Origin of the sequence: Mucilaginibacter sp. P19, from assembly GCF_050632265.1 — a bacterium.
Taxonomy (GTDB): domain Bacteria; phylum Bacteroidota; class Bacteroidia; order Sphingobacteriales; family Sphingobacteriaceae; genus Mucilaginibacter; species Mucilaginibacter gossypii.
On record NZ_CP192586.1, the window covers coordinates 3,863,728 to 4,786,473 of the forward strand.

The following is a 922,746-nucleotide window of genomic DNA, read 5'->3' on the forward strand; positions in this document are numbered from 1 at the left end:
AATAGGTAAAGGAAAATAGTTACCTCTCTTCAATCCTATATCCCCCTAACCTCTGATCTCCAACCACTAACCTTTTAAACCAAACGTTAAATTCTGTTAAAAACTGAAAATAAATTTGCTTTACTACGAATAGTTCGTAGATTTACGAAACAATCGTAAATACAATGGAAAAACTATCGCAACAAGAGGAAGAAGCAATGCAGGCTGTGTGGCAATCGGGCCCGGGATTTATCAAAGATTTTTTAGATCAACTGGCCGAACCAAAGCCCCCTTACACTACCCTTGCCTCTACCATAAAGAACCTGGAGCGCAAAGGATTTTTAAAAAGCGAAAAAATGGGCAACTCGTTCCGTTACCTGCCCGTGATACAGGAAGAAGAATATAAAAAGCGCTTTATGAGTGGTTTTGTGAGCGACTATTTTCAAAACTCCTATAAAGACCTGGTAACGTTTTTCGCCAACGAAAAGAAGATCAGCGCTACCGACCTGAAAGAGATCATTAAACTCATTGAAAAACAATAAACCTTACAACCATGCCGGCAACATTTGTTTTTTTACTGAAAGTGAACATAGCCTTGTTACTATTTTGCGCGGGCTATTACCTGGTGTTAAGACCCTTAACCTTTTATACGCTTAACCGCATCTATTTACTTGCAGCCATCCTGTTTGCCAGTATTTACCCGCAAATCAATTTTTCGGCCTTTGTGCAGCGGCACGAAGAACTGGCTAAACCTATGGAGCAAATAGCCATTAACTGGCAGTCGCCGGCTCAACTGGTAAGCCAGCCGGTTCAAACATTTGATTATTGGTACTGGCTGAGTGTTATTTTCTGGACGGGTGCCGGCTTGCTGCTCATCCGCCTGGCCTTGCAGCTTTTTTCCCTTTTACGATTGTATAAAAACTCCAAACCTCAATACATAGGCGACCATTTAGTTAGGGTGATGGACAAAGACGCCGCCCCGTTTTCCTTTTGGCGAAGCATTTATGTTAACCCAGCCAAACATGAACCCGCCGATCTGAAATCAATCCTGCTGCATGAGCAGGTACACGTAAACCAGTGGCATACTGCCGATATTTTGTTGGCTGAGCTAAGCAGCATCTTTTATTGGTTTAACCCCGGCATCTGGCTTATTAAGCGGGCGGTAAGGGAAAACATCGAGTTTATTACCGACCGCAAGATCCTTAAAAATGGTATCGATAGTAAAACCTACCAATATAGTTTGGTTAATGTGAGCTTTAATAATACCCAACCCAGCATTGTAAACCATTTCAATATTTCAACTATAAAAAAACGGATAATCATGATGAACGCGAAAAGATCGTCGAAACTTAACCTCACCCGCTACGTTTTTGTAGTGCCGGCCGTTATGGCCCTGTTGCTGGTATTCAGCATTTCAAAAGCTGACTTTGCCAAACCGGTGAGGATCACCCTTGCCGCCGCGGTACAACCCCTGGCCAGGATCATTAACATCAACCCCGAAGAGGTTGTTAAACAGGATGCCAAACCTGCGAAAGCTTCAAAACCTGTATCGAAAGCAAGAACTTCTAAAGCTGCAATTCCTGCCTCTCCGGTGGTACTGCCTAAAGTTGCATTAAGTCCGCTTGTGGCCGTAGCTCCTTTGGCAATCCAGCTCGACACCAACAAAAAGTACAGAATAACAGGAGATCAGAAAAAAGATTCGCTCATACTTATGGTGAATGGCGCGATATCAACTGGTAAAAACCTCGATGCAACGAAAATTGACAATGTGTATATTCTTGCTGGTGATAGAGTTCGGAAATTTGCGAAAATTGAAGATGACAAACCTGTTAAGGTAGTCTACGTAATTACCAAAGATGCACCAAATAAAGAAGAGCTTGAAAAGGAAGTAGCCAAAACAAGGGGGATCAGTAAAGTTGTCACTACCAATGCGAGTGGCGATGTACTTTTAGACGATGACAACAACAATGTAAATGTCAACACCTTAACTATCGTACCTGATAACAAAAACGTAGATGTAAAAAGACTTAAAAACGTTGTTGTAGTTAAAGGGTTAAGCAGATCAACAAGTGCAAGCAGTAGCAGTACAGTAACTGTAAACGGCGTAAAAGCCAAACCGGTTGCGCTCTCCTATAGTATAACTTCAGATGATAATGTCGCAGTAGCAGGAGGTGGTGATGTAGTTGTTACCGGTTATGGTAAAAAAGCAAACGTTAAGGCACTAAAGGTTAACGGAATGAACATCATGATCGACGGTAAGAAAGATCCGTTGGTAATTATCGATGGAAAAACCAGTACATTGGATGCTTTTAAAAAAATGGATATAAATACGATAGATAGTATAGCAGTAATGAAAAGCGACGAGGGCACAAAAAAATATGGCGATAAAGCTAAAAACGGTGTAGTAATGATCAGTACACGCAAAAAATAATTGGTTGATTTGAGCCTGGGTTTTACAGAGATCAGTTAATAGTTAAACCGTTCTTTATACCGCTCTAAAATCAACCCGGTAAACATACTCAACCTTCAACTGGCCTCGGCCAGTTTTTCCGTTTCAAGCAGGTTGAGTAATGCTTTCTCAGCAATATTAAGTTCGGCGGCTTTTACATCTTCGCGTTCATCAAGCTGGCTGATATACTTAAAAATGGTGCCTTCTTCATAACTTTTAATAACCGATGGGTGCACGTAGTACTTTTTACAAACAGTACGCGTGTTCCCAAGGTTTATCGCTACTTCATCCAAAACACTCACAATCTTCTTTTTACATTCTGTTACGCTATTGAACTCCCCGGCTTCTTTAAAGGCGTATAGCGCACTCACACTGCCGGCCCAGGTACGGAAATCCTTGGCTGTAAAATCCTCGCCGGTTATTTCGCGCAGATAGTTATTGACATCGCCTGAACCAACACTGCACTTTGTTCCATCCTCATTATAATATTGAAAGAGTTCTTTTCCCGGAATATCCCGGCATTGCTTTACTAAACGGGCCAGCTTACGGCTCTGGAGCGATACCTTATGAAACACACCTTTTTTGCCTTTAAACTCAAATCGTAAATTAGAACCTTCAACCTTTACATGCCTGTTTTGTAAGGTTGTTAAACCAAATGATCCATACAACTTTTTGTACGACTCATTCCCTACCCTGATACTTGTCAATTCCATTAACCTTACCACCAGTGCTACCACCTTTTCATGATCAAAGTTGCGCCTTGCCAAATCTTTATCTACCTGCTCCCGAATTTCCGGTAAATGCGCGGCAAAAGTTTGCATCCGGTAATATTTGGATTGGTTGCGGATCTGGTTCCAATAGGTGTGATAACGGTATTGTTTGCGCCCTGCGGCATCTGTACCTGTAAATTGCAAGTGACCGTTTTCATAAGGCGAGATCCAAACGTTGGTATAAGCCGGGGGGATCACCAGCTTGTTAAACCTTGCTATCAGCTCCTTGTCCTTTATAAGGTTACCATCCGCATCATAATAGCTCCAACCCTTGCCCGATTTTTTGCGGGTATAACCTGATGATGAATCAGAAACATAACGCAGGCCGACTGCCTTTGCAGTAATCTTAGGATCGCGGCCAATTTTTTCGAGCTTTTTGAGGAGACGGTTCATGTTGAGATAACATGTCAAGGCAAGATTAAGTTTTAATTAGGGATTTATCTTATGGAGATATTTCCTAAAGGCTCAAGTGTAACAACACCGACCGTAAGCTGAATATTTTGGAAATCTTTCGTGCAACCCCTTCTGTCTTTTAATCATATGATTATCAATTATATAAACAATATCAGTCAAAATTATGTTAACCCTTTTAACCCCCTCCTGCTGTCTATGTTATCATGTTATCGCATAATTTGATAAATGCTGTTTGATTGAAAAAGATAAGCGGCCAGGCGTGCGATAATAACACCGACCGCACCTAAAACATTCCCACTGTCATTGCGACGAGTGAAGCCCGGCAAAAGAAAGGGCGAGGAGAAATCCTATACGTTCGATATGCAAATTTGCTTAGTTGCACGTATAGGATTTCTCCTCGCCCTAATGCTCTCCCCTGCCCGTTGCTCGTCGAAATGACAGGGGGGAATAATAATATTGTTTGTATTTACTTCAACACCGAAACCGCTTTATTAGCTTCACCAACGCCCCAAACTGTACCGGGCTTATCGCCCATAGTAATCACCAATTCTCCACCCTGCATAACATCTGTGTGTTTGATATAAGTTTTGGTATAGTTGGCACCGTTAAGCGTCATGGCCTGGATGTATTTGTTTTTAGGGCCGTTATTCTTAACCACTACATGGAATTTCTTATTGCCTTGCAATTGTAGCGTAGCTTCATTTACCACCGGGCTACCGAATACATACAGACCGTTAGCCGGGTTAACCGGGTAAAAACCAACTGCGGATAACACGTACCAGGCCGACATCTGGCCAACATCTTCGTTACCAATAATGCCATCTGGTTTATCAGTATAAAAATCGTCAAGGATGAACCTTACCTTTTCGGCTGTTTTCCATGGTTTGCCAGAATAAGCGTAATAGTAGCTCATAGGGTGGCTTGGCTCGTTGCCATGCGCATACTGACCAATCAAACCCGAAACATCCGGCGATTTAAATTTGCCCATATCGCCTTGCGCAATAAACAATGAATCGAGCTTGGTATTGAATTTATCAACGCCGCCGAGCATATCAATTAAGCCTTCCACATCCTGCGGAACAAGGAAAGTGTATTGCCAACCGTTGCCTTCGGTAAAGTCGCCGGTTTCATGGATAGAAATGAACGGACTATAAGGTGTACGCCATGCATCCTGCGACAAACGGCCGCGCATGAAGCCTGCTTTGGCGTCATAGTAGTTTTTGTAATAAGCACCACGTTTGCTGAAGTAAGCATAATCTTCAGTTTTACCCAGCTTTTTTGCTACCTGCGCCAGGCTCCAATCGTCAATGGCATATTCAAGACCCATTGAAACTGATTCCCGGCTGCTATCTGCCGGGATATAGCCATATTTTTTCACATATTTGATACCACGGTCGTCGCCCATGGCGGTGGTTTTCATGGCCTCGTAAGCTAAATTGGCATCAAAGCCTTTGTAACCTTTTAACAAAGCATCGGCAACAACAGGCACTGCGCTGTAGCCCACCATACAATTGGTTTCATTAGCCATTAAATGCCAAACCGGCAAGCTTCCCTGCTGCTGATAAATAGCCAGCATAGAGTTGATCATATCGTTCACATGCTCTGGGTGGATAATGGTTGACAACGGGTTGTTGGAGCGATAAGTATCCCATAAAGAAAAGGTGGTTACATTATTGAAACCTTCGTTTTTGTGCACTTTTTTATCAGTTCCCCAGTATTCGCCGTTCACATCGTTAAAGATAGATGGCGCTATCATAGTATGATAAAAAGCGGTATAAAACTTCTTCATCTGAGATAATGAATCGGCCTTGATCACAATTTTCTGAAACTGTTTATTCCAGGCTGCATCAGCATCGGTAACTACCTTATTAAAATCCCAGCCCGGTATTTCGGCCTTAATGTTCAACATGGCATTTTCGGCGCTCACCGGCGAGACGCCCACTTTAGCATAAACTACTTCGCCTTTGGTAGTGGTGAAACTGATAACACCTTTTACCTTTTCCCCTTTTAACTCAGTACCTTTAACGTTGGCCGTACTGTCATAAACCGCGAAAGTTTTAATGGGCTTTGAAAACACAGCTGTAAAGTAAATACGCTGATCCTCTGCCCAGCCTTTTGAAAAACGATAGCCGCAGATCGTGTTTTTATCTACCTGTTTGATATAGGTTTCCATTGGCCTGTCCCAGCCTATGCCTTCCTGCAAATCAATAAGGATGTGAGCATCTTTTGTTGCCGGGAAAGTGTACTTATGCATACCAACACGGGTACTGGCGGTAAGCTCAACGCCTATATCGTATTTTTTAAGTTTCACCTTATAATAGCCTGGTTTTACAACCTCGTCCTTATGGCTGAACAACGACACATAACCAGCTTTAAGATTTTTGTTGCTGCCTTTATATACGTTAATTGGCCCGGTTGTAGGCATAAAAGAAATATCACCCAGATCACCGATACCGGTGCCGCTCAAATGCGTGTGCTGGAAGCCGATGATGGTAGAATCAGAAATGTGATAGCCGGAGCACCAGTCCCAGCCTTCAGAAATGTTGGTTGGGCCTAACTGCACGGCACCAAAGGGAACGTTTGCGCCCACAAAAACGTGACCGTGGAAACCGGTACCGATGTACGGATCGACATATTGCGTTAAACCGCCGGCCTTTTTCATGGGCTGCGATTGGTGCCTTTGTGCCTGCGAGCTTAAATTAACAAGTGCCAGTAAACCGGCCAAAACGAGTTGCTTTTTCATTCTTTACTTAAATGGTAGTATTGAGGTTTATATTGCTGCCAATTAAACCCCAATACTTAATAGATTATTAATAAACGCTTAATTCGGCAACAGTAATACCATTGCCTGCAATTACATGCGCGGCTTCAAATTTAAAATATCTGGCTTTTACTTCCTGCTTTAATGCTACAGGTTGTTCAATAGGATTCGATTTGATATTTGAGAACTCGCCCGAAGCTACTTTTTCCCAGGTTTTACCGTCGTTACTGATATAAAACACATAGCTATCAACTATACCATCAGCTTGTTTATCCTGCCTTGGCAAATAGCCAAATGCTTTTATCTTTTGCTCTTTTCCTAAATCAACGCTGATCTGCTGCGGGAATTGCGCGCTTTCTTTTTTAGCGTGCTGTAAAGACTCCCGGTATTTTCATCAAAGGCATTCTCTGCACGTCCCCAATCCTCATTAGGCGCTGTGGCATCCAATACTTTCCAATCGGTTTTAGCATAGCCGAATGATGCATAAGCGCATTCACTTTGTTGACCTTTACCTTCAAAGCTCCGGGCTTTTACTACTCCGCCCTCATTAAGCACAAACGGCTTAGTATAAACCGGCGAGCTCGATGTTGGCTCGTGCCCGTCAAGCGTATAGCGGATTGCGCTTACCGGTGCTTCGGTAATAATGCTTACTTCACCTTTTTTATTGCGTGACACTTTTGGCGCAGTTAAATGTACAGGCTCTTTATAAATCCCGAAATCACTCAATGCAATAGCCACCGGCGAAGCGGTAACCCTCAGTCTCAATTTGCTTGCTGTGATATTTTGCGTTAAACGGATCAACCTATTACCGCCAATGCTGGTAGCCTCACCTATTTGCTCCCATTTGCCATCTACGTAAGCATCTACGGCAACGGCCTCAATACGCTGCCCAAGCTTAATATTTTCGCGCAGGCGGATCACGTTAAATGTTTTTGGCGAATGCAGATCAATAGTTAAAGTTGGCGTAGTTACTTTATCGTCAGTTGCCCAATAGCTGTAACGGTTGTCATCTACTAAAAACTGCGGACCGAATTTGGCTTTGTTACCACCACGCACATTACTGGCTGTTAGTGTTGCGCCTTTTGCCAAATTAACTGCGAAAGTTTGTTTAACCAGGTTACCAAACTCGGTTAATGATTTAACATCGATCTCGTTAATAATACCACGCGGATCAGGAGATAAACCTAAATCAAGCGCTGCACCACGGCCTACACTTTTGTAATAAAGATCAAGCAAGGTGTAAGGTGATTTCACCCCTCATCCTGTGCTTTGTGATAAAACCATCCGGGACGCAACGATACATCACATTCGGCCGGCATCCAGTATTCGCCGTTACGGGTACCTTCGGTGCCTTCATAATCTTTTACATAACCATTAGCAGGAATCTTGCCTTCATCAGGAGCATGTGGTGTATAAGTTGCCCAGCAGGTTTCGCCCGCATGACCTTCCTCATTACCTACCCAACGCACATCCGGACCAACATCGCCAAATAAAACAGCATTTGGTTGCAATTTGCGGGTTATAGCCCAGGTAGTATCCCAGCCATAATAAGTTGAACGGTCAATTTTTCTTACTTCGCGTTTGCCACCGTAATAACCATCACCGCCATTAGCACCGTCATGCCATGAAATAAACAACGGACCGTAATTGGTATACAACTCTTTCAATTGCGCACGATAAGTCTTAACATATTCGGCAGTGCCATAGTTGGGGTTGTTCCTGTCCCATGGCGAGCAGTATACACCCAGTTTCATGCCGAGTTTATCGCAAGCTTCGCGATATTCTTTCAGCATATCGCCCTTGCCATTTTTATATGGGCTTTTGGTGATATTGTGCTCCGTAGTTTTAGTTGGCCAAATACAAAAACCATCGTGGTGTTTGGCAACCACAACTACACCCTTAAAACCGCCGGCTTTTGCAGCTGCCACAATCTGCAGTGCACTAAACTGCGATGGGTTAAAAATCTTTGGGTCTTCATCGCCAAAGCCCCACTCCTTGTTGGTATAAGTATCAACGCCGTAATGGATAATGCAATACATCCCGGTTTCCTGCCAGTTAAGCTGCCCTTGTGTAGGCAATACGCCATAAGGTTTAGGAGCAGTTTGGCCGAAACCGTTTAAACCGGCCGTAAGTAATAATAAGGCAATGCCTGTAAACTTCTTCATAATTGGTATCAGATAATTAGTTTTTGAACCATGATGACGGCACATCCTGTGGGGCCGAGCCATTAACACTATATTTCAGCAACAGCTTAAAGCCGCCACCGCCTTCAATAAAATCAAGCTTAAACGGATGTGCACCCATTTTTAGGGCAACCTGGCCGCTACGTTCCTGCGCTGAGTGGTTGCCATCGTTATCCACGACGGTTTTATCGCCAATGTAAAGTACGCCACCATCATCGCAGGTTAAATAAAAGCTGTAAATACCATCAGTTGGCACATCAATGTAACCTTTGTAAGTGATACCAAATGACGGAGCTTTAACCGTAGCAGGTACTTCTATTTTATCAGTACTAAACGTGCTGTCAACCTTTGCATTTTGCATTAACGCAGTCTTTTTAAAGAAAGCCTTATAATAAGTAGCTGTAAGCCCGGGTTTAGGTGGAGCAATTTTTACCGGACCAAGCATTTGCTGTTGTGTGTAGTTCAAATTATAAACATCACCACGTGTCCTGGTTGGTGTAAACGCGGCAACCCTTACCAATTCCGACTTTGAAATAGTTAATGGAGATGGCAATACAGGTGATTTAGCATTTGGCAAAGTACCATCGGTAGTGTAGCGGATAGTAAGGCTTGGCAATGGAGACGCTATGCTTAGCTTGCCTTCGTCGGTGAAAACATACTGGTTAAGCAGGTTAGGCAGATCGGGCAAACGATAGTTGATCTTCATCGCGTCCATCCTTTTGTATTGCTGAGTTAAGCGCTGCAGGTATGAATCGTATTCACTTTCCTTATGCGTCCACAGCATTTCAGATAATGCAGTTAGGCGCGGCATGTACATATAATCGGCACGTTTTTCTGACGGGATCATTTCTGACCAGAGGTTAGCCTGAGCGCCAATGATTGATTTCGCTTCTTCGGCATTCAATACCTTTGGTACCGGGTTAAAGTGATATACCTTGCTAACAGAATACTGATCGGGCTGGTTATCAAAGTAAAGCGGTTCGCCTGGCGTCATGATCACGGTATTGCCATTCTTCACAGCTTTAACCGGTGCATCAGGAACCCATGTGCGCCAGTACATAATAATAGCTGTTGGGCTAATGCCACCTTCAATTACCTCGTCCCAGCCTATCAATTTGCGGCCTTTGGAGTTGAAGAATTTCTCCATGCGGTTGATGAAGTAGCTATGCAATCCGGCCAAGTCTTTAATACCTTCTTTGGCCATTAAAGCTCTACAGGCATCTGATTTACCCCAGTTGGTACGGTCAACCTCATCACCACCAATGTGGATGTATTTTGACGGGAAGATTTGCATGATCTCGGTAAATACATTTTCAGCAAATTCAAAAGTACTTTCGTTACATGGGCAGATAGGTTTGGTGAACAATTCGCCCCATTTATTTTCGCCATCACAGGTTAAAAAAGGATATGAATTAATGGCAGCCATCATGTGCCCCGGCATATCTATTTCCGGAACGATATCGATATGCCTTGCTGCTGCGTAAGCTACCACGCCTTTCATTTCCTCCTGCGTATAAAAACCGCCGTATAATGTTTTACCATTTTTTTGGATGATATGCTCTTTATCGATCACAAAATCAGGATTATCCTTAGCCTTTTTCATACAGGCCGAATCCTGGTTATTGAACGTACGCCATGCGCCGGCTTCAGTAAGCAGCGGGTATTTTTTTATTTCGATGCGCCAGCCCTGATCATCGGTTAAGTGCAGGTGCAGCTTATTCATTTTGTACAAAGCCATCCGGTCGATAAACTTTTTCAGGTAGCTCACTGAGAAAAAATGCCTCGATACATCCAAATGCATACCGCGCCATCCGTAAACAGGTGCATCTTCAATAGCTACAACCGGCAGTGTCAGTTGCTTTTGAGCAACACCAGCTTCTATACCAACAGGCAATAACTGGCGAATGGTTTCTACAGCGTGAAATACCCCTGCCGGGTCTTTTGCGCGGATAACTACCTGCTCTTTAGTAACACTCATGCGATAAGCTTCGGGAGTAGTTATGCTTGCATCATAAACAAGATTTATGGCGCGGGCCTTCTTTATCTTGCTCACTTCAACAGGCGTGCCTAAACCTTTGCGTAACAAATCCTTCAAGGCATAGGCTTCGGTATTAAAAGCGCCGGCATTTACAATGGCCGTTTTAGAGGTGATAGTAAATGATCCCTCTCCCGCAGTTAATTGAGCAGGATAAGGTATCAACGGAAATTTTGCTGCTGTTTCCTGGGCGCTAACAGCACCGGTACAGATAAGGGCCAATGCCGCTGCCGACAAATATTTTGAAATAGTCTTCATTGTCTTCTTTTTGTTATTTGTCGATAGATATAGTACGTTCTGCTATGTTCCAGCCTCCAATAGTTACTGCAAGGTTTTTATCTGCACCTGGGTTATGATCGATAACAACTTTTTTAGTTTGACCCGGTAGCACCGTTACATAGTTATCGCTGTAAAAGGCCGGTAGAATGCGTTGTTTGGTCTCAGCATTAACTAAAGACAGGCGGTTGAAAAATGCCAGCGCACCATCACCCTCGTTAGTCAGCGTTACTTCTACTTTACCATTCTTTAAATATTTAGCAGACGCGCCTAAAGTACCTTTCGGCATTTTTTGTAAGCCGGAAAAATCACCGTTAGCATCGGGCAACCAGTAAATATTTTCGCTGATCACTTCCTTATCCGATTTAAGCAGTTGCAGGCAAAGGAAAACACCTTTGTCTTTTGCCTCTTTTTCAATCTCATGCTTAAGTGATAAATAGCGTTTGGTAGTAGTTGGCGTTACATCAGCAAAAACCTTTGTTAACACTTTCTCTTTGCCATCCATATCATAGGTTTTAGCTACCAGCAGCATATTGCTATGCGTTTTAAAAGTATTGTTGGCTACCATTACCATACCATCTGTTTGGTTATACATGATATGTAAAGGTTCGCTGCCATTATGCAAGCCGTAAAGACAAGCATTAGGATCAAGGTAATAATCATACATCTGGCCGCGCATGGCTGTCCATGGGTTTTGGGTTTTCCAGATGATAGTACCGGTATACCAATCCCACATATGAGAGCTAAAACCTTCCATGAGGGCACGATACTGATCATAATTTACCAACTGTGCTTTAGTTGCGAAGTCTTCAACATTTTTGGCTTTTCCGTATTTATCAACAAAACCGTCGTAGCCAATATATTTATGATATTCCCAAACCGGGTCTGTTTTAGTTTTGCCGGTAGATGCATCAAACTCAGGCACAACCATATTTTCGGCAGGAATAAAGCGTTTTAATGACTCATAATCGCTAACACCAACCGACCCTACTTCCGAATTGAACGGATAAGTTTGGTGATCCCAGAAAGTTGTAAGGCTTTGGATGCCGTAAGGCCCATCGCCGTTTCCGCCCTGTACATTGCGCGACATTTCTTCGGAGTTTGAATACGGGATAAACCAACGGGTATTATCGAGCTTAGGCATAATGGTATCACGCAGGGCCGCAAAAATATCTTCGGGCGGAGTGATCTCATTACCACCGCACCAGATTGCCAGCGAGGGGAAGTTACGTACCAGTTTAACCTGATCGGCAACTGATTTTAAATAAAGGTCATGATCATCCGGATATTTACGACGGGTCCATTGGTCATCAGCTTTCATTGGATCTATCCAGCGACCATTGCAATCGCCCGATCCCCACATATCCTGGAAAACCAGCATACCGTATTTATCGCAAGCCTCATAAAACTCAGGGCGCTCAATCAGTGCGCCACCCCAAACCCTGATCAGGTTCAGGTTCATATCACGATGAAAACGAACTTCCGCATCATAACGGACATCGCTGAAACGCAACATCTGATCCGATATGATCCAGTTACCGCCTTTAATAAATACTTTTTGGCCGTTCACATTAACCTGGCGGCTTTCGGTTTTACTGTTCCATTCGGTAGTGATCTGGCGTACACCAACTTCAATATTTTTTTGGTCGGATACTTTGCCACCTGCCACAAACTGCAAATTAAGCTTATACAAATTTTGCGGACCGTAGCCATTAGGCCACCAAAGCTTAGGGTTTTTAAGGCTGTAGTCAGCCAGTTTAACTTCCTGTTTTGAATTTGCTTTTAGTGTAACCGGCTGTGATACCAACTTGCCATCTAAATTATATTGTAAAGTACCGCTCACTGCAGCGCCTGTAGCATTTTCAACCTCGGCAGACACCTGTACAATAGCCGGCTGCTGCGCACCTTCCGGCTGACGAACACCCGGAACAAGGGTAACCACATGCGGATCTTTAATAACCACAGCACCCGTATGCTCAATGGTTACTTTATCCCAAATGCCGGTATTGCGGTCGCGGATGGGCTGGATCCAGTCCCACCCTGCCGTATATTGAATGCCTACGCCACGCGCTATAGTACCATCACCGCCCTGACCGCCGTTGGGATTACCAACAGCATCCGGAGGATACACGATAACCGCCAAACGATTATTGCCGTTTTTGCTCAACCATTTGGTAATGTTATAGCTCTGGCGTAAAAACATGCCTTTATGCAGCTTGCTGTTAAGCTTATGCCCGTTAAGGAAAACGTCGCAGCTATAATTTACACCACGAAAGTTAAGATAGGTTTGATTACTGCCGGCTGGTACGGCTTCTTTAAAATCATTGGCAAACCAATAGGTATAGTAATCGCGGCCTACCTTGTATATATCAGGGATCTTTTCATTATTCATCCCGTAAAATGGATCAGGTACCTGTTTGTTGGCTACCTGGGTTGTAAGCACCGTTCCAGGCACAACTGCAGGATTCCATGCAGCCAGATCATAATTGGCTTGGGATATAATAGTGCCATTATCTTTAACACTATTTATTGACGTACATTTCCAGCCGCTATTAAGCTCGTAGCTGGTTTGCGCCCCTGCGTTTTGATAAACGCCAGAAGCAAGGACGGATAACACTAATGAAAATTTAAACAATGCAGATCTGCCTGCCGAACGGGTTGTTGTCATTTATTTGGGTTGGATGGATGATCAAAATTAAGAACTGCCAAATCATTTTAGCTGTAAAAACTTGGCTATATAATATGGGATTTTGTCGGTATAATTGTCATTTAGACGAGTATACAGGGCATTTTTGGTAGTAATCAGGAGAAATCTTGTACACCCTGGAAATTTGCCCGTCTCTTGTACAAGATTTCTCCTCACCTTTTTTAGCCCTACCCTGATCGTCGAAATGACATTGTGGTTATTTGGTTGTTATGAAATATTAATAAACTATTTTAAAACCGGCCGCTTCATTAAGCCCGCTGGCTTTTTGTAATTTTGCCGGGATATTGATATCGATACCATCGGCCACCTGTTTCCATTTAAGGCTTTGAGCGCTGCCAAGCAGGGTAACTTTCTTTACCTTTTTAATGTCTTTCAATTTTACAGATACAGTAGCAGGCAAAACCACTTTTTCCTGATCGCTCAAGGCAAAGGCATAAATGGTATTGCTGTTCTTAGCTTTAGTATAGTATATATTACCTGTTGAATATGGTGCAACCGACTGGCTGGCATAAATACCTTCACCGTTGATTTTCATCCATCGGCTGATACCTTGCAGGCGTTCGTAAGCAACCGGGTCCCAGTCACCATCCGGGCCGGGGCCAATGTTCATGAGCAGGTTGCCACCGCGCGATACGATTTTTACCAATAGCTGCACTATTTGCTGTACCGATTTATAATGATCGCCCGGAACATAGCTCCATGAATTACCTATGGTTATGCAGCTCTCCCATGGATGGTCAAGTGGCACTTCGGGTACTTCCTGCTCGGGAGTAGTGTAGTTTTCATATTTGCCGGCTACGGTACGGTCGACCACTATTAATCCTGGTTGCTTTTGCCTGCCCATTGCGGCTATCTTCGGCATATCGATATCCTGGTCAAATTTAATTCCGCGTTGCCAGTCTATAGTAGTATCAACACTGCTTTTAGGGCGCACCCATCCTCCATCAAGCCATAAAATATCAACCTTGCCATAATCGCTCATCAGTTCGCTGATCTGGTTGTAGGTAAAGTCTTTAAATTTCTGCCAGCGATCAGGGTATTTTTTCGGATCGTAATTTACGTTACGATCTTTTGGCGGGAAGTATGGCCACCAGTAATTTTCGGTGTGCCAGTCGGGTTTTGAAAAATAAGCACCCACCATAAAGTTGTCCTTGCGGAAAGCGTTGAAGATCTCTTTAGTTACATTGCTCCTCGGGTTGCTTGAAAAAGGTGTTTTGCTGCTTGTAATCTTATAATCGGTTTCTTTGGTATCAAACATGCAAAAGCCATCGTGGTGTTTGGTGGTAAAAATTACGTATTTCATACCGGCATCTTTAGCAGCCTTCGCCCATTTTTCGGGATTGAATTTGGTTGGGTTAAAAGTGGTTTGCAAATTTTCGTAAGCTGCTTTATAACCATTATAAGTTGCGCCATACGGGCCGCGACGTTGTGTCCAGCCTTCATCTTCGGGGCAAATACTCCAGCTTTCAACTACCCCCACTGGCTGTAGGTACCCCAGTGCATAAACAAACCAAACTTAAGATCTTGCCAATTTGCAATTTTTTGCTCAACTGCAGGGTCGCCTGCAGGGACATATTGCTTTGACATATTGTGCTGCTGTCCAAACACCTCAAAGCAGCCGAAAACCAAAAGAAATACTGTAAATAATCGTTTCATCAAGCTATTATTTTATTAATTACTGACAATTTTATATGGTGTATTGCTTACACACTTTTTAAAATTTTTTAAAAAACATTGCAACTTACATCAATTAATTTCATTTTTCGATTTTAATATGTTATTATTGTTACACCATTATTAAGTTTAAATTTAGTTGATTAATTAAAAATCCTTCGGTTTGAGAGACAGAAAAGTTGATACGCTAAAATTATGGAAACTCATTTGCAACAATGATGACGAGAACGCTTTTGAGTTGTTTTTCCATGTCCTTAACAACTCGCTCATTAAATTTTGTGTACTATATGTACATCAACGGGAGATTGCCGAAGAAATAGTTTCTGATGTATTTGTAAAATGCTGGCTTAACCGTAAAAACCTTACCGAAATTCAAAACCCTGAAACCTATTTATTTGTAGCGGTAAAAAACCAATCGCTAAACCACATCAAAAAATACTCAACTATTCACGTTGTACAAATTGAAGAAACCAATTCGGTAGAATTTGTAAACACTTATAACCCTCAAAAGGAAATTGAAAACAAAGAGCTTATTTTTAGGATGGACCAGGCCATAGCCGGTTTACCGCAACAATGCCGCATCGTTTTCAGACTGATAAAAGAGGACGGTATGAAGTATAAGGAAGTGGCCGAAATTCTTAATATTTCGCCCCGCACGGTACAAACGCAACTTTTCAGAGCGATCAAGAAGCTTAGTGTTGTTTTGACACAATACAACAAGCACCACGAAGCTGTATTAAAACCAATACAATCAACATTTTAGGAAGCACAATTGTAATTTTCAATTATTTTTTTAACCTTGTAAGTAATTAACCTAAATAAGTTGTCCTATCATAAATAAGGATGCAATTATACGATGGGCAATGATAAATTTATAGAGCTGGTGGGCAAAAAACTGTCGAATGAAATCAGCTCTGATGAAAATAATGAATTTCAGCGTTGCTTAGCTAATGATGCTTCCCTTCGTGAACAATACGAAGCCCTTTCTGCTTACTGGAAACATAGCGATGCCCAATATGCTGACAATGCCCTCGCCTTTCAAAAAATAAAGTCAAAAATTAAAGCACAGGAAGTTATTGAACCTGCAACGGCCATTAACCCCGTTAAAAAGGGCACGATGCATTATCTTTGGCGTGCTGCGGCCGCTGTTGTTCTAATAGCAGGTTGCGCGTACCTTTTTTATTCAAAAACAGTTACTTTGGGCCACGGAATTGCAAGCGCAACATCCGGCGCCTGGCAAAATAAAAACACTTCTGCCCGCGATAAATCAACCATTGTATTAACCGACGGTACGCGTATCACCCTTAATTCGCTAAGTTCGTTAAGATATCCAACAAACTTCACAGGCAAAACCCGCGAAGTTTATTTAAGCGGCGAAGCCTTTTTTGATGTACATAAAGATCATGAACATCCGTTCATTATCCATACCGAAAAAATGAATATTAAGGTGCTGGGTACCGCTTTTAACGTTAAATCATACCCCGATGATCCGTCAAGTGAAACAACCCTGATCAGGGGCGCCATTGAAGTTACCCTTGACGACCGGCCATCGGACAGGATCATTTTAAAACCAAGTGAAAAACTGATTGTTAAAAAGGGCTCGTTTACTACTGTACGTAAAAACCAGGCTAAGCTTTCACCACCTACCGACAGCAGTGCCGGTACGCAATATGTCTTAACCAGTTTTACCCGTCTTCATCAGGACGACAGTGCCATTTTAGAAACCTCCTGGACACAGAATAAACTCATTTTCAGGGATGAAAGCTTTGCCGACCTCGCCATGCGCATGGAACGCTGGTATGGTGTTGAGATCAAATTTAAAAATGATGAAATGAAAAAGTACCGTTTCAGCGGCACTTATGAAAAAGAATCCATTACTCAGGCTCTTGACGCATTACGCATTACCGAAGATTTTCATTATAAAATTAAAAATGCCGCCATTTATATCTATTAACTGATAATTCTACAGTTAGTTATCAGTACATTTGTTCCCACCAATTGGCTGTGGCTTTACAATATTCGTAATTGTTACCTACCAATTCGGTCATTTTACACTATTACCTGTGCTAATTATAAAATTTATGTAAATTTAGGCATCCCCAATGGATGTCGGCGACAGGTTTAGGTTATCAGTATAAATGAAAATACGGTTTACGTTAATATTATTCTTCAATTTACTGGCTATATTAACTGTATATTCACAAACCCGCGTCACTATCAATTTAAAATCGGCCGATTTTAAAAAGGTGATCTCAGCCATCGAACATCAAAGCATTTATCATTTTGTTTATAGTGAAAGAAAAATCCCTGCTTTAAACAAAGTTGACATAGATTCTGATAATGAAGATGTTAAAAGTATTTTAGATAAAATTTTGGCCAATTCGGGCTTCGCTTATACCGAGCTTGCCAATCACCTGATAGTAATTGCCCCGATTGATGAAATAGTTAATGTAGTTAAAGTAACGGGCGTTGTTGTTGATGAGAATGGCGCGCCGCTTGCAGGCGCTACAGTTAGGGTAAGAGGTTCAACCATGGGCTCACTCACCGACGCGAAGGGGGCGTTTTTGCTTGAAGTACCCTCCGGGTCAACATTGATAGTGAGTTTCGTAGGCTACGTTACAAAAGAGGTAAAACTTATTGGCGCTGTACCGGTAACTATTTCGCTTACGGTAAGTAACGTGCTAAACGAAGTGGTTGTAACGGCACTTGGCATTAACAAGGAACAAAAAAAGGTGGGTTATTCAGTAACTACTATTAGTGGTGAGGTGCTTGATAAAGCCAAGGAATCAAATGTAGCATACTCGTTGGAGGGGCGCGTAGCAGGTTTAAGTATCAATGGCATAAACGGCGGACCAGGATCTTCTGCGCGTATTTTACTAAGAGGCGTTACAAGTTTTGGTGCAAGCGCGCCACTCTTTATCATTAATGGGGTACCCATGGATAATACCCAAAGGGGATCAGCCAATGAATGGGGCGGGGCCGACTTTGGCGACGGCATCAGCAATATAAATCCCGACGATGTTGAAAATATGACCGTTTTAAAGGGCCAGGCGGCATCGGCACTTTACGGAGCGAGAGCGGCCAATGGCGTAATTTTAATAACTACCAAAACAGGAAAAAAACACTCCATTTGGTGTTGAGTTTAATACCAATTACCAAACTGATAAGGCAATTAATACCTTTGATTATCAAACACAATACGGCCAGGGTTTGTATGGGATAAGGCCGACTACCGTAACCAATGCAATATCCTCAGGCAACTATGGCTGGGGTGAAAAACTGGATGGTAAACCCACAATTCAGTTTGATGGCGAATATTACCCCTACTCCGCCGTAAAAAATAATATCAGTAAGTTTTACCGGCAAGGTTATACTTTTACCAACACTGCTGCATTTAGCGGCGGTAACGACAATGGTAATTTCCGGTTGTCGTTATCAAACCTTAGCAACGGCTCAATAGTGCGTAACAGTGATCTCAATCGCAAAACGTTCAACTTATCGGCAAGTCAAAATGTTACCCAAAAACTGAATATTAATGTTGTAGCTAATTTTATCAACGAAACTTCTAATTTGAAACCCAACCTGAGCGATGGGCCTTTTAATGTAAATAACATTCAATACCTGGCAGCCAACGAAGATCAGGCTATCCTTGCGCCGGGTTATGCCCCAGATGGCAGTGAAATAAGATGGAATAGCGACACCTTTACTACAAACCCTTATTTTACTGTTAATCGGTTTATTAATGATGTAAACCGTAACCGCTTAATAGCCGCATTATCGGGTAAATACAATTTCAATAATTGGATGTATGCACAGTTGAGGTTAGGTAACGACATCCTTTACGATAAACGAAAAACGGTTACCCCAACCGGAACCGCTTATTACGCCGGCGGAATGGGAGGACTTGATGAACAGTCAAACACGCGACGATCTGAACTAAACAGTGACCTGCTAATAGGTGCCAAACATGACATTATTGCTAAAGTGCTGAGTTTTGACATATCTGCAGGGACTAACCTACGTAAAAACACATACGAGTACACGAAGCTTTTTGGAGGCCCATTCATTATACCATATTTTTATAGCTATAATAATTTGAACATCAAAAACAGCAATTACAACTATAATAGTACCGAAACGCATTCAAGCTATTATGCTGTTGATTTTTCATTAAGAGACTATTTAACAATAACTACTACCGGCCGCTACGATACCTACTCCACGTTGCCAAGTGATAACCGGAGTATCTTTACGCCTTCGGTATCGGCAAGTCTTTTATTTTCCGATCTCGTTCATATCCCCAGCCTTGACTTCGGAAAATTAAGGTTATCGTATGCGCAAACGAGCGGCGAGCCAACTGATGCATATGTAACAACCCAATACTACACAACAAATTATTCAATAAACGGTGTTGCCATCGGGAGTTTCAGCGACAGCCTGCCCAATTTATTTCTTAAGCCTTACACGCTTACCGAAATGGAAGCCGGTACCGAGCTTAAATTTTTAAACGGCAGGCTTGGAATTGATGTAGCCTATTTTCACCGTAAAACAAAAAATGAGATCATTAAAGGCGACCTTGATCTGGCAACCGGTTTTGCACGGCGGTTTATCCCTACGGGCTCAACCCAAAACAACGGCATTGAAATTGAGCTAAGCGGCACTCCTGTTAAAGCAACCGGTTTTACCTGGTCGCCATCGTTTAATTTTACTTATGTACAAAACAAGATCCTTCAAACAGACGGCACTCCCGAGTCGGCTAACATAAGCTTCGGTACTTACCGCCCGCTAAACGCTGCTACGGCACTGGTTAAAGGCTTGCCAGGGCCTCAGATTATGGCCAACGATTACCTAAAAAATGATAAAGGACAGATCATTTTTGACGAAAATGGTTTACCCATGGCCGGCCCGCGTGTACCTATGGGTAGCGTGGTACCTAATATATACGGTGGATTAAACAACAATTTTGCATTTGGCAAACTAAGCCTCTCATTTTTGATCGATTACCGTTTTGGTAATAAGATATTATCGGCTACAAATTATAATAGTATTTACAGGGGCTTTAACCAGCTTACCCTTGCAGGCAGGGAAAACGGCGTTGTTGGCAATGGAGTAAACGCCAATGGTGAAAAGAATACCATTGCTGTACCTGCGCAGAACTATTACCAGGCGCTGGCCCAAAATGTATCTGCATTAAATGTGCTTGACGGCAGGTTTATTAAATTACGGCAGGTTACTTTTGGCTATACTTTTTCAAAGGGCTTTCTTAATAAAACACTATTTGAAGGCATAACCTTTTCACTGGTAGGCAGAAACTTGTGGACAATTATGAAGCGCTCGGCCAATATCGATCCGGAATCTGGATTTTCGCCGGATATAAAATATGCAGGAATTGAAGGAGCAAGCCTGCCGCCAACCCATACTTACGGAATAAATATTAACTTTAAACTCAAAAAATAAATCATCTAAAAATGGCTTCCACCATAAAACACAAACTCCTATGTTGTTTGGTAATGCTTGCGGCATTACTAAAGTTTTCTACCGCAAATGCGCAGGTTCCTTTTTATAAAGATGCTTCGCAATCGATTGATTCACGCGTAAAAGATCTTTTATCGAAATTAACCATCGACGAAAAAATCTCCTTATTAGGCTACCGCAGCCAGGCAGTGCCCCGTTTAGGCATCCCTGCCTATAACTGGTGGAATGAGGCTTTGCATGGCGTAGCCCGCGCCGGGGAAGCAACCATATTTCCGCAGGCTATCGGTATGTCGGCTACATTTAACGAAGATCTGTTAAAGCAGGTATCAACGGCTATATCAACTGAGGCCCGCGCCAAATACAACCTGGCCATTGCACAAGACAGGCACCTGCAATACATGGGCCTCACCTTTTGGGCACCCAACATCAATATTTTCCGCGACCCGCGCTGGGGACGTGGACAGGAAACTTATGGCGAAGACCCATTCCTGACCGGCCGTATGGGCTCAGCCTTTGTTAAAGGTTTGCAGGGCGATGATCCTAAATACCTGAAAACATCTGCCACGGCCAAACACTTTGCCGTACACAGCGGCCCCGAAGCCACCCGCGATAAATTTGACGCCAAGGTTGATGAAAAAGACCTTCGCGAAACCTACCTGTATGCCTTTCACGAACTGGTCAAAAACCACGTTGAATCGGTAATGAGCGCCTACAACCGCGTTAACGGTGTACCAAACTCTATAAATAAAATGCTGCTTACCGACATATTACGGAAAGAATGGGGCTTTAGCGGCCACGTGGTAACTGATTGTGGTGCCTTGGACGATGTATACCTTACCCACAAAACGCTACCAACTGCGGTTGAAGTAGCAGCGGCTGCCATTAAGGCTGGTGTTGACCTGGATTGCTCGTCCATTTTGCAGAACGATGGTATTAAAGCTATTAAACAAGGCCTGCTTACCGAAAAAGATATTGACCAGGCCCTGGGCGCTATCTTACGCACCGAATTTAAACTGGGCTTTTATGACGACCCGGCCGCTAATCCTTATCATGGTTACGGCGCCGACAGTGTTCACAATGAACAACATTTGGCTTTGGCCCGTAAAGTGGCCCAGCAAAGCATGGTATTGTTAAAGAATAACAACAATGTTTTGCCATTCAAAAAAAGCAGCTACTCCAGCATTATGGTGGTTGGGCCAAACGCGGCCTCGCTCGATGCTATGATAGCTAATTACCACGGCACCAGCAGTAAGGTAATTAACTTTGTTGAAGGTATAACCGGCGCGGTTGACAAAGCTACCCGTGTTGAATACGATTTGGGTTGCGACTATAAAGACACCACCCATTTTGGCGGCACCTGGGCCGCGGGCAATGCTGATGCTACCGTTGCTGTGATAGGCCTATCCCCCGTTTTGGAAGGCGAAGCAGGCGACGCTTTCCTGTCTGAAAGCGGCGGCGATAAAAAAACCTGAGCCTGCCTGCCAGTGAAATTGCCTTTATGAAAGAGCTGCGCAAAAGTGTAAAAAACAAACCTCTTATTGCTGTAATTACCGCAGGCAGCGATGTTGACATATCCGCTATTGAGCCTTATGCCGATGCCATTATATTTGCCTGGTACCCCGGCGAGCAAGGCGGTAACGCTTTAGCTGATATTATTTTTGGCGAAGTTTCGCCATCTGGTCACCTGCCGCTTACTTTTTATAAAGGTATGAGCGATTTGCCCGATTACAGCGATTACAACATGAAAAACCGCACTTACCGTTATTATACCGGTCCGGTGCAATATCCTTTTGGTTTTGGTTTAAGTTATACGTCGTTCAGCTACACCCTAGGCAGTAAATTAAAAACTACCTACAAAAAAACCGATACCGTTACGGTAACAGTAAACGTTAAAAACACCGGTAAATTTAATGGTGATGAAGTAGTGCAGGCGTATATTAAATATCCCAACATCGACAGGATGCCTGTTAAAGAATTAAAAAGCTTTAAACGCATAAGCCTGGAGCAGGATAAAGAAGGTACCGTTACTTTGAAAATCCCTGTTCAGGATTTACAGAAATGGGACCTTGCCACACGCAAATGGAAGCTTTATCCCGGCAGCTACAAAATAGTACTGGGCAGCAGCTCGGCCGATGAAAAGTTGGTAGCTGATTTTAAAGTGGCTAATTAAGACACTGTCAGAAAACGGTTTTATAGAAATAGACATAAAAGCCTCATTGCAAGGCACCTTTAGATTAGTAGCCAAAATAAAAACTTTATGGTTTACGAATAAGCTGAAACGAACGCGAGATATTAGCAATGTTACTCCCTGATGCGTTAGTTTACCAAAATGGCATGGCTGCTTTTAAGCAACCATGTCATTTTAGTGACCGTAGGTGATTTCCCGGGTTACTTTCCAAATGCCGTCTTTCTTTTGCCAGATCTGCATAAACTTATACGTAAACACCTGCAATTTGCCGTTTTCAACATGAGAAAAGGTGTGCATTCCGGTCTCGATAGCACCATAATCTTTAATTGGATATACTTCCATTGACCCAGGAATCAATTTCCGATTCAATACATAACTCATTTTAAACAGTCCACCGAAGGCTTGTTTTGTTTGATCAAAGTTTCGTACGCCGGTGTTGTCCTGGTAAAGTTCCAGACTATTATCGAAGTGATTCATTAGCTGATCAAGATTGCGGCTATTGAAGTCCCTGAATTGAAGCGAATCCTGTTGTGCTATCTCATTGAACAATGGCCCGGATGTTTGTGCCTCTGCACCAGTACAGGTAAAAAAATTGAAGCGACTAAAAGCGCAGTAGTAAAAAAATTGTTCATTGTTTTCATATTATAGTTTTGTTAATTTTTCATTTCGGTAGCAATTATAGCATTGCCCTGTTCTTTCAAAAAGATCTTAACCAGATCGGTATATATTTGAGGGCCATTATCTGAATTAGTGAAGATCAATAAAGCGCGACTGGTTTTTGGTAAAATAAAGACGATTGTATTTACGCCCGGATCAATGCCACTGTGCGATAAGCAAAATTCTCGTCCCAAATCTGGATAAACGGCCCAACCTAAGCCCATGAACTTATTCTCTTTTATCATAGACAGCGGGCTGGTCATTTGCCGATAAAGCGCCTTTGATAAACCACCCCCTTTTATTATCCAAATCAGGAATTTGCTGTAATCCGCTACAGTTGTTTTTAGTTGGTCGGCCGCACTGGGACTGCTATTTTTTATGATCTCTAATGGCTCTCCATTGCTATTATGCGCAACAGCAAAATGATCTAACATCCTATCATTCCAAATAAAATGCGTATCGTTCATATGTAGGGGTTTGAAAATCAGGGAATCAGCCAATTGTTCCAACGACCGGTGAAATTTACTTTCAAGTGCGTGCCGCAAATATTCCATCCCTTCGCCGGAATACTGGAACTTTAAACCGGGCTCAAACTCAAAGGCCAACTTTTTTGAAGGCGTCATCCATCGCCAGTTTGGAAACCCACTTTGGTGCGTCAGGATATGTTTAGTAGTGAGCTTTTTACTCCTCGGATCAGCTGCAACATCAGGATCAGTCCAGTAATGATAGATTGGTTCGTCCAGATCCCAGTCACCAGAGTTAACCAGACACAGTGTTACCATTGTTGTTACTGTTTTGGTGATTGAGGCGACATTAAATAATGTATTAGCAGGCGCAGAAACTCCCGTGTTAAGTTCGCCGTACACTTTTGAGAAGAAGATTTCGCCTTTATCAACAAAGGCCAATCCCAATGTGGGAATATGCTTATCCTTCATCAACCGGACAATAGTAGAATCTGCTACTTGCGCATTTACAGCTGGCGCATAAAAGAAAGTTAATAATAATAGCGTTTTAATCTTAGGTAATATTCGGTTCATTGGGGGTGAAATTATATAATTATGATTTAAACCTGAGAAACCATCGTCATGCCACTCATGTAATTGATTGATAGGCAATACATTATTATTACCATGATTGAGATTTATGTATCGTAAACGAACGATCAGCGTCCGTTTACAGATGAAGGTTGCCCCATCAATCAACACTATATAACAGCTTGCTTCTTCTGACCGAGACAGAACAGGAAATCATGTGAGGGAAGTGCAGATTTTTCAAAATAATGATTAGAAAAAAACTTTTGTAAAAGTCTTAGAATACGAAGCAATCCCAACTGTTCGATGAGGACATTGTTTAGTGCCTTGCAATTAGGCTTTTTTAAACACGGCAATTTATTTCATAATAAAGCCTTTAAATCCTTCGTAATTCTACTTTTATCGGTAGTGGTCTTAGCCAGTTTCAGGGCAGTTTGCAAATGCAATACTGCCTTTTTACGATCTACCCCTGTATACAAGTAACCAAGCAGTACATGGTACAAATGATTAGTATCCAGTTTTAACTTTTCGGCCTCAATAATGGCTTTCTCCTTTCCTTTTACCTTTGCCAAAGCATAAGCCCTGTTCAACGCAGCCGCAGGCGAATAAGCAGTAATAAGTAACCTATTGTAGAGCATTAATATATTTTCCCATTTTTCGGTAGTATCAGTTTTAATCGTATGCCAATAAGCTATAGCAGCTTCAATATGATATTTACCGGCGCCGTTTCCTTTCTTTGAGGCAAGGTTTAGATAGTATCGTCCTTTTACTATCAAATCATCATTCCAAAGCATTCTGTCCTGGTCATCATAGCGAATCATTTCGCCATGTTCATCTACCCTGGCATCAAACCTTGAAGCATGAAAACACATCAATGATAACAAGGCATTCGCCTCGGGCAGGTTGGTTTGTTTGTTTTCTATAAGGAGATAGTTAAGCCGCATGGCTTCTAAACACAAATCTTTTCGCAATGTAGTGCTCTGGCAGCTGGAGTAATAGCCCTCATTAAACAGCAGGTATAAAGTTTTCAGTACGATGTCCAGCCGGTTAACAATATCAGCCGGTTCAGGAAAAACGATCTTTACTTTTTGTTCCCGAAGCTTTTCCTTAGCCCTGAACAGGCGTTTATTAATGGTTTCTTTATTCGATAAAAAAGCCTCGGCAATTTCATCAATTCCGAAACCGCAAAGGATACGTAATGCAAGGCCAATCTGTGCCTCGGCCGGCAATACCGGGTGACAAATAGCAAACATCATTTGCAGCTGGCTGTCGCTAATATTTTGGTCAGAAAGATCGATCTCTGCCCCGTAATTATCCTCTGCAACAATCCCTTCGGCTATTTTTTGCTTAAACCTGGAGCCACGCCTTACATAATCGGTTGCTTTATTGCGGGCCACTGTATATAACCACGCTTTAGGGTTATCCGGCAACCCCTTGATCCCCCATGTTTCGGCAGCTGTGAGAAAAGTATCACTGGCAATATCTTCGGCGGCTTCTATACGTTCAAAGCCGAAATAATGGCATAATACCGCGATTATCTTTTGATATTCGGAGCGGAACAAATGTGGTAGAAGCTGATCTTGCTGCATAAAACAAGCAGCCTCCCGTATATGGGAGGCTGCAAATCAATTATACTTCCATTGGGATGATAGGACGCACCTCAACACTTCCCCTACCGACAGGATCGGGCAGCCCTTTGATAACTCCGCGGCTTCTTCCAGCGACGACGCTTTGATAATGCTGTAACCGCCTATAGCTTCCTTAACTTCAACATAAGGGCCGTCTGTTACCACATTGTCGGGTTTTACTACGCTGCCGGAGGTATCCAACCTATTGCCTACGGCCACCAGTTTGTTTTGTGCGGCAATCCCGCCAATCCATTCGCGCCAGTAATTCATCATGGTTTGCATCTGTTCGGGCGACCGCTGCGCTGCAGTGGCTTCTGCGTCTCTTCTGAAGATCAATAAGAACTCGTTCATGTTTTTTGAATTTAATGGTTAAAAACCAAAAGACGATCAGGTTTAGATGAATTGGACAACCACTCGATTTTTTTTCAAATTAACCAGAAAAAGTTAATCTGCAATGTATAACCTTACATAATACTTATAAATGGAGGTTGATGTGCTTTTGTTATTTCGCGTACTTTGATAGTAAAAAATACTACCACATTATGAAATACAGAAAATTAGGAAACACCGGAATTGAGCTTTCGGCTATTGGACTGGGATGTATGGGCATGAACCATGCTTACGGCCAGCCGGATGACGATGAATCAATAGCAACACTTGAAAAATCAATAGAAATAGGCATTAACTTTTGGGATACGGCTGATGTTTATGCTAACGGCCGAAATGAGGAGCTGGTATCAAAAGTATTAGTACCAAATCGCGATAAGATTTTCATTGCCACCAAATTTGGATTTAAAGCAGGTGCCGATGGCAGGCTAACAGAATTTGATGGCTCACCCGCCTATATCAAAACTGCTGTTGAGCAAAGTTTAAAACGCTTAAAAACAGATGTGATTGATCTTTACTATGCTCACCGCATCGATCCAAATGTGCCCGTAGAGGACATGGTTGGTGCCATGGCCGACCTGGTAAAAGAAGGTAAAGTAAAATACCTGGGCCTGTCTGAAGCTTCGGCAAACTCTGTCCGTCGTGCACACGCGGTGCATCCAATCAGTGCCTTGCAAAGTGAATATTCTTTATTAACCCGCGATGTTGAGGCCGAGATTTTGCCGGTTTGCAAAGAGCTTGGGATTTCATTTGTGCCATTCAGTCCGCTGGTGCGTGGTTTGGTTACTAATGCGTTGGATGTAACCAAACTGGCTGATAATGATTTCAGGAAAAGCCTGCCCCGTTATCAGGATGCCAACGCCGAAAATAATATGGGCCTGGCTCATGAGTTTGCACAACTTGCGGCTCAAAAAAACTGCACACCTGCCCAGTTAGCCCTTGCCTGGGTGCTGGCACAAGGCGATAACATTATCCCTATTCCAGGAACAAAGAGGAGAAAATACCTTCTGGACAATGCCTGCTCGGTTGATGTGGAATTAACCGCCAATGATTTACGGGATATTGAAACCGTTTTAGCTAAATACCCGGATACCGGCGACAGGTATAATGAGGCTAATTACAAATTTGTTGATAAGAATTAATTGTAATTTTATTTCACGAAGGCGCTGAGACGCCGGATTTCCGCTTGCTGTCTTAGCGCCTCTGCGTGAAAAAATATAAACCCTTATGGCATATAACGAACGAATGGCCGATCGTATTCGCGAAGCATTAATGGACCTTCCGGTGGTGGAAGAAAAGAAAATGTTCCAGGGAGTTTGTTTTATGGTAGATGATAAGTTATGTGTTTGCGTACGCGACAATAGCATTTTGTGCCGCATTGGCGAACAACAAGCGGCTATTGAACTTGAGAAAGGAAACTGTAACCAAATGGTAAGCGGCGAAAGAGTAATGAAAGGCTATGTTTATGTTGAAGATTTCACCCTGCAAACCACCGCCCAGCTGAATTACTGGATCAACCTGTGCCTTGCATTTAATCCGCTGGCAGAGGCATCTAAAAAGAGGAAAAGAAGTAAATAACAGTAGCCCTGCCTATAATATTTATCTCTTTCGATTCAAATACAACAAGATGTCATTTCGAAACAAGGAACGAGTGAGAAATCTTATTAGCTATGCTCAACGAATTTTATAAAGCGGCTTACTTGGTGTAGAAGATTTCTCCTCTCCTCCAACGCACGTACCTTAACCCAGTTTCGTCGAAATGACAAAGTTTTTTTACTTCTTCACCATTTTATAATGTTTGATCCCGGCTTCTTCAAACTCCGGCCCTGATGCTTCAAAGCCCAGTTTTTCATAAAAAGGCACAGCATGGGTTTGCGAATTAAGATAAACATAATCCGCATCGGCCGGCAAATCAGTTAACACCGCTTTCACCAGCTCTCCTCCTATCCCAAATCCTCTGAACCTTTTCAATACGGCAAACCGCTCAAGCTTATAACCATTTTCGGTTTTACGCCAGCGGCAGGCACCGGCCGGTTCTCCATCAACGGTAGCTAAAAAATGATGAGATACATCTTCATGCTCATATTCCAGTTCGGGCGGGCAATTTTGTTCAACAACAAACACTTCCCTCCTTATGGCATGTACGATATCAAGATCAGCTTGTTCCGTTACTTTTTTTACTATGGTTTTTGCGGGCATCGATATAATGCGGTTTTGTTTTGAAATGATTGAGTTTTGTGGTATGGTTTTCCCTCGCGGCATCAATAGAGTGTGTACAGGTGATATCACTTTCCTCTTCGGCAAGTCCGGCCAGTTCCACATAAAATTTATGCAATTGATCGAGCTCCTTTTCGGTAATATCTTCAATATCAACCATCCGGTTACTTGCCCCCTGATGCGAGGCAAGCAGCTCATTCAGTTTCAAATGTATAGCTTTCGAATCTTTATTTTGTGATTTCTGAATCAAAAAAACCATCAGAAAAGTAACTACAGTAGTACCGGTATTGATAACCAACTGCCAGGTATCCGAATAATGGAATAATGGTCCGGTTATTCCCCAAACAATGATGATACCAAAAGCCGTGATAAATGCTCCCGAACTACCCGTGGCCATAGTGGCCCAGTTGGCAAAGCGTTCAAATAAATTCTTTTTCTTCTTATTAATTTCAACCATATAGCAGCCTTTATCTTTTTGGGGGCGAATCGCCTGCTGCCTGTAAACAACAAAGCGCCTGTACAACAAATGTACAGGCGCTTTTGTTAGTTAGTTTATAATGAATATTATAATTTGCTGTGTACGTCGATACAGTTAAGATCTTCGAAAGCAGCAGAAAGCCTTTTAACAAAGGTTTCCTCGCCTTTGCGTAACCAAACGCGCGGGTCATAATATTTTTTGTTTGGAGAATCCTCACCATCCGGGCTGCCGATCTGGCTTTGCAAATAGCCTTCTTTTGATTTATAGTAATCTTTAATGCCCTCCCAGAAAGCCCACTGCATATCAGTATCAATATTCATTTTGATAGCACCATATGAAATAGCTTCACGTATCTCTTCCTGGCTTGAACCAGAACCACCATGGAATACAAAGTTGATCGGTTTTTCGGCAGTTAAACCAAATTTTTGTTTAACATACTCCTGTGAGTTATGCAGGATAACCGGTTGTAACTTAACATTACCTGGTTTGTACACACCATGAACGTTACCAAAAGCAGCAGCTACAGTAAAACGGGGGCTTACTTTTAAAAGGTGCTCATATGAATAAGAAACCTCTTCTGGCTGGGTATATAAACGTGAACTGTCAACGTCAGAGTTGTCAACACCATCTTCTTCCCCGCCGGTTACACCCAACTCAATTTCAAGGGTCATGCCCATTTTAGCCATACGCTCAAGGTATTTAGCCGAAATTTCGATATTCTCTTCAATAGGCTCTTCTGAAAGGTCGAGCATGTGCGATGAAAATAAAGGCTTACCTGTTTCGGCAAAAAATTTCTCGCCATGATCCAGCAGGCCATCAATCCACGGTAACAATTTCTTGGCAGCATGGTCTGTATGCAGGATAACCGCAACGCCATAATGCTCAGCCAACAGGTGAACATGCTTTGCAGCAGATACACCACCTAAAATACAGGCCTGAAGTTTTGAATTATCCAATGATTTGCCGGCGTAAAACTGTGCACCGCCATTTGACAGCTGAATAATAACCGGTGAGTTAACAGCTTTAGCTGTTTCCATAACTGCATTGATAGTATTAGTACCAATAACATTTACTGCCGGTAAAGCAAACTGGTGCTTTTTTGCTGCTTCAAATAGTTCCTGCACCTGATCGCCGTGCAGAACACCTCTATAATTTTTTAAATCCATTAGCGTTTATTTGGGGCTCGAAGTTATAAAATTTATTGAATTCGGATAAGCAATCTTAAAAGTATATTAAAACGGTAGTAAAAATAGGGTTAATTTAAAAATATGATATAATCAATTAACAATCCGATCCTTTTATTACAAAAATAGCATTAAATAAGCAATTAAACTTTCAAGCAAACATTTGCCCTCTATAACTTTTTATATACCGGCACCACATGTTTAATATTTTTTGTTTCTTTGTACCCAATTGAAAGAGTTAGACACAGATATGGCATGGTTTAAACGAGAGTTGAAAGGGATAATTACGACTACTGAGGAAAAAAGGAAGCCCCCGATGGCATCTGGAATAAATGCCCTAATTGTAAAAAACCTTTACACTATTCTGAGCAGGTAGAAAATCAATATGTGTGCCATTACTGTGGCTTCCACCTGCGCATAGGTTCAAAAGAATATTTTTCGGTACTATTTGATAATAACGAATTTACAGAACTTTTCCCTGAACTTACTTCCGGCGATCCGCTTCATTTTGAAGATACCAAAAAGTATACCGACCGACTTAAGGAAACTCAGCACAAAACAGGCTTGAAAGATGCAATAAGGGCGGGTGCAGGTAAAATTGACGGTCAGGACCTTGTTATTGCCTGTATGGATTTTAACTTCATTGGGGGATCAATGGGATCGGTAGTTGGTGAAAAGATAGCCCGCTCTATTGATTACTGTATCCAGCATAAAGTTCCGTTCCTGATGATCTCAAAATCGGGTGGTGCGCGCATGATGGAAGCGGCATTTTCATTGATGCAAATGGCTAAAACATCGGCTAAGCTTGCCTTGCTTTCACAGACAAAAATCCCTTATATATCTTTACTTACCGATCCAACCACCGGTGGCGTAACAGCGTCATACGCCATGTTAGGCGATATTAATATTGCTGAGCCAGGTGCATTAATCGGCTTTGCAGGCCCAAGGGTAATTAAAGAAACCATTAAAAAAGATCTTCCTAAAGGTTTCCAAACTGCCGAGTTTGTGCAGGAGCACGGTTTCCTTGATTTCATTGTCGACAGGAGAGAAATGAAAGAAAAATTAGCCTCGTTTATTAAAATGATGGCCAATTAAGATATCTTAATCAACCTTGATATAGTAAGGGATAAGCTTAATGTTTATCCCTTATTTTTTTCTATCGCCTCTGGAAAATCGTCATTGCGAGGAGGAACGACAGAAGCAATCGCGAACTCTGCAGGGGCACTTGCATAGCCGCTTGTAAAATTGGGGATTATTAATAATTATAATTTGTTTTTTATAGGTATTAATGAGCTCCCTTCGGTCGGTTGTCTTTGTACCTTATAATGACATTGTCGTAAGTTATTGATTATTAAGTATATTTATTAAACCCATTTTGTGATATGGGCGTTGCCTGCGGCCAGGCTATCCGCTACAAGTCCTCGCCTTTCCTGCCCGCAAACCCAACCCGCGCTGTGGGCTTTTCGCTGCTATCCTTAACGCGCCCCCGCACAATATCCTTAAAACATAGTTTATACGTTATTATATTTTTTTGGGGTTCTGACCTGATGGTTCCTCGCAATGACGGGTGGATAGGCCTTACCTCCACAACCAATCTGACTAAATCCTCCCTCACCTGCCATTTTGACAATACATTAACAATTGGAACATTCATTGATAACACAATTGCGACAAACATTAAATCAACCATATTAAATATAGTTATGCAAGAAAAAGGCAGCATTTCGATCCACACCGAGAACATTTTCCCGATCATTAAGAAGTTCTTATACTCTGATAATGAGATATTTTTGCGCGAGCTGGTATCAAACGCGGTAGATGCTACCCAAAAAATTAAACGTTTGGCTTCATTAGGCCAGTACACCGGCGAACTTGGTGACCTCCGTGTTGAGGTTGCTTTTGATGCAGACAAAAAGACCATCACCATTAGCGATAATGGTATCGGTATGACCGCTGAAGAGATCAAAAAATACATCAACCAGATCGCTTTCTCAGGCGCCACCGAATTCATGGAGAAATTCAAGGAGGCTAAGGATGCCAACGAGATCATCGGCCGCTTTGGTTTAGGTTTTTATTCGGCTTTCATGGTGGCCGATAAGGTAGAGATCCAAACCCTGTCGTACCAGGAAGGTGCAGAACCTGCTTTCTGGGTGTGCGACGGTAGCACCGAATTTGAAATTGGCGAAGGTATTTTAGAAGAGCGTGGCACCGAAATTACACTGTACATCAACGATGAATCGGCTGAATTTTTAAGTCAATACAAACTTCAAGAGATCCTTGATAAATATTGCAAATTTTTGCCGGTGCCTATCAAATTCGGCACCAAAACAGAATCTGTTGAAGATGGCGTTGATGAAGAAGGTAAACCAAAATACACTTCAGTTGAAGTTGATAACATCGTCAACACCACTAACCCTATCTGGACAAAGGCACCATCTGAACTAAAAGATGAGGATTACCTCGACTTTTACAAACAACTTTATCCTTTCAGTGAAGACCCATTATTCTGGATCCACCTTAACGTAGACTATCCTTTCAACCTGACAGGTGTACTATACTTCCCTAAACTGAAAAACGATTTTGAATTCCAGAAAAACAAGATCAAATTATTTAGTCGCCAGGTATTTATTACCGACGAGGTAAAAGACATTGTTCCTGAATTTTTGATGCTGTTACATGGCGTTATCGATTCACCCGATATCCCGCTTAACGTATCACGCAGCTTTTTACAGGCCGATAGCAACGTTAAAAAGATCAACAGCTATATCACCAAAAAAGTAGCTGATAAATTGGCAGACCTTTTCAAAGCCGACCGCAAAGCTTACGAAGAAAAATGGACAGATATTGGCCTCTTTGTAAAATACGGTATGGTGAGCGAAGACAAGTTTTATGACAAAGCAAAAGACTTTGTTTTGGTTACCAACACCGAAAAACAAAACTTCACCCTGCCTGAGTATAAAGACAAAGTTGAAGCAAACCAAACAGATAAAGACGGTCAGTTGGTTTACATCTACACCAATGATCCGGCAAAACAGGATTCATTTATCCAATCGGCCAATAAAAAAGGCTATGATGTATTGGTGATGAACTCTCCTATCGACAACCACTTTATTAGCCAGTTGGAGCAAAAATTAGAGAAAACATCATTAAAACGTGTTGACGCTGATGTTGCTGATAAACTGATTAAAAAGGATGACGCGCTTGAAACTGTACTTACCGAAGAACAGAGCACCCAGGTAAAAAGCATTTTCGACAAAGCCATCAACAGGCCAGCTTACAACGTTCAGATAGAAAGCCTTAACCCCGACGAGTTACCGGTTACCGTAACTATGGATGAGTTTATGCGCCGCATGAAAGATATGGCAGCTATGGGTGGTGGTATGAGCTTTTATGGCAACATGCCTGATAATTACAAGGTGATTGTAAACGGTAATCACAAACTGGTAAGCCGTATTTTGCAGGAAGAAGACGAAACTGTACAGGCCCAGCTTTCAAAACAAGCTTTTGACTTAGCATTGTTATCACAAGGTTTATTGACAGGTGCCGATTTAACCGAGTTTGTTAAACGCAGCGTGAGCTTAATATAATTTTTCAAGTCGCTTCTTGAGGAATTGCACAAGCCACCCTTTTTTATATTTTTCTTTCAAAAGCCACCCGAAACGGGTGGCTTTTTTGTTTAAAGATTGCTTAAATTTGAATGTACTTAAACCTAAATAACTCTTTACTGTCTAACCACTTAAACATTTATATCATGAAAACCTTAAACAAAATAGCCCTTTTGGCTGCTTTCATATTTATTGGGGTTAACGTAAGCTTTGCTCAAACCAAAGCTGAGAAAAAGGCAGCGAAGCAGGCTGAAATCAAAAAGATGGTAGAGGACCAAAACTTTGTATTTAAGGCAAATTATGCTTTACCGATGCGGGGCGGTACCAGGCCGCTTACCTCTGATTATGACATGACGATAAGTAAAGATACCATTGTATCATTTTTACCTTATTTTGGCCGGGCTTATGTAGCGCCTCCTCCGGGAACAACAGATGGCGGTATTAAAGTTAACACGACAAAGTTTACGTACTCGTCGACCCCAAAAGGCAAAGGCTGGAACATCACCATTAAACCCAAAGAAAAAAACATAGCCGACTGGCGCGATGTGCAAACATTTAACCTAAGTATTTCGCAGGATGGATACGGCTCCCTGCAAGTGATCAGCAGTAACCGCGACCCAATATCATTTAATGGTTACATTGAAGCGAGGAGGAAATAAGTAGGAAAAGCTTAAAGCTTAAAAAATTGGCCCGGAGCATAATGCTTTGGGCTTTTTGCTTTCAGCGTTTAGCTCATTAACCTTCAGCTATCAATCCCGCATTATCCTTCAGCTCCACTCCCGACAGTTTCCGTTTAAACGCCTCATTAATTAAATAGAAGATCTTTTTTGCTGCCTTTTTATAGGTTAAACCTTTGGGGCGGATATTAGAAACACAGTTTCGTGATTCGTCTGTCAAACCGGGTTTGGGATTATAGGTAAGATATGCACCAAGACTATCCGCGGCACTTAGACCAGGGCGCTCACCAATCAAGATCAAAGACAGTTTAGCCTTCAGGCCATACCCAATATCATCGCCAATAGCTACCCTGCCTTGTTCAACCAGACTTATTGGCGCAAGCTTTAAACTATCGGCAACCAACAAAGGAATTAGCGCATCGAGCAAACCAATTGTATTTTCATTTACCGCCGTTGCAGAGAGACCATCAACTATCATAATAGCCACATCACTTTCAATACTGTAGCCGTTTAACTCATTCAATGAGGCCTCATTAAGTTTACGCCCAAGATCGGGCCGTTGCAGGTATTGCCGCCGGTCTGTTACCTGGCTATGCAGGTGCAGGATAGGCTGTTCAAAGTGTTTAAGGGAATTAGTTAGTTTGCCTGAATTTAATTCAGAGTATACAGCATCACGTGCATGCGCATGTGCCAGTTTAAACTCAAGCGACTGTTTTAAGGGGATACTCGTTCCCACCCGGCCAATAGCTATCCTTGCAGAAGTAAACTCTTGCAAGGCTTTCAAAGGTTCAATTTCATGTGGGATGTTTCGTTTCATTTTTATATATCGCCTTAGTCGCTCGGCTCCAGCCGAGTGACAACTATTAAAAGGCCTCCGGCCTGCGTATCATAAGGTTTCACGTCGGCCAGAGGCCGTAAGATAGCTGACACTCGGCCGGAGCCGAGCGACGGCGGAGGATGATACCGTATTTTTTATTTTTCGTCAGTTCAAAAAACCTTTTACCTTTCGCCTTTACCCTTTTGCCTTCAATCAAAAACCTTTCAACAACCCATGCTCCCTAACAGGCAGCATATAGCCTTTATCATCAACAATCCCCTGCTTTATCAACCACCCCTCAAACTCGGGGGCTGGTTTCAAACCTAATACTTTGCGCAGGTAAAGGGCATCATGAAACGATGTTGACTGGTAATTAAGCATAATATCATCCGAGCCCGGAATACCCATCACGAAGTTGCAACCCGCTACACCAAGCAACGTAAGCAGGTTATCCATATCGTCCTGATCGGCTTCCGCATGATTGGTATAACAAACGTCAACTCCCATGGGCAAGCCAAGCAGTTTTCCGCAAAAATGATCTTCAAGCGCGGCACGAATAATCTGTTTGCCATCATACAAATATTCGGGGCCAATAAAACCAACTACAGTATTCACCAGCAAAGGATTAAACTTACGGGCGACGGCATAGGCCCGCACCTCGCAGGTTTGCTGATCAACACAGAAATTGGCATTGGCCGATAAGGCGCTACCCTGTCCGGTTTCAAAATACATTACATTATTACCAACAGTACCCCGCTTTAACGATAGTGTGGCCTGGTAAGCTTCCTCAATCAAGCTTAAATTAACCCCGAAACTGGCGTTGGCCTTCTCTGTACCGGCTATGGATTGAAAACACAGATCTACAGGAGCACCTTCGTTAACCAATTGTAATGTGGTAGTTATGTGGCTTAGCACGCAGGTTTGTGTAGGGATATCGAAACGGTGCCGTAACTCATCCATCAACGTCAATAAACTGCTCACCGCCGCCGGACTGTCAGTCGCCGGGTTAATGCCTATAACAGCATCGCCGCTACCAAATAATAAGCCGTCGATGATGCTGGCCGCTACTCCCCGCGGATCATCAGTTGGGTGATTGGGCTGTAAACGCGTACTGAAATGTCCCTTTAAGCCTATGGTATTACGAAAGCGGGTAACCACCTGGCATTTATTGGCCATAGCAATCAGGTCTTGGTTGCGCATCAGTTTGGATACTGCAGCAACCATTTCGGGTGTCAAGCCGGGAGCTATAGTTGTTAAAATAGCACAGTCGGTTTCGTCACTTAATAACCAGTCACGTAATTCGCCAACGGTTAAATGGCCAATGTGACTAAAGGCAGCCTTATCATGATCGTCAATGATCAGGCGGGTAATTTCATCGTCCTCATAAGGGATTACCGCTTCATTTAAAAAGTTTTTAAGCGGCACATCGGCCAGGGTAATTTGTGCAGCCACTCGTTCCTCATACCCGCCGGCGCAAAGCCCGGCCAGTTCATCGCCCGAGCGGTAGGGTGACGCCTTGCCCAGCAATGTTTTCAGGTCGGGAAACTTATAAACCCGGTGATGTATGTTGTGGCGGTACATTTCTTTATATCATTATTTCACTGGTCATTGGATCATTTTTTTCAATCATTATGTCATCGGTTCATTAATCAAAAAGCGAACAAGCAAATGATTTGATGACTCAATGATTAATGACCTCCTCATCCATTGGTGCGCTCATCATATCTTCTGTTAAAGCCACTTTATGCTTGCCCATCACTATAAAAATCAGTAAAACAATTACTAATCCACCTGCAAAAATGAGGCTCATATCTGGGTTAAAATAGATTGTTGCTATTAAACATATCACACAAATAACCAAAGCTATTGCCGGGAAAACCGGGTACACCGGGGCCAAGAAGGGTCGGCTTAAACGGGGCTCCTTTTTTCGCAGTATAAACAGGCTCAGCATACTCATGATATACATAACCACTGCACCAAGTACCGAGAGCATGATGATCTGATCCGTCTTAAACTTATAAATGAAGATGGAGCTTACTACACCACTTACAACAAGCGCCCAGTGAGGCGTTTTAAACCTGTGGTTAATATCGGATAGCATCCGGGGCAAATAACCACTGCGGGCCATAGCAAACACCTGCCGCGAAGAGGCAAGAATAATACCATGCAGCGATGCTATCAGCCCAAACAAACCTATACTGGCAAATATTTTGGTTAAGCCGTTACCCTTACCCAATACTATCCCGATAGCCTCGGGCAAGGGGTAATCTAAATGGCTTAGCTTGCGCCAGTCGGTCAATCCGCCGGTTATGATCATTACACCCAGCGCTAACACTACCAGCGTTATAATAGCCGATATATAGCCGCGGGGAATATTCCTTTTGGGGTTCTCCACTTCTTCGGCCACCATCGCAACACCTTCAATGGCCAGGTAAAACCAAACCGCAAAAGGCAGGGCTGCAAACACACCAGCCCAGCCAAAGGGCATAGGATTGGTGAGGTAGTTTACCATTTTAAAATGTGGCGATACAATACCAAGGTAAAGCAGCAGCTCAATTACGGCAAGTACAGTAATGAACACCGAAAACGTAGCCGATTCCTTTACCCCAAGCATATTTAAAAGGATAAAAAGAACATTAAAGCCCATAGCGGCCTCTGCTATTGGGATAGCCGGGTATAAAAAATGCAGGTAGCTTCCTAAAGAAACTGCTACAGCAGGCGTAGCCACCAGGAAATCAACAAGGGTAGCGTAACCGGCAATTAACCCGCCAAACGGTCCCATAGCCCGATACGCATAAGCAAAAGCGCCTCCCGCATGAGGTATGGAGGCGGTGAGTTCGGTATAGCTAAAAATAAATGTAATATACATCAAGGTGATAACCAGGGTGGCTATGAGCAAACCTATAGTGCCGGATACAGCCCATCCCAAATTCCACCCGAAATATTCGCCCGAAATAACCAGACCTACGGCTATGGCCCATAAATGGATAGGTTTCAAAACCCTTTTTAAATGTTCTGTAGATGTTTCTGCCATGCGCCGCCGTTATAAATAATATTTTATCGCCTTAAATTACTCAACAGGCAGGTTAAATCAAAATTACGGTACATTATGGAATTGTTAAGCCATACTTTTCCGAAAAATACAACAAGTTCCGGCGTCTTCTTTTACAAAAAAGCTCATAAACTAAAATAAGAGGCAAACAACAATCGTTAGCAAACAAAACAGCCGATAAAACTTAATTTATCGGCTGCAATTCTATTATAAAACAATTAATAGTTAACGATTAGGATATCACTCCCCTATTTACACCATCAGCTTATCCTTCAAATATCCCATACTGGCTGTAATACTTGCAAAGGCATCTTTAGGCATATCATGCTCTACAAAAAAGTGTTGCATACCTGCTGATTTAGCCGCTGCAAAAATTGGTTTAAAATCAATAGTGCCGCCTCCTACAGGTTGTATATTCTGCCTGCCTGCATCCAAATCTTTCACATGCCAAAGCGGGAAACGACCGGGATGTTCCTTAAACATTTCTACCGGATTTTTACCTGCCTTAACAGCCCAGGCCAAATCAAGCTCCATTTTTACATTACCTGCATCTGTTTCGCTTAATAATAAATCATAAGGCACTTTACCATCAACCGCGTGGAACTCCATATCGTGATTATGATATGCAAACTGGATGCCGGCTTTTTTAGCAGCTTCTCCCGTTTTGTTCAGCACCTCAATGGTCGATTTTATTTCATCAAGCGTAGCCGTAGGCGAATTGGCACAAACCAGGTATTGAACGCCGCCTTCAGCAACCTCGTCAATCACCTGCTGCATATTATCGCGCAGGTTCAATACAGGAGGCAATACCATCGGCTTACCATCTGCACCTGCAGGCATTTTTGCTCCCGGTGGCAGTTTAAACGGAGCGCCAAGAACATGGTGCGAGGTCCAGCTCATACCCAGGTCATTCACCATAGCTTTAAATTCTTTAGGCTTCATACCATAATAGCCGCCTTTTTTACTAAAAGCCGATTCCAATTCCTTGTATCCTATAGCCGCAATTTTGCTCAGCGTGCCCTTTACATCTTCGTCAATAACGCCGAAAAAAGTAAACAACTGCAGTCCTACAGGATGATGCTCCATGTTACTCAAAAAACTTGCTGCTTTACCCGATAAAGCCATGCCGCCAAGCACCAATGCACCGGTGCCTTTAATAAAATTTCTTCTGCTGTAAATCATGCTTGATAATGGTTAATAATTAACTGGTACAGTAAAGCTAATTAATTAATAATAAGCCAGGAAATTTTATTGTGTCTTTTTTACACAATAATTCATATCAAGCTAAAAGTATCATGCTGAAAGTTGATTGACAGACGGAAGCTTTAATATTTATCTGCAGCAATCCCACCACGACACAATGTTGATTTATAGCGCTGCGCCGGGTTTATCATATACATAAACGCTACTCCAGGTACAAACAATTGGCTATCAAGCCCGTCCAGCCGGTTTGATGTGCGGCACCTAAACCAAGACCTGTATCGCCATCAAAAAATTCATAAAACAAAATGTGATCTTTAAAATGCGGATCGGTTTGCTGTTTTGGATTTTTGCCGTAAACTGGTCGTTCACCATTTTCGTTTTTCATAAACAGTTTGGAAACCCGGGCATATAGTTCGTTGGCTACCTCTTTCAGGTTCATAAAGTTGCCAGATCCGGTCGGGCATTCTATTTTAAACTCATTTCCATAAAACATATGGAACCGGTGCAAACTATCAATGATCAGGTAATTGATAGGCATCCAGATAGGGCCGCGCCAGTTACTGTTGCCACCAAATAAACCGCTGTCACTCTCGCCCGGCACATAGGATATGCCAAATTCAACTCCATTTACCGAAACGTAATAAGGATGTTTAAGATGATACTTTGAAAGTGAACGGATCCCATAATCGCTCAAAAACTCGTTTTCATCCAACATGTATTTGAGCAATGATTTCATCCTATAGCCGCGCAGCAAACTAATCAGGTGTTTACCGTTGCTTCCCTTCTCGTTCCAGCGCGAAACCAGCGAGGCAAGATCGGGCCGGTTTTCGGCAAACCATTTCATACGATCTTTAAATACCGGGCTCTCCATAATATCTTTCTCGTCCAGCACTTCAGTAGCAAACAGAGGAATCAATCCTACTATACTTCGTACCCGCATTTTTACAGAACCATCATCAGGAAAACGGATCTGGTCATAAAAAAAGCCATCGTCATCATCCCAAAGGCCTTCATTGTTTTCGCCCAGGTTTGACATGGCCCCTATAATATAAATAAAATGCTCAAAAAACTTTGAAGCAATATCAGCGTAAGCTTTGTCGGTTTCGGTAAGCTCGGTGGCAATACGCAGCAAATTAAGCGAATACATGGCCATCCAACTGGTACCATCGGCCTGTTCCAAATGCTGCCCGGATGGTAAATGCATATTACGGTCGAAAACACCGATATTATCCATGCCCAGGAAACCACCCTCAAAAATATTATTCCCCGATTGGTCCTTACGATTAACCCACCAGGTAAAATTTAGCATGAGTTTGTGAAAAACCCGCTCCAGGAAATAGGTATCCCCTTTACCGTTATTGTTTTCTTTATCGGTTTTATAAACGTTCCATACAGCCATGGCATGTACCGGAGGGTTAACATCACCAAAGTCCCATTCATAGGCCGGCAACTGGCCGTTAGGGTGCATATACCAATCGCGGGTAAGCAAAATCAACTGATTTTTGGCAAAGGCCATATCAATGGTTGCCAGCGGCAGGCAGTGAAAAGCAAGGTCCCAGGCGGCAAACCAGGGATATTCCCACTTATCGGGCATTGAAACAATATCGCGGGTATTAAGATGCGTCCATTTACTGTTTCGGGCTTTTTGCCTTTGCGCAGGCGGGCGGGGCATCCCCTTATCACCGCTAAGCCAATGGCGGATATCTGAATAGTAAAACTGCTTGTTCCATAACATGCCGGCAAAAGCCTGCCGCTGAATAAGGCGGCGATCGGGGTTCATGGTAGCGCCATGAATATCGTTATAAAACTGGTCGGCCTCTGTTTGGCGAACAGCAAAAACTTCGTCAAAATCCTCAAAACTATAATTTGCGTCTTCAGACAGTCGCAAGCGTATGGTTACGCTTCGCCGCGCCGGGATATTTAAATCGTAGTTTATAGCTGCTTTGGTACCCATGTTTTTAGGATTTACAGTATCGGCAGCATGAATAATGTAATCGTTTATACCATCCTTATAATACTTTCGGCCATCGTCATAATTATAAAGCCTGCGCGAGTTAGTTTCATTATCACAGAACAGGAGTTGAGCTTGCCCTTCGACGTGCAGCCACATCTGCCCAAGGTCTTTATGAAAAATGCTGATCACTTTATCCGAAGAAGCACAAAGATCTGGTTTGCGCGAATCATATCCCCAAGCCCAGGTATTGCGGAACCATAAAGTAGGCATTACATTAAGCGGGGCATCCTCTTCACTCCGGTTATGAATAGTTATTTTAATGAGGATATCTTCCTGCGCGCTTTTGGCATATTCGGTAAAAACATCAAAATATTCGTTGCGATCAAATATCTCCGTGTCCATCAGTTCAAATTCTGGATCCTGGCGGCCGCGGTGTTTGTTCTCATCAACTAACCATTTGTACGGAAACTCGTTTTGCGGATATTTATACAACGTTTTCATGTACGAGTGTGTAGGTGTACTATCCAGATAGTAGTACATCTCTTTCACATCCTCGCCATGATTACCTTCGGGGTTGCTTAAACCAAAATATCGTTCTTTAATTATAGGGTCTTTCTTATTCCACAATGCTATTGCAAAACACAGATATTGCTGCCTGTCGCAGATACCGGCTATACCTTCCTCGCCCCAGCGATAAGCTTTGCTGCGGGCCATATCATGGGTTATGTAGTTCCAGGCATCACCATTTGCACTGTAATCCTCCCTCACGGTACCCCACTGCCTATCACTTACATAAGGCCCCCATTTTTTCCAGCCTGTATCCTTTAACCTTGATTGTTCTGCATTCATAGTATAGATGACAATTTACACTATCCCTAATTTAAGGTAAGTGTTTCGCAAAGTAGATTTAATTAAGGAAAGTTACAGATATAAAAGGCAGGTTTTACTGTTTAATGAAGAAAGCGAAGGATTTGGAGCGTGGTATTTTTAAAATCGCTTTTTGTTGTCTGGTCGAAGTTTAGCGGTAGCTTAACTTCGACCCAAAATAAGTTAAGCTTTCAGCTTAACTACGATACCCTATGCTACGATTTCATAAATTAGCTTACAAGCTCCGCTACAGAAGCAGAATGCTTCCATAGTTATAGATCTAAGTTACGCTACCGCTAAACTTCCACCATTGTCCAATCGATGCAGCCTTTTTCGGAGAACAACCCACTGCAAACTAAAAACTGCCAACTGATTTATGCCAAGGCATTCCTTAAAAACCTGAGCCAGTTGCCATGCATCATATTTTGGATATCCGCATCCGTATAGCCACGTTTTTTTAACAGATCCGGTACTTTTTGCAAATCGGCAATTGTTTCCAGGTCATAAGGGCACTGCTCCCTGCCAAAAGCGCCGTCAAGATCGGTACCCATGCCTACGTGCAGGGCATTACCGGCTATCTGGCAAATATGATCGATATGATCAACCATAACTTCCATATTACAATTCATACCTTTTGGGGTAGATACGCCCCTTACCCATCCGGGCACCATCATCCAGGCATCAAGGGCCGCGCCTATAACTGCTCCGCGATCAATCAATGCTTTGATCATCTCATCGCTGTACTGGCGGTTATGATTTACCAGTGCCCGGCAATTGTTATGACTTGCCCAAACGTGCCCGCTAAAATGATCGAGTGCTTCCCAAAAACTATCATCACAAAGATGGGTAGCGTCTAAAATAATATTCAGGCGTTCCATTTCTCTAAGCAGTTCATGACCTTTAGGCCCCATATAGCCAGTAGCATCAGTACCCTGGGCATACCTGCCGTGGCCATAATGCGCAGGGCCAACAGCCCGCAAGCCATAATTATAAGCGCGCTCCAAATGCTTCACGGTCACTATCGAATCGGCACCTTCCAAACTCAAAATATACCCAACCGGCTTTTTTCTGACGGGGTACCATCATTCCAAAGTTCTAAATGTTTGTCAAGCGATGGCAGATCGTTCACCTGCACCATTTCGCCGGCATCTTCCATAGCCTTGTACCAGGCTACCTGTCCCTGGGTTTGCGCCCAGGCCTGCTCGGGCGAGTGCCAGCCGGGCAACGGGTTACCAGGTGCTACATAACGCCCAATCTGGGTAGCTACTACCAGGCCAATATTCCCTTTACGCAATTCGGGCAGGGTAACAACAGCATTGGCACGATCTGGCTTGTCGGTTAAGCCTTCTTCGCGTTGGTTTACTTCAACAAGCGGGCGCGTAAGGTCGCGGTTCCACTCCAGGGCGTTCATGCTTAAATCTAAATGGGCATCTATAACAAACATGGTATCAGGGGTATTTAAATGGTAATTTTGCGGTCGCGGGCCTTGTTAAGCCACTCACCGGTAACATTTTCGTTTTCGATAGTATAAACGCGCTCGTACAGCGCTACAGTAGGACAAACATGATGCGGAATACCATAAAGTATATCACCCACCTGATATTGGTGGTTAGCCCCTGCTTCAACTACCAGATGCTCCTCACTTTGGCTTAACGGGTAAAGTCCGGGTGCATTTAAAAAGTAAATGCGTTTACTCAATTCATTCTCGGCTGATATCGACTTATGACCCACATCCAGACAAAGCTTTGTTGGGCCAGGCAGAGAAATTACCCGCGTAATAACCAGTGCCGCGGGTAAAAAACCTTGCTCGGGCATACCCACCTGGTAACCTTTATCCCAGTAAACAAACGTGCCAGGACTACATTCAACATAATGACGTTTGGCATGGATAGGAAAGGTTGGTGAACCTCCGGCTACGATGACCGGTTCGGGATAGCCTTTACTTTTTACAGTTTGCTGCAACTTAAGCACAGGATCAAATGCAAAGTTACAGCGTTCGGCCCGTTTCTGCAGGTCTACATCGTGAATGTGACCATCATAAGCATGCAAACCCACGGGGCTAATGCCTGGCAGTACACGGCAATCCATATAAAGTTGAAGGGCTTCAAAACCTGGCGTTATGCCTGTGCGGTTCATACCTACGTTCAAATCCAGATATACGTCGATATTAGCATTAAATCTTACCGCTTCGTCAGAGATTTCCTTTGCCGACGCGGAGTTATCAACCAAACATGAAAAACGCGTTTGCGGATAAGCATGGATCAACCTGATGAACCGGTGCAGCTTAGGACCCTGGGGTTGATAAGCCAGCAAAACATCAGGAGCTTTGCTCATGGCCAGCAGTTCGGCCTCGGCAATGGTGGCACATTTGAACTTACTGATGCCTGCCTCCAGCAGCAAAGCGGTAACTTCGGCATTTTTATAGGTTTTAACATGTGGGCGCAAACGCTTAATATCATCAATCATGCCGGTAAGCATGGCTATGTTTGTTTTAACCCTGTCGGGATAAACCACCAGTGCCGGGGTATCCAGCTTATCAAGATCCTGTATATTATACCAGTTGGGGGTCATGGATTAAGTATTTTTTCATGTAGAGGCGCATAATTGCGACTCCGAACATCCAAAGCCGTCTGCATAGTGCCCTTGCAAAAGGGAGACGCAATTATGCGTCTCTACAGAATGGAAATTGTAGATTTTATTCTAATTCAAACAGAGCTTCAATCTCAACAGGGATATTATCAGGTAATGAGCCCATACCCACCGCGCTGCGTACGCCTATGCCGTTCTCCTCGCCCCAAATTTTGGCAAAAAGTTCGCTGGCGCCATTTATGATAAATGGGTGCTTTTCAAATTCGGGTGTACAGTTAACCATACCCAGCACTTTTATAACACGTTTTATCTTATTGAAACTGCCGATGTTGGCTTTAATGGTAGCAAGCATAGTTAAACCAACCTGTTGCGCGGCAAGCTTGCCATCTTCCTGGCTTACTGTTTCACCAATGCGGCCAATAATCAGTGAAGCATCATCCTGTACCGGACCATGGCCCGACAGGTATAAATATTTGCCATCAACTAAACATGGTTTATAAACGCCAAGTGGTTTTGGTGCAGGCGGCAGGTTTAATCCCAGCGCTGCAAAGTTTTCTTCGGGAGTGTTCATGAACGTAAAACTATTGTTTTTAAGTAAAAAAGTGTCCATAAAAAATAATTTTACGCGAATGCTGCCTACAGGACAGAATTTATTCGAATTACACGAATTAAAAGAGCTAAAAATAATTCGCACAATTAATTTATTCGGAAATTCGAATTCAAAGTTTGTTCTGCAAATAGCAGATTTTAGGTAATTCGATCTGATTCGGAAAATTAGTACTAAATAAAAAAGCCGGGGATCTCACTCCCGGCTTCACCAAATCAACTAAGTAGTATATATAATCTCAAAATTTAAACGACACTCCAAAATTGATAGCATAATCGGCAAATGCAGCGTCGCCGATAACGTATTTACCGGTGGCTATCGAGTTTTCTTTATCAGTAACACTTTGTGTGCGGTCGCGCTTCAGGGCGATGGGCACGCTGGCAAAGATATTTACCCTTTTAAATGCGTAGCTCAGGGCAGGCTCTGCAGAAATGATATAACCCGGACGGCGGAAAGCGTCGCTTTTACCTATCAGGTCATGAACGGGGATCCCCTCAATACGGCCACCAGCTGATATAGTGAACACATGCGCTATGGTATAATTAACACCTAAACGGGCCAGGTACTGATCGGGCACACTTGAAATAGCTTCGTTGGCCAGTGTTGCGCTCAAAGTTTCACGATAAGTGCGGGTACCGTTGGTATTGCGCGGGTTGCTCATATAATACAGGTTACTATACCCGCTAAAGCCGCTGCCAAAACCCAGGTAACCGTTTGCTTCGGCAATGATACCCAAACCGCCATCCCCTAACTGAATGGATTGATCAACAGGGCGCTCGGAAGGGATGACGTTGTAAAAATGTGATTTATAATTAAAATCACCGGTAGGCAACTTGATACCTAAACCAACCTGGATATTTCCCCTCGTTTTACGGCTATCAAACAACCACCTGTTAACAACGATGCGGGCATCGCCAATACCCTGCGAGTATGAATTATGGCGCTCTTTACCGCCGTGCTCATATAATGAAGAGCGGGTATTAACAAGATAAGGTACACCAACAGATACTGACCAATACTGGTTAAAATTACGGGTAAGATTTAGATCAAAAGTATGTTGATGGTTGATCACCTCGTTACCTATCACCAGGCGTTGCTTCTGCTCGTCACTACCTTTAAAGTGGCGAAACGATTTAAAATAACGCCATGAAGCGGTAAGCTCCCAACCTTTGTATGAAGTATCCTGCGTAGTATGTTCCATGTTACTGAATGGGCCATCTCCTTTAATAGCAACGCAGCCTTGCGCGTGTACACGGTTATAGGTAAGCAGCAGGCACGTCGCTACGCAAAAGAGAAATTGTAAAGTATGTTTCATAATATGTTGTTTAAGTGTAATTGCAACTTGTAAGCAGTGGTTGAATAAAGCCGGGGTCTCAATGCCGGCTTTAAAATCAACCAAAACAATTTTCTATTTAATTCTAAAAGTTATCCCCACGTTGATGGCATAATCGGCAAATGCGGCATCGCCCTGAGTATAAGTTCCTGTTAAGTTGGTTGTAATTTTATCCGGTACGCTTTGCGTGCGGTCGCGTTTTAATGCTACAGGTACAAAAGCGTAAATTGAAAATGATTTAACACGGTAAGTAACACCCGGCTCGGCAGAGATGATATATCCGGGCCTGCGGAAGCCATTGCTCCCTCCTACAAGGTCATGCACGGGCAAACATTCATAACGTACACCGGCCGAAAAATCAAACTTGCTGACGCCGTAGCTTGCACCGCCGCGGATCATTACCTGGTCGGGCACGCTCATAACATCACTGCCGTTGGCAACCGCTTTGGCACTTGGTGCACCGCCACGGGCCGATGATACACCATTTTGCTCCCTTGGACTGATGAGATAGTAAAACCCGCCGTATAGGCCAAACCTGTGTGTAAAATTGTAATAAGTATTGATCTCAGTGGTGATACCTGTGCCACCATCACCCAATTGGATAGATTGATCAACAGGACCAAGCGTTTTGCCATCGTTGGCAGCAGTATGGTAAAAATAATCCTGGTAATTGTAGTTTCCGGTTGGCAGCTTGATACCCAGGCCAACCTGGATATTGCCACGGCGGGCCTTTACAGGGTTTAATAACCAGGCATATGCTGTTAAACGTACATCGCCCAAACCAAAGGAATGTGTTTCCAAACGCTCCTTACCTCCATGCTCATATAATGATGAACGGCTGTTATCAACTATAGGTAAATCAACAGCAAACGACCACCGATTATTAAATATGCGGGTTAAAGTTAAATCCTGCGTATAGGAATGATTAATAACATTGGTTCCTTGTTGAATTCGTTGTTTTTGCTCCTTGGTACCAACAAAGTGTTTATACGAGCGAAAGTAACGGTTATTGCTGTTTAACAACCAGCTGCCATTGTTGGAAACACTATCGGGATGTTCATCCATAGTGCATAAACCGCCTGTGCTTCTAATAGCGACACAACCTTGCGCATTTACCTTGGCAAAGGTTGTAAATAGGATAACCGTTGTAACGCCAATAAATTTCAGTACCAGTTTTTTCATAGTATTATTAAAAGTGTTTTTGTGCAATTGTTTAGTTAATATGTTTGCAAAGCAGGGTAACTTTTTACCCTGTTCAATAAGCTTTTTTATGTTTTGATGGATTAACTTGCTCTTAAATGTGATGTATGTTTAAAAGGCCAGAGAATATAACCAGCCGGTGCTTTTTTAACCGCAAACCACAAGGCCAGCAATACACCATAGCTCCCGCCGCGTTCTACCCACTCAAACATTTCGTATTTTGGATAAAAGAGCTCGCTGGATATTTTCCATATAATAAAAACGAGGAGTATATTTTTAAAGGGACGAATAAGCACTGTTAACGCAGCCAGCACCTCAAACAAGCCAACAAACTGGGCCGTTTTAGCCGGTTCAGCAAAACCAAGCGTATGGTATTGACTTAATAAACCTTGCTTTTGGATAAGGTTGAGCCAGCCATGGCCTATTAGCAGCAAAAATGCAAATACCCTTAACCAGGTAATAACTTTAGCCAGGGTTTCGGCATTGATACTAACATTATCATCCATACGGGCAAGCCATTGTTTTTTACCTAATGGGAACCCTCCCTGTACCAACAGTAAAGCAAACGGTGCACCGTAGTTGCCGGCACGTTCAATGAACTCGGCAAAAGGTTCGCCCGACAGTGGGCGCATAGATGCAGTAGCCAGTCCCCAAACCACCAGCCATGCAGCTATGGCACGGGTTGGATAAACCAGCATAGAAATGCCCATTAATATGTCCACGGTACCTACATAAGGCATCAGTGTATAGGCCATTTCTTTACCTATGCCGACAACACCAAAGTAGTTACACCAAATTTGTTTGGTTATAATACCAAAGCAACCGTGCCCTATAAAGCACATAGCTACCGCGAGCCGAAGCGTGTGATATATTTTCTGATCGTTTGTTAAGCTGCGCATTGTTTATTCTGTCCTCAATTCAACATCCTGTTATTTTGCGTCTGCCCCATCAGCCTTACCTCTGTTAACTGCATACTGGCCAACTTTATTTCCGGTTACCAAACCAACTTCGCAGTCGCTCCGATAGTGAATAGCCCCGTACAACCTTGACATAGCCGCCGCATGCGCCATATCGGTGAACTTACTCCCCCTATCGGGCAGCAAATAGGTTAGTACAGTAGCAGCCGAACCGCTAAAGTTAGAGTGACCTGACGTATACGCCGGAAAATTTGGCACCCCAGTTAATGTTTTGATATTTGGGTTAGCCTGCGACGGGCGCTGGTTAAAGTAAAAATATTTAGTATCCCAACATACAATAGCGGCATCCATTTGGGCCATGTTCAACAACGCAAAGTTACGTGCCCAGCGTACTTCGCTGTAATTTTGTTTTACAAATTCATCAGCTGCAATAGCATTCCAGTGACCTGTAGGCGTATAAGTACCGGCACCATCGGCCCAGAAAGCAACCAGCTCTTCATGATCGCGGCTATGGTCTTTACTGAATGACAATACTTCTTCTGTTTCTTTTTTAAACTCGGCCGAATTTGTTGCGTATGGAGCCGGGGGCCTGATTGCAGCTACAGTAGTTGAATCGAACAAGAAAGGCGTAACTTTTGAAAACAACGGCAGCATTGGTGGCCTTTTGGGGGTTTCCAGGCTCACCCAAAATTGCTCGCCTTTTGCAGCGGTGATGGTTTCAAAGTTTTTCCAGATAGCGGGAGAACCGCCGGCTTTGCCTGCACCGTCATTACGGGCGCGGGTAGCAAATATGGCGGCTACCTGCCTGCCTAACGATTCGCCGGCAGCAAATTCGCCACGGGTATTAGCTCCTGATGCCATCCTGTATAATCTTTCTTCATCAACCTTTTGTTGTATAAAGGCTACATCCGCAGGAAATAATAATTTCATGATCTCAGATGTCGCACCAGATACTACCGCGTCCTCGCTTGGGTACGAAGGCAGTTCGGATGCCGGGATCAGTGCTTTAACACCTGAGTCGTTTTTATATGGCGCCGTACGTTTATAAACGTTTTTGAAATGCCATGCAGCTATCAGCGCATCATATTGTGCAGCACTTACATAAGCGTAGGCACGTGCAGCATAAGGAGGGTTTGAAAACGGAAATTCAGGGTAATTAAAAGGATTGGTAGAACTTGGAGCCGGATAAGTACCATCAGGGTTCTGGTATGGTGGTATATTATGTTTGGCTACAAGCTCGCGCAAAATCTCATTCCATCTTAATACAGAGCCCGCGCTCCAATATTGGATCTTTGACTGCTGATCACTGGTTAGATTTTTCTGTAATCCTTTAATCTCGTTCAGATCGGCTACATAGGCCGGTGATGTAACAGCATCAGGCGCGGCTACGTTCAACACACTAAAATCTTTAACCAGCACCGGGTTCCAGGTATCGGCAGTAAGGTCAAGATTTGAGGGTTTAAGCGCCGGGTATAACGCAGTGCGGTCTAAAATATCTTTCCTGCACGAACTAAACGTTGCCGCTGCCAACGCTGTAATTGTAAATATATTAAGTATCGTTTTTTTCATTTCATTGATCATTGATTATCCAACTGCTAATTACTTCTCCTTTTTGGTGCTAAACACATAGTACACACCTGCAAATCCCGACCGGGTTTGGCCTACATTACGTCCGTTTAAAACATAGTTACCGCCTGCAGTAAACTCAAGTCCGCTGATAGACTGGAAACTGTATTTCAATATTAAACCAACAGCTGTGCTATTCATGCGGTTACTTGGAAAAGGCATATCGTTTTTACGGATATCAAAGCCGCTTGTACTTGTAATCTTTGTAAAAGTGGCCTCGGCATTAAATTTGAGGCTGCGGTAGCCACTGCTAAACATAAAGTTGGTAGCGTTTGGTAACTGCACCTCATTGGTGTAATGCATTTCGGTAGTGTAGTATGAATTTCTGTCGATAGTAATATTATCGCGGCGAATGTACTGACCTGAGCCTGCCACAAAGAATCTGCCTGTTTGATAGTTAAGCAAGGCGCGTAAGGCTACGCTTTTGCTATGCAAGCCTACAGATAAAGGCAAAAAATCGGCTTGATAATTGGCTAAAGGCAATGAACCCGTAGCTATGGCATGAACGCTAAATAAACCACTGCCTATCTCCTCTTTTACGGCCATCCATTTAAACGAAACCATAAGGTCCTGAAATGACTTTTCGCCTCTTAAAGTACCGGCCGAAGCGTTGGTAGTTACATAAGGAACCATGAATAGCAGGTTGATCCGGTTTGAAAGACCGTAATTACCACCCAGGCTGTAAACATTTGTACTCACGGTACCCAAATTTGGATTATCCCGTTTAAAAGTACCTTCCCAGTAATGGTCCCAACTCCCATGGGTATATACTGCGGCGGCACAAAAATAATTTTTAGGGATCATCAATGCATCAGCATCGGTTTGGGCTTTGGCACATTGTGCAACAGCCAATAAAAAAGAAACTACAATACAACATCTGTAAAAATACAGCGACATAAATTTCATTACGTTTAAATAAAGGGTATAACTAAATTGGTAAAACAAAAGCCGGATCAACATTATCAACTGAAATCGCTTAACCACCGATTTGTTGATAATACATCAGCATTAGTGAGCATGATCAAAGCCGTAAATGAAATTGTTGTATCTAAAATTAGCAGCACAGGTGATGTGCAGATTCAAACAACAAAATGATAAAAAACCTTTGCGTCCCTTAAAGTACAGGCACACAAATTAATTTAACTCATAATTTACAGGCAATAATCAGCAGGCAATGTTTGGAGGTTTGCCGGGCGACTCGATGAAGGGTGAATTTACATGGTAGGCTATAGGGCGTGGTTTTACCTTTAATGTCCTTCCGTAAGATAAGAATTGATAATGCATAACCTGGAAGCTGTATTCGCCCCCGGCGTTTATCTTTTTTGCGATGAATCGTGTCCCTTTTTACTTAAGGGCACATCGCTTATTTCTTTGGCAATAATGAGGTTTGCATTAACCAAACGGGTTTTAACGCTATTGGCTATACAAATAAATGACATAGTGTCCTGTGTAACTTTATACCGCAGGTAATTGTAGTATACCCCTTTTAGCTGCAATTGCCCCTGATCACGAACATACCCACTCCAACTGTGGATTTTTGGAAGATGTACAGGAATCTTGATCTCTACAAGTTTGGTAGCGTCAACCTTATTTTCATAGATCTGCTTAACAATTTGCACTTCGGACCGGTGAATAAAATACTCAAATACTAAACTGTATCCGCCCAAATTGAACAGATGTACGTTTAATAAAAGTATCGCTATAAGCTTCTTCACCAAAATAAATTTTGTTAGGGTATATAATTGCCAGTAAATATATGTAACAATATTGTTAAAACAAATAAAAAGTAAAATTGTATCAATTACAATTAAAAGCCAGCCTGATTAGGATTTTGCCAATTCACATTAGATATATTTGCGGTTATTAACCCGTAAACTATGGATCTGATAACTCAACCCTGGCCCTGGTATGTATCCGGTCCGCTAATAGGCCTTATTGTACCAGCCCTACTTATTATCGGGAATAAAACTTTTGGTATCTCGTCATCACTGAAGCACATCTGTGCGGCATGTATTCCAGCCAATATATCCTTTTTTAAGTATGATTGGAAAAAGAAAACTGGAACATGTTTTTTGTAGTCGGCATTGTTTTGGGCGGCTTTCTGGCTGCACAATATCTTTCTGCTAATCATCCGGTTAATATCAATCCGCAAACCCATGCATTGCTGCAACAACAGGGAGTTAAAGATTTTAATGGTTTATTACCAAAGGATATCTTCAGTTTTGGTGAACTGCTTACCTTAAGGGGTTTTATTTTTATGGTGGCAGGGGGCTTTTTAGTGGGCTTTGGCACCAGGTATGCCAACGGCTGCACATCCGGCCACGCCATCATGGGAATCTCGAACCTGCAATGGCCATCGCTGGTGGCAACCTGCTGTTTTATGGCAGGAGGTTTCATCATGAGCTGGTTTATTTTACCTTACCTTTTACGTTTATAATATGCAAAACATTAAATATTTGTTTGCAGGCCTGCTTTTTGGCATATTGCTGGTAAAATCGGAGGTGATCTCCTGGTTCAGGATCCAGGAAATGTTCAGGCTGCAATCGTTTCATATGTATGGTATCATTGGCAGCGCTATTATTGTAGGGATGATCTCCGTTATGATTATTAAACATTTTAAGATCAAAACCCTTACCGGCGACGCTATTGTTATTCCCGACAAAAAATTTAGCTGGGGCAATGTATATGGCGGGCTGATATTTGGCTTAGGCTGGGCAATTACAGGCGCCTGCCCTGGTCCGCTGTTTGCGCAGATTGTAAGTGGAAGTGGCTTTGCAGTTACTGCGGTTACGCTTTTAAGCGCTATTTTGGGGACATGGGTTTATGGCTTGCTCAGAGAAAAATTACCACATTAAATTAAGTTCATGCAAAGGCGCGAAGCAGCGAAATATTTACAGACCCTTAAATATCACTTTATGATCCAACAAAAAAAGATCCCGATTTCAAATATTTTCAGCATCCTCATTATGGCATTGGCGTTGTTGGTAATTTTTAATCCAAATGCAAAAGGTTATCTGATCAGGGGCCTCATGTCGCTGGATTTTTTCCAGCCCGATCCCGGAGGGTACGTTAAGCATCACGAAAACTTTACCAACGTACCGGATATCCAGTTTAAAGATGCAGGCGGTAATACCATATCGTTAGGCACCCTAAAATCTAAAGTGGTATTTATAAACTATTGGGCTACCTGGTGCCCTCCCTGCATCGCAGAAATGCCTAAGGTAAATGAACTCTACAAAAAATTCAGGAACGATCCAAAAGTAGCCTTTCTTTTGGTTGATGTAGATAACGATCTGCCTAAAGCCAAAGCTTTTATGCTTAAAAACGAGTATGACCTACCTTTATATACACAGGAGAGCAATGTACCCGGCACTTTATTAGATGGAACTATCCCTACTACCCTCGTATTTGATAAAGAGGGCAAGCTTATTTATAAGCACTCCGGCGCGGCAGATTATAGCAATGAAAAGTTTGAAGAGTTTATAAGGAACAACCGTTGATTAATTTAATTTCACTGATTCCGTTGATTTTTCCTTGAATACATCAATCAGGTTTTAAGGGCTAAATATCCAAGATCATTCTTCTAAAATAACACGCTGTCAATCCCAAAAACGTTGGCCAGTCCTGCAGCGCATCAGCGAAATCCATGCAATCAAAACATCAACGGTAATTTTTATTGTTATTTTAACACTTATTAACAAATTTTTCTTTTCTTTACTGCACAATCAGTTAAATCCTAAGTTTCAATGAAAAAGAACCCGTTTTTACAACTCGGCGTTATCGCTTTGTCTTTATTGAGCTCGGCATCCTTCGGGCAAACAGGTACACTTAATATCAGTACCGATTCAAAAACAACCATTAGCAAGCACATTTACGGCCAGTTTGCCGAGCACCTCGGTCATGGCATTTATGGAGGTTTTTGGGTTGATAAAACCCTACCTGTAAAAAAGCAGGACCGCATCAGGCTTGACATTGTTGATGCCCTTAAAAAGATAAAGGTCCCTAACCTGCGCTGGCCCGGCGGATGCTTTGCCGACGAGTATCACTGGCGCGATGGCATCGGCCCCGCAACTGCACGCCCGCGTATGGTAAATACCAACTGGGGCGGCATTACCGAAGATAACAGCTTTGGTACACATGAATTCCTGGAACTTTGCGACTTGTTGGGCTGTGAGCCTTATATAGCAGGTAACGTAGGCAGCGGTACGGTTGATGAAATGTCGAAGTGGATTGAATACTTAAACTCAAATAGCAGCAGTACTGTAGTGCAATTGCGTAAAAAGAACGGACACCCGGCACCCTACAAAGTAACTTATTGGGGTGTGGGCAACGAGAGCTGGGGCTGTGGCGGTAATATGACACCTGAATATTACTCCGACCTGTTTAAACGCTATGCATCATTTGCCAAGGATTACCCAGGTGCTAAACTGAAAAAAATAGCCAGCGGGCCAAACTCTGATGATTACCGTTGGACAGAAGTTTGTATGAAAAACATCTCGAGCGGTATGATGGCAGGTTTATCGTTGCATTATTATACCATACCAACAGGTAATTGGGGCAAAAAAGGTTCGGCAACTAACTTTGACGAAAAAGAATACTTCAGCACTATGGTAAACTGCCTTAAAATGGAGGAGCTGGTTACCAAACATTCGGCCATTATGGACAAATATGACCCTGAAAAAAAGTGGCCCTTGTTGTTGATGAGTGGGGTGTTTGGACTGATCCTGAACCAGGAACAAACCCTGGTTTTCTTTACCAACAAAACAGCTTGCGCGACGCTTTAATAGCGGGCACAACGCTAAACATATTTAACAACCATAGCGACCGTGTTAAAATGGCCGCACTTGCACAAACCATTAATGTGCTGCAGGCTTTGATATTAACTGATAAAGAAAAAATGGTGCTCACCCCTACTTACCATGTGTTTGATATGTACAAGGTGCACCAGGATGCCAAATACCTGCCCATTAAGTTGAGCGCGCCTGATTATGAAGTTGACGGCAAAAAAATTGAAGCTGTAAATGCATCTGCTTCGCAGGATGCGGCCGGCAAGGTACACATCTCATTAGTTAACCTTGATCCGCACAATACTATTACCATTACAACCGGCCTTAGCGATATAAAATGGCAAACCGTTAGCGGTCAGGTATTAACCTCGGCTAAGTTAACTGATGTTAATACATTTAAAGATGCCGATAAAATCCACCTGAACACTTTTACCGGAGCTAAAAAAGACGGTGACAAACTGGTAGTAAGTCTGCCTGCAAAATCAATCGTAACACTCGAATTGCAATAAATCCTTTCCCCTAAATACAAAAGAGGCCGCATCAAATACAAATGATGCGGTTTTTTTTATTACATATAAAGCAATTGAACAAACACGAATAATCAACCTATTGGTTTTAAGCTATACGTATTCTGCTTTTAACTTTATAATAGCTCACGGTTTTTTCTTAAAGTTTAAGTGCAGAGGCTTTTCAGACTAAATGTCAAAAACCTTTGAAAGCTTTTGACACAGCCCATCATGATCATACAATTAAATCAAAAAAATCCACCTGCTATTGCTAACAGGTGGATGGGGATATAAATTAAAACAATAAACTCTTAAGCCAAATTGCGCCCGGCATTTACAATACCGTAAACCGTACGGATCACCAGCTTGTTATAAACATCATTAAGCTCGGTATCCTTTTCATAATTGATACATTGCAGGGCGTAGTGCTGAATGATCACCAGCGGTAACACTATTTTTTCGCGAATAGCAATAGAACGACGTTCAACCGGATATTCTTCCATCAGTACGGTGCTGCCGGTTAGTTCAAGCAACATTTCGCGGGTAAGAATAAACTCATCGCGAAGCATTTTCCAGAAAGCGCCAAATTTTTCATCCTGTTCCAGGTACGCTGTAACCCTGAAGTCCGACTTCGACATCGACATCATACAGTTATCCAGCATAGTTTTAAAGAAACCCGAAGTTTGATAAAGCTCTTTAATCTCGTCCCAACCGCCAGTTTCTTTAACCTGTTTAAGTGCTGTACCCACACCATAAAAACCGGGGATACTTTGTTTTAACTGACTCCATGAAGTTACAAAGCTGATAGCCCTAAGGTCTTCCAGTTTCAATTGAGCCCCTGCATTACGTTTAGTTGGGCGGCTGCTGATATTAATCCTTGATAATAATTTCAGTGGACTGAATTTTTCGAGGTATTCAACAAACAGCGGATGTGCACGCAGATCAATAAACAGCTTATAGCTTACATCGGCCATTTGCTGAATGAGTTCCTTATGACGGTTATCCAGCAGATCGTTACGGTTAGGGTGCAAAGCTGAGATAATACCTGCGTTGATCAGTTGCTCCATATTAAATTGGGCAGTTTCAACCGAACCATATTGCGAACTAACGGTTTGCCCCTGTATAGTTAACTGGATATGCTCGTTAGCAATTTCTTTACCCATCGATGCATAAAAACGGTGTGTTTTACCACCACCGCGGGCAGGTGGCCCTCCCCTGCCATCAAAAAACGCCAGCTGGATGCCGTATTTGCGGGCCATCGCGGTAAGCTCAACTTTAGCTTTATATATTGACCAGTTAGCCATCAGGTAACCGCCATCCTTAGTACTATCCGAAAAGCCAAGCATAATAGTTTGCTGGCTCCCCCTGTTTTTCAGGTGCTCGGCATAAAACGGATGGGTATATAATTGTTCCATGATGCTTGCAGCATGTTCCAGATCGTTCACGGTTTCAAACAGCGGCATAAAATCGATACTTAAGCTGTCTTTTTTCCACCCACTCCATAAAAACAGGTTAATCAACTGCAAAATATCCGAAGCGCGCTGACAGTTACTGATAATGAAACGCTGGCACGCCCTTTCACCATTACCCTGTTGAATTTGCTTAACCAACCTGATGGTATCCAGTGTATCGTGGATCATAGCATCTTTTTCCTCTTTAGGGCAAACAAAATCGGCCTCTTTAAAAGTGATGCTCTTTATTTTATCTTCTTCGCTTAGTTCCGAATAACCTTCCGCTACGCCTGTGTCAATATTTTGGGTTCCATATTCAAACACTTTACGTAAAATACGGCTGTCCTGCCTGATATCAAGTGTTGCAAAATAACATCCAAAAAGGCGTACCTTCTGGATCATGTCCTCAACAATATTCACAAACAAACCATCGTGATCCCGAAGGATAACTTCTTTTATAGAAAGCAGCAGCTCCAACAGTTCGCCTTGAAGATCAACCGGGGTTAATTGTTCGTTAGCGTTTTTGTAAAACAGCGTTTCCAGTTTAGTCATGGCTTCCTCAACACCGCGGAAAGTAATTCGGCGTTTAAGTACCCTGAAATCGCGGTAGTAACACCTGAACAGGCGCTGCCTTAAAAAGCTGGCAACTTCTTTAGTGGTTTGAGTTGTTACGTTAGGATTACCATCACGGTCGCCGCCCGGCCAAAAACCAAGCTCCAATATCTGGCGGCTTGCAGCGTCAATATCAAACTCCTCTTCCAGTTTTGACTGGATCCCAGATACGGCATGATAAAATATATTTTCCAGGAACCAGGAAAGGCTGATAGCCTCATCAACCGGTGTCGGCGATGTTTTATTAAAGAATGGCGTTTTACCTAATTGCTGCAGCAATACATCAATATTATTAATATCGTTGGTTTTTACAGCTTCAATTAAATCCGTCATGATGCCAAGCACCGTACCTGGATAAAACTGCGTAGGGTGAGCAGTAAGCACCAGGCGTAACGAAAAATCTTTTAATTTTTCACTGATATCCTGCCGGCTTTCATCACTGATGGCTGCATGCTGCAACAAGCTTTGCAGGGTACCACTGTCATCAAACTTACCTATTTTATTAAATGACGAATCTTCAATGGCGTCAAATAAAACCACCTGCCGTTCAATGTACTGAATAAACCTGAACATGCGGTTAATCTGCTCGCGATGATCGATATCCGGTACATACTTTTCAAAAAACGACTCGATAATATCTGTCGGCGAATCATGGGTGATAGCGCCTTTCTCACAATGTGAACTAAAAAACGGTAATAAGATCCCTGTATCCTTTACCTGGTAAAACGGAAGTGTTTGAAACAAACTGTTATATAACTCAAATCGGGTAACAACCTCGTTATTGAAGGCTGCTTCTCTTTGGCTGAGTTTTAACGTTGGCGACATAGTAAAAAATTAAATTGAGGTAAAATTGATTGGTTTAGCTTTTGGCCTTTTCCGGGGGTGAATTTACTGATCTTTAATTTAATTTCATCAAAAAGTAAATATTTATTAACACAAATCTTCAATTAATGCCATTTTTATCAAAAACAGATACATAAATTAAAATTATGTAAATTTGAAACGTCATTTTAGGCCAATAAATTATATTTAATAAAAACAGGCCGAACAAACAAAATTGCTTATAATAGTTCTGTTATTTACAAAGCTACTGCTACCATGTCTATAAACACCAGGGAAATAAAAAGTTTCTTTTACAGTCAATATTTTTCTGATGGGATCCGCATTTGTATAGGCATTTTACTGCCCTCCCTCCTGCTAATGCAGTTTGATAAGTTTGATCTGGGCCTTACACTTTCACTGGGTGCATTGTGTATCTGCGTTATAGATACTCCCGGCCCGGTGTCGCACAAGCGTAATGCTATGGCGGCCGGCAACCTGTGTTTGTTTTTGGTTGCTGCTATTACCGGTTTTGCCCGGCTCAATGTATTTACGCTTGGCTTCGAGATCACCTTCTTCGCTTTTTTGTTTTCCATGTTTACAGTTTATGGCAACAGGGCAGCATCCGTAGGCACTTCATCTTTACTGATCATGATCTTTATGATGGATAAGGCATTGGCAGCTCCCGAGGTATTGGGTTACAGTGCAACTATCTTAGCGGGTGGCGTTTGGTATATGATCTTCAGTTTATTGTTTTTCGGTATCCGCCCTTACCGCGCGGCACAGCAGGCCCTTGGCGAAAATGTTACCGATATAGCTCGTTTTTTACGCATCAAAGCCGATTTTTATTTGTCGGATACCGATATTGATGAAAACTACCGCAAGCTGGTTTCCAAACAGATCCAGGTGAGCCAGCACCAGGATGCCGTGCGCGAACTGCTTTTTAAAAGCCGCATCATGGCCCGCGAATCAACAGCTCCAAGCAGAATCCTGGTGCTTACTTTTGTGGACCTTGTTGATATTTACGAACAGATCATGGCCACACACTATGATTACAGCCACATTCGCGAAAAATTTAAAGACACTGGTGTACTTACCGAAATAGCCCGTATTATCCATAACATGGCCGATGAGCTTGATGATATAGCCTACATTATATTATCAAATACGCGTCGCCGCCATCTCACTGATTTTAATATCGAACTGGAAAAACTAAAAATAAAAATCGACTCCATCGGAAAAAACAACCAGGAAACCAGCAATCTGGTGCTTAAAAAGGTGCTGGTAAACCTGCGTTCACTTAGCGAGGGGATCAACAATATCTATAAGTACTATAGTTCAAAAGCCGCCGAATCATTAAACGAGCCCAAGGGCGATGTAGAGTATTCGGCTTTTGTTACCCACCAGGATTTTGCACCGCATATTTTCTTCGACAACTTTACGCTGGCATCCGGCGCATTCAAACATGCCCTGCGTGTAGCATTGGTGTGTTTGATAGGCTTTATCACGGCTAAATTAGTATCATTAGGCCATCACAGCTATTGGGTGCTGCTTACCATTATTGTAATATTGAAGCCAGGGTTCAGTCTTTCAAAACAGCGTAACTACCAGCGTTTAATAGGTACCATTGGCGGGGGCGTTATTGGGATAGCCATACTTACCTTTATCCCTAACGTCACCGTGCAGTTTATTTTCCTGGTGATTTTTATGATGGGTGCCTACAGCTTTCAACGCCTTAATTATGTAGTGAGCGTAATTTTCATGACGCCTTATGTACTTATATTGTTCAAGTTCCTGGGCGTTGGATTGCTCAATGTAGCCCAGGAAAGAATTTTGGATACCGTCATAGGTTCAACTATCGCGTTGGTGGCCAGTTACCTGATATTCCCTACCTGGGAATTTGAACAGATTCAGGAAGCACTTAGGGATGTGTTAGTGGCCAACATAAATTACCTGGTTACCATTGCCGAAAGTATATCGGGTAAAATGATCAGTATTACCAGTTACAAACTGGCGCGTAAAGAGGTTTATGTAAAATCGGCCAACCTTTCGGCCGCATTTGAGCGCATGACATCAGAACCTAAAAGCAAACAGCGCAAAATTAAGGATGTACATAAATTTGTGGTGCTTAACCATATCCTTTCCTCGTACATCGCTACCATTGCATCGGCACAAAGCAAAAAGGAAATCCCGGTTGCACACCCTGAAGCCATGAAGCTCATCAAAAAAAGTATAACCGTTTTGAACGATACCGGTCAAAAATTACATGCTGAAAATATTGAATTTAATATAGGTAAAATTCTACCTGTTAACCCCGAAGCCCAGAAGCCGGTACCCCAACCCGAAGATGCTTTGATGAAAGAACAATTGGGTTTTATCAATAAAATCAGCTACGATATAGCTAAGATTACCGACAGCATCCTCATTGAACCATGATTTTTAGGATTTAAGGATGGATAAGATTGACTTTGTTGGGTAATCTTCCCGATTCGAAAAATCCTGTTAATCTTCCAATCCTAAAAATCACGGCACAGTAATATGTTTAAACCTATAAATTAAAATATTTCCAAATACAAAAAATACCCGGTTATGGGGATAAGTTCATAATGATTTTTCCCTACTTTAGCCGTTGATGATACCTGTTGTTTCAAAATTACCCCAAACCGGAACTACCATATTTACCGTCATGTCGGCCCTGGCCAGCGAGTTGGGTGCAATAAATCTATCGCAGGGTTTTCCTGATTATGACTGTTCACCTGAGCTGATAGAGCTTGTAAATAAGGCCATGAAAGAGGGTCATAATCAATATGCGCCCATGGCTGGTGTTATGGCTTTAAGAGAACGTATTGCCGAAAAAACCGAAAAAATTTACGGCGCGGTTTATAACCCCGAAACCGAGATCACCATCACTGCCGGTGGTACACAGGCCATTTTTACAGCTATAAGCGCTGTAATTCACCCCAACGATGAGGTGATTATATTCGAGCCAGCTTTTGATTGTTATGCCCCTGCCATAAAACTGATGGGCGGCGTTGTAAAATCGCTTGCCCTTGAGCCTCCTAATTACCGCATTGCATGGGACATGGTTAAGCGGTTGATCAACCAAAAAACAAAAATGATCATCCTTAACTCGCCTCATAACCCAACCGCAACCATTTTGCATAAGGAGGATATTGACGAGTTGAGCGCGCTGGTAAAAAACCAGGATATCCTGATCCTTAGCGATGAGGTATATGAACACCTGATTTATGATGGCGAAACCCACCACAGCATGGCCCGCTACCCTGATCTGCAGCAGCGCAGCTTCATCGTAGCATCGTTTGGCAAGCCTTTTCATGCTACGGGCTGGAAGGTGGGCTATTGCATGGCGCCTGCTTATTTGATGAATGAGTTCAGGAAAATTCACCAGTTTTTGGTATTCGCCGTAAACACTCCTATTCAGTATGCAATCGCCGAGCATTTAAAAAACGAAGAAAATTATCTTGGCCTGGCCGAATTTTTCAGGGAAAAACGCGACCACTTCAGAAAAGGCCTTGAACAAAGCCGTTTTAAGCTTTTGCCATGTTCAGGATCATACTTTCAGTCTGTAAGTTACCGCGCTATTACCGACGAAAAAGATGCCGACTTTTCTATCCGTGTGGCGAAGGAATTTGGGGTAGCGTCCATACCTGTTTCGGCCTTTTACAGCAAGGGGATTGATCACCATGTGTTAAGGTTTTGTTTCGCCAAAAGGCAAGAAACTTTAGATAAAGCCGTTGATAGGTTAATTCGAGTTTAATTTTTGGTTAATGGCCTATAGTTCATGGATCATAGCCAGATCATAAGTTTGATTTTGGATCATGGTCTATAATTCATGGATCATAGCCAAATTGTATAAGTTTTATCCGAATGGATCAACCAACCATCATGCATTTTTGCCATGATATATGATCCATCAACTATGAACCAAATATTATGGAGAATCTTAAAATTACTGTTTTTCAAGGCTACCTTTTTTGGGAAAATACCGATAAAAATCTTCAGAATATTACCCTCAGGTTATCGGGAGGGATCCGCGAAAAAACAGATCTCATCATACTGCCCGAAATGTTCAGTACGGGTTTTACCATGAACGCCGCCGAATTGGCTGAGCCTATGAATGGCAAAACCATGCAATGGATGGAAAAAATAGCCAAACAATATGATTGTGTGATAACCGGGACCATTATTATTAAAGAAGGTGGCAAGTACTACAACCGGTTAATCTGGATGCGCCCTGACGGCAGTCATGAACATTACGACAAACGTCACCTCTTTGCACTTGGCCAGGAACATAATACCTACACCGCCGGCACCAAAAAGCTTTTCGTTGAACTTAACGGCTGGAAAATTTGCCCGGTAATCTGTTATGACCTGCGTTTCCCGGTGTGGCTGCGTAATATAGAAGCTAATCCTTACGATCTGCTCATTGTGGTTGCTAACTGGCCCGAGCGCAGGGCTGCGCACTGGCGTACCCTGATACCTGCCCGTGCGGTTGAAAACCAGTCGTACGTGATAGCAGTTAACCGCGTAGGCCACGATGGAAACGAAATTTACCATAGCGGCGATTCCACCTGTATCGATCCTAACGGTAAGGTAGTTTACTATAAACGTGATGAAGAAGACCTTTACACTTTCAGTATCATAGGTGATGAGGTTGAAAAAGTTCGCCGTGCACTACCGTTTTTAAAAGATGCGGATGATTTTGAAATCAATATCTAACCCTGATTCATAGGATTTAAGGATTTTTTGATTTAATAAGATTTTTACATCCTCTATCCAAGGCAATCCTTAAATCCTACCAATCAAGGTTCCTCTACCATTAGTTTTCCTTCACTTCATACAAAATTCATAACCGTTTTGAATTTTTGTACTGTAGAATTGAAGAAGGAAACATGCGTACTATAAAATCCCTGCTATTTATATCACCGTTATTTTTTAGTTTATTAACACAAAAGGCCGAAGCACAAACAGATACGTTAAAGATCACTTTCCCTGATGCTGAAAAACAGTTCATTGAAAATAACCTAAGCCTGCTTGCCCAAAAGTATAATGTTGATGCCTCAAAGGCGCTCATTCAACAAGCCAAACTATGGGACAACCCTGTGTTAAGCACCGACCAGAATATCCATGACGGTAGCACCAATAAATTTTTCAACCACTCAAACGGAGGCGGACAAATATTTGTCCAGTTAAACCAGGTGTTTGCCACTGCCGGCAAACGCGGCAAACAGGTAAAAGTAGCCGAAGACGATGCTAAAGTTCAGGAAGCCGCCTTTAATGACTTGATGCGTAACCTGCGTTATAATCTGCAGCTTGATTTTAGCCAGTTAGGTTCCTTGAATGCGCAACAATTAGTTTATCAAAATGAAATTAAATCGGCCACTGAACTGGTTAATGCTATTCAAAAATCATTTGATGTAGGTAATACCTCAATGAAGGACCTCATCCGTTTGAAAGCCCTTTTGTTCGGTTTGCAAAATGACATGGTTGAAAATAACCGCCAGATCAATGATCTGCAAACAGAGCTTAAAACATTACTCCAAACCAAGGAAACCACATTTGTACAGCCTGTCATAAGTGATAAGCCGGTTGAAACCGTTGATCTTGATGTGCAATCGCTCATTAGTCAGGCCATGACCAACAGGCCCGACTACCTGTCAAACCAATACCAGTTAAGTTCGGCTACCCATAACCTCGCTTATCAGAAAGCACTTGCAGTGCCTGATGTTACCTTAGGTGTATCCTACGATCAACACAGCAGCTACGCCGCGCACTACTATGGTTTACAAATTGGTTTCCCGATACCGTTGTTTAACCGCAACCAGGGCAATATCAAGTCGGCACAATACAATATCAAAAGCCAAGAGAGCACCCTGAAACAAAATGAATTCCAGCTTAAAAATGATGTAGTTGCTGCTGTTAATCAATATAAGCTAAACGTGCAGTTGTTCTCAACCCAGCAAATCTCCTTTAATGAGCAGTACGACAAACTGTTTGGCGCAATGCTCAAGAGCTTCCAGCAGCGCCAGATAAGCCTTGTGGAGTTTGTAGACTTTTTTGACACCTATAAGGACACCAAATTAAAAATATTGCAACAGCAATTCAACCTGCAAAAAGCAATTGCCGACCTCAATTTTGCCGTTGGCACAACCGTAATAAAATCCTGACTAAACTTTTAAGACTTACTATGATGAAAAGAGAAACGCTGTTTTCCGGCATCTCAGCTTTGCTACTACTTGCCGCTTGCAAAGGCAAGACACCTCCCGCTGTTGAAAACAAACAGGTAACTGTGAGTGATTCGATGGCTAAAATTATCACAATCGATACTGCCAAAATCGCTACCATAAAAAATGAGCTTACACTTTCGGGCGAGGTATCATATGATGACAACACTGTTGTTAAAGTATTCCCTTTTTCAAGCGGGCAGGTGTTAGATGTAAAAGTTTCGCTGGGCGATAAAGTGAGCAAAGGCCAAACCCTCGCCATTGTACGCAGCGCTGATGTTGCAGGTAATTATACCGACCTGAGCTCGTCAAAATCCGACCTTGCTATTTACAAACGCCAGCTTGAACAGGCCGAATACCTCTACAAAAACGGCATCTCAAGCGAGCGCGATTATACCGAGGCTAAAGAAAATTTCAACAAAGCCGAAGCCGCCTACAACAAAGTAAAAGAGCAGATTGCAATCAACGGCGGCGGTAATACCAGCCCCGGCGGTACATTGGTGATCAAAGCGCCTGAAAGCGGTTTTGTGGTTGAAAAAATATTACGGCAGGCGGCTATATCCGTCCGGATAATAATAACAGCATGTTCACCATTTCCAACATGAAAGATGTTTGGATTTGGGCAAACGTGTTTGAATCAGACATTAGCCGTGTTAAAGTTGGTTATACCGCGAAGGTTACCACTATCGCTTATCCGGATAAGGTATTTACCGGCAAGGTTGATGCAGTGAGCTCTGTACTCGATCCGGACAACAAGGTATTGAAAATCAAAATAGTACTACCTAACGATGGCATGCTGCTTAAGCCGGAGATGTTCACCAGTGTGGTAATAGCCAACAGCGAAAAAGCGCAGTCGGTTGCTATACCAGCTAAAGCCGTTGTTTATGACAATAGTAAAAACTTTGTAGTGGTTTATAACAGTAAAGACGATTTGAAGGTGCGCCAGGTAGCAGTTATTAAAACCGTTGAAGACACCACCTACATATCATCAGGTTTGCAAGCCGGTGATAAGATCATCTCAAAAAACCAGCTGCTTTTTTATGATGCCATTGCCGGCAACAACTAACAGGTGGGTAAACCAAAATTGACGGGTTTTAAATCCGGGCATTTACGTTTTTAAAATACAAAGACTACAATGAACAAGTTCATCAAAAATATTATATACTTCTCGCTCAGGCACCGTTACTTTGTGTTTTTTATGACACTGGTATTGGTAGCATTAGGTGTGTGGAGCTATACCAATACCCCTATCGAGACTTTTCCCGACGTTACCAATACACAAATCATTATTATAGCCCAATGGCCGGGCCGCAGTGCCGAAGAGATGGAAAAAATGGTTACCATCCCTATGGAAACCGTTTTAAACTCGGTACAAAAAAAGGCTAACCTTCGTACCACATCATCTTTTGGTTTATCATACATCCGTATTATTTTTGATGATGATGTTGATGATGCCTTTGCCCGCCAACAGGTATTAAGCCGACTTGGCAATGCCGATTTGCCCGATGGTGTTAAACCCGAGGTTGAACCGCCATACGGCCCAACAGGTGAAATTTTCCGTTACACCCTAAAAAGCCACACCAAATCTTTACATGACCTTACCGCTATACAGGATTGGGTGCTTGACCGCCAGTTTAAATCAATCCCCGGTGTAGCTGATGTAAACAGCTTTGGTGGCGAGGAAAAAACTTATGAAGTGAGTGTAAACCCTTCGCTGTTACAAAAATACGGTCTTACTTCGCTTGATGTTTACACGGCCCTTAATCGTAGTAACATTAACGTAGGTGGTGATATCATCGAAAAAAACGACCAGGCTTATGTAGTGCGTGGTATTGGCTTAATTAATAATATCGAAGAAATTCAGAATATTATTATCAAAAACGTTAATAACGTTCCTATCCTGGCCCGTGATATTGCCGAGATTAAAGAGGGTGGTTTACCGCGTTTAGGCCAGGTGGGCCGGGATAAAAACAACGACGTTATTGAAGGTATTGTGGTAATGCGTAAAGGTGAAAACCCTGCTGAGGTATTAAAGCTCATTAACCAGAAGGTTGTCGACCTCAACAAAAGCGTGTTACCTGCCGATGTAAAGATCTCCACCTTTTATGATCGTACCAACCTGATGGATTTTTGTACCGAAACGGTGATCCATAATTTATGCGAGGGTATCATATTGGTAACCGTTATAGTATTCTTGTTTATGGCCGATTGGCGCACAACGCTCATTGTTGCGATCATTATACCGCTGGCATTATTGTTTGCTTTCATCTGTTTACGATTAAAGGGAATGAGCGCCAACCTGCTCTCTATGGGTGCAGTCGATTTTGGTATCATCATAGATGGGGCGGTGGTGATGGTTGAAGGGATCTTTGTGGCGCTGGATCACCGGGCTAAGGAAGTAGGGATGCAAAAATTCAACGGGTTGGCTAAACTTGGCCTATTCAAAAATGTCGGCGCCGAGATGGGTAAAGCGATCTTCTTCTCCAAGCTTATCATCCTTACCTGTTTGGTACCAATTTTCGCTTTCCAAAAGGTTGAAGGTAAAATGTTCTCTCCGCTGGCTTACACTTTGGGTTTTGCTTTGCTTGGCGCGTTGATCTTTACCCTTACCCTGGTACCAGCTTTGTCAAGTATCTTACTTAACAAAAATGTAAGGGAGAAGCATAACCCGGTAGTGATATTCTTTGAAAACGGTATCCGCCGTATGTTTAGCTACACTTACCGTAACCAAAAACTGAGTCTCATTGTAGCAATAGCCTTTATGTCGGTTACCTTCTTTTCGGCTAAGTTTTTAGGTTCGGAATTCCTTCCGCAGCTTAACGAGGGCGCCCTGTGGGTAACCGCGCAGCTGCCAATGAGTACCTCGCTGGAAAGTTCGGTTAAGGTAACTGATAAAATGAGGCAGATCCTTTCAACCTTCCCCGAAGTGAAACAAACCCTGTCGCAAGTGGGCCGTACCAACGACGGTACCGACCCTAAAGGTTTCTTCAACGTTCAGATCCAGGTTGACCTTCTGCCTAAAAAAGAATGGAAACGAAGCATCAGCCAAGAAGAGCTGATAGCCGAAATGGATAAAAAACTGAGTCAGTTTCCGGGTATTGTATTTAACTATTCGCAGCCTATTATCGATAACGTAGCCGAAGCAGTTGCCGGCGTACCGGCATCTATGGCAGTAAAAATATTCGGGCCTGATTTCCAGGTGCTTGATCAGAAGGCCGACTCGGTAATGGCTGTGCTCAAGAAGATCCATGGTGTTGAAGACCTTGGTATTTTACGAAACCTCGGTCAGCCGGAGTTTCGTATTGAGCTTGACCAGCGCAAGATGGCACTTTACGGTGTGTCTACTGCCGATGCCAACTCGGTTATTGAGATGGCGATAGGCGGTAAAGCAGCCTCGCAGCTTTATGAAGGCGAACGTAAATTTGATATCCGGATCCGTTACCAAAAACAATTCAGGGATACTCAAAGCAAAATTGAGAACCTGATGGTACCTACATTAAACGGTTCAAAAATTGCAATCAAAGAGATTTCCAAAATCACCACATTAACCGGCCCTGCATTTATTTACCGCGATAACAACATGCGTTACATCGCTGTGAAATTCTCGGTGCGTGGCCGCGACTTAGGTAGCACTATAGCCGAAGCGCAGGAAAAAGTAGGCGCCGCTGTAAAACTTGACCAGGGATATTCATTTACCTGGAACGGTGAGTTTGAAAACCAGATCAGGGCATCAAATACATTAGCGCACGTAGTGCCTGTGTGTTTACTGGTGATATTCCTGATCCTGTTCATCACCTTCGGTAACGCTAAAGATGCAGTGTTGGTTATCCTGAACGTGCCTTTTGCGTTGATAGGCGGTATTTTAGCATTACATATTACTAATACAAATTTTAGTATATCAGCTGGTATCGGTTTCATTGCCTTGTTTGGCGTATGTATTCAGAATGGTGTGATACTGATCTCAGTGTTTAAGAAAAACATTGAAGAAAAAATGCACCTTGATGAGGCCATTATGCAAGGCGTGATATCACGTGTGCGCCCGGTAGTGATGACCGCGCTGATGGCTGCCATTGGTTTAATGCCGGCAGCTATCTCAACCGGTATTGGTTCGGAAACTCAGAAGCCGCTGGCTATAGTAGTTATAGGTGGGCTTGTGACATCTACCATACTAACCTTATTGATATTACCTATTATTTACGCAATCGTGTACCGTTTAATACACCGTCGTGAAAACCGTAAACTGCTGAAAAAAGTAGGTATGATAAAAGGATAAAACTGAACACTAATTATTTCGAATTAAATCGAATTTCACGAATTAGTTATTCTAAAACAAATAGCGATGGGGATATGCCCGTCGCTATTTGTTTTTAGTGACCATTTATTATACTAATAATAAAATAGGGAACTTTCCTGTTAGTAAATATTCGTGGTAATTAGTGTAATTTGTGCACACTCAAATCATATAATTGGTTTTAAATAATATGTCATTGATCAAACCCGTATTCCGCTCTGCTTTGCCGGTCACCCTGTTGCTTGTTCTGCCTTTTTTATCATCGGCACAAAAGAAAAAAGAGAAGGAAAAAGACTACGCCCAACTGGTTGATCCATTTATAGGTACTGGCGGACATGGGCATACTTATCCCGGTGCGGTGATGCCTTTCGGCATGGTACAGCTTAGTCCGGATACCCGGTTGGAGGGTTGGGATGGCTGTTCCGGTTATCATTATACCGATAGCCTGGTATATGGTTTCTCGCACACGCACCTGAGCGGTGCCGGTGTCCCTGATTACTGTGATGTATTGTTTATGCCAACCACCGGCGATCCTAAATTTAAAAACACAGATTATCGGTCGCACTTTAGCAAAAAAATGAGAGTGCTACACCAGGTTATTATAAAACACTGCTCGATAAATATAATATTGGCGTTGAGCTAACTGCAACTACCCGTGTAGGCATGCATCGCTACACTTACCCGTCAACCGATAAGGCAAATATTATTATCGATCTGCAGCACCGCGATGAGGTTTTGGATTCATGGATAGAAGTAGTAAATGATCATGAATTACGTGGTTTCCGTATGTCGAAATCATGGGCCGACAAACAGCAGGTATATTTTTACGCTAAGTTTTCAAAGCCTTTTAAAACTTACGGTATTGCTTTAAATAACGAGGTACAAAATGGCCAAAGCAAAGCACAGGGCAAAAATGTAAAGTTGTTTTTGCAGTTTAATAATCCCGGCGAAGTAATCAGCAAGGTGGGTATCTCGTCGGTAAGCACCGAAGGTGCTTTAAAAAACCTGGATGCAGAAATACCTGATTTCGACTTTAAAAAAATTCAGAAAGATGCCAAAATAGCCTGGAACCATGAATTGAATAAAATTCAGGTTGAGGGCGGCGCACCGGCCCCGGCAACCCAAACCCAACCCGTAGGCGGAACAAGCCCATACAGTTATGCTCCTCCTGCTAAAAAAGTGGTGCAGCCCGATTATGCTAAAATCAAACAAACCATATTTTATACCGCCTTATACCATAGCATGGTTGCCCCCAATATTTACAGTGATGTGGATGGGCAATACCGTGGTATGGATCAACAGGTACATACAGCTCAGGGATTTGATTACTACACCGTGTTTTCCTTATGGGATACCTACCGGGCCGAGAACCCGCTGCTTACGCTGATAGACCGCAAGCGCACGCTCGATTTTATCAAGAGTTTTATGGCGATGTATGATCAGGGCGGCTTATTACCGATATGGCCGCTTGCGAGTACCGAAACTTATTGCATGATCGGCAATCATTCAATCCCGGTCATTGTGGATGCTTACGCGAAGGGCATTCGTGATTTTGATGCCGAGAAAGCTTTTATCGCCATGAAAGCCGCCGTAAACCGTAACCAGTTTGGGCTGGATAATTATCGCAAAAACGGAGCAGTTCAATCAGACGAAGAAGATGCGTCTGTGTCTAAAACATTGGAGTATGCTTATGACCATTGGTGTATAGCTCAAATGGCAAAAATGCTCAATAAAACCGACGACTATACCCAATACATTCAGCGGGCACAATACTGGAAAAATGTTTTCAACAACCAGAATACTTTTATGCAGGCACGTGCTAACGGCGGCTGGTTTGAGCCTTTCGACCCTGCAGAGATCAACAGCAATTATACCGAGGGCAACTCCTGGCAGTATTCGTTCCTGGTACCCCACGATGTAGAAACACTGATTGATAAAATGGGAGGCAAACAGGCATTTGAAAACAAGCTCGATGAATTGTTCAGTACACAATCAAAACTTAGCGGCAGTGACATTCCCGATGTAAGCGGATTGATAGGCCAATACGCACATGGCAACGAACCAAGTCATCACATGGCGTACTTATATAATTTTACCGACTCGCCGGATAAAACCCAGTTTTATGTGAGCCGTATTTTGCGGGAAGAATACAGCAACAAACCTGATGGTTTAGCCGGTAATGAGGATTGCGGGCAAATGTCGGCCTGGTATGTGATGAGTTCTTTAGGAATTTACAACATTGCACCCGGTCAGCAGGATTTTCAGATTGGTATCCCGCAGTTTGATAAGGCAGTGATCAATTTGGAGAACGGCAAAAAATTCAGCATTATCAACCCCGGCGCCGGCATTACCCGCAGCAATATCTATCTGCAAGGCATGAACCTTGATAAAAAGGTATACAGTAAGCTTTTTATCAACTACGATGATATTACCAAAGGCGGGGATTTTGAAGTGTTTACCGGCAGGCTGGCTAATAAGATCTTTACCCAGGACCCGGAAAAACCTGTTTCAAAAATTACGGATAACCTGATTATTTCTAACCCATATATCATTGCACCTGCTAAATCATTCAAACAGCCTTTCAGCCTTGAAATCAAAGATCAGGATACCGATGCAAAAACCTATTACACACTCGATGGCTCTGCTCCTACTGCATCGTCAACGCCTTATACACAGCCAATTACTATTAGCGATAATATCACGGTAAAAGCTATCGCGATAAAGGAGGGCAAAAGCAGCTTTGTTGATGAGGCAAGTTTCATCAAACTCCGCAACGATATTAAGCTAACTATACTGAATAAATACCTGCCTAATTACGCAGCAAAAGGCGATGAATCATTAATTGATGGACAGCACGGCACTACCAACTGGCGTTTAGGCAATTGGCAGGGTTACCAGGGAAAGGATTTTATAGCCATTGTTGATATGAGCGCCGTTAAACCCATCAAACAAATCAGCGTCAGTACCTTGCAGGATAGCCGCGCCTGGATTGTGTTCCCTAAATATGTACAGTTCTGGACATCAAATGATGGCAAAACTTACAAACTGGCGACCACCGTTAACACCAAAGTTGATATTAAAGATACCAACGTGCAAACCCAGGAATTTACCGCGCCGTTAAACACCAATGCCCGTTATATTAAACTGATAGCCAAGCAATACGGCCCGCTTCCAGATTGGCATGAGAATAAAGGCAGCCAGTCCTACATTTTTGCTGATGAGATAACCGTGGAGTGATTTTAGATGTGTGTATATGCAAATGATTGAAGTTTTGCCATAGCTAATCATTTAAAAATGAATAAAACTATTTCATTTTTAAACGGTTAGCTTTATACAAAAAACTTTACCACACATGGAAAATTACAAACCTACCTCTGACGACGGAAGACCGCCGGCATCATTAGTTATTTTACACTTATCGGGTGGCTTATTGCCTATTTTGCATTATAAACCAACAATAAAACACCGCTGGCAGCCTACCAGATGAGACAAACACTATTGTTTCACCTGGTTTCAATCGTAATTTCATGGCTTGCCGGTTTTATTATAGGCATGGCCTTTGTAACATCAGGAATATTCATAGGTGCGTCAATCCTTTGGATTATACGTTTAGGCTTACTGATCATATGGGTTATCGGCTTAATTGGTGCTGTTAATGGCGAAAGAAAACCGATGCCGCTTATTGGAGAGCCCGCACAAAATATGTTTTCGGGTATTTAAGATTCAGAATGCCATCGCAGACTTACGAAGTTTCAAAAACTTCGTAAGTCTTAAGATTTCCGTTATTGCTTTTCTAACAAATGTTTAGCCTCCTGTAGTTTTTCCATTTCGTCTTTAGGCAAAACAGGGAACTCCAGCCTCAACTTTTTCAAGGTATCCCTAATTATAGTTGATATCGCGATGCGCGTAAACCATTTCTTATCAGCCGGGATAACATACCAGGGGCAATCATCTGTAGCGGTTTCGTTAATGGCTTTTTCATAAGCTTTCATATACTCATCCCAATGCTCCCGTTCCGCAATATCGCCGGCCTGGAACTTCCAATTTTTTTGGGGTTATCTATTCGCTTTAAAAACCGCCTCTTTTGCTCCTGTTTTGAAACATTCAGGAAAAATTTGATCACAACAGTGCCGCTGTTACAGATATGCTTTTCAAAATTGCGGATGCTCTCATATCGTTGCTCCCAAAACTGCTTGTCAATATCCTTTACTTGCTTTATCGTTGGATTATTTTCCTTTAAAACAAGTTCGGGATGGACTTTAACGACAAGCACATTTTCATAGTGCGACCTGTTATGGATACCAATACGCCCTCTTTCGGGCAGGGCTTTGTAATGCCGCCACAAAAAGTCGTGATCATAGTCTTCTGAACTGGGTTGTTTAAAGCTGTAAACCTGGCACCCCTGAGGATTTATGCCCGACATGGTGTGCGCTATAGCGCTGTCTTTTCCGGCAGCATCCATCGCTTGAAAAATAATAAGCAATGAATAACTATTTGAGGCATACAGTTGTGCCTCCAATTTAGACGTTTCAGCTATCAGTTCATCCAAAACAGACCCGGCATCTTCTTTTTCGTAACCATAGCTAAATGCAGGATCATGATCACTCAGCGAAAATTTGGTATTACTTGGTACCTTAAATTGCTCTGTCAAACTTTTCATATAAATAGATATCCATACAAAGTACAAAAACAACATTAAAGTTTTAGCAACTTGATTTCAAATATACGTTGCAACCTTCAACAGGCGATTTTTTTATCCAAACAGCTTTTGATTTATTTATTGTGTACTTTGCACATCATAAATATGTATTATGCCAGCGTTAACCTAAAATTTACCTGTCTATTTTACGTTGTTTATATTTGTTAAACTGCACTATGATATAGTGTCATAATTTTACATTTTTTACCCAATGTTCAGACGTATACGCAACCGGTTTCTGAGATATTTTGTCATATTCATTTACTTCGTAATTATTTTCTTTTGTTCTATTGAGCTTAATTTCCTTTGGCTTTTCGGATACTCACCTGACATGCAGGACATTAAAAGCCCGGTACTTTCGGTAGGATCGGAAGTTTACACTGCAGATGGCAAACTTATAGGCCAGTATTACAAGGAGAACCGCTCACCAATTGAATTTAAAGAGATCTCCCCCAACCTCATAAACGCCCTTGTGGCAACTGAGGATGTGCGGTTTTACAGTCATGGCGGAGTAGATTTTTACTCCTTTTTTACCAGTGTGCTCTCAACAGCCAAAGGCGACCGCCGCGGCGGCAGTACCATAACCCAGCAGTTAGCCAAAAACCTTTTTGAAACGCGTAAAAAGAAATCGCAGGGCGTCATTAAGCATATCCCGGTGCTGCACACTATTGTTTATAAATGCAAGGAGTGGCTTACCGCTTTTAAAATTGAGCACGTTTACAACAAGCAGCAAATATTGACGTTATACTTCAATACCGTGCCCTTCGGCAATAATTCGTACGGTATTAAAACAGCATCGTTAAAGTATTTTAATAAGCAGCCAGGCACCTTAAATCCTTCCGAATCAGCCCTACTTATTGGCATGCTGAAAGCCACATCGAGCTACAATCCCATTAAAAATCCGCAGCGTGCTACCGAAAGGCGCAATACGGTATTGGGACAGATGGAAAAATACAAGTTCCTCACTGCCGACCAGTATAAAAGTAACGTCGCGTTACCCCTCGGGCTCGACCTGAGTTATGTTGAAGACGACTCCCACGGCGATTCGTACCTGCGCCGCGCCGTTGAGAAATGGCTGGACAAATGGTGTAAGGAAAATGATTATAACCTTTATGAGGATGGTCTGAAGATCTACACCACCATCGACTCAAAGATGCAGCAATATGCCGAAGAAGCTGTTACCGAAAAAATGAAGATGCTACAAAAACGCTTCTATAACCTTTGGGGAAACAAAAATCCGTGGCGCGATTCAAAAGGCGTTGAGATCAAAGATTTCATTCTCAAAAACGAACAAAGGCTTCCTATTTACAAGCTACTTGAAAAAAATACGGCGGTGATACGATAAAGATCCAGGGTTACTTTAAAACGAAAAAGCGGATGACTGTGTTTACCTGGCACGGAGAACAGGACACTACTTTTTCTACTATAGATTCTATAAAATATTACGCTAAGATCCTGAACACCGGCATGATGACACTGGAGCCATCAACCGGTAAAATAAAAGTTTGGATTGGTGGTATCGATCATCGTTTCTTTAATTACGATCACGTAAACCAAAGCCGCAGACAGGCAGGCTCCACCTTTAAGCCATTTGCCTATTTAACAGCGCTTGATAATGGCTTTACCCCTTGCGATAAGTTTACCGACAAGCCGGTATCCATCAAGTACAAAGACAATGGCGAGGACAAAGTTTGGGAGCCTAACAATGCCGACTTCCATTTCTCCTATCGTGAAATGTCACTGCGCTGGGCTATGGGTAAATCTGTAAATTCCATTACAGCACAACTAACCGAAAAAGTGGGCTGGGATAAAATTGTGGAATATGCTCACCGCTGCGGCATCGAAAGCCCTTTGAAGTCAGTTCCGTCGGTATCATTGGGTTCAAATGATGTTTCGGTTTATGAAATGGTTAGAGCTTACAGTACGTTTCTTAACAAAGGCGAAAAATTGGATCCGTTGCTGGTCACTAAAATCACCGATCAGCAAGGCAATGTGATACAGGAGTTTAAGCTTAAAACCGAGAAAGTGTTAAGCGAGGAAACTGCCTGGCTGATGCTTTACATGTTCCGTGGGGGGATGGAAGAACCCGGCGGAACCTCACAGGCGCTGTGGGAATACAACGGCCTTTGGAAAAAAGACAACCAGATAGGCGGCAAAACCGGTACATCATCCGATTATGTGGATGGCTGGTATATGGGTATCACCAAAGATCTGGTAACAGGCATTTGGGTTGGTGCTGATGACCGGTCAGTACACTTTACCACATCCGAAACCGGCGAAGGCTCACATACGGCGTTGCCTATCTTCGGCAGGTTTATGGAAAAAGTATATGCCGATCAGTCGTTAGGTTATACTTACGGACCATTCCCCAAACCATGGACCAAGATCACCAAAACTTATAATTGCCCATCGCCGCATATTGAAGAAGATACAACTTCAACTGATAGCATAAGCAACCCTATTGATACAACGGGCGTAACACCTGTACAGGAAAACAATCCGGAAAACCCGGAAAGCACACCGCCTAATAACCAACGGTAAACAGGTAGAGGCGTTTTTTTCATACTGTGAAGAGAAAATGAATAAGGTTGTTTTTTGAACTAAGAACAACCTTATTTTATTAAATTAGCCATATCTATTTAGTTAAATAATATATGAATAAAGTTTACTCACTTTTCAATAGAGTTAAAAAGCACACTATTATATTCATTTGTTTTGTCGGCTCGCTGTTGATAAGCATCAATGCCAGGGCGCAATATTTTGGCCAAAACAAGGTGAGGTACAAAAACCTTAAATTTAACGTTTATAAAACCCCTCACTTCGAGATTTACTATTACCTGAAAAATGATAGTATGGTAAAACGCTTTGCCCAGGAAAGTGAACTTTGGTATACGCTCCATCAACAGGTTTTCAGGGACACATTTAAGCATGCCAATCCAATAATACTATATGCCAACCATCCCGATTTTCAGCAAACAACCGCTATTGATGGCGAGATCGGTGTAGGTACCGGCGGTGTTACCGAAGGCCTTAAAAATCGGGTGGTAATGCCGGTGATGGAAACTAACCAAACCACGAGGCACGTTATCGGGCACGAGTTGGTACACGCTTTCCAGTACCGTTTATTGCTGGGGCATGATCTCGTCCGAATATGAAAATATAAACAACATTCCGCTTTGGATGATAGAGGGTATGGCCGAGTACCTGTCCTTAGGTAAAAAGGACAGCTATACAGCCATGTGGATGCGTGACGCATATTTGAACCATGATATCCCTACCGTTCGTGATCTTACCGAAAGCAGCAAATACTTCCCTTATCGTTATGGCGAGGCATTCTGGTCGTTCATAGGCTCAACTTATGGTGATACGGTTATAATACCCTTCTTTAAAAACGCGGCTAAATTTGGTTTAGAGTATGGCATCAGGCGTACGTTTGGTTATGATGACCGAACCCTTTCCCGCCTTTGGAAAAATTCTATTGAGGCTACCTATAAACCCTTTTTAAAGGATACCACTCAAACACCTAAAGGCATCAAACTGGTTGACAGTAAAAACGGTGGCGACCTTGTGGTTGCCCCGTCCGTTAGTCCCGATGGTAAATATGTTGCCTTTCTATCGGCCAAAAGTTTATTCAGTATTGATCTTTATTTGGCCGATGCTAAATCGGGGCGCATATTACGAAAACTCACGAGTAAGGTATCCAACACCCATATTGATGAGTTTAACTTCATCGAATCGGCAGGTGCATGGTCGCCCGATGGAACTAAATTCGCATTTAGTGTATTTAGCAAAGGGCGTAACAGGCTCGATGTAGTTGACCTGAAAAGCGGCAATGTAATTGACGATATTTCGATGGAGCAGGTAGGTCAGTTCAGTAACGTTTCATGGTCGCCCAATGGCAAGGATATTGTTTTCCAGGGATTGGTTGAAGGGCAGAGCGATTTGTATTCTTATAACTTCGATACCAAAAAGATTACGCAGCTTACTAACGATAAGTTTTCTGATTACCAACCAAGCTATTCGCCGGATGGTAAAAAGATCATTTTTTCAAGCGATAGGACCACCTATGACCAAAGCCTTGAACAGGACATCCCTTTCAACCTTGCCGAACTTGATCTGGCAACGGGAAAGGTAACCGACATAAAAATTTTTAACGGCGCTAACAACCTGAACCCGCAATACTCAGCCGATGGCAAGCAGATCTACTTCCTGTCAAACCGTGATGGCTTCCGTAACCTTTACCGCTATACTATCGCGTCGGGTCAGATAGAACAAATGACAAACCTGTTCACGGGCATCTCTGGCATTACGGAATATTCACCAGCATTAAGTATTTCCAATCATGATGACGTGGTTTACTCTTACTATCGTGCGCAAAAATATTCCATTTATAACGCCAAAGCGTCCGACTTTACTCCTGTTGTTGTGCAGCCGGGTGAAGTCAACTTTGCAGCAGGCACGCTGCCGCCAAACCGCTCCGTTGGCGTCGACCTGATCAACTCTAACCTGAACAACTTTTTGGCCTATCGTAAAATCCCGACTGATTCGGTTAAGGCTATTCCGTTTCGCTCAAAATTCAAGCTCGATTACCTTGCAGGAAGCGGCATTGGTGTTGGTGTAAGTAACTTCTATGGCACAAGTCTTTCAAGCGGGATCCAGGGCGTATTTAGTGATATTTTGGGCCGCAACCAGATCTTTGCAGCAGCATCGGTGAACGGGCAGATCTATGATTCAGGCGCTGCGGTAACTTATGTAAACCAAACCGGCCGCTGGAACCTTGGTGTGGGCGTTTCTCACATCCCTTACCAGTTCGGCTTCAATACAACCACCTACCCGGTAAGGAATGTGGGCGGTAAAAATCAAACCGTTTATTCTGATAACATTGACATTATCCGCAATTTTGAGGATGCGGGCAGGGTGTTTACCTCATACCCTATTTCCAGGACAACACGCTTTGAAGTGAGCGGAGCAGCCTCACACAACTATTACCGTGTTGACCGTTACAGCGATTATTACCTGCTTGATACTGCAGTAGTAAATGGCAAACAGCAAATCGGCATAGGTAATTATATTACGTCTGACAGGAAAAAAATCCCTAACGAAGAAGAGTCTGCAACCCTTAATCAAAACTACGGTTCCACTTATTTCTATAACTTAAAATCATATTCCATTTTAACGCTTTCAACCGCGCTAATTGGCGACAACTCATTTTTTGGTGTTACAGCACCGTTAAATGGTTTCAGGTACAGGCTGGAAGCCGGTTATAATTTCGGCACCTATAAGTTCTTTGCACCAACAATTGATGTAAGGAAATACGTACGTACCGCACCGGTAACCTTTGCGGCCAGGTTCTTTGCTACAGGCCGTTTCGGCGATGATAAAGGGCTTTATCCATTATTTGTGGGTTATCCTTTTTATATCAGGGGTTACGAAGGGCAAACATTTTATAATAACGGTAAGGCTACAACCAACGGCTTTACTATCGACCAATTATCAGGCAGTCGTTTGGCTGTATTTAACTTTGAGGTGCGCTTGCCATTTACCGGTCCCGAAAAATTGGCTGCTATTAAATCCAAATTCCTGTTTACCGATCTTAACTTGTTTTTTGATGCAGGTTTAGCCTGGAATTCTGGTGATCATATCTATTTTCAGAAAGATCCGCCGGTGATTGGTCAGCAGGACTTTATAAATTCTGACGGCACTACTACAACACAAAACATTTACGGTCGGGTACCGGCATTGAGTGCCGGTATTTCCCTGCGAATTAACGTATTTGGTGCTTTTATATTAGAGCCTTACCTGGCTGTTCCATTTAACCGCAGCGATGTTAAAAAACCGTTGTTTGGTTTAGGTTTTACACCAGGTTGGTAATAGTACTTATTACGATGATAAAACAGAAGAGCGGCTATGCAGCCGCTTTTCTGTTTTATATTGCCTAACAATAAGCTATGACAATAAAAGATGAGCTGTCTCCATCCATTTTTTAATTAGCGCGACCCTATCCTTTAAAAATTTTGGCCCGAAAAAGAAATTTGACCAGTCATCAAAGTTTTCATACTGGAAACCAAGATAAAATACCCAAAAGCCGAATCCTAAATATGGAATGGCATTAATTTCTTTATCTGATAATGGCCTAACTTTACGGTAATTTGCAATGAAGGCTTTGAATGCATCGCGTCCCTGTTGTTCTGTAATTTTTCCGTAGGTAACCTCCATAAAATAGTGAATAAAAAAAGAGGTGATATCGTAAGCTAATAATCCTTTCCCTGCAAAATCGAAATCAAAAAAAGTGATCTCACCTGCGTTGGTAAAATGAAAGTTCTTAGGGAGAAAATCAAAATGACAATATCCACAGCTGAACTCCCCGTCAAATTGGTTGTATTGGCCGATTACATCGAGAGCAGTATTTCTCAGATATTCATACTCGTTTTCAAGTCCGGCAAATGCAGGTTCAATAACTTTGATGGGATCAATTATAACCGTATTCATTGAGTATGCTTTACGCTGATGGCTAAGTTCAATTGAAGAGGCAATGTTATGTATGGCTGCCATCTCCATACCTATTACTTCAAGATGTTGCTCACTAAGAGCAGAAACAACACCTCCCTGTGCCCACGAAAACAACACGCCATAACGAATCCCTTCGGCAGCATTGAAAACCTGCAACATTTCGCCACATATATCAGAAATTGGCCTTGATACTTTGGCGCCCTTTTCAAACAGGATAGTTAACAGCTCTACCTCGCCCTTGATCTCTTCCAGCTTTCGGTGCGCATCCCTGTAAATCTTAAAAATGTACTTTTCGGCTGTATTTTCTATAATATAAGTGTCGCTCACATTGCGTATCAATAACCGGCATGTTGTATGGCTTAAACCATAACTTTCCTGAAGTTTTATATTTAGTGCTTTTGATGATAAGGTTGAGTATTGCGTAGGGAAGATTTCCATAGGTTAACAAAGGTAGCTTATAATCTACAAGCTGGCTATCCATTTTAAAACCTATTTATATTTTGTATGTTTAACCTATAACCTACACACTATGAAAAAGTTACTGCTGTTAATATCCATTGTATTTTGCCCGGCATTATTGCTGGCCCAAACCGGCAGCAAAAGCAGTAATACAACAACAATGATTCCTGCCAATGATATTGTAAAAAACATATCTGTAGCGCCCAATACGCATACATTTTATTTTTTCATTCAAAAAACAAACCTCGCACTCACTTACACAAGCCGCGGGCCTATCACCGTATTTGTACCGGTTGATGGCGGGTTTAGCGACATGCCTACCGGTAAGTTCGACTCCCTTGCCAAACCTGCGCATATTTGGGAACTTACAGATTTAGTAGCCTATCACGCCATTGCCGGGCAGCTAAAGGCAAGAGACATTCAGAAAAAGATCAATAAAGGAAAAGGCATAGCCACATTTACCACACTTTCGGGCGGTAAATTATTCGCTAAAATAGATAGCAACAGCAATATCGTTTTGATTGATGGCAATGGAGGTAAAAGTACGATCAGTCAGTTTGATATTAAACAAAACAACGGCATAGTACATCTGGTAAATAAAGTACTGGTACCTAAAAAGAAGCTCATATAAACAGACTGCCAAATGACAATCCTCATATAATAAAATTACGTATTTGAGTTATAGCATATAGTAGTTTCCGACAATAAAAAGGCAGCATCTATAATTAAGATAACATCAAAACATAATGGGTTATGAAAACACTCATCTTAACAGTGATAGCTTTAAGCATCCTTACGGCCTTAGGATGCCAAAATACCAATGGACAGGATACTAAACGCAAACTGAGCAAACCTGCCGCTGAATGGAAAAAAGTACTTACATCCAACCAATATCACATTATGGTTGAAAGCGGCACCGAGCCACCCTATCAGAACGAGTATTGGAACAATCATGAAAAAGGTGTTTACGTAAGTGCCGCAACCGGCGACACGCTATTCACCTCCGACGACAAATTTGATAGCGGTACGGGCTGGCCAAGTTTTGTTAAACCTGTCGACTCGGAAAAAGTAGCAATAATTACTGATAACAGCTACGGCATGAGCCGTGATGAAGTTATTGAAAAAAGTACAGGCTTACACCTTGGCCACGTATTTAATGACGGGCCTGCCAACCGCGGCGGCAAAAGGTACTGCATGAACTCAGGGGCTTTAAAATTTATTAAAAAGCCATAACCCTGCGGTTCGCATTTAATGACGGGCGTAGCTGCGGCCTTACACGTAAGCCCTGCTCATATTTTAACCCAATGGTCAAATCTATCCAGTCGGCATTAACAGATCTGATCATTTTTTCTTTTTGCGGACGGGTATAAGTGCTCACCACTTTAAAACGTTCCATAGCCTGTTCTTCGGTATTGATCTCCTCAAAGTAAACCAAACGGTTAAGATGTTGCGCACTATCGAAAAACAAAGTTGGCATTTCGCTGTAAAACTGGATGGTTTTCATCAGGTCTGAACATAAGCCTACATGCAGATTTTTACGGTTTCTGTCGGTAATGATATAAACAAAACGTTTCATTTTATGATAAAAAATTTGGTGAACAGATAATTATTACTAACTTTATGAGCATAAAATTACTAATAAATTTAGCAAATCCAAATTTTATGTCAATAATTTCACAAAATATTAAGTTTCTCCGCAAAAAGAAGGGTTTAACGCAGCAGCAATTTGCGGACGAATTAGGTATAAAACGTTCATTAGTAGGCGCATACGAAGAAGACCGGGCCGACCCTAAATACGACTTACTAAAAACATTAGCAACCTATTTTGATGTTACTATTGATGACTTCATCAACGAAACCATCAACGAAAAATGGCAGCCAAAACCAAAAGGCAACCCTGCTAACCTGCGAATCCTGAGTATTTCTGTTGATAAGGAAGAAAATGAAAATATAGAAATGGTACCTGTAAAGGCCAGCGCCGGTTACCTTAATGGTTATGCCGATCCTGAATACGTGGCACAGCTTCCGAAGTTTTACCTGCCTATGTTTAAACAGGGTACTTACCGAGCTTTTGAGATCAAAGGCGACTCCATGCTTCCGCTTGTATCGGGCACTATTATAATAGGTGAATACGTAGAAAACTGGGGCGATGTAAAAAGCGGCGAAACCTATGTAGTAATATCTAAAAATGACGGCGTGGTTTACAAACGCATTGGCAATAAATTTAAAGAGAACAAAAAGCTAAAGCTTATTTCTGATAACCCCGTTTACGAACCTTATGAAATATCGGGCGAGGATGTACTGGAACTGTGGAAAGCAAAAGGTTATATCTCCACCCAATTGCCATCACCGTCACCGGAGCCTACCATGGAAAGCCTTACAGCAATGATGGCCCAGATGCAACGATCTATATCTAACTTACAGCAAGGCAACAATTAAGTTACATCGGCTTTTTTAAACCATTACGATCTATCTTTATCATACTGATAAAACGTAAATTAAATTAAAAAGCTATGAAAAAATTATTGTTAATGTGCTGCTTCCTTTTAGGAATTTCAGCAGCCAGCTACGCACAGGGTGGCATGAGAAGAAGCCCGGAAGAAAGAGCAAAAGAATTGCAAACCCAGCTTAAATTAACGGATGATCAAACAACCAAGATCACTGCGGTTTACAAAGAGCAGGCAACTAAAATGGATAGCGTACGTACTGCGGCCAATGGCGACAGGGATGCGATGCGCTCTGCGATGCGCCCAATGATGGAAGCAACCAACACCAAAATCAAAGCTATTTTAACAGCCGAACAAGCTGCGGCTTACGATAAGGCAATGAAAGAAAGAATGGACCGTATGCGCCAGGGCGGCGGTGGCCAGTAAACATTATCACATAGAAAAAAGCGACCAATGGTCGCTTTTTTTATTTTTGCACAAAACGAAGCACATTGAACCCAGCCGAAGATTTTTTAAAACGCAAACTGCAGGAGCGACAACAAGCTGGCAACTACCGTGAACTGAAACCCGAAAACAGTAGGGCTGACTTTTGTTCAAACGATTATCTCGGTTTTGCCCGTTCGTTAGTTTTAAAGCAAAGCATCGCTCAGGAAGTAAACACCAATCCGCTTAGCTTAAACGGTGCAGCCGGGTCAAGACTGCTATCGGGCAACATCCGATATGCCGAAGACCTGGAAAATCAAATAGCTGACTATCACCAAAGTGAAGCGGGCCTGCTTTTTAATTCGGGCTATGATGCTAACCTGGGACTACTGTCATCGCTTGCCCAGCGTGTCGATACCATAATTTTAGATGAGTTAGTGCATGCGTCAATCATCGATGGCGCAAGATTAAGCTATGCCAATCGCTATAGCTTCCGGCATAATGACCTGGAGAGTTTAGAAGCTAAATTAAAATTGGCCAAGGGCAATTGCTATGTGGTTATTGAAAGCGTGTATTCTATGGACGGAGATACTCCTCCCCTTGTTGAAATCCTCAGCCTCACTGAAAAATATAATGCCGCCCTCATAGTTGATGAGGCACATGCTGTAGGTCTTTATCCCAAAGGGTTGGTTTGCGAACTTGGTTTACAACAAAGGATTTTTGCCCGTATAATAACATTTGGCAAGGCACTGGGCAGTCACGGGGCTGTAGTGCTCGGTAGTAATACCTTACGAAAATATCTAATCAATTTTGCTCGTTCCTTTATTTATACTACTGCAGCACCTTTCCACCAGCTGGCAGCTATAAAAATGGCCTATCAGCTATTAGAAGATTCCCGCGAAGCTACCATCAGCCTGAAAAAGAATATTGACCTGTTTAAACAGCAAGTAAACACGGGCAAAAATTTCACTTTACTAAATAGTGATAGCGCTATTCAATGTATCGTACTCAAAAGCAATGAAATGGCAAGGGAAGCGGCTAAACAACTGCAAATGAACAACTTTGATGTGCGGCCCATCTTAAGCCCTACGGTTGCACAGGGCACCGAGCGGATCAGGATTTGCCTGCACAGCTTTAATACGGAAAATGAAGTAACTTTGCTGGCTGTAACTCTTAACAAATTTATATTACTACATGCTTGATACGCAACCGATATTTATTACCGGTATTGATACCGGAATAGGTAAAACCCTGGTTTCGGCTATTTTAACTGAAAAACTAAACGCAGACTATTGGAAGCCCATACAATCGGGCGACCTTGATAACAGCGATACACTGAAAGTTAAAAACCTTATCTCAAATCCGGTTACCCAGTTTTTCCCGGAGGCCTATGCTTTAACTCAGCCATTCTCCCCTCATAAATCTGCCGCCCTTGATAAAGTGACTATCGACCTGGAAAACATCGTTCTGCCTAAAACTGATAACCAGCTAATTATTGAGGGCGCCGGTGGCCTTATGGTACCGTTGAATGATAACTTTCTTATTATCGACCTTATTAAACAGCTTAATGCAAAGGTAATACTGGTAAGTAAACACTATTTAGGCAGTATTAATCATACCCTGCTTTCCTTACATGCATTAAAAAAATATGGCATTCCTGTTATGGGGGTAATTTTTAACGGTGATAAGGATATCTATTCAAAAAGCTATATCCTCGATTATTCAGAAGTTGCCGATCTGGGACAGATCCCTGAGTTTAAAACTATCAACAAAAAAACTGTTAAAGAGGCCGGTAAGTTTATTACCTTGTAATACCGGCAGATTATATAAACCGATGTTTTGCCGGTTTCGTAAACAAATACTATGAAAAACATTACTGTAATTGGCTCCGGCACTATGGGCAACGGCATTGCCCACACCTTCGCGCAATATGGCTTTGAAGTATCATTGGTGGATATCAGCGACGATGCCCTGAGCAAGGCTTTACAAACCATCAGCAACAATCTCGACAGGCAAGTAAAAAAAGGCACCATCACCGAAGGGGCGAAAACAGAAACGATGAACCGTATCCGTGTTTTTACAGATTTGGCCGAAGGCACTCAAAATGCCGGCCTTGTAATTGAAGCTGCTACCGAAAACCAGGAAATAAAACTAAAACTGTTTAAACAGCTCAGCGAAATTTGCAATGAAAACGTAATACTGGCATCCAATACCTCATCTATCTCTATTACTAAAATTGCTTCGGTTACCAGGCATCCAGGCAACGTAATTGGCATGCATTTCATGAACCCGGTGCCGGTTATGAAGCTCGTTGAGGTAATACGGGGATATGCCACTACTGATGCCGTTACCGAAACCATTATGGAACTTTCGCGCACTTTGGGCAAAGATCCGGTTGAGGTTAATGACTATCCAGGCTTTGTAGCCAACCGCATTTTAATGCCGATGATAAATGAGTCTGTTTATACCTTATACGAAGGCGTTGCCGGCGTACAGGAAATTGATACAGTGATGAAACTCGGCATGGCACACCCAATGGGACCACTGCAATTAGCCGATTTCATCGGGCTGGATGTTTGCCTTGCTATTTTGAAGGTATTGCATGATGGTTTTGGCAATCCCAAATATGCTCCATGCCCACTACTGGTAAATATGGTAACCGCAGGGCACTTGGGAGCTAAAACAGGCAGTGGATTTTATAAATACACCGCAGGCAGCAAAGATTTGGTTGTAGCCGATAAATTCATGGCCTAAGCGCCGTTAAACTTTCGATGTTGGATGTTGTCAATAGTTATTATACTGAACAACTAAAAACATCTAAAAATGAAAACCATTGCTAAATTAGGAATAGTACTTGCCTTAACAGGCTCATTATTTGCATCATGCTCAAGTCAGGCCTACGTAACAGAGCAGCCGGTTGAACCGGTGTATGTCTCGTCCGGTAGCACCCTACCCTAATGCTGTCTGGGTACCCGGCGAATGGGTTTGGCGCGGTAACCATTACGTTTACCGCCAGGGCTTTTATGCAAGGCCAAGATATAACCGGGTATATGTTCAGGGACATTGGCAACCAACCAATCGGGGATATGTTTGGGTAAGGGGATATTGGAGATAATCTCCGCCCCCGGCCCCCTAAAAGGAGAGTTTTAAAACAGAAAAGCCTTTAGCAATTTTATCTGCTAAAGGCTTTTCTTTTAACCGCGCTCGTTCCCCCTTTAGGGAGTTAGGGGCAATTACATCCTCTCAGGCACTTCAATCCCCAAAAGCTTCATACCTTTGCTGATCACCTTGGCTGATGATGCAGATAGAGCCAAACGGAATTGTTTTGAATCCTCATCTTCGGCCTGTAAGATCGACTTTTCATGATAGAACTTGTTATATGTTTTAGCAAGTTCATATATATAGTTGGCTATTACTGCCGGGCTATAACCTTTTGCAGCTTCCTTAACCGTTTCGGGGTATTTATCAAGCAATACAATTAAGTCGCGTTCAACACCTGCCAGCTCAGTTACTATGGGTTTAAGCTCAGCATTATAATCGGCCCTGCTTAATACCGATTTAATACGGGCGTGGGTATATTGAATAAACGGTCCGGTATGTCCCTGAAAATCTACCGATTCGTTAGGATCAAACAGCAAACGTTTTTTTGGATCGACTTTTAACAGGAAGTATTTAAGTGCGCCCATACCAATGGTATGATATAATGCAATCTTATCTTCTTCGTTAAACGCATCAACCTTGCCCATGGCTTCGGTTTGCTCTTTAGCGGTTGCTTCCATCTCGGCCATCAAGTCATCAGCATCAACCACTGTGCCTTCACGCGATTTCATTTTGCCAGATGGAAGATCAACCATACCATATGATAGATGAAACAATCCATCTGCACCTGTTTTTCCCAACTTCTGCAATATCAGGAACAGCACCTTGAAGTGATAATCCTGCTCGTTGCCTACCACATAGATAGACTTATCCATCTGGTAATCATTATACTTTAACTGTGCGGTACCCATATCCTGGGTAATGTAAACCGATGTACCATCTCCACGAAGCACCAGTTTTTCGTCAAGGCCTTCTGAGGTAAGGTCTATCCAAACCGAGTTATCTGCTTTTTTAAAGAATACGCCTTTTGCAAGACCTTCTTCAATAATATCCTTACCTAACAGGTAAGTGTTAGACTCGTAGTAGTATTTATCAAAATCAACACCCAGTTGCTTGTAGGTTTCGGCAAAGCCAGCGTACACCCAACCGTTCATGGTTCTCCACAAGTTCATTACCTCTTCATCACCTGCTTCCCATTTTTGCAGCATCTGCTGGGTTTCGATCATGATAGGAGTAGCATTTTTGGCTATCTCTTTGATCTTGTCTTCTTCGCCGGCAATTTTATCGTCCAGTTCGCCAATAAGCTTCTGATTTACCTCGTCGGTTTGAGCACGTTTTTCTTTAACCTTTGCTATGGTAGCTAACGAGTCCTCTATTTTGGTCTTCTGATTTTCTTTAAAGGCCGAAAGGTCATGCTTCTCGTAAACTTGACTCAAAACAGGTTTAAGCTGTTCCCTCAGTTCTTTATCAAACAGCACATAATATTTACCTACCAGGTGATCGCCCTTCATGCCTGATGATTCAGGTGTTTCATCATTGCCGAACTTTTGCCAGGCCAGCATAGATTTACAGATATGGATTCCGCGGTCGTTAACCAGATTGGTTTTGATCACCTCGTAACCATCAGCAGCCAGTATCTCAGCAACTGAATAACCCAACAGGTTGTTGCGGATATGACCAAGGTGCAGTGGTTTGTTGGTATTTGGAGATGAATACTCTACCATTACCTTTTGTCCGTTGGGCTTTGCTACCGCAAAATCATCGGCAGTAATGTTGTTATATAAACGACCGATCCAGTATTCGTCGGTTATAGAAAGATTAAGGAAGCCTTTAATCACATTAAAGGAGTCAACTTCCTTCAATTCGTGTTTAAGATACTCCCCTATTTCGGTACCGGTTTGTTCAGGGCCTTTGCGCGAAAATTTGGTAAACGGAAAGGTTACAATGGTTACTTGTCCTTCAAACTCCTTACGGGTTTCCTGTATGCTAACGGCAGCCAGTTCAATGTCAGTTTGGTATAGTTGTTTGACTGCTTTTACGGCCGCTTCTATGATAAAATCCATTCGGCAAAATTAAATAAAATGGGCAGATTGCGAATACTAAAATGGCGATGTTTACACGTAGATTAGGAGCCACCTACAGAATCAACAGCAATTTATAATGGGCGCTAAAAACAGGACACAGCTATGGAGTACTGAGATTCAAATATTGTTATGAGCCACATGCTTAAAAACATGCCTATAATCATTTCTTACCCGATTATTGCAATTAAAAAAAGCCCCGGGTCAACACTACTTTTTAGACATTCATTATAAGAATAATTATTCAACTCAAGACGTAAACAACTTCAAAACCCCGGTCTGATTATTTTTTCTGCCAATTTCTTAGCTGATATCCCCTGTTTATTCTCTATATTATAGTCGGAGCCATATTTCAGCAACAACCTGATCTGATCCAGTTTGTACTTTCGTTTCACCGCATAAAAAAGTGCAGTATTCCCGTATTTATCGGAAAAATTCACATCGGCACCATTGCTTAAAAACCATTCGGCCACTTCAAAGCGTTTCCAGTTGAATGCGGCCATAAACGGGCTGTCATCTCCAGCACCCGGGTCTGTTTGTGCACCATAGCTTTTAAACAGACCGGCGGCTTCCACATCATTATACCAGGCTATGGCATACATGCAATGCTCGGGATTGGCGCCATTAGCCAGCAAATATTCATATAACAGCTTATTTCTTCCGCGGGTATAAGCATACCAAAGCGGGCTGGCCGGAAAAAAGCTGCATTCCTCTTTTATCCGGTGGTTTGAATTGATATCCATGCCTTTTGACAGCAATAGCTTAAGCATGATCAAACTTTCTTCGGCTTTTGCAGGACGTTTTGCGATTTCAATACCACACAGGTAATGAAGTGCGTTTTTACCGCTATCTTCAGCCCAGGTAAGCCAGCCGTGATCTTTTTCGATCATCACTTTAACAGCTCCAACGTTAAGTTCTTTTATGTGCTGAATAAATTTGATCATAGCTCTCTCCTTTTATTTATCCAGCAAAGTCAACCAGGTTTTTACAACGTTTCGCAAAGCTTCTTCTTTTGCCTTAACTTCTTCCATATTGTGAAAAAAGCCAACCGGCGGCCGTCGGCATAATCGCCGGAAAGCAAACCGGATGTATCATTGATCTTTGCCCCTGAGGGGAATACCAGTCTGATACAATCTTTTTGGTACACGTTCGAAACGATAATATATCTTTTATACTCTTTAGGATCAAAGGGTTTCATTTCCCCGATATATAAAAAGCTCGGTGCATTCCATTTGATATGCTCGCCAATTTCATCGTCAATAGCCAGGATAATTTTTCTCAGCGCTCCTAACACCTCCTTCAATGGATGATCAAGCTTTTGCATGTAACTGTCTACCCCTGCCGAGTCGGCAAGGACAACTGGTTTGGTACTTTTGGCTTTCATGATTAACAGGTAATAAATTGGTTAAGAGGGGCTATTTAAATTTAAAAAAGAAAACATAATACCAAAGGAACGTTGAATAGTACCATTAAATAACCCCGCATCGTCTTAACTTTGATATATCAAATCAGATTATTACCATCATGGAACAAAAGCTGCCATTACCGCCATTTAACTTTGAAACAGCCACCCAAAAAGTGCAATTAGCCGAAGACGCCTGGAACAGCCAAGACCCGGCAAGGGTTTCTTTAGCATATACCATTGACACCGAATGGCGCAACCGCTCGGAATTTGTAAACGGGCGCCAACAGGTAGTGGAATTTTTAACCCGCAAATGGGAAAAAGAATTCGATTATAAATTAAAAAAAGAACTGTGGGCCTTTACAGATAACCGTATTGCAGTACGTTTTGAGTACGAATATCATAATGCTGAAGGCCAATGGTTTCGTGCTTATGGAAACGAGAACTGGGAGTTTGACAAAAACGGCCTGATGCAAAAGCGCTATGCCAGCATCAATGACCTGCCCATCAAAGAAGAAGACAGGCGGCTGTAAAAGAAATAGCCCATTACCAAAGCCGATGGCTCTTATAATGGGCTAAATATCCATATTAAATAATTGAGAAAAAAGGTTTAGGGCTTCCTTAAATTCAGTTAATATAGTTTTGAACTGTAATTTCAATATGCCAACGCCTCTTCGAAGCACTTGAATATTTATTTTATCAGCAGTGCAAATTAAAAGTCGGGCATATTTCTTTCAACAACCCAAATCTCGCTTGACAATTAAGAACTAAAAAGGGTGAAACCACCCTTTTTTGCTTTAAACGGCATGGTAAAATGAAATATAAGTTCATTATTTTTTTACTTTGGCAATATGATTAACATCAGTTAACATATACACCTAATATTAATGCACACTTCAACATTTACCGGGCCTGTACAAATTGCCATAATTGATAATCATACCTTATTTAGACAGGGAATGATCAGCTTACTGGGCGATTTTAAAGAGATCAATATCCTTTTCGACGCCGAAAATGGAGAGGATATGATCAGCAAGCTAAAAAAACCTCCTTACCTGATATTATATTGATGGATATAACTATGCCGGTAATGGATGGTTACGCGGCTACCGCCTGGTTACGTGAAAATCACCCTACAGTAAAAGTGCTGGCGTTAAGCATGTCTGACGATGATAAACCTATTATAAACATGCTTAAGAACGGAGCTGTTGGCTATATGCTTAAGGAATCGAAGATAAGAGACGTAGTTTATGCGATGCAAACTATCCAAAAGCACGGCTTTTATCTAAATGAACTGGTAAGCGGCAAATTGCTTTATACCATGCAAAATAAAAACACACCCGTCGATAAATCCAAAGAGCTTACCTCCAATGAACTTACATTTCTGAAACTAAGCTGTTCTGAACTTACCTACAGGCAAATTGCCGACGAGAATGAACCTGAGCCCGCATACTATTGATAATTATCGCGAATCGTTATTTCAAAAGTTTGGGCTTAAATCAAGAACAGGCATGGTACTTTTTGCCATCAAAAATCAGATCATAACCGTTTAAAAAACGAAGGACAAACAATAATGTTAGCAGGTTAACCCCCTGAATCAAACACAAGGGGATAATTGTAAATGCCTTCCAATACTTGACATTTTCTCCTTTCTTCGTCCTTTCCTGCGTAACGGCATCAACCCAGATCTTATAATAAATGCTCAACATTTGTTTCAGATTTAGCATGCAACTATTTTAACTAACCTTAACGCCGCAGATAAGTTTGTTTTACTGTTTTATAACTCACAATTGCTGTATTCCGTTAGTAATGGCAAATCGTGACGAGATTTCGTCATTTCAAAGTCAAACAGATTACAAACAACTTATTATCAATAATATAACAAAAAGGCATAAGTATTGATAAATCCTGTTTATTCTTAAGCAAATCACTTTTAAAAATATTATTAACCTTAAAAATCACTGTTATGCCAAATCATTTATCAACATTAGGAGTTATTCATACAGCCATAAGTCTTGTGGGAGTTGCCATTGGTTTTATTGCATTGTTTCAGGACGGGAAAATCGCCCCTAAAACAAAAAACGGCAGGCTTTACGGTGTTTTTACCGTGCTGGCCTGTTTATCCTCATTTTTGGTTATGAAAACCGGTCACCTGAGCAGTGCCCACAACCTCTCGTTTCTTATTTTAATATTACTGCCTGTTGTTTACTATGCGCCCTACCTACGCATTTTTGGCAGCAAGGCCGATTGTGTACAAACTATAGGCATGACAGCCACCTTATTTTTCTCATTAGTACCTGCCGTAGTTGAAACGCTCACCAGGCTCCCAGTTGAACAACCACTGGCTGAAGGGCCTGACTCTCCTGTAGTAAAAATGGGGCTTTTGATCATGCTGGTATTATTTATTGTAATTATGATATACCAGGCGATTAAACTAAAGGGCCAAGGCAAAGGGTTTACCCCGGCCATGTGAATTGATATTTGCCGGTACTTATCTATGGAGTCATGTATCCGCTCGGCGTACCGGGTGTCAGGCGAAATTGATAAAGTATAAAACAAATAAACACCCCGACCGGGGTGCCTAAAAAACAAAACTAAATCAAATAACTTTATCCTGAAGTACCATTGAAAAAATACTTTTCATAGCAGCCCCGGTATTGTCTTTATAGTTTATGGTCAATTTATAATTGTCTACAACAAATGCCGAATTGGTATAAAATTGAGCATTAGAAGGATCGGTACTGATAACATTACTACCTTCACTTACCATTTTTTTTGCGATAACAATGTTTAATCCATCCCCTTTAGTATGAAATTTCCCGGTGTACTGAACCGTTGTTGAATTACCATTTTTATAAGTTACATCGGCCAAAATAAAAGTACTATCCGACGAGAATACTAAATAACGCGCTTGTTCCCCTTCTTTAACCGGAATATACCACTGGCCAAAAAGGGATGTATTTTTTGGACGGGTTGCTGCGCCTTGTCTTTTTTACAGGCGCCAAGAGAAAACAAAACCGATAGCAACAGGCAAACAGTTAAATTCTTAAATATCAATACAGGCTTAATCATAAAGTGAAGGTTTTACCTATCAATACGATAAATACTTTTAATTCGATACACCAATGACAAAAAAAGACCGCTCTGAAGAAGCAGTCTTTCTATATAGTAAGTTAACCAGGTTTTAATCAGCTTTGCTAACCCTGCCTGATCCCGCGTAACGGGTTGTACCAATTGTTGCGGTACCGGAATATACAACACTTCCTGAACCAGAAATACGCGCAGAAACTGTTTTACTGGCAATCAAATTGATATTTCCTGAACCTGCAATTGAAGCTTCAACAGTTTCCGTCCTCAATGATTTACCGTTAATCTCTCCCGAGCCTGAAATACGACAGTCGGCCATACCGGTACTACCTTTAACATCAATTGAACCCGATCCGCTGATTTTCAGGTCCAAAGTACCTGATTTAACAGCAGTTTTTATATTTCCCGAACCGCTTAACGCAATTTTGGCATTTTCGGCAGTCATCGTACCATCAACAGTTGCATTTCCTGAACCGCTGTTAGCAAGGTATCCAAGGCTTTTGGCGGTGATGTAGATATTGGCTCGCTGCATATTGCGATGATTTTTCCAGTGATCTTTAAATTCAACGTTTAATATGCCGTTTTCTACTTCAGTTTTAATATCATCAACTACATTGGCGTCAACATCAAGTTTCAGGCTTTCGGTTCCATCAATTTTAATAAATACGTTAAACGGGCCACCACAGGCAATACCGTTATAACCGGATACATTGCGGGTTACAGTTTGCGCGGAAGCATTAAAAGCTATCGAAACCGTTAGTAACGAAGCCATAAGTGAGAAGATTAGTTTTTTCATGATCGCGTGTTTAAGAATATGACGCTTTTTCAAAAAAAACGTTGCAATTTTTTTGTTTTTTTACCTCTGCCAACTTCCACAAAGATTCATTACAACCTGAAGTTGAGCGATATGTAAGGATACCATCCTTCGCTTGAATGACCGGCCAGCAATTGCAATACTGTTAAACTTGCCGGTGCAAAATATAACCCGCCGCCGGTACCGGTATGCCACTTATCCGAATGCTCATTTTGTATCCAAACACGACCCGTATCATAAAAGCCTACCAATCCCAACTGGCCCGGTAAAATATAACTGGCTATATCAGCAAGTTTAACCCTTGCCTGTAAATTATTGAACACCATATGCTTGCCTGCAAACCGGTTTTGCAGATACCCCAACAGGTTGCCTTGCCCGCCCAAAAACATTGATTGATAAAAGGCCGGCTTTCCAAAACTTACACCGCCACCAACACGATCAGATAATACAATAGCACCGCCAGGGGTTAGTTTTTGATAGAAAGTAAACTCTGGCTTGATCTGTACAAAAGATTTGGAATAACTGTTAAGTCCTTCATAACCTTGTACCGTTACAGTAAAATAGTAGCCCTTGGTAGGCAGGATATTATTATCACGTTGGTTTGTGGTATAATTTATCAGCGCGCCAAGATGTGCTTTATCTTTTCCAACCGTTAAGCTATCGTAAGAATTGATAAGCGATGTTTGGTTAATGAACCGCCCGGTATTTTGTGAAAGATCAAGATGATAAAACTGAAACGAAGGACCAACACTGATATCGCTGTTCTTGCCCGTATGCCAGCGTAAAGCCGGATCAAACTGATAAATATCATACCGTGTACGGTAGTAAGTACGATAACCAGGAAATTTATTTAACGGGCTTTCATTACCCAGGCCAAAAAAGTTCACCGTATTATCAGGCGACTGGATGTTGGCCTGGATCGTGAAATCGGCTTTACCAATGGCATCTATCCATTCCCCCCGGTATTTGATCCTGAAAGCATCCGTAGCAAACGAATGGGTGATCATTACCTGCTGTAATGTTGAATAAGGCAATTTCCTGAAACCATCATGACCGGTATATTGAAAACCCAGGCCAAGTAAAAAGCCATCATCCTTATTTAATGCTGCAGTGGCAAGCGGCATCCACACATTGTATAAATTGGTGGGTAAAAACTGAGTATTTGAGGTATCATTTGAAAGATGCTTATTTAATTGGCCGACGTTGCCGGTAAAATTGGTGCTATCTCGCCGACCATAAAACTTTATCGCTTGTGCAGATTGCTTAACCTCAACAGTTTTACTACCCACACTATCAATCAATCTTAACTTAATGGGCGAATTGGCATTATTAATAACTATGCGGTCATCTCCGGCAGAAACATACAATCTTATTTCTTTAGTAATCTCCGGTTTGTACATCATATCCATAAACTGATCTTTGGTTTCACCATCTTTATTCAGCTTATTAATTGTTATACGCAAAGCTTTGTCGGGAGCATCGGCAACGGTGATCAGTTCGCTTTTATCAGTAGCGCGGATATCCACTATCCTATTAGTGAATTTATAATACTCACTCATAGCTGCCGGTATATTATCCCGGCGTTGTTTTAATATGGCAAGCAACTCTTTATGCCTCAATTTATAGCTTTCTGCAGGCAGGCGTCTTAAACTTTCTTCAAGCACCGCATCAGTTTCGGCTTTAACAAATTCATTGGCAATCTGCATCCATCTTTCGTAGCTTATTTGTGCATCCGGATACTGCTTCATGAACCTTGTTTTAAAAAGAGAATATTTCACATGCGGAATATCCCCTGTAAAATCTTCAAGTAAGGGATCTATCCAGGGTAGCGCAGCAATACTCGGAAACACACCCTGTGTAACATGAAATACCTGGTCACGGTCACGTGGTACAGCAACATAGGTTTTACCTTTACCATTTTTAGTATCAGCCCAGCGCCATTGATCTTCGTGCCTGTCCCAATCGCCCATTAAAAGATCAAGCATACGGGCACGCAAAAAGCCTTCTCCATCCAACCTGTTATCATAGCTTTTAAGCAGTTGCCCTTCCATTTTAAGGGTATTATCTGATGAACCAACTGGCTCCCTTTCCTCTATCAAACATACGGTACCAACAAATAACTTACTATATTGTCCAAGTGCGGGATCTTCGGCCACAACACCTATAACCGGGTTAGCATGCGGCACACGCGCCGCTTCAGCAAGAGGCGGCACAATCAAGGCCGAATATGGGTGCTGGCCACTAAACTCGTCGCCGACCCAATCAACAGCAAAGGTACCCTGCAAATTTTCGGGCAACAGTTTATCCGGTGTTTTTTCAACACTGCGCAATACCCACTCGCGGCCGGTTTTATCTTCCAAACGTAATGACTTTGATTCCATACCACCACCCTGTTTAATAGGTGATAGCCCGCCATTTATTTGCGATAGTTTTATAACGGGAAGCTTCACTTTCATGGCCCAGTCCTTACGATAGTTTTCGCCGAACAGCCAACGGTGAATCCCGCTTACATCATCATATGAGGCGTGAACACTTACAACAGTGCTATCCGGAAATTTTTGCCAGGCCGATGGCGCAATAGCCTGGGCATTAGCATACAATGCCGAGCCCGTAAGAAATAAAATAGTAAGTATCCTTTTTGTCATGAGGTGATGTGTTTAAGATGCAGGACTTAAAATACAATAAACTAACTGTTAACAAGAGACATACCAAACACACAAGTATCTAAAATACAGACACTTAATAAAAATCAACACAAAAACAAGTGGCGATATATCGTTATTTTAAAAGGTAATTCTGAATAACACAACAATATGGCTGTTATCTTAATAGTTTTTTAAACTCTTGCACAGGTATAAAAATAATCAATCTGTAATCATTTTACACCTCAGGCAGGCGGTTATGTTATTACCGTTCTGATATTGACCGACAAAGATTTTGAAAGCAAACAGTCTCTACATATTAAATTTTATTAGTTTTATGATTGTATGACCCGCAACGATAAATCGCCACACATCCTTAACGCAGCATCAAATTTACTGGGCTTGTGCTTTGTGGTGCTTACCTCATTAAAATTCCTGAAAATGTCCGACCGGACCTATATTGACGAGAACAGTAACCATAGCACTTGTTTTCTTTATGCTAAGCTGTATACTGTCTTTTCTGTCTATCCGGGGAAATATAAAACCCGGTGGACGTTCGGAAGCCGTGGCCGATTACCTTTTCCTGGCTGGGATGATCGTATTATTTCTTACCGCCATCTTAATCATATTTAAGGTAATGGTTTAGCCACACCTAATTATATAGGCTAAACTTTCATATGATCACCAATCACAAAAGTTCTGCAATATTTAATGCACCTAAAAACGGGCTGAGCCTCTGGCAATGCTTTTATTATTACATTCCCCTAAAAAAACCAGTTAAATTAGGAATTATAATATCTATTTACTGTTTGTAAGAAAAATTTTGCAATAGTGTAAATTGATTGTAACTTGTAATTCAATTAACCTTACTGCATTTTACGTTTTTTAGTTCTATCTCCTGCACTATAACACTCTGTTTAAAGCAATTAACAGAGCGGCGCGTTTGTTAATAAATAATTTACTGAGAAATACGGCTTAACGATTTGATAACTTTGGGTTTTCATTATTTAAAAACTACCCTCCTACATTTATCAAATCATAAGTTTTAGCCGGATATGGCAGCTTCTTATTTAAATTCTGAATCAGGATTTTGTAAAGAATTAGCCATGCAACATTTTGAAATTTGATATGACAACTACTCAACCTAACAATATTACTATGTTATCCGGCCAATTTCTTTTCACAACGGCTAACTACAGAATCTATACAAAATCGGTCTATACCTTAATGCCTTTCACAATTAAAATTTCGGGAATTAAAGCTAATTGAAATAAAAGGATGAAGAAAATATTATTCATTACCGGTTCAATTAACCAAACCACTCAAATGCACCAGATAGCTAATGAGCTGCCTGAGTTTGACTGCTGGTTTAGCCAGTTGTTTACTGATAATACTACCTTAAATACTATTATTAATAAGACCGCCCTGCTTAGTGGCACTGTACTCTCTACCAAATTCAGGCTTATTTCTGAAGAGTACCTTCAAAAACATGCTTTACAAATTGATTTCAGGGCACAAAAAAACAAATATGACCTTGTTGTATTCTGTACCGATTTGATTGTGCCCCCGCGCATGCGTAATATTAAAACCATTTGGGTGCAGGAAGGTATGATTGATCGTTACACTCCGTGGAGCAGTGTTGTTAAAGCCCTAAAGCTACCCCCCACGCTTTGCGGCAACACCTCGTTAAACGGTTCGTCAAACATATGTGATGTCTATTGTGCCGCATCAGAAGGTTACAAACAGTACTTTACAGGTAAAGGTACCAGCGAACGCAAAATTGTGGTAACAGGCATGCCAAACTATGATAACCTGGTTCAGCACGTTAATAATGATTTTCCGCACCATAACTATGTAATGGTGGCCACCACAGATATGCGCGAAACCTTTCGTATTGAAAACAGGATTGCCTTTATTAAAAAAGCGGTAAAAATTGCAGACGGCCGCCCATTACTTTTTAAGCTTCATCCGAATGAGAATGTCGAGCGTGCGGAAAAAGAAATCTACGCCAATACGCCGGCCGGTACATTGGTATACAGCAAAGGCAATACTAACCACATGATAGCTAATTGTTGTGAGCTTATAACCCAATACTCAACCGTAGTTTATACTGGTATTGCCTTAGGTAAAAAAGTTCATTCGCTTTTTGATGTTAATGAGCTTAAAAGGCTTGCACCGATACAAAATGATGGCGTATCGGCAAGAAATATCGCTGCCATTTGCCGCGGTTTTTTAAACCACGATGGCGATAAAAAAGCTTTGACCCGCACGCGGCTATGGATAAATACCAGGTTAATAAGCCAGAGACGCAATTAACCGAAGAACTAATAGCTAACTGGTAATCATTTACCGTGAAACAGAAAATATTAATTGTAGTACAGGCCCGCATGGCTTCGAGCCGTTTACCGGGTAAGGTAATGCTGCCTATATTGGGTAAAAGCCTGCTGGCAAGGATGATTGAGCGGCTTAAAATGATCAGTCACGAGGCTGAAGTGATCATCGCCACATCCGAAACGCCGGCTGATGATATCATCATCAATGAAGCTATCAACATAAGTGTCCCTTATTATCGCGGCAGTCTGAATAACCTGCTCGACAGGCATTACCAGGCAGCGAAATTGCGTAATGCAGATATTGTATTAAAGATCCCCTCTGATTGCCCGCTCATTGATCCGCGTATTGTGGACCATGTACTGGATTACTTTTTTGCCAACCAAAACAGCTTTGATTTTGTAAGCAATCTGCACCCGGCTACATATCCCGATGGCAACGATGTGGAGATCATGACCATGGATTGCCTCACCAAAGCTTGGGAACAAGCAAGCCGGGAGCTGGAACTGGAGCATACCACTCCTTATATATGGGAAAATCCTCAATTATTCAGGCTTGGTAACGTAACCTGGCCTGCCGATTTGGATTATTCCATGTCGCACCGGTTTACGATTGACTATGCAGAAGACTATTATTTTATAGAACGGGTATTCCGCGAATTATATGCAGATAACAATAATTTCTCGTGCGATGATATCCTTAACCTGCTAACTCAAAAACCCGAGATCTATAATATCAATGCACAATATGCCGGGGTAAACTGGTACAGGCACCATGTAGATGAGCTAAAAACCATTACATCTGCCCAAACCAAACAGGCACCCACAAAAAACTTACAGGAATTATAACAAGCGAATGATAACAGTGGAGAACAACAATTACCAGGAATTAACAGGCACCGCTCTGAAGGTACGGGAGCACATCATCCGCATGTCTACCGATGGCGGGTGTTTTACAGGTGCATCGCTATCGGCGGTGGACCTTATTGTTTATTTATATAGCCGCTTTTTAAACATTAAAAAGGATAATCTTGATGATCCAAACCGCGATTACCTTTTTCTGTCAAAAGGCCACGATGTACCCGCCCTGTACGGCACCTTTGCCGAGCTGGGTTTATTGGAAAAAGAACGTTTAAAAAACCACCTGCTACTTAATGATCATATTTACTGGCACCCCAACACCAAAATCCCGGGTATTGAATTTCACTCAGGTTCTTTAGGTCATTTGCCTTCGGTAGCTATTGGCGTTGCTATGGATTTGAAAATCAGCGGCGGCACAAACAAAGTTGTTTGCATTTTGGGCGATGGCGAGTTGAACGAAGGCACCTGCTGGGAAGCCATGCTGGTAGCCAACGCTTATAAACTGGATAACCTGCTATTCGTGGTTGACCGCAACCACTTCCAGGCCAATATGCGTACGGAAGACCTGATTCCGCTGGAGCCGCTTGCCGATAAGTTTGAAGCCTTTGGCGCAGCCGTTAAAAGAATAAACGGACACAGTTTTGCCGAGCTTGACGAAGCTTTCGGCGCGTTCCCTTTCCATGACGGGAAACTGAATGTAATTATTGCCGATACCCTACGCGGCAAAGGCCTGCCAAGCATACAGGAACGCGCCGACAGGTGGTTTTGTAATTTCAATGCAGACGAGATTCAGCAACTTTTATTAGAGCTGCACGGCGAACATCAAACAACATTAACATCAGAAACTTTAGTGGTGCGATAAGATGAGTTACGAAGAACTTTTAACCCAAACAGCCCTTGCCAACGAGCAGGTGATTGTAATGACCGCCGAAAACCGCGCGCTGGTACGTAACCTGCCCGGTATATTAGGCAAACGTTTTATTGATACCGGTATTACCGAGCAAACCATGATTGGTGCGGCGGCCGGCTTAGCCTTACGTGGCCGCACGCCTGTTGTACATGCCCTTGCCGCTTTTTTAACCATGCGGGCTTTTGAGTTTGTACGCACCGATGTTGGAATCGCCAATTTGCCGGTTAAACTAAGCTCATTCATACCTGGTTTTTTATCAGACGGTAACGGCCCTACCCACCAGGCTATTGAAGATATCTCTATCATGCGTGGTATCCCCAACGTAACCGTTTTTGCCCCTGCCGATGAAGACGACCTGGTAAAAATGCTGCCACAGATATGGGAAAGCAAAAACCCTGCCTATACCCGAATTAATACCCGCAAAACCGCCTATGTGCACGAGCCTTTTACCATAGGCAAAGCCGAAGTGATAGCTGAGGGCAGCGATGTAACCATTTTAACCTACGGCTTATTATTTGAGCAGGCACTGATCGCAGTTGAAATACTGAAAAGCGAAGGCCTTTCTGTTGGTTTGATCAACATGCGCAGCCTTAAACCTGTTGATGAGCAGGCTATATTAAAAGCATCGGCACAAAGCAAACTGGTAGTTACGCTTGAAGACCATTTTTTAACCGGTGGTCTTTACACCATTGTGGCCGAGGTTTTATTAAAACATCGCACAACCGCCAATGTACTGCCTATGGCATTGAACGAAAAATGGTTCAGGCCAACTTTACTTCCTTCGGTATTGGAGCATGAAGGCTTTACAGGTAAACAAATTGCCGAGAAAATACTGGGGTATCAAACAACACACAACCAACCACAAATTTTAACACCTGAATTTTCAGAATAAAAATATTGATCATGGCTAATAAAATTGAGCTAAACAACGATTATCCGAACATCACCGAATCGGATAAATTATATGAACGCGCTTTAAAAGTTCAGAAACCGGTTACCCAAACCCTGGCTAAAGGCCCGGGGCAGTTTACCAAAGGTGTAGCGCCAAAATACCTTGTAAGAGGTAAAGGATCGCACGTATGGGATGTTGATGGTAACGAATACATCGACTTAAATTCGGCTATCGGCCCAATCTCTTTGGGTTACGCCTACCCTGCTGTTGACGAGGCTATCCGTCAGCAATTAAACGACGGTATTACCTTTTCATTGATGCACCCTTTAGAGGTTGAACTTTCTGAGCTGGTGCAGCAGGTTGTGCCTAATGCCGAAGCTGTAAAGATCTCTAAAACGGGTGCAGATGTTTGTTCGGCTGCTATCCGCGTAGCACGTGCATTTACCGGCAGGGATAAAGTATTTTGCTGTGGCTACCATGGCTGGCATGATTGGTATATCGGCATAACCAGCCGTAACTCAGGCGTTCCTGAAGCTATCCAGGATTTAACTTACACTTTTGAATATAATGACATTGAATCAGTAAAAGCCGCTTTAGATGAAACTGTTGCTGCGCTGATACTGGAGCCTTTCATTTTTGAGGCACCAAAACCGGGCTACCTGCAGGAACTTGCCGAGGTTTGTAAAGCAAACGGCACCCTGCTCATTTTTGATGAAATGTGGACAGGATTCCGTGTAGCCGTTGGTGGCGCGCAGGAATATTTCAATGTTAAAGCCGATCTGGCTGTGTTTTCAAAAGCATGTGCCAACGGTATGCCTATTGCTTTATTAACCGGTCGTGCTGATGTGATGGAGCTTTTCAACTCCGAAGTATTTAGCTATACCACATTTGGTGGCGAAGCTTTATCATTAGCAGCATGTATTGCTACCATCAATGAACTCCGTGATAAAAAGGTACCACAATACCTTGATGAGCACGGTGCTTTATTAAAAGATGGTTACAACAGCCTTGCCATTGAGTTAGGCATTGATAAATACACCCGTTGTGTAGGCTTTAACTGCCGCAGCATGGTAACTTTTACTCCCGATGCCGGCAACGGACTGGAAGTAAAAACCTTTATGCAGCAGGAAATGATAAAACGCGGTGTGCTTTGGGCCGGCTTCCACAACATGTGCTATAGCCACACTACCGAGGATATCGATTATATCCTTGCGGCTTACCGTGATGTGTTACCGTTGTTAAAGGCGGCTATCGAAAGCGGTAATATCAAAGATCAACTAAAAGGCGAAGTGTTAGAGGCAGTTTTCCGCAAGGTAAGCAATTACAACATTAAACCTAAAAGCATAGCCTAAATCATGGATCTGTTTTCATTAAAAGGGAAAACCGCCGTAGTAACGGGTGCTTTAGGCCTCATTGGCCGTAAACATTGCGAAGCTCTTGCAGCAGCTGGCGCAAACGTAATAGTTGCTGACATTAATGCCGAAGAAACCAAAGCATTTGCGGCGCAGCTTGGCGACAACCACTTAGGTTTGGGCGTAGATGTTACCAGCAAGGATTCATTGATTGACGCACTCAACGCAACGCTTGATAAATATGATGCTGTTGATATACTGGTAAACAACGCCGCCATTAACGATAAATTTGAGAACCCGGCCATGGCCAAGGAGCTATCAGCGTTTGAAAACTATCCGTTAGAGGCTTTCCAGCAATCGCTTAATGTAAATATTACCGGTGTATTTTTATGCTCGCAGGTATTTGGTACACAAATGGCCCTGCACCGTAGCGGCAGTATAATCAACATAGCTTCGACCTATGGTATGGTTGGGCCCGATCAAAGTATCTACCGCGATTCAAGAGGCCAGCAAACTTTTTACAAGTCGGCAGCTTACCCGGTAACCAAGGGCGCTATTATCAATTTCACCCGTTTTTTGGCCGCCTATTGGGGGCATACCGGCGTGAGGGTAAATACCCTTTCGCCTGGTGGTGTTGAGGCCGGCCAAACGGAAGATTTTATCGGCAATTATTCGGCAAAAACTTTACTGGGCCGCATGGCCAAAGCGTCAGACTATCAGGGCGCACTTATATTCCTGGCCAGCGAAGCATCGGCATATATGACCGGCGCAAACCTGGTTGTTGACGGAGGATGGACAGCTATTTAATTTAAACTTACTATTATGAACGAGATTTTGAAACAAAAAGCGGCTGGCATTAAACTATTGCTAACCGACAATGATGGGGTTTTAACAGATGCCGGAGTATACTACAATCACGATGGCGAGCTTTTAAAAAAATTTAGCATGCGCGATGGTATGGGGGTTGAACGCCTTCGCAAATTTGCTGACGTAAATACAGGTATCATTACCGGCGAAAACTCGCCTTCATTAATTAAAAGGGCTGAGAAATTACATATCACCGAACTTCATTTAGGTATAAAAGACAAAGCCACCGTTTTCAAAGAAATCTGCATCCGCTTAAATGTGCAACCAAATGAAGTTGCTTTTATAGGCGACGATTACAACGACCTGGAAATAATGAAGCTGGCCGGCCTTACCGCCTCTCCTGCCGATGCCTTACCGCATGTTAAAGCACAGGTAGATTTTGTAAGTTCATTAAACGGTGGTCATGGTTGTTTCCGTGAGTTTGCCGAGCTGATCATCGAAGCCAAAAGCGACAAATATTTAGCAGGTACCAGGAACGGCAGCATTACTTTGCAAAATGGCCGGGTAATTGGCAAAGGACAGCCAAGTTATATCATTGCCGAAATTGGCATTAACCACAACGGCTCGCTCGAAATTTGCAAAAAGTTAATTGACGAAGCTGTAGCTGCCAAAGCCGACGCCGTTAAATTTCAAAAACGCACACCTGAAATTTGTGTGCCGCGCGATCAATGGGAAATCATGCGTGATACCCCATGGGGCCGTATCACTTATATCGACTACAAACGTAAAACCGAATTTGGCATAGCCGAATATGCAACCATCGACCAATATTGCAAAAAAGTGGGTATCGACTGGTTTGTATCTGCATGGGACGCACCGTCTGTTGATTTTATGGAGCAGTTTGATACCATCCTTTATAAATTAGCATCGGCATCGTTAACAGATTTCGCTTTGATCCAGCGCATCCTGGAAACCGGCAAACCGTTAATGCTCTCAACCGGTATGTCGACAATGAAAGAGATCGAAACAACTATGGACTATATCAATGCTTTTGATGAAAACTATCCGTTGTTTATCGCTCATTCAACTTCGGCTTATCCATGCCCTCCGCAGGAGCTTAACCTTAAAATGATCCAAACGCTGGAAAACAAATATCCGGGCATCCCTATCGGTTATTCGGGCCACGAAACAGGTTTGGCAACTACAGTAGGTGCAGTAGCAATGGGCGCAACCTTTGTTGAACGCCACTTTACACTTGATCGTGCTATGTGGGGATCTGACCACGCTGCTTCTGTTGAGCCTCAGGGCTTACAACGTTTGGTACGCGATATCAGGGACGTTGAAACTGCAGCCGGTGACGGCGAAAAACGCGTTTATGAATCAGAACTTGCGCCGATGAAACGTTTAAGGGTAAACATCAGCGACAGAATACAAAGAAAAACCAAGCGTTAAATAATATATAATGTCTCCGGAAAAATTAACTACCATAATTACATCCATTATCCTTTTTTGCTGGATAGGATTCATCATTGCCTGGGAACGAATATCGCCTTACAGAAAAGGCCTTAAATTTTTCAGGGAAGGATTTTGGATTGATTTGGTATGGTATACGCTGATACAAAGCTACTTTTTAAAGATTATCATTTTCGATTATATCATTACGCCCCTAAAAGCGCATTTTGATCTATCGCATTTTCAATTTGTAAGCAGCTGGCCGGTGATGTTACAGGTATTATTCTTCCTGTTTACACATGACCTTTATATTTACCTGTTTCATCGCTTTCAGCATTCCAATAAATTTTTCTGGCGCATTCATGAGGCGCACCACTCAGGCAAGGAGGTTGACTTTTTGGCCGGTTCACGTTCGCACATCATGGAGATCATCATCAACCAAACTATTGAGTTTGCACCTATCATTTTGTTAGGTGCAGACCCAATAGTTATACCGATAAAAGCCATGTTAGATGCCATGTTTGGCATGTTTATACACGGCAATATCAAGGTAAATATGGGCAAGCTTAAGTATATTATTAACTCGCCCGAACTGCATTTATGGCACCATGCCAATTACCAGGAAGTTTTTCATGCCAACTTTGCAACCAAGTTCTCTTTTTGGGATTACCTGTTCGGTACCGCATATAACCCAGGTCACGCACCCGGCAACAAACCCGAAAACTGGGGACTTTATTATGATTACCCTAAAGATTACTTTTTACAGCATGCCTTCAGCGTAAAGCGCTTTGATGAAAAAACACTGCTCAAATACCGCTGGTTTAATCGGTATTACCACCTGCGACCACGGTTTATGAATTGGATGAAAACTTTACTTCCTGCTAAAATAAACAATGCGCATCAATTGGATACTGAGCAACAACCCGTTACCTTAGTATCCGAACAAAAAAACGTACTACAACAAAACTAATAACATATTGGCCTGGCTATATATTTTAATCGCAGCCGCATTTGAAGCGGCTTGGACATTCTCGCTAAAATTCATGAAATTCAGCGATCTGAAGGCACTCCGTCTTAATTCTGTTTTAAGTCTGCAACATGGCCTGCCAGTATGGTTACCCTTTGTAGGTTATATCGTTTTTGGTATAGGTAATATCTACTTCTTTTCGCTGGCAATAAAACTGGTGCCAACAGCCGTAGCATATGCTGTATGGACGGCCGTAACCCTTATCCTGATCAAATTAGTAGAGGTTTCGTTTTTAAATCAGCGCCTCTCCTACATGGAAATATTTTTCATGTTGCTGATCATGACGGGCGTTTTAGGTTTGAAATTTTATGGACCGGAAATAAAATAAGAATAGACATTATCTGCCCAAAGCCTCCTTTTTTAGTTTAGCCTTCAAAGTATCAAACCGTACCCAGTAAAGGCAACAATCCTTTTCACCGGTGCCCTTGGTATAAATCAGGTATTTACCGTCGGGGGTAACATATTCGCCCCAACGGTGGGCATCTCCATCATTAATCAGCGGACCGAGGTTTAACGGCGCTGTCCAGCTATGATGATCAGGCTTACGAAAAGTGATCCCGAGCTCACACTCGTAATCCGGCTTCTCCTTATAGCTGATGATCATATATGACTCATCGGGCGCTACATAGAAATCACCGTCGAATGCCGGTGTATTGATAACCGGTCCTAAGCTTTTGATAACTATATCTGTTTTGAATATGGTGAGCTTGCAAAAATCGTAAGTGCTGTAATCTTTCACACTTCCCGCGTTGGCGTTGCTGCCAGCATAAAAAGTTCCGCTGTTGGTTGGCATAAAATTGTAAAGGCCATAATCTTTTTTTAGGAAGACTACAGGATCTGTCCAACCGGCTTTATTACGATGTGATATCCAAACGTAGGAATGTTTACCATCACCTTTACCTGCAAAGTACATGCTCCTGCCATCAACAGAAAAAGTTGGTGTGCTATAATCATAGTTAAGTACAAAAGGGCCTTGCCACCCATTACGCTCATATTTAAAATAACGGATCTTATTGCCTTTTGCATTAAACCAATGCATAGAGTTGCCGTAATAAAACTCCTTACCATCTGCCGAAAAGGCCGACCGCCCCATGGCTATACCACTATCGGGCACCAACATTTGTTTCGCAAAAACACGGGGAGTATCGTTAGGCGGACTTTGCCCAAGATAAGCGTTTTTGCTATTGAAAAAATTGCTTTGAGCGCTTACACCGCTATAAAAGCAGCACAACACAAGCAGGAAAGTTAAAATTCTCATGGTAAAATGGTTAAGTGTATATTATTGGATTCACTATCTGCAAAACAAAGTTAGCGGTGGCAATTACAAACACCGGTTCAAACCCATTCAAGTTTGTTTCAATTAAAATCAAGCTGTTTTGCATGTACCATATTCCTCCAGATTGCTCCCTTACATTAGTGTAAATCAAAATAAGAGCACTTATGAAAAAGACCATTTTATTATCCGCTACTGCCTGCCTGTTCAGTATCGGAATTGCTGCAAAAGCAGCCAACGCATTAGATGTTCCGGCAGCTGTGAAACAAAGCCTCGCCAAAAAATACCCTAATGCAACCAAAGTTACCTGGGAAAAAGAAAAAGGAAATTATGAAGCCAATTGGGGAGGCAAATCGGGCGAGGATACCTCAGTGACTTTTACCCCGAAAGGTGAGTTTGTAGAAGAAGTAGACGCCATACCGGTTAATCAATTGCCTCCTGCCGTTTTTGATTACATTAAAACCAACTACAAGGGTGCAAAAGTTAAGGAAGCCGGGCGTGTGACCGATGCTGCAGGCAAAAAGATGTTTGAGGCGGAGATCAAAGGGAAAGACCTTTTATTTGATGAAAAGGGGAAATTTTTGAAAGTTGATTAATTATTCAACGTCATATTCCTGTTAATCTTAAAATAATACATTCTTCAGAGACAATTCAAATTTAATTTGTACGTTTAGGAAAATTGAAGGCATATTCCGGGCTCAAACCCGGAATATGAATAAAACTGAACCCTTTTTGTATTTTTAATCTACCACAATTTGTTATCTTCTTTTGAGATTTCTTCCCAAACGTCAAACTCAATAAGACGCCTATCTCCTTATATTTCAACTTTATTACTCTTTTTGGTATTGCTTCCGATATGCGGCTTAGCACAGCAACCTGATAGCGTAAAAAAACTTCAACGCCATTAATCACAACTGTCCGCGGGCAGGTGGTAGATGACGCATCCGGGCAACCGCTACCGGGTATTAATGTTAAACTTGTAGGCGGCAGGTACGGAACCATTGCCGACCCGGATGGAAAATTTGAGTTAAACGCTCCCGGAACTTTTACGCATGTGTCCTTTTCGTACATCGGTTATCAAACTATTATCAAAGTAATTAAACCCGGACAGGTTAATGTGCTTCATATAAGATTGCATGGCAGCCAAACCCAATTGAAAGAAGTTACTGTAGTTTCGGGCAAGAAACAACGGTACCGCAATAAAGGGAACCCGGCAGTTGAGCTCATTCAGCAGGTTATTGACCATAAAAAGCAAAACCGGATGGAAAGCGCCGATTATTTGCAATATGACCAGTATGAGCGGATCAATCTATCATTTATTGATGTTCCTGCCAAAATGATGAACAGCCGTTATTTTAAAATGTACCAGTTTATGCTTGATACAGTGAAAAATAACGGGCAAACCCAGGTGCTGCTCCCCACCTATCTCAGCGAAAAACAATATCAAAATTACTACCGCAAAGAGCCATCTAAATCTATCCGGATCCTTAAGGCGCAAAAAGAGGCTAATATTCTTAAATTTATTGATACTGCCGGTTTGGATGTATACATGAACCGTCTTTACGGTAATATCATTGATATTTATGATAACAACGTTTTTATCATAACCAACCAGTTCCTTAGCCCCATTGCCGATCACTCGCCAAATTATTACAAATTCTTTATTACGGATACCATACAAACAGCTAAAGAAAAACTGATTGAACTAAGCTTCACACCACGCACCAAAGGCGACCTGCTTTTTGAAGGTAAGCTGCTTGTAAGTATGACAGGCAACTATGCTGTACGGGGCTGTGAGCTTAATGTAAACAAGCAAATCAATATCAATTTCATGAGGGCACTCAAGATCACACTTGATTTTGAGCAGAATCCTAACGGCAAATATTTTTTAAGCAAAAGCGATGTTAAAGCCGACTTCGGGATCTTAAAAAACAAAGGCCTCGGACTAATGGGTGAGCGAACGGTAATTTTTTCTAACTACATAGCTGACAAACCACTTCCTGCCGCATTTTATGATGGCAAAGAATTGCAGGTAGCTCCTGATGCCGACAAACCGGATACCTCATACTGGGCACATCAACGGCCTGATACGCTGTCTGATCATCAGGCAAAAATGTACCCCCGAATTGCCAGATTAGAAAAAATGCCGCAATTTAAAAGGGCAACCTGGTTCGCGGCCACTTTTACCGGAGGTTATGCTAAGGCCGGGCCAGTGATGATTGGCCCTATTGGTACAATTTACTCACGTGATAGCCAGGAGGGCTCCCGCTTTCAGCTTGGCGGGCGTACCAACACCGATTTAAGCAAATCAATTTATTTTGAAGGTTTTGGTGCTTATGGCACGCGCGACAAAACATTCAAGTACAATATTGCTACCTTTTACTCATTTAATAAAACACCATTTTATCGCTACCCTAATGACTACATTAAGGCAAGCTATTTATATGATGTTGATGTACCGGGAAGGGACCTTTCAACCATTAACCAGCAGGCAGCCCTTTCATCATTCTCAACAGGAAAAACAATATACTGGCTTTACAGTAAGGTTGCTAAAATTGAATATGTAAAGGATTTTGAAAACCATTTTTCGTTTGATCTTGCATTCAGAAACTGGAACCAACGCCCTGCCGCATCATTGGCATTTCAATACAACAACGAGGCTAATACATTGGTTCATGACCTCACCACCAGCGAGCTGAACCTTGCTTTCAGGTATGCACCGCACGAACAAATTTTACAAGGATCGGTTTATCGCCATACCGTTTACAGCAAGTACCCTATCATGAACCTGCAGATCAACCACGGGTTTAAAGGATTATTCAACGGCTCTTATGATTTTACGAGTGTTAAAGCGAGTATTTTCAAGCGTTTTTACCTGTCTCAGCTTGGCTTTACTGATATCACATTGCTTGGAAATTATTTAGTTGGGAAAGTACCTTTCCCGCTCCTGAGCATCGCCCCGGCAAACCAATCACTTGCTTATGATGAGGATGCGTATAACCAACAAACCTACCTCGAATTTGTAAGCGACCATTACGCGGGCATCAACTTAACCCATAGTTTCAGCGGTTTTTTACTGAACAAGTTCCCATTGATAAGGCACCTGAAATGGAGAGAATATCTATCGGCCAAAATACTGTTCGGCGGCTTGCGTAACGAAAATAATCCGCTTTATTCACCTAATTTGTTCCGGTTCCCTACGGGTGGCAATGGAGCAAATGGCACTTACGCCTTAGGCACTAAACCCTATATAGAAGCCGGTGTAGGTATAGGTAATATCTTCAAATTTTTGCGAATAGATGGGATCAAAAGGTTTAACTACCTTGACCACCCGGGCGCCGCAAAATATGGTGTTAAATTTAGTTTCGCTCCGGACTTTTAAGCAAAACCTTTTTATATAGCATTAAAATAGCGTGGTGGTAAACCCGATGCTATAACTTACATAATCAGGGTTTAAAATATATGGTGATTTGGCCTTATACAAATGATAATAGGCCGGTTCAAATACAAGGGCAAAATGTGGTACAATGTAATATTCCACCCCTGCAGATATCTTTACCGCCGGATGTTTAGTGCTCACACTGCTTACGGTAATACCGTTTGAGTTAACAGATGTATTATTATACCCAGAGCTATTATAACCTGACTGCAACAACGCATATATCCCCAACCTGTTTAATTTTCGGCGGTAACCTACGCCCAAAAGGAAAAAACTGGCAGATAGCTTTCCCTCTGTTACGTTAGTTGGAACTTCGCCGGCTTTACTTTTATATTTGTTATTTAGGGCGTCGTAGTTAAAGCGGAAAAAGACAGTATTCATATAAGCAGGGCGGTACTCAACAGCGGTATTCAAAACAGATCCCCGTTTCATACTTACCTGCTCATCTCCTGAGGGTATATTTATACCTACTCCACCAGGAAAATAAAGCCTCGACGTAAATTTTTCGGTTTGGGCATTAACATGCAATGTCATTAGCAACAGCCCCGGCAACAATAAAAAAGAAGCTTTACAAACCCTCATTCGGTTAAGCACGTTTTGAAACAAATGGAATCTGTAAAACTTTAATAAAACTCCTGCATACGTTTTTATCAGGATAGGTATCTATCCCAAATACAGTATCATCCGGCTTTAATTTCCCGTAAGTTCCAAATATCCTGTCCCATACTGATAATACATCTCCATAATTACAATCAGTATAAGGCAATTGATAATGGTGATGAACATGGTGTATATTGGGCGTTACAAAAATCAACCCTAACCACTTATCCATACCATCTGACAAACGGAATTGCGTGTGTGATGTGATATTTGAAACGGTTTGAATTGTTTGTCTTAACAAAAGCAGTTCAAACGATGCTCCCGTTATTCCAATCCATAACATTAAAAAACACATTCTTAAAAAGTTTCTCCTGGATGTTCCCTTACAGTTGTTGAAACATCAAGCTTTTGATCAGTATGGTGTACAAGATGAAATTTCCATAGTACTTTGACCTTATGCATAATAACGTGGTACAGGTATTCGCAAAAGTCAAGTATGATAAACCCTATTAAGTATTTCACTAATATACTTTGGTGCCAGGGCAACAGGTTTAACAAACCTAAATGATTTCGGCTTATCCAGGTTGCCTCAAGCAATACAAACATGGTCATGAAGAGCTGCACCGGCAACGCTGTTACAATAAATAACATATTTGTAAAGGTGTGCCTCCATTTTTTGCGGACAGGTATTGACAATATTAAACCTTCTGCAAGCCAGAGTGAAGTTATCAATCCTCCGAAAATCAATATTTGGACTGACGATGGGTGGGTAATGAAAAAAGATCTGTTAAATTCCATGCAAAGCCTTTATCATCAATATTACAGGAACATTCTGTAGTAATTATGAGCAAAGCCATTTAAACAAAATCAGCCCCGGCTTTGCAACCGGGGCTGATTCATTAAATTAAAAATTACAATCTTTTCCGGGATCGATATTTTCTTTATCACGCACCAGGCTGGCTATCCCATTTTTAAAGGTCACAACCCAGATGCTGTCATAATCATCATCAGGCCATTTCAGGTTATCCTGTTTTACGCCCAATGAGCGCACAATTGGAGATATCCCACCGTGCTCCCATACCACAAGTATTACACCGCTACGGCTTTTTAAATCGGCAGCTAAACCTAACGAGTCTTTCTCAGTACGGGTGGTATTAATCGTTAAATTGAATTTAGCGGCAAGCGGCACAATGGTTTGAAACATTCTGGAGTGTTTGGTCGCCTCCCCCAACCCCAGGGCCGGAACAAATATATTGGCAGGAACACCAAATTTAGTCGTTAATACAGCAGGCAGCTTTAATGACCTGTTTATCCCCTGACAATTCAGATTATCACCTTTAACGGGCTTTTCGGCATGACGGATAAATACAATCTTTAAATCGGCTGATTGGGCATTGACTGACAATGCAGTTAACGATGAGATAATTGATAAACTAAAAATGCAAATAAGCTTTTTCATTTCTTGAGCGTATAAAAAAAGATAGCCGGGTTGATCCCGGCTATTCTTAAAAGAGTAAGTTTTGTTATTAATGTTGGTTTCCTGAGCCGTTTAACTGATACGCACCAAGATCAATACCGGGTAATGTTGCATCTGATAAACCATAAATTTTATCAAGAGGCACAGTAATTAATGGCTTTATGGTGGTATTACCTTTGCCAATCAACGGTGAGCTGGCCAGCAAATGGAAGTTATAGTTCCCGATAGCACTGTACTGATATAGTGGATGCCCAACTGTAGGCAGCGGGAAGTTCAGGAACATCGGGTTATTTTTTTGCACAACGTCGCTGCCATCATAAATAGAACCTAAGGTATAATTTGCAGGCAGATATTTTGCCGATGTCGTGATTGAAGGGATATCGGTGCTTTGCGGTTGGGTGATATAACCTGTTGGATAAAACTGGTTAGCTACACTCAAAGAATCGGCCCATTGATAGTTGTTACCGTATGAAAGGTGCGCAACATCAGCAACCGGACTGCCTACTACACGGTAACCAAACCTACAGTTGATGGCCACGTTGTTGTAATACATACCCGCTGCTCCTTCTTCAAAGTTGATACAACCACCACGGCCGCTTTGCACCTGGCGATAACCACCGCTAACAAATGTATTGTTGTACATAACGATGTTGGTTTGCGGCGCACCGGTAGCCTGCCCTTTATTTGAAGCTTTTTGGCCGTTGGTAGCAGTACCAATAAACATATTATAAGCCATAGTACCTACGGTGCCACCTTTAGCATTCAGGCAGTCGCCACCGCTAACACCATTCTTCTCAAAAGTATTTCTGAAGATGGCGATTTTGCCTGCCGAAATACGGATCGGGTCATCCACACCACCATACAACCAGGAATCCTCCATAATAAAGTTGCCATTATAATTGGCAAATAAGATACTGTATTGATTGCCTGTACCCGAACCTGCAATGGTTGATGTAGCTTTACCTTCAGTTAAACCGGCATATTCAACGTGTGTCCAACGTAACACCAGTAAGTTACAGGTAGGGCCTCCAATAATACCTTTCCACTTGCCTGCGTATGCAGGATCGGCAGCGGCGGTGAGGCCCCCGGTGCATCATTTTTTACGATCCCCGGAACGGTGATCCAATTTGGCTGATCCTTAGAGCCGTTACTTACCAGGGTGCCAAGTGCTATGAGGCTGCTTCCTGCACCCATGTTTAATGTAACGCCCGGCTGCATTAACAACGTATCAGTTGGGTTAATTACCAAATCGCAACCATCTTCAACAGAATAAGTCTTACCGCTAAGCATAGTACCTTTTACCGGGATAACGGTTGAGCCGCTTGTGCTGCATGATAGTGGAGCTTTATCGCTTACCGGGTTTGCTGCCGGCGGTGTATAGGTGTAAATATCGGTATGCTCACCTTTCCATTTCTGGCAACCGGAAAATGCCGCCGCCATCAGGATACAAATAACTGGGATTATATATTTTTTCATCGTTACGTTTATTATAATTTATACCTGAAACCACCAAGGAACAGTGTTTTGTAATAGTCGCTTTGAACAAGCGTTTGAGATGTAATGTCTTGTTTGCCTAAAAACTCCTGTTGTTTTGCGTCAAGGCTACCATGCGGGAATTTTAAATAGATTTTACTGGCCGCATTGGTGATGTTGTTAACCTTGCCATAAAATGAAAGCCTTTTAGCTATAGTTTTTTCGAAAGAAAAATCTAACTGATTATAGGCGTGCTGGTAAAAGTCAAGGTTATAATATGGAGATACCTGGGCCAAACGCTCGCCTGTGTAAACAAAGGCCAGCTGCATATCCAAACCTAACTTAGCGCTTTTGTACAATACAGATGCATTGCCCACATGGTCTGCCTGACCTTGCAGCGGACGTGTTTCGTTCACATTGGTTTGCTGTAATCCCAAAGTAGGATCATTTGAGTAAAGCAGCTTGTTAGTAGTTATCCTTGAGTGGGTGTAGGTATAGTTGATCGAGAAGCCTATCACACCAAAGAATTTAGTAGCCAAAGCTTCAAAACCGTAGTTGGTAGCATTACCCGGATCATTTTGAGGCTTAATAACCTGTGAGCTTGGCCCGCCATCACGAACAACAAAGTACTCAATAGGGTTATAGATCTTTTTGTAGAAAGAGCCCAAAAATAATTGATCGGCACCGCCCGGGAAAAATTCATAACGTACGTCGTAGTTATCGGCAGTGATGTGTTTTAAGTAAGGGTTACCTACCTGGTCAAAATATTCGCCGGTAACCTTATATGGTACCTGTTCGCCAAAACCCGGACGGCTAATTGCCGCAAAGTATGATGCACGGATATTTTGATTATCTGTTAACTGATATTTTAAATGGATACTTGGCAATACATCTGTGTATTTAATATTGCCGCTTCTTTGTGTAACCGTTTCGGGCGATTGAGTAGCGTAAGTTAAATCGGTGTTTTCAATACGCACACCACCTAATACCTGCAGTTTTGGGAACAAGTCAAATTTAACCTGTAAGTATTCGGCATTATCGTTTTCCCTTACGTGATAGTTGTTTTGCAAATCGGGGTTATTGGCTCCAATACCATCGGCAGCCGAATTAAATGCAAAAGGAATAGAATTAAAGTTATTGTTAAACAAGGTTGATTTACCACCGGTTAACGAATAGGTGATGTAATCAGCATCCCTTACTTTATGACGATATAAACCACCTGCTGAAAACTCAACATGTTTACCGGCAATTGTAGGAGTATAGATCAGGTTTGCATATCCTGAAATGTCTTTATCTCGGTTGTTTTCCCAATGATGATCTAACTGGGTATTGTTATCAACTTCAGCGGTTACGGCTCCTGAGTTATTGAGGGTTTTATTGGCATCATAGAAAAACTCAGTCCTATCCGGCTGGTGCCTGGTAGCTTCTGAATATACTCCATCCCAGTTTAAACGCCACTCGTTGCCAAGCCAATGTTCGCCATGCAAGGTTGAGTTATAGATATTTTGCTTAGTTAACATACTTCTGTTTGAGATGGTGATCTGCTTGCTTAAGCCGGTTGAGTTTAAGCCCAAACCAAGGGTATCAGAAGTAAAGCGCGATTCAAATTCGCTTTGATGGATATAAAGGTTGTATAACGAGATCTTGTTTTTGTCGTTAATTGCGTAATCTATTTTGTTGTGGATACCTACGCGTTCTGTTTGGGTTGAATAAGTACGGTCATAAGCATCAGAAAACTGTGGTGAGTTTGGCAGCGGGATAGCTGATGGCTGCGCGTTTGGCGTAAGCTGTTTTGAGTTAGAGCCGCGGTATATGTTCTGATAACTTGCAGATACGATAACGCCTAATTTTTTATTCAAAAACCTGTCGCCAATAGTGATACCGGCGGTTGAGCTAAAAGGAGTTGAAATATTTTTATCGCTTGTAAGCGCTTTATTGCTAAAATCGGCATAGGTAGCGGCATAGCTGTTACCATTGATTGCTGCCGGAGATTTGCCATTAGGAGATGCGCTGAAACCAACAAATGGCCTGCTTGATGAAAACAGGGTAGAAAAACCACCCGAAACGTTAGCGCTGAAAGTAAACTGGCTTGGCGCACTTTTCATCACCAGGTTCATTACACCGCCAATGGCGTCGCCTTCCATACTTGGGGTAAGGGCCTTGATCACTTCAAGCCTTTCCAGCATTTCTGAAGGGAATATATCCATAGGCACAAAACGGTATTGAGCATCCGGGCTTGGTATTTTAATACCGTTTACCAATGTTGAGTTGTAACGCTGGTCCATACCCCTGATAATGGCATAACGACCTTCGCCACTTGCCGAACGCTGAATGGTTACACCGCTAACACGCTGCAAAGCGTTAGCCACAGTAACGTCAGGCAATAACTTAATTGCATTTGCCGAAAGTACGTTGATAACCATCGGTGCATTTTTTTCAATACTGCGTACGGCGCCATCAGATTCTTTGTTTGTCTGGGCTTTAACCTGTATTTCTGTCATCTGCATATCAGCGTCCTGTAAGGCTACGTTGACCGTAATCACCTCATTGGCCGACGTAATATTGCCCTCTCTAACTTTAGAAGGACCATAACCAACATAATTTACCTGTATTTTGTATGGCCCATTCTTTAAATTTTTAAAGCTATAAGCGCCATTAAGGTTAACCGCAACAAATTTGCTAACCCCATCCTGGGTTAAGTGAACTGTTGCTCCGGTAAGGGGTTCGCCGGTTTTAGTATCGGTTACCTTTCCCCTTATGGTTTGGGCATTAGCCGAAACGGAAAATAGCAGGCATATTGAAAATAAAAACAATAGCCTGTTAATAAAGTAGGTGTATTTCATGAACAACGGGTTTAATTTTCCGCAAAGAAACCCGCTGAAAACTGGAGAAAAATTGAATAAAAGGGCCTAAGAATAATACATAACCAAAACTTAACACAGGCTTAATAACGCAACGCTTAAAGCACTTAAAACCTCTCCCATATTAAAATAGGATTGTCAATCATAGTGGGCAAATATTGGTTATAATGTTTACAGCTTACCATTTGATAAGCTGTAAACTTGGGTTGAAAAACCTGGTTGCACAAGGAAATTCCCCGGGCAAATTCAGTTTCTATTTAGTAAGCTCGGTTTGATAAAGCACCTCTCCCTTGTAATTTATCGCCCTTACATTTAATCTTTTCTCGTCCAGCGCAAAATCCCTTCTTTTCATTTCAATATTATTGCTGGCGATAAACAAGTAACTTAAAAGTGCCGGGCTTCATGGTTTTAGTTCCCTGTTCATAATCGGCAACCGGAAAGTAAAGCCTATGTGTTTCCATATCAATTGCCATGGTTTTAGCGCGGTACTGTGTGTTTAAAGTTTGCACAGGGCTATAAGTATCGGGGGTATTTTGTTTAAAGATGCTGGCGGTTCCGTCGCCATTTGAGGCCACAAGCATTTTTTGAGTCGGGTCATACACAACGGCGTCAACGCCTGCGCCGATAGGCAGGGTTTGGATAACTTTACCTGTAGGAATGTCGACTATGCTAAGCCCCTTGTTTTCGCGGCAAACGGTAAACAGCTTTTGGTTTGCTTTATCCATAGCTATACCTGTTGGGCCACCGCAAGGGCTTAGCGTATAGTTTTTAGAAACCTTTAGTGTTTTGGTATCGATTACGTTCAGGCTGCTTTTGTCTTCCAGATTATTGTATATAGTCCCTTTACCATCGGCAACAGCAAATTCAGGAGCGCCTCCCATATCAATTGATGCTACCTGTTTCATTGAAGCGGGATCAATAACACATGAACTACTGCTATGCCCGTTAAACGTGAAGATCTTTTTTGAATACGGGTCAAAAATAATGGCATCAGCACCCTTATGATCTAACGAGATGCGGGTAATCACAGCCAGTGTTTTGATATCAAACACGATAACTTCATCGGCTTTACCATCACTTATAAAACCTTTATTAAGTTCATTGTCAACAGCAATACCGTGCACACCCTTCATATCGCCAATGGTGCCTTTAACCGTTTCGGTTTTCAGGTCAACTACATTTACCTCGGTACCGTGCGATGCGTATAAGGTATGATTGGGCTGATCGATAAATACATAGTCGTAACCGCCATTGCCGGGCAAAGCGATGGTTTTATCCAATACATAATTTTGAGCAGATGCCTTTGATAAACCTAAAAACAGGCCGACATTTAAAAGAAAGAAAAACGCTATTTTTTTCATGTTGATTTATATTAAATACTGATGCTTAATGTTTGTTCCCTTTGTCATCGCTGGTATAAGCACCCAGATCAAGGTTGTATTGCGTATTGCCCGCACTAAATGCAGGCGATGTACTTTGCAGGTGAAAATCGTTGGTATTGGGGTATCCGTTAGGGGCGGCCACCGTGCCATCAAACTTTACAAACATCGGGTCCTTATCCCCTATCTTTTTTGAGATCAGATCGGTAGGCTGAGGTTTTCCCAAGCCTGATGGAGGGTAAAACCCATCCCTGATGTTGATCTTTAAAGTAGGGTCAACCAAATCGGCATAAGTATCAACCGTAGCATAAAAAAGGTTATTACCATAAGTGGTGTGCGCTATGTCACCGTCATCAAATAACTCAATGCCATGGTAATCATTAACAATAATATTATTAAAGATGTGGCCAATGGCATTTACACCAACAGAAACGGCACGCCCCGGCTCGGCCGAGCCTCTTCGCCAGCCATTTGAAACCAGGGTATTGTTGTATACAGATACCTCGGTTTGCGGAAAGGGCTTACTCGAACTGGTTTCGAGTTTAACACCTGAACCCGCCTGGCTAAAAATTACGTTATATGCTACAGTACCGGTAACACCTGTTTTGAGGTTAATGCCTTCCCCATCGGTACTACCTGATGAGCTGATGGTATTTCTTAAAATGGTTATCTTGGCGCCGTTGCCTAAGGCCATCAAATCGTCCTGCCCGTTGGTAAACCATGAATCTTCAATATCTACCTTGATAGGAGCTTTTACCTTCAAGGTACCGCGTGCACTTCCGGAAGCATCGGGTCCGCCGGTGTTATCAACGTGCGTCCAGATGATGGTTATGGCCTGCGCTGTGTCGCATTGAAAACCGCCCCAGGTACCGGGCTTATTCGAGTCGGAATTAAAGTACACCGGCTGATCTTTTGTACCAACCAGCTTTAATACACCCTGAATATTAATCTGCGAATTGTTTTTCACAATAACATTTGCACCTGGCTGTGCATAAAGTGTATCGCCTTTTTTTACAGTAACATCAGCCGTTACGGTATAGGTTTCGCCGGTTACTAAAGTACCTTTTACAAAGCCGCTGATATTGCCTGGCTGTATCGGACTTGATGTAGGGATCTTAATTTGCGTAAACGTAGTCAGTTCGGCTTTTTTACAGCTGTTAAAGGTTACAGTAGCTACAAAACCAACTGCCAACATTAATATATATTTTACTTTCATGATTTGATGCTTTTATAATGAATACCTGAAACCTAAGTTGAAACTCACGTTGTACAAATCTTTTGATTGAACAAGATTATTGATCAATACTGTTGTAGGTGTGTTGAGCAGGTTGTTCACCTTGGCTGTTAAAACAAAATGCTTGGCCACCTGCTTTTCGCCCGATAAGGCCAGGAACGATTGCGGCTGCTGATAGTAATCATATCCGTAGTTTGGATAAATCAGCGACAACGTTTTGCTGGTATAGGTATAGGCTAATTGAACAAAAGCTTTTTGCTTATCATTTTTGTACAATAACGACAGGTTTAATACATCACCAGTTTGTCCTTGCAGGGGCCGGCTTTGCAATCTCGGAACGGAGGTAGAAACCCCATTCGCATCCGTAGAGGTATAAATTTTTGTGGTTTTTATGTTTGAGTAGGTATACGTGTAATTACCTGATACGCCAAGATCTCCAAAATACTTACTGTAAACTACTTCCGCACCTGTAACCTTAGCAGTACCAAAATTTTGCGGGGATGTATTAAGCTGCCCATTTTGTGAATCATTTAAAGCAAACTCAATGGGATTGATGATATTTTTGTAAAACCCGCCGACAAACAATTGCTCTTCTTTACCGGGAAACAGTTCATAACGAATATCATAGTTATCGGCTTCGGTGTGTTTTACAAGCGGGTTACCGGTAACGTCGGTACTTTCACCAAGGGTTGGCGTTGGTACCAACTCATATAATGCCGGACGTGCTATCGATTTAAAATAAGATGCCCGTAAGTTTGAATTTTCCGTGAGCTTATATTTTAACTGAACGCTTGGTAAAACGTCGGTGTAAGTTTTTTTGGCATTACTGCGGATATCCAAAACAACAGGATGGGTGTCATATCCTTGTTTAGTACCTTCAACACGTACACCGCCGATAACAGCTAAATTATCCAGCACGAGTTTCACTTCGCCATAGCCTGCAGTGATATCTTCGTAAGCTGTATAATTGGTTTTGTCGCTCTGATCGGTACCTGTTTGATTGTACACTACAAAATCGGCCGAATATATATCGGTAAAGCCACTTTTGCCACCATTGGCAGTTGCTGCAGGTCGCAAAATGTATTCGTTTTGATGGTTGTAACGTGTACTATGCCTGTAAAGACCACCGGCTTTTAATTCGATAGCGCTTTTTTCGCCCAAGCCTGTTTTGTACCCGATATTGGCCATAGCGCTAAGGTCTTTATTGCCGCTCTTTTGCCATATCCTTGATATATTATCAAAATAGTTGGGAGTACTTGTAAAATCGGGGTTGATTAAATGGTTGATAGATATATCGGCCCTGTCTGGCGCGTTTTGAATAGCATTACTGTAAACACCTGCCCAATCAAAAAGGAAATGTTTTTCGATGACATGTTTACCGCTTAGTTTAAGATTTTCAACATACTGGTTCTGGATATTTGAACGGTTATCGTTGAAAACGGTACCTGTACCAGGCCCTATCCTGCCTCCGTTACCTCCTAATATCGAGGTATCGATACTTAAACGTGTTTGTGCAAGATGGGTGTACAGGAAAACGTTATCAACGCTTACCTTGTTATTATCATCAAACTTATAATCGAGGTGAGCCGAAAGCCCGTTGTTCAATTGTTGGGTTGAATAAGTGCGATTAGCTACATCGGCAATAACCGGCTGAAAGTTCTTACCATCCCTTATATCGGGCTGGGCTACGTTAAATTCTGAATTTGTACCATAAAACTGGTTTTGATAACTATCGGCAATAATAAATCCCAGTTTATTTTTAAGGAACCTGCGCCCGTAAGTAAACCCAAGCAATGAAGTTGGCGGTGCATTCTTTTTGGTAAAGTCGAGGTTGGCCCTTGAAAAATATCCCGGAGGGGCATTATAAGCAGCTCCAAACCTTTCGGTTGGGCTTTTGCTTTGAACTGCACCATGATAAAAATTATCAAACCTGCGGTTAAAGAAGATAGCACTGTAGCCTATCGAGCCGTTCGCTTTAAAATATTCATACTCGGGTGCATCTTTAAAAACCAGGTTCACGGTTCCGCCTATTGCATCGCCTTCCATTTCGGGCGTAAGGCTTTTACTTACTTCAACACTTTCCAGCAGGTCTGAAGGAACTATGCTTAATGATATAAACCGCGAAACCGGATCGGGACTAGTCACTTTAACACCGTTAAGTAAGGTGTTATTGTAACGCGGCTCCAAACCCCTGATAACGGCATATGCTTCATCCGAGCCGCTATTACGCTGAATGGTTACTGCAGAAACGCGTTGCAGGGCGTTTGCAGCATTAATATCCGGCGACCTTTGCATCGCCTGTGCAGACAGCACATTAATAATATTGTCTGCCTTGTTTTCCTTACGGCGGGATGACGATTCTGACTCGGCATTGGTTGTTCCGTAAACCTTAACTGTTTTAAGCTCTTCGGGTTTTTCTGATAATGGAATATTCATTACAGACACCTTGCCGGCTGTAATGGTGATATCCTGCTTATACTCTGTATAGCCTATATATTTTACTTTAAGCTTATACTGGCCGGCATCAACACTGGTGATAGCATAATTACCAAACGCGTCGGTAACCGAACCTCCGTTTCTATTATCAAAATGGACGAAGGCGCCACTCAAAGGCTCTTTTGTTTGCGCATCAATTATTTGTCCTTTTATCCCCCCTGTTTGTGCAGAGGCAGCAGTTGTGAATAAGGTTAACAGGAATAACAGGTAAATTTTATTGATCATATGGCACGTGTTTTTTGCCAAAACACCGTGCTAAATCTGGAGTAATACTGAATAAACCCGCCTTTACAAAATCGTTAATCAACTGATAACCATACATTAACATTAGCAAGAATAATCACCGGTTTCGTGTATATTTTAAACACATACTGAGAATATGCAGTTAACAAATTATACAAACCCCGGCAGCATTTTTCAAGCCGCTGGGGGCTGGTAGCTTTAATGAATTATTTACTGATCGGCGGTGATAGCGCGCGAAATCAACTGGTGAGTATGCAATTAAATTATATGCCTGATAAAAGCCCCCTTTTAAGTTAACAAACTGTTTATCAATTAAAAAAGTAACTTTTTATTAAATAAACCATTTATGCAAAAACGCAAACGTTTGCGTAAATAATTAACGGAATTGGAGATAAAAAAGGCAAATCGAATACTATAATTGGCAATTGATACGCGTATTCTTTTATTAATTTTAATTAAACCCTCTTTTACCCCAACCGAATTAGAAAATATTAAACCTTGAAAATATGACGGCATTTAAAACTCTTGGACAATTTATTATTGAACGGCAAAAAGATTTTCCTTATGCAAAAGGCGAGCTTTCGCGGCTACTTCGTGATATTGGTATCGCTGCCAAGATAGTAAACAGGGAAATTAATAAAGCCGGCCTGGTAGATATTTTAGGTGATGCCGGCTCCTCCAATATCCAGGGAGAGTCACAAAAAAGCTTGACATTTATGCCAATGAGCAGTTTATAGCAGCATTAAGAAGCGGTGGGGAATGTTGTATAGTTGTTTCGGAAGAAAATGATGAGTACCTGGTTATAGATTCGGATATTTCAAACGAAGCAAATTACGTTGTTGCACTTGATCCTTTAGACGGATCATCCAATATCGATGTCAATGTAGGTGTAGGAACTATATTTTCTATTTACAGACGAAAATCAGACACAGGGAAACATTCTACAAACGAGGATGTATTACAGCTTGGTACCGAGCAGGTAGCTGCAGGATATGTCATTTATGGATCTTCAACGATGCTTGTATATACCACAGGCAAGGGTGTTAATGGCTTTACCCTTGATCCTTCAATCGGCGAGTTTTGCCTTTCGCACCCTAACATGACTGTTCCGGCAGCAGGAACAATTTACTCAATAAACGAAGGCAATTACATTCATTTTCCGGATGGGGTAAAAAAATATATTAAATATTGCCAGGTAGAAGATCCGGACACTAACCGACCATATACTTCCAGGTACACAGGATCGATGGTTGCGGATATACACCGGACCTTAATAAAAGGCGGAATTTTTATTTATCCCCCTACTACAGGCGCAAAAAAGGGAAAACTGCGGCTGATTTACGAGTGTAACCCTATGGCTTATATTATTGAGCAAGCCGGTGGCAAAGCATCAGATGGATACAAAAGAATTATGGAAATTGAAGTAAGGGAACTACACCAGCGATCCTCAATATTTATTGGCTCAATGGATATGGTGCTCAAAGCCGAAGAATTTATGTCATCATTTTCTCCAAAATTATTTGTGAAATCATTTGAAGGAGAAGTTAAAATTCAATAAGAATATTGAAAAAAGCGCGATAGTGACCACGTTATGCACCAGCTTTTTGTAAAGCTGCTTTCACAATTTAATGCTTTAATTGCAAGTTAAAAATACTGGGCAAAACTTGGTTTTAAAGTGACGTAAGACAATAATCGACGAAAATTGTTTTTTCTTCTGAACTAAAATTGTCATCCAAATGTCATGAAGTGTGAAGTACTTCACAACTATACGTGTCACAAATACACATAACTTTACAGGCTCAAACAACAGAATCGACGTTTTTGAACTATTTAAGCTTTTAGTCTATATCTTTAGGAAAAAATCAACGGTAATTTTTAATATAAGACCGCGTTTCGAGGGCTTAATTAAAAATTATAACATGCAAAAAACAAAATCCTTAAAAAAAATGACTTTTGGCAGTTTGGCACTGAGCGCAATTATCCTCATCGGAAGTTGCTCCAAAAATGCAGACCAACCAGTAACCGTTCCAATTAATGATTTAAACGCCAGCAAAAGCCTGGCAACAACAGCCCCCACCGTCTACACGATGGCCACATCTTCAATCCGGTTAGATGAAGGTTACGCTTACAAATTCAGCCCCGTTCAGGTAAGCGGCGATTCAAACACGCAGCCAACAGCATCAACACTCCAACTTTATGAAAATGGTGTTGCGTTAGGTCCGGCCCATTCTCTTCACAGTGACATCAGGACCCTTGGTAAAGGTCGTTACAGCCACTGGGATACCGGATTGTATTTCTCAACTTCCGACAACAGCAGCCCTCTGACAAACGGAAGAAAGTACACTTACACCCTTACCGGTACGACTACCACTACCACAACTGCTCCAACTACAAGTACTTCAACAACAACCGCATCAGGTTCTGTTTTGAGTACAGTATTAACCGGTTACGCTGCTGTTAATGGTACTACTACCGGTGGTAAAGGTGGTACTACAGTAACTGTAAACACACTGGCTGCGTTCAAATCTGCTGTGTCAGGCAGTTCGCCCAAGATTGTGTATGTTTCCGGTACAATTAGCGGATCAGGCTTAACTCCTGTGTATGTTGGTTCAAATACCACCATCATCGGTAAAACCGGCGCCGTTTTATCAAGCCTGAACCTTTACCTGTTTACTGTAAGCAATATCATTATCCAAAATGTTACGTTTAGAAATTACGTAACCGAATGCGGTGTTTACGTTAAATTCCAGTCGAACCACGTTTGGATTGACCATTGCGATTTTGCAACAGACCGCAGCCATGGCTGGGATTACTGGGGTAAAGACATCGGTGTTGCCGAAGGTTCTGACTACGTAACCATTTCATGGAACAAATTCCATGACACCTACCTGTCATTGCTTATTGGTTCAGTAACAAGCGATGCTGTTACAGCCAACACCGGCAAACTACACGTTACATTGCACCACAACTACTGGTACAATGTGTCTGAAAGGGAGCCAACTTTGGTATTCGGTACCATCCACATGTACAATAACTACCACTTAAACAATGATGGTTATTCCATCGGTGCAAGGTACGGTGGTACAGTAAGGACAGATAATGAATATTTCTCAGGCTGCAGGAAGCCACTTACTACTAACTTAGATGGCGACCCTGTAGGTTACTTCAGCGGTATATCAACCAACATTTATTCTAATTGCGGTGCCAACGACATCACCTCATCTTTATCAAGTTGGGTACCGTCTTACGCTTATAGTACGTTGCTTGATGCTGCTGCAAACGTTCCGGCAGTGGTAACAGCAGGTGCTGGCGTTAAAACAGTAAATTAACTAAATTATTCACCCCTATGCTAAGTGAAAGGCCGCTTTATGAATTATCATAAAAGCGGCCTTTCCCTTTTTATTGATCCCGGCTCCGATACAATATTCAATTCTCACGCAGGGGTTCCTGGTTTTTACTGAAGTATTGAACGTTAGCTGCAGGGCTTAATCTTTTTTCATAAAAGCCACGATAGTATCTGTATACAAATCGGCTCCTCTGCCGTTTAAATGCGCCCTGTCCGAATAGTATTCTGGGTTTTTAAAATATACATCGTTGGTAAAATCGTGAAAAATAACCTTGTTACTGTTACAAATACTTTTCAATTTTAAATAGGAATTCTGTTGGGTATCATCGTTATACCTTGGCGATACAAAAACAAACAATTGAATTTTTTGCCGCTTACATTCATTTATAAACAAATTCAGTGCATTTACATTATCGGCCGATATGCTGTCTGAATATGGCTTAAGCGATGTATGGGTTGAAACCCGGCTGACGTCCATTTTATTATCCAAAGGATTAAATCCCATGACGGTGTTTCCTGATGATAAAAAGTAATGCTGAAATATAGAAACCACCTGGCCATTGTAGCGATATGTTTGAAGATGACTTTTTATTAGCTCCAACCGGTCTTTCTTTTCAATCATATTGCCGATAACATACGATTGTTTTAAATAAGGCAGTAAAATGGAAAGCCTGTTCTTTTCATCTTCCTTTTCACTTAACACATCGCTCGTTACATCTAATACAACAACCTTAGGAACGTGGTGCTGTAATGCCAGTTCAAAAATTGCTGTACTATATAAAAGCCCTTCGCCATCCCGGCCGCCATTAAAACAACTTAGGTGTAAACCATCCTTTATAATCGATGAGTTATAATGATGAGAAGCTCTTGAGCTTCCCAAAACCAACACATCTTCATTTAAATTATACACAACGTGATTAGCGACAGCGTATTCGCCGGAAACCTGGTGTGTAAAAAAATAATAAAGGAACATACCGGCTGCCTGATCAACAGCCACAAAAGCCACAATCATCAATAACAACCTGATAAAAAACTTATTGCTGTTTTCTTTCAACTGCTTCATAATTTAAAACTGAAAGTAAATGAATTGTCCGCCGTCAAAAACTCCAAACAACAGGATTATAAAAACCAACCCTAAATAGGAAGCCATACGGATCCCCCAATTTTCATTGTGAAGAAACCGGAATGAATGAAGGCCATATTCCTGCTTTACTTCGTAAAAAAACAAGGCGGCTATAGCCATCAAGTCATACAAAAAATAAGAAGGTTCGCCTATGAAAAAGCCGGGTTTATAAATAAAAACACCTTTTAACAAACCCAAGGCCTGCTCTAATGATACAGCCCTGAAAAAGATCCAGCTTATAGTAACCAGGAATATTGTAAAAGATATATTTAAGAAATTGGCAAATACTCCGCTGCCTAACCCTAATTTACTTGCTGTTGCCGTCCTCCATTTCTGCGTTACCATTCCGCAGATGAGGTAAAACCCGTGTAAAGCGCCCCAAACAATAAATGTCCAATTTGCGCCATGCCACAAACCGCTGATCATAAACACGGCAAATAAATTTAAATACAACCGGCCTTTGCTAACCCGGTTGCCTCCTAAGGGGATATACACATAATCTTTAAACCACGTAGAAAGTGATATATGCCACCTGCTCCAAAATTCGCTTATGCTTTTTGCAAAATAAGGTCGTTTAAAATTTTCCATCAGTTTAAAGCCCATCACCCTGGCACTGCCTATCGCAATATCCGAGTAGCCCGAAAAGTCGCAATAGATCTGGACGGCAAAAAACAATGAAGCAAGTACAATTGTGGCCGAGCCATGTTCAGGATAATTGTTAAAAACAGTTTTTACATATAAAGATAACCTGTCGGCAACAACAACCTTTTTAAAAAAACCGATCAACATTCGTTTTAACCCTTCAGAAACATCCAGGGCATTAAAATGATGTTCGGTTTTAAATTGCGGTAACAGGTTTTGAGGACGTTCAATAGGGCCGGCAACTAATTGCGGATAAAACATCACGTATAAAGCATAAATACCGAAATGACGTTCGGCCTTTTGATGGCCCCGGTAAACTTCAATAGTATAACTCATGGCCTGAAAAGTGTGAAATGACAACCCTATCGGAAGCAGGATCTGTAAAAACGGAATTGGGTTAGTGTACCCCATCCAGTATAGCAATCCCGATAAATTGGCATTAAAAAAATTAAAATACTTAAATACCGCCAGTACGCCAATATTTGCCGTAAGACTTAATATTAACAAAAGCTTCTTCTTCTTAAGGTCATTAACTTTTTCCAGGTAAATGCCCGCGGTATAGTCGATAATTATTGTAAAAAACAGGATGAGGATATAAATGGCTTTAAAGAACATATAAAAATAGCAGCTTGCTATAAGCAACAGCAGCCACCTAAATTTATGCGGCACCAGAAAATATAAAGCCGTTACCACAGGAAAAAACAGCAGAAAAGTAAATGAGTTAAATATCATCGCCAGGTTCTTTTTGGTTAATTAAACCTAACTGAAAATAAAATGATATAAAATAGCGGCACTGCGATCGTAAATCATTCTGTAAAATCAGGCAACAAACTTCACAGCCAAAATCTGATCAGCACATTGCAAGTTCAGGAATACATGCACTGTAACCCCAAAGTGAATTGATTCTCCAACCATTTGATAAAAAACCTTCAACCGGCTTATCATATAACACAACAACTAAAATGTAAAGCGATTTATATCCTTTTACAGTTTAAACGTGTAAAATGGCGTCAGATTTACAATTTACGGGCAATTGAACTTAGCTCATACTTAATTGATAGTCAATTAAATAATTTTACTCACCAAGTAACAAATAAACTTAATTTATCATTTAAAGACCTAAAACTATGTGCGGAATTGTTGGTTACATCGGATCAAGAGATGCGTGGCCCGTTGTGTTGAACGGCCTCAAACGATTAGAATATCGTGGTTATGATAGCGCCGGTATTGCTATTATAAATAATGTAGGCTTCAGCGTTTATAAAAAAACCGGAAAAGTGGCATGTCTTGAGGAGCACACAGCCGATAAAGACAAGAGCGGGCATATTGCCATAGGACATACCCGGTGGGCCACCCATGGGGCCCCATCTGATGCAAATTCGCATCCGCATAGCTCAAATGATAACCGCCTGCACATTATCCATAACGGGATTATCGAAAATTACCTGATCCTTAAAGAAGAACTGCTTGCTCGCGGGCACACCTTTAAAAGTGAAACAGATACCGAAATCCTGATCCACTTAATTGAGGAAATTCAAAATATCGAACAAACTGATTTATTGGAGGCTGTCCGATTGGCTTTAAATACAGTGATAGGTGCTTACGCTATAGTTATCCTGGACCGGGAAAACCCCGATCAGCTGATCGCCGCCCGAAAAGGCAGTCCATTGGTTATTGGTGTTGGCCATGGCGAATATTTTATTGCATCAGATGCCACTCCTATTATCGAGTACACCAAAAACGTAGTGTATTTAAAAGATAACGAAATAGTACAGGTTAAACCCAGTGGGCTTTTAATAAAGAAGCTTGATAATGTTGTTCAAACCCCATTGATCCAGGAGTTGGAATTAAAACTTGAATCGTTAGAAAAAGGCGGCTTTGAGCACTTTATGATGAAGGAAATCTTTGAGCAGCCGCGTTCTGTAAGGGATTGCATGCGTGGCCGCATCTTTCCGCTTGAAGGCAAGGTTGAGTTAGGTGGCATTAAACAATATACCGACAAGCTTAAAAATGCCGAGCGAATAATTATTATTGCCTGCGGTACCTCGTGGCATGCCGGCCTAACAGGCGAATACCTTATTGAAGAATACGGACGCATTAAGGTAGAAGTTGAATATGCTTCCGAATTCAGGTACCGTAATCCCATAATTACTGATAAGGATATTGTAATGGCGGTATCCCAATCGGGAGAAACTGCCGATACATTAGCCGCCATTGAGATAGCTAAAGAACGGGGTGCAACCATCCTGGGGATCTGCAATGTTGTTGGCGCTTCAATTCCGCGCGTAACTGATGCAGGAGTTTACACCCATGCCGGCCCGGAAATAGGCGTTGCCTCGACAAAAGCCTTTACAGCGCAGGTTACTGTTTTAACTTTAATTGCTTTATATATTGCACAGCACAAAGGTACTTTAACACCAGGCAGGCTCACCAATTTATTAACGGAGCTTGATACCATACCGGATAAAATACAAATGCTGCTGCAGGATAATGAATTGATTGAAGACATTGCCTGCAAAATAAAGAATGCCCCTAACTGCCTGTTCTTAGGACGTGGTTTCGGTTTCCCGGTAGCTTTGGAAGGAGCTTTAAAACTGAAGGAGATCTCCTATATCCATGCCGAAGGTTATCCCGCCGCCGAAATGAAGCACGGGCCAATCGCGTTAATTGACGAGCAGATGCCGGTGATCTTCATCGCCACAAAAAACTCATCGTATGAAAAAGTGATCAGCAATATACAGGAGGTTAAAGCCCGGAAAGGAATAGTTATAGCTATTGTCACCCGTGGTGATGTTAAAGTGAAAAACATGGCCGATTACTGCATTGAAATACCCGACGCCGACAGAAGCCTTTTTACCACTGCTGGCTACTATCCCGCTACAACTTCTCTCCTATCACATAGCCGTAAAACGGGGCTGTAATGTTGATCAGCCCCGTAACCTGGCCAAATCGGTTACTGTAGAATAATTCGTAATAATTAACCAACAAACTCCATAAAAAAAGCAGGCTCAGGTCTGCTTTTTTTGTGCTGTTACTACTGGGTGTAACAACTGTTATATGAAAGTGTAGCCCAAAATGCCCAACTCAGATGCTTTTTTCTCAACCCTTTACACATGCCTGTATTGCTGCTTTACATGTTCTGTAAAGACTGAGATACAGGTTTACAAAAAAGCGGCAATCAGCTAAAACCGTATACTATCGATGCCCAAATAGATAAATTTGACTAACCAAATAAACCAGTTCAAAATAGTTCCCTAAACTCTCTTAAACTATTGATGATGAAAAAAATTAATATATACTGTTTCATTACAACATTGCTATTGATAACCGGATGTGCCGGAAGTCGGGATCTTGTTTACTTCAGCAACATGGCAAATACGGGTGCTGCAAACAACAATACAAACGGAACAGTAGTCATTCATCAGAAAGACATTTTAAATGTAACTGTTACCAGCTTAAACCCCGAATCGAACATGTTGTTCAATGGCAACAAAAATGTGGGCTTAAACAATCAATCAACCCGCGGCGGATATAAAGTAAACGAAAATGGATTTGTGAATTTACCACTTATAGGTGACTATAAAATTGAAGGGCAAACCATTGAGGAAGCACAAAGCGAAATAGGTAAAAAACTATCGGCTTTTGTTAAAAGCCCGGTAGTTGACATCCAGCTGCTGAATTTTAAAATAAGCGTTATAGGCGAGGTTAACAAACCATCAACATTTATAATAACCGATGAAAATGTAAACTTACTTGAAGCATTAGGTATGGCCGGAGATATGACAGTTTATGGACGCAGGGAAAATGTATTGGTGATCCGCACAGAAAACGGACGCAGAACAATGAACCGCCTTAACCTTAATAAAGTTGAATCAATGGATTCGCCTTACTTCAACCTTAAACAAAATGATATCGTTTATGTGGAGCCCGACAAATCAAAGGCGGTTGAGTATAGCCAAAGCACTCGCTTAGCACCAATAGTAGTAGCCTCAATTTCGGCATTGGCCGTATTGGCGGCAGTACTTTTAAGAAGATAAAATACAGTTTTAGAGATACCTAAGAATAGCTGACATGGATAACAATTTTATTTTAAAAGAACCTTTGCCGGGCAACAAGTTCAGGAACAACGTTAAGCCTTATTTAAATGGCTGGTATTTATTCCTGATAAGCATGGTTATCTGTTTTGCAGCAGCCTGGACATACCTTAACTATGTTACCCCGCTGTATAAAATAACAAGTACACTGCAAATCCCCGATGATAAAAAAGGCGATGGTATTTTAAAAGCTACTGCTTTCAGTGACCTGAACATGTTTCAGGAAACTAAAACCGTAGATAATGAAATGGAGGTATTGCGATCAAAAGATTTGATTTATAGCGTATTCAAAAAACTTAACCTGGAAACTTCCTATTTTGATGAAAGCGGCTTTAAAGTAAAAGAACTGTATGGTAATGAGCTGCCTTTCACCGTTACGATAAAGAGAATAGGGAAAACCGGCTATTTGAAAAAACTATATATCCAGCCATATTCACAAAGTAAGTTTTTGTTAAAAGAGGAAACCAAAACATGGATTTACAGCTATAACCAACTGGTTAATCACAAGGATTATTCCTTTAAAGTAGAAAAAGGCCCGGCCCGTGCAGATAACGAAACCCCTATACTGATCCAGTTTAAAAACCTTACCGGGCTGGCAGCAGCTTACAGCGCTGGATTATTACAGGTTAACCCTGTAGTTAAAGAATCAAACACCTTAACCTTAAGCCTGGTTGATGCTGTGCCCGAAAGAGGGATTGATATTCTTAACAACATCATATCTACCTATAATGCCGAAAACGTTGTTAAGAAAAACGTTACAGCCGTAAACACCATATTATTCATTGATAAACGATTACATGATTTAGAACAGGACCTGTCATACACCGAAGGTGACATTGAAACTTTCAAGCAAAGGAATGGAGCTGCAGAGATCAATGCAAGCACACAGGTAAATCTGACAAAATCTGCGGAATATAATCAACTGCTTGAAGAATCAAATACTCAGTTGGGTATTGTGAATTCCATTGAAGCATATTTAAAAAACTCGGCTAACCAATATGATGCTGTACCCAGTACCATGGGATTGAAAGATCCGGCGTTAAATACACTGGTTAGCCGTTTCAACGACCTGCAATTGGAAAGGAACCGCATGCTGGGCAGCGCAAACCTAGCCAACCCTCTTATTCAAAACCTGAGCAGCCAGATAGCCAGCCTTCGCGTAAATATCATGGAAAATCTCAATAATATTAAAAAAGGCTTTTCTATTAGCCACAAATTACTTAGTCAAAATTCTGCACAGTATGACTCCCGCATCCGCTCTGTCCCGTCGCTTGAACGGGGGCTTTTGCAGCGGAGCCGTGAACAGGGGTAAAAACTAATTTATACCAGTACCTGTTGCAAAAAAGAGAAGAAACAGCGTTGTCGCTATCAGCTACAATTCCTTCATCGCAATTGATTGATAAACCTGCCGCTAATCCGATAGCTGAATTTCCTAAGCAACAACTCACCTATTTATTCGCTATTATAGCCGGGTTGTTCATACCGGGAATTTTCATCTTCCTGAAAGATAAATTTAGCCTGAAAATCAGGAATCAGTCAAGCCTGTTGAATATAAAGGGAGTAAAGATCCTAGGCGAATTATGCCATAATAACGAAGGTCAAAGCCCGGTAGTAATTTCTAACGGTAGCAATACCAACATTTCAGAACTATTCAGGTATATCAGGAGCAATATTGGCTTCCTGAACCAGGGAACGCAGCACAAAACGATGCTTGTTACATCGTCTATGAAAGGCGAAGGCAAAACCTTTTTTAGCATCAACCTGGGCTTAACGCTTGCCATGCTCAATAAACGCGTATTAATTATGGAGTTTGATTTGCGTAAGCCCGATTTGCTTAAAAATATCAACATGGAGCAAACCAAAGGCATTACAGATTTTTTAATGGGTGACACCAATTCACCGGCCGAATGCATCCAGGCCTATAATGAATCAGATAACCTTTTTGTAATGGGGAGCGGTAGTAAAGCAATTAACCCTGCCGAGCTATTGTCAGATAAACGGCTTGACCTGCTTTTTAACTGGTGCAAAACTGAGTTTGATTATATCGTACTTGACACATCGCCTGTTGGTGCCGTTGCCGACGCTTTTAGCCTGGCCAAATACGCCGAGTTGAGTATTTATATTGTACGGTATAACTATACTAATACCGAGCAATTAAGTATCCTCAGAGATATTTATGATAATGATAAACTAAATAACCTTATGGTAGTGTTTAACGATGCGAAAAAAGAAAACCGGGAGGCCTATGCCTATGGCGGTTATGGATACGCATCAGCATATGGCAGTTGATAACCATCATTTTTACAATGGTATAAGGTTAATGCTAATTTGTGTTTTAAACTTTTAGTTAGACTGTTTATTTGATCGCCGCTGTTCCATGTGACTGGATTGGCGGAGCCGTAAGCAACATAAGTTGCAGTTGTTATGAACCAATAACCGGGTAAAACCGGAGAACTTTATAAGCCGTTAGCTTGCCTTTTTACCGCCTGACCAGTGTGACTGGATTGGCGAAGCCGCAGAGAGACTAGAACGCCTGTTATATTCTATAATAAACGGGAAAAACCGGCGAATATTATAAACCATTAGTTCGATTATTTTTTATTAACCGCCTAACCATGTGACTGGATTGGCGGAGCCACAGCCAACACAGGCTGCGTCTGTAATAAATCAGATAACCAGGTTAGTAATTTTCAAATACTATTTTTTAAAACCATCATCACTTGCGCCATGTGAGTGAGTTGGCGAAGCTATAATAAGCCCTTATTAATTCCCCGATCCAACTTTATTCATTTTATGGAAACCCAATTAAGAACACCGCAATTTCGCATGACAAATTATCATGAAAAAAATGGCTTGTTATTTACACCAAGCCCCGATGGGAAAAAAGGTGGACAAGCTTTTAAAGCAAAATGGCATTGAATGCTATTGCCCGGTCAGAGATGTAGTAAGCCAATGGTCTGACAGGAAAAAGGAGATCAGTGTCCCTCTGTTTAGCTCCTACGTATTTGTTCATGTCGATGCTTATGAGCAGTCAAGGGCACTTTATGTAATGGGGGCGTTAGGCTTTGTTTACTATATGGGTAAACCTGCTGTAGTGAGGGACAACGTAATAGACGAGATCAGGACAAATCTTGTACGCTACAAAGACATGGAAATTGTGAGCCTTAACAACCTCACTGTTGGTGATACAGTTAAAATAAAAGATGGCGCTCTTGTAAATCAAATGGGTAAGGTGCTGCAGATACAGGGCAAAAATGTATTAATGATTTTTGAAACCATCAATTGCGCTTTGGTAACACGTGTTTCAATCCAAAACTTATCAGTTCATAACATCAGCAGAAATCATGAAAATTGAGAATTACCAACCTAAATTAGGCATTATCGGTCTTGGTTATGTAGGCTTGCCCCTGGCCGTTGAATTTGCAAAAAAATACAAAGTTATTGGCTATGATATTAATGTAAGTCGCATTAATGAGCTCAAATTGGGCATTGACCACACTTTAGAGATCGACTCTGACCAATTAAATGCAGTAATTACGCCTGTTTGCACAACCGCAACCGGTTTATACGTTACTGATGAAATTGAAAAACTACAGCAATGTTCCATATTCATTGTAACTGTGCCAACCCCTGTTGATAAAAATAACCGGCCGGATCTCTCTCCGTTAATAAATGCCAGCAGGGTTGTAGGCAAAGTGTTAAAAAAGAATGATATCGTAGTTTACGAATCAACCGTATATCCTGGGGTAACAGAAGATGAATGTATGCCTATTTTAGAAAAAGTATCGGGGCTTACCTATAATGTTGATTTTTTTGCAGGCTACTCGCCTGAAAGGATCAATCCCGGAGATAAATTACATACCGTTTCAAAAATCCGCAAAATTACATCAGGCTCTACTCCGGAAACAGCCGAAACTGTAGATAAGCTTTACCAATCAATTATTACAGCCGGCACATTTAAAGCGCATTCGATAAAAGTAGCTGAGGCTGCCAAGGTAATTGAAAATGCGCAACGCGATATAAATATTGCATTTGTGAACGAGCTGGCCATGATCTTTAATAAACTGGGTATCGATACCCATAAAGTATTGGAGGCAGCGGGCACTAAATGGAACTTTCTGAATTTTCGCCCGGGCCTTGTTGGCGGCCACTGTATCGGGGTTGACCCATATTATCTTGCACAAAAGGCCCAGGAAGCAGGTTATCACCCTGAAATTATTTTGGCTGGTCGGCGTATCAACGACTCTATGGGTGCATATGTTGCCGATCAGTTTATTAAACAGATGATTTGTCGCGGTACTTCAATAACAGATAGTGAGGTGCTTATACTTGGTTTCACATTTAAAGAAAACTGCCCCGACGTAAGGAATACCCGTGTGATAGACATTGTTAAACGGTTGAAGGAGTATAAGGTAAAAGTGCATATCCATGATCCCTGGGCCAACGCGGCACATGCTAAAAAAGAGTATGGCATCATCTGCGAAAACGGCGAATCAAAAACCCGTACCTATGATGGGGTTTTACTTGCGGTTGCCCATGAGGAGTTTAAAGAAATGAATGTAAAAGCGCTTTGCAAACCTAATGCCGTATTGTATGACCTGAAGGCGTTTTTACCGGAAGAGGTTGTTAACGCCCGGCTTTAAAAATTATGAGCTATAAACAAAGAGCGGTATCTGGCATAGTGTGGGCGCTATGGCAGCAATTAAGTTCAAAAGTGGTAAGCTTTGGCATATCCATATTTCTGGCACGGATTCTGGAGCCATCACAATTCGGTTTGATAGCTATGCTGTATCTTTTTATATCGGTAGGCAATAGTCTTTTGGATGGCGGCCTTACTGCTTCGCTGATCCGCACAACCGATGCCGATCAGCGCGATTATTCAACCGTCTTCTATTTTAATATCATTGGCAGCAGTATCCTTTACCTGATACTTTTTATAACAGCGCCGCTTATCGCTGCTTTTTATCATCAACCGTTGTTAACCTCTGTTGTGCGGGTTTACACCTTAATTTTGATCATAAACGCATTTTTTGGTGTACAAAGCACCTTGCTGGTTAAGGATCTGAAGTTTAAAAAACAAACTAACATTCAAATCCCATCGGCTATTGGCGGCGGAATATTAGGCATCATACTTGCAAAATTAGGATACGGCGTTTGGAGCCTTGTTTGGATGGGTTTATGCACCTCATTTTTATCAACAGCCATACACTGGATCACCTCAAGCTGGAGACCAGCGCTGATCTTTGATAAAGCATGCTTTAAGAAACACATTCATTTTGGTTATAAAATGACATTATCGGGTTTAATTGATACCGTTTATCAAAACATTTACCTGATAATCATAGGTAAGTTCTTTTCGGCAGCCCAGCTTGGCTACTACAGCCGGGCCGATTCGATAAGCCAATTACCGATAAGTAACATTTCAGCTGCTATAAATAAGGTTACCTACCCAATGTTTGCCGAAATATCAGACGACCCGGTACAGTTAAAAAATGTTTATAAACGACTCATGCAACAGGTAGTATTCTGGAATGCACCGGCACTCATCATGCTGTGTATCATTGCCAAACCACTGTTTCATATTTTACTAACAGACAAGTGGTTACCGGCCGTCCCTATTTTCCAGTTACTGTGTATTGGAGGTATCATGTATCCCCTGCACTCATACAACTTAAATGTGCTGAAAGTGATGGGGCAAAGCGCGCTGTTTTTAAAGTTGGAAGTTATTAAAATCGGGATCCTGTGTTTTATCCCCTTCGGCATCTATGGCTTGTTATATTTCCAATTATTTTTTAATGTAATAGCCTATTATATCAACTCTATTTACAGCGGGCGTTTAATTGACTACCCCGTTACCGAGCAAATAAAAGATATTTTGCCTACAGTGGTGTTAGCCGGAGGCATTGGCCTCTGCTGTTATTTCCTCGACAAGTTGGTGATCAATGATTTTTTCATCCCAACTATGCAAATTGGCATATTACTCATAGTATTCATCGCGGTTTATTATAGTGCCAGTTTGTTAATTAAGCTCTCCGCTATTAAAGATTTTAACCAATTAATCCTAAAAAGATGATTCCAGTAACCAAACCATTTCTCCCTGCCGAAAAGGAATTCAGAGCCTATGTTAAAAGTATCTGGGAAAGGCAATGGCTCACTAACAACGGGCCCCTTGTAAACACGCTCGAATTAAAGTTAAAGCAATACCTGGGCGTTAGTCATATGCTGTTTGTAACAAACGGTACAATAGCTTTACAACTGGCCATCAAAGCACTTAACTTAAGCGGAGAAATTATCACAACGCCATTTTCATTTGTTGCTACTACAAGCACCATAGTATGGCAGGGTTGCGAACCTGTATTTGTGGATATCGATCCTGAGACACTGAATATTGATCCGGCTAAAATAGAAGCGGCCATCACACCCAACACATCGGCTATACTGGCAACACACGTATTCGGTAACCCATGCGATATAACAGCCATACAGGCTATTGCTGATAAACATAACCTTAAGGTGATCTATGACGCCGCACATTGCTTCGGTACTTTTTATAAAAACCGCTCCATATTTGAATATGGCGACATCAGTGTAACCAGCTTTCACTCAACCAAATTATATCACACAATCGAAGGCGGCGCTGTATTTACCCAGGATCCGGAGTTATTAAAAACCATGGCACTGATGCGCAACTTCGGATATTCAGGTGTTGATACTTTCTCGGAGGAAGGCATCAACGCCAAAAACAGCGAGTTTCACGCAGCAATGGGTTTATGCAACCTGCGCCATGTTGACGAGATACTTAAAAAAGAAAGTATTTGTATGAGCAATATCTGCAGCGCCTGGAAAACCTGAATGTTCAGTTTCAAAAACTTGAAAACGAACAGGATTACAATTATGCATATTTCCCGGTCGTTTTTCAAACAGAGGCGCTGATGCATCAAAGTAAAGCAAAATTAGAGTTAGCACAGATTTATTGCAGGAGGTATTTTTACCCCTCACTATCATCATTGCCATACGTAAAAAGCCAACCAATGCCTGTTTGCGATTCGATAGCTTCAAGGGTGGTTTGCCTTCCCTTATACCATACGCTATCGCTGTCAGATCTTGACCTTATTTGCAGGTTACTGCTCCGTGCACAAAACTTCGACAACAACTTTAAACCGAAACATTTTGGCACACTGGTGACTGATAAAATTGAATCTGAAATAAATGTTAGGGCGGCGAATGTAAATGGAACGGTATGAATGATGATGAAATAATGGTAAGTATTATCTGTATTACTTACAACCATGAAAAATTCATTTCCGAGGCTATCCGAAGCTTTTTGATGCAGAAAACCAACTTTAAGTTTGAGATCATCATTGGCGACGATTGCTCGACAGATAAAACCCAGTCAATAATTAAATTTTACTCAGAAACCTATCCCGGCAGGATCAAGCTTATAGCCTCCCCTGCCAATTTAGGCACACATAAAAACTTAATTAATTGTGTTACACAGTGCAGGGGCAGGTACATAGCTCTTTGCGAGGGCGACGACTACTGGATAAATGAATATAAACTGCAAAAGCAGGTTGATTTTTTAGAAAACAATGCCGACTTCGTTATTTGCTGCCATTACCACAAAGTGATAAACGTTAATAACAAAACACTTTACGTACACCCTAACCCAACACCACTGATACATACATATGCCGATTTGCTGGCGGGGAAACAGGAAGAAACAAAAACGGCAACAGTTGTTTATCGCAATATTCCCGAAACCCTTCAGTTATTCACTGCCCCCTGGTTTTTTGAATGTTTTGCCGGAGATAAAATGTTTAAGCTATGGGCCACTCAGCATACTGGCGGTAAAATTTACGTAATACCCGAGGTAATGAGCTGTTACCGCAATCATGAGGGCGGCGTATGGAGCATGATCAACGCCAAAGCACGTATGGAAATGGTTATAAGTGATTTCAATTTAATCATCAAAAATTTCACATACTCCGCGATCGCTAAAAAAAGACTTTTGCTGCTTTATATAAAACGCTATCTGCTTTTTGAATTACAAAACAAGCGGTTTCGTAAAGCGTACGATACGGTAAAATACCTCCTATAACTGCCAGCGCATTTAACATTAACATGAACATACAAGCCGCCCCCTTTTCAAAACCCGTTCTGTTTTTCATTATTCCGTCGCTTAAAGGCGGAGGAGCAGAAAGAGTTATCATTTCGCTTGCTAATTATTTTAATAAAAACAACTTCCAGTCGGTACTTATTTCTTTAAACAATGATGTTCCAGCATATGAAATTGATGACGATGTTAAGGTATTTTACCTAACTGACCGTCAAAAAAGCTCATTTATTTACAGGTTGTATCATATTGCCGAAACTTTTTTAAACTTATCAAGTTATTGCGGACTCAAAAACCGGTGTGCGCTTTATCGTTCATTACATCCGCCAATGTTTGGACTGGCATTACCTGTTGGTTAACCCGGGTGCCTTACATTGTTTCAGAGCGCACTTCGCCCGATAGAAGTGTTATCAGGTTTAACTATTTACGTAAACAACTGGCTTTAAACTTATATAAAAGAGCCGAAGCAGTTGTAGTAAGTGCTAAAGGAGTAGAGGACTGCCTGCTTAAGGATAAAGACTTTAAAGTACTCACTAATATCGTGCGCATAACAAATGCTGTTACTATTTTCCCATTACCGTCAGAGGAGAAGGTTCACCATCGGAGGTTTATTTTGGGGGTTGGCCGTTTGGCTTATGTAAAAGGCTTTGATATCCTTATTGAAGCCTATGCAAAATCAGGCCTTACCGACGTCGATCTGATAATCGTTGGCGATGGCGAAGAACGCGCTAACCTTGTTTGCCAGATCTTTAATCTCGGGTTAAGAGAACGGGTGTTGCTGCCTGGCAGCAAAAACAACCTCCAGGATTATTATAACCAGGCCGAAATGTTTGTTTTGCCATCGCGCAACGAGGGATATCCCAACGCTTTAGTTGAGGCTATGAGCTTCGGATGCCCTTCTATAGCAGTTGATTGCAATTTTGGACCTTCGGAGATTATCAATAACGGCAAAAATGGAATACTGGTAAAGAGAGGGTCAATAATTGATTTAGCCGATGCAATGCACCGCTTGGCCGGCGACGAAGTTTTAAAAACAACTCTTGGAAATCAGGCCCGCGTAATATCTCAAACCAACCATCCCGATAAGATCCTGGGAGAATGGGAAACGTTAATCAAAAAGCACATTGCTGCAACTGCAACAGCGGCACAACTAACAAACAGCCAACCAGCTTTATAAAACTATCAAACTGTTAATATGCTACAGTACTTAATTCGTTTGGATGATTTATGCCCGACAAATAACCTCCAAAAATGGGAGCGTTTCTTCATCCTGTTTGACAAGTATGACATAAAACCCATAATTGCTGTTATACCGGCAAATAAAGACCCAAAGTTAAAAGCCTGCGGTAATTTCAATCCTTACTACTGGCAGTTGGTGCGCGAACTTCAAAATAAAAATTATGTGATAGGCATGCACGGTTTTGATCATTATTACATAAATCACAACTCCGGCCTACTGAAGATGAATAACCGGTCGGAATTTGCAGGCTTACCATTGCAAACACAAAAAGAAAAAATAAGAAAAGCGGCCGAAATTTTCAAACGTGAAAATATCAACCCCACTGTTTTTATTGCCCCTGCACATACTTTTGACCGTAATACATTGCTTGCTTTACACGAATACACCAACATTAAAATAATAAGTGACGGCCTGCTTAAGTCACCTTATGTAAGATTTGGCTTTAATTGGGTACCTGTTCAACTATCAGAAGTTGAACAAAAAACAAAATACACCTGGACATTCAATTATCATCCCGAAACCTGTTCTGACAAAACATTTGCTGAGCTTGAAATTTTCTTAGAAAAAAACCATCACCTTTTTGTTTCATTGGATGACCTCGATTTTTCAAATTATACCTGGGCAGATGCCCTTGCCGAAAAATATTGCATTTATAAACGATTAGCCCGTGATTACGCTCAAAAAGCAATCGCTTTTTTGGAACGGGTCCCCGCCGGAAACTAACTCTATTAAACCTGATATGAAAATTTCTTTTGCGCCACCTTACATTGACCAGGCTGTTATAAACGAGGTTATGGACACGCTTAACTCTGGCTGGATAACCACCGGACCCAAAGTAGCCGCACTTGAACAGCAAATGAAGCAGCTTACAGCTTCGGATGCAGCTGTTTGCGTAAACTCTTGGACATCAGGAGCTATCCTAATGCTGAAATGGTTCGGCATAAAGGAAGGCGACGAGGTTATCATACCAGCATACACCTATTGTGCTACCGCCTTAAGTGTACTGCATTGCGGGGCTACGCCGGTGATAGTTGATGTTGATGACGATTGCTGCATCTCCACAGAAGCTGCAATCAAAGCAATAACCCCAAAAACAAAAGCAATTATTGCTGTTGACATAGCCGGCTGGCCATGCAACTACGAAGAATTAAAGGCGATTATCAATAAACCTGAAATTAAAAAACTATTTGTTGCTGAAAGTCCCAAGCAAAAGATTTTAGGTAGGATCCTCTTAATTGCCGATGCAGCGCACTCAATCGGTGCAACCATAAATGAATTACCGGCAGCAAAGTATAGTGACGTATCGATATTTTCTTTTCACGCGGTGAAAAACATCACTACAGCCGAAGGAGGTTGTATCTGCATCAATTTGCCTGCCTGCTTTAATCCGGCCGAGGAACACCGGTATTTAAAACTATATACTCTTAACGGCCAAACCAAAGATGCCTTTACCAAAAGTAATGGCGGCGGCTGGAAATACGACATCCTGTTTATGGGCCTCAAAATCAACATGCCCGACATTTGTGCAGCAATAGGCCTCGGCCAACTCAGAAATTATGAAGCCAGCTTGCTCCCTATGCGCAAGCATGTTGCATCCATATATTGTAACAGGTTCAAATCGATGGACTGGTTTATTGAACCACCACTAAAAAACGAGCAAAGGGAATCATCCTACCACTTGTTTGCCCTGCGCATCAAAGGCATATCAGAGGCACAGCGTGACCATATAATTGAAAGCATTATGGCTGAAGGGATCATGGCCAATGTACATTTTACCCCGCTGCCAATGCTTACTCTTTTTAAAGATCTGGGTTATAAGATAGCTCAGTATCCATCAGCTTATGCCCTTTACGCAAATGAAATCTCATTGCCCATTTATCCTCAACTTACCGGCGAGCAGATTGATTTCATAGTTACTACGGTAATAAACTCAGTAAACTCTGTGCTGGAAGAATGTAAAGAACTTGCAAAAGTTGAATTATAAAATAGAGTTATGATTAAACGGCTTTTTGATATTGGCATATCACTTATAGCACTGATAATGTTGCTGCCATTGTTTATTTTAATTGCCATAGCTATTAAAATAAATTCGAGGGGAAGCGCATTTTATAAACAAACAAGGGTTGGGAAAGATGGAAATGAGTTTGAACTGTTCAAATTCCGCACCATGTACATAAACTCGGACAAGGCCGGATTACTAACCATAGGTAGTAAAGATTACCGGATCACCAGTGTTGGTTACTGGCTCAGGAAATATAAACTTGATGAACTGCCGCAATTACTAAACGTGTTAAAAGGTGACATGAGCTTTGTTGGCCCGCGCCCCGAAGTACGGAAATATGTAAACCTGTATACACCAGCTCAACTAAGGGTATTAAGTGTTAAACCAGGAGTAACAGACTGGGCATCTATCAAATATTTTGATGAAAATGATATCCTGGCCGGCAGCGATGATCCTGAAGATATGTATATCAAGGTAATAGTTCCATCAAAGATCAGCAAGAACCTCGAATACATTGACAACCAGGATCTTCTCATGGATCTGAAGATTATATTTTCTACAATAAAACGAATTTTTCAATAGCACCACTTTATTATGCTGCTTAAAAAGTGCCTCTTTTACGGTTTAATGCTCTTCTATCTGTACACACTTGCTTTTAACATTTTCATGACAGATACTTTGAGGATTCCTGCGCCTGTAATTTTTTGCATGCTGCTATTCTTTGTGCAAAAACCTTTGCTGGATTTCGGCTATACCAAGGAGTTAATAATTTTTTTAATCGGCGTTTTTTTATACCAGGTAGTAGGGATGAGCAATTATATTACCTTTTTTGCCATTCTCCTTACTATAATACCATGTTCGTTATACTTTAATTATTTTGTAGGTGCAAATAAATCGCGCTATTACGCTTCAATATTAATGTTCTTCTTTTTGCTCATGTGCTCTATGATCATTATGGTACTTGATCACAGCATGGCAGGCACCATTGACCCGATCAGGAGCATGCTTTTGGGCGAACCGGTTAAACAAAGCCCTGCAGGGCTGGCAGTAACACAATTTAACTTCGGATACCAGGTTGTGGCCATTACAACGTTTGCCTTCATTGCCTCATGTACCACAGGGCAATATCTTATAGTAAGGGTTTTGGTTTTAGCAGCCTGCGTTGCCTGCATTTACCTCGGCATGAACAGGTCGGCATTTATAAGCTTTGGAGCCGGTGTAACGCTCTTTCTGTTTATTTACTATCGCTATAGAGCCGTTTTCCTGGTTGCAGCTACAGTGATCATATGTTTTGGTTTGTACACTTATGTATTAAAAGATAACACTGACGATAAAAACAACATCCTGTCAAAAAATCAGGCTAAAGAGGCCAATGATTTTAACAGGGCCGACATGGCTGCCGAAAACCTTAAAATATTTGCAGATTATCCTTTCGGGCTTATATTTTATGGCAAAACCTGGAACGACGTAACTTACCGAAACCCCTTGTTTACATTCGGCCTGTCATCGCACAATGCCTACCTGATGTTTATTACCCTGCTCGGCCCGTTTTTGGGGCTGGGGTTGCTATGGGCCATATATTACAAAACTGTCCGACTGTTTTGGCAAACTATAAAAAACGTAAAACATAAAGGGAGTGCAATTTATGTAGCTATATTTTTCACATTCATAGCAATTTCATTAAATGCGCTGTCGCATAACGGGTGGCTGATGAGCGTGGACGGCCCTACTATATTTATTTATTTCGCCGTATTACACTACAACAGGTTAAAAGACCCCGTAAAACAAACCGAACCAGTGCAGGAAGAATTAGCTGTCGCTTAAAACTTGATCCAGATTTTTATTTATAATGAGAAAGAAGATTTTCCTTGTTCTTGGTTCCCTTGGTACAGGTGGTTCTGAGCGTGTTTACTGGCTGCTATCGCAATATTTCAACAAGCCCGATTATGAGGTAGTTGTAGTGTTACTTAATGGAGACGAGTGCAGTTTCTCAACAGAAATAGCAGGTATCAGATTTTTAAACCTGAAAACAATAAAAGCTTCATGCTCATTTTTTAAACTTCGCAAGCTGCTGAAAGATGAAAAACCATACGCTGTTTTTTCAACTACTGATCATATTAATATCCTGGTAGCCTTTGTTTCAATGTTTGTTAAAGTGCCTAATTTAATAGCCAGGGCATCTAACAATCCGCAACAAATGGCGCAGTTTTACGAATTTAAATCCCGCTTTTACAATTACTTTTCAAGGTTTTTGTTTGTGCGCTTTAACTCAATAGTTTGCCAGTCTGAAGAAATGAAGCAATCCATAGCCCGGTTTTATAATATTAACCTAAACAAGCTTATTGTTATTCATAACCCGGTTATTATAACGAACGCAATAAAACCTCAAAATCAAATTTCAGGATTAAAGAGGCTTATTGCAGTTAACCGGCTCATCAAAGAGAAGGGATTATTTCGCTTGCTTGAGGTTATGAAAGCACTACCTCAAAACTATGTTCTAACTATAGCCGGCAAGGGCCCGCTGATGGATACCTTAAAAGCAGAGGTACAAAATATTGGCCTCAACGAACGCGTGAAGTTCATCGGCGAAATTAAAAATGTTGCCGATGTTATTTCTAAGCATGACTTACTGGTTTTAAGCTCATTTACCGAAGGCTTCCCTAATGTAGTGCTCGAAGCACTGTCGGTAGGCGTTCCGGTAGTTACATTCAGAGTTGGCGGGGTTAACGAACTGATAAGGGAAGGCTTTAACGGTTTTATAGCCGAACAAAATGATCTTTGCACACTACGCCATCAAATTATCAGGGCATGCAATCAAACCTGGCAGCATCCTAATATCAAAGCCGATATCGTTGATCGCTTTAGTCTCGAGAAAATAGGCATGGAATATGAAACCCTGCTTGCTAATTAAACAAAACTATTAACCCCTAACGTTTTTTTATGTGCGGCATTTACGGATCAACAGTGAGGTATGACGATAACATCATATTTCAAAAACTGGCAAGGGCCGATTTCAGGGGCCCCGATTATTCTGGCTTTGAACACAATGGTCCGGTTACCTTAGGCCATAACCGGTTGGCTATTGTTGATCTGGATCACCGGTCAGATCAACCCTTAACTTACAAACACCTTAAAGTTGTATTTAATGGCGAAATCTACAACTATAAAACCTTAAAGATAAAGCTCACCGCCCTGGGTTACAGATTCCAGACCGATTCGGATACAGAAGTTATTACAGCCGCCTATCTTGAATATGGCGAAAACTGTGTTAACCATTTCAACGGCATGTTTGCCTTTGTAATTTTTGACACCCGCACGCTCCAGCTTTTTGGCGCCCGCGACAGGCTTGGCAAAAAACCATTTTACTATACCCAAAATGGTTTAGATTTTGAATTTGCCAGCCAGCCATCGCAAATATGTATAGGCCGGAATGTTACTATTAATGAACAAGCTATTAACGAATATTTTGTATGGGGATACGTTCCCGAACCCAAATCGGCCTGGAACGAAATCCAAAAGCTTGAGGCCGGGCATTCATTTTGTTTTGATTGCAACACGGGCAGTTTCAGAACAAGAAAATACTGGGAACTGGACTTAAACCATGCCGAACGCTATGAAGGAGTATACCAGCAAGCACAGGCCGATTTAACCCGACTGATTACTAACGCTGTTGATATACGCATGCATGCCGACGTGCCGCTTGGTGTATATCTTTCAGGCGGCATCGACTCATCACTTGTTGCGGCCATAGCTTCAAAAAACTATAACAATGTAAAAACCTTTTGCATAAAATTCAGAGAAAAAGGTTTTGATGAAAGCGTTTTTGCCCAAAAAATTGCCGATCATTTAAAAACAGACCATCATACAATTGAATGTAATAAAGAAGAAGGCCTCGAACTGATTGAGAGTTTCGGCCGCTATTATGATGAGCCTTTTGCCGATTCAAGCGCCATCCCATCCCTGCTGTTAAGTAAACACACCAAAAAACACGTTACTGTGGTTTTAAGCGGTGATGGTGGCGATGAAAGCTTTTTAGGATACAGCCGTTACAAATGGTTTAACATGGTTAATCAGCTGTTTAAATGCCCGTTGGCGCTGCGTAAAAGAATAGCCGATATAATTAGCATCTCCCCTAACTATCGCCATAAGTTAATTGCAATGGGGATCTGCAATCCGGAGGTTAAATCACTTTACGGGCTTATGCTGGGCGGCCTGGAATACTCATGGCTCGAAAATCCTAACATTGGCCTGCAGGTTCCGTTCATGGATATCTGGTCGTCAAAATCAACAAGCATGCTTCAAAAGCTGTCGGCGTTTGATACCAAGACCTATTTAAACGGTGACATAAATACTAAGGTCGACAGGGGCACAATGGCCTTTTCGTTAGAAGCAAGGGCGCCGCTTATGGATTACCGGGTAATTGCATTTGCTCAAACCCTGCCCGACAGCTATAAGTTTAAATACGGCATTCAAAAAAGGATTTTGAAAGATATCCTATACCAATATGCGCCGGCACAGCTGTTTGACAGGCCAAAATCCGGCTTTACAATGCCGCTAAGCCATTGGTTTAAAAACGAATTGAGAGATCACGTAATGGACCATCTTTCAATCAGCGAGTTAAAGAACATCCCTGGTATTAACGTACAAAAATCGTTTGCCATGATAAACGACCACATGAGCGGCAAATGGAACAGGGCAACGCAGATCTGGAAACTGCTTGTGTATACACAATGGCTTAAAGATCAGCGTTCAAAAGCAATTTCAACATACCAGGTAGCTTAAAATACTCTAAACCTTATGATCCAGATTAACAACAGGGCTATGCGTATAGTACCATACACAGTTGTGTGGTTTGCCGCTAAGCCAAATTTATGGGGCTGCCTGTTAAAATACTATAAACAAAGTAAAAGCAGTGAAGCTGTTCCGGGATATCGCAAAGAGGATTTTTTTACCAAAATAATTGATATAACCGTACCTGTACCTGATATTGAAGCCAATTTTGATAAAAACACATCTTACGAAATACGCAGGGCCATTAAAGATGGCGTATCAACCGTGATGGGTACCGGCATTAAAGCCTTTATTGACTTTTACAATGCATTTGCAGTTACCAAAGGCCTGAAAAAATTAATAAAGAATTTTATAAATACAAGCCGCACCTGTTTATCACCAAAGCGGTTTACCAGGATCAGGATATTGTTATGCACGCTTACATCCGCGATCATTCATCACAAAGAGTAAGGCTATTGCATTCGGCTTCCCTGTTCAGAAATGAAAATGACAGCCAGTTAAGGGCTGTTACAGGCCGGGCAAACCGCCTGCTGCATTTTGAAGATATCCGCTTTTTTAAACAGCTTGGGTTTAAAATATATGATTTGGGTGGCTATGCTTACAATACATCGGATACCGAACTTTTAAAGATCAACAAATTCAAAGATAGTTTTGGCGGAAGCCTGCTGCAGGAAACCGACTATCTGCCTATGTCACTAACACTCCTGTCATTTTTTAAAAAAAATTTCGATTTATGAAAGACCTTATCTCCTCATTCATTTCATTTATTCACAAAGTGTTTAGTTATGACAAATGGAATATAGGTTATATATCACAATCTCCCGAAAACCTTATCCACACTCAGCAGCTAAACGGAAAAATCAATTGGTTATCAGAAGATAAAGTGGATTATACAGCCGATCCTTTTACTGCAAATATCAATGGCCGTTTACATCTCTATTATGAAGAGCTTAATTTCTGGAAGGGAAAAGGCGAGATCATGATGACCGATGACATGCATTTCAAAAACAAGAAAAAAGTAAATGGCATCATGGAAGACGAAATACACCTCTCTTATCCTCACATGTTCACTGACAGTAACCGGCTATACTGTATTCCGGAAACAGGCAGAGCTAAACAGGTGGCTCTTTATCAAATTGATATGAATAACCCTTATAAGTTTGAAAAGATTAGGGTGTTGCTGGAAGGCCAGGCATTTGTTGACAGTTCCATTATCCATTACAACAACAAATACTGGCTCTTTACAAGTGTTTCGGGAGAACACGGTGTACTGTATTTATTTTATGCCGATACCCTCGACGCTCCATTTAAGGCACATAAACAAAACCCGATAAATGTGGCGTCAAACGTGAGCCGGTCGGCAGGCAGGTTATTCGTTGTTGGTCAAAAGCTTTATATGCCCAGCCAAAATCCAAAAAGGTGTTATGGCGGCTCTGTAATGATCAATGAAATAACCACTATAACCGAAACAGATTTTCAATACCATACTGCTTTTGAACTACTTCCCCAGGCACCTTATGATGAAGGATTGCATACTATAAATTTTGAAGATGGATTATTAATTGTTGACGGAAAACGCAAAGTATTGAGTGCAATGGGGCCATTTAAAAAAGTGATCAGGAAGCTGAAGAGCCTTAATAATCCCAACTAGTGCCCAAGATGAAGCCTAAATTACTTTTTGTTTCAATTACCAACAAGGCAAACGGAGCCGAGAACGTACTGTTACAAGCCGCCCGTGCAAGTAACGCTTCTCTGCTATTTTTAAAGAAAGTTGAAAGCGGCGGGTTAAATATCCCCAGCGATCAACAAGTTGAATATGTGAGCAACGGAAGCATATTAAGTGGCTTTTCCAGGTTAATAAAAAGCTTAAGCCCCTACCGCACAGATCATATTATTTTTAGTACACATCCTTACTTAAATGCTTTCCTTGGTTTTTTAAAACGCATTGGATATTTAAAATCAAAACTCATAGTAAGGGAATGCTCATCTGTTTTAACCAGGTACAGCGGTTTAAAAAAATTGAGTTACCAGATAGCGTATCGGCTTGGCTACCCAGGGGCAAATTTGGTTGTATGCCAAACCAGCAGCATGCGGGATAGCTTTATACAGCATCTCCCATACATCGACAAGCGAAGGGTTATCATTCAGAAAAACCCGATCGACATTGAACAAAACCTAATAAAGGCCGAAGAAGCACTGCCCGCCGCCGATGTCGCTGTTGAATTTATTTGCGCAGCTGGGCGGCTGATCCCTGAAAAGGGTTTTGATATACTAATTATGGCTTTTGATGAAATTAAAGCTTCCCACCCCAATTTGCAGCTCCTGATATTTGGCGAAGGCCCGGAGCAAACCTCGCTTCAAAAACTGATCAGTGAATTAAAATTGGAAGGCCGGGTAGTATTAAAAGGGTGGATCGCAAACCCAATGCCTTATTTTAAGCATGCAAAAGCCTGCGTTATATCATCAATCAAAGAGGGTTTTCCGAACGTATTGCTGCAAATGATGATCCTGAACCCAGTTATAATCAGCACAAATTGCGCGGGAGGTATCGATGAGATTCCGGGCATTTACCTGGCTGAAGCCGATAATGTAAACTCGTTAACAACAGCGGTGAACACCGCCCTCAGCACTAATAGCAATCATAAAGACCTTATAATGCAATACGTAGAGGACCGTACCCCCGAAATATTCATCAAGTCGATACTGAATGCACTGGTATAAACGGCCCCTGACTTATACATAGTAGCGCAACAACTTTAACTAACTAAAATAAAAATTTTATGAAAACAATTATTAAATCCACCCGAAATGTTGTGTTGCCTATAATAACAATTGTAGCCATGCTATCTGCTATTAACGGCTGTAAAAAAGCCGACCAGCCGACACCAACACCAACTACAACACCGCCTACAACTACTCCTCCTGTTACAACACCACAGGACGAATCTATCAAATCGATAAGCTTGATAGGGTTGAGAGTCGATAGCGGCTTTTGTTACAAAATTGGCTATGATTTACCTGAAATTGGGGATTCAAACACCTCTCCAACTGTTTCAAAGCTCAGGCTGTTTGAAAATGGTGTTGAACTGGGGCCGGCCCACTCTACCCACCGTGATATCCGCAATTTTGGACTGGGACAATTTAGCCATTGGGGCAACACATTGTATTTCTCAACGTCAGACAATAGTAATCCACTTACAAACGGGAGAAAATACACTTACACCATGAAGTAAGATTTATCAAATCACACTCAAACGCGCGCAATTTGATAAACTCCTTACTCAAAAGTATTCTGCAACAAGTACATCTACCTGCCTTTTTCGTTACCGTTCCTGATTCTTTGATACAGGCATTTACCATTATTTAAGCGTTCGCGCTTATAATCAACCAATAATCAACGCCTTCCACTCAGGCTTTCATTCAAACCTAATTTCACTTATTTATGAAAATTTTAATTACCGGCACTGCGGGATTTATCGGCTATCATTTAACCCAAAAATTACTTAAACGCGGTGACACCGTTGTAGGCATTGATAATATTAACGATTATTACGATGTAAAGTTAAAGCACGCCCGATTGCAGGATGCCGGCATAAAAGTATCAGGAATGGTTTATAACAAACCTGTTTGCAGCACAAAACATCCAAATTATACGTTTATTAAACTGGATATAACGGATAAGGAAAATCTGCAGCAGCAATTCCAAAACTATCAGTTTGATGCCGTTTGTAACCTGGCCGCACAGGCCGGTGTGCGCTACAGCCTTACTAATCCCGATGTTTATATTGACACAAACGTAAAAGGATTTTTAAACATCCTGGAATGCTGCAGACATTTCAAGATTAATCACCTTGTTTACGCCAGTTCATCAAGCGTTTACGGTTTAAACAAAAAAATGCCCTTCAGCGAGCATAATATCGCCGATCATCCGGTTTCATTATATGCAGCATCAAAAAAAGCCAATGAAATGATGGCCCATACCTACAGCCATTTATTTAACCTGCGAACTACAGGGTTACGTTTTTTTACAGTTTATGGGCCGTGGGGTAGGCCGGATATGGCTTTATTTATTTTTACCAAAGCAATTCTGGAAGGCAGGCCTATTGAAGTTTTTAACAACGGTAATATGCTTCGCGATTTTACCTACGTAGATGACATTGTTGAAGGCATTATGCATGTTATTGATCAGCCGGCAGAGCCCAATTTTCTGTGGGATGCCAAAGATCCTGATCCGGCTACATCATCTGCACCTTTCAGGGTGTTTAACATTGGCAGAGGAGCACCGGTTAACCTGCTTGATTTTGTAAGCGAAATTGAGGCACAAGTGAACAAAAAAGCAATTAAAACACTAATGCCAATGCAGGATGGCGACGTTGCTGAAACCTGTGCCGATGTTTCAAATTTAGATGAAATGCTGAACTACAAGCCTCAGGTTTCTGTTCATACAGGGGTTGAGCGATTTATTGCATGGTATAAAAAATATTACCATATTAAAAGCACCAGGCCCGAGCCGGTCCTTGTTCACTAAAATACCACCGCCGATAACGGTGCATTGTCTTTGAACGGCATTACATCCCCAATTAAATCCTCGCTCATAACCTATTGCTTATTATACCATCATGGCAAGCAAAAAAGTGCTGATCGCCTGCGATTCGGCCAAATCGTTGATTGATTTTAGAGGTAAATTAGTTGAGCTGATGCGGAGAGAACATACTGTTTATGCTTTTATCCCTGCAATACCGCCCGAGCAACGCGCAAAACTGGCATTGCTAAACATCGTTTTATTTGAAAACAATCTAAACGGCAGTAATGTATCGATCTTATCTGATCTGAAATACGCGTTGAAACTTTACCGACTCATTAAACAGCTAAAGCCGGATGTTTTTTTCCATACACTCTTAAACCGGTTATATATGGAACACTTGCAGCCAAACTGGGCGATGTGCGAAAAATAACCCCGATGCTTTCGGGTCTTGGGTATAACTTTGTTAACGGTAACACATCTTTAACAAGCAAAATTACACGCTTACTACTTAAGTTCAGCCTTAAAAACAGACAGGGGTTGTCTGTCATCTTTCAAAATAAAGATGATGTACAAACGCTGCTTGATTCTAAAATAATATCGGCAAAGCATCAAACTGCAGTAGTTAACGGATCGGGAGTTGATTTGAGCTACTATACCCCTACCCGGCCGGATATTAATAATATAAGCTTTATCATGGTATCCAGGCTAATCAATGCCAAAGGGATCCGCGAATATTTTGAAGCGGCGCAAATTGTATTCCTAAAACACCCGCAGGTAACTTTCAAACTAATCGGATCCTATGATGATAATGTCGATGCCATTCACCCCGACTTATTTTCGGAAATAAAGCACCGGAGTGTAATTAATTACCTGGGCGCCGTTGATGATGTAAGACCATATATAAGCAGTTCATCTGTTGTGGTACTGCCTTCATACTATCGGGAGGGAATTCCACGGTGTTTGCTTGAAGCCATGGCTATGGCGCGTGCCATTATAACCTGCGATTCTGTTGGTTGCAGGGAAACTGTCGAAACGTCACCCAACAGCAATGGATTTTTAATACCTGTAAAAAACACAGCCGAACTTGTGCAAAAAATGGAGTATTTCATAACCAACAAGGAAGCTATCAGCAGTTTTGGGCTTAACGGACTGGCCTTGGCAAAGGAAAAATTTGATGTGCATAAAGTAAATGCTATGATGATGCAGATTATGGACCTGAACTAATTAGCCGAAAATCAACAATACAAATTCATGAGAAATAGACTTAACTACGGAGACAGGCACTTTGAAGATTTCCGCGTTGCGATGCGTGATTACGGATGGGTTATTTTTGAGAATGCTTTAGACAGCGATTTTGTTGCAGTTATTAATGAGGACTTAAAGGAAGGGTACGTAAAACGACGAGCCATTCAGGAAAAAAACGGGATAGGCTCTAATATGGTCGGCACACTTCACCACCTTGTTGAAAAGGACAATTTCAGCTTACCGTTTATTGAAAAAATGTATTGTGCCGATGAGATTGCTTATTTTTTGAGTGGTAATTATATACTTAATGGCTTTAATGCTGTAATACACACCCAGCAGCAACATCCTTATGTAAGTAACATGCACCGTGATGTGCGCACATTTTTAGGCGACACGAAATTATTAGTGCAAATGATAGTTACCCTTGATGATTTTACCGAAGAAAACGGTGCTACCTATTTCCTGTCGGGCTCACATAAAACAGATATCAGACCTAACGAAACTTATTTCTACGAAACCGCCGACAGGGCGGTAACACCAAAAGGAAGTATCATCCTTTTCGACTCCAATATATGGCATGCTGCCGGCGAAAATAAGACAATTAAGCAACGCCGGGCGTTAACGCTGGGATTCACCCGCCCTTTTATTAAACCACAAATGGACTATCCAAGGGTATTAGGCTACGACTTTATTGATAAGCTTAGTGCAGATCAGCGGCAGGTATTGGGTTATAATTCACGTATCCCAGAAAGCCTGGAAGAATATTATCAGCCCATTCATTTAAGAATGTATAAAAGCGACCAGGGATAACAACTTTATTTTTCACACTCAATTTACAGTCATGCAAAAAAATAAAGCCGCGTTAAAACCCATAGGCGGGTATTTGGAGCTGGAACTGCCCAAAGGGAATGAATACTATCCCGATTTGGTTAGGTTAAACACAGGACGTAATGCATTAGAATACATACTGATACAAAAAAATATCATAAAATTTATATTCCTTATTTCACCTGCGATGTATTGCTTGAACCAATTGTACGAATAGGCATTCAATACCAGTTTTATCATATTGATCGGCAGTTAGATCCCATAATTGATTTTGAGATTGAGCCTGACGCCTGTTTTTTATATACCAATTACTTTGGTATAAAACAAAAAAAGCATCAGAGCTTAGCGTCAAAATCAAAAATCTTATAATTGATAATTCGCAAGCCTTTTTTCAGAGCCCCTTGCCGGCATTGATACATTTTACTCGTGCCGTAAGTTTTTTGGCGTTCCGGACGGAGCATACTTAAGCATTAAAAGAAAACTCACTAAAAAGTTACCCGTAGATAGCTCAGTAAACCGGTTTTCGCACCTCATAAAAAGTATAGACGCAGGTATAGAAGCCGGGTATTCTGACTACATTAACAACAGCAAGGACCTGGAAAACAACGAGATCAGGTCCATGTCGTTATTAACCCGAAAGATACTTACAAGCATTAATTACAACGAATGTGTATTTGCAAGGCAACGAAACTTTAATTTTTTGCATAAGCACCTTGCTGAATTTAACCTGCTCAAGTTTGATGCCGCTGATGAGCATACAGTACCGCTGGTTTATCCTTTTTTAACTAATGACCGGCACTTAAAAGTACATCTGATACAGAAAAAAATATATGTTGCTACCTACTGGCCTAATGTATTTAAGTGGACTAAGAAAAACACCAACGAAAATTACCTGGCCCGGTGCTTAGTACCATTACCAATCGATCAACGGTATGACCTTCAGGATATGTTTTATATGTTAAATACGCTAAGACTTTTTTATGACCATTTCAGTTTACATACGCCCCCTTGTAATAGAAGATGCGTCCGTATCTTACGCATGGCGTAACGACCCATTGATATGGGTTTATACAGGCTACAAACCCACTCATTATATTAGTTCGGAAATAGAAACAGCCTGGTTACGTGAAAAGCTGGCCAAGCCCGATCAGCTTAGATTTGCAATTTGTGTTAAAGAACTTAATACATATATAGGTAATATCCAACTGCTTGATATTACTGATCATGACGCAGAACTGCACCTGTTTATTGGTAACAAACTTTACTGGGGTAAAGGAATTGGTTACCAGGCAACAGTACAGATGATACGGTATGGCTTTTTAATAAAGGAACTGGATGAGATTTATTTAAAGGTCCACCCTGCAAATATCGCGGCAATCACTGTTTATGAAAAGGCCGGATTTGAAATTACAGGTAAGGTAAATGATTTGATTACAATGAGTATTACCAAAAGTAAATTTGTTTGCCTTCAAAATCAACAGTCATAATTACTATCATAAACTTTAATTCAATGATTAAGATCTTTACCCTGCTCAATAAAGATAAATGGATTTTTTACGTCGGTAATTCGGCCGAATATGATTTTTATCATACATGGCATTATCACTCCCTTGAAACAGCTGGAGATCCTGTTTTATTTATTTATGAGGAGTCAGATACCTACATCGGCTTCCCCCTACTGCAGCGAAAAATTCCGGGTTCTGATTATAGCGACCTAACCTGTGTATATGGTTTTTCGGGTCCGTTTTCAAACAAAAGGATTGATGAGATAGATGAGGACTTGATGGAAAATTTTAAAAGCGCTTTCAACAATTTCCTTATAAAGGAAAGGTACGTATCTGTTTTTGTAAGACTTCATCCTTTTTATAAGCAGCAAAAATTACTGGAGAAATTTGGAGGTGTTCACGAAAACGGAAAAACGGTAGTACTTGACCTTTCAGTGCCTATTGATGAACAGCGCAAAAAATACAGGCAATCAACCATGGATGCTATTAAGCACGCATGGAAAATGGGGTTTAAAGTAAAGGACGAAACAAATGCTGACGGCTTAAACACCTTTGTCGAAATTTATACCGAAAACATGAAACGCGTTGGCGCCAGTAGCTACTACCTGTTTAATGAAAAATACTTTTCAGAAATATTAAACACCTCTGAATATGAGGCCCGTTTGCTTACTGTTTACTACAACGACATTGCAATTGCAAGCACCATAATAGCCTTTACAAATGGCATTATTCAAGCCCATTTAGTTGGTGCCCGCGCAGAATATTTACATCATAGCCCAACCAAATTTCTGGCCGATTGCATAACGCAGATTGGCAGAGAAAAAGGAATGAAATATTACAACCTGGGCGGTGGCCTTGGATTTAAAAACGACAAGCTCTTTGACTGGAAATGCGCCTTCTCCAACCTCCATCTTGACTTTAAAACATGGAGATATATTGCCAATCCCGAAATGTACCAAAAGCTTTTGCAGGATAAGGGCATTGAAGAAAATGCCGAAGTAGACTTTTTTCCGCTATACAGATACGCTTAAGATAATACCTAAATAAACCAGTTATGATATACCTCAAAAATTTGTTATTCCAGGATAAGTTCCATTCAAGATGGTTAATCCTGGTAATTGACCTGATGGTAGTTTTGTTATCATTATGGACATCTCTATATTTTAAAAACCGGCTTCAGTTTGATCCCATCAGTCTTTATTATATGCTCTTTTATTGCAGCAATGCGGTGCTGGTTTTTATGATAATGAAAATACATACATGTATTATCAGGTATTCCAACACACGGGATATGATGCGGATTTTAATAACCGTACTGGCAAGTAACGTTACTTTTCTGCTGTTTTATCATTTGTTCTTCGCGTTCTATCTTAAAATAGATGTCAGCGGATTGATGGATGTGCTGCTGATCAATTTCTTTATCACTTCGTCTATGCTTATGTGTATGCGTATTATTATAAAGGATGTTTTTAAATACATTGAGACAACAAGCTATAAAGTTGAAAAAGAAAATGTACTCATCTACGGCTCCACCGAACCTTCCATACTAATTAAAAATGCCCTTGAAGCACAAAAAGGATTTATACTCAATGTTCAGGGCTTTATCGACACCGGGGTTGACAGAATATCAAAATGCATTGAGCAAAAGCAGGTTTATCCTATCAAATCAATTGATATGCTAAAAAAACGCTATGATATAAAGTCAATGCTGATAACATCCGAGGATATAAAAATCGATGGGAAAAGAAAGGCGGTTGAAAAATGCATTGAACTTGGCATAAAAGTAATTGTTGTGCCGTCATCAGACCAGTGGATCAATGGCAAGCCAAACCTAAATCAGTTTAAAGACTTAAAAATAGAAGACCTGTTGGAGCGAAAACCCATAAAAATCTGCAATGAACATATTTTAGATGACATTAAAGGTAAAAGGATTTTGATCACGGGTGCTGCCGGTTCAATAGGTTCTGAGCTCGTAAGGCAAGTGTTAATGTATAGTCCGGAATTTGTTGTATTATGTGACAGGGCCGAAACCCCGTTGCACGATATTCAAATGGAAATTGAAGACGGTTTGTACGGAAACCGCACCAGGATCTTTATTGCTGATATCCAAAATTCTGGTCGTATAAAAACACTGTTTAATTTATACAGGCCTCAAATAGTATTTCATGCGGCAGCTTACAAGCACGTACCGATGATGGAAAATAATCCAACCGAAGCTATTTTAACCAACGTATGGGGCACAAAAATCCTGGCAGATATTTCAATAGAATTTAATGTCGAAAAATTTATAATGATATCAACAGATAAAGCGGTGCGTCCAACAAACATCATGGGGGCCTCAAAACGGATAGCCGAAATGTATATTCAATCGTTAAATAACCTGTTGTTTGAAGAGCATTTTTTCAACTCTGATCCGTCAAAAGGCAACCAAACCAGGTTTATAACAACCCGCTTTGGTAATGTCCTTGGATCAAACGGCTCCGTGATCCCTCGCTTTAAAGCACAAATTGAAAAAGGCGGGCCTGTTACTGTTACCCACCCGGATATCACAAGATACTTTATGACTATACCCGAAGCTGTACAACTGGTACTTGAAGCAGCCGTAATGGGTAATGGGGGTGAAATATTTTTGTTTGACATGGGCGAGCCAGTAAAAATCGCCGATCTGGCGGCGAATATGATAAAAATGGCTGGTCTTGTTCCGGGAAAAGATATCCAGATTGTTTATACCGGCTTGCGGCCCGGCGAAAAACTATATGAAGAGTTGTTAAATGCGGAAGAAGAGGTAATACCTACTTATAACAAAGACATCAAAATCTCCAAAAACATCCCGGTTAGTTACGCTAAGATCAATAATTTAATAAAGGACCTTTTGGAACTTAACCTGCATAATGAAGTTGACTTGATGGTATCGAAAATGAAAACCATATTGCCTGATTACATCAGCAATAATTCCCAATATGAAAAGCTCGATGTAAAATTGATTGACAAACAAATGGTAAACTGAGCTTTTTTTGTAATTTATATGATTAATCTTATAGGTTTTCAATAATAATTTGCAGATTTAAGCAGATTATAACCTAAGATCCCATTCGTATTACAATGGGCAAAGCTGATGATTGTTATTTTTTAAAGAGGAAATCCAATGTCCTTTGATCCGAATTCTGACTTTTTTGAGATAGCGTTCAACGTGACGGAGCATACTGAGGCCATGCTGGCTTATTGGGATAAAAACCTGATTTGCCGGTATGCCAATAAAGCTACGGCCGATTGGTTCGGGATAACCCCCGAGCATATGATCAATAAATCACATCTTTCGGAGATTTTGGGAACATTATTTGACGTGCAGCTTCCTTATATTAATGGTGTGTTAGGCGGTAAAATACAGGTTTTTGACCAGGTAATTCATTTGTATTCGGGCAAAGCAAAAAACGTGCGGATAACTTATCATCCTAACTATGTTGAAGGTGAAATAAAGGGTTTTTATGCGCATATGGCAGACATTAGCCCCTTAAATAATAAATCCCACGATAATAAAACAGGAGTAGAAAAACTACCTGAGTTTGTAACTCAAAACGACCAGCTCCTTGAAAATGTTGCAAAAACACTAAATGAGAACCTGTTTATCGGGTTTCCGAGTATCTCTGCACTTTCAAAACAACATTTTGTATCTGAGTCGAAATTAAAAAGGGATTTTAAGCAAAACTTCGGCAAAACTATTTTCTCCTATTACCGGTATCTGCAAATGGAAATTGCAGACAGATATATAAGGGAAAAGCGCTGCAATAAAAACCAAATGGCAGTAATGCTTAATTTTTCCAACCCGTCAAACTTTTCGGCATGCTATCATAGATATTTAGAAGAAAAATCATCCGATGGTGAGCTCATCGAAACACAAAAAGAAGATAATACGCATAATAAAACGCTTATAGAACAGGCCCCTATTGCTATTGCCATGTTCGATAACCAGATGCAATTTATTGCTGCTTCAAAAAGATGGGTTGCCGAATATAAACTTGAAAACACAGGTTTTATTGGAAAAAGTATTTATGAAGTTTTACCAGCCACAAAAAAGAAATGCGAAAAGCTCCATAATCATTGCTTAAAAGGTAATATATATCAATGTGATGGCCTGCTCTTAAAAAAAATGATGGTACCCGCGTTTGGCTAAAGTGGAATATTCACCCCTGGTTTACAACTTCGGGAGAAACAGGCGGACTATTTATCCATACCGAAGATATCTCCAAAATTAAAGCCATAGAGAAAGAAAACAAACAGGCCGAGAAGCTTTTAAAAAGAGCTGCAACCTTGTCAAAAATAGGTACCTGGACACGGGATCTGCTTACCCATACCATGCAATGGGATAATGTTATAAAAAGCATCCTTGAAGTACCTGAGTACTTTGTACCTGATATAAAAACGATATGGAAGCTTTTTAAACAAGGTAAAAGCGAGAGACTCAGTAAAAAAGCTTTAAAAGACGCATTAAAATACGGAAGCTCTTTTGATATTGAAGTTGATATGATAACCGCCAAAGGTAATTCAAGAAAAATAAGAATTATTGGTTATCCTGAATTTCAAAATAATAAGTGTAAAAAGCTATCAGGAATACTTCTGGATATCACTCCTCTTTCACCATTTAAAACAGCCAACTTTTTGACGGATTGAGCTGTTTAGAAAAATATTTTATCGTAATGATCTCCAATCGGTAGATAAAAAAATGATAATTCGCCAATATTTTATGAGTTTATGTGTTTACATTAGCGCCATGTATTAAATTTATCTTATTTTGAAAAAAATTACACCTTTAGTAAAATTAACTAAAATAACACTTTATTGGATGGATAGCAGTTTAATAACTTAACTACCACTCACAAAAACTGGCAAATATTGACCCCAAAAACGTGCAGAGCCATTTTTACCATTCCTAATTAACGTGCATTAACGCCTTCTACAGGTATAATTTGACCTTTTATAGGTTGAATTAAGATAGGAAGTATACATAAATTTAGTTCACAAACGATGATATGAATTATCAACAAGGTCATTGCTTGTTTATTGATAAACGAATGTGAAGCATTAAATACCAAACAAATGAGTAACCTAAACTTAAATCATGATTCAAAAAAATCCGAGACCCGATATTTATGATCATAAGTATCTATGAGTAATTTGCAGTTTATTATAACCTAAATTAATTATGCTAACCAACTAAAAATTGACACCTAATCGAATCTAATCTTATGCACAGCAAAGTTTATTACCCTGTTAGCTCATATATCAATAATGATCAAAGATCTATTGGTATTAATGACACTCAAGATTTACATTTTGGCAAAATTGTAGAGCGAATTGTTAGACGTGACCATATGGGGATAAGTGAAATCGCCCGGAAACTCAACGTAAGCCGCAGAACCTTATACAATTGGTTCAATACCAAAAGGCTTAGCTTTGATATAATTTGTCAGATCGGTATCGTTATTGAGCATGATTTTTCAAAGGAATTTCCCAATGAATTTGCTTTGAGATTTAACTCACCTAATGCCGAAAAGGATATCGAAACCCATGAAGCAAAAGAGGCTCCGCTTGATGCCATATATTATTGGATGGACAAGTATATAAAATTGCTTGAAAAATTCAATGAAGCGTTACGTAACGAAAACACACTAAAGCCAGATTGATGGCTTCCAGATTTCACAAAATTATTATATTGACAAAAAGCTTTTACTCACTTTTTTTATACAGTTGTAAGTTGGTTGCTGCAAAACAGCGATCAATTTTTGTTGCCTTTTGTTATACATCTACATCTACCTATTTCCCAGCCTCTATACATACTGAATATCCCTAAGTCGGCCACTTTGGCTATTTTTTAAAATTCACCATCATGCTTTTTAATTCCTTTGGGTTCGGAATATTTCTGATTGTGGTTTTTGTGCTTTATTGGTTTGTACTTAACCGAAAACTGCAACAGCAAAATTTGTTACTGCTAGCTGCAAGCTATTTTTTTACGCTTGCTGGGACTGGCGGTTTCTTTTACTGTTAATTTTTTCGACCCTTTTAGATTATTTTACCGGGCTAAAAATGTACCAGGCAAAAACACATCGCCTAAAAACCTTTTGGCTTTGGTTAAGCATATCTGTAAACCTGGGCTTTTTGGGTGTTTTTAAATACTACAATTTCTTTGCAGCATCGCTTGCCAGCATATGCGCCAGTATAGGGATCCATTTAAGCCCGTTTACCCTAAATGTAATCCTGCCTGTCGGTATCTCTTTTTATACATTTCACGGTTTATCATATGTAATTGATGTTTACAAAAACCGTATTAAAGCCGAACGGAACTTCATCGACTATTCATTGTTCGTAAGTTTTTTTCCGCTTTTGGTGGCGGGCCCTATCGAACGGGCAACACACCTTTTGCCCCAGGTAAAAACAAAGAGAGAGTTTAACTACCAGGACGCAATTAATGGCTTGAGGCAAATTCTATGGGGCCTGTTTAAAAAAGCTGTAATTGCCGATCAATGTGCCGACTATGCCAACATGATATTTGCAAATAGTTCGCATTATTCAGGCAGTACCCTGGTTTTAGGCGCTATATTTTTTGCATTCCAAATCTATTGCGATTTCTCAGGATATTCTGATATGGCATTAGGCATAGCAAAACTTTTTGGATTTGAACTACTTAGAAATTTTGCATTCCCGTACTTTTCAAGAGATATGGCCGAGTTTTGGCGCAGATGGCATATCTCACTATCGTCATGGTTTAGAGATTACTTATACATACCTCTTGGGGGCAGCAAAACAGGCACCTGGCTCAAAGTAAGAAACACATTAATCATCTTCTTGGTTAGCGGCTTTTGGCACGGCGCCAACTGGACCTTCATCATCTGGGGCCTTCTAAATGCTTTATTCATTCTCCCTTCTATCCTTTTAAAAACAAACAGAAACCACCTCGAAATTGCAGCCAAAGGCAAAGCTATGCCAACGTTCACCGAATTCATGCAAATGATAGCTACATTTCTGCAGGTAATTTTTGCATGGATCTTTTTTAGGGCTGATAGCGTTACACAAGCATTTAAATACATCGGCCGGATTTTTTCACGATCTCTTTTTTCAATACCTCAATTAGATGTTAACAAGGCACAATTGCTTGAGGTGATCACTCTTATCCTATGTTTTATAATTGTTGAGTGGCAGGGGCGGGAAAACCAATATGCCATTGAGAAGTTAAGCTGGTTAAGAAAAAGAGGGTACAGATTGACCTTTTACTATACATTGGTGATAGTGATTTTTTTATTTACAGGAAAAGAGCAGCAGTTTATTTACTTTCAATTTTAAGCAATGCACCGCTTTTTAATTAAAACCATATCATTTGTTTTAGTGAGCTGCCTGCTCATATTGGCTATTGCCCTGATTCCGGGTTATATGGTAAATAAATTTTCAAAGTTTAGGGTAAAGAAAGACAATACTATTGCACTTTTTGGTCATTCACATTCAGAATGTGCCTACAATGATACCCTGATACCCAAACTAACCAATCTGTCGCACTCTGCCGAATCTTACTTTTACACCTTTCAAAAAGTTAAAAAATACCTGTCGCAAAACCCTCAGATAACCACCGTACTTATAGAATTTTCAAATAACCAGATTGACACAAAGATGGATGACTGGACATGGGGATATACCTACATGTCAAACATGTTTCCGCAATATGCCTCTTTTATGAGCCCGGCCGATTTTGAATTGCTGGCTAAGCACAATTCAAAATATTTTATGAATTGTGTAGGCATAGCTGCACGTACCAATTTTATTAAAGCGCTTTCATTTAATTACGATTATACAGGAAAAACAGGAGGATATTTTAAAATAGAAGGTTCCAGGCTTTTACCTTCAAATAATCCGGCGGGCAAAAATATTAAAACAGCATCAAATAAAAGTGTAATCTCAACAACCAATATTCAATATCTAAGAAAAATAATAGATTATTGCAATGGAATGCATAAAAGTGTCTTCCTTATCAGGAGCCCGCAACATCCTTTGTATGAGTACAGAAATAATGAGGCCGAATTTTCGCTGATCCGTGAGCGTTACTTTAACGATATAAAATTCCTGGACTTCAATAACTTTCCGCTAAAAAATGATGACTTTGCCGATTTTGGGCATTTGAATTTCAAAGGAGCTTTAAAGTTTTCAGCTTACATCAATCAGCGCATTATAAACGGGATGCTTAATACCGTTAATACCGCATCCCTAAGTCAGCTTGATAATAAAACGGTCAGTGGCAATTAATAATAACAAACAACTAACTAACAGCGCCTGGTACAAAATGTATCGGGCTTTTTTTGTCTTATAAATAGCTATCCGACGAACTATTGCAGGAGGTTGCCGGCAATTTTAATAGCAGGTTAATAATAAAACGCCGATCAGGGACGCGCTTTATTATTAACTAAACTGCATTTAAATAATGCAACATTATAAATCAATAACTTAGATAGCCATGATATTAAAAACCCCGCTCTCGTCCATCCTTAGTAATCCCGGCTTTGCCGCACTTTATTTAGCCGGGGCATACGCGCCGGTTTTTAACCAGGTAAGCCAGGCTTTCTTAAATGCTGCGTGGCTCATTGGTGGAAGTTTACGGCCCTCCCCCGGTTTCCAGGCCCAAAGCACCAGTCCATCATCTGCATGTGCAATGAGCTTCTGCATGTCCTTATGCCCGTTTTGCTTCGGATCTATGATTTGTTTTGCCAATTGGCGGGGTGTCCTCCCCTGGAAAACCATTTTCATATCGGCCGGTGGGAGATGCCAATTGGGATTACCCGGGGGCGTGTGCAAGCCCGGAGTATTTGTTGGCTGATGGCAATTGGCGCATTTCATGGCATAAACACCCTTACCATCCACCCCTCTTTTGGGAAACATGGTGTGCAAGTGATTATCGTCGCCCTGCAGTGGTATATTACCTGATGGATGACAATTCATACAGCGGGCACTCATCAATACAGTGTAAACTTGTTTAAAAGCTGCAACAGAAGCCACACTATCTTTAGGTAGTGCCGCATAATTAAATGTTGAATTTTCCTCTTTGAACGATAATATGACCGCGCTTGACATAAACAAAACGATCATGGTGATTATTAGTTTTTTCATGCCTGTTTTTCGAGTCGGTTGTTAACGATAGGTAAATTGTAAATCCGTTTTCCGGTTGCTGCAAAAATTGCATTAGTTACAGCCGGTGCTGTTGGCGGAACTGCACATTCTCCGGCACCCCCATTTTTTCCTTGCTATCCACAATGTAAACATTGATCCGCGGTGCTTCATACATCCGGGTGATCCGGTAATCATAAAAATTATTTTGTTGTAATTCTCCATTAACGAACGTCAGCTCGCCGTACATTGCCATCGAGATACTGAAAATGATCCCGCTTTCCATTTGGGCTTTTACACCGTCGGGGTTCACGGCCAGGCCGCACTCAATTGCACAATCTACCTGATGTACCTTCGTAACTCCTTTTTCAACGCTTACTTCGGCTATAATCGCCACAACGCTGCCAAAAGCCTCGTGTACCGCAATGCCTTTAAACCGCCCTGGAGCCAGTGTTCGGTTCCAATTGCCTTTTTCAGCCACAAGATTAAGTGCAGCCAGGTGCCTCGAGTGATTTTTAAATAACCCGCGGCGGTACTCCACAGGGTCGATACCTGCATCGTGGGCAAGCTGGTCTATAAGCGTTTCCATTACAAATGCAGTGTGCGTCCCACCTACAGACCGGTACCACAAAACAGGCACTACTTCTTTAGTGGTGTGAAGGCCGACAAAATGATTTGGTATTTCGTCCAGGTATGGTGATCCTTTTACTCCTTCCACCGTTGTATCATCTATTGCCGGAGGCGGACCAAAAAGCACTGCCGCATCCGCCATAATTGACTGACCTGCAATATTATGGTTCCACACAATGGGAAGACCGTCCTTATCAACACCAATCTTTACATTATGGACATAAAAAGGCCGGTAAAAGCCGCTCTTCATATCATCTTCCCGTGTCCATACCATTTTTACCGGCCTACCGCTTGCTTTCGCAATATGAACCGCCTCCGAAACAAAATCGCAGGCAGGTGTAGCACGCCTGCCAAAGCCTCCCCAAGGAATGGTATATTTACTTTTACCTGCTCCGGCTTAAATCCAAGAATTTTTGCTGCGGCAGCTTGTTCTCCTCCTGGCAACTGTGTGCCTGTCCATATCTCGCAGCTATCATTTTCAATTTTTACTGTGCAATTCAGTGGCTCCATAGGTGCGTGGGCCAGGTAAGGAAAAACATATTCTGCCGAAATGGTTTTTACCGCTTTTGTAAACGCTGCTTTAACATCACCTTTTTCCTGAACCAGGAGGCCATCCGATGCAGCCAGTTTTCGGTAAGCCGCAGTTTGGATACCGGTATTTAACTGCACGCCGGCGCCGTGAGCCCAGGTTATCTGTAAGGCCTTCCGTCCCTGTTGGGCGGCCCAGAAGTGGTCGGCAATGACAGCCACACCCGTCGGAATTTGTACAACCTCCCTTACGCCGGGAACTGCTTTCGCCTTACCGGCATCAAACGATTTAACTTTACCACCAAAAACAGGTGCGTGGGCAACAACTGCGGTAAGCAATCCGGGAAACTGGATATCTAAGCCAAATTTTGCAGTACCATCAGTCTTTACTCGGGCATCCATCCGTTTGCTTCCTTTGCCGATGTATTTCCAGTCGGCGGGTGAACGCAGCGGAACCTTTGCAGGTACAGGTAACTTTGCGGCATCGTTAGCTAACTCTCCATAAGTGTATCTTTTGCTCCCGGCAATAACAAACCCATCTTCCGTTTTGCAGCTTTCAACAGCAATCCCCGAACGGGTAGCGGCTGTTTGAAGCAAGAGCGTCCGCGCGGTTGCGCCGGCATTACGATACCTGTCAAACTCAGACCAGGTGGTACTTGACCCGCCGGTAATTTGGGCACCGTAAATAACATGGTTAAACGCCTTATCGGCACCGCCATGTTTAATATTGATTTTTTTCAGATCCACATCAAGCTCATCCGCGATAAGCATGGGCAGTGTAGTCCAGATCCCCTGCCCCATTTCCACATGGCTCAGGTATACCGAAATGCTGTTGTCTGTACCTATATTTAAAAATGCATTAGGGGCAAACACATTTAAATCAGCCGTATCTGCAAGGGCAGCAAGCTTATTTGCCTTTAGAATAGTAAATGAGATGAGCAAGCCACCGCTCAATAATGCACCTGATTGTATAAAGTTACGCCTGTTCATGATTTTGCTCCTTCCCGCTGCAGTTCTGCAGCTTTGTGTATAGCCAACCGGATGCGGGGATAAGTACCGCAACGGCAAATATTACCTGACATCGCATCGTCAATATCCTGATCTGTTGGGTTGGGATTTTCCCGCAGCAAAACAGCTGCAGACATGAGTTGACCCGACTGGCAATAACCACATTGCGGAACATCGAGTTCGGCCCAGGCAATTTGCAAAGCGTGGTCATTTAATTTAGACAGTCCTTCAATTGTAGTGACCTGCTGCCCTGCCGCACGGCTCACTTTTGTTACGCATGACCGTACAGCTTCGCCGTTCAGGTGTACAGTACATGCTCCGCACTGCGCCACGCCACAACCGAATTTGGTGCCGGTAAGACCTAAAAGGTCACGAATAACCCACAGTAAAGGCATGTCCGGGTCAGCGGCAACCTCCAGCTGTTTCCCATTGATTGTTATCGCTATCATATTGAAGAGTTTAAGTTAGGCTTGAGATCGGGAATTAATAATTAAATTTAAATATTTCTACCAGGAATACCAGTGTAAATAAAATAGTTATTTTTCTTTAAATCTATTGCAGGTTAAATCTGGCGCCAGGGTGAACCGATCCGGCCGTTTCTCAATTCAATGTTCTATATTCCTGACGTGCTTGGCCGCTTACCTTTTTAAATGCCGGTGTAAAATACCGCGGGCACTTAAATTCTAAGCTGTAGACACTAACCAGCCAATTTCATATCGGCCAGGGGGAGATATCTCAAACATCGCAGCGCTCTTTATATGTACTGATAATAAATCATTGTCCTTGGGCTCTGTTACAACCTGATGGCCGTTTAATATCATCGGAGCAGGCAGATTTATTTGTTCAACACATTTTAACATTTGCCGGCATATTATTTATCTTCACAACAAATACATATTACCCATGTCAAAAACAATCAAACCCTTGTTAGTTACCTGTGCAATTGCTTCACTTTGCTCTTTTTTTGATATTACGCAGGCTGTTGCCCAGTCACTGCCGCCCGTTGAAACGCAATCACCAACGGCCGACTACAAGCCTGCTTTTCCGGGTCAGACAAGGGCCCCTGGCGCACAAACTAAAACCAAACTCAGTGTAAACGTCATCAATCATGAGCTGAAGCAACCCTTTGCTTTACGCTGTATGCCCGACGGGCGCTTTTTAATTACAGAAAAAGGCGGTACCATGCGGATATTAAAGGCTGATGGCGGTTTAGACAAGAACATTCAAGGTTTACCGGCAGTAGCGGTGGGTGGCCAGGGCGGTTTGTTAGATGTTAATTTTGATGCTTCTTTTGTAAAAGACCGGATGTTATTTTGGTCATACTCCGAAAAAGTTCCTGAGGGATTCCAGTTGGCTGTCGCCACTGGTGTACTTTCGTCCGATTACAGCAGGCTCGAAAACGTAAAGGTGATCTATCATGCTAAACCCGCCTATAACGGTCACCTGCAATTCGGCTCACGAATCGTTTTCGATAAACAGGGTAACCTGTTTGTAAGCACAGGCGAACATGGGGATGATGAAATGCGCGTCAAGGCCCAGGACCTGAATACCGCAATCGGAAAAGTATTGCACATAACCCGTGACGGGAAACCGGTACCCGATGGACCATTTGCGCAAAAAGCCGGCGCTTTGCCCGAAATTTACGCTTATGGCTTAAGAAACCCTGAAGGCATGACGATGAACCCAAATACCGGCGAATTATGGGAATCGGAATTCGGTCCGCGCGGAGGTGACGAAATTAACATTATCCGGCCGGGAAAGAACTATGGATGGCCGGTTATTACTTATGGTATCGAATACAGGGGTGTAAAAGTTGGCGATGGCATACAGCAAAAAGAAGGCATGGCCCAACCCATCTATTACTGGAACCCAAGTATTTCACCCTGCGGCATAACCTTTTATACAGGCAACCTGATTCCCGAATGGAAAGGAAATCTATTTGTAGGCGCCTTAGGTGGATCACATATCATCAGGCTTATTATCAAAGACAATAAGATTGTAGCGGAAGAACGCCTGCTGAAAGACAAGGGCGAACGCTGGCGTTCTCTTGTTACCGGCAAAGACGGCGCATTATACGGTGTTACGGACAATGGCAATCTTTACAAAATAAGTAAGCTTTAATGTGAAAAGTTATATGGGAGAGTAATTTTTGCTTAAATCGATCAGCGCTGCTTAATATAGCGGAACCGCCTGTTTGCAATTCGGGAACAGGATATACTATTACATCAAAGGTCAGCGCTTGTCCTTTTAATTGGAAATTGAAAGTTTGAGTTTCATAACTTTACATCATGGACAATAAAATAGCGCGATCGGTTTCTCCCTTTAACAATGAACTCAGGTTAAAAGGCTTCAATGTTTTCCAGATAGAAGAAGACGATCAGGCTGTCCGGTTTTACAGTAGAAAAGACTTTTACAAAATTTGCTTAACAACAGGCAAAAGCAAGATTCACTATGCCGACCGCAGCTTTGAAGTGGAGGGCACTGTTTTGTTTTTTGGCAATCCGCATATTCCATATTCCTGGGAAACTATATCAACCACTTATGTGGGTTATACCTGTCTCTTTTCCGAAGAATTTCTGTGCGTTTCAGAACGTACCGATATGCTGCAGCAATCACCCTTTTTCAAGATCGGCGGCACACCGGTATTAAAGATCACCGAACAGCAAAGAGCGTCTCTGAACATCCTCTTTCAGAAGATGATAGATGAGCAAAACAGTAGTTACGTATATAAAGACGACCTGATACGTAGTTACATCAACCTGATCATGCATGAAGCGATGAAAATGCAGCCCTCTGAAAATTTTGATCAGCATAAAAACGCTGCCTACCGGGTAGCTGCTGTATTTATGGAATTGCTTGAAAGACAATTTCCTGTAGAAAGCCCAAATAAGCCGTTGCAGTTGAAGACGGCCCAGGACTACGCCCAAAACCTCGCCCTTCACGTAAATTACCTCAACCGTATGGTAAAGGAAGTTACCGGCAGGCCAACATCTGCGCACATTGCAGAGCGGATTATTAGCGAAGCAAAAGCACTGTTACAACATACTGACTGGAACATAGCCGACATTGCTTATGCACTTGGCTTTGAATATCCCAGCTACTTCAACAATTATTTTAAACGTATGACGGGCACCAATCCAAGCTCGCTTCGCACCATGGAAGTTTGATTTTCATAAGCATTGGTTTGATTTTCTTAAACAACAAAGTTGGCAACAGCACTAACTTTGCAAAATGAAAAACATCGGCAGATACAAAACTTCCATCATACTGCAGCTGATGATTTTAGGTGCAGGTAGTCTGTTTTCACTAAGTGCCACGACGCAAAAATTTCTACACAAAGGTGATGTGGTCACCATTTCGTCGGGCATCTTACACTGGCATGGTACTACGTTCCAAAACAGCTTTACGCAAATAGCAATCAATTTCAATATAGAAAAAGGCATTGCGATATGGCTACATATTTCTGATAATGAATACAATAGCGTTAAATAAAAACATTATTATGAAAGATATTTTCGAACGGTTGAAAGCAGGGGAATTTGTTCCGCTTACTGACCCGGAATTTCACAAGGTAAATGATGTGGTGGCCCGCACTCTGGCGTTGTCGCCTGCACTCAATGCAGCTACCACCGTTGAGCAGCTCCGCGAACAGCTTAGCAACATTATTGGCGCAACAATAGACAAAAGCACCACTTTGTTCGCACCCTTCCATACCAACTTTGGCCGTTTCATTAGTATTGGCAAGCATGTGTTTATTAATCATGCCTGCTCGTTTCTTGACATGGGCGGTATTACGCTGGAAGATCACGTGCTCCTCGGCCCTAAGGTAAACCTGATCACTGAAAATCATCCACTCGACCCGGTTAACCGGCGGGGTATGATTTGCAAACCTATCGTTATCAAGCGCAACGCATGGGTTGGCGCGGGTGCCACTATATTGCCGGGTGTAACCATTGGAGAGAATGCAGTTGTTGCCGCTGGTGCGGTTGTTATCAAGGACGTACCGGCAAATACTGTTGTCGGGGGTATTCCTGCAAAAATTTTAAAAACCATTGAACCATAAAGAATAACGGTGCAGCGGCATATCGGAAACTTAAAAAGTTAATTCCTATACAGACAATAACATTTACTCACAAATACAGGTTATTAAGGCAGAATAAGTTAATGAAGCCAGGAAAATACAATGGCTGAAAAAGCACGCTATCGTTATGTCACTGATGTCAAAACCATATAAACTCTCTCAATCTATTTATTATGGAAATAATTAAAAACGGTGCGCAAGCATCAGTAAAAGGTCCGGAAGCCTGGTTTACCGGCGCCGTGCGTATAGATCCCCTGTTTGCAAAAAAGAAGCTACCAAAGGCGCGGGTGCGTTGGTCACCTTTGAGCCCGGCGCCAGAACAGCCTGGCACACCCACCCGGCAGGTCAAACACTTATTGTTATTTCCGGTCTCGGCCGGGTACAACGCGAAGGTGGGCCAATCGAAGATATAGGGCCGGGTGATGTAGTTTGGTTTGAACCAAACGAGAAACACTGGCATGGTGCATCGCCGGGTAAAGCTTTGAGTCATATAGCCATTCAGGAAGCCGTTAACGGCGAGGTGGTTACCTGGCTGGAGAAAGTAAGTGATGATCAATATTCAAAATAAACGATTATGAAAACAACAACAGTAAAAGCATACGGTACTGAAGCTGCAGATGCGCCGATTTATGATTCCAATCTTAAGTCAGCCGGCATCCTGCCGACCGATTCAGTAGAGAAAGCCGGTTATGGCAACTTTGTACATTGGATGGATCCTGAAGGCAATAAAATTGAACTATAGGAACCTAATGCTGCGGAATATGCCAAGTCCGGGAAGTTAACAGCTAATAGCAGCATCACGCCGATACCGGTCACAGGCCATCAGAAGCCCGCTGCAGGGCTGCGACGTCAACTTTCTTCATCGTCATAAAAGCCTGCGTAATGCGTGCAATTTGTTCGGGGCTGCCGTTTTTCAGTGTTTTTAACATAACTGTTGATGCAACCTGCCAGGACACGCCATATTTGTCCTTCAGCCAACCGCATTGGCCGGGTTTGCCATCAGCTGAAAGCGCCGACCAGTAATAATCAATCTCTTCCTGCGTTTCACAAGGAATCAATAGTGACACTGCATCGTTAAAACTAAAACCGTGCGGATGCGCGCTGTCCATCGCTGCCAGCCAGGTTTGGTCGATATGAAAATCGGCAAACATAAGCGTGCCGGCTTTATCAGGCCCCATATCCTCTGGACGTGGGGCTGTAATACCCCGTTTGCCTTCTTTAAATACAGAACAATAAAAGTCGATGGCTTCATTAGCTTTACCGGCCACCAAGTCCGTATACATCAGCGACGGAACAATCACTGGTCTTTCCTCACCTGCCGGATTGGTCAGTATCAGTTGCCATGACACGCCATATTTATCGCTTACCCAACCGTAACGCTCGCTGAAAGGATAGCGGTCGAGCGGCATCATTATCTTTCCGTTTTCTGACAGTTTGCTCCAAACTTCGTCAATACGCCCTGCGGCATCCGAGTCACGCGACGGATCAAAATTGATCATAAAAGAAATAGAGGGACTGATCTTTAATCCATCCCCGGCGCTGATGCCCAGGAATGGCTGGCCGGCAAAGGTAAATTCAACTATTTCGCACTCTCCGCCGGGCATTGGAAAATGATTAACATAGTTTAAAGCCGAATCGGGCATTAAGGTTGCATAAAACTCGGCAGCTTCCCGGGCTTTATCCTGGTCGAACCAGATGTGTGGTTTGATGGGTAACATGGGTAAATGATTTTAGTGGTGATATATAATAAAAAATTGTAAGCGTTAATTGTTTTTACAGGCAGCACCGCCGGTTAAGGCTTCACCTTGCAGCCTTTATCCGGACTAAGAACTCAAGACCCTAATCTGTTCTGATTTTTCTTATTAACTACCTCAAAACTAATTGGTTTTTCATGGACAGACAAGGTGCATTAGTGACATTTAAGCGGCATATTATGACATGAGTTCGTTCACCGTCGGTCTGCCAAACCAAATGAAAAGCCCTCTATTTTCATCAGGTATACTATATTGCACATTCGTTGAAAAACCATGAAAAAACCCGTGCCATTTGACTTCCTGCTCGATTACCTGCCGACAGGTATAATCATCAAGCCGGCGGTAGGCATGTTCTATATCTATTTCGAAAAAAGATTGTGCTGATCTTCCGAAAGGTTAGTAAAAATCCGCAGCATAACGGTATTTGGATCTCTACCACGCGGGAAAATCATGCCAGCCTCAAAAGGGAAATACCGGCCGTCACTGATTTTGTATTAGACGAGGGCTTTGATACAGCCTGGCTCCTGCTTAGTGACAGCCACGATGATTTTGAGAATTCGGCAATCCAGCTTTGCGAACTTGTTTCGCGCAGGGATAAAAGGATCGGTAAAGTAACCCCCAAAAGCGCAGCGATGTTTTAATAGCCTCCTGAACAATTTAATCGTTGTCAGCATCAGCTTCTTCGGGATGATCTTTAAAATATTCCCGTGCCTTTTTTAAACCTGTGGCTATGGCCAGGCCTTCATCCCCGCTTTCCTTCAAAATTTCATTAGCAATTTCTACGGCCTTTTCCCGCAATTTGGGAGGTTGATTTTTGTAAGATGGCGGGTAGTCTCCGTTATACCAGGGCATGCTTCCTCCTTTTTAGGCAACAACAATTATAATGAAGATTTGATTGAAAAGAGTGTTGATTGAGCGACAAGAAGTTCAAAGCATTTCTTCAAAAGATCATTTGACCTACTCTTTCAAATACTTGCGAAGCCAATATCCTTATTAGAGAAGCTGCCTGATCAAAAAGCTAAATTCTGATAACGTTTTTCTGTTAGCATGCATTTGCATCAGCTTACTTTAAAAAATTGCTTAAGTAGGTCAACAGTGTTGTTGTCTGCATCATCAGGCTTACATGTCCTTGCGAAGGGACAATGGCCAATTGCGATTTTGGCATTGGCGCTAAATCAGCAGAAACGCCGCCTCCCAATAATTTATATGTTTTTGCCAATTCAAATTTGTCCAACCCGTCGTTGTCACCTGCTATGATCAATGCCGGCGCAGAAATTTTCGAAATATTTACATCACCAAAGTCGAACGGCTCCCGCGCGAAAGCGATCATCTGCCCTATAAACTTTGACCATTTTGTTTTATCTGGGGCTATTGCATCGTATGCGGCTTTCATAAGAGTATTCATAAAAAGTTCGGGCTTCCAGGATTTAAATGCATTGGTTATTTCAGGCAGCCAGCCGCTACTTTTATAAGTAGAAGAAATGATCACTAATTTTTTTAACCGTTTAGGGGCTTGTATAGCAAACTTGTAAGCCACAGAGCCACCCATACTATATCCTGCTACGTCGGCACTGTCAATTTTCAGGTAATCCATCACTCCTTCTACATCATGCGCTAAGGTAGCATATGATAACTTTCTATCCGAAAACGGTGTATGTCCGTGTCCCTGTAATTCAATAGCAATTACTTTCCTGTTTTTTGATAGTTCAGGGATCAATTCGGCCCAGTTTCCGTCAATTGTCATAAAAGCGCCATGCAGTAAAATGAGCGGTTTACCCTCGCCATATACCTCATAATAAACTTTGATACCGTTCACAGGCGCATAGCCACTGTTGGAAGGCTTTATTTGTTGTCCGTTTGATCGTGATGTTGCAAACATAATTACAATGAACAGTATTGATTTAAGAGCATCAAGTACATGGAGTAAATTTTTCATGGCGTTTAAGTTTGATTTTATTATCAATACAAAAATGGAACTCATTTCAGGGTTTGATAGCGTGCAAAAACGACTACTTAGGGGAGAATTGCGACAAAATATGCTTGTAAGCGAAGAAATGACTCTGGTTGCTCACCATTAAAGAAGATCAAGCATGGAAGCAAATAAACATGAATCTGTAAAAAGAAAACCCTCTAAAATTTCAATTTAGAGGGTTTTGATACTTGGTATCGCTTTTGTCGGGATGGCAGGATTCGAACCTGCGGCCTCCACATCCCAAATGTGGCGCGATACCGGGCTACGCTACATCCCGCTTTGGCTTTCGCCGGGTATTATGATTCCACCAATCAGAAAAGAAAACCCTCTAAAATTCAATTTAGAGGGTTTTGATACTTAGTATCGCTTTAGTCGGGATGGCAGGATTCGAACCTGCGGCCTCCACATCCCAAATGTGGCGCGATACCGGGCTACGCTACATCCCGTCTCCCTGATTGGGTGTGCAAAAGTATGATTTTAAATTAAGTTGCAAAATTTTTTTGAAAGATTTTGCAAGCCTGCCTATAATCTGCTCATTAACAAAATATTGCCTTAAATTAAATTCTTTATGGTTTCTCACAATATCGAACAATCTTGCTATTACACTTGATTTCTCTCCAAAAAACTTAAAAAAGGATTGCATGTTGTTATGCTATAGCAGTTCAAATCCATGAATTTATATGAACAACAGCCTTACTGGCTAATAAAAGATGGCATAGTTGCCTCCTACCCTTCTCTTCAAAAAGATTTGAAGCTGGATGTGGCCATTATTGGAGCCGGCATCAGCGCCGCTTTAACAGCCTGGCAGCTCCGCAACTCGGGTTTAAGTATAGCTGTTTTTGATAAGCGCCACGTTGGTATGGGCAGTACCGCGGCCAGCACTGCGTTCCTGCAATATGAAATTGATACGCCCCTTACATCTTTAAAAGATCTGGTTGGCGAAGCAAATGCCGTAACAAGCTATCAACTTTGCCGCAAAGCTATTTATGACATTGCTGATTTATGTAAATCGCTTAAACCTGGCTTTGATTTTAGCTTGAGGCCAAGTTTGCAGTATGCCAGCTTCAAAACACATACAAATTCACTAAATCAGGAATATAACTTCCGTAAAAAACATGGCTTTGAGGTACAATGGCTCGAAGCTGATGAAATTGAACAGAAATTTGGGTTTAAAGCTTCCGGGGCTATTTTCTCCACAGATGGCGGTGAGGTTGACGCATACTTGCTTACCCATGCTTTACTTACAAATTTTGGCAAAGCCGGTCATAAAATATACAGCAATACCGATATTAAAACCATTGAGCATCATAAACAAGGCATAACGCTGCAAACCGCCAACGGCTCAGTTATCAAAGCTAAAAAGCTGATTATTGCATGCGGTTACGAAAGTTTAAAATACATTCCTAAAAAAATAGCCGAAATAAACTCAACTTACGCACTGGTTTCTGAGCCTTTACCCGATGTACGTTTCTGGTATAAGAACAGTTTGATTTGGGAAACTGCCGTACCCTACATGTATTTTAGGGCCGTGGGCGAAAACCGAATCCTGATTGGAGGCCGCGATGACCAGTTTCATCATCCGCATATACCTCCTTCTGTTATTAAACGAAAGGCGGATATGCTACAGCAGGCTTTTCTCAAAAAAATGCCGCACATCCCATTAAAAGCTGATTTTAGCTGGGCCGGAGCTTTTGCAATCACTAAAGATGGCTTGCCTTATATTGGCTGCATCCCCGAAAGACCGGACACTTATTTTGCGCTTGGCTTTGGAGGTAATGGTATCACTTTTAGCGTAATTGCTGCCGAAATTCTCCATGATCTTATCATGGAGAGAAAGAACGAACATGTTCAATTGTTCGGTTTTAACAGGTAGCGCGTTTTCAAATAATAAAAGCCGATATTTATACCTGAAATGACCGATCAATTACCCAAAATATACCTTTACCGCAGGCTTGTACAGGCTAAGTTGTTCATTGATAAAACTATCATGAACCGATCGACCTGAACGATATTGCCGACGAGAGCGTATTTTTCCAAATATCATTTCATCAGGTTGTTTAAGAACATCTATGGTAAAACACCGCATCAGTACCTCATCCAGGTGCGGGTTGAAAACGCCCGGCTGCAATTAAAAAAAGGCCTTCCCGTTGCTGATGTTTGTTATGCTGTAGGTTTTGGCAGTGTTACTTCATTTTTTGCTTTATTTAAAAAGATCACCTCCTGTTCTCCTGCCAACTACCAGCAAACAGAACTTAAACGGCAAGCGGAGATGCAGCAATCGCCTCTCAAATTTATACCCGGTTGCTTTGCCCGGAAAAAAGAATGGCTGCGAAATCGCAATTTTCAATAAGCCCGGTTCTTTTTTGATAACGACTTTTGGTTTATCAAACAACATTAACATGATAACCAAATTAAACCATGTAAGCGTATTTGTACTTGACCAGGACAGCGCTTATGATTTTTATGTAAACAAATTAGGCTTTACCGTAAATACAGATGCTGCCATGGGGCCGGGAATGCGCTGGCTCACTGTGTGTGCTCCCGGACAGCCCGAATTGGAAATATCACTCATGGCTGTAACGGAGGGAATGATGTTCGACGCACAGTCGGCACATCAAATGCGCGAATTGGTACAGCGCGGTACCTTTGGGTTCGGAGTTTTTGAATGCAACGACCTTATAGCTACTTACTAAGAGTTAAAAGCGAAAGGTGTTGAGTTTACTAAAGCCCCCACCAAAGAGTTTTACGGCTTTGAAGCTTTATTCAAAGACGACTCGGGTAATTGGTTTTCATTGGGTGAAAAGAAAAGATAAATGCCTGCACACGCAATGGCGCAAAACCACCCCAATTATGGCACAAACGACAAGGTGTAAATTTTGATTTTGCATGGAGATTTGTATAAATCATTTTCAAAACATCATGGAAAATCAAATAACCACCACCCTCCAAACCGATGCACGCATTAACTTACTGGCAGTATTTGAGGATACTGCCAGCAACCTTTATCAACCATTGCTTTATTCAATGAGCAACAAATTAATATTGTACCACCCCACGGCGGATGGACAGCCGGACAGATAGCGGAGCATGTTTTTAAATCAGCTTTACAACTTGTTCCGGTACTTAACAGTGCAGACAAAGCAGCAAAAAGAGATCCGGCCGAAAAAGTCAAAATGATAAAAGACCTGTTTCTTGATTTTGAGGCTAAATTCAAATCAGCATCAAACATATTGCCATCAGATGGGCCGCACAATAAATCTGAGCTTATCGAATTATTACAAACAGTTATCATCCAGGTTAAAGAAGTAATTAACTCCAAAGATCTTTATGCCATTAGTACTGACCTGGTAGTTCCTTTTTTGGTGAACTTACCCGGTTAGAATGGCTCTATCTTATTTGCTATCATACTCAGAAGCACATTCACCAGTTAAAAAACGTCGGGCAGCCTTTGTGATTCGTTTAATGATACCTGCATGTTCCTGGCTACCGAATTTACAACGTAAATAATGAGCCACAGCAAACCGATTAAAGCATACATACTAAGTATAACAAGCGATAAAGTGCTCACGGAAGCGCCTTCATCGCTTTTTTGCATAAAAAGTGTGAGTATAGATAAACCTACTCCGGCACCTAAAAAGTAAGCGGTAGTACCCAGGCTTGATGCCAACCCGTAGTGTTGTTTGGGGATGTTTTTTACAGCAAGAACAGACAAACTTGTAAAACAGATGGTCATACCTAAACCGGATATAAAAGCAGCAGATAACAGCAGTAAAGGGAGAGAGTAACCTGTAAATACCGCGCAAATTAAAACCAGTCCCCCGGTTAACATACAACACATACCCAACAATCCTGTTTGTTCGGTTGTTAACCGTTTCATGATGCCGGGTAGCATAAACTTAGCCACAATAGCTGATAAAAAACTAAAAGGTACCAGTAACAAGCCCGACCGTGCTGCGGTGTAATGCATATCTTTTTGCAATAATTGAGATATAATGAAAAGGTAACCGGTAAAAAACGCGCCTAATAAAATGAATACGCCATTTGCGGTAATAACTGATGATGCTTTAAAAACCGAAAGATCTATCAGCGGATTTGCACATCGGGTTAAACGAACATATAACAGCCTCATGCAAACAACCACGCCTATGGCACAAATTATAATAAAAGTATATTGTTGTTTGATATCCGCAAGCTGGTGTACACCGTAACTAAGCATCAGCAAACCCATCACCAATAAAATGCCCGAAAACAGATCGGGAGACGACTGCCTTTGTTCAGGAGCGTCATTAGCCAGGCACAGCCAGCCTATAACAATAATAAAAACCAGTATTGGCACATTAATCAAAAACACCCAATGCCAGCCTAAGTAAGTGCTGATGATTCCGCCGATGGAAAGGCCGCTTCCTGAACCAACCGCCGCGAATGAGCTAAAGATTCCGATAGCCTTGCTCCGCTCACGTTCTTCGGTAAAAGTATGCGTTACGATGGAAAGTGCCGATGGCATGATCAACGCTGCAGCCAAGCCTTGTACGGCTCTCGATAAACTAAGAAACACAAAAGTACCTGATAAGCCGGCACCTAATGAAGTTGCCAGGAATAATACCGCACCGGTAATAAAGACCTTCTTTGGTCCGGCAACATCAGACAGCTTTCCTCCTATAATCAGGAAACCGCCGTACAATAGCACATAGAGCGTTTGAAGCCATTGAACCTGGTCGTTAGTGACCACAAACTGCTTTTGTATTGCCGGAATGGTGAGGTTAATGATGGCGATGTCAAGCGCTTCGACAAATATGGCCATAGAGGATATGATCAGGACCTTGTTCTTTTTTAGTGCCATAATTTTGATTTTTGTCCTTTCAAAACTATGCTAATAGAAATTAACAATATTATTTATTATAATTTTGGAACATAATTAAAAATTCAAGCACTAAAAAAGAACAAACGCCCAATTAACACACCGTTATGGCCCCACAAACAGAACAAGAAAAAGCCGGCATCCATCTTGATGAAAAAGATTACGAAATATTACGGCTGGTTGAACGGAATGCCAAGCTTACCGTGCGGGAAATTGCCGTTAAAATCAACCTAAGCCCTACGCCCGCACATGAACGCATTAAACGCCTCGAAAAAGCGGGGGTTATTAAAAGCTATACCGCCATTTTAGATAAGCGGATGCTGAACAAACGTATCATGGTGATTTGCATGGTAACCCTGCGCGAACATAGCCGCAAAGCAGGTGCCGATTTTATTAACGCTGTACTGGAATTTGACGAAGTGATAGAATGCTATAACATATCGGGCGATTTTGATTTTATGCTCAAAATTGTCTCTGAAAGTATGGATAGTTACCATTCGTTTTTTGTAAATAAGCTAAGCGAAGTAAAGGGTATTGGCCACTCAAAAAGCACTTTTGTAATGGATATTATCAAAGAAACCAATCATTTGCTTTAACTTACACAATAGCAGTGTTCTCCGTCCGTTTATATGTCCGGATAATTAATCGGTTCAACACCCCGTTTTATCGATTCATTAACCCGGTATATCAAATTGTTATCTTAATTTTAAGCTCAACTAAAACGGCACTTTTATCGTAATTATTACCAACCGGGTTTATATACAGACATATATGACTGCAAAACATTTACTTTTTACTTCCAAAATTATTGGTTGTTTATTAATAACGGTTGCCTTTTTTCCTGTAAAAAAGATAAAACCGTAGCGCCTCAAACACAAGTTAGTCCTGTTACGCTTGGTTTATATGAATACGCCAGCGGGGTAAACAAACGGATCTTTTTACCCATTACGCTGGTAGGCACAAAAGCAGTGACTTATTATACCGTGTTTGATACAGGTTCATCAGGGATGACACTTGATGCCGCAGGTATCCTGCCTGCATCAATGATCACCTCGTCAGGCATCCAGTTTACCGGGGATTCGGTGGTTGTGAACGGCATTACGGTTACTAATACCAAGGGCACGATAAGCTTTGGCGACCAGTTAAGCTCTACGAAAGAATACGGCAATTTAGCCTACGCTAATATCACCATCGGCGACGCTCAGGGCAACCTTACGTTAAAAAGGGTGCCATTTTTTTATACTACAAAATAGTTGATGAAACTGGTGCGCAATTATCGGCCCATGCCAGCGATGTTTTTGGTGTTGGCCCCGGCACAAGTTATGTAACCAGCCTGATTCAAAGCCCGTTAAGATCCTTTAGCACCGGCACAGGTCTTACAAGCGGATTTAAGCTGGCCACGTTAAATAAAAGCTTATTTTCTACCAGTGGAACTTATGTAAGCAATCTGTTAACTATCGGCTTAAGCAACAGCGATCTTTCATCAACTGGATTCATTATGCACCCGCTTTCTTATTCAAACAGCGGCGGATACTCGCCTAATATCCCCGCAACTATTACTTACAGTGGAAAGACCATCTCCGGACAGATTTTGTTTGATACCGGAACCCCATCAACTACTGTAATTGAAGACAGGCTGGCAACCAATTCAGTAGGCAGCCTTCCCGCAAATTCGACCGTAACCATAACTACCAACAAGGGCTTTGTTTATACTTATACAACATCAAGCACGGGAAACCTAACAGAAGTGCAAAACCCCAATAATACGGGTGATTACCGTACCATTTTCAGTCTCGATTTTTTCATCAGTAATGAATACCTAACCGATTATGGCAACCACCAGATCGGGTTAAAAAACAACTAAATATTAATACTTTAAAGGCGATAACATTATTTTCAAAAACCCGGCTCATAATTTCTGCTCCTTTTTTATCCCCTGCCACGAGATGACTTTTTCAATGCGCTACAAATTTACAGCGGCGCTTTTTAAATAAATCAAAGGAGATAAAAAGTCTATTTTTTATTACAGATCTCCGTAACTGCAGTACGGCGGGTGGCGGTGTAAACTATTCCATTTACCATTTCATAGCCAGTAGAAACGCTTTGCGAATAGCGTTTTAAAATAACCCCGGTGTTGTTATCTATGAGTATTGATCCGTTTATCCGGCTATTTAAGCTACCGCCTAAAACCGAAGTTTTATAAGTAACAACAGTAGTTGTGCTGCTTATAGCATAAACTGTATAGTTGGTTTCGGCCGATGAAGTAGTAACCTTCCATGAATAGCCCTTTTTAAGTGTGATGCCAACCGGAAAATCAACCATTAACTGTATTGTAGTCCCTGGCGACAGCCGTTCGGGCTGGATGCCGGCAAAAGATAACAGTGTATCATTGGCAACAGCCGGGCGTTTTAAATTCAGGATCTCGCCTTTGTTGTTTACTGAAACTATCGATTGATTATGGAACATCTTCTGCAAACCAACCTGGATAACAGAATTTGGGTCGGCAGGTTTACCTGAGTTATATACCAGGTCCTGGTTCATTGCATTTATGGTATCGATAAGCTTATCAGTAGTAATAGTAAAAGAGGCCCCCTTTCAGAAGCATCGGTTACCTTGTAGGTTTTAACAACTATTGAAACCGAACCAACACGCAAAGTTTGGCTGCCGCGCTGTAAAACACAATTTGACTTTGTATTTACCTGCCTTTGAAACTCATCTCCCTGTTTAAATCTGCCCTGGGCATAGGTAACACCGCTCGCAAAAGCTAATATTATAACAAATATATATTTTAACTCAATTGGGGTACTTTTCATTTTAGTATTCTTGTTATAATGCCTTTAATAATTTGACATTATGTCACAGTTAGTGTTTTTTCCTGTTTGATTGGGGTTTGCCTTTTAACTTATCATCCTTCGTTCCCCCAGGCGATATCATTTTAAAGCTCTCGCTTTCGGGAATTTCCGGGATAGACCAGGGTGTAAAATTTTCGGAAGGCTGTAAAAGCGGTACCGTACTTGTTATATCGGGCATTATCGGAATGGGGCCTTTTATAATATTCACCTGGCCTGATACGGTTGGCTCAACAGGCGCTGGCGGCAATTCCGGCGATTCTGGCAAAGGGAGGTCTATAACAGCTGAAAACTGCAGGTCCTGCATTGTTTGCTTTGGCAAATGCGGAGCTTCTGGCGCTTCAGGTGATGGAATTTCAGGTAACCCCGCAGTTGCACCATTAACATCGGGTTGGTCGGGTGCATCAACCACAGGCGGCGTTGAGCCAACTGCAGCCAGCACAGGCATTTGAGTTGCTGAAACAAAGGGCTGAGCAATTACCGGGATATCCGTAAGCGTAAGTATAATCGGCTTACCCGCCGAACCACTGCCATGGGTGTTTCCTTTGGTAATTGTACCTGGGGTTAATGGCGGCGGCACGTTCCAGTCCGACTGATTATTGCGGCTCTGGGCCATAGTATTACTTAAGCCCCCCAGGCAACTAATAACCAAATAAAGCATGGTATTAGGCTGTTGAGTCGCCGGTTTCTCTCCTTTTTTTGGACGATGTATGACATTTCCATTTAATTATCTTTATGCAGAAAGCGATTGCTTTCAATACAATCAGTCAGTTTTATTTGGTGAATAATAGCTTATTAATTTAATTTTTATTGATTGTTAATGAGCAATAATGATTTTAGGTATAGGTTAGAATTATATTGCAAAATCATTATTAAAGTTAGTCCTTTTTATCGATTACGGCACACGGCTTTCCAATATATGCTATCTGTATAATACTAAATAGTGTTTCTACATGATATACTTACCTCCAATATTTCATCTGTAAAAATAAGCTTTATGGTGTTACTCCAAAATACCAACTGCTTTGTATTGTGTGAATTTCGGCCTCTCTATAAAATTGTACTGTCAAGCACGATGGTGAAATAATATAAAACAAAGCCATAAATGGTTTTGAACAAATTAATTCATCGCGTTTCATCTAAATTAAAAAACCATGGAAAGTACTTTAAATTACCTCGCGGGCTTTGTTTCCCTAACTTTTATGGGATTATCAGCTATGTATAAATTTAAGCTCGAAAAATTGCAGGGAACAGGCAAAATACCCAACATTATCAGTGCCAGGCAACGGCAAATTGTGTTTTTCGTGTTAGCCGTATTATCTGCTTTAATAATATTCATATCCAGATTTTAAAAACACATTAACCGGTAACAACCCCAGGCCCAACGACTTTTGCTGATAAATATCAAATTACTATCTTTAACCGGGACCAAAAACCCGGATATGAAATACCCTTTGTTTTTTCTGCTTATTTTGGCTGTAATTCCGTGTTGCGGTCAAAATATTGATAGTTTAAAAAAGGTTGTTTTCAGCAAATCACCCACACAAAAACGCTTAACCGCCGCTACTCAGATTGCCAACTATGCGGCTGAAACAAATCCGACCAAAACCATCATTGTTGCAAAAGAAGGACTGAACCTTGCACATAAGCTAAACAATAAAAAAGCAATTACTTTACTATCGCAAACTTTAGGAGAAGCTTATTTCCAAACTAATCAATATGATTCCGCATCATATTATTACAACATTGCCGCCGTTGCACTCAACAAAATAAATCAACAGTACATTTTAACCGATGGTTACAACAGGTTAGCGAAAGCGTATGTAAAATTAAAAAATCATAAAAAAGCGCTTGAATTTTGCATGCTGGCAATTTCATATGCCCCAAAAACCGGTGACCGTACAGAATTGACAGAAGCCTTAAACCTGGCTGCGACGTTATATGAGGCAAAAAACAATTACCGGGAGGCCTTAAATTACTCCAGGCAGGCTTTCGACATAAAAGACTCTTTAAACCTTGCCCGGCAAACAAATGAAAACACCTCTGAAGCATACAGCCATAAATTTATGGGGGATGTTATGGGAAGTATTAAACCAAACGACTCAGAACAGGAAATTTTAAAAACCATCGATGTCAAAAAATCATTAAATGATACCCTTGCGCTTTCAATTAACTATTTTAACCTTGGCGTATTGTATAAAAACAAACGGTTATATCTACAATCTCTCGATGCATTAAAAAACAGCCTTCAGTTTGCCACACAAATAAATTATGCAGATATGCAAAGAAGCGCCACAAATGAAATAGCTGATTTGTATGAGCAATTGGGCGACTATAAGCAATCGCTGATTTACTTAAAAAAGCATGCAGCAATTAAAACCTCAGGCAACAGCACCATTGATGAACTACAGGCAAAATACGAAATAAAACAACGTGAAGATCAGGTACTGCAACAGCAATTTGAAATAACAAAGCGTAATTACTGGATGGCGGGTATCTGTGTTTTTATACTTTTAATGTTCTTTACAGGCTTTTTTATTATAAACAAAACAAGCTAAAACAGCGCAATATGGCAATGCAGGCTATAATTGCGGCTGAGGAAAGTGAAAGACAAAGAATTGCCAGGGATTTACATGATAGTGTGAGCCAAATAATATCGGCGGCAAAAATAAACCTGTCAGTTATAGGCAGTGAATTACCTTTCATAAATGAAGAGCAAAGAACCCGTTTTGAAAAAGCAATTAACCTTGTTGACTATGGATTTAAAGAGGTAAGAACGATATCACATAATATGATGCCTTGGGCACTTCATAAAACAGGGTTAGCACAAGTAATTAAACAATTTATTGAGAATATCAAGAACAATAATATTGCAATAAACTTTTTTGCCAGGGGTTTGATTCGCCGTTTGACGATACCATCGAGATCATTTTATACCGGGTATTACAGGAAAGTGTAAACAATGTAATGAAGCACGCTCATGCCGACAGGGTTGACATTTCACTTATAAGAAGCGATGAAAACATCAGCCTCACTATTGAAGATAATGGCATAGGCTTTGACGCAACCAATCCTGATATTTTTAAAGGCATGGGCTTAAACAATCTAATGTCGCGGATAAATTTTTTAAAAGGCAGGGTTGAATTTGATTCGCATCCTAACAGGGGGACACTTGTTTCTATTTATATCCCACTCACCAATAAACCTTTATAAGTTATATTGCATTATAAACCGGTTAAGCTCAACCGGATTTTTCAGATTAAGCTTTTGCATAATATTTTTACGGTGTGTTTCAACAGTATAAATACTTAAGTGAAGATGATCGGCCATTTGCTGGTTGGTAAAATTCTGTTTTATAAATTGTAAAAGTTCAGTTTCCCGCTTAGTAAGCTGGAACTGCTTTAAAAAAGGATCCGGTTCATTAGGCATGGAATTAACAACCGGCTGTTTGCAGGGAAAACACAGATGCCCTTGCGCTACGGAGCGCATTACCTGTAATAGTTCAGCCTTCCCGACATTTTTGAACAAGTAGCCGCTGGCTCCTTCAGCCTTTGCTTTTTCAATGAGGTGCTCCTCATTATATGTAGAAAGCATGATTACCTTAACTTTAGGATAGTAATCCTTTATGCGCTTAAGTACGTCGAACCCGTTCATACCCGGCATATTGATATCAAGTAATATGAGGTTGGGTGTTTGGGTGTGTAACAAATGTAATAATTCCTTACCGTTTGCTGCAACGCTCATTACCTCTATATCTGGCTCTCCCTGCAACAACATGTGTAAGCCGTTTATAAATAAAGTATGGTCATCTGCTATTATTACTGATAGTTTTTCCACGGTGCTTTCCATATAATAAATTCACTGTAAATCTATATTTTATCTTTATTTCATAAAATACCAACTGATTTGTATTGTGCATCCCAGCCTCTGTTCATAAAATTGTTCTACCGAAACAAACTTAAAAAAATGAAAAGCCATCGCACATCTTATTTATATGAATTATGCTTACCCGGTTACTGCACCCAATATATACCGAAATCTATTAACAGAAAAAAGTGATGGAATACTTTATTAGCACATTTATAATAATGCTGATTTGTATAATCGCATTATTACAGGATAAATCTTATGACAACGGGATAGTTTTACCAAGACCTCAGAGCAAACTTCCAGACCGAAGAGATTACCGGTTACTTAAATACAACCAAGCCTCCCACTCTATTTCGCGGATATCCCCTCAATTACTTGTTAGTGAATATGGAGCTCAAACAGGTTCATTAGCGACATCATCAACAGCCAGGCGCGTCTATCCCTCAAATTTTAACAGGACAAAAGTATTACAACCAAAGTCTAACCCAACTATTCAATCAAATACTGAAAAAGATACAGATGTCGCAAACGCCTTTTGCTCACAATGCAATTTAAGCTTCTTTGCTCCTGCCTGCAACTATTACAAACAATCCTTTAAGGTTGCATAATCGGCAGATGACAACTTCATGGCGGCGGATATTTGCTATCTGGCAATTAATGAAGTAATTAAGCTGCATTGAAGTGCTAAGTGCCGCCCCCATTTTTATTAAACCACAAAAAATGGCTGCAATCAAAATACCTTGCTATTACAGTTTGACAATTAAATTCCTTTTAAAACATTTTATTTAAAAACAGAATCTGACAAAAAATAATAATATATACAGAATACAAATAATTAAAAACCTAACAATCAATTAATTAAATATTTATAAAAGCAATTCGGGTATTACAAGCAAAAGCTTTCACCCATTAATTTTTTAATATTCAGTCATTTGTCACTTTCTTTTTACAAAAAATATTATTATTTTTAAAAAAGTAAACTAAAACGTTTTTCTCAAACGTATATTTAGTTTTTTAATTTAAAAAAGAACACGCTTTTTCAATTATTACTTACATATCTCATTAATACTGGCTTTATAAAGTAATATTTCATGTCATTTTCCATAAACATCGTACCAACCGCCCTGAAAATTAAAATTCATATAAATTTTATATGAATTTCATATGAAGAATTCAAAAAAAACCACATTTCACTTATTTTGCATTAACGTTTTATCAATTTTTTTATAAATATTTTAATATATATAAAAAACTTTAAAAAAATTTTAACTTTTTTTTCATTTTATTACAAAAATTGTAGTTTTGGATATTAACTAAAACTGATTTTTTAACAATGAAAAAACTCCTACTCGCAAGCTGGTGTTTGTTCATGCTATTTTTTAGTGTGGTACATGCACAAAACAAAACGGTTACCGGCCGGGTAACTTCAAAAGACGATGGACTACCGCTGCCAGGCGTGTCCGTAAGAGTTGTAGGTACCACGCTCGGTACGCAAACAAATGCAGATGGTAAATTTTCTTTATCTGTTCCTGCCTCTGCAAAATCTTTAGGCTTTAGCTTTATTGGCTTTACATCTCAAACAGTTGAAATCACTTCGACACCATTAGATGTTAAACTAACAAGCAGCGCTAATAAACTATCAGAAGTGGTAATTACTGGTGCTTATGGCACCAAACAGTCATCACGATCGGCTTCATATGCAGCACAGGTAGTAAAGTCAGATGCATTGAACACTATCCGCCAGCCTAACGTTAACAACGCATTGGCAGGTAAGGTTGCAGGTGTTCAGGTACGTAGCCAGTCGGCTGCAGCTTTGGGCCGCAATACCAACATCAGGCTTCGTGGTGCTACAGGCTTTGGTAGCGGTAACAACCCTTTATATGTTGTTGACGGTACAATAATGCCAAACGCCGACGATTTGAGCAATGACGACATCGACAACATTAGTATTTTGAATGGTCCTGCAGCATCTGCTCAGTTCGGTTCACAGGGAGCTTATGGCGCTATCGTTATCTCAACTAAAAAGGGTAAAAAAACAAAGGGCGTTGGTGTTGAATTAAACCTTGGTGCCAATTTCGACAAGGCTTATATTCTGCCTAACTACCAAAACAGTTATGGTGGCGGTGCTTCTGCAGATTTCATTCAATACCATTGGAAAGACGGCGATCCTGAAGGATGGAAAGCTTTAGATGGCAAATATTACCCGGATTATACCGACGACAGTAGTTGGGGCCCTAAAATGGTTGGCCAGGAATATATTCCATGGTATGCATGGGCTGCTGGTACCAAATACTCTTTCAAAACTGCCAAATGGACCCCACAGCCCGATAACGCAAAGGATTTCTTCCGCACCGGTGTTTCTTTAAATAACAGTGTGGCATTTACTAAAGCAGCTGATGATTACAACATCAGGATGTCATACAATAACCAGCACACTACAGGTATAGTGCCTGAAACCTGGCTAAACAAAAACAACTTCACCTTAAACGCCAACTACGATCTTAACAAACACCTCACAGCAGGTGCAAGTATTAACTTTTCGGGTACACAACTTCATGGCCAGATCAGTGATGCTTACGCAAGCGCTTCAAGTGGCTCGTTCAACTCATGGTTCCACCGTGATTTGGACATGGGTATCATGAAAGAATTACAGGATCTAAAATCACCTGACGGCACCTATGTAAGCTGGAACCACCAAAACCCTAACTCATACGATCCATCAAACCCGGGCTCGTTTTATGCGGGTAACTATTGGTACAACCCTTATTTATGGCAAAAACAATGGCAAAACCTTAACACCCGCGACCGTTTGTACGGAAACATATACTTACAGTACAAGATCAATAATGATTTAAGCTTCAAGGTTACCTACCGCCGCAATCAAACCAACACCTGGAACGAAGGCAAAATTTCGTCTGAAATACAGGCAAGCGGCACTCAAACAGGTCAAAAAGCAGGTTATGGCACTTCAACATCATACTCAAACCGCGAAAACTACGAAACCTTGCTTAACTATGATAAGCAGATCAAAGATTTCCACCTGAATGTTAATGCCGGTAGCGATTTTTACAACTGGAGTTACAAAGACAACGGTGCAAACACCAACAATGGTTTAAGCGTTCCGGATTTGTATACATTAGCAAACTCTGTCGATCCGATCAGTGCCAGCAATACCAGGATCCAGGAGCAATACCGAGCGGTATTTGCAAAAGCTTCTGCCAATTACAAAAGGATTGTATATGCTGATGCGACTTTACGTAACGACTGGTTTTCAACCATCTCTACTATAAACAACGCTAACTCAGTGTTGTCAAAATCATTTGGTGGGTCATTCGTATTCAGCGAGGTATTGCCTGAATTTAAAGACTGGTTAAACTATGGTAAAGTAAGGGGATCATGGGGCCAGGTACCATTAGCCTTAGGTAACTCAACTGAAACATTTGGCGCATACAGGAACAATACACTATACGGTATCGCTCCAAATAAATGGAATGGCGCCTTATTGCAAGGTGGCCCAACCCAATTTGTTGACCCTGCCTTACATGGCACAACCACTACTTCAAAAGAGATTGGTTTAGACTTAGGTTTCTTTAACGACCGTTTAACTTTTGGCGCTACTTACTGGGCTGCAGATGACAAAGACCTTCCATTGGGCTTAGCGGTTAACGCTGCCAGTGGTGTATCATCTATCCTGACCAACGTAGGTTTGATCAAACGGAGAGGTTTGGAGATAACTGCAAGCGGTACCCCTATCCGGTTACCAAACTTTAGCTGGACAATTAATGCCAACTTTGCACAGTTATTGGATAATACAGTAGTAGAGATCAGCAATAAATACGGTGTTGACCGTGTGCAGGTTGCAGGTGTATGGGGTACAGACATGCCTTACCTGATCAATCAAAAAGGCAAATGGTGGGGCCAAATTTACGGTAACGGTATCAAACGCAATGCTGCCGGGGTCCCAATTCTTACTTCATCCGGCGCTTACATCAATGACCCTAACGTATATTTCGGCAGTGCGTTGCCTAAATATACCGGTGGTATACAAAATACATTCACTTTATTTAAAGAGTTTGTGTTGAGCGCAAATATCGACTATCAGTTTGGTGGCAAATTCGCTTCATTATCAAACCGTTGGGGTCAATATAGCGGTTTAACGGCTAATACGGCGGCACTTAACGATAAAGGCATGTCGGTACGCGACCCTGTTGCTGATGGTGGCGGTGTTAAAGTTACCGGTGTTGATGCCGACAATAAAGCCGTGACCTATTACGTCGACGCAAAATCATACTATCAGGGTTTAACAAACAATAAAACTTACGATCCCTACATCTACGACTTGACTTTCATCAAACTTCGCGAGGTTGCTGTAGGTTACAACCTGCCGATTAAAAGATGGGGTTTAGGAAATGTATTCCAATCGGCAAGGATTGATTTAACCGGCCGTAACTTATTGTTGATATACGCTAAATCTAAGGATTTCGATCCGTCAGAGATCACCGCGACAGAAGGTGAAACTGCCCAATACCCAGGTACGAGGGGTTTTGGTTTCAACCTAAAAGTAACATTCTAAGCGAACAAGGATTATTAGACTAAGAAAAAATGAAAAAGATATATCTATATACATTAGCAGGCGCGTTCACCTTTTTGGGCGCGGGCTGCAATAAGCTAAAGGATTTTGGCGACGTAAACAACAATCCTGCAGCAACAGTAACGCCTATCCCTTCGGCCTTGCTATCAAACGTTGAGGCAAATTTGGGTGGTTATGCATCAACCGGTACCGAGGCAATAAGCGGTGGCCAGTATGCTCAATATTTTACTGAAACGCAGTATTCAGGTACTTCATTGTACAACCTGCCTCAAAACGGGTTTACAGGCAATTATGCAGGTAATCTTAATAACCTGCAGCTTATCATTAACCAAAACCCAAGTAAAAACATGGTTAATGTGGCTAAAATACTGCAGCAATATATTTTCTGGATAGTAACGGATTCGTGGGGCGATGTTCCTTACAGCGACGCACTCAAAGGGGCGGCTAACATATTGCCTAAATATGATTCCCAGGAAACCATTTATAAGGGCATACTTACCACGCTGACTACGGCTATAAATTCGTTTGATTCATCGCCAATAAGCGGTGACATCATTTATGGTGGTGATGTGGCATCATGGAAAAGAATGGCAAACTCCCTTAAATTGCTTGTTGCAATTCAAATGTCAAAGGTAACCGCTTCTTCTTCCATCGCATCTGCGGCAACCAACGAAGCTATTACCCCAGCTAATGGAGGAGTAATAACTACTACCGATCAAAACTTCAAACTTCAATATCCTGGAGGTAATTACAAAAGCGCATGGTGGAACCTGTATAACGGACGTAAGGACTTTGCCGAATCAAAAACCCTTACCGATTATACCGCGAGCACCAGCGATCCGCGCCAGGCAGCTTTTGGCGGCGAGAGTGAGCAGGCGGGTAACGTTACGACATCAAATATTGGCGTTCCATACGGCTTAGCGCGTTTAGCGGTGACCTCTTTTACCGACGCTAACCCAAAATGGGCACGTGTTTTACGCGGCGACTTCAGGCTTGAAAACGGATCAGTAACCCTGATCACAGCTGCAGAGGTGTGGCTGGCAAGGGCCGAAGCTGTAAACCTGGGCTGGATCACTCCAACAACATCTGAAACAGTAGCCATCGATTTCCAAAATGGTATAGGTGAATCGTTCGTACAGTGGGGGCTAACATCTGCTGCGGGTAAAACTTTCGCACAAGGCTTAGGCACACCTAACATTCAGCTAATTTCAACTCAGCGTTGGGTGGCAAGTTACCCTGACGGCCATATGGCCTGGGATATCTGGAGGAAAAGTGGATACCCAGTACTTACGCCTGCTCCTGATGCTACAAACGCATCAAAGCAAATTGTAAGGAGGTTTGTGTATGCTACTTCAGAGTACAATACCAACGGCGCAAACGTTAGCGCGGCAGTTACACGCATGGGCGGCGATACTCAGGATACAAGAGTTTGGTGGGATGGTGGTAAATAATCATTTTAAAAATTGACACAACATGAAAAAGAACATATTCAATAAATATTTGCTTGTTGCCTGTATCGGATCTGCGATTGCTTTTTCAGGCTGCCGGAAAGAAACCATTGCTGATAAGGTTGGCGGGCAGGCTATGGACAATGGCAAGTCGTTTGTCGGCTTTCCAGACGGTCTTGAACAACAGCATTTCTTTGATCCATTCACAAACATTAAAACTGTTGATGTATTTTCTATCAAACGCGACGCAAAAAGCGCTGCTGATTTGCAAAAAGATCAAACTGTGGTCTTAAAAGCAATTCCAGACGCAATTGATAAATACAACGAAAATAACGATACGGAGTATGAATTACTGCCAACAAGTCTGTATACAATAAGCAGCACCAAAGTTACTGCCGGAACTTCGGGAAACCTAAATGCTAAATTTGCTCCTGGCGACTTCCAGAACTATTTTACCATCAAATTAAATGGAAGTAAATTTGATCTGACAAAAAAATACGCGCTTGCTTATATAATCAGTGACGCTGCCGGTTTAACCGTCCATGCTGAAAGCAAGGACACGCTATACACCTTCTTCGCTATCAAAAACAAGTATGATGGTGAATACCACTCAACTGGTATTTTTCACCATCCTGTGAATGGCGACCGAGCAATTGATCGGGATAAAATCCTTACTACAGCTGGTGCTACAGCCGTAAGCACAGAAATTGGTGATATTGGCGGATCAATGACCCTGACTGTAAATGAAGCTACAAACGAGGTAACCGTTTCTGGTAATGTTAGTGCAACCCAACCGTTATTACCTGTTGCCGGGAAGAAAAGCATTTATGACCCTGCGACTAAAAGCTTCATACTAAATTACAGGTACCCAGCCGGTACAGGTGATCGTGTTATTGAAGAAACTATCAAACACAAATAATAAAAAATCAAAAAAGAGCCGTTTTGCATTGCATAATGCGGCTCTTTTTATATCCTGTTACATCACATAATTGATGACATACTGACCTTATTAAACTAAACAAATCCGTATTGAATTGGGGTTTTAACAATTATTATAAAACACCAACACTTTTAACTGCAGCTTCGTTCTTTTAGTTAATAGTTACAACAAGAAACCGTACACAGTAAGCTCGTGTACGGTTTTCCCTATTATATTCGGTTGTCAGAAATTCGGATCAAAATTAAAACAGATCGGGTTTGACAATCCTACCATATTACCGCTCAGTGCTGCTGATTGCGGCACCTGAGGGTAAGGTGTAGACGGCCCTTCTACCGTCACCCGGTAATAAGTACGGCCGGCTATTGCCGGTGTATCGGTAAATTCAATCATGGGCATTTTTCCTTCCATTTTAAAAGCACCAAACGGGTTGCCGTTTTTTACCACATTGATAGTGTAGGTAGTATCCTTTATACTGTTCCCGGTTAACTGAACTTTAAATTTAACCGGCTTACCTGTTGCCTTTACATTATCCCCCATCATCATATCCATTTTATCGTCGCCATTTAAATCAGCATAAAACTCAACACGGGGAGCATATGGGTTTGAACTTATGGATACCCGTCCGTTGGTTAAGGCGTCAATAACGGCTTGCTTAGTACGTGCAGTTGCAAATACCCAGGTAGTAGGCGTTCCTGCATAATTGGCTTTAGCCTGGTAAGTATTAGGGCCTGGTTTTTCATCCCCTACAGGCACGCCGTGATGAGCATCGCTCCCTCCCCTGCCGGTTAGCTTTCGGCCCGATGAAAGCATATCATCCCAGATCATGATCGCATTGGCATTTTTTGACCAGATGGCCGAATTCCATACTTCGATAGAATTAACCATATCATACGAATACCCAAAATGATCTTTACCGCTGGGATGGTTTGCCGACAGGTGAATACCAAGTTTATTCTTTATGCGCCCAACAACAGTATCACGCTGATCGCGCACATCGTATAACTGCTGATGATTATAAGGCCTGGCCGAAAAGGCGTTGCCGTGGCCGCGGGTAGTTGTCCATTCGGCAGCGTAAAGCAGCAATACCGAATCTGATTTAAACTCCGGATCAGCCCAGGTATTGTGGGCTACGTCGCCTTCTACATGATTATCGTGATCGGTAATAGCCAGGAAATCGATCCCTACCAACTTGCAAAAAGTAATGATCTTGCTGATTGAATTATTTGACGACTCCTTGCTATGCCTGGAGTGCATATGCAGCTCGCCTTTAAGCCAGATACCCTGACTGAGACTGGCCGGCGGCGGCAGTGTACCCAGCGGTTTTTGAGCCCAGGGGTTTACATGGGCCGATTGCCCCAATGCCGAACCGCTGATGCAGCCCGCAACCATAATTATTAAACCGGTTTTAATTAACAGTCCAATGTTCCTGTTAGTGGTTAGTACCATAAGTAATTTTGTCGATCTTTTTATTTTGTAATACTTTCGGCAGCCAACTTAGCCCACTCATGTTAGCTCACCGTTAACAGGAACAAATGATATAAAAATGTGACAGTGAAGCAAAAATTGAGGTGTCCGCTTTAATTTTTATTTGACTGAAAATTAAAGCTAACATCCCGCAAAACATTTGTAATTTAGGATTAAGCGATTTAACTCAACAAATTACACCTATGAGCAACCCGACAACAACACGCTGGCCTAGGCTCGATTACCATGATCTTAAAGATACCCTTGCAAGTGTTCATATGTGGACTCAAATCATTGGTAAGGTAAGACTAAAACAAATGCCCTGGATCAATCATTCATGGCAGGTAACCCTTTATGTAAGTTCAACCGGTCTAACTACCGGAAGTATGCCATTTGAGGGCGGCGTTTTCCAGATAGATCTTGATTTTATCAGTCATACCCTGAATATATCCACCAGTACCGGAGAAAAACGATCGTTTGGGCTCGGTACCGGAAGCGTGTCCGCCTTTTACAGTTCCCTGATGAATAGCATTGCTTCAGTTAATGCAGGCGTAGAAATATATGCAGTGCCGAATGAAGTGGAGCCGGCTATTCCTTTTGCCAAAAATCATACGCCATGTAACTATAATGCTTCCATTATGCATGATTACTGGCAGGCGCTGGTAAGGATCCATAATGTTTTCACAGAGTTCAGGGCCGGGTTTCAAGGAAAAAATAGCCCGGTACATTTCTTTTGGGGAGGATTTGACCTGGCGGTCACCCGCTTTTCGGGCAGGCCTGCACCAAAACACCAGGGCAGCGTTCCCAATATGCCCGCGATAGTAATGCAGGAAGCCTATTCGCAGGAAGTAAGCTCATGCGGCTTTTGGCCAGGCTCAGATGCCTTCCCTCATCCCGTTTTTTACGCATATTGCTACCCTACTCCCGAAGATTTTGCCAAACAGCAAGTATCGCCTCCCGAAGCATTTTACAGCGGGGAAATGGGTGAGTTTTTATTGACCTACGAAGTTGTTTCCCGATCGGCCGACCCGGAACGGACTCTGCTTCAATTTTTGCAATCCACGTATGACGCCGCGGCTAAAACGGGTAATTGGGATAAAGATCTGCAATGTGATTTGTCGGCATTAAAGAACGCATGAGATAAACATTGAGAGGACTCTTTCGACAGACCCTGAGGAAGCTGTTCTAAGAACCTGGAAATATATTTCAATTTGGTATTATGCAAATTATCATTTAACTTTATTTAGCAATAATTATTTGATTATGAGCCAATTTCCAGATCCTGACGAAACCCCAACCCCTGAAGAAGACAGTGGAAATATCCCTGATATATGGGATATCAAAACATCAGGCAAGGGCCGTGTGGGCAGGTCAGACATTAACCTTGATGAGGCCATGCCTTGTGCCGAAGACAGCGAGCCCTATTTGGAAGGGGATATAGATACCCCCGGTTTATGGGATGATAACGACCTGTCATCGTCTGATCAGGCGGATTATCTGGGAGCGGAGTAGTCAGGAAGCTATAGTTGCAATAGCAAAAGCTATCCCCATAACTATGGGCGAAAAAAATATTGCCCGTAAACAAAGTACGTAAATATTCCATCTATAATCGTTTTTCTTTGTGTTTTGCTCAATCCGTTCCTGGTAATTGATGATCTCAACTTTGTAAAACCTCAGGATCCTTTCATCATCAGCAATATCCTTATGGAAAAATGCCTTATCAAAGTATACTTTGGGATTTGTACCTGGCAAAAGATATTCACTTGGGGTTAAGCCTTGCAGTACAAACATTAAACCTACTATCAAAAAATAAAAGATCCCTACAATTGCTGTAAACAACAAACTATCCAGGTGAGGTGTATCCTTCCATTTTCCGATAGCATAAGCCACAAGACCAATTAAAACACCTGAAACCAGGGTTAATAATCCGTTTGATCGTTCATAAATACCCTTTGCAGTTTCTATGGTGTAGTTATATGATTTTTCGGCCTGTTCAAATATGAACTTTGCATCTTCCAGGGTCAATTTATTGAGCCATTCCTTTTTTCCTGCCAGTAGTTTTCCATATGGATACTTTTAACCTAATTTAAACTAAATCCGGCGTAATCCATACAAAATCAACTAAATACAATTTAATTCGCCTCGTGTACTGGCGTACCCCAATAAAAAAGCCCGGCGCTTTTTTAAGCAACAGGGCTTCGTTCTTTTATATTTGGGCTTCTATTAGTTAGGCATCAGCACAGTATTAACTACATGGATAACACCATTTTTTTGAAACACATCGGCAATGGTGACCCATGATTTATCACCTTTTTCGTCGACAAGGTATAGTTTTTTGCCTTTTGCCATAACAGTAAGTGTACCGCCCGCTACAGTTTTTAGTTCAGCTTTCCCCATACCTGCCTTAACTTTAGTCCATAAATCTGCCGAGCTTAAACGGCCTGCTACTACGTGATAAGTTAGGATCTTGGTCAGCGTTGCTTTATTCTCTGGTTTTAATAAAGTTGGAACGGTCTCTTTCGGCAGTTTACTAAATGCTTCATTAGTTGGCGCAAAAACGGTGAACGGGCCCTCGCCCTTTAGGGTTTCAACCAGGCCCGCTGCCTTAACAGCGGCAACAAGTGTAGTGTGATCTTTTGAATTTACAGCATTATCAATAATATCTTTGGTGGGGTACATAGCCGCGCCGCCTACCATTTTGGTTTGAGCGTTGACTTTAGGGACTACTGCAAAAGCTACTAATGCAAAGGCCGCGATGATCATTTTTTTCATAAATTATTATTTCAATTAGTTTGGAAGAAACTACGATTCACGGCAGCTAACAGATTTACAATCAATCAAAAATACACACAAAAATCTAATTATCAACAAGTTAATAATACCCTATTTTAGAGTAAAGCTAAGTTTTCGGCATAATAAACAACTCACCTGTTTATTACATGCATTTCCAATCCGGGGCGTTCACAATTACGTTTATAATTGAAACCAGCAACAACAAATGCTCACCGAAAAACTTATAGCCAACAGGATCCGTACAGTAAGGCAAGAAAAAATTACACTCAGTTTTACGTTGCCTACAAGCTCAACGTATCACAAAACACGTTCAGTAAAATTGAATTAGGAAATGTTAAACTGACCCTTGCCAGACTCATTGATATAGCAAAGGTTTTGGAAGTTGATTTGCATGACTTTTTAAAAGAAGAGCATTTGCATATTATCGCGAGGTAAAACTTTCCCTGGAGCTATTGGGCTCTCCAAGTTGCTTATTTCTATTTTCCAGGAAGATCAATCATATATTTTCGGAATATGACTTTGACCGCGGAATCTTCAATAAATTAAGCCTGGCTATTAACACTTCATGAAAAACACAACGTTGATTTACCGTGTACTGCCCGACTCGCTTTATCTGATATTCGGGCTCAATTACTTTTTACATTTCATAACCTATCAATCGCTTCACGCAGGCAAAGCAGTGGCTTTCATAGCACGCCCAAAGGCAAGGGATATTTTTTATCCTATGCAAAATGTCATACAAATAGTTAGCGGACTATCATTGATATTTAATCGTTACGCGCCGTTTTCGACCGTTGTATTATTCCCGGTCAGTTTAAATGCTTTATTGTTTCATACGTTTTTAGTGCGACATCGGGCTGGCTCATGGGTGTTACACTTGCAGTACCTAACCTGCTGCTGGGTTACGCTACCGTAAGTATTACAGCAGCATGTTTACCATGAAGGCCGTTGGGGAATAAATTATTTTGATAATATCAATATTCCTACACACCCTTTAAAGCCTGTGCTATCCAAATTGGAATCAGCTTCTTTCTTTCCTTTATCATCGTTGTAAATTCGGCGGCATCAAAATAGCCTGCCTCCAATTGCCTCGGTCGCACAAGAAAAGGGAAAACAATCATACCGGCAATATTCCACATCAGGTTAATGGGATGAAATTTCATGACGCCATCGGCCTGCAATGCATAAAGCTGCCTGGCAAAAACAGAATCGGTTAATGTCTTAATTTTTTCGACCATGGGCAAGGTGGTGTGCCCTGCAAGCACTTCGTTTACCATAAAAAATGGAAAATCAGGATTTTCTAAAAGCTGGTCGATATAATACCCTACGCAAATCTCTATCTTTTCAATAGCGGTAGAAGCCTCGTCGTTTAAAACCGGTTCAATTTTATCAAAAAGCTTTTTTATGGTTTCGTCCATGATAAACTCAAAAAGATTTTCCTTACTGCGGAAATAATAGTTAACCGATGCCACGTTGGTATTGGCCTCGGTAGCTATGTCCCGTACAGTAGTTGCCAGGAAGCCCTTTTTAGTGAAGATGCTCCTTGCAGCATTCAGTATTTTTTCTTCGGTTGTTGTTTCGGCTATTGTAGTCATGGATGATATATGTTTCAAATTTAGTCATTCAAAAACATATATCATCCGGGGCTGATTAATGTGTATCAGCCACAGCCTTTTGCCCTTTTACAATCGGCGCTAAAAATATCAGCGGAATGGCTGCCAGCATCACCCAACCAACCACAATGTAAGCGTCGTTATAACTTAGCAGTGTGCTTTGCTTGTTTACAGTACCGTCAATAGCGGCATAGGCCATTTTTGAAGCATCAAAAAAAGATTTCCCTTTAGCCATAAACCCGTGCAAAAGTGCGTTATATCTATCGGTAAAATAGTTATTATACGGATTGATATTACTTAACAAGTTATTGCGGTGCGTTGCCACGCGGATATGGATCAGCGTATTTAACCCGGCAATACCAAACGAACCGCCAAGCTGACGCATCATATTATTTAAGCCGGTTCCCTGCCCTATCTCAGCCCCCTTTAAGCCACCGATGGCAATAGTAGTAAGCGGAACAAAAAGGAGTGACAAACCGATCCCCCTGATAGCCAAAGGCCAAAAGAAATCGCCGGTACCTGATACCAGCGTCGAGCCGCTCATAAACCAGGAGAAAATGAAGAACAATATCATGCCCCCCACAGCCATAAACTGTGCAGGTAAACCTTTATTAAGCATAATACCCACAAAAGGCATCATCATAATGGTGAACAAACCACCCGGCAGCAGGATCTCGCCGGTTTGCTGTGCCGAAAACCCCAGCAGGTTTTGACAAAAAACCGGAAAAACGAACTGCGACCCATACAAGCCAACACCAAGTATAAAGGAAGTAACCATCCCGGCCGAAAAGCTGCGGTGCCGCATGATCTTGAAATTAACAATAGGATGATCGGTGCTTAACTCACGCCACAAGAAAAGCAGCAGGCCGATAACCGCTGTACAGCTGAGTACAATAATATAAGTAGTGGCAAACCAGTCTTCATCCTCTCCCTTCTCTAATATTGTTTGTAAACTTCCTACCGTAATTGCTAACAAAGCAATCCCCCACCAGTCAATAGGTTTGTCCTTGCCATCTCGGGATGTCACTTTTACGTACATCACTGTAAATATCGATGCAAGGATGCCTACAGGGATATTCACGTAAAAGATCCAACGCCATGCCGCATGGTCTGTTATGTAACCACCAATTGTAGGGCCTATGGTTGGCCCTACTACTGCGCCCAATCCAAATAAAGCTGTTGCAGTGCCTAACTGTTCTGCCGGCCATGTTTCAATCAGGATAGCCTGTGATGTTGAAAGCAAACCGCCACCTGCTAAGCCCTGTAAAATCCGGAAAGCAACAAGCTCCGTAAGACTGCTGGAATTACCGCATAAAAACGAGGCAATGGTAAATACAATGATGGACGTTAAAAAATAGTTTTTACGACCGAAAAAACTACTCAACCAGCCCGACATGGGCAAAATGATAACGTTTGCTACGCTGTAACCCGTAACTACCCAGGCAGCATCAGTTATGGTGGCCCCAAGGTTACCCTGAATTTGAGGAATGGAAACGTTAACGATGGTGGTATCTATTAATTCTAACAATGAAGCAATGATTACCGTGATGGTAATGATCCACTTTTTAAATCCTGACTCGGCCATTTGATAAATTTTTTTGTCTTAAATAATGGCACAAATTAATCAATCGTTTGATTAAAACATTTGTTTTAAATATTTGTACAAATTATTACTATGCAGTGACATGATAATTAATATTAGATAGAAAGGCAGGAGTAGTTGGATTCTTTTGGATAAATAGATTAAGGCTGTATAAAAATTAAACAGACAATCCTTACCTAAGAATTGAAATCTAACCGATAATATTTATTCAAAAGGGGGTTAACATGTTTCCGGAAAAAAACACACAATTAAATGATTATTAATCAGATATGCAAAACAACCCTAAATTGTGTTAACCCTGTTAACCCTTCTGTTAGTACAGTCAATCCAAAACTATATATCGCTTAAGAATCTGAGTAAGGCAAAAAAAGAAGAGGCTGATCATGATTTATGATACAGTAAGTACTCACCGGAGATTTCATTGATTTTTTACATCATTTGCTACAAGCAGAGCACGTTGTTCTCCTACGAATACATCGATCAATCCAGAGTATCAAAAATCACTGAAGCTTGCCCGAAATTGGGATGTGGTGGGCCCATTATTTTCCGGCTTTAGGGCACAGAAAAAAATTAAGGCTTGTTAAAGAATTCACCAAAATGCCAGAGGATTCCGGAAGGGTCATGTAAAAAACATTCCCTACCCCATTGCTCTACACGGATTGGGGTTAATCTTACGCCGGCATATTTTGCAGGCAGATCAAGAGCCAGCAACTCGTTCCAGTAGCGGGCAACATCATCAACTTCCAGAAACAACATGGTGTTATCAACCCAATCTTTAACGTAAGCGTTCTGAAGATAAAATGCCAGCTGACCTGTCTTGAACACCGACATATTGGCATCCAGTACAACCTCTTCAAATCCCAGGTCGCGATAAAAACTTCGCGATATTTCAAAATCTTTAGCGCCGATGAATGGCCTAAGCGATATAGCTTTGTGTTGCATAGTGTAGTTTAAATTTGAGCAGGCAACCTGCTAAATAAGAAGCAAGTTGCCAACTAATTAAACACGAAGATACTTTATAACCGCTGGTTTTCAAGCAGCTTCAGACTTCTTCCTCATCTTTAATTTTTTTGCTGAGATAGAAAAGTAACCAGTGATGCAAATTCATCATATGATAATGCATTGGCAAGCCCAACAGGCATCATAGATGTTTTCAGTTCCTTCCTGGTAATCACATCGCTGGATTTAATGGTAAATACATCTCCGGTAATGTTTCTCATCACTATTTTTTGGGCAGACTCATCTGTAATAAATCCCATATAATTTTTATTCCCTTTAGCTGTGATCATCACAGTGGCAAATCCCTGCGAAATAGAAGCGCTGGGTTTTAAGATGGATTCGGCAATTTGCTGGCGGTTCATGATAGATCCTATCTGTCCCATAAACGGGCCTTTTAATTTTTCGCCACGGGTAAGGCTATGGCAGGCTACACAACCTTGCTGCGTAAAGAGTGCCTTTCCTTTCTTTGGATCTCCTTTAACTTTGGCTAACATTAACATCACATCTTCAATAGATGAATTACCGATCTGCCCTTTTTTGTTCAGGATCTTTGACAAATCTACTTTAATCTCTTTTGTTGGAACACTTTTTTCCTCGCCGCCAAAAGCCGTGATCCCCATTTGGTGGCGCTCATTCAGGTCAGCATAAAATTGCTTGCCGGCAGCGCCTGCTTTGCTTCGTTCAAGCGTCAGGAACTTCTCGATACGAGCCGAGCCACCCCAGGTTATACCCTTATAAATTGGGCCATGTGAATCGGGCCGGGTTCCCCACCACCAGGATGCATCATAGGGAGCTTCCTGCTTATAAAGGCGTGCCAGGGTTACCAATATTTGTTTCTTTGTTTTTACATCTTTGATTTTGGGATAAGCGACAATCAAACCGTTTACCGCTTTAGTATCGTACATATACCGCAATGCCCATAATGCTAATGTCGAATTGGTAGTTCCAATTGCACTAACGCATTCATCAACCGCATTCATGCTTACAAGTGCCCTCACAGCCAGATGGGGCAGTATTATGGCCGAATTGGGCGTGGCGTGCGGCCCTTCGGTATTTTTAGCAGGTGCTGCAAAACTTGCAGGAACTTGCGTTTTAAGCAATTGAGGAGCGGCTTCTAAACGGCCAAGACGACCCAAACCTATAATTGCCGCAGCTTTCACGCGCGGAGACGGATCTTTCAGCCCGTTCAAAAAGGGAGCTATTGGCACTTGTGCTATTCCTTCTTTCCTGTCTGTTAAGGCTCGTAATGCAAATTCCCTCAGAGCATTATCCTCCGTAAGTTGTACAAGGTTAGCTATTCCGCTCTCCCGGGCAATTTGTCCGTAAGTAAAAAGAGCAGCCACCCGTGCATATAAAGCAACACTCGCATCTGATGCTATGGCAAAAGCTGCCTTGCTGCTTTCGTCAGCCGGCCTGGTAATAAGTTCCTGTGAAGCATTTAATCTCGCCACTGCGCTTTCTGATTTTAACATATTGGCCAAATCAGCTACGGCCAGCGCTTTAACATCAGGAAATGCTTTATAGTTCCATCCATTAGGTATGGCCCTGATAACATAGCCCTTTGATGCACTGCCCGAATATCCCGCGCCATCCCAAGCTGAAAGATAAAGCCGCCCCGAACCATCAACATCAAGGTCAGTGATCTGAGGTAGTTCAATAAACGGTTCCTCAGTTTGTTTAAAACTGGCACCATCTGGTTTTACCCTATTAATATAAAGTTCGCTCCGTCCCCAGTCGGCCGTCATAGGTACATGGTTATATTTTTCGGGCCAGGTAGGTTCATCCATAAATAGCGAACCTGTGCCTGAACCTCCGCCCAAATCAACCAGGGCGGGCAGAATCTCATCTGTAAAATGCTGAAATAATAAGGGGTAACCATATTCGCCCGATTGAATATGATGCGAAAAACGGATGTTCCATCCGCCGCCATCATTGGTATTGTCTCGGGTAAATACATTCATGTACGGATCTATAGCAACATCATAAATATTGCGGGTACCATGAGTATAAACCTCCATTTCTTCGCCATTAGGCCTTACCCTTATAATGCCGCCGCCAAGCATGGTCAGTTTTTTACCATCGCGGTCGGTAGCATCATGAAAGCCGAAATCGCCAACAGCTATGTAGATCCATCCATCAATCCCCATACGGATGCCATTAGTGGCATGGTCTGTTCCGCGTTCAACCAGCATGTGAGCATTACTCAGGTGCTCGACGAGTGGTTTTGGCGGCCCGTCGGCTATGCCATCATGATCTTTATCTTCAAAAACTTCAAGGATCATACCAGTTGCCTTAAGAGTTTCTTTTGAAAAAACTGTATGAAGCACAAAAACCTGGTCGCCCATGATGAGTATACCGCGCGGATCATCAACATCAGCAAAATCTGTATGTTTATCTAACTTACCATCATTATCGCTATCGATAAGTTTAATTATCCGCCCTTTTCCGGGGTCTTTACCCAGCGAACCAATCATATCAACGCCAACAAACACCTCGCCTGTGGCAGCCACAGCTAAACAAGCCGGACTTGGTGTAAGCTCAGGTCCGGCAAACCTGGTGATTGTAAAGCCGGCTGGCCAATGGAGCGAATCGCTCTTAGAATGACTTTGTCCTCGTATTGAAGCCAAAGTATTTGGTTTAGTGGGTCCCGCTTCGTTACTGCGGGTATTTGCAAAATATTTGAACGTCAAAAAGAAAGATAAACAGAGGAATAGGGTTAAGGAAAACTTTAACATTTTTATTTTTAATTATACAGGTAAAAGGCAGTCAAATTAGTCTTTTTATTTTATTTATTGTTTAGGAATCCGTTTCTCAGCGGTTAACTGCTTAACTACGTCGGCCAATTTCTGACGATCATGCGCGTATTTTTCAAGATCAACAATTTCAACTTTCCTAAACTCAACAGGATGACTTTCGCTTTGCAGGGAAATTGTACCACTTTTTAACAACGCACCCTCCTCTGTACTGCCAACCGGGTCCAGTTGCGGGCGCTGATAACGTAACACTTCTTCTCCGTTTACATAATGCACCACCAGCGAATCGCCCAAAACAAGAGCCTCCACCCTAACCCACTGATCGCCATGAAAGGTTTCGGATTTTGAATCCAGGCAATGACTTTTAACAACCGAGTTATTTAAAACGTACTGTGTACCGGGGGTGCACACGTTCGCGGTCGGCCTTTTATCTTTACCATTGCCGCCCAACAACTGAACCTCAATGGATATTGGAAAATCCTGGTCTACCTTCATAGTTTTAGGATCCTGACCATGTATCATAATTCCGCTGTTGCGAAACGCCCATCCGGGGCCACCTTTTACCTGGTTACCTGTGAAACGATACTCCACACCTATAAGATAATATGAAAAAGGCTTTTTGTAAAACAAATGCCCAAACTGGTCATCAAATTTTTCATATTGATCATAATTTACCTGGATCTTATGATCAACAACCCTGAAGGTGTTACCAAAATTTTCATTTAATTGATGTTTCCTGATTTTAACAGTCCAATCCGTTAAATCCTTTCCGTTAAAAAGCTGTTCCCACTTAACTTTCAATTTTGGGTCCGGGCTTTTCAACGCCAGCAATATGGGCAGGCTTATTAAAAATAAAACATTCAGTATTGAAAAAGTGAGTCCACGCTTTATCATGACATATTTTTTGATTATCTAACTATTAGTTTATTGCCCGAAAGATAAAAAAGCAGATTGCTATATCGGTTTAATCGGCTGCTGATCAAAAATGCAATAATAGAATTAGAAAAAAGGGGGTAAAACCCTAAATTTAAGGGGGTAAAATAAATTGCCTGTAAAAATCAAGATACAGAAACCTATCTGGTAGTATAGAAGCAATTAGCTTATAAACATATACTCAAAACATCACCCTGAACACTACTCTGCCCTTGCTTTGTAACATTATCACTTGGATTAAAAAACAAGACACTTTTGTAAATCATTTTGATATTTTTACTTACCAGTTATTAACTAATAATTTATGTTGCATAGTAGGATAAATAACATCTTAAATCCGAAAATATACTTTAGTTTCCTGTTCCTTTTCGTTTACCTAAATGTTTTTGGTTTCACAGCCGGGCAGCCCGTGCGGTATCTTGGTATCGAAAACGGACTATCTAATAATGCGGTTACATCTCTCTACCAGGATCAATATGGTTTTATGTGGATGGGTACTTATGATGGCTTAAACCGGTATGACAGCGATGAATTTAAAGTCTACAGAAACGAGTGGAACAACAACAAATCCCTCCCATACAATCATATAAGTGCCTTAAATGGTGTTGGTAACAAAATATTGATAGGCACACAACGCGGGCTTGTTTTTTATAATTACCCCGACTCTTATTTTTATCCGGAATATTTCCGGGAGCACAACAGCGGGCGCCGGTTAAAAATAGCTTCAAATATAAATGTTATTGTAACCGGTAAGGATAGCAGTATATATATAGGATCCGATGAGCTGGGATTATTGAGATATGATAAAACCAGGAAACTTTACCTGCAAACGAGGCTTACCGACCAATATAATTATAGTGTAAAAGCATTATGCCCTACCCGGGCAGGCGTTTGGGTATTTGTAAAAAACCGCGGGCTGGGTTTATACGATCCAAAATCTGATCGTATAAATATCATCAATACTCAACTTTACAATGCCAGTTGCCTGCTTTCAGATAAAGCGGGCAACCTTTGGATAGGCACTGAAAACGGCTTGTTTATATTTGACAGTAAAACACGAGCTATCAAGAGGTTTCAACTGGCTATTGATAAACTTACCAGCGATAACATATCCAATTTAACTCTCGACGAAAAAGGTAATATCTGGATAGCTACCGACGGTGGCGGCATCAATATTTTAAATACAGATAGTGGCAAACTCACTTTTATTACCAATGGTAACAAAGCGGGTTCATTGCGCAGTGGGGCTGTTACCGCTGTTTATAATGACAGGGAATCAAGAAAGTGGATAGCAACGCTGCGCGGTGGGGTTAGCGTGGTGGACAATTTTAAAAAGCCATTTGCACTTTTTAACAACGATCCCTTCAACAAAAACAGTGTGATCAACAATTTTATTCTTTCCTTTTGCGAAGATGAAAAGCATAACCTATGGATAGGCACCGATGGCGGCGGGCTTTCTTACTGGGACATTAAAAATAATTTATACACCGGCTATACTCATGCATCAACCGGCGGAGGCTTAAGTACCGATTTTATTGTAAGCATACTTAAAACCTTCGATAATAAAATATGGGTTGCTTCTTTCAACGGTGGTATTGACCAGTTTAGCAAAGCTACCGGCAAATTCAAGCATTACAACTGCTATAATACATTAACCCAAACAACCGATAGAAACCTATGGAAACTTTTTGAAGATTCCAGGCACCATTTATGGGCAGGTACTACCAGGGGTGGCCCATTATATCTTTATAACCGAAAAAATGACCGCTTTGAACTATTTGATGAAAACCTGGTTAACATACACGCTATATTTGAAGACAGTAATGGAAACTTATGGGCAGGTAATTACACCCGGCTCATTAAAATAGATACCGTTAAGAAGGCTCATCATTTTTTTAATGTGGGCTATGGCATCAGAACCATCGCGGCTGATAATTCAAACCATTTATGGGTTGGCACTGAGGGTGGTGGATTGCTAAAATTCAACCTTCCTGATATGAGCAGTGTGAGGTATACCAAGGCTAATGGTTTGCCAGGTAACTCAATCCTTAACATTCTTATCGACAATAAAGAAAACCTATGGTGCAGTACTTACAATGGTTTAAGCAGGTTTTCCCTGGCAAAAAATAAGTTTACAAATTATATTGTTTCTGATGGTTTGCAAAGCCTCCAATTTAATTACAACGCGGCTATCCGGCTTCAATCGGGCAACATGGCCTTTGGAGGGATTAATGGATTTAACATTTTTAATCCCGACAGCATACAGGTAGCAGACCATCGGCCCGATCTTCGTATTACCGGCCTGAAAATTGACAATTTAGAAACCGATGGCTCCAGCGAATTGCTCAAAAATCAATCTGTAGCCGATCTTAAAACAATCCAGCTTAATTATGAACAGGCTGCGCTTACCGTTCATTACACGGCGCTCGAATATTCGTTTCCGGATAAAATTGAATATGCTTATTATCTTGAGGGATGGGACCATGGGTGGAACTATGTGGGCAAGACCAAATCTGCATATTACACTCATTTAAATGAAGGCTGCTACAGGCTAAGGATCAAAGCTACAGACACCCGGGGAAACTGGATGCCGAAACAGATCAGTGTTAAAGTTATTGTGTTTCCGCCATGGTACAGAACGTTGTGGGCCTACGGGGTATACCTGGTTATTATCTTTGGGATAATATACCTTTATCTTTTATATCGGGTAAAGCAGGCAAAGCTTAAATTTGAAATTAACCTGGCTAACTTAAAGGTTGAAAAGGAAAAAGAACTGAATGAAAAAAAGCTCGCTTTTTTTACCAATGTTTCGCACGAGTTCAGAACGCCACTTACGCTAATCATTAATCCTGTCAAAGATCTGCTGGACAAAAATAAAAGCCATTCGGACGAGCTAAATACAGTATATAGGAATGCCCGCCGCTTATTAGGATTAGTAGATCACCTACTGCTGTTTCGCAAAACTGAAAGCGAAAACGCGCAGTTAAATATAAGTGAGATAAATTTTGTACGGGTATGCGAAGAGGTATTTTCGTGCTTTGCACATCAGGCTAAAATCAAAAACCTGAATTTTAACATTGAAACAACCAGCAGGAATATCGCGGTATTTGCCGATGTCGAAAAAATAGAGATCTCATTGTTTAACCTTATTTCGAATGCGGTTAAGTTTACACCTGATCATGGCACCATCAAGATTTTTGTAGAAGAAGATGACACACATGTTTACTTTAAAATATCAGATAATGGCATTGGTATCAATACCGACACCGGCGATAAACTGTTTGATAAATTTTATCAGGTAAAGGACAATAATTATTTTAAAAAGGGCTTTGGTATCGGTTTGTACCTGGTTAAAGTATTTATTGATTACCATAAGGGCACGATAAATTATTTAAATAATAAAAATGGCGGAACAACCTTTACCTTAAAGCTATCGAAAGGAATAAAACACTTTTCGGCAGAGGAGATAAATATTGTAACAGTTCCTGACTATAATTTTGTAAATGACCTTATAGATCATGACAGTAAAGAACTGATTGAAGAGAATGGTGAATTACAGAAGCTTGAACTGTTTAGCCAGGAAAAGCATACCCTCGTTGTTATTGACGATAATGAACAGATCAGGACATATATCAAAAAATATTTTTTGCCGACTATTTAGTTCTTGAAGCAAAAGATGGAGCAACCGGTCTTGAGCTGATTAAAAAATATATACCAGATCTGATCATCAGCGATATTGTAATGGACGGAATAAACGGGTTGGATTTATGTAAAATGATTATGGAAGATGCGGCGATAAAGCATATCCCGGTTATTTTGCTCACCGGCGATACCACACCCGATATTATGGTTAAAAGCCTTGAACAAGGCGCAATAGACTTTTTGCGAAAACCATTTGATAAAGAATTGCTCACAGCAAGGGTTAAAAGTGTGTTGAGGAATAAAACCAAACTTCAGCAATATTTTTATAAGGAGGTTACGAAGGAAAACATAGCCATTAATATTTCGCGGGAAAATAAAGACCTGCTCAACAACTGTATTGCTGTTATTGAGCAAAACTTCAACAGCGACAATTTTGATGTTTATGCCCTTGCCGATGCAGTCGGCATTAGCTATCCAACATTATTTAAAAGGATCAAAAGCACTACCGGTCAGTCTATCAATAACTTTATCAGGTTTGTTCGCCTGCGTAAAGCTGCCGAGCTTCTTATCCAAACCAATTGTAATATCAACGAGGCGGCAATACAGGTAGGGATCAGCGATATCAAATATTTCAGGGAACAATTTCACAAACAATTCGGCGTCAATCCATCAGAGTTTATCAGAAAACACCGGGCAAATTTCCAGGTCTCCTATCGATTAAACGAGTTTGAAAAACCTCAGGTAAATTAAATATCAATTGGACAAAGGCGAGTAGAAGAAACATCAGGCTGTCTTAAAAACAGAAAAACAACCTTGAATATAATTTTCTCGCCCTTTAATTTATAGTTATGTCCCTCTTTTATACTTTAAACTATGCCTTACTTTGTTTCTGACAAAATCGACAATCTCATTTAAGATTTATAACTATTTCGTTATCATGATTACTAAAATAATAACTGCCATATTGCTTATAGCGCTTCCGGTTCTCGGTAAATGTCAGCAGGATACGCTGGGCGGCTATAAATTGGTTTGGGCAGATGAGTTTAACAAATACGGTGCTCCCAATCCGGATAATTGGGCATTTGAATCCGGTTTTGTACGGAATAATGAAGATCAATGGTATCAGGAACAAAATGCAATTTGCCGCCACGGCAAATTGATAATCGAAGCGCAGAGGGTACACCTGATAAATCCTGGGTACGTACCTAACAGTACCAACTGGAAACAGAAAAGACAATTTATAAATTATACCTCATCAAGCATTAACACAAGGGGCAAGCACAGCTTCCAATACGGCCGGTTCATTATGCGAGGCCGTATAAGTACCGATGCCGGCCTATGGCCCGCTTTTTGGACCTTAGGTATAGAAAAGCCCTGGCCTGCCAACGGAGAAATTGATATTATGGAATATTACCAGAGTAAGCTTTTGGCTAATATTGCCTGTGGTACGGCGGTCCCTTATAAAGCCAAATGGTATAGTAACACCAAAGCCCTCCATACTTTCAAAGCTAACTGGAGTAAGAAATTTCATACCTGGCGTATGGATTGGGATGCCACAGCTATAAGTTTATATGTTGATGACAGCTTGCTCAATCGTATCGAGCTAAAAGATCTTGTTAATCAGGACGGCACTCAATTTAACCCTTTTATGCAGCCTCATTATATATTGCTGAACCTTGCAATAGGAAGCGACAACGGTGGCGACGCATCTGCTACAAAATTCCCTAAACGGTTTGAAGTTGATTACGTTAGGGTGTATCAAAAAAATAAAGCGCTGGATCAGTACATTTTGTTTGCTGCCTTTTAAAATTGTCATATATACATTATTCCTAACCAAAAACAGGGACATAAGACCGTTTTATTTTAAAAACGTTGCATATAATGGATTTTATCCCCTTTTTTTACAGCTTTACCCCTTTTTTTGCAAAAAAATAGCACTTAATTGTGGCTACCAATTAACATAGACTGTTTGTTATCCCCTGCAAAAATTATACGGCTTTTTCGTACAGATTTTTTATTTGTTAAAAAATTGCCTGCTGATGTTGTGCAATAATATAGCTTCTTAAGTTTTAAGAAACACCAGGCTACAATTATTAACGCCGGCATAAAACGGAAAGCTACCATTGTTCTTTGAGATTACCGCCTGAATTTCGACCTGAATTTAAACTGTTATTTTAACAATTATTCTATTAACTCATTTCATAACCTAAATAAAAAAATAATGGCAAGACAGAAAAACTAAAAAGGAAAACGGACCATGATCCAGACGCATTAACAAATGCCAAGTTTTAAATTCTAATCACTCCCAATTATGCAATATTTTTTACCTGATAAAATATCTTTGAGAAGAAAATCCGGGTCAGTAGTTTTATCACTGATCCTGCTGATAGCTATGCAAACAAGCAGCTATGCAGCTAATGCCTTTAACTCTTTCAGCGGAATAAAACTTAACCGATATACCGCCGCTGTACCTATTAAAGGTAAAGTAATTGACAAAACCACCGGTGAAACCATCATAGGCGCATCCGTAAAAATCAAAGGAACCAGTACAGGTGCCGTTACCGATGTAAACGGTAGTTTCGCGCTTAACGCCGATCCTAATGCTGTACTGATAGTTAGCTATATAGGCTACGAACAGGCTGAGTTTCCACTTAACGGACAAACCTCGGTAACCATCAGGCTGCAGGTAAACGCCAAGAACCTGAACGAGGTTATCGTGGTAGGTTACGGTACCCAAAAGAAAACATCTTCAACCGCGGCCGTGTCAACCATTCAAACTACCGAAATTGCAAAAAAACCGGTGGTTAACTTAACCAACAGCCTTGTTGGTCGTGCATCGGGTTTAATTATAACCCAAAGCAGTGGTGAACCAGGCTATGATGGTTCAAACATCCTGATCAGGGGTATTGGATCCAATGGTGGTAGTTCGCCGTTGCTTGTGGTTGATGGTGTACCACGCGATTTCAGCCGCCTTGACCCTAATACCATAGAAACCTTTTCTGTATTGAAAGACGCCGCCGCCGTTGCCCCGTATGGTGTGGCCGGCGCAAATGGCGTAATCCTGGTTACAACAAAAAAGGCAAATCGGGCAAACCGACTTTAACTTATAACGGCTACTATGGTATCCAGAATCCGACCAAAGTACCCACATTTGTTGGCTCATATGAATATGCGCTTCTGCGTAATGAGGCCAATGCCAATGATGGCCAGCCAGCGGCATACACCGCAGACGATATTCAAAAATTTAAAGACCACTCAGATCCTGATGGTCATCCTGATGGCCATCCTTTGCAGCAAATTATCCAGAAAAACCGTCCAATCACTTATCACAATGTAACGCTTTCGGGAGGTACAGATGATATCAAGTATTTTGCAGCCCTTGGATATACTCACCAGGCAGGTATGTGGAGCACAACCTATCTTGATAAATATAATGGTTCGTTAAACTTAACTGCAAACGCCACTAAAACCACAACGGTATCCCTCTCTGTTAACAGTTATGTAGAAGATCAGCACTTTCCATCCCAAAGTGCTGCCACAATTATTGGGCAGGCACAACGCCAGGCGCCGACAACGCCTATTTATTACAGTAACGGATTATGGTCTGGTTATATCGGTCAGTCGCTTATAGGCGAAATTTATCACAGCGGTTATCAATTCAATGAAAATACGGCCGTATTGTCGCAGTTTACAATTGACCAGAAGCTTCCTATCAAAGGTTTAAGCTTGAAAGGTGTGCTCAGCTATGATAATGGGCCGGATCCTTTATTCACAGGAAATCAAACCTCGTTCCAGCGTATTTATACTACCCCTATACCTTTCTATAATGTTGACGTTACTACCACCCCTTACACTTATAAACAGGGGATACAAGGTAACTCAAAGGCTACATTTTCAGAAAATTACAGCCAAAACCACACATTGACCATTCAGGGCTTGTTATCTTATGCAGGTTCATTTGGCAAAAGCGATATTACCGCTTTAGGCGTTTTTGAAAGCCGCCGCGTAAAGTATCAAACATTTGGAGCCACTAAATATAACTACAACCTTGATATTGATGAATTGGATTTTGGCGGTCCGGCAGCTGCGGATGCAACTAACTTTGGTCGATCAAGCGGTCAAAAACAAATTGGTTATGTGTACAGAGTAGGCTACTCATACGATAAAAAATACCTGTTTGAAGCAACGGGCAGATATGATGGAAGCTACCTGTTTGCTCCAGGCCATCGTTATGGCTTTTTCCCTGCTTTTTCTGCCGGCTGGCGACTGTCCGAAGAAAAATTCATTAAAGACAATATTCTCTGGCTTGATAACTTAAAACTTAGGGCTTCCTGGGGTAAATCGGGGGCCTATCCAAGAACTAATAACAATATTCAAACTTACCAGTATCTAAACCCTTATAACCCTTATGCAAACTCCGCTGTTATTAATGGCAGTGCAACACAGGGAATCAACGAGGCATTGCAGGGCAATCCTAATATCGGCTGGGAAAAAGCGACTAAAACAGATATTGGATTTGAAGCTACGTTATGGAAAGGTTTACTAAGCATTGAAGCCGATTACTTCTATGAAAAAAGGGGCAATATGCTTGTAAGCATTGGGAATACATTACCCGGTGAATACGGCCTCGGCGTAGGGCTTGTAAACGGCGGCATCATGAGTAATCACGGTATCGATCTGACACTGCAAAGCTCCCATAGCTTCTCAAAAGACCTGCGGTTAGATGTTACAGGTACTTTCACCTTTGCCAGGAATAAACTATTACAAGTTTATGAGACAAACGCAACAGCGAACAATCCAAACAGGAGAATAACAGGCAGGCCTTTAAATACCATATTTGGATACCAGGCGTTGGGTTATTTCAAAACAACGGATTTTAACGCAGATGGATCACTCAAAGCTGGTTTACCAGTTCCTTCTTTCGGACCTGTTAAGGCAGGCGATATTGAATATGCTGATTTAAGCGGACCTGACGGAAAACCAGACGGCAAGATCGATGCTAACGACCAAACTGTAATAGGCCATCCTAATACGCCAGAGATCATCTATGGTTTAGAACCTAGGTTAACGTTCAAAAACTTTGATCTTGATGTTTTATTCCAGGGTTCGGGTAACAGCAACATTGTTATCAGCAACTATTTTGCTTTTCCTTTCAACGCATCCGGTTCGGCCTCTCAGTTGGTGTATGACGACCACTGGACGCCATCAACCCCAAATGCTTTATACCCAAGGGTTACCGGCACACCAACATCAAATAACACGCAAACTTCGTCCTGGTTTGTCAGAAATGATTCCTACATCAGGTTAAAGAGCTTTGAAGTTGGCTACACACTGTCAAACAAGCTGTTGCGGAATAAGATCCAGTCTATAAGAATTTACGTTGCAGGGCAAAATGTCATTAACCATTTACCTCATGTAAAGGAAATTATTGACCCGGAAAATAGTGGCAATAACACCAACTACTATCAACAGCGTGTATTTTCATTAGGTTTAAATGCCACATTCTAACTAAAATAAGAAAGCGATGAAACAGATTTTTAAAAAATACAGAGAGCTTTTTTACTTGCTTTGCTTGTTGTAAGTATCAGTGGATGTAAAAAAGATGATTCTTTAAATGTGACAAATAAAGCATTTCTAACTGATGTAGCTACATTCAGTTCGCAAAGTAATGCAGATCTTTTTGTAAATGACATATATAATCAAATCCCCGACGTCAACAATGACTATCAGCTAACAGAACAATATGCCGATAACAGTTTTTGCGGGGCAGCCTGGGAAAACGGTCAGGCAACTGTAAGGGCGGGTTCCATTGGCCCAAGTAACGTACCAACCGGCCCCGGCGGTATGTGGTCATGGGAAGGTAACTATAGCAAAATACGAAAATGCAATGTATTTCTACAACAGGCGGCTTTAAATAAAGCGAAGTATACCGACGATTGGTACAAGCAGCGCGTTGCGGAGGTTACGTTTCTAAGAGCTTACTTCTACTCCCTGTTGTTCACAGCTTACGGAGGGGTGCCTATTATTACCGTACCGCTTGATAACCGGAACGGAACTGATATTTTTACTGCCCGGGGCACTATTGATGAGACTGTTGCCTTTATTGAGGCTGATTGTGACGCTGCTGCCGCTGTTTTACCTACAAAAGCAGCACAAACCGGGAGAGCCACAAAAGGCGCCGCATTAACACTTAAGGGCTGGGTAGAGCTTTTTGCAGCCAGTCCGCTGGTAAACACAGCCAATGACGCAGGGAAATGGAGTAAAGCAGCGGCTACCAACAAATCAGTGATGGATATGGGTACTTATAGCCTGTTCAACACTTCGGCTACTTCTTATGCCGACCAGTTTTTATCGGCAAACAACTGGAATATTGAAACCATTTTTGCCCGCGGTTATGCAACCGGGCCTGCAAAGGGCAGTCACCGGGAAGGTTATCTGGGCCCGGTATACGTGAATGGTGTTCAGCAGTCATGGGGAAACCTTGCTCCAACACAGGGCCTGATTGATGATTATTCGATGGATAATGGGTTGCCTATTACAGATGCGGCTTCTGGCTATAATCCTCAAGCCCCTTACGCCCATCGTGAGCAGCGTTTCTATCAGTCAATCTTATATGATGGTGCAGCATGGCAGGGAGATATAATAAAAACGCGAATAGGCGGCAGTAACCAGATAGACCTTGGCTCGTCAAGCGATATCACCAATACCGGCTATTACGCCCGTAAAACACTGGATGAAAGCATCACCGGGCAAACCAGTATCAACCTGGCGCCAAGCTTTGCCAATTACATTATTTTCCGTTACGCGGAAGTGCTGTTAAGCTATGCTGAAGCGCAAAATGAAGCGGTTGGGCCAGATGCATCGGTTTATGACGCGGTTAATAAAGTAAGGGCGAGATCTGCATTGCCTGCCGTAAAAGCCGGCTTAACCAAGGATCAAATGCGTGTATATATTCGTCGCGAACGGCGTATCGAGTTGGCTTTTGAAGATAAGCGATGGTTTGATATTCGCCGATGGCTGATAACTACCGGCACAAACGGTGTGCTTACCACGCCGGAATATGGAATGAAGATCGAAGCCGGTGGGTCAGGGCTAACGTACACCACGGTCAAGATATTCACCAATACCTTCTTCGAGCGGCAAAACTGGATGCCAATTCCGCAAGCGGAAATTGACAAGAATAAAAAACTGGTACAAAACCCAGGATACTAAAAGATTAATACCTTGATTTTACATAACCCCGGGGCAAATGTCCAGGGGTTATGTATTTAAAGACAACTCTCACCGATTAATATTTTTTAGCTTTAAGCTTTGTGCATTCTGCTTTTAGCTTTTGTATATTAACTGCCTTTTAAAATATTCATGAATAATAAACCTGATAGTCACCGTCCTGCAAAAAATCGCAAAGTTGTAATTGTTGGTTCGATTGTTTTGGTCATAACCGTTTTGGTAGTTTATTCAATATGGCATTTCTCTGAAAACAAACAGGATAATGCCGGTACAGATCTACGTACCGATTACCCGACGGCAACCCTTCAAAGCATTGCCAGGGGTAAGATATTATCACAACAATATTGCCGCTCGTGCCATATGCTGCCCGAACCAGCGTTGCTTAACAGGTTTAAATGGAAAAATGTATTTCCGCAAATGGGTTTACGTATGGGCATTAAAGCCCACAGAGGTGAGTCATACGTAGGGACAATTAAGGGCGACGATTTGATTGTGCCCGACAAGCCCGCATTAAATGAGGAACAATGGCAAGATATTATCGATTATTACATGAACACCGCCCCTATCGCCTTACCTGCACAAAACAGGCCCATGGCTATTAAACGGGAACTCCCCTTTTTTAACATCCAAAAATCACAGCAATCATTTGACGGCAAACAGGTGCTGGGCTGCTATGTAAGAATTGACAACAGCGCTAAGCCCGCTCGTGTTTTTATTGCCAACGGGCAAACAAAAAAGCTTTATCTTTTATCAGGTCAATTAAATATCATCGATTCGGTATCAACAACCGGCCCTGTGGTTGATATGCTTTTCGACCATGGCAATACCATGATTTGCACCATAGGCAATGAATTAGGTGCCAACAGCGATAAACTGGGGACTATAACCCCATTAACCATTTCCGCCGAAGGCAAAATGCAATTAGCATTTCAGCCTGTATTCAATAAGCTTGGTCGCCCGGTTCAAATACTGGCGGCCGATTTAAATAATGACAACAAAACCGACTATGTTATTTGTGAATTTGGGAGTATAACGGGCGAGCTCTGTTGGATGGAAAATTTGGGTACCGGCGCTTTTACCAAACATGTAATAAGTAATTTACCCGGAGCCATAAAAGCATATATTGATTATAAGGATAAAAAATTACCTGGCCTGTACGTGCTTTTTGCACAGGGAGAAGAAGGGATTTTCCATTTCGAAAACAAAGGGAGCGGCAAATTTGAGTCAAAGGAAATTTTAAGGTTTCCGCCAATTTATGGGTCGTCCTACTTTGAAATGGTTGACATGAACCATGACGGGTATAAAGACATAGTTTACACCTGCGGCGATAACGGGAATGCAACGCTGGTATTAAAACCATACCATGGTATCTACATTTTTTGAACGATGGAAAAGACAATTATAAACAGCGATATTTTTATCCGATAAACGGCTGCTATAAAGCCATCGCTAAGGATTTTGATAGTGACGGAGAAGTTGATCTTGCAACAATCAGCCTTTTTACCGATGCAAAGCAACCCGAAGAAGGCTTTGTATATCTAAAAAACACCGGCAACTTAAACTTTGTCCCATATGCATTTCCTGCCGATACAAAGTTTGAACGCGCGGTAACTCTTGATGCCGGTGATATAAACGGTGATGGAAAGCCCGACCTGCTTATTGGAAATGCCTTTTTTGATTTTGGCCCTTTCAGTTATAATATCAAAGAGCCGCTTTTCTACGTTTTAAAAAACGTTTCGAAATGAAAGTAACAACTAAATTTCCAAGGCAAATAGATCAGGATTGTTTGAGGGAACTATAGCTGTTTTTCAAACACGATGTATATATTATTACAGCCCACATACGTAAAGCCTAACCTTTTACAAATATTTACTGCTTTAATGTTGTCAGCATTCACCTCGGTACGACATTTTTCAAACCCCTTCATTGTTAAATCTTTTAATGCAAATTCAACAAGCCTTCGGCCATACCCCATCCGTTTTGTAGAAGGATCGATGATCAGCATGGAAATAAACCCAACTTTATTTTCATAATCGTTGGCATAATAAGCCAAAAAACCCTGTAAAGCATCTTGTGCCATAATAGTTATGATACATGCTTTTTCAATTAACTTATCAATGTAACCATCCAAATCGCCTACTTCAAACAACCCGCTTTCGTCGTTAATCATCAGGTTCATTAAATCATAAATTTTCGATTTTAGGTAAGAGCCCTGTTCAATCATGATTGGTTTAAAATTTATTTACTTAATTTAAATCGGTTATATCAGCCCAGGTAAATAGCAATTAACAGAGCACGTTAATATGTACTAACCTCTTATCGAAAATCAAATGATGCCGATACAAAAGTGACTGATATTTAGATTACATAACCAAATTATAAGTATGTTTTTAAAGAAACAACAAGAGTAAAATAATGGTACTAAATTGTATATGACTGCACATAGCGTTTACACCATTTGTAAATCGGTTTTTTAGAATTCTATCGATAATGGATAAACCACAACATATTGACCCTGTTGGCCAATTTGGTTTTGGCCACCTTTAGTTATCAAAATCAAATAGTTAAGAATGTAAATGAAATTGGTGAAGAGGGATGAATCAAAAATGGTTTTTCCAGATCTCCTTTATGATGCGAATTGATGGCAACTTTGAGTATTTGACATAAAGCAAAATCATTTAACCATTTGATTTAAAATTTTTTAACAGATACAAATCAATATCAGCGGGTGGAAACCTGTTAGAACACCTGGAAGGGATTTTGGAGGTTGTAAAAAGTATTAAGAAAGTGTAAACTCAGTCCTGCTTTTAGTACTTGTCTACCAGATCATGTATAAATTTATTGTATTCATCCCGCATGGGCAATTCCATGTTTATATAAAGTGTACGTCGGTTAATTAACACGTGTTCATCGGTCTTCGGATTAAATCCTTCCTTTTTTAAATCCTTCCAATACAAACCTATTCCTCTTTTTTGCCAAGCGGGAAGATTGTTGAAATTTACGCCATACTGAAATAATAATTCATTTTTATTAGCAATGCTCATCCCCTCGATTTTTGAAGTTGCCTCATTCATGGTAAAACCATCTTGTCTTAGCCGCCAGTAACAATGTGCATTTAAGGCGTTTCTGTGTGCATCTTCATTACGCCATCTAAAATAATCTTCCACTAAATTTCTATTGGGAAGCTCTGAGAGGCGGCAGTCAAAAGCTGCCACGCTGCCCAGCGATGCGGAGAATTTGGCGCTGGCTTCGCTTGCTAATATGGAAATGTATTTTCTGGTCTTTCGGCCAAAAAGATTTTCGTTTGGGTGCAGGAGCAGTGATATTTCGTCACTTTCGGTATAACCATATATCACATTGAAACCGCAATTCATCAGGTGTTTTACTGTTTCAACCATCAAGTCCCGAAATTTTTCGTCAAAAGGTGCTTCGAATTTGTGTGTTTCTTTTGTAAGTCTGGTGAAACTTCGTCCATCAATTCTGGCTACAATGTACATATCAGGGAGTACGCAGCGGTCTTGTGAGGTCTCATATATCCTCATTTTTTCATCTAAATCATCAAACTTCATCTAACCATTTGTTTACTGTAAATGTATTATTTTCCGCTACTACATAATAAAGTTCATCAAAACCTTCTGCTATCTGCGGTAAGACAAGACGCTTAAAAGTTCCCCGTATGCCAATTTCAGGGATATTTTCTTTACCAACACGTTGATTATTCCGCTTTATGGCATCAGTTATCTTAGATTGAAAATAATATCCAATCACTTTAAAGTTATTTGCTTTCGCGATAGTTATATATTTTGCTCTTTCTTCCAGGGAAGAATTAGTGTTATCTATTACAAATGGATGGGATGTTTGGATGCAAGTTTCTATAAACCTCAATTCTTTATTTCTTGTGTTTAGCTGGTCTAAGGAAATACGCATGTGGGTGTTAAAAAAACTCTCTTTAAAGAAAGTAGTTTTACCTGTCGCCTGAATTCCGCAAAATATTATAGCTTCCATTTGTGCAAATGTAAGCGTTTAATGGATGTAAGTAAACAGTGTCGGCTTTTATGACGGGACCTATAGCAACAAAAAAGGACCGCAACTTGCGATCCTCTTGCGAAGCGGAGAGAGAGGGATTTGTTTACCTCTTAAACCGACCTGATATTCAATATTTTATATGGATTTTATTTCTTACTCACCGAAATACTCACCACTTTTTTTGTACAGATTAATTGCAAATCTTATAGTGCAAATATAGCAATTTTGGATTTGTAACACATTTTATCGTAACTTATCATGGTGATCATCTGTAACCGCAAAGGTAGCCCGCGAAGCCAGGGCAGTAAAGGGCTTTCGCGGCATAAACCCACAAGCCTTTCACGCACTTGGCCATTTATTCCACGTTCCCTTGACAGCCCTGTCTTCTTCCGCTTTTTGTTGCTTAACAGAAGATTACCTGAACGACTATGCCGGTTTTATAAAGTAGTCCGCCGATAAGTAGCAAGTTTGTGTTTTTGTTACCACAAAAACTCCCCCGATGCCTGCGGCTCGGGGCAAACTTGCCATTGCTCCCGATGGTTGCAATGGACGTTACTATACGAATTATAAATTCATCAATTGCGACTTATTTTAATAAAACAAGCTTCACGTTACTACTGTGGTGATTTGATTTTAGCCAAACTATATAGTCAATTTGAACGCTCATGCAAATGTAATAGCAGTCAATAATTGGAATCATTAAAAAAAGATAGTTTTGTTGTACAAACCTTAATCTATAACATAACAAGGCTAATGAGAAAGCAGCACAGAATTCAAGACCCTGATGTAATTGATGAAAATGTTATTAGCAGACTACTGGACGAAAATAAAGAAGTAATTGTACAATTCTCTTCGGAAGTCTATAACAGTCATATCTTGTCAAAACTCAATGAACTGACTGGCAAGTATGATGAAAATCTCACTATACGGTTTTATGGACATTATAGCAGCTCATTTGATTGTAGTATTGTTGACCAGATACCGGAAGTAAAATCATTGAGTATTGACTGCTTAAGGCAAGCTCATAATTTAGAAAGCATTACTTATTTAAAAAAACCTGAAAAAATTAGGGATAGGCGTATTCGAGCTCAAAGAAACAGATATACTAAGTGCTAAGAATTTCCAAAACTTAAACAGATTGTACATTTTGGACACCAAAACAAAGGCTTTAAACTTGGATTATTTGTCCAGCTACAAAAATTTGGATTATTTAATTGTTGCGGGTCACACCAAGAATATAGAAGCGATAGGCTCTTTAAAAAGATTAGAACATCTCAACTTAAACGGCATATCAAAAGTTCCGTTATCATTTGTAAACGAATTGCCAGTTCTGCACACTTTGAACATCATACTTGGAGGCAGAGATAATATCAACGAGATTGAGGGTAATAACATTGAAAATTTAAATCTCACTTGGATAAGAGGATTAAATGATTTAGAAAACATAAACCGCTTCCATAAGTTAAAAACATTATTAGTTCAAGACCATATTCGCTTGCCGAAAATTCATTTTGGCAAGGAATTTACAAATTTGACCGATATAAAGGTTCTTAACTGTAAAACGCTTGGTTCTCTAACTGGTATCGAAAATCTTCCAGAACTTCATCAACTGAGGGTCTACAGGACAGATATAGATTTTGAAAAGTTTATTCAACAACCGTTACCATTAAAATTGAAAATTCTGGCGTTTTATACTGCTAAAAATAAAGTTGACGCGCAATTAAAATCCCGCTTGAAAGAATTGGGATACATAGACGGACTGGATAGAAATTCGTAGCGCTTTTTATGTGAACAAAGCCTGACTAAAGTTTGGTATATTCCAAATTACAAATTTAAAGTATACTCACTACCATGGTAAAAACGGCCTTTAAACTACAATGAGGTGGGCAAAGTATACTTTGGGTATACTCAAAACCCCGTTTGCAGCGCAAACGGCAAGCAAAGTTGGGCAGAGCCCAACTTCCGCTTGCTCCCCGCTGCCGCGTTTGTACTTTGAGAATTTAATGTATTCGCCCTTCAAAATAAACAGTGCAAAACGCCGTCCGATTGAACAAACCAGTCCTTATTCAACCGTTAAGCAACCAACAGCGCAAGGCCGGGTAAAATGTCAAGGGCCCCGATCCTATCATCGGGGTTTATATACCCTTGACGTTTTATCCCGGCGTGGGCTATCTTCGCTGTAGCAGTGAATAAGGAATGAAAAACCAAGCTGCCTAAAACTGATAATTGGGTTAATCAATAACAAACTTTTGCCTAAGCAATGCCATATCCTGTCCCACTTTTAAATCTAAAATCTTGGCATAGTGCTGGGTGGTTTTGATATTAGTATGGCCCAACATTTTCGATACGCTTTCAATAGGTACACCATTAGACAGCGTTACAGTTGTGGCGAACGTGTGCCGTGCAATATGAAAGGTAAGTATTTTATTGATGCCGCAAACGTCTGCAATCTCTTTCAAATACGCATTCATTTTTTGATTGGTAGATACGGGCAGCGCCTTATCTGTATTGCAACAAAGCGGATGGTCTGCATACCTTTTTAACAAACTCAACGCAGATGGCAGTAAAGGAATACGACTTGGTGTGTCTGTTTTTTTCGTTTGGTATATATCCACATTTCCCCGTCAAGGCCTTTTACTATTTCAGCCGGCTTCAATTTTTTCACATCGGCATAGGCCAATCCTGTAAAGCAACAGAAAAGAAAAATATCCCTCACCTGGTTGAGCCGTTCGGTTGGAAATACTTTATCTGCTATGGCTTGTAATTCTTCCCGGTTTAAAAATATCCTGTCAACCCGTTTAACTTTGGCTTTGTAATTTACAAAAGGGTCTTTATCAAGCCAGCCACTTGCTAAACAAATGCGGATGATCTTGCCAAAGTTCTTAATGTATTTGATAGCGGAGTTGTTGGCGCACTTACGTTCGGATCGCAAATAAAATTCATAATTGGTTATAAAATCATGGTCAATCTGCTTAATGTCTATATCCGAAACTTTGTACTGCCATTCTAAAAAGCTCCGGGTATGCCTTAAAGAGGTTTCGTAGCGTTCCAATGTCCCTGCAGCATACTCATCACCAACCAAAGCCGAAACCTTTTTATTGTGGTCTTTAAACAAGCTGATAAGCATCCGGGATTTTTCGCTCTTACCCAATAGCTTGTTTTTTAAACTTTCGGCAGTAACCATACCGCCAGTTTCGGTTAATTGGCCATGCGCTTCGTACACCTGGGCTTGCAGGTTATCAAGGTAGGCGTTAAAAGATTTGATTTCTTCTTTAGTTCCCTTAAAGCGTCCTGCGGTACTGTTCCATAGAGTAGGTTCACATTCCCGGCCTGTACTGGTTTCTGCCCGTTTACCATTAACAGTAATCCGCAAATAAATAGGCACAAGGCCGTTTTGATGGTTTTTTGGCTTCTTTAAATAAAAAAGCAAGCTGAAGTTAGTTTTCATAATGTTTTGACATTAAAAAGTGAAACAAAATTAAGCTTGCAATCAGATCCGTACAAGATGTTCAACTTTTTAACAGGTTGACTACCAGAATGATACGTAGATATTGATGAGTGAGTATTTTCAAAAATTAACTCACCGAATAACGCACTTTTTATATGCGAAATGGTGGATAAAATGGGCATTTAGCCCAAAAACAAAAGCCTGCAATCATTTGATTTGCAGGCTTTTAATGCACTTTGTTATTGAAACTGGCGGAGAGAGAGGGATTCGAACCCTCGGTACCGTTTCCAGTACGACAGTTTAGCAAACTGTTCCTTTCGGCCTCTCAGGCATCTCTCCGTTTTGTTTTTTTAACTGTATCCCTTTTTCAGGGACTGCAAATATAGTAATTCAAGTATCCCCGCAAAAAAAATTACATTTTTTAATAATCTATCCTAACATGATAAATACTCATCAGCATGCGCTTAAAAATAGCCTTGATTGTTTCTATATCTTTCAAAGTTATATTACTGTCTTTCAACTGGTTTTGATCAAGCTTGTATTTCACAATACGGTCTACCAGTACACTGATGGATTCTTCATCGGGCTCTTTTAATGAGCGCGATGCGGCTTCAACAGAGTCTGCAAGCATTAAAACGGCACCTTCTTTGGTAAAAGGAATGGGGCCGGGATAGCGAAAAATGTTCTCGTTAATGAATTTTTCCGGAAAATTTTTCAATGACGACTGGTAAAAATAATCCACGCGGGTATTACCATGATGGGTACGGATAAAATCAATCACCACCTCGGGCAGGTTGGACTTGCGTGCCATTTCAATCCCCCTGCTCACGTGGCGGATAATGATTTGGGCACTTTCTTCATAAGGCAGTTTATCATGCGGGTTAAAGCCCGAACTTTGGTTTTCGATAAAAAACAAAGGGTTCTCCATTTTGCCAATATCATGATAAAGCGCCCCCGCCCTAACCAGCAAGGCGTTGCCGCCAACTGCATAAATAGCGTTTTCGGCCAGGTTGGCTACCTGCAGCGAATGCTGAAAGGTGCCCGGTGCGTTAAAAGCCAGTTCGCGCAGCAATGGCGCATTGGTATTGGTTAGTTCGATGAGTGTAATTTCGGAAGTGATGGCAAAAACCTTCTCGAACAAATAAATAAGCGGGTAAGCCAGCAGGGTAAGCAGTACGCTAACTACAAACGGCAAAAAGTCCATCCAGTCGATGTTCAGGAAGTCGCCTTCTCGGATAAAGGTAATCCCTAAAAATGCTACGAAATAAGTAAAAATGATAATCACTGCCGAGATCAGGAACTGCTCTCTCCGTACCAGGTTTTTAATGCTATAAATTGATACCATGCCGGCCGTAATCTCATAATAGGCAAACTCAAAGCTATTGGGCACAAAAATCCTGCTATCAGCACCACCAATAAATGGATGTTAAGTGCCAAACGGGTATCAAACAATATGCGAATGATGATGGGTACTATGCAATAAGGGATATAGTATAAATTAGTAGGAAACTGCAATTTTATAGCCAGCGATAAAGTGGCCAGCATGGTAGTAATTACCAATAATATTAAACTTACCAACCTGTTATCGGCGTAAATATCCTTACGGAAAAGATACAGGAAAATCATGAGCAGCGATATAGCTATAGCCACCAGGAAAAATTGCCCCAAGAGCACTAAGTTCCTGTTACCGTTAACACGGGCGTTATCCTCAAAGGCTTTTTTAAATGACTCAAGTTTTTGATAAACATCATCATTAACTACCGAGCCTTTGTAAACTATCACTTCTCCTTTTTGTACCATTCCGCGTGTTACCGAAAGGCCATCTATAACTTCCTTCTCCAGCCTTGAAGTAAGATTATTATCATAGGCAAGATTATTTTGGAGGCGGTTACTGATCACATCGAGCAGGAAGGCTTTATCTAAATCTGTGTGCCTGCTCAATACCTTATCACAATAAGCCTGCGCTTTTTCTTTGGTAAACAGCTCACTGGTGTTTTTATCAGTGGCCACATTCTTATCCAGGATCCGTATGGGGTAATTTTCGGAGCTTTGCTGATATTTGGCATTGGGTTTAAAAACCCCTGTCTGGTAAATTTCGGTCAATAAATCGGTACCGACAGCAATGTACTTCGACTTGAGTTTGTCATTGATACCGGCATTATGCCATTTAATTTCCAGGTCGGCCTTAAAACCATCAATCTGCTGGTTTTGCATGGCGGCATCCAGCTGGTATATAGGCGTAATACTTTCCAGGGCCGATTTCTGATCGGCCATGATTTCCTGAGGTGTTTTTAATATGGCGAAATTATAGGGCGATACCAGGTCTTTCTGGTTCCAGATCCTCCCCTTTTCGTGCTCGTAGCTAAATTTTGCCTGCTTCGGTAAAAAGTAAACAATAAGCACGATACTAATCAGCATCATCAAAAACTTAACATTACGGGCGTATTTGCGCAGTAAAGCCTTTTGGCGCGAAGTGGATAGTTTTGCCATTTAAATGATTAACCTGTCAAAAATAATATAAGTTTCTGTTATATGCAGTTTTTCTTGCTTTTGTAAAAATAAATTTGATATCTTTATGATATCATTTTAAAATCAAACTAAATCATGAATCCTGAAAAAACCATCAACCCGCCATCCGGCTTTGCTGTGCTTATTGTATTCCTTGCATTACTGGTAATAGCTGCCCTTTGCTTTTGGGCGGGTGAAGAACCTATTGGCGCTATGTTAGCTATCATCGGCTTCGTTTTTCTGCTCCCGGGACTTGTTGTCGTTAATCCTAACGAATCAAAAGTGCTTACCCTTTTCGGCAAGTACCTGGGTACTGTAAAAAAAGATGGCTTTTTTGGGTGAACCCTTTCACCGTAAAAAGAAAAGTATCATTAAGAGCCTTTAACCTTAACGGCCAACAACTGAAAGTAAACGATAGCATTGGCAACCCTATTGAAATCGCAGCGGTTATAGTATGGCAGATAAAAGATACCGCCGCTGCCGTATTTGCGGTTGAAAATTACATTCAATATGTAAATATCCAGAGCGAAGCTGCAGTAAGGCACCTGGCCAACTCTTTCCCTTATGATAACCTGGAGGATGAAACTGCAGCCATTACTCTACGCGGTGGCGCCGAACAGGTAAGCTCAATGTTGGAGAAGGAGTTGAACGAAAGGCTTGACCGCGCCGGCATTGAGGTATTAGAAGCCCGCATCTCCCATTTGGCCTACGCTCCTGAAATTGCCCATTCCATGCTGCAGGTACAGCAGGCATCGGCCATAATAGCCGCCCGTAAGCTGATAGTTGAAGGTGCCGTTGGCATGGTTGAAATGGCACTGAACAAGCTATCCGAAAAAAACATAGTTGAACTTGACGAGGAACGCAAGGCAGCCATGGTAAGCAATCTACTGGTTGTACTTTGCGGCGATAAAGCCGTTAACCCTGTTGTTAATACCGGTACTTTATACCATTAATACCATGGACCAATTCAGAAGCTTTGACCAACTCCGCGTGTCGGAATTACCAGTATTGAGGCATGGTTTTTGGCGACCATGGTACGAACTTACCGACGGGCAGTTTAGCTATGGGAAGCTTACCTATACCGGAGCTTTAAAACGCACTTGCTTACTCGAAACAGCAAATGGAGACTGGGTAGTAAAACGCAAGAACTGGATAGGCCGAAAACTTGTTATTGAGCAACCCGATGGCATAGAAACAGGTTTGGTGACACCAGAGATCTGGAGCAGTAAGATAACGCTCAATTTAAACAATGGGCTCGTGGCTACTTTTTATAATAAAAAGGTCCTTTCACGCACCTGCACCTGGGTAAATGAGCAATTGGGCGATATCCTGAATGTAGAAACCAAAATATGGAGCCGGAAAAAGCCATTTATTGTAAAAATGGACCTCGACATGATCAAAAAAATACCAGAACTGCCTTTGCTGGCGTTACTGGGCATAAATTTAGTTTTGTTAAAACAGGCCCAGGCAGCGGCCGCAAGTTGATATGGCCGAAAAGAAAGCATTTGTATTACGTATTAATCCCGACATGCTGAAGGAGATTGAAAGCTGGGCAGCCGAAGAATTCAGGAGCACCAACGGCCAGATCGAATACCTCATGCAACAAGCCCTGCATGCGAGGAAAAAAGGAGTTAAAAAGAAAAAAGAAGAAGAGTGATCAGAGGTTGGAGGTTAGAGATTAGTTGAATACCCATTATATAAATGGACAAAATGCCAGATTCTTAAGTCTTTTAATTCTGGTTCGGATAAGCGAAAACCCTAATCTCTAACCTCCAACCTCTAATCTCTTGCTCAACTAATTTTATTATGCATGCATAGTATTTTCTTTCATCCAAATCACTAAATTTGGCCACCAATTTTAATGAGGGACACATGAAAGAAGTAGTAATAGTAGCGGCTACACGCACACCTATAGGTAGTTTTGGAGGCAGCCTGGCTGCTATCGGCGCCACACAGCTGGGCGCGGCAGTCATCAAATCGGCAGTTGAAAAAGCGGGGTTACGGCCCGATCAGGTTCAGGAAATTTATATGGGCAATGTAATGTCGGCCAATGTTGGGCAGGCGCCGGCAACACAGGCAGCTATTTTTGCCGGGCTCCCTATTTGCCCGCAACAACCGTTAATAAAGTTTGTGCATCGGGTATGAAAGCCATTATGTTAGCCGCCCAAAGCATAGCCATAGGGCAAAACGATATTGTTGTTGCCGGCGGCATGGAAAGCATGAGCAACGTACCCTATTACCTGGATAAGGCCCGCAACGGTTACCGTTTAGGTAATGGGCAAATCATCGACGGTTTGGTAAAAGACGGTCTTTGGGACGTTTACAACGACTATCATATGGGCTCAGCAGCCGAGCTTTGCGCTACCGACTGCAACATCAGCCGGGAGGAACAGGATGCATATGCCATATTATCATACCAGCGCGCCCAAAAAGCACAGGCAGACGGTAAATTTAAAGACGAAATTACCCCGGTTGGCCTTAAAGACAAAAAAGGCGATATCACCATGTTTACTGAAGATGAGGAACCCAAAACAGTTAAGTTTGACAAGATCCCCTCATTAAAACCCGTATTTAAAAAAGATGGTACGGTTACGGCCGCCAACGCCTCGACCCTGAATGATGGTGCCGCAGCTGTAGTGCTTATGAGCCGCGAAAAAGCGGATGAACTCGGTATAACCCCATTGGCTAAGGTGGTTTCCTACGCCGATGCACAGCAGGCGCCCGAATGGTTTACTACCGCACCGTCAAAAGCCATTCCGCTGGCACTGCACAGGGCGGGCCTGCAAAACTCCGATATCGACTTCTTTGAGATCAATGAAGCCTTCTCTGTAGTATCAATAGCCAACAACCAGCTTTTGAACCTCGACCCGGAAAAAGTAAACGTTAACGGCGGTGCTGTTTCATTAGGCCACCCTCTCGGCGCTTCGGGTGCACGAATCATTGTTACCCTTTTACACGTATTAAAGCAAAACAACGGCAAATACGGCGCTGCCGGTATCTGTAACGGAGGTGGCGGTGCCAGCGCAATGGTTATCGAAAATTTACGTTAGTACTTTATAAGTAACGTCATTATAAGCAAAATGTATTTTAGTGATGTTGCGCGTGGGGCGCGTTAGGGATTGCAGTGAAAAGCCCACAGCGCGGGTTGGGTCGCGGGCATGCAACGCGAGGACTTGTAACGGAAAGCCCGGGCCTCAGGCAACGCCCGTATTTATAAAATAGATTATAAAATACAACGCTAACCAACGGTCTACTATTACGTCATTATAAGAAACGAAACAATCTCATTCTATACAAAGAAACTTGCAAAGCCATCTCGCAAAGACATAAAAAAAGCTCAACTAATTAAATTAAAATAGTGACAAAAAAATCCTTCTTACTATCTTCTCCATACTGCTTTGCATGCAAACTTTTGCGCAATACCATGACGAAGGTACAAGGCTCAAAAAACTTAACGAATACCAGGATAGTCTTACCCACCTGGGCAAAAAGATTGTAAATGATGAGAACGATATGGAGCGTAAAAATGCCAATTACCAATTCATTAAAATATTGGTACAGGCGTTAAAGATCAACAATTCCTTCCTGTTTCCGTTTGATTCGGTTAAGAGTGTCAGTATTATTAACTCGCCCGACAACCGCTTCCGCATCCTGAGCTGGCATGTGATGAACCTTGATGGCAGCTACCGTTTTTACGGCACGGTGCAAATAAATACCGGCGGCCCGCTTAAAATGTTTCCGCTTGAGGATTATTCACCATTATTGAAAAACCCTGAAGATTCGGTAACCGATAGTCATAAATGGTACGGCGCTCAATACTATAAGATAATGCCTGTTTATGGCCCCAAACCTTATTATGTATTATTAGGCTGGAAAGGCAATACGGTAAAATCGACGAAAAAAGTGATCGATGTAATTTCGTTTAACAATGGCGTACCGCAGTTTGGGATGCCAGTATTTAATGGTAACAGCAAAACCCGCAACAGGGTAATATTTGAATACGCCCGGCAGGTATCTATGCTGTTAAGGTTTGTACCCGAGCAAAACATTATTGTATTTGATCATCTTTCGGCTCCCGACGGCCGGAGCAAGGATAAACCTGAAACCTTTGGCCCCGACCTGAGTTATGACGGCTATAAATTAAAAGATGGTCGCTGGACTTATGTAGAAAACATCGATATGCGCAACATTACTGATGGTACCAGTACCGATAATCAATATATCGACCCTAAAAAACAAGCCGCAAAAGATCGGGCACTGTTACCGGTGAGGCACTAAGAAATTAAATAACAGCAATAATCAAAAATTAACCATTTTGTTACAGAAAGTATCTCATTTTCGGTATTAAATTTCGGTTTATAAGATTTATATTACCTTTAGCAAATTTTTAAGTTAACTGATGCAAGAAAAAACTGCTCCCCTAAAATCAAAATTCCCCAAGAGCGTCCCTTACATTATTGGCAATGAAGCCGCTGAACGTTTTAGCTTTTATGGCATGCGTTCGATACTTACCCTTTTTTGGTAAAACAATTCTTTAACCCTGCAGGTAATCCCGCGTTAGCCCAACAGGCTGATGCCCATGCCAATAAGCTGAACCATTTATTTGTTATGGTGGCTTACGCTTTACCATTTGTAGGCGGCATGGTGGCCGACTGGTTTACCGGCAAATACAAGCTCATCCTTTATATTTCTGTAGTATATTGCTTTGGACACCTGTTGCTGGCGATGTTTGATACAAGCCTTAGTGGCTTTGAAATAGGTATGCTTGTTGTCGCCATCGGTGCGGGTGGTATCAAATCGTGCGTTTCGGCCAACGTAGGCGACCAGTTTGATGCCAGCAATCAGGATTTGCTCTCAAAAGTTTACGGCTGGTTTTACTTTAGCATCAATGCAGGCTCTATGTTATCAACGATTGCTATCCCTACCATTTACAAATATTACGGCCCTAAATGGGCTTTTGGTGTTCCCGGGATATTAATGGGTTTGGCAACTGTTATATTTTTTATGGGCCGCAAAAAATATGTAAAAGTGCCTCCGCAGGGCGTAAACCGAAATAACCTGGTGTTTATTACATGGTATGCACTTACCCATTTAAGTAAAAAGAAACCAGGCCAATCATTACTTGATATTGCCAAAGAAAGCTATGATCCGGAACGGGTTGAAGGAGTTAAAGCAGTATACCGTGTGATTTCCGTATTCTTTTTTGCATTGGCATTTTGGGCTGTTTGGGACCAGTGCCTTTCAGAATGGACGCTATATGCCGCAAAAATGGATCGAAACATCAATCTTGGTTTTACCTCATTCCAGATAGAACCAGGTTCAATGTCTACATTTAATACCATTTTCCTTTTGTTATTCATACCACTGTTTAACTATGTAATTTATCCCAATTTAGATAAGATCGGGTTAAAAACAACACCTTTGCGCAGGCTGGGTGCCGGTTTGGTTTTAACAGCATTATCGTTTGTAGTTATCGGTTTTACACATGTTAGTATTGATCATGGTGGCTCACCATCGATGTGGTGGCAGGTGCTGGCCTTTTTAATACTCTCAGCTGCAGAAGTATTAGTGTCAATTACCGGGCTGGAATACGCTTATACCCATTCTCCAAAATCCATGAAAAGTACCATGTCGGGAATCTGGTTCCTGGTTGTTTCATTTGGCAACCTGATCACAGCTCTTGTTAACGGACTTATTGAAGACGGTGGCTGGTGGGCCAAAAATCTTGCGGGCGCCAACTATGAGTGGTTTTTCGTAAGTTTTATTGGAGTGTTTATCATCATCTTCATGTTTGTTGCGCCTCGCCTTAAAGAAAGAAACTATATCACCGACCCTTATATAGAAAACGAGGTTATCGCCGACACGAATAACCTATAAAATATGACTTCGAAAAAACAGGACTGCATGTGCTTTCCTGTTTTTTTGTTTTGATGCTCTATAAATTGATTATTTTCGCAGCTTAAACATTTAACTCATTTTCTAAAATAACGTTCAGTGCCTGATAGCGTCGTAATCATACCCACCTATAATGAAAAGGAAAACATCGAGCGGATGATCCGCAAGGTATTCTCTTTGCCTCATGATTTTCATATCCTGATCATTGACGACGGATCGCCTGATGGCACGCCACAGATAGTAAAAAGCCTGCAGGCCGAATATGAAGGTCGTCTTTTCATGGAAGAACGAGCCGGGAAACAGGGATTGGGCACTGCTTATATACATGGTTTTAAATGGTGCATAACCCATCATTACGACTATATTTTTGAGATGGATGCCGATTTTTCACACAACCCAGATGATTTGTTAAAGCTAAGGCAAGCCTGTATCGACGGTGCCGACGCGGCAATAGGCTCCCGTTATGTAACCGGTGTAAATGTGGTTAACTGGCCCATGAGCCGGGTGCTGATGAGCTACTTTGCCTCGGTATACGTTCGTTTTATAACCGGAATGAAGGTGCAGGATGCTACCGCCGGCTTCATGTGCTACAAGCGTAAAGTACTTGAAACCGTGAGCCTGGATAAAATCAAATTTGTTGGCTATGCCTTCCAGATCGAAATGAAATATACTACCCTTAAACACGGTTTTAAGCTGGTAGAAGTACCCATCATATTTACCGACCGCACGGCTGGCACCTCTAAAATGTCAACCCGAATTTTTCGCGAGGCATTTTTGGGCGTGATCCAAATGAAGATCAACAGCATCTTCAGGAAATATCCGGAGGGGTGATTTTTTAAAGGTGAAAGGGTAAAGGCGAAAGGTTAAAGGTTACATAACAAAACTTTAACTTTTTGTATTTAAAGCAAATTAATCTATCGACTGAAAAAAACCTTTCGCCTTTTAGCTTTAACCTTTCGCTTCCTCAAAAGAAACAAACCTTTTACCTTTAACCTTTCACCTTTAGCCTAAAAAATTACTAATTTCGTTGGCAATGAATGAGCATCTTGACCCTGAACGCGAACGTCTCAGTCCGGCCGAACGTGATATTGAAAAAGTATTACGCCCGCAGCAATTTGAGGATTTTACCGGTCAGCATAAAATATTAGCCAATTTAAAGATCTTTGTACAAGCTGCCCGTCAGCGCGGTGAAGCGCTTGATCACGTGCTGCTGCATGGCCCTCCGGGTTTAGGTAAAACTACCCTTTCGCACATTATCGCCAATGAAATGGGTGTAGGCATTAAGATCACCTCAGGCCCTGTTTTAGATAAACCCGGCGATTTGGCTGGTTTGCTTACCAATCTTGAAACCGGGGATATCCTTTTTATTGATGAAATTCACCGCTTAAGTCCGCTGGTTGAAGAATACCTTTACTCGGCCATGGAGGATTTTAAGATAGATATTATGTTGGAGAGCGGCCCCAATGCCCGTTCGGTACAAATTTCGCTTAATCCATTCACCCTGGTAGGCGCAACTACCCGTTCCGGCTTGCTTACTGCGCCTCTAAGGGCCAGGTTTGGCATCAACTCGCGCCTGGAATATTACGATGCCAAACTGCTTACCACCATTGTACTACGCTCGGCATCGATACTTAAAACACCTATTACTGATGAAGGTGCTTACGAAATCGCCCGCCGCAGTCGTGGTACCCCCGTATTGCCAATGCATTACTTCGCCGCACACGTGATTTCGCCCAAATAAAAGGAAATGGCAAGATTGATACGGAGATTGCCCAGTACGCATTGAACGCTTTAAATGTAGATAGTCACGGACTGGACGAGAATGGACAACAAGATCCTGCTTACCATTATTGATAAGTTTAAAGGCGGTCCGGTAGGTTTAAAAACCGTTGCAACAGCAGTTGGTGAAGACGAGGGCACAATTGAAGAAGTTTACGAACCGTTTTTAATACAGGAAGGCTTTTTAATGCGTACGGCCCGCGGCCGTGAAGCTACTGAGGCTGCCTACAAACATTTAGGAAAGATAAAGCTGGGAGGAAATCCATCCTTATTTTGAGATAAACGTATACATCGCCACCAATCATGAAAACCAAATTAAAACAACTGCTCACTACAACTACGCTCTTTTTAAGCTGCATAACTATCGCATCGGCACAAACAACACCACCGCCACCGGGTACAGCACCAGCCCCTTCGGTTACGGCACCTGCCGATTCAGTTAACAAGGCAAAAAAAGACACCATACCAGTGATACACAAGCCCGTACCGACACTAAAAGTAGGTATTATGGGCTTAAACCATGACCATATCCACCTCATATTAAGTGAGTACCGAAAAGGGAACGTAAATATTGTAGGCATTGCCGAACCTGATAAAAAGCTTTGGGAAAAATTTGGCAAAGCATATAACCTGCCCGATTCCCTGTTTTTTGATGACCTAAGGAAAATGTGCACCACCCGTAAGCCTGCTATTGTGTTGGGTTACAACGCTGTTGGCAAACATGTGGATATTGTGGAGACCTGCGCACCCTTAGGTATTTCTGTAATGGTTGAAAAACCGTTGGCCGCCACCCTTGAGCAGGCTAAACGTATGGAGTTTCTGGCCCTTAAATACTACGTCAAAGTATTAACCAATTATGAAACTACCTGGTACCCATCGTTCCAGGATGCTTATAACACCGTTAAGCAGGACAGCATAGGTTTGATCCGTAAAATGGTGGTACATGACGGGCACCAGGGGCCACGCGAAATTGGCTGCAGCGAAGATTTTTTGAGCTGGTTAACAGATCCTGTATTAAATGGTGCGGGCGCACTGAATGATTTTGGTTGCTATGGCGCTGATTTGATGACCTGGCTAATGAAGGGCCAGCGCCCGATAGCAGTAACCGCCATCGCAAGGCATTATAAACCAACCGTATATCCGAAGGTTGAGGATGATGCCACCATATTGGTTGAATACGCCAATGCCACCGGGCAGATTGAAGCCTCCTGGAACTGGCCTTTCAGTATCAAGGATATGGAGATTTTCGGTGCTAAGGGTTATATCCATGCCTTCGATAAGGATAGTGTTGAAATAAAAGTTAATAACCGTGTAAGAGGTTATAAAGCTGCCCCACTGGTAGCACCAGCTGATGCGCCGGTAGCCTATTTTACTTCAGCCCTCGCAAATCCGCTCAGGCACCCGGATGACCGTTCATCATTAAAATACAATATGATTGTTATGCAAATCCTGGATGCCGCCAAGCGGTCAATAAAAGAAGGAAAGCGTATAGTTTTATAACAAACACAACAGGGCCGATGAAATACATAACTTTATTACTGTTATTTTCCTCGGCCTTGTTAAGCTGCGGAACCAAAAAAGACAAAGCATCCGCTGAGGTTTACCCAACGGTTAGTTACTTAAAGATCAAACTTGATGCTGCCGGGCACTTGCCTGCCAATCCCTACATCTTAAGGTTTAAAAACGACAAAAAGGAGATTGTTTTTTGTGGCGTTAACCATTTGCCAGATAACAACGACACCGAAAATCCGATGTTTAAGGGGATCGAAAAGGCATTTTTTGAATTCAGACCTGATGTATGTGTTAACGAAGGAGGAGATGTTTCAAAAAAGGTTTTCGCCTCAAAAAAGAAGCCATTCAAAAAGATGGTGAAATAGGGCTTACCAAAACCCTTGCAGATAGCCTTAAAATTATAACCGTTAACGGCGACATGACCGATAGCCTTGAATTTAAAGAGCTATTGAAGAGATACACTACCAGCGAATTTTTAGCTTATATAGTTACCGAACGTTTAATGTGGGGCCAACGGCCTCCTGTTACCGATAGCGCGACATTTAAAGCAAATTATGCTAAATTTATACAAGGCTATATCATGAAAACAGGTGGAGTAAAGCTTTCTCCGGCTGAGCAAACCCTGGATTATTTTGAAGCCGCCTATCAAAAACTGCTTAACCGCCCTTTTAAGCTCGAGGAGCTGGAACCTACCAATCCGTTTGACCCCAAAGGAAAATTTCAGGAAATTGGCAGAGCCTCCAAAGAGATCAGGGATCAAAGCCTGCTTCGCACCATTGACAATCTGCTTAAAACCCATAACAAAGTGTTTGTAGTTTTTGGCGGATGGCACCTGCTTACATGCGAGCCGGGCCTGAAGCAGATCATCAATAAAAGCGAATAATTATCCGGTTATCACACTTAAAGTCTTAATTAATTTTGTTTACATCGCAAGGCTTGCGTGTTATATAATTATTATTTTAGCTGCCGTTAATTAAGGAATAAAACCAACCTATAATATGATAAAACAAACGTTAGCCATGCTGGCCCTTTGTGCTTTCGGCGCTGTTTCATGCCAGTCGAAGCCATCAGATAAATCAACTACTGCTACCCCGGTTGCTGAAGTTCCGGCTGCCAATGCTGCTTCACAAGGTGATGCCGCTGCCATTTTAGCCCGCAAGCAAGTCCCTATTCTCTGCTACCACCAAATTCGCGACTGGAAGCCTACCGATTCAAAAAACGCCAAGGATTATATTGTCCAAATTGCTGCTTTTAAAGAACACATCAAAATGCTGGCCGACAGCGGTTACCACACCATACTGCCCGATCAGCTTTATGCATACCTTACCAAGGGCGCGCCGCTGCCTAAAAAGCCTATCATGCTTACGTTTGATGATACCGACCTTGATCAGTTCACCATTGCCAATCCTACCCTTAAAAAGTATGGTTTTAAAGCGGTTTATTTTGTGATGACCGTATCGTTAGGCCGTCCGCATTACATGACCAAAGAGCAGGTAAAACAACTATCTGACGAAGGTAACGTTATTGCCAGCCACACCTGGGACCACCACCGTGTTGACCGTTATTCACATACATCAACCCTTAAGATCATTGGCAAAAATGGTAAAATAACCAATCGCCCGGTGGACGACTGGGTTACCCAAATCGAAAAACCAACTAAAACATTGGAAGAAATCACCGGCAAAAAAATGGACTACTTTGCTTATCCATTTGGCATCTGGAACAAAGCTGCTTTGCCTGAGCTTAGGAAACGCGGTTTTAAAATGGCTTTCCAATTAGCTGATAAACGTGATCAAGCCGATCCATTAATGACTGTGCGCCGTATTTTAGATAGCGGATACTGGAGCACCAAAACGTTAAGCAACAGTATCAGGAACAGCTTTTAGCCCCCCTAAAGGGTGTGGTTGGATAGCATTATTAATCTCAACACATTTAAACAAGAACTGCCTGCTCAAAGAGCGGGCAGTTCTTGTTTAATATCACCCGTATCTTCCCTTTAGAAGACGGACGGCTCACAAATCCTCACCCGCCGGGCCTTGTCCCATATTTGATGAGGGCATTTTGCTGATATCTTTCTCGCCGGGTTTCAAATGAAGTATTTCAGCAATAATCGTATCATCGCCGGTATTTTCACCTAACTCATCATTGTGCAGATCTGAATCATCATTATTCATCGCTGCTGTTTTATGTATTGTTTCCATAATGGTTATTTATTTAACTTCTGTTACCCACTTTACGGCTTCGTGCAATTCTTCCAGCTTATAGCCCGCAAACTTGCCCGGTAAAATATATTTAAACAAATGACTGAACTCCCGAACACCGTCCTGATCGGTTACAACAGCAACTTTGTTCCACCGGGTAAAATATTTAAGGCCCAGCCTGATATTGCCGCACCAGGCACCTGCTGTAAAATTTTTTATATTAGTTTCCAGCACCAGTAAAAAGTTTATTCGCCCAGTTTGTTTTACCTGTTGCTCAAGCAATGGTCTTAAGGCCTTTTCATAATCGCCAATAGTAACGTGGCCGGCTGCATGCATTCCTAACACATGCGCAGGCAAGTATTTAATATGCTCAAGCATGCTATAAATCCCTTTTTTTATCAGATACAAAAACTGCACCAATAGTAAACTTATAGCAAAACGGAGTAAACTATAATAACGAATAATCTCCTTATACAAGTATACCATGATTGATTAAACCTTATTGAAGAGCATAACCGTTCGCGCACCAATTTCAATTTATACTATCTTTGCATAAATGCAGCAAAACAAAGCCATATACAGTCAACTCATTAAAAACGAGGCACAAAAACTTGGCTTTTTGTTTTGTGGTATTGCCAAAGCAGATTTTTTAGAAGACGAAGCCCCGCGTCTTGAATCCTGGCTCAATAAAAACATGCATGGCGAAATGGCGTACATGGAAAACCATTTCGATAAGCGCCTTGACCCGCGTTTGTTGGTTGACGGGGCTAAATCGGTTATATCATTAGGCATTAATTATTATACCGATCAGCAGCAGGATGATCCGTTATCGCCCAAAATCTCTAAATACGCTTATGGAATTGACTACCACACGGTGATTAAAGATAAGCTGAGGCTATTACTGCAAATCATTAATGATAAAATTGGTGAAGTAGGCGGCCGTGCGTTTGTTGATTCGGCACCGGTACTTGATAAGGCATGGGCACGTAAAGCAGGAATGGGCTGGATTGGCAAAAACAGCAACCTGCTCAACAAAAAAGCCGGCTCGTTCTTTTTCCTGGCCGAACTGATCATTGACCTTGAACTGGAGTACGATATAGCTCCCACAGCCGATCATTGCGGCACCTGCACCAATTGTATCGACGCCTGTCCTACTGATGCTATTGTAGGGCCGTACGTAGTTGATGGCAGCCGTTGTATCTCCTATTTAACCATCGAACTTAAAAACGAAATTCCACAGGAGTTTAAAGGTAAGATGGATAACTGGATGTTTGGTTGTGACGTTTGCCAGGATGTTTGCCCCTGGAACCGCTTCTCGGTGCTAAATACCGAACCAGCCTTTACTCCGCACCCTGATTTACTGCACTTGAAAACCGCCGACTGGCAGGACATTACACAGGATATTTTTCAAAAAGTATTTAAAAATTCGGCCGTTAAGCGCACAAAATTTAGTGGATTGAAACGAAATATCGATTTTTTGAAGGTTAAAGGTTAAAGGTTAAAGGTTAAAGGTTAAAGGTTAACGTATCCTTCCTTTTCTGGTTTCAAAATAATATCAACAAAAAACCCTTGCAATTATTTATGCAAGGGTTTCAATAAAAAATCCTAAAATCCTTTAATCCTAAAATCAGGGTTCAAAATATTATCCTTTTTTAAACTTCAACGCTAACTGGGCCAGCATATCATCGTTAACCGGCTGGGCTGGCTCATCCTTCTTTTTAAAAGGTTTGTTTTGATACTGCTGATTTTTGGTATGATCGGGCTTGGTATACTCTTTTTTCTGGTACTCAGGTTTAGAAGCAGCGGGCTGTTGATCTGCCGGTTTTGGCTGGGCAGCTTTGTTGGCCTGGCGTTCGGCTGCTTTTTTGGCGTTCCAGCGGGTGTAAATTTCTTCGAGTTTGCGTTTAGTATAAAGCGGAAAATCACCCTGCATCATCCATGAGTAATAACTTGGCTCGGCGTTCAACACGTCTTCAACACGTTTGCCTTTATGTTTGCCAAAGTTTATCAACTCCTCGCCCTGTTCATTATAAACCATACGACCGGCAAAATCAACCGGTTTGCTCAGGTTAGTAAATGCGTGCAGCGCTTCAACATCGCCCACAACAGGGATTATTTTATTACCTTTTTTATCCTCCCACTCTACATTTTCATAACGCTCAATCTGCGCCAGCAAAACTTCCATGGTAGCGCGGGTATCTGCTTCGGCCGAATGGGCGTTTTCAATTACTTTATTGCAATAAAACTGGTAGGCAGCCTTTAACGTGCGTTGCTCCATTTGATGAAATATGTTCTGTACATCAACAAAATGGCGGGCATCCAGGTTGAAATCCACTCCGGAACGTAAAAATTCCTCCATAATCATGGGGATATCAAACTTATTTGAATTGTATCCGGCCAAATCGCTATCACCAATAAAATCGGCTATTTCCTGGCCAAGCTCTTTAAATTGCTTTTCGTTTTGTATGTGCTCATCGTAGATGCCGTGCACCAGCGACGACTCGAGCGGGATAGGAATGCCCGGGTGAACACGCCACGTTCTCACTTCTTCGCTGCCATCAGGATTAAGCTTGATAACAGATATTTCAACTATACGGTCGGCACCGATATTGGTACCTGTTGTTTCAAGATCAAAGAAAGCCAGGGGCCGTTTTAAATTTAATTTCATTTGTAAGTGTTCAGAGATGCAAAGGTCGCAAATGTCCTAAAATTAATCAGCAGAATAAATTTTTTAATTTATTTAATATACCAATTTATTATTTAATTTGATTATCCCTAATTATCACAATTTGTATGAACAAAATCACTCTTATTCTTTTGATTTTTATCAGCTTATCACTCAAAGCTGCCGCACAGGATTTTGAAACCGGAATCACCGACCAGGAGATTGAAATGGCCAAATATGATAAAGATCCGCAGGCAAATGCCGTTTTTTTTAACGAATTTGGCAAAACCAGAATTGATGAAGTCAGTGACCATATCAGGATGGTATTTACCTATCATACCAAAATAAAGATCTTCAGTAAAGAAGGCCTTAACAAAGGTACTATCGCAATTCCCATCCATAACGGCGATAATAGTTTTGAAGAAGTTCAAAACATTAGCGGAACAACTTATTACAAGGATGATAACGGCATAATTCAACAGGTCGAACTGGACACCAAAAAAGTTTATACCGTAAAAGATTATAAGTATGGCAGCACAGTAAAATTTGTATTACCTGCCTTACGCCCCGGCTGTGTCATTGAATATAAATACGAAGTTGTATCTCCGTATTGGGATTTATTTCATGGATGGAATTTCCAGGATGATGTTCCTAAAGTATACTCTCAATATGAAGTACATATCCCAGGCTTTTGGAACTTTAACGCGTCATTACGCGGAGCACTGAAACTCACTAAAAGCACTTCGGAAGTTGAACGCGAATGCTTCTCATCCGGAGGCTCCAAAGCCGATTGCTCGCACATTACTTATGCCATGAAAGATATCCCGGCCTTTGTTGAAGAAGATTATATGACGGCGCGTAAAAATTTCCTGTCAGCTATATTTTTCGAACTGGTTGAATGGACAAATCCTTATACCAATGTTAAAAGTGTTATAAGCAAGGAATGGAGTGACGTTGACCGCCAGTTAAAAATATCAGACGGATTTGGCTCCCAGTTAAAACGGACCAGCTTGCTTAAAGAACGCATAGCCCCTGTTATTGCGGGTAAAACGGATGATCTGGATAAAGCTGAAACCATCTACAATTGGGTACAAAAACAGTTAAAATGGAACGATTATATCGGTATAGAAAGTAACGAAGGTATTAAGAAAGCCCTTGATACTCACACCGGCAGTATCGCCGATATTAATCTGACACTTATTACCGCGCTAAGCGCTGCTGGCCTTAACGCCGATGCCGTATTGCTTTCAACCCGCGACCATGGAATGGTGAATAACCTTTACCCGGTACTTAGCGACTTTAACTACGTTATAGCCAGGTTAACTATTGGCGATCAAACCTACCTGCTCGATGCTACCGATCCGTTATTGTCCTTCGGTTTACTCCCTCTTAAATGTATAAACGATAAGGGAAGGGTGATTAGCCTTAATAAACCATCATACTGGATAGAGTTAAGCACTCAGCAAAAAGCGGCCACCACACGGATGTTCGATCTTACACTGCTTGATAATGGAAAGCTAAAAGGTACAATAACCAATTACTACAAAGGTTACGACGCTTACGAAAAACGCAAAGTCATTAAAAAGTTTAATACTGTTGATGAATATGTTGAAGATTTTGACGAGAAACAACCTAAATTAAAAGTACTTAAGTCAGACATAGCAAATCTCGACAGTCTTGACAACCCGCTACGTGAAACCTTTGAAGTGGAGATAGATGCATTTGATAATACCAATCATGATAAGCTTGCATTTAACCCTTATTTTTGGGAAAAACGCACCACCAACCCGTTCAAACTTGCCGAACGTGATTATCCTGTTGACTGGGCCTTTGCCTCAGACAAGAGGCTTGTTTTGGTGATGCACCTGCCTGCGCAATATATCATTGAAACCCCGCCCCAGATAGTAGCGTTTTCATTACCAAACAAAGGCGGCATGTTTGCTACCACGTTTGAGAGCCAGGACAATAACAGTTTTACCTTTTCAAACATTACCCAGTTTAACAAGTCGGTTTATGATTCGGCCGAATACCCTTATCTTAAGGAGCTGTTTAATAAGATCATTCTAACGGAAAAAGGAGATATGATCTTCAAGAAAAAATAATGAAAGCATTTTTAACTACCCTTTTTATCTTTTTGGCGGTAACCTGTGTAAAAGCACAGGAAAACTACGACGTATCGCTCATTTCAAAAGACCTTTTGCCTTATGCCAGCTCAATAGTGCGTAATGAGGAAGTTACTGTTGAGGTTAAAGACTTAGATAACACACTTTGTCACGTAAAACAAGTAATAACCGTACTCAATAAAAATGGTGACGATGACGTTGATATAGCGATATGGCATGACAAAAGTCGTTATATTAAGGATATAAAAGGAATGATTTACAACCAATGGGGCAAGCCCACAGGTAAATTTTCAGAAAGCGACTTTGATGATGACAGCAATCACGATGGCTTTTCACTTTTTACCGACCTAAAGATAAAACATTATCAACCCAGGGTAAATGATTATCCTTACACCGTAAGTTATGAGTATGATGTAAAGTCAAAACAATCACTTGACCTTGAGAGCTGGCAACCTATTCCTTCGGATGGTATAGCAGTTGAAAAAAGCTCGTATACATTTATCTGCAAGCCCGATTTTAAAATCAAATACAAACAAACCAATTTACCTGTTAAGGTAACAATTGGCACCAATAAGCTTGGGCTACAAACATACAACTGGCAAATTAGCAACCTGAAAGCTTTAAAGCATGAACCTTACAGCCCTGTTTACCGATCAATAATGCCCAGGCTGGAAATAGCGCCCGAAAAATTCATTTACCGTGGTATCAGTGGCTCATTTACCAACTGGAAAGAACTTGGGCAATGGCAATATGACAAGCTTAACGCAGGCCGCCAGCAGCTTTCGCCTCAAACAGTGGCGAAAGTAAAAGAGCTTACAAGTTCAATAACCGACCCTAAAGCCAAAGCGCGCAAGGTTTATGAATACATGCAAAGCAAAACGCATTACATTAGTATACAAGTAGGGATAGGCGGTTATCAACCCTTCCTGGCATCAGATGTTGATGCTCAAAATTATGGTGATTGCAAAGCCCTGGTTAACTACACGCAGGCCTTATTAAAGGCTATCAACATTGATTCATACTACTGCGTAGTGGAAGCAGGACCATCCAAAGTAAACTTTCAGCCCGACTTTGCAAGCATGGACCAGGGCAATCATGTTATTTTGTGCCTGCCTTTTAAAAATGATACCACCTTTTTAGAATGTACCAGTCAGAACATACCGTTTGGCTTTTTAGGCGATTTCACTGATGACCGTATTGTGCTGGCCTGTACACCGCAAGGTGGCAAATTAATGCATACGCCAAAATACACGGCCCAGGCTAATCTTGAACAACGCAAAGCCAATTTTACATTAAGTGCCAACGGTAACCTGTCAGGCACAATGGTTACCAATTTCAAGGGCACTAATTATGAAGATCGTGATCATGTGATCTATGAATCGAAAACAGAACAGATCAAAGATCTGAAGAAGATTTATCCCATTAATAACCTTGATATTGAAAGTGCAGATCTGAAGCAGTTTAAAGTTGAACAACCATACACCACCGAAACGTTAAAAATTTCGGCTACAGACTATGGCTCGGTATCTGACGGAAAAATAATTTTTCTGGCCAACCCGGCCAACCGTGTAAGTTCGCCGTTACGTGAGGTCCGTAACCGACATAACGATGTTTACATTAACCGTGGATATACCGATGAGGATGAGATCACTTATACCCTACCCGCAGGATACAAGGTTGATATGCGCCCTAAAAAAGTAAGTATCGAAAAACCTTTCGGAAAGTTTGAATCAAGTGCAACTGTAAATGGGGATAAGCTGGTATACAGTCGCAAGCTACAGATCATAGATGGTACATATAGTAAAGACACCTATCAGGACCTTGTTGATTTTTACCAGTCAATTGCGGATGTAGATAATGATAACGTTACCTTAGTTAAAGGTAACTAAATATCACGATACCGAGGATAATACCAAGCACCATGATCACATAAAGCATGATCTCGGTGCCTGCGAACCGCTTGTACTTAGTCCAGAATGAGTAATCTTTTTTTGTCGGCCATGATGGTGCAAAATTATTGAAAATTACTGCACAAATTGGCTCAAATTTTAACGAATTACATGAAGGCGATTTAAACTTTATATTGGTGTAGTTCGCAAAAATCCTCCTAAAATTTGTATTACCTAATTCATGCTTGTAGGTACATTTTCAATAGAACCTGCCCTCGAAAAGTACTTGTATAATGATGGATCGCGCAGTTTTACGATGATAACCCCGCGACGTGAGCTGGCATGTACTACGTAGCCATTTTGCAGGTAAACACCCACATGGCTAAACTGCTTTCCGTCGAAATCAAAAAACACCAGGTCGCCTTCCTTTAGCTCGTCTTCATATTTTCGTTTGATGACGGATATCTGCTTGCTGGTCATGCGGGGAATGGTAATACCATAAACCTGCTGTTCCAGCAAAAAAGTCAGCCCTGAACAGTCGATCCCGTCTTTATCTAATCCACCAAATTTATAGGGTGTTCCCATCCATTGATCAATAAAAGCGTAAAGGCGACCATTTTGAATACTGCCCTTATCAACCTCCATAATTTCGGAATATTTTGAAGCGATATCAGGTGACGGATTAACCACCTCACCCGGCTGGCCGCGCATAGCGGCCTTGCGCGAGTGACATGAACTTAATATAAATGGGGAAAGGAAAAGTATAAACAAATAAAAACTACGACGCAGGTATATGCTCATAAAGTAAAATTAACTTTAATGTTTATTGAGAGGATGCGGATGTTTTTAACATATTAACATGGGTGGAAGAAGTCTGCAAGGCCGATGTCCGAAAGTCCGGAAGTAAAAATGCATAACTCATTAAAACTGCTCCTGGCTTTCGGGCAAGAGGTCAAAACTTTCGGACTTTACGGACATCGGACTTTCGGACTTCGAAAATCAACTCTTCACCACCCTTTGGATTTCGTCCAGCTTCATCAATGCCTCAACCGGGGTTAATGTATTTACATCAAGGTTATTCAGGGTATCGCGTATCTTCACCAATACGGGGTCATCTATTGAAAACATCTGCATTTGTACAGCTTGTTTCTGAACCTTGCGGATACTTTCTTTGATATGCTCGCCGCCGGTGCGTTCATTTTCCAGTTTCTTTAAAATTTCATTGGCACGGGAAAGTACTTTTGAAGGCATACCTGCCAGTTTAGCCACGTGGATCCCAAAGCTGTGCTCGCTGCCACCCGGTACCAGTTTACGTAAAAAGATGATCTGCTGCCCCACTTCTTTAACCGATACATTAAAGTTTTTAACGCGGTTAAACGAATTGCTGAGTTCATTAAGCTCATGATAGTGGGTTGCAAACAGCGTTTTAGCCCTTGCCGTAGGGTGATTATGCAGATACTCGGCAATTGACCATGCAATGGAGATCCCGTCATACGTTGAAGTACCGCGACCGATCTCATCCAGCAGGATCAGGCTCCTGTCGCTCAGGTTATTGAGGATACTGGCAGTTTCGTTCATCTCCACCATAAAGGTCGATTCGCCGGATGAAAGGTTATCCGAGGCACCTACCCTGGTAAAGATCTTATCGACCAGGCCTATTGACGCAGCTTTAGCCGGCACAAAACAACCCATTTGGGCCATCAGTACTATCAAGCCTGTTTGCCTTAATAAAGCCGACTTTCCCGCCATATTAGGGCCCGTAATAATGATGATCTGCTGGGTTTCCGAATCGAGGTAAACGCTGTTGGTGATGTACTCCTCGCCTATCGGCAGGTTCTTTTCAATAACAGGGTGGCGACCGCCCTTAATGTCAAGTACCTTGCTTTCATTAATCTCGGGCTTAACGTAGTAGTTTTTAATGGAGATGGTTGCAAAGTTGAGCAACACATCCAAACGGGCTATCAGTTGGGCATTCAACTGGATAGGTTTAATATACTCGGCAAGCGAATAAAGCAGGTCGTTATAAAGCTGCGTTTCAAGCGCGAAGATTTTTTCTTCGGCGCCTAAAATCTGTTCTTCATATTCTTTAAGTTCGGGGGTAATGTACCGCTCGGCATTAACCAGCGTTTGCTTGCGGATCCATTCGGTTGGCACTTTATCCCGGTGGCTGTGTGTAACCTCCAAATAATAGCCAAACACGTTATTAAACGATACTTTAAGCGATGGGATGCCCGTTAATTCAGCTTCGCGCTTCTGAATCTCCAGCAGGTAACCTTTACCGCCGAAGGCGATCTTACGCAAACGGTCAAGCTCCTCGTTAATACCCTCGTTCATCACCGAACCTTTTACCAGCATCACCGGAGGCTCGGGGTTTAATTCACGTTCTATCTTTTCGCAAATTAGTGCACAGGGGTTAAGCTGCTCGCCAATGGCGCGTAACGGGGCACTTTGTGATGATTCGGCTATGCGTTTAATTTGGGCTATGGCGGTTAGGGCCTTTTTTAACTGGCAAACCTCACGTGGATTGGCTTTTTGTAAACCTATTTTTGAGATGAGCCTTTCCAAATCACCTATCTGGCGTAGATATTGGAGCAACTCTTCCCTCAGCTCTTCGTTTTCTATCAGGTATTCAACCACGCCTAAGCGGTCATTGATAGCTTTGATTTGCTTTAAAGGCATCACAATCCAGCGACGCAGCAAACGCGCGCCCATAGGCGAGCAGGTGTGGTCAAGCACATCAACCAGTGTCATGGCGTTTTCATTGGCCGAACCCACCAGTTCGAGGTTGCGAATGCTGAACCTGTCGAGCCAAAGATACCTATCCTCCTCAATCCTGCTGATGGCCGAAATATGCCCGAGGTTACGGTGTTCTGTCTCATTCAAATAATGAATAGCAACACCGGCAGCGATGATGCCTAAATTCAGTTTATCAATACCAAAGCCTTTGAGCGATTTTACACCAAAGTGCTTAAGCAACGTTTCAGTGGCGTAATCGCCGCTGTATGGCCATTCGTCAAGGGCATAGGTGTAAAAGCGATCGCCATAAGTATCTTTAAAATCGCGTGTACGGCTTTTGGGATAGATCACTTCACTGGGCGAAAAGCTTTGCAGCAGCTTATCAATATAATCGCTGTTACCCTGGGCGGTCATGAACTCGCCGGTAGAGATATCGATCAGGGCAATGCCTATCGTATTCTTTTCAAAATGCAGCGAGGCCAGGTAGTTATTGCTTTTTTGCTGAAGGATGTTATCGTTAGTGGCGACACCGGGGGTAACCAGTTCGGTTACACCGCGTTTAACGATGGTTTTGGTAGTTTTAGGATCTTCCAGTTGATCGCAAATGGCCACACGCTGTCCCGCACGTACCAGTTTAGGCAGGTAAGTATCAAGCGAATGGTGGGGGAAACCGGCAAGCTCAATATGTGTAGCGGCGCCGTTTGCCCGGCGGGTAAGCACGATGCCTAAAATACCGGCAGCCTTCACGGCATCTTCGCCAAATGTTTCATAAAAATCGCCCACCCTAAACAGCAATAAAGCACCTGGATACTTTACTTTGATAGCATTATATTGCTGCATTAAGGGGGTTTCTTTGGTAGTATCTTTAGCCAAGCGGTTACTCCTTCTGTTAATCGGGTAAAGTTAATGCATTAGCGGGGGTTTTAGGGTATTGTTGAAAAGTTGGGGTGGTGTGGATATGTAGCAAATAAGTGTACCTGCCACACTGATTAGGCGTATCCGCTTCTATCGAAACCCTACCTCGCCAACAGCTTCCCGTTCACAATCCTATCTGTATAATCTTGTATCAGGGCTTTACAATCCTGCATGCCTTTTTGCATTTCGGCATTGGGTTGCGCTGTCATCAGGTTTTTTTCCAGTCCTTTGTCGGCCACGGCAAAAATGCCGGTGAAGTTTTTGCCATCAAACAGGTAGGTATAGTTACCCTGCATAAACTGGTAGATGTTACCTGTTGAGTTGATCACCCTTGGCTGCTCATCAGGATGGTTGCCTACCAAACTCCTCCCCCATGATCTGAAGGGCTTGTTATAACCAATCAAATCCACCACAGTTGGGTAAATATCCATTTGCGATGCCAGATCAGTACGCACACCTTTCAGATTATAAGCGCTGTTGGCGCTGTAAAACAGGATAGGCACAGCAAAACGGTTAACCTGCTTACTATATTCAGGATAATAAGTTTGACTGGTATGATCGGCCGTGATCACAAAAATGGTATTGTTAAACCAGGGCTGGGTCTTCGCATAATTGAAAAAAATCCGCAGTGAATTATCCGTATACTGAACACATTTATCAATAGCCAGCGGACCACCCTTAAACCTCGCTTTATATTTTTCGGGCAGCTGATATGGATCATGGGATGACAGCGTGAACAGCGTAGCCATAAAGGGTTGTGTCTGATTGCTCAGCGTATGCCCCATAAACTGGAAAAAATATTCATCCCAAATGCCCCAGATGCCGTCAAAATCTTTATCGTCGTTATATTCGGTACGGCCATAATAGTGCTGATATCCCAAAATACTGCCGAAGCCCTGGAAGCCCATCGACCCGTTGGCTGCCCCGTGAAAGAACGAAGTCTGATACCCCATGCTGTCGCAAACCGACACTATCGACTGGATCTGCTGTTTGGCATATGGCGATGAGGTAAAAGCATTTTGAAACGAGGGAATCCCCGCCAATACCGACGACATGGCATGGATTGATTGCCTGCCCGTTGCGTAGGCATTGGTAAATATAAGACTGCTGCCGGAGATTGAATCCAAAAAGGTGTATAGGATTTAAATCCCGGTATATTAACGTCGCGGTTCATACTGCCCCAATACTCGCGGGCCATACTTTCGAGTATAATGATCACCACATTAGGCTTATTAGCCGGCTTGGTGTTGTATTGTTTTATAGGTTTGATGTTGGTTTTAATATAAGCCTCATCCGTCCAGTGCTGGAGTTTGTAGTTGTTGGTGCCCAGTGTCCTGAAAATAGCGAACGAGGTATTCAGCACAATATCACCCTGGTTGGGCACCGTGATGTGTTTATAAGCATCAACCATATTAATAGGCCGGGTACTGTGTGCAAAATCGCCCCTAATGCCTCCGATAACCAGCGCCAGAATGAGCACGAACGATATTATAGATGATAAGAAATATACTTTTTTATCCCGTGCTGCGGCAGGTGTTAGCTTCACCCGGTTATAGAGCCAGATCCAGCAAAGTGAACACAATATGAATATGATAATGACATACCAGTAGGCTTCCGAAAAATGGGTAAACAATAGTTTTTTGTTGTTCTCATCGGCCAACACATCAAGTGTTGCCCTCGTTGAACGCACCTGGCTAAAGCGATAATAAATAATATCAACAAAGTTGGTAGCGTAGGCGAGTAAATTGGTAACAAAATATAGGATAGCCATACCCTTCTGAAAACCGGGCCGGGTGTTTACCGTTAGAGGTAAAACGCTAAGCAAGATGAATAAGCTGTTAATATAAAGCAGCGCCGTGGTATCAAAGGCCATACCGTAATAGCACAATTTGAGCAGCGCCCAAAAGCTGTCAACTGCAAACAGGTGCGTATTAAAAGTAAAGAATAATACCCTTGCAATAAAATAAAACAAATATCCCAAAAACAGCCTGTATAAAAGTACTTTATATTCGGCCAACCTCAATTTACTTTTCATGAAAAACGCATTGCTTTAGTTTCCCCCAAGACGTGACCAGCAAGGATTGATCAAATCCGAATTTCCCCGGGAGCTAATAAAAAGCGAAAGTAAAAAAATAGGATAACAATTATTTAATGCTAAATCAACAGTGATTTAATGACATTAGATTAGCAAACCGGAGTGTTAAATATTTTTAAGAGAGGAAAACGAACCCTGGGAAAGCTGAGTCCCCTCTTTTATAAACAATATATCAAATAGCTTTCAATTGCCTGTATTGCCTTAAAGTGGCCTGGTTATTTCGTTTGATCCGGTAAGGCAGCTTTTTCAATTTTTCCTGTAATTGCATATAGGCCTGAAAATCGGCATTACCCTGTAGTTTCTTCACCAGTTTATCCAACTGATCTTCGAACTTTACAATCTGTTTATAGGCTTCGTTGTTATCTCTTAAGTTAGGCAAAAATTCCCGGATGGTGCTATACACCCAAACTTCAAACTTAGGGTTAAGCCAACCTGCAAATTTCAATGCTAAAATTTCGCACATCCATAGCCCATCCAGCTTATTCACAAATATCATGGCTTCCAGATCGGCAGAATTCTTTGTGCTGTTACCTTCAAAATTCGATTCATTAAAAGGCAAGGGCATGCTTTTCAATTCTGTCAATAAAATCTTTAGTTTGTTTCAGCTTTAAAAACTCTGTTGGGTTTTTACCGAAGATTTTGCCCATTTCTGTGGCATTGATCATTAAATCTTTATCGCTGATATCAAACTCAACAACCTGATTATTAAATTCAAATTCAAAAACTGCATTTACCATACGCCTGTTTTAAACTATATCCCTAATTAAAATACAAGTATACCAACAACAATTTCAAAACTATAAAAATTAGCAAAAAAGTTTTAAACAATCAAAAAGCCATTAAAATTAGTAATCAATTAATAACTGAATCTGATACCAACTTTCTACCACTCTAAAATAAATCGCCTGTTTCCTATTGCAAACTCAAATCATTTTAATAACTTTGAAATACAAAGTACTTTTAAAATACAAAGTAAAAGCAACAAAAAACATATAACATGAACCTTTTTGTAGATGAAAATTCGATAGTGCGCAGGATTTGGGGCAAGGCAGATACCATCCTGTTCATTTTCGCCGGGGCCGCAGCCGAGTTTGCTTTAAATAAGGCTGTCGACTGGCTTTATTTCACGGGCAAACTTCCTGCTGATCCTTTAGCACGCCTGTTTAGCACCGTAGCCTATTCGCGGCAAATCATTTTTTCGGAGCGCGATGAAGCTTTAAAGGCTATTGATAAAATAAATGCCATTCATAAAGGTGTTGAAACCGCCCGTGGTTCCCAAATACCCGACTGGGCTTATCGTGATGTACTGTTCCTGTTGATCGATCTGTCCATCCGTTCATATGAATTACTGGAAAAGCCTCTTAGCGCAGCCGAAAAAGCCGAAGTGTTTAATGTATTTAACCGGGTTGGCGAACGAATGCAGCTAACAGGGATACCATCAGATTATCAACACTATCTTCAAATGCGCAAAGAACACCTTGAACACAATTTAATTAACAGCGCTTTCACTGCCGATTTATATCATCAGTATAAAAAACATCTTGGTTTTGCCAGGTATCAGATTCTGAAGCAGGCACAGTTGCTAACCGTGCCCACGCAGGTTAGCCAACAACTGCCGCTGGGTAAAATAGCCTGGCTTTGGCCTGTACTAAAGGTATATAAGGCAATAAAAAACCTTAAACCCGGAAAGTTTTTAAGGGATGCCCTTCTGCCGGTGCAATACAAAATCCAGATCCAGGGAATGGACCGGGCATATGCTTTAAATTAATCCATGAAAACCGCTATTAAATATTTCGGGATCTTTTTGCAGCAGCAGGCGCTCTCTTGCCTGTTCCCGGTTTTGGTATTTGCCATGCTGGCACTTTCGCATTTGTTTGCAGGCATTTTGCCCCGTTATGACTTTATGCTGATAGCCTGCCTGCTTATCCAGGCTGCTTTATATTACACCGGGATCGAAACTAAGGATGAAGTACTGGTAATTTGCATATTTCATCTGCTGGGCCTGGTAATGGAGCTCTTCAAAGTTCACTACGGCTCATGGGCCTATCCTGAATTTGCTTATCTAAAAATAGGCGGCGTTCCGCTATATAGCGGCTTTATGTATGCCAGCGTTGCCAGCTATATGTGCCAGGCCTGGCGGAGGCTTAACCTGCAAATACAAAACTGGCCTAACCGTTATATTGCCCGCACCATAGGTATTTTGATATACTTTAATTTTTTTAGCAATCATTTTATGCCCGATATCCGCTATGGCATAGGCGTGCTGATCCTTTATTTTTTCAGGCAGTCGGTAGTAGTTTTTCATTTACAGGAAAAAGCCTGTCGCATACCAACAATAATATCATTTATGCTTATAGGCTTTTTCATCTGGTTTGCCGAAAATATAGCTACCCGACTTGGGGCCTGGCGCTATGCCTACCAGCACCATGCCTGGACAGTAGTAAATTATCAGAAAATAAGCTCCTGGGCCTTCCTGGTAATTGTAAGCTTTATCATTGTTGCCGAACTGAAATTATTAAAAGACAGCACAAAGCCGTTACCGATGTTATCAGCTTGAACACTTTCACAATGTCAAGCTCGGTAATTTCAAGTAAAGGGGCTAAGCATAAAAGAAATTTCTTTTCTCAGCTGCTTTACGTATGTCTGAAATAGCTTGCTCCCAAAGCCGTCAAATCCGAAATCGAAATTCCGAAATTATAATGAAATCACAGATCTTTGATTACCCGGCATGGATTTCCTGCAGCAACTACATTTGCCGGAATACTTTTGGTTACCACACTTCCTGCACCTATTGTCGTATTATCACCTATGGTAACTCCAGGGCAAACAATTACACCACCACCCAGCCACACGTTGTTGCCAATAGTAATAGGTGCCGCATATTCGGGGCCTTTGATCCGTTCGGCAGCTATTACCGGGTGATAGGCTGTATAAAGCTGCACATTGGGCGCCAGGAACACGTTATCACCAAAGGTAACACGGGCACAATCCAATATAATACAGTTAAAATTCAGAAACAGGTTATCCCCGGCTATTATATTAAAGCCATAATCACAGTAAAAAGGCGATTGAATATCAATATTGCCTTTAAAGCTTCCCAGCAGTTGTTTTAACAGGGCTGTTTTGGTTTCCTTGTCATCATAGCTTGCGGCATTGTATTGTGTAAACAATTGCCGGGCTTTTGAACGGGCGGCAACAAGTTCGGCATCCCCGGCATTGTACAGTTCGCCGGATGTCATTTTTTCAAGTTCTGTCATAGGTAATGTTTGCAGGCAGGTTACATGCAAAGATAGGTGCTTAATATTTAAACCGGCAACTCATCAACAATACAAACTCTAAGTTGTATTACCAGGTCATTTACTGCAACAGGTGTGGTTAATGGGTTTGGACCTGGATTCATTTCAAATTTCAAAAACCATTCCTTTTTCGTTAAGTTATATTAATAGTTAACTTTTCATAAATAAAAAGAAAAAATATGAAAAATTTAAGAATAACAGCCGCAGCTATCGCCCTGTCATTAGCCGGCTCTTTGGTATTAGCTAACGAACACCAGGCTCAAAATACCGGTGCATCAGTAACAAAGTACACATTGACCACTGATACTGTGCCAGATAAAAATAAAAAGAAACCAAAAACGCCGGTACCCACACCAAAACCAACAGATCCTGTGCCAAGTCCAACGCCGACGCCGACACCTACTGATCCAAATCGGGTACCAACTCCTGCGCCAACGCCAAACCCTTCACCAACACCCAGTACACCTAACCCTACACCGCAGCCAAATACGCCTAACCCAAGCCCTATACCAAATACGCCAAACCCAACAACACCAAGCCCGACACCTAATCCGTCGAGCCCAACCAGGCCAAGTCCTGGCCAATAATTACGGATCGGTTTAAAAAGAACGCCCCGGGATATTGCAACCCGGGGCGTTCATGTTATATTTTCTAATTTATTTAATTACTGACCTGGGTAAAGGTATAAGGCAGATTAGTGAATGTACCACCTAATATCTGCGACGTTTCAATAGATGCAATGGTACCATCATCATTATAGTTTACCTTTTTCGTGGTCATGCTATAGGTACCGGTTATCAGATTTTTTGATGGATCTATAGAGGTAATTATGATAGAACCCGAACCTGGCTCAACCACACCTACCTGATTAAAGGATGTACCGCTAGTTGATGTGAAATAAGCCATATTTACCCTGCTGGTAGCATCAACCTTATAAGTAGCCAGCGGAAAAGTATTGACATTGGTAGCATTAGCATCACTTAAAGTAATCGTCCATTTTACTCTTTTCAGGTCAGTAGTACCAACTACATTAAATGATTTTGTTTTAGCAGTAGCATCATAATTTATAGTAGCGGTAACATCATCAGGGATCCATGATGTACCATTTATAGTTGCGGCAAGTATTTGGTCGGAAGTAGTGGAAGCAGAAGTAACAACGTCCTTTTTACAGCCCTGGAATATTATAGCTGATAAAACGAACAGCATTAATAGTTGGATTTTCCTCATATATAAATTTTATGCAAATAACGATGTTTAAGAAGTAATAATCACAACCGAAATTACTTTTTTCACATATTTTAACATTCGCCGGCACGGCGGCTTTTAATAGTTAAGCCCCAATTATAATACAATTCATTTTATTTAACCATATTAGGCCGAAATTTTTAAACATGATCAACGTAAACGAATATTTTGAAGGTGCCGTAAAATCACTGGCATACACCACTCCGCAAGGGCGCTCAACTATCGGCGTTATTGAGCCCGGCGAATATGAATTTGGCACATCAAGCCACGAAACCATGACCGTAATTGAAGGCAGCCTTGAAGCTTTATTACCAGGCCAAAGCCAATGGCAAACATTTACCAACGGACAAGTATTTGAGGTTGAAGCAAATACTTCATTTAAAGTTAAAACAGAAGTGCAGAGTTCGTATTTGTGTACTTACAGATAGTTGATTTTGTCTGAACTCGATTTGAACAAATTTTGAAAATTTATAGAATTTGCATAGCATCATGTTGATTCCTTAAATTCTATAAATTCGAGTTCAGACAATAATTCGAAATCAAAAGTTATAGACCTATTGACTCCCGGAGCTTTATCTATACCTTGATAAGAGATCTTTCAAAATTCAACTTTCAGACTTGCCGACTTACCGCCCCCTGACTTTTCCCCTCCCAAATCCTACTAATCACATAGGGAAACACCACAAAATTTAATTTGGTTATAGCTAAAAAGTCAGCTTTAATAAATGTATTGCACAAGTTTGGTATAACTTTATATTGATTCTAAATAATTTTTTTCGTACTTTCATTTTGTACATCATAATATTTGTCTCTTTTTGTTGAGATAATGTTAAATAATTATGATTTAAATAATTGATTTTTTAGAAATCTTTAAAAATTACCGTAAATTTTATAATTTATTTGAGTTTTGGTAACTTCGTGGTTACACCCCTTATAAAATTGTAAACGGTTTAATTTAAACAATGGATCAAACTGATAGCCACCAGGGTCTTTACAGACCGGAATTTGAACACGATTCGTGCGGAACGGGATTTATAACCAATATCAACGGTCATAAAACCAACCAAATTATTGATAACGCGTTAACCATGCTCGAAAACATGGAACACCGCGGTGCGTGCGGATGCGACCCCGAGAGCGGGGACGGTGCGGGTATTTTAATACAATTGCCCCATGAGTTTTTAATGGAAGAATGCTCAAACCTTGAGATCAGCCTGCCGGAACCCGGCGAGTATGGTGTAGGTATGATATTTTTACCTAAAGATTCGGCCCAGAAAAAGGCCTGCCGTACAATTATTAATAATGCTATTGAAAAATTAGGTTTACATAAGCTGGGCGAGCGTAAGCTTACCGTTGATTCATCAGTTATTGGTGAAACAGCCCGCCAGGCCGAGCCTGATATTGAGCAAATTTATATCGCAAGGCCACATCATATTACCAACGCCGATGATTTTGAACGCAAATTATTCGTGCTCAGAAGGTATATCAACAAAACCATTACTGAAACGGTAGCCGGCGCTTCTGATAATTTTTATTTTACATCATTAAGCTGTAAAACAATTATTTACAAAGGGCAGCTTACTACCTACCAGCTGCGTAAATACTATACTGATCTTTCTGATCCGCGTATTGCATCGGGCTTTGCCATGATCCACTCGCGTTTCTCTACCAATACTTTCCCTTCATGGAAACTGGCCCAACCATTCCGCTTAATTGCGCATAACGGCGAGATCAATACCCTTACAGGTAACTTAAACTGGTTTTATGCCGGCCTGAAATCATACGCTCTCGTCGTACTTTACTGCCGAAGAAATGGATATGTTGTTGCCGGTGATTGATAACAACCAGTCGGATTCTGCCTGTCTGGATAATATCATTGAAATATTGTTGCACTCCGGCCGTTCATTGCCACATGTAATGATGATGCTGGTACCTGAAGCATGGGATGGCAACGAAGCCATGGATCCGCTTAAAAAAGCGTTCTACGAATTTCACGCTACTTTGATGGAGCCATGGGATGGACCTGCCGCTATTACCTTTACCGATGGTAAACTGGTAGGTGCCCTGCTTGACCGTAACGGCTTGCGCCCGCTACGTTTCGTGATCACCAATGATGGTCGTGTAATAGCAGCTTCTGAAGCCGGTACCTTAGCTATTGACGAAAGCACCGTTTTACGCAAAGGCCGCTTACAGCCTGGTAAAATGTTATTAATCGATACTGAAAAAGGCCGCATCATCACTGATGAAGAGATCAAGCAACAAATTGCATCACAACAGCCGTATGGCCGTTGGTTAGAGAATTATAAAATTAACCTGAGCGAGCTTTCAGAACCGCGCCTGGCTTTCGCCAGCTTGTCTGAAGCCTCTGTATACCGTTACCAGCAGGTATTTGGCTACAGCCGCGAGGATATCGACACCATCATTAAACCGATGGCCCTTGATGGCAAAGAGCCTGTAGGCTCAATGGGAACCGATGTGCCTTTGGCTATCCTTTCGGACAAACCTCAGCACCTGTCAAGCTATTTCAAACAATTTTTCGCACAGGTAACCAACCCGCCAATCGACCCGATCCGTGAGCGTTTGGTGATGAGCCTTGCTACCTTTATCGGTAACAATGGCAACCTGTTAGATGAAGACAAAATGCATTGCCATTGCGTGGTATTGAAACACCCGATATTGAAAAACCACCAGTTAGAAAAACTGCGCAGTATCGATACCGGCCTGTTCCACGCCAAAACTTTGCAAACTTACTTTAAGGCTGATGGCCTGCCAGGCTCACTGGAAAAAGGCATTGCACGCCTTTGCCGCTACGCCGAAGATGCTGTTGATGACGGCTTCGAGGTATTGATCCTTTCGGATCGTGCGGTTGATTCTGAGCATGCCCCTATCCCTACCCTGCTGGCTGTATCAGCAGTACACCACCATTTGATCCGCAAAGGCCGCCGCGGTGCTGTTGGCCTGGTTGTTGAAACCGGCGATGCCTGGGAAGTACACCACTTTGCTTGCTTACTGGCCTTTGGTGCTACAGCTATCAACCCGTACCTGGCGCTTTCAACTATTGAAACCCTTAAAGATAATGGCAGCCTTGAAACCAGCTACGATATCAAAAAGCTGCGGAATAACTACGTTAAATCTATTAACGATGGCTTGTTGAAGATCTTCTCGAAAATGGGGATCTCAACCTTACAGTCATACCACGGCGCGCAGGTATTCGAGATCCTTGGCATAAATAAGACCGTTGTTGACAAATACTTCCATGGTGCAGTTACCCGCATAGGCGGTTTAGGCCTCGATGAAATTGCCCGTGAAGCACTTTGCAAACACAAAATGGGCTTTGAAGCTAAAGGAGCTGACAACCTGTTACCTGAAGGTGGTATCTACCAGTGGAAACGCCGAGGCGAAGCCCACTTGTTTAATCCTACTACCGTTCACCTGTTACAGCACGCCACCCGTACTAATAGCTACGAGGTATATAAAAACTACGCTAAGGTAGTTAACGAGCAAACTGAAAAGCACTTCACCATCCGTGGTTTACTTGATTTTGCCCACCACCGCGAATCAATCAGCATTGAAGAGGTTGAACCGGCAGAAAGCATCATGAAGCGTTTTGCTACAGGTGCCATGTCATTCGGCTCTATCTCGCACGAGGCACACAGCACAATGGCAATCGCTATGAACCGTATTGGCGGCAAAAGCAATACAGGTGAAGGTGGTGAGGACGAAATGCGTTACGACAAATTGCCAAACGGCGACTCATTACGTTCGGCTATTAAGCAGGTAGCATCAGGCCGTTTCGGGGTAACTTCAAACTACCTTACCAATGCCGATGAGTTACAGATAAAAATGGCACAGGGTGCTAAACCAGGTGAAGGCGGTCAGCTGCCGGGCCATAAGGTTGACGATTGGATCGCTAAAACCCGTCACTCTACTCCGGGCGTAGGTTTGATCTCTCCTCCCCCACACCACGATATTTACTCTATCGAAGATTTGGCACAGCTTATCTTCGACCTTAAAAATGCAAACCGCGCAGCCCGTATCAACGTTAAATTGGTATCAAAAGCAGGTGTAGGTACTATTGCAGCCGGTGTTGCCAAAGCACACGCAGACGTAATCCTGATTGCAGGTTATGACGGTGGTACCGGTGCATCGCCAATAAGCTCTATCAAACACGCTGGCTTGCCATGGGAGCTTGGTTTAACCGAAGCTCACCAAACACTGGTACGTAATAAACTGCGCAGCCGTGTGGTACTACAAACAGACGGTCAACTGAAAACTGGTCGCGATTTGGCAATCGCAGCCCTGATGGGTGCCGAAGAATGGGGTGTAGCTACTGCTGCCCTTGTTGCAGGCGGCTGTATCATGATGCGTAAATGCCACCTGAACACCTGCCCTGTAGGTGTTGCCACACAAGATCCTGAATTGCGCAAATTATTTTCGGGCAAACCTGAGCATATCGTTAACCTGTTCCGCTTTATGGCTGAGGAGTTACGCGAGATCATGGCCGAGCTTGGTTTCCGTACTATTCATGAAATGGTTGGCCGCGTACAGTTCCTGAAAGTGAAAGATAACCTGCAAAGCTGGAAAGCCAAAAAGATTGACTTGAGCGGCATCCTGCACCCGGTTACCAACACCAAAGGTATGACCTTGTACAACAGTGAATCACAGGATCACGGCATGGCCAATATCCTTGACTGGAAACTATGGGAAGCTGCTAAACCTGCTATTGAAGATAAAACCCCGGTATTTGCTTCATTTGATGTGATCAACGTTGACCGTACCATCGGTACCTTGTTATCAAACGAGATTTCGAAAGTTTATGGTTCTGCAGGTTTACCTGACAATACCATTAACTTCAAATTCAAAGGCTCTGCCGGTCAAAGCTTTGCGGCATTCACCACTAAAGGTGTTTCTTTCGAGCTGGAAGGCGAAGCTAACGACTATGTAGGTAAAGGTCTTTCGGGCGCTCAGATAGCCGTTTATCCGGCAGCTAACGCAACCTTCGTACCTGAAGATAATATCATCATTGGTAACGTAGCCCTTTATGGTGCTACATCGGGTGAATTGTTTGTAGGCGGTATGGCCGGCGAGCGTTTCGCGGTACGTAACTCTGGCGCTACCACTGTTGTTGAAGGTATCGGCGACCACGGTTGCGAGTACATGACCGGTGGTCGTGCGCTTATCCTTGGTAATACAGGCCGCAACTTTGCAGCCGGTATGAGCGGAGGTATAGCATGGGTTTACAATCCTGAAGGTACGTTTGCAGAAAACTGCAATACCGAAATGGTTGACCTTGATCCGCTAAGTGTACAAGACGAAGAGCAGATCCTCACCCTGCTGCGTAAACACATCACCTTAACCGGCAGCAAGCTGGCGCAAAAGATACTAAACAACTGGAATGAAGCATCAACCCAGTTTGTGAAAGTATTCCCGAGAGAGTATAAAAAAGTATTAGAGAAATTACAATATCAAACCATAGGCTAAGAAATGGGAAAACCTACAGGATTTCAGGAGTTTAATCGCGAACTTCCATCAAAAGTTCCGGCTGCTGAACGCGTTAAGAACTATAACGAATTTGTGAATTTATATACTGAAGAGAAGCTTAACCAGCAATCGGCCAGGTGTATGAATTGCGGTATCCCTTTCTGCCATTCGGGATGCCCCCTTGGTAATATCATTCCTGAGTTTAACGACGCCGTGTATCGTAAAAACTGGGAAGAAGCTTACCATATATTATCATCAACTAATAACTTCCCTGAGTTTACGGGCCGCATTTGCCCTGCCCCATGCGAATCTGCATGCGTGTTAGGCATCAACAAGCCGCCTGTTGCTATTGAGGAAATTGAGCGCCACATCATCGAGATCGCTTATGAGAAAAACCTTGTAAAACCAACTGCACCGCTTGTTAAAACGGGCAAAAAGGTAGCCGTTGTAGGTTCGGGCCCTGCGGGTCTTGCTGCAGCAGCCCAACTGGTGAAAGTTGGCCACACCGTTACCGTTTACGAACGTGATGACCGTGCAGGTGGTTTATTACGCTATGGCATCCCCGATTTTAAACTGGAAAAATGGGTTGTTGAGCGCCGCGTTGAAGTAATGGAAAAAGATGGCGTTGTATTTAAATACAACAGCGAGGTTGGTGTAAACGTAGTCGCTGATGAACTGGTACGTAACAACGATGCCGTGATTTTAGCAGGCGGTTCAACTATTCCGCGTAACCTTAACATTCCGGGCCGTGAGTTAAAAGGCATCCATTTTGCAATGGATTTCCTGAAACAGCAAAACAAACGTGTTAGCAATATTGAGGTTACTGCCGAAGATATTATAGCTACAGGTAAAGACGTGGTGGTAATTGGCGGTGGTGATACCGGGTCGGACTGCGTGGGTACTTCAAACCGTCAGGGTGCTGCATCGATCAAACAATTTGAGGTGATGTTCCAGCCGCCGGCTCAGCGTACACAGCATATGCCATGGCCTACTTATCCAATGGTACTGAAAACTACCAGCTCACACGAGGAAGGTGCCGACCGTTTCTGGGGTGTTAATACTTTAGAGTTTTTAGGCGATGAAGAAGGTAACCTGCGTGCCCTGAGAGTAGTTGATGTTGAATGGGAACAGGATTTTATGGGTCGTCCGATAAAATTCCATATAGTTGAAGGTTCGGAGCGTGAAATCCCTTGTCAGCGTGTATTCCTGGCTATGGGTTTCTTACATCCACAGCATGATACTTTCATCAGCCAGCTTGGCGTTGAAATTGACGACCGTAAAAACGTTAAAGCGAAAGAGGGTGTCTACCGTACCAACGTAAGCAAAGTGTTTACAGCAGGCGATATGCGCCGCGGACAATCACTAGTAGTTTGGGCTATATCTGAAGGCCGCGAAGCTGCCCGCAAGGTTGACGAGTTTTTAATGGGCCACTCTCTGCTGGAAAGTAAAGACGCTGTTAACCAGTTCGACCAGGTGTTTTAATGTTAGAGATTGGAGGTTTGAGATTAGAGGTTAGTTATTTTTAACTTACAAAGTAGATATCTCCTTATCATATTGTTTTAATTATGAAGCCGGGCAAACGCCCGGCTTTGTTGTTTTTTACTTTTCCAGATACTCTTTAAGCGAAATACCTGTAATATGTGTCCAGCCGGCAACAAAATTTTCTTTTTGAAGGAATCCAACGGCGGGAAAGTTTCCAGACCGCTATGGGTGAGGATTAATTTGGTGCCATTCCCTTCAGGAAAAAGTTCCCACGTAACTTCCGAGTCGCCTTCATAGCCATCATATCGCCAGGTATAAGCAATGGTTTTGCCCTCAACAACTTTAGTTACCCGGCACAGGTGACGGTATTGAAAATTATCCTTATCTCCCGCCGTAAATTCAAATTCAAATCCTACCTCGGGTTTAAATTCGGCAAGGTCAAAATACCATTCTTTCATTTTTTCTTTAACGGTAATGGCTTCCCATACCTTTTGAATGGGCGCCGAATAAACACGTTCAATTACAAATGGTTGTGTGCTCATAGTTTGCTGTTTTTATGGTTATCTGTATTTTGTTCGTCGGTTAAAAAAGCGTCGAGGGCATCCAGCTTCTGCGTCCAAAACCGGCGGTATTGCTCTGCCCAGTCTGTAACTTGCTTTAACTGTTTCAAATCGGCATGGCAATAGCGTTCCCTCCCCTGTTGCTTAATAATGAGCAAACCGCATTCGGTTAATATTTTTATGTGTTTGGATACGGCCGGCCGGCTGATATCAAAATTATCGGCCACGGCATTAAGGTTCATTTGCCGGCTGGCCAGCAGGTTAATGATCTCACGGCGGGTTGGGTCGGCGATGGCCTGGAAAACATCTCTTCGCATAGTAACAGAACGGAAACATGAAACCGTTCGGTTACAAATATAAATGAAACCATTTGGTTACGCAATATTTATTTTAATTTTCTTAAAAAGACGCAACACGCACCTACAGGGTGCTACTTTACTTACAACATACTTATTTACAAGCATATGCAATACACCCCTATCCTCAAATCATTTCATTATTCGCCAAATAAGCGATATGGTTAGCAAGCGGCAGCGCCTATACCATAGGTAATTTTACGTAGTGAAAATTGGGTGATTATACCTATTTCGGGGTATTGCTTTTTACCATATTTTTATCCACCTGAATGTTTAATGCAATTTAATACAATGGCAGTACGTATAGTATCTATAAAAACCGACAGCGCACCGCACGATAACCCGTATGTGGCCATCGACTCACTTGAATGGATCAACGAGCGGATCAATGTAAAAGGCCTCACCGAAAGGTCGAAACTTTATGACTGGATAAAACATGAGGATGGTGAGGCTTACATTATTGATGACAAAGGCAATAAAACCAGCTTGATCCCTGCTCTTTGTCCCAAGGGCAACAAGTATGTTAAGACCGTTTACGACGAATCGAAACCCGACTATCTGCTCGGCTTACCGGAATGCGCCTGAAAAGTTGCTACCAGTTTTTAAAAGGATAAATGCTCAACCTGGCATTATAATACCGATCATCGCCGGTTACCTCAGTTGTTACCCATGGCGGCAGTTCAAACTCTTCATCCTCGCTGCCAAGTTCAATTTCGGCCATCAGTAAGCCCTGGTTATCGCCTAAAAATTCGTCAACTTCCCAAAGTTTACCGGCATAAGTAATGCGGTAGCGGTATTTTTCCAACTCGGAAGTGGCAAAATTATCAAGCAACTGAACGCCATCGGTTGCGGGAATAGTGTATTCAAACTCGCTCCGGCTAAAACCTGCTGTACTCCCTTTTATAGTGATATATGCTTCTGTATCAGTAACCCGCACCCTAATTGTTTTCTTTTCATCACTAAAAATGTACCCCTGCCTGAAATGCATTGCCTCAGGCTTTGTTACCAGCTGCCATTTCTCCTGATCTACCAAAAATTTACGTTCTATTTCAATTGCCATCAGCTTATATCAGATTTACTTACAATCTGCAATTTTAGCATTATTTAACATTTGGGAGTTGGTAAATATCATATATTTATAATATATCGAACCTATATGCTAATTGCTAAACCTTTTACAAATTTAACCTGCATTGTATTGACTTTGTTTTGCCTTGGCTGTAAACACCGCAACATTGTTAAACATGACGGCGAAAAAGATCTGATCTCATTTAAACCTGTCTTTGGCATCAGCTATACCGAAATTGCGCGGCGTTCACAAAACGGGCTATCATTTAACCATTTTGGTTACCAGTTAGAACCGGAATGGAAAATGCGATTTGTTTCAAATGATTCGACCAGCATCTATAGCCCAACAAAAAAACAGTTCATCAATTTTCCCCTTACCCGTGGTTATGACTCTATTTTTAATACGGCCCGCACCTGGCTCAAAGTTAAAACCATGACAAAAGACAGCATGATCATTGAATTGCTAAAGGCCTATGCAGATTCGGTTGACACTCGCGGCGCTAAAGTTTACATGGTTTTTTATGCGGATAAGTATATAAACAATGTACTTCATGGCGATTTAAGCAAATGCAAAAGCCCGAGTAAAAAAGACTCTGTTTACATACAATCATTAACCAATGCAGCCAATAAAGATTTTACCAAAGCATTTGCCGCAAGACAACCTGTTGAACTCGAAAGCAAAAGCCCGCATGTTACTTTTAGTAAACGCCATACAGAGCCAACCATGCTTAACAACTTCGATACTTCTTATGATTATATGAACCCCGAGTTTGATATTACCATCGATAAAGCCTACAGCAATTTTTACTATTCATTCTCCATGTTTATTGATCCGGCAGGGCAAATACATTATGGAAAACCCCTTACGGTATTTACAGAAAAAAGCTACGAGGAAAATTATATTCACCTCTCTACAGCGGTAATGAACAGTTACCTTAAATACTACCTGAACTTTATTCCCGGTAAAACACTTGGTATAGTGCATACCAGCGAGATAGCCGTTCATGTTACAGGAAACCGGGGCGTGTAGATTTAAGTCACGGGGTTATGTAACCTCCTCATTTTAGCGTTCATAATACGTCATATATTTAACAAATACCTATATGATAACTAACAAACCTATAGCAAAATTAACCTGCATCGTTTTGGCTTTGCTTTGCATGGGCTGCAAACAACGTAACATTGTTAAACACAATGGCGAAAAAGACCTGATTTCCTTTAAACCTGTATTGGGTATCAGCTATACAGAGATAGCGCGCAGATCAGATAATGGGCTGTCATTTAATAACTCCGGTTATCAATTAGAGCCGCAATGGAAAATGCAATTCGTTTCCGATGACTCAACAAAGATTTATAGCCCGGCTAAAAAACAATTCATCAATTTTCCGCTTACCCGCGGATATGATTCTGTTTTTAATACCGCCCGCACCTGGTTAAAAGTTAAAACCATGACTAAGGATAGCATGATCATCGAAATGCTTAAAGCCCGCGGCGATTCGGTTGATACCCGTGGCGCAAAGGTTTATATGGTTTTTTATGCCGATAATTATATTAAAAACACACTTCACGGTGATTTGAGTAAATGTAAAAGCCCAAACCGCAAAGACTCGATATATATAAAGCGATTAGCCGACGTTGCCAACAAAAACATTGAAAAAGCCTTTGCAGCGCGGCAACCGGTCGAGCTTAGCAGCAGCAGCAACCGGATAAAAATAAAAAAACTCCATACCGAGCCAACCATGCTCAACAATTTTAATCCATCCGACTATATGCGACCCGAGTTTGACATTACCATTGATAAAGCCTATGCAAACTTTTACTATTCGTTCTCAATTTTTGTTGACCCCGTGGGGCGGATGCATTATGGTAAACCCCTACGGGTATTTTTCGAAGAAACTCAAAGGGTAAGCAATACCCATCTTTCAAAAGCCGTAATGGAGACTTACCTCAAGTTTTATCTTGATGTAAAGCCGGGCAGTACGCTTGGCATTGTGCATACCAGCGAGATTGCAGTAAACGTTACCGGCAAAAGTAGCTTGTAATGATATCGGTCCATTTTTTAACCATTTATCAAATTATCTATATCTTTAGCAGCAATGCTACTTATCAATTTCAAAATGTTAAAAACGGCAGCATTTGGGCTGCTCTTCATCATATCTGCCTTTATTTCAGGTTGCGGCAGCGGTCCTTCAGGTAAAAAGAAAAGAGAGCTGATCTCCTTTAAACCTTACAATGGCATCAATTATTCCGAAGTATCCAGGCGTCAAAAAAACGGTCTTTCGTTTAACGAATACGGTTATCAATTGGAGCCACAATGGAAGCTAAAATTTGTTTCAGAAGATTCGATAAGCATTTTCAGTCCAACAAAAAATGCTTTTATTAATTTCCCGCTAACACGTGGCTATGATTCAATCTTCAACGCAGCGCGTTCATGGTTAAAGATAAGGCAGATCAATAAGGACAGCATAACCATGGAGATCCTGATCCAGAAAGGGGATTCACTTGATGTTAAAGGCACCAAGGTGTTCATGCGCTTTTTTGCCGATAATTATGTAAAAAACGTTTTGCACACCGATACCACTACATTAAGAAGGCCAAGCCATGCCGATACTGTATTCATCCGTTCGCTTGCCGCTAAAGCAACCGCAGATTATACCAAGGCTTTTGCAGCCAGACAGCCGGCTATTATAACCAGCAAAAGCCCGCTGGTAACAGTGTCCCGCCGCACTACCAAACCGGACATACTTAATAATTTCGACAACTCTGATGACTACCTCGACCCTACTTACGACATTGTGATCAAAAATGCCTATAAGGATTTCTATTTTTCCTTCACCATGTATGTTGATGATAAGGGCAAGTTGTACTACGGCGCCCCGCTTGTTGGATTTAACGGCGACCAGGAAAGAGAGGCTGATTATATCCATACCTCAAAAGCGGTTGTGGACAGCTACTTTAAATTTTACCTTAATGTAAAGCCTGGTACTACCCTGGGCATCATCCACTCAAGCATCGTCTCGGTACATGTTGAGGGCAAGGCCAAAACTGCAGCCAAGTAACAATTGTGCTATTTTTTACAAGTGTATAGCTTTTAGCGTTTAACTTTCGCAAGCGGCTAAAAAAAGCATTTGTAAAAAAGTGTTAAATAAACAGCCGCTAAAAATGCAATACGGCTAAATGTTTATATTAGCCCCTGTTACTTCTTTAACTTATATTGATGATCATACGTCGATTTTTACTCCTATTATGCCTGTTAACCGCATTTGGCGCATCTGTTTTTGCCCAGCAGGATAGCATCCCCCTAACAACCATAATCGAAAAAACAAGCAAGTTTATCAGCAGCTACCCTATCGAGAAAGTTTACCTGCATACAGATAAACCTTATTATGCTGTTGGTGATACCATTTGGTTTAAAGCCTATGTAACCATTGAAAAGCGCCAGCCATCAGCACTAAGCCGTATAGTTTACGTCGACCTGATTAACAACCGCGATTCCGTAGTTGAGAGTCAGCGCATTGCAGTTACAAACGGTTTTGCAAGTGGTAACATTGTGCTTAACGGCGATACTTATAAACAGGGAGCTTACCGCCTGCGAAGCTACACCAACTGGATGCGTAATTTTGACCCGGATTATTTTTATGACCATACTTTTAGTGTTGGCAATGCCATAGATAACCAGGTACGCACCAACATCACTTATAAAAGTTCAAGCAAAAGAACTGGCGTTAAAGTTGATGCCACCATCCTTTACAAAGGGCCGGACAACAGTCCGTATGCCAACAAAAAAGTAAACTGGCAACTGATGAAAAACGGCGACCCCGTAAGCAAAGGCCACGGCGTTACAGACGATAAAGGCGTATTGCAGGTTGACCTGCCCGAAAGCCAGGCCGATGTAATTACCGGCGGTATCCTGGTTACATCCATTGACGTTGGCGACCGTAAAACTATCAGCAGCAGCTTTTCTATGCGTACAGCCGTTAAAGGCTATGATGTGCAGTTTTTTCCGGAAGGAGGGCAGCTAACCAACGGGATCCGCACTAAAGTTGCTTTTAAGGCTATAGCCTCAAGCGGACTGGGCGTAGATATCAAAGGAACCATTGTTGATGATAAAGGCGCTGAGGTTGCCCAGATCAGCAGTGCTCATTTAGGAATGGGCATCTTCGCTATCACTCCTGACATCGAAAGATCGTACAAAGCAAACATTACTTTCCCCGATGGATCACAGGCTACCTATAATTTGCCTCGCGTACAATCAATGGGAATAAATATTGCCGTTTACAACAATGATCCAACCAATCTCACTGTAAAAATATCGGCTAACGATTTGTTTTTTCAGCGCAAACAAAACAAAAGTTTTTACCTGGTAGCGCAAAGCGGCGGTGTTATTTACTATGCAGCGCAAACTGTACTACAAAGCACGGTTTATTCGGCCAATATCCCTAAAAGTAAGTTCCCTACGGGTATTGTGCAGGTAACGTTGTTTTCATCGGGCGGATATGCTCTGTGCGAACGGATTGTGTTTATTCAGCATAACGACCAGATGAACCTGGCCCTTAAAACTGATAAACCATCATACACTACAAGGGGCAACGTTAAGATCACTGTATCGGCAAAAAACAATACAACCCCGGCCGAAGGCAGCTTTTCGGTAGCTGTTGTTGATGATGGTACAGTACCGTCAAATGAAGATGCAGAATCAACCATATTGAGTAATATGCTGCTCACCTCCGATCTGAAAGGATACATCGAAAAACCGAACTATTACTTCAATAAAACCGATGATGAAAAACTGGCCAACCTGGATATTTTGATGCTTACCCAGGGTTACCGTCGTTTTGATTATGAGGATATACTGGCTGACAAAAATCCGCCTATATACCTTATGCCGGAGCAAGGCATTGACATAACAGGAACATTGAGGACCAATGCAGGTCTCCCGGTAGCCAAAGGCAGCTTAAGGTTGCTGATTCCAGATAAAAACTTTTCGGCAGAAACAATTACCGATATGTCGGGCAATTTTAAATTCTCAAACGTGAATGTGCCGGATACATCAAAAATTACACTGAGTGCCCGCAACAATCCTAACGGACGCAACATGGTCATATCGGTTAATGGCGAAGCTTATCAAAAACTGAGCAAAAACAACAACATTCCCGATGAGATCCTGAACATTGACAGTACTTTCCGCCCTTATTTACAAAACAGCTATAAGCAATATCAAAGCTCACGTACCATAAAAGAAGTTGTTGTAAAATCAACCAAGATCGTAAAAAAGCCAGCCATGCTGATTATGGCACGTTCTCAGGTTTACCTATGCAGGCCGATCATGAAGTATCTGCACAGCAATTACAGGGCTGCCCTTTGTTGTTAAACTGTTTATCAACCATGGCAATGGGCCTTACATATATCGACAACAATTTTTACGTTACCCGCGATTACAATGCCGGCGGCCGCACCCCGGTGCAGGTATATGTAGGCAGCCTGCCTGTTGATGCCAACTTTTTATCGAGCATCCCATCGAGCGAGGTCGAATCTGTGGAGATCTTTTTAAATGATGGGGTAAGCGGCATTAACCGTAGTACCCAAACCAAGGGCGTACTGGTGATTAACAAAAAGGTTGTTAAAAAACAAAAGATAACCCTCGCACAATTACAGGAACTTATCCCCAAACAAAATGTGATCACTTTTGCAGTGCAGGGTTACACTAAAGCCAAAGAGTTTTACTCGCCTAAATATGATGTAACCAAAGCAGGCACACTTGGCGGCGACTTACGTAATACTATTTATTGGAAACCTAACGTAATTACCGATAAAGCAACCGGCACTGCAACCATCAGCTTCTTTAACAGCGATCAGCGCGGCTCATACCGTGCTATAATTGAAGGGATTGACGCCGAAGGTAATATCGGCCGAAGTGTGATACATTATAACGTAAAATAAGATACAACCCCGGTTATTATATTTTGAAAACCCTGATCGCTTAAGCAGCAATCAGGGTTTTCCATTTATACCTATTCAGTGTTTTTTTTAAAAGCTTTAAGCCTTGTGCATTCAGCTTTTACCTATTAATAGTTTATATTAGTACAACCAATTAATTTAAACATTATCATCATGAATTTTCAACTTATCAACTGGCTGGCCGTTATGGTTGCAGCATTATCCGCGTTTTTAGTTGGCGGTATCTGGTACTCTCCTGCCCTGTTTGCCAATGCATGGATGGCAGATAATAAACTAACCAGTGCCGAATTACAGGCTTCCAACAAAGGCAGGGCCTTTGGCTTCACAGCTTTCTTTTCAATTATTATGGCTGTTAACCTTGCTATGTTTTTAGCCGATGCAAAAACCGATCTTGCCTGGGGAGCTACAGCAGGTTTCCTTGCCGGTATCTGGACATTCTGCGCTATTGCAATCCACAGCCTTTTTGAGCTCAAAAGCTGGCGGCTGATATTCATAAACGGCGGCTATAGCGTAGTGTCTTTAACCCTGATGGGGTTGATATTAGGTGCCTGGAGATAGGATGATTATTCACTAATAGAAAACGATTTTATGCGAATTACACAAATAGTCAACGAGCGTTAATTCGTGTAATTTATTTACACCCATTAGTGCAATTGGTGTAGATTCAAAATGACATTGATGTTATACATTTTATGAACAATACTGGTGATTTTTAGTTGAACTTTACAGTAGTCAATCCAAAATACATTACCATGGCAAGCACAACAAGTTCATTTGAAAAGACATTCACCATTGGTGGCGACATTACCATTAATCGTTTAGGTTACGGCGCAATGCGTATTACAGGTCCTGGCATCTGGGGACCGCCGAAAGATAAAGACGAAAGCATCCGTGTATTAAAACGCGCTGTCGAGCTGGGCGTAAACTTCATTGATACGGCCGATAGTTATGGGCCAAATGTATCGGAAGAATTAATTGCCAAAGCCCTGCACCCGTACCCTACCGACCTCCTGATAGGTACCAAAGGCGGCTTATTACGTACCGGTCCCAACGAATGGCCTGTGGATGCTTCGCCAAAGCATTTGAAGGAAGCTCTTGAAGGCAGCCTGAAACGCCTCCAGGTTGATCGTATAGATCTGTACCAGCTACACCGCATCGACCCTAAAGTTCCAGCCGAAAAATCATTTGAGTTTTTGCAAAAAGCACAGCAGGAAGGTAAGATCAGGCATATAGGCTTATCTGAAGTAAGCGTCGACGATATCAAGCTGGCCCAGCAATACTTTGAAGTAGTATCAGTACAAAACATGTACAGCGTTGATAACCGCAAATGGGAGGCCGAACTGGAATACACCCGCGATCATAACATCGCCTTCATTCCATGGTTCCCGCTTGGCGGCGGCAACGTACAGGGCGAAGACATATTAAGCCGTATTGCGGCCAAACATGATGCTACCATTCACCAGGTGGCATTAAGCTGGTTATTGCATCATTCGCCAAACATCCTGCTTATCCCCGGCACATCAAGTGTTAAACATTTGGAGGAGAATATGAGAACCGCCGATATTCAGCTGTCAGATGATGATATAGATGTATTGAACAGCCTGTCTGAAGTATAAATAAAACATTTGAAGAGCTAAAATTAAAAGGATGTCATTAATTTGGCATCCTTTTAATTTTGAATCAAATTGAAAAGGATGAACACCGGCAGCTATTATGAAACATTAGTCCTGAATGAAAAGTAAAGAAGAAATACTAAACAACTATAACACTACAGGCAAGGATGGCCTGCCTGAAATATCAGCCGAAGACCTGCTCAACGCCATGGAAGCCTACAAACAACAATGGGCCGAAGCGGCTTTTAATGCAGCAAGGAAACACCGCAACGAAGCTTACGAGTTTGAAACTTTTAATGATTTTATGGCGAGCACCCAGGCTAAGGAACAGGCACAGGATGACTTCGGTGCTATGATAGCCGCGGTAGCTGATAATGTAGTCGCCAATTTTTTGCCGGAAGACAGTTCGGTAAACCAGTTTGATTTTAATTTTACGATGCAGGGCAAGGGTTATACTGCTTTTTATGCCAAAGATGCTCAGGGATACTGGCAAATGAGCAGATGGTCGGAACAGTAGGCAGTGGGCAGTTTTGAATTTGCAGTGAAAATCTGTTTGACATTCTGTGATATTCGCTGTCCGAAGTCTCTGACTTCGAACAGCGGAGCTTCTTTTCGTCATTGCAAACTGTACACTAATAACTGCAAACCGGCTTAAACGTCTGCCACTTTAAAGGGCTTTACATCAACGCTTTCCCATACTTTTTGAGTAACATACGGATCATTTTGTTTCCAGGCTTCCATCTCTTCATCGGTTTCAAACTGTACTATCATGGTTGAGCCTATCATCTTGCCTTCTTCGTTCAGCATAGCTCCTCCTAACACAAAATTACCATTGGCTTTTAAAGCCCTGGCACCATCAAGATGATGAGGGCGGGCACCTAACCGACGTTCAAATGCTTCGGCATCGGTATAATCATAGGCGGTAACGAGGTATTGTTTCATGGATATCTATTTTAATTGGTACTTAAATACATGCCTGCAGCTTTGGCGCCTGCATGTTTTATCAGATCCGAATATCTGCAAAACTATCCCATTAAAATGAATTAAAAATTAAATTAAATTTATAACTGTAAAGTTGACAATTTTTACAATATTTGTTTTCCGAAAAACCAACCTGAATAATGAAGAATAATTTGCACCAGGAATTTATTAAGATCTTTAACAAAGAAGCAGACAACGCGTACTTTTCGCCCGGTCGTGTAAACCTTATTGGCGAACATATTGATTATAACGGTGGTTTGGTTATGCCATGTGCTATTACTTTTGGTACTTATTTACTAACCTCCCTAATGAGGATGGCATCTTCCGGTTCAGGAGTTTAAATTTTAGTGAGCAAAAAGATATTCCGCTGCAAATCAGTTATGAAAAAACCGGTGAAAACTGGTTTAACTTTCCTATCGGTGTTATTGACCGCTTTATAAAGGATGGTCATCCGTTAAAAGGCCTGGATATGCTATTTTATGGCGATATCCCAATTGGCTCAGGTTTGTCATCATCAGCTTCAATCGAGGTGGTTACCTCCTATGCACTTAACGACCTGTTTAACAGCGGCTACAGCAAGCTCGACCTGGTTAAACTGTCAAAAGATGTAGAAAACAACTTTATAGGTGTTAACTGCGGTATCATGGACCAGTTTGCAGTTGCCTTTGGCGAAAAGAACAAAGCCCTGATGCTTAACTGCGATACCCTGGATTACCAGGCGGTTGACAGCAATCTTGGCGATTATGTACTTGCCATTATCAACACTAATAAACCCCGCAAACTGGCCGAATCAAAATACAACGAACGCGTAGAAGAATGCCAGGCAGCCCTAATGGCCTTGCAACAGCAACTGGACATTAAATATCTTTGCGAGATCAATAGCGCTACTTTTGAACAATACAAACACCTGATAACCGATCCGGTTGTGCTGAAACGCGCAAAACACGTAATTGAAGAGAACGACCGTGTAAAACTGGCCGCAACAGCCCTTGCAGATAACAACCTGACCGAATTTGGCAGGCTGATGTACGCCTCACATGATTCCCTGCGCGATTTATATGAAGTAAGCGGTGTTGAACTGGACGCGGTTGCCGAATACAGCAAAACCAACCCTGATGTTGCGGGCGCCCGTATGACGGGAGCAGGTTTTGGCGGTTGTGCTATAGCATTGGTAAAAGGTGATGCTTTCGACAAATTCAGCAAGGAAGTAACCGAATATTACACGCAAAAAATTGGCTATGCACCTTCAGTTTATAGCTCGCTTATTGGCGATGGTGTAGGCGAACTGGCTTCAGTAGCTAACTAACCGCTTTTTTGTATTTTTGCATTTGGTTCATAGTTGATAGTTCATGGTTCATAGCCTGTTATTAAACAAATATTGGCTATGAACTACGGTCTATGAACCATGAACTAAAGAGTATGCGCAAATTAAAATTGGACGAGCTGAACCGGGCTACGGTTGATGAATTTAAAGCACAGGATAAATTGCCGGTAGCAGTAGTGCTGGATAATGTGCGGAGTATGCACAACATCGGCTCTATTTTCCGCACCTCCGATGGTTTTGCAGTTGAACAAATCTGCCTTTGTGGTATTACAGCCCAGCCCCCTCACCGCGAAATTGAAAAAACAGCCCTTGGCGCAACCCAATCAGTAAACTGGACTTATTACGAAACTCCTTTGCAGGCTGTTGAACAATTACGTAACGATGGCTACCAAATCATAGCCATTGAACAAGCCGAAAACAGCACCATGCTTCACGAGTTTAAACCTGCCGAAGATGGCAAATATGCCCTGATTTTTGGCAACGAGGTAAACGGCGTAAGCGACGAAGTAATGCAAGCGATTGACGCCTGTATCGAAATCCCCCAGTTTGGCACCAAGCATTCGTTTAATATTGTAGTATCGGCAGGGATAGTGCTCTGGGATTTTTTTGCCAAAATGGCGATATAGAACCTCACCCAAACCCTCTCCAAAGGAGAGGGCTTAAAAATGCTTCTTAAAGTCTCCCCCTCGGGGGAGATTTAGAGGGGGTTACTTCCTCAGCACATAAAACGACATTTCCTTCCTCGTTACAAAACCGAGCTTTTCATACACTTTAATAGCCCTTTCATTTTCACTTTTCACATGTAGAAATGGAATTTCAGAAGCAGTTTTAATGCGTTTAGCTTGATTTAACAACAACTTTCCGGCATAACCACGCCCCAGATAATCGGGATGTGTACAAACAGCGCTAATCTCGGCATAAGGTGCAGGGTTTAAACGCTGACCGGCCATAGCAACCAACTTATCGCCATCAAATATGCCGTGATAATGTCCAAACTCAATAGTTCGCTCTATAAAGGGACCAGGATTGGTCAATTGGGTAAGTTCAAGCATCTGGGGCACATGTTGAGCTGTAAGCGGTAGCAAATCTTCATCAGCAAAATTAGCAGGTACTTCTCCCTCAAAAACCATCTGCAGGCATTTCAGGTAATGTACTATTTTCCACTGCTCCGGGATCACAATATCGTGCGGGGCAATAAAGATAAAATGGCTCTCAAAAGGAATTATATCGTAAAGCAGGTTAAAATTTTCAGCAGATATTTCAGGAATAGCAACAAAAGGCGAAACCTTCTTCGGGAAATATTTAACTATATTATTACCGCCCGCAAAAGCTTTATTACCGGTGCTAAGGGCGTTCCAGGCCGGGTTATCAAGTACATGTTCCATCAAGGCAAAGCTATTAAAAATACCATGCAGCAGGGTTTGGGCTTGTCATTCAATTTTAATTTATTGCTTACATTAGCTTTATCCATTATAAAACGTTTACAATGAATGCCCTTGCTAAAAAACTGCTGATCAAACCAAATTCACGCTGGTTGTTGCAAAATGCGCCCGCAGGTTACCAGGATAGCTTGTCTCCCCTGCCGGATAATGCCAGCCTTGTATTTAACACCGAAGGCGAATTTAACGGTATCCAGCTATTTGTGACCAACAGTACAGAACTGACATCCGAACTTAAGGTAATCACCCCCTTACTTAAAGACGATACTGTTTTCTGGATTATCTACCCTAAGAAAAGTTCAAGTATCCAAACAGATCTGGAAATGATGAGCAGTTGGGACGCCCCGGCTCTGTACGGCTTACGGCCTGTAGCATCAGCTGCTGTTAACGAAGTATGGACTGCATTACGCTTTCGGCCGGTTGAATCTGTAAAAGTTTCTGAAGGACGAAATGAGGCTGTACGAAATAATGAGTACGGCGATTATATTGACGTGGATAATAAAATAGTAACCCTCCCTGATTACTTAAAAGAAACATTGGAGCAACATCCGGCAACGCTTGACTACTTTCAATCGCTGGCTTACAGCCATAAAAAGGAGTATGTACTTTGGATCCTTACAGCCAAACAGGAAAAAACCCGCCAGGACCGCTTAACTAAAATGGTGGAAATGCTGCAGAATAAAAAGAAGAATCCTTCGGATAAATAGAAAGTTTCAAATGGTTACTAAACAAAAGCGCCCTGCATTTTCAACAAATACAGGGCATTTTTATGTTTAGTTTTATTTACCAGCCAGAGCCTTTTTTAGCATTACCATTTTTGATATGCTCTTCGGCAGTTGCTTTGCCCATGATGGCAGCCATTTTGTTACCTTCACTGTCAGTTCCTGTTGCAATGTACCTGCCCGATTTTACGTCGATAACGGGATTGATCATCGGTACATTTTTAGTTTTTGTTTTCACTGAATAAGCGGTGATGCCACTTCCTTTTTCTGTTGCCATGATAAGTTTCTTTTGTTTTTTAATGTTAACCCCATTTAAACTGAATTGTTTTCAGCACAGGTATAATTGGTTTCTATGCGTAAACATGCATCATTTTTTTTAATTAAAAATAGCTGGGATAAATAATTTGTTAACAGATTTAAGTTTGTGTTAATAACGAATAAACCATCGTATCCTCAAAACGACCGTTATACAAATGATCTTCCTTAAAATAAGCCTCCTGCACAAAATTGTTTTTGAGCAATAATTTAATTGATGCGAAATTCGCCGGACTTACATAAGCTCCTATAGAATGCAGTTTCATCACATTAAAACCATAGTCGATAGCGGCGGTTATTGCCTCCTGCATGAGCCCCTGCCCCTGGTATACCGGGTTTAAAAGGTACCCGATCTCGGCACGGTGACTGTCTTTCTCTATCCGCCAAAAACCTATGCTCCCAATATATTTATTATTGTTTTTCAGGCAGATACACCAGGTAATACCATCGTTTTTGCCAAGCAGGTCTTCTATCACGTCTATCAGCGAAATGGCATCATCAATGGTTTTGTTGATTGGCCGATGAATGTACTGCATCACGGTTTCGTTCGATCTCATTTCAAACAAATCGGCAGCGTCATCACGGGTAAAACGCCTTAATATAAGGCGCTCAGTTACCAAAACAGGAAACGGATTAAAGTTGGGACTAAGCATAAATAATGTTAATAACCGGCTGCAATAGCGGCATTTTAAATAAAACTGTCCGCTTCGCGATACGCTTTAATTAATGCAAGCTCACCTTCTTTTCCTGTTCCGGCTGTGCCATGCTCCATACCCATTACGCCTTTATAGCCTTTATTATAAATGTGTTTGAATATGTTTTTATAATTAACCTCGCCGGTTCCCGGTTCTTTACGGCCGGGGTTATCTCCTATCTGGTAATAGCCTATCTCATCGTAAACCAAATCAAGTGTCGGGATAATATTACCCTGGTTACGTTGAACGTGATACATATCATACAGGATCTTACATGACGGACTTCCCACAGCCTTACAGATGGCATAAGCCTGGTCGGGTGTACGCAGGAACAGATCTGGATTATCACTTAGCGGCTCCAAAACCATAATAACGCCGTGCGGCTCCAGTATAGCAGCTCCCTTTTTTACGGCTTCAATAACATTGCCTGTTTGCACGCCGATAGGGAGTTTCCGCGCAAAATCGCCGGGGACTACAGTAACCAGTTTGCTGCCTATGCGTTTGGCTACCTCAACCGCCTGCTTACAGGAGGCGATGAACTTTTCAACCTGGTCGGCATTGCCTGTTGCCAGCATGTTACTATCGTTGCCCAAGCCTGGCTGCACAAAAACGCCCATTGCCATGCCCAGCTTCGCCAGCGTATCACCTATCTTTTTTTGCTGCTCAACCGGTCGGCCGCTCATGCCGTTATCCTCAATAGCGCGGAAACCTTTATCGTAAGCAAATTTTATCTGGTCGATAAAATCATCGCCTGCATGGCTTTTAAACATGCCGTCATGAATACCATAGTTAAGATTAAAAGGTTTATCGCCGACTACAGCAGCTACTTCTCCTGTAGGTTGAGCGCAACCGGTAAGCGCGGAGGCTTTTAAAACACCTGTGGTAAAAAGTGAAGCCCCGGCCAGTACCGAGCTTTGAACAAAGTTTCTGCGTTTCATGAGGTTTTTTGGGTTGGTTTACTGGCTAAATATAGTCATTGTGACAGTTAATTAAACAGCACAAGGCTTTTTACTATCACAATTAATCGGATTATGCAACCCCTTAAACTTGCCGGCCCGTAATAGTATATAGTCGTTACATTGTAACTATTTCGTGGCGGTAGCCCGGAGTGATTGAACCTTTTAGTATTTTAATTGTCATAACAAAAAAATTAACCACAGTTATGAAATTTCAATTAGGCTTTGTTTCCCTTATCACAATAACGGTTGCCTCTTGCTCGGGCAATCATTCAACAAATGATGCCGACACGGCAATAAAAAAGGAAGACACTGCCATGGCTAATGCACCCGACGCGCCGGCTGTAAATATGGAGTATTGCTTTTATACTACTGAAGGTACCGCCAGCCAGGATACTACAAAAGTTAACCTGCATATTAACGGCAATAAAGTTACCGGCGATATGGACTGGCTGCCCAAAGAAAAAGATGCCCGCAAAGGCAGCCTGATGGGCAATTTAAACGGCAATGTTATTAAAGCCTTATGGACTTACGGGCAGGAAGGCCGCACGGATACGCTGAGCGTAGAGTTTCAGCTAAGGGGTAACCAGCTTGCCCAAAAGCCTTACAGGTACGATCCCAAAACCGGCAAGCAACAAACCAACAGCACAGCTGATTATACAATAATTTACAGCATGAAAAATTGCCGTTAATTTAAACGCAATTTATAAATTAGCTAAAAAATAAAAGGTCAAGAAAATGGAAAAGCGCGAAACCAGTATACTATATCTTGTTTTAGGATTATATAGTTTAATGATAAGCTGGTATTACAATCACAGTGTTATTTTACTTATTATCCATTACATATTTTGGCCTGTTTACCTGATATATGAGCTGTTGATAGGCCACCTTGCCCACGGCATGTGGAAAACCATCCCACTTTCATATTTTAAATAAAGTAAAGCAGTACTCTATAAAACAGAAAAACCACCCTAAAATCATACCAGGGTGGTTTTTCCTTTTTTATTAAACCTTTTCAACCACGACAGCGGTACCGTAAGCAAGCACTTCTGTAACGCCCTGCATTACTTCGTTGGCATCATAACGCATGTTAATAATGGCATTGGCACCAATAGCCTGCGCGTGCTGAATTAAAAGCTGGTAAGCCTCTTCGCGTGCGTTTTCGCACAGTTCAACATAAATTGAAAGCCTGCCGCCAAACAGCGATTGAAAACCGCCGGCAATATTGCCCAAGGCGCTGCGGCTGCGCACCGTAATGCCGCGTACAACGCCTAAATGCCTGGTAACCCTGTAGCCATCTAAGGCTGTACTGGTAGTAATAAGTGATGTATCCATTTTTAGTTTAAGTTTGTTAGCCAGCAATTTAACCGGCCTGATTTTTATTTAGATGTAGTATGGTTAACGATATTACGTAAATATCTGTTTTTATTTTTTGAGATCAATGGTTGTGATCAGAGATTAGTGGCTGGAGGTTAGAGATTAGTTTCTTTGCATATACAATCGCTAATGATATCTGAATTAAGAGCAAATCCTAAAATCCGTTTAATCCAGGTCAGAAACATAGCCGGTATCCGCTATTAACCAACGCAAACTCCGTTTTCAATTTAAGTAATCGAAGCAAACTACCCATGCTCCTTAAACCACCAACCATGATCTATGAACTATAAACCATGGTCTATAGACCATCGACTATGGACTAAAAAACGTACCTTCGCCAAAAAATTAAAATAGATGCCTGATAAAATTAAAGCTGTTTTTTTAGATCGTGATGGTGTGTTAAACCAGGAAATGGGTGATTACGTTCGCCGTTTTGAGGATTTCCATGTACTTGATAACTTTGATGCCCTTAAAACCCTGCAGGATCGCGGCTATATGCTGCTTGTTGCTACCAACCAGGGTGGTTTGGCCAAAGGCTGGTATACCGAAGAGGAACTGGCAAAAATGCACGCTCACCTGAAACAGGTTTATCATGAACACGGCGTTGAACTTACCGACTTTTTTACTGCCCGCATCACCCCAACTTTACCGGCGACTGCGATTGCCGCAAACCAAAACCGGGGCTCCTGCTGCAAGGCATAGCTAAATATAACATTGATCCGTCAAAATCTTACTTTATAGGCGACCGTGAACGCGATGTTGAAGCGGGAACTGCTGCCGGGGTAAAAGGCATCCTGATTGACAGCGACCAGCCGATCAGTACGGTGCTGGATCTGATACTGTAAAAGCAAAAACATATGTCATTGCGAGCGTAGCGCGGCAATCTCGTAGCCAATGCATTTCCGATCTGCTTGGCTACGAGATTGCTCTCGTCGTTCCTCCTCGCAATGACATAAAAATAAAGCCCTTTCCCTAAAACATTTTCTTCTCTCCCGCTTTTTACAAATATTTATATTATCCTATGCAAAAAAGCCGCTACTTAAAAAACCTTGATGCTGTAATAGCCGCCTTAATCGGCTGGTTTATATTAAGCTTGTTTTTCAGGTATAGCGGTGTAGGAGTTTCTCCGGATAGTATCATGTATACCAGCGCGGCCAGGAGCTTTAAAGACCACGGTACCCTGCTAACGTTTAACCATGTACCTATTGTTGACTTTCCGGTTTTCTATCCTATTTATCTTGGTATAATTTCAGTTATCACCCAGATAGATCCTGTTAAGTTTGGCGCAATGTTGAATGGCATCATGTTCGCCACACTCATTTTCACCAGCGGCTGGATCATGGAACACTTTGTACCTGCCTCAAGAATTTATAAATGGCTGATGCTGGCGGCAATTATCCTCAGTCCACCGTTGTTACAGGTATATTCATACTTATGGTCGGAGACCTTGTTCATTCTTGAGATCCTGTTTTTTTTGGTTGCTTTCCGCGAATACCTTTTAAAACACACGCTTAAAGCACTTATAGTGGCAGCCGTTATAGCAGCAATAAGTTGCATAACCAGGTATGCGGCAGTTACCATTGTAGGTACAGGCGGTTTACTTTTGCTATTGGACAGGGTATTGCCCCTTAAAAAGAAGATTACCCATATCATTGTTTACGGGCTAATTTGTATCTCGCTATTGGTAAGTAACCTCGTATTCAATGCTTTTGTGACAGGTACAACAACCGGTCCGCGGGAGCCATCTATCACTCCGTTTAGCAAAAACCTGTATTACTTCGGCACCGTAATGTGCGACTGGATGGGTCTCACTCCCAATCAATACTGGGCTGCTACACCTATAGCTATTATTATTTTCCTGGGCTTTATCGCTGCCCTGGCATTTAATTATTATCGCCGCAAGCTGGATAGCTTTGAAAATTTGGCCATTACTTTCGCATTGGTTTACGGGGCTTTTATTGTGCTCTCATCTACTTTCTCAAGGTATGAACGGATCAATCACCGCCTGTTATCGCCATTGTACATTTCGGCTTTATGGGGATATACCAGTTGGGCTTTGCTCCTGCTGAAAAAAATAAACAATACCACTACCCGGCGCATTATCGGTGCTGTAATGATTATGCTGATGCTGGGTTTTATCACCAGCGAATTTTTGATAGATAAAGCCCGGTACAACGACCAGGTAGCCGACGAATACGGTAACCCCGGCTATACCGACGAAAGCTGGATAGATTCGGAATTTGCAGCCTATTTAAGGGGTACAGACCACAGCCTGTTTAAACCCGGCGTCAAAATCTATACCGACGCGCATGAAGCCGTTTACTTTTTCTCGGGCATGTCATCATACCTGGTGCCGCACCGTTTCTTTACTAAGGATATCGATAAGTTTTATAAGGTGAAACATTATTATCTTATTTGGTTTAATGTATTGGAGAACCCTGAACTGATCAACCTGAAGGATATTCAAAAAGTTAAAAACCTTAAAAAGATCAAGGATTTTGGCGAAGAAGGGGCGATTTATGAATATAAGTCTGAACCATGATTTATAGGATTTTAGGATTACCATGAATTCCATTCCCACCGTTATTGGTGATGACACGCTCCCGCCATTGTTGGTGTTGTCACCAACAACTTGTTCCCGTATCTTTTTATGAACCTATAAGGCCGCTATGCATAGCGTAAAAGTTGTAGGTGACAACACCAACAACGGCAAAAGTGATGACAAGCTGACCACAAGTTTAATATTTTAACAAATCTTTTGCCGTAACCCCCTATCTAAATCAAGTAATTGACAGCTAGTAACTTAATTTCGAATATTCAAATTTATCTTAACCCTGTTAACCCCCTCTCATTGCAATCTGCGGTTGCTGTTGTCACCAACAACGGCAAAGGTTAACAAAATTAAATTCTAAAAGCTCGTTCAATCGGACATAAAACTTCTTGAAAATTTCACGCACCCGTATACTTTTTTACATTAAATTTTGATTTAAAAAACATCTGTCTATATTTGCACCGCTAATCTATAGTTTTACTATATAAAAAATGAACGGTATCGCACTACATCATCTTCATCTGCATCACCACCATGTGGTGATCAGCTAATATGTATGTTTCTACGCGAAATAACAACCTCCGTTTATATTCTTTTTTATCATAGTCTCTTAAATTCAATCTTTTGAAAACACTTAAAATAGCTATCCAAAAATCGGGTAGGCTCAACGAAAAATCTGTTGAATTATTAAAAAATTGCGGCTTAAACTTTGAAAACTACAAAAGCTCGCTTATCTCTCCGGTATCCAATTTCCCTTTAGAGATCCTTTTCCTCCGTGATGATGATATCCCTGAATATGTGCAGGATGGTATTGCCGATTTAGGTATCGTAGGCGAAAATGTGATCCAGGAAACCGAAGTTGAAGTAAGCTATCTGCAGCGCCTTGGTTTTGGTAAATGCTCGCTCAAGATAGCAGTGCCCAACAACAGCGATATCAACTCACTGGCCGATTTACACGGCAAAGCAATTGCTACCACCTACCCTGCCATTTTAGGCAAGTTTTTAAAACAACAAAATATTACTTCAGATATCCGCACCATTTCCGGTTCGGTTGAAATATCACCAGGCTTAGGTCTTAGCGACGCCATTTGCGATTTGGTATCAACAGGCGGTACCCTTAAAAGCAACGGACTGAAACCTTTTGCCGATGTAATGTCATCTGAAGCGGTACTGATAGGCAGCAAGGCCATTGCCGAAAGCGACCTTGTGCAGGAACTGATCCAGCGTATTCAATCAGTTTTACGCGCTAAAGAAACTAAATACGTGGTACTTAACGTTGAGAAAAAAACCTCGATGCCGTTATTGCTTTATTGCCGGGCGTAAAAAGCCCGTCGGTAGTACCATTGGCCGAAGATGGCTGGGTAGCAGTACACACCGTAATTCCCGAACGTGATTTTTGGAACCGTATAAGCCAGCTTAAACAGGCCGGCGCGCAAGGCATTGTAGTAATGCCTATTGAGAAGATCATTTTATAGTAGTTGGCAGTGGCTGTTGGCAGTTTGCACTATGGTAAATTGCTGATTGTTGCAAACTGCAAACTGCAAACTGATAACTGCAAACTGGAATGAAGACATACAATTATTCAGAACTTACTGCATCCGATATCCAGAAGCTGGTTCAGCGTAATGTTGACCCGGCCAATGAGATCAGGACTATTGTTGAAGATGTGATTGCCAACGTGCAGCAGCATGGCGACAAGGCCCTGCTTGATTATGCTTTAAAGTTTGACAAGGTGGAGCTGAACAAGCTTTACCTCGATAGAGCCGAACTGGAAGAAATTGCCAAAGCCATATCTGCCGATCAGAAAGCAGCGTTGGAAACAGCGTATAACAACATTTACAAGTTTCACCAAACGCAGCTAAAAACCGAGGACAAAGTTGAAACCATGCCCGGCGTAACCTGCTGGCGCGAATTAAGGCCGATTGAAAAAGTAGGCTTGTATATCCCCGGTGGCTCTGCTGTATTGCCAAGTACGTTTTTGATGCTGGGAATCCCGGCATGTATTGCCGGTTGCCATGAAATAGTAGTTTGCTCACCCCCGCAAAAAACGGTAGGGTAAATGCCTTTATAGCTTATGTAGCGCTGATGCTGGGGATCGATAAGATCTACCTGGCAGGTGGTTCGCAGGCTGTGGCGGCAATGGCTTACGGAACTGCAAGCATCCCTAAGGTAGATAAGATCTTCGGGCCCGGCAACCAGTTTGTAACCAAAGCTAAAACCATTATCCAGTCAACCACCACAACGGCAATTGATATGCCTGCGGGCCCGTCGGAAGTATTGGTTATTGCAGATGAAACGGCTATTCCGGCATACATTGCAGCCGATCTGCTGGCCCAGGCCGAGCATGGCATCGACAGCCAGGCTGTATTGGTTTGTACCTCCGTTGATGTTGCCGAAAAAGCCATTGCCGAAGTTGAAAAACAACTGCCTGTATTGCCCCGTGGGGAGATAGCCAAAATGGCCATCGATAATTCATATGTGGTGATCACTGATAACCTGAACGAAGCAATGAGTTTCAGCAATCAATATGCTCCTGAGCACCTGATCCTGGCAACCGACAGTTGGGAACAGATCACCGGAGACATCATCAATGCGGGTTCAGTATTTTTAGGAAACTTAACACCAGAAAGCGCAGGTGACTATGCATCAGGAACCAACCATACCCTGCCAACCAGCAGTTATGCAAGGGCTTATTCGGGTGTGTCAGTTGATTCGTTTGTGAAAAAGATCACGTTTCAGCATATCACTCGCGAAGGGATCCAAAACATCGGTCCAACAGTTGAAGTTTTGGCCGAATTGGAGGGTTTACATGCACACAGGAATGCTGTGAGTGTCAGAAACAATAGTTGATCATGAAAAAGCTTGCATACCTTTTGAGTTTGTTTGCACTCACTGCTTGTCACAACGGTAATCATAAACAATTAATATCTGATACAGTTAAACGAGATACCACTACCTCGTTTAAGCCTTATCAGCTTAATAAAGACTACATTGTAATTGACACAGGTATTTTTGATGCAACTGTTATGGGAGGCAGCTATGCCGTTGTAACAAGAAACGGAAAGCTTGCCGATACTATTGACAAATATTACGGAATTGAGAAAATTGGCAACGATAACTATTTGTATCTAACAATAACAGGTACAGGGTCGGGAGAAGATGATACTTCGAAAACACAGAAATCTCAAAAATCAATCAGTGGGTCTTTGGGCAGTTATATAATGGTCGTAAATGGTAAAAAACAAAATCTGTCAGCGTTTATAACTGACTTTAATGACTATTTTTCTTCACCATCTGTAATAAACGGCAACATTTATTTCTGGCAAATAAAAAAATAGATACAACAGGTAATAACAGTATATCGGCTGCTAAATATGATCCGGTTACCAAGAAAACCACGAATTATTATTTGGTTGATGATTATATCGAAACAGATGATGCCAACTATTTTTCAGCGCCATATTTAAAAAATGACACCATCTATTTTGACGGAGAGAATAAAAAATTAAGAAAATTCACAAAGGATTTTAAGCCTTACAATTAAAATGTTCGACATAAATAATATACTCAGAGAAAATATAAAACGTCTTGTACCCTATTCATCGGCACGCGATGAATACCAGGGTGAAGCAAGCGTTTTCCTGGATGCCAACGAAAATGCTTTTGGCTCTCCTTTAGATCAGCAGTTTAACCGCTACCCTGATCCTTTACAGTACAATTTAAAAAAACGCATTACCGAAATTAAAGGCGTACCGCCGCGCAATATTTTTGTAGGCAACGGCAGTGATGAAGCTATCGATATCCTGTTCCGCAGCTTTTGTAACCCAGGTGTTGACAATGTGATATTGGTGCCGCCTACTTATGGCATGTACGAGGTATCGGCCAATATCAACGATATCCAGGCCCGCAAAGTAAACCTTACGGAAGATTATCAGCTAAATTTAGAGGGAATTGCCGAAGCTATCGACAAAAACACCAAGCTCATCTTTATCTGCTCGCCCAACAACCCGACTGGCAATTCTATCAACCGCGATGATATTCAAACCCTGCTGGCCAACTTCAGCGGAATTGTAGTGGTTGATGAGGCTTACATCAACTTCAGCCGTCAAAAGTCATTTATACAGGAATTGACCGAATGTGCCAACCTTGTGGTAATGCAAACCCTTTCCAAAGCCTGGGGCCTGGCCGGTTTACGTGTTGGTATGGCTTTCGCCAGCGAGGAAATCATTGAGGTGATGAACAAAGTAAAGCCGCCTTATAACGTTAACGAGTCCTCACAACAGCTGGCATTGGCTGCCCTGGCAAACGTTGGTCAGGTTAATGAATGGATTAAAGAAACCCTTACACAACGCGACAGGTTGGTTTTACAACTGAAAGATTTTGAGTTTGTGGTAGATATTTACCCTTCAGATGCCAACTTTATCCTTGTAAAAACCACCAATGCTAACGGTATTTACGACTACCTGGTAAAACAGGGCATTATAGTGCGCAACCGTTCAAAAGTTGAGCTTTGCGAGGGCTGTCTGCGCATCACTGTAGGCACACCAGATGAGAACACTATTTTACTCGAAGCGCTTCAAAACTTTAAATAAAAAAATCACTAACTCAATAATTCGCTAATTCACTAATTATAAAGAATGAGTTTACAGAAAATATTATTTGTCGACCGCGACGGCACCCTGATCAAAGAGCCTGCTGATGAGCAAATTGATTCATTTTCCAAGTTGGAGTTTTATCCGGGCGCGTTAACCTATCTGCCCAAAATAGCCAAAGAACTTGATTTTGAACTGGTAATGGTTACCAACCAGGACGGTTTAGGAACTTCTGTTTATCCTGAAGATACATTTTGGCCTGTCCACAATTTCATCCTGCAAACCTTTGAAGGTGAAGGCGTAAAATTTGCTAACCAGATCATTGACCGTACTTTTGCGCGTGATAATGCCCCCACCCGTAAGCCGGGCACTGCACTGTTAACGCAATACTTAGATGCGGATAAATACGACCTGAAAAATTCGTTTACCATCGGCGATCGTAAAAACGATGTGCTGCTGGCAAAAAACCTGGGTGCAAAAGCTATCTGGCTTAACAACAACAGCAACCTTGGCGGCAACGAGTTTAGCGAAGCAGATCATATTGATGACGTTATCGCCCTTGAAACTACCGACTGGCAAAAGATCTATGAGTTTCTGAAACTTGGTCAGCGGGTATTTGAACATCGCCGTGCCACTAAGGAAACCGATATCTATATCAAAATAAACCTTGATGGTAAGGGCGATGCCAAAATATCAACCGGTTTGCATTTTTTTGACCACATGCTGGATCAGATTGCCCGTCATGGTAGTATTGACCTGGAAATTACAGCCAAAGGAGATCTGCATATCGACGAGCATCATACCATTGAAGATACCGGCATTGCTTTAGGCGAAGTATTTGCCGCTGCTTTGGGCAACAAAATGGGAATTGAACGTTACGGTTTCTGTTTGCCAATGGACGATTGCCTTGCACAAGCTGCTATTGATTTCGGCGGCCGTAACTGGCTTGTTTGGGAAGCCGATTTTAAACGCGAAAAAGTAGGCGATGTGCCTACCGAAATGTTCTACCACTTCTTCAAATCATTCAGCGATGCCTCAAAAAGCAACCTGAATATAAAAGCAGAAGGACAAAACGAACATCACAAAATTGAAGCTATATTTAAAGCCTTTGCCAAGGCAATAAAAGTGGCTGTAAAACGTGATGTAGATAAGATGGTTTTACCAAGCACTAAAGGGCTTTTGTAACTCCCCAGCCTCCTAAAGGGGGAGTAACTAATCAAAATGGAAACACCAGATCAAAACAATACATCGGGAACCGATAAAAGCCTCGCAGAGGCACCCCCTTCAGGGGGCGGGGGGTATCGGCATCATCCTATACGGAGCCGGAAACATATTTTCCCTAACTGCCGCTTTAGAGCGCTTAGGTATCCCCTATGGCTTTATAAACAGCGAGGAGGATTTTGACAAGTACGACCGCTATATCATCCCCGGTGTCGGACATGCGGGCGCAGCCATGAATAAGCTTAAAGCTACCGGGCTTGTACCTTCCATCAAAGCGTTAAAAAAGCCCACCCTCGGTATTTGTGTAGGTATGCAATTGCTTACCTCTTACTCTGAAGAGGGCGACTCTAACCTGTTGGATATCATACCGGTTAAAACTTTAAGGTTTAAAGATAGCGCCGATCATAAAGTGCCGCACACGGGATGGAACAGGGTTTATCCCGAAAAAGAAAACCCGCTATTTGAAAATATACCGTCAGGTTCACATTTTTACTTTGTACATTCATACTTTATTGAGTATGATAAAGCATACACTTTATTAGCTTCTGATTACGGAAATGAATTTTCGGCATCAATTTGGCTTGATAATTTTTATGGCGTTCAATTTCACCCCGAAAAGTCGGGTGTGGTTGGCGAAACATTGTTAACTAATTTCTCAAAAATATAAAGGATATGTACATTATTCCTGCCATTGACATTTTGAACAAGAAGGTTGTTCTGTCTTCGTGAAGGCGACTACAAACAGGTGACCGAATACGATGTTACCCTTGAAGAAATGATTGAACGCTACCAGAGCAACGGCACCAACTTCATCCACATTATCGACCTTAATGGCGCAAAAAATGATTTCAGCAATCAGCAGTACCTGTTTGATGTGATCCGCAAAACCGACATGAAAGTGCAGTACGGCGGAGGTATCCGCAGCATCGATAAGGTAAAAGAGCTGATAGATGCAGGCGTTCACCGCGTTATTGTTGGCACGCAGGCACTTACCAACCCTGATTTTTTACCAGATCTGAGCAAAGAGATCTGCGGCAAAGACAAATGCTCCGACCAGGTGGTAGTAGCCATCGACGTACTTGACGAGGTAATCAAATACTCAGGCTGGATGGAAAGCTCCCCCATCAAACTGATGGATTACGTTGATAAATGCCTGGCTTTAGGTTTCTTCCGTTTCCTTTGTACCGATATTAACAAAGATGGTAAATTAGGAGGTGCAGGTATTGAGCTATACGAAAAACTGCTTGATCATTCTCCATTCATTAAACTGATCGCCTCAGGCGGCGTTAGCTCCATGAGCGATATCGAAAAACTTAACCGCTTAAAAGTTGAGTCGGTAGTAGTTGGCAAAGCCATATACGAGGGCCATATCACCATTGAAAACGTGAAACACTGGAATTTGGACGCATTGATATCGATATAACCCCCGCCCCCTGAAGGGGGTGCTGCTTAGCAGGTGGATTATTTATCAAGTATAATTTAAATGTTTTTGAAAAGCCGGGTATGAAAAAGAAGTTATTTCTGGGCGCTAACCCCGAAATATTTGCTAACGCCAAGGCACTCAGGTATAACATGACACCGGCCGAAACATTTTTATGGAGTCAGTTGAATGTTACCTTTTCAGATATAAAATTCAGGAAACAACATCCGCTGGGGAGTTACGTTGCTGATTTTTATTGTCACAAACATAAACTTGTGATTGAATTAGACGGAAGGATTCATAGCCTTCCTGACGTAATTAAAAACGATATCGACAAGCAGACTTTTCTTGAAGGTCAAGGTTTGAGGGTATTAAGATTGTCGAACAATGAAGTTTTCAATAACTTAAATAAGGTTTTGGAGCAAATAAATATGCAAATCAAAGGCACCCCCTTTAGGGGGCGGGGGGTTAGCCAAGCGAATCATCCCCTGTCTTGACGTTAAAGACGGTCGTACGGTAAAAGGTGTAAACTTTGTTGACTTGCGCGATGCCGGCGACCCGGTAGAGCTGGCCTGGAATTACTCGAACCAGGGAGCCGACGAGTTGGTATTTCTGGATATCACAGCTACCGTTGAGCGCCGTAAAACTATGGTGGAGCTGGTAAAAGCTGTTGCCAAGCAGATCAATATCCCTTTCACTATTGGAGGAGGTATTAATGAAATTGCGGATGCCGATGCACTGCTCAATGCCGGAGCCGATAAAATCTCCATCAATTCGGCCGCGGTACGTAATCCTAAGCTGATAGATGAACTTGCTAATGCCTTCGGTGTACAGTTTGTGGTGATTGCTGTTGATACCCGTAGCATTGGTGATAAAAATATAGTACACCTCAATGGCGGAAGACTGCCAACCGAGCGCCAAACACTGGAGTGGATCCTGGAGGCTGAAAGCCGTGGCGCAGGCGAAATCCTGCTCACTTCTATGGATCATGACGGCACCAAAAGCGGCTTTGATAATGGTTTACTGAAAACTGTTAATGATGCCGTGCACATCCCGGTGATAGCTTCGGGCGGTGCAGGCAAGGTTGAACACTTTGTTGATGTATTTGAAAAAACCAATGTGGATGCAGCACTGGCGGCTTCAGTGTTTCATTATGGTGAGATATTGATACCCGATTTAAAGCGGAAGTTACAGGGTAATAAAATAGAAGTTAGGATTTGAGATAAAGCGGCGGCCTTGCGCGATTCCCTCCCTTGGGAGGGTGTAAAGAGGGGTTTCAGCAACAGATGTAAAACCCCTCCCTGCCATTGCACATTCCCAATACACCCCTCCCCAGGGAGGGAATTAAAAGAAAAGAATGAATATAGATTTTGAAAAAACCGGTGGACTTGTCCCCGTAATCATACAGGACGAGCAAACTTTAGAAGTACTGATGCTGGGTTACATGAACCAGGAAGCTTATGATAAAACCGTTCAGGAAAATATCGTTACTTTTTATTCTCGTACAAAAAACCGTTTATGGACTAAGGGCGAAACCAGCAGCAACTTCCTGCATGTAAAAAGCATCAGCATTGATTGCGATAATGATACGCTGCTGATCAAAGTGAAAGCCGACGGCCCAACCTGTCATACAGGCTCACGCAGCTGCTTCAACACCGAATTTAATCAAAATTTTATCCTGGAGCTGGAAAATATCATTGCCGACAGGTATACTAACCCGGTTGAAGGATCATATGTAAATAAACTTCGCAACAAAGGCCTTAACAAAATAGCCCAGAAAGTTGGTGAAGAAGGAGTTGAAACTGTTATCGCCGCCCTTGCCGAAACAGAAACCGACCTGATCAATGAATCATCAGACCTGGTTTTCCATCTATTGGTTCTGCTTCGCGAAAAAGGTTTAACACTGGAAACTATCGCTAAAAATTTAGAATCAAGGCATAAGTAATATTTGTTCATGGTTCATAGATCATGGTTCATGGCTAAAATTGCCTAACATGTTAATTTTGCTATGATCTATGAACCATCAACTATGAACTAAAATGATCACCATTCAAAAAACAGCCGAGCTCACAGGCCATGCCAACCCGATATTCACGCTTGAGTTATCGCAAAAGCCGGGCATATTGTTTACGGGCGGAAATGATAAAGGATTGGTTGAGTGGGGCCTGAATGATTTCACTTTTATTAAAGTGATGTTCCCGGTTAATGCATCTATTTATGCTATTCATTGCCCGGAGGGATATCCACTTATGTTTGCGGGTTTACGCAGCGGCGAAGTTCTGGTGTTTGATTTTATTCAGCAAAAATTGCTAAAACCTTTAAGGCACCACCGCAAGGCTATCTTCGATATCAAATCATCAGTTAAAAAAGATGAGTTATTAATAGCATCGGAAGATGGCACCGTATCTGTATGGAACCTTAAAACGCTTGAAATGGTGCACAGCATAACAGTATCCAGGGACACCGTTCGTTGTATTGCCGTTTCGCCGGATCAAAAACAGGTGGCATTCGGTTGCCGGGATAATCACATCGCCATTTACGACCTGGAAGATTATACTATTATTAAAGCTCTTCACGGCCATACTATGGCTGTTTTTGCGCTTGTCTACAGTCCCGATGGGAGTTACATTGCTTCCGGCTCAAGAGATGCACAGGTAAAGATTTGGGATAGCAGCAGTTATCATGAAATAAAAAATGTTCCGGCCCATTTATTTGCGGTGAACCATATTGCATTCCATCCCACCCTACCCTATTTTGCTACCGCCAGCATGGATAAAAGTATCAAGATTTGGGGATCGGACGATTTTAAACTCTACAAAAATATCAGCAGGGAAAAAGGCTATCCAGGCCATGTGCTATCTATCAACAAATTAGCCTGGGGAACGTCCGACCAGCTCCTTTCGGTAAGTGACGATAAAAAGATCATTTCATGGGAGATTAAATTTAGTTGACATCCTTCTTTTTTCAGGAAACTTATCTTACCAAATTAAACTACCTTCCCTCCGTATGCCTTTACCATTTTTGGATAAATAAGGCATGAAGCTAATTAAAAAAACGCCTTATACTGCACAGGTTATGGGTATGTTTTTTGCTCCCGCGAGTATATACCATCTTCGTTAATGGTATCAATTTTAACCTTGCCCGATGCATGAATGATGTGCTCATTATTAAGTATAATACCCACATGAGTTACCCTGCCTTCGGGATTATCAAAAAAAGCCAGATCACCTAACCGTGCTTCCTTTATCGAATCAACCTTGGTACCTTCTTTCACCTGCATGCTTGCATCCCGCTTAATTCTGAGGCCTTTAAGTTTGTAAACCATTTGCGTAAAGCCCGAGCAATCAATACCAAAATGCGTTCGCCCGCCCCACAAGTAAGGAGAGTTCAGAAATGCTTTAGCGGTAGCAGCAATATCTTCAGGCTCACCAATTTTACCAATTATTTCAAAACGTTCATGACCAATGCGGCATGAGGTCCCTTCTAAAAAAGCAAGCGAGCTGCCCGCCGGCAAATAAACAACACTATTGTCGCTCATTTTCCATGCCTGCGTAACCGGCTGGTAAGTGAGCTTTGAGGGATGGTTCCTGATATTTTTATAAGCTATATGACCAAGCATAGCAAATTGCAAGCGGCCTATCCACCCGATATACCCATCCGCCTCGGCAATGATCTTAACCCAGTTGTTTTGCCACTCAGTAATTTCAAACACTTCGCCAAATAGTAATTGCGATACCTGCTCGCTCCGCTCACTGGGCTCGGCCCTGAGCGGGATTACAGCAAGATTACATATCCCGTACTCCATAGTTCTGTAATGTCAAATAAACAAAAATCTGGCGCGTAGTTTTCAATCTACACGCGGTTAACATTTTAATATGATATTATTTAATAATTGGTATCAGTAACTTTTGGAGGTAAAAGCTATACGATAATACAAAATATTTTTAAAATATTTAGCCCAACAGAAATCTTCTGGCAATCCTTAATATTTAATTTATCACTCGCCGAATCGTCGCTAACTAAAAAGGGACATGCATTGCATATCCCTTTTAATATCCTTAAAATAAAATCCTATTCGTTCATATGCAGCCACTCTTTTTTGGCAAGCAGCTCTTCTTCGCTTTCACGGATATCTTCATCATCAACACAACAATCTACAGGGCAAACCGCAGCACACTGAGGTTCATCATGGAAACCCACACATTCGGTACACTTATCGGGTACTATATAATAAATATCGTCAGATAATGCAGCTTGTGTTTCTTCGGCATTCAGGGTATTACCATCGCCAAAATCAATTATCCCTCTAAGGCCAGTCCCATCGCTGAAACGCCAGGCCGCTCCTGCATCATAAATAGCATTATTAGGGCATTCCGGTTCGCAGGCCCCGCAGTTTATGCATCTCGTCGGTGATTTTAATCGCCATATTTCTAAATATCTAATAATCTCAATTAACTTTGCCTGCAAATTACAAGCGCACAAATATAACAAAAAAGGCTTTAAGGGTTTAATCCCTTAACATATATATGTCAAAAATTAATCCAAAAAACTCAATAAATTCATTTTCGGAGTTAGGCAGGCAACTCCTGGCCCCCGATGCGGCATTAAGCGCACTCATTGAAAACGAACAATATCATAATGCCTGGTTTACACCGGCAAGTGTTTCAGAAGCGGTTACAGCCATAGGCGCCATGCTTAACGTGGAAGATCTAACTACATGGCTTTCGAAATATGTGCTTGAAACAGGCAAACCTGCAAAAAACGTAGGGCTTATACTGGCAGGAAACATCCCGCTGGTAGGATTTCATGACGTGCTTTGTGTTATTGCTTCCGGCAACAAGGCGCTTATCAAAGCCTCATCACAGGATGCACGACTCATCAAAGCTGTTTTGGAAAAACTGGTAGCTATTGATCCTGCTTTTGCCGGCAGCTTTAACTTTGTTGACAGGCTGGAAGGTTTTGACGCCATCATAGCCACAGGCAGCAACAACAGCTCGCGTTATTTTGATTATTACTTTGGCAAAGTTCCTAACATCATTCGTAAAAACCGTAACAGTATTGCCGTTTTAAGCGGCAAGGAAAGCGCTACAGACTTATTTAGCCTTGGACATGATATTTTAGATTATTACGGCCTTGGCTGTCGTAACGTATCCAAAATACTGGTACCGGAGGGGTATGACTTTACTTTCTTTTTCGAATCGATAGAAGATCATAAAGCCATTATCAATCATCATAAATACAACAATAATTACGATTATAACAAATCCATTTACCTGGTTAACGGTGATAAACATTTTGATAATGGTTTTTTGATGGTTAAAGAAGATGACAGGCTGACATCTCCGCTGTCAGTATTGTTTTTTAACTATTATCATGGCATAGCAGAGGCCGAAAATATCATCGATCAGAATGCCGAAAATATCCAGTGTATAGTAAGCAAACTACCGCTGCAGGTTACAAGCCAGGTAGTAGGTTTTGGACAAAGCCAGCAACCCAAACTATGGGATTATGCCGACGGCGTGGATACGATGGAATTTTTGTCAAGTCTTTAAATAAAATAAATACCTTTGGGAAGTAAGGTAAAAGGCGAAAGGTTACTACCCTATTGTACTTGAACTACACCTTTTGCCTTTCAGCTTTAACCTTAAAAAAATGTATATCATAAAAGTTAAAGGTGTTGCCAAAATACCTGATTATGTACAACTGCGTGATGATAAGTTTACGCTGTTGGCTTATTTCAGGGTTGACAGACCGGATAAATCGCTTGATAAGGTTGGATTAGGCGACAAGGCCGACGAGATCATGAATATTATCAAAGATCTGCCGTTTGGGCAGATCTTAAAATTAGAGTTATAAAACAATGATTGGAAATTCTATAATAAAACTAAACAACGTTGATATTTTTCAACAGGCGCACCTGGTACTTTCAAACGTAAATTTACATGTTGATAAAGGTGATTTTGTTTGGCTGATAGGTCAGACAGGATCAGGGAAAAGCAGCCTGCTGAAAGTAATTTATGGCGATTTGGGGATTAAAGCAGGTACCGGTCATGCCTGTGGTTATGAATTAAGCAAGCTGCCCAGCCGCGACATTCCCTATCTGCGTCGTAAACTGGGTATAGTTTTCCAGGATTTCCAATTACTTACCGATCGTACCATTGAGCAAAATCTCAACTTTGTAATGCGCGCCACCGGTTGGAACGATAAAAAGCTGATTTCAGATAAAGCTCTTGATGTACTTGAAAAAGTTGGCCTGCGGTCAAAATTAAAGAAAATGCCTCACGAACTTTCAGGCGGTGAGCAGCAGCGTGTGGTTATAGCACGCGCCTTGCTTAATGACCCGGAAATAATCCTGGCCGATGAACCTACAGGCAACCTCGACCCCGAAACATCTGAAGAAATTGTACTCCTGCTCAAACAAATCAGCCAATCGGGCACTGCCGTACTGGTAGCCACGCACGATTATCACATTATCCGTGCTTTTCCATCACGTATTATCAAATGCGAGAACGGTAAGGTTCTGGAAGATGTGGAGATATGACCGCTGACCATCGATGATTACGTTGATTTCGCCGATTTTATCTGAACTCGAATTAAAGATTTTTTAGAATTTACTGGACAACTAATTTAATTGCTTCATTATAAAATCTCTGGTTCAGGCAAAATCGGCGTAATCAAAAAATTAATTTGTGTAGTCCCGCATAAAAATCAACGCAATCGGCGTAATCAAAACACCAGGGTGTCAAATCAGCGGTCTCGTCTGTCACCCTTTCTTAAAATCATTTCATGCTACTGACAGCTTGACTGCTTTACAGTTGTGGCAAGATACTTGATTGCACTACTCGCTATGAAATTTAACGATATGTTGAAGAAAAAGAAGAAAGAAAATACGGATAATACTGAAAATATAAACGAAGTGAACAACGAGCAATTACATGATGAAGGGCAGGAACAAGCCCCGGTAGCAGAAGCTACAGCCACAGAAACCCAACAGGGAACTGCCGCTGCCCCAACTGCCGAAGAAAAGTTGAAAGACGAGCTGGCACAGGCTAATGACAAGTACTTGCGTTTATATGCCGAATTTGATAACTTTAGAAGGCGTACCATTAAAGAACGCGAGGAAGCCCGCAAAACTGAAGGTAAAGATGTAATTGTGGCTTTACTACCTGTACTTGACGACTTTGAACGCGCGCAACGCGCCATGGATAAGGCTACCGAAGTGACCCCGGTTAAAGAGGGCGTTACTTTGATCCAAAACAAGCTAAAAAATATACTTGGCCAAAAAGGCCTGAAAGAAATGACATCAATAGGCAATGCCTTTGATGCCGACCTGCATGAAGCTATCACCAATATTCCGGCACCTACTGATGACCTTAAAGGCAAGGTAATGGACGAAATGGAAAAAGGTTATACCCTGAACGACAAAGTGATCCGCTTTGCTAAAGTGGTTGTAGGAGCGTAACTGATTTCGGATTTGAGACTTTCAATTTCGGATTTATCCGGATGTGATAGTCTATCCTGATCTTACACAATATTAAATAATTATAAATCCGAAATCTGAATTTCGGAATCCGAAATTTTTAAAATTATGGCTAAAAGAGATTATTACGATGTGCTTGGGGTTGCGAAAGGCGCAAGTGCTGATGACATAAAAAAAGCATATCGTAAAATGGCTATTAAATATCACCCTGATAAAAACCAGGGCGATAAGGAAGCGGAAGAAAAGTTTAAGGAAGCTGCCGAAGCTTATGAGGTACTAAGCACCCCCGAAAAACGTCAGCGTTATGATCAGTTTGGTCACGCAGCCAACGCTTCATCGCCAAATGGTGGTGGTTATGGTGGCGGTGGTATGAATATGGACGACATATTTAGCCAGTTTGGCGATATTTTTGGTGGTGGCAGTCCGTTTGAAGGTTTCTTTGGCGGCGGCCGTCAAAGCGGTGGCGGCGGCAGGCGTGTAGCCCGCGGCAGCAACCTGCGTATCAAAGTACGCTTAACCCTTGAGGAAATTGCCAACGGCGCCGAAAAGAAGATCAAAGTAAATAAACAGATCATCTGTAAAACCTGCGATGGCAGCGGGGCTAAAGACAAATCATCGTTCCAAACTTGCAAAACCTGCGGTGGTTCAGGAGCGGTACGTAGAGTAACCAATACCATTTTGGGTCAGATGCAAACTACCAGCACCTGCCCTACCTGCAACGGCGAAGGTTCAACCATACTGTCAAAATGTAACGTTTGTCATGGTGACGGCGTGGTTCGCGGTGAAGAATTGATCACCATCCAGGTGCCTGCAGGTGTTAGCGAAGGTATGCAGTTGAGCATGAGCGGTAAAGGTAATGCAGCTCCACGCGGCGGTGTGCCCGGCGACCTGATCATCCTGATTGAAGAGGTACCTCACGAAACATTAAAACGTGATGGCAATAACGTGATTTATGATCTGCATGTAAACTTTGTTGATGCAACTTTAGGCACATCTATTGAAGTACCAACCATTGACGGTAAAGCTAAAATAAAAATTGATCCCGGAACACAAGGGGGCAAAATACTACGCCTGAAAGGTAAGGGTTTACCGGAAGTAAATTCATATCACCGTGGCGATCAGCTGGTGCATATTAACATTTGGACACCAAAAGCGTTAAGCCGCGAGGAACGTGAGATCCTGGAAAAACTGCAGGGTTCTCCTAACTTTAAACCCAACCCCGGTAAAAACGAAAAAAGTTTCTTTGAACGGATGAAGGAATATTTTGAATAGTATTTTCTTTAGGTAAAAGGATAAAGGCGAAAGCTGAAAGGTATATGCAAAGCCCGGAGTTGTTATGACTTCGGGCTTTTTAGTTTAAAGAAAGTTGAAGCGTAGACGCCGGACTTGCTTTATAAAATGCCCGCCTTTTCCAACTCCGCCTGCATCTGTTGCTGCAAACTCAGCGCTTCTGCGCGGGCAGCGTCGGCAAAATCTTCGCCATTACTTGCATATAATATAGAACGCGACGAGTTTACGATAAGGCCGCAATCTTTAGTGATGCCGTATTTGCAAACTTCTTCAAGGCTTCCGCCCTGTGCCCCTACTCCGGGTACTAATAAAAAATTATCGGGCGCATATGCACGGATGTTAGTAAACTCGGTGCTTTTGGTTGCGCCTACTACATACATGATCCTGTCGGCGCCGGCCCAGGTGTTAGCCTTTTTAATGACATTTTCATATAAGTAACCATCGCCGGTTTGCAGGTATTGAAAATCCTTACTGCCAACGGATGATGTTAGGGCTAAAATAATAACCCATTTACCTTCGTAAGCCAGGTATGGTGTAACACTATCGTTACCCATATAAGGCGTAATGGTAATAGCATCAAAGCTCATCCCGCCCGATTGTTCGTCAAAAAATGCTTTGGCGTATTTGTCTGATGTATTGCCGATATCGCCCCGTTTAGCGTCAATGATGCTTAAACAATCTTTGGGCAGGTATTTATAGGTATCAATTAAGCTTTGTAATCCTTTTATACCATAGGCTTCGTAAAAAGCGGCATTAGGCTTATAAGCTATACAGAGATCCTGCGTAGCATCAATGATGCGTTTGTTAAATTCAAGTATAGGATCGGGATACGATTTTAAAAACTCAGGGATCTTATTAATATCGGGATCAAGCCCAACACATAAAAACGATTTCTTTTTTTGATTTGTTCAATTAACTCCTGGCGGGACATCATCAGCGGCTGAATAATATTTTAATTGTCAAAAAAACTAAAAATTTGGCTTATGTGTTCTGATATAAGTGATATTTATTTAATTAATTTGAAATTAAAGAATAATTGTTTACACTTGCATCGTTTTCCATTGAATTTTTCTTGCACTAAAGAAACAATTTAAATCACCACGCTTTTTATTATCACTTTACATAATACTTGCATGGGTTTGGATGTTTACTAAAACAAGGTTTCAAGATCAATTTCTTTCAATTATAGCCTCATATGTTTTTACATGTGGTCAAGCTTTAACACTTGCATAGAAATTTTTGCCGTTTGAAAACAAATTACAATTAAAAAATCCCATTGAACTATAATTCATATCATGTCTGATAAAATTGAATTGAACGACAAACTCGTTTCTGAGTTGCGCGAAATTGCCAGAAATTTAGGTATTGCTGAGGCCGACGAACTACGTAAAGCTCAGCTTGTTGCCCGTATTATTGAACAACAACAGCTTATTGAAGCCGCCAGGGCCCAACAAGATCTAATTGAATCAAACTATACCCCTACACCCGCGCCAGGCGAAGCGCCTGCTGAAACAATTGAAAAGCCCCGAAAAAGAACCCGTGTTATAAAAACCAAAGATTCATCAAAACCGCGTATAGAGGTTCCTTTAGATGATACCAATCTTTTTGATGCGCAGGATGATGAGCCGTCACAGGATGATCCGGAAACTGAAATTCCTACTGTAAGCACAGAAACGGAAGCGCCGCAAGCCGGTGAAACAGTTACCCGTACAGAAGAAGTTGTTCCGGAAGCCCGCCCGCAAAAATTTGAGCGCAGGGTTAACAGCAACAACCAAAACCAGCAAAAAGCGCAGGAACCGCCAATCAATCTCGATTTTGATAATGTTATTGTAAATGAGGGTGTTTTGGAAATTATGCCTGATGGTTATGGCTTCCTTCGTTCATCTGATTATAACTACCTTACTTCTCCTGATGATATTTACGTATCACAATCACAGATAAAACTATTCGGCCTTAAAACAGGTGACACTGTTAGGGGCAGCATCCGTCCACCGAAAGAAGGTGAAAAATACTTCCCGCTGGTACGTGTTGAGGCCATTAACGGCCGGATCCCGGCCGAAGTGCGTGACCGAGTTCCTTTTGATCACTTAACACCTTTGTTCCCTTCCGAAAAACTGAGCCTCTTCACCGATCCGAACAACTATTCAACCCGCATCATGGACCTGTTTTCGCCTATTGGTAAAGGTCAGCGTGGTTTGATCGTGGCACAACCAAAAACAGGTAAAACAATGTTATTAAAGGATGTGGCAAATGCTATCGCCAAAAACCACCCCGAAGTATACCTTATTATATTGCTGATAGACGAACGTCCGGAAGAGGTTACAGACATGGCCCGTAGCGTACGTGCCGAAGTTGTATCATCAACCTTTGATGAGCCAGCCGAGCGTCACGTAAAAATTGCTAACATTGTGCTTGAAAAATCAAAACGTATGGTAGAGTGTGGTCATGACGTAGTGATCCTTCTTGACTCTATCACCCGTTTGGCACGCGCTTATAATACTGTCGCCCCCGCATCAGGTAAGATATTATCAGGCGGTGTTGATGCTAACGCTTTGCACAAACCTAAACGATTTTTTGGTGCCGCCCGCAACATTGAGGATGGCGGTTCATTAACTATCATTGCTACAGCGCTTACCGAAACCGGCTCAAAAATGGACGAGGTTATTTTTGAAGAATTTAAAGGTACCGGTAACATGGAGTTACAACTGGATCGTAAATTATCGAATAAGCGTATTTTCCCGGCTATCGACATTACAGCTTCAAGTACCCGCCGCGACGACTTACTGCTTGACCGTGACACGCTTCAGCGCATCTGGATTCTCCGCAACCACCTTGCTGATATGAATTCGCAGGAATCAATGGAGTTTTTACAAGCTCAAATTAGGGGCACAAAAACTAACGAAGAATTTCTGATTTCGATGAATTCGTAATATTTTAGCGATAATGAAGTTATAAGTAAGTAGAATATTATTTGTAACTTCATTATTACTTAATAAATTCCTGATAATTTCGATGGCGAAATGAAGAGACGCGTCAAAAAACACCTTCCAAATGCTATTACCTGCGCCAACCTTTTTAGCGGTTGTATAGGTATAGTTTTCGCTTTCCAGGGTAACCTCATAGTGGCTGCTTATGCCATTTTTCTTTCCTCAATATTTGATTTTTTTGATGGCCTTGCATCAAGGGTTTTAAACTCTTATTCATTTATAGGCAAAGACCTCGATTCGCTGGCCGATATGGTAAGCTTTGGCGTATTGCCATCGGTGATCATGTACGAACTATTTTTACAGGCTCCGCAATTAGACGGCATAAGTCACCTGTTAAACTTCGTTGCATTCCTTTTACCGGTATTTTCGGCATTGAGGCTTGCAAAATTCAATAACGACACGCGGCAATCAGATAGCTTTATCGGCTTGCCAACACCAGCAAACGCCATCCTTATAGCATCGCTGCCTTTAATAGTACAACAGTACGATGCTTTGGCGCATTACATTTTAAATCCTTACTTTCTAACGGTTCTGGTTTTAATAATGTGTACGCTACTTGTATCCGAAATACCGCTCATGTCGCTTAAATTCAAGAACCGCGACTTTAACAAAAACATTTTCCGTTATTTACTGCTCTTGTTTTCGGCAATACTCATACTATTTTTTAAATTTGTGGCCGTTCCGGTGGTTATATTTATTTATATCACCTTATCTCTAATTCAAACAAAACTCACAAATGACAAAGTTCCAGGCTGAAATCGACGTAATGCCAAAAAAGAAATACTTGACCCACAAGGAAAAGCAGTAACCGGTAGCATGAAAAACCTTGGCTTAGCCGAAATTCATAACGTGCGCATTGGCAAACACATTACGCTTGAAATAGAAGCCGAAAATGCCGAAGCTGCCAGCGCCAAAGTTGACCAGGCCTGCAAAAACCTACTGGCCAACCTGATTATGGAAAGCTATACTTTTAAAATATCTGAAGTTTAGGTGAAAAGCGAAAGGTAAAAGGCCAAAGGTTTCTTATCTCTATAAAACAACTAAAAACTTTATAAAATACAAAAGGCAAAAGGGAAACCTCTTGCCTTTGTTTTTTATATCTAAGCGGCGAACCTTTCACCTTTCACCTTTCACCTTTCACCTTTCACCTTTCACCTACAAATTAGCTTCCTTCTCGGCTTTAATTTCCTTTAAAGTGATGAGGTTTGCAGATACCATACTGTTTACCTGGTTAAATTTTTCAACTATTTCGGTTGGGTTTTGACCGCCGGCTTTACAGGCCAGCTCAACTTCCTGTATGGTAGCCTGGCTTATGGGCATACCAAAAAAACCGAGGTTAGGCTTTAATTTATGAGCTGCCTGGGCTGCTAAAGCCCAATCCTGGTTATTTAATGCATTGCTGATCGTATTAAGTAGATCGGGCGATTGCTCAAGGAACATCCCAATCGAGTCAACAATAAAATCGTCACTACCGTCGGCGATCTCGTATAAAAAAGAAAGATCAAGATCCTGTTCTGGTGAAATATCTGCCATTATAAAAGCTTTGTGTTTATTCAAAAATATGCTTTTTTACGATTAAGTTATCCTTTAGTTCTTGCTTTAGCTGCAAAATATTTTTTTGAACACAGGATGAACAAGGTTAGGTGCTATCTCGGCCAGGGGGATCAGCGTAAAACTGCGTTTATATAATTCGGGATGTGGCACTACCAGGTTAAAATCATGGATCACTTCATCGCCATAAAACAAAATATCAATATCAATAATGCGCGATCCCCATTTAACCTCCCGTTTACGGCCCATTTGTAATTCGATACCCAATATTTTTTCCAACACATCCTGCGCCGAAAGCTCAGTTTGGAGCATCAGCACCTGGTTTAAATAGTCGGGCTCATCGGTTTTACCCCACGACTGGGTTTCATAAACCGATGATATCAATTTAACCGGAGCAATTTGGGCCGAAACAGATTCAATTACCTGCTGCAGAAACAATTCGCGGGTGCCAAGGTTGCTCCCAAGCAATAAAAAAACATCAATCATGTTGTAACAAATATAATGGAAACCGCTCTTAGCATTATACGGCTCCTTATTACTAAGTTTGCATAGTTAAAAAGATTTATAACATTAATGAAACAATTCTTCAAATTCGTTCTGGCCACTATTGTAGGGGTAATTATTTCGGGTATAATAATAGGTGTTGTAGGAGCGGTTCTTGTTATCGGCCTTATTGCATCCGCTGGCAGTGATAAAACTGTAGACGTTAGCCCAAACTCTATTTTATACATGTCGCTTAAAAATCAGATCACCGAGCGAACACCAAACAATCCCCTTGCCGGTCTGGATTTTTTGGGTTTGAATGAAGATAAATCAATCGGCTTAAATGATATCCTGGCTGATATTAAAAAAGCCAAAACCGACGATAATATTAAAGGCATATACCTTGATGAGAGTTATATGACCGCCGGCCAGGCCACTACCGAAGAGATCCGCAACGCACTTATCGACTTTAAAAAATCAGGCAAATTTATTGTAGCCTACGCCGAAGTATATACACAGGGCTTTTACTATCTGGCATCAGTAGCCGATAAAGTTTATATTAACCCAAAAGGTATTTTTGAGTTTCACGGCTTTAGCTCTCAAACCACTTTCCTGAAGGGTGCACTGGACAAATTAGGCATTGAAGCACAGATCATTAAAGTTGGTACCTTTAAAAGCGCTGTTGAACCGTTGTTCCTTACCAAGATGAGCGATGCTAATAAACTACAGGTAACCTCATATCTTGGTTCACTGTACAATCATTTTTTAACCGGCATCAGCAAAAGCCGCGGCCTTAACAGGGATTCGTTATTCACTTATGCCGATAATATGCGTATTCAATTTCCTGAAGATGCATATAAATTGAAGCTGGTTGATGGCTTAAAATATAAAGATGAGATCCTTAACGACTTAAAAAGGCGCACTGGTACCGATTTAAAAGACGATTTAAAAAGCGTTGACCTTAGGGATTACGCCAAAAGCAAAAATGATGATTCGGACGATAAGGAGGATGATTCATCATCTAAAAACCGGATTGCTATAGTCTATGCATCAGGTGATATTACCGGTGGCGATGGCGACGACAACAGTATCGGTTCCGAAACTATTTCGAAAGCATTACGCAAAGCTCGTTTAGATGATAAAGTTAAAGCTGTGGTATTGCGTGTAAATTCGCCGGGCGGCAGCTCACTGGCATCAGACGTGATCTGGCGCGAGGTGAAACTCATCCACGAAAAAAGCCGATCATTGTTTCTATGGGTGATTATGCTGCATCGGGCGGTTATTACATTTCATGTGCAGCCGATTCGATCATTGCCCAGCCTAATACTATTACCGGTTCTATCGGCATTTTCGCCGTATTGCCAAACATGCAAAAACTGTTTAACGATAAACTGGGTGTAACCTTTGATGGTGTAAAAACCGGGAAGTATGCAGATTTGGGCGATATTAGCCGTCCGCTTAGCCCCGACGAGACGCCTGATATTACAAAACAGCGTAAACCGTGGTTATGACGAGATTTACCAAAGCAGTGGCCGAAGGCCGCGGCAAAACACAGGCTTACATTAACAGCATTGGGCAGGGCCGTGTTTGGACCGGTGAGCAAGCCCTAAAAATTGGCCTGGTTGACCGTTTGGGGAATATCAACGATGCTATCACTTCAGCTGCCAAAAAAGCTAAGATCAAAACCTATAATATTGTAAGTTATCCCGAGCAAAAAAGCTTTTTCAACAAGGTGGGCAGCGGCTTAAGCGCCGAAGTACAAACCCGCATGGTGAAAAACGAGCTTGGCGAAAATTACCGTGTTTATCAGCAAATAAAAGGGATCACCCAAATGATGCGCACTCCGCAAGCCCGCCTTCCTTACGATTTGGTGATCAAATAATATTTCATTAATACATTAATTTTGATTGTGAAAAGCTGCCCGATTTGGGTGGCTTTTTTTATTTTTAGAAAAAACTTAAACCATGAAATATCCATTGGATTTCTATACTTCATAAAGTCAGTTTTATGTTTATGACGAGTACTCTCCCGGCCAAACTGACTCTGCCAGTTTTTGGACAAACGAAGCTTACGAAGATAGATTAGCTATTGAAGATGGCGTGTTAGGCATAGGAACGGAATGTTATGGCCCGATTAAAGCTGAACTTGAAATTTTGGAATCAGCGAATAACATTGTAGATTTTTCCAGTTTCGATCACATTGTTGAAGCTGGCATTGACATAAAATCCGGGGTAATTCAAATACTTAATTGCCCGGATTGGACAGTGCAGATAGAATTACACACTGCACCCGGAACTTACAGGGTTAGAATATATTCTTCAAACCTCGCTTCCGTTTATGGCGATGAAGGTGATGATTTCTATCGAATAGAGATTTGGCCCAGTGAAAATATAGAAAGAACGGTTTTAAAAAGACATTCACGTTAATCCCTATCCTCTCTTCAAATAAGCATTCGGCACATTTTTCGGTACATAATCAATTCCGTAAGCATGCTTTATAAGCAGGCTAACTACCTCCATAATAGCCTGCTCCCTGCGGTGAAATTGAGGCAATGAACCCATCATAGCATAGCTTATCGGGTTTACTGCCGGAATAAACGTTTCCCATTCGTATCCCCTGCCCCATATCAATCCTTTAACGCTGTACAACAAGTCTGCACAATTTTGTAACAGAAAATGAAGCATATCAACAGAACTATTTCCGTTTTGATTAACCGTATGAATAATAGGTGTATGTCCGCCGAAACCATGCTCATCATAAGCAGCTTTAGCGTTTACATCTGCGCCATGTTGTAAAAGTATTTTGGCACAGGCAAGGCTGTTATATTCGGCACAAAAATGCATTAATGTACCGCCGGTTAAAGGAGTATAGGTGTTATTGTATAAAAAATAGGTTTTGCTAACAGCATATGGATCTGTCGTCAAAGCCTGTTTTAACATTGCCTCATCATGGGCTAAAACGGCCAGTAGCGGCTCGTCGTGATACTCAAGTCCGGCGTCAATAAAAGCCCGTACACAATCCTTAAACCTGGGACCGCGGGCATACATTTCAACCATCATGGTAAAAACCGGCATTCCGTCATGAACTTCGTTCGGGCTGCCCCCTTTATTAAAATACGCTTTGATCTCATCAACTGAGTGGGTTTCTGCAGCGTAAAGGATGTCGTTGTAGTTGGGCATGATCTTCTTTTTATTAAAGTTAAACAATCAAAGAACTACTTATCAGATAATCTGGAATCTCGCAGAGATGTAAAACCGATAAGCTTCCTCAAACTTATTGCAGCATCACCGTGCCTTAAAACCTCTCTTTACAAAAACAAACCCACCATCTAAGCTGTCATTACAATGGCTTTTTGTATTTTTACCGCCTCATTGTAATTATGGAAAATAAACCCATAGCCCGTACACTTCGATTACTTTCGCAACTCATGGAACTCCATGAAGTTAATCCATTCAAGATCAAATCGGTAGCTAATGCAGCTTTTAAGGTTGATAAGCTCCCTTCCCTATCGCCGGTAAAAAACTGGATGAACTGGAAAAGATTGATGGCATTGGCAAAAGTATTGCCGGCAAAGTTGCTGAGTTGCTTGAAACCGGCACCATGACCGAGCTGCAGGATATGTTGGATAAAACCCCTGCCGGTGTGGTTGAAATGATGGGTATCAAAGGCATCGGCCCCAAAAAGGTAGCTGTCATCTGGAAAGAGTTGGGCATTGAAAATACCGGCGAGCTTTTTTATGCCTGCAATGAAAACCGACTGATCGAGGCTAAAGGCTTTGGCCTTAAAACGCAGGAAGAGATCCGTAAAGCTATCGAGTTCAGAATGGCGAGCAATGGTAAGTTTCTTTTTGCCCAGGTTGAGAAGGAAGCCAACGAACTGATGGATGAGGTAAAAGCCATTTTCCCTGATGCGCTAAAACACTTCGCAGGCGAATTCAGGCGTTTGAATGAGATCATCACCGAAATTGTGATCGTAGTAGGTAGCCTTAACCATGATATTGCTTACGATGCGCTGGTGAATTCAACTATACTTTGTAACGTAAGCAAAAATAAAAACCATATCCAGGGCGAATTGCAAAATGGCTTGCTGGTTGATATTGTTTGTGTTGATAAAGCTGATTATTACAAAGAACTATTCATCAATACCGGTACTGACGATCATGTACAGGCCGTTTTCGACAGGATTAATGTACCGGTCGAACAGCCCGAAACTGAGGAAATGATCTACACCAAGGCCGGCTTAAGCTGGATGCAGCCCGAACTGCGTGAAGGTACCCTGTTTATTGAAAAAGCTGAAAAAGACGAGCTGCCAACGCTGATCAACTGGCACGATTTGAAAGGCACGCTCCATAACCACAGCACCTGGAGCGATGGCGTAAACACCATTGAAGAAATGGCCTTATACTGCCGGGATACCCTAAAACTGGAATACCTGGGCATGTGCGATCATAGTAAAAGCGCCTTTTATGCCAAGGGACTGAGCATTGAACGTGTGCTACAGCAACACGAAGAAATTGATGCCCTTAATAAAAAGCTCGATGGCTTCCATATTTTTAAAGGCATAGAATCGGATATTTTGTACGATGGATCGCTTGATTATCCGGAAGAAATTCTGCAAAAGTTTGACTTTATTGTCGCCTCTGTACATTCCATCCTTAAAATGGATGAAGAAAAAGCTACATCAAGGCTTATTACCGCTATCGAGAATCCGTACACTACCATATTAGGCCACCCTACCGGCAGGCTTTTGCTTAGCCGCGGCGGGTACCCTATTAATTATAAAAAGGTGATAGATGCTTGCGCGGCCAATAACGTAGTTATCGAGATCAACGCCAACCCATTGCGGCTCGATCTCGACTGGCGCTGGCACCAATATGCTTTGGATAAAGGCGTTATGCTTTCCATAAACCCCGATGCCCACCGCATTGAAGGTTTTACAGACATGCATTACGGCATCCTGGCAGCCCGCAAAGGAGGTTTATATAAGGAGATGTGCATGAACGCTATGTCTTTAGAAGAAATCACTAAAGCATTTGCTGTTAAAAGAGGTTAGAGATTAGAGGTTGGGGATCAGAGATTAGCTGATACGCCACCAATGAACTATTGAACTAATGAGCTAATGAACAATCTAAAAGATAAAGTACAATCCATACAGGCAGCAGCCAGCAAACCGGCAATACTGGTAATTGGCGACCTGATGGTTGACCATTATATATGGGGAGATGCCACCCGCCTTTCGCCCGAGGCTCCTGTACCTATTGTAAATGTAAAAAACGAAACCACTACATTAGGTGGTGCCGGGAATGTGGTTCAAAACCTGGTATCATTAGGTGCAAAAGTTATTGTTGCCGGAGTAATTGGAAACGACCAGGCTGCGGGTGAACTGATCAAAATCCTGACCGACGAAGGCGTTGAAACGGACTCTATTATTAAAGATAGCAACCGCCCTACCACAGTAAAAACCCGCGTTGTTGTTGGCAGCCACCAACTGGTACGTGTTGACCGTGAAGTTACCGACGAAGTATCGGAGCCTATTGCCAACGAGCTTATAAGTAAGCTAAGCAGTTATATTGACAACGCAGATATGGTACTTTTATCGGATTATAACAAAGGTCTTTTTTCACCGTTTTTAACGCAAGGCATTATCAGGGCGGCCAATGCTAAAGGCAAAAAAGTGATCATCGACCCTAAAGGGCTTAATTACGAAAAATACAAAGGCGCTTTTATCATTAAGCCTAATCGCAAGGAATTGTCTGAAGCTGCTAAAACCGATAAGATCAACTCGATAGAAAGCCTGCAACAGGCCGGCAAGGTAATTTTTGAACAAACCGGGACCCAATATATAGTAGTTACCTTATCCGAAGAAGGTATGGTAATACTGAATGAAGAAGGCTATCAAAGTTTACCGGTAAAGGCAACCGAAGTATTTGATGTAACCGGTGCCGGCGATACTGTACTGGCCACCATGGCATACTTTATGGCAGGAGGTCTGAATATTGAGGATGCCTGCGAATTGGCTAACCATGCCGCTGCTATAGTGATTCGCCGTGTAGGTAGCGCAACAACCACTGTAGATGAGATAATTGAAGATATATTAAAAGGCGAAAGGTGAGATAGAGGTGAAAGGCCAAAGGTTAAAGGCGAAGGGTTTGAAATGTGCTTGCCCTAACCAACCAATGAACTAATGAACAAGTGAACTAATGAACCAAAAGATATTAAACGAACTTAAAGATCACCAGGATACGCTGCAAAGGGTAATTGATACGCTTGGCGGCGATATCGAGATAGCCTGTGATATGATTACCTCAACCATAAAAAAAGGCAATAAAGTATTACTGGCTGGCAACGGCGGTAGTGCTGCTGATGCTCAGCATATTGCAGCAGAGCTTACCGGGCGTTATGTAAAAGATCGTAAACCCTTGCCGGGCATTGCATTAACAGTTGATACTTCGGCGCTTACATCTATTGCCAATGATTACGGCTACGAACATGTATTTTCACGCCAGTTGGAGGCATTTGCCAAACCGGGCGACTTGTTCATCGGCATTTCGACCAGTGGAAACAGTCCGGGGATCCTAGCGGCATTTGAGTCGGCTAAAAAACTGGAGGCTAAAACATTAGGCCTTTCGGGCAGGGATGGCGGTAAAATGAATGGTCTTTGCGAGCTGAACATTATCGTGCCGTCAAACATTACCGCGCGTATCCAGGAAATGCATATCCTTATCGGGCATATCCTGTGTACCGCCGTTGATGACCTTTTTGATTAAACAGTACCGTAGAGACGCATCACACGCGTCTTTCTGATAATATACAAAGACACATGTGATGTGTGTTTACAGGAAAAACAAATGAGGACAGGCTTCGAAAAAACCCTTCTTGATAAAATAACAGATCAACCGTCGCTACAGGCACAGATCAAAAACTGGCAAGCTGAAGGCAAAAAGGTAGTGTTCACCAATGGTGTTTTTGACCTGCTGCACATAGGCCATCTCACCTACCTGGCCAAAGCGGCCGAACTTGGCGACAAGCTGGTGATCGGCCTTAATGCAGATAGTTCGGTTAGGCGCATCAAAGGCCCAACCCGGCCGGTAAATGATCAAAACAGCCGTGCAGCACTGTTGGCGGCTTTATTTTTTGTAGATGCCATCGTTGTTTTTGAGGAAGATACCCCTCTTAATTTGATCAGCTCCCTTCTGCCCGACATACTGGTAAAGGGAGCCGATTATGCGGTTGAAAACATCGTAGGCGCCAAAGAAGTGATTGCAAACGGAGGCGAGGTTAAAACCATTAATTTTGTTGAAGGATATTCATCCACTTCTATAATCGAAAAAATCAGGAACCAGATTTCCTGAACTTGATAACAACATGAAGATACTGGTGATCCGCTTTAGTTCAATGGGTGATATAATTTATACCACGCCTGTTGTACGTTGCCTCAAAAGGCAGGTCGCCAATGCCGAAGTCCATTTTTTAACTAAACCGGCCTTTAAATATATTTATGATAATAACCCTTACGTTGATAAGCTGCTATTATTAAAACCTTCTTTAGCAGATACCATCAACGAAATTGAGGCCGAAAAGTATGATCACATCATCGATCTGCATAACAATCTCCGCACAAGCATTATCAAGCTACGTGCCGGTATTAAAGCATCAACTTATAAAAAACAGCCGCTTTTAAAGTGGCTAAGTTTAAAGTTGAAACGCAACCTGGTAAGTAAAGAGCATTTGGTTGACAGGTATTTAAAAGCTGTTAAGTTTTTAGGTGTGGTTAATGACGATAAGCCTATCGATTATTATATCAAAGCCCAACACGATATAACTAAATTACTACCGGTTAGACATCAGCATAGCTATGTTGCTTTTGTAATAGGTGCAACACATTTTACCAAGCGAATGCCTAATTACAAGATCATTAGCATTTGCAGGCAGCTTAATTTACCTGTTTTGCTATTGGGCGGCAATGATGTAAAAGCAAATGGCGATGAAATAGCTGCGGCAGTTGGTACTTCAGTTTATAATGCCTGCGGAATAACATCACTTGATGAATCGGTTTTCCTGGTATCGCGCGCAAAAAATGTAATTGGTTTTGATACAGGTCTCACACATATTGCAGAAGCGTTTAATGTGCCTATAGCCTCGGTTTGGGGTGGCACCACACCCGATTTGCTGGGGGTTTGGCCTTATAAAGTAAAAGAAACACTGATTGCCGGTATTGAACTATCCTGCCGTCCCTGCTCCAAATTCGGACTTGAAAAATGCCCGCTCGGACACTTTAAATGTATGAACGATATGCCAGAAGCTGATATTGTAGACTTCTCCAATCTTTAATTGCGGGTGTGACCTTGCCTAAGTCATACTTACAAATCCACAATTGTTAATATTTCACCAAAAAACATCAGATACCTTTTAATGTTAGTGTATTTGTATACTTTTGTGTATTAACTTAAATCCCTTACACGATGAAAAAAACATTACTAAGCCTGTGCCTTTTAATGGCATCCTTTGCATCATTTGCACAATTACCTACTGTTGGTTTTAAAGGAGGTGTAAACTTCGCAACGTTACACGCTACAGTTGACGGGGTTAGCGGCTCCGGTAATTCGGGCAGCTTAACCACATTCAACGTAGGCGCTTTTGTCGATTTTAAATTTGGCAACGTATCATTACAACCAGCCTTAAACTTTACCGGTAAAGGCGGATCATCAAGTGTTTCTTTTGATGGCGAAGCAAACTCTGGCGGCAAAGTAAAACTCTATTACCTGCAAGTTCCGGTAAATGTTGTGTACCACGTGCCTGCGGTAGTCGGTGACTTTTACCTTGGTGCCGGCCCTTACCTTGGTATGGGTGTTTCCGGCAAAGCAAAAGACAACAGCGGCAATTCTGAAGACATTAAATTTGGCAGTGGCCAGGACGAAATCAAAAGAACCGACGCGGTTTAAATGCTATTGTTGGTTTTAAATTCAAAACCGGTTTCCTGATCAATGCTAATTATGATTGGGGCCTTACCAACATCACCAACGTTGATGGCATCAAACTTACAAACCGTGTTTTCGGTATTTCAGTTGGTTACGCGTTTTAATTAACCTGGTGAAAAATTGATGCAGGCTTTGCCTGTCTTTTATTATAAGGAGAAGCAACAGCTTCTCCTTATTTATTTAGTATTATTGGAAACTTATTACAAATGTCTCACGTTATAATCACAAAACCGTAACATTATAAACCGATCGGTCAGCCGTTTAAAATCATGAAAAAGTTATTATTAATACGCCACGCAAAAGCTACCCATGAAAGCGGTTATGTTGATTTTGACCGGCCTTTAAAACAATCAGGTATGCAGGATGCGGTTTTAATGGCCACCCTTTTAAAAGGACAATTACAAATTCCTCAAATTATTATAACCAGTCCGGCACTTCGTACCAAAACTACTGCCGAAATTTTTGCCAACCAGTTTAAATTACCGGCTCCCGGGGAAGACAAAAGAATTTACGAAGCCAGCGAAAACTCCTGGGTTAAAGTGATTAATGGCCTGCCCAATGAATATGATTATATAGGCGTAGTTGGGCATAACCCTGGCGTAAGCCAAATACTATATTACCTCACCAGCCAGTTAAAAGAGATGCCTACGTGTGCTGTAGCTATCATTACTTTTGAAAACGATACATGGCAATCTATCAGCGAAGAGGATGGGAAACTGGTACACTTTGATTCACCGAAGGGGTAGCGGAGAAGCCCGAAAGTCAGAGAAGTCAGTAAGTAAACATTATTTAGGGCGTAAAAGTCTCCCATCTTTCGAACTTCCTTTACATTCGGACTTTCCAACTCCTTACAAATCTTAATTTGCACGATACATTTTCCCAGGAAGCGAACTGATATATCCCTGCATCTCCATAGTAAGCAAATTCATAGCGAGTTGGCTCATAGGCATATTAGCCCGCAGGGTTAAATCATCAATAGCAACGGGCGTATTGTTTTGCCGTAATATATCCATGATCAGCCGTTCATCGTCCGATAGATCAAACGGCAGCATAAATTGCTCAACAGGTTTACTTACATCATTCTTTTCCCAACCTAAACTATAAGCCAGATCAGCAGGGCAGGTTAGCAGGCTCGCTTTATTATTGCGAATCAGGAAGTTACATCCTTCAGAAAATTCATCACCTAATCTGCCCGGAAAAGCAAAAACATCCCGGTTATAGGAGTTGGCAATTTCGGCCGTGATGAGCGCACCTCCTTTTATACTGGCTTCAATTACCACGGTTGCATCGGCAATACCGGCAACTATCCGGTTTCGTTGCGGAAAGTTTTCCCTGTCGGGATTAGTGCCTGAAGGGTATTCGGATAATAAGCCGCCGTTTTCGAGCATTTTATCAGCGGTACCCCTATTTTGAGCAGGATAAAGCCTGTCGAGCCCATGGCCAAGTACACCGATGGTTGGCACATTTAGCTTTACACATTCTTTATGTGCCGCTACATCAATGCCATGCGCCAAACCACTTACTATTAATACATTATATTGCTGTAACTCCTCAACTAACTGGCGGCATAATTGCCTGCCATAATCGGTCGCATTACGGGTGCCCACTATACTAATAATGTGTGGCGGGTTAAGATCCATTTTACCCTTTGCATAAAGTAGCACCGGTGAATCGTGGCAGTTTTTCAAGCGTTTAGGATAACGGGTATCGGTGTAAAAAACAACGTCGATGTTATGCTCTTCTATAAACTTCAGCTCCCTTTCGGCTTGCCTTAAAGCATCGTCAAAATCCCATTTTACAGCGCGCTTCTCACCTATTCCCGGGATCCTGGTCATCTTTTCGGGCGATGCGTTAAACACTTCTTCCACGCTGCCAAGATACGCGATCAGTGACTTAGCCGCTACCGGCCCGAGGTTTTTAACAAAAGATAAAGCTACTTTATGGAGTAATGACATTGGGTTTAGACATGCAGATTACAGCCTTGCAAATTATGAATATTCGGGCGATTTGCAAGCAGGACCTGTTATTTGCAATGCAATAAATAAAGTCTGGATATCATACTCACCCCTAAAACATATACCTTTCGTTATTTAATTTGCACATCTGCACAGCCCTAATCTGCACATCTATTAAAAAACTACAAAAATAGTTTGCAAACTATAAAAATAGTTCTACCTTTATCTAACTATAAAAATAGTTTGCTATGCATATCAAAGAACTAACCAAAGCCGAAGAGCAGGTAATGCAGATCCTTTGGCAACTGAAAGAAGCTATTGTTAAAGATATTATTGAAGAAATGCCTGAGCCTAAACCCGCTTACAACACGGTGTCGACTGTGGTAAGGGTATTGGAAGGCAAAGGCTTTATCGACCATAAGGCCTATGGTAACTCGCATGTTTACTTCCCGCTCATCAGCGACGCGGAGTACAAAAAATTCACTTTTGATAAGATGATGAAAAACTATTTCAGCAATTCATATCAAAGTTTGGTATCCTTTATTGTGGATGAAAAGAACATCAGCGTAAAAGAACTGGACGAACTAACATCATTAATTGATAAACTTAAAAGCAAACAACAATGAACTGGCTATATTATTTGCTTGAAGCAAACTTGTACCTATGCGTATTTTATGCAGGGTACTGCCTGTTTTTAAATAAGGAAACACACTATACCTTAAACCGTATATACCTGTTATTGAGCTGTGTGGTTTCATTTGTATTACCCGTTGTACAAATTGGCTGGCTAAAACCGGTTGAAACTGTAACCAAAACAATCGTTATCATTCCTCAAACGGCTTACCAAACAACAGTGCAAAAACTTACCGTGCGGCAAACATTAACCTTTAACGATATTTGGGTTTACGCCTATATACTTGGTATAATAGTACTTACCACAGTACTATTTATCAGGCTTTATCAATTGGTCAAATTAACAAAGGCCACCAAAACCCTGGTTGATGGTAAGTATAAACTCATCAATATAGAGGGATCAAACACCGCCTTTTCCTTCTTTAACTACCTTTTTATTGGCACAAAAACCCAGGCTAATAATATCATTATCAGGCACGAGCTGGTTCACATTCGTCAAAAACACTCAGTTGATATTGTTTTTCTGGAGCTGATCAAGATCATTAATTGGTTTAATCCGCTGGTTTATTTATTGCAAATCAGCCTGAAAACCATCCATGAATATATAGCCGACGAGCAAACTGCCGCGCAGGAAAGTGATGCCTTTAGCTATTCTGTCGTTTTTGGTAAGCAATGCTTATGGGTTAAACGGCTCGCCCCTGGCGCATTCATTTTTCAATTATAACTTATTAAAAAAGAGGATAATTATGTTAAACCAAAAACGTTCGGGGAAATTAGCCAGGCTAAAATACCTCGTGGCCGTACCCATATGCGCCGGCCTGCTTTGTGCATCAACCCTGGTATTCAGTAAAACTTATGGTTTTTTCGATCTGATGCCCCAACAGGAAATTGTTAATAAAAAGCTGGCCAATACGCATATAGCCCCCGCCGACACTGTAAAAGTAGACCCAGTCCGAATAAAAAAAGCAGATGTTACTTCCAAAGGTTTTAAATACGAAGAAACCGGTTACCTTGTTAATAAAAAAACCGATTTCAGGGTAATTATTACCGAAAAGAACGGCGAGCAAAAAGAATACTATAAAAGCAAAGCTACCCCGGAAGAGCTGGCTACACTGAAAACTAAATACGGCTATACATTTCCTAAAATGTTAATTTATCCAAAGCTTCCACCACCTCCGCCTGCTCCACCCGCAAACAGCAAAAAACCAAAAGTTATTGATGTAAAGCTGCCACCTCCGCCACCGCCTGCAAATCCGGAAAAGATAAAGAAAGCACCTAAAGTGGTAGAGGTGACACCGGTTACCCCGGCAGCACCGGCAGGTCCTGTACCAGCAGTTACAGAGCGCGTTCCGCCGCCACCGCCACCTGCCGATCCATTTCAGAACCTGTATTCGTATGTTGCAAAACACGTTCGCTATCCTTCAAAGGCACGCTTAAACCATATTTCGGGAAGAGTGATCCTCACCTTCAGTATCGATAACGGGAAAATAAACAATGTAAACATTATCAGAGGTGTTGACCAGGAAATTGACAATGAGGTGCAGCGGGTAGTGAATGATTTTGATGGCAACCTTAGTGTAAAATCAGGTTACTATAATATACCTGTAACTCTATCATTGGTAGATGCCCAGGATAAAAAATACGCTTATACCCCTGCAAAACTATATGCTCAGGCAAATACATCCGCCGCTAAACTTTCAACTACTCTTCGCGAAGTTGTTGTTTTAGGCTATGACCCCCTGACTGACAATAAGTAAATAAAAAGGCTTTTAACAAGCTTTTCTAATTGCCGACCGGCCTAAAACCGTCCCGGCAATTTTCTGCGTAAACCCCTCTGTTCTCTTTAACCGCCCTGTTTTACAAATAGCTAAATAATTTCTTTTAGTATCCAAAAATTTGTAACTTAGATATATCCCATCGGGACAATTTCTTTTAAAATATATCTAAAACAAAGCAAACACATTAAATACCGCTTTGTTTAATAAGTACCAATTATACTTCCTGGACCTTACCGTTAGCCTGATTTTGTTCATTTTTAAACCTCATAATATGAAAAAGTTTGGGATCATTTTAGCAATAGTAGGCATTGTGATGCTTATTGCAGGTAATTTTTTTATAAGCATACCATCAATGCGGTAGATAGCTCTGGCAGTTCAATTATTACTACCGGCTTAAATGGCGGATGGACATTTAAACTGCCTGTTTTTGCCGGCGGTGCGTTATTTTTCCTGGGGTTTGTTTTTTGGGCAGCATCACGCACCGACAACCAGCATCATGATCATTTGATATAGAAGTTAAACCGCATTTTATAAATGATTTCTCGCAAAGACGCGAAGGCGTAAAGTGATTTACTTTAACGCAGTAGCGTCTTTATGTGCATATTTATAATCAGAACGGTGGATTACAAATAGATTATCCCTTCACGTATATCACCTGTTTTGTTTCGAAAAACTCCTCTTTAAAGTAATCTTTCAGATGATATTGGGTAACTTTTAAGCCCGATTCTTTGATCTCCTTCTCCAAATCGCCGCCCTTTAAATACAGGATACCGTTGGGTAATTTGTTATTCGATTGCTTGTTGAATTTACCTTTTACCCATGGATAAAAATCCTTTAATTGGGTAACAGCGCGTGATACTACAAAGTCAAATTTATCCGCAATTTGTTCGGCCCGCAGGTGTGATGCTTTCACATTTCTGAGGCCTAAGGCTACAGCTACTTCCGTAACAACCTTGATTTTTTTGCCTATCGAATCAACCAAATGAAATTGTGTTTCGGGGAATAAAATAGCCAGTGGGATACCAGGAAAGCCCCCACCGGTACCCACATCAAGCACATTTTCGCCCGGTAAAAAAGCAATTACTTTGGCAATCCCAAGCGAGTGGAGCACGTGACGTTCAAATAAAAGATCAATATCTTTGCGGGAAATTACGTTGATCTGGCTGTTCCAGTGTTCATATAAAGCAGGCAATTTTTCAAATTGCTCACGCTGTTCGGCACTTAAATCAGGAAAATATTGTAGAATTATTTCAGATGTCATCCCTGTTAAAACGGTTAATAATATTGCCAAGCAGGTACCTTGCCCTAAATAATTGCGCCTTTACCGTCCCTAAAGGGAGGTCGAGTTGCTGAGCTATTTCTTCGTACGAAAGCTCATCAAAATAGCGTAAGGTAATCAGGTTACGGTAACGCGTCGGGAGGCTTTCAATTAATGATCTTAGCTCCTGAGTTTGTTGTTTTTTGATAGATGTTTCTTCGGGGTTAAGGCTGTCAGCCTTAATTTGCAGCGGTTTTTCATCCCCTTCGTCGTCCATCATGCCGTGAATTGACATGGTACTTAGTTTCTTTTTGCGGATAAAATCGATGCAATTGTTAGTTGCTACCCTGAAAAGCCAGGTGCTAAAAGCAAAATCAGGCTGGTATTTTTCAAGTTTTTCAAATGCCTTGGCAAACGTTTCAACCGTTAGGTCCATTGCATCTTCTTTGTTGTTTACCATCTTAAGCACCATGAAATAAATCGAATCTTTATAACGGTGCATCAAATCGGCATAGGCTTTTTGATCTCCCTGCCTGGCCTTCACTACCAGGTGAAAATCATTCTTTGCGTTCTCGGTAAAGTTGGCGTTTATTTCCATTGAGTAGTTTTTAAAAAGGTACCGATCAATCCAAAAACATTTAAATATGTATAATATAATAGGTCAAAAAAGGGGAGATACCACCAAAGGTCTTTGCCATTAAGTTTTTTAAATATACGATTATAAATGGCCATTTGTAATATCAACCTAAAAACGTACAAACCTAATGCCAGTAACGGCTCATATCTCAAAATAAGGAATAATATCAATAAAATATAGAATATAAACCCGCTAACTGCATCAAAACTAAGCATACGCCTGTGCTGGTTTTTATACAGTTTCCCTACCCCCATGTGTCGCTTTTTTTGTTTAAACCATGATTTAAAAGTGGTTTTAGCCTCTGTAAACATAAATGATTCGGGACTCAGTTCAACCACTGTGTTATCAGGAGTAGCATGCTGGTTAACAAACAGGTCATCATCGCCTGATATTACGTGCATGTGCGAAGCAAAACCTTTTGCACTAAAAAATAACGTTTTTGTATAGGCAAGGTTGCGGCCAATACCCATATAGGGGTCGCCGGTTAACGCGCCCGACAGGTAACTGGTTGCTGTTTTTATGGTTTCAAAGCGGGTAAAAGCATTAATAAAACCACCTTTTTTATAATAAGGAGAGTATCCCAAAACTATTTGCACCCCGCTTGCAAAATTGGCTGCCATACGGCTTATCCAGTTTTCGGAAGCTGGCTTACAATCAGCATCGGTAAATAAAAGGTGTTCATTTTTTGATGCCTTGATGCCTAAAGTAAGGGCAAACTTTTTACCGGTTTTAAAGCGGTCATGCTCGGTAATGGTAACAACTTTAAGGTGGGCGTATTTTTTTGCATGGTTTCAAGCACCTCGTCGGAAGTATCAAAAGAGCAATCGTTGATAACAACCACCTCAAAATCAGGATAGTTTTGTTCCAGTATCGATGGGAGATTTTCCTCTAAGTTACGGGCTTCGTTGCGGGCGCTGATAATAACAGAAATGGGGATTAAGACTCTGGGCGGCGGCCCTTCGGCGGGTTTATGGCCTGCAAGGCGGGTATGCCTGCTTACCAGGTAATATAGCTGAACTATAAAACAAAGCTGAAAAAGAATAAAAAGCGCGTCGTGTAAGTACGTTTCCAAACAAAAAAAATAATGAGGCAAATTTGTTAAAAATCAATGAAATTAAGGCTCACTATCAGCGTTAATTTGAAGTTTAATGTACTCTTATTTAATCTCCCTTAAAATAAAATTACTTTAATTAACATGGTTTTAATATTCAGCACGTTTATAAATAGCTTTTATCCTGCCGCCGTTTTGGAAAGGACGGGCATGAGGGTTTTTTTGCTAATTTTGCAACCCTAAAATGAAATTTAACTTAACAGCACAAGACCCGCTTTCAAAGGCCCGCGCCGGCGAGATCACTACCGACCACGGTACCATACAAACCCCTATTTTTATGCCCGTAGGCACTGCCGGCACTGTAAAGGCGGTGCACCAGCACGAGCTTAAACAGGATATTTCGGCGCAAATTATATTGGGTAACACTTATCACCTATATCTGCGTCCTGGTTTAAATACACTTGAAAGCGCCGGAGGACTACATAAATTTAATGGATGGGACGGTCCCATCTTAACCGATAGCGGCGGCTACCAGGTATATTCATTAACCGAAGTACGCAAAATAAAAGAGGAAGGGGTTACGTTCCGCTCGCATATTGACGGATCAAAACATTTGTTTACTCCAGAAAATGTAATGGACATTCAGCGCATAATCGGCGCCGATATTATCATGGCGTTTGATGAGTGTACCCCCTATCCCTGCGATTACAACTACGCAAAACGATCGATAGAAATGACCCACCGCTGGCTGAAACGTTGCTGCGACAGATTTGACAGCACCGGGCCAAAATATGGCTACAGTCAAACACTTTTCCCAATTGTACAAGGTTCGGTATATAAAGATTTGCGCGTACGATCTGCCGAAGTAATAGCCTCATATGAGCGTGAAGGTAATGCCATAGGCGGCCTTTCGGTCGGTGAACCGGCCGAGGAAATGTATGCCATGACCGAAATTGTATGCAATATATTACCGCAGCAAAAACCGCGTTACTTAATGGGGGTAGGCACGCCTGTAAACATTTTGGAAAACATAGCTCTGGGTATTGACATGTTTGATTGCGTTATGCCAACCAGGAACGCGCGCAATGGCATGCTTTTCACCAAAAACGGCATCATCAACATCAAAAATGAGAAATGGAAAAACGACTTTTCGGCCATTGAGGATGACAGCGATCTGTTTGCCGACAGGGATTACAGTAAAGCTTATTTACGTCATTTGATCCACTCTGGCGAGATGTTAGGCGCTCAAATTGCCACCTTGCACAACCTCCATTTTTATCTATGGCTGGTTAAAGAGGCGCGAAAAAAATCATTGCGGGTGAGTTTTACGACTGGAAAAGCATGATGGTAAAGCGCCTTGGACAGCGTTTATAATAACTCATAAAATCAAAAGAAATCTCCAGGAAAAACATGGAAATTAACAATCAAACAACCGACAGATGAAAACTTTTTTCATAGATATTTAAAGATCATCGACAGGTTTATTATTGGCAAATACCTCGGCACTTTTATATTTACTATGGGTATTTTCATGGTGATATCTGTAGTGTTTGACGTATCAGAAAAGCTGGATAACTTTCTGAATAAACACGCCAGTTTGCACGATATCGTCTTTAGATATTACGCGGGTTTTATTCCGTTTTATTTGAATATGTTATCGCCGCTGATCAACTTTTTGGCGGTAATTTTCTTTACAGCCAAGATGGCAAACCAAACAGAAATTGTTCCGATATTGAGCGGCCGGGCAAGTTTCAATCGATTTTTAAGACCTTATGTAATCGCTTCATCAATCATATTTGTGGTGTCTTTTTTTGCAAATGTATACCTTATTCCTTTCACAAATCGGCTGAAAATCGACTTTGAAAATGCCAATGGCATGATGGACAATGACCCGACTAAGGTGGAGGTACACATGCAAATTGACAAACATACTTTTGTTTACCTTGCCAATTACGATCCCACAACTCATTTAGGTTACAATTTTATAATGGAGAAATTTAATGGTGATACGTTGCGTGAAAAACTGATTGCCGAACAAATTCAATACGATTCTTTAAAACGGATCTGGTCGCTTAAGCAATACAGTGTAAAATATGTAAACGGAATGAAAGAACAATTCATTACAAGCAACACACCAAAAGACACTGTTTTGGATATGCACCCGAGCGATTTTATTGTATATGATAACGTATACCAGGCCATGTCTTTAAGCGACCTGAACAAGAATATTGACAAGGAAAAACTGCGCCGCCCGGAATATTTAAAGGCCATTTATTTTGAAAAATATCACCGTTTTGTATACCCTTTATCAGCCTTTGTTCTTACTTTAATCGGTGTTTCCATATCGTCAAGAAAGGTACGCGGAGGTGTTGGATTACCCCTGGGGATAGGTATTCTATTATGCTTCGCTTATATTATATTAGAACGATTTGCCCTTGTATTTTCAGTAAAAGGGGGTATGTCACCTTTGGCAGCTGTATTCATTCCTAACATCGTTTTTGGCATTTTGGGCTATTACCTACTTTTAAAAGCACCTAAATAATGGCGCAAAATACACCCTCGACCCTAAATAAGAACCTTATAATACTCCATTTTACTGTTTTTGTGTGGGGATTTACCGGAATTTTAGGCGCCCTGATCACCATTTCGGCCGTACAATTGGTGTGGTTTAGGGTACTTATTGCCTTTTCATCGTTATTTTTGTATTTCAAATTCAACAAAACTGATTTTAAGGTTGACAGAAAAACCCTTGTAAAATTGGTACTCACTGGCGCGATTGTGGGCGGGCATTGGATCCTTTTTTCGCTGCCATCAAACTTTCCACAGTCGCCGTCACCCTGGTTTGCCTCTCATCCATCACACTTTTCACGGCAATTTTTGAACCGTTGATCAACAAAAAAAGTATTTCGAAACTTGAAATATTGGCCGGCATTTTAATTATCACTGGCATTGTTTTGATTTTCAAATTCGAAAGCAGATACACTAAGGGTATCATAACAGGGCTTGCCAGCGCTGTTTGCGCCAGCCTTTTCTCTATCATTAATTCGCGCCAGGTGCAAAAAGTACAGGCACCAGTCATTGCATTTTATGAGCTGTCAGGGGCCTTTGTATGGATCTCGATATACCTGTTTATAACCTCCGGCTACACCCGTGCCATGCTGTTAAAGCCTGCAGATATCGGTTACCTGGTGCTGCTTGGCACCGTATGCACATCGCTTGCTTACGTGGCCGGGGTATCTGTAATGCGTGAGCTTTCCGCCTTTCGGGTAGCGCTCGTCACCAACCTTGAGCCGGTGTATGGTATCATCCTGTCGTTTATTTTTTTGGTGATCTTAATAAAATGACGCTTGGATTTTGGGGCGGGGCCATCCTTATTTTGTCTACAATTTTTTTATATCCCGTAGCCCGAAAGCAAATTTCACGGCATAAAAGCATGTCCTAATTCTTAGCTTCCTCATTTGCTTGCCTCATACAGATACTTGTAACGGCCGTACTTCTGCCTGTTATTAAACAGCGATTCAACAACTCCAATCAGCCTTAGTTTTCACATCCTCCACTCCAAAATAGGAGCGAAATATCAGCGTCCGCTTTGGCTATTTTTAGCCCCTCAGAGCGATTTAAATTTTTCAAGGCATTCTGGGCTCAACTAACATCTCAGCGCAAAACAGCGGCAAAATCCAATTTTAACTTAGTGTATTAAGTTCCAATATAAAAATTGGATCGGCAAACTATACAATTTAAATTTAAGTCATTTTACATCAATTAATAAATTTGAACTAACTATTTATATTATAAAAATATAAATTTAAAAATCAGATATTTATATAATTTATATAAACAAATAATCAAACAAAAGCAATGCAAATAAAATCACAAAAAACTAAAGAAATTAGCATTTAAAAAACAACAAGAAAAAAATCATCATATAAATTTATAAATCAAATAATTAATACATCTTATTTAGTGTAAAACTTTCCAATTCGGCACGAACAAAGCCCACGTCAGAAAGTGTAGTGAAGTAATGATTCAGGAATAAAAAAATCGCGGCACCTCTCCTGCTTGTATACAAAATCAGTTTTCGAACGGATTTTTTTCACTCTCGCAGGATTCTCGCAAAGAAATTTTGGGCGAAAGAAATCCTCGCAATATCAAATTCCAGGGGTATTAAAAGTTCTGATTTTAGCCTTTGAAAAATATGGGCAAAATTTCACTGCGGTTATTGTCACCTCATTTTTGAAAGGGCAATTATCAACCGGGCAAAATCTGGGCGATTTAAAATTGAAGAGCTACCAGAGGTGGACACAGCCAATAAAATATGAACCTAAAAATGCAGACACATCTCCGCACTATTTCGCGATCAAATTCCATGACCTCGATTTACATGAGATCAATTTTTATTAAACATTTAAAAAGCGGATATTGTATTACTCTAAAACCAACATCCATCATGAGCATTAAAACAATAGTCATTGTAGCCATCGCAGTTTTGCTTACCATCGTACTAATGCAAAATACCGACGAGGTTTACTTCAAATTTTTGTTCGCCACTTTCAGGGTATCCAAACTAATGATGATGCTGGTAGTTGCGGTAACAGGTTTTATATTGGGCTTGATCGTGGCATGGCCTAAAAAACAAAAGTTCGATATTGAAGGCTATCATGACGCCATGCACAAAAAAGACGGCACCGATACACTAAGTGACGAAGACAGGGAATACATCAGCTAAAATATGAAAACAAAGATTGGATTTATAGGGCTTGGCAACATGGGTGCCAGCATGGCCAAAAACCTCATTGACTCAGGGTACCATTTGCAGGTTTACAACCGCACACTTTCAAAGGTAGACGAGCTTGGCACCGACAGTGTAACAAAATGCCAGAGTCCTGCTGAAGCTGCGGCAAATGTGCCATTTTTGATCACCATGGTATCAGATGACGAGGTGCTGCGAGAATCGGCTGTAGGCGACGGCGGAATTTTAAAAACGCTACAGCCAAATGCTGTACACATATCCATGAGCACTATTTCACCTGGAACTTCTGAAGAATTGGCCAGGTTACATGAACAGTCAGGAAATCGCTACCTCGCTTCTCCTGTATTCGGAAGGCCCGAAGCAGCCGCTGCACGTAAGCTTTGGATTTGCGTTTCGGGTGATGAACAAACTAAAACTGATGCCCGTCCTATACTTGATTTACTTGGCCAGGAAGTGATTGATTTTGGCCCCTCGGCGGGGGTGCAAATGTGGTTAAAATAGCAGGCAATTTTATGATCATGGCATCCATGGAAATGATGGCCGAGGCATTCACCCTTGCCGAAAAAAACGGACTAAGCAGAATGCAGGTAGCCGACTTTTTCAGCTCGACGCTTTTCAACGCTCCAATTTTCCAGAGCTACGGCAAGGCCCTTGCCGGCAAGCAATATCAACCGGTAGGCTTCAAATCAAAATTGGGTTATAAAGATGCGCGCCTCGCATTTAAATTATCGCAGACAAGCGAGATGCCCATGCCTATTGCAAACGCCGTACACAGCCGTTTACTAACCGCTATTGCCAAAGGCTGGGGCGAGAACGACTGGGTGGAAGGGATAGGGCGAGGCGTGAGTGAAGACGCGGGCATTTGATTTCGGATTTCGGATGTTTGATTTCGGAATTTGTAAGTAGGATTTTGGAATCGGATATTTCTTTTAAATAAAATGCCGGATGGTCTATCGACTGATAAAATGATCGATAAATCATCCGGCATTTACATGCAGCAGGATAAGTAAGTTTGGTAGCAGAATTGCTTTATATCACAACGTCATTGCGAGGTACGAAGCAATCCCAAACTATACAGGGACGACCTGCCAATCGGGGATTGCTTCGTACCTCGCAATGACGATTTTATTTTGCTTCGGGACAGCTTCCCGAATCCTACCAAATCCGAAATCAAACATCCGAAATCCGACATCACAAATAGAACACCTGGTTCTCCTCTTCCAAAAATTTCAAATCGGGAGTTTCAGCAAAAATACCGAACACAGATGCTCCGGTTCCGCTCATGCTTGAGTATATGGCCCCTGCCTCATAAAGGGCCGCTTTGATGCCTCTGATTTCCGCATGATTTTTAAACACGGTTTGTTCAAAATCATTTTTGATAAGCTTCTTCCAGTCGGCTATTGGTTCGTTGATCAAATCAAACAGCGAATCTTTTACCGGAGTTGGTTTTATGCCTCTGAAAGCCTCCCCTGTTGATACATGAACAGGAGGCATCACCAACACTATTTTGTATGCCGATAGATCAAGTTTAATGCTCTCAAATCTCGTCTCCGCGCTCAAAGGCGAACACGGGCTTGTTCTCGATGAAGAAGGCGCAGTCGGCACCAAGGCGACGGGCGTAATCAGTCATCTCGTCAACAGATAAACCGAGCTTAAATTTGTCGTTCATCAGCCGGATAAAAAACGCCGCGTCAGATGAACCGCCGCCCAGTCCCGCGCCTATGGGGATATGCTTATGCAGGTGAATGCTTACCGGCGGCAGGTCATAATCCTGCTTAAGCATATGGTAGCCTTTAACGCAAAGATTATCCTCCATCAACCCGGGAATTTCCAGGCCGGTTGAGGTGAAGCTGAGCTTGTCGCTTTTCACCACTTCAAGGGCGTCTTTAATATCGATAGGATAAAAAATGGTTTCGAGATTATGATAACCATCCGGCCGGCGTTCGGTAATATTAAGGCCGATGTTTATTTTTGCATTCGGAAATAAAATCATACAAAGTAATTAACACGTGATGTATTTGCCAACATCAGTAGGAAACCAAAGGTAGATTATTTTTCTTTGCCCTTTAAATTTGGTCATCGAGTCATTTAGTCATTAAGTCATTGTTTTTTTCAAAGCCTTGCCTAAGTATGCCTATCTGATTGATCACCTTAATCTAACTATACAAAAAAATGAAACAGTATCTTGATCTGATGAGGCATGTGATGGAAACCGGAGCGCAAAAGCATGACAGAACCGGCACCGGTACAGTAAGTGTGTTTGGCTACCAGATGCGTTTCAATCTCAAGGATGGTTTCCCGATGGTAACCACCAAAAAACTGCACCTCAAATCTATCATCCATGAGCTCATCTGGTTTTTGAGCGGCGACAGCAATATCCGCTACCTGAAAGAAAATGGCGTAAAAATATGGGACGAGTGGGCCGACGAAAATGGCGACCTTGGCCCCGTGTACGGCAAACAATGGCGCTCATGGCCTACACCGGATGGCGGCCATATCGACCAGATCAAACAGGTGGTGAACCAGCTTAAAAACAATCCCGACTCGCGCCGTATCATCGTGTCAGCCTGGAACGTTGCCGAGGTTAACCAGATGGCCTTGCCGCCATGCCATAGTTTGTTCCAGTTTTACGTAGCTCCGCCCGATATTTCAAAAGGCGAGACTAAAGGAAAGTTATCATGCCAGTTGTATCAGAGAAGTGCAGATATATTCTTAGGAGTTCCGTTCAACATAGCTTCCTATGCGTTGCTCACCATGATGATGGCACAAGTCTGTAACCTTGACCTTGGTGACTTTATACACACTTTTGGTGATGCACACCTGTACAACAACCACATGGACCAGGCCCGGCTGCAGCTAAGCCGCGATCCTCGCCCCCTGCCAACCATGAAAATCAATCTGGAGGTAAGAGATATCTTCTCATTCAAGTTTGAAGATTTCACTTTGGAGAATTATGATCCCTGGCCGCATATTAAAGCGGAAGTGGCGGTGTAACTTAGTCATTGGCTTCGCGTCATTTGGTCATTGAGTCATTTTTTGATTGTCCTGCTTTTAGCTGTCCTAATCTTATCATGAGTAATAGAATTGAAGAACTCGAGGTATACAATCTTTCGGAAGCATTTGCTGATAGGGTTTGGTTTATGGTGGCCAAGTGGGAATATTTTGCCAAGGATACTTTGGGCAAGCAAATCGTTCTGTCCGATTCAATAGGCGCAAACATTGCTGAGGGCTTTGGACGATTTCATTACAAGGAAAATAAAAAATTCTGTTATTTTGGCAGAGGCTCAGTGATTGAAACTAAGGGTTGGCTAAAGAAAGCAAACACAAGAAGCCTGATCAGCGACGAGGATTATCAAACATTACTCAAAGAGTTATAAACAATTCACATAAAACTAAACATCTACATCAAACTCATTGGAAATAGCAATCTATAATTGCAAGTCAAAAAAAATGACTCAATGACCAATGACTTAATGACCTGCAAGAAATGATACTATCCATCATCGTAGCCATAGCCAAAAACCACGCTATCGGTAAAGACAATAAATTACTCTGGTATTTGCCTAACGATCTAAAACATTTTAAAGATGTTACTACGGGGCATACCGTGATCATGGGACGTAAAACTTTTAATTCGGTTGGTAAGCCATTGCCTAGGCGCCGCAACATTGTTATTACCCGGCAAGCCATCAGTATCGATGGTTGCGAGGTGGTGCCAACCATTGAAGCGGCTATTGAGCTTTGCAAAACCGAGGATGAAGTTTTTATTGTTGGCGGGGCCGAGATCTACCGGCAGGCTATCCCGCTTACAAACCGCATATATCTCACCATTGTTGACCAGGATTTTGAGGGGGATACATTCTTCCCGGAGTTAAATCCTGATGAGTGGCAGGAAAAAGATCGTGAAGATTTTGAGCCCGACGAAAAAAACAAGTATAAATATTCGTTTATCACACTTGAGCGTCGCTAACATTCTTTGTCATGATTTTGTTTTAATTTAAAATTTTGTGCTTACGAAATTTTATTAGATTTGCTGCCTTATTGAAAAAAGCTTATAAACTAATTTATTACATATTACAAATTCGATGCAAGGCAAAGGGGTTATTAAATTTTTCGCCATACTACTGGCAGTGGTGTGCTTATACCAGCTATCATTTACGTGGGTGGCCCATAAGGTTAGGGAGGATGCCAAAGTATACTCAAAGGGAGATCCTGAGAAAGAAAAAGCTTATTTGGATTCTATTTCCAATCAACCGGTTTATCCGCTATTAAAACATGATTACGCTTATGTATTGCAAAGGGAAATTGCATTAGGCCTTGACCTTAAGGGTGGCATGAACGTTACCATGCAGATCCAGCTTGATGAGCTGGTTAGGAAAATTGCCAACAACAATCCTGATGCTACTTTTAACCAGGCTTTGGCTAACGCCGATAAATTGCAGGCAAATGCTCAAACCAACCAAAAAGATTACATCGCTTTATTTGTAAGCGAGTACGAAAAGCTAAACCCCAATGGTAAACTTGCCGCTATCTTTTCAACAAAAGATAACCAGGACCACCTGAAGTTCAACGCTTCAAATAGTGAGGTTAAAACTTATCTTGAGGATTTGGCTTCAACTGCGGTTAAACAATCATTTACTGTTTTGAACACCCGTATCAACCAGTTTGGTGTAACCCAACCAAACATCCAGTTGCAACAAGGCTCAAACAGGATTTTAGTTGAGTTGCCAGGCGTTAAAGAACCAGAGCGTGTTCGTAAATTGCTTTCGGGTTCTGCGAAACTGGAGTTTTACGAAACTTTTGATAATGCTGAGGCATATCAATACCTGATCAATATTGACAACCTGCTTGCTGCAAAAAGCAAAACTGCCAAAGCGGACACAGGTAAATCAGCGAAAGCTGATACCACTGCTAAACTTGCAGCCGGAAAAGCTGATACAGCTAAAGGTGGTTCATTGTTAAGCAAGGTTCAGAAAAATGCCGCTAAAAACGATACTTCAGCTGCTTCATTAAGCAAAACAAAATTAGCTGCACAACACCCGTTGTTTGCAGTAATGTCATTAAACGTTGGCCAGGGTGCAAACGGCCAGCAGCAATTAGGCCAGGGCCCTGTTGTTGGTTATGCTCCGCTTCAGGATACTGCTAAAGTAAATTCATACCTGCACAGTGCAGATGTTTTAGCAGTTATTCCACGTAACATCAAATTTTTGTGGGAAGTAAAACCTATTAAAAACACCAAAACTTTCGCGTTATACGCTATCAAACTTACAGGTGCCGAAAATGGCCCGGTATTATCTGGCGACGTAATTAACGACGCCCGTGCTGATAACGACCAGAAAGGCAGCCCTGAGGTTGTGATGATCATGAACTCAGAAGGTGCTCAAAAATGGCGTGCCGTTACGGCCGAAGCATCATCAGGCACCAACAAAAAAGCTATCGCCATCGTTTTAGATGATAACGTATACTCTGCTCCTACCGTACAAAACGAAATTTCGGGCGGTGTATCATCAATCTCCGGTAACTTTACCATTGATGATACGCGCGACTTAGCCAACGTATTAAAAGCAGGCCGTTTGCCGGCTCCTGCTCACATCGTGTCTGAGTCAATTGTAGGTCCGTCATTAGGCGAGCAGGCTATCTCTGCAGGCATAACTTCAAGTGTCTTAGGCTTAGTTGTGGTATTGATCTTCATGATCGCTTACTATAACCGTGCAGGTACTGTAGCGGTAGTTGCAGTAATCATCAATATCTTCTTCCTGATGGGTGTACTGACCAGTTTAGGCGCGGTATTAACTGTGCCAGGTGTTGCAGGTATCGTATTAACCCTCGGTATCGCGGTAGATGCCAACGTACTGGTTTATGAACGTGTGCGTGAAGAGCTTGGCCTTGGCAAATCATTAAGGGTTGCTGTTGCCGATGGGTTCAAACATGCTTTGCCTTCAATCCTCGATTCACAGATCAGTACCTTCCTTACCGGCTTGATCCTGTTTGTATTTGGTTCAGGTCCTATTCAGGGCTTTGCAACTACATTGATGATTGGTATCGCTACTTCATTGTTCTGTTCATTGCTGATCTCAAGGGTTATATTTGAGTGGATGCTTGACAAAGGCATGGATATCAAATTCTCTAACCCTTGGAGCTCACATACCTTTAAAAATGCAAACTTCGCGTTCGTAAAAAACCGCGGCAAGTTCTACATTTTCTCAGGCTTATTCATTGCAGCAGGTTTGATATCTATCTTCACCCGCGGCTTTACCTACGGTGTGGATTTTGAAGGCGGCCGTAACTATATTGTTAGCTTCCCTAACAAAAACGTTACTACCGAGCAGATCCACGATGCTATCGACGCCACTTTAGGTCGCAGTACCGAGGTTAAAACCATGGGTACCGATAAATTCAGTATCACTACCAACTATCTGTTCAATGATAACTCAACAGCTGCCGATGCCAAGGTAAGGGCAACCCTTGTTAGCACATTAGCTGCTAAAGCTGAAACTAAAATTACCGACAGCAACATTTTAGGTGGTTCAAAAGTAAGTGCTACTATTGCCGATGAGTTAAAAACATCAGCTATTTACACCGTATTGTTCGCCATCTTTGTGATTTCGGCTTACATCCTGATCCGTTTCCGTAAATGGCAGTTCAGCTTGGGAGCGATGATCGCGACTGCTCACGATGCCTTATTGGTATTGTCGTTTTTCTCATTGTTCAATGGCTTCCTTCCGTTTTCACTGGATATTGACCAGGCGTTTATTGCGGCTATATTAACGGTTATTGGTTATTCAATTAACGACACCGTGGTAGTATTTGACAGGATCCGTGAATTCCTTGATCACTCTAACAAAAACGAAAAACCAGAAGAGGTTATCAACAGGGCCATCAACAGTACATTAAGCCGTACAATTATCACAGCATTAACCGTGGTATTCGTATTGTTGGTATTATTCATCTTTGGTGGCGACGTGATCAAAGGCTTCTCATTTGCGTTATTGATCGGTGTTCTTTTCGGTACATACTCGTCGATCTGTGTGGCAACACCAGTAATCGTTGACTTTGGAAAGAAAGACCTTAAATAAGAAAAAGGATAAATTGTTAAAAGGCTCCAAAGTAATTTGGGGCCTTTTTTGTTATCATCTATTGCTATTAAAAAAAACAAAACAACCGACAGATGGTGTTGCATATCGTAATCAATGAAGTATAATTGCACTGTATTTCAATACAAATCGGCATTGGCGGCACGGTGATTGTGCTACTTTCATATGCGGGCAGTATTGCCTGTAAAAGAATAGATTTTAAATATCAACCTGCATAAATGAACACATCAAATAATTCAAAATTTCCACTTGTAGTGATCGTAGGCGGCGGCTTCGGCGGCCTGCAGGTAGCAAAACAACTAAAGGACAAACCTGTAGACGTTTTGATGCTGGATAAGCACAACTACCATACTTTTCAGCCCCTCTTATACCAGGTTGCTATGGGTAGCCTCGAGTCGGAGTCGATAGCTTTCTCATTAAGGAAAAATTTTGCGAGCCAAAAGAATTTCCGCTTCAGGATAGCGGAAGTAACCAGGGTGGATGCGGAAAATAACATACTCGAAACCACTATAGGCAATTTAGCTTATGATTACCTGGTGATAGCAACAGGCTCAACGACCAACTTTTTTGGGAATAAAGACATCGAGCATTATGCTATGCCGATGAAGTCGATCCCTGAGGCGTTGAACCTCCGGTATTCTATTTTGCAGAACATTGAAGAGGCCCTGCTTAAAGTAGGCAAGGCCGAGCGCGATCCCTACCTTACTTTTGTACTGGTAGGCGCTGGCCCAACGGGTGTTGAGCTTGCAGGCTCACTGGCCGAACTCCGTAACCACGTTTTAACAAAAGATTACCCGGAACTTAAAAAGGAGGACATGAAGGTGTACCTGGTCGATTTTTTACCGAAAGTACTTGGCCCCTTCTCCGACCAGGCATCCAACGCGGCCCGCACCTTCCTGACCAATATGGGTGTTGAAGTGCTAACCGGCGTAAAGGTGGAAAGCTACAACGGCGAGGAAATCAAATTTGAAGGCGGTAAAAGCATTCGCACCAAAAATGTGATATGGAGTGCCGGGGTTATGGGTGTTGTGCCCGAGGGCTTTGATAAAGAGGTTATTGAACGTGGAAATAGAATAAAAGTGGATAGCATAGGCCGCGTTGCCGGCTTTAACAACGTATTCGCAATTGGCGACGTTGCAGCCATGATCACCGATGAAACCCCTAAGGGACACCCCGGCGTAGCGCAGGTAGCCATACAAATGGGCCAGCACGTGGCTAAAAATATCATTCATATCATTAACGGCGAACAAACCTCACCGTTTAAGTATAACGATAAAGGCTCATTGGCAACTATTGGCCGCAATAAGGCGGTGGCCGATTTGGGCAAAGTAAAATTCCAGGGATTTTTTGCATGGCTTGTATGGATGTTTGTGCACCTGATATCGCTTTTAGGCGGCCGTAATAAGGTGATTGTATTCATTAACTGGGTATCGAGCTATGTAACCTATAATGGCGGTACAAGGCTTATTATCCGCAAATTTGAGCGCGAAGGCTTAACTGAGGATCAGCATTTGCCTAATACGGTTGATTAGCTTAAGTCCGGAGTCTAAAGTCTCGGGTTCTAAGGCTTAAGTCAAAAGTTTTAAGTTGGAAGTTTAGCGTTTTGTAAACTAAATTGATGACTTTTGACTTAAGACTTAAAACCTAAGATTTCCAAAAATGAGCATCAAAATAACCGAATGTCCCCGCGATGCCATGCAGGGCATTCATGATTTTATTCCTACCGATATAAAGGCGGAATACATTAACCTGCTTTTACAGGTGGGTTTTGATACGATAGATTTTGGCAGCTTTGTATCACCCAAGGCTATCCCCCAGTTACAGGACACGGCGGAGGTATTAAAAAAACTCGATCTGAGTAATACTCGCTCAAAGCTATTGGCTATTATAGCCAACTATCGCGGGGCAGAAGACGCGGCTAAACATGAAGAGATCACTTACCTTGGTTATCCATTTTCCATATCCGAAACATTTCAGCTTAGAAATACAAACTCAACCATTGAGCAGGCTTTTGAAACCGTACAGCGGATAAATGAATTGAGCCATAAAAACGGCAAGCAATTGTTAGTTTATCTTTCCATGGGTTTTGGAAACCCTTACGGTGATGAATGGAATACCGGCATCATTGAACACTGGGCAGAAAAAATGACAGCAGAAGGAATAAAAAACATCGCTCTTGCGGATACCGTAGGTATTGCGGATGCAGAACAGATCAGTGGCATTTACCCCAACCTTTGCCGTTTATTCACCAATACCGAGTTTGGCATTCACCTGCATTCCACTCCTGATACATGGCAGCCAAAAATAGCCGCAGCCTACCAAAGCGGTTGCAAGCGTTTCGATACTGCAATAAAAGGCTACGGAGGCTGCCCAATGGCCAAAGACGATCTCACAGGCAACATTGCCACCGAAAACCTGATAGGTTATCTTAAAATACAAAATGAGCCCACAGGGCTTAATATGGATAAATTTAAAGAAGCGATGGATTACTCGGGAAGGGTGTTTGCCTGAGCATAATTTACAGAACTTAAGAAGTTACAGAATTGAAGCTTGCATACCAGGGCAAAGAAATTAATTCTGCTAATTTAAAAATTCTGTAAATTCTGATTCAGACCATTCTTTATGCCGCGGCGTGCTTAGTTGCTTTAGCTGCTTTATTTTTCACCACTCTGTCAAAGTTTTCCATTACCAACACAGCCGCACCAATTAACTCAGCATCAAATCCAAGTTCAGATACTAATAGTTCGGTACCGCCTGCCAGGCGCGGGATACAGTACTTGTGAAGGGCTTGTTGTATCGGGGCCATCAGTATCTTGGCAACTTTAGCCCCGCGACCACTTAATACAATGATGGCGGGGTTCATAATATGGATAAGAATGGCCAGGGCCTTCCCTATTTTATAACCCGCATCCGATAATAGTTCAATCGCAAACTGATCGCCATTATTGGCGGCTTCTATCAAGGCATCACCCATTAGTTTGGAGTGATCTTCCTCATTATATTTTAAGCTGGTTACACGGCCTTTTTTGATACCTGCTATGGCTTTTTGAGCAACTACCAATAATGATGCTTCGGCTTCCAGGCAGCCACGTTTACCACATTCGCAAAGGGAACCATCTTCCGATAGCGGGATATGGCTTAGCTCGCCTGCAAAACCGTTGTGACCGCGGAACAGTTTTCCATTTACGATCATCCCCAGGCCAATACCCCAGCCCAGGTTTATTACCATAACTTCCTGCTGAGATTTGGCTATACCGAATTTTTGTTCGGCAAGTGCTATAAGGCTCGAGTCATTATCGATATAAGTGGCGATGCCTGTTTTGGAAGTAAGGTAAGCAGTTAAGCTTTGTCCGCCGGCGTCAAGGTAAGTGTAATTGATACCTTCGGTAATATTGATGAAGCCGGGCATACCGATGCCTATTCCGGCAATCTTATCTTTAGGGACCCCACTGTTTGCTATGTAGTTATTAATCTGCTCAACCAGCGTCGGCAATGCCTCGGGGTTATTGAGTAGTTTAAGCTCAAAGGTAAGCATATCGGCAACCGGATTATTCAGCAGATCAAACATCTGGATACGGGCGGTGAGCTGATCGAGCGCGATAGCTAAAATATGCATAGCGCTTGACTTTACCGAATACATTAACGGGCGACGGCCGCCGCTCGAAGGGGCATACCCCTGTTCAACCACAAAACCCTCGTGCATTAACTCGTTTATAGCTTTGGCTATAGACGGGATACTTTTATCAAATAACTCACTTAATCCTGCACACGACATGGCCTTATTAAAATAAAGCCTTTTAATGATCATATTTTTTAACTGGCTGCCCTTTACCCCTTTATTCGTAAGTTCCATCAACAATTATTATAGTTTGGTTTATAACAGGCAACACCTTAGTGTTCTGAATTTTATAAAATTAAAAATAAAGTTATTAACTACAACTGTAAATATTACAGTATTAAACCTGTTGTAAGTACATGGACACTATTAATACACCATTTGCCTACAACGTACAAAAATATCTATTATATCCGTGTACGATATAAAATAAGCGAAAGTTTTGATTAAAATTTACCATCCCAGGCTCTTCGGTCTGTGTTTTTTCTTGTTGAGAGTTTGGAATACACCTCGACACCAGCGGGATTATCAAGGTCAGCAGGTGACTCAATATCAGTTTCATAACAATCCTCATAACTATCAATACGCCACCTCACAAACCGTCCGTATGGATTTAAATAAGACCGCGTGTATTCATGTTCCCGCTTTTCCAGTTGTTCATAAGCATCCTCACTTGATTTTGCTTTAATAAGTACAAAGCGTTTTTCAATTTGCTGCTTCTTAGATAAAACTCCCTCTTCCTCAACAACAACAGTCATTTTTACACAAAAATACCTGTCGACTAATACCTTTTCTTTACCTAAGGGCTCTGCAAAATCTATCGATTGGATCCAGATGCCCGCAATATAGTTAAGTGCGGCAATATCTTTGAGCCGGCTATATTTTAGCTTCGCAATAACAGCTTGTGGCCTTTTTTTATGATCTGAAATTTCAAAACTTTCAAACAGATCAAGAGCGATAAGTTTTTTACAATTATCCCTGAAGCTTTTGTTTATTGCCTTAATACGTTCCTTAGGCTTAAGGTCGATATACAGATCCTCCTCCGGGTATTGGAGAACTATCTTGACTACGGCAAAGCGTTTATTATTGGAAACCTTTTTATCTAAAGCCCAATCTTTTAATGCGTGAATTTCTGCCATAAAATAACTGATTGAGTTCTATGGCAGCAGCCAAAACCGCCACCCGCTCCAGTATTCATCATACTGCGATCTAAAATCTTTTAGTTGCCGCGATAGTGGTAAACCGTACGAAACAGCAAAAGCATTATACATTGGCTCATCACTGAAATTAACAACACCTTTAGTTCTTAAATTATAAACTTTATATCCCGAATCAACCGACATGCAAAGATTATCGCCTTTTAAAAGATAGGTATCCACAAGGATTTGTTTACTTTTCCCTTTAGGCACAAAATAAGCAAACTGGTCGCTCTCCTCCATAGCTTCTCCATGCCCCAAAGGGATCCGGGATTCATCACCAAGACCATGATCGCCATAATAGGTAAAGGAAAACACCATTAATGATATACCGACAATTTTATAAACTGCAAATACACTGAGCCATTTAAAGTTGGTATACTTTTTCTGTGCTTTTAAAAACAGCATCCATAAAAACCAGATTACCGGGGTATAAAACAACCCAAGAATGGATGATTTAATTACAACAAACAATAAATGGAGCAGCGTAGTCATAAGGAGGTTTAATCTCTTTCAATTTGCATAAACATCCAGCGCTGCCCCTCCAGGTCGGCAGCACGATAGCGGGTGCCGGGGAAACCATATTCCAATTCACTTAATATCCTTGCACCTTTACTTTTAGCAGTTCTGTAATGCTGTTCAACATCATCGACGTACACCAAAACCCCGTTAATAATATATGGAACACTGCTCCATTTTGCGGCGATATTACAATTTTGAGCGTGATGTAATGGCCCCTGATAGTGAGGCGAGGGTTCGGCTAGCATAACCAGGCTTTCGCCCATTTTGAGCTCCCCATGAGCAAGGCGATCAGCCGCATCCGTCATCCGCATATTTTCAGTAAAACCAAAAACATCGCATAACCAGTTCATAGCCGCGATGCCATCTTCATAGGCAAGCATAGGGATTATTTGCTGGTTATTGTTCATCGGTTTACCTCTGGCTGTTGGCAGCACTAAAGGTAAACTATTGCGGCCTATTTATCAAAGCAGCTTATTTTTCTTCCAGTTGCTTTTTAAGTTTTGCTATTTCGTACTCGAGTTTAAGTACGTACTCATTTTGCGGGGCGAAGGCTTCCTTAATTTCATCAACGGTGTAGCGCGGCGTAATATGCTGCGGGCAATTCCAGTCGAACGCTTTTACATCGAAGATGAGCATTCTTTCGGGCGTATGTTTGTACTCAGCGGGATCAATAAGGTCAAATAGTTCAGGATTGTCGGCAAGCTCAACAATGCGGGCGTCAGCGTAGATCTTGAGCCTTGTTTTATGCGGATAATCCATCAAAAATAAAGACACCTGCGGATGTTCCATTACGTTACCAACCGAAATGTACTGCTTGTTTCCCCTGAAATCGACCACGCCAAGCGTATGGTTATCTATCACTTTAATAAAACCGGCCGGCCCTCCCCTGTGCTGAATATATGGATAGCCGTTTTCGCCTATACTGGCCATATAAAAGCTGTCGCGGCTTTCAATAAACATTTGTTCAGGTTCGGTAATGCCATCTTTATCAGCCATGAGGCTTTCCATACGGGCATAACTACTACGGCTGCCATATTTTTCCTGCAGCTTTTTAACACCATCAGTAAAAGCAAAACGTGCAAAGTTCATAATGTAAACAATTTTAAGATAAATACTTATGCCCGCCCTGCAGTGCAGGGCGGGCATAAGGGTGTAAACTATAATTATAAATCAGAAGTATTATTTTACCAGTTCAGGGATAGCAGGCCAGTCGACTGGTACCTCTGTTAAGGCGTATACGTAGTTGGTAATGGTTTTATCGCCAACAGCTACGGCAACATCAATCAGGTTAGCTTGTGTATAACCGGCAGCGTAAAAGTTTTCAACCAGTTGATGATCGGCATGGCCTTTATTTTCGGTAATTGATTTAGCTACCTTAACTAAAGCATCAATTTTTGCATCGAACGAAGCTGAACCACCACGGATCTCAACGATCTGGTCATCATTAAACCCATTCATTTTAGCAATGGCAGTGTGTGCGGCAGAACAATAAGCACAATCATTTACCTGGCTTACGATAAGGTTTACAGCTTCTTTTTCTTTAGCACGTAATGATGTTTTACCGTTTGAAAGGGTTATATAGTTAGCCAGCGCATGATCTGAAGTTGCAAAAACTGCAAACAGGTTTGGCACGCGGCCTACTACTTTTGTTAATGTATCAAATATAGCCTGATTTTCTGGAGTAACTTGTTCTCTTGTTGGAATTGCGAAAGTTTTCATTTTTGTAATGTTAATTTTTGTTGTTTTGAATTAACAATACAAAAGTGGCAACTTTAGCAGCCCTGCGGAATGGGCAAATTTCCCGGGTACTTGTAATTATTTCCCTTCGGCAACTAAAACCTTATTATTTCTGAAATCGGTTGGTGAAAATGAGGTGTGTTTTTTAAAAAAATTGCTAAAATAAGCCGCGTCATCAAAGCCCAATTCATAAGTAATTTCCTTAGCCGATTTATCGGTATAATACAATAGGCGCTTCGCCTCAATAATCAAACGCTCTTGTATCACCTGTAAAGGCGTCTTATGGTTATACAGGGCAAAAAGGTTGGAAAGCGTTTTAGGCGATTTATTTAACTGCTGCGCATAATAAGCCACGGTATGGTGTTCACGGTAATTATTCTCCACCAACAAATTAAACTTACGAATGGTACCAAATTTTTCATCGGCCAAAACTTCACGAGGCCCGCTGTGCGCCTTGGCAAGGCGCGTCACGATAATGATAAGCCGCTTCAACAGCATCCGGAGCATGTCTATCTGTATATTATCTGCTGTTTCAAATTCTTCAATGAAAATATCCAGCAGGCGCTGTAATTTAAACTGCATGGCTTCATCAAGGGTAACAAATACCTGGTCGGAGCTACCATAAAACAGGAAGCCTACGCAGCTTACTTCTTCGTCATGATCAACAATGCAATAAAAATCGCGGTTAAACTGCCAGGCTACTATATCTTCAGGCCGCTCAAAACGGAAAGATTGGTTAACCATTAGGGGCAGAACGGTGTTGGGCTGAAAATCATAATCCACCTCATCAATGGTTACAGTTTGCTTTTCGCCACGGTTCCAGGCTATGGTAAGGTATTTATGCTGACGATCGCGGGTAAAAAACATCCTGTCGAAATGTTTTTCATTGATAAGCAGCAGCAGATCGCCGCCTGTAGATTGTTCTGTAGCTGATAGTTTCATTTTGCGCAAACGCAAAGATATTTAAAAGTAATAATTAAGCGCTCACCACCATCGGTTTATCGCAGCCGGATGACCAATCGTGCTGAACATTGGTCATAAGTAACGCATTGTCAAACGTTACTGAACCCTTCGGAAAAATGCTTTCATCTTCAAAAAAGCTTGATTTAACAGCACTCACTTCGAGCGCCTGTACTTTCCAGTTATCGGTATATAACACTAACCCTTCATACTTATTGCCATTGGGTGAATATCCCGTTGCCCCGGCCTTAAAGAAATCAGAAGCTACATCAAGCGTCCCGAATATCGAACCCGGATTGAGTTCATCAGCAACTTTTGCATCCACACTAATCACCGTTCCGTCCGAACTGGTGAAAGCCACGTGATATTGGTCGTCGTGCTCATTAACGTCAAATTTGGCCTGGTGATGTCTGCCGGGGAATACCCTGCCACCTGCAATCGTATTAAATAAGGACGAGGTATCCCGTCGAGGTATATAAACTCCTTCTTTCAATTCCCCGTTTTCCTCCCATTGTACGGCTATTCGATGTGCGCCATTTTCCGAACCTACGCCTAAAAAAGCAGGCATACCTTTAGGGCGAACCTGCTTAAGCCTGATCAAACAGATCCCTGCTATAGCTTTGCCGTTAACAAGCTTGGGAGTAAAGGGCGGCGGCACTATTTTTTTGCTATGTCCGCATCCGCGGTAAAGTTCACTAATATGCGCCTGTCAATTATGCCGGTAATTTTCGGAATCTTCATATGATAAATTTATAATGATTTTTCAGCGTTCGGATAACCCAGGACAAATTATACTGTCAAATTTGCTCCTCTTCTATTCACAGTACATTAACAACCGCTTAACATACTTCATCAAACATTCATTCAAAAAAAGATATTGCATTCTAATTGCCTTCTAATATCAAAGGCGATTACCCTACTAATTTAAGAATGACTATTACCCAATTTCTCGACCGGCATCAGGATGCTGTGCAAGTTGCTTTATATGCTTTAATCATATGCTCATTATGGCTGATGGAAGTTGTTTTTTCATCAGGTATTTCGGTAAAAAAACGCTGGCAACATAACAAAACCAACCTCCTGTTCATTTTTACCGCTCTCCCTATCCAGCTATTACTTACTACCATTGTTTTAATCATAGTAGGCTGGACCAATACACATCATTGGGGATTGATCAATTACATACCCGGTCATCACAATAAGTGGGTTTATTACATCAGCCTTTTCATGCTGCTTGACCTTTGCGAATACGTTTATCACGTGGTAATGCACAAAATAGATCCCCTTTGGAAATTTCACCTCGTACATCACAGTGATCTTCACGTCGACGTTTCAACCACAGTACGTGAACATCCCGGCGAAACCTGTGTGCGCACCTGTTGCTTAATGCTTTGGGTATTTATTTGCGGCCCGGCAATTGGCGTTTTGGTATTGAGGCAAACTTTTCAATCATTATTTAATATCCTGGCCCATACCGAGTTCAGGTTACCACAACGTGTTAACAAAATTGTTGGCCTGATTTTTATAACCCCTAACCTGCACCATGTACACCATCATTATCAACTACCACATACCGACCGTAATTATGGTGATGTATTAAGCATCTGGGACAGGCTTTTCGGTACTTTTGGCGAACTTGAACAGGAAGATATCCGCTTTGGCATTGATACCCATATGGATAAAGAAAGAACCGGCAAGTTTGTGAACATTCTTAAAATACCATTTCAAAAGCTGGAACGGCCAAACGGGCATCAGAATTAACGTTTAACCGGGGCAATCGTTTAACCGGGGGCAATCGTTTACTCCCCATCCTCTCCAAAATCTTCCATTACACCAAAATATTCTTCCCATTCCGGGTCGTCAATAACCGTGATATTAATCGGGAGTTCATCAAATTCGGATAAAGCATCGTTTAACCTGTCGCCTGCTTCATCAATATCTGTGGTATACCAGGCCCACCAGCGTTCGTTTTCGCCGGTAAATACGAAGGCCAGTATGCTTTGATGATCATCTTCAAGCAGATCGACTAAAGCATCCTCTACCTGTTCCATCAGCAACATTTCATCAGCCGAAGGCAATAATGACGGATCAAATGATTCATAGTTCCAGGTTACATCCATCCGCTGCAGGTAAACACCGGTTTCAAAAAGTTTGATAAATTGGGTCTGTAGCGGACCAGCAACGGAATATCATCGTCGGATACGGCTTCAACCGATACCCAGGTATCGTCTAAGATCATAGGTTGTATTTTAGGCTGAAGTTATAAAAAAACCGGGGAAGAGATACTTGAAATCACTGCAGACTAACGATATTCTTTAAAAACCGTTACGAAGCTTCAAACGCTTCGTAACGATTGATATATTGACATGTTTATAGTTGATTTATTGCACCTCAAACTCCTTCTTAAGTTTAATGTCAACTGATGAACTACCTATCATAACTTCAAATTTACCGGGTTCTACAGTCCAATTCATATTTTTATCCAACAGGGCCAAATCATCAGGGTGCAAGGTAAACTGTACTGTTTTCTTCTCGCCGGGATTTAGTGTAATGCGATCAAAGCCACGCAGATCGTACTCGTAAGTAGTAACGCTGCTCACCTCATCCTTAAGGTAAAGCTGCACCACATCATCGCCTTTGCGCTGCCCGGTATTGGTTACATCAACGCTAACCTGTATAAGTCCCTGAGAATTGCCTTTTTCGGGCGATACCTGCAGGTTGCTGTACTCAAATGTGGTGTAGCTTAACCCGTAACCATAAGGGTACAAAGCTCCTTTCACACTTGTTTTACCCCAGCTGTTCTGTCCGCCCTGCTCTGCCTGTGACGATGGTTTAAAAGGGAAGTTATATTCCAGTTGACCTGTTGTTTTTGGGAAAGTGATCGGCAATCTTCCACCGGGATTATTATCGCCAAATAAGGTTTCGGCAATCACCTGCCCGCTTTGTACGCTCGGAAACCAGGCTTCCAGTATGGCCGGCACGTATTTATTTTCCCAGTTGATGGTAAGCGGCTGCCCGTTGATCATCACCATTACCACAGGTTTTCCGGTAGCCTGCAAAGCCTGGATCAACTTCAATTGCCTGCCCGGCAGGTTTAAACCCGTACGCGATAAACTTTCGCCAACACGGTCAACATCCTCGCCTACCACAGCAATCACAATATCCGATTGTTTAGCCTGTGCAACCGCCGAATCAATGCCCGCCTGCTCCTGGGCGGTTAGCGGGGTTTCAATAATTTCGCTCTCCGGCCAGGTAGCATCAATCATGTCACAGCCTTTAGCATAGCTTACTTTGGCATCGCTGCCTACGTAATTTTTAACGCCGTCAAACACTGTAATAACCGGGTTATGCGATGGACCATACCTGCTCACAGCATAGTTAGTTTCCTTAGCCAGCGGACCAGTTACCAGGATATTAGGATATTTCTTTTTATCCAACGGCAGCAGATTGCCTGCATTTTTCAGCAATACCATCGACTCGCGGTTCATTTTCAGGCTCATGGCTTTATCTGCATCGATGTGCACTATTTTATCGGCAGCTTTAGGATCTTTAACATAAGGGCTATCAAACAAACCTAACCTGAATTTCACTTTCAATACCTCGCCAACACGGGTATCAATGATCTTCATGGAGATGCGATTTTCTTTGATCAGCTCGCGCAAAGGCATAATAAAGGTTTGCGGCATAGTGAAATTTGTACGCACGTTAAGGCCAGCCTCAACAGCCTGCCTTACAGCTTCCTTGTAATCGGCAGCAACATGATGTTTTGAATAGAGAAACTCAACAGCCTCACTATCGCTTACCACATAGCCATTAAAGCCAAATTGCTGACGTAAAAGCTGCGTAAGGAAGTAATAGCTGCCAGTTATTGGTACGCCGTCCCAATCATTATAACTGCTCATTACCCCCATTGGATGCGCCTCCTGGATCACCCTGCGGAAGGGATACAAATATAGTTGGTGCATTTCGCGCGGAGCGACATGCGGATCGGTACGGGCACTGCCATCACGGCCTCCTTTAGGCACGCTGTACACAGCAAAGTGCTTAAGGGTTGACGCTACGCCGCCTTCCTGGATGCCCAGCACCATCTGCTTGCCCATTTCGGCAATGTGAAAAGGGTCTTCGCCATAACATTCAACCACACGGCCCCAGCGCTGGTCGCGGGCGGGGTCAAGTATGGGGGCGTAAACATTGGTATACCCCAGCGCTTTGGCTTCGCGGCCAACGGTTTTACCCGCCTGGTATACCAGTTCCTTATCAAAAGTACTACCTATGGATATTGGCGCGGGTAATGGCGTGGCCCTATCGTGGTTAAGGCCATGGATACCCTCGTTGGTAAAATCAACCGGGATCCCTAAACGTGTTTCTTCAACAAACCATTTTTGAATGGTGTTAATAGCAGCAGCGTGCTTGCTAAACGGATATGAATATTGTGTAGGCGCATCATCAGTATGCGAAGTAAGATTATTCAGTTCTTCATCAATATTGGCTATGCCATCTTTCCACACTTCATTTTTCCAGTTAGGGACGGGCATTTCGTCCTTTAACACACGCTTATAACCATAAAGGGTAGCCATTTGGCAGGTTTTCTCTTCAACGGTCATCTGACTTACCAGGTCGGCTACACGCTTATCAATCGGTTGTGACGGGTCTTCGAATACATCCATTTTACCGTTCTTGTTAAAATCTATCCAGCCTTTATGATAGATGTTATTTTGCTGTGCCGAGGCTGCCAGGCTAAAGCTAATGGATAAAGCAGATGCCACAAATACCCGCGGCAGATAATAGTTAATTCTCATGTGGTTATATTGGGTTGGAATTTCAAATATATAAACCTGTGTGGGCGCAGCCATGCCCGGAGCCGTATATTTTAACTATATCGTTTGAGTGAAGAGGTTTACACCTGTCACTTGCATAGTCACAACCTTTATATATTACATTTAACTCTTAAATGAGCTTAAAGTAACCTGTAGCCCTAATTTCACAGGCACTCATCCAGCCTGGCATTTGCGAACCTTCTAATTTTAACGCTAATCATTTATAGCATCTGCCGGAAAGGCCGCGAAAAGCTTTCATAGTATCGGCAGGAAAAAATTCTACGATTCAGATTTAACTATCAACTCCTGCACGATAAAAATGTTTTTAGCTTAATGATAAGGTTTTGTTAAATTTTACCGGCCGGCTAATACTTTAACGACGTCTTAAAAAAGCCGACAGCCAAACTGTCCATCTGTGAATGAATGGTATGCCTGTTAACTGAAGGATCATCGGTAAAGTATATCGGGGCTTCCTTTTTTATAGCGTCAATGGCCTCGCCAAGCATTACGTAATGGCCTACCTTACCGGGCAGCTCTTTGTATTTTGATTTACCGATTAGCTGATGATAATGCCTTGCATTGGTTTTAACCGGGGCTATGCTATCACTTTGTGAGCCTACAATACACAAGGCGCCTTTAATATCAGCTACCTGCTCTTTACGGGTAAAGCCAAAGCCTAAGGCAGGCGATATGGAAAAGAATGCTTTGATCCGGTTATCTTTTAGCGGGGGCACATGTTTGGAATCGGCGATCATGGAGCTATCGTCCAGTAATTTTACTAAGCCCGGAAATTCAGGGATCTCCAGCTCTTTGCGGCCTGTGGTTTTATAATAATTGCGGGCCTGTTCAAAATCGAGCTTTGCACCGGCAAGAGCGATCATGGTGTAGCCTCCAAATGAAAAACCGGTTGCCCCTATTTTTTGCTGATCGATAAGCGGGCCAACTTCGGGGTTATTCAGTAAGGATGTAAGGGCGAAGCTGATATCCAGCGGGCGTTCCCATGGCTTAACAAATTCAAGAGGAATTTTATGATCATACGTATTGCCGTAATGATCGACAGCAGCAACTATACAACCGCTGTTTGCTATGGCCTGGGCCAGCCACTCCAAAGTTAACCGGCCGCCGCCTGTACCATGAGAGAGCAGGATAAGCGGCAGTTTATTTGCCGAAAGCTTACCATTACGAACTGTTGGCTGTCGTAAAAAGGGCGAAAAGTGCTTATCAGCAGCCTTCAATGTATCACCAGTTGGATACCAGATTTCCGTTACCACCGGGCGGTTATTACGGCTTTCATCTTTAAAATTGAGGGTGCGTTCGCCTAAGTTTTGGGCAATCGCAAGATGGCCTGACAGCAAAATTATAATCATGGTGAAGGTTTGTTTCCACATAATGTTTAGCGTTTATATCACAAAACAAGACATTTAATGAGTCAAAAAGATTGACAATAGTCAATAAATCACTTTTTTGATTTAAGGCGACTCAGGGTCTCCTGCGAGATGCCAAGGTAATCAGCAACTATTTTATTGGGCAGTCTTTTAATGATTTCGGGCTGGGTTTGCATCAGGATATTATAACGGGCTTTTGAATCCATAGTGATAAGGCTTTCTATCCGCTGGATGGATGCGATATAATCAAGCTCGAGACCCGTACGGTACATAGTTTCAAAACCGGGAATCTCCTGAAGGAGCAGGTCGCGATCCGCATAGCTCAGCACCAATAGTTCGGACGACTCCGGACTTTGAATAGATGCAACAGAGGGTTCTTTCAGTATAAAACTCGGGAATGCGGTCCCCATGCGCCCTTCAAATATCAGGAACCGGGTTGATTCATTGCCGTCATTATCAGTTAAGAATACCCTAAGGCATCCTTTTACCACAAAATACAAATGTTTTGCGATGCTCCCCTTTTCAACCAGCACCTCGTTTCGTTTGGTAAAACGGGTTTTAAAACAATTAGCAATCAGCCGCTCATGTTCAGGCGAGAGGATTAATTTACCTTCAAGATGTTGTTTTAAAGCAGGATGCATAGCTGCAATTTATGCAGTTAGCATCGGGTTGACAAATTCCGGATTATTTTAAACTGTGAAGACTTATGAAGTTTTAGAAACTTCGTAAGTCTGGGTCTGCAACATATAAGGGATAAGCACAGTGTGCTGCTAAGTAAGCAGCTTATTATACAAGCTGTAATTTTCGTTATCGAAGCAGACAAATATCACTTTCTCAACTACCTCGTTATCTGCCAAAAAATCTCTAACCGTTTTAACAGCGATTGCCGCAGCCCTATCCTTGGGAAAATGATAAATACCAGTACTGATATTAGGAAAAGCTATGATATGCACGTCGTTTTCTGCCGCAAGCTTCAAACTATTTAAATAAGCGGATTGCAACAGTCTCGTCCTCACCTCTTTTACCACTATTGTAAACGGGGCCAACCGTGTGGACCACGTATTTAGCCGGCAACTTACCGCCGGTTGTAATCACAGCCTGCCCGGTCTTGCAGCCGCCCTGCCGGGCTACTATCTTACGGCAATCTTCCAGGATCTCCGGCCCGCCGGCACGATGGATAGCACCGTCAACACCGCCGCCGCCCATGAGCGAGGTGTTTGCCGCGTTTACAATGGCATCAGCTTTAATTTTTGTGATATCGCCCTGTACCAGTTCAATAGTACCCATAACATTTTAGATTTACAGCTGATAACAAACAGGAAAGTGTTTTGCTTTTAGAAATACAGTTGTACCATTTTGCGCCAGTAACGGGCGCGGTGTGCTTCCTCATGCCAGATATACAGGCTGTTTTGGATACCTTTGCTGGCCAGTACGGTGCTTAGGTATTTATTATCTTCCAAAAATGCATCCTCCTCGCCCACCGCCAGGATAATTTGAAGGCGTTTGATCTGGTCAATAATTTCGGGGCTATGCAGGTTATTTAAAAACTGGTTGGGCATGTTGAAATACACATTCTCATCGCGGTAGCCATCTAACAGGTCGCGGAAATTGCCCATAGCCTGTGTAATGTCATAACGGCCGCTCATACCCACTACCTTCACAAATACCGACGGATGTTTAAATGCAATATTAACCGCATGATAAGCCCCCATGCTGCAACCCGCCGAAATAATTGAACCGGCGGCATTAAGTGTTTTCATCAACGGCACCACCTCCTGCAAAATATACTGTTCATAATGCAGGTGCCTTTCCATGCGATGGTAAGGATGACTGAACTCATTATAAAAGCTTTCCCGGTCGATGCTATCCACACAGTAGACCTGCAGGTGACCCGCCTCAATTTTACTGCGTAAGGCTTCAATTACTTTCCAGTCTTCATAGTCATAAAACCGGGCTGTACGGGTGGGAAAAAATAAGACAGAGGCGCCCGCATGGCCAAAAACCAGCAATTCCATATTACGCTGAAGCGACGGACTGAACCACTTGTGGTACTCTCTTTTCATCTTTTAAACCGCTGAAAGATGACAAATGCGTGTAAACCCTATATTAAGCTAATTTGATACTTTGCGGCATTCGCTGTAAAACTGCGTTTTTCCACAAAGCGTAACCGGCGCTGCTCAAGTGCAAACCATCTTTATCATAATATTCACGTATTGGTTTACCAGAAGCATCTATCATCTGATTAAATATATTGATGAACTGCCAGTTTTTATGGCGGTGTATTATCTCGTTTTCAATTAAGCTATTGGTGTACCTGTACTTTTCAACAATAGGCCAGCGGGCAAGGCTTGGCTTAAGCGATATATAATAGCAGGGAATATTACCAAAAAGCCGCTCAACCTCAACAGTGAGCTGCTTAAAAAATATAAAAACTTCCTCGGGATTGCGGCCATCGCCGAGATCATTATCGCCCGCATAAACTACAATGGATTCTGGATTATAGGAATGCATTATACGTTCAAAAAACCATACGCAAGCAGCCAGTGTAGAACCGCCAAAGCCAAGGTTAACAGGTTGCATGTCATCAAAATCAGCATCAAGCGTATTCCACAAACGAATGGATGAGCTTCCATAAAAAATTACCCGCGGCACATAATCAAGCTTGGTTCGCTTAATTTCCAGCTGCTTCACATCCTCTTCGTACCAGATCATATTCTTTTATAGTAGGGCCGTATTAATTTAAGCGCTAAAGATAATACAATAGCCCCAACTTAATATAACGATGATAAAACAATGGTATTAAAAATGTAAAAATGACTATTATTCTGCCGCTTCTTCACCTTTGGTGCCCAGCTCAACAATATCACCCTCTTTAAAAAGAATAGCCTGCAGCGTAGTACGCCATACCGGTTTTTGCGCAGCAAAAACTCCAGGTCCATACCAAAGTGCTTAAATTCCTCTTGCTGTGCGTTTTGCATAATGGCCTTGGCCTGGTTATCTTTTTCGACAGAAATCCGCTGTTCGTACCAGTTTATAGCCTCAGCCTCTTCGGTTAATGAAACTATCATTCGGGCAAAGGTGCGGGTTTCGTCGGATAGTTCATTTGCCGGCTCGTGATATTGATCAAATGACATAATACTTTTTTTAAGGAGATAAGTATTATGTAAACGCTTTTGTTTTAAGGTGTAAGTATTTAGAATGGTTATTAACCCACGTGTTTCCTGATTTTGATATTAACCAGTTTGGATGTGGGCGTATTACTTTGTTCGGCAACGCTGTTGATAGGGACCAGCACATTGGCTTCGGGGTAATAGGTAGCTGTATTCCCTTCGGGAATGTTGTAGGGTACAACTACAAACAACCTCGCTACCCGCTCAACACCATCATCATAATTAAACAGATCAACTTTTTCCTCCGCTCTAAAACCGGCATTTTTCATGTCGTTTTCGTTCATCAAAATTACCCGGCGCTCATTGTGAATGCCCCGGTAGCGGTCGTCAAGGCCATATATGGTGGTGTTAAACTGATCATGGCTGCGGATAGTGGCCATATGGTATTCGTCGGCAGCCAGTTCATGCTTCGGCAACGGGGCGATATTGAAAGGCACAACAGCTCCATTTTTTTCGGTGATAAACTTACCCTCCCGCGCAGCATTGGGCAGGTAAAAACCACCTGGCAAACGTACCTTTTGGTTATAATCCTCACAGCCCGGAATAACCTTGGCTATCGCGTCGCGCACTGCATCATAGCTTTGTGAGTACTTATCCCAGTCGACAAAGGCGCGATTACCTAATGTGGCTTTAGCGAGATTACAAATGATCTGGTTCTCGTTCATCAGATGTTCAGATACCGGCTTCAGCATCCCTTTTGACATCTGGACAACCCCCATAGAGTTTTCGCAGCTTATAAACTGCTCCTCGCCATTTACAACGTCTTTATCACTTCGTGATAGTGTTGGCAGGATCAAAGCTTCCTCACCATGAACCAGATGACTGCGGTTTAATTTGGTTGATACATGTACCGACAGCTTAAGTTTACGCATGGCCTGTGCCGTAAACAGGGTATCCGGTGTAGCCGAAAGGAAATTGCCGCCCATGGCAAAAAACACTTTAAGTTTGTCCTCGTCCATAGCTTTAATAGATTCAACAACATCATAGCCATGCCCCCGCGGCGGTTCAAAACCAAAAACTTCCCTGAGTTTATCCAACTGCTTCGGTTTTGGCTTATCCCAAATCATCATGGTACGGTTACCCTGCACATTGCTATGGCCACGCACGGGACACAAACCTGCACCAGGTTTGCCAATAGCGCCTTTAAGCATGGCCAGGTTCACAATTTCTTTTACGGTATCCACTCCGTTTTTATGCTGGGTGATGCCCATAGCCCAGCAAATGATGATGCGGCTTTTATTTTTAATCAGATCAACCGCCTGCTCAATTTCATTCACTGTTAAACCGGCGGCTTTAGCCAGGTCATCAATCTTGTATTGGTTCAGGCTGTCTAAAAAGGCAACGTAACCAGTAGTGTTCTTTTTAATAAATTCATGATCGAAGACACTGCCGGAATTTTCCCGCTCGGCTTCATATAGCAGTTTTTCCATGGCTTTTAGCAAAGCCATATCACCGTTTATTTTTACCTGCAGGTACAGATCGGCTAATTGCGTTTTGATACCTAAAATGCCTTTTACCGTTTGTGGGTTTTTAAAACCCATTAAACCAGCCTCGTGCAAGGGGTTTACCGCAATGATCTTTGAGCCTTTCTGCTTGGCCTTTTCAAGCGCGCTAAGCATCCGGGGATGATTGGTACCAGGGTTTTGCCCCATGATAATGATTACATCGGTATCGTAAAAATCATTAAGGGTGACTGTCCCCTTGCCAATGCCAATGGTATCTGCAAGGCCAACGCCAGTACTTTCATGGCACATATTGGAGCAATCGGGCATGTTATTGGTACCAAACTCGCGCACAAATAGCTGGTACGTAAATGAAGCCTCGTTACTGGTACGGCCGGATGTATAAAATGCAGCTTCATCAGGCGATGCCAAAGCGTTGAGCTCATCTGCTATCTTTTTAAAAGCAAAATCCCAGCTTACCGGTGTGTAATGTGTAGCTCCTTTGGCCAGATATACTGGTTGGGCTATGCGTCCCTTCTTCCCTATCTCATAATCGTTAAGTTTGGCAAGATCCGCTACCGAATTTTCAGCAAAAAAATCACCAGTGAGCTTTTTGGTAGTAGCTTCTTCGGCAAGCGCTTTGGCTCCATTTTCACAATATTCGGCGATGGGAGAACGGTCGTCATCCGGGTCGGGCCAGGCACAGCCAGAGCAATCAAAGCCGCTCTTTTTGTTCATATGAAACAAACCCTCCATACCTCTTGCCAAACCAGTTTCCTTTAATATATCAACCATAGCCACTGTTACAGCAGGGATACCCGCCGCCCAGTCTTTTGGATGTGTTATTTTCAGGTCGAGCAATTCCTCAGGATTCTCTGCTGCCGGTCCTTTTTCTGCTTGCTTGCTCATGGCTTTTTAGCTGCTAAAGGATTAGGATAATTATCGCTCTGATCTTCGGCGACTTCATCCAAACACGTAAAATCTTTTTCAACCAGTAAATTCAAACTGCCGTGTTTACCTTCATAACCTACCTTATCGTCGTCGGCAAAGCCGGTGGCCACAGCTTTTGGCACATATAGTGTTATGGCATTCTCCTTATAGGTTGCCGAAAGATGCTCATCATCAACCAGTCTCAAAGCATAAATAAGCTGCTGACTGCCAAAATCGACGGTTTCCTGAACATAACCTTCTTCGGCCAGTTTGGCTACATCGGTTTTAGTGAGCCTGTATCTTAGTGAATTACCTTTTATCCTTATTTTCATTGGTATCAATCAGTTTACGCCGATGGCGCCGTTAGTACGGCCTCATCGGGGACCATTAACCGGTGCGCGCCCGCGTAAATATTAAAGCGCTCATCGCGTAAAAAGCCAATTAGTGTAATATTAAATTCGTTAGCCAGTTCTATAGCCAGGCTTGACGGTGCACCTACTGCCGCAATAATACTGATGCCGGCCATCGCGGCCTTTTGAATAAGCTCAAAACTTGCCCTGCCGCTAAGTAACAATACTGTTTGCTGCAACGGCAACCAGTTATACATCATAGCAGCACCTATCAGCTTATCTAAAGCATTATGCCTGCCTACGTCTTCCCTCAATAATAACAACTCACCTAAAGGAGTAAACAAAGCCGATGCATGCAAACCACCCGTATCATCAAATACACGCTGGTGCCCGCGCAAAATCTTCGGCAACTGATTAAGTACCAAACTGTGGATCACATTGCCATCATCTGACCCGGCGGCAAAATTGCTTACCGTGCGAATAGCGTCGATAGAACCCTTGCCACACACACCGCAACTGCTGGTGGTATAAAAATTACGTTCAGTATTTTGAAGATGTGGTATCACACCTTGTTCAAGTGTTACCAGCATGGTATTCTCCTTGTTTTCGGCACAGGCGATAAAGCTGTGTTTTGCCGACTTTATCTCATCTGCATTTTTAATAATGCCTTCGGTAAAAAGGAAACCGGTTGCCAGTTCGGCATCATGCCCGGGGGTACGCATAGTTACAGAGATATTACGTAGCTCCCTGCCATCTGCAGGGCCATATTCCAGTTTAATTTCAAGTGGTTCTTCAATGGCTACGCTATCCTCCTCCCGTGCGCTTCGGTTAGCGTTAACTTTTACAACCGGGATATGAATAACTGATGGAGAAGACATATTCAAAGATACAATTTATGGAATAGTTTGTTTATGCAAGTTTATATGCAGAAGGCCAGCTTAAGTCCCTTCGTTTGAATTGTTTTTGAGGCAAGCGTCTGCAAAACAGCCGTTAACTTAGGCTGGCAAGGAGTTAACAGGGTTAACAGAAATTCGAACTATTTTACATTACTTAGTTGACAACCAATTAATTACATAAAAAACAGTATTAACACATGTAAACCCCGGCAAGGTTAATCCTCCACACTTATTTTTTTGTTTAGGTTAAAGCGCCGACGCCTGAACCCGCATAGTGAACTTACATATGTTGATTTGTTAAATTTAAACCTGTTGCTCGTTTTGTAAGCTAATTTGAATATTTTTGAGATATGAAGATCAACATACTGGCTTTTGGAGTGGCTAAGGAGATATTTGGAAGCAGCGAAGTTAGCCTGGAAATGACCAACGATGCTACTATCTCCAATTTAAAATATCTGCTTGAGCAACAATATCCGCGTTTAAAACAGCTATCATCATACATGCTGGCTGTTAACAACGAATATGCCCTGCCCGGTGATACCATTCACGAACGTGACGAAATTGCGATTATTCCGCCGGTAAGCGGGGGATAGATCAGTTTGCAGTTTTTAAGTAGCAGTGGCAGTAAACTTTTTTAGCGGCAGTTTGCAGTAGTATTTAATAACTGATCCTTAATTTCATTAATATTAAACAATCAATTTAATATAGCAATGGCCATCAGAAGCGCTACGCTTGCCGATCATACTGCAATATCAAACCTGCTAACGCAATTGGGCTATCCTGGCACTGAAGATTTTTTGCCGGAAAACCTTGAAAAGATGTTGCGACAATCTTCTTCGCAGGTTTTGGTCTATGAAAGTGAAGGTGCGGTTGCAGGTTTTATCGCCATTGATTTTTTAACACAGCTGGTAGTTAAAGGTGATTTTATTCGCATCAGTTGTTTTTCTGTTGATGAAAACACCCGGGGCAAAGGTATTGGCAAGTCGCTTGAGGATTATATTACCGAACTTGGCAAAGAATGTAATGCCGACAGAATAGAGGTACACTGCCATACACGCAGGACTGATGCCCACCGGTTTTATTACAGGCAGGGTTATACCGAATCGCCCAAATACCTCATGAAATCATTGGTAGATAAAATATAGATTTGCATTGCTATGAATACACAGATCCTCTTATCGGCCCAAACACTGGATATTCAATCGTGTATTGATTGGATCATGTCACCCGAATCCGGGGGGATAGACGTGTTTATTGGTACCGTTCGTAATGCAACCAAAGGGAAAAAAGTTTTAAGGCTCGATTTTGAAGCTTATGAGCCCATGGCTATCAGCGAGATGAACAAAATTGCCGCCCAGGCCTTTGAACGCTGGCCCATTCAAAAAATACTGATCCACCACCGTACCGGATTGCTGCAGGTTGGCGAGGTGCCGGTTGTTATTGCAGTTTCAGCAGCGCACCGTGATGCTGCCTTTGACGCATGCAGGTATATTATCGATACACTTAAACAAACCGTCCCTATTTGGAAAAAGAAAGCTTTGAGGACGGCGATGTTTGGGTGGCAGCACATCCTTAGGATTTCGGATTTGGGATGTTCGATTTTGGATTTTTCATTTAAAAAAAACTGTGTGCCGTTGTTGGTGTTGTCACCAACAACTTTACGCCATGCAATTGCCAATATTTATGATCTTAGCCGATGATTGTTGGTGACAACACCAACAACAGCACGGTGACAACACCGCCAACATCACAATAAAAAAATCCGAAATCGAAATTCCGAAATCCGAAATCATCTATCCAACCTTGTACTCTTCCAATCCACCTTCCAACGAAAATACATCTGCATCGGGAATCATTTTGAGAATTAGTTTTACCGCCTCGTCGCTTCGTTTGCCCGATGAGCAGTAAAGGACTTTGGTATTAGGGCTGGTAAAATAGGCCAGGTACTCTTCTATTTCATCGAGCGGGATATGCGTACCGCCAATATCATAGGCTTCACGCTCCTGAATGGTACGCACGTCAATAAGTTCTATGGTATCATCCAAAAGGGTTCGTTTTTTTAGTTCATCAGCGTTGATGGTTGGAATGGTGATAGTTGTTTTTAACCTGCGGATATGCGTTTTTGTCACCGGGCCAATTTTAAAGATACGGCTTTGCATGCTTTGTGCGTCAAAGATCAGCACTTTTCCAGCCAATAATTCACCAGTTTTAGTGATGTACTTGATTACTTCGTTGGCTTGCATGCAGCCAATAATTCCGGCCAGGGTTGGTACCACCCCGCCTTCGGTACAATTAGGGATCTGGGTAGCATCTACCTCGGGAAACAGATCACGATAATTGGGCGAATTAAGCCCTTTAGCGTTGCTTACGTTCCAAACGGCAACCTGCCCTTCAAACTGGTAAATAGCACCGTAAACAAGGGGTTTACCTGCCAAAACACAGGCATCGTTGAGCAAATAACGGGTTTCAAAATTATCGGTACCATCCAGCGCAATGTCGTAATTGCTGATGACATCCATCACATTATCGGATGTTATTTTGATGGCATGAGGTACCAGCTTAATACCCGGATTTTGGGCCTGTAGGCGTGAACAGGCCACTTCAGCCTTATTTTCGCCTTCATCGGCCGGCGTGTATAATACCTGGCGATGCAGGTTGCTTACCGATACCTGGTCAAAATCGGCAATACCTAATGTGCCTATTCCAGTTGATGCCAGGTATTGTGCAGCCGGGCAGCCCAACCCTCCTGCCCCAACAACCAGTACGCGGGCTTGCTGCAATAATTGCTGGGCTCCCTCGCCAAAACCGGGCAGTGCTATCTGGCAGTTATATCGTTGTAAATCCTGATTCATTAGTAGCAACTATTGTATGGTGGATCATTGATTTTACTTTCTCCAATTCTTCAGGCGTGTTCACATTGGTAAGCGCCTCCTGTTGTGGGGCGTTTAACAATGTAATATCACTATTGATCAAAACCTTACGCGGGCATGAATACCCTTGCGCCAAAAACGATAGCAGTACAGGGTAGCTTTTAGGCTCCCATATGGCTATCAAAGGTTCCGGGAAATCGGTTACCGGACTGTGATAAGCCGTAGCCACCGACGAACTGTTCCGCCAGGCTACTAAATTGCGAAGGGTAGCTTCATCCATCAAAGGCAAATCGCAGGCTATGACCAGCCAGGCGGCATCCGGCTGTTCGCGAAAAGCGGAAAGAATAGCCCCGTAAGGCCCTAAACCAGCAAATGTATCCTCTATAACGGGATAAGCCGGGTCAATTTCCTGCTGCTGGCCGGGGCGACCGGAAATGTAAACCTCCCGGCAAAAGTTTTTGAGCAAATCGGCCATATAATACCGTTGCTGCTTGCCATGCCACGTGGCCGTACCTTTATCAAAACCCATTCGGGTACTTTTGCCCCCAGCCAATACCAGGCCGTTTAAAACAGGTTTGGCCTGTTTTAAAGCAGTCTCAAAAAAGCAACGATCCTTTCACGGTCATCTACTTTTAAAACGGGGATCTGCTGCCAGTGAGGGATAACCTCCTGTATAAAGCCCGGAATTTCGCTTGCATTATCGGCCAGCAGAAAAAGCTGAACGTTGTTGAGATGAGCTGTCCTTTTTTGCAGCGACGCTTCTTTATTACTATCGATGATAACTATCTGGCCATTGGCCTGCTGATGGTTACCATTAACCAATATCAGGTCGGCAAATGAAAATTGCTGTTTGAGCTGATAAGGATATACCGGGTTTTGATAATTGAATTGCTGATAGTTTACCTGGTCGGTATATTCGAGCGAGGCGCCGCTCACCAATCTGCCGGGCAGCAAAGTAATATCATCATTATGTGACATATCCACATAAGCACATTTATAAACCGGTGAAAGTGAACGGATCACATCATCGGCCAATAATTTGATCACGGTACAGGGGCCGCCCAGAATAGCCCACTCGTTACGGCCAAAGTTACCGGTTGAAGGCCTTGACAGCCTCGCGTGTTTTTTATGGGTGCCCGACGGCTGGTTATGATCTTTTAAAGTCACGTTTACCTCCTGTTTTTGAGATCAGTTTGGTTTCTTTTATCACTATATCATGGCTCATGGCCTTGCACATATCATAAATAGTAAGCGCCGCTATTGAAGCTCCTACCAACGCTTCCATTTCTACGCCTGTTTTGGCGGTAATGCTTGCAGTACAATCAACAACAACCTCCTGTTGTTCGTTGATATGTACGGCTACATTGCAATTATCTAAACCCAGCGGGTGGCAAAGCGGTATCAAATCGCCGGTTTTTTTGCCGCCATGATACCGGCAATAATAGCGGTTTGAAAAACAGGGCCTTTTTTACTCTGCAATTCATTCCCTGCTAAAAGTTCAAATACCTCTGCCGGCAAACTAACAATGCTACGCGCAGTAGCAGTACGGTATGTAACCTGTTTTTCAGTTACATCAACCATATTTGGATCGCCTTGTTTGTTTATGTGGGTTAACATCTTGAACCTTGATTTACTTGATTATAGGATTTAAGGATATTTGCATTTACAATTTACTTTTATTCAGTTTTCGATCTCTATCAGGGTAATCCCAAAATCCTACAAATCATGGTTAAACCTCCAAACTTTAAACACCTCTCCTGCTTTAAAATTATTCTTTTCAGGCGGAAGTTCTAAAAAGCTTCGGTATCTGCTAAGTTAGCAAAATCGCCAGAACCATTTCCTTCAACAGGCGTAGCTATCAATTGGCCCAGCCCGTTACTTTGCAGTTTTACCTGCAGATAGTATTGTAAAGCCGGCTGAAATGTAAAATCTTTCCCTAATACCGCATATGTGGCGGCTTTTGCGGGCAAGCCCAGCGCTGTATTAAGCCATGTTAAAAAGTAACGGTGCAGGCACATAAATGTGGCTACCGGGTTACCCGGAAAAGCAAACACCAATGCACCGTTATTATGCCTGCCAAACCAAAAGGGTTTACCGGGCCGCTGGGCTACTTTATGAAACAACTTTTCAACCTTTAATTCTTCAAGCGCCCGGGGGATATAATCAAACTTCCCCATCGAAACACCGCCGCTTAGCAGCAGTACATCATAGTTTTGTAAACAGTATTGGATCTTTTCTTTAGTAACCGCGGGCTCATCGGGGATATGCAAAATATCAGCATCGGTACCATGTTGTTTTAAAACGGCCTTTACCATATAGCTGTTTGATTTGCGGATCTGGTACGGCAGCGGCGTTTCATGCACATCAACTAATTCATCTCCTGACGAAACTATTGCCACCCGCGGCATTTTTTTAACAAGCAGGTGGGTTTTACCTACTGATGCCGCCACACTAACGATCGCGGGGCTTACCACCTGTCCTGCCGATGATATAACATCATTTTGTTTTTTATCAAGGCCCTGCAAATGCAGGTTCTGCCCCTTTTTTATGTCGCGGGTGTGTACGCTCGCCGACCCGGCGATGATCTCCACATCCTCGTAACGGATCACTGTATCAACCGAAGCGGGCAACACAGCACCGGTCATGATCTCGATGCATTCCTCGGCGCTGTCGATTTGAACCGGCTCGTCACCGGCTGCCTGGGTAGCTTTGATCCGGAAAATATTGATCCCACTTTCAATAGCTTCATATTTTACAGCTATACCATCCATGGTTACGCGGTTAAAAGGGGGCAGGTCGCGGTCGGCCTTCAGGTCTTCGGCCAGGGCACAGCCCAAAGCCTGTTCAAACGGGAAGCTTTGAGTACCATAATCCCTGATTTGTGCAAGCACCAGTTTTTCAGCTTCTTCAACCGTTGTCATATATATGTAGTTTAAAACTATCCGCCAATAGTGGCCATTGACTCGTGGATGCCTGTTTTGGCTACCCGTGCCCGCTCGGCTTCCCAGCCATCTGCCGGACGGTGGCCAAAAGCGGTTAACAAGGCATCCTCCAATACTTCATCAGAAGCTCCCGCGCGCATCAGATCTTTTAAATTGAGCACGCCATCATCATACAAACAGGTTTTTAACCCACCCTGAGGCGTTATGCGGATACGGTTACAGCTGCCGCAAAATGTACGCGAATAAGCGGCTATAATACCAATTGTACCTTTATGCCCCGGGACCTGATAATTGTATGAAGTGGAATAAGCCGGGTCATCCAGTTTCTTTATTTGCGGATATTTGCTTTTTATTTCATCTAAAATGCGAAGGTAATCCCAGTGCAACCCGTCGTATACATGGCCATCGCCGTTAAAAGGCATTTCTTCTATAAACCTGACACTTACAGGCAGCTCTTTGGCCAATTCAACCAGCGGGATAATGTCCTGAATGTTCTTGCCATCCATCACCACAGCATTGATCTTTACTTCCATATCATGGCTCAGCATGGCATCTAAGGCTGTCATCACACTGGCAAATTCTGTCGCGGCGGGTAATAGTAAAAAAGCGGTTGGCATCCAGCGTATCCAGGCTCAGGTTTATTGACCGTACACCTATCTTTTTTAATTCGGGCACATAAGGAGCTGTAAGTACGCCGTTAGTTGTAAGGCCCAGCTCTTTCAAACCATCCAGCCTGGATATAGCTGTGAGCAAATGCATAATATCTTTGCGTACAAAGGGCTCGCCCCCGGTAATACGGATTTTTTCGATACCCATTTTTACAAGCAAACTGCAACTGCGCAGCATTTCCTCATAGGTCATGAGCTCGGCACGTGAAAGCCAGTTCAACCCATCCTCAGGCATACAGTAAAAACAGCGCAGGTTGCACCTGTCTGTCACCGCGAGGCGCATATAGCTGATCTTCCGTCCATGATTATCTTTTAACAAAATGTAGCCTTTTTATCCTGTAAATTTAATTAATTAACAGCCATTACACCTTTAAGTTTATGCATGGCAATTGTAAAAATAAGCATTACCCCGCTTGGAGATGTTTACGAAATGTATTTTTATTTCCTTCCTCAGTGATATATCCGGTCTTAAATAAAATTACCAAAGCGTAACCGGGTTATACTCCTTTCGCAATACACACATAAAGCACAAAAAATCAATTTGTTATAAATGAACAGATCTAATTAAAACTTTCATTAAATTATTACCGTATTAAGGCAAGCATCCGCCCCAAAGAATTTATAAAAAGGAAGCCCCTGAGCCTAAACAAACATAAAACGCAGGACCGGAAGCTACAAAATGGTAATGCATGATCATTAACCAGGCATTACAACAATAGTCATATCAACATCTAACGTAACAGTTATAAAAAATGACAGGGATTATTATTCTGGCAGCAGGCGCATCAAATCGTTTTGGCTCCCCCAAGCAAAACCAAATCTACCAGGGTAAAACCCTTTTACAGCGGGCGATTCAAACCGCGCTTACCTGCCTGAATTGCGAAAAAGTTATTGTGGTGTTAGGAGCCAATGAACAATTAATCCGTCCCAATATAGATGAACAAGCTGTAGGCGTTATTCACAATCCGCGTTGGGAAGAGGGAATGGGTTCGTCAATAAAAGTTGGTGTAGCCGAAATTTTGAGGCTTGAACCCGGCATAACTTCAATTATCCTGATGCTTTGCGATCAGCCATTTGTTGATTCATTCCTGATATCACAATTAATGGAAAAAAAGGAGGTTAATGACTGCGGTATTATTGCCTGCGGCTATCGTGATGTTTTGGGCGCGCCCGCTTTGTTCGATATAAAATATTTCCCTGAACTACTTGGCCTGCAGGGGGTAGAAGGTGCAAAAAAATCATCGAAGCACATACCGATGACGTTTTTATACTCCCTTTTCCGCTGGGCGCTATTGACATTGACACCGCCGATGATTTAGAAAGGCTTAACCAGGTAGGATAAGATCATTAAGCCGAAGCAACCAGTTTATTTACGCTGCGATATACAAACTCGTTAAAAATATGCCTGCGGGCAAACCGGCCGGGCGAATCAGCATTGATCAGTTTGATATAGACCGCTTTGGGCACTCCAAAATATTCATATACATTACCATCAAGAAAAGTAACTTTCAGTACCTGTTGCTTATACTCAAAATCGGCAATGTTTGATAACGTTGTGGTAGCTGTATAATCGGGCAAAGTTTGAGCACGGGTTTCAGGGGCAATACTTACCAAAAAATGATAAGCTTCAATAATTGTTTTACTCTTCTCTTCTGCCTCTGCCCTGTTGTCGTCCTGAAACCTGTCGGGATGCCAGGTTTTCATCATGCTTTTATAAACCGAACGTAACTCACTTAACTCCGCATTTTCGGTCACGTTCAGGAGTTTCCTGTAGTCGCCAATTTTTTTCATTGTTTATTTAATTCTTTTTTATTGTCGATGAAGGGATTACAGGCAAAAAAGCGCTCAGCACCACCATGAAAATAACGGCGCGAAGGTACACTTTTTTAATGAGGAAAAACAGGAAGTTTTATTTATTAAACAATGATGATATGGAGTAAATATTAGCTAAAACTTTTATTAACATTCAACTTAATTCGCTACCCTGTTTGCAGCTTCAATTTAGCAGCACAAATGAATAAAATACGGTGGCAGCTGTTTAAATTATAAACCGTATTTTTGCGGGCTATGAAGTTTCCCAAATTTGCCGATCTGATACTGTTTGAGAACGACGACGTTATTGTTGTAAACAAACCGCCTTTTATAAGTTCACTTGATGAACGGGGCGAAGGCAGCAGTGAGATCAGCATGTTAAGACTGGCTAAGACTTATTGGGACGATGCGCAGATCTGTCATCGCCTTGATAAAGAAACATCCGGCGCGCTTATTTTTGCAAAAAATCCCGAGGCTTACCGATCGATTTCCATTCAGTTTGAAAAGCGTAAAGTTAAAAAAGTATATCATGCGGTTATTGACGGTACGCATACTTTCGATAACCTGCTTGTTGATTTGCCTATATTAAATGTTGGCAAGGGCAGTGTAACCATTAGCAGGCAGGAAGGCAAGCGTGCCGAAACCTGGTTTCAGTCGTTAAAATATTATAAACATTATACTTTGGTTGAATGTCGCCCGGTTACAGGCCGTATGCACCAGATCAGGATCCACCTGGCTACACAAAGGGCCTCCATAGCCGGCGATGAGATGTATAAGGGCGAGCCTGTTTTTCTCTCCAAAATAAAGCGCAAATATCATTTAGGTAAAGATCAGGAAGAGCTGCCTATCATGAAGCGCTTTGCCCTGCATGCTTATGAAATAACATTTCGTATCAATCCCGAAACCGAAGTTACTATCCATGCTCCATATCCTAAAGACTTTGAAACGCTTTTGAAGCTGCTTGATAAGTTTGACAGTTAAAATTAAATGGTATAAAGTATTTGAAATTATCATACGCCAACGTATTTTTATGCTCCATGGCGCGTAGCTTAAAAAAATCCCTCTTCTGTATTTTGCTGATAATATCTGGCGTGAGCTATTCAAAAGCTGATCCATATGTATATCTTCCAGAAGACAGTCTTGTTCATTTTTTAAAGATCCAGAACAGGGATCTTCAGGATAAAAAACTGGTTAATTATATTAAGCTTCGCTTTCAGCAGGGGCCCGTAAATACGATCCCGCAGGGTAAAAATGAAGTTTATAAAGAGCTTGATAAATACGATGTGGGCGACAAGGAAGCTTTAAAATACTTTATTGAAAGCATTATTCAGAAACGCTTTTTAAAACTCCCCGAAGCTGAAACGGCTATGGTTAAAGCCATTAACCAGGCATCAAAAAACAAAGCCGATTTTTTGCTTTATTCGTTTATTAGCCATCTTGCTTTTATTCAAACAGATAAAGGCAACCCCATAGGCGCCATATACAGTTACGGTCTGGCTCAAAAACAAGCTTTAAAACTTAACGATCCGCTATTGCAGGTATTCTTGAATATCAATATATCCGATCTGTATTACAAACTCAACCTGTATAGTCAGTCATTATATTACCTTAACCAGGCATTTCATATTAAGGAAGAAAATAAGATAAAGGACGACAGATTTTACACGATAATAAGCTATAACAAGGCCGAAAACTTTTTCAGGACGAAAAACCTTGATTCGCTGCAGCGATGTCATGATGATTTAATGGGGCCAAACAACAAAAGTTATAAACTATTCAGCTATCAATATCGTACTGCCTATTATATATCGCTGTTAAAACATGATTATAACAAAGCCATAACACAAATCAAAAACCTTCAAAGGGACAAAAAATATGTACCTAACGATGTTGAGAAACAAAACCTGGCCGATGCTTTTTACCTGAACGGACAACCGGATTCGGCAAGCTCTATAGCTAACCAGCTGCTCGCGCTTCCATATTCTGATAATCACCCTGAAATAAAGCATCATCTTTATCAATTGCTTGGAAAAATAGCCCGGGACAGGGGCGATTACAAACTGGCTGTCGAGAATTTTGACCTTGCATTGAAACAATCAGAAGAAAGCCTGAATAATACCACACAGGTGGGCAATGTATCGGCGCAAATAAAAATTGATAAGATTGAAACCTCGTTTACCGATACTGCCGAAAAATACAGGCGCGAACGCCTTATTTTGATCCTCATCAGCATTACCACAGTTTTCATGTTTGCTGTTATTGCCCTGTTATACCGCAGCGCCAGGCAAAAACGGCACTATGAAAAATTATTATATGATACCAAAAAAACGAGCTGGCTTTTATCAACTCGCATGAGGTACGTAAACATCTTACCAATATATTAGGCCTCGTTGAGCTGATGAGCGAAAGCAAGGACAAAAAAGAGGAGTTTTTACAGGTTGAAAAGCATCTTTACGATTCGGCCACCAGGCTCGACGACGCTATTAAGAACATCTCAGAAAAATTAAGCGACTAAGTTCCTGTATCAATAATTTTTATCTCAGCCTTACCGGAAGAGGCAAGTATATCTGCTTGTATTAATACCTGCAAGGCTACCCCGTACACGCACATTTGCATTATTGATAAAAAACACCCCTTATTCATTCCCGAAAATATGAAATTGTTAAAAACACAGTTTTACAGACCCTTTTTTACAGGTTTACAGCTATAATTAACGTGTTATTGAAAAAAATACAAAATTTCTTAACATTTGTAATGAATTTTGTAAAAATAATTTAAATTCGCCTTAATAATTATTGAGATTAATACAAAAACTATAATTAGAACCCCAACTTTACAAATTAATTAAAAAATGGCAACGAAACTCGAGTACATTTGGCTTGACGGCTATAAACCAACACAAAGCCTGCGTAGCAAAACAAAAATCGTTAAAGAATTTAGCGGAAAAGTAGAAGATTTAGATAACTGGAGCTTTGACGGTTCTTCAACTGAGCAGGCACCAGGTGGTTCATCTGATTGTATCTTAAAGCCAGTTTTTGTTGTTCCAGATCCGCAAAGAAAAAGCGCTTACTTAGTAATGTGCGAAGTATTAAGTGCTGATGGCAAACCACATGAATCAAACGGCCGTGCTACCATCGCTGATGATGATAATGATTTCTGGTTCGGTTTTGAGCAGGAATACTTCCTGTGGGATCCCGCAACAAACAAACCACTTGGTTTCCCTGCAGGTGGCTACCCTGGTCCGCAAGGCCCTTACTACTGTTCAGTAGGTGCAAACAATGCTTTCGGCCGCGAAATTGTTGAAGAACACTTAGACGTATGTTTAGAAGCAGGCTTAAACGTTGAAGGTATCAACGCTGAGGTTGCTGCCGGCCAATGGGAATTCCAGATCTTTGCTAAAGGTGCTAAAGAAGCTGGTGACCAGATCTGGGTTGCACGTTACTTATTGGAAAGAATTGGCGAAAAATACGGAGTTGCTGTTAACTGGCATTGCAAACCGCTTGGTCAATTAGACTGGAACGGTTCTGGTATGCACGCTAACTTCTCAAATACTACTTTACGTACTGCAAACAGCAAAGAAATTTTCACAGCTATCTGCGAGTCTTTCCGCCCTGCAGTTGCTGAGTGTATCGCTGTTTACGGTGCTGATAACGATCAGCGTTTAACCGGTAAACACGAAACAGCTTCTATCCATGACTTTAGCTATGGTGTATCTGACCGTGGTGCTTCTATCCGTATCCCTCTGTATGCTGTTGATCACAACTGGAGCGGTTACCTGGAAGATCGTCGTCCTAACTCAGCTGCCGATCCATACAAAGTTGCTGCTGTGATCATCAAAACTGTAAAATCAGCTAAGATTTAATCCCCCTAATAAATAGTTATTATTTTATCCCCCGGTTTATAAACCGGGGGATTTTTTTACAATCTGTTTGCCAACTACATATAGTTTTCAATCCAAGCATTAGCTTTATATATTTATGTTCAACTTTTATTTAAATGGCTGTTTAGCAGCATTATTTTGGGCAGAAGTATCTTTTAAATATTGGATATAGTCACCCGTGGTAACCTCATTATAAGCGGCTACAGGTAAATTATAAAGATACATCCAGCAATTTATGTCTCCATTATCAGTAAAAATATCAACCTTCTCCCTGATATATTCGTGATGATTGTACAATTCTCCTATTCCCTCATAATCATCAACTACTTTCAATATTGTTTCAGGGTCATCCATCATAAAAATACTACCGTAAATGTAGCGTTCTTCAGTATTACCGATCACAGCGCCGGGATACTGGCCAATATCATAAAGTCGCCCTCTTATTCTTCCGTCACCTATAAATTTACAGTGTTTATTTAGATACGCTGCAAACTCATTACCAGGCTGCAGCAATGTGCCATACACAAATAAAAATTGACTTGTTGTTTCCATAAATAACTCAAACAAAGGTAAACGCTATCGCGTATTATACACGCACAGGCTATTTTTTTATAGTTTAAGCCATAATAGCTATCTTGCTGCACCTTAACCGGCCATACTTTTATACCATGAACACAGAAGAGATCAAAGCATATATAGAACAGAATAATATCCAGAAAATAAAATTCGCCTTTGCCGATATTGATGGCATTTTACGCGGTAAGGTGATCCACCCTAAAAAATTTATTGATGGATTGCAAAGTGGCTATGGCTTTTGCGATGTGGTATTTGGCTGGGATAGCAGCGATGTTTGTTATGATAACGTACAGTTAACCGGCTGGCAAAGCGGTTACCCGGATAAACTTTGCCGTATTGACCTGTCGACCCTGCGTAATGTACCCTGGCAGGATGATATCCCCTTTTTTTAGCCGATTTCAGCAAATCCGACGGCAACGATCTGCCGGCTTGCCCTCGTAGCCTTCTCAAACATATCAAGGCCGAGTGTGAAGCAATGGGTTATCATGCCGAGTTTGCTCAGGAGTTTGAATGGTTCAATTTTAAAGAGACGCCGCAAACCCTTGTCGATAAAAAATTCACCAATATTGAACCACTTACACCGGGCATGTTCGGCTATTCTATACTACGCACATCTGAAAACAGCGATTTTTATTACGACCTATTTAACCTGCTTACTAAATTTAATATTCCAATAGAAGGGCTGCATACCGAAACTGGCCCGGGAGTATATGAAGCTGCTATACTTCATGATGAAGTTTTAGCTGCCGCAGATAAAGCAACGCTGTTTAAAACCGCAGTTAAAGAGATAGCCTATAAACACGGTATCATGGCATCATTCATGGCCAAATGGACCGAAACGCTGCCTGGCTGCAGTGGCCACATCCATCAAAGCCTGTGGACTAAAGACCAATCAAAGAACCTGTTTTACGATGCTAACGATGTGAACAAAATGAGCGACCTGCATAAGCATTACCTTGCAGGCCAGCTATATTGCATGCCTTACCTGTTGCCGATGTACGCGCCGACCATAAACAGTTATAAACGCCTTGTTGAAGGCGCCTGGGCGCCCACCACCATAACATGGGGTGTTGAAAACCGCACTACCGCGCTACGTGTTATCAATACCACCGAAAACTATACCCGCCTGGAAACCCGCATCCCGGGCTCGGATACTAACCCATACCTGGCCATGGCTGCAGCACTGGCTTCGGGTCTGTACGGTATTAAAAACAAGCTTGAACTAAATATTAAGCCAACAACAGGCAATGGTTACCAGGACAAAACTAATGGTGTACTATGGCCAAACCTGCATGCAGCCGCAACAGCCATGCAAAACTCCGATATTGCCAAAGAGCTCTTCGGCGAAGGTTTTGTTGATCACTTTACCCAAACCCGGCTGTGGGAATACCGCCAGTTTGCCAAAAGCGTAACCGACTGGGAGTTGAAAAGGTATTTTGAGATTATCTGAACCGGGATTTGGGGGGATTTTTCGGATTTACAGGATTTTGATATGCATGAGGGCAAAGATTGTTATGCTGATGGCTCTTTTATTTTGTTTTCAAAATGGATCAACTTAAACACACCGACATAACAGGTAAAATAATTGGATGTGCTATGCAGGTACATAGCACTTTGGGCAACGGATTTCAGGAGGTTATTTACCAGAAAGCTTTAGAAATTGAGATGGCCTTAAATGGCCTTGTGTTTGAACGGGAGAAGGAGATGCCAATCCATTATAGGGATCTTCATATCGGAACCCGCAGAGTTGATTTCTTTGTATCCGGAATGATCATGGTGGAGCTTAAGGCAATTACCCAACTTGAAGATGTTCATTTGGCACAGGCCACAAACTATCTGGAAGCCTATAATGTAGAGGTTGGTTTGCTATTAAATTTTGGCAGCAAATCATTAACTGTAAAAAGACTCCTAAACAAAAAATATAAACCCTGAAGATAAAATCCAATAAATCTTAAAAATCCATTTAATCCTGGTTCAGAGAAAAGCACCAGGTAAAATCCTGCCCATCCCAAAAAACCTTCCAAATCCCGGTTCAGAAATTAATAATATATTTACACCGTTAATTATAAACCGAATGCTGCCAATGGCGTAACTTTGCCGGCAGATACATACAAATGGACTATTCTTTTATTATCCGCAAGGCCTGGGAAGGGTATGACGCGTCAAAAACCATCCGCGATATTGAAGATATCAGCGCTATGGTTTCAACCAATCACGTGTACCGTATTACGTTTGATGACGATGATATTATCATAGCCAAACTCTCATACTTTGGCAAGTTCGAACATTTTAAGGAGGACCACCGCATTATTCAAACGCTGGCAATTAACCTGCTTTACCCGTTTGAGAATTTCCTGGCCCGTTCTTTACAAAAAAACAACCGCGTTTACATCTATCATCATAAACACGGCAAAACCGATGCCTGGGTGGTTTTCTATAACCCTACACGTATTTTACAGCGCCTGCCACGCCGGTTAGAAGAAAACCATATTAAAAAACTTGGTCAGCAGGTTGGCAAATTCCATAAAGCATGCTCCAGGGTTAAAAATGTGTTGCCTAAATCGTCAAAGACTTTACGCACCGATATCTGGGCGTTGCAGCAACAAATCGAGACCAACCCAAAACAATTTGGCTCCGGTATGCAGGCCGACTTTTTAAAATACCACTGCGAAACCTTTTTGAAAAACCGCTCCAAATACAATATGAGCTCGTTCGAGATCATTCCTGTATTTATCGACTGGAATATCGGCAACTTTTCGGTAACACCTGATCTTGAGCTTTACTCGCGCTGGGATTATGATTGGTTCAGGATGAGTTACCGTTTGCTCGATTTTTATTTTTTTAGTCGCGTAGTTTCTGATATCGGCGACCGTACCGTTTTCAGCTACGTGATCAACACCATGATGGAAGACCGATTCATCATTTTTTTAAAAGAATACCATAAAGTTAACCCGCTTACTGCCGATGAGATCCGCTTTTTAAAAGAAGCTTATCGTTTTTTTATCCTGAATTACGTAATTAAAGATGGCAAGCACTTTTTTAGCGAACAATATGCCAAAAAACTACAGGCTGAAGCTTTTGACATCTATTTACCATCGGTAGACAGGGATTTTGATGCCGAAAAGATCATTGAGGCCTTAAAATTAAAATAGGTTAGCTATCTTTCGGGCTGATTTTATAAAAAGCCCTAAAACAGATAAGCATGACCAGGATAGACAACTTTAAATCCATAATTGATAAATACGAAGTTGTTTTTTTTGATGCTTTTGGGGTTCTGAAAAACTATGGCGGTTTGCTTCCGAGTATTGAGCGCACCTTTTCTTACCTGGCAGAACAAGGTAAGGAGTATTACATTGTAACCAACGATGCTTCACGAAGCCCGGTGCAATTAGCGGAATCCTATACCACTAAAGGATTGACCGCCATAACACCCGACAGGATCATATCATCGGGCATGCTTACCAAAGAATATCTTGACCTGAAGGTGAACGACGGTATCGTAGCTTATTTAGGTACGCCCGATTCTGCCCATTACATTGATAGCTCGGGGCTGCATACATTGCCTATCAGCGAAGTAAACGAAAGCAATATTGACAGGGTTAACGCGCTGGTGTTTTTAGATGACGAAGGTTTTGACTGGGGACGTGACCTGAACAAATCAGTTAACCTCATGCGTAAGCGCACCATTCCAGCCATTGTAGCCAATACCGATCATGCCTATCCCCTAACCAAACATGACGTATCGATAGCCATAGGCGGCTTAGCCAGTATGATAGAAAAAATTGTAGGTAAAGAGTTTATTCGTTTTGGTAAGCCGGATTCGCAGATGTTCATGTTTGCCTACGATCTGCTGCGCGAGCGCAGGCCGATCAGTAAAAGAGATATTGTGATGGTAGGCGATACCCTGCAAACAGATATTCTGGGCGGTAATAAATTTGGTTTGGATACAGTACTGGTGCTATCCGGTAATACCCAGGCCAAAGACGCCGAAAACCGCATCACCGCCACCGGCATTGTGCCAACTTATATTTGCGATTCGGCAGTGGTGGAGGCCGGTGGATTGGGATTCTAAACTTCCAAAGCACGTCATTGCGCGGCAACCGCCAGGAAGCATAGCCACCTGTATAGAATGTTGTTGCTCTCGTCGTTCCTACTCGTATGACATTCAATCCCCCCTTTTCTACAAATCCTATCAATCTTTCTACTGTAACTATTTATTTAGAAAAATTTATTTTAAATGTATGATTTACATTTATTTTTACCAACTTTGAAATCGCTAAGGTATAACTGTCTACCTTACATGTATAAGCCAATTAATACCTGATTTTAAACTAATGGATACAAATTTTGATCTTAAAGAGCACCCTCACAGCAGGTTAAACATTTTAACAGGCGACTGGATCCTGGTATCGCCGCATCGTACAAAACGCCCGTGGCAAGGCAAAGTTGAGGCTACACAAGCCGACGACCGCCCGCAGTATGATCCGGCCTGTTACCTGTGCCCTACAAACAAAAGGGCCGATGGCAGCGAAAACCCTGATTATAAAGGGAGCTTTGTTTTCACCAATGACTATTCATCGTTGTTACTGAATACGCCCGATGGCGGTTTAAATGAAGATGAACTACTGGTAGCTAACAGCCAGAAAGGCATTTGCCGGGTAATCAGTTTCTCGCCGAGGCATGACCTCACCCTGCCCCAGATGACCACCAAAGAGATTAGCAAAGTGGTTGACGTATGGCAGTCGGAATTTGAAGACCTGGCTTCTTATCCATGGATCAAGCACATCCAGATCTTTGAAAACAAGGGCGATATCATGGGTTGCAGCAATCCGCATCCGCATGGGCAAATCTGGGCGCAAAACAGCCTGCCGGTTGAAGTAGCTAAAGAAACCCAGCAGCAAAAGTTGCATTTTGAGCAAAAAGGAACAAGCCTTTTAGCCGATTACCTTGCATTAGAACTTAAAAAGCAGGACCGCATAGTTTTTGAAAATGAACATTTTGTTGTGCTTGTACCATTTTGGGCAGTTTGGCCGTACGAAACTATGATTGTAAGCAAAAGGCATGTAACAAGCATTTTATACTTTACCGAGCAGGAAAAACATGCCCTTGCCGACGCTATCAGGAGGCTCACCATCAGGTATGATAACATGTTTGAAACATCGTTTCCTTATTCGGCTGGTATGCACCAGTCTCCGGTTAACTCGGGCGATCATCCCTACTGGCACTGGCATATGCATTTTTATCCGCCGCTGTTACGTTCGGCCACGGTTAAAAAGTTCATGGTAGGTTATGAGATGCTTGCCAATCCGCAACGCGATATCACAGCAGAGTTTGCTGCTGAAAAATTGCGTGGTTTAAGTGAGGTCCATTATAAAACGAGGGAATAATGAAAAAACGCTATTTTTAAACCAAACTATAACCAACCTATTTATGAGAAAATTAATTAAAGGTATTTATTTAACAATTTTACCTGCTTGTAGCCTATATTTGGCTGCCTGTAATCAAAATTCAACCTCACCGAAAAACACTACTATGGCGGATAGCACCCAAACCACTGCATCAGCATTTGAAAAAACAATCGATGGTAAACAAACCCATTTATTTACCCTTAAAAACAAAAACGGCATTATTGCCACCATCACCAATTATGGCGGCCGTGTGGTAAGCTTGTTAGTACCCGATAAAAATGGCAAGTTAACCGATGTTGTTTTAGGTTTTGATGATGTGGAAGGTTTTGAAAAATCAACCGAACGTTATTATGGCGCTACCATTGGCCGTTACGGCAACCGTATTGCCAAAGGCCATTTTAAAATAGATGGTAAAGATTATCAATCGTCAATTAACAATACGCCCAATATGTTGCACGGTGGCAAACACGGTTTCCAGGAAGTGGTGTGGGATGGTAAAATGATCGATTCATCTACCGTAGAGCTTACCTATCTTTCAAAAGATATGGAAGAAGGCTTCCCCGGTAACCTCAATGTTAAAGTAATTTACAGCCTTACCGACGATAATTCATTTAAATGCCAGTACGAAGCTACTACCGATAAAAAAACGGTTGTTAACCTTACCAACCACGCGTTCTTTAACCTCAATGGCGAAGGCAGCGGTACAATCCTCAATCATTTGGTGCAGATAGATGCTGATAATTATTTACCGGTTGATGCAGGCTTGATCCCTACCGGGAAACTTGAAAAAGTTGCCGGCACTCCGTTCGATTTCACTAAGCCCGAAACCATTGGCAAACGTATTAACGAAGACAATGTGCAGTTAAAAGATGGCAAAGGTTACGACCACAACTTTGTACTGAACAAACATGACCTGAGCACTCCAATTGCGACTGTTGTAGGTGATAAAAGCGGTATCAAAATGGAAGTATTTACCGAAGAACCTGGCTTACAGTTTTACAGCGGTAACTTTATGCAGGCTAAAAACGCAATGAAACGCGGTATTAAAGATGAGTACCGGACTTCGTTCGCGATGGAAACCCAGCATTTTCCTGATTCACCAAATCAGCCGCAATTCCCTTCTACGGAATTGAAACCCGGCGATACCTATAAAACGCAATCGCTTTATAAGTTTTCGGTAGTAAAATAACTGAACACTTTTTTATACAAAAGTCCTGCCCAACGGCAGGACTTTTTGCTTTATATTAGTTCCTGATATAACCATAGATATACAAAATGAGCGCCTGGCGAAAACGGGCAATTGAAAGCCTCCCTTCCTTAAAGAAGGACTTTGAGGATCCACAAACTTCAATTTATGGCGTTTTCATGGAGTTATTACCGGTTACTGTAGCGTCTCATAAAAGTAATAACGTCGCACAACTCAAAAAGAACTATGATTTTGCCGAATGGTGTTTCAGGCAAAAATCTGAAAACCTGTGGAATGCCGCCTGCGTATCGCTTTATGAACATCTGGGTAATAAGACCGAAACACTTCAGGCCATACATTTATGGGTTAAACAAGATATCTATATCGAGATACGATCACTCTTGAAGCAAAGAGTTGGCGAGGCTACTTTAAAAATAATAGACGGCTTATATGGGTTGAGTAATGCCAGGTTTACGGGCTGATCTTAATGGCTTCGATGTTTAATGTTTGTTAAGCAGATTTAAAACAAACCTAAACTTTTTGAGGTTAACAGGTTAATTAATAACAATCTGTTTACCTATCTATAAAAACATCATGAGTGATCAATCAACCCAACCTGAAGAAAAGGGATTTTTCGAGAAGGTTAAAGAAACAATTGAAAGCCTTTGGGAAGGCACAAAAGATACAGCCGAAGACGTAAAAGAAGCAGCCGAAGAAAAAATAGAGGATATCAAGGAAAAAGTAGCCGCTAAAAAAGCCACGGCTACCAAAAAAGCTGCGCCAACTAAAACCGCAGCAGCTAAAAAAGCAAATGTGGTAACCACCAAAGCAAAAAACGCAGTTTCTGAAGTAAAAGCGAAAGCCGAAACCAAGGCTAAAGCCATTACCGCCAAAGCAAAAGATGAAGCGGCAACCGCTAAAAAAGCTGTGGCTGATGTAAAAGCAAAGGCAGCAACTAAAGCAAAAGCTATTACCACAAAAGCCAAAACTGAAGCCACGGAAGCTAAAAAGGCCATAGCATCGAAAACTGCCAAAACAGCTACCAGCGTTAAAAAGAAAGCGGCAGCTACAGCTAAGTAAGGTTGCCAATTTTCAGACCTGCGAAGTTTTAGAAACTTCGCAGGTCTTCCTCTCCTCCTTCCGAATTTACTTCATCAGCCAACATTCAGCCTAAAATTAAATTGCAAAAGCTATTGACAGCAATTTAATTAATCGTAATATTGCAATATAATTATGGGCATCACTAAAACAGAAATATTTACCGACGAGCAGAACAAACTGGCTGTGCAGCTTAAAGCTATCGCTCATCCGGCCCGGATTGCCATCCTGCAGCTTATTATTGAAGCTAAGGCTTGCATCTGCGGCGATCTGTCATCTGAATTAGGGTTGGCACAACCTACAGTGTCCCAGCATCTTAAAGAATTAAAGAATGCAGGCCTCATACAGGGTACTATTGAAGGTGTAAGTGTTTGCTATTGCATTGAGCCCGAAGCCTGGAAAAACCTGAATGATGAGTTAAATAAACTATTCTCATCGTACAAAGACTTCAATAATTGCTGTTAAAATTTTTTGGTCACATTAATCGTAATATTGCAATACACAAGTGAAAACAAACGAGGAATTAAAAGAATTGGTAAAGCTGAAATACAGCGAAATTGCCTTACAGGATAAGGATACCAATCAATCATCATGCTGCGGGGCTGGCGGATGTTCAACCGAGGTTTACAATATCATGAGCGAAGATTATACCAAACTGCAGGGTTACAATGCCGATGCCGATCTCGGTTTAGGCTGCGGTTTGCCCACGCAATTCGCCCAAATTAAAAAGGGAGATACGGTAATTGACCTCGGCAGTGGTGCAGGCAATGATTGCTTTATCGCCCGTTCCGAAACCGGCGAGACCGGCAAAGTAATAGGGATTGATTTTACAGACGCTATGATTAGCAAGGCCCGCGAAAACGCCGACAAACTTGGCTTTAATAATGTGGAGTTTCGTTTGGGCGATATCGAGCATATGCCGGTAACTGCCAACGCGGCCGATGTGATTGTAAGCAACTGTGTATTAAACCTGGTGCCTGATAAAAACGCTGTCATTAAAGATATTTACCGCGTATTGAAACCCGGGGGCCATTTTAGCATTTCGGATATTGTATTGACAGGCAGCCTGCCCGAAAAGATCAGGACAGCCGCCGAAATGTATGCAGGCTGCGTATCAGGGGCCATTCAAAAAGAGGAATACCTTGATCTCATCAGCAAAAATGGTTTTGTCAATATCATTGTGCAAAAAGAAAAACCCATTATTATTCCTGACGATATTTTAAGCAATTACCTATCGGCAGATGAAATTAACGAATTTAAAAACGGCAACGGCGCTATTGTAAGCGTTACCGTGTATGCCGAAAAACCCGAAACAAAAGTATGCTGCGAACCAGGCTGCTGCCAATAAAACAATTATGAAAAATATATTAGTACTATGCACAGGCAATAGTTGCCGTAGTCAGATAGCCGAGGGATATTTAAAGCATTTTGCGGGCAGTAAAGCAAACATATACAGTGCGGGCATTGAAACACATGGCGTAAACCCCAAAGCCATTAAAACCATGGCCGAGGATGATATTGATATTTCCAACCATACCTCAAACCATGTGGATGAATACGCCAACATTGCTTTTGATTATTTAATAACTGTTTGCGATAATGCTAACGAAGCCTGCCCTTACTTTCCGGGGAATGTGAAACGTTTTCATTACAACTTCCCGGATCCGGCCAAAGCCCGCGGCACCGAAGATGAAGTGATGGGCGAATTCAGAAAAGTACGTGAACAGATCAAAGCGTACACCCAACAATTTGTAGAACAGCATTTAACCGAAGCGCAATAATATGTCTGCCAATAATTGCACTCCGGCTGTTGAACGAAAACGGCTCGGTTTTATTGATCGTTATCTCACCATCTGGATTTTCCTGGCTATGGCTATAGGCGTTGTAACAGGATACTTTATACCCTCATCGTCCGATTTTATCAATTCGTTTTCGAGCGGGACTACTAATATTCCGTTGGCGATCGGCCTCATATTAATGATGTACCCGCCGCTTGCCAAAGTAAAATATGAACAAATGGGCAGGGTATTTAAAGATATCAAAATATTAAGTGCCTCACTTGTTTTAAACTGGATAATAGGCCCTATCCTAATGTTCATTTTAGCTGTCGTTTTCCTGCGCGGTTACCCCGAATATATGACAGGGCTGATACTAATTGGGCTTGCCCGTTGTATTGCCATGGTTGTAGTATGGAATGAACTTGCCGATGGCAGCCGCGAATATGCCGCCGGTTTGATAGCCCTGAACAGTATTTTCCAGGTACTTTTATATAGCGTATATGCTTACATTTTTATAACCGTACTGCCGCCGGTGCTTGGCTTTAAAAGTCTCCAGGTACATATTACCATGCTCCAGATTGCCAAAAGCGTGGGTATCTATCTCGGTATTCCTTTTGCCGCTGGTATTATTAGTCGTTATACATTGATCAAACTAAAGGGCGAGGGTTGGTTTCAGCAAAAATTTGTTCCTTTTATTTCGCCCATAACGCTTATTGCGCTGTTGTTTACCATTATACTTATGTTTAGCCTCAAGGGTAGGCTTATAGTGCAAATCCCTATGGATGTGGTTCACATTGCTATACCGCTGGTATTTTACTTTGCAATTATGTTCCTGCTTAGTTTCTACATCGGCAAATACTTTGGTGCCGATTACTCAAAAAGTACCTCCATTGCGTTTACAGCTACCGGCAATAATTTTGAGCTGGCTATCGCCGTATCTATTGGTGTATTTGGTATTAATTCGGGGCAAGCATTTGCAGGGGTAATCGGCCCGCTGGTTGAGGTTCCGGCACTGATAGCGCTGGTTAACGTGGCATTTTGGCTTCGCAGAAAATACTATCGTAATGAAGTTATAGCCAAAGGGGACTAATTACAATGCCATCCCACAAAAAAAGCGATTGGGGACAATCCAATCGCTTTTTTAATAAATCCCTTCGGGGCCGGGGGCTTAAGCTTCAAACTTATAACCCACACCCTTCACGGTAGCAACGCAATCGTCGCCCAGTTTTTCGCGTAGTTTACGGATGTGTACGTCGATGGTACGGTTGGTAACCACTACCGAATCTTCCCAGATGTTTTTAAGGATCACCTCACGGGTATAAACTTTGCCGGGTTTTGAAGCCAGCAGGTACAATAGCTCAAATTCTTTTTTGGCCAATACTACTTTAACACCGTTTTTATAAACCAGGTAAGCTTCACGGTCGATAACCAGGTCGCCTATTTCCAGTTTATTATCAATTACGTCTTCGGCAGGGGCATTACGACGAAGTATGGCGTTTATGCGGCTAACCAGCGCACGTGGCTTGATAGGTTTTGCAATGTAATCATCGGCACCTACGTTAAAACCGGCAATTTCCGAATACTCTTCGCTGCGGGCTGTTAAAAACACCATAAAGGTATTTTTAAACTCGGGCATGGTGCGCATAATGCGGCACGCTTCTATCCCATCCATTTTAGGCATCATGATGTCAAGTACAATCAGATCAGGCAAGGCTTTCTTCGCCTCAGCAACAGCTTCCTGGCCGTTACGTGCTAAAAATACCTGGTAACCTTCCTTTTTGAGGTTATACTCAATCAGTTCTAAAATATCCGGTTCATCATCAACAATAAGTATTTTCTGTTTTGCGGTGCTGCTCATGTTGCGTTAATTTTTTTGTATAAAAGTATACGCTTTACAACAGCTAATGGTTAAGCCAATATTAACAAATTGTTAAACGTTACCTTATATTAACCCTAAGTTGAGGCTATTTAAATGTTTTATTTAAAAAAGCTTCAAGATCGGCGCCTGTAATATTTTTGGCAACAATATTTCCCTGCGGATCGATGATGAAATTTGAAGGGATAGCTTCAATACGGTAAAGCCTTTCTGTAGCGCCTTCAAAGCCGTTTAAATCCGAGCCATGGGCCCAGGCAAGCTTATCATCGCTGATAGCCTTTTGCCACGGTGCTTTGTCCTTATCAAGGGAAACACCTAAGATGTTAAAGCCTTTACCTTTAAAGGCATTGTACTGTTTAACCACATTAGGATTTTCCTGACGGCAAGGCTGGCACCATGAAGCCCAAAAATCAATCATTACATATTTGCCTTTGTAATCAGACAAATTAATTTGCTTGCCATCAATACCGTTAATGGTAAACTCAGGCGCTTTATGACCAAGAGAGATCGGCTTAGCCTTATCCATCTGCGCAATAAACTTTTGTACCGTAGGGTTATCCTTAAAATCGCCCCTGATTTCATCAGCAAATTTGATAAGCTGGGCTTCGTATTTGGTAGGATCGAGCGTGGTAGCTGCATAAAAGCCGGCAAGCGATTTTTTATTATCGTTCACAAATTTTAAAACCGCCTCGCCGCCTTCATTCATATTCTTTAAAAATATAGGCATGTATATTTTCAGTAGCGAATCGTTCCGCTCACCGCGAGATTTTTCCTGGTATTCGGCAAAAAGCTTAGTATTTTTATCGCCGTAAAGATTACTGATGCGGTTAAACTCCTTTATCTTGTCCGAATCATCGGAACCCTTGATAGTATACTCGTGGTTTTTATTGTTATTGTCTGTTTCAAACTCAATATCATCGCCATTTTTAGCAATAAAATCGTACAGGTTTTCGCCCTGCATTTCGCCACCCTGCGGACCGGTATTGCCTACCCGAAGTTTAAACAGGTTTGGGTAAAGCGCCACATGTTTAAACTCAAACTTACCGCCCTCGCCTAACGAAGTAGAATCAACAACCTTTAAGCCCGAGCTATCGGCCTCAATCAAATAAACAGCTTTAAGGTTACCCGGATTTTTGATAGTTCCCGAAACACTAAATTGCGATTCGTTTTTACAAGAGTACATGCCCGCGCTAAGCAATAACAACGCGCCGGCAGCCAGATTTTTAACTTTCATTTACTTTGCTTCTAATTCCTTTATCAATAGCTGGTTAGTTTTCTGCGGGTCGATCTTACCTTTTGAGCTTTTCATAATCTCGCCCATAAACAGGCCTAAAACACCCTTTTTCCCCTTTTGGTATTCCTTAACCTTATCAGGATATTTGGCGATGGCATCCTTTATAAAACGAGTTACATCATCACCATCGGCACTGATCAGCAGGTTAAGTTCCTTAGCCAGATCATCCGGTTTTTTGCCGGGTTCTTTGATCATGGCAGGAAACAATTTGTGCGAAGCTACAGAATTATTTATCACCCCGGTGTCAATTAGTTTGATGAGGGCGGCAAGGTTTTGCGGCGTAACAGCAAAGTTACCAATGGTTTGGTTATGATCATTCAGGTATGAGCGTACAGCACCCATCAGCCAGTTAGCAGCAGCTTTATAATGATCGGTATATTTTATCAGCGATTCAAAATAAAAGGCGGTGTCCCTATCAGCAGTGATGACCGACGCGTCATAATCGGTTAAGCCTAATTGCTCTGTATACTTATGATACAACTGACCGGGTAGAGCTGGCAAGCTTTTGCGGACGTTTTCCACATACTCATTGGTAAGCTTCAAGGGCGGAAGGTCCGGCTCGGGAAAATAGCGGTAATCGTTGGCCATTTCTTTTGAACGGAGCACTGAAGTTTCACCTGTATCGGCATTAAAGTTCAGCGTATTTTGATCGATGTGGCCGCCGGCTTCAATAATGTTTACCTGGCGAGCAAACTCATGCTCAATAGCACGCTGCACGTTACGGATGGAGTTAAGGTTTTTTACCTCGCAACGGTTACCATAAGCAGTTGCACCTTTAAGCCGCACCGAAATATTAGCGTCGCAGCGCATGCTGCCCTCTTCCATGTTACCATCGCAAATATCAAGATAGCGGAGAATTTTACGCATTTCGGTCAGGAACTGGCCGGCCTCTTCGGCGCTGCGCATATCTGGTTCAGATACGATTTCCACCAGCGGTACACCGGCGCGGTTCAGGTCGATCAGTGAATCGGCGTGGTGCTGATCATGCATACTTTTCCCGGCATCCTCTTCCATGTGAATGTGGTGCAGGGCTATGTTCTTTTCAGTGCCATCGGCCAGTTTCACGGGCACATAACCGTTAAGGCAAACAGGCGCCTGGTCCTGGCTAATCTGGTAGCCTTTAGGCAGATCGGCATAAAAATAATTTTTACGGGCGAAGCTGTTATTCAGGTTGATAGTGCAATTACAGGCCAGGCCCATTTTAACGGCATATTCAACCGCTTTTTTATTAATAAAGGGCAAAGTGCCTGGATGCCCCAGCGATACCGCGCTAACATGGCGGTTAGGTTCGGCACCAAAGGCAGCCGAATCTGCCGAGAATATCTTACTTGATGTAGATAACTGTGCGTGTACTTCGAGGCCTATCACCAACTCGTACTTTTCAGCTACCCCGTCTGCGAGAACTGTCATAAAAATAAAAATTCAGCTATGATTTTACTGATGTATAAAAGTCAAATATATAAAGATTAATACAGTAACAACACCATTTTGCTTTTAAAACAACGGTAAAAGTGCAATTATATAGTTGTAAGGTAGGGGTTATAGAGATTATACCCCATGATTGGAGATCAGTTGATGAAAATATTCAAATCAAACATGCCTGTCATCAGCATGATTAAACTTTTTGTATCCGCCGCCGTCTATTTATTTGTCAGGCACAGAAATTGAATAAGTGTTCATATTTAGACAGACACCATGAAAAAATTAATTTTAGGAATGCTTGCAGGATGCTTTTTACTTGCAGCTTCGGTTACCAGGACAAATGCACAGGTAAGTGTAAATTTAAACGTTGGCTTATGGAACCCGCCCGCCGAATATGCCGGTATTAATTATTACTACTTACCCGATGTAGAAAGCTACTATTATGTCCCTACTCATCAATATGTTTATTTGGATGGCGGAAACTGGGTTTGGAGACGATCATTGCCGCCACGCTATGCCAGCTACAACATTGCAACAGGCTACAAAGTGGCCGTAAACCGCCCAAGAGCGTATACCTATTTTACGCACGACCGTGATACCTATGCCCGCTACCGCGGTACAAAGAATGTTATAGTACGAGACAACTACCGCACCAGGGTAGTAAACCGCACACATGTGGTTAATCGTACCAGGGTAGTAAACCATTACCAAAAGCCACATAAAACCGTAGTAAAACGTACCCGCGTAGTTGAACACCGTGGACAAAAAAATGGTCACCACCATTAATTGTCTAACAGGCTTTCCCCTAAAAAATATAAAAGTAAAAAGACCGCTTCTGTTAAGGCGGTCTTTTTACTTTTATTAGATTATCTATACGCCACGTCATGGGAATTTGGACATCCGGTTTGAACGGTGAAATGCTATTTGCTATAGAGAGCCTGTCACCCTGAGCCCGTCGAAGGGTCGCGCGCAGAGGCCTTACCCACCATGCTTCGACAGGCTACCCATGACAGCCTCTTTACCCCGCAAAGCTCCTCGCCTTCATTAATACTTTATCCAATCCGCTTACATCACTGCCACCCGCGGTAGCAAAAAACGGCTGACCGCCGCCTCCGCCTTTAACTTCCTTAGCCAGCTCTTTTACGATGTTACCGGCATGCAGGCCTTTTTCCTTCACCAGGTTTTCGGCAATCATTACGGTAATGCTTGGTTTACCATCGAAATCAGCAACCAGCACCAGGAACAGGTTTGAAACTATGTCCTTAAGCTGATAAGCCAGATTTTTAACTGCATCGGCATTGGGCAGGGCTACTTTTTGGGCGATGAAATTAATATCGCCGATGGCTTCGGCCTTTTGAGCCAGCTCAGTTTTTAAGCCTGATGATTTTTCAAGGATCGATTTTTCGATCTCCTTTTTCAGTTTAGCGTTTTCGTCCAACAATCCCTCAACGCTTTTTGAAAGGTCTTTTGGATTCTTAAGCAGTTCTTTTAACTGGTTAACCAAAGCATTTTGGGTAACGATATATTTTTCGGCAGCAACACCGGTAATAGCCTCAATACGGCGAACACCGGCAGCTACCGCACTTTCGGCAATAATTTTAAAGAAACCAATTTGCCCGGTAGCTTTCACATGCGTACCGCCACAAAGCTCCTTGCTGAAGTTATCATCAAAAGTGATCACACGTACATACTCGCTATATTTTTCACCAAACAAAGCAGTTACACCACTGCTGATGGCTTCGGCATAGAGTACACTGCGCTCTTCCTTGAGCGGAATATTTTCGCGTACCTTTTGATTTACGATGGCCTCGATCTGCGCCAGCTCTTCATCGGTAACTTTGGCAAAGTGCGAAAAATCAAACCTTAAGTAATCGGCATTCACCAATGAACCTTTTTGGTTTACATGGCTACCCAAAACCTGTTTCATTGCAGCATGCAACAAGTGCGTAGCCGAGTGGTTACCGTTGGTTTGGCTGCGTAGAGCAGGATCAACAATAGCAGTTAAGGCATCGTCAATATCCTGCGGCAATTTATCGGTAAAATGAACTATCAGTCCGTTCTCCTTTTTCGTATCTGTAACCAGGATGATCTCCCCATCAGGGAAAACCAGTTCGCCCTTATCCCCTACCTGGCCACCGCTTTCGGCGTAGAAAGGCGTTTTATCCAATACCAGCTGGTATTGTTCCTTACCCTTAGCGGTTACCTTACGGTATTTTACAATATGGGCGATACTCTCGGTCTCGTCATAACCGGTAAACTCAACCGATTCATCACCTTTTAGTACGATCCAATCGCCGGTATCAATAGCGGTGGCAGCGCGGGAGCGTTCCTTTTGCTTAATTAGCTCCTCATTAAATTTTTTTATATCTACAGTCCATCCTATTTCACGAGCCATTAAGTCGGTTAAGTCTATAGGAAACCCATCTGTATCAGACAGCTCAAAAGCAAATTCACCGACAATCATTTTCGGATTTCCGTCGTGGTTATCATAAAGTTTCCCACTTACAGGAAATGAAACTGTCTTACCATAAGTTGAGGGAGTAGAAAAACGTTCATTTTGCTTTTTTACATATTCGTTAAACTTATTAATACCGCTTCCCAAAGTCCGTAAAAATGAAACCTCCTCTTCCAAAATCACTTTTTGCACAAAATCCTTTTGCTCAAAAAGATTATTGAATACTCCCTTAAACTGTTCCGCCAATAATGGTACCAGTTGGTTAAAGAAAGGCTCCTTAAAGCCTAAAGTTTGATAGCTATAACGCACTGCCCTACGTAAGATCCTGCGGATCACATAACCCGCTTTGTTACTTGCGGGCAATTGCCCATCTGCAATAGCAAAGCTTATAGCGCGGATATGATCGGCCAATACGCGCATAGCTACAGCATCATTCCAATCCGCATCACCCGGTTTAGCAGCACTGTTATATTTCTTACCCGATTTTTCGGCAATGAACTGAATCATTGGTTGAAAAACATCGGTATCATAGTTTGATGTTTTGCCCTGCAACACGCGTACCAGACGCTCAAAGCCCATCCCGGTATCCACATGTTTGTTAGGCAACGGTTGCAATACACCACCTTTAAGGCGGTTAAATTGCATAAATACATCGTTCCAGATTTCGATAACCTGGTCATGGTCGGCATTAACTAAAGTGGCGCCGTTTACTTCGGCACGCTCATTATCCGGGCGGCTATCAAAGTGAATCTCCGAACAAGGACCGCACGGACCAGTCTCGCCCATTTCCCAAAAGTTGTCTTTTTTGTTACCACGGAGAATATGATCTTCCGCTACGTACTGCTTCCACAGTTCATAGGTTTCGGAATCTGCTTCAAGGCCTTCCTTTTCGTCACCTTCAAAGTAGGTAACATACAGGCGGTCTTTAGGAAGCTTGTAAACCTCGGTAAGCAGTTCCCAGCTCCAGGCAATGGCTTCTTTTTTAAAGTAGTCGCCAAAGCTCCAGTTACCCAGCATTTCAAACATGGTGTGGTGATAGGTATCGATACCCACCTCTTCCAAATCGTTGTGCTTGCCAGATACACGTAAACAACGCTGCGTATCCGCCACGCGCGGGGCTTTCGGGGCCGCCTCGCCTAAAAATATATCTTTAAACTGGTTCATCCCCGCGTTGGTAAACATCAGGGTTGGGTCGTTTTTAATTACAATTGGAGCCGAAGGAACGATGGTGTGTCCCTTTGAAACAAAAAAATCAAGAAAAGCCTGTCGTATTTCGGTAGCAGTCATAGGAAGCAAAGGTAAATAATAGTCGGGAAGTCAGAAAGTCCGGAAGTCGGAAAGTAAAAAAGGAATTACCGCGAGAGATTTCTGTCTCCTCAGGGTCTCTCGCAGAGGACCCTGAGGTATTCGCAATGCAATTTCATAGTTTTACAGAAAGGCGAAAGTTAAACCACGTAATAAAAGCGGCCAAGGTTGAAATCGACACAATTTATGACTTCAGGGTCCTCTACGAGAGACCCTGAAGGGACGATAAGATAGGATTTTCAATTATTTCGGATATCGGATTTTCGATTTCGGATTTATTTATTGATTACAGTTGATTTACCCTCCCATTCATCGATACAATTAAACAATTTATCTTATTTGGTGTAAATTTGTTTATGGAAACTTTAAGAGTTGATATTCAAAACGAACAGGAGAAACGAGTGCTCCTGGCTTTTCTTGATAGTTTGGACTATAATTACCGCATAGATAATGAAAGCGATGCCGTGCTTGAACAACAAGCTAAAGACATGGCCAGCCGCAAAGCCGATTTTTTAGCAGGCAAAGCCTCCTCCCTACCCTGGAGCGAAACCAAATAGCCATACGATACAGATTTAGCGGACATAAAAAATAATTGCTGGTGCAATTATAGAGACTGTTGAAAAAGAGTCCGGATGTTGTATCCGGACTCTTTTTCAACAGCTATTAACTTTTTTCTCAAATAGTATTTTCTGCGCGTTGAATCCCGCTGAAGCGTCAATCACCTCGCTAAGGAGCGGCCAGTTTTCTGCTTTTTCAAAATTATTATTGTAAACACGTGTTATCACAATAGTTACAACATTACCGTTAAGGGTTGCTTCTGACAGAAAACGAACCGGTTTTATTAGTCTTTTTTGCTGCTATTTCCTCCAGCCCTTTGGCTGTATATCCCTGTGGCACAGCAATGTTTATGGTGTATTTAAAACTACGGGAACATGGCATATACACGTCATAAGTGCGTTTTCGTTCTTTTTCTTCCAGTTTGTAAAACGATCCTGCAAGTTTACCGGCGTCAATAATATAATTATTGCCCGCTTTTTTTACCAGATTATCCAATACAAATGATTCCGAATACTGAAAAACCGGACTGCTATTATCAAGAGCGGCATTAATAATTTTACAATCTGTAACCTGGGTTGGCTCCTGCTCGTACTGGGCTTTTATTTCAGACGTAAATTTCTTTACTGACTTTGACTCATCATCCGAAAACGCGTAGCTGAAATCATCACGCAGTTTTTTTGTTTCGGGGTTTTCTGCCAATCGTTTTTCCAGCTTTTCACTCTTAGATAATTCCATAAGGATGTTATCAATATCAACTACCGGCAGTAAACGTAACTGATCATCATGCCTCATCAAACCTGTTTGTTTAACCAACCTCTGTATCTTTATCTTTTGCATATTGGTCGGCAAAAGCGATACCTTAATGTCTTCATTTATATTATTAATAGCGGCCTGCATTACGGGCAAAACTGCTGTACCTTCAGTAAACGAATATTTGGTTGAACTTTCCCGCTTAGGAGTAAGCACAATCACTTTTTCACCCTGAAAGCGTTGAGGTATCTCATTAAAGTGAGTTGCGGCGTCATCAAAAAACATATATAGCGGCTTTGTATCGTTTATGCGGATGCAGGCGTCAAAATCACTATAGTTAAAGATATTATCGAGTGTATTAGCATTACGCGAACAAACCAACAATACGTCATGATCAATTTTCAGATCATTTAAAGCCATGCTCATAACAACCGTATTAAACTTTGAGGACATACGACGATAATTGATTTCATCAACTTTGCCAACATCATCCTTACTATAACTACCAAAAACCATTCCCTTCCTGATATTGTAAAGCACCTTCATAGCGCTATCAAGCGGTACAGCTTTAATGTTCTTTTTGCCGTCGAAATATTTTTTTAAACGGTCAACAACATTGCTGAAGTAAGGAATGTCCCGTTCGGTAAAAGTGCCTTCAAAAATTGCCTTATTGGCCTGCAACCTATCAGCAGCGCTTTCACCTGCTTTACCACCCGAAACAAACTTTACAAAACCCATGGTGTGTGAACTGCTGATTTCGATATAAGGGAACTGACAGAAACTTGGAAGTCCAAAATTCACTGGAATACTTGGCCTGATCTCTGACCTTCAAACTGTATATCTGGTCGCCTGCTGCGTTCGTACTTATATTAAACTGCGGGGCGCCATTTGCACAAATATGCTTTACATTATCTTTTTTTGAATATTGAAAATCGTAGCTGCTGTATAAAACAGGATACTCGCCGGCCAATACAAAAACCATATCGTTATCAGCAAAATTATCGGTACTTGCATTTTCGTTTACGTCGACAGTGCTCACGTAATAATCAAGTATATCACCAACCTGCAAATCGGATATGGCAAGTTTACTCACCTGATCTTTCTTTTCATTTTTTATCAGAACTTCTTCGCTTGTGTTTACCACAACTTCTTTGCCGCTTGGCTTAATGATCTTAGCCCCAATGTAGGTGTCATGTGTCATGAAAAATTTAGCGCTCAAAATATGTACGCTTTCATCAAGACGTTTTTGGTAAGATATAGTTGAAAAATCTTCAAGTGCTGATTTGTCGTTTATCTTAACCCGTTCGTGAAAAGTGGTAAGCTTGAGTGCCCGAGTTGTTGATGACGCCGTGATGATCATAAATTTAAATTTATTGGTCAGCGATCTTTGCATGCTGTATGATTTGGCAAAAACCACGGCGCTTTCATTACTTAAATTAACAGGCACCTTTGTGGTTGCAAATTCAGGCACGGTTGTCCCCCAAACCTCCTTCTGAATTTCGGCTGCTTTTTCCGCGTAGGTTTGGTTATTGTTTTGCGCACCCGCGGTCATAGCAAACAGAGGAAAGAAAAATAATAAACGTAATGTTTTTTTCATTGTGATACAGGTTTTATAACTAAATTTTCGTTGTAAGCTTTATTCAAGAGTTCAATATCCTGGTTCCATTGCGCAAAATTTGCCTTTGTAAGCAGCGTGTTCTTTATGAGCAACGTTTTTTTATAAGTGATTTTTCCGGGCGAACTGATGTAAGTGATATAAAACTCATACCCCGGCCTGGATATGTTAACGCCGGGCGGTATGCTTGCAGCTTTATAACCTGGCGGCAGCGTGAGTTCGGTCTCGGTTGCAATCTGATCTTTTCTTGAAAACCAGTAATCATTTTTTTGCTCATCAATAGCTATGACAGCCCCCGAAAGCTCTTTACGGTTATCCAGATCAATATAATACTCTTTACCAAAAGCAGATATTCCACTTTTACGGTCAACATCATACCCGGCATTTAAATCTTTGTCGGCATTGCTTGTACTACTTAAAACAAGGTTATTGATGGCATAATCGGTATTACCCGCAGCAAGATAATGTTTCATAACATCTTCGACATTTTCATGCTTAATGCTATTTATTCCAGCTAATACTGCTTCTTTATCCTCTCCTTTCCAAACGTTGCTCACTTTACCGGCAAGGCTTGCTCCATTTATATGGAGTTTGCTTATTTCGCTGCTTACATTTTGCTGAGGTTGCGCGTATGGTATTTTACCGAGAATATACTTATCACCATCTTCCATTAAAACCTGTCTGCCTTGTATCCTTTCAGCATATTCATTAATACCTATATAGGTTTCAGTGGCATCAAGATAGTAGATTTTGCCTTTATAAGGCAACCCGCAAATCATATGATTATCAACTGCCATTGAGGGTGTTTGATAATCATAAGCAATATGTTTTGTACCCAGCCAGCAAAGCCGGGCATCAAAGCCTGCAGATACAAGCAGGGCCTTGGTCAGGTTGGCCATTCCCTTACAGTCACCATATTTTTTCTTAGCACCTCGTCGGCTTTTTCAGGTTTAAAACCTGCTATGCCATCTTCAAATGCTATATATCTGATGTTGTCCTGAACATAATAAAATATGGCTTTTATTTTATCTAAATCATTAGTTAACCCTGCAGTGAGCTCATTACTTTTAGTACGTAACAGCGCGGGGTCGCCGGCCACATCCTTTACTAACTCGTGGTACCATGCATAAAGATCGGCAAGAGTATTGAAATAAGTAAATTGTTTACTCCCTACAATCGCCGATTTACACATGATGAGCAAATGCGGATATACGTAGGTTGGGCCCGGACCATGCAATTCCTTTTTCATTGCCGGGATATTAGTAAACTTATATGTTATAATATCGGCATCATTGCTGCTGTTATAAACGGTACTTTTTTTAATATTAAAATCATTAAAATTAAACTCCTTAATATCCACCTTCATCCAGCGCGGAATTTCGATACTAACTTCGCCTTGTTGGACCGGCAGGTTATCAGCAAAATAAATATTGGTAAAATAGCGGGGATCATTAACGGTTTCTTCAAAAGTAACATTGCCAATACTTCCTTTTTTTGCCAGATCGAGCGTAAAGTAACACAACCGTTCGTCCGAATAAAAAATATCATTATTGCTGTAATAAGTATACTCAGGTTTAAAACCGCGAGGAGTGCGGCCGTCAACTTTGCAGGTTATATCATCAATAGAGATATTGTTGTTGTAAAATTCAGATACCGTGTAATTAACCTGGTAAGCACTACTGGTGTAGATATTATTAAGTTTCTGGATGATCTCTACACGGTTATCTTTGCTGTTCCAATTAAACCGAAACTCATTTTTCAAGGAGGTTATGGTTACAGCCGAATCAACTTCGAGGGCACTTAACCGCATAGTACATAACACACACAGCGTGTATGTTATCAATAGTTTAATAGTCATAAGGTTATTAGAGCCATAAATATATAATTATATGGATCAGATTCAAAGAAAATTCCGAAATCGAAATTCCCAATTCCGAAATCAAATAGATACATTTGTATTATGCCGTATAAAGAACGTGAGATAAGCAAGATGTACTACACCATGGGCGAGGTATCGGCCATGTTTGATGTTAATCAGTCGCTTATACGTTTTTATGAAAAAGAGTTTGATGTTCTGCAACCCAAGAAAAACAAAAAAGGCAACCGGTATTTCACCCCCGAAGACATTGAAAACTTTAAGATCATCTTCCACCTCATCCGTGATAAGGGCTACACTTTAAACGGAGCAAAAGATCATCTTAAAAACAACATGGGCGATACCAGGGATAACCAGCGCGTTATTGATTCTCTCGAAAATCTCAAAAAATTCCTGCTTGAGGTACGCGACCAGTTGTAATCTTCCGCATAAAAACTATCTTTATTTCTAAAATACCGTCGGGTTAACCTATAACCATGCTGTCACCTGCTATAACAATCTGTAAGATATATGATCGCTAACCACAAGGGCGAGATCCCGGTTGTTATTTTACTGATTCCTTTTTTATTGGGTATAAGCGTTGGGATCAATTTAAGGTCTGCCGCTTATTTAATGCCGTTGGCTATTGGGTTTGCCAGTCTGCTGATATTATTTCTGCTGCTTAATTTTTATTACAGCCGTTTTAAAGTTTATAAAAGGCGGTGGCTTGGCGGAATCATCATTCACTTGTTATTGTTTCTTGCCGGCTGGATAGCTGTCATGAACAATAACGAACTTAATAATTCCGGTCATTTTTCAAAGCTGCCCGCGCAACGGCTGCTTGTACGCATTAATAATGAGCCGCAAATAAAAAACGGGCTGATCCATTTTACGGCAAACGTTGTAGCGAACATCAATCAAAAACATTCCCTCCCGGCAACCGGGACGTTGATGATCACCATAAAAGATAGTGCTGCGGTGCACATGGCTTATGGCGATGAACTGTTGGTCCCCGGTAAATACACTGCTATCGACCCGCCTTTTAACCCTGCCGAGTTTAACTATAAAAAGTACCTGGCACACCAAAACATTTATTACCAGGAGTTTTTATACCCGGGACAATACCGTTTGGTGCAATCACACGCCGGCAATATGTTCATGGCAAATGCACTGGCGCTAAGGCTACAAATGGTTGAAAAGCTAAAAAACCAAATGCACAATCCAAATGCTATAGCCGTAGCCTCCACCTTAATATTAGGTTATAAAGCTGATTTGAGCGAAGATGTGTTGCAGGCCTATTCCAAAACCGGCACCATTCATGTGTTATCGGTTTCCGGCGCTCATGTGGCTATCATTTGGGCTTTGCTGGCATTTATGCTGAATTTCCTGAACAGGTTCGGGCCTGGCAGGGTGATCAAAGCGATCATCATTATTCCTATCATCTGGTATTACGCCATGTTAACTGGTTTTTCACCCGCGGTTTGCCGGGCAGCTGTCATGATCAGCACGGTTATCATCGGTAAAACTTACAACCGGTACATCAACAATTTAAATATCCTGGCTATATCGGCTTTTATATTATTACTTTATAACCCTTTGCTGATAACGGATGTAGGTTTCCAATTGTCATACCTCGCGGTTGCCGGGCTGGTAGTTTTACAACCTGTGGTTTATAAATGGTTTACTTTTTCTAATAAATGGATCGACAAACTATGGGCTTTGTGTTCGGTATCAATAGCTGCACAGGTTATTACGTTCCCGCTGAGCGCTTTTTATTTTCACCAGTTCCCGGTTTATTTTTTGTTTAGCAACCTGTTCATTATCATTCCCACAGCTGTTATTATGTATAGCGGGATCTTTTACCTGCTATTGCCGCAAATCCCCTTTATATCTGCCGGCCTTGCCTGGCTCCTCGAAAAAACCATCCTGCTCATGAACGCTGTACTGGCCTGGTTTGAGCACCTGCCCTTTGCAAGCATCAACAAAATATGGCTTACCGCAACCGAGTACTTGCTGCTTTATGCTATTATCATATGTTTTTTTACTTTTTGTACGATAGAAAAATATGGCTGCTGAGAGCAGGTATTGCATTGATTTTTTTGTTAGCTGTAAGTATCAGCATAAAAACATACCGCTCATATACAACCAACAGCATCGCCTTTTTAAACCTGCGTAAAAACATGGGGATCATCTTTAAAAACGGTAACCGTGCTATTGTACTAACTAACCTCACTGATACCGACAAAAACTACCATTATTCTATCCAACCCTATCTTGATAGTTGTAAAATAAACGACATCTCTTTGTATCAACCTAATCAGGATATCCGATCTGGCTTTTTACGAAAACAGGATAATTTTATTCAATTTCGAAATCGGTCGATAGCTGTTGTGAACAAAGATTATGCGGATACCATATCCGCGATAAAACAAAAAACCGACTACCTATACATAACCGGGAACCCTAAAATTCCGCTTGCTATTATTAATAAAAATCACGAATATCATAATATAATTATTGATGCCACCAATGCCCCTAAAACCGTACAATTTATTGCTGATCAGGCACGTGCCCTGCATGGCAATTATGTAATATTAAAACGTAACAAATCGTTCATAACGGCATCTAATTGAAAAACATATTAAACTACTTATCTAAAAATTTGTCTTTTAATTATTAAAAATTAATTTGGCATTAAATCAAACTCAAAACATGAACATTAAAATTTTCAATGTTGCCTTAGGCCTTGCCCTTACCGCAACAGCTATCAGCGCAAACGCCCAAAAAGCTTACAAAGAGGGCGTGGTAACTATTTCAACGGCTATGCAGGGGCAACAGGTTGAAGCTAAAAGTTATTTCCGCGCCGATTCGGCCGCTATGCAATTTACTACAGGGCCCGCTACCATAAAAATATTAACCGATGCCGACGGTAAATCATTAGTTGTAATGGTTGATGTACCTGTTGCGTCTATCAAGAAAGCTGCGGTTGCTACTCCTGATGAGGTTGACCAGGCTATGGCTTCATTACCAACTCTTACCTTTGCTCCCGGTACCGAAACTAAAGTTATTTCGGGTTTTAACTGCAAAAAAGTGGTAGCTACAGATGCAAAAGCCAACAAAACTTATGATATCTGGGTAACTAATGATGTTACTGTACCTGTAACTGCTATTGCTAAATACTACCGCGCTGTTGGTGGTTTCCCGGTACAATACACCTCATTTTCACAAGGTCAAAGCACCGAGGTTACTGTTAAAAGTATTACCGAACAAAAAAACCCTGCCGGTACATTCGGGATCCCTGCTGATTTTGAAAAGATCACCCTGGATGACCTGAAAGCTATGAGCGGCGGCAGATAATCGAATATTTCATTAACAATTCATTAAAGGTTCCTTAACATTGTGGCAAAATACTATTTTTGTTACCCCAATGTTAAAGAACCTTTTAGCTTTTTCAGATTCTTCATCTTTTGGATCGCTTTTTTCGCAATTACGAGAGCGACATTTGAGATCTATTTTCTGCACAAGCTGGATCACGCCCGCATCGGGGAAATCCTTCAAACGTTTTTCTGGGGCTTAAGGCTTGACGTATCGGCAACAGCATATATCTGTATCATTCCCATCCTTGTATTTGCCATCAACTGGTTTATCCCAAAGGTTAGAATAAAACCCATCTGGCTAAAAGTATATGTTTGGTTTTGCTTGTTCTGCATTTCGTTGAATACGGTACTTAACTTTAATATTTTCCGTGAATGGGGCACCAAAGTTAGTTTCAGGGTGTTTACTTCGTTTTATCACGCACCTTCAGAAGCAATCGCATCAAGTGGATCATCGCCGGTGGGTAAATGTATTTTTATCGGGATTGCCTTACTGGCCACCGGTATAATGCTATCTCATTTCATCATCAATTATCAGTTTAAAAAGCCTGATGTCCGGCCAAGCCTTAAAGTTTCGCTTACCACATTGCTGCTTTTTGTAAACTTTGTGATGATGCGCGGCGGTTTGCAAGCTAAGCCGGTAAGCCAGAACTCTGCTTATTTCTCCGAAAAGCAAATCCTCAACCAGAGTGCCCTCAACACCGAGTGGAACCTCTTTAACAATGTATTTGAAAATTTGCGCCCGCTTTACAATCCCTATCTATACGACCGCCCGGATGAGGCCGCAAAAACCGTTGAAGAATTATATAATGTTAAAGGCAATTCAACAGAACAAATCCTGACTATCAGCCGCCCAAACATTGTAATCATCCAAATGGAAAGCTATACAGCCGACGTGATAGAATCATTAGGAGGAGATAAAGGCGTAGCGCCAAACTTTGAAAAGTTCATTAAAAACGGACTGTTCTTTAACAACATTTATGCCTCAGGCGATCGTACCGACAAGGGTATTGTAGCTCTCCTGAGTGGCTTCCCGTCACAGGCAATCCGTACCATAATCAGCGATACGCTTAAACATAAAAAACTTCCGGCTTTATCTGCATCGTTTAAAGATGCAGGCTATGAAACCGCTTATTTTTATGGTGGCAAAAGTAATTATATGAATTTTGATAAGTTCATGACTTCACATAATATCGATCATATTATCGACGAGGCCAGCTTTGATAACAGCCATATAAAAACACAATGGGGTGTTTATGACGATGACCTGCTTACCCGAAACCTGCAATATTTGGCCCGTCAAAAACAGCCGTTCTTTAACTATGTACAAACATCATCCAATCATGAGCCTTTTGTACTACCTGTTAAGCACCATTTTAATGATGACGCTGATGTAAGTAATAAATTCAGAAGCACAGCCTATTTTACCGATTCATGCCTGAACGCTTATTTTGAGCAGGCCAGAAAACAAGCCTGGTATAAAAACACACTGTTTATCCTGGTGGCCGATCACGGTCACCGCCTGCCGCGTAATACAGCCGAGGCTTACGACCCGGCTAAATACCATATACCTCTTTTGTTTTTCGGCGATGTGATCAAGCCCGAATATCGTGGTAAAAAAACAGTAAACTGGGCGGACAAACAGACCTCGCAGCTACCCTGCTGGCTCAGTTAGGTATGCCACATAATCAGTTTAAGTGGTCGAAAGATCTCTTGAATTCCAATAGTAAAGAGTTTGCTTTTTTGATTGGGATAATGGGTTCGGTTTTATGCAGCCGGGGCAGGCTGTTTCATATGATAACGCCGGCCGCACCATGATCTATAACAGCAAACCAAATGCTGATAAAAATGCTACTGAAGCGGCGATTGCTTGTGGTAAAGCTTATTTGCAGCAGGTGTTTACGGAGTATATGGGGTATTAAAGTTTATTCATGTCATTGCGAGGAGGAACGACGAGAGCAATGTCGTAGCTATACAGAGCCGTTCAGCTTCAGTGCGATTGCCGCGCTACGCTCGCAATGACAGATTTTTTATTCCTTACAAAGCCAATTCTTTACCCAACTGCTCAACCCATTGATTAAACAGTTTGGTTTCAAATTCAACAGCTTTTTGAGCGTGCAGTTCCCAATCGGGCGAGAAATGCTGCAGCTGGTTGATCATCTCTTCCAAGTGGCCTTCTTCCTCTAAAATGATCGATTTTACGTTTACTTTGCTACCTGCTTCGTCAAGGGCATCCTGGTAAATTGGATAAAGTTCATCGGCACGTACCTCAATAGCGTAGGTAACCAACAGGTAAGCTGCAAAACGGAGCTCAGCGCCTTTCAGGTTCAGCTCACTTTTTAAATAACGGCAAACATCCACATCCAACTGATTTAAATAATACTTGCTTGAGCCCGGGGCCAGCAGGTATTCGGCAGCGTAGGTTGGTAACGTTACACCCGTTTTTTCCAGTTGCTTTTTAAGGTAAAAGGCATGACGGTGCTCTTCGGCAGCGTGCTTTAATATAATGTAAGTAACCGTAAGCGGGTCTTCACTGGCCGAAATCTTGCGTGCGCCGGTATTTTCCATTAACGATAATGTGTTTAACCAGCGTGAATGAAGTTCGTTATCGGCTATTATAGTAGGTAGTATTTTGTTCAGCATAATTTATAATTCTTCAAGAGCCTGCTCAATTTTGCTGTAAACATAACTGAGTTGCTCATTAGTAATGCAATATGGCGGTAAAATATAAATAACGTTTCCCAGGGGGCGCAATATGATCCCCGCGGATAAAAAATAATGGTACAGCTTATCCCTGAGCGAACTGAAGTATGAGGTATTATCGCCGGTTTCCCACTCCATGGCCAGTATAGTGCCTGTTTGCCTCACGGTTTTTATTTTAGGGTGATTGCGGATCTTATCGGCAAAGGCAGTATGAGCGGCTTTGATCCTGGCAATGTTCTCTGCCGTTTCGGGTTGTTGAAACAGATCCAGGCTGGCCAATGCCGAAGCACATGCTATCGGGTTGGCCGTAAACGAATGCCCGTGGAAAAGGGTTTTCAACTTATCATCCGATAAAAAGGCATCATAAATTTGCTGCGTACAGGTAGTTAAGCCCAGCGCCATCGTGCCGCCTGTAAGTCCTTTGGAGAAACACATGATATCCGGCTCAACATTTACATGATTCGTGGCGAAAGGTTTGCCTGTACGCCCGAAGCCGGTGAAAACTTCATCGGCAATCAGCATCACTTCTTCCTCACGACAGTGGGCCATCAATTCATTCAAATACTCAGCCTCATACATGATCATCCCTGCCGAGCCCTGCACCAATGGTTCAAAAACAAAGCAGGCCGTCTGAGATTTGAGATCTGAGATCTGAGATTTGAGGCTTTCTATATTTTCTACGTTGGGTATATCTATAAAATCTACCTCGAATAGTAAGCTGTCAAAAGCTTTAGTGAATGCACTGCGGCCACTTACGGCCATCGCGCCGAATGTATCGCCGTGGTAAGCATTATTAAAAGCGATGATCTTGGTGCGCTGATCGCCTTTATTAAGCCAGTATTGCAGGCACATTTTTATAGCAACCTCAACAGCGGTTGAACCGTTATCTGAATAAAAAGCTTTTTTTGGTTGGCCGGCAAAATTGCTAACAGCCGTTCCGCCAATTCAACGGCGCCTTCATGGGTAAAACCTGCAAATATCACATGTTCCAGTTTGTGAAGCTGCTCTGATACCTTTTGGGCAATATAAGGATGCGCATGCCCGTGAATGTTTACCCACCATGACGATACTGAATCAATGTATTGTTTTCCTTCTTCATCAAATAACAGTGCCCCTTCGCCACGTACAATACCTACAGGCGGCTGCGCGGTTTTCATTTGGGTATAGGGGTGCCATATTACTTTTAAATCCCTTTCGGTAAGGTTCATAGTTCGTTCTGTAAAAGTTCAACCACACGTTTATCTGTCGGAAATTCAAAGTCGGCCACACTAAGCGCGGTAAGTGGCACCCATCTAAAAGCCTGCAACACCTCTCCTTCCCCATCAAAATCAAAGGCAACAGCCTTTATGTTCAAATTAACCGGAGTAATGCTTCGCACTAAATAATATACACTGATAACCTGCGAATTATTGAAGGCCGATTTTACGGCAAAATCAGTGGTGTAAAAATGGCCTACAACTTCAATCTCAATATTACACTCTTCCATAAACTCGCGTTTAAGCCCGTCAATCAGGCCCTCACCAAGTTCCAGGCCTCCGCCCGGGAACTTTGAAAAACGCACACCGTATTCCTGTTCATCGCTTATGAGCAATTCATCATCATCGTTCAGCAGCAGACCGTAAACCCTTACATTAAAGTATTCCATTATTCAAAGTGTTTTTTATTACGTACAACCTTTTCCATTGTCCAGGCTATTGTTTCGTTTTTTGCTTCCGACCGGATAGGGCAATTGGGCATACTGCAGTAGTGGCAGCAATTGGGTACACAAGGGTCAGCATGAATAAAAAGCTCCGTTTTTATGCCCATATCGTTATTTATCATCTTATCAACCAATGATATTTCAGTATGTACTGTATTCAGATCAAAATAGTTGGGCAGCGTCATGTGACAGTCGATATGCAGCTCATGTCCATATTTCTGCGCGCGCAAATTGTGTACATCTATCCAGGCCTCACGGCGTTTTTCACTTAAAACGTTCACGATCCCGGTCACTACCTGAAAATCTGCCTCATCCATTAATCCCCCTACCGATTTACGAACCAATTTGTAACTACTGTACACTATATATAAGCCAACCAATATAGATAATGCACTATCGAGCCATAAAATCCTGGTAAATTCAATTAACAATAAACCTACCACCAGGCCTACGCTGGTAACGGTATCGGCCAGCAAATGACGACCGTCGGCATCAAGGGTGATGGAACGAAGCTCTTTGCCCTTACGGATCATATAATAACCCAACACGCCGTTAATGGCTCCGGTTGCCGCTATAATAATAGCACCGGTAAACAGGTCATGGATAATGTTGGGAAAGAAAAAGCTGTAAACCGATTTTACAATGATGATGCACCCGGCAATGCCGATAAGTGATCCTTCTATAAAAACCGAAAAAAACTCCACCTTGCCGTGGCCGTAAGGATGGTTTTCATCTCGTGGCAGGGCCGAGAGGTAGATACTGTAAAAGGCAAATGAGCTTGCAATTACATTTACAATACTTTCGGCGGCATCGGTAAGTACAAAATTGGAGGCTGTTAAAAAGTAGGCGCCAAATTTCGCCAGCATCAGCACAATCCCCGTTATAAGCGAAATTAAAATGATCCTTTTTTGTTGATTCAAAGCAAGGGTGGTATTAGGCCGCAAATTTAAAAAATAACAAGCGTAAGTAGCAGTAAAGTTATTTTCTATATTTGCCGCGATAACATAATTTATATGAGCGCATTAAGTACCCGGATACAAAACCTGTCCGAATCTGCAACGATTAAAATGGCCAAACTGGGCCGTGAACTTGCCGCTAAAGGTGTCGACGTGATCAGCCTTAGCTTTGGTGAACCTGATTTTCATACCCCTGAACACATCAAGGAAGCCGCCAAGCAGGCCATGGACAAGAACTTTACCTACTACACACCAGTAGCAGGCTACCCTGAACTTCGTAAAGCCGTAGTTGCCAAGCTGAAGAACGAGAACAATCTTGATTATGATGCTGCCGACATAGTTGTTTCAACAGGTGCCAAGCAGGCTATCGCTAACGCGGTATTGTGTTTGGTTAACCCAGGCGAAGAAGTAATTATCCCTACTCCTTACTGGGTTTCATACAGTGAAGTAGTTAAATTGGCCGAAGGTAAAAGCGTTTTCATTAACACTACCGTTGATACTAACTTCAAAATCACCCCCGAGCAATTAGAGGCAGCCATCACTCCTAATACCAAGTTGTTCATGTTTTCATCGCCATGTAACCCTACCGGCAGTGTTTACACTAAAGATGAACTTGAAGGTTTAGCTAAGGTATTCGAAAAACATCCACATGTTTATATCCTGAGCGATGAGATCTACGAACACATCAACTTTGTTGACAAACACGAGTCTATCGCGCAATTTGACTATATCAAAGATCGTGTGGTTATCATCAACGGCTGGTCGAAAGCCTTTGCCATGACCGGCTGGCGTATTGGCTACACAGCCAGCACTAAAGAATTGGCCGCCGCATTTGATAAAATGCAAGGCCAGGTAACTTCCGGTACCTGTTCAATTACTCAGCGTGCCGGCATAGCCGCTTACGAAGGGGTTTGGAAAGTGTGCTTGAAATGCGCGCCGCATTCAAAAAACGCCGTGATATTGTTTATAAATTACTGAGTGAAATAGAAGGTATTAAAGTAAACCTGCCAGATGGAGCGTTCTACTTTTTCCCTAACGTTACCTCTTTCTTTGGTAAAAGCTACAACGGACGCGTGATCAATGACTCTGACGATTTAAGCTTGTACCTGCTTGAAGAAGGCCACGTAGCCACCGTGGGCGGCGATTCATTCGGTGATCCTTCTTCAATCCGTTTATCATATGCCACGGCCGAAGACAAACTGATTGAGGCTATGAGAAGGTTAAAAGAAGCGTTGGGTAAATTGGCATAATAAACTGAACCTTGATTTTTAGGATTTGAGGATTATCAGGATATTAATTGTCTGCACAGCAAAATCAATCCTATAAATCCGGTAAATCCCCGCAAATCCCGGTTCAGAAATAAAAAATCCGCTTGCTGTTGGCAAGCGGATTTTTTTGTTTAAGTATATTAAAAATTACAATCCAAATCCATAAGCTAAACGTAAGCCAACCAGGCCATAGTTATTGCTTTGTCCCGAGAAGTTTTCATAACGCACACCAATATCCCATGATTTGGTGGCATAACCTAAGCCAGGAGAAAGGATAAGTTTAGTATTCTTTTCACCCCCGCAATTGGTGGGTGAACTTCAAAACCGGCACCCACTTCGCCTGCGAAATAAAAGCCATCGCCAACAAAAGCTTTAATACCGGCTTTTACCGGAATTATGCCTAAAGACCTGCCTTTAACTGTAACTGTAGTTGTTGACGTAGAGTTGGAAAATGATGAAGTATAGGTTTTACCAAAAAAATTGTAATAACCCGAGGTAAGTGTAAGGGCTAAATCATTACTTACACCATATTGCAAACGAGCAGTACCGCCTAACTCAAATTTTGAAATGTCGTGAGCGTTACCTGTTGGGATACCTGCTTCCAGGCCTACCCCAAAGCGTAGTGCGTTCGCTGGTGTAGTTTGAGCTTTAACATTTGTTCCGATGAAGATAGCCACCGCAGTAAACGCCGAAGCTATCATTTTAGTCATTGTTTTCATAGTTGTGTTTTTTAGTCAAATTCTACAATGTTGATTTTTTTAATTTTCCATTGTATTAACTCCTCCTTAACAAATACTTTGCCATTATTGGCATCATTCACTATCCAGGATATTATTTAAACCAATAAAACAACCGCGTTTAATCCAATCACACACGGCTTAATAATTGAAAATCAATATTATTTAAAGCGATGAGGTCAATACAAAATAATGACCGTTTAATATACTTTATGATGAATAGTTTTATAAAAAACTGCCCTGCATAAGCATCAAAAGTGTCTACTAACACCTAATTTCGAGCGCATAAATGGTTAAATAGCCAGGTGTAGCAGTATACCAAACCTGTCGGAAAGTAAAAAAGAGAGACTTGCGCCTCTCTTTTTACAAAACTTTAACAATTATTATACCTCCGGTCCGTGCTTTTTAGGATCATAATTTTTTTCAAGCTCGGCAAGTTTTTCCTTACCGTAAGCCATTTTAGTGATCAGGTAAAATAAAACCGGTACTATAAATATAGCCAATGATGTAGCAGTAAGCATTCCCCCAAACACCGTCCAGCCTATGGTTTTACGGGCTTCAGCACCGGCGCCCGATGCAACCATCAACGGACCTACACCTAATATAAATGCCATCGACGTCATGATGATTGGCCTTAAACGTAGCCGGACAGCCTCGAGCGTAGCTTTTTCCAATTCCATGCCTGCGTCTACACGTTCCTTGGCAAACTCTACGATCAGGATGGCGTTTTTGGCCGCCAAACCAATCAGCGTTATCAAACCAATTTGTGCATAAACGTTGTTAGTAAGATCAGGCCAGAAAGTAAGGAACAATATGGCACCAAATGCACCCAGGGGCACTGACAATAACACAGAGAACGGTACCGACCAGCTTTCATACAAAGCAGCCAGGAACAGGAACACGAATCCTATTGACAGTGCAAATATATATACCGTTTTTGACCCGGATAATAACTCCTCACGGCTCAGGCCCGAAAACTCGTAACCGTAACCTTGCGGCAATACCTGCGCGGCTGTCTCTTTCAAAGCGGTAATAGCATCACCACTACTATACCCCGGCTTGGTACTACCGTTAATCTCGGCCGAACGGAACAGGTTATAGTGCGATATCAACGGTGAGTTTTCAATTACCTTATATGATGTAAGTGTGCTCAATGGCACCATGGCTCCTGATGAATTACGCACAAAATACTGTCCTATGTTTTGCACATTGGTACGATAACTGGTATCGGCCTGGGCTACTACCCTGAAGTTACGACCATAAATGGTAAAGTCGTTGATATAGGTACTACCCAAATAGGTTTGCAGCGCATTGTTCACGTCAGATATTGCTACACCAAGCTTTTTAGATTTCTCTCTGTCTATCGTTAACTGGTAAGCAGGCGTACTGGCAGTAAAGAACGAGAAGGCCCTTGCTATCTCTTTACGCTGATTAATTGCGCCAAGGAACGTTCGGAGCGTTTTCTCAAATACCTTAATGTCGCCACCTGCCTGTTTCTCTTCTAATATAAACGAGAAACCTCCTGTACTACCCAACCCCGGAATTGCCGGTGGCTGGATCACCACAACATTGGCTTCCTTATACTTACCGAGCTTTTGGTTTAACCGTGCAACAAGCGCTGTTATCTGCTGCGACTTTTCTTTACGCTCATCCCAAGGTTTCAACTGCACGAATATGGTTGCACTATTTGATTTACTTGCAAAGCTGATGGCATTCAAACCACCCAACGCCGCGTAATGGGCTATTTCCGGCACGCTATCAAGCGTTCTCATCATGTTGTGCAACACATCAACAGTACGGCCGGTTGCTGAAGCCTCGGGTAAATCAAAAGTGATATAAACACGGCCATCATCTTCCAGCGGGATAAAACCAGATGGTTTACTTCTGAATAAAAGTATCGCGCCTATAATGATACACACCAGCAGAATGATAATGTATCTTGAGTTTTTAATGCTTTTATCAACTGTGTTTCGATATTTACCGGTTACGCGGGTAAACCAGGTATTGAATTTAAAGAAAAACTTATTTAAGCCACGAGAGCTTTCATCTATCTTATGCGGCCTTAATATCAACGTACACAATGCAGGTGTTAATGATAGTGCAACAAAAGCTGATATCAATACAGATATGGCAATGGTGATCGCAAACTGTTGATACAATCGCCCTACTATACCCGGCACAAAGCCTACCGGCACAAACACTGCAGCCAGGATCAGCGCGATGGCTATTACGGGGGCCGAGATATCGGCCATAGCGTGCTGGGTGGCTTCTTTAGGTGTCATACCCTCCTCATCCATATAATGCTGTACAGCCTCAACCACCACAATAGCATCATCCACCACAATACCAATAGCCAGTACGAAACCAAATAACGTTAACGTATTGATAGTAAAGTTAAGCGGAATAAAGAAAATGAACGTACCAATAATTGATACCGGAATAGCCAGTACCGGAATGAGGGTTGTGCGCCAGCTTTGTAAAAACAGGAATACTACAATAATAACCAGTACAAGTGCAATAACCAGCGTTTCGATAACCTCGCTTACCGAAACCTTTACCACGGTTATGGCCTCAAAAGGAACTACGTAATCTATATCTTTAGGAAAGCTCTTTTTAAGCTCATTCATAGTAGCGTATACATTATCGGCAGTTTCAAGCGAGTTACTGTTCGGGGCCTGGTACACCAGCAGATAAGATGCCCTTTTACCATCAACAAATGAGTTACCTGAGTAGTTGAATTTACCCAGCTCAATCCTGGCAACATCTTTTAAGTGTACTATGCCCCCATTGTTAGGCTGGGTTTTAACAACCACATTACCAAATTCTTCCGGCTTCTCTAAACGGCCTTTTACAATAACCGAATACTCAAATGTCTGTCCTTTTAACTGAGGTGTAGCACCTACTGTACCGGCGGCAACCTGCGCGTTTTGCTCCTGCAGGGCACTGGTTACATCCGCAGCGCTCATACCTAACGCAGCAAGTTTATCCGGGTTAAGCCAGATGCGCATACTAAAATCATCGGCACGTGTAACAACGTCACCTACTCCTTTGGTACGCAAAATAGCATCCTTTATAAATACGTTGGTGTAGTTATCAGTAAAAGTGACATCATGGGTGCCTTTAGGACTAAACATGGCCACAAGCATCAGAATACTTGGGTTACGTTTACGTACTACCATACCCAAACGCTGTACCTCCTGCGGTAAAGTTGGTAAAGCAATACCTACACGGTTTTGCACGTCGAGGGCTGCAATGTTAATATCAGTACCAACATCAAAGTTAACCGTCATGCTCATTTGCCCGTTGCTGCTGCTGTTACTTTGCAGGTAGGTCATGCCGGGTACGCCGTTTACCTGCACCTCAACCGGGGTAGCTACCGTTTGCTCAACTGTTAACGCATCAGCACCGACATAGTTACCGCTAACTGACACGGTTGGAGGTGTAATATCAGGGTACTGGCCTATAGGCAGGCTGGATATTGACAGGATGCCCACTATTAATATCACCAGGGATATTACAATGGCGGTAACCGGTCGTTTTATAAAAGTATCTGCGATCATTCTTTCTCTATATTAAGTTTTCCAGGGTAGATGCGCCCCTTCTTCGGCTTAAAATTTTTCCTGTTGATATAAATTTATTTTTTGGGTGCTGCTCCGGCCGGCGTGGCTGTTCCGGTAGTGACCCTACCACCATCGCGCAAACGCTGGAAGCCGTCGGTAATCACTTTATCGCCTTGTTTTATTCCATCCATTATCACTACGTCGCTGTTAATGCGCGGCCCTAATTTCACCTTTACCTGTTTTGCTATCGTATCGCGCCTGTCTTTAACTGTTTTATCAGCTGCGGTATCTTTAACAACTGTATCTCTTGTTGCGAAAACAAAAAACTCGCCCATTTGCTCAGTTACTGCCTTGTAAGGGATTTGTACCCGCTGGCCCGATTGGCTGTTCAGCACCTGCAGAACACAGCTCATGCCATCCTTAAGCACGTCATCCTCGTTCGGAAACTGGATCCTTACCCTAATGCTGCCGGTTTGATTGCTAACCCCTCTGTCAATCGCCAATACTTTACCTGTCTTGTTGTATTTGCTTCCGTCGGGTAGCACCAGTTTAAAGGTACTGTCGGTACTTGATTTTTGAAGACCATAAAAGCGGTTGATATCCTGCTCGTTGATCACAACATCAACACCGATAGGATGCTCGGCAGATATTGTGTTCATCAATGTGGTACCTGCTGCTACCTGTGTTCCAAGCCTCACTTGCGAGATCCCTATTCGCCCCGTAAAAGGCGCGGTAATGGTGGCATATGATAAATCGGTACGGGCCGACTCAAGCGCGGCTTTGGCTACCGCAACCTGGCTTTTATTAGTTTCGTAGGTAGCCTGTGCCTGATCAACTGTCTGACGGGCAATCGCATCGCTCTTAAGCAGCATGTTATACCTGTCAATGTCTTTTTGCGCTTTAACCAAATTGGCTTCGGCGCTTAGCACATTAGCTTTGGCCTGGTCAAAAGCAGCCTGGTATTTGCGTTTATCTATTTCATACAATACTTTGCCCTTCTGCACAACATCGCCTTCTTTAAAAAATATACCCGTTACAAAACCCGGTACCTGGCTGCGCAGTTCGACAGTGTTCACCGAAACCACAATACCCTGGTATTTATCATAGTATACTGCTTCGGCTGTTTTAGCGTCGGCAAGGTATACTGGGGTTGGGGGCATGGCCGCCGGCCCGCCCTTTTGAGGTTTACCGCATGATGCCCATGTTAAAAGTGCTGCAGGGGCTAACCAATATATATATGTATGTTTCATGTAGAATAGGTTGTTCGTGTGTTGCTGTAGTTTTTATTTTTTTATGACGATATCTTATGGTTGCTGAACAGGCAGGATTCCAAGAGCCCTTTGCAGGTCAATTTTACTGCTGAGTAAATTGAACAAGGCATTATAATAGCTCAGTTCGGCAGTACGCAGATCTGCCTGCGATACAATTACGTCGAGGTAAGTTTTTACTCCCTCGCGGTACTGCAGGCTTACCACCTTATACACATCTTTTGCAAGTGTTACATTTTCGCGAATGAGCTGGTAGCTGGTGTAATTGCTTTTATATGCCGCCAGTGCCTGGGTATATTCCGTATAAATACTATTTTTTGTATTGATCAGGTCCAGGTCGGTACGTTCAACCTGCAGCCTGGCTTTAGCGAGGTTTTGCAGGCGCTTCGTCCCCTGGAAAATAGGTACAGCCAGCGTTAAGCCAACATAACCTGTAGGGAAAGACTTATTATACAAATCACCTAAATCATGACTGAAGTATGCATGCTGGTAACTCCCTACCGCTGATAATGAAGGCAAAAACCCAAAGCGGTAGTAATTTACGTTGAGATTATTGAGTGCCTTTGTTGTTTCAAGCAAACGGTATTCGATCCGGTTATTTACATTGAGCGATTGTAAAGTATCAATACTGGCCTCCTGCTCATACCGGCTCGAATCATAAGAAAGGCTTAACGGTGTAGCCGCGCCTACGCCCATGATCTGCTTTAATAAAGCAGTTTTACTTTTGATGGCTTCTTCGGTTTGTTTACGGGTAGCCAATGAATTATTTAAAGCGATGGTTGCCTGCTTATAATCCGTAGGATCGGATACACCGGCAGTATACCTGCTTTTGGCATCCTTCAGGCTTCTTTGCAACCTGATGATGTCCTCATTAGTAATGTCAAGTTGTTTGCCGGATAGTAAAACATCAAAAAAAGCTTTGCTTACATCGCTTACCACATCAATCTGGCTGCTTAAGGTGTTCTGCTTATAGTACTCACGCGAATATCTTTTCGCCCTTGAAGCAAGAAATACATCGTTGTTATATAGTACCTGCGAGGCCGTAACGCCCAGGGTTGAAAGGTTACGGATACTACCCGCGTTGCTAGGGATGTTAGCACCGGAGGCACCAGCCTGCGGGCTGCCCTTATAGTAATAATTATAAAGGCCCGAGCCGTTCACCTGCGGCAGCCAGGCCGACAGGCCAATTCTAATATCACGCTCATTGATCTGTTCATCAATGGAAGCCTGCCTTACTGTTGGTTGGTTACGCAAGGCAAAGTCAATAGCCTGTTTGAGGGAAACCGGTCCGCTTATACTATCAGCGGCAGTTTGGGCATAACTATTGCTATGTAAATTCAATGTTAAATTAAGTACAAGAAGCGCCAAAAAGTACTTGTGTTTTTTCATAGGGTAGCTATAAATAACAATGTATATCAGGCAAAAATTATAAGAAAAAATTTTATAATTAGTGCAGGATTGTTACGGGGAATGCGAATATGTAATTAATATTACTAATTTAAAATCACGAACAAGAATTTTACGTAAAAAATTACAAAAACACGGGATAGTATCAGCTTTTTGGGCTTTTGACAAAAAAATGAAAATAATAGGCTCGATATAAACAAAAAAATTAATTAATTTGCCGTGTAAGAATTTGTGTGCTTCTTAAGTAGTATTGATACGTTAATAGGCATTATTTTAAAAAAATTTACACACACCGTATAAGTTATATGCTTATTCATGGTATTTTTACACAAAATTTAAGCAGAGTTAATATACATGGTTAAAAAACTACATGGGAAAATCGCTCAGTTTCAAGTAGCAAATATGCTGCGTGAACGGGGGTTATATCCTTATTTCAGGCCTATTGAGTCTGCACAAGACACTGAGGTAATTATTGACAACAAGCGGGTATTAATGTTTGGTTCTAACTCATACTTAGGCCTTACCAATCATCCAAAAATCAAAGAAGCTTCAAAAAAAGCAATTGACAAATATGGCACAGGCTGTGCCGGTTCACGTTTTTTGAATGGTACACTTGATATCCACATTGAGCTTGAAAACAGGCTTGCTAACTATGTAGGCAAAGAAGCTACTGTTTTATTCAGCACAGGTTACCAGGTTAACCTTGGTGTACTTTCGTGCGTTACCGGCAGGAATGATTATATCATACTTGATGAGTATGACCATGCCTGTATCATTGACGGCAGCCGCCTGTCGTTTTCAAAAGTGATCAAGTACGCTCATAACGATATGGCCGATTTGGAGCGCAAATTAAGCATACTTCCTGAAGATGCCGTGAAGATTATCGCTGTTGACGGTATTTTCAGCATGGAAGGCGATATTGTTAAATTGCCTAAGATTGTTGAGCTTGCCGATACTTACGGTGCCAATATCATGGTTGATGATGCCCACAGCCTTGGTGTAATTGGTGATAAGGGTGCAGGTACCGCCTCACACTTTAACCTTACCAATGAAGTTGACCTGATCATGGGTACCTTCAGTAAATCATTAGCCTCGTTAGGTGGTTTCATCGCCAGCGATCAGGACACTATTGATTATATCAAACACCGCGCACGTTCATTGATGTTTAGCGCAAGTATGCCTCCGGGCTCTGTAGCCAGCGTAATTGCAGCATTAGATATCATTGAATCAGAACCGGAGCGTATCGAGAAATTATGGGATAACACCAATTATGCTATGAAACTTTTGCTGGAAGAAGGCTTTGACCTTGGCCCTACCGAAAGCCCTATTTTGCCGATCTACGTTCGTGATAACGAAAAAACTTTCGCGGTTACCAAACACCTGCAAGCTTCAGGTGTATTTGTTAACCCGGTTGTATCCCCTGCCGTTCCTTCCGATTCTGTCACTGCTTCGTTTCTCATTGATGGCTACCCATACCTTTGAGCAAATTGACGAAGCCGTTGAAAAACTGTCAAAAGCCTTTAAAGAAGTTGGTGTAACCGCTTCTGTTAAAGAAAAAATATAATGAAGAAACCTGAGGTGCATTTAGCTGCTTTTTTATTAAAGTAAGCTAAATGCACTTTTTATTTTAAAGCATACCAATTTGCTTTATTCAATCATTTACCACACATGATTACAATAGTAACGGTTAAATCAAAAAAAGAACTGGCTTCATTTATTGATTTCCCGCATGACCTGTACAAGGACGATCCTTACTATGTTCCGGAGTTGTTTATTGCCCAAAGGGACCTCTTAACCAAACATCCCTTCCATAAACACAATACCGTACAACCCTTTTTAGCTTATAATGGCGATAAAATTGTTGGCCGGATAGCCGCGATCCTTAATAACGGGCATAACGAATACAGCCATGTTAACGATGGCTTTTTTGGCTTTTTTGATTGTATTAACGACACGGCAATATCTAACCTGCTTTTTGAAACCGTTACCAAATGGCTTAAAGAAAAAGGCGTTACCGGTAAACTGTTAGGCCCTACCAACTTTTCAACAAATGAGCCCTGTGGCTTATTAATAAAGGGATTTGATAGTTCACCATTCCTGATGAACACCTACAATTTTGCGTATTATGCCGACCTGGTTGAGCATTTTGGCTTTAAAAAAGATGTTGACCTGATTGGATGGCATTGGGAAGGACAAGCCTATGATGACAAATCGGTAAGGTTATTAAACGCGCTTGAAGATCGGTTAAAACGCAATGATATCATTATCCGCAAGATCAACCTTAAAAATTTTAAGGAAGAGGCTGCAAAACTTCGCGACGTTTATAACTCGGCCTGGGACAAAAACACCGGTTTTGTGCCACTTACCAACGAAGAATATGATTACCTGGCCAAAGATCTTAAACTGATCCTTGATCCTGATTTTGCTATTGTTGCCGAGCAACGTGGCAAGATAGTTGCATTTGGCCTGGCCCTGCCCGATTATAACGATATCTTCAAAAAAATAAAACGCGGCCGCTTGTTGCCCACCGGCATTTTCAAATTATTGTTCGGCAAAAAAAGCATCACCGGCATCCGCATTTATGCCCTCGGCGTTATTGAAGATTACCGCAAAATGGGCATTGAAGCCTGCTTATACGGCACCATTATAAGGGAATATAAGGCCAAGGGTTATAAACATGCCGAAGCCGGCTGGACACTGGAGAACAACGATATGATGAACCGTGCCATTGAAGCTATAAAAGGCGACCCGTATAAAAAATACAGGTTATATCAAAAAGCGATATGAGGGAACGGGTTTTAATAACCGGTGCAAGCGGATTTGTTGGATATCATTTAATTGAAGAAGCCCTGCAAAACAACCTGGAGGTTTTTATAGCTGTACGTAAAAGCAGCAAAATTGATCACCTAAAGGAATTAGACATTCAATATATCTACCCCGAGTTTAACAATAAAGAAACATTAAAGAAGCAACTGGCAGAAATAAAACCCGATTATATCATCCACGCGGCAGGTGTAACCAGCGCCCGCTCCGAGGCCGAATATAACCGGATCAATGCTACATATACCCATAACCTGGCTTCGGCGGCTTATGAAGCTTGCCCTGATTTAAAAAAGTTTGTACTTATTGGCAGCCTGGCTTCAGTTGGGCCGCTTAACACGCTAACCGGCACCATAACCGAATCAACCCCTCCGCGTCCTGTTACAGCATACGGCAGGAGCAAATTGCTTGCCGAAGAAAAATTAAAAACGGTAAACGGCTTGAATTATACTATCCTAAGGCCAACCGCGGTTTACGGACCGAGGGACACCGGCATATTTATATTTTTCAAACAGATAGTGAAGGGCATTGAGCCCTATATAGGCAAGGCGCAGCAAAAGCTCAGCTTTATATATGTTAAAGACCTGGCCAAAGCAAGTATCAAGGCCTTATACGGTGGCAATAACAAGACATATAATCTGAGCGATGGTAATTTTTATAACCGTTACGAGTTAGGCACCATCACCAAAGATGTGTTAATGCTAAAAACGCTAAAGTTTCATCTGCCTGTAAATTTTGTTAAAATGATTGCAGCAGTATCTGAAAAAATAAGTTCTTTGAGCAACAAAGCTGCGGTGCTGAATATTGAAAAGCTTAATGAACTGACCGCCATTAACTGGAATTGCGATATTGAAGCAGCTAAATCCGACCTGGGTTTTTATCCTTTATACAATCTGCAAAACGGCATGGCCGAAACGCTAAAATGGTATAAAGCCAACAAATGGATTTAGCCGATTAATTTGAAATAAATAATAGTAACATAAATGAAAATCAACATTACACCTGCTAAAGGTAAGCTTGGCATCCTGATCCCCGGGTTAGGCGCTGTAGCAACTACCTTAATTGCCGGCGTAGAGGCCGTTAAAAAAGGCATCTCGCAGCCAATTGGCTCCCTTACTCAAATGGGCCACATACGTTTAGGAAAAAGGACCGAAAACCGTAACCCGAAAATTAAAGAATTTGTTCCTTTAGCCGATTTAAACGACATCGTATTTGGCGGTTGGGATGTTTATGAAGATAACGTATTTGAAGCTGCCTCAAACGCACAGGTACTGGAAGCAGGACTTTTACATTCGGTTAAAGCCGAATTGGAAGCTATAAAGCCAATGAAAGCCGCGTTTGATAAAAACTACGCTAAAAACCTTGATGGCACCCACGTTAAAACCGGAACCAGGCTTGAGCTTGCCGAGCAGGTAATGGAAGATATCAAAAACTTTAAAGAGGCTAATGGTCTTGACAGGGTTGTGTTGGTATGGTGCGGTTCAACCGAGATCTACTACGAAGCATCGGCTGTACACCAGTCATTAGCAGCTTTTGAAGAAGGTTTGAAAAATGACGACAAGCTGATCGCTCCAAGTATGATCTATGCTTACGCGGCTTTAAAATTAGGTGTTCCTTTTGCTAATGGTGCCCCTAACTTAACAGTTGATATCCCTGCATTGATCGAACTGGCTAAATTAACCAAAACTCCAATTGCTGGTAAAGATTTCAAAACAGGTCAAACTTTAATGAAAACAGTATTAGCCCCAGGTTTGGCAGCACGTTCGTTAGGTGTACACGGTTGGTTCTCGACCAACATTTTGGGTAACCGCGATGGCTGGGTTCTTGACGATCCGGATAACTTCAAAACTAAAGAAGTATCAAAACTGGGTGTATTGGAAGATATCTTCAAACCGGAAGATAACCAGGAACTTTATGGTAACATCTACCACAAAATCCGTATCAACTATTACCCTCCGCATGGTGATAACAAAGAGAGCTGGGATAACATCGATATTTTTGGCTGGTTAGGCTACAAAATGCAGATTAAGATCAACTTCCTTTGCCGCGACTCGATCCTTGCTGCCCCTATCGCGCTTGATTTGGCTATCTTCTGCGATCTGGCTAAACGTGCCGGCATGAGCGGTATCCAGGAGTGGTTGTCATTCTACCTGAAATCGCCTCAAACAGCACCAGGCCTACATGCAGAAAACGACATCTTTAAACAACTGATCAAATTGGAGAATACCCTTCGTTACCTGATGGGCGAAGACCTGATCACCCACCTTGGTTTGGATTACTATGACGACATGTTCGCGACCGAATAATCGTTAAATTACCAAATACCGTCAAAACAGCCGTAAGCAGTTGAACCCCTGCTTCACGGCTGTTTTGTTTTTGTGAGGTAAAAAAATCCAGGGGCGGGTAACATTCCTTTATCAGCATTAGTCTTATTAGCGCCAAGTATAAATTGTTAAATAATGTTATTTGGATAGCCCGGCACACTTTCAGCCGGCAACAAAAACGCTTAATTATATTTGATTACCAGATGATTATAAAATAAACAATATAGTAAACCGAAAAGTAACGAGCATACTAATGGCTGCTCAAAGCCGTTGTTTGGGTTATTATGGCTAAGGTAATATAATACAGTAAATAGCTGTAAACAATATTTGACTTTTTGACCACATTAGTCTGTAGTGATTTTTTTACCTTTGGCCTGTTAATTGTAAACTCCGTAATAACCATCTGCCGGGAGTGTACAAAGCAAGGGAAGTGAGGAAAGATTGGGTGGCAGAACAACGAAAAACATACAGGGGCGGACATAATTAAGCTGCCAGGAATATTTGAATAATTAATACATACCTCTTTATCCAATAATAACAGTATTGAGCCGAAAAAGAAGTTTGTATTTGCACAATTGCACAAAGTACATGGATTGTAAAAAATTTTATAAAAGCTTATTTTTCTTAATACTGTTCTTTTCTGCTTCGGCATTATATGCGCAGCAAACGGTAATAACGGGTACTGTTACCGATGCAGGTAACAAACAAACCCTGCCTTCTGTTAGTATTTCTTTCACGGGCACCACCACCGGTACCACTACAGATGTTAATGGCAAATATCGCCTGGCTACAAACAATCAGCAATACAAACAAATCAAAATTTCATTTTTAGGTTATAAAGACGCTTTTTTAGCTGTTGTTCCCGGTAAAGAGCAGGTTATAAATGTAAAAATGTTCCCGGCTTCGCAACAACTTAACGAAGTTGTGGTAAAATCGGGCAAAAAACCTAAATACCGTAATAAAGATAACCCCGCTGTTGAGCTGATCCGTAAGGTTATCGAAAATAAAGAAAAGAACCGTCCCGAAGCGTACAACTATGTTGAATACAAGGAGTATGATAAAATGATGTTTGCGTTGAGCAATGTATCAGCCCAGTTTTCGGACAGAAAATTTTTCCGTAAGTATAAGTTCATTTTAGATAATAGGGATAGTACATTGGTACCCGGCAAATCGTTATTGCCTATTTACCTTGATGAAAAATTGCAGCAAGTTTATTATCGTAAAAACCCCGAAAAAACAAGGGAAAACATAACTGGCCAAAAAAGTGTAAACTTTGGCCCTGGTATTGATAATGAAGGCCTTACCCAATACTTTAAACACCTGTACAACAAAGTTGATATTTACACCAACAACGTATTTTTGATAACCAGCCAGTTCCTGAGCCCAATCTCTGATAACTCGCCAAACTATTACAAATATTTTATTGCGGATACTGTTCTTGATGAGCACAATAACAAGCTTGTTAAACTTGATTTTACACCGCGCAACAGTACCGACGTACTTTTTGAGGGTAGCATATACATAACGCTCGATGGGAACTACGCTGTTCAAAAGTGTGATTTAACTATCAACAAGCATATCAATATCAACTTCATCAGGTCAATGAACGTTAACCTGGAGTTTCAACAAAACCCGGATGGCCGCTATCACCTGAGCAAAAGCACTACCATTGCAGATTTTGGCGCATCCAAAAAAGATGCAAAGAGTGGTTTATTTGGTATCCGGGCTATAACCTACAGCAATTACGTGGTTAACAAACCCCGGCCGGATACAACCTACCAGGGATCAGAATATGCGGAATTAAGCGATGAAGTGAAGCATCGACCCGAATCATTCTGGCAGGAAAACAGGCCAGATACTTTAAGAACTGCCGAATCTAAAGTATACAAGAATATTGACAGCCTGCGCAATATGCCATCATTTAAGCGCACAGTTGATATAGCAACCCTTTTGCTTGCAGGTTACAAAGGCTTCGGCAAGTTTGAGTTAGGTCCGGCTAATACATTTTACAGCTTTAACCCTGTTGAGGGATTCCGTTTACGTGTAGGCGGCCGAACCACGCCAGACCTAAGCAAGCGTTACTATTTTGAAACTTATGCAGCTTATGGCTTTAAAGATGAGCGCTGGAAGTACTTTCTTAGCGCAACATACTCGCTTAACGATAAGTCCATCTACCGTTTCCCGCAAAATTACATTAGAGCAAGCTTTCAGCGTGATACCAAGATCCCCGGTGCGAACTTGCAGTTTGTACAGGAAGACAACTTTTTGTTATCGTTTAAACGTGGTGTAAACGACAAGTTCCTGTATAATGACTTTTACAGGTTTGATTATGTACACGAGCTGGAAAGCCACTTCTCTTACGCAGGTGGCTTTAAAAAATGGACACAAGAACCTGCAGGATCACTGTATTTTGACAACATCATTAACGATTTGCCAAACTCTATCCACCATTTAACTACTACCGAACTTACAGCAAGCGTACGCTGGGCACCGCATGAGCAGTTTTACCAGGGTAAAATCTACAGGATCCCTATTCCTAACAAATATCCCGCTTTTGAGCTTGATTATGCCGCTGGTATTAAAGGCTTTTTTAATGGCGAATACAACTACCAAAAGCTTGATTTCCGTGCTGATAAGCGCTTTTACTTTTCACAGTTAGGCTATGCGGATATCAATGTTTCGGCAGGTAAAATTTTTGGTTCGGTACCTTACCCGTTGTTAACTATACACAGGGCAAACCAAACCTATGCATACGATATCGACTCATACAACTTAATGAACTTTTTGGAGTTTGTGAGTGATAAATATGCAAGCTTCAGGATTGACCAGCATTTCAGCGGCTTCTTCTTCAACAAAATACCGTTGTTAAAGAAACTTAAATGGCGCGAAACCGCATCAGTAAAAGTATTATACGGTGGTTTGTCTGACCAAAATAATCCTTCAATACATCCGTCATTGTATCAATTGCCGGTTGGCGTTGATGGTGTACCAATTACTTACACATTAGGTAAAACACCTTACGTTGAAGGTAGTGTTGGTATCGAAAATATATTTAAATTTATACGCATAGATTTTGTAAGGCGCTTTAACTACCTTGACCAGCCAAACGTTGCCCAATGGGGGTTACGGACAAGGCTTAAATTTGACTTCTAATCATCGTACCTAAATAAGCAGAGAGAATAACATGGAACAGCAAACAACAACACTTAGGAGATCATTCAGAACCAACTTGCAATTAGGCATTTATAAGGTTATTGATCCGTTTGTGAAGATCCTTATAAAAATAGGTTTAACCCCCAATGCCGTAACTACTATAGGTTTTGTACTTAACGTAGGCGTTGCAGGGATATTTATTTTAGGTGCCGAAGAAGGTAACCGCGGCGATTTAACCTACGTAGGCTGGGCCGGCGGCCTCATCCTTTTTGCAGGCTTATTTGATATGCTTGACGGCCAGGTAGCCCGCTTAGGGAATATGAAATCAACCTTTGGTGCTTTGTACGATTCCGTACTTGACCGCTACAGCGAATTGATCATGTTTTTGGGTATTTGCTATTACCTGGTGGCGCATCACTACTTCCTGAGCTCGATAGCTGCCTTTATAGCGCTGATCGGCTCAATGATGGTTAGTTATGTACGTGCACGTGCCGAAGGTTTAGGGGTTGAAATTAAAGGCGGTTTAATGCAAAGACCTGAACGTGTAGTAACTATCGGCTTATGCGCAGCTTTATCGGGCATAGTAGCTCAGTACATAGGCGGTAACTATAAATTATTTGTTCCCGGCATCAGATTCCATGTATTTGAAACCATATCGATATTTACTATTCCGCTGGTAATACTTGCTGTTTTAACCAATATCACCGCTTTTAACAGATTAAGAGAGGCTAAAAAAGCATTAATTAAACTGGAAGAGGAAGAAGGTAAGTAAGTTTATAGTTCTAAGTCAAAAGTCTTAAGCAAGGACGTTGAATTACTTCTCTTAAGGCTGCGAACTTTAGACTTAAAACTTTTGGCTTAAGACTTACCAACAAATATCATATCTTCGCAACAATAAAATAAAGGCATTTACACTTAGCAATATCTTTGCTAAAATTGCCTTTTGTTGATTAAAGGCCAGCCATTCTGAAAAATTTTAACATCCATAAACAGGCAGAGAAATAATAAAACATTTTAAACCTGATTATAACAATGAAAAAGAAATATATATCCAACTCGCAGGAATCGGTGCGAATGTTTAAGAGCGACTTTTTAGAAGGCTTATCAAAGGTACATTATACCGTGCCCCTGTACATTTTTGTGCCTGTTATTGGATATTGCAGTTATAAATTCTTTGATTTAGGGTTAGACATATTAACCTACATAGGCCTGTTCATTTTCGGCCTGTTCATTTGGACCATCACCGAATACATTATGCACCGTTTTGTTTTTCACTATCAACCAAGTGAAAAACTGGAATGGGCGCAACGCCTCCATTTTATTATGCATGGTGTGCATCATGATTACCCGAGCGATGCCAAACGTTTGGTATTGCCCCCGTCATTAAGTATTCCGCTGGCTACAGGCTTTTTCTTTTTGTTTAAATGGTTATTGCCTGTAAACTACATCTGGGGCTTTTTTCCGGGCTTTATTTTAGGCTACCTGTTTTATGACATATCTCACTATGCCATGCACCATTTTAACTTTAAAAGCGGCCTGTTCAAAAAAATAAAACAACACCATATGCTGCACCACTATCAGGATCCTGAAAAAGGTTATGGTGTGAGTTCACCTTTCTGGGATAAAATTTTCCGTTCAGATTTCTTAAAAAAATAGCAATGACCAATGCCAATACAGGCGTAACAGTAAATATCCGGTCGATAATTATTGTTTCGCTGCTTTCCATTGCTTACCTGGCGTTTTCAACTTTCCTTATTGGTTATAAACCAGACGAGCTTACGCTGGTAGTTATTTTCAATGTGCTGTTCTATGCGTCGGCAATAACCCGCAAGTTTATATTGGGCTTCACTATTTTCATAGTGTACTGGATTGTTTTTGATTACATGAAAGCCTTCCCCAATTATAACTACAACCCGGTACATATTGCCGAGCTCTATAATGCGGAGAAACACCTGTTCGGCATTCATTTTAATGGCAAGCTGCTTACACCCAACGAATACTGGCTGGCCAACAGCAACACTTTTATTGATGTGTTATCGGGCTTGTTTTATTTGTGCTGGATCCCTGTGCCGCTGGGCTTTGCCGCTTACCTGTTCTTCAAAAACAAAAAACAGTTCCTTAATTTTTCGTTAACGTTTGTTTTGGTGAATATCCTGGGCTTTATAGTTTACTACGCCTACCCTGCCGCACCACCCTGGTTTGTTCAATATCACGGATTTCATTTTATTCCGTTAACTATGGGCAATACCGCCGGACTGGCCAGGTTTGACGCCTATTTTCATGCCGGGGTTTTTAAAGGGATTTATACAAAAGGATCAAACGTGTTTGCTGCCATGCCGTCGCTGCATTCGTCATACCCGGTTATAGTGCTTTACTACGGCTTAAAAAACAAGCTGGGACTTGCTAATATCTTTTTTGCGGTGGTAACCGTTGGCATCTGGTTTACGGCTGTATATGCAAGCCACCATTACGTGCTTGACGTGTTGGCCGGCATTACTTGCGCGGCATTAGGTATTACCTTATACAACGTACTGTTAAAGCAATTTGCAGGTTTACGATCAGCGTTAAATAAATACGAACGGGTAATCTCTTAAGCAATCGCATAGCAAAATCTTTTTTTGTATACAATACTATGCATTAAAGCTGATGCTGTGGGATATGCGCGGGCAATTGTTAATTAATATTTCCAGGGTTATCCTCCTGAAAAACAGCTCATACTGTTCAAAAATGAATAAAAAGTCAAGCGATCTTCACAAACACCTATGTCGGCGACCTTAAACAGGCACGCTATTTGCCTAATTATAAGTAGATTATTGCATTTTCGAGTAATCTGTTATATGAAGAGACTTATTACCTTACTTTTTTCTGACAGCCATGCTTAAATTATCAGCACACGCCAGTGAGCTTGATAGTCTTAAGCAAAAATTACAGGTTACCAGTGATTCGTTAAAAGGCCCTATCTATACCCAAATAGCTGCCCATTATTTAGGATACGATACCGTATCAACCCGGCGAATGAAATACTACTTCCAAACCGAGGCGCTTAATTACACTATGCTCGCCCTGCATAGCTATTCCACTTATAACGATACTTTAGGCTTGCGTACAAGCTTTAACGCGCTTGCAAAGGTTTATCGTTCGCAGCGTAAATTCAGCGAGGCCAAATGGTTCATTTTGCAATCGAACACCATATCGAGGCAAAGGAAGGATACGCTTAATATTATCAGCTCGCTTATAGAGCTTGCAGCTATTAAAAGCGACATCAAAGACTATAAACTCAGTATGAAGGACCTGAACGATGCTTTAACCTTATCGCTCAAAACCCACGATCCTAAAAAAGAGTCGATAGTGCAGGTAGGCTTTGCCGAACTTTACCGGAAAATGAACGATTATGATAAAGCTGCAGTAGCTATTAAACGCCATGAATTTTTGGACGATAGTCTTAACCAGGTCACAGTCGACAGCATTGCCAAGGTAGCTGCTGCCGATTCGATCAAGATCAAAAAACAGGATTCGGTGATAGCCAAAAAAAGTATTTACCAAAAACTCCAGGCGCAGGCCAATGCTAAGGTACGCCAGGCACATAACATCGTTATCATTCTCACAGTCACCACTATTATTCTCGTCGTTATAGCTATAATTATTATTTACAGGCGAAAGAAAACCGGCCGCTGGCGTTCAGCTATCAGAAGGCCTAAACAATAATTTAAACCACAGGCGTTTAAAAGTGTCAAAGCACTAAGATGAAAAAATTGATAGTATTATTTGCTGCATTATTCTGGTTTGCAAATGCCTACAGCCAAAGCAGCAAACACTTCAGGACCGAGTTTTTAAACAGCATTAATGCTACACGCCAGAAAGGCTGCAATTGCGGCAGCAAATATTTCCCGCCGGCCCCTCCCCTTACCTGGAATAATGATTTGGAAGATGCAGCTATAGGGCACGCTAAAGACATGGCCCGCAAAAGCTATTTTAGTCACGACAGCAAAGACGGCCGCAGCATGGAAGACCGCATAGTATACGCCGGTTATAAATTTAAAGGGTTCAAAAGTTTTGCCATAGGCGAAAACATAGCCCAGGGCCAACAAAGCATTGCGGAAGTGATGGCTGGCTGGTTTAAAAGTGAAGGCCATTGCCGCAACCTCATGAACCCGGACTTTAAAGAAGTTGGCGTGGCAGAATATAAAACCTATTGGGTACAGGATTTTGGCGGCCGGACCTCATTTTCGGCTCAGCAACAAAAGCTGATTAAATCAGGGAGATACAGATTAATACAGGAAAAGCCTGTGGAAGGGCATTAATTATTGCCTGAACCGGGATTTCATAGGATTTTTCGGAAGTCAGGATCTTGTCTGTGAGATCCAACCAATCTACTCATTCCGCTCGCAAATCAAATCCTATAAATCCGGTGAATCATCCCAAATCCCGGTTCAGATTACTCCGGTTTCGGTTTCGGCTCCCTTGGGCCGCGTTTGTAGATAATGAGGCCATTCAGGAAATTACGCAGGATCTGATCGCCGCAGGGTTTAAAGTTGGGGTGATCATCAGCACGGAATATGGCACCAATCTCGGCTTTGGTGATCCTGAAATTAACCAATGCCAAAACCTTGATGATATCATCATCAGTAAATTTCATAGCCACCCGCAGCTTTTTCATGATATCGTTATTGCTCATTATATATCTTTCTTTTAAACAAAATTACCTCGAAATTTCCATCTTCACCTTTTTGCCCTTAATTTTTTCGGCCTTTACCTGCTTTACTACACTTTCTATTCTATCGCGCTTGATTGCAGCGTACGATGAGTAGTCAAGCACTTCTATCAAACCGAGGTCCTCCTTTGCCAGCCCGCCTTTTTTAAGCAGCAGGCCTACAATATCCACCTTGTTAACTTTATCCTTTTTGCCAGCGGCTATGTACAAGGTAAGCCAAGGCGATGCAGGCGGCAATATCAGTTTTTCGGGCAGTTCTTCAATTTGGGGCAGTTGTTTTAGGTATGGCAACTTTTCATCGGGTATTAGCATCAGGTATGATGTACCTTTAGCGTTCATACGTGCTGTGCGGCCGTTACGGTGTAAAAAAGCTTCCTCATTATGCGGCAGCTGGTAATGTATCACATATTCTATTTCAGGGATATCCAGCCCACGTGAGGCCAGATCGGTGGTGATCAATAAACGGTGACTTCCGTTCCTGAATTTTAACAGGGCGCGTTCCCGGTCGTCCTGTTCCATACCGCCGTGAAAAACATCGTGCTCCAACCCCTTGTACCAAAGCAACTCGCCGATCCTGTCAACCGCTTCACGGTGATTACAAAACACAAGGGTTGCTTTATTACCAATTTTACAGATCAGGGCAAAAAGTGCATCCAGTTTATCGGCAGCTTCGGATATCACCGCTTTTTGTTTAATATCTGGCGCCGAAGTAACATTACTTAAAAAGTTCACTTCAACAGGTTTAGCAATCCCTGTAAAATCCGGGATCTCACTCATTTTTGTAGCCGAAGTCAATATCCGCTTTTTAACAACGGGCAACTGCCTGATGATATAAGCCATATCCTCCTGAAAACCGAACTCAAGCGCTTTATCAAACTCATCGAGAATGAGCGTACGTACAGTATCAGTACTAAAATTTTCTTCACGCAAATGAAAGGCAATCCTCCCCGGCGTACCAACCAAAACTGCAGGCGGATGCGAAAGATTATTCCGTTCAATTTTTACAGCATGGCCGCCATAACAGCAATTGATCTTGAAACCCGTACCCATAGATTTCCAAACCTGCTCAATTTGTAAAGCAAGCTCACGCGAGGGCACCAGGATCATCACCTGTACTGTAGAAACACCGGCATCAAGCAGGTTAAGCAAAGGCAATAAAAAACCAAGCGTTTTCCCCGAGCCCGTAGGTGATAAAAGGATTACATCACCTTTTTTAGCGGCACTAAGCGCGGCAAGCTGCATGGGGTTAAGGGCAGTTATGCCGAGGTTACTCAATGCCTGATCAATCATGGTTTGTTTTTGTTGAGGCGCAAAGATACGGTAAAATTTCCCCGGGGGACCGATTATCTGTATCGGCTTAGCTATTAACTTAACGGACTAAAAAAGCGGGAGATTGTGCGATTTCCTTCCCGAGAAGGGATTTTTCCCATTAGCTTCTTACTCCGCCACCTCCGTTTTAAAATTATGCTTAATAAACCTTGCAACCTTTTTAGCTTCCCGATGGGTTAAATTCCCCATACAGGTATATTCCCATTCGTGCATATGATCGTCAAAAACAATATCTCCAAGATCTGTTTCCCCTTCACTTAACCTAAATACGCCAGTTGCATACACATTTGTACCGGGTATCAGCTGCTGCACAGCTTCAATGCCGATCTGGCGTATACCATCTTCGGTATCCAGATCATAGATCACCGACTTTTCCATCTATCAACTACAATATTAAGCCCGTTTTGTTTAAATAATTACCTTAAGACTGGCTTACCAGCTCATGATCTCCATAACCCGGGTAAATTCGGGTTGAAGTGCAGCTTTGATCGTTATTTCTTCGCTGGTTATGGGGTGCTTAAAATTTAACTGCGATGCATGCAGTAGCATGGTTTTCATTGCCCATTGCTCTAAAAACAACTTATTCTGTTTGTTACAGCCGTGGGTGCGGTCGCCTATAATTGGGTGAAAAATGTGGCTCAGGTGCTTGCGTAATTGGTGCATACGCCCGGTTGTAGGCACAGCCTCAACCAATGAATACCTTGAAGTTGGATGTTTGCCTAGAGCTATATCAAGTTCTGCCCTTTTTAGGGTAGTGTAACTGGTAAATGCATCCTGCAAAGTGCCATTCTCTTTGCGCAGCGGGTAATCTATATCTTCCGCATCAGGTGTATGGCCCCTTACTATGGCCAGGTATTTCTTGCTCACACGGTTTTCCATAAATGCTTTTTGCATGGCAATCTCTACCTCTTTATTAAAAGCAAAAAGCAGGATGCCACCGGTTTTACGATCGATGCGGTGAACAGGGTTAACTTTCATGCCAATTTGATCCCGAAGCAATTGCAGGGCAAACTCTGAAGCATCGGCTGCTATGGGCGACCGGTGAACCAGCAATCCATGGGGCTTGTTGATGGCAATCAGGTGTTCATCGCGGTATATGATCTCTAACATGGGCATAATTACAAGGCTGCGAATTTACGGCAGCATTTTGGATTTATTTCCGAAATCTTTCCATCGCAGAAACGCATCACATTAAAATACCTCACAAAATCTTTTTAAACAGCTTTTAAAAGTTATTGATGTAAAAAAATAATTTTAAATAGTATTGCTTTTCCTATCTTTAGTTCATACCTAAATACAATTAAACTAATGACTACCACAGCAGACCAGGCAAGTGCTAAACAAGCCGACGATATTAACGCGGCGCGCACCCGTTTATTTTCATTGGACGCCCTCCGGGGATTTGATATGTTTTGGATTATGGGCGGCGAAGAGATCTTCCACGGCATGGCCAAAGCCACCGGTTCACCTTTCTGGGGCGCTATTGCCAACCAATTTACCCATCCCGACTGGAATGGTTTTCACCTGTATGATCTTATCTTCCCGTTGTTCCTGTTTATGGCAGGCGTATCAACTCCATTTTCTGTGGGGCGCGAACTGGAAAAAGGCAAAACACGCCAGCAATTATTGCTGCGCGTTATAAAAAGGGCATTTATTTTAGTGTTGCTCGGCCTTGTGGTAAACAACGGGTTAAAAATTATGCCTGTTTCAGAGATCCGGTTCCCCAGCGTATTGGGCCGTATCGGTATTGCCTATATGTTTGCCAACATCATTTACCTGTACAGTACCGAGCGCTGGCAAATGTTTTGGTTTGGCTTTTTCATCATCGGCTATTGGCTGCTGCTTAAGTTTACCTCTGCACCGGGCTTCCCTATGGGCGACCTGACCATGAAAGGCAACTTTGCCTCATACGTTGACCGCAGCATACTACCGGGCCGGTTGTATTTAGGCATCCACGATCCTGAGGGGCTTTTTTCAACCATCCCGGCCATCAGCACCGGTATTTTAGGCATCCTTACCGGCCTGTTGCTTAAAAAGGGCGGTGTTACGCAAATGCGCAAGGTAACTACCATGGCTGCAGTAGGTATCATCTTCCTGATCCTTGCACAAATCTGGAACCTCGATTTCCCGATCAACAAAAACCTGTGGACAAGCTCGTTTGTACTGCACGTAGGCGGCTTAAGCCTTTTGCTGATGGCATTATTTTACTATATTATTGATGTAAAAGGCTATCACAAATGGGCATTTTATTTCAGGGTGATAGGCATGAACTCCATTTTGATTTATATTTCGGGCCACTTTATTAAATGGAGTTATACAACCGAAGGCCTTTTTGGATGGATAGGCCAGTTAGTAGGCGATCCATACAATATTGTAGTAATGGCTATTTGCTTCGTAATGGTAAAATGGGCGTTTTTGTATTACTTGTATACCAAGAAGACATTTTTGAGAGTGTAAGCTGAACCTTGATTGAAAGGATTTTAGGATAACCATGAATTAAAAAGCATCAAGGCTATCCTAAAGTCCGGCAAATCAAGGTTTAAATATCACGGCATCCTTTAATCCTATAAATCAGGGTTCAACCATATTTTCTGCTCCTCCGGCGTTAAATAAGTCCAGGCCATGATGCGGCTTACCTTTTGGCCTTGCGACATATTGATGGTTTGCACATCTTTTACGCCTTCTTTTTGAAGGGCATTATACAAGATCCTGAGATTTTCTTTTTTGAAACCAGCGTGGTAAACCATAAAACCTGTTTTTCAAAGGCCTTGCTTTGCGCGGCCATCAGTTTCAGGAATGCAGCTTCGCCCCCGGGATACCATAATTCGGTATTTTGGCCGCCGAAATTAAGTATAGGCTGTTTATCTTTTCGTAAACCCAGGTTATCCCATTTACGGGCCGAACCGGCAGCAGCTTCCTTAGCCGAAGCGTGGAAGGGCGGGTTACAGATAGTAAGATCAAATAACTCGCCGGGTTTAATGATCCCTTTAAATATATCAGCCTTCTTGCTTTGCTGCCTCAATTCAACAGCAACCTTTAACTGGCTGTTTTGCTCAACAATACTTTGTGCGGATGCCATAGCCTCCAAGTCGAGTTCTGAGCCAACAAAGTTCCAGCCATATTCTTTGAAACCTACTATGGGATAAACCAGGTTAGCGCCCGTTCCGATGTCAAGTACACGTACTTTCCGGCCTTTGCGCACAACACCGTTATTAACAGAAGCAAGCAGATCGGCCGCATAATGGATATAATCGGCACGACCAGGTATAGGCGGACATAAAAAACCTTCGGGAATGTCCCAGTAGTTTATATCGTAATGATATTGCAGCAATGCCTTATTAAGTGTTTTTACTGCTTCCGGATCGGCAAAATTAATGGTAAAATTATCATATTCATTGGTACGCACAAATGGCCTCAGGGCAGGCGTGGCTTTGATCAATGCTTTAAAATCATACCCCGCGCGGTGTTTATTACGCGGGTGCATATTGGTTTTAGCCTGAGGCTGATTGGATTCTTGTGCTGACAATGGAATAGTGTTTTTAGTTTATGATTAACCCACAATGCCATTCAGATAGGCAGGCGAATAATTGATAGATTTTAATGTTTTATGATCAGAGGTACGGTACACCAGGTACAAACCGTCTATCTCTTTATAGTATGCATCCGTACTGGCCGTATTTTTATAGTGTTCGATGGTTTTCTCAGCCTCTTCAACCGTTTTGCAGGCTTTGCTCATGTTGGAGCGGTGCACTTCATCAAACAGTTCTTTAAATTTTGAGCCCAGGCCAAATTCAAGTACTGCTCCTGATAATACGTATTGCAGATCGCAGAGGGCATCAGCTACTTCAACCATGTTATTATCATTAACAGCCTGCTGCAGTTCTTTTAATTCTTCGGCAATAAGTTCGATACGCAGATCACAGCGTGCTTTTGAGGGTATTGCAGGTTTTTCAATTATAGGGTGCTTAAAAGTGGCATGAAATTCGGCTACCTGGGTTAATGCACTTAAATCTTTGATCATGTTGTTTTAGGGCAATAAATAAACGGCTAAGTTAAGAATTAACCCTAAGGCTTTCAAAAATTAGTAAAGCCGTATTAGGCCAAGGGTTATAAAACAAAAAATAAATAAAGCAACAACAATTAATAGCACTGATTATCAATTAATAAAAATTTAACATAAATAGTAGTTGTTAACATAAACATAATATTAAAACCACATTATATTAACATAACTTTGCACCGCACAGAAAAAAACTGTGCTTCACCCGATCTCTAATCCATTCACATGAAAAACATAAAAGATAAAGCCGCTATTAAACAAGCCCGTAAAGCTCTTAAGAAACAAATAAAAGAGAAATTAGTTATCCAGATTGAAACCCTGGTAAGTGAATTTGGCCCCGATGTTAGCAAAGCTAAAAAAGCTATAGACAAAGCTGCAAAAAACCTGGCAAAAATATTGGCGGCTAAATTACGTCCTGAAGCACACGCCGCTCCCGCTGAACCCAAAGCAAAAAAGGGAAAAAAGCAACCGACGCTGCACCAATTACTCCTGCAAAAGCGCCTGCGAGCAAAACAACGAAAGATACCGAACCTGAAAAAGCCATTTAACTAAGAAAACAAACGACAAAAAGACGTTCAATTCATTTTTTTAAATCCCAAAAAGCCAATTGTTAAGAATTAAGACCTTTCAGCAGTTGGCTTTTTTGTTAATTCAACACTCTGGCATAAAAAAATACAAAAATGCCAGTATTTTTCATCACAAATCACCTAAAACAGTAAATCACAAGTACAAATCTTCTAATAAAATTGATTTTACATTGACAATTATTCAATAATTATTAACTTACGTTAAAATTAACATTATTTCAATCGCCATAACCTCCGTTTTATGAAGAAAATTTTACTATTCACCCTCGTTTTGCTAACCATAACTCCCCTATTGACATTAGCACAAAAGAAAGCTATAACCGGAATCGTTACCGATGCGGCAAGCAATGCACCAATGCCCGGGGTATCGGTACATATAAAAGGCAGCAATTTAGGTACAAGCACCAACGCAAAGGGGATATACACCATTTCAGCAGCGGCAACTGATGAACTGATTATAAGCTATACGGGCTACAAAACCATAACAGTTGCTATTAACGGACGTACTAAAATTGATATTACACTGGTTGGTGATATAGCCCAATTAAATGAAGTAGTATTAATAGGTACACGATCTGCCGGGCGGGTAAAACTTGAAACGGCGGTTCCTGTTGATATTGTTAATGTGGGTAAAGCGGCCTCAGTAACCGGTCGTATGGATATTACCGACATCCTTAACTATTCGGCCCCATCATTCAACTACAATAAACAATCCGGTTCGGATGGTGCCGACCACGTTGAATTGGGTACATTACGCGGCTTAGGCCCCGATCAAACCCTGGTTTTAGTAAATGGTAAACGCCGGCATTCCACTGCTTTTGTTTCGGTATTCGGTACGCGCGGTCGCGGTAACTCTGGTGTCGACCTGAGTTCTATCCCAACCGCATCTATCGACAGGATCGAGATCCTTCGCGACGGCGCTTCGGCCCAATATGGCTCTGACGCTATTGCGGGTGTTATCAACCTTGTTTTAAAGAAAACCACCGGCGTGTTTAATGCCAATGTTGGTTATTCTGGTTATTATGATCCCGCTTTTAACAGTGGTAAAAGTGTTGTTGCGTCTCAATACCCTCACGGGGGTGCTATTGATGGCAATGGTATCACTATTGATGCCAACTATGGTTTAGCGCTCGGCAAAAACGGCGGTTTCATCAACTTTACGGGCGACTATGCCAAAAACGGCAAAACCTTTCGCCAAACGCATGATACCACAACCTCAAACCCTAAAGCGCTGCCTATAAACCCGTACAGGCGTGCCAATGGCGATGGATCGGCCGAGAGCGGCACATTCTTTTTCAACCATGAATCACCTCTTGCCGGTACCCGTACAACCTTGTACAGCTTTGGTGGTTACAGCTATAAGGCATCTGACGATTATGCCTTTACCCGTAATTTCTCTGGCCGTCCTGAACGTTTCCCTACCGACAACAGCGGCAAAATGATCCCGGTGAGCGGTATCATTTTTAACACCCCAGACGGCGAATCATATTACAATCCCATTATCCGTACACATAATACAGATCTTGCCATTGCCGTAGGCGCAAAAGGCACCCTGGGCAATGCCTGGGACTGGGATTTGAGCAATAATATTGGTAACAATAAGTTCCACTTTTTTGGCTATAAAACATTTAATGCTTCTTTAGGGGCTGATAAAACCAATTTTGACGACGGCGGATCGGAGTTTTTACAAAACACCAGTAACCTGAACATCAACAAACATTTTGGCAATGTAATGCAGGGCCTTAACCTTGGTTTTGGCGGCGAATACCGTTACGAGCGCTATAAGATCTTTTCGGGCGAAGAGGCATCCTACAAAAATTACGACCCAACCGGTGTAAAAGCGGCAGGCTCACAGGGATTTCCAGGCTATCAGCCCGGTGATGTGGTAAATGCCCACCGTTCGGTAGAAGGTGTATATGTTGATCTTGAAGGCGATATCACTAAAAAATGGCTGGTCGATTTCGCTAACCGCTATGAACATTACAGCGACTTTGGTTCAAACTTTAATACTAAACTGGCCACACGTTACAAAATCACCGATAACTTTAACATCCGCGGTTCATTGGGTACAGGCTTCCGTGCACCTTCATTACAACAGATCAATTACAGTTCAACTTTTACCAACGTACAGGGCACTGTGATATCTGAAGTTAAAATAGCCCCTAACTACAGCCCCATCACCAAAGCAGCAGGCATCCCTAACCTTAAACAGGAAAAATCAAAAAATGCTGGTTTAGGCTTTACCTTTAAACCGATGCCTGAGTTAAGTTTTACTGTTGATGGATACTATATTAAAGTTACCGACCGCGTTGTGCTTTCTGGCCAGTTCAGTGCCGATGACAGAAACCCTCGACCCTACATTTACCAATGCCCTGAAAAACCTGCATGTAAGCTCTGCCCAGTTTTTTGCCAATGCTGTAAACACTACCAATAAAGGTTTGGACGTAGTTATTGACTACAACAAAACCATTGGCGCCAACAGGTTCAGGGTACTTTTTACAGGCAATTTCCAAACTATGAAGATTGACAAGGTAAATTACCCGCCTATACTTGGTACTACCCCTGCCCTGCGCGAAACATTTTTGAGCGAACGTGAAAAGAAATTTATCCTGGCATCGGCCCCCCTCAAAAACTTAGCTTAAACCCCGAGTTTAGCCACAAAAGCTTTACCGTAGGTACCCGCTTTACTTACTTTGGCAAAGTTGTTATTGATGGCTATGGCGACGGTACAACTCTTACACCTACCGTACCAACCGATAATGGTTCGGCACAACTGCCCGACCAATATATTTACAGCGGCAAAGTAGTGAGCGACCTGTATTTCGCTTACAAAGTGGCGAAATCGGTTCGTGTATCAATAGGCGCCGACAATATTTTTAACGTACATCCCGATCTGGCTTATGTAAAGGGAGCTAAGGGATGGGCTTATAACAACGAACCATCGGGTCCGTTTGATGCCGTACAAATGGGCGAAAACGGCCGCCGCTTTTTTGCCAGGGTAGGCTTTACATTTTAAATAATTAACTGAAAAACTATTAACTGACTGATTCGATACAGGTCGCCCCGATTGTGGGGCGACCTTTTTTTATTTTAGAGGAGATTCATAAATATTGATAGCTCTGTAACTTTATATGTTGATTAAACTCTAAACTGTTAAAACATGTTAAATAGGTTCAAAAAATAAGATTTTGCAATCTATTTAACATAGCATTGCAGATGAAATAATGCCTGTACCAAACCAGCACATAGCCCACACGGACGAACAGTTATTACAGCTAATGGCCTGCGACAACCGGGATGCCTTTACCGAGCTGTATAACCGGTATTGGGATAAAACCTTTGCTGTAGCCTATCACCGTTTAGATGACGAGCATGAAGCCGAAGAAGTAGTGCAGGAAGTATTTTTAAGTATCTGGCAGCGCCGTGCAAGCCTTAAGTTAACACATACCATGGCTACGTATCTTTCGGTAGCCATTAAATACAAGGTGATCACTCATCTTGATCGTCAGTACAGGAAACAACAGCACCTGGATGAACTCGCTTTTACCTCGCACGAAACAGACGACAGCACTATTCAATGGCTGGAGGAAAAAGAACTGCGCCAACGGCTTAACCACAGCATCAGCCTTCTGCCCGAAAAATGCCGCATCGTATTCCTGCTTAGCCGCGATGAAAATAAAACCTATGCCGAGATAGCTGCTGAACTGGGCATATCACAAAAAACCGTTGAAGCGCATATGTCAAAGGCACTAAGTTCGTTAAGGCAATCGCTGGGTATTTCTCTGCCGGTGCTAATTTTACTCCTCAGCTAATATACACTTCAGTTTTTAACATAATGAAGCGCGATACAGCCCGATTCAAGGATCTTTGATTCAATTAGTTTTAAGCCTACATTTTCCTTTAAACCTGCAGCTTCCAGCAGACTTCTCCCCTCGCCTACAATTACGGGATGTATAACATAATGGAACTCATCAACCAAACCAAGTTCAATGAGTTGTAAGGGCAGGTTCACACCTCCTATTGAAATATTACCTCCGGCCTGTTGCTTCAGTTTGCGGATCTCGTCGCCAGGGTTTGCTTGACTAATAACAGAGTTTTTATCGTTGGTGCCGGTCAGCGTCCGTGAGAAAACAAGTTTTTCAATACCGTCAAATGCCTGTGCAAATTCTTTTTCCTCTTTGGTTGATAAAGGATCTTTTGCGGCATCCGGCCAATACGGAACCATAAGCTCGAAGGTTTTACGCCCGTATACAATCAGGTCAACATCATCCATAAGTCGGGTAAAATGTTCTAATATATCCTTGCCACCGCTAAATTTGGCATGGTCGCAACAACCATCTAAGCTTAGGTTAATGCCGTAGATTACTTTTCTCATTTGATTGGTTTTAATTGGCTTTTTTAAAATTAGTAAATTTTCAACCGGCATAACTTATACAGATCTTTATCTCACCAAAAAAGAAAAAAAGATAGCGGTAAATATTTTTCATTTTCCACTAAGGGTATCTGCTTCCATCACTGACTATATGTGCAAAAGGTTGAAAGATCAGGCACAATGGAAAACAACACCTACAACGTAAGGGAGCTCGCTCATAAATTAAAACAAGGCACCATCAGTGCTAACGAAAAAGCCTGGCTTGATACCTGGTATGCTGGTTTTAATGATGAAGAAGTATTGTTATCTGCCTCGAAATACCAAAATCCTGAGCAGCTGCGGGAAAGTATTTTGAGTAAGATAACCGCGCAAATGGAAACACCTGAACAACCTGTACGTAAGGTATTTACCTTATGGCGAAACATTGCTGCTGCAGCGGCTTTGGTATTGCTGGTTACCTTTGCCGCGCTTTACAAAAACCAGGTATTGGAAGTTATTGATCCTGCCAAACAGGTCGATCTGGTTACAGCTCCGGGCAAACACCGGCAAATCAGTTTGCCCGATGGTACCCGGATCTGGCTTAGTCCCGGCAGCCGCATCAGTTATCCAGATAAATTCAGGACTAAAGAACGTTTGGTAATACTGGAGGGCGAGGCGTTTTTCGACGTAGTACATGATGAGGACCATCCATTCGTTATCCAATCGGGACAGCTTAAAACCGTGGTATTAGGTACCAGCTTTAATGTTAAAGCCTATCCCGACCAGATTATCTCTGAAGTTACGGTTATCAGCGGAAAAGTGGCGGTGCAGGAGCATAACCTACCCAAAAGCCAGCAAGCCATTATGGTACTTAACCAACGGGCCTTGTATAACAAGGCTGACAGATCGTTAATTAAGGAAAATTATCCCAATGCTTCCAAATTCCTTTCACAGCGCACCGGTTTGTTCAGTTATGACGGGGCGTCACTGCAAACCGTGGTTGACGACCTGTCGCATCAGTATGGTATCCGCATACACCTTACGCCGGATATCACCCAAAACGGTTTTTACGGTCATATCAACACGAATGAGCCTATCGACAAAACGTTTAATAAACTTTCCGCCGTAATGGACCTTCGCTGGAAACGGGTCGAAAACCAATATTTCCTGCAACCTTTATCATCCAACAATTAACCTTTTCATTCTAAAACATCATCCCTAAAAAGGAAACAAACCACACCAACAATTTAAAGCAACTATGAAAACCAACAGACCGGCATGGCCCTCCATGCTGATTTGCGAAATAACGCGAACACCCTTCCGAACGGCACTCTGCTTGTTGTTATTTTTAATGATGGCACTAAGCAAAGCACAAGCCCAGGGACCTTTAGATAAACCCGTTACTATAACCATAAACAACGAACCGATTAAGCAGGCTTTGGAGAAAATCACAGCTGCCTGTGGCGTAAGGTTCACCTATAATGAAACAGTTGCCAAAAGCACGGTTAAGATCAGTGTCAATGCCCAAAATCAACCTTTGGGCGAGGTATTACGCAAGTCCCTTGCTCCGCACCCGTTTATTTTTACGGTGCTTGATAATGAAGTATTGATCAAATACGATGCCGGCAAGGTAAAAAAGCAGGCAGCCGCCGGCACTGATGGCAAATACACGGTAAGCGGCACCGTTAAATCAAAACAAACCGGCGAAACTATTATTGGCGCAAGCATTAGGGTTACCGATGCAAACTTTGGCACATCAAGTAACGAATACGGCTTTTATTCGCTTACACTGCCTGCCGGTGACCATCAACTTTCGGTAAGCGCTATGGGGCAAAAAGCCGCGGTTGTTCCGGTATCATTAGCCGGCAACCTTCGTTTAAATATCGAACTGGAAGACAATGCCCAGCAATTGCAGGAAGTAACTGTTAAAGCAGCGCCTGCCGGCGCACGCGACTTGGCCAGCCCGCAAATGGGCGTTGAGCACCTCAGCATCCAGGAAACCAAAAACATTCCCGTCCTGCTTGGCGAGCGTGATGTGATCAAAACCATCCAATTGCTGCCTGGAATCAAATCGGCCGGGGAAGGCAGCGGCGGTTTCTTTGTACGCGGAGGTGCAACCGATCAAAATTTGATCCTGCTGGATGAGGCACCCGTATACAATGCATCGCATTTGCTGGGTTTCTTCTCCACCTTTAACTCCGATGCCATCAAGAATATCAATATTTATAAAGGCGATATGCCCGCACAATACGGCGGCAGGCTTTCATCTGTACTGGATATTAAAATGAACGATGGTAACAACCAGAAGTTTGGCGTAAGCGGCGGCATTGGCCTGATAGCCGCGCGCATTAATGCCGAAGGGCCTATTCAAAAGGGCAAATCATCTTTCCTGATATCCGCACGGCGTACTTATGCCGATGCTTTCCTGGCCTTGTCAAAAGACAGTATTGCCAAAAAAAGCCAGCTTTATTTTTATGACCTTAATGCCAAAGCCAACTATGTTTTAGGCGATAAAGACAGGTTGTTTGTTTCGGGATATTTTGGAAAGGATGTGCTTAAGGCTGCCGATATAGCCGGCATTAACTGGGGTAACACCACGGCTACCCTGCGCTGGAACCATATTTTTAACAGTCAGCTGTTTTCAAACACCTCGCTCATCTACAGCAATTATGACTATAAGCTTAACATTAAGCAGGATGTAAACGAATACAATATTTATTCGCAGATCCGCGATTTTAACTTTAAGGAAGACATGCAATGGTATGCCGGCGGCAAAAACACCATCAGCTTTGGTGTAAACAGCATTTACCATACCATTAAGCCGGGCGAAATTTCGGCTACCGGTAACTCCGGCGTTATATCTCAAAGCCTGCAAAACAGGTATGCCCTTGAAAACGCCGCTTATGTTACCAACACCTGGAAAGCAACAGATCGTTTTACTTTAACCTACGGGGTACGCCTGTCGGCCTTTACCATACTTGGCTCAGGCGATTATTACGATATTGATGCTGACGGGAACATCGTAGGCTCTAAACATTACACTTCCGGCCAGGAGGTAAAAACCTATATAAACCCTGAGCCCCGCATTGCAGCGGCTTTCCAGCTAAATGATGTAAGTTCTATCAAGGCATCGTACGCCCGCAATGCGCAAAACCTGCATTTGATCTCCAACTCAAACTCGGGTTCACCAACGGATAAATGGGTGGCCAGCACTAATATCATTAAGCCGGAAATTGCTGACCAGTTCTCTGTGGGATACTACAAGGATTTCAACGAACACAACTATGAATTTACCGTTGAAAGCTATTACAAAAAGCTGCAAAACCAGATAGATTACCGCAATGGCGCCAATGTGTTCACCAATCAACCCATAGAAACACAGTTACTTTTTGGAAAAGGCCGCTCCTACGGTGCCGAGTTTTTGCTGAAGAAGAAAACCGGCAGGCTTAGCGGCTGGATCAGCTATACGCTGTCAAAATCTGAACGGATGATTGACGGCATCAATAACAATAAGTGGTACAATGCCCGGCAGGACCGCACCCACGACATTGCCATTGTAGCCATGTATAAAGCCAGCGAAAAATGGACATTCTCCGCCAACTTTGTTTACTATACCGGCGATGCCGTGACCTTTCCGAGTGGTAAATACCAGGTTGACGGCGTAACTTATTACTACTATACCAACCGAAATGCCGACAGGATGCCGGCTTATCACCGTTTAGATTTAGGGGCAACCAGGCAACTTAAAAAAACGGCGAAATTTCAGTCTGATCTGACATTCAGTTTGTACAATGCATACGGTAATCCAAACGCTTACCGCATATTTTTCCGCGACAACAAGACCGACGCAAGCCGTACCGAGGCGGTGCGCACTACCCTGTTCACCTTTGTGCCTTCGGTTACCTATAACTTTAAATTTTAAGCCGATGAAAAACACTATAAAATATATAACTATCCTGCTTTTTGCAGCAAGCCTAAGCAGCTGCGAAAAGGCCATCGACCTTAAACTAAAAGATACTACCCCGCAATATGTAGTTGAAGGTGTATTAACCAACCAGGCCGGCGGCTGCAAAGTATTATTAAGTAAGACCAAAAACTTCACCGATAACAATGACTTCAATGGCATAGGCGGCGCTACCGTTACCATTGCCGATGATAATAACAATGTTTACCCGCTTACAGCTACAATTACCGGCATTTACCAAAACAGTACTTTAACAGGCAACCCCGGCCATACTTATCAGCTTAATGTTAGTGTTGACGGCAAAACATTCACCTCAAGCTGCTTAATGCACCCCGGCGTTCCATTAGATAGTATTTACCTGGTTAAAGACGAGCTTCAAAATAATAAAGACGGCACCCCGCGCAAATATGTTACCGTGCGATATGACGACCCTATTGCTACCAAAAACTATTATCGCTTTGTACAGTATGTAAACGGCCGCAAAGAAGAAACGATCATGCTGGAAGACGATGAATTTACCAACGGGCAGGAGGTGAACAACAACCTCAGGTTTGATAACAGCAACGATAACCCGGCACGCGATATCCGCCCAGGCAACCAGGTAACCATTGAAATGATGAGCATTGACCCGACTGTTTACAAATACTTTTACAGTCTCAGCAACAGCGCCAACGGCGATGGCAATAACGCCGCCCCGGCAAATCCGCTAACCAATATTAAAGGCGGCGCGTTGGGTTACTTTAGTGCGCACACAGTGGAGAGGAAGGTATTGACAGCGCCGTAACCGCCAGCCCTTAAAGGGGTAACTATTGGAGAAAATCATATAAAAACGCCCGCCCAAGGCGAGTTTTTTTATTTAAACCAATATTTCCCCGCAGGGATTTTGTTGCCTGTTACCATCATTCAAATAAATTCATAAATTTAGCATGTGCAAGATTACCTTTTATTCATAGATACCGAAACCTCCGGCCTGCCCAAAAAGTGGGACCTGCCCTATTGTGATAACGACAACTGGCCTTATGCCCTGCAGGTGTCGTGGATCGTGTACACCAAAGATATGCGGGAGGTAAAGCGTGAAGATCATTATATTAAAGATAATGACTTCACCATAAGCCCAAAAGCATACGCAGTACACGGCCTTACCCAGGAGTATTTGGTTGAGCACGGCGAATGGCGCAAAGATGTAGTGACCATGCTGGCCAATGATCTTTTAGAGTATCAACCACTGGTAATAGGTCATTTTATTGAGCTCGACCTGAATGTTGCCGGCGTTGAGTTTTACCGCACAGGGATCACCAATCCGCTTCAAAATTTAAAAACCTTTTGTACCATGCTGGCAACCACCAAGTGGGTACAAAACCCGCAAACCAAGTATTTAAGGTTAAACCAACTGTACGAAGTATTGTTTAACAAAACCTTTGACAGACAGCACAACGCCCTTGAAGATGCCGAGGCTACCGCCGAGTGCTTTTTTGAGATGCTGAAACGCGGCGATATTACCGAAGAGAGCGTGGAGCACCAGGAGGTTTACCTGCAAAAAATCCGCTCCGAAAAAAATACCTTTTACCCGCAGCCATCATTTTAATTTTGATCATCATCATAGCTTTTTGGTTATATGGTTCAACGTCTTGAATTTTTAAGTAAAGTATCCCCTTTTAATCTGCTTCCAACAGAAGTATTGGAACAGGTTGCCGACCAGTTGCAGGAGATCCGTTATAGTAAAGACACGGTTATTTACCAGCAGGAAGTAACCAAAATGCGCGGCGTAGACATCATTGCCGAAGGCGAATACGAATCCTTTTTTTATGACACCCAGCAAAATAAGCGGTTGTTGGAGTATCATCATTCGGGTTACTGCTATGGAGGTATTTCGGTATTGCTTAACCGTAAACAGTCTATCCGTACGGTAATAGCCAAAAAGGGCACAACCGTTTTCTTTTTACATCGCAAAGATTTCCGGTCGCTGTGCAAAGCTTACGAAGACTTTGTACAATATTTTACTGCCGATTTTGGTAAACGGATGCTTAATGATGAGTTTGCCCATTTTTACAAACGCCCGGCAACTTTTGAGGAAAGCTATATAGCTTCCGAACAAATGTACTCGCGCAAAATTGAAAGTATCGAATACCGCGAGATAGTATCCTGCCCTCAAGGGACCCCGGTTTATGAAACGGCACGGTTGATGGCCAAACACAAGGTAAGCTGCATTTTTATCCGCGATGAGCAAGCCAAAATTGTAGGCTATGTGACCGATATAACCCTGCGCGATAATGTAGTTGCAAAACAGGCAGATACCGCCCAACCGGTCGGCAACATTATGGATAACCCTATCGTTTGCATTAGCACCAACGCTTATGTATACGAAGCTATCTTGATGATGTTCCGTACCAAAACCCGATATTTACTCATCAAAAACGGGGATGAATTTGTAGGCAGCATCAGCAGGAATAAATTATTGTCCGAACAGGCGCAATCGCCCCTGGTGTTCATTCAATCGGTAAAACAAGCCATTTCAGTACAGGAGCTTAAGCGCAAATGGGAATCCGTACCGCAAATGGTCACACAATTGCTTGGTCGGGGTGTAAACGCCGAAATTGTAAACCAGGTGATCACCACTATTGCCGATACCATTGCCATAAAAGTAATTGAAAGCGTTATTGCAACAATGGGCCAACCGCCGGCCAAATTTGTTTTCATGGTGCTTGGCAGCGAAGGCCGTAAGGAACAAACTTTTAAAACCGACCAGGATAACGCCATTATTTATGAAGATAAAGCCAACGAGCAGCGTGAGTTAGTGCGCGAATATTTCCTGAGTTTTGCGCAACAGGTATCTGAAAAACTTGACCATATCGGCTTCAGCTTTTGCACCGGCGGCTACATGGCCCAAAACCCCAAATGGACGCACTCTCTCTCCCATTGGAAACGCAATTACGAAAGTTGGATGACCGAAGCTGTTCCCGAAACTGTAATTCAGTTCTCTACATTTTTTGACTGCCGATACCTCTATGGCGAAGCCGGCATTATGGATGAGTTAAAAGAGTTTCTGGACGAGGAATTGCAAAAACCTTTGGGTAAGATCTTTTTCCATATGGCTAAAAATGCTTTGCAATATGAGCCGCCCCTCACCTTTTTCAAAAACATCAAAACGTTCACCAAAGGCAGCCAGGAAGTTTTCGACATTAAAAAATCAATGACCCCGATCGTCGACCTGGTGCGGATGTACGCCCTGCGCCACCGTATTTTTGAGGTGAATACTGGCGAGCGGTTGAAGGCGCTAAAAGAGAAAGGTGTGTTCAACGAAAAAGAGGTTCATGAGCTGATCCAGTCGTACTATTTTTTAATGGGCCTGCGCCTCCGCAACCAGGCCTCCCAAATTATCCGGGACCGCACCGAACCCGACAACTACATCGATCCGGATAAACTCACCAAAATTGAAAAAGTAGCCTTAAAGGAGATTTTTAAGACGATAGATAACTTTCAAACAAGGATAAAAATGGAGTTTACCAATAATTTGTTTGGGTAAGGGATGATAAACGTTGGCCTGAATCAATATCGCGTTTATATATTGAAATGTGCTGATGGTTCGTACTACACTGGAATAACTAATAATATTGAGCGAAGATTGATTGAGCATCAATCCGGCGAGAATCCTACTTGTTATACTTTTAAACGGCGACCTTTGGAACTGGTGTTTAATGAGGTATTTAATGACGTTAACCAAGCTATAGCATTTGAAAAACAGGTTAAAGGATGGCGAAGAGAAAAGAAAGAAGCTATCAAAACGACACTTGGGACCTTTTACCGGAATTAGCTAAAGCAAAAAATAAAGGCCTGTTACCCTGAGCTTGTCGAAGCATGACAATCCCTTTTTGTTGTGTGTCGGCCTGTCGCCCTGAGCTTGTCGAAGGGTCGCGCGCAGAGGCCTGCCCTCCATACTTCGACAGGCTCAGTATGACACCCCTTTTTTAAGTTGTCATAGGGTAGCTCGTCGAAGCATGACATCCATTTTTTTGCTGTACACCGACGTTTTTACCCCCCATCTCCTCCAGCCTCGCATAAATCTCCACCATCGCTGCCTGGTCTATCAGGCTTTTGATGCGATGCGGACCGAGCAGGTTTTTATCGTTCCGTTCCTGTTGCCATATGCGGTTAGCGTCGTCAACAAAAAAACGAAATTGTGTTTTGTCTTTATCAACACGATATAATTCCTGGTAGCCACGAAGTAAAACCGCATTGAACCAGTAATTGCCGGGCAGCCGGTTGTTGCGGTAAAAGTATTGTTCAGAGGCTTTGGCAATCCGGCGGGCCTCGGTCAGGTATTTTTTTCATGGGTGATGTTATAGAGCAGCACATTGGCCTGCAGCATGGTGCCCGCGTTGTATGTATAAATAGCCGAATCGATCTTTAACGACGGCACCTTTATGTTATCATAAAACAAGCCGGATGGTGCCTGCAGGTTTTTGTTTGTCCAGTTATAAGCCAGTAAAGCTGTGTCCAAATATTGTTTACGACCTGTTGCTTTGTACAGTTGCAAGGCCACCAAAATCCCCGGACCATTTGAGCAGGTATTTTTACTTTTCCGGTTGCCTTCTTCCCAATAAAAACCACCGCCTGCCTCATTGGTATAACCGGTTAGTAAAAACCGGTAGATCATTTTGGAGGTTTCCAAATATTGTTTGTTATGGGTACGGTTATAGGCATCCATCAAGGCAATGGCCACCCACTCGTTATCATCATAAAAACGCGAATCCTGTTTTTCCTTTGCTACCATGGCCTGGTAAGCCGGTGTAGGTAAGCGGGGCGAATAATATTGCTGGATAGCAACCATAACAGGCTTAAGATATTGTTTGGAAGGTTCCAGCACTTCCATTTCATTAGCAGCCTGCACCAGGGCACAAAGTGGCCACAAAAACGAATGGTTGCCCTTATTCTCAACCGAGTCGGTGGTTTCAAGGTATAACCCGGTCTTTGTATCGGCAAAATAGCTGTTAATGTTTTGATTGATGATTTTTATCCGCTCTTTGTAATTAGGTGTTTGGGCACACGTACTAAAAGCTACGGTAAGACAAAGCAGGGCGATAAGTTTAATTTTCATAGATAATTGTATTTGAGACAGGTATAAATCAAGTACTAAAATAAGCCATAAAAGTGGTTGAATACTTTTATGGCTTTTATTGTTACAAAGTTGTTGTTTAAAATTTACCGGCCGCTTTCAGCGTTGCGGCAGCTTCAACCATCATTACACCGCTTAACTGGGTGGTAAGATCCGTAGTATCTGATGGCTGTTTTTTCCAATCGGGACTGATCATGAGTGACGGCCGCTCGATACCTGCTGTATAAAGTGTTTCGGCATTAAATTTCAGGAAGCTGATAAACTTAGTCCTGTCGGTTTCAGCAATATCGGGGTCGAGGGCCAGCAGTGTAAGATACCTGATCAGGATACCCTTAAATAAACCACCGTCGCCCTGCCCTTCCGATTTCAGGATGCCGCCGGGTGAAATATCTGTATCATTAATGGTGGCATTGGCTGTGTTCACCGCATCGGTGAGGTAGGCAGCATCTTTGGTAACATGATAAAGTTCCAATGCAGCCCCGATAAACACGCCCTGGTTATAGGTAAACTTCCACTTGCTGATCTGCCCGTCGCCATTGGCGTTGATACCATCCCAGATAATGCCCGAAGGATCAAGCAGGGTTTTCTTGAGCCAGGTATATAATCTTTTTGCTGTCGCGAGGTCGGCTTCATTTTTTTCCAAAGCATATAAACGGGCTGCAAAGATGATGGCCGGAGCATTTGCAGGTGTATTTTTATAATCCAACTGATTTTTACGCCAGGCTATACCGCCGCCCTGGTTGCTGTTTTCGCCGGTTTGAATATCTGTCCAAAGCGTGTGGGCTGCCGTTAGATAAGCGGCATCCTTTGTAGCATTGTAAGCCCTTAATGTAGCCAGATCCAGCCATTCCATATCATCGTAAAAATTATTGGAAAGACCGCCGTTAGTAGTTTTTATTCCGGCTAAAAGCGAGCTCATTCTTTGCTTGTAGATATCATTATTGGTGCGCAGGTAGGCATCGGTAAAAATATCAAGGGTATGGGCATTAGGCCAGTAATTAAAAGTGGTACTGCCGGCATTGTTCGCCACAAAATAATTTCCGTTTGCCGATATGAAGGTTGTGTATGTTTTTTCCTGTAATGAATCGGCTGTTTCGGCGTACTTATATTCCACCTTTGCCGAAGCTTTATTGCCGTACAAGGGGAAAGGCTTATCCTTTAAACACGATGAAAAAGTCATGGCTATGCCGCCTACAAGGACAGCAGTAGCTATGTTGAGCAATTTATTTTTCATAAAATATCTTTTATCGTCAACCTGCCGCCATATTTTGGCAACACGGCGGCAGGTAGGCGGTTAATATTATTTAACAGTAACAGAGTGGGTATAAGCAGCAGCATCAGCGCTAAAGTCAACTACGATATCGGCGTTGTGATTATCGGCTGCACCGGTAAACTTAAAGCAGAAATCATATTGCGAGTTGTTAACCGGCACCATGTACCAGAATGATTTGGCTGTATTGGCATCCGGGCGACTGTTATCCGAATTTTTGCTGCCATAAAACTGGGTTGAAGTATTACCCGCAGCATCTTTAAAGGTAAAGCGGAACTTGTAACGCTCATCCCTACCCCACGATTCCTGGTGAAATACAATAGAAGCGTTATCTATTTCCCATTTACCACCGGCTTTGTAAGGCAGCGGGAACCATACTTTATTATCTGCCGCAAACCATAAACCAACCTCGGTTACTTCGGTTATAGTAGCTGATGCAGAGGTAAAGTCAACTACGATACGTTCGACCTTTGTGGCTCCGGTTACGGTAGTGCTACCGTCTTTCAGCAGTTTAATGCCATCGACAGAGTAAGTTGCAGGCGTGCCTGTGTTACGCTCGGCGAAGTGATAAGTACCTGCTTTTAATGAAGTCCAGGCCTCAAAAACACCCGCTGCAGTTTGTTTAAAATGTACCGCTTTGCTTAAGTCTTCGCCGCCTTCGGTAGCCGAACCTGTCAGGTACAGATCAGCAGGAATATCTGTAAAACCCGCAGCACGCTGCACTTCAATAATGCTTGATGCAGTCGCTTTAACCACATTGATACCTTTTGATGACATTACGGTCCATTTCAATTTACCGGTAGCCTGCGGTTGGATCCCGGCTAAATCGGCCACCTTATTCAGGTCTTTGTAGGAGATGGTAAGCTTGTTGTAGAGTCCGTTAGCATCTGAAGGAATAGTATAAATTGGCTTTGAAAAATCGCCGCCTTCTTTATCAAAAGCAACCTCGTACAAAACCAGGCCATTGTCTTCGGCATGGGCTTCGGCCCATTCAAATGTGGCCGAACCGGTTACCGGCTCTAACTGGATGAATTTGTTATTTGCAGGAGCAAAAAGGTTGGTTACTGCCGATACCTGTGTATGTTGTAAGGTTTTATCCTTTTTGCAGCCTGTTACCATTAAAATGGCTATGATGCCTGCCATGAGGCAGTATGTAATATTTTTCATGATCGTAATTGATTATAATGTCTTTTTATAAATAATTAATGATTTACCAGCCCGGGTTTTGAGTTAGGTTAGGGTCAACAGCGCGCTCATCGCGAGGGATTGGCCAGAGGTAGTTTTTACCTTTGTCAAATGTGCGCAGGTTGGCCCTGATGTAGCCATTATCAACCGATGCCGGACCAAATTTGGCTCCGTGCGCCCAACCGTTCAGTACGGTTTCGGCAGTATGCCAACGGCGGATATCAAATACCCGCAGGCCTTCCATAGCCAGTTCGACACGGCGCTCGTTGCGTACAATGTTCCGTAAATCTGCCTGTCCGGTTGCATTGAAGTTAAGTGCAGGCGCATCGGTAAAGCCGGCGCGGGCGCGTAAGGCTTTGATTGTTTTATCCCAAACACCGGCATCCATCTGACCAAGCTCATTTTTAGCTTCGGCATACATCAGCAGCACATCGGCATAACGGATGAGGATCAGGTTTAAAGCAGATTGAAAATTTACGGCAGATGAAGGGTCGTAATATTTACGGGTATAATAAGCTGTTGGCGAGCTTACTTTGCCAGGCGCGTACTCATCAGGCTTGGTAGCACCCGGATCGTCGCCCGGTTTGGTGTAGATAACCTGAACACTGTTGTCCGGCTTTTTCCATTTATAACCGTTGTACACCACAGTATAGGTAAGTCTTGGGTCGCGGTTTACATACGGATTGTTTTCGTCATAGCCAGAACCCGCATCGGTGATCTTTTTACCATTTTCCATCAGGTAGCTGTCAACCAGTTCCTGTGTTGGGGCAAGGGCATTTAAACGGGCTCCAACAGCAAGCGGAGCCATATCAAAAAAGTTACTGTATGTTTTCACATCCGGTACAAATTCCAGGTCGAGGATCACCTCGCTGTTGTACTCATTCTGCGGTAAAAACAAACCTTCGTACGATGGGAACAGGCTATAAGTACCATTGCTGTTATCGTTCATCAGCTTTTCGCAAGTGGTTGCCACATCCTGCCAGCGGCTTTCATAAAGCAGCACCCTTGCCTTTAGGGCGATGGCTGCGCCTTTAGTTATGCGCCCTCTGTCGGATTCTTTATAAGCGGTGTTCACCGGCAAATCAGTTGCCGCAGCGTCAAGCTCTTTCAATACAAAATCAACAACCTGTGCTTTTGGTGTGCGGGCAATGCTTTTTGATCTCGTCAATGCTGATGTCTTTATCAAACAAAGGCACATCGCCCCACCATGTTTCCAGCATAAAATAATGAAAAGCACGGATAAACCTTGCTTCGGCTTTCATACGGGCTTTCAGCGTTGCATCCATAGCGGTCACCCTGTCTACATTCTCTAAAAAATGTTGCAGGTTTTTATGCCGCTGTAATGAAATCCCCATTCCTGTTTGATCCTTCCTAATGAGGGATCATAAGTACCTGCGGCAAGCGAGGCAGCGCCCTGGTTATCGCCGCGGCCATTGTATGCATTGTCCGATGCTCCTTCGTTATAAAAGAAATAGTCGTTGCTGAACATTTGCGAATAAGCGGTATTAAGCACCGCGCCGGCTTTTTCGGTAGTAGTCCAGAAATTGCTGTCGGTGAACTTATTGGTAGGCGCCAGATCGAGTTTTTTACAAGCCGATAAACTGGCCAGTAATACTAAAAAGGCGGTTTTATATGTCGAATATTTTTTCATGATGGATAGTGTTATAGGGTTACATCTAAACCAAAACCGTAGTAAATTGGCGTTGGGTATGACCGCGCACTGTTAGCGCCGCCAGCCCCCAGGTTACTGTTAAATTCGGTCGATTCTGGATCGATAAATTTCACGCCCGAAAACGTAAGCAGGTTTTGGCCCGATACATAAGCCCTCAGTTTTTGTAAACCCAGCAACTTGGCCCATGCATTTGGAAGTGTATAGCCCACCTGTACATTTTTTACGCGCAGGTACTTGCCATCAAACAAATACATATCTGATCCACGCCTGAAGTTGTTTTCGTTTGATTGGCTGCCGCTGGCCGCAAGGCGCGGAAAACGGGCATCAGGATTTTGAGGTGTCCAGAAATCAAGCTCGTGCTGATAGATAACCTGTGAGTAGTTTACGTGAAATGGCTCAACCTGCTCGCCCCTGATAAACATGCTGCGTTTACCTACGCCCTGTAAAAACAGGTTAAAGTCAAAGCCTTTATAGCTTACATTATATGTAAAACCGAAAGTTAAGCGAGGGAACGGGTTACCGAAAACAAACTTATCGTTATCGTCAATTACGCCGTCGCCGTTAACATCAACATAGCGGTTATCGCCGGGCGATACGGTTAAACCGGTTGGCTTAGGACCTGTTTGAATATCATGAAGGTTTTGGAAATAGCCGTCGCGTTTTAAGGCAACATATGAGCCTATCGGCAAGCCTACGCGGTTGATCACCTGCATCTCATCATAGCTTTTTAGCTGATCGCCGCCCTCAAGGTAAAGCACCTTGTTTTTGCTATCAGCCACGTTGAAGCTAAAGGAGTGTTTAAAGTTTTGCGTAGTGAGATAATAGTTAACCGTTAGCTCCCAGCCATGGTTTTGTACTTTGCCCGCGTTATAACTTGGCAAACCAGCACCAAAGGTTCCCGGCACAATGGGTGGCAGCAGGATATCGCGGGTGGTTTTATTAAAGTAGTCGATAGCAACTGTCAAACTGTTTTTCAGGAAGCCTGCATCAACCCCAATATTCAGTGTTGCAGCACGTTCCCAACGCAGATCGGGGTTGGCAAAGGATATGGCTGTGCCACCCACGCCCGAGTTGTTAAAACCATAAGCATTTTGAAAAGGGCCATAAGTGCGCAGGTATTGATAATCGCTAACACTTTGATTACCCAAAATACCGTATGATGCACGCAGTTTCAAATCGCCGATGTTGTTACGATAGTTTTGCATGAAGCGCTCCTCGGTAAGGCGGTAGCCGCCCGATACCGAAGGGAAGAAAGCGCCGCGATTTTGCGGCGCAAATTTTGACGAAGCATCTACACGAAAATCAAACTCGCCATAATACTTATTTTGGTACGAATAACTTGCCCTGCCAAATAATGAGTTAAGACTTGTTTCGGTAGTTCCGTTATTGGATGCTGATGAAGTAGCGGGGTCAATGATAGTACCGGTGGTAGGTGTACCCAGTTCCGGGTCGGTATATTTAAGATGGATACTGTTTTGCTTTGCCGTGGTAGATTCGTTAGCCACGCCTACCAATACATCAACATTGTGTGATTTATTAAAAGTTTTGGCAAACTCGGCCAGTAACTGCGTATTGGTGAACAGGGTTTTGTTATTATCATCATTGGTGTTACGATCTGCCCCGTAAGTTCCGGATGGATAAAAATTCACCTGCTTAACACGCGTAAACTGGTGATCGGACAATAACCTGCCGCCAAAAACAGCTTTCAGTTTAAAATCTTTGGTAACAGAAAGTTCTGCATTTAAGTTACCTAACAGATTGTCATCGTCATGGGTACGGTAACCGCCCTGTTCCAGGATACCAAGCGGGTTAAACTCTGTGAGTACATCATTGGTAAGGTACCGGCCCTGATCGTCTTTAATTTTATAATAGGTGGGTGTACGGCCTGCATCCACTATCAGCGTGCCTGTGCTGTAGGAGTGTTCTCTGATTTCGGAGCGTGAATAAGCCAGGATACTTGTAAGCTTTAACTTACCGTAGTTACTGGTTAAGTTCATGCGGTAGTTATAACGCCTTAAACCATAATCAGGACCAACAAGGTTGCTGCGCTGGTCGGTTACGCCCGCCGACACCAGGAACGATGTTGTAGCATTGCCACCTGTTAAACTTAGGTTATGGCTTTGCTGCCATGAGTCTTTCAAAATGGCATCCAGGAACCATTGTTGATCGCCCTGTTGCTGAAAATCACGAATTTGCTGCGGACTATAAATAGGCTGCAAACCGGCATTAACCATAGCCTCATTGCGTAAAATGGCATTTTCATAACTGTGTACCGGTTTATAACCCACGTGCGGGGATTGGATACCTGCCTGTCCATTGTAATTTACGGTAGTGCGTGAATTATTCTTACCTTTTTTGGTAGTTACTAAAATAACCCCATTTGCCGAGCGTGAACCATAAATAGCCGCCGAACCGGCATCTTTTAGTACCGAAACACTTTCGATATCCTGTGGATTAAGGAGGTTGATATCACCACCGGTAATACCATCAATTACCACCAATGGGGTGTTATCATTAAGTGTGCTCACCCCCTGATATCCACATTGGCATAAGCTCCCGGCTCGGAGCTGGTTTGCTGGATGATAAGGTTGGGCGAAGTGCCCTGCAAAGCCTGTGTTAAGTTTATTGAAGGTTTTGATTCAATGGCTTTCGCGCTGATCTGATCTACCGCGCCTATAACATTAGTGCGCCGCTGGGTACCGTAACCTACCACCACTACCTCATTAAGCGAAGTACGCTCGGGGACCAGTTGCACATTCAACGTAGCCTGGTTGCCGATGGGCTGCTCTTTTGTTGCATAGCCTATAAAGTTAAACACCAGTACAGCGTCAGCATCGGGCGCATCAATGGTGTAATTACCGTTAATATCGGTTACGGTGCCAATGGTTGTACCTTTAACCCGTACGCTTGCGCCGGGTATAAATAAGTTATTTTCGTCGGTAACTTTACCTTTAACTTTGATGGGTTGCCTGGGGCCCTGCTCAATACCGCCGGTGCTGCTTTCTATCTCCGGCTTTTCATCAATAACTATAACATCGTCAATGATCTTATAGCTGAGGTTGAAGGGCGTTAAAACTTGATCAAGTACTTCCTTAATACTTTTGTCCTTGACCTTAAGGCTTATGACATAAGTTGGTTTAAGTACATTATCGGCGTAGGCAAATTTGATATGCTTTTGGTTCGAGATCTTATCCAGCGCATCGGTTAGCTTGGCATTTTTGAGCTTGAGCGTAACCGATACCTCCAGAAATTTTTGCCCGAAAGAGTTGTTTGCCACGGCCGTAAAGCACATGAGGCAAACCACAAAGCAGGCAAGCGAGGTAATTTTCATTAATATTAATACATGACGAATTACTCCATTTGAAAATAGAGATATATTCATAGATTTGAGAAAATTAAAGTGTTTGAAATTCAAGTGCTTCGTTCTGAATTGGACCTCTAAACGCTGCACTTATTAATAATCCGGCATTTTAGTTTAACCCTGTCAAAATCCCTTTTGAGCAGGGTTTTTTAATGTATTTATGTTGTCATAGCTTGTATTTAGGTTAACTGATAATTGGTATATCTCTTTTATTAGTTGGTTTTATGTTAGCAGCCCTTGCCTTTTAGCTGATAAGCCGGGCCCTTTTGCACAGCTTTTCCCTTCACCAGTTTCGATATGATCTTCATGATATTTTCCAGTGAAACATTGGTAAAGTTGGCGGTGATAGAGCAACGCGCCAGGTTAACATCGGCCTTTACGGTTACATTGAAGTGACGGTTAATGGTGTTGAGCACTTCGGGCAGCGCCATATTTTTAAATACCAATTCACCGTCTTTCCAACTGCTTAGGGCGTTTACATCAACCTGAGCATTTTTTATCACGGATAGCTTATCCTTATCAAAAACAACCTCCTCGGCGGGGGTTAAAAATGTGGCTGTACTTTTTGTTGCACCGGCCGGAGTAACTACCCCAACTTTGCCGCTTAAAACGTCAACCTTAATAAAGCTTTCGTTAGCGTAGGCTTTGATATTAAAACTGGTGCCCAGCACCTGGGTGCGCACTTTTCCGGTATGTATAATAAAAGCTTTGGCAGGGTCATGTGCCACATCCAAAAAAGCTTCGCCTTCCAGCCTGATCTCTCGTTTTTCGCCCCGGAAGGTTTCGGGATAAGTAAGTTTACTGCCAGCATTTAACCATATTCTGGTACCATCGGCAAGGGTGAAATTTACAGTTTGCCCGTTAGCGGCAACCAATTGTTTGCTGGCAATAGGATCCAAACGATCAAGCAGGGCATAGCGGTATTGATAAGCTATTGTTACCGAAATACATAAGCCTGCAAGAAGCGAAGCCGCAACCATCCATTTTTTTAATTTTCCCGGATTTTTCTTTTCTGTATTCTCTAAAGCAGCATTGATTCTGCTGTACACGCCATCAGCATTAAATTCCACCTCATCACCTGCCTCGTTTTGTACGCTGCGGAGATCGAGCTCGTCGAAATATTTATTTACAAGCTCTTCCTGCAAATGCCTGTCATTTGCACCGGATTGTTTTTTTCTGAAAGGGAATTTTGCCATGGTTTATAACTGCAGGATGCAATAAACCGGGGTACCCCCAAAGCAATTGAAAATATTTTTTGGGGTCTATTTGCCAAACATGTGCAGCAATACCAGCGCCACTACCGACGGCAGGTAGTCAGTTAAGCCAGTGCGCAGATACCTCAAAGCAATAGTGATCTGGTTTTCGACGGTTTTAATGGAGATGTTTAGCCGGGTGGCTATCTCTTTATTGCTGAGATATTCTTTACGGCTCAGGGTAAAGATCTGCCGGCATTTTTCGGGGAGTTGAGCTACGCCATCTTCCAGTAAATGAGCAATATCATCCTGGAACAATTTACTATCGGCCGAATACTTTTCAACCAGTGTCTCAATCACGGCGAGATCTACCGATGCTTTTTTTGTGCGGAGATAAAATAACACGCGGTGCCTGATGGCTACTTTGAGATAAGCTTCAAGCGAAGTGATATTTAGCTGATTGCGCTTTGTCCACAGATCAATAAATAGTTCCTGCACCAGGTCTTCACAAACATCCTTATCCCTGAAAAGATTATAAGCCGCGTAAAACAACTTCGACGAGATATTTATGGTATAGAATTTCAAATGCCTTACGGTCATCAAGCCTTAACTGCTCCAATAACCGGGCATCGGGCCACATTTGATATTCCTTATCGTGAAGCATAGCGGCGGTAAAACGGTTTACTGATTGGTAGGGCATATTTACAAGAAAATTTTTAAATAAAAAAACTTTTAAATATTCCACCCATTAAACAGGTTACCTCATCAGCTAATAAAACATAATGAAATAGTGGCTGACACCCTGGTTTTAATTAATTGAATAGTTGCCTTTCTCTTGCCCCACCGCTTCCCAATATCTAACTTTGTATTATGCCAGTCACCCAAAACATAAAGGTTGCCGTTGATGCCGTAGTATTCGGATATACCTCCAAAGAGGGATTGTCCGTATTGCTCATTAAACGCAATATCGAGCCTTTTAAAAACAGCTGGGCATTACCGGGCGGCCTGGTAGCTGACCACGAATCGTTAGAGGAAGCTATTCAGCGTGAGCTAAGAGAGGAAACCGGTGTAAACATCACTTACCTGGAGCAACTGTACAGCTTTGGCCAGCCGGGGCGCGACCCGCGTAACAGGGTGATCTCCATAACTTATTATGGCCTTGTACGGCCCGACGCCTTTGTTGTTAAAGCCGCTACCGACGCCAGCGATGTAAACTGGTTCAATATCAAAAAGCTTCCCGCCCTGGCGTTCGATCATACCACCATCATCAGCGTAGCGCGCGAACGCCTTAAAAGCAAAATGCTTTATCAGCCCGTAGGTTTCGAGCTGCTTGAAGAAAAGTTCCCCTTTTCTGAACTCGAAAAGCTCTACCTCGCCGTGCTCGACCGCCCTATCGACCGCCGTAACTTTAAAAAGAAGATCACCAAATACGGCTTCCTCGAAGAAACTACCGAAAAACAGGCCCTCGAAGGCGCCGGCAGACCGGGTAACCTTTTCCGCTTTAACGAGGAAAAGTATTTTCAGTTGAAGAAAGAGGGAATTAGTTTCGAGATATAAGCCGAGCCCCTCTAAATCTCCCCCGGTTGGGGAGACTTTTAACTTTTCCATCGTCCCGAATTTATTTCGGGATCCAACATGCTAAGTCACCACTATGCTTGCGCCTCGGCTTATGGCGTGTTGAAATAAGTTCAACATGCCCACATCCGTCGTCCCGAATTTATTTCGGGATCTCACAGGCTTAGTCTCCGCTATGCTTACGCCTCGGCTTGTGGGGTGCTGAAACAAGTTCAACATGCCCACATCCGTCGTCCCGAATTTATTTCGGGATCTCACATGCTAAGTCTCCGCTATGTTTGCGCCTCGGCTTATGGCGTGTTGAAATAAGTTCAACATGCCCACACCCGTCGTCCCGAATTTATTTCGGGATCTCACATGCTATGTCTCCGCTATGTTTGCGCCTCGGCTTATGGCGTGCTGAAATAACTTCAGCGTGACCAGTTTATTTTAACACCATTACAAGTTTATCCCCAAAAAAATTAAAAAATAATTTGCGTATTAAAAACACATATTTATATTTGTGTATAATTAACGCAAATTAGAAATGAAAACAGGAGTAATTATAGCACGCTTTCAAACGCCGTACCTGCATGAGGGTCACCGGGAATTGATAGCACAAGTTAAGCAAAACCATGCCAAACTAATTATATTACTGGGCGTTAGCCCTATAAAAGGCAGCCGCAAAAACCCGTACGACTATTACGCGCGTGAAAAAATGATTAAAAAGGATTATCCCGAAATTGTAGTGCTGCCCATCAGCAATAACCCGAGCGATAAAATATGGTCGAATAACCTGGACAACCTGCTGAAAAGTGTTTTCAATGCCGAGCAGTTTTGTTTGTACGGCAGCCGCGACAGCTTCATTCCCTACTATAGCGGTAAATTTGAAACCATCGAACTACCTGAACATGGTGACTATAACGCAACCGAGCTACGCAAGCAATATGCCGATAAAGTTTTTGATTCAAATGATTTCCGTGCGGGCATTCTGTACGCTTACTATAACCAATATCCAAAGGTGTACCCTACGGTGGATGTAGCCCTGTTCAGGAATAACCGCAGCGAGATCCTGTTAGGCAAAAAAGCCATCAACAATAAATGGCGCTTTGTGGGCGGTTTCTCCGACCCGGAAGATGCCTGTTACGAAGATGCCGCCAAACGCGAGCTTACCGAGGAATGCGGCGACATGCAAACCACTGCCATGCAGTACGAAACATCGGCCAAAATAAACGACTGGCGCTACCGCAGCGAGGTTGATAAGATCATTACCCTGCTGTTTAGCTGCGACTTTATTGGCGGCGAACCAAAGGCCCAGGATGATATTGCCGACCTGGCCTGGTTTAAACTTACCAATCTGCCATTGATGATAAAAAATGGCTCTGTAAGCGAAGAACACGTTGAATTGTTTAATTTCATCACCGGCAAATACCTAAAAAACTAAAGCCATGAAAAAGGAAAATCTGATCCTCTTAGCCGACGCATATAAATACGCCCACCATAAATTTTACTACCCCGGCACCACCAATATTTACAGTTACCTGGAAAGCCGCGGGGGCATGTTCAAGGAAACCGTTTTTTTCGGTCTGCAATATTTTTTGAAAGAATACCTGCAGGGACCAGCCTTTAACCAGGTTGACCTTGATGAGGCCGACGAATTTCTGAAACAGGTTTTTGGCCGCGATGATGTGTTTGATTGCAGCAAATTTCAGTACATACTGGATAAATATAACGGCCACCTGCCGGTGCGCATCAAAGCTGTGGCCGAAGGCAGCAGCGTACCCACCGGCAACGTGCTCATGACCATCGAAAATACCGACCCTGAATGTTACTGGCTCACCAACTTCCTCGAAACGCTGCTGATGCAGGTTTGGTATCCCTGCACCGTAGCCACACTTAGCCACGAGGTTAAAAAAATAGTTACCCAGTACTACGAAGATACCGCCACACCCGAAGCTTTCGGCGGGATTGGCTTTGTGCTGAATGACTTTGGTTTCCGCGGGGTGAGCAGTGTGGAGAGTGCCAAAATTGGCGGAGCTGCCCACCTGCTTAGCTTTGCAGGCAGCGATAACCTTGCTGGCTCTGGCATGGCTATTAAATATTACCATGCAGAAAAAGTATATGGCCTCAGCATCCCTGCTACCGAGCACAGTATTTGCACCCTGCTTGGGCAGGAAGGCGAACTGGAAGTATTTAAACATGTGTTACGTGGTTTCCCCACTGGTGTTATTGCCTGTGTAAGCGATAGCTATAATATTTTCCGTGCCTGCAGCGAGTACTGGGGCGAGAACCTGAAACAGGAGATCCTAAAACGTGACGGCACCCTGGTGATCCGCCCGGATAGCGGCGACCCGGTCATGACCTTATTGGAGATCTTTAACATCCTGTTCGATAAGTTCGGCTTTACCACCAATGCCAAAGGCTATAAAGTACTGCCTCCGCAGGTTAGGGTGATCCAGGGCGATGGAGTTAATTATACCGAGATCGGCGTGATTTACAAAGCCCTGAAAGAAAATGGCATCAGTGCCGAAAACCTCGTGCTTGGCATGGGCGGCGCATTACTGCAAAAAGTCGACCGTGATACCCAGAAATTTGCCCTGAAATGCAGCAGTGCCATCATAAACGGTAAGGAGGTAGCTGTAGAGAAAAGCCCGACCGAAATGGACGCCAATGGCAACATTACCACCAGCTTTAAAAAGAGCAAAGGCGGCAGGCTTAAACTGGTAAAAACTACTGAAGGCTATAAAACCATTCAGCAGGACGAACAACCTGAACTTGCCGATCAGCTGCAAACCGTTTTTGAGAACGGCCATATCATGAAAGATTTTACCTTTGAACAGGTGATCGATACCTTACAGAACCAATAAATCACATTAACAAAAAAGCTTTATGCTTTAGGCCTTCTGCTTTAAGCTCTTATATAATGAAGAAACTACTTTTTGCCATAACCGGATATGAATACCTTGCCGAAAAAGTGCTTGCCCTTGGCCATTGCGAACGCGGAGAAATTGAAGTAAGCCACTTTACTGATGGCGAGCGCTATCAGCGCATCCTATCCAACGTGGAAGGCAGAGAGGTGCTGCTGATCGGCGGTACCGTGAGCGATAGCGCCACGCTTGAACTGTACGACCTTGCTTCGTCGCTGGTAAGTTATGGTGCCGATTCGCTTACGCTGGTGATCCCCTACTTTGGTTACAGCACCATGGAACGCGCCGTTAAACCCGGCGAAATTGTGACCGCCAAAACCCGCGCCCGCCTGCTCTCGGCCATACCAAAATCAAACCGGGGCAATAAGGTGATGTTATTCGATCTGCATAGCGAGGGCATCCAGTACTACTTTGAGCAGGACCTGTACCCCGTACACGTATACTGCAAAGATATTGTGATTGAAGCGGCCACCCGATACGGCGGCGATAACTTTGTAATGGCCAGCACGGATGCAGGTCGTGCCAAATGGGTTGAGTCATTAGCTAACGACATGGGCGTAAATGCCGCTTTCATCCTGAAACGCCGCCTCAAAGGCGACCATACCGAAGTAAGCGCCATCAACGCCGACGTAGCCGGCAAAACAGTAATTATTTATGACGACATGATCCGCTCAGGCGGCAGCATCGTAAACGCCGCGCTGACTTACAAAAATGCCGGTGCAGGGGATATTTATGTAATAACCACGCATGGTTTGTTTGTGAACGATGGAATTGGCAAGTTAAAAGCCTGCGGGGCTATTAAAAAGCTGATCTGTACAGATACGCATGTGAATTGTAAGGATTTGGAGGGGGATGATTTTGTAGAGGTGCGGACTGTGGCGGGGTTGATTTGTGGGTAGTTTCAAAAGGTGGATGACAATCATCCAGTTGCATGCATGGTTTATACCTTGCATGCGGGCCACAAGGCACAGCCTTGCGGCCCGCATTTGAATTTTTTCGTTACCGCAAGACTGTGCGTTGTGGCAAATGTGCTAAGTGTCAAATTTGCTTGCGGCAGCTGGGCTCTGTTTAGCCGATCAAGCGCTGATCCTTTCTCCGATTTGAAGATAAGGCATGCATATTTGGTCGCTATAGAATAAAACTTCCGATCCCTTAGGGCTTGAATGAGAAACGCTATATCTTAAATCATATATTACCTTATTTTTAAGATCATAGATATTGTTTATTTCTTCGACGTTATCATAGGTCACAATCCAGTGTTTGAGTGAACTGTCCTTGATGGCATCCGCAATTAGTTGATGGTCATTGTGAGTATAGAAGTTTGTATAGAGCTGTTTGCCTTGGATATAGTAAGGCGGATCGAGAAATACCAATCCTTTAACATCGCTATCAGGAAGAGTTTTCGTTATTAAATTTAAAGCGTCTTGTCTGTAGATGTGAATATGATCTGAAAGATTGGCAATTGTATTAATTCGCTTTACAAGATCGGCCTTGTTGTAACGCGCATCAATTTTAAAATTACCTGTTTGGTCATTCCCGCCAATAACGCCGGCCTTTATAACTCCTGATCTATTCGTTCTGTTCATGAAGAACGTGGAAAAACCTAAGTCTATATGGTCATAATTGTCTTTATCCGACTGTATGGCTCTCTGTTTTCGCCATTCAGTCATGGTTACAGGTGTATCCCAAACTCGTTTTATGAATTCGTCCGTATCACGCAATATTGCATACCAGAAACTATGAATTGCTTTGTCATAGTCGTTTATATGTATTTCGGATACATAATCCTCAATGAGGAGACCAAGAGCGATACTTGCGCCACCCGCGTAGGGTTCGCAGTAACTTCCGCCATCAAGATTGTTGTGAAGGATTAAATCCTTCACAAACTGAAAAAGTTTGCCCTTTCCACCGGGATAGCGTAAAGGTGAATAGTATTGTTTACCGCTCGACATTTACGGTTTATTGGGTTTATTAATAATCATATCAATTACAGCAATTACCAACGGTTCTAACGTCGTAAAGTCAGTTCTAAGTTGCACTGCCGATGTAGTGTAATGTCTTGGAGAATGTTTGTTCGCGTTTCCCTTTTCGGATATGTCTTTTAAAACGTGTTGAAAGTCTCGTTTATCTGCCTTATTATAATTCAAGTTGTTATTCAATATCGAACCAAGATAGCCGTCAAAAGGTGTTCCGTCCTGCCTACCGCACAACGCCGTTAATGATTCAAAGAAACTCCAAGCGCCTACATAAAGTAGTTGAGCATGCTGTATTGCTGATACTACGCATAAAGAACGATAGAGTGAGATTAATTTCTGAGATTTTAACGAAACAAGGCGTTGTTCTATTGCATCGGATTTCTCAATTCCATAAATTCGATCCTTTGTACCAACAGGAGACGCAGATTGCTGTGTACCTGTCGCTTGACCGGGAGAGGTACTTGAATTTGTTGAAGGCGTGGAATCCGTAGAATTCGTTGCGGCGGGTGATGAGCCGCCAGAAGGGTCTGTTGGCGACTGACCACCTGTTTCAGAATTGCTATCGGTTGGAGCCTGCGATCTAACATTATCAGGAGAAAGACTGAATTGTTCAACAAAGGCGTCGACTGATGCTTTATCGGCATACTTTCCGCTTCTGGATAAACTTAAATCTTTATTCCGCATCGCTTCAAGAAAGCGAGTGACTTTCTCAATTGCGTCTTTAACGAGCTTCTTATCCGCCGTGCTTTTTATCCGCTGATGTCTACCGGAAAAGATACTGTTTGATATAACCCCTTTATCTTGCGCAGCCCTGAAAATCCTGCGGAAGACTTCATGTGAATAGTCGCCGGAATCCATAAAAGCTGTCCATTCTGGGTGTTTATTTTCTGTTTCAAGGAGCAGCGCAATGGCATACCATTCATTGCCACCTTCCATTTTCTGATCGTATCGAAAACGGGCAGCACCGTAAGCGCTCCAGTTTATTCTGGCTTTTCCTTGTCCGGCCGCATGTCTTTCATATACGGTCTTATATATCAGTTGTTTGTCATCTGATACTTGTGCGAAAACATTCGCCAAATCGACAGTGTAAGCTTTTAACAAATGATCTGCATGGTCTTTAATTGCTGTCGATGGGCTAAACTCTTGGGGGTTATTGAGAACTTTTAACGCTGCAAGACGGCGATTTCCATCAAGTACAATATTTTTCTTGCCGTTCTTATAGACAAGAAGGAGTTCTCCCAAATTATCCTCCGCAATGCTTGACATTAGGTTTTTAAAATATGCTGGGTTTGCTGAATAGATTTTTGCAATACAGCTTTTTTGATCATCTGCTTCTTTAAAACGGTAATTTCCCTGATCTAAGAGCAAGTCGTCTATTTTGAATTTTTCAACCTTGTTAAAACGCATATAATTGGATAAAGGCTAAGTATACTAATATTCTGCTATAATACGATTTAATATTTATAACTAAAAAATTGTATTTTCCTCCTCTCAACTGGTCACAAATGTCTAATTAGGTGAGGTTGCAAATTCGTCAAAAATCTTTTCAAAGCAAACGGACAAGGTACACGCGACACGCGTGCACAAGCAATTGAACACTTAATTTGTATGTGGTTATCGTCATTGGCTCTATGTATCGTCCTAAAATAAGTTTACAGATGTAAACTTATTTTAGGACGATACAACATGACGATCCGCTTGCATAACTTAGCATGATGTCCACAAGCGAGGACGCTTGCGGGAGCGTTGAATTTATAAACTAATCTATTTCTACCTTAACCAGCCCTTTAACACCAGCATAATCTCGTGCGCTGCTATAGAGATATTCATAATCATTTTCAACAAAACCGGCAACTACAGGATTATTGTGGGTATAATCTATTTTTTGCTGTATTACGTGATTACTCCAAAGCTCAACAGGTTGGTTATGTTGTTGCCAAAATTGATTTTTTGTATTATTTGAGTTTGCTGCGCCAGCTTTTTTAAATGAATTTAAAAGCCATTCGCGTCTGCTCTCTTGTGTATTTTCATCAATCAACTTGATAAGTTGTCTCGATGTTACAGATTTAAAACCACCTATCAACTCCTCGGGTTTAATCCGCTCTGATCGAAATACCAAATGAACATGGCTTGGCATAATACACCAGGCATATACTTCCATTCCCTTTTCATGCACACAAAAATTAAGATTATCTACCACGCAATCAAAGTACAATCGTCGCACAAATACATCAATCCAAAACACCGTGGCAAAACTCACAAAGTACATTCCTTCGGAGTTATGGAATTTATAATTACGGCTCATATTTAAAAATACATTTTATCTTTCTCTATCCCAACATCTCCTTATAACCCACATTTAGTTAATCAACCAGCCTGTTGTTTTAGCATGATGTCCACAGGCGAGGACGCTTGCGGTAGCGTTTGATATCAATTTTACTGAATCGCTTTTAAATAGCTTATCAGAAACTACAAATTACTTTAATACCCGGAATATACTTGAAACCGGCATCCTGTGCATATACCTGTTGATTTATAACTTGGGGAGTTGCCCTGAATGATAGGTTATTATCAACTGAATAAGAATGCAGGAACTTCGCATCGATGTATGCATCAATTGCCTGGACGCCACAAACTGCCAGAAAACCCATTATACTCAAATCCCTGTTTCTTCTTGAATTCTCCCGTACATCGCTCAATCGGGCATCGGAAACCTGGTAATCTCTAAAAAGAATATATTGTTTGTAAAAGGGTGCGCCCGGGCCTGGCGGGTCACCCTGACGATATCGCGATATGGTGAGATACTCATTGTATTGGTGCTGGTTATAGATTATTGCCGAGGCCAGGAGGCCCAAGCCACCATAAATCAACGGTACTTTCCACCATCTGTGGTTATAGATCTGTCCATAACCTGGAATCATTAAGGAACGCATAACGGCCTTGTGCGGAATATGGGAACTATCCGGATGATATATTCTCTCTCGTGACTGATCAATTTTGGGCGCAAAAGAAGCAGATAGGGATCGAACAGGCGAATGTTTTTTTGATGTATCGATTATGCCGGTTTCTATCCTATCTAAGGTTTGAGCGTTGATGATAGATGATAAAAAGCTCATCAAGAAAAGAATTAGCAGAAATTTCAGCATTGATGATTTGTGACTTGAAGTAAGGTTCAGATTTGTAACTAAGCTTATTAACGATTTAATTATAACTTATGATATTACTTTTTATTATTTCTTTTAAAATGATAAAAAGCACCTGAAACACGGCTGTCGCAGTGGTTGGTTAAACTCCCCTTGGCTGGTGCTCATGTGTAGCACGTTCTCAACACTGACTATCTTATAGTTCATGGTGTTTACACGCACAATTTCTACCTTTATAAATACCATGCTAATCCACAAAGAAGTCAAAGATCGCGAACTCTACGTATACATGAACGGCAAACTCATCTACAAAAGATGGCTTGATACAGGGGCATCAAAAGTATTTGATGTTATGGCTTATGATAAATATACTCTTGCGAGTATCAGGGAAATAAAGCAGGAAGAACACCAACTAATTTCTGTTAAAGCTTTAATAAAGCTAAAAGCAACCAAAGATGGCGGAAGACGAACAGGTATATTAAGCGGATACCGGCCCAATCACGTTTTTGAATATAACAAAGATGGCAACAGGTTTGAAACATACATCGGGGATATTAGGTGGGATGATGGGTTTACAATTGAGCCCGGTGAAGAAAAAGCAGTAACTGTAAGATTCCTTTTAGGTTGGAAAATAGAGCGCTACTTAAATATCGGCAGAAAATGGTGGATACACGAAGGGCCAAGATGCGTTGGAGAAGCGGAATTGTTTGAATTTTTATAAAATTAATCATAGCATACGCCGCCTTTAGTTGGTGCACGCGTGCCGCCCCCGCTGGCGCTTGCGGCAGCGTCGGATTTTATAGGCTAATCCCCCGTCACCTCGAAATACTAAAACTACCGCTTATTTCCACCACCTCACCGGGCGCCCCTACCGAAAAATTGAGATTAGTTTTAGTTTTAAACGTTCCCTCAATTAAGGTGTCGCTCGTTTTATATTTTGTGATCTGGGTTGTACCACGTTCGTAAAGCCCCCAGGTCATGGTGTAATTATTTGAAGGTATAGAAAAGCCGCAGGTATACAAATCAACTTCCCCCCTTTAAAGCCAAGATAAGTCAGAAGAAAGCCCTGTGTTCTGTCGGCACTGTGCGCAGAGATCATGGTTGTCGGGCTACCATTCCAGGGTTCAAAAGTCTCGCTCATCGACAGGCTATCTTTAGGCGTTTCAAACGTATAGGTTTTTCCATTTACATTTATTGTTACCTTACCAGCTTGCGGTACAGTACACAATGAAGCCAAATAGGCATTTTTAATGCCGGCCCTTATCGGGTTATTGCTGTTTTGATGAATAATTTTGTTTTGCTCATCATAAACAACCAATTTACCATTGTAACCATTGAACTGGCACAGAAGGAAGGTAAACTTAAAATAGCCATTGTTATCAAGATTACTCAGCATCTTTTTGCCGTTAAAAGTAAACTCGGCCCTGCCCTTCACGCCGTTAAATCCGCAATCTTCTATTTTACCCTCAAAGGTGGTTATGTATAGCGCCAAATTAACAACCAGTGGTTGCTCCAATTTTTTATCGACCGCAATTGGCGGGATTAAAAAGGCGTTCAACATATCATAACATGGCGATGCTACGGCTGTACGTATTTGTGTATTGGCCGGCACGTAAATTAATGCAACGCCTTTCGAGTTAATTCTTACGCCCGAAAAACTATTAACGGCGTAATTATCTATACCGCAACCAAGCCTAAAAAAGCTGGCCGGGTTTGAATTGCCATCCGTTACATAAGCCCTGAGCAAAGCTTGCGGATAAGCTGTGCCCCATTGCAAATAGGATAGGCTTGTTGTGCTACCGGTAAAATATTGTCCGTTCAAGGTAGCGTCGCCGGCTTCTTTCCAGATATCATCGGCTTCGTCGTAACTCCATATCTTTATTGGGTTGCTTTTGTTAATGTAAACATATCGCCAGTCAATTTTATAGGTATAATTAACCGGCTTTACCAGTTTAAGCAGTTGCCCCGTGTTGCCATAAACCTGCACATTCATCCCGCCCCAATGGTCTAACACAACTTTCTGATTCGTTGCCGTTAAAGCCCTGGTATCCCCCGGCAATTTATCCGCATATTCGCTAATGATATTGGGAGGCATTTTTACGGTCACGTTTCCATTATAGGCACTTCCGTCTTGGTTAACAAAGCTATTAGGCTGAAAAACCAGCGTAGCGTAGGTAGTGGTAATGGTACCGCCGCTTGCCGATCCGAAACTTCCGACGGTTTGTTCCAAAACTAAAAGGTAAGAGAGGTTTTCTATCGTACTATTCTCTTCCAGGGTAAAGGTTTTACTGAATTTGAAATACCCTTTTTTAGATATCGAAAGTTTTACCTTATCAGCGTTACTTACTTTGCCGGTATACTCAAACAAGCCGGAAGCTGAAGTTGTGATTTTATGTCCATCTATAGTAACATCCACTCCTTCGGCCGCGGAGCCATCAGGTTTTTTTATATCACCTGATAGTCCAATTTCTGCCGCTCCCGGACCGGGTGTAAGTGCTGGTATTATTTCTTTTGCGTTTTCTCCTTTTCTACATCCATAAAAAAATAAAACAGCAAAACACAGTATGATAAGGCGGTTTAGTTTCATGCTCAAAAATAGCTAATATCCACCTTACTATAAAAGCCAATTACTATTATGCTGTCAATTCCCGTTGCCGTAAGTACTCACTACCGCTTACGGTAGCATTGACTTTTATAAGCTAATCACCTACAGGCACAAGCGTAACCTACATCAGCAACACTTTCCATGCATCCGTTACACGGCCGTTATCTAACAATTGTTTGGCTTTTAAATGCAGGTGCAGGGTGTGAGTGTCACTGGTGGCAGCATCAACCAGTTCTTTCATTTCATCGGTTTTGCTAAAAGCGTTTACCTCCTCATGTGATGGCAGCGCTTCAACAAGCCCCAATATCCCAAGATCATTCCCGGTTAATACTTTGGAATATTTAACCTCTTTTGGAAAAGCATCTACACCGATACCTATTCCGGCGCTGCCTGTTGGTTTGGAAATTTTAAATAAATTATCACCGGTTACCCTGCAATACCAATCGCCACCTAAACGGGCCACCAGATCTATTTTATGCGGGTCTATTTTATCATTAGCATCCAAAATAGCTTCGCTGATATGGATCCGTTTCACCTCAGCAATAACCAAATTACCCGCGCCCCCGTTTTTTCCTAACGATATCACATCATTCACTGCACATTCCAATTGAACGGTCGACTCCGCCACCCTCGGTGGTTTTACCGTATCCGAAGCCAGTTCAGTAAAGCCCGCTTTCGCAAATTCGTTTACCCCTTTTTTGTAATCCATACTGGTTAAATAGGTCTGTTGCACCATATCATAGTTCACAATATTGATCACACATTCAGGCACTTCCAAAACATTTTCGAGCGTGTGTTTAGTGGTATTATCCCGCGCCCTGCTTGTGGGCGAAAAAACACATATTGGCGGGTTGATACTAAAAACATTAAAAAAACTAAACGGACTTAAGTTAACCCCGCCGCTTTTGTTGATAGTGGATACAAAACATATTGGCCGGGGAGCAATGGCATAGTGCAGATAAACCTGCATTTCGGCCGGTGTCAGTGATGTTGCATCAATAGTTCTTAACTTCATTCAAGTTTTATTTAAAGCTTAATCGGACTAACAGCTATTTTCTTTGATCCGGTACCTGCCATTTACGAGGAGCCGGGCGCTCCGGTTTACTTAACACCGGCCTGGCCATCCGGCGAACGCCTCCATCTGAAATAAGCATCCAATACTTTCAGCGACGCAAGGTCCGGAACAGGGCCGGTATGCGCCGTTTGGGAAAAGTACATTACTGCCGGACGGGCGGGGCTGTAGGCCGGCCATTCGGGCTTTCCGTCACCATTGGGGTCGCCATACTTTGCAAAGTTTGTCCAGTAAGTACTCATTGCATCCGAAATATCAAGGTCTGCTTTAGCCTGCGCACCTGATACATTAAGCAGGCCGAACACATAAGCCACTTCCTGTGCATGCGGCGATCCATAACCTGCCTGCGAGGAACCTGCCGGATACTCGGGGTGTTGATCAAAATAATAATAAAAAACCTTGGATTTGCCCCTTTTTGCCTGTAATGTAGCCCAGCTCCAGGTATGCCAGCCAAACGCTGCATCACGTGTTAAGTCGCGCGCGGTTTTGGCTACCGTACCGGTGCCGGGCGGATAAGCCTTAATAAGTTCATCGGCGAATTTTCCATAACGGTTTTTTACTGCGGCGATATAGTCATCCGTAGTTTTAGGCGGCGAAAAACTGGCCCCTTCATCAGAGTTATAACCAACCAGTATTGGTATGTCGTTATACTTACCGGATTCGTAGAGCTTATATTGATCATCGGGAATCACCCAGCCATCAACAATGGGCCATGCAAGCCCGCGTACGGCGGGGAGCTTATCAGCATCAACTTTTCGCAAACTGTCAATTGAGGGATACCCGGCACCTTTAGCATATGCTTCGCCGGCAGCTTCGGCATCATGCAGCTTTTTCATATTTTCGCCCGGAAATGTTGTGGTACGCGTTGGGCCAAATGAGCCCCCGCTTTCGGAAATGGCCCCGCGAAACAGTCCTTTAGCCAGTGGGCTTGCACATAACATACTAACCGCGATGCCTCCTGCCGACTCGCCAAAAATAGTTACCTTGCCAGGATCGCCTCCAAAGGCTGCAATATTTTGTTTAATCCATTTAAGTGCTGCTATCATATCAAGAAGGCCGTAGTTACCGGATACTCGTTTGGGGCTTTCGGCGCTCAATTCAGGATGCGCCAAAAATCCAAGCTGGCCCACGCGATAGGCGATACTTACCAGCACCACATTTTTTTCGCCAGATTGGCACCGTTATAAGCCCATTCGGCAGTGCCGCCGGCATTGAAAGCACCGCCGTAAATCCATACAAGGACCGGAATTTTGCTATCGGGTGATTTAGCAGGTGTCCAAACGTTCAGGTACAAGCAATCTTCACTTTTTCCCGACACAGGGTTGCCCCCTTGCATAGGTTCCGGGGCAAATTTGTCGGCCAGGCGCACACCATCCCATTTTGCGGCGGGTTGCGGAGGGCACCAGCGCAATTTACCAACCGGAGGAGCGGCAAATGGAATACTTTTATAAACTGTGAGGCTATTTTCAAAAGTACCCTGCAGCATCCCTTCATTTACCTTAACGGGAGCCGGTTGTGCATTGGCAGTCAGCATAGTAAATACTGAAGCAAGCATATAAATTAAACGTCTCATAAAATTGCGATTGGTTGGCTCAAAACTACCATTAAACTGCTAAATCTCAATTGTGCGAACAAGTATTTTACCATGCTGGTACGCGTTTCGCGGGTATGTTTAAACTAATATCAGATAAAGCACATGCGGCATATGTGCAGCGGCAATAAAAGTACTCAGGCCTCAGGGCCGACGAAGCGAAGCTTCGTCATATACACAGAAAAGCGCAAAGCTAATCTTCCCGGCTTTAAGCAATGGTGGCAGTACTTTGTCACCATCAAGATTTCGTCAACCGGTCTTATCAAAAAACATAAAAAGAAGCACAAAAATACACTCAAAATCAGCCACCGTTGGATTAAGGGTGAAACACCTAACAAATACCCAAAAAAGCTTTAAATACTGATTATCAATAATTTAACTGTGTTCCACACAAAAACACAAACCTCTGATTATCAACGAATAACATTTTTATCCCGTTCCGTTATTTTTCACTTAAAAAATGGAACACATGGATTTTCAAAAAAGGAGCACCGGGCTTTTTTCATTTTTTTTCGGGAATCAAAAAATTGGGACACCTCATTTGTTACAATGCTCCCGGCCATAAAGGCGCTTGCTCATTATTTGAGAAACGAAAAAGGGGCAGCAACCTGCACCAGGCGCTGCCCCTTTTTTGTATAAGCAAACCATTTAATACAGACGATTAATCTGCCCGGCTCTGCCCGCTCCCGAATATCATCCTTAGTGCCTGATCACGTGTTAAAAAGGCTACAGCCCAGTTATACAAAGTTTTAATTTTATTATTATAATTCACCAACGACATTAAGTGGATAAATAGCCATACAAATAAAGCCGCAATACCACTAAGGTGTACCTTGTGCTTAAACAGGTCGACCACGGCATTATGTCGACCAACAATGGCCATATCTCCCCTGTCGAAATATTTAAATGGTTTTATGGCTTTGCCTTTTGCCATGGCTATAAAGTTCTTGGCAGTATTGCGTCCCATTTGTATGGCAACCTGTGCCAGTTGCGGGTGCCCTTTGGGATAAACCGGATCGGTTATTTGCACGCTGATATCGCCTGTGGCGTATATATCTTCAAGGTCTTTAACCCGGTTATATTCATCAGTGATCATGCGGCGGCCTATGCCTAAACTACTCGCAGGGATCCCCTCAAAAGTATTGGCAATGATACCGGCAGCCCAAATCAGGGTTTTGGCTTCAAGTGTTTCACCATCGGCAAAGGTTATCACACCATTATTAAAATCGTTTACATGGGCATTTAATTTAACTTCAACACCCAACTCAATCAGCGCCTGGCGGGTTTCCTTGTGGGTTTTATCACTCATGGGGGCAAGCAAATCAGGGCCGCCATCAACTATGTAAATTTTACCTTTGGCATTCATTAGCTCGGGGTAATCCTTTTTCAGGATATAGTTTTTCATCTCGGCAAGCATACCAGCTACTTCAACACCAGTTGGACCGCCCCCGGCAACTACTATGGTTAAAAGCTTTTGACGCTCTATTGGATCGGTAGTAATGGCTGCCTTTTCCATTGTTTTAATAAGGCTGTTACGCATTCGGAGCGCGTCGTCAATTTCTTTAAGGGAGATGGCATTTTGTTTGATACTCTCAATCCCGTAAAAATTTGTACTTGCACCGGCCGCGAAAACGAGGTAATCATAAGATAGCTCGCCATTACTCAAATAAAGAATCTTTGCCGCAGGATCAACCTTAACCACGGCTGCCATACGGAAACTCAATCTTTTATCCCTGAAAAGCTTACGGAAGGGATAGCTGATACTTGATGGTTCAAGGAAACTGGTTGCTACCTGGTAAAGCAGCGGTGTAAAATAATTGTAGTTATTTTTATCAACCAGGGTAACATCATAATACTTGTTTTTATATAGCTGCTGTGCAATGTTAAGCCCGGCAAAACCGCCGCCAACAATTACTATCTTTTTTTTGCCGCTTTGGGGTGTTATACTTGTCATGATACTTAATATTTTATAGGCAGGTAAAGCAGGATCAGGTTCCGATCTGAAAAATATTCCGGCTTCATTTGCCTCGTTTTTCTACCATGAATTTACTGAAGTTTATGGCAACCGGCCTCGTCTTAGTGTAAATATTACACACTTAAAAACTCAACCCATTCCGCTGCATTACCTCACCTATGCGATACAAAATTGCGCAGTAATACCTGATTAAAAATGGCTAAAGTTCTGATGTTTTGGTCTATTTTACGGTTCGGGACAATTAATGATTGCGGTATGACAAATCGCAACCAAAACTGTTAATTCGAAGAAGATTTGAAAAACTAACTAAAGTAATTATATAGAGTCTACCAATTTCATATAAAATATTTGAATAAAGTAAATAGACAATCTTTGGATTTAAGCTTTGTGCTTTTTGCCTTCTGCTTTTAGCTTTCAAATCCAGATACCTGACGGCTACTTAACCAGGTATTGAAGATTAGAAATGTGAATCGGCGCAGGTTTATATTTCAATGAATATCCCTGGCGTGCTGATAATACCGCTTTAATTTCAGACATAATCGATAAGGCTATCTCTTCGGCCCCCTCTGCACCTAAATCCAAGCCTACCGGGCCATAGATGTTGTTCATTTGTGCTTCGCTAATAGATATGCCTGCATATTGAACTTCCGCCAGCATACGTTCCAGTTTCTTTTTGGGGCCGAGGATACCGATATAAGGTAACGGTGTAGGTAATAGTTCTTTAAGCAGCGCTATCTCATAGTTATAATTGTGGGTCATCATAACAATAGCCGTACGATCATTGATCTTTATATTTGATAATACCTCAGCCGGTTTGGCAGTTACAACATTTTGAGCAACCGGGAAGCGCTGCTTAATGGCATAATTAGGCCGGCCATCTATCACGGTAATATTCCAGCCTAAAACCGCAGCTATTCGTGTTAAAGAAATTGCGTCGTTACCTGCCCCCACAATCACGAGCGAAATCACAGGTTTAATATGTTCTACAAAGGCAGTATATTCAGTATCAGCCTGGTAAAACCGTATTTCTGATCGCTGTTCCTCCAGTACCCTTTCGGCATCACTTACCAAAGCAACCTGGTATTGCAGGTGCCCGGGGTGGCTTATCGCAAGTTTATCTTCGGTAAGGCAAAGGCAAGTGCCGGGCTGTGGCGCTTTTCGGTCTTTAATAGAAAATACGGTGGCAAGTACGGCATGCTGACCATTGCTGACGATATTTTTCAACAGACTAATTGGGTTATTGATAGCGCTGGTTATGGGTTCAATAAGAATATGGATAATGCCGTTGCAGCCCAATCCTACGCCCAGCTTGGCATCATCATCGTCGGTAGTATCATAGGTTACCAGTAAAGGTTGTTGCTGCAGGATCACCAGTCGGGCTTTACGCAGGGCATCGCCTTCCAAACACCCGCCGCTGATGGCGCCGGTAAGTTGCCCGTCCTCAGTAATCAGCATACGTGCGCCGGCCCGACGATAGGCAGAACCTTCCACCAATACAACAGTAGCCAGGGCAGTTTTTTTACCTAGTGCATGAGCCTCATCATAGGCGGCAACTATGTCAATAATCTCTTTCATCAGCAGCTTTACAGCTATATCAGTTTATCGGGCGTTATGGGCAATTCCCTTACCCTTTTGCCCGTAGCGTTATAAATGGCGTTTGCCAAAGCAGGAGCTACCCCTATCAACGAAATTTCGCCAATACCTTTGGTGCCTACCGGATTCAAAACCGGATCGGGCTTATCAATAAATATAGCTTCTATCTGCTGGATATCGGCATTTACCGGCACGTGGTAATCGGCAAAGTTACCGTTAATGTAGCGCCCGTAACGATCATCAAAAACAGCTTCTTCAGTCATGGCCATGCCAACGCCACCAACCGCGCCGCCAATCATCTGGCTGCTGGCGGTTTTGTGGTTAACTATTTTTCCGGCATCAACACAGGCTACAATCTTTTTGATCTTTACCTGCCCTGTAAGCGGGTGTACATGCACTTTGGCAAAATGCGCCGAAAACGAGTACATGGAATATTTTTGCGCTTCGGGATTGCCTTTTGATTCTTGTGTAAGCTCAACCGACGGCATATTGTTTTGCTTTAACACAGCAACGTAATCAATAGGCTCCGTGCTATCGGCAGGTTTGCCGGCCATGGTGTACAGCTTCTGTTTCAAAGCCACACACACATCATGTACCGCCGAACCAACAGATGATACCGTTGCCGACCCACCCTGCGTTGGCGCATTAGGAAAAGCCGAATTGCCCAGCTCAAACGTGATCTTATCCGCAGGGATTCCCAAAGTATCAGCAGCTATCAATACCATTGATGTTCCGGTGCCCGGGCCGATATCGCTCGTGGCACTCTGAATGTTCACACTGCCATCGGCCGTCAACTTTATTTTAGCCACGGCATTGCCCCGGTATGCGCCAAACGCACCGCAGCCTATCCCGTAGCCTACCAGCCATTCGCCCTCTTTATTGGCGCCGGGTTGGGCTTTACGATTAGCCCAGCCTATGGCCTCGGCCCCTTTCTGGTAACATTCCTTTAGGTATTTGCTCGACCATGGCTTGTTCCGTTCAGGGTCGGTATCGGTATAGTTTCTTAGTCTTAACTCTATGGGATCGAGGTTAAGCTTGTAAGATAACTCATCCAGCGCCGATTCAAGTGCGAAAGAACCTGTAGCCTCACCCGGACCGCGCATAGGCGCAGGCACGCCTACATTTAAAGGCACTACCTTGTAAAGCGTATTTACATTAGGACTGTTATATAAAAACTGCGATACATTTACCGCCCCTTCGGTAAATTCTTCATAAACGGCTGTTTGCGAATGCGATTCATGGGTAATACCAATCAGCTTACCATCGGCAGTTGCACCCAGTCCTATTTTTTGGATGGTTAAAGGGCGATAGCCTACCTGCGTAAACATCTGTTCGCGGGTGAGTGTAAGTTTAACCGGGCGTTTTACCAGTTTAGCTGCCTGTGCGGCTGCAATTTCATGCGGCCAGGTACGTAACGAAGAGCCGAAAGCTCCACCAACAAACCTCGAATTGATCTGCACATTATCGGGGTTAAGTCCGAATGCCGCAGCAATGGATCGCTGGGAGCCTTTTACGCCCTGCGATTTGGTATACAGTGTAACCTTATCATCCCCATCCCAAAACGCGGTGGTAACGTGCAATTCCATAGGGTTATGCACTTCTGTAGGAAGCAGATATTCCTCCTCAACCACTACCGGGGCATTTTTATAGGCATTTGCCTCACCGCGCACATAATCTTTATAATTACCTTTTTGCGGGGTTACCCCTTTATCTATGTTTTTATGAAAATCAGTTTCAAAAGGCTCAGTATTGTAAGTTGCTTTAACCAGGCTTGCCGCATAGGTAGCCCGTTCAAAGGTATCAGCAACTACCAACGCAATGGGTTGCGCGTTAAAGTAAATCTTATTATCATTAAATAACTTAAGCCCGCGTACCGGCCTTTCTGCGCCGGCCTGGTAGCCCGGTACTTTTGGCGCATTAAATGGCGTAATGACAGCAAGCACTCCCGGTGCACGCTCGGCAGCCCTGGTATCAAGTGCAGTTACCGTACCAGAAGCAATAGTTGCCGATACCAGCACCCCATAGGTGAGGTTGGGGACTTTATACTCACCGCTGTATTTAGCTCCGCCGGTCACTTTTAACCGGCCATCAACACGGCTTAAGGAATCGCCAATTGCGTCTTTTTTCATGAAGATCAGTATTAAATCTATTAGCTAAATAGTCGTTAATTTATTATGCAAGGCCGGTGGCCAATTTTAAGGATTGTACTATAGCATTAGGCGCAAGCTTTAACTTAAACTTGTTGTACTCATAAGCTTTAGCTCCCTGCATGGCAATTTGCGCCGCCTGCTTAAAATTATCTTCAGTAATAGCTTTACCTTTTAAAAATATTTCGGCAGCGGTTAAACGCCATGGCTTATGTGCCACCCCGCCCATGGCCAGTCTTGCACCTGTAATAGTATTATTTTCGATATGCAAAGCGGCAGCCACCGAAACCAGGGCAAAGGCATATGATGTACGGTCGCGAATCTTTAAATAGTAAACATGCTTGTTATAAGCAGATGATGCTGCGGGCAAATCAACTGAAGTGATCAACTCGCCTTTTTGCAAGGTATTATCAAGTTCCGGATGATCGCCTGGCAAGCGGTGAAAATCACCAATATTAATGGCTCTCGGGCCTTTTACACCCGTTACGTGGATGGTGGCATCCAACGCGGCCATCGCCACATTCATATCACTGGGGTTAACAGCAATACATTTATCGCTGGCGCCAAAAAGGGCATGCATACGATTAATCCCTTGCAATGCTCCACAACCGCTTCCGGGAGTACGTTTATTGCAAGGCATAGCAGTATCAAAAAAATAAGGACAGCGGGTACGTTGCATAAGATTGCCCCCAACGGTAGCCATATTGCGCAACTGCGGCGAAGCACCGGCATTGATGGCCAGCGCCAGCAACGGGTATTGCGCCTTTATATAAGCGTGCTCGGCAACCTCGCTATTGGAGGCTAAAGCACCTATGTGTATACCTGTAGGCGTTCTCTCTATCTTTTTAAGCGGGAGGCGGTTAATATCAATCAACTTGTCCGGTACTACCAATCCCATTTTCATCATATCAACCAAGTTGGTTCCGCCTGCCAAAAAGTAGCCGTTTGGTTCTTTTGCCAATGATTTAATGGCAACAGCCGTTTCGGCTGGTCGTGTGTATTGAAACTGGTTCATACCATACCTCCTTTAACTTCCTGAATAGCCTTAACAATATTGGGATAAGCGCCGCAACGGCAAATGTTACCGCTCATAAATTCCCTGATCTCTGTTTCAGATCCGGTATGTCCTTCTTTAAGCAAAGCCACGGCCGACATGATCTGTCCTGATGTACAATATCCGCACTGAAAACCATCGTGCTTAATAAAAGCCTCCTGCATGGGATGCAGCTCTTCCTCTTTGGCAAGGCCTTCAATAGTAGTTATCTTTTTACCATCATTTGTCAATGCAAGGCTTAGGCACGAGTTAATGCGTACGCCATTTACATGCACTGTACAAGCGCCGCACTGGCCGCGGTCGCAACCCTTTTTGGTACCCGTAAGGTCGAGGTATTCGCGCAGCACTTCCAGCAGGGTCACACGCGGTTCAACCATCAATTCATGTTTTACACCGTTCACCTCCAGGTGCAGGGCTTGCTTTTCAAAAACGCCGGCAAATTTCTCATCCCATTGGTTTTCGGCCGCTTTAACTACAGTACCCGGTGTTAAGGCAATGGCCGTTAACAGCGATGTTTGCTTAAGAAAATCACGGCGCGTTCCGTTTGAATTGTCTTCGCCGTCGGTTGGAGTGAAGGGCTTTGTTGTAGACATAGGTACAGCGATTTATAATTACACCAAGATAGCACTTTTAATATCAATAACTCCGTAACAAATTTGTTTTGAACAATGAAAAATCCAATTATTCAATCACCGCGCTTTTAATATTTCTTCTAACAAAAGTTTAGGGCTAACTTTAAGCAAATACTTCACAATGAAAATGATCCCGCTTTTTAAATGCCGCGATTTACGACAAGCCGTCGGTTTTTACACCAACGTGCTTGATTTCAGGCTCAAATACCCTGAAGCCACGGCTGATGACGGCGTTATTGACCTAATAAGCGAATTTGGAGAGATGTAGTTAACCGTATATGAAAGCGACCGCTTATTTGGTTCGGTGGTAAATGTTTGGGTTAATGATGTGGATAGCCGGTTTACATATTACCTATCCCGCGGGTTGGATACCTCAGTTAAAAAAGAATCGCCCGTTCACCAGGGACCAACCGACCAAACCTGGGGAACGCGCGAGTTTTATGTTACGGATACTGACGGCAATACTTTACGGTTTTGCCAGCGGCAACGGTAGATATTTATTGGACCACCTTAACTTCCGCGGGCGCATTAATTGTGGTTTTTACTTTACCATCAGCCTGCTTAACATGTTTAATTTTCACAATACCATATGGTGTTGGATAAGTTCCTTCGGCAAAGCTCAGATCGCCCAAATGGGGTTCAATCTTAATTACCTTACAACCTGGCGCAATTATCTTTACACCCAGCACATACTCAGTTAACCACGGTGTTGGCCCTGATGCCCAGCCATGCGAAAGACTATGCCTGAAACCTTTATAACAATAAGCGCCATAATCACCATGGATATCTTTTTTACCATCGGGCACCAACTCATCTATCCGCGAAGCGTTGGGCAGCCAGTCGATATTAAAATCTTCCCAAAAAGTAGTAGCGCCAAGGTTCAGCATCGGGCCCCAAAAGTTGCGGATAGCGTCAATGCCACCCTGGTAGTCGCCGGCTTTGGCTTTGGTCAACAGCATATAATAACCAAAAAACGTTGAGTAATTGTGTATTCCCTCTTTAGAAAGAATATCGTTTGCTTTTTCGGCAGGGAGTAAACCCGATAAGCCCAATAAGGCTGCCGCCTGTTTTGAACCGCTGGCATCCGGCACATTGGTTTTTAGTTTAGCAACCGCGGCTTCGCATTTTTGGGAGGTGGCCTGATCATTCAATATTTTGCAGAGTTCGGCACCGGCATTCAGGGTCATCACCAGCATGGCCTGTAAACCCGCATGAATAGCAGGTTTGTTTTCGCTCGATGGCCAGTCCAAAAACCGACCGGCGCCGTCCAACTTTTCGCTGCCGTTTGCATCAACCTGTACAGCGTACTGATTCAGCAACTTTACCAGGTAAGCTTTCTGCTGCTGCAGATATTTCAAATTACCGGTGTACATATACCAATCGCGTTGGATTAGGATCCACCACATAGAATAAGATACCATACCGTTCATATAGTCGGGCAAAGGGGTAATGTCCCGTGCCAGATCAAGGCTCTTTGACACTACCGGATTATCGCCAAATACAGCGGCAATGGTTGATGTTTCGGGATGCATATCGCCTACCCAAACCAGCCTGTCGCGTTTAATACCGTCCCAAAGATAATCCTGCATATTGAGGTGTACGGTGTACGCACCGGTAAGCCATATTTTGTTAAGCAGCGTATCACTGCATTTAAATGAGCCGAGGTAAGGGATATCGCGGTAAACAAAAATAGCCCTTGCTTCTTTCAGCTTAAGTTGACTGTTATCATCCAGCAAATCGATCCGTACAAAGCGAAAACCGGTGTTACCGATTTCCAGCTTACCCAACCATGGCAGGGACATAATCATATCGCGCATAGCGTGGTCGTTAGTAGCACCTTTTATGGTATCGATGTTTGACATAGCTTCGCTTGCCGATTCGCCAAAACGGATACGCACCCTCACCGGCTTGCCACCCCTTGACTGATCGGTTACCAATTGCAAACCGCCGTGCAATTCCCTACCAAAATCAAGCAATAAACCGGGCTTTCCCTTTTCATCACTTTGAAGAATGCACAAGTCATTACCTGAAAGATCGGCTTGTCCATCACCTTGCTTCAGCAGTTTTTCGGCATTGATAATATTGGTAGCTGCATTCGGCGATTTCCAAAGAATGCGGACCGGTGAAAGATATTTCCTTACCGTTTCTGTAGATTGCGCTTCGGCAGATCGCTTAGCATCAAAAACCGGAGGAAGCTTTTGGGCCTGACAGATAAAACAGATGATGGTTAGTGTAAGTATGCCGATGATTTTCTTCATGTGAAAATATCTTTTTGTCTGTTTTTAAAATTCCGCTCTTGAGAAAGAGCCCAATGGAAAATACTGCTGTAAAGGCGTATTTCGCACTGCTTTATTAGTTGCCGGTTAATCACAGTCTTTTTTATCGAGTCAAGGTCTTTAACCGCACCTTCTTTAAAGATATTACCGGAGATTAAATACAAATGAGACAGATTTATCGTGAAAGCTGGTAAGTTTATAATTAAACAATACTAACGCTTTCATCATGATCTGGCATCCTGTACTATCTTTTTTTAATACATTATACTATCGATGGTATTAACGCTCTCCTTTGGGGGGCTTACTTCAGAACAAGTAAGCAATGCACTGAAGGTGCAAAAGGTTTACATGGCAATAGGATTATCATCAACAACTAACTTACCTTGAGCAGGCTGAATAATATTGCAGGGATAATTATTTTACTTTCGGCTCAAATGATCTTCCGTTTGCATCCGGAAGATCATTTGAGCCGAAAGGTGTTATTTAAACGGGGAGATCATTTTATCTAAAGTGCGACCTCAGCATCCAGGCCATGCCCTCGTGTGTTTCCATCAAGCCGGTAATAAAGTCGCTGGTACCGGCGTCATTAAACTGATTTGCGAAGGGATTGATATTACCGCGTATGAACTCGATGATACTTTCATGGTCTTCAAGCAATTCTTTCAAAAAGCCAGCGCTATCGTTTTTGTGATCGAGCCTTTCGGTTAAATGAGTAAGTTGCAACAACTGGGTTAAAGTAGCTGGTGCGTAATGACCTATCTTACGGATACGTTCGGCCACGCTGTCCATAATTTCATCAAGCTCGTTGTATTGCTGTTCAAAAAACACATGCATTGAATGAAAGTCGGGGCCTTCAATATTCCAGTGAGCATTACGGGTTTTGGTGTACAGTACAAATTCGTCGGCTAATAATTTGGCTAACTGATCTGAAACGGCCTGGCGGTCTGCTTCATTAATTCCGATGTTTGTTTTCATGATATATGTAATTTGTGATTGTTATTCTTGTTATAACTTATTCATATTTTGGCAGATGCCTATACACGCTGAACTGTCTTTTTACGGCGCCAATATAACGTAAATGCGGTTACCCAAAAGTAAAAAATCAACGGCATAGGATGATCATGGTATGTGTATGACAAATCCCAACCAATAGATGACAGTACAAGCGTGATAAACACCATCGCCTCGCAGATTATGACTTTCATGCTATGTAGTTTTTTTGGAAGTGTCATCATACAATTTAATCAGTAACACATTTACAACTGCATCAAATTAGTAAAGCGGGCAACAATAATCATCAGTGCTCTTTTCAGGTAGAGATCTGTCAGGACAGGATCATTTCAATATGGTCGATACCATCTTCATCATAAATTTCACCATCAATTTTAAAGCCCGACTGTTCATAAAACTTGATAGCATAGTACTGTGCCCCTATCCGGATAGGCACATCTCCATAGATCTTTTTAGTTTGATCGATGGCGGCCTGGGTTAGTATTTTACCTACACCCGTACCGCGTACTTTTTTGCTGCTAACTATACGCCCAATTGATGCTTCGGCATATGATTTACCCGCGGGTACAATACGGGCATAGGCCACCAGTTCCTGATCATTATCAAACAATAACAGATGGTGGCAAGCGTAGTCTTTATCATCGGTGTCTAAAAACACACAATTTTGTTCAACTACAAATACCTCGCTCCTGAGCTTTAGTAATTGGTACAGCTCGGTAACGGTTAAATCATTAAAAGCTTTGCAAATTTGAGTGTAGTTCATGGTGTTTGATTTTTCTCTCGCAAAGCGCAAAGTCTTTTTGCCGATTTGCTTGTGTGGCTAAAGTAGATATTTCTGAGAAAAGCAGAAAGCATGGCCAGTTACTAAAAAAAGTCATACCGAACTTGTTTTGGGAATGCGCGGGGCAAGCAATCTGTTAAACATCCATCAACTTAGCATGTGGGCTGCTAAATAAAATGATGCCCAGTTGCTACGTAAATTACCACATGTGATAAAGAGGCATTACTTTGTCCCGTGGGAATAACTTTTTTCAACAATCCCTTATTGCAACCTGGTAAAAAATTATTTTCGCAGCCTGATAAATTAATCATTCTATCGCCCAACATGTCTGCATCTCATTCCCTGTTGCCGGTACAGGCCGATCTTGTACGAATTGTTTCAAAATATGTGTTGCTTGAAGAAAGCCGGAGAAATTTAAAAGGCCGCTGTCCTTTCCATAAAGACCAGGCAACCTCCCTGATGGTGTCGCCCGAAAAAAATATTTTTCAATGCTTTGGCTGCGGTAAAGGCGGCGGCCCTGTTGAATTTGTAATGGCCATTGAACACAAAACCCGAGAAGAAGCTATTCAGCTGATAGCAGAAAGTAATTAAGTTTTACAAAAGCGGATCAGGCTTACCCGATCTGCTTTTGTAGTACTAAAGCTTTTTCTTTAAAATCAAAAACAAAGCCAGTGATAAAGTTTATTTGTGCTACGAACTAACCGACCAACAGCCTGTTTGATATTTTTTTAGAGCTTTTATTTACAATTCTATTATTACCTTAACCAATAATTGCGTGAAGACAGTTTTTTGGTTAGCTCTTGGCAACGAAATGTACAATAAACCACAATGAAAACGACTCTTTTGTTTCCTTTAACCATTTTACTGCTATTCTCCTGCTCCGGGCAATCTCATAAACGATCTAATATAGATGAATTTTACACAGCAAAAGGAGAATGGGATTCAGCCAGGTTACCATTCATTAAACCTTATGAAGCAATAATTGTAACTAAAGAATCAGGATGGGGAATGAATCTGGAAGGCATAGATGGGGATACAGGCTTTTCTCACATTAAAAAAGCAAATGTTATAGATGGCGTAATTCTGGTTTATTACACTAATTCAATTCTTCATGGAAATTATGTTAAAGAAGGGTGGTATGTTGTGGTTCCAGCAAAAAAATAGAGCGGGGTTTTTCAACCCATAAGAAATATCTAAAATATTTAGAAAGCATTCACATTTCAGCAGAACCAATTCTTTATGATATTGAATCTATTGCTGATTACTACGAATATCATGATATCATAGATTGGAAAAAGATTCATTAATTTCTACGCCGTTGTTAGTGTTCGGAAGAAGAGATTTGGGTTGGAGATAGTGGTTAAAAAGTCATGTAAAGAAACGGCGAGACAATCTCGTAGCTGTACAAATTGGACATGCATTGACTATGGGATTGCCACGCTATACTCACAACGAGTTTTTGTATCGTAAAACGGCAAAAATCAATACAGCTTTTTAACCGCCTTCATCCATTCCCGGGCAATGAGCTCATGCCCTGCCGGCATGGGATGAACACCATCCCAGATCCAATGCTCAGCATTGGCTTTTTGTAAAGCTTTATTAAACACCTCCTGCAAAGGCACAAAAATGGCGTTAAATTTTGATGCAAGTGATTTAACTATAACCTGTCGCTTTTGAACTTCGGTTGTCCAAAGCTCCGGGTTCTTGCTTACCATACCAACGGGTAAAATAAAAGGCTCTAACATGATCAGCTTAACATCGGGTAACGCAGCTTTAGTTTGTGTTAACAGCCTATCATAAGCATTGCCGAAATCGTCGGCGGTTGCTTTATGGCCCTGCATTATTACCCTGTGCACATCGTTAATGCCTATTAGTATGCTTAATACATCGGGCTTAATATCCAACGTATCTTTTTGCCAGCGTGATGCAAGATCATTTACGGTATTACCACTGATGCCCCGGTTAAAAAACTGGTAATCACGGCCGGGATAGTCAAAATTAATACGGGCAGTTATCAAATAAGCGTAGCCCTGACCGTAAACATGGTTCCAGTCTTTATCGTAACTGCGGCCGCCGTCGGTTATCGAATCGCCCTGGAAAAGAAAAGTTTTTCCAATGCCATCATCTGGCAAATAATCATCATTCTTTGCTGATGCTGATACCAATTCCGGTGCTGCCATTGCTGCTGCGCCCGCCAGCGATGCTTTCTTTAAAAAGTCTCTCCTGCTGTTGCTCATATGCTGCTTACTAATTGATATGATTTGCCTTTTTCTGTATTGATCACCAACTCATACCCCTCTTTTACTTTAACAGGAGTAGCATTTAAACCTTTAACTGTCAGTTTGGATTTAGATATAATATGGCAGGTGCCGCCTGTTTTTGATAACACTTGGGCGGTCACAACCTTGCCCGCTGCCCATTTCATGTCAACTACAAATGCGCCTCTGGCTACCAAACCTTTAATTTCACCATTGGCCCAGGCATCGGGCAATGCAGGTAGCAGGTGTACATTACCATCCTGGCTTTGCAGCAGCATTTCGGCCAAACCAGAGGTACCACCAAAGTTACCATCTATCTGGAACGGCGGGTGGGCATCAAACATATTTGGATAGAGACCCCCACCCTCGCTGTAGTTGTAACCGCTTTCGCCGGTTAAGCGCAACAGGTCGCGGTAAAGTTTGTAGGCATGGTTACCATCTCTTAACCGGGCCCAAAGGTTTACTTTCCAGGCCAAGCTCCAGCCGGTACTTTCATCACCGCGTAACTCTAACGATCTTTTAGCCGCCGCTGCCAGTTCTGGGTTTACAGCTATCGAAATTTCATTAGCCGGGTAAACCGAATATAAATGCGATACATGGCGGTGATGCGGGTCAGGCGATTCCTGGTCTTTGTACCATTCCTGCAATTGGCCTTTACTGCCTATCTGATACGGGATCAGTTTAGCTTTTTTGGCGATAAGCGAATCCCTGAAAGCTGCATCAACGCCCAGTACCTTAGTTGCTGCTATCAGGTTATCAAACAGATCGCGGATGATACCCATATCCATTGTAGTAGAAACAGAAACATCCCCGGTTTTACCCTCAGCATAAATAAAATCATTTTCGGGCGACATAGAAGGTGCAGTTACCAAATGGCCCTGACCATCGGGCACTAACCAATCAAAAGTAAATTCGGCGGCGCCTTTCATTAAAGGGTAAGCTGTATTTTTTAAAAACGCTTTATCGCCGGTATATAAATAGTGCTCCCAAAGATGACGGGTTAGCCAGTCGCCACCCATTGCCCAGTTTGCCCATTTAGGGTCGCCATGACCAAGGTCGCCTACGGGGTTAGCCAAAGCCCAGATATCTGTATTATGGTGGGTTACCCAGCCCTTAGCATGGTAGAAATCTTTAGCAACACCAGCGCCCGTTTCCGACAATCCTTTGATCAACTCAAATAAAGGCTGGTGCATTTCAGACAGGTTACAATCCTCTGCCATCCAGTAGTTCATTTGCACGTTGATGTTGCTGGTATAGTTTGAGCTCCATGGTGCACGTAATTCTTTATTCCAGATGCCCTGAAGGTTAGCAGGAACGCCCGGTGTTCTGGAGCTGCTTATCAACAGGTAACGGCCATATTGAAAATATAAAGCTTCAATGCCAGGATCAGTACCATGATTCTTATTGTAAAGCGCAAGTCGTTCATCAGTAGGCAATTCGGCATGACTGCCCTTGTTATCGTTAATTTTAAGGCTTGCCCTGTTAAAAAAACGATGATAATCGGTCAGGTGGGCGGCGAGCAACTGTGCATAAGGTTTGGCAGCAGCTTTATCAAGGTATTTGGCCGCAACCTTTTCGTCGCCATCAGGGCATTGGTTGTATGCTTTAAAACTGGTGGCTGCGGTAACGTACAGCGTTAAACTTGATGCCCCTTTTACGGTGATCCCGCTTGTATCGGCAGTTATTTTACCATCACTGCTTACGGCCTTTGCCAACACCTCATACCGCATACCTCTGCACTTATCATCATCATCATAAACTATCGGATTTTTTGAATCAACATAGCTTGGCTCAACATGCGCCGGAGCTTTACCGCTAAGCTGCAATACATTTTTATTCAGCACCTCTTTTTGAAAACGAAGCTGGCTGCTCGTATTTATTTTAAGGTTTAACTGTTTAGCCTTATCAGCCGTAAACCGGATAACAATTACCTTATCAGGTGCCGAAGCAAAAATTTCGCGTTTATAGTTTATATCGCCAACGGTATATTTTGTTGTGGCAACAGCATTCCCGATATTCAGATCGCGGTAATAGCTGGTGCTGTTACCACCATTATATGATTGTTTGATATGCAGATCGGCCATAGGCAAGAAGCTTTCAGAGTATAAGCCCTGCATCTTTTGCGTTAGCTCATGTGCCCTTTGATATTCCCCTTTAAACAACGCTTCCCTTACCTGGGCCAAGTATTGAAATGCACCGGGATTTACATTTTGCTTCACCGGTCCACCCGACCATAGGGTAGATTCATTGAGTTGCAGCAACTCATCATCAACGCCACCAAAAATCATGGCTCCTAATCTGCCGTTGCCTATCGGCAAAGCTTCTGTCCACGCTTTTGCGGGCTTTTTATACCATAAAGTATTGTTTTGCGCGTTTGCGTTTGGCGCAATCAATTGCATGCATAGCGGTAAAACTACAAACAGGAGTGTTGTTTTCAAGCCTTGGTTCATAAATAGGTTAGAATTGTTTTTACAAGTATACCAATGCAACAGCTATAAAAAATAATGCTTATTGGCATTTTAATATACAAAAACGGGGTACAGCAAAAAAACCCGCCTTGCGGGCGGGTCTTCCTTAGTAAATTTCAGCAGTTATAGTGTATTATCTTCTTTCGTTATAAACCTGGAATTCGGCTATTGATACCTGATGATCAGCTTTATCTATCGAGATCCGAACCTTGCCAGCCCATACCCTGTCAAAACGGTGAACTTTAATCTTATTAGCATTATCACCATCAAACAATGGCTTCCAGCTTCCGTTCAGGTAATATTCCAAACGGTAATGTGAAATATTCGGTTTTTCTTCGGCAATAACAATGGTATTCAATGCCTGGTCTTTCTTAAAATCTATCTCGTACCATGGATTTTTAACTGTTGGGTTTGACACCCATGAGCTATGAAAATCATCATCGTTAGCAAAATCCATAATAGCAGAATCATCGCTCCAGCTTGCGCTTGCCGGCTGATTTTTTGCAATGTTTGATGAAATAATCGGTGCATCCAACGTAGAAAGCTTAGCCACTGGCCCTTCGTTTTTCCAAAGTTTGCCTATTTCTTTAAGCGCGGCAAGGGCGTTATCGTCAAATAAACCATCGCGGTTTGGTGCCACGTTCAGGATAAAATTACAGTCGACGTTGTTCAATGGTTTCAGGATATCGTTAACCAGTTTGGCAGGCTCCTTAACCGGGGTTGTAGGGTGGCTTGTTTCCCAAAACCAGTTGGCCTGCAATGGTAAACAGGCAATAGCCGGCATGCGGTTATCTTTAGTTGAAACCCGTTGCCCTGCTCCCATTTCGTAAGTCTTGATATCAGTAAAATACATGCCTTCTGCCGGATATTTGGCACCATTAAGGTCCATCACCAAACAGTTTGGCTGTAATGATTTCACCAATGTGTAGATTTCTTCAAACGGAACGTCATCATATGAAATCCTCGACCATGGTGCATCCCAGCCGTCAATGATCAGAGCCGAAATCTCGCCGTATTTGGTCATCAACTCAGTGATTTGCGCTTTTACCATATCAATATGCTTTGGCGTGATCATGTTTGGCCTTAACCTGTGGTGAGTATCTAGTATTGAGTAATATAAAAACACCTTTAGACCGTTAGCCCTGAAAGCATCAGTATACTCTTTCACTACGTCTTTTTTCAGCGGACTGTTCATCACGTTATAATCGGTTGTTTTGGTATCCCAGATACAAAAACCACTGTGGTGTTTTGTGGTAATACAACCGTAAGTCATGTTTGCCGATTTAGCGGCTTTTGCCCACTGGTCGCAATTCAGTTTTTTAGGGTTAAAGATAGTTGGCAAAGCATCAGGATCGGCCCAGTCCTGATCCATATAGGTTGGGATGTTAAAGTGGATAAACATACCGAAGCGCAGATCGACAAATTCCTGCTGAAGCTGGGCAAGCGGTTTTACAGGCTGCCGGGCCGTTTGTGCTTTTAGTGAGAGTGAAGCGGCACAAATCGCAATAAAGCATATAGCTTTTAACTTAAACATGATTGGGTTGTTGGTTAAATTGATAAAACGTTTTAACAAACTGCAATATCACATTTAAATTCAATGTTTAGATTATGGTAAATTGACATTACATTCAGCTTATTTGGCGTGGATAAGGTTCGGCACAACAAAAAACATGTCATTGCGAGGAGCGAAACGGGAATAAGCTTGGGCGCGACGTGGCAATCGCATGCTATAAAGGGCGGATTTGCTTCCTAAAACAAATCCGGATAATCAGTAATCACACCATCAACACCTAAACTTTTAAGCTGTTCAATTTCGGCTTTTGTATTTACTGTCCATGGTAGTACTTTAATCTTTGAATCATGGCATTTCTTTACCAGGTCGGCATCAACCAGTTTATAGTCTGGGCTGTAGATGAAAGGAGTAAAACCAAGATCGGCCATATTATCTTCAAACGATTTTTTGTTTTCGATAAGATAAGAAGTACGCACATCAGGATATTTTTTGTGGATGATCTGCAGCGTACGTCTATCAAACGACTGGATCACAACGTAAGGCAGGACCTTCTTTTCGATCAAAACAGCCATCAGCTTATCCACAAACGCGTCCGGAGCTGGATTATAAATACCATCGCCCTCTGGTGAGCATTTGGTTTCGATATTGTAGAATACCGGCTTTTTATGATTTACCTTAATATAATGCTGTACCGAATCAATCAATTCGGATAGTAATGGCATGTAGGTTTTTATCTTTTGCTGGCGCGGAAATTTGCTGTACGGCTTTGAACCTACATCATATTGTTTCAGGTCCTCATATTTCATTTTATAGAGGATCAGGTTTTTCGCATCTTCCTTGAGGATATCCTTACCATCGGGCGTAAGCGAAAACAGCGGATTGATATATTCATCATGCGATAAAACCACCTGCCCATCCGCCGTAATATGCGTATCCATTTCCAGCGTAGTAACAACACCAAGATCGATGGCGTTTTTCATAGCAGGAATGGTATTTTCGGGCCTCAGTCCCCTGCCGCCGCGATGTGCTTCGGCGCTGAATGAGGGGAAATCTGCATTTTTTAGTTCCATGTTTTTAACAACGGTAAAGCCTGATAACAAGATAAGACTTATACCGGTAACAATGTTTATTTTATTTTGCATCTAATTCGCTTGAATATTTATTTCCGAAACGATCTGTAGCTTCAACCCTAACCTTTTTAACCGACGGATCAAAGTGCGCCACAAACAAATGCCCTGTTTCATGCGGCTCCACAAAATGCCGGCCTGCCGGTAGCTGATCGCCTTTATACAAACTTACCGATAAGGGATCATATCCCTGTTCTTTTGACAACGCTCCCATCGGTTTGTCATCTAAATAATACACTACCTTCCACTGTGGGTCATAGTTCCAAACATTGGCGATGAGGCGCATCTGGTCGGTTAGTTTTTCGGCATAAACACTGATCTGGTTTTCGGCCGGTAAACCTGTCGATTTATAATACCATTTTAGCTCCGTACCAGTTACCGAATACACGCCGTATCCACGTGGGGTACCATCAACGCAAATAGGCCCCGTCCACCAGCCTCCGCATACTGTGCCGTGGTTATGCTCAAAAATACCGTTGGTGATATTGTTATCATGGTAATGCGTATGACCCGACATGATGTGCACATTGCTGAAGCCATTCAGCACTTTATAAAAATCCTGGTTATTTTTCACCTGATTATATACCGGGATATGCAGGTTAATGATCAGTAACTGATCTTTCTTAACGTATTGCAGATCTTTTGCCAGCCAGTTTAGCTGATCTTCGGTAATATAGCCATCATACTCACGCTCAACACCCAGGTAACGAACATTATCTAATACTACATAATGAGCCTTGCCCCGGTTAAATGAATAATAAGTTGGCCCGTAGATTTGCTTAAAGGTAACATCAGAAGTTTCATCGCCTCCCATACGGTAATCCATATCGTGGTTACCTATCGCCTGGAAAAACGGGATCCCCATTTGTGCTACGGCCTCATTATAATCCGGGAAAAGCTCATGGTTATCCCAAACAATATCGCCTACGCAAATACCGTGTACCAGTGCGTTTTTACCTAATGATTTTATGGTAGCAATGGTATCGGGAACCGAGGTATCCATCATCTGCTTAACGTCCTTTTTGTTTTTAACCTGCGGATCGGCCCAGATAATAAAGTGGTGATTGTGACCATCAACTTTTAACGGCTCCAGCTTAAAATCAAAATGCGAACTGCCGCCTATGTTTTCGTAATGCTTAGATACGTTATAATCTGTTTTAAACTCGTAGCCTGATGGTGTGCTCATGAAAATACTTTTAGCTTTTTCATTTGGAGTAAGCTCGTAATTACCCTTATCATCGGTAAGTACTACCGAAAAACCGTCGGATATTACTACGCCTTTAATTCCTTTTTTGCCTGCAGTGACACGGCCTTTTACGGTATCACCGGTTAATATTTGTGTAAGTGCGTTGGCACCGAGCGATATGAACGCACCGCCGGTTATAAGGCCAATGCCCTGTAAAAATGATCTTCTGTTCATTTAATAATATTTTAACCTCACCTAAATCCTCTCCAAAGGAGAGGACTTAAATAAATATTTTGATCCTGTTATATAAAGCCCCTCTCCTTTGGAGAGGGGTTGGGGTGAGGTTTTAATTTTGAATTGTTGTTACGCCTGTAGCCGTTTCAATGGCGCTAATTGGCGATGTTAGTGTAAGAGGAACGCTGGTTACGGTTCTGCCGCTTACCCATCTGCCGGTAAGCGCATCATACACACCTCCTAACTGGCTAAATAGGCCATCAGTTGGTAAGGTGAGCTTTGAGGTATTGGTACCGCCTCCATAAAAGCCCTGATCAGTACGGGTTACCGGATTAATGGTACTATAGTAATCGGTATTGGTAATGCGGTAGCCAATCTCCGGCGGGCCAGCCGAGTACACGGTACCACCGCCACCGTACATGATAACATCAAGCGGAACGCTTGCGGCACTCACTGTTGTACCCGCAAAAACTGAAACTCCTGCCACGTTACCACTGTTAGCTAACAGATTGGTAGTTACATTGCCGAAATCAGCACCCGGCACTTCGGCATACATGGTGCTGTTGATCCAGTTGGATGAGCTGATATCTGTTGAGCCTTTACCCCAGATATTTTTATTACCGCCTACATAAAAGAACTGGCCTTTTTTAACTGTGCCCGATGTGAGGTCAAACTTGTAAGTTTTTGCCAAACCTTGCGCCCAGCCATTGGCAGGTGCCGGGTTAGTACCCGCATTATTACAGGTTACCACAGCGTAATTGGTTACCGCAAAGTCAATGTCCTTAGTTGCCTTGAACTGGATATACTCATAATCAGCATCGCTGCCCGAAGGATTGGTAAGGTATCCGGTTATGATGATTGGCGATGGCTTGGTTGCAGCAAGTGTAAACACATCATCGATAGTACGCGGCCAAAGCTGCATTTTGGTATCGGTGCCTGATGTTATCGCAAACGGAATGCCTGTAAAATTAGCGCTGAACGGTAATTCGGTAGTTGCGAAAGCAGCGTTAGCCTCTGTATGCATTATTATTTTGCCAAAACCGTCATTAAGTGTTTTATCACCCGCGTAAGTTTCGCCCTGCTGCGGCTCCGGGTCGGTTACTGCCTTAGCTATCGTAACCAGTGTACCTTCGTAAACATCGGGCGAAGCCAGCAAGGTTGCTGATGGAACCGACTGCACTTTAACGGCTTTATTCGTGGCAACTTTATTCACTGAGCTTTCGGTAAGGCCTTTAACACGCATACTGCCGTTTACTTTGGTAAGTGTAGCGCCCTCAACTTGCACTATTACCGAATCGCCGGGAACATAGTTTGCAGCTGCATTACCTATTTCGAGAGAAATACCCCTAACTGCGTTACGGCGGTTGTTTTGCACCACTAATACGCCGGCAGGACTATTACCTGCTGCGGCGTTTGAAATTACTACGCCCACTATTTCCTTTGCTCCGCCCATATTGGTGCTGTTCAGCACAACATCCGAGCCTTTGTAAATCCCCTTCAGGTCAACAACGGCAATAATCGGGCTTAACGAACCTTCAGCATAGTTATTCTTTTTGCATGAATTTATACCGATGGCTGTTGCAAGCACCAGTAATAAATATATCTTTTTCATTTTATAGATCTCTTAGTTTAAAACCAGTTGATTATTGTTTTTGCCACCAAACCTGCGTGCTGATCTCATCGGCACCCTGTACAGCCACTGCGGCCTTGTAACTATCAGGATTGGCCGATTGTACATAAACCGGGTATTGCAGCCTTGCCGGCATAATGCCGTTGTTCCTTAAACCGTTACCTTTTGGCAATACCGGGTGACCTGTACGACGGTACTCAAACCATTGCTCAAAATCAGTGTAAAACATGGAGTAGTATTTTTGAACATGGATCATCTCCATCTTTTCATCAAGCGGGGCAGCATTGTCCCAAACAATATCGGCGCCTGCTAAATAGGTATCTATAGGGGTTGCATAAGTCGGGATCCAGAATGTGATACCTGCTTGTACACCATTTTTATAATAAGTGGCCGCATCTCCGGCTATCCAGCCTTTCGCTGCAGCTTCAGCAAGGATAAACTGTAGCTCCGAATAGTTCATGATGTTACCCATCAATGGGTCGTTCATCAATGTAGTTGCCGATGTGGTAGAAAGGAAATATGATTTGATACCAATGTTTTGGCCGGGCGCATAGCCGCTCGGGATTCCCTGGATACCACCCTGATAGCTTGATATCGACCAGCGGTTAGCAGTTAAACGGGGATCAGCCCATTTGGCAAGGTTGTTTACAAAAAACTCACAAACACCGGGCTGTCGCCAGTCTTGTTCACGTACTCCGCCAATAAAAGGAGATGTTAAAGCACCGGAGCCGGTCCACCGCAAAACTGCCGAATCATCATTGCTGCCCATAATGGGGTAAACATCGGGATTGGTATCAACAATTTGCTTGATCTTAGCTATCACATCAGCCGAAACATCGGCTTTGCCAGATACCCTTAACAACAACCTTAAATAAAGCGTGTTACCAAACTTGCGCCATTTTAAAGCATTGCCGCTAAATACCGGATCACTGCCGGCAACTACGTTTGCCGACGCATTGAGCAGGGTATCTGCTGCTTCCAGGTTTTTGAAAATATCCAGGTAAATATCTTTCTGCTTATCAAACTTAGGCGTAAAGTTCCCTTCCTTGCCTTTGTTCGAATCAAAGTAAGGCACATCGCCATAAGTATCTGTCAACAAGGAATATAACCATGCCTGACAAATAAGTGAAATGCCCATATACGTTTTGTTGTAGGTAACTTCCTTACTGGCTATGTTATAAATATCTTTAAAGTTGGTTAACTGGGTATACCAGGCATTCCAGGTAGCATCGGCCCAGGTGCGTTTGATATCATACCTGAATACTTTGCCTTCCGAATCGCCGGGATCAACGGTAACCTGCATCAGCTCGTTATTAAAATTACGAGCGCGAAGCATATTAGTCCCCAATGTATTTACCAACGCCGGAGCCAGCAATTGCTGCGGCAGGGCGTTTGGCGTGCCGTTGGGATCGGTATTAAGTTCAATAAAATCCTTTTTACATGACGACATTATGCTAACGAACAACATCATCATCGATATAAGTATATATCCGTTCCTTTTCATATTGTTAATTATTAAATGCCAATAACTATGTTAAAACCAAATGTGCGGGTTGATGGAAACTGTGCAATCTCAAATCCCTGCACTATATCGCTGCCCGAAAGGGTACCAAATTCAGGATCGAAGATTGGCCACTTTGTCCAGATGTACAGGTCGCGTCCGTATACACCCACTGTAGCTCGTGTTAATCCAAGGCGTTTAACCAAACGCGGGCTCAATGAATAGTCAAACCTTGCCTCGCGGAATTTCAGGAAGTTGGTTGAAAACGTATTGCCTTCGGCATTATCAATACCATAGTGTGAACGATAGTAACCGTCAACATCTGTTGCAATGACATCATTCGGCCGGTAGCTTCCGTCAGGATTTTGAATAACACCTTTACCTATGATACCGTTATACCTGCCCGGTAAGGTAAGTGTTGTTTTACCCTGTTCGGCCAGTTTATAGTTTGATAGCGAGTATGACACACCGCCAACCTGGGCATCAAATAACAGGTGCAGGTTAAATTGCTTATATCTGAAATCGTGCCCCATGCTTGCTTTCCATTTTGGAATGGTGTTGCCCAAATAAACCAGGTTATCTGATAGTTTAGCGAAACCTGTAGATGGGTCATAAACGATTTGCCCGTCGGGCGAGCGTAAGTAACCGCGGCCATACATATCGCCCATGCTGCCGCCTACACGAGCAACAATCTGCCCACCGCCTGTTGGGCCGTTACGCAGCACTACGGCACTATCGGCAAGCTGTTCAATGGTATTTTTATTGGCGCTGAAGGTTGCAGTAACATTCCAGCTAAACACGTTGGCTTTGCGCACAGGCGTACCGTTCAATGAAATTTCGATACCCTTGTTGCTTACCTTACCTACGTTGATAACTGCCTGGTTATAACCCGACGATTGATCGACAGTACGACTAAGGATCTGGTTTTTGGTGTTACCTGTGTATAAAGCAATGTCAAAGCCCAAACGATTATTGAACATCCTTGCTTCGGCACCAACTTCAAGAGTTGTGGTGCGTAGTGGTTTCAAATCGGGGTTTGATAGCGTACGCGGATTTTGCAAACCACCTGCATAGGTACTGCCCGCTGATACATAGTTAAATGAAGTTTGATAAGGGTTTGTTGTACCGCTACCAACCCCTGCAAGCGATGCCCTCAATTTTGCATAGTCGATGAATTTAAACAGCTTGAATGCTTCTGATGGCAAAAAGCTCATACTTGCCGATGGATAAAAGAACCCAACCTGATCGGTGCGGTTAGCAGTAGCCAACGTACTGATCCAGTCCTGACGGGCTGTTAAATCCACATACAGGTAATCTTTAAATGATGTAGACAATAAGCCGTAGAAGCTGTTGATAGCGTATTTTGATTTATATGGCTGGGTAACCAGGGGCCCTGCATTATTGGCCATTGAATACACGCCCGGATATACTAACGAGTCGGCGCGCACTTCATCGCGATTATAATTGTTGCGGAGCATACTGCCACCTGCTGTAGCGGTAATGTTAACATCGTGTGTTATTTTCTTGTTATATTTCAACAGGAAATCGGCACCCTGCTCTTCCGAATAGATGTTTTGCGTACGATAGGAACCTTTTGGATATTTGGTACCGGCATCATACGGACGTTGTTGTGCGCGCTGCTCATAGCCCATATCTAAAGTAGCACGAACCTGTACGCTAAACTCTTTTGTTACATTGTAAAGCGCTTCAACGTTCCCGGTAACCGAGTTGCGGTTTGATTTATTGATAAACTCGTAAGAAACGGCATAAGGGTTTTCAGGAAACGAGCTGAAAGGATAAAAGATCGCTTTACCATCCTGGCCGTTTTTCCAGTAGTTCTTCAACCAGTTTAAATTGGCATTGGGTTGCCAGAAAATAAACCAGTACATCAGCGATTGGTTACCATAGCCCGCCCCCGGTAAATTATCACTGTTTCTGTTGTTGTAGTTTACTTTTGCGTTGATGGTCAACTTATCATTGATCTTTGAATTTACCGATAAAGCGATGCTGTTACGGGTATAACCTGTGTTTGGCGTTATCCAGTGATTGGTAACATTGGTTGCCGAAAAACGAGCCGTTGTTTTATCGCTGCCACCATCAACACTTACCGAATTGGTGAAAGTTTGGCCAACATCAAAAAAATCGCGGATCTGGTTTTTGTATGGCACCCATGGCGTACGCGTTGTACTTTGCTTTTGTGTAACGGGATCAAGCTGATAAAAAAGCTGGCCATCAAATTTAGGTCCGTAAGCCGAACTTGTTGCGCTTGTGCTTGCACCATCTGGACCGGCACCATATGAATAATAACGGGAGCCTGCCGTACCTTGTCCGTATTCATATTGCAGATCGGGCCAGCGGTTTACGCTTTCAAGGCTCGCATTCGAGTTAAAGGTAATACCCAAACCGCTATGTTTCTTACCCGATTTTGTGGTAATGATAATAGCACCGTTAGCACCGCGCTGGCCATAAAGCGCCGCCGCGCCCGGGCCTTTCAATACCGTTACCGTTTCAATGTCCTCTGGGTTGATGTCGTTCAGGTTGCTGCCATAATCGGCAGGCATGTTATCGCTGCTGGTACCATAAGCCGATTCGCCGGAGTTGCTTGTACGTCTGCCGCTACCCTGGTTAATTACAACACCGTCAACTACTATCAGGGCTTCATTATCGCCGGTGAGGTTGTTTTCGCCACGCAGGATAATTTTGTTTGATCCTGCCGGTCCACTGTTTGAACGGATGAGGTTTAAACCTGCCACCTTGCCCGATAACGCATCAGTCCAGTTACCAGAAAGAGCGCTGGTTAGCTGATCGCCTTTAATAACCGGGGCGGAATAACCCAAACTTTTATCTTCCCTTTTGATACCGAGTGCTGTTACCACAACCTCGTTAAGTTTATTATCGGCGGGACTAAGTGTGATATTTAAAACAGTGTTTGTATTTGAGCTAACACTTACGTTCTGAATCCTTTTTGTTTCGTAAGAGATAAAGCTTGCCTCAACCGTGTAAGTACCCGGCACAATATTTAATGTATATGAACCATCAACGCCACTGATAGCAGTGACCCCTGTTCCCGGAACTTTCACTGTAGCACCTGGAAGTGGTTCTGATTTTTCATCAACCACTTTCCCTTTAATGCTACCCCTATCCTGTGTTTTTGCAATGATGAGGATATTACGTTCGCCTGCTGCTCTGTAAGTGCAGGTAGTTCCTTTTAAAAGCAGGTCAAGAGTTTCTCCTAATGAGCGCTCTGCTTTTGTTATGTGTACTTTGCGTTTATCATCAAGCAGGCTATTATTATAACTGATAGAGATATCGCTTGATTTTTCAATTTGCTGAAAGGCATCCTTGAGCATGGTGCCCTCGGCACCAAACGTGATCCTTTTGTTTATTACTGTTTGAGCCTTAGCGTTTATGCCGCCAAAAGGCAATTGTAAAAAGAACAGCATGGTTAATAACCATAACTTTTTCATATATTTACTTTAATTTATACTTGTCTAACCGTGAGTTTAAATTGTCAAAATTCTGAAGCCTGGGGTTGTTACCAGCAACGTCCAGGCTTTTACCAATAGCCGGGTAATACTATTTCATTATACTTCCTCCTTTTTGATTATTGTTTGAAATAAAAAGCTGACTACCTTTTTGCGTATAGCCTAATCCTGATAGCGCGCTAAGGGTTTCCATGGCATCTGTCAATGTCATACCTCTTAATTTGGCTGTAAGCCTTACATTGCCCAAATCCTGTTCTGTAAACCTGATCTTAACGCCGTAATGATGCTCAAGCGAAGCGGCTATCTCACTGTAAGTTGTATTATAGAAAACAAATTCGTTATTGATCCACGAGCTTACTGATGATGCATCAGTGTTGTTAAAAGTGTAGATACCGTTTTGGGTATTGATGCTGATCGCTTCGTTCTTTACCAGGTATTTAACCATTTGAGGTTTTCCCTGCACATTGGCCATTACCCCTACTTTACCGCTTTGCACGGTTACAGCTACTTTATGATCGGCCAGGTAGGCTTTAATATTAAATGAAGTACCCAATACAACAGTGGTGATATCGCCGCTTTTAACTACAAAAGGCTTAGCTTGATGAACCACATCAAAAAAAGCTTCGCCGTTAAGCGTTACATCACGTTTCTCGCCACTAAAGTTTTTGGCGTATCTGAGTTTGCTGCCACCACCCAGATAAACTGTCGAACTATCGGGCAGCATTATTTTTGAATGCTTGCCATCAACATTGCTGATCTCTTCGTAAACCAAAACCGGCGACTGTTTGAAATACATATATCCAAACCAACCGGTAGTACAAATAAGCAAACAGGCGGCAGCATAAGCTATCCAATTGAATTTAGTAGTGCGTTTAGTTACAGGTATTTGAGGTTGGATTATATGTGCATTGATTTTTGCCCAGGCGCTCTCGGCATTTTCCGGTTGTTTAAAGTATGTTTTGGATGCTTCCAGGATCTGGATGGTTTCACTAAACTGGGCAAGGTTTTCGGGGTTCTCCTCAATCCACTCCTGTAACTGTGTTAAGCCATCATCGCTGATGGTTTTTTCAAAATATTCAACTATTAAGCGGTAACTATTATCTTCCATTAAATCTGTCTCTGCAATAAAGACTGATTTTACGTAGCCGATACGTAGCGAAAAAAGTTAAGTTTACATTAAGAAATTATTAACCCTCGGAAGTGAAATTGTGCTGCCCTTTTAACAGCTGACGAAGTTTTTTGATAGACTGGTAAAGTGTAGTTTCAACCGTACGCACAGAGATCCCCAGCACTTTGGCTATCTCGTTTTTGTCGAGATTATCGATACGGCTCATGAGCAGCACCTGCCTCTGACTGGTTGGTAACGTATCAATAAGGTTTAGTATTTTATCGTACGATTCGCGACCCGAAAGGATTTTGAATGGGTTGTCCCTGTCTTTTAATACATGTCCCTGCAGGTCGATATCTTCGATGGAATGTACCGGATCCTTCTTTTTTGGATATGATTCAAAGAGAGGTTTTTGGCAGCAACAAACAGGTAACTTTTTACATTAAGGATGGCTGTATCGCGGTTATCCCAAAGTTTAATAAAAAGATTAGCAGTGATCTCTTCGGCAACGGTATAATCTTTAGTGTACACCGTGCACAATTGACATAAGGTTTTGTAGTAACGGTTAAAAAGAGTTTCAAGGGCAACGGGGTTGCTTTGCTGGATAAGCCCCATCAACGCTTCATCAGTAAGTGCAGGATACATGCCAAAGAGTTGTTTTGGCTCAAATGTAAGGCTGCTATGTTAGCATAATGTTAACAGACGACAAAACCTTTATTACCGAAAAACCTGACAATAGCTATTAAGCTATTCTATGATCAGGTTTTTTGATTGAGATGTAAGTTTTCTATAAGGGTTTTCAAAAAAAGTTTCACATAATCAGTTCCATCTACACTGAAACCGGGGGCGTGCCCTCTATTATGGATAATCAATAATTGGCTATTAGGCATATAACGCTTAATTAATCTATTATAAAATGGCCTGCAATCAGGGTCGACGTCACCTGCCGAAATTAATGCCGGTACTGTGGAATAAACAGGCTGCTTTGCTATAGCAGGTTCAGCCTTCACCTTCCAACAATTGCATATGGCATGATTTACATCATTAAACGGATACCCGGCCAACCACGGTAATACCAAATGTTGTTGTGCTTCCAATGTAGGATCATCGTATGAAATTTGTTCTGAACAATAAACAGAATACCTCATACCCAGTGATACGCTTGAATTACCCGCGAAATAGCCATCAAACTCCTCCTGTACATATTTATCATGACGGCCTTCAATTAAATCAATCATTACCGCAGGCACCGTGCTAACCTGCCGGGAGTTCATCCGGCCTATTATTGCATCGAGTAGTTCGTTTTTTGTATAAGTGAGATTATTAGCTTGCTTGCTTCCTTTTTCCTGATAAGCTATGGTATACTTCTTCCCGGTAATAGCGCTGAAGTATTGATGGAACTTCGTTCTTAAATTTTTATATTTCGTGGCAGAGGAATCCGTTTTGCAATTATGAAATACCTGCTCAAGCGCTTCATTGATATTAAATAAAGCGTGCTCCTCAAAATTTACGTAACCGGGGAGCGGTGAATTCAAAAGCAACGCCCGAACGCCCTCAGGATGGTTTCGCGCCATGGTAAGCATCAGGCCGCCACTGTAGGATATACCAACCAGGTTAAGCGAATCAATATTTAAGGCTAACCTTAAATCATTTATATCCTCTGCGCTTTCAATAGTATTATAGGCTGATAGGTCGACACCCTGTTTTGTAAACCGGTTTCGGCATTGGGTAACGGCCTGAGATACGAGGCTATCTTTATTTTTCCCTTCCCTGTAACTGCGTTTGATGGCCGCTGCTACTTCCATACAATCCAGGCATGGCTGCGCCCGCTTTGTCCCGCGTTGGTCAAAAGCAATAAAGCCACCGTAGGCCAACCAGCCGGAGTCATAACCTATGCTATCGATATTACGTGTAGTGCTATAACCCGGTCCCCCTGTAGTGTAAAGTGAGATCTTTTTGCGTGCATCCTGATCCGGCCTGCGTACAAATAAAAACGGGATCTTCACTTTGCGCCCTGCCGGTTTACTTCTATTTTCCGGTACAACAAGGTAACCGGTCTTTAAAACAAGCCTTGGGTCTGCCTTAACCAACCCGGGGTAAGGCTCTAATACCGGTTTGTATTTCTGGCTATAAGCTTTTTGAATAAGAAAAGTAGCGCCAAATAATATGATAAGGAATGTTTTCATGACCGTTGTTTAGCTTACAAAGAAAGCGATCTGCCTTACCCGTTAAAAGTAAAAAACGGACAAATTAAAATTGATGCTTGGTTATCCTTTGACCGGTAAGGTTCATAACGTCCTTATAAAAATGGCTCAAATCATAATATCCATAATCTATCGGAACAAAGCTTTCTCTGTTATTTACAAATGCTGTTAATGCATTTCTGCCCCGCACAATTGAGAAATAATTTTTAGGCGGAGTGCCAATCACCCTGTTGAAATACCGATTGATAGTTTTAGAAGTAATGAACAGCTTCTCAGCAACTTTTGATGTATTCAACTGCATGCCAGTAGCCTGATATTCGCCAATGCTGTCGTTAACAATTTTAACATAATGATCCTGGCTTACCTGTTTAATGAGCTTCTCTAACAAAAATGATTCAACAATGATTACACGCTCCTCGAAACTTACAGGCCGTTTTACTTTTTGAAGTAATTCCCAGGGCAAAATTTGATTAAGGTTAATGATCTTGTCAATAACCGGGACTTGATTTAGACCTGAAACGGCTTCTAAACCGCCCGGATTAAATTTAACCGTGAATATATTATCGGCAGGTAGTTTATGCCTGGTAACGTCCTCATTTCTCAATATTAAAACATCTTGCTGCTCCCTTACATGATACCGGGTATCCTTCAAATCAATATAATAAGGCGAACCAAGGTTGATATAAAAAGTAGGTGTCCAACTGGGGAACATTTTCACCGATGAAAATTCATTTTTTACGTACTGTGCAGATAAATCTAAAACTGATTGTGAATAAAATTCGATATAGTTAGCCAGCTCTTCGCAAGGTGCGCTGAACCTGTATATTTTACGGATATTCTGAAATATCTCAACCATGGTATGAAACTAACTATATCCGTAAAAATAATTGTTTTAATTAAGATACAACATATACAGCAAGGTGAAAGCCAGGCATATACTATCCGTACAAAACAAAAATGGGCACCACAAAGGCGCCTACCGCAGCACGCACTTTATGACAACCATTTTAATAATAGCAATATTCCTATCTATGGCAAAAAGAACACCTCTTTCAAAGGCACACTCACCGGCGAATGATCGGCATTAGTATCCATGATATCGGCCATGTATAACCACCATTTTTTCATAATAGGGCTATCAGGCAAATGATCAAGGGCTTCCTGATCTTCAACATCCATTACGCCAAAAAGCCAGTGCGTGTCCTCATCTAAAAAAATAGAATAATTACTGATCCCCACATCTTTAAGCAAACTGCTCAATTCGGGCCAAATGGCATCATGCCTCGCCTTGTACTCGGCGGTTTGCCCTTCATGAAGCTTCATTTTAAATGCTACTCTTGCCATTGTAAATAGTATTTATATTATTAAAAGAGCTTAAGGCTTAAAGCGAAAAGCTCAAAGCTTTTATTAGTTTATTTCTCCGATACACATAAAAAGGCTTTGAGCCTTAAGCTTTCGGCTTTAAGCTTATTTAAGATTTTACCACATCCAATATCGGTTTATCGACGCCGGATAACTGATCTTGCTCAGGTTTTAACAGCTCAAGCACCTCAACATCATTATATCCTTTTTTCAACCACTCAACCGGCAGGTATAAGGTTTGCTGCGGACCAATGCCCCAGTACCGGCCAAGGTTGTGGCCATTTACCCATACCACACCTTTTCCCCAGTTGCTCATATCAAGGTAAGTGTCACCCACTTTATCCAGCGTAAATCCACCTTTCCTGATAACCGGCGATTCTACATTTTGCTTTGCAGCGGAGAATTTCACGGTGCTTAGATCATGAAACGGCAGCGAATACATTTTCCAATGCTGCACTTCTGTTCCGTTTAAAAGCACCTGTTGAGTGATCCCTTTTTTATTTTGCAAAAGATACTTACCAAAGTTGACGCGGCCAAGGTTTTCCACCAAAATATCAAGCGTTACTTTACCTGCCGGAAGTTTTAGATACAGGCTATCCTGATTAAGCCTACGGTCGAGCGTGCCCACTTTTTTACCGTTAATCATAATCACCGCATAGTCCCTAAGCTCTTTTAGTTTGAGCTGTCCGCTTTTGCTTTCGTTTAAAACAGTTCGGTACAACACAAAGCCATAGTCCTGGTGCAGGTCTTCAAACGTAAGCGGACTTAGATTTTCTTTAACAGCTGGCAGAGTATTTAATAAACTTACCGATTGTGTTAGTTTAACAGCAGGAATTGTGATTACCGGTTTGGCTGCCGGCACATCCGGCAATTGCATACCGGCAGGCAAATGCTTACGGATCACCTGCCTGAACTGTATAAATTTCGGGGTAGCATTACCTGCCTCATCTAAGGGTGCATCATAATCATAGCTGCTCGTTTGCGGTTCATAAGGCGAGGTATCTTTAAAATTAGCACCATTCATGAACGCACGGGTAGTACCGCCATGAAACATGTACATGTTGATAGAAATCCCTGCTGCCAGTACGGAATCAAGCCTACCGGCATAACGTTCGGCAGGGATAGTGTGATGGGCAGTTCCCCACCAATCAAACCAGGCCGGATACCACTCGGCAATATAATACGGGCCCTTACCATCGTGATTTTCATTAATGATCTTTTTAACCTTTGCAGGATTATCAAGACCGTTAACAGCAGGAAGTAATCCCGGCAAATGACCAGCTACCAAATCGGGGGCAGGGTCGCAGGTGTACAGCAATCCATCAAAACCGGCTTCTTTAAATAGTTTTTGATTAATCCCCAGATACTCTTTATCGCTGCCATATGAGCCGTATTCATTTTCAATTTGTACCATCAGGATATTACCGCCATGGTTTATCTGTAGCGGGGCCAATTGCCTGCCTACCTCTTTGATATAGCTTTCATACTCTTTAAGGTATTGGGCTTCTTTACTACGCACCTCAAGGCCTTTTTCGTTCTGCAACCAGTAAGGATATCCTCCAAACTCCCATTCGGCACAAACATACGGGCTTGGGCGAAGGATCACCCACAGGCCTTCCTGCTGAGCAATACGAACAAACTCGGCCACATCGTTATTACCGCTAAAATCAAACTTGCCTTTTTGCGGCTCGTGCAGGTTCCAGAAAACATAGGTGCCAATGGTATTTAAGCCCATTGCCTTAGCCATTTTCATGCGGGCGCGCCAGGCTTCGCGCGGTACGCGGGGATAATGCATTTCGCCCGAGATCATCTGGAAAGGTTTCCCGTCAAGCAGGAAAGCCTCATCGCCCAGCGCAAAGGTATGTTTGGGTACCTGGCAAAAGCCCGCTATGCTGAAGCATAAAAATAATGTTAAAAAAGATATTGTAATTTTTTTCATTGTGATGCGCTATCTGTTCAGCGCTTCTGCGCTTTTTTGTTTGTAATAGTTTTGAAGAATATAAAAAGCTTTCTTTTTGTTGCCTTTATCATCATAAAGACCCTTGCGGTTCCAGCCTTCCTGGTACAGTGGGTTATTCCGTTTGGGCGACCGGAAATCGGCCATTACCCATGGTGACAGGCCCACGAAATTTGCAGGCATCCGCTTAAACATAGCTACCTGCTCCTTAAAATACCACTCCTGGTACTCCTCGCTAAAGCGGGTCAATGAATCGGCATGAAAACCGGTTTTAGCTTCGGCCCCGGTTTCGCTGATAAATAAAGGTTTATTGTATGGCGTGCTCCAGTTTGTAGAACGGCATTTATCGGGCATGCCGCCATACCAGCCAAGGTATTCGTTAAAAGCAACGAGGTCAACAAACTCACCCAGCGGATCATCCACCACATTCAAATCTTTACCCGAACCATAATTTACCTCAAGCGCCGCCGAAACCAGGCGCGTATCATCCAGTTGTTTGGCCCTGATAATCAGATCATGCATAAAATTCGTACGTGTCGGGCTCACCGGTGTTTCGTTCCCAACCGACCAGATAATGATACTGGCGCGGTTATGGTCGCGGGTGATCATTTCATTAAGCTGGGCTTTTGCCTTTTCAAGTACAGCAGCATTGCCAAAATCAATCGTCCAGTAAACCGGGATCTCCGACCAAACCATAATCCCCAGCGAATCGGCCAGGCGGGTTATCTTTTCGTCATGAGGATAATGTGCCAGCCTAACCATATTGCAGCCAAGTTCATGCGCCTGGGTTAACAATTGTTCAGCATCCTGCTGGGTGTAAGCCCTTCTCACGTCCTGCGGTATTTCGCCATGGATACAGATCCCCCGTAAAAACACAGGCTTACCGTTTAACAATAGCTTCGGGCCATACGCCTCGATGGTGCGGAACCCTATCTTATCTTCTGTTTTATCGGCACCGGACCTTATGATAACTTTATACAGCTTAGGTGTTTCGGGCGACCATAGCTGCACCTTTGGCAATTTAAAGCTAACCTGCGTAAGTTTGCCTGTGGCAGCAAACTGCTTACTAAACTTGAGCTCGGGTATTTGTACGGTGATATTTTGACCAGTTGGCGGAGTATCGCTCAGTTTAACCCATCCGCTTATCTCCGGTTGTTTTGCGGGAGCCGCACCATTAACAGGCTTTTTAAGCTGGATTACAAAATCGCGGATATAAGTTGCCGGTACTTCAACCAGTTTTACATCGCGGGTGATACCTCCGTAGTTCCACCAATCGGTGTTAAGGGTTGGCACCTCGTCTGCATAGCGCTTATTATCAACCTTAACCACCAACAGGTTATCCTTTTCCTTAAGCAGCCCGGCAGGAATTTCAAAATTAAACGGCGTAAAGCCACCTTTGTGCATGCCCAGCTTTTTACCGTTCAGGTATACATCGGCCCTATAATTTACCGCACCAAAATAAAGGTACTGCCTGCCGCCATTGGCCGGTTTAACGTAGTCGAACGATTTTTTATACCAGATAGTACCCTCGTAATAAGTAAATTCCGGCTTTTGATGGTTCCAGTCGCCGGGTACATCAATGCTATATTTATCGATATAGCCGTGCTCCTTTTTCTCAGTTTTATTAGCCGGGATGCCGCTGTTCCAATAGGCATCGCCATTTTTTTCGTTGAGCTCCTTATACCGATAATCATAAAACCCGGTTTCGTACGGATCAACAATGTATTGCCATTTGCCGTTCAGATCAAGTGCTTTACGGCTTTGGATATTGGTAATGAGACTGTCTTGAGCGGTCGCCGTACCGGTAACGAACAGCAGGCAGCATAAGCTTATGAAGTTTCGCATATTATTTCTTAAATATGTCAAGGTTCCAGTTATCTACCCAGCTTATTTCGATATCATCACCTTTAAAGCTGATGGGCAACCACAGGTAACGGCCATCAATGGCGTCTTTTGGAGCCCATTTATCGGCTATAAATATGAAGGCATCTTTTTTACCGGCCACAGGCAATACATGCGTACTTTGACCGCCGTAAGTTATTTTGCTATCCTGTCCCTGGCAAGGGTTACCGTGGTAAGTCCAAGGCCCCCAAATTGATTTTGCACTGAACCAACGGGCGGCGTTGGGTGCCCAACCTGTACAACCCGAGCCTATCATGTAATAAATTCCGTTACGTTTAAATAATGCAGGAGCTTCGGTTTGATGGCCTATATAGATACGGATAAACTTACCTGTATGCCCTGTATAATCGGGAGTTAGTTCGGCCAAATCAAGGGTGTAGTTTTCTTCGGATGAAAAAACGTGGTAGGCTTTGCCGTCGTCATCAACAAAAACAGTCATATCGCGGGCCATCTGGCCGCCGGGCAAATCGCGGCAAAAAAACTTATCGGTTTCGTGAGCCGGATTAACACAGTTTATTTTATCACCTTCGGGTGTAAGTGCCGGATAAAACGGCATCTGCCCTGGGTTAGGGCGATAGCTTTTAATAAACTTGTACGGGCCGGTCACCTTATCGCTTACAGCAACCCCGGCGCGGGCAGCGCTGTAGCCTTTGCCTAATAGTTCCAGGTGAAACCACATTACATATTTCTTTGTCTTTTTGTTATAAACAACTTTGGGCCTTTCCAGGATGCAGCCTTTTGCTATATCATTTGTGGTATCTGGCGAAACACTCAGCGAGATCCCCTCATCCTTCCAGTTGTATAAGTCTTTTGACGAATAGCAATGAACTCCAACCATTGCCCGGTTACCTGCATCGCCGGCAATTTTGTGTTCGCCAAACCAATAATAAACCCCATTATTATACAGAATGCCTCCCCCGTGGGCATTGATGTGCACCCCTTTATCATCTGGCCAGATTGCGCCCGGACTAAAACTGGTTAATTTGGTTTGCGCACGACCGATGATACTTAGCAGCAAAAAGGCCGGCAATAAAAAACGATAGTATTTCATATAAAGATGTTGTATTATTTTCTGATATCAAGTGCATGATCTGCAGGTGCATCTTGGCCGCTCCAAATTTTAACTGCGGTCCAGGGTTCTTCCGCATCAGCCCAAAACGGATCGGCTTCGGGCAGACCTAATGGTACAAAAGCGGTGGCGCAGAAATACAGGCTGCCTGTTGTAATATAAAAATCGGCCAGGCTGGGCTGCTTGCCATATAAACCCATATTAAGCCAGCCATCGGCAGTAAAAGTTTGCGGCGCGCCAAGCGTTTTTTTGATCATAGCTGTTAGCGCGCATCTTACCTGTGCCGGTTTCAGGCTTGCAGGCAGTTGTTTTTTGTAGGCGATATTTGCTAAATGATGAAATGCGCCGCCGCGATAAACTATCGACCGTCCTATAGCGGGGTAACTTCCATCAGCATTAATAAGGCGCTCAAGCACTTCGGCATAACGTTGGCCAACAGCCAGCTCACGTTGTTCCTCACGCACATAAGTTTTCTTTTTAGCATCTACCTCTTCCAATATGGTACTCAGATTGGGATGGATCACGATGCTATTATAATAATCGAGATGAAAGCTCATCCCGTCCGAATACATACCGTCGCCAACATACCAATGTTCTGTAAATTCGCGGATACCAAATTCAACCCTTACCGGATCGTAGCCCAGGTCATATTTGCAAAAGAATGCCTCTATTATCCCCGAAAACAAAATCCAGTTGGAGTAAACCGGAACAGTTGCCCGGGTAGTTTTCATTACTTCAACCACTTGTTTTTTGGTAGCATCATCAAGGTGCTCCCATAACCATGGGCTCCGTACCAAGGCAAAAGCAACAAACGAGGCATCAACCAATGGCTGGCCACCGCTCCATTGCATATAGTCTTTAGCCTGCGGATTAACAGCGTTAGCGATAGCCTTTAAAGACCATGCCCGGTATTGCTCACGAAGTTTTACTTCGGCGGGATCACCTCCCTCTAATTGTAACCACGGCGCTATACCACACAATGTGCGGCCAAAAGCTTCCAGGTATCCCACCTTAGCACGACTTTCCTTATTATCTACTCTGTCAGATAGTTCCATTGGCATTTTTTCCTTAAGCTGATCGGCTGCAAGGTTGCTGATCACTGGCCGGGCTACCTTATCCATGTAGCTTAACCACAGTTTCCTGTCGGATACTTGTGCGGTATTCTTTTTGCTTTGGGCCGATGCACAAAACGGAGCACTTATCAATAGAAAATAAAATATGAGTTTCTTCATCCGGGCTGTTATTTGTTTATTATACTTTGGTTCAAGTTCCATGTTGTAAGTCTCAAGTCGAAAGTCTTAAGTTTTTCTAAAGACTTAGAACTTCTGAATCAGGGTTTAAGACTTTCTATTTCAAGGTTTCCATTGCAACACCTGTACTTTCGTAGGCGCCACGTTGGCCTTACCCTCACCATCTACCTGCGTTACTTTTTGTACAAACAGGTTAAGAACCTCTTTATCTTTCCATAGTTCGGTATCATAGGTGGGCTCCCACTCCCCTACAGGCATGGCAGTTAAATCACTAACCTGCCAGTTCGCACTTTGCAGATCGTTATTTACAGCCACAGAAACTTTATCCCCACGTTCGGTATCTCTGAAAATAATCGCTACTGATTGTTTTCCGCTTTTATTCCAGGCTATAATTTGCGGGCGCGATATCGGGATCAGTTTGGTACCTGTACCGCCAAGACCGAATGCTGTTTTCCTAAAACCAAGATTGGCCGAATGCCAACTACTGCTGGTTTTAAAAACAATATGATACTGTAGTGTAGTTGAACTGCTATCGCGCCAATAGGTTGCGATAAAAGGGTTGCCCCCGTCATCGGCAAACATGGATGTTTGATTGATGAGCTCGCTGTGCTGTGGAATCCGGCATGTGTACTCAGCATTAGCAGCATTAATCGGGAGCATATATTTTTCGCCAGTCGATTTTTCCCAGGTTAAACCTCCGTCGTTTGATCGGGCATAGCACATGTCATGATTACTTGCTACGTCTGGCGTTTCGCGCCATACCCATGAAATATGGATTGTCCCTTTTTTATCGATGCACATTTGCCAGTAGGCATTGCGTTTACCCTCACCGTCAATAAGATTTTGCTGTATGTTAACCCATTTTTGAGTAGTTATATTATACCTGTTCATGACCAGGTTTCCGTTACCCGAACCTCCGTCGCGGTAAACAAATAACAGATCGCCATCTTGTAAACGATAAAATTCGGGATAGCTGACCTTGTTTTCGCCAACCCCTGTCATGCTTTGTTGGGCCGACAAAGTTAGGCTTCCGGGCTTAATGCTTTTAGCATAGTTTAAAGTCTGATTATGGTGTCCCCAGGCAACATGCAAATAGCCGGCACCATCAACCATGATACTGATATCCTTATGGGCATCAGCAGCATCGGCTTTATATTGCGTTGCAGCAACCTGCCAGTTACCAGATCCGCTTTTTCTCTTAGCCAACACTAAAGCCTGGTCGTTGTTATAATAAGCGGCGTATTGTTCACCCTTAAAAGTAACTAATGAGTTTTTGCGGAAAACAACTGTATTGACAGAGTTATTAGCCCAGCCCAAACCAATAGTGGTAGTAGTTACCTTGTCGGTTTGAGCAGATACAACAATAGTGCTCCCAAACAGGACACATATAAAAAACAGCGATCTTAAATGGTATAGCTTCATAAAAAAGTAAAAGTAAGGGCAATGGATATTGCCCTTACTTTTTATTTGTGTTTTAATTAATAACCCGGGTTTTGCTCCAGCACCGCATCTTTATTCAACTGAATTTCAGACAGAGGGATAGGTAGCAGCAGATTCTTAGCTGCGAGCCCGGTTGTTGGGTGAACGGCATCGTTACTATTAAGCCGCGTGGCACGGTCAACCAGTGTACCTGTACGCATCAAGGTTTGGCGGCGGTTTTCCTCGCCGATCAATTCCCTGGCACGTTCATCAAGTATAAAATCAAGTGTCATTTGCGCGGCCGTTACCTGTGGTGCATTGGCCCGCGTCCTTAACAGGTTAATAGAAGTGGCTGCATCAGCAGTTTTACCTTGTTTAAACTGTGCTTCGGCGAGTAGCAGGTAAGTTTCACCTAAACGCATCATGATAAAATCCTTGATCATGGCGTAGCCAAAAGTATCGTTAGGATCAAACGCGCCCCATTTAGTTGTACTCGGGCAAATCCTGAATAAGGTATCCGCGCCAGCAAATGGTACAGGTTTTCCTAATAACGCAGGGTACTTAGGATCATTGTAATAGTATTGTCTTTTAATATTGTATTGTGAATTACGAATGTCCCCTTGTGGATACAGCCCATAAAGCACCCAGTTACTTAATCTTAATCTCCCGATACTACGACCACCTAAGGAATCGCAAGGCAACATTCCCGGAATCTGATAGTATGCCGCGCCCCACACCCTGCGTTGCTGAGCATTATCCACATTTCCACCTACAACAACTGATGAATTTTCCTGCTCAAGCACCCAGATAGCTTCGGCGTTGCCTTGCGCACGGCGTTGATTGCCATATACAAACATATCTGAATAGTAATCGCCTGCGCCACCTGCCCTTACGCCGTAACGGGCTTTGATCAGGCTAAATTTGCCACTATTGATAATGGCTTGAGCTTGCTGCTCAGCAAGGTCGTTTTTACCCATACGCAGATAAGCTTCGGCTAACAACTGCATTGCCATATATTTGTTAGCCCTGCCAACCGGCTTACCCTGAGCGTTTGTTTTCGCGGTACCGGCATTCAGGTCGGCCAGGTTAGTAACTGCATAGTTAAGGTCACTGGTAATAAGCGCGTTTAAATCATCAAGAGACGCACGGGTAAAGTTTATCTTCGGAACAGTTAAAGCGTGATCAGTAAGCGGCACTTTACCAAATAAGGTAACCAGGTTATTGTAGGCATAGGCCCTGAAAAACTTGGCCTCTGCTTCCACTTGCTTTTTTCCTATAGATCCTAATTTTGTATTTGATGGATTTTCAGCATTGTCAATTATAATATTAGCGTTATTGATCATCGCATAATATTTGCCCCAGATATATTTGGCGGCGTCATCCTGTGGTGCCAGCGCACTATAATTATAATAAGGCACCTCTATCCCCTGCTGCTGGGCTGTAGCGTTCGCCACATCGGTACCTACCTGCCAAACACTTGGCCAGCCTTGCGCACCTGAATAGGTTAGGATACCGGTTTCAAGGTTGTATAAACCTATTGCCGATGCCTCCATACCCAATGAATCGGTAACAGTAAGGGGAGTATATGACGAGTATGGTTTTTCGTCGAGATATGATTTTTTGCAAGATGCGAATGCTGTTAACACACCTGCAAAGAGTAATATTGCTGAATAGTTTTTCATGTCTTTTTACGGGTTAGTTATTTTAAAGAAATATTAGCACCTAAAATGATTGTACGGGTTTGTGGATAATTATTTACCCAATCGCCCGATCCGCGGGTTGAGTAATTGGCCTCAGGGTCCCATCCTATCCAGTTTGTAAACGTTTTCAGGTTTCTACCGCTTAAATAAAAGGTTAAACCGCTTATGCCTGCTTTATCAAGCAATCTTTGAGGAACTACGTAACTAAAAGTCACATCTTTAATACGGGTGTAACTGGCATTACGCGGATAACCATAACCACGCGTGTTGGTATAAGTTAATGACTGAAAGTCGTTGCTATTATTAGTTGGTGTCCAGTAACCAACCGCGGCAGGCGTATTTCTTCTGCCCGATTCGTCGGCATAATTTAAATCGGCGTTATTTTTTAACATGCCCTGTGCCGTTTGTACAAAGATGCTTAGGTTGAAATTCTTATAATGAAATGTGTTGGTTAAACCGCCCGTCCATTTAGGGTCCTGCTGTCCCAATATTACCCTGTCACCATCGGCAGTAATTTTACCATCGCCGTTAATATCGGCAAATTTCAAATCCCCCGGCTTAGCAACGGGATCCTGCTTGGAGGGATCTTCACCTGTTTGCCAAACACCGGTCATTTTATAATCATATATTACATTGATAGGTTTGCCAATAAACCATTTGTTGCCAATATCATCTTTGCCATCGCCATAAAGGGCAACAACTCTATTTTTATTAGCTGCAAACACAATAGTGCTTTCCCATCTAAAATCTTTGCCATCAATATTGCGGGTATTTAGCGTTACCTCGATACCTTTATTTGCTACCTTACCTATGTTATCAACAACCTGGTTGTAACCGGTAATGGTTGGTAGTGCACGGTTTAACAATAGCCCGGTTGTTCTTGAATCATAATATTCCACGGTACCGCTGATTCTGCTATTTAACACAGAAAAGTCGGCCGCGATATTAGCCTGATTAGTGCTCTCCCAGTGCAGGTTGCCATTACCAAGGTTGCTTGCTTGTATGCCTACGGTGCTTACCCCATTAAAAGGAAACCTTACCGTACCATCCGATGTAATGGTTCTGTAAACACTTACAGCCTCGTTACCTGTTTTACCATATGATGCCCTAAGCTTTAAGCTATTGATCAGTTTGGAGTTTTTGAGAAAATCTTCATTACTTACATTCCAACCAAGGGCTGCAACCGGGAACCAGCCATATTTGGAAGTATTGGCACCAAATACTGATGAACCGTCGCGCCTTACGGTCAGGGTTACCAGATATCTGCTGTCATATGAATAATTCAACCTGGCCATTTGCGAATTAAGCGCATATCTGTCTGAATAGCTCCCTGAAAAGCCATTTACACTTGCACCTGATACTGTTGCGCCAATACCAATCTGGTTAAATGACAGTCTCGTCGTTTATATAACCAGTACCGGCTATTCCCGAAATGAAATATTTACGTTGTTGAGCACTGTATAAGCCGGTGAAATCGATCCGGTGCTTACCAAAATCGCGGGTATAAAGCAACAGATTATCCAGCGTGTAGCTATTTGTTTCGGAACTTACCGCGGTTGCCGAACCTAAAGGTGTATTAGCCAAACGGCCGCTATAGCCGTCTACACGGGTAGGCAGGTAAGTATACCCGGCATTTAAGCGGTATTTTAAACCTTTGAGTACACCGCCAAATTTTACTTCGGCATAGCCGTTGCCGCTTATATTCACGCTTCGGTTTATCTGGTCGGTAGTTAAACCAAGCAGAGGATTAACATATAGCTGTTCGGGGGCCATTGGGTAAATGGCATAAGTGCCATCAGCATTATATATGTTACCATAGGGGCTCATGGCTGTAGCGTTGAGTAAGTTTGCCCTGCCGCCATCATAATTATTATTGGCGAAATACAAATTGGCGCCTACACTCAGATAGCTGGTTACGTTTACATCCAAGTTTGAACGTACGCTTGCACGGTTATACTGATAGCCTTTTATCACACCTTTTTGTTTTAGGTAATCGCCTGATAAAAAGTATTTAACATCAGGGGTACCGCCTGTTACACTCAGGTTGTGATCCTGCATAAAGCCTTGCTGGGTAACTTCTTTTACCCAATCAATAGTGCGGCCGGCAGCGTAGTTAGCCCTTTCAGAGTTATTATACACCGGCTCGGGAAATTGCTGGGTTAAGTGGTTTTGCGACTCATAATCAAGGAACTTCTGGGTAAATGAGGCCGGACCACGTGGTTCAAGTATATGCCCCAGATTTTCATAGCCGGCATATCCATTGTAACGAATTACAGGTTTACCAGTAGTACCACGTTTTGTAGTGATCAGGATAACGCCCTGCGAGCCGTTAGCACCATAAATAGCAACGGCGGAAGCATCTTTAAGGATCTCCATTGATGCAATATCGTTGGGGTTAATATCATTAAGTGATCCTCCACTTTTGGTAAGCGGGATACCATCAACTACCACAAAAGGGCCAGAAGCAGCCGAGATAGAGTTTTGCCCCCTAACCGTAACTGAAGGCTGGCGACCAGGAATTGAGGATGATGTGGTTACAGTTACCCCGGCAACCGCTCCCTCTACGGCCTGCAAAACGTTTGTAACAGGCAACTGCGACAAGCGGGACTTAGGCACCGTTGTAACAGAGCCGGTAACGTCCGATCGTTTTTGCGTACCGTAACCTACTACTACAACTTCATTAAGCTGCTTGTTACTATCTTCAAGTACGATATTTAGTGTGGTGGTATTTTTTGTAACCTCAATGAATTTGGTTATCATGCTCACAAAAGAGATCTTTAACGTTGAGCCTTCGGCAACTTCCATTTTAAAAGCGCCATTAACATCGGTTGTGGTTGATTGGGTTGTGCCCTGGATGTTTACAGTTGCACCGGGCAACACATTGCCGGTGGCATCTTTTACAACACCTTTTACATTAATTTTTGTTTGCGCGCTTGCCAGCTGAGCAATGCCTGTGAGCATCATCATTAAAAGCAATACGGAAAAACTTTTTAAGAGAGTAAATCTATATTTCATAATTTAATTTGGTTTATAGGGTTCATTTAATTTGGAATTTTGGGCGGTAACTGAGCCTATCCAGGCTGGTTTAACACCATGGCAAAAGCTGCCCGGTTGCGCATTTTTGAAACTTTCATTGCATTAATTTTTAGTTTATGAATTGCCGGCAATAAAATATTGGTACTGATTATTGCCTGTCGGTTGGAACGAAATAAGCGTAATTTGGCATTACGAGAGAGGGGTAAAACTATAAATTACCGGGGTCAAAACATACAAAAACACGCCTTTTTGATGATTTCTGTAGAATACACGAGAAAATAAGTGTCAAATTCACTTTTATTTTATTTCAGCAAGCTTTCAGAGTGATGGAATATCATCCTAATAAAGGCGGGCTATTTGGAAGAGCTTTTTTCGAACTCGTTCAGTCGATACGAAATTTGAAAATTGGCGCGGTGCTTTTTGATAAAATCAGACGGGTTGATGCCGTACTGTTTGAAGAATTGTTCGCGAAAATATTTCACATCACTAAAGCCAACCTGGAAAGCGGCTTCGTTGACATTACAATTGGTTTGGATCAATAATTCGGCAGCTTTGCGCAGGCGCACAAACCGGATAAAGTTATTGACCGATTGCCCCGTGATGTTTTTAAGACGTTTAAATAACGTTGCATAGCTGATGCCGATCTCTTTAGCCAGCACGTATACATCGAACTTATCGTCGGTAAAATAATGCTCAATTACCGAAATACAGTTATTCAGAAAGTCTTTGTTTTCCTGGGAGATGCTACGGCCGGTACTTTTCTTGGTAACTTCCTTATAAAAATAGTTTTGGAGCTCGGTTTTATTGCGCAATACACTTTTTACCCGGGCTATCAGCAATTCTTTATCAAATGGTTTGCGTAAAAAATCAATGGCTCCCTCATCTATACTTCTAAGCATAATATCAGGCGTAGTGTCCCCGGTTAATAGGATAACAGGGATATGGTTTATAGCCTGATCTTCCTTAACAATCCGGCACAGGTCAAGTCCGCTAATGCCGTCCATTACAATATCGCTTATAATTACGTCGGGAATATGCTTCTTGATAAGTTCGAGGCCAGTAGTACCGTCCTGTGCCTCGATTACGTTATAGCCCGGCGTAAAAATTTTTTGATGTATGAACGGATCTGATCATTATCATCAATCACGATAAGCGTATGCCGCGCCGAACTGAAGAGTTCCAATGCCGCCAAGTCCTCATCTTCCGGCATAACATCCTTGTTATCTTCGCCAATAAGGTCATTTACGTAAGTGTAATCTGGCACAACATCGTCAGCAATAACATCCTCCGAAAAATGTGATTTGCCCTTTGGCAACGCAAGCACGAAAGTTGTCCCCCCATCGGGATTATTAGAGTAGCGGATATTACCTTTATGACTTTCTATAAAAACCTTAACCAGGTATAAGCCTATGCCAAAACCCTTGCGGAAATAATTTTTATCCTTTGCCTGGTAAAATTTATCAAACAGCCTGTCGCCCGCTTCGGTATTTATGCCTATACCATTATCAATTACCTTAAAATATACATAAACATCGTCCTGTTCAATTACAACGTGGATAATCCCCTTATCCGGAGTAAATTTTATAGCGTTTGAAATAAGGTTAAATAAGGCTATTTCTATCTTTTCCAGGTCGCAGTATACTTCAATGGCATCTGCTCCACCTGCGAGGGTATAATTAAGGTGTTTAATTTTGGCTTGCTGAATAAAGCACGAATAAACCTCATTACATAAAGTAACAAAATTTAACCTGCTCACTTTAAGCGACGCATTTTCACTTTCGGTTTTTCTGAAAAGGAGCAAATGATCAACCAACCCCAGCAAACGGCGTGCGTTGCGGTATATCGTGCTCAACTCTTCGGTATTGCCTTTACTTTGATTAAGGAGGTCCTTTATAGGGTTAATAATAAGCGTTAACGGAGTCCTGAACTCATGCGATACATTGGTAAAGAAAGTCAGCTTCTTTTCGTTGAGCTCCTTTTCTTTCTCCACCTGCAGGTTGGCCAGCTTTACCTTAAACCTGAGCCTGGCCTGGTTTAATCTGTACCTGTAAAACGCGTAACCTATAGCAACTATTAATGACAGGTAAATTACATAGGCCCACCAGGTGCGGTACCATGGTGGCAAAACAATAATTTTAATGGTAATGGGTGGCGCTGTCCACTGCCCTTCCGTATTGGTAGCCCTGATTTTCAGTGTATAGGAGCCTTCATTGAGACGCGAAAAATAGGCCGACTTTATTTTGCCTACATAGTTCCAGCCATGGTCCCAGCCCTCAAGGTAATAGGCGTAGGAGATCTTTTCGGGAAATGAATATTCAAGCGCTGTGTAACTGATGTTCAGCGTAGCCTGGCTAAACGGGATAGTTACTTTCTTTAATTCATTTAACGGCAGTTTTAGGCCATAGGCACTATCGAGTTCAATTGATACATTGTTTATTTTAAAATCAGAAAGCATGAGCCGGGGCTGGTGCGCGTAAGGAGCAATACTATCAGGCGAGAACAAATTAAACCCTTTTATACCGCCGAACAACATTTTGCCTGATGCCAGTTTTAGGGCCGCGTTGTAATTAAACTGGTTACTTTGTAATCCATCAGATGCGTTGTAATTGGTGATCTTTTCCGTTGTTACATTAAAGTTAGAAAGGCCGTTATAAGTACTGCACCATAAATTCCCGCTGTTATCAACCAATATATTCAGTACAGTATTGCTCGGTAACCCTGCCGATTCGGTATATCTTTTATACTGATGGGTGTCGGTATTATATTGAAGCAGCCCTCCGCCTTCGGTACCAATCCATAAATTGCGTTTATTATCTTCGGTGATAGCCCTGATGGCCTGGCCGACAAAATAAACCTGGTGTTTTTTATGCTGAACATCTATTTTGATGAGACGACTATAATTTCCCGCCCACAAATTACCTCTGTGATCTTCAAAAAGCGCGTGGAGATTTACCAGGCTGTTATCAAAAAGTTCAAACTGATCTTTGGCTCGGTTGTACAAAAACAATGCCCCTCCCCAGGTACTGCCTGCCCACAAACGGTGCTGCGAATCTTCATAAAGCTTCCAAAAATTCCGTTCTTCTTTTTTATCTACCGGGTTATAACAGCTATAATGTTTAAACCGGCCGGTTGCATTATCAAACGCATCAATGCCACCATTAAAGGTTGCCACCCAAATCTTATTGGTATAGTCGTTTAAAATACTTACAACAAAATTACTGCTGATAGATCCCGGAATATTTTGGTGTACATAGGCAGTAAACGTATTTGTTTTCGTGTTCCAGTAATTTAACCCGCCGCCGTCAGTGCCAATCCATACATTATGCTGCTTATCTTCGCAAAACGACAGGATAAAATTATTGATAACACTGTTTTTATTAAAAGCATCATGCGCGAACACATGAAATGAGGCCGGTTTACGGTCAATAATGTTCACGCCACCCCGTAAGGTTGCTATCCAGATCCGGGATTCATCATCCTCATAAACAGCATCAACAGCATCGCTCCGTAAGCTGTTAGGTGTTTCGCCTGCATTGATATAGATGAGCGTATTGGTCTCCGGGTTCCAAACTTTAATCCCTCCCCCATTGGTTGCAACCCAGATATCGCCGTTTCTAGTTGTGGTGAGGCTGAAAATATTGTTGTTGGTCACTTTGTTAAGCCCGTTCTCCAGCCGCGTAGTTTTCAAGGTGACAGGATCATACATCCATAATTCATTACCTGCGCCTGCAATAATTTTACCTTTTCCATCAATGGTCATACAACCTGCATATGCCAGTTCTTGGGATACAATTTTTATCTTTTCAGCCGCTGCATCGTACCTGCCAAGCCCAACCCCGTTTACCAGAATCCAGATAGTGCCCTGCGTATCCATCTGGGCAGCAATTGTATTAAACTGTTGTTTTTTGACATCATACAGGATCTCTTTGCCAATGGTATCTGTTTTCCCAAATTTTAGGAAGCCGTATGTACCATTGGTCGCGAAAATATTGCCCGACCGGTCGGAGACTATCTCATTGATATTAAACCCAATTTTAATGGGCTCATGCTTTTCATTATAACAATAAAGCGCGTGAAAGCGTGAGTCGGCATAATCAAAATACATGAGTCCTTTTTCGGTTCCCACGTATATTCGCCCGCCGCTGGCATTAATGGATTTAATGTGATTATTGACGAGCGAGTTTTTATCGCCCCAGATGTTCCGGAAGACTTTAAATGTGTAGCCGTCATACCGGTTGAGGCCGTCATAAGTTCCCATCCACATAAAGCCATATTTATCCTGCGTAATACAGGTTACCGCATTGTTTGAAAGGCCATCTTCAATACCTAAATACCTAACCGGGAAACCAGGGCCTTTTGCTATGGCTGCTAAAGAATAGCATATAAAAAAATGAGCAAAAAGGCCTTTAATTGCTGAAACATCCGCCGTAATTAATAACTGGTTGTTGCCAAAGGTATCAAAATGTAGCAGGCTTTCATTCGCAAATTTTATCCTATTTTGATACATCGTGAATTACAATCCATCAAAAGCGTGTCAGAAAACATAAAGAAAATAGAGCAACCAGCAACGACAAATAATTAACAATTAATTATATTTGGGATATTATAAACCTGTTCTTAATAAACATTATTGTGTATGGCCGTCATCCCAAAAAATGGGAGAATGCAATAATTATGCATTTTAAATTATTGCAAGCTACACTACTTATTGAAAACATTTGATTAAACATTTACCTGCATTGACTAAGTATTTATTTGTTTTTTTATATGCCTATGGGCACTTACTTCTCGTGCTCAAAATATACTCCGGGTTGATAAAAGTGTTCAGCAACATAAGTTTACCCTTAACGAGGTAAAATACCTGCAGGATAGCACCGGCAAGCTAACTTTCCGGGATATACAGGAAATAAGCTCCTCTTTTAACGAAAACAGCTCATACTATCCCAGCAATCACTATAAAAACTCTGCTTACTGGTTTCGCGTGCGGATGTACTTTAGCGAACCTGTAAACAACAACAGCATTATTGAGCTGTTTGATCAAACAACCGATGAGGTAACGGCTTATATGCCTGATGCGGCAGGTAACTATATCAAAAGTGAATCGGGCGCTAGCCTTAATTTCAACAGCAGGCTTTTTCATCATAAAAACTTTGAGTTTCAGATCGGAGATACCAAACCTGGTTATCATACTTATTATTTCAGGATCAAATCGCACAATGCGGTAAATGTTATTATAGTTTACCGTACCATTAATTACTTTATTCATTATGCGCTTAACGAATACTTAACCTACGGCCTGTTTTATGGCATGATCCTTATTTTTTGTTTCCATAACCTACTCATGTTCCTTGCGGTTAAAAAGAAACAATACCTGTACTACGTATTTTACATTTTAAGCGTAGGCCTTTACGAAATGAGTGCCGATGGTATCGCGTTCCAATATTTATGGCCGGGAGCGCCGGCTTTAAATAATTACGGGAACGGCACTGCCCTATATTTTACCAGTATTTGTGCCCTGATATTCAGCAAGGAGTTATTGCAGGTTAAAACAAAAGCTCCGCAATTAAACAGGATAATCAATTGTGTGATATTGCTGCGCACCACCTATTTTCTGTATTGCCTTTTCTTCAACAATTCGCTGTTTGTATATAAGTTTGTTGAAGTGATTCCGCTATCGCTGGCTTTTGCTACCGGTGTGTATATCTATAAAAACGGTTACAAGCCGGCCCGCTTTTTTGTGCTGGCCTACTCCATTTTGTTTGTGGGCTTTATAGTTAAAGCTCTTACCGCTCTTGGTTATACTTACTTTTTACCAGCTCCTATAAGTTACTATAGCCTCAGCTTTTGTTTTATTATTGAGATGGTACTGTTATCATTTGCCATTGGCGACCAGGTAAGGATCCTGCGGAAAGAGAAGGATGCAGCCCATGAAGAAACCATACGGCAAATGCAATTGAACAGCCAGTTGAAGGATTCGATAAATGAGGAATTGGAGCGCCAGGTTGAAATCCGTACACACGAACTGGTTGAAAAATCAAACGAGGTGAGGCAACAAAGCCAGATCATCGAAAACCAAAACAGAGAATTGTTACGGGCCAACCAGCAGTTGGAAAAGCAGGCTGGTGAAATATTAAGAATGAATGTCTTGCTTGAAAAAGATAATGTTCAGCTCAAAACAAACATTGAAAAGGTTACCGAATCACGCGCGTTATCTACAGAGTTGGGCTATGAAGAATTCAGCGCAAAGTATCCCGACCAGGAAACCTGTTTTAAATTCCTGTCGGCTTTAAAATGGAAAGACGGCTTTATTTGTACCCGCTGCTCAAATACAACATATTGTGCCGGAAGGTTGCCGCACAGCCGCCGCTGTACCAAATGCAGTTATGAAGAATCAGCGCTGCATAATACCATATTTCAAAACAGCCGCATCCCTATCAATAAGGCTTTTTATCTAACCTATCTTATTTACAGTACTAACGGCACGATATCATCGCACCAGCTTTCCGAAAAGCTCGATATCCGCCAAAGCACCTGCTGGACTTACGCCATCCGCATAAAAAAAGTGTTGCATGAAAAGAAAAAATCACGAAAGAAGAATGATCAGCAAGGCTGGACGGTGTTGGTGATGTGAGGTAAACTTTCTGAATATCGATAGAAGGCACCTACGCGCTAAAACATACTCCATATTTGCTATAAACACGACGCCGTTGTGGCCGACGATGATTTATTCAGCAAAGCTCCTTGTTTTGCCCCTCTGGGCAAAGGATTACCACTGGAACTGGAAGCTGCAAACCTTTTGCACCTCTGGTGCACCACCTGTCAGTACATCTCAATTAATGTTTGTTTATTAGTCACCCAGAGCGGGAAAAGGTTTGTAGAAATATCCTTCCCCACTTTTACGAAACCCAGAGGGGGTTCAACCTACGCTAATCAGTCGATTGGCAATAGCCATTTGCTATTAGTTTTGTGCGTTAACCCAAGCTCGCAGAGGACCCTCATAGCGTGAAAACCTCATTTTTATCATTATAAAACAAGTATTAACCATCTCCCCGATCTCCTCCTTTGTCATTTTTTAAATTATTTTCACTTTTTTTCTTGTTCATCAAGCGTATCAGCTGCAAAAACAAACCGGGTGTAACCTGCTGTAAATACGCCACTTCAACGTTTGAGTTCCTCGTTATCAAAACGTATCAAAATTGATTTAAACATCTTAAAATCAATAACTTACACACAATCAAACTATTGCATTATTGGTTTATTCCGCGTTACATTTACCCCACCAAATACCAATTAGTAATACGCTTAACCAACAAATCGCTTATATGAAGTAAAGATTGCATAGCAGTTATTTACCTGCATCGCTATGGTGTAAACCAGGTTTGCCTATAGCCCGTTCCGGCAGCCATGGGCTGCTTAACCAATTAAACAGCAATTAATTATGAAGAAAAAATTACGCTAATTTTTGTTTTACTTATTACAATACTAACACGCACGTTCGCACAGGACATTGCCGTGAAAGGTATTGTTAAAGACAGCCAGGGTCTGCCAATACCTGGCGCTACTGTAAAAAACAAGTCGACAGGTGCGGTAACAGTTACTGATTTAAAAGGCAGCTATTCTATCACAGCCAACAGCAACGCTATACTCGTTTTCAGCTTTGTGGGTTCGGCCACACAAGAGCAGCCAGTTAATGGACGCACAACAATTGATGTAACACTGGCCGATGCCAACAAACAGTTGGAAGAAGTTGTAGTTATAGGTTACGGCACACGTGCCGTTAAAGATGTTACCGGTGCCATCAGCAGTGTTAAGGCCGAGAAATTGGAAAATGAACACCCGGCCAGTGCTACAGACATTATCAGGGGTAACATCCCGGGGATATCGGTTGCATTGAATACCTCAGCCAAAGGCGGCGGTACAGGCGACCTGCAGATCAGGGGTAAAGCCTCTCTTTCGGGCAACGTACAGCCTGTTATCGTATTGGATGGTGTTATTTATCCCGGCCAGCTGGCTGATATCAACCCTAACGATATCGACCGCGTTGATGTACTGCGCGACCCAAGCGCACTTGCTGTATACGGTGCTCAATCTGCTGGCGGCGTTGTAGCCATTACCACTAAAAAAGGTAAAAAAGGCGGCACCCAAATCACCTTGAATGCCAACTTTGGTATCGCTCAACTATTGCAAAATCAAAAATATTACACCGGCGACGGCTTTCTTAACTGGCGTGCCGACGGTGCCCGCAGTTCTAATACTTCAAATCCTTATTACTATTACAGCAACCCTAACAAACTGCCCGATGGTGTAACGCTTGCCCAGTTCCTCAATGGTGCTACAGGCGACCCAACTACCATCTGGCTGCAACGTTTGGGCTTATTCCCTAACGAGATTGCCAACTACCAGGCTGGTAAAATGACCGACTGGTCAAAACTGATTTTCCGCAATGGCTTCCGCCAGGATTATACCGGCAGCTTTTCGGGAAGTTCAGAAACCGTTAAATATTATGTATCGGGCAACTACACCAAAAACCAGAACCTGATCCAGGGCGGCCAGTATACCGACGGACGTTTCCGCGTAAACCTGGAAGGTAAGGCTGCTAAATTTTTAACCCTTGGTGTAAATGCGCAGTTTGCAAGCCGCGATGAAGGTGCAGCCAGCACCCCGCTGAGTGGTCAGGGTATTGACGCTACCGAAGCCGACTGGACGCAGATCATTAACTCATCTCCTTATGGAGATGTGTACAATGCCGATGGCTCATTACGCCGTATCGATACCGATGACAGCGGTTTGAACCAGCGTAACCCATTTCTCGGCAACCGCTATAATCAAAACGTAGCGGTTCAAAACACGCTGTTCTCGGTACTTTTTGCCCGTTTGGATCTTCCTTTCGGTATTAAGTATACGGTGAATTATGCGCCAACCATCGAATCGTACCGGAACTTCTTTTTCCGCCCGGTAGCTAACCCTAATGAACTTTCTGGAGGTACAGCTATACGCTCGCAAGAAAACCGCTACAGGTACAACCTTGATAATATTTTAAGCTGGAACAAAACATTTGGCATCCATAGCTTTGATGCAACCTTCCTGCTTAACAAAGAAAAATACCAAACCTGGTATACCAATGCTTCAAACACACAGTTAACCCCAACCGATATTTTGGGTTACCACAACATAGGCGCCGGTAATTTACCTGTTGAAAGCAGCGATGACCGAATTTATAATGCCGATGCCATCATGGGCAGGATCAACTACACCTTGTTGGGCAAGTACATTGTTACCGCCACTGTACGCCGCGACGGTTTCTCCGCATTTGGCTTGCAGCATCCACGCGAGGTATACCCTTCTGGAGCAATTGCCTGGGTATTCAGTGATGAAAGCTTCATGAAAGGTGATGCTTTTAAATGGCTGGATTATGGCAAACTACGTTTCAGCTATGGCGCTAACGGTAACCGTACTTCTACTACTACCGCCGATCCTTCTATCTCATTGGCTGTATTGGGTGGCGTTAAATATCCCACGGCAAACAACTCGGGTACGGTTACTAACAACAGCGGTATCTATGTAAGTACCTTACAAAACGCTGCCTTAAAATGGGAACGCACCGTGGGCCCCAACATCGGGCTTGATTTCACCGTATTGCACAACAGGCTTAGCGGCTCTATTGATGTTTATGATCGTAAAACTACCGACCTGCTGGTTAAACGCAGTATCCTTGACGTTCAGGGTTACAATTCATTAAACATTTTACCAGGTGGTACTAATAACTCAAACCCGTATACCAACATCGGCCAGGTTAACAATAAAGGGTTTGAAATTTCATTGGACGGCAAGGTCATCAAAAGCGAAAACTTTAACTGGAATGCCAGCGGAACATTTTTCTTAAACCGCAACAAAATTGTTCACCTGTATGGTGCATTCCCGGTTACCGATGCCAACGGCGTTACCACCAATGTTGAAAAAGATGATATCGGCAACGGCTGGTTCATTGGTCACGATATCAACGCTGTTTGGGATTACAGGATCCTGGGTGTTTGGAAAACCGCAGATGCTACTGAAGCAGCTAAATACGGCGCTAAACCCGGTGATTTTAAACTGCAGGATGTAAACGGCGATTTTAAATTCACCAACGACGATAAGCAATTTCTGGGCTCTACCAATCCACGCTTCAGCTGGTCGTTACGCAATGATTTTAATTTCCTTAAACATTTCGATGTATCATTCCTGCTGGTATCAAGCATTGGTCAGTTAAGGCAATACAACCAGGCTTTAAACAACCCGGGCAGCGTAGGCTTTGCGCGTATGAACTCATACGTATTGCCTTACTGGACACCTGATAACGAGATTGATGATTACGCCCGTTTAAACTCAGGTTCATCAGGCACAACCATTAATGTTTGGCGTAAAGCTTCGTTTGTAAGGCTGCAAACCGCTTCTATCGGCTACACTTTCAGTCCGCAGCTCATCAAACGCCTGGGCATATCAAGCGCCAAATTATTTGTGAACGCAAGCAATGCAGCTGTGTTTTCAAGCTGGCCGCTTTGGGATCCGCAAAACGGCGGTCCTACTCCAAGATATTTATCAGCCGGGTTTAACGTAGTTTTTTAAAGGAGGGATTTAATACATGAACAAGATAAACAAAAACATCATGGCTGCGGCTTTAACAGCGGTAACCATATTTATAACCGGGGGTTGTACCAAGCGGGCCGATCTGTATCCGCAGGCACCTTCAAAATTTACACCCGACGTAACTTATACCTCACCTGCTGCATTTAAAGCAGCTTTGGCTACATTAAATGTAAGCGTCAGATTTGAATACTTTGGCGACTCGGCCCCGTTGCTTACCGAATCGATATTTACTGATGCCGCAGTTGAAGGTACTACCGATAAAACCACGCCGGCACAGGATCTGAACGCGCGGATCACCCCTACCGCAAACTTAAACAGCGACGACTATAACAAGATAGGCCGCTACTGGAGCGCCTGGTACCAGGGGATACATGACTGTAACGTTATTTTATCGAGGCTGGATAACATTAAATGGCCGTCAGACGCCGATAAAAACCTGGTAAAAGCGACAGCCTTATTTCATCGTGCTTACCGCTACTATCGTTTAGTGCATGAGTTTGGCGATGTGCCATTGCTGCTAAAAGAAGAAACTGCGGTAAACACCGGCTACTTCAGTACCCAGCGTATCGTTATCCTAAAGCAAATGAAAACAGACCTGGAGTTCGCCGTAGCTAACCTTACCGATGCGAACGCTAAAGGCGACATCTCCAAAGGCGGTGCTGCCCACCTTTTAGCTAAAGTTGATCTGGCACTTGGTTTATTTGATGATGCCATTGCAGCCGCCAACGTTGCTATTAACGGCCCATATCACCTTATGACCAGCCGTTTTGGTATTGTTGCCGGCGATGCTTCTAAAAACATCATCTGGGACCTTCACAGGCCTGAAAACAAAGCGCTGGGAACCAATGCCGAAGCTTTATACGTAGTGCTTGACCGCGAAACACTTGACGGAGCAACACCAAACGGATCGCAGGTGATGAGGAACTGCGTGCCGATGTGGCATAACGGTACTATTCTTACTCCGGGTGCATTAAAGCCGGGTATCTCGGATAAAGTAACCGAAGAGTTCCCGCTTACTTTATGGTATGGCCGTGGTATTGGCCGTTTACGTGGTACACCTTATGCTACCAAGTACATTTGGACAGATAATACAGACTTAAGGCATGCACCCGGCAACTGGATGAACATGACTGACCTGGTTTACAACAGTCCTGCAATTAAAACTTCCGACCCTACCTGGTACGGTAAACATTTGGAACAGTATACTGATGCTAACGTAAATCAACGCTTCCTAAATGGAGCAAAAGATACCATCCGCGCCTGGTTTGGCTGGCCGCATTACAAAGTGTTCATAGGCTCGGGCCCTATTGCGCTTGATAAATGGTGGAGCCCTCCGCGTGGTACCAACACCGACTGGTATGTTTTTCGCTTAGCCGAAACCTACCTGTTGCGTGCCGAAGCCTACGTATGGAAAGGCCAAACCGCACTTGCTATGGATGATATCAACAAAGTAAGGGCACGTGCAAATGCACAGTTGTTAACAGATCCGGGCAAAGTTAATATCGGCACTATACTTGACGAACGCCAAAGAGAACTGTATTGGGAGGAGCCACGTAAAACCGAGCTTACCCGTATCGCTTTCATTTTTGCGCAAACAGGAATTGCCGCTTATAACGGAAAAAGCTATAACATAGCTAATTTTTCAACAAGCAACTTCTTTTACGACAGGATAATGGAGAAGAACGATTTTTACAAAAACCCTAATGTTGTAACCAACTCGGGTAACCACTATACTATTTCACCATATCACGTGCTGTGGCCTGTCCCGCAAAGCGAGATCGACCTGAACGTAAATGGTCACATCAATCAAAGTAAAGGATACGCTGGTGCTGAAACCAATATCCCGCCGCTTGATAAGATCGTTCCTTAATTTAGTTCATTTTGTAACATTTGAGCCGGGCATTAGTCAATTGATTAGTGTCCGGTTTTTTATTTTATGCAGATTTAAAAACATAAAATAATTAGCAGTGGGCGCATTCACCTATTTGTTTTTTTCACATATTTAATCATTATTTAAACCTGATATCAAAAAAATATGGGCCTGTTCAATATCCTTCGTAACGAATTTATAGATGTAATAGAGTGGGTTGATACCACCCAAAATACGCTTGTATGGAAATTTCCGCGCCATGATAATGCTATAAAGATGGGTGCAAAACTTATTGTTCGCGAATCGCAGGCCGCTCTTTTCATGAACGAGGGACTCATCGCCGATGTATTTACTCCCGGTACTTATGAGCTCCAAACTCAGAATATGCCCCTTTTAACCACCTTAATGAGCTGGAAATATGGCTTTGAAAGCCCGTTTAAGGTTGATATATTCTTCGTAAGCCTGCGTCAGTTCACCAATCAAAAATGGGGTACCAAAAACCCGGTAATGATCCGCGATGCTGAATTTGGGCCGGTGCGGCTGAGGGCATTTGGTTCGTTTAACTTTAAGGTTCTGGACCCCAAAGTATTTATTAAGGAAATCGCCGCCACTAATCCCGATTTCATCATTGACGATATCAATGAGCAGTTGCGGAACACGGTTGTTTCGCGGGGGATGGATGCCGTAGCCGAATCAAAGATAAACGTGCTTGACCTGACAGCCAACTACAACGAAATGGGCAAATTCATAACAGAATCTATCCAACCCGATTTCGCTGAGCTTGGTTTAAACCTAACCAAACTATTAGTCGAAAATATCTCCCTGCCACCCGAAGTTGAGCAGGTGCTGGATAAACGCAGCGAAATGGGCATATTGGGTAATCTCGGCGCTTATGCACAATTCCAGGCTGCCAATGCTATTGAAAAATCTGCCGAAAATACCATAGGCGGTAATTTAGGTGCTGCCGGTATGGGCCTTGGTGTTGGCGCTGCGATGATGGGCCAGGTTGGCAATATCTTTCAGCAAAATCAGGTTACTCCCAACAATACCGGTGGCAATGTACCGCCTCCTCCACCCCAGCCCGCTGTTCAGTACTATATTGCGAAAGACGGCAAATCTGACGGTCCGCATTCATTAAACGACATCAATGCGATGATAGCCAGCGGGCAGCTAAGCAGGGAAAGTATGGTTTGGAAAAAAGGCATGGCTGCCTGGGCTGTAGCATCATCTGTTGAGGAAATAGCCGAATTATTTAGTAACGTCCCTCCACCAATAGCCTAACCTATAATCATTCCTAATTCTATATTTCTGAAATGAACAACGAGGTTAACCCATCGGCTATAAACAACTCTTTAAACTGTTCGGGCTGTGGGGCGTTATTGCACTTTAATCCCGGCACCCATAATTTGCTGTGTGATTACTGTGGCGTGAGCAACGCCATTGAAAGTGCCCCCGACAGCCGCGATATTCTACCTTATGATTATGACAGAATTTGTCGCCGGTATTGACAACAATAAACAAAGTGCCGATCTTAAGGTAGTGAATTGTAAAAGCTGCGGCTCTCAAACCATCCTCGATCAGTTTGTAACCTCGGATAAATGCCCGTTTTGTACAGCTCCCCTGGTTTTGGACCTTGAAAGCGGACAGCAATATGTGCCGCCTCATTATATTTTGCCATTTGCCGTTACCCAACAACAGGGTGTTGATTTTTTCAAAAAATGGCTTAAAAGCTTGTGGTGGGCGCCAAACGATCTGGCAAAAAAGTTAGTGATGCGTCATCGGCGCTAAAAGGTGTTTACCTCCCTCACTGGACTTATGATACCTACACCATCACCGATTATAGCGGTGAGCGCGGCGATTACTACTACACCACCGAAACGTATACTGAAACCGTAGACGGGAAATCGCAGACCAGAACCAGGCAGGTACGCCATACTGATTGGTCATATGCATCAGGAAGGGTGGAATGTGATTTTCGCGATTTGATGGTCCCCGCCAGCAACTCATTGCCCGAAAAAACGCTTACCAAACTCGGCCCATGGAACTTTAATATGCTGGTTAAGTTTGATGAACGTTATATGAGCGGTTTCCGTTCCGAAACTTACCAGTTAGGCCCGGAACAAGGTTTTACTAAAGCGGCCGAACAAACTGTTGGAGCGATAAATTCGGCAATACGGGACGACATAGGCGGAGACGAGCAAAGAATCGACAGCACCGACACCCAATATTTTGATAAAGCTATAAAATACCTGATGTTACCGGTTTGGGTAAGTGCCTATAACTACAATAACAAGATTTATCAATTTACAGTTAATGCCAGCACCGGTGAAGTTATCGGCCAGCGCCCGGTAAGCGTCATTAAGATTATCCTGGCCGTGCTACTTGTAATAACCTTGATAATAATTGGGGTGATCCTATATCAAAACGCTCATCCCGCGTAGAAAAGCTACCCTAAAACACAAAGTCCCCAATCATTTTACGTAGAGATGCATAATTGCGTCTCCCATAGGGCAAGCTTCCTTTACACAGCGCTTGCCTATCGTAATCTGCATGTGGGAGACGCATGCGATGCGTCTCTACATTTTTAACAAGCTTTTTCGAACATCCCAAATAAAAATAAAAATAAATTTGCGTAACTCACAAGTTACATATACATTTGAGTAACTTAAAGGTTACCTATCATGGCAAAAATTATTCAGCACCAATTATTTTATCCGCACCCACCCGCAGTGGTTTGGGAATTTTTAACCGATCAGGAACTGATATCGCAATGGCTCATGCCCGGCGATCTGAAACCTGTACTGGGCCACGAATTTCAGCTCAGGGCCAAACCTATGCCCGAAATGGATTTCGACGGGATTTTTTATTGCAAGATCCTGGAGGTTATCCCCTTCAAAAAACTTTCTTATTCATGGAAATTCGGCCCGGGCAATGGTGAACTAAGCAACTCGACAGTAAACTGGATGTTAACCGAAAAAGATAATGGCACCGAACTTTTGCTGGTACACCGTGATTTTGCAGACTCTGTAAACCCGTTGATGTTTAGCTCGATGGAAAAAGGCTGGTTGGTGCTTATCAATAAAATGCTGCAGATCATAAACGCGGAAAAAGATGGAACAGCACAGGCTTGATGTATTCCAGGTAATTGCTGACCCAAGCAGGAGGCAGATCCTGCACCTGCTTTCAAAAGACAGCCGTACAATCAACTCACTGGCTGAGAACTTTGATATGAGCAGGCCGGCCGTTTCAAAGCATATCAAAGTGCTTTACAATGCCGGTTTTATCTCTATACAAGACATCGGCAGAGAAAGGCATTGTGTGTTGAAGCAAGACGGCTTTAAAGAGCTACAGGCCTGGTTAGCCTACTATGATAAATTCTGGGGCGATAAACTGGACAAACTGGGAGTTTTAATGAACGATAAAATGAACAAAAAATGAAAGATCAGGATTTAACTATAACCATTTCAGTAGATAAAACCCCTAAAGAGGCTTATGATGCCATCAATAATGTTCGCGGATGGTGGTCGGAAGAAGTTAAAGGCGGCACAGAAAAACTCAATGACGAGTTTACCTACAAAGCCAGGGACCTTCACCGCTGTACCTTGAAATTAACAGAAGTTGTTCCCAACCAAAAAGTGGTTTGGCTTGTACTGGACAACTATTTTAGTTTCACCAAAGATCAAACCGAATGGAAAGGCACCAAAGTGATCTTTGAAATTTCCGAACAGGACGACAAAACACAAGTCCGCTTCACCCACCAGGGCCTGGTTCCACCTCATGAATGTTATGAGGTTTGCTCAAACGCCTGGACCGGTTATATTACGGGAAGTTTGCACAATCTTATTACTACAGGTAAAGGGGAACCTAACCCTAAAGAAAGTTAGTTAATGAAACGAAAGCTAACTAAGTAAAAACTAACATTCTATTAATCAATATATTGAAATTAAAATCTGAAAGTATCGAACAACTTTCAGTTAAAAAAAGCGCCTTTCATGAAAAATGAAAGGCGCTTTAGGATTTAACAATTATCAATTAAGGGTTTTATCCCCAAACCTTATATCACTATAAATTAGGGTTACTTAACCAATTTGTTTAATTAAATATTAACCTGTTACATTTTTAAACCAGGACATTATTTAAGGAAATCTGATCTGCAAAAAACAGTATTATTGTTACATTAACATTTAAAAACGCTATTGCTTTTCAATTCTATTCTTCGATATTTGATTTAGTCGCGCATAAGCACCGGCTTTAACCAGTTTACCTTTTAATCAGCAAAAAATACAGGTACCTGCCCCCTGACGTACCCGTATTTTGAAGAAAAACAACCTGCAACTAAAACTATTTATTACATGGAAAAATCACGCCGTACCTTTATCAGGCAGGTCTCGTTAGCCGGGGCCGGAATTATGCTTGCCCCCAAAAGTTGGAGCGCACAAAGTTATAAACGTATCATTGGCGCCAATGACCGGGTCAGGGTTGGGGTGGTAGGCTTTTCAGACAGGCACAAAAGTTCGCACGTGCCCAGTTTCATGAACCATTATAAAGAACTCAACTTTGATGTAGTAGCCGTATCTGATATCTGGAACAAGCGACGTGAGGAAGGCTCTGCCCTCTGGAAAGAAAAAATGCAGCACGATGTAAAAGCTTACCGCAATAATGAAGAATTATATGATAGTAAAAGTGTGGACGCTGTATTCATCAGCACTGCTGATTTCCAGCATGCACGCCATGCTATTGAAGCTGTGAAGGCCGGCTGCGATGCTTATGTAGAAAAACCATTTGCCGAAACCATGGAAGATAACCGGGCTGCCTTAAAAGCAGTAAAGGAATCGGGCAAAATTGTGCAAATTGGATCGCAGCGCAGAAGCGGCGCTAATTATCATGCAGCCAATGAATTTATCAGTTCGGGCAAGTTTGGCCCTATCACCATGGTTGAGCTCACCTGGAATGTGAACCAACCAGGCCGCTGGCGCCGGCCGGAGTTATTAGGACAGCTGAAGGAACAGGATACCGACTGGAAACGTTTTATAATGAACCGGCCTTATGAAGATTTCGACCCGCGTAAATACCTGGAATACCGCCTGTTCTGGCCGTATTCATCAGGACTGCCCGGGCAGTGGATGAGCCATCAGATTGATACGGTACACTGGTTTACCGGCTTAAAACACCCGCGTAGTGTAGTTGCCAACGGCGGTATCTATATGTGGAAAGATGGGCGCCGCAACTGGGATACCATACTGGCCGCTTTTGATTACGGTCCGCTTAATGATCCTTCAACCGGCTTCCAGGTTACTTTTGGCTCACGCATGCACAATGGCGATGAGCACCCGGCCGAAATTTACTATTCAAACGGCGGTGAGCTTAACCTCATCACCAATACAGTATCGCCAAAAGGAGGTCTTACTCAAAAAATGGCCGATGCCATGCATATGAAGGCAAACCTGCTGCCTGAGATTAGTCTGGCTAATACCGAAAAGGTGGTAGCATCAGCCAATACCGGAGGTGATATACTTACTTCAAACCACGTACGCAACTGGATGGAATGCGTGCGCAGTCGTAAGCAGCCAAACGCCCCGGTTGAAGCCGGTTACAGCCATTCGATAGCCAATATCATGACCAATGCAGCTGTTCATACCGGCTATAAGGCCACTTTTGATGAAGCTACCCAGGAAGTAATGGCTAATGGAAAAGTTTTTAAATATTAATAGCCGGATAGGTCACAAACATTATTGACATTGGCTGTGCCTTGCCATTAGCGCACAACCTTTTTTAACCTTACATCAATCAATGAAGATCATAAAAAAACTGGGGCTTGCCGTTGCCGCAAATATGCTATTGTTTCCTGTAGTACAAGCTCAAAAAGCCGAACCGGTAAGGCTGGTAAAAACAACAAATAATAAAATAGATATCCTGATAGGTGGAAAACCCTTTACCAGTTTCCTTTATCCGGATAGTTTAGAAAAACCCGTTCTTTACCCTTTGCGGTCGGCAAACGGCACATTGGTGACCCGCGGCTTTCCGCTGGCCCCTCGGCCTGGCGATCCTACAGATCATCCGCATCACATAGGGTTATGGTTTAACTTTGAAAACCTGAACGGTCTTGATTTCTGGAATAACTCTTATGCCATACCGGCCGCTAAAAAGAGTGGTTATGGTTGGATTCGAACCGACAAAATTTTGGAAACAAAAGATGGCACAAAAGGCATACTGGCCTATCATGCAAACTGGACAGATCAGCAAAAACAAGTAATACTGGAAGAGCAAACCCGCTTTGAATTTAGCGGAAATGCCCGGGAACGGATCATTGACCGTGTAACTACGCTTACTGCGGATAAGGACGCTCTTTTTAAAGATGCCAAAGATGGCATGCTTGGCCTGCGTCTGGCCCATGAGCTGCAAATCCCTGACCCTGCCGACCAGAAATTTACTGACGATAAGGGTAATGTTACCATAGTAAAAGGTGGCACTGATAAAGTTGCCAACGGTACTTACCTCACCAGCGAGGGCAAAACAGGCAATGATGCATGGAGCACCCGCGGCGTATGGTGCAAGGTATATGGTAAAATTGGAACCGATTCGGTAAGCGTTACCATTATCGATCATCCTCAAAACCCTAATTATCCTACTTTTTGGCATGCCCGTGGCTACGGCCTGTTTGCAGCCAATCCGCTGGGCGAAAAGGTGTTTACCAATGGCAAATCTGAAAAGAACCTGACTTTAAAGAAAGGCGAATCGGTAACATTCAGGTATCGGATCATCATACACAATGGCCCGCAAACTAACAGCGCTGCGCAATTAAACCAGGCTGCGGAGGCTTTTAAGTCATTTAAATAGCATCACCATATCAAACAAACCAGTCCGGGATATTTATCAGGATTACATTTTATCATTTTTAAATATCCCGGCAGGTATGTCATTTCCCGCCGAGCCCGGCGTAAGGTTCAGGTACTTATGGGGTTGTTGCTTTTCCATTTTAATCTCTACCAGTAGTACCTTTCCTGTTTTTTGAATATTTTTTCAGTCAGATTGTTTGTTATTGCCGGGATCAGTTCGTTAGAAATATAGCCCATATAGCCCTCATTTTCCTTGATAAGGGAATTACTCAAAAATTTGCCCTCAATATTTTCTATCAATTTTGCGCCCCTTGCCCATTACTGTCGCCCTGTTTTAAATCATCATTGTTAACGCCGCGTTTCTTCTTAGGCATCTGCGGACCAAAATTCATTTTACCGAAATTGTAGGCAAAGCTAACGCCAAAAGATCTGAACGGCACTGAGAACCTGCTGCTTTGACTAAGCGGGCCGCTATTAATATTGGAGGTAAAGTCTTTATAATCCTTAAATGGCTGCGTAATGTTCAAACCAATCGTTCCGCGTTTTTTCCAAACATCATGCTTCAAACCTATCACCCATAAATTGAAAGATGGGTTTGTTCCCTGAAAAGTTCTCCTTGCCGAGTTCTGGATCAAAAAAGTTTCGGCAGACAAAGCCTTGTTTATTTTTACTGTTCCGCTAATGAAGGCATTGTACTGAACATAGGTAGATTGGCTTGCTTGCTGAAGGCTGCTGATCACCTGCGGTTTATAGGTAAACGCATTAACGTTGCCCCGTATGGTGAGGACCTTGAACAGTTCTGTTGAGCCAAAGAAGGTTACACCAACGGAATTATTGTTACCCACGTTAAGGTAATTGGTGAGGGAAACATCCCTGGTAACCGGGTTCCCGTTATTATCCACCGTGGTGTAAGGCACTGTACGTACATAGCTTTCAATAATATCATCGGTCTTCCTATAATAAACGGAGGCATTGATAACACTGCTTTTGATGAAGGTAGAATAAGTCATTTCCACGGTCTGCGTAATTTCGGGCGACAATTCCGGGTTGCCCTGCGTTTGGTTGAGAGGGTTGCTGGTATTCAGAAACGGGTTTAAATATTGCAGGCTCGGCCGCTGGATACGCTTACTATAGCTTAGTTTCAGCGTTTGGGTAGGCGTTAAAGCCTTTGAAATCACAAAGCTTGGAATAAAATTGGTATAGGTATTATCAAAAGGTGCCAGGCCGGCCCTTACATTGCCCGAATTTCCATTAATTTTTGTATGCTCTAACCGGGCACCTGCCTGTACAGTAAAACCATCTTTCAAATTTGCAGTAAGCAAGCCGTAGCCCGAGTACACGTCCTGGTCGTAACTATAGGTGTTGGATGTGGCCGTATTAAATACGTACGCGCCTGAAGCATCCGGATTGAAAAAATCGTATTCGCTGGAGATCCTCCTTAAAATACTTTTCGCACCTGTTTCCAGCTTAAATACCTTGCTGACCGGTAGTACGTAATCCAACTGGTAAGTATACTCGTTATTGGTACCGTTATTAACCGCACGCTGGTTTTGGGTAAAAGCAGAATATTCTGACAGATAGTTTACATCTGATGTACCATGTGTCCATTGAAAAGCAAAGCTTAATTCTTCACCTTCCTTTTTAAACTTATGAGTAAAATCGTTATTCCAGTCAAAGTTGGAGACTTTGAATTCGTTGCTTGTTAAGGCTGTATAATCGATATTTCCCTCTGATGCAGAATTATTGCTATTTACCGAGTTACCTTTATTTTTAAATGCCCCTCCCCTTAGGCTAAAAGTAGAGTTAAACGTGTTTTGATCATTAAAATCATATCCCAAAGATGCCGAGCCATTAGTAAAATGACGATTTGATGTACTTTGCCCGTTTGACGAGGATGATGTACCCAGCTCGGTATTTCGACTGCTGAAGGATTGATAGGTGGTTTGCGGCCATCCAACGTTATAACCCAGGTTAGCTGTAATGCTTAGTTTATTTTTGTTGAAATTGATATTCCCGCTCTCATTGTTTTGACGGGTGCCTATACCCATATTGATGGAGCCGCTTACACCGGCAACCTCCTTCTTCTTGGTAATAATATTGATGATGCCGGCCGAACCTTCCGCATCGTATTTAGCCGAGGGCGCCGTTATCACTTCAATATTCTTGATCTGATCGGAAGGCATGGATTTCAAAACGTCGCCCGCGTTGGTTACCAACGCTCCTGAAGGCTTGCCATTGATCAGTATCCGTACGTTCTGATTTCCGCGGAGGGAAACATTGCCGTCCATGTCAACCGAAACCATGGGCACTTTGCGCAAGATATCAGAAGCATTGCCGCCGGCACTGGTCACATCTTTTTCTGCATTAAAAACTAATTTATCAATGTGGTTCTCCACCAGGGCTCTTTGCCCGGTAACCTGAACATCAGCCAGCATCTTAGCGCTTGGCGAAACGATAATCTGCCCAAGGTTTCTGTCGGTTTTGGCTCCCGTTAAAACAACCCCGTCAATTGTTTTGGTGGAGTAACCTATAAAAGCGATTTGGACGCGATAAGTTCCCGGCGCCACACCAGTGATTTTGAAACTCCCTTTCTGATCTGCCAGGCTACCGTTCACTGGAGCAGTTGTACCAGCTTTAAATAAGCTTACTGTCGAATAGTCCAGTGGCTTTTTAGTCAGGGAGTCTATTACGGTTCCGAAGATAGTTCCATTACCCATAGGGGCACCTGATGGCGGGCCTGCGGGCTGTTGGGCTTGCACAGTCCCTGCTGCCAATAAAAACCAGGTTATCAGTTTCAATGCCCGCAGGCTCGTTGTATTTTTTAAGTTGAACTTGTAATTTTCAGTTCCCATATTCGAGATTTTGAAACAAAACAAAGTAAATACATTGATCAAAATCTGCAGAATAGACGGATCGGCCTTAATAATAGACCAAATGAACGTTAGAGTCTATGCCCTTGTGATTGGAGGAATTTTCAATAAAAGCTATAGATCAAAGTTGCCATTCTGTCTATTAATTCCTGTAAACCATCTATTCCTAAAAAAAATAAAAAAACATTTTGTCATTTGCAGCATCCCGGTGAGATGGGATTTAGTTGATTACTGTATTTGATACAGTATGGTGCGTTTTGCCTGAGAAACAAAACGCACTTTTTTTCCGCTATTTTTATGGTAAAATTCGCGATATGGCTTTTTCAGGCTTAAAGAAGATCTTTTTCTCAGTTCACTTTTATATAGTGGCCTGTTTATTAGCGTTAATGTTATTCCCATTATCCTGGCCCTTGAAACTCCCCGGTGAATTTTGGATCAAACAGGTATTGATACATTTGGTATGGGCAACATTATTCTATGCCAATCTGTTTTATTTTACGCCCCAATTGATTTACAAAAACAAGGCTGTATTATTTGTTCTTTTGATGATAGCTATTCTCGTCTCCGTTGTGTACTTAAACAATTGGTTAGATGAAGTAACCGGCTGGAAAGCTGTATTTACCAAAGTTTACAAAAACCCGGCTAAAAAATCATCTGACGATAATCATGTTTATAATTACTGGACTATCATAACTGCACTTGTTTTACTCGGAGTGAGCACAATCATCGCGGTCTCCAGGAAGATCAAGGCCGATCAGGAAGCCTTCCGTGCCACTGAACAGGAAAAAATCAGCTCAGAGCTTTCTTTTTAAAAGCGCAGATCAATCCGCACTTCTTTTTTAATATCCTGCATACCATTTATGCACTCGCCGATAGCAACCCCGTGGCGTCTAAAGATGCGGTTTACACGCTTTCGCATATGATGCGTTATGTTATTTATGAAACCAAGAACGATCTGACCGACCTGGAAAAGGAGATCAAATTTATTGAGGACTATATCAAACTGATGAAGCTGAGACTGAGCGATGATGTACAGATCATTTTTGAAAAACAAGTCAACCTAAAAAATCATGAAATAGCCCCCATGCTTTTCCTGCCATTTGTTGAAAATGCCTTTAAGCATGGCATCAGCGGTGTACACCCAAGTTACATTTATATAGAGGTCAGCCAATCTGCCGAAGAGTTGAAGCTGGAGATCAGGAATTCACTTTTTGAAGAACAAACAGCTCAGTTGGAAGATAGTAATGGCATCGGTATTGTAAATACGAAAAGAAGGCTCGACCTGCTATATCCCGGGCGCTACACATTATCGGTTGACCGCGACTCCAATATCAGGGAATTCATTGTAAATTTAACTTTCCGATTCAAATGAAAATTGACTGCATAGCTGTAGACGACGAACCGATAGCTTTAAAGCTAATTACTTCGTACATTGAACAAACCCCGTTTTTAAATTTACAGGGTACGTTCGGCAACGCTATCGAAGCGCTGAAAGCTATTCATCAACAACCCGGCCTTCAATTGATATTTTTAGACATCAGGATGGCCGACCTAAGCGGTGTTGAACTGGCAAGGATCATTGAGCAAACCGGAAAGAAAAAAGGTCCGCGCGTTATATTTACAACGGCTTATGATCAATATGCTTTAGAGGGCTTTAAGGTGAACGCGTTAGATTACTTATTGAAACCGTTTAGTTTTGTTGATTTTTCAAAGGCGGCTGCCAAAGCATATGATTATTTTGAGATTTTGGAAAGCGCTCAAAATAATATAACTCCCGGAACGCCTGTTGAAAAGAACTATATTTATCTTAAGGTTGATTATCAGCTGGTAAAGGTTAATATAGCAGACATCCTTTATATTGAAGGACTTAAAGATTATGTAAAGATTTTCCTGGCGAACCAGGATAAACCGTTATTAACCCTCACAAGCCTGAAAAACCTTGAAGAGAAACTCCCGGCCAGTATTTTCCTGCGAATTCACCGCTCATTTATCGTATCCAAAGAAGCAGTCAAATCCGTTACCAAAAATTCTGTCCAGATTACAAATACTACGATACCTGTAACAGAACAATATAAAGAAGTTTTTGCCTCATTCCTGAAAGATTGGTCTTGATCATCATTTGTTGTTCATCAGGAGTTTAATATTCATGAGCCGACATAACCCTCGTTTCTCCAAAACGGCGCTGCATGTCCAATACAAATTTTACAGATCCTGCCATAAAGGAATGGAGCTTTGCATGGGTCGTAGGCGCCCATCGTACTTTTTGAAATACTTTAAGAAGCACACGCAGCAATCACCTACTGATTTCCACAGGACGGTTTCCTGAATATATCGTTTTCTTTTGGCCCCGTCGGCTTTGGGAGTAAATAAAAAAGTTAAGGACGCTAATTTTTATAAAATGAAATTTTATCAATTACTACGCCAGGGTCAATAGCCCTGATAGATAATTTGTGTGTACCGGTGGTTAATGATGGTAAATCTATTAATGCACTAACGTAATTATTTCTAATACCCTGGTTACGGTTAGGTCCATTCTCATCTTCCTTGCCATTTGACCCCGGCACTTCTGTTGTTGAAATAAATTTATTATCAACTAAAATGGCTACCCTTAATTGCATACCAGGATAAATTCTGAAAGTTGGCATAAAATCAATCCTCACCTTTGCTGAATTACCATCAGTTTTAAAATTGTAATTCAATGTTGGAGCTTTTGCATCGCCAGGTTTCCATGATAAATTAAGATTAACCGGTGTCAATGCCATAGCCCGGCCGCTATTGCCCAATCCTGGTATAACCGACCATTTTGCGGTTCCGGCTGGGGTTTGTTCATCGGCAGATGAAGCGTTTCTTGTTATATCCGCCTGAATTGCTTTTTTGGTGGTATCCGGTTTCCTGGTTTCAGCCCATGGCCATGCTACCTGGCTATTCCATGATAGAAGATTTTGACCGGTTATTGTTCCCGGCATCATATATTGCCATTTCCCCCTGCTATTTTATTATTGTAATTATTAACTTCGGATTCCAAAGCCGCTTTAAGGCGATCTATCTCGACATGATGGGTAGCTTGATTTGCGCCATAAACAATTGCCCTGTCATGCATAAATATAAGTCCGGTTTCTGCCATGATACGGGCCGGAAAACCAATCATTTCTGTATAAGGATCCTGCTTATTTAAGGGTACAGACTTTGCTACAGAAGTTTCAAGATTTAATAATCTCTGATAATCAGCTTGTAATTGCACAGCTTCGTTATCCGACAAAGAAATAGCCCAATCACGATTCATTAATTCAGGTTTTCGTACTGTGCCTAAACGATAAAATTCTGTAAGCAAGTCGTTAAGCTTAGCTACATTTTCATTAAAATGTTCTGTAAGAAATGCTTTTAAAAATTGGGGTTGTGCATCCGTCTTTTGACTTTCCGGGTTCCATGATAAGCGTGAAAAATAGTCGATCCCCAATTCCATCGGTTTAACATCACCTACGTTGATCACCCACATCGTCCGGGCCTGATTTTCCCAGGCCTTATGAAACTCTTCCCACATCAATGCCGGGGCGGTAGAATTAATCCATGTATACGAATGAGGACCACCGTAGTAAGATAAGTGCCAGTATAATCCGCTACCGCCAGACCGCTTCCTTTCGGTTGGATTCGATAAGCGGCGAATGTATCCAAAATTGTCATCTACCCAAATCAGAGTTACATCATCAGGTACTTTTAAGCCGGCATCATACACAGGCAATACTTCTTTATAAGGAACAAAACATTGAGCAACAGCCCCCCATTGTTTATTGACGTATTGATTAATAAGATCTCGCTGGTCTTTAAATACCTTTTCTAAAAGGGTTATCCTTTCAGGTATACCTGATGGTGGCGATTCCATACCACGATCATGTATACCGCGTATACCCATTGTCCAAACTGCTTCTTTGTCTTTTCTGTCCTTAGCAGTTTCTTTCCAATATTTATAAATACTATCAGGATTAGTGCTATAATTCCAGGCACCTTTAAGTTTCTCGTTCCAATGCACGTTATTATACAGCATCGGTTCGCAATGTGATGAACCTGCAACAATACCATAATGATCGGCCAAAGCTACATTCTCGGGAGTATCGCCAAATTCTTTAGACACCTCATGCATAGCAGGCCAAATATAGTTGAGCCGCAAACGCAACATCAATTCAAATAATTTTTCATATGTTTTGGGGCCAATGCCGTGTGCAAAATCCTTTTCAAAGTTTTTCCTCGCCCATTGATTTATTCCCCAGTCTTCATCATTAATAAAGATACCGCGATATTTAACTGCCGGTTCATCCCAAGTTGGTTTAGGTACGGAGATCGTAACTGTTTTTCTTTTAGCAGTAGGAACATCTGCCCACCAATGCCATGGCATACACCTATTTTCCTTGAAATTTGTAAGAGTCCATAAACTGTCCCTCGTCTATCGCTTCCAACTATAATGAGCGCTTTTTTTACACCAGGTGCGGGGTTGTTAACTATTTGCCATAATGAAGCCTCCCAACGGCCTTTAATTTTAATAATATCTTTGATCTTGTGTGCAGCTATCAACCTATCAATAGCTGGGCTTTTACCAATAGTGCCGGCAATAATCATTTCAGCGGAGGGGCGTTGCAAAGTAGTAATAGCCGGCGAAGTTCCGGCAACCTGTTTTATATCGTCAGCAAAAAAGCAAGCCGCAAGTTTCACCGCCTGGTAATCAGAATTATCAATAGCTAAACTTATACTTTTTTGAGCAGTGGCCACTGTAATATCTGTTGATTTTGAGGCTAAAGCAGTTTTTACACTCAAATTTTGAGCACTAACGCTTATTGTTGTTAAGGTTACCAGTAAATGCAGTAGCGGTGTTGCTTTTAATATACTGCGGTTATAATATTTATAATAACTTATGCGGGTATTCAAGAGTGATTTTAACATTTATAATATTGTATCATGTGACCATATTAAAAATCAACCGAACTCGTGAGTTAAACCACCAGTTTGGTTAGGTTATTAATATCCGTAATTCTGCTCTAATTTAGCGCCTTTATTCCATTTTTCAGCGGCCGTTATAGGCCGTAGTTATCGGCAGTCCTTAGGTAACTGTAATATCGGCTACATTTTTTCGCCCTATCATAAAATAACCCAGGCTGTTAATGTCAATCGGGGTTATCCAGGCAGGATTAGCATATCGCCCGCTCTATATTTGATAAAAAACAGTGAAAACTTACGCAAACGTTTGTCTTTACAGTAACAAACGTTTGCGTAGGTTTCAAGGCTCCAGGGCATAGAATTATGCATAATCTTTCCATTAAATTTTAGTTAGTTTCGGACATATTAACAGAAAAAACCAACAAATTTTTATGCGAAAACTAACCTGTCTGCTACTTTTATTATTGCCTATACAGCTTTTAGCGCAACAATTTGATGCTGTAAAAGCACTGGTTAAAAGGCGCGCTCCGTGGTTAAGCAACCATATCGTTTTTGAACCCTTAAAAAACACCAGTTCAGAAATAGTTGAACTGCAAACCATCAAGAATAAACTGGTTATCCATGCTTCAGGAGCCAATGCGGCAGCTGTTGGTATAAACTGGTATTTAAAATATTACTGCCATCGCTCTATTTCTCACATGGGTGATAACATGTCGCCCGTGTTTCCTATTCCTAATGTTAACAAAAAAGTAACCGTACAAGCTGCGGCCAAGTATCGTTATGCGTTAAATTACTGCACCTATAATTACACAATGAGCTTTTATAGCTGGCCCGACTGGGAACGGGAGCTTGACTGGATGGCGTTAAATGGTGTTAATACAATGCTTACTGTTGAAGGGATGGAAGCGGTATGGCAAAACACGCTGAGGAAAATAGGATACACTGAAAATGAAATTAACAGTTTCATTGTTGGGCCTGCTTATACCGCATGGTGGCTGATGGGAAATATTGAAGGCTGGGGAGGTCCCATGCCTCAAAGCCAGATAGACAACAGGAAGCTGATTCAACAGAAAATGATGAAGCGGATGCAGGAGTTGGGTATACAACCTGTGTTGCAAGGTTTTTACGGCATGGTGCCAAGCTCATTAAAAAACAAAAGTAAAGCACATATCATTGATCAGGGTACCTGGGGTGCTTTTAAAAGACCTGATATACTTGACCCCACTGATCCTGAGTTTAGCCGCATTGCCGGCATCTACTATAGCGAAATTCAAAAATTATACGGTAAGAACATCCATTTTTTTGCCGGCGACCCTTTTCATGAAGGTGGTAAAACGGAAGGAGTGGATTTGAAAAAAGCAGGTACCGCCATACAGGCTTCTATGCAAAATTACTATCCAGCTTCAACATGGGTATTGCAGGGCTGGCAGGATAATCCCAAACAGGCCATGCTTGATGGTCTCGATAAATCAAAAGTATTGGTACAGGAACTTTTTGGTGAGTTTACCAATAACTGGGAAAAGCGTAAGGCTTATGATAATACACCATTTATATGGTGCAGCGTTAACAATTTTGGCGAACGGCCTGGCGTATATGGAAAACTGCAGCGCTTTGCCGATGAGGTATACCGTGCCCGTAAAAGCACTTACAGCAATTATCTTAAAGGTGTGGGGATTATGCCTGAAGGCATCAATAACAACCCTCCTGATTATGACCTGATGCTTGAACTGGGCTGGCGCCAGGAACATGTAGACACCCGCAGTTGGATCGATAAATACGCTCTATATCGTTATGGTAAAAGCAATGGGCATGCAAGTAATGCCTGGCAGGGATTTTTACAAACCATTTATCAAAGCCTTCCCGGTTATCAGGAAGGGGCTGGCGAATCCATTTTTTGCGCAAGGCCCGCACTTAAAGTTAAATCAATTTCCAGTTGGGGTACGCTCACCCGGAATTATGACACAGTTGCTTTTGCAAATGCGGTAAAAGAATTTGCAAAAGCGGCGCCTGCTCTTAAAAATTCGGCTACTTATAAAATAGACCTCATCAATATGGTGCGGCAACTGCTGGCTAATAAAGGCACGCTCACATTTAATGAAATGGTAACCGCTTATAACAGCAAGAATCTGCAAACATTTAACGCAGCCAGCGCAAAATTCCTGCATATGATAAGGCTGACAGATGATCTCTTAAATACCGATCAGTATTTCAGGCTCAACACCTATCTCAAACAAGCTATAGATAACGGCAATACCGCAGAAGAAAAAGCAAACAATTTAAAAAACGAATTAATGCAAATTACCTATTGGGGTGAAAATGTGCGTACCGAAGACAATCTGCATGAGTATGCTTATAAAGAGTGGGCCGGTCTGATGGATAGCTATTACTTGCCTCGCTGGGAGAGTTATTTTGATTATCTGCGCAGCAATCTGCAAGGTAAAAACGTTCAGGAACCTGATTACTTTTCCTGGGAACGAAAATGGGTGGACGACAACCAAAAGCTAAATCCCGAAAAGCCTCAAAGGCCTTTACTGGAAGTGGTTGATGAAATTTTATCGATGTAAAACATCTCCTTTTTTAAACACGCTTTTTAAAACTAACGTCAGCTATCCGCCAAATGAAAAAAACGTTAACAGGTATTTTATTGTTTTTTATTGCATTTTCCCCTTTATATGCCCAAAAGAAAATAGGAACGGAAACACCCGAACAAAAAGCCAAACGTATGTCCTGGTGGACTAATGATCGCTTTGGTATGTTTATTCATTGGGGACTTTATTCGCAGGCGGCAAGGCATGAATGGGTAAAAAGATGGGAGCGCATGACGGATGCGCAATACCAGCGTTATTTTGATGAGTTTAATCCAGATTTGTTTAATCCCAAAGAGTGGGCAAAGAAAGCTAAGGCGGCCGGGATGAAATATGCTGTGCTTACCACTAAACATCATGAAGGGTTTTGCCTGTTTGATTCAAAATATACTGACTACAAGGCTACTAAAACCGCTGCTAAAAGAGACCTTGTAAAGGACTTTGTTGATGCATTTAGAGCCGAGGGTATAAAAATAGGTTTTTATTACTCACTGTTGGATTGGCATCACCCCGACTTTACCGTTGATGTTTTACACCCATTGCAACCGGCAAGCGAAAAGGACGAGGATTATGATAAGCTGAACAAAGGGCGTGATATGGCCAGGTACCGTACCTATATGCACAACCAGATTAAAGAACTGCTTACCAATTACGGCAAAATTGATATGCTATGGCTCGATTTTTCGTACCCTGATAATGGCAAACATGGAAAAGGGGCCAAAGACTGGGGATCTGTTGAACTCGTTAAAGAAATAAGAAAACTACAGCCCAATATTATAATTGATAACCGCCTCGATTTAAATGAATACCAGGACGGTTGGGATTACCTGACACCCGAACAGGTAAATTTATCGGAATGGGTCAAAAAAACGATTACAAAACTTATTGGGAAACCTGCCAAACATTTTCTGGTTCCTGGGGATATTTTCGGGATGAAAACAGCTGGAAAAGCACCACGCAATTAATTACGATGTTGATAGAGGCCGTAAGTAAAAGAGGCAACCTGTTGCTTAACGTGGGCCCTACTGCACGCGGTTTATTTGATAAACGTGCTAACGAAAGGCTGGATGGAATAGCTGCCTGGATGAAATATAACAGCCGCTCCATTTACGGATGTACCGAAGCTCCGGAAACCTTTGTAGCCCCGGAGCACACCCTGCTTACCTATAATGCAAATACCCGGCGCTTATATGTGCATTTGTTAGCATATCCCGGCAAAACACTTACTTTACCAGGCTACAAGGATAAAGTAAAATACGTTCAGTTTTTACATGACGCGTCGGAGATACAACAGGATAGCAAATCAAAAGACACAGGTAACGACCTGATATTAAACCTACCAGAAACCAAGCCCGATAGTGAGATACCGGTAATTGAATTGGTTTTAAATTAATGTTTGCTCATCTACTATGAAAGCAAAACTATCAATGTATTATACCATCATGATCCGAAAACTTTTACCTTGCCTGTTTATTTTAGGATGCAGCCAGGCCGCATTGGCACAAAACGAGCATAAAATGTCAGATACGTACCAGCTTCCTAAAGATTCCCTGGTACGGCAAAAACTTGCCCGCTGGCAAGACCAAAAGTTTGGTTTATTTATGCACTGGGGGACATACAGCCAATGGGGTGTGGCCGAAAGCTGGACTATTTGCCCTGATGACTGGGTTACGCGTACCGGCCCCTATAGCGATGATTATTTCACTTATAAAAAAGCATACGAAAACCTCCAAACCACTTTCAACCCCGTCAATTTCAACCCCGAAAAATGGGTTAAAGCGGCCAAGGCTGCGGGGATGAATTATGTGGTATTTACTACTAAACATCACGATGGCTTTAGCATGTTTGATACTAAACAAACAGATTATAAAATTACCGACCCTAAAACTCCGTTTTCGAAAAATCCGCGAAGCAACGTAACCAAAGAAATATTCAATGCCTTCCGTAAAGACAATTTTATGATAGGGGCATATTTTTCCAAACCCGACTGGCATAATGAAAATTATTGGTGGCCTTACTTTCCTCCTAAAGATCATAATGTTAACTACGATCCGCAACGATATCCTGAGCGCTGGCAAAAATTTAAAGATTTTACCTACAACCAAATTGAAGAATTAATGACCGGTTATGGTAAAATAGATATTTTATGGCTCGATGGCGGCTGGGTAAGGCCATCTGTTACAAAGGACAACGACCCGCAACACTATAACCAGGATATTGACATGGCCCGGATAGCAAAAATGAGCCGCAGCTATCAGCCGGGTTTGATTATGGTAGACAGGACAGTGACCGGCGAATTTGAAAACTATACCACGCCCGAACAGGAAGTACCGGACAAGCCCTTATCCTACCCATGGGAAACCTGTATGACTATTGGCAAATACTGGAGTTATGTTCCTGATGACGAGATTTAAGCCCAGCCGTCAATTGGTACAAACGCTGATAAAAATAGTTTCAAGGGGAGGTAACCTCTTGCTTAATATAGCCCCCCGACCGGATGGCGACTGGAATCTGATTACCTATCAAAGGTTACAGGACATTGCGAATTGGATGAAGATTAACGGAAAAGGAATTTACGCTTCCGAACCTGTTATACCTTATTCTGTTGGGAACATATATTTTACAAGGTCAAAAACAAAAAACACATTATATGCCTTCTGGCTATCAGAAAAAGATAATGTAACCCTTCCGGCCGAGGTAAGTTTCCCTGTAAACAATATTAAACGGATTAAAAAAGTAAGCCTGTTGGGCAACTCTGAAAAGTTAAAATGGGCCTATCAAAATGGGCAGTTAAGTATTCAAATTCCCAAATCTTTACAAAAGAGCAGCAAATTAAAGTATAGTGACACTTTTGAATTGGAATATTAAAGAGTATACAAACAACAAGCCTATCAACCTCTGCCTTATAAATTCAAAAAAACGAGGCGGTATGATGAGCCCCGCTTTTTTTGAATTTTTCAGATACTAAGCGATATATAGTGTTGGGTTGGATTTACTCTATTAACAAAGAGGGGTTAACAGGGTTAACACAATTCCGGGCCAACATTCACATATGTAGTTAACAATCAAATTATTGCGTGTAATTTCTAAAAAATATATAAACCCCTTTTTGTATAAATATTACCCGCTAATGCTTTATGCAAATCGAGATTGGGACTTTTATAACCTTATCCTATACATTGGTACGCCCTCTATGAGACACCATACTGGAATCAAATACCGCATGATAGAAAACCGGTGTTAACGACGCTTCACTGATGCGATCATCAATTATTTTAAAAAGTATTTCGGCCGCTTTTATGCCCTGCTTTTGGGGGAATTGTTCAATGGATGCCATTGGGGCACTATCCATAAAACTCCAAATAGGAGAATTTGCAAAACTGACAAAGCTAATATCGTGATTGGGAGCCAAATTATAGTTCTTCAACAACTTAATTGCATCGCGTGCCACGTAATCGTTAAAAGTGATAATAGCTGTAGGTTTATCAGCTAAAGATAATAGCCGCCGCATAGCATAAGTATTTTGCGCCGACGACAGATCCGAAGAGACTATCAGGTCAGTATTTACTGCTATCTGATATTTATCAAGCCCCTGCTTATAAGCATCCAGGCGCTCTTTACTTGCGGCCAGTTGCGATGGACCATTAATTAACCCAATACTACGATGCCCTTTTTCTATTAAACAATCAATGGCTTGTAACATTCCCGATTGGAGATTACAAGCCGAGTAATGAATATCTTCCATGCCGGGAATACGGTCAAAAAACACAACAGGAATGTTATATTTTTTCAATTGCTCAAACACTTCATAATTCGTGGTATTTTTGCTTATCGAAATGATAATGCCGTCTAACCGATGGGTTTTCATTGTTTCCAGGATACGTTTTTCCTTATCGGGGTTTTCTAACGATTGCCCAATAAAAACGTTATAATTTCTTTTGCTGGCGTAATCTTCTATCCCACTAAGGGCCGAAGAAAAAACGCGTCAGAAAAATCCGGAACAATTACACCAATAGTTAATGTTTTTCGTTGTTTAAAAAATACAGCTGTTTGATTTCGCTCATAATTTAGTTCGCTTGCTACCTTATTAACCCGCATGGTAGTTACAAGGCCAATGCTGGGATGACCATGAAGAGCACGCGACACTGTTGAAGGGCTTACTTTTAAGCGTTTAGCTATCTCTTTAATTGTGGGAATCTTTTCCATTTTGTAATCAAGATTAAAAACAATGGGTATTGATTATTGATATGCCCCTTTACTTATCTGCTTATTTACGATACGCGTATTACCATCAAAATCAACCGTACCGTTAACGCCATCAGATATCACCTGCCCGCTATTTTTTGCTACTGACGATGATTGCAGGTGAAAATCAAGGCCGGATGTATTGACAAATAAAGGATCGGTGCCATATGTTGAACTGGCGTCTCCACCGCAGGCTGCCTTCCATAAGTTATAGTCGGTATAGGCCACGCCGTTCCAGGTCCACTGCGCGGGGCCTGTGGTGTAATACAGGTTATAATCTATGATATTACCCGATCCCCGGTTGGTATATTTATGAATAAACATATCTGATGCCCCGCCATAAATGATGTTATTTTTTATTACGTTATTGGTGCAATCTTCCCTGATACTTATCTCCCCTTCTATTTCGCCAAAGGCACCTAATGCCTGGTTGTTATTATACAAGGTATTGTTTACTATAGCCGAGTTGCTTGTACCACCGCCTGTGTAATTTAAATACCCACCCATATAGATCCCGGAGCACCAACAGTTAAATACCAGGTTATTCCTTATGGTAACATGATCGGTGGGGAAGCCATTGGTTTCGCTCACAACACCAATCCCCCTGTCTGTAACGGACACTTTGTTTTTTTCCACTACCACATTCCTGCCGCCGTCTACATAAATACCTATGGCGCCATGTCCACCAAGCGGTCCTCTTTTGCTTTCAATGTTATAGAGGGTGTTGCCGCTGATAACACCATTACGGGCATAGTTAAGCGTTGGATCGCTATTTGCGGCATAGCCTCCTGCTGCATCTATCCCAATATTTTGAGCATTATAAATGGTATTATTGGTGATGGTAAAACCGTCAACATAGCCATTGATGGTTAAATTTTCGCCGTACCCGGTTTTACAATCATGGATTGTGTTCCCGGTAACGGTAATATTAGTTACGGGATCGGTAGTATTCCCGATGATCAGTATAGCATTTCCACCTCCATTGAGCGGTAGCTGAGTATAATCAATACCGTATACCGTATTGTTTTTTATAATAATGTAGTCGGATCCACCTTCAACCATAATGGCTTTGGGATCGCCGGTTGCGGTTTTAAGATTGCGTATTTCAAAGCCATCTACAACTATATACTTTGCCTTATCAATGGTTACCAGGGCTTCCCTCCCATTAACACTAAAAGCACTACCGTCAATTATAGGTGTTTCCCCACGGTAAGCTTTCAACGTGATATACTTATCCATTACGCCAGATTTGGGAAATACAACCTTTTCGCTATATACTCCACCCCTTACCATTACGGTATCGCCGGGAATGGTATGGGAAAGCGCGTTATTGATAGTTTGAAAAGGCGCGTCAATTGTTCCTTTATTTGACTCTAACCCGTTGGCAGCTACATAATAAACATGAGTGCTCCCGGTAATTGTGACATTACCGCCGGGATCGTTCTTTTTACTGCAACCAAATGCCTGTATAGCAAAACCAAGCATTAAAAAAACATAGACATTACATTTCATAAGCATACTTTTTTAATTAAACATGTTACTGCTGTGCGCCTTTACTTATCTTATTATTTACAATGCGTGTATTTCCGTCAATATCTGTAGTGCCATTTATATCGGCAGAAATTACATTTCCGGTATTTTTTGCAGGAGAGGCCGATTGTATATGGAGATCAGGCGATGATGTACTCAACAAAAGAGGGTCCTGCCCGTTTGTTGAACCGGCATCATTGCCACTGAATGCTTTCCAGGCGCTAAAATCGGTATATGGAGCACCGTTAGTACTGTTCCAAATCCATTGCGGAGTGCCAGTAGTATAGTATAAATTATTGTCGATAATGTTATTGCTGCCTGTTGTGGTATACTTATGAATAAATACATCAACGGGCCTTGCATAAACTATGTTATTTTTGATCACGTTATCGTCGCAGTGCTCCGTAAGCCTGATCTCCCCTTCAATTTCGCCAAAAGCGCCCAGTACACGGTTATTCTGATATAAGGTATTGTTTACTATGTAACAGTTTTTAGTTCCGCCGGATGTGTAGTTCAGATAGTCGCCCATGTATATACCTGTGCGATAGCAGTTATATACAAAATTATTTCGCACGATGGTGGTTTTGGTTGCATACACGTTGCTTTCACTTACCAGTCCTATCCCCCGGTCGCTGTTGTATACTGTGTTTCTTTCGATAATGGTATTAGCACCGCCGCAAACATAAATGGAGATAGCACCGTACCTGTCGGGGCCCCAGGTTTCCGGCGTCCTGGTCATGGTATTATCGTGAAAAATGTTATCACCTATCACGCCATTGCGGGCATAGTTGGTTGCTACGTCCCCTTTGGGGTTTAAACCATCACCACCGGCAACAATTATCCCGATGTTTTCTGTATCATATACTTTATTATGGCTAAAAACAAAGCCGTCAATATTACCGGCCAGCGTTACATTTTCACTTGTACCGGTCTGCGTATCATGTACAGTACAATGCGTAATAACCAGGTTAGTAATGGCAGTAGTTCCGTTACCAATTGCCAGTATAGCGTGTCCGCTTCGCCAGTCGTTCAGGGATGCGTTGTTCTTTATGTTATAAATGTTGCAGTTTTTGATAGTGATATCGTGCGAATTGCCATTGATGGCGATCCCTTCAGGATCGGTATTAAAAGTTGAGCTCGTGAAATTACAGATATCAAAGCCATCCAATGTTATATATCTTACATTGCTCAGTGTAACCAGCGGCACCCAGCCCGAAACTATTATTTTACTTCCGTCTATCACCGGCTTTTCGCCGGGGTAAGCCTTCAATGTGATCAACTTATCCATTGCCCCCGATTTAGGAAACACAACCTTATCATAATAGCTTCCACCTCTGACCATAACGGTATCACCGGGCAAGGCATGATCTAAGGCGGCATTGATGGACTGGAAAGGGGCATTGATTTTGCCCGAATTAGCATCAGAGCCGTTAACTGATACATAGTAGATATGTGTATTACCGGTTGAGACTATTACGTCATTACCTACCGTTTTTTTGCTGCAAGCCATTGCCTGAATGGCAAAAACATGTATTAAAAAGATATTTATATAATGTTTCATTAAATTTATTCTAAGAAAAATTGGCGTAGCCATTGTTTGACATGCATTAAGTTTATTCGCACTTAAAACCGCGCAGTACCTGCCCGTAGCAGAAACGTGTTTCTGCTACGGAGTACCCCTTAAATAAACCCAAACAATTATTAACTACTACTCATATTTATCCCGGACAACAAGGATATGTCTGGGTTGAAAAATAAACTGTGATAGTATTTTTAAAAAGGATCGTAATTATTCCGAAACTATTTTTCTTATCCGATTGTTGTTTTTATCCAAAACATACACGGTTCCATTCTTATCAACAGCAACACCGGTTGGCGCGCTGAAAAGCGCAGATCCTCCTATTGCGTCAGCATAACCTGCCGTACCGCTGCCGGCAAAGGTGCTCACATCAAAAGTATTAGCTTGTATAAAGCGGATACTTTGGTCGGGGTTGTAGCTTCCGCCGTCCCAGGTTCCATTGCCTGCCACATAAATATTGCTGCTATTGTCAACCGCGATGCCCCATGGATAAGCGAATTTTGCAGTTGCAGCCGCTCCGTTTAAATAACCCGAAACCCCAAGCTGCCCTGCAATGATACTGCCCTTCCAGTCGCCGGCATTAAATTTTCTGATAACCTGGTCACCATTAACCGATACGTATAAGTTGCCGGCTTTGTCAAATTTGATTCCAGCGGGATAGTTAAGACCGGATATCACCTGTTTGGTAGTCCATTGAGCTGATACCTGGTAGATGTTTCCGGGGCTGGAGCAGCTGGAGTAATAAATATAACCTGTGGTCCTGTCAACAGCAATGCTCCATGGCGATTGGTTTCCCCAAGCCCAGGTAGTTGCAGTACCATCGGGGCTTATTTTACGAATATCATAATTTCCCGGATCAACGGAATATACATTTCCCTGGGCATCAACGGCAACATCGTAAGGTAGGGAGAAATTTGCCGCGCCCCCTTTACCATCCGCGTAACCCGAAACCTGGGGATTACCGGCGAGTGTAGATACATTACCTGCCGTATCAATTTTCCTGATGCAGTGATTTCCGGGATCGGCAACATAAACATTCAGGTTGTCATCAACAGTCACCCCGCAGCTTCTGTACCAGCTTTGCCCGCTAAAATCAAACATAGCATCTGTTCCTTTACCGTTTGCAAAGCCTGCTTTACCTGATCCTGCCAGGGTGGTGACAGTCCTGGTATATTGGTATGTAAAATTATCGGTGCTTGTTGCGGTTCCTTTTCCAATAGTTACAACTATGGGCCCGGAACCTGCTTTCTTAGGCACCACTACCATCATTTGTTTGGTGTTGGCACCAATGACCTTCAGTTTGAACCCATTCAGGGTAACCGAAATTTGCGAGGTATCTGTTGAAAAGTTGGTACCGGAGATCAATACTTCGGTACCACCGCTACCTTGTGCTGGGATAAATGTACTAATACTGATAGGTGATGCAGGATCATGTGCAGGAACTTTTTCTTTTTTACAGCTTACAAAAGCTATCATTATAAAAAGCGCCCCGGCAAGCAGGTATTGATTGATGCCTTTTGCCAATATATTTATGAATGTTTTCATTTGAATAATTACGGTTTAATTATTTATTTCCAGACCTTTTAAACCCTGTCGGGTCAATAAGAGTCATCATTACCAACCAGGGTTTTGTACCAATGCCCTGTCACGGTCCAATTGGTACTGGGATATTGGGAATAGGTACATTTTATTGTTCCATACCCTTTTTGAAAAAGCGTTTTGTTGTAAAGCCCGGTAAATGCAAATCCCAGGCCTTGATCGTCAGTGTTGACATTAAGGCCATAAATAGTCTGATTTTCATCGGCACCCAGTAACAGCCTTCTTACAAGGGTAAAGTATCGGTCGCTTTCAAAACAAAGCTCTACCTGGCGTTCCCTTAAAATATATTTCCGCATTAAATCCTTGTTTCCAACAGCTCCCGGATAAACTGTCTCTATGCCAGGCAAGCCTGCCCTTGTCCTGATCTGATCAAGATAAAGCACGACATTGGGGTTCGAAGGATCATATTCATTCAGGGCTTCTACATAATCCAATAATATCTCGGCATACCTGATCAATATAAACGGCCTGTAGTTGGTGGCATCCATCCTTATGTTATCGGCAGGACTTACATTTTTTAATACATCATATCCGGTAATATTATTACTTGCGCCGCTGGCTTTTGCACCGGCTTTACCGTTATAATAAAATTCAACCCGGCCTGTGCCGTCAATATTCGCTGCAGATGAATAATAGTTTTTATCATCAACAGTTGGCGCAGGCAATACCGGTCGGCCATTATACTGGATATAGGCATAAAACCGCGGTTCGCGATTAGCATACATGTTCCATTGCCCTTTGCTGTGCTCCCAATATTTTGCGCCATTACTTTGAGCAAAACTTGTAGCTGTATATCCCGAAAGCGGATCATCAATGGTGCGGCCATTATTCATATAAAACGCATCCACAACATTCTGGGTGGCATTGTACATGCTATATCCTCCCGGCCCCGGCGACACACATTTGGTATATCCCCAATAATTCCAGGAGTTTCTTGAAAATATGATCTCACTGTTCCAGTTTGTTAAGAAAAGGTCCCTGACAGACAGATAAGGATCAAACTGGGTTCCGCCATTATCCAGATTTGTAAATAACTTGTACGAACCAAGATCAATTACAACCTTGGCTGCATCGGCAGCTATTTTCCATTTGCCGGCGTCAAATACTGTGGGTGCCAGCGGGGTGCCATCCTGGTTTTTAAAAGAAGCAAATGATGGATTACCATTCCATAAGGGGCTTGCCGACAGTAAGGCCAGCTGAGCTTTTACAGCAAGGCAGGCACCTTTTGTTGGCCGACCGTAATTGCTGGTTGAAGGCCATTGCGCCGGTAAACCCGAAGCGGCCTGATCCATCAGTTGGTTAACATAATCCTTGCATCTCGTCAAAAGACGCTCTCGGGTACTTATTGAAGTCATCATTTAAGCTTAACGTTTCCGTTACTTTCACCACCGGACCATATTGCTTTATTAACTGCCAGTAAAACCACCCGCGCAAAAACCTTGCTTCGGCTTTATATTGATTTTTTAGGCTGACACTTAGTTGGGTAGCAGGAACCTTATCAATATTGGCTTCAAAAATGAAAGACGACCGGATTCCGGTATAGTAGTTATCCCAGTAATCAAAATAGGCGTTTACCGGGCTCCAGTTACCCACAACCATTTGCCTTACATTGGTACCGGGGATGGATACCGACGACTCGTCACTTGCCCCCATCGCGCTGTAATCTCCCCCATCGGTTTGTTTGATATAACCATATATATTATATAAATACGATTCGGCATTAGCCCTGGTGCTCCAGATCAGATCTGATGTTAACAGGTTATCCGGTTTTTTATTAAGGTAATTACAGGACGATAAACAGGCACCCAGGAAACATATCCCAACTACCATTATTAGTATGTTTTTTTCATTTGGCACACTTTAAATTCTTTTGAAACTGATTTAAATTCACGATTTCTATAACGCAACCCTTAATCCTAAGGCAAGTATTCGTACCGGTGGATAGCCTGCGCCGTTAGAGCCAAGCTCCGGGTCCCAAAGTTTGAATTTGGAGAATGTTAACAGGTTTTGCCCAGTTAAATAAAGGTAAACTGAGTTAATACCAGCCTTTGTAAAGGACAGCGGCTTAAGTGTGTACCCCAATGTTGCCTGTTTTAAACGAACAAAACTTGCGTCTTTTGACCACCATGTACTTGGCTGGTAATTATTACTGTTTTGATTAGCAATGCCCAAACGCGGATAGTAAACATTCTGATTCGGGTTATCAACTGTCCACCTGTTCTCAAGAATTGCAAGCATACCCGATGGATAAGTGCCCATGCCTGTAAATGGCACAATACCCGCGCCCTCTGCGCCTGCACCGGTTATAGAAGAACCGTTTGCCATGATAATTACATTACCGGTTCCCTGGAAGAAAAGAGAAAGATCGAACTTTTTATAGCCAACCGTAAAGCCTGCGCCATACAATATGGTAGGAATGTCGGATTTGCCTGTATAAACCTTGTCATAGCTGTTGATCACTCCATCGCCATTTACATCTTTGTACTTGATATCGCCGGGCCTTAACACAGCGCCAAACTGGGTAGGGCTTTTATCAACATCTTCCTGTGAGGTAAATAGCCCTTCTGCAACGTACATCAGGTTATCGCCATATTTGCGACCGGTGGCTTGTTGATAAGCATACAACTGTTTCGGTCTCGTCCTGCTGTACAATTTTATTATTGTTATAAGTAAAATTGCCATACAGGCGCAAGCCCACCTTGCCGATATTGTCATTATACTCAATGTTACCCTCAATACCGTGGTTATTCATTTCGCCCAAATTGGCAAATACAACCCCGCTTACACCCAGTATCCCTGATAATGAGCTTCGCTGAACTAAAATATTTGTCCGTCTCTCTTTATAGGCATCAATAGTGATATTCAGTTTATTGAACAGCCCTATTTCCAGGCCAATATTATCTTTCCTGGCTTTTTCCCATGTCAGGTTCTCAACACCTATAACAGTTTCTTTAGTGCCTCCATATACAGTTCCGTTAAGGCCCAAGCCCACGGAGCCGCCACTGCCATATTGGTTGATATATGGGAACCTGGTGATTTGGTAGTGAGAGCCAATTTGGTCGTTACCTACAAGGCCATGAGAACCTCTTATTTTAAGCAGATTAAACGTTTTTGAAAAATCCTTAAAAAAAGGCTCCCTTGAAATTACCCAACCCGCAGAAACAGCCGGGAAAAAGCCAAATTTTTTGCCAGGCTCAAAGTTTTCTGAACCGGTATAGCCTGCATCAAATTCAAGCAAATACCTATCGGCATATGTATAGGTTGTTCTGCCGGCCAAACTCTGATTGTTATAAGGAATAGAGTTTATAACACTACCCGCTGTGCTCTGGACCCTTGACCTCATATTGTACAAAAGAAGCGCGCCAATATGGTGTTTGCCGAAAGACTGATCATAATTAATATTGCTTTCCAGGTACATGGTTTTTTCGGCAGATGAATACTGGGTATAACCCAAAAACTGGCTTCCATACCTCGACTGGCCAAATACAAGGTTACCCTGCGAGTCTCTTGATGAGGCTAAAAAAAGATCATTTGTCCCTGTTCTGCCATTGTCATTTTCGCTGTACGAATCAAACGAAAACCGAGCCATGGCGCTTAGTCCGTTGGTTATAGCATCCAGTTTCTGGTTAATGGAAAAAACAGACTGGATAGTAGGGCGAAACTCGCTGTTATAACCGGAATTTTGAATATCATTTACCGGGTTAGATCCGCCGTTATTATACGGACCGGCCCATTTGCCATCGGGGTATCTTATCGGGAACGCGTTGGGTGGGGTTAAGTATGATTCATACCAGATGGTTCCTGCCGAGATGCCGGGATAGCGGCTGCTTACCAGCATCGCATCCAGGTTCATGGTCAATAAGGTAGTTTTCGTGATATCAATGTCAAGGTTTGACCTAAAATCGTAACGCTTAAAGTTAAGGTTGGGGTTGTAGCCGTTTTGTTTGGTTACTTTATAACTTCCTTCCTGATCATAAAAAGAAGCAGAAACATAATACCTTACCGTTGAGGCACCGCCGGTTACATTTAAGTTGGTATTATAGCCGGGTGCCCAATTCTTATATACAGATTTTATCCAGTTTACATTGGGATAAAGGTATGGGTCTAACCCGCTTGCCGTTTTCTGGATAGTTTCTTCAGAATATGCAGCAGGGTTACCATCATTTGTAGTTGCTTCGTTATGCAACCTCATCCATGAAACGGCATCCAGCATTTTAGGGGTCCTGGTAAGGCCCGACATGGATGTTTCTGTCTTAAAGGAAATTTTAGGTTTACCTGCAACACCTTTTTTAGTGGTAATGATCAAAACCCCGTTGGCACCTTTGGCCCCATATACGGCGGTTGACGATGCATCTTTTAACAGGGAAATGCTTTGAATATCTTCTGGATCGATGTTGTTGTAAGCTCCACCATAAGTACTGTTCACGTCATCCCGCTGCACGCCGTCTATAATAATAAGCGGGTTTGAGTTACCTGTAAAAGTGCCAATGCCCCTGATGGTAAATGACGCGTTATCATAACCCGGCTCCCCGCTTCTTTGCATTGATATAACCCCGGCTACCTTACCTGCCAATGCATTAGATAAGGAGCGGTTTGGAGTTGTTATATCGGCAACATTCACCGTTGTAACAGCCCCGGTTATGGTCAGCTTCTTTTGTTTACCATAGCCTACTACCACTACCTCATTTATACCCTTGGTATCGTCAAGTAACTGAACGGTCAGGAAAGATGTTGCTCCGGTAACCGTAACTTCTTTGGCAATGAAACCGGCAAATGAAATAACAAGGGTGCTGTTATCATTAGCTTCAATGGTAAACCGCCCCTCGCTATCAGTTATTACCCCCTTATCAGTCCCTTTGATACGTACACTCGCGCCGGGTAAAGTGACACCTTTTGAATCAGTAACAACACCTGAAACTTTGATAGTAGGTACTGCCTGAACGGAGGGCTTAACAGGCGCAGGCTTAGGTTTTATAATTATTGTTTTCTCTTCTATGCTATAGATAAACGGCTGATCCGAAAGTGCCAGTTTCAATACTTCTTCCAATTCTGTATTCCGTACATTGATACTAACCGGATTAGCGTCTTTAATCAGCTTTGAGTTATAAAAAAATCGTACCCGCTTTGCTCTCTTATTTCTTTAAGCACTTTTTCTAACGGAGCATTTTTTCTGACAATGTAATTTTTTGTGCATAGCTTTTAGCACTCACCTGAAGTATTGTTGCTAATAACAATATGATCGATAATTTCATGATCAACAGTGCTTTATTTTTTATACGGGGGATTGTGTATAAACTTATTTCATAACATTTCATACATTTGAACTTGTTTTGGGTTTAATCTGTAATTGGACTACGAATTTAATTTCATGGCAAAGCCCTAACTTTCCGGCCGGAAGTGTTCCACCACTTCCGGCTTTCCTTTTAGGCTACCTTATGCTGGGTAATGATCACGGCATAATGATAACCCTCCTTCCTTCGATCCTGGTTTTTACGTTCCCTGTCTGTTCAATTATCTTCAATGCCTGCGCCAGGTCCTTTGAACGCGACACCATCCCTCCAAATCTTAAATTATCCACATTGCCCTGGTATTCTACCTCAACATTATACCAGCGGGCAAACTTGCTCATAATGCTTTTCAAATCTTCGTCGGTAAAAAGGAAATAACCATTTTTCCAAGCCACAACCTCTTCGGTGTTAACCGGTTGTACCGAAATTGTGTTATTTGCGTAATTGATATCAGATTGCTGACCTGGTTTCAGTAATTTGGATTGATTGGCCTTGAGCGCAGATACCTTAACCGAGCCTTCTAATAAAGTAGTTTTAACCGAAGTTCTCGTCCGTATAAGAGCTGATATTGAAGTGTGTACCCAAAACCTCCACCATCTGCTGGTTACTGATAACCTGAAATGGTTTATGTGCATTTTTAGCAACTTCGAAGTAAGCTTCTCCTGCTAATTCAACCTTGCGTACTGCACTATCAAAATTTGTAGGATATTTGAGTGAAGATCCGGCATTTAACCAAACCTTAGTGCCATCGGCTAAATTAACCTGGTATTGCCCTCCCTTTGGGGTTTCAATAACATTGTATTCGGGCAAACCCGGAGCAGTGGCATGAGATGCAGAGTTTTCAACTGTGTAAACCAACTGACCATTTGCCGCCTTAGATACTTTTGTACCCGATTGTTTGGCCAGTTCGCCGGACGCGGCATCATCCAGGGTAATTTTTGAACCATCGGCTAAAGTTAGTAATGCTTTATTTCCTCCCGGGGCAATACTGTGCTTGTTTACGGGATAGATACTATTTTTTGCGATGAAATATGAGCTGTTATGCTTCATGTAAAAAACCAATGAAGCCGACGCGATCAGCAATGTTGTGATAGAGGCTGCCACAAACCACCTCCTCAGAAAAATCATTTTTTTAGGTGCAGATTCACGTTTTTTTATCTCCGATAGTATCTTGCTGTACAACTCGTTCTTTGTTACATTCTCATCGCCCATTTCAAGCTCATCCCATTGCAGCTTGTTTTTTGGAGTGTATCATAATAGCTTAGCAACCGGGCCTCCTCTTCGGGGGTAGCCTCGTTTGATAAGTATTTGTTTATTAAGTTTATCAGTGTTTCTTTTTTCATTTGGGTAGTTATTGTATGTAAGTAACCCTAAACAGGCCATACCCCCAAAGAATAATAAAATATTTCTACAGCATTAAGGAATCATGAAATTTTGGAGAGTAAAACCCGTAATAATATCTAAGGAAGGGATAAATACAACCAGATACAGGTAAAAAAGCTTAAAACCAACGCCCGCATAACATAATGGCGGCTATGCAAACAAAATCGCCCAATGTTTTACGTAAACGGTTCAGGGCTACAGTCAGTTGGTTTTCGACTGTTTTTGGCGCGATACCCAGCCGTTCGGCAATTTCTTTGGTTGATAAGTGTTCTTTGCGGCTCATAATAAAAATCTGGCGGCATTTTTCAGGTAACTCAGCAACACCTTGTTCCAGCAAACGGTTAATTTCTTTTTCAGACAGGAGCTCCTCGCCGCCGTTATTGCTAAAAAGCTCCTCCAGCCTGTTAAAAAGATCCGCTCTTACTTTACCCGAACGGATAACATTAAACACCTGGTAACGAACAGATGTATATAAATAGGCATTTAACGAAGTGAGTTTGAGATTGGCCCGTTTCATCCACAGGTTTACCAATACTTCCTGGGTTACATCTTCAGCTACCTGGCGATCTCTGATGATGTTATATGCTGAAAGATAAAGCTTTGACCAATATTTATTATAAATACGTTCAAACGCCCCAAGGTCATTTTCCCTGATCAATGCTATAAGATCCTCATCCGTCATCAGCTGAATTTCCAGGCTATTCATTCTGCATTATAAAATTTATAATTGGCATCATCCAAAGAATGTACTTATTATCGATTATTGATTTTAACTTTTTAAAATTAAAAAAGCTATTTCTTAAGGGCTTGGTGTAAGCCATTTATATTAAGCTTTTCAAAATAATCAGAAGGTATAAATAAAGTCAAAAAAAACTGAAAATGAAAGCGGGCAAACAATAAATATAAATTATTAAAACGTTTTTTTTGTGATTTATAAGCTATTCAGTCGATCCTGCGCGACCTGAAGTGTTTCGGCAGCAGTCTTATTTTTCAACTCTCCAATGTCAAAACCTTCCAATATATTTTTTAGCTGAAGTAATTTATCCTGCTGGTTATTTTTTATAAACCGTTCCTTTAAAATATTAATTTTTTCAAAATCCTGGATGCCCTCGATCAATCGTTCCAGGCGAACAGAGGACCGTGGACCGGGATAAACCAGGTAAGCATCGCCCGATGACCATGCCCCAAATCGTGTATCACGTAAAGGATCTTTGGTCCAGCAATTGTAAGCCCATCTCAAATACCCGTCATATCCTTTATATGCGGCATGCCATGCCAGCCAAACACACTCGGCCGGGGCCGAAAAACTGAAGGTATTGGGATACCCTTCTGTGCAGCAGGTATAATAGGTGGTATTTAAACCCGATTCCCTGCGCAAACGAATTGTTGCTTGATCCATTAACTGGTTTGACGCCACACTATAATCAAACAAATCTTTTTCAATTTCCGGATGATAATTGCCCGCTAACGAAATCTTAAAATTTTTATCAGCGCTTTTTATTAACGCTATAGCTTTTTGCATATCGGCCATGGATCTTTCGTCCATAGCTATAGTGGTTTTATTAAACCATCCTTTTTCTTTAAGATGGCGGGCAAAATCCATCAGCATTGGGCGCCAATGTGCCTCGTACTCTGCCGAGCCGGGTTTAGCCACGATCATCGTGTCTTTTCTCAGGGCTTCGTCATAGTAGTAAAACTTTAGATTCCAGGGAATCATACTATAGCAGTTGATTAACTTATTAATCCCCAATGACATCATAAAAGACACCCACTTATCAAATACTGAATAATCGTACCCCCATGAGCCATTCTTATTTTTTGTCCATTTTATCATCGATCCGTAAATATCATAGGTTTGGCTATTCCACGGATCATGAATGAGTGTGGTAGTAATTGCTTTCTGCCCGGCATTTGCCAGCATTTTCATGTAAGGGCGCATTACATAAAAATGTTGCTTTGACCATGGCTTTACACCATACACCCGGGCCACCGAATAGGGATTTTGCCACAAGTCAAGGTGAAATTTCCAGTGCTCCGGTGCAGGCAAGGTATGATTAAGCACTTGTATAGCGTAATGTAAAATTAAAGGCGGTGCATTTTTCCCTTCAATTACCTTCACATTCCCCCTGTAAAGGCCTTCAATAGCAGTAGCCGGTACACTCACACTTAACCAAACCGGCCGGGTTGTATTTTTACCTGCCGGAAGCATTTTTACAGGGTCAATAACATCCTCAACAAGGCTGGAATCATGGCCGGGCAATATACCACAGCCACCGCCTTCGTTGTTTAACCCATCGGCCATCACATAACGTACAAAACTCGCGTTTATATTTTGTTCGGGGATTTCATGCCCTTTACCATCTTTAAGTTTACTCCATATAAAGCTTAGTTGTTTCAGATTCCGGGTTGTCCATATCAGGAATTGAGTATGCACTTTTTCTCCTTTCCAGGCTTTGGTTTTCCATTGAGCCTGTAAAGGAGATATGGCAGGAGCATTATGTTTATCATAACGTATATTGGCGGTAGCGAAACTTACATAAACTCCGGGTTTCAGCGAACTCCAGCTTGCCTGTTTTACAGGTTTGGGATCCGGAAGCTCCTGGTAAGTTTCATCAACTTTAACCTGTGCCAAAGCCACTGCACTATATAATAACATTATTAATATAAGTTTTATTCTCATAAAATCGTCGTTTTTCCGGGATCTACATTATCAATAATAAAAACAAAAAACTCTGTGCTATTACCTTGCAAATAACTTCAAACACATATAAATGCCGCATGGCTATGTTAAGCTTCAAGCTTTATTTCCCCAAAAAACTCCGGGTGGTGAAAGTCAGGGTCGTCGCATTCAATATTATGCCACGTTAAAAAGTGTGGCTCAGGTAGTTCATCGCCACATTTATAAAAATTAGCATGACATTGTTGTCCTTTTAATGATGTAAATGAATGATGATAAAACACATCCAACGGTAACATCAGGGTAAGCTCCCAGCTAATATCGCCATGCCCAATATTTGTTTGCTGTGTTAACCGCACCTGAGACTTTATAAGCCGTATTAGCTTTTCAGGTGATAACTCGCGATTTTCCCTGCCCCTTCCGAACCCAAGCGAACAAGTGCCGATACAGTTAAACCCGAAATTGTAATACTCCAGTTCGGTACCAAAGCCAATGAAAAACTCCACACAGCTATCCTGGTGAACAGGTTCATTAGGTTTGTAACAGGAAGCTTTTATCGCTTTTTCTTTTACGTAATATTTCAACATAAAACAATCGTTGCTGCAAGCTATCGCAAAATGAACATCGGGTTTGTAATCATAATCGGGCCATGGTACAATTCCAACAAGGTGCTTCTCCTGCTCGTCTAACAAAACAGACATGTGTTCAATAGGACTGCTTTTGTCCATATCTTCTAAAAATGCTACTGTAAGTTCCATTATTTAATTTCGGTTGTTATCTGTATGTACTTTTTTGCAGTGTTATGAATTATCTGATCAAAAACGTCGTAATTTTTTTCAAGCTTACTAAGCAGCTCGAACTGCGCCCTGGCTCGCTGTAAATTATGTTCGGGAGAGTGGATCTTGTAATAAACATCCCCTTCTATATAATCCGTCAGGAAACGCACACCCTGCATATAGGGTATTAATAAAACTCCCATCGAAAGCGATTTAACTTCTGTATCTGACAAAAAGCTACCGGCGTATTCAAAATACCCCGCTGCATAAGCTTTAAATAAGGGGATGTTTAGCTCTATTTTAGTAACATCCTGCTCATCCTCGGGCGCGGTATTGATGATAGTGCGGATGGCATCGCCAAAATCATATGCCACATAGCCTGGCATAACTGTATCCAGGTCAATTACACATTGTTCATGATCATTCATATCAAGCAATATGTTGTTGAATTTGGTATCGTTATGAATAATGCGCAGCGGCAATTTCCCTTCCTTTCCCAAATTCATGATAGTAGCCATCTGATCTGCTCTTTCAATTATAAACGACAACTCAGTCAAAACATCCTTAATCCTGTTCTTCGGATCGTCCAATACCGCTTTGTTTAAACGATCAAGCCTCATGGTGATGTTATGAAAGCCTGGTATGGTTTCGTAAAGTAATCCGCTATCAAGATCTGACAACAGTAACTGAAATTTCCCAAATGCTTTGCCGCCTTCATAAGCTTGCTGCTCGGTTAATACCATGTCATAACTCTTGGTATCCTTCAAAAAACAATACATTCTCCAGTAATTACCTGTTTCATCACAAAAAAAACACTGTTTGTCTTTAGCTGAAACTATTGTCAGTACTTCTTTATCGGGGTTTGAACCAGGAATGCCGGTCAATTTTTCTTTTAAATGATCTGTTACTAATTGTACATTTTTCATCAAAGCCGGAACGTTTTCAAACACGTGATGATTGATTCGCTGAAGCAAATACCCCGGCAAACCCGGGTTTGCATTTTTTAAATGAAATGTATCGTTTATGTGCCCGGACCCATACGGAATAATAGCTGCGACATTTCCTTCAATGCAAAAATTGGATACTATTTCAGAGATATTATATGACATTTATTTTTCGTTTATACGTTGAGATCAGCAAAATGTTTACGAACACATTAAATTAGCATAAACACCTTGATACAAATATAATTATATTAGTGTGTTCGCACACATTTTGTTAATTTTTTGTTACTATTTTTTTCATGAGGATAATGCACCGGAAAAACCTTCGGGTTATATAAATGAAACAGATTAATCAGCGAGAACTTATCGGCGGATACCACGCTGAGCTGAGCCCCTCTGGTTGTGCACAAAAAATGTTATTAAAAAGTTTTTTGCGTACAAGGACACTAAGCCGCAAATGGGAAACTTAAAAGCATAGCGCCGTTGTGAGAGATCAAGTAATTTATTGTACCTTTTTTCTTAACCCATAAAAATTGGGCTTTGGCAGAAAAGGATTTGACTGGGGTTTGAACCGGATAACCGAACAATGGCGGATACAGACCTGTGAATGAAGGACAATTAGCTAAGGAGAGATCAGATATCTAAATAAACGGCATCCTCATCATCAACATAATAGTTCGCATTTTCCTTTGTAACGATATCAAGCGGAAGATACTTGATAATGGGTACTTCCTTTTTGAACACCAGGCTGTCGGTTAACTGGTAGATGCCCCAATAGCCCTGCCCTTTCGGGTTTTGATTGATCAGGAAACTGATTGTCCCTTTATTCAGAAAATACAGATTGGGAGGCAATAAATCATATCCTATTATTTTAATATGCTTTATATATCGCTGTTCCAGGTACTTCGCAATTTCATGAGCTTTAGATGTTGTCACGAAAATACTGCCTAAATCAGGGGTGCTGTCAATAATATCCCCCAGTTGTTTCATAAAAACAGCGGCATTTGACCTGTTTAACTCAACCCTCAGAATTTTGTACTGATGATCCAGGTTATTTTGAGCAAAATAATTGCGAAATCCCTGCTCTTTTTTTAAAAGGTGAGCGGCGTTGCTCGTCTCTTCATCAATGTGTGCAATTAAAATAGAGCAGGAATCGGGTTGCCCATAATGAATAAGCTTACCAGCCAAAAACCCGCTCTGATATGAATCCTGGCCTATATAACTTAAAGGCTCACATTCAGCAATTTGTGTATTAAACAACACAAATGGAATTTCGGCAACCTTCCATTTCTCGAAAAAAGGGAGGGTTTCCCGGTAAAATATAGGCGATAAAATTATGCCGTCGGGCTTATCAGTGGTTAATTTATTGGCCTTGCTTATAAATGAATCTACATCATATGGATCAAACACATATTGTTGTACAATAATGCCATATTGCTTCAAGTCTTTTTCTGCCTTTTCAATTCCGGCCTTAGGCGCGTGCCAATAGAAATCAATTTCATGATCGGGTATTAAGGCTGCTATTTGGTATATTTTATTGGATCCCAAAGCCCTTGCCATAAGATTGGGCTCATAATCCATCTCTTCAATAATTTTGAGCACTTTCTCTTCTACCTTTTTTGATACCCGCCCGCGCTTATGCAGTACTCTGTCAACCGTACCCGTCGAAACCTTCGCTTTTTCGGCAATGTCTTTAATGCGAACAATTTTATTCTTCATAATAAACTTTAGCGTAGAAAAGATAGCAAAAGTAATTTAATATAGTCCATCTCATCAATATCGACTATCATTTGATAGAAATTACTTTTAAAACAATTCCGCTATACTGAACTTATTTCAGCGTTGCACATGTCAAGCGCATTTCATACCGGCATCTTTATTATTTTTTAAGATATGGCACCAATGTTACCGCCAGCTTTTGATAACCAACCTCATTGGGGTGCAGGCCATCTCCGAAAAGTGATTCATCAATCTTCCCTTTATGGTTAAGCAATAGTTTGCCCGGATCAATAAAACGGACCTGGGTTTGAGCTGCCAGTTTAGCAATGGCTTTATTGAGCACCTTTATCCGGCTTTCCATCGCCCTCCTGGGCAGCAAACCCGACAAAAGAACCTCCGCTGTGGGCTGACGTTCCTTCACAGCCAGCACAAGCATTTTCAACCCTTCTGATATTTCCTGGTCACTGTAGGCAGACAAGTTATTGGTGCCTATCATAATCATCACTTTGTCAGCCTTAAACCCTTCTATTTCTTCATGGTATACACGCCATAGCACATTCTCTACCTGGTCCCAGCCAAAACCAAAATTTTTCACACCCAAAGGTTCGATATATTTATCCCACGAATCAGCTCCTCTTGCTAAAGGCGCCTTAGGCTCACCACCCCAGTAATTCAGGATCGAATTACCAAGAAATACAATCGTTGGCGAACTGGTTTTGATAAGCGTTAATATTTCATTATGCCTGTTTCGCCAGTCATAATACCCATCCCTGCTTTGTACTGCGGGCCGCGTGGTTGAATAGCGGCCAATTGGTTCATTAATTATAACACGGATTGCTTTCTCATATGCTGCGGCATACTGCTCCATTCCGATATCATTAGGATGTAAGCCATCAACTGTTGAGTTGATACCAAACCCGATTTCTTTGCCAGTCAATAAATAAATACCCTTTGTTCCGGCTGCAATCAACTTTGAATAAGCCAGGTCAAGCACTTTATTAACATGACCATAACCGGCATTTCTACCCGTATCCAATAGTCCGCCCGCGTTCCCCCCGCTGTGTTCAACAAGCAATATCGGCACCAATGGGTGCTTCTGCTTTAAAGTTTGTATCGCTGCAGATAAACGTGCTTCGATTTCCTGGTCAGAAAAACTTATCATATTAGGCATACAATCAAGCACATATACTTTCGCATCCACCTCTGCCATCAGATCAATAACTGATTTCTCAAGCAATCCGGAGCCGGAAAAACCAAGATTAATCAACGGGCGATCCAGCGCGCGCTGCAAAATGGAGGTCCATGCTAAACCTGGCCTTGAAGCACAGGCCCCCTGCGCAATGGATGTTCCGTATACAAGCACCGGCTTTTCTTTGGATAAAGGCATAAAATTAAATGCACTACCAAGTGGAACACCTATTTCAAGCCATGATAACGAATTATACAAAGGCAGGAAAAGCCGGTATTCATAACTTCGCCCCGCAAAATCGGCACTTACCTTAATATTTGAAAACCGGTAGGTAATGGTATCCTTAAACGAGAAACTACCCGGAGCAAGGCACCATTGGCCATTAGGATCCAATACATAAAGGTCCAACCCACTTACACCAGTGGCCGGCATATGTGACATAGCAAACTCGCCATTAACTTTATACCGGATAACCAAATTCTGTGCATCTGTTTTAAACTTAATGTACAAACCGGCACTGCTATGGGAGATGTTCCACACATTGGGATTAAGGCCCTTTTGAGCACGCGCCGGAAGCCTGTCATAACTACCTGCCGTTTCTTTTGACCAGGCCTGCCCTTCTATAACCGGAAAATCAGCCTTAACCGGATTATACCATTTATATGGAGCTAAATTTTGCGAAAAAGATGTTTTATTAAAAAGGCAAAGGATTAGCAATACTACTACGAATACGCGTTTCATTTTTATTTATTTAAAAACAATGTTGCCATACACACCCTCATGCAGGCCAATGCGTTTGCGCGCACACTTACAACATCAATTTATAATTCAAATCAGAAGACAAACAAATGGATTAAACCGTCATTTTACAGGTACAGCGTTTAAAACCATCACTTCAAACGGCTCAAGCTTAACAGCATGAACGGCTCCCTTAAACACATACGACTTCGTTTCTTTACTGTTAACTTTCGCATTATAAAAGATATAATCTGGAGTACTATTTGATGGCAATTCAAATACTTCCCGGGTATTAACCAGGTATGTTTTAGCTGTATTCGAGGGATTTCTTAAGGTAAGAACAGCCTTTTGCGGAGACCAGGCTGCAAAACCGTAAACATCCCCTTTGGATGGATCGCCGCCTACCCAATGCACATCCGGCATAATATCCGCATTTTCGCGCGACCATTTTATGGCAGCGGCAAGGCAATTCCAGTTGGCCTCGTTTAGCTTATGGGGATTGATATACAACTCCTGCAAACTGGTTCCAGATCCAAAAAACGACCATATCTCGTCAGAAATATCTTTATCATCCATGTCAAACTTAGCAGGCGCGCCATTATCCGCAATACAAATCCCGTGATACATCAGGGAGCTCAAAGGATAAAGGGGAGCGCGCATTACAATATTCTTATAGGCCTGACCATCCCGGTAATTGAGCCATTGCTGACGACCATTGCCCTGCCCTTGCGTGTTTGTATCCCAGCCATTCCGCCAAATTACATCACCATATTTAAGCCAAAAAGGCGACGGCCAGGTACCTATGGTGAGGCTAAAATATAAATCCGGTTTTACCTTACGCAAGCCCGTTACTAAATTCAGCAAAGACTCCATATCTGTTTGATATTCAACAGTGGCACCTGTAGACTGATCTCCCGCCCCTACACCATCAAATTTAAACATAGAGATACCATCACTGGTCACGAACTTAGCGGCAGTACTTTTAAACCTGGACGAATAAACCGGCCCGGAAAGAGAAAACCCATGCAAATTAGTTTCAAAAGGAGGATTTTGGCTTCGGCCATACTGTAGCCGCTGTTCCTTTGCCTGCTCGTAACCACCCCAGGGCGACATCCACACTCCCAATGAAGCTCCGTATTTATCAGCCAGCGCTTTAATGTTATCAAAACCTGCAGGGAAATTCTTTTGGCTGATCTGCCACAATGTTTGGTTGTCATCCCAGCCATCGTCAAACAAAAATGCGTTTAAGCTAATATGACGTTTTGCCGTAAGACTGTCACCAAATGCCTGAATACGATCAAGACAACCAGCTTCGGTTAACTTACGATCGGCCCAGGAAAGGTCATACCATGAATTATAATGAAGCATCTGGCGGTATGGCGCCGCTCTTTCCCGCTCCAGGTAATAAAGAAATCCCCTTCGTAACTGGCTTTTAGGGGCAATGCCCCACACAGTAGAAGCTTCGAAATTAAGAGTTGGCTCCTGCCGTTCAATATAGCTGCTGATCCGGCCATTCTGATTATTGCATTTACTTATCGGACTTTCACAGGCAAAAAAGAAATCATCCGATACCATTGGCGATCCGTCCACAACCCCCAACAGCTTAATACCCATTTCTGCCGGAAAATTGATCAGATTCAATTTCCTGATCTTTAAAGAGTCTTTCAAAGCAAAAACGCCGAAAACTTGTCTGATATAATTGGAATTATCTTTCAAAATGGCCTCCCACTTTACACGAATGCCATATTTCACATTCAAAAATTCGGCTAAAATTTTCACACCATCTTCCTTTTCAGAAAATTTAACTGCCTCAGGATCTCCTTTGATCTGAACAATTTTCGGAGTGGTACTTAATTGAAAATCAGCAGAATTTATTACAGTACCATCCTTAAACTCTAATCCAAATAAAGGAGAGCCTTTTAAATTAATTTGTTTCTTATTCTGAACGGCAGATTCGTTTATGGCAATTATCGATTTACCAGCAAGCCACTTTACAGATAAACAATTATTTTTTAAAACCAATGCCCCTTTAGTAGAAAACACGAATGCCTTGCCCGGTTTTACACCCGAAAGAAAAACATCCTGAGCTTTGGTAACGCTTGTTAGGCCGATACAAATTAAAAACAACAGTCTTTTTAGCATAGTTGATAAATTACGAGAAAAAATAGAATAAGTATTTGTGTGTACGCACACAAATATAAAACATAATTAATACCTCAAAAATTGGACGGAGCCTGTTTGACACTCCAAACAGGCAAAAATGATGAGATCATATGTATTGTGCGAGAATACAGTGCAAAACAATCGGTTGCGCCATTTTTCGACTACAGGTACAACATCACGCTATTTCAAGAGAAGAGTGACATATAAGACAAATAAGAGACGTACTTCATTAAAGATATTAAGCATAATGCTTTTTAGCAGTGATTTTATGATTACTATTTGAGTTAAAACAACGAAATATCGTGGTTCTTGAAATTCAAACCTTACGAAATATGGTTGTAATTATTAATCCATAATGGCCATCCATGTAGATCTCGGCATGAATTAAACCTTCATGTTCGTTATATTAGGTGAAAGTGATGTAATTTTAACTGATTTGAGTCGAGCGGCTGATTAAGCGTTACTTTCGATTCATTTGGCAGGATTTATGAATTAGTGCGTTTACAAAAACTGTAACCGACGAATGTAATCAATATCAGGTGGACTAAACATGACAGACCAGTTAAGTAAGAAGATCTTGATCGTCGAAGACGAATATATCATTGCTGATGTTTTACGCAATTTATTACAGAATGCCGGCTATGATATATGCGGTATAGCTGATTCAGTTGATGAAGCCCTGGAGTTGATCGAGATCAATAGGCCTAATTTTGTCTTGTTGGATATTTACCTGAAAGGCAAATTAACCGGTATCGACCTGGCAAATCAGTTAACGGAAGAAAATATTCCATTTGTATATCTTTCTGCGAACTCCAATCAAAGTATCCTTGAAGAAGCAAAGAAAACGAATCCTTACGGCTTTATCGTAAAGCCATTCCGCGAAAAAGATGTTCTTGTGGCTTTAGACATTGCCGTTTACCGGCATGAAAACAACCTTGAAAATAAATTGAGGCAAAATGCGGCATTGCAGAAAAAAGTGGCACGGATCATTGATTTGCAAGCAGACTGGACTTACAAACTGATGCAAATCGGCCAGGCACTTCAACCTTATATTCCATTCGAATATCTATCCGTTGGCCTTAAGTCAAATGACAACAATAATGACGAAATTGGATTTATGCGTATTGGATTCGAGGAATACCAAACCATTGGTCCCAAGGAACTTATGGTTATCACCAACAAAAAATCATATGAGCTTTCAGCCTTGAAAGGAAAAAGCACATGGGAGCAGTTGGCAACCTGGTATGACGAAAAGGAGCTGCAGGCGGCTTTTAATGAACAACCGATGAGAAAACTGATAACGGAAACGTTTTCAATGAAATCGCTTTTGGTTTTTCCGGTACCCTTGTCTGGCAACCAGGCAATTTATTTCTTTTTCTACGGCCGTCGGCCAGATGCATACGACTCTGATCATTTAATATTGTGCGACCGATTCAGGAATTTAATTGGTGATTTTGCCCAAATCATGGTCTCTGACTCAAAGAGCCCTTTGGGTAGCAACCCCGTTTATAATGGAGTGCACAGAACAGCGGGACGGGAAACGAGTGCTGATTTATTTGCCGGGATTATCGGAAGCAGCCACCTTTTGTTAAATGTTTTCGATAATGTTCAACAGGTAGCGCCGGCGGATTCTTCCGTCCTTATCCTGGGCGAAAGCGGGACAGGCAAAGAAAGAATCGCAGAGCGTATTCATTACTTGTCCCCGCGTAAATCCAAACCATTTATTAAGGTAAACTGTGCTGCTTTGCCTGCCACTTTAATTGATTCCGAATTATTTGGACACGAAAAGGGTTCTTTTACCGGAGCGTTTGAGAGAAAAATAGGGCGGTTTGAACAAGCACATACAGGAACATTGTTTTTAGACGAAATTGGTGAAATCCCGTTGGAATTGCAGGTAAAGTTGTTGCGGGTACTGCAGGAAAAGGAAATTGAACGTATCGGGGGTCGAACTACTATTAAAACTGATGTTCGCATTATCGCTGCTACAAACCGCAATTTAGAAATGGAAGTCGCTGAAGGTCGCTTCCGGCTCGACCTGTATTACCGATTAAATGTTTTCCCGATTGTTATGCCTCCGCTACGCGAGCGTAAAGAAGATATCCCCGCGCTTGCTAATCATTTTTTAATTATTTACAGCCGCAAAACCGGGAAAGCAATTAAAGGCTTGTCGGAAAAGGTTTTGGAAAGTATGCAGACCTATCGCTGGCCCGGCAATATCCGTGAGCTCGAAAATCTGATCGAAAGAAGCGTGTTACTGGCTAAAAGCGACTTTATTGATACAATTGCGTTACCATTCCAAACCGAGCAACCAGCCATGAGTTTCATTGCAAATGCAAACGTTCAAACAATGAAAGAAAATGAGAAAACACATATCCTGCGGGCATTGAATGAATGCGGCTGGAAGATATGGGGCCCTGGCGGTGCCGCCAGGTTGCTGAATTTACCGCCGACTACCTTAAATTCCAAAATGAAGAAATTAGGCATTACAAGATCCTTCCAAAAATAAGCGGGACAAGTGTTCGTTTGGCTGTTTTCGGGGCCAAGCTATCGCAGCAAAATAACTGCAATCAAGGAACATCGCAGGCTACATCGCACTGTATTGACACCCAAAATACCTCTAAAAACAACGCTATTTCGTTATAATACTGAGCCAGCTACGAGATAAAGTAACACGGCTATAATTCCATTTTACAAAAATCTGATTATCAATTATTTTCAAGCACTGGCATATCTATTGAGTTGATCCCGGCGACTGCCAGTCCGATGACAATTTTAACTATCAGAACACCATGAACAAAGATTCTTCAAAAACCATAGTCTTTATAACAGGAGCATTTGTGAGCAATTCGTGTTGGGACGAATGGCGTATTTTTTTGAAGGAGAAGGCTATAAAACGATTGCTCCTCCATGGCCCGCTAAGGATGGCGCAGCCAATGACCTGCGGCAAACGCAACCGAACTCCTGTATTGCGGCCCTACGGCTGGAAAACCTAACGAATTATTTCGACGAGTTTGTCCGGCAATTGCCTGAAAAACCTATCCTAATAGGGCATTCGATGGGCGGGCTCATTACCCAAATTTTACTTGAACGGGAATTGGCAGCTGCCGGAGTAGCAATACACTCCTTGCAACCGCAAGGCGTCTTCACCTTCAAGTTCTCTTTTTATAAAGCCGGTTGGGGTCCACTTGGATTTTTTACTTCAGCAAAAAAATCCTTTTTAATGTCTTTTAAGCAATGGCAATACGCATTTACAAATGGGATGTCATATGAAGAACAAAAGGAAGGGTATTACAAATATCTTATACCAGAATCCAAACTGGTGGTTAGGGATGCCATATCCAAAGCTGCAAAGGTCGATTTTAAAAAGCCGCATGCACCTTTATTATTCATAGCAGGCTCAACCGATAATTTTATCCCGGCGGCACTGAATTACGCCAACTATAAAAAATATAAACATACTGGATCGATAACCGACTATAAAGAATTCGAAGGACAGAAATCATTTTGTTCTGGGTCAACCCACCTGGAAGGAAGACGCAGATTTTATTGCCCATTGGATAGAGCAATTACCCACCGGAAAATAGAACAACTTAGCAAATGACAGTAACAATTATCAGACAATAAAACCCCATCAAAATCATGAAAACAATTACCAAATCATTTCTCGTTCTTTTAATAGTAGCAAGCGCCGGTTGGCTGGCCCCAACACATGCCTCAGCTTTCATGGCGGCAACTAAACCAGCTGCTATTACAACGCCTGCGTCACCCCCAACTGGTTTCAAGCACCAATACGCAACAGTAAACGGCGTCAAAATTCATTACGTAACCGGCGGTAAAGGAGAGCCTTTACTTCTTATCCATGGATTCGGTCAAAACTGGTATATGTGGAACCGTTTGTTGCCTGAACTGTCAAAACACTTCAGGGTGATCGCCCCTGATCTGCGGGGCGTCGGCGAATCAGCGAAGCCAGCCGATGGATATGACAAAAAAATATGGCGATAGATATGCACGAATTAATGAAAAAACTCGGCTATAAAAATATCAATCTTGCCGGACACGACATCGGCCTGATGGTAGCCTATGCTTATGCCGCACAATTCCCGAACGAAGTTAAGAAACTGGCATTGATGGACGCATTGCTGCCAGGGGTTGAGCCTGTCTGGAGCCAGGTTAAAGCGCAGGCATGGTGGTTTGGCTTTTTCGCCCAGCCACATTCAGGCGAGCTCGTTAGTGGCAGGGTTGGGACATTCTTCACCGATTTCTGGCCTGTGGTGGGTTATGTAAAAGACGCATTTACGCAAGCTGAGCGGAATGAATTTATCCGGGCTTATTCGGTTCCAGGTGCTACCACAGGGGCTTTTCATTGGTTCGGCGCATTTAACCAGGACGGCCAGGATAATCTTGAGCTGATGAAGAATAAGCTGCCGATGCCTTTGCTGGCTATGGGATCAGATCATTTTGCCGGTTCCTTTCTTGCAGAGCATTGCAGGCTGGTAGCCACAAACGTAAAGGAATCAATCATCAAAAATTCGGGGCATTGGGTTGTGCAGGAAAATACGCCGCAGGTTCAGAAAGATCTGCTCGATTTCTTTCTGCGGAACTAAGGCGGGTAATTAAAGTAATTCGCTATATTTAATTTTAATGGTCACTATGTTATTTGCTTCAGTTGGGCGAATACTGTAGTGACCGTTAGTATTTTTTTGCGGGCGATTATTTACAAGTCATGGCTCGTTAATCACGCTAATATTTTTTTAATAACCTTTTATCACAAATTGAACGATACTTTTTGGTTAATACTCAATGGCTGCACGATCTAAAAATACTATTCTGAAGTTTCTTTTCTTTGCCGGAATGTTATTGGCAATTGTTTCCCCTTGTTTCAGCCAGCAAAACAACTTATTAAAAAAACTTCATGATAGCAAGCCAGATACTGCTCAATTAAAAATCCTACATGAATTAGGCAATTATTACCTCAAAAAGCAATATCAGAAAAAGAAGAGCGACCTGGACAGTGCAAAATACTTCTTTACTAAGGAACTTGAGCTTAGCAATGCTTTAAACGACACATCTAGGTATGGTAAGTACGAAAGCCTGGGCAAACTAGGAGAAGTCAGTTTTGCGAAAGGTAATAAAGACCAAGCCGATGCTTACTTCGTGAAAATCATAAATCATTACCAGGACATCCACGACCTCTACAATCAGGCTGGCATATTGCAACGGTTCGGTGAGAAAGAAACAGATGCTTCAGAAAAAATTGAAATTTTAAAGAAGGCGCTCGAAATTTTTCAAAAATTAAAAATGCCGGCGAGGATCATTGATGTCAACCTGGAAATTGCCGGCGGCTATGTATCGCTAAATAAATTAGATACAGCCCAACAGATTTGTAAAAAAGTTGTCAGCCAGTATAAAAACGCCAACGACCTGCAACTTGACCAAGTATACAGGCTCCTGGCGTCTGTAAACCGATATCAAGGCAATTTGAACCAATCCCTCTTTTATATCTTGAAAAGCGTCAAAATATCGGAGTCAAAGGGCAAGGCCTCTGAATCGACCTATGGTGAACTGGCACAGATCTATCAGGACCTCGGAGAAACGGAGAAGAGCATTTATTACTACAAAAAGACGATCGAGCTGAGAGAGAAAGGCAATAACGTCCCGCAGGAATATATATTCAGGACAGCGGGATTCGTAGTACAGGGGTTGATTAAATTAAAACAGCCGCGTGAAGCGCTGAATTATATCGAATATATAGAAAGGCGGCATCCGCATGACAGTAAGTTCATGGCTGCCGTAATTGAGCAAATCAAAGCAAATTGCTACGAGGCGCTAAACGAGCCTACTATGGCCGAGAAAAACTACCTGGCGATGATGAGAGATTACAATGAGGGCGGTATAAACACGGAAATAATTGAACTTGCGAAATACGATATTGCCAGGTTTTATATACATCAGAAAAAATATACCAAAGCCGCCTACTTTTCAAAGGGAGGAATAACGATAAATAGCATTCCGCGGGCCCGCGATTTTGAATTGCTTTTTTTCAGATCGACTCAGCGCTGCGAAATTTTCCTTCCGCCATAAACCATTTTAAACGATATAAAGCCTTAAGCGATTCGATTTTCAACGAAGCCACAAGCAAGCAAATTGCCGAATTGCAAATTAAATATGAAACAGATCAAAAGGAGAAAGATATCAAATTACTAACTAAGAGCAATCAAATCAAGGATAACATTGCCCGACAGGCAAATACTTCACGCAATGTTGCCCTGGGCGGTAGCGCCGCGGTAGTTTTATTCATGGTGTTATTTTATTACAACTACCGGCTCAAACAAAAAACCAATAACGAGATCAGGGAGAAAAATGATGCACTTAACCAATTAGTTAAGGACAAAGAATGGCTGATCAAAGAGATACACCACCGGGTGAAAAACAATCTTCAGATCGTCATCGGCCTTTTACAAAGACAATCGTCTTTTGTCGACAACGCCGAGGCATTGGCGATCATTCAGAATAGCGAACACAGAATGCAGTCGATCGCTTTGATCCACCAAAAACTTTACCAGTCCGACGACTTGGCATTAATTGACATGGCGGACTACATTGATGGATTTGTTTCCTATCTAAAAGAATACCTTGATCCACAAAGCCGGATAATCTTTCTGCGAGAGGTGGACGCGATACAACTGGATGTTGCACAGGCTGTTCCTGTTGGCCTTATTTTGAACGAAGCGATCACGAATTCTATAAAATATGCCTTCCCCGAAGATGGCTATGGAACAATCAACATAACTCTTACTGAAACTTGTGAAAACAGCTATTTATTGATCATAGCCGACAATGGCTGGGGGCTTAAGCCGGGATTTAATATAGAGGAATGCCACTCTTTAGGGATGAAACTTATTAAGGGTTTAAGTAAACAGCTAAATGGCAAGCTTCAAATCATCAGCGAAAAAGGTTTGTGCTTAAAGATCTCGTTCAAAACCGATGCGGTTTTAATGGGAGGATGACTAATCCCCCTTCTTTCTTTAACCTACGGTACAGAACATCCCCTCCCCACTGGAATTCTTTTTCATTCAAGATTGCCTAGGACCACTGCATATCGTGGTTGTTTATTCACAACCTCGATATGTCGTACCGAAAAAACCAACAGTATATTAAATTTCTGATAATCAGAAATTTAATATACTGGCATCTAAGTTGAATGAAGGGATGATATGAACATCTTTTTCACCTTTAAAAAAACTTTATGTTTCGCATCCTTACTTTCTCGTTGTCGGCGCTTTTATTCGCCGGCACTGCCAGCGCCCAAATTTCCAAGAACGGTCAATTTCGTCTAAATCTCCACGAAGTGAAGGCCCTCAAAACCGGTGGGGGTACAAATGCTCCCGGATCGTCCAATTATTCGGCTGTTAAGGAAATAGTAATCATGGGCAACCCCTCCAAACAAGGAATGTATATGATACTGCTGGAGATTGAACCGAATACCAAAATAGCCGCCCACATGCATCCGGACCAACGCACGGCCACGGTACTGTCGGGCACATGGCACTTTGGTTACGGTGACAAATTTGACTCATCAAAACTCAAAGAGTTGCCCGCAGGCAGTATTTATTCGGAAGTAGCCGGACAGAATCACTTTGCCATGACCGGAAAAGAACCAGTTATTGTCGAAATAACCGGGTTCGGCCCATCCGGAGTAACTTATGTCGATCCGAAAGATGACCCTTCCCATAAATAGCATAATACTTCAACTCAGAATTTTGAAATTCTAATTGGGCATATTAGCAGAGCGTCGATACTCATGTTAACATGAATTTCATTTACATATTGATTCAAACCAATTATTCTGACTATCTCTATCTTTTCCTAAGATTATTAGCCGTCATAATTATTGGGTCGAGAGTTCGAATCCCTCCGGCTCCACTTTTACAGGTCTAAAGAAGATCAAAACGCTATAAAACCCGGTTTTATAGCGTTTTTTTTATGAATTCTCCCTCAAAAGATGTCAAAATAGCTCAACGTTCTAGAGACCTATTCGGAGACCTCGACAAGTTTCTTACCTTAGGTCTCTGGAAACACTGGAAGCTATTGTATTTCAATTTGTTATACAAAATCAACTGATTGAAATCCGCTGTGTAAAGGACTGATTTTTTAACCCTTTAGAGACCTGAAAATGACAAAATCTTTTGCCCTTTTGTTTCAGATGAAACGAACAAAGGCGTTACCCAATGGAAACGCCCCTATTTATCTTCGGATAACTATTGATAGTGAGCGAGTTGAGATCGCAACTAAGCGAAACGCCCCGCCTGATAAATGGAATAATACCGCCCAAAAAGTAATGGGCAATACAGAAGATGCCCGATCTGTCAACAGCCACCTCAAGACAATTGAGCAAAAAGCTTATGAGATTTATCGGGAAATGATCGAACGGAAAATCCCCATTACCGCACAAACCTTTAAAGATCGCATGAATGGCATTGAAGAGGAAGTTGTTTGCCGTATGTTGATCCCCATCTTTGAAGATCATAACAGGCAGGTTGAGGCGCTGGTTGGAAAAGAGTATGCACCTGCTACAGCCATTCGCTATCAGACCACGATTAAACATGTAAAAAACTTTTTAAAGTGGAAGTATAAGGTCTCTGATATTAATATTCAGGATTTAGACCATGAGTTTGTAACATCGCTGGAATTCTATCTTAGAACCGTAAGGCACTGCAATAACAACTCAGCAGTAAAGTATATCAAGAACTTAAAAAAGATAATCCATATCTGCGTGGCTAACAATTGGCTTGTACGTAGTCCTTTTATTAACTATAAGACGAAGATTAAAGAAGTAATCAGAGATTTCTTATCAAGAGAGGAGCTGGATTTGATTAGTGAAAAGCGCTTTGTTTCAGAAAGACTGAATCAAGTTCGTGATGTATTTTTATTCAGTTGTTATACCGGCCTGGCTTACGCCGATGTCAATAAATTGAAACGCTCTGAAATAAGCACCGGCATTGATAGCCAGAAGTGGATATTTACTACAAGGCAAAAAACCGACACTGCTTCCCGCATCCCTTTACTGCCCGTGGCTCTTGAACTATTGAAAAAATATGAAGATTATCCCTCATGTATTAATGAAGGGAAATTGCTGCCAGTTTTAAGCAATCAAAAAATGAATGCCTATTTAAAAGAGATAGCTGATGTATGCGGCATTCAAAAGGAATTAACGTTTCATATTGCCAGGCACACCTTCGCCACTACAGTTACGCTTGCAAACGGGGTATCTATAGAAAGCATTTCAAAAATGTTGGGACATAAGAATATTCGTACTACCCAGCATTATGCAAAAATTTTAGATAGTACAGTTAGCCGGGATATGGATATGCTAAGAGGTAAGATGGAAGAGAAAAAATCTACCGTCCTTAATAAAATCACCAATCAGTAATAGTTAATAAATTAAACAATTTGATGTTCCAAATTGGAACATCAAATTGTTTATAATGGCAAGCCCAATCTTGCTTTAAAAATTTCCAAGTCCGACTCGGATAAACTTGGAGTAAATTCCAATACCATTCGTTGATTTTTGTTAAAAAAACACCTACCTCGTACATGAGGTGTGAAGTTTTTTCAAGCAAGACTTTCACTTTTGTGCTAATACATAACAACTCGTTGTAATAAAAAAACACATAAGTTAGGCATGAGTGGTGAATTTTATTTAAACAAAGGGTACAACTTTGTACCAAGGGTACAGCCGAAAGTTGGACTTGTCTAATACCATATATCGCAATAGGTTTAAGTTTTAACAAATAAAAACGAATATTTATTATGGCTGCAGAAATTATCACCAGAGAGGATTTGCAGGAGTTTGGAGAACGATTGATAAATCAAATGAAAGCTTTGTGAGGCGGCGGCTCAACAGAGGAGCAAAAAAAGTTTTTAAAGACCTACCAGGTTAAGAATCTTCTAAAAATCTCCGACAATACCTTGCAAAACTTACGGCAGAATGGAACTATACCATTCACTAAAATAGGTGGTATCCTTTACTACAATTACGAGGATATTATGAAAGTTTTGAGAGGGGAAGCAAAAAGCAAACGTATAAATTTCAGTAAATAAATGTGTGTTCATCTGTTAGGAGCAAGCCATGTTTTCGCTACGCTTAAACGGCTTGCTCCTTCGGAGTTAAAATTGATTTTGCACTTCGTTTAAAAATCTAAGATCATGGGAAGGCCAACGTTACAGGAAGAAGAAAAAAGGATCATACAAGTGAATATCCGGCTGACAAAAGATGAGAATGATACCGTCTTAAACTATGCCGAAGCATCGGGCATGACACCGGCAAACTGGATCAGGCAAAAAGCCTTTACTGGAAGATTTCCCAATATAAAGCTATCGCCAGTAAATGCAGCGCTGTACCGTGAACTGCAAAAGGTTGGTGTAAATCTCAATCAGGCAGTAAAGCAGTTACACGCGGGCAAATTATCACCGGCCTACCTTTCTATCCTTTTAGGATTGATGAAAACGCAGAAGGATATTTTAAACTGTTTAATGAAATGACAGGGGATCAGGTCAAAGGGAAGGGTTTTAGAGGAGCACTTAATTATAACCTTGAGAAAGTAAACAAGGGCGTAGCAAAGTGGCTCGACACTTCATTTGCTCAACACGACGAGCGGACAATTATGGATGAAGTAAAAATGATCCGAGTGCTAAGGCCCAATTTGGCCAAATACTTTTATCATACCTCGGTTAACTTTCCACCACATGAAAATTTGAAGGATGATCAAATGTTAACCATTGCCAAAGATTATCTGGAGGCTATGGGATTTGACCAACACCAATATGCAATATTCCGTCACTTTGATGCAGATCATCCCCACATGCACATTTTAGTTAACCGCATTGGTTATGATGGTACAGTCCTTTCCGATAGTAAAGACTACCAGCGAAGCGAACAGATAATTAGGAAGTTAGAAAAGCAATACGGATTAACTGAAGTAATCTCCAGTCGCCAGGCAAAAGAACGAGCGATGACTAAGAACGAGTTGGAAATGATGAAGCACACAGACGAGACCATCTGTAAAAATGAAGTTGCAGGTCACTATAAAAAACATACTAAATCAAAAGCCAATCGCAGAGCAATTTATCAGTCAACTTAAAGCACAGGGTATTAATGCTTTATTTAATCAGGCCAGCACCGGATTTGTAAGTGGAATTTCTTACGGCTATGAAGGGATGCAATTTAAAGGCGCTCATTTAGGAAACGCTTACAAATGGCAGGCTGTTAAAAATGCTATCAATTATGAACAAGAAAGAGATCGCACAGCAATATACCAGGCAAATGTTAGGACAAGAGCCAACCAGTCTGAACGAACCGGACAATCAACCTCTACCGGAGCAACTGAGCGAACTATCGCAGATACAAAAGTTACTGCCGGAAATAGAAATGATGTACAGCAGGGCACTGGAAAACTACAGGATCAAATCGGAAAGGCAAATAGAAATAACATCAAGGCGGCTCAACCAGTTGGAGAGCACAGCGGCCAACCTATCATTTCAAATAAAAAGCATCGTGGCGAGCGCGGAGCAGATCTATCAATCCAACAATCGGGTCGGCAGCAGATGGTTAATTCGGCTATACTTGGTGGCAATCTTATCGGGAATTTGCTCGGCGTTGATAACAATGCTGGTGATATGGATCAAAATGCGGTGAATCAGTTTAAGCGGAAAAAGAGATGCCGATATAGGCCATGATAATGAAAAGTTTACTTCCAGTGTAACGATAAGACCCAATTTTTAAGGCTTATCGTTACATTAGTTGGGATAAATATACATACCAACTTTGCTACCGAAAGTTGCTGAACTACACAGCACGTTATTGCACGTGAACCATTCTATTACCGGCCTCGCCGCGTAGAGAGAAATATTTCCTGCTGCACATAATCTATCTGCTTGAGCTCAAATCATATAGCAAATCGATGCTTCATAACTATAATTTAAAATACTCATTTTTTAAAAGCTAGTTATAAAAATAAATTTTAATCGACTAGAGAGGCGGTTATAAAAATCTTATAAATTAAAACAATATGAAATTTTAGTGAGATATTGCTTTAATATTGTAGTGTATGTCATCTCATTTTTTTACTAATAACAAAGAGCGCAATCTCTTTGATAAATTCACAGGAATAATCCGTGACATGAAAGACTTATATGCCTTTCATGCCGTTATAGGATATTTTCGATCTTCAGGTTATTTCGCTTTGCAAGAGCATTTAAAAGACTTAAAAGAAATTAAAATACTTGTCGGAATAAACGTTGACCAAATGTTTGCCGAGGCTCAAAGTAAGGGACTGTTGTACTTTGGAGATGAGGTAAAAGCAAAAGATGAGTTTTTGAAGTGGTTTATTCAAGACATAAAAGAGGCAAAATATTCTTCTACCGTTGAAAATGGAGTTTTGCAATTTATAAATGATATGATCGACGGTCGTATCGAAATTAGAGCTCATAAATCCAAAGCTATACATGCTAAGTTTTATTTATTTCTGCCTGAAAAACACACAGAACATTCCGATGGGTGGGTAATAATGGGGTCATCCAATTTAACAGATGCTGGTCTGGGTCTCAAAAAAGCGCCTAATTATGAACTTAATATTGCATTGAAAAACTACGATGATGTTCAGTTCACAAAATTGGAGTTTAGTAATTTGTGGGCAGAAAGCACTCAAATATTACCTGCCGACATACAATTGTGGAAACAAAAAACACATATTGGTCAATCATTCACGCCATTTGAGATTTACATCAAATTTTTGATTGAATATTTTGGAAAAAACATTGATTATGACCCAGATACTGTAGGTGATTTACCCAAATCTTTTAAGAAGCTTAGTTACCAAATAGATGCTGTGAACGAAGGCTTTCAAATGCTTAGTGAGCATAATGGTTTCTTTTTAGCAGATGTAGTAGGTTTAGGTAAAACTGTAGTTGCTGCTATGATTGCAAAGCGGTTCTTAATTGCTAACGGGTCATTATATACTAAGATTCTTGTCGTATACCCTCCTGCGCTCGAAAAGAATTGGAAAAATACTTTTAAACAATTTGGGATTGATCGCCATACTAAATTTGTTTCAAATGGCAAAATCAATAAAATAATCGAAGGTGATATAAACTATTGGGCTAAAGAAGATTATGATCTAGTACTGGTTGACGAAGCGCATAGATATCGCAATCATACATCGCAAATGTTTAGCCAATTGCAGCGGATATGTAAGGCACCTCGCAACGGCGAAGGATTACTATCCGGTGCAAGGAAAAAGGTAATGCTAATATCCGCAACCCCATTAAATAACCGGCCACAGGATTTATACTATCAGTTGTTGCTTTTCCAAGACGCAAGGCGTAGTACATTGCAGGTTACGAACCTTCAAACTTTTTCGGACCGATTATTCGCGAATATCGTGAAATTCTACAAGCTGACATTCCTGACATGGAACGAATCCGCGCGTTATATCTAACAATTAGGGAAAAAGTTATTTCACAAATAACAGTCCGGAGAACAAGAAGAGATTTGAAAAACTATCCTAAATATCTCGAAGACTTAAATGCGCAAGGAATAAGGTTTCCTGAAATCGCCGCTCCCAAGGCAAAATTATACGAATTAAATACGCGCTTGAGCAAATTATTTTATCACACGATATTTTTTTAACGGACAAAGACAAAATTAATTACAAACGCTATCAGGCTATAGGTGCATTAAATAAGGAAATTAGCGAGGGTGTCTATGACAATGCTGAATTGGTTTCTTATTCACTTGCAGCTATAATGAAAACGCTAATGATAAAACGGCTTGAAAGTAGCTTTACTGCTTTTAAATCTTCACTTAATAACCTCAAAATATCGACTGGTAGGATGATTGAGATGTTTGAAAAAGGGAAGATATTTATAGCACCTGATCTTGGTGTTAATAGTTTAATGGAAAAGGGGTTATCATTTGAACAGATTGAAACAAAAATTTTGGAAGACAGTATATCAAATCCTAAAAGCAATGTTTTTAAACCGCAAGATTTCGACGAAAATTTCATTATTGATTTAAAAAAAGATCATGATTTTTTAAGTGAGTTGGTTGAGGAATGGAAAAACATAATCGAAGATCCCAAATTAGATAAATTTGTTGTTGCTCTTAAGACCGAATTATTTAACAAGGAAATTAACCCCACAGGCAAACTTGTTGTGTTTACAGAAAGCGCCGACACGGCACATTATCTCTGTGAAAAGTTAGAAGCAATTCTAGATCAAAAAATCCTTTGTATATCCTCTGAAAACAGGAGTAAACAATTTGATACTATACAGGAAAATTTTGATGCCAATTATTTAGGAGAGCAAAAAAACACTTACAGTATAATTATCACTACTGATGTTTTAGCAGAAGGTGTAAATATGCACCGTGCCAATGTTATTGTGAATTATGATACCCCTTGGAATGCAACTAGATTAATGCAACGTATTGGACGCGTTAATAGAATTGGCAGTGTAGCCGGTGTCATCTATAATTATAACTTTTATCCTTCGCAACAGGGAGATGAGGAAATTAAACTATACAGCAAAGCTTTGGTTAAATTACAAGGATTTCACACAGCCTTTGGTGAGGATGCGCAAATTTATACGCACGAAGAGCTGTTAGAACAGTTTGAATTGTTTAAAGAAGGATTGCCTGATGATGAAGATAAACGTTTACAATATCTTCGATTTATTAGAGAGTTTAAAGACAATAATCCTAAGGAGTTCAAAAGAATTAAAGGTTTTCCATTAAAGGCAAGGACAGCAAGAGATAGCAAAGAAGCTCAAAAAGAGAATGTAATTAATTCATCTGTTGTGTTTCTAAAATCTAATTTCAAAATCGAGTTTTATAAAGTCGATGAAAAATTTAAACCAACCCCCTGTCATTTCTTGAAGCAGCAGAATTATTTCAGGCAAAAATAAATGAAACATCTTTTGAGTTACCTGAAATGCATTATAATCAAGTTCAAACAGCTTTGACTACTTTTGAGAAGGATTTTTTAGGTGTATCTACGGCAACAGTAACAACTAATGATAAAGCTGACGGAGTTTCGTCTCAAGCTAAAAAGTTTTTGAGAGATTTTAAAAGTCTCACTAAGAGGTCAGAAGTAAAAGTTGCCTGTGAAAACTTAATTATTCTAGTGGATAAAGGTGTACATACACCATTACCTAATGAATTAAAAAAATCAGGCAACAATTAGACAAACGGCAAATTACGTATGGACAATTGGATAACCTTATATTGCTTGTTGCTAATAAATATGATGCTTACGAATCAAGTGATGAAGAAAAACCAGAAGAAATTGAAGTTAACATTTCACCTGAAGTTGTTTTAAGCGAGACATTTATTAATGGATAAAAAACAATTACAAGACATATTTTCAAAGCCATATTCAATTGAATTATGGCAAAAGGTATTGGTGGACATATTCGATGTAAAATTTTTACATCAAAATCCACTGTCTATTTTATTGCCAACGAATGATAAGGCATCTGAGGCGTTCGAATTGGGTAATTTCAATACTAAAGACGATAGAATTATTGGGATTTATCAAGTCAATATTAAACCGGGAGTTTGGCTTGAACGCAATAAAGTAGGTTTAAGGGAACTACTTAGACAAGTTTATAAATACGACGTGGACGGTGCCTTAATTGTTTTTGTTCAAGACAACAAGTGGCGTTTATCTTTTGTATCAGAAATAAGGACTCTCGATGAAGATGGAACTATAGGTGTAAAAAAACCGAACCTAAGCGATATACATATCTTTTAGGAAGAGGAGAAAAAATCAGAACCCCTGTTTTAAGGATTATTTCGTTATCGGGCAAGCCGATTGGCCTGGAAGATTTAAGAAGTGCCTTTAGCGTTGAGGCATTAAACAAGGAATTTTATGAAATTATCGCAGATAAATTTTCCAATTTAATTGGAGGCAAACGAATCCGAAATGGCAAAACGATTAATTATGAAAGGAGTCTCATTTTACCTTCAATAGGAGACGGTCCGGGTTCGCATGAAATTTACCAAGAGTTCGCAGTTCGGCTAATTGGCCGGACGGTTTTTTGCTGGTTTCTGAAAGTTAAAAAATCCAGGTTAGATATTTCCTTATTACCTGAACATTTACTTTCTAGTGAAGCTGTGAAAGAAAACCCAGGTTATTATCATTTTATCTTGGAGAAACTTTTTTTCAAACTCTAAACACTCCGATGGATTTTAGGAATGAAGACCTGCCCTTAGGTTGCGAACAAGTTCCTTTTTTAAATGGCGGTCTATTTGAACAGCAAGATGAGGACTATTATTCATTAAACAAAACGACGGGACTGTCACAAAATATCAATACACTTGTCATTCCGGACGAGTGGTTTTTTGATTTTTTTATTGAGCTAGAGAAATACAATTTTACAATCGATGAGAATTCGGTAGTTGATATTGAGGTAAGCGTTGATCCTGAAATGTTAGGAAGGATATTTGAAAACTTATTAGCAGAAATTGACCCAGATAGCGGTGATACTGCGAGGAAATCTACCGGTAGCTTTTATACACCCCGCGAAATAGTCGATTACATGACTTCGCAAAGCTTAGTATACTATATTCATGCACAAACCGATATTTCTAATGAACGATTGGAACCTCTGTTTAAACTGGATAACGGCGAAAACATACAATTTGAAAGTAATGAAAAACAGGAAATCTTAAAAGCATTAGATAGGATCAAAATATTAGATCCAGCCTGTGGTTCCGGGGCATTCCCAATAGGAATGTTGCAGAAAATAGTAATGGCGTTACAGAAACTAGACAGCAATGCAGTTTGGTGGAAAGAAAAGCAAGTAAGCCGAATCGACAATCCAGTATTAAGAAAAGTTGTTAAAGACAAATTAGAAAAAGGAAGCCCGGAATATGCAAGAAAGCTTGGCATTATTCAAAATTCATTGTATGGCGTAGATATACAACCAATTGCGGCTGAAATTTCCAAACTACGCTGTTTTTTAACATTAGTTGTTGATGAAAATATTGACGAGAACCAAACCAAATAGAGGCATTGAACCTTTACCAAATTTAGAATTCAAATTCGTTACGGCTAACAGTTTATTTATGTTACCTGACGAAGAATATTATGGTGGATTATTTAATGCCAATGAAGATTTGGATAGCCTACAGCAATTTCGTTTAGATTATTTGCAAAGCTATGGAGTAGAAAAACAGAAAATAAAAGAAAATTTTTTGCACCTTCAAACAAGTATTTTTAAACAGCAACTATCGTTTGGAGCTAAAGAAACAAGCCGAGCTTTTAAAATAAGCACATGGAATCCTTTTAACCACGAAAAAGTTGATTGGTTTGATCCTTTATGGATGTACGGAGTAAATACTTTCGACATTGTAATAGGTAACCCTCCTTATGTTAATGTAGAGAAGATAGATACCGAAACGAAGAAGTATCTGTTTCTTAAGTATAAAACTTGTAAAGGCCGTACAGATTTATATATTGCTTTTATTGAAAGGGCTTTAAAACTGTTTGCAAAAAACACAGGCCTGTTGACATTTATTATTCCCTATCCATACACAAATCAAAAATATGGAACCGACTCCAGGAAATTATTAATCGACAGTTATTCCATTTTGGAAATATTAGATACTAGTGAATATCGAGTTTTTGACGCTGCAGTAGTAAAAAATATTACTTTGTTTGTAGGTAGCGAAGTTTCTGATACTTTAACAAAAATCAAAAAAGTAAACTCACAAAAAAATTTCCTGGAAAATAAAATAACCGAAAGCTCTATAAACCAAAGTGTTTTTTTGACTTTAAAAGATTACAGGTTAGAAACTAAAGACGTTTCAACTGTATCCCTATTAAAATCTGTCATTTGGAACAAATCAATAAGTTTAGACAACATTTGCCTTATTTCTTACGGCGCGCGCATTAACCACAAAACAAACGGTGATAAAAAAGAACACTATATTTTCAAAGACTTCAAACCGGGATTAAAACCATTTACTGAGGGGAAAAATATTGAAAGATTCTCATTCTCTCAATATGGATGGCTTGATTATAAGCCCAATGAACATTATAACTCAATGTTTAAGGAACTGTTTGAAAATGAAAAAATAATGTTTATTAACATTGTTAAAGACAGATTGCGATTTGCGTTGGATACAAAGCATTTTTACAATAGCCATACAGTAATAAACTGTGTTAAGTGGGATCTTCTTGCTCAAGCGAATCATACGACAGTTAAAAGAAATATAACGCCCAAGAAGATTCAATTTGGGAAAGAATTTTCTTATAAATATTTAATTGCGATCTTAAATTCTACTTTGATTAACTGGTATTTTTTAAATTTTCTATCGGAATCACTACATTTCTATCCGGAAGATGCGAAAGGTCTCCCCATTCACTTGGCAAGTGCTCAAAGGCAACAACCATTTAATAATTTGGTTAGTTACATTATTTTTTTGAAAGCATTGTCTGTACCCAACCATGTCAATGAGTATGTAGACAATCATCATCTTGTAACTATGTTTGAGGAGATTGTCGATGCATTGGTATATGAATTATATTTCGAGGATGAATTTAAAAATGCCGGGGTGGAGTTTTTTAAATACGCCGAACGAGATTTCTCGATAATAGACGGACTGGAAGATGATAATAAAATGCAGGTGATCCATGAATCTTATCAAAAATTAAGACAAAAAGAAAATGAAATCCGCAATAATTTAAAATTGATGGATACCCGTTTAAACCAACTGATCATGCCAATAAAAGCAGCAAAATAATGCAGAAAATAAGAAAACTTATATTGCAAAATTTCAAGTTCTTTCTTGGAAATCATGAATTAGATTTTGAACGAAAGAATGTTTTATTATATGGTGAAAATGGCAGTGGTAAGAGTTCAATCTATTGGGCATTATATACTTTTTTACAGAGTGTATTTAAAACAGATAACCTTGAGATAAGGAAATACTTTGACCCCAAGCATAATGAAAATTTAATAAATAGATACAGCGACAGAACATTTAGAAAGTTCAATTGCTATTATATTTGAAGATGAACATAAAGCTACTTCCAGAAGGGAGATATCCCTTTCTACCATTAATACGAAATCGGATAATTTAGTTTTAGAAACTACCCTTGGTAGTGACTTTCTTGACCATAATGTATTGTCAAGAATATACGCTTACTACCATAAAGAAGAAACTGATTTATTTGATTTTTTTCAGCATCAATTATTTTCCTTTATAAATTTTCGTGAGGAATTAATAAAACCCGGTGAATCCAAAGGAAATAAAAACGCAGAATATTGGTGGGATTATATTGCAGAGGGATTGAGCCCTCAGCCAAAAATGCACGAACAGCGCTACAAGGATTTTCAATTAACTATAAATACGTTTAATATTGAATTCGAGTATTATCTTGTTCAAATTCAACAAACGACTAATGAATATTTAGAAGAAAAATTTGAAGAGAAATTTAAAGTAAAATTCAACTATAAAAAAGCAACTTATAATGACTTTAAAGTCGGGAGCAAAGGAAGAACCTGGAAATTAAAATACCCCAAAATTATAATGTCTGTCGAGCTGATAACGACCTTAATTCCTGATGCGAATAAAAAAATTGTAAATAGTCCACAAAGCTTTTTAAACGAAGCTAAACTATCAACAATGGCGTTGGCAATACGGTTAGCAATTTTAGATGAAAAATTTGTAAAAGCGTATCCAAAAATATTGGTTTTAGATGATTTATTGATGAGCATGGATATGAGTAATCGCGAATTTGTCTTAAATGTCATAATGGAAGGTTATCTGGAAGATTATCAAATATTATTCTTCACGCATCAACGAGGGCTTTTTGAAGACGCAAGAAAATTCATTGAAACATATTATGCGCAATTAGCTAAAAAATCTGGGGAAACGGATACTTTGATTATAAAAAACAGTTGGAAAGAAAAGTGGAAGTTTTTTGAGATGTATGAGTCAGAAAACAATGCTGGCATACCTGTTCCTTTAATTACAGCCTACGAAAGCAGTCTGCAAAAAGCATTAAAATATTTTAAGAGTGAGATTGATTATAATGCTTGTGGGAATAATTTAAGAATATCAATCGAAGAGTTTTTCAGGGAGTTTATACCACATAAGTTTCTGGTGAATAATGATGGAACTCCCATCCCAAATACGGGATTGATGATTGATACGTTGTTAGTTAAAGCCAGAGAATACTTTGATAGCGTTGGCTTTAATACAAGACCCCTAGATAAACTTGAAAGGTATAGGGTACGAAGTTTAAATCCCTCTTCACACTACAATCCTCGAACGGAGTACTTTAAAAAGGAGCTGCAAGATATTTTCAGAATTATCGACGAACTAAAAAAAATCGAGCTCACCCTCTGGTTGTTAATAATCAATTAGTTAAATACAAAATTGATACACAAAGTGGAAAATCATACATTTATAAAGCTCGTCTGCTTGACAAAATTCTTCTTTACCAAAAAAGCGATGGTAGTCCAAGTTATTTTATAGACACAGACGAGAGAGGTTATGCTATGTTAGAATGTTCCGTGGACAATGTACCTACTGCTTTAAATCATGAAATAAACAAATGTTCATTACAAAAACTTTACGATGATACAGTGAAGCACATTAACAAAACGGATGTGGCTTTGATTGAAAATGACATGTATTCTTTATTTACAGATGAAATTGGTACGAGTTTGAATAATTTGAAATTATATTGATGTCTTAAATATTATTTGATAATGTGTGGATGCCAAATATTTTTCTCAAAATTAAAAAGGAACATTGCTTTTTTGTGTATTGATATAAGTGTATTAAGGAATCAAAGCGGAGCTGGAACCGTTGCCAAGTGCAGCGAATTTTGTGCGCAAATCGATCTAGATGAATTCTTTAAAGCCTTAAAAAATAACTATGCACTGTATTTAGATGAACAAACAGACTTGCTAATTGATTATTGTCGGAATGAAGATATCCAATATGGTTCAGCCAGGAAAGTACTGAACATTTTTTTAGACATATTTGTTATAATGGCTTTATTCAAAGGGAGTTTATAAATGAAGACGATTTATATTCAAATACATCTGTGCTTGCTCCACTCGAACTGCCAATTGATAGTAGGACTGCAAATTCTTTAAGCCAAGAAAAATGGACATCTATTAAAGGTTTAGACAGAGCAGTTCATCAGCAATATCAAGATTTGGCATTTACCGAAGCTCAACGACGCGGTGTCGCTCGCATACATTTAGATGTTGAATTTTGGACACCTGCCTAAATGCTGTATATGAAAACAAAGGAAGAAATTAAGAACATGGTCATTAATTTCTATTGGGGCCACCTGTCAAAATATTATGATGCAATGTATGTAGGTAATGCTATAGTTTTTATAGATCAAGTTGTTGACTATGTTTATCAAAGGCAACATCAAAGATGTTGATAATTGCATATTTTTAATTGGGGATTCCGTTGAATATTTTTGTTCTTGATTTATGTAATATCGTCCGCACTGCGAACGATATTACATATAGAAGATCCACAATTCTGCAGGTATTATTATCAGTGTCTATAATTTTTGAAATTAGTAATGTTTAAAATGAGTGAACAGCCGGAATTAAACGATATTATATTTTACAACACCCCTACCGGTGATGTTAAAATTGAAGTAATTTTTAATGATGAAACTTTTTGGTTAACCCAAAAGCGTTTATCAGAGCTTTTTGGCGTGGAAGTGCCCGCTATTAGTAAACACTTGAAAAATATTTTCGAAAGTAATGAGCTTGAAGAAGATTCAGTTGTTTCCAAAATGGAAACAACTGCCGGTGATGGTAAAAAATATCTTACTTCCTTTTACAATTTAGACGCAATCATAGCAGTCGGATACCGGGTTAATAGCTATCAGGCTACACAGTTCCGTATATGGGCAACAAAAACACTAAGGGAGTATATTGTTAAAGGCTTTGTCCTGAATGATGAGCGTTTGAAACAAGGTAAGCGTTTCGGTAAAGATTATTTTGATGAGCTTTTAGAGCGCATTCGAGAGATACGCGCCAGCGAACGACGTTTCTATCTTAAGATAACAGATATATATGAGCAATGCAGTATAGATTACAATAAGGATGCTGATATAACCCAAAAGTTTTTTAAGACGGTTCAAAACAAACTACATTTTGCTATTTCAGGTAAAACCGCTGCGCAGATCATTGCAGAACGGGCAAGTGCAGATAAGCCAAATATGGGTCTCCAGACTTTCAAAAATGCACCCAGCGGCAAAGTACTAAAAGGTGATATAGGGATAGCGAAGAACTACCTAATAGAAAAGGAGATCAAAGAATTAGAAAGAGTTGTTACTATGTACCTTGACTTTGCAGAATTACAAGCATCAAGGCAGATACCTATGAAGATGAGTGATTGGATAAGCCGCTTAGACGCGTTCCTACAATTCAACGAATATCAGATCCTGAAAGATGCTGGAAAGGTAAGCCATGAAGTAGCGATAAAATTAGCTGAAAAAGAGTACGATAAATTTAGGATTATACAGGATCAAAATTTTGAAAGTGACTTTGACAAAGAAATTAAAAGAATAAGTTCGAATAAGAAAAAGAGCTAATAAAAGATATTAAGCTACCTTTTGCTGCAATGACGGCCATATAAGTCTAATGTCTTCACAAGCGCTTTGGATTTTATTAATTGTCCATTCATTTTTAGTTGGAGCATAAATAATCCGGCTTGAAAATACGTCCAAAGTAATACAGTCTTTATAGCTGCATGTAATTTTCAATTCTTTCTCCAAATAAGACTTTATAAGACCCGCTATGCATTGCCCCTCCTGAATAGATAAAAAATGACCTTTAGCAAAAGCTAATTTAATCGCGCCTTTAGGTTGATTGGTATTTCTATCTAAAAGCAAAATTTCCGGCCGTAAACTTATTACTACACCGTTTATCGTAATTGATTTACAATCTTTATATCCTTTAATAGCTGGTATTTCAGTGTATGGCACCAATTTACTTGAAGCACAGTTTGTTAGATGAGTAAGGGCTTCTATACAAGATTTTATTTTTTCTTTTTGATGGTCATTGGCTGGTTGCTTTTGAGACAATATTTCCTTCACGCGGTTAAATATTTCAATATCTTTAACAGAAGCTGCAAAATTTTGTATAGCAGCATTTTGCACAGGAGCATACCTGCTGGTGATTATTTCGGACGGAAATTTGGCATCGAGCAATATTCTCTTCTTTCTGGCAGGGGTAGCATAAATATACTCTCCAAGCTTATTTATTGAAATACGTGGTGATTGATTAATACGCATAAAAATACATTTTACTCTAAGATAAGTCTATTTGTATAATAATCAGCCAGTTGTGGATAAATAGCAAATACTAATAAATCCTATATTCACCAACCGACATTTACTTGTTATTGACACAATGGATTAATAGTACGCAGTCATTAAATCTAACGTTAAGCCAAGATTGAGGTGTTAATTGCGGCATGTTGAATGCATTGTGGCTCGCAAAAACTTCCCAACTGATATACATTTCGGTATACAATCATATTATCCAGCAAGCATCATCTTTGATGATATTTAAATTAGCAGTTAAAATATTAACAAATAATTTTTTAAAGCTCCATTCTGTGTAAGGAATTAACGGAACGAAATGGCTACTGAATTAGCATCTTTATAAACCGGTGGTTTCAGTTATTTTAAAAACAAGTAGTGATATGGCAAAAGTGGTCAGTCTAATGATTAATACGCCTGGCAGATTTACAAAGCAGGCTGAAACAAGGAAAGAGCGGAATCCCCACCGCGGTAAAATTGTAGAACTTACTATACGTCGTCAATCAATGGGTTTGAGCGAAATCGCACGAAAAGTCGGCGTCAGCCGGGGACATTGTATAACTGGTTTGAAAAAGAAGACCTTGGGATGAGCAATATGATGAAGGTCGACCTTGCTATAAATCACAACTTTTTAAAAGAATTTCCTTCTGAGATCAATGAGAAAAGCCTATCAGGCTTGAAAATCCAGGGAACTAAAGCTTTATACACCGATAAAGAACAGGAGGCGATATATTACTGGATGGAAAAATATATTCGCCTGCTGGAGAGATATAACGAAACTCTAAATTGTAAAATGGATTGAATCCAATAGCTCCATTGGATTCAATCATCATTGTGTTTCATTTAAACATTGAGCATTCAAACCACTAAAGCCAGTAGAAGCATTCAGTATCTTCACACTTTTAATAATTTAACGTGACCTGGATTTACACCCTGTCTTCCGCCAGGCAAAAACTGTTTAATAAATCCTTTAAACCCGGCCTGTAGGTCCGAGCCCTTTCATTAAAAGGCCCGCTGCCCACTGAAATAAATTTGCGACTATGACCTTCACCTTAATTTCTGGTACACAGGAATTTTCTTTACAGCCAGCGACTCATTAATATCAGGGGGAGTTACTGTCTTAACGTTCTACAACCAGCAAAACGCAATCAAACGCAATAGCAATAATTTTTTTACCTATAGCCGAATTGTATGTTTACATCCGGCAATATTACAAATTATTTACCAGGCGGTTGTACGTAGGTTACAAACGTATAACAATTTGTTTATCAATGAGAAACCAACTGAATCCGAAGCGCCATTTTTCCATGGCCTAATCCACACACAAGATATATTGTGGACATCATGTATTTATAAAAAACCAAAGCTCCATTCAACGTTTACCACCATTTTGTAAAAAGGAACAAAACCTTTCAAATACACATAAAATATCACAATTTCATTATTTTTGACCAAAAAATGTGTTTTTTTGGTCAAAAAGCCGCATTATATTTTTATGGTTTCGGCCTATCTTTGTTTAGTTATAACACTATAAGGGAGCATCCAAACCGATACCGGACATAGGCCAAGCTCGCAGCCTGACTTGAAATGCATTATGTTTGAAGGACATGCCGGCATCAATGCTAACAACAATTAAGTTTTGGGAGATAAATCCCCTAAAAAACTATTGCCCATTAGTTAACACCATCATTTAATGCAAAAAAAATGTGAATTTTTTATTTTTTTTGCAACAATTCCATTACACTATGCAACAATATAACTAACTCAAAAACAGACCATAACAACTAATAAGAAAGCAAACAATTACCATTAAGGTTCCAATTAATTCATTTTTTTCAAATAATTACCAAAATCAATGTAACATTTATAACAAAACCACCGTTTGACCCCTAACTATTAATTAAATCCCATATCATGTTAAAGTTTGATCGTACAAAACTATGGGCACTTGGCGTCACGGCCGGATGTTGTCTGGCATCTTGTTCAATTAAAGATGACGTACAACCCGCCCACATGGCTACAATCCCTGAAAACCAATCAACGGTTTTCGCAAGCACGGCAACTACCGCGGTTTCATCAAAAATTACCGTTGCCGGCTCGACACTCCAATTAGGCATCAATGGCCACCCGCTTGGCGATCAGCCTTACATCCAAACTCCCGCTACCAAACAAATTTCAATTTTACAAGGAATGGGTATGAACTGGTACAGGATAGATTGCATGGCACAATCTGACGGTACGATTACCGTACCACATCTGTTAAGTCCTTTGTTAGATGCTGCCGCAGCCGGTAAAGTAAACATTTTACCAATGCTTTACACCAGAACCATGGATCTAACCAAAAGCCAAAGTTACAATTACGAGGCTGGTAAAAAACTGGGGACTAATTTTGGTGCCAAGTATGCGAAAAACTTTGAGTACTACGATCTTGGAAACGACCTTACCCTAGATTTGTTGCTTCCAGGTAAAGTAGGCTGGAGCCAATATGACTTTGACAGGACAGAAATTTAACAGAACGGCAGCATATCTAAAAGGTATGGATGAGGGTTTAAAATCCCAAGACCCTAATGCAAAAACCATGATTTCTGCTGGTTGGTTACAATACGCGTTTTTAAGAATGTGCGACACCTATGGCGTGAAATTTAACGTGGTAGCTTACCATTGGTACTCAGAAATGGAAAGGCTTGCTCCCAATTACAAGATAAACGACATTACAGTCAAGCTTGGAAGTTTATTTCCCAACAAACCAATTTGGATCACAGAATCTAACGTCAGGTACAGCACTCAGGAGCAGAGCATAAAAGAGCAAAATCAAAATACTTTCGTATCCAACTTTGTAGCCAAATGTAAAGCCAACCCCCAAGTTAAAGTATTGATGTTTTACGAATTATTTGATGAGCCTTTAAAAAGCGCGCAAGAAGGCAGCTACGGATTTTTGAAATGGACCATTCCTTATACCAGCTGGGCAAAGAAACTGGTAGCGACCAACTTAACCCTTTAAAGTGGCTATTATTTGCTTTCAAAAATTTTGAAGGTTAGGCCAAAATAAAAAAACAGAAAAAGTGGCTGATCTCATACGGTAGAAACAGCCACTTTTTCATTGTCAGCCATTACAAGTGTAATGCTTTTTGATGGGTGCACGGTTGTTTGTTTTTCGCTTGTTTTACGCGGTACATGTAGGCGCTCCAACACAAAGCCCAATGCTAAATATATCCAAAAAGATGGGTAGGCAAATTCAGGTACCGTGGTCATTAAGATCAGGAAAACCATCACCAAACCTAATTTATATCCAATTGAAACCAACTTAATCGGAATCGACAGAAACATATTCCTTAGAACAAACCAGCTAAATACTAAAAACCCTATAATGCCATTATTAAGCATTAAGGTTGAAAAATAATCTCCGGAGCGAACATAACCAAAGCCGATACCTAAAGCCTGGCTCCAACCGTTGAGGTTAGCCCAAAACGAAATATGATTAACAAAATCCTTCCCTCTTGATTCAGAAGACGAGACTTTGACCGCCCAATTTGTTTCCAAATGTAAAATCATATACACTATCCAAAAGGTGCTGAAATCTGTCCATTTGCAGTACTGCGCATACTATAACCATAAAACCACATGCATAGAAGAATATTTGAAAATTTCTTTTATACAATACCCAAAAACCCAAAAACAATAGCATTGATGCATATGCGGTTGTTGAAAAGGTAAATAGCAAGCAAGTAAATAGGAGCCAGATATCGTAATTCCTTTTTAAGCCAAACGCTAACACCCAAAAAGGGAAGACGGTATAAACAAACATAGAGGGCTCACCGGTATAGCCTTTTAACCTCATCAGCCCTATGCCGCCAAGGCTAACTGTTTGAAACAAGGAACCCGATGAGGCGTCATCTCCAAAAGTTCGATTAACCATAAAATCACCATTTATACCTGTTGCCGCATAAAGCACAAATTCATATAACGCATAAAAACATAACAATCTTAATCCGAAGTATATAAAATTGATTATCTTATCATTAGAAAAATTCTTGACGTACAAATAAATAACAAACCCGACTATTAATGATAGCGATTGGGTAATTAACGAGGTACGAAAGAAAGTTTTAGTAAAATTGTTTTTGTTGATCAGCAACAGGTCGTTAGTTAATTTTAAATTTATGAGCAAGTTGATCAATTGTGATGAAAAGGCGAATATTAATATTACGCAAAAAAAACAGGCGAATTCCCGGAAAAAACGCCTTTTACTTGCTACTGATGGCAACAGAGGAATAAACGGAAATAGCAAACCCGCAAAAACTGTTATAATAGTAGTACCAGGTATTGAGGGTACAAGCACGAAGGTTGTAATCGGAAAAAAAGCATCAAAAAATTAACGCATCTCTTTACAAAAGCTGCATCAGCATCGGTATCCAACATATAGGTTGGCCCATTTATCATTAAGTTCCTCATGTGCTATAATTGAATCAGCCGAAGCATTTGTCTCATTGCGCAATACTTGTTAAATAAGTATTTAAGCAAATATTGCAAAGTTTTATCCATTAATAACCGGACTTGATTGATTGGGTGCTTTATGTGAAATATTGTATAATAGTGTGCTAAATTTACATTCCCTCCCACTGTTAGCACTTACCGCCTTTGACGGTACCGGCAATTACAAAAACACCAGCCCCATAGATTCAGGCGGTTTTTATAATAGTTTGCCTTATCGATTCGCGCTTTTTGTCGATTTTTTCGGGAACACAAATAACCAGGCGGTGTACTCGTTTTTCACTGCTATTTTATACAAAAACAGAGGTATAAATATGCCCGCTAATGTACCTGCAACACAATTAACAGCAAGATTATCTACTTTTAAAATTTTTAATAAAAAAATGCGCGTTCCACTTGCAACAAGCATATGGGCAAGGTAAATAGGCAGTGACCGTTTTCCGATATAACCAAGTATCGAAAGAAAATTTGCTGCTATTGCCAGCCTTGAAAGCTGAACTACTAACACCGATCCCGCGACACCCACTAAAAACTTCGACAAGATTGTTGAATTGAAAGGAGAAATTCCGGTTAAATAAAAGTATTCCGTTGCCGCAAAAGCAATTATCCCTGCCAACAAAAAACTCCACTGCCCCATTATTAGAATAAACCTCCGGCTTTGAGAAAACAATATCCCTATATTGAAAAATATTAAAAATTGAAAAGTGTTATTAAATGTTTCGGGCACAAACTGCCTGAATAAAACATATGCAACCCATAATGCTGTTGAAAAATAGATCCCTGCCGCAGCGTTTAGCCGGAATAAAAAATAATTAATCATTGTTATGAAAAACAATGCATATAAAAACCAGAACTGATCCCTTGGTATTATTAGGCAGGTAATTAATTCGGCCAAGGGTGTTTGCGTATTGGTATAGGGGCTCATGGTAGAAATTAGGATCTCGGCCGATGTTTGTAGTATAGACCAGATAATAAACGGATAAACCAATCCCCTAATTTTGTCGAACAGAAAATCCTTTTTATATAATGACGACATAAAAAAGTATCCAGACAACATAAAAAACAAAGGCATATGAAAGCTATAGATAAATTTATCAGACAACTCAAAGAAGCTTGCATATTGGTTAAACAATCCTTTTACCGGCCTGATTTCTCGCAACACATGGCCGTAAACAACCAACACAATTCCCACTCCTTTAGCATAGTCAACCCACAACAATCTATCGCTTAGGTTATGGAGCTTAGTTACCCCTGGTGTTTGTGCTTGGATGTAGCTCTGCATATTAAAAATTTCTGTTTGCGGAAAAACTAAACTAACGGGTTTTAACTAAAGTTAACCTCACTTAAATACAATTGATACTAAAATGTGTATTTATGAGATATTAAGAATTGTAACAGCATACAACTAGTCACTTTCGGAATCTGTTCAACACTACTTTATAGAAATAATTATGGTTTACTTCCGATCACACTTAAAAGCTGTTCGAGGGTTATAGGTTTTATATGATATGCACAAACATGCGGGTACAGCATACATCGTTGCATATCCTTAGGACTCATTGACGAAGATAATATATGAACTTCAATATTTTTTGTAAACAAGGGATAAATCTGCTCAAACTTATCCAAAAATCGATAGCCATTAAACTTAGGCATATACAAGTCCAAAAATATAATTTCAGGCAAATGATCTTTATCAGTAGCACATTCTTTTAATTCCCGAAGTGCGCCAACCGCATCTGCCGTTGTTATACAGGATTTAAATAAATGATACTTTCTTTGCAGAAGTGTCAGAATATAAAGATCCAACTGATTATCATCAATATATAAGACATTTTTCAACATATATTAAAAGCCTGTACAACACCCTAACCTTCAACAATACTAACCTATCAATTTATCTAAATTGTTTAATGCTGCTACTTCTAAAAACCCCAAAATGCTCATTTTTAGTGAAACAATTGATTAAATATTGTGATAATAACGCCGTTTTTTATGGCAAAATTTACCGAATTAATGCTAATCCAGTGTTAAGAGACTTTTTCATTCTCTAATTGTTAAATTTTTATAAAACAATCTCGATTTGGGTTAAAATTTACCTCTGCGGGTAACTATTTGACTACAGAACTCAAAAATTATTCATAATCTTTTTCACATTAAGAAAAAAATAGGTTATATTGGAAACATATTCACTTGTTAGCATCCTTCTAACTTGGGTATTAAACAACTAAACTTTATTGACATATGGAAAAACATTACGGACAAATAATTGAATACGTTATCAGGAAAAAAGGCTATAATATAAGCGATCTGGCCCGAAGTTTAGACATCAACAGAAGATCGTTGTATAACTGGTTTAATCAAAAGGACCTGAGTGCCGCACATATCTTTAAAATTGGAAATGTTATACGGCATGATTTTTCAGTTGAATTTCCTGATATGTTTACTAAAGATGATTTTAAGTTTATCAATCAACGTTACGCTGATAACATTTTGGTTTCAACCACTCAACAACAATTAACGGACTGGAAGGAAAAATATTTACGCCTGTTAGAAGAATATGATACAGCAGTACTAATTACCGACAAGAAGTGGTTAGTGACCGCAAAATAAATTTTTCTTTTTTCGCCGACAAATAGCTCTTCCATCACCTTTACTATTAAAGTTATTGTGTGTAATTTTATGCTAAATACACACAACTGAGAAACTTTCTGTCTCATAACGGCGCGTTTCGGGTCAACTAAATACCTCTATTATAGTATTTTATAACCACTACGATAAAACCCTATTTAACAGGCCAATCGCATGATAAAAATCCCAATCAACACTATCTAACTAGCACTTGTTTTGCTGTTTTTAAGCAAGCAAACTGGTGTGGATGGAGGTACTTAGCGAGCTCGCGTACAGGGGAATCCCTTTCTTAACACTAGCCCAACGCTTCAGATTTGAACCATATCAGCAAGTCTATTTTTGCGTTGGATTTCAACAAACCTCTTACCCTCCTCTCCGGCAGTTGAAATTCACTGGGATGACGACAAAACGGGGAAACGACTATGTATCGATTTCCTCAAAAGCTTTTTATTTGCAGACGCGCCGGGCGGCTTTATTGAAGAAACAGAAAAAATTGGCTTGGCAGACGGGTATTGAATATGGTTATATAATGAAAGGGTTTGTACTAAGACCAGGCTGTTTTTACGAAAGCCCCTGTTTAAGCAACAGACGATACCGGATTAGAGCTTGGGGTTAGGTATAAATTCTTTAAATTCCATTTCTCTTACTTAATAGCCAGCTAACAGAATAGTACATTAGCTAATACTCTATGTTTTACCTAGCTGCATATTTTGGTAGAAATCATAATATACAAAGAAACTAATTTTAAATCACCATGCGCTGCTGTACACATTTGCTCAATTATTCTCAATAAAATCGCAATCTCATTTAAGCAGCTGTAACGGCACTTTTTTTGGTAAAATAGCTGGAAATTCAGCAAAATGGGAAAACAAAAAAGAATTTTGATCACCGGAGCCGCAGGTTTTTTAGGCTCTCATCTCTGCGATAGATTTATCCTTGGGGATTATCATGTTATAGGGATGGACAATTTAATTACCGGCGAACTCCGCAACATAGAACACCTGTTCAAACTAGAAAACTTTGAATTTTATCACCATGACGTATCTAAATTCATTTTCGTTCCGGGAGAATTAGATTATATTTTACATTTTGCATCACCAGCAAGTCCTATTGATTACTTAAAAATCCCCATACAGACATTAAAAGTGGGCTCACTGGGCACTCACAATTTATTGGGATTGGCCCGGGCTAAAAATGCCAGGATTCTTATAGCTTCAACCTCTGAGGTATATGGAGATCCTTCCGTTAACCCCCAGCCCGAAGAATATTGGGGCAATGTAAATCCTGTGGGGCCAAGAGGCGTTTATGATGAAGCAAAACGTTTTCAAGAGGCCATTACAATGGCGTACCATACATTTCATGGTGTGGAAACAAGAATTGTGAGGATATTTAACACATATGGGCCAAGGATGAGATTAAATGACGGCCGCGTGCTGCCGGCCTTTATTGGGCAGGCTTTACGAGAAGAGCCTTTAACTATATTTGGCGATGGTTCGCAAACTCGTTCTTTTTGCTATGTTGATGATTTGATTGAAGGAATATATCGCCTTCTGCATAGCAGCTATGTTCAACCCATGAATATAGGTAACCCTGATGAAATAACGATACGCCAGTTTGGAGAAGAAATACTTAAATTAACAGGGAGCGACCAGGAACTAATTTGTTTACCATTGCCGACCGATGATCCGAAACAACGCAGGCCCGATATAACGAAAGCCAAAGCTATATTGGGATGGGAGCCGCAGGTTTCGCGAAACGAAGGATTAAAAATAACGCTTGAGTATTTCAAATCTCTTTCAAAAATGGAGATTGAGCATAAGGATTTTTACTACTATAACAAATAACAAAATAACAATGCCGGTGTGCTTTTGGCTTACCGGCATATGCTATTTATGAAGTCCCTGCATTATATCATCGTACGACGGCTAATTATTCATTGACAACCTTCGAAAGTGCCCTCTTTTTGACAACGTATCAATAAGTTTAGCATTGTAAATATTTACACCCCGTTGGTTTAGATGGCTATCATCATAGTACATGCTATCCGGAAGGTTTAATATTTTATTGAAATTATAGTATTCACCAAGGCTGGAAAATACCCTATCTATTTCATCATTATTTTGATATGAAGCATAATTGCTTCTTGAAAAGGGTGCCTGGATAATTACGAATTTTATTTGTTGCGACCGCAACTCATTTAAGCCTGCTTTAAAAGCTTCCAACTGTGTGGCAGAGATATTAACGTTTTGTTTAAATCTTGTTTTTTTGAATTGCAAATGCCTGAAAGATTGGACATATCCTCCGGGTATGTAGGTGTCTCCTTCATTGTCTGATAGCTTCTGCTTTTTTATGTGAAATTCATTATTGAAAGCACCAAACAGTAAGGTATTGTATAATTTGATGTTGTTAATTTTAAAGGATAAAGCAATAATATCTTTATCTATTAGTCCGCTTGATATGAGGTCAATTTGCGATTCAAGTCCATCAACGCCGAACAAAACCGGATAAACATCAACAATAACCAATTTAGGTTTTAATTTTGTTACGTACTTACCTAAAACATAACGCGTTTGTAAGGGCGATTGCGAGCTTGACCCTAAATTAAACATTGATATCCCCGATTTTTTGAATATTCTGGGATCGTACCCGCGATAGGCGTGCGACGACCCTGCTACCACCAAATCAACATTTTTTATTTTCGAAACTTCATCAAATCGTTGCCTGGTAAACCCCATGCCACCGAAATAATTAAAATTCACTGCAAATGATGCAGGCACTATTGTGCCATATAATAGTATTAGTACAACATAAAATAAGCTGCAAAACACAGAAAAAAAGAAAAATCTGAATACAAATTTTTTCATGATCTAAAACTGAAAATAAATAAAATCAGAACCACCGGTTTGCATGTACATTCCTATAAAAACTATGATAATTGAATAAAAGCTCCAACGCAAAATGGGTGGCCATCTCAAACCAACATTCTCTATAGCATATCTCCCCTCCCTTCCAATCCATTCAACCGCCATAAAAACTACCAGGATCAATAACATTACCGGGCGGGGAGGATTATGGGGAGCAGTGAACAAGCTGCGGTTAAAAAGATCACCTATAATTTGAAAAGCCTGGCCAATACTGGCCGATCGGAAAAATATCCACGCAATTACAGTTAACGAAAATGTGGAAACCATTTGCATTAATTCCTTAAATGATGGTAGTAAACGACCCTGGGCTACGATTTCGAGGTTGTTCCGGTTTGTTTTCATCACAATGGATGGTATGATAAACAACGCGTTTAAAAAACCCCAGATTATAAATGTCCAGTTTGCGCCATGCCAGAAACCACTTACTATAAATATGATAAAAGTGTTTCTTATCCGCATCCAAAGGTTGCCTTTACTTCCGCCTAAAGGGATATACAAATAATCCTTAAACCAGCTTGATAACGAGATATGCCATCGTCTCCAGAACTCTGCCATATCGCGCGAAAAGTAAGGAAACGCGAAATTCCGAAGCAAGTCAATGCCAAAGAGTTTAGCCGTTCCGATGGCAATATCTGAGTAGCCTGAAAAATCCCCATATATTTGAAACGTAAACATCAAGGCCCCTAATGCTAACGTACTGCCTGTATAATTTGAAGAATGATTAAAAACCATATTGGCATATTCGGCGCAATTGTCGGCGATAATCACTTTCTTGAAAAGTCCCCACAAAATTTGCCGGCATCCGTCTATTGCCTTACTGTAATCAAAAACCCTTTTCTGCTTTATTTGCGGTAATAAGTGAGTCGCCCTCTCAATTGGGCCTGCTACCAGCAGTGGGAAAAAACTCACGAATAATGAATAATCTACAAAATTACGCTCCGGTTTGATCCGTCCTTTATATATATCGATAACATAAGATAGGCCATGAAATGTGTAGAACGAAATACCTACCGGTAGTATTACATTAATTGCAGAAGCGTGAAGCGTTATTCCGAAATGGCTGAAACTTGAAATCAACGATTCAGCGAAAAAGTTATAGTATTTAAATACACCTAAAAAACCAAGATTAACGGTTACACTTAGCCAAAACAAAAATCGCTTTAGTTTTAAGCTCTTTGCGTCTTCCATTTTCAACCCGGTGAAATAATCAAGTAAGGTTGAAAAGATCAATAAAAAAAGAAACCTGTAGTCCCAGCAAGAATAAAAATAATAGCTGGCTGCTAATAAAAGTATGTTTTGAATTTTTAATCCATTTTTATTTATTAACCAGTATAAACAGAAAATGATTGGTAAAAAAAGGCGAAGTTAAGTGAATTAAAAAGCATAGGCTATTATTTTAAATAAAACCAGCTAAGTAGCTAAATATAAATTGATTGCATCGAAAATCAAATTCATTTCAGCTCCTTTTGCTATCGATAAAAATAGTAGGATTATATTAATAGAAAGCTTTTTTGAAGCGACAGTTTAATGCACAAAATGTGAGCAATTATGCGCAAAAACCAAACGCATATAATAGTAAGAGATGTAGCATGGGTTTTAATGCTTCAGGTTAACACTTGTGCTAACAACTGCATTGTTAAAGGTTTGGGTATATAGCTTTTAATAAAAGGGTAGCGCTGATTTATAATATTATCTAAAGGTTCAATTGAATTTGAAACGAGATGAACGTGTATAGGAACATTTAAATTGTTATTAATTTTTTCAAAATGTTCAAGAAACTCCCAACCATCCATAACCGGCATGTGTATATCTAAAAATATAATAGCGGGTAAACCACTTTCGTTTTTTAAATTAATTTCCAGGTCATGAAGAAGCATTTTTCCATTTTTATAAAAATCTGCCTTGATAAAAGGCGCATTTCGAAGCAAATTCTTAACAGAATAATGATACATCAAGTCGTCATCGACTATCGCTATTGATTTTATTGGCCTGTGATTTAGCATCGAAAAAAGCTCGATTTGCAAATCGAGCGTGACAGAAGATAAAAGTTCAGAACCACAAGTAGCACAACCGAACGACTGAGTAAGTACCGCTTCCTCACTCAATTTAACGGGCACACATTGGTAACCGTATACCGAATTTGGACAGTCTTTATTAAAGCAATAACAAATTGTAAATGTCGAATTTTTCATCACAACAAATCATCTGAGTAAAAGCTGAAACCAGGGTTTTTCCTATTTACTATCTCTTTACTTAAAAAATAGAATGAGCCCTTTTCAGACCTTATTCTATATCATATAAACCACAATTGAAAAATCCACTTTCAAAAGTAATAAACGGGAACGGCAATAACCTTCTCACTGCTACCCAATATATTACACACATATGCCCATTTCTTTATATTAATTTATTGAGTTATTGGATTACTGATTGTTTTCTTTATTAGCCTGAGGCGATATATGTTTTTTTACATTTATCCAGCTTAAAAAGGCAACAAATTTAACATAGCCCTATACAAGCCCGATCGAAGGACTAATTTATTTAGGAATTCCGGTAAAACCGCCGCGATGACGAAAAAAATCGGGCCGAATTTAAATTAGAAATTGTTCAGGGGACTGCCAGCAACTAGCCAATGCATTCATTCATTCTTCATGATTATAAATAATCTTTGTAAGAGAGTGTTGCGACGATCATTTGCTGGCAGTTTGTCCATTTTTTTCATTGAAAATTAGTGCTTTTTTTAGTTATTATTACTGATTATTTTCAAATAAACACAACAAACACCAATTGATTGCGTATGAATACATACAGCAAGAAACTCACGATGTTTATCAAAAAATGCACCTCCTTTTAGATATTATAAAATGAGCAACCAACGAAAACGCGCTTTGAACATTATCCGAACCAAAAAAAACTTAGCGGTTTTGAACTTGGTTAAGCTCGAAAAAGTAAAAATTGAATACCTTAAAAAAGAACTTAATTTTTTCCAGGAACCTGAATTCATTTCTTACTCCATGGGTACGCTTAAAGTAATTGACGGCCTCAATAAAAATGAGCTACTAAAAATTGAGTTGGAATCGTTGTTTGATAAGATGAGCAAGGCAAAAATGAGCCTCGATAATTACCATCAAGAGTTAGACCTTCTTATTAAAAAAGTAGACAGTAGCGATGTAGATACCGGTTCCTTCAATAAGGATCAGCGGACTAGTTAATTTATTTCACTTTTATTTATAGCAAGTGCTTCGTGTACATTACGTAGTACTGCTTCACTAACCCTGTGTGGCGATATACGAGTCATACATATATTATGGCTGCATTTTAATTTCCCGCAGCCAGTAGTAAAATCACAATCAACAGTCTCTTTTATAATAATTACCTGATCTTTGTATAAAGATATTGGTTTCCATTCATCGACATTAACCGTCCCGCTAAATATTAAAACTATTTTTCGATAAAGCAACGCTGCTATATGTGAAAAGCCTGAATCTAAACCTAAAAACAATGTGCATTTTTTAACGATGGAAATTGACTGTAACATTGAAAATTTGCCAACACCGTTGGTGACATTATTAAGCAGGGAAATCTCCGTCATTTCATCTGGCGATAAATCAGCCTCTACTCCCATCACATATACCGGAAAGTATAACGCTATCCCTTTAATTACCTGAATAAAATTTTGGACCGGCCATTTCCGCGCCTGTGCTCCAGTGCCTAAATGTACCAACACAAATTTTTCGGGTAATGTTACGCCCTCAATGGGATCACAGGGTAAATCGTTTGGCTCCCAGTATTCTGAAAACACTGGATCTGGCAAATTCAGATAGTTAAAAAGCGGATTAATCCTTTTTGATACATGCCCGCGGTGCACGTAAGGTAATTCTGCATCCAGTAAAGCACCGCCACCCCCTACGTTATAACCGGCAAATATTTTTTTTGCAAAAAGCTTTAAAAATAAATTATTTCTTAGATCCCCTCTAACGTCAAACAGTATCCCTGTCTTTATTCTGCGTAGCTGATCCAAAAATTTCAGATAGGATATTTTTTTGTCTCTTGAAAAATAAGGGGCGTCGGCAACATACACAGCATCTATAAAAGGCACTTTAGTAGCTATTTTAAAGTTTCCGCTGCTAACTGCCAAGCTTATTTTGGCCCCCGTCATAATTTTTAAAGCCTTTATGGCGGGTAGCATTAATATCATATCACCAATATGAGCTAACTGTACAAGTGTTATCTCTTCTTTTTCATCACACTTAAATCTATGATCGTTTTGGCTTTTAAAAAAGTATGTTATCCGATCTATCAACTTAATGAACTTGATAGATCTTTCTGACGAATCAGGATAGAATCGATAATTAACCGGCGTTTTCATTGTTGTGTTTTCGCTTTTAAAATATTTAACAAGGAAACGGCATTGTCACATTGCCAGGTAAGCAGGAAATTGTGTGGCCTGATTGTCATTCAGACGCCTGGGCCTGAAGTCTTTCAATAATTTTTGTTGATGAAACACCGTCAACAAAAATTATTGTTTCTACCCGCCCCCCTGGCCTGCACTTCCTGGCTTCCAACTATGTTTTTCACAGTGTAATCCCCTCCTTTTACAAGTATATCAGGATTGATATTGGTGATCACGTTAAGTGGGGTATCATCTTCAAATACAACTATGGCATCAACAAAATATAATGCGGATAACAGAGCCGCCCTGTCGTGCTGGTTGTTTATAGGGCGATTAAGCCCTTTCAGGCGGCTAACGGAGGTATCAGAATTAAGGCCGATAATAAGTTTATCACCTAATTCTTTAGCCTTTAGCAAGTAACTAACATGCCCAATATGTAGAACATCAAAAACTCCGTTTGTAAAAACAATTCGTTGACCTTCATCTTTCCAGTTTGTTACCTGCTGCAGTAATGCCGGTAAATTATATACTTTTTCGCTTAATAATGCAGAAAGGCTGTTTTCCATTGTTTATAGGATATTATTCAAATAAATTATCAACTGCTTTACATAAGATATGCCCAATTAGAATGTGCATTTCCTGTATTCGGGCAGTAAAGATTGAAGGGACAATGATATTCAGATCACAACAATCATTCATTTTTCCTCCATCACGGCCAGATAAGCCTAATGTTTTACAATTTAAAGCCCTGGCTACGTCAAAAGCCTTAATAATACCAGCACTGTTACCACTCGTTGAAATGCCTATAAATAAATCACCTGCAGACGCCAAGCCTTCTAATTGTCTGGAAAAAACCTGATCATAACCGTAATCATTGGCTATAGCTGTGAGTGCAGATGTATCGGTAGTAAGTGCTATACCAGGTAATGGTTTTCGCTCTTTAACAAACCGGCCTGTAAGTTCGGCGGCAATGTGCTGCGCATCGGCAGCACTTCCGCCATTTCCGGCAAGTAAAACTTTATTACCGGCCTTAATGACTTCACAAATTATGGCACAGGCGGCTTCAATATCAGGAACAAGATTGTCAATCACCTTCGTGATAACGTCACGGTGATCTTTTAATTCATCAGAAATCATGATAATTTAAGTTGTAGATGTTATAATGTAAAGATTTATGGCACCAGCTGAATGCCTTGTACTCCTCTTTGGGTAAGATCTGCCAGGATTTCCTCAACCGTAGTAGTAACCGCGCCTAAACGACGAGATTACAATAGCAGCCGCATGATTGGCAAGTTCGCAGGCATCCGCCAAATCCATGCCTAATGAAATGAAGTAAGCAATACAGGCAATTACGGTATCTCCGGCACCCGTAACATCAAAAACTTCTGTAGCTTTTACCGGCAGCTCAACATGGGAGTCGGGCGAAAGGAGGACCATCCCTTGTTCTGATAGTGTAACTACCAGGTAAGGCACTTCGGTTTGATCGAATATAACGTTAGCCGCATTCTTCAGTTTTTCAATTGAATTAATATTTTCAGATTTTGAAGCTTCAGCAAGTTCTTTTCTATTTGGTTTTATAAGGAAGGCCCCTTTGTACTTTTTGTAATCAAGGCCTTTGGGGTCAACAATAACTCGTTTGCCATGTTGTGTGGCCAATGCAACAACGCGGTTTGTGAAAGATTCTGTAAACAACCCCTTATTATAATCGGATAGCACTACCAAATCGGTTTCCTGAACTGCATCATTGATTTTGTCTATCAATTCATTCTCAAGCGCTGTGGAAATCGGATGTACAACCTCGTTATCAAGCCTGAGCAACTGATGGTTCCCAACCAAAACCCTCGTTTTTAACGTGGTAACCCTGGTGCTATCTTTTACTATCAGGTCTGTTTCTAAAAAATCGATCTTTAAACGGTCAATTAACTGAACTCCGGCATTATCATTCCCAATCATTCCGGCTACGCTAACATTTGCGCCTAAACTAACCAGGTTTTGGATCACATTAGCAGCACCGCCCAATGTAATCGATTCATTTTGAATATTAACAATTGGAACGGGTGCCTCGGGCGATAACCGGCTAGAACTACCATATATGTAACGGTCAATCATCAAATCGCCAACTACCAATATTTTAGGTTTTTGTTTGAATTGTATCTCTGATACTTTTTGTGTTAACATACAACTTGGCTCTTAAGTTAAAAATTTTGTTAGTAGGCGTTTTCCTCGCCTTTTATAATGTTGTAAACGGTTTTATAAACTATTTTCAACTCGAGCCACATCGACCAATTTTCCAGGTACCAGATATCGTGTTTAACTCGCTGTTCCATAAGGGCAGGATCGTGGGTTTCACCTCTGAAACCGTTTACCTGGGCCCAGCCAGTTATACCAGCTTTTAGAAAATGCCTTACCATGTATTTATCAATGATCTGGCTATATTGCTTTGTCATGTTAAGCGGATGCGGACGCGGGCCAACAACGCTCATATCGCCAAGCAATACGTTAAAAAACTGTGGTAACTCATCGAGGCTGGTACGCCGCAGGAAAGTTCCGATTTTTGTAACCCGGCTATCATTTTTAGTGGCTTGTAAATCTGCCTGGTTATTCACCTTCATGCTCCTGAACTTATAACACAAAAATGACTTGTTGTCCCTACCGCTTCTTAACTGTTTAAACATCACCGGACCACGGCTTTCAAGCTTGATCAGCAGCCCGATAAGTGGGTATAACCAACTTAACAAAAAGACAATGACCAACAAACTGAACAAAATATCAAAAACCCTCTTTTTAAAGCGATTTTCAATCTCTTCCAATGGTTCGTTACGATTACTTAATACTGCAAAATTTCCCATGTAACTTAGTTTCAAGCTATTCACAGTTGAGTTTGATATATCCGGTACAAGTTTTAACCTCAGGCAGGATTTATCCGCCTCCTCTTGTAGTTTATTATATTCAGTGATACGCTCTGGGGATAGAGACACGTAAACATCTCTTATGCCAGAATTTGCTGCACTAACAATCTGCTCTTTAACAGATTCCAACAACTCACCGCCATTATCAAGTATCGAGTTATCCTCCTGATTTAAAAAACCCTGAAAGGAAAAGTGATTATCAGTATCTTGAAAAAAGCCGGCCAACCGAAGCCCCATCGAATTCAAACCTATTACAGCGACAGATCGCGTGATGTTGAAATTCTTTTTAAGTGTCCGTTCAAAAGCGGCTCCTAAAACCCGGCTCAACGCCAGGCCTACCAGAACCAGTAAATAAAACAGAAAAATTAAAGTGAAGGAGAATTGATGAGCTTTTGCCAATACGACGAATGACAAAAACAGCACAGAAAATACAATAAAGCTCTTTACTGTTAACCGGTAGATATTGTCAAGACGATGAATTGATTTGCTTGTATAAAGGCCGGATAACAATGCTGCAAGCAACCACAGATAGTTTGCACTCATCACCGATCCCATATCAACACCTGTCTTATCATAACCCAGCAAATCAACGACCAGCAAAAATGACAGGTTAATTACAGCAAGATCGGTGACGGCCATCACAAAATAAATTAAAAAAAGGTAGCGTGTCTTCATAGGAGTGTTTTTTAAAATACCATGTTTAGAATGCTTTCAAATTAACTTCGCCTAAATATTTAAAATAAAAAAATAATAAGCTTAACAACTCAAATAGAAAAAGTTAACAAACTAATGGCGAATTCTTTAACAATAATACAATATACACGCTACTCTTTCAGGCAAATTATGATTCTGGCACTAATATGTATAAAACTGTGCAATCTCAAATTGTTACGGTAAATCGTGGTTGAATGAAGGTATAATCACCACTCTGCCATTACGCAACAGAAGGCACAGAATCGTTAATAGTTTTCCGCCCAATACTGTTATAGTAGAATCCTAATTCGGTCATTTTATCAAGGTCGTAGAGATTCCGGCCATCGAAAATCACTTTCGCTTTCAAGCTTTTTTGGATTAGCGCAAAGTCTGGGTTCCTGAAAATACTCCACTCAGTTAATATTAACAAGGCGTCTGCACCTGCCAGTGCATCATAATGGTCATCAACATATTCGATCTTATCACCAAGCAGGTATTTTACGTTATTGGCGGCTTCCGGGTCGAACGCTACAATTTGAGCGCCTTCATTAAGCAATTCGCCAATAATTTCCAGCGCTGGAGCTTCTCTGATATCGTCAGTCTCGGGTTTAAAAGCAAGCCCCCAAATAGCAAACTTTCTCCCTTTCAAATCGTCGTTATAGTACTTTTTCAACTTCTCAACCATAATTTTTTTCTGTATGGCATTCGTTTCCATAACGGCATTCAATATCCGGAAATGATAATCATTATCTTCTGCCGATTTTGCAAGCGCCTGAACATCTTTTGGAAAGCAGCTACCGCCGTAGCCTATACCTGGAAATAAAAAGCGCTTGCCAATACGATCATCCGAACCAACCCCCAATCGTACCATATCCACGTTGGCACCAACAAGCTCGCACAAATTGGCTATTTCATTCATGAAAGTGATTTTTGCGGCTAAAAATGAATTAGCTGCATATTTTGTTAATTCAGATGATCTCTCATCCATGAAAATTATGGGGTTACCTTGCCTTACATATGGCGCGTATAATTCCGCCATCAATTTCCTGGCCCTTTCATCCGTTGTGCCAACGACAACGCGGTCAGGCTTCATAAAGTCTTCAACTGCAACGCCCTCCCTTAAAAATTCCGGATTAGATACCACAGCGATTTCAATATCAGTATGCTGTTTGAAAACGGCCCTTACTTTATCGGCTGTTCCAACCGGCACCGTTGATTTTGTGACTATTACTTTGTAATCGGTTATCAAATTAGCAATATCTTTAGCTGCGCCCAGCACATAGCTTAAATCTGCTGATCCGTCTCCGCCCGGAGGGGTTGGCAACGCGAGGAATATTACCTCGGCGTGTTCTATCGCTTCAGCCAGGTTGTCTGTAAAACGTAATCTTTCATGAATGATGTTTCTTTGGAACAATGCCTCTAATCCGGGCTCATAAATTGGCAGCTGACCTTGCTGCATCATCATAACCTTTTGTTTGTTTATATCAACGCAGGTTACATCATTTCCAGTTTCTGACAAACATGTTCCGGTTACTAATCCAACATAGCCGGTTCCGACAATAGCAATTTTCATAATGATGTTTTTTAAGGTTATTATTTAAATGAGTTATAATATTTATTGGCGTTGGGCACTTTTGCCGAGGCTTACCATAAATTTTTCGCGCGCAGTGATAATTGAAAGGTAATAACGGATATAAAACACGGTAAGCTTTTGTGTTAAATGAAGATCTTTGCCTTTCTTTACTATCAGTTTTATGCTTTTAATTGGAGGCCTCAGATCATAAAGGAAGTCAACAATGGTTTTGAACTTATTTTTGCCAGACGTCGAATTAAACCCGGATTGTCCTCCACCAACTCGCTTGGCCTTATTTATCAATTCAGATATATTTTTCCTTGCCGGATGATTTACTATAACATCCTCGGCGTATTTGATTTTATACCCGGCATCCCTTGCCCTTACCGACCACTCATAATCGCCACCCGACATTAAATCATCCTTAAAAATGCCAACAGCATCAAATACATGGCGATAGCTATACATGTTTCCTGTAACACCGGTTCCATCCTTATGGACGTAGATGTCCTGGTTAAAGGCATAAATTTTCTCGTACAATTCGGCTTCGGTAAGTTTATTTGAATGATAGTATAGCTTTATACTGCCGGCTATTCTATCGCAATCGGGATTTGCCTCCATAAAACTAACCGCATTTTTTACCCAGTTTATATCGGGGATACAGTCAGAGTCTGTAAAACCGATGATATTGCCGGTAGACATTGCGATTCCAGCATTCCGGGCAGCGTATGAGCCGGGCTTGCCTTCAACAATGATCTTGCAATTCTGAGGTATAAAATAATTAGCAGGTATTTTGTCGTTTGGGTAATTATTAACAACAATGATTTCAAATAAATCGTGATCATAGGTTTGTGCCTCAAGGGCGTTTAAGCACAACGACAATCTACTCCAGTCTTTATAAGTTGGAATTATTATCGTAACTTTTTTATTGTTCATACAGGCAAAATGTGATTGAAGTATTAGCGGATGATGTAATTTCTAATTCGTGTTCGCAGCCGCTTAACCTGCATTTTTGATTTAAGTAAAGCGGCACGGTGAAAAGGTATTCTATAAGGAAATTTTTTAAGCAAAACTTTAGCGTAAGCTGGCACATCAAAGTAATTGCGCATAATTTCCATGTAGATGTAGTTGTCAATGCATTCCTCTAATTCGGCAGTTAACATACCAATCAACTTAAGTTCTGTTCGGATCCGGACCCGGAAGTTGATACGGTTATCTAAAATTCTTTTGATTTTTTCTTTGTCTTTGCTTTTAGAGATGGAATTATCGGAAAAATGTATTATCGTATTAACATCAGGATCTGTAATTATTACAACTCCATTTTTTAGCAATCTAAACAGTAAATCATATTCTTGCGATGATGTAATATTCTCATCCCAGCCGCCTGCGCCATTTAAAGCTGCCCTGTTCCAAAGGTTGGAACTGGTGATACCCAGTTTAGAGTTGATCAGCCCCCGCCAAATGTGATGATCAACAGTCCTCCTGATTTCCTCCGGATTACCGGTATTATAATAGTTCAGTATGCACCCACCTGCAATAACACCCGTCTCCGGGTGTAGTGCGGTAATATTGAACTGATGGCTGAGTTTATTGGGCATCAGTTCATCATCCGCATCTAAGTATTGAATCCATTCACCACGAGCTTTTTTAAGGCCGGTATTGCGCGCTGCCGGTGCACCTGGTTTCTTCTCGTCTAAAACCCACACTTTACCGGGATAAGAAGAAGCATAACGCTCTAATATCTCCAAAGTATTATCCGTCGAATTATTATTTACCAGGATAATTTCGATGTGTTTATAACTTTGAACCAATACACTCCTAATGGCCCGTTCAACAAACCTTGCAGCATTATGACATGGTATTATAACAGATATCATTATAAATTTAAGATTGCGTCCTCTTCGTTTTAAATCCTTGATAAAGTATCTTTAACTCATCGCCCATCAGTAAATAAACCAGGCCGAAGTACACTATGCAAAGGCAAATACCATTTATAATAAAGTTTATCCCAACCATTTTTAACAAATAAATGGTGATGAATGAAACCGCCGCCGCGATGAACGGTACCTTTAATTCGGTAAAAAAGTCTTTTACAGAAATTTTAACCGTCAATAAAAAGCTAAACCCATATTGTGCTATAAGCACCACAAAAAGTTTATTGATTAAAATTGCCCAGGCTGCTCCAACAAGTCCATCGTAGTATATCCCAAATGCCAGAGAAGGGAGAAATATAGCGGCTTTTAGAAGTTGCTGCTTCATCTCCATACCTGGCCGTCCTAAACCTCTCAACAAAGAGGTGTTCCCGCTAACCAGAATATGCAGCATGACAGAACCCGATAAAATCTGTAAAGGAGTTACGGTGTCGTGCCATTTGGCACCAAAAACATGGATAATAAAGGGCTCGCCATTTACGATAAAAAAGATCATTACCGGAAAAACCAGTAAACAATTGAATAAAACTACTTTTAGATAATACTTTTTAATTGCCACCAGATCGTTTTGCTTTTTTCCATAAATAGGATACATCACGTTATTGATAACAGCCATCAACCTTCCGCGAAAAGTATCTGTAAGCACAAAAGCCAACGTATACAAACCCAGGGCAGATGCGCCTAAAAGCTTGCCGATTAACAAATAATCAATGTTATTGTATAAATAGTTTAAGATATTAGAGCCGGTTGTGTAAACACCAAATCCAAATATTTCCTTAAATGCTTTTTTTCACAAATGAAGGCCGGTTTCCACCTGGTTGCCCTGAAAAACAAAGGCATGGCAAAAAAACATTACCAACTGAGTTAAAAACCAAAGCCCAAACCCCGGCCCCTTTAAACGCCATTACAAGGGCTATCAAACCAACTACAATATTTGATACATTATCAATATAAGCCAGCTTTTTAAAAGCCATTTGCTTTGTAAGCTGGGCCTTATGAACTAAATTAACCGGGCTTATTAAAATACCTATACTAAGTACCGGTATTACTGATTCAAGAATAGGTTTGTTATAAAATATTGCAGCCAGGGGCGCTACCGCAAAACTCATAACCAGAAACAACAACAGCGACCAGCCAACCCCGGTCCAAAAGGCGGTATGATAATGCTCCGAGCGTAAAGTTTCTTCTTTTTTCTGTACCAACGCTGCACCAACGCCCAAATCATTCAATACCTGTACAAAGCCCGTAAACACGGTTGCCATGCCTACTATTCCAAACTCGCCGGGAAAAAGCAATTTTGCTAATACCAGTTTTAGCAGAAAATTGAAGGATTGATTAACAACTAACTGAACAAAATTCCAAAAGATACCGGACACTACAACTTTTTTGTCGGACCCTGCTTTTTTGATATTTAGTTCTTGTGTGTTTTCGTTTGATAGAATTGCATTATCCATATAAGTTAAAAAAGTATAACAGTGTTTTATCGCCGGCTGTAAATCAATTTGCAGATTGAAGTAAGGCCGAGGGGACAAGTATTTTATGATATAATTCCAGGTAATTTTTGATATAGTTATCTGCCGAAAAATCACGTGACCGACGGATGCAATTTTGTTTTTTCCTCTCTACTTCATCACGGTTATCTAAAACATGCTGAAGTAAGTCTAAAAGGTTACCCTCGTCCGGTGAAAACAGCCAGGAACAATCAGCACTAAAAATCTCCTCCAGTCCTCCCCTGTCGCTTTGGCATACTGGTACGCCAAAAGATAGGGACTCAACTACAGTACGGCCGAAAGGCTCGTTCCAAAGCGCCGGGACAATCAGGGTATCAATACACCCATAAAAATCAGCTGGACTTATAACACCCAGAAACGCATGTTCAATCCCTGTAAGTTCAGTTTGTAATTGTGCTACAAATTCGGGGTCGCCTTTTCCGGCGAAAATAATTTTTAGCATATCTTTTTTATCGTCAGGAAGCTTTAACAACTCATCAACCAGGTATCTCACCCCTTTATCAGCTGCCACCCTTCCTATATAGCCTAACCTGAACTTTCCGGTTTCGGTGTTGTGCTTATGGTTTCCAGCCTTTAATACCGCATTGTAAATTGTAGTAGCGCGGCCATCTGCTATAGTGAAAAACTGACGGTGCTTTTTCAAAATGAAATCACTGATAGCAATGTAATGGTCTGGGTATGATAAAAAGTTTTTTTACCTGATGGGTAACCTTGCATGGTGCACATAAAGTGGCACAATTACCGTTATTAAACATGCTGCATTTGTGACACAATAAGTAATAATCGCGCATGGTGTGTACCAGGGGAATTCTGAGCTTTTTGATTGTAAGCCACAAAGCCGGTGAAAACCCCTGTATGGTATTTGTATTTACTATATCGGGCGAGATCCTTTTTAATATAGAGGTGATCCGGGTGTGATAAAACAGGTTACAAGAATCAATTAAATGCCAAATACTTTTCTTCAGATTAGAGACGCCATCAGTACCGCCATATATTGAGAAAATATTTTGTTGTTTCAGGCTGATTACGATTACTCCATTTACCCGGTAAACCTGATCATACAATCCGGTTGTTAATACATATACCTGGTGACCGGCATTTACAAGGCCTTCTGCCAAAATTTTAACAGAAACTTCGGCACCGCCCACAAAAGCAGGATAATAAAAACTGTTTGTTAGCAAAACTCTCATACACCAACTTTCTCCACTTTTTTAGCTTCTTTGAGGCTTGGTTCACCAGTGCTGCCGGTGTATTTTTCTGAAACAAAGGCTCTTATTTTTTCAATAAAATGATTTTCATCAAAACCGTGCGCGTGCGCGCTTATAAAGGTGGGATCAAACTCCAATTGCTCAAATAATAAAATTGCTTCTTTTAACGATTCGACAGTCTGGTGTTCAAAGAAAATCGCTGTTGATTTCATCGAATTATCGGTATAGGGGATCATTGTATCCAATACTCCCCCTTATTATAAGCAATAACGGGTCTGCCCGATGCATTTGCTTCTAAGGGGGTTATACCGTAATCTTCCAATTGTGGAAAAATGAACGCTTTACAATTAGCGTAAAGTTTGGCAAGGTTGCGGGCATCAAGCCCGCTCAAAAATGTTATATTACTATTGGCTATTTCCTTTAGTTCCTTTTCTCTTGAGCCTTTGCCTACAATCAAAAGTTTTTTGTTTGGCATCTGGTTGAATGTCTCAATTACCAAGTCTACTTTTTTATAGGACTCGAAACGGGAAACCACCAAAAAATAATCGCTAACGGAATTTGAAACATAAAAATTCTCAATCCGCACGGGAGGGTTGATAACCACTATTGGATTATTTGGGTGGTAAGCTTTCTCAATTCTTGATACAACCTCCCTTGCATTTGTGATAAACCAGTCTGTACGATCGGCCGCCTCAATATCGATGCTTTTCAAAGTGGCCAGCACCTTGTTTAATATGCTCCTTTTTAGCTTGCCCGATTCTCTAACTTTTTCGTAAGAGTCTGGGCTCCAAACCAATCTAAAGGGATTGTGGCAATAGGTAATTACCAGTGCGTTAGCACCCGCTTTGATATATTTAGCGCAATGTGTTGTTGATTGAAGTATAACGTCATAGTCAGTTAAATCCAATCTTTGCATGGCCATCACCCCAAGAGGATAGAAAAAACGCTTCATGTTTTTTCCTTTTTTATGAACTTACCAAACCAGCTTGTCCTGATATCACACGATTTGAACTCCGGATAAGTATTGGCGGCATCATAAGAAAGCGTATAAATTGGTGCCGATGGGTATGCATGGTGAAAACTTAAAGCCACCTGTTCTGCGCCACCTTTACGCACCAAGTCATCATGTACAATTGCGATTTTCATAGCTGTGAGATTTGTAATTTTAACGCAATACTTAAATTATTAGGGTCGGTTAGCAACCGGCTGATATCAGAGCCGTAGTCAACCACTTTCAACACTTTATTTATTTACTTATATATCAATCTTTTATAGCCATAGAAGGAATCCTTTTTAACATAATTACCCGAAGCATCCTTATACATGATACCATAGTTTGCTTCTAATGGGAATTTTGCTGACAAAGACTGTTCATCAAAAAGCTCGTAAACAAAAAATGCACCTATATTCTTCTGCGATATCAGCTTAGGGATATTATCGGTTATATATTGGCTTTGCAGAGCAAAACTCACAGCACCCGTGCCTTTGAACCTATTAAACTCCGTAATCCAGATGGGTTTATTGAAATGACCTTGTATATAGGAAAGCACATTTGCTATTGGTAGTTTTTGAGCAAGCATGTCTCCCATGTTGGAATACCAATGGCAGCCAATTATATCATAGTTCACTTTGTTTTCTTTCAATAACTCCAGATAGTAAAAATGGGTAAAGCTAACTGACAGCGAGATCATTATAGAGGGCTTAACCGTTTTGACACCATCTATAAAGCCTGATATCTGCGCCATAAAACGCTTACTTTTTTCGATATCATACTCGGCATCAGGTCTAACTCCGGCTGGTACATTTCTTACCCTGATCTTGTTATCAACTTCATTGTTTACTTCAAGCACGGTAAAATAATCACCGTAGGCTACACCAAAATTCTTCCCCTGTGAAAACGCGATTTGATAGACAGAATCTGGTGGCATCCCGCCAATACCTGTTTGCATCACGGCGGCAAAAGGCAAAATATTATTTTGCCTAAGCGCTTGAAGCAATTTTATGAACGCCGGCTGATTTTTTGCATAACCATCCTTTGTGAGTATTACGTCAAAACGATAGCTGGAAACATTCAAATCTTTTAAAGCTGCTATTTGGTCATCTAAATTATTACTGTAGTCCTTTTGTGTTAAGGGATGCCCATTTATACCCCATACAAACTGAGATTTAGGGTTTTGCGCACGGCATGTGTAAAACAGCAACACGCAAGTGGTAACCATAAATGATACTTTCATCATAAAATCGAGCTTTTAAAAGATGTTTGAAGCTTTTATATTAATGAGACTATATCAGTAGGTCAATCCCCGTAGCCAATGCCATATCCATACCCGAAATAACCTGCTTTCGAAAAATTAACGTCGTTAATAACCAGGTACAGGTTATCCACGTTATCCTTCTCCTTTATTTCATTTATGATTTCAATCTGGGATTTATTTGTGTAGTTATGACGGCAAACATAAATGGTCATATCAACATGCTTTTGGATCACAAGTGCATCAGATACAAGCCCTACGGGCGAACTATCGATAATTACGTAATCAAACTTATTTCTCATTTCGGTTATAAGTTCACCCAATTTATCTGTCAACAAAAGTTCACTGGCATTCGAAACAACCGGTCCCGATGTTATTACAAAGCAGTTATCGTCAAATCCGCTGGGCTTGATAAGATCATCGGCATTGATGTTTTCTAAAACGTAGTTGGAAAAACCGAGGTCTGCGTTATCAACATTCAATACGGATGAGAGCTTCGGTTTCCGGAGGTCTAATTCTATCAGTAATACTTTCTTCCCCGCCATCGCAAAAGTGCCACCCAGGTTCTTGGTCAGAAAAGTTTTCCCTTCTCCATTTACACTCGAGGTAACCATTATCACACTGGATTGGCCGCTATCCAATATATTCCTAAGCTTAGTTCGCAATGTGCGCATGCTTTCTGTAACCTGTGTCCGGGCCAATTGATCTGATTTTGAATTGAGTTTTAGCGATTGATGCCCAATTTTACCTATAATCGCAACATCGGTTTGTTGCTCTATATCTCCCTCAGAAACAATTTTTGACTGTATCAGCTTTTTAGAATTAACTATACCGAAAGGCACTATCAGCCCCATAAAAAAGCCCATGGCGTAAATAAGCGGTTTGATAGGTTTAGCAGGATCTTTTGAACTTTTCGCGTCATCAATTATCCTTGAATAAGATATATTGGCCGCCTTGGCCATCGAAGTTTCTTCTCTTTTTTGTAACAGGTATACATATAGTTGCTGTTTAAGCTCCTGCTGCCTGTTAAAATCCATAATAGTACGTTGCTTGCCCGGAACCTGTTTGATGGAGTTACTCAGTATATTAGTTTGAGCGTTAATTCCCGAGCTGTTCAAAACCATCTCATTTTTGTAACTATCAATGCTTTGCAACAAATTATGCCTTACTGTTTGTATCTGTTGATCTATGTTAACTATAACCGGATTGGTTTCTGTGAAGGATAAACGCTGTTTTATCCTTTCATTCAGCAAATTGTTGTACTGGGATAAGCTTGCTGCAAACGAAGCGTTTTGGATATTCAACGAGCTTGGAATAACCTGCTTATTGTTAGGATCGTCAAGCCTACTTTTTATATCCTTAATTATAGATAATTGAATTTGCTGTTGCTGATATTTATTGGTGTTTTCGCTTGCTGAGCCAACCAAAACTTTCGACTGTTCATCAAGATCCGCGATATTATTACTGCTACGGTAGTTTTGATAGTTTTTCTCAACGTTAGTTAACTCATCTTCTACAACCCCCAGTCGAGAATTAATAAAGTTAATAGTACTATCAATAGATGCTTTTTTCTGTGTAAGATTATCCTCAAGATATTGATTCATTAAGGATTGCAATATCACTTCACCTTTCTTTGAATTTGGATAATATAATGTTAGCGCAACGGTGGTAGTACCTTTATCTATAAACTCCGCGTCGTAGTTGCGGGTAATATCCGCTATAGCGTCATCATCAGATACAATTTGTGTAGAATATTCGCTTAACAAAACTGGCACGTTCGGTTTTTTTGTAACTATCAGGTCATACTGAGGCAATTTGATAGCAGCTCCATAGCTTACATTTAAGTTTACGTTCTCTTTTGAGTTGGCAATGTTTAAATGGGTACCATCCACCGGAGTAATTACGTACTCCCGCCTTTTCAAAGAGTCGACTTTAGTTTTGGCTATTTTTACGTCAAAAGGCGATTCTTCATAGATCTCTGTCGCGAACAATCCACTATTAGCGAACAATTTAATGTTGAGTTGCAGCTTTTGCTCCACTTCCTGAATCAGGTTGCGCGACCGGAGCACATCGCCTTCATTTTTTATAATCTCATTCAGGTTTAATGCAGATGTTGCGCCGCCATTTGCATATGCGGAGCTGGCATCTGGATTATTAGGCTGCTGCTGCAGCAGCATTGAGCTGCTTACAAGGTACTGTTGAGTGGCGTAAATGGTAAAAAAATACGCCAATGCCACAAATAGTATCGGACATAATAAGAATAAGTACCAATAGGACTTTAGTTGCGACAGCAACTTATTGTCATTTTTATCGTTCCCGTTTAAATATCTTGTTTTCATTTGTTTCTTGGGGTGAATTATAGATAGAGAATTAACTTGCGTTAAACGGTTACTACAAATAGCGTTTTGCAAATATTGCAGCAGTGAGTAAGGTAGCTGCCAACGACAAGTACTTAACCAGATTATTGTCATTGTTAAGAACCTTTGTTTTAAGCGGTTCCACGTATAATACATCGTTTTGCTTCAGATAGTAATATGGCGAATTCAAAAACTCCTTTCTCGTCATATCCAGCCTCACAGAAAAGTCATTGCCATTGGCGTTTTTGCGTATAAGCAATACGTTTGTGCGGCGTCCGTAAATTGTCAAGTCGCCGGCATATCCTAAGGCATCTAAAATTGTCACTTGCTCGTTAGGCACTATATAAGCCGCAGGATGATTCACTTCGCCTAAAACAGTGATCTTAAAATTCGAAAACCTAACATCAACGGTTGGGTTCTCAAAGGATTTTTTAGCAATAGCCTTTAGCGTCTTACGAGCTTCAAACGTTGTTAAACCGGCAAGTTTCACTGTTCCCAGAACCGGGATATCAACATTGCCGTCCTTCGCTACCAAATAACCCGCAAGCGGATTTGAAGAGCCATTGGTTGAGGTGCCGCCGTTTGCATAAACACCATTTTTATTATTTATGCTCAAGGTTGCATTTGGGTCGGTTGTATTTATATTTATCGCCAGGATATCATCCGGCTGAATTACAGGCTCTGTGTAATTACCAAGTGCCAGGGAAGTTGGCGTAGACGCCTGTGAAACGTCTTGCGCGTAAATTAGCTTTTTTGTGCTTCCGCATGAACATAACATGAAGCCAAAAAGTGCAACTATTAAAGCAATGAAGTAACGGTTATTTTCCATGTATAGGTGTTTTATAATCATTTCTCGTTTTACTTATTAATCTGTATAATTTTGTAATACATATATATTGTTATTGATTCGATACAGCGTCGCCATCTCGCTTACAGCGTGTAAGATTTTGGCTATCAGTTGCGATCAATTTAATATTTCATGATTTATTAAAGCATTTCCTCATTGATCTCCAACAAATATTATCAAAATATCAATTATTAAGGCCTGATTTTGAGCATTGATACTTTAATGTAGAATTGTGAGAATAGGTGTGAAAACCAGCGATAATTCACATGTAGCACAGCGGTTTTATTGGCTCTTTTTAATTGAAAATTCTCAAAAAAAGTTGAATTTGACAGGTTTCCCTACCAAATTCAACTCAATGATTATTAAAAATCACCTGGCTATTGAACTAGCAATTTCGAATAAAGATTTCCGGAAGAAGAATGTGTATTAATTATATATACGCCTCGTTCCAACTTGTTTTTAAAAGTAACTTGTATCCCAGCAGCGCCAAACTCATCGGTCGTAAACGTTTGTGTTTGGATCAATTTACCGCTTATATTACTTATTGATAATTGAACTGGTTCATTCACGGGGAAATTTGCAGCGTTAAGACTAAATGATGCTCCGAAATTTGGATTAGGGAACACAACAATTTTTTTGGTGGTGATAGACGGTCCCGCAGGCGCAATAAATGTAGATGCCAATGAGGTAGCCTGTGTGCTCACCTTAAACAGCTCAAGACCGGCCAATGCAACCCTATTTGCGGTCGGGTCAAATTTTATACTTAATGAACCGTCGGTTACGGTGGTAGTAAAATCTTTAACCAGGGCCGTACGATATCCAACCTCACTAAAAATATCAAAATTTTGCAATCCTACTTTATTTTCTATTGTAGTATTAAAGATCCGTGAGCCTGGTGCCGTCCAAAAGTTCTCTACAAAATGTAACCTTAGCAAGTAATCACCATTTATTACCGGGATCTCATACCTCGTTTGTGCTTGGTCTGCCGCTGCCGACAAATAACTTATATACAATGAATCGATATCAGTTCCGGCAACCCCGGTAAGTACCTGCTGGGAATCAAATTTGATCGACCCGGAACGATAATTTTTGTCTGCTTCATAAACCTGATTGCCGATAGTCAAGTTTACGTCAGAGCCCCCTTTAATGCGTTTTACAATACTAACCGTGCTATTTGCATTATTGGCTATAGCATATAATGGCACCCTCAATGGCGAAGCATCGCTGTTATAATTTACAAGCAAGGCAGCATTTTTAATACCAACAGAAGCAGGTGTGTATTTAACGGTAAGCGTGGTAGTCGCCTGCTCGGCCAAAGTAGCAGTTTTTAATGCACTTACAGTAAACTCCGAAGCATTCGGCCCTGATATAACCGCGCTTTTCAATGTAATTGGCGAATCGCCGGTTCCGTCCGGATAGGTAATACCCTGATTTTTTATCGTTACCACAAATGATGAAGATGTACCGGTTTTAATGGGGTCGAAATTAATAGCCGTGTTGGGTAAGGCCGCCAATTCAGAATGATGTAGCGAACCAGAATCCGGTTTAATATTATCAATGTAGTAAACATTGTCCTGGTAATCATAATTGGTGGCAGATGTACCTAAATAATCGCAATCTAAAATATAGGCATCCGGAACAATGTTACCATCAGGCCCATATACCTTTAAAAATCTTATGCCTATAAGGCCGTTGAAATTTTTGGTACGATCAGAATATGATGTACCAACTTTAATTCCAAAAGATCCCGATATCGTGAACGAACCCTGTGCAGACCCTTTTGTTGTATTTGTTAATCGCGGCAAAACAGATTGCCCATCTAAATTACTATGCGTAAACAACGTGGTAAGCGTGTTCGATCCTTTTTTGTAATAGGCAAAAGTTTCTACCGCCGAGCAGCAACCGTGGTAAGCAGCAAGTTGATGAACCGTTATCGGCTTACTTGGATCGGCAATTACAAAATATCCCGCGTTTACTTCGCTCGAATTAGGAACCCTTGTTGTGCCGTCTATATCGCCGTCATCATGCCCATAGCCTGTACTGGTATTAAAACCAAACGCGGTTATTATTTGCTGCGCATAGGGCTCGTTAGTACTCTCCCCTGCCACTTGCCATATCCCACTTAAGACAACCTTTTTTGCGGGCTGATACTATCATTACTCGCTATAGTTAAAGTATCATTAAATACTTTAAGCCTTGTGGCCGCATTTTGGGCTATGAATTGCACAGTAACATCCGCATACGATAAAGGCGCTATACTTATAGGGACAACACTGTTTGTATCTGTATTAACAGATGCTATTTTCCAGGCTGTACTATTTGACAAAGTAAGGTTACTTAACACCAGGTTGCCTGTACCTTTATTGTTTATCCGTAACTTCACTTTATCGTGATTGGCATTATAAGCAGTGGTATCCGGGCTGGTTCTTCTCCATGGCGTTTGAATAAGTGAAAACACCAAACGATCATTGCTTGGAAAAGCATCCGGATTGTTCAATACCATAAATGCACCCGAAGAAGGGACGATACTAAAGTTGTAGGCGTTTGTAATTACCTGGTTATTGTTACCATCCGTAGCTTTTACCTGTATTTTGTAGGCACCGGTAGCTGTTAAGAAAAATGGAACCGTATAATTAACATAGGCACCATTATTTATTGAATATTGCAATGAACTTAAGCCCGACCCACCAGCATCACCCGCTGTGATGTAAACCCTCACCAGGTCATAGTAAACGCCGGTTAACTTTAGCGAACCAACCGTTCTAACACTGGCTGTAGGAGCCGTGTTATCCGTTACGGCACTAAATGGAGCAAACGTCAGATAGTTCATTTTGGTATTGGTACCGCCATTAGCATCGATAGTCAATTTCCCATCGCTTACCTGCACAGTTGCATTTCCTGATTTGTACTTATTTGAAGCAGAAGGCGTGAAGTCGCTTATTGTAGGTAAACCTTCCACATTAATTTGATGGTTGCTGTCGTAATAGCCATCATCGCCCGCGCTTACTGTTACATTATACTTTCCGTTTGGAACAACATATTCCCAGGTACCCGGATTTTGCCCGTTAGTGCTGGCTTGCATCTGAACTACTGAACGCAGTTTTGCATCACTTGTGCCTGTACGCAAGCGCATATTGGCACTTAGATCTATAGGAACCTTTGTTACCGGGTTAACCCACCCGTATTTTCTAGTCGCATCATAAGGCAAGCCATTATCTGCAATGAAACCTGCCGGAGCAGTTGAACCGGCAGGTAAAAAGTCAATATTAGTGGTGGTTGGAACCGCAATGCTACTCACTGCAAAATCGTCAAAAGTATATGTAAGTGCCGTTGATGAATTACGATGGGTTGCAAAAACGCCTGCAAATAGCTCCCCTGTTGTTAAGCCTGTTCCGGCAATATTTAACCCTACAATTGAATAAGCAGCGCCCGTGCTTAAATAATTTACGCCGTCTACAGAGTAAAAACCCTCCGCCGTATTGGTTGTTGAATCTATTATTAGCCTTAAGCTAACAGTTTGAGTGTTTAATCCGCTAATTACTGACGTAATCCGTTGGTCTGGATTAGTGGTACCGGATACTGAACTGGAAACATCGTTAAATTCTTTTCTCAACTCTATTTTATTGCCGCTAATATCCAGTTTGAGATAGGTTTTATCATTTAACCCATACCACAATCCCGCCTGTTGTGATTGGGTACCATTTGCGGGATTTATTATTTTTACGTCTAATTGCAATTTTGATACTGCAACAATTTTAACCCCAAGTACATTCAACTGGTTATTGTTAGTAAGCATATCTATGCCTTTATTGGTAACCAATTGAAGCCTGCCTCCTGTTACCGTTATCTTTGAAGGTACATAGCCCGGAACCGACGGATCAGTAGGTGTACCATCTTCAGATAATCGTGTACCTGAATAACTATTAACCGTAGTAAAGCCTGTTCCTAAACCATTTTTATCAACAATGGAGGAGGCTACGCCGCCGGTGAATGACAAACTATATGGCAAACTCACTGTAATTGCCGAACATGGCAGCGTACTAATAGGTGTGCACCCATCAGCTGGCTGACTCAAAACGCGATCGGTAATACCTTTGACAGAGTCTTTCACCGCTGTTCTATCTGCTCCATAAGCAGAGCCTATCCCGAGGCATAATAAAATTAAAACACTGTAACACCGCTTAAATATTGAGCTGTCAATTAAAATGTACCTGTGTTTTTTCATGAAAAAGGGGATTTAAATTTATTACCGTATCTTATGATAATCATTGACTAAAAAACATTACAAATTGCTTTAATACCATCCACACGCGACAAGATCAACGCTTACCCGACGCATACACAGTGGGTTTAGATTGTTCTATATCTTTTTTATTAGCCTTTAACAGAGTTATTTGTGAAATAGAGTTTGGGTTCTCATTCCAGTTGAACTCGCTGATATATAAATTGCCGGTTATGGTATCTTCTACTAAATCCAACGGATTGGCAAATCCGTTCATCCCTTCAAGGCCATAGTTACTTGCCCCGGTTGCAGTATGAGTTATGTCATAAATGCGATCATCGGTAGATGTCCCTTTGTTATTTTGCTTTAGCATCGATCCCGGCTCTAAAACCATTATATCGCCACCACCGCTAAACCGGCAAACCAATAATTTACCTTTAAGGGCCCCGTTAAAATTGTTGCTCCGGTATTCGATCACGCCATTTGGCGATTTATTAAAACCAAAATCGTATGCAGCACCCCTGTAATTAATATCAGGCTTTGTGTTTGACTGGTAATTAGGATTATCCACCGAACCACGGTTAATTACATATTCGCCTCTTAAAGGATTTGGATGCCCGAAAAAACCAACCGGTTTGTTAGGATTTACCCTGAATAACCAATCATGCTGAACCGGTACACTCCTGGTAGAAGGTATTTCGGCACCGGTGTAATATGTACCATCCGGTCTCCTGGTTCCTTTTACAGATGCTGGTGAATTACCGCCACCACCAGACCCATTTGCCGGGACATATAACTGGCCGTTGGTATGCCAAACCATATCATACGCATTACGTATGCCTGAAGCAAATATTGTAAGCGGTGCGGTTAAGCAATAAGGATTATAAGTACCGTCTGGTAACTTCAAGGCCAGATCAGATGCCTGGTTTATCAGACCCTGATTAGCAGTTGTTTGTACATTAAGCGGCAACTTCACATCTCTTAATTTTTTTAAATCAAGCCTTAAAATTGCGCCGGCCAGCAACGTTTCATCCCTTTGCCATCCCTTGTCATATTCGCCGGCCGAACTATTGCTGCCTACTGATATATACAAAGCGCCATCCGGGCCAAAAGCCATACTATTTACCATATGATCACGCGTTGAGCGTGGCAACCTGGTAACCATAAGCTGTTCATCTTTCAGAGCATTACCACTTAGCCTGGTTATGTTACCATCAAAAACCGGGGCTGCAGTAAGACCCGATGATGAAAAAGAAACCCAAGCTACAAGGTTTGATGACGTTGAACTCGGATCGAATGTTAATCCGATGGCGGTTATTTCACCATATTTTGCGATAAGCGTATTGATGAGTGTCATGTTGGTTAACATTCCGCTTGTATGGTCTACGTCAAATCGCTCTATGCTTCCGTCCATTTTCAAGGCGTAAAACTTCCCGTCGGGGCCAAAAGTTAGCGAGGTGTATTTTTTATTCTGTGTGCCGGGGATAGAAATTTTGGTAAAAGAAGCATTGAGAAGATTGGCAGAATCAACGGGCGCTGAAGCAGTTGAAAAAGCAGTTTCAAAAGGCATAAAAGATGTTCCCGCGTATGACTTTACGCCGCTTGTGATAACAAACTTATAAATGGTGTTGGGTTCAAGCGACTTTGCAGGCGCAAAACTGATAGCATCGCCACCACCCGTACCTTGCACATTTCCAGCCACTTCTATACTTTCACCGTTGCTTATTTTCAGAAGTTTTACGGTTTCGTTGGTTATTGTTGAATTATTAACCCCTCCTTTTACTCCTTTGGCAACAGGTATAAACAGGTTGTTGGCCGCTATAGTGATATTATTATAGGTTGCGCTTGAGCCATTTATTGGTGTAGAGGATATAACATAAGGCCGTTTATGATCCACAACCCGCAAGGCTAAATTTATAACGGCATTACTGTATCCATTGGCCGAAACGTGTACAGAGGCTGTATAAGTGCCTGTAGGCATTGCTCTTGCTGCCGAATAATCAAAAGTTATAACTGAATCTCCCTCTTTAACATTTTTTAATTTGTTTAACCAGCCTACCCCATTGCTTTCCTTGTCATAGCTTGCTGATACTTTGTACTTTATGTTAGTGTTTAATGAATTATGGATATTGACGTTTATCGTATTACTGTCTTTATTATTTTTATCAACCAAAAGGTTTTGGGAACCTGCTGATAAATAAACATATGGTGATATGCTAACGGGATCAACTTCTACATAACAGATCTTGGTATTGGTACCTCCTATCGCATCTATCGTTAACGCGCCGTCACTTACGGTAACAGTTACGGTAGAGGTTTTAAATCTTCCGGGGCTTCGAACGCGTCCCATCGGCGTGAAATTATAAATGGTTTTTACTCCTTCAACATTTATACAATCCTTTTCGGTAGCCCTGCCAACTTCTCCATCTCCAACCGCGACGGTAACTTTGTAAACCCCATTTAGCAGTTTAAGCTCCCAGTAGCTATCTATTTTTTTCCCTTAAAAATTCCATAAAACAGGGTATTAATATCATTAGCCTGCATATGTACAAAGGTTGACAGCAGAACATCTTCTGGTTCATTTCTCGCACGTCCGTTACCGGTTATGTCTACCGGTCGCCCGTTATCAACACGTTTCCAGCCATACATTAACTGCGATCCCTCATACACACCCGGCCTGTTTTCAAACTGGCCGCCAAAATCTTTAAGCCACCCCGGAGGCGGTACGGTTTTTTCATCCTGAAAATTTATCTTAACGGGCTCTATAACGGGGTTCTCGGCTATGCAAAGCAGTGATGAAACAAGTTTTTCATCATGTTTATAAATTGAAGGCTTAATTACTGTTTCATAATTACTGCAAAACAGGAATACGATACAGCCAAACGCTGTTAAATAAATTAAATAAACTCTTAAACTTTTTTCTAAAAACCGCCTCATCTAAAACAATCTTTATAGTTATATAGCTGCCATTTGGCAGCTGTTTTATTAATTGCCACCATCAACTATAATTTTGGCATACTTGTAACCGGATTTGTATACGGCCCTAATGATGTAGAATTTATTACCCCCCGCTGTTCTAACTCGAATTTTGTACTTAAAGACCCTTTTTCATCTACCTGGGCTTTGTTTGTTTTGAGTTTCTTGCCCGTCATATCAAAAACATAAATCGATACAGGCTCATTCGGCTTGAAATGAGATAGCTTAACGTTCGCTATTCCGTTTGTTATGGGGTTAGGATAAGCCTGCAACACACGTTCGTCGCCACTTGCAGCCACCGATTTAAATTCATCAATACTTTTTTTGATGATAACCGAATCTACATGCGCAGAATTATCTATTTGAACTATTTTAGTGGTATCGTCAATGCTCGTTACTTTTAATAAGGCATTTAAGTTGCCATCGACCTTAGTTTTTGAGTTAACCTTGAAACTTAAAGATCTGTTTTTACTAAGCACAAGTAGTGACCGTTCAGATGGCAGTTGAATATTGCTGATAGCAAAACGCCCGGCATCGCGCCCAGATAGCCGTATATCCTTGATCTTTAATACCCCGTCTCCTTTATTAATCAGTGTTATCTGGTACTCTTTATCATCGTTATCATTAACCGATGAGCGGGACACGGCACTAACCGCCAAAACCGGCATTGGCGGGGCAGGGCTTGAAACCTTTAATAAGGTTATCTGCGAAATAAGATTTGTATTGTTATTCCAGTTAAATTCGTTTACATACAAATTCCCATTTACTGCATCTTCCACTATATCAAGAGGATTTGCAAAGCCCGACATACCTATTAAGCCACTGTTACTTGATCCGGTGGTAACTTTTACTATATCATAGATATGATCATTAGTTCCGGAGTAAGCAGTTTTAGTCATCGCGCCGGGCTCCATCACAATAATATCGCCGCCGCCGCTAAACCTGCATACTAATAATTTCCCTTTTAAAGCGCCGTTAAAAGTGTTGCTTTTATATTCCAAAGCCCCATCCGGCGAGTTGTTTAAACCAAAGCTATATGCGGCCCTGTAATTGGAATCGGGATTAACTGTAGGTGAATAAAGCGGGTTATCGGGATATCCCCTATTGATAACATATTCGCCGCGCAACGGATTGGGATGACCAAAAAAGCCAACAGGCAAATCGGGATTTACCCTGAACAGCCAGTCGTTTTGTACTTTTACACCAACGGTAGCGGCAACTGCCGGCCCGTGATAAAAACTGCCGTCAGGTCTGCGGGTACCTGCAACGGATGCCGGCGAATTACCTCCACCGCCCGAGCCGTTGGTTGGCAAATACAACTGCCCGTTGCTATGCCAAATCATATCAAAAGCGTTGCGCACCCCTGAAGCATAAATAGTTAGCGGCGAAACCGTGCTATAAGGATTATACGTTCCGTCAGACATGGCAGCAGTGTTGCCGGGAGCGGCGTTTATCACCATTTGGTTAGAGGTAGTTTGCACGTTTAGTGGTAAAACAAAACTATTAAGCTTGGTTAAATCCAATCGTAATATAGCCCCTGATAATAATGTTTCATTACGCTGCCAGTCATTATCGTAAGATCCGGCCGAACTGTTACTGCCCTGGCATATATAAAGTGCGTTATCAGGCCCGAATGCTAAGCTGTTTACCATGTGGTCGCGAGTTGACCGAGGTAACTTAGTTATTACCAACTGTTCAAATTGTAAACTATCTCCCCATAATTTAGATATGTTTCCATCATATGATGGGGCCGCAGTCAATCCGCCTGAAGAATGAGAAACCCATACAATTACATTGCTTGAGGTAGACGTAGGAGCAAAGGTTAAGCCAATAGCTGTCCGCTCGCCATATTTGGCAACCAAGGTGCCCATTGTTTTATCCAGCGTAAGGGACCCGTCGGTATGGTTCATTAAATAACGCTCGATCGTACCATCCAGGCGCAGAGCATAAAATTTACCGTCGGGGCCGATAGCTAACGAACTATACTTTTTATTCTGTGTTCCGGCAATGGGTACCTTGGTAAACTGAGCGTTTAAAAGAGCCGACGAATCTACCTGCGCAGCATCGGTAGTAAACGTCATCTCGTAAGGCACAAAAGGGATGTTTGCGTACGATTTAACTCCCGAAGTTATAACAAACTTATAAATGGCATTAGGATCTAAGGTTGCCGAAGGCGAAATACTGATGGCGTCGCCCCCACCGGTGCCTTGCACAACACCCGGCACTTCAATATATGATGTATCAACAAGTTTAAATAATTTAACAGTATTATTGGTGATGGTGCTGTTATCCACACCGCCATGATACCCGGCAGCCACAGGCACATGTAAATTATTCGCGGCTATACTAACCAAATTTAACGGCACTTTCGTTGCCCCGTTTGCCGGCGATGATGATATCACATAAGGCCTTAAACTATCAACAACATTTATCTGCACAATAAATGTACTGCTCGTAAACTGTGGCGCTTTTGCGGTAATCACGGCTTTGTAATTACCTATTGGTAAGTTTTTTGTGGCAGAATAGTTAAAGAAAACTTCGGGTTGTACCCCCGTTTGCGAGGGGGTAAAAGTAAGCCAGTTGCTACTCGCGCCCGTATAACTTGCGCTAACGGCGTACGATGTTGCCTGGTTATTTGAGCTGCCTAACGGTATCGAGAATGTGCTTACATCTTTTGATCCTGCATTCACAATCAAATTTTGGTTGCCCTTGCCCCAAAACAAATACGAACTCAAAGAATATGGCACTATATTAACATAGTTTATTTTGGTATTTGTACCGCCATCTGCTGTTATAGTTAGTTTTTCGTCATTAACGATTATGCGGCTGGTTACAGCTTTAAAACGCCCTATCGAGCCTTCCTTACCAACCGGCGCAAAGCGATTTATCACATTAACGCCTTCAATATTTAACGAATGAAACTCGGGTGCCGAACCCACATAACCATCACCAACAGATGCTGTTACATCATAAATACCATTAGGAACCTTAATTTCCCAAAACGATTCGACCTTGGTGCCGCTAAACGATCCGCTGATAGTATTGGCCTGCATATGAATTAACGTGGCCAATAGTACGTCTTCGGGGTTATTTCTATTCCGGCCATTACCGGTTATATTTATTGCCGAGCCATCAGATTTCTCGTCGCCAACCAAATTCCAACCCACTCCCCTGTAATGGCGCTGTACGCAGGGCATAGCCCTGGCCGTAATCTCTCATATAATTTACAGGCGGAATCGCTGCCGGGTCTTGAAAATTAACATTTATCGGTTGTGAGAATTGACCGTCAACTACGTTAAGGTTTACCAGTAATGTTGCAAATTTGTAACCAGTGGCGGCGCAGGTAACGACAGCCTGATAACTACCCGCATTTGTATTTGAATCGATTGCGTTGGCATCAAAGGTTAATAAGTTATTTTTGGGTTGTGGTAAATTCAACCAATTTGCATCTGTTTTAGTTAGCGTGTAACCTGCCGGCAAAGCAACGTTTGAAGTAATATTTACTGTTTGCGGATACACCAGCCCCTTTTTGATTATTGATATATTGAGTATGTTTTGAGAAAAGGAAAGCACTTTTGAATTTGAACCTATATCCGTAACTGCAAAGTCGTCGAAACTATATGTTACCGCCCCGCTGGCGTTACGGTGCGTTCCAAAAATGCCTGCGTAATTTGCATGGTTAATTATACCAGTACTATCAATACTGATATACGGCGCTGCATAGCCCGCCCCAGCGCTCAAAAAATTTAACCCATCGGTTGAATAAAAGCCTTCTGCTGTTTTGGCTACAGAATCTATCACTAACCTCAGACTAACTGTTTTGGCACTTAAAGCCGTGATAGCTGGCGTAATACGTTGATCCGGGTTAGCAATACCAGATATTGAACTGGTAACGTCGTTGATTTCTCTTCTTAATTCAATTTTATTATTGCTTACATCCAGTTTAAGATATGTTTTATCATTTAATCCGAACCAAATACCTGCCTGCTGGGCCTGTGCTCCATTCACAGGATTGATAACCTTCACATCTATCTGTAGTTTTTTCACAGGATTAACCTTTACACCCAGCACATTTAGTTGGTTGTTATTAGTTAATATATCAATGCCCTTATTGGTAACCAGCTGTAAACTTCCGCCCATTACAGTTATTTTTGATGCTTCATAACCTGGCATGACTGGGTTTGAGGGGTTACCGTCAGCCGCTAATCTTACACCAGAGTACTTGTTTACCGTTGTAAAACCTGTTCCCTGGCCATTTCTATCAATAATAGTGTTAGGTACTGAGGCATCAAACGATAATTTGAAAGGAAGAGTAACGGTAAGGGCACTACAGGGCAATGTGCTGATACTGCTGCAGGTATCCGGTTTTGTCTTTATCCCGACGCGCAAAACTTTATGATTAATAATACCGGTCGCCGCGTTAAGATGGATAAAGTTTATAAGTAGCAAAAACAATATGGGGAAAAATCTGGTCATATGTTTTATTTTTTACGGTCGATCATTAATACCCATTTGAGTTGTTATTGATAACTACCTTTTACAATAGCATAAGAGATAACTTCACCGCCTCGCAAATCATTTTATTGTATCCTCGATAGCAATTTTACCTATAAAACGACATAAAAAGCTGATATTAAACATCGTTGATGCTGAATTGTATAAATGTGAGAAACTAATAAGCAACAGCGACCCGGGCCAAGAAATGTAGTAAATGCTTTGTTTGTAATAGACTGTAACATATTTCTATTCTGCTTCTCACCATTTCTCATGTTCATACACAAATTTCCCATCTTGCACAATCCCGTATCAGTTTTCGTTTATCTTTAGAAACAATTGTTATGAAGAATTGGTTGAATACACATTTGAAACCAACCGGAAATCGCTTAAAAAGATAAAATCTTTTACAAAAATGGATCAGATTGAAAAGAAATGGCTTGTCTTATACACACGACCGAGGTGGGAAAAAAATCGACCGGGCTTTAAAAGATCATAACTTCAAATCATTCTGCCCCTTGTTACACGTTACCAGAAAATGGGCAGACCGCTTAAAATCTGTGGGAATACCGCTTTTTCCATCTTATATCTTTGTTTTAGCCAATAATTATGATATCGCTAAAATTATGCAGATATCAGGTGTGTTACACGTGGTAAAGCACTGCGGCAATCCGGTGGTTATTACAATTCAGGAAATTGAAAATATAAAATCAACAATACGCACTTATACCGATATTGAGGTTGTTTCATTGAAGCCTTATACATTAGGCGAGCAAATAAAAGTTAAAGATGGTTTGTTATCCCATCACGAGGGCATTGTAACAGCTTACAACGGCAGGTTGGTTATTTTGACGATTGAAAATCTGGGATTTGCATTAACTGTTAAAATCAAGCCGGAGCATCTGTCTCGGGTTGGTGAACCGTTGCAAAACCTCCGTGCATATCAACAAGTTTGATCTGCGTTTTTATTTATATACTTATTTGAGTAATTTGTATAACCTAACCTCCAAATTTCTACCGGCATGGACAAGCATTATGGGCAAATAGTTGAATTAGTCATCAGAAAAAAAGGGGTCAGTATAAGCCAACTGGCCAGAATGACAAACATGAACAGAAGATCTGTTTATAATTGGTTCAACCAAAAATATTTAAAGCAGGAAATTATTCATGAAATAGGTATATTAATTTCGCATGATTTTTCCGCAGAGTTTCCTGAATTATTTAGAAAAAGCGATTTTATGCAAACACAGGGTGGTTTTCATAGCGATTATCCGTCCGAAAATGCAAATGCTATCTGGAAGGACAAATACATTGAATTACTTGAGAAATACAATACCCTATTGAGAAGCAGGGTTGAAAGTAATCGACATTCTTAACCGGTCATAATCATACTTCCCTGATTTCAAATTCAATTACCCTTATAGGGTTCTTTTTTTATAGCCATCCAACTAATTAGGCTCTAAAGGCCTGGTGCTTGTGCACCAGGCCCTTTTGGAGGCAGATTCAATTAAATCTCATTAAAAATATAATATTTTAAACTCCAATTAAACCTTGGGGATATAGCACCATGTTTAGCGTTATGGTACCAGAATCTGTGATTGCCATGGAATATTAACCTTTTGATTGACGGTGTTGTGAAAAATTTGCTTCTCTTCCCTGCTATATACATCCATTTTTATGCTTTGGTCCTTATCTGTCGGAGTGATAGAAATTCCGAGTTGGTATTTGGTTTGATACCTGAAGCTATATGTTGCTGTTGTTGAGCTAATAGTATAGACATTCATTTTTCCAACTTCTCCAAACGACACGTTACATTCTCCACTGCAAGTTACAACAAGTTTGCCGTAACCATAATAGCTACCTTTATTTTGTATATCCTCATCTGATAATTTTTTACATCCTGAATTTGCAAAAAACGATACGGCCGCTAAAAATAAACACCCCACTCGTTTAATAAATGTAGTTACATTTAAAGCATTTGCACTCCCTTGGTTTAACATCCCTAGCTTTAATTTTTTGTCTAAAATTTCCATAATCTTGATCTTTTTTTAGTAAAAATAGCACATCAAAACCAACGAAGTGCCTCATACACAAAAGTGTATAACATTATGAGAATAATTGTAAATCCAACCCAGCATATCGTAATTGTATTTATAAATGAAGACCAATAATGAATTTTAGTACTTGCTTCCCGCTTAAAAAACGAGAAACCACCACAAAAAGCGGTCATTTATGAGCATATTATTGTATCAAATTGCGAGGTAGTAAATTGTAGATTTTCATTGTCGCGTTAGTTAAATTTGACTTCCATCGATATTTTAACCTTTTTACGCTACCCTTATGGAGGCATTAGTTACATCATTAGTATTATTAAATATAATTGTGTATGTCTATAACAAACAACACAGGGATATGCCGTAATGTCTGCCAATATTTTTAATTAGCTATCGGGCCACCAATAATGTAAATCTTTTTTGACCATTAATAAACAACAAATTATAGCCAACTATCAATATCTTAAATTTATGGAAAAGCATCACGGGCAAATTGTGGAATATAGAGTAAGAAAAAATGCTTATTGTATTAGTGATTTAGCCAAAGCTTGCAACATAAATCGGAGATCAGTATACAATTGGTTTAATTCGAAACGCCTAAAGGAAGAAATCATTCTCAGGATAGGATTAACAATAAAGCATGATTTCTCGCATGAGTTTCCGGAATTTTTCCATAGGGATGATTTTAAATCTATCTATCAAATGCAGGATGCCCCGGTAATTTATATCAGTAATTTTGCACAAAGCCAAAATGATTTTTGGAAAGAGAAATATTTACGCTTATTACAAGAATTCAATGACCTGATCCTGCAAGATCGTGCTTACCTATAATTTTCTATTGATTTATAGCTAATGCTGTTTTTTTCATTAGCCTAACACGTAACTTTCTACATGCGTAGTACGTATTAAGCTGTTAAAAAAACTGTAGTGAAACGGCTGTTAAATGCTTATAAAAGTCTTAAGATCATTCTAAAATCAGACAGCTATTGTTTAATTTCAACAACTAAAAATACTTACAATTGTGAAGGAGATATATCCGCCCAAAATTTTAGGATTATAATCGATGATGTACTTGACAATTTCAAAGGCCAGGAGGACACATTGAGCCAAGTAAAAGAAATTGTTAAAAACATTAATTTATAGATAGTCGAGGTTTTTACATTTTTTGTCTCCCCGGCAATATAATTATAAAGAGGTTTTACTTAATTTTAACATTCTCTATATAAAGAACTTCATCCTGATAATCATAATTGGTGCCTCTTGCACCTAAATGATCAGCACCTAAAATAAAGGCATTGGAAATAGGTGAGCCGTTTAAGTCGCGGGCTTTCCATATTCTCAATCCAATTTTACTTTGAAAGTTTCTTTTTCTCTCCATGTCGGATTTACCAACTTTTAAAACAAACGGATAATCTGGTTTAAAACAAACTGAATTTACACCCGTATTATAGCCATTAGGAAATAACATTTGCCTGGTACGCGGCATTGACACAAACAAAGGGAACATTTTATTTTTTGCAGGATAATAGTAACAGGTAGAATCAACGGCCTCGACGGAACAACAGCCGTGATAAGCGGCTATCTTAGTTATTCTTACGGATTTGCTCTGGTCGGCAACACTGAAACAGTTCCCTGTAACTTCATCAGAAAAAGGAACAAGCTTATTCCCATTTAAACCGTTATCAAAATTTTTAAAGCCTATTACGGTCCCGAAGCCCAACGTATTAACCACTCTTTGTAAATCTGGTTCCCAATCTCCCTCTACTTTATATTGCCATAAACCATTTAGATGAATATTGCAGTATGGCTCCGTTTTACTGTCGGTTTTTAAAACCAAAATCCCCTTTGTATTGATACAGGTAGCGCCTCTTAATTTCTGATAATTAAAATATCTTGATTGTACGGCCAAAAAATTTTGAGTTTTAAGCAGATATTTCCACCACGGGGCTTTGATGCGCTGTTCGATCTTAGCAGCGGTGAATTCGACTGTTATGTATACCTGGCCTGAAGGCGTGATTACTAAAGGATAAGTGCTTTGTATTTTGTCATCTTTTTTTATTGATTTAATATGCCAAAGTTCATCGTCAGATAGCGCCATACCTCTGATTATCAAATCAGAAGAAGCATTATTGATTAAACAGACAGTTACTTCCTTATGGTCGAAGGTTTTTTTGCGGATATCACTATTGGTAATACCGGATTTATGCACAAATGAAAATGCGAGAACATCATTATCAGGCAAGCCGTCAAGATTTTCAATTATAATTTTGCTACGCTCGTTAATTGGTGTTAAAACCGAAGAAAGCAGAACTTTTGACGTAGTTAAGTCGTGATTAGAATTTAGCGGTGAGAAATCTTTAAAATTGAACTTAAGAAAAACTGCAGTAGCTAAGTTAACTGCACCTAAAAATATCAGCGTGTAAAAAGCAATTTTTTCCTTCCTCGAAAAAATTAACACCATTGCCATAATAACCAAACTTAATACCCCAAGAACAAGCGGAACAAATGCATTTATTAAAGCGCCCAATCTCGTCTTGTTCGACGTCAATAGCAGTGCAAATATCATAGGAAAACGTTATAATTATCAAAAGGAAAGACAATATTATTGGGATTGTAACGCTTTGGTATCGGGGTTTTTCCATGCTTCAAATGAATTGACTTAATTTACATCATTTTAAATAATTGCTGTAAGTTTTCTTTAATAAAAGGCTTTTTTATTTCCAATGTGTGCGTTTTTTATAATCTTTTGATTAAAAATATCCCTGGCATAAATAAAGTAATAACAAATTAATTATCGTTAAATGAAATTCAGCAAATATCCAGTAGCTGAATCGTTTGTATTCATTATTTTTTTAAACTCCCAGTTAAAAAGAGCTATTAACCCATAGTTTATCTTGCGTCAATTTCTTTTTTAAATAATATAAAAAACTGACTTACAGAAGATTATGCCTAAAAAATATCATGTATGGGAAAGTCTTTTTTTGTGAGCATTTTTGTATCATAAAACATTCACCTGATCCGGCAACTGTTAAAACACTAAATTTAATTTTCGTTTTAAGAAAATGAATACAATGAACGGAAAAATCTTACACCATTAGATTTTAAAAACGGTATTTCTTCATTTTCGGTCGGAATTTTGTATTGTAAAATGCAACTTATAATTATGGAGAAACATAACGGGCAAATTACGGAGTACATAGTACGGAAAAACGGTTATAATATCAGTGACTTAGCACGGGCATTGCAGATAAATCGCCGCTCTTGCTACAATTGGTTTCAACAAAAGAATCTTCCTCCGCCAAATATCCGAAAGATAGGCCTTGTTATAAGACACGATTTTTCGAAAGAATTTCCCGAATATTTTGTTCCCGCCGACTTCGCTATTTTAGGACAATCTGATTTATTTATTAATAACAATTGTTGCAATGGTGCGGATAGGATAAATAACTGGCAAAAAAATATCAGACGCTATTAAACGATTTCAATAGCTACCTGCGTTCTATCGAATTTAATGAATTGGCAGATGAGGGGGCAGATAAGCCCCGGGACGAGTTTAAATAAATTACAGGTTTCACAAATCACTTGTTCCCCGAATAATTTGATGTTTTACTTGAGTTGAGGAGCTTATTTAATGTCATAGCCTTCGCGGTTTCTGCAACTGTCTCCGCCAGTACTTTTTTATAATCCTCCCGCAAACCCTTGCCAACAGTAATCCGACATGAAACAATCTTTATTAATCGCATTCATACTTTTATTGGGTCAAATCACATTTGCTCAAAAAAAGTACCAACACTTTATGAAATGATTGGAAAGTTGTCATCGCCCATGATAGCATTTACAGCGCGAAAATCTATCAGGATTCCATCGCCGTTTGTCAAGTTGAAAAGAAAACGAATACGCCACGTTTAACATTCATTTATCTTAATAAGTCCAAGGCTCCTTTAGAACAAAAGTGTATTCATGCATTTCATGCAAATAAAGTCTGGATTAAGGGTATAGTATAGTTTGGGGAACAGAAGAATTCCCATTAATTATCTCGTATGATTTAGATAATTTTAGTTTGACAAAATGATAAATATAAATTAAGACCGGGTCTACGGGCGAACTCGGACAATCGTCTTACCCTTAGCCTGACCGGGCGAGTTATAGACGGCTACCGCATCGTCAAGCGTAACAATGTTACCGGTATTCGTTTTCAAACATCCATCCCGGAATCGTTTCACGATCTCACTTAATTGAGCGCGGTCTGCTTCCACGACGAAATCAATACTCAAGACTCCGTTGGCCTGTTCCTCATTCCAGCCGGTAATGGACACGAACTTTCCGCCGGGACGGATTACACCCAGGGAACGCTTCGCGATATCGCCGCCGAGGGCATCAATAACCAGATCTACCTGGCCAATGTCTTCTAACGTATCATTATCCAGGTCAACGAATTCATTGGAGCCGAAGTTGAACGCCGCTTCACGGTGAGCAGCCCGACCAGTGCCGATGACGTACGCACCGGCCTCACGTGCGAGTTGGACAGTCATCGATCCAACGATACCAGCCGCTCCATGCGCCAGGACTCTTTGCCCTGCCTGAAGTTGGCCGTGATCAAAAAGCGCTTGCCATGCAGTTAAGCCAGACATCACGAGCGCATTGCCATCATTGAACTCAACATCGTCTGGTAATGGTGCAAGGTTGCGCGCTTCAATGGCCACGTATTCTGCCAACGAACCATTGCGATACCAATCCTGAAGGCCGAAAACCCGTTGTCCTACTGACAATCCCGTTGTGCCATAGCCAAGCGCTGTTACCACCCCTGCCAGTTCGTGTCCCGGGATCGAAGGCGTCCGGTCACGACCAGTACGATCGGTCCAGGTCGACGGCCATGACAGCTCGTCCCCGGTAATACTGGCCGCGTAAACCTGAACGATGACCTCGTTGATGGCCGGCTGCGGCTCTGGCAACTCCACCAGTTTCATTCCGGCTAATCCAGCATCCTGATCTGTTACAACAATTGCTTTCATAATACACCTCCTTTTTATTGATCAGCAACCACTTAAAAGAAGTGATGTTGCTGATCATTGGTTTTTTATTTTTTTATTTTTTAGCGTTAATCCATATTATAATCCAGACATTCCCGGAGATTACTTTGCTATAGTGAGATCGAGCCGGCAGGCAATACCGGCGGAAAATCCTTTTCAGGATCAGACACGTTATTGATAAAATCTCGTCAGGGAGTACATGGCTACCAGGCCAACGATCTCCATAATATTTGCATCTGTGTGGCCTGCGTCCCGTACTACGCCTAAATCGGCGTCGCTAACTTTGCCACGGGTCTCGATCACTTTTTTCGCAAACTGAACGGCGACGTCACGTTTCGGTTTATAATTCTAAATCAGCAAATAAGTGCAGATCAGACAGGAAATAGTTCGAGATTTATACAATAAGGATTACTTTTTCAGGCAAGTTGTCAATTTTATTGGCAACTTTTTTTAGCAACTTGTCTTTTAAATTATCGATAATAAACCTGAGTTTCAGCACGGCTTACCTCGGTCGGCGTAACCGATTTCAAGAATCAATAAGTCAAAAGAAGATATAAGCCTGAGCCAGATCAAATCCCTTTCGGTTCTGGCCTTCAAGAATGCCTCCCCTAATTGGGTTCGAACCAATAGATAATTGGATTAGCGATTCATTAATGAATAACGCTTAAATGGCCTAATATATTCATCAAGTTACATCACTTGCGTATTCTAAAATCTGCAAAGATTTTAAAAAGCTCTTTTGATTATGAAATCAGCAAAATTATAACCCCTGATTTAAAAACCTATAAGAGTGTTCGATAATCGAGCATTTTGAGTAGACAAAAATGTCAACATAAATTGATTTCAAATAAAAACGAAGAAAAGGAACCCTGTTTTTATGTTCCCCATAGAGCTATACAGCGCTAAAACTATTTGATTTTCAATTCATTAAAAATAAAAGCAGCGACATTAACTGTTCGATAGGACTCCCTCCGCCTCCACTTTTTTTTAGAATTTATATAATAATACTTTATAAGTAACTTAAGACCAGGTCAGGTTCTTGAATAAAAGCATCCCATTCAAATTCACATAAAAGCATTTAATTAACCTGTTTGAATTAAATAATAACAGAGCTTGCTTAATGACGCAATTTTTTGTCATTGCACCCGGAACCTATCAGTTGTTAGGCATTACATAACTAACTTCGGCAGACTTATTCATCATTTGATGGATCGCCCTCTTGGGGCTATTGCTTCTGGCTTCCTACCTGTGGGGCGCTGTGCACCTGCAGCATGGGCAAAATATACTTTTCCCCGCAGCGATTAAAGCCCTGATATGTCCCTGCGCTTTTTTGGAGATCTCTCTGGATGTGTCCCGGATTACCTGAAAAAATACAGAGATCAGCCTACAAAGAACAGTAATTAGGCTACAAAGCAAAAGGCTTGTTCCCTGAACTTTGCTTTCATCAAATAAAATATAGTATGACACAGCAAACGAATAAAATATGGTTCATCACTGGCGCTTCGCGCGGTCTGGGACGTATATGGACAGAAGCGGCATTAGAGCGCGGAGATCTGGTGGCCGCTACGGCCCGCGAACTGAGCAGCATCGCTGCATTAAAAGAACAATATGGTGATCGGGTATTGATACTGGAACTCGACGTGACTAACCCTGCTCAGGTTAAAGAAGTCGTAAATAAAGCTCATGAGCATTTTGGCCGGTTGGACATCGTGTTGAATAACGCGGGCTACCCCCTGATCGGGACGATCGAGGACGGCAGTGCCGGCGATATCCGCGCCCTGTACGAAACCAACGTGATAGGCCCTGTAAGTGTGATCCAGGCGGCTTTGCCGCTGCTGCGTGGGCAGGGTTACGGACATATCCTGGGTACTTCCAGTAACCTGGGCCATCTGGCCATGCCGATCCTGGGCTATTACTGTCTCGTCCAAATGGGCGTTTGAAGCTATCCATGAAAGCCTGGCCCTGGAAGTGGCGCAGTTCGGTATCAAAGTCACCATCATTGAACCTGGCGCATATGCAACCGAATTTGGTAGCGATCAGATCCCGACGGTTTTCGAAGGAAATCCGGTGTACCACGATTTTAAAGCGAAATTCATGGAGGGAATAAAAGGCATGGAGAGAGGCAACCCGGCCGCCACCCCGCAGGCTCTGTTCAAAGTGGTGGACTCTGAAAATCCGCCGCTACGTTTTAACCTTGGTAGCCATAACCTAACCGGCCTGAAAACTGCCTACGCGGAGCGCATTGCCACCTGGGAAGCCTGGGATGAAGTTTCGCGCTCTGCGCAATGAAATTACAAAATACGGACACCAGCCACTGCAAATTACGGCTTGGTGTCCTTAACTTAGCTATGATGAAAAAGGATGAGAACCCGCCATTGAAACTTGAGTCGCTGACCGAGGCGCACCGGATGTTCGGCTTACCGCAGCCTAAACACCCGCTGATCAGCCTGATTAACGGTGCACACACGGTATTGGAAGGCAAATTACCCACCCGGCATGTGCTGGCCTATTACAAGATCGCCTACAAGCCCAGGTTGGGCGGTAAGTTGAAATATGGCCAGGGCTATTATGATTTTGATAACGGCGGTTTGTTATTCGCCGCACCGGGGCAGATCATCGGCGGTAACGACCTGGAGGGGACGGTGTGCTCAGAGTACACTCTCATCATCCACCCGGATTTCTTTTTGGGGTACCCACTGGCTAAAAAGATCAAGCAATATGGCTTCTTTTCCTACAGCACCAACGAAACACTGCATCTCTCGGAAGAAGAAAAAAACACGGTCCTGGCTATCTTTAGCTTTATGGAAAAGGAACTCGAAGGCCGGATCGACGACTTCAGCCAGGAGGTGATGATCTCCCAGATTGAACTGCTGCTCAGTTATGCCAACCGTTTTTATAAGCGGCAGTTCCTGACGCGCAAAGCGGCCAACACCGACATCCTGCAACGGTTGGAGGAAACACTGGATACGTATTTCAATGATGAACTGACGTTGAGCCACGGAATCCCTACCGTTGCCTACCTGGCCGAAAAACTGAACCTTTCGCCTAACTACCTGAGTGACATGCTGCGATCACTGACCGGGCAAAGCGCCCAACAGCACATTCATGATCATCTCATTGAAAAAGCGAAGGAAAAATTATCTACCACAAGCCTGTCGGTCAACCAGGTGGCTTATGCTTTAGGTTTTGAGCATTCACAGTCGTTCAGTAAGCTATTTAAGACCAGGACGAATCTTTCGCCGCTGGAATTCAGGAAATCTTTTAATTAGCAACTTGCCTGTTATCCGCTGTCATTTTAATAATTACACATTTGGCAGATAATAGTTGCCCCCTTTTTTACAGCTACCAGAATTGCCAGTTGTTCTGCAACTTGAACTAACGAGACTGCAGTAGCCAGAAACTTCAGATTTGCACAGAAACGCCCTTTTTCAAATTACCTGCTCCCAAATATTCTTTGCCATCCTTAAGGACGACAACTTTTAAATTGGCAACCTCCTTATTAATGGGATAACTGCCCTCCTGGGTAACCACACGCAGCGTAATTTCGTGGCCGCTTTTTGCTGCCTTGAATTTGATTTTGCTGTACTGCTTTTTCTTAAATCCCAACCTTCGTCCTTATCCCAGTAAAGTTCGCCCGTAGCGTTGTCTTTTGCATCTGGATTAATATATAGCGTTAAAGTCTTCAACGATTTCTCGCCTGTATTTTGATAACTGGAGAAACTGTTTTGATTGGCCCCGTCTTCACCAATTTTATTTAAAGTTTTGACTGATAAATAAAGGCGGTCAAAATCAAATTGGCCTGCAGGGGTCAATCTGTTATGGTTTATCCAGCCATTTGATAAGTCAAAATATCTTGGCACATGATATGAGATCGCACGCGATATTATTGTTCGGAAATTAACATCTTATGTCGGATTAATTATCTGACTTTAACATGCATTTACTGTAATTAATTAAACTTAGTTGTATTATGCTCGAACCAATTTTTAAACGAAAATAAAATTCATTCTTTTGTTACTTTTTAAACTCTCATAACTTACATTTATTTGTATTTACAGGTGTTAGGACCAAGATTATGTCAAAGAGAAATGATGCTTCTTTACAAAAAATTACCGCTGCTGGTGGGAGTTACGTAGAAAAAACCAAGGGCCAGGTAAAAACCAAGAAACACGACTTGCAATACCGTGTGCTGTTTGACAAAAGCCCGTTACCAATGCTCATATATGAGTTATCTAGTTATAGAATACTTGATGTAAATGAGATGGCTGTCTTACATTACGGATATAGCAAGGCCGAATTTTTAAACATGACTATACATGATTACAGGCCTCAAAAAGATGTTGAAGAGGTTAATAAGATACTTAATGGCCTTATTGATAAAAATCGGGCATACCAATTTGGGGTATATGAGCATTTAAAAAAAACAACACGACTATTAACGTTGAAGTTTCGGGTTACGCCATCACTTATGACGACAAAGAATGCATGATGGTTGTATTTAACGATATTACCGAAAAGGAAATTAGCTTGAAGAAGATAAAAGATAACGAACAAAAGCTATTGGATAGCCAACAGCAGTTATCGCTTATATATAACAATGTTAAAGATGTAATTTTTGTGATTAGCATTGAAGCGGACGGGAAGTTTAAATTCCTATCTGTAAACCAAGCCTTTACCGACATAACAGGAATTCAGGAAAGTGATGTTATAGGAAAATACATTGACTATATAATTCCCGAACCATCTTTAACCCTGGCGGTGTCTAAGTATAAACAGGCGATAAGTAGTAAAGAAAAAATTACCTGGACAGAAACAACACCATACCCTACAGGCACAAAAATAGGGGAAGTAACAGTTACACCAATTTTTGACCAATACAATAATTGTGTGCAACTGGTAGGGTCGGTACACGATATTACCGAATTGAAAAAGAAGAACGACAGCTGAGATTGTTGGAATCTGTGATTACTAATACCAACGATTCGGTAATTATAATGGAGGCTGAGCCATTTGATGAGCAGGGACCACGTATCATATATGTTAATAATGCATTTACTAAAATGACGGGATATACTGCTGCCGAGGTTCTGGGTAAATCGCCAAGAATTCTGCAGGGGCCGAGCAGTGATTGGGCCGAGTTGGCACGACTTAATGAGGCAATCCGTAATTGGCTATCCTGTGAGATCACAATTATCAATTATAAAAAGAGTGGCGAGCAATTTTGGATAAACACTTCTATTACGCCCATAGCAAATGAAAAGGGTAGGTTTACTCATTGGATTGCGATTGAGCGGGATGTTACAGAGCAAAAATTAGCAGAGCAAAAATTAAACAGTTCTTACAAGGAAAGAAATGAAATACTGGAAAGTATTGGCGATGGCTTTTTTGCGATGGACAAAAATTGGGTAGTAAACTATTGGAATAAAAGGGCCGAAATTATTCTGGAAAAGCCTCGCGAAGAAGTTATTGGACGAGACCTGAGAGATATTTATCCCGATATACCAGGACGCGCTACTTACGAGCACTACAAAAAAGCGTTTAAAGAAAAAACTGTACAATCGTTTGAAACATTAAGCCCTGCCGTGAATAGGTGGTTTGACGTAATGGTTTACCCATCCGAAAACGGATTGTCGGTGTATTTTAAGGACATTACCGAAAGGTTGCTTCATTCCAAAGCTATAGAGCAACAAAATGAAAAATTAAGGACAGTTGCCTGGATGCAATCCCACTTAACCCGGCCTCATGTTGCAAATTTATTGGGCTTAATGAATGTTTTGAAAAACGAGGAATTAACAGAGGCTGAAAAGGGGGAGGTATTAAATCATTTGTTAACTGCAGTTAATAAGTTAGATGCAATAATATTAGAAATCGTTGAAAATGCTGAGGAAATAAAATACAAATAACAATTCTGAAATGAAAGTCTGCAAAGGTGAATAACTTTAAACGGCAAAAATTTTATATAATCGTTTTGATAATCAGCAGTTTTACCGCTAACAAGTTCATCTACAGGTCACCGGAACAAAGCGATTAATGGTTTATTTTGATCGGGCTAAAATTATAAAAAACTTGTAAATAATTGACTTGCAGAAATTTCTCTCTAATTCAAAAATACTTAGCGGTGGGATTGAGTCGTTCTTGGCGGTGCCGGTGATATAAATATAGGCGCCTTGCCGGACAAATAATTTGATAATAGCTAAAGCCATCTCTCTGTTGCGCCGGTTGTTTGTGCAGTTTTTTTGCTTTCGCCAGTTTTTCCAATGGGGCAAATTCATTTTTGCTCAATTAGCGAGGCGGAGAGCGTAGCATTTAAAATAGTTCAAACACGCCTAACCTTTTATACGTTTAACAGCCGGGCTCCGGTAGAGGATCTTAAAGCGACGATCCAGTAATGTTACGCCGAGGTCACTCCTGTCAAAAATTTTCGAAAAGGCAGCTTCCAGTATCTGATTTTACTTATCGATGAAGTGGCCGTACATGGCCGGGTTTTTAATCAGGTAATGAAAAGCAATGATATGTCATTATCCGACAAACAATATCAGAAAAAATAAAAACAACCCGGGGGCCTGAATCTCACATAAACAACTTTTTAAAATAAATGGCGTATAGAAGTGTATTCTTGCGCTCCAAGTACCTGTTCATCATGCAAAACCCTAAATTAAACTACTTCTTTGTTCGGTACTGCCGACGTATTCCTCACTTGTGGAACTCATTAATTGGCGATTCCTCAAATTTCTCGCTTGAATCACGTATATTTCATTCAATCAGCCTAAGCCTGATGGTTTTGGCCGCCTGTTATATTCCATACAATCTTGTCGCGGGTCTGAAAGTAGCAGCTGTATCATGCCTGTTGATTGGCACCGTTTTCCTACATCAATTCTATTTCTCCAGATTCAGGAGCAAACCGCATAGTAATGTCATATTCGGAATAACCGGACTTTTCATATTTTCAGTAAACTATTTTTCCAACGCCGGCATCAGCGGTTCCACAGACCTCATCTGGCCGTCTTACTTGTTACTCGTGTTTGCCATCTCGCCATACCGGCAGCACCTTGCCTGGCTTTCAACATATGTCATCGTTTTTATATTGATCCACTTGGCCGAATACCTCGATCCTTCCCTGGTGAGCCATCCTTTCGTGCAGGGCGAGGGCCAGGTCCTTGACCGGATCACGGCGTTTCCCATTCCTGTGCTGGCGATTTATATCATAATCAAATTTATCAGGAAAAATTATGATAAAGAAAGAAGCGAGGTATCGGAAAAAACGAAGTCCATCGAATTAAGAAACGAGCAAATGCTGCAACACAAAGAACAGCTTGAAAAAAGCAACGCAGAAAAGAGCAAACTTATGTCGATCATTTCACATGACCTACGAGCGCCCCTGATCAATATCCAAAATTATCTGGAACTATTAAGCGAGGATCAATTGGACAGCCAGGATAGGGAAATGCTGGAAAACAGTTTGAAAAACGCCACCCGCGATACGATCAACATGTTGTCTAACCTGTTAAACTGGTCAAGGACACAAATGACAGGCCCCGTTGTTCACCTCACCGCGCTTAACTTGCTGGGTACCCTCCTGCCAACACTGGAAATGGAACGTTCATTGGCTGCAGTAAAAAAGATAGATCTTAGATGGGACATTGCATCCGGGCTTACCGCGACCGGCGACAAAGACATGCTTGAGCTGGTGATCCGCAACCTGATCAGCAATGCGATCAAATTTACCCGACCGAACGGTCTCATTTTAATCCGTGGAAGCATATCCGGTGCTGATTGTAAGCTAGAAGTAAACGACAATGGAGTTGGTATACCATCGGACAAGAGAGCAGGTCTTTTCTCTCCGGTTACCGAACCCGCTTACGGTACAGAAAACGAACGGGGTATTGGCCTCGGCTTGGTGCTTTGTAAAGATTTCATGGAACGCCAGGGCGGCAGGCTTAATTATGAAAGCACTGTCGGAACAGGTTCCAGTTTTTTTATTTTTCTCCCCTGTCTGAACAGGTGCCCAACCTGCCGGACCGTGCCAGGTAATAATGAGCCATAATATGGGCGTAAAAAAAGGCCCATTTACGTATGTAAATGAGCCCTATAAAAGCGGGTAAGCAATGGGGCTCGAACCCACGACCCCCAGAACCACAATCTGGTGCTCTAACCAACTGAGCTATGCCTACCGTTTTGTTTTTCGAGTGTGCAAAAATAGAAATCTCCCGGTTAATTGCAAACTCTTTTTTAAAATTACATTAAGCTTACCCGTTTAATTTAGAATGATTATGCTTAATAAGTATTTTTGTAACTATGGCTGAGCAATTGATAGAACTAAATGTGACCGGCATGCATTGTAATAATTGCGCAATGTCCGTCCATAAATTCCTCGAAAAAAAGGTTTACACAATATCCTGGTTGATTTTGCCGGCGAAGAGGTAAAATTTTCAACCAACGATGAAACCCGGCTGCCTGAAATAAAAAAAGGGATAGAAAGTTTAGGTTTTAAAGTTGTCGAGGATCTCAGCACCCATTCGGTACCGTTTTACGAACGGGTAGAAAACAAATTTATCTTCTGCGCCATCTTTACCGCACCACTTTTGCTGCACATGATATTACCCTGGCATTTTCTGCATCAGCCCATAATTCAATTGTTGTTATGCCTTCCGGTTTTTATAGTTGGATGTTTACACTTTGGCAAAAGCGCCATTAGTTCAATAAAGGGAGGTGTCCCTAATATGGATGTGCTCATTTTTGTGGGCTCAACATCGGCATTTATATATAGCCTTATCGGCACAATACAAAACCTCGGCCCTCAATACCAGTTTTACGAAACTTGCGCCACCATTATTACCCTGGTGTTGTTAGGTAATGTGTTCGAAAAACGTTCGGTGAGTCAAACTACCTCGGCTGTAAAAGACCTCATCAAATTTCAGGAAGTGAATGCCAATCGCATCATAAATGGAAGCGTTGAAATAATCAATGCCAAAGAGGCGCGCCCTGGTGATACATTACTGGTTAATGAAGGCGATAAAATACCTGTTGACGGCGAGATCCTTTCAGGCCAGGGTTCGGTTAATGAGGCCATGCTCACAGGCGAAAGTATCCCGGTTGAAAAACAAAAATACGATAAGGTTATTGGCGGTACTATATTGCTTAATGGCAATTTCCATATGCTGGCAACCCGTGTTGGCTCAAATACCATTCTTGCGCAGATCATCGACTTGATGAAGAAAGCCCAGGCGGCTAAACCACCTGTTCAAAAACTCGGTGATAAGGTTGCGGCTGTATTTGTCCCTGCGGTAATACTGATAGCATTGACCACCTTTATGCTCACTTACTTTGTTGGCGGTTCGGGTTTACAACATGCTATCATGAATGCTATTGCTGTGCTGGTTATATCTTGTCCATGTGCCATGGGTTTAGCCACGCCCACTGCTGTTATGGTTGGTTTAGGCCGGGCGGCTAAGAACGGCATCCTGGTAAAAGGCGGAGATACGATTGAAGCCGTTACTAATACCAGATATGTAGTTTTTGATAAAACAGGCACACTTACAACCGGCAAGTTTACCGTTAATGAGATCAGGATTGAGAATGGTGCGGATATAGAACACATCAGGGGCATGATCACTGCCATTGAGGAGCGATGTAATCATCCGATAGCCAAATCGCTTGTAAACGGTTTAAAAGAATTACCACAGCAAAAGCTCATTTTAAAATCGGTTAAAGAAGAAAAAGGCTTGGGTATGCGTGCAGAAGATATCCACGGCAATAATTACTTTTTGGGTACAGCGAAAACCAACCACCAAGCCAATTTCAACATTGTGCTGTATAAAAACCAGGTACTGATGGCGCAAATTGCTGTCGATGATCAGGTAAAACCTGAAGCCGCCACGCTTATAACTCAACTTAAACAAATGGGTATTATCCCGGTACTGTTGAGCGGTGATAAAAAAGACCGTTGTCTTAGCGTAGCTCATCAATTAGGTATCACAGAGGTTCATGGCGAAAAACTTCCCGAAGAAAAACTGAAAGTGATTGACATTTATAAACAAAAAGGTAAAACCATTATGATAGGTGACGGCATTAACGATGCTCCTGCCCTAACCCATGCCGATGTTGGCATATCAATGAATGATGCCAGTCAGGTGGCAATTCAGTCGGCCAATGTAGTATTATTAAATACCGACCTGCATTCGGTGATCAAGTTTTTACAGATCAGCAGGCATACGCTGCTTACCATAAAACAAAACCTTTTTTGGGCCTTTGCCTATAATATCATAGCTATCCCTGTGGCAGCAATGGGTTTCCTTAATCCTATGGTTGGCGCACTCACCATGGCGTTTTCGGACGTGGTAGTGATTGGGAACTCATTGAGACTGAAGATTAAGAAAGTCGATAGACCATAGTCTATAGCCCATAGTTTCTATTTGCTTTAGATCAATGCAACGTATGATTTAAAGTTTCTTACTTTTGCCATGGACTATCAACTATCGTCCATGGACTTAAGATATGATCGAGATTTTTACAGACGGAGCTTCAAGCGGAAATCCGGGACCGGGTGGATATGGTGTGATCTTGCGTTCGGGACAGCATTATAAAGAGCTATCCGAAGGTTTCCGGAAAACTACCAATAACCGGATGGAGCTACTTGCTGTGATCAAAGGCCTGGAAGCGCTGAAAGCGCCCAATCAAAATGTAATGATCTTTTCCGACTCCAAATATGTTATTGACGCTATCGAAAAACGCTGGGTTAATGGTTGGGTAGCAAAAGGGTTCGCAGGCAAAAAAAACAAAGATCTGTGGATGCGCTATTTGGAGATCAGCAAGCTTCATAAAATTAAATTCACCTGGGTGCGTGGGCATAACGGGCACCCCGAAAATGAGCGTTGCGACCAATTGGCAGTAGCTGCTGGTAAACGCCCTCCCCTGCTCATTGATTCGGTTTTTGAGGCGGAGAATGCAAGGGCGGGGATGGTTTAGCTTTGCGGGAGACGCAATTATGCGTCTCTACATCAAAACTTTCACCCCGCCAATTCAATTATCTGCAGATCCTGGATCTTGTCACCATCAATATTAAATCTCAACAACGTACGCACCTTATGCCAGCCCTGCTTACCGGCAGCGCCGGGGTTCATGTGCAGGCAGTTGATCTTTTTATCAAACATCACTTTTAATATGTGCGAATGGCCGGTAATAAATAATTGAGGCGGATTGCTGTAAATCTCAGCCTTGATATTTTGGCTGTACCTGCCGGGATAGCCCCCGATATGGGTCATCCATACATCTACTTCTTCGCATTTAAAGCGTAAATGTTCGGGGTAAACTATACGTACGTCTTTATCATCTATATTGCCGTATACGCCTTTTAAACGTTTAAAAGCAGCAAGTTTATCAGCCAGTTCAATGGTACCAAAATCGCCGGCATGCCAAATCTCGTCGCAGTTTTCAAAATGTTTAAAAACGGCATCGTCAAGGTAGCTGTGGGTATCGGAAATGAGGCCTATGCGGGTCATGGGGCAAAGTTAGGATTTAATTAGTCAAGAGTTAAGAGCCAAGAATTAAGATTCGAGGCGGGCTAAAATATCGTCAGGAAATTCTTTAGCACTCCCCGGTACGTTTCCGTATATACATTTGGTTCGCTGTAGATTACAAATTTACCGGTTATCATATGCGTGTTGTTTTTTCCGAAAGCAAGAATTTCCCGGTGCGCTGTATCATCCTTAAAGGAGTGAATGCTAATTGTTTTTTGCAGATAAAGACCGCTTTGTAAGGCGAGATTTTTCACCAGTGCCGAAGTATCTACAGGCAGTATCAGCCAGCAAATGCCCTGCTCTGTAAGCTGCGTTGCGACTACCGATATCAACTTTTCAAAAAAGCCATCAGCAGCATGTTTGGCTAAATTTGTTTTAACTCCCGGCGATTGCAGGGAGTTGATGTAAAACGGAGGATTAGATACAATAAGGTCATATCTTTTTTCAGGATAATCTTCAAAAAACTGTTCAAACCCATTTGCGTAAAGCGTTAACCTGTTTTTAAATGGCGAATTGCCGAAATTGCTTTTGGCCGTAGCTGCTGCTTGTTCGTCAATTTCAACTGCGTCTATTTTGGCATCCGTGAAACGTTGTGCGAGCATCAGGGCTATTACACCTGTTCCGGTGCCAATATCAAGTATGTTTAACGGATGACCATCACCTGCGATTGCACCCAGCAATACCCCATCGGTATTAATTTTCATGGCACAGCCGGCTTGATCAACGCTGAATTGTTTGAAACGGAACATGAGGGCGAAGTTATTGTTTTATTCTGTTGGTTGGGTTTTAAAGATATTTCTACTATATAACTTACATCGTCGCCCTCTTGGCCGGGCGGGGCCAGTTACTTTACCTTAGATGCAAAGTAACCAAACATCAAGGCAAAAAAATGCTTCCCCCACAGGCCATACTCCCTGGCCCGCTTTTTTGCCGGGCCTTTACCCGCTTTTGGTTTGGGAATCGTAAGGTTATTTTTTTCTCCTAAGGAAGCAGTTGACTTACTGCTTGTATATCGATTTCTCGCTTCTCTTTCCCACCTCTTTCTTGTCTCTTGCATCTTGATCTCCTGAATCTTTTCCCCTCCCCGTCAGCAGGTAAGCTTCGGGTGAAAGCGGGCAGAACAATGGTGGCCTGTGCGGTTGCAGGGGCATAGCAAGTTTTTGCAGAAGCATTGGGCAAGCGCGGGCAGGGCAAAATAATTGCAGCCCGTGGTTCTGCCCGTTTTGCAGGGCAAAGACCAAGCAAAGGCATGTGTGGGTGGCCAGTGCGGCAAAGAAGCCTATCTGCTGACTTGATTTTTTGGTTCTTTTGTATCAAGACAAAAGAACAAAGCCAACCCGCGGCAATTGAGCGGGCCGATGATAGTTAATAACAACAAAAGTTATTTTTAAAAACGAAGTAGACACTTCCCGTGGGATGCCGAAATAAATTCGGCACGACTTTCTATCTTAGAATATAGTTAGACGTCCTTTATCGCTCATACAACTCCAGCGGCAAACCATCCGGATCGGCAAAAAACGTAAAGCGTTTGTCGGTGGTTTCATCTATGCGGATAGGTTCAATATCCACACCAAAAGAAGAGATATGTGCTACCGCTTCATCCAAATCATCAACCTCAAAAGCTAAATGACGTAAACCTGCCGCTTCAGGACGCGAAGAACGTGCAGGCGGATTGGGAAAGAAAAAAGCTCGATCTGATAGAGGTCACCCACTTCCAGATCAAGCTTGTATGATTGTCGTTGTTCGCGATAAACCTCACGAACTATTTTTAAACCAAGCACCTCAGTATAAAACCGTTTGGATTTTGCATAATCCGAACAAATGATAGCTATATGATGTACCCGGTTAAGTTTTAACATTATTCGCCTAAAATACCGTGAAGGATATTGGCGTGAACCATTTTCAGGTCGGTAACATGGCCAAAGGCTTCTTCATCAACAGTTAAAGCACCGTTGGTTACAGTCCCCAGCAGGGTAAACTCAACCTCGCTGGTAGCCATTACCTCAACAAAACGTTCCTCCTCTTCCGGTGCAACGCTTACCACTACCCTGCCTTGTGCCTCGCCAAACAGAAAGGCATCTTTACGGATGCTGTCATCAGTAGCTATATCAAAACCAAGTCCGTTAGGCATTGCCGACTCTAACAGCGCAATATATAAACCACCGTCAGCAACGTCATGAGCCGATTCAACCACTTTGTGTTTGATCAGTTCCTTAACGGTTTGCTGCATATCGTATTCTTTATCGATATCGAAATGCGGCGCAGGTGCTTTAGTTATTTTATGCCATGAAGCCAGGTATTGCGACGAAGCAATATCATTAACAGATTCGCCAATCAGATAGATCAAATCGCCAGGCTGTTTAAAGTCGGCAGTCATGATGTTTTCAACGTTGTCCATTACACCAAGCATACCAATAGTTGGTGTAGGGAATACCGAACCACCGTCAGCAGACTGATTATAGAAACTCACGTTACCACCGGTAACCGGGGTTTCAAATTTGCGGCAGGCATCACCCATACCTTTAATAGCGCTTACAAACTGCCAGTAAACTTCAGGAATGTAAGGGTTACCAAAGTTTAAGCAGTTGGTAATAGCAACCGGCTCGCCACCGGCACAGGTAATGTTACGTGCAGCTTCGGCAACGGCAATGGCAGTACCTTTATATGGATCGGCGTACACGTAGCGTGAGTTACAGTCGGTAGTTAATACGATAGCTTTATCGGTGTCTTTAACGGCAACAACGGCAGCATCGCATGAACGGTTGGCGGTCATAGTTTGTACACCTACCATGCTATCGTATTGGTCGGTTACCCAACGTTTTGAAGCAATATTAGGATGGCCAACCAAATGCTCTGCAACCTCAACCAGGTTTGCAGGCTCGGCAACGTCGTCTATATTGAATTTCTGGTTTTCGGCAAAGTAAGCAGGCTCGCGGTATTCGCGTTGATAAACCGGGGCACCGCCACCTAATACAAGGTCATCGGCAGGCACATCGGCAACTTTTTCGCCGTGCATAAAGTACTCTAAACGTTTGGTATCGGTAACTTCACCAATAATGGCGCAGTTCAAATCCCATTTGTCAAAAATATCTTCAACCTCTTTTTCGCGACCTTTGTGAACCACGATCAGCATGCGCTCCTGTGATTCAGAAAGCAGGATTTCGTAAGGTTTCATGTTGTCCTGGCGGGTTGGCACTTTGTCCAGGTCGATACGCATACCGTGCTCGCCTTTGGCGCTCATTTCTGAGTTTGAGCAGATGATACCGGCAGCGCCCATATCCTGCATACCAACAACGGCACCGGTTTTAATAACCTCAAGGGTAGCTTCCAGTAACAGTTTCTCCTGGAAAGGGTCGCCTACCTGTACGGCAGGAAGGTCGTTCACCGAATCTTCGGTAATATCTTTAGAAGCAAAGGCGGCACCGTGGATCCCGTCTTTACCTGTAGCCGAACCAACTATATAAACCGGGTTGCCCACACCGTATGATGTAGCAGAAACGGTTTCGCCGGCCTTAACAATACCGGCCGACATAGCATTAACCAGTGGGTTAACATTATAGCAATCGTCAAAAAATAATTCGCCGCCTACGGTTGGGATACCGAAAGCGTTACCATAGTGGCTGATGCCTTTAACCACACCTTTAACCAACCATTTGGTTTTGTCGAGGCTTAAGTCGCCAAAACGTAGGGAGTTGAGCTGTGCGATTGGCCTTGCGCCCATGGTGAAAATATCGCGGTTGATACCGCCCACGCCTGTCGCGGCGCCCTGGTATGGTTCAAGGGCCGAAGGGTGATTGTGCGATTCGATTTTGAAGGCGCAGCCTATGCCGTCGCCAAGGTCAACCAGACCGGCATTTTCTTCACCTGCCTTAGCCAGCATCCGCGGACTATCCTTTGGTAAAGTTTTAAGCCATGTAATTGAATTTTTATATGAGCAATGCTCGCTCCACATAACCGAGAAAATAGAAAGCTCGGTAAAGTTGGGCACACGCCCTAATATTTCATTTATACGTGCAAATTCTTCGGGTAAAAGGCCCAGATCTTTAGCGGTTTCAACGGTGGTTAATTCCTGGTGCTCCAATGTAATATTGTTTTATTTGAAAGGATGCGCAAAAGTATGAAAAAAGCAGGAAAGGTGAAAGGGAGTTTAGGTTTAGGTGAAAGGTAAAAGCTGAAAGGCGAAAGGTATGAGCAGATGATGGCATAAGTTGCGGCATTCAATTGTAACAAAGCGGCTGTCCCAATTTTTTGATTCCCGAAAAAAAATAAAAAAATCTCCGGCGTCTTTTTTTTAAAATGGGCATGTTCCAAATTTTGAATGTGAAAACGCGGGACACCTTTTTATTGAAACACGCTGATAATCAAATAACTATCATTTCACCCGAAACAGCAGTAAAGACTTCATAATCAGCGAATAAAACTTTTATGAGTAAAAAATGGGATCAAGCTATCGATTTTTCATCCTCCATTTATTTCACTCATTTTTTATGATTTTTTGGAGATTTTCTGCAATCAGCGCTTTAGCCACAAATGGTACTGACAGAATAGCGACACCATTATTATAGCTTAAATTCATTAAGACAAGGCATTAAATTTCTTTTGCTGGCGCGATTATGCAGCAGGGAACGGTGGTCGGGTGCTCGTGTTTTTCTAATCAGGCTCATCTTATAACTTACCTTGTATAAAAGTCACGAGTACGCCACGCTTTTGCCAGAGCTGCATACTCGCGCCAGTTGGGGTACTCGTGACTTTTCTAAATCAGAACCATCTTATCTGTAAACTTTTTTAGGACAATACATGTTAATCGTCATATAAAAACTTATCAGATTGATGGTCCATATCTCTTCTCAATTTTGCTTCCTCAACTCTGAAATCAGATTTATTATATATTTCTAACAGGGCCTTTCTTGGATAATGTTTGAACTCACTTATATTAATAGCTTCTTTAAGTATCTTGATCGAGTTTGACAAGTCTTTATTTACAAAATATTCATATTCACCCCTCATGGTATGATAGAGTTCTTTTGCTTTAAAATCATGACTAATTTGTATATTGCTCATGAGCTCATTTAGAATAATTTTATCCTCTTCAAATAAAATTCTTTTGCGAACTAAGCACATAAAATAACCCTGAATGTGAAAAGCACTTAATTTATTCTTTGAATAGTTGGCCTTTGCAAATTCTAATGCTTCAGGATATCTATTTTGGCTCAATAGCACATTAACTAACTCTCTTTTTGTTTTTTGAGAATTTTCATCGAATTTTAACGCATCGCGAAAGTTTTCTTCGGCTTCAGGAAATTTTTTTTGAATTCGCTTATGAAAACCCAATAAAAAATAATAATCACCTTTTTCAAATTCCCTGAGATTCTTATAAAATATATCTTCCGAATTTTCAAAAGATTTGCGACTAATTGACATACAATACCAATATCTTATCTCTCTAATAATCGCAGGGTCATGTTTCAAATGATTAGCAATCATTTTTTGAGCTAAGGTATTCACCTGATCATATTTATTTTCATAGTAATGGTCTATTATTGTTCTTAATACAAATGAGGGAATAAAATATCTTTCAGGTATAGATTGATTAGTTTGGATCAAAATTTTAATAGTGATCAATATTTGAGATATATCAGGGTATTCGTTGCCATCATTTAATAATAAATTTATTTGTTCTTTTAATTTAAGACGAGTTTTTAAATCAATTTGAAATTTTGCTCTCTTAACATACTCACTTATCGCATGATGAGGTTGAATATATTCTTTGTTAATGCCTATCCTATCAAAAACACCATATATAAACAATTTATCTAAAGCGTTTTCAACTAAATCATCTCTTGAAAATATCTTATATAAAAAATCGTAACTAATAAATTCAAATCGTGCGATGAAAACTAATAAATTATAGAAAAGTTCCCCTTCATCTTTGATTGCCGAAATGATTTGGAAAACTTTTATGTCGTTATGCTTTTTTATTTCATCTAGTTTATTAATAGTATTTATTAACCCTTCATCACTTATCATTCTGGCACAATGGAATACTTGTCCCGGCATACCATTTAAAGCTCCCAATATTTTCTCCGTTTCAGCTTTGCCAGGTTGTAATTCAAATAATTCACAATATTTTAAAAATAAGATTTGCCTATCTATAGGAGTTAGTTCATTGACATGAAATGAAATTAAATTAAGATAGTTTCGAATAAGACTTGTATTTGGCCTAAAAGTTGAAATTAAACAAATAATCGTATTGTTGTAAAATCTCTTGTCAAGTATTATTTCAAGAAACCAATCTGCTATTTTTTTATTTGGTTGGACAATACATCCTTTGTCTATTATAAATAAGATCTCATTGTTTTCTTGAAACTTTGAAACTAATAAAATTGCAAATTCGATCTTTTCGGTAAGTTCTAAATTGTTGATTTTTTTTAGAGTTTCATCAGGATGAATTGAGTTTAAATCTTCAAGTCTAAGGATAAAATCTTCAATGCTATCGCGAGAGTCGAGCAAAAAACTAATAGGATTGTGATATTTATTTAGTTTCTCAACTTTGTCTAAGGCATGCTTGACAAATTTTCTTCTTCCAACCTCCTCAAAACCAGATGCGATTATTGCAGAAGGCTTGATATTTTCCAGATTGTAGTATTTCTGTTCAAATTCTTCCATTAACCCGTTTCTCCCTATAAAGATTTCTTCTTTTTTCTTTACATAAGGATGGTTTTCTATCGATATATCTCTAAGCTTGGAGTCAATTTTTTTATAAAGTAAAATAGGGTCTGTAATATGTTTTAAGTTGTATTTTTCAGTAAGCCAATCTGGAATACGCTCATCTCTATGATCAATAGTTAAGTCTACCAAAAATATCAATACCCTATTAGACAATTCTAAACTCTTAAGATTTTTTGCGTATTCAATTTCATATTTAACCCATTCAGAGTTCAAAGCGTCATTTGATAAGAAAATCACGAACAAATCAGTTTTCTCGATACCATTAATAATAGAATTTAATGTTGGAGTTCCTGGTTCGAAATTGTATTTATCTATAATACAATTGTCTTTTCCTAATCTTTTATAAATATTTTCAACTAATGGTTTTTGAGTGCTAGAATGAGATAAGAAAGCTTTTGACATATTCCAATTGACTTAATGCAATTTAACCAAAATTATCGGTCTTATTCAATCTTATTCATTTTCCCTACTGTCGCGTGTGTCTTATCTCCAGTTCCCTCTGAATATCATACATCCATCTAACCATTGCTACTCTCCCAACAATTCCCTAATTTTATTCAACCAATTATCAAATCGAACATAGCTACGACGGCCTCCAGTTGCAGACGCACTGCGGATTCGTTGGCAACAGTATTTAAGGGTTAACCCCATGTCCATATTCATAAAAATTATATCCACGGCGTTGCTTATCCTAAGCACAGGAAATACTTTTGTCCAGGCAGGCAGTTCATCTCCATTAAACATCAATTCAAAGCAGGTTATCATCTACCGGTATAACCCGCACCACAAAAAAGACCATAAGGTGAAGGCCATAGCACTTCTGGCGGCTAAGTGTTATTACTTTAAAAAAGTACCGCATGCGCAAATAGGCAAACCTTTATCGGCCGAAAACGGCAAATACATAGCGGATGCCGCCATGCTCAACTTCATGAACAAGCTGACCGCCAAAAATTTCGAAAATATCAACAAGCGGGAATGTAATTGCGATGGTATCAGTGAGGAAACCTATGTTGTAGAGATAAGCCCTGACGGGCAGGCCGCCAGCAGGAGGATTTTTTATGTCCCCGTAGTTAGTAACTGCCCGGCCAATTCGCCATGCGCCGTTATTGGCACCATTACCGGTTTCTTTTTAAAACTGAAGCAAAAATAAGTCATCCCCCACCGGTCTCCCAACCGGCGAGGGGATGTAACCACTTAACTATTAACTATTACTATTTAAGAAACAGATCTCCTGTAGCCCAGGTTGGGTTTTTGGCCAACGCCTTCCAGAAGATCTGATCAAGGGCAAAATCGAAATTAGCTTTGAAACTGCGTGTGTTGGCCAGGATCACAAAATTAAACCCGTTACCCAAACGGGCTTGTTCTGTAGCCGTACCCGGCAAGCTTCCCTGGTGAAAATAGCTATCGCCTGCAATGGCCCAGCCGCATCCATAACCTGCATTGGCCGTTGAGCCGGTATACATGGTGGTTAGCGAAGCCGGGGTAAGGATATCTGGCCTTACAGGAAATTTATCAATATAAACAAGGAACCTGGCCAGGTCGGCAGCGGTAGCAACCCAGCCCCCGTGCGCGTCCATCCGCGTAATATTATAAGCATAAGGATCCTCTCCGGATTGACCGTAATAGGTAACTTCTTTAGCCTGTTTATCGGCCAGTGTGTTGCCGCCAATGGTCATATCCGTAATTCCGATTGAAGTTAAAACCAATGTTTTTACAGCCTCAGCATAGGTTTTTCCGGTAATTTTTTCTATTACGCGCCCCAATATGCAATATCCAAAGTTAGAGTAGTCGTAATTGGTACCCGGTACATGATCGAGCGGGCGGTTATCTAAAGTCCAGGTAATGAGCTGTGCCGTCGTCATTGTCGGGTTACTGAACATCGGGTCATCTGTTTCATTTCCCCAGCCGCCCGAGGTGTGGTGCAGCAATTCATCAACCGTAATATCGGCAATGTGTAAGCCATAGGCTTTAGTACCATAGGTTTTACCTAAAATAGCGCCATCGCCAAATACTTTGTCCGATAGCTTTATTTTGCCCTGTTCAAGCAGTTTCATGATGGCAACCGCCGTGAATTGCTTTGAACAGCTGGCCAATCGGTAACGGTCGCTAATAACAGCTTTGGTACCTTTAGATTTATCGCTTACGCCGTAAGCTTTCAGGTAAACCAGTTTTTCGCCTTTGGTAATCGCTACGGATACCGCCGGTACATCATAAGTAGTCATAAAGGTATTTACCTCATCATCTAAAGCGGCAACAGCAACTTTACTGGGGGTTAGGGTATCAATAATGGTACCCGTTCCTCCACCTGTGCCTGTTCCGGTACCTGTACCGGTGCCTGTACCTGTTCCTTTACCGGTTGTATCTGCACCGTTGTTTGTTTTAGTTACAGAAGGTGCATCCTTTTTGCAGGCGGCAAAAAAGAGCAGACACGCAATTGCAATTAATTTACTGATTTTCAAAGCATTAAACGATAGGCTATAAAGCCCGGATGGATAAGTGTTTTTCATAGGTATTTAATGGATATTAGGTTTAGTGTAAATTGCAGGCTTTATTGCCGGGGCTATAACGCAGATACAATTACCTTACAAAAAAACATTATCAGTAAAAAACACTTACGCGCATGTTGCAAATACTTTCGAGTTTGTTGCATTTTTGTTGCAGCACCATGCGCGCCTAAATAAATCCTTTCACCTTTAAAAGATTGATAAAATGAAACGAACGCTTATCCTGTTATTATTCTTCTGCAACGCTTTAATAACCCGGGCGCAAAGAGTACTGGAACCATCAGCAGCAAAGCACCCGGAATGGTCCCGCTCCTTTCCGCCTTTTCAAATCGCGGGCAATCTTTATTATGTGGGCACCACCGATCTGGCTTGTTATCTCATCACCACTTCCGAAGGCAATATCCTGATCAATACCGGGCTTGCGTCTTCCGAACAGCAAATCACAGCAAATATCAAGACCCTGGGCTTCAAGGTTTCAGACACAAAAATTCTTTTAACAACGCAGGCTCACTTTGATCACATGGGCGCGATGGCGGCAATAAAGAAGATCACAAAAGCCAAAATGATGGTAGATGAAGGCGACGCGGCGGTAGCAGCCGACGGGGGCTTTCTGATTATGATCTTAAAGGGGATGTGCGCACATTCAGGCCTGTAAAAGCAGACCGTATTTTACACAACAGCGATAGTATTAAGCTGGGGAACATGAAACTAACTGTACTTCACCATCCGGGCCATACTAAAGGTTCTTGCAGCTATTTATTTGATGTAAAAGATAATAAACGAAACTACCGGGTTTTGATCGCCAACATGCCCACTATCGTTACCGATAAAAAGTTCACAGATATACCTTCTTACCCTAACATCGCTAAAGACTATGCGTATACATTTAACGCAATGAAGGGTTTAAAATTTGATATTTGGTTAGCCTCCCATGGTTCCCAATTTGATCTCCTCAGCAAACACAAGCCTGGCAACCCCTATAATCCGATGGTTTTTGCAGACAAGAAAAATTATTACGATGAAATAAATGAACTGCAGGCTGAGTACGATAAGAAAATAGCGGTAAAATAATTTTGAGGGGATCGTTTACTGGTCCAAGCTTAGCAACAGCGTAACTTCCTCCCGCAAGCAGGATGCTTACATTGTTTTAGGTCCGGGTTACGCTACCGCTAAACTTGAACCAGTATCAGATATTTAAACCTTCTACCTCCCCAATACCTTCTCCGCCAGCTTAGTCCCCTCAACCCTGGCGCGGATCTTGGCAAAAGCAATTTCCCTCGCAGTTGAAGTATCATCACCAAATGGCGAAAAACCGCAATCGTCGGTAGTGCCCAGTTGTTGAACAGGAATCACCTGCGCCGCTTCCAGGATCAGGTCACTTACTTCTTCGGCAGTTTCTATTTTGGGATTAATCACATCGGTAACACCAAGAAATACCCGCTGGTCTGCTCCAAGGTTTTCTTTAATAGCATTAAGCACCGTTTTCTTATCCTTTTCTGCTGCATATTCCAGGTAAAAATTACCGGCATGGAGTTTAAACAGCAGCGGGAGCAGTTCCGTATAAGAAATATCGGCGCTATGGGTTGAGTCTTGGTCACCGCCGGGGCAGGTGTGTACGCCTATCTTCTTCTGTTCTTCGGCAGTGAAGCGGTCGAGCACCTGGTTATTGAGGTCGATAAAAGCCGATAGTAATTGTTTGCTGGGATCTAACTTAATGGCCAGGCGGGCTTCGGTAAAATCAATTTGTACATTATAAGCGCCGCTTTCAAGGCATGAGCGGATATCATACACCGCATCGTTCACCAAATCGGCAAGGAACTGATCGCGCGAATAACCGTCGATGCCCTCCTGCGGATAAAGCAGGCTCATGGCCGAGCAGGAAATAACAGCCTGTTTCACCGGCAAATTAGCATACTTTTTGGCTTGGTTTAGGTATGAGTTTGCAAAAGTAGTGTAATGAAATGGGCCGGCGGTTAGTTTGGGTAACTGGCGGGTATGCCCGTCAGCAAAGGGGATCACCACGCCATCAGCAGCAAAGTTCTTAAAACCCTGCATTGGGTAAGTAACAAAGTTTGGTTTTGATTGCTCGCCATCACTAATCACGGGCGAACCTGTTGCTTCCAGTTCCTGAATAGTTTCGCGCGTAGCCCGATCGAACAGGTTGTTTAATTCGTCGGCTTTAATTTGTCCGCCTGCAAAGGCGGCCATGGCTTGTTGCAAGTAAACCGGGCGCGGAATGCTCCCGATGGGTTCGGTAAGTATTTTCATATATAGGTTAAGATTGATTCATAAAGTTAACAAATGAAACCTATGGTAAAGTATTATGGGTAAATAAATTATAATGATTCAATGCACGCTATATCAATATCCGCCCCACTCGCCCCTCCCAACCCGCATCTCGTCAATTATCCCAACACAATCATCAATTTCCAAAATCCATACCGTTAGCATTAGCTATTTTGGTATCAAAAACCAATAACCGGTATGAAAACATCACGCTGCCTTATTTTCATCGCTTTAATATTTTGCGGCTGCTCCTCAGCACCCCAAAGCGATAACCTTGCCGCCGACAAACTTGCTCTTGAAAAAACCAAGGCCGCCTTTGCCGCTGCTTTTGCTCATAGTGATGTAAAGGCTATTGTAGCGCTGCACCATCCTGATATTGTTAAATATTTTGGCGGCAACAATGTAGTTACCGGCCGCGCGCAGCTGGCCAGGCAGTTAACGGCCATGTTCCGTACATCCAGGATGGAATTAATCCAGAACCAGGTTGAAAGTACCGCCTTTAATGGCAACACCATTATCGAAACCTGCATATTCGCGTTTAGGGCAACCCCGGTAAATGGCGGCAAGCCGTCTGTAGGCCGGGGACGGTCAATGACTGTTTTTGTAAGGTATAAAAACAGCCCTTACGGTTGGGTTTCTATAAGGGAAATGGCCCAGGCGGCTCCTGAAGTTGCAAAATAATTCTGTTTATCATTGAGATCTTTTAAGCTTGCGCATTTCGCTTAATGACATGGTTCTATCGTTCGCGACATCCCAATACCTTATAGCGAAGGTTTTGGCATCAACTTCGTACCATTCATAAGTTCGCAATTGAAAGCCGAGATCTTCAATTATTGATACCTTGTAATAATTATTTTCTTTAGTTGGTGTATCCTCAATTTGTGCTTTTAACAACCTGGGATTTTTATGTGCTTTTCTAAACTCATTTTCCCGCTGCACCTCTGGTAAAGCATTAATAAGCTTTAATACCTTTCGCTCTGTTGCATTTGTAGCTGCCCCATATTCCTGCCCATAACCAAAAGCACAATTAAAACCCAGTAAAAATATAGTCAGAATTAACTTTTTCATAAAAAATTTATTGAATTAAAGATAGTTGTTTTCGCTATATTATATACTACATTCACGTAAAAACCGCACACGCAAAAAGTGGTTCAACGCATTGCTTTTCAATAATTTATATTTAATTTCATTCATCTAACAGCAATAAAACCATACCAACCAGCAATTAGGATTTGCACAAGCACAATTGTGCTTTTACCATCATTAATATTTATTAAAAGGCGAAATAAATGAAACCGCGCGATCATAGTTTTTGGCCGTTTACGCCAAAGGTGAGTATCATTACCGCCGTTGTTGTTTTATTGGTACTCCTGCTGCTCACCGGGGTGCTCCGTGTTTATACAGGCTGGCCTGCCGAATCGGCCAATAACACCGTTTTGATCGGTATTTTTATCCTTAGCCTGCTCCCTATCGTCCTCGCAATCCTCAATGTAGTTATTGAGCGCGGGGGCAGCATAGGCTATGGCGACCTCAAGATCGACTTTTCAAAAATCCAGCAACTGTCAAATTCGGGTTTTACCGTGCCCGCCAATATTGGGGTACGGGGACAGTATGTTGCCGACAGCGGCACTTCCAATATCCTCGAAACACTGCGCGCAGCCACCTCTTCGGGCGTCGCGGTGATCGACCTTGAAGATGGGCACGCCTGGTGGGAAACCCGGTTGTTAGTTTTGCTGGCCGGCGCCGACCGCCTTAAAAAGCCCGATAAAATTGTTTTTGTAGCAACTGCCGAAGCAAGAGAGCAAACTTATTTAGGCTGGGCCCGCCCCGGCGACCTGTTGGAACAGCTGCTAAAAGAAGACCCGCGATATTTAAGAACCTTTTATGCCGCCCGTGCGGCTGCCGCGCAATGGGCATTATTAGGCCCTTTAGCTGTCTTGCCGCCCGGCAGTTATTATAATGCTCCGCCGCCACCGCCCTGGATGCAGGGTATACTTGCCCTGAGCCACGCCTGGATGGCATTTTCAACCACCACCGGTTTACCTAACGAATTATTAACCGAGCAGTTATTACAGAACGAACTTGGCCAAACTATTGAAAGCACGGGCGGCGCAAAGCATATCAGCACCGTACACCTTGATAATTTATTTAAGCCGGTACTGATAAAAAAACAGATAGACAAAAACTGGGACAATGAGCAGCAAACAAACGCCCTGTTCGCCAATGAAGATCCTTTTATTGTAATAACAGAAAGTGGCAAATACTCGGCGATAGTTTCGGCACAGTCTTTATATAATGAGGTATTAAGAGGCTATTTAAAAACAGCCTGATGAAGATTTTATTAGATAAGGCCTCATAGTTTCATTACTTATAATACCGCGACTGTAAGTTACTGATCGTTAAATGTGTTTTCCCGATCAATATTATGAATATGGGCGTTGCCTGCGGCCGTGCTATACGCTTATACGCCTGCAGGCCTTATGCTCATTGGCCGGTATCCGCTCCTATCACTAACGCGGCCCCCGCTCACCATCGTTAAAACCTATTTTATACATCACCGCAACTTTTTCCGGGTTCCCCGGGGTGGTTATTTGCAATGATGCTTTTATCTATTTTTTATGTAGAGACGCATAATTGCGTCTGGCGCTTGCAATTAATGGCAGTAGAAATATTTTCGAAATCGGATTATCCCTCCAGGAGACGCAATTATGCGTCTCTACCAAAAATGTTTTATCTGTTCTTAAACAACTTCCGGAAGGCCTGGTGATAACAAAAAGCCCCGCGTAAGCGGGGCCGAAACAGTTAGCTACTATATAACACACATTTAATTAAAAACACACAGCAAATTATTCCCTATTCTTCTGTCGCTAACTGAAAGCTTATTGGGATACTGTACCTAACCCGCACGTTCTGGCCGTTTTGCACACCAGGCTTCCAGGCCTTTGCCAGTTTTAGTACACGGGTTGCCTCTTCATCAAAACCGTAACCTGCCGGACGCTCCACTTTTATATTTGATAAAGCGCCATCTTTTTCAATAATGAAACTCAGAAGAACTTTGCCTGAAACACCCGCATCTTGTGCGGCTCCCGGAAAGCGTAGGTTTTTTTGCAAAAACTTGGCCCACGCTGCAGCCCCGCCAACGGGTTCGGGCATAACTTCAAGCCCATCTAATGTATGAACGCCATCATCAACTTTAGCAGTTCCGGTTCCTCCGGGGCCTGGATCTTTTGAGTCGATAACGTTGCCTGCCCCGCTCGGCCCCTTAACATCAGTTGGGCCAATGGCAACATCCTTTAGTTGATCTATTGTAGGCGGCTCTGTCGGCGGCTCTGTTGTTACCAGGTGCGGCGTGGTGAAACCTTTAGTTTCAACAGGAGCAGCGGGCTTTTGATGCTCCATTGGAGCAGGAGCATCCGGTTGCTTAACAGCCTCTACCGGTGGTTTGGGGATATCAACCGGAGTTTTGAGGTGCACCTCATGAAACTCATAAACAGGCTTCGGCTTTGCCTTAAAAATAATGGCTGCGGCCGATAAAATGGCTACTGCTGCAAAGGCGATCCCCATGGATTTTGCCATAGTACGTCCATAGCTTTGTCTTAATTCATAAGCGCCGTAATTTTTGTTGCGATGGTCAAATACAAGGTCGAGCCACTCGGCATTGTACAAATCAAATTTGGTGATAAGCATAGTTTCAGAATTAAATTTCAATTATAACGAATATGCTTATATTATATTTTGTATAAAACTAAATTTATCGAAAATAATTTCGTCTAATTTTTCATCAAATTTTCATTTTCTCACAAAAACCATCAAATCATAATAATTTGTCTAAAAATTAATAACCAAGTCCATTTTTTTTATCAATTAAATAAAAACAGCACAAAAACATTCATTTGAAAACAATTTTTATATACAAATCATCAAAAACTTAAAATATTTTAAAAAAAATGCAGTTATTTTATTTTTTTATTACTTTTAGATATGGTTAACAGGCTTTACAAACTTATCGCCTTATTTTTTTACTCTTTAGCGGCTTCACTGCGTCCGCTAAGTGTGAATTATACCATTATTACCACAAAACCACAAAAAAAACCACGGTATCTGCGACAATACCGCATCATCGCCCGTTAAATTTTGAATTCACACTCAATAATGCGCTCACGCCCGCTATTAATATACACCAGCATAGGGGTGCACATTCTTTACAGGCCTTTGTAGCAACGCCCGGCGGCTACGCCATTAAATTTAAATACCTTGATTTCATTTGCGAACTGGATACAAGTAAGCTCTCCAGGTTCCGCAAGCTCATCCTTTTTCCGTTTCACGATTTTTGGTAGGCAAAAAACAATAAACCAACCCTCATGCTCTGATTAAGCATGCAGGATTTATTGTTTTTTAAAAAATTTAGTTTTAATGCTGTCCGGTATTTTTGATTGGATACCGGGCAGTATTATTCAAACCTTCATTTTTCCTCCCTTAAACCCAAAACATGAAAAAATCCATACCCTTCGGCATACTTTTAATTGTAATTGTATTAGCCCTTCTATACCCTTCAGTTACTCTTACAACCATTAAAGACAGCAAAATTGATACAGGTGATACCGCCTGGCTATTAGTAAGTACCGCCCTTGTACTGATCATGACCCCTGGCCTGGCATTTTTTTATGGCGGTATGGTGAGCAAAAAAACGTATTGTCAACCATGTTGCAAAGCTTTGTTTGTATGGGTGTAATTACTGTTATATGGGTAATATTCGGCTTTAGCCTTGCCTTTGGCGAAGATGAGTTTGGTGGCTTTATTGGTAATCCCGGCACTTTCTTTATGATGAAAGGCACATTGGGCAACGCCACCTGGGAACTGGCCCCAACTATCCCGCTGATACTATTTGCTATGTTCCAGCTAAAATTTGCGGTTATCACCCCGGCCCTCATCACCGGCGCGTTTGCCGAAAGGATCCGCTTCAACTCTTATGTTATTTTCCTTTGCCTGTTCATGGTGTTTATATATGCACCCTTGGCTCACGCTACCTGGCATCCAAAAGGCTTCCTTTTCGGAAAAGGTGTACTTGACTTTGCCGGCGGCACCGTGGTGCACATGAGTGCAGGCTGGGCAGCTTTGGCATCAGCCATATATTTAAAGGGCCGTAATGAAACATCACACAATCCGGCCCGGATCAGTTATGTATTATTAGGAACAGGCTTATTGTGGTTTGGCTGGTTTGGCTTTAACGCAGGTTCGGCCCTGGGTTCGGGCACATTGGCAGCAACCGCTTTGGCAACAACCACTACAGCATCAGCCGCGGCTGCTATGGCATGGATGTTCTTTGATATCCTTCGCGGTAAAAAACCAGGTGTGTTAGGTGCCTGTATCGGCGCGGTTGTAGGTTTGGTGGCTATCACCCCTGCAGCGGGCTATGTAACTATTCCCCATTCATTAATTATCGGTATCGTAGCAGCAGTTGTAAGTAACCTGGTTGTGATTTGGAGAACAAAAACCAGCATTGATGATACCCTCGATGTATTCCCATGCCATGGCGTAGGCGGCATGGTAGGCATGTTATTAACCGGTGTATTTGCACACCAAAACGTAAACTCCGCCAACACAACCGGTAACGGTTTATTTTACGGCGAAACACACCTTTTCATTATTCATTTAATTACCCTTGTAGGTGTATCAGCCTTCGCTTTCTTCGGCTCATTCATCTTATTAAAAATCACCGACATGATCAGCACACTGCGTGTAACACCAGAAGAAGAACTTGCAGGTCTTGACATCAGCCAGCACGACGAGGAACTATAACCAGATCCTACCCTACCTGATTAAACTCAATTAACAACATAAAAAATAAGCCGCACCCTTTACAGGGTGCGGCTCTTTTATTTCATCTTGCGCATTATTTACTGAAACTGCAACTCCAATCTCAAGACAATTACCATTCTTTAGTAGATACCCTTTTTACTTTTTTAACTTCCGCCGGCTTTTCAAGCGACGAGGTTTTAAGCATATAAGCCTTTAAATTATCACCTACATGCTTGCTGTTGCTCAGCACCTGGTTTAAACAGGCGTTAAAATCAACCTTTGATAATTTTTCCGACGCCTTTTCCAGGGAGACATCCTTGCCATGCATATGTTCCACATTACCATAACGGTTACGCTGATATGGCTGATAAACAAAATCCGTTAACCAATAACGGTATTTGCCATCTTTTACCTCTATTTTAAGCGTATAGCTTAGCTCACCGCCTTCACTATTACCCATCAGGCCTTTTTTGTTAACTAAAAAATACCCGTACCAGTAAGCGCATTGCCATCCTTATCAGCCTTTGCCAGTTTAAGCACCTTTTTAGGATAAGCCTTGGTCAAAAAATACAATCCCCTGCTATAAAGCGAATCTGCAATGGAGCCGGGCTGGTCAACCGTTTTATAATAAATGTATTTATTATTCTCATCAAAAGCCAGTGAATCCTTCTGCGCAAAAGCGCCGGATGAAAAAAGGAGACCGACAAAGCCTAATAGTATCTTTTTCATGTAACAAATATAAAAGCCGCTCCGGATAATTCCGGAACGGCTCGTGATAAAAATAGATTAAATTATTTTTTTAGAAAGCGTACACAGCAGCTACAGCAAACTGACCGGCTGATTTTGAAGGATCGCCAGAGTGGTTCAGGAATGAAGTAGATGAGCCATGATCTAACCTTATTTCAGGAATGAAAGTAAGCGGGCCTGATTTGATATTTGCAGTAAAGGTAAATGCTTTAACATTTTGTCCCGGAGGAGGGCCTAAAGTTACTAAATCACCTTTTTTAGTTTTAAAGTACTCGCCCCTTAAACCTAAAGTTACTGTTTTTGATACTGCTAACTGCGGATATAAAGCAACGCCGCTAAAACCACCGCCATCATGCGGAGCTGAATAAGTAGCGCCGTTTAAGCCCAGTTTAAAGGCATCAGTAATTTGATAAGCGGTTGTTAAATCAACTTCGGTACCTGAAGTACTTCCGGTAGCAAGGTTAAGATAAGCAGTCCATCCTTTAACAGGAGATACAAACAACTGTGAGCCGAAAGTATTTACCTTATGCGTTGAAGTATAATTGTTCCAAGTATCATTAAAAATACCGGCCATTAAACTTACTTTATCGCTAAACGCGTAAGTTAATTTAACACCAGGATTTTGGAACGGACCGTTGGTAAATAAATACGAAGTAGAGTAGTTAAAGTTACCTACCGGGCTAATAACCTCATAACCAATAAAGGTAGCCATGTAACCACCGGTAAGGTTTAATTTATCGGTTAGATCATATGATACGTACAAATTTTGAATGTGGAATGAATCGCCATTAGGACCATTAGGAATTGATTGGGCCTGGCCACGCGGACCAAATGAAAGCTCGCCCACAAAAGCTGCTTTACCAACTTTTTCTTCAAACCCAGATCAATCATGCCAATTGATACTGAATTATGATCACTTGCAAAGCTGGTAGGGATTTGCGAACCCTTATCAGAAAAATCATATTTATAATAGGTATCTACCGAACCGTAGATCACCAGAGGAGAATCTGAGGTTGTTTTAACCGTGTCCTGAGCCTTAACCGTAAAGGCCGCAATTGAAAAAAATGAGAAGAGTAGAAATACTTTTTTCATGATAACGATTTAATTGTGAATTGATAAACTATTTGTTAATTGTTGTTTTTTGGGATAAATACACTGTTATTATTTGATTATCAACACCTTGCAGTTAAAAGGATAGTTTATGTGTCGGCATAAAAAATCCCTGCACGATTGGCAACGGCAACGTCCATTTAAACAACTACTGCTGTTTTAATATGAAATGCTGTTTAGTCTTAAGCCTCCACCTTAGTTTAAAGTCAGAAATGAACTCCCGACTTTAAACTGAGGACTACAGGCTAATACTACCACTCTCCAACCGCACAAGGCATCAATATCTTTATTTAAGCTGTTAAGCTCCTATATGATCAGGCTTCAGAAGCAACCTTAGCGCCATTATCAAAAAGGCCGCTTAAGCTGATCTCATCATCCTGAACAGGGTAAACTTCGATACCGTGGTCAAATACGTCGATACCACCTGCGCCTGTTTCACCGTGTTCTTCGATACGCAATTTCCATGGATGACCTAATTTGTTGATCACAAACATCATCACATATGAAACCGCGAATACTGCAAGGGTAATGGTAAGGCTACCGATCAGCTGAGCTTTTAATACATCAAAACCACCGCCGTAAAATAAACCTGTTACCGGAGCAGAGTTATCAGCACCTGTTGGGCCGGTAGCACCATATTGACCTGAAGCGAATAAACCTAATGAAATAGTACCCCAGATACCGTTAAAGCCGTGTACTGATACTGCACCAACCGGATCATCGATACGGAACCACTCAATAAGGTAAACACCGCCGAAGATAATGAAGCCTGAAATAGCACCAAGCATGATAGCGCCAAACGGACTAACCCAGTAACAAGGGCAGGTAATAGCAACTAAACCTGCAAGGAAACCATTAATAGTAAAGGCTAAATCAAATTTGCCTTTTGTTGGGCCAAACCATAAGGCAGCAAGCATAGCAGTAAAACCGCCAGCGCAGGCAGCAAGCGTAGTGTTTGCAGCAACACGGCCGATACCCTGCATATCCATTGCCGATAAAGTTGAACCAGGGTTAAAACCATACCAACCAAACCAAAGTAAGAAACCACCTACAGCAGCAACCAATAAGTTGTGACCTGGGGGCAAACCGCCTTTTTCTTTATCATCGCGGGCAAATATCCTACCCAAGCGTGGGCCTAACACCATTGCACCTGCCAGTGAAGCAACACCACCAATAGTGTGTACTACTGTTGAACCTGCAAAGTCACGGAAAGGCTGAGCGCTTATTGATTTAAAGAAACCTGAAGTTCCCATGGTAGCAAGGAAACCATCCGGCCCCCAAGCCCAGTGACCGATAATAGGATAGATAAAGCCGGTAATACCGATACTGTAAAGAATATCGCCACGGAAACTGGTACGACCGATCATAGCACCAGATACGATGGTTGAGCAGGTATCAGCAAAAGCGTACTGGAAAATCCAATGTGCCAATACCGGGATACCGGTTGAACCATAAGTTTCAGGTGTATTTTGAAGGAAGAACCAGGTTTTGCCATCAGCACCACCCCAGCCAATAAAGCCGTTGCCATTGCCAAACATAAAGGCATAACCTATAGCGTAAAATAGCAAACCACAAAGACAAGTATCAAAAATACACTCCATCAGCACGTTCACTGTTTCGCGCTTACGGGCGAAACCAGCTTCGAGCATAACGAAACCCGCCTGCATACCAAATACCAAAAAGGCAGCAACCAGTGTCCAAACAGTATTAACCGTGTTAATTAACGCTGTTTCATGGGCGGTGTACGTTTCGGCAGCGTTAGCTTTTGTGCCAAATACACCCGGCAAAACCATCATTGCGGCAAACACCAGCAATAAGCCAATCATTTTCCCTGTAAAAATGGTTGCTCCCAGCGCCCATTTTTCACGTGTCAGCTGTCGGACTGCACTTAGGAAGTTGTGTTTTGTAGAACCTACTTTCATCGTTTAATTTAGTTTGATTGTTTTTTAAAAATTAATTAGTTTGATTGTTGTATTTAAATTTAGTTTGATTGCTATCCTGAATTACAAAACAATTTTCACCTCCAAATCCTCAATCACGCCTCTAATCTTTTTCATTTTTTATAAAAAGCATAATAATTGGTGTGTTTTCGTAAATTATTTTCTGAAATTAGGTAGTATTTTTAAGAATAACAAATTATTAATGATAAATTAATGGTAAAAAATAGAAAAATTATGAAAATTGCAAAAACAAGGCTCTTAAAATGTCATTTTTTAAACATTTAAAAATGATATTTTCAATATAAATTCATTTTCATCATTAAAAAAATTAAAAAATCTAATTTTTACAGTTTAAAATACCATTTAATCAGTTTTAAAAGCAAATAATCGCCCAAAAGCAATAAAAAAACACGATTTTATTGATTTCAGGCAGAACTTTTAGAAGAATTAAGACTTTCCTTTAAATTATATCAGTTTTTTAATGATTAGGTGGTATGTTATATTTCACTTAATTTTGCCCGATATTTTAAAGGATAGTTATATTTTTGAACACTAACCTTTATTTAAACCTCATAAAATATGTCCAATATTCGTTTTAAAGCCTTACAGGATGTACTTTCAAGAACTATCCCTGAAGTAAAACCGCCTTCACCAAAAATTTCCGATTATTTCGGATCGAATGTTTTTGATAAAAAGAAGATGAAGGAATACCTTTCATCAGAGGCTTACCAGGGAATTGTAAATTCAATTGAAAAAGGTGAGCCAATTCCGCGCGACCTGGCAGAACAGATCGCTTCCGCAATGAAAGCCTGGGCTTTAGGCAAAGGCGCAACCCATTATACACATTGGTTTCAACCGCTTACCGGCACTACGGCCGAAAAACATGACGCTTTTTTGAGCCCACCGCAGATGGCGGCGCTATAGAACGTTTTTCGGGCGATGCCCTTGCACAACAGGAGCCTGATGCCTCAAGCTTCCCGAGTGGCGGCATCCGTAATACATTTGAGGCCCGCGGTTATACTGCCTGGGACCCTTCCTCGCCTGCCTTTTTAATGGCGCGTACCCTGTGTATCCCAACAGTGTTCGTATCGTACACCGGCGAAGCACTTGATTATAAAGTACCTTTATTAAAGGCACTGAACGTGCTTGATAAAGCGGCTGTTGATGTTTGCCATTATTTTGATAAAGGCATAGAAAAAGTAAATGCATCATTAGGTATTGAGCAGGAATACTTTTTGGTTGACCTGGCCTTATTTAATGCCCGTCCCGATCTTTATTTAACCGGCCGTACTTTATTCGGCCACATGTCGGCCAAAAACCAGCAACTGGAAGATCATTACTTTGGCTCGATACCTGAGCGCGTGTATGCTTACATGCAGGATATGGAAGCCGAAGCATTGCAATTAGGCATCCCGCTTAAAACCCGTCATAATGAGGTTGCTCCATCCCAGTTTGAATGTGCACCGATATATGAAGAGATTAACCTCGCCATCGACCATAACCAACTGTTAATGGATTTGATGGACCGTGTTGCCAGGCGCCATAACTTTAAGGTGTTACTTCATGAAAAACCATATGCAGGCCTTAATGGTTCGGGCAAGCACAATAACTGGTCGCTGATAACCAATACAGGCAAAAACCTGTTATCGCCTGGTAAAACGCCTAAAAACAACCTCATGTTCCTGGCCTTTTTTGTGAACACCATAAAAGCGGTACACGAGCATGCTGATCTGTTAAGAGCGTCCATTGCATCAGTTAATAACGACCACCGTTTAGGTGCCAATGAAGCCCCTCCAGCCATTATATCTATATTTTTGGGCAGCCAGCTTAGCGACGTGCTTGATGAGATAGAAACATCCCGCATCAGCAAAAAAATCAAAGAAGAAAACCTGTTATGGCAGGGCATCCCTAAGATCCCGCAAATTTTGCCCGACAATACCGACCGCAACCGTACTTCGCCTTTTGCCTTTACCGGTAACAAGTTTGAGCTGCGCGCAGTAGGCTCATCAGCCAACTCGGCCAGCCCGATGACCATTCTTAACCTTATCGTTGCCGATCAGCTTAAAAAATTCAAATACGATGTAGATAAGCTGATGAAAAAAGGCGAGAAAAAAGATCTGGCTTTATTAATGGTGATCAAAAAGTACATCAAAGAATCAAAAAACATCCGCTTTGAGGGAAATGGCTATAGCGAAGAATGGGAAAAAGAAGCCGCGCTAAGAGGTTTACCCAATATTAAAACCACACCAAAAGCGCTGGATGCTTTAATAAACGATAAGTCGGAACATCTTTTTGCCGAAACCGGCGTGTTCACCGTGCGTGAAGCACATGCACGTCACGAGATCTTACTTGATGCTTTCTACAAAAAGCTACAGATAGAAGCCCGCGTAATTGGCGAAATGGTGATGAACGTGATTATCCCGGCAGCAATTGCTTATCAAAGCAAACTGATTGAAAATGTAAAAGGACTAAAAGATATTGGCCTGGATAAAGCAACTTATGCTTCGCAGCTTGACATCATTAACAGGATCTCTGAGCATGTGAACTTCATTAAAACCAATACCGAGCAAATGGTTAACGAGCGCAAAAAAGCTAACGTTATCGACGACCTTCGTCAGCGCGCTATTGATTACGATGAAAAGGTAAAATCATTCTTCCAGCCTATCCGCTACCACGTTGATAAACTGGAGCAACTGGTTGATGACCGCCAATGGCCGCTGCCTAAATTCAGGGAGCTGTTGTTTATTAAATAAGATATTAACACGAATTGCCACGAATTAAATCGAATTACACCAATTATAGTTCGATAAATTTTGTGGCAATTCGTTTTTTATTTTAATCCCATAATCTGGCTGTGCAGAATTATAACCTGAGCTACCAGGCCCCTATCTCTTCTCTTAATTCTCACAAATAAGCAAGGCAATTCGTGAAATTCGATTGAATTTGTAAAATTAGTGCCTATGCAAACAAATCACTCGCCTTATGCTGTTCAATAATCACAGCCCTGTATTTTGATAGCAATGCCGATTTGGATATAAAGCCGATAAAAACGTCATCTTTTACCACCGGTAACTGCCATACGTCAATGGCATCAAAGGTGTCCATAACGCTGCTGGCCGGTTGATCATAATCAATTATAGCCGGTGGTTCAATCATGATATCGGCTATATTTTCATCCGCGATATCTTTATTGAACAAGCGCCGGCGAATGTCGTCTATCAATACAACACCTTCAAGGCTTCCGTCGCCTTTAAGCACCGGGAAAATATTAGCATCGGTTTTGGCCAGTACCTGGTAAAATTCGCCAACCGGCATTTGTTTATCAACCGGGGTGTATTTGCGGTTAATGATGCTATCAAGCATTATACTGTTAAGCATGCCATAATCCTGCCCCGGGTGAATATTATTATGATGAATCAGCTGGCTCCAGTACATATTATGGGGCGATGAGTAACGCGATATGATGTATGACATAGCTGATACGATCATGAGCGGGATAAACAGCACATATCCACCGGTAATTTCGGCTATCAAAAATATAGCAGTTAAGGGTGCATGCAATACACCGGCCAGGGCCCCCGCCATACCCACCGCAATAAAATTAACCGTATTTAAATGTATCAGCCCGGTTTGATTAACCCCATAAGCCACAAACAAGCCCAGGAAAGCGCCGGTAAATACCGTAGGTGCAAATGTACCGCCATTGCCACCGGCACCAATGGTAATACCCGCAGCAATGATCTTGGTAAACACGAGTGCCCCTATAAATAACAGCATGATAAGCGGTTCGGAAAGCCAGTTGGCAAAAAAGCTTTCTTCCTTTAATACATTGATATTACCATTTAAAATTTCGGTGAGATAATGATACCCCTCGCCAAACAATTGAGGAAACACAGCAATGATCAACCCTAATATCACACCGCCACCAACTGCCCTCACATATCGGTTTTGTTTTTTAAGGATCCCTCCTTCAAGTTTACCCCCTACTTTGGATATGTATATCGCTATCCATCCGCTTAATATGCCAAGCAGCACGTAAAATGGCAGGGCGTTCATTGCCCAGCCTTCGGTAACCAGATGGAACAATTGCCCCGAGTATAATAATTTGGAAACCACAACTCCTGTAGCGGAGGCTATTAATAAAGGTATAAAGGTGGGAATGGTGATCTCTCCTATTAATATCTCTAACGAAAAAAGCACCCCGGCAATAGGGCTGTTAAATACAGCAGCTATGCCCGCCGAACATCCTGCAGCCAACAATACCGTTTTTTCATAGGGTGTAAGCTTAAAAAACTTACCTACGTTTGAACCGATAGCTGTACCCGTACAAACAATAGGCGCCTCCAACCCTGCCGAGCCACCGAAACCTATGGTTAACGAACTGGTTATTAAATGCGAATAAATATTATTGGCTTTGATGTTTGAACGGTTCTTTTTGATATTGATGAGCACCTTACCTATCCCTTTTTCAATCTTATCGCGATTGATCAGGTGCTGATACAGCACCGTACCCAAAATGCCTATTGCAGGTAAAAACACATATGCTATATGATAATACAGGTGCGAAGAGATATTCCGGCTTAACTCTTCCATTAAATGCACTAAAAACTTAAGGGCAACGGCGGCCAGTCCGCCCATAAAACCTACAAACACGCTGCAATAAATTAAAAAGTTACGTTGACTATTGCGTTTTAACCGCCAGCGGTTTATTTTGTAGGAAAGCGTTTTTAACATAAGAAGTATATACTACCAATTCTGCTGATGAAGAGTTATGAGCGCGAATTGTTTTCAATTAAGCTGATAAAACAGACCAATGACATGTATTAGTCTATTTGTTACAAATTAACACAATTCAGGGCAATTTATATTCATTAAAGTAAATAGAGGTTAATTTACAACAACTAATTAATTATTAAACTTGCGCCTATAGCTTATTATATGTCTTTAAGAAACCAACAGATTGAACACTGGTTTAATCGAAAATACGACGTAAAGCCTAAAGCCGGCTTTAGAAAATGGTTAAAAAAGCAGCGGAACCGAAAAATAAGACAATCACCTAAAACCGAAATACCAGACATCAAGTATGAAGGATGGGAATATTAAAAACTCCCTGTTAAAATTCGCCGATTTCAAATTATCTATAATAGTAGTTGCAACCACAGCTATTCCATAATTTTTTAAGTCTAAAACACATTACAGTTTTGGCACTACAAGTATAATGCTCCTAAGTCCCCGACTTCAGATAGCTGAGGTAAGGAAATTAAGGTTAATAGCATTATATTTGCCCATGATTTCTTCGCAAAGATATGATCAGCGTGGCGTATCAGCCTCCAAAGATGACGTGCACAATGCCATAAAAAATATCGACAAGGGCATTTTCCCAAAAGCTTTCTGCAAAATAGTACCCGATATCTTAACCAACGATCCTGAGTATTGCAATATTATGCATGCCGATGGTGCCGGTACCAAATCGTCCCTGGCGTATACCTACTGGAAAGAGACAGGCGATATCTCTGTATGGCGCGGCATAGCCCAGGATGCCATCATCATGAACCTTGATGATTTGCTTTGCGTTGGCGCTACTGATAACATCCTGCTGTCATCAACCATCGGCCGCAATAAAGGCCTCATTCCCGGCGAAGTTATCGCCGCAATCATTAATGGCACCGAAGAAATTTTAGCCGAACTGCGCGGGGCAGGCATAGGCATCTACTCCACCGGCGGCGAAACTGCCGATGTGGGTGACCTGGTACGTACCATCATTGTTGATTCGACGGTTACCTGCCGTATGAAACGTGAAGATGTGATATCTAACCACCGTATTGAGCCCGGCGATGTAATTGTAGGGCTTGCCTCATACGGCCAGGCTACTTATGAAAAAGAATACAACGGCGGCATGGGCTCAAACGGCCTTACATCTGCCCGCCATGATGTGTTTAATAAAACCATCGCCGATAAATTCCCCGAAAGCTATGACGCGGCCATCCCTTACGAGCTGATCTTTTCGGGCAGTAAAAACCTTACCGACGCTATTGACATTGGCAACGGTGAAACCGTAACGGCAGGCAAGCTTGTTTTAAGTGCGACCCGTACCTACGCGCCAATCATTAAGCAAATACTTGATGGCTACCGCAGCCAGGTTCATGGCATGGTACATTGCAGCGGCGGCGCGCAAACCAAAGTATTGCATTTTGTAGAAGGTTTGCATATTATAAAAGACAACCTGTTCCCTGTACCACCATTGTTTAAACTCATTCACGAGGAATCAAAAACCAGCTGGCAGGAAATGTACAAGGTATTTAATATGGGACATCGCATGGAGCTTTACGTGCCTGAAGCTATAGCTGCTGATCTGATCAATATTTCAAAAAGCTTTGGTGTTGATGCGCAGGTTATTGGCCGTGTAGAAAAGGCAGATACTAAAAAAGTAACCGTGACATCGGAGTTTGGAGTGTTTGAGTACGAGTAAATAATAACGACATAAATTTATGCTGAGGTTTTTGGCTACTTTGTCCCCATTAAAATTATGGGCGATATTTTTAGCCGAAAACCTTTTTGTTACTACCCTGGCCCTGCTATTCGGATGGTTGATCTTAAAACTATCCAACAAACCAATAAAATGGGCAAGCCGAAACGAGATTCTGGTATGCATGTTAACCAATGCCATCAACACAGCGATCACCTATGCCGGTTATTGGCTTTTTAAGCACAACTATATAACACTCACGTTCCAGTTAAAGTGGTACACCCTTCTTGATTTCTTGCTCTTATTTATGCTGATGGACCTGGCCATGTTCATTTTCCATTACTTCATCCACCACTCAGTTATTTATAAAGCGATCCACAAATTTCACCATCATTACACCGATCCTATCCCTATCGACCTGTTTGTTCTCCATCCTGTTGAAACCATTGGCTTTGGCTCTTTATGGCTTGTAATATTGGCTCTTTATGGTTTCAATTTCTATGCGGTACTGATTTACCTTACAGCCAATGTATTTTTCGGTATCATGGGCCATTTAGGTATCGAACCCGTTCCTGCCTCTGTTCGAAAAATGGCTCCTTTTAAATATTTAGGTACACCCTCTTTTCACCATCGGCATCACCTGGAAATTGATTTTAATTTCGGCTTTTATACCAACATCTGGGATAGGTTATTTAAAACTTATAAGCCTTAAAACAATAAGCTTATAAGCTCACCTTTTATAAAAAAAGCCGGAGGCGATGCAAATGCTCCCGGCTATAATTGGTTAAATCGAATTTTATCCTTGCTTATATGTTCAACGACACCTCATATGGTATGCGCTTAGAATTATCTTTTTTAACCAGGCAGATGATCCACATAATTATAAAGGGAATCATCGAGACTGCCAAATCCGGCGCTATTAATAAAAAGATGACCGTATTTGTGCAAACCGTTAACAGAAAACACGCCGGAATAAAGATCAAAAAGACTTTATAATACTTTGATGATCTTATGAAGGGCAGCGCTAACAATCCAAGGTGAAACAACACTAAAAGTGAGATATTTAGTTGATTCCAAAAGCTATTTCCGGGGTTTAATATATCTTTCAATAACGTAAATTCAAACGACACAATTGACATAGTAAAGCCTAAGTGTATGGAGAAGCCGATTAAAAAACTAAAGAGGATGAGCACGATGATTTTGATATTTGTTTTCATAAGTGATAAAATTTAAGTATTATTCAAATATAAAACATAATTCAAAACAAAGTTAATGTATTGGTTAATAATTATTAACCAATACATTAACTTTCACTCACTATGAAATAATATAAATATATAATCAAATTATTTCTAACGAAAAAAGCCCCGGTCAAATTGACCGGGGCTTTAAATCATATGGTAAATTCAATTAGTTAAAGAGATACCTTAAACCAATTTGAGCTTGCCAGCGTGATACCTGCGAAATACCGTTACCAAAAGTTGATGTAAGCGGGATTTGGTTTTTATCATCAAAGTAAGGGAACGAGAATGTTGGCTTACCAATGTTAGGATCATTAGGGTTAGCATTGTTAGCGTATAAACCTTTAAATGATAACGGGCTTGTACGGTTAACAAATTTAAAGTTACCCCAGTTCCTGTTCAGGAAATTACCAAGGTTAATAATGTTAAACTCAAACTGTAAGGTGTTTTTAACTTTACCGGTTGAAGCATATAAATCTTGAGTGAAGTTAAAGTTAACCAGGTGAAAGTATGGCAATACCAAAGCATTACGCTTAGCATATTGACCGCGGTGTTTGCTCAGGTATGGGTCCTGGTTAATAAACGCGTTCAACTGCTGGTAAGTTTGGTCAACAGTACGAGGGTCATTTAAGTTATCTTTTACCAACACGATATCACTTGCATCTTTAGGGATGTACATCAAATCGTTGGTAGTTTGACCGTCACCATTCAAGTCGCCATTATAAGTGTATGAAGCAACACCGTTGTTAGCACTTTCGTAAGTTAAACCAACCGAAGTAGTAAGGTGTTTGATATAATCCTTACGGAATGATACCGAAGCGATGATACGGTTTGGCTGGTAAAAGTTAGCATATGAAGTAACATCAGCGTTTGGATCGCCGGATACAACACGGTCTCTCCAGGTTGACTGGGCGATAGAACCACCGTCATTAACCGAGCGTGAATCAGAGTGAGTGTAAGCTATGTTAAAGTAAAGCTCTTTAAACGTTCTTTGTAACTGGCCGGTAACGCTGTAAGTATAACCTTTGCTGGTGTTTTTCATCAGGATAGCGTCGGTAATATTAGGTACCGCCGCTGTGTTACCACCCTGGGCAGCAGGGATTGAAGGATAAACAGTAGTACTGCTGTAACGGATCCGGTTATCATTACCCTTTAAAGCCTGACCTGATGTAGGCAACGCAAGGTTAACAAAATATACCGAGTTGATATCTTTTGAATAGATACCTTCTAAAGTACCGATAATGCCTAATGGCAATTTTTGGTCTAAAGCCAGGTTTAAACGGAAGTTTGATGGGAATTTGAAATTCCTGTCGGTAACAACCAGGTTATATGAAGTGTTTGCAGCAGCCCCAGTTGGCCTGTTTTTATTAACATCCGGGCTGAAAACCAAACGGGGGTCGGTTGGTAATACACCACCGGCACCAGGCACAATGCTGTATGAACCAAACTGTACACCATTGTTGCTGGCCTGGTTTGATATATATACATAAGGAACCGGACCGGTAAAGATACCTGCACCACCACGAACTTGTGTGCTGGCATCGCCGTTAACATCCCAGTTAAAGCCTACCCTTGGTGAAATTTGAATATTCGTTTTAGGGAACTGTGAAGTATTGATCTTGTAACCGTCCCTGAAACCCGTTAACGCTGCTGCATTGGTATTATACTGGCTGTCAGTATTGTAAACCGGTAAATCAAAACGAATACCGTAAGTTAATTTAAAGTTGTCGTTAACTGTCCATTTGTCCTGAGCATAAGCGCCGATGGTATATGATTTTACAATAGCAAACGGGAACGAGCCATCAGGCAAAGCTGAATAACGGAAATCGTAGCGGGTTGCGGTTGGCAAGCCTTGTTTAGCCGAAGCGTAAAAATCATCTAAGCTTTTAAAACGGTAACCACCATAGTAGTTAGGAGCGAACCCATTTTTAAATTTATTCGACTCATATGATAAGCCAAAGTTAAGCTCGTGTTTACCCTTGTAAAGGGTTAAGTTATCAGATGCCTGCCAGGTATCGGTATTCAATACGTTGTTGGCAGTAAATGGCTCATAACCAAATGAGGTTAAAGTAGTACCATTAGGGTTTTGGATATCAACCAATGGGAATGAACCACCGCCCGGAGACTGGCGGAAATCGCGCAGGGCCTGGTAACCTACAGTTAATTTATTGGCAAGGTTTGAGCTGATACGGGTGTTCAACTCGGCAATACCAATATTGAAGTTGTTGTTGATGGTATAGTAAGATGAAAAGAACGGCAACGAAGTGCTGCTTGGTGCACGACCACCTGTAGGCGCACCTGAACTGCTTGGAGGCACATCACGGAAAGATTTCAAATAGAAATATTTCAATGACAAGGTATTATTTTTGTCGATATTCCAATCCAATTTGGCAGCGATCTTATCTGATTGCGTACGTAACTGGTAGTTTTCAAAAGCGCCAGGATTATAACCATAAGTAGTTTTAAGGAAGGTAGACAGGGCTGTCAAATCAGCATAAGATGCTTGTGAAATACTACCGCCGGCAGTTTGGCCATCGCGTAAAGCGGTGTAAGAAGTAGCCGGATCTTTGATCCTTTCCTGCTCGCCTGATACAAAGAAGAATAATTTGTTTTTGATGATCGGGCCACCTAAGCTGATACCACGTTGGTTATAATCAACTGTTGGTTTTTGAACATCGGTAGTAAGCGTATGTAAACCTACTAAACCAGCCGAGCGTTTGTAGTAGTAAACGCTACCTTTAAATTCGTTGGTACCCGATTTGGTTACGGTATTGATACCGGTACCGGCAAAACGGCCCTGGCTAACGTCGAAAGGAGATACAGAAACCTGGATCTGCTCAATCGCGTCTAATGAAATTGGCTGTGAGTTTGCCTGGCCACCTAAGGTGTTTGATAAACCAAACGAGTTATTGAACAAGGCACCGTCAACAGTTAAGTTGTTACCATTACCGTTACGACCGCCAAATGATGTACCATTTGCAGTAGGAGTTAATTTAGTGTAATCATAAATTGACCTGCTGATAGTTGGTAAACGATCGATCTGGGCGCGGTTAATAATCTCCTGAGAACCTGTTCTTGAAGTATTAATAACCTTGTTCTGTACACCCGAAACCACAACTTCCTTAAGTTCGGTATTGGTTGGTGCAAGTTTAGCGTTGATCTTAAAGTCCTGACCTAATGATAACGTTATGTTATCCTGGCTGAAGGTATTAAAACCAATAAATTTAAAACTGATAGTGTACGGACCACCAACACGGATGTTTGGTAAGTTGTAACGGCCGTCGGCGCGGCTAACAGTTGAATAATTAGTACCTGTGGGTGTGTGTAACGCGGTAATGGTTACACCAGGGAGTGGTAATCCCTTTTCATCAACCACTGTACCAGACATGCTACTTGTAGTAACGTTTTGCGCGAACGCAAAGTTTAGTGTGAGCAGCGAAAAAATGAATAAAAGAAGGTAATGCTTCCTCATAAATTGCTTTTTTAATTATACGTTTAATTAATTGGCGCAAAGATAATTAATGAACTAATTACCAATGTTAAGTTAACGTTAACAATTATTATATATTTATCAACATTTTACATTATAAGTATAAAAACCATAAAACAATCGCCAAAAACAATGAAAATATTACAAATAATATAGTTTAAATCATATCGGAGCTTAACGGTTACATTACACCATTTGCTTTTATGACACAGCGCAGATATAAATAACCCAAGGCAGGTAATATATACCGGCAGTACATTTTTTGATTTCAGCCCTTTTCCTTAGCTTTGGCATTCAAAAAATAGGCGCTGCGGAAAAACCACAAAAATCCGCGCAGCTTATTTACCTTTGAAACGAAATTAAAGTATATCAATAATAATATGGATTACGATGTAATTGTTATTGGGTCTGGTCCGGGTGGCTACGTTGCTGCTATCCGCGCTTCCCAGCTTGGTTTAAAAACCGCCATTGTCGAAAAAGAATCATTAGGCGGTATCTGTTTGAACTGGGGTTGTATCCCAACCAAGGCTTTATTAAAAAGCGCCCAGGTTTTTGAATACCTTAACCACAGTGCCGATTACGGTATTAAAATTAACGGCGCCGGCGAAGTTGATTTTGCCGCGGTTGTTAAAAGAAGCCGTAACGTTGCCGATGGCATGAGCAAAGGCGTTCAGTTTTTGATGAAGAAAAACAAGATAGATGTTCTTGTTGGCTTTGGTAAATTGAAAAGCAAAGGCGCTGTTGAAGTTAAAGCTGCCGATGGTACAGCTAAAACCTACAGTGCAAAACACATTATATTAGCAACAGGCGGGCGCTCGCGCGAGTTACCTAACCTGAAACAGGATGGTAAAAAAGTTATCGGTTACCGCCAGGCCATGGTATTACCGCAGCAACCTAAATCAATGGTTGTAGTTGGTTCGGGTGCTATCGGTATTGAGTTTGCTTATTTTTACAACTCAATAGGTACAAAAGTTACCGTAGTTGAGTTTTTAGATAATATCGTTCCGTTAGAGGATGAGGATGTATCAAAAGGATTAAACCGCATTCTTAAAAAACAGGGCATCAACATCATGACCAGCTCCAATGTGGAATCGGTTGATACCAGCGGCGATTTGTGCAAGGTAACTGTAAAAACAGCTACCGGCACCGAAATTCTTGAAGCCGAGATCGTTCTTTCTGCGGTAGGTATCGCCACCAACCTTGAAGGCATCGGCCTTGAAGAAAACGGTGTTAAAACCGATCGCGGCAAAGTATTGGTTGATGATTTCTATCGTACCAATGTTGAAGGCGTTTATGCCATTGGCGATATTGTTAAAGGCCAGGCCCTGGCTCACGTAGCATCTGCCGAAGGTATTATCTGCGTTGAAAAAATTGCCGGTCAAAACCCTCACCCGCTTGATTACAACAACATTCCGGGCTGTACCTATTGCTCACCAGAAGTTGCTTCTGTTGGTTATACCGAAAAAGCAGCTAAAGAGGCTGGATATGAAGTTAAAGTTGGTAAATTCCCATTCTCGGCATCGGGTAAGGCAAGTGCTGCCGGCGCTAAAGATGGCTTTGTAAAAGTGATATTTGATGCCAAATACGGCGAGTTCTTAGGCGCTCACATGCTTGGCTACAACGTTACCGAAATGATTGCCGAAGTAGTTACTGCCCGCAAACTGGAAGCTACCGGCCATGAGATCATCAAATCGGTACACCCTCACCCAACCATGAGTGAAGCTGTAATGGAAGCCGCTGCCGAAGCTTACGGCGAGTGTATCCACTTGTAGTATTCTGGCCCATGGTCGATAGACCATAGACCATGGTTGATAGTTATAGCTACAATAAATATTTAAAGCCTCAAATTAAATGCATTGCATTTGGTTTGAGGCTTTTTAGTTTCATACTTTATAACCACAACTTATCTTTAAAATATTATTCTAATTTAGCCCTATCAGCACATTATAAGTCACGCCCATTATCTATGGACCATCGACTATGGACTATGGACTATAAACCATGAACTAAAATGAAACTACACACCATTGATACAGGCTTTTTTAAATTAGATGGCGGCGCTATGTTTGGCGTTGTTCCTAAAACCATCTGGAACAAAACCAATCCCGCCGATGAAAACAACCTTTGCACCTGGGCCATGCGCTGCCTGCTGGTTGAACATGAAAACAGGTTAGTATTAGTTGATACCGGCATAGGAAACAAGCAAAGCGAAAAGTTTTTCAGCCACTATTATCTTCACGGCAACGCAAGTTTAGATAGTTCGCTGGCTTCTCTTGGTTTCCACAGGAATGATATTACCGACGTGTTTTTAACCCACCTGCACTTTGACCATGTGGGCGGTGCCGTTGTACGCGAGGGCGAAAACCTGCTCCCTGCCTTTAAAAACGCCACCTACTGGAGTAATCCCAAACATTGGGATTGGGCAGTTAACCCTAACGAACGGGAAAAAGCTTCCTTTTTCAGAGAAAACATCATCCCTATACAGGAAAGCGGCCAGCTAAAATTTGTTGATACCGAAGACGGCATTAACTTTATGAAAAATTTTGAGGTCCGCTTTGTATCCGGGCACACAGAATCAATGATGCTGCCGCTTATTAATTATAAGGGGAAAAAGGTACTCTATATGGCCGATCTGCTGCCATCAATCGGGCACCTGCCTATCCCCTATATAATGGCTTATGATATGTTCCCGCTTCAAACGCTTACTGAAAAAAACTATTTTTAAACGAGGCCCTTGAAAAAGAATACATACTATACTTTGAGCACGACCCGGTTAATGAATGCTGCACTTTACAGCAAACAGAAAAAGGCATCCGGGTTAAGGATACGTTTAAACTAAGCGACCTTTAACCGTTGATTGGTTTTGATTTCGTTGATTTTTTAACTTGTAAAAACACAAAGGCATCCCCTCGCGGGATGCCTTTGTTCATTGATCGGTTTAGGTTAAAAGCCTCGTCAATTAAATCAGTGCGATTGAATCATAAAGCCGGATACTATCACAGCAACCTATCTTTAATCTTCAAGCTCTGATCACTATAAAAAAGGTTTAGGTATAAAGAACGTATTATCTTTGGCCGGAGGCGGCATTTAATTACCAACCTCCAACCGTTGATCTCTTCAATAAAAAGGTTTAGGATTTTGAGTTATTTTGTACTCTTCCTCAAAATCTCTCATCACAAACCTTAACCACGATGCATAATTTGAAGGGATTACATAACCAACCCGCAAATTTTTATGCAAAGGGATATTCAATTATTCGCCTTTAGTGGTGTTGCCGCCTTTGCCCTGGTTTTCGATCTGCAGTTTTTTGAGCATTTCGGTACCTATGAGGGCATCAATCATACCGCCGCTACCGCCCTCTTTGCCGCTTACCAATATCTCAGGAACCAACCTAATACCTGCAGCAGCCAAAGCTTCGGCCACACGCACTATGGCGTATTGTTCGGTACCCATGGCTTCGGTTTTTTGTTTGGTAACCTCGGCTTCTGATAAACCTATGGCTTTGATCTTGGCACCTTCGGCCATACCATTCACCTCTGTGGCGTTAGCGTCGGCTTTGGCGTTCACTGTTTTTGCTTCGGCATCGGCTTTGGCTATCGTGATCCTTACCTCAGCATCGGCTTTGGCGTTGATGGTCTTAGCTTCTGCCTCACCTTTTGAAGCGGCAACCCTTGAAGCGGCCATCTGGGTGTTAATCTCAACCTGGCGGGTTGATTTTACTACCTCAGGCTGCATATCGGCACCGGCACGGGCGCTTTCAAATTCTTTACGTTCAATTTGCGCGTGGCGCTGTATCTCGTAAGTAACCTTTTCCTCCTCGGCCAGTTTACGGTCGGTAAGTGTTTTCATCAGCGCTGCCGGAGGCACTATGTCACCTATCAGGGTATCCACACCAATTACGTTATAGGTTTCCAGTACGCGACCAATATGCTCACGGGCATCAGTTTGCCTTTGGATACGGTTGGCCAGGAAGCCGATCACATCACTTTTTTGGGCCGAGTTACGGAAGTAGTTGGCAATAGTTGGCTCCAGTACCTGCGATACCAGGTTTTTCATTTTACCAAACCTTGCTATCACTTTCGGTGCTTCGTTACGTGGCACGTGGATGATCTGTGACACATCCAGGTTAAAAGTAAAACCATCGCTTGACCTTACCGTAATGGTACACAGGTTCTTATCCAGTTCGTGCGACTCGGTGCGGCTATCTGCCCAGTTTAATACGATGTTGGTTGTGGGTACAATTTCAACAGCATGGGTATAGATGTTTACCGGGTGCTTACCGGGATCGAGCGGTTCGTCCCAAACCCCTTTTTCGTTACGCTTAACAATGTTACCATGTTTGAAATTATCGCCACTGGTATCCTTGCCTTCCGGGCCCACAAAGGAGTTTACAACACCTACGTAACCGATAGGGATATAGATCATATCTACCTGCTCAACGCTCACAAACCAGGGGTTAAGGTAGTAAGTACCCGCCAGGATCACGTCCTCCTGCAAACCTTTGCGACCGCCTGCGGTGATAAAAGCGATTGGGTCCTGGTAGTTTTTATGCCCTGCAACCGATTCGCCGGCTATCTCGCCTTTGTTCAGCGGCTCGCCATCCAAAGTGGTAATAATACCTACTTTGTTTTCGTGGATCTGGGTGATAGGCACCATCTCAATATCAAACAAAAATGTGTTGATGCGATAACTACCCGGTGTAAGGAAAGCTGCCTGCGGGCCTTTTTGACCATTATTATCCAAAAATGCTACCGCATCCTGAAACTTATCACAATCAACCGGTTTACCCAGCACACGGCCGGTATCAAACGAGGCACCGTCTTTTGCTTTTACCAGGCCAAGCTTGTTTTGCTCAATAATGGTAAAGGGCTGCATGATAATAGTATACTGCCATGGCCACATTTTCCAATATAAGCCCGGCGCAAGGCCACGGCCCTGCATACCAGCCTCGCCTTTGGTGGCAATGATCCGACCATCGGGCAGGCGGCTGTTACCTGTAAGGGCAAACTTTTTGATCACCAACCCAATACGGTCGTCCGGAACGATAACCATGCCGCAAAACACGCGCAAAACAAATTTGTACATCAGCAATAACACTATGACGGGTATAACCCACCACAGACTAACAATTAGATTGTCCATTTTTTTAAAGATTGTTTTTGATTTTTTTAACGGAACCCTTAAGGTGCGGGCCCTCACAACACTTATAGCTTACCTGGAAGAGTACCTTGGCTATATAGTGTCATTAAGACAGTTGCAATTAAGCTTTGTTACGAAAAATCTTAAAAATATTTTAAGGGCATCGTCAGATACATGTAATTAATTGATACACAGAAAGTAAATTTTATAACGCTTTTCAGGAAACATTTTACAACAGGTATAGTTAAATAAGTATCCTATTGTTTAATGCATACTTAACATTACCGCTATGAGTATCCCAAAAGACATCAAAAAAGAAGGCACCAGGATAAGTCCGGCAAAAGCGGGTGGACAAAAAGCCAAAGAGATCAAAACCGAAGGCCCACTAAGTGAAAAAGATGAAGTGAAGCAAGCCGAAGAGCGCACTAATAAAGGTTTGAAGAAGAGATAGTGTAAAATCAATAGACTTAAGTCGGAAGTCAAAAGATCTCTTTTTCCTCACCGCATTTCAGACTTATGACTTTAGACTAAAGACTAAGCCTTCGCTTTCAATTTTAAAAGCAATTGTATAGTTTTATCCAAACATTTTTCTGTTATGATAAAACAAGGCTTTTTATTGTTTGCTGTTGTAGTGCTTTTTATAGCATCATGTAAACCTGAAGTTTCGGTTAGGACGCTTACCGGCAAATGGAAATATATAAAAATCGAGCATCCAAATGCCAGCCCGCCCGATACCGTAAAACAAGCCGAGCTGGATGCCAACGTACCTTATATTCAGTTTACGCCCGAAATGAAATTCCTGATTGTGTGGGGCGGCAAGTTCCTGTCGCACGGCTCTTTTACGCTGAATGGCAGCAACATGAATGTAACCGAGAAACTCCCTGATGGCAAAACCCGCAATTTCGTTTTTTACGTTTCGGAACTAACCGACACTAAGATAGTTTTTGAAAGTACCGGCCCCGAAGGCTCAAAGGTTACAGCTTTGCGGGCAAGCAAATTTTAAGTCAGTTAATTCTTTGCATGCAGGCCACAAGGCTGTGCCTTGTGGCAGCAATTTACAAGTAATTTAAAATCAAGCTAATCCTGTAATCCTAAAATCAAGGTTCAATGTGCCGCAACAACATCTGTGCTTGCCTCAACCTTGTTTTTTATAAACCGCTTGCCAATAAATACAATCAGGAGTGCCAAAATTGATGAGGCTGCCATAACCGCCGCCATGGGCAGCGAGCTGTGTTGTTTTATTATAGAGATACCGATAGATGACAAGGCCCCCACCGCCATTTGCGATGCGCCCAATATTGCAGAAGCCGAGCCCGCATTTTTAGAGAAGGGAGCAAGGGATAATGCTGATGTATTGGGCGCGCAAATGCCAACGCAGCATAACACTCCAAATATCATCGCTATAGTACCACCTATCCCGAACCAATGATTTAATGAACCCGCCAAAAAAATGTGGAGATAATCACCATTAAAATAAGTGATGCGCCTATCATTTGTTCGCTTTTGTATTTTTTTATCAGCACACTGTTTAGCTGACTTGAACCAATAAACCCTACCGAAAGCCCTGCAAAGATCCAGCCGAACTGTTTTTCGCTTACTTTAAAGCCCTCAATAAACACAATGGGCGATGACGAGAACATAGGCAAACAAACCCGCGAAAGCGAACGCGCCGCCTATGGCATAGGTTACAAACTGCGCATCCTTTAAAACTGTTATAAAATGCCCTATAATCGGCCCTGGCTTTAAGGAATAAGCAGGATCGGGCTGATAGCTTTCGGGGAGCCAGAATATTACGGACAGCAATATGAGCACCGCTATAATAGTTAATACCAGGAAAATGACCTGCCATTCAAAAGCCGCGGTAATATAACTGCCTACGGTAGGGGCCAGCATAGGCGAAGCACCGAGTACCAGGATCAGCAACGAAAATACTTTGGCATTATCCTCAATCGGGAACAAATCACGCACCATGGCCATGGCGGCTACACTTGCCGCACAGCTGCCCACCGCCTGAAAAAAACGCAGTGCAATAAGCATTTCGAGCGATGAAGAGAAAAAACATCCCATTGATGACACGATGTAAAGTCCAAGCCCCCAGTATAATGGGTTTTTACGGCCAAACCTGTCGAGCAAAGGCCCATAAAGTAATTGCCCGGCGGCGATGCCAATAAAATAGCTCGATAATGACAGCGCTACCTCATCGGTACTGGTATGCAAGTACTTAGCTATGGCTTTAAAGCCCGGCAGGTACATATCGATAGAAAAAGGGCCAAGTGCCGTAAGCGAACCCAATATGAGGATCAGTACTGTATATTTTTGTTTGGTCATATTTATTTGGTCCATGGTCAATAGGCCATGGTCGATGGTGATATTGGATTTATTGTATCTTAGTGATTTTTCAAAGTCCAGGCAATTGTCTATGGACCATCGACTATGAACTCCCCTAAAACGCCTCGCCTAAATTAAGACTTATTGATGAAAAGTTTTTGCTCATGCCATAATCGAGGCTGATATTGGTTCCTGTTTTTTTATTGAACTTAAAACGCAGGCCTGTGCCGGCTGCTGGGTGCCAGTACACAAAAGCATGGTTCTCGGGCTCGGTAACGGAGTTTACGTTAGCAAATACTACAAAGCCCAATAAACCATTGCGGGTGATATCGCGGCGGTATTCAGTTTCAAAATATACCAGCCTGTCGCCCCGGTAACGGCTTTGCGGAAATCCCCTGCCCGATCGCTGATAAGGTTCCCAGCCAAGACTTGGCAGGTTAAGATAAGGTGTGCGGGGCGTAAGTGTTGTCCAGTAATAGGCCCAGAAAGCCAGCACGTTTTTAGGCCCCGAGTTGGTTAACTGCACATATTTACGCATATCGATATACAGTGACCTCCAGTCGGTATGGCTTCCAAAGGCCTTGGCATTAACCCGGTAAACTATGTTGGTATAAGCCCCGGGTAGTGGATTGATTGAGTTTTTGCGCGAATCGTATAATAAATTGAGCGTTACACCCGATGAAAACGCATCCTGATCGGCCGCAGTACCATATTTATAACCGGTAAACTTACGCAGGTTTTGATCGCCGTTGCTTTCAATATCCATATAGTAATCCAAATTATACCCTAACCCGGCATAAAAGTATGGCTTAATCTGCTTTAACACGCTTTGATAAAAGCGGAGATAATTATAATTTATCAAAAACTTATCCGCTGGCCCCTGGTTGCCACCCAAGCCCCAGGTATATTGAGGGTAAACCATCAGCCGGGTATCACCCTGTATATTCCACTCATTATTATTAAGCCAGATATTTGACCGGATAGGCAAGCCGTACCTCCCTTTCAAATTAAAATAAGGGGTAAAAGTAAAGCTTGATAAATTAGTAGTAGCTTCATCCCCCAGATAAAACCCAGCTGTTGTTGAAGTAAACAATGCTTTTCCGCCACTCCGCCCATCGGTTGTTGAGGTGGGAAAAACAGAAAAGTAGATCTTTTTCCGTTGAGTTGCCTGGTGCCGGGGTTGTATTTTAAAAAGCGAACGTACAATGTCAATAACATCCCGTTGCGGTACTGAATCTTTTTTTATGCTGATGGTATCTGCAACCGGCTGCTGTGCCAGCAACATTGCCGGAATCAAACATAAAACTATTACGCATAACCCTTTTACCATCGTACCTTAAACGAAAAATATTGACTTGCTGTTTGGCTGTTAATAATTTTAATAACGGAGAAAACAGGGCAATCGCTTCAATTTAGCTAAATTAATTGAAATAAAAAAGGCCTGTAAGCATTGAAACCTACAGGCCTTTATAACAACCATTTAAATTAATGATAGGTTGTTTGTTTTGTTACGGTTGTTTTGGTTGTGGTATAATGGTGATGGGGATGTGCCCTGCGCCAGGCAATGCGGGCAGCACGCTGCCTTTTCTCTTCGCGCCGGCGGGCTTCATTACCGATAATATAACCGCCACCGGCACCAAGCGCACCGCCAACTAAAGCGCCGCCCGCACTATGCGTAATAAGGCCACCCGCAATTGCACCGCCTGCTCCACCTATGATTGCGCCTTTGCCTTGTTTACTTATTCCCTTTTTCTGTGTGGTTTGTGCATTGGCAGTGATACTGATGGATAGCATCAGGCCAATTAAAAAGCACATATATATCATTAGCTTTTTCATAATGGTATGTATTTATAAGTGTTAACATAAACACTCATGCAAATAATAGACCATTATCGAAAATAGCGGCACAAAAATTCAACAATTAAAAGTTAACCGACAATGTTTATTTCAGGAAAGCTATTACAGCTTTTGAAAATTCGGGAGTGCGGCTGGCGCTGTTATGATCGCCCGGAACGTGAACCAGCTTTGAGCCGGGAATGAGTTTATGAAGAGCAACCTCGTCGCCGTTATCATGATCTTCGGTCCCATCTATGAGCAGTACCGGGATTTTCACCTTAGCTAACTCCTGTTTGCTGGTTGATGGCTGCCACTTTTGCTGATAGGCTAAAGCAAGTTCATCAAAAGGGTTACTGTGGATATAATTGATCATCCCATCAACATCATGAAAGCTGGTATCGCCCATTAAAGCCTTATAAGCATGAATCCTTCGCGGCCATTCGGGGTTAGTGTAAGCATCGCCCATACCACCCATTACCGCCTTTTGAACCCGTTTATCCAGCACAAACACGCGCGAAGTAATGATCGATCCGCGGGAGTATCCAACAACATCATATCGTTTCAGCCCCAGGCTTGTAGCCAGGCCCATAATGTCTTTAGCTTCGGCATCGTTAGCATAACCCGCATCATCGTGGGGCTTGTCCGACCGTCCGTTGCCCCTCTGATCCAGTATAATCACCTTATAACCAGCCGTTAACATATCATTATAAAGCTTTCCTTTTTTCCAGCCTTCGCCCGTGCCCGAAAAACCATGTACCAGTATCACCGGGAAGCCATCGCCTTTCGCTTCATAATGGATTTTAACACCATCAAACGAGGTATAATAGCTGCCCGGAGCAGTAACCGGCTGCGCTAATACACAATTGCCGGTAATCAGCATAAAAATTAACAGAGCTAAACTTGCCGATAGTTTTTTGATAACAAGCATATTTTTATTTAATAAACAGATTAATAACGGTTACCCCCACAAGCCCTATAACAGAAACAAGCGTTTCCATTAATGACCATGATTTTATAGTATCCTTAATACTTAAATTAAAATACTCTTTATACAACCAAAAACCCGAGTCGTTTACGTGCGAAAATGCCAGGCTCCCGGCCCCGATAGATAATACCATTAAATTGGGATTAATATGATTTTGCAAAACCAGCGGCGCAACAATGCCTGCAGCTGTTAGTCCGGCAACTGTTGCCGAGCCCAAACTAACGCGGATAATAGCGGCTATCACCCAGCCTAATAACAACGGCGGCAAATTGAACGATTGCAGTTGCGATGCTATCTGGCCGCTTACACCGCTGGCGGTTAAAACCTCTTTAAAGGCGCCCGATCCTGCTATGATCAATAATATCAAGGCCACATCCTTCACGGCATCGGTAAAATTGCCCGCAAGCTGGCCCATGCTTTTACCTTGTTTTATACCTAAAGTATAAGTGGCAACCATAAGCGCTATCAGCATAACAATTGAAGGATCGCCAAGAAATGTGATAAACTTTGCTACACCCGGATCCTGTATGTTAAGGTATGGAAAAAATGCGGTAAGCATTAAAAGCAAAACCGGCAATAAAGCCGTAAAAAAGCTATTGAACGCGCCGGGCAGCTTTTCGGCAGGTAACTCTTCAGCCCTGAAAGTAGCCAGCGGCTCCGACGGGATTTTTTTAAGAAATTGTGCAAACACCGGCCCCGCCAGTATAATAGCCGGAATAGCTATCATAAGTCCGTAAATAAAGGTAGTTGCCATATTAGCGTGAAATAAAGCCACTAATGCCGATGGCGACGGGTGCGGGGGCAAAAAACCATGCGTTACCGACAGCGAAGCCAGCATGGGTAAGCCTATATACACAGCCGGCAGTTTATACTTGTAAACCACCGAGAATATAAGCGGTACCATCAGCACGAAGCCAATACCATAAAACAGCGGAATGCCTATAATAAACCCAGCTGCAACCAGCGCCCATTGAATATATTTTTCGCCTACGGCGGCAACAAGTACACTCGCTATTTTTTGCGCGGCCCCGCTCACAGCAACCAGCTTTCCAAGCATAGCGCCCAGGCAAATAATGATGAGCAGCTGACCTAAAATATCACCCATGCCTTTTTGAACGGAAGCGGTTACCTTATTAATGGGTATGCCTAATAACAAACCTGCAATTATCGAAACAATGAGAAAGGCAATAAAAGGGTTTATTTTTACCAGGCTCACCAGCAAAACCAGTAAAACAATACAAAAAAAGATAGTTAACAGTACCATTAAGTTATAGGTTATGTGTGGCCAGCGGGCGTGCAACCTCAGTATAGGGCACCTGCTGATGCCAACTAAAGTAATAACAAAATTTGAGTTTAGGGTTTTTATATGGTAAAAGCTTTGATAACCCGGCCTCAATAATCAATAAGCCTTTTAATTTTGTCATTTGTACTTGAAAAACAAGCAGTTTGTGTAACTAACATACAACATGTTGCTATTTATAGCATTGTTTTATTAATTTTATAAAAAATAGTTTTAATTTTGCGTTAAAGTTTTATCCGATTAAGATTAACCCAAACCGCTATTTTACAGGATACTGTAATTTTAACACATACTTTAATACCTTTTCGGCATTTATTTCTTTAACTTTTATTATGGTAAAGCGTATTTTAGTATTAGACGACAATCAAGACATACTTGATATTGTGCATGAAACCCTTACTTATGAACAATTTGAAGTTAAAAGTACATCAATAAGCACCGATGTGCTTCCGTTAATTGAGAGTTTTGAACCGGACCTTGTTATACTTGATTACCGGGTAGCGGGTACCAATGGCGGCGAAATTTGCCGAAACATAAAAGTACATCCTAAATTTGGCAATACTCCTGTTATTATATTCTCGGCCTATGTGAACAATGAAAATGAGCTCATCGGCTACGGGTGCGACGCAATAATCAACAAACCATTTGATTTGACCGAACTTGTTGAAAAGGTTAATAACCTGCTTTAAAAACGTAATCTCAACCTCAGCGGTCAATTTACCTCCCTCTTGCACTATCCATTTAACCTTTATTTCATTTTTTTCTTCTGCTAAACCGGGATAATAATTATAAAAAAAGCAAAGAAAGCGCTTTAAAGCATTCAACATTACAAATACAGCATATTTTCAAGGTATAAATTGACTAATTATCAATACTTAAAGAGCATGATTGAAATATTGGTAATTATTTTAACTTTGTTTTATAGGTTAAAGCAAAATAATTAATTAAATACAATAAGCCCCTGATTGTATTATGGTACTATCAATAAATCAACACGAGAAAACAGAAGTAAAAAAGGCACCGGTATGCCCAAGGTGTAAATCAGAGCTTGATAACCGTGTGCCCAGAGGCTTTTTTGTGAAAAAAGTTTTGTTTTTTCTCCCTTTAAAGAGGTACATGTGCTTCAAATGCCAACGCAAGAGATACGTATTACGATAATTTATTTCATAAAAAGAAATCAACACTTACTTAAAAGTACTTTTCCTTCCTTTTCTTCTTCACCATAATATAGATATTGTATTTTGGCTGCCTGTTATTTTAAGTTTGTGGAAGAAAACGAAGCCAAGTCAAAGAAAAGATATTATTGTTCAAAATGCGGAGCCCCTTACCACTTCCAGATGCGAAGGAGTTGGTTTTTGAAAAACGTCCTGTTTTTTATACCAGTTAGGAAATATTTTTGCGCAAAGTGCAAAAAATCGGCTCACGTTTTCATCAAATAATTTTCAATTAATCAATTTCTTCGGTGTATTGATACCCTGTTATTACCAGTAAATGCAGATAATCTGCGTTTGCACTCCTCTTATACTGTTATTTTAAAGCCCCGACCTTATTTGTATACAAAAATATAATCGTTGTATATGTTATAAATACAGAATTACAGAGTATTCCCATATAAAGCCGTATAAACTACAAATTTGGATTAAGATAGTTAAGCATAATACTTGGTATAAAAATTGCTGTAATTTTCCTGATATTGTATAAAGCCATATCGCCATTGACTTTTTTGCTGATACATTTTTTTAACAGATTACCTATGCGACGGATATTAGCGGTGGACGACGACAAAGATATTTTAGAAATCATAAAATATATACTGGAAGATTCAGGCTACGAGGTTGATACCTTAACTGAAGGCAAAAATTTGTTTGACCGGATAAAGCAACATGAACCCGATTTGATTTTGCTTGACATTATGCTCGGCAATTTAGATGGCCGTGAACTTTGCAAGACCCTTAAAAACCAACAGGAAACCAAAAACATCCCTGTTATATTAATTTCGGCAAGCCATAATCCGGGTATGCTCAGCCAAGCCGGTTCGCCTGATGATTTTATAGCCAAACCCTTTGATATTGATGTTTTGCTGAATAGTATAAACAGACAATTAAGAAATGCTGCCTGATATACTGGACATGTCCCCGCAAAAAAAACGGAGCAGGCAAATATTGGCCTACCCCGTCAAATCAAAACAAAACTAAAAACTAAGCATTTATAGTAAATGCATTTTCCCGTTTAGCACGATTACGCAGCTTAAAGAAAATGACAAGGTTTAGGAAATGCATACCGCCCAATATTAAAATTATCCAGCCCACTTTATAACTCAGTACTTCAACCACTACCTGCATATTTGCAATACTGCCATACTCCTTTAAGGCCAGGCTCATATAGCCTATATTTACCAGGTAAAAGCCTACTACAAGCAGCTTGTTCACAGAATCGGCAAGTTCACTATTGCCGTGAAAAATATCCACTAAAAATATACGCCCGTTTTTAAACAGCACTTTGGCAACCCATACTGTTAATGCTATGCTTGCCAACAGGTAAATGACATAGGTTAAAATAAAGTAGTTCATGATACAAAGATTTAGTTATTATTAATTATTTAGAATTTTCAGTAAAAATTGAAAATTTTTTTGTAAAAAAATTTATTTAAACACTTTCAATATCGAACCAAAAAACCAGTTCTCTTCGGCCTTGAGCATGGTATCAAGTGTTTTGTTCACGTTATTAGCCAGCTTATTTATATCAGTAACCGTGGTTTTAAATGTTTTATAAGCCGGATCTTTTGTATCGCCATCCACCTCAGCCAGTTGATCAAGTATTTTAATGATTGGTGTAAGCTCGCGCTTTTTACGTTCTTCGGCAACACAGCGGGCTATAGTCCATACATCTTTTTCGGCGTAAAAAACTCCTTACGCTCGCCGGTTTTATGCCGCTTTTCAACCAAACCCCAATCAATGAGGTCGCGCAGGGTCATATTGGCATTACCGCGTGATATGCTTAATTCGGCCATCACTTCTTCAGTGGTCAAAGCTTCTGGCGAGATCATCAGCAAAGCATGTACCTGGGCCATGGTACGGTTAATCCCCCACTCCGACCCCAGCTTACCCCAGGCCTCAATGAACTTTAACTTTGCCTCTGCCAATTCCATGCACAAATATAAACAAGTTTTTAAACTTTCAAAAAAAAATGAAAATTTAGGTTAGAGGTTAGAGGTTAGAGGTTAGAGGTTAGAGGTTAGAGGTTAGAGGTTAGAGGTTAGAGGTTAGAGGTTAGAGGTTAATGCGCTTTCACTTGCTTTGTTTTAAAATGTAAAATAAATATGCACCACATTCTGTACGTGCAAACACAGCTGTAGCAAAGGAGCCAACGGTTTGTAAAGCACTCCGTTTACCGAAACAGCCCGCCAACGTGGTATTAAATTACTTCACAACAGCTATAGCCATGCCATCATGCTCCTTGGTTCCTACTGTTTGGATAATGGTGGCTGTTACCTGTTGGTTGGCGGCAAGCGCTTTATTAAAACGCTGCACCCCGCTAACGCGCTCATCATCACAGTTATCATCAAGTACTCTACCTTCGCGGATTACATTATCTGCAACAATAAGGGTACCGGGCCTGGAAAGTTTAAGCGCCCATTCAAAATATTCGGTATAAGGTAGCTTATCGGCATCAATAAAGATCATATCAAACGGGCCTTCATCATCGGCCTCAAGGGTTGCGAGGCTCTCCATTGCCTTGCCTACTTTAATTTCAACCACAGGGTCCAAACCGGCGTTGATGATATTCCGGCGGGCAACATCAGCATAAGCCTGTTCCAGTTCAAGCGTAACGAGCTGTCCATCGGCAGGCAGCGCGCGGGCCAGCCAAATGGTACTGTAACCGCCAAGCGTACCTATTTCCAGGATCTTTTTCGCACCACATAAATGGGCCAGTACCTGTAAAAACTTACCCTGGTTAGCCGACACATTGATGCCCGGAATACCGGCATCCTCCATTGATTTCAAAGTACCTTTCAGCACCGCGTCTTCATCCTCAAACAAATTACCTATATACTGATCAACCGATTCAAAAAGTGAAGTATCCATAACGCAAATTTTTTATTATGATAAAATTAAACACGAACTAAAAGCAAAACGCACAAAGCCTAAAGCTAATGAACTGGTTTAAATTTAAATTGCTATATGTGAAATTAATAGTTTTATAAACCTGTTTGCCGAAAACACCTTGCCTCTTGCCACGCTCAATTGAAACTTTTATACCGTAAATTTTACATGGGTTAACCGGCAGGCTCCTGGTCAGTATCGCCAGGCCGGTGTTATCAGCTAATAATTACCGAATATTGATTGTATAATTTAGATTGCTGATATTGCCTGAGTGGAAAATGTTAAAATTGTCACCATAAATACATGGAAATGTGATGGTGAGTATCGGGTGCGCATGGGCATACTTGCCAAACAACTTAAACAATTAAAACCTCATGTTATAGCTTGCCAGGAATGTTTTTACAGTGAAGAAGCAAATGCTGATACCCTGAAATTTTTGGCTGCCGAATTAAATATGCACTATTGTTTTTTACCCGGCCGATCAAAAAAAGACGGTTTGAAGGGAGTATGGTCAACAGTACATCGGGCCTGGGCATATTATCAGTTTACCCGGTTACCGAAACCGGGAGTTTTGATTTACCTGTAGTAGCCGAAGATAACGACCGCAAAGCTTTCCGGGTAAACGTAAACCTGCCATCGGGAAAAACAGTTACTGTTACCACTACCCATCTTACACACCTGGGCCAGCATAAAGGCCTAAGAAAAGCCCAGGCCGAAGCCCTTGCGGGTTTTGTTATTGAGGAAACCCCAAAACCATACCACATTGTTTGCGGCGACTTTAATGCTACACCCGATTCGGAAGCGGTTATGGCTTTCCGGGAATTATCTAAAGCTGCTGACTGTTATACCGAAGGTAATGGTACAGAACCGAGATACAGCCTTACAGACGCCTATTACAAAGCCAACAAACAGGTATGTGTTGATCAGATTTTCACTTTGCCTTTCCCTGATACGGATAATTATCCGCGGTTTATCGATTCGGCAGTGGTATTAAACGTGCCTGATGAAGAAACCGGCTTGTACCCGAGCGATCATTTCGGCATCACCACAACACTTGTAATAAATTGACTATAAACAACCTGCCGTCAATCGGTAATTTTACCATCCAAAATATAGCGGTTCAAACAATCCGCTCTTTTCATCCATAAAAAACCACCATGAGCAAGCTATTTTATGTTATTGGCGCATCCGGAGCAGGCAAAGACACCTTGATGAATTACGCCCGCAAGCAAATTAACGGATCGGAAAATGTGGTATTTGCACACCGGTATATTACCCGTCCGCCATTTTCTGGCAATGAGAACCACGTTAGCTTAACCAATGAGGAATTTGCATTAAGAAGCAAAGCCGGGATGTTTGCTTTAAGCTGGGGCAGCCACGATAAATACTATGGCATAGGCCAGGAAATAAACAACTGGCTTAATAAAGGCTTTAATGTGGTGGTTAACGGATCGCGCGAATACCTGCCCGTTGCACAGCGGCTCTACCCCGATCTGATAGTAATACTAGTAACTGCGAGTCCCGAAGCTATTGCAAGTCGCCTGGTTGGGCGCGGACGGGAAAACACTGAAGAAATAGCCAATCGTATAGCCCGCACTGCCGAACTCAACACCAATCTCGAAAACTGCATCGAAATACAGAATGACGGTGCTATTGAACTTGCCGGGAACGAACTGGTAAACCTGGTCTCGGTAACGGAAAAACAACTGGCTTAAACCTGCTTTCAATATGTGATGAAAACTATTGATGGTTCAATACACCGAAAGATTACTGAGCTGGCAATTGCAGTAGATATTTTAGTTTTTTTGAAGGCGAACCGTGAAATACTTAAATATACTGATAAAGGGGTATTTCAAGGAGATGATATTAAAGCTATTTTTGAAAAATACTTAGAAAAGTATTTAAATATCGAACCTAAACCCTATCAATATAAATTAGCCATCTGCCCTTAACAGCAAATGGCTTTTTTATTTATATAAAAATCTCAAATATTGTTGCAAGCTATCGCAAGGTAGCATAATTATAAAACTGCAACCTGCCATTCCCTTGTATAGTAATGGTTTTGGTTTCAGTGGCGCCCTGGGCATTTTTGAGGGTAATATGCACCTGGTTATCTCCTTTTTGCAAAGGGATCCGTGCATAAGAAATATAAGCCGGCAGGCTTTGCCAGTTGCGGGTATCTGCTTTTTCAGATAGTAAGCTGTAAAGCTGAATGCCATAACCGAGCCCTTCCAATAACCCGTTGGTTTTGCCATCACTTTTGGCAGCTGCACGTATCGAATATTCGGCTATCTTCTTCACAGCAAGGCGCGACAGGATCCCGCTCATTTCTTTTAATGCACGCTGCTGCAAAGTTTTAAATGCCAGCTCATTAATATCTTCAGCTTTTACCAATGACGCATCCTGGTTATTAACCGAGATACTTGCGCTTGAATAATATGGCGTTTGCGCAACATATTTAGGAAATGCAACCCGTAGGCTTTCAACCGACTTGGTGTTCACCCTGTTCCTGTCACCGTCGTAATTAAAGGGAATTACCAGGCCTCCGGCAGCATCGGTAAAAAACAAGTCGCCGTTGCTGTTACGGATCAGGCTAAAAAACAGGTCGACCTGCGTTTTTACCGGGGCAAGGCCGTTCTCCCAAAAAATATCAGCTCACCGCCTTCCGATGGTTTTACAGGTTCATATTTAATGCCAAAGGTTGTTTCAAACTGGTCAGCTTCTGTTGTAAAACCGTTCAGCTTTGCCGTGCGGATCACGTCCTCCTCCAGTTCAACGGGCATCGGGGTACCGTAATAAGTTTTATCAGGACTTTTAAGGTAGATCTCAGCCGCGTTCCTGTATGATATAAATGCATTGTTTACATCGTTGTTGCTTTCATACAACATCCCCTGCAACGTCAGCGAAAATGCGTCGTTTGAGTAACGGCTGTCTTTATTGTTATACTTATCGCCCTGTTCCTGAGCCTGTAAAGTAATACGACGGGCTTCAACAATTGCATCCTCTGTTTTATTCAGGTACAAATAATTGAGCGCCTTATAATAATGGATCATGAACTTTTCAAAATCCTCTCCTTTATACCTTTGCGATGCGGAATTAAGCAAAACGCCAACAGCGGCGTCAGATGCGCTGGTCAAACCTTCATCAAGCAACTGATCGGCCTGGTTAAAGTAGTTGTTGCTATTTTCGTACTCGCCTTTTAAATGGCAGATCCTCCCCTTCTCCATCAGGTACAGGAGCTTATTTCGGGGCTTTTGAATCAGGCTGTTATTATCAAGCTCCTTCTCGGCCTGGGGATAGTTACCGGCCGATACATTTTTGTAATAAGGAGCAACACTTTGATTATAGGTTGAACACGCCGATAAAAAAAGCATCAGCCCGATAAAAGAAAATACCCGGAGAATATGCGTACGTAAGTTGATCATTATTAAATGCAAACTGCCCCGAACACAGGCGTACCATGTTCAGGGCAATGATGTTTACCAGCTTTAGTTTTTAACGTATTTGGCAATTTTCTTTTCGCCTATCCAAACCACTTCATTTGTTTGAATGTTGGTAAGCTCCAGATTTACCTGGTAGTAAACAACTTTTTGGCGTTTGTGCGAATCAACTATTGAATTGATTGAGCCCTGCAGTATATAATCGGCACCATTTTCCAGGCCAAATTTTTTCATGCTTGATACCGTAGCGTTTGTTTGCTGATCGGCCTTTTCGGCACGTAACTCATCACGTTTTTTACCGCCCTGCACCAAACGTACTTTTTGCGATTGGATGAATGAGCTTTCAATATCAGTTAAGAATGTTTCGGCATCAATATGTTCGTGGCTTTTATTTTGTACAAAGCCAACTATAACTACCGGGCGTTTACCCTGGTGCTCGTTAAGGTGAGTATCTATCCAGTTAGCACCTAAAATTTTTCCGGTAAGCTCATCGGCTGCCATTCGTGCATCACTGTTATTCCAGTTGCCGCTAACATCAATAGTTTGGTCGGTGCTAACGCGTGTAACCTGCCTTGAACATGAGGCTATAAAAATCCCTGAAACTGCTATTGCAGCAACTGTTAAAATCCTGTTAAATTTCATTTGTAGTATATTATAAATTATGATGTGTTAGATTGATTGTTGCTTAATTTGTTACCAGCCAAAACCGATACCGATGCTTGTACGGCCGCCCCAGCGGCCACCATAATAGCCGCCCCAGCGATTGCCCCATCCATAGTTTAAAAATGGCGAATAAGAGTAGCCGCCATATAAGCCCCATGACGGTGAATAATCATAATATCCGTTCATGCGTTCCTCATGCCGCCACGCGCGGTTTTGACGGCGGCGTTCCAGTTTGGCTTCATACCAATCGTAAGCTTTGTAAGTATTTTGTATGGTTACCCCGTGCAGGCTGTTCAGGGTATCGGCAACCCTGATATATTTTGCCTGGCTTTCCATGTAGCGTGGATTTTGATCGGCAACCAGCGATGCTGTTTCCTGGGCCTTTACGGCGCCACTAAACAAACCGCCTAAAAGCATCAAGCCTATCATAAAGATATTCCTTTTCATTGCGCTTAATTTAATAAGTAAAGTTACGTAAAATGCAGTCCAAATATTACACAGGCACCGGGCATAAACCGTTAAATTATGTTAATCGGGAGCATTTTTACTTAATTATGAATTGCAGGAGTACCATACGTTTTTTTAACCATGAAAATGGTCTATATCATTGTCACTATCGGTCATGGTGGCGCGTCATGATGATATATTTAACATTTATATAAAGCTAAAAGCAAAATGCACAAAGCCTAAAGCTTAACATTCTGTTTATTAACATTATTTAATTATTTTATGTGAATTAATTATTAGACGCTCTATCATATCATGAAAAAATCAACCTATACCCTGTTTATTATTGGCTTTACTGCGATACTGTCTGCCTCGGTTGCCAACGCGCAAACCAAGGCCTTTAAACCAAAAGACCAGCAGTTATTTAACACCATCGCACACATGGATAGTGTAATGTTCAACGCCTTTAACGGCCGTAATTTAGAAGTGATGAAAACACTGTTTGCGCCCGATGTTGAATTTTATAATGACGGTAAGGGCTTAACCGACTATGACGGCACCATGGCCGGCTTTAAAGGAATTTTTGAAAACAAACAAGCCGCCGACCTGCGCCGCGACCTGCTTAAAGAAACGCTTGAGGTTTACCCCATGCCCGGTTTTGGCGCTATTGAAATGGGTACGCATCGTTTCACACATACCGAAAACGGCCAACCGGTAATCGGCCTAATGAAATTCGTACACATTTGGCAGTATAAGGACGGGCAATGGAAAGTGACAAGGGTAGTAAGTGTAGGACATTAATTATGCTAACAGATCCGTTAAGTGTTTTGAATTTCCCTCTCAAGCGCGGGGCTTTCGCAATATAACCCGCCGGTTCAGGCATTCGTGCTTGAACCGGCAATCGCGCCATTTTTAACTATCACCAACTCTCAAGTTTCTTCAATACGAACTCACATTGCTATAGTCAACATTTGTAATCCCGCTATAATCAGGCACAAACGTATTTTCGCTGCTGATGGCCATATCAAACTCAAACGATGCCGGATAAGGTGTGTTTAACAAACTGCCTTTGGGGATGTAAGGGAACAACTCGCCATAAGTCAGGATCTGGCTGTGGTTAACACGACGGTAAATATACATGCGGTGCAGGTCGCACGGTTTGCTTAAACCCGCGGCACCTATCATTTGAATGGCGCTGCTCACCGTTTGCCGGTGAAAATTTGCCACACGTACTTTTTTATCATCCACTACCAGGCCTTTCATCAGGCTTTTATCCTGTGTAGCCACACCGGTTGGACAGGTGTTCGTGTTGCATTCCAGCGCCTGGATGCAGCCAAGGGCGAACATCATGCCACGGGCACTGTTGCACATATCGGCGCCGAGGGCAAAATTTTTGACCAGGTCAAAACCCGTGGCTACTTTGCCTGATGCTATAAGCTTGATATGTTTTTTAAGATCGAACCCGGTCAGCGCATCATAAACAAAAGCCAAAGCCTCGCGCAGCGGCATCCCTACCGAGTTACTGAACTCAAGCGGGGCAGCGCCGGTGCCGCCTTCTCCTCCATCAACAGTAATAAAATCAGGAGTAATGCCTGTTTTAACCATGGCCTTGCAAATAGCTAAAAACTCGCTTTTATGACCTACACACAATTTAAATCCGATTGGCTTGCCGCCTGAAAGATCCCGAAGCTTTTGAATAAATACCATCAGCTCCAATGGATTGGTGAACGCGGTATGGTATGGCGGCGATACTACATCCTCCCCCATCTCCACCAGCCTGATCCGTGCAATTTCAGGAGTGACTTTGGCAGCGGGCAATATCCCGCCATGACCGGGCTTTGCTCCTTGCGACAGCTTGATCTCGATCATTTTCACTTGTGGCAGCACCGCGCGTTCGGCAAAGGCATTGTAGTTGATAGTACCATCCTTATGGCGGCAACTGAAATAGCCGGTGCCTATTTGCCAAATGATATCGCCGCCCGGTTGCAAGTGGTAATCACTCAATCCGCCCTCGCCGGTGTTATGCGCAAAGTTATCCAGTTTTGCACCGCCGTTAAGGGCCAGTATGGCGTTCATACTCAACGAACCAAAGCTCATGGCCGAAATATTAAATACGCTGGCCATATAAGGCTGCGTACAGGATGCCCCGCCGACCTTTACACGGGGATCCATATTTAATTTATGGTGATCAATAGCGGCGATGCTATGGTTAAGCCATTCGTAGCCATTATCATAAACATCAAGCTCGGTACCAAAGGGGCGGGTGTCATCAACCTTTTTGGCTCGCTGGTAAATTACGCTCCTGTTTTGACGGTTAAAAGGCGTACCGTTGGTATCGCTTTCAATAAAGTACTGGTATATTTTGGGTCTTAACTCTTCCATCAAATACCTCAGGTGGCCAAATACAGGGTAATTGCGCACAATGCTATGCTTAGGCTGCACCATATCATAAAAACCGATAAGATATATAGGTCCAATGAACAGGAACGACCATGCAGCGGGTGGCCAGATGACAGTCCACAAAGCAAGCATACTGAATATGATAAAGAACGAAACAACGAAGAGCTTTCTCATGGATAGTTAATTTTATATGAAGCGGCTATTAAGTTTGATAAAAATAGATTTATAATTTAAACAATAGGGCAAATTTGTGGTTAAGAAACTTACTCAATGTCGTTTTAAAGTCAAAAAGTAAAAATAGATGTTTAAACATCTATTTTTGTGCTTATCTTTGTATCAACAAAAAAGAAATAAAAATCATGGCAACAGAAACAGCAACAAAATGGGTTATTGACCCTATGCACTCAGAAGTACAATTTAAAGTTAAACACCTGGTTATTTCAACCGTGAGTGGTTTTTTCAAAAGCTTTAACGGTGAGTTATTAACTGATAATGATGATTTTGAAAATGCTGAAATTGATTTCTCTTTAGATATCAACAGCATTGACACCAATCAGACACAACGCGACGAGCACTTGAAATCGGCCGAATTTTTTGACGCTGAAAAATATCCACAGATTGTTTTCAAATCAACTTCATTTACCAAAACTGATGATGAAGAGTATGAATTGAAAGGTAACCTGACCATTAAAGATCAAACCAAACCGGTAACGCTCGACGTAGAATTTGGTGGTTCGGCTGCCGACTTTTATGGCAATACCAAAGCTGGTTTCGAGATCAGCGGTAAAATCAACCGTAAAGATTTCGGTTTAACCTGGGACGGTGTAACCGAAGCCGGTTCAATTGTAGTTGGCGAAGACATTAAATTGTTGATCAACATACAGTTTACTAAACAAGCTTAATTGTTTTAATACTGTTGCTGTGTTTTAACTTTTAAAATGCCGCTGTTGTTAAAGGATCCAAACAACACGGCATTATTGAAACAGCAAAACAGGTTAAAATTTAAATAGCAAAGCCATTCTGATTTAATCGGGATGGCTTTGTTGTTTTTAGATGGATTTTGCTTTCAATTGGTTAATTTTAAAACGAGTAACCAAGCCTTATGAAACACCTTTCAATTCTGTTCGTTATTTTACTAATATCAGCATGTACTCACCCTCAAAAGAGGAAAAAAGTAAATTCATTGATAAACATCGTTAAAGCAGACAATACATCCCCCTCTATAAACGACACTATAAACATCAGCACTGTTAAAACAGATACGATCAAATACTCAAAAAAAGAGCTAAAAAGAATTCTGTACTACAACTCCGAATTGGGTAATAAGATACCGCTTTCTCCGGATGCTACCTACAACGAGGGGCCATTAAGTAACCGTCCCAACGATACAAGTTATATAAACTACGGCAGCGAGAATGGGATGGACAATTATTATCTCTTATACGCGTATTTCCTGATGCTTAAAACCGGGAAGGAAAAATATGCGGATCAAAGAGAGAAATTGATCAAAATGTATCAGGATATAAATTTTATATATGAACAGCTGGCCGGCGGAGGTACGTATTTCGACCATCAGCAAGCACGTATATTTGGCTACGCTGAATATTCTGTTTATAAATACAAATACCATGAAGAGAATAAGGATTTTAAAAAATATAATGTAGTAAAACAAAAACAGCTTTACATCAAGCTGCTAAAACAACATATTGATGATGAATTAAATGCTATATTTTTTACTGGCGAGGAAACCCAAAAGCTTAAATTAAAAAAAGCATTGACAGAAAAGGCTGATGATATCGATCATTTAATAACAGGATATTTTTACCTGGAAGAGGCCCAGGAGTTTCAAAATTCGAAATACTACTAAAGAACTAAACGGCAGTTATCAATTTCAAGTTTTACCAAATGTCAATAACCTTGATTTTCAAGCGCTTTTTAAACCAAGTAGCTGTATCTTTGTTTTTATACTTATGTTAATTAAAATATATCCCGAAAACCCTAATCCAAAGGCTATTGAGCAGGTGGTTGAGGTGTTAAAAAAAGGCGGCCTCATCATATACCCTACCGATACCATTTATGGTTTAGGCTGCGATATCACCAACCACCGCGCTATTGAGGCCATTTGTAAGATCAGGAACATCAAACCCGAAAAAGCAAACTTCTCATTCATTTGCTATGATCTGAGCCATATTTCTGATTACATCAAACCGATTGACAATACTACTTTTCGCGTGCTCAAGAAAGCGTTGCCGGGGCCATTTACATTCATATTCAATGCCAGTCATATGGTTCCCAAAATGCTCAGCTCCAACAAAAAAACGGTTGGTATCAGGGTGCCCGACAATAATATAGCCCGCGAAATTGTGCGTGTGTTGGGTAATCCGATACTTTCTACATCTATAAGGGACGACGACGATATTATCGAGTACTCAACCGATCCGGAGCTGATCCACGAAAAATATGAAGACCTGGTGGATATTGTGATCGATGGTGGTTATGGCGACAACATCCCATCAACCATAGTTGATTGCACTACCGGCGACTTTGATATTGTTCGTGAAGGTAAAGGTGATTTGGAGTTGTATTTGTAGAAAAGCCTTAAATATTACAGGGCATTGCACTACTATGTGAACACATCTTTAACTAAAAGAAAATGTCATTTCGATTGAGCAGCTGGGCATCGGCGCTGGGGCGAAAGAGAAATCTCCTACGCCTGTAGAGCCGTACACATGTTTTAGAACAAGGCGTATAAGATTTCTCCTGCCCCCTTCACACATTTTCCACAACCGGTCTCGTCGAAATGACATTCGGTTTTATTCATTAATATTCATCGCCCGGTGTATATTTTTTTACGGCCTTATCCCTTTCACAAACCCCTCAATGTTATCCATATAACCTTCCTCACCTAAAAGCTTCACAAATTTGCTGCCTATTATTGCCCCATTGGCATAATTACATGCTTTGGTAAAGCTGCTGCTATCAGTAATCCCAAAACCAATAATGGTTGGATTCTTTAGCTTCATCGCGGTAATGCGTTTGTAGTATTCTTCTACACTATCACTCAGTTTCAGGTTATAGCCGGTTATTGTTGATGACGACAGCAGGTAGATAAAGCTGTTGCTCAGTTCATCAATTTTGCGGATGCGCTCTTCGGATGTTTGCGGGGTTACCAGGAATATATTGCTCAGGCCGTTATCGATAAAATATGACGAGTACATTTTTTCATATTCATAGATCGGCAGATCGGGTACAATAATACCGTCAACACCTACCTCGGCAGCCTTTTTACAAAACCGTTCAACACCATATTGTGCAATGGGATTAAAATAGCCCATAAGCAAAATAGGAATACTTACCCTGCTGCGCAGTTCGGCAAGCTCTTCAAACAAAACTTTAAGGCTCATGCCATTTTCCAATGCTACCTCTGAGCTATGCTGAATAGTCGGGCCATCAGCGACGGGATCAGAATAAGGAAAACCGATCTCCAGGAAATCGGCACCTGATTTCTCAAGGGCTTCAGCAATATCAACTGTAGTGTTCAGCGCTGGGTAACCGGCGGTAAAGTATATAGATAACAGGTTATTGTTTTTTGATGCAAAAAGTTTGTTTAAACGGTTCATTGTATTTTATTTGTCCATGGACTATAGACCATAGTCCATAGTTTTGTTTTTTACTGTTGATTTTTTCACGGATCAGCTATGGTCTATGGACCATCAACTATGAACCAATTAGTACCCGAAATAATTAATATACGTATCCAGGTCCTTATCTCCCCTGCCCGAAATGCAGATCACCACATTATCGTTGGCTTCAAACTTCATTTTCTCCAACTGGGCCAAAGCATGGGCTGTTTCAATGGCCGGGATAATCCCTTCCAGCTGACAGCAAAGTAAACCTGCCTGCAAAGCCTCCTCATCGGTAATACTTACATATTGTCCGCGGCCGGTTTTAAACAAATGTGCGTGCTGCGGCCCTATACCCGGATAATCCAGTCCCGCCGAAATTGAATATGGCTCAACCACCTGTCCGTCTTCGGTTTGCATCAATATGGTGCGACTGCCATGCAGCACCCCTTCATCGCCCAAAGCTGTTGTAGCGGCAGATTCACCACTATTTACGCCTTTACCTGCCGCTTCAACAGCAACCAGTTTCACAGCCTCATCCTCTATAAAATGATAAAACATCCCCATAGCGTTGCTGCCCCCGCCTACACAAGCCATCACATATTGCGGTAACTCCTTGCCGGTTTGCTCAAGCAACTGGGCCTTTGTTTCCTGCGATATGATAGATTGAAAACGGGCCACAATATCCGGATAAGGATACGGGCCAACTACAGAGCCAATGATATAATGTGTATCAACCGGGTTGCCTATCCAATCGCGCAGGGCTTCGTTGGTAGCGTCTTTAAGTGTTTTACTGCCCGATGTGGCGGGTACAACCTTAGCGCCCAGCATTTTCATACGGGCCACGTTTGGCGCCTGCCTTACCATGTCAATTTCGCCCATGTAAACAACGCATTCAATATTCATGAGTGCGCATACAGTAGCGGTAGCCACGCCATGCTGACCTGCGCCGGTTTCGGCAATGATACGCTTTTTGCCCAGGCGTTTTGCTAACAGGATCTGCCCAATGGCATTGTTAATTTTATGCGAGCCGGTATGGTTCAGGTCTTCGCGTTTAAAGAAGATGTTAGCGCCATATTTTTCCGAATATCTTTTGGCATGATATAACGGAGAAGGTCGGCCGACGTAGTTTTTAAGCAGGTCATCAAACTCGGCTTTAAAATCATCGTCATTTATGATATTGAGGTATTGCTCCCTTAATTCCTCTACGTTAGGGTACAACATTTCGGGGATATATGCTCCCCCAAAATCGCCATAATAACCTTGTTCGTTAACTCCGTATTTCATCTGTTGTATTTTATTTTTGATGATTTTAAATGCCTCTTTTAATTTTTCGATATTCTTCAAGCCCGGCTCATTTTCAAACCTGCTGTTAAGGTCAACCCCATAAAATTGGGGATGTGTGATGTTTTTAACCTCTTTTATATTTTCAAGCCCTACCCCTCCTGATAAAAAGAAGGGAATGTCCAGTTTATATTGATCAAGAATAGCCCAGTCAAAAGTTTTGCCCGAGCCTCCATATTCTTTTGTTTTGGTATCGAACAGGAAAAGATCGACATTGTTGGCATAATCTTTTAACTGTTCAAAATCAAAATCTTCGTTAATACCAAAAGCTTTGATTACAGTTACCCTACCTTTAAAAGCAGCGCAAAATTCCGGACTTTCATCACCATGCAACTGAACCGCGTTAAAACCATATTCAGTGACCAGGCGATCAATATTTTCAGAGCTTTCATTTACGAAAACGCCCGTTTTTTTGATAGAGGCGGGTATGGTTTGCAACGCACCTGCCGCCAGGTTTGCCATATAGCGTGGCGATTTGCCGTAGAAAATAAAGCCTGCATAGTCGGGCTGTAAAGCGGCAACCGCTTTAATATTTTCAGGATGTTTTAAACCGCAAACCTTTATTTTCATGGTTTAGTTTTGTAATAAAGTATTAAAACTCCTCAGCGCTTTTTTGCTTAACAATGCTTCTTCGGCTTCATAAAAACAATCACCAAAAGTTTTTTCAGGGCCGATGGTTTTAATGGCCAGCGCGGCGTTAGCCAGTACCACGTTATTTTGGGCTGGGGTGCCTTCGCCTTTAAGCACCGAACTAAATATGGCAGCCGAAGCTGTCACAGTATCGCCGCCGATGATTTCTTTAGGATCAAGCTTTTCAAATCCAAGGTCTTCAACACTGTTGATCTTTTCACCATCTGCCGAAAAGGTCTTAAAATCGCAGGTTAATGAGATTTCGTCATAGCCTTCCAGGGCGTTTATGATAGTATATTTTGTAGTTGATTTTTGGTAAAGGTAAGCGTATACCCGGGCAAGCTCCAGGTTAAACACCCCTACCAATTGATTATCGGGCTTCGCCGGATTAACCAGGGGCCCCAGCATGTTGAAGAAGGTTTTAACACCCAATTCCCTGCGGATAGGCGCAACGGTTTTCATAGCCGGGTGAAACAAAGGCGCGTGCAGAAAACAGATATTAGCTTCCTCGGCACTCCGTTTCAGCTTATCAATATCGTTGGTAAACTGGTAACCCAGGTACTCCATCACATTTGATGAACCGCAGCCCGATGATACCCCATAGTTACCATGCTTGGCCACCTTATACCCCGCACCCGCAACAACAAATGAAGCAAGCGTTGAAATGTTAAAAGTATCCTTACCATCGCCTCCGGTACCGCAAAGGTCAATCAGGCCATCGGTTTCCAGGTTAACGGGCAGACAAAGTTCCAGCATGGCATCGCGAAAGCCTTCCAGTTCTTCAACGGTAATGCTTCGCATACAATAAGCTGTCATGAAAGCTGCCATTTGCGCGTTGTTGTACTTACCCTGCGCAATATTGATCAAAATGCCTTTTGATTGTTCCCTGCTAAAGGTTTTGTGTTCAAAAAGATGATTTAATATCTGTTTCATATGCCCCCCGGCCCCCTAAAGGGGGAGTTTATTGTTAAAGTTTTTGCCCCCTTTTGCCGTTACTCCCCCTTTAGGGGGCCGGGGGGCGAAGCATAAAAAAGGGTTGCCGTATGGCAACCCTTTTGAATATATCTTTTAAACAAACATGGAATTGCCTTACGATTACTCGTTAAGCCACCACCAATTGTTGTTTAATTTTGTCATTGTTACTTGTTGGCACAAATATGTAAATAGTTTTTATAAAAACAAACAGAACAGTACATTTATTGAATTATTGATTTACTGAATTATTGATTTAGCTACTAAATTAGTAGAAGATCAGAGCAAACTGTAACATTTTCTAAAAATCGATAATTCAATAACTCAATAATTCAGTAATTAGCTCCATGGCCATACATAAAGAGAAAATTAATCCCGAAGATGATCTTGGTTTTGGTACCCAGCCTGTTATAAAAAGCCAACCTGTTATAAATAAGGATGGCACTATCAATGTAAAACGTACCGGCCTTCCGTTTTTTACTACATCAAACAACTACCACTCGCTCATTACCATGAGCTGGCGCAAGTTTTGGTTCATTGTTTTTAGCTGCTATTTTATAGTAAACATTATTTTCGCGTTTATTTATTTTTCCTTGGGTCCTGATGTGCTTGACGGCAAAAGCGGCAATACCGATTTCGACCGCTTTATGGACGCCTTCTTTTTTCGGCACAAACCATATCAACCGTAGGCTATGGCCATATCAGTCCCAGGGGTATGATTCCCAATACCATCGCCGCGCTCGAATCAATGATGGGCCTGCTGGCTTTTGCTTTGGCAACCGGTTTACTTTATGGTCGTTTTTCACGTCCCTCGGCCAAGATCATGTATAGCCGCAATGTGCTTATCGCGCCCTATCGCGAAGGCGGTAAAGGTTTGATGTTTCGCCTGGCCAACGAACGCAGAAATATCCTCATCGACCTGGAAATGGAAGTAGTTTTCAGCTATAACGACGAGGAAAACGGCAAAACCGTACGTAAATTCTTCCAGCTCGAACTGGAACGAACCCGCGTTAGTATCTTAACCCTGAACTGGACAGTAGTTCACCCGCTTGATGAAAACAGCCCAATTAAAGATATCATACCCGAGGAGCTTGAACGCAGGCAAGCCGGCCTTTCGGTAATCCTGAAAACTTTCGACGATACTTTTTCGCAAACCGTCCATTCCCGTACTTCATACCAATACGACGATTTTGTATGGGACGCTAAATTTAAACCAGCCTTTGAGCGCGACGAAACAGGTCGCATTGTATTGGATTTGAGCAGGATAAGTGCGTATGATATCATTCATTAGGTCATTGCGTCATTAAGTCATTTTTTTGCAGCGTAAGTGCAATGACTCAATGACCCAATGAAAGAATGACTAACGAAGAAGCGGGTCCCGTTCTTTGGTAAAATGCTTATAAACCATTTTATCTAAAAATGCCGGTATAAATTTACTCAGGGCTACCGTCAGTTTGCCCTGACCGGTGAGGGTTAATGTGCGGACCCGGTTTTCAATGCCATCAACAATATGTTTGGCTACCTCATCACTGCTCATCATTTTTTGTTCTTCAAGGGTGCTCTCGCCTTGTTGTTTGCCTTCGCTGTTCAAAGCGGTGTTACGTATGTTTGATGCCGTAAAGCCGGGGCAGGCTGTTAATACATGTACCCCTGTTTTAAGATTTTCGATCCTTAATGAATCTAAAAAGCCGTTCATGGCAAATTTTGATGCCGAGTAACCTGAACGGCCGGGCAAACCTTTATACCCCGCTATAGATGATACACCTACTATACTGCCTTTGGTTTTAGTAATTTCGGGCAGGGCATATTTGATGCAGTTAACCATTCCCCAAAAATTAACATCCATCACCTGTTTTAGCACATCCACTTTTACATCCTTAAACAGGGCACGCATAGTGATGCCTGCGTTGTTGATCAATACATCAATTTTACCAAAAGTAATAAGGGTTTGTTTAATGAGCTGGGCGCAATCATCTTCATTGGTTACATCACACTGTATAGCTAATGCTTTGATTTTATATTCCCGCTCAAGCTGTTCGGTAAGCTGGCAAAGGGTAACATATTGCCTTGCCGCCAGTACCACATTGGCGCCGCGTTTAGCACATTCATAAGCAAGTGATTTCCCGATGCCCGACGAGGCGCCGGTGATGATTACGATCTTATCATTTAACTTCATACGAAGGAGGAATTAGCTGGGGGATGCCTTCCACCTTAAGTTCGGGCACCTTAAATAAATATTTGGACGCGAAGATAATCATCGCCCCATAATATTCTTTAATGTGTGCCCAGCTAAATTTAACCTTGTTTTGTATGTTAAAATTGATGATATATGTTTTGGGGAAATAGTAGTTTTTAAACCCGGCAAGCCTGACCCGGTATGAATAATCGATATCATAACCATAGGTATGAAAACGCTCATCCATTAATCCTACCTGGTTAAGTGCTTCTTTACGCAGCAGCATAAAGGCACCGTTGATGATATCCGATTCGGAGGTTTGAAACTCTTCAACCCAATCTTTACTTTGCGGACTGGTAAGCCTTGATTTTGAAAAGTGTTTTGCCAGGCCGGTTAGCTTGAAAAAGGTTTCCCAGGGCTTGTTGAACCCGCGTTTTGATTCTTTTAAAAATTTGCCTTCAGGAGTTATCATACGTACCCCTAAACCGCCGGCATCGGTATGCAGATCCATAAATTCAAGGGCCTTTTCTATGGTCTTCTTGCCTGTAATAGTATCCGCATTGACCAGTAAAACATACTCGCCTGCAGCCAGTTTAAGTGCATGGTTATATGCCCGGGCCATACCCTCGTTTTTATCGTTGGCTATTATCTTTACATCCGGAAATTCAGTATTTAACATGGCTATCGACTTATCAGCCGAAGCATTGTCGACCACAAAAACCTCGTGACTAAGGTCCTGAGCAGCCCTGACCGCTGCATTCAGGGCAATCCTGAGCAGGTTGCAGGTATTATGGCTTACAACAACTATAGATAGTTTCATGCTATTTAGATAGTGAATTTTCGTACGGAACGCGGGTAGCTATGGAACGGCCCAAAGTTATCTCATCTACGTACTCTAATTCACCACCAAAAGCTATGCCACGAGCTATAGTTGTGATGGTAATATTGAAATTTTTTAATTTTTTATGAAGATAGAACAAGGTTGTGTCACCTTCCATAGTGGCGCTGAGGGCAAAAACCACTTCTTTAACCTCGTTATCGGTAGTTGGCTTAAGGCGTTCAACCAGCGTATCCACCTGCAAATCTGACGGTCCAACACCATCCATTGGCGATATTAAGCCACCAAGCACATGATAAACGCCATTGAACTGATTGGTATTTTCAATGGCCATTACATCGCGGGTATCTTCAACAACGCAAATGAGGCTGTGATCGCGGCGGTGCGATGAGCAGATCTCGCAGACAGGCAAATCTGATATATTATGGCAAACCCGGCAAAACTGTATTTCGTTGCGGAGCTTGGTTACCGCCGTACTAAAACGCTCAACATCCTGCTTATCCTGGTTAAGTAAATGCAGCACCAACCGCAGGGCAGTCTTCTGACCAACACCCGGTAATTTGGCAAATTCGGCTACAGCATTTTCCAGTAATTTGGACGAAAAATTCATTGTGCGAAGGTAGGGATTTTAAGTCGGAAGTCCGAAAGTCGGGGGCGTCGGAAAGTCCGGAAGTTGGGGAAGTCCGAAAGTTGGATGTTTAGATTTAGAAAATTTAAAGCAGAGAAGTTATGATTGGCAAATCTTACAATGTATTTGTATTTTGCAAAAAATCCTCCGGACTTTCGGACTTACCGAACTTACGGACTAAATAAAAAATCTTTCGGACTTCCGGACTTTCCGACTTCCGGACTTAAACAACACCTATGTCGCCAGGAGTATTATTGTCATTCATCATCGGTTATTTTTTGGTATTGCTCATCATCTCGTGGCTTACATCAAAAAAATCTTCAGATAACGACACCTTCTTTGTAGCTAACCGAAATTCCAAATGGTATTTAGTTGCCTTCGGGATGATTGGTACGGCATTGAGCGGGGTTACTTTTATCTCTGTTCCCGGTAAGGTTGGCACCGATGATTTTGCCTATTTCCAGTTTGTGCTGGGCAACGCTGCGGGATTTTTCATCATAGCAACGGTATTACTTCCCTTATATTACCGACTTAAACTCACATCCATTTACAGTTATATTGAAGGCGCTTTAGGTGTTTGGAGCTATAAAACAGCTGCTGCTATATTCCTGGTGAGCCGGGTTATCGGCTCTGCATTCAGGTTATACCTGGTGGTTATCGTACTGCAGAAGTTTATTTTCGACAGCTACCATATTCCCTTTGCGGTTACGGTGCTTATTTGTTTGCTGCTCATCTGGTCGTACACCTTTAAGGGAGGATTGAAAACCATTATCATTACGGACAGCTTGCAAACATTTTTCCTGGTAACATCTGTTTTCCTGTCGATATATTTTATTTGCCAAAGCCTGCACATGAACATTTTTGAAGCTGCCGAAACCATCAAAAACAGCAGCTATTCCAAAATATTCTTCTTTAACGATTTCATGAGCAGCAAGCTGCATTTAGGTAAACAGTTTTTAGGCGCCATGTTTATCACTATCGGTATGACCGGGCTTGACCAGGACCTGATGCAAAAAAACCTCAGCCTTAAAAATATCAAAGAAGCGCAAAAAAACATGTTCAGCTTTGTTGGCGTTTTCGTGATTATTAACATATTCTTCCTGAGCGTAGGCGCTTTGCTATACATGTACGCTGCCAAAAACGGCATCAACGTTACTAAAACCGACTATCTGTACCCTACTATCGCCCTGCAATATTTAGGGCTTGTTCCTGCTATGATATTCATGCTGGGCTTAACAGCTGCTACCTTTGCCACTACCGATTCGGCACTTACAGCGCTCACCACCTCTTTTTGTGTAGACTTTTTAGGGTTTAACAAGCGCAAGGATGTGAATAGCAAAAAAATGGTGGCCGTGCGTCATTGGGTACACATTGCTTTTTCGGGGTTGATGTTTTTAACCATCATTATATTTAACGCCATTAATAATGATGCTGTAGTTAGCGCCATATTCACCGTGGCATCATATACCTATGGGCCGCTGCTTGGCCTTTATTCATTTGGCCTGTTTGTAGGCCACAGGCAGGTAATGGATAAACTGGTACCCTTCATTTGCATACTCTCTCCTGCTATATGCTATTTTTTAAATGCCGAATCAAAAACAATTTTAGGCGGATATGTTTTTGGTAACGAACTCATCATTGTAAACGGATTAATTACATTTATTGGGCTTTGGGTTACTTCGAGTTCGAAAGCTGGAGAAGTCCGTAAGTCGGAAAACCCGGAGATCGGGTAATTAAAAAGTAAAACAACAAATAAACCGGAATCAATTTTCTTTGTACTTTGCATTAATTAATATAGAATAAAAACTTCCGGACTTTCGGACGTTCCGACTTCCGGACTAAAAAAACACTTCCGGACTTTTGGACTCGCCAACTTCCGGACTAAAAAAAGAATATGACCGGAGAAGATAAAATAAGACAAGCTTTCGAGAACAAAAACTGGCAGGAAATTAAGGTTACCGACTCCTGGCAGATCTTTAAAATAATGGCCGAATTTGTTGACGGCTTTGAAAAACTGGCCAAAATTGGCCCATGCGTATCCATCTTCGGGTCGGCGCGTACGCATACCGATAACAAATACTACCAACTGGCGGTAGAAACCGCCCGCCTGCTTACCGAGCATGGTTACGGTGTAATATCAGGCGGCGGGCCCGGTATTATGGAAGCTGCCAACAAGGGCGCCTATGAAAACGGCGGTAAATCGGTAGGTTTAAATATCGAACTCCCATTTGAGCAGTTCCACAATAAATATATCGACAGGGATAAGATCATGGAGTTTGATTACTTCTTTATCCGCAAGGTTATGTTCATGAAATATTCGCAGGGTTTTATCATTTTACCCGGCGGCTTTGGCACTATGGATGAATCGTTTGAGGCCATTACCCTTATCCAAACAGGTAAAATTGCCCGTTTCCCAATCATTTTTGTTGGAGTTGAGTACTGGAAAGGCCTGTTTAAATGGGTTGAAGAAAAAATGCTGAACGATCAGCACAATATCAATCCCGACGACCTGAACCTTTATCGCGTGGTTGATACCGCGGAAGAAGCTGTTGAGCACATCACCCGTTTCTATAACAAATACGTGCTTAAGCCAAACTTTTAACAGGCAATACAATAAAAAAATGCCGCTCCATGAGGGCGGCATTTTTGTTTGATATAGTTTTAGGTTTGCAATCAGCTATTTCATGTTTTGTTTTGGCGTAGCAGCAACTTCCGCGGCAACCGGCGCTTTTGCCATGTCAATCATTGTGCTCACTTCTTCTACCAACCCTTCTGCCGAACCACCAAATCCCACAACCTTAAAGCGGGTATTGCCGTTTTTATCGATGATGAACTTGGTTGGAATACCGGTTACTCCAAATTGTGAAACCACTTTTGATTGCCTGCCATCGCTGCCTTTTTCATCTACCAGCACGTTAAAAGTGTAATTATTATCGGTAATGAATTTTTTTACGCCATCAATATAATTATCGCCGTTTTCCCAGGTATCAATAAACAGGAATTTCACATCCTCATCATCCTTATATTTATTTACAGCCATTTGCATTCCCGGAAAAGATGCTTTACAAGGGCCGCACCAGGTAGCCCAAAAATCAACTATAACAATCTTGCCTTTTAAGTCGGCCAGCGAAACGGTTTTTCCCGCAAAATCTTTAAGGGCAAATTTGGCAGCAGGCTCGTTGGTCATTTGCTTAGCCACCTCTTCCCTTTTTTTGTCTTTTGCAATAGCTGTTAAACCGGCCAGGTATTGATCGTAACCTGCTTCATTGCCTTTTAAGCCTACATAGGCCTTTTTTAACTCTTCTGTTAAAGCAGGGGAAACTTTAGCTGCCTTAAACGCGCCTTCAATTACATCTTTTGATTCGGCATATTTGCCAAGGGCATTTAAAATAAGTACGTAATGCTCGGTGGTGATAGGGTCGTTATCCTTGTTGTCTGTATAAACCTCTTTTTGATATTTAAGGGCCTCATTATATTTTTTCTCTTTATATAAAATGAATGCGTAACTATCAGCATACATGTTATATACATCCTTGTTTTGCTTTTGCATGCTCTTTACCGACATAAACGGCGAAGCCTCAGGATGCTTCATTTTTTCAATAACGATCTCCAATGATTGTTTTGACAGCTTTTCAGCCTCGTCAAGGCGCTCATCTTGTTGAGCCCAGCCATAAGCTATGTTGTTATAGCTGTTTGCAATGCTTGATTTATTTTGGACTTGTGCTGCATAAGCATTAGAAGCAGCTGTATTACCATCAGTCAAAAAGCCGGTAGCCAGTTGCCCTCGTATATAATCTATTCGAGAACCTTTATCAGTAGCCATAGCCGGGAATTTGGCTATATATGCTTTATAAAGCGAATCTTTTTTGTGCACATCCTTCTCGCGCATCATGGCAAATTCCGCCTCGTTTTTTACTGATTCGCCGTTAGGATACTTAGCTTTGATAATCTCTCCCAATGAATCGGCAGAGTTTTTTTGTTACGCCAGTTCAGTATGTTAGCGGCCAGGATCAGATCTTTTTCTACCGCGCTTTTTTCAAGCGCTTTAACTTTGGCTTCTAACAAGGCAGAAGTAGCCGGATCTTTTTCTTGGCCAATATATAGTAGTAATTAAACTGATATGGTTTTTCGGCCTGCGGGTAGGCATCATATTCTTTTTTATATAAAGTCAGGCCTTCTTCGGAGTCTATCTTTATTTTGGCAAAATTACTGCCAACCCCACTGGCCAATATGTAAGCTTTTGCTTCATAAGCACCCTGAACAGGTTTTTTATCTTTATAAACTAAGTATATGTACCCTTTGTCGTTATTATTATCAATATCACCGTTACTAAAAATCTTTACAAAAAAAGCTTTCGCTGTGGCAGGAATAGTGAAATCGCCGGAAAGTAAAGAGCCATTAGGTTTTAATTCGATGTCGGCTGCCGGGTTATCCTTCCCATCAATGTAGTATACCTCTGCGCTGATATCCTTTTTATCGGCAACAGGCGTACCTTTCGGATCATAAGTAATTTTAACCTTTTCGGTTGCCGATGGATAACTATCAGATAATGTAAGATGATTACTTTGTGCAAAAAAACTTTGCACAGCCAAGAGTGCCGGCAACAGTAGCATTGATTTGTGTGGTTTCATAGGTTTAACTAATTATATAGTTCAAGTTAAATACAAATTATTATAAATACAATTATTTTAACAATTATTAACGTTAATAATTTATTTTGCGCCATGGATAAGTCCGCCAAGAATAAACCCCAGGGAGCTTTAGGCTTTATATTCGTTACTTTACTGATTGATGTGGTAGGCTTAGGGATCATCATACCTGTACTGCCCAAACTGATTGAAAAATTGATCCACGCCGGGTTGAGCGAAGCTTCTTTGTATGCCGGCTTTTTAACGCTGGCCTATTCGGTAATGCAGTTCCTTTTTTCGCCAATGATAGGCAACCTGAGTGATAAGTATGGCCGCCGCCCGGTTTTGCTTTGTTCCTTACTGGGTTTTGGCATTGATTATTTGTTCCTTGCCTTTGCACCATCCATATGGTGGCTATTTTTAGGCCGGGCAATTGCAGGCATTACCGGCGCCAGCTTCACCACAGCATCGGCCTATATAGCTGATGTGAGTACTCCCGAAAAGCGTGCCCAAAACTTTGGTATGATTGGCGTTGCCTTTGGTCTCGGCTTTATCATTGGTCCGGCAATTGGCGGTGTGTTAGGTAAAATGGATGTTCAATATCCATTTTTCGCTGCCGCAGGTTTGGCCTTTTTGAACGCCCTCTATGGCTTCTTCATCCTGCCCGAATCGCTGGATGAGGCCCATCGCCGTCCCTTCGATATGAAAAGGGCAAACCCGCTGGGCTCATTGCTGCAGCTTAAAAAATATCCGTCGGTTATGGGTTTGGCCCTATCGCTTTTCCTGGTATATTTTGCCGGGCAGGCCGTACAAAACGTTTGGACATATTTTACTTTCGAAAAATTTAAATGGGGCGAGGATACCGTTGGTTATTCTCTTGCCTTTATAGGCCTGATGATAGCGTTGGTACAGGGCGGCCTGATGCGCCTGATCTTACCTAAACTGGGCATGGAACGTTGCATTTGGGTTGGCTTGCTGCTATATAGCATCGGCCTTATCCTGTTTGCTGTGGCAACCCAGGGTTGGATGATGTTTGCCTTTATGGTGCCTTATGCCCTTGGCGGTATTGCAGGCCCGGCGTTGCAGGGCATCATGACCAACCAGGTACCTGCCAATGAACAGGGCGAACTGCAGGGTGGCCTAACCAGCCTCATGAGTCTGAGCGCCATTTTTGGCCCCTGGGTAATGACCACTTTATTTTATTATTTCACCAACGATAAAAGGCCCTTCTTTTTTCCGGGAGCCCCCTTTATTTTAGGTGCAATACTGATGTTGATAAGCGCGTTGCTTGCTATCCGTAATTTCAAAAACGTGAAGAAAACCTCAGCAAAGGATGTGGATGCCTTAGCAACATTGCATTGATCATTTATTTTTTGTATATTATAGATAATTAACATGCTTATTTAAAGCAAATACAAACTATAATAATTAATACAATGGCTTACATTATGGTAGATATAGAAAGCGACGGTCCAATTCCGGGCGATTATTCTATGATCTCGTTTGGGGCGGTGCTGGTACAAGACGGCCTCAAAGAAACTTTTTACGGGCAGTTGAAGCCCATTTCTGAAAATTACATTCCAGAAGCGCTGGCTGTATCCGGACATACCCGCGAGGAAACTTTAAATTTTGATGATCCGGCAAAGGTCATGAATGATTTCGCAGCGTGGTTAAAACGGGTTTGCCATGATAAACCACATTTCATCAGTGATAATAATGGATTTGACTGGATGTTCATCTGCTGGTATTTTCATCATTTCACAGGCGACAATCCTTTTGGTTTCAGCTCGCAAAACCTGGGCAGCCTGTACAAAGGCATAGTAAAAGATATGTTTCAAAACTTTAAACACCTGCGCCAAACATCGCACACACATCACCCGGTTGATGATGCCAAAGGCAATGCCGAAGCATTGCTTACCTTAAAACATGAATATGGATTGAAGATAAAGCTGTAATATAACCTGAAATAAAACTTTTGACCTGCTTAAACCTTTATCATTATTAATGAGCGCCAAACCTAAAAAACATACCGCTGCCTTAGGATTTATTTTCGTAACGCTTTTTATTGATGTACTTGGTTTAGGCATCATTATACCGGTAATGCCCTCGCTGCTCGAGAAACTGGGCAACATGGATGTAAGCACCGCTGCGCAATATAATGGCTATTTAACTTTCACGTACGCCTCCATGCAGTTCCTGTTTTCATCACTATTGGGTAACCTGAGCGATAGGTACGGGCGCCGGCCTGTATTATTAGGTTCGCTTATTGGCTTTGGGATAGATTATATTTTTATGGCCTTTGCTCCTACTGTGGCCTGGTTATTTATCGGCCGTGCCATAGCAGGCTTTGCGGGCGCCAGTAATACCACAGCAACCGCTTACATTGCCGATATCAGTACAGGTAAAAACCGGGCGGCAAATTTTGGTTTGGTTGGGGCAGCATCCGGGCTTGGATTTATTATTGGTATAGGCACCGGGAGCTTTTTGGGTGCATTAAATGTGCGGTTCCCTTTTATGTTGGCGGCCGGTCTGGCACTCCTGAATGCGGCGTATGGCTATTTTGTATTACCCGAATCATTAAATATCAAAAACCGCAGGCGCTTTGAATGGAAGAAGGCTAATCCCATTAGCTCATTACGCAGCCTGTCGCGCTATAAATCCTTAACCGGATTGATCGGAGCATTCTCGTTGGTTTATATCGCCCAAAAAGCTGTTGAATATGTGTTATCCTTTTACGTAACCGAAAAGTTTGACTGGTCGCTGAAAAGCATTGGTTTTTTAGGCTTTTTTATTGGAATAGTACTGGTAGCCATACAGGGAGGGCTCATCAGGTTTACCATTCCTAAATTCGGGCAGGAGAAAAATATTGTAGCCGGCTTACTATTTTACACCATCGGCTTAACCCTCATTGCTTTTGCCAACCAGGGTTGGATGATGTATGTTTTTATGGTACCTTATTGCCTTGGCGGTATTTCGGGCCCTTCACTTCAGGGTATGATTACCAGTACAGTATCAGCTAAAGAGCAGGGCGAATTGCAGGGCTCATTGACCAGTATCAGTAGTTTAGCAGTAATCATCGGCCCCCTGTTAATGAGTTCGGTGTTTCATTTGTTTACCCATCGTGATACTTCAACCTATTTTCCGGGTGCTCCGTATATTTTGGGTGCGATTTTAATGCTAATAGCTGTTTTTTGGGCAGTAAGAAGCTTCAAGAAAGCCAGGGTGACAGATTCAAAACAGGTGGAAGTGTTGCCGTAGAAACACGCAAGCCCCACCCCAACCCTACCCTACCCGAAAGGAAGGCTTTAAGAAAATCGCCCCTACACCGGAGGAGATTTATAGAGAGCTAATCCAATCCGCTCACGCCGCCAGATATCACAAACTTCATCACATCGGCAGCACTCTTATCCATCGGTTTTACCCTATCGGCAGCAATGATGATTACCTGCCCTGCAAACGAGTAGGAATACGGGAAGTATACAGCCACCTCGCCGGGCAAGCCAATCTTTGTCAGGTCTTTCTGAACCAGGAAACCTATCTTTTTTAAACCGAACTCATTAACCTCAACCAGTACCGGTTCGTTGAACTTTTTCTCTTCGCCAACAAAGGCTTCTGTCAAATCTTTTATCGACAGAATACAGGAACGCGAAGATGGGCAAACGTGCAAACCACCGCTTAAACCAGGCTTTAATTGGTTCGGTGATTACATTGGTAACCAGCACCCCCATGATCATGATAACCACTACCACATTCAGGATCCCCAAACCCGGGATATACATGTGCTTCCCGGTCTTATCAACCCAAAGATCACTCAGATTAAGCGCCTTATCAATGCTGGCCACCGCCCAGTACATCAGGAAAATAGCTGCGCCTACCGGTACAACCACCAACATCCCTTTTACAAAATACCTGAATAATGCCCGCGCTAACCTGTTCATTTTAAGCCCCTGATTTCTACTCGTAAAAGTACACTCTTTTTACCCTTTGCGAAATATTGGTTAATATTTCATAAGGGATGGTACCTATCTGCTTTGCCAGTTCTTCAATGCGCTGATGCTCATCAAAGATGATCACCTCATCGCCTTCATGCACATCAAGGCCGCTCACATCCAGCATGCACATATCCATAGTGATGTTGCCCACGGTAGGCACAAGTGTGCCTTTCACCAGCATTTTACCCACGCCTTTGCCAAAGGCACGCAGGTAACCATCGGCATAGCCAATACGAACAGTAGCTATTTTCCCGTCTTTAACAAGGCTCCCGCTTCGCCCGTAGCTGATTGTGTCTCCTTTTCCAATCTTTTTAACCTGGGCAACGCTGGTTTTTAAACTGGCTATAGGCTGCAAGCCCACATCAGCCCCTGATACCGACGAGATCGATTCCATACAATCCTATCCCCAATCTAACCATATCATAGTGTGCCGAAGGCCAGCGGATAATGCCGGCTGTATTGCAGATGTGCTTGATCACCTTATAACCCAGTGTGCGCTCTATTTCTTTAAAAGCCTTTTCAAAGCGCCTTATCTGCTTTTTAGTAAACTCGTCGTGTTCCGGACTTTCGCTTGCTACCAGGTGCGAAAATACCGATTGCACCCGCACGTAACGGTTGACCTCCAGCATATCGCACAGGGTTTCTATCTCGTAATTTTCAAAACCCAGGCGATGCATACCGGTGTCAATTTTAAGGTGTACCGGGTAACCGGCAATGCCTTGTGCCGAAGCATAGCTCACAAAATCATCTAATAAACCAAAACTGTAAATTACCGGCTCAAGCTTATATTCGGTGAGCTTATCAAATGCCGAAGCTTCGGGGTTAAGCACTTTGATGGGCAGGTTAATCCCCGCCTGCCGTAAAGCTACCCCCTCATCAATATAGGCAACCGCCAAATAATCAACCTTATTATATTGCAGCATATTGGCAACCTCAAAAGTGCCGCTGCCATAGCTAAAAGCCTTTACCATAGCCATCACTTTTACGCCCGGCTTAAGCTTTGATTTATAAAAGTTAAGGTTGTTTAGTAAGGAGTTCAGGTTGATCTCCATTACGGTTTCATGCGCTTTTTGGGCCAACGCGCGGCTCACCTGCTCAAACTCAAAACTGCGCGAACCTTTGATCAGGATGGTTTCATCTTTAAAATTGAGCACTTTTAACTGTTGCAGCAGAGTGGCTGTATCAGCATAAAAATATTGTTGGGCTATGTCAAAATATTGCTGGTGGCCGAGCAGCGCCTCCCCTACGCCAACAAATTTATCAATCTTTTTGGCCCGGATCAATTCGGCCACCTGTTTGTACAGCACATCTTGCTGCAGGCCCGATTGATAAATATCTGATAGGATCAGCGTCTTTTTTGATGCTGATTTTGCTGCGACAAAAAGTTAAGCGCTATCTCCAGCGATTGCAGATCCGAATTGTATGAATCATCAATAACGGAACAGTTGTTTAAGCCGTTTTTTAACTCCAACCGCATACTTACCGGCGCGAGGCGCTCTATGCGCTTATCCGCCTCCACAGCACTGTAGCCTAAAGCCAGCATAGTAGCCCAACAGGTAATGGCATTTTCTACCGAGGCCTGGTCGGTAAAAGGAACAAGACACTCAATCTCTTTACCTTGGTACCGTGCACGGAAATAATAATTTTTAGAGATCACCGTCTCGCTGAAAACATACAGATCAGCTTCACGGAACTTACGACTCCAGGTAAAGGTTTCTTTAGCCGCGATATCTTTTTCATAACCGATTAGCTGATCGTAATTATGGATCAACAGTCCGCTGTTTTTAAATAGCCCAAGTTTTTCCAGGAGCTTTTGTTTGGGCGATTCAAAACCCTCGTCGTGCGCAGGGCCTATATGCGTGAGTACCCCTATTTCGGGCTTGATGATAGCTTCCAGCTTATTCATCTCATTTATGGTAGAGATGCCCGCTTCAAAAATCCCCAGTTCGTTCCGGTCGTTGATTTGCCATACGGATAGCGGCACCCCAATTTGCGAATTATAACTTTTAGGGTTACGTACAATATTTTTATCAGCCGAAAGCAGCTGGTAAAGCCATTCCTTAACAATAGTTTTGCCGTTACTGCCCGTAATACCAATTACCTCCAGCTTAAAACGGCTGCGGTGATAGGCTGCCAGCATTTGCAGGGCAGCCAGCGGATCTGGCACAATCAAAAAGTTTGCGCCAGGCAGGTTAAACTCCGGTCCATGTTCTACCACAAAATTGCGCACACCGCCTGCATAAGCTTCGGCAACAAACTCATGGCCATTGCGTCTGCCGCTCAGGGCAAAAAACAAGCCTTCGGCAGGGTTGTTGATCCTGCGGCTATCGGTAAAAAGCGCACTGATCGTATATTCTTCAACGATGTTTCCATCTGCCTTGATGATCTTTTTTATAGCGCTTATGGTGTACGTGTTAGTTGGCATGCTGCTAATTTGGAGATATTAAAACAAATAGAATAATTTTTAACGAATTTTGGTTTTTAAATGGATCAGACCAAATCAATTAAAATTACTGACGAGAAAGTTGCCCTTGCAAAAGCCGAACACTTTTGTGCCTACCAGGAGCGCGCCCAGCAGGAAGTACGCGACAAACTTTACGAGTGGGGACTATGGCCTGATGCTGTTGAACGCATTATAAGCCAATTGATAGAGGGCAATTTCCTTAACGAGGAACGCTTTGCACGGATCTATGCTAAAAGTAAATTTAACCAAAAAGTGTGGGGACGTATTAAAATTAAACAAGGGCTTAAACTTAAACGAGTGCCCGATATATTGATCAAAAAAGCTCTCCTTACTATTGACCCTGACGATTATTTAACTGCTTTGACCCACTTATTACAAAAAAGAAGCTACCCTAAACGAGAAGAACCAACTGAAGCGCCGGTACAAGCTGCAGCAGTACGCCATGGGCCGCGGATTTGAAGCTGAGCTGATATCAGATATTTTGAAAAACAGCGAGTTATAAACTATTTTCAAAAAAATTAAATTTTTCCTTGCAGAGTATGCATTTCTACCTATATTTGCACTCCCGCAAACGAGATAGGCAGCCGGTTAACGAAAGCCGGATCAAAGCGAGGAAAATACCAATGCGAAAGTAGCTCAGTTGGTAGAGCACGACCTTGCCAAGGTCGGGGTCGCGAGTTCGAATCTCGTCTTTCGCTCAAAGCCCTTCCTGATAAAAAGAAGGGTTTTATTTTTAAAAGGTTAGACACCTGCTCAGATGGTGGAACTGGTAGACACGCAGGACTTAAAATCCTGTTCCCGTAAACGGAGTGCGGGTTCGATTCCCGCTCTGAGTACAAAAGCAGCGTAAAATTGCTTCAAAAGCCCTTAAATCAATGATTTAGGGGCTTTTTTGTTTTAAAACCCACTCAAAATTCGCAAATAAAGGATCAGGGATCAGACCGAAAAGTTGGGGGGGGGGGGGGGGGGGGGGGTAAAAGTCATGCATAGATTTTAGCGAGTCTGAATAGAAAAAAGGAAGTGTCTCTGACTCCTCTTAAAGTTGCCCTGAAAGCTTTCACCTTCGCATTGAAAGATTCTGCAGATGCGTTTGTACTTCTGTTGTCGAAGAAGTTTAAGATAGATTCATAATGTTGATGAACAGATCTGGCTACAGTTTTAAAAGCGTCAATATTTGCCGTTTCCACATCATTATACCAGATAGCCAGTTTTTTAAAGGCTATCACTTTGGTTTTACAGGTTGTAAATATCTTACCTAAACCGATGGCAAGATCATAAGCTTTAAGTAATTCCGGATATCTGGTAAAAAGCAGATCAGCCCGCTCTTTTTGAGATAGTGTCCATTTTGACCGGTGTTTGAACAATAAGTAGCGGCTTCGGGCCAGTAATTGTTTTAAAGTATCGCCATTACTAAATACTTCGGGCTGATAGGGTTGTTTGTTTTTCCGGGCCTGTTCAATCAGCTCACTTTCCGCATCAAGAGCTTCCCAGCGATACTTTATTCTTGCTTCCTGTACAGCATCATAAGCCAGCTTTTGTACATGGAACCTATCTACCACACGCACAGCATAATTAAAACACCTGCGGATAGCTTTGATCATATTAGCCGCCATGTCCATCGTTACTTCCTTGACCTTAAGGGTATTTTCTCCAGCGCAGCTATGATCTGTTCAGACTGTGTGCCTTTGATCATCGCCACTATAGCTTTTTTGTTCCCTTTGGCCTGTTTGTTAGTCACGATGGTATAGAGCTCCCCGTTGCTTAACGCGGTTTCATCTATACTCAGATAAGGGCCTATGTTATCTGCAAACAGCATCCAGTCCTCTGCATGCTCTTTTTGATCCCAGCTGTGGAAATCACTTAGGTGGTCTTTGTATTGCTGCCCGAGCTGCTTGCCGTCTACCTGGTATAACCGGCCTAATAAATGGCTGCTGATCGGGTGATTATCCAAATATTCCTTTTAAAAAAATGCCGAATTCCGTTGTCATTCGCGCCCCTTTTCTTACCAAATCCAAATCTCTTGTGATGATCTCCCCACTCGCCTTTACTTCCCATCTGCGCCTTTTAATGCAAAGAGCTACTTTGTGGCCCCGGATAGGAAAATCCTGGATAGCTGTCTCCGGTAAGAATCCTTTCGACTCAAGTTGTTGCTTGTCATAACCTGCTGGCGGAAGATTCTTTTCCTCAAGGTATATGTTCAATTGGCCGTTCTCAGAGGAAAGGACATCAGTAAGTTCAAAGTATTCCAAAAGCCCTTCGGGCAAGATAAGACGGACAAGGGTTTCGTATGCAGCTGACACGTGTGGACGTTTTTATTTCTGCCTGCAAAGCAACCATTTTTTTATTCCCCCACAATTTTTCTGCTTGATCTGAAATGAATCATACGTAAATCCAGGGGCGTAAAACCAGTCGCCAACCGGCGCTTCTGCTATCCACGGCTGGTCGGTTTTTATATCTGGGGGAATCCCGAATCCCTCCGTAGTTACGGTACCATTTGTCTTATTCCTGAACTTAACAATGCTAAACGTGTTTACCTTACCCCGTCTGGCTAAAGTGCGGTTATAAAAATCAGCTATAACCGTTTGCATAGCATTAGCTTTATACCCGGTGCCTGTGCCCTCACCGGTAAACGGTCCCTGAACGGTACCATCGGTATATATAAAATCCGGATCATAATGCTGCACTACATCCATCATGCGCAGTGCCCAGTTGGACGCATACCATTATCGTAAGCCAGATGCCTTGAAAAGATACCCGCAGGCGGCGGCGACCAGGGGGATTTCGCAGCCCTCTCTACACCTTTGTATTCCCGGAGGTCGATACCATATAAAAGTCTTGGATCAAGGCCTTGCCACCATTTACCCTTGCCATCTGCCAGGGTAAGGTGTCCGTCATAAGGCACTCCTTTTTTGACTCCACTGGTATCACTTCCGAAAGCGGTTTGCCACCACCACCAGGTATATTCATGGTGGAAGGTCACCCCGAATTTAATGCCGGCGGCCCTTGCGGCTTTTGCCCACTCACCAATAATGTCGCGTTTGGGCCCTATGTTTACCGAATTCCAGGGTTGATATTGCGAGTCCCAAAGATCGAAATTATCGTGGTGAACACCCTGAATCATCAGGAAACGCGCGCCGGCATCCTGGTAAATCCTGGCGAGCTTCGCCGGGTTCAGTTGCTTAGGGTTCCAATCTCTCAGCACCTCCTTGTACCCGTACGCTGAGGGGTGACCGTACTTTTTAAGGTGATTATCATAAGCCCTGGTACCTTGCACATACATTTTGCGTGCGTACCAGTCACCACTTTCACCGGATGCCTGTGGGCCAAAATGCACCCAGATACCGAATTTTGCATCTCTGAGCCATTGAGGGTCCCCGGGGTAATTTTTTTCTATGGATGTCCAGTTAGGTTCAAAAGGCCCCCTGGCGATAGGAATACCCAGCTGCACTTCCGGAAAAGATTTAGAATCGCCTAACGACACACTATCAGGCGGCAGTTTAGCCGGGATAACCGGAACAGGCAGGTGTCCGGACTTAATATTCTTATCAACTTTCTGCGCATAGCTATCAACTGTTAACAGGATAGCAAGTACAAACAACGTACTTATTTTTCTCATTGATCAATAAATAAAAGGCAACAAAATGGTCAGGCTAAAAGTAGATTTTCTATTAAACTGAAAAGTTGTCAAAAACCGACTTTCATTTATTATAAAGCGGTTTTTTTGTGGGCAAAACATTTAACCTATTACACTACTCGCCTTGCTTCATCCATATTCGCCGCCAGCCTCATCTTACCATGCAGAACAGAAATTGGCATTATTCTTAACCGATATAGCGCTACGTTTATTGCCGAGATAAGATTTATTTCAGCCAGGTCACACAGCTCAATTGGCCAGTGCCTTACCGTCCAAATGTATTTGAACAGTCTCTTCCAGAGTAATTTTATCTTAGTTTTATGTAACAAACACCTGAGGGTGACATCTAAATCGAAATATGAATGATAGAAATAAGATCGTACGCCTGTCGGACCTGTTATACCTGATCGTAGGATACTGCCATTAAGCATGATTAACGAGGGGCTGCAGAGCAGGTAAAGAATCAGTCGCCAATTGCTACCCTTTTTCAGACAATGTCAAACTTTCCAACCAGGGTAAATCCTTCGGATTTAGTAGGGCAAACTATTTCCTGGGAGATAATATTATTCTACGGTCCTATTATCGGTATTATACTGACAGCTGGGGCAGTAAATCAAATACGGCTAACCTGGAGATAACTTATAAAGTGTCACCTTTTTTGTCCATTTCACCGTTCTACCGATATTATACGCAAACTGCTGCCAAATATTTTGCTCCTTTCGAGCAAAATAGCGCATCGCAGACTTATTTTACCAGCAATTATGAATATGCAAAATTCAACAGCCAGTTTTTTGGGGTCGGTTTCAGGATCGCTCCGCCTAAAGGTGTGTTGGGCTGGGGAAGTTTACATGACCTGGAAATACGGTATGGCCACTATAAGCAAAATGTTGGTTTAGTTTCTGATGTGGTATCAATCGGCCTCGGTTTTAAATAATCCCAACAAAATGAACATGTCAAAGAATCCGGAAAGGTTTTAGTCTGGTTAGTTATGTTTATTTCTCCAGTTTTGTTACAAAACGAGATACCATTATAAAGTAATTCTGCTGCTTTTTTGGTTCCCAATTTGTCTTTTGTTCCTCATTTTTCAGTGTCACGTAAATAGTTGTAATTATGGATGACTAAATACCATTAAATGACACTAAATGTTACAAAACGCTCCAACTTTAGGGATATACAACGACCGATATTGTTACGATGATTTGTTGGGGCGGGTGTTAATGTGGATAATTAAATTGTGGAAATTTAAAATACATGGGTTTAAATTTCACGATCCAAAGAAAATGTGTGCATTGTAAACAAACGTTCAATATACACATTTTCACTCGATTTTGCAGCACGCTGTTCAATAAGCGATTTAAAGCTGCAAAACAAAGAAGTAAAAAAATAAAGTTGAAAAGCTAAAGCCTGTTATTTTATCCGCTGAAGCAATGCAATCCTTAAAAATGTAGCGTTTTTAAATACTCAAAAAGCCGCACTATTGCTTTGCGTATCGTGCAGCTTTATTTACCATTTAATAAATACTGGTAAACTCGTCGCCTACCATCTTTTAATAGACGTTAAGCTTAATCAGAGACGTCGTAGGATATTTTCGTTCCGTTAACGAAGTCGAAAAGCGTCAGCCTCCGAATATGATAATATGATTCCCAAAACAACCGGAGATTTTTTATAAACGCCCGCTTAGCTTCATCCTTTTCCGTTAAGGCGATATTCAATTCGGTCAGCCCGATACGACCGATAAGGAATTGTTGTTCAGCCAGATCATACCGTTCACTGGCTATAGTATCAGCCTGTCGCGCGATTTTGATATTGTCACTGATGAGCTCTGTGTTTTGAACCAGGTTAACGATCTCTTCTTCAATCGCGATTTGCTCGAGCTCAATATTGTACTGCTCTGTTTTTAAATTGGATAAAGCCAAGCTTCTCTTTCCCCGGTTCCGTCCCCAATCGACGATAGGAATACTTAGATTTAACGAAAGCTGTTGCTGGCCTCTCGACGAGATTATAAACACCATATATGTTATCATCAGATCCATTTACACCTGCTACGGCGCTCAAAGTCATCGAATAACGCTCCCGGTTAGCGCTTTCCAAATTGCTTTTGGCTTCCAGCATGCGTCTTTTAAAGGCAATAAATTCCTTCCTGTTTTTTTAGCAGCCGCAATAGCTTGGTCAACGGATAATTGCATTGCCGGGAGATTTTCCGGAATCAGCAGGTCAGCCAGACTGGTGTCTTTGATACCGGCATAAGCTTTTAATTTGTATACAGCAGATTTAAAGTCGACATTCGATTTTTGTAGGTCCTGCTGTGAATTCAGTATTTTCAGTTTTAACTGCAAAATCTTGTCCTTGGTTGTCGTACCAAGACTGATTCTCCGATCTTCAATAGTGTACAGGTGCTGAATATTTTGCAGGTTTTTAATGGCTAGCTTTTTATTCACCGATGCTTCAATAGCATCAAAAAAATAAGTTACGATGTTGTCAGACAGACTTTCCATCTCTTGAACGAACGCTTTTTCTCCTTCCTGCATTTTCAAGGGTTCGATCTGTTTTTGCCATTTGAACCGATTGTAAGCAAACAACGGCTGGTTAATGACCAAGTTATAGAGGCTTCCGCTGTATTGCTTATAGCGATTCCCGAAGTCATCGAATCTGGACATATTGGTGGTCAGCGATAAGTCACCTCCAGTAGCGAGAATACTCTGACTTAAAATAGCACCCAGGTTGGAGTAATTTTGTTTGATCGGAATAAAGCGGAATGAGCCATCATCCTGCGATATTTTGGAATATTCCTTAGTATAATTCGCAAGACTACCGGTGATTACCACTTGCGGCTTGAGTGTTGCCTTGTAGTTTTCGAATGACCATGCTATGGTTTGACGGGTACTGTTGGCAAGCTTGGCCGATGCAGAATTATGGATGGCCAAAGCGATCATCTCGGACAGCGAATAGACCTTCTTTTCCTGGCTATGGCCAAGGACAGGAATAAGTAATAAGATAAACAAAAAGTACCTCATCTTTATTTTGACATTTTGAATTTGGTAGTAAGAAAGAAATAGGACAGAGGAACAAACCATACGGCCAGGAATGTCCCCATTGTTAATCCCCCGATGACCACATAGACCATCGGTCGTTGAAGGTCGCTGCCTATTCCCGGCGTTAACAGGACGGGTATCAGCGCGAGGCTGGTACTCAGTGAGGTCATTAACAATGGTTTCAGACAGATTTCACCTGCTTGATGTAATAGATTTTCCAGTTGTTCGACACTTTCTGAACCATTTGACTCCTGAAATTGCCTCCTCAGCCGGTTGATCGTTTCGACTTTCAGTATCGGATCGTCGACAATGATTCCCAGTACGACCACAAAGCCCACCGCAGCCATGATGTCCAGCGTGCCGCCTGAGATCCACAATAGCAGCAATGCTGCAGACAACCCAATCGGCATGGTCAGCAGCACAATAAGCGGATAAGTGATGCTTTCAAACTGCATGGCGAGAATAAAGTAGAGCAGCAGGATAGAAATGAAGAAAATGACTGCCAGATCTTTAACAGTGGCCTTACTGCTATAATACTTTCCCGTGAACGCAACAGAACAGTTTGAACGTAATGCGATTTGAGTAATGGAGTCGCTGAGCTTATCAATGTCATCATGATTTTGCTGTGCAAACAGGATTGATCGGTAAGGGCCGGCCCTGTCAGCAGTAACGTTTTTGGGATGTCCGACAAGTTCGTAATCGACCAAAGCAGTAAGTGGGTAAGATGAATGTTGCTTATTGATCACCGACTTGGCAAGCAAAGTGGTGAAATCAGCTTCCGGTCCGCTTAGTTGCAGCGACTCCCCCTGGTCTTCATTTCCTTGCCTGATCCTGTAAGGACCGAAAACCCTTTTAAGTTCCGACCTGACATCTTCAGCATCGATGTGGTAAGCTTCCAGCACCTTTTCCTTGAAAGACATGTCAATATTTTCTTCCTCCTGGAAGCCGGGGCCGAATTGCCAGTTATTGTTGTTTATGCCAGCTAGAGCTTTTTTCAGGGTTTTAAAATCCACTTCTCCTGAAGATGCAGAAATAGGTTTGAAGCGGGCCTCAAAGTACGGCTGATTATCTTCGAACAATTTGGTGAAAGCATTCGGTGCGTCTGTGATCGTGAATGTAGCATCAGGAAAGTGGGACTTCATGATTTGTGCGAGCTTCGCTATTCCCTGTCTCTTTTGTGCTTCGTTCTTAAAATTGAAGTAGATTTCCGCGTGCTGTGTGTTGTTAGTGTTTTCGTTCAGGGCAAACTGCCTTATACCGATCTCAGCTTCCCAGGCAACATCTTTGTCCAAAACACGGGTTGCTGTAAGCGTATTATAACGATTAGCTTCGACTGCTAAGGGGGCGTTCCAGTCAAGTGTCATTAGGCTTTCGTTTTGCGCAATGTGCGGGAGCGAGGCAACGGGGATAAAACGATAGATAATAAAACAGGCAGGCATGAAAAGCAGCGTGATGTAGAAAAAGAGTTTTTTGTGCCTGAATACAACGCTGATCATGCGATGATAACCGCCGGATATCCACAAATAGAATTGTGTATCCTGTTTTAGCGTTATCTGTCGTTTTCCTATGAGCAGCTTGTACAGCAGGGGGTTGAGCATAAATGCAACCAAAAGCGAGACTGTTAGTGATATGGTCAGCGCGATGGCCTGGTCGTATACCAGTGCGCCTGCGATCCCACTCAGGTAGACCAGCGGCGCGTAGACAGCCACCGTCGTCAGCACCTGGCTGATCACCGGAACTATGACCTCATTGGTACCCTGGACACAACTTTCTTCCGTATTCAGCCCTTCAAGCTGCTTCCTGTAAATATTATCCAGCACGACGATGGAATTATCGATCAGCATGCCGATGCCTAATGCAAGGCCAGAAAGCGAAATAATATTAAAAGATATTCCGAATATATAGAAGAATACAAAGGAGATGATCAGCGATAACGGGATACTGATGCTCATTAGCAGTGGCATCGCATAATTCCCCAAAAAATAAATAAGAGCAAAATGCATAGTAATCCTCCGAAAAGCAGGTCCTGTACAAGATTACTGATGCCGGCTTCCAAAAGAAAATTCTGGTTCTGGGTAGTTGCAAATCTGATTTTGGGGTAGTCCTTTTGCAGGTATGATACGGTACTCAGGAGATGGGGCAGAACTTCATTCATCTTAGCGCCCGGCTGTTTCATAATATTGATAACGAGCCCTGCTTTACCGTTATAAATATGGTATCCTGTTGGAGACTCCCTGTATAGAGTAACATCTGCTATTGATCCGAGTGTCACGTGATGCGCGGAATCAATGGGAATCATTACGGACTTCAGTTGTTCAATGCCCGGCGTGCGGCCTTTAAGCTTCAAAAAATAATTATTAGTACCGTCCTGTACGGTTAATGAACCCAAATCTGTTGCAGAAGCATCTATTGCTGAAGCAATACGGTCTATGTTTAAACCGATCCCGGACATTTTCCGGGTATCAGGAATAATTTTGATCACCGGACGCTGGGCACCGCTGATATCTACCTGTGCAATACCCTCGATCTGCTCAAACCGGCGTTTGATCGAAGTTTGGGTCAATACCGACAGTTCAGGTAGCTGGGCTTCACTTTCTGGGGTCAGTTGCACTCTCAGAATCGGCACATCAGACGTATTTAGCCTGGAAATCTGCGGCCGTGGCATACCTGATGGCAGCGTACTAATGAGCCTATCGATTTTTTCATTCACGTCCACATAGGCCAAATTCATATTAGTGCCGTACTGAAAGGAAACCCGCAAGGTCGCCGCGTGGTTGGTACTTGTTGTTTCTATATCCTGGAGGTGATCTACATTGATGACACTTTCCCGGATCAGACTGGTCACATTTCTTTCAATAGCAGCGGCGGCGGTATTCGGATAATTTACCTTGATCAGTATGACCGGAACATCAATAGAAGGGAGTAAGGATACCGGTATTTTTTGCAGCGCAAGTATCCCTAATATGCTGATCACCAAGAACGACATTAACACAGCTACCGGCCGTGCGATTAAATACCTGACCATAGATGTTATTTTGAGGTTTTGTTGATGGCTACGGGGCTGTCGCTGTTCAACTGCTGATTATTGGATATAATGACGCTTTGGCCTGAAGTGATGCCGAAAAGTATTTCGACTTCTTTACCATCATCATGCCCGATGTTGACGTAATTCCAAACGGCCCGGCCGTTTTCAAACGTGAACACGATCATCTTTCCGCCTCTGCTGACGACAGCCCGCTTCGGGAGCATGATCGCACGGTTCGCCGGGACATTGATCGTAGCCTGGGCGTTCATCCCGGGCAAAAGAGCTCCGGGCTCGTTAATATGAAGCCGGACTTTGACCATACCGTTGTCCGCTACGATCGGGTTGATCTCTTCGACAACTGCCTTATGTATCTTGTTCGTTGCCAAAGGAATAACCGTGCAATATTGTCCTTGCCTGATCTTATTGATATCTTCTTCCAGAAGATCGGTTTCCATAGAAAGATCCGTTGCGGAATAGATGGTAAATAGTTCATCGCCAGCCCTGACAAAATCGCCCTGATGCACCTTTAGGTTAGCCACTTTCCCTCCGAACGGGGCTCGTACTACGGCTCTGTCAAGTTCGTTCTGGCGCTCCTGTATATCGAGTTCCGCCTGAACAAGGCCGACATTCGATCTGATTTTATGATAAACAGTATCAAGCGTTGCAGGTGCTTTGTTTTTTAACAGTGACTCCTGGCTTAACAGGTCACTTTTGTAATTGACTGTACTATTGAACGCTGTCTCCTTTGCACGGTTTAGCTTAAGGAGCAGGTCTTTAGTGTCAAATTTTAATATTTCTTCGCCGATGCCGAAGACCGCGCTGTTGCCGGCTCTGCTCGAACTGATAACGCCACTCGCAGGGCTATAAACCTTGGCGAATCTTTCCGGGTAGATTTTTCCGTTGCCTTCTATTTTAAATTGCATTTCCCTGACTTCCGCGTGAATAGTATCGACCATAATACGATCCGGGGTCGATGCCTGCAGCCCGGCAACATCTGTCGGAACACTGTCCTGATCCCCCCGCTACAAGAAAGAAATAGGCAGAAAAGGAAGGTGATCGGGATAAAAAAACGTACTTGTTTTGTCATATACCTATTAGTTTGTCTATAAATGATGTACTGGGCAAAAACTGTTTTTTATATTAAATAGTATTTATCCGTATATGAAATAGTATTATATGAGGACTAAACCCATAATACAGAAATACAGAATTATATTCTCAATATTAAATAAAATAAATATTATATTCTGTTGTTATTTAATTTTTTGTTATATAATTTTGCTTTGTCGCCGGCCGGCAGCAATAGTCAATTATTATTTTTTTATTACTTAAAAAACATTATCATGAAAATCTTGAAAAAAAACTTTTCAAAAATCGTGGCAACTTTCGTTCTTGTAGGATCAGGAATCGTTTTGCCTGCCAAATCAAATGCAACAGTACAATATTGCTGGGGCAGCCTTCGCACCGTGCAGGGTATTTCGGTTTGTGACGGCGCGGCGAACAACTGTACCCATCCGTGTACAGTTGCCAATTAATTCGTTACCGGAGCCTGTGATCACAGGCTCCGTTTTCAGACCGCCGGAAAGTTTTAGCACAGGCCGGCATATTCCTGCTTAACGGATACATCTCAATGACTACACGAACATGAAACCTATACAATCACTTTTACCCAAAGCTCTTGCCGCATCGATGGTGCTCCTATGTGCGATTAATTTCTCTTGCGGACATGCCGGAAAAAAGCCCTCGGATGCCAGGGAAATGACATTCAAGGTCACCGACAGTATCCCCTTATATAATGATTCGTTATCTTTCCGGTTCTTTGACGTCAGCAGATTTTCCAAGGACTCCATACTGGCGTTTCAGCATCCTGCCTTGAATTTATCTTTGTTAGATCGCAAGGGAGTTTTCCGGAAAAACATCAGTAAAAAGGGCGATCTGCTCGGCCAGTTCATCGGGACTTTTTTACAGCCGAATTTTTCTGCGGATGGTTACCTTTTCGTGGTAGAAGATGGCAATACGCCCTGCATCTCGGTATTTGATCCTGATCTGAAGTTTGTTAAAAGGATCTACCTGAACGAATACATTGATTATGATTATGTTCCCACCCTACAGTCTACCTCTTTTGTTGAGAAGAATAATCAGGGGACGAAAATATTCCTGAGCACCAATACCACGCAATACGGTTTTAGTTCAGCCGAATTATATAAACGGACCAGCAGTATTATAGAAATTGACCTGGATAAAGATTTTAACGTGAAAGGCAAAAAGCGATTTCTTCCATATCAGTCCTTTGAAAAGATCAGATCTGCGCTGTCGGAAAATAAAAAGGACTGGGATAGTCCGGTAGCCCAGCTTGCTGCCGACCCGATTACCCGCAGCAGGTATGTAAAATATGAATTTGATGATAACCTGTATGCCTACGACCAAAACTGGCACCTGCTCAGAACTTATCATGTTTCTCCTCCTTACTCTGGTGCGGGGTATGGCATCCCTTTTAACCAGGGTATCAGCGATCCGCAAAAAAGTATGGAAACAGATTTCAAATGGAGATACGCCAATATTTATTATTACAGCATGGATGTCAGGGATGGCAAAGCCTTTCTGCTTTATTGGAAACCGCTGCCCGCTGACGGGATACCTAAAAACCAGTTCGAGGAGAATAAGGTGCTGGTGACTCCTGTACTCCATATCATCGACTTGAAGACCGGGAAGCAATTCTATACTAACCTTCCGGGTAAATTCTCTCCTTACAGCCATGTAGCTGCACTTAACCGGAAGGAAGTAATGATCTCCGGAAACTCCAAGACCAGTGAAGATATACAGCTTTATAAATTAAGATTAGCTTATGAATAAGACCTCTTTCGCTGTGCTCATTTCACTGCTAACATTCTGTCTTTTATCATGCGGCTGTAGCCGGAAAGATGAACAGAGACCGTTTCGGGCGGCGGATTCTGTTTTAACAAAGTACCATATCAGCGACCGTAATTCAGGAACATTCTATCTCATAGCTGATGCTTCCTGTGAGTTCTGCGTTAAAAACCTGGAGTTTTTTCTGCGTAAAGTGCCCCGGACTGACAGGCATATCCTCTATACTACGGGATTTAGTAAAATACGCTATGCTGATCTCCCAATCAGAAGCATCGTGGACAGCAGTAATTTGGTGATCCTGCCAGGCTATGCGCTGTTGGAAAATGCGGCAAATTATACACATGATATCAAAGGACCCTACAAAATCGAGATCAGTGACCATCGTGTCAACGAAATCACATCCCTGAAACTGATGGTACATAAGTAGCCGGCGCCGGGCTCTTATGTGCTATACTATGTCAAGCCTCCTCATCAATGACGCCCAGAAGAATTGTCATCCTTTTCGTGGTAGTGGCTTTGCTGAGCATCCTTTGTATCAGTAAACTGAAGGTAAGTTATCTGCCGGCAACTACGGTCACTAATCAGATATCTGTATATTTTGATGTTGCCGGTTCCGATCCGGAACAAACTGAGGCACTGGCGACAGAATCCCTGGAAAACGCGCTTTCGGGCATTACTGGTATCAAGAAAATATCTTCGGTATCCTCTTATAATTCGGGACGTATCGTCGTTTCATTTGAGAGCGAATCCGATCTGGATTACAAGTATTTCGAAATCATGGCGGCTGTCCGGCAATTGCGGGAACATCTTTCCCCCGTGTTTCGTTTCCAACTGTTATCAAAGGGGATGAATTGACAAAGCTTCGACAGACGCCATTCCTCGTATATGCCGTGACGTTCAGGGAAAATGCGGAGAAGGGAAACGATTTACTGGTGTCTGTCAGACGAAAGCTGGCAGCGGTGCCAGGTATCAAGCAGGTGGAATTGTCCGGATATGCCAGTCAGCAACTTACAATCACTTACGATGAACAAAAGTTAATGGCCCTTCAGCTTCAACCATCATCGCTTTTATCAGCGATCAGTAAAAACACCTCAGAATACTATCATGGTTTAGCTGTCTACCCGGGCCATGGAAAGTTATTTATCCGGTCGCTGCGCCCGATAAATTCACTTGATGACATCAGGAACATCCCCGTGGTTAGCCCCCGTTCAGGCCTGATCCGCCTGAAAGAACTGGCCGAAATCAGCCTCGCCGATCAGCCGGTAACCAACATATTTCGGATCAACGGGGAAAGATCGGTCAATTTGGCCATATATGCCGATGACCAAAAAAACCAGGTAAAAATGGCCGGACAGATAAAGCGGATCATCCAAGAATTTGAATCGATGCTGGCAGGCCGGTGCTCGTTCCATCTGACACACGACAACGCAGCGTACATCGCCGCGGAGCTTAGAGATAACATCATCAGAAGTTTTTTTGTCGTGGCCATACTCGTCGCTCTTTTATTTGTTTCTTATCATAACTGGCGACCGTTTGTGATTCTGACCGGGACTCTGCTGATCAACCTCGGGCTGCTCCTTTGGTGCTGCTGGGCTATGGCGATCCATATCCATCTCTATTCACTGGCGGGTATCACCATTGCTTTCGGAATCATGATTGATCACGGCATCATTATATTCGATTACTTTCATCAGGATAAAAATATCCGGTCCTACACTGCGCTACTTGGGGCCACACTCACCACTATCGCATCCCTTTTGCTGGTCTTTCTGTTGCCGGATGAAGAAAAACAAAATCTCGTTGATTTTGCGACGATTATCTGCATCGCCCTCGTATCCTCGCTCCTAACGAACCTTTTATTCACGACTGCGCTTTATCGGCTGCTTTATCGCACCGGTCATGGACAACCGTCCCTGGGGGCCGCGAAACAAAATAAAGCCGGCTTTGAGCGGTCGCACCGGCTTTATTTTTGCATGATCGAAAGAATCAGCGGAATCAGGAAGACATTTCTTGTAATCGTGACCTTATCTTTTGGAACTCCTTTTTTCCTCCTTCCGGAAAAAATTGAAAGCGCTCCGCTTTACAACCGGACCATAGGCTCGGCACTTTACCAGCAAGGTATCCGGCCGTACCTGGATAAATACACGGGCGGCGCGCTCCGGCTATTTAAAGTAAATGTATTTGACGGAAGCGGCTTTCGTGACGCGGGAAAGACCAGACTGATCATCAGTGCTGAAATGCCCGCGGGGAAACCATTAAGCGAAATGGACAAGCTTTTTACGACACTGGAAAGCATTTTAAAGCCTTACAATTGCATTGATAAATGCATCACCCGGATCTCATCCCCGCAGCAGGGCGTAATGGAGGTTCTGTTCAGGAAGGGGTTCGATCATTCCGGGTATCCTGCACAAATAAAACTTTTACTTACCAATAAAGTGGTCTTTTATGGCGGAGTGGTCTGGGGAATTTATGGATCTGGCCAGGGCTTCAGTAATTCGCTGGAGAACCAGCTACCCTTTTTCAGGATCAAGATTACAGGATATGAGGCGGGAAAGCTCGATCAGATGGTCTCGGATTACGGCCAGTTACTAAGCACCAACAAACGCGTTGGGAAAGTTGATCTTAATGACCGGTATACTTATGAAGATAAACCTGCCCAGCAATATAATTTTCATTTGAATGAAAGTGCGCTGTCTGCGCGGGGACTCAATCACGAAGATATCAACAATGCATTGGCCTGGGAGCGTGGCAGTTCCGAAAGCCCAGCCATCAAGGTGGATAATACCTTTTATTCTCTTTATTTCCATTCCATGTCTGCCAGTTCTTTAACTGGTTGGGATTTACTTAACTCCCCGTTGTTCGTTAATGCCAGCCGTGCCATCCGGTTCAGGGATATCGGGGCGATGACTTTAGATAAAATACCTGGAGCCGTTTATAAAGAGAACAGGGCCTATGTGAGGATTGTCAGCTTTGAGTATAACGGATCTGCAGACTTCGGCGGTCGCTTTTTAGACCGAAGTATTAAGGAATTCAAAGAAAAGATCCCACAAGGGTACCTGATGCAGCGGATCGACGATTCCGGAACGAAAAAAACGATAATGGTCTTTATGGCAGCATCATTATGCTATTGATCGTCGTCAATTATATCATCTGCGCTATCTTGTTTGAAAATCTTTTTCGACCACTGATCATCATTTTTACCATCCTCGTTTCTTTTATCGGGATATTTCTTGTTTTCTACCTATTTGGGGTTTCTTTCGATCAGGGAGGTTATGCAGCTTTCATTATGCTCGGTGGGCTGGTAGCTAACGCCGGTATCTTTATCATCTACGACTACGACGTATTGCTTCGGAGAAACAACCCGGGACAAGCGGATCGGAACAGGATGCTGATTGCTGCCGTAGCGAATAGGTCGCGTACTATTTTATTGACGAGTATATCTGCGGTATGTGGTTTGATCCCGTTCCTGTTTGAGGGCAGCAGCCAGATATTCTGGTTTTCCTTTGCCGTTGGTACTCTCGGAGGGGTGATATTTTCGTTTTTCAGCATCTTTATTTTTCTTCCGGTAATGTTATGGCATAAATCCGGCTATCGGCAGGTCGAAGGAAATCTCTGAACCACTTCCTGAAGCTTTGATGATCATTGTCAATATCATTCATCCGCTGATCTAGGGCATTTGTCAACTTTTTAGCCGTATTCGTCATTTGTCCAGAAATCCAACCCTCTATTTTTCATACTTTAAAGCAAATAAAAGCCGGGTATGCCGGAGCTCGAATGTCTTTTTAACCTATGTTTATCACATCCCCCCAATAAATATGTTAAAGTGCTGTATTATCGAAGATCAACCATGTTACTCGACACAGGTTATTAAAAATCATATTAGTGATACGCTCGGCCTCGAATTTGCAGGTTCTTTCACTGGCTTCGGGAAGGGCTTTGACCAGGTAAGGCGGTCAATACCGGATGTTTGTTTCATTAACGCCAGTATGCAGCGGATAGCGGAGGCTGATCCGGCCGGAATGATCGGAAGCCTGACTACCATTGTGCTGATTACCGAAGAACCGAATTACGCGCTGGAAGCTTACGATAATGAGTTTTTTGATTACCTGCTCATGCCGGTATCTTATAAACGCTTCTTACAGTGTATGAACAGCCTGAAGAAATTGGCGAAAAGGCTAAATGGTTACTCCCGGGAAAATCATTTCTTCATCCGTGCAGAATCCCGCGGCAAATTCATCAGGATCAATTATTCTGACATCATATTTATAGAAGGCGCCCTGAATTATATACAGATACATCTCACAGACGGGACCAAGCATAAGACATATATTTCCCTTACTGATATCTACATGAATTTAAGCCAGTTAAAATTCACCAGGATTCACCGCTCATACATCATCAATAACGAAATGATCACGGAAGTTAACGGTAACGAGGTGACGGTAAACGGCAAATTTACATTCGGCATCGGGGCGGCCTATAAAAATGGTTTCTTTGAAAGTCTCACAACCAAGGTGATCGGAGCCAGAAAAACGGCCTGACCTCTGATATCGATGCTCACCCCCGTCAGTATTGTCTTTAATGAGCTGGTATAGGTATGTGCCCAGATCCTCCCTTGCCCCAATCGATCTGTCAAGGACAGCGCCGTTTTTACCGATGACGATATGTGCCGGAAGGACGTTGGTACCGAACGACTTGCCGAGATCACCATCATAACGCAGAATAGTATAGCTGAACGGATGTCGATTCAAAAAATACCGCAGGTGTTCTGCCCCATCCGTTGTAATGCCCAGGAAAACAACATCTGTCTTGTCATTGAAGGAATTGACCAGGTTATTTAACTGCGATATTTCGGCTACACAAGGCGCGCAGCTGATGCTCCACAGATTAATCACAATAATCTTATCCTTGAAGTCACCGATCCGAACAGGAACTCCGCCAATTGATGAGGTCAACAAATCCAGTATGTGCACGGCGGATTCACCACCCTGATTTGTAGTTGCACGCTTCTTCAACGAAGCTGCAAATAATTCAAATGTCCTTTTAGCTGCCGCGTCCGCTGAAAACAATAACCGGAGCGAGTCCAGCTTTATGGAAGGTGCCGCCGCATTATATAACACCCTGTAATCTTCTATAGATCGCTGATAATCCCTGCTAAGCCTGTACGCCTCAGCTCGGACGCTCAGGATCAACCTTTTGAAATTTCCCTCTATACTGGTTCCGTTGATCATATGCATCGCCATGCTGGCCTGGGCGACCGATTGACGATAGTCCTTCTGTGCCAATGCAAGCCTGGCCAAATCCAGGCGGGTTAGTGATAAATAGAGCTGATATTCGCCAGGCGTTACACCGCCTTCCCGATAGACACTACCGCTTCGGAAGTAAGCCAGTTCCTGCCTTAGCAGTACACGGCATCTGTCAGTTTTTTCCGGCGCGCGATATATAATTCAGGAAGCCTGTTCAAATCATAATAATGAAGTGTACCGGTACGGCATGTTGCCCTCCTTACTTTTTCAAAAGCTTCAACGGGGATGGACAGATCATCCTTAAGTGCGTTCCACACGTCGGGGTCCCGTGATATTTCCGCAGCGGGGTACTTCATGAAGATCCGCTTGATTAAAGGCAGGATATCCTCCCCTGGGCCGCGTCCAGAAGCTTTATAATGCTCATAATTATAAATGCTGAAAGCAAAATCCGATTCTGCACTTGTGGGAAAATCATTAAGGGCCTTTGTTAGGTATTCTTTTCCCGCCAAAGGGTCTCCATTTTTCACAGCTGCAATGCATAAAGCAGTCAGCAATCCGGCATTGCTCGTCGTTCTACTATGCCGGTAGTAGTACTCCAGGCGCCTGCGGAGCCCGGCTATTTGTAGTTGGCCCGAGCTGTCCGGCCTGATCATCGATACAATGTTAATGTATTTGGCATAGGCCAGGAAATTATTCGTATAACGCACGATCTCCCGCAGGAAAATACTGTCCGGCTTATCCGTATACAGGGTTTGAAGAAAGGCGCCGCGGACTGGTACCCGGGTGTCCCTGGTGTAAACCGGGGACTCAGTCGCCGAACGCCGCGCATCTTTAGTCCTGTCGTAAAATACCGCCTGAAGCGATGCAGCATCCTTAGGAATCCTGAAGTAGGCCACAAAAAGTTTTTGTACCCTTCTAAGCCTGGGATGGTAGGTTCGCAGACTACCATCCTGAAAATAAGATGTTACCCTTATAAAGAGCTTGTTATGGCCATTTAGTTCAGCGCCAGGCGCCCCTGTGTTATAACTGAAACGCATTGTTTCTCCTGCTGCAGGCTTCCGGGCATCCCTGTTCCCTGGCTGCGCCGTCGCCAGGAGAGGCAACAAGCAGACGATCAAAGCAACAGCACTAGTTCTAACCATTTTTTAATTTTTCATAAATTGACTACAAACATGCCTGAAGTGCAAAATATTTTGATTACTAGTAGTCCACAACGGATGAGGCTTTGTTTTGGACCTCTGAATCGAATTTATGCTATAAAAAACATCGCCCGTCATTTATTTCCATCGCTTTGTCAGGAAAATCCGGTAATTAGTGGGAATTACCTTATATTCATCACATGAAATGGCTGAAAACCTTATGGGACCGATCTTTTACAGAAACGCCCTACCGAATTATTTTGCATAGCTGTTTTTGGTTTATTCTCCTCTTTTTCGGAATGGGGGAAAGTACCAGTGTCCGTATTGATCTGCAGCAACGCCTTTCTGTATCTTTGGTGGGGGTATTCTTTTCGCTTTTCCTATATTACCCGCTTGTGTATTTTATTTTGCCATTGCTCCGCCATAAAAAATGGTTATCGGCATTGTTTTTTTTTATTGTATTACCTGGCGGCCGTGCTGCTTCGCGATTATCATATCAAACTGGTCGTCGGCTTTTACAATCTCAAAAATACCTGGGTAATCGGGGGGATTTCTGGGAGCGTTTGCGTAGCAGCCGGTTTAACCTCACAATCCTGACCGAAATTTTATTCAGCAGTATACCCAGCATGCTTCAGGTTATTTATATACCGTTGTCCATTAAATTTATCCGCTACGCTTACCAATCGGCAATCAGGCAAGCCTGGCTAGCCAGAGAAAACGCCCAGTTACAGCTATCCACTCTTAAGGCACAGATCAATCCGCATTTTTTTTAATACACTGAATAATTTACAATCATTTATAGTCCGGAACGAAAAAGCCAAGTCCGTCGACCTCCTGATCAAACTGGGTGAATTTATGCGGTCAACATTATATGATTGCAATGAAGATTTTATAACTATGTCCCAAGAGATTTCCCTGCTCCGCAATTATATCGCCATCGAACTCGTCCGTTTCGCTGAAAAGGCTGATATCAGGATCAATCTGGCTGATCAGGATCCAGATTATCAGATTCCTCCGTTTATCTTTCTGCCTTTTATCGAGAATACCTTTAAATACGGAGGGGCATTGCCTACCAACGAGATCGACATCCACGTGGAACTGGTTAATGGGTCCGAAGCTATCTTACTTAAAATAAACAACCGATACCACAAAAAAACAGATTTAATTGCCAGTGGCGGTATCGGCCTGCAAAATGTGCGGATGCGCCTGGATCATTATTATAAAGCAAAACACCAATTGTTAATAAATCAAGCGGATGATTTTTTCTCAGTAGAATTACAAATTGATAAATCATGAATTATTTGATCGTTGATGATGAACCACAGGCGCGTAAATTACTGCAGGCCTATATGGAAAACCTGAGTACCTTCCATTTGGTAAGGGAATGTGAAAATGTTATGGAAGCCTTTGAAGCCTTACACAGCGAGAAGATCGATATGATGTTCCTGGATATTAAAATGCCCATCATCTCGGGAACCGATTTTCTGCGGTCTCTGAAAAATCCGCCCTTGGTCATTTTTACCACTGCTTATAACAAGTATGCGATCGAAGGTTATGAACTGAATGTGGTCGACTATTTGTTGAAACCTATCGCATTGCCTAGGTTGCTGTTGGCGCTCGAAAAAGTTCAGGACCGTTTCAGGCAGAGACCAGTTCCGACGGTTCAGTTTAGCAGCTATTTTTTTGTCAAGGTCGGACTCAAGCTGCTTAAAGTGAATTTCGAAGAGATCTTATTGATCGAAGGCATGCAAAATTATTGTAAACTGCATTTGAAAGACAAGGTGCTGGTAGCTGGCACCACCATGAAAGCGATGGCCGAAACCTTACCATCAGCAAGCTTCATCAGGGTACACCGATCCTATATCGTACCAGTTATAACGATCAAAGCGATCAACGGGAACACGATAGAAACTTCTTACAAAGAGGTGCCTATAGGAGTGAACTATCGTTCCGCAATTCTAAAATACGCCAACCCGAAGTAAGTTAATACGATTATATAAACCGTAAAAAATCAAAGCATCTGTCGATAGCTCTGCAATGAATTTAAAGTTTACAGACAGTCCTACTCGCTGGGGCGAGATGTTAAAGGCACAAAGTATAGAATAATTAGCGATCAGTGGATAAACCACAGTCTATTGACCCCTGTCGGCCGATTTGTCTTTGACCACTTTCTATTTTTGTAATCAAGCAGTTAGAAATGCAAACAAAATTGGCGAGGTGGGGTCAACCAAAATATTTTTTCCATGTAGCCCTGTTAAAACCTTTTTTTAACAGGGCTACTAACAAGGAATTTATTTCACCTCTATCACGAAGCCTTCAACCGGGTTGCACACTTTTTTCATAGTTTTGCCCGATGCTTACCTTTGCAATGACAGCGGTGTTACCGGCAGCAGCCTTTTCTTGTTTGATCACTAAATTGAGGGCGCTGTCAAAACAGACTGCGTAACCTGCCTCGAATAATTGCTCGGGATTGGTATGATCGTCATCTGCGCCGCCAAGTACTTTGGGCACCCTAACTTCCAGGTCTAATACCCCCGTTGCTACTTTTTACATGACCATTGCGGCCTCCGGTTGCAGTCGCATCCACGTATATAATGTTTTCATTTCTTAAAAAGGTTTTCTTAATAATTATTTTAAACGGGCGATCATCTTTTCGGCAACACCTTCTGACGAGAGCGGGATTTTGTCCGGTTATCAGCAAACCATCTTCAACCACATGTATGCCCCAATCTTCGGTTTTACTATAGTTTCCGCCCAGGCTTTTCAATTCATCTTCAACTAAAAACGGTACAACATCGGTCAGTTTTACTGCCGCTTCTTCTGTATTTGTGAAACCGGTAACGTTTTTCCCTTTTACAAAAGGCCCGCCGTTATCAAATTTTACATTCTTAAATACGCCGGGCGCGTGGCAAACCGCGCCAACTAATTTACCGGCGTTGTAAAAGTCAAGTATCAACTGTGCCGATTTTGCATCATTAGCTAAATCCCAGAGCGGGCCATGGCCGCCAGGATAAAATATTGCATCGAAGTCAGATGCATTCATTTCGTCAAGCTTATGAGTATGGGCAATTACATCCTGTACTTTTGCATCGTTGTAATAACGTTTGGTAGATTCGGTTTGCGCAGAAGGCGCTTCGCTGTTGGGGTCGATAGGTGCTTGGCCGCCTTTAGGAGTGGCTACCACTACCTCATAACCAGCATCAGTAAATTTATAATACGGTGCGGCAAATTCCTCTACCCAAAAACCGGTTTTGTGGCCGGTATCGCCTAATTCATCGTGCGAGGTAACTACAAATAGAATTTTCATTGGTTATTTCTTTTAAAGTATAATTATTAACTATTCTTTTTAAGCGCATTGGTACTCCAGAGCGCCCATAGGAAAAGGATTGGCTGAAAGAAGAGTCTTATAAGCCTTGCGTTATCAGTATTAAGGCCGAAGGCGTTTACGTTATTAACGTATTGTGAGATATTCCCCGAGAAAATGAGTACAAAGAAAACGGCCGCCGTAATGCCACCCCATTTTTTATATCTGACTGCAAAAATGAGGGCTAAACCCAAACTTATCTCTGCAATTCCGGATAAAACGACTGTAAGATCAGGATCAACGGGTAGCCATTTAGGTACCTGTGCTAAAAATTCCGTCCGGTTAAAAGTAAGATGACTTACACCCGCAAAGGCTAAGAAAGCACCGAGAACTACACGGGCTGTATTTTGTATTTTGGTAGTACGCATTATTTGCCTAAAACTTTATTTAAAAGAGCTTTTAATTGCAATAGTTCTGTCGTTGGATACATTAGCGCACTTAACTAATTCTATCGGGATATGTATTGCTTTCCCTTTTAATTGGGTGCCTGAAGTTGTTAAAGAGATCATCACCACGCGCTCGTCTTGCTTGCCGCGGATCCGGTTTATCAGTCCTTTTTGTTCTAATCTTTTCAATAATGGCGTAAGGGTTCCTGTATCGAGATATAACTTTTCGCCTAACTGATTTACCGTTTGCGTTTGATGCTCCCACAATACCATTAACACCAGGTATTGCGGATAGGTAATATCCAGCTGGGCCAGCAGGGGCCTGTACAGATTGGTCAGATTTCTGGAAAAGGCGTACGCGGGGAAACAGATCTGATTTTCGAGCTTCAGTAAATCTTCTATAGATGTATAACGACATTCATGTATAAATGTTTTGCACAATATAATTTTCCAAAATTAATTTAGCGTTTTTTCGGCAAAAAATTCAAAAATTATTGCGAATTAGCTCCAAAATAAATTATTTATCTTCCATTTTAAGCCAAGTAAGTCTTTCATTGTTAGCTAAATCGCCACACATTATTGATTATAATCGTATAAAATACAATTATAATACTTTGCATTTTTATAAAATCCTTTTTTAAGATTTATTAAGCAATAAATTATCCTTTTATAATATTAAATTATCCATAGAATCGTAAAACTTGCTTTTTTATATTTATTAATTGTAAATTAAACAATAATTAATAAACCCGGTATGAAAGTTTTACAGTTTACCATCCCTGTCGCTTACGATAAAACTGTGATCGCAGAGAAAGTTTGCCAGAAGCGCCATTATCCTTACCTGCACCGCCATAAAGAGATACAAATTACCTGGATCAGAAAAGGTGAAGGAACTTTGATAGCAGGAAACCATATGCATGATTATACCGTCGGTGATATGTTTTTCATCGGGGCTAATATGCCGCACGTTTTCAAGACTAACCCGGATTGTTTTTTTACAGGCTCAGATAAGGAAGTAGAGGCACTTACCATATTTTTTAACCCGGAGGGAAGACTCACGCAATCGTTTGACCTTCCGGAAATGAAGCAAACATTATATTTTATACGGCAACATCAACAAGGGTTTAAATTTCCGGCTTATCTGCGGGGAAAAATGTCAAGTGCTATGGTTAATTTAGAACAGGTGTCGGGGATTGACCAGTTAATTGCCTTCTTCGACCTGCTTAAGTTGGTTGTTAATATAAAAACAAAACTTGATCCATTGTCCTATGGAAATCTTCCTGCAATCACTGATCATGAAGGTATCCGGATTGGCATCATTTACGACTATATCATCCACCATTACGGCAAAGAATTAACCTTGGAGGATGTTGCGAAAGTAGCATTTATGACTCCTGAATCATTTTGCAGATATTTTAAAAAGCACACCGGACACACCTTTGTTTCTTTTTTAAATGAAGTGAGAATTAATGAGGCTTGTAAAAAACTTATAGCGAACCGGTTTGAAACAATAAATACCGTTGCTTATAAATGCGGATTTAAAAGCATAACCAATTTTAACCGGGTATTTAAATTAATTATTGGCTTAACACCCAAAAATTACATGGATAATTATAACCAAAATATTTTAACGTTTAACATTCAGGCAGGTTGATGCTGCACGTTATCTAACCGTAAGAGCGATTAGTTTATTAATGCCCTACTTAAATCACGACGATCTTCCGTAAGAATAATTGTTGCCGGGTACCTTATTTACTTATTAGTAAACTTATACTTTCAGCAGTATTGGCTGGCAAAACCGTTTGAAACAGTGTAAAGGGTGTGGGGGGGCTGGGAGCATAAATGGCGTTCTTGGTACTTGTAACTTGTTGACAATGAATTAATAGGGATGGTAACTGGCCCTGTGATCTGTTTATTTATAAATCTGTACAAAGAACGATCAGTAGAGGGTAACAATGATGTCGGATTGATGGTACGCGAATCAGCCTCTCTTGCAATGATAATACAGGCAAAGTACAATTACAAAACAGTCTGTTCCCTGTGGAATCGCGGCAATCTGTTTACAAATGTTCAATCAGGTCAACTAAAATTTTAACAGGTATTTATAAGTTAAGGATCAGCGAACCCTTTTTATCCGATCTGTGCACATGGTAAAAACCTGGAAGGCTCTTCCAAGAGGTCCGGTACATCGTGACTTGGTCACGGACCGTTGCAGATTGACTTGTTTCAAAGCAGTTACGGTCCGCAGGAGGATTTTTGGAACCTTTTAGGCAGTGTATATAATACAGGCGAAACGCCGCGCTGTAACCAGGAGTAATCTTAAGATATGCTTTTAATCATTGGGACAGAAGCGCATTCAGGCCGGCGATAGCTTGGCTGGTTTGGGCGTAAGTTTCGTGGTTCATCCTAAATTTAAATTCGCGATATATTCAATTATAATCAATGGTGCGATGCCCTCCCGTATAAAATGGCTGATTTTGATCGACGCATGCCCGCCTCAACTATAACAGGTAATCTTTTCCCGAAAGCCCACAGGCATATTTAAACTTCCTATCATGTCATTTAAATAATTTACAAAATGTAGTTATCAAAGGATAATTTCTGACTAAATGGCAGTTAAGTATCTCGTTACTTTTGGTTATCAGTAAGTTATTGTTAGAAATTAAACGGCCATTGTAAAACTACATAAACCTGAACACCCAGCAGTAGTAATATCAATTCAAGAGTGGTTAAACTGATTATTTAAAAATTTAAGATTTGCCTATGACATAACAACAACAACAAACGGTGGCATTACTATGGGGCTGCCGGTACATTAACTTGTGAATTTAAGTTCAACATCCACTAAATTAAATTTAAACATCATCGAAATGGGAAAACGCTTACTAATTTTAATGCTTTGCTACTTCTTCTGCAATAATATTACAACAGTTCTGGCGCAGACCAACGCCGTAACCGGCGTAGTTAAGGACAACGAGGGTAAAGTGGTGCCGGGAGCTACTGTGGCCGAAAAAGGAATGGCTACTAACGGTACTACCACGGATCTTAATGGTAAATTTCAGCTTACCTTAAAGGGCAATTTAAATACTATCACCGTCAGTCTAATCGGTTTCAGACGGCAGGAAATTAAAGCCGAGGGAAAACCATTAACGATAACCCTGCAAATTCAGGAAAATTCCTTATCAGATATCGTTATTGTAGGTTACCAGAAGCAAAACAGACGGGAAGTCACCGCAGCGATATCTTCTTTAAGCGGAAAGGACATTGCCAATATACCGGCGGCAAGTTTCGATCAGACGCTTCAAGGGCGCCTCGCCGGTGTAAGCGTTTTGTCAAGCACCGGTGAATTGGGATCAAAGCCTGCTATTGTAATCCGTGGGACAGCCAATATAGACTTTGGGAACGCTAACGGCGGTAACACAGGCCCCTTATATGTCATAGACGGTATTATTTTCGACGTCAACGCAATGGGTAGCGCTTATGGGAATAATAATCCTTTATCACTCATCAACCCTAACGATATTGAATCGATAGATGTGCTGAAAGATGCTTCCGCAGCTGCCATATATGGCGCACGAGCGGGTAACGGAGTAATTATTGTAAAAACAAAATCAGCTAAGCAGGGGAAGCCTCAGGTTACAGTATCCGCTTTTGTGGGTTCTGTTACTAAACCTAATTTTATCAAAGTTTCGACGGGAGCAGCAGAAAGGTCGCTCAAGCTTGCACTGTTGCAGCAGCTTACGTACGGTGACCGGCAACTTGGTGTCATACCCCTGGCTATAACCGATAGTCTCAATTCCGCTTTTAACAACAATGTTGATTGGCAAGGCCTGCTTGTTCGGCAACAATCACTGGTCAATAGCCAGGATGTGGCAATTTCCGCGATCACTGGTTCGACATCGTACCGGCTATCTATTAACCACTACAACGAACAGGGCGTATTGCACGGTTACGGGCTGGAAAAGTTTTCTCCTCACTTAAATCTTACCATCAAACCATTGAAAGGTATGGAGTTAACCGCCGATCTGTTAATGTCTTCTCAACGCCAGCAACATGGGGTTGGAGGAGCGGGGGCCAATCTCTTTGGTGCATGGAATTTTCCAACCTCGCTTGCACCGTTGACACAGGCCCAATATGACGTTTACACCGGAAAAAAACACTATTATGATGATGATCGTGCATTTTCAATTATCGGCTCTTTACAATTGAAACAACAGATCACTCCTGACCTTATATTTAACAGCACCTACGGGTCGACCAATTATACCAATAAATACGGTTACTTTTCTCCGGTTGAATTAAATGGCACATTAAATACCGCTTACGATATTTATGCCAGCAACCCATCCTGGTCATTTGAGAATTTTCTGCAATACAACAAAAGGATTGGCAAGCACAACTTTCTGCTAGCTGCGGGTGCTTCGCTCTATAGCTACGAGAGTTATTATAATTATGCTTCTGCAGCGGGTATTTCCGTTTCGGGGATAAGTACCGTCCAGACCGTCCCTCCGGGAACGAACCTGAATGCATCCACCTCTTATCAGCGAAAAACAACCGAGTCTTATTATACTCGTTTTAACTATGATTATGCCGGCAAGTACCTTTTAACGGCCAGCATACGCAGAGATGCAAGTTCTATATATAGTTCAGCCTATAGATGGGCTACTTTTCCAGCGGTTGCTGCCGGGTGGATTGCTTCGGACGAGCCATTTTTTGAGCCAATAAAAAAAGCTGTAAATTTCTTTAAGATCCGTGCAAGCTACGGCATCACCGGAAAAGATCCTGGACAATGGTATTCTAAATACCAGTCCCTGTCAAACGATGCGAGCTACTTTGGCGGTACAAACGGAACAATTAACAACTTTGGACAGTTGGGTGGAAATGCCAGCACCTATAACGGTACTACAGTTGTATCTCCTTTTTCGTATTACAATAACTTTTCGAACTACGGGACAAAAGCAAATTCAACGGTGAGGTGGGAAAGGGATCCACAACTGGATTTTGGTGCTGATGTGGAGCTTTTTAACAGCCGGGTTAATTTAACTTTTGACTGGTACAGGAAAGATTCAAAAGACGTGTTCTTCTATAATGTCCCCGCTCAGGCGACGAGTGGCTATCAATATCAATCCGGGAACTATGTCGACTTGCGTAACCAGGGCTTGGAGTTTGCTGCTAACATCAATGTTTTAGGTGCCAAGTCCCCTTTTCAGTGGAATTTCAACTTTAACATTTCCTTTAACAAAAACATGGTGACCAAATTGCCAAATAACAACCGCGATTTCCTGTTTGATGTGCCATGGTTTTACAAAACTTTAACGTTGGGCAAGCCGATATTCAGTTACCGGATATTCCATACCAACGGTGTTTATGCTACCGATGCGGAAGTTCCTATTGATCCTACTACCGGCGCAAAAGAAACTGCTAACGGTGTTCCATTGAAAGCCGGTGACCCAAGATATGTCGATGTCAATGGAGATTATAACATTAACAATGACGATAAGTATGACGGAGGAAACCCCAATCCTAAATACACAGGCGGGTTCGGTAGTACATTCCGATATAAACGTATTTCGCTGAGCTTCTTCGCCTCGTATGTATTTGGAAGGAAAATATTAAATGGAGCACTTTCCGACGAGTTAAACGGCAGTAAATACCCGGGCAGTTATGGTACTACGGCAGGTCCAGCTACCTTTGTCAGTTTGCTTAACCAGTTCTGGCAAAACCCTGGCGACCAAACTAAATATGCCAGGTTAGTTTACAGTAACGCGGATGCCAACGTGAAGGATCCCTGGAATATAGGAAACGAATACTTTGTGGAGGACGGCAGCTTTGTAAAACTCAAAAACGTGACTTTAGGCTATGATCTTCCGGACAGATGGATTAAAAAGCTTGGTATGAGCAGATTTAATATATACGTTATGGGCGATAATCTGGCCATGTGGAAAAAAGCCAAGGATATAGCAGACCCAGAATTGGTAGACCCGACAACAGGCTCTGCAAATATCATATATCCGACAGCCGCAAAATTTACCCTTGGCGTTAACATCGGTTTTTAAAAGAGTGGGGCAAACCTTAATTCAAGTAATACTTATAAATCATACTTCAATGAAAAGAAAACACCTATTGATATATACTATGGCTGCGGCATTATCAACTGCTTCCTGCCGCAAATTTCTTGATCAAACGCCCGTAAGCACACCTACAGACGTTACCACATGGCAGGCCGACGGTGACGCGAATACCGGCGTAGCGGCTTGCTACTCCCTGATCAGAGCGGCATTTAATGCTTCTATAGGATATTATGCGTATGGAGATCTTGCATCGGGCGAATTCAGCAGCTCAGACCAGCCCGACTTTCAAAAAGTGATTGACTTTAACCTCGGCGCGGGAGTAGCTTCAACAGCTACTGATAACCCGTTGTTGAAATTAAGGTTATGGACTCCCTTTTTTACCGCCATCGCGCAAAGTAACAGGGCAATGTCATTTATTACAGCCATGCCGGTCACTGTTTTTAACGGGACTTCAGATGCCGAAAAACTTGCTCAAAAAAACAAATATCTGGGTGAAGCTTATTTTACCAGGGCATTTTGTTACTTTACAATGGCCAGGATCTGGGGAGATGTTCCATTGGTGTTGGAGAATACCGACGCAACGGCGGCACAACAGTATGCAAGGTCTCCGCAAACTGATGTGTTAAAGCAGGCAATCAAAGATGTTAGCCAAGCCATTCAATACCTAAATTGGAAGGACAGTGGTTCGTCTGATCGTTCAGTTCGTGCAGATAAGGGCGCAGCTTACGCTTTGCTGGCTCATATTTACGCATGGATGGGCAATTATCCTGCCTGCAATGCCGCTTGTGACGCCATTATTAACTCCGGATCATATTCCCTAATGCCTTCTGCATCCTTTATGGATATCTATAAGGGTCAGTCGCAGGAGAGTATTTTTGAAATTGCGCAAAACACGCTGGCGGAAGGTTACAATGCAAACGTTTATTACACCCTGGCATCCCAGACACTTACTGCTCCCTATTTAAATGGCACTGTTCCAGTCTGGCATGTGAATAGTTCGCTTGTTCAGAGCTTATATAGCGATACGGCTGACGTACGCTTAAAAAAGGGATTCATTACAGTAAAAAATGGCACAACATCTTTTTACGAATGTATCAAATATACCAACATTCAAACAGTTAATAACAATGCCGCGTTAAAGGTTGCGCTTAATAACATTGTGATATTCAGGCTGGCTGATATCATATTATTAAAAGCGGAGGCATTAAGTGCCGGACAAACCGTTAATTATGTCGCAGCGTTGTCTCTTGTTAATGAGGTACGTAGTGCCAGAAATGCCAGGCCCTTGGCCGGCGTTTTGGGTACGGCAGTTGTTCAAGCCGTAACCGACGAAAGGGGTCGTGAATTGTTCCTGGAAGGACACAGAACATTTGACCTGATCAGACTGGAAAGAATAACGAAGCAACAACAGTTTGACAATGTCACCCCGGGTGAATTCGCAGCAGGCAAAACTTATTGGCCTATCGATCCAAATTTGTTTCTCAATAATTCTAAAATTATCCAGACCCCGTTCTGGATCGGGAAAGTTAATTGATCCACAAATAAATAAAGACATACGATGAAAAAATCAAATCATTATTTAAGTGTTGTGCCGGTGGCACTATTGCTCCTGTTTTGTTTAGGTGCCTGTAAAAAGAATAGCTACCTTACAGACGGCGGCCTCCAAAAAGCTGCGACTCCGTTCTCAACATATGATTATCTGAAAAACAACAAATTTCACCAGTTTGATACCTTGCTTACTTTAATTGATTTCTACAAATTAAAGGACAGCATAAACAACAGTAAGACCTTTTTCGCACCTCCCGACATGGCTATCAACTTGTTAATGAAAAGAATAACTGTAAAGAGGGAAGTAGATGGTGCCATACTTTCCAGTCCAATCACCACTCTGAAACAGCTTACAGATTCTGTCAGTGCCAATCTGTTTAAACAATATATGTTTAACCAAACCATTACGCTTGACGGGGCAGGTATTACAGCGGTTTCTTACGCCAACAAAGCGGGTTCCGCCGCCCCGTGTGCTATAAAAAAAGTTGCAGGAATAAGCTCTGTCTATTTGTCCAACAGCGCTTTAAGTTATAATTATTATACGTTAGAGTATGTAGTGGTGAACGGTACGATAGATGGCCCCTCCGGTCCGTCTCCAGGCGACCTGGTCGACGCAAATTTACCCTGCCAGACGTCAGGTATCCAAACCAGTACGGGTACCACGCTTCACGTGCTGGCTAACTTTGCCGTATTGAGAAAGTTATAATATAAATTATCAACGTATTTAAATCAATTATCATGCGTAAGAATTTTACATATTGGATAGCAGTAACGCTGCTGCTGACGATAGCAACCTTCAGTTGCAATAAAATAAAAACAGGGTTTATAAGCGACAACATCTACTATAATGTCAATCCGTTTACTGTTGCACAAGGAATTACAACCGTGTCTGCCGGCTTGGTGATTGATGGTTCCACGACACCCGTCAATGTAAAATTGCTGGCAGTCAAAGATATGGCAACAGGCGCTGACGCTTCTAAATATCTGCTAACAAAGGATACTGTGCGGGTATATAAAGGCAATGTTACTGCTGACGACTCTACGATTGCATTGTTGAGTGCAAAACTTAAGGATAGTACACTAGCTCCATTTAGTATTAATCCGATAGGTGGACGCCTTCAGTTTACGCAAGCGTCCAAGTTTGTTCCTGTAGGGTCTTACAATATCGATTTACAGGTATCTAACGTCAGAGGAACACGGATATTAACGAACGCCTGCAAAATAAACGTAGTAGGCAGCATACCGGATACGGTAAGTTACAAAGCATATAACCATTCTGACGCAACGTATACTAACTTCGTGGGTTTCTCGGCTTCGTTATTAGATATTAAAGTTACCTATAAGCCGGACGGTCCGGACAAAATCATTTATGTATGGAAAGATAAAAATGGCAAACCTTGGAACCCGGCCAACGGGGAAGTTATCGGACGGCCTGGAAGACCGAATTTTTCGGACTTCGACCCCTATTATCCAGTGGTGAAAACAGATACCTCATTAGAATACAAGTATCCAGGCGGTGTTCCAGTTTTCCCGGTTTTTACCACTTCAAAAAACTATCCCGGTTTTGTCGGTGGACCTTATTATTACAGTATTGTTGGAAAGCATACTGATGTTGCAATGGCTGTTAATACGACTTTAACTGTAGGTTTTTTCTGACAAAGGGAACTTTTGTTGTTACAACTACGGTAACAGACGTGACCAGAGTCCCTTAAGGTCATTTTCCGGCTGTATTCGTTATCTCGTAAAGTGCAATCAACTTAGCCTTTAATTTTTATCAATTTGCGCAAGACAGTTCCTTGAGGTTCCTTTCAGGGAAGACCTTAAAAAAGACTATCTGTTGATCGGTGCAGGCATGCACTGATCAACAGATAGTGAATTTTTCTTCTAATTGTGGCTTTTCCGCAATTTCGCAGCTTTTTGAGCATTTGCCCAATAATAATCGGGATACGAAAGACTGGATTTGCTTTATTAATTAACCTGATGTAATATGAAAATAACTGTTACGCTTATCTGTAACCATCAAAGTTTGTACTTTTCGCAAATACTGTCGAGTATGGTAAAAAAATCGGGCAGGCTTTCAATATATATAGCAAATTTGCAGCAAATAGATGTCGAGCATCCTGTAAAGCGATTTTGATCTGTAACATTGTATTTAAATAGAAGTCAAATTATTAATAACACCCTATTGATAGTTATCGCGTACTTACATTGGTTAACTTATCTACTGTAGCTACATCTCATTAATGAATCAAAATTCCCAGAATCCCACAGTAGAAATAGCCTCCGGTTTGACATTGATGACCGTGTTTACACTTATCTGGACAGGTATAGCTATTATGGATTTGACGGATCGCCATACAAGTGACTCTTAGGAATATTCCTGATAGTGTGTATTTGTTTTAGTTATTACGCTTTTCGTATCCGGAAAAACAGCAGAGATATACCATTCTCCGATGTTTCCACTAACCAGGAAGAAGAAAAGAAAAAAGATAAATGGTTTATCATCATTTGCGCAGGAGAAGGTACCGGGTGATACGGTACTGGTAGAAGGAGCTACAGGCGGTCTCGGTTCTTCCAGTGTGCAGCTCGCTAAGTTGTACGGTGTATCTAAAGTGCTCGGCGCAGCCAGTACGCCTGAAAAAAGAGCGATCGCGGAGAGCCTTGGCGCTGATGCGACGGTGGATTATACGCAAAGCGACTGGCCGGAACAGGTGAAGCAGCTGACAGATGGCAAAGGTGTATATATCATACTGTAAACAGTTGGTGGAACGGTCGCTCAGCAGGCATTATCTGCGCTCGCAGATTTCGGGCGGATGATCTTCTTCGGATAGGCGAGTGGTGAGAACACCGCGATCGATCTCTGGAAGCTTACAGTTCCTAATCAAACGATCACCGGCCTATACATCATGCCTTTCATCGAGATGCCCGGATTTGCGATGGAAAGCTTGACAGAGTTGCCCCGCCTGATCCTCTGGATGGCATGTAAAATAATTTATACAAAAACTGATAAACACCGATTACTGCATTGTAATTTAACATTATTTGTAAAATAACTTATAAAAAAACGGAATAAGTTATACTCCTGCACCGTAAGTGTAGCTATGGACCTAGTCGGCGGAAAGTGGTCATCCTGTATCATTTAAAAGATTGGAGTAAGCGCTATGGCGAACTGAGAAAAGAAATGCCTGGCATTACTGAAATGACCTTGAGTTTGCAATTAAAACAATTAGAGGAATGCGGATTAATTGCAAGGCAGGTTTATGGTGAAAAGCCGCCTGTTAAAGTTGTATACAGCTTAAATAATTTTGGAAAATCCTTTACACCGGTACTCGATGCCATTCTTAACTGGGGGAATGAAATTGCTGTTCAAAAGGGCAAGTACGTAAAAAGCATCACTTAAAAAAATTTTAAGTATAGGTCCTCCAAGCTGTCAAAAACCTATCTGATTAATGCAAAATGCGAAGCCCGGAAACCCTATATCTACAAACATTAGCCTAATATCATACTCAGCCATAACCATCTTTTTAAATAGACTTGTGGCTGATTATGTGTTTTTATAATTAGCCACAAGTATTTATATTTGCATAGTTGTGGCTGATTATAAAGAATACGATTTGCTCACAAGCATGGAAAATCAAAGTTAAAATAGAAGTGAAAGAAGTTATCGGTCGTATAGAAGAACAGCTTATACTCGGGCAGGCTTTGCAATCTAATGAAGCTGAATTGATAGCTATATTTGGCAGAAGGCGAGTTGGCAAAACCTATCTGATCCGAAAATCCTTTCAAAAACATATTATTTTTGAAATTTCTGGTGTCCATAATGCAACATTAAAAGATCAGCTGATAAATTTTAGCAACACATTGGCTGAAAGGATGCAATTACCTATCCCTCCAGCTATTCCAAGTAACTGGACACAGGCTTTTCAAATGCTTAAAAACTATGCAGAGCCGCTATTAAAGAAAAACAAATGTGTTATTTTCCTGGATGAGTTCCCCTGGTTAAGCTCGGCCAAATCTGGCTTTTTACCTGCGTTTGAGTTTTTTGGAACTCATGGGGAACAAAACAAAACAAAACAACCTGGTTCTTACCATTTGTGGATCAGCAGCATCATGGATGATCCAAAAAGTAGTAAACAATAAAGGCGGCCTACATAACAGGATTACAAAGAAACTACGGTTACTTCCATTTACACTTGCTGAAACAAATGAATATTTGCGACACAACAATATAAATCTGGACCATTATCAAATTGCACAGCTATATATGGCTATGGGGGGCATCCCACAATATTTGAAAGAAATTTCTCCGGGACAAAGCGCAGCTCAGAATATAGACCGGATTTGTTTTACAAAAGATGGCATTTTGCAAAATGAGTTTAATAATCTGTACCAATCGCTATTTGCCCAAGCAGATAAACATGTTTCTATTGTAAGGGCGCTTGCCAATAAACCATCAGGTTTAACACGCAAGGAAATTATCGCAGAATGTGGTTTATCTACAGGTGGAACGGTTACCTTGCTATTGGAGGAACTAACAGAATCGGGCTTTATTTCCGCTTATCTGCCATTTGAAAAAAACGTACGCGACAGCATTTATAAATTATCGGATGAATATTCAAGATTCTATCTTAAATTCATAGAAAACAGCCGTGCAACTGGTGCTGGAACCTGGATAAAGCTTTCTACAAGTTCTTCATGGCGAAGTTGGAGTGGTACAGCTTTTGAAAGCGTTTGCTTAAAGCACATAAAAGAAATTAAAGCGGCGTTGGGGATCGCCGGGGTTTATACCGAAGAGTCGGCATGGCGATATGTTCCGGGGAAAGGCCAGCCAGGCGCACAAATTGATTTACTGTTTGATCGTCAGGATTTCTGTATCAGTATTTGTGAAATGAAATTCTCAAACTCAGTTTTCACAATAGATAAGGCTTATGCGGCAGATTTGGTGCATAAAAAAGATGTGTTTAAAAACAAGACTAAAACCGCCAAAACATTATTTATTGTCATGGTTACGACCTTTGGCACACAAGACAATAGCTTCAAAATAGGACTTGTACAAAATGATATCAAACTAGAAAGTCTGTTTAATTGATATAATTCCTAAATCGCGCCAAAACTGATTTTTTTATGATTTGGTAATATTGAAAGCCTTATCCATAGTTAATTTACCTAAGCAGTTACAAAAACATCAGGATACATAATTGAATTTTCCTTAACAGTAACTGTCGGGTCGCTATATTTTTGAAAAGCCCGCTAATTTAGGCAAGACAATAACTTATGCAAAAAATGCACAACATCAATAGGCATTTCTATAACAGAAAAAATGCGATTGCTGTTGTATTGAACCACCGAGAATTCCTCGGGGGCTGCTCCTAAGATATAAAAAATTAGACTTTAATCCTTATGACAACTATTATCCCATTCTTGTCTTTTATTTCATTATTTCATATCAGGTGTTCGCAATGAGTGTATAAAATAAGTTATTAGGAATATGAAAAGCCCATAAAAACTTTTTTACTATCTTCGTAACACAATCGGCAAAGGTCGATTATGTGTTTATTGAACGATTCATTAGCTTAAACACCACCTTACAAGTCAATAAAAATCAAGGACTTACATACACTGTTCGATTTCCACTCTGAGTACTTGAAAATCAAGCGATTAGATGAAAGACAGTAATCGCTTTTTTGTTTTCTGAAATTTCTGGTGAAACAATAGTGAAACAGTTAGTGGGTCATGAGGAAAAGTTAATGTTTCACAGGTAACGAAAACCTACGCTTTCGATCACGAATACTCACTCCTCTCATTATCACAATCACTACTACCTGAAGCAATCATTATTCTAGAAAAATATAAGAAAAACCCAAAATGCCTAAATACAGGACTGGCCCCTCCTATGTTGAGTAATCAGAAAATGAACTCCTATTTGAAAGAGATTGCAGGAATAGTGGGTATCAACAAAGAGTTGACCTTTCACATCGCCAGACATACATTCGCTACAACAATAACATTGAATCATGGTGTACCTATAGAAACTGTATCAAAATTGCTTGGTCATACCAATATTAAACAAACACAACATTATGCAAAACTGATAGATAAAAAAGTGAGCGCGGATATGCGCGAACTTACATTTAGAAAAGATATTATCAGCAATTAATTAAGTTACAAGTCTTTTATTGTTTCCCAGTCAACTACGCCGGTCTTATTTGCCCAGGCCAGATATGCTTTCTCCAGTTCGATTACCTTTGCGGGACATTTTTTAGCCAGGTCTTTCGTTTCAGAACGGTCTGCTTCGATATCGTAGAGTTCCCAGGGCTGTTTCGGTTCTGCAACCAGCTTCCATTTGCCTTTTCGGATGGCGCGGCTGCCTTCGTGTTCCCAAAAAAGTGTGCGTTCCCCATTATTTGCCTTGCCTGTAAAAACTGGAATAAGGCTTCTACCTGCCAAAGGCGTAAGTTCCCGGTTTTTAAATTGAGCGGGATAAGTTACCCCGGCCAGCTGCAAACAGGTAGGCATCAGATCGACCAGATGCCCTACACTACTGCTGGTACTTCCCGCTTTAATATGCCCTGGATACCAAGCAATCATGGGCGTTGCTATCCCACCCTCGTGGGTGTTGCGCTTAAATAGTTTAAAAGGCGTGTTACTTACATTAGCCCAGGGAATCTCGTAACTATCGATAGAATTTACTGATCCGGGCTCACCGTTCTTCTGGATCACTGTTTTCAGGCTTCTTACCTCATCAGCACTTCCGCCATTGTCGGATGCGAAAAGGATGATGGTGTTTTTATCTTTCTCCAGTTGTTTAAGTTTGGCCATAATCTCGCCTATGCAGGCATCCATACGGTAAACCATGGCAGCATAAATAGCCATACGGGTATCCCATTTTTGTTTATCTTCTTCGGATAATGAATCCCATGCAGGCGCACGTTTATCCCGGGGGATAATGCCCAGCTCTTTTTAATGATACGAAGCGCCACCTGCTTTTCGTAACGCTGCTTGCGCAAGCAATCCCAACCTTTCAGGTATTGTCCTTTAAACTTAGCTATATCCTCCGGCAGCGCCTGGATTGGCCAGTGCGGGGCGTTGTAGGCCACATACATCAAAAAGGGCTTTTGCTCGTCTTTGATTTCTTCTAATGATTTGACAGCGAAATCTGTGATGCCTTGCGTTAGATATTTGGAAGTATCGTTCCGGGTAATCTCCTTATTGTTCAGCATAAAAGTGATTTTACTGCCATCGTTATACAAAGGCGCCGAATTAAAATAACTGCTACCATTGTTCAGCATGGTGAACGACTTATTAAAACCACGATTATAGGCCAGCGCTGATTTTTGCAAACCGACGTGCCATTTGCCCGATACAATGGTATTGTAGTCGGCCTGCTCTTTCAGTAATTCGGCAATGGTAGCGCTGTGATCGTTGAGGTACCCCTGATAGGCTGGCGAACATTTGTATTTCACCATATCGCCTATCCCTGCCTGATGGGGATATAGACCGGTTAAGAGGGCCGCGCGCGAGGGACAACATCGGCCTGCATTATAAAACTGGGTCATTTTCAAGCCCTCACGGGCAAGCCTGTCGATATTGGGTGTGCTGATCTCCGAACCGAAGCAGCTGATATCAGAAAAACCCATATCGTCGGCCAGGATGACCACGATATTGGGCTTTTGTTTAGGAGCCTGCCCCAATACAGGCCCCGTGCAACATATGGAGATGATTATATAGCCGATTTGTTTGAGCATAAACGCTTATTTGTTATTTACCGCCAATGGACTTTTGGCCGTTTCGGTTGCAGCGATAACCTGTACAGCTGATGAAAAGCCCTGCTTTTTCCAAACCTGTTTACCGTTTTTATATAGCACTAAGGTTGGCAGCACATTTACTTTCAAATCTTTGGCCAGATTGGTATTATCATAAACCTCAATGCTGATCACTTTTGGCGAAAAAGCTTTATTTGCTTTCAACGAATCCAGTACCGGCACCAGCTTTTTGCAGGCTCCGCAATACTTCGATCCGAAATCAACCAAAACCTCCGGTGATGAGGCCACCAATTCATTAAACTGGCTTCTCGAAAGAGATACGCCTTTTTTAATGGTTGAGATGATAGGATAACCAGAGCCAATCCAGTTCGCCAAACCTCCTGGCAATTCTTCCACATCTTTAAAACCTTTAGCCCGTAACTCTCGCGAAAGTACCGTGCTGCGGCCATTGGCTATCGAGTATACAAAGGTTGGCTTCTGCTTATCCAAAGCATCTAATTTTTGCAGATAACCGGGTGCTTTGGCATCTACATTGATTGCCGCTTTAATATGGTTCTGCACAAATTCCTCGGCCGAACGGGCATCCAGTATCTGTGGTTCTTTTGCTTGTTTCAGCTTTGCAGCAAAGGCCTCGAGCGATAACAGCTTTGGCGATTGCGCTTTTACTCCGCCGGTAATGATCACCAGTAGCGCCAGTAAAACAACTTTTAAGTTTTTCATGGTTAATTATTGTTTTCGAGTTTGTGTATGCGTTTGTTGTTGATATCGTCCCTGTCGATAAAAGGATAAATATGGTTCTTTTTGGCCTCGGCATCGAACAGGTCTTTCAGTTCTTTCAGCTTTTCGGGATATTTTTTGGCGAGGTCGTTGCGCTCGTTAAAATCCTCGTTCAGGTTGTATAGTTTCCAAACGTCCTTATTATAGTTACGCTCTGGGATGATTTTTCCCTGCGGAAAATTGAGCAGGTCCACGTTATCCGGGCGGTGCGCGGCTTCAGCTTTCCAACCATCTTTGTAGATCGACCTTGAAGTGAAAATATAGTAATACTGCTGCGTGTGCAATGTTTTTGCCTGCGCGTTATTGAATGAATTAATGAACGATTTGCCCTGCAAGGTATCCTGCTTAATACCTTTAACATACTCCGGCAATTTTAAACCGGCAGCTTCTATAGTTGTTGGGAATACATCCGAAACGTGGCTGTATTGCGTGCGGATGCCGCCTTTTTCGGTGATAAGTTTAGGGTAATAAACAATAAGCGGGTTGCGGGTACCACCTTCGGCATCGGCGTCAGATTTCCAGTATTTAAATGGCGTATTGGCGGCCTGCGCCCAGCCTAAAGGATAGTTAGTGCTGGCTTCGGGCGTGCCTATGGTTTCATAATCGCTTTCGTTCTTTTTTATATAATCAGCCTCCGGCGTAGTTGCAGCTGAGTTTTTAGGATTGATCACACCATGAACCGTACCTTCTTTACTGGCACCATTATCGCCTATCATTACAAAAACCAAAGTATTATCAAACTGCCCCGATGCTTTCAGATAGCTGATCAAACGGCCAACCTGGTTATCGATGTAGGTTAAATAACCTGCATAAACCTCCATAAAACGGGCGTAAAGCTTTTTCTGATCGGCAGGGAGGCTTTTCCATTCTTTAATGCGCTCGTTACGCTCGGGGAGCTTGGCATAAGCGGGGATATAGCCCGCTTTCTTTTGGTTTTCGAAAACTTTTTGGCGGTACACGTCCCAGCCTTCATCAAACTTGCCTTTGTACAGGTCGCTCCATTCGTGGCTTACCTGGTGCGGGGCGTGGGTTGCTCCGGGCGCGTAGTATAAAAAGAAAGGCTGATCGGGCGCGGCTTTGTGGGCGGCATCGATATAGGCGATGGCCTTATCGGTGATCTGCTCGTTCAGGTTACGGCCATCGGGTTTAATATGGAAATTATCCTCCACCAAATGCGGCGGGTTATATTGATCGGTAGCCGATTCGAGAAAGCCAAAATGGTGATCAAAACCTTTACCGGTCGGCCACCTGTCAAACGGACCAACGGCTGTGGTATCCTCATCTGGCGTTACGCCCCACTTACCTACAGCGAAAGTGCTGTAACCGTTGGAGCGTAAAGCCTCGGCAATAGTCCCTTTATCCGGCGGGATCCGGCCATCATAACCCGGGAAACCAGCAGCGGTTGAAGCATGGGCAAAATTGCCCATATGTACATAATGGTGGTTACGCCCGGTAAGCAAAGATGAACGTGTAGGCGCGCAAATACCTGCCGTATGGAAGTTGGTATAGCGCAGACCGTTATTGGCCAGCGTATCGAAATTTGGCGTACTGATCAATCCCCCAAAAGTTCCTGATGCGCCGAAGCCGACGTCATCCAGCAGGATCCATACAACGTTTGGCGCACCTTTAGGCGCTTTAAGCGGTTTGTTCCACCACTCTTTTGATTCGGCGAAGGTTTTGCCCTCTACGCCCTTGTAATTGGCCGGGTCGATAGGCGCTATGTTGGCCGGCGTTACCTTCACCTGGGGCAACTGTGCAAAGGCCTGCCCGCTGAACGCGAGGACTAAGGCCGAGAGCGCGGCAATACGTTGATAAGTTTTCATAATAAAATGGCTTATTGGTTATTTTTTGTGGTTTTTGTGGATGCGCTGGTGGTATACATCGTACCAATCAATAAATGGATACAGGTTGTTTTTCTGCGCTTGCGCCTCGAATACCTCTTTCAGTTCTTTCAGCTTTTCAGGATATTTTTTGGCGAGGTCTACGCGTTCGTTAAAATCTTCGTTCAGGTTATACAGCTCCCAGGTATCTTCATCAAAACTTTTATCCGGTACGTTCTGCCCTACTTTAAAATCTCCCAGTTCCACATTATCTGGGTGGTGCGCTGCTTCTGCTTTCCAGCCATCGCTGTAAATTGACCTCGAACCAAAAATGTAATAGTGCTGTAATGTGTGTTTTGATTTGGCTTCGGGATGATCGAACGAATAAACCAGCGATGTACCCTGGATAGTATCCTGTTTTACACCCCTGATATATTCAGGCAGTTTAATGCCGGTGTACTCCAAAGTAGTAGGCAGCACGTCAATCACGTGGCCGTATTGGGTACGGATAGTGCCTTTATCTTTGATCCCTTTAGGGTAATAAACTATCAACGGGTTACGTGTGCCGCCTTCAGAATTGGCATCCTGTTTCCAGTATTTAAACGGCGTATTGGCCGCCTGTGCCCAACCAAGGGGATAATTGGTGCTGGACTGCGGTGTGCCTATATCGTCAATATCCTCAATGTTGGTTTTCAGGAAATTTTCTTCGGTAGCCAGTTTAGGCGAGTTCTTTTTAGGATTGATCACGCCGTGAACCGTCCCCTCTTTGCTCGCGCCATTATCGCCGATAATTACAAATAACAACGTATTATCCAGCTGACCGCTTTGTTTTAAATGGTTGATCAAACGACCGACAGCGTGATCGGTGTAAGTGAGGTAGCCTGCATAAATTTCCATGAATCTTGCGTATAGTTTTTTTCGACATCGGGCAGGGTTTTCCAGGCCGGGATGCGCGGGTTACGCTCGGGCAGTTTGGCATAATTAGGGATAATGCCCAGTTGTTTTTGCCTGGCGATAACCTTCTCCCTGAAATCGTCCCAGCCTTTATCAAACTGGCCTTTGTACAGGTCGCTCCACTCTTTGGCTACCTGGTGTGGCGAGTGGGTTGCGCCCGGCGCATAGTATAAAAAGAATGGTTTATCGGGCGCTACGTTATGCTGGCGGGTTAGGTAAAAGATCGCCTTATCAGTGATCTGATCGGTAAGGTGACGGCCATCTGGTGTTACGTGGGCGTTATCCTCCACCAGGTCGGGTTTGTACTGATCGGTAGCTGAACCTAAAAATCCGAAGAAATGCTCGAAACCTTTACCCGATGGCCAGCAGTCAAACGGACCGGCATCGGTTGCGTCTTCATCGGGCGTTAACCCGTACTTACCAACCGCGAAGGTATTGTAACCATTCTCGCGCAGGATCTCGGCAATGGTCCCCTTATCCGATGGAATACGTCCATCATACCCCGGGAAACCCGCCGACATGGTTACATGCGAAAACCCACCCTCGTGAACGTAATGGTGGTTACGCCCCGTTAATAAAGCTGAACGGGTTGGCGCGCAAATGCCCGCCGTGTGGAAGTTAGTGTAACGCAGGCCATTATTGGCCAGCGTATCAAAGTTTGGAGTTTTGATAATGCCGCCAAAAGTGCTGGTTGCACCAAAGCCAACATCATCCAAAAGGATCCATAATATGTTTGGCGCGCCGGCGGGCGCTTTATGAGGCTCGGGCCACCACTCCTTCGAATCATCAAGCGTTTTGCCCACCGTGCCGCCAAATACCGGTGTTTGTCCGTTTTGCGCTTTGGCCGTAATTGCTGCGAGCAAGCCAAGCGACAGGAACAAGGTTATTCTTTTTGTTTTCATGTTGTTGTAGGTTTTATTCGGCATAGCTGGAGCGGAATTCTATACCCCAGCGGCCCTTCTCTTTGGTTAAAATGTATAGTGATTTGTAATACCCTATCAAGCTGCCATCAGCCCGGAACCGCGAAAAGCGGGTATCAACATGCACCTTATCTGCAGATGCCTGCACGATATTGCAATAGTCCCACTGGCTATGCTCCCAACCTTGCTTTTGTAATTCGCCAAATACTTTTGCCGAATCGCGCAGGCCTGCCCTTTCCAATACCGACATTTTGCCGCCGGCCAATCTGTAGTGGGGAACTGGTAGGCATCTTCCCGGCCTTTCGGGTCTTTGGCGTTGAAGGTGGTCATGTATTCATCAAGCGCCTGCAATACTGCGGTGCTAACCAGTGGATCGATGCCGTGCGAGCCGTTTTCTATTACGGAGCCTTGTACAGATACTGTGCCGGTTAGGGTAGTTAGGACGGGGAGGAATAGTATTATCTTTTTCATAGGTTATCGATTATCTTGTTAAATCTCGCGCCCAAATAAACCTTTTGTCATTTCGACGAGCCTGGGGTGGGATTGCGCGGGAGCGGTGAGGAGAAATCGTATTGTCAATTGCCCTTTATATCTTAAAAGCCTTTGTTACTGCCAGCCCGGATTTTGAGTAAGCTTACCATTACTATTATCAATCTCCTGCTGCGGTATCGGGAACAGGTAAAACTTGCCCGCCGCACCTTTGCTCACATTGGTTTTCCCAACCTTCAGCAAGGCGGCTTCCAAAATCCCTTTGCCTGATGCATCCCGCTCGCGGATGAGATCGAACCAGCGTTGATATTCGAATACAAACTCCAACCGGCGCTCTAAATAAACCGCATCACGGAGTGAGTTTTGATCAAGCCCGGCCAAGTCATCTAACCCAGCACGCCTTCTTACCCGATTAACAGAGGCATAAGCTTTAGCAGTTGGGCCGTTCAACTCATTCTCGGCCTCGGCATGGATCAGCAATACGTCCGAAAAACGGATGATCGATACGTTCGCACCAGATTCGGCCTCGTTTGCGGCTACGCTTGGGTCGAAGTATTTATTGAAAAATGGGATAGAATCGTTAGCAATGGTTGGGTCATTCAGCTTACCATACCATAGGTTGGTTGATGGGCTTTGAAAGCGGGTTACAAAGCTTACGCGTTTACGCTTATCATTGGCCGAATACAGTTTATAAATGCTGAAAAATTTGTCTACCCCTCCCGGTTTAGTAACATCAGGCACCGAATAAAAAACCACCTGATCGGCATAGCTGCCTACCATGCCGGGGATCCCGTTCAGCACCGAGCGTGGTGCCTGGTTATTACCCTGCCCCTGCGAGTTTGATTTGAATTGGGCCGAGAAGATATGTTCCTTGCCGTTTTCGGTAGCAGGTAAAAATACATCTGCATAGTTGGCGAACAGATCATATCCGTAAGGGCCGTTTATTACAGCTTCAGCCTGGGTTACGGCTTTATTCCATTTGCGTTCGGTTAAATAAACTTTAGCCAATAAAGCATTTGCAGCACCCGCGGTAGCACGACCAACATCGGCACCGGTATAGTTATTTGGCAGATCAACTGCTGCATTGGTTAAATCAGTTTCTATTTGCGCGTAAACCGTAGCCGCCGGACTGCGTGGCACCTGCAAATCAGATAAATTGATAGAAGTTTGATCATGCAACACCAACGGCACATCACCATACAAACGCACTAAATTAAAGTAATACAGCGCCCTTAAAAATTTAGCTTCGGCTACCAGGCGTTTGTTCAGCGTGGCATCAAATTTTATATCGGGGATAGTATCGATAGCGATATTGGCCTTTTTAATGGCCGCATAATGCTGCTGCCAGATCTGCAGGATGCGCAAACCGGAAGCCGAATGTCCTAAAACAGCTTGCGACCGTACATCGGCATTGGTAGCACCCGGACCGGGGCCTTCATCGTCGGCCATAAAGTTCATACCGGTGTTAAAAAGGGTATTGTATGGCGTTTGCACACTATTTGCGCCCGCGTTAAGCAGTGAGTAAGCGGCTGTAACAGCCGCAACGGCGTCGGCCTGTGTTTTGTAAAACTGGCTGGCCGGAATAAATGATCGGGGGTCTTCATTAAGCTTGGCGCATGATGCCGCGCCTAAAGCCAGCAGTAAAACCATGTATTTAATATTTTTAGTTTTCATGTTAAAAAAATCAAAAGTTATTGGTTACAGGGTGATACCTATACCCAGAATAAATGATTTGTTGTTTGGATACGCCCCGTTATCAACTCCCGAGGTAATGGCCGATTGCTCGTTGCTACTCACCTCCGGATCGTAGCCTGTGTACTTGGTCCGGGTAGCCAGATTTTGCGCGTTGGCATAGATCCTGATCTTTTTAATAGGCGATTTAGAAAGCACCGATTGCGGGAAAGTGTAACCTAAGCTGAGGCTTTTGAGGCGCAGGTATGAGCCGTTCTCCACAAACCTATCTGATATGGTTGGCGCCGGGTCCTGGTAGGCACTGTGCACATCGGTATTGGTGTTGGTTGGGGTCCAGCGGTTAAGCAAAGTGGTGGTGGCATTGGTGTAGCCGGTACCCAGTTCCAGCACGTTACGTTGCTGGTTATAGATCTTGTTACCGTACGATCCCTGTACAAATACGCTCAGGTCGATACCTTTGTACGAGAAGGTATTGGTGATACCGCCCGTAAATTTAGGCTGCGCATTACCAAGGATCACCCTATCTGCCGCCTGGGTAATTTTACCATCACCGTTAATATCCACATAGTTTTGTCCGCCGGGTTGCGTATTAGCCGCCGGGGTAAGCACCGGACCGCCAGCCTGGATCAGGCCGTTGGTTTTATAGCCGATAAACGAACCTATAGGCTCGCCAACTTTAATGATAGATGGCAACGATGAATCGGGGATGAACTGATTAACACCGTTACCTCCTAAGCTCAGTACCTTATTACGGTTAACCGCGAACACCAGGCTGGTATTCCATACAAAACCACCGGTTAAGTTGTGCGAGCTAATACTCAATTCAAAACCTTTATTCTGTACCGAACCCACGTTTTCATACTGCTGCGGGTTGGTAATGGCCGTATTGGTAATAATAGTTAAACCGCTGGTTGCAGGCAATGGCAGGTAAAGCAGCAGGTTGGTTGTTTTTTTATAGTAGATATCGGCAGTAACGGTGATGCGGTCTTTAAACAAACCTAAGTCGAAACCGAAATCGTATTGGCTGGTTTTTTCCCAGGTTAAGTTAGGATTGTACAAGCTGTTCGGCGCGAAACCGGCAACCGTTGAGTTACCGAAATTGTATCGATAGTAGCCCAGCTGCGAGTATGATTGATAAGCTGGAATGTCGCTGTTACCGGTTTGACCAGCACTTAAACGCAACTTCAGCTGGCTAACAGCGGTCACATTTTTCAGGAAATCCTCGCTCGAAGCATTCCACGCAATGGCTGCCGAAGGGAACGATGCCCACTGGTGCCCAGGTGCGAATTTGGACGAGCCATCCGCACGCAAGGTAAGCGTTAACAGGTATTTGCTATTAAAGCCATAGTTCACCCTGCCCAGGTATGATTTCAATGCCCACACGTTTGATGAGGACGACGGCGCGATAGCGAAACCGCTGCCTGACACCGAAGTAACGCTACCCGAGCCCAGGTTATTAAAGGTATCGTAATCGCTCACAAAGCCCGATGAACCGGTTATGGCACCCTCGGCCTTAAACTGCTGCTGGGTAAAACCGGCCAATACGTTTAGTGAGTGCTTGCCGAATTTTTTATTGTAAGTAAGCGTGTTTTCGTTAAGCCAATTGAAAGAATCAAGCGTACCAACCTCGCCCAGGCCCGAATAACCGGCACCTTCATACACGGTGGCAGGCAGGTAACGGTTTTGTTTATTATCGATGATATCCACACCGGCCAGCACCCTTGCGGTCAGGTTTTCGGTGATCTTATAATCGCCCGCGATATTACCTAAAATACGGCTGGTAGTGGTACGGTTGGTTTGGTTATACAGCGTATTGATGGGGTTACCATAAGTACCTTCAAAAACGTTTTTGACGTAGAACGAACCATCGGCATTGTAAACTGGTGTGGTAGGTGTCATCAGCAAAATGGCAGGAACAACACCCTGCGGCGCAACCTGCGCGGTGTTGCGGCTACCGGTTATGTAGGAGGAGATCTTGAACTTATCGTTATAGTCATGCTCCACATTCACCCTGCCTGCGTAACGCTCAAAGTTGGTGTTCTGCAGGATACCATCCTGCTTAAAGTAGTTGCCCGAAAATGCCAGCCTTGTACGCTCGGTACCTGAAAATATCGAAAGGCTATGGTTTTGCGAGTATGCTTTGCGGAAGGCGACTGCCTGCCAATCTGTGTTGGCGCCATAAGGGTTAAGCTGGGCTTCGGTTTGGGCAGTTTTGCCGGTGTTTATCAAAGCGTCGTTACGTAACGCTTCCCACTGGGTACTGTTTAACAGCAATAAAGTTTTGATCACCTCCTGTCTGCCGAAGCTTCCATCGTAATTGATGGATGATACACCTGCTTTGCCTTTTTTAGTGGTGATGATAATTACACCATTGGCACCACGGGTACCGTAAATAGCCGTAGCCGAAGCATCTTTCAGCACCTCGATACTTTCAATATCTGAGGTATTGATCGAAGCCAGCGGATTGATCTTGGGGCCGTTGGTTACACCAGCATCAGTTAATGAGTTACTGTTTGATGTAGGGAAACCATCGATCACATATAACGGCTCGGCCACGGCATTAATAGAGTTCACACCGCGTACCTGTACGGTAACACCTGCACCCGGCTGCCCGGTAGCCTGCGTAACCTGGATGCCCGATACCGAACCTTGTAAAGCCCTGTCTAACGACGGGATAGGTTGCTTTAAGGCTAAAGCAGGCACTGAAGCCACCGAACCGGTAATATCCTTACGCTTTTGCGAACCATAACCCACAACAACCACCTGGTTTAGCTGGGTTTGGGCATCTTTCAGCTTGATCTCCACCGGGCTACCATCGGCAATAAATTCCTTTTTTCGTAGCCGGTAAAGGTGATGATCAGTTTATATGGAAATTTCTGCCCGGTAACAAAGCTGAATTTACCCTCAATATCAGTAGATACAACGTGGGTAGTGCCCTGAATTTTTACTACCGCGCCAGGCAATGGTTCGCGGGTGGCACTGTCAATTACACGGCCAACCAAGTGTGAGTTGATAGTAGGCTGGGTTTGCTGCGCTATGGTTAGCAACGGCAAGCCTATCAATAATAAAAATGTAATTAATAACAGTTTTTTCATGTCGACAGGTTGTTAAAGGTTAAAAACTCCGCCGGTTGATTGTCTGCGTAAAACAGCTTGTATAATTGGTGCGGATGAAAAGCATCCTCCATAAATTGCAGCGTAAAGGCTGCTGCCCGCCGGGCAAAAGGCAACGTATAGCCTTTTCCCGCCTTTGCAATATTTTGCATAGATTTGATTAATTAAAATGACACCATAAAACAGGCTCAACGCCAATCGATCCCTGTTTCGTTGTTTTGATCCGGAGGGAAAAGCAATGCTTTTCCCTTATTTGCAGTAGGTAAATATTATCGTTTCATGTTCCTTTCTGTTTGTGCCCGCCATTAAGCAGGCAGGTCAATTATTTAATTCGGGGTATTTAATTTAGTTACTAACACAACGGAAACCCAAATGCTCCATCCCGCTATCTTCGGTAGTTTTCATCCGGCGCGATACCCGGTAGCCAGAGCAATAGCTATCGTTACATAAAAATGACCCGCCACGTACCGCCCGTTTTATGGCATAAGGCTCATCCGGGTCGTACGATTTGGAAGCGCCCTTGGGGTTTTTCACGCTTGATGTACCCAATGTTTTGTAATAGTTATTGTTGTACAGATCGGCACACCATTCCCATACATTGCCGGCCATATCATACAATCCGTAGCCGTTTGGTTTAAACGAACTTACCGGGGCCAGATAATAGTATCTGTCTCGCTGGGTATTTTTGTAAGGAAAACTTCCTTCCCAGGTGTTGGCTTTTGGCTGTCCTTCGTTTATTTTTTCATTACCCCATGGGTAGATTTTATCTTCCAGTCCTCCCCTTGCCGCCCGTTCCCATTCGGCTTCGGTTGGCAAGCGTTTTCCGGCCCATTTACTGTAGGCCACGGCATCGTACCATGATACCTGCACTACCGGGTAGTTTTCCTTGCCCTTGATATCACTGCCGGGACCGTGGGGATGCTTCCAGTTGGCTCCCGTTTTCCAGGCCCACCATTGCGCGTACTCATTAAGATTAACCGGGTGCTCTGCCGGTACAAATACCAGCGACGCTGGTACCTGTAAACTATCGGCAGGCTTTTCGGTGCCTGGCGGCATTTGCTTTTTCAGTTCATCCCAATCAGGCTTGCGCTCGGCGGTGGTGACGTAGCCGGTAGCTTTAATAAACCGGGCAAACTCGGCATTGGTTACTTCGGTTTTATCTATCCAGAAGCCATCAACAGTAACATCGTGTTTCGGGTACTCATCGGGCTCGGCCTGTTGGTTATCTGCCCCCATCCTAAAAGTCCCGGCGGGTATCCAAACCATCCCCGCATGGTTGGCATGGGTGTTGCCAGTATCAGGCAGGATAAGCGCAGCACCGCTTAGCCCTGCTGTTTTAAACCTGCCTGGTAAATTCGATTCGCAGCAAACCTTCTTATTATTGCCCGGAACCCGGGCAATAGCAGCAATGGTCACCGGTTTTTCCTGCTGCCCGCACGCAGCAAGTAATATCGCCCCAAACAATATCAGTATTCTATTTTTCATTACACTTTTACCGGCTGTAACTGGAACTCTGCAACAGGTTGCTCCGCTTCGGCTTTGGCCAATGGATCAGGACGGTATAACTGGTGAGGCTGCAAAGGCACATCGTCCTTAACCATAGGGCCATCGGCAGCTAATTCACTTCCCTCAACTTTCGATTTAAAAATTGGCCAGGCCAGTTGCGCATACCATTGGTCGCCCCCATAGTGCGAAATACCGTAAGCTTTAGGATACTGGCGAGAGATGTGCGCTGTACCGAAAATGACATCCCACCAAAAAACATATTGCCAAAGTTGCCTTTGTAATAACCCACGCCATCATCGGTAGTAGCTGCGTGGTGCGCGTGGTGTGTTGCTGGTGTTGATATGGTGCGCTCCAATATCCAGGCCAGCGGATGTAACACCTTATACTGATAAAAAGGTTTATCCCATGGGATGCTTGAATGCGCCAGCGTGGTGATAGTACCTTTAATACCTTTCACAACCAAAGCTGGGATTCCCAAACCCAGATAAACCAAAGCTGCGGTTAAATAAGTTTGCGAAAAGAACAGCGTGTAAATGATATTTTGCCTGCTGGCCATAGCCATGCCCATGTACGATGCCGAGTGGTGCGTTCGGTGGAAACGCCATAACCATGGCACTTGATGGTGCAGGCGGTGATACCAGTACTGGGTCAAATCGTCGGCCACAGCTATGATGGCGCATCCCCATAAAAATGGCACCCAATCAAACGTGTTTTTTAAAGCCGGTAACAAAGCTGGCAATACCAATAAACTATAGTAGGCTACCAAGGGCCTCACCACCAGTTTAGGAATTGTAAAACAGGCTATATCCACCCATTTTTCATTTTTATTCCAACGTTTTTTGTACAGGCCGAACGAAAATTCGAGTACGCCCAATACCAGCGTTAAAACGGAAAAACCGTAGCCGTTAAGGTTATCTATTACTTGTTTTATTTGCTCAATCATTGTCTTGCGAGTTCGTGGTTTTAGTTTTTACTGTGTTTTCCTGTTTATCCTGATGCCGCTTTTTTCCCAAGGCCGCTGACCAGTAATGGCGAAAGTGCCAAACATGAGTGCGATAGGCAGTATGTACAGCAACAAGCTCAATGAAGCGTTTTTGATGATCTGCTTTTTGGTTGATTGTTCTAATTTCATGATACGTTGGTGTTTTGAGGTTGAACAATTTGCGCTGTCTTGGCCTTCGGCGCATTGTCGAGCAATTTGCGACCGAGCCACAGGCCTCCGAAGATGATAATGAAAGGGATAATGGTTACGATAATGCCCACCAATACCTTCTTCCCGATAAGGGAAACGTCGTTAAGCGTCATGATAAATCTGATTAAGTTATTATAGCATAGGCACCTTATAGCGGTCCGCATTACCGGTACAAGCACCTGTTAATTAAAAAGGATCAGAGCATCTGCCTATAAATAGCAGAATGAAAGGAAGGGAGAGAATCCCTGTATTGCTTTATTAACAGCAACAACAAGAAGGACAACAGCATATAAAAGCAGAAGCAGTTAAATGTTGATTAGCAAAGCCGTATTTAAGTAAAAGTTCGGGTTGCATGGTGGTTGCTTTTAAACTGTTTTTTTGTAGTGATTTTGTTTACTGGTACAAATGTAGAAAAAGATTTGATAAATACTACAATTTCTATAGAAATTATATAATTAATTAAGCGATCAGTATTTCATATTACTGCATTTTGTATATTTGATTATAGCATTTGATGATCCGATAGTGAATGTTAATGATGTTGTTTTAAATGGTAGATTGAAAGTAAATATCAAAGGTATTGCTCCATATACCTTTGCAGACAATGCTCCGTTTCGAAAAGGGATGCAAATCAACGAGGCCAGCTATATATATTTGGGCTACCGGTTTTTTGACCAATACAAAACGGTTTGGGATTTTGACGAAAAGAAAATCTATGTACTGGAGAAATAAAACTTGTTAACCTGCTATTAGTTTTCGAATTGCCGAAGTCGTCTACAAAATCGGGTACCGACACCTGTTATAACCTTGTAAATTAATGATTTACAAGGCATTTTATTTCCAACCAGAGATAAAACAAAATACATTTAGTTATTGCAAAAGGATTCGTCTATTGTCGATATGACCGCGTGATAAGCAATAAAGGACAGATTGGCCTGCCCCTGCATTTCAAACGTTTTGGCCAATCCCCCAATTATTACTTCAACAAATATGGTGTACGCCCGTCCAACGGCAAGCCCCCTGGCAGATGGGGAAAGTATATGGTGATGAACCTGGAGATCAAAAAAGGATGGAAAGCATGGTAAAAAAACGGCGATCACTTCGGGAATCCCTATCTTTCTGAAAAAAGGATACCGGCAAAAGCACCAGGCTGAAAAAAGCCATCAGCAAGAGCATAGGATCGTGTTCCCGGAAACGATGATCGTCACAGGCCGACAGGCCAATGGGTTCTATGGCCCGTTTTACGGTTAACGGCGTTAGCTTTTCATGGGCAATAATATACGCCTTTTATAGTCGGGCAAAAAATCAAGTCGCCTGGATCACCGCGTCGTCATAGCGTGAAAGGATCGCCGGCAGCAATTTTTCTTCCGCTATATATGGGATCTCAAACGCTCTTTTTGATAAATGAGCAGCAATATGATCAATGATAGGGACTTCAGCGGATGCCCGTTTTCTTAAAAGGGGATCTTTTAAATCGTTTACAGCTGAAAGACATTCATTAATAACCCAGGCATAGGGTACAATTCCGGCCCGTTGCAGATCTTTTTGAAGCGCTTCAGCTTCCCTCATGGGCGTTGTTTCCGGTAAGGCGACCAATAGAATCTTGGCAAAAACACCGTCTTGTAGCATCATATACGGTGTGGTAATCTTGCTTGGACTTACAGCCATGTTTTTCATGATTTCCTTATGGTAGCTGCCGGTTGTATCCAGCAGTAGTAGTGTATGGCCTGTCGGCGCAGTATCCATCACCACAAACCGCCGCCTGGCACTTTGAATTGCTTTAGAAAAAGCATGGAATACAGCCACTTCTTCCGTGCAAGGCGACTGAAGGTCTTCACGCAGGAGTTTTTTACCTTCCTCATCCAAATGCTTCCCCTTTTGTGCGGCGATCTTATCGATATAATCCTTCGTTTCAATTTTCGGGTCGATCCGTTCAATGGTTAATTTTTCCGGGATGGCCGTTAACTGATCCATAAAGTTCCTGATATGTGCCGCCGGATCGGTCGTGGTTAAAAGAACGGTATGCCCCCGATGGGCCAGCATCGTTGCTATCGATGCTGCTACGATGGTTTTACCTACACCGCCTTTTCCCATGGTCATGATCAGGCCACTATCGCTATTTTTTTCCAGTTCATCAACTAATGCCTTCAAATCAGGCAGCAAATGACCAGCTTCCGTTAATTTTAAAAATTCAGCGGATACGATTTTACTTTGGAGGTCCGTATCAAATACAGACCGTAGCTTTTCCAGACCCAGTACGTTATAAGGCAATAATGCATAACGCTCAGCAGCTAGGTTTTTTAATGTCCCGGGCATCTCCAGCAATTCCCTTTCCGCTATTTTTTCCATTTTTAGCGCGGTAGTGTCCGTTTGGTCCCTTGCCTGAAATATTCCGTTGATCAATAAGCTTTGATTGGCCATCCCCAGGTCGATCAGATCCCGGCTTGTTTTGCCCGCTTCTTTCAATGATGTAGCGTCGGGCCGCGTTACCAGGAAAAAAGTAGTTTGCAAGGGATCTCTTAAACTGGACACTACCTTTTCATATCTTTCCCTACTACTTTTCAGGGCCGACGAAGGCCCGATGCAGGAAGCCCCGTTCGGGTTATTCCCAAGAAAATCATCCCAGGCGGCGGGTAATTCCAGAAGACGGATGGTATGCCCGGTCGGCGCAGTATCAAAAATGACGGTATCAAATATTTCCGAAAGACCTTCCCCGGTGATAAACCGGGAAAACTCATCAAAGGAAGCGATCTCCGTGGTACAGGCGCCAGAAAGCCCTTCTCTTATTTTGCTTATCTCATCAGCTGTAGCAATGGCTGCAAGCGGATCTATCACCCTTTTGCGGTAATCTTCTGCAGCAGTTTGGGGATCGATATTGACCGTGAACAGGAGATTTAGATCCTGATGCTGCGTTATTTGATCGCTAACGGGGGTGCCCAATACATCTTGCAGATTGGACGCGGGATCCGTACTGATCAACAGCACCTTCTTACCCTTATCCGCCATGGCCACCGCTGTGGCGCAGGCCAGCGTAGTTTTACCTACGCCACCTTTTCCTGTAAAAAATAGAAATCTAAATCCCTGGGCAGTCATTTTAGCATTTACTGATTGTTGAATAATTAAAGTTACACTAACAGCACGAAAACAAGGTGATCGTTAACGGCCCATTTAATGATATTGGTCATTATCAGGTTTAATATTCCGGGCGGGGCTTTTTTCATGTAGCTCACTGAGTGTGGTTGACTTGCTATTGCATGAAAGTCGGAAATTATATTGTAAACCGATGTAAAAGCCTTTGGGGGCCGGATAGAATTCGTATTTGGTGTCTTTTTCAAGGGCGATTGTCGATGAAACCGGACCACATCGTTTTGTCCGATGTTCAATAACTGCGGCGCCTGACCGGATCGTTTGCTTTTAATCAGGCCCTTGAAATGCTCGTAGTTGCCGCTGAATCCGCCTGATGCCCATACATCCCGCAATGCTTTAGTGAAAGCACCGTTTAGTGGTCCTTCGTAAGAAAGTTCATCATCTTTGCAGGCGGAAAGAAGTTTGACCGAGGCTTTGACCGGTAAATGATTGGATGCAGCCGTGGCTTTTTGAATATTGTCGTAAAAATCTTTGCGCTGTATATAAGTTTTTCCTGCCTCTCGTTCCGGAAGGTTTTCGCGCCTTTACGGATAATCTCGGTATTATTAAATTTGATGATTGTACTGCTATGGCAGCTGCAGGATATAATCAATATCCTTACGCCGGCCGCAAATTTGGTCCATATGGCATATAATTCGGCATCCACCAGTTGTCCGTCAAACAGGCACCACGTTTCATCCGCTTCGTCGTCTATTTCTTCATGTTATTCTACTCCGATTCCGTTATTTTCCCCGGTAAGTGTCCGGTATTTTGTCTTTTCCTAACATGCTTAAATATTTCGGCATGGATGCAACGTGCAAGAAGTAAATATTGTCAGATAAACAGGTTACACGGTTGTTCCCAAAAATCATCTGGTTCAACCATTTGATGATCGAACAATTCATCTATCCGGTCCGAAAATTCTATCAGTTCCCTGCTCATGATATATTGTTTAACAAGGCAAATTTTAGGAAAAACCACGCCGAAAGAAATGAGTATGCTCATTTCAAAAGTTGTTCTGTGTCATTTCTGCCGGCCAGCGAGTTTCTAATTTTGAAAGAGTATTTAAAATCAATCAAAATGGAAACAGCAGCGAAAACTTCGCCGATAAAAACGGTAAACCCTTTTAACAATGAACTGGTCAAATCTTTCGAAATCATGGGCGATGAGCAGATCGAATCAAAGATCGCGGTTGCCGATCATGCTTTTCAAACCTGGAAAAAAACGCCGATGGCGGATCGTGCGCAGCTTTTGCGCCGTGTGGCCCACTTGATGCGCGTTAAATCAGTTCAACTGGAAAAACTGGCCACACTGGAAATGGGAAAACTGGTAACGGAAAGCCGTGCGGAAGTGGGGCTTTGCGCTGCTATTTTTGATTATTATGCGGAGAACGGCGAAAAGTTCCTGGCCGATCAGCCGCTGGAAACCCCGCAGGGTTCAGCTTTCTTAAGTTTTGAGCCGATCGGGGTTTTATTAAGTATCCAGCCCTGGAATTTCCCTTTCTACCAGATCACCCGTTCCGCAGCGCCACACCTGATGGCAGGTAATACCATGCTGCTTAAACATGCTTCAAACGTACCACAATGCGCCCAGATCATGGAAGATATCTTCCTGGAAGCTGGTTTTCCCGCAGGTGTTTACCAGAACTTATTTATTCCCGGCAGCAAAATTGATGTTTTAGTAGCCGATAAGAGGATCAAAGGGGTAACGCTGACCGGGAGTGAGCCGGCAGGTTCTTCCATCGCCGCCGCTGCCGGAAAATATATCAAGAAATCTACGCTGGAATTAGGCGGCAGCGACGCTTTTGTCGTGCTGGACGATGCCGATGTGGAACAAGCCGCCGAGGCTGCCGTGCGTGGCCGTATGTGGAACGCCGGGCAGGTCTGCGTATCGCCGAAAAGGGTAATCGCAGAGGAAGGAATAGCCGACCTGTTCCTGGACAAAGTAAAGGCCAAATTCGCTGCTTTAAAGGTAGGTGACCCGATGGACGAGACAAACCGATCTGGCCCCCTCAGTAGCGAAAAAGCGGTCGAAGACGTGATCAAACAAGTACAAAAAGCGGTAGAACAGGGCGCGACCGTTTTAGCAGGCGGGCACCGCATTGATCGTCCTGGCGCATTTATGGAGCCTACGATCCTGACCGGTATACAGCCTGGAACTGCGGCGTATGAGGAAGAGATCTTTGGCCCCGTGTTTATGTTTTACAAAGTAAAGGACGAGCAGGCGGCAATTGACCTGGCCAATGCCACCGACTACGGTCTGGGCGGCAGCGTGTTCAGTTCGAATAATGAACGTGCGGTTAAGGTCGCCAGGCAGATCGATACGGGCATGGTCTATATCAACCATGTGACCGGAATCGCCCCTGAACTGCCTTTTGGCGGCACCAAACATTCCGGTTACGGCAGGGAGCAATCACAGGCTGCGATATACGAATTCGTCAACTCCAAACTGATCCGGGTGACTACGCCGGAAAGCGCCTATTAATTTAGCCCAGCCGTTTAATAAGAAAGCTCACAGTTTTGCGGGCTTTCTTATTGGATAAACCAGGACGTAATTTCAGTGCTGTCAAACCAACACGAATATAAAGTTTATGATACCCGAAAAAAATGGAAACCGCCGTCATTCATGGATTTGGAGAGCCGCTGCATATCGAAGAAATGCCCGTGAGGGAACCCGGTAAAAACGAGATCCTGGTAAAGGTGATCACCTGCGGTATTTGCCATACAGATCTGCATGCCTGCCAGGGCGACTGGCCGGCCAAAGCGAAAATGCCTTTAGTCTCCGGCCATAAAGCCATCGGCTACGTGATCGCTTTGGGAAAAGGCGTCAATAAGATCAGGGAAGGCGATATCGTGGGTGTTCCCTGGCTTTACAGTGCCTGCGGCTGTTGCGACTACTGTTATACGGGCTGGGAAACCCTGTGCGAAACCCAACAAAATGGCGGCTACAGCGTTGACGGCGGTTTTGCCGAATACGTCGTGGCTGACGCGCAGTATGTCGCGCATTTCCCTTCCCATATTAAATTTACAGAAATGGCTCCGATAATTTGTGCCGGGGTTACCGTTTATAAGGGATTAAAGCAAACAAAGGCCAAACCCGGGAATACTCAATGGCACAACGATCCGGGGCTCCATCGTCGGAACCCGCAAGGACATGGAAGAAGCCATCTCATTCGCGGTGGAAGGCAAGCTTAGGGCCACAGTCAAGAGAGATAGACCTGGACGAGATTGCGGCTTCGTTCCCAGCTGAAATGATCATCTTATATTTATCCGGTAGCACTTCTCGCAATTATAAACAATTCAGTCCCTGTGCTGGATATTCCGGCATACTTAACCACCCTGTTTCGTGCTCATTAGAGCAGCGGGTTCTGTTAATAAATTTTAAATTTAAATATCTAAACCAAGAAGATAGCATGGTCAAAGCGTAATAGAACGCTCAGAACTCTTTTTCGGAATGCATTCGTCAATGGATGCGGAATATCCCCATGTTGTCTCGTCCTTATTTTATTTGTAGTTTTTGAGTGGTAATACTGGAATCAGTTTACACCGATACTACTTTTAATGCACGGATGAGCTGATTCGTGCATTTTCTTTTTCTGCCAAAAAAACAGCTTTATTAAGATGCTTCAGTTTGTCCTGATATTCAGCTCGTCAGTCCTCGGGCTTCATTTTTGATGGTCAGCTATCTGCCGGCAGGTTTGTATTAATAAAACCGAAATCACATCGGCCGCTGCTCTGTAAATATTCGTTTGATACCACAGAAACGCTTTATCATGCATAGGAACAGAAAAGCACAGCCCCTAATTTTACTTCTATGGAAACCACATTTAACGTGCCCGGAAGAAACGAGGTTTCTGCGGCCAATCAAGCTATCTTTGATACATTGATTAAAGCAATAGGCTTCGTCCCTAACCTGTATGCAAACTTTGCGTACTCCGGTGATGCCCTGTCTGCGTTTTTAACAATTCAGGGAGCCAAAACCTCCCTGACAATAAAGAAAAAGAGATCGTTAACCCGATCGTAAGCCAGGTTAATAACTGTGAATACTGCCGGAGTGCGCACAGCAAATTTGCAAAAATGAACGGGTTTACAGATGAGCAAATCATGGAAATACGAATCGGCCAGGCCTCCTTCGATCCTAAGTTTGAAGCCCTGGTAAAACTGGCAAAAGCATCTCTGAGAACAAAGGACATGCAGCTCCCGAAGCAGTTGATAACTTCCTTACCCAGGGGGTACACTAAAGGCAGCTCATCGATGTGATTTTATTGACCGACCTGAGGATCATCACCAACTATGTTTACGCCATGACCGATCCGCTGGCGGTTCCCGCGGTTTAGCTTCAAAACGGCTAACATCGCCTTCTCTTAATAAAAAACTCTTTTTTTATAACCTGAGGTACCCGCTATTTCCACGCCCAATGTAAGTGGCGTGAGTGACGGTACAGGAACAAGGGTCGCCGCGGCGGCGCATGGTATCCGAATAATTCAAGCCGATGGCTTCAATTTTAATCAGAACCTCTCCTTGTTTAGGTGATAAGTCGGGTACATCTTCGTAACAGAACTTCCGGCCCTCCGGTTTGGTGAAATCGTACTGCTTTCATTCTATTATCTATTTAATCTTAATAACCACTTTACCTTTCGCTCGCCCGGATTCCACATAGGCCAACGCTTCGTTGGTTTGTTCAATTGGAAATATTTTATCTATTACCGGTTTAATCACACCTGATTCTATCAGTGATGTAATTTTTGCCAGTTGATTGCCATCAGCCCGCATAAACAGGAACCGGAAACTGCTATTTGCCTTTTTTGCCTTTTTCTTTGCGCCGAAGCTCAATAATTTTGTCACCAATTTTAAATACCAGGGCAAGCCCAGTTCTTGTGCAAATTCCGGGGTTGGGGGACCAACCAATGAGATCAGTTGTCCGCCGGATCTCAAAATACGGAATGATTTTTCCAGCACCTTAGGATCCCGGTTGCTGTGTAATACCAGATCGTAATCTTTAAGTTTGGTTTCGAAATCTTCTGTTTTGTAATCGATCACCAGGTCTGCGCCCAGTTTTTTAACCCAATCAGTATTCGCTGAACTGGTGGTTGTGGCAACATAGGCCCCTAAATGCTTCGCCAACTGAATGGCGAATGTTCCTACACCACCGGAGCCTGCCTGAATAAAAACTTTCTGACCTTTTTTGATCTGGCCGATCTCAACCAATGCCTGCCACGCGGTTAAGCCAACCAAAGGAATGGAACCTGCTTCGTCCATAGTAAGGTTTTTAGGCTTTAAGGCTAAGTCGCCTTCATTTACAGCGATGTATTCCGCAAAAGTGCCTATCCTGTGATCGCCCACTCTTGAATACACTTCATCGCCAATTTTGAACCGGCCGACGTTCGAACCAACTTTAGTTACCACACCTGCCAGATCATGGCCGTTTACAAATGGTGGCTTGTAGGGTAAAAACAATTTGAAGTCACCATTTTTTATAAGCGAATCCAACAAATTGACACCTGCCGAATGTATTTGTACCAACACCTCGTTTTCCTTTACCATTGGCTCAGGTAATTCGATGAGATGCAGTTTTTCCTTTTTGCCGTAGCTTTTGACTATAAATGCCCGCATGATCTTTTTTTAATTTATTTTTAGGATTGGAATGATTTCTATGATACTAACACCTGGTAACTTTTTTAGGATTGACTAACCCGAAAGCCACTTTTGGAAAAAGCCGATTGATGAGATAAACTGCTTTGCTATCGCCGACCCGGATGGTCAACTGCTCTTTCTTTAAACCTTCGATGAGCGCTTTCGCCAGTTTTTCCGGGCTGATCTTTTTATCTGGCCGATCTGCCACCATATCGGTGTCTACCAGCGGTGGAAGCAACTCATACACTTTGACGGAGCTGCCGATCGCTTGCAGGTGTGCCCTTAAGGTTTTTGTATATGACGACAAGGCCGCTTTGGACGCGGAATAGGTAGCTTCTAACACGGAAGGTACCATACAGAGCAATGAAGTGGTATTAATGATCGCTGATTCGTGGCGTGAGTTAAGCATTTTCATAAATAAATTATTCAGGCGTATTACCCCAAAGTAATTCACTTCCATTTCATATACTGCCCCTTCGAGATGTTTATCATTCGCAACTCCCAGGTTTAATGGCGACACGCCAACCCCAGCGTTATTATAAAGTATGTCAATACCGCCTATTTGCTCGATCTCCTCGAAGAGTCTCTTTGCATCACTTTCATTGGATACATCACTTTGGAAGACCGTCATATCGGGATAGCTTCGTTTGACTGCATCGAGTTTAGTTTTATTGCGCCCGGTCACGATCACCCTTGCGCCTTGTTGCCGGAATTGTTTTGCCGCTTCCAACCCGATACCTGATGCACCGCCGGTGATCAATACCGTTTTTCCTTTGATTTGCATAATCCTTATTTTTGAATTATTTAGAGGCGTTGATTGATTTTAAAATAGATTTTTCGAAGATTTTATAGGCGAAATGCTGAAGCAGGAGTATGATCGACGATCCTTTGCCGACAGGGTAGCTAAATGTCGGATTTTTTCTTTTACTGCCTTTAATAAAGCAGCCACAACCGGCGCAGGCTCCGGCGCCTTATCAAATGTGCTTTTGGTATATGAAGTAATCTTTTTCCTGAACAGGTCATAATCCCTGATATTTCCTTCCGCTACAGTCCCGCTTTCGCCGATGCTGGTTTTGAAACTCATCGGTTCAAGCATGACCACCTTGATGTTGAACTGGTTCAATTCAAACCGGAGCGATTTAAAGTAACCTTCAAGGGCATGTTTGGAAGCCGCATAATAGGCTACATAAGGAAGGCCGACTAAACCCAGCAGGGAACCGAGCGTGATTATTTTTCCGTGTTTTTGCCTCCTGAAGTAAGGCAGTAGTTCGTTTGTTAATTTGATCGTTCCCCAAAAGTTGGTTTCAAACTGCTGCTTGCCTAACTCAACGGGGGTTTCCTCTGCCAGTCCGTTAACCAGGTAACCTGCATTATTGATCAGCACATCTAAAGTTTTGATCTCACTGAACAATTGCTTGCCCAGGGATGCGATGGATCGGTCGTCATTCAGATCCACTGCCAGTAACTTAAATGGCAGTTTCGCCTGGTGTTTTTCCGGGCTCCGGCTTGTGCCGATCACCTGGTAGCCTTCTTGATGAAGCTTGTTGGCAACAAGCAGCCCGATCCCTGATGAGGCTCCTGTGACTAAAATCGTGTGTTTCATTTTGATGTCTTTTAATTATTAAAAAGCATTATTGTTCAGCCATCACCGGATAATCGGTATAACCTTTTTCGCCCGGCGTATAAAATGTTGATTGATCGGGCTGATTGAGCGGCGCGTCTGCTTTGAAGCGTTCAACTAGATCCGGATTGGCAATAAAGGGAACCCCGAATGATACCAGGTCAGCATCACCGTCGTTCAATACCTGGCTGGCTGTTGTCTTGTTAAATCCGCGGTTAATGATGATAGTACCATCATAGAGCGGGCGGTAACGTTTGGCCACTTCTTCAATACCCCAGGGATTGCCCGATACATCGGTAAAAGGCTCGGTGAGGTGTAGGTAAGCCAGGCTATATTCATTCAATTTGGCAACGATATAATCGTGGACGGCGATAGTTTCCTCGTCGAGCATCATCCCCTGAATGCCGTGAAGAGAAGGATTTAGCCTTACACCCACCCTCGTGATATCAATTACCGTGCGCAGTTCATCAAGAATGTCGAATAATATCCGCGCGCGGTTCTCTATAGTGCCGCCGTACTGATCCTGGCGTTTATTGGAGTAAAGATTAAAGAACTGGTGCAGCAGGTAGCCATTGGCGGCATGCAGTTCAACACCGTCGAACCCCGCCTCTACCGCGTTTGCGGCAGCCTGTTTAAAATCGTTAATGGTCTTTTGGATTTGCGCAGTTGTCATCTCCCTGGCATCAACCGTGTCTTTGAAGCCTTCGGGGGTGAATACTTTGGTAAGCGGATTTAATGCGGATGGCGCCAGCGGAAGTTCACCGTTAAGCAGATCAGGGTGCGATATGCGCCCTACGTGCCATAACTGGGCGAAAATTTTGCTGCCCCGCTCGTGCACCGCATCGGTAACCAGTTTCCAGCCTTCAACTTGTTGTTCGGTGTAAATTCCGGGCACATTAACATACCCTACAGCCTCACGGCTGACGTAAGTTCCTTCCGTGATAATCAACCCTGCCGAGGCGCGCTGCTGGTAGTAGCGTGCTGTCAGTTCGGTTGGCACATTGCCCGGATTAGCAGACCGGCTGCGCGTCATAGGTGCCATTACTATGCGGTTGCTTAGTGCAAGGCCATTTAAATTATATGGCTCGAAAATAATTTGCTCATTCATTGTTTTAATTTCAAATAGTATCAGGAAGCAGGTTTCCGACCCTGATTTTTAGTTGTTTAAATTCTATTTTATACTTTTTAGTATATTTTATTTCATTTTGATTGCTTGTATCCCTTGCTAAATCAAGTATGCGGTAGTCCGTTGAACACTTAATCTCCAATACAATCCCACTGTCTACAAAAAAGACTTTTTAGTATATTTAATATCAAAAAAATTATATTGCATAACTTTCTAACTCCGCTTTCAGGTCCCTGAGTAAACCGGCCATCGGTTTTGCAGTATTCATCGCCCTGCACATTACAACTGCACCTTCAACCGCAGCTACCGCTTTGAATGCATAGACAGCAGGATCAAGTTTGTCAGAAAATTCACCATCGGCAATGCCCTGATTTAAAATACTAACAAATACTTCCTGTCCATGGCGAATAACACCGGCTATCTTTTCTTTAACAGCCGGAAAGTTATCATCCGACTCAACTGCAATGTTAAATACAGGACATCCACCTTTAAGGTAAGTATTCAAAGGATCTTTATAAAAATCGAGAAAGGCAAATACCTTAGCCTTCGCTGTTTTACCTTTACTGATGGTTTGTAGCATTTTCTCGCCATTAGTATTCAGCATGTGGTCAACAACCTGCAGAGCGAGGTCTTCCTTTCCTTCAAAATGACCGTAAAGGCATCCTTTTGTCAGTTTCGTGGCAGCGAGCACATCGTCTATGTTAGCACCGGATATTCCTTTCTGATTAAAGATAGGCGCCGCTGTTTCCAGGATGAATTGCTTTGTTCTTTCGGCTTTAGTAAGCAAGTTAATAAATTTTATGATACAAAAATATACTAAAAAGTCTAATTAAAAATACTTTTTAGTATATTTTTAACTTTGTGATAGGAGAATGACAATCATGGTGATCCTTAAAAATATCCGAAGTGGCGCTACCTGATTTAGTCTGCTTAACAATAGGTTACATAGAGGCGTTTGCTTTTACTTGGTATAATCCGCGAGAAGCCGACGCCCATCATCGGTAATTATTCCGTTTATAAATAGCTGGAGCGCTTCAAATATATCAGCTGTTTTTTTCCCAGTATTATTAAACAGGTAAAAGTCTGCCACGGATATATAGATGGCTGCTGTGGCCGGCACATCCAGACCAGTGCGGTACAATCCCATTGCAATGCCATCCGCTAAATTTGATTCAATAATTATCTTCAGATGATTAATTTTAAACTCATGGAAAGCTTTCATGGCCCTCGGGTACCTTTTCAACATCGTGTCGTTAAAAAGGTGCCGTAAGGCGATCAAATGTTTAAAAAGCCCTTGTTGAAGAACCAACTCCTGTACCGGGTCATCTGCGGCATTGGTATTTGAACTGATGATGCTTTTAGATTGACCTATCAGTTGATGAACAACAGCTTCTACAAGGAGTCCCTTATTGGCAAAACATTGGTAAACGGTTTTCTTCGACATACCGGCTGCTTTCGCTACATCATCCATTGTTACACTGATGATACCATGGTTGATAAAAAGCTCAATAGTAATATCAATCAAACGTTTTCTTTTATCTTCCATTCCCGGTTGCTAATTTGTTAACTTTTAAAGTTTCAGGTCAGGGCTGATTTTCAGTTTTGGCGGTAACATAATTATATACAGCCGACCTTACGTAAAAATCAGCAAATGCTGTAGCAACAGTGCTTGAGGCCTGCTGATAAGCAGCCTGGGCATCCAGCACCTCCGAAATGGTGGCCAAACCGGCTTTGTAATTATCCTGGTTAACTTTCAGATTTTCGGTAGCCTGTTCCAGGTTGTCTTTTGCATAGCTAATTTGTGTAAGCTGGTCCTGCATATCATACCAATAACGTATAATGCCTACTCTCAGCTGGTTTTGTCCGTCGCGGAAATCGTTTTGAGCTATTTGCTCATTGATCCTTTGCTTCTGCATCTTTTGCTTGCCTCGGCCCCATAAACCGCCGGAGATGGGAATACTCAGGGTAACAAAACTGGCAGGTGCAAAGTTGCTCCCGATCCCGCTGTTGATTGACCCTGTTTGTGATGCACTTAAACCAACTGCCAGACTCGGCAAGTTATCGCCATTGGCTAACCTGGTTTGTAGCTTCTCGCCTTCTATGCGTTTGGTCAGTAGCTGATAATTGGCATTGCGGGCCAGGTTGGTATCGGGCTGCAGGGCAGGCAATACCGGCGTGCCGTTTTTGTTAAAGGTATCCTGCATCACCATGAGCGAATCAAAGGCAATACCTGTATACATGGAAAAATCAAGCAGGGCCACCCGACGGCCGTTCTGCAGCTTGCTTTTATTAACCAGCAACTGGCTTAGCTGAACTTTTACTTTGAGCAGATCATTCCGGGCAATCAATCCGGATGCCAGCATGTCCTTTTGCATTTTCAGTACAGTGTTAAGCAATGCTTCATTGACCAGTATGGTTTTCTGCTGTTCCTGTATATTTACCAGGTTCCAGTATTTCTGCTCGGTAAGCAGTATCACAGAATCTGCCGATTGTTTTTTCCTGATCTGGCTGACCTGTAGCTGCAATGCCGCTAACTGGTTACCCGTTTTAATTTTGCCGCCGGCATAAAGGGATTCCGTACCGGTTACGCCAAACAGGTAAAAGTTATTGATACCTTTTTCCAATAATGGCGGCGCGGCCGATATGAAGTCTTTAAACCCCAATAAACCCAGCCCGGTTGCGCTGACCGATGGGAGATAATCTGACTTGGCTGCAGCGACATCGGTTTTTGCAGAGTTTATCCTCAGCTCACCATTTTTTAAAGCGTAACTGTAGGCTATGGCAGCCTGCTTGCTTTCCTGCAGGGACATGATATGCTGCTGAGCCCCGGCCTGCAGACATGTAAAAGTGAATATTGATAATAGGAATGTTTTCATGATAATGAGCTTATGCAGTTACAGATTCCGGTGTTTTGCTTTCCGGATGCTTTTGATCCTCCTTGCGGAAGAACAGCCAGTATAGCGTTGGCAACACGAATAGGGTCAGCAACATGGATAACAGTAACCCGAAACAGATCACAGTACCCAGCGGTCCCCATAAGGATGACCTGCTGATCACCATCGGTATTACGCCCACGGCCGCTGCCGAAGAGGTTAAAAAGATGGGCCGCATCCTGCGTTCGGCAGAAAGTTTTGCAGCTTCAAAAACAGATTTACCCTCATGTAATCGTAGTTCTTCCGCAAAATCTATCAGGATGATACCATTACGAACTACAATTCCGCAGAGCGCAAGTAAACCGAGGAACGACGTAAAGCCAAAGGGATAGCCCATGATAAAAAGGCCAAAAGATGCCCCCAATAAGCTTAATGGCATAGTAGTAATGCTCAACAGGGCATGTTTAAGGTGCTTAAAGTGCCATAATAAGATGAGGAATATCAATATTATACTTACCCCAAGCGCGGTACCCATTGGGCCCTGGTTTTCTCCCTGCAATTCCAGTTCGCCCCCGTAACGCAGTTCAACGCCGGCGGGAAGTTTTATTTTTTCGATGGCCGGTTGCAGTTCCTGCAACACGGCATTGGCAACAGCGTCCTGGGTTACATCCATACGTACCGTCAGCGTACGTACACTGTTTCTGCGGGCAATCTGGCCATCATTCCACTCCGGGTTTACGTCTGCAACCTGTCTTAAAGGGATCAGGGATTTAGTTTGTGGCGCTACGATATTCAGGTCACGCAGAGCTGAAAGGTCAGTCCGGGACAGTTTAGGCGATTTGATCTTTACATCTACCGCGTAATTATTTTCCCAAACCTGTGTGGCTGTAATCCCTTCTGAATGCATGGCTATTGCATTAGCAATATCGCCCTTGCTTAATCCAAGCCGTGCAGCTTCTGCTGTTTTTACATCTATTTTAAGGGTTGGCTGTATCTCGTTATAATCTGTCCGGGCCCAGGTAACCTGTTTATGCGTTTTGCCGATGGCTAAAACCTGATTGGCAACCTGCTTTAAGGCTGGAATATCATTTCCACTGATCCTTACCTCGATAGCTGCCAGCGCATTGATCATGTTTAATTGTTTCATCCTGACATAAGCAGCCGGAAACAGGTTACTGTATTTATGCTGATAGTCAACAATCACCGCTGCGGTGGCATCTTCAGATACTGTTTTGACCAGGATCTGCGCATAATTTTTTGACGGAAGATTTGGTGCATATACCGAGTGGAAACGCGGCGAACTGCTGCCGATAAAGCTGGTATAATTAAGAATGCGCTTATCCTGTTTTAATATTTTTTCCATTCCCTTCACCACGCTGTCCGTTTGCGAAAGCCTGTAACCCGATGGCAGGTAGATTTCCATTGCAAATTGGTTTCGCTCTACTTTAGGGAACAACTGTTGCGGCAATATTCCCATAATCCCTATGCCGATCACTACAGACAGTACCGCAAAAAATACGGTCAGCTTGTAGTGTTTCATAGAATTGCCGATATGGTTATTAAAGAAATCCTGTAATCGGTCCAGGAAAGATCTTTTTTCATCTGCCTTATTATGCAGCAAGCCTTTTTTGATAAACAGCGTATTGAAAAACGGCACCACCATCATAGAGATGATCAGCGACAGTGTCAGAGCGATCATAATCGTTACCGGGAACAGGCGGATAAAATCTTTTGCCGTACCGGTCATAAAAAATGCCAGGGGTACAAAGGTTGCTGATAAAGCCAGCGTAGCCGTAAACACTGATGGAAACAATTCCTTGGCGCTGCTAATGGCGGCATCCCAAACCGACATGCCGTGGTCCAGCTTTTCTACGTGGTTATCAATTACCACAATAGGGTCGTCAACCACAATCCCCAGCACCACGATCAACGCTGCAAGCGTAACAGTGTCCAGTTCTATACCTGTCATATACATAATACCCAGCGTTGCGGCTATAGTAATCGGTATAGTTGCCGCTGCAACTGCGGCAACCCTGAAAGGAAGCAAGAGTAAGGCAACGCACACTACGCCGATAAGCGCAAAAGCAAACTCTTTCATAAAGTGGCTGATCGAATCATCCACCACCTCAGGCTGATCGGCCAGTTTTACCAGTTGGATATCAGGCGGCAGATGCTGCTTTACTTTTTCTATATGTTCTTCCAACTCCTTACCAAACTGTACAATGTTTTTGCCGGTGATCATTTCCAGTGATATCACGATGGATTTGGTGCCGTTGGAGGTTACGTAGCTGTCCGGCTCGTCATACTCACGTTTCAGGGTAGCCACATCACGAAGGCGCACTGAGTTGCCGCCGGGGTCCTGCCTGATGATCTGTTCAGCAAGCTCGGCCTCGGTTTTATAGTAGGTGCTCAAATGAATAGGCTCATCTACCACCTTTCCTTCTACTTTACCGGTGGCGTTAATAGCGCCATCATTTTGTAGCACCTGCATCACATTATTGACCGATACCCCTTTTTGCAGCAGTTTATTATTATCTACATAAATGGTAATCTGCTCGTTCAGGTTGCCGGTATGGGATATCTTGGCAACGTCCTGTACCTGCCTCAGTTCTGCCTCGATGTCTTCTACATTACGAAGCAGTTCCTTATAGGGCCGTGTCTTGGACTCTACGGACAAAAGCATGGCAGAGGTATTACCGAAATCACTATCGATATAGAAGCCTTTAACTTCTTTAGGAAGCTGGCTTTGCAGGATCAGCATCCCGTTTTTGATTTTGTTCCAGAACGCTTTGGTTTGGATAGCATTTTGGTTATCTGCTACCTCCACAAAGATGTACATTACGCCATCCCGGGAAAAGGAGTAGGTTTTTTTCTTGTTAACCTCGTTATTACTAAAAAGGTATTCTTCTACTTTTTTTGTCAATTGCTCTTCTACCTGTTTGGATGAAGCGCCGGGGTATTGCCCAACGATGAGGCCCTGCCTGATAGTAAAATCCGGAAATTCGTTTCGGGGCATATTGAACAGCCCGGATAGGCCGAGCAGCACCAATATGGCCGATAGCGCAAGCGGGAACACATGGTACTCCATCGCCCATGCTATTAAATTCGAGTTCTTCTTCATGATAGGCGATTATTTACTAACGATAACAGGGGTTTGATCGGCAAGCTTCTGATAGCCGGAGGTAATCACTTGTTCGTTACCTGACAGGCCTGACTTGATGGCGATACCGTTGCTGTAAAGCTGTCCGGTGGTCACATCTTTACGTACCGCTTTATTTTGGGCATTCATAATGAATAAGAAGTTGTTTCCTTTATCGTCAACCTGTACAGCCTGTACAGGTACGATGATCTCTTTAGTATCCACTGACGTATTGCCTTTTTTATCTGCTGCGCCAAATGACACTTTACATAGCATGCCTGGCCTTAATTGGGCACTGGTATTGGGTAAGGCTATTTTTAGATTGTAATTGGCACTGCCGTTCAAAGCAAGCATGCCGACTTCGGTCACTTTACCCTGTAAAGTCTGATCGCCGAGCGCATCGATTTTTATGAATGCCGGGGTTCCGGCTTTATAGTGGTTGATCTCACTTTCAGGCACGGCGACCAGCACCTTTACCGAATGGGTATCCAATAATTGTAACACCGGCTGGCCTGGATTGGCCACCGCACCGGCTTCTGCCATTTTAGCGCCAACATATCCGCTTACCGGGGCGTAAAGATGTGTATGTGCTATATTCTGGTAGGTTGCATTAGCAGCTGAAGTCGCTTGCTCGTAATTGGACTTAGCCTCCAGCATTTTGATCTCGGCAACGCTTCCCTTTTTAAAAACCTCGCTGATACGGGTATAGTTTTCATTGGCCAGTTTAGCCTGCGCCAGTTGTGCGTTGTATTGGCTGCGGTAGGTGGTTTCATCCACAGCCCCCACCAGTTGACCTTTTTTAACGTAATCACCAGTTTTGAACGGGAATGACAAAATGGTACCCGAAACCTGGAAACTCAGGTCGATCGTTTTTTCTGCTTCCAGGGTTCCGTCATAAACAATGCGATCATTGATTGCCTGGGCCTCTGCCGACAAATTAAATACTTTTACCGTGAGGGTATCAGGTCCCGGCTTCAATTTGCTGTTGTTGGAGCAGCCGGTAATCCATAGGGCAGTTAATACCGCTCCGGCCAGTGTGATCGTTGTTTTCATTGAGTTAATTGAACGTTTATTGTTTTTTTGTCGATTTTTTGTTCATAGGAAACATCAGATTTCGTTCTTTTTCTACCTAATTGGGGTGAGCAATAATCAATCTTCCCGAAACCAATTTATTTTAATTTCGACAAATATACATTTTTTGTATTTGTATTTTTTTCAATTTAATTGTCATAAATTCTTCAAGTCGGGTACTTTGCGCCCATATAATAAAAGACGACGCCCGTATTGAACAAATAATGTATTTTTGTCGACTATGAAAAGAGTAGAAAATGATCAGGTGCGGGAAGAAATAGTTTTAGCTTCTGAAGCGGTTTTCGAGCGTTACGGTTATCTCCGGGTTTCCATGCAGGATATTTCTAATGAATGTAAGAAAGGCCGAAGCACCATATACCATTACTTTAAAAATAAGGAGGAAGTGCTGGATGCGGTTTGCGAGAAGATTTTTTTGAATTGCCTGGCGGAGAGCGAAGCTACCATCAGTAAAAGGCGCTCCTTTTCGGCTAATATCGAATCTTTTAATATCACCAAATTAAAGAACCTCCGTCAGATGGTCTCAAAGTACAAGTTAGCCATTGACGACTTGCGTTTAGACCCTTCAGGCTTTATATTCAAATTGAGGAGATTTGCTGAAAAAGAGGTTGCCGTTGTCAGTCAAATCATCGCATGGGGCGTAGAAAACAAGGATATTGGCGAACTGACAAAGGAAGACATTGATTTTTTGTCAGAAACATTGAATGCTGCCTTCAAAAGTTTTGAACAGGAAGTACTCGTTTTTGGAAAATTTCCGCAAAGCGACAGCCAGGTGGCCTGGTTGGCGCAGATGCTGCATAAGGGTTTGTTATAACCATTGAAACGGATTGTTGGTGCTGCTCTTCTAATAACGGTAACAATGGCATAACCGCTGGCAACGCCATTTTTTGCTTTTTCTTTTTGATGGTTAAATGCCCACCAAAAGACTGCGATGTTTTCAACTTTTTACAGTTTTAAATTCATAAATGGTTAATTGTCTCGTCCTGCTATAGCTTGTCACTAAAGACAAGAAAATGAAAACAATTCCAGGGAAGAAAAAGAAAGTAGCGGCTATCGTAAGACGCAAGCCATTTGACAAGGTCGAAGAACAGACCGAAATAAACCATGTCCGTTAGCCGGACGCCATCTTCAAATATCGGTGCTGAATAATAGGTCAAAAAGAATCCTTTTTTGATTTCAAATAATTCAAAACCTGCTCTTTTGTAAATGGCTAATTGCTTTCCGGCGATGGTGGGTGTACCAATGATTAGTTCGCAGAAACCCTGCTCCGTAGCCCTGGTCTCTGCATCTTTGAGCAACAGCTTGCCGATCCCCTGGTTCTGCCAAGCCTCGTTTACAGCGATGGCTTTTATCTCTGCGCTGTGTTCGTCAATGGGATAAAGTGCGTAAACAGCAATTACGATGCCGCCGGTTTCAGCCACATAAATAGCCGATTGGAATATATAACGTTCAATAGCTTGCATTTCCTCATCTGCAAGCAATAAAAGTTCGTAGGGGATGGCATCTGTTTTTTTAATAGCCGGATCGCTGTTTGATCAATCATGGTTGGATCATCATTAAGTTAAAAAGCAATTGTGTATTGAAAATTGATCACACCGCTTCTGGTCAATCCATCCGGCCTTATCTTTCTCACGATAAACGGCGTTCCGACAACAATTTCAAAACGGTTCGCATTTTTGAAAGTCTTTGTGGCGACAATGCTGCCATTTAACGTAAGCCCTTGTGATCCATCGATCGAAGTCTTATAACCGAATTTGTTTTCATAGGCATCATCTCCAATATGATAAACCGCTGAAAGACTGGGTTTAAGCGTAAGGGAAGACTGTGGTAAGTGGATGTAATAACCAATCCGGCCAAGCAGGTCGCTTTTTCGCCTGAAATTATTGGTTGGCGCGAATTCCAGTGCCCTCGGGTCATTATATTCATCAGGAAAATACGTACTCTTATTTATTTGTATGACAGGCAACTGTACAGCCGCATCGAATTCCCATGTCCGGTTTACGATATAGTTAACACCTGCAATGGCATCGTAAGTGCCGATACTTGCCTGGTAATCTAAAGGCAAAGGCTTGCCCTCATTATTTTTATCGTTCCCGGTGCTCACCGGGATCTTTATGCCGCCAATGAAATTAAGGCTATTGGCCGAATTTAAACGGGGTGTATAATTGAGCGTTCCGTACACATCGCCGATATTAAATGCATGCCCTAAAAAGCCAGTAGCATACGTTGCGGTTAATTTTGATTGAAAAGAAAAATGATTGTTTAAATTTACCTGGTATTGGACATAAGTATTGATCGTGCTGGTATTCTGTTCTCCTAACCCGTAATTTATGCCAAAGTCAATAGCATGTTTTTTGGGCAATGTGCCTACTGTATCTTCAATATTATTTTTCAATACGCCAAGGCTACAAAACCCTGCATCGCTGCAGCCCTGTGCAAACCCGTTTAAGGCTATTACCATGGCAATAGCAAATATATATATAGTTTTCATGATATGCCCCGATTAAAAAGTGAGTTGTGTATAACCGAATAAATGGTGGTATTGCTGGCAGTAGATCAAAGCGTATGCGTAATCTTTCACGTTCGCTTCCGAAGGGATATCATACACCTGGTTGCCGGAAGTAGATTTTAGCGACCCAAGGTTTATAAAATGAACCGGATTTTGTTCCTGGCTGATATAAACCTTAAGATCCGGCCCGTTACTGGTAGAAAAACCCTCCAGGGCTAGTTGATATTTGCCTCCCGTTAAAAAGACCCTGGCAGTACCCGTGACGGTGCCGTATGGGCCATTGCTAAAATCGCCGCTATTGCTTGCAGGTTTAGATTGGGACGCATCAATCCTCTCATTCAAAGTAGCGGTTGGCGTACTCCCTTTTTGCAACCCGCCAAAATCGTACATGTCAAGAGCACGATAATGCTTATTTTTAAGAAATTTGGTGTTTTCATGATGATTAATAATTATGGTTTTAGCAGTTTAGACGACATATTCCGGGAAACCTTACATCAATTTATAAGAAATCACCGGTTATGCGGCCAATGTTAAAACAATCAGCATCGATTATGTACCTTCGATAATTCACGATGCCGGCTAAAGCAACTGCCACATTACTTATCTCGTCGATTGGTCAAGCCGGATAAACGCAGGCGTACTAATCCCTGGAAGGTCCCGGATTCTACGAGCGGCTGGGAATTCAGTACAGTTTCTACCGTGTTGTTATTCAGCTGTTCTGTAGGAAGCGTAGATTTTTCATCTTTTTTGCAGGCAGCAAGAGAAAAAATCACCAGGGCACCAAAAGTCATTTTTACTTGATCTTAAAATTTAATATAGAAGATCTCCCAGTTTATTCGATTCCTTTTGTTTCCTGGCATTGTTGTCGACAAAAAGCGATTGGCCTTTATTCTATTTGAATTAATGCAAGCCAGTTTTGATATGGGATGCCTCCACACTTAATGGGGCGTTCAACCGGCAGGAAGCTGTTTTTTCAAAAATCAGCCCGTTTGCCCGCTGCTGCGCGGGTCAATTCCATTTCGCTAAAAGGCACGCCGTACCCGCTATTTTTTCATATAGGCGATCAGTTCCGGCAGTTCCCTCCCAACTACGTCTGCAGACACCCCCAGTTCCTCGGGAGTGCTATCGCCCCGGTTTACCCAAAATGTGGGGAAACCGAAGAATTTAGCGCCGCAGGCGTCCCAGGCACCGAAGGCCGCAAAAACGATGTCGTCCTTGGGTAGTTTTAAAGTGTCGATCCCCATTTGATAGGCAGCGGGGCTCGGCTTGAAGGCACGTACCTCATCGGTGCTTAGCAGATGGTCGAAATACTGGCTGATATTGTTTTTCTTTAAAGAAGACTTAAGCATGTCCACCGTAAAGTTGGACAGAAAGGACAAGCTGATATTCATCTTTTTCAGAGTTTCCAGCCCTGCAACAACATCAGGCCAGATGTCGAGATTTAAATAGACGTTCATTAACCGCGCTTTGTTCTCATCAGTCATGGCCAAGCCTATTTTTGCTGCTGCAAACGTGAGTGCATCTTCCGTCACCCGCCAAAAATCCTTATATTGTTTGGCCGCAGTCAATATCCACGAATATTCAAATTGTTTCGTTCGCCATAGGGCAACTAATTCAGTGCTTTGGCTTCCAAACAATTCTGCGGCAAGCGCAAATACTGGTGCCGGGTTAAAAATCACAAAGCCATCAAATAAAATTGCTTTCTTCACGCTATTTGATCTTGATCCCTTCCCGGAGCCTACCGCTTTTAAGGGGATTTGTGTGGCAAGTAAGCCGGTAACGGTAGTTGCGATAAACCCTCTACGGGAAAACACATTACTGAACTCATTTTCTGATATTATTTGTTTCTTTGCCATACTTATAGGATTATTTTGTAAGTTGAAATTTTGCGAAGCCTAAAACTTTTTGATCAGTATTACGCCGGTAACCAAAAGTACGATACCACCCGCCCGAGCCCGGTTTACAGGGTGCGCAGCGTAATGCAGCCAGCCATAATGTTCTATAAGCACCGATGAGATGATTTGCCCGGCGATAAAAAAATGATGGTATTACCCGCACCAATCTTCTGGGGTACAATACTGAAGGTTAAGATGTTCATGGCGATGATAACTCCGCCAAGCCACATCACCCAATTCGTACTTAACACTTGCGCGATACCAGGCAAAGGCGTGCGGGTAACGGTTATCACCAAGCTTACTATTATCGCCGCGATTAAAAAGGCGCATAAAGTCGCCAAGTACGGACTACCCAGTGTCTTTCCCAATGCGCCGTTACTGGATGCCATAACCGGCAGGCACATCCCAACCATCATTGTAGCCGCTATATAGGAAACGTTATTCATAACTTACTTTTATAAAGTTTCCCGCACTCATCATTAGGTTTGACAAGAACGGGAAACAGGTTAATTAATCTACCGGATATTATTCCTGGTTAAAAACTCCCTTATATTCTCCGCAATCTCCGCATGATATTCCTCAAGGGCAAAATGGCTGGTGTTGTAAACATGCAGTTCGGCGTGCGGCAGGTCTGTTTTGTAAGCTTCAGCAGCAGCCAGCGGGAAGAACTGATCATTTTTACCCCAGGTGAGCAAAGTAGGCGGCAGATGGGTGCGGAAATAATTTTGCCAGTTCGCATATTCAGCCACGTTATTAGAATAGTTATGCAACAGGTCTAAATGAATATCTATCAGTCCCGGCCTGGTCAGGTAATACAAGTCCATCACAGGGCCATCCATGTTTATTTTTGCCGGGTCTTCAGCCCCGTCAAAGTAGAATATCCTGATGCCATCCAGGGTCATTAATCCTCTGATCGGTTGCTCTGTTTCAGCGTTGCGGTTTTGTAAAAACGGCATCGCCAATCCGAAAGCCGGGCCGATACCTTCTATGTAAGCATTCGCATTCTGGATGATCAATGATTGGATCAACTCGGGCCTGCGGGCGGCGATCCTGAAACCTACCGGGCCGCCATAGTCAAAAGCGTATAAGCTGAATTGCTTCAAACCGATCTGGTCGATAAATTTCTCAATCGTGACTGACAGGTTATGGAACGTATATTCATATTCATCGCGAGATGGTACTTCGCTGTTTCCAAACGCCGGGTAATCCGGTGCCACCAAATGGTAATCGCCTGCCAGGTCATTAATCAGGTCGCGGAAAGAAATAGATGATGAAGGGAACCCATTCAATAGTAATATTGTAGGATTCTCTTTGCTCCCGGCCTCCCGGTAAAAAATATTGACGCCGTTTACGGTTTCATTTTTGTAGTAAATTGTTGTTTTTTTCATTTTAAAATGGTTTGATATTTATAGGAATTAAGGTTTCAGCGAGAAAAATACGTCCGCTGAAATACTGTTCAATTGCAGGTAAAACAGTAGGATGCAGTACACCAGGATATAAATCATTTGAAAAGTAACCGTGGCCCAATCCAAAACCAGGCTTTTGCCGGTAAGTAAGAGAAACATCAACAGTCAGCCCGCTATCAGTACACCCTGAGTTTCCAACCCGCATACCAGTAGCAAGCCGATACCAGTTTCCCGGTAAGGCAGGCTGTTGCCGGTGGCTATTGTAACAACAGGCGGCAAGCCTGAGCCTTCAAACTCCCGGCCCAGTGCGTTTAAGAATAATGAACGGCCATTCTTAAGCCTAACCAGCCCGTGAAGCAATAATGTTAAAGCCTAACCCGGCCCTTAACAGGAAAAATGCAATGTATTCGTTCATATAACATACATACCAGTCTGTTTTAATTTCACGAATAAATTATTTGATGTTGTTTTTTAACAAAAATGACCTGATGAGGCCGGCCGCTTCCTCGTGTTTTTCTTCCAGCACAAAGTGGCCGCCATTCAATAGATGGATCTCTGCCTTCGGGAGGTCTTTTTTATAGGCCATCGCTCCTGCGGCAATGAAGAGCTTGTCATTCTTACCCGAAATAACCAGGGCTAATGGCTGGTGTTTCTTGAAATAAGCCTGCCATTCTGCATATAAAAGTAAGTTAGTGCCATAGTTTCGGAACAAAGCAAGCTGTATATCCTGGTTGCCCGGTCTGTTCAAATAATATTGATCGGTGATGTAGCTGTCGGGGTCTATTTCCGACACATCTTCCGCACCATCGGTATATTGCCATTTGGTTCCTTCTATGCTTAAGACCCCTTTAATCGGGCCAATAGTGGATTCGCCGGGGTTTTGAATATAGGCCACTAAAGGCTTCAGTGCATCACCCAATCCTTCGGTGTAGGCGTTAGCATTTTGCACGATAATGGACTGGATCAATCCGGGCCTTGCACTTGCGATGCGAAAGCCTACAGGGCCGCCATAATCCTGCACGTAAAGGCTAAATTGCTTTAAACCCAGCGCGTCGATAAAATGGTTCATGGTTGCAGCCAGGTTATCAAACGTATAGTTGTATGCTGTTGGCTCCGGCGCACTACTTTGTCCAAAGCCCGGATAATCCGGCGCGATCAAATGATAGTTAGGGGCAAGGTCCCTGATCAGGTCGCGAAACATGTGGGAAGAAGATGGAAAGCCATGTAGCAATAAAATGGTGGGTTTGCTTTTATCTCCGGCCTCCCGGTAAAAGATGTCTAAACCATCCACTTTTATGGTCCTGAAATACACGCCTGCAGTACCATTTACTTTAGGTGCTTGATGAGCCGCCTGTTTCGCTTGAGTTGCTGCATGGACTACAGGGCTTGAATTAAATACACTGCCCAGCAATAGCGAGGCGACGATGCTCTTTGTTTTCATTCTTTTATTTGTTTATTGATGATAATATACAGACAAGTCTGTTTTAATTGAGTTAAATTTTTTCCAACCCGGCTGCCGTGGTTGGCTGATGTTTAGTTATAAGATTTTTCCTGCCAGTGTTTTCGCTGTCTGAATTGGCCAGCCATTGCCGTGTACCTTGTTGGTAATCAGCGCACCGTCGAACAGCATATACAATCTCGTCCGCCAGTTTTTCCTTATGTACGGGCCTCAATATATCTGCAAACATGGCCCTTACACCATCTTTTTGTTTGCGTATGATCCCCCGTACCCTTTCGCTGTCAACCGGCAGTTCCGAAACAATATTCAGGAAATTACAGCCATAATACTCCGGCTGCACAGAGACCTCCGCTAAAAAGTCAAACACCGCGAGTACCTTTTCCTTCGGTGCTTCAAATTTTTCAGCTTCGGCTTTCAGTGCAGCATTCGTTTCTGCCCCCTTTACAGTGAGGTATTCTACCAGCAAATCTTCCTTTGAATGGAAATGCTGGTATAAGGATGCTTTCGCAACCCCTGCCTCTTCAATAATTTGGTTAATGCCGGTGGCATTATAGCCTTGCTTATAAAACAATCTGGATGCGGTTTCTACGATCTGGTTTCTTACGGCACTTGTTTTCATGGCACAAATGTAAAAATTAATTTAAACATACAGACAGGTTTGTATTTTTTTATTTTTTGTATGACGCTAAGTTGTTGTTTGTCTAAAAGATCAGTAATCTGGGAGACGCTCATTAATCACCTTACGGCAGTAATTTCCTTTTAGATAACAATCCGGAAATATTAAGGAAACTGTATTCATCAAGAATATTTCCCGATTGGTGTAAAATTTTGCGAAAGTGGTTTTTGTTGATGGTACTTCGTACAAAATAAATAAAACAAAGATCATGAAAAACCATTTTCACAACGGGGATGAACACACCCCGCAAGCAAATAACGATGGTATTGACCGCAGAGGTTTCCTTGAATGCATGGCATGGGCCGGTACCGGTGTGCTTTGGATGATGTCGGGCGGCATATTAAAATCGTATGGGATGAGCCAGATGATAGATAAAACGACCGGGACCTTGCAAAAAGGGCTTGTTATGCCGAAATCTGATTTCAGTTTTGTGCAGATCAGCGACAGCCATATCGGCTTTACCAAGCCGGCCAATACAGATGTGGTAGGGACACTAAATGCCGCCATCTCCAAAATCAATACCATGCCGGTAACGCCATCTTTTGTATTACATACCGGCGACCTGACCCATCTGGCACAGGCTGATGAGTTTGATACGCTCGAACAATCGTTAAAAAGCGTAAAAACTGAAAAGGTTTTTTATGTGCCCGGCGAACATGATGTTACCGATAACGGCAAGCTATACCTGGAACGCTACGGTAAAGGCACACTTGGCGACGGATGGTACAGCTTTGATTCGCACGGCGTTCACTTCATTGGCCTTAATAACGTAACTAACCATGTAGATGGCGGATTGGGTTATATCGGTGCTGCCCAGTTAAAATGGCTGGAGGCAGACCTGAAGCCGCTATCAAACAGTACGCCTATTGTGGTATTCGCCCATATTCCGCTTTGGGCCATTTATCCGCAATGGGGTTGGGGAACAGATGACAGCGGACAGGTCCTGACTTTATTAAAACGCTTCGGTTCGGTGTCGGTATTGAATGGGCATATCCATCAAACCATTCAAAAAGTTGAAGGTAATATTACTTTTCATACGGCCAATTCTACCGCGTTCCCGCAACCCGCACCCGGCGCGGCACCATCACCGGGGCCAATGAAAGTTCCTGCTGATAAACTGCGTAGCTTTCTGGGTCTAACCAGCGTTAATTATGTGGAACACAACCATACCCTGGCTATAACAGATACGCCGCTGATATTGGCAGAATCCATGATCGAACAGAAATAACCTGAGATGATAAAAAAATCATATTACTGATACTGATAGCCGGTGTGTCAAAAACCAGCCTGGCCCAATACAAACCCGTTGAAGCAGCATCATCCTTAAAGTTTACCATAAAAAATCTGGGCTTCAGCGTTGAGGGGACTTTTAGTGGCTTTGATGGGACCATCAACTTCGACCCTCAAAACCCGTCGGGCAGCAAAATCGACGTAACCATTAACGCTGCTACTGTAAATACAGATAACAGTCTGCGGGACGAACATTTGAAACAGGAAGGCTATTTTGACATTAAAAATAACCCGAGGATCAGAATGGAATCTAACAAGATCACGGCTACCGGGAAAGCCACATACCAGTTTAATGGTTTGCTGACGATAAAAGGAAAATCGCAAACCGTAACATTCCCATTCATGGCAGAACCTTTAGGAGATGGTTATGCCTTTAAGGGTTCGTTTAAAATGAAACGGAAAGATTTTAGCCTGGGAGGAACAAGCACCGTGTCTGATGAGGTGGAGGTAAACATTAACCTGATCGCAAAAAAATGAAGAAATTCCTAACGATAGTAAGCCTTGCCCTGCCCGTGTTTTTAACCGCTGCGGCCACCATCAGGTCTTCCGATAGTGCTAAATATACCAATTTGAAAGTCCTGCCTAAGAACATCAGTTCGCGAGACTTGCAAAGTATCATGGCTGACGATTTTGAAGATGGTCTGGGTGTAAGTTGCGGCTTTTGCCATGCTAATGCCCCGGATGGACATGGCCTTGATTTTGCCAGTGATGCCAAGCCCGAAAAGGCCATAACCCGTACCATGATGCGCATGACGCTCGACCTGAATAAGCGCTGGCTGCAAAACAAACACCCGCGATTGGGAGACCCGGCTCTTGTTGTACAATGCAGCACCTGCCATAAAGGGCAGGCCTTCCCAGATGGGGCAGAACCGCAATAGAAAAATTAAATGTCTTTTTCTTACCTTACTTGTAATTTGAACCCGGTATTGAAGATCAATAAAATAATATATCATCTTTTGTTTTGGGCGCTGGCCTACTTTTTTTGGATATTTATTTTCAGAAACGGGGCGCTGGTGCTTACCCATACCATTACCATACAGTTTTGTTATCTGGCGTTTATATCGGCAAACTACTATTTTAACGCGCTGTACACCATACCCAGATTGCTTAACAAAAAACGGTATGTAAAATTCGGTATCCTGTTTATTGGTGGCATCGTGCTTACTGCGCTTATCCGCATACCAGTATCCATACTGGTGGTTACCTATATTTTTAAAGTGCCAACCCCACATTTCGATTTGTTGACCATTTTTGTTGACTCGTTCATCAATATCCTGTTTTGGGTACTTTGTATACTCGCCGCAAAAATGGTGATCGAAAAGACCCGTTCTCAGATCTATATCGAGCAGATAGAGAAAGAGAAAGCAACCAATGAACTGAATTTTTTAAGGGCTCAGTTTAATCCACATTTTTTATTCAACTCCATCAATTCTATTTACGGTCATATCGATAAATCGAACAAAGATGCCCGCGGTATGCTACTGGTTTTTTCTGAAATGCTGCGCTACCAATTATATGAATGTAATGTAGAGCAAATAGAACTGAACAGGGAACTGAACTACATCCGCAATTACATCGCTATGCAAAAAAGCCGGATTGATGAGCGGATCGCCGTTTCCTTCAACATTGGCGAAATCAACGGTAATATTCAGGTTGCGCCTTTGCTGCTGATCACCTTTATTGAAAATGCGTTCAAATACGTGGGCTTTAACGAGTGCACGGCAAACCGCATCGACATCAATTTAAACTACAGCAGCGGCAGGTTGATATTTTCGATCGCCAATACCAGGGATGCCTTCATCAATCAAGCGCCAACGGTTGCCTCCGGCTTAGGTATAGCCAATGCCCAAAGGCGCCTCGAACTGCTTTATCCCGGCAAACATGAACTGCTTATAGTGGATAAAGAAGACACTTATGAAATTATTCTAACACTTTTCGATCTATGAAACTTAACTGCCTGATCATTGACGATGAACCTATTGCCCGTAAATTACTGCAGGAATATATCGAAGAAACAGATTTTTTGGTTTTGGTGGGTACTGCCGAAAATCCATTGAAGGCAGCAGGACTGGTTAACCAGCTGGAGGTAGACATGATATTCCTGGATATCAATATGCCCAAAATGAATGGGTTAGATTTTTTACGGTCATCCGTAAATTTACCCATGGTAATCATGACCACGGCTTACGGCCAATATGCGTTGGATGGATTTGAAATGGCTGTTGTAGACTACTTAGTAAAGCCCTTTAGCCTCGAACGTTTTTTAAAAGCCACTCAAAAAGCGCTGGAGTTAAAATCGCTTAAACAAAAAAAGACGTCTTATACAGACGCGAAGCCAGATCATTTTTTTGTTAAGTGTGAAGGCAAAATAGAAAAAATTTTATATGCCGAGCTGAATTATATAGAAGCGATGGCAAATTACCTTACGCTATATACTAACGGAGGTAAATTTGTTGTGTATCTCACCATTAAAGGCATCCTGGAGAAACTGCCGGCCGACAAATTTATGCAGGTGCACAAAAGCCATATCGTTAACCTAAATAACGTGCAAACCATTGAAGGCAATATGCTAAGGCTGGGCGGGGTTAAAATCACAATTGGTTTAAACTTTCACGACGCAGTAATGCAGCGTCTCTTAAGGGACAAATTCATCAAGCGATAGCTTCACAAAGCATCTCAGCAGGATGCACATCCCGCGGCCGATTATTTTAGGGCTGTGCTTTTAAAAACAAAGTTTACTTGATGCCCTTACTTGGTAACAACGACCGGATATAAGCCGTAATCTCGGTATAGTATTCCACCAGTGCAAAATGCCCGCCATTCAATAAATGCACTTCCGCGCTTTTCAGGTCCTTTAGATAAGCTAAAGCCCTGGGAAAGTTTAATATCGGGTCGTTTTGCCCCCTACAATTAGCACAGGCGGCCGATGCTGGCGAAGGTATCGCTGCCAGTCGGGATATTTTGTTAAATTGGTATGGTAGTTTTGAAACAGCGCATTTTGGATGGGCTCGTTTTCTTCCCCTTTGATAAATTGATAGTCCATTAAATAAGCATCGGGATTGATATGAGCGGGGTTAGCTGCACCCTCGGTGTATTTTGTACCTTGATGCCTTCAGATGAAATGATGGATTTAAGGATATTTTCAACCTCAGCCTTATCGCCAACATCTTCCATTGTCATTATCTTTTTAAAGCCGCTGCCTAATCCCTCACTGTAAGCATTTACATTCTGAACAATTAGCGCGCTTATCCACTCCGGATGTTTTACCGCCAAACGGAAACCTATAGCCGCCCCGTAATCCTGCGTGTATAAACTAAAGTGTTTTAGGTTAATTTGGCTTATAAAAATCCTCCATCACAGCGGCCAGGTTATCAAATGAGTAATCAAACCCATACACCGGCGGCCGCCTGCTTAAGCCAAAGCCCGGATAATCAGGTACGATTAAATGGTAGTCGGCTGCGAGGTCATTTATAATATCCCGGTACATAAAGGACAGAATATGAGAAGCCGTGCAGGGCTTTGTCCGGAATTGTTATGCCCAGATCGATAACCCGGATGTGGAGTACCAGCGGTACCGGCTTTATTTTCTTTCCTCCTATGAACGGATAGACGACCTGGAAATATTCGGGAAGCACTAAAATCCGCACTACAACCATCAGGAAGCCGTAAATGTGTTCAATCAATCTCCCGCTGTCAGTACAAAAGCAGCGTAAAATCGCTTCAAAAGCCCTTAAATCAAATGATTTAGGGCTTTTTCTTTTAAATTCCCTCCAAAAGATTTATTCGGGTCAGGCAGAATTATTTACACTTGAGAGGATGTTTTAACACTCCCTAATTAATGAAAGTGCCAGTAACAACTTACTTCAAGCCTTTATTAATTGTAAATATAACAATTAATAAACTATATATTAAATTTCTATCAGCTGGATGCCCACTTTCAATATTGAATCGCAAAGACTATGTATACTTCTATTTCGAAGGTATTTTGCCGCTTGGTCGAATCTTCGTTAAATATAATTCGTGCGAAATCCCTTGATTAAAAGCCAGTTGTTTTACTTATTTGACATAGCCACTTCAATGCCTCGTTAAATCTTCCTGAAATTTTTGAGTATAACAATCCTGTTCTGCTGTCTTATTTAATAATCACAGGTCAGACTCTGCCAAAACCAAAACTATAACCCATTATAATAATATGCATCAGTTGGGAATTACCTCTGGATGTTAGGATATCAGTATGAACGAAACCACTATTCAGGACTTGTTACAAAAAATAGCTTTTGAAGATGATCAGCAGGCTTTCAAGGTGCTGTATTTTCAATACTATAAAAGGCTGTATAATCTGGCCTCTTTCTACGTGCGATCTGCCGAGGCTACAGAAGAAGTAGTGAATGATACCTTTATTTCGATCTGGTCACGGAGAAAACTTTTGGCAGACATTACTGACTTCACTTCTTATATCTACAAAGCGGTAAAAAACAAATCGCTGAATTTCCTGAAACAAAGAAACTTCCCGATACATTTTAACATCGACGACGTTAAGGCAGAAATTGAAGATGTTACCCTGAATATTGAGGACCAAATGATCGTGGCAGACTTTCAGCTTTTAATAGAGCATGCAGTTAATAGCCTGCCCCCGCAGTGTAAGCTGGTATTTAAGATGATCAAAGAAGATGGTCTTCCGCACAAGGAAGTTGCCGAGCTTCTTAATTTATCCGTAAGAACCATCGAATACCATATGAGCATTGCCCTGAAAAAACTGTCAGAAAGCCTGAATTACAAAAAAAATGCTCCCCTGGTTTCCTCCAAATAAGGAAGCTCTCATTTTATTTCATTAAAAAATATTTTTCTTCCTTCCCCGTGCCGGGCAATTTTTGATTGTCTATAAGATTAGAAAACACTTATGGTCAACAATACCTGGATACTTATTTACAAAAAGCTGAATAATACGGCAACTCCGGAGGAACTGGAAGAGATAGACCAGATCCTGAAGGAAGATGGCGGGTCACAATACCCTATAGCCATGCTGGAGCATCTTTGGCGATTATATCCGATATCAAAAGGATGTGATAATGAGCCAAAAGAAGAACGATGGGCGCAGTTACAATCTCAGTTAAATAATAGGCCTGATGCTTATGTTGAAGATGAATACCGAGCCGAAACGATCCAATCGATGCATCGCGGAAGGCTCAACTACATATTGATAGCAGCAGCGGCTGTCATTTTATTTTGTAGTAGCATAGCATTGATCTATTTCAGGTCAACCGACAAAAAAACGGGATCTGTGAGATTAAGGTACCAATGGGGGGAATTACAAATATACAATTACCCGATGGCAGTACGGTTATCCTGAATGCAGGCAGCAAGCTTGCCTATAAAAACACATTTGATGCCAGGCACCGGGAGATAACCTTATCAGGCGAAGCCTTTTTCGATATCGTTAAAGACCCGGCACACCCGTTCATAATAACAACGCCAACAATAAAAATCAGGGTTCTGGGTACCCGGTTTAATGTCAGATCTTATCCGGGTGATAACACTTCCGAAGCAGCTTTAATACGCGGTGTTATTGAGCTTACTGTACTGAAAAACCCTGACCGACAAATTATTTTAAAGCCTTCGGAAAAACTGACGGTATTCAATCAACCGGTAGAAACATCGGCATCACGGTATAAGTCAACCGATACCACGTCAAAAGCGATAGTTGAGCTCAGTGAAATCCACCAGAGTAAAAGGGATTCTTTACCTGCAGAAGCCGGATGGACCAAAAATAAAGTAGCTTTTGACACCATGGAATTTGGGGAGGTAGCAAAAATGATGGAGCGGAAATACAGCACCACCATCCTTTTTAAAAAGGAAGAATTGAAAAAGTTGACTCTAACCGGAAAATTTGAAAATATAACGCTTGACAAGGCGCTGCAGCAGCTTAAGCTAACAAGCAATTTCAATTATCAAATTATAAATAACCAGGTTTTCATTTATTAAAATTTTAAACATGCGTATGATAAAATAACAGACCAGCGATAAAAAAGAACGGGAAATGCTTCCAACATTCCCCGTCAAATGGTACATAACTACCAGTCCGTCTTAATAAACCAATTAGTTAAATACCCTTGATACTAAATTATGAAAAAAATCAAGGCCGCATATGTTATTTGCGGCACGAACGACTTTTGAACGTTCTTCTCATGACAAAATTTATACTTTTCCTGATCATTGTCTCGACCCTGCAATCCTATTCAAAGGGTTTCGGGCAGACCGCGATCAATCTTAACCTGAAGAATGTAAGCTTGAAGACTGCATTCCGGGAGATCGAAAAAAATCTGACTATCACTTTCTTTATAACGATGAAACGATCAGGCACATTGATAAGCTTAAATCTATTGAGGTAAGTAACGCATCCATCCATGCGGTGATGGACCTGCTAACCAGTAACACTGCCATTAAGTACCAGCTCGGTGAAGACAATACCGTCATTATTTACTTGAACGGAGCACAATTTAATGCTTTTGTGGTGAAAGGTAAAGTGACGGATGATAACAGCCAGCCTTTACCCGGCGTTTCTGTCCGGTTGAAAGGAACATCCACAGGTACCCAAACAGATCTGAACGGCAATTATTCATTGAACGTTCCGGACGGTAGCGTTTATCTCGTGTTCACTTACACCGGCTTCGAGGCCCAGGAAGTTAATGTTGACAGCCGGGCAGTTATCGACATAAAGCTGAAAGCAAAAGATAATTCGCTTAGCGAAGTGGTAGTAGTTGGCTACGGTGTTCAACGCAAATCCGACCTTACCGGCGCTGTAACCAGCATAAAGAGCGCCGACCTAACTAAAATCGGGGGCAGCAACGCGGCCGAGGCGCTGCAGGGGAAAATACCTGGCGTTCAGATACTGAGCCAGGGTGGTCCCGGCGCCGCACCTACAGTACTGATACGCGGGCTTGGCACAAACGGCGACCCTACCCCGCTATATGTTGTTGACGGTATGATGGTGACCAATATTAGCTTCCTTGCGCCGAATGATATCGCGTCGATGGAAATTTTAAAAGATGCTTCCGCTACCGCGATATATGGATCGCGCGGAGCAAACGGAGTTATACTTGTAACAACAAAAAAGGGAAACCAGGCAAACCAGTTATCAATTTTTTAACAAGTCAGGGATTCCAGTTTCTTACACGTAAGTTTCACGTTGCCAATAGCCAGGAATACGCCCAATTAGTAAACCTGTTTAAAACTAATGCAGGCGCAGCACCGGTTTACGATAATATCAGCCAGATAGGCGCCGGAACCGACTGGACCAAAGAAGTAACTCAAAACGGAATTGTCAGCGATTATCAGCTGTCTGTTGGCGGAGGAAGCGAAAATGTCAATTATAATATCAGTGCCAGTTACCATAATGAAGATGGCGTATTGAAATACACCAACTATAACCGCTTAACTCTGCGCGCCGATAACGAATATAAGATCAGCAAAAAATTAACCTTCGGGCATAACCTCTCATTGGCCAGTAGCCATTATAATGGTGATGGCGGCTCCAATACGGGCAGAGGGATTAATTCAATAACCCGCATATCACCCTTGATCCCCGTTTACAAAAGTGATGGCTCTTTTTCATCAGGCCAGGATGTGGACATTGTTAACCCCTTTGCGGAGCTTTATCTTCATAAAGATGCCCAAACCCATCCGCTGCAATTTGTTGGTAACGGATACCTGAACTATGAATTATTTAAAGGCCTTACATTCCGGAGCAGCTATGGTGTAGATTATACTTTGAATAATATCAACAGATACACACCTCCATACAACCTGGGGGCAAATCAAAGCAGTTTAACCAGTATTGAAAATGGATATACTGCGGTTTCAACCTGGCTATGGGAAAATACGCTGACTTATGACAAACAGCTTGGCGCATCTCACCATCTGAACCTCCTGGCCGGTTATACCGCGCAGAATACTGATTATAGAGGAGTGGACGTAACAGGAAGCGGCCCGTTAACTACAACCGATCCCAATTATCGCTATATCCAGGTTTACCCGATATCAAACATCAATTCACTTGGTGCATTGCCTTCCAGCGAATCTATTCTTTCTTATCTTTTCAGGGCCAATTACAGCTACAAGGACAGGTACTTGTTAACCGCTTCGTTCCGTGGCGATGGTTCCTCAAAATTCGCTGAAGGGCATCGCTGGGGATATTTTCCATCAGTAGCCCTCGGATGGCGGGCCTCCGAAGAAAAATTCCTGAAGAACGTTTCGTGGATAAACAACCTGAAAGTACGCGGGAGCTGGGGCCGGATAGGCAGCAACAAAATCGCCAATTACCAAACCTTTAACCTGCTTAATCAGGAAACAACCTACGACGGCGTATTTAACGGCGTTTTCTATCCGATGGCAACAATCGTAGCCGCTTCAAACCCTAATATTACATGGGAGGTTTCACAGCAAACTGATGCCGGCATCGAATTCGGCACATTAAAAAACAGGCTGCGGTTTGAAGGTGACTATTACCGCAGGGACACCAAAAACCTGTTGTTAATATTGCCTGTTCCGGGGGCTCAACGGGTACCGCCCCTGCGTATTCAAACGCGGGAACTGTGCGTAACAGCGGTGTGGAACTGGCGGTAAGCTGGAATGACCGTATCGGGGGGCTTGGATATGGTGTAAAAGTGACCGGTACCGCCAATAAGAACAGAATCCTGGACTTTAAAGGCCTCACTTCGTATACATCAGATTTCCAGGTGCCATCTACCCACGTGTCAAAAGCAGGTGCCCCTATTGGTGACTTTTATGGTTATCAATCTCTCGGCATTGTGCAAAGCCAGGCACAGATTGACCAGCTAAACGCAACAGCAGCATCAAAATCAGGCAATCCAACAAAACAGTACTGGTCGGGATTAAAACCTGGCGACCTGCTGTTCAAAGACATAAACGGCGACGGTTTCGTGGATGCAAATGATAAAACAGATATCGGTTCGCCTTATGCAAAATTTGTCGGAGGTTTGACGCTTTCGGCAGATTACAAAGGTTTTGACCTAACCATTGATATGATGGGCAGTTTCGGAGGTAAGATCTACAATGACACCAGGAACCAGTTTGTAAGCTCCGGGTTATCCAACCTGAATGTTGAGTGGCTGGATTCCTGGACCCCTACTCATACCAATACCACCATTCCGCGTTACGCTGTTAACACGTCAACAACGCAATCATCCGATTTTAACATTTTTGACGGTACTTATATCAAAGCGCGGTTTATCGAGCTGGGATATACTTTCAACAAGCAGCTATTGAAAAGAGTTGGAATTTCGGGGCTTCGTGTTTATGTCAACACCACCAATCCTTTTTACATAACCAAATACAAAGGCTTCTCTCCTGAAGTATCAAATGCTTACGGGGTTTCAACTATAGGCGATGATTTCCGGACATATCCGGTTTCAGGCACTGCCAGATTGGGTATAAACTTAACTTTTTAAATAAGAAATAACAGTTATGAAAAATATTATAAAATTCATTGTTGTTTTAGAGCTTTTTGTGACATCTTCCTGCAAAAAGAGTTTTCTTGATAAAGAGCCGCTTGGGGTGCTTTCGAGCGCAACCTTTTCGGCCGATACAACAACACTTGGCTTGGCGGTAAACCGCCTTTATGGTTCCATTGCCTGGAGGGAATTCCGGATAGGGCAACACCAGTATTCAACAAAAGAAATGTGCGGCGATGACTTTATTGTGGGCGGGAATGCTGACTTTAAAGTATTCCAGGATTACAGCTACCTCACGGATAATTACATGATAGAGCGCTACTGGGGACGGGCCTTTGAAAATATCCATTACTGCAACGTAGTAATTGACCGTACATCGACTTTAAAAGCCCCCTATTCGGCACAATTATTTGAAGCCCAAGCCAAATATTTCAGGGCTTATTACAACTTTGACCTGACTAATGTGTTCGGCGATGCCCCGCTGAGAGATCATGACCCGGTGTCAACTGCTGAATATAATATCCCAAAAAGTTCGCACGCGGATATCATTAAGCTGGTGATATCAGACCTGAAGTATGCTATCGATCATTTACCAACGAGAAGCCAATGGGGAACGGCCAACCTTGGCCGTGTTACCAAAGGCACAGCACAGGGACTTCTATCGAAGGTTTATCTTTATGAGCAGGATTATGCTAACGCGAAATTATATGCCGAAGCAGTTATCAATGGCGGCGAATACAGTCTTTACAGTAATTACCGCAGCCTGTTTAGCCCGGATCAATTGTATTCTTCTGAAAATATGATGCCCGGTGGATTTATTTACAACACATCCCTGCCCGCCGGACGCCAGTACGGACCTTACCTTCAATACCAGGGGCTTCCTTCGCTGGGTTCAAATGGTGATATCTTCCCCTCACCTAACCTGGTTAGCAGTTATGAAAAAGGTGATCCGAGAATGAGCGCGACTATTTTTACGAAAACTGACATCATTCCCGGCTTTAACAACAACCAGCCGGTGGCATTCCCGGCATCAACCAATTATGCCAATAAAAAAGTGATCTGGCCATATTCATACTGGAACGGCGGTAACTTTAACTTTCAGAGTGTGAACCCAATGTATCTGAGGTATGCCGACATCATTTTGATAGCCGCTGAAGCCAATAATGAGTTGGGGAATATATCCGATGCGTTGAAATACCTGGAAATGATCCGTTTCAGAGCCCGTGGTAATAAAACATTCGCGGCATCAGTCGCAGCAGGCGAAAATGATGGAGCGGGTATCCTTCCACAAATCATAACCACAGACAAAACAACATTGCGTTTAGCCATCTGGCATGAACGCCGGATAGAGCTGGCCCTTGAATTCAATCGCTGGTACGACCTGGTAAGATATAACAAAGTGGCCGGCCCCAATGGCAGTTCAGGCACCGGTTATACAGAAAACCTGCTGAAGACTGTTTATGGGAGAACTAATTTTAATTATGCCAAATTCAGTCATTTCCCACTTCCTCAAACTTTTGTTACTTCATCAAATGGCGTACTCAAACAAAACAGTGCCTGGTAATTGCTCCTTACTTTTTCCGTTGTTCAATCTCGCATGAACTGCGGACCGTAAATTAATTAACAAAATAAGACAGCATATATCGGAACTAATAAAATAGTTCGACTAAAGGCAAGCTTAGCGTTTAGTATTGCCCCAATAAATTTAGTCAGTTTTTGAATTAAAATAATTAGGTGTTCAATAAATCCCCCATGTTGATTTATTGAACACCTTTTACAAAGAAAAATGGCTCAATTATTCGTGTTTTTCACTCAACTTTTTCTACTCATATTTCTCCAAAATCAGCTCTACCATCATCAGGAAGCCATAAATGTGTTCAATTAATTTCCCAGTCCCGGTACATATGGGATTATAGACAAATCCGAACAAAGTCTGTTCGATATCGAGCAGATTTTTTCATTTCTATTATTTAGTATATCTCAGATCCAGGCACTGATGAAACGCCAGTAATTATTTTTATCAAAGCGGTCTCTTACATGATTTCTGTAAATGAAGAAACCCCATTGTCATTAAAAATTTATTACTTCAATCAGGTACCCGTTAGCAACTATCCCGTTAGTATTCTTTCCTTTGTTCAGTTCTACACTTATCGAAAGAATTACGATCCAACGATAATGATTAGTCAAACAGTAAAACCAGGCATGAATTATAAACCTCAGCCTACTATGTCGATACCGATATCCATGTTGGCTTACACAGTTTTTTGGTATAAATAACCATTGCTATGTTTAGGCTATCTTTCATGCGTGTAAAAAGTAATTTCCTCCAAGGTCATAAAATCCCCACCATAATTAGATAGAAGCTTAAACCTGTAATACCTGAATTTTGGAGTTGAGGCTGGAACAGAAAAGTTTTCACCCGCCAAGGCAAAAGTGACATCCGTGTCAGAGTTCTGACCTACGGGGAGGCCAGATGGTTTTACCGAAGTATAGGATCCTATTTTAGTCCAGCTTGCCCAGCTTCCATCCATGTTGGGGTTATTACTGCCGTATAATTCGAAGGTTTTTACGCTTTGCAATTGATAAAGCCTATCGTTAGCTTGCCAAACTTTAAACCGGCTTAAGGAGGTAGAAGTACCGGCATCAAAAGTGAACCAGCATGGAATTGTAGATTCTGTTGCGAAGCCCGGCGGGTTATAACTTTCATCCCATAAATACTCTTCCAGCCAACCATAGCCGCCTTCAAGCACATCTGTAGGTAAGATCTTTACCGCGAATTTAGATTTATCAAACTGCCTTTCAAACTTGGGCAAGGTGACCGATGATGGATCTGGAGAAAATGTTTCGAACGCCGTGGTATCAGGCTTGAATAAGGATTTAAATGTAAGTACGCTGCTTTCTTTATAATCAGGCAGTTCGGTATTGGTTTGATTTGCCGGAACGATGAACTTTTTGGCAGAACCATTAACCGCCGTATAATTTATCTCTACGCCAAGCTCTCCATTTGCAGGTTCGCCCCAGCCCAGTTCTATTTTGTTTCCATCGGGTGATTGTTCTACGGTTTTCAGCTTCCGGTTAATCAAGGAGTTTAAATAACTCGGCCCATAAACTACACCCGAAACGTTTACCCCTACAGATTTTCGACCTTGCGCGTCGTAGGTATAAACATCAAAACTGTAGTTACCCTCGGTCAGTTTATCGATGATCACATTTACTGTGTCCTTGCCAGGAGCGTGGGTAATAGCAACCTCTGTTGAATCATGATGGTTATTATAGAACACCCTCATTTTGGTTACCAGTGGGTCATTACCAAGCGTTGCCGATAACTGCACCCTATTGTAACCAGAATGCACCAGTACAGTATCCAGCCTGCCGGGATATGTGATCTCACCACCCGCCATGTATTTTTTATAAGCGTCGCCGCTTTTAGTGCATGAGCTTAATATTGCGATAAAGGCAACGAGACACAGCACCGCAAAATATTTTATTACTTTCATAAACTTTTATTGATCAGTTTGTTTTATTTAGTATCTCCCCACATCATTATTTCATTAAAATTCACATACGATCCGTTCGACCAGTTTTTCAGCGTCCGGAACCTGATGTATCTCACCTTTGGGGCATCCAGTGGAAATGTGATGGTTTCGCCGGCACGTGCGGCATCAATATCGTCCTGCGATAGCTGGCCCTCAGGCAGTCCTGATGGTTTTATTTGAGTATGTGATGCTAAAAGGGTCCAGCCGTCATAGCTGCCATCGGGATTAATGGTGTTAGTGCCCCAAATCTCTACTACACGCGGATTGTGTAACGAGTAGAAAAACCCCTCCCTCATGAAATAACTTAAGCGGCTTAGTTTTGCCGTAACACCCATATCGTAAGTAAACTGTTGCGGCATTTTAGATGCATCGCCCGTGTGGTAGTAGCCACCGGCGTTGGTTACGTCGCCATCAAATAGTTCATCAATGCCGCCGCCGTATTGTGGGCCAAGTGGCGCGTCTGTTGGCAGGGCTATGCCTTTGATCTTCGTCCGGTCTAAAAGTTCTTCAAACAGGGGAGTAACAGTTACCAGTAGGGTATCAGACAAATTACCCCACCTGTCGCGGGTGTAAATACCAAACTTGGTTGGCTTGGCGGGCAAGTTGCGAGTTGAGAAATTACCTTTTTGCAGGTTGGTATAGTTGGTAAGGATAGGCGCGAACTCGCCTAACGAATCGTTAGCTAACACCACGATAGCCAAACTGGCTTTAGTGCTATTGGTAAACTTAACGTTAATACCACCGAAATCTGGCGTTACAGTTAACGAATCGCGGGTAAGTTTTAAAGGCGGGGTGAGCGGATGTACTGTTACCTCTACCGGAGCCGATACGTTTTCACCTTTGTCTACAGCGTATAATTTTACCTGATAATCCATGCTGTTACCAAAGCCATCCACAGTCAGATCGCTATTATAGCGGCTAACTTTTGTTTCCCTGGCCTCACCTTTTTTGATAGCGTATACCGCTTTAATATAAAGCAGGTCGCCATCGGTGGGTATGGTGTAGCTTATTTTGGCGGCACCGTTCAGGTTAGTCACCGTAACCTTGCTTACCGGGCCGGGCGGGGTATGGTCATTAACAATAGGCGCAAGCTCATCCTGCTTACAGGAGTTGGCCAATAATACAATCAGGACGATGTAGCACCTGAACAATATCTTTTTCATTATCTTATATTTTAAAATGATCTCCATTTTTAATGTCGTTTAAGCCAATCACCATCCGGGGTTTTGTACCAGGTTGGGGTTAACCTGCAAATCGGTTTCTTTTATCGGCCAGAAGTAATCCCTCGGGGCAACAAACTTCGGCGTGAACAGTAATACCCGACGGTTATAATCCTCGTAGGTGGATTGTATAATATCCCAGCCGTATATTGGCGCGCTTAATACCTGTGGCGCGGTTTTCCAGCGGCGGAGGTCCCAGAAGCGACTGCCTTCAAAAGCCATTTCTATCCCGCGCTCCTGGCGAATGATATCCCGTAAGCCGGCAACCGTAGTGTATTTGGTAGGATTGGTTGAATAAGTAGCCCATGAGCTTTCAACCGATTTCAAACCCGCCCTTGCCCTGATCTGGTTAAGATAAGGCAATGCGGCAGCGGGGTTACCTGTTTCATTTAATGCTTCCGCGTATAACAAATACAGATCGCCAAGGCGCATAACCGGCCATGGATATGATTCGATAGTGACATTTGTTTTTGAATAAACCAGGTTCCAGTTAACTACTTTTTTGGTGTAATACCCGGTTACCGAATACAGGCGACTTTGCTTTTTGCCGGTGTACTGTTCAGACTTACTTTGGATATTATAGTTGCCATTATGCATAAACCAGGTTGAACCATCAAAAGCCAGATCGGCATAAAAACGGGGCTCGCGTTCAAAGTGAAGACCTACAGTTTGATAGCCTTCCTGCATCCAGGTGTCCAAATTGGTAACGGTTCGCAGTTTGAACCTATCGGCATAGTTCCAGGTCTTGTCTTCCTCTATCGGCACACCATTTTTGGTATAGAATAGCTCTGCCATTTTTAGCGGCGGGGCCAATTTGCCTTTCAAACTGAGGTTAATGTTATCCGGATCAATTTGCGGGCAGGCATATTGTTGCAACCAGAAGGTTGAAGCTGCCGCCTCGGAGGTAAGGCCCCAGATCAGTTCGTTGTTCCACTTTTCACAAATGGCATTACGAATGTTCATTTCAATTTTAGTAGCATCATCAACCGCTACATCTGTACTTGAAAAATAGTACAACTTACGGCCCGCGGCCGCGGCAGCATCAATGGCTATTTTGCAGGCGTTGGCAGCACGTGTCCATTTTTTAGCGTCGTATTGCGGGTTAAACAGCAATTTGTCATCAACTCCCTTAAACCCGGCAAAATCGTTATTACCATTAAAAAGCGGACTGGCAGCTGTTACCAGCACCCTGGCCTTAATAGCTAAAGCTGCAACTTTGGTAATACGGCCCAATTCGGTAGTAGTACTGGTAATGGTGCTTGGCAAGCCGGTATTGGCATCACCCGCGGCGGCCTCGTCTATCAGTTTAGCAATGTAGTTCACCACCGAGTCGGCCGGCTGCCTGAACACTTTAAACACCCCGGGGTTGGCTGTTATCGGCGGATTTTTATCAAGGATAGGTATTGGCCCGTACATCCTGAACAGGTACCAATGCAGGTAAGCTTTGATAAACTTAGCTTCGGCAATCCATCTTAGTTTTATATAAGGCTGCAGATCCGCCACTCTGTCGATGTTCTCCAAAAATATATTACATGTTCTGATGCCTTGCCATAGGTTACGGTTATCAAACTGGTCCCAATAGTTCATGTATGGGTCTGCCCTGTTTTGTTCGCCTCGGGCAATGTTGTAAGGGTCAAGGAAAAAGTAATCCTCTGTCATGGGCCAATAGGTCCAGGCCTCGTCACCGCCGCTAAAGCCAGGATTTTTATCTGGGTTGCCCTCCTGCGGAAGATATGAATAGCAGGTGAACAGGTATTTTTCGGCCTCGGTACGGTTAGCGAATACGTTATCGAGCGTGGCTACATTATCGGGTACTACATCAAGATAGCTTTTCTTGCAGGAGGCTATCCCGGTAAGCAATACAACTAATAGTAAAAGCTTTACCATCCTCCCCGGGATATGCCCGAAATATTGGTTATATACAGATAAAATTTTCATGCGATTTGAATTGGTTTAAAATGTAATGTTCGCGCCGATGTTAAACACCTTTTGTACCGGGTAACCAAGGCCATTGCTGCCCTGCTCGGGATCCCACAGCTTAAAGCTGCTAAGCAGGAATAGGTTGGTACCATTGAGATAAAGGCGGATAGAAGAGATATGGTACCGCTTAAGTGTTTTCTCTCTGATGTTATAAGCCAGTTCAGCACTCTTCATCCGCAGGAATGATCCGTTACGCATCCACCAGTTTGATGATTGATTGTTATTACTATTTTGTGTTAAACTTAATCTTGGCCAAAAAGCGTAAAGGTTCCGATTATCTTCCGACCAGTGATCTTTTGCTATCACATCCAACAAACCATGCTGATCGGGCCCGTTGGCCACAAATGGCGAGATCTGGCTTGGATTGATAAAAAACGATGACCGTGCCGAACCTTGGAAAAACGAACTAAGTTCCCAATTACCATATCCGTAGGTAAAGCCAAAACCATAAATAATTTCGGGAGTGGTTGGGTATCCTAACCCGTTCACCATATCCAGGTTGGTAATCCGCCCGTCGCCGTTCAGGTCTCGGTATTTGATATCTCCCCCTTACTTCGCCAAAGTTTTGTTTAGGCGAATTTTTCACATCTTCATCATCCACAAACAAACGCTCTGCTATCAACCCGTAGGCCTGTGTAAGCGACTGGCCAACCCGTGAAAGATATAGCATGTTAGATGGGTACTGCGGCTCTTCGTTAACCAGCAATTTGCTGGTGGCATAGGTGAAAGTACCCCGCATTTGCAACCACGATTTCCCAAAGTTTTTATTGTAATCCATAGCAACATCCAAGCCTTTTGCCTCAGCAACACCAACGTTGGCACTAACCGGGGCGGTAAGGCCGAGCGTGGTTGGGATATATGCCCTATCCATCAAAATATTGCTCCGGCGTTCTTTGTAGGCGTCTACAATAAGGTTCATGGAATCAAATAAACCTAAGTCCATACCTAAGTTTAATTTTTTCGACCTCTCCCAGGTGATACCTTCGTTGGCATATCTTGAAATAGATACACCATTTTTTGTATATCCGCCGTTTTCGCCAAAAGTGGCCCCATAGGCCGGATCATTCAACGTTACGTTTGATAGGTAAAAGAACCTGTCGCCGGCGTTGCCTATCTGATCATTACCAACAAGGCCGTAGGTTGCGCGGAACTTGAGTTTATTAATAACATGCTCGAGCGGCTTAAAGAACTTCTCGTTGTTTACATTCCATGCCACGCCCACAGACGGGAAAAAACCATATCTGTTATTTTGAGCAAAACGTTCTGAGCCATTATAACCAAAGTTGGTTTCAAAAAGATAGCGACCATCAAACCCATAAGTAAATCTTCCGGATAAACCTTGGTTACGGAAAGGCAAAGATGATGTAAGGGTGCCGGCGTTACCGTTAAGGTAGTTGCGCCTGATGCCGATAAGCAAACCGCTTACATTGTGCAGCTTGTTAAAAGTGCGGTTATAGTTCAAGGCAAGCTCGCCATATGTGGTGGTGTTTACCAGTTTATCACCTTGTGTGTAGTTAAGGTACTCAGTAGCGGTGCCTTCATTCAGGAGAGAAATGGTATAACCTTTAGGATCGCTTACCGAGGGGCTTGCAGCATAATAAAATGGGATGTACTGCCTGCTTAAGTTGAAGTATGAATAGCGCTTGGTATAAACCATTCCCCTTGCCGAAAGACCTTCGGTAATAAACTTCAGGTCTTGCTTTAACTCCAGCTGAACGTTAAGCGTTGATGTGCTGTATTGCTGAAACCCCGATACCATGGATGCATAAGGGTTGGTATACACCTCGCCATTAGTGCCCCGAGCGGCATTGCCAAAAAGCGGGTGTTTTACATAAGGCAGATCTGATGCCGGGAAAATAGCCGGAAACAATACGGGATTGGCATTAAGCGTGCTGTTAAAAACCCTTGTACCACCACTAACGGTGTTGCCATTAGCATCTGTACCACCTATTGGCCCAGAATAATCATCAAAATCGCCGGAGGTACGCAGGATGCCTTCGGTAGTGGGGGTAAGCTTAACGTTGATGTTGGACCGGATCTCGTAACTTTTTAGTTTAACATTATTGCTAAAGTTATTGAGGCTTTGGTTTTTTAAAACACCGTTATCCTGGTTAGCGGTAGCAGCTATATAGTATTGCGCCTTAGTGCCGCCGCCGGTGAGGTTTAAGTTAAACCTTTGGTTATTGGTGTATTTTTTTATCAGCGAACCAATCCAATCATTATTAGGATATAAAAGCGGATTATCACCTGCAACCGTATGATCTATCTTGTTTTGCGAATATGGTAAAGGTGCTAATGGATTCCTGGTAAGGGCGGCTTCGTTGGCCAGGTTCATGTAAGTGATATTATCGGCGAGCCTGAAGTTTTCGGTATTGGTTGATGTTGAATTTTCAAGGCGCACATTAAACCGTGTATCGCCGCTTTTACCCGTTTTAGTGGTGATCAAAATTACGCCATTAGCACCGCGTGCACCATATAATGATGATGCAGCCGCGTCTTTCAAAACCGAAAATGCCGAGATATCGTCCGGCTGGAGACGGGCAAGCTCGTTCGCTGCCGATTCCATACCATCTATTAATATCAACGGATCGATTTTACCGGAACCAAAAGAGGTGATTCCCCTGATAAAGAACGAGGCATTATCATAGCCCGGCTCCCGCTACGCTGGTAGGATATTAAACCTGAAATGCGCCCGGCAAGCATGGTGGTAAGGTTACTGGTAGGGCCTTTGATCTCTTTAGGGCTAATAGTAGTGATGGAGCTTACCATGCTCTCCTTTTTTTGCGTGCCGTAGGCTACTACCGCTACTTCGTTTAGGTCGTTTTTATCATCAAGTAATACGACGTTGATGGTGTGGCGGTCGCCAGGCACAATTTGCTGTTTAACGAACCCAAGGAAGGAGAACACCAGTGTATCCCTGCCCTTTGGTAAACTGATCACATAGTCGCCTGCGTTATCACTTACAACCCCTCGCGGGCTGTGCTTAATGGTTACACTAACTCCCGGCATGGTTACACCTTTGGTATCCGTTATTTTTCCCTTAACCGTAAACGAAGTTTGGCCGTGTACCACCAATCCGATCGGGAACATTAAAAGAACACAAGAACCCAGGAATTTTAAATTTTGATAGGTAAAGATTCTTTGAACCATAGAATGATTTGGTTTAGTATTAATTTTTTATTATATTGTATATACATAATTACATATTTAAATTTAAATTAACAAATTATGCAGTTTAATAATTTATTCAACAACAGGCTTGTTTTAAGTACGTTATAATAAAATAGCCTTATTAGGCTTTACTTCTTAATTTAAGAGGTTTTTATAAATAAAATTAAAATCAATAAAATTGTACAAACATTTAAATTATGTATGGCCATTTTATTAAACAGGATAGATTTTGAAATTTTGCAAGAGGCTATTATAAAGCGGATGAAGTTTTTTATGTAAAGGCGTGCAACGGCATCTTCAGCAGGACAAACCACGTTGCAGGTTATCTTACCTTTGTAAATTGCATGCTTGAGAAGCAGCTATGAGTCAAACTCACAAACAGTAAAAGGCCGCGTGCCCGGCCTTTTACTGTTTGTATTATAAATAAATTTCAGATTACTTTCCCTTTAAAAACCCGGATTATTAGGTAACAATTTCGGATTGACATCTGTCTCCTGTTTAGGCAGCGGGAACAGCAGCTGTTTATCTGTAAACGTGGCGCCAAATACTGTTTTATGGCCTATAAAATTGTCCCAGTTGCCGGTAACATCGTTATGAACTTTGCGGGTTCGGAGCATATCAAACCACATTTTATTTTCGAAGCAGAGCTCAAAATACCGCTGCAACCACACCTCCTGCTCAAATGCTGATTGGGTTAACGCCCCTATCGGAGCCAGCTTAGCCCTTGCGCGGATATTATTAACCATCAATATAGCCGTAGCATTTGGTGCGCCTTCGGCTTCGTTTGATGCTTCGGCGTACATCAACTCAACATCGGCCAAACGGTAAAGGGTGTAGTTAAGATTAGATTTTAACGTGGTATTAACTGCGGTAGAATCAAACCACTTGTATATATAGGGGCTGCGGAAAGTAATTTTTTTGCCCGTTTTTGTATTGGTATAGCTGGAGTAAAAGAACTGCTTTTCTTGTACTCGTTTATCGCCAGCAGCAAACGATGCTAAAAACTGAGTTGTAGGATAAACCGAGCCATACTCATCTGAATATTGCGAAACACCCGAAAAATTTGGAATAGTAAGCGGTGTAAGCGGATTTGACGATGGTACCGACGCCGCATATTGCACCTGGAATATAAATTCACCTGTATTTTTATTTGCTGGTTTGATCATGTCGGTATATTCCGGGAATAGTGTATAACCACCATTCTGGATCACGTTAAGTGAGCGCTTGGCCGATTCGGCGTAGAATGTTTTACCGCCATTGATCGCAGCCCCTGCGTAGGTTAAATACACATCGGCCAGTAAGGCCTCAACAGCACCCATCGATACTTTGCCTGTGTTATCCTTCCATGGCAGCGTTGATTTTTCGGCAGCTAACAGATCGGGGATGATCACTTTATCATAGATATCTTTAGCCGCGGTGCGCGGGATATTCAGGTTAAGGTCCTTAGGTGTTTCGGTAACCATTGGCACCGCTCCGTACATCCGTACTAACTGAAAGTAATAAAGCGCCCGCAGGGTTTTTACTTCGGCAAGCATGTTATTTTTCACCTCATCGGTAAGGCCGGGGGCGCTGATAGCAGGTATTTTACCAATGGCCAGGTTACAGGCACCTATACCAAGGTACATTTGCTGCCACCAGGTATCAAAATAAAATGAGGTGGTGCTATAAGTTAGGTTCTGGTAATTTACGTAACCGGTTTGCCCAAGGTCGCTGCCCGATTTGCCGGTCATAAATTCCATCAAATTCCAGGTATTACCACCGTACGAACCACTTTGGCCCGATAAAAATCCCTGCAGGTTTTGGTAACCCGAATTGGTAAAAGCCCTGGCCACCTTAACACTCGATACATTTGATTCGGGCGTAAGGAAACTGGTAGGCTCCTCCTTCAAAAACTTTTTGCAGGAGCATGCAAACAGCACCAGCCCTACAAGCAATATATTTTTCATGGTTTTCATTTTTATATCATTTAAATTAAACTATCAATCGATCCTCTACCGCTGTTTAAAAAGTTACCTGTAAACCAAGGTTCCATACACGGGGGCGAGGGTTTGAGAAGAAATCTAAATTCTGCGAGAACGAACCGTTCGACCCGTAGCTTGAATTGAAGGTATCCACCTCCGGGTCATAACCTGTATACTTGGTTATGATGAAAGCGTTTTGAACACTTGCGTAGATCCTGAAACGATTGGCATGAAGCTTTTTAAGCACCGGCTGTGGCAAGGTATAGCCCAACGTAAAGTTTTGGCCGCGAATAAACGAACCATCCTCAACCCACCATGTATCGAAATGCGAATCCTGCGCGAATTTGTAATTACGCACCTGCGAAATATATGTATTCTGGTTATTAGGTGTCCAGGCGTTAAGCACGCTGGCCAAACTGTTTGAAAGGGTTTGCCTGTCTTCAACCGAGTGTTTGAAGTTGGCGGCAGTATTTACTCCCTGAACAAAGCGGATATCGAATGAAAAATCGAAAGCTTTATATCTGAAGCTGCTGCTGAAAGTGCCCGTCCATTTAGGATAAGCGCGGCCGATGATACTATAATAATTACTGCCATCCGGATTGTAAATATATTTCCTGTCGCCTGGCTTTAAGCTGTGTTTAGCGGCCTCGGCTACATCCTCGGCCGAAGTGCTATAGGTACCAAGCCTTGTCATACCATAAAACGAACCAATAGGTTCGCCAACCCTGATCACAAAGTTTTGACCGAGGAAATTAGGGCCCGGGAAGATGTCAGCGCCGTTATCGTTTAGTTTTAAAACTTTGTTTTTATTGGTAGTGAATATAAAATTGGTACTCCATTCAAAATCGGGAGTTTTAACATTTAGGGTGTTCAGACTAACCTCGACACCGGAGTTGCGCACCGATCCTACGTTTTTATATACATTGGCATTGGTTTCACCGGCAGACCATGGTATAGGCGCCTGCAACAACAGATCTTTAGTTGTGCGGTTATAATAATCAAGGTTAAGGTTTACACGATCACGAAATAAACCTAACTCCAATCCGGCATCAAACTGAACAGAACGTTCCCACTTTAAGTTAGGGTTACCAATATAGCTTGGCAACAATGTTGACTGAGCAGCCCCACCCAAAACCGTGGTGCTCGGCTGGATCTGTGCCAGCGAACGATAGTTACCTATCTCCTGGTTACCCGAAGTACCGTAACTGGCCCGCAATTTCATGTTGGTGATGGTATGGTTATCCTTCAGGAAATTCTCCTGCGATACACGCCAGGCGGCACCCACCGAAGGGAAGAATGCGTACTTGTTATTCACCCCAAACCGCGATGAGCCATCGTACCGGCCCGTTGCGGTAAACAAGTATTTTTCGTCAAGGTTATAAGTTAAACGGGCGTAGTATGAACTTAATGATGATTTTTCATCCTGCGTTTCATTGGCGCTCCTTACAGAACCGGCCTGCTCATAGTGGTACTGAAAAATATCATCAATAAAATTCTGCGTTTCTGAGCGTACCCGGGCATACCCTTGTTGCTGGAACGAGATACCTAACAAGGCGGTGAAGCGCTGCCTTTCGTTGATCTTTTTGTTCCAGGTAAGGTAGTTTTCTGTTTGCCAATAGTAATTATTATAAGCGTTTACGTTAGCTACACCTCCCTGATCCTGTGATAAGTGCGGCAGATCGCCTGCTGAATAGAAGTTGTTTTTTTGAGCGCTTAAGTTATAGCCGAAATCTGTTTTAAAATCCAGCTCTTTTGTAATGTGGAACAGAGAGTAGATGTTACCTAACATTTGCAGGTTATTGTTAAGCGTGTAACGCTCGTTGGCAACCTGCACCGGGTTTGGCGCGCCCTCAAGACCGGCAATGTCATAATTACCTGCCCATGTGCCATCAGGATATTTAACAGGTACTATTGGCACCTCTTCTGATACGTCCCTTGGCACGTTCAGGCCACCGTTGCCATCGGTAACTAAACGTTGCCTGCTGCTGATGAGGTTGATGCTGCCGCCCACTTTCAACCAGCTTTTCAGGTCGTTATCCATTGTCATTTTGATGGTATATCTTTTAAAGGCCGATGTTGGCGCAAGACCATTCTGGTTAAAATAGCCAAACGATAAACTGTAAAGCGACTTTTCGCTACCACCCTGAATGTTTAACTGGTGACTTTGCGAAAACGCCGGCTTGTAGGTTTCTTTTTCCCAATTGGTATCATAAATTGGGTTATTATTAGCGTCAAAAAGCTTAGGGAAATTAGCATGGTTTAATGCAACCGGTGGTGCCCATACCCCTCCGGCCGGGTCAAATTTTTGACCGTTGGCGAATGATTCATTGTAAACTTTAACAAACTCGGCCGAGTTTAAAGTGCGTAAATGGCGATACAGTTCGCTTACGTTAAAGTTATCATCATAAGTAATAGTTGCTGCACCAGTACGGCCACGTTTTGTAGTGATCATAATTACACCATTGGCACCACGCGAACCGTAAATAGCTGTGGACGAAGCATCTTTTAACACCTCGGCCGAGGCTATATCCAGCGGGTTGATAGAGTTTGGATCAACTCCAACAACGCCATCCACCACATATAATGGATCGACATTGGAGTTGATGGATCCGATACCCCTAATTCGTACTTTAGCGCCCGCGCCGGGGGCCGTGCTGTTAACACTAACTTCCACACCGGCTATTTTGCCTTGCAGGGCCTGGGTTACGTTAGCCACGGGTTTATCATTTAACTGATCGCCTTTGATGCCGGTAACAGCGCCGGTAAGATCCGATTTTTTAACGGTTCCGTAGCCTATCACGACGACTTCGTTAAGGGCGCTGGACGTTCCAGCTAACTGCACGTTAACGACAGTTTTGCCAACGGTTGATATCTCCTGGCTGGCATAACCTGTATATGAAAATATCAGTACAGGTTTAACACTGGTTACCTGTATCGTGTAATTTCCGTTAAGATCCGTCTGGGTACCACCCTGGGTGCCCTTTATTTTGATACTTACACCAGGTAAAGCTGAATTATCCTTAGCATCGGTTACCTTGCCGCTGATCTTAACCTGCGCCATCGTGTGCAGCGACAGCAAGGTGAGCAGAATTGAGTAGATAAGATTTTTCTTCATAACATTGTTTAGTAGGTTGTTTTTAAACTGGTAATTATAGGAACACTTCTCTGCGAAGCATTCATGGCGGTTTATAACCGCCGCAAGGCCGGAAGTTGCCCTTCAGAAAGGGCAAAGAAGTCCGGATTGCCTTTATGGCATCATTTTTTTCATCAATTTGGATTATAGTTTACTTTAGTTTATGTCAGCTTATTGGCTGACAGGCTACCGGTTTTTAGCGGCCCATTGCCTTAGTGCCGTAATGGCATCATATAAAACACCTGCCTCACCCCTGAAATCGCCCGAGCCTTTTGGTGCGCCGGATTGCACATCATACCATTCAAAAAAGCCCTCGTTGGCAAGCATCCTGTCGAGCATCGGTGACAACTCCGCGTAAGCCTCCTGCGGGCGACCATAGATAATGAGCGGTGCTATCATTCGTCCGCCAAACCATGTCCAGTCGCCGCCGTTTTGATAACTATAAGGCTTCATGTTTGGATACTGCTTTTCAGGATAAGGGGGTACACTGTGATGCCGATAGTGGCATGCTTTTCTTTAGCCGCGGCTGCAAGCATTTGTCTGTTTATTTCCAAAACTTCGGCCGGAGTGTTAAACCCCGCTATGATAGCACATATGGATCCACCGGTGTATAAGATCTCTTTTTCATTAAAATCCGATGAGAAAGGGCTGCCGTCAAGGTAAATATGTGGGATATATTTTTGAGCGGCAGCATCCCAAAGGTATTTACGAACATTGGCAGTGACTTTTGAGGCAACGGCCTTCCAATCAGTTTGGGCTTTGTAGCCTCGAGGTGCCATCGCAAGGAAATCTTGAACTGCCTTCACAAACATGGCGTTATCATAAATATCCAAAGCCCATTTGGTTTTATCATTAATGGCCACGCCCCAGCCGTTTTCGGATTGCACATCGCCCCAATCAATAGTGGTGGCCCCGGTTATCAAACCATATTTTTCCGACCAGCGATCTTTATGCAGATAGGCCAGCGCCGCCTCCATTCGTTGCAAAATCGTTTTACCACCAATACACTCGTTTAAAATAGATTGGTCTCCGGTAAAATCAATGTATTTTTTGACAGCCTGGATCAATGACGATTCCTGGTCGGTCTCTACCGTGTTTTTATGCGCTGCCCAACCCGGTAATAAAGATGAGTAGCGGTATTTATAGCCTACACTGGCTTTAGCGCTGTCAACTACACCATCCACAATATCCCCGCCCTGGCCCTGGATGCGAAAAAACATCAATAGTTTGGTTTTTACTTCTTCTTTGGGATGTACTTTTAATGAACCATTGATGAAAGTGTTGAAGTCGCGGATCCACACCTCGCTGTAGGATGTACCTGCAGAAAAACCGGATAGCAGTTTTAAAGCCTTCGCCTGGACTGTATCAAGCCGGATATCGGCAAGAATTTTCCTTGCCAAAGCTTTGTTGGAGGACTGTTGCGCTCCGGCAATGCAAAAAACAAAGCAAGACAATGCCGTAGAAATGAGTAGACGTTTTTTCATGCAGGTAAATATGTAATTAGGTTGCTGCCTTACCAGATAGAAATGGAGACAGATTGTTATATTATGTACAAACATAGTATCATAATATTATATTCCAAAGTTTTTCCAAAGTTTTTTTATTAACTATGATAAAAAATGAACAGAGGTCAGAAAATTACCTTAGTAAAGGAAGCAGCTATTGAACCCCAAAACCGTATTATAAAAAAATTCAACCTTTTTCTGCTCCGTAGATGTTCCTCCTCCAAAAGTGATACCACTATATGCCGGCCCCTGCCGTTTTCCTGATAAATTACTACCTTGCCACTTAATTCATTATGAAAATTTCCATCGATCATAAAAGCGCCGTACCCTTACATATCCAGGCAGAGAACCTGCTAAGAGAGCTCATCCGCGAGCCTGAATATCAGGCAGGTAAATTATTGCCTAATGAGGTTGACCTTGCTAAAAAGCTGGCTATATCGCGCACCACTTTACGTCAGGCCATTAACAAACTGGTTTACGAAGAGCTACTGGTGAGAAAAAACGGCTTGGAACCAAAGTGGCCCATGCCAAAATGAGCTCCAAATCAATGAATTGGCTGAGCTTTACACAGGAGATGGAAGCCCGCAGCATCCCCATAAAAAATTACGAGCTTCATATTAGCTGGGTCTTTCCCGAAGATCATATCGCGAATTTTTTCGATATCAAAACAGATAAGAAAATTTTGAAAATGGAAAGGTTAAGGGGAAACGCCGAAGAGGCTTTTGTATATTTTATTTCGTATTTTCATCCAAGGATCGGGCTTACAGGCGAAGAAGATTTCAAGAAACCACTTTACGAAATGCTTGAGAGTGAGCATTCTGTAGTTGCAGACCTGTCAAAAGAAGAAATAAGCGCCAAGGCAGCCGATAAATTCATAGCAGGTAAACTGGAGATAGATCCGGGCAGTCCTGTTTTGATCAGGAAACGGTTTGTTTACGATCAGGGCGAACGGCCGATGGAGTATAACCTGGGCTATTATAAAGCCGAAAGCTTTGTTTATACGGTAGAAAGCAGGCGCAGTTCCTAAATTTATTTTTTTGACTTATTTGAAATATAAACGAAATAAAATATGTTTGCACATTACAACATATAAGTGCATGAATAAATCTATTTTATTGAACTCGGTTAATATCGAAACAATGAGGAACACCAAACAGTTTCTGCTTCCGGATTTGAAGAAAGCTGCGAAAAGGCAGGAGTATGACATTTACCCCACTTTCGACATTGCCGGGCCAATATATACCGGCTATAAAACTTTAGCCAATTGGATCGTTACATGCAACCATGATATTGTTATAGATGGCTATTCGGGCGTATATTGGGATGTACTTATCTGCTGTCTGAACGATGAATTTGCCGCTTTAGGCATCCAGGCCAATTGGATTAACGTAAATAAAACATTAAAACCGGAAAGCATTATTCATGAAATAACCGCTAATTACGATGGTGGCGATGACCCGTTATTTGGTAAGCTATACAATGGACAGCTGAGCGATTTTTTTGATGTCGAGAAGCTCAAAAGTCTTAAACCCGAACCAAACAAATTAAACATATTGTATGGTGCGGGTGCCGCTCTTGCGGGATGGAAATGTACATTGCTATATATCGATGTTCCTAAAAATGAGATCCAGTTCCGGTCAAGGGCCAACGCAATTTGCAACCTTGGCGAAAAGCAGCCTGCCGATCCCAAAAATCAATACAAACGTTTTTACTTTATAGATTGGCCAGTACTCAACAAGCATAAAAAACAGCTTTTGCCTGCGATAGATGCAATCATCGATGAGCAAAGGATCAATGAAATATCGTGGACAACTGGCGATGCGTTAAGAAACGGACTTAAAACCATGTCCAGCCACATGTTTAGGGCCAGGCCATGGTTTGAGCCCGGGGTTTGGGGAGGCCAATGGATTAAAAACAACATCAATGGGCTGAACAAAGATGTTGTAAACTATGCCTGGTCATTTGAACTTATCGCCCCGGAAAACGGCATCCTGTTGCAAAGTGGCAACAATATGTTAGAGGTATCGTTGGATACCTTGCTGTTACTGGATAACGAAGCCATTTTAGGCAAAGCGGCAGCCAGGTTTGGCGATGCCTTTCCTATCCGGTTTGATTTTTGGATACTTTTGACGGCGGCAACCTTTCATTACAATGCCACCCTTCTGTTGAATATATTAAAAATAACTTCGGCGAAGATTTTACACAGGATGAAACTTATTATATCCTCGATGCAAAACCAGGCGCCGAAGTTTACCTTGGTTTCCAGGAAAATATCAATAAACAACAATTCAGGAGTATTTTAGAGAACAGTTTTGAGCAAAACGAACCGGTAGAGATCAAAGACTACGTACAAACCTTCCCGGCAACAAGGCACGACTTGTTCCTGATCCCGAATGGTACGGTACATTGCTCGGGCAAAAATAATATGGTACTGGAGATCAGCGCCACGCCGTACATCTTTACCTTTAAAATGTACGACTGGCTCCGCCCCGATTTAAGTGGAAATCCACGAACGCTGAATATCGACCGGGCCTTTGAAAACCTCAATTTCGAAAGGAAAGGTGATGTAGTGACGGAAACCCTCATCTCCAAACAAACCACCTTAAAAAAAGGCCATGACTGGGAAATCATTAACCTATCAACTCATCCTGAACACTTTTACGCCATTGAGCGCTTTGAGTTTGATACCGAGATAACTGAAGATACCAATAACCAATGCCATGTATTGAGCCTGGTTGAGGGCGAAAGCATTGCGGTGATCACTAACGGCCGTGAACAGGTTATTCATTATGCCGAAACCTTTATTATTCCGGCCGCGGTTAAAAGCTATACACTTAAAAATACGGGCAAAACAAGGGCTAAGGTTATCAAAGCTTTTGTTAAAGACGAATGTTGTTAATATTTCTGCTTAATCAAACTCAAAAACGCATCCTCTTAAAACCTTCTAAGTTATGAATAAGATTTTTTCCATCCTGTCGGCATTCATTTTCATATGCACATCAGCAATGGCGCAAACAGGTGGTAAGCATTTTAATGGAATCACCCTGCAACCAACAATAGCCTATATCAATTACCAGGGACAGTCCCGCAGAATGGCCCGGCTACTATTTCATGAAGGTAAAAGCTTCGCAGCCACAGAGGTCACCGTTTCCTTCAATGGCATAACCGATCATGTTATAATACCGGCCAGTAAAGAGGGTACTGATGTATTTGAGCTTCCGCTTCCCGGCTCGCCAATAACTTCGGCAGCACAGGTTACTGTTACCTTAAATTCCGGCGGGCAAACCTATATGGCCCGCTGCATTGTTGAACCGGCCCGTAACAACTGGACCATGTATATCCTCCCTCACTCGCATGTAGATATCGGTTACACCAACACACAGGCAAAGGTTTTGAAGCTTCACATGGATAATATTGATGAGGCTATTGATCTGGCTAAAAAAACGGCCAATTACCCAGTGGAAGCCCACTATAAATGGACAACAGAAGCCATTTGGGTAGTTGATAATTACCTGAAAGCGGCAGGTGAAGCTAAAAAAGAGCGCTTTTGGGACGCGGTGAAAAAAGGATGGATCAATTTGGATGGCGCTTACGGTAATATCAACACCAGCATGACAGACTCCTACCAGTTGATGCAAATGTTCGCCAAATCTCAAAAACTGGCTAAGGCGAATGAGGTTGAGATCCATACCATGTTCCAGGGCGATGTGCCGGGCGCCAGTTGGGGCCTTGCTGCGCAAAGTGAACAAACCGGGATCAAATATTTTTTATCAGGCCCAAACGCATCCGACAGGATAGGCAACCTTGCCAAATGGCAGGATAAACCATTCTATTGGATTTCCCCATCGGGTAAACAAAAACTACTGTTCTGGCAATGCCAGCCTTACTCGATAGGCTATGCGCTAAAAGGAACCAGGATCCCTAATTTTTTTACTATAGACGATCCTAAACCTTTTTATACTGGTCACCCATCGGATAATTTTCTAAATCCGCACCTTTTCCAATATCTCGGCGGCCTTGAACAAAATAACTTTCCGTATAACATGTCGTTGTTAACCTGGGCTATGAGCGATAATGCTCCTATCGATCCTGAACTTCCCGATGCTGTTAAAAGCTGGAACGAGCATTTTGCCTCGCCCAAACTGGTGATCACCTCGGTAAAACAATTTTTCCAGGATTTTGAGAAACAATATCAAGACAAAATCCCGTCTTTCACCGGCGATTATACTGAGTACTGGACGGACGGCGTGTCGTCAGCCGCGAAAGAAACAGCCATCAGCCGCCAAACATCTGATAAGCTGAAACAGGCATCGGCCCTCTGGGCCATCCGTAATAAACCAGGCTACCCTGTTAATGATTTTGATGACACCTGGAAAAACCTGCTGCTTTACAATGAACATACCTGGGGCGCATATAACAGCGTTGATGACCCCGAAGATGCAAAAGTTAAAAGCGAGTGGACTATTAAAAAAGGCTATGCACTAAGCGCCCAAAAACAAACCGATTCGCTCAGCAATTTGATATTGGCTATAAAAACCGCAGCAGCAAATAAAGTAGACGTTTACAACACCCTGTCATGGCCGCGTACCGATGTTGTTTATGTACCGGCCGGTTTAAGCAAAGCGGGCGACCTGGTTAAGGATGCAACAGGCAATGCAATCCCATCGCAACGCTTAAGCTCGGGCGAGCTGGCTTTTGTAGCCACCGGGGTACCGGCGTTTGGTAAAAAAACTTACACCATTAACCGTGGTAAAGCTTTTGCAAAGAGCAAAGCTGTCATTTCGTTAAACGGCTTGGCTAACGGCATCTACACTGTCACAATTGACAGTAAAACCGGCGATATAAGCAAACTAGTAAAGATCGAGGGTGGCAAAAAACAGGTATTGGTGGATAGCACCGGCTTTAACAAATACATTTATATGCCCGGCGATTCGCTGCAGCGGCAACAAACAAGTACCGACGCCATCATTAGCATTAAAGAAGATGGGCCATTGGTGGTGAGCCTTTTGGTTACCTCAAAAGCGCCCGGAGCCTATGGCTTGACCCGCGAAATAAGGCTGGTTAACGGGCTTGATAAAATTGAGCTGATCAATACCATTGATAAGGAAAGTATTCGCTCTAAAGAGAGCGTTCACTTCGCGTTTCCGTTTAGTGTTCCAGGTGCGCAGGTACGTTATAGTATTCCATGGGGAAGTGCTGCTGCCGAAGCCGACCAACTCCCTAACGCCAATAAAAATTGGTTTACCATGCAGCGCTGGGTTGATGTATCAAACTCGGCGTTCGGTATTACCTGGTCAAGTCCGGATGCGCCTTTGTTTGAGATAGGCAAGATCACAACTGCCGATTTGCTTGGTGGTTTGCATCACGCGCCGCAGTGGTTAACATTCACGGCACAGTCACCAAAGATTTATTCGTGGGTAATGAACAACTTATGGCATACCAATTTCCGCGCCGAGCAGGAAAAAGGGCCGGCCACCTTCCGTTATATCTTCCGTTCACACGCCTTAGGATACGATAGTTTTGATGCCAACCGGTTTGGCCTTAATAATCATCAGCCATTAGTAGTTTCCGCTTCGGATAATCAGGATGACAGAACTGTTTTTTAATATCGGTGGTAAGCAGATCTATGTAGAATCCTTAAAACCTGCCGATGATGGCAATGGCGTTATTGCGCAGATAGTGAGCACCGGCGATAGTGAAGTGAGCATCACTCCGAAAGCAAAAACGACGATAAAGGTCTGGAAAAGCAATCTAACCGAAGAAAAGGTGGCCGCACTTGATAACAATTTTAAGATTTCGGCAAAAGGAATAATCACTGTACGCATCGAAAAATAAAAGCGCCATGAAACAAAAACTATCGCCGGAAACCAAAACCTCCGCCCTGTTTTTAACCGCTGTAACCCTTATAGCTACCTTAGGCGGCCTGCTTTTTGGTTTTGATATGGCAGTTATTTCGGGTGTGCTCCCGTTTGTAAAAAGCCAATTCGCGCTATCGGCCGCTACCGAAGGCTGGTTCGTATCGTCGGCACTTATCGGGTGTATTATCGGTGTAGCTTTTTCGGGGGACTTAAGCGACCGGGTAGGCCGTAAAAAAATGCTGATGTTATCGGCGGTGCTTTTCTTACTTTCTGCCCTGGGTTCGGCCTTGTCATCGGGCTTTACCCTGCTTATCTTAGCCCGGATGCTGGGCGGTATGGGTGTTGGCGTAGCATCAATTGTGGCACCGCTGTACATATCAGAAATTGCCCCGGCACGGATACGCGGCCGCCTGGTAACTTTTTATCAACTGGCTATCACCGCTGGCATTCTTGTAGCTTACCTTACCAATGCCGGTTTACTTAATTTTTCATTACACCATAAGAGCAATAGCTTAAGTACAATTATCGATCTGGTGATGGTTAAAGAAGTTTGGCGCAGCATGCTTGGCCTGGGCGCCATCCCTGCCCTGCTGTTTTTTGTTGGCCTGTGCTTTGTACCCGAAAGCCCACGCTGGCTTATTCAAAACGGAAAAACCGACGATGGCATTGCCGTCCTCTCAAAAGTAACCGACTATGCAACGGCTCTAAAAGACGTAACACTGATAAAGAACACCCAAAGCCGTGACATAGGCACCTACCGCGAGATATTTGCACCAGCTATGCGTAAACCATTCCTAATTGGCTTGCTACTGCCGCTGTTCTCTCAGTTCAGTGGTATTAACGCCGTTATTTATTATGGCCCCAGAATATTGAGCGATGCAGGCATCAATATCAGCAATGCCCTGCTTAGCCAAATCATATTTGGCATTGCTAACTTTGCTTTTACGCTAATAGCTATTTGGAAAGTTGATAAGATGGGGCGCAGGCCCTTATATATAGCTGGTGCTTTAGGTGCCACAGTTTGCCTTATTTTTACCGGCGTTTGCTTTTATACAGGTGCTACAACCGGCATTGCATTAGTTGTTAGCATCATCCTATTTTTAGCTTGTTTCGCATTCTCGATAGGACCGTTAAAATTCGTTATCGCATCCGAAATTTATCCAACAAGGATCCGAGGTCGGGCTTTAGGCTTAAGCATCATGACCATGTGGGTGGCAGATACAATCGTAGGGCAGCTAACCCCTATGTTTTTAAATTCAATCGGGCCGGCGGTCACCTTCTGGTTCTTTGCGGCGTGTTGCTTTTTTCTTTACTGATTGTGTATAAAATGGTTCCCGAAACCAAAGGAAAATCGTTGGAGGAGGTTCAGGAAATCTGGGCTGGGCACTAATCTGAATTTGCATTCAGAAAGGTCACTTCAGAGTGCTGCTTAACCTTCCGCCTGAGGTTCACTCCCGGCAACAGGTTGGCAATTTTCTGAGTATCGCAGGTCGCCCCCAATCGTATTATTCAGGGCATTAACGTTCTTTATAACGTAAAAGGTATATTTTTAATCACTTCTTTTTTGCTGAAACAAATGCACCGCCTGTATGCCCACCGCAGGACTTCCGGTCGGATAAATCGAGCTTTGTGAGGCCCCGGTAATAGCAGTACTTATCACCCAAAGCCTGATGGCATTAGCAGCGGTATTTACCGAATAACTTTGTGTAATAGTATGTCCTCCATCGATCTTCCAAGACGGGATACGATGCCGTCTTCCACTGGCAACGCTTCCATTGTACCCTTTGGCGCGATCTTCCGCCCGTCCGCATAGTTGATGCTGACCTGGCTTTAGCTTTATATGTACTGGCTATTTTCAGCTTGGCGCCACCAATCAAAGCCTTTAATCCCTGGTACAGTGTAACTCAACGCGATCATTGCTACAGGAAGTACAGTTCATTTAACTGCTGGCCTTACATTGCCCAGTTGCCAGGTATGCAAACTGAATGGCGAAACCGGTGGCAATTGAAGACTATAAGGGCTACAAAACGCTTTCTCATTAGATGATTGCCTCCCTCGAGCAATATGCTGTGATTTATCCACTAAGTGCTTTTTCAACTAAAAACTCCCCTTTTGTCCCCTCTTTTTTGCTGGTTAGCCCCTTTTGTTTTCTGTGTTTTTCAAAGACTTTGCATCTCCCGAATGGTCATTCAGAGATGACTATTCGTGCAACCAATTATACTGTTAATTAAAACCCATGATGAAAAAAACCGAACGCAGCGCATGCTCCCTGGAAAGAGAAGCCGCATGCATCTTAACTGAAAACGATCTCGAGAAATGTCGGGATAAATACTGCCCGGGCAATTGTCCTTTATTGTTAACCCTGAAAGCTTCATTTAAATTATGCCTTTCGGTTGTTGGTGTCTGACATGCCAACAGCGTTTACATAACTGTCTTTTGTCAATACCCAAAAATCTAAATTATTAATAACCCAATTATGAAACGAAAATTACTTATTTCAAATTATTTGTATTCCCAGGGTTTTCGCACCACATTTAAAGCTTTGGCATTGCTGATATTGCCAATTGGTGCTAACGCGTCGACCCCCAATTTAGTAATGCACAACAGCAGGCAGGTAATAGCCAATGTAACTTCTGATAAAGCGGCTATCACGGTAAAAGGATCTGTTGTCGATGCCGGCGATGGTCAACCGCTGGTCGGTGTATCTATCAGTATTAAAGGTACTGTTAAAGGTGCACTAACTGATGTAAAAGGCAACTTTCAACTAAGCAATGTGCCCGAAAATGCGGTGTTGGTTGTAACTTATATTTCTTATGAGAAAGTTGAAATTGCAGTTAACGGTAAAACTGATATTGCGATAAAGCTTAAACCATCGATGAAAACCCTAAATGATGTGGTGGTAGTAGGTTACGGAACGCAGAAGAAAGAAAACCTAACAGGATCTGTAGGTATTGTAAATACGCAGGACCTGGAAAGCAGACCCTTAACAAATACCAGCCAGGCATTGCAAGGTACAGTTTCCGGTGTTTTTGCACTGCAAAGTTCGGGTAAACCGGGAGATGATAATACAGTCATAGATATCCGCGGCGTTGGAACTTTTGGAGATAATTCCCCATTAGTATTAGTTGACGGTTTCCCCGGGGCAATCGGCGATGTAAACCCTAATGATGTTCAATCAATTTCGGTGCTTAAAGACGCGGCATCATCGGCTATTTACGGTAACCGTGCTGCAAACGGCGTTATTTTAATTACTACTAAACGAGGATCTGCAGGCAAAGTCCGTGTTAATTACAGCGGATATGCAGGTATTCAGAGCCCGACAAGGCTACCTAAAGTACTAAACTCGGTTCAATATACTACACTGCATAACGAGGCTGATATAAATAGTGGCGCGCCTCCTACATATCCCGACTCGATAATACAAAAATATGCGGCGCATAACAACCCATTATACCCCGATATCAATTATTTCGACGTATACTACGGTAACGCTTACATGCAAAATCACCGGGTAAGCGCAACGGGGGGAGTGATAATGTTAACTACTCCTTTATGCTGGGACATTTGGATCAGGACGGTATATTGGTTGCAACCAATTATAAAAAAACCGACTTCCGCCTTAATCTTGACAGTTATCATCTAAAAGATAAAAAACTCCGTGTTTCGGGCAATATATCTGGAAACGTGGGGATAAAAAATGAACCGACAGACCTATGGAACGCCGAATGGTATGCAACTTTAGCGCCAATACATCCACTTAAGGATGCCAACGGCAACTGGGTTTCTGTTAACGGCGAACGCAACTATTACGGTGAAATTAAAGAAGGGAGTACAAACCTTACAAAACGCTATAATTTTAGCGGACAGGCCGAAGCTGAATATAAAATTCTGCCAGGTTTAAGCGCGCAGCTTACCTACGGTTATAACGTTATCTCCACTAATGGCAATGCCTTTCATGCCAATGTAACCTTACAAAATCAAAACGGAACGGTTACGCAATTACCTTCCGATCTGACTACGTCGAGCGAGATTGACGGTCACTCGTTACTCACAGGTTTACTAAAGTATAACAAAACCATCAACCATCATTCATTCAATTTATTAGGCGGTTACAGTGAAGAGGAGTTTACCTACGATTGGCAAAGCGGCTATCGTGCACATTTTGTAAACAACACACAACGTGTATTAAACCTGGGCGATGCAGCTACACAGACCAATAATGCCGGCAGCTATGCTCTTGGCCTTCGCTCATACTTTGGCCGTTTCAGTTATGCTTTCGATGAAAAATATTTATTTGAAGCCAATATCAGGAGGGACGGATCTTCCAGGTTTGCACAAGGCAAACAGTGGGGTACATTTCCTTCATTCTCAGCTGGGTGGGTAATATCGAAGGAAAGCTTTATGAAAAACCTGAGCTGGCTTGATTTTGCGAAAGTTCGTGCTTCCTGGGGGCGTTTAGGTAATCAAAATATCAGCAATTACTATAATGGCAGCGATATCCTGAGCTCTGGTCAGAATTACTCGTTTGGCGGAACACTTTATTCTGGCGTTGCTATTACAGCGATGACCAACAAGGACCTAACCTGGGAAACAGCTCAGCAATTGGATTTGGGCCTTGATATATCTCTTCATAATAACATTGAGATTACGGCAGATTATTTTGATAAAAGAACTAAGAACCTGCTGTTGACCCAGCCAATTCCACTAACAATCGCACAGTCGGCACCAATGGCTAATGCAGGCGAAGTACAAAACAAAGGCTTTGAGCTCGGTATCTCCTATAAAAAGGCATTTGATAATGGTATTAAATTAAGAACAGCTTTGAACGTTTCGCACATTGTAAACAATATCCTGTCCATGAACGTGCCACAGCAGTTTACATCTCCAAAGGCGATTGTTGTTGGTTCCGCTATTAATTCGTTCTACGGATACCAGATGACTGGTATCTACCAAATTTCCGACTTTACATGGCAAAACAATAGCGATGCGTCCATCCCTTACGCAAATCGTACTTACACACTTAAACCAGGTGTTGTTAAAGTAAGCGATTACAACGCACAACCGGGGGATATTAAATATGCCGACCTTAATGGCGATGGTATAGTTGACCAAAATCATGACCGTAAAGTTATCGGGAAGCAGTTTCCAAGTGTAACGTATGCTTTCAACTTCAATGTAGCCTGGAAAGGTTTTGACCTTGGGGCGTTTTTACAAGGCGTACAAGGCATGCAGGGTTATACCTATTATGAAATTGCTTCACCTTTCAGCGGCTTTGCCAACCTTGGTACCTGGTGGTTAAACAGGTGGACGCCTCAAAATCCGTCCAATACTTACCCGCGCCTTACATTGGATGGGGTTAGAAACAATATTCACTCTTCCTTTTATGTAGAGAATGCATCCTATCTGAGGATAAAAAATATTGAATTAGGATACACCTTAAGTCCGGCTGCTATTAAAAAGATCGGGTTAAGCTCTTTGAGAATCTATGCCAATGTGCAAAACGCGTTTACGTTTACCAAATTCAAAGGCTTTGACCCGGAACAAACTACAGACCAAACAAGGGCCGAAGCGTATCCTCAGGTCCGTGTGATGACTGCAGGTGTAAATGTTAATTTCTAAATGATAAAATCATGAAAAGTATATATAAAGTCTTAACCGTATTAGCTGTTATTAATCTTGCAAGCTGCAAGAAAGGTCTGTTGGACAAGACCCCAAATGACCGCTTATCACCATCAACATTCTACCAAAATGAAACCCAGGTAAAAATGGCCCTGGTGGGTATTTACAATGCGTTACAGCCCAATGCAACGCCGGCACAATTTTTTCAGTTTGATTTTGAATCGGATAATGCCTATTGCCAGGATGCGTGGCAGGGTTCGAAGGAAGTGGGGGAATGGCAAACAACATCCAACAGTTGGGCCCCATACGCTAAGTGGACGCAGGATTACGCCATCATTTCAAGGGCCAACGAGTTCCTTAAGGAGGTTGCTGCTGCAAGCATTGATGCCACTGTAAAAAGCCAGATGGCGGGAGAGGCAAAGTTTTTACGTGGATATGCCTATGCTGATCTGATTGCTTACTTCGGCGATGTACCTTTAGTTACTCAGGTTCAAACACTTTCCGACGCTTATGTTTCCAGGACAGCCAAAGCCACTGTACTTACCCAGGTTGTAACTGACCTTACCGATGCGGCTGCGGCACTGCCAACCTCTTATTCGGGTTCTGACGTGGGCCGTGCAACAAAGGGCGCTGCCCTGGCCTATAAAGCAAAAGTGCTTTTGTACAACGGAAAATGGGCCGATGCTGCACAGGCTGCGCAGGATGTTATCGATCTTAAAGCCTATAGTTTATATCCAAATTACAGCTTGCTTTTTGATGAAACGCATGAGAACAACAGTGAGGTGATTTTTGATATTCAGTATATCCCAACCACCCAGCCACAGCCCTGGCCTTCATCTGCCTTATCTTTAAGTGTTTGGCCAACACCAAATGTTACCGCCGATCTGATCGATTCATATTACATGACCAATGGATTGCCGATAACCAACTCTGCTTCAGGATACAATTCGCAAAACCCTTATGTTAATCGCGACCCAAGACTGGCTTCTTCAGTGGTGTTGCCCGGCTCTCAGTGGGGTTCAACTACTTACATCCCCGCCACTGATGTAGTTCCGTCAGGGGCCCGTCCGCGTAAATACGCAGCAATTGGTATTGCCGACCCGAATAATTGCTCTTTAAATACAATCCTGATGCGTTATGCAGATGTATTACTGATCCGTGCAGAAGCCTTGATTGAATCCGGAAGTACAGCACCCGAAATCTATAGACTCATTGACCAGGTTCGGGCAAGGGTAAATATGCCAACGGTAGAAAGTGTGGAAGGAGCCGGTTTAAGCCAGGCACAATTACGTGCCGTTTTGCGCCATGAACGCAGGGTAGAGTTTTTTATGGAAGGCACCCGATATGCAGATATGTTACGATGGAAAGATCAATCCCTTGTTCATGACGTATATGGTTACGACAAATCGTTGCTAAAGAACCCGGCAAGCCCATCTACCTGGAAATTTAGCCAGGTTAAGTTAGAGACCAGGACATTTGACGCTGGCAAGGGGTGGCTTTGGCCGATTCCTCAAGCTGATATTGATATTAATAAAAAATTGTTGCCTAACAATCCGGGCTATTAGGGCTTCCGGACATTACGTCATTAAATGATGTGATTGTCCCCCTTCTTTAACTACAACCCTCGATAGGACTGCCGGTTACGGCGACCTATCGAGGGTTTTCGCATTATAAATGCATTTATAATGCATCTATCTTGTATCTTATTGAATATTCTACGCCCTATTAGTAAAAGATCGGAGAGTGTATGGCTGGTTAAAAGGGAATGACTTTCGAATGTGATCCCGCTCTATGTAAAACCTTCTCAAACAAAATTTAAACAGTCTCATTAAGATATGATGGATGTGCTTTTAAATTATTTTAAGAAACGGCTTTTAAAGCCTAACGAATTTAGAATCTCTATAATTATGAATTGATTGAAAAGTAAAAAGGCCGTCCTTGAGACGGCCTTCAACAATGTGTTTCTAAACTAAAGCGGAATGCTTACCCTGGCAATTAAATATGTTCTATTGAGCAATAAGTTTCCATTGCTGGTTATAACTTGAACCCTGTGGCCACTGCTGTACAGCTGATCCATTGGCAGTTAAACCTCCGGTATCAAGGCATTTGCCTGTGGTAAGATTAATTACCCTATAATAGCCATCTCCGGTTGAAACAAGCGACCAACGTTGGTTTGTACTCGTGCCTACTACATATTGTAAAACATTTGATCCATCTGCGGTATTAGTACCCACATCAAGACATTCTTTTCCGGTAACACAACTTAAAGTATAATAACCGGCAGTGTAGCTTATATTCCATTTTTGGTTATTACTTGTTCCTGATGCCCATTGAGCTACAGCTGCACCATCGGTTGTACTGCCCAGGTTATCGAGCATAAGGCCCGATGCACGGTTTTGAAGTTGATATCGCCCGTCGGCTACCGGCCCTATCCATACAGGTGAGGCAGTAAGTTTCCATGACCACCTGAACATATTGGCAGTACCCGGGCTAACCTCGGTAAGGTTATTATTTGCTGTATACCAGCGATAGGTATCAATGTCATTAACTCCGGACCATGCTATTGTTCCCATTGAATTATCCTTGGCATAGGCAAGCGATCCGGTCAGGAATGCCTGGTCAACATATACGCCGGTATCCCATTGCCACCAGAAGCTCATGTTCCTGAATGTTTCAATACCAACCTCGGTAACTATAGTACGAGATGCGTATGAACCTGTACGGGCCGACATGATATTATAGTAGCTTGACCAAACATTGTATGAGCCCCAGAACCACCAGTAGCAATGCAGTCCAAGATACTGGTTTGCTAACCTTGAATCGGCACCAACTGCAGTTACGTCGGCGGCATACCCGGTACCATCAAGGATACATTTTCCATCGGCCGGGCTGTAAGTGGTTAAGAAACCAGCATATAAGTTGTTCAGGTCGGTACTTGAATAATCAACCGGCTCGTTGATAGGTTCATATAATACCGATGTATTGTTTTTATATACATTATTTACTGTTGCCCACATGGTATGCCATTGTGCAGTATCAGGTACATGGTGTACCCCAACCGGCCAATAACAAAGTATTACTTTACAGCCGTTTGCCACAACCGCGTTAATTGCAGCCTGGTAAACCGGCCAATAAGTTGAGCTTGAGGCAGTCCAGGGGTTTATCGGCATCCTGATGGTGGTGCCGCCGCTTGTTTTAACGGCACTGGATATATTAGTGGCCAACGTAGCAGCCTGTGTAGCGGTAAGCGATGTTGTCATACCACTGGGCAATACAACCCTCCCATCTCCCTCGTTTCCGTTAGGGTCGGCCCAGTTTATACCCCTGAAACCGTTTGTATTGGTAGTTGAAAGGGCAAATGATTGTTTTCCAAATTTCTGGCCTGATAGGTCAGCGCCTTTTTGAATAGGGTTTTTAGAACAGCCCATGGCCAGGGCTAACAGGCAGCATAATGCCCCGGTAGTTAAATTTTTTCTCATAATTTTATATCAGGTGTTAAATAAGTAGCTCTTTTGATCAATCGGTTTTAATTTTTAATTACGGCGGGGCCCTTCCCAGCGTTAATATGAAGGGAATTATATCGGTCGGCAGTGAACTGACCGAATGCATATTCGGGCTCAAATCAAATATTATCATGGCAGATGTTTTGAACAATAGATTTTCTGCCGATAATTAACTGTCAATCACTGCGGCATGTAACCGTCAGTAATTAATTAGCCATTAAAAATGGCTATACGTAATGTCGGAGGATGAAAATCCGTGTTTATATGGTTGTCCTAAATTTCTTTTAAAAAGTAGGAATTGAAAAGGGGGTAAAGCCTCAATATTCAGGGGATAAAGTGGCATTTTATCAGGGTTTATTACAATAGCACAGCTTTTAATTTGCCTTTCCGCCGATTCAACGAATGCCTTTTGTTCGTAATTATTGTTATAAATACAATTAATAATTATTTACATTTGGATGCCTTATAAACTTAGTATTCCAGCATTATATGACAGGCTCTGCCAAAAGTTAAGCGAATTGATGAATCATTTTAATGAGCATTAAATGAGTTTTTGATGCCTATTGGTCCTTACAGGAAAATTCATCAAATGAACATCTAATACCTGGATATTAGAAAATTATTTGCAGGCACTTGTGGCACAGCCAACAAACTCTGTTTTTACATTGCCGAATTGTTGAAGGTTACAAGTGTATTAAGTACAATATTAAATGCATGGCCTGCCTAAGCCAAGCGGCGATAACTGGTTTATAGTGTAAAAAATGTTAGTGATGATACGGAGTGTTGTATTTGCCTAATTAAAAGTGATAACGGATTTATGCGTAAAGTTGTCTTGTTTTTTCTGATTAATCTTCTGTATGTCAGTGTTGTGAACGCGCAGGCTCCGGTAACTTTTCCAGCTAACGATGCAAGGAATTTTGCATTAAAATCATATACCACTCATGATGGCCTGCCATCTGAAAATGTAACAGTGGCACTTAAAGACAGCCGGGGGTATATGTGGATAGGGACGGATAACGGGCTTTGTAAGTTTGACGGCTACACTTTTGAAAGTTTAGTGAATATTCCCGGAAACACTGCGAGTATAAGTTCAAATTTTATCAGTGCGCTGGCCGAAGACAAGAACGGAAAGATATGGGTTGGCACCATGGACGGCTTAAACATTTTAGATCCCAATACTGAGAAGTTTGAACGATTTTATCATAGCGATAAGATCAAAGAGTCGGTAAGTAATAATAAGATTTTTTCGATCTTCTGCGACAGAGAAGGAACAATATGGATAGGTACGGATGATGGTTTTAATCAATATGTGTCAAATAAGCGATCTTTTGTTAGTTATAAACCCAATCAGAATGATCGATTTTCAATAAAAGGCAAGTCGGTAAATGCAATTGTTGAGGATGATAAAAAAACCTGTGGCTGGGAAACTGGAATGGTGGATTAAATAAATTCGATAAGGTAAGTAAACATTTCAGCAATTATCCGCAGACTGAATCTCAGCTTAAAAAAAGCCCCAATGATATTTGGAGCCTTTTTTACGATCAAAAAAAGGTTGCATTTGGGTGGGTACCTATTGGAGCGGCCTTTTTTGTTTTAATCCTAAAAACCAGCAATATACCCGGTTTTCAAGTCACGATAATATCAACGTAGGAGCTTTTAGCATTGATAAGGCTAATGACTCCACCTTAGTTGTTGGAAGTAACGGCGGGTTCTATTTTATAAATAAGGGTAATGGCCAATGGCGAAAGATTGGCGATATTAATAGTACTGCGGATGGATATGTTTATAATGATGGGGCCGGTATTATGTGGCTTTGTGGCAAAGACGCCTTAACAAAAGTTGATTTTACACAATATAAATTCCGTTTCATCCCCTTATCAATCGCGCCCCGCGAAGCAAAAAGTATGTTATTGCAAGGCAATATGTTGTGGCTGGCTACCAACGAAGGGCTTTATAAGTTTGATTTACTGAAGAAGACGACAAAGTTATATCAACATACCAATAATCCCTCAAGTATCAGCAGTAACCAGGTTGGTAAAATATATTTGGACAATGAGGGGGCGCTATGGGCAGCAACCGAAAATGGGTTCGATAAATTTGACAGCAGCAATAATAGGTTTATCCATCATTTTCACCATTCGGCCCTGAGTAATTTTTTTAACGAAGATGTTTTCAGGGATATTCTTGAAGTAAGGCCTCATGAATATTGGCTCGCCACAGATGCCGGTTTAAAGATTTACTATGAAGAAACACGGCAATTTAAACATTATTATAATGACGACAGAAACCTCAATTCAATTGCCAGTAACCATATTTATAATCTTTTAAAAGATAGCAAAGGCAATGTATGGATCGGAACAAGTGGAAACGGTGTTGATCGTTTTGATCCTAAAACCGGGATTTTTCACCACTATACGTATAATGATAAAATTGCAAGCAGCCTCAGTAATAATATTGTGCATTGCATATTTGAGGATAGCAAAAAGAATATCTGGATCTGCACAGCCGACGGGTTGAACAAATATGCTCCGGAAACCGATTCTTTTATTATTTATTCACGTAAAAGCGGATTTGTAAGCAACGTTTTCAACAGTGTGGTTGAAGATGAGGTGGGAAATCTTTGGATCAATTCTGCCACGGGGGTATCAAAGTTTACGCCCCAACCATTATCCATAATTAATTTTGATGAGGGCGACGGCGTATTTTCGCATTCGCTTATTTACAAAGCGGCAGATGGGCAAATTTATTTAGGGGGAAATTCAGGTGTAGTGGTATTCGATCCTTCAAAAATCAAGTTGAACGATAAAATCCCAGAGGTTTACTTTACCGATTTTCAGGTGTTTAATAAATCTGTAAAACCCGGTGCTGATTCACCATTGAAAAGACCTGTTGGTACAGCAGATACTGCCTTTCTTAACTATGATCAAAATGTATTTTCAATTGAATTTGTTTCGCTTAATTATACTCATCCGGAAAAAAATAGTTATAGGTATAAACTGGAAGGCTTTGACGAAAAATGGAATTTTAACGGTAACCAACGAAGGGTTACTTACACCAACCTTAATCCCGGAACTTATAGATTCAAAGTTATAGCAAGTAATAATGATGGTATCTGGAACAAGACGCCCAAATCCCTGATCATCATTATTTCGCCGCCATGGTACCGTACCTGGTGGGCATATACAATTTATACCATAATCATTGGCGGGGTAATTTACCTGTATCTTTTATACCGGGACCGTCAGGCTAAATTAAAATATGAAATCCAGATAGCTCACTATGAAAGCGAAAAGGAAAAGGAGCTCAGCGAACGAAAGCTCGCCTTCTTTACCAATATTTCGCATGAGTTCAGAACACCATTAACGTTGATCATTAATCCTATTAAGGAACTTTTATATAATGAAAAGAAGGCGGTAGATACCTCCAATTTAACCATTGTTTACAGGAACGCACGCCGGTTATTAGGTTTAGTAGATCAGTTGCTGCTTTTCAAAAAGGCCGAATCGGAATCTGATCAATTGAGGATAAGTAATGTTAATATAATCGATTTATGCAGGGAGGTTTATTTATGCTTTGTACATGAAGCAAAAAGAAAACACATTCAACTTGAATTCATATCACCAACCGATTGTTTGAATGTTTATATCGACCGGGAAAAAACAGAGATCGTGCTGTTTAACTTGCTCTCAAACGCGATGAAGTTCACTCCAAAACTCGGTAGAATTCGTGTTTGTGCAGGGGAATTTGAACAGACAGTTTCAATAATCGTTGAGGATACCGGCTGTGGAATCCCACCTGAAGTTGGCGAAAGACTTTTTAGCCGGTTTTACCAGGTGTCTGATTTGGCCAGTACGTCAAACGGAGGGTTTGGCCTTGGACTTTATCTTGTTAAAAATTTTGTAGAGCGTCAGGCCGGAACTGTTGAATATCACAGCGAAGCGGGAAAAGGGACAGCTTTTACAATCACTTTAAAAAAGGGAAATCGCATTTAAAAGATCAGATCATCTCAGAACATCCAACAGCTACTTCTGAGTTTTTAAAAGAGTTGATCGATTCTGAAACTACAGCCAATGATATAGTACCCGCAGCAGATCAGGGTGAGGAAGTAATAGTGTCTGACCTCAAAACACTGTTAATCATCGATGACCATGAGGATATGAGAGAGTATCTCCGCCAGATATTTAAACTTGAATATAATGTTCTTGTAGCGCCAAATGGTGAGGATGGAATCAAAATTATTAATGAGCAGTGGCCGGATATAGTCATATGCGATGTGATGATGCAGGGCATGACCGGGATAGAAGTTTGCGCCGCTATTAAAGAGAATATGACAACATCTCATGTTCCCGTTATCTTATTAACCGCCAGTGCATCAAATGAAATTAAACTAAAAGGTATTGAAGGAGGCGCCGACGATTATATTGGAAAACCTTTTGACAAAGACATCCTGAAAGCACGGGTTAGCGGGTTGCTTAAAAGCCGAAACACACTTCAGCAATACTTTTATAATGAAATTACGCTGAACAACAACCCGCACACTATCTCTATCGAGTACAAAAGATTTCTGGATTCCTGTATCCGCATTGTGGAAGATCATATAACTGATCCTGATTTTAATCTGCAATCCTTAGCCTCCGAATTAAATATGTCTTATTCGGGCATCTACAAAAAAATCAAAATGATTTCAGGGCAGCCAGCCAATAGCTTCATAAGAGCTATCAGATTGCGAAAAGCCGCACAGCTATTTGTTCACAGCGATTTAAATATACTGGAAACCGCTTACGCTGTTGGAATAAAAGATATAAAATATTTTCGTGAGCAGTTTAAGAAAGTGTTTGATTTAAAACCTTCTGAATACATCAAAAAATTCAGGAAGAATTTTAAAAACGCCATGGTTTACCAGGGGAGCGAAAGGAAAATAAACCTGTAATACCTGTCTTGTTTATCCTTTTTTGAAAAGTTAAACTTAATCTTAGCCGGTAAGTTATTGGCTATTTTAAACCTATCCCGGCTCGTATGCATTTGACTATACTTTACTTTTTGATTTTTTGAAGAAGTAATATTATAAAAAGTCGTCCGGTAAACCGTTTCCCAACGGAAAAGCAAAACATTACTGCTTACTTAATCTTATACGCATTATAGGAAACGTGATGAATATTATGTAGTAAGGTTCCGGACAGCCGGGTTCTAAAGGCAAGAATAATTTTAGGTTAAACAGCGGTTTACTTCTGAAAAGCACACAAAAAAGGGCCTTTTTGAGGCCCTGATAGTATTTATATGTATCGAATAAATTTTACCGGACAATAGTGAACCGATCCCGTTATTGCAACACTTTGGAACGGATTTAAGCCCTCAATTATTCAAAAGTCGTATTTCATAAACAGGCCCGGCCATTGCACCCTTATCCGCCTGAAATTTTACCCGAAGACTTTGGTCTGCGTTGTATTTCAAATCTACGGGCAGGTCATATTCAACGGTATAAAAAGCGTCACGTTTACCGTCCTTTAAATCAACTTTCACCAGTTCCTGCTCATTTAGAAAAATGCTGAATTTATGGTTCCTTTCCGTCCCAAAATACGTAACACTAATCTTTTTTGCTGCTTTATCTTTATCAGTCAGCTTATAGCTAAACCAGCCTGTAGCAGCCCTGAAGTGCCTGTTGAAATTAACATCGGCAAAAGAATTTTCCTTTTCCATGAAATGATCTGATTCAGGCTGTTGCTCACCCGGAGTCAGCATATCGATGGTATTAGCAGCCAGTTTTGCTTCCTTCGCATCCTCCTCCGCTAACTTAGCCTGCAATTCGCCGAAGCCTTTGGCTGATTCTTTTCGCCAGTACACAACATAGCGTGCATCCTGGATCTTGTAAAACGGCACCAGCTTCAGGTTTCGGTATTTAGCCGGGTAAATTAACCGCACGGCAGTGAAGGACATTGGTTTATTTTTATCAGCAACTATCATCGGGGCATCATCAGCAGAATCGCTTACAAAAACCGGCATATCAGTAAGCTTATAAAGGTTACCCGCAGCAACATGCCCCATCCTGCCATCATCAGCCTCACGGCCTTTTTGGGCAATTGTATCAATCACTGAAGCAAGTACGATGGGCCCGTGCAGCACGGCTTCATAATTAGAGCCGTCAGGAAGTTTCTCCGTCGTTGTCTGCATCGGTAATTGGACGGTGATGACATCTCCTTTCCTCCATTTTCTTTTTAGCTGCACATATGATAACGGCTGAGCTGTAACTTGAACAGGCCGGCCATTGATGTTAATTGAAAGCGCGCTGGCCTTTACCCATGATGGGTACCTGATGTTTATCCCGAATGCGCTATTGCCAGTCTTCAAAATCTTCAGCCTTGTTGTTTCCTTGTCAGGGAACCCTGTTTCCTGCCTCATTTGCAAGCCTTTTTGCTTCCATATAAGTTGTGATGGAATAAACAGATTAACATATAGCTCATTATCTGAATGGCTGTAGATCATTTCACCATACTTTGAATGATTTTCCATCCCGGAGCCAACGCAGCACCACATGCTTGTTTGTGGCTGGGAGTAAACCCTGTAATGCCCGGGGCGCATTGGAGTAAAGTAAACAAAACCACCCTTCCCCGGCCGTTGGGTTGTAAGGATATGATTATACAACGCCCGTTCGTAATAATCGATATACGCAATATCCGGATTTGACATGTACAGATCTTCGGTAAGCTTAAGCATGTTATAGGTATTGCATGTTTCGGGTCCTTCAACACTGGAAATCATGGTTGAGAAATCTGTAGCAGGGTTAAAATGTTCCCTTACGCTGTTACCACCTGTTGCTACCGACCGATGATGTACCACGGTTTGCCAAAAGAACGTCGCAGCATGATTGTAAGCGGTATCACCGCTGTAATCAGCAATCCGCTTAAAACCTATCACTTTGGGGATCTGCGTATTTGCATGTAAATTATCCAGTTTATCCTGACCTTTTTCAAGCGGTTGAAGGAGAGCCTGGTGAGAGAAACTGTAGGCCGCGTCAAGGTATTTCTTTTCCCCGGTGATGCCGTATACATCTGCCAGTACCTCATTGACGCCTCCATGCTCATTCCCAAGCAGTTGCTGCATTTGTGACTGGCTAAGTGCAGTACTGATGTTGTAAAACCAGTCTGCCAGTTTAATCAGCATGACTTTTGCTGTTTGGTTATTTTCATACAGCCAGGCATCGCGCAGGCCGGCAAATACTTTATGAATATTATAAAAAGGCACCCATTTCTTATTGAAATCTGTAAAATCACCCTTCATCACCTGGGGCCAAAGTTCGCGGCTTCCAGGCACGCCACCCAAATATCCGTCACCGTTTTTGTCCTGGCACAATTTAAGCTCATTGATCATGTAATCAAGGCGCTGGCGTATACGGTTATCACCTGTAGAAGCATACATCATAGCCAGGGCAGAAAGATAGTGCCCGCCGATATGCCCATCCAGGCCTGAGTTTTCCCAGTTTGTATAGCTTTTAGCTTTTTGTGGCAGCCCCGCCTCCCTTCTAAAAGGCGCAAGCAGGCGGTCGGGCTGCAGGGCAAGCATATAATTGAGGTCTGTCTGCTCCTGTTCTTTAAAAATCCCCGGTAATAGCTTGACATCCCCTAGAGGGAAGCTTTTGACAACTTGCTTTTGTTGCGCCCACAGCAAAAATGGGCTAAGAATTGATAAAAAAGCGATGCGTTTCATAATTGGGTTTTCGTCGGCAAGATACACCATTAAGTGTTAAAACAACAATAAAAAACTACATCATGGAAAAAGTCCGCTATTCTAAGGGGCTGTTTGATAAAGAATGGAAAGTTTTTGTAGGATGCATCGCATACGTTTCCGGGCGGCCTGGCCGATTTAAAGACTAAAAAAGCAATCGATGAAAAACAAAAGCCTTTAAATCGCTAAATCTGAAGGCTTTTTGTTTTTGCCTTTTTACCTATCAATAGCCTAAAAAGGCCATAATTCTTTCCAATAGTTACATTATATTTTCACAAAACCCCATTGCTGATTACGGTTTCCGGAATAAGTCCATTGCTCAACTGCAATGCCGTTATTAAGTGAAGCTCCGGTAATGTCCAAAGCCTTCCCACTGTTGGCATTGATAATTTTATAATATCCGTTGTCGGTTAGCTGAATTGACCATTTCTGATTTGCGCCGCCACTGTAGTCCCATAAATCTATCTGCCCGCCGTCAGCCCCGCTCCAGCCATAAACTTCAAGGCACTTTCCTGTGGCGTGCATAGGCGTTAACCTGTAATAACCACCTCCCGCATCTTCCACTTTAAATTGCTGGTTTGCCCCTGCTAAATAGTCCCACTGATCGGCCTGTGTTTGATTAGCAGTGCCCCAGCCGGCAAATTCCAGGGCTTTAAAACTGTTTCTGCTGTAAATCTGATAAACCTGCCCAACCTGAATCGATGAAGACGTATTGTTTTGCCCGCCCTGTATTACTGCGGCTAAACCTTGTTGATCGGCCGCTCCGTTAGTTTGCCTGCTCATAAGCCTGAATGCATTATTACCCGTCGCGCCGTCATCAAAATAAAACGGACGCAAGCCATATTGTAATGCTTTATGGGTAACATAATTAAGATAATACGCCCTGCCTGCAAGATGCAATGTTAACGCATCTCCCGTCAGTGTTGTGGACCGCCGGATAGCTCCATATTCGCCCAATATCACCGGAATGCCCTTGTCAATGAACTTAGACTTCATCAAAGGAAACTCTGCAACTGCATCCGACTCCTCACCATAGGTGGGATTCCTTGAAGCATCCGTTGTAGAATGGTAGCCATTGCCCCAATAATAGAACATACTGCCCCAGCTTGCATCTGATGACAAACCGGCAAAATTAAAGGGAGTATAATAATGCACTTCAACCATCAGTCGATTGGATGCTGGATCTGTAGGCAAGGTATTCATTAAACTGTTGGTATTATCAATGTTAGTACCCGGCCCCTGGATAAGGAGTACCCTGTAACTGTTATGCCCACCAGTTGACCGCACCGCATTGACAAACGTTTGGTGATAAGAAAGCAGTACCCCCATTCCCGTAGCATCAGATACTGCAGGTTCATTTGCGCTGGCAAATATCACATGCTCGTCAAAGCCTCGCATTTGAGTAGCTATTTGTTCCCAAAAGGCTTTTTGTTTGGCACTAACTGCGGCCTGTGCGGCGGTGGTACAATTGTTCTCCAGCCACCCCCGTCCCAATGTATGTTCAATATCACATATAAGCCGTCATTAACGCAATATTGAACAACCTGCTGCACCCGGTTAAGCCACGATTGCTGTATTTGCCCGGTGTTTTGGTCAGAGTACTGGTCCCAATCACAGGGAATACGAATTGCCGTAAAACCGGCTTTCTTTACTCCGTCGATAAGTGCCTGTGTAACTAATGGATTGCCCCAGGCAGTTTCTGATCCACTTGCTTCCAGCGTATTACCTATATTCCACCCCAATTGAAACCTTGCTGCAAGCTGTGCGGCTGTACTGGTTACCCCTGTTTGATCAGGCGCAAGAGGCGACGTATTGTAATTTGGATAACTGGTTATAGCCAATGTTTTAACTGCTTTGGAAACAGGCAGCTTAACAACCGGACTGGCAATTTGTTGCTTTTGGCACCGGGTAAACAATAAAATCGCGGCTACGCTGAAAAAACAGTTAAGTGTTCTCATATTTAAATATTAATTGGTTTATAGCAAAAAAAGAACAATTAAACAGAGCGCATAAACAAACGTCATTTTAGCGATTGCGCTTCTGTTTTAAATCAGTGCAGGTTGTTTTTTGGTTAAAGCCTCTCTTAGGCTATTGGTTTGGGAGCCAAATACATAGGCCGAAAAGGCCACAAAAGTGAATAAATAGGGTACTGAATGTTTAATTTAAAAGAAAATATGATACCGGTGACTATAATCTTGAATACTATAGATATAATTCAAGATAAAATATAACGAAAATTATTATCAACTGAGATTAAGACCCTACTAAAGTAATTTAAATAAAACTAATTCATTTCACTCCTTTAAGTTGTAAATAATAGTAATTTAGTAATATTATTAATACCTCAACCTACTTTAAATGATTAGCAAAATAGAAGAAACAGCCGTGACCATGTCCGTGGGTTCGCCGCTACAAAATTTGGGGTTTTATACCTCCCTTACTTTCTTAATGGCTATGGTGATTTTTCAAATCAGGTATACAACAAAAAAAGAAACCCTGAATATTATTTAAAGAAGTTATAAGGATATTTATAAAATATCCGATCAATAATAAATGTTGCTCACCAATTAGCCAAACCAATTGCCAAATTCGATGCGGACAGGCTATATTGTGAATTTTAACCGGTATATAAAACGAATAAATATGCGTGCCAGCTTAATTGAGCTGCCGAAGATGAAAATAACTGTGTAAGAGGTTTAGCTTTGCAGATTAACTAACAAACTACCCGGGCATACGCCAGTAGGTGATACTTTTAAATGAGTATCATCCATCTGCTGACGTATTAAAATGAGATAACTGAAGGCTGCTAAAGTTTAACGATATTAATGAAAGCAACATCGTTTTCCCTGACAGGAAGTTTCTTAAACGCCTTACCTGATGCATTTACTGTAATATCCTCATGCCAGACGGCTGCACCACTATTTTCCTTTTTTAGTTTATCAACCTGTGCTTTTGTCAATTGATCAGGTTTATCGAAAGACAGGTACGTTGTGTACGGATCATTTACCTTATATCCCGTTTTATAGATTTCCATCCGATATTTGCCGCTGGGCATACCGGATATTACCAATTCAACCTCTCCTTTTGATTTAGCAGGCAGGTCGCGGACATAGTAAGCCTGGTTATTGACAGAATCAGGCAAAGTATAAGTGTAGTCCCAAAGCAACACCTGAACATCCCCTTTTTTATTTTTACAGGCCCAGGAGGAGCTATCCTGATCTGTTATTTCCGTTTCACCTAATTTGTTTAAAAAAGAATAGGCAAAAAAAGCCGGCTTCTTTATCCCCTGAGTATTGAGTAAACCGAAACCTCCGTGGAATGGCGTAAACCGTGGTCCGGCCTCTTCAAAGATGTCAGTGAACGTCCAGTAAGACATGGAATTGGCTGCAGATCCGGTTTGCTTCAATTTTTCAAGTATATATGCCGCTTCGTGATAACTATCGTGTATGGGATCTGACGGAGTATAAGATGAGCTCCATTCGGTATAATGTAATTCGAGGCCCGGAATTGTGGAGTTTTCTATTTGCTTGCGTGAATTCCGAACATCACCGCTAACGCTTCCTTTGTTTTTGTCAAGTACGGTACCGGTTGAACCGTACTCGTCCAAAAAGCCTTGTTTTACACCATAAGCATGGGTACTTATAAAATCAATAGGAACTGAATTTTTGCTGCAAAAATCTATCATGTCAGGTACCCATGCCGCACCGGCAGTAGCCGGCCCCCTACTTTATAGGCTGGGTTTACGCTTTTTATCGCCTTCGCGCTATATTGATACAATTTAAAATACTCTTCTTGCGAACCTGTCCAAAAACCATCTTTGAGGTTCGGCTCATTCCAAACTTCAAAATACCATTTTTTAACTTCGTCAATTCCGTACCGCTCGGTAAAATGCTGAGTAAGGTTACGGATTAAACCTTCCCATTTATTATAGTCTTTCGGGGGTGTTACATTTCCCCTCCACCAAAAAATTGTCTTATTACCACTTGCCAACGCTCCCGGCATAAACCCCAGTTCAACAAACGGTTTCATGCCTATACTTAAAATATAATCATATAAAGCGTCAACGTATTGGTAATTATATTCCGGCTTACCATTCCTGTCTTCCCGGTAAACAGCCATATCGTCTGTAAGCAGGCCATGCATCCTGATATATTTAAAACCGCATTCTTTTTGTACAGTGGCCAATTGCTGCTGCCAGTCGGCCCGCAAGCCTTCATTTGCGCGCCCTGCTCCTACACAAAAATTAAATGACCTATTAAAACGTCCTTTTTCTTTTTTAAAATCGATGTTGATAACCCTTTTAGCTTGATTTACTTTTTCCGGGTTGTTACCTTGAGCAAAAACGTTACTAAAAAAAGGCTTCCTAAAATAATGGGTAAGATTTTCATATTGATTTTTATATCTCAGCTTACAATATTGGTACGCAGCAATAAACGAAGCTAAGCAATATCATATCAGAGGCTGCAAATTTATGTTGCACCATGCTCCTTATTGTTGGTAAATAGGGATACAAATGTTAATTTTTGATGATCGTATCTGCAATGACCTTCGCCGGTCTCTTCAACAGTTTTTAAAATTGGTATTATTTTCGCATTTGTTAGTACTTTTCGGCGATTTTACCTTCAAATTTAAATGTCAATAGCTGTTCTTAAAGCTTCACTTTTAGCTTTTTTGGGAATATTGCTGGCTCTGCATTGGCGTTTTGACGCCTATTATTGATAAAAACAACTTTAATTGACTTATAATCAATTAGTTAATTTTAATTAACATTTGTACCCCCATTTGTAAACAATCGATTGCGATTGGTCATCTAATTTCATCCTCCATAAAGCGGCATATCTTCTATACCGATGCCGTAGTCTGATGCCTGAACAACGGGACAGATGATAACCAATTTTATGAATAACCTAATTTAAACTAAGCATTATGCCAAAACGCGTACTTATTAATACTTGTGCCATTCACGAGGCAAACCATTAAAAAAATCAATTCAGGATTTGTTGTAAATATCCCGTCCGCATTACGCAGGTATGCTTCCGTGTAAATATCCCGATGCTCTCGCCAACTTCAGTTCCACTGTAATAAAATATGAATATGACAGGATAAATCAAGTCCGAAACCAATCAAATAAACAAACCAAATAACCAAACAATTATGAACCCCAATTAACATGGAAAAAGATTTACGAAAAAGATTAAGACATGTAGTACTGCTGTTTACAACTTTGTTGTTGTTAAACCTTACAGGTTACGCGCAAAGTGTTAAAATTACAGGTAAAATTACCAGTACAGACAATAATCAGCCGCTGCCCGGTGTAACCATTAAAGTAAAGGATTCGCCAACGGGCACACTATCTGGTGCAGATGGCAGCTACAGTATCAATGCAAAAAATGGGGATGTGCTGATTTTTAGCTTTATAAGTTACAATTCCCAGCAAATATACGTAAGCTCATCTACCGTTATAAACGTAGCCCTCAAACCCGCAACCAGCGACTTGAACGAAGTTGTTGTAATTGGTTATGGCACCAGGAAAAGACATGACCTTACCGGGGCTATATCGTCAGTAACAGCGGCAGACCTATTAAAAGCGCAACCTACCACATTTGACCAGGCCTTACAAGGAAGAGTAGCGGGTGTGGTTGTACAACAGGTATCAGGCCAGCCCGGTGGTGACGTTAACGTGCAGATCCGCGGTTTGGGCGGTTTTACAGGCGCCCCTCCCCTATATGTAATCGACGGGGTACAGATACCACCGAATGGACAGTCGGCTATTGCGGGCAATGGCACTAACCCCTTATCCAGCATCAACCCCTCAGATATAGCTTCGATAGATGTGTTAAAAGACGCTTCAGCGACCGCTATTTATGGTTCGCAGGCATCTAACGGTGTAATTATTATTACCACTAAAAAAGGCACCACAGGTCCTCCGCTAATTAGTTATGACGGATACCAGGGCTGGCAAAAATTACCCAAGTATTATGATGTGATGGATTTAAGGCAGTACGCCACTTTCATGAATGAAAAATCGGCAATTATCGGTTATGATATGCGGCCGCAATTTGCAAATCCGCAATACCTGGGTGTTGGTACCAACTGGCAAAAAGCGCTGTTCCGTACAGCTCCTATGCAAAACCATAATTTAGCCATCAGCGGTGGTGATAGCAGGACAAAATATTATATATCAGGCACGTATTTTTCACAAACAGGGATAGCGTTAGGCTCAGATTTTAAAAGGACTTCGGTAAAAGCAAATATCGATAATAAAACCACCGATTGGTTAAAGGTTGGCATCAACTTGAATATGGCGCATGTGGCCGAAAATGTTACCACTTCCAATACAGGTGTGATTTTGCAGGCGCTTAATCAAACGCCCGACGTAGCTGTAAAAAATCCTGATGGCACATGGGGGGTAATGATCCCAATATTTATGGTGCGGTGGGCACTAACCCGTTTGCGATAGCAACTATTGTAAAAGATTTTAAAAGCCGCTACCAGTTGTTTAGCAATGCCTATGCAGAAATCCAATTCACCAGGGATTTAACCTTGCGCAATGAGGTTGCCGGAAATTTTGACTTTGCAACTGAAGATTATTTTAACCCAAGCTATGTTATGGGCGCTTACACCAAGAGCAATAACAGTGGTACTGCTTCAAGCGCGCAAAATTTCTATAACTCAATCTCGAATTATTTAACCTACCAGCACACATTTGCAAAAAAATATTGGGTAAACGTAGTGGCTGGCCATGAAGCCCAGTTGCTTAAAAATAGCGGCATATCGGCTACCCGAACCAATTTTGCAAGTAATAACGTACAAACAATCAGCAGCGGCGACGCCACAACTGCAACCAATACCGGTGTTAAAGGACAAGGCGCTTTAGAGGCCTATTTTGGCCGGGCTAACTTTACTTATGACGACCGCTATTTGTTAACCGCAACCGTACGTCATGACGGTTCGTCGAAATTTGCTGAAGCCAACCGGTGGAATACCACATATTCAGGTGCCCTTGCCTGGAAGATTAACCACGAAAGCTTTCTTAAAAGTGTAAAAGCGATTAATGATCTTAAGCTTAGGCTCGGTTACGGATTGGTAAACAATCAAAATATTGCTGAATATGCTTATGGTTCAACTCTAAGTACAATATCCACCGGTTTATCAGGTAATTCGCAAATAACTACTACAACTGGTAATCCGAACATCAAGTGGGAAACGACAAAATCATATAACCTTGGTTTGGATGCAACAGTGTTAAACGGAAGGATCAGTTTAACGGGCGATGTCTATTACCGCAAAACCAACAACCTTTTGCTTAGCCTTACCTTACCGTATTATTCAGGCACATTTGCTGCCGGTGGATATTCACCCGGCGCAGTGCAAGCTCCATATGTAAACGTTGGCGCGGTGAGCAATAAGGGCTTCGAGTTTTCACTTAATACACAAAATATCCGGTCAAAATATTTTAACTGGAGCACCAACATCAACTTTACCCGAAATATCAACAAAGTACTTGCATTGGTTGACGGCACCCCGGCAATTTACGGATCTGTTTCCAAAACTGTTGTTGGCCGTTCAATCGGCGAATTTTACGGATACCAGGTACTGGGTATTTACAAAAACGCCGCCGACTTTGCAAAATACACCGCCTTGCCCCAAAATGGCAGCGGCCCTATACCTATAACGCCAGGCTCAGGTGGTGTTTGGGTAGGCGATGTTATTTTTAAAGACATTAATGGGGATGGTAAAATTGATGCAAACGATCAAACCTTTTTGGGTTCGCCCATGCCTAAATTTCAATTTGGCATCAATAACAGCTTTAGCTATAAAAATTTCGACCTGAATGTTTTTATGGCCGGCAATTATGGCAATAAAGTTTATAACCAGTTAAAGGTTAACGGCGATAACCCTAATCAAAACTTTGGCTATTTCCCGTCTGTTTTCAACTATGCTAAAATCGGTTTGATTAATCCAACCGGTTCCAGTTCGGATATCAACAATGTATTCATTACAAACCCTTCAACCAACATCGTCAGGATCAGCCAAAGCAGTGGTAATGATAACCAGCGCTTTTCCGACAAATATGTCGAAAACGGTTCCTATTTAAAGTGCAAAAGCATCGCTTTAGGATATAGTTTTTCAAATAACCTTTTGAATAAGATCAAATTAAGATCGTTGAGGGTATATGTTAACGTAACCAATGTGTTCACCATTACCAAATACACCGGCTACGATCCTGAGATTGGCTCATGGAACCCATTAGCAGCCGGTATCGATAATGGATATTATGCACAGCCGCGCGTTTACACATTTGGCCTGAATGTATCCCTAAACAATTAAAATCAAGATTTATGAAACGTATCAAAATAAATATAGTCTTGCTGGTTATCGGTATAATTATGATAAGCAGCTGCAAAAAGATTACCTTAACCGCCCCCTTTAACCGGTATTACTACCGATAATTTTTATAAAAGCGGTTCGGATTTAAGATTGGCTACAGCTACACTTTACGCGCAGCCCTGGGCTACCTGGAATAACTTTCCATTGCTTGGGATGGGGGATATCATGAGCGGCAATATGTTACAGCCTTATAATGCCGATCTCGTTCAGCTTACTACCTTTTCCATCACGCCGCAAAACGGAACGCTAACATCGGCATGGCAAAGCTTTTTTAACGTTATAGCGCATTGCAACATCAATATTAAAGCCATTAAGACCAAAATGCCCGATAGCGTAGCCGTAAAAAGTAAAACAAGCGCGCTTGGTGAAATCAGGTTTATTCGTGCTACTTCCTATTTTTATCTTGCCCAGTTATGGGGGCCTGTACCTATTGTAGAAGATAATGACAAGTTGATAGCTAACCCGCTGGTACCTCGCCATAAGCTTGAGGATGTATACAAGTTTATTATCAATGATTTAAGATACGCCGTTGCTAATTTGCCCCGAACTGATCAGCCTGGCCGTGTTACTACATGGTCGGCGCAGGGTATGCTGGCAAAAGTTTATTTAACCCGGGCCGGTTTAAATCAAAAAGGCTCACGCAACCAGTCTGATCTGGATAGCGCCGCGTACTATGCCGGTAATGTTTGCAAAACCAGCGGTTTATCTCTTTTACCAAGCTACTACAATCTTTTCAGGACACAGTATAATGACAATTCTGAATCATTATTTGCCTATCAATGGGCGCCTGGAGTACCTTACGGGCAAGGTAATTCCATACAAGCCCAATTTGCACCAAGCGGCAGCCTTGTTACCGGCGGCGGCGGCTGGGGCGGCGCAATTGGCCCAACGATAGATCTTGCAAACCAGTATACTGCCCAGGACTCGGTACGCCGCAAAGCTACATTTATGCTTACCGGTGATAAATACCCTGAGCTTAACGCGGCAGGTGGAGGTTACACAGCAACTGGTGTAAACGTTAAAAAACACATAGTAGGTACCGCCGCCGATAACAACTCGCCTACTATGGACCTTTGGTCATCTATCGAGCATAATACTGTATTACGCCTTGCCGATGTATATTTAATTTATGCCGAAGCTTTATTAGGCAACAACGCATCAACCACTAACACGGATGCATTGCTGTACTTTAATCAGGTACGCAGCAGGGCGGGTGTTGATGTTGTTACCCAACTTACTCCTGATATCATCATGAAAGAAAGACGGATTGAGCTGGCCTTTGAAGGCCAGTACTGGTTTGACCTTGTGCGCCTTTCTTATTACGACCCTAATAAGGCAATTTCCATAATTAGTAAGCAAATAACCCTTACAAATGACCCTGATCCTAATAACAGGTACGTGCCGCGTTCACAATTTAGCTATGATCCGGCCACTGGAGTAAAAAAAGCATCTAATAATAGCCTGATCATAACGCCGCCGACCGTTAACACATTTACGCTGCCTATACCGGCAAATGAGCAAACGGCAGACCCTAAGTTGTTAGAGGCCCCTGTACCCTATTATTAATTGCATTCAGAATCGTTTAGATAATTCTTAAAATCATGAAAAAATTAAATCATATTAAAAGCTGTTTGCTGCTTGCCTTGCTTGTTGCGGCCGCATTTATGCAATCCGGCTGTAAAAAGGATGCAACATCATCATCAAAAGGGACTCCTGTGATTACCTCTATCCGTAATTATGTGGCCCATCCCGGGGATTCGCTACTGAGCAGTGTGGGTACCGGTCAATGGGTAGTTATTTCGGGTAAAAATTTAAAAGGTGCACTTGCTATCAATTTTGATGGCGTAAAAGGCTCTTTTAATGACGCCTGGTTTTCAGATACCAGCGCTATAGCTCTCATACCGGCTGTTATTGCGTTCCCGACGGTACCTTCGGATAAGCTGAATACCATCCAATACATTACCAATCATGGTCAAACTACGTTTTCGTTCCCTATTGTAGCGCCCGCCCCTACTATTACAGGCGTTTCTAACGAAGACGCTAACCCGGGCGATTCGGTTAAAATAAACGGGCTTAGCTTCTTCTTTGTTAAAAGCGTCATTTACGGCGGAATTAATATCACCAACTTTAAATCGTCAAATGATGGCACAAGCATTAGTCTTGCGGTGCCTGCAGGCATTACGCAAACGGGTGGTATTGTAAGCGTTGAAACAAAATCAGGCAAAGCCGCAACTGTTTATTCGATACACAATTTTGTAAACGGGGTATTGAATAATTACGATAACATTAATAATTTCTCGTGGGGTTCGGGCACTTCCAACAGTTCGGCAAACTACCCTGGCAACACCGGTTATTATGGGATCATGAAAGCATCAAATGTCCCTGCCGGCGATGGATCCTGGTGGAATGACGGTAGGTCAATCAATACAAACTCGGCGCAATGGATACCTCAGGCCAACATGAAAGATACCTTAAGCCATTATGTTTTAAAATTCGAGATATCGGTTACCAAGCCATGGATAAACGGCTCTATCCAAATAGTAAAAGATTACTCATGGAATTATTCAGCCCTTTATCATCCGTGGAAAACCTCCACAGGAGCAACAGTTCCGTTTACTACCAAGGGCTGGCAAACAGTTACTATTCCATTGTCAAATTTTGTTGACAGTAAAGGCTTTCCGGCACCAACGCTTTCAGATCTGCTTGGTTCAGCAGGAGCCGGGGCCATCAACGTTACATTTACTAATGATGGCTCAAGTACTGTTCAAAATTTTGAAGCGGCTATTGATAATATCAGAGTAGTAAGAGTTAAATAAGCGAGAGAGTTAGTTGATTATAAATGAATGCGCGGGGCCTTAACAGGTCCCGGCATTTTTTTAGCTGATGCCTGGATATTAAAACTCTGAAAGCTGAGATACGGAGAAAACTCCGGTAAAGAATTTAATATAACTGTTCATAACCTGACAACAGTTTAAATTAAAAAGTAAAAGTTAGTTGAATAAGTGAATGCCTGGGGTTGTAGCAGGGCCCCGGCATTTTTTAACAACGTAAGCTAACAAGGCTTTGTGCAGCATGAATTTTAAAAAAACGGTTCTGCGTACCTCAAATAACTACACCATAATTGTTCTAATACTTACCTAACCCAAACCAATAATCGCATGCAAAAACAAACAAAGAATTTATTACCAATCATTTAAAAAATGAAAAAAACATTTTTCTTAAAACCAGTATTTTTAATACCAATTGTATTGATTTCGTTTTTTTCGTGTAAAAAAACGAATAACGCCCCGCCGGAACTTACTGTAAACCAAACAGCAATAACTTTTACACCTCAGGGCGGTACGCAGGATTTTTCTATTTCCTGTAATGCAACATGGAATATCGTTAATCCAGGCTCTACCTGGCTGCAGTTAAGCACCACATCAGGCAATAGCGGCAGTATCGTCATTCATATCAAAACGTTATCAGAAAACGGTACAGGATCAACACGTTCCAGTACCTTGACCATAAACTCCTCAAACGGACAGGCGAGAACCTTAAAAGTGTCTCAAACATCAAACCTTTTCCCCAATTACAATACTTCACCAATAGCTCCTGATGCAACCGGGATGAGCAGTAACGCTGTTCAGCTTGCCACGAAAATAAAATTGGGTTGGAATATTGGCAATACACTGGAAGCTTCTGGCGGCGAAACAGGCTGGGGCAATCCGCTAATCACTGAAGATTATGTAAAATTTGTAAAACAGCAAGGCTTTAATGCCATACGCCTCCCCTGCGCCTGGAACATGGGCCATTTAAGTAACCCGGCAACTGCGCAAATAGATCCAAACTGGATAAAACGGGTAAAAGAAGTAGTAGGGTATTGCGTAAACAATGATATGTATGTGTTGCTTAACATCCATTGGGATGGTGGCTGGCTTGAAAATAACATTACCCAAGCCAAACAAGATTCAGTTAATGCTAAACAAAAGGCATTATGGGAACAAATTGCCACAGCTATGCGCGATTTTGATGAACACCTGATGTTTGCCAGTGCTAATGAGCCAGCTGCAGATGATGCCGCGGCAACGGCGATACTTTCTACCTATCATCAAACCTTTATTAACGCGGTTAGATCAACCGGTGGAAAAAATGTCTATCGTGTATTGGTACTTCAGGGCCCCTCTACTAATATGGAGAAAACAAGTGCTTTTATGACCAATCTTCCGCAAGATCAGGTGACAAACAAGCTGATGGTAGAGGTACATTACTATTCTCCATTTCAGTTCTGCTGCCTGTTGGACAATGATGCAAGCTGGGGTAAAATGTTTTATTATTGGGGCTCAGGGCACCACTCGGCTATTGAGCCTGAACGAAATGCCACCTGGGGTGAAGAGAGCGATGTCGACGCCTCATTCAACCTAATGAAGACAAACTTCGTTGATAAAGGGATTCCTGTTCTTTTAGGCGAATATGGTGCCTACAGGCGCGACAACACAGCGCACGTTCCTTTAGATTTACCAACACATGAAGATGCGGTAGACTATTGGAATTTTTATGTTACAAAACAAGCAAAAACACGTGGCATGCTGCCATTTTATTGGGATACAGGCGGCGCTCTGGACAGAAGAAATTATACAGTAAAAGATCAGCGTACGATAACCGCTATTAAGCAAGGCGCAAATTAAAAAAAACACCTGGGGCTTCCACTGGCCCCGGGCATTTTTTTGTCGCGCCCTCAAATCAATAATGAACGCAACTGAGCCTCATTGATTAATTATTCATTTTGTTGCCTCATCAACCGTTTTACTATCCACAAACTGTTCAAAAGACGTTATGAGGCCGTTTTCCAGTTGCCAAAGATGCGCCACGCGCGCTTTAAAAAATTTGTTTGTTTCTTTATAGGTACCGCTATATGTACCAAAGGCAACTGCTTTATGGCCATCAGCAACATAACCCTCCAGCGTAAACTTATAATCGATCCACTCGGTAGCCAGGCGATAAAACACATTTTGGGCAATCGCTTCAAAACCTATATAAGTGCCGGCGAGCGGAAATCCCGCGGCCTCTGTCCAAACAGCATCAGGTGCGAGAAATTTTTGAAGGTTTTTGCCGTTTTCTTCCGAAGATTTTCCTTCGTAAGTGCTCTTTACAATTTCAAGATTTGTCATCGCTTTTAATATTTACCATTTCATTTCGCCTGTGTTTACTTTAGCTCCAATCTGAAGTGCTATATCAAACTTAAGATCGGGATAATGGTTTTTTATAGCAGCAATCAACTCCCCTGATGTTTTATTTGCTTTCAGGGCTTCTTCGTAAAATAAAAGGTAGTTTTTAGTGTGGGACACTGACGCAGTATCGAAAGCGGAATACTGATCAGTATGGGCAGGAATTACAATTGATGGCGCCAGTGCAGTAATCTTATTCAAAATAGCAATCCATTTATCACGTGTGTCGGGGGTTTGCGCGTCGGCTGTCCACAGGTTGAAATTGCTGCCAAAAATATTAATGCCCCCTATTACAGCTTTTACGGAAGGGATCCATACAAAAGATCTCGAAGGGAACTCTTCAAGTCCGTATATTTCAATTTTTTCGCCCTCCAATTCAAATAAACCATCCTTTAGCAATTGCGGCAATACCACATTTTTGGTAAGGGCATTGCCAAGGCGGCCTCCCCAAACGTCAAGCTTTTTTGCGAGGTTGCCTTGATATGTTCAATGGTTGTGTCATTTGCATAAACTGTAACCTCAGGAAAGTAACGTTTGAAGATCTCCAATCCGAAATAGAAGTCGGGATCGGCATAACTGATATAAATTAAAGATAATTTCTTACCCGAGTTTTTGATGTGCTCCGCAACAACTTCCGCCTCGGCCAGGGTAAACTGGGCATCGACGAGCATTGCTTCCGTCTTCCCCGAAATAATTGTTGATGTTACGCCAAAACCGGTTTCCGCTGCAATAAATACATCAAGTGTAAGATTGCCTGATTGAAATTGTTTAAATTGCTGTGCCTGCGTTTCCATAGTTAAAAACCTTTTGTTAAACCTTATTGATTAATAGATTAAACAAAGGTACCCATGGTCAAAACGAAAAACATTGAACAAGTTCAACAAACGCAAAAATACAGCTACTTCTCCTTTGCCAGTTTATTACGAATTTTGCTCAAAAACTCATGACTAATCCCCAGGTATGCCGCTATTTGCCTGTTGGATAACCTGTTGTATAAATCCGGATACTTTGCTAAAAAGTCCTGGTATCGTTTATCGGCCGTTTTACTCAAATTATCGATCATCCTGCGCTGCAAGGCTACATGCGTTTTCTGCGTCATGATACGGAACAGCTTCTCAATGGCAGGAAAATGCTCATAAGCGAGATCCTTGTTTTTCCGGGAAATGACCAGGACTTCACTATCTTCCAAAGCCTCAATAAATAGATTTGATGGTTTTTGGTTAGAAAAACTGTCGATATCAGCAATCCACCAATCTTCGGGCGCAAAATAAAGAACTTGCTCAACACCGTTTGCGTCCACATGGTAAACACGGAAAAGTCCTTTCAGCACAAAACCTTCATGGGCACAAATTTGTCCTTCTGATAGAAAATAGCTTTTTTCTTAAACAACCGAGGTTCAAAAAGATCATGAAACTGTTGCAGTTGATCTTCGCTGAGCGAAACGTGCCTGGCGATGTTATTACGCAGTAGTTGGTTCATAGAATATAATTAATAACACAGCACAGGAGAAAGCCAAGTCAAGCATATCATATAACAACCTTTATACACCTGATATTCACTTTTCTATCTTCAAATACGTTTCTTAAATTAACAAATCTTCTATTAATTTACAGATAATCCGGTTTGATTTTTATAAAATAAATATGGTAAAGAGCTGCTTATCGACTGCTTTAATGTAGCGAAAATAGTAGATCGAAGTTTATCATTGCAGGAATTGCACGCAGCTTCCTTTTAGTCTCCAGAAAAAGACAGGCCCTTCTGTTGAAGCAGAAGGGCCTGTCTTTTAATTTATTTATCTTAAACAGATTTGCCTTAATCAGCAAGCTCAATCCTAAAACCTGATACCTTCCAGGCGGGCAAGTTTAAGGGCTTTTTGATAACAAGTGCATCCGCTTCCTGCTGCCATTGTATTTTTTCTTTACTGCCCAAAAGTTTCACGGAGCGTATTTTTTTGATGTTTATTGCCGACGATTTACCCAGCGATTTGATTCGAATATCTGAAGTGGGCGTATCAAGTAAAAAAGCATATAACTTGTTGCCATTGCAGGTGAAACGGATATCTTCTGCCGTGTATTTCATCCGGTCTTCATTAAAGTTGTCGGATTTAACTTTCACTGCGTTTTCCGGGCGTTCTCCAAATTTTTTCCATGGTCGTGATCCGTAGATCCCTTCGCCATTAGCAGCCGTCCATTTACCTATCTCATCAAGTGTATTCAACATATCGGGCTCTAAATCCCCCTCGGGTGTTTGCACAATGTTTATCAGCAGGTTACCATTTTTACTTACTATGTCTACCAGCATTCGTATAATATCCGTACCACTTTTGTAGGTTTGGCCGGTACGATAAAACCAATCGCCTATAGAAGTATCCGTTTGCCATGGATACGCGCTGATTGAATCCTGAACGCCCCGTTCAAGATCCTGTACCCACATACCCTGCGAAGGTTGCTTGCAATTATACACAGCGGTGAGCTGCCCATTGTTGTAGGCGACATTTCCGTTGTAAAAATTAGCTAACATGTCACGGCCAATATCCCCAAACGGGAAGCCGCCATCTGAGTAAAGCAGGTCGGGGTGATAAGTATCTACCAGTTCTTTAATAGATTTATACCAGGTAAGCTGCCATTCAGGATCTGTAGTATACCAGCCGCGATCATCGGCTTTCGCTTTCGGGTGATATAAGTCAGCATAAGCTGGATCATTCGCATCGTATGGAACACCCTTGTAAGCGCCGGAGGTATCGGCATTATGTGAAGGCTGGTACCATGTATAGCTTGCGCCCAAATGCTCCGACACGCCAAATTTAAGACCGTTCTTCTTAGCCTCTTTTTGCCAAATGCCAACCACATCTTTATGAGGGCCCATTTGTACGGCATTCCACCGGTGCAGTGAAGAGTTCCATAAAAAGAAATTGTCATGATGAGTGCCCATGCTAACAAAATATTTTGCCCCGACTTTTTTATATAGCGCCATCAATTTCTCAGGATCCCATTTTTCCGCCTTCCATAATGGTATAATGTCTTTATAACCAAACTTTGACGGATGCCCGTAATGCGCAACGTGATATTTATTTTGTTCGCTGCCCTGAATATACATGTTACGGGCATACCAATCACCCTGGCGGGGGCACGGCTTGCGGTCCCCAATGCGCCCAGATACCAAACTTGGCATCTCTGAACCACGCAGGATACTGGTATTGTTTAAAAGAAGTATCCGAAGGCTTGAACGGGCCATTGTTAACGGACAGCTCTTGTCCGCGCAGCATCAACGACATCCCGGACAGGACGAGAGCTAAGCGCGAAAATCTTTTTAAGGTTAGTTATCATTTTTTCAGGTATTTATATGTAAACAGAAAAATCTATCGCAGTTCGATAAATTCGGGCTTATACGGCGCAAGCGAAAAACTTCCGGCATCGTCCTTATCAAACAATATATTCTTATTTGATTTTAGCCATAATATTGGCCGGACGTTCATGTTCTTTTTTGATATATCAATAATTGGCGCGTTCCCTGCGTGTTTCCCCTGTGTCAATGTGTGAGCGCTTTAATGGCGATAGTTGCATCAGATAACCCCGCCGAACTAACGGTAAGCTTAATATCGCCGGCATTATGAGTACTCCTGATTACCACCATGGCCCGGCCACGCCAGGCTTTGCGCGAATTGCCTGTATATGGGTCAGTGTCCTTCACGTCCGCATTATCCACCCCGGCCATTACACCAGGCCCTTCAATTTTAAATTGAAGGCGATTTGATGCATTTGGTTGTAGTACGCCATCCTTATCAGTGATTTCAATTGAAACATAGGATAGGTCCTGCCCATTCGGCAATAGCTGCTTACGGTCAGCAATGAGCCAGATCTTAGTAGCGGAGCCTGAAGTTTGCAGCGTAGTTGATTCAATTTCTTTATCATTTTCAACGCCTGCTGCTTTGAGAGTCCCTGGCGTATAGGGCACTGAGAAAGTAGCTTTAAATTCCTGATTTACTGTTGCAGGCTTCTCTCCAAGAAGCTTATCATTAAAGTAAAGCCTTACTTTGGGATATTTGGAATATACTTCTACATCTAATTTTCTGCCTTCAAAGCCTGGCCATGTCCAGCTCTCCCAGGTCGGCCATACCGACCACCAGGTCTCTTTGATTTCCAGTGGTTCGGGCTTTGGCTCGCGGACAGCCATGTACAGCTTTTCCTTATCGTTGTACAACATGCTGCGGTAGTGCGAAATCGGTTTTCTCCATCCGGTTAAATCTATATCTCCGCAATACGCACCATGCCACGGAAAGAAATCGTTTTCCCAATGTTCTCCTGGCACATCGCCCGAATAATACCAGCGGCCAATTCCCGATTCGCCTAAATAATCTATCGCTGTCCACACAAAATCACCAATGATATAATTGTTGTTTTGTACCAGCTTCCAGTTGGCAAAAGCATCGCGAGGATATGATTCGGTTTGAAAAATAACACGTGAAGGAACCCTTTTATGATCAGCAGGCGCACCTTGCAGTTGATAATTATAACCGCAAACATCATGGGCCGCCATAAGCGGATCTAAAGATTCCCAGTCATTGCCCCACTTTACAATTGCCGATGTTACCGGTCGTGTGCTATCTATACCTTTAACAATACCTGCAAGCATTTTAGCGGTCGTAACAGCCTCTGGTTTGTTCCGTTCAACAACTTCATTACCGATACTCCACATAAAAATTGAAGGGTGATTCCTGTCGCGCAGCACCATTGTTTCCAGATCAAGTTTCGACCAGTTATCAAAATATACCGAATAGTCGTGTTTGTTTTTACCAACTCGCCAGCCATCAAAAGCCTCATCAATAACTAATAAGCCTAACCTGTCGCAAGCTTCTAAAAAAGCTTCGGACGGAGGGTTATGAGATGTACGCACGGCGTTGAAGCCTGCAGCTTTCATCAACTCAACCTTACGTTCCTCTGCCCGGTCAAAAGCAGCGGCACCAAGGCACCCGTTGTCATGATGAACACATCCGCCGTTGATCTTTACGGTTTTACCATTAAGCTGGAAACCTTTTTCCGGCGTAAATTTTATTGAGCGGATGCCAAAAGAGGTCTTTGTCTCATCTATTTTTTCATTGCCTTTTAATACCTGGATTTGAGCCTGATATAAATAAGGGGTTTCCGGTGTCCATAATAATGGCTTCGATACTTTTATAATTTGAGTAACCTCTTTTTCGCCGTGTGCCGGTAACTCTACCTTTGTTGTATTATTTCCCGCATCTTTAAAGCTTACGGATAGCAGCCGGGTGTTAACAGCGATGCGCTGCGGAAAGCCGGTTTCGTTTTTTATCGTAGCCTTAACCTGTACCGAAGCCTGCTTTGAAGAGACTTCGGGTGTTGTAATGGCTACTCCCCAATCGGCTAAGTGTAAGGGATTGGTAACGTCAATCCACACATGGCGGTAGATCCCGGAACCACTATACCATCTGCTGTTTATTTGCTGTGAATTATCCACACGTACGGCTATCACATTCTCTTTGTTAAAATCCAGGTAAGGCGAAAGATCATACCTAAATGACAGAATAACCATAAGGCCGGATACCAAGGTATTTACCATTGATAAAAACCTCCGAGTTCATGTAAACGCCCTCAAAATAAACCGAAACGTTTTTTCCTTTCCATTCAGGAGCTACCTTGAACGTTTTTCTATACCAGCCAATGCCTGCCGGGAAATAACCGCCTGCACCTCCCGTTGGATTTTTGGGGCTTACGCTCCCTTCAATGCTCCAATCATGCGGCAAGTCAAGGTTACGCCAGGCATTATCATTAAAATCCCGTAACCGTGCCAACGAATCGTCACCCAGGTTAAATTTCCAATTGTAATCAAACAATTGTTTTCGCCCGGAAGACTGGGCGAAACTTACAACACTGTAAGCCAAAAGCAAGATGACTATTGTTATTTTTTTCATAAAAGTAATATGCTTAAAACAGTTATTTAACCGTAATCTTTGTTTTGAGAATAATATTACGGGATGAATTACCTAACTCGAGAACGTATTCGCCGGCTTCAGTGTTCCAACCTTTTTTTGCTTCATCATAAAATGCCAGATCTGCGACTTTCACCTGCATTTCTATCGTCTTTTTTCGCCGGCCTTTAAAAATACCTTTTTAAAGGCTTTGAGCTCTTTTTCAGGACGCTGTACCGAACAAACCGGATCATTCACATACAATTGCACAACTTCGGCGCCACTTCTTTCACCTGTATTTTTGATCGTAAACTTCGCATGGATCGTTTCGTCTTTTTTATAGCTTGATTTATCTGTTGAAAGCTTGCTGATTGAAAAATCAGTATAGGAAAGGCCATAACCAAATGGGAACAGCGGCACTATATTTTTAGTATCGTACCAGCGATAACCAACCAATATTCCTTCTTTATATTCGGCTGTGAGATTATCGCCTGGATAGGTGTTCAAATTAAATGCCGGTGAATCATTTAACGAAGCAGGAAAGGTAAACGGCAGCTTACCCGATGGGTTTATAGTTCCCTTCAACACATCGGCCAGCGCATTGCCGGCTTCTGATCCGTTAAACCATGACCAAACAATGGCGTGATTTGATTTTTTGATTTCGTTCAGGTCAAATGGCGCGCCAGCCATTACTACAATAACGGTATTTGGATTAACGGCACTTACGGCGTTAACCAAAGCCTGCTCACCAAAAGGCAGCTCCAGGCTTTTACGATCATGGGCTTCACTTTCGTATTCACGGTTTGAACCGATACACAAAATGGCAACATCACTGCTTTTAGCGAGCGCTACGGCTTCATTAATCAGGTCCTGATCAGGTTCATTATAGTCGCCATTTTGCTCAGCAGTTTTACTTGCCAGATAACTTGCCCTGTAACTCTGTGCAAACCTGATATCGGCAGTTTTGCCGAACCTTGATTTTATACCTTCTAATGCGGTAACCTCCTGTTTAGCCTTTACACCTGCGCCATATCCTCCTAAGGCGAAAGTGCGTACGGCATTATCCCCTATAACTGCTATGCGTTTGATCTCACTTGTTTTTAACGGCAATAATTGTTTATCATTTTTCAACAGAACTATGGATTCTGAGGCGATATCATATGCGGCTTTAGTGTGCTCCGGTGTTGCGATAGCCCCTTTTGGATGGTTGGTACTCATAGATGTATGGTACATGAGCCATAAAATCCTGCCCACTTTATCGTCAATAGTTTTTACTGAAACCTCCCCGGCTTTAACAGCGGCAAGCAATGGTTTAGCCAGATACCATTGATCATAAGGTCCACTTGAACCCATTTCAATATCCAGGCCGTTATTTGCCGCCGCGACGGTATGATGTGTGCCGGCCCAGTCAGACATAACTACGCCTTTAAAGCCCCAGTCTCCTTTTAAAACTTTGTTTAATAAATACCCATTTTCAGAACACCAATAACCATTTAACTTATTATAAGCCGACATAACGGTATAAGCATTGCCCTGCTGAACGGCGGCTTTAAAAGCCGGGAAATAGATTTCCTGTAGAGCTCTTTCATCAACTATTGTATTTACACTATCGCGGTCGAGTTCCTGGTTATTAGCTGCAAAGTGTTTAATGCAGGCAGCCACGTGCTGACTTTGAATCCCTTTTACCGATTGAATGGCCAACTGGCTGTTTAAATAAGGGTCTTCTGAGTAATATTCATAAGTACGGCCGCAAAGAGGCATCCTGCAGATATTAAATGCCGGTGCAAGCATTACATTTTTTTCGGGCATTCGCTTCCTCTCCTATTACCACGCCATATTTATTGGCCATTATAGGGTTCCAGGTGGCAGCTATTGCCGAACCATTGGGTAAGAACGTAGCCGAATCGGTTGTCCAGTTAGCCGAAGCCCAGTCAAAACGTTTAATTTCTTCGCGCACGCCTAATGGCCCGTCGTCACAGGTCAATTCAGGGATACCTAAACGGGGCACACCTGCCGAAGAAAATAAAGCGTTGCCGTGCAACATTGCTATTTTCTCTTCAAGTGTCATCTTTTTGATGATCCTATTGATCTTTAATTTAAGGGCAGCCTCGTTTTTGTTTTGTGCAGATACACTACCGAAAAATAGAAGAGCAATAAAACAAGTAACTATGCATTTCATAAACATTATTTCTTTAAATCCTTTGTTAAACATTATTTATCAGCGGCTATGATTTCGATAGCCGACGGCCCTGGACAATTAACACCCGGTAACTGTTTCTGCCACCTGTTGACCTCACCGCGTTCACAAACGTTTGGTGATATGAAAGCAGTACCGACATTTGGGCGGCATCATTTGTACTGGGTTCGTTGGCGCTGGCAAACATCACATGTCTCGTCAAAATCGCGCATTGCCGTTGCAATTTGTTCCCAAAACGCTTTTTGTTTAGCGTTAACAGAATCCTGTTTTGCCGGAGTAATATTATTTTCAAGCCAACCGCCATCCCAGTGAATATTGAGCAACACATACGTATCGTTTTTTACACAATATTGTACTACCTGTTTTACGCGGTTTAACCAGGCATCCTGTATTTTGGCAGTTTTTTTATCTGAATATTGATCCCAGGCGCAAGGGATACGAATAGCGTTAAAACCGCTCCGCTTAACCAACTTGATATAATCTTCTGTGATTAAAGGGTTGCCCCAGCCGGTTTCGGCGCCGAGCGCTTCCATTGTGTTGCCGATGTTCCAGCCCAATTTGATATTTGCTGTCCGTTGAACTGCAGTGTTATCCATTCTCGTTTTATCGGGAGCTTTGGGCGATATATTGTATGAGGGATAGATTGTTCTGATAACGGCTGTATCTTTTATTGCCTTTTGAGGACTATTGCAATAAGCGGCCTTGAGCGGAGAAGCAATCGAAAAAATAACAGTAGTACACCAAAGTATACGTTTTAACATCATAGTAAATTAAGCAGGTTTGAAAATTGGCTTAAGCAATGCCCAACTTTAATTGCGTTTTACAATAAAGAAACATTGAATTATGCTGCTAATTTAAATGTCGGGGTGCAATCGATTGTTCACAAATGGGTACACAAATGTTAAAACCACATACTGTACTTATTTACAATATGTTAAAGTGAATTTATACCTAATAATCGGTCGTAACTGAAACAGATGTTGTACTAAATTTAACAAAAAGACCCAAAAAGCATCAAGTTAAACCAATAACAAAATCAGGTAAATCGTTTTTTTAAAATAATAAAAGCAATTTGCTTGCGGTAAAATCGATTATAAAACACTATTTGTTCTTATTGCTGACATACGCAGATGGAAGGCAATTAAATTCGGCCTTGAAGCATCGTACAAAATACTTTTGACTTTTAAAGCCTACTTTGTAGGAGATCTGTGATATAGTTAACTGTGAATTCTCAAGCAACTGTGCGGCACGTTTGAGGCGGATGGTGCGGATCAGATCTACGGGAGATTTTCCTGTTAAAGCCAGCGCTCTTTTGTACAGGGTTACGCGGCTCACACATAATTCGCTGCTCAATTCCTCTACCGAGAATTCGGCGTTGTCAATGTTTTTTTCAATTATTTGTACTGCTTTTTTTATAAACGCTTCATCAAGTGATTCGGTTTCTACTTCAGTTGGTTTAACATCAAGCTGCTTTTGATAAGTTTTACGCATATCTTGCTGCATGGCCAGTATGTTCTTTAATTTAGAAGTCAGTATTTCGAAATTGAAAGGCTTGGTAAGGTAATCATTGGCACCCGTTTCAAGTCCCTGCAATTGCTGTTCTTCATCTGTAACAGCAGTAAGGAGAACAACCGGTATATGTGATGTACGTTTATCGTTTCGTATTTTGCGGCATAAATCTATGCCATTCATCTCAGGCATGCTAATATCGCTGACTACAAGGTTAGGATGAAGGGCCAGGGTTTTCTGCCATCCTTCCTTTCCATTAGCAGCTTCGATGATGTTAAAAGTTTCATTTAAATTGTCTTTCAAATAAAAACGAAAATCCTCATTGTCTTCAACCAGTAAAACAGAAAGCTTCTTAATTGAATTGCTGCCTCCCATCTGTACCCAATCGGTATTTTCGGATACCGCTGTCCGGGGGAAATCAGGTTCATTTATCGATACTTCTTCGTCTGTTACTAAATCAACAGGTAAAAATATAGTAAAATAACTGCCTTGTCCGGGTTCACTTTGCACTGATATTTCACCGTTGTGCAGCTTTACAAATTCTTTAGTTATTGACAGCCCTATACCACTACCCTGGTTAACCATAGATCCTGGCACTTCGTTTTGAAAAAAGCGCTCAAAAATTCTGTCCTGCTTATCTAACGGAATACCAATACCCGTATCAATAACCTTTATCTCAAGCTGTTGCTTTCCAGAGTCCTTTTCGAGTATCGCCAATAAAACGCTTATATGTCCGCCATCAGGTGTAAACTTAAAAGCATTAGAAAGCAGGTTGAAGATGATGCGTTCGATTTTATCGTGATCAAAGTTGATAATCAGGTTTTGAATTTCCGAGTCGAATACCAGCCTGATATGTTTTTTCTCAGCAACATCCGAGAACGAATAAGCCATTTCCTTAATAAAACTGATAATATCACCACTCCGTGCATGCAGCCTAAGTTCCTGCACCTCCATTTTCCTGAAATCAAGCAACTGGTTTACCATATTTAGTAACCGTTTGGCATTGCGGTTAATTAATTGCAACTGATTTCTCTGCTCTTCGGCCTCGGTTTGCTTTAAAATCTTATCAACAGGTGCCATGATCAATGATAAAGGGGTCCGGAATTCATGGCTTACATTGGTGAAAAACTTAATTTTCATCATGTCCAGCTCATGCATACGCCTGGCCTCCTGCCGCTCATTTTCAATTAACAATTTAGCCTCGCGTTTCTCCTTTTCGATTTCAAACTGCCTTCTTATTTTTTGAATTCCGCGCCGGCGCATCAAAAATAGGATCCCAAATAAAAGTAATATATAAATAAAATAAGCCATTGTCGATTTCCAGAACGGGGGCAATACCTTAATTTTTAATGTGATATAATCAGGGTCCCACCGCCCTTCCTGGCTAACCGCCCGTACTTTAAAAGTATAATCGCCGCCATCAAGGTTGGTGTAGGTAGCTTTTCGCGTAGCATTATCGGCATCAATCCAATCCTTATCAAAGCCTTCCAGCATATACTGATGTTTTACTTTGTTGGGATTAAAGAAATTAAGCGCGGCAAACTCAATGGTAAATACATTTTCGCTGTGTGTCAGTGTCAGCTCGCGGGTTGCCGAAATAGCTTTTGACAATACCACATGTCCGTTAACTTCTTCATTGGCTTTAATACTTTTGTTATACAGCAAAAAATCAGTAAAAGTTAGTTTAGGCTTGTTGGTATTGGCATGTATGGCTAACGGGTCGAAAATATTGAAACCATGCCCGCCGCCAAATATAAGTTCGCCCTTGCGGGTTTTGAGCCCTGCCTGGTCATTAAATTCCCTGCCTTGCAAACCATCCGTTTCATCAAAATTCTCAAACCTAAAAGCGTAAGGAGCCTTTTGGGCAATAAGCGTTACCCTGCTTAAACCATTAGCAGTACTAAACCACATTCTTCCTTTGCTATCTTCCAGTATTTGCAATATGGCATTATCTGGTAATCCGTTTCGCTTTGTTAGTGATGTGAACTTGTTGGTTTCGGGGTTAAGTATGCTTAATCCGTAGCGTGTAGCTATCCAGATCAAGCCGTGCCTGTCCTGGTTAATGCAGTTGATTGTATTACTGATTAAGCTGTTAGGATCATCTTTATTTATGCTGTAATGAATAAACCTGCCTGTATTTTTTAAAATCACATCGATACCAAAGTATCCTCCAACCCAAATATTGCCTTTGCGGTCTTCAAACAGAGCAGAAACGTAAAGACACCTGATATCTGTTTGTTTAAAGGGAGGGGAAAATTTCTTTTTTCTCTGTCAAATATCTGGAGCCCGGCTGCAAATGTCCCTATCCATAACTTATGCGATGAATCTTCGAAAATACTCATCACCCGGTTATCGGCAAGGCTCCCCGCTATCTTATCGTCATGTTTATAATGGGTAAACGTTTTTCCGTCAAAGCAGTCCAGGCCGCCAAAATATGTCCCTATCCACAATTTTTGATCATGATCGATACATAAACTGACAATAATATCGTTGCTGAGACTGTTTGCATTTCCTGGTTCATACTTATACTGCCTAAAACTGCCGGTTTCACGGTTAAAATAAATTAAGCCTCCCCCGTTTGTACCAATCCAAATATTCCCATTTTTATCTTCAACAAACTTGTTAGCATCTTCGAAGCCCAAACTTTTAGGGTCTGAAGCGAAGTGCCTGTACAATGGGAACCGGATAATATTTTTGTGATAATAGCTTACACCTTCTTTAAAGGTGCCTGCCCACATAATACCCGAATCGTCTTTATAAAGGTTGATAACGCTGTTTTGACTTAATGATTTGGCATCATCTTCCCTGTTCAATAAATAGGTAAATGTGAAAGTTTTTTTATCTAACAAATTTATACCACCGTGGTCGGTTGCTATCCATATCAGGCCGTCATCGGCCTGGATAATGTTGCTGATGATATTAGATTTTAATTTGAGCCCCGAAGGTTCGTTAGCGATAGGCCTGAACGCCCTGCTTGAGGGACTGTAATAATACGCGTTGGCGTAAAAACCAGGTGTGTAAAACCATAAATCATTGTCCTTATCCACAGTAATAGCGTAATAAGCATCTTTGTTATTAACGGCTTTATTAAATACCTCGGTATGATAAGTAATTTTGTTTTGTTTGATATCGAACATCTCAACGATGCCGTTACGGTACACCACCCAAACATTGCCGGTTGCATCCAGTGTTATATCTGAGATAAAATTTGAATACAATGACGCACCTGAACGGTGATGATAATACCGACGGGTTGTTTTGTTTATTTCATTATGCCTGTACAGACCGGAATCCGGGCACACCAGCCAAAACTCGCCCTTACCACCGCGAATTATTTTAGATACGTTAGGATATCCGGGAACCTTTAACGAGCGCGTCATTACCGACATATCACTGTCAAACTGTTCCGTTTCCGGATCATAAAAACAGTATCCTCCGCGGGTTGATACCCATAATTTTTTGCCGGGTCCTTCAAAAATACCGCTTACAAAATCATCATTAAGCGACTTTTTGTTATTTGCGTCATGCTTGAATATTTTAAAACTGTAGCCATCATAACGGTTAAGCCCTGATGCAGTTCCGAACCACATAAAACCTTCGGAGTCTTTATAAATGCAGTTTACCTGGTTGTGCGATAAGCCATTACTTCGGTTTAACTGCGAAAACTGATATTTACCATTTTGTGCAAAAGCGACACGCAGCGTCAATAGTAAAACAAGCATGCTTATGGATAATTTATATCTCATAGCTTAGGGATAGGGGTACTCATAAAGTTCGATCAATAGGTTAGACTATCTTCACAAAAACAAGTCTTTTTTAATATGGCTTTAGTAAATATCCTATTTTGAACGTATAAATCCAAAAACACCCGATTATGAGGATACTTTCAAACTTCCACCAACCGTTAAAAAGGAAAGCCTATTCTTTTACCGCTTATATTGGTTAATTCAAACCTACAGTAAAATAAGCATTCAAATTTTGATTTAAATGGACTTTTTTTGTAAAAAACCGACTTCATAATCTTTAAACCACTCATATACTTTTAGGTGTGTCAAATCAATTTGCATATTTGTAGTTCAGATGATTAAAAGGAATTTAAAGCATACTTTCTCGCTCCTTAACGTTGATTACGTAAGGTTAAACCCAAAATGGAATTACAGGAATGTGATCAGCCCTTACTATCGCATTTATTATATAGATGATGGAGAAGGTGAAATTTCAGATGCAGCCAGTTCGCTAAAACTTGAACCGGGTTATTTGTACATCGTTCCAAGCTTCACCCTATGTAATTTAAGTTGCAACGATTACCTGGGCCAGTATTTTGTACAGTTTTTTGAAGATTCGATAGATGGAAGTTCGCTTTTTGCTAATCACAGGGTTGTATTGAAAACAATGGCCACCGAAATGGATATAAACCTTTTTAACAGACTGCTTGAAATTAACCCGGGGAGGGGAATTAACAGGTCAGATAATCCTAAGGTGTATGAAAAAGATATCTACTATAAGGAATATCAGGAACTTAATAATCAACAAAACACTTCCGTGTACCTGGAAACCCAGGGTATCCTCCTGATGTTAACCGCAAAATTCCTTAACCCACAATTATTTAAACATCCGGAACATAAATCTATACCCATTAAAATTGCGGAAACCTTAAATTATATCCTTGTTAATTTACATATGGATCTTTCCGTAAACCTGCTTGCATCCCGGGCAAATCAAAATGTCGATTACTTTTCAAGGCAATTTAAGCAGCACACAGGAACCAGGCCATTAAATTATATAAATGAAAAACGAATTGAACGTGCACAATATCTGATGGCAACAAGCAGAATGGCTTACTCAGAGATCTGCACGCAAACCGGGTTTGATAACCTTTCTTATTTTTCCAAAACATTCAAAAAGCTAACCGGTATGTCGCCCAGTGAATATAAAAAACAGATGTACCAGGTTGGCTTCAATCATTAGTATTCATACCTACTTATCATTATCGCTTTTTTCACCGATAATGCCACAACCCGAGAACAGCATGGTCTGAAACAGCCAATGATTTCATTTTTACAATCCCGTTCCCAAACCTTCCTTCACTACGCATCCTGATATGGCGTAAACAAACGCTTAATTTCCATTATTAAGTAATTCTCAATAAATAAGCTATTTATAGGTAAACCTGAAAAATAATATGATTTAAGTAGTATCCGATCCTTTTATCAATCTCAACTTCAATCGTAATATCAAACACTCAAAAAGTCGGGTTTGTATAAAAAAAGTCCCATTAGGTCAACTATTTGAATATTATTTCAAAGAAATTTGATTGATGATCAATTTAACGTGAATAGCTCATCAACCAATTATAGATAATGACATATAGAAATTTACTTAAAGGCCTGGCTGCTCGTTTGCATAGCTGATCCAGATAGGTACTTTTTCAAAACTTCCAAACTCAATTATGAAAAGAAGAACATTAATAAAAGGCATGGCCACGGGACTCTCATCTCTGTATCTGTCAAAGGTATTTGGTAGCAGTTTACTGCAAACAAACACTGAAACTATTTCTGGGCCGTTTAAACCAAATTGGGATTCATTGGCTCAGTACCAGGTGCCGGACTGGTTTCGCGATGCAAAGTTTGGGATGTGGGCGCATTGGGGCCCGCAATGCCAACCGGAACGTGGTGACTGGTATGCACGCGGCATGTACCAGGAAGGCAGCGATCAGTATAAATATCACGTCCAAAAATATGGACATCCTTCCAAATTCGGTTTTAAAGACGTTATTAATGAATGGAAAGCCGAAAACTGGAACCCTGACGAGTTGGTTGGCCTATATAAAAAAGCCGGTGCCAAATATTTTATGGCACTGGCCAATCACCATGATAATTTTGACCTTTATGACAGCAAATACCAAAGCTGGAACTCCACTAAACTTGGCCCCAAAAAAGACCTGATAGGCGGCTGGGCCAAAGCAGCTAAAGAGCATGGTTTGCCTTTTGGCGTAACCGTACACGCCTCCCACCCCTGGACCTGGTACGAGGTTGCCCAGCGCGCGGATAAAACCGGCCCGTTAGCAGGCGTACCTTATGATGGCAAGCTTACCAAAGCTGATGGTGCAGGTAAATGGTGGAACGGTTACGACCCACAGGAATTATATGCACAAAACCATCCGTTAAGTAAGGACAGCCTCGATAACAACAGTATGGGCAGCCATTGGGACTGGGGCAACGGCGCAAGCGTGCCCAGCAAGGCTTATTGCGATAAGTTTTTGAACCGAACCATTGAGCTGATAGATAAATACGGCCCAGAACTGATTTATTTTGATGATACAGCCTTGCCCCTATGGCCGGTGAGCGACGCCGGTTTAAAAATAGCGGCGCATATGTACAATACCAGCATTAAAAAGCATGGAAAGTTGCAGGCCGCACTGTTTGCTAAAGTATTGAATGAGCAGCAACGTAAATGCATGATATGGGATATAGAACGTGGCCAAAGTAACCAGATAGAACCTTTACCGTGGCAAACCGATACTTGTATTGGCGGCTGGCATTATGATCGGCGCATATTTGATAATAAAGGCTACAAAAGTGCCAAAACAGTGGTACATACCCTGGTTGATATTGTAAGTAAAAACGGTAACCTGCTTTTAAATGTCCCATTACGGGGAGACGGAAGTATCGACAGCGAAGAACGAACTGTTGTTGAGGGAATAGGAGCCTGGATGCAGGTTAACAGCGAGGCAATTTATGGCACCCGCCCCTGGAAAGTATTTGGAGAGGGGCCCGCAACAGATTCAGCGGCTCCAATTAGCGCGCAGGGCTTTAATGAAGGCAAAGGCAAACCATTCGGAGCCGAAGATATCCGGTTTACCGTAAAAGGCAAAACCCTTTACGCCACCATGCTGGGTTGGCCAACCGGGAATGAAGCCGTTGTTAAAAAGTTAGCAAAAGGTAATGAAGCAGGCAATGTAAGCAGTGTAAGCTTGCTTGGAAACGGCAATTTGAGTTTTGAGCAGACTGAGGCCGGTCTTAAAGTAAAATTACCTGAGCAGGCACCCGGTAAAGATGCGTTTGTTTTAAAAATAGAAGGAGCTGTTTAATTTATATGATGAACCTGAAAACTTGTTACGCCCTGATCACTGCCGTTTCACTGGCAGTTCCTTCTTTGGCGCAAACGTTTAAGCTGGTTTCGCCGGATAAAAAAACCGTTGTGGAAATAAACAACACCAGCAGCCTGAGATATACAGTTTCCAGCAATGGTTTAACAATCGTCCATCCTTCATCACTCGGTTTCGAGTTTAAAGATGAACCGGCTCTTGGCAACGGTATGGCCGTAACCGGTCATGTGGAGCATTCTGTTAACCAAACGTGGGCGCCGATAGTAAAAGCGAAGCACAGTATCGTAACCGATCATTACAATGAACTGGAATTATCACTGGTTGAAAAATCAGCGCCAATGCGCCGCATGAACATATTGTTCAGAGCTTATAACGATGGTGTTGCTTTTCGCTACCAGTTGTTCGGGGCTGATAAAATCGGCGACCGGCAGATAGTAAAGGAGCTCACCGCTTTTAACTTAACAGCAAAAGCAAAAACCTGGGTGGCAGACTATGGTAGTTATACCTCATCCCAGGAAACCGAATTTCAACCGAAAAACCTAAACCATATTACTGATAAAACAATTGCAGGCTTACCCCTGCTGGTAGAATTAGATGAGCATCATTATGCGGCTTTTACTGAAGCCAATATTGATAACTATCCGGGGTTTTATATAGGATCCTCAAAAACTGACACTGGTACTACCGACAAAATTAGCCTGATCACCAAACTATCGCCCCTACCCGGTGAAGGTGAAAATGGTGTTAAAGCACGCTTCACTAATAATTTGTTTACACCCTGGCGCGTAGTGATGCTGGCTGCTTCGCCAGGTAAATTAATTGAATCGGAACTGATACAGAACCTGAACCCACCTAACGTATTGAAAGATCCCAGCTGGATCAAACCAGGCATGAGCGCCTGGGATAACTGGTGGAGCGGAGACGTAAAGGTTGACATGCCAACGATCAAAAAGTATATAGACCTGGCATCGGCACAACATTGGCCTTACATGCTTATTGACTGGCAATGGTATGGGCCATTTAACAAGCCTGAAGCAGATATTACCAAAGTGGCTCCGCAATTAAATATGCCCGAGATTTTAGCCTATGCTAAAGCCAAAAAGGTTAAATGCTGGCTTTGGTTATATAGCTCGGATGTTAACCGGAATGACAATTTTGAAAAAGCATTTCCGATTTACGAAAACTGGGGTATTGCAGGAATAAAAATTGATTTCATGGACCGCGATGATCAGCAAATGGTGAACTGGTACCGTCGTATCATCCAAACGGCTGCAAAGTATCATTTGATGGTTGATTTTCATGGCGCTTTTAAACCCGACGGCATTGAGCGGACCTATCCCAACATGGTAACCCGCGAAGGAGTTTTAGGAGAAGAATATTCCAAATTTTCGACCAGGATAACAGCCGGGCATAATACCACATTGCCATTCACCCGTATGTTGGCCGGGCCAATGGATTATACTCCCGGCGGATTCCTGAATGTAAAGAAAAGCGATTTCAGAAAGGGAAGCCCTACCCAGGTAATGAACAGCCGATGTGCCGAGCTGGCAAAATTCGTGATCTACGAAAGTCCGTTTATGGTTTATTGCGATGCGCCTGAAAACATTTTAGGCAAGCCCGGAGCCGATTTTTTAAACAATATACCAACTGTTTGGGATGACATGAAGGTACTCGGCGGTTACCCGGGCCAATATGTCATTATTGCTAAAAGAAACGGGAAAGACTGGTATATCGGCGCGATGACAAACGATTCTGAAAGGACTGTACAATTGAAAATGGATTTTTTACCGGCGGGCAACTACACGTTATCATCATGGGGCGATGTGTTGTCATCTCCTCAAGGCCTAACCCGGGCTGAAAAAAGTTATCGGCTAATTCCGTGATCAACATCCATATGGATACAGCAGGCGGATGGGCAGCTAAAATAACTGCCCAGTAATTAATTGAGAACCTTTAACCCGGCATACAAAAGTTTAATACAATGATCAGATCATGACAAAGAATAAAACTCTTTTTCCATTTATATTAATAACCAGCTTATTCTTTCTGTGGGGGTTTGCACATAACCTCGACCCGATATTGATACCGCACTTAAAGAAGTCGTTTACGCTTACCACAGTGCAGGCTACGCTTGTAGATTCTGCGGTGTTTATAGCCTATTTCGTGATGGCTTTACCTGCGGGGTTCATTATGAAAAAATATGGTTATAAAACAGGTATTATCACAGGGCTGCTAATTTTCGCGTTTGGTTCCTATTTATTTATACCTGCAGCCAATACGCAGCAGTACACATTTTTCCTTGTAGCTTTGTTTATCATTGCCTGCGGGTTAACCATCTTAGAAACTGCCGCCAATCCTTATGCTTCTTCATTAGGAGATCCCGCAACTTCTACACAAAGGCTTAACTTTGCGCAATCATTTAACGGGCTTGCTGCCACCCTCGCGCCTATAATTGGCGGGCGTATTATACTGACAAAAGGTTATACTCCGGCACAATTAAGCGCAATGACAGAAGAGGGCCGTAAACTGGCGCTGGCCGCCGAAGCTTCATCAGTAAAAACACCCTATTTTATATTAGGCAGCGTGTTGGTGTTTATTGCCATACTTTTCGCGTTTACACGGCTGCCAAGGATCCAGCAGCATGAAGGACACGCAGCCAGTAAAAACATTTTCCATGCCCTGAAGCATCGTCATTTAGCATGGGGTGTGGCTGCCCAGTTCTTCTATGTTGGCGCGCAAGTTTGTGTATTTAGTTTGTTTATTCTTTATGCCACGAAATCTGCCAGACTTACGGAGGTGCAAACGACCTACTATCTCAGTTTGTGCGGCGCTGCATTTCTAATAGGCAGGTTTATTGGTACTTTCCTGATGAGGTATTATAGCTCGGCTGTTTTACTTGCAGTTTATGCGGGTATCAATATCTTGCTATCCGCAATCGCCATTTTTGGTCACGGCATGATCACGGTTTACACAGTAATTGGGATCTGTTTCTTCATGTCCATTATGTTTCCAACCATTTTCGCGCTGGGTATAAAAGATCTGAAGGCAGATACGGAATTTGGCAGCAGCCTGATCATTATGTCTATCGTTGGTGGTGCTGTGTTGCCAAGGGCATTCGGTTATATCAGCGATGTAACTGGCAATATTCAAAATGGTTATGTGGTACCGTTGGTATGCTTTGCGGTAGTGGCCCTTTTTGGATTGAAAGGACATCGTGTAAAAGTGGGGCCGGAAAATGTACCGGTTTCAACTATCCTTTAACAATTTTCCATTTTCAATATGCAGGAAATTAATTTACCTAAAGTAATTTTTGGAACCAGCGGATTAGGAAATTTATATGTAGCACTTCCAGACGATGTTAAATGTGCTATTGTTGCCGAAAGTATCAGGCATTCTCCTAAACCGGCTGTATTTGACTCAGCAGGGAAATACGGCGCGGGGCTCGCGCTCGAATCATTGGGAAAGGCTTTGGCAATACTAAATGTCTCCCCCTCGGAGGTACTGATCAGTAATAAATTGGGCTGGCTGCGTACGGCGTTAAAAAGTCCCGAACCTACTTTTGAACCGGGTGTTTGGCGCGACCTGAAATATGACGCCGTTCAGCGAATAAGTTATGAAGGCATCCTGGAATGTTATGAACAGGGAAATGAGTTGCTGGGGAATTATCGTGCACAACTGGTATCTGTACATGACCCCGATGAATACCTTAATGCAGCAAAAGATAAACAGGAACAAGCACAACGCTACCGGGACATATTGGACGCTTACCGGGCATTGATTGAATTAAAACGCAATGGCAAAGTAAAAGGTATTGGTGTAGGTTCGAAAGACTGGCGGATCATCAAAATGATAACGCAGGATGTAAAATTGGATTGGGTAATGATCGCCAATAGCATGACAATTCATAGCCATCCGCCAGAATTAATTGAATTTATGCAGGAACTTGAAAAGCAAGGAACTTTGATCATTAATTCCGCCGTTTTTAACGGCGGCTTTTTAACCGGATCTGATTATTATAACTATCGGTTAACTGATCCGGTAAAAGACAAACATTTACATCGTTGGCGAGAGTTGTTTTATCGCTTATGTGCAAATTATAAAATAAAACCGGCGGATGCCTGCGTGGCTTTTGGGTTAAATGGTCCAGGCGTTAAAAGCATCGCCCTGAATACCACAAATCCCAATAGGGTTGCACAAAATATTTCGCTGGCTTCATTAAAGATCCCACCACAATTTTGGAAAGAAATGAAAGAATATGGCTTAGTTGACGAATCATACGCTTCCGCCTATCTGTAAAAATTTAATCTCACTATGAAAAGATACTGTTTGGCCCTCGATTTAAAGGATGATTCGCAATTGATAGCGGAATATGAACATTGGCATAAGGCTGAAAATAGCTGGCCAGAAGTACGCAAAAGCATACTGGACGCGGACATTCTTGATATGCAGATCTATCGCACGGGAAACCGGTTGTTTATGATCATGGAAACGAGCGACAATTTTGAGTCAAAGAAAAAAGAAGAAATGGATGCGCTAAATCCTAAAGTACAGGAATGGGAGCAACTTATGTGGCTATTTCAACAGCCCCTCCCCTGGGCAAAAGAAGGAGAAAAATGGGTGATCATGAAACAGATTTTTAAACTTTAAGCACGGGTGATATACAGATAATATTGCAAAAAACAGGGATAAACGATTAATTGCGCAACGTTCAATCACCAACATAAGATACGGACTTAAAATAAATTAAAACCATAACGCAACTCCCGATTCCGGGCATACAACGGGAAAGACGCAAATCATGGCGGTCTTTCCCGTTTTCTGCTTTTGGGTTACTTAGTGTTTATGACTTTTGGCTAAGGACTAAACACCAATTTATCGTTAGCACCACATCAGTTATTTATTTTCACTTCGCCGTCTATTACCTCAAAAGGAATCCACAGATAACCGGATTTCTCCAGGTCAAGTTTGTTCCACAGATCTCCCATGAAGATAAAATTTGAAGGTTTTCCGTTTATCGGCAAAACATAATTTCCCTGTGCAAAGAACGTTTGTTCTGCATTGGTACCGCTGCAGGGGTTGCCTATCTCAGTCCACGCCCCCATGATACTATTGGCAGTTGCGTAAGATGCCGCATTGGGGCTCCAACCTGAGCATCCCGAAGTGATCAGGAAATATTTGCCGTTATTTTTGAAAAGTGCCGGGCTTTCGCGGTTTCTGTCGATCAGAATCCTGGTATAATGTTCCGTTGGCTTCAAATAATCATCTGTCAGCAGGCAAACATGCATAGTGTTGTTATCTTCGGATGAATAAACAACGTAGGCTTTGCCATCGGTATCCTTAAAAAGTGTCATGTCCCTAAGCATTTGATTGTTTGGTTTGATACTGCCCAGGTACGTATATGGCCCCTCGGGCGAATCGCTTATGGCAATACCGGCCTTTGAATCCTGATAATCATTTCTGTCATTATGGAACCACATCACAAATTTTTTGGTTTTCTCATTGTAAAGCACCTTGGGCCGTTCAATTACCCTACCGGTATCCAGATCATTTGACGGGTCACCTGTGACAGATCTTAATGCAGTTCCGAGATTTTTCCAATGTTTCAGATCTGTCGACGAATAACACGATACCCCGCCTGCAGGGACCCGGTAATCTTCCCAGCTTTGCCCGGGAACCAACCAGGTTTTGCCTTTTTTAATTTCGCCAAACAGGTAATATACCTCATTATAATAAAGTACCCCTGCCCCATGAGCATTAATCTGATTTCCGTCAGTGTCCTTAAAGTCTCCGCCCGAAATCATGTTTTGCGACCGTGCCTGGTTATTGAAAAATATGGATAAGATCAGGATCAGTACCGTATACTTCATATATTTTGTTTTCTATTTTAACAGATCGGATAGAGTTTAAAAATAGGTAAAAAAAGGATGGTTGCTCTACACTCAACCATCCTTTTACTTTGTGCCTCACCATAAAAAGTGATTGTGATCACTTTTTATGGTGAGGCACATCATATTGAAGACTAAATCCATTCGTGATCTTTGTCATTAAACAAGGAAACGCTGATGGAGAATGCCGCGCTGCTAAAAGCAATTATTGAAAATGCCATAGACGGCATTATTACCATAAACAGCCACGGAATTATCGAATCTATCAATCCGGCAGCATGTAATCTGTTTCAATACAGTCCCGGCGAAGTAATTGGTAAAAATGTATCTGTTTTAATGCCCCCGCCCGATAAGGAGCTGCACGATGGTTATATAAACCGTTATCAAAACACAGGCAAGGCGCACATTATAGGTTTTGGCCGCGAAGTTAAGGGGTTAAAAAAAGATGGCTCCGTATTCCCTTTCCGCCTGGGGGTAAGTGAAGTACAGTTTTCAGGCCGAAAAATCTATACCGGTTTTATCCATGATCTCACACGCGAAAAGGAGGCAGAAGAAAGATTAAAGGACTACGCCGTCCATTTAGAAGAGCTTGTTGAGGAGCGTACAATTTCTTTAAAGCATTCGGTAAGCGAGTTGTTGCAGGCTAAAGAAGAAGTTAGCCTGTCATTAGAGAAAGAAAAAGAACTTGGACAGATGAAAAGCCGCTTTGTATCAATGGCCTCGCATGAATTCAGGACCCCTCTGAGCAGCATCCAGTTATCGGCCATTCTTGTTGAAAAATATGCGCAGGAGTTTAGCAATCCTAACATCAGCAAACACATCGCCAAAATAAAAACGTCGGTAGGTAACCTTACGGGTATCCTAAATGATTTTCTGTCGCTCGAAAAACTCGAAGCCGGCAAGGTCGAGCCCGTATTTACCGAATTTAACCTGGTAAAATTTGGCGAGGAAATAACAGAAGAAATGCAACTGGTAGCCAAACAAAACCAAAATATCATTTATCAGCATACCGGTACTACCAGTGTTTTTAAATTGGATCCCGCATTATTAAAAAACTGCATCATTAACCTGATCAGCAACGCCATCAAATACTCGGGCGAAAATACCTTTATTGAATTTAACACGGAGGTAGCCAGCGATCAGTTGGTTGTTGTGGTTAAGGATAATGGTATAGGAATCCCTGAAAATGACCAGAAGCACTTGTTTGAAGCGTTTTTCAGGGCACATAATACCGGCAATATATCAGGTACTGGTCTCGGCCTTAATATAGTAGCGCGCTACGTTAGCCTGATCAACGGCACGGTGCAATTTGAAAGCAAAGTTAATTACGGAACATCATTCACGCTCACATTTTCGCAATCATGAAAAAAGTATCCTCATTATTGAAGACAATACCGATATAAGGGAAAGCACCGCCGAAATACTGGAGCTTTCCGGCTACCTGGTATTGCAGGCCGGCAACGGCAAAATTGGTGTCGACTTAGCTATAAAGCATAAACCGGACCTTATTTTGTGCGATATCATGATGCCCGAGCTTGACGGGTATGGCGTATTATTCATGCTCAGCAAATCGCCCGAAACGGATAATATACCCTTTATATTTTTAACCGCGAAAGCCGAACGGGTTGACTTTAGAAAAGGCATGGAAATGGGTGCCGATGATTATCTTACCAAACCTTTTGACGATATAGAATTGCTTAATGCCATTGATAGCAGGTTGAGCAAAAAAGAAAAACAACAGGCATTTTTTAGCAGGTCGCTGCAAAAAATAGAGCACCTGGCCATCAATTCGCGCAACGGAGCAGCCGAATTAAACGCACTGATAGCCAGTAGAAAAATAAGGCAGATAAGAAAAAAACAAGTATTATTTTATGACGGGGATAGCCCGCAGGGAATTTACCTGGTGATGGAAGGCAGCATAAAAACATTTAAACTGGCCGAAGACGGCAGGGAACTGATGACCGGCTTATACAAAGCCGACGACTACCTTGGCGTACATGCCCTGCTGCTTGATGATGCTTACGGCGAAACTGCCGAAGCAACCGAAGACGCGGCCATATGCCTGCTGCCGAAAGATACCGTTTTAACCATGCTTGACCGGTATCCCGACGTTGGCCGGCAATTTTTGAAAATACTGTCAAACAATATCAAAGAAAAGGAAGAACAACTAATCGAGCTGGCCTACCATTCGGTAAGGAAACGGCTGGCGCAGGTATTGGTAAGGCTGAACAAGCAAAACGGCGAAACGCAGGAATTTAAAATATCAAGGGAAGAAATGGCATCAATGGCCGGTATGGCTACCGAAACGGTAAGCCGTACGCTTTCTGATTTTAAAGAGGAAGGCCTGATAGAAAAGAAAGGTGCAACCATCAATATAACAGACCTTAACAAACTGGTAAAAATGAGAAACTGATAAAGGTCATTTTTATCACTGACCGCGCTCATGGTTTTGATGATGCCAGCCAGGTAGTTTTGTTTAATATAAATGTGTATAGATGAAAGTTGTAGCTTACAGTATCAAGGCGTTCGAAAAGGAATTTTTGGCCAGAGCGAACCAAAAAAAACATGATATTACCCTTATCTCTAACCCGTTAAATTCTGAAACCGCGGTTTATGCCGAAGGTAAGGAAGCGGTGGTTGTTTTTACCAATGACGATGTATCTGCCTATGTTATCAACCAACTGGCCGATCTTGGCGTTAAATATATTGCTACCCGGTCGGTTGGTACAGATCATATCGATAAGGAAGCAGCAGCTTTGCGCAACATAAAACTGGCCAACGTACCTGAATACTCGCCGCAGGCTATTGCCGAACATACCGTTGCCATGGCACTTGCCCTAAACAGGCATTTAGCCGAATCAAACGCCCATAGCCACCTGTTTGATTTCAGGCTGAATGGCCTCATGGGGTTTAATTTATACGGCAAAACAGTTGGCATTATTGGCCTGGGACATACCGGGCAGGCGACTGCCGCTATCTTTAACGGCTTTGGCTGTCGTGTTATTGGATACGATCCGCTTGCAAAATCAAACTTGCCAGGAATTGAACAAGTGGCTATGAATGACCTGCTTGCTACTGCCGATATAATTTCATTACATGCCCCCCTCTGCCCCGAAAACTATCATATGATAAATAATGAGACTCTTGCTTTGATGAAAGATGGAGTCATGCTCCTGAATACTTCGCGGGGAGGGTTAATTGATACTGAAGCAGCATTACGGGCTGTTGAAACCGGTAAAATAGGTTATTTAGGACTTGATGTTTATGAAAAAGAAAAAGGCCTGTTTTTTGAGCAGCATCAACATGATACCGATAGAGACCCATTGCTGGAAAAACTGATGACCTTTAAAAATGTCCTCATCACCCCCCATCAGGCTTTTTTAACCAGTGAGGCATTACAGCAAATTGCTAATCAAACCATAAAAAATCTTGATCAGTGGCAGGCTAAAAAGTGCGTTGGAAATGCGTGTGTGTGTGCAAAAAACTGCAAAGCGACCGGTGAGCTATCAACGGTTGATACTACCAAAGCTTAATATTTATGAAAATTCCCCAGCACCTTATTGATAAATACAACGTTGCTGCTCCCCGTTATACCAGTTACCCTACGGTACCTTATTGGAACATTGAAAACTTCGATGAAGAGGAATGGCGAAAATCAGTATCGCTTTCTTTTAAGGAGAGTAACGATCGTGACGGGATCAGCCTGTATATTCACCTGCCATTTTGCGAAAGCCTGTGTACCTATTGCGGTTGTAACACCCGCATCACCAAAAACCACCGGGTAGAAGAGCCGTACATTAAAGCTGTTTTAATGGAGTGGGCCATGTACGTCAATACCTTTGAAAGCAAACCCGTTATCAGGGAAATACACCTTGGCGGCGGCACACCTACATTTTTTAAACCCGAACACCTGGCCATACTGATCAATGGTATATTAAATTCATCAACTATTCATCCCCAGGCCGAGTTTAGTTTTGAGGCGCACCCCGCCAATACAACTGTTGATCATTTACAGGTTTTATATAATCTTGGTTTCAGGAGGATAAGCCTCGGCATCCAGGATTTTGACCCGAGGGTTCAGTTTATCATTAACCGGATCCAGAGTTTTGAACTGGTAAAACTGGTTACGCAGCAAGCCCGACGGATCGGATATACATCCGTTAATTTCGATCTGATATATGGCCTCCCGCTTCAAACTATCAACGGGCTAAAGGATACCATTGCCCAAGTGGCGAAATTAATGCCCGATAGGATTGCTTTTTACAGTTATGCCCATGTACCCTGGATAAAACCCGGTCAGCGCCGTTTCACCGAAAATGATCTGCCCGATGCTAATGAAAAAAGGGCTTTGTATGAATGCGGACGCGAATTATTTACAGCATTGGGTTATCATGAAATTGGCATGGACCATTTCGCCTTGCCTACGGATAGTCTTTACTTAGCCGAACAAAATGGTACGCTGCACCGTAATTTCATGGGTTACACCCATCAATATACCCAATTAATGATTGGTTTGGGCGTATCGTCCATAAGCGATAGCTGGTATGCATTTGCCCAAAATGTAAAAAAAGTAGAGGAATACCTGCAATTGGTTAACGCCGGCCAACTGCCGGTATTTAAAGGTCATATGCTTACGGCCGATGATCTGAGCATTCGCAGGCATATTTTAAATATCATGTGTAACGGCAAAACCTGCTGGAACCTGCATAATGAAACAAGTGAAGCTTTTTTAGAGGGGCTGGAACGTATGCGCCAATTTGAGCAGGACGGGCTGGTTGAATTAAATTCATGGTGCATTACTGTTACCCCCATGGGTAAACGCTTTTTACGCAATATATGTATGGCGCTTGATGCCCGCCTATGGGCCGACAAGCCTACTACGCAGTTATTCAGCATGACTGGATAAGGCTTTGACAACACCAACTATCAGTTAAACAAAGAAACCGGGATTGATTCCCGGTTTCTTTGTTTTAGATATTTAGCAATTGCAGTTTCTCTTCTGATAAGACCAGGTCCTTCAGCATCCGCTCCAGGTAATCCTGGGTTTGGTTGCTTATTTGCGGGATCAGCTGTTTATAGTATGTGATGCCCTGCTGTAATTGGTCTTTAAATTTGAGCAGGTATTTTCCTTTCTTTTCGTTGAGGTTTGCTACATAGCCCGAAATGTCCTTTTTAAGGTAATCGATATAAAGGTTTAGCTCATTGATAAACATATTAGGGCGGGTTGTTGCCTCAAGCAAGTTGATATGCCCATAGATATGGCTAACCATATCATCAAGCGTATAAACCCCTGAAAAGAAGGCGATATTTGGTCCGGGACAAATGGTTACTGCCTTGTTTTCCCGGGCTTTCAGAATATCGTTTTTGATATAAGCAGATGCACAAAGCCCTTCGCATAAGCAAACCTTTTCGGTAACAGCATCTATCTGTTTTTGAATTTCATCTACCGGAAGCTCACTGTGTTTTAGCTGTTTTATTTTCAGATGCTGGTACTCACGTGATGCTGTGCAAATGGGATGTTCGGTAAACTCGGTATTTGATACTAAATATTTTTTATTGCAGGGACTACCCGGCCTGCCATTTGCTATCCTGCTAAGTCTTTGCTCTTCGCCCGAGCTTTTGCTGAAGTTATTGAACAGGATACCCAGCGGGGATGACGAGCTTACATAAAAATCATCATGGCCGGCGCCTGCCAATTGTTGCAGCGTATGTTCATCAACATTGGTGGCTTCGGGTACCAACAGGAACGGGCTGCCCCAACCGGTAGCATCCATCTGATAATGCTCCCGCAAAAAAACATCTTCCTGCATAGTGCCTATCCCACCCTGTACGCTGATCTTTTGCGCCGGACTGGCCTCTGTAAACCCCCTTTCGGCAAGTGCAGGTTGATAGAGGTCAAGCAGCTCGTGTATCATATTTTCCCTTTTCAGTTTAAACTCTTCCAGGATGGGTCCGAGCAGCAGGCCATCAGTAGCAAAAGCATGCCCTCCACAATTCAGGCCCGATTCAATCCTGAACTCTGATACCCACAGCCCCTTCTTTGCTAAAAACTTAGCCTGGATCAGCGCCGAACGAAAATCGCTCACCTTTAAAACGATCCGTTTACGAAGCTCGTTATTGCCATCAGGATAAAAACACTTAAAAGTTTCCAGGTAACTGTACAGCCTCGGGTTCATTCCCGCCGAAAGTACCACTGATGAATCCAGATCGCTTTCAGCAAAGCCTTTTAAAGCAGCAAGCGCGTCGGTATGGGTATCGCCGGTATAATTGCCGTCTGCGTCAAAGTTCATTTTATCAACTTTGGCCATGATATTTACATCAATAGCACCTTTGTTCATTCTGGCGCGCAAAAGATCTTGAAAGATCTGTTTACGTTCCCCCTCAGGATACTCGTTCATCAGTTCGTAACCCTGCTTTGAAGCCGAAGCCTCAGGTAATAGGTTAAAGTAACGGTCGATGTCCATTCCCTGGTTAAATGGCATTTGTTTAAGTTCTTCAAACTGCCTATTTACCAGTTCGTTTAATAAATTAAGATAGGCTGTAATCCGTTTTGAACGGCTGTCGGGGCCGCTTTTTAAAATTGGCGTAAATGGCAAACCATTTTGAGTTGAATGATACTGCCGCATACGCTCAACGAGTTCATCATCAACAATTGAAACAACGGACGAGATACCGTACCGGGCCACTTTTAGCGGTGTATCAACAGAGTATCCCAAACCTAAAACAGGTATATGAAAGCTGTGCATATAATTAATTTAATATTATGTATTTAGAATAAACATGAGGCTAATCAATCTGCCTACGGTGTTACTTACAAATAACAGTTCCGCTGGCCGATGGCGGGCTCAGATAAGGAATATCAAGTGCGAGCCCGCGCAGTAAAAACCAGGCGCCAAGGCATAGCATAAAATAGGGAACCACCCTGTTCATCTTTCTTCGGATGCCCTGGTTAACAAATCCACTGCCAACAGTGACTGCCAGCATTAAAGGCAGGGTACCCAAACCAAACCAAATCATGTATTGCACGGAAGCACCCACTGACGAAGTGTTTACCGCACCGATGAGCGCCAGGTAAACAAAACCGCAGGGTAAAAAGCCGTTTAACAAGCCTATGGCCAAATGGCCGGCCCGATGCTGTAACGCGTAAGTAAGCAACGCATTAAAAGGCTTCAGCAGCCAGTTACCAGTACTTTTGTTACTAATTTTCAACTTCCACAATCTTGAACCGGCCGCCAGCAGGATCAGTATCCCGCTAATGATGCTTACCCCCTGCTGCAAACCTGAAAGCCATAATTGCTTACCGATGAGCCCGGTTATTAACCCGAGGGTTGCGTAACTTATAGTACGCCCAAGGTTATATACCAACTTATCCCACAAGAGCAGCCAAAAGCTACTGTGGTTAATGGGGATAGCGAAGGCGAGCGGGCCGCACATTCCTATACAGTGAACACTACCAAACAAGCCTATAAAAAAAGCGATTTGACTGGTGCTCATGGTATAAATATTTCTTTGGTATACAGGTATTTTTTGCCGTTGCTTTCCCAATTAAAAACCAGCTGCCACCTACCTGGCTTTACATCAGTCAGCGGAATATTAACATTACCCGCCAGGTTGCTCTCCAGGTTGATATGTTTGTCCATTTTGCCGTCGTCCGGGCGCTTCAAATCTGCTGTTCCCTTTACCAGACCTGTAAACTTTACTAGCAGAATATTGTTGTTAATGCTGATTGATGGCTGTGCTTTATCGCTAAGTACTTGCTTCTCTTTATCATAATCGGCATTAAACGCAAGCCCTTTTTCGTAATAATGCGGATCGACATCGTCGGGCTGCCTGAACATGGCAACGCCCATGGCTACAATGTAACTCATAAAAGCCAGCATGCCTATTACTATTCCTTTTCCCCAGTTTATATGCTTAATCATTTGTTGGTGCTATAAAATTGGTTTTAACAGATTGAACCACCTTACCGCCAAGCAACAAGTTCAGTTTAATGGTAGTTTTGGCGGCATGTACTTTTGATGCAGGGAGCATGACAAAAAACACCGTTTTAGCCGATCCGCCCTTTGCAACCGGTCCGGGCGCCTGGATATAACTGATCTTAACAGCCGGATCATCCGCCCCTATCCTGATCACTTTATCCTGATTGGTTTTATTAATGATTTCGGCATTATAAATATTACTGATGTAACCGCCCGGCTGTTGCTGATAAAGCATTCCCGCACTGCGCATAACGGTGATATCCATATCGCTCCGGCTGAAAATAAAATAACCAAGTACAGCCACCAGCACGGTTATTACCGCGGTATATCCCATCATGCGCCCGGTAAACGAGGGCTTTTCTTTCAGCCTGATCATATTTTCGGAGAAGTAGCCAATCAGGTTGCGGGGCTTTCCTATCTTGTCCATTACCTGGTCGCAGGCATCTATACAGGCAGTACAGTTGATACATTCAATTTGAGTTCCTTTACGAATATCAATACCTGTAGGACAAACAGCAACGCACAGGCTGCAATCAACGCAATCGCCTTTCAGGTTAAAGGGGTCCGCGTTACGGCTTAACTTGCCCCGTGGTTCGCCACGCACATCGTCATAAGCTACTACTAAAGTATGCTCATCAATCAATACACTTTGTAAACGCCCGTAAGGGCATATCAATGTGCAAACCAGCTCACGTACCTGGCTGTAAATCAAATAAAATACAATGGTGAATACCCATATACTGATAAAACCAACCCAGTGGGCTGCAACAGGCTCAACAATAATTTTAACAAGGCTTTCGCTGCCGATGATATAAGCGAGGAAAGTGTTGGCGATCAGAAAGGATACGAATACAAACAAAGCATGTTTGGCTGTTTTTTTGATGATTTTTTCCCGTGTCCAGGCACCAGCGTCAAGCTTTTTACGCTTATTGGCATCCCCTTCTATCCAAATCTCTATCTTTCTGAAAACCATTTCCATAAATATGGTTTGAGGGCAAATCCAACCGCAGAAAATACGACCGAAAGCAATAGTAAATATTACCACGCAAACCAAAAAAACAAGCGAAGCCAGCATAAACAGAAAAATATCCTGCGGCCAAAACACCTGCCCCAGCAGTACAAATTGCCGATCTATCACATTGAGCAGCAACAACGGCTGGCCATTGATTCGTAAAAACGGCCCAGCAAAAAAGAAAATGAGATAAAAATAGCTTAACCAGCTTCTCCATTTATAAAACCTGCCTTTACGTACCAGCGGATACATCCACTGTCTTTTCCCGTTTTCTTTTGCCGCCAGTAAGCCGTCCATAATCGTTATATTTTTGCTATCTTTTTGCCTTTTGCCGCAATGTCATCCGCATCTTTTTCGCCCTGCGGTTCTTTAGGATTAGCCGGATTGCTGCCATGCAATGATTTTATATAGTTTGCCACATCCGAGATTTGCTTGGGCGATAACTGTTTCTCCCAGTTGGGCATTCCTTTGGCCAGTACGCCATATTTTATGGTTTTAAACACATCATTGATCTTACCACCATGCAGCCAGTAGTCATCGGTAAGATTGGGGCCAACTACACCCTGTGCGTGATCACCGTGACAGGGAACGCAGCTTTGTTTAAAGATCGCCTGCCCGGAAGCCAATACAGCCTGATCGGTAACAAGTTTAACTGTTGTTTCGTCAACCCGGTTAGCGGCCTTGCTCAGGTATTCTTTTTTGGCAATATCTGCCTGGGCCATCTCCGTTTTATATTCATCATATTGTAACTGCCCAAAGCCAAAAACATGATAAATGAGGATGTAACCAACTGCAAAAACAATGGTGATATAAAACATGTAGCTGAACCAGCCAGGAATAGGATTGTTAAGCTCCTGGATACCGTCATAATCATGTGCTATGATCAGCTCCTTTTCTTCAGACATTGGTCTTAACGACAGTAATTTGTTCCAAACCTCTGTTTTAGGCTTTTTAACTTTTTTGGCGGGTTTCATCTCCGCTATGATCTGCTCTTCTGTATACCCCTGCGCCCGGAGCGTTATTTTTGTCAATACCCTAAGCGCCCTGAGCAATACCAGCATGGCTACAATAAATAATACCAGCATGGCTATAATTGCTCCATACCCTATCTCGTTCATCAAATCGCCCGGTATCAGGCTGTCATCGGCGGCCATTGCCGGTTGTAACGGTATCATCAATACAAGTAAAATTAACAGGCGGCGGTATTTCATAAGTTGTAAGAATTAAGGGATTCACCATGACTATCCTTCAAAGGCAGATTACGCATATGATCTACATGCTGTTTCCTGAGCCTGAAAAGCAGGATAGCTACTACAATAAAAAATACGAGGAAGATCCCCAGAGAAAATAACAGGTAACCCTGGGCACCCGAAATGTGTTCTGTAAATTGCTTAAACATTGCTTTTGTTATTTAGCGGCGGTTTTGCTTGCTTTGATATCGGTACCCAAACGTTGCAGGTAAGCTATCAAGGCTACTATTTCTTTATTGTTTTTAACCTTTATATGATCGTTATACAGGTTATCGGCAATTTCTTTTTCCTGTTTACTAAGATCGTTGTTGGCTATTTTTTCATATCCTTCGGGATATGGGACACCCAGTGTGCGCATGGCCTTTATTTTGGCGGCTGTGGTAGCCGTATCAAGATTTTGGGTTAACAGCCAATCATAATTTGGCATAATACTCCCCGGCGACATGAGGCGTGGGTCCATCAAGTGGTTATAGTGCCAGGCATTGCCGTATTTGCCGCCCTCGCGCGCCAGGTCGGGCCCGGTACGTTTTGATCCCCATAAAAACGGGTGATCATAAACAAATTCGCCGGCCTTGCTGTATTCGCCATAGCGCTCGGTTTCTGAGCGGAAAGGCCTTACAGTTTGTGAGTGGCAGTTTGAGCAGCCCTCTCTGATATAAAGGTCACGTCCCTGCAACTCAAGCGGAGTATAAGGTTTTACCGCCGCGATAGTTGGGATATTTGATGATATAGTCAGCGTTGGCATCAACTCAATAAAAGTACCCACCAGTATAACCAGCAATGCGGCTATCATCATTTGTATTGGTCGGCGTTCCAATACCCGGTGCCATGTTTCTTCATGCCCGGTTGTGCTTAAAGCAGGCAACGGCATAGCCTGGGCAGGCTCATTTGCAACGAGTTTGCCCTGCAGCGCGGTGCGGCAAAGGTTATATGCCATTACAATAACGCCCAGCAGGTATAATCCACCACCTACAGAACGCATAACATGCATAGGCAATATGCGCATCGTTGTTTCCAGAAAAGCGGGATATTTCAGTATCCCCTCGGGTGTAAACTCTTTAAGCATTAAACCCTGGGTAAAACCAGCCCAATACATTGGTATAGCGTAAAACAGGATCCCGAGCGTACCTATCCAAAAATGAAACGAGGCCATCTTTTTTGAATATAACTGCGTTTTATAAATACGCGGAATAAGCCAGTAAAGGATGGCAAAGGTTAAAAAGCCGTTCCAGCCCAAAGCGCCAACGTGTACGTGGGCAATTATCCAATCGGTAAAGTGGCCTATGGCGTTCACCTGTTTCAATGAAAGCATAGGACCTTCAAACGTGGCCATACCATAAGCAGTTAAGCCAACTACCATAAACTTCAGGATCACGTCGTCACGAACTTTATCCCAGGCACCTCGCAGGGTGAGCAAGCCATTGATCATGCCGCCCCAGCTTGGCGCTAACAGCATAATAGAAAAGGCCACACCTAATGACTGCGCCCAACCGGGAAGCGTGGTGTACAGTAAATGGTGCGGGCCGGCCCAGATATAGATAAAAATGAGCGCCCAAAAGTGCAGGATACTTAACTTATAGGAATAGATAGGCCTGTTGGCCATTTTGGGCAAAAAGTAATACATCATGCCCAGATATGGGGTGGTCAGGAAAAATGCCACCGCATTGTGGCCATACCACCATTGTACCAGTGCATCCTGCACGCCGGCATATACCATGTAGCTTTTAAAGGCTGATACCGGCAGTTCAAATGAATTTACAATATGCAATACGGCAATGGTGACAAACGTGGCTATGTAAAACCATATGGCAACATATAAATGCCGTTCGCGGCGTTTAAATATGGTTCCAAACATATTAATGCCAAACACAACCCAGATAAGGGTAATTGCAATATCTATTGGCCATTCAAGTTCAGCATATTCATGCGAGGTGGTTAAACCTAAGGGCAACGTAATAACAGCCGAAACAATGATGAGCTGCCAGCCCCAAAAGTGAATTTGACTAAGGGCATCGCTAAACATCCGCGCTTTTAACAGCCGCTGTAATGAATAGTAAACACCCATAAAAATAGCGTTACCCACAAAAGCGAAAATCACCGCGTTGGTGTGTAAGGGCCGGATGCGGCCAAATGTAGTGTATTGGTTGCCCATGTTCATCCCCGGGCTATACAATTGTATGGCTACGATGAGGCCTACGGTCATCCCAATTATACCCCAGATCACCGTGGCGATACCAAAATTACGGACGATCTTGTTGTCATAGTAAAAATTTTCGGGCTGCATATGATATTAAATAATTTGATGGTGTAAAAGTATTGAGGGGCTGCCGCCGACAGAATGATTACGGTTTGCCCGAATAATGACATTGGTCATTTTTTATCTTTATCAGTTGGTTCATCATCCAGCAGGATCCTTACCGATGGGGTATACAGATCATCATGCTGGCCGTTACGCTGCGCCCAAAAAAAGCGCCCAAAAACACAAGTGCAAGCAATACGCTGCACCCGATCAGGAAATAAATAATGTTCATGATAATTTTCTTTTTTAGCGGCGAGGTGTGTTGCTATGCTTGTGAACGAAATGATGGTTGCAGTACTTAAAGGCATCAATATGGCCGCTATGAGCGGTGAAAGCCTGCCGCTTACTGCATAGCTTAATCCTAATAGGTTATAGCAAAGCGATATAAAAAACGAAATGTGGATAATGGTGATACTATCCTTTGAGAATTTAAGAAATGCGGGCAGCAACCTGAGCGAACGCCCATCCAAAATAGCATCGCTGCCGGGCGAAAAATTGTTAACGTTATCCGTAATAGCTATCCCCAAATCACTTTGTTTTAAAGCACCCGAATCATTCAAGCCATCACCTATCATCATTACCTTTTTACCGGCCAGCTGTAAAGCCTTTATAAAGTCAAGCTTTTGCTGCGGGGATTGGTTAAACAGCATATATCCCTCCCCCTTAAAATAAGGCAGTAAATTTTTCCGCTCCCGGTCCTGATCGCCTGATAACAGGTAAATTTTATAATCCGCGGCCAGCCGCGCAATATCTTCAAGCCCTTCGCGATACTTGTTTGCAAAGCTGAAATAACCGGCGTATCGCCCGTTAATCATCAGGTGTACTTCAGTTGATTTTGCGATATCTACTCCTCCCGTTAAAAACGACTGGCTGCCGACTTGAACATTATGCCCATCAACCCAGGCAGTAATCCCCTTTCCGGCTATTTCCCGGTAATTACTTACCCGAAGTTTATCCGCCCCCTGGAGGTAATCGCAAATCTGAATGCTTAAGGGATGGGCCGAATTACTACAAATACTGTATATGAGCTGTTCCTCGTAACTGCTTAGCTGTGCATTGTTGCTTACACCGTTTTCGCCGCCAATAGTAATGGTGCCGGTTTTATCTAACACGATTGTATTAATACGGGCCAGTTGTTCAACAACGGCGGTGTTTTTGAGGTAGAAAAAATTACGATCAAAAATACTGAGTGCCGCCGACATAGTGAACGGTGTACTTAAAGCCAGCGCACAGGGGCATGCTACAATCAACACCGCTGTAAATGCCGAAAAAGCACGGTAAACATCGACCGGCAACCAGAAAACTAATGAACCCAATGCAATCATCAGTAAAACAATGCTGAAATACTTACTTACCTTTTGGTTAAAGGTTTGCATCCGGTTGTCCTGACTACGGCTAAAAGCTTCATTATTCCACAATTGGGTAAGGTAGCTTTGTGATACTGGTTTAATTACCTCCAATTCAATAGCTTCGCCCATTTGCCGGCCACCGGCATAAACCACTTCACCCCAAACCTTTGTCACAGGAGCCGATTCGCCGGTAACAAAGCTAAAATCAATCCGCGCTTCACCATTTAGTAATATCGCATCGGCCGGAATAATCTCATTACTGCGAATGCGGATCCGCTGACCTACTTTCAGGGCTGATAAGGGCAGCGGCTTTTCAATACCGTTATCAACAGCCTGTACGGCAACAGGGAAAAACGAGCGGTAGTCCCGCTCAAAAGAGATATGGTAATAGGTTTTTCGCTGAACAAATTTACCCACCAGTAAAAAAACACCAGCCCGCAAAGCGTATCGGCAAAACCGGCTCCCGCATGGGTTAGTACCTCAATCAGCGTACGCAAAAAAGCACGGCTATGCCCAGCGCCAGCGGAAAATCGATATTCAATATTTTATTACGGAGGTTTGTATAGGCCGATTGGAAATATTCCCTCCCGCTGTAAAAAACAACCGGCAGCGAAAACAGCACATTCAACCAGCCAAAAAAATGCCTGAAAGTTTGCTCATATTCCGATAATCCCAAGTACTCCGGAAAACTGAGCAGCATCACATTACCGAAACAAAACCCGGCCACCGCTATCTTTTTTACAAGATTATCGCCAGCACCGGTTTGTTGTTTTTTAATAACATCTTGGAGGTTAATAAGTGGCTCATAACCGATATCAACTAATAGTTCCACAACCTGTCTTAAACTTATCTCCTTGTTATTAAAGCGCAGGTTTACCTGTTTCTTTAAAAAGTCAATCCGGCTGTAATAAATGGCAGGGTTAAACCTGTTTAACTGCTCAAGCAGCCAAATACATGAGCTGCAATGGATATAAGGGATATAAAGCGTTAATATGGTAATGTTTTCGTCTGTAAAATCAACCAGGTCTGCTATGATCGAAGGATCATCAAGGTATTCGAACCGCTTTTCCACGTGGGTACGTGTTGCGCCGGGATGTTCATTATAGCTGTAATAGTTACATAACCCACTATTGGATAGCACCTTGTAAACACCTTTACAGCCCGTGCAGCAAAAATCTTTGTCATCCAATACATAATGATCTTTATCACAATCGTTACCGCAGTGGTAGCAGGTAGTTTGGGTAAGTATATTTACAGCCATTGATGATCTATTTATAAGATCAAAAATGGCTGTAATCCACCACTTGAAAAATGATGGCTGTTGGATGGAAAAGTGATGAGTATCATTTTTCACAGCTTAAAACAAAGAGTAACACACGTTGCTATCCGATCTTATACGCTCACTCCCATCCCCTGTTTTTAGAAATGCAGCGGTGGAAGCCCCTCCGGCAACACCAGCAGAGGTATTTCAATATGATGCGAAAGTTTTTTAGTGTAACTGATGCCGAACAGGCGCTCAAGCGGGTTAACTTTACGGTGCACCATCACCAGCATATCAATCACTCCGTGCTCGCTAAGCCAATCGAGCCCGCGCATTATACCCGTACCTTTAATGTGCCTGTAATAAATTTTAGGATAGTTGGCTTTACAGGTAACTTCATTTAAAAAAGCTTCAACCTGCTGTTTTTCATCTCCTGTTTCGTACTTCTCGTCGGTTACATGGGCTATCAATAGCTCTGCATTAAAATAGCGTGCCAGGCTTGCCACCGAATGGATCATTTCTATATCGCTGCTGTTCAAATCGGTAGCAAAAGCTATTTTTGTTACAGGGTGATATTTTGCTTGCGATGGTATAAGTAAAACCGGGAAGGCGGCATCGCCGATCATGTCCTGTGTGTTGCTGCCTAAAAAAATCTGCTCATAGCTCCTGCTCCCGACATGCCCATAACAACCATTACGCTTTTTTCTTCATCTATTTTGCCTGTTACTACATCAACTACCTCGCCTACGTCGCAGTACGTTGTAATAACATTATGGCCTGACGCCGCTTTAGCGTAAGGGCTTTCCTGTTGTAAGGTTACAGAAAGTTGCTCCAATTCCTTATCTGCATCTGCTTTGAGCGACGTATAATCCTCTAAAGGCCAGGCTACTTGCGCTGCCATGGGCGTTTCTGAAGGTATTTTGATGGCATGACATAATATTAAACCTGCTTTGATATTTTGCGCAAGGTTTATAGCATAGCTTGCCGCGTTTTTTGCAGGTCCCGAAAAATCGGTGGGTACTAAGATTGTTTTCATGTTTAAAGGATTGATTAATTGATATGGCTGATATTTTTTATGTTGTGGTTCGCTATTATAGAGCTGGCTTTCAAACAGGCTATTAAGGTTATATGTCGTTATATTTAAGTGCCCGTCGACAATAGCCCCTGTATTATCATCATTTTTTGCAGGTGTGTTCTAAAAACAACAGGTATATCATCGCTTTCATATATTTTCATAACATCGTTATTGATAATGTAAAGTTGGAGCGTACCGGGTGTTAAAATAGTGACGATTGTCATTTATCAATCTGATTGTCAACATCTATAAAACAACATCTACCCCAAAAAACTAATAAGGAAAAAACTATTTACCAGCGTGAAAAACTTGTACCGAATTATGAACTTGCGGACACGGGCAAGTACCACGAAAAATCATTACTGCCGGTATAGTAAATATAACCCAGAGATATTTTAACCAATGCGCGAGTGATTTCAATCAACGAATAAAGAAATACAGATCATTTTATTAAAATACTTTCCGCGCTTCTTTTGCCCGCAAACTAAAAATCGCAAAAAGCGTATTATATGATCGTTTACAAAAGCTTCACTTTTGATTCTGCACATTTTTTACCCAACGTTCCGCTGCACCACAAATGCAGGAACATACATGGCCATACCTACCATTTAACAGTTTATTTTGAAGGCGAGGTAACAAGCCCCGAAGGATGGGTGCTTGACTTCGCCCTGATCAAAAACGCGGTTAAACCAATAGTTGACCAGTTGGACCATACCATTCTGAACGAAGTCCCTGGTTTGGAAAACCCCACGGCCGAAAACCTGGCCATATGGATCTGGAAAAGCATAACCGACAAATTGGATGGGCTTAATAAAATTGAATTGAAAGAAACGCCGACATCCGGGGTCATTTATGAAGGAAAATAGCGTAGTTATCTTTCCCATTTTTTTAGATCTCCGTGCAGTTTCCCCAGTTGAATGCCCCATATCACCACAGCAGGTGATTTTGATCACTATTTAAGCCGCTAAATTCCGCAAGCTTTGCATTAATAAAAAAATCATTAGTCATAAGCCATTGAAAATATGATACCTAAAAAAATGAAAGCCGCCGTAGTGCACGAATTTGGCCAGCCTTTGCAAATAGAAGAAATGCCGGTTCGCGAGCCGGGCCAACATGAAATACTGGTTAAAGTAATAGCCAGTGGTGTTTGCCATACCGACCTGCACGCGGCAGACGGCGACTGGCCGGTTAAACCCAAAATGCCACTGATCCCCGGCCATGAGGCTATTGGTTATGTAGTAGCGCTTGGTCCTGATGTTAAAGGCCTGAAGGAAGGTGATATTGTAGGTGTACCCTGGCTGTACAGCGCCTGCGGATGCTGCGAGTTTTGTATTACCGGTTGGGAAACCTTATGTAACGACCAGAGAAATGGCGGCTATAGCGTTGACGGCGGTTATGCGGAATATGTAGTGGCCGATTCCCGTTATGTTGGGCATTTCCCGGCAGGCTCGGATTGTACCGCGATGGCACCGATCATTTGCGCGGGTGTTACCGTTTACAAAGGCCTTAAAGAAACGGAAACCAAACCGGGAGAATGGGTAGCTATTTCCGGCATAGGTGGCCTTGGGCACTTAGCTGTACAATATGCCAAAGCCATGGGCATGCATGTTGCGGCTATTGATGTAGACGATACAAAACTGGAATTAGCTAAAAACCTTGGCGCCGAGCTGATCGTTAATGCCAAAACTACCGACCCCGGCACGTTTTTACAAAAAGAAACAGGGGGTATGCACGGCGTGTTGGTTACCGCTGTATCACCCATCGCGTTTAAACAAGGTATATCCGCGTTAAGAAGAAAAGGGACTATCGCGCTGAATGGATTACCGCCCGGTAGTTTCGACCTCCCCATATTTGAAACCGTACTGAACCGCTATACCGTCAGGGGATCAATTGTAGGTACTCGTAAAGATCTGCAGGAAGCCATCGAGTTCGCCGTGGAAGGAAAAGTTAAAGCCACCATACATACCGCAAAATTAGAGGACATAAATACAGTTTTGGCCGACCTGAAAAATGGTAAGGTAGATGGCCGGATTGTACTTGAAATAGCTACACCCTAATCTGCAAATAACAAAAACTTTTACGGCAGGCCGGGCCAAACTGCTCATTGACGCAATATACCGTGCCTAAGCGCCTACTCAAACTAAGTTACTTTAAAAAGATCCGCTCCCTGGGCGGGTCTTTTTTATTGCGGGCAGCATCGGTATTATGCTCGCTTCCGGGTCGCCATTCCAGTGATAAACCGGGTAAACGCGAAATGATGAGTATCATGAGAACAACTGTTTCCGGTCAGGCAAAGTCTATCACCTGCGGGATACATTTGCCCCATAATTTAATACAAATCATTATGAAAAAGATTTTCTTTACTACTTTGATCTTATTTTTATTAAGCGGGATAACCGCTTTCGCTCAGCAAAAAAATGAATGGGATATCCGCCTCAGGGCAATTGGGGTTATCCCCCAGGAAAGTGCGACGATAGGCGTTATCGGCGGAGACATAAACATTTCCAATACTGTTGTTCCCGAGCTCGATTTTACCTACTTTTTTGCCAAAAACTTTTCTGCAGAATTAATCCTGGCGACAACAAAGCACCAGGTAAAAACAAAAGGATCCAACCTGAGTGCTATTGGTGCCGGCTCTTCGGCCGATGTTGATCTCGGTAAAGTATGGTTGCTTCCGCCTACGCTTACTTTGCAATACCATTTGCCCACAGGTACCCTTTTTAAACCCTATATCGGCGCGGGGCTTAACTACACTATTTTTTACAATGCCGATAAAGGTTCAACCGTAGGCGGCATTGATTACAACAACAGTTTTGCTTTTGCAACTCAGTTGGGTGCTGATTTCGATATCAGTAAAAAAGTATTCTTGAATATTGATCTGAAGAAAATATTTCTCTCTACCGATGTAAAGGTTGATGCATCCAATTTAACGCCTGCGGGCAAACCCGAACTTGCGCCGGTTTTGAAAAACATACCGGCCGATGTAAAAATCAGGCCCTGGATAATCGGCGTAGGTATGGGTTACCGTTTTTAATCCACTTGCTGCAAAAACGCCCCGTGGAAACCTGGAGTACGAAGACTGCACCCAATCAGGAAAAAATACGATTTCACGAAGTTAAGAGCAGAACAAGCGTGTCAATGTTATATCGCCCAGTCATCGCTGTCTGTTTTGTTTATACGAAAAAGAATGCCCGATATCCAAAGCAAGGCGCCGGTGAGCAATAATTTCTGATTCATTTCGGGCAAGCGGTGACCTGGGCTGGTTAAACATAAAAACAATTCTGTCAATAACACCAGTATCGTGAGCATGCCGATGAGCATTTCACTCCATTGTTGCCTGTCCATATCCGTTAAATTCTGTGAGGTTTTTCTGCCGGAAGATACCCCGGACAATCAATTTGATAGTGCAGGTTAGCTCCTCAAGTGTACAGGATATCGACTTGATTTTTACCGGGATTTCATCCGTCGTTTCCATCAGGTCGATATGCAGTAAATCAGAGCTCAAAGGTTCCCTACCCTTAAAGTTGTCAAAAAGCAGGTCGGCGAAATTTCGGTCATTACCTAAAAAATACTGTCCATAACTATCAAATCCTGCCGGTGTTCTAACGCTCAGCAAAATATAAAACCCGAGTTCCATAGCTATAAATTAAGAGGCTCCTGCTTTAACAGGAGCCTCATTTAAAAAACTATCCCACTTATTTAATGTCAATTTGCCTGCGTATAGCCTTAGCTTCTTCGCGTTTAGCAATATCGATCTTCAGGACGCCGTCTGTATAAGACGCCTCAATATTTTCGGCGTTGGCGCTGTCGGGCAACGTAAACGAACGTACAAATGAACTGTAACTATACTCACGTTTACTGTAATTTTTTTGAACGTCGCTGCTTTCGTTTTGTCGTTCTACCGAAATGTGCAGCACATTGCGATCAAGGTTAATCTTGAAATCTTCTTTTTCAGGCCGGGCGCAGCCAGTTCAACATGATAATGATCCTCGGTTTCGCTGATGTTAGCTGCGGGAACGCGCGCTACCAAGCGGTCATTGAAAAAAGAATCGTTTAAGATTGATTCAAAAACATCATTAAATGACGGTAATAACGAACTGTTATTCTTTTTGTCGGCATTAAATTTAACCAATGTCATAGGTCTTCCTCCTTAAATAAATTAATGATTAAAACTTATATTAATTAAACCGGTTCATTTAATTCAAAGCTAATGCCAGTAGAGTAAACACTTGAGATCACTGAAAAAATTTCACAAAAAATGCTTTTTTTCAGTTCGACCTGACAAATATTCAATATACCATTGCTTTTAACATTAGCATTAAAGCAAAGCAACAATGGTTGATATTTTCACGACGTATGCCGCTTTGTTTAAGCTAAAAAGCATTGATAGAATTGCGGTAAATTAAAATTCTCTTCGTTCTTTGGACTTAAAACAATAGCTATTTTATTTTGGTTTAAACATTACGCAGCATGCCTGCTTTCGCACTCATCTTTTGAGGAACAGCATCGATTCCCGAAAATATTATCTATCCTGGTCGAAACATTGTTAAAAACCTGTCAGTACATAAAACTGGCTTGCACAACAAAATCCGGGTTCAAAAAACGGCTATTTCGGTATAGCGAATGTCTGCATGAACGATGATTTAGTCCGGTTCATTGATATGGCAATTGCTAAAGGATGGGTGAGGCTGTAGTTTTACTAAAAATTAAAACCAAAAGCTATGAAAACTAACAAAAACAAACTGGCTACCGCCATTATTATCGCAGTTCTTGCAGTACTTACACTTCCATCATCTGTCCTGGCTCAGCAAACCGTAGCAGGCCGCACAGAGTTACAGCGACATGACCTTAGTATTCCCGGCCGTGAAATGGTACAGGTACGCGTAGATGTTGAAAAAGGAATGTCATTCCCGCAGCATACACATTTCGGCGAAGAAATTATTTATGTACTTGGTGGGTTACTGGAATACCAGGTAGCAGGCCAACAACCGGTGACGCTTAAAGCCGGCGACGTTTTATTTATCCCTTACGGAACCGTGCATTCGGTGAAAAATGTAGGAACCACCAAAGCGAGTGAGCTTGCTACCTATATTGTTGAAAAAGATAAACCACTTGTTACACTGATCAAGTAAGGTTCATTATAGATTTTGGAAGTATCGATCCCCAACTTAATAATCATTGCGATCAATACTTCCAAAATTGCTTCGGGCATAGCTTTATAAGCTTGATGTAAACCGGTAAGCTCCCGGCATCAAGCGATAAATTGCTTTGTTTCCTTCAAACCCGATAAAGCTGATACCCTTTGCCCCTGCCACAGGCTTACCACCTTCAGTTATGCCTTTAACAGTAACTGCCGGAAGAAACAATGTAGCTGAGGTATTCGCCGGAACAGTTGCATCATAGGTCAATGTTTTACCGCTTACGGACCAGCTACTGTTTATCCGTCCATAAGGTGAATCATAAGATCCTTTAGCCCAGGTCATCTCCCCGGTGGGGTCGGGCTCAGGCTGCAAAATAAATTTCTTAAAACCAGGTTCATCACGCTGAATCCCGATAGAATAAGCAATCATCCATTGACCAACAGCACCAAATGAATAGTGGTTAAAAGAGTTCATGCTGTTATTACCGCCAAAGCCGTTTTCTACAGTATATCCGTTCAGCCTTTCCCAAATAGTTGTAGCGCCCTGGTCAATAGCATACAGCCATGACGGATAATGCTCGTTCTGCAACATTTTATAAGCAAGGCCCGAGTGCCCGTTATCTGAAAGAGCTTTACTGATCGCGCCCGTACCTACAAATCCGGTCATAAGAGAATAAGCAGGGCGGACAATCCCCTGGTCATCTTTATTCTCGTGTTCAACGGCAGCCTCAAGGTTCTTTGCCATATAACTGATATTTTCGTTGCTAAATACGCCAAGTGCCAAACCTGTTGCGTAGGCCGTTTGCGTATCCGAAACTTTAAACTCTTTTTTGCCGGGCTCGCCAAACATCCCACCACCAACAACACCTACGGCTTTTTTATCAGCGTTAACAAATGTTTTGTTGAAGAAGGCTTTTCGCTCTTCATATTTTTTCCTGAATTTCTCAGCATCATCTTTCTTTCCTAAAATAGCGGCCACCTTTGTCATAATGCCCAAATCATAAACATGATAAGCTGTAACCGGGAAAGCAGTACCAAGCTGCATATATTGTGGTCCAAGCCAGTCGCCCAGCACACCATCCGTACTGAAGCCGGTTTTAGGATCAATAGTTGAGTCGATGTAATCCATATACCTGCACATGGCATCATAATGTTCGGCAAGTAATGATACATCATTATATTGCTGGTAAGTTTCCCAGGCCACGGTGATGCCTGCACTCCCCCAGATCACACCACCAAAGCCACCGCCAACTGGTGCTATATCGGTAAATCGCCCTTGCTCAGTTTGCAAATCACGCATGGCCAGCATATGCCTGCGCAGAAACTGATCGGCATTGGATACATAAGTTGCAGTACGCGAAAAAATACTGATATCGCCCGACCAGCCCATCCGCTCATTCCTTTGCGGGCAATCGGTTGGTATAGTAAGGAAGTTATCGATGTTTGACCACGTTAGGTTGGACCATAGTTTGTTCACCTTTGGATTAGAGGTAGTGTAATTTGCAGTGAGTTTTTTTACGGAACTTATAACCAGGCCCTGTACATCCTCTAACGGCAGCGGCTTGTCAATGCCGGTAATTTCGATATATTGATAACCATGCGATGTAAAATGCGGTTGGATCACCTGATCGCCATCCTTCATGATATAAAGATCCTGACTCAGCGCTGCGCGGTAATTTTCGGTCATAATCATACCGACATTTTTACCAGACTCCTTCAGGTTTGGATACAGGATTTCGGCATAACGCAAGGTCAGTTTTTTCCAGAGATACCATTTTTGATGCTGATCTTGGGCACACCTACAAAATTCTGTCCCATGTCATATACATAAACACCTTTTCTAACTTCCCTCACTCCTTTAGCAGTAAGGGTTTTATAAATTCCTGCCGATGTTCCGATCTGCCCGATCATCGAAATATGATCAAAATCCAGCGGGATCTTTTTCCCGAAATAGTCAACGTCATCCCCCATATATGTTGTTCCTTTTAGAGATACTTCCTGCGCCTTTTGCCAGTTATGATCATCATAAGCTACCGTGTTCCAGTCTTTAACTGCAACTTCCTTTGTGGCATCGTCAACCTCGCCCATATCCAGGCTGCTGTAAACAACAGGACCATCGTTAAAATATTTCCAGTTTTTGTTATTGGTTTTGATCACCTCCTGCGAACCATCAGTATAAGTAATAACCAGCTTAGCTAACAAGGATTGCCTGTCGCCAAAATGGTTCCAGACCGAGCCGTAGCTCAACAAACCGCTCCACCAGCCTTCGCCGAGCATAGCACCAATAGCGTTTTTCCCTTTACTTACCATACCGGTTACATCGTAGGTTTGATAAAGATGAGTTTTGTTATATTGTGTAAGGCCGGGGTTGTAATAATCGTTACCCACCCGTTTACCGTTAAGATAGATTTCATAAATCCCCCTTGCCGTTACATAAAGCCTTGCCTGCGAAATACCTTTATCGGCATTAAAAACCGAGCGCAGCATAGGCATAGCGTTATGACTGGGATCGGCAAGGATAAATGCGCCCGCACTTCCGCCGTCTACCTCATATTTCCCATCTTTTATAACTAAACCGGATGAAGGAGTAATAACAGCTTCTTTAAAAATCCCTTTGTAATTATTTTCTTCGGGCTTTTCGCTGAATAAATTGTTGCGCGGCGACCTGAAATTGGAAACCGTCAGCTCAGAAAATTCGGCTTTCTGACCTTTATCTACAGAAAAACCTATCTCTCCAAGCATTCCAAAAGAGATTACATCACGGCGGCCAAGCGGATTAAGTGTTATCACGGCGTCGCGGTTTGCAGGCACAGGCTGGGCTATAGCAGTTGCATCTTTCTCATCGGCTAAAAATGTTTTATTATCATCAACAGTGAATGTAAGTGTACCAAGCTCATTATTGATCAATATGGAGTGTTGTTTGTTCTTATTACCGTTGCCAATCAGGTCGGTTTTTATTGGGAAGCTTTTAAATACTTTATCCAATGTATCTTTTTCCGAATACCCTGCTCTGTATACGTTGATCCGTGCATTGCCTCCCTGATCCAGCCCTGAAATATCCACCTCTACTTTAAAATAAGATTGGTTCTTTTTATTGGCAAGCTGAAAAATATTCCTGTTACTGTTCATCAGCCGTGGGTCATTAGCGGCAAAAATCAGGCTTGCCCTGGAGCTCCCCGGAGCGATAGCCACTTTATATTTCAGGTTATACAGCGGCAGGTAATGTGCATAAAGCACCAGGTCATTATCTCCTCCCCTATCCATTGCGCGCCATCCCATGCCGACATTCCCGTGTCCATGAGCCCCGTTTCAAACCAGGAGCCCGAGGAAGAAACACCGCCTGCCTGATCCCAAACAGTTACCGTCCAGCTATAGCGGGTTGCGGCTTTAAGCGGCGAGCCTGCGTAAACCACAGCTAAGGCTGTTCCGCTTTTTATTCTGGTGCTATTCCATACCACTTTTCCCTGTGCATCTTTTACGATGATCTGATAAGCAACCTGGTTATAGCCTCTCGATCCTTCAGGGGCCAGCATTTGCCAGCTAAACCGGGGCAGTTTAACATCAATCCCAATAGGATGGTCAGTATATTCCACCTGCAGGTTAACTATCCGGGTCCCTTTTACAGCACCGTAAAGGTTAATTTGTATAAATGAAAATAACAGTAATAAAATCAGGATAGCCGGTTTAACTATCGGGGCAGGATTTTTTGTCATAATTGGGTTTACAGTAAAAATAATTGGTACAGCAATATGCTAATAAAATGATACTTAACTGTCCCTTACTTACCCCTTTGATTGTAAATACTTTTTTATACGACTAAAAGCAGAATACGAAGCCTAAAGCTAATAAATTATCACGGCATCAACGCCTCACCGCCCAGGCCAAACCATCAGCCCCGCGAATATCAATATGCCCGGCCACTTCTAATTTATTGAGATCGATCACTGCCACATAATTATCGCCGGTGCAGCCTATGAATGCACGTGATCCGTCATCATCAACCAGGATGCCGGCCGCGCCATGCCCTGTATTTATACGTTTCAACTCCTGGTGCGATACTGCATCAAAAATAAACAGGTCGCCAGTGCGGAGGCTCGTAACCAGAATACGTTTACCATCCGGCGTGAACTTAAGTCGGTTGGCACCCGTTACCTTTGCATCAATTGTGGCAGTTACCTTTTTGGTCGCGATATTGATGATCGAAATATTGCCATCCTCAGCACCTGCAGTCCATAATTCGCGCCCATTGGGTGATAGATCAAAGCCCTCAGAACCTTTAGCTACCGGGATAACAGTTTGCACCCAGTCATGGCGTGCCGGAGGTGCAAAACCGCCCGGAGGCCCCGTTGGCTTCAGCAAACTATCCTCCAAAATGCTTACCGTTGCTGAAGATACATTTGTGGTGAACACCTTTTTCCCATCATCGGTTACATAGATCATGTGCGTTCTATCCTGGCCTGTTCCCATGGCCCAGTCAAATTTGCCGGTTGCAGGATCATAGCGGCCAACAGCTTTAGCGCCTTCGGCCGAGAACCAAACTTTTCCTCCTGCAAATGTGAGTCCATGCGGCCCCATCAATGGTTTGGTATCAATGGCGGGCAGCGCTTTTTGCGCCACAAGATCAATTACGCTCAGCTCGTGCAGGCTTCCTCCACCGTAGATGGAAACATAAGCCGTCTTTCCATCGGCTGAGGCAATAACTTCATGAGGATCGGAACCCACGGGCACGCGTGCAATAACCTTTAAAGTCAGCGGGTTGATGATCGCCAAATTATGATCGCTTTTTGAAAGTGCAAGTAAAACCCGTGAGGGTGTGGCCTGCGCTGAACATTTGTTTGAAATAAAAACCATCGGAATCCATAATATGCTTACGACGAGTAATTTGACCATGTCAAATCTCATCGCTTTAAAATTGGGGGCGAATGCTGTTTTATTCATGCGGTTTACTAATTGAAGGGCGGTTTATAAGTCGTTTAAAAGTAACGAAGCCGATCATTAAGAGTGATCTCTCCTTAAAACAAATATACTGATCCCGGCTTTGCTATCTCCGCCAGTGGCAAACAAATCGACGAAGACCAGATTGTTACCCATCGCGGTTTGTTTTTAAAAGATTAACCATAGTAAAAACAAAATTTCTGGTAACATTATTATCAACCGGCATTGATTTTATGCATCACATAATTAACGATCACATCACAACGAGTAAGGTTAAATTCCAGAAGTTCTCCGGGCTGCCAATAACTATTTAACTCGGTGCGTAACATTTCTTTGGCCCGGTTCAATCTTATTTTAACATTAGACTCCCCTATTTCCAGCGCTTCCATTGTTTCATTAGTGGTCATTCCCTGTATCTCCCTCATTACAAATACCAACCTGTATTTTTCGGGGAGCGTTAATACCGCCTTTTCTAAAATAGCTTTTAATTCTTTGTTCATAAGATTATCTAAAGGTGTTTCAGGTTGGTGATCAATGCGAATATGTTCGGTAAGTGTTTTTTCTAATTGAGCTTTCCTCTTTTTGTGCAACAGGCTCTCGTTAATCAGGATCCGGATTAGCCAAGTGCTAAAACTCGATTGATGTTTGAAATTAGACAACTGGCGATAGGCGTTCAGGTAGGCCGTTTGCATAATGTCTTCAGCCTCCTTATCGTCGTTAATGATGGACATGCTGATCCTATACAATCTTTCGTTGAATTTGCGCATTAGTTTTTCGTACAAATGCTTTTCGCCATTAACTACTCGTTTTACAATCTCCTCGTCACTGAAAGTATCTGTCATATGATCGGCAGGTGGGTTCATAAAATATGATTTATATAATAGAGCACTGTAAAGCTAAAGGGTTACAGATTACCTCTAATTAAACTTTGTAACCCTTTGTTCAAAGGCAATCTCTAATGGATATTAATTCAAAATAATCATGGAAGATCAAACTAAAAACACTCAAACTCTTTTAAAGTTTACTTATGGTTTAGTGCCTGTTGTAGCGGGAGCCGACAAATTCACCAACCTATTGACTGATTGGTCACATTATCTCAATCCAACAATTAAAGCCATGCTTCCTTTTGGCGAACATGTATTTATGATGATTGTTGGCATAATTGAAATTGTGGCCGGAATATTAGTGCTTTTTAATCCTCAAAAAGGAGCTTATCTTGTTAGTGCCTGGTTAGTATTAATCGCACTTAGTTTATTGGCAAGCGGCAACTATTTAGATGTGGCTGTGCGTGATATTGTAATGGCCATCGGCGCCTTCTCATTAGCAAGACTATCTACTATAGCCAAAAATTAATATCATAAGCACTTTACAATTACTGTGTTGTACAATTATTTATAACGGGCCATAAAGGACATTACAATGCAAATCTGTCGGGTAAGACTTATATCCGACAGACTTATTTTTATGTTCACATTATTCAGTAAGGAGAACCATATTTCACATATTGCCAATCCAGTACCTGCTTCATATATTTATACATGCGGTCTTGTAAAATCAACTTATGAATCAGCCACATATAGCCGGCATTGCTCCATTCTTCATTGTACGCAATGTCACAACGGCAATATCCTTTTATCTGGAGAAACTCGGTTTTGATACCGTTTTCCAGGAGCCAGATCACGATCCGTTTTTTGCTATTGTACAGCGGGATGGGGCAATGATCTTCCCGAAATCTGTAAGCGGGGATCCGCTTCCGAACTACAAGCAAGCCCCGGATGCCCGGTGGGACGCATATGTTAGTGTACCTGAGCCGGATACGCTGGCCGCAGAGTTTATATCGCGCGGTGCTAGTTTCACTGTACCACTACAAAATACTCCTGATGGCTTGCGCGGCTTTGAATTGGAAGACGCTGACGGTTATATTTTATTTTTCGGTCATCCACGTTGATAGAGATAGTTACTAAACAGGTATACTTTTTGCAAAAGGTATAGCATGGATCAAAATTATTTACTGAACTCCATAGATGGGGTCGACGTTATCTTAATTCCCGGTTCAGGCAGTAGCGTCTGCGTTTTCGAACCGGAAACGCAAACCAGTGCGGGTTCTGTCCCAACTATTGCGGGCCACAATACTGGATAAAGAACTGGTTTTTCAGCCCACAGGCAACAATATTATTTCAGAAGATGAGCTATTAAAAGTTATCCGCTGGTACAGTTACCGCAAAACTTTTTCCTGAAATATTGAGGCAATTTTTACAAGCAAACAGCCTTTGTGCCCGCCCATAAGCTCAATTAGCGTATATAAACTTTCCCGAACCGGGGAAGAATTAACCCTGCCATGATGCTGCCTCGGCCAACCCTCATTATCTATCTTCATTGTATTGATATTGTTACAGATAGGCTTTTACTAAAATGATCTCAACCCAATTGGAAGCAGTAAAAACGCAGCTATTGCTTTGGGTTAATTTAAGCATTTCAAATTTCTGCCCAGTCTCCAATTATTACTTTATTGGGGGGAATAGATGATATAGAAGTATAAAAAAAGCCTCTCCCTGAATAGGGAAAGGCTTAAGAGCGAAAGACGAGATTCGAACTCGCGACCCCGACCTTGGCAAGGTCGTGCTCTACCAACTGAGCTACTTTCGCGTTGGTGGCCGCAAATATATAACTTCCACCAGGTGCTGGCAAAATATTTTTAAAAATTTCGCAAATTAAATTTAACACATTTTTAATCAAATATTTACACCTATCGCCACACCTGTTATGGTTTGTAATTGATGTCCGTGTAAGAAACAGGCACTTAGAAAAGGGCAAAGAAAGTACTTAATTTATCCGTTTGGGTGTGTTTTATTTAAAGTCGTTTTCTAATATGTTGACAAACAGTTTTCAGCACTATCGCACCTAATTATTAAATTTGAAGATAATTTCCTGATCCGGGAATCGATAATATAGCAAGTGTATGGTGTTGGAGCCTTTTCATGAACTCGTCCTTAAATTTATTGAAAATACTAACCGGCCGATATTTTTAACAGGTAAGGCAGGTACCGGTAAAACCACTTTTCTCCGCTGGATCAGGGCAAACGTTACCAAAAACCTGGCGGTTGTAGCTCCTACCGCAGTGGCAGCTATTAACGCCGGTGGCGTAACCATTCATTCCTTTTTCCAGGTGCCTTTCGGGCCGCAAGTGCCTGTAACCGATCATAACAATCACAGCACCCTGCTCAGGCAGGTAAGTCTCGAAAAATCAAACATATTAAAGTGTCTCGACCTACTTATTATTGATGAGATCAGTATGGTGCGGGCCGATACCCTTGATTACATTGATACCGTATTACGCCAGGTTAAAGGATCAACACGCCCCTTCGGCGGTGTTCAGTTATTGATGATTGGCGACCTATTTCAATTGCCCCCAGTGTATGAAAAGGACTGGCCGGTGCTCAGAAATTTTTATAAAGGCCCTTATTTTTTCGATAGCCTCGCTTTTCAAAAATTCCCGGTGCTAACTTTTGAGCTCACACAGGTTTACCGGCAAAAAGACCCGGTGTTTGTGGAGATATTGAATAGCATCAGGAACGGCTATGCAGACAGCGAAATGCTCGACAAACTGAATGCGCATTATAACCCTAATCTGAATGCCAACTGGCTTAAAGATTATGTAACCCTATCAACCCATAACCAACTGGTTAATGAAATTAACCAGCAGCGTTTAACGGAACTTGACGGCGAAGCACATACTTTTAAAGCCACCATAACCGGCGATTTCCCGAAAGAGGTCTACCCTGCCGAAGAGGAACTGGTGTTGAAAGTTGGCGCGCAGGTAATGTTTATTAAAAATGACAGCTCGGGCAAAAAGCAATATTATAACGGCCGAACAGGGCGTATCGCTGCTATGGGGCCAGGCAACATCCGTTTAACTTTTCTTGATGACGACTCTGAGTTTGAAGTGATCCCCGAAACCTGGCAAAACGTAAAATATGCATTGGCCGAAAATGAGCAAAAAGTAAATGAACAAAATAACGGTTCGTTTAGCCAATATCCGCTTAGGCTGGCCTGGGCCATCACCATACATAAAAGCCAGGGGCTTACATTTGAAAAAGCGGTTATTGATGTCGACGCCGCCTTTGCTTTCGGGCAAGCTTATGTTGCGCTAAGCCGTTGCCGTTCGCTTGAGGGCATGATCCTGAAATCGCCGGTACGCCCCGAAAATATCCGCACCGATCCGGAGATCATCAGCTTTATGCAAAATGCAGCTGTCTCCATACCCGATGAAAATCTGCTGGAAAGTACTATCCGGCAAATAGCCCTGGAAGAAATGAAGGACATCTTTGATTTTTCGATGCTTACAGGTGCATGGAGGCAACTTAAAGCCATCATGCTAAACGGCGCGATTAAAAATAGCCCCTTATCCGAAACCATCAACAAAACTGACCATAACTGGGAAACTGAAATTAAAACCATCGGCGACCGTTTTATCAGGAAGGAACTGGGCGCTTTACCTGATGATCAGCTTATCTGGAACAATGCACCGTTTATAAGCAGACTCAAAAACGCTGCCAGCTATTTTCTGCCTAAATTGAATGTTTTTTCAGAAGCTATTAACAGTTTTTACACCGCTGTAAATAACACCAACCCTCCTGCCGAGTTTTACGACAGTTTAAATCATTTATTAGTTAATCTGAAAGCAAAAACGGCGGCATTTGTACGCCTGCCCATTGCCACATCGGGCAGGGATGTTTTATCATCAGTACAGGAGGCCGGGATGAGTTACAAACCTGTATACAAAAACTGGAACCCTAAAGCGCTGCCAAAAGAGAAAGAAATTGCTAACCCCGAACTATACAAGCAATTACTCAACTGGCGTAAAGAAACCAGCCTCGAACGTAAAATCCCCGAACATACGCTGGTGTCTGAAAATATGCTGCGCGATATCACTGCTAAGCTACCACGGTCATTAAACCAGCTTTCACAGTTAAAAAGTTTCGGTGATGCAAAAGCAACAGACTTAGGCGAACCCATTTTAAAAATGATCAGGAGTTATTTAGGCGAAAATGACCTGTTTTCTTAAGCCGGATATTTAAAACCTCGGAATTTCCGGGCCGTTATATGGATTTTCGAGGGCATTCTTGATCCTCATTAACTGGTATTGGTGACGCCAATTATCAGGATAGTTTTTCATGTTTTTCAATAATTGCTTAACAAAATCGGCAACATGGAGCTGAGTTGTAGCGCGATCTAACCTTAATTCCTGGGGTAATGTAACATTAGTAAAGTATTCACTCAATTCTTCGTAGCTCATGGTGCAAAAGTAAAAAAAGCCCGGCATTTTCATACCAGGCTCTTAAGCTTAAATAAAAAGCTGAAAGCACAAAGCACAAAGCTCAATGCTAATATCTCTTAGCTGTTTAAAACACATAGAACAAACTGGCCTGAACGTTATTATTTTTAAAATCGTTGTTGATATTGGAGATATTAAAGTTGCCTACCTTTGAAAGGCCGTAAACATATCTTACACCAATACCAAGGCCCAGTTTTGACTGGTATCCAATACCTCCGGCCGCTGCCAGGTCCAGTTTTTTAGCAAAATCACCGGCACTTAAGCCCGAAACATCTTCTTTGGCTTTCATACCTACCTGCGGACCAGCCTCGATATAGAAGCCTGAGTTAGCACGGTATTTCAATAAAAAGGGAACCGAAATATAGGAAAGCTTGAGGTTTTGATTGCCAAGGGAGCCGCCTTTAATTTTTGCACCCTGCGATGAAAATAGAAATTCCTCCTGCACCAGGAAATTATCAGTGAACTTAAATGCAACAGTAGCGCCCGCATGAAAGCCAACCAACGGATCGGTAGGGAAACTGGCATTGGTAAAATTGCTATAGTTGGCGCCTGCTTTAAGCCCAAATTCCAGGCGCGAAAGGATGCCCTGACTGAAACCTTTAGTTGATACCAGGATTAAACAAGTTAAAATGAAGAGTAGCTTTTTCATAAATTTTAATTTCAATTTTTGAGATAATGTTGCTGCCCGAAAGCGCATTTGTTATTGATAGCGCAAAAGTGAGCTTATGCTGTGGCCTATAGAAGGAAAAGGTAACCGAAGCGGGCAAAGTGGCACCGGAAGTGGAAAAAATGGGCAGATGCGTTACAGCTATTTAGCTTAAAGCGGAAGGCTCAAAGCTTAAAGCCAGTAGAGCATTTAACAGGATGTATGTACACAGATCTATCAGGCTTTTGCCAGCCATGCAAGAAATTGGGAAGCCTTGCCTTTACTTACCACAATTCTTTCGCTGAATGCGATATTGAGGTTGAGAGAAAGTTTACGCGAGAAAAAGCTGGAAACATCAGCAATAGCCTTCCTGCTCACCAAAAACTGGCGGTTAGCTCTGAAAAAATAACTTCCGCATGTCTTTTCCAACTCATCCAAATTTTTGTTAGGGTAAAATATCTTACCTGAAAAAGTTACCAAATGTGAAACTTCATTTGAAAGATGGATCAACGCTATATCATCTAATTTTATCGGGATGATCTTATCCTGGTGATAAACCAATACAGAAGAAGGTCTGGTGGTTTCTTTTTTAGTCAGCAATTCCATAAGCGCCTCATATTGCGGTGGCTGATGCGTTTGAAATACTTTTTTCAACTGCCCATAGCGTTCAAGTGCCAGTTGAAGCGTTTTTGTTGTAAAGGGTTTTAATATGTAATCTATTCCGTTTGCTTTAAACGCATCCAGCGCATATTCATCGTATGCGGTACAAAAAACCACAGGGACGTCAATCGATATCGTGGCAAAGATTTCGAAACTTAACCCGTCGCCCAGTTGAATATCACTGAATATGAGATCAGCTTTATTACTTCCCGAAAAATAGGTAACGGCTTCCTTTACAGAATGAAGCTGTACTACGGTTACCGGCTCGCTAATCAGTTGTTTTATACTTAGTTCAAGGTCATCGGCAACTAACGGCTCATCCTCTATGATCGCTATATTCATTATTCAATAATCTGATGCTTACAGAAAATGTGTCTTTATTTTCGCTGATAATAACTTCATCACCTGATAACAGGCTATACCGCTCGGCAAGGTTGGCCAGACCATGATGAGTTGAAGTTACATTAAGATTTTTCTTTTTAAGGGTATTGGATACCACTATCCTGTCTTCCGAACAAAAGATTTTTACCACAAGCGGCGACTGTTGGGTTAGCTCATTATGTTTAAGCGCGTTTTCAAGAAGCGGTTGTAATGAAAAAGACGGCAGGTAGCGGTCGTTTAAAATATCAATGGGCAAATCAATAACGCAATTTAATGCCGAACCAAACCTGATCTTTTGCATCTCCAGATAGTCGAGCAGTAGTGCCAGCTCATCCGCAAGGCTCGAAGTTTTTGCGGCATGATTATAAACCGAGGCCCGGAGAAAATTAGCCAGGTGAACAATATAATTATCGCCCGCAACAGGATCTTTGTGGTACAGTGCTTTGAGTGTGTTAAGTGCGTTAAACAGGAAGTGAGGGTGGATCTGTTGTTTTAAAAGAAGGTTTGTAGCCTCGGCATGAGCGGCTTTTATCTGGGAAAGCTCAAGATCGGCATGGGATTTATCGGCCTGCAGGATCACAAAGTCCTGCAACAGGATAATCATTGTATTTACAAGGATACCGGAAATAAAGAAAATGACCAGGAAAAACGGAAAAGGGAATGATTTACTTTTATGTTCAAAATAATCAAACGCAGGCGCCAGCATCAGGTATATAGTGGCGCTGGCAGCATATGTAAAAAAATAACGGTACCGCTTAAGTGCTTTTCCCCTGACGCCGTGCTTCCGGGCCAATAAAATCAGGATCCTGACATTTACAAATGCTACCAAACCTATTCCTAACGCAGTCATACCCATATAAAACACTTTATATAGGAATCTCTCGTCCAGCAAAAAAATAAAGTACAGCGATATGATCGCGGTAAAAGTGAATACAAGCAGCCAGTTGAGCCGGACAAGGCTTTTAATTGGTAATGGAGACGGCATATTACTCAAAGATAATTAATAGGCATAAGTGCCGTATCAATTTGCTGCCGAAGCGGACAAAAAGGAACCTAAAGGAGCTTTAAATAGGTTTAACAGAAATATAAGTCAAATGCAAAAGGCTTCATATTATCCTCATTTAGGATTTGTATCTTTGTTTAACATTATTTAACTATCATTCGCTTGGAGTTTCGGGTTTGCTTTCTTTTATTTATAAGCGTAATGCTGGCATTGTTATCCCCAACTAAAATCCGCAGAGTTTTATTTATCTGCCTGTTTATCTTCATTTTACCATCGGCCCTGTTTGCACAAAATCTTTTTTTGCAAAAGGTAGAGATGTGTAATATCACCAATTATTGCATGGATTGCGGCGATACAAAGGCCAGCTGCGATCAGCTTGCCATTGATTTTGTTTCTGCGAGGATCAATAACCGTTACCTGCTAAAAGAAGCTACCGGTTCCATAACGTTCCAGGTTTTGGTGGATGAGCGGGGTTTTAGCTGCGTGCTTAGCCATAATGATGCGAGCAAAAGCGCGCTCACCAACGAGTTGATTACCTATCTGAACGGTTGCATCTGGAAGCCGGCCAAGGTAGATGGCAAACCGGTAGCCTCATCTGTAAATGTGATCTTTCGCTTTATAAGTGGCGGCGTTTACGGCCAGGTACAAAGGCTGGATCTTGCCGAAATGAAACCACCCGGCGATCCAACCATCTACAATAAAACTTTCACCTACGCCAATCCATCATTAAAAAACTACGACTTTACGGTATGGACAAAATATAACTCGCCCCTGGTTGATAACATCGGCAAATCAGCCGCTATGGATCAATCAGATCTGTTATGGTATGCTACGGAAAAAGGGATGACCCGCTTTGAGGGAACAACATTTATCCCGGTTAATGAATATAATTCGCCATTCCCGTCAGATGCTAACATAAAGGAAGTAACCATCGACCGAGATAATAATAAATGGGTTTATTACGATAATAAAATATTTATGTACGGCAGCGGTGGCTGGCAGTTATTTGATTTTAAGCAGTTTTTGGCAGGTGGGGTTAACCAGGTGCTGAACAGCCGCAATGGCGAATTACTTTTCACCACTCAAAACGGTCTTGTTGTAAAAAGGAAAGATAAAGTGGTAGTGATAAACAAAAAATCGATGCCTGAAATGCCCTCAAGCAATGTACTTTTTGCTTATGTAGATAGTCAGAAACGGCTTTGGATTGGTACGTCAAAAGGAACCATCATGATTGATAAAAGCGTTATCACCTCATTTAACAGCCTTAACAACACTCCGCTGAAAAATGCCAGTATTTCGGGCGCGGTGGAGGATGAAAAAGGAAATGTTTACTTCTCACTGGTTGATTGTAATAAACAAACTGGTGAAAATGATAGTGATAAAGAAGGTATAGCCGTACTAAAGTTTAATGGTAACTGGCTGCATTATAATGATAAAAACTCGGGCATGCCTGCTAACCATGTTAATACCATGTTGTATGATAAGTTTGAGCATGTTTTGTGGCTGGGTACAGACGAGATCGGGCATTGCCAGGTTTGACCTGAATAATGGGTGGGAAAATTACCACAACAACAATTCGCCGCTCCCTGGTTTTACTATTTACCAGATAGTTCAGGATTCAAAAGGCGTTATTTACGCCACTACTGCCAATGGCTTGTTAAGGATCAGAAAAAAGGCGGGAGCTTAAGATTAAGCAACTGTATATTATCAAAATGGTCTGAGGCTTATAAATAAGCCGTTTACGTTTGTTTGCTAATTGCCATCAGATTCCCTTTAGCGAATGTTAATGTGGCAGGCAATCAAACACAATTTAACCTTATCAAGTAAAGAATATAGCTCAATAGCCTCTATTGGGTCTTAAATTTACCTGGTAAGTTCATTCGTATTTAATTTGGCATATTCCTTTTCTTGTCCCGCTCCCTCCGTAATTGTCATCTTTTCCCCTTCCCTCAAACATCATTTACAATTAGTTTTGTTATGTAGCCGGTGTTTTTAAAACTAACTTTAAATAAAACTACCATCATGATGCTTCAAAATAGAAACGCGGTAATTTACGGTGCAGGCGGTTCATTAGGCGGTGCAGTTGCAAAGGCACTGGCCGGCGCCGGCGCGCGCGTATTTTTAACCGGGCCTAACCCCAGGTCAATTAAAAAGATATCCGATGAAATTATTTCTTCAGGGGGATTGGCTGAAATAGCAATTGTAGATGCATTTGACGAAAAAGCAATTGATCGGCATTTACAGCAAGTGGTAAGCAGCGCAGGGACGATTGATATCTCATTTAACGCCGTTGGAGTTGATGTGGTGCAGAACGTACCGCTTATCGAAATATCGGCCGAAGATTTTGTAAAGCCGATTACGCTTACGATGCAAACCCGTTTCATGACGGCCATTGCAGCTGGCAAGATGATGATGAAACAAAAATCGGGGGTAATTTTATCGCTTACAGCTACGCCAGGAGGTATAGGCTATCCTCACACAGGTGGCTTTGGCCCTGCTTGCAGCGGTGTTGAAAGTTTTTCGCGCACACTGGCATCCGAATTGGGTGCTTACGGCATCCGGGTGGTTAATATCCGATCGGGAGGCTCGCCCGATTCGCGCGTGTTTAAAACCGCAATTGACACCATGCCCGATGTTATGGACCCTATCCTTAAAAAATGGAAGCTGATACCATGCTCAAAAAACTACCCTTAATGGCCGATATTGCCAATACAGCGGTTTTTCTGGCATCGGATCTGGCTGGCCAGATTACAGGCGTTACCATTGATGTAACCGGAGGTACAACTGCAGCATTAAATTACAGAGTAAACAGGCTTGATTAAACGGGTTTAGGAAAGAAACGCCATTAATTGATCCCCAAAAAAGACAAGCAAAAAAATAAGGCCGGGGTATTGCAGTTAATTACTTTCCGCCCATAAATCCTATCGATTTTGCCGGAACCTGTTTCGTTACTACGCCTTCAATGTAAAGCTGACCATCCTTAATTTTATAATCGAGGGTACGGTCATCAACTTTATAGTCATCATCGTGAAAAAGGTCCTTCAGTTTGCTCAGCAATTCTTTGCGATCAAATACGGGGCTGATACTTAACTGATCGTCAACCGGGGTAAGTATAATACCATCTGCCTTGTATGAAAATATTTTAGATTCCATTTGATAAAGATAGGCTTATATGCCGAACATCAGCAAAGCAACTTCTTATGGTTTCCGCCGGTAAACCTTGTGCTTTGTAAACCCTCTGCCGCTTTCATAAATCCCGTTTGCAGGTTGCTTTTGTTTAAGCTTATCAGCCGATGTATCGTTAAAACTATGGTCTGTTACTCTGCTATAGGCGGCAGGAATCCATTCCAACTTTAGTTTACATGAGTTATCCATATCTATATTCAAATAAATATAAATTTACAAATAAGAGGCATTCGTATCACGAATAAACTAATACAATACTTTATGCCAGTGCATCAGCAGCAAACTGCCGGCAAATTTTCACCTCCTTTACCGCATCTGATCCTTCAGGTATCTTGTACTCCAGCTCAATAGTGGCCGGGAATTTATAATGGTTATTTTTAAGGAGTTGCAGCACCTCTTTTATCGGGGTATCGCCCTGCCCCCAGGGCTGATTGGGACCGTCATGAAACTTACGGTCTTTGATGTGCATACTGGTTATACGGTCATGATATTTTTCAATAAAGGGAACGGGGCTGCTGCTGGTACCTGCCACATAATGGCCGATATCCAAATTAATTCCGTTATGCTTTGACTGGGCCAGGGCCGCGTCCCAAAGGGTTGGCGTGGCCTGGGTGTGGGCATGGTAGCCAACCATCATTTTATGTTTGGCGGCTATATCACCAAGGCGTTTGGTTTGAACCTCATCAGGCAACTCAACAGTTACATGATTTACACCCAAAGCTTTCCCTGCATTAAAGGCATAATCAATTTCGGCATCGCTGTTTTTAGTACCGAGGGCATTGGGTTTCCAGGCATAAATATTGACACCGGCATCATGGTACATCTTCCTGATCTCCTTAAATTTATCCATTGGCGCGGAGACGCGCCATTCGGCCATCTTTTTCCCAAATGCAGCCCAGTCTTCGCCAGCTTCATGTTTAGGGGCACCGGCGTACATTTCGGCGGCATCGCCCATCAGTTCAATGGCGTTAATATTACAGTCGATACAGTACCTCAGTAAATCTTCAATTGTGCTAGGCATGCTCCTGAATGAGTAGGTGATCACGCCTATTTGTACGCCATTGATAAGCGAGTTGGGTTTATCAACCCTACCTGAAATCACGCCCGCAAATGATGATTTTGAAAATGCTAAAAGCCCCGCTGCGGCAAGTGCGCTGCTGCCAATAAACCTGCGCCTTGATAAGTTATGCTGCTTCATAAATTTTATAGGAAATACATTGGTTTACACCAAAGTTATCAATTAATTGATGCCTGCAAATTGTGTATTGAAAGTGTTACTAACAAAGTTAACTTGTAGCGTTTTGCCTGGTATTAACGTAAAGTATTATAAACCTTATGCTATGAAAAAGCTGTTTTTATTTGGCATACTCGCCGTTTTATCAGGCTGTAAAAAAGACAATACCCCTAATAATGATCAGTTGATTGGCAGGTGGGAGTACCGCGGCACCAGTTGTTACTGCGAGCCTCCCAAAGATCTTAATTCGATAAAGGCAGGCAACGGCAACATTATTGTTTTTACCGCCAGTACCTACAAACGATTTAAAAAAGACACCCTGATAAACAGCGGCACTTACCGTACCCGTAAATATGACAATGCACATGAGCAGATCATGTATGACAAAGATACCTCCAGCAAAAGCATCACATTTTTCAGGA

842 protein-coding genes, 7 tRNA genes and 41 pseudogenes (1 of these 890 only partly in view) are annotated in these 922,746 nt (G+C 42.1%); 452 read left to right on the forward strand and 438 right to left on the reverse strand.

Features of this window, described 5'->3' with window-relative positions; all coding sequences use genetic code 11:
* Positions 1-164: 164 nt before the first annotated feature.
* Together ACQ86K_RS18710 and ACQ86K_RS18715 are read left to right on the forward strand one after the other, a co-directional pair.
* Entirely contained in the window at positions 165-521 is a 357-nt protein-coding gene (locus tag ACQ86K_RS18710) for a BlaI/MecI/CopY family transcriptional regulator (RefSeq protein ID WP_091162636.1), read from the forward strand.
* 11 nt (positions 522-532) lie between these two features.
* Positions 533-2,410, forward strand: a complete 1,878-nt coding sequence (locus ACQ86K_RS18715) for a M56 family metallopeptidase (RefSeq protein WP_091162635.1) — start codon at positions 533-535, stop codon at positions 2,408-2,410.
* A 95-nt stretch (positions 2,411-2,505) separates the two neighbouring features.
* Here the strand turns inward: ACQ86K_RS18715 and ACQ86K_RS18720 are convergent, their stop codons facing one another.
* From ACQ86K_RS18720 to ACQ86K_RS18760, 9 genes are all read right to left on the reverse strand, one after another.
* Positions 2,506-3,591: a DNA topoisomerase IB gene (locus ACQ86K_RS18720; protein WP_091162634.1), complete on the reverse strand. Its 1,086-nt coding sequence runs from the start codon at positions 3,589-3,591 to the stop codon at positions 2,506-2,508.
* Between the two features lie 487 nt (positions 3,592-4,078).
* A complete protein-coding gene (locus tag ACQ86K_RS18725) occupies positions 4,079-6,355 on the reverse strand; it encodes a GH92 family glycosyl hydrolase (RefSeq protein WP_091162633.1) in 2,277 nt (758 codons plus the stop codon).
* 67 nt (positions 6,356-6,422) lie between these two features.
* Positions 6,423-6,707, reverse strand: coding sequence for a discoidin domain-containing protein (locus ACQ86K_RS18730; protein WP_431200889.1), 285 nt, complete (start codon positions 6,705-6,707; stop codon positions 6,423-6,425).
* On the reverse strand, positions 6,692-7,609 hold the full coding sequence (locus ACQ86K_RS18735) for a chitobiase/beta-hexosaminidase C-terminal domain-containing protein (RefSeq protein WP_431198535.1): 918 nt from the start codon (positions 7,607-7,609) through the stop codon (positions 6,692-6,694). Before ACQ86K_RS18735 ends, ACQ86K_RS18730 begins: the two co-directional genes overlap by 16 nt.
* A 14-nt stretch (positions 7,610-7,623) precedes the next feature.
* A complete protein-coding gene (locus tag ACQ86K_RS18740; protein WP_431198536.1) occupies positions 7,624-8,538 on the reverse strand; it encodes an alpha-L-fucosidase in 915 nt (304 codons plus the stop codon).
* 16 nt (positions 8,539-8,554) lie between these two features.
* Positions 8,555-10,849, reverse strand: coding sequence for a family 20 glycosylhydrolase (locus tag ACQ86K_RS18745; protein WP_091162631.1), 2,295 nt, complete (start codon positions 10,847-10,849; stop codon positions 8,555-8,557).
* Between the two features lie 13 nt (positions 10,850-10,862).
* Positions 10,863-13,535: a glycoside hydrolase family 2 protein gene (locus ACQ86K_RS18750; protein WP_091162630.1), complete on the reverse strand. Its 2,673-nt coding sequence runs from the start codon at positions 13,533-13,535 to the stop codon at positions 10,863-10,865.
* Positions 13,536-13,791: 256 nt separating this feature from the next.
* Positions 13,792-15,054: an alpha-L-fucosidase gene (locus ACQ86K_RS18755; RefSeq protein WP_431198537.1), complete on the reverse strand. Its 1,263-nt coding sequence runs from the start codon at positions 15,052-15,054 to the stop codon at positions 13,792-13,794.
* Positions 15,045-15,230 (reverse strand): alpha-L-fucosidase, encoded by a 186-nt coding sequence (locus ACQ86K_RS18760; RefSeq protein WP_431198538.1) that lies wholly within the window; start codon positions 15,228-15,230, stop codon positions 15,045-15,047. The genes ACQ86K_RS18755 and ACQ86K_RS18760 overlap by 10 nt, the downstream gene beginning before the upstream one ends.
* Positions 15,231-15,411: 181 nt before the next feature.
* Between ACQ86K_RS18760 and ACQ86K_RS18765 the strand changes: the two genes are divergently transcribed.
* The 6 genes from ACQ86K_RS18765 to ACQ86K_RS18790 all read left to right on the forward strand — a co-directional run bounded on the left by ACQ86K_RS18765 (position 15,412) and on the right by ACQ86K_RS18790 (position 22,893).
* The gene (locus ACQ86K_RS18765; RefSeq protein WP_091162628.1) at positions 15,412-16,011 is read left to right on the forward strand and encodes an RNA polymerase sigma-70 factor; all 600 of its coding nucleotides are present in this window, start codon (positions 15,412-15,414) and stop codon (positions 16,009-16,011) included.
* A 93-nt stretch (positions 16,012-16,104) separates the two neighbouring features.
* On the forward strand, positions 16,105-17,202 hold the full coding sequence (locus tag ACQ86K_RS18770; RefSeq protein WP_091162627.1) for a FecR family protein: 1,098 nt from the start codon (positions 16,105-16,107) through the stop codon (positions 17,200-17,202).
* Positions 17,203-17,386: 184 nt separating this feature from the next.
* Entirely contained in the window at positions 17,387-18,388 is a 1,002-nt protein-coding gene (locus ACQ86K_RS18775; protein ID WP_431198539.1) for a TonB-dependent receptor plug domain-containing protein, read from the forward strand.
* Between the two features lie 70 nt (positions 18,389-18,458).
* On the forward strand, positions 18,459-20,705 hold the full coding sequence (locus ACQ86K_RS18780; protein ID WP_431198540.1) for a TonB-dependent receptor domain-containing protein: 2,247 nt from the start codon (positions 18,459-18,461) through the stop codon (positions 20,703-20,705).
* Positions 20,706-20,716: 11 nt separating this feature from the next.
* Positions 20,717-22,195, forward strand: coding sequence for a glycoside hydrolase family 3 protein (locus ACQ86K_RS18785; RefSeq protein ID WP_431198541.1), 1,479 nt, complete (start codon positions 20,717-20,719; stop codon positions 22,193-22,195).
* Positions 22,196-22,221: 26 nt separating this feature from the next.
* The gene (locus tag ACQ86K_RS18790; RefSeq protein ID WP_431198542.1) at positions 22,222-22,893 is read left to right on the forward strand and encodes a glycoside hydrolase family 3 C-terminal domain-containing protein; all 672 of its coding nucleotides are present in this window, start codon (positions 22,222-22,224) and stop codon (positions 22,891-22,893) included.
* A 192-nt stretch (positions 22,894-23,085) separates the two neighbouring features.
* Here ACQ86K_RS18790 and ACQ86K_RS18795 read toward each other — a convergent pair whose 3' ends face one another.
* The 4 genes from ACQ86K_RS18795 to ACQ86K_RS18810 all read right to left on the reverse strand — a co-directional run bounded on the left by ACQ86K_RS18795 (position 23,086) and on the right by ACQ86K_RS18810 (position 26,578).
* Positions 23,086-23,460: a nuclear transport factor 2 family protein gene (locus tag ACQ86K_RS18795; protein WP_431198543.1), complete on the reverse strand. Its 375-nt coding sequence runs from the start codon at positions 23,458-23,460 to the stop codon at positions 23,086-23,088.
* Between the two features lie 104 nt (positions 23,461-23,564).
* Positions 23,565-24,683: a serine hydrolase domain-containing protein gene (locus ACQ86K_RS18800; protein WP_143020673.1), complete on the reverse strand. Its 1,119-nt coding sequence runs from the start codon at positions 24,681-24,683 to the stop codon at positions 23,565-23,567.
* 278 nt (positions 24,684-24,961) lie between these two features.
* Entirely contained in the window at positions 24,962-26,188 is a 1,227-nt protein-coding gene (locus ACQ86K_RS18805; protein ID WP_091162622.1) for an RNA polymerase sigma factor, read from the reverse strand.
* Between the two features lie 36 nt (positions 26,189-26,224).
* On the reverse strand, positions 26,225-26,578 hold the full coding sequence (locus ACQ86K_RS18810; protein ID WP_431198544.1) for a YciI family protein: 354 nt from the start codon (positions 26,576-26,578) through the stop codon (positions 26,225-26,227).
* A 191-nt stretch (positions 26,579-26,769) separates the two neighbouring features.
* Here ACQ86K_RS18810 and ACQ86K_RS18815 point away from each other — a divergent pair, with 191 nt between their 5' ends.
* Positions 26,770-27,756 (forward strand): aldo/keto reductase, encoded by a 987-nt coding sequence (locus ACQ86K_RS18815; protein WP_091162620.1) that lies wholly within the window; start codon positions 26,770-26,772, stop codon positions 27,754-27,756.
* A gap of 85 nt (positions 27,757-27,841) precedes the next feature.
* On the forward strand, positions 27,842-28,192 hold the full coding sequence (locus tag ACQ86K_RS18820) for a TfoX/Sxy family protein (RefSeq protein ID WP_091162619.1): 351 nt from the start codon (positions 27,842-27,844) through the stop codon (positions 28,190-28,192).
* Positions 28,193-28,387: 195 nt separating this feature from the next.
* Here the strand turns inward: ACQ86K_RS18820 and ACQ86K_RS18825 are convergent, their stop codons facing one another.
* The 3 genes from ACQ86K_RS18825 to fbaA form a co-directional block, all read right to left on the reverse strand.
* A complete protein-coding gene (locus ACQ86K_RS18825; RefSeq protein ID WP_091162618.1) occupies positions 28,388-28,813 on the reverse strand; it encodes a GNAT family N-acetyltransferase in 426 nt (141 codons plus the stop codon).
* Positions 28,770-29,288, reverse strand: coding sequence for a low affinity iron permease family protein (locus tag ACQ86K_RS18830; RefSeq protein ID WP_091162918.1), 519 nt, complete (start codon positions 29,286-29,288; stop codon positions 28,770-28,772). Before ACQ86K_RS18830 ends, ACQ86K_RS18825 begins: the two co-directional genes overlap by 44 nt.
* A gap of 107 nt (positions 29,289-29,395) precedes the next feature.
* A complete protein-coding gene (fbaA, locus tag ACQ86K_RS18835) occupies positions 29,396-30,475 on the reverse strand; it encodes a class II fructose-bisphosphate aldolase (RefSeq protein ID WP_091162617.1) in 1,080 nt (359 codons plus the stop codon).
* Positions 30,476-30,743: 268 nt separating this feature from the next.
* Between fbaA and accD the strand changes: the two are divergent.
* The 3 genes and pseudogenes from accD to ACQ86K_RS18850 all read left to right on the forward strand — a co-directional run bounded on the left by accD (position 30,744) and on the right by ACQ86K_RS18850 (position 34,757).
* Positions 30,744-31,588: pseudogene (accD, locus tag ACQ86K_RS18840) on the forward strand (acetyl-CoA carboxylase, carboxyltransferase subunit beta).
* 608 nt (positions 31,589-32,196) lie between these two features.
* Positions 32,197-34,080, forward strand: coding sequence for a molecular chaperone HtpG (htpG, locus tag ACQ86K_RS18845; RefSeq protein ID WP_091162917.1), 1,884 nt, complete (start codon positions 32,197-32,199; stop codon positions 34,078-34,080).
* Positions 34,081-34,244: 164 nt separating this feature from the next.
* On the forward strand, positions 34,245-34,757 hold the full coding sequence (locus tag ACQ86K_RS18850) for a DUF4251 domain-containing protein (RefSeq protein WP_176844341.1): 513 nt from the start codon (positions 34,245-34,247) through the stop codon (positions 34,755-34,757).
* A 76-nt stretch (positions 34,758-34,833) separates the two neighbouring features.
* Here ACQ86K_RS18850 and eutC read toward each other — a convergent pair whose 3' ends face one another.
* The 15 genes from eutC to ACQ86K_RS18925 all read right to left on the reverse strand — a co-directional run bounded on the left by eutC (position 34,834) and on the right by ACQ86K_RS18925 (position 52,655).
* A complete protein-coding gene (gene eutC, locus ACQ86K_RS18855) occupies positions 34,834-35,592 on the reverse strand; it encodes an ethanolamine ammonia-lyase subunit EutC (RefSeq protein ID WP_091162614.1) in 759 nt (252 codons plus the stop codon).
* A gap of 213 nt (positions 35,593-35,805) precedes the next feature.
* Positions 35,806-37,173, reverse strand: a complete 1,368-nt coding sequence (locus tag ACQ86K_RS18860) for an ethanolamine ammonia-lyase subunit EutB (RefSeq protein ID WP_091162613.1) — start codon at positions 37,171-37,173, stop codon at positions 35,806-35,808.
* Between the two features lie 100 nt (positions 37,174-37,273).
* Positions 37,274-38,626 carry an ethanolamine permease gene (gene eat, locus ACQ86K_RS18865; RefSeq protein WP_091162612.1) on the reverse strand — a complete coding sequence of 451 codons (1,353 nt, stop codon included), beginning with the start codon at positions 38,624-38,626 and terminating at the stop codon, positions 37,274-37,276.
* Positions 38,627-38,896: 270 nt separating this feature from the next.
* On the reverse strand, positions 38,897-39,826 hold the full coding sequence (locus ACQ86K_RS18870; protein WP_091162611.1) for a sugar phosphate isomerase/epimerase family protein: 930 nt from the start codon (positions 39,824-39,826) through the stop codon (positions 38,897-38,899).
* 223 nt (positions 39,827-40,049) lie between these two features.
* Entirely contained in the window at positions 40,050-42,650 is a 2,601-nt protein-coding gene (locus tag ACQ86K_RS18875) for an MGH1-like glycoside hydrolase domain-containing protein (protein WP_091162610.1), read from the reverse strand.
* A 392-nt stretch (positions 42,651-43,042) separates the two neighbouring features.
* Positions 43,043-43,714, reverse strand: a complete 672-nt coding sequence (locus ACQ86K_RS18880; RefSeq protein WP_431198545.1) for a dipeptidase — start codon at positions 43,712-43,714, stop codon at positions 43,043-43,045.
* The gene (locus tag ACQ86K_RS18885) at positions 43,711-44,112 is read right to left on the reverse strand and encodes a hypothetical protein (RefSeq protein WP_431198546.1); all 402 of its coding nucleotides are present in this window, start codon (positions 44,110-44,112) and stop codon (positions 43,711-43,713) included. Before ACQ86K_RS18885 ends, ACQ86K_RS18880 begins: the two co-directional genes overlap by 4 nt.
* Before the next feature lie 14 nt (positions 44,113-44,126).
* A complete protein-coding gene (locus ACQ86K_RS18890) occupies positions 44,127-45,239 on the reverse strand; it encodes a D-TA family PLP-dependent enzyme (protein WP_091162608.1) in 1,113 nt (370 codons plus the stop codon).
* Between the two features lie 124 nt (positions 45,240-45,363).
* Positions 45,364-45,867: a RidA family protein gene (locus tag ACQ86K_RS18895; RefSeq protein WP_223266270.1), complete on the reverse strand. Its 504-nt coding sequence runs from the start codon at positions 45,865-45,867 to the stop codon at positions 45,364-45,366.
* Positions 45,868-46,102: 235 nt separating this feature from the next.
* The gene (locus tag ACQ86K_RS18900) at positions 46,103-47,179 is read right to left on the reverse strand and encodes a hypothetical protein (protein ID WP_091162916.1); all 1,077 of its coding nucleotides are present in this window, start codon (positions 47,177-47,179) and stop codon (positions 46,103-46,105) included.
* A gap of 93 nt (positions 47,180-47,272) precedes the next feature.
* A complete protein-coding gene (locus ACQ86K_RS18905; protein WP_091162606.1) occupies positions 47,273-48,379 on the reverse strand; it encodes a hypothetical protein in 1,107 nt (368 codons plus the stop codon).
* Positions 48,380-48,480: 101 nt separating this feature from the next.
* Complete coding sequence (locus ACQ86K_RS18910; RefSeq protein WP_091162605.1) at positions 48,481-49,296, reverse strand: hypothetical protein; 816 nt, start codon at positions 49,294-49,296, stop codon at positions 48,481-48,483.
* A 30-nt stretch (positions 49,297-49,326) separates the two neighbouring features.
* A complete protein-coding gene (locus ACQ86K_RS18915; protein ID WP_091162915.1) occupies positions 49,327-50,883 on the reverse strand; it encodes a phosphatase PAP2 family protein in 1,557 nt (518 codons plus the stop codon).
* A 30-nt stretch (positions 50,884-50,913) separates the two neighbouring features.
* Positions 50,914-51,846, reverse strand: a complete 933-nt coding sequence (locus tag ACQ86K_RS18920) for a transporter (RefSeq protein WP_208102495.1) — start codon at positions 51,844-51,846, stop codon at positions 50,914-50,916.
* Between the two features lie 407 nt (positions 51,847-52,253).
* On the reverse strand, positions 52,254-52,655 hold the full coding sequence (locus ACQ86K_RS18925; protein WP_431198547.1) for a hypothetical protein: 402 nt from the start codon (positions 52,653-52,655) through the stop codon (positions 52,254-52,256).
* A 329-nt stretch (positions 52,656-52,984) separates the two neighbouring features.
* On the opposite strand from ACQ86K_RS18925, the gene ACQ86K_RS18930 reads away from it, so the two are divergent.
* The 5 genes from ACQ86K_RS18930 (at position 52,985) to ACQ86K_RS18950 (ending at position 56,236) form a co-directional block, all read left to right on the forward strand.
* Positions 52,985-53,377: a YeeE/YedE family protein gene (locus ACQ86K_RS18930; RefSeq protein ID WP_431198548.1), complete on the forward strand. Its 393-nt coding sequence runs from the start codon at positions 52,985-52,987 to the stop codon at positions 53,375-53,377.
* Position 53,378: 1 nt separating this feature from the next.
* Positions 53,379-53,795 (forward strand): DUF6691 family protein, encoded by a 417-nt coding sequence (locus ACQ86K_RS18935; protein WP_091162602.1) that lies wholly within the window; start codon positions 53,379-53,381, stop codon positions 53,793-53,795.
* A gap of 60 nt (positions 53,796-53,855) precedes the next feature.
* Entirely contained in the window at positions 53,856-54,440 is a 585-nt protein-coding gene (locus ACQ86K_RS18940; RefSeq protein WP_431198549.1) for a TlpA family protein disulfide reductase, read from the forward strand.
* A gap of 246 nt (positions 54,441-54,686) precedes the next feature.
* On the forward strand, positions 54,687-55,724 hold the full coding sequence (locus ACQ86K_RS18945) for an alpha-N-arabinofuranosidase (protein WP_431198550.1): 1,038 nt from the start codon (positions 54,687-54,689) through the stop codon (positions 55,722-55,724).
* A complete protein-coding gene (locus tag ACQ86K_RS18950) occupies positions 55,625-56,236 on the forward strand; it encodes an alpha-L-arabinofuranosidase C-terminal domain-containing protein (RefSeq protein ID WP_431198551.1) in 612 nt (203 codons plus the stop codon). The genes ACQ86K_RS18945 and ACQ86K_RS18950 overlap by 100 nt, the downstream gene beginning before the upstream one ends.
* A gap of 308 nt (positions 56,237-56,544) precedes the next feature.
* Here the strand turns inward: ACQ86K_RS18950 and ACQ86K_RS18955 are convergent, their stop codons facing one another.
* Positions 56,545-59,121: a phosphoenolpyruvate carboxylase gene (locus ACQ86K_RS18955; RefSeq protein ID WP_091162599.1), complete on the reverse strand. Its 2,577-nt coding sequence runs from the start codon at positions 59,119-59,121 to the stop codon at positions 56,545-56,547.
* A gap of 273 nt (positions 59,122-59,394) precedes the next feature.
* Between ACQ86K_RS18955 and ACQ86K_RS18960 the strand changes: the two genes are divergently transcribed.
* From ACQ86K_RS18960 to ACQ86K_RS19005, 10 genes and pseudogenes are all read left to right on the forward strand, one after another.
* Complete coding sequence (locus ACQ86K_RS18960; protein ID WP_091162598.1) at positions 59,395-61,551, forward strand: FUSC family membrane protein; 2,157 nt, start codon at positions 59,395-59,397, stop codon at positions 61,549-61,551.
* A 196-nt stretch (positions 61,552-61,747) separates the two neighbouring features.
* Positions 61,748-62,893 carry a methionine aminotransferase gene (locus ACQ86K_RS18965; RefSeq protein ID WP_091162597.1) on the forward strand — a complete coding sequence of 382 codons (1,146 nt, stop codon included), beginning with the start codon at positions 61,748-61,750 and terminating at the stop codon, positions 62,891-62,893.
* 176 nt (positions 62,894-63,069) lie between these two features.
* The gene (locus ACQ86K_RS18970) at positions 63,070-63,855 is read left to right on the forward strand and encodes a nitrilase family protein (protein WP_091162596.1); all 786 of its coding nucleotides are present in this window, start codon (positions 63,070-63,072) and stop codon (positions 63,853-63,855) included.
* A 173-nt stretch (positions 63,856-64,028) separates the two neighbouring features.
* Positions 64,029-65,303 (forward strand): TolC family protein, encoded by a 1,275-nt coding sequence (locus ACQ86K_RS18975; protein ID WP_431198552.1) that lies wholly within the window; start codon positions 64,029-64,031, stop codon positions 65,301-65,303.
* 134 nt (positions 65,304-65,437) lie between these two features.
* Positions 65,438-66,426: pseudogene (locus ACQ86K_RS18980) on the forward strand (efflux RND transporter periplasmic adaptor subunit).
* 69 nt (positions 66,427-66,495) lie between these two features.
* Entirely contained in the window at positions 66,496-69,633 is a 3,138-nt protein-coding gene (locus ACQ86K_RS18985; RefSeq protein WP_354483846.1) for an efflux RND transporter permease subunit, read from the forward strand.
* A 379-nt stretch (positions 69,634-70,012) separates the two neighbouring features.
* Positions 70,013-72,048 (forward strand): annotated as a pseudogene (locus ACQ86K_RS18990) (GH92 family glycosyl hydrolase); the annotation flags it as partial.
* Positions 72,028-72,888: a chitobiase/beta-hexosaminidase C-terminal domain-containing protein gene (locus tag ACQ86K_RS18995; protein ID WP_431200890.1), complete on the forward strand. Its 861-nt coding sequence runs from the start codon at positions 72,028-72,030 to the stop codon at positions 72,886-72,888. The pseudogene ACQ86K_RS18990 and the gene ACQ86K_RS18995, both read left to right, overlap by 21 nt.
* Before the next feature lie 115 nt (positions 72,889-73,003).
* Positions 73,004-73,138, forward strand: a complete 135-nt coding sequence (locus ACQ86K_RS19000) for a hypothetical protein (RefSeq protein WP_431198553.1) — start codon at positions 73,004-73,006, stop codon at positions 73,136-73,138.
* Positions 73,135-73,371, forward strand: coding sequence for a hypothetical protein (locus ACQ86K_RS19005; RefSeq protein ID WP_091162591.1), 237 nt, complete (start codon positions 73,135-73,137; stop codon positions 73,369-73,371). Before ACQ86K_RS19000 ends, ACQ86K_RS19005 begins: the two co-directional genes overlap by 4 nt.
* Positions 73,372-73,433: 62 nt before the next feature.
* Here the strand turns inward: ACQ86K_RS19005 and ACQ86K_RS19010 are convergent.
* Positions 73,434-74,347, reverse strand: a pseudogene (locus ACQ86K_RS19010) (polyphosphate kinase 2 family protein).
* A 214-nt stretch (positions 74,348-74,561) separates the two neighbouring features.
* Between ACQ86K_RS19010 and ACQ86K_RS19015 the strand changes: the two are divergent.
* The 3 genes and pseudogenes from ACQ86K_RS19015 (at position 74,562) to ACQ86K_RS19025 (ending at position 80,221) form a co-directional block, all read left to right on the forward strand.
* Positions 74,562-76,891 (forward strand): annotated as a pseudogene (locus tag ACQ86K_RS19015) (penicillin-binding protein 1A).
* 113 nt (positions 76,892-77,004) lie between these two features.
* Entirely contained in the window at positions 77,005-77,505 is a 501-nt protein-coding gene (locus ACQ86K_RS19020) for a hypothetical protein (RefSeq protein WP_431198554.1), read from the forward strand.
* Positions 77,486-80,221, forward strand: a complete 2,736-nt coding sequence (locus ACQ86K_RS19025) for a DPP IV N-terminal domain-containing protein (RefSeq protein ID WP_431198555.1) — start codon at positions 77,486-77,488, stop codon at positions 80,219-80,221. The genes ACQ86K_RS19020 and ACQ86K_RS19025 overlap by 20 nt, the downstream gene beginning before the upstream one ends.
* A gap of 75 nt (positions 80,222-80,296) precedes the next feature.
* Here the strand turns inward: ACQ86K_RS19025 and ACQ86K_RS19030 are convergent, their stop codons facing one another.
* Entirely contained in the window at positions 80,297-81,298 is a 1,002-nt protein-coding gene (locus ACQ86K_RS19030; RefSeq protein WP_091162588.1) for a phosphotransferase enzyme family protein, read from the reverse strand.
* Positions 81,299-81,389: 91 nt separating this feature from the next.
* On the opposite strand from ACQ86K_RS19030, the gene ACQ86K_RS19035 reads away from it, so the two are divergent.
* Positions 81,390-81,950, forward strand: coding sequence for a fasciclin domain-containing protein (locus ACQ86K_RS19035; protein ID WP_091162587.1), 561 nt, complete (start codon positions 81,390-81,392; stop codon positions 81,948-81,950).
* Between the two features lie 122 nt (positions 81,951-82,072).
* Positions 82,073-82,552, forward strand: a complete 480-nt coding sequence (msrB, locus tag ACQ86K_RS19040) for a peptide-methionine (R)-S-oxide reductase MsrB (RefSeq protein ID WP_091162586.1) — start codon at positions 82,073-82,075, stop codon at positions 82,550-82,552.
* Here the strand turns inward: msrB and ACQ86K_RS19045 are convergent.
* Positions 82,539-82,895: a GIY-YIG nuclease family protein gene (locus ACQ86K_RS19045; protein ID WP_431198556.1), complete on the reverse strand. Its 357-nt coding sequence runs from the start codon at positions 82,893-82,895 to the stop codon at positions 82,539-82,541. The two genes, msrB and ACQ86K_RS19045, sit on opposite strands and share 14 nt — an antisense overlap.
* 86 nt (positions 82,896-82,981) lie before the next feature.
* On the opposite strand from ACQ86K_RS19045, the gene ACQ86K_RS19050 reads away from it, so the two are divergent.
* The 7 genes from ACQ86K_RS19050 (at position 82,982) to ACQ86K_RS19080 (ending at position 87,304) form a co-directional block, all read left to right on the forward strand.
* A complete protein-coding gene (locus tag ACQ86K_RS19050) occupies positions 82,982-83,758 on the forward strand; it encodes an XRE family transcriptional regulator (protein ID WP_090527624.1) in 777 nt (258 codons plus the stop codon).
* 74 nt (positions 83,759-83,832) lie between these two features.
* Complete coding sequence (locus ACQ86K_RS19055; protein ID WP_091162584.1) at positions 83,833-84,192, forward strand: hypothetical protein; 360 nt, start codon at positions 83,833-83,835, stop codon at positions 84,190-84,192.
* 65 nt (positions 84,193-84,257) lie between these two features.
* Positions 84,258-85,391 (forward strand): aminotransferase class I/II-fold pyridoxal phosphate-dependent enzyme, encoded by a 1,134-nt coding sequence (locus ACQ86K_RS19060; RefSeq protein WP_091162583.1) that lies wholly within the window; start codon positions 84,258-84,260, stop codon positions 85,389-85,391.
* Positions 85,384-86,001: a dethiobiotin synthase gene (bioD, locus tag ACQ86K_RS19065; RefSeq protein ID WP_091162582.1), complete on the forward strand. Its 618-nt coding sequence runs from the start codon at positions 85,384-85,386 to the stop codon at positions 85,999-86,001. Before ACQ86K_RS19060 ends, bioD begins: the two co-directional genes overlap by 8 nt.
* A gap of 51 nt (positions 86,002-86,052) precedes the next feature.
* On the forward strand, positions 86,053-86,943 hold the full coding sequence (locus ACQ86K_RS19070) for a 3-hydroxybutyryl-CoA dehydrogenase (protein WP_091162581.1): 891 nt from the start codon (positions 86,053-86,055) through the stop codon (positions 86,941-86,943).
* Between the two features lie 69 nt (positions 86,944-87,012).
* Complete coding sequence (locus ACQ86K_RS19075) at positions 87,013-87,147, forward strand: hypothetical protein (RefSeq protein WP_431198557.1); 135 nt, start codon at positions 87,013-87,015, stop codon at positions 87,145-87,147.
* The gene (locus ACQ86K_RS19080; RefSeq protein ID WP_431198558.1) at positions 87,119-87,304 is read left to right on the forward strand and encodes a hypothetical protein; all 186 of its coding nucleotides are present in this window, start codon (positions 87,119-87,121) and stop codon (positions 87,302-87,304) included. Before ACQ86K_RS19075 ends, ACQ86K_RS19080 begins: the two co-directional genes overlap by 29 nt.
* 118 nt (positions 87,305-87,422) lie before the next feature.
* Here ACQ86K_RS19080 and argS read toward each other — a convergent pair whose 3' ends face one another.
* The 3 genes from argS to ACQ86K_RS19095 all read right to left on the reverse strand — a co-directional run bounded on the left by argS (position 87,423) and on the right by ACQ86K_RS19095 (position 90,753).
* Complete coding sequence (gene argS / locus ACQ86K_RS19085; protein ID WP_091162579.1) at positions 87,423-89,351, reverse strand: arginine--tRNA ligase; 1,929 nt, start codon at positions 89,349-89,351, stop codon at positions 87,423-87,425.
* Between the two features lie 284 nt (positions 89,352-89,635).
* Complete coding sequence (locus tag ACQ86K_RS19090; protein WP_431198559.1) at positions 89,636-90,313, reverse strand: ankyrin repeat domain-containing protein; 678 nt, start codon at positions 90,311-90,313, stop codon at positions 89,636-89,638.
* Positions 90,314-90,354: 41 nt separating this feature from the next.
* A complete protein-coding gene (locus ACQ86K_RS19095; RefSeq protein WP_431198560.1) occupies positions 90,355-90,753 on the reverse strand; it encodes a DUF1801 domain-containing protein in 399 nt (132 codons plus the stop codon).
* 140 nt (positions 90,754-90,893) lie between these two features.
* On the opposite strand from ACQ86K_RS19095, the gene ACQ86K_RS19100 reads away from it, so the two are divergent.
* From ACQ86K_RS19100 to ACQ86K_RS19115, 4 genes are all read left to right on the forward strand, one after another.
* Positions 90,894-91,304, forward strand: a complete 411-nt coding sequence (locus tag ACQ86K_RS19100) for a DUF1348 family protein (protein ID WP_091162576.1) — start codon at positions 90,894-90,896, stop codon at positions 91,302-91,304.
* A gap of 354 nt (positions 91,305-91,658) precedes the next feature.
* A complete protein-coding gene (locus ACQ86K_RS19105; protein WP_431198561.1) occupies positions 91,659-91,841 on the forward strand; it encodes a hypothetical protein in 183 nt (60 codons plus the stop codon).
* Positions 91,841-92,230, forward strand: coding sequence for a response regulator (locus tag ACQ86K_RS19110; RefSeq protein WP_431198562.1), 390 nt, complete (start codon positions 91,841-91,843; stop codon positions 92,228-92,230). The genes ACQ86K_RS19105 and ACQ86K_RS19110 overlap by 1 nt, the downstream gene beginning before the upstream one ends.
* Complete coding sequence (locus tag ACQ86K_RS19115; RefSeq protein ID WP_431198563.1) at positions 92,205-92,324, forward strand: LuxR C-terminal-related transcriptional regulator; 120 nt, start codon at positions 92,205-92,207, stop codon at positions 92,322-92,324. The genes ACQ86K_RS19110 and ACQ86K_RS19115 overlap by 26 nt, the downstream gene beginning before the upstream one ends.
* Here the strand turns inward: ACQ86K_RS19115 and ACQ86K_RS19120 are convergent.
* Entirely contained in the window at positions 92,271-92,480 is a 210-nt protein-coding gene (locus tag ACQ86K_RS19120; RefSeq protein WP_431200984.1) for a hypothetical protein, read from the reverse strand. The genes ACQ86K_RS19115 and ACQ86K_RS19120 overlap by 54 nt on opposite strands.
* A 257-nt stretch (positions 92,481-92,737) precedes the next feature.
* On the opposite strand from ACQ86K_RS19120, the gene ACQ86K_RS19125 reads away from it, so the two are divergent.
* Entirely contained in the window at positions 92,738-93,244 is a 507-nt protein-coding gene (locus tag ACQ86K_RS19125; protein ID WP_091162574.1) for a hypothetical protein, read from the forward strand.
* Positions 93,245-93,370: 126 nt separating this feature from the next.
* Here the strand turns inward: ACQ86K_RS19125 and ACQ86K_RS19130 are convergent, their stop codons facing one another.
* The 3 genes from ACQ86K_RS19130 to ACQ86K_RS19140 all read right to left on the reverse strand — a co-directional run bounded on the left by ACQ86K_RS19130 (position 93,371) and on the right by ACQ86K_RS19140 (position 97,317).
* Positions 93,371-93,643, reverse strand: a complete 273-nt coding sequence (locus ACQ86K_RS19130; protein ID WP_431198564.1) for a hypothetical protein — start codon at positions 93,641-93,643, stop codon at positions 93,371-93,373.
* 312 nt (positions 93,644-93,955) lie between these two features.
* The gene (locus tag ACQ86K_RS19135; RefSeq protein WP_143020672.1) at positions 93,956-94,654 is read right to left on the reverse strand and encodes a head GIN domain-containing protein; all 699 of its coding nucleotides are present in this window, start codon (positions 94,652-94,654) and stop codon (positions 93,956-93,958) included.
* A gap of 89 nt (positions 94,655-94,743) precedes the next feature.
* Positions 94,744-97,317 carry a BamA/TamA family outer membrane protein gene (locus ACQ86K_RS19140; protein ID WP_091162571.1) on the reverse strand — a complete coding sequence of 858 codons (2,574 nt, stop codon included), beginning with the start codon at positions 97,315-97,317 and terminating at the stop codon, positions 94,744-94,746.
* Between the two features lie 342 nt (positions 97,318-97,659).
* Between ACQ86K_RS19140 and ACQ86K_RS19145 the strand changes: the two genes are divergently transcribed.
* From ACQ86K_RS19145 to ACQ86K_RS19190, 10 genes are all read left to right on the forward strand, one after another.
* On the forward strand, positions 97,660-97,947 hold the full coding sequence (locus ACQ86K_RS19145) for a hypothetical protein (protein ID WP_431198565.1): 288 nt from the start codon (positions 97,660-97,662) through the stop codon (positions 97,945-97,947).
* 645 nt (positions 97,948-98,592) lie between these two features.
* A complete protein-coding gene (locus ACQ86K_RS19150) occupies positions 98,593-99,630 on the forward strand; it encodes a hypothetical protein (RefSeq protein ID WP_431198566.1) in 1,038 nt (345 codons plus the stop codon).
* A 35-nt stretch (positions 99,631-99,665) separates the two neighbouring features.
* On the forward strand, positions 99,666-100,493 hold the full coding sequence (locus tag ACQ86K_RS19155; RefSeq protein ID WP_256337318.1) for a glycosyltransferase family protein: 828 nt from the start codon (positions 99,666-99,668) through the stop codon (positions 100,491-100,493).
* Between the two features lie 16 nt (positions 100,494-100,509).
* A complete protein-coding gene (locus ACQ86K_RS19160) occupies positions 100,510-101,367 on the forward strand; it encodes a transketolase (protein WP_431198567.1) in 858 nt (285 codons plus the stop codon).
* 1 nt (position 101,368) lies between these two features.
* A complete protein-coding gene (locus ACQ86K_RS19165; RefSeq protein ID WP_091162567.1) occupies positions 101,369-102,307 on the forward strand; it encodes a transketolase family protein in 939 nt (312 codons plus the stop codon).
* Positions 102,308-102,318: 11 nt separating this feature from the next.
* Positions 102,319-103,659, forward strand: coding sequence for an aminotransferase class III-fold pyridoxal phosphate-dependent enzyme (locus tag ACQ86K_RS19170; RefSeq protein ID WP_091162566.1), 1,341 nt, complete (start codon positions 102,319-102,321; stop codon positions 103,657-103,659).
* A gap of 3 nt (positions 103,660-103,662) precedes the next feature.
* Positions 103,663-104,466 (forward strand): SDR family oxidoreductase, encoded by an 804-nt coding sequence (locus ACQ86K_RS19175; RefSeq protein ID WP_091162565.1) that lies wholly within the window; start codon positions 103,663-103,665, stop codon positions 104,464-104,466.
* A gap of 15 nt (positions 104,467-104,481) precedes the next feature.
* Positions 104,482-105,918 (forward strand): N-acetylneuraminate synthase family protein, encoded by a 1,437-nt coding sequence (locus ACQ86K_RS19180; RefSeq protein WP_431198568.1) that lies wholly within the window; start codon positions 104,482-104,484, stop codon positions 105,916-105,918.
* Between the two features lie 10 nt (positions 105,919-105,928).
* Positions 105,929-106,888, forward strand: a complete 960-nt coding sequence (locus ACQ86K_RS19185; RefSeq protein ID WP_091162563.1) for a sterol desaturase family protein — start codon at positions 105,929-105,931, stop codon at positions 106,886-106,888.
* Positions 106,889-106,895: 7 nt separating this feature from the next.
* Positions 106,896-107,273 (forward strand): DMT family transporter, encoded by a 378-nt coding sequence (locus ACQ86K_RS19190; protein ID WP_208645530.1) that lies wholly within the window; start codon positions 106,896-106,898, stop codon positions 107,271-107,273.
* 9 nt (positions 107,274-107,282) lie between these two features.
* Here ACQ86K_RS19190 and ACQ86K_RS19195 read toward each other — a convergent pair whose 3' ends face one another.
* Positions 107,283-108,203 carry a PD40 domain-containing protein gene (locus ACQ86K_RS19195; RefSeq protein ID WP_091162561.1) on the reverse strand — a complete coding sequence of 307 codons (921 nt, stop codon included), beginning with the start codon at positions 108,201-108,203 and terminating at the stop codon, positions 107,283-107,285.
* Positions 108,204-108,385: 182 nt separating this feature from the next.
* Here ACQ86K_RS19195 and ACQ86K_RS19200 point away from each other — a divergent pair, with 182 nt between their 5' ends.
* Both ACQ86K_RS19200 and ACQ86K_RS19205 read left to right on the forward strand, forming a co-directional pair.
* A complete protein-coding gene (locus ACQ86K_RS19200; RefSeq protein WP_091162560.1) occupies positions 108,386-108,814 on the forward strand; it encodes a PepSY-like domain-containing protein in 429 nt (142 codons plus the stop codon).
* Between the two features lie 311 nt (positions 108,815-109,125).
* Positions 109,126-111,600, forward strand: a complete 2,475-nt coding sequence (locus ACQ86K_RS19205) for a DUF5686 family protein (protein ID WP_431200891.1) — start codon at positions 109,126-109,128, stop codon at positions 111,598-111,600.
* A 21-nt stretch (positions 111,601-111,621) separates the two neighbouring features.
* Here the strand turns inward: ACQ86K_RS19205 and ACQ86K_RS19210 are convergent, their stop codons facing one another.
* From ACQ86K_RS19210 to ACQ86K_RS19250, 9 genes and pseudogenes are all read right to left on the reverse strand, one after another.
* Entirely contained in the window at positions 111,622-112,239 is a 618-nt protein-coding gene (locus ACQ86K_RS19210) for an outer membrane beta-barrel protein (protein ID WP_091162558.1), read from the reverse strand.
* Between the two features lie 4 nt (positions 112,240-112,243).
* Positions 112,244-113,055 (reverse strand): annotated as a pseudogene (locus ACQ86K_RS19215) (sterol desaturase family protein).
* A gap of 106 nt (positions 113,056-113,161) precedes the next feature.
* Positions 113,162-113,716, reverse strand: coding sequence for a histidine phosphatase family protein (locus ACQ86K_RS19220; RefSeq protein ID WP_091162556.1), 555 nt, complete (start codon positions 113,714-113,716; stop codon positions 113,162-113,164).
* 67 nt (positions 113,717-113,783) lie between these two features.
* Positions 113,784-114,740 (reverse strand): hypothetical protein, encoded by a 957-nt coding sequence (locus ACQ86K_RS19225; RefSeq protein ID WP_431198569.1) that lies wholly within the window; start codon positions 114,738-114,740, stop codon positions 113,784-113,786.
* On the reverse strand, positions 114,704-115,210 hold the full coding sequence (locus ACQ86K_RS19230; protein WP_431198570.1) for a hypothetical protein: 507 nt from the start codon (positions 115,208-115,210) through the stop codon (positions 114,704-114,706). Before ACQ86K_RS19230 ends, ACQ86K_RS19225 begins: the two co-directional genes overlap by 37 nt.
* Before the next feature lie 11 nt (positions 115,211-115,221).
* The gene (locus ACQ86K_RS19235; protein WP_091162554.1) at positions 115,222-118,050 is read right to left on the reverse strand and encodes a TonB-dependent receptor; all 2,829 of its coding nucleotides are present in this window, start codon (positions 118,048-118,050) and stop codon (positions 115,222-115,224) included.
* Positions 118,051-118,427: 377 nt separating this feature from the next.
* Positions 118,428-119,429, reverse strand: coding sequence for a YncE family protein (locus tag ACQ86K_RS19240; RefSeq protein ID WP_091162553.1), 1,002 nt, complete (start codon positions 119,427-119,429; stop codon positions 118,428-118,430).
* Between the two features lie 25 nt (positions 119,430-119,454).
* Positions 119,455-120,663: a right-handed parallel beta-helix repeat-containing protein gene (locus ACQ86K_RS19245; RefSeq protein WP_431198571.1), complete on the reverse strand. Its 1,209-nt coding sequence runs from the start codon at positions 120,661-120,663 to the stop codon at positions 119,455-119,457.
* Between the two features lie 12 nt (positions 120,664-120,675).
* Positions 120,676-123,402 carry a TonB-dependent receptor gene (locus ACQ86K_RS19250; RefSeq protein ID WP_091162551.1) on the reverse strand — a complete coding sequence of 909 codons (2,727 nt, stop codon included), beginning with the start codon at positions 123,400-123,402 and terminating at the stop codon, positions 120,676-120,678.
* A gap of 524 nt (positions 123,403-123,926) precedes the next feature.
* Here ACQ86K_RS19250 and fbp point away from each other — a divergent pair.
* Positions 123,927-124,978 (forward strand): annotated as a pseudogene (gene fbp, locus ACQ86K_RS19255) (class 1 fructose-bisphosphatase).
* Positions 124,979-125,339: 361 nt separating this feature from the next.
* On the forward strand, positions 125,340-126,749 hold the full coding sequence (locus tag ACQ86K_RS19260; RefSeq protein ID WP_091162547.1) for a pectate lyase family protein: 1,410 nt from the start codon (positions 125,340-125,342) through the stop codon (positions 126,747-126,749).
* Between the two features lie 156 nt (positions 126,750-126,905).
* Here ACQ86K_RS19260 and ACQ86K_RS19265 read toward each other — a convergent pair whose 3' ends face one another.
* On the reverse strand, positions 126,906-127,829 hold the full coding sequence (locus ACQ86K_RS19265) for a hypothetical protein (protein WP_431198572.1): 924 nt from the start codon (positions 127,827-127,829) through the stop codon (positions 126,906-126,908).
* A 3-nt stretch (positions 127,830-127,832) separates the two neighbouring features.
* Entirely contained in the window at positions 127,833-129,263 is a 1,431-nt protein-coding gene (locus ACQ86K_RS19270) for an MBOAT family O-acyltransferase (RefSeq protein WP_091162545.1), read from the reverse strand.
* Positions 129,264-129,658: 395 nt separating this feature from the next.
* Between ACQ86K_RS19270 and glmS the strand changes: the two are divergent.
* From glmS to ACQ86K_RS19440, 34 genes and pseudogenes are all read left to right on the forward strand, one after another.
* Positions 129,659-131,498: pseudogene (gene glmS / locus ACQ86K_RS19275) on the forward strand (glutamine--fructose-6-phosphate transaminase (isomerizing)).
* Positions 131,499-131,899: 401 nt separating this feature from the next.
* Positions 131,900-132,568, forward strand: coding sequence for a polysaccharide biosynthesis/export family protein (locus ACQ86K_RS19280; RefSeq protein ID WP_223266065.1), 669 nt, complete (start codon positions 131,900-131,902; stop codon positions 132,566-132,568).
* A gap of 34 nt (positions 132,569-132,602) precedes the next feature.
* A complete protein-coding gene (locus tag ACQ86K_RS19285; RefSeq protein WP_431198573.1) occupies positions 132,603-133,937 on the forward strand; it encodes a GumC family protein in 1,335 nt (444 codons plus the stop codon).
* Between the two features lie 23 nt (positions 133,938-133,960).
* Positions 133,961-134,914, forward strand: a complete 954-nt coding sequence (locus tag ACQ86K_RS19290) for a polysaccharide biosynthesis tyrosine autokinase (RefSeq protein WP_431198574.1) — start codon at positions 133,961-133,963, stop codon at positions 134,912-134,914.
* 586 nt (positions 134,915-135,500) lie between these two features.
* Complete coding sequence (locus ACQ86K_RS19295; protein ID WP_431198575.1) at positions 135,501-135,980, forward strand: UpxY family transcription antiterminator; 480 nt, start codon at positions 135,501-135,503, stop codon at positions 135,978-135,980.
* Positions 135,970-137,268, forward strand: coding sequence for a nucleotide sugar dehydrogenase (locus ACQ86K_RS19300; protein WP_091162540.1), 1,299 nt, complete (start codon positions 135,970-135,972; stop codon positions 137,266-137,268). The genes ACQ86K_RS19295 and ACQ86K_RS19300 overlap by 11 nt, the downstream gene beginning before the upstream one ends.
* Before the next feature lie 5 nt (positions 137,269-137,273).
* Positions 137,274-138,698, forward strand: a complete 1,425-nt coding sequence (locus ACQ86K_RS19305; RefSeq protein ID WP_431198576.1) for a lipopolysaccharide biosynthesis protein — start codon at positions 137,274-137,276, stop codon at positions 138,696-138,698.
* Positions 138,695-139,869, forward strand: a pseudogene (locus ACQ86K_RS19310) (DegT/DnrJ/EryC1/StrS family aminotransferase). The gene ACQ86K_RS19305 and the pseudogene ACQ86K_RS19310 overlap by 4 nt, the downstream one beginning before the upstream one ends.
* Positions 139,866-140,723 carry a glycosyltransferase family 2 protein gene (locus tag ACQ86K_RS19315; RefSeq protein WP_256337316.1) on the forward strand — a complete coding sequence of 286 codons (858 nt, stop codon included), beginning with the start codon at positions 139,866-139,868 and terminating at the stop codon, positions 140,721-140,723. The pseudogene ACQ86K_RS19310 and the gene ACQ86K_RS19315 overlap by 4 nt, the downstream one beginning before the upstream one ends.
* 23 nt (positions 140,724-140,746) lie before the next feature.
* Positions 140,747-141,097 (forward strand): hypothetical protein, encoded by a 351-nt coding sequence (locus tag ACQ86K_RS19320; protein WP_431198577.1) that lies wholly within the window; start codon positions 140,747-140,749, stop codon positions 141,095-141,097.
* Positions 141,098-141,102: 5 nt separating this feature from the next.
* Positions 141,103-141,915 carry a glycosyltransferase gene (locus ACQ86K_RS19325; RefSeq protein WP_431198578.1) on the forward strand — a complete coding sequence of 271 codons (813 nt, stop codon included), beginning with the start codon at positions 141,103-141,105 and terminating at the stop codon, positions 141,913-141,915.
* An 18-nt stretch (positions 141,916-141,933) separates the two neighbouring features.
* A complete protein-coding gene (locus ACQ86K_RS19330) occupies positions 141,934-142,701 on the forward strand; it encodes a DUF2334 domain-containing protein (RefSeq protein WP_091162536.1) in 768 nt (255 codons plus the stop codon).
* Between the two features lie 16 nt (positions 142,702-142,717).
* On the forward strand, positions 142,718-143,962 hold the full coding sequence (locus ACQ86K_RS19335; RefSeq protein ID WP_091162535.1) for a DegT/DnrJ/EryC1/StrS family aminotransferase: 1,245 nt from the start codon (positions 142,718-142,720) through the stop codon (positions 143,960-143,962).
* Between the two features lie 9 nt (positions 143,963-143,971).
* A complete protein-coding gene (locus ACQ86K_RS19340) occupies positions 143,972-144,562 on the forward strand; it encodes a sugar transferase (protein ID WP_091162534.1) in 591 nt (196 codons plus the stop codon).
* A gap of 84 nt (positions 144,563-144,646) precedes the next feature.
* Entirely contained in the window at positions 144,647-145,804 is a 1,158-nt protein-coding gene (locus ACQ86K_RS19345; RefSeq protein ID WP_176844336.1) for an O-antigen ligase family protein, read from the forward strand.
* A 25-nt stretch (positions 145,805-145,829) separates the two neighbouring features.
* Entirely contained in the window at positions 145,830-146,891 is a 1,062-nt protein-coding gene (locus ACQ86K_RS19350) for a glycosyltransferase (RefSeq protein ID WP_091162532.1), read from the forward strand.
* A gap of 29 nt (positions 146,892-146,920) precedes the next feature.
* A complete protein-coding gene (gene asnB / locus ACQ86K_RS19355; RefSeq protein ID WP_091162531.1) occupies positions 146,921-148,762 on the forward strand; it encodes an asparagine synthase (glutamine-hydrolyzing) in 1,842 nt (613 codons plus the stop codon).
* A gap of 15 nt (positions 148,763-148,777) precedes the next feature.
* Positions 148,778-149,221 (forward strand): hypothetical protein, encoded by a 444-nt coding sequence (locus tag ACQ86K_RS19360; protein ID WP_431198579.1) that lies wholly within the window; start codon positions 148,778-148,780, stop codon positions 149,219-149,221.
* Entirely contained in the window at positions 149,182-149,508 is a 327-nt protein-coding gene (locus tag ACQ86K_RS19365; protein ID WP_431198580.1) for a hypothetical protein, read from the forward strand. Before ACQ86K_RS19360 ends, ACQ86K_RS19365 begins: the two co-directional genes overlap by 40 nt.
* A complete protein-coding gene (locus ACQ86K_RS19370; RefSeq protein WP_431198581.1) occupies positions 149,505-150,422 on the forward strand; it encodes a glucosamine inositolphosphorylceramide transferase family protein in 918 nt (305 codons plus the stop codon). Before ACQ86K_RS19365 ends, ACQ86K_RS19370 begins: the two co-directional genes overlap by 4 nt.
* Before the next feature lie 8 nt (positions 150,423-150,430).
* A complete protein-coding gene (locus ACQ86K_RS19375) occupies positions 150,431-151,492 on the forward strand; it encodes a glycosyltransferase (RefSeq protein WP_091162529.1) in 1,062 nt (353 codons plus the stop codon).
* A gap of 59 nt (positions 151,493-151,551) precedes the next feature.
* Positions 151,552-152,004 (forward strand): hypothetical protein, encoded by a 453-nt coding sequence (locus ACQ86K_RS19380; protein WP_176844335.1) that lies wholly within the window; start codon positions 151,552-151,554, stop codon positions 152,002-152,004.
* 209 nt (positions 152,005-152,213) lie between these two features.
* Positions 152,214-153,299, forward strand: a complete 1,086-nt coding sequence (locus tag ACQ86K_RS19385; RefSeq protein ID WP_091162528.1) for an NAD-dependent epimerase — start codon at positions 152,214-152,216, stop codon at positions 153,297-153,299.
* A gap of 91 nt (positions 153,300-153,390) precedes the next feature.
* The gene (locus ACQ86K_RS19390) at positions 153,391-153,726 is read left to right on the forward strand and encodes a hypothetical protein (protein ID WP_431198582.1); all 336 of its coding nucleotides are present in this window, start codon (positions 153,391-153,393) and stop codon (positions 153,724-153,726) included.
* A complete protein-coding gene (locus tag ACQ86K_RS19395; protein WP_431198583.1) occupies positions 153,714-154,520 on the forward strand; it encodes a glycosyltransferase in 807 nt (268 codons plus the stop codon). The genes ACQ86K_RS19390 and ACQ86K_RS19395 overlap by 13 nt, the downstream gene beginning before the upstream one ends.
* Before the next feature lie 27 nt (positions 154,521-154,547).
* On the forward strand, positions 154,548-155,351 hold the full coding sequence (locus ACQ86K_RS19400) for a phytanoyl-CoA dioxygenase family protein (protein WP_091162526.1): 804 nt from the start codon (positions 154,548-154,550) through the stop codon (positions 155,349-155,351).
* Positions 155,352-156,349: 998 nt separating this feature from the next.
* Positions 156,350-156,856, forward strand: coding sequence for a GNAT family N-acetyltransferase (locus ACQ86K_RS19405; protein WP_090526775.1), 507 nt, complete (start codon positions 156,350-156,352; stop codon positions 156,854-156,856).
* Between the two features lie 23 nt (positions 156,857-156,879).
* Positions 156,880-157,905: a GNAT family N-acetyltransferase gene (locus ACQ86K_RS19410; RefSeq protein WP_091162524.1), complete on the forward strand. Its 1,026-nt coding sequence runs from the start codon at positions 156,880-156,882 to the stop codon at positions 157,903-157,905.
* 260 nt (positions 157,906-158,165) lie between these two features.
* On the forward strand, positions 158,166-159,881 hold the full coding sequence (locus tag ACQ86K_RS19415; protein WP_256337315.1) for a polysaccharide biosynthesis protein: 1,716 nt from the start codon (positions 158,166-158,168) through the stop codon (positions 159,879-159,881).
* 183 nt (positions 159,882-160,064) lie between these two features.
* The gene (locus tag ACQ86K_RS19420; protein ID WP_431198584.1) at positions 160,065-161,045 is read left to right on the forward strand and encodes a PAS domain-containing protein; all 981 of its coding nucleotides are present in this window, start codon (positions 160,065-160,067) and stop codon (positions 161,043-161,045) included.
* Positions 161,046-161,227: 182 nt separating this feature from the next.
* The gene (locus ACQ86K_RS19425) at positions 161,228-161,542 is read left to right on the forward strand and encodes a hypothetical protein (protein ID WP_431198585.1); all 315 of its coding nucleotides are present in this window, start codon (positions 161,228-161,230) and stop codon (positions 161,540-161,542) included.
* A gap of 575 nt (positions 161,543-162,117) precedes the next feature.
* Positions 162,118-162,555, forward strand: coding sequence for a helix-turn-helix domain-containing protein (locus tag ACQ86K_RS19430; RefSeq protein WP_091162517.1), 438 nt, complete (start codon positions 162,118-162,120; stop codon positions 162,553-162,555).
* Positions 162,556-162,955: 400 nt separating this feature from the next.
* Entirely contained in the window at positions 162,956-164,209 is a 1,254-nt protein-coding gene (locus tag ACQ86K_RS19435; RefSeq protein ID WP_223266063.1) for an MBOAT family O-acyltransferase, read from the forward strand.
* Between the two features lie 3 nt (positions 164,210-164,212).
* On the forward strand, positions 164,213-165,160 hold the full coding sequence (locus ACQ86K_RS19440; protein ID WP_091162512.1) for a hypothetical protein: 948 nt from the start codon (positions 164,213-164,215) through the stop codon (positions 165,158-165,160).
* Positions 165,161-165,424: 264 nt separating this feature from the next.
* Here ACQ86K_RS19440 and ACQ86K_RS19445 read toward each other — a convergent pair whose 3' ends face one another.
* The 4 genes and pseudogenes from ACQ86K_RS19445 to ACQ86K_RS19460 form a co-directional block, all read right to left on the reverse strand.
* Positions 165,425-166,018, reverse strand: coding sequence for a hypothetical protein (locus ACQ86K_RS19445; protein WP_091162510.1), 594 nt, complete (start codon positions 166,016-166,018; stop codon positions 165,425-165,427).
* 76 nt (positions 166,019-166,094) lie between these two features.
* Positions 166,095-166,604, reverse strand: a complete 510-nt coding sequence (locus tag ACQ86K_RS19450; protein WP_431200892.1) for a molybdopterin cofactor-binding domain-containing protein — start codon at positions 166,602-166,604, stop codon at positions 166,095-166,097.
* A pseudogene (locus ACQ86K_RS19455) lies at positions 166,602-168,163 on the reverse strand (molybdopterin cofactor-binding domain-containing protein); the annotation flags it as partial. The gene ACQ86K_RS19450 and the pseudogene ACQ86K_RS19455, both read right to left, overlap by 3 nt.
* The gene (locus ACQ86K_RS19460; RefSeq protein ID WP_091162506.1) at positions 168,160-168,630 is read right to left on the reverse strand and encodes a (2Fe-2S)-binding protein; all 471 of its coding nucleotides are present in this window, start codon (positions 168,628-168,630) and stop codon (positions 168,160-168,162) included. The pseudogene ACQ86K_RS19455 and the gene ACQ86K_RS19460, both read right to left, overlap by 4 nt.
* 454 nt (positions 168,631-169,084) lie before the next feature.
* Here ACQ86K_RS19460 and ACQ86K_RS19465 point away from each other — a divergent pair, with 454 nt between their 5' ends.
* The 6 genes from ACQ86K_RS19465 (at position 169,085) to ACQ86K_RS19490 (ending at position 173,004) form a co-directional block, all read left to right on the forward strand.
* A complete protein-coding gene (locus ACQ86K_RS19465; RefSeq protein ID WP_091162505.1) occupies positions 169,085-170,302 on the forward strand; it encodes a PQQ-dependent sugar dehydrogenase in 1,218 nt (405 codons plus the stop codon).
* Between the two features lie 167 nt (positions 170,303-170,469).
* Positions 170,470-171,348 (forward strand): helix-turn-helix domain-containing protein, encoded by an 879-nt coding sequence (locus ACQ86K_RS19470; RefSeq protein ID WP_091162504.1) that lies wholly within the window; start codon positions 170,470-170,472, stop codon positions 171,346-171,348.
* Positions 171,349-171,412: 64 nt separating this feature from the next.
* The gene (locus ACQ86K_RS19475) at positions 171,413-171,673 is read left to right on the forward strand and encodes a hypothetical protein (RefSeq protein ID WP_091162502.1); all 261 of its coding nucleotides are present in this window, start codon (positions 171,413-171,415) and stop codon (positions 171,671-171,673) included.
* A gap of 10 nt (positions 171,674-171,683) precedes the next feature.
* On the forward strand, positions 171,684-172,244 hold the full coding sequence (locus ACQ86K_RS19480; protein ID WP_091162910.1) for a DapH/DapD/GlmU-related protein: 561 nt from the start codon (positions 171,684-171,686) through the stop codon (positions 172,242-172,244).
* Between the two features lie 310 nt (positions 172,245-172,554).
* Positions 172,555-172,830 (forward strand): (R)-mandelonitrile lyase, encoded by a 276-nt coding sequence (locus tag ACQ86K_RS19485; protein WP_431198586.1) that lies wholly within the window; start codon positions 172,555-172,557, stop codon positions 172,828-172,830.
* 6 nt (positions 172,831-172,836) lie between these two features.
* The gene (locus ACQ86K_RS19490; protein WP_176844334.1) at positions 172,837-173,004 is read left to right on the forward strand and encodes a hypothetical protein; all 168 of its coding nucleotides are present in this window, start codon (positions 172,837-172,839) and stop codon (positions 173,002-173,004) included.
* A 70-nt stretch (positions 173,005-173,074) separates the two neighbouring features.
* On the opposite strand, the gene ACQ86K_RS19495 is transcribed toward ACQ86K_RS19490, so the two are convergent.
* A complete protein-coding gene (locus ACQ86K_RS19495; RefSeq protein WP_431198587.1) occupies positions 173,075-173,980 on the reverse strand; it encodes a VOC family protein in 906 nt (301 codons plus the stop codon).
* Between the two features lie 413 nt (positions 173,981-174,393).
* On the opposite strand from ACQ86K_RS19495, the gene ACQ86K_RS19500 reads away from it, so the two are divergent.
* A complete protein-coding gene (locus tag ACQ86K_RS19500) occupies positions 174,394-174,657 on the forward strand; it encodes a hypothetical protein (RefSeq protein WP_091162495.1) in 264 nt (87 codons plus the stop codon).
* Positions 174,658-174,673: 16 nt separating this feature from the next.
* On the opposite strand, the gene ACQ86K_RS19505 is transcribed toward ACQ86K_RS19500, so the two are convergent.
* The 4 genes from ACQ86K_RS19505 to ACQ86K_RS19520 form a co-directional block, all read right to left on the reverse strand.
* On the reverse strand, positions 174,674-174,868 hold the full coding sequence (locus ACQ86K_RS19505) for a hypothetical protein (RefSeq protein ID WP_091162486.1): 195 nt from the start codon (positions 174,866-174,868) through the stop codon (positions 174,674-174,676).
* 211 nt (positions 174,869-175,079) lie between these two features.
* Entirely contained in the window at positions 175,080-175,952 is an 873-nt protein-coding gene (locus ACQ86K_RS19510; protein WP_091162485.1) for an alpha/beta fold hydrolase, read from the reverse strand.
* Positions 175,953-176,191: 239 nt separating this feature from the next.
* Positions 176,192-176,265 (reverse strand) — tRNA-Pro (locus tag ACQ86K_RS19515).
* Positions 176,266-176,360: 95 nt separating this feature from the next.
* Positions 176,361-176,434: transfer RNA gene (locus ACQ86K_RS19520), tRNA-Pro, on the reverse strand.
* Positions 176,435-176,658: 224 nt separating this feature from the next.
* On the opposite strand from ACQ86K_RS19520, the gene ACQ86K_RS19525 reads away from it, so the two are divergent.
* The 5 genes from ACQ86K_RS19525 (at position 176,659) to ACQ86K_RS19545 (ending at position 179,368) form a co-directional block, all read left to right on the forward strand.
* On the forward strand, positions 176,659-177,861 hold the full coding sequence (locus ACQ86K_RS19525; RefSeq protein WP_091162483.1) for an NAD(P)/FAD-dependent oxidoreductase: 1,203 nt from the start codon (positions 176,659-176,661) through the stop codon (positions 177,859-177,861).
* Positions 177,862-177,999: 138 nt separating this feature from the next.
* Positions 178,000-178,338, forward strand: a complete 339-nt coding sequence (locus ACQ86K_RS19530; RefSeq protein WP_431198588.1) for a helix-turn-helix domain-containing protein — start codon at positions 178,000-178,002, stop codon at positions 178,336-178,338.
* 49 nt (positions 178,339-178,387) lie between these two features.
* On the forward strand, positions 178,388-178,681 hold the full coding sequence (locus ACQ86K_RS19535; protein WP_256337314.1) for a VOC family protein: 294 nt from the start codon (positions 178,388-178,390) through the stop codon (positions 178,679-178,681).
* A gap of 226 nt (positions 178,682-178,907) precedes the next feature.
* Entirely contained in the window at positions 178,908-179,069 is a 162-nt protein-coding gene (locus ACQ86K_RS19540) for a hypothetical protein (RefSeq protein ID WP_431198589.1), read from the forward strand.
* A 92-nt stretch (positions 179,070-179,161) separates the two neighbouring features.
* On the forward strand, positions 179,162-179,368 hold the full coding sequence (locus ACQ86K_RS19545) for a hypothetical protein (RefSeq protein WP_431198590.1): 207 nt from the start codon (positions 179,162-179,164) through the stop codon (positions 179,366-179,368).
* Between the two features lie 47 nt (positions 179,369-179,415).
* On the opposite strand, the gene ACQ86K_RS19550 is transcribed toward ACQ86K_RS19545, so the two are convergent.
* Positions 179,416-180,828 (reverse strand): MFS transporter, encoded by a 1,413-nt coding sequence (locus ACQ86K_RS19550; RefSeq protein WP_431198591.1) that lies wholly within the window; start codon positions 180,826-180,828, stop codon positions 179,416-179,418.
* 125 nt (positions 180,829-180,953) lie between these two features.
* On the opposite strand from ACQ86K_RS19550, the gene ACQ86K_RS19555 reads away from it, so the two are divergent.
* The 3 genes from ACQ86K_RS19555 to ACQ86K_RS19565 all read left to right on the forward strand — a co-directional run bounded on the left by ACQ86K_RS19555 (position 180,954) and on the right by ACQ86K_RS19565 (position 182,710).
* Positions 180,954-181,442, forward strand: a complete 489-nt coding sequence (locus ACQ86K_RS19555) for an Lrp/AsnC family transcriptional regulator (RefSeq protein WP_091162477.1) — start codon at positions 180,954-180,956, stop codon at positions 181,440-181,442.
* A gap of 216 nt (positions 181,443-181,658) precedes the next feature.
* Positions 181,659-182,099, forward strand: coding sequence for a hypothetical protein (locus tag ACQ86K_RS19560; protein ID WP_431198592.1), 441 nt, complete (start codon positions 181,659-181,661; stop codon positions 182,097-182,099).
* A gap of 245 nt (positions 182,100-182,344) precedes the next feature.
* A complete protein-coding gene (locus ACQ86K_RS19565; protein ID WP_431198593.1) occupies positions 182,345-182,710 on the forward strand; it encodes a hypothetical protein in 366 nt (121 codons plus the stop codon).
* A gap of 149 nt (positions 182,711-182,859) precedes the next feature.
* Here the strand turns inward: ACQ86K_RS19565 and ACQ86K_RS19570 are convergent, their stop codons facing one another.
* Genes ACQ86K_RS19570 through ACQ86K_RS19580 form a run of 3 tightly spaced genes read right to left on the reverse strand, consistent with a single transcriptional unit; the run spans position 182,860 to position 184,311 of the window.
* Entirely contained in the window at positions 182,860-183,387 is a 528-nt protein-coding gene (locus ACQ86K_RS19570; protein WP_431198594.1) for a hypothetical protein, read from the reverse strand.
* A 5-nt stretch (positions 183,388-183,392) separates the two neighbouring features.
* On the reverse strand, positions 183,393-183,659 hold the full coding sequence (locus tag ACQ86K_RS19575; protein WP_431198595.1) for a hypothetical protein: 267 nt from the start codon (positions 183,657-183,659) through the stop codon (positions 183,393-183,395).
* Between the two features lie 49 nt (positions 183,660-183,708).
* The gene (locus ACQ86K_RS19580) at positions 183,709-184,311 is read right to left on the reverse strand and encodes a hypothetical protein (protein WP_091162472.1); all 603 of its coding nucleotides are present in this window, start codon (positions 184,309-184,311) and stop codon (positions 183,709-183,711) included.
* 538 nt (positions 184,312-184,849) lie between these two features.
* On the opposite strand from ACQ86K_RS19580, the gene ACQ86K_RS19585 reads away from it, so the two are divergent.
* The 4 genes from ACQ86K_RS19585 to ACQ86K_RS19600 all read left to right on the forward strand — a co-directional run bounded on the left by ACQ86K_RS19585 (position 184,850) and on the right by ACQ86K_RS19600 (position 186,908).
* Positions 184,850-185,047 (forward strand): hypothetical protein, encoded by a 198-nt coding sequence (locus tag ACQ86K_RS19585; protein WP_091162470.1) that lies wholly within the window; start codon positions 184,850-184,852, stop codon positions 185,045-185,047.
* Between the two features lie 90 nt (positions 185,048-185,137).
* Positions 185,138-186,253 (forward strand): tetratricopeptide repeat protein, encoded by a 1,116-nt coding sequence (locus tag ACQ86K_RS19590; RefSeq protein WP_431198596.1) that lies wholly within the window; start codon positions 185,138-185,140, stop codon positions 186,251-186,253.
* Between the two features lie 11 nt (positions 186,254-186,264).
* A complete protein-coding gene (locus tag ACQ86K_RS19595) occupies positions 186,265-186,654 on the forward strand; it encodes a sensor histidine kinase (RefSeq protein WP_431198597.1) in 390 nt (129 codons plus the stop codon).
* An 8-nt stretch (positions 186,655-186,662) separates the two neighbouring features.
* Positions 186,663-186,908, forward strand: a complete 246-nt coding sequence (locus ACQ86K_RS19600) for a sensor histidine kinase (protein WP_431198598.1) — start codon at positions 186,663-186,665, stop codon at positions 186,906-186,908.
* On the opposite strand, the gene ACQ86K_RS19605 is transcribed toward ACQ86K_RS19600, so the two are convergent.
* Complete coding sequence (locus ACQ86K_RS19605) at positions 186,903-187,544, reverse strand: response regulator transcription factor (protein ID WP_091162467.1); 642 nt, start codon at positions 187,542-187,544, stop codon at positions 186,903-186,905. The genes ACQ86K_RS19600 and ACQ86K_RS19605 overlap by 6 nt on opposite strands.
* A 209-nt stretch (positions 187,545-187,753) precedes the next feature.
* On the opposite strand from ACQ86K_RS19605, the gene ACQ86K_RS19610 reads away from it, so the two are divergent.
* The 4 genes from ACQ86K_RS19610 (at position 187,754) to ACQ86K_RS19625 (ending at position 194,523) form a co-directional block, all read left to right on the forward strand.
* Complete coding sequence (locus ACQ86K_RS19610) at positions 187,754-188,173, forward strand: hypothetical protein (RefSeq protein WP_143020670.1); 420 nt, start codon at positions 187,754-187,756, stop codon at positions 188,171-188,173.
* A gap of 725 nt (positions 188,174-188,898) precedes the next feature.
* Positions 188,899-192,138 carry a SusC/RagA family TonB-linked outer membrane protein gene (locus ACQ86K_RS19615; RefSeq protein ID WP_091162465.1) on the forward strand — a complete coding sequence of 1,080 codons (3,240 nt, stop codon included), beginning with the start codon at positions 188,899-188,901 and terminating at the stop codon, positions 192,136-192,138.
* A gap of 29 nt (positions 192,139-192,167) precedes the next feature.
* The gene (locus ACQ86K_RS19620) at positions 192,168-193,607 is read left to right on the forward strand and encodes a SusD/RagB family nutrient-binding outer membrane lipoprotein (RefSeq protein WP_091162463.1); all 1,440 of its coding nucleotides are present in this window, start codon (positions 192,168-192,170) and stop codon (positions 193,605-193,607) included.
* Between the two features lie 22 nt (positions 193,608-193,629).
* Positions 193,630-194,523 carry a BT_3987 domain-containing protein gene (locus ACQ86K_RS19625; RefSeq protein WP_091162462.1) on the forward strand — a complete coding sequence of 298 codons (894 nt, stop codon included), beginning with the start codon at positions 193,630-193,632 and terminating at the stop codon, positions 194,521-194,523.
* Between the two features lie 243 nt (positions 194,524-194,766).
* Here the strand turns inward: ACQ86K_RS19625 and ACQ86K_RS19630 are convergent, their stop codons facing one another.
* Positions 194,767-195,990, reverse strand: a complete 1,224-nt coding sequence (locus ACQ86K_RS19630; RefSeq protein WP_091162460.1) for a CehA/McbA family metallohydrolase — start codon at positions 195,988-195,990, stop codon at positions 194,767-194,769.
* A 221-nt stretch (positions 195,991-196,211) separates the two neighbouring features.
* Between ACQ86K_RS19630 and ACQ86K_RS19635 the strand changes: the two genes are divergently transcribed.
* Both ACQ86K_RS19635 and ACQ86K_RS19640 read left to right on the forward strand, forming a co-directional pair.
* Entirely contained in the window at positions 196,212-197,147 is a 936-nt protein-coding gene (locus ACQ86K_RS19635; protein WP_176844332.1) for a DUF5996 family protein, read from the forward strand.
* 124 nt (positions 197,148-197,271) lie between these two features.
* Positions 197,272-197,520: a hypothetical protein gene (locus tag ACQ86K_RS19640; RefSeq protein WP_091162456.1), complete on the forward strand. Its 249-nt coding sequence runs from the start codon at positions 197,272-197,274 to the stop codon at positions 197,518-197,520.
* Here ACQ86K_RS19640 and ACQ86K_RS19645 read toward each other — a convergent pair whose 3' ends face one another.
* Together ACQ86K_RS19645 and ACQ86K_RS19650 are read right to left on the reverse strand one after the other, a co-directional pair.
* A complete protein-coding gene (locus ACQ86K_RS19645; RefSeq protein ID WP_431198599.1) occupies positions 197,521-198,033 on the reverse strand; it encodes a hypothetical protein in 513 nt (170 codons plus the stop codon). It abuts the gene before it with no gap.
* 198 nt (positions 198,034-198,231) lie between these two features.
* A complete protein-coding gene (locus ACQ86K_RS19650) occupies positions 198,232-198,780 on the reverse strand; it encodes a fasciclin domain-containing protein (protein ID WP_091162452.1) in 549 nt (182 codons plus the stop codon).
* Between the two features lie 207 nt (positions 198,781-198,987).
* On the opposite strand from ACQ86K_RS19650, the gene ACQ86K_RS19655 reads away from it, so the two are divergent.
* A complete protein-coding gene (locus ACQ86K_RS19655) occupies positions 198,988-199,236 on the forward strand; it encodes a helix-turn-helix domain-containing protein (RefSeq protein ID WP_431198600.1) in 249 nt (82 codons plus the stop codon).
* A gap of 548 nt (positions 199,237-199,784) precedes the next feature.
* Here ACQ86K_RS19655 and ACQ86K_RS19660 read toward each other — a convergent pair.
* The 5 genes from ACQ86K_RS19660 to ACQ86K_RS19680 form a co-directional block, all read right to left on the reverse strand.
* The gene (locus ACQ86K_RS19660; protein WP_143020668.1) at positions 199,785-200,414 is read right to left on the reverse strand and encodes a TetR/AcrR family transcriptional regulator; all 630 of its coding nucleotides are present in this window, start codon (positions 200,412-200,414) and stop codon (positions 199,785-199,787) included.
* 37 nt (positions 200,415-200,451) lie between these two features.
* Positions 200,452-201,999: a DHA2 family efflux MFS transporter permease subunit gene (locus ACQ86K_RS19665; RefSeq protein ID WP_091162446.1), complete on the reverse strand. Its 1,548-nt coding sequence runs from the start codon at positions 201,997-201,999 to the stop codon at positions 200,452-200,454.
* A gap of 588 nt (positions 202,000-202,587) precedes the next feature.
* Complete coding sequence (locus ACQ86K_RS19670; protein ID WP_091162444.1) at positions 202,588-202,959, reverse strand: glyoxalase; 372 nt, start codon at positions 202,957-202,959, stop codon at positions 202,588-202,590.
* Between the two features lie 119 nt (positions 202,960-203,078).
* The gene (locus ACQ86K_RS19675) at positions 203,079-205,643 is read right to left on the reverse strand and encodes a DUF7133 domain-containing protein (protein WP_218134329.1); all 2,565 of its coding nucleotides are present in this window, start codon (positions 205,641-205,643) and stop codon (positions 203,079-203,081) included.
* 162 nt (positions 205,644-205,805) lie between these two features.
* Complete coding sequence (locus tag ACQ86K_RS19680; protein ID WP_091162440.1) at positions 205,806-206,663, reverse strand: 3-keto-disaccharide hydrolase; 858 nt, start codon at positions 206,661-206,663, stop codon at positions 205,806-205,808.
* A gap of 343 nt (positions 206,664-207,006) precedes the next feature.
* Between ACQ86K_RS19680 and ACQ86K_RS19685 the strand changes: the two genes are divergently transcribed.
* From ACQ86K_RS19685 to ACQ86K_RS19720, 8 genes are all read left to right on the forward strand, one after another.
* A complete protein-coding gene (locus ACQ86K_RS19685) occupies positions 207,007-210,363 on the forward strand; it encodes a ligand-binding sensor domain-containing protein (RefSeq protein WP_431198601.1) in 3,357 nt (1,118 codons plus the stop codon).
* Positions 210,364-210,413: 50 nt separating this feature from the next.
* Positions 210,414-211,094: a helix-turn-helix domain-containing protein gene (locus ACQ86K_RS19690; RefSeq protein WP_431200893.1), complete on the forward strand. Its 681-nt coding sequence runs from the start codon at positions 210,414-210,416 to the stop codon at positions 211,092-211,094.
* Between the two features lie 187 nt (positions 211,095-211,281).
* Complete coding sequence (locus tag ACQ86K_RS19695; protein WP_431198602.1) at positions 211,282-212,151, forward strand: glycoside hydrolase family 16 protein; 870 nt, start codon at positions 211,282-211,284, stop codon at positions 212,149-212,151.
* Positions 212,152-212,685: 534 nt separating this feature from the next.
* Positions 212,686-213,447, forward strand: coding sequence for a carboxypeptidase-like regulatory domain-containing protein (locus ACQ86K_RS19700; RefSeq protein WP_431198603.1), 762 nt, complete (start codon positions 212,686-212,688; stop codon positions 213,445-213,447).
* Between the two features lie 20 nt (positions 213,448-213,467).
* Positions 213,468-215,852 (forward strand): SusC/RagA family TonB-linked outer membrane protein, encoded by a 2,385-nt coding sequence (locus ACQ86K_RS19705; RefSeq protein ID WP_431200894.1) that lies wholly within the window; start codon positions 213,468-213,470, stop codon positions 215,850-215,852.
* 108 nt (positions 215,853-215,960) lie between these two features.
* The gene (locus ACQ86K_RS19710) at positions 215,961-217,556 is read left to right on the forward strand and encodes a RagB/SusD family nutrient uptake outer membrane protein (protein WP_431198604.1); all 1,596 of its coding nucleotides are present in this window, start codon (positions 215,961-215,963) and stop codon (positions 217,554-217,556) included.
* Between the two features lie 150 nt (positions 217,557-217,706).
* Positions 217,707-218,957 (forward strand): FG-GAP repeat domain-containing protein, encoded by a 1,251-nt coding sequence (locus tag ACQ86K_RS19715; RefSeq protein ID WP_431198605.1) that lies wholly within the window; start codon positions 217,707-217,709, stop codon positions 218,955-218,957.
* The gene (locus ACQ86K_RS19720; protein ID WP_431198606.1) at positions 218,954-219,319 is read left to right on the forward strand and encodes an FG-GAP repeat domain-containing protein; all 366 of its coding nucleotides are present in this window, start codon (positions 218,954-218,956) and stop codon (positions 219,317-219,319) included. The genes ACQ86K_RS19715 and ACQ86K_RS19720 overlap by 4 nt, the downstream gene beginning before the upstream one ends.
* Before the next feature lie 50 nt (positions 219,320-219,369).
* Here ACQ86K_RS19720 and ACQ86K_RS19725 read toward each other — a convergent pair whose 3' ends face one another.
* The 3 genes from ACQ86K_RS19725 to ACQ86K_RS19735 all read right to left on the reverse strand — a co-directional run bounded on the left by ACQ86K_RS19725 (position 219,370) and on the right by ACQ86K_RS19735 (position 221,579).
* A complete protein-coding gene (locus tag ACQ86K_RS19725; protein WP_091162429.1) occupies positions 219,370-219,798 on the reverse strand; it encodes a GNAT family N-acetyltransferase in 429 nt (142 codons plus the stop codon).
* Positions 219,799-220,381: 583 nt separating this feature from the next.
* The gene (locus tag ACQ86K_RS19730; RefSeq protein WP_091162427.1) at positions 220,382-221,143 is read right to left on the reverse strand and encodes a tRNA(His) guanylyltransferase Thg1 family protein; all 762 of its coding nucleotides are present in this window, start codon (positions 221,141-221,143) and stop codon (positions 220,382-220,384) included.
* The gene (locus ACQ86K_RS19735) at positions 221,133-221,579 is read right to left on the reverse strand and encodes an AAA family ATPase (protein ID WP_091162425.1); all 447 of its coding nucleotides are present in this window, start codon (positions 221,577-221,579) and stop codon (positions 221,133-221,135) included. Before ACQ86K_RS19735 ends, ACQ86K_RS19730 begins: the two co-directional genes overlap by 11 nt.
* A 774-nt stretch (positions 221,580-222,353) precedes the next feature.
* Between ACQ86K_RS19735 and ACQ86K_RS19740 the strand changes: the two genes are divergently transcribed.
* A complete protein-coding gene (locus tag ACQ86K_RS19740; RefSeq protein ID WP_091162424.1) occupies positions 222,354-222,716 on the forward strand; it encodes a hypothetical protein in 363 nt (120 codons plus the stop codon).
* A gap of 31 nt (positions 222,717-222,747) precedes the next feature.
* Positions 222,748-223,377: a hypothetical protein gene (locus ACQ86K_RS19745; protein ID WP_143020667.1), complete on the forward strand. Its 630-nt coding sequence runs from the start codon at positions 222,748-222,750 to the stop codon at positions 223,375-223,377.
* 454 nt (positions 223,378-223,831) lie between these two features.
* Here ACQ86K_RS19745 and ACQ86K_RS19750 read toward each other — a convergent pair whose 3' ends face one another.
* The 5 genes and pseudogenes from ACQ86K_RS19750 to ACQ86K_RS19770 all read right to left on the reverse strand — a co-directional run.
* Positions 223,832-224,152 (reverse strand): site-specific integrase, encoded by a 321-nt coding sequence (locus ACQ86K_RS19750; protein WP_431198607.1) that lies wholly within the window; start codon positions 224,150-224,152, stop codon positions 223,832-223,834.
* Positions 224,149-225,048: a phage integrase SAM-like domain-containing protein gene (locus ACQ86K_RS19755; protein WP_431198608.1), complete on the reverse strand. Its 900-nt coding sequence runs from the start codon at positions 225,046-225,048 to the stop codon at positions 224,149-224,151. Before ACQ86K_RS19755 ends, ACQ86K_RS19750 begins: the two co-directional genes overlap by 4 nt.
* 249 nt (positions 225,049-225,297) lie before the next feature.
* Positions 225,298-225,387: transfer RNA gene (locus tag ACQ86K_RS19760), tRNA-Ser, on the reverse strand.
* 82 nt (positions 225,388-225,469) lie between these two features.
* Complete coding sequence (locus tag ACQ86K_RS19765) at positions 225,470-226,243, reverse strand: HDIG domain-containing metalloprotein (RefSeq protein ID WP_431200895.1); 774 nt, start codon at positions 226,241-226,243, stop codon at positions 225,470-225,472.
* Positions 226,220-227,538, reverse strand: a pseudogene (locus ACQ86K_RS19770) (HD family phosphohydrolase); the annotation flags it as partial. The gene ACQ86K_RS19765 and the pseudogene ACQ86K_RS19770, both read right to left, overlap by 24 nt.
* Positions 227,539-227,652: 114 nt before the next feature.
* On the opposite strand from ACQ86K_RS19770, the gene ACQ86K_RS19775 reads away from it, so the two are divergent.
* The 13 genes and pseudogenes from ACQ86K_RS19775 to ACQ86K_RS19835 all read left to right on the forward strand — a co-directional run bounded on the left by ACQ86K_RS19775 (position 227,653) and on the right by ACQ86K_RS19835 (position 238,628).
* Positions 227,653-227,898 carry a hypothetical protein gene (locus tag ACQ86K_RS19775; RefSeq protein WP_431198609.1) on the forward strand — a complete coding sequence of 82 codons (246 nt, stop codon included), beginning with the start codon at positions 227,653-227,655 and terminating at the stop codon, positions 227,896-227,898.
* On the forward strand, positions 227,895-228,509 hold the full coding sequence (locus tag ACQ86K_RS19780) for an SPFH domain-containing protein (protein WP_431198610.1): 615 nt from the start codon (positions 227,895-227,897) through the stop codon (positions 228,507-228,509). Before ACQ86K_RS19775 ends, ACQ86K_RS19780 begins: the two co-directional genes overlap by 4 nt.
* A 4-nt stretch (positions 228,510-228,513) precedes the next feature.
* The gene (locus ACQ86K_RS19785) at positions 228,514-229,041 is read left to right on the forward strand and encodes a hypothetical protein (RefSeq protein WP_143020666.1); all 528 of its coding nucleotides are present in this window, start codon (positions 228,514-228,516) and stop codon (positions 229,039-229,041) included.
* 1 nt (position 229,042) lies between these two features.
* Positions 229,043-229,213, forward strand: a complete 171-nt coding sequence (locus ACQ86K_RS19790) for a ribbon-helix-helix domain-containing protein (RefSeq protein ID WP_091162415.1) — start codon at positions 229,043-229,045, stop codon at positions 229,211-229,213.
* Positions 229,214-229,428: 215 nt separating this feature from the next.
* Positions 229,429-230,606: pseudogene (locus ACQ86K_RS19795) on the forward strand (acetyl-CoA C-acyltransferase).
* A 352-nt stretch (positions 230,607-230,958) separates the two neighbouring features.
* Complete coding sequence (locus tag ACQ86K_RS19800; protein ID WP_091162411.1) at positions 230,959-231,834, forward strand: hypothetical protein; 876 nt, start codon at positions 230,959-230,961, stop codon at positions 231,832-231,834.
* Positions 231,835-232,074: 240 nt separating this feature from the next.
* Positions 232,075-233,433, forward strand: a complete 1,359-nt coding sequence (locus tag ACQ86K_RS19805) for an MFS transporter (protein ID WP_431198611.1) — start codon at positions 232,075-232,077, stop codon at positions 233,431-233,433.
* 117 nt (positions 233,434-233,550) lie between these two features.
* Positions 233,551-234,282, forward strand: coding sequence for a polyprenol monophosphomannose synthase (locus ACQ86K_RS19810; RefSeq protein ID WP_091162408.1), 732 nt, complete (start codon positions 233,551-233,553; stop codon positions 234,280-234,282).
* A gap of 202 nt (positions 234,283-234,484) precedes the next feature.
* A pseudogene (ruvB, locus tag ACQ86K_RS19815) lies at positions 234,485-235,507 on the forward strand (Holliday junction branch migration DNA helicase RuvB).
* 26 nt (positions 235,508-235,533) lie between these two features.
* Positions 235,534-236,730 carry a Gfo/Idh/MocA family protein gene (locus tag ACQ86K_RS19820; RefSeq protein ID WP_091162406.1) on the forward strand — a complete coding sequence of 399 codons (1,197 nt, stop codon included), beginning with the start codon at positions 235,534-235,536 and terminating at the stop codon, positions 236,728-236,730.
* Between the two features lie 17 nt (positions 236,731-236,747).
* The gene (locus tag ACQ86K_RS19825) at positions 236,748-237,107 is read left to right on the forward strand and encodes a hypothetical protein (RefSeq protein ID WP_431198612.1); all 360 of its coding nucleotides are present in this window, start codon (positions 236,748-236,750) and stop codon (positions 237,105-237,107) included.
* A gap of 53 nt (positions 237,108-237,160) precedes the next feature.
* A complete protein-coding gene (locus tag ACQ86K_RS19830) occupies positions 237,161-237,625 on the forward strand; it encodes a hypothetical protein (RefSeq protein ID WP_431198613.1) in 465 nt (154 codons plus the stop codon).
* Positions 237,626-237,740: 115 nt separating this feature from the next.
* Positions 237,741-238,628, forward strand: coding sequence for a polysaccharide deacetylase family protein (locus tag ACQ86K_RS19835; RefSeq protein ID WP_091162403.1), 888 nt, complete (start codon positions 237,741-237,743; stop codon positions 238,626-238,628).
* A 126-nt stretch (positions 238,629-238,754) separates the two neighbouring features.
* Here the strand turns inward: ACQ86K_RS19835 and ACQ86K_RS19840 are convergent, their stop codons facing one another.
* On the reverse strand, positions 238,755-238,943 hold the full coding sequence (locus ACQ86K_RS19840) for a hypothetical protein (protein ID WP_091162402.1): 189 nt from the start codon (positions 238,941-238,943) through the stop codon (positions 238,755-238,757).
* Positions 238,944-238,952: 9 nt separating this feature from the next.
* Entirely contained in the window at positions 238,953-239,321 is a 369-nt protein-coding gene (locus tag ACQ86K_RS19845) for an STAS/SEC14 domain-containing protein (RefSeq protein ID WP_218134327.1), read from the reverse strand.
* 178 nt (positions 239,322-239,499) lie between these two features.
* Here ACQ86K_RS19845 and queG point away from each other — a divergent pair, with 178 nt between their 5' ends.
* Positions 239,500-240,438: a tRNA epoxyqueuosine(34) reductase QueG gene (gene queG / locus ACQ86K_RS19850; protein WP_091162398.1), complete on the forward strand. Its 939-nt coding sequence runs from the start codon at positions 239,500-239,502 to the stop codon at positions 240,436-240,438.
* A gap of 147 nt (positions 240,439-240,585) precedes the next feature.
* Here the strand turns inward: queG and ACQ86K_RS19855 are convergent, their stop codons facing one another.
* The gene (locus tag ACQ86K_RS19855; RefSeq protein WP_091162396.1) at positions 240,586-241,611 is read right to left on the reverse strand and encodes a 3'-5' exonuclease; all 1,026 of its coding nucleotides are present in this window, start codon (positions 241,609-241,611) and stop codon (positions 240,586-240,588) included.
* Between the two features lie 125 nt (positions 241,612-241,736).
* On the opposite strand from ACQ86K_RS19855, the gene ACQ86K_RS19860 reads away from it, so the two are divergent.
* Together ACQ86K_RS19860 and ACQ86K_RS19865 are read left to right on the forward strand one after the other, a co-directional pair.
* On the forward strand, positions 241,737-243,710 hold the full coding sequence (locus ACQ86K_RS19860) for a DUF3857 domain-containing protein (RefSeq protein ID WP_091162395.1): 1,974 nt from the start codon (positions 241,737-241,739) through the stop codon (positions 243,708-243,710).
* On the forward strand, positions 243,710-245,620 hold the full coding sequence (locus ACQ86K_RS19865; RefSeq protein WP_091162393.1) for a DUF3857 domain-containing protein: 1,911 nt from the start codon (positions 243,710-243,712) through the stop codon (positions 245,618-245,620). The genes ACQ86K_RS19860 and ACQ86K_RS19865 overlap by 1 nt, the downstream gene beginning before the upstream one ends.
* Positions 245,621-245,854: 234 nt before the next feature.
* Here ACQ86K_RS19865 and ACQ86K_RS19870 read toward each other — a convergent pair whose 3' ends face one another.
* From ACQ86K_RS19870 to ACQ86K_RS19890, 5 genes are all read right to left on the reverse strand, one after another.
* On the reverse strand, positions 245,855-246,421 hold the full coding sequence (locus ACQ86K_RS19870; RefSeq protein WP_176844331.1) for a C40 family peptidase: 567 nt from the start codon (positions 246,419-246,421) through the stop codon (positions 245,855-245,857).
* Between the two features lie 198 nt (positions 246,422-246,619).
* Positions 246,620-249,229, reverse strand: a complete 2,610-nt coding sequence (gene mutS, locus ACQ86K_RS19875; RefSeq protein WP_091162391.1) for a DNA mismatch repair protein MutS — start codon at positions 249,227-249,229, stop codon at positions 246,620-246,622.
* A gap of 143 nt (positions 249,230-249,372) precedes the next feature.
* Positions 249,373-250,398, reverse strand: coding sequence for an LTA synthase family protein (locus ACQ86K_RS19880; protein ID WP_431198614.1), 1,026 nt, complete (start codon positions 250,396-250,398; stop codon positions 249,373-249,375).
* A gap of 1,140 nt (positions 250,399-251,538) precedes the next feature.
* Positions 251,539-251,949, reverse strand: a complete 411-nt coding sequence (locus tag ACQ86K_RS19885; protein ID WP_431198615.1) for a KilA-N domain-containing protein — start codon at positions 251,947-251,949, stop codon at positions 251,539-251,541.
* Positions 251,915-252,103, reverse strand: coding sequence for a KilA-N domain-containing protein (locus ACQ86K_RS19890; RefSeq protein WP_431198616.1), 189 nt, complete (start codon positions 252,101-252,103; stop codon positions 251,915-251,917). Before ACQ86K_RS19890 ends, ACQ86K_RS19885 begins: the two co-directional genes overlap by 35 nt.
* 260 nt (positions 252,104-252,363) lie before the next feature.
* On the opposite strand from ACQ86K_RS19890, the gene ACQ86K_RS19895 reads away from it, so the two are divergent.
* Both ACQ86K_RS19895 and ACQ86K_RS19900 read left to right on the forward strand, forming a co-directional pair.
* Positions 252,364-253,134: an oxygenase MpaB family protein gene (locus ACQ86K_RS19895; RefSeq protein WP_091162384.1), complete on the forward strand. Its 771-nt coding sequence runs from the start codon at positions 252,364-252,366 to the stop codon at positions 253,132-253,134.
* Positions 253,135-253,137: 3 nt separating this feature from the next.
* Complete coding sequence (locus tag ACQ86K_RS19900; protein WP_091162382.1) at positions 253,138-253,923, forward strand: DUF817 domain-containing protein; 786 nt, start codon at positions 253,138-253,140, stop codon at positions 253,921-253,923.
* Positions 253,924-254,071: 148 nt separating this feature from the next.
* On the opposite strand, the gene ACQ86K_RS19905 is transcribed toward ACQ86K_RS19900, so the two are convergent.
* Positions 254,072-254,623, reverse strand: coding sequence for a sugar O-acetyltransferase (locus ACQ86K_RS19905; protein ID WP_091162380.1), 552 nt, complete (start codon positions 254,621-254,623; stop codon positions 254,072-254,074).
* A 218-nt stretch (positions 254,624-254,841) separates the two neighbouring features.
* On the opposite strand from ACQ86K_RS19905, the gene ACQ86K_RS19910 reads away from it, so the two are divergent.
* Positions 254,842-255,249, forward strand: a complete 408-nt coding sequence (locus ACQ86K_RS19910; protein WP_431198617.1) for a hypothetical protein — start codon at positions 254,842-254,844, stop codon at positions 255,247-255,249.
* 73 nt (positions 255,250-255,322) lie between these two features.
* On the opposite strand, the gene ACQ86K_RS19915 is transcribed toward ACQ86K_RS19910, so the two are convergent.
* Complete coding sequence (locus ACQ86K_RS19915) at positions 255,323-255,889, reverse strand: DUF6252 family protein (protein WP_143020664.1); 567 nt, start codon at positions 255,887-255,889, stop codon at positions 255,323-255,325.
* A gap of 164 nt (positions 255,890-256,053) precedes the next feature.
* Here ACQ86K_RS19915 and ACQ86K_RS19920 point away from each other — a divergent pair, with 164 nt between their 5' ends.
* The 3 genes and pseudogenes from ACQ86K_RS19920 (at position 256,054) to ACQ86K_RS19930 (ending at position 262,870) form a co-directional block, all read left to right on the forward strand.
* A complete protein-coding gene (locus ACQ86K_RS19920) occupies positions 256,054-256,335 on the forward strand; it encodes a pyrimidine/purine nucleoside phosphorylase (protein ID WP_091162376.1) in 282 nt (93 codons plus the stop codon).
* 534 nt (positions 256,336-256,869) lie between these two features.
* Positions 256,870-261,388 (forward strand): annotated as a pseudogene (gltB, locus tag ACQ86K_RS19925) (glutamate synthase large subunit).
* A 3-nt stretch (positions 261,389-261,391) separates the two neighbouring features.
* On the forward strand, positions 261,392-262,870 hold the full coding sequence (locus ACQ86K_RS19930; protein ID WP_091162373.1) for a glutamate synthase subunit beta: 1,479 nt from the start codon (positions 261,392-261,394) through the stop codon (positions 262,868-262,870).
* Between the two features lie 77 nt (positions 262,871-262,947).
* On the opposite strand, the gene ACQ86K_RS19935 is transcribed toward ACQ86K_RS19930, so the two are convergent.
* Positions 262,948-263,412, reverse strand: a complete 465-nt coding sequence (locus tag ACQ86K_RS19935; protein WP_431198618.1) for an SRPBCC family protein — start codon at positions 263,410-263,412, stop codon at positions 262,948-262,950.
* Positions 263,409-263,747: an ArsR/SmtB family transcription factor gene (locus tag ACQ86K_RS19940; protein WP_091162370.1), complete on the reverse strand. Its 339-nt coding sequence runs from the start codon at positions 263,745-263,747 to the stop codon at positions 263,409-263,411. The genes ACQ86K_RS19935 and ACQ86K_RS19940 overlap by 4 nt, the downstream gene beginning before the upstream one ends.
* Before the next feature lie 330 nt (positions 263,748-264,077).
* Here ACQ86K_RS19940 and ACQ86K_RS19945 point away from each other — a divergent pair, with 330 nt between their 5' ends.
* On the forward strand, positions 264,078-264,371 hold the full coding sequence (locus ACQ86K_RS19945; RefSeq protein WP_129569773.1) for a hypothetical protein: 294 nt from the start codon (positions 264,078-264,080) through the stop codon (positions 264,369-264,371).
* 7 nt (positions 264,372-264,378) lie between these two features.
* Here ACQ86K_RS19945 and ACQ86K_RS19950 read toward each other — a convergent pair whose 3' ends face one another.
* Positions 264,379-264,846, reverse strand: coding sequence for a CYTH domain-containing protein (locus tag ACQ86K_RS19950; protein WP_091162366.1), 468 nt, complete (start codon positions 264,844-264,846; stop codon positions 264,379-264,381).
* Positions 264,847-264,942: 96 nt separating this feature from the next.
* Here ACQ86K_RS19950 and ACQ86K_RS19955 point away from each other — a divergent pair, with 96 nt between their 5' ends.
* The 8 genes from ACQ86K_RS19955 to ACQ86K_RS19990 all read left to right on the forward strand — a co-directional run bounded on the left by ACQ86K_RS19955 (position 264,943) and on the right by ACQ86K_RS19990 (position 272,942).
* Positions 264,943-265,884 carry a hypothetical protein gene (locus ACQ86K_RS19955; protein ID WP_091162364.1) on the forward strand — a complete coding sequence of 314 codons (942 nt, stop codon included), beginning with the start codon at positions 264,943-264,945 and terminating at the stop codon, positions 265,882-265,884.
* A gap of 73 nt (positions 265,885-265,957) precedes the next feature.
* Positions 265,958-266,896 (forward strand): hypothetical protein, encoded by a 939-nt coding sequence (locus tag ACQ86K_RS19960; RefSeq protein ID WP_091162362.1) that lies wholly within the window; start codon positions 265,958-265,960, stop codon positions 266,894-266,896.
* A gap of 75 nt (positions 266,897-266,971) precedes the next feature.
* Positions 266,972-267,913, forward strand: coding sequence for a hypothetical protein (locus tag ACQ86K_RS19965; protein ID WP_143020663.1), 942 nt, complete (start codon positions 266,972-266,974; stop codon positions 267,911-267,913).
* Between the two features lie 158 nt (positions 267,914-268,071).
* Complete coding sequence (locus ACQ86K_RS19970; RefSeq protein ID WP_431198619.1) at positions 268,072-270,225, forward strand: carboxypeptidase regulatory-like domain-containing protein; 2,154 nt, start codon at positions 268,072-268,074, stop codon at positions 270,223-270,225.
* Positions 270,168-270,794 carry a hypothetical protein gene (locus ACQ86K_RS19975; protein ID WP_431198620.1) on the forward strand — a complete coding sequence of 209 codons (627 nt, stop codon included), beginning with the start codon at positions 270,168-270,170 and terminating at the stop codon, positions 270,792-270,794. The genes ACQ86K_RS19970 and ACQ86K_RS19975 overlap by 58 nt, the downstream gene beginning before the upstream one ends.
* A gap of 171 nt (positions 270,795-270,965) precedes the next feature.
* On the forward strand, positions 270,966-271,370 hold the full coding sequence (locus ACQ86K_RS19980) for a DUF1761 domain-containing protein (protein ID WP_091162357.1): 405 nt from the start codon (positions 270,966-270,968) through the stop codon (positions 271,368-271,370).
* Positions 271,371-271,564: 194 nt separating this feature from the next.
* On the forward strand, positions 271,565-272,428 hold the full coding sequence (locus ACQ86K_RS19985) for an aldo/keto reductase (protein ID WP_091162355.1): 864 nt from the start codon (positions 271,565-271,567) through the stop codon (positions 272,426-272,428).
* Positions 272,429-272,543: 115 nt separating this feature from the next.
* Complete coding sequence (locus ACQ86K_RS19990) at positions 272,544-272,942, forward strand: hypothetical protein (RefSeq protein ID WP_091162353.1); 399 nt, start codon at positions 272,544-272,546, stop codon at positions 272,940-272,942.
* A 134-nt stretch (positions 272,943-273,076) separates the two neighbouring features.
* Here the strand turns inward: ACQ86K_RS19990 and ACQ86K_RS19995 are convergent, their stop codons facing one another.
* Positions 273,077-273,367 (reverse strand): YciI family protein, encoded by a 291-nt coding sequence (locus ACQ86K_RS19995; protein WP_091162351.1) that lies wholly within the window; start codon positions 273,365-273,367, stop codon positions 273,077-273,079.
* A gap of 179 nt (positions 273,368-273,546) precedes the next feature.
* Here ACQ86K_RS19995 and ACQ86K_RS20000 point away from each other — a divergent pair, with 179 nt between their 5' ends.
* The 3 genes from ACQ86K_RS20000 (at position 273,547) to ACQ86K_RS20010 (ending at position 275,356) form a co-directional block, all read left to right on the forward strand.
* Complete coding sequence (locus tag ACQ86K_RS20000) at positions 273,547-273,747, forward strand: galactokinase family protein (RefSeq protein ID WP_431198621.1); 201 nt, start codon at positions 273,547-273,549, stop codon at positions 273,745-273,747.
* Positions 273,675-274,712 (forward strand): galactokinase, encoded by a 1,038-nt coding sequence (locus ACQ86K_RS20005; protein ID WP_431198622.1) that lies wholly within the window; start codon positions 273,675-273,677, stop codon positions 274,710-274,712. The genes ACQ86K_RS20000 and ACQ86K_RS20005 overlap by 73 nt, the downstream gene beginning before the upstream one ends.
* 113 nt (positions 274,713-274,825) lie before the next feature.
* Positions 274,826-275,356, forward strand: a complete 531-nt coding sequence (locus ACQ86K_RS20010) for an RNA methyltransferase (RefSeq protein WP_091162906.1) — start codon at positions 274,826-274,828, stop codon at positions 275,354-275,356.
* An 81-nt stretch (positions 275,357-275,437) separates the two neighbouring features.
* Here the strand turns inward: ACQ86K_RS20010 and ACQ86K_RS20015 are convergent, their stop codons facing one another.
* Positions 275,438-276,115: a GNAT family N-acetyltransferase gene (locus ACQ86K_RS20015; RefSeq protein WP_091162347.1), complete on the reverse strand. Its 678-nt coding sequence runs from the start codon at positions 276,113-276,115 to the stop codon at positions 275,438-275,440.
* 101 nt (positions 276,116-276,216) lie between these two features.
* On the opposite strand from ACQ86K_RS20015, the gene ACQ86K_RS20020 reads away from it, so the two are divergent.
* Positions 276,217-276,876, forward strand: coding sequence for a YdeI/OmpD-associated family protein (locus ACQ86K_RS20020; RefSeq protein WP_091162345.1), 660 nt, complete (start codon positions 276,217-276,219; stop codon positions 276,874-276,876).
* A 76-nt stretch (positions 276,877-276,952) separates the two neighbouring features.
* Here the strand turns inward: ACQ86K_RS20020 and ACQ86K_RS20025 are convergent, their stop codons facing one another.
* The 3 genes from ACQ86K_RS20025 to ACQ86K_RS20035 all read right to left on the reverse strand — a co-directional run bounded on the left by ACQ86K_RS20025 (position 276,953) and on the right by ACQ86K_RS20035 (position 278,839).
* Complete coding sequence (locus ACQ86K_RS20025) at positions 276,953-277,168, reverse strand: hypothetical protein (protein ID WP_090526601.1); 216 nt, start codon at positions 277,166-277,168, stop codon at positions 276,953-276,955.
* A gap of 139 nt (positions 277,169-277,307) precedes the next feature.
* Complete coding sequence (locus ACQ86K_RS20030) at positions 277,308-277,859, reverse strand: GNAT family N-acetyltransferase (protein ID WP_091162342.1); 552 nt, start codon at positions 277,857-277,859, stop codon at positions 277,308-277,310.
* A 35-nt stretch (positions 277,860-277,894) separates the two neighbouring features.
* Positions 277,895-278,839, reverse strand: a complete 945-nt coding sequence (locus ACQ86K_RS20035) for a hydroxypyruvate isomerase family protein (protein ID WP_091162340.1) — start codon at positions 278,837-278,839, stop codon at positions 277,895-277,897.
* Positions 278,840-279,063: 224 nt separating this feature from the next.
* Here ACQ86K_RS20035 and ACQ86K_RS20040 point away from each other — a divergent pair, with 224 nt between their 5' ends.
* Positions 279,064-279,549: a hypothetical protein gene (locus ACQ86K_RS20040; protein ID WP_091162338.1), complete on the forward strand. Its 486-nt coding sequence runs from the start codon at positions 279,064-279,066 to the stop codon at positions 279,547-279,549.
* Between the two features lie 46 nt (positions 279,550-279,595).
* A complete protein-coding gene (locus ACQ86K_RS20045) occupies positions 279,596-279,793 on the forward strand; it encodes a hypothetical protein (protein ID WP_090526592.1) in 198 nt (65 codons plus the stop codon).
* 69 nt (positions 279,794-279,862) lie between these two features.
* On the opposite strand, the gene ACQ86K_RS20050 is transcribed toward ACQ86K_RS20045, so the two are convergent.
* On the reverse strand, positions 279,863-280,192 hold the full coding sequence (locus ACQ86K_RS20050) for a YbjQ family protein (RefSeq protein ID WP_090526590.1): 330 nt from the start codon (positions 280,190-280,192) through the stop codon (positions 279,863-279,865).
* Positions 280,193-280,645: 453 nt separating this feature from the next.
* On the opposite strand from ACQ86K_RS20050, the gene ACQ86K_RS20055 reads away from it, so the two are divergent.
* From ACQ86K_RS20055 to ACQ86K_RS20120, 14 genes and pseudogenes are all read left to right on the forward strand, one after another.
* Positions 280,646-280,936, forward strand: a complete 291-nt coding sequence (locus tag ACQ86K_RS20055; protein ID WP_431200896.1) for a hypothetical protein — start codon at positions 280,646-280,648, stop codon at positions 280,934-280,936.
* Positions 280,915-281,079: pseudogene (locus ACQ86K_RS20060) on the forward strand (HAD hydrolase-like protein); the annotation flags it as partial. The gene ACQ86K_RS20055 and the pseudogene ACQ86K_RS20060, both read left to right, overlap by 22 nt.
* A 176-nt stretch (positions 281,080-281,255) precedes the next feature.
* Positions 281,256-282,776: a hypothetical protein gene (locus ACQ86K_RS20065; protein ID WP_091162335.1), complete on the forward strand. Its 1,521-nt coding sequence runs from the start codon at positions 281,256-281,258 to the stop codon at positions 282,774-282,776.
* 633 nt (positions 282,777-283,409) lie between these two features.
* Positions 283,410-284,260 (forward strand): annotated as a pseudogene (hisG, locus tag ACQ86K_RS20070) (ATP phosphoribosyltransferase).
* Between the two features lie 89 nt (positions 284,261-284,349).
* Positions 284,350-285,635, forward strand: a pseudogene (gene hisD / locus ACQ86K_RS20075) (histidinol dehydrogenase).
* Between the two features lie 2 nt (positions 285,636-285,637).
* A complete protein-coding gene (locus ACQ86K_RS20080) occupies positions 285,638-286,123 on the forward strand; it encodes a hypothetical protein (protein ID WP_431198623.1) in 486 nt (161 codons plus the stop codon).
* A gap of 207 nt (positions 286,124-286,330) precedes the next feature.
* Entirely contained in the window at positions 286,331-287,377 is a 1,047-nt protein-coding gene (hisC, locus tag ACQ86K_RS20085) for a histidinol-phosphate transaminase (protein ID WP_091162330.1), read from the forward strand.
* A gap of 45 nt (positions 287,378-287,422) precedes the next feature.
* Positions 287,423-288,562 carry a bifunctional histidinol-phosphatase/imidazoleglycerol-phosphate dehydratase HisB gene (gene hisB / locus ACQ86K_RS20090; RefSeq protein WP_090526576.1) on the forward strand — a complete coding sequence of 380 codons (1,140 nt, stop codon included), beginning with the start codon at positions 287,423-287,425 and terminating at the stop codon, positions 288,560-288,562.
* Between the two features lie 115 nt (positions 288,563-288,677).
* Complete coding sequence (gene hisH, locus ACQ86K_RS20095; protein ID WP_431200897.1) at positions 288,678-289,265, forward strand: imidazole glycerol phosphate synthase subunit HisH; 588 nt, start codon at positions 288,678-288,680, stop codon at positions 289,263-289,265.
* Between the two features lie 5 nt (positions 289,266-289,270).
* Positions 289,271-290,021: pseudogene (locus ACQ86K_RS20100) on the forward strand (HisA/HisF-related TIM barrel protein).
* A gap of 80 nt (positions 290,022-290,101) precedes the next feature.
* Complete coding sequence (locus ACQ86K_RS20105; RefSeq protein WP_431198624.1) at positions 290,102-290,515, forward strand: endonuclease domain-containing protein; 414 nt, start codon at positions 290,102-290,104, stop codon at positions 290,513-290,515.
* Positions 290,448-291,239: an imidazole glycerol phosphate synthase subunit HisF gene (gene hisF / locus ACQ86K_RS20110; protein WP_431200898.1), complete on the forward strand. Its 792-nt coding sequence runs from the start codon at positions 290,448-290,450 to the stop codon at positions 291,237-291,239. The genes ACQ86K_RS20105 and hisF overlap by 68 nt, the downstream gene beginning before the upstream one ends.
* Positions 291,240-291,375: 136 nt before the next feature.
* The gene (gene hisIE, locus ACQ86K_RS20115) at positions 291,376-291,963 is read left to right on the forward strand and encodes a bifunctional phosphoribosyl-AMP cyclohydrolase/phosphoribosyl-ATP diphosphatase HisIE (protein WP_091162321.1); all 588 of its coding nucleotides are present in this window, start codon (positions 291,376-291,378) and stop codon (positions 291,961-291,963) included.
* Positions 291,964-292,057: 94 nt separating this feature from the next.
* Positions 292,058-292,969 (forward strand): WD40 repeat domain-containing protein, encoded by a 912-nt coding sequence (locus ACQ86K_RS20120; protein ID WP_091162319.1) that lies wholly within the window; start codon positions 292,058-292,060, stop codon positions 292,967-292,969.
* 122 nt (positions 292,970-293,091) lie between these two features.
* Here ACQ86K_RS20120 and ACQ86K_RS20125 read toward each other — a convergent pair whose 3' ends face one another.
* Positions 293,092-293,823, reverse strand: a complete 732-nt coding sequence (locus ACQ86K_RS20125) for an NlpC/P60 family protein (protein ID WP_431198625.1) — start codon at positions 293,821-293,823, stop codon at positions 293,092-293,094.
* Positions 293,824-294,089: 266 nt separating this feature from the next.
* Positions 294,090-294,444 (reverse strand): annotated as a pseudogene (locus tag ACQ86K_RS20130) (4Fe-4S dicluster domain-containing protein).
* Positions 294,445-294,544: 100 nt separating this feature from the next.
* Between ACQ86K_RS20130 and ACQ86K_RS20135 the strand changes: the two are divergent.
* The 5 genes from ACQ86K_RS20135 (at position 294,545) to dnaJ (ending at position 298,770) form a co-directional block, all read left to right on the forward strand.
* On the forward strand, positions 294,545-295,570 hold the full coding sequence (locus ACQ86K_RS20135; RefSeq protein ID WP_091162314.1) for an acyl-CoA reductase: 1,026 nt from the start codon (positions 294,545-294,547) through the stop codon (positions 295,568-295,570).
* A 100-nt stretch (positions 295,571-295,670) separates the two neighbouring features.
* Positions 295,671-295,874 carry a fructose-6-phosphate aldolase gene (locus ACQ86K_RS20140; RefSeq protein WP_090526558.1) on the forward strand — a complete coding sequence of 68 codons (204 nt, stop codon included), beginning with the start codon at positions 295,671-295,673 and terminating at the stop codon, positions 295,872-295,874.
* Positions 295,875-295,878: 4 nt separating this feature from the next.
* Positions 295,879-296,559: a cell division ATP-binding protein FtsE gene (locus ACQ86K_RS20145; protein ID WP_091162312.1), complete on the forward strand. Its 681-nt coding sequence runs from the start codon at positions 295,879-295,881 to the stop codon at positions 296,557-296,559.
* Positions 296,560-296,865: 306 nt separating this feature from the next.
* A complete protein-coding gene (locus ACQ86K_RS20150; protein ID WP_223266176.1) occupies positions 296,866-297,480 on the forward strand; it encodes a nucleotide exchange factor GrpE in 615 nt (204 codons plus the stop codon).
* Between the two features lie 126 nt (positions 297,481-297,606).
* Complete coding sequence (dnaJ, locus tag ACQ86K_RS20155; protein WP_090526554.1) at positions 297,607-298,770, forward strand: molecular chaperone DnaJ; 1,164 nt, start codon at positions 297,607-297,609, stop codon at positions 298,768-298,770.
* A gap of 119 nt (positions 298,771-298,889) precedes the next feature.
* Here the strand turns inward: dnaJ and pyrF are convergent, their stop codons facing one another.
* Positions 298,890-299,648, reverse strand: a complete 759-nt coding sequence (pyrF, locus tag ACQ86K_RS20160; RefSeq protein WP_431200899.1) for an orotidine-5'-phosphate decarboxylase — start codon at positions 299,646-299,648, stop codon at positions 298,890-298,892.
* Between the two features lie 435 nt (positions 299,649-300,083).
* Between pyrF and rho the strand changes: the two genes are divergently transcribed.
* From rho to purS, 3 genes are all read left to right on the forward strand, one after another.
* The gene (gene rho / locus ACQ86K_RS20165) at positions 300,084-301,718 is read left to right on the forward strand and encodes a transcription termination factor Rho (protein WP_091162306.1); all 1,635 of its coding nucleotides are present in this window, start codon (positions 300,084-300,086) and stop codon (positions 301,716-301,718) included.
* Positions 301,719-301,808: 90 nt separating this feature from the next.
* Entirely contained in the window at positions 301,809-302,531 is a 723-nt protein-coding gene (pssA, locus tag ACQ86K_RS20170; protein ID WP_091162304.1) for a CDP-diacylglycerol--serine O-phosphatidyltransferase, read from the forward strand.
* Positions 302,532-302,591: 60 nt separating this feature from the next.
* On the forward strand, positions 302,592-302,765 hold the full coding sequence (gene purS / locus ACQ86K_RS20175; protein ID WP_431198626.1) for a phosphoribosylformylglycinamidine synthase subunit PurS: 174 nt from the start codon (positions 302,592-302,594) through the stop codon (positions 302,763-302,765).
* Between the two features lie 165 nt (positions 302,766-302,930).
* Here purS and ACQ86K_RS20180 read toward each other — a convergent pair whose 3' ends face one another.
* Both ACQ86K_RS20180 and folK read right to left on the reverse strand, forming a co-directional pair.
* A complete protein-coding gene (locus ACQ86K_RS20180) occupies positions 302,931-303,308 on the reverse strand; it encodes an Hpt domain-containing protein (RefSeq protein ID WP_091162301.1) in 378 nt (125 codons plus the stop codon).
* 66 nt (positions 303,309-303,374) lie between these two features.
* Positions 303,375-303,812 carry a 2-amino-4-hydroxy-6-hydroxymethyldihydropteridine diphosphokinase gene (gene folK / locus ACQ86K_RS20185; RefSeq protein WP_431198627.1) on the reverse strand — a complete coding sequence of 146 codons (438 nt, stop codon included), beginning with the start codon at positions 303,810-303,812 and terminating at the stop codon, positions 303,375-303,377.
* A gap of 414 nt (positions 303,813-304,226) precedes the next feature.
* Here folK and ACQ86K_RS20190 point away from each other — a divergent pair.
* From ACQ86K_RS20190 to ACQ86K_RS20205, 4 genes and pseudogenes are all read left to right on the forward strand, one after another.
* Positions 304,227-304,670: pseudogene (locus tag ACQ86K_RS20190) on the forward strand (S49 family peptidase); the annotation flags it as partial.
* Positions 304,671-305,062: 392 nt separating this feature from the next.
* Positions 305,063-305,320, forward strand: coding sequence for a S49 family peptidase (locus tag ACQ86K_RS20195; RefSeq protein WP_431198628.1), 258 nt, complete (start codon positions 305,063-305,065; stop codon positions 305,318-305,320).
* Positions 305,317-305,691: a S49 family peptidase gene (locus ACQ86K_RS20200; RefSeq protein WP_431198629.1), complete on the forward strand. Its 375-nt coding sequence runs from the start codon at positions 305,317-305,319 to the stop codon at positions 305,689-305,691. The genes ACQ86K_RS20195 and ACQ86K_RS20200 overlap by 4 nt, the downstream gene beginning before the upstream one ends.
* A gap of 217 nt (positions 305,692-305,908) precedes the next feature.
* Entirely contained in the window at positions 305,909-306,235 is a 327-nt protein-coding gene (locus tag ACQ86K_RS20205; RefSeq protein WP_091162295.1) for a hypothetical protein, read from the forward strand.
* A gap of 3 nt (positions 306,236-306,238) precedes the next feature.
* Here the strand turns inward: ACQ86K_RS20205 and ACQ86K_RS20210 are convergent, their stop codons facing one another.
* Positions 306,239-306,988, reverse strand: coding sequence for an ankyrin repeat domain-containing protein (locus tag ACQ86K_RS20210; protein ID WP_091162293.1), 750 nt, complete (start codon positions 306,986-306,988; stop codon positions 306,239-306,241).
* 200 nt (positions 306,989-307,188) lie between these two features.
* Here ACQ86K_RS20210 and ACQ86K_RS20215 point away from each other — a divergent pair, with 200 nt between their 5' ends.
* The 8 genes from ACQ86K_RS20215 (at position 307,189) to ACQ86K_RS20250 (ending at position 313,532) form a co-directional block, all read left to right on the forward strand.
* Positions 307,189-307,413 carry a helix-hairpin-helix domain-containing protein gene (locus tag ACQ86K_RS20215; RefSeq protein ID WP_431198630.1) on the forward strand — a complete coding sequence of 75 codons (225 nt, stop codon included), beginning with the start codon at positions 307,189-307,191 and terminating at the stop codon, positions 307,411-307,413.
* Complete coding sequence (locus ACQ86K_RS20220; RefSeq protein ID WP_431198631.1) at positions 307,392-308,861, forward strand: DNA polymerase/3'-5' exonuclease PolX; 1,470 nt, start codon at positions 307,392-307,394, stop codon at positions 308,859-308,861. Before ACQ86K_RS20215 ends, ACQ86K_RS20220 begins: the two co-directional genes overlap by 22 nt.
* A 66-nt stretch (positions 308,862-308,927) precedes the next feature.
* Positions 308,928-309,920, forward strand: coding sequence for a D-glycero-beta-D-manno-heptose-7-phosphate kinase (rfaE1, locus tag ACQ86K_RS20225; protein WP_091162290.1), 993 nt, complete (start codon positions 308,928-308,930; stop codon positions 309,918-309,920).
* A gap of 88 nt (positions 309,921-310,008) precedes the next feature.
* Complete coding sequence (locus ACQ86K_RS20230; protein WP_091162288.1) at positions 310,009-310,575, forward strand: D-sedoheptulose 7-phosphate isomerase; 567 nt, start codon at positions 310,009-310,011, stop codon at positions 310,573-310,575.
* Between the two features lie 81 nt (positions 310,576-310,656).
* Entirely contained in the window at positions 310,657-311,160 is a 504-nt protein-coding gene (gene rfaE2, locus ACQ86K_RS20235) for a D-glycero-beta-D-manno-heptose 1-phosphate adenylyltransferase (protein WP_091162286.1), read from the forward strand.
* A 13-nt stretch (positions 311,161-311,173) separates the two neighbouring features.
* A complete protein-coding gene (locus ACQ86K_RS20240) occupies positions 311,174-312,139 on the forward strand; it encodes a glycosyltransferase family 9 protein (protein WP_091162284.1) in 966 nt (321 codons plus the stop codon).
* A 131-nt stretch (positions 312,140-312,270) separates the two neighbouring features.
* Entirely contained in the window at positions 312,271-312,750 is a 480-nt protein-coding gene (locus ACQ86K_RS20245; RefSeq protein WP_431198632.1) for an outer membrane beta-barrel protein, read from the forward strand.
* Between the two features lie 305 nt (positions 312,751-313,055).
* A complete protein-coding gene (locus tag ACQ86K_RS20250; protein ID WP_091162280.1) occupies positions 313,056-313,532 on the forward strand; it encodes a SixA phosphatase family protein in 477 nt (158 codons plus the stop codon).
* Between the two features lie 111 nt (positions 313,533-313,643).
* Here ACQ86K_RS20250 and dprA read toward each other — a convergent pair whose 3' ends face one another.
* Complete coding sequence (gene dprA / locus ACQ86K_RS20255; RefSeq protein ID WP_431198633.1) at positions 313,644-314,741, reverse strand: DNA-processing protein DprA; 1,098 nt, start codon at positions 314,739-314,741, stop codon at positions 313,644-313,646.
* A 248-nt stretch (positions 314,742-314,989) separates the two neighbouring features.
* On the opposite strand from dprA, the gene ACQ86K_RS20260 reads away from it, so the two are divergent.
* The 3 genes from ACQ86K_RS20260 to ACQ86K_RS20270 are packed head-to-tail and all read left to right on the forward strand — an operon-like array spanning position 314,990 to position 317,131.
* Positions 314,990-315,367, forward strand: coding sequence for a BlaI/MecI/CopY family transcriptional regulator (locus ACQ86K_RS20260; RefSeq protein WP_090526521.1), 378 nt, complete (start codon positions 314,990-314,992; stop codon positions 315,365-315,367).
* Positions 315,364-316,098 (forward strand): M56 family metallopeptidase, encoded by a 735-nt coding sequence (locus tag ACQ86K_RS20265; protein WP_431198634.1) that lies wholly within the window; start codon positions 315,364-315,366, stop codon positions 316,096-316,098. The genes ACQ86K_RS20260 and ACQ86K_RS20265 overlap by 4 nt, the downstream gene beginning before the upstream one ends.
* Positions 316,099-316,120: 22 nt before the next feature.
* Positions 316,121-317,131, forward strand: a complete 1,011-nt coding sequence (locus tag ACQ86K_RS20270; protein WP_431198635.1) for an energy transducer TonB — start codon at positions 316,121-316,123, stop codon at positions 317,129-317,131.
* A 655-nt stretch (positions 317,132-317,786) separates the two neighbouring features.
* On the opposite strand, the gene rsmG is transcribed toward ACQ86K_RS20270, so the two are convergent.
* Genes rsmG through ACQ86K_RS20290 form a run of 4 tightly spaced genes read right to left on the reverse strand, consistent with a single transcriptional unit; the run spans position 317,787 to position 320,119 of the window.
* Positions 317,787-318,413 (reverse strand): 16S rRNA (guanine(527)-N(7))-methyltransferase RsmG, encoded by a 627-nt coding sequence (gene rsmG, locus ACQ86K_RS20275; RefSeq protein ID WP_431198636.1) that lies wholly within the window; start codon positions 318,411-318,413, stop codon positions 317,787-317,789.
* Positions 318,403-319,008 carry an RNA polymerase sigma factor gene (locus ACQ86K_RS20280; protein ID WP_090526513.1) on the reverse strand — a complete coding sequence of 202 codons (606 nt, stop codon included), beginning with the start codon at positions 319,006-319,008 and terminating at the stop codon, positions 318,403-318,405. Before ACQ86K_RS20280 ends, rsmG begins: the two co-directional genes overlap by 11 nt.
* Positions 318,999-319,799, reverse strand: coding sequence for a glycosyltransferase family 2 protein (locus ACQ86K_RS20285; protein ID WP_431200900.1), 801 nt, complete (start codon positions 319,797-319,799; stop codon positions 318,999-319,001). The genes ACQ86K_RS20280 and ACQ86K_RS20285 overlap by 10 nt, the downstream gene beginning before the upstream one ends.
* Complete coding sequence (locus ACQ86K_RS20290) at positions 319,748-320,119, reverse strand: glycosyltransferase family 2 protein (protein ID WP_431198637.1); 372 nt, start codon at positions 320,117-320,119, stop codon at positions 319,748-319,750. The genes ACQ86K_RS20285 and ACQ86K_RS20290 overlap by 52 nt, the downstream gene beginning before the upstream one ends.
* A 223-nt stretch (positions 320,120-320,342) precedes the next feature.
* On the opposite strand from ACQ86K_RS20290, the pseudogene tgt reads away from it, so the two are divergent.
* The 7 genes and pseudogenes from tgt to ACQ86K_RS20325 all read left to right on the forward strand — a co-directional run bounded on the left by tgt (position 320,343) and on the right by ACQ86K_RS20325 (position 325,714).
* A pseudogene (gene tgt, locus ACQ86K_RS20295) lies at positions 320,343-321,472 on the forward strand (tRNA guanosine(34) transglycosylase Tgt).
* Positions 321,473-321,584: 112 nt separating this feature from the next.
* Positions 321,585-322,640 (forward strand): LptF/LptG family permease, encoded by a 1,056-nt coding sequence (locus ACQ86K_RS20300; RefSeq protein ID WP_431200901.1) that lies wholly within the window; start codon positions 321,585-321,587, stop codon positions 322,638-322,640.
* On the forward strand, positions 322,640-322,987 hold the full coding sequence (locus ACQ86K_RS20305; RefSeq protein ID WP_431198638.1) for a hypothetical protein: 348 nt from the start codon (positions 322,640-322,642) through the stop codon (positions 322,985-322,987). Before ACQ86K_RS20300 ends, ACQ86K_RS20305 begins: the two co-directional genes overlap by 1 nt.
* A gap of 65 nt (positions 322,988-323,052) precedes the next feature.
* Positions 323,053-323,442: an EamA family transporter gene (locus ACQ86K_RS20310; protein WP_431198639.1), complete on the forward strand. Its 390-nt coding sequence runs from the start codon at positions 323,053-323,055 to the stop codon at positions 323,440-323,442.
* Between the two features lie 1,103 nt (positions 323,443-324,545).
* Positions 324,546-324,824: a lipopolysaccharide assembly protein LapA domain-containing protein gene (locus tag ACQ86K_RS20315; protein WP_176844329.1), complete on the forward strand. Its 279-nt coding sequence runs from the start codon at positions 324,546-324,548 to the stop codon at positions 324,822-324,824.
* 3 nt (positions 324,825-324,827) lie between these two features.
* The gene (locus ACQ86K_RS20320; protein WP_431198640.1) at positions 324,828-325,349 is read left to right on the forward strand and encodes an NAD(P)-dependent oxidoreductase; all 522 of its coding nucleotides are present in this window, start codon (positions 324,828-324,830) and stop codon (positions 325,347-325,349) included.
* The gene (locus tag ACQ86K_RS20325; protein WP_431198641.1) at positions 325,337-325,714 is read left to right on the forward strand and encodes an NAD-binding protein; all 378 of its coding nucleotides are present in this window, start codon (positions 325,337-325,339) and stop codon (positions 325,712-325,714) included. Before ACQ86K_RS20320 ends, ACQ86K_RS20325 begins: the two co-directional genes overlap by 13 nt.
* Positions 325,715-326,039: 325 nt before the next feature.
* Here ACQ86K_RS20325 and ACQ86K_RS20330 read toward each other — a convergent pair whose 3' ends face one another.
* Together ACQ86K_RS20330 and ACQ86K_RS20335 are read right to left on the reverse strand one after the other, a co-directional pair.
* Positions 326,040-326,408, reverse strand: a complete 369-nt coding sequence (locus tag ACQ86K_RS20330; RefSeq protein ID WP_431198642.1) for a hypothetical protein — start codon at positions 326,406-326,408, stop codon at positions 326,040-326,042.
* Positions 326,386-326,841 (reverse strand): 4-(cytidine 5'-diphospho)-2-C-methyl-D-erythritol kinase, encoded by a 456-nt coding sequence (locus ACQ86K_RS20335; RefSeq protein ID WP_431198643.1) that lies wholly within the window; start codon positions 326,839-326,841, stop codon positions 326,386-326,388. Before ACQ86K_RS20335 ends, ACQ86K_RS20330 begins: the two co-directional genes overlap by 23 nt.
* A 179-nt stretch (positions 326,842-327,020) precedes the next feature.
* Between ACQ86K_RS20335 and ACQ86K_RS20340 the strand changes: the two genes are divergently transcribed.
* The 6 genes from ACQ86K_RS20340 to ACQ86K_RS20365 all read left to right on the forward strand — a co-directional run bounded on the left by ACQ86K_RS20340 (position 327,021) and on the right by ACQ86K_RS20365 (position 334,453).
* Entirely contained in the window at positions 327,021-327,842 is an 822-nt protein-coding gene (locus tag ACQ86K_RS20340; RefSeq protein ID WP_091162252.1) for a thymidylate synthase, read from the forward strand.
* Positions 327,843-327,919: 77 nt separating this feature from the next.
* The gene (locus ACQ86K_RS20345; RefSeq protein ID WP_431198644.1) at positions 327,920-328,225 is read left to right on the forward strand and encodes a four helix bundle protein; all 306 of its coding nucleotides are present in this window, start codon (positions 327,920-327,922) and stop codon (positions 328,223-328,225) included.
* Between the two features lie 110 nt (positions 328,226-328,335).
* Positions 328,336-328,818, forward strand: coding sequence for a dihydrofolate reductase (locus ACQ86K_RS20350; RefSeq protein ID WP_091162250.1), 483 nt, complete (start codon positions 328,336-328,338; stop codon positions 328,816-328,818).
* Between the two features lie 115 nt (positions 328,819-328,933).
* On the forward strand, positions 328,934-331,924 hold the full coding sequence (gene secDF, locus ACQ86K_RS20355) for a protein translocase subunit SecDF (RefSeq protein ID WP_091162248.1): 2,991 nt from the start codon (positions 328,934-328,936) through the stop codon (positions 331,922-331,924).
* A gap of 236 nt (positions 331,925-332,160) precedes the next feature.
* Entirely contained in the window at positions 332,161-333,474 is a 1,314-nt protein-coding gene (locus ACQ86K_RS20360) for an NAD(P)/FAD-dependent oxidoreductase (protein ID WP_091162246.1), read from the forward strand.
* A gap of 127 nt (positions 333,475-333,601) precedes the next feature.
* Positions 333,602-334,453, forward strand: a complete 852-nt coding sequence (locus tag ACQ86K_RS20365) for a hydroxymethylglutaryl-CoA lyase (RefSeq protein WP_091162244.1) — start codon at positions 333,602-333,604, stop codon at positions 334,451-334,453.
* 109 nt (positions 334,454-334,562) lie between these two features.
* Here ACQ86K_RS20365 and ACQ86K_RS20370 read toward each other — a convergent pair whose 3' ends face one another.
* From ACQ86K_RS20370 to ACQ86K_RS20405, 8 genes are all read right to left on the reverse strand, one after another.
* Complete coding sequence (locus tag ACQ86K_RS20370) at positions 334,563-335,795, reverse strand: ROK family protein (protein ID WP_091162242.1); 1,233 nt, start codon at positions 335,793-335,795, stop codon at positions 334,563-334,565.
* 209 nt (positions 335,796-336,004) lie between these two features.
* Positions 336,005-336,697, reverse strand: a complete 693-nt coding sequence (locus tag ACQ86K_RS20375; protein ID WP_091162241.1) for a DUF4288 domain-containing protein — start codon at positions 336,695-336,697, stop codon at positions 336,005-336,007.
* An 18-nt stretch (positions 336,698-336,715) separates the two neighbouring features.
* Positions 336,716-337,249: a hypothetical protein gene (locus ACQ86K_RS20380; RefSeq protein ID WP_091162239.1), complete on the reverse strand. Its 534-nt coding sequence runs from the start codon at positions 337,247-337,249 to the stop codon at positions 336,716-336,718.
* Between the two features lie 8 nt (positions 337,250-337,257).
* Positions 337,258-337,683, reverse strand: a complete 426-nt coding sequence (locus ACQ86K_RS20385) for a VOC family protein (RefSeq protein ID WP_091162237.1) — start codon at positions 337,681-337,683, stop codon at positions 337,258-337,260.
* Positions 337,684-337,747: 64 nt separating this feature from the next.
* Entirely contained in the window at positions 337,748-338,365 is a 618-nt protein-coding gene (locus ACQ86K_RS20390) for a pyridoxamine 5'-phosphate oxidase family protein (RefSeq protein ID WP_091162904.1), read from the reverse strand.
* Between the two features lie 90 nt (positions 338,366-338,455).
* On the reverse strand, positions 338,456-338,995 hold the full coding sequence (locus ACQ86K_RS20395) for a carboxymuconolactone decarboxylase family protein (RefSeq protein ID WP_091162235.1): 540 nt from the start codon (positions 338,993-338,995) through the stop codon (positions 338,456-338,458).
* Between the two features lie 96 nt (positions 338,996-339,091).
* Positions 339,092-339,955, reverse strand: coding sequence for a helix-turn-helix domain-containing protein (locus tag ACQ86K_RS20400; RefSeq protein WP_091162233.1), 864 nt, complete (start codon positions 339,953-339,955; stop codon positions 339,092-339,094).
* Positions 339,956-339,989: 34 nt separating this feature from the next.
* Positions 339,990-340,631 carry a DUF2071 domain-containing protein gene (locus ACQ86K_RS20405; protein ID WP_431198645.1) on the reverse strand — a complete coding sequence of 214 codons (642 nt, stop codon included), beginning with the start codon at positions 340,629-340,631 and terminating at the stop codon, positions 339,990-339,992.
* A gap of 272 nt (positions 340,632-340,903) precedes the next feature.
* Here ACQ86K_RS20405 and ACQ86K_RS20410 point away from each other — a divergent pair, with 272 nt between their 5' ends.
* Positions 340,904-341,734: a sterol desaturase family protein gene (locus ACQ86K_RS20410; RefSeq protein ID WP_091162229.1), complete on the forward strand. Its 831-nt coding sequence runs from the start codon at positions 340,904-340,906 to the stop codon at positions 341,732-341,734.
* Positions 341,735-341,772: 38 nt separating this feature from the next.
* Here ACQ86K_RS20410 and ACQ86K_RS20415 read toward each other — a convergent pair whose 3' ends face one another.
* The 13 genes from ACQ86K_RS20415 to fdhD all read right to left on the reverse strand — a co-directional run bounded on the left by ACQ86K_RS20415 (position 341,773) and on the right by fdhD (position 352,945).
* The gene (locus ACQ86K_RS20415) at positions 341,773-342,093 is read right to left on the reverse strand and encodes a DUF695 domain-containing protein (RefSeq protein WP_431198646.1); all 321 of its coding nucleotides are present in this window, start codon (positions 342,091-342,093) and stop codon (positions 341,773-341,775) included.
* Positions 342,084-342,212 (reverse strand): hypothetical protein, encoded by a 129-nt coding sequence (locus ACQ86K_RS20420; RefSeq protein WP_431198647.1) that lies wholly within the window; start codon positions 342,210-342,212, stop codon positions 342,084-342,086. Before ACQ86K_RS20420 ends, ACQ86K_RS20415 begins: the two co-directional genes overlap by 10 nt.
* A 142-nt stretch (positions 342,213-342,354) precedes the next feature.
* Positions 342,355-344,772 (reverse strand): glycoside hydrolase family 3 N-terminal domain-containing protein, encoded by a 2,418-nt coding sequence (locus ACQ86K_RS20425; protein ID WP_091162225.1) that lies wholly within the window; start codon positions 344,770-344,772, stop codon positions 342,355-342,357.
* Between the two features lie 383 nt (positions 344,773-345,155).
* The gene (locus ACQ86K_RS20430) at positions 345,156-346,178 is read right to left on the reverse strand and encodes an alpha/beta hydrolase family protein (RefSeq protein WP_091162223.1); all 1,023 of its coding nucleotides are present in this window, start codon (positions 346,176-346,178) and stop codon (positions 345,156-345,158) included.
* 68 nt (positions 346,179-346,246) lie between these two features.
* Positions 346,247-346,816 (reverse strand): Crp/Fnr family transcriptional regulator, encoded by a 570-nt coding sequence (locus ACQ86K_RS20435; protein WP_091162221.1) that lies wholly within the window; start codon positions 346,814-346,816, stop codon positions 346,247-346,249.
* Between the two features lie 129 nt (positions 346,817-346,945).
* Entirely contained in the window at positions 346,946-347,152 is a 207-nt protein-coding gene (locus ACQ86K_RS20440; RefSeq protein ID WP_431198648.1) for a macro domain-containing protein, read from the reverse strand.
* Between the two features lies 1 nt (position 347,153).
* Positions 347,154-347,462, reverse strand: coding sequence for a macro domain-containing protein (locus tag ACQ86K_RS20445; protein WP_431198649.1), 309 nt, complete (start codon positions 347,460-347,462; stop codon positions 347,154-347,156).
* Positions 347,463-347,509: 47 nt separating this feature from the next.
* The gene (locus tag ACQ86K_RS20450; RefSeq protein ID WP_091162216.1) at positions 347,510-348,238 is read right to left on the reverse strand and encodes an esterase family protein; all 729 of its coding nucleotides are present in this window, start codon (positions 348,236-348,238) and stop codon (positions 347,510-347,512) included.
* 43 nt (positions 348,239-348,281) lie between these two features.
* A complete protein-coding gene (locus ACQ86K_RS20455; protein ID WP_091162214.1) occupies positions 348,282-348,887 on the reverse strand; it encodes a GDSL-type esterase/lipase family protein in 606 nt (201 codons plus the stop codon).
* Between the two features lie 59 nt (positions 348,888-348,946).
* Positions 348,947-349,309 carry a hypothetical protein gene (locus ACQ86K_RS20460; protein WP_431198650.1) on the reverse strand — a complete coding sequence of 121 codons (363 nt, stop codon included), beginning with the start codon at positions 349,307-349,309 and terminating at the stop codon, positions 348,947-348,949.
* Between the two features lie 71 nt (positions 349,310-349,380).
* Positions 349,381-351,696, reverse strand: coding sequence for an FdhF/YdeP family oxidoreductase (locus tag ACQ86K_RS20465; protein WP_091162210.1), 2,316 nt, complete (start codon positions 351,694-351,696; stop codon positions 349,381-349,383).
* Complete coding sequence (locus ACQ86K_RS20470) at positions 351,693-352,049, reverse strand: DUF7009 family protein (protein ID WP_091162208.1); 357 nt, start codon at positions 352,047-352,049, stop codon at positions 351,693-351,695. The genes ACQ86K_RS20465 and ACQ86K_RS20470 overlap by 4 nt, the downstream gene beginning before the upstream one ends.
* A 14-nt stretch (positions 352,050-352,063) precedes the next feature.
* On the reverse strand, positions 352,064-352,945 hold the full coding sequence (gene fdhD / locus ACQ86K_RS20475; protein ID WP_091162205.1) for a formate dehydrogenase accessory sulfurtransferase FdhD: 882 nt from the start codon (positions 352,943-352,945) through the stop codon (positions 352,064-352,066).
* A gap of 368 nt (positions 352,946-353,313) precedes the next feature.
* On the opposite strand from fdhD, the gene ACQ86K_RS20480 reads away from it, so the two are divergent.
* The 3 genes from ACQ86K_RS20480 to ACQ86K_RS20490 all read left to right on the forward strand — a co-directional run bounded on the left by ACQ86K_RS20480 (position 353,314) and on the right by ACQ86K_RS20490 (position 354,663).
* The gene (locus tag ACQ86K_RS20480; RefSeq protein WP_090526447.1) at positions 353,314-353,556 is read left to right on the forward strand and encodes a MoaD/ThiS family protein; all 243 of its coding nucleotides are present in this window, start codon (positions 353,314-353,316) and stop codon (positions 353,554-353,556) included.
* A 117-nt stretch (positions 353,557-353,673) separates the two neighbouring features.
* Positions 353,674-354,108 (forward strand): GNAT family N-acetyltransferase, encoded by a 435-nt coding sequence (locus tag ACQ86K_RS20485; protein WP_091162203.1) that lies wholly within the window; start codon positions 353,674-353,676, stop codon positions 354,106-354,108.
* Positions 354,109-354,120: 12 nt separating this feature from the next.
* Entirely contained in the window at positions 354,121-354,663 is a 543-nt protein-coding gene (locus ACQ86K_RS20490) for a molybdenum cofactor biosynthesis protein MoaE (RefSeq protein WP_431198651.1), read from the forward strand.
* 93 nt (positions 354,664-354,756) lie between these two features.
* Here the strand turns inward: ACQ86K_RS20490 and ACQ86K_RS20495 are convergent, their stop codons facing one another.
* The 7 genes and pseudogenes from ACQ86K_RS20495 to ACQ86K_RS20525 form a co-directional block, all read right to left on the reverse strand.
* Positions 354,757-355,815: a HesA/MoeB/ThiF family protein gene (locus ACQ86K_RS20495; protein WP_091162199.1), complete on the reverse strand. Its 1,059-nt coding sequence runs from the start codon at positions 355,813-355,815 to the stop codon at positions 354,757-354,759.
* Positions 355,790-356,386, reverse strand: a complete 597-nt coding sequence (locus tag ACQ86K_RS20500) for an NTP transferase domain-containing protein (RefSeq protein WP_431198652.1) — start codon at positions 356,384-356,386, stop codon at positions 355,790-355,792. Before ACQ86K_RS20500 ends, ACQ86K_RS20495 begins: the two co-directional genes overlap by 26 nt.
* 32 nt (positions 356,387-356,418) lie before the next feature.
* On the reverse strand, positions 356,419-357,000 hold the full coding sequence (locus ACQ86K_RS20505; RefSeq protein ID WP_431198653.1) for a hypothetical protein: 582 nt from the start codon (positions 356,998-357,000) through the stop codon (positions 356,419-356,421).
* Positions 356,981-357,450 (reverse strand): annotated as a pseudogene (gene moaC / locus ACQ86K_RS20510) (cyclic pyranopterin monophosphate synthase MoaC). The gene ACQ86K_RS20505 and the pseudogene moaC overlap by 20 nt, the downstream one beginning before the upstream one ends.
* A gap of 173 nt (positions 357,451-357,623) precedes the next feature.
* Entirely contained in the window at positions 357,624-358,754 is a 1,131-nt protein-coding gene (locus ACQ86K_RS20515) for a molybdopterin molybdotransferase MoeA (RefSeq protein WP_431198654.1), read from the reverse strand.
* A 17-nt stretch (positions 358,755-358,771) separates the two neighbouring features.
* On the reverse strand, positions 358,772-359,341 hold the full coding sequence (locus tag ACQ86K_RS20520; RefSeq protein WP_431198655.1) for a hypothetical protein: 570 nt from the start codon (positions 359,339-359,341) through the stop codon (positions 358,772-358,774).
* Positions 359,310-359,762: a radical SAM protein gene (locus ACQ86K_RS20525; protein WP_431198656.1), complete on the reverse strand. Its 453-nt coding sequence runs from the start codon at positions 359,760-359,762 to the stop codon at positions 359,310-359,312. The genes ACQ86K_RS20520 and ACQ86K_RS20525 overlap by 32 nt, the downstream gene beginning before the upstream one ends.
* 433 nt (positions 359,763-360,195) lie before the next feature.
* Between ACQ86K_RS20525 and ACQ86K_RS20530 the strand changes: the two genes are divergently transcribed.
* Complete coding sequence (locus ACQ86K_RS20530; RefSeq protein ID WP_431198657.1) at positions 360,196-360,762, forward strand: nucleotidyltransferase family protein; 567 nt, start codon at positions 360,196-360,198, stop codon at positions 360,760-360,762.
* Positions 360,763-360,790: 28 nt separating this feature from the next.
* Here the strand turns inward: ACQ86K_RS20530 and ACQ86K_RS20535 are convergent, their stop codons facing one another.
* Positions 360,791-361,234, reverse strand: a complete 444-nt coding sequence (locus tag ACQ86K_RS20535) for a KTSC domain-containing protein (RefSeq protein WP_090526427.1) — start codon at positions 361,232-361,234, stop codon at positions 360,791-360,793.
* Between the two features lie 276 nt (positions 361,235-361,510).
* On the opposite strand from ACQ86K_RS20535, the gene ACQ86K_RS20540 reads away from it, so the two are divergent.
* The 3 genes from ACQ86K_RS20540 (at position 361,511) to ACQ86K_RS20550 (ending at position 365,117) form a co-directional block, all read left to right on the forward strand.
* Positions 361,511-362,236: an RluA family pseudouridine synthase gene (locus ACQ86K_RS20540; RefSeq protein WP_091162188.1), complete on the forward strand. Its 726-nt coding sequence runs from the start codon at positions 361,511-361,513 to the stop codon at positions 362,234-362,236.
* 110 nt (positions 362,237-362,346) lie between these two features.
* Complete coding sequence (locus ACQ86K_RS20545; RefSeq protein WP_431198658.1) at positions 362,347-363,639, forward strand: hypothetical protein; 1,293 nt, start codon at positions 362,347-362,349, stop codon at positions 363,637-363,639.
* A 467-nt stretch (positions 363,640-364,106) separates the two neighbouring features.
* Complete coding sequence (locus ACQ86K_RS20550; RefSeq protein WP_091162185.1) at positions 364,107-365,117, forward strand: glutamine synthetase beta-grasp domain-containing protein; 1,011 nt, start codon at positions 364,107-364,109, stop codon at positions 365,115-365,117.
* Between the two features lie 126 nt (positions 365,118-365,243).
* Here ACQ86K_RS20550 and ACQ86K_RS20555 read toward each other — a convergent pair whose 3' ends face one another.
* Positions 365,244-365,702 carry a gamma-glutamylcyclotransferase family protein gene (locus tag ACQ86K_RS20555; RefSeq protein ID WP_143020661.1) on the reverse strand — a complete coding sequence of 153 codons (459 nt, stop codon included), beginning with the start codon at positions 365,700-365,702 and terminating at the stop codon, positions 365,244-365,246.
* A gap of 101 nt (positions 365,703-365,803) precedes the next feature.
* On the opposite strand from ACQ86K_RS20555, the gene ACQ86K_RS20560 reads away from it, so the two are divergent.
* From ACQ86K_RS20560 to arsB, 13 genes are all read left to right on the forward strand, one after another.
* Positions 365,804-366,103, forward strand: a complete 300-nt coding sequence (locus ACQ86K_RS20560) for a hypothetical protein (protein WP_431198659.1) — start codon at positions 365,804-365,806, stop codon at positions 366,101-366,103.
* A gap of 83 nt (positions 366,104-366,186) precedes the next feature.
* Positions 366,187-367,161 (forward strand): glutamine synthetase family protein, encoded by a 975-nt coding sequence (locus ACQ86K_RS20565; protein WP_431198660.1) that lies wholly within the window; start codon positions 366,187-366,189, stop codon positions 367,159-367,161.
* Positions 367,162-367,256: 95 nt separating this feature from the next.
* On the forward strand, positions 367,257-367,643 hold the full coding sequence (locus tag ACQ86K_RS20570) for a GxxExxY protein (RefSeq protein WP_091162179.1): 387 nt from the start codon (positions 367,257-367,259) through the stop codon (positions 367,641-367,643).
* Between the two features lie 182 nt (positions 367,644-367,825).
* Complete coding sequence (locus ACQ86K_RS20575; protein ID WP_091162177.1) at positions 367,826-368,863, forward strand: hypothetical protein; 1,038 nt, start codon at positions 367,826-367,828, stop codon at positions 368,861-368,863.
* 50 nt (positions 368,864-368,913) lie between these two features.
* The gene (locus tag ACQ86K_RS20580; protein ID WP_091162176.1) at positions 368,914-369,783 is read left to right on the forward strand and encodes an HAD-IIA family hydrolase; all 870 of its coding nucleotides are present in this window, start codon (positions 368,914-368,916) and stop codon (positions 369,781-369,783) included.
* A 262-nt stretch (positions 369,784-370,045) separates the two neighbouring features.
* Positions 370,046-371,098, forward strand: coding sequence for a UDP-glucose--hexose-1-phosphate uridylyltransferase (locus ACQ86K_RS20585; protein WP_091162174.1), 1,053 nt, complete (start codon positions 370,046-370,048; stop codon positions 371,096-371,098).
* Positions 371,099-371,243: 145 nt separating this feature from the next.
* Positions 371,244-372,308 (forward strand): aldose epimerase family protein, encoded by a 1,065-nt coding sequence (locus ACQ86K_RS20590; protein ID WP_431198661.1) that lies wholly within the window; start codon positions 371,244-371,246, stop codon positions 372,306-372,308.
* A gap of 86 nt (positions 372,309-372,394) precedes the next feature.
* Positions 372,395-372,787 carry a DUF7674 family protein gene (locus ACQ86K_RS20595; RefSeq protein WP_091162170.1) on the forward strand — a complete coding sequence of 131 codons (393 nt, stop codon included), beginning with the start codon at positions 372,395-372,397 and terminating at the stop codon, positions 372,785-372,787.
* Between the two features lie 112 nt (positions 372,788-372,899).
* Positions 372,900-373,385, forward strand: coding sequence for a hypothetical protein (locus tag ACQ86K_RS20600; protein ID WP_091162168.1), 486 nt, complete (start codon positions 372,900-372,902; stop codon positions 373,383-373,385).
* Between the two features lie 153 nt (positions 373,386-373,538).
* On the forward strand, positions 373,539-373,868 hold the full coding sequence (locus tag ACQ86K_RS20605; RefSeq protein ID WP_091162165.1) for an ArsR/SmtB family transcription factor: 330 nt from the start codon (positions 373,539-373,541) through the stop codon (positions 373,866-373,868).
* A gap of 40 nt (positions 373,869-373,908) precedes the next feature.
* The gene (locus tag ACQ86K_RS20610; protein ID WP_091162164.1) at positions 373,909-374,751 is read left to right on the forward strand and encodes an arsenite methyltransferase; all 843 of its coding nucleotides are present in this window, start codon (positions 373,909-373,911) and stop codon (positions 374,749-374,751) included.
* A 7-nt stretch (positions 374,752-374,758) separates the two neighbouring features.
* Positions 374,759-375,184, forward strand: coding sequence for an arsenate reductase ArsC (locus tag ACQ86K_RS20615; protein WP_091162902.1), 426 nt, complete (start codon positions 374,759-374,761; stop codon positions 375,182-375,184).
* Position 375,185: 1 nt separating this feature from the next.
* Positions 375,186-376,271 (forward strand): ACR3 family arsenite efflux transporter, encoded by a 1,086-nt coding sequence (arsB, locus tag ACQ86K_RS20620; protein ID WP_091162162.1) that lies wholly within the window; start codon positions 375,186-375,188, stop codon positions 376,269-376,271.
* A 78-nt stretch (positions 376,272-376,349) separates the two neighbouring features.
* Here the strand turns inward: arsB and ACQ86K_RS20625 are convergent, their stop codons facing one another.
* The 3 genes from ACQ86K_RS20625 to gatB form a co-directional block, all read right to left on the reverse strand.
* A complete protein-coding gene (locus ACQ86K_RS20625; protein ID WP_022831601.1) occupies positions 376,350-377,039 on the reverse strand; it encodes a response regulator transcription factor in 690 nt (229 codons plus the stop codon).
* A 106-nt stretch (positions 377,040-377,145) separates the two neighbouring features.
* Positions 377,146-378,291 (reverse strand): TlpA disulfide reductase family protein, encoded by a 1,146-nt coding sequence (locus ACQ86K_RS20630; protein WP_091162161.1) that lies wholly within the window; start codon positions 378,289-378,291, stop codon positions 377,146-377,148.
* On the reverse strand, positions 378,292-379,761 hold the full coding sequence (gatB, locus tag ACQ86K_RS20635) for an Asp-tRNA(Asn)/Glu-tRNA(Gln) amidotransferase subunit GatB (protein ID WP_091162160.1): 1,470 nt from the start codon (positions 379,759-379,761) through the stop codon (positions 378,292-378,294).
* Positions 379,762-380,046: 285 nt separating this feature from the next.
* Here gatB and ACQ86K_RS20640 point away from each other — a divergent pair, with 285 nt between their 5' ends.
* Positions 380,047-380,559, forward strand: coding sequence for a hypothetical protein (locus ACQ86K_RS20640; RefSeq protein ID WP_091162158.1), 513 nt, complete (start codon positions 380,047-380,049; stop codon positions 380,557-380,559).
* 232 nt (positions 380,560-380,791) lie between these two features.
* Here the strand turns inward: ACQ86K_RS20640 and alaS are convergent, their stop codons facing one another.
* Complete coding sequence (alaS, locus tag ACQ86K_RS20645) at positions 380,792-383,515, reverse strand: alanine--tRNA ligase (protein ID WP_091162156.1); 2,724 nt, start codon at positions 383,513-383,515, stop codon at positions 380,792-380,794.
* A 374-nt stretch (positions 383,516-383,889) separates the two neighbouring features.
* Between alaS and ACQ86K_RS20650 the strand changes: the two genes are divergently transcribed.
* Positions 383,890-384,090, forward strand: coding sequence for a hypothetical protein (locus ACQ86K_RS20650; protein WP_091162154.1), 201 nt, complete (start codon positions 383,890-383,892; stop codon positions 384,088-384,090).
* A gap of 247 nt (positions 384,091-384,337) precedes the next feature.
* Here the strand turns inward: ACQ86K_RS20650 and ACQ86K_RS20655 are convergent, their stop codons facing one another.
* From ACQ86K_RS20655 to ACQ86K_RS20670, 4 genes are read right to left on the reverse strand one after another with little or no spacing between them, the layout of a single operon-like run.
* Positions 384,338-385,579, reverse strand: coding sequence for a hypothetical protein (locus tag ACQ86K_RS20655; RefSeq protein WP_431198662.1), 1,242 nt, complete (start codon positions 385,577-385,579; stop codon positions 384,338-384,340).
* Complete coding sequence (locus ACQ86K_RS20660) at positions 385,548-386,438, reverse strand: hypothetical protein (RefSeq protein WP_431198663.1); 891 nt, start codon at positions 386,436-386,438, stop codon at positions 385,548-385,550. Before ACQ86K_RS20660 ends, ACQ86K_RS20655 begins: the two co-directional genes overlap by 32 nt.
* Complete coding sequence (locus tag ACQ86K_RS20665; RefSeq protein ID WP_431198664.1) at positions 386,435-387,355, reverse strand: hypothetical protein; 921 nt, start codon at positions 387,353-387,355, stop codon at positions 386,435-386,437. Before ACQ86K_RS20665 ends, ACQ86K_RS20660 begins: the two co-directional genes overlap by 4 nt.
* A complete protein-coding gene (locus ACQ86K_RS20670; RefSeq protein ID WP_431198665.1) occupies positions 387,343-388,314 on the reverse strand; it encodes a hypothetical protein in 972 nt (323 codons plus the stop codon). The genes ACQ86K_RS20665 and ACQ86K_RS20670 overlap by 13 nt, the downstream gene beginning before the upstream one ends.
* A gap of 102 nt (positions 388,315-388,416) precedes the next feature.
* Here ACQ86K_RS20670 and ACQ86K_RS20675 point away from each other — a divergent pair, with 102 nt between their 5' ends.
* The 6 genes from ACQ86K_RS20675 (at position 388,417) to ACQ86K_RS20700 (ending at position 393,607) form a co-directional block, all read left to right on the forward strand.
* Complete coding sequence (locus ACQ86K_RS20675) at positions 388,417-388,752, forward strand: MerR family transcriptional regulator (protein WP_091162148.1); 336 nt, start codon at positions 388,417-388,419, stop codon at positions 388,750-388,752.
* Positions 388,753-388,842: 90 nt separating this feature from the next.
* On the forward strand, positions 388,843-390,387 hold the full coding sequence (locus ACQ86K_RS20680) for a ComEC/Rec2 family competence protein (protein WP_431198666.1): 1,545 nt from the start codon (positions 388,843-388,845) through the stop codon (positions 390,385-390,387).
* On the forward strand, positions 390,360-390,944 hold the full coding sequence (locus tag ACQ86K_RS20685; RefSeq protein ID WP_431198667.1) for a hypothetical protein: 585 nt from the start codon (positions 390,360-390,362) through the stop codon (positions 390,942-390,944). Before ACQ86K_RS20680 ends, ACQ86K_RS20685 begins: the two co-directional genes overlap by 28 nt.
* 79 nt (positions 390,945-391,023) lie before the next feature.
* Positions 391,024-391,668, forward strand: coding sequence for a DUF4412 domain-containing protein (locus tag ACQ86K_RS20690; protein WP_091162144.1), 645 nt, complete (start codon positions 391,024-391,026; stop codon positions 391,666-391,668).
* A gap of 42 nt (positions 391,669-391,710) precedes the next feature.
* Entirely contained in the window at positions 391,711-393,360 is a 1,650-nt protein-coding gene (locus ACQ86K_RS20695; RefSeq protein ID WP_431198668.1) for an LTA synthase family protein, read from the forward strand.
* Positions 393,361-393,454: 94 nt separating this feature from the next.
* A complete protein-coding gene (locus ACQ86K_RS20700) occupies positions 393,455-393,607 on the forward strand; it encodes a hypothetical protein (RefSeq protein ID WP_431198669.1) in 153 nt (50 codons plus the stop codon).
* A gap of 115 nt (positions 393,608-393,722) precedes the next feature.
* Here ACQ86K_RS20700 and ACQ86K_RS20705 read toward each other — a convergent pair whose 3' ends face one another.
* The 4 genes and pseudogenes from ACQ86K_RS20705 to ACQ86K_RS20720 form a co-directional block, all read right to left on the reverse strand.
* On the reverse strand, positions 393,723-394,328 hold the full coding sequence (locus ACQ86K_RS20705) for a hypothetical protein (RefSeq protein ID WP_218134323.1): 606 nt from the start codon (positions 394,326-394,328) through the stop codon (positions 393,723-393,725).
* 3 nt (positions 394,329-394,331) lie between these two features.
* Positions 394,332-395,596: pseudogene (gene bioA / locus ACQ86K_RS20710) on the reverse strand (adenosylmethionine--8-amino-7-oxononanoate transaminase).
* Complete coding sequence (locus ACQ86K_RS20715) at positions 395,593-396,033, reverse strand: NUDIX domain-containing protein (protein WP_091162137.1); 441 nt, start codon at positions 396,031-396,033, stop codon at positions 395,593-395,595. The pseudogene bioA and the gene ACQ86K_RS20715 overlap by 4 nt, the downstream one beginning before the upstream one ends.
* On the reverse strand, positions 396,033-397,007 hold the full coding sequence (locus tag ACQ86K_RS20720) for a cation diffusion facilitator family transporter (protein ID WP_091162900.1): 975 nt from the start codon (positions 397,005-397,007) through the stop codon (positions 396,033-396,035). The genes ACQ86K_RS20715 and ACQ86K_RS20720 overlap by 1 nt, the downstream gene beginning before the upstream one ends.
* 93 nt (positions 397,008-397,100) lie before the next feature.
* Between ACQ86K_RS20720 and ACQ86K_RS20725 the strand changes: the two are divergent.
* Positions 397,101-398,293, forward strand: a pseudogene (locus ACQ86K_RS20725) (pyridoxal phosphate-dependent aminotransferase).
* Positions 398,294-398,568: 275 nt separating this feature from the next.
* Here ACQ86K_RS20725 and ACQ86K_RS20730 read toward each other — a convergent pair.
* The 4 genes from ACQ86K_RS20730 to ACQ86K_RS20745 all read right to left on the reverse strand — a co-directional run bounded on the left by ACQ86K_RS20730 (position 398,569) and on the right by ACQ86K_RS20745 (position 405,265).
* Positions 398,569-399,030 (reverse strand): hypothetical protein, encoded by a 462-nt coding sequence (locus ACQ86K_RS20730; RefSeq protein ID WP_431198670.1) that lies wholly within the window; start codon positions 399,028-399,030, stop codon positions 398,569-398,571.
* Between the two features lie 401 nt (positions 399,031-399,431).
* Positions 399,432-402,608, reverse strand: a complete 3,177-nt coding sequence (locus ACQ86K_RS20735; protein WP_091162135.1) for an efflux RND transporter permease subunit — start codon at positions 402,606-402,608, stop codon at positions 399,432-399,434.
* 74 nt (positions 402,609-402,682) lie between these two features.
* Positions 402,683-403,858 (reverse strand): efflux RND transporter periplasmic adaptor subunit, encoded by a 1,176-nt coding sequence (locus ACQ86K_RS20740; RefSeq protein WP_091162134.1) that lies wholly within the window; start codon positions 403,856-403,858, stop codon positions 402,683-402,685.
* A gap of 54 nt (positions 403,859-403,912) precedes the next feature.
* A complete protein-coding gene (locus ACQ86K_RS20745; protein WP_090526356.1) occupies positions 403,913-405,265 on the reverse strand; it encodes a TolC family protein in 1,353 nt (450 codons plus the stop codon).
* A 372-nt stretch (positions 405,266-405,637) separates the two neighbouring features.
* Here ACQ86K_RS20745 and spt point away from each other — a divergent pair, with 372 nt between their 5' ends.
* The 10 genes from spt (at position 405,638) to ACQ86K_RS20795 (ending at position 417,881) form a co-directional block, all read left to right on the forward strand.
* Positions 405,638-406,765: a serine palmitoyltransferase gene (spt, locus tag ACQ86K_RS20750; RefSeq protein ID WP_431198671.1), complete on the forward strand. Its 1,128-nt coding sequence runs from the start codon at positions 405,638-405,640 to the stop codon at positions 406,763-406,765.
* A gap of 186 nt (positions 406,766-406,951) precedes the next feature.
* A complete protein-coding gene (locus ACQ86K_RS20755; protein ID WP_091162131.1) occupies positions 406,952-408,070 on the forward strand; it encodes a GNAT family N-acetyltransferase in 1,119 nt (372 codons plus the stop codon).
* The gene (locus ACQ86K_RS20760) at positions 408,067-409,053 is read left to right on the forward strand and encodes an NAD-dependent epimerase/dehydratase family protein (protein WP_091162129.1); all 987 of its coding nucleotides are present in this window, start codon (positions 408,067-408,069) and stop codon (positions 409,051-409,053) included. Before ACQ86K_RS20755 ends, ACQ86K_RS20760 begins: the two co-directional genes overlap by 4 nt.
* Before the next feature lie 33 nt (positions 409,054-409,086).
* Positions 409,087-410,409: an inositol-3-phosphate synthase gene (locus tag ACQ86K_RS20765; protein ID WP_090526349.1), complete on the forward strand. Its 1,323-nt coding sequence runs from the start codon at positions 409,087-409,089 to the stop codon at positions 410,407-410,409.
* A 606-nt stretch (positions 410,410-411,015) separates the two neighbouring features.
* Entirely contained in the window at positions 411,016-413,580 is a 2,565-nt protein-coding gene (locus ACQ86K_RS20770) for a DUF5686 family protein (RefSeq protein WP_091162126.1), read from the forward strand.
* A 31-nt stretch (positions 413,581-413,611) separates the two neighbouring features.
* The gene (locus tag ACQ86K_RS20775) at positions 413,612-414,352 is read left to right on the forward strand and encodes a CDP-alcohol phosphatidyltransferase family protein (protein ID WP_091162125.1); all 741 of its coding nucleotides are present in this window, start codon (positions 413,612-413,614) and stop codon (positions 414,350-414,352) included.
* A 260-nt stretch (positions 414,353-414,612) separates the two neighbouring features.
* Positions 414,613-415,236, forward strand: coding sequence for a sterol desaturase family protein (locus ACQ86K_RS20780; RefSeq protein ID WP_091162123.1), 624 nt, complete (start codon positions 414,613-414,615; stop codon positions 415,234-415,236).
* 2 nt (positions 415,237-415,238) lie between these two features.
* On the forward strand, positions 415,239-416,174 hold the full coding sequence (locus ACQ86K_RS20785) for a phosphatase PAP2 family protein (RefSeq protein ID WP_091162121.1): 936 nt from the start codon (positions 415,239-415,241) through the stop codon (positions 416,172-416,174).
* Between the two features lie 280 nt (positions 416,175-416,454).
* A complete protein-coding gene (locus tag ACQ86K_RS20790) occupies positions 416,455-417,285 on the forward strand; it encodes a hypothetical protein (RefSeq protein ID WP_431198672.1) in 831 nt (276 codons plus the stop codon).
* Between the two features lie 38 nt (positions 417,286-417,323).
* Entirely contained in the window at positions 417,324-417,881 is a 558-nt protein-coding gene (locus ACQ86K_RS20795; protein WP_090526334.1) for a CAP domain-containing protein, read from the forward strand.
* A 134-nt stretch (positions 417,882-418,015) separates the two neighbouring features.
* Here ACQ86K_RS20795 and ACQ86K_RS20800 read toward each other — a convergent pair whose 3' ends face one another.
* From ACQ86K_RS20800 to ACQ86K_RS20815, 4 genes are all read right to left on the reverse strand, one after another.
* The gene (locus ACQ86K_RS20800) at positions 418,016-418,255 is read right to left on the reverse strand and encodes a DUF1456 family protein (RefSeq protein ID WP_091162115.1); all 240 of its coding nucleotides are present in this window, start codon (positions 418,253-418,255) and stop codon (positions 418,016-418,018) included.
* A 24-nt stretch (positions 418,256-418,279) separates the two neighbouring features.
* Complete coding sequence (locus ACQ86K_RS20805; protein ID WP_091162113.1) at positions 418,280-419,581, reverse strand: DEAD/DEAH box helicase; 1,302 nt, start codon at positions 419,579-419,581, stop codon at positions 418,280-418,282.
* Between the two features lie 147 nt (positions 419,582-419,728).
* Positions 419,729-419,998 carry a hypothetical protein gene (locus ACQ86K_RS20810; protein ID WP_091162112.1) on the reverse strand — a complete coding sequence of 90 codons (270 nt, stop codon included), beginning with the start codon at positions 419,996-419,998 and terminating at the stop codon, positions 419,729-419,731.
* A gap of 54 nt (positions 419,999-420,052) precedes the next feature.
* A complete protein-coding gene (locus ACQ86K_RS20815; RefSeq protein ID WP_091162110.1) occupies positions 420,053-420,730 on the reverse strand; it encodes a pseudouridine synthase in 678 nt (225 codons plus the stop codon).
* Positions 420,731-420,928: 198 nt separating this feature from the next.
* Between ACQ86K_RS20815 and ACQ86K_RS20820 the strand changes: the two genes are divergently transcribed.
* Complete coding sequence (locus ACQ86K_RS20820) at positions 420,929-422,077, forward strand: acyltransferase family protein (RefSeq protein WP_091162108.1); 1,149 nt, start codon at positions 420,929-420,931, stop codon at positions 422,075-422,077.
* A gap of 107 nt (positions 422,078-422,184) precedes the next feature.
* On the opposite strand, the pseudogene rlmF reads toward ACQ86K_RS20820, so the two are convergent.
* Positions 422,185-423,104 (reverse strand): annotated as a pseudogene (gene rlmF / locus ACQ86K_RS20825) (23S rRNA (adenine(1618)-N(6))-methyltransferase RlmF).
* 66 nt (positions 423,105-423,170) lie between these two features.
* Positions 423,171-423,641, reverse strand: a complete 471-nt coding sequence (locus tag ACQ86K_RS20830; protein WP_218134322.1) for a nucleoside triphosphate pyrophosphohydrolase family protein — start codon at positions 423,639-423,641, stop codon at positions 423,171-423,173.
* 264 nt (positions 423,642-423,905) lie between these two features.
* On the opposite strand from ACQ86K_RS20830, the gene ACQ86K_RS20835 reads away from it, so the two are divergent.
* The 5 genes from ACQ86K_RS20835 to ACQ86K_RS20855 all read left to right on the forward strand — a co-directional run bounded on the left by ACQ86K_RS20835 (position 423,906) and on the right by ACQ86K_RS20855 (position 428,079).
* Positions 423,906-424,232 carry a hypothetical protein gene (locus tag ACQ86K_RS20835; protein WP_431198673.1) on the forward strand — a complete coding sequence of 109 codons (327 nt, stop codon included), beginning with the start codon at positions 423,906-423,908 and terminating at the stop codon, positions 424,230-424,232.
* A gap of 276 nt (positions 424,233-424,508) precedes the next feature.
* Positions 424,509-426,701 carry a TonB-dependent receptor gene (locus ACQ86K_RS20840; protein ID WP_431198674.1) on the forward strand — a complete coding sequence of 731 codons (2,193 nt, stop codon included), beginning with the start codon at positions 424,509-424,511 and terminating at the stop codon, positions 426,699-426,701.
* A gap of 4 nt (positions 426,702-426,705) precedes the next feature.
* Positions 426,706-426,909: a hypothetical protein gene (locus ACQ86K_RS20845; protein WP_431198675.1), complete on the forward strand. Its 204-nt coding sequence runs from the start codon at positions 426,706-426,708 to the stop codon at positions 426,907-426,909.
* A gap of 164 nt (positions 426,910-427,073) precedes the next feature.
* Positions 427,074-427,283, forward strand: a complete 210-nt coding sequence (locus ACQ86K_RS20850; RefSeq protein WP_431198676.1) for a hypothetical protein — start codon at positions 427,074-427,076, stop codon at positions 427,281-427,283.
* Between the two features lie 208 nt (positions 427,284-427,491).
* Positions 427,492-428,079: an RNA polymerase sigma factor gene (locus ACQ86K_RS20855; protein ID WP_091162099.1), complete on the forward strand. Its 588-nt coding sequence runs from the start codon at positions 427,492-427,494 to the stop codon at positions 428,077-428,079.
* A gap of 8 nt (positions 428,080-428,087) precedes the next feature.
* Here the strand turns inward: ACQ86K_RS20855 and ACQ86K_RS20860 are convergent, their stop codons facing one another.
* The gene (locus tag ACQ86K_RS20860; protein ID WP_091162897.1) at positions 428,088-428,642 is read right to left on the reverse strand and encodes a dihydrofolate reductase family protein; all 555 of its coding nucleotides are present in this window, start codon (positions 428,640-428,642) and stop codon (positions 428,088-428,090) included.
* Between the two features lie 177 nt (positions 428,643-428,819).
* Between ACQ86K_RS20860 and ACQ86K_RS20865 the strand changes: the two genes are divergently transcribed.
* From ACQ86K_RS20865 to ACQ86K_RS20890, 6 genes are all read left to right on the forward strand, one after another.
* Positions 428,820-429,812: a FecR family protein gene (locus tag ACQ86K_RS20865; protein WP_091162097.1), complete on the forward strand. Its 993-nt coding sequence runs from the start codon at positions 428,820-428,822 to the stop codon at positions 429,810-429,812.
* Positions 429,813-429,876: 64 nt separating this feature from the next.
* On the forward strand, positions 429,877-432,540 hold the full coding sequence (locus ACQ86K_RS20870; protein ID WP_256337307.1) for a TonB-dependent receptor: 2,664 nt from the start codon (positions 429,877-429,879) through the stop codon (positions 432,538-432,540).
* Between the two features lie 4 nt (positions 432,541-432,544).
* The gene (locus tag ACQ86K_RS20875; protein ID WP_091162093.1) at positions 432,545-433,366 is read left to right on the forward strand and encodes a DUF4249 domain-containing protein; all 822 of its coding nucleotides are present in this window, start codon (positions 432,545-432,547) and stop codon (positions 433,364-433,366) included.
* A gap of 144 nt (positions 433,367-433,510) precedes the next feature.
* Positions 433,511-434,167: a 3'-5' exonuclease gene (locus ACQ86K_RS20880; RefSeq protein WP_431198677.1), complete on the forward strand. Its 657-nt coding sequence runs from the start codon at positions 433,511-433,513 to the stop codon at positions 434,165-434,167.
* Positions 434,168-434,197: 30 nt separating this feature from the next.
* Positions 434,198-436,105 carry a DUF294 nucleotidyltransferase-like domain-containing protein gene (locus tag ACQ86K_RS20885; protein WP_091162088.1) on the forward strand — a complete coding sequence of 636 codons (1,908 nt, stop codon included), beginning with the start codon at positions 434,198-434,200 and terminating at the stop codon, positions 436,103-436,105.
* A 42-nt stretch (positions 436,106-436,147) separates the two neighbouring features.
* A complete protein-coding gene (locus tag ACQ86K_RS20890; protein ID WP_431198678.1) occupies positions 436,148-436,393 on the forward strand; it encodes a GIY-YIG nuclease family protein in 246 nt (81 codons plus the stop codon).
* Between the two features lie 501 nt (positions 436,394-436,894).
* Here ACQ86K_RS20890 and ACQ86K_RS20895 read toward each other — a convergent pair.
* The 11 genes from ACQ86K_RS20895 to ACQ86K_RS20945 all read right to left on the reverse strand — a co-directional run bounded on the left by ACQ86K_RS20895 (position 436,895) and on the right by ACQ86K_RS20945 (position 447,076).
* On the reverse strand, positions 436,895-437,677 hold the full coding sequence (locus ACQ86K_RS20895; RefSeq protein ID WP_431198679.1) for a glycoside hydrolase family 76 protein: 783 nt from the start codon (positions 437,675-437,677) through the stop codon (positions 436,895-436,897).
* Positions 437,678-437,774: 97 nt separating this feature from the next.
* Entirely contained in the window at positions 437,775-438,929 is a 1,155-nt protein-coding gene (locus ACQ86K_RS20900) for a glycoside hydrolase family 76 protein (RefSeq protein ID WP_431198680.1), read from the reverse strand.
* Between the two features lie 66 nt (positions 438,930-438,995).
* On the reverse strand, positions 438,996-440,132 hold the full coding sequence (locus ACQ86K_RS20905) for a SusE domain-containing protein (RefSeq protein ID WP_431198681.1): 1,137 nt from the start codon (positions 440,130-440,132) through the stop codon (positions 438,996-438,998).
* Positions 440,133-440,175: 43 nt separating this feature from the next.
* The gene (locus tag ACQ86K_RS20910; RefSeq protein WP_431198682.1) at positions 440,176-441,318 is read right to left on the reverse strand and encodes a RagB/SusD family nutrient uptake outer membrane protein; all 1,143 of its coding nucleotides are present in this window, start codon (positions 441,316-441,318) and stop codon (positions 440,176-440,178) included.
* Positions 441,269-441,505 (reverse strand): RagB/SusD family nutrient uptake outer membrane protein, encoded by a 237-nt coding sequence (locus tag ACQ86K_RS20915; RefSeq protein WP_431198683.1) that lies wholly within the window; start codon positions 441,503-441,505, stop codon positions 441,269-441,271. Before ACQ86K_RS20915 ends, ACQ86K_RS20910 begins: the two co-directional genes overlap by 50 nt.
* On the reverse strand, positions 441,460-441,801 hold the full coding sequence (locus tag ACQ86K_RS20920; protein ID WP_431198684.1) for a hypothetical protein: 342 nt from the start codon (positions 441,799-441,801) through the stop codon (positions 441,460-441,462). The genes ACQ86K_RS20915 and ACQ86K_RS20920 overlap by 46 nt, the downstream gene beginning before the upstream one ends.
* Positions 441,802-441,812: 11 nt before the next feature.
* A complete protein-coding gene (locus ACQ86K_RS20925; RefSeq protein WP_431198685.1) occupies positions 441,813-444,350 on the reverse strand; it encodes a SusC/RagA family TonB-linked outer membrane protein in 2,538 nt (845 codons plus the stop codon).
* On the reverse strand, positions 444,347-445,153 hold the full coding sequence (locus ACQ86K_RS20930; RefSeq protein WP_431198686.1) for a carboxypeptidase-like regulatory domain-containing protein: 807 nt from the start codon (positions 445,151-445,153) through the stop codon (positions 444,347-444,349). Before ACQ86K_RS20930 ends, ACQ86K_RS20925 begins: the two co-directional genes overlap by 4 nt.
* Positions 445,154-445,410: 257 nt before the next feature.
* Positions 445,411-446,379: a FecR family protein gene (locus tag ACQ86K_RS20935; RefSeq protein ID WP_091162078.1), complete on the reverse strand. Its 969-nt coding sequence runs from the start codon at positions 446,377-446,379 to the stop codon at positions 445,411-445,413.
* 66 nt (positions 446,380-446,445) lie between these two features.
* A complete protein-coding gene (locus ACQ86K_RS20940; RefSeq protein ID WP_431198687.1) occupies positions 446,446-446,961 on the reverse strand; it encodes an RNA polymerase sigma-70 factor in 516 nt (171 codons plus the stop codon).
* The gene (locus ACQ86K_RS20945) at positions 446,909-447,076 is read right to left on the reverse strand and encodes a hypothetical protein (protein WP_431198688.1); all 168 of its coding nucleotides are present in this window, start codon (positions 447,074-447,076) and stop codon (positions 446,909-446,911) included. Before ACQ86K_RS20945 ends, ACQ86K_RS20940 begins: the two co-directional genes overlap by 53 nt.
* A gap of 170 nt (positions 447,077-447,246) precedes the next feature.
* Here ACQ86K_RS20945 and ACQ86K_RS20950 point away from each other — a divergent pair, with 170 nt between their 5' ends.
* The 4 genes from ACQ86K_RS20950 to ACQ86K_RS20965 all read left to right on the forward strand — a co-directional run bounded on the left by ACQ86K_RS20950 (position 447,247) and on the right by ACQ86K_RS20965 (position 451,756).
* Positions 447,247-447,933, forward strand: a complete 687-nt coding sequence (locus ACQ86K_RS20950) for an NUDIX hydrolase (RefSeq protein ID WP_091162075.1) — start codon at positions 447,247-447,249, stop codon at positions 447,931-447,933.
* Positions 447,934-448,477: 544 nt separating this feature from the next.
* Positions 448,478-449,374: an NUDIX domain-containing protein gene (locus tag ACQ86K_RS20955; RefSeq protein WP_431198689.1), complete on the forward strand. Its 897-nt coding sequence runs from the start codon at positions 448,478-448,480 to the stop codon at positions 449,372-449,374.
* Between the two features lie 4 nt (positions 449,375-449,378).
* Complete coding sequence (locus ACQ86K_RS20960) at positions 449,379-450,797, forward strand: nicotinate phosphoribosyltransferase (protein ID WP_431198690.1); 1,419 nt, start codon at positions 449,379-449,381, stop codon at positions 450,795-450,797.
* Positions 450,798-450,853: 56 nt separating this feature from the next.
* Positions 450,854-451,756: a ribose-phosphate diphosphokinase gene (locus ACQ86K_RS20965; RefSeq protein ID WP_431198691.1), complete on the forward strand. Its 903-nt coding sequence runs from the start codon at positions 450,854-450,856 to the stop codon at positions 451,754-451,756.
* A 177-nt stretch (positions 451,757-451,933) separates the two neighbouring features.
* Here ACQ86K_RS20965 and ACQ86K_RS20970 read toward each other — a convergent pair whose 3' ends face one another.
* The 4 genes from ACQ86K_RS20970 to ACQ86K_RS20985 all read right to left on the reverse strand — a co-directional run bounded on the left by ACQ86K_RS20970 (position 451,934) and on the right by ACQ86K_RS20985 (position 455,979).
* A complete protein-coding gene (locus ACQ86K_RS20970; protein WP_431198692.1) occupies positions 451,934-452,809 on the reverse strand; it encodes a DNA adenine methylase in 876 nt (291 codons plus the stop codon).
* Positions 452,810-454,240: a hypothetical protein gene (locus ACQ86K_RS20975; RefSeq protein WP_431198693.1), complete on the reverse strand. Its 1,431-nt coding sequence runs from the start codon at positions 454,238-454,240 to the stop codon at positions 452,810-452,812.
* 352 nt (positions 454,241-454,592) lie between these two features.
* Positions 454,593-455,138: a transposase gene (locus ACQ86K_RS20980; protein ID WP_431198694.1), complete on the reverse strand. Its 546-nt coding sequence runs from the start codon at positions 455,136-455,138 to the stop codon at positions 454,593-454,595.
* Positions 455,139-455,295: 157 nt separating this feature from the next.
* The gene (locus ACQ86K_RS20985; protein WP_431198695.1) at positions 455,296-455,979 is read right to left on the reverse strand and encodes a DUF5683 domain-containing protein; all 684 of its coding nucleotides are present in this window, start codon (positions 455,977-455,979) and stop codon (positions 455,296-455,298) included.
* A gap of 286 nt (positions 455,980-456,265) precedes the next feature.
* Here ACQ86K_RS20985 and ACQ86K_RS20990 point away from each other — a divergent pair, with 286 nt between their 5' ends.
* A complete protein-coding gene (locus ACQ86K_RS20990; RefSeq protein WP_431198696.1) occupies positions 456,266-456,697 on the forward strand; it encodes a hypothetical protein in 432 nt (143 codons plus the stop codon).
* 94 nt (positions 456,698-456,791) lie between these two features.
* Here the strand turns inward: ACQ86K_RS20990 and ACQ86K_RS20995 are convergent, their stop codons facing one another.
* The 9 genes and pseudogenes from ACQ86K_RS20995 to ACQ86K_RS21035 all read right to left on the reverse strand — a co-directional run bounded on the left by ACQ86K_RS20995 (position 456,792) and on the right by ACQ86K_RS21035 (position 468,606).
* Entirely contained in the window at positions 456,792-456,956 is a 165-nt protein-coding gene (locus tag ACQ86K_RS20995; RefSeq protein ID WP_431198697.1) for a hypothetical protein, read from the reverse strand.
* Positions 456,953-458,563 (reverse strand): hypothetical protein, encoded by a 1,611-nt coding sequence (locus ACQ86K_RS21000; protein ID WP_431198698.1) that lies wholly within the window; start codon positions 458,561-458,563, stop codon positions 456,953-456,955. Before ACQ86K_RS21000 ends, ACQ86K_RS20995 begins: the two co-directional genes overlap by 4 nt.
* Positions 458,564-458,702: 139 nt before the next feature.
* Complete coding sequence (locus tag ACQ86K_RS21005; protein ID WP_091163440.1) at positions 458,703-459,596, reverse strand: flavin reductase family protein; 894 nt, start codon at positions 459,594-459,596, stop codon at positions 458,703-458,705.
* Between the two features lie 86 nt (positions 459,597-459,682).
* A pseudogene (locus tag ACQ86K_RS21010) lies at positions 459,683-461,226 on the reverse strand (carboxylesterase/lipase family protein).
* A gap of 679 nt (positions 461,227-461,905) precedes the next feature.
* Positions 461,906-463,198 (reverse strand): NAD(P)/FAD-dependent oxidoreductase, encoded by a 1,293-nt coding sequence (locus ACQ86K_RS21015; protein ID WP_431198699.1) that lies wholly within the window; start codon positions 463,196-463,198, stop codon positions 461,906-461,908.
* Between the two features lie 456 nt (positions 463,199-463,654).
* Entirely contained in the window at positions 463,655-464,794 is a 1,140-nt protein-coding gene (locus ACQ86K_RS21020) for an XdhC family protein (protein WP_431198700.1), read from the reverse strand.
* A gap of 14 nt (positions 464,795-464,808) precedes the next feature.
* Positions 464,809-466,941: a xanthine dehydrogenase family protein molybdopterin-binding subunit gene (locus ACQ86K_RS21025; protein WP_431198701.1), complete on the reverse strand. Its 2,133-nt coding sequence runs from the start codon at positions 466,939-466,941 to the stop codon at positions 464,809-464,811.
* Between the two features lie 43 nt (positions 466,942-466,984).
* Positions 466,985-467,974 (reverse strand): FAD binding domain-containing protein, encoded by a 990-nt coding sequence (locus ACQ86K_RS21030; protein WP_431198702.1) that lies wholly within the window; start codon positions 467,972-467,974, stop codon positions 466,985-466,987.
* Complete coding sequence (locus ACQ86K_RS21035) at positions 467,971-468,606, reverse strand: (2Fe-2S)-binding protein (RefSeq protein ID WP_091163420.1); 636 nt, start codon at positions 468,604-468,606, stop codon at positions 467,971-467,973. Before ACQ86K_RS21035 ends, ACQ86K_RS21030 begins: the two co-directional genes overlap by 4 nt.
* 160 nt (positions 468,607-468,766) lie before the next feature.
* Between ACQ86K_RS21035 and ACQ86K_RS21040 the strand changes: the two genes are divergently transcribed.
* Complete coding sequence (locus ACQ86K_RS21040; protein WP_176844383.1) at positions 468,767-468,913, forward strand: hypothetical protein; 147 nt, start codon at positions 468,767-468,769, stop codon at positions 468,911-468,913.
* A 229-nt stretch (positions 468,914-469,142) separates the two neighbouring features.
* On the opposite strand, the gene ACQ86K_RS21045 is transcribed toward ACQ86K_RS21040, so the two are convergent.
* The 3 genes from ACQ86K_RS21045 to ACQ86K_RS21055 all read right to left on the reverse strand — a co-directional run bounded on the left by ACQ86K_RS21045 (position 469,143) and on the right by ACQ86K_RS21055 (position 472,695).
* Positions 469,143-470,903 (reverse strand): alpha-L-rhamnosidase C-terminal domain-containing protein, encoded by a 1,761-nt coding sequence (locus ACQ86K_RS21045; protein WP_091163415.1) that lies wholly within the window; start codon positions 470,901-470,903, stop codon positions 469,143-469,145.
* A 519-nt stretch (positions 470,904-471,422) separates the two neighbouring features.
* The gene (locus tag ACQ86K_RS21050; RefSeq protein WP_091163413.1) at positions 471,423-471,896 is read right to left on the reverse strand and encodes a Dps family protein; all 474 of its coding nucleotides are present in this window, start codon (positions 471,894-471,896) and stop codon (positions 471,423-471,425) included.
* A gap of 349 nt (positions 471,897-472,245) precedes the next feature.
* Complete coding sequence (locus tag ACQ86K_RS21055) at positions 472,246-472,695, reverse strand: GNAT family N-acetyltransferase (RefSeq protein WP_091163410.1); 450 nt, start codon at positions 472,693-472,695, stop codon at positions 472,246-472,248.
* Positions 472,696-473,037: 342 nt separating this feature from the next.
* On the opposite strand from ACQ86K_RS21055, the gene ACQ86K_RS21060 reads away from it, so the two are divergent.
* Both ACQ86K_RS21060 and ACQ86K_RS21065 read left to right on the forward strand, forming a co-directional pair.
* On the forward strand, positions 473,038-473,304 hold the full coding sequence (locus ACQ86K_RS21060; protein WP_129570681.1) for a CHC2 zinc finger domain-containing protein: 267 nt from the start codon (positions 473,038-473,040) through the stop codon (positions 473,302-473,304).
* A gap of 237 nt (positions 473,305-473,541) precedes the next feature.
* Entirely contained in the window at positions 473,542-473,877 is a 336-nt protein-coding gene (locus ACQ86K_RS21065; protein ID WP_431198703.1) for a hypothetical protein, read from the forward strand.
* 317 nt (positions 473,878-474,194) lie between these two features.
* Here ACQ86K_RS21065 and ACQ86K_RS21070 read toward each other — a convergent pair whose 3' ends face one another.
* The 24 genes from ACQ86K_RS21070 to ACQ86K_RS21185 all read right to left on the reverse strand — a co-directional run bounded on the left by ACQ86K_RS21070 (position 474,195) and on the right by ACQ86K_RS21185 (position 509,629).
* A complete protein-coding gene (locus tag ACQ86K_RS21070; protein WP_218134360.1) occupies positions 474,195-474,950 on the reverse strand; it encodes an SGNH/GDSL hydrolase family protein in 756 nt (251 codons plus the stop codon).
* Positions 474,947-477,409, reverse strand: a complete 2,463-nt coding sequence (locus tag ACQ86K_RS21075) for a glycoside hydrolase family 95 protein (RefSeq protein ID WP_256337356.1) — start codon at positions 477,407-477,409, stop codon at positions 474,947-474,949. The genes ACQ86K_RS21070 and ACQ86K_RS21075 overlap by 4 nt, the downstream gene beginning before the upstream one ends.
* 163 nt (positions 477,410-477,572) lie before the next feature.
* Positions 477,573-478,973 carry an alpha-L-fucosidase gene (locus ACQ86K_RS21080; RefSeq protein WP_431198704.1) on the reverse strand — a complete coding sequence of 467 codons (1,401 nt, stop codon included), beginning with the start codon at positions 478,971-478,973 and terminating at the stop codon, positions 477,573-477,575.
* Positions 478,974-479,188: 215 nt separating this feature from the next.
* Positions 479,189-480,094 (reverse strand): glycerophosphodiester phosphodiesterase family protein, encoded by a 906-nt coding sequence (locus ACQ86K_RS21085; RefSeq protein WP_091163398.1) that lies wholly within the window; start codon positions 480,092-480,094, stop codon positions 479,189-479,191.
* The gene (locus ACQ86K_RS21090; RefSeq protein ID WP_091163396.1) at positions 480,084-481,499 is read right to left on the reverse strand and encodes a calcineurin-like phosphoesterase C-terminal domain-containing protein; all 1,416 of its coding nucleotides are present in this window, start codon (positions 481,497-481,499) and stop codon (positions 480,084-480,086) included. Before ACQ86K_RS21090 ends, ACQ86K_RS21085 begins: the two co-directional genes overlap by 11 nt.
* A gap of 112 nt (positions 481,500-481,611) precedes the next feature.
* Positions 481,612-483,111 carry a DUF5689 domain-containing protein gene (locus ACQ86K_RS21095; RefSeq protein ID WP_091163393.1) on the reverse strand — a complete coding sequence of 500 codons (1,500 nt, stop codon included), beginning with the start codon at positions 483,109-483,111 and terminating at the stop codon, positions 481,612-481,614.
* A 31-nt stretch (positions 483,112-483,142) separates the two neighbouring features.
* Positions 483,143-484,633, reverse strand: coding sequence for a SusD/RagB family nutrient-binding outer membrane lipoprotein (locus tag ACQ86K_RS21100; RefSeq protein WP_091163390.1), 1,491 nt, complete (start codon positions 484,631-484,633; stop codon positions 483,143-483,145).
* An 11-nt stretch (positions 484,634-484,644) separates the two neighbouring features.
* Positions 484,645-488,097: a SusC/RagA family TonB-linked outer membrane protein gene (locus ACQ86K_RS21105; protein WP_176844382.1), complete on the reverse strand. Its 3,453-nt coding sequence runs from the start codon at positions 488,095-488,097 to the stop codon at positions 484,645-484,647.
* A 109-nt stretch (positions 488,098-488,206) separates the two neighbouring features.
* The gene (locus ACQ86K_RS21110; protein WP_431198705.1) at positions 488,207-489,223 is read right to left on the reverse strand and encodes a FecR family protein; all 1,017 of its coding nucleotides are present in this window, start codon (positions 489,221-489,223) and stop codon (positions 488,207-488,209) included.
* Positions 489,224-489,302: 79 nt separating this feature from the next.
* The gene (locus ACQ86K_RS21115) at positions 489,303-489,587 is read right to left on the reverse strand and encodes an RNA polymerase sigma factor (protein ID WP_431200902.1); all 285 of its coding nucleotides are present in this window, start codon (positions 489,585-489,587) and stop codon (positions 489,303-489,305) included.
* Complete coding sequence (locus ACQ86K_RS21120) at positions 489,554-489,868, reverse strand: RNA polymerase sigma factor (RefSeq protein ID WP_431198706.1); 315 nt, start codon at positions 489,866-489,868, stop codon at positions 489,554-489,556. The genes ACQ86K_RS21115 and ACQ86K_RS21120 overlap by 34 nt, the downstream gene beginning before the upstream one ends.
* A gap of 113 nt (positions 489,869-489,981) precedes the next feature.
* On the reverse strand, positions 489,982-491,409 hold the full coding sequence (locus ACQ86K_RS21125; RefSeq protein WP_431198707.1) for an alpha/beta hydrolase: 1,428 nt from the start codon (positions 491,407-491,409) through the stop codon (positions 489,982-489,984).
* A 64-nt stretch (positions 491,410-491,473) separates the two neighbouring features.
* Positions 491,474-492,283: a helix-turn-helix domain-containing protein gene (locus tag ACQ86K_RS21130; protein ID WP_091163381.1), complete on the reverse strand. Its 810-nt coding sequence runs from the start codon at positions 492,281-492,283 to the stop codon at positions 491,474-491,476.
* A gap of 173 nt (positions 492,284-492,456) precedes the next feature.
* Positions 492,457-492,771 (reverse strand): L-rhamnose mutarotase, encoded by a 315-nt coding sequence (rhaM, locus tag ACQ86K_RS21135; protein ID WP_090532916.1) that lies wholly within the window; start codon positions 492,769-492,771, stop codon positions 492,457-492,459.
* A gap of 127 nt (positions 492,772-492,898) precedes the next feature.
* Positions 492,899-494,728 (reverse strand): glycoside hydrolase family 35 protein, encoded by a 1,830-nt coding sequence (locus ACQ86K_RS21140; RefSeq protein WP_091163378.1) that lies wholly within the window; start codon positions 494,726-494,728, stop codon positions 492,899-492,901.
* 9 nt (positions 494,729-494,737) lie between these two features.
* Positions 494,738-496,591, reverse strand: coding sequence for a glycoside hydrolase family 2 protein (locus ACQ86K_RS21145; RefSeq protein ID WP_091163376.1), 1,854 nt, complete (start codon positions 496,589-496,591; stop codon positions 494,738-494,740).
* Position 496,592: 1 nt separating this feature from the next.
* Positions 496,593-497,699 carry a glycoside hydrolase family 43 protein gene (locus tag ACQ86K_RS21150; protein ID WP_091163373.1) on the reverse strand — a complete coding sequence of 369 codons (1,107 nt, stop codon included), beginning with the start codon at positions 497,697-497,699 and terminating at the stop codon, positions 496,593-496,595.
* 14 nt (positions 497,700-497,713) lie between these two features.
* The gene (locus ACQ86K_RS21155; RefSeq protein WP_091163552.1) at positions 497,714-498,949 is read right to left on the reverse strand and encodes a DUF2264 domain-containing protein; all 1,236 of its coding nucleotides are present in this window, start codon (positions 498,947-498,949) and stop codon (positions 497,714-497,716) included.
* 120 nt (positions 498,950-499,069) lie between these two features.
* Positions 499,070-500,389 carry a BNR repeat-containing protein gene (locus tag ACQ86K_RS21160; RefSeq protein ID WP_091163371.1) on the reverse strand — a complete coding sequence of 440 codons (1,320 nt, stop codon included), beginning with the start codon at positions 500,387-500,389 and terminating at the stop codon, positions 499,070-499,072.
* Between the two features lie 56 nt (positions 500,390-500,445).
* Positions 500,446-502,068 carry a RagB/SusD family nutrient uptake outer membrane protein gene (locus tag ACQ86K_RS21165; RefSeq protein WP_091163369.1) on the reverse strand — a complete coding sequence of 541 codons (1,623 nt, stop codon included), beginning with the start codon at positions 502,066-502,068 and terminating at the stop codon, positions 500,446-500,448.
* A 17-nt stretch (positions 502,069-502,085) separates the two neighbouring features.
* On the reverse strand, positions 502,086-503,381 hold the full coding sequence (locus ACQ86K_RS21170) for a SusC/RagA family TonB-linked outer membrane protein (protein WP_431198708.1): 1,296 nt from the start codon (positions 503,379-503,381) through the stop codon (positions 502,086-502,088).
* A gap of 88 nt (positions 503,382-503,469) precedes the next feature.
* Positions 503,470-505,101 carry a SusC/RagA family TonB-linked outer membrane protein gene (locus tag ACQ86K_RS21175; protein WP_431198709.1) on the reverse strand — a complete coding sequence of 544 codons (1,632 nt, stop codon included), beginning with the start codon at positions 505,099-505,101 and terminating at the stop codon, positions 503,470-503,472.
* Positions 505,102-505,475: 374 nt separating this feature from the next.
* Positions 505,476-506,240, reverse strand: a complete 765-nt coding sequence (locus ACQ86K_RS21180; protein ID WP_431200903.1) for a response regulator — start codon at positions 506,238-506,240, stop codon at positions 505,476-505,478.
* Positions 506,204-509,629, reverse strand: coding sequence for a ligand-binding sensor domain-containing protein (locus ACQ86K_RS21185; RefSeq protein WP_431198710.1), 3,426 nt, complete (start codon positions 509,627-509,629; stop codon positions 506,204-506,206). Before ACQ86K_RS21185 ends, ACQ86K_RS21180 begins: the two co-directional genes overlap by 37 nt.
* Positions 509,630-509,887: 258 nt before the next feature.
* Here ACQ86K_RS21185 and ACQ86K_RS21190 point away from each other — a divergent pair, with 258 nt between their 5' ends.
* The 12 genes from ACQ86K_RS21190 (at position 509,888) to ACQ86K_RS21245 (ending at position 524,455) form a co-directional block, all read left to right on the forward strand.
* Positions 509,888-511,753, forward strand: a complete 1,866-nt coding sequence (locus ACQ86K_RS21190; protein WP_431200904.1) for a 7TM diverse intracellular signaling domain-containing protein — start codon at positions 509,888-509,890, stop codon at positions 511,751-511,753.
* Positions 511,754-512,634: 881 nt separating this feature from the next.
* Positions 512,635-515,727 (forward strand): SusC/RagA family TonB-linked outer membrane protein, encoded by a 3,093-nt coding sequence (locus tag ACQ86K_RS21195; protein WP_431198711.1) that lies wholly within the window; start codon positions 512,635-512,637, stop codon positions 515,725-515,727.
* Between the two features lie 16 nt (positions 515,728-515,743).
* Positions 515,744-517,618: a RagB/SusD family nutrient uptake outer membrane protein gene (locus tag ACQ86K_RS21200; protein ID WP_091163365.1), complete on the forward strand. Its 1,875-nt coding sequence runs from the start codon at positions 515,744-515,746 to the stop codon at positions 517,616-517,618.
* A gap of 165 nt (positions 517,619-517,783) precedes the next feature.
* Positions 517,784-518,899, forward strand: a complete 1,116-nt coding sequence (locus ACQ86K_RS21205; RefSeq protein WP_091163364.1) for an SPFH domain-containing protein — start codon at positions 517,784-517,786, stop codon at positions 518,897-518,899.
* A 32-nt stretch (positions 518,900-518,931) separates the two neighbouring features.
* Positions 518,932-519,126, forward strand: coding sequence for a zinc finger domain-containing protein (locus tag ACQ86K_RS21210; protein ID WP_431198712.1), 195 nt, complete (start codon positions 518,932-518,934; stop codon positions 519,124-519,126).
* Positions 519,101-519,406, forward strand: coding sequence for a hypothetical protein (locus tag ACQ86K_RS21215; RefSeq protein WP_431198713.1), 306 nt, complete (start codon positions 519,101-519,103; stop codon positions 519,404-519,406). The genes ACQ86K_RS21210 and ACQ86K_RS21215 overlap by 26 nt, the downstream gene beginning before the upstream one ends.
* The gene (locus ACQ86K_RS21220) at positions 519,355-520,059 is read left to right on the forward strand and encodes a hypothetical protein (protein ID WP_431198714.1); all 705 of its coding nucleotides are present in this window, start codon (positions 519,355-519,357) and stop codon (positions 520,057-520,059) included. Before ACQ86K_RS21215 ends, ACQ86K_RS21220 begins: the two co-directional genes overlap by 52 nt.
* Positions 520,060-520,299: 240 nt before the next feature.
* On the forward strand, positions 520,300-520,749 hold the full coding sequence (locus ACQ86K_RS21225) for an SRPBCC family protein (protein ID WP_091163362.1): 450 nt from the start codon (positions 520,300-520,302) through the stop codon (positions 520,747-520,749).
* Positions 520,730-521,056 (forward strand): ArsR/SmtB family transcription factor, encoded by a 327-nt coding sequence (locus ACQ86K_RS21230; protein WP_091163361.1) that lies wholly within the window; start codon positions 520,730-520,732, stop codon positions 521,054-521,056. The genes ACQ86K_RS21225 and ACQ86K_RS21230 overlap by 20 nt, the downstream gene beginning before the upstream one ends.
* Positions 521,053-521,502 carry an SRPBCC family protein gene (locus tag ACQ86K_RS21235; protein ID WP_091163360.1) on the forward strand — a complete coding sequence of 150 codons (450 nt, stop codon included), beginning with the start codon at positions 521,053-521,055 and terminating at the stop codon, positions 521,500-521,502. Before ACQ86K_RS21230 ends, ACQ86K_RS21235 begins: the two co-directional genes overlap by 4 nt.
* Before the next feature lie 468 nt (positions 521,503-521,970).
* The gene (locus ACQ86K_RS21240) at positions 521,971-523,326 is read left to right on the forward strand and encodes a Gfo/Idh/MocA family protein (protein ID WP_091163359.1); all 1,356 of its coding nucleotides are present in this window, start codon (positions 521,971-521,973) and stop codon (positions 523,324-523,326) included.
* Positions 523,327-523,408: 82 nt separating this feature from the next.
* A complete protein-coding gene (locus ACQ86K_RS21245) occupies positions 523,409-524,455 on the forward strand; it encodes a PmoA family protein (RefSeq protein ID WP_091163358.1) in 1,047 nt (348 codons plus the stop codon).
* Between the two features lie 295 nt (positions 524,456-524,750).
* On the opposite strand, the gene ACQ86K_RS21250 is transcribed toward ACQ86K_RS21245, so the two are convergent.
* Positions 524,751-527,306 (reverse strand): outer membrane beta-barrel family protein, encoded by a 2,556-nt coding sequence (locus ACQ86K_RS21250; RefSeq protein ID WP_091163357.1) that lies wholly within the window; start codon positions 527,304-527,306, stop codon positions 524,751-524,753.
* A 428-nt stretch (positions 527,307-527,734) separates the two neighbouring features.
* On the opposite strand from ACQ86K_RS21250, the gene ACQ86K_RS21255 reads away from it, so the two are divergent.
* Genes ACQ86K_RS21255 through ACQ86K_RS21265 form a run of 3 tightly spaced genes read left to right on the forward strand, consistent with a single transcriptional unit; the run spans position 527,735 to position 529,436 of the window.
* On the forward strand, positions 527,735-528,136 hold the full coding sequence (locus ACQ86K_RS21255) for a hypothetical protein (protein WP_431198715.1): 402 nt from the start codon (positions 527,735-527,737) through the stop codon (positions 528,134-528,136).
* 44 nt (positions 528,137-528,180) lie between these two features.
* Entirely contained in the window at positions 528,181-528,696 is a 516-nt protein-coding gene (locus ACQ86K_RS21260; RefSeq protein ID WP_431200905.1) for a sensor histidine kinase, read from the forward strand.
* On the forward strand, positions 528,693-529,436 hold the full coding sequence (locus ACQ86K_RS21265) for a LytR/AlgR family response regulator transcription factor (RefSeq protein ID WP_091163355.1): 744 nt from the start codon (positions 528,693-528,695) through the stop codon (positions 529,434-529,436). The genes ACQ86K_RS21260 and ACQ86K_RS21265 overlap by 4 nt, the downstream gene beginning before the upstream one ends.
* Positions 529,437-529,708: 272 nt before the next feature.
* On the opposite strand, the gene ACQ86K_RS21270 is transcribed toward ACQ86K_RS21265, so the two are convergent.
* Genes ACQ86K_RS21270 through ACQ86K_RS21280 form a run of 3 tightly spaced genes read right to left on the reverse strand, consistent with a single transcriptional unit; the run spans position 529,709 to position 532,256 of the window.
* Positions 529,709-530,293 carry a hypothetical protein gene (locus tag ACQ86K_RS21270; RefSeq protein ID WP_431198716.1) on the reverse strand — a complete coding sequence of 195 codons (585 nt, stop codon included), beginning with the start codon at positions 530,291-530,293 and terminating at the stop codon, positions 529,709-529,711.
* A complete protein-coding gene (locus ACQ86K_RS21275; RefSeq protein WP_431200906.1) occupies positions 530,290-531,660 on the reverse strand; it encodes a glycosyl hydrolase 115 family protein in 1,371 nt (456 codons plus the stop codon). Before ACQ86K_RS21275 ends, ACQ86K_RS21270 begins: the two co-directional genes overlap by 4 nt.
* Complete coding sequence (locus ACQ86K_RS21280; RefSeq protein WP_256337353.1) at positions 531,579-532,256, reverse strand: hypothetical protein; 678 nt, start codon at positions 532,254-532,256, stop codon at positions 531,579-531,581. The genes ACQ86K_RS21275 and ACQ86K_RS21280 overlap by 82 nt, the downstream gene beginning before the upstream one ends.
* Positions 532,257-532,681: 425 nt before the next feature.
* Here ACQ86K_RS21280 and ACQ86K_RS21285 point away from each other — a divergent pair, with 425 nt between their 5' ends.
* From ACQ86K_RS21285 to ACQ86K_RS21305, 5 genes and pseudogenes are all read left to right on the forward strand, one after another.
* Complete coding sequence (locus ACQ86K_RS21285) at positions 532,682-534,814, forward strand: alpha-N-acetylglucosaminidase (RefSeq protein WP_091163353.1); 2,133 nt, start codon at positions 532,682-532,684, stop codon at positions 534,812-534,814.
* Between the two features lie 53 nt (positions 534,815-534,867).
* Positions 534,868-535,800 carry an alpha-L-fucosidase gene (locus ACQ86K_RS21290; RefSeq protein WP_431198717.1) on the forward strand — a complete coding sequence of 311 codons (933 nt, stop codon included), beginning with the start codon at positions 534,868-534,870 and terminating at the stop codon, positions 535,798-535,800.
* Positions 535,692-536,228 (forward strand): alpha-L-fucosidase, encoded by a 537-nt coding sequence (locus ACQ86K_RS21295; protein ID WP_431198718.1) that lies wholly within the window; start codon positions 535,692-535,694, stop codon positions 536,226-536,228. The genes ACQ86K_RS21290 and ACQ86K_RS21295 overlap by 109 nt, the downstream gene beginning before the upstream one ends.
* A gap of 124 nt (positions 536,229-536,352) precedes the next feature.
* A pseudogene (locus ACQ86K_RS21300) lies at positions 536,353-537,343 on the forward strand (alpha-L-fucosidase); the annotation flags it as partial.
* A 42-nt stretch (positions 537,344-537,385) separates the two neighbouring features.
* Positions 537,386-537,703: an alpha-L-fucosidase C-terminal domain-containing protein gene (locus ACQ86K_RS21305; RefSeq protein WP_431200907.1), complete on the forward strand. Its 318-nt coding sequence runs from the start codon at positions 537,386-537,388 to the stop codon at positions 537,701-537,703.
* Between the two features lie 304 nt (positions 537,704-538,007).
* On the opposite strand, the gene ACQ86K_RS21310 is transcribed toward ACQ86K_RS21305, so the two are convergent.
* The 20 genes and pseudogenes from ACQ86K_RS21310 to ACQ86K_RS21405 form a co-directional block, all read right to left on the reverse strand.
* Positions 538,008-538,793: a substrate-binding domain-containing protein gene (locus ACQ86K_RS21310; protein WP_431200908.1), complete on the reverse strand. Its 786-nt coding sequence runs from the start codon at positions 538,791-538,793 to the stop codon at positions 538,008-538,010.
* Positions 538,790-539,041, reverse strand: coding sequence for a LacI family DNA-binding transcriptional regulator (locus ACQ86K_RS21315; protein WP_431198719.1), 252 nt, complete (start codon positions 539,039-539,041; stop codon positions 538,790-538,792). The genes ACQ86K_RS21310 and ACQ86K_RS21315 overlap by 4 nt, the downstream gene beginning before the upstream one ends.
* Positions 539,042-539,074: 33 nt before the next feature.
* On the reverse strand, positions 539,075-540,592 hold the full coding sequence (locus ACQ86K_RS21320; protein WP_176844380.1) for a right-handed parallel beta-helix repeat-containing protein: 1,518 nt from the start codon (positions 540,590-540,592) through the stop codon (positions 539,075-539,077).
* Positions 540,593-540,617: 25 nt separating this feature from the next.
* Positions 540,618-542,171 carry a right-handed parallel beta-helix repeat-containing protein gene (locus tag ACQ86K_RS21325; RefSeq protein ID WP_176844379.1) on the reverse strand — a complete coding sequence of 518 codons (1,554 nt, stop codon included), beginning with the start codon at positions 542,169-542,171 and terminating at the stop codon, positions 540,618-540,620.
* A 228-nt stretch (positions 542,172-542,399) separates the two neighbouring features.
* A complete protein-coding gene (locus ACQ86K_RS21330) occupies positions 542,400-543,734 on the reverse strand; it encodes an IPT/TIG domain-containing protein (protein ID WP_218134358.1) in 1,335 nt (444 codons plus the stop codon).
* Positions 543,735-543,787: 53 nt separating this feature from the next.
* Positions 543,788-545,080: a RagB/SusD family nutrient uptake outer membrane protein gene (locus tag ACQ86K_RS21335; protein WP_431198720.1), complete on the reverse strand. Its 1,293-nt coding sequence runs from the start codon at positions 545,078-545,080 to the stop codon at positions 543,788-543,790.
* Between the two features lie 7 nt (positions 545,081-545,087).
* Positions 545,088-545,618, reverse strand: a complete 531-nt coding sequence (locus tag ACQ86K_RS21340) for a RagB/SusD family nutrient uptake outer membrane protein (RefSeq protein ID WP_431198721.1) — start codon at positions 545,616-545,618, stop codon at positions 545,088-545,090.
* Between the two features lie 66 nt (positions 545,619-545,684).
* The gene (locus ACQ86K_RS21345; protein ID WP_431200985.1) at positions 545,685-546,413 is read right to left on the reverse strand and encodes a hypothetical protein; all 729 of its coding nucleotides are present in this window, start codon (positions 546,411-546,413) and stop codon (positions 545,685-545,687) included.
* Complete coding sequence (locus ACQ86K_RS21350) at positions 546,370-548,784, reverse strand: SusC/RagA family TonB-linked outer membrane protein (protein ID WP_431200909.1); 2,415 nt, start codon at positions 548,782-548,784, stop codon at positions 546,370-546,372. Before ACQ86K_RS21350 ends, ACQ86K_RS21345 begins: the two co-directional genes overlap by 44 nt.
* Positions 548,764-548,892 (reverse strand): annotated as a pseudogene (locus ACQ86K_RS21355) (STN domain-containing protein); the annotation flags it as partial. The gene ACQ86K_RS21350 and the pseudogene ACQ86K_RS21355, both read right to left, overlap by 21 nt.
* Before the next feature lie 345 nt (positions 548,893-549,237).
* A complete protein-coding gene (locus tag ACQ86K_RS21360) occupies positions 549,238-549,471 on the reverse strand; it encodes a DUF4974 domain-containing protein (protein ID WP_431198722.1) in 234 nt (77 codons plus the stop codon).
* A gap of 139 nt (positions 549,472-549,610) precedes the next feature.
* Positions 549,611-550,288 carry a FecR family protein gene (locus tag ACQ86K_RS21365; protein WP_431198723.1) on the reverse strand — a complete coding sequence of 226 codons (678 nt, stop codon included), beginning with the start codon at positions 550,286-550,288 and terminating at the stop codon, positions 549,611-549,613.
* Entirely contained in the window at positions 550,270-550,419 is a 150-nt protein-coding gene (locus ACQ86K_RS21370; RefSeq protein ID WP_431198724.1) for a hypothetical protein, read from the reverse strand. Before ACQ86K_RS21370 ends, ACQ86K_RS21365 begins: the two co-directional genes overlap by 19 nt.
* A 158-nt stretch (positions 550,420-550,577) precedes the next feature.
* The gene (locus ACQ86K_RS21375; RefSeq protein ID WP_091163346.1) at positions 550,578-551,165 is read right to left on the reverse strand and encodes an RNA polymerase sigma-70 factor; all 588 of its coding nucleotides are present in this window, start codon (positions 551,163-551,165) and stop codon (positions 550,578-550,580) included.
* 225 nt (positions 551,166-551,390) lie between these two features.
* Positions 551,391-553,115, reverse strand: coding sequence for a DUF4091 domain-containing protein (locus ACQ86K_RS21380; protein WP_218134356.1), 1,725 nt, complete (start codon positions 553,113-553,115; stop codon positions 551,391-551,393).
* A gap of 131 nt (positions 553,116-553,246) precedes the next feature.
* Positions 553,247-553,894 (reverse strand): carbohydrate-binding family 9-like protein, encoded by a 648-nt coding sequence (locus ACQ86K_RS21385; protein WP_431198725.1) that lies wholly within the window; start codon positions 553,892-553,894, stop codon positions 553,247-553,249.
* On the reverse strand, positions 553,894-555,021 hold the full coding sequence (locus ACQ86K_RS21390; RefSeq protein WP_091163343.1) for a phosphotransferase enzyme family protein: 1,128 nt from the start codon (positions 555,019-555,021) through the stop codon (positions 553,894-553,896). Before ACQ86K_RS21390 ends, ACQ86K_RS21385 begins: the two co-directional genes overlap by 1 nt.
* Before the next feature lie 468 nt (positions 555,022-555,489).
* Complete coding sequence (locus tag ACQ86K_RS21395) at positions 555,490-556,575, reverse strand: substrate-binding domain-containing protein (RefSeq protein ID WP_091163342.1); 1,086 nt, start codon at positions 556,573-556,575, stop codon at positions 555,490-555,492.
* 160 nt (positions 556,576-556,735) lie between these two features.
* On the reverse strand, positions 556,736-558,505 hold the full coding sequence (locus ACQ86K_RS21400) for an SGNH/GDSL hydrolase family protein (RefSeq protein ID WP_091163341.1): 1,770 nt from the start codon (positions 558,503-558,505) through the stop codon (positions 556,736-556,738).
* Positions 558,506-558,625: 120 nt separating this feature from the next.
* Positions 558,626-560,644 carry a hypothetical protein gene (locus tag ACQ86K_RS21405; RefSeq protein ID WP_091163340.1) on the reverse strand — a complete coding sequence of 673 codons (2,019 nt, stop codon included), beginning with the start codon at positions 560,642-560,644 and terminating at the stop codon, positions 558,626-558,628.
* A gap of 571 nt (positions 560,645-561,215) precedes the next feature.
* On the opposite strand from ACQ86K_RS21405, the gene ACQ86K_RS21410 reads away from it, so the two are divergent.
* The 23 genes and pseudogenes from ACQ86K_RS21410 (at position 561,216) to ACQ86K_RS21520 (ending at position 583,308) form a co-directional block, all read left to right on the forward strand.
* Positions 561,216-563,171, forward strand: a complete 1,956-nt coding sequence (locus ACQ86K_RS21410) for a sigma 54-interacting response regulator (RefSeq protein ID WP_091163339.1) — start codon at positions 561,216-561,218, stop codon at positions 563,169-563,171.
* A gap of 354 nt (positions 563,172-563,525) precedes the next feature.
* On the forward strand, positions 563,526-564,266 hold the full coding sequence (locus ACQ86K_RS21415; protein WP_431198726.1) for an alpha/beta fold hydrolase: 741 nt from the start codon (positions 563,526-563,528) through the stop codon (positions 564,264-564,266).
* Between the two features lie 38 nt (positions 564,267-564,304).
* Positions 564,305-564,667: an alpha/beta fold hydrolase gene (locus ACQ86K_RS21420; protein WP_431198727.1), complete on the forward strand. Its 363-nt coding sequence runs from the start codon at positions 564,305-564,307 to the stop codon at positions 564,665-564,667.
* Positions 564,668-564,681: 14 nt separating this feature from the next.
* Positions 564,682-565,269: an alpha/beta fold hydrolase gene (locus tag ACQ86K_RS21425; RefSeq protein ID WP_431198728.1), complete on the forward strand. Its 588-nt coding sequence runs from the start codon at positions 564,682-564,684 to the stop codon at positions 565,267-565,269.
* Between the two features lie 196 nt (positions 565,270-565,465).
* Positions 565,466-566,746, forward strand: coding sequence for a tetratricopeptide repeat protein (locus ACQ86K_RS21430; RefSeq protein ID WP_431198729.1), 1,281 nt, complete (start codon positions 565,466-565,468; stop codon positions 566,744-566,746).
* Positions 566,747-566,817: 71 nt separating this feature from the next.
* Complete coding sequence (locus ACQ86K_RS21435; protein ID WP_431198730.1) at positions 566,818-567,672, forward strand: sensor histidine kinase; 855 nt, start codon at positions 566,818-566,820, stop codon at positions 567,670-567,672.
* 341 nt (positions 567,673-568,013) lie between these two features.
* Positions 568,014-568,403, forward strand: a complete 390-nt coding sequence (locus ACQ86K_RS21440; protein WP_218134355.1) for a cupin domain-containing protein — start codon at positions 568,014-568,016, stop codon at positions 568,401-568,403.
* Between the two features lie 435 nt (positions 568,404-568,838).
* On the forward strand, positions 568,839-570,095 hold the full coding sequence (locus ACQ86K_RS21445) for a site-specific integrase (protein WP_091163335.1): 1,257 nt from the start codon (positions 568,839-568,841) through the stop codon (positions 570,093-570,095).
* Positions 570,096-570,598: 503 nt separating this feature from the next.
* Positions 570,599-570,766, forward strand: a pseudogene (locus tag ACQ86K_RS21450) (helix-turn-helix domain-containing protein); the annotation flags it as partial.
* A 105-nt stretch (positions 570,767-570,871) separates the two neighbouring features.
* On the forward strand, positions 570,872-571,207 hold the full coding sequence (locus ACQ86K_RS21455; protein ID WP_091163333.1) for a plasmid mobilization protein: 336 nt from the start codon (positions 570,872-570,874) through the stop codon (positions 571,205-571,207).
* On the forward strand, positions 571,204-571,806 hold the full coding sequence (locus tag ACQ86K_RS21460; protein ID WP_431198731.1) for a relaxase/mobilization nuclease domain-containing protein: 603 nt from the start codon (positions 571,204-571,206) through the stop codon (positions 571,804-571,806). The genes ACQ86K_RS21455 and ACQ86K_RS21460 overlap by 4 nt, the downstream gene beginning before the upstream one ends.
* Entirely contained in the window at positions 571,733-572,401 is a 669-nt protein-coding gene (locus ACQ86K_RS21465; protein ID WP_431198732.1) for a hypothetical protein, read from the forward strand. The genes ACQ86K_RS21460 and ACQ86K_RS21465 overlap by 74 nt, the downstream gene beginning before the upstream one ends.
* Before the next feature lie 371 nt (positions 572,402-572,772).
* A complete protein-coding gene (locus tag ACQ86K_RS21470) occupies positions 572,773-574,161 on the forward strand; it encodes an SNF2-related protein (protein WP_431198733.1) in 1,389 nt (462 codons plus the stop codon).
* 307 nt (positions 574,162-574,468) lie between these two features.
* Positions 574,469-575,626 carry a C-terminal helicase domain-containing protein gene (locus ACQ86K_RS21475; RefSeq protein WP_431198734.1) on the forward strand — a complete coding sequence of 386 codons (1,158 nt, stop codon included), beginning with the start codon at positions 574,469-574,471 and terminating at the stop codon, positions 575,624-575,626.
* A 26-nt stretch (positions 575,627-575,652) separates the two neighbouring features.
* On the forward strand, positions 575,653-575,904 hold the full coding sequence (locus ACQ86K_RS21480; protein ID WP_431198735.1) for a hypothetical protein: 252 nt from the start codon (positions 575,653-575,655) through the stop codon (positions 575,902-575,904).
* A 26-nt stretch (positions 575,905-575,930) separates the two neighbouring features.
* Complete coding sequence (locus ACQ86K_RS21485; RefSeq protein ID WP_431198736.1) at positions 575,931-576,062, forward strand: hypothetical protein; 132 nt, start codon at positions 575,931-575,933, stop codon at positions 576,060-576,062.
* On the forward strand, positions 576,055-576,474 hold the full coding sequence (locus tag ACQ86K_RS21490) for a hypothetical protein (protein WP_431198737.1): 420 nt from the start codon (positions 576,055-576,057) through the stop codon (positions 576,472-576,474). The genes ACQ86K_RS21485 and ACQ86K_RS21490 overlap by 8 nt, the downstream gene beginning before the upstream one ends.
* A 430-nt stretch (positions 576,475-576,904) precedes the next feature.
* A complete protein-coding gene (locus ACQ86K_RS21495; RefSeq protein ID WP_431198738.1) occupies positions 576,905-577,732 on the forward strand; it encodes a hypothetical protein in 828 nt (275 codons plus the stop codon).
* Entirely contained in the window at positions 577,701-579,470 is a 1,770-nt protein-coding gene (locus ACQ86K_RS21500) for an Eco57I restriction-modification methylase domain-containing protein (RefSeq protein WP_431198739.1), read from the forward strand. The genes ACQ86K_RS21495 and ACQ86K_RS21500 overlap by 32 nt, the downstream gene beginning before the upstream one ends.
* Positions 579,470-579,739, forward strand: coding sequence for an AAA family ATPase (locus ACQ86K_RS21505; RefSeq protein ID WP_431198740.1), 270 nt, complete (start codon positions 579,470-579,472; stop codon positions 579,737-579,739). The genes ACQ86K_RS21500 and ACQ86K_RS21505 overlap by 1 nt, the downstream gene beginning before the upstream one ends.
* A 115-nt stretch (positions 579,740-579,854) precedes the next feature.
* Entirely contained in the window at positions 579,855-581,099 is a 1,245-nt protein-coding gene (locus ACQ86K_RS21510; protein WP_431198741.1) for a hypothetical protein, read from the forward strand.
* Positions 581,100-581,787: 688 nt separating this feature from the next.
* Positions 581,788-581,976 carry a hypothetical protein gene (locus ACQ86K_RS21515; protein WP_431198742.1) on the forward strand — a complete coding sequence of 63 codons (189 nt, stop codon included), beginning with the start codon at positions 581,788-581,790 and terminating at the stop codon, positions 581,974-581,976.
* A gap of 318 nt (positions 581,977-582,294) precedes the next feature.
* A complete protein-coding gene (locus tag ACQ86K_RS21520; RefSeq protein ID WP_091174486.1) occupies positions 582,295-583,308 on the forward strand; it encodes a virulence RhuM family protein in 1,014 nt (337 codons plus the stop codon).
* Between the two features lie 9 nt (positions 583,309-583,317).
* On the opposite strand, the gene ACQ86K_RS21525 is transcribed toward ACQ86K_RS21520, so the two are convergent.
* Positions 583,318-584,010: a hypothetical protein gene (locus tag ACQ86K_RS21525; protein WP_091174143.1), complete on the reverse strand. Its 693-nt coding sequence runs from the start codon at positions 584,008-584,010 to the stop codon at positions 583,318-583,320.
* Positions 584,011-584,593: 583 nt separating this feature from the next.
* Between ACQ86K_RS21525 and ACQ86K_RS21530 the strand changes: the two genes are divergently transcribed.
* From ACQ86K_RS21530 to ACQ86K_RS21540, 3 genes are all read left to right on the forward strand, one after another.
* Positions 584,594-584,842 carry a hypothetical protein gene (locus tag ACQ86K_RS21530; protein ID WP_431198743.1) on the forward strand — a complete coding sequence of 83 codons (249 nt, stop codon included), beginning with the start codon at positions 584,594-584,596 and terminating at the stop codon, positions 584,840-584,842.
* Positions 584,843-585,954: 1,112 nt separating this feature from the next.
* On the forward strand, positions 585,955-586,551 hold the full coding sequence (locus ACQ86K_RS21535; protein ID WP_431198744.1) for a hypothetical protein: 597 nt from the start codon (positions 585,955-585,957) through the stop codon (positions 586,549-586,551).
* A gap of 25 nt (positions 586,552-586,576) precedes the next feature.
* On the forward strand, positions 586,577-587,041 hold the full coding sequence (locus ACQ86K_RS21540; RefSeq protein WP_431198745.1) for a glycosyl hydrolase: 465 nt from the start codon (positions 586,577-586,579) through the stop codon (positions 587,039-587,041).
* 71 nt (positions 587,042-587,112) lie between these two features.
* Here ACQ86K_RS21540 and ACQ86K_RS21545 read toward each other — a convergent pair whose 3' ends face one another.
* Entirely contained in the window at positions 587,113-587,580 is a 468-nt protein-coding gene (locus ACQ86K_RS21545; protein ID WP_431198746.1) for a hypothetical protein, read from the reverse strand.
* A gap of 620 nt (positions 587,581-588,200) precedes the next feature.
* On the opposite strand from ACQ86K_RS21545, the gene ACQ86K_RS21550 reads away from it, so the two are divergent.
* Positions 588,201-588,416 carry a hypothetical protein gene (locus tag ACQ86K_RS21550; protein ID WP_431198747.1) on the forward strand — a complete coding sequence of 72 codons (216 nt, stop codon included), beginning with the start codon at positions 588,201-588,203 and terminating at the stop codon, positions 588,414-588,416.
* Between the two features lie 329 nt (positions 588,417-588,745).
* Here ACQ86K_RS21550 and ACQ86K_RS21555 read toward each other — a convergent pair whose 3' ends face one another.
* Together ACQ86K_RS21555 and ACQ86K_RS21560 are read right to left on the reverse strand one after the other, a co-directional pair.
* Entirely contained in the window at positions 588,746-589,813 is a 1,068-nt protein-coding gene (locus tag ACQ86K_RS21555) for an acyltransferase family protein (RefSeq protein ID WP_431198748.1), read from the reverse strand.
* A 167-nt stretch (positions 589,814-589,980) separates the two neighbouring features.
* Positions 589,981-590,376 carry a response regulator gene (locus ACQ86K_RS21560; protein WP_091174159.1) on the reverse strand — a complete coding sequence of 132 codons (396 nt, stop codon included), beginning with the start codon at positions 590,374-590,376 and terminating at the stop codon, positions 589,981-589,983.
* A 399-nt stretch (positions 590,377-590,775) separates the two neighbouring features.
* On the opposite strand from ACQ86K_RS21560, the gene ACQ86K_RS21565 reads away from it, so the two are divergent.
* From ACQ86K_RS21565 to ACQ86K_RS21575, 3 genes are all read left to right on the forward strand, one after another.
* The gene (locus ACQ86K_RS21565) at positions 590,776-591,144 is read left to right on the forward strand and encodes a hypothetical protein (RefSeq protein ID WP_091174161.1); all 369 of its coding nucleotides are present in this window, start codon (positions 590,776-590,778) and stop codon (positions 591,142-591,144) included.
* Between the two features lie 357 nt (positions 591,145-591,501).
* Positions 591,502-591,678: a hypothetical protein gene (locus tag ACQ86K_RS21570; protein WP_431198749.1), complete on the forward strand. Its 177-nt coding sequence runs from the start codon at positions 591,502-591,504 to the stop codon at positions 591,676-591,678.
* A 344-nt stretch (positions 591,679-592,022) separates the two neighbouring features.
* Positions 592,023-593,006, forward strand: coding sequence for a UDP-glucuronic acid decarboxylase family protein (locus ACQ86K_RS21575; RefSeq protein ID WP_431198750.1), 984 nt, complete (start codon positions 592,023-592,025; stop codon positions 593,004-593,006).
* An 81-nt stretch (positions 593,007-593,087) separates the two neighbouring features.
* Here ACQ86K_RS21575 and ACQ86K_RS21580 read toward each other — a convergent pair whose 3' ends face one another.
* The 3 genes from ACQ86K_RS21580 to ACQ86K_RS21590 form a co-directional block, all read right to left on the reverse strand.
* A complete protein-coding gene (locus ACQ86K_RS21580; RefSeq protein ID WP_091174168.1) occupies positions 593,088-594,026 on the reverse strand; it encodes a hypothetical protein in 939 nt (312 codons plus the stop codon).
* Positions 594,027-594,029: 3 nt separating this feature from the next.
* Entirely contained in the window at positions 594,030-595,274 is a 1,245-nt protein-coding gene (locus ACQ86K_RS21585; protein WP_256337530.1) for an MBOAT family O-acyltransferase, read from the reverse strand.
* A gap of 416 nt (positions 595,275-595,690) precedes the next feature.
* Positions 595,691-596,191 (reverse strand): response regulator, encoded by a 501-nt coding sequence (locus ACQ86K_RS21590; protein ID WP_176844562.1) that lies wholly within the window; start codon positions 596,189-596,191, stop codon positions 595,691-595,693.
* Positions 596,192-596,950: 759 nt separating this feature from the next.
* Between ACQ86K_RS21590 and ACQ86K_RS21595 the strand changes: the two genes are divergently transcribed.
* Entirely contained in the window at positions 596,951-597,298 is a 348-nt protein-coding gene (locus ACQ86K_RS21595) for a hypothetical protein (protein ID WP_091174180.1), read from the forward strand.
* Here the strand turns inward: ACQ86K_RS21595 and ACQ86K_RS21600 are convergent.
* The 24 genes from ACQ86K_RS21600 to ACQ86K_RS21715 form a co-directional block, all read right to left on the reverse strand.
* Positions 597,295-598,455 (reverse strand): glycosyltransferase family 9 protein, encoded by a 1,161-nt coding sequence (locus tag ACQ86K_RS21600; protein ID WP_431198751.1) that lies wholly within the window; start codon positions 598,453-598,455, stop codon positions 597,295-597,297. The two genes, ACQ86K_RS21595 and ACQ86K_RS21600, sit on opposite strands and share 4 nt — an antisense overlap.
* Positions 598,456-598,595: 140 nt before the next feature.
* On the reverse strand, positions 598,596-599,045 hold the full coding sequence (locus ACQ86K_RS21605) for an adenylyltransferase/cytidyltransferase family protein (protein WP_431198752.1): 450 nt from the start codon (positions 599,043-599,045) through the stop codon (positions 598,596-598,598).
* A 13-nt stretch (positions 599,046-599,058) separates the two neighbouring features.
* Positions 599,059-599,616, reverse strand: coding sequence for a D-sedoheptulose 7-phosphate isomerase (locus ACQ86K_RS21610; protein WP_091174190.1), 558 nt, complete (start codon positions 599,614-599,616; stop codon positions 599,059-599,061).
* 93 nt (positions 599,617-599,709) lie between these two features.
* Positions 599,710-600,657: a D-glycero-beta-D-manno-heptose-7-phosphate kinase gene (gene rfaE1 / locus ACQ86K_RS21615; protein WP_431198753.1), complete on the reverse strand. Its 948-nt coding sequence runs from the start codon at positions 600,655-600,657 to the stop codon at positions 599,710-599,712.
* Positions 600,658-600,686: 29 nt separating this feature from the next.
* Positions 600,687-602,063, reverse strand: a complete 1,377-nt coding sequence (locus tag ACQ86K_RS21620) for an undecaprenyl-phosphate glucose phosphotransferase (RefSeq protein ID WP_091174196.1) — start codon at positions 602,061-602,063, stop codon at positions 600,687-600,689.
* A 259-nt stretch (positions 602,064-602,322) separates the two neighbouring features.
* Positions 602,323-603,654, reverse strand: coding sequence for a UDP-glucose dehydrogenase family protein (locus tag ACQ86K_RS21625; protein WP_091174199.1), 1,332 nt, complete (start codon positions 603,652-603,654; stop codon positions 602,323-602,325).
* Between the two features lie 42 nt (positions 603,655-603,696).
* The gene (locus ACQ86K_RS21630) at positions 603,697-604,590 is read right to left on the reverse strand and encodes a glycosyltransferase (protein WP_091174202.1); all 894 of its coding nucleotides are present in this window, start codon (positions 604,588-604,590) and stop codon (positions 603,697-603,699) included.
* Positions 604,591-604,613: 23 nt separating this feature from the next.
* On the reverse strand, positions 604,614-605,531 hold the full coding sequence (locus ACQ86K_RS21635) for a glycosyltransferase family 2 protein (RefSeq protein ID WP_091174206.1): 918 nt from the start codon (positions 605,529-605,531) through the stop codon (positions 604,614-604,616).
* Positions 605,532-605,538: 7 nt separating this feature from the next.
* Positions 605,539-606,357 (reverse strand): oligosaccharide flippase family protein, encoded by an 819-nt coding sequence (locus ACQ86K_RS21640; protein WP_431200910.1) that lies wholly within the window; start codon positions 606,355-606,357, stop codon positions 605,539-605,541.
* A gap of 4 nt (positions 606,358-606,361) precedes the next feature.
* A complete protein-coding gene (locus ACQ86K_RS21645) occupies positions 606,362-607,039 on the reverse strand; it encodes an oligosaccharide flippase family protein (protein WP_431198754.1) in 678 nt (225 codons plus the stop codon).
* 43 nt (positions 607,040-607,082) lie between these two features.
* The gene (locus ACQ86K_RS21650) at positions 607,083-607,739 is read right to left on the reverse strand and encodes a glycosyltransferase (RefSeq protein ID WP_431198755.1); all 657 of its coding nucleotides are present in this window, start codon (positions 607,737-607,739) and stop codon (positions 607,083-607,085) included.
* Between the two features lie 7 nt (positions 607,740-607,746).
* Positions 607,747-608,286, reverse strand: a complete 540-nt coding sequence (locus ACQ86K_RS21655) for a glycosyltransferase (RefSeq protein ID WP_431198756.1) — start codon at positions 608,284-608,286, stop codon at positions 607,747-607,749.
* Positions 608,283-608,516 carry a hypothetical protein gene (locus ACQ86K_RS21660; protein WP_431198757.1) on the reverse strand — a complete coding sequence of 78 codons (234 nt, stop codon included), beginning with the start codon at positions 608,514-608,516 and terminating at the stop codon, positions 608,283-608,285. The genes ACQ86K_RS21655 and ACQ86K_RS21660 overlap by 4 nt, the downstream gene beginning before the upstream one ends.
* 20 nt (positions 608,517-608,536) lie before the next feature.
* The gene (locus tag ACQ86K_RS21665) at positions 608,537-609,256 is read right to left on the reverse strand and encodes a glycosyltransferase (RefSeq protein WP_431198758.1); all 720 of its coding nucleotides are present in this window, start codon (positions 609,254-609,256) and stop codon (positions 608,537-608,539) included.
* On the reverse strand, positions 609,253-609,450 hold the full coding sequence (locus tag ACQ86K_RS21670; protein ID WP_431198759.1) for a hypothetical protein: 198 nt from the start codon (positions 609,448-609,450) through the stop codon (positions 609,253-609,255). The genes ACQ86K_RS21665 and ACQ86K_RS21670 overlap by 4 nt, the downstream gene beginning before the upstream one ends.
* Positions 609,451-609,554: 104 nt before the next feature.
* The gene (locus ACQ86K_RS21675; protein WP_091174216.1) at positions 609,555-610,541 is read right to left on the reverse strand and encodes a glycosyl hydrolase; all 987 of its coding nucleotides are present in this window, start codon (positions 610,539-610,541) and stop codon (positions 609,555-609,557) included.
* Between the two features lie 59 nt (positions 610,542-610,600).
* On the reverse strand, positions 610,601-612,895 hold the full coding sequence (locus ACQ86K_RS21680) for a GumC family protein (protein ID WP_176844563.1): 2,295 nt from the start codon (positions 612,893-612,895) through the stop codon (positions 610,601-610,603).
* 52 nt (positions 612,896-612,947) lie between these two features.
* On the reverse strand, positions 612,948-613,742 hold the full coding sequence (locus tag ACQ86K_RS21685; protein ID WP_176844564.1) for a polysaccharide biosynthesis/export family protein: 795 nt from the start codon (positions 613,740-613,742) through the stop codon (positions 612,948-612,950).
* A 395-nt stretch (positions 613,743-614,137) separates the two neighbouring features.
* Complete coding sequence (locus ACQ86K_RS21690; RefSeq protein WP_431198760.1) at positions 614,138-615,868, reverse strand: malectin domain-containing carbohydrate-binding protein; 1,731 nt, start codon at positions 615,866-615,868, stop codon at positions 614,138-614,140.
* Positions 615,869-615,882: 14 nt separating this feature from the next.
* On the reverse strand, positions 615,883-617,871 hold the full coding sequence (locus ACQ86K_RS21695) for an OmpL47-type beta-barrel domain-containing protein (protein WP_431198761.1): 1,989 nt from the start codon (positions 617,869-617,871) through the stop codon (positions 615,883-615,885).
* A gap of 208 nt (positions 617,872-618,079) precedes the next feature.
* The gene (locus ACQ86K_RS21700) at positions 618,080-620,332 is read right to left on the reverse strand and encodes an Ig-like domain-containing protein (protein ID WP_431198762.1); all 2,253 of its coding nucleotides are present in this window, start codon (positions 620,330-620,332) and stop codon (positions 618,080-618,082) included.
* 137 nt (positions 620,333-620,469) lie between these two features.
* On the reverse strand, positions 620,470-620,919 hold the full coding sequence (locus ACQ86K_RS21705; protein WP_431198763.1) for a hypothetical protein: 450 nt from the start codon (positions 620,917-620,919) through the stop codon (positions 620,470-620,472).
* 65 nt (positions 620,920-620,984) lie between these two features.
* Positions 620,985-624,155 (reverse strand): Ig-like domain-containing protein, encoded by a 3,171-nt coding sequence (locus tag ACQ86K_RS21710; RefSeq protein ID WP_431198764.1) that lies wholly within the window; start codon positions 624,153-624,155, stop codon positions 620,985-620,987.
* Positions 624,091-625,434 carry a hypothetical protein gene (locus tag ACQ86K_RS21715; RefSeq protein WP_431198765.1) on the reverse strand — a complete coding sequence of 448 codons (1,344 nt, stop codon included), beginning with the start codon at positions 625,432-625,434 and terminating at the stop codon, positions 624,091-624,093. Before ACQ86K_RS21715 ends, ACQ86K_RS21710 begins: the two co-directional genes overlap by 65 nt.
* A 443-nt stretch (positions 625,435-625,877) precedes the next feature.
* Here ACQ86K_RS21715 and ACQ86K_RS21720 point away from each other — a divergent pair, with 443 nt between their 5' ends.
* Both ACQ86K_RS21720 and ACQ86K_RS21725 read left to right on the forward strand, forming a co-directional pair.
* Positions 625,878-626,408, forward strand: coding sequence for a UpxY family transcription antiterminator (locus tag ACQ86K_RS21720; protein ID WP_431198766.1), 531 nt, complete (start codon positions 625,878-625,880; stop codon positions 626,406-626,408).
* Positions 626,409-626,474: 66 nt separating this feature from the next.
* Entirely contained in the window at positions 626,475-626,828 is a 354-nt protein-coding gene (locus tag ACQ86K_RS21725) for a helix-turn-helix domain-containing protein (RefSeq protein ID WP_091174239.1), read from the forward strand.
* 201 nt (positions 626,829-627,029) lie between these two features.
* Here ACQ86K_RS21725 and ACQ86K_RS21730 read toward each other — a convergent pair whose 3' ends face one another.
* Positions 627,030-627,485: a hypothetical protein gene (locus tag ACQ86K_RS21730; RefSeq protein ID WP_091174241.1), complete on the reverse strand. Its 456-nt coding sequence runs from the start codon at positions 627,483-627,485 to the stop codon at positions 627,030-627,032.
* Positions 627,486-627,977: 492 nt separating this feature from the next.
* On the opposite strand from ACQ86K_RS21730, the gene ACQ86K_RS21735 reads away from it, so the two are divergent.
* Positions 627,978-628,337: a hypothetical protein gene (locus tag ACQ86K_RS21735; protein ID WP_143020868.1), complete on the forward strand. Its 360-nt coding sequence runs from the start codon at positions 627,978-627,980 to the stop codon at positions 628,335-628,337.
* A 367-nt stretch (positions 628,338-628,704) separates the two neighbouring features.
* On the opposite strand, the gene ACQ86K_RS21740 is transcribed toward ACQ86K_RS21735, so the two are convergent.
* The 3 genes from ACQ86K_RS21740 to ACQ86K_RS21750 form a co-directional block, all read right to left on the reverse strand.
* On the reverse strand, positions 628,705-630,033 hold the full coding sequence (locus ACQ86K_RS21740; protein ID WP_176844565.1) for a hypothetical protein: 1,329 nt from the start codon (positions 630,031-630,033) through the stop codon (positions 628,705-628,707).
* A gap of 1,567 nt (positions 630,034-631,600) precedes the next feature.
* Positions 631,601-632,518 carry an NADP-dependent oxidoreductase gene (locus ACQ86K_RS21745; protein ID WP_091174255.1) on the reverse strand — a complete coding sequence of 306 codons (918 nt, stop codon included), beginning with the start codon at positions 632,516-632,518 and terminating at the stop codon, positions 631,601-631,603.
* Positions 632,519-632,707: 189 nt separating this feature from the next.
* Positions 632,708-632,839 carry a hypothetical protein gene (locus tag ACQ86K_RS21750; RefSeq protein WP_431198767.1) on the reverse strand — a complete coding sequence of 44 codons (132 nt, stop codon included), beginning with the start codon at positions 632,837-632,839 and terminating at the stop codon, positions 632,708-632,710.
* A 1,157-nt stretch (positions 632,840-633,996) separates the two neighbouring features.
* On the opposite strand from ACQ86K_RS21750, the gene ACQ86K_RS21755 reads away from it, so the two are divergent.
* The 3 genes from ACQ86K_RS21755 to ACQ86K_RS21765 all read left to right on the forward strand — a co-directional run bounded on the left by ACQ86K_RS21755 (position 633,997) and on the right by ACQ86K_RS21765 (position 635,805).
* Positions 633,997-634,476, forward strand: a complete 480-nt coding sequence (locus tag ACQ86K_RS21755; RefSeq protein WP_431198768.1) for an SDR family NAD(P)-dependent oxidoreductase — start codon at positions 633,997-633,999, stop codon at positions 634,474-634,476.
* A 28-nt stretch (positions 634,477-634,504) separates the two neighbouring features.
* On the forward strand, positions 634,505-634,825 hold the full coding sequence (locus tag ACQ86K_RS21760; protein WP_431198769.1) for a hypothetical protein: 321 nt from the start codon (positions 634,505-634,507) through the stop codon (positions 634,823-634,825).
* Between the two features lie 62 nt (positions 634,826-634,887).
* The gene (locus tag ACQ86K_RS21765) at positions 634,888-635,805 is read left to right on the forward strand and encodes a helix-turn-helix domain-containing protein (protein WP_091174491.1); all 918 of its coding nucleotides are present in this window, start codon (positions 634,888-634,890) and stop codon (positions 635,803-635,805) included.
* 133 nt (positions 635,806-635,938) lie between these two features.
* Here ACQ86K_RS21765 and ACQ86K_RS21770 read toward each other — a convergent pair whose 3' ends face one another.
* Entirely contained in the window at positions 635,939-636,142 is a 204-nt protein-coding gene (locus ACQ86K_RS21770) for a DUF5110 domain-containing protein (protein ID WP_091174262.1), read from the reverse strand.
* Positions 636,143-636,611: 469 nt separating this feature from the next.
* Between ACQ86K_RS21770 and ACQ86K_RS21775 the strand changes: the two genes are divergently transcribed.
* From ACQ86K_RS21775 to ACQ86K_RS21790, 4 genes are all read left to right on the forward strand, one after another.
* Entirely contained in the window at positions 636,612-637,025 is a 414-nt protein-coding gene (locus tag ACQ86K_RS21775; protein WP_431198770.1) for a PAS domain-containing protein, read from the forward strand.
* Positions 637,022-637,483, forward strand: coding sequence for a PAS domain-containing protein (locus ACQ86K_RS21780; RefSeq protein ID WP_431198771.1), 462 nt, complete (start codon positions 637,022-637,024; stop codon positions 637,481-637,483). Before ACQ86K_RS21775 ends, ACQ86K_RS21780 begins: the two co-directional genes overlap by 4 nt.
* 5 nt (positions 637,484-637,488) lie before the next feature.
* Positions 637,489-638,439: a PAS domain-containing protein gene (locus ACQ86K_RS21785; RefSeq protein WP_431198772.1), complete on the forward strand. Its 951-nt coding sequence runs from the start codon at positions 637,489-637,491 to the stop codon at positions 638,437-638,439.
* A 737-nt stretch (positions 638,440-639,176) separates the two neighbouring features.
* Positions 639,177-640,580 (forward strand): sensor histidine kinase, encoded by a 1,404-nt coding sequence (locus ACQ86K_RS21790; RefSeq protein ID WP_431198773.1) that lies wholly within the window; start codon positions 639,177-639,179, stop codon positions 640,578-640,580.
* A 53-nt stretch (positions 640,581-640,633) separates the two neighbouring features.
* Here the strand turns inward: ACQ86K_RS21790 and ACQ86K_RS21795 are convergent.
* Positions 640,634-640,707: transfer RNA gene (locus ACQ86K_RS21795), tRNA-His, on the reverse strand.
* Positions 640,708-641,127: 420 nt separating this feature from the next.
* Here ACQ86K_RS21795 and ACQ86K_RS21800 point away from each other — a divergent pair.
* A complete protein-coding gene (locus ACQ86K_RS21800; RefSeq protein ID WP_431198774.1) occupies positions 641,128-642,927 on the forward strand; it encodes a heavy metal translocating P-type ATPase in 1,800 nt (599 codons plus the stop codon).
* Positions 642,928-643,030: 103 nt separating this feature from the next.
* The gene (gene rnhA, locus ACQ86K_RS21805) at positions 643,031-643,501 is read left to right on the forward strand and encodes a ribonuclease HI (protein WP_090533387.1); all 471 of its coding nucleotides are present in this window, start codon (positions 643,031-643,033) and stop codon (positions 643,499-643,501) included.
* A gap of 41 nt (positions 643,502-643,542) precedes the next feature.
* Here the strand turns inward: rnhA and ACQ86K_RS21810 are convergent, their stop codons facing one another.
* The 6 genes and pseudogenes from ACQ86K_RS21810 to ACQ86K_RS21835 form a co-directional block, all read right to left on the reverse strand.
* A complete protein-coding gene (locus ACQ86K_RS21810) occupies positions 643,543-644,034 on the reverse strand; it encodes a metallophosphoesterase family protein (RefSeq protein ID WP_091174273.1) in 492 nt (163 codons plus the stop codon).
* 62 nt (positions 644,035-644,096) lie between these two features.
* Entirely contained in the window at positions 644,097-644,756 is a 660-nt protein-coding gene (locus ACQ86K_RS21815) for a tRNA1(Val) (adenine(37)-N6)-methyltransferase (protein ID WP_176844567.1), read from the reverse strand.
* Between the two features lie 766 nt (positions 644,757-645,522).
* Positions 645,523-645,666 (reverse strand): annotated as a pseudogene (locus ACQ86K_RS21820) (VOC family protein); the annotation flags it as partial.
* Positions 645,667-645,674: 8 nt separating this feature from the next.
* The gene (locus tag ACQ86K_RS21825; protein WP_431198775.1) at positions 645,675-645,911 is read right to left on the reverse strand and encodes a VOC family protein; all 237 of its coding nucleotides are present in this window, start codon (positions 645,909-645,911) and stop codon (positions 645,675-645,677) included.
* Positions 645,911-648,133 carry a phosphoribosylformylglycinamidine synthase subunit PurL gene (gene purL, locus ACQ86K_RS21830; RefSeq protein ID WP_431198776.1) on the reverse strand — a complete coding sequence of 741 codons (2,223 nt, stop codon included), beginning with the start codon at positions 648,131-648,133 and terminating at the stop codon, positions 645,911-645,913. The genes ACQ86K_RS21825 and purL overlap by 1 nt, the downstream gene beginning before the upstream one ends.
* 719 nt (positions 648,134-648,852) lie before the next feature.
* Positions 648,853-651,183: a TIR domain-containing protein gene (locus ACQ86K_RS21835; RefSeq protein WP_431198777.1), complete on the reverse strand. Its 2,331-nt coding sequence runs from the start codon at positions 651,181-651,183 to the stop codon at positions 648,853-648,855.
* Between the two features lie 247 nt (positions 651,184-651,430).
* Here ACQ86K_RS21835 and ACQ86K_RS21840 point away from each other — a divergent pair, with 247 nt between their 5' ends.
* A complete protein-coding gene (locus tag ACQ86K_RS21840; protein WP_431198778.1) occupies positions 651,431-651,931 on the forward strand; it encodes a hypothetical protein in 501 nt (166 codons plus the stop codon).
* A 61-nt stretch (positions 651,932-651,992) separates the two neighbouring features.
* Here ACQ86K_RS21840 and ACQ86K_RS21845 read toward each other — a convergent pair whose 3' ends face one another.
* Positions 651,993-653,288: a serine hydrolase domain-containing protein gene (locus ACQ86K_RS21845; RefSeq protein WP_431198779.1), complete on the reverse strand. Its 1,296-nt coding sequence runs from the start codon at positions 653,286-653,288 to the stop codon at positions 651,993-651,995.
* A gap of 202 nt (positions 653,289-653,490) precedes the next feature.
* Between ACQ86K_RS21845 and bla the strand changes: the two are divergent.
* Positions 653,491-654,356, forward strand: a pseudogene (gene bla, locus ACQ86K_RS21850) (subclass B3 metallo-beta-lactamase).
* A gap of 132 nt (positions 654,357-654,488) precedes the next feature.
* Here the strand turns inward: bla and ACQ86K_RS21855 are convergent.
* A complete protein-coding gene (locus tag ACQ86K_RS21855; protein WP_431198780.1) occupies positions 654,489-655,553 on the reverse strand; it encodes a cobalamin-independent methionine synthase II family protein in 1,065 nt (354 codons plus the stop codon).
* A 216-nt stretch (positions 655,554-655,769) separates the two neighbouring features.
* Here ACQ86K_RS21855 and ACQ86K_RS21860 point away from each other — a divergent pair, with 216 nt between their 5' ends.
* The gene (locus ACQ86K_RS21860; protein WP_431198781.1) at positions 655,770-656,252 is read left to right on the forward strand and encodes a YybH family protein; all 483 of its coding nucleotides are present in this window, start codon (positions 655,770-655,772) and stop codon (positions 656,250-656,252) included.
* A gap of 9 nt (positions 656,253-656,261) precedes the next feature.
* Here ACQ86K_RS21860 and ACQ86K_RS21865 read toward each other — a convergent pair whose 3' ends face one another.
* Positions 656,262-656,639 carry a hypothetical protein gene (locus ACQ86K_RS21865; RefSeq protein ID WP_091174315.1) on the reverse strand — a complete coding sequence of 126 codons (378 nt, stop codon included), beginning with the start codon at positions 656,637-656,639 and terminating at the stop codon, positions 656,262-656,264.
* 221 nt (positions 656,640-656,860) lie between these two features.
* On the opposite strand from ACQ86K_RS21865, the gene ACQ86K_RS21870 reads away from it, so the two are divergent.
* On the forward strand, positions 656,861-657,901 hold the full coding sequence (locus ACQ86K_RS21870) for a hypothetical protein (RefSeq protein WP_091174318.1): 1,041 nt from the start codon (positions 656,861-656,863) through the stop codon (positions 657,899-657,901).
* Between the two features lie 523 nt (positions 657,902-658,424).
* Here the strand turns inward: ACQ86K_RS21870 and ACQ86K_RS21875 are convergent.
* Together ACQ86K_RS21875 and ACQ86K_RS21880 are read right to left on the reverse strand one after the other, a co-directional pair.
* Positions 658,425-659,258 (reverse strand): energy transducer TonB, encoded by an 834-nt coding sequence (locus tag ACQ86K_RS21875; RefSeq protein WP_091174320.1) that lies wholly within the window; start codon positions 659,256-659,258, stop codon positions 658,425-658,427.
* A 515-nt stretch (positions 659,259-659,773) separates the two neighbouring features.
* Positions 659,774-659,896, reverse strand: coding sequence for a hypothetical protein (locus tag ACQ86K_RS21880; RefSeq protein WP_431198782.1), 123 nt, complete (start codon positions 659,894-659,896; stop codon positions 659,774-659,776).
* Between the two features lie 164 nt (positions 659,897-660,060).
* Between ACQ86K_RS21880 and ACQ86K_RS21885 the strand changes: the two are divergent.
* A pseudogene (locus ACQ86K_RS21885) lies at positions 660,061-661,370 on the forward strand (ammonium transporter).
* Between the two features lie 130 nt (positions 661,371-661,500).
* Here the strand turns inward: ACQ86K_RS21885 and ACQ86K_RS21890 are convergent.
* The 4 genes from ACQ86K_RS21890 to ACQ86K_RS21905 form a co-directional block, all read right to left on the reverse strand.
* Positions 661,501-661,830: a DUF4468 domain-containing protein gene (locus ACQ86K_RS21890; RefSeq protein ID WP_431198783.1), complete on the reverse strand. Its 330-nt coding sequence runs from the start codon at positions 661,828-661,830 to the stop codon at positions 661,501-661,503.
* Between the two features lie 17 nt (positions 661,831-661,847).
* Positions 661,848-662,099, reverse strand: coding sequence for a hypothetical protein (locus ACQ86K_RS21895; protein ID WP_431198784.1), 252 nt, complete (start codon positions 662,097-662,099; stop codon positions 661,848-661,850).
* A gap of 70 nt (positions 662,100-662,169) precedes the next feature.
* Entirely contained in the window at positions 662,170-662,964 is a 795-nt protein-coding gene (locus ACQ86K_RS21900; RefSeq protein ID WP_431198785.1) for a porin, read from the reverse strand.
* A 577-nt stretch (positions 662,965-663,541) separates the two neighbouring features.
* Positions 663,542-665,149, reverse strand: a complete 1,608-nt coding sequence (locus ACQ86K_RS21905) for an ammonium transporter (RefSeq protein ID WP_091174332.1) — start codon at positions 665,147-665,149, stop codon at positions 663,542-663,544.
* Between the two features lie 597 nt (positions 665,150-665,746).
* Here ACQ86K_RS21905 and ACQ86K_RS21910 point away from each other — a divergent pair.
* A pseudogene (locus ACQ86K_RS21910) lies at positions 665,747-667,920 on the forward strand (glutamine synthetase III).
* 205 nt (positions 667,921-668,125) lie between these two features.
* Here the strand turns inward: ACQ86K_RS21910 and ACQ86K_RS21915 are convergent.
* Positions 668,126-669,901 (reverse strand): chloride channel protein, encoded by a 1,776-nt coding sequence (locus ACQ86K_RS21915; protein ID WP_091174337.1) that lies wholly within the window; start codon positions 669,899-669,901, stop codon positions 668,126-668,128.
* A 553-nt stretch (positions 669,902-670,454) separates the two neighbouring features.
* Between ACQ86K_RS21915 and ACQ86K_RS21920 the strand changes: the two genes are divergently transcribed.
* The 3 genes from ACQ86K_RS21920 to ACQ86K_RS21930 all read left to right on the forward strand — a co-directional run bounded on the left by ACQ86K_RS21920 (position 670,455) and on the right by ACQ86K_RS21930 (position 672,629).
* A complete protein-coding gene (locus tag ACQ86K_RS21920; protein ID WP_176844568.1) occupies positions 670,455-671,636 on the forward strand; it encodes an AIR synthase related protein in 1,182 nt (393 codons plus the stop codon).
* 19 nt (positions 671,637-671,655) lie between these two features.
* On the forward strand, positions 671,656-672,345 hold the full coding sequence (locus tag ACQ86K_RS21925) for a sterol desaturase family protein (protein ID WP_091174340.1): 690 nt from the start codon (positions 671,656-671,658) through the stop codon (positions 672,343-672,345).
* A 98-nt stretch (positions 672,346-672,443) separates the two neighbouring features.
* Positions 672,444-672,629 (forward strand): hypothetical protein, encoded by a 186-nt coding sequence (locus ACQ86K_RS21930; RefSeq protein WP_091174344.1) that lies wholly within the window; start codon positions 672,444-672,446, stop codon positions 672,627-672,629.
* Positions 672,630-673,043: 414 nt separating this feature from the next.
* Here the strand turns inward: ACQ86K_RS21930 and ACQ86K_RS21935 are convergent, their stop codons facing one another.
* A complete protein-coding gene (locus tag ACQ86K_RS21935) occupies positions 673,044-676,346 on the reverse strand; it encodes a TonB-dependent receptor (RefSeq protein ID WP_091174347.1) in 3,303 nt (1,100 codons plus the stop codon).
* Between the two features lie 398 nt (positions 676,347-676,744).
* Here ACQ86K_RS21935 and lpdA point away from each other — a divergent pair, with 398 nt between their 5' ends.
* The gene (gene lpdA / locus ACQ86K_RS21940) at positions 676,745-678,136 is read left to right on the forward strand and encodes a dihydrolipoyl dehydrogenase (protein ID WP_091174351.1); all 1,392 of its coding nucleotides are present in this window, start codon (positions 676,745-676,747) and stop codon (positions 678,134-678,136) included.
* A gap of 239 nt (positions 678,137-678,375) precedes the next feature.
* Positions 678,376-679,214: pseudogene (locus tag ACQ86K_RS21945) on the forward strand (MBL fold metallo-hydrolase).
* A 402-nt stretch (positions 679,215-679,616) separates the two neighbouring features.
* On the opposite strand, the gene ACQ86K_RS21950 reads toward ACQ86K_RS21945, so the two are convergent.
* A complete protein-coding gene (locus ACQ86K_RS21950) occupies positions 679,617-681,506 on the reverse strand; it encodes an SPFH domain-containing protein (RefSeq protein ID WP_091174356.1) in 1,890 nt (629 codons plus the stop codon).
* Between the two features lie 286 nt (positions 681,507-681,792).
* Here ACQ86K_RS21950 and ACQ86K_RS21955 point away from each other — a divergent pair, with 286 nt between their 5' ends.
* The 3 genes from ACQ86K_RS21955 to ACQ86K_RS21965 all read left to right on the forward strand — a co-directional run bounded on the left by ACQ86K_RS21955 (position 681,793) and on the right by ACQ86K_RS21965 (position 682,932).
* Complete coding sequence (locus tag ACQ86K_RS21955; protein ID WP_176844569.1) at positions 681,793-681,954, forward strand: hypothetical protein; 162 nt, start codon at positions 681,793-681,795, stop codon at positions 681,952-681,954.
* A gap of 144 nt (positions 681,955-682,098) precedes the next feature.
* A complete protein-coding gene (locus ACQ86K_RS21960) occupies positions 682,099-682,506 on the forward strand; it encodes a hypothetical protein (RefSeq protein WP_091174360.1) in 408 nt (135 codons plus the stop codon).
* Between the two features lie 156 nt (positions 682,507-682,662).
* Positions 682,663-682,932, forward strand: coding sequence for a hypothetical protein (locus tag ACQ86K_RS21965; RefSeq protein WP_431198786.1), 270 nt, complete (start codon positions 682,663-682,665; stop codon positions 682,930-682,932).
* 1 nt (position 682,933) lies between these two features.
* Here the strand turns inward: ACQ86K_RS21965 and ACQ86K_RS21970 are convergent, their stop codons facing one another.
* The 6 genes from ACQ86K_RS21970 to ACQ86K_RS21995 all read right to left on the reverse strand — a co-directional run bounded on the left by ACQ86K_RS21970 (position 682,934) and on the right by ACQ86K_RS21995 (position 687,916).
* Positions 682,934-683,143, reverse strand: coding sequence for a hypothetical protein (locus ACQ86K_RS21970; RefSeq protein ID WP_431198787.1), 210 nt, complete (start codon positions 683,141-683,143; stop codon positions 682,934-682,936).
* On the reverse strand, positions 683,112-683,846 hold the full coding sequence (locus ACQ86K_RS21975; RefSeq protein ID WP_431198788.1) for a Bcr/CflA family efflux MFS transporter: 735 nt from the start codon (positions 683,844-683,846) through the stop codon (positions 683,112-683,114). Before ACQ86K_RS21975 ends, ACQ86K_RS21970 begins: the two co-directional genes overlap by 32 nt.
* 100 nt (positions 683,847-683,946) lie before the next feature.
* Entirely contained in the window at positions 683,947-685,161 is a 1,215-nt protein-coding gene (locus tag ACQ86K_RS21980) for a hypothetical protein (RefSeq protein WP_091174367.1), read from the reverse strand.
* 155 nt (positions 685,162-685,316) lie between these two features.
* Positions 685,317-685,667, reverse strand: a complete 351-nt coding sequence (locus tag ACQ86K_RS21985) for a glycine zipper domain-containing protein (protein ID WP_090533047.1) — start codon at positions 685,665-685,667, stop codon at positions 685,317-685,319.
* A gap of 106 nt (positions 685,668-685,773) precedes the next feature.
* Positions 685,774-686,595: an alpha/beta fold hydrolase gene (locus ACQ86K_RS21990; protein ID WP_218134512.1), complete on the reverse strand. Its 822-nt coding sequence runs from the start codon at positions 686,593-686,595 to the stop codon at positions 685,774-685,776.
* Positions 686,596-686,599: 4 nt separating this feature from the next.
* Positions 686,600-687,916 (reverse strand): gluconate:H+ symporter, encoded by a 1,317-nt coding sequence (locus ACQ86K_RS21995; protein WP_091174370.1) that lies wholly within the window; start codon positions 687,914-687,916, stop codon positions 686,600-686,602.
* Between the two features lie 368 nt (positions 687,917-688,284).
* Between ACQ86K_RS21995 and ACQ86K_RS22000 the strand changes: the two genes are divergently transcribed.
* Together ACQ86K_RS22000 and ACQ86K_RS22005 are read left to right on the forward strand one after the other, a co-directional pair.
* A complete protein-coding gene (locus ACQ86K_RS22000) occupies positions 688,285-688,641 on the forward strand; it encodes a response regulator (protein WP_091174373.1) in 357 nt (118 codons plus the stop codon).
* Between the two features lie 1,064 nt (positions 688,642-689,705).
* Positions 689,706-690,071: a response regulator gene (locus tag ACQ86K_RS22005; protein WP_091174378.1), complete on the forward strand. Its 366-nt coding sequence runs from the start codon at positions 689,706-689,708 to the stop codon at positions 690,069-690,071.
* Positions 690,072-690,150: 79 nt separating this feature from the next.
* Here ACQ86K_RS22005 and ACQ86K_RS22010 read toward each other — a convergent pair whose 3' ends face one another.
* From ACQ86K_RS22010 to ACQ86K_RS22025, 4 genes are all read right to left on the reverse strand, one after another.
* The gene (locus tag ACQ86K_RS22010; RefSeq protein WP_091174382.1) at positions 690,151-690,522 is read right to left on the reverse strand and encodes a hypothetical protein; all 372 of its coding nucleotides are present in this window, start codon (positions 690,520-690,522) and stop codon (positions 690,151-690,153) included.
* A gap of 72 nt (positions 690,523-690,594) precedes the next feature.
* A complete protein-coding gene (locus ACQ86K_RS22015) occupies positions 690,595-690,750 on the reverse strand; it encodes a hypothetical protein (RefSeq protein ID WP_431198789.1) in 156 nt (51 codons plus the stop codon).
* Positions 690,751-690,824: 74 nt separating this feature from the next.
* A complete protein-coding gene (locus ACQ86K_RS22020) occupies positions 690,825-691,100 on the reverse strand; it encodes a GbsR/MarR family transcriptional regulator (RefSeq protein WP_431198790.1) in 276 nt (91 codons plus the stop codon).
* Between the two features lie 271 nt (positions 691,101-691,371).
* Positions 691,372-692,037, reverse strand: coding sequence for an O-methyltransferase (locus ACQ86K_RS22025; RefSeq protein ID WP_091174390.1), 666 nt, complete (start codon positions 692,035-692,037; stop codon positions 691,372-691,374).
* Positions 692,038-692,562: 525 nt separating this feature from the next.
* On the opposite strand from ACQ86K_RS22025, the gene ACQ86K_RS22030 reads away from it, so the two are divergent.
* From ACQ86K_RS22030 to ACQ86K_RS22040, 3 genes are all read left to right on the forward strand, one after another.
* On the forward strand, positions 692,563-693,123 hold the full coding sequence (locus tag ACQ86K_RS22030) for an endonuclease/exonuclease/phosphatase family protein (RefSeq protein WP_431198791.1): 561 nt from the start codon (positions 692,563-692,565) through the stop codon (positions 693,121-693,123).
* An 89-nt stretch (positions 693,124-693,212) separates the two neighbouring features.
* The gene (gene phnN / locus ACQ86K_RS22035; protein ID WP_091174397.1) at positions 693,213-693,770 is read left to right on the forward strand and encodes a phosphonate metabolism protein/1,5-bisphosphokinase (PRPP-forming) PhnN; all 558 of its coding nucleotides are present in this window, start codon (positions 693,213-693,215) and stop codon (positions 693,768-693,770) included.
* Positions 693,771-693,788: 18 nt separating this feature from the next.
* Positions 693,789-694,007: a hypothetical protein gene (locus tag ACQ86K_RS22040; RefSeq protein WP_091174400.1), complete on the forward strand. Its 219-nt coding sequence runs from the start codon at positions 693,789-693,791 to the stop codon at positions 694,005-694,007.
* A gap of 49 nt (positions 694,008-694,056) precedes the next feature.
* Here ACQ86K_RS22040 and ACQ86K_RS22045 read toward each other — a convergent pair whose 3' ends face one another.
* From ACQ86K_RS22045 to ACQ86K_RS22060, 4 genes are all read right to left on the reverse strand, one after another.
* Positions 694,057-694,623, reverse strand: a complete 567-nt coding sequence (locus ACQ86K_RS22045) for a hypothetical protein (RefSeq protein WP_431198792.1) — start codon at positions 694,621-694,623, stop codon at positions 694,057-694,059.
* Between the two features lie 50 nt (positions 694,624-694,673).
* On the reverse strand, positions 694,674-695,480 hold the full coding sequence (locus ACQ86K_RS22050) for a hypothetical protein (protein WP_431198793.1): 807 nt from the start codon (positions 695,478-695,480) through the stop codon (positions 694,674-694,676).
* Between the two features lie 63 nt (positions 695,481-695,543).
* Entirely contained in the window at positions 695,544-696,137 is a 594-nt protein-coding gene (locus ACQ86K_RS22055; RefSeq protein WP_090533063.1) for a penicillin-binding protein activator LpoB, read from the reverse strand.
* Positions 696,138-696,188: 51 nt separating this feature from the next.
* Positions 696,189-696,605: a hypothetical protein gene (locus ACQ86K_RS22060; protein ID WP_091174405.1), complete on the reverse strand. Its 417-nt coding sequence runs from the start codon at positions 696,603-696,605 to the stop codon at positions 696,189-696,191.
* A gap of 315 nt (positions 696,606-696,920) precedes the next feature.
* Between ACQ86K_RS22060 and ACQ86K_RS22065 the strand changes: the two genes are divergently transcribed.
* Positions 696,921-697,406, forward strand: coding sequence for a nuclear transport factor 2 family protein (locus ACQ86K_RS22065; protein ID WP_091174409.1), 486 nt, complete (start codon positions 696,921-696,923; stop codon positions 697,404-697,406).
* Positions 697,407-697,544: 138 nt separating this feature from the next.
* On the opposite strand, the gene ACQ86K_RS22070 is transcribed toward ACQ86K_RS22065, so the two are convergent.
* Positions 697,545-699,179 (reverse strand): FMN-binding glutamate synthase family protein, encoded by a 1,635-nt coding sequence (locus tag ACQ86K_RS22070; protein WP_091174413.1) that lies wholly within the window; start codon positions 699,177-699,179, stop codon positions 697,545-697,547.
* A 185-nt stretch (positions 699,180-699,364) separates the two neighbouring features.
* On the opposite strand from ACQ86K_RS22070, the gene ACQ86K_RS22075 reads away from it, so the two are divergent.
* The 3 genes from ACQ86K_RS22075 to ACQ86K_RS22085 all read left to right on the forward strand — a co-directional run bounded on the left by ACQ86K_RS22075 (position 699,365) and on the right by ACQ86K_RS22085 (position 701,596).
* The gene (locus tag ACQ86K_RS22075) at positions 699,365-699,907 is read left to right on the forward strand and encodes a YceI family protein (RefSeq protein WP_091174417.1); all 543 of its coding nucleotides are present in this window, start codon (positions 699,365-699,367) and stop codon (positions 699,905-699,907) included.
* Positions 699,908-700,107: 200 nt separating this feature from the next.
* Positions 700,108-700,872, forward strand: a complete 765-nt coding sequence (locus ACQ86K_RS22080; protein ID WP_091174422.1) for a hypothetical protein — start codon at positions 700,108-700,110, stop codon at positions 700,870-700,872.
* A gap of 103 nt (positions 700,873-700,975) precedes the next feature.
* Positions 700,976-701,596 carry an L-threonylcarbamoyladenylate synthase gene (locus tag ACQ86K_RS22085; protein ID WP_090533076.1) on the forward strand — a complete coding sequence of 207 codons (621 nt, stop codon included), beginning with the start codon at positions 700,976-700,978 and terminating at the stop codon, positions 701,594-701,596.
* Positions 701,597-701,854: 258 nt separating this feature from the next.
* On the opposite strand, the gene trpA is transcribed toward ACQ86K_RS22085, so the two are convergent.
* The 3 genes from trpA to trpD all read right to left on the reverse strand — a co-directional run bounded on the left by trpA (position 701,855) and on the right by trpD (position 705,535).
* Positions 701,855-702,625, reverse strand: a complete 771-nt coding sequence (gene trpA / locus ACQ86K_RS22090; protein ID WP_091174429.1) for a tryptophan synthase subunit alpha — start codon at positions 702,623-702,625, stop codon at positions 701,855-701,857.
* Between the two features lie 108 nt (positions 702,626-702,733).
* On the reverse strand, positions 702,734-704,542 hold the full coding sequence (locus tag ACQ86K_RS22095) for a bifunctional phosphoribosylanthranilate isomerase/tryptophan synthase subunit beta (protein ID WP_091174432.1): 1,809 nt from the start codon (positions 704,540-704,542) through the stop codon (positions 702,734-702,736).
* Between the two features lie 3 nt (positions 704,543-704,545).
* A complete protein-coding gene (gene trpD / locus ACQ86K_RS22100; RefSeq protein ID WP_090533082.1) occupies positions 704,546-705,535 on the reverse strand; it encodes an anthranilate phosphoribosyltransferase in 990 nt (329 codons plus the stop codon).
* Between the two features lie 386 nt (positions 705,536-705,921).
* On the opposite strand from trpD, the gene ACQ86K_RS22105 reads away from it, so the two are divergent.
* The gene (locus tag ACQ86K_RS22105) at positions 705,922-706,263 is read left to right on the forward strand and encodes a hypothetical protein (RefSeq protein ID WP_431198794.1); all 342 of its coding nucleotides are present in this window, start codon (positions 705,922-705,924) and stop codon (positions 706,261-706,263) included.
* 26 nt (positions 706,264-706,289) lie between these two features.
* The gene (locus ACQ86K_RS22110) at positions 706,290-706,865 is read left to right on the forward strand and encodes a hypothetical protein (RefSeq protein ID WP_431198795.1); all 576 of its coding nucleotides are present in this window, start codon (positions 706,290-706,292) and stop codon (positions 706,863-706,865) included.
* Positions 706,866-706,934: 69 nt separating this feature from the next.
* On the opposite strand, the gene ACQ86K_RS22115 is transcribed toward ACQ86K_RS22110, so the two are convergent.
* From ACQ86K_RS22115 to recR, 3 genes are read right to left on the reverse strand one after another with little or no spacing between them, the layout of a single operon-like run.
* Positions 706,935-707,750 (reverse strand): SDR family oxidoreductase, encoded by an 816-nt coding sequence (locus tag ACQ86K_RS22115; protein WP_091174440.1) that lies wholly within the window; start codon positions 707,748-707,750, stop codon positions 706,935-706,937.
* Complete coding sequence (locus ACQ86K_RS22120) at positions 707,737-708,570, reverse strand: glycosyltransferase family 2 protein (RefSeq protein WP_091174445.1); 834 nt, start codon at positions 708,568-708,570, stop codon at positions 707,737-707,739. Before ACQ86K_RS22120 ends, ACQ86K_RS22115 begins: the two co-directional genes overlap by 14 nt.
* A 1-nt stretch (position 708,571) precedes the next feature.
* Positions 708,572-709,198, reverse strand: coding sequence for a recombination mediator RecR (gene recR / locus ACQ86K_RS22125; protein WP_091174448.1), 627 nt, complete (start codon positions 709,196-709,198; stop codon positions 708,572-708,574).
* A gap of 254 nt (positions 709,199-709,452) precedes the next feature.
* Here recR and ACQ86K_RS22130 point away from each other — a divergent pair, with 254 nt between their 5' ends.
* On the forward strand, positions 709,453-710,949 hold the full coding sequence (locus tag ACQ86K_RS22130) for a sodium:solute symporter (protein WP_091174451.1): 1,497 nt from the start codon (positions 709,453-709,455) through the stop codon (positions 710,947-710,949).
* 161 nt (positions 710,950-711,110) lie between these two features.
* Positions 711,111-711,818 (forward strand): TIGR00730 family Rossman fold protein, encoded by a 708-nt coding sequence (locus ACQ86K_RS22135; protein WP_090533093.1) that lies wholly within the window; start codon positions 711,111-711,113, stop codon positions 711,816-711,818.
* 75 nt (positions 711,819-711,893) lie between these two features.
* Here ACQ86K_RS22135 and ACQ86K_RS22140 read toward each other — a convergent pair whose 3' ends face one another.
* Positions 711,894-713,174, reverse strand: coding sequence for a redoxin domain-containing protein (locus tag ACQ86K_RS22140; RefSeq protein ID WP_431198796.1), 1,281 nt, complete (start codon positions 713,172-713,174; stop codon positions 711,894-711,896).
* 100 nt (positions 713,175-713,274) lie between these two features.
* A complete protein-coding gene (locus ACQ86K_RS22145) occupies positions 713,275-713,847 on the reverse strand; it encodes a hypothetical protein (RefSeq protein ID WP_431198797.1) in 573 nt (190 codons plus the stop codon).
* A 93-nt stretch (positions 713,848-713,940) separates the two neighbouring features.
* Between ACQ86K_RS22145 and ACQ86K_RS22150 the strand changes: the two genes are divergently transcribed.
* The 3 genes from ACQ86K_RS22150 to ACQ86K_RS22160 all read left to right on the forward strand — a co-directional run bounded on the left by ACQ86K_RS22150 (position 713,941) and on the right by ACQ86K_RS22160 (position 717,102).
* Positions 713,941-715,206, forward strand: coding sequence for a TCR/Tet family MFS transporter (locus ACQ86K_RS22150; RefSeq protein WP_091174461.1), 1,266 nt, complete (start codon positions 713,941-713,943; stop codon positions 715,204-715,206).
* 74 nt (positions 715,207-715,280) lie between these two features.
* Positions 715,281-715,799: a 3'-5' exoribonuclease domain-containing protein gene (locus tag ACQ86K_RS22155; protein ID WP_091174464.1), complete on the forward strand. Its 519-nt coding sequence runs from the start codon at positions 715,281-715,283 to the stop codon at positions 715,797-715,799.
* 49 nt (positions 715,800-715,848) lie between these two features.
* Complete coding sequence (locus ACQ86K_RS22160) at positions 715,849-717,102, forward strand: TCR/Tet family MFS transporter (RefSeq protein WP_091174467.1); 1,254 nt, start codon at positions 715,849-715,851, stop codon at positions 717,100-717,102.
* Between the two features lie 88 nt (positions 717,103-717,190).
* Here ACQ86K_RS22160 and ACQ86K_RS22165 read toward each other — a convergent pair whose 3' ends face one another.
* Together ACQ86K_RS22165 and ACQ86K_RS22170 are read right to left on the reverse strand one after the other, a co-directional pair.
* Positions 717,191-717,463, reverse strand: a complete 273-nt coding sequence (locus tag ACQ86K_RS22165) for a DUF502 domain-containing protein (protein ID WP_431198798.1) — start codon at positions 717,461-717,463, stop codon at positions 717,191-717,193.
* Positions 717,408-717,578, reverse strand: coding sequence for a DUF502 domain-containing protein (locus tag ACQ86K_RS22170; RefSeq protein ID WP_431200911.1), 171 nt, complete (start codon positions 717,576-717,578; stop codon positions 717,408-717,410). The genes ACQ86K_RS22165 and ACQ86K_RS22170 overlap by 56 nt, the downstream gene beginning before the upstream one ends.
* Here ACQ86K_RS22170 and ACQ86K_RS22175 point away from each other — a divergent pair.
* On the forward strand, positions 717,496-717,795 hold the full coding sequence (locus tag ACQ86K_RS22175; protein WP_431200986.1) for a hypothetical protein: 300 nt from the start codon (positions 717,496-717,498) through the stop codon (positions 717,793-717,795). The two genes, ACQ86K_RS22170 and ACQ86K_RS22175, sit on opposite strands and share 83 nt — an antisense overlap.
* Before the next feature lie 3 nt (positions 717,796-717,798).
* On the opposite strand, the gene ACQ86K_RS22180 is transcribed toward ACQ86K_RS22175, so the two are convergent.
* Genes ACQ86K_RS22180 through ACQ86K_RS22190 form a run of 3 tightly spaced genes read right to left on the reverse strand, consistent with a single transcriptional unit; the run spans position 717,799 to position 720,261 of the window.
* Positions 717,799-718,230 (reverse strand): alanine racemase C-terminal domain-containing protein, encoded by a 432-nt coding sequence (locus ACQ86K_RS22180; RefSeq protein ID WP_431198799.1) that lies wholly within the window; start codon positions 718,228-718,230, stop codon positions 717,799-717,801.
* Positions 718,199-719,143: an alanine racemase gene (alr, locus tag ACQ86K_RS22185; protein WP_431198800.1), complete on the reverse strand. Its 945-nt coding sequence runs from the start codon at positions 719,141-719,143 to the stop codon at positions 718,199-718,201. Before alr ends, ACQ86K_RS22180 begins: the two co-directional genes overlap by 32 nt.
* Positions 719,144-719,181: 38 nt before the next feature.
* A complete protein-coding gene (locus ACQ86K_RS22190) occupies positions 719,182-720,261 on the reverse strand; it encodes a Mur ligase family protein (protein ID WP_431198801.1) in 1,080 nt (359 codons plus the stop codon).
* A 60-nt stretch (positions 720,262-720,321) separates the two neighbouring features.
* Between ACQ86K_RS22190 and ACQ86K_RS22195 the strand changes: the two genes are divergently transcribed.
* The 4 genes from ACQ86K_RS22195 to ACQ86K_RS22210 all read left to right on the forward strand — a co-directional run bounded on the left by ACQ86K_RS22195 (position 720,322) and on the right by ACQ86K_RS22210 (position 721,136).
* Entirely contained in the window at positions 720,322-720,759 is a 438-nt protein-coding gene (locus tag ACQ86K_RS22195) for a regulatory protein RecX (RefSeq protein ID WP_431198802.1), read from the forward strand.
* The gene (locus ACQ86K_RS22200) at positions 720,728-720,802 is read left to right on the forward strand and encodes a hypothetical protein (RefSeq protein ID WP_431200912.1); all 75 of its coding nucleotides are present in this window, start codon (positions 720,728-720,730) and stop codon (positions 720,800-720,802) included. Before ACQ86K_RS22195 ends, ACQ86K_RS22200 begins: the two co-directional genes overlap by 32 nt.
* A gap of 123 nt (positions 720,803-720,925) precedes the next feature.
* Positions 720,926-720,998 (forward strand) — tRNA-Gly (locus tag ACQ86K_RS22205).
* A gap of 53 nt (positions 720,999-721,051) precedes the next feature.
* Positions 721,052-721,136: transfer RNA gene (locus ACQ86K_RS22210), tRNA-Leu, on the forward strand.
* Positions 721,137-721,280: 144 nt separating this feature from the next.
* Here ACQ86K_RS22210 and ACQ86K_RS22215 read toward each other — a convergent pair.
* From ACQ86K_RS22215 to ACQ86K_RS22235, 5 genes are read right to left on the reverse strand one after another with little or no spacing between them, the layout of a single operon-like run.
* Complete coding sequence (locus ACQ86K_RS22215; RefSeq protein WP_256337535.1) at positions 721,281-721,913, reverse strand: ISAon1 family transposase; 633 nt, start codon at positions 721,911-721,913, stop codon at positions 721,281-721,283.
* Positions 721,914-721,921: 8 nt separating this feature from the next.
* A complete protein-coding gene (locus ACQ86K_RS22220; RefSeq protein WP_256337536.1) occupies positions 721,922-722,251 on the reverse strand; it encodes a hypothetical protein in 330 nt (109 codons plus the stop codon).
* Positions 722,244-722,600, reverse strand: a complete 357-nt coding sequence (locus ACQ86K_RS22225) for an ISAon1 family transposase N-terminal region protein (protein WP_431198803.1) — start codon at positions 722,598-722,600, stop codon at positions 722,244-722,246. The genes ACQ86K_RS22220 and ACQ86K_RS22225 overlap by 8 nt, the downstream gene beginning before the upstream one ends.
* 12 nt (positions 722,601-722,612) lie before the next feature.
* On the reverse strand, positions 722,613-722,996 hold the full coding sequence (locus ACQ86K_RS22230) for a hypothetical protein (RefSeq protein ID WP_431198804.1): 384 nt from the start codon (positions 722,994-722,996) through the stop codon (positions 722,613-722,615).
* Positions 722,993-723,916, reverse strand: a complete 924-nt coding sequence (locus ACQ86K_RS22235) for an alpha-L-fucosidase (protein ID WP_431198805.1) — start codon at positions 723,914-723,916, stop codon at positions 722,993-722,995. Before ACQ86K_RS22235 ends, ACQ86K_RS22230 begins: the two co-directional genes overlap by 4 nt.
* Before the next feature lie 568 nt (positions 723,917-724,484).
* On the opposite strand from ACQ86K_RS22235, the gene ACQ86K_RS22240 reads away from it, so the two are divergent.
* Entirely contained in the window at positions 724,485-724,868 is a 384-nt protein-coding gene (locus tag ACQ86K_RS22240) for a DUF3570 domain-containing protein (RefSeq protein WP_369596630.1), read from the forward strand.
* A gap of 628 nt (positions 724,869-725,496) precedes the next feature.
* Here the strand turns inward: ACQ86K_RS22240 and ACQ86K_RS22245 are convergent.
* The 4 genes and pseudogenes from ACQ86K_RS22245 to ACQ86K_RS22260 form a co-directional block, all read right to left on the reverse strand.
* Positions 725,497-725,946: a TolC family protein gene (locus ACQ86K_RS22245; protein ID WP_431198806.1), complete on the reverse strand. Its 450-nt coding sequence runs from the start codon at positions 725,944-725,946 to the stop codon at positions 725,497-725,499.
* Positions 725,947-725,991: 45 nt separating this feature from the next.
* On the reverse strand, positions 725,992-726,936 hold the full coding sequence (locus tag ACQ86K_RS22250) for a TolC family protein (RefSeq protein WP_431198807.1): 945 nt from the start codon (positions 726,934-726,936) through the stop codon (positions 725,992-725,994).
* 14 nt (positions 726,937-726,950) lie between these two features.
* Positions 726,951-729,991 (reverse strand): annotated as a pseudogene (locus tag ACQ86K_RS22255) (efflux RND transporter permease subunit).
* 5 nt (positions 729,992-729,996) lie between these two features.
* A complete protein-coding gene (locus ACQ86K_RS22260) occupies positions 729,997-730,947 on the reverse strand; it encodes an efflux RND transporter periplasmic adaptor subunit (protein WP_431198808.1) in 951 nt (316 codons plus the stop codon).
* Between the two features lie 387 nt (positions 730,948-731,334).
* Between ACQ86K_RS22260 and ACQ86K_RS22265 the strand changes: the two genes are divergently transcribed.
* The 7 genes from ACQ86K_RS22265 to ACQ86K_RS22295 all read left to right on the forward strand — a co-directional run bounded on the left by ACQ86K_RS22265 (position 731,335) and on the right by ACQ86K_RS22295 (position 737,400).
* Entirely contained in the window at positions 731,335-731,526 is a 192-nt protein-coding gene (locus ACQ86K_RS22265) for a hypothetical protein (RefSeq protein ID WP_143020797.1), read from the forward strand.
* Positions 731,527-731,635: 109 nt separating this feature from the next.
* Positions 731,636-732,844, forward strand: a complete 1,209-nt coding sequence (locus ACQ86K_RS22270) for a hypothetical protein (RefSeq protein ID WP_143020798.1) — start codon at positions 731,636-731,638, stop codon at positions 732,842-732,844.
* On the forward strand, positions 732,837-733,286 hold the full coding sequence (locus ACQ86K_RS22275) for a hypothetical protein (protein ID WP_091169777.1): 450 nt from the start codon (positions 732,837-732,839) through the stop codon (positions 733,284-733,286). The genes ACQ86K_RS22270 and ACQ86K_RS22275 overlap by 8 nt, the downstream gene beginning before the upstream one ends.
* Before the next feature lie 47 nt (positions 733,287-733,333).
* A complete protein-coding gene (locus ACQ86K_RS22280; RefSeq protein ID WP_431198809.1) occupies positions 733,334-733,714 on the forward strand; it encodes an efflux RND transporter permease subunit in 381 nt (126 codons plus the stop codon).
* Complete coding sequence (locus ACQ86K_RS22285) at positions 733,711-735,990, forward strand: efflux RND transporter permease subunit (RefSeq protein WP_431198810.1); 2,280 nt, start codon at positions 733,711-733,713, stop codon at positions 735,988-735,990. The genes ACQ86K_RS22280 and ACQ86K_RS22285 overlap by 4 nt, the downstream gene beginning before the upstream one ends.
* Complete coding sequence (locus tag ACQ86K_RS22290) at positions 735,981-736,475, forward strand: efflux RND transporter permease subunit (RefSeq protein WP_431198811.1); 495 nt, start codon at positions 735,981-735,983, stop codon at positions 736,473-736,475. The genes ACQ86K_RS22285 and ACQ86K_RS22290 overlap by 10 nt, the downstream gene beginning before the upstream one ends.
* A gap of 199 nt (positions 736,476-736,674) precedes the next feature.
* The gene (locus ACQ86K_RS22295) at positions 736,675-737,400 is read left to right on the forward strand and encodes a LytR/AlgR family response regulator transcription factor (RefSeq protein WP_091169782.1); all 726 of its coding nucleotides are present in this window, start codon (positions 736,675-736,677) and stop codon (positions 737,398-737,400) included.
* A 129-nt stretch (positions 737,401-737,529) separates the two neighbouring features.
* On the opposite strand, the pseudogene ACQ86K_RS22300 reads toward ACQ86K_RS22295, so the two are convergent.
* Both ACQ86K_RS22300 and ACQ86K_RS22305 read right to left on the reverse strand, forming a co-directional pair.
* A pseudogene (locus ACQ86K_RS22300) lies at positions 737,530-738,102 on the reverse strand (TlpA disulfide reductase family protein); the annotation flags it as partial.
* A 155-nt stretch (positions 738,103-738,257) separates the two neighbouring features.
* Positions 738,258-739,247: a hypothetical protein gene (locus tag ACQ86K_RS22305; RefSeq protein ID WP_431198812.1), complete on the reverse strand. Its 990-nt coding sequence runs from the start codon at positions 739,245-739,247 to the stop codon at positions 738,258-738,260.
* A gap of 774 nt (positions 739,248-740,021) precedes the next feature.
* Between ACQ86K_RS22305 and ACQ86K_RS22310 the strand changes: the two genes are divergently transcribed.
* Complete coding sequence (locus ACQ86K_RS22310; RefSeq protein WP_431200913.1) at positions 740,022-740,540, forward strand: sensor histidine kinase; 519 nt, start codon at positions 740,022-740,024, stop codon at positions 740,538-740,540.
* Positions 740,537-741,226: a LytR/AlgR family response regulator transcription factor gene (locus ACQ86K_RS22315; RefSeq protein WP_091169795.1), complete on the forward strand. Its 690-nt coding sequence runs from the start codon at positions 740,537-740,539 to the stop codon at positions 741,224-741,226. The genes ACQ86K_RS22310 and ACQ86K_RS22315 overlap by 4 nt, the downstream gene beginning before the upstream one ends.
* Before the next feature lie 334 nt (positions 741,227-741,560).
* Here ACQ86K_RS22315 and ACQ86K_RS22320 read toward each other — a convergent pair whose 3' ends face one another.
* From ACQ86K_RS22320 to ACQ86K_RS22335, 4 genes are read right to left on the reverse strand one after another with little or no spacing between them, the layout of a single operon-like run.
* The gene (locus ACQ86K_RS22320; RefSeq protein ID WP_256337461.1) at positions 741,561-741,755 is read right to left on the reverse strand and encodes a hypothetical protein; all 195 of its coding nucleotides are present in this window, start codon (positions 741,753-741,755) and stop codon (positions 741,561-741,563) included.
* A 1-nt stretch (position 741,756) separates the two neighbouring features.
* Positions 741,757-742,551 (reverse strand): DJ-1/PfpI family protein, encoded by a 795-nt coding sequence (locus ACQ86K_RS22325; protein WP_431198813.1) that lies wholly within the window; start codon positions 742,549-742,551, stop codon positions 741,757-741,759.
* Positions 742,552-742,577: 26 nt separating this feature from the next.
* Entirely contained in the window at positions 742,578-742,976 is a 399-nt protein-coding gene (locus tag ACQ86K_RS22330; RefSeq protein ID WP_091169802.1) for a DoxX family protein, read from the reverse strand.
* Between the two features lie 15 nt (positions 742,977-742,991).
* Positions 742,992-743,435 (reverse strand): MarR family winged helix-turn-helix transcriptional regulator, encoded by a 444-nt coding sequence (locus ACQ86K_RS22335; protein WP_431198814.1) that lies wholly within the window; start codon positions 743,433-743,435, stop codon positions 742,992-742,994.
* 313 nt (positions 743,436-743,748) lie between these two features.
* Between ACQ86K_RS22335 and ACQ86K_RS22340 the strand changes: the two genes are divergently transcribed.
* From ACQ86K_RS22340 to ACQ86K_RS22385, 10 genes are all read left to right on the forward strand, one after another.
* Positions 743,749-744,648 carry an AraC family transcriptional regulator gene (locus ACQ86K_RS22340; protein ID WP_091169805.1) on the forward strand — a complete coding sequence of 300 codons (900 nt, stop codon included), beginning with the start codon at positions 743,749-743,751 and terminating at the stop codon, positions 744,646-744,648.
* Positions 744,649-745,864: 1,216 nt separating this feature from the next.
* A complete protein-coding gene (locus ACQ86K_RS22345; protein WP_091169809.1) occupies positions 745,865-749,050 on the forward strand; it encodes a SusC/RagA family TonB-linked outer membrane protein in 3,186 nt (1,061 codons plus the stop codon).
* Between the two features lie 49 nt (positions 749,051-749,099).
* On the forward strand, positions 749,100-750,599 hold the full coding sequence (locus tag ACQ86K_RS22350) for a RagB/SusD family nutrient uptake outer membrane protein (RefSeq protein ID WP_091169814.1): 1,500 nt from the start codon (positions 749,100-749,102) through the stop codon (positions 750,597-750,599).
* A 24-nt stretch (positions 750,600-750,623) separates the two neighbouring features.
* Positions 750,624-751,319 carry a hypothetical protein gene (locus ACQ86K_RS22355; RefSeq protein ID WP_091169817.1) on the forward strand — a complete coding sequence of 232 codons (696 nt, stop codon included), beginning with the start codon at positions 750,624-750,626 and terminating at the stop codon, positions 751,317-751,319.
* A gap of 32 nt (positions 751,320-751,351) precedes the next feature.
* The gene (locus ACQ86K_RS22360; protein ID WP_431198815.1) at positions 751,352-752,269 is read left to right on the forward strand and encodes a hypothetical protein; all 918 of its coding nucleotides are present in this window, start codon (positions 751,352-751,354) and stop codon (positions 752,267-752,269) included.
* A 797-nt stretch (positions 752,270-753,066) separates the two neighbouring features.
* Positions 753,067-753,369 carry a zinc-binding dehydrogenase gene (locus tag ACQ86K_RS22365; RefSeq protein WP_431198816.1) on the forward strand — a complete coding sequence of 101 codons (303 nt, stop codon included), beginning with the start codon at positions 753,067-753,069 and terminating at the stop codon, positions 753,367-753,369.
* 365 nt (positions 753,370-753,734) lie between these two features.
* A complete protein-coding gene (locus ACQ86K_RS22370; RefSeq protein WP_256337463.1) occupies positions 753,735-754,013 on the forward strand; it encodes a winged helix-turn-helix transcriptional regulator in 279 nt (92 codons plus the stop codon).
* A gap of 188 nt (positions 754,014-754,201) precedes the next feature.
* On the forward strand, positions 754,202-754,753 hold the full coding sequence (locus ACQ86K_RS22375) for an AAA family ATPase (RefSeq protein ID WP_431198817.1): 552 nt from the start codon (positions 754,202-754,204) through the stop codon (positions 754,751-754,753).
* Positions 754,728-755,702, forward strand: a complete 975-nt coding sequence (locus tag ACQ86K_RS22380; RefSeq protein ID WP_431198818.1) for an AAA family ATPase — start codon at positions 754,728-754,730, stop codon at positions 755,700-755,702. Before ACQ86K_RS22375 ends, ACQ86K_RS22380 begins: the two co-directional genes overlap by 26 nt.
* Positions 755,703-756,506: 804 nt before the next feature.
* Positions 756,507-756,770, forward strand: a complete 264-nt coding sequence (locus ACQ86K_RS22385) for a tyrosine-type recombinase/integrase (protein ID WP_091169825.1) — start codon at positions 756,507-756,509, stop codon at positions 756,768-756,770.
* 5 nt (positions 756,771-756,775) lie between these two features.
* On the opposite strand, the gene ACQ86K_RS22390 is transcribed toward ACQ86K_RS22385, so the two are convergent.
* The 15 genes from ACQ86K_RS22390 to ACQ86K_RS22460 all read right to left on the reverse strand — a co-directional run bounded on the left by ACQ86K_RS22390 (position 756,776) and on the right by ACQ86K_RS22460 (position 770,952).
* On the reverse strand, positions 756,776-757,486 hold the full coding sequence (locus ACQ86K_RS22390; RefSeq protein ID WP_431198819.1) for a sulfatase-like hydrolase/transferase: 711 nt from the start codon (positions 757,484-757,486) through the stop codon (positions 756,776-756,778).
* Positions 757,441-758,358, reverse strand: coding sequence for a sulfatase-like hydrolase/transferase (locus ACQ86K_RS22395; RefSeq protein WP_431198820.1), 918 nt, complete (start codon positions 758,356-758,358; stop codon positions 757,441-757,443). The genes ACQ86K_RS22390 and ACQ86K_RS22395 overlap by 46 nt, the downstream gene beginning before the upstream one ends.
* 6 nt (positions 758,359-758,364) lie before the next feature.
* Positions 758,365-759,096: a thioredoxin domain-containing protein gene (locus ACQ86K_RS22400; RefSeq protein ID WP_091169834.1), complete on the reverse strand. Its 732-nt coding sequence runs from the start codon at positions 759,094-759,096 to the stop codon at positions 758,365-758,367.
* A 2-nt stretch (positions 759,097-759,098) separates the two neighbouring features.
* A complete protein-coding gene (locus ACQ86K_RS22405; RefSeq protein ID WP_091169837.1) occupies positions 759,099-760,976 on the reverse strand; it encodes an arylsulfatase in 1,878 nt (625 codons plus the stop codon).
* Between the two features lie 18 nt (positions 760,977-760,994).
* The gene (locus ACQ86K_RS22410) at positions 760,995-761,870 is read right to left on the reverse strand and encodes a sulfatase-like hydrolase/transferase (protein WP_431198821.1); all 876 of its coding nucleotides are present in this window, start codon (positions 761,868-761,870) and stop codon (positions 760,995-760,997) included.
* Positions 761,816-762,829 (reverse strand): sulfatase-like hydrolase/transferase, encoded by a 1,014-nt coding sequence (locus ACQ86K_RS22415; protein ID WP_431198822.1) that lies wholly within the window; start codon positions 762,827-762,829, stop codon positions 761,816-761,818. The genes ACQ86K_RS22410 and ACQ86K_RS22415 overlap by 55 nt, the downstream gene beginning before the upstream one ends.
* A gap of 13 nt (positions 762,830-762,842) precedes the next feature.
* On the reverse strand, positions 762,843-763,112 hold the full coding sequence (locus ACQ86K_RS22420) for a hypothetical protein (RefSeq protein WP_431198823.1): 270 nt from the start codon (positions 763,110-763,112) through the stop codon (positions 762,843-762,845).
* 341 nt (positions 763,113-763,453) lie between these two features.
* Positions 763,454-765,010, reverse strand: coding sequence for a RagB/SusD family nutrient uptake outer membrane protein (locus ACQ86K_RS22425; RefSeq protein ID WP_091169848.1), 1,557 nt, complete (start codon positions 765,008-765,010; stop codon positions 763,454-763,456).
* A gap of 24 nt (positions 765,011-765,034) precedes the next feature.
* Positions 765,035-767,833, reverse strand: coding sequence for a SusC/RagA family TonB-linked outer membrane protein (locus tag ACQ86K_RS22430; RefSeq protein ID WP_431198824.1), 2,799 nt, complete (start codon positions 767,831-767,833; stop codon positions 765,035-765,037).
* Entirely contained in the window at positions 767,818-768,123 is a 306-nt protein-coding gene (locus ACQ86K_RS22435) for a carboxypeptidase-like regulatory domain-containing protein (protein WP_431198825.1), read from the reverse strand. The genes ACQ86K_RS22430 and ACQ86K_RS22435 overlap by 16 nt, the downstream gene beginning before the upstream one ends.
* Positions 768,120-768,293 carry a hypothetical protein gene (locus tag ACQ86K_RS22440; protein WP_176844493.1) on the reverse strand — a complete coding sequence of 58 codons (174 nt, stop codon included), beginning with the start codon at positions 768,291-768,293 and terminating at the stop codon, positions 768,120-768,122. Before ACQ86K_RS22440 ends, ACQ86K_RS22435 begins: the two co-directional genes overlap by 4 nt.
* 193 nt (positions 768,294-768,486) lie before the next feature.
* Positions 768,487-769,626 carry a formylglycine-generating enzyme family protein gene (locus ACQ86K_RS22445; protein ID WP_091169854.1) on the reverse strand — a complete coding sequence of 380 codons (1,140 nt, stop codon included), beginning with the start codon at positions 769,624-769,626 and terminating at the stop codon, positions 768,487-768,489.
* Positions 769,627-769,756: 130 nt separating this feature from the next.
* Positions 769,757-770,590, reverse strand: coding sequence for a sterol desaturase family protein (locus ACQ86K_RS22450; RefSeq protein ID WP_431198826.1), 834 nt, complete (start codon positions 770,588-770,590; stop codon positions 769,757-769,759).
* A gap of 27 nt (positions 770,591-770,617) precedes the next feature.
* Positions 770,618-770,779 carry a hypothetical protein gene (locus tag ACQ86K_RS22455; RefSeq protein ID WP_431198827.1) on the reverse strand — a complete coding sequence of 54 codons (162 nt, stop codon included), beginning with the start codon at positions 770,777-770,779 and terminating at the stop codon, positions 770,618-770,620.
* Positions 770,776-770,952 carry a hypothetical protein gene (locus ACQ86K_RS22460; protein WP_176844494.1) on the reverse strand — a complete coding sequence of 59 codons (177 nt, stop codon included), beginning with the start codon at positions 770,950-770,952 and terminating at the stop codon, positions 770,776-770,778. The genes ACQ86K_RS22455 and ACQ86K_RS22460 overlap by 4 nt, the downstream gene beginning before the upstream one ends.
* A 385-nt stretch (positions 770,953-771,337) precedes the next feature.
* Between ACQ86K_RS22460 and ACQ86K_RS22465 the strand changes: the two genes are divergently transcribed.
* Positions 771,338-771,571 (forward strand): hypothetical protein, encoded by a 234-nt coding sequence (locus ACQ86K_RS22465; protein ID WP_091169862.1) that lies wholly within the window; start codon positions 771,338-771,340, stop codon positions 771,569-771,571.
* Positions 771,572-771,747: 176 nt separating this feature from the next.
* Positions 771,748-771,924, forward strand: coding sequence for a hypothetical protein (locus ACQ86K_RS22470; protein ID WP_176844495.1), 177 nt, complete (start codon positions 771,748-771,750; stop codon positions 771,922-771,924).
* Positions 771,925-772,144: 220 nt separating this feature from the next.
* On the opposite strand, the gene arsA is transcribed toward ACQ86K_RS22470, so the two are convergent.
* Positions 772,145-773,932: an arsenical pump-driving ATPase gene (gene arsA, locus ACQ86K_RS22475; RefSeq protein ID WP_091169864.1), complete on the reverse strand. Its 1,788-nt coding sequence runs from the start codon at positions 773,930-773,932 to the stop codon at positions 772,145-772,147.
* A gap of 864 nt (positions 773,933-774,796) precedes the next feature.
* Here arsA and ACQ86K_RS22480 point away from each other — a divergent pair.
* The 4 genes from ACQ86K_RS22480 (at position 774,797) to ACQ86K_RS22495 (ending at position 778,224) form a co-directional block, all read left to right on the forward strand.
* Entirely contained in the window at positions 774,797-776,449 is a 1,653-nt protein-coding gene (locus ACQ86K_RS22480) for an NAD-dependent succinate-semialdehyde dehydrogenase (RefSeq protein WP_431198828.1), read from the forward strand.
* A 122-nt stretch (positions 776,450-776,571) separates the two neighbouring features.
* The gene (locus ACQ86K_RS22485; protein ID WP_091169877.1) at positions 776,572-777,159 is read left to right on the forward strand and encodes an alcohol dehydrogenase catalytic domain-containing protein; all 588 of its coding nucleotides are present in this window, start codon (positions 776,572-776,574) and stop codon (positions 777,157-777,159) included.
* 619 nt (positions 777,160-777,778) lie between these two features.
* Positions 777,779-777,988, forward strand: coding sequence for a hypothetical protein (locus ACQ86K_RS22490; RefSeq protein ID WP_218134446.1), 210 nt, complete (start codon positions 777,779-777,781; stop codon positions 777,986-777,988).
* Positions 777,982-778,224, forward strand: coding sequence for a carboxymuconolactone decarboxylase family protein (locus ACQ86K_RS22495; protein ID WP_256337472.1), 243 nt, complete (start codon positions 777,982-777,984; stop codon positions 778,222-778,224). The genes ACQ86K_RS22490 and ACQ86K_RS22495 overlap by 7 nt, the downstream gene beginning before the upstream one ends.
* Positions 778,225-778,572: 348 nt before the next feature.
* Here ACQ86K_RS22495 and ACQ86K_RS22500 read toward each other — a convergent pair whose 3' ends face one another.
* From ACQ86K_RS22500 to ACQ86K_RS22540, 9 genes are all read right to left on the reverse strand, one after another.
* On the reverse strand, positions 778,573-779,577 hold the full coding sequence (locus tag ACQ86K_RS22500) for an NADP-dependent oxidoreductase (protein ID WP_091169880.1): 1,005 nt from the start codon (positions 779,575-779,577) through the stop codon (positions 778,573-778,575).
* A 46-nt stretch (positions 779,578-779,623) separates the two neighbouring features.
* Positions 779,624-780,382 carry an SDR family oxidoreductase gene (locus ACQ86K_RS22505; protein ID WP_431198829.1) on the reverse strand — a complete coding sequence of 253 codons (759 nt, stop codon included), beginning with the start codon at positions 780,380-780,382 and terminating at the stop codon, positions 779,624-779,626.
* Between the two features lie 39 nt (positions 780,383-780,421).
* Positions 780,422-781,201 carry an SDR family NAD(P)-dependent oxidoreductase gene (locus ACQ86K_RS22510; RefSeq protein ID WP_431198830.1) on the reverse strand — a complete coding sequence of 260 codons (780 nt, stop codon included), beginning with the start codon at positions 781,199-781,201 and terminating at the stop codon, positions 780,422-780,424.
* A 28-nt stretch (positions 781,202-781,229) separates the two neighbouring features.
* Positions 781,230-782,327 (reverse strand): alkene reductase, encoded by a 1,098-nt coding sequence (locus tag ACQ86K_RS22515; RefSeq protein WP_091169891.1) that lies wholly within the window; start codon positions 782,325-782,327, stop codon positions 781,230-781,232.
* 214 nt (positions 782,328-782,541) lie between these two features.
* Positions 782,542-783,132 (reverse strand): TetR/AcrR family transcriptional regulator, encoded by a 591-nt coding sequence (locus ACQ86K_RS22520; protein ID WP_091169893.1) that lies wholly within the window; start codon positions 783,130-783,132, stop codon positions 782,542-782,544.
* Between the two features lie 174 nt (positions 783,133-783,306).
* Positions 783,307-783,891 (reverse strand): TetR/AcrR family transcriptional regulator, encoded by a 585-nt coding sequence (locus ACQ86K_RS22525; protein WP_091169896.1) that lies wholly within the window; start codon positions 783,889-783,891, stop codon positions 783,307-783,309.
* 37 nt (positions 783,892-783,928) lie between these two features.
* Complete coding sequence (locus ACQ86K_RS22530) at positions 783,929-785,221, reverse strand: TolC family protein (RefSeq protein WP_091169899.1); 1,293 nt, start codon at positions 785,219-785,221, stop codon at positions 783,929-783,931.
* Between the two features lie 10 nt (positions 785,222-785,231).
* Positions 785,232-788,339 (reverse strand): efflux RND transporter permease subunit, encoded by a 3,108-nt coding sequence (locus ACQ86K_RS22535; protein WP_091169901.1) that lies wholly within the window; start codon positions 788,337-788,339, stop codon positions 785,232-785,234.
* Positions 788,340-788,348: 9 nt separating this feature from the next.
* Positions 788,349-789,410 (reverse strand): efflux RND transporter periplasmic adaptor subunit, encoded by a 1,062-nt coding sequence (locus tag ACQ86K_RS22540; RefSeq protein WP_091169904.1) that lies wholly within the window; start codon positions 789,408-789,410, stop codon positions 788,349-788,351.
* Between the two features lie 259 nt (positions 789,411-789,669).
* On the opposite strand from ACQ86K_RS22540, the gene ACQ86K_RS22545 reads away from it, so the two are divergent.
* Positions 789,670-790,260 (forward strand): TetR/AcrR family transcriptional regulator, encoded by a 591-nt coding sequence (locus tag ACQ86K_RS22545; RefSeq protein WP_091169907.1) that lies wholly within the window; start codon positions 789,670-789,672, stop codon positions 790,258-790,260.
* A 172-nt stretch (positions 790,261-790,432) separates the two neighbouring features.
* Here the strand turns inward: ACQ86K_RS22545 and ACQ86K_RS22550 are convergent, their stop codons facing one another.
* The 10 genes and pseudogenes from ACQ86K_RS22550 to ACQ86K_RS22595 form a co-directional block, all read right to left on the reverse strand.
* A complete protein-coding gene (locus ACQ86K_RS22550) occupies positions 790,433-790,927 on the reverse strand; it encodes a GNAT family N-acetyltransferase (protein WP_431198831.1) in 495 nt (164 codons plus the stop codon).
* Between the two features lie 80 nt (positions 790,928-791,007).
* Positions 791,008-791,937: a hypothetical protein gene (locus ACQ86K_RS22555; RefSeq protein ID WP_091169911.1), complete on the reverse strand. Its 930-nt coding sequence runs from the start codon at positions 791,935-791,937 to the stop codon at positions 791,008-791,010.
* 12 nt (positions 791,938-791,949) lie between these two features.
* Positions 791,950-792,345: a DM13 domain-containing protein gene (locus ACQ86K_RS22560; RefSeq protein ID WP_431198832.1), complete on the reverse strand. Its 396-nt coding sequence runs from the start codon at positions 792,343-792,345 to the stop codon at positions 791,950-791,952.
* A 206-nt stretch (positions 792,346-792,551) separates the two neighbouring features.
* Entirely contained in the window at positions 792,552-792,746 is a 195-nt protein-coding gene (locus ACQ86K_RS22565; protein ID WP_431198833.1) for a hypothetical protein, read from the reverse strand.
* A gap of 252 nt (positions 792,747-792,998) precedes the next feature.
* Positions 792,999-793,811 carry a haloacid dehalogenase type II gene (locus ACQ86K_RS22570; protein ID WP_091169920.1) on the reverse strand — a complete coding sequence of 271 codons (813 nt, stop codon included), beginning with the start codon at positions 793,809-793,811 and terminating at the stop codon, positions 792,999-793,001.
* Positions 793,812-793,850: 39 nt separating this feature from the next.
* A pseudogene (locus ACQ86K_RS22575) lies at positions 793,851-794,296 on the reverse strand (DMT family transporter).
* Between the two features lie 69 nt (positions 794,297-794,365).
* Positions 794,366-795,238: an alpha/beta fold hydrolase gene (locus ACQ86K_RS22580; protein WP_091169925.1), complete on the reverse strand. Its 873-nt coding sequence runs from the start codon at positions 795,236-795,238 to the stop codon at positions 794,366-794,368.
* Positions 795,239-795,421: 183 nt separating this feature from the next.
* A complete protein-coding gene (locus ACQ86K_RS22585; protein WP_091169928.1) occupies positions 795,422-795,616 on the reverse strand; it encodes a hypothetical protein in 195 nt (64 codons plus the stop codon).
* Positions 795,617-795,710: 94 nt separating this feature from the next.
* On the reverse strand, positions 795,711-796,697 hold the full coding sequence (locus ACQ86K_RS22590) for an alpha/beta fold hydrolase (RefSeq protein WP_091169932.1): 987 nt from the start codon (positions 796,695-796,697) through the stop codon (positions 795,711-795,713).
* A gap of 52 nt (positions 796,698-796,749) precedes the next feature.
* The gene (locus ACQ86K_RS22595) at positions 796,750-797,334 is read right to left on the reverse strand and encodes a TetR/AcrR family transcriptional regulator (protein ID WP_431198834.1); all 585 of its coding nucleotides are present in this window, start codon (positions 797,332-797,334) and stop codon (positions 796,750-796,752) included.
* Positions 797,335-797,599: 265 nt separating this feature from the next.
* Here ACQ86K_RS22595 and ACQ86K_RS22600 point away from each other — a divergent pair, with 265 nt between their 5' ends.
* Genes ACQ86K_RS22600 through ACQ86K_RS22620 form a run of 5 tightly spaced genes read left to right on the forward strand, consistent with a single transcriptional unit; the run spans position 797,600 to position 801,343 of the window.
* A complete protein-coding gene (locus ACQ86K_RS22600; RefSeq protein WP_091170313.1) occupies positions 797,600-798,619 on the forward strand; it encodes a metallophosphoesterase family protein in 1,020 nt (339 codons plus the stop codon).
* Between the two features lie 44 nt (positions 798,620-798,663).
* Positions 798,664-799,158, forward strand: a complete 495-nt coding sequence (locus tag ACQ86K_RS22605) for a YceI family protein (RefSeq protein ID WP_431198835.1) — start codon at positions 798,664-798,666, stop codon at positions 799,156-799,158.
* Positions 799,155-799,559: a c-type cytochrome gene (locus ACQ86K_RS22610; protein ID WP_091169946.1), complete on the forward strand. Its 405-nt coding sequence runs from the start codon at positions 799,155-799,157 to the stop codon at positions 799,557-799,559. The genes ACQ86K_RS22605 and ACQ86K_RS22610 overlap by 4 nt, the downstream gene beginning before the upstream one ends.
* A 9-nt stretch (positions 799,560-799,568) precedes the next feature.
* A complete protein-coding gene (locus tag ACQ86K_RS22615) occupies positions 799,569-800,627 on the forward strand; it encodes a sensor histidine kinase (RefSeq protein WP_091169950.1) in 1,059 nt (352 codons plus the stop codon).
* Positions 800,624-801,343 (forward strand): LytR/AlgR family response regulator transcription factor, encoded by a 720-nt coding sequence (locus ACQ86K_RS22620; protein ID WP_091169953.1) that lies wholly within the window; start codon positions 800,624-800,626, stop codon positions 801,341-801,343. Before ACQ86K_RS22615 ends, ACQ86K_RS22620 begins: the two co-directional genes overlap by 4 nt.
* Positions 801,344-801,723: 380 nt before the next feature.
* Here ACQ86K_RS22620 and ACQ86K_RS22625 read toward each other — a convergent pair whose 3' ends face one another.
* The 3 genes from ACQ86K_RS22625 to ACQ86K_RS22635 are packed head-to-tail and all read right to left on the reverse strand — an operon-like array spanning position 801,724 to position 802,364.
* Complete coding sequence (locus ACQ86K_RS22625) at positions 801,724-801,954, reverse strand: hypothetical protein (protein WP_091169957.1); 231 nt, start codon at positions 801,952-801,954, stop codon at positions 801,724-801,726.
* Between the two features lie 55 nt (positions 801,955-802,009).
* Entirely contained in the window at positions 802,010-802,168 is a 159-nt protein-coding gene (locus tag ACQ86K_RS22630) for an alpha/beta fold hydrolase (RefSeq protein WP_431198836.1), read from the reverse strand.
* On the reverse strand, positions 802,146-802,364 hold the full coding sequence (locus ACQ86K_RS22635) for a hypothetical protein (RefSeq protein WP_431198837.1): 219 nt from the start codon (positions 802,362-802,364) through the stop codon (positions 802,146-802,148). Before ACQ86K_RS22635 ends, ACQ86K_RS22630 begins: the two co-directional genes overlap by 23 nt.
* A 551-nt stretch (positions 802,365-802,915) precedes the next feature.
* Between ACQ86K_RS22635 and ACQ86K_RS22640 the strand changes: the two genes are divergently transcribed.
* The 7 genes from ACQ86K_RS22640 to ACQ86K_RS22670 all read left to right on the forward strand — a co-directional run bounded on the left by ACQ86K_RS22640 (position 802,916) and on the right by ACQ86K_RS22670 (position 809,715).
* The gene (locus ACQ86K_RS22640) at positions 802,916-803,491 is read left to right on the forward strand and encodes an RNA polymerase sigma-70 factor (RefSeq protein WP_091169963.1); all 576 of its coding nucleotides are present in this window, start codon (positions 802,916-802,918) and stop codon (positions 803,489-803,491) included.
* A 90-nt stretch (positions 803,492-803,581) separates the two neighbouring features.
* Positions 803,582-804,031: a hypothetical protein gene (locus ACQ86K_RS22645; RefSeq protein WP_431198838.1), complete on the forward strand. Its 450-nt coding sequence runs from the start codon at positions 803,582-803,584 to the stop codon at positions 804,029-804,031.
* Entirely contained in the window at positions 803,980-804,663 is a 684-nt protein-coding gene (locus ACQ86K_RS22650) for a FecR family protein (RefSeq protein ID WP_431198839.1), read from the forward strand. Before ACQ86K_RS22645 ends, ACQ86K_RS22650 begins: the two co-directional genes overlap by 52 nt.
* Before the next feature lie 430 nt (positions 804,664-805,093).
* Complete coding sequence (locus tag ACQ86K_RS22655) at positions 805,094-805,828, forward strand: TonB-dependent receptor plug domain-containing protein (RefSeq protein ID WP_431200914.1); 735 nt, start codon at positions 805,094-805,096, stop codon at positions 805,826-805,828.
* Between the two features lie 260 nt (positions 805,829-806,088).
* Positions 806,089-807,303, forward strand: coding sequence for a hypothetical protein (locus ACQ86K_RS22660; protein WP_431198840.1), 1,215 nt, complete (start codon positions 806,089-806,091; stop codon positions 807,301-807,303).
* The gene (locus tag ACQ86K_RS22665; protein ID WP_431198841.1) at positions 807,273-808,148 is read left to right on the forward strand and encodes a hypothetical protein; all 876 of its coding nucleotides are present in this window, start codon (positions 807,273-807,275) and stop codon (positions 808,146-808,148) included. Before ACQ86K_RS22660 ends, ACQ86K_RS22665 begins: the two co-directional genes overlap by 31 nt.
* A gap of 16 nt (positions 808,149-808,164) precedes the next feature.
* Positions 808,165-809,715, forward strand: coding sequence for a RagB/SusD family nutrient uptake outer membrane protein (locus ACQ86K_RS22670; RefSeq protein WP_091169972.1), 1,551 nt, complete (start codon positions 808,165-808,167; stop codon positions 809,713-809,715).
* A gap of 730 nt (positions 809,716-810,445) precedes the next feature.
* Here ACQ86K_RS22670 and ACQ86K_RS22675 read toward each other — a convergent pair.
* The 10 genes from ACQ86K_RS22675 to ACQ86K_RS22720 form a co-directional block, all read right to left on the reverse strand.
* Positions 810,446-811,648: a DUF4998 domain-containing protein gene (locus ACQ86K_RS22675; RefSeq protein WP_091169975.1), complete on the reverse strand. Its 1,203-nt coding sequence runs from the start codon at positions 811,646-811,648 to the stop codon at positions 810,446-810,448.
* A 23-nt stretch (positions 811,649-811,671) separates the two neighbouring features.
* The gene (locus ACQ86K_RS22680; RefSeq protein WP_176844497.1) at positions 811,672-812,850 is read right to left on the reverse strand and encodes a DUF5000 domain-containing lipoprotein; all 1,179 of its coding nucleotides are present in this window, start codon (positions 812,848-812,850) and stop codon (positions 811,672-811,674) included.
* Positions 812,851-812,898: 48 nt separating this feature from the next.
* Positions 812,899-814,845 carry a RagB/SusD family nutrient uptake outer membrane protein gene (locus ACQ86K_RS22685; protein WP_256337466.1) on the reverse strand — a complete coding sequence of 649 codons (1,947 nt, stop codon included), beginning with the start codon at positions 814,843-814,845 and terminating at the stop codon, positions 812,899-812,901.
* A 15-nt stretch (positions 814,846-814,860) separates the two neighbouring features.
* Positions 814,861-815,379: a hypothetical protein gene (locus ACQ86K_RS22690; RefSeq protein WP_431198842.1), complete on the reverse strand. Its 519-nt coding sequence runs from the start codon at positions 815,377-815,379 to the stop codon at positions 814,861-814,863.
* Positions 815,306-817,513 (reverse strand): SusC/RagA family TonB-linked outer membrane protein, encoded by a 2,208-nt coding sequence (locus ACQ86K_RS22695; RefSeq protein ID WP_431200915.1) that lies wholly within the window; start codon positions 817,511-817,513, stop codon positions 815,306-815,308. Before ACQ86K_RS22695 ends, ACQ86K_RS22690 begins: the two co-directional genes overlap by 74 nt.
* On the reverse strand, positions 817,468-818,037 hold the full coding sequence (locus ACQ86K_RS22700) for a carboxypeptidase-like regulatory domain-containing protein (RefSeq protein WP_431198843.1): 570 nt from the start codon (positions 818,035-818,037) through the stop codon (positions 817,468-817,470). Before ACQ86K_RS22700 ends, ACQ86K_RS22695 begins: the two co-directional genes overlap by 46 nt.
* Before the next feature lie 467 nt (positions 818,038-818,504).
* A complete protein-coding gene (locus tag ACQ86K_RS22705; RefSeq protein ID WP_218134447.1) occupies positions 818,505-820,004 on the reverse strand; it encodes a RagB/SusD family nutrient uptake outer membrane protein in 1,500 nt (499 codons plus the stop codon).
* Between the two features lie 55 nt (positions 820,005-820,059).
* On the reverse strand, positions 820,060-823,134 hold the full coding sequence (locus ACQ86K_RS22710; protein ID WP_431198844.1) for a SusC/RagA family TonB-linked outer membrane protein: 3,075 nt from the start codon (positions 823,132-823,134) through the stop codon (positions 820,060-820,062).
* Positions 823,135-823,338: 204 nt separating this feature from the next.
* Entirely contained in the window at positions 823,339-823,605 is a 267-nt protein-coding gene (locus ACQ86K_RS22715) for a hypothetical protein (protein ID WP_431198845.1), read from the reverse strand.
* Positions 823,602-824,636, reverse strand: coding sequence for a GH36-type glycosyl hydrolase domain-containing protein (locus ACQ86K_RS22720; RefSeq protein ID WP_431198846.1), 1,035 nt, complete (start codon positions 824,634-824,636; stop codon positions 823,602-823,604). Before ACQ86K_RS22720 ends, ACQ86K_RS22715 begins: the two co-directional genes overlap by 4 nt.
* A 314-nt stretch (positions 824,637-824,950) precedes the next feature.
* Here ACQ86K_RS22720 and ACQ86K_RS22725 point away from each other — a divergent pair, with 314 nt between their 5' ends.
* From ACQ86K_RS22725 to ACQ86K_RS22765, 9 genes and pseudogenes are all read left to right on the forward strand, one after another.
* Positions 824,951-825,193, forward strand: coding sequence for a GntR family transcriptional regulator (locus ACQ86K_RS22725; RefSeq protein WP_431198847.1), 243 nt, complete (start codon positions 824,951-824,953; stop codon positions 825,191-825,193).
* A gap of 11 nt (positions 825,194-825,204) precedes the next feature.
* The gene (locus tag ACQ86K_RS22730) at positions 825,205-825,684 is read left to right on the forward strand and encodes a GntR family transcriptional regulator (protein ID WP_431198848.1); all 480 of its coding nucleotides are present in this window, start codon (positions 825,205-825,207) and stop codon (positions 825,682-825,684) included.
* Between the two features lie 70 nt (positions 825,685-825,754).
* On the forward strand, positions 825,755-826,960 hold the full coding sequence (locus tag ACQ86K_RS22735) for a hypothetical protein (protein WP_431198849.1): 1,206 nt from the start codon (positions 825,755-825,757) through the stop codon (positions 826,958-826,960).
* Positions 826,961-827,608: 648 nt separating this feature from the next.
* Positions 827,609-830,263 carry a glycoside hydrolase family 38 C-terminal domain-containing protein gene (locus ACQ86K_RS22740; RefSeq protein ID WP_431198850.1) on the forward strand — a complete coding sequence of 885 codons (2,655 nt, stop codon included), beginning with the start codon at positions 827,609-827,611 and terminating at the stop codon, positions 830,261-830,263.
* Positions 830,244-830,492: a hypothetical protein gene (locus ACQ86K_RS22745; protein ID WP_431198851.1), complete on the forward strand. Its 249-nt coding sequence runs from the start codon at positions 830,244-830,246 to the stop codon at positions 830,490-830,492. Before ACQ86K_RS22740 ends, ACQ86K_RS22745 begins: the two co-directional genes overlap by 20 nt.
* Positions 830,493-830,499: 7 nt before the next feature.
* Positions 830,500-831,905, forward strand: a pseudogene (locus ACQ86K_RS22750) (sugar porter family MFS transporter).
* Positions 831,906-832,991: 1,086 nt separating this feature from the next.
* Positions 832,992-834,158, forward strand: coding sequence for a TonB-dependent receptor plug domain-containing protein (locus ACQ86K_RS22755; protein WP_431198852.1), 1,167 nt, complete (start codon positions 832,992-832,994; stop codon positions 834,156-834,158).
* Positions 834,068-836,134: a SusC/RagA family TonB-linked outer membrane protein gene (locus tag ACQ86K_RS22760; RefSeq protein ID WP_431198853.1), complete on the forward strand. Its 2,067-nt coding sequence runs from the start codon at positions 834,068-834,070 to the stop codon at positions 836,132-836,134. Before ACQ86K_RS22755 ends, ACQ86K_RS22760 begins: the two co-directional genes overlap by 91 nt.
* Before the next feature lie 11 nt (positions 836,135-836,145).
* Positions 836,146-837,699, forward strand: a complete 1,554-nt coding sequence (locus ACQ86K_RS22765) for a RagB/SusD family nutrient uptake outer membrane protein (RefSeq protein WP_091170006.1) — start codon at positions 836,146-836,148, stop codon at positions 837,697-837,699.
* Between the two features lie 441 nt (positions 837,700-838,140).
* On the opposite strand, the gene ACQ86K_RS22770 is transcribed toward ACQ86K_RS22765, so the two are convergent.
* Entirely contained in the window at positions 838,141-839,613 is a 1,473-nt protein-coding gene (locus tag ACQ86K_RS22770; RefSeq protein ID WP_091170008.1) for an RICIN domain-containing protein, read from the reverse strand.
* Between the two features lie 841 nt (positions 839,614-840,454).
* Between ACQ86K_RS22770 and ACQ86K_RS22775 the strand changes: the two genes are divergently transcribed.
* From ACQ86K_RS22775 to ACQ86K_RS22785, 3 genes are all read left to right on the forward strand, one after another.
* On the forward strand, positions 840,455-841,081 hold the full coding sequence (locus ACQ86K_RS22775) for a ligand-binding sensor domain-containing protein (protein ID WP_431198854.1): 627 nt from the start codon (positions 840,455-840,457) through the stop codon (positions 841,079-841,081).
* A 118-nt stretch (positions 841,082-841,199) separates the two neighbouring features.
* Positions 841,200-843,629 carry an ATP-binding protein gene (locus ACQ86K_RS22780; protein WP_431198855.1) on the forward strand — a complete coding sequence of 810 codons (2,430 nt, stop codon included), beginning with the start codon at positions 841,200-841,202 and terminating at the stop codon, positions 843,627-843,629.
* Between the two features lie 53 nt (positions 843,630-843,682).
* Entirely contained in the window at positions 843,683-844,567 is an 885-nt protein-coding gene (locus tag ACQ86K_RS22785; RefSeq protein ID WP_431198856.1) for a response regulator transcription factor, read from the forward strand.
* 422 nt (positions 844,568-844,989) lie between these two features.
* Here the strand turns inward: ACQ86K_RS22785 and ACQ86K_RS22790 are convergent, their stop codons facing one another.
* From ACQ86K_RS22790 to ACQ86K_RS22805, 4 genes and pseudogenes are all read right to left on the reverse strand, one after another.
* Positions 844,990-847,338: a glycoside hydrolase family 127 protein gene (locus ACQ86K_RS22790; protein ID WP_091170322.1), complete on the reverse strand. Its 2,349-nt coding sequence runs from the start codon at positions 847,336-847,338 to the stop codon at positions 844,990-844,992.
* A gap of 282 nt (positions 847,339-847,620) precedes the next feature.
* Positions 847,621-848,139: an RICIN domain-containing protein gene (locus ACQ86K_RS22795; RefSeq protein WP_431200916.1), complete on the reverse strand. Its 519-nt coding sequence runs from the start codon at positions 848,137-848,139 to the stop codon at positions 847,621-847,623.
* 123 nt (positions 848,140-848,262) lie between these two features.
* Positions 848,263-849,314: pseudogene (locus ACQ86K_RS22800) on the reverse strand (glycoside hydrolase family 5 protein); the annotation flags it as partial.
* Between the two features lie 848 nt (positions 849,315-850,162).
* Positions 850,163-851,787, reverse strand: a pseudogene (locus tag ACQ86K_RS22805) (GH39 family glycosyl hydrolase).
* Positions 851,788-852,526: 739 nt separating this feature from the next.
* Here ACQ86K_RS22805 and ACQ86K_RS22810 point away from each other — a divergent pair.
* From ACQ86K_RS22810 to ACQ86K_RS22830, 5 genes are all read left to right on the forward strand, one after another.
* A complete protein-coding gene (locus ACQ86K_RS22810; protein WP_431198857.1) occupies positions 852,527-853,816 on the forward strand; it encodes a SusC/RagA family TonB-linked outer membrane protein in 1,290 nt (429 codons plus the stop codon).
* Entirely contained in the window at positions 853,759-855,687 is a 1,929-nt protein-coding gene (locus ACQ86K_RS22815; protein WP_431198858.1) for a SusC/RagA family TonB-linked outer membrane protein, read from the forward strand. The genes ACQ86K_RS22810 and ACQ86K_RS22815 overlap by 58 nt, the downstream gene beginning before the upstream one ends.
* A 150-nt stretch (positions 855,688-855,837) precedes the next feature.
* Positions 855,838-857,313 carry a RagB/SusD family nutrient uptake outer membrane protein gene (locus ACQ86K_RS22820; RefSeq protein WP_431198859.1) on the forward strand — a complete coding sequence of 492 codons (1,476 nt, stop codon included), beginning with the start codon at positions 855,838-855,840 and terminating at the stop codon, positions 857,311-857,313.
* Between the two features lie 35 nt (positions 857,314-857,348).
* Entirely contained in the window at positions 857,349-858,563 is a 1,215-nt protein-coding gene (locus tag ACQ86K_RS22825) for a glycan-binding surface protein (RefSeq protein WP_091170023.1), read from the forward strand.
* 384 nt (positions 858,564-858,947) lie between these two features.
* On the forward strand, positions 858,948-860,414 hold the full coding sequence (locus ACQ86K_RS22830; protein WP_091170026.1) for a cellulase family glycosylhydrolase: 1,467 nt from the start codon (positions 858,948-858,950) through the stop codon (positions 860,412-860,414).
* A 93-nt stretch (positions 860,415-860,507) separates the two neighbouring features.
* On the opposite strand, the gene ACQ86K_RS22835 is transcribed toward ACQ86K_RS22830, so the two are convergent.
* The 15 genes and pseudogenes from ACQ86K_RS22835 to ACQ86K_RS22905 form a co-directional block, all read right to left on the reverse strand.
* Positions 860,508-860,897 carry a nuclear transport factor 2 family protein gene (locus ACQ86K_RS22835; protein WP_091170029.1) on the reverse strand — a complete coding sequence of 130 codons (390 nt, stop codon included), beginning with the start codon at positions 860,895-860,897 and terminating at the stop codon, positions 860,508-860,510.
* A 12-nt stretch (positions 860,898-860,909) separates the two neighbouring features.
* A complete protein-coding gene (locus ACQ86K_RS22840; protein WP_431198860.1) occupies positions 860,910-861,362 on the reverse strand; it encodes a hypothetical protein in 453 nt (150 codons plus the stop codon).
* A complete protein-coding gene (locus ACQ86K_RS22845; RefSeq protein ID WP_431198861.1) occupies positions 861,347-861,748 on the reverse strand; it encodes a hypothetical protein in 402 nt (133 codons plus the stop codon). The genes ACQ86K_RS22840 and ACQ86K_RS22845 overlap by 16 nt, the downstream gene beginning before the upstream one ends.
* A gap of 104 nt (positions 861,749-861,852) precedes the next feature.
* On the reverse strand, positions 861,853-862,284 hold the full coding sequence (locus ACQ86K_RS22850) for a Crp/Fnr family transcriptional regulator (RefSeq protein ID WP_431198862.1): 432 nt from the start codon (positions 862,282-862,284) through the stop codon (positions 861,853-861,855).
* Complete coding sequence (locus ACQ86K_RS22855; RefSeq protein ID WP_431198863.1) at positions 862,278-862,433, reverse strand: hypothetical protein; 156 nt, start codon at positions 862,431-862,433, stop codon at positions 862,278-862,280. The genes ACQ86K_RS22850 and ACQ86K_RS22855 overlap by 7 nt, the downstream gene beginning before the upstream one ends.
* A 333-nt stretch (positions 862,434-862,766) precedes the next feature.
* On the reverse strand, positions 862,767-864,125 hold the full coding sequence (locus tag ACQ86K_RS22860; RefSeq protein WP_369596629.1) for an alpha-L-fucosidase: 1,359 nt from the start codon (positions 864,123-864,125) through the stop codon (positions 862,767-862,769).
* Positions 864,067-864,228, reverse strand: a complete 162-nt coding sequence (locus tag ACQ86K_RS22865) for an alpha-L-fucosidase (protein ID WP_431198864.1) — start codon at positions 864,226-864,228, stop codon at positions 864,067-864,069. Before ACQ86K_RS22865 ends, ACQ86K_RS22860 begins: the two co-directional genes overlap by 59 nt.
* A gap of 254 nt (positions 864,229-864,482) precedes the next feature.
* Positions 864,483-866,531: a glycoside hydrolase family 2 TIM barrel-domain containing protein gene (locus tag ACQ86K_RS22870; protein WP_431198865.1), complete on the reverse strand. Its 2,049-nt coding sequence runs from the start codon at positions 866,529-866,531 to the stop codon at positions 864,483-864,485.
* Complete coding sequence (locus ACQ86K_RS22875) at positions 866,485-866,883, reverse strand: sugar-binding domain-containing protein (protein ID WP_431198866.1); 399 nt, start codon at positions 866,881-866,883, stop codon at positions 866,485-866,487. Before ACQ86K_RS22875 ends, ACQ86K_RS22870 begins: the two co-directional genes overlap by 47 nt.
* Before the next feature lie 22 nt (positions 866,884-866,905).
* Positions 866,906-868,689 (reverse strand): annotated as a pseudogene (locus tag ACQ86K_RS22880) (glycoside hydrolase family 3 C-terminal domain-containing protein).
* Positions 868,652-869,059: a hypothetical protein gene (locus ACQ86K_RS22885; protein WP_431198867.1), complete on the reverse strand. Its 408-nt coding sequence runs from the start codon at positions 869,057-869,059 to the stop codon at positions 868,652-868,654. The pseudogene ACQ86K_RS22880 and the gene ACQ86K_RS22885 overlap by 38 nt, the downstream one beginning before the upstream one ends.
* A gap of 46 nt (positions 869,060-869,105) precedes the next feature.
* On the reverse strand, positions 869,106-869,264 hold the full coding sequence (locus tag ACQ86K_RS22890; RefSeq protein WP_431198868.1) for a cellulase family glycosylhydrolase: 159 nt from the start codon (positions 869,262-869,264) through the stop codon (positions 869,106-869,108).
* Positions 869,230-869,673 carry a glycoside hydrolase family 5 protein gene (locus ACQ86K_RS22895; protein ID WP_431198869.1) on the reverse strand — a complete coding sequence of 148 codons (444 nt, stop codon included), beginning with the start codon at positions 869,671-869,673 and terminating at the stop codon, positions 869,230-869,232. Before ACQ86K_RS22895 ends, ACQ86K_RS22890 begins: the two co-directional genes overlap by 35 nt.
* Before the next feature lie 505 nt (positions 869,674-870,178).
* A complete protein-coding gene (locus ACQ86K_RS22900; protein WP_431200917.1) occupies positions 870,179-872,815 on the reverse strand; it encodes an ATP-binding protein in 2,637 nt (878 codons plus the stop codon).
* Entirely contained in the window at positions 872,734-874,332 is a 1,599-nt protein-coding gene (locus tag ACQ86K_RS22905; protein ID WP_431198870.1) for a ligand-binding sensor domain-containing protein, read from the reverse strand. Before ACQ86K_RS22905 ends, ACQ86K_RS22900 begins: the two co-directional genes overlap by 82 nt.
* Before the next feature lie 334 nt (positions 874,333-874,666).
* Here ACQ86K_RS22905 and ACQ86K_RS22910 point away from each other — a divergent pair, with 334 nt between their 5' ends.
* The 6 genes from ACQ86K_RS22910 (at position 874,667) to ACQ86K_RS22935 (ending at position 882,341) form a co-directional block, all read left to right on the forward strand.
* Positions 874,667-875,554, forward strand: a complete 888-nt coding sequence (locus tag ACQ86K_RS22910; protein ID WP_091170045.1) for a helix-turn-helix domain-containing protein — start codon at positions 874,667-874,669, stop codon at positions 875,552-875,554.
* A gap of 481 nt (positions 875,555-876,035) precedes the next feature.
* Entirely contained in the window at positions 876,036-877,676 is a 1,641-nt protein-coding gene (locus tag ACQ86K_RS22915; protein WP_091170048.1) for an alpha-L-fucosidase, read from the forward strand.
* 5 nt (positions 877,677-877,681) lie between these two features.
* A complete protein-coding gene (locus ACQ86K_RS22920) occupies positions 877,682-879,577 on the forward strand; it encodes a glycoside hydrolase family 97 protein (protein ID WP_431198871.1) in 1,896 nt (631 codons plus the stop codon).
* A 109-nt stretch (positions 879,578-879,686) separates the two neighbouring features.
* Entirely contained in the window at positions 879,687-880,955 is a 1,269-nt protein-coding gene (fucP, locus tag ACQ86K_RS22925) for an L-fucose:H+ symporter permease (protein ID WP_091170054.1), read from the forward strand.
* 18 nt (positions 880,956-880,973) lie between these two features.
* Positions 880,974-881,990, forward strand: coding sequence for an aldo/keto reductase (locus ACQ86K_RS22930; RefSeq protein ID WP_091170058.1), 1,017 nt, complete (start codon positions 880,974-880,976; stop codon positions 881,988-881,990).
* A gap of 15 nt (positions 881,991-882,005) precedes the next feature.
* Positions 882,006-882,341 carry an L-rhamnose mutarotase gene (locus ACQ86K_RS22935; protein WP_091170061.1) on the forward strand — a complete coding sequence of 112 codons (336 nt, stop codon included), beginning with the start codon at positions 882,006-882,008 and terminating at the stop codon, positions 882,339-882,341.
* 242 nt (positions 882,342-882,583) lie between these two features.
* Here ACQ86K_RS22935 and ACQ86K_RS22940 read toward each other — a convergent pair whose 3' ends face one another.
* Complete coding sequence (locus ACQ86K_RS22940) at positions 882,584-883,561, reverse strand: glycoside hydrolase family 43 protein (RefSeq protein WP_091170064.1); 978 nt, start codon at positions 883,559-883,561, stop codon at positions 882,584-882,586.
* Between the two features lie 195 nt (positions 883,562-883,756).
* Between ACQ86K_RS22940 and ACQ86K_RS22945 the strand changes: the two genes are divergently transcribed.
* The 4 genes from ACQ86K_RS22945 to hemN all read left to right on the forward strand — a co-directional run bounded on the left by ACQ86K_RS22945 (position 883,757) and on the right by hemN (position 888,485).
* On the forward strand, positions 883,757-884,944 hold the full coding sequence (locus tag ACQ86K_RS22945; protein WP_091170066.1) for a PAS domain-containing sensor histidine kinase: 1,188 nt from the start codon (positions 883,757-883,759) through the stop codon (positions 884,942-884,944).
* Entirely contained in the window at positions 884,889-885,992 is a 1,104-nt protein-coding gene (locus ACQ86K_RS22950) for a response regulator (protein ID WP_431198872.1), read from the forward strand. The genes ACQ86K_RS22945 and ACQ86K_RS22950 overlap by 56 nt, the downstream gene beginning before the upstream one ends.
* Positions 885,993-886,074: 82 nt before the next feature.
* Positions 886,075-887,112 carry a 2-hydroxyacid dehydrogenase gene (locus ACQ86K_RS22955; protein WP_091170072.1) on the forward strand — a complete coding sequence of 346 codons (1,038 nt, stop codon included), beginning with the start codon at positions 886,075-886,077 and terminating at the stop codon, positions 887,110-887,112.
* Positions 887,113-887,117: 5 nt separating this feature from the next.
* Positions 887,118-888,485, forward strand: a complete 1,368-nt coding sequence (hemN, locus tag ACQ86K_RS22960) for an oxygen-independent coproporphyrinogen III oxidase (protein WP_091170076.1) — start codon at positions 887,118-887,120, stop codon at positions 888,483-888,485.
* A gap of 64 nt (positions 888,486-888,549) precedes the next feature.
* On the opposite strand, the gene ACQ86K_RS22965 is transcribed toward hemN, so the two are convergent.
* The 11 genes from ACQ86K_RS22965 to ACQ86K_RS23015 form a co-directional block, all read right to left on the reverse strand.
* The gene (locus ACQ86K_RS22965; RefSeq protein ID WP_091170079.1) at positions 888,550-890,325 is read right to left on the reverse strand and encodes a hypothetical protein; all 1,776 of its coding nucleotides are present in this window, start codon (positions 890,323-890,325) and stop codon (positions 888,550-888,552) included.
* Positions 890,326-890,386: 61 nt separating this feature from the next.
* Entirely contained in the window at positions 890,387-891,073 is a 687-nt protein-coding gene (locus tag ACQ86K_RS22970; protein WP_091170083.1) for a sulfite exporter TauE/SafE family protein, read from the reverse strand.
* On the reverse strand, positions 891,070-891,501 hold the full coding sequence (locus tag ACQ86K_RS22975) for a FixH family protein (protein WP_091170085.1): 432 nt from the start codon (positions 891,499-891,501) through the stop codon (positions 891,070-891,072). Before ACQ86K_RS22975 ends, ACQ86K_RS22970 begins: the two co-directional genes overlap by 4 nt.
* Complete coding sequence (gene ccoG / locus ACQ86K_RS22980; protein ID WP_091170090.1) at positions 891,494-892,867, reverse strand: cytochrome c oxidase accessory protein CcoG; 1,374 nt, start codon at positions 892,865-892,867, stop codon at positions 891,494-891,496. The genes ACQ86K_RS22975 and ccoG overlap by 8 nt, the downstream gene beginning before the upstream one ends.
* A gap of 5 nt (positions 892,868-892,872) precedes the next feature.
* Positions 892,873-893,745 (reverse strand): cbb3-type cytochrome c oxidase N-terminal domain-containing protein, encoded by an 873-nt coding sequence (locus ACQ86K_RS22985; protein ID WP_256337469.1) that lies wholly within the window; start codon positions 893,743-893,745, stop codon positions 892,873-892,875.
* A 32-nt stretch (positions 893,746-893,777) separates the two neighbouring features.
* Complete coding sequence (locus ACQ86K_RS22990) at positions 893,778-893,969, reverse strand: hypothetical protein (RefSeq protein ID WP_091170095.1); 192 nt, start codon at positions 893,967-893,969, stop codon at positions 893,778-893,780.
* 8 nt (positions 893,970-893,977) lie between these two features.
* Positions 893,978-896,104, reverse strand: a complete 2,127-nt coding sequence (gene ccoN / locus ACQ86K_RS22995; RefSeq protein ID WP_091170098.1) for a cytochrome-c oxidase, cbb3-type subunit I — start codon at positions 896,102-896,104, stop codon at positions 893,978-893,980.
* Between the two features lie 86 nt (positions 896,105-896,190).
* The gene (gene ccoS, locus ACQ86K_RS23000; RefSeq protein ID WP_431198873.1) at positions 896,191-897,885 is read right to left on the reverse strand and encodes a cbb3-type cytochrome oxidase assembly protein CcoS; all 1,695 of its coding nucleotides are present in this window, start codon (positions 897,883-897,885) and stop codon (positions 896,191-896,193) included.
* Between the two features lie 67 nt (positions 897,886-897,952).
* Complete coding sequence (locus ACQ86K_RS23005; RefSeq protein ID WP_431198874.1) at positions 897,953-898,729, reverse strand: heavy metal translocating P-type ATPase metal-binding domain-containing protein; 777 nt, start codon at positions 898,727-898,729, stop codon at positions 897,953-897,955.
* Positions 898,730-898,887: 158 nt separating this feature from the next.
* Entirely contained in the window at positions 898,888-899,355 is a 468-nt protein-coding gene (locus tag ACQ86K_RS23010) for a universal stress protein (RefSeq protein WP_431198875.1), read from the reverse strand.
* A gap of 17 nt (positions 899,356-899,372) precedes the next feature.
* Complete coding sequence (locus ACQ86K_RS23015) at positions 899,373-899,765, reverse strand: universal stress protein (protein WP_431198876.1); 393 nt, start codon at positions 899,763-899,765, stop codon at positions 899,373-899,375.
* A 548-nt stretch (positions 899,766-900,313) separates the two neighbouring features.
* Here ACQ86K_RS23015 and queD point away from each other — a divergent pair.
* Together queD and adhP are read left to right on the forward strand one after the other, a co-directional pair.
* Positions 900,314-900,670 (forward strand): 6-carboxytetrahydropterin synthase QueD, encoded by a 357-nt coding sequence (gene queD / locus ACQ86K_RS23020; protein ID WP_091170109.1) that lies wholly within the window; start codon positions 900,314-900,316, stop codon positions 900,668-900,670.
* Between the two features lie 156 nt (positions 900,671-900,826).
* On the forward strand, positions 900,827-901,861 hold the full coding sequence (gene adhP / locus ACQ86K_RS23025; RefSeq protein ID WP_091170112.1) for an alcohol dehydrogenase AdhP: 1,035 nt from the start codon (positions 900,827-900,829) through the stop codon (positions 901,859-901,861).
* A gap of 88 nt (positions 901,862-901,949) precedes the next feature.
* Here the strand turns inward: adhP and ACQ86K_RS23030 are convergent, their stop codons facing one another.
* Positions 901,950-902,072, reverse strand: a complete 123-nt coding sequence (locus ACQ86K_RS23030) for a hypothetical protein (protein ID WP_256337470.1) — start codon at positions 902,070-902,072, stop codon at positions 901,950-901,952.
* 76 nt (positions 902,073-902,148) lie between these two features.
* Here ACQ86K_RS23030 and ACQ86K_RS23035 point away from each other — a divergent pair, with 76 nt between their 5' ends.
* Positions 902,149-902,838 (forward strand): OmpW/AlkL family protein, encoded by a 690-nt coding sequence (locus tag ACQ86K_RS23035; RefSeq protein ID WP_091170115.1) that lies wholly within the window; start codon positions 902,149-902,151, stop codon positions 902,836-902,838.
* A 107-nt stretch (positions 902,839-902,945) separates the two neighbouring features.
* On the opposite strand, the gene ACQ86K_RS23040 is transcribed toward ACQ86K_RS23035, so the two are convergent.
* Genes ACQ86K_RS23040 through ACQ86K_RS23050 form a run of 3 tightly spaced genes read right to left on the reverse strand, consistent with a single transcriptional unit; the run spans position 902,946 to position 903,721 of the window.
* Positions 902,946-903,149 carry a hypothetical protein gene (locus ACQ86K_RS23040; RefSeq protein WP_143020799.1) on the reverse strand — a complete coding sequence of 68 codons (204 nt, stop codon included), beginning with the start codon at positions 903,147-903,149 and terminating at the stop codon, positions 902,946-902,948.
* Positions 903,127-903,441 carry a hypothetical protein gene (locus tag ACQ86K_RS23045; protein ID WP_091170121.1) on the reverse strand — a complete coding sequence of 105 codons (315 nt, stop codon included), beginning with the start codon at positions 903,439-903,441 and terminating at the stop codon, positions 903,127-903,129. The genes ACQ86K_RS23040 and ACQ86K_RS23045 overlap by 23 nt, the downstream gene beginning before the upstream one ends.
* Positions 903,442-903,499: 58 nt before the next feature.
* Positions 903,500-903,721 (reverse strand): Hsp20/alpha crystallin family protein, encoded by a 222-nt coding sequence (locus ACQ86K_RS23050; protein WP_431198877.1) that lies wholly within the window; start codon positions 903,719-903,721, stop codon positions 903,500-903,502.
* An 804-nt stretch (positions 903,722-904,525) separates the two neighbouring features.
* Here ACQ86K_RS23050 and ACQ86K_RS23055 point away from each other — a divergent pair.
* Positions 904,526-904,936, forward strand: a complete 411-nt coding sequence (locus ACQ86K_RS23055; RefSeq protein ID WP_091170126.1) for a cupin domain-containing protein — start codon at positions 904,526-904,528, stop codon at positions 904,934-904,936.
* A gap of 84 nt (positions 904,937-905,020) precedes the next feature.
* Here the strand turns inward: ACQ86K_RS23055 and ACQ86K_RS23060 are convergent, their stop codons facing one another.
* The 5 genes from ACQ86K_RS23060 to ACQ86K_RS23080 all read right to left on the reverse strand — a co-directional run bounded on the left by ACQ86K_RS23060 (position 905,021) and on the right by ACQ86K_RS23080 (position 910,742).
* Positions 905,021-906,694, reverse strand: coding sequence for a family 78 glycoside hydrolase catalytic domain (locus ACQ86K_RS23060; RefSeq protein ID WP_431198878.1), 1,674 nt, complete (start codon positions 906,692-906,694; stop codon positions 905,021-905,023).
* Positions 906,695-906,696: 2 nt separating this feature from the next.
* Positions 906,697-908,223, reverse strand: coding sequence for an alpha-L-rhamnosidase N-terminal domain-containing protein (locus tag ACQ86K_RS23065; protein WP_431198879.1), 1,527 nt, complete (start codon positions 908,221-908,223; stop codon positions 906,697-906,699).
* Entirely contained in the window at positions 908,145-908,657 is a 513-nt protein-coding gene (locus ACQ86K_RS23070) for a hypothetical protein (RefSeq protein ID WP_431198880.1), read from the reverse strand. The genes ACQ86K_RS23065 and ACQ86K_RS23070 overlap by 79 nt, the downstream gene beginning before the upstream one ends.
* 148 nt (positions 908,658-908,805) lie before the next feature.
* Complete coding sequence (locus tag ACQ86K_RS23075) at positions 908,806-909,882, reverse strand: YncE family protein (protein ID WP_218134452.1); 1,077 nt, start codon at positions 909,880-909,882, stop codon at positions 908,806-908,808.
* A gap of 212 nt (positions 909,883-910,094) precedes the next feature.
* A complete protein-coding gene (locus tag ACQ86K_RS23080) occupies positions 910,095-910,742 on the reverse strand; it encodes an RNA polymerase sigma factor (protein ID WP_091170132.1) in 648 nt (215 codons plus the stop codon).
* Between the two features lie 118 nt (positions 910,743-910,860).
* Here ACQ86K_RS23080 and ACQ86K_RS23085 point away from each other — a divergent pair, with 118 nt between their 5' ends.
* Together ACQ86K_RS23085 and ACQ86K_RS23090 are read left to right on the forward strand one after the other, a co-directional pair.
* Positions 910,861-911,232, forward strand: coding sequence for a hypothetical protein (locus ACQ86K_RS23085; protein WP_091170138.1), 372 nt, complete (start codon positions 910,861-910,863; stop codon positions 911,230-911,232).
* 208 nt (positions 911,233-911,440) lie between these two features.
* Positions 911,441-911,827: a VOC family protein gene (locus tag ACQ86K_RS23090; RefSeq protein WP_091170141.1), complete on the forward strand. Its 387-nt coding sequence runs from the start codon at positions 911,441-911,443 to the stop codon at positions 911,825-911,827.
* A 625-nt stretch (positions 911,828-912,452) separates the two neighbouring features.
* Here the strand turns inward: ACQ86K_RS23090 and ACQ86K_RS23095 are convergent.
* A tRNA-Gly gene (locus tag ACQ86K_RS23095) sits at positions 912,453-912,525 on the reverse strand.
* A 313-nt stretch (positions 912,526-912,838) separates the two neighbouring features.
* Here ACQ86K_RS23095 and ACQ86K_RS23100 point away from each other — a divergent pair.
* A complete protein-coding gene (locus ACQ86K_RS23100) occupies positions 912,839-914,944 on the forward strand; it encodes an AAA family ATPase (protein WP_091170148.1) in 2,106 nt (701 codons plus the stop codon).
* Positions 914,945-914,953: 9 nt separating this feature from the next.
* Here ACQ86K_RS23100 and ACQ86K_RS23105 read toward each other — a convergent pair whose 3' ends face one another.
* From ACQ86K_RS23105 to ACQ86K_RS23120, 4 genes are all read right to left on the reverse strand, one after another.
* Positions 914,954-915,175, reverse strand: coding sequence for a DUF6965 family protein (locus ACQ86K_RS23105; RefSeq protein ID WP_129570495.1), 222 nt, complete (start codon positions 915,173-915,175; stop codon positions 914,954-914,956).
* A 106-nt stretch (positions 915,176-915,281) separates the two neighbouring features.
* Positions 915,282-915,863, reverse strand: coding sequence for a porin family protein (locus ACQ86K_RS23110; protein WP_091170337.1), 582 nt, complete (start codon positions 915,861-915,863; stop codon positions 915,282-915,284).
* A 234-nt stretch (positions 915,864-916,097) separates the two neighbouring features.
* Entirely contained in the window at positions 916,098-916,862 is a 765-nt protein-coding gene (locus ACQ86K_RS23115) for a LytR/AlgR family response regulator transcription factor (RefSeq protein WP_091170155.1), read from the reverse strand.
* Positions 916,837-917,886, reverse strand: coding sequence for a sensor histidine kinase (locus tag ACQ86K_RS23120; protein WP_091170158.1), 1,050 nt, complete (start codon positions 917,884-917,886; stop codon positions 916,837-916,839). The genes ACQ86K_RS23115 and ACQ86K_RS23120 overlap by 26 nt, the downstream gene beginning before the upstream one ends.
* 219 nt (positions 917,887-918,105) lie before the next feature.
* Between ACQ86K_RS23120 and ACQ86K_RS23125 the strand changes: the two genes are divergently transcribed.
* From ACQ86K_RS23125 to ACQ86K_RS23140, 4 genes are all read left to right on the forward strand, one after another.
* Positions 918,106-919,443 carry a two-component regulator propeller domain-containing protein gene (locus tag ACQ86K_RS23125; protein WP_431198881.1) on the forward strand — a complete coding sequence of 446 codons (1,338 nt, stop codon included), beginning with the start codon at positions 918,106-918,108 and terminating at the stop codon, positions 919,441-919,443.
* A complete protein-coding gene (locus ACQ86K_RS23130) occupies positions 919,397-919,591 on the forward strand; it encodes a hypothetical protein (protein WP_431198882.1) in 195 nt (64 codons plus the stop codon). The genes ACQ86K_RS23125 and ACQ86K_RS23130 overlap by 47 nt, the downstream gene beginning before the upstream one ends.
* Positions 919,592-919,926: 335 nt before the next feature.
* Positions 919,927-920,598, forward strand: coding sequence for an SDR family oxidoreductase (locus tag ACQ86K_RS23135; RefSeq protein WP_431198883.1), 672 nt, complete (start codon positions 919,927-919,929; stop codon positions 920,596-920,598).
* The gene (locus tag ACQ86K_RS23140; RefSeq protein WP_431198884.1) at positions 920,562-920,726 is read left to right on the forward strand and encodes an SDR family oxidoreductase; all 165 of its coding nucleotides are present in this window, start codon (positions 920,562-920,564) and stop codon (positions 920,724-920,726) included. The genes ACQ86K_RS23135 and ACQ86K_RS23140 overlap by 37 nt, the downstream gene beginning before the upstream one ends.
* A gap of 79 nt (positions 920,727-920,805) precedes the next feature.
* Here the strand turns inward: ACQ86K_RS23140 and ACQ86K_RS23145 are convergent, their stop codons facing one another.
* Both ACQ86K_RS23145 and ACQ86K_RS23150 read right to left on the reverse strand, forming a co-directional pair.
* Positions 920,806-921,057 carry a hypothetical protein gene (locus ACQ86K_RS23145; protein WP_091170165.1) on the reverse strand — a complete coding sequence of 84 codons (252 nt, stop codon included), beginning with the start codon at positions 921,055-921,057 and terminating at the stop codon, positions 920,806-920,808.
* A 292-nt stretch (positions 921,058-921,349) separates the two neighbouring features.
* A complete protein-coding gene (locus ACQ86K_RS23150) occupies positions 921,350-922,288 on the reverse strand; it encodes a sugar phosphate isomerase/epimerase family protein (RefSeq protein WP_091170168.1) in 939 nt (312 codons plus the stop codon).
* Between the two features lie 142 nt (positions 922,289-922,430).
* Here ACQ86K_RS23150 and ACQ86K_RS23155 point away from each other — a divergent pair, with 142 nt between their 5' ends.
* A protein-coding gene (locus ACQ86K_RS23155; protein ID WP_143020800.1) for a hypothetical protein crosses the window boundary here: on the forward strand, positions 922,431-922,746 show its 5' portion. The gene runs 80 nt beyond the window's last position; only the first 316 of its 396 coding nucleotides appear in the window; it begins with the start codon at positions 922,431-922,433; its stop codon lies beyond the right edge, outside the window.

Excerpts from the sequence above, each read along its gene's own strand:
- ACQ86K_RS21200 (WP_091163365.1), top strand. The coding sequence starts at position 515,744 with ATGAACAAGATAAACAAAAACATCATGGCTGCGGCTTTAACAGCGGTA.
- ACQ86K_RS20340 (WP_091162252.1), top strand. The coding sequence starts at position 327,021 with ATGAAACAGTATCTTGATCTGATGAGGCATGTGATGGAAACCGGAGCG.
- ACQ86K_RS22825 (WP_091170023.1), top strand. The coding sequence starts at position 857,349 with ATGAAAAAATTAAATCATATTAAAAGCTGTTTGCTGCTTGCCTTGCTT.
- ACQ86K_RS19470 (WP_091162504.1), top strand. The coding sequence starts at position 170,470 with ATGGACAATAAAATAGCGCGATCGGTTTCTCCCTTTAACAATGAACTC.
- ACQ86K_RS20630 (WP_091162161.1), bottom strand. The coding sequence starts at position 378,291 with ATGAAAGTTAAAAATCTGGCTGCCGGCGCGTTGTTATTGCTTAGCGCG.
- ACQ86K_RS22570 (WP_091169920.1), bottom strand. The coding sequence starts at position 793,811 with ATGGCAAAGAAACAAATAATATCAGAAAATGAGTTCAGTAATGTGTTT.
- ACQ86K_RS22170 (WP_431200911.1), bottom strand. The coding sequence starts at position 717,578 with ATGATCATGGGGGTGCTGGTTACCAATGTAATCACCGAACCAATTAAA.
- ACQ86K_RS20820 (WP_091162108.1), top strand. The coding sequence starts at position 420,929 with ATGACTACCACAGCAGACCAGGCAAGTGCTAAACAAGCCGACGATATT.
- ACQ86K_RS22545 (WP_091169907.1), top strand. The coding sequence starts at position 789,670 with ATGAAAAGAGTAGAAAATGATCAGGTGCGGGAAGAAATAGTTTTAGCT.
- ACQ86K_RS21550 (WP_431198747.1), top strand. The coding sequence starts at position 588,201 with ATGAGCAAGTTGATCAATTGTGATGAAAAGGCGAATATTAATATTACG.
- ACQ86K_RS19490 (WP_176844334.1), top strand. The coding sequence starts at position 172,837 with ATGAAAACAACAACAGTAAAAGCATACGGTACTGAAGCTGCAGATGCG.
- ACQ86K_RS21495 (WP_431198738.1), top strand. The coding sequence starts at position 576,905 with ATGGATTTTAGGAATGAAGACCTGCCCTTAGGTTGCGAACAAGTTCCT.
- ACQ86K_RS20865 (WP_091162097.1), top strand. The coding sequence starts at position 428,820 with ATGGAAAACAACACCTACAACGTAAGGGAGCTCGCTCATAAATTAAAA.
- ccoN (WP_091170098.1), bottom strand. The coding sequence starts at position 896,104 with ATGCAGCCCGAAAATTTTTACTATGACAACAAGATCGTCCGTAATTTT.
- ACQ86K_RS21105 (WP_176844382.1), bottom strand. The coding sequence starts at position 488,097 with ATGAAAAAGTTATGGTTATTAACCATGCTGTTCTTTTTACAATTGCCT.
- ACQ86K_RS21710 (WP_431198764.1), bottom strand. The coding sequence starts at position 624,155 with ATGCCCTGCGTACAGCGCCATTACAGGGGAGTGGGTTGGAATTTGGTT.
- ACQ86K_RS21305 (WP_431200907.1), top strand. The coding sequence starts at position 537,386 with ATGAAGATTAACGGAAAAGGAATTTACGCTTCCGAACCTGTTATACCT.
- ACQ86K_RS20270 (WP_431198635.1), top strand. The coding sequence starts at position 316,121 with ATGTTAAACCAAAAACGTTCGGGGAAATTAGCCAGGCTAAAATACCTC.
- ACQ86K_RS20105 (WP_431198624.1), top strand. The coding sequence starts at position 290,102 with ATGAAAAAGAAGTTATTTCTGGGCGCTAACCCCGAAATATTTGCTAAC.
- ACQ86K_RS22810 (WP_431198857.1), top strand. The coding sequence starts at position 852,527 with ATGGAAAAAGATTTACGAAAAAGATTAAGACATGTAGTACTGCTGTTT.
- ACQ86K_RS22505 (WP_431198829.1), bottom strand. The coding sequence starts at position 780,382 with ATGCAAATCAAAGGAAAAACGGTATTGATCACCGGCGGTGCATCAGGT.
- ACQ86K_RS19210 (WP_091162558.1), bottom strand. The coding sequence starts at position 112,239 with ATGAGGGTTTGTAAAGCTTCTTTTTTATTGTTGCCGGGGCTGTTGCTA.
- ACQ86K_RS21775 (WP_431198770.1), top strand. The coding sequence starts at position 636,612 with ATGTCAAAGAGAAATGATGCTTCTTTACAAAAAATTACCGCTGCTGGT.
- ACQ86K_RS18815 (WP_091162620.1), top strand. The coding sequence starts at position 26,770 with ATGAAATACAGAAAATTAGGAAACACCGGAATTGAGCTTTCGGCTATT.
- ACQ86K_RS22885 (WP_431198867.1), bottom strand. The coding sequence starts at position 869,059 with ATGAAATGCATAGTTACTTGTTTTATTGCTCTTCTATTTTTCGGTAGT.
- ACQ86K_RS20930 (WP_431198686.1), bottom strand. The coding sequence starts at position 445,153 with ATGAAAATTACCTCGCTTGCCTGCTTTGTGGTTTGCCTCATGTGCTTT.
- ACQ86K_RS20535 (WP_090526427.1), bottom strand. The coding sequence starts at position 361,234 with ATGAAAAAAATTGGCGACTACAGGAAACTCCTGAACGTGACCGAAAAT.
- ACQ86K_RS19330 (WP_091162536.1), top strand. The coding sequence starts at position 141,934 with ATGCTACAGTACTTAATTCGTTTGGATGATTTATGCCCGACAAATAAC.
- ACQ86K_RS19200 (WP_091162560.1), top strand. The coding sequence starts at position 108,386 with ATGAAAAAGACCATTTTATTATCCGCTACTGCCTGCCTGTTCAGTATC.
- ACQ86K_RS19945 (WP_129569773.1), top strand. The coding sequence starts at position 264,078 with ATGGCAGTACGTATAGTATCTATAAAAACCGACAGCGCACCGCACGAT.
- ACQ86K_RS22325 (WP_431198813.1), bottom strand. The coding sequence starts at position 742,551 with ATGAAAATTCTATTTGTAGTTACCTCGCACGATGAATTAGGCGATACC.
- ACQ86K_RS21870 (WP_091174318.1), top strand. The coding sequence starts at position 656,861 with ATGAAACCGCGCGATCATAGTTTTTGGCCGTTTACGCCAAAGGTGAGT.
- ccoG (WP_091170090.1), bottom strand. The coding sequence starts at position 892,867 with ATGGACGGCTTACTGGCGGCAAAAGAAAACGGGAAAAGACAGTGGATG.
- ACQ86K_RS21825 (WP_431198775.1), bottom strand. The coding sequence starts at position 645,911 with ATGTTAAAACTTAACCGGGTACATCATATAGCTATCATTTGTTCGGAT.
- ACQ86K_RS19360 (WP_431198579.1), top strand. The coding sequence starts at position 148,778 with ATGATCCAGATTAACAACAGGGCTATGCGTATAGTACCATACACAGTT.
- ACQ86K_RS20280 (WP_090526513.1), bottom strand. The coding sequence starts at position 319,008 with ATGGAAATAAACGCCAACTTTACCGAGAACGCAAAGAATGATTTTCAC.
- ACQ86K_RS22760 (WP_431198853.1), top strand. The coding sequence starts at position 834,068 with ATGCTGGGACATTTGGATCAGGACGGTATATTGGTTGCAACCAATTAT.
- ACQ86K_RS20815 (WP_091162110.1), bottom strand. The coding sequence starts at position 420,730 with ATGTTAGAGATCATATACCGCGATGAACACCTGATTGCCATCAACAAG.
- ACQ86K_RS20015 (WP_091162347.1), bottom strand. The coding sequence starts at position 276,115 with ATGGAACATGTACTTGATAACCCGGCCTGGAACGCCCTTAGCACCGGT.
- ACQ86K_RS22120 (WP_091174445.1), bottom strand. The coding sequence starts at position 708,570 with ATGAAACTATCTATAGTTGTTGTAAGCCATAATACCTGCAACCTGCTC.
- ACQ86K_RS22935 (WP_091170061.1), top strand. The coding sequence starts at position 882,006 with ATGAAAAGATACTGTTTGGCCCTCGATTTAAAGGATGATTCGCAATTG.
- ACQ86K_RS20585 (WP_091162174.1), top strand. The coding sequence starts at position 370,046 with ATGGATACAAATTTTGATCTTAAAGAGCACCCTCACAGCAGGTTAAAC.
- ACQ86K_RS22680 (WP_176844497.1), bottom strand. The coding sequence starts at position 812,850 with ATGAAAAAGATATTGTTCAGGTGCTACATCGTCCTGATTGTATTATTG.
- ACQ86K_RS20785 (WP_091162121.1), top strand. The coding sequence starts at position 415,239 with ATGACCAATGCCAATACAGGCGTAACAGTAAATATCCGGTCGATAATT.
- ACQ86K_RS20425 (WP_091162225.1), bottom strand. The coding sequence starts at position 344,772 with ATGAGAATTAACTATTATCTGCCGCGGGTATTTGTGGCATCTGCTTTA.
- ACQ86K_RS20640 (WP_091162158.1), top strand. The coding sequence starts at position 380,047 with ATGAAAAAATTAATTTTAGGAATGCTTGCAGGATGCTTTTTACTTGCA.
- ACQ86K_RS18965 (WP_091162597.1), top strand. The coding sequence starts at position 61,748 with ATGATACCTGTTGTTTCAAAATTACCCCAAACCGGAACTACCATATTT.
- ACQ86K_RS20765 (WP_090526349.1), top strand. The coding sequence starts at position 409,087 with ATGAAAATCAACATTACACCTGCTAAAGGTAAGCTTGGCATCCTGATC.
- ACQ86K_RS18710 (WP_091162636.1), top strand. The coding sequence starts at position 165 with ATGGAAAAACTATCGCAACAAGAGGAAGAAGCAATGCAGGCTGTGTGG.
- ACQ86K_RS21150 (WP_091163373.1), bottom strand. The coding sequence starts at position 497,699 with ATGAAATACTATCGTTTTTTATTGCCGGCCTTTTTGCTGCTAAGTATC.
- ACQ86K_RS21465 (WP_431198732.1), top strand. The coding sequence starts at position 571,733 with ATGAAGTTGCAGGTCACTATAAAAAACATACTAAATCAAAAGCCAATC.
- ACQ86K_RS22150 (WP_091174461.1), top strand. The coding sequence starts at position 713,941 with ATGGATAAGTCCGCCAAGAATAAACCCCAGGGAGCTTTAGGCTTTATA.
- ACQ86K_RS21390 (WP_091163343.1), bottom strand. The coding sequence starts at position 555,021 with ATGTCATATAATATCTCTGAAATAGTATCCAATTTTTGCATTGAAGGA.
- ACQ86K_RS19280 (WP_223266065.1), top strand. The coding sequence starts at position 131,900 with ATGGCAAATACGGGTGCTGCAAACAACAATACAAACGGAACAGTAGTC.
- ACQ86K_RS22525 (WP_091169896.1), bottom strand. The coding sequence starts at position 783,891 with ATGGAAGATAAAAGAAAACGTTTGATTGATATTACTATTGAGCTTTTT.
- ACQ86K_RS22425 (WP_091169848.1), bottom strand. The coding sequence starts at position 765,010 with ATGAAAACTAAAAATATTAAATACATGGTTTTACTGCTGGCTTTAGGC.
- ACQ86K_RS18890 (WP_091162608.1), bottom strand. The coding sequence starts at position 45,239 with ATGACCCCCAACTGGTATAATATACAGGATCTTGATAAGCTGGATACC.
- ACQ86K_RS21635 (WP_091174206.1), bottom strand. The coding sequence starts at position 605,531 with ATGATATCTGTTATAATACCATGTCATAATGCTGCAAGGTTTGTTGAA.
- ACQ86K_RS20490 (WP_431198651.1), top strand. The coding sequence starts at position 354,121 with ATGAATACACAGATCCTCTTATCGGCCCAAACACTGGATATTCAATCG.
- ACQ86K_RS21630 (WP_091174202.1), bottom strand. The coding sequence starts at position 604,590 with ATGAACAATAAAAAAGTTACGATAATAATTCCAACTTATAAAGACTGG.
- ACQ86K_RS19580 (WP_091162472.1), bottom strand. The coding sequence starts at position 184,311 with ATGGCCCAGAGCCGCAATAATCAGTCGGACTGGAACGTGCCGCCGCCA.
- ACQ86K_RS22765 (WP_091170006.1), top strand. The coding sequence starts at position 836,146 with ATGAAAAGTATATATAAAGTCTTAACCGTATTAGCTGTTATTAATCTT.
- ACQ86K_RS23130 (WP_431198882.1), top strand. The coding sequence starts at position 919,397 with ATGTTTTGTGGCTGGGTACAGACGAGATCGGGCATTGCCAGGTTTGAC.
- ACQ86K_RS22405 (WP_091169837.1), bottom strand. The coding sequence starts at position 760,976 with ATGAAAACTTATCAACGTATTGCCGCGCTCTCGGCCTTAGTCCTCGCG.
- ACQ86K_RS23005 (WP_431198874.1), bottom strand. The coding sequence starts at position 898,729 with ATGGCTGTAAATATACTTACCCAAACTACCTGCTACCACTGCGGTAAC.
- ACQ86K_RS23035 (WP_091170115.1), top strand. The coding sequence starts at position 902,149 with ATGAAAAAGATTTTCTTTACTACTTTGATCTTATTTTTATTAAGCGGG.
- ACQ86K_RS22855 (WP_431198863.1), bottom strand. The coding sequence starts at position 862,433 with ATGAACCAACTACTGCGTAATAACATCGCCAGGCACGTTTCGCTCAGC.
- ACQ86K_RS19625 (WP_091162462.1), top strand. The coding sequence starts at position 193,630 with ATGAAAAAGAACATATTCAATAAATATTTGCTTGTTGCCTGTATCGGA.
- ACQ86K_RS23120 (WP_091170158.1), bottom strand. The coding sequence starts at position 917,886 with ATGCCGTCTCCATTACCAATTAAAAGCCTTGTCCGGCTCAACTGGCTG.
- ACQ86K_RS22390 (WP_431198819.1), bottom strand. The coding sequence starts at position 757,486 with ATGGCTATTTATGCTGCCATGGTTTACCGTATGGATGCCTGCATAGGC.
- ACQ86K_RS20835 (WP_431198673.1), top strand. The coding sequence starts at position 423,906 with ATGAAAAACATAAAAGATAAAGCCGCTATTAAACAAGCCCGTAAAGCT.
- ACQ86K_RS22245 (WP_431198806.1), bottom strand. The coding sequence starts at position 725,946 with ATGGTGTTTATAATCTCGTCGAGAGGCCAGCAACAGCTTTCGTTAAAT.
- ACQ86K_RS22985 (WP_256337469.1), bottom strand. The coding sequence starts at position 893,745 with ATGATACCGTTACAACCGGCAATGGCCGCCGATGACAGCCTGATACCG.
- ACQ86K_RS19035 (WP_091162587.1), top strand. The coding sequence starts at position 81,390 with ATGAAAAAGTTACTGCTGTTAATATCCATTGTATTTTGCCCGGCATTA.
- ACQ86K_RS21225 (WP_091163362.1), top strand. The coding sequence starts at position 520,300 with ATGGCAAAAATTATTCAGCACCAATTATTTTATCCGCACCCACCCGCA.
- ACQ86K_RS21420 (WP_431198727.1), top strand. The coding sequence starts at position 564,305 with ATGAAAACAATTACCAAATCATTTCTCGTTCTTTTAATAGTAGCAAGC.
- ACQ86K_RS20905 (WP_431198681.1), bottom strand. The coding sequence starts at position 440,132 with ATGAAAAATATTACATACTGCCTCATGGCAGGCATCATAGCCATTTTA.
- recR (WP_091174448.1), bottom strand. The coding sequence starts at position 709,198 with ATGAATTTTTCGTCCAAATTACTGGAAAATGCTGTAGCCGAATTTGCC.
- ACQ86K_RS21185 (WP_431198710.1), bottom strand. The coding sequence starts at position 509,629 with ATGTATCAAAATAGGATAAAATTTGCGAATGAAAGCCTGCTACATTTT.
- ACQ86K_RS21380 (WP_218134356.1), bottom strand. The coding sequence starts at position 553,115 with ATGTTATTATATAGTGCAGTGGCTTTGGCACAGGTTAAAGTTGATGAA.
- ACQ86K_RS20800 (WP_091162115.1), bottom strand. The coding sequence starts at position 418,255 with ATGAGCAATAACGATATCATGAAAAAGCTGCGGGTGGCTATGAAATTT.
- ACQ86K_RS23010 (WP_431198875.1), bottom strand. The coding sequence starts at position 899,355 with ATGATCGGCGATGCCGCCTTCCCGGTTTTACTTATACCATCGCAAGCA.
- ACQ86K_RS20575 (WP_091162177.1), top strand. The coding sequence starts at position 367,826 with ATGGACTATTCTTTTATTATCCGCAAGGCCTGGGAAGGGTATGACGCG.
- ACQ86K_RS21535 (WP_431198744.1), top strand. The coding sequence starts at position 585,955 with ATGTTAAAGTTTGATCGTACAAAACTATGGGCACTTGGCGTCACGGCC.
- eat (WP_091162612.1), bottom strand. The coding sequence starts at position 38,626 with ATGGCAGAAACATCTACAGAACATTTAAAAAGGGTTTTGAAACCTATC.
- ACQ86K_RS22830 (WP_091170026.1), top strand. The coding sequence starts at position 858,948 with ATGAAAAAAACATTTTTCTTAAAACCAGTATTTTTAATACCAATTGTA.
- ACQ86K_RS19105 (WP_431198561.1), top strand. The coding sequence starts at position 91,659 with ATGCACACTTCAACATTTACCGGGCCTGTACAAATTGCCATAATTGAT.
- ACQ86K_RS20960 (WP_431198690.1), top strand. The coding sequence starts at position 449,379 with ATGAAAAAGGAAAATCTGATCCTCTTAGCCGACGCATATAAATACGCC.
- ACQ86K_RS20580 (WP_091162176.1), top strand. The coding sequence starts at position 368,914 with ATGACCAGGATAGACAACTTTAAATCCATAATTGATAAATACGAAGTT.
- ACQ86K_RS18785 (WP_431198541.1), top strand. The coding sequence starts at position 20,717 with ATGGCTTCCACCATAAAACACAAACTCCTATGTTGTTTGGTAATGCTT.
- ACQ86K_RS20760 (WP_091162129.1), top strand. The coding sequence starts at position 408,067 with ATGAGGGAACGGGTTTTAATAACCGGTGCAAGCGGATTTGTTGGATAT.
- ACQ86K_RS20775 (WP_091162125.1), top strand. The coding sequence starts at position 413,612 with ATGGAACAGCAAACAACAACACTTAGGAGATCATTCAGAACCAACTTG.
- ACQ86K_RS21490 (WP_431198737.1), top strand. The coding sequence starts at position 576,055 with ATGGATAAAAAACAATTACAAGACATATTTTCAAAGCCATATTCAATT.
- ACQ86K_RS20120 (WP_091162319.1), top strand. The coding sequence starts at position 292,058 with ATGATCACCATTCAAAAAACAGCCGAGCTCACAGGCCATGCCAACCCG.
- ACQ86K_RS19535 (WP_256337314.1), top strand. The coding sequence starts at position 178,388 with ATGATAACCAAATTAAACCATGTAAGCGTATTTGTACTTGACCAGGAC.
- ACQ86K_RS22075 (WP_091174417.1), top strand. The coding sequence starts at position 699,365 with ATGGCAACAGAAACAGCAACAAAATGGGTTATTGACCCTATGCACTCA.
- ACQ86K_RS18940 (WP_431198549.1), top strand. The coding sequence starts at position 53,856 with ATGATCCAACAAAAAAAGATCCCGATTTCAAATATTTTCAGCATCCTC.
- ACQ86K_RS20935 (WP_091162078.1), bottom strand. The coding sequence starts at position 446,379 with ATGGCAAAATTCCCTTTCAGAAAAAAACAATCCGGTGCAAATGACAGG.
- ACQ86K_RS21265 (WP_091163355.1), top strand. The coding sequence starts at position 528,693 with ATGAAAATTGACTGCATAGCTGTAGACGACGAACCGATAGCTTTAAAG.
- ACQ86K_RS23090 (WP_091170141.1), top strand. The coding sequence starts at position 911,441 with ATGAATCAGCCACATATAGCCGGCATTGCTCCATTCTTCATTGTACGC.
- ACQ86K_RS23070 (WP_431198880.1), bottom strand. The coding sequence starts at position 908,657 with ATGACAAAAAATCCTGCCCCGATAGTTAAACCGGCTATCCTGATTTTA.
- ACQ86K_RS21015 (WP_431198699.1), bottom strand. The coding sequence starts at position 463,198 with ATGACAAGTATAACACCCCAAAGCGGCAAAAAAAAGATAGTAATTGTT.
- ACQ86K_RS21815 (WP_176844567.1), bottom strand. The coding sequence starts at position 644,756 with ATGAAAATTAATACCGATGGGGTATTGCTGGGTGCAATCGCAGGTGAT.
- ACQ86K_RS21685 (WP_176844564.1), bottom strand. The coding sequence starts at position 613,742 with ATGGAAAATAACCGTTACTTCATTGCTTTAATAGTTGCACTTTTTGGC.
- hemN (WP_091170076.1), top strand. The coding sequence starts at position 887,118 with ATGAAAATTCCCCAGCACCTTATTGATAAATACAACGTTGCTGCTCCC.
- ACQ86K_RS23110 (WP_091170337.1), bottom strand. The coding sequence starts at position 915,863 with ATGAAAAAGCTACTCTTCATTTTAACTTGTTTAATCCTGGTATCAACT.
- lpdA (WP_091174351.1), top strand. The coding sequence starts at position 676,745 with ATGGATTACGATGTAATTGTTATTGGGTCTGGTCCGGGTGGCTACGTT.
- ACQ86K_RS20080 (WP_431198623.1), top strand. The coding sequence starts at position 285,638 with ATGAAAAAGCTTGCATACCTTTTGAGTTTGTTTGCACTCACTGCTTGT.
- ACQ86K_RS21915 (WP_091174337.1), bottom strand. The coding sequence starts at position 669,901 with ATGTTAAAAACGCTTTCCTACAAAATAAACCGCTGGCGGTTAAAACGC.
- ACQ86K_RS21005 (WP_091163440.1), bottom strand. The coding sequence starts at position 459,596 with ATGAAGTTAAGAACTATTGATGCAACATCACTGACACCGGCCGAAATG.
- ACQ86K_RS22920 (WP_431198871.1), top strand. The coding sequence starts at position 877,682 with ATGATGAACCTGAAAACTTGTTACGCCCTGATCACTGCCGTTTCACTG.
- ACQ86K_RS22190 (WP_431198801.1), bottom strand. The coding sequence starts at position 720,261 with ATGCCAACTAACACGTACACCATAAGCGCTATAAAAAAGATCATCAAG.
- ACQ86K_RS20495 (WP_091162199.1), bottom strand. The coding sequence starts at position 355,815 with ATGAATCAGGATTTACAACGATATAACTGCCAGATAGCACTGCCCGGT.
- ACQ86K_RS21500 (WP_431198739.1), top strand. The coding sequence starts at position 577,701 with ATGAAAATATTGACGAGAACCAAACCAAATAGAGGCATTGAACCTTTA.
- ACQ86K_RS21415 (WP_431198726.1), top strand. The coding sequence starts at position 563,526 with ATGGCGTATTTTTTTGAAGGAGAAGGCTATAAAACGATTGCTCCTCCA.
- ACQ86K_RS22675 (WP_091169975.1), bottom strand. The coding sequence starts at position 811,648 with ATGAAAGTAATAAAATATTTTGCGGTGCTGTGTCTCGTTGCCTTTATC.
- ACQ86K_RS18970 (WP_091162596.1), top strand. The coding sequence starts at position 63,070 with ATGGAGAATCTTAAAATTACTGTTTTTCAAGGCTACCTTTTTTGGGAA.
- ACQ86K_RS22640 (WP_091169963.1), top strand. The coding sequence starts at position 802,916 with ATGAACGAAACCACTATTCAGGACTTGTTACAAAAAATAGCTTTTGAA.
- ACQ86K_RS22145 (WP_431198797.1), bottom strand. The coding sequence starts at position 713,847 with ATGAAACCACACAAATCAATGCTACTGTTGCCGGCACTCTTGGCTGTG.
- ACQ86K_RS19135 (WP_143020672.1), bottom strand. The coding sequence starts at position 94,654 with ATGAAAAAACTAATCTTCTCACTTATGGCTTCGTTACTAACGGTTTCG.
- ACQ86K_RS19195 (WP_091162561.1), bottom strand. The coding sequence starts at position 108,203 with ATGAGAATTTTAACTTTCCTGCTTGTGTTGTGCTGCTTTTATAGCGGT.
- ACQ86K_RS19180 (WP_431198568.1), top strand. The coding sequence starts at position 104,482 with ATGAACGAGATTTTGAAACAAAAAGCGGCTGGCATTAAACTATTGCTA.
- ACQ86K_RS20895 (WP_431198679.1), bottom strand. The coding sequence starts at position 437,677 with ATGAAAATTAAACTTATCGCCCTGCTTTGTCTTACCGTAGCTTTTAGT.
- ACQ86K_RS22355 (WP_091169817.1), top strand. The coding sequence starts at position 750,624 with ATGAAAAAATCAAATCATTATTTAAGTGTTGTGCCGGTGGCACTATTG.
- ACQ86K_RS22580 (WP_091169925.1), bottom strand. The coding sequence starts at position 795,238 with ATGAAAAAAACAACAATTTACTACAAAAATGAAACCGTAAACGGCGTC.
- ACQ86K_RS20395 (WP_091162235.1), bottom strand. The coding sequence starts at position 338,995 with ATGAAAACTTTCGCAATTCCAACAAGAGAACAAGTTACTCCAGAAAAT.
- ACQ86K_RS20700 (WP_431198669.1), top strand. The coding sequence starts at position 393,455 with ATGCAGCCGGGGCAGGCTGTTTCATATGATAACGCCGGCCGCACCATG.
- ACQ86K_RS20705 (WP_218134323.1), bottom strand. The coding sequence starts at position 394,328 with ATGCTGAACAAAATACTACCTACTATAATAGCCGATAACGAACTTCAT.
- ACQ86K_RS19930 (WP_091162373.1), top strand. The coding sequence starts at position 261,392 with ATGGGAAAACCTACAGGATTTCAGGAGTTTAATCGCGAACTTCCATCA.
- ACQ86K_RS21320 (WP_176844380.1), bottom strand. The coding sequence starts at position 540,592 with ATGAAATGTAATGTCTATGTTTTTTTAATGCTTGGTTTTGCTATACAG.
- ACQ86K_RS19095 (WP_431198560.1), bottom strand. The coding sequence starts at position 90,753 with ATGAAAGCCAAAAGTACCAAACCAGTTGTCCTTGCCGACTCGGCAGGG.
- ACQ86K_RS21145 (WP_091163376.1), bottom strand. The coding sequence starts at position 496,591 with ATGCGAAACTTCATAAGCTTATGCTGCCTGCTGTTCGTTACCGGTACG.
- ACQ86K_RS20670 (WP_431198665.1), bottom strand. The coding sequence starts at position 388,314 with ATGACTATTAAACTATTGATAACATACACGCTGTGTGTGTTATGTACT.
- ACQ86K_RS18750 (WP_091162630.1), bottom strand. The coding sequence starts at position 13,535 with ATGACAACAACCCGTTCGGCAGGCAGATCTGCATTGTTTAAATTTTCA.
- ACQ86K_RS21860 (WP_431198781.1), top strand. The coding sequence starts at position 655,770 with ATGAAAACATCACGCTGCCTTATTTTCATCGCTTTAATATTTTGCGGC.
- ACQ86K_RS20565 (WP_431198660.1), top strand. The coding sequence starts at position 366,187 with ATGGGTTATCATGCCGAGTTTGCTCAGGAGTTTGAATGGTTCAATTTT.
- ACQ86K_RS19525 (WP_091162483.1), top strand. The coding sequence starts at position 176,659 with ATGAATTTATATGAACAACAGCCTTACTGGCTAATAAAAGATGGCATA.
- ACQ86K_RS22160 (WP_091174467.1), top strand. The coding sequence starts at position 715,849 with ATGAGCGCCAAACCTAAAAAACATACCGCTGCCTTAGGATTTATTTTC.
- ACQ86K_RS22645 (WP_431198838.1), top strand. The coding sequence starts at position 803,582 with ATGGTCAACAATACCTGGATACTTATTTACAAAAAGCTGAATAATACG.
- ACQ86K_RS19910 (WP_431198617.1), top strand. The coding sequence starts at position 254,842 with ATGAAAAATTTAAGAATAACAGCCGCAGCTATCGCCCTGTCATTAGCC.
- ACQ86K_RS19100 (WP_091162576.1), top strand. The coding sequence starts at position 90,894 with ATGGAACAAAAGCTGCCATTACCGCCATTTAACTTTGAAACAGCCACC.
- ACQ86K_RS22595 (WP_431198834.1), bottom strand. The coding sequence starts at position 797,334 with ATGAAAACAAGTGCCGTAAGAAACCAGATCGTAGAAACCGCATCCAGA.
- ACQ86K_RS19220 (WP_091162556.1), bottom strand. The coding sequence starts at position 113,716 with ATGAAAAAGCTTATTTGCATTTTTAGTTTATCAATTATCTCATCGTTA.
- ACQ86K_RS21460 (WP_431198731.1), top strand. The coding sequence starts at position 571,204 with ATGACAGGGGATCAGGTCAAAGGGAAGGGTTTTAGAGGAGCACTTAAT.
- ACQ86K_RS19175 (WP_091162565.1), top strand. The coding sequence starts at position 103,663 with ATGGATCTGTTTTCATTAAAAGGGAAAACCGCCGTAGTAACGGGTGCT.
- ACQ86K_RS18875 (WP_091162610.1), bottom strand. The coding sequence starts at position 42,650 with ATGAATGCAGAACAATCAAGGTTAAAGGATACAGGCTGGAAAAAATGG.
- ACQ86K_RS19615 (WP_091162465.1), top strand. The coding sequence starts at position 188,899 with ATGAAAAAACTCCTACTCGCAAGCTGGTGTTTGTTCATGCTATTTTTT.
- ACQ86K_RS20855 (WP_091162099.1), top strand. The coding sequence starts at position 427,492 with ATGCCTGTACCAAACCAGCACATAGCCCACACGGACGAACAGTTATTA.
- ACQ86K_RS21985 (WP_090533047.1), bottom strand. The coding sequence starts at position 685,667 with ATGAAAAAGCTAATGATATATATGTGCTTTTTAATTGGCCTGATGCTA.
- ACQ86K_RS19800 (WP_091162411.1), top strand. The coding sequence starts at position 230,959 with ATGCAAACTTTTGCGCAATACCATGACGAAGGTACAAGGCTCAAAAAA.
- ACQ86K_RS19740 (WP_091162424.1), top strand. The coding sequence starts at position 222,354 with ATGAGAAAGCAGCACAGAATTCAAGACCCTGATGTAATTGATGAAAAT.
- ACQ86K_RS19620 (WP_091162463.1), top strand. The coding sequence starts at position 192,168 with ATGAAAAAGATATATCTATATACATTAGCAGGCGCGTTCACCTTTTTG.
- ACQ86K_RS18870 (WP_091162611.1), bottom strand. The coding sequence starts at position 39,826 with ATGATTTACAGCAGAAGAAATTTTATTAAAGGCACCGGTGCATTGGTG.
- ACQ86K_RS19145 (WP_431198565.1), top strand. The coding sequence starts at position 97,660 with ATGACCCGCAACGATAAATCGCCACACATCCTTAACGCAGCATCAAAT.
- ACQ86K_RS19680 (WP_091162440.1), bottom strand. The coding sequence starts at position 206,663 with ATGATAAAGCGTGGACTCACTTTTTCAATACTGAATGTTTTATTTTTA.
- ACQ86K_RS19475 (WP_091162502.1), top strand. The coding sequence starts at position 171,413 with ATGAAAAACATCGGCAGATACAAAACTTCCATCATACTGCAGCTGATG.
- ACQ86K_RS21595 (WP_091174180.1), top strand. The coding sequence starts at position 596,951 with ATGAGCAACCAACGAAAACGCGCTTTGAACATTATCCGAACCAAAAAA.
- ACQ86K_RS23105 (WP_129570495.1), bottom strand. The coding sequence starts at position 915,175 with ATGAGCTACGAAGAATTGAGTGAATACTTTACTAATGTTACATTACCC.
- ACQ86K_RS20480 (WP_090526447.1), top strand. The coding sequence starts at position 353,314 with ATGAAGATCAACATACTGGCTTTTGGAGTGGCTAAGGAGATATTTGGA.
- ACQ86K_RS20755 (WP_091162131.1), top strand. The coding sequence starts at position 406,952 with ATGATTACAATAGTAACGGTTAAATCAAAAAAAGAACTGGCTTCATTT.
- ACQ86K_RS21130 (WP_091163381.1), bottom strand. The coding sequence starts at position 492,283 with ATGGTTGAGATATTTCAGAATATCCGTAAAATATACAGGTTCAGCGCA.
- ACQ86K_RS23045 (WP_091170121.1), bottom strand. The coding sequence starts at position 903,441 with ATGGAACTCGGGTTTTATATTTTGCTGAGCGTTAGAACACCGGCAGGA.
- ACQ86K_RS22705 (WP_218134447.1), bottom strand. The coding sequence starts at position 820,004 with ATGAAAAATATATTGCTTGTAGGGCTGGTGCTGTTTGCATGCTCCTGC.
- ACQ86K_RS22965 (WP_091170079.1), bottom strand. The coding sequence starts at position 890,325 with ATGCACAGCTTTCATATACCTGTTTTAGGTTTGGGATACTCTGTTGAT.
- ACQ86K_RS19670 (WP_091162444.1), bottom strand. The coding sequence starts at position 202,959 with ATGCAACACAAAGCTATATCGCTTAGGCCATTCATCGGCGCTAAAGAT.
- gatB (WP_091162160.1), bottom strand. The coding sequence starts at position 379,761 with ATGACAGTTCTCGCAGACGGGGTAGCTGAAAAGTACGAGTTGGTGATA.
- ACQ86K_RS19985 (WP_091162355.1), top strand. The coding sequence starts at position 271,565 with ATGGCAAGCACAACAAGTTCATTTGAAAAGACATTCACCATTGGTGGC.
- rnhA (WP_090533387.1), top strand. The coding sequence starts at position 643,031 with ATGATCGAGATTTTTACAGACGGAGCTTCAAGCGGAAATCCGGGACCG.
- ACQ86K_RS20345 (WP_431198644.1), top strand. The coding sequence starts at position 327,920 with ATGAGTAATAGAATTGAAGAACTCGAGGTATACAATCTTTCGGAAGCA.
- rho (WP_091162306.1), top strand. The coding sequence starts at position 300,084 with ATGTCTGATAAAATTGAATTGAACGACAAACTCGTTTCTGAGTTGCGC.
- ACQ86K_RS20605 (WP_091162165.1), top strand. The coding sequence starts at position 373,539 with ATGGGCATCACTAAAACAGAAATATTTACCGACGAGCAGAACAAACTG.
- ACQ86K_RS20135 (WP_091162314.1), top strand. The coding sequence starts at position 294,545 with ATGTCAAAAATTAATCCAAAAAACTCAATAAATTCATTTTCGGAGTTA.
- ACQ86K_RS20745 (WP_090526356.1), bottom strand. The coding sequence starts at position 405,265 with ATGAAAAAACACAAGTACTTTTTGGCGCTTCTTGTACTTAATTTAACA.
- ACQ86K_RS19450 (WP_431200892.1), bottom strand. The coding sequence starts at position 166,604 with ATGGAAACGCTTATAGACCAGCTTGCCCACGATGCAGGTATCGACCCT.
- ACQ86K_RS19725 (WP_091162429.1), bottom strand. The coding sequence starts at position 219,798 with ATGATTGAACAGGGCTCTTACCTAAAATCGAAAATTTATGATTTAATG.
- ACQ86K_RS22975 (WP_091170085.1), bottom strand. The coding sequence starts at position 891,501 with ATGATTAAGCATATAAACTGGGGAAAAGGAATAGTAATAGGCATGCTG.
- ACQ86K_RS20370 (WP_091162242.1), bottom strand. The coding sequence starts at position 335,795 with ATGGAACTTACGAATAAAGGGGTAAAGGGCAGCCAGTTAAAAAATATG.
- ACQ86K_RS22000 (WP_091174373.1), top strand. The coding sequence starts at position 688,285 with ATGGTAAAGCGTATTTTAGTATTAGACGACAATCAAGACATACTTGAT.
- hisB (WP_090526576.1), top strand. The coding sequence starts at position 287,423 with ATGAGTTTACAGAAAATATTATTTGTCGACCGCGACGGCACCCTGATC.
- ACQ86K_RS19585 (WP_091162470.1), top strand. The coding sequence starts at position 184,850 with ATGGAAAGTACTTTAAATTACCTCGCGGGCTTTGTTTCCCTAACTTTT.
- ACQ86K_RS21280 (WP_256337353.1), bottom strand. The coding sequence starts at position 532,256 with ATGTTAAAATCACTCTTGAATACCCGCATAAGTTATTATAAATATTAT.
- rfaE1 (WP_091162290.1), top strand. The coding sequence starts at position 308,928 with ATGAACAATCTAAAAGATAAAGTACAATCCATACAGGCAGCAGCCAGC.
- fdhD (WP_091162205.1), bottom strand. The coding sequence starts at position 352,945 with ATGTCTTCTCCATCAGTTATTCATATCCCGGTTGTAAAAGTTAACGCT.
- rfaE1 (WP_431198753.1), bottom strand. The coding sequence starts at position 600,657 with ATGTTAACACAAAAAGTATCAGAGATACAATTCAAACAAAAACCTAAA.
- ACQ86K_RS21020 (WP_431198700.1), bottom strand. The coding sequence starts at position 464,794 with ATGAAAGAGATTATTGACATAGTTGCCGCCTATGATGAGGCTCATGCA.
- ACQ86K_RS20520 (WP_431198655.1), bottom strand. The coding sequence starts at position 359,341 with ATGACAGCCTTAGATGCCATGCTGAGCCATGATATGGAAGTAAAGATC.
- ACQ86K_RS22095 (WP_091174432.1), bottom strand. The coding sequence starts at position 704,542 with ATGAAAATAAAGGTTTGCGGTTTAAAACATCCTGAAAATATTAAAGCG.
- ACQ86K_RS20215 (WP_431198630.1), top strand. The coding sequence starts at position 307,189 with ATGGAAAATAAACCCATAGCCCGTACACTTCGATTACTTTCGCAACTC.
- ACQ86K_RS22450 (WP_431198826.1), bottom strand. The coding sequence starts at position 770,590 with ATGATTGAGCAAATAAAACAAGTAATAGATAACCTTAACGGCTACGGT.
- ACQ86K_RS21610 (WP_091174190.1), bottom strand. The coding sequence starts at position 599,616 with ATGATTTCTGATGAATTAAAAGATCACCGTGACGTTATCACGAAGGTG.
- ACQ86K_RS19050 (WP_090527624.1), top strand. The coding sequence starts at position 82,982 with ATGTCAATAATTTCACAAAATATTAAGTTTCTCCGCAAAAAGAAGGGT.
- ACQ86K_RS20455 (WP_091162214.1), bottom strand. The coding sequence starts at position 348,887 with ATGATCTGGTACGAAGAGGATGTGAAGCAGCTGGAAATTAAGCGAACC.
- ACQ86K_RS19245 (WP_431198571.1), bottom strand. The coding sequence starts at position 120,663 with ATGAAAGTAAAATATATATTAATGTTGGCAGTTGGTTTTGTAGCTACT.
- ACQ86K_RS22940 (WP_091170064.1), bottom strand. The coding sequence starts at position 883,561 with ATGAAGTATACGGTACTGATCCTGATCTTATCCATATTTTTCAATAAC.
- ACQ86K_RS19315 (WP_256337316.1), top strand. The coding sequence starts at position 139,866 with ATGAATGATGATGAAATAATGGTAAGTATTATCTGTATTACTTACAAC.
- ACQ86K_RS20335 (WP_431198643.1), bottom strand. The coding sequence starts at position 326,841 with ATGATTTTATTTCCGAATGCAAAAATAAACATCGGCCTTAATATTACC.
- ACQ86K_RS19820 (WP_091162406.1), top strand. The coding sequence starts at position 235,534 with ATGAAAACCAAATTAAAACAACTGCTCACTACAACTACGCTCTTTTTA.
- ACQ86K_RS20055 (WP_431200896.1), top strand. The coding sequence starts at position 280,646 with ATGGGTGATTACGTTCGCCGTTTTGAGGATTTCCATGTACTTGATAAC.
- ACQ86K_RS20915 (WP_431198683.1), bottom strand. The coding sequence starts at position 441,505 with ATGGGGATTTCATTACAGCGGCATAAAAACCTGCAACATTTTTTAGAG.
- ACQ86K_RS20615 (WP_091162902.1), top strand. The coding sequence starts at position 374,759 with ATGAAAAATATATTAGTACTATGCACAGGCAATAGTTGCCGTAGTCAG.
- ACQ86K_RS21480 (WP_431198735.1), top strand. The coding sequence starts at position 575,653 with ATGCATTATAATCAAGTTCAAACAGCTTTGACTACTTTTGAGAAGGAT.
- ACQ86K_RS21395 (WP_091163342.1), bottom strand. The coding sequence starts at position 556,575 with ATGAAGAATAAAATTGTTCGCATTAAAGACATTGCCGAAAAAGCGAAG.
- ACQ86K_RS20650 (WP_091162154.1), top strand. The coding sequence starts at position 383,890 with ATGGAAACTTTAAGAGTTGATATTCAAAACGAACAGGAGAAACGAGTG.
- ACQ86K_RS21670 (WP_431198759.1), bottom strand. The coding sequence starts at position 609,450 with ATGAAAATCGCAATTGTACATGATGACTTGGTGCGTAAAGGTGGCGCA.
- ACQ86K_RS19300 (WP_091162540.1), top strand. The coding sequence starts at position 135,970 with ATGAAAATTGAGAATTACCAACCTAAATTAGGCATTATCGGTCTTGGT.
- ACQ86K_RS22415 (WP_431198822.1), bottom strand. The coding sequence starts at position 762,829 with ATGAAAACAAAAAGAATAACCTTGTTCCTGTCGCTTGGCTTGCTCGCA.
- ACQ86K_RS21120 (WP_431198706.1), bottom strand. The coding sequence starts at position 489,868 with ATGTATCCTGCACTTACTGATGAAGCGTTGATGGGGCTTATCCAGCAA.
- ACQ86K_RS19365 (WP_431198580.1), top strand. The coding sequence starts at position 149,182 with ATGCACGCTTACATCCGCGATCATTCATCACAAAGAGTAAGGCTATTG.
- ACQ86K_RS21835 (WP_431198777.1), bottom strand. The coding sequence starts at position 651,183 with ATGTCAAAAGCTTTCTTATCTCATTCTAGCACTCAAAAACCATTAGTT.
- ACQ86K_RS21840 (WP_431198778.1), top strand. The coding sequence starts at position 651,431 with ATGTCCATATTCATAAAAATTATATCCACGGCGTTGCTTATCCTAAGC.
- ACQ86K_RS19595 (WP_431198597.1), top strand. The coding sequence starts at position 186,265 with ATGGCAATGCAGGCTATAATTGCGGCTGAGGAAAGTGAAAGACAAAGA.
- ACQ86K_RS21625 (WP_091174199.1), bottom strand. The coding sequence starts at position 603,654 with ATGAAAATTGCTATTGTCGGAACCGGCTATGTTGGATTAGTAACCGGA.
- ACQ86K_RS21400 (WP_091163341.1), bottom strand. The coding sequence starts at position 558,505 with ATGAAACGCGTATTCGTAGTAGTATTGCTAATCCTTTGCCTTTTTAAT.
- ACQ86K_RS22535 (WP_091169901.1), bottom strand. The coding sequence starts at position 788,339 with ATGAAGAAGAACTCGAATTTAATAGCATGGGCGATGGAGTACCATGTG.
- ACQ86K_RS22455 (WP_431198827.1), bottom strand. The coding sequence starts at position 770,779 with ATGAAATTAGAACAATCAACCAAAAAGCAGATCATCAAAAACGCTTCA.
- ACQ86K_RS19430 (WP_091162517.1), top strand. The coding sequence starts at position 162,118 with ATGCACAGCAAAGTTTATTACCCTGTTAGCTCATATATCAATAATGAT.
- ACQ86K_RS22445 (WP_091169854.1), bottom strand. The coding sequence starts at position 769,626 with ATGAAAAATAGAATACTGATATTGTTTGGGGCGATATTACTTGCTGCG.
- ACQ86K_RS19335 (WP_091162535.1), top strand. The coding sequence starts at position 142,718 with ATGAAAATTTCTTTTGCGCCACCTTACATTGACCAGGCTGTTATAAAC.
- msrB (WP_091162586.1), top strand. The coding sequence starts at position 82,073 with ATGAAAACACTCATCTTAACAGTGATAGCTTTAAGCATCCTTACGGCC.
- ACQ86K_RS18900 (WP_091162916.1), bottom strand. The coding sequence starts at position 47,179 with ATGAAACATACTTTACAATTTCTCTTTTGCGTAGCGACGTGCCTGCTG.
- ACQ86K_RS22280 (WP_431198809.1), top strand. The coding sequence starts at position 733,334 with ATGACGCCCAGAAGAATTGTCATCCTTTTCGTGGTAGTGGCTTTGCTG.
- ACQ86K_RS21245 (WP_091163358.1), top strand. The coding sequence starts at position 523,409 with ATGAAGATCATAAAAAAACTGGGGCTTGCCGTTGCCGCAAATATGCTA.
- ACQ86K_RS20385 (WP_091162237.1), bottom strand. The coding sequence starts at position 337,683 with ATGAACAATAACCAGCAAATAATCCCTATGCTTGCCTATGAAGATGGC.
- ACQ86K_RS21845 (WP_431198779.1), bottom strand. The coding sequence starts at position 653,288 with ATGAAAAACACTTATCCATCCGGGCTTTATAGCCTATCGTTTAATGCT.
- ACQ86K_RS20690 (WP_091162144.1), top strand. The coding sequence starts at position 391,024 with ATGAACATTAAAATTTTCAATGTTGCCTTAGGCCTTGCCCTTACCGCA.
- ACQ86K_RS19845 (WP_218134327.1), bottom strand. The coding sequence starts at position 239,321 with ATGCTTGAGCATATTAAATACTTGCCTGCGCATGTGTTAGGAATGCAT.
- ACQ86K_RS23085 (WP_091170138.1), top strand. The coding sequence starts at position 910,861 with ATGGAAGATCAAACTAAAAACACTCAAACTCTTTTAAAGTTTACTTAT.
- ACQ86K_RS19990 (WP_091162353.1), top strand. The coding sequence starts at position 272,544 with ATGAAAAGTAAAGAAGAAATACTAAACAACTATAACACTACAGGCAAG.
- ACQ86K_RS20860 (WP_091162897.1), bottom strand. The coding sequence starts at position 428,642 with ATGAGAAAAGTAATCTACGGCATTAACCTAAGCTTAGATGGTTGTTGC.
- ACQ86K_RS19995 (WP_091162351.1), bottom strand. The coding sequence starts at position 273,367 with ATGAAACAATACCTCGTTACCGCCTATGATTATACCGATGCCGAAGCA.
- ACQ86K_RS22180 (WP_431198799.1), bottom strand. The coding sequence starts at position 718,230 with ATGGAATCGATCTCGTCGGTATCAGGGGCTGATGTGGGCTTGCAGCCT.
- ACQ86K_RS19900 (WP_091162382.1), top strand. The coding sequence starts at position 253,138 with ATGAAAACCGCTATTAAATATTTCGGGATCTTTTTGCAGCAGCAGGCG.
- ACQ86K_RS18770 (WP_091162627.1), top strand. The coding sequence starts at position 16,105 with ATGGGCAATGATAAATTTATAGAGCTGGTGGGCAAAAAACTGTCGAAT.
- ACQ86K_RS22065 (WP_091174409.1), top strand. The coding sequence starts at position 696,921 with ATGAAAAAATCAACCTATACCCTGTTTATTATTGGCTTTACTGCGATA.
- ACQ86K_RS23140 (WP_431198884.1), top strand. The coding sequence starts at position 920,562 with ATGGAAGCTGATACCATGCTCAAAAAACTACCCTTAATGGCCGATATT.
- ACQ86K_RS19775 (WP_431198609.1), top strand. The coding sequence starts at position 227,653 with ATGAATCCTGAAAAAACCATCAACCCGCCATCCGGCTTTGCTGTGCTT.
- ACQ86K_RS21565 (WP_091174161.1), top strand. The coding sequence starts at position 590,776 with ATGGAAAAACATTACGGACAAATAATTGAATACGTTATCAGGAAAAAA.
- ACQ86K_RS20305 (WP_431198638.1), top strand. The coding sequence starts at position 322,640 with ATGGCGCAAAATACACCCTCGACCCTAAATAAGAACCTTATAATACTC.
- ACQ86K_RS23015 (WP_431198876.1), bottom strand. The coding sequence starts at position 899,765 with ATGAAAACAATCTTAGTACCCACCGATTTTTCGGGACCTGCAAAAAAC.
- ACQ86K_RS23150 (WP_091170168.1), bottom strand. The coding sequence starts at position 922,288 with ATGAAGCAGCATAACTTATCAAGGCGCAGGTTTATTGGCAGCAGCGCA.
- ACQ86K_RS19110 (WP_431198562.1), top strand. The coding sequence starts at position 91,841 with ATGGATATAACTATGCCGGTAATGGATGGTTACGCGGCTACCGCCTGG.
- ACQ86K_RS19025 (WP_431198555.1), top strand. The coding sequence starts at position 77,486 with ATGATCTCGTCCGAATATGAAAATATAAACAACATTCCGCTTTGGATG.
- queG (WP_091162398.1), top strand. The coding sequence starts at position 239,500 with ATGCAGCAAAACAAAGCCATATACAGTCAACTCATTAAAAACGAGGCA.
- ACQ86K_RS19115 (WP_431198563.1), top strand. The coding sequence starts at position 92,205 with ATGAACCTGAGCCCGCATACTATTGATAATTATCGCGAATCGTTATTT.
- ACQ86K_RS22130 (WP_091174451.1), top strand. The coding sequence starts at position 709,453 with ATGTCGCCAGGAGTATTATTGTCATTCATCATCGGTTATTTTTTGGTA.
- ACQ86K_RS22050 (WP_431198793.1), bottom strand. The coding sequence starts at position 695,480 with ATGATCAACTTACGTACGCATATTCTCCGGGTATTTTCTTTTATCGGG.
- ACQ86K_RS22540 (WP_091169904.1), bottom strand. The coding sequence starts at position 789,410 with ATGAAAACAACGATCACACTGGCCGGAGCGGTATTAACTGCCCTATGG.
- ACQ86K_RS20360 (WP_091162246.1), top strand. The coding sequence starts at position 332,161 with ATGAACACATCAAATAATTCAAAATTTCCACTTGTAGTGATCGTAGGC.
- ACQ86K_RS20400 (WP_091162233.1), bottom strand. The coding sequence starts at position 339,955 with ATGAAACTATCAGCTACAGAACAATCTACAGGCGGCGATCTGCTGCTG.
- ACQ86K_RS19440 (WP_091162512.1), top strand. The coding sequence starts at position 164,213 with ATGCACCGCTTTTTAATTAAAACCATATCATTTGTTTTAGTGAGCTGC.
- ACQ86K_RS19000 (WP_431198553.1), top strand. The coding sequence starts at position 73,004 with ATGGAAAATTACAAACCTACCTCTGACGACGGAAGACCGCCGGCATCA.
- ACQ86K_RS22400 (WP_091169834.1), bottom strand. The coding sequence starts at position 759,096 with ATGAAAAACTTAAAAGTTGTTTTACTGGCGCTACTGGTGATCATTACC.
- ACQ86K_RS21045 (WP_091163415.1), bottom strand. The coding sequence starts at position 470,903 with ATGAAGAAAATCATCGGCATACTTACACTAACCATCATCTGTTTTATC.
- ACQ86K_RS20740 (WP_091162134.1), bottom strand. The coding sequence starts at position 403,858 with ATGAAACATACATATATATATTGGTTAGCCCCTGCAGCACTTTTAACA.
- ACQ86K_RS22195 (WP_431198802.1), top strand. The coding sequence starts at position 720,322 with ATGGATCAGACCAAATCAATTAAAATTACTGACGAGAAAGTTGCCCTT.
- ACQ86K_RS23055 (WP_091170126.1), top strand. The coding sequence starts at position 904,526 with ATGAAAACTAACAAAAACAAACTGGCTACCGCCATTATTATCGCAGTT.
- trpA (WP_091174429.1), bottom strand. The coding sequence starts at position 702,625 with ATGAACCGTTTAAACAAACTTTTTGCATCAAAAAACAATAACCTGTTA.
- ACQ86K_RS21470 (WP_431198733.1), top strand. The coding sequence starts at position 572,773 with ATGTCATCTCATTTTTTTACTAATAACAAAGAGCGCAATCTCTTTGAT.
- ACQ86K_RS21665 (WP_431198758.1), bottom strand. The coding sequence starts at position 609,256 with ATGAAGCGTTTTTTCTATCCTCTTGGGGTGATGGCCATGCAAAGATTG.
- ACQ86K_RS18775 (WP_431198539.1), top strand. The coding sequence starts at position 17,387 with ATGAAAATACGGTTTACGTTAATATTATTCTTCAATTTACTGGCTATA.
- ACQ86K_RS21070 (WP_218134360.1), bottom strand. The coding sequence starts at position 474,950 with ATGAGCAACAGCAGGAGAGACTTTTTAAAGAAAGCATCGCTGGCGGGC.
- ACQ86K_RS21050 (WP_091163413.1), bottom strand. The coding sequence starts at position 471,896 with ATGAAAACAAACATCGGAATTAATGAAGCAGACCGCCAGGCCGTTTCA.
- ACQ86K_RS21660 (WP_431198757.1), bottom strand. The coding sequence starts at position 608,516 with ATGAAATCAACAGCGATTTTCTTTGAACACCAGACTGTCGAATCGTTA.
- ACQ86K_RS21110 (WP_431198705.1), bottom strand. The coding sequence starts at position 489,223 with ATGGAAGATAATAGTTACCGCTTAATAGTTGAATATTTTGAAAAAACC.
- ACQ86K_RS22260 (WP_431198808.1), bottom strand. The coding sequence starts at position 730,947 with ATGGTCGATACTATTCACGCGGAAGTCAGGGAAATGCAATTTAAAATA.
- ACQ86K_RS23115 (WP_091170155.1), bottom strand. The coding sequence starts at position 916,862 with ATGAATATAGCGATCATAGAGGATGAGCCGTTAGTTGCCGATGACCTT.
- ACQ86K_RS22315 (WP_091169795.1), top strand. The coding sequence starts at position 740,537 with ATGAATTATTTGATCGTTGATGATGAACCACAGGCGCGTAAATTACTG.
- ACQ86K_RS22715 (WP_431198845.1), bottom strand. The coding sequence starts at position 823,605 with ATGAAGCCTTATAGTTATCAAAACGGCGGCGACTGGACATGGTTTGGC.
- ACQ86K_RS20540 (WP_091162188.1), top strand. The coding sequence starts at position 361,511 with ATGAAGTTTCCCAAATTTGCCGATCTGATACTGTTTGAGAACGACGAC.
- ACQ86K_RS20195 (WP_431198628.1), top strand. The coding sequence starts at position 305,063 with ATGGGTGATTATGCTGCATCGGGCGGTTATTACATTTCATGTGCAGCC.
- ACQ86K_RS21975 (WP_431198788.1), bottom strand. The coding sequence starts at position 683,846 with ATGGACCAAATAAATATGACCAAACAAAAATATACAGTACTGATCCTC.
- ACQ86K_RS22135 (WP_090533093.1), top strand. The coding sequence starts at position 711,111 with ATGACCGGAGAAGATAAAATAAGACAAGCTTTCGAGAACAAAAACTGG.
- ACQ86K_RS19240 (WP_091162553.1), bottom strand. The coding sequence starts at position 119,429 with ATGAAAAAAATAGCGTTTTTCTTTCTTTTAAATGTCGGCCTGTTTTTA.
- ACQ86K_RS18805 (WP_091162622.1), bottom strand. The coding sequence starts at position 26,188 with ATGCAGCAAGATCAGCTTCTACCACATTTGTTCCGCTCCGAATATCAA.
- ACQ86K_RS19685 (WP_431198601.1), top strand. The coding sequence starts at position 207,007 with ATGTTGCATAGTAGGATAAATAACATCTTAAATCCGAAAATATACTTT.
- ACQ86K_RS19965 (WP_143020663.1), top strand. The coding sequence starts at position 266,972 with ATGTTAAAAACGGCAGCATTTGGGCTGCTCTTCATCATATCTGCCTTT.
- ACQ86K_RS23145 (WP_091170165.1), bottom strand. The coding sequence starts at position 921,057 with ATGGAATCTAAAATATTTTCATACAAGGCAGATGGTATTATACTTACC.
- ACQ86K_RS21365 (WP_431198723.1), bottom strand. The coding sequence starts at position 550,288 with ATGGGCGATGAGAATGTAACAAAGAACGAGTTGTACAGCAAGATACTA.
- ACQ86K_RS19540 (WP_431198589.1), top strand. The coding sequence starts at position 178,908 with ATGGAAAATCAAATAACCACCACCCTCCAAACCGATGCACGCATTAAC.
- ACQ86K_RS19695 (WP_431198602.1), top strand. The coding sequence starts at position 211,282 with ATGATTACTAAAATAATAACTGCCATATTGCTTATAGCGCTTCCGGTT.
- eutC (WP_091162614.1), bottom strand. The coding sequence starts at position 35,592 with ATGAAACGAAACATCCCACATGAAATTGAACCTTTGAAAGCCTTGCAA.
- ACQ86K_RS22725 (WP_431198847.1), top strand. The coding sequence starts at position 824,951 with ATGAAAATTTCCATCGATCATAAAAGCGCCGTACCCTTACATATCCAG.
- ACQ86K_RS19005 (WP_091162591.1), top strand. The coding sequence starts at position 73,135 with ATGAGACAAACACTATTGTTTCACCTGGTTTCAATCGTAATTTCATGG.
- ACQ86K_RS20260 (WP_090526521.1), top strand. The coding sequence starts at position 314,990 with ATGCATATCAAAGAACTAACCAAAGCCGAAGAGCAGGTAATGCAGATC.
- ACQ86K_RS21410 (WP_091163339.1), top strand. The coding sequence starts at position 561,216 with ATGACAGACCAGTTAAGTAAGAAGATCTTGATCGTCGAAGACGAATAT.
- ACQ86K_RS21540 (WP_431198745.1), top strand. The coding sequence starts at position 586,577 with ATGGATGAGGGTTTAAAATCCCAAGACCCTAATGCAAAAACCATGATT.
- ACQ86K_RS20435 (WP_091162221.1), bottom strand. The coding sequence starts at position 346,816 with ATGCATCCTGCTTTAAAACAACATCTTGAAGGTAAATTAATCCTCTCG.
- ACQ86K_RS20040 (WP_091162338.1), top strand. The coding sequence starts at position 279,064 with ATGAAATTTCAATTAGGCTTTGTTTCCCTTATCACAATAACGGTTGCC.
- ACQ86K_RS19510 (WP_091162485.1), bottom strand. The coding sequence starts at position 175,952 with ATGAAAAATTTACTCCATGTACTTGATGCTCTTAAATCAATACTGTTC.
- ACQ86K_RS19165 (WP_091162567.1), top strand. The coding sequence starts at position 101,369 with ATGAGTTACGAAGAACTTTTAACCCAAACAGCCCTTGCCAACGAGCAG.
- ACQ86K_RS18905 (WP_091162606.1), bottom strand. The coding sequence starts at position 48,379 with ATGAAAAAACTGGTACTGAAATTTATTGGCGTTACAACGGTTATCCTA.
- ACQ86K_RS21585 (WP_256337530.1), bottom strand. The coding sequence starts at position 595,274 with ATGGAAGACGCAAAGAGCTTAAAACTAAAGCGATTTTTGTTTTGGCTA.
- ACQ86K_RS19600 (WP_431198598.1), top strand. The coding sequence starts at position 186,663 with ATGAAGCACGCTCATGCCGACAGGGTTGACATTTCACTTATAAGAAGC.
- ACQ86K_RS22270 (WP_143020798.1), top strand. The coding sequence starts at position 731,636 with ATGAAACCTATACAATCACTTTTACCCAAAGCTCTTGCCGCATCGATG.
- ACQ86K_RS20790 (WP_431198672.1), top strand. The coding sequence starts at position 416,455 with ATGCTTAAATTATCAGCACACGCCAGTGAGCTTGATAGTCTTAAGCAA.
- ACQ86K_RS21430 (WP_431198729.1), top strand. The coding sequence starts at position 565,466 with ATGGCTGCACGATCTAAAAATACTATTCTGAAGTTTCTTTTCTTTGCC.
- ACQ86K_RS18985 (WP_354483846.1), top strand. The coding sequence starts at position 66,496 with ATGAACAAGTTCATCAAAAATATTATATACTTCTCGCTCAGGCACCGT.
- ACQ86K_RS21175 (WP_431198709.1), bottom strand. The coding sequence starts at position 505,101 with ATGAAATATAGATTTACTCTCTTAAAAAGTTTTTCCGTATTGCTTTTA.
- ACQ86K_RS19955 (WP_091162364.1), top strand. The coding sequence starts at position 264,943 with ATGCTAATTGCTAAACCTTTTACAAATTTAACCTGCATTGTATTGACT.
- ACQ86K_RS21990 (WP_218134512.1), bottom strand. The coding sequence starts at position 686,595 with ATGCTTGTTATCAAAAAACTATCGGCAAGTTTAGCTCTGTTAATTTTT.
- ACQ86K_RS22790 (WP_091170322.1), bottom strand. The coding sequence starts at position 847,338 with ATGAAACGCATCGCTTTTTTATCAATTCTTAGCCCATTTTTGCTGTGG.
- ACQ86K_RS18820 (WP_091162619.1), top strand. The coding sequence starts at position 27,842 with ATGGCATATAACGAACGAATGGCCGATCGTATTCGCGAAGCATTAATG.
- ACQ86K_RS19250 (WP_091162551.1), bottom strand. The coding sequence starts at position 123,402 with ATGATCAATAAAATTTACCTGTTATTCCTGTTAACCTTATTCACAACT.
- ACQ86K_RS20380 (WP_091162239.1), bottom strand. The coding sequence starts at position 337,249 with ATGACTACGCTGCTCCATTTATTGTTTGTTGTAATTAAATCATCCATT.
- ACQ86K_RS19125 (WP_091162574.1), top strand. The coding sequence starts at position 92,738 with ATGCCAAATCATTTATCAACATTAGGAGTTATTCATACAGCCATAAGT.
- ACQ86K_RS23065 (WP_431198879.1), bottom strand. The coding sequence starts at position 908,223 with ATGGGATGGCGCGCAATGGATAGGGGAGGAGATAATGACCTGGTGCTT.
- ACQ86K_RS22040 (WP_091174400.1), top strand. The coding sequence starts at position 693,789 with ATGAAAACTATTGATGGTTCAATACACCGAAAGATTACTGAGCTGGCA.
- ACQ86K_RS18830 (WP_091162918.1), bottom strand. The coding sequence starts at position 29,288 with ATGGTTGAAATTAATAAGAAGAAAAAGAATTTATTTGAACGCTTTGCC.
- secDF (WP_091162248.1), top strand. The coding sequence starts at position 328,934 with ATGCAAGGCAAAGGGGTTATTAAATTTTTCGCCATACTACTGGCAGTG.
- ACQ86K_RS21335 (WP_431198720.1), bottom strand. The coding sequence starts at position 545,080 with ATGGATCAGGCCGCTTCGGGTTTACCGGCGCAATGGCCTTCAACCAGC.
- ACQ86K_RS21330 (WP_218134358.1), bottom strand. The coding sequence starts at position 543,734 with ATGAAAACATTCATAAATATATTGGCAAAAGGCATCAATCAATACCTG.
- queD (WP_091170109.1), top strand. The coding sequence starts at position 900,314 with ATGATCGTTTACAAAAGCTTCACTTTTGATTCTGCACATTTTTTACCC.
- ACQ86K_RS20830 (WP_218134322.1), bottom strand. The coding sequence starts at position 423,641 with ATGATCAAAGATTTAAGTGCATTAACCCAGGTAGCCGAATTTCATGCC.
- ACQ86K_RS21425 (WP_431198728.1), top strand. The coding sequence starts at position 564,682 with ATGAAAAAACTCGGCTATAAAAATATCAATCTTGCCGGACACGACATC.
- ACQ86K_RS20950 (WP_091162075.1), top strand. The coding sequence starts at position 447,247 with ATGCCAGTCACCCAAAACATAAAGGTTGCCGTTGATGCCGTAGTATTC.
- ACQ86K_RS19605 (WP_091162467.1), bottom strand. The coding sequence starts at position 187,544 with ATGGAAAGCACCGTGGAAAAACTATCAGTAATAATAGCAGATGACCAT.
- ACQ86K_RS20995 (WP_431198697.1), bottom strand. The coding sequence starts at position 456,956 with ATGACCTGGGGGCTTTACGAACGTGGTACAACCCAGATCACAAAATAT.
- ACQ86K_RS19150 (WP_431198566.1), top strand. The coding sequence starts at position 98,593 with ATGAAGAAAATATTATTCATTACCGGTTCAATTAACCAAACCACTCAA.
- ACQ86K_RS19545 (WP_431198590.1), top strand. The coding sequence starts at position 179,162 with ATGATAAAAGACCTGTTTCTTGATTTTGAGGCTAAATTCAAATCAGCA.
- dnaJ (WP_090526554.1), top strand. The coding sequence starts at position 297,607 with ATGGCTAAAAGAGATTATTACGATGTGCTTGGGGTTGCGAAAGGCGCA.
- ACQ86K_RS22565 (WP_431198833.1), bottom strand. The coding sequence starts at position 792,746 with ATGACTTTTGGTGCCCTGGTGATTTTTTCTCTTGCTGCCTGCAAAAAA.
- ACQ86K_RS21895 (WP_431198784.1), bottom strand. The coding sequence starts at position 662,099 with ATGAAAAAGATACTATTAGGCTTTGTCGGTCTCCTTTTTTCATCCGGC.
- ACQ86K_RS18995 (WP_431200890.1), top strand. The coding sequence starts at position 72,028 with ATGAACCTTGATAAAAAGGTATACAGTAAGCTTTTTATCAACTACGAT.
- ACQ86K_RS21620 (WP_091174196.1), bottom strand. The coding sequence starts at position 602,063 with ATGAAGACACGCTACCTTTTTTTAATTTATTTTGTGATGGCCGTCACC.
- ACQ86K_RS19285 (WP_431198573.1), top strand. The coding sequence starts at position 132,603 with ATGGATAACAATTTTATTTTAAAAGAACCTTTGCCGGGCAACAAGTTC.
- ACQ86K_RS18910 (WP_091162605.1), bottom strand. The coding sequence starts at position 49,296 with ATGCGCAGCTTAACAAACGATCAGAAAATATATCACACGCTTCGGCTC.
- ACQ86K_RS19785 (WP_143020666.1), top strand. The coding sequence starts at position 228,514 with ATGGACCAATTCAGAAGCTTTGACCAACTCCGCGTGTCGGAATTACCA.
- ACQ86K_RS20150 (WP_223266176.1), top strand. The coding sequence starts at position 296,866 with ATGAAATTTAACGATATGTTGAAGAAAAAGAAGAAAGAAAATACGGAT.
- fbaA (WP_091162617.1), bottom strand. The coding sequence starts at position 30,475 with ATGGATTTAAAAAATTATAGAGGTGTTCTGCACGGCGATCAGGTGCAG.
- ACQ86K_RS22745 (WP_431198851.1), top strand. The coding sequence starts at position 830,244 with ATGACAGAACTGTTTTTTAATATCGGTGGTAAGCAGATCTATGTAGAA.
- ACQ86K_RS20250 (WP_091162280.1), top strand. The coding sequence starts at position 313,056 with ATGAAAAAGTTATTATTAATACGCCACGCAAAAGCTACCCATGAAAGC.
- ACQ86K_RS20005 (WP_431198622.1), top strand. The coding sequence starts at position 273,675 with ATGTGCTATTACTTTTGGTACTTATTTACTAACCTCCCTAATGAGGAT.
- ACQ86K_RS21170 (WP_431198708.1), bottom strand. The coding sequence starts at position 503,381 with ATGGCCAGGTTGAATTATTCATATGACAGCAGATATCTGGTAACCCTG.
- pssA (WP_091162304.1), top strand. The coding sequence starts at position 301,809 with ATGAAGAGACGCGTCAAAAAACACCTTCCAAATGCTATTACCTGCGCC.
- ACQ86K_RS21375 (WP_091163346.1), bottom strand. The coding sequence starts at position 551,165 with ATGAATAGCCTGGAAATTCAGCTGATGACGGATGAGGATCTTATAGCA.
- ACQ86K_RS20970 (WP_431198692.1), bottom strand. The coding sequence starts at position 452,809 with ATGTCGAGCGGTAAACAATACTATTCACCTTTACGCTATCCCGGTGGA.
- ACQ86K_RS21905 (WP_091174332.1), bottom strand. The coding sequence starts at position 665,149 with ATGAAAGTAGGTTCTACAAAACACAACTTCCTAAGTGCAGTCCGACAG.
- htpG (WP_091162917.1), top strand. The coding sequence starts at position 32,197 with ATGCAAGAAAAAGGCAGCATTTCGATCCACACCGAGAACATTTTCCCG.
- ACQ86K_RS22865 (WP_431198864.1), bottom strand. The coding sequence starts at position 864,228 with ATGTCGTTGATGCTGCGCGGACAAGAGCTGTCCGTTAACAATGGCCCG.
- ACQ86K_RS20200 (WP_431198629.1), top strand. The coding sequence starts at position 305,317 with ATGACGAGATTTACCAAAGCAGTGGCCGAAGGCCGCGGCAAAACACAG.
- ACQ86K_RS19055 (WP_091162584.1), top strand. The coding sequence starts at position 83,833 with ATGAAAAAATTATTGTTAATGTGCTGCTTCCTTTTAGGAATTTCAGCA.
- ACQ86K_RS22485 (WP_091169877.1), top strand. The coding sequence starts at position 776,572 with ATGGAAACCGCCGTCATTCATGGATTTGGAGAGCCGCTGCATATCGAA.
- ACQ86K_RS20390 (WP_091162904.1), bottom strand. The coding sequence starts at position 338,365 with ATGAACTTTGCACGTTTTGCTTTTACTGATGGTGTTAAAAAGCTGCAG.
- ACQ86K_RS19170 (WP_091162566.1), top strand. The coding sequence starts at position 102,319 with ATGGCTAATAAAATTGAGCTAAACAACGATTATCCGAACATCACCGAA.
- ACQ86K_RS22890 (WP_431198868.1), bottom strand. The coding sequence starts at position 869,264 with ATGTTTGCCAGCGCCAACGAACCCAGTACAAATGATGCCGCCCAAATG.
- ACQ86K_RS19950 (WP_091162366.1), bottom strand. The coding sequence starts at position 264,846 with ATGGCAATTGAAATAGAACGTAAATTTTTGGTAGATCAGGAGAAATGG.
- ACQ86K_RS19460 (WP_091162506.1), bottom strand. The coding sequence starts at position 168,630 with ATGATAGCGATAACAATCAATGGGAAACAGCTGGAGGTTGCCGCTGAC.
- ACQ86K_RS20210 (WP_091162293.1), bottom strand. The coding sequence starts at position 306,988 with ATGCCCAACTACAACGACATCCTTTACGCTGCAGAAACCCACTCAGTT.
- ACQ86K_RS21765 (WP_091174491.1), top strand. The coding sequence starts at position 634,888 with ATGAAAAAGGATGAGAACCCGCCATTGAAACTTGAGTCGCTGACCGAG.
- ACQ86K_RS20530 (WP_431198657.1), top strand. The coding sequence starts at position 360,196 with ATGACAGGGATTATTATTCTGGCAGCAGGCGCATCAAATCGTTTTGGC.
- ACQ86K_RS19575 (WP_431198595.1), bottom strand. The coding sequence starts at position 183,659 with ATGAAAAGTACCCCAATTGAGTTAAAATATATATTTGTTATAATATTA.
- ACQ86K_RS22650 (WP_431198839.1), top strand. The coding sequence starts at position 803,980 with ATGGGGGGAATTACAAATATACAATTACCCGATGGCAGTACGGTTATC.
- ACQ86K_RS21755 (WP_431198768.1), top strand. The coding sequence starts at position 633,997 with ATGACACAGCAAACGAATAAAATATGGTTCATCACTGGCGCTTCGCGC.
- ACQ86K_RS19340 (WP_091162534.1), top strand. The coding sequence starts at position 143,972 with ATGATTAAACGGCTTTTTGATATTGGCATATCACTTATAGCACTGATA.
- ACQ86K_RS22340 (WP_091169805.1), top strand. The coding sequence starts at position 743,749 with ATGAAAGTTTTACAGTTTACCATCCCTGTCGCTTACGATAAAACTGTG.
- ACQ86K_RS19790 (WP_091162415.1), top strand. The coding sequence starts at position 229,043 with ATGGCCGAAAAGAAAGCATTTGTATTACGTATTAATCCCGACATGCTG.
- hisIE (WP_091162321.1), top strand. The coding sequence starts at position 291,376 with ATGAATATAGATTTTGAAAAAACCGGTGGACTTGTCCCCGTAATCATA.
- ACQ86K_RS22230 (WP_431198804.1), bottom strand. The coding sequence starts at position 722,996 with ATGATGGATGTAGTGCAGCATTATGATCCGGATTTTATATATACCGAT.
- ACQ86K_RS22955 (WP_091170072.1), top strand. The coding sequence starts at position 886,075 with ATGAAAGTTGTAGCTTACAGTATCAAGGCGTTCGAAAAGGAATTTTTG.
- ACQ86K_RS19855 (WP_091162396.1), bottom strand. The coding sequence starts at position 241,611 with ATGAAATTAAATTTAAAACGGCCCCTGGCTTTCTTTGATCTTGAAACA.
- ACQ86K_RS22085 (WP_090533076.1), top strand. The coding sequence starts at position 700,976 with ATGTTAATTAAAATATATCCCGAAAACCCTAATCCAAAGGCTATTGAG.
- ACQ86K_RS19415 (WP_256337315.1), top strand. The coding sequence starts at position 158,166 with ATGATGCGGATTTTAATAACCGTACTGGCAAGTAACGTTACTTTTCTG.
- ACQ86K_RS19980 (WP_091162357.1), top strand. The coding sequence starts at position 270,966 with ATGAATTTTCAACTTATCAACTGGCTGGCCGTTATGGTTGCAGCATTA.
- ACQ86K_RS19295 (WP_431198575.1), top strand. The coding sequence starts at position 135,501 with ATGGGAAAAAAGGTGGACAAGCTTTTAAAGCAAAATGGCATTGAATGC.
- ACQ86K_RS22490 (WP_218134446.1), top strand. The coding sequence starts at position 777,779 with ATGGAAACCACATTTAACGTGCCCGGAAGAAACGAGGTTTCTGCGGCC.
- ACQ86K_RS18850 (WP_176844341.1), top strand. The coding sequence starts at position 34,245 with ATGAAAACCTTAAACAAAATAGCCCTTTTGGCTGCTTTCATATTTATT.
- ACQ86K_RS19730 (WP_091162427.1), bottom strand. The coding sequence starts at position 221,143 with ATGAAGTTTGATGATTTAGATGAAAAAATGAGGATATATGAGACCTCA.
- ACQ86K_RS19630 (WP_091162460.1), bottom strand. The coding sequence starts at position 195,990 with ATGGTACTAACCACTAACAGGAACATTGGACTGTTAATTAAAACCGGT.
- ACQ86K_RS19610 (WP_143020670.1), top strand. The coding sequence starts at position 187,754 with ATGGAATACTTTATTAGCACATTTATAATAATGCTGATTTGTATAATC.
- ACQ86K_RS19865 (WP_091162393.1), top strand. The coding sequence starts at position 243,710 with ATGAAAGCATTTTTAACTACCCTTTTTATCTTTTTGGCGGTAACCTGT.
- ACQ86K_RS22265 (WP_143020797.1), top strand. The coding sequence starts at position 731,335 with ATGAAAATCTTGAAAAAAAACTTTTCAAAAATCGTGGCAACTTTCGTT.
- hisC (WP_091162330.1), top strand. The coding sequence starts at position 286,331 with ATGTTCGACATAAATAATATACTCAGAGAAAATATAAAACGTCTTGTA.
- ACQ86K_RS22970 (WP_091170083.1), bottom strand. The coding sequence starts at position 891,073 with ATGAGCACCAGTCAAATCGCTTTTTTTATAGGCTTGTTTGGTAGTGTT.
- ACQ86K_RS20875 (WP_091162093.1), top strand. The coding sequence starts at position 432,545 with ATGAAAAACACTATAAAATATATAACTATCCTGCTTTTTGCAGCAAGC.
- ACQ86K_RS22895 (WP_431198869.1), bottom strand. The coding sequence starts at position 869,673 with ATGGATAACACTGCAGTTCAACGGACAGCAAATATCAAATTGGGCTGG.
- ACQ86K_RS21165 (WP_091163369.1), bottom strand. The coding sequence starts at position 502,068 with ATGAAAAACTATTCAGCAATATTACTCTTTGCAGGTGTGTTAACAGCA.
- argS (WP_091162579.1), bottom strand. The coding sequence starts at position 89,351 with ATGGATTTTATCATAGAAGCGGCCGTAAAAGCAGTCAAACAACTATAC.
- ACQ86K_RS21445 (WP_091163335.1), top strand. The coding sequence starts at position 568,839 with ATGACAAAATCTTTTGCCCTTTTGTTTCAGATGAAACGAACAAAGGCG.
- ACQ86K_RS21455 (WP_091163333.1), top strand. The coding sequence starts at position 570,872 with ATGGGAAGGCCAACGTTACAGGAAGAAGAAAAAAGGATCATACAAGTG.
- ACQ86K_RS21575 (WP_431198750.1), top strand. The coding sequence starts at position 592,023 with ATGGGAAAACAAAAAAGAATTTTGATCACCGGAGCCGCAGGTTTTTTA.
- ACQ86K_RS18860 (WP_091162613.1), bottom strand. The coding sequence starts at position 37,173 with ATGTACCGCCACAACATACATCACCGGGTTTATAAGTTTCCCGACCTG.
- ACQ86K_RS18895 (WP_223266270.1), bottom strand. The coding sequence starts at position 45,867 with ATGGACACTTTTTTACTTAAAAACAATAGTTTTACGTTCATGAACACT.
- ACQ86K_RS19940 (WP_091162370.1), bottom strand. The coding sequence starts at position 263,747 with ATGCGAAGAGATGTTTTCCAGGCCATCGCCGACCCAACCCGCCGTGAG.
- ACQ86K_RS20955 (WP_431198689.1), top strand. The coding sequence starts at position 448,478 with ATGAAAACAGGAGTAATTATAGCACGCTTTCAAACGCCGTACCTGCAT.
- ACQ86K_RS19230 (WP_431198570.1), bottom strand. The coding sequence starts at position 115,210 with ATGAAAAAATATATAATCCCAGTTATTTGTATCCTGATGGCGGCGGCA.
- ACQ86K_RS20265 (WP_431198634.1), top strand. The coding sequence starts at position 315,364 with ATGAACTGGCTATATTATTTGCTTGAAGCAAACTTGTACCTATGCGTA.
- ACQ86K_RS20730 (WP_431198670.1), bottom strand. The coding sequence starts at position 399,030 with ATGAAAACAATGACTAAAATGATAGCTTCGGCGTTTACTGCGGTGGCT.
- ACQ86K_RS18955 (WP_091162599.1), bottom strand. The coding sequence starts at position 59,121 with ATGTCGCCAACGTTAAAACTCAGCCAAAGAGAAGCAGCCTTCAATAAC.
- ACQ86K_RS21580 (WP_091174168.1), bottom strand. The coding sequence starts at position 594,026 with ATGAAAAAATTTGTATTCAGATTTTTCTTTTTTTCTGTGTTTTGCAGC.
- ACQ86K_RS19890 (WP_431198616.1), bottom strand. The coding sequence starts at position 252,103 with ATGGTAAATGCAGTTTTTGAATTTGAATTTAATAATCAGGTTGTTGAG.
- ACQ86K_RS21970 (WP_431198787.1), bottom strand. The coding sequence starts at position 683,143 with ATGTTCTCGTCATCGCCCATTGTGTTTATTGAGGGCTTTAAAGTAAGC.
- ACQ86K_RS20375 (WP_091162241.1), bottom strand. The coding sequence starts at position 336,697 with ATGGCAGAAATTCACGCATTAAAAGATTGGGCTTTAGATAAAAAGGTT.
- ACQ86K_RS22910 (WP_091170045.1), top strand. The coding sequence starts at position 874,667 with ATGATTAAAAGGAATTTAAAGCATACTTTCTCGCTCCTTAACGTTGAT.
- ACQ86K_RS21055 (WP_091163410.1), bottom strand. The coding sequence starts at position 472,695 with ATGAACTACACTCAAATTTGCAAAGCTTTTAATGATTTAACCGTTACC.
- ACQ86K_RS19070 (WP_091162581.1), top strand. The coding sequence starts at position 86,053 with ATGAAAAACATTACTGTAATTGGCTCCGGCACTATGGGCAACGGCATT.
- ACQ86K_RS21800 (WP_431198774.1), top strand. The coding sequence starts at position 641,128 with ATGATATTACCCTGGCATTTTCTGCATCAGCCCATAATTCAATTGTTG.
- ACQ86K_RS19870 (WP_176844331.1), bottom strand. The coding sequence starts at position 246,421 with ATGAGCATATACCTGCGTCGTAGTTTTTATTTGTTTATACTTTTCCTT.
- ACQ86K_RS22155 (WP_091174464.1), top strand. The coding sequence starts at position 715,281 with ATGGCTTACATTATGGTAGATATAGAAAGCGACGGTCCAATTCCGGGC.
- ACQ86K_RS19665 (WP_091162446.1), bottom strand. The coding sequence starts at position 201,999 with ATGGCCGAGTCAGGATTTAAAAAGTGGATCATTACCATCACGGTAATC.
- ACQ86K_RS19555 (WP_091162477.1), top strand. The coding sequence starts at position 180,954 with ATGGCCCCACAAACAGAACAAGAAAAAGCCGGCATCCATCTTGATGAA.
- ACQ86K_RS22740 (WP_431198850.1), top strand. The coding sequence starts at position 827,609 with ATGAATAAGATTTTTTCCATCCTGTCGGCATTCATTTTCATATGCACA.
- ACQ86K_RS20900 (WP_431198680.1), bottom strand. The coding sequence starts at position 438,929 with ATGAAAAATAAATTGCTCAACATAGCTACTGCTGTCCTTGTAGGCGGC.
- ACQ86K_RS21230 (WP_091163361.1), top strand. The coding sequence starts at position 520,730 with ATGGAACAGCACAGGCTTGATGTATTCCAGGTAATTGCTGACCCAAGC.
- purS (WP_431198626.1), top strand. The coding sequence starts at position 302,592 with ATGAAAAACCTTGGCTTAGCCGAAATTCATAACGTGCGCATTGGCAAA.
- ACQ86K_RS23030 (WP_256337470.1), bottom strand. The coding sequence starts at position 902,072 with ATGATACTCATCATTTCGCGTTTACCCGGTTTATCACTGGAATGGCGA.
- ACQ86K_RS20145 (WP_091162312.1), top strand. The coding sequence starts at position 295,879 with ATGATTGGAAATTCTATAATAAAACTAAACAACGTTGATATTTTTCAA.
- ACQ86K_RS22080 (WP_091174422.1), top strand. The coding sequence starts at position 700,108 with ATGAAACACCTTTCAATTCTGTTCGTTATTTTACTAATATCAGCATGT.
- ACQ86K_RS22515 (WP_091169891.1), bottom strand. The coding sequence starts at position 782,327 with ATGAATGAGCAAATTATTTTCGAGCCATATAATTTAAATGGCCTTGCA.
- ACQ86K_RS19755 (WP_431198608.1), bottom strand. The coding sequence starts at position 225,048 with ATGAAAACTAACTTCAGCTTGCTTTTTTATTTAAAGAAGCCAAAAAAC.
- ACQ86K_RS22775 (WP_431198854.1), top strand. The coding sequence starts at position 840,455 with ATGCGTAAAGTTGTCTTGTTTTTTCTGATTAATCTTCTGTATGTCAGT.
- ACQ86K_RS19445 (WP_091162510.1), bottom strand. The coding sequence starts at position 166,018 with ATGAAAAAACTAATAATCACCATGATCGTTTTGTTTATGTCAAGCGCG.
- ACQ86K_RS20420 (WP_431198647.1), bottom strand. The coding sequence starts at position 342,212 with ATGATCTTAGACGATACCTGGGTATCGGTTGAAGCCGTATCCGACGAT.
- ACQ86K_RS19265 (WP_431198572.1), bottom strand. The coding sequence starts at position 127,829 with ATGAAGCAGTTGAAAGAAAACAGCAATAAGTTTTTTATCAGGTTGTTA.
- ACQ86K_RS19375 (WP_091162529.1), top strand. The coding sequence starts at position 150,431 with ATGAAGCCTAAATTACTTTTTGTTTCAATTACCAACAAGGCAAACGGA.
- ACQ86K_RS21995 (WP_091174370.1), bottom strand. The coding sequence starts at position 687,916 with ATGGTACTGTTAACTATCTTTTTTTGTATTGTTTTACTGGTTTTGCTG.
- ACQ86K_RS21060 (WP_129570681.1), top strand. The coding sequence starts at position 473,038 with ATGTCTGCATCTCATTCCCTGTTGCCGGTACAGGCCGATCTTGTACGA.
- ACQ86K_RS21295 (WP_431198718.1), top strand. The coding sequence starts at position 535,692 with ATGGGTCAAAAAAACGATTACAAAACTTATTGGGAAACCTGCCAAACA.
- ACQ86K_RS22815 (WP_431198858.1), top strand. The coding sequence starts at position 853,759 with ATGGGGGGTAATGATCCCAATATTTATGGTGCGGTGGGCACTAACCCG.
- ACQ86K_RS22770 (WP_091170008.1), bottom strand. The coding sequence starts at position 839,613 with ATGAGAAAAAATTTAACTACCGGGGCATTATGCTGCCTGTTAGCCCTG.
- ACQ86K_RS21555 (WP_431198748.1), bottom strand. The coding sequence starts at position 589,813 with ATGCAGAGCTACATCCAAGCACAAACACCAGGGGTAACTAAGCTCCAT.
- ACQ86K_RS19270 (WP_091162545.1), bottom strand. The coding sequence starts at position 129,263 with ATGATATTTAACTCATTTACTTTTCTGCTGTTTTTTCCTGTGGTAACG.
- ACQ86K_RS19120 (WP_431200984.1), bottom strand. The coding sequence starts at position 92,480 with ATGTTGAGCATTTATTATAAGATCTGGGTTGATGCCGTTACGCAGGAA.
- ACQ86K_RS23080 (WP_091170132.1), bottom strand. The coding sequence starts at position 910,742 with ATGAACCCACCTGCCGATCATATGACAGATACTTTCAGTGACGAGGAG.
- ACQ86K_RS19960 (WP_091162362.1), top strand. The coding sequence starts at position 265,958 with ATGATAACTAACAAACCTATAGCAAAATTAACCTGCATCGTTTTGGCT.
- ACQ86K_RS19080 (WP_431198558.1), top strand. The coding sequence starts at position 87,119 with ATGTCTCGTCCGGTAGCACCCTACCCTAATGCTGTCTGGGTACCCGGC.
- ACQ86K_RS19030 (WP_091162588.1), bottom strand. The coding sequence starts at position 81,298 with ATGGAAATCTTCCCTACGCAATACTCAACCTTATCATCAAAAGCACTA.
- ACQ86K_RS20000 (WP_431198621.1), top strand. The coding sequence starts at position 273,547 with ATGAAGAATAATTTGCACCAGGAATTTATTAAGATCTTTAACAAAGAA.
- ACQ86K_RS22710 (WP_431198844.1), bottom strand. The coding sequence starts at position 823,134 with ATGAAGAAAAATCTTATCTACTCAATTCTGCTCACCTTGCTGTCGCTG.
- ACQ86K_RS21730 (WP_091174241.1), bottom strand. The coding sequence starts at position 627,485 with ATGGAAATTTTAGACAAAAAATTAAAGCTAGGGATGTTAAACCAAGGG.
- ACQ86K_RS20485 (WP_091162203.1), top strand. The coding sequence starts at position 353,674 with ATGGCCATCAGAAGCGCTACGCTTGCCGATCATACTGCAATATCAAAC.
- ACQ86K_RS19405 (WP_090526775.1), top strand. The coding sequence starts at position 156,350 with ATGACCATTTCAGTTTACATACGCCCCCTTGTAATAGAAGATGCGTCC.
- ACQ86K_RS20675 (WP_091162148.1), top strand. The coding sequence starts at position 388,417 with ATGCCGTATAAAGAACGTGAGATAAGCAAGATGTACTACACCATGGGC.
- ACQ86K_RS22295 (WP_091169782.1), top strand. The coding sequence starts at position 736,675 with ATGTTAAAGTGCTGTATTATCGAAGATCAACCATGTTACTCGACACAG.
- ACQ86K_RS20430 (WP_091162223.1), bottom strand. The coding sequence starts at position 346,178 with ATGTGGAAACAAACCTTCACCATGATTATAATTTTGCTGTCAGGCCAT.
- dprA (WP_431198633.1), bottom strand. The coding sequence starts at position 314,741 with ATGTCATTACTCCATAAAGTAGCTTTATCTTTTGTTAAAAACCTCGGG.
- ACQ86K_RS20885 (WP_091162088.1), top strand. The coding sequence starts at position 434,198 with ATGGTTCAACGTCTTGAATTTTTAAGTAAAGTATCCCCTTTTAATCTG.
- ACQ86K_RS20990 (WP_431198696.1), top strand. The coding sequence starts at position 456,266 with ATGAACGGCAAACTCATCTACAAAAGATGGCTTGATACAGGGGCATCA.
- ACQ86K_RS22350 (WP_091169814.1), top strand. The coding sequence starts at position 749,100 with ATGAAAAGAAAACACCTATTGATATATACTATGGCTGCGGCATTATCA.
- ACQ86K_RS22700 (WP_431198843.1), bottom strand. The coding sequence starts at position 818,037 with ATGGTTCAAAGAATCTTTACCTATCAAAATTTAAAATTCCTGGGTTCT.
- trpD (WP_090533082.1), bottom strand. The coding sequence starts at position 705,535 with ATGAAACAGATATTAAATCATCTTTTTGAACACAAAACCTTTAGCAGG.
- ACQ86K_RS19495 (WP_431198587.1), bottom strand. The coding sequence starts at position 173,980 with ATGTTACCCATCAAACCACACATCTGGTTCGACCAGGATAAAGCCCGG.
- ACQ86K_RS22690 (WP_431198842.1), bottom strand. The coding sequence starts at position 815,379 with ATGGTGAACGGGTTAGGATACCCAACCACTCCCGAAATTATTTATGGT.
- ACQ86K_RS21875 (WP_091174320.1), bottom strand. The coding sequence starts at position 659,258 with ATGCTTATCACCAAATTTGATTTGTACAATGCCGAGTGGCTCGACCTT.
- ACQ86K_RS20240 (WP_091162284.1), top strand. The coding sequence starts at position 311,174 with ATGAAGATACTGGTGATCCGCTTTAGTTCAATGGGTGATATAATTTAT.
- ACQ86K_RS18935 (WP_091162602.1), top strand. The coding sequence starts at position 53,379 with ATGCAAAACATTAAATATTTGTTTGCAGGCCTGCTTTTTGGCATATTG.
- ACQ86K_RS21285 (WP_091163353.1), top strand. The coding sequence starts at position 532,682 with ATGCGAAAACTAACCTGTCTGCTACTTTTATTATTGCCTATACAGCTT.
- ACQ86K_RS23040 (WP_143020799.1), bottom strand. The coding sequence starts at position 903,149 with ATGGACAGGCAACAATGGAGTGAAATGCTCATCGGCATGCTCACGATA.
- ACQ86K_RS21745 (WP_091174255.1), bottom strand. The coding sequence starts at position 632,518 with ATGAAAGCAATTGTTGTAACAGATCAGGATGCTGGATTAGCCGGAATG.
- ACQ86K_RS23075 (WP_218134452.1), bottom strand. The coding sequence starts at position 909,882 with ATGAATAAAACAGCATTCGCCCCCAATTTTAAAGCGATGAGATTTGAC.
- ACQ86K_RS21205 (WP_091163364.1), top strand. The coding sequence starts at position 517,784 with ATGGGCCTGTTCAATATCCTTCGTAACGAATTTATAGATGTAATAGAG.
- ACQ86K_RS19350 (WP_091162532.1), top strand. The coding sequence starts at position 145,830 with ATGAGAAAGAAGATTTTCCTTGTTCTTGGTTCCCTTGGTACAGGTGGT.
- ACQ86K_RS22020 (WP_431198790.1), bottom strand. The coding sequence starts at position 691,100 with ATGGAATTGGCAGAGGCAAAGTTAAAGTTCATTGAGGCCTGGGGTAAG.
- ACQ86K_RS19505 (WP_091162486.1), bottom strand. The coding sequence starts at position 174,868 with ATGCCCTGGTATAACGGAGACTACCCGCCATCTTACAAAAATCAACCT.
- ACQ86K_RS20975 (WP_431198693.1), bottom strand. The coding sequence starts at position 454,240 with ATGCGTTTTAACAAGGTTGAAAAATTCAAAATAGACGACTTGCTCTTA.
- ACQ86K_RS22875 (WP_431198866.1), bottom strand. The coding sequence starts at position 866,883 with ATGAAAAAAATAACAATAGTCATCTTGCTTTTGGCTTACAGTGTTGTA.
- ACQ86K_RS21210 (WP_431198712.1), top strand. The coding sequence starts at position 518,932 with ATGAACAACGAGGTTAACCCATCGGCTATAAACAACTCTTTAAACTGT.
- ACQ86K_RS19835 (WP_091162403.1), top strand. The coding sequence starts at position 237,741 with ATGATAAAACAAACGTTAGCCATGCTGGCCCTTTGTGCTTTCGGCGCT.
- ACQ86K_RS22615 (WP_091169950.1), top strand. The coding sequence starts at position 799,569 with ATGTCTTTTTCTTACCTTACTTGTAATTTGAACCCGGTATTGAAGATC.
- ACQ86K_RS22655 (WP_431200914.1), top strand. The coding sequence starts at position 805,094 with ATGGACCTGCTAACCAGTAACACTGCCATTAAGTACCAGCTCGGTGAA.
- ACQ86K_RS20985 (WP_431198695.1), bottom strand. The coding sequence starts at position 455,979 with ATGCTGAAATTTCTGCTAATTCTTTTCTTGATGAGCTTTTTATCATCT.
- ACQ86K_RS21385 (WP_431198725.1), bottom strand. The coding sequence starts at position 553,894 with ATGGAACTTACAGTAGCATTTTTAGAAGATATGGACAAAAGCAGTCCT.
- ACQ86K_RS20020 (WP_091162345.1), top strand. The coding sequence starts at position 276,217 with ATGAATGCCCTTGCTAAAAAACTGCTGATCAAACCAAATTCACGCTGG.
- ACQ86K_RS22945 (WP_091170066.1), top strand. The coding sequence starts at position 883,757 with ATGGAGAATGCCGCGCTGCTAAAAGCAATTATTGAAAATGCCATAGAC.
- ACQ86K_RS20665 (WP_431198664.1), bottom strand. The coding sequence starts at position 387,355 with ATGGCCAACCTGACCAAGGCCCTGCTTGTATCTGCAGGCTTTGATGCC.
- phnN (WP_091174397.1), top strand. The coding sequence starts at position 693,213 with ATGAGCAAGCTATTTTATGTTATTGGCGCATCCGGAGCAGGCAAAGAC.
- ACQ86K_RS20625 (WP_022831601.1), bottom strand. The coding sequence starts at position 377,039 with ATGAGCAGCACCGCAAAACAGAAAATACTTATTGTTGATGATGAACCG.
- ACQ86K_RS22010 (WP_091174382.1), bottom strand. The coding sequence starts at position 690,522 with ATGAACTACTTTATTTTAACCTATGTCATTTACCTGTTGGCAAGCATA.
- ACQ86K_RS19640 (WP_091162456.1), top strand. The coding sequence starts at position 197,272 with ATGAGCCAATTTCCAGATCCTGACGAAACCCCAACCCCTGAAGAAGAC.
- ACQ86K_RS19305 (WP_431198576.1), top strand. The coding sequence starts at position 137,274 with ATGAGCTATAAACAAAGAGCGGTATCTGGCATAGTGTGGGCGCTATGG.
- ACQ86K_RS18760 (WP_431198538.1), bottom strand. The coding sequence starts at position 15,230 with ATGAAACGATTATTTACAGTATTTCTTTTGGTTTTCGGCTGCTTTGAG.
- ACQ86K_RS20770 (WP_091162126.1), top strand. The coding sequence starts at position 411,016 with ATGGATTGTAAAAAATTTTATAAAAGCTTATTTTTCTTAATACTGTTC.
- ACQ86K_RS19380 (WP_176844335.1), top strand. The coding sequence starts at position 151,552 with ATGAAAACAATTATTAAATCCACCCGAAATGTTGTGTTGCCTATAATA.
- ACQ86K_RS20965 (WP_431198691.1), top strand. The coding sequence starts at position 450,854 with ATGAAGAAACTACTTTTTGCCATAACCGGATATGAATACCTTGCCGAA.
- ACQ86K_RS19090 (WP_431198559.1), bottom strand. The coding sequence starts at position 90,313 with ATGATCAAATTTATTCAGCACATAAAAGAACTTAACGTTGGAGCTGTT.
- ACQ86K_RS20450 (WP_091162216.1), bottom strand. The coding sequence starts at position 348,238 with ATGAAAAGAGAGTACCACAAGTGGTTCAGTCCGTCGCTTCAGCGTAAT.
- ACQ86K_RS21215 (WP_431198713.1), top strand. The coding sequence starts at position 519,101 with ATGACAGAATTTGTCGCCGGTATTGACAACAATAAACAAAGTGCCGAT.
- ACQ86K_RS21250 (WP_091163357.1), bottom strand. The coding sequence starts at position 527,306 with ATGGGAACTGAAAATTACAAGTTCAACTTAAAAAATACAACGAGCCTG.
- ACQ86K_RS21240 (WP_091163359.1), top strand. The coding sequence starts at position 521,971 with ATGGAAAAATCACGCCGTACCTTTATCAGGCAGGTCTCGTTAGCCGGG.
- ACQ86K_RS19905 (WP_091162380.1), bottom strand. The coding sequence starts at position 254,623 with ATGACAGAACTTGAAAAAATGACATCCGGCGAACTGTACAATGCCGGG.
- ACQ86K_RS21095 (WP_091163393.1), bottom strand. The coding sequence starts at position 483,111 with ATGAAAAAGATATATTTATTACTGGTGCTTGCAACAGCCATCGGTATA.
- ACQ86K_RS22915 (WP_091170048.1), top strand. The coding sequence starts at position 876,036 with ATGAAAAGAAGAACATTAATAAAAGGCATGGCCACGGGACTCTCATCT.
- ACQ86K_RS22110 (WP_431198795.1), top strand. The coding sequence starts at position 706,290 with ATGATTCCCAATACCATCGCCGCGCTCGAATCAATGATGGGCCTGCTG.
- ACQ86K_RS22530 (WP_091169899.1), bottom strand. The coding sequence starts at position 785,221 with ATGAAAACATTCCTATTATCAATATTCACTTTTACATGTCTGCAGGCC.
- ACQ86K_RS22440 (WP_176844493.1), bottom strand. The coding sequence starts at position 768,293 with ATGCAAAATATTGCAAAGGCGGGAAAAGGCTATACGTTGCCTTTTGCC.
- ACQ86K_RS22345 (WP_091169809.1), top strand. The coding sequence starts at position 745,865 with ATGGGAAAACGCTTACTAATTTTAATGCTTTGCTACTTCTTCTGCAAT.
- ACQ86K_RS21025 (WP_431198701.1), bottom strand. The coding sequence starts at position 466,941 with ATGAAAAAAGACGCAATTGGCGATTCCTTAAGCCGTGTTGATGGCCGG.
- ACQ86K_RS19410 (WP_091162524.1), top strand. The coding sequence starts at position 156,880 with ATGATTAAGATCTTTACCCTGCTCAATAAAGATAAATGGATTTTTTAC.
- ACQ86K_RS21035 (WP_091163420.1), bottom strand. The coding sequence starts at position 468,606 with ATGTCTACAACAAAGCCCTTCACTCCAACCGACGGCGAAGACAATTCA.
- ACQ86K_RS22460 (WP_176844494.1), bottom strand. The coding sequence starts at position 770,952 with ATGACGCTTAACGACGTTTCCCTTATCGGGAAGAAGGTATTGGTGGGC.
- ACQ86K_RS22025 (WP_091174390.1), bottom strand. The coding sequence starts at position 692,037 with ATGGATACTTCACTTTTTGAATCGGTTGATCAGTATATAGGTAATTTG.
- ACQ86K_RS22735 (WP_431198849.1), top strand. The coding sequence starts at position 825,755 with ATGAATAAATCTATTTTATTGAACTCGGTTAATATCGAAACAATGAGG.
- ACQ86K_RS19465 (WP_091162505.1), top strand. The coding sequence starts at position 169,085 with ATGTCAAAAACAATCAAACCCTTGTTAGTTACCTGTGCAATTGCTTCA.
- ACQ86K_RS21790 (WP_431198773.1), top strand. The coding sequence starts at position 639,177 with ATGCAAAACCCTAAATTAAACTACTTCTTTGTTCGGTACTGCCGACGT.
- ACQ86K_RS21680 (WP_176844563.1), bottom strand. The coding sequence starts at position 612,895 with ATGAAAACAAGATATTTAAACGGGAACGATAAAAATGACAATAAGTTG.
- ACQ86K_RS22115 (WP_091174440.1), bottom strand. The coding sequence starts at position 707,750 with ATGAAGTTAAATGATAAGATCGTAATCATCACCGGCGCCTCGTCGGGC.
- ACQ86K_RS20680 (WP_431198666.1), top strand. The coding sequence starts at position 388,843 with ATGATCGCTAACCACAAGGGCGAGATCCCGGTTGTTATTTTACTGATT.
- ACQ86K_RS18725 (WP_091162633.1), bottom strand. The coding sequence starts at position 6,355 with ATGAAAAAGCAACTCGTTTTGGCCGGTTTACTGGCACTTGTTAATTTA.
- ACQ86K_RS20560 (WP_431198659.1), top strand. The coding sequence starts at position 365,804 with ATGAACACAGAAGAGATCAAAGCATATATAGAACAGAATAATATCCAG.
- asnB (WP_091162531.1), top strand. The coding sequence starts at position 146,921 with ATGTGCGGCATTTACGGATCAACAGTGAGGTATGACGATAACATCATA.
- ACQ86K_RS21160 (WP_091163371.1), bottom strand. The coding sequence starts at position 500,389 with ATGAAGCTATACCATTTAAGATCGCTGTTTTTTATATGTGTCCTGTTT.
- ACQ86K_RS21030 (WP_431198702.1), bottom strand. The coding sequence starts at position 467,974 with ATGAACCAGTTTCAATACACACGACCAGCCGAAACGGCTGTTGCCATT.
- ACQ86K_RS22070 (WP_091174413.1), bottom strand. The coding sequence starts at position 699,179 with ATGAGAAAGCTCTTCGTTGTTTCGTTCTTTATCATATTCAGTATGCTT.
- ACQ86K_RS18945 (WP_431198550.1), top strand. The coding sequence starts at position 54,687 with ATGAAAAAGAACCCGTTTTTACAACTCGGCGTTATCGCTTTGTCTTTA.
- ACQ86K_RS22685 (WP_256337466.1), bottom strand. The coding sequence starts at position 814,845 with ATGAAAATTTTATCTGTATATAACCAATATTTCGGGCATATCCCGGGG.
- ACQ86K_RS20840 (WP_431198674.1), top strand. The coding sequence starts at position 424,509 with ATGAAGAAAATTTTACTATTCACCCTCGTTTTGCTAACCATAACTCCC.
- ACQ86K_RS18715 (WP_091162635.1), top strand. The coding sequence starts at position 533 with ATGCCGGCAACATTTGTTTTTTTACTGAAAGTGAACATAGCCTTGTTA.
- ACQ86K_RS20315 (WP_176844329.1), top strand. The coding sequence starts at position 324,546 with ATGAGCATTAAAACAATAGTCATTGTAGCCATCGCAGTTTTGCTTACC.
- ACQ86K_RS19715 (WP_431198605.1), top strand. The coding sequence starts at position 217,707 with ATGAATAATAAACCTGATAGTCACCGTCCTGCAAAAAATCGCAAAGTT.
- ACQ86K_RS21560 (WP_091174159.1), bottom strand. The coding sequence starts at position 590,376 with ATGTTGAAAAATGTCTTATATATTGATGATAATCAGTTGGATCTTTAT.
- ACQ86K_RS20470 (WP_091162208.1), bottom strand. The coding sequence starts at position 352,049 with ATGAAAATAAGGATAAAAGGTAATTCACTAAGATACAGGCTCACTAAA.
- ACQ86K_RS19260 (WP_091162547.1), top strand. The coding sequence starts at position 125,340 with ATGCAAAAAACAAAATCCTTAAAAAAAATGACTTTTGGCAGTTTGGCA.
- ACQ86K_RS18790 (WP_431198542.1), top strand. The coding sequence starts at position 22,222 with ATGAAAGAGCTGCGCAAAAGTGTAAAAAACAAACCTCTTATTGCTGTA.
- ACQ86K_RS21085 (WP_091163398.1), bottom strand. The coding sequence starts at position 480,094 with ATGCAAAATAAAATAAACATTGTTACCGGTATAAGTCTTATCTTGTTA.
- ACQ86K_RS20350 (WP_091162250.1), top strand. The coding sequence starts at position 328,336 with ATGATACTATCCATCATCGTAGCCATAGCCAAAAACCACGCTATCGGT.
- ACQ86K_RS21920 (WP_176844568.1), top strand. The coding sequence starts at position 670,455 with ATGATTTCTTCGCAAAGATATGATCAGCGTGGCGTATCAGCCTCCAAA.
- ACQ86K_RS19390 (WP_431198582.1), top strand. The coding sequence starts at position 153,391 with ATGGCAAGCAAAAAAGTGCTGATCGCCTGCGATTCGGCCAAATCGTTG.
- rhaM (WP_090532916.1), bottom strand. The coding sequence starts at position 492,771 with ATGGCAAGAGTAGCATTTAAAATGAAGCTTCATGAAGGGCAAACCGCC.
- ACQ86K_RS22290 (WP_431198811.1), top strand. The coding sequence starts at position 735,981 with ATGCTATTGATCGTCGTCAATTATATCATCTGCGCTATCTTGTTTGAA.
- ACQ86K_RS19825 (WP_431198612.1), top strand. The coding sequence starts at position 236,748 with ATGAAATACATAACTTTATTACTGTTATTTTCCTCGGCCTTGTTAAGC.
- ACQ86K_RS22990 (WP_091170095.1), bottom strand. The coding sequence starts at position 893,969 with ATGTTTAAGCAATTTACAGAACACATTTCGGGTGCCCAGGGTTACCTG.
- ACQ86K_RS22175 (WP_431200986.1), top strand. The coding sequence starts at position 717,496 with ATGGGCAAACGTGCAAACCACCGCTTAAACCAGGCTTTAATTGGTTCG.
- ACQ86K_RS21040 (WP_176844383.1), top strand. The coding sequence starts at position 468,767 with ATGAAAATGATCCCGCTTTTTAAATGCCGCGATTTACGACAAGCCGTC.
- spt (WP_431198671.1), top strand. The coding sequence starts at position 405,638 with ATGGTTAAAAAACTACATGGGAAAATCGCTCAGTTTCAAGTAGCAAAT.
- ACQ86K_RS19075 (WP_431198557.1), top strand. The coding sequence starts at position 87,013 with ATGAAAACCATTGCTAAATTAGGAATAGTACTTGCCTTAACAGGCTCA.
- ACQ86K_RS22055 (WP_090533063.1), bottom strand. The coding sequence starts at position 696,137 with ATGAAATTTAACAGGATTTTAACAGTTGCTGCAATAGCAGTTTCAGGG.
- ACQ86K_RS19650 (WP_091162452.1), bottom strand. The coding sequence starts at position 198,780 with ATGAAAAAAATGATCATCGCGGCCTTTGCATTAGTAGCTTTTGCAGTA.
- ACQ86K_RS19830 (WP_431198613.1), top strand. The coding sequence starts at position 237,161 with ATGACCGATAGCCTTGAATTTAAAGAGCTATTGAAGAGATACACTACC.
- ACQ86K_RS21125 (WP_431198707.1), bottom strand. The coding sequence starts at position 491,409 with ATGAAAACATTCCTTATCATATTATTTGGCGCTACTTTTCTTATTCAA.
- ACQ86K_RS20320 (WP_431198640.1), top strand. The coding sequence starts at position 324,828 with ATGAAAACAAAGATTGGATTTATAGGGCTTGGCAACATGGGTGCCAGC.
- ACQ86K_RS21000 (WP_431198698.1), bottom strand. The coding sequence starts at position 458,563 with ATGAAACTAAACCGCCTTATCATACTGTGTTTTGCTGTTTTATTTTTT.
- ACQ86K_RS21855 (WP_431198780.1), bottom strand. The coding sequence starts at position 655,553 with ATGAAAATACTTACCGAACCCATCGGGAGCATTCCGCGCCCGGTTTAC.
- ACQ86K_RS20780 (WP_091162123.1), top strand. The coding sequence starts at position 414,613 with ATGAAAAAGAAATATATATCCAACTCGCAGGAATCGGTGCGAATGTTT.
- ACQ86K_RS21645 (WP_431198754.1), bottom strand. The coding sequence starts at position 607,039 with ATGGATAATGCAATTCTATCAAACGAAAACACACAAGAACTAAATATC.
- fucP (WP_091170054.1), top strand. The coding sequence starts at position 879,687 with ATGACAAAGAATAAAACTCTTTTTCCATTTATATTAATAACCAGCTTA.
- alaS (WP_091162156.1), bottom strand. The coding sequence starts at position 383,515 with ATGACTGCTACCGAAATACGACAGGCTTTTCTTGATTTTTTTGTTTCA.
- ACQ86K_RS21325 (WP_176844379.1), bottom strand. The coding sequence starts at position 542,171 with ATGAAACATTATATAAATATCTTTTTAATACATGTTTTTGCCATTCAG.
- ACQ86K_RS22500 (WP_091169880.1), bottom strand. The coding sequence starts at position 779,577 with ATGCGGGCATTTATAGTCAAAAGCTACGGCAAAAAGGAAAAACTGCAT.
- ACQ86K_RS20945 (WP_431198688.1), bottom strand. The coding sequence starts at position 447,076 with ATGCCCTACCAATCAGTAAACCGTTTTACCGCCGCTATGCTTCACGAT.
- ACQ86K_RS20365 (WP_091162244.1), top strand. The coding sequence starts at position 333,602 with ATGAGCATCAAAATAACCGAATGTCCCCGCGATGCCATGCAGGGCATT.
- ACQ86K_RS22560 (WP_431198832.1), bottom strand. The coding sequence starts at position 792,345 with ATGTACGATTTTGGCGGGTTGCAAAAAGGGAGTACGCCAACCGCTACT.
- ACQ86K_RS20180 (WP_091162301.1), bottom strand. The coding sequence starts at position 303,308 with ATGGCAGATATTTCACCAGAACAGGATCTTGATCTTTCTTTTTTATAC.
- ACQ86K_RS20595 (WP_091162170.1), top strand. The coding sequence starts at position 372,395 with ATGAGCGCCTGGCGAAAACGGGCAATTGAAAGCCTCCCTTCCTTAAAG.
- ACQ86K_RS22620 (WP_091169953.1), top strand. The coding sequence starts at position 800,624 with ATGAAACTTAACTGCCTGATCATTGACGATGAACCTATTGCCCGTAAA.
- ACQ86K_RS19400 (WP_091162526.1), top strand. The coding sequence starts at position 154,548 with ATGAGAAATAGACTTAACTACGGAGACAGGCACTTTGAAGATTTCCGC.
- ACQ86K_RS19385 (WP_091162528.1), top strand. The coding sequence starts at position 152,214 with ATGAAAATTTTAATTACCGGCACTGCGGGATTTATCGGCTATCATTTA.
- ACQ86K_RS22365 (WP_431198816.1), top strand. The coding sequence starts at position 753,067 with ATGTTTCCACTAACCAGGAAGAAGAAAAGAAAAAAGATAAATGGTTTA.
- ACQ86K_RS22305 (WP_431198812.1), bottom strand. The coding sequence starts at position 739,247 with ATGGTTAGAACTAGTGCTGTTGCTTTGATCGTCTGCTTGTTGCCTCTC.
- ACQ86K_RS23100 (WP_091170148.1), top strand. The coding sequence starts at position 912,839 with ATGGTGTTGGAGCCTTTTCATGAACTCGTCCTTAAATTTATTGAAAAT.
- ACQ86K_RS20045 (WP_090526592.1), top strand. The coding sequence starts at position 279,596 with ATGGAAAAGCGCGAAACCAGTATACTATATCTTGTTTTAGGATTATAT.
- ACQ86K_RS22360 (WP_431198815.1), top strand. The coding sequence starts at position 751,352 with ATGCGTAAGAATTTTACATATTGGATAGCAGTAACGCTGCTGCTGACG.
- ACQ86K_RS22555 (WP_091169911.1), bottom strand. The coding sequence starts at position 791,937 with ATGAAAACTATATATATATTTGCTATTGCCATGGTAATAGCCTTAAAC.
- ACQ86K_RS20065 (WP_091162335.1), top strand. The coding sequence starts at position 281,256 with ATGCAAAAAAGCCGCTACTTAAAAAACCTTGATGCTGTAATAGCCGCC.
- ACQ86K_RS20600 (WP_091162168.1), top strand. The coding sequence starts at position 372,900 with ATGAGTGATCAATCAACCCAACCTGAAGAAAAGGGATTTTTCGAGAAG.
- ACQ86K_RS21675 (WP_091174216.1), bottom strand. The coding sequence starts at position 610,541 with ATGATGAAAGTATCATTTATGGTTACCACTTGCGTGTTGCTGTTTTAC.
- ACQ86K_RS22005 (WP_091174378.1), top strand. The coding sequence starts at position 689,706 with ATGCGACGGATATTAGCGGTGGACGACGACAAAGATATTTTAGAAATC.
- ACQ86K_RS19370 (WP_431198581.1), top strand. The coding sequence starts at position 149,505 with ATGAAAGACCTTATCTCCTCATTCATTTCATTTATTCACAAAGTGTTT.
- ACQ86K_RS20245 (WP_431198632.1), top strand. The coding sequence starts at position 312,271 with ATGAAAAAAACATTACTAAGCCTGTGCCTTTTAATGGCATCCTTTGCA.
- ACQ86K_RS22590 (WP_091169932.1), bottom strand. The coding sequence starts at position 796,697 with ATGAAAACAAAGAGCATCGTCGCCTCGCTATTGCTGGGCAGTGTATTT.
- ACQ86K_RS20735 (WP_091162135.1), bottom strand. The coding sequence starts at position 402,608 with ATGATCGCAGATACTTTTATAAAACGACCGGTTACCGCCATTGTAATA.
- ACQ86K_RS21655 (WP_431198756.1), bottom strand. The coding sequence starts at position 608,286 with ATGAGAGTTTTGCTAACAAACAGTTTTTATTATCCTGCTTTTGTGGGC.
- ACQ86K_RS19425 (WP_431198585.1), top strand. The coding sequence starts at position 161,228 with ATGCAATGGGATAATGTTATAAAAAGCATCCTTGAAGTACCTGAGTAC.
- ACQ86K_RS21955 (WP_176844569.1), top strand. The coding sequence starts at position 681,793 with ATGAGTATCCCAAAAGACATCAAAAAAGAAGGCACCAGGATAAGTCCG.
- ACQ86K_RS20460 (WP_431198650.1), bottom strand. The coding sequence starts at position 349,309 with ATGTCATTTGATCAATATCACGAGCCGGCAAATGAACTATCCGACGAA.
- ACQ86K_RS21925 (WP_091174340.1), top strand. The coding sequence starts at position 671,656 with ATGCTGAGGTTTTTGGCTACTTTGTCCCCATTAAAATTATGGGCGATA.
- ACQ86K_RS20445 (WP_431198649.1), bottom strand. The coding sequence starts at position 347,462 with ATGGGTACTATTGAACTGGTACAGGGCGATATCACAAAAATTAAAGCT.
- ACQ86K_RS21700 (WP_431198762.1), bottom strand. The coding sequence starts at position 620,332 with ATGGGACGCGTTCGAAGCCCCGGAAGATTTAAAACCTCTACCGTAACT.
- ACQ86K_RS20660 (WP_431198663.1), bottom strand. The coding sequence starts at position 386,438 with ATGAAAAAAACATTACGTTTATTATTTTTCTTTCCTCTGTTTGCTATG.
- ACQ86K_RS21475 (WP_431198734.1), top strand. The coding sequence starts at position 574,469 with ATGAAAACGCTAATGATAAAACGGCTTGAAAGTAGCTTTACTGCTTTT.
- ACQ86K_RS18745 (WP_091162631.1), bottom strand. The coding sequence starts at position 10,849 with ATGAAGACTATTTCAAAATATTTGTCGGCAGCGGCATTGGCCCTTATC.
- ACQ86K_RS19045 (WP_431198556.1), bottom strand. The coding sequence starts at position 82,895 with ATGAAACGTTTTGTTTATATCATTACCGACAGAAACCGTAAAAATCTG.
- ACQ86K_RS19635 (WP_176844332.1), top strand. The coding sequence starts at position 196,212 with ATGAGCAACCCGACAACAACACGCTGGCCTAGGCTCGATTACCATGAT.
- ACQ86K_RS21935 (WP_091174347.1), bottom strand. The coding sequence starts at position 676,346 with ATGAGGAAGCATTACCTTCTTTTATTCATTTTTTCGCTGCTCACACTA.
- ACQ86K_RS21100 (WP_091163390.1), bottom strand. The coding sequence starts at position 484,633 with ATGAAAAGGAACGGATATATACTTATATCGATGATGATGTTGTTCGTT.
- ACQ86K_RS20655 (WP_431198662.1), bottom strand. The coding sequence starts at position 385,579 with ATGGGTTTTGTAAAGTTTGTTTCGGGTGGTAAAGCAGGTGAAAGCGCT.
- ACQ86K_RS20025 (WP_090526601.1), bottom strand. The coding sequence starts at position 277,168 with ATGGCAACAGAAAAAGGAAGTGGCATCACCGCTTATTCAGTGAAAACA.
- ACQ86K_RS23125 (WP_431198881.1), top strand. The coding sequence starts at position 918,106 with ATGCTGGCATTGTTATCCCCAACTAAAATCCGCAGAGTTTTATTTATC.
- ACQ86K_RS21890 (WP_431198783.1), bottom strand. The coding sequence starts at position 661,830 with ATGGGTAATAGTGAAGGCGGTGAGCTAAGCTATACGCTTAAAATAGAG.
- ACQ86K_RS22670 (WP_091169972.1), top strand. The coding sequence starts at position 808,165 with ATGAAAAATATTATAAAATTCATTGTTGTTTTAGAGCTTTTTGTGACA.
- ACQ86K_RS22795 (WP_431200916.1), bottom strand. The coding sequence starts at position 848,139 with ATGAGCAGGCAAACTAACGGAGCGGCCGATCAACAAGGTTTAGCCGCA.
- ACQ86K_RS20570 (WP_091162179.1), top strand. The coding sequence starts at position 367,257 with ATGGATCAACTTAAACACACCGACATAACAGGTAAAATAATTGGATGT.
- ACQ86K_RS19320 (WP_431198577.1), top strand. The coding sequence starts at position 140,747 with ATGAACATACAAGCCGCCCCCTTTTCAAAACCCGTTCTGTTTTTCATT.
- ACQ86K_RS18960 (WP_091162598.1), top strand. The coding sequence starts at position 59,395 with ATGTCTATAAACACCAGGGAAATAAAAAGTTTCTTTTACAGTCAATAT.
- ACQ86K_RS21505 (WP_431198740.1), top strand. The coding sequence starts at position 579,470 with ATGCAGAAAATAAGAAAACTTATATTGCAAAATTTCAAGTTCTTTCTT.
- ACQ86K_RS22720 (WP_431198846.1), bottom strand. The coding sequence starts at position 824,636 with ATGAAAAAACGTCTACTCATTTCTACGGCATTGTCTTGCTTTGTTTTT.
- ACQ86K_RS22860 (WP_369596629.1), bottom strand. The coding sequence starts at position 864,125 with ATGCCAAGTTTGGTATCTGGGCGCATTGGGGACCGCAAGCCGTGCCCC.
- ACQ86K_RS22385 (WP_091169825.1), top strand. The coding sequence starts at position 756,507 with ATGTTGAGTAATCAGAAAATGAACTCCTATTTGAAAGAGATTGCAGGA.
- folK (WP_431198627.1), bottom strand. The coding sequence starts at position 303,812 with ATGATTGATGTTTTTTTATTGCTTGGGAGCAACCTTGGCACCCGCGAA.
- rfaE2 (WP_091162286.1), top strand. The coding sequence starts at position 310,657 with ATGAGGACAGGCTTCGAAAAAACCCTTCTTGATAAAATAACAGATCAA.
- ACQ86K_RS22845 (WP_431198861.1), bottom strand. The coding sequence starts at position 861,748 with ATGGAAACGCAGGCACAGCAATTTAAACAATTTCAATCAGGCAATCTT.
- ACQ86K_RS20550 (WP_091162185.1), top strand. The coding sequence starts at position 364,107 with ATGGCAACGAAACTCGAGTACATTTGGCTTGACGGCTATAAACCAACA.
- ACQ86K_RS20415 (WP_431198646.1), bottom strand. The coding sequence starts at position 342,093 with ATGGATGTAACCTGGAACTATGAATCATTTGATCCGTCATTATTGCCT.
- ACQ86K_RS21340 (WP_431198721.1), bottom strand. The coding sequence starts at position 545,618 with ATGGTAGTTGGGATATGTTTCCTGGGTGCCTGTTTATCGTCCTGTAAT.
- ACQ86K_RS22930 (WP_091170058.1), top strand. The coding sequence starts at position 880,974 with ATGCAGGAAATTAATTTACCTAAAGTAATTTTTGGAACCAGCGGATTA.
- ACQ86K_RS21405 (WP_091163340.1), bottom strand. The coding sequence starts at position 560,644 with ATGCTAAAAAGACTGTTGTTTTTAATTTGTATCGGCCTAACAAGCGTT.
- ACQ86K_RS21980 (WP_091174367.1), bottom strand. The coding sequence starts at position 685,161 with ATGGTAAAAGGGTTATGCGTAATAGTTTTATGTTTGATTCCGGCAATG.
- ACQ86K_RS22215 (WP_256337535.1), bottom strand. The coding sequence starts at position 721,913 with ATGGCGGCTAATATGATCAAAGCTATCCGCAGGTGTTTTAATTATGCT.
- ACQ86K_RS21930 (WP_091174344.1), top strand. The coding sequence starts at position 672,444 with ATGTTCAACGACACCTCATATGGTATGCGCTTAGAATTATCTTTTTTA.
- ACQ86K_RS20050 (WP_090526590.1), bottom strand. The coding sequence starts at position 280,192 with ATGGATACATCACTTATTACTACCAGTACAGCCTTAGATGGCTACAGG.
- ACQ86K_RS21520 (WP_091174486.1), top strand. The coding sequence starts at position 582,295 with ATGAGTGAACAGCCGGAATTAAACGATATTATATTTTACAACACCCCT.
- ACQ86K_RS21235 (WP_091163360.1), top strand. The coding sequence starts at position 521,053 with ATGAAAGATCAGGATTTAACTATAACCATTTCAGTAGATAAAACCCCT.
- ACQ86K_RS22600 (WP_091170313.1), top strand. The coding sequence starts at position 797,600 with ATGAAAAACCATTTTCACAACGGGGATGAACACACCCCGCAAGCAAAT.
- ACQ86K_RS19235 (WP_091162554.1), bottom strand. The coding sequence starts at position 118,050 with ATGAAATACACCTACTTTATTAACAGGCTATTGTTTTTATTTTCAATA.
- ACQ86K_RS18810 (WP_431198544.1), bottom strand. The coding sequence starts at position 26,578 with ATGAACGAGTTCTTATTGATCTTCAGAAGAGACGCAGAAGCCACTGCA.
- ACQ86K_RS20870 (WP_256337307.1), top strand. The coding sequence starts at position 429,877 with ATGAAAACCAACAGACCGGCATGGCCCTCCATGCTGATTTGCGAAATA.
- ACQ86K_RS20010 (WP_091162906.1), top strand. The coding sequence starts at position 274,826 with ATGCGCAAATTAAAATTGGACGAGCTGAACCGGGCTACGGTTGATGAA.
- ACQ86K_RS21370 (WP_431198724.1), bottom strand. The coding sequence starts at position 550,419 with ATGAAAAAAGAAACACTGATAAACTTAATAAACAAATACTTATCAAAC.
- ACQ86K_RS19970 (WP_431198619.1), top strand. The coding sequence starts at position 268,072 with ATGATCATACGTCGATTTTTACTCCTATTATGCCTGTTAACCGCATTT.
- ACQ86K_RS22105 (WP_431198794.1), top strand. The coding sequence starts at position 705,922 with ATGGCCATACATAAAGAGAAAATTAATCCCGAAGATGATCTTGGTTTT.
- ACQ86K_RS19565 (WP_431198593.1), top strand. The coding sequence starts at position 182,345 with ATGCACCCGCTTTCTTATTCAAACAGCGGCGGATACTCGCCTAATATC.
- ACQ86K_RS20030 (WP_091162342.1), bottom strand. The coding sequence starts at position 277,859 with ATGCTTAGTCCCAACTTTAATCCGTTTCCTGTTTTGGTAACTGAGCGC.
- ACQ86K_RS21155 (WP_091163552.1), bottom strand. The coding sequence starts at position 498,949 with ATGAAGAAACTCATATTTTATTTTCTATTGATAAGTGCTCCGTTTTGT.
- ACQ86K_RS20125 (WP_431198625.1), bottom strand. The coding sequence starts at position 293,823 with ATGGAGTACGGGATATGTAATCTTGCTGTAATCCCGCTCAGGGCCGAG.
- ACQ86K_RS19020 (WP_431198554.1), top strand. The coding sequence starts at position 77,005 with ATGAATAAAGTTTACTCACTTTTCAATAGAGTTAAAAAGCACACTATT.
- ACQ86K_RS18885 (WP_431198546.1), bottom strand. The coding sequence starts at position 44,112 with ATGTTTGTTATAGATGCCCATTTAGATTTAAGCATGAACGCCCTGGAG.
- ACQ86K_RS21735 (WP_143020868.1), top strand. The coding sequence starts at position 627,978 with ATGGAAAAGCATCACGGGCAAATTGTGGAATATAGAGTAAGAAAAAAT.
- ACQ86K_RS20465 (WP_091162210.1), bottom strand. The coding sequence starts at position 351,696 with ATGAGCAAGCAAGCAGAAAAAGGACCGGCAGCAGAGAATCCTGAGGAA.
- ACQ86K_RS19975 (WP_431198620.1), top strand. The coding sequence starts at position 270,168 with ATGCAGGCCGATCATGAAGTATCTGCACAGCAATTACAGGGCTGCCCT.
- ACQ86K_RS22610 (WP_091169946.1), top strand. The coding sequence starts at position 799,155 with ATGAAGAAATTCCTAACGATAGTAAGCCTTGCCCTGCCCGTGTTTTTA.
- ACQ86K_RS22060 (WP_091174405.1), bottom strand. The coding sequence starts at position 696,605 with ATGAAAAGGAATATCTTTATGATAGGCTTGATGCTTTTAGGCGGTTTG.
- ACQ86K_RS19735 (WP_091162425.1), bottom strand. The coding sequence starts at position 221,579 with ATGGAAGCTATAATATTTTGCGGAATTCAGGCGACAGGTAAAACTACT.
- ACQ86K_RS19345 (WP_176844336.1), top strand. The coding sequence starts at position 144,647 with ATGACAGATACTTTGAGGATTCCTGCGCCTGTAATTTTTTGCATGCTG.
- ACQ86K_RS19570 (WP_431198594.1), bottom strand. The coding sequence starts at position 183,387 with ATGAACCAGGACCTGGTATATAACTCAGGTAAACCTGCCGACCCAAAT.
- ACQ86K_RS22730 (WP_431198848.1), top strand. The coding sequence starts at position 825,205 with ATGAATTGGCTGAGCTTTACACAGGAGATGGAAGCCCGCAGCATCCCC.
- ACQ86K_RS19435 (WP_223266063.1), top strand. The coding sequence starts at position 162,956 with ATGTACCAGGCAAAAACACATCGCCTAAAAACCTTTTGGCTTTGGTTA.
- ACQ86K_RS18740 (WP_431198536.1), bottom strand. The coding sequence starts at position 8,538 with ATGAAGAAGTTTACAGGCATTGCCTTATTATTACTTACGGCCGGTTTA.
- ACQ86K_RS20805 (WP_091162113.1), bottom strand. The coding sequence starts at position 419,581 with ATGATTGATCAGGCATTGAGTAACCTCGGCATAACTGCCCTTAACCCC.
- ACQ86K_RS22755 (WP_431198852.1), top strand. The coding sequence starts at position 832,992 with ATGAAACGAAAATTACTTATTTCAAATTATTTGTATTCCCAGGGTTTT.
- ACQ86K_RS20230 (WP_091162288.1), top strand. The coding sequence starts at position 310,009 with ATGAACCAAAAGATATTAAACGAACTTAAAGATCACCAGGATACGCTG.
- ACQ86K_RS20410 (WP_091162229.1), top strand. The coding sequence starts at position 340,904 with ATGACTATTACCCAATTTCTCGACCGGCATCAGGATGCTGTGCAAGTT.
- ACQ86K_RS21960 (WP_091174360.1), top strand. The coding sequence starts at position 682,099 with ATGATAAAACAAGGCTTTTTATTGTTTGCTGTTGTAGTGCTTTTTATA.
- ACQ86K_RS21725 (WP_091174239.1), top strand. The coding sequence starts at position 626,475 with ATGGACAAGCATTATGGGCAAATAGTTGAATTAGTCATCAGAAAAAAA.
- ACQ86K_RS19840 (WP_091162402.1), bottom strand. The coding sequence starts at position 238,943 with ATGGAAACAATACATAAAACAGCAGCGATGAATAATGATGATTCAGAT.
- ACQ86K_RS21315 (WP_431198719.1), bottom strand. The coding sequence starts at position 539,041 with ATGGAAAAGATTCCCACAATTAAAGAGATAGCTAAACGCTTAAAAGTA.
- ACQ86K_RS22275 (WP_091169777.1), top strand. The coding sequence starts at position 732,837 with ATGAATAAGACCTCTTTCGCTGTGCTCATTTCACTGCTAACATTCTGT.
- ACQ86K_RS22630 (WP_431198836.1), bottom strand. The coding sequence starts at position 802,168 with ATGTACCGGGATATTATAAATGACCTCGCAGCCGACTACCATTTAATC.
- ACQ86K_RS20980 (WP_431198694.1), bottom strand. The coding sequence starts at position 455,138 with ATGAGCCGTAATTATAAATTCCATAACTCCGAAGGAATGTACTTTGTG.
- ACQ86K_RS23135 (WP_431198883.1), top strand. The coding sequence starts at position 919,927 with ATGATGCTTCAAAATAGAAACGCGGTAATTTACGGTGCAGGCGGTTCA.
- ACQ86K_RS19185 (WP_091162563.1), top strand. The coding sequence starts at position 105,929 with ATGTCTCCGGAAAAATTAACTACCATAATTACATCCATTATCCTTTTT.
- ACQ86K_RS20590 (WP_431198661.1), top strand. The coding sequence starts at position 371,244 with ATGGCGGATAGCACCCAAACCACTGCATCAGCATTTGAAAAAACAATC.
- ACQ86K_RS21065 (WP_431198703.1), top strand. The coding sequence starts at position 473,542 with ATGAAAACGACTCTTTTGTTTCCTTTAACCATTTTACTGCTATTCTCC.
- ACQ86K_RS22510 (WP_431198830.1), bottom strand. The coding sequence starts at position 781,201 with ATGAAACACACGATTTTAGTCACAGGAGCCTCATCAGGGATCGGGCTG.
- arsB (WP_091162162.1), top strand. The coding sequence starts at position 375,186 with ATGTCTGCCAATAATTGCACTCCGGCTGTTGAACGAAAACGGCTCGGT.
- ACQ86K_RS21865 (WP_091174315.1), bottom strand. The coding sequence starts at position 656,639 with ATGAAAAAGTTAATTCTGACTATATTTTTACTGGGTTTTAATTGTGCT.
- ACQ86K_RS20920 (WP_431198684.1), bottom strand. The coding sequence starts at position 441,801 with ATGAAAAAATATTCGACATATAAAACCGCCTTTTTAGTATTACTGGCC.
- ACQ86K_RS22395 (WP_431198820.1), bottom strand. The coding sequence starts at position 758,358 with ATGCTCAAACAAATCGGCTATATAATCATCTCCATATGTTGCACGGGG.
- ACQ86K_RS18915 (WP_091162915.1), bottom strand. The coding sequence starts at position 50,883 with ATGAAAAAAACGATACTTAATATATTTACAATTACAGCGTTGGCAGCG.
- ACQ86K_RS21090 (WP_091163396.1), bottom strand. The coding sequence starts at position 481,499 with ATGAACAGAAGATCATTTTTACAGGGCATTGGCCTTATAACCGGCGGT.
- ACQ86K_RS19550 (WP_431198591.1), bottom strand. The coding sequence starts at position 180,828 with ATGGCACTAAAAAAGAACAAGGTCCTGATCATATCCTCTATGGCCATA.
- ACQ86K_RS19140 (WP_091162571.1), bottom strand. The coding sequence starts at position 97,317 with ATGACAAAAAGGATACTTACTATTTTATTTCTTACGGGCTCGGCATTG.
- ACQ86K_RS18825 (WP_091162618.1), bottom strand. The coding sequence starts at position 28,813 with ATGCCCGCAAAAACCATAGTAAAAAAAGTAACGGAACAAGCTGATCTT.
- ACQ86K_RS22380 (WP_431198818.1), top strand. The coding sequence starts at position 754,728 with ATGATCCAAAAAGTAGTAAACAATAAAGGCGGCCTACATAACAGGATT.
- ACQ86K_RS19935 (WP_431198618.1), bottom strand. The coding sequence starts at position 263,412 with ATGAGCACACAACCATTTGTAATTGAACGTGTTTATTCGGCGCCCATT.
- arsA (WP_091169864.1), bottom strand. The coding sequence starts at position 773,932 with ATGACTGCCCAGGGATTTAGATTTCTATTTTTTACAGGAAAAGGTGGC.
- ACQ86K_RS20515 (WP_431198654.1), bottom strand. The coding sequence starts at position 358,754 with ATGACAACGGTTGAAGAAGCTGAAAAACTGGTGCTTGCACAAATCAGG.
- ACQ86K_RS19480 (WP_091162910.1), top strand. The coding sequence starts at position 171,684 with ATGAAAGATATTTTCGAACGGTTGAAAGCAGGGGAATTTGTTCCGCTT.
- ACQ86K_RS18920 (WP_208102495.1), bottom strand. The coding sequence starts at position 51,846 with ATGAAATTTATGTCGCTGTATTTTTACAGATGTTGTATTGTAGTTTCT.
- ACQ86K_RS21705 (WP_431198763.1), bottom strand. The coding sequence starts at position 620,919 with ATGAGGCGGTTTTTAGAAAAAAGTTTAAGAGTTTATTTAATTTATTTA.
- ACQ86K_RS21810 (WP_091174273.1), bottom strand. The coding sequence starts at position 644,034 with ATGACCCGCATAGGCCTCATTTCCGATACCCACAGCTACCTTGACGAT.
- ACQ86K_RS19895 (WP_091162384.1), top strand. The coding sequence starts at position 252,364 with ATGAACCTTTTTGTAGATGAAAATTCGATAGTGCGCAGGATTTGGGGC.
- ACQ86K_RS21780 (WP_431198771.1), top strand. The coding sequence starts at position 637,022 with ATGATGGTTGTATTTAACGATATTACCGAAAAGGAAATTAGCTTGAAG.
- ACQ86K_RS22030 (WP_431198791.1), top strand. The coding sequence starts at position 692,563 with ATGGTCAACAGTACATCGGGCCTGGGCATATTATCAGTTTACCCGGTT.
- ACQ86K_RS22435 (WP_431198825.1), bottom strand. The coding sequence starts at position 768,123 with ATGAAAAAACTGTTATTAATTACATTTTTATTATTGATAGGCTTGCCG.
- bioD (WP_091162582.1), top strand. The coding sequence starts at position 85,384 with ATGCTTGATACGCAACCGATATTTATTACCGGTATTGATACCGGAATA.
- ACQ86K_RS22905 (WP_431198870.1), bottom strand. The coding sequence starts at position 874,332 with ATGAGATATAAATTATCCATAAGCATGCTTGTTTTACTATTGACGCTG.
- ACQ86K_RS19915 (WP_143020664.1), bottom strand. The coding sequence starts at position 255,889 with ATGAGGAAAATCCAACTATTAATGCTGTTCGTTTTATCAGCTATAATA.
- ACQ86K_RS21600 (WP_431198751.1), bottom strand. The coding sequence starts at position 598,455 with ATGAAAACGCCGGTTAATTATCGATTCTATCCTGATTCGTCAGAAAGA.
- ACQ86K_RS18720 (WP_091162634.1), bottom strand. The coding sequence starts at position 3,591 with ATGAACCGTCTCCTCAAAAAGCTCGAAAAAATTGGCCGCGATCCTAAG.
- ACQ86K_RS22410 (WP_431198821.1), bottom strand. The coding sequence starts at position 761,870 with ATGGAAATTTATGCAGGCTACCTCACTTACACCGATCACGCTGTCGGT.
- ACQ86K_RS20140 (WP_090526558.1), top strand. The coding sequence starts at position 295,671 with ATGTATATCATAAAAGTTAAAGGTGTTGCCAAAATACCTGATTATGTA.
- ACQ86K_RS21270 (WP_431198716.1), bottom strand. The coding sequence starts at position 530,293 with ATGATGCCGGGAACAATAACCGGTCAAAATCTTCTATCATGGAATAGC.
- ACQ86K_RS20035 (WP_091162340.1), bottom strand. The coding sequence starts at position 278,839 with ATGAAACGCAGAAACTTTGTTCAAAGCTCGGTACTGGCCGGGGCTTCA.
- ACQ86K_RS20715 (WP_091162137.1), bottom strand. The coding sequence starts at position 396,033 with ATGGAATACTTTAATGTAAGGGTTTACGGTCTGCTGCTGAACGATGAT.
- ACQ86K_RS21605 (WP_431198752.1), bottom strand. The coding sequence starts at position 599,045 with ATGGAAAACAGCCTTTCTGCATTATTAAGCGAAAAAGTATATAATTTA.
- ACQ86K_RS21080 (WP_431198704.1), bottom strand. The coding sequence starts at position 478,973 with ATGTTTAAGTTAAAAGCTATATGCTTTATTGCGATTTGTGCCGCTTCA.
- ACQ86K_RS19920 (WP_091162376.1), top strand. The coding sequence starts at position 256,054 with ATGATCAACGTAAACGAATATTTTGAAGGTGCCGTAAAATCACTGGCA.
- ACQ86K_RS19590 (WP_431198596.1), top strand. The coding sequence starts at position 185,138 with ATGAAATACCCTTTGTTTTTTCTGCTTATTTTGGCTGTAATTCCGTGT.
- ACQ86K_RS21525 (WP_091174143.1), bottom strand. The coding sequence starts at position 584,010 with ATGCGTATTAATCAATCACCACGTATTTCAATAAATAAGCTTGGAGAG.
- ACQ86K_RS19860 (WP_091162395.1), top strand. The coding sequence starts at position 241,737 with ATGAACAAAATCACTCTTATTCTTTTGATTTTTATCAGCTTATCACTC.
- ACQ86K_RS22870 (WP_431198865.1), bottom strand. The coding sequence starts at position 866,531 with ATGGTAAATACCTTGGTATCCGGCCTTATGGTTATTCTGTCATTTAGG.
- ACQ86K_RS21140 (WP_091163378.1), bottom strand. The coding sequence starts at position 494,728 with ATGAAAAAAATTACAATATCTTTTTTAACATTATTTTTATGCTTCAGC.
- rsmG (WP_431198636.1), bottom strand. The coding sequence starts at position 318,413 with ATGACATCTGAAATAATTCTACAATATTTTCCTGATTTAAGTGCCGAA.
- ACQ86K_RS18975 (WP_431198552.1), top strand. The coding sequence starts at position 64,029 with ATGCGTACTATAAAATCCCTGCTATTTATATCACCGTTATTTTTTAGT.
- ACQ86K_RS21950 (WP_091174356.1), bottom strand. The coding sequence starts at position 681,506 with ATGGACAATCTAATTGTTAGTCTGTGGTGGGTTATACCCGTCATAGTG.
- adhP (WP_091170112.1), top strand. The coding sequence starts at position 900,827 with ATGATACCTAAAAAAATGAAAGCCGCCGTAGTGCACGAATTTGGCCAG.
- ACQ86K_RS22235 (WP_431198805.1), bottom strand. The coding sequence starts at position 723,916 with ATGAGAAAAATAAGTACGTTGTTTGTACTTGCTATCCTGTTAACAGTT.
- ACQ86K_RS21715 (WP_431198765.1), bottom strand. The coding sequence starts at position 625,434 with ATGACCAGATTTTTCCCCATATTGTTTTTGCTACTTATAAACTTTATC.
- ACQ86K_RS22835 (WP_091170029.1), bottom strand. The coding sequence starts at position 860,897 with ATGACAAATCTTGAAATTGTAAAGAGCACTTACGAAGGAAAATCTTCG.
- ACQ86K_RS20810 (WP_091162112.1), bottom strand. The coding sequence starts at position 419,998 with ATGGAAAAGTCGGTGATCTATGATCTGGATACCGAAGATGGTATACGC.
- ACQ86K_RS20795 (WP_090526334.1), top strand. The coding sequence starts at position 417,324 with ATGAAAAAATTGATAGTATTATTTGCTGCATTATTCTGGTTTGCAAAT.
- ACQ86K_RS21290 (WP_431198717.1), top strand. The coding sequence starts at position 534,868 with ATGAAAAAAACGTTAACAGGTATTTTATTGTTTTTTATTGCATTTTCC.
- ACQ86K_RS22330 (WP_091169802.1), bottom strand. The coding sequence starts at position 742,976 with ATGCGTACTACCAAAATACAAAATACAGCCCGTGTAGTTCTCGGTGCT.